Genomic DNA, 922,746 nt, shown 5'->3' with positions numbered 1-922,746 from the left:
TCGTCCTCGTCCTCGTCCCCGTCCTCGACGCAGACGGACCAGTCGGCCAAGACCCTGCTGGGATACGGAGAGGTCGCCGATGAACAGCTGCCGGAGGTATGGGTGAACCTGATGCAGGGTGGCGCGCCTCTGGATCCGACCGCCGCGGGCACGACGCCCGGCAACGGGCAGTAGGCGGTCGACCGTGAGCACCCTGAAGAAGGTGGGCGCCGCGGCCGCGTCCACCGCGTTGGCTCTGGGCACCGGCTTCGCCGCTCCGACCGCGGCCGCGGGCGGCACCGTGCTCGCGGATGCCTCCAACTGCACGCAGAACAACGTCACCGCCGCGACCAGCCAGCAGACGCCCTGGGAGATCTCGGCGGCCGGCGCGCTGACGGACTGGGCCGGCGAGCCGTTGACCGGCCAGGGGGTGAAGGTCGCGGTGGTGGACACCGGGATAGCGGCCGGCAAGCAGCTCGTGGTCAGCGGCGGGGCGGTGCTCAACGGCGAGACCAAGACGGGCGACGCAGCGGACGACGACGGGCACGGCACGATGGTCGCCTCGATCATCGGCGCGAAGTCGCCGGGGAGCGACGGCGAGGGCGGGATGATCGGGATCGCGCCGGGCGTGCAGCTGATCTCGATGCGTGAGGCCGGCTGCCAGGCGACGGCGGGCAACACCGAGGACGCGATGGCGACGGCGATCAACGAGGCGGTCGAGAAGGGCGCCGACGTCATCAACATCTCCCAGGACGGCTACGACCCGGACGACACGCTCCGCGCGGCCGTGATGAACGCCTACCAGCACGGCGTGATCGTGGTGACGTCGGCGGGCAACCAGGGCGACCGGGACACGACCGACAACAACAACAAGGACTACGGCGTCAATCCGCCGACCTACCCGGCGTCGTATCAGCCCTATGTGCTCGCGGTCGGCGCGGTCGACCAGTACGACTCGGTGCCGACCTTCTCGGAGAAGGGCACGAGCGCGAACCCCTTCGTCGGCGTGGTGGCGCCCGGCGTGGCGGTCGAGGCGCTGCTGCCGAACGGCAAGCTGGTGGTGGACGACGGCACCAGCTTCGCCGCGCCGTACGTCGCGGCCGAGGCGGCGCTGATCATCGAGGAGTACGACTGGACGCATGCGTCCGACCGGGTCCCCGCGCGCGCCTACGAGGTCATGAAGATCATCGAGGCCACCGCCGACGGCGAGGGTTCCTACAGCCTGTCCGCGGGCTGGGGCGAGGCGCAGATCTCGTACGCCCTGACGAAGGTGAAGGTGTCGAGCTCGGCGACCAAGGAGGACAAGGCCCTGGTCTCCGGGAGCGCGCCGGGCTCGTTCGGTCCGATCTACGGCCTGCCGGTGAAGATGTACGGCGCGGGGCCGAACAAGGACGGCTCGGCCTCCAGCGCGGGTTCGGCCGCCGACCGGATCGTGGCGAAGCCGTACGTGGCCGCGGTCACGGACAAGACGGCGCAGAGCCAGCAGCGCTGGGCCTACATCGCGCTGATCGTCGGCCTCATGGTGGCCGCGGTGACGCTCGGCGGTGCGGCCGTGGCGCGGGACACCGCCCGTCGGCGCCGCGCAGCAGAGTACTGAGATCCGGGCAGGGTGCTGAGACAGGCGGAGGCCTGAGGCGGGCTGAGAGCCCCGCCATGGACGCCACAGCCACAGCCCTGAGTCACCGCGAAGCAGTGCAGCAAGAAGCAGCGCACGAAAGCGCCCCGCCCCCGGCTCGGCCGGGAACGGGGCGCTTCGTCGTGCTCTGCTACAGCGTCGGCGGGGTGAAGGCCGTCTGCACCAGCAGGCTGCCGTGCCGCCGGCTGACCAGGGTGCCGCGGCCCGGAGGCTGCTGGCTGGCCCGGACCGAGCCGATCAGCTGGCCCTCGTCCCGGTCGCCGGACAGGACCAGGCCGGGCTGGCGCGACTCGCGCAGGCGCTGGATGACCGGCTCGAACAGGGCCCGGCTGGCACCGCCCGCGGCCCGCGCCACGATCAGGTGGAAGCCCAGGTCCCGGGCCATCGGCAGGTACTCGCCGAAGGGGGAGAGCGGGTTGCCGCCGGGGGTGGCCACCAGGTCGTAGTCGTCCACGATCACGAAGATCTCCGGACCCGTCCACCAGCTGCGGTTGCGCAGCTGCTCGGCGGTGACGTCCGGGCCGGGCTGGCGCTTGTCCAGGAACGGCTTGATCTCGGCGACGGTGGAGGAGACGGCCCCGCTCGCGGCGCAGTAGCCGAGCTGGTGGCTCTCGGGCACCGCGCCGAGCAGCGAGCGCCGGTAGTCGACCAGCAGGATGCGGGCCTGGCTGCCGGTGTACATCTCGGTGATGCCCTTGATGAGCGTGCGCAGCACCGCGGTCTTGCCCGACTCGCCCTCGCCGAACATCAGGAAGTGCGGGTCCTGGCTGAAGTCCAGGTAGACCGGCTCGAGCTTGTTCTCGTCCACGCCGAGCGGGATCGCGAACGCCGGACGGGCCGAGGGCTCGGGCAGGTCCGTGTAGGGCACCATGAGCGGGAGCATGCGCAGCTTGGGGGCCATCGGGCCCTGCCAGGCCTCCGCGATCGCGGCGACCGTCTTGGCCACCCCGTCCGCGAGGTCGGTGGCGTCTTCGACCCCGTCGATGCGCGGCAGCGCACCGAGGAAGTGCAGCTTCTGCCGGGTGATGCCGCGGCCGGGGGTGCCGGGCGGCACGTTCTGCGCCACCTTGCGGTCCACGTCGGACTCCATCGGGTCACCGAGGCGCAGCTCGATGCGGGTGTTGACGGCGTCCTTGAGCTGCGGGCGGATCTCGGCCCAGCGCGCGGCGGTGATGATCACGTGCACGCCGAAGCCGAGGCCGCGCTGGGCGATGTCGAGCAGGTCCTGCTCGAGCTGCTCGAACTCGCTCTTGAGCGTCTGCCAGCCGTCCACGATCAGGAACACGTCGCCGAACGCCTCGCCGGGCAGCTCGCCGCGGGCCCGCCGGGCCCGGAAGGTGCCGATGGAGTCGATCTGGTTGGCGCGGAAGGTCTCCTCCCGCTTGTCCAGGATCCCGACGACCTCGCTCACGATCCGGCGCACGATGTCCACGTCGAGCCGGGTGCCGATGCCGGACATGTGCGGCAGGCCCTGCAGGCTCATCAGCGAGCCGCCGCCGAAGTCCAGGCAGAAGAACTGCGTCTCCAGCGGGGTGTGCCCGAGCGCGAGGCCGGTCAGCAGCGTGCGCACCAGGGTGGACTTTCCGGTGCGCGGACCGCCCACGACCACGGCGTGGCCGGCGGCGCCGGACAGGTCGAGCTGGTAGACCTCGCGCTTCTGCTCGATCGGCTTGTCCGCGATGGCGATCGGCACCACCAGGCGGCCGGCCCCGGAGTACCCGGTGGCGGTCAGGCCGCGGTCCGCGGTGGCCTGGATGCCCGGCATCAGCTGGTCCAGCGTGGGGGGCTCGGCCAGCGGCGGCAGCCATACCTGGTGCGCGGGCAGGCCTTCGCCCTCCATCTGCCGCACCAGCACGTCGAGCACGGTGTCGACCAGCGCGTCGTCATCGTCGTGCGACTTGACCACGGCCACCGGCTGGTCGACCCGCTCCGGCTCGATGTACGCGGCGGTGAACAGGGTCGGGCGGCGGTGGTCGAGCTTGCGCTCCACCGTGGTGCGGGTCTGCGGGCGGTAGGGCCCGGAGACGTACGCGGCCTTGAACCGGGTGCCCGGACCCTGGCCGCCCTCGGCGCCGACCGTCTTGAGGTAGCCGGAACCGGGGATCGAGGGCAGGTTGAACGCGTCCGGCACGCCGAGCACGACCCGCGATTCGGCCGCGGAGAAGGTCTTGAGGCCCAGCCGGTAGGACAGGTAGGTGTCCAGGCCGCGCAGCTTGCCCTCCTCCAGGCGCTGCGAGGCCAGCAGCAGGTGCACGCCGAGCGAACGGCCGATCCGGCCGATCTGGATGAACAGGTCGAGGAAGTCCGGCTTGGCCGTGAGCATCTCGGAGAACTCGTCGAGCACGATCAGCAGGTTCGGCATCGGGGTCAGCTGCGCCCCGGCCGAACGGGCCTTCTCGTAGTCGTGGATGTTCTTGAAGTTGCCGCCGTCGCGCAGCAGCTCCTGACGCCGGTTCATCTCGCCGACGATGGCGTCGCGCATGCGGTCGACCATGGTCAGGTCGTCCGCCATGTTGGTGATCACGGCCGCGGTGTGCGGCATCGTCGCCATGCCGGCGAAGGTCGCGCCGCCCTTGAAGTCGGACAGGACGAAGTTGAGGCCCTCCGAGGAGTGCGTCACCGCGAGCGCGAGCACCAGGGTCCTGAGCACCTCGGACTTGCCGGAACCGGTGGCCCCGATGCACAGGCCGTGCGGGCCCATGCCGCCCATGGCCGCTTCCTTGATGTCCAGGATCACCGGCTCGCCGTTCTCGCCGATCCCGATCGGCACGCGCAGCCGGTCCTGCGGGCTCAGCCGCTTCCAACCCTTGCGGGTGTCGAACGAGCCCGGGTCGCCGATGCCCATCAGGTCGGTGAAGTCCAGCGCACTCATCAGCGGCTCGTCGCCGTCGCCGCCGCCGCCCACCCGCAGCGGCGCCAGCTGCCGGGCCAGCGCCTCGGCCTGCGCGATCGAGAGCCGGTCGCCCACCCCGCTGAACGAGGCGCCGGAGGAGGTCTCCACCCGCAGCTTGTCGCCGTCCAGGGCCATGTGGACGCCGCCGCGCACCAGGCCGGCGTGGCCCTCGGCGTCGATCTCGACGATGGTCACGCCCTGGATGCCCTCGCCGTGCAGCAGGATCGAGTCGCCGCTGGCGCGGGCCCCGTCCACCACCACGATCAGGTGCGGCTGGTCCAGGATCGGGTGGTTGTCGCGGGCGAAGCGCGGACGGTCGAGCAGCTCGCTGCCCAGCGCCTCCTCGAGCTCGCTCGCGTCCGAGTAGACCAGGCGCACCGAGCCGGCCGCGTCGGTCTGCTTGGGGTGCTGCGCGTGCGGCAGCCACTTGACCCATTCCCAGTACTGCTGCCGGTTCTCCGCCGCGACCACGCACACCCGCACCTCGTCCGGGGCGTGGAAGGAGGCCAGCTGCGCCAGCAGGGCCCTGGCATGGCCGCGGGCGTCCTCCGGGGTGCCCTCGCCGGCCGAGCTGATCAGCACGTGCCAGAACGAGCGCAGCGGGACCGCCATCGGCAGCTTGTCCAGCATGCCCTGCACGGTGATGAAGCGGCGCAGCGCGTCCGCGCAGATGGGTTCGAGCTCGTCGACCGGCGCGGTCTCCGGTGCGACGAGCGGCGTGGCCAGCCGCTGCGAGCCGGTGCCGAGGCGCACCTGGACGAAGTCGGGGTCGTTCGGGCGCCGCTCCCACAGCCGCTGGCCGCTGGTCACGATCGCCCACAGGTGCGCGGGATCAGGGTGCGACCACATCTGCGCGGTGTACTGCTGCTGCTGGGTCTTGCGCACCTGCTGGCGCATCTGGCTCAGGTAGCGCAGATAGTCCCGGCGCGCGTCGGCCGTCTTGCCCTTGTTCCCCTTCTTGCCCATGCTCTGGGTGAGCATGCCCAGCGAGCCCAGGACGGTCATGCCGCCCATCATCTTCATCATGATGTTGCTGCCGGGCATGAAGAAGAAGCCGACCGAGCCGAGCATCCCCAGCATCGGCAGCGCCTGCATCAGCGCCGCGCCGCCCTTGCCCGCCCGGGCGAGCTCCGGCGGCGGCTCGAGGTACACCTCTCCCGATGGCACCTGCGGCGGATGTACCCGCGGCGGGCGCTTGACGACGACGGTACTCAAAACCGTGCCCCTCCCGTGACCCACTCAAGATTCTGTGCAGCAGTTCGATATCGCAGAACTGGCAGTTGCGGTGGAGTCTAGTATGCTCGGGCGCGCGTAGACAGTTCATCAGGATGCGCCGATGGTCGTACCCGGCGCAGGTCGAGGGTCGCGTACGGCGGCGACAAGCTGCGAGCGTTTCGAAAACGGGAGGGGCAGGGAAGTGGCTGCCAATGTCATGACAGGGTTCTGTCGTATCACGGTGGTGGCTCCGGACGTGCGGGTGGACGTCGCGCTGCCGGAGGATGTGCCGCTGGCCGAGTTGCTGCCGGACATCCTGCGGATGGCCGACCAGTGGCAGAACGAGGGCGCGCACTCGGGATTCGCCATGGCCCGGCTGGACGGCGGCGAGCTCGACACGGGCCTGTCGCTCTCCGCCCAGGGCGTGCGCAACGGAGACCTTCTTTATCTGCGTGCTGCCACCGAGACGCTGCCGCCGCCGGTCTACGACGACGTGGTGGACGCGATCGTGCGCTCGGTCGCGGACGACAAGCGGATGTGGTCGGCCCCGCACTTCCGCCGGCTCGGGCTGATCGGCGGCTCGATGATGCTCGCGGTGGGCGCCTGGGTGCTGTGGACCTCGGCCGACCCGCACGGGATGCCCGCGGCCGTGGCCGCCATCCTGGCCGTGCTGCTGACCGTCTCCGGCGGCGTGTGCTCGCGTTCTTACAAGGACCACGTCGGCGGCGCGGTGCTCGGCGGCTGCGCGGTGCCCTACGCGTTCCTGGCCGGCCTCGGCGTGCTGTCGCTGAGCCAGACCGCGGGCCTGGGCCGCAGCCACTTCCTGGTCGCCTGCGCGGCGGTGCTGGTGGTCGCGGTGATCGGCGGGGTGGTGCAGGAGGAGCACGACGAGGTCTACCTGGCCGCGGGCATCGCCGGCACCATCGGCGCGCTGACCGCCGCGGTGGGCCTGGCCACCCACGCCGATCCGGTCAAGCTCGCGGCCGGGGCCGGCACCGTGGCCGTCGCCGCGATCGGCTTCCTGCCGGGCCTGGCCATGCGGCTGGTGCGCTTCCCGATGCCGCAGCTGATCGACGGCGCCCCGCAGGTGGGCCCGGGCGGGCAGCAGCAGCGCGCGACCCTGCCGGCCGGCAACGACGACCCGGTGGACACCGAGGCCATGGCCCGGCGCACCCGGCGCGGCCACGAACTGCTCACCGGCCTGGTCGCGGCCTGCGCGCTGGTGACGGTCGTGTGCGCGCTGACGCTCTCGTTCACCACGCTGCACAGCGGCGGCGGCGCCTGGGCGCAGGGCATGGCCGGCATCCTCGGCCTGGTGCTCGTCTCCCGGGCCCGGCTGCTGCGGCGCACCCCCCAGGTCACGGCGCTGATCGGCGGCGGCGTGATCACCGAGACGATCCTGCTGGTCGGCGCGACCCTGCAGCTCTCGGCCACGGCCCGGCAGACCTGGTACTTCGCCGTGGTGCTGGCGGTCGGCCTGCTCCTGCTGCTGGTCGGCTACGCGCTGCCGGGCCGCTCGCTCTCGCCGCGCTGGGCCCGCACGGTGGACATGCTCGACGCGCTGCTGCTGGCCTCGGTCATCCCGGTGCTGCTCGGCGTGCTGGCGGTGTACAACACGGTGCAGTCGGTCGGTCACTGACCGCTCACCCGTGCGACGGGGCCCCTCGGATCCGACGGTCCGGGCGGGCCCTGTCGCGCTGGTAGACTGCCCGTCGGGTTCGATACCGCCGCGTGACACCTACCGTGGCGGGCCCGCAGCCGACGAGGAGTCGCGCGTGTCCCTGGACATCGCCACGAAGAAGCAGATCATGACCGAGTACGCGACGGTCGAGGGTGACACCGGTTCCCCGGAGGTGCAGGTCGCGCTGCTCACCAAGCGTATCAACGACCTGACCGAGCACGTCAAGCTGCACAAGCACGACCACCACTCGCGTCGTGGCCTGCTGCAGCTGGTCGGCAAGCGCCGCCGGCTGCTGAAGTACCTGGCGCACAAGGACATCACGCGCTACCGCTCGCTGATCGAGCGGTTGGGGCTGCGCCGCTAGTCGGCACAAGAACCACGGGAGCGGTACCCGGAAGGCTCGGGTGCCGCTCCCTCGCCGTACTCGGCCGCACCAAGATCCACGGCGCCCCGCCCCCGGCACCGCCGCGGGTGCGGTGCGTCCGAGGGGTAGCGGGGCGCCCGTCGGGGCGTCTTGGTGCCGAGAGGCAGCCGCATGGGTTAGCGTGGCTGTGGATAAAAAGAAGAGGAAACGACCGGAACAGCGACGCCGGTGTACCGATCTTCGGTAGTGGCCGTCGGAATCCGTCCGACCGCGGCAGGCCAACGGGCCCGCCGCGCGGACGTATACGGCGGCTTCGATCGGAGACCGGTCCCTGGTCATCAGAGGTGAGCCCGTCGCGTTCCAGCTCACACCAAAGGAGGGAACCCATGGAGGGTTCCGAGATCGCGACGACCGAGGCGGTCATCGACAACGGGCGCTTCGGCACCCGGAAGGTCACGTTCGAGACCGGGCGTCTGGCCCGGCAGGCGGCGGGGTCCGCCGTGGCCTACCTGGACGACGAGACCATGGTCCTGTCGGCCACCACCTACTCCAAGACACCGAAGGACCAGCTGGACTTCTTCCCGCTGACCGTCGACGTCGAGGAGCGCATGTACGCGGCCGGGCGCATCCCCGGATCGTTCTTCCGCCGTGAGGGCCGGCCCTCCGAGGACGCCATCCTCACCTGCCGCCTGATCGACCGGCCGCTGCGCCCGTCCTTCGCCAAGGGCCTGCGCAACGAGATCCAGATCGTGTGCACCGTGATGGCGCTGCACCCGCAGCACCTCTACGACGTGATCGCGATCAACGCGGCCTCCGCCTCCACCCAGCTGGCCGGCCTGCCCTTCTCCGGCCCGATCGGCGGCGTGCGCGTCGGCCTGATCGAGGGCCAGTGGGTCGCCTTCCCGACCCACGAGGAGCTGCAGAGCGCGGTCTTCGACATGGTCGTGGCCGGCCGGGTGCTGCCCGACGGCGACGTGGCCATCATGATGGTCGAGGCCGAGGCCACCGACAAGACCATCACCCTGGTCGGCGAGGGCGCGGGCGCCCCGACCGAGGAGATCGTGGCCGAGGGCCTCGACGCCGCCAAGCCCTTCATCAAGGAGCTGTGCCGGGCCCAGGCCGAGCTGGCGAAGCAGGCGGCCAAGCCGGTCGCCGAGTTCCCCCGCTACCTCGACTACCAGGACGACGTGTACGAGGCCGTGGCCGCGTCCGTCTCCGCCGAGCTCGCCGCCGCGATGACCATCGCCGGCAAGCAGGAGCGCGAGACCGAGCAGGACCGGCTCAAGGCCGTGACGCTCGAGAAGCTCGCCGGCCAGTTCGAGGGCCGGGAGAAGGAGATCTCCGGCGCCTACCGCTCGCTGACCAAGAAGCTGGTGCGCGAGCGCATCATCCGGGACCGGGTGCGCATCGACGGCCGCGGCGTGACCGACATCCGCGCCCTGTCGGCCGAGGTCGACACGGTTCCGCGGGTGCACGGCTCGGCCCTGTTCGAGCGCGGCGAGACCCAGATCCTGGGCATCACCACGCTCAACATGCTCCGGATGGAACAGCAGATCGACACGCTGAACCCGGAGAACCGCAAGCGCTACATGCACAACTACAACTTCCCGCCCTACTCCACCGGCGAGACCGGCCGGGTGGGCTCGCCCAAGCGGCGCGAGATCGGCCACGGCGCGCTGGCCGAGCGGGCGCTGGTGCCGGTGCTGCCGACCCGCGAGGAGTTCCCGTACGCGATCCGGCAGGTCTCCGAGGCCCTCGGCTCCAACGGCTCGACCTCGATGGGCTCGGTCTGCGCCTCGACCATGTCCCTGCTCAACGCCGGCGTGCCGCTCAAGGCGCCGGTCGCGGGCATCGCGATGGGCCTGGTCTCGGCCGAGATCGAGGGCAAGACCCAGTACGTGGCGCTGACCGACATCCTCGGCGCCGAGGACGCGTTCGGCGACATGGACTTCAAGGTCGCCGGCACGAAGGACTTCGTCACCGCGCTGCAGCTCGACACCAAGCTCGACGGCATCCCGGCCGAGGTGCTCGGCCAGGCGCTCAAGCAGGCCCGCGAGGCGCGCCTGCACGTGCTCGACGTGATGCTCGAGGCGATCGACGTGCCGGACGAGATGTCCGAGCTCGCGCCGCGCATCATCACGGTGAAGATCCCGGTGGACAAGATCGGCGAGGTCATCGGCCCGAAGGGCAAGATGATCAACCAGATCCAGGAGGACACCGGCGCCGAGATCACCATCGAGGACGACGGCACCATCTACATCGGCGCCACCACCGGCGCCGCGGCGGAGCAGGCCCGGGCGACGATCAACCAGATCGCCAACCCGACCATGCCCGAGGTGGGCGAGCGCTTCCTGGGCACGGTCGTGAAGACCACCGCCTTCGGCGCCTTCGTCTCGCTGATGCCCGGCAAGGACGGCCTGCTGCACATCTCGCAGCTGCGCAAGATCGCCGGCGGCAAGCGGGTGGAGAACGTCGACGACGTGGTCAAGGTCGGCGACAAGATCCAGGTCGAGATCTCCGAGATCGACCAGCGCGGCAAGCTCTCGCTCGCCCCGGTGGTCGCCGAGGAAGAGGCCGCGGCCCCGCAGGCGTCGTAGCCGACGCAGGTCCGCAGCACAAGCACAGCCGCGCAGAGAGCAGAGAGGCGTCAGGTGAGCGACTCCGTCGAGGTGATCTCGGCCGCCGCCTATACGGAGGGTGAGCCGGCGGGCGGAGAGCTGCTGCTCGAGGGCACGGACGGGTCCGGCGCGGTGCGTCGGACCGTCCTGCCCGGCGGCATCCGGGTGGTGACCGAGGCGATGCCGCTGGTGCGCTCGGTCTCGATCGGGATATGGGTGGGCGTCGGCTCGCGGGACGAGTCTCCCGCGGTGGCCGGCGCCAGCCACTTCCTCGAGCACCTGCTGTTCAAGGGCACGCCGCGGCGCAGCGCCCTGGACATCTCGGCCGAGATCGAGGCGGTCGGCGGGGATATCAACGCCTTCACCACGAAGGAGTACACCTGCTACTACGCGCGGGTGCTCGACGCCGACCTGCCGCTGGCCGCGGACGTGCTCACCGACGTGGTGGGCGCGGCGCTGCTGCGCGAGCAGGACGTCGAGTCCGAGCGCGGGGTGATCCTCGAAGAGATCGCCATGACCGAGGACGACCCGGGCGACCTGGTGCACGAGGAGTTCTCGCTGGCGCTGTGGGGCGACACCCCGCTCGGCCGGCCGATCGCCGGCTCGGTCGACTCGGTGCGCGAGCTCTCCCGGGACCAGATCGCCGAGCACTACCGCAGCCACTACACCGGGCCCAACCTGGTGGTGGCCGCGGCCGGCAACCTGACCCACGAGCACGTGGTCGAACTGGTGTGGGCGGGCTTCGAGCAGGTCGCCCGGCACTCGCACATCAGCCTGGACCGGGAGCTCGGCCCGAACGTCTCCCGGGCCGAACTGGACGCGGCGGCCGGACCGGCCCCGCTCACCCTGGCCCCCGCGGTGCGGCTGCTGGGCAAGAAGACCGAGCAGGCGCACCTCGTGCTCGGCACCCCGGGCGTCAACCGGCTCGACGACCGGCGCTGGGCGCTGGGCGTGCTGGCCGCGGTGCTCGGCGGCGGCATGTCCTCCCGGCTGTTCCAGGAGGTCCGGGAGAAGCGCGGGCTGGCCTACTCGGTCTACAGCTTCGCCACCCAGTTCACCGACTCCGGCGCCTTCGGCGTCTACGCGGGCTGCCAGCCGAAGAAGCTGCGCGAGGTGCTCTCGCTGTGCCGGGACGAGATCGGCAAGGCCGCGGCGGACGGGATCAGCGAGAGCGAGCTCGCCCTCGGCATCGGCCAGCTGCGCGGCGGCACCGTGCTGGGGCTGGAGGATACCGGATCGCGGATGAGCCGGCTGGGCAAGAGCGAGTTGGTCTACGGTCAGCATCTGTCGGTGGACGAAGTGCTCGAGCGCATGGGCGCGGTGACCATGGACGAGGTGCGGCGGGTCGCCGCCGAACTGTTGGCGACGGCCCCGGCCACGGCGGTCGTCGGTCCCTACCAGAACGTCGAGGATTTCTCGTGAGTATCGCTGTGGCCGTGTTCGGCGCGGCCGGCCGGATGGGCCGTCAGGTGTGCGACGCGGTCGAGGCCGCCGAGGGCCTGGAGCTGGTGGCCCGCGTCGACGTGGGCGAGGACCCGAAGCTGGCCGTCGAGGCGGGCGCGCGGGTCGCGGTGGACTTCACCCACCCGGACGCCGTGCTGGGCAACCTCGAGTTCTGCGTCCGCAACGGCATCCACGTGGTCGTGGGCACCAGCGGCTTCGGCCCGGACAAGATCGAGCAGGTGCAGCGGCTGCTGGCGGAGAACCCGGAGTCGGGCGTGGGCGTACTGGTGGCCCCGAACTTCTCCCTCGGCGCGGTCCTGATGATGAAGTTCGCGGCCCAGGCGGCCCCGTACTTCGAGTCGGTGGAGATCGTCGAGCTGCACCACCCGGACAAGGCCGACGCCCCGAGCGGCACCGCGCTGCGCACCGCGCAGCTGATCGCCGACGCGCGCACCGCCGCGGGCACGGCCCCGTCGCCCGACGCCACCGTGCACGACGAGGGCGGCCACCGCGGCGGCAAGGTGCAGGACGTGACGATCCACTCGGTGCGCCTGCGCGGCCTGGTCGCGCACCAGGAAGTGCTGCTCGGCGGCGTGGGCGAGACCCTGACGCTGCGCCACGACTCCCTCGACCGCGCCTCGTTCATGCCCGGCGTGGTCGTCGGCGTGCGTGAAGTCGCCGCGCACCCCGGGCTGACGATCGGCCTCGAGCACTATCTGAGCCTGTGAAGAAGCTTGAGCACAGTCTGAGCCTGTGAAGAAGCATTGAACACAGCTTGAGCCTGTAACGAGAACGAGCCTGCGAACGTCTGGAACTGATCTACATGCGTGCCCGTACCACCGCCTTCATCCTCGGCGCAGTGCTCGTGTTCTACCTCGTCGGCTGCGTCTGGCGCGGAGTGCTGGCCCTGTACACCGCGGTGGACAAGGGCTCTGTCACCGCGGGCGTGCTCGGGGTGGCGGTGCTGATCTTCGGCTTCATCGGCTCCTGGGTGCTCTACCGCGAGATCCGCTTCGGCTTCGCCACCGAGCGTCTGGCCAAGGCCCTCGACGATGACGAGACCCCCGGTGGCGGCCTGCGCTACGAGGAGATCGACGGCCTGCCCCGTTCCCCCGGCGGCCGTGTGGATCGCGCGGCGGCCGACGCCCTGTTCGCCCGCCGCAAGGCCGAGACCGAGGCCACGCCCGAGGACTGGCGCTGCTGGTACCGCCTCGCCGCCGCGTACTACGCCGCGAAGGACTCCTCCCGCGCCCGCGCCGCCATGCGCCACGCGGTGAAGCTGGAGTTCGAGGCCCAGCCGGGCACGGCTCAGCCCTCGTCGGTGTAGGCCGGCCACTCGTCCGTCGGGATGACGAAGCCGAACGGCTCGGGGAGTCGGATCGGTTCGCCGTAGCGGCCGTGGCTGTGCACTTGATAGCCGGGCCGTGAACCGTTGAGGACGTGCAGCGTCGATGTATTCGACACGATGATCCGGCAGAAGCTCATCCGCGACGATCACCCGATTAAGTGACGATCACTCACTCGGATGAGTGTGGAACGACGCCTGGCGCGCGGTTGGCGCGCCAGACGTCGTTGCTCAGGCTGCTGCGAAGGGCCTCGAGCGGGGTCAGACCTCGATGATCACCGGCAGGATCATCGGGCGGCGGCGGAAGGTCACGTCGACCCACTTGCCGACCACTCGGCGGATGATCTGCTGCAGCTGGTAGGCCTCGCCCACGCCTTCGGCGGCGGCGTCGGCGAGGGCCTCCTCGATCTTCGGGATGACCGCGGCGAGCTGCTCGTCGTCGATGCCGGCGCCCCGGGACTGGACCTGCAGCGTGCCGGTGACCTTGCCGGTGTCCGAGTCGACCACGGCGAAGACGGAGATGAAGCCCTCGTCGCCGAGGATCCGGCGGTCCTTGAGCGAGGCCTCGGTGATGTCGCCGATGGAGGCGCCGTCGACGTACACGTATCCGCACGGGACCTTGCCGGCGATCCGGGCGACGCCGTCGACCAGGTCCACGGCCACGCCGTCCTCGGCGAGCACCGTGCGCTCGCGAGGGACGCCGGTGAGCACGGCCAGGTCGGCGTTCGCGCGCAGGTGGCGCCATTCGCCGTGGACCGGCATGACGTTGCGTGGCTTGGCCAGGTTGTAGAAGTACAGCAGCTCGCCGGCCGAGGCGTGCCCGGAGACGTGCACCTTCGCGTTGCCCTTGTGCACGACGTTCGCGCCCCAACGGCTCAGGCCGTTGATGACGCGGTAGACCGCCGACTCGTTGCCGGGGATCAGCGAGGACGCGAGCACGACCGTGTCGTTCTCCACGATCCGGATCTGGTGGTCGCGGCTGGCCATCCGGGAGAGCGCGGCCATCGGCTCGCCCTGCGAACCGGTGCACACCAGCACCACCTGCTCCGGTGGGAGCTCCTCGATCTGCTTGGCGTCGATCACCAGGCCCTCGGGCACGCGCAGGTAGCCGAGGTCGCGGGCGACGCCCATGTTGCGCACCATCGAGCGGCCGATGAAGGCGACCTTGCGCCGGTACTTGACCGCGCAGTCGAGCACCTGCTGGATCCGGTGCACGTGGCTGGCGAAGGACGCGACGATCAGGCGGCGCTCGGCGTTCGCGAAGGCGCGGTCGAGCGCGGGCTGGATCTCCCGCTCGCTGGCCACGAAGCCGGGCACCTCGGCGTTGGTGGAGTCCACCAGCACCAGGTCCAGGCCCTCCTCGCCCAGCCGGGAGACCCCGGCCAGGTCGGTCAGCCGGCCGTCGAGCGGCAGCTGGTCCATCTTGAAGTCGCCGGTGTGCAGCACGGTGCCGGCCGGGGTCTTGATGACCACGGCGAGGGCGTCCGGGATGGAGTGGTTGACCGCGAGGAACGAGCAGTCGAAGGGCCCGATCCGCTCGGTCTGACCCTCCTTCACCTCCAGCGTGTACGGCCGGATCCGGTGCTCGGCCAGCTTCGCCTCGATCAGCGCGAGGGTCAGCTGAGAGCCGATCAGCGGGATGTCGGCCCGCTCCTTGAGCAGGTAGGGCACCGCGCCGATGTGGTCCTCGTGACCGTGCGTGAGCACGACCGCGACGACGTCGTCGTACCGGTCCCGGATCGAGGTGAAGTCCGGCAGGATCAGGTCCACGCCGGGCTGCTCGGGCTCGGGGAAGAGCACCCCGCAGTCGACGATCAGCAGCTTGCCGCCGAACTCGAACACGGTCATGTTGCGGCCGATCTCGCCCAGGCCGCCGAGCGGAGTGACCCGCAGGGCACCTTCGGACAGCGGCGGAGGGGTCCCCAGCTCGGGGTGGGGATGGCTCATCTGGCGGCTCCTTGTGGTGCTTGTGTGCAATTGTCCATGGTCTTCAGGTGTTTTCCCTGTTCAGTTGTGCGGCGCTGGGCCGGAAGTGTGTACGGGCGTGGGTCGCCGTGCGGGTCTGGCTCGGTTCTCGCGGTGCCTGGTTCGGGTGGGGGAGCGGCGGGGGGCGGGGCGGGGTCAGATGGCGATGCCGACCGCCGCCAGGTCGGCCCGGAGCGTGGCCAGCCCGGCCCCGTCCAGCTCGACCAGCGGCAGCCGCAGCGGACCGCCGGGCCGGCCGAGGGCGCGCAACGCCGCCTTGATGGTGATTACCCCCTGCGTGCGGAACACACCCGTGTACACCGGAAGCAGCATCCGGTGGATGTCGCGGGCCTTGGCCACGTCGCCGGCGAAGTAGGCCTCGTACATGGCGGCCAGCTCGGCGGCCACGAGGTGGGAGACGACGGAGACGGTGCCGACCGAGCCGATCGCCGCGAAGGGCAGGTTGAGCATGTCGTCGCCGCAGTAGTAGGCCAGGTCGGTCTCCGCCATGACCCGGCTGGACGCGCCGAGGTCGCCCTTGGCGTCCTTGACCGCGACGATCCGCGGGTGCTCGGCCAGGCGCAGCAGCGTCTCGGTCTCGATCGGGGTGGCGGTGCGGCCGGGGATGTCATACAGCATGACCGGCAGCCCGGTGGCGTCGGCGACGGTCTCGAAGTGCGCCCGCACCCCGGCCTGCGGCGGCTTGCTGTAGTAGGGCGTGACCACGAGCAGCGCGTGCGCGCCGGCGCCGTCGGCGGCCAGGGCCTGCTCGACCGTGTGCCGGGTGTCGTTGCTGCCGACGCCCGCGATGACCCGGGCCCGGTCGCCCACGGCCTCGAGCACGGCGCGCACCAGCGCGCTCTTCTCGGCGTCGGTGGTGGTCGGGGCCTCGCCGGTGGTGCCGTTGACGACCAGGCCGGTGCTGCCGGCGTCCACGAGCTGCTGGGCCAACTGCTGCGCGCCGTCGAGGTCGAGGCCGCCGTCGGCGGCGAAGGGGGTGACCATCGCGGTGACGACGCGGCCGAAGGGCACGGAGCTGGTGAAGGACGCCATGGGATAAAGCTACCGGACGGGCCGATGGCGGCACACCGCGGAAACGGCCGGGACGGCGGCGTGGCGGGCGGCGGCGCGCAAGGGGAGGAGGATGCGGCGGTTGCTGGAGGGACGCCCGCCGCGCCGAGTTCGGGGGGTCTCGACGCGGCGGGGTCCTGCCGTTATCTACGAGCGGCGCGCGGGAGGGTCACGGGTCCCGCCGTCCAGTTCATCCGATGGGGTGGACGTCGCATGAACCGGTTGCGATCACCGGGCCGGGCTCGGCGGCGCGCGAGCGCGGCCGGCGGCCCCGGGTGTTGTGGAAGGACTGTGACAAGACCGCTACTACGGGGCGACCCGGCCGTTGCGGTTCCAGGCGCCGTGGGTGAGCGGCATGGTCTCGGCGAAGTGGTCTTCCATCCGCTCGGCCACCATCTCGATCTCGCGCTGCGGGAACGACGGGAAGCTCGCGTCCTCGCGCTTGGTGCGCAGGGACAGGAAGTGCATCAGCGCCCTGGCGTTGCAGGTCGCGTACATCGACGAGTAGATCGAGACCGGCAGCACGCCCCGGGCGACCTCGCGCGCCACACCCGCCTCGAGCATCTCCAGGTACGCGCGGTACGACTCGGTGCACACCCGGCGCGTCGTGCTCTCGACCAACTCGTGCTGCTCGGCGCTGCCGTCGACGAACACGTAGCGGCCCGGCTTGCCCTCCTGCACCAGCATCCGCTCCCTGCCGGGCACGTAGAAGACCGGCTCGAGCCTGCGGTAGCGGCCGCTCTCCTCGTTGTAGCTGAAGGTGCGGTGCCGCATGAACTCGCGGAAGACGAAGATCGGCGCGGAGACGTAGAAGGTGAACTGGTTGTGCTCGAACGGCGAGCCGTGCCGGTCGCGCATCAGGTAATTGATCAGTCCGGCGGAGCGCTCGGCGTCCCCGCCGACCTCCTGCAGCGACTTCTCGCCGGCGGTGGAGACGCGCGCGGCGAAGAGCACGTCCGCGTCCGCGGCGGTGGCCTTGACCAGCTCGACCGTGACGTCGGAGCGGAAGCGCACCGCCTGCTCCGGCGCGTCGCCCTCCGGCTCGCCCGTCGGCGCGGTCGTGGTGGCGGTCGGCTGCGTGGACATGCGGCGGCTCCTGGCTGGACGTTCCCGGTCCCGGACGGGGGATGACGAGCTCTCAGCCTAGTCGGCGCCGCCGACAGTGCCGATCAGGACGCCTCCCGGCCGCAGACGCCGAAGGCCCCGCGTCGCCGCGGGGCCTTCGGAGCTGTGCGTGGTGACGCGGCGTCAGCCGAGCGTCATGGTGTCCGAGTTGCCGCTGTTGCTGGTGCCGGTCAGCGTGCCCGAGGAGAGCGTGCCGATCTGCAGGCCGGCCGCGTTCATCAGGGACAGCACGTTGTCGATCGTGGCCGGGACGACGATGCTCGGGAAGTTGCCGATCTGCGTGGTCGCGGCGAGGGTGTCGTCGACCGACTGGGCCTCGAGCGCCTGCTCGATGGAGACCCGGCTGTCGCCGAGCGCCTGGGCCTGGGCCAGCGCGGCGTCGAACGCGGCGATCGTGTTCGGGTTGGACTGGGTGAACTTGGTCAGCGCGAAGTAGCCGCTGACCGGCATGTCGGCCGCGGTGCCCGAGGACAGGTTGGCCAGCTCGACGACCTTGCCGGTCTCCAGCGCCTGGGTCAGGTACGGCTCCTGCAACACGCCGGCCGAGGAGTTGCCCGAGGCGATGTTGCTCAGGATCTGCTTCGCCGCCGAGGCCGGGTCGGCGTCGGCCGCGGCCGTGTGGATGTTGGACTGCCGGGACGGCACCGGCGCCTGCTCCGACATCGCCCACGCGGCCAGGGAGACGTACTCCGGGCTGTCGAAGGCGGGCACCGAGACTGAGATCCCGGCACCGGCGATCTTGGAGGCGATGGTCGTGGCGGGGTCGGCGGACAAGCCCGTGTTCGTGCGCGCGGCGACCAGGCCGAAGGTGTCCGAGCCGGCGTCGTACGCCTCGCCGACGACCTGCAGCAGCGGGGCCACCCCGGCCGCGTTCTGGTTGTCGAGGAACGAGGTGTAGTCGCCGAGCGCGATCTGGATCTCGCCGCTCTTGAGCGCCTTCTCCTCGTCGGTGTCGTCGGCGTACGCCTTGGGGGTCACGCTCAGGCCGCCGGTGTTGAACAGGCCCTGCTTGATGCCGAGCAGGAACGGCGCGGAGCCGAGGCTGTTGACGTAGCCGATGGTGATGTCGGGAGTCTCCACCGAGGCGGACCCGCTGCTGCACGCGGTCAGCACCGAGGCCGACACGGTGAGCGAAAGGCCGAGCGCGCCGAGGCGGGTGAGCCGGGCGCGCGAGCGGACCGGCCGCGCGCTCCGCGGGGCTCCGATGGGCTGGGGCATGTCAAACCTCTCGGGTCGGGCTCGTCTCGCGTCTGGCGGCGTCATGCTAATCCACTTCCGGGTGACCATGAATACTGGCCTGGAAACAGCACAGATCGGTTTCGAAACGGTACGCGCTTCGTCGGGGATTGTGTCGATCGTAATTGCCTCGGGTATATAGCTACAGACCCTGGCTACGCTTTGTCGTGATACGGCGACTATCCGTCAGCGCGATAACGTTCCTGGTCCGCGGAGGCCGTCAGGACCTGTCGCATCCTTCCACCGCGTGTCGGCAATACGCCAGGACCGTCGGTGAAATCTCGGCAAAGTCGTCCGTTTTATCCCTGTATATGAACTCTGTTCCCAGGTTGATTCTGAATTGTGGCAACCCCGTCTTGGCTGGGGGACACAGACTGTGCTGGAATGCGTTTCCTGAACGGACCGTCGAGCACTGCGCTCGAACGGTCGAGCGATGCCGCACCGCGGCGCGTGCGGGCAGCCGGGAAGGCCGCCCCGTGCCGTAGGACACGGCCAGAATCTGGTGAGGGCAAGTGCAGACACGACCCGTGACCCCGCGCCGCGAGTCCGCCCCAGGCGGCGCCCGCAGTGCCGGAGTCGACTCGGCCGCGTCGGAGCGGCGGCGGGGTCGCCCCCAGGGACCGACACCACCCGCGCCGAACGCCCGCGACGCCGCGCCCGCTCAGCCGGGGCGCTTCTCCCTGCGCAGTTGGCGAGTGCGCAACAGGCTCTTCCTGCTCGTGTGCTTCCCGCTGGTGATCGCCATCGGCGTGGCCGCCACCCGAGTCAACACGCTGTATCAGGACCGTTCCCATCTGCAGCACGCCCGGTTCCAGGCCGGTACCGCCGCCCAGGTCGAGCAGCTGCTGCTGACGATCCAGCAGGAGCGCCAGGCCGCCGCGGTGTGCGTGGCCATGGAGACCGGCGGCTCGCCCTGCGTCGAGGGGTCGAAGACCAACCCCAACCCCTACTACGTCGAGTTCGAAGACGCGATCGGCGCCACCACGCAGACCGTCGAGCAGCTGACGCCGATCGCCGAGTCCGTGGCCCAGGACGGCTCCTTCGCCGCCCAGCTGCGCGCGGCCGCCGCCGAGGCGCTCGGGCGCGCCCAGGACCTCGGCGCGATCCGCAAGTCGGTCACCACCCAGGCGGCCGTCTACACCGTCACCTTCAACTCCTACAGCGGCGTGATCGACGACGTCATGGCGGTGCTCGCGGCGACCGCGGCCGGCACCTCGGACCAGTCGGTGACCCAGGACAACCAGGCGCTCTCGGCGCTCAACCAGATGATCGAGTCCGAGTCGATCGCCGAGGTCATCACCGACCAGGTCTACGCGGCCCAGGGCGCGCTGAGCCCGGAGCTGGTGCAGAACAGCCAGGCCCAGGAGCTGCAGGACGCGCTGGCGTCCTACGACTCCGCGCAGCAGAGCTTCGACACGACCGCGTCCCAGGCGCTGGTGCAGTCCTACGACTCCACCGTCTCCGGGCCGCTGGTCTCCGGCGCCTCGGCCGGTGTCACCTCCGCGCTGGCCGTGGTGCAGGACTCGAAGCAGGGCCAGTTCGGGGTGAACAACCCGATCTGGGTCAACAGCACCAACAACATCAGCGACGGTCTGGTCAACGAGGATCTGCCGGGCACCATCGGCGACCTGCGCTCGGTCCAGGCCCTCGCCATCGACCAGATGGTCGACGACTCGCAGTCCCTGCTCAACGCGGCCGACAGCGACCTGTACCTGAACATCGGCATCATCATCTTCGCGTTGCTGCTCTCCTTCCTCGGCACCCTGCTGGTGGCCCGGTCGCTGACCCGGCCGCTCGGCATGCTGCGGGCCGCCGCGCTGGAGATCGCGGCCACCCGACTGCCGGAGATGGTCCGCCGGCTGCGTGACGCGGACGCGGCCACCGCGGACGCCAACAGCCGGGTCGAACCGATCCCGATCACCTCCTCCGACGAGATCGGCGAGGTGGCGCGCTCCTTCGACGAGGTCCACCAGCAGGCCGTGCGCCTGGCCTCCGAGCAGGCCATGCTCCGTGCGAACGTCAACTCGATGTTCGTCAACCTCTCCCGCCGCTCCCAGTCGCTGGTCCAGCGCCAGCTGCGCCTGATCGACGAGCTGGAGAACAGCGAGCAGGACCCGGACCAGCTCGCGAGCCTGTTCAAGCTCGACCACCTCGCCACCCGTATGCGCCGCAACGGTGAGAACCTGCTGGTCCTCGCGGGTGAGGAGCCGGGCCGCAAGTGGAGCCAGGCCGTGCGCCTGCTCGACGTGCTGCGCGCCGGCGCGTCCGAGGTGGAGCAGTACGAGCGGGTCGCCCTGCACGACCTGCCCGACACCAACGTCGTCGGCCGCGTCGTCAACGACCTCGTGCACCTGGTGGCCGAGCTGCTGGAGAACGCGACCTCGTTCTCCGCGCCGGAGACCAAGGTCACCGTCACCGCCAACACGCTCAACACCGGCGGCGTGATGCTCGAGATCGAGGACTCCGGCATCGGCATGACGCCCGAGGAACTCGACGACGCGAACGAGCGGCTGGCCAACCCGCCGGTCATCGACGTCGCCATCTCCCGCCGCATGGGCCTGTACGTGGTCGGCCGGCTGGCCACCCGCCACGGCATCCAGGTCCGCCTGCGCCGCTCGGCCGGCGGCGGCATCACCGCCCTCGTGCTCGTGCCCAGCTCGCTGCTCGCGGGCGTCGAGGGCGAGCAGGTGCCGGCGACGGAGCTGTCCGCCACCGGTGTGCGCAACCTCGGCGCGCTGCCGCGCCGCGGCGCCCTGCCCTCGGAGCCGCTGCCCACCTACGACGACCCGCTGGAGAGCTCGTTCGGCGGCGGGCCGCGCGCCCTGGCCGAGTCCCCGTCGGCCGGCCTCGGCGGACTGCCGCCGGCGCCGTTGGACGAGTTCGAGCCCGGTTCCTCCGGCCTCGGCGGCCGTCCGGCCGGCTCGGGCTCCATCCCCGGCGCCCGCAGCCCGATGGACGAGGCGCCCCCGGCCACCCGCCCGGCCCCGCCGGTCGGCCCGCCGGTCAACCCGTTCGCCGCGCAGCCGCCGCGCGAGGAGCCGGCCCCGGCCCCGTTCGAGCCGCCGTTCGGCCCCCCGAGCGCGCCCGCGGCCCCGCCCGCGCCGCCGTTCGGCGCCGACGCCCCGTTCGGCCCGCCGGCCGGAGCGCAGCCCGGCCTGTCCGCTCCGGCAGCCTTCGGCAGCGAGCCGCCGGCCCCGGGCAACCCGTTCCGGGCCGCGCCGCGGGCGGAACTCGGCCTCGACGGCTCGGCCCAGGGGCTCCAGCAGCCCCCGCTGCCGCCGCCGTTCCCGCCGGCCGAGCCGGCGAAGCAGGCCCCGCCCGTCCCGCCGCAGCCCCCCGCGATGACCCAGCCGCTGCCGCAGGTGCCCGCGGCCCCGCCGCAGGCTCCGCCCACCCCGCCGCCGACCCGCAGCGAGTCCACCGGACAGCTGCCGCGGATCCGCGACGTGGGCAACACCGGCCAGTTCCCGGCGGTCGGCTCGAAGGGTCCGGGCGCGCCCCGGCACTCCGGCGACACCGGCCAGATCCCGGTCGTGCCGCGCTCGGCCGCGCCGAACGCCCCGGTCGCCCCGCAGCGCCGGGCCTCGGACGACACCGCGCAGTTCCGGCTCAACCCGCAGGCGGACCCGGCCGGCTCCGGCTCGTTCTCGGTGGCCGACCGGCTCTTCGCCAGCGACCCGCTGCCCCCGGCCCCGGCCACGGACGAGCGGCTGCCGATCTTCGAGGCGATGGAGTCCGAGTGGTTCCGCCGCCGGGACGAGGCCCGGGCCCAGGCGGCCCAGGCCGCCTCGCAGCGGCCCACCGGCTTCGCCGGACCGGCCGAGCGCGCCCCGGTGCCGACCCCTGCTCCGCAGGCCCGGGTCCGACCGGCCGAGCCGCAGGTTCAGCCGCAGGCCGAGGCCCGTTCGGTCGAGCCGCTGGAGCAGGCGCCCGCTTTCCCGACACCGCCGACCGTCGCGCCGGAAACGCCCGCGGCACCCGTACCGAACTCCGCAGGAGACAGGCCTATGGAGACCCCCCCGCCGAGCTGGCCGACCTCTTCCGCCTCGGCCGCGGAGGAGGTGCGGGCGCCGGAAGGCGCGCGCGGTAACTCCGGGTCCTGGTCCTCTCCGGGCGACGAAGGCTGGCGGGCGGCCCAGGCCGCCGCGAAGCCGGTCGCCGCAGGGCTGACGCAGAAGGGCTTGCCCAAGCGCGTGCCCAAGTCCAACCTGGTGCCAGGCTCGGCCGGCGGAACCGGAGCGGCCAAGGCCACCCCGCCGCCGATGGCTCCGCGCTCGGCGGAGGAGGTGCGCGGACGGCTCTCCAGCTTCCACCGCGGCCTGCGCCAGGGCCGGGACGCCGCGACCGGCCAGGACACCAACCCGTCCGAAGGCGAGCGCTGATCGCCATGGCCGGCACCACTCCAGGCAACCATTTCGAAAGGGCACAACCGTGAGCGAGCTGAGCCAGGCGGCGCAGAACCTCAACTGGCTGATCACCAACTTCGTGGACCGCGTGCCCGGTGTGGCTCACACCGTCGTGGTGTCCTCGGACGGCCTGCTGCTCGCCGTCTCCAACGGCTTCCCGCGGGACCGGGCCGACCAGCTCGCCGCGGTGGCCTCCGGCCTGTCCAGCCTCACCACCGGAGCCGCTCGGATCTTCGAGGGCGGCTCGGTCACCCAGACCGTGGTGGAGATGGTGCGCGGCTTCCTGTTCGTCATGGCCATCAGCGACGGCTCCGTGCTCGCCGTGCTGGCCTCCTCGGATTGCGACATGGGCCTGATCGGCTACGAGATGGCCCTGCTGGTGGAGCGGGCCGGCGACACGCTCACGCCCGCGTTGCGGGCCGAGCTGCAGAACTCGCTCCCCCGGTAGGCGCAGGTCTTATCCCCCGCGTGAAGGACGGTTTCATTGAGCTCAGGACAAGACTCCTCCCCGCTTGTCCGCCCGTACGCCATGACCGGCGGCCGGACGCGGGCGCGCTATCAACTGGCCATCGAGGCGCTGGTGACCACCACGCCTCAGGGCCGCAACGCCGGCTACGGACTCATGCCGGAACACCAGCGGATCTGCGAACTGTGCGTCGAGATCAAGTCGCTGGCCGAGATCGCCGCGCTGATGCGGATGCCGCTGGGCGTGGCCCGGGTGATGGTCGGGGACATGGCCGAGTCGGGCCTGATCGCGGTCCAGCAGCCGGGCTCCGCCGAAGGCAAGCCGGACCTCGCGCTTCTGGAAAGGGTGCTCCTTGGACTTCGCAACCTCTAGTGCGGGCTACGCCGCGCCCGCGCCCTCCGGACCGACCACGTCGGTCAAGATCGTCGTGGCGGGCGGGTTCGGAGTCGGCAAGACCACCTTCGTCGGCGCCGTCTCCGAGATCAGCCCGCTGACCACGGAAGCGGTCATGACGGCGGCGAGCGATGGGATCGACGACCTGTCGAAGGTCCCGGACAAGACAACGACCACCGTCGCGATGGACTTCGGCCGTGTGTCGCTGGACCGCGAACTGATCCTGTACCTGTTCGGCACCCCCGGGCAGAACAGATTCTGGTTCATGTGGGACGACCTGACCCGCGGCGCCATCGGCGCCGTGGTGCTGGTCGACACCCGCCGGCTGGCCGACTGCTTCGCCGCGATCGACTACTTCGAAGACGCGGGCCTGCCGTACATCATCGCGGTCAACTGCTTCGACGGCGTGCTCAGCCACGAGATGGACGACGTGCGCGAGGCCCTCTCGGTGCCGACCGACGTCCCGATCGTCACCTGCGACGCGCGCTCGCGCGAGTCGACGAAGCTGACGCTCATCCGGTTGGTCGAGCACGCGATGTCGCGGTTCGCCGCGATGCGCTGACCCCAGTCAGACCTCTCGCCCGCCCCCGCTCCACCGTCCGGAGCGGGGGCGGGCGACGCCTGCTCACTCGTTCGGCTCTCGCAGCGGGTTTCCTGACGCCCCGACGGGTTACCTTGCGATCATGGCGACGACGAGAACGGGCGAGAGCGGGCATGCCGAGCATTTCGGCTATGTGATCTTCATCGCGGCCGCGGCCGCCATGGGCGGGTTCCTGTTCGGCTATGACAGCTCCGTGATCAACGGCGCGGTCACCGGCATCCAGAAGCACTTCAACGTCGGTACGAACGCGACCGGCTTCGCGGTCTCCTCGGCCCTGCTCGGCTCGGCCTTCGGCGCGTGGATCGCCGGGCCCATCGCCGACCGGATCGGCCGGGTCAAGGTCATGCTGATCGCCTCGGTGCTCTTCGTCATCTCCGGCGTGCTCAGCGGTCTGGCCTTCTCCATCGTCGACCTCTCGATCTGGCGCATCGTCGGCGGTATCGCGATCGGTATCGCCTCGGTGGTCGCCCCCACGTACATCGCCGAGATCGCTCCGCCGCAGTACCGCGGCCGGCTCGGCTCGCTGCAGCAGATGGCGATCGTGACCGGCATCTTCGTCTCGCAGCTGATCAACTACGGCCTGGCCCAGGCGGCCAACGGCCAGACCACGAACAACATCTGGGGCCTGCAGGCCTGGCGCTGGATGCTGATCATCGAGGCCTTCCCCGCGCTGCTCTACGGCGGGCTCGCGCTGGCGGTGCCGGAGTCGCCGCGGTACCTCATCGCCACCCACCAGACCAGCCGCGCGCAGAACGTGCTGCACAAGGTCGAAGGCGACAACCTGGACGTCGACGGGCGGATCGCCGAGATCGACCACGTCATCAGGTCCGAGCACAAGCCCCGCTTCCGCGATCTGCTCGGCCCCAACGGCTTCGTCCTGCCGATCGTGCTGATCGGTATCGGCCTGTCGATCTTCCAGCAGTTCGTCGGCATCAACGTGATCTTCTACTACTCGTCGCTGCTGTGGCAGTCGGTGGGCTACAACGTCTCGAGCTCGCTGCTGCTGTCCGTGTCCACCTCGATCGTCAACGTCGTCGGCACCATCGTGGCGATCTCGGTGATCGACCGGGTCGGGCGCAAGCCGCTCGCCCTGATCGGCTCGCTGGGCATGACGGCCGCGCTGGCCGTGGTCGCCTGGGCCTTCTCGCACGTGGACAAGACCAGCGGCGTCGGCTCGATCCCGAAGTCCTACGGCACCACCGCGATCGTCGGCGCGCACGTGTTCGTGTTCTTCTTCGCCATGTCCTGGGGCGTGGTGGTCTGGGTGCTGCTCGGCGAGATGTTCCCGAACAAGATCCGCGCGCTCGCGCTGTCGGTGGCCGCGTCCTTCCAGTGGCTGGCCAACTTCGCCGTCTCGCAGTCCTTCCCGAGCCTGAGCCGTTGGTCGCTCACCGGCTCGTACACCATCTACGCCGTCATGGCGCTGCTGTCGTTCTTCTTCGTCCTCAAGTTCGTCAAGGAGACGAAGGGCAAGGCGCTGGAGGAAATGGGCTAGACACGCCGTCTACGCCCGTCTTGCCGGCTACGCGCCGGATCGCACCCCGCGTGCCGCGCCCTCGTTCCCGGGCGCGGCACGCAGTGCGAGCAGGGCGATGTCGTCGCTGAGCGGGCCGTCGCCGAACTGCTCGACGCCGCGCTGGATCCGGGCCGTGATCCCGGCGGCGGAGAGCGCGTGGCAGTCCGCGAGCAGCCGGGCGAGGCCGTCTTCGCCGAGCATCGCGCCGCCGCGCCGGCGCTCGGAGGCGCCGTCGGTGAAGCAGAGCATGGCGTCGCCCGGACGCAGCTGCACGGTGTCGATGTGGAAGTCCGGATCGCCCTCGATCACCCCGAGCAGCGGCTGCGCGGAGCCGGCCGCCTCGATCCGGCCGTCGGTGCGCAGGATCAGCGGCGGCGGGTGGCCGGCGCAGATCAGCGCCAGGCTGAGCGAGCCGTCCGGCTGCGGCTCGGCCTCGGCGTATATCAGGGTCAGGAAACGCCCGCGCTCGCCCTCGTCCAGGATGGCCTGGTTGAGCCGGTGCAGCACCGTGGTCGGACGCAGTCCCTCCCGGGCCAGCAGCCGCAGCGAGTGCCGGGCCAGGCCGGTGACCGCGGCCGCCTGCGGGCCGGTGCCGCACACGTCGCCCACGGCCAGGCCCCAGCAGCCGGGGCGGATCTCGAAGACGTCGTAGAAGTCCCCGCCGACCAGGGTGTCGTAGCCGATGTCGGCGTTGGCCCCGTCCTGGCCGGCCGGATGGTAGAACACGGCGATGTCGGCGCCGTCCACGTGCGGGATCTCCGGCGGCAGCAGCGTGGACTGCAGCTGGTGCGCGGTGCGGCGCAGCTCGGCGTAGGAGAGCGCCGCGTCGTAGGTGACCGAGATGCGCCGGGCCAGGTCCCAGGCCAGGTCCCCGGCCTCGCGGGTGAGCCGGACGCCGGGGGCGGTGGCCAGCGCGATGGTGCCCAGCGGGCGGCCGCGCGCCTCCAGCGGCAGCACCAGCAGCTCGCCGGGGCGCAGCCGGGTGTGCTCGGTCCGCGGCCACTGCGCGGCGTCCATGCCGGGCTGCGGCTCCCCGGACGCGGCCACCGCGCCGGCCAGCGGGTCGTACCAGTCCTCGTCCGCGTGCCAGACCAGCGCGGGCCGGCGCCGGCCGTTCTCGTCGTGCCGGTGGATCGCGCACCAGCGGGCCAGCGAGGGCACCAGCAGCTGCGCGGCCAGGGCCAGGGTGCGCTCCGGGTCGAGCGAGCCGGCCAGCAGCTCGCCGGCCTCGGCCAGGAAGGAGAGCGCGGCCCGGCGGCTCTGCCCGGCCTCGGCCAGCCGCGCGGTCTCCACGGTCAGCGCGATCCGCTCGGCCTCCAGGGCCAGGCGCAGCGCGTCCGGTTCGCCGATCCGGTCCGGGGCGTGGTCGGCTACCGCGATCAGGCCGGTGGTGCGCCCGCCCACGGTCAGCGGGGCGGTGGAGAGCGAACGCACGCCGAGCCCGGTCAGCGCGGAGAGCAGGGCGCTGGAGTGCTCGGCCTGGCCGGCCAGGTCCGGGTAGACCGAGGGCAGCGCGGACAGGTCGATCCGGGTGGAGGCGCTGGGCACCTGGGTGACCTGCGGCAGGGCGCCGGTCGGCACGCCGGCCGCGGCCCGCAGCCGCAGCGTGCCCGGGGCGTCGTCCTGGGTCAGCAGGATCAGCGCGGTGTCCAGGTCGAACAGGTTGCGGATGTGCTCGGCCATGGTGCGCAGGTGGTCGTCGAGCTCCTCGACGCTGTGCGGGTCCCAGGCGGGCAGCGCGTCCGCGCCGTCCAGCCCGGGCACGGCCGGGGGCGTCGAGGCCGGCGCGCCCTGGCGGGCCGGGAGCGGCAGGTCGAACCAGACCTGCTTCGAGGTGCGCGAGTACTGCACGCCCCAGGCGTCGGCCAGATGCGCGGTCAGGTACAGGCCCCAGCCCTGCTCCGGCGCCTCGGGCACGCCGTGCCCGTCCTCGAGCTCGGCCATCGCCTCGCGGGCGGACGGCGGACGGGGCGCGGGCAGGGCCTTGCCGGGGTGGCGGTCGGCCACCTCGATCCGGATCGCGGCCGGCTCGCCGTCCGCGCCGTGGCGCAGCTCACAGGTGACGGCGGCGGCGGTGCCGGCGTGTACGACGGCGTTGGTGACCAGTTCGCTGGTGAGCAGCAAGGTGTCGTCGAGCACGGATTCGATTCCGTATTGACCGGTTTCATCCCATTGCGCCAGAGTTTCCCGGACGAATCTGCGCGCCTCGTTGGCCGCGCCGGGCGCGGCGGCGAACTCGGCGGCGCGGGTCATGCTCATCGCGGCAGTCTAAAGCCCGGATGGCGAGCCGGGCTCCAAGTGGGCTTGATAAAGCCGCAAACGATTCGGAATTCCGTGCGAAACCGGACAGCGCCGCCGGGTGACGGGCATACGATACGAGGACGGGATTTCGCGCTCGAGGCGAAGGAGAGGCGATGACGCAGCGCGCGGGCAACGCGTCGGACGCAAGGGTGGACGCGGCGGTGGCGGCCGATCTGGCCGAGGCCGTGCGCACCCTACGGCAGGTGCGGGACGGGGACCTGCGCCGGCGCCTCGACGTGCGTCCGGCTTCGCCGCTCGCCCCGCTGGCCGCCGTCGTGAACGAGATCGTGGACCGCGAGCAGGCGCTGCACGCCGAGCTGGGCCGGGTGGCCAAGGCGGTCGGACGCGACGGCCGGCTGGCCGCGCGGATCGCGCCCGGTCCCGGCGCCGGGGCCTGGCAGCGCACCGTGGACGCGCTCAACAACATGCTCGACGGGCTGGTCCTGCCGATGCAGGAGTCCGGCCAGGTGGTCGAGCTGCTCGCCGAGGGCAAGCTGCGCGAGGCCTCCGCCTCGCCGCTGGCGCTGCAGGTGGACGGGCGTTCGCTGCGCGGAGACCTGCTGCGCCAGGTGCGCGGGGTGAACCGGCTCGCCGCCCAGCAGCTGCGGCTGCACGAGGCGATCGACCGGATGAACCGGACGAGTGCCGGAGCCGGAGCCGACGGCGCGGCCTCCGCGGTGCGGGCCGAGGTGGCCGGCGCGGCGGCCGCGGGCGGACCGCGGGCCGGCCAGTTCCCCGGCGAGTGGTCCACCCTGGTCGGCTCGATGGAGCAGACCAGCCACCGCTTCGCCGACCAGGTGCACGAGCTGCTGCGGGTGACCACCGCGGTGGCCGACGGCGACCTCTCGCGCAAGGTGGAGGGCCCGGCCGCGGGGGCGATGGCCGAGCTCAAGGCCACCATCAACTCGATGGTGGACCAGCTCAGCGGCTTCGCCTCGGAGGTGATCCGGGTCACCCGCGAGCTCGGCACCGAGGGCCAGCTCGGCGGCCAGGCCGTGGTGCCCGGCGCCGACGGCATCTGGCGCGACCTGACCGACTCGGTCAACTCGGCCGCGCGCAACCTCACCGCGCAGGTGCGCGACATAGCCGGTGTGACCACGGCGGTGGCCGAGGGCGACCTGTCGCAGAAGATCACGGTCGAGGTCTCCGGCGAGATGCTCGAGCTGAAGGAGACCATCAACTCGATGGTGGACCAGCTCTCCACCTTCGCCGACGAGGTCACCCGGGTCGCCCGCGAGGTGGGCACCGAGGGCAAGCTGGGCGGGCAGGCGCTGGTCCCGGGCGTGGGCGGGACCTGGAAGGACCTGACCAACTCGGTCAACTCGATGGCCTCGAACCTGACCAGCCAGGTGCGCAACATCGCCCAGGTCACCACCGCGGTGGCCCGGGGCGACCTGTCCGAGAAGATCGACGTGGACGCCCGCGGCGAGGTGCTCGAGCTGAAGAACACCGTGAACGCGATGGTGGACCAGCTCTCCGCGTTCGCCTCGGAGGTCACCCGCGTCGCCCGCGAGGTGGGCACCGAGGGCCAGCTCGGCGGCCAGGCCACCGTGCCGGGCGTGGCCGGGGTGTGGCAGGAGCTGACCAGCTCCGTGAACTCGATGGCCTCGAACCTGACCAGCCAGGTGCGCAACATCGCCCTGGTCACCACGGCCGTGGCCCGGGGCGACCTGTCCCAGAAGATCAGCGTGGACGCGCGCGGCGAGATCCTCCAGCTGAAGGAGACCGTCAACACGATGGTCGACCAGCTCTCCGCGTTCGCGGACGAGGTGACCCGCGTCGCCCGCGAGGTGGGCACGGACGGCCAGCTCGGCGGCCAGGCGCACGTGCGCGGGGTGGCCGGCATCTGGAAGGACCTGACCGACACGGTCAACGTCATGGCCTACAACCTGACCAGCCAGGTGCGCGGCATCGCCCAGGTGGCCATCGCGGTGGCCCGGGGCGACCTGTCCGAGAAGATCGACGTGGACGCCCGCGGCGAGGTGCTCGAGCTGAAGAACACCATCAACGCGATGGTGGACCAGCTCTCCGCGTTCGCGGACGAGGTGACCCGGGTGGCCCGCGAGGTGGGCACCGAGGGGCGCCTCGGCGGCCAGGCCAAGGTCCCGGGCGTGGCCGGCACCTGGAAGGACCTGACCGACACCGTCAACGTCATGGCGAACAACCTCACCGGCCAGGTGCGCAACATCGCCATGGTCACCACGGCCGTGGCCCGGGGCGATCTGTCCAAGAAGATCGACGTCGACGTGCGCGGCGAGATCCTCGAGCTCAAGACCACGATCAACACGATGGTCGACCAGCTCTCCGCCTTCGCCTCGGAGGTCACCCGCGTCGCCCGCGAGGTCGGCACCGAGGGCCAGCTCGGCGGCCAGGCCACCGTGCCCGGCGTGGCCGGCACCTGGCAGCGGCTGACCGAGTCGGTCAACCAGCTCGCCGGCAACCTGACCACCCAGGTGCGCGCCATCGCCGAGGTGGCCACCGCGGTCACCCGCGGCGACCTGACCCAGCAGATCGACGTGGACACGTCCGGGGAGGTGGCCGAGCTCAAGGACAACATCAACCAGATGATCGCGAACCTGCGCGAGACCACCCGGCGCAACCAGGACCAGGACTGGCTCAAGGGCAACCTGGCCCGCATCAGCAGCCTGATGCAAGGGCAGCGCGACCCCTCGGCCGTGGCCCAGCTGATCATGGCCGAGCTGACCCCGGTGGTCGACGGCCAGCACGGCGCGTTCTACCTGCTGGAGAACGGCCGGCTGCGGATGCTGGCCGGCTACGGCCGGGCCGCGACCGCCCCCGACGGCGTGGACGTGGCCTTCCGGCTCGGCGACGGCCTGGTCGGCCAGGTGGCCGCGCAGCGCAAGCCGATCCACCTGACCCGGGTGCCGGCCGGCTACCTGCGCATCGGCAGCGGCCTCGGCTCGGCCGACCCGGCCTCGCTGATCGTGCTGCCGGTATTGTTCGAGAACCAGCTGCTCGCGGTGATCGAGATCGCCTCGTTCGAGCAGTTCACCGAGATCCAGCTGGCCTTCCTGGACCAGATCCTGGAGTCCGTCGGCGTCACCGTGAAGACCATCATGGCCAACTCGGTCACCGAGGACCTGCTGGCCAAGTCGCGGCAGCTGACCGCGCAGCTCGAGGAGCGCTCCGAGGAACTCCAGTCGCAGCAGGAGGAACTGCGCCGCTCGAACGCGGAGCTCGCCGAGAAGGCGGCGCTGCTGGCCCGGCAGAACAAGGACATCGAGGTCAAGAACTCCGAGATCGAACAGGCCCGGCAGGCGCTGCAGGAGCGGGCCGACCAGCTGGCCCTGGCGAGCAAGTACAAGAGCGAATTCCTCGCCAACATGTCGCACGAGCTGCGCACCCCGCTCAACAGCCTGCTGATCCTGGCCCGGCTGCTCGCGGACAACAGCGAGGGCAACCTGACGGGCAAGCAGATCGAGTTCGCCGAGACCATCCACGGCTCCGGCTCCGACCTGCTCGGCCTGATCAGCGACATCCTCGACCTGTCCAAGATCGAGGCGGGCCGGATGGACGTGCAGACCTCGCCGATAGCCCTCTCGTCGCTCGTCGAGTACGTCGAGGCGACCTTCCGGCCGCTCACCGCGGAAAAGGGCCTCGACTTCGCGGTCCGGCTCGACCCGCACGCCCCGGGCGAGCTGCACACCGACGAGCAGCGGCTGCAGCAGGTGCTGCGCAACCTGCTGTCGAACGCGGCGAAGTTCACCGCGGAGGGCACCGTCGAGCTGACCATCTCGGTCTCCGAGCAGGTCCACGTCGGCGACGGCGACGACATCGTCACGCTGCCCAAGGCGGTCGCGTTCGAGGTCGCCGACACCGGCATCGGCATCGCCGAGGAGAAGCTGCGGATCATCTTCGAGGCCTTCCAGCAGGCCGACGGCACGATCAGCCGCAAGTACGCCGGCACCGGCCTCGGCCTGTCGATCAGCCGCGAGATCGCGCACCTGCTCGGCGGCGCGATCACGGTGCAGTCCACCCTCGGCCGCGGCTCGGTGTTCACGCTGTATCTGCCGATGGAGCCGCCGATCCAGGCCATCAGCGTGCCGCGGATGCGGGTTCCGGAGCAGCGCGGCCTGCTCGGCGTCGCCGACGACCGCCCGGCCGACGGCGCGCGCGCCACCGCCGTGGTCACGCGCTCGCGCGACCTCGGCCTGGACGGGATGAGCCGCTACCCCGGCCGCTTCGACGGCGAGGTGGTCCTGGTCGTGGACGACGACGTGCGCAACGTCTTCGCCCTCACCAGCGTGCTCGAGCAGCACGGCCTGTCCGTGCGCTACGCCGAGAACGGGCTGGAGGGCATCGACATGCTCGAGCGCTCGGACCGGATCGACCTGGTGCTGATGGACATCATGATGCCGGAGATGGACGGCTACACCACGATGCGCGCGATCCGCCGGATGGAGCGCTTCGCCGACCTGCCCATCATCGCCCTGACCGCCAAGGCGATGCAGGGGGATCGGGAAAAGGCGATCGAGGCCGGCGCCTCCGAATACGTCACCAAGCCCGTGGTCACCGGGCAATTGCTCGATCTGATTCGTCTTTGGCTCACTGCGAGTGACGGCCCGGGGCGGGTACGGTAGAGGCGCGGACGGAAGGTTCGCTCGATACGGCAGCTCGGCCTCGGCCGAAAGCCCGCGGCGGAAGGCGAAGGCGATGGTGACGGAACGGGCGAAGATCCTCCTCGTGGACGACCGCCCGGAGAACCTGGTCGCCCTCGAAGCCGTGCTCGGCGCGCTGGACCAGACCCTGGTGCGCGCCGCCTCGGGCGAGGAGGCCCTCAAAGCCCTGCTGTCCGAGGACTTCGCGGTGATCCTGCTGGACGTGCAGATGCCCGGCCTCGACGGCTTCGAGACCGCGGCGCACATCAAGCGGCGCGAGCGCACCAAGGACATCCCGATCATCTTCCTGACCGCGGTGTCCAACGGCCCGCACCACACCTTCCGCGGCTACGCGGCGGGCGCGGTGGACTACCTGGCCAAGCCGTTCGACCCGTGGATCCTGCGGGCGAAGGTGTCCGTGTTCGTGGAGCTGCACCGCAAGAACCTGCTGCTCAAGGAGCAGGCCCAGCTGCTCGCCGACCGTCTCGCCGAGCGGGACGAGGCCGGGCGCGACGGCGCGCTGCTGGTGGCCGAGCTCGCCGCCCGGCTCGCCGCGGTCGAGGAGAACGCGCGGGCGCTGGAGAAGCTGGCCGCGGACGGGCCGGCGGAGTCGGTGCTCAAGAGCGAGCTGACGAGCACCCTTGATACGCTCGGCAGCCGGCTCGGCCGGCTGCGAAGCGCCCTGGACGCGCTGTCCTGACGCGCTCCGTTCGCCGCGGCACCACGCTCCGCCACGTGCCGCGGCTTCTGGCGCGCGCCGTGACCTTAAAGGCCTTGCGCTGTTCGCGTTCCGCGCCTGACGGGTGATCATCCAGTAGTCTCGAACCATGCCGTCTCCTGCCCCCGCGAAGCGTACGCAGGCGAAGCGCACGGCCAAGAAGCCGGCTGCGCGGCCCGCGCGCGCCGGTGCGGGCAAGGCCAAGGGCAAGGGCAAGGGCAAGGGTTCTGCCACTCCGACCGTGCGCGGTCCGGTCGACCTGTTCTTCCATGCGCTGACGCTCTTTCTGACCATGCTCTGGGTCGGCACCAGCCGCGGCGTGGGCGCGCTGGCGCGGCGGGGGAGGGGGCGCAAGGTGCGGGCCGCGGATACGGCCGCCCGCACCGGTGACGGCGCCGCCGTCGCGCCCGGCGCGGCCGAGCGGCAGGGGCTGCATCCCGATCACCGGCGCGACGGCGCGGGCCTGCTGCTGATCGCCGCCGGCCTGATCGTCGGGGCGGCCGTGTTCCACAAGGTGCCCGGGGTCGTGGGCGACGGCATCTACGACTTCGTGGTCGGTGCGGCCGGCTGCCTGGCCTGGGTGATCCCGCTGGTGCTGCTGGGCTTGGCGATCCGGGTCATGCGCCACCCGAACGAGACGGTGGAGGAGTCCGGGCGGATCGCGATCGGACTCACCTGCTTGAGCCTGAGCGTGCTCGGGGTGACGCACATCGCGCGCGGCGCGCCGACCCCGTCGATGGGGGCCGAGGCGATGCGGCACGGCACGGGCTGGCTGGGCTGGTTCGCCTCGGCGCCGCTCTCCGCCGTGCTCAGCCAGTGGCTGACCGTCCCGCTGCTGTTGCTGCTCGGCTTCTTCGGCCTGCTGGTGACCACGGCCACGCCGATCTACCGGATCCCGGGCCGGCTGCGCGACGCGCGGGCGCGGGCCGACCGGATGCTGGACACGGCGTTCCACGGCCGGGCGCTGCCGGCCGGCGACCCGAGGCTGGACGGCAGCGATCCGACGGAGCTGGCCGCGGTCGGGGGTCTGCCGCTCGGGCCGGCCGATCCCGAGGTGGACCCGGAGCTTCCGCAGGACCCTGATCTCGACGGGCCGGCCGCGGCCGAGCCGACCGTGCTGCTCCCGCTGCCGCTGCAGAAGAAGACCCGGGCGCCGAGGTCTCCGCGCGCGTCCAAGCCCGAGCCGGATCAGCTTCCGATCACCCGGCCCGCGGTCGGCGCCGGCTCGCTCGAGCTGCCGCCGCCGGAGCTGCTGGCCGCGGGCGCGCCGCTGCGGGCCCGGTCGAAGGCGAACGACGCCGTGGTGGAGTCGCTGACCGGGGTGTTCGCGCAGTTCTCGGTGGACGCCAGGGTCACCGGCTTCACCCGCGGCCCCACGGTCACCCGGTACGAGGTCGAACTCGGCCAGGCGGTGAAGGTGGAGCGGATCACGGCCCTGTCGAAGAACATCGCCTACGCGGTGGCCTCGGCCGACGTGCGCATCCTCTCGCCGATCCCGGGCAAGTCCGCCATAGGGATCGAGATCCCCAACACCGACCGGGAGATGGTCTCGCTCGGCGACATCCTGCGCTCGAGCGACGCGGTCGGCGACGCGCACCCGATGCTGGTGGGTCTCGGCAAGGACGTCGAGGGCCGCGACATCACCGCCAACCTCACCCGCATGCCGCACATCCTGGTGGCCGGCGCCACCGGCGCGGGCAAGAGCACCTGCATCAATACCCTGGTCATCTCGGTGCTGATGCGGGCCACCCCGGACCAGGTGAAGCTGATCATGGTCGACCCCAAGCGGGTCGAGCTGACCGCCTACGAGGGCGTGCCGCACCTGATCGTGCCGATCATCACCTCGCCGAAGAAGGCGGCTGAGGCCCTGCAGTGGGTCGTGCGCGAGATGGACCTGCGCTACGACGACCTGGCCGAGACCGGCTTCCGGCACCTGGACGACTACAACAAGGCCGTGCGGGAGAAGGACAAGCGGGTCGAGACGCCGCTCGGCAGCGACCGCGAGTTCCGCGAGCACCCGTACCTGCTGGTGATCGTGGACGAGCTGGCCGACCTGATGATGGTGGCCCCGCGCGACGTCGAGGACTCGATCGTGCGCATCACCCAGCTGGCCCGGGCCGCCGGCATCCACCTGGTGCTGGCCACCCAGCGGCCCAGCGTCGACGTGGTCACCGGCCTGATCAAGGCGAACGTGCCCTCCCGGCTCGCCTTCGCCACCTCCTCGCTGGCCGACTCCCGGGTCATCCTGGACCAGCCGGGCGCGGAGAAGCTGGTGGGCAAGGGCGACGCGCTGTTCCTGCCGATGGGCGCGTCCAAGCCGACCCGGCTGCAGGGCGCCTACCTCTCGGACGAGGAGATCGCCGGCGTCGTCGAGTTCTGGAAGGCCCGCGAGACGCCGGAGTACCGCACCGACGTGACCGAGGGCGCGGCCGGGCCGAAGAAGCCGGAGGAGGAGATCGGCGACGACCTCGAGCTGCTGGTCTCCGCGGCCGAGCTGATCGTCTCCAGCCAGTTCGGCTCCACCTCCATGCTCCAGCGCAAGCTGAGGGTCGGCTTCGCCAAGGCGGGCCGGCTGATGGACCTGCTCGAGCAGCGCGGGGTGGTCGGGCCGTCCGAGGGGGCCAAGGCGCGGGACGTGCTGGTGCGTCCGGAGGACCTCCAGCAGGTGCTCGACGCCCTCAACGCCGAGGCGTGACCTTCCGACCACCTGCGCGTTAGCCGGTACGGGCGCATGGGAGCGCCCGCCAATCGGGGGAAACCGCGGCCCGGGAGGGGACGGTACGCCCGGAACCGGGCACGAACCGGTAAGGCAAGCAGATAAACGGGTCCGGAGCCCGGCGGTCCGGCTCGGCCGGACCCGGCGTGTCCGGATACTCACACGGGAGGCGGCGGCATGACGCAGCAGCAGGACTACTCAGGACACCGGGCGATCGGGGAACTGTTGCTGCGGGCCCGGATCGACCGCGGGCTGACCGCGTACGAGGTCGGGCAGGCGACCCGGATCACCCCGGAGACGCTGCGCCGGGTGGAGGCGGGCCAGTTCGCGCAGTGCGGCGGCGACGTCTACGCGCGCGGCCACATCCGCGCGTACGCCCAGGCGGTCGGACTCGATCCGGAGCCGCTGCTGGAGATGTACGGCACGGTGCACCTGCCCCCGCTGACCAAGCGCGACCTGCGCAAGCCGCGCACCGCGGCCCCGGTCGCCCGCCCGGCCCGGCCGCTCGGCTCGGAGCGCAGGGACAAGCGGCAGGCCGCGACCAACCGGGCCCGCGCGGTGCTGCCCACGATCGTGCCCGGCGCGGTGCCCTCGCTGGTGCCGATGTCCGGCGCGACGCCGCCGCCGGAGCTGCCCGTGCTCAGGCAGCCGCGCCGGCTCGACTACACCGACGCCGACTCGGGTTCGGCGGCGCGGCTGGTGGACCCGGTCGCGGCCGAGGGCGCGGCGCAGAACCAGACGCCCGCGGCGTTCATGGGCGGTTCGAAGGTCCCGACGAAGTCCGGCCCGAACTGGTCGCTGGCCCTGCTCGGCGCGGTCGGCGCGGTCGGTCTGGTCGCGGCCGTGCAGCTGTGGCCGAACAACAGCTCGGACGCCGGCGCGGCCAACGCCGCCCGGGCTGCGCAGCCGCAGACGCAGATGCTCACCAACAAGGCGCCTAGCACTGCCCCGTCCGTCGCGCCCGCGCCCAAAGCCCCGGTCGACCTGAAGATCACGGTCAAGTCCGCGCCGGTGTGGGTCGGGGTGACCAACGCCGCCGGGCAGCAGCTGTACTGGGATGTGCTCGCCGCCGGGCAGACCAAGGAGTTCACCGACACCTCGCGCCTCGACGTCACGCTCGGCGACGCGGCCGGGGTGGCGATCCAGCTCAACGGCAAGGCACTGCCGGTCGCGGGCACCGAAGGGCAAGTGGTGACGGCGAGCTTCGGGCCCGCCGGACAGCTCTGAGGCCCGCGTGCGCGTCTGCGGGCGACGGCGTGTGAGCGTCGTCCCGCGTTGTCCGGATAGTCTTGTCCTATGCCCAGCTCCACCACCCCGCCGTCCACGCTGCCTGACGAAGCGACGCCCGCGCCGCACAAGGTCGCTCTGATCACGCTCGGCTGCGCCCGCAACGACGTCGACTCCGAGGAGCTGGCCGGCCGGCTCGCCGCGGACGGGTTCGTGCTGGTGGACGAGGCCGAAGACGCCGAGATCGCCGTCGTGAACACCTGCGGCTTCGTCGACGCCGCGAAGAAGGACTCGATCGACACCCTGCTCGCCGCCTCCGACCTCAAGGGCCGGGGCGGCGCGACCAAGGCCGTGGTCGCGGTCGGCTGCCTGGCCGAGCGCTACGGCAAGCAGCTGGCCGACGAGCTGCCCGAGGCCGACGCGGTGCTCGGCTTCGACTCCTACCAGAACATCGGCGACCGGCTGCGCACCATCCTCGGCGGCGGCCACATCGAGGCACACGTCCCGTCCGACCGCCGCAGGCTGCTGCCGCTCACCCCGGTCGAGCGCCAGGCGGCCGTCCCGGCAGTCGCGGTGTCCGATCTACCCGAAGGCGTCGCACCGGCCTCCGGCCCGCGCGTCCCGCGGCAGCGACTGGGCGACGGCCCCTCGGCGCCGCTCAAGCTCGCCTCCGGCTGCGACCGGCGCTGCTCGTTCTGCGCCATCCCCTCGTTCCGCGGCGCGTTCCTCTCCCGCCGCCCCGCCGACATCCTGGCCGAAGCCCGCTGGCTGGCCGACCAGGGCGTGCGCGAGGTCGTGCTGGTCAGTGAGAACTCCACCTCGTACGGCAAGGACCTCGGCGACCTGCGCCTGCTCGAGACGCTGCTGCCGGAACTGGCCGCGATCGACGCGCTGGAGTGGATCCGGGTCTCCTACCTGCAGCCGGCCGAGCTGCGCCCCAGCCTCATCACCGCGTTGGCCACCACGCCCAAGGTGGTGCCCTACTTCGACCTCTCGTTCCAGCACAGCGCCCCCGGCGTGCTGCGGCGGATGCGCCGCTTCGGCGACACCGACCGGTTCCTGGAGCTGCTGGCCTCGGTCCGGGAGCAGGTGCCGGCGGCCGGGGCGCGGTCCAACTTCATCGTCGGCTTCCCCGGCGAGACCGAGGAGGACTACGCCGAGCTCGAGCGCTTCCTGACCGAGGCCCGGCTGGACGCCATCGGCGTCTTCGGCTACTCGGACGAGGACGGCACCGAGGCGGCCACCTTCGCCGACAAGCTCGACCAGGACCTGATCGACGAGCGGGCCGCGGAGCTGGCCGACCTGGCCGACGACCTCGTCGCCGGGCGGGCCGCGGAGCGGATCGGCGAGCAGGTGCGGGTGCTGGTCGAGGAGGTCGAGCCGGACTTCGCCGAGGGGCGCGCCGGGCACCAGGGTCCGGAAGTGGACGGCTCGGTGCGCATCGAGGGCGCCGAGTACCGCTTCCGGGTCGGCGAGTTCGTCGACGCCGTGGTGGTGGGCAGCGAGGGCGTGGACCTGTTCGCCAAGCCCGTCGGCGACGCCGCGACGGGCCGCCGTTGACCACCCCGGCCGAGCGCCGCCTGGAGCCGGCCGCCCACCCGGCGCCGCCGCCGGTGCCGCTGCTGAACATCGCCAACATCCTCACCATCGTGCGGATCGTGCTGGTGCCGCTGTTCGTCGCGGCGCTCATGCACGACGGCGGGCACAGCACGCTGTGGCGGCTGATCGCCGCGGCGGTCTTCTTCCTCGCCTCGGCCACCGACCGGCTGGACGGCCAGCTGGCCCGCAAGCACAACCTGATCACCGACTTCGGCAAGATCGCGGACCCGATCGCGGACAAGGCGCTGATCGGCGCGGCGCTGATCTGCCTGAGCCTGCTGCACGAGCTGTGGTGGTGGGTGACCGTGGTCATCCTGGTGCGCGAGATCGGCATCACGCTCATGCGGTTCTGGGTGATCCGCTACGGGGTGATAGCGGCGAGCCCGGGCGGCAAGCTCAAGACGGTGCTCCAGTCGCTGGCGATCTTCCTCTACGTGCTGCCGCTCGGCGGTGTGGCCTGGCTGCAGTGGAGCGCCACGGTGGTGATGGCCGCCGCGCTGGCGCTGACGGTCGGCACCGGACTCGACTACGTGGCGCGGGCCGTGCGGCTGCGCGCCGGAACGGGACACCGGTGACCGGGCAGCCGGGCCGGGAGCCCGAGCAGACGGAGCCGGAGCCGGGGAGCCGGGAGGATCCGGCCTTCCAGCTGCTGGCCGCGGCCCGCCGGGCCCGGCTGACGGTGGCCGTGGCCGAGTCGCTCACCGGCGGCCGGGTGGCCGCCGCGCTCACCGCCGTCCCGGGTGCCTCGGCCGTGCTGCGCGGTTCGGTCACCGCCTATGCCACCGACCTGAAGGCGAGCGTGCTCGGCGTGGACGCCGGCCTGCTGAGCCGGGCCGGCGCGGTCGACCCGGAGGTGGCCCGGCAGATGGCCGCGGGCGTGCGCCGGGTGTGCGGTGCGGACGTGGGCGTCGCCACGACCGGTGTGGCCGGTCCGGACGAGCAGGACGGCAAGCCCGTGGGCACCGTCTTCGTAGCGGTGGTCGGCCCGGACCCGGACCAGGTGCTGGTGGTGCCGGCCCGGCTGGCGGGCGATCGGGCCGCGATCCAACGGGAGACGACCCGGCTGGCGCTTGCGCATGCGGTGGCGCATCTCACATCGTGGGCCGCAGGGTAACGCCTAGACAAAAGATTTCCCGGCTCGCGCATGAACCGGTAGCGTCCGTGGCACGTCTTAGAGTAAGCAGACCGGCGCGCCCGCCGGCGAGGCCACCGGTGCCCGAGGGAATCATCCCGGGGTCCGGGCCGTTGCAGGATGTGGGCGGAGCGTGCGGGACGACGGGATCGGCACGGCGCCCACGAGGGCGGACACCTCGTCGGTGTCCACCCCGGAGGAGCAGGGCGGCGGCGGAGGACGAAAGAAATTTTCCTCCGGCCGGTGAATACCGGACCTGGAGCGGGTACGGTGGCCGAAAGCCGCTCCGCGTGACGCCGGTGGTCCGATCACCGCGTGCGAGAGCGCGCGAGGAACGGGCAACCGCCGAATGACCGACGACGAGTTCACGAGAGGGAGGGAGCGACGCCATGATCCTGATCCGTCGCCTGCTCGGCGATGTGCTGCGGCGCAAGCGCCAGGACGAAGGCCGTACCCTGCGGCAGCTGGCCGCCGCGGCGAGAATCTCGCCCGGGTACCTCTCCGAGATCGAGCGCGGCCAGAAGGAGCCGTCCTCGGAGCTGCTCGCGGCGATCTGCGACGCCCTGCAGGCCCGCCTTTCCGAAGTGCTGCGCGAGGTCTCCATCGAACTCGCCGCGGCGGAGCTGGCAGCCCAGCTCGAATCCGAGCGCATCGGCGTGGCCGCGCCGGTGCCCACCGCGCGAGTGGGTGCCGCGGCCGGTTCCGGTGCCGTCAAGAGCATGCCGCTGGCCAAGCCGGTGCCGCGCGGGGCCGTGCGCCCCGGGACGCGTCCGGCGGCCCGTCCGGTCACCCGCCGGGTGCCCGCGGCCGCGGGTGTCGGCGCCATGACCGGCACACCGAACCTGCTCGCCTACCCTGTCGTGCTACCGGGCGGTCTGACCGCCGGCGGCCTGCCGGTGGGCGGCGGCCAGGTCCCCCAGCTGGCACTGCGCTGAACGTCAGCCCCACAGATCCGACCACGGCCTCGTCCCGCGCAGCTCGCGGGGCGAGGCCGTGTCGCGTGCGCGCCGGAAAACGACGTGCCGCGCCCGTCTCGGGCGTGTCACCATCGCAGGGACGCGGAACCGTCCGATCACTTCGGTGACGGCCGCGGCACACAGACACCGAAGCTGAAAGGCACAGATGACCAACTCCCGTTACGAAGTCGATTCCGAGTACCAGATCCGGAACGCTGCGGGGAACGACTACGACGGCGAGCAGTTCGACCTTGCCGATCGGCAATCCCTGCGGCGTGTCGCGGGCCTGTCCACCGAACTTCAGGACGTCACCGAGGTCGAGTACCGGCAACTGCGCCTCGAGCGCGTGGTGCTGGTCGGCGTGTGGACCTCCGGCACCGCCGCCGACGCGGACGCGTCGCTGCGCGAGCTGGCCGCGCTGGCCGAGACCGCGGGCTCGGAGGTGCTCGAGGGCGTCACCCAGCGCCGCGACCTGCCCGACCCGGCCACCTACATCGGCTCGGGCAAGGCCAAAGAGCTGCGCGACATCGTCGCCGAGACCGGTGCGGACACCGTGATCTGCGACGGAGAGCTCACCCCGGCCCAGCTGATCCACCTCGAGGACGTGGTCAAGGTCAAGGTGGTCGACCGGACCGCGCTGATCCTCGACATCTTCGCCCAGCACGCCAAGTCCAAGGAGGGCAAGGCGCAGGTCGCGCTGGCCCAGATGCAGTACATGCTGCCGAGGCTGCGCGGCTGGGGCCAGTCGCTCTCCCGCCAGATGGGCGGCGGCGGCACGGCCGGGGGCGGCGGCATCGCCACCCGCGGTCCCGGTGAGACGAAGATCGAGCTGGACCGCCGCCGGATCCGCGAGAAGATGGCCAAGATGCGCCGGGAGATCGCGGACCTGGGCAAGGGCCGTGACGCGAAGCGGCACGAGCGCCGGCGCAACGCGGTGCCCTCGGTCGCCATCGCCGGCTACACCAACGCCGGCAAGTCCTCGCTGCTCAACCGGATCACCGGGGCGGGCGTGCTGGTGGAGGACGCCCTGTTCGCCACCCTCGACCCGACCGTGCGCCGGACCGAGACGGCCGGCGGGCGCGGCTACACCGTCGCGGACACCGTCGGGTTCGTCCGGCACCTGCCGCACCTGCTGGTGGAGGCGTTCCGCTCGACCCTCGAGGAGGTCATCGAGGCGGACCTGATCCTGCACGTGGTGGACATCTCCGACCCCGACCCCGAGGGCCAGCTCGCCGCCGTGCGCGAGGTGCTGCAGGAGATCGGCGCGGCCGACGTGCCGGAGATCGTGGTGTTCAACAAGGCCGACGCGGCCGACCCGGACACGGTGGCCCGGCTGCGCCGGCGCGAGCCGCACTCGGTGCTGGTCTCGGCCCGCACCGGCGAGGGCATCGAGGGGCTGCTGGCCGCGATCGAGGCAGACCTGCCCCGCCCCGAGTTCGAGGTGGACGCGGTGATCCCGTACGGCCGCGGCGACCTGCTCTCCCGGATCCACGAGCACGGCGAGCTGCTGAGCGAGACGCACCTGGAGACCGGCACCCGGGTGCTGGCCCGGGTGGACGCCCAGCTGCACGCCGCGATGGGCGAGTTCCTCAACTAGGGCATCGGCATTCCCGCTCCACCCGGCCCGCGATCGCCATGATCGCGGGCCGGTCCATTCAGTGGTGCTCTTGTTATTTGTCACTCGCCGTAGTGACGCGGGTTTGACTCGGTCACCGCCACTGGGTAAGGCTAGCCTCACAACGATCTTCTGATGATGCGTCAGTGAGGGCAGGCCTTGAGCGTCGAAGAGCTTTGCGATCCCGACCAAGTGCTGGCCAGACAGCGGGCCAGGGAGTCGGCGGCCCGCAGCTACGCTCGGCATCTGCCGGTGGTGCCGGTCCGGGCCGAGGGCATGACGGTGTACGGCGCCGACGGGCGCCGCTACCTCGACTGCCTCTCCGGCGCCGGCTCGCTCGCGCTCGGCCACAACCACCCGGCGGCGGTGCAGGCGATCCGCCGGGTCCTCGACGACGGCGCCCCGCTGCACGTGCTCGACCTGGCCACGCCGGTCAAGGACGCCTTCACCGAGACCCTGCTCAGCCTGCTCCCGCCGGGCCTGGCCCAGGACGCGAAGCTGCACTTCTGCGGCCCGACCGGCTCGGACGGGGTGGAGGCCGCGATCAAGCTGGCCCGGGCCGCCACCGGCCGCTCCGGCCTGGTCGCCTTCGCCGGCGCCTACCACGGCATGACCGCGGCCGCTCTGGCCGCCACCGGCACCGTCGCCGCCCGCAACGTGGCCGGGGTGCCGGACGCGGGCGTGACCCGGCTGCCGTTCCCGCAGGACTACCGCTGCCCGTACGGCGTCGGCGGGATCGCCGGCGAGCGGATCGCGGTCGAGCACGCCCGCCGGCTGTTCGACGACCCCGGCAGCGGGATGACCCCGCCGGCCGCCATGATCGTCGAGCCGGTGCAGGGCGAGGGCGGGGTGATCCCGGCCCCGGACGGCTGGCTGAGGGCGCTGCGCACGCTCGCCGCCGAGCACCGGGTCCCGCTGATCGCGGACGAGGTGCAGACCGGCCTCGGCCGCACCGGCGAGCTGTGGGGCGTGGACCACGCCGAGGTGGTGCCGGACATGATGGTGCTGTCCAAGGCGATCGGCGGCGGCCTGCCGCTGGCGGTGCTCGTCTACCGCTCCGAGTACGACGTCTGGGACGAGGGCGCGCACACCGGCACCTTCCGCGGCCATCAGCTGGCCATGGCGGCCGGCACCGCGACCATGCGCTTCATCGTCGAGCACAGCCTCACCGAGCACGCCCGCAAGCTCGGCGACCGGCTGCGCGAGGACTTCGCCGCCGCGGCCGCGGACCTGCCCGCGATCGGCGACGTGCGCGGCAGGGGCCTGATGATCGGGCTGGACCTGGTGGACCAGGACGCCGCCCCGGACGCCCTCGGCGCCCGGCCGGCCGCGCCCGGGCTGGCCCGCCGGGTGCGCGCGGAGGCGCTCGAGCGCGGACTGATCCTCGAGCTCGGCGGCCGGCACGGCGCGGTGCTGCGGCTATTACCCCCTTTGATCATGACGGAACTGGAGGCCGAACAGGTGCGTGACCTGGTGCTCGACTCCATCACGGCGGCGAGCGCCGCCTGGCGGCCATGAACTGGGCCGCGCAGCCGGAGTCGGGCGCGCCCGACGAGGCGTCAGTCCTGGCCACCGCCGCCGCCTACGCGGGCGCGGTGGCGCCCGCGGACGCCGCCGCCGAGGCTCCCACCGTCGCCGAACTGCTGCCCGCCCCGGCCGGGGACGAGGGCGCGCCGCACCAGGACGGCTCGGCCCTGCTGCAGATGCTCGGCGCGCTCGTGCCCGCCCCGGTCCGCCCGCTGCCGCCCGGCGGTCCGGCCGCGCTGGCCGAGCGGGTGAACCGGGAGTTCACCCCGGTGCTGCCCGAGCTCGGCCTCGGTCCGGCCTCGCTCGACGCGCTGGCCGGCTTCCTGCCCGAACAGACGGTCCGTTCGGCGCATCCGCGCACCGTCGCGCACCTGCACTGCCCGCCGGACCCGGTGGCGATGGCCGCGGACACGCTGGTCGGCGTGCTGGGCCCGTCGCAGGACTCGTGGGACCAGAGCGCCGCGCCCAGCGCGATGGAGGACGAGGTCGTCGCCGCGTTCAGCACCCTGGCCTTCGGGGCGGCCGGCGCCGGCTCGATCACCACCGGCGGCACCGAGTCCAACCACCTCGCGCTGCTGCTCGCCCGGGACGAGGCGGTGCGCCGCGGCTTCGGCGTCGAGCCGGCCGCCGACGGCCTGCCCCCGACCGCGTGCGGCCGGCTGCGCATCCTCGCCTCCGCCCTCGGCCACTTCTCCCTGGCCCGCGCCGCCGCGCAGCTCGGCCTCGGCGAACGCGCCGTCATCCCGGTCCCGGTGCTACCCGACCACCGGCTCGACCCGCGCGCGCTCGCCCGGATCGCGGCCGAGGTCACGGCCCGCGGAGAGCGGATCGCGGCCGTGGTGGCCACCGCGGGCACCACCGACGCGGGCGCCATCGACCCGCTGGCGGCCTGCGCGAAGACCGCGCGCGCCCACGGCGCCTGGTTCCACGTGGACGCGGCGTACGGCGGCGGGCTGCTGCTCTCGGACGTGCGGCGCAGCATGCTCGCCGGGCTCGAACTCGCCGACAGCGCCAGCGTGGACCTGCACAAGCTCGGCTGGCAGACCATCCCGGCCGGCCTGCTGCTCACCCGCGACCCGACGGCGCTCGGCCCGCTGGCCCGCCGGGTCGCCTACCTCAGCGATCTCGACGACGAGGCGGAGGGCTACCCGAACCTGCTCGGCCGCTCGCTGCGCACCACCCGCCGGGCCGACGCGGTCAAGATCCTGGCCGCCTGCCGGCACCACGGCCGGTCCGGCTACACCCGGATGATCGAGAGCTGCTTCGGCCAGGCCGCCTACGTCGCAGCCCACTTCGAAGCCGACCCCCGGTTCGAGCTCGCCCTGCCGCCCGCGCTGACCACGGTGCTCTTCCGCTACCGGGCCCGGCGCGGCGACCCCGACCGGGTCAACGCCGCGGTGCGCCGCGACCTGCTCGCCGCCGGCAAGGCCGTGATCGGCCGCACCCGGCTGCCCGAGCCCGCGGCCGGCCCGGGCTCGCTGCGGCTCAAACTGACCCTGCTGCGCCCGCAGACCACCTCGGCCGAACTCGACGCCCTGCTCGACCTGATCGCGCAGAGCGCCGCGGACCGCGACCACCCCGGGACCTGACACCGCACACCGCCGCTCCCGTCCCCGTCACCCCTTCCCGCCCGAGGAAAGCCCGTGAGCCCAGTGGCGCAGCCGCAGACCGTGCCAGACCCCTCCGCCCCGCCGAGCCGGCCGGGCGACGCGGAGCTGACCGCGGCGGCCGCCCGGCTGGCCGTCGAGACGCTGCTGCGCTGCTGGATCCGGGAGAAGCGGGTGCGCCGCCCGGCCGGCGACGAGCTGGTGCTCACCTTCGGCCGGGTCAGGGTGAGCGTCCCGGTGCGCTACTGGTCCGCGGCCGGCTGGCACCGCTTCGGCCCGGCCCGGACCGGGGACGGCGAACTCGGCCCGGGCGAGCTGGCCCGGCACCTGGCCGAGGCGGGCCCGGTGCACGCGGCCGCGGCCGAGCAGCTGGCTGAGCGGGCCGACGAGTCGGCCGAGCGGATCGCGGCGCACCTGATCGAGCGGGCCGCCCGCCCCGGCCCGGCCGAAGCGGCCCCCGGCGCCGCCCCGACCACCCCGTTCCTGGCCGCCGAGCAGGCGCTGCTGGCCGGCCACCCGCTGCACCCCACGCCCAAGAGCCGGGACGGGCTGACCGAGCCGTCCTACTGCCCCGAGCTGCGCGGCGCCTTCCAGCTCGACTGGTTCAGCGTGGACCGGGAGCTGATCGCGCAGGAGAGCGAGCTCGGCCCGACCGCGCCGGACCTGTCCGCGTTCCTGAGCGGCACCCTGCCGGACGACGGCGTGCTCGTGCCCGCGCACCCCTGGCAGGCCGCCGATCTGATGCGCCGTCCGGCCGTGCGCGACCTGCTCGCCGACGGCCGGCTGCGCCACCGCGGCCGCTCCGGCGCCCGCTGGTTCCCCACCTCCTCGCTGCGCACGGTCTACCGCCCGGACGCGCCGGTGATGCTCAAGCTCTCGCTGGGCCTGAACATCACCAACTCCAAGCGGGAGAACCTGCGCAAGGAGCTCGTGCGCGGGGTCGAGGCGCACCGCCTGTTCGCCGGCTCGGCCGGCAGCCGGCTGCTCGCCGCGCACCCCGACTTCCGGATGCTCACCGACGCCGCGTACCTGGCCGTGGACGGGATCTGCGGCCTCGACGTCTCCTTCCGCCACTCGCCTTTCCGGCCGACCGACTATGTGTACTGCGTCGCCGCGCTGACCGACCTAGGCCGCGGCGAGATCGCCCCGGACGGCTCCGCGCACGAGCTGGCCGCGCACCTGCGCGCGCTGGCCGCCGGCTCCGACCGGCCGGTGCGCGCGGTGGCCGAGGAGTGGTTCGTCCGCTATGTCAAACGGCTGATCCTGCCGATGCTGTGGCTGGACGCCGAACTCGGCGTCACCCTCGAGGGCCACCAGCAGAACACGCTGATCCAGCTGGACGAGCACGGCTTCCCCGGCGCCGGCTGGTACCGGGACAACCAAGGGTTCTACTACCGCGCCTCGCGCATCGCCGAACTGGCGCAGCTGGCCGGCGAGCCCGAGCTCGGCCGGGCCAGCTCCACCGTCGTGGCCGACGACGTGGTCACCGAGCGGCTGATCTACTACGTCGGCATCAACAACCTGATCGGCCTGGTCGGCGCCCTCGGCTGCGCCGGGCTGGCGGCCGAACGCGACCTGTTCGGCCTCGCCCGCGAGCAGCTCGCCGTGCTGCGCGGCCACCGCCCGACCGACCTGATCACCTCGGCCGCGACCCTGCGCTGCAAGGGCAACCTGCTCACCCGCGCGGCCGGCCTGGACGAGCTCGTCGGCGAGCTGGCCACCCAGTCGGTGTACGTGGAGATCCCCAACCCCTGCGCCGGCGGGGTGGCCGCATGACCTCCGCCTCCACCCCGCCCGCGACACCCCCGCCGACGGTCCAGTGGTACGACCTGTCCACCCCGGCCGGCCGGTTCACCCTGAGCCCGGTCAAGCCGGAGCGGGACCTGCCGATGATCCACCGGTGGATGAACGACCCGGAGGTGGACCGCTACTGGGAGCTGGCCGGGCCGCCCGAGCGCACCGAGGAGTACGTGCGCCGGCAGATCGGGCTCCCGCACACCGAGCCGATGCTGGCGCGGCTGTCCGGCCGCCCGATCGGCTACTGGGAGCTCTACCGCGCCGCCGAGGACCCGCTCTCCGAGCACTACCCGGCCCGGCCGGACGACCTCGGCGTGCACCTGCTGATCGGTGAGGGCGACTGCCGCGGCCTGGGCCTCGGCAGCCTGATGCTGCGGGTGCTCGCGGACGCCGTGCAGTCGCGCTCCCCGCGCCGCATCGTCGCCGAGCCGGACGAGCGCAACCTCGCCTCGATCCGCGCGTTCACCGCCGCCGGGTTCACCGCGGCGGCCAGCCTGGAGCTACCGGAGAAACGAGCCACCTTGATGCTGCGCGTGCCCGCACCCCGGCGGGAGGCGGATTGAGCGCCGAACTCTACGACCTCGTCGGGGTCGGCCTCGGACCGTTCAACCTCTCCCTCGCCGCCCTCGCCGAGCCGGTGCCCGGCCTCGGCTGCCTGTTCCTGGACGAGAATCCCGGTTTCAGCTGGCACCCCGGGATGATGGTGGACGGCGCCACCCTGCAGGTGCCCTTCCTCGCCGACCTGGTCAGCCTGGTCGACCCGACCAGCCGGCACGGCTACCTGGCCTGGCTGCGCGAGCACGAGCGGCTCTTCGGGTTCTACTTCGGCGAGTCCTGGCACGTGCCCCGGATCGAGTACGAGGCCTACTGCCGCGACGTCGCGGCCGGCCTCGGCTCCTGCCGCTTCGGCTGCCGGGTCACCGCGGTCCGCCAGGCCCGGCTGGCCGACGGCCGGGACGGATTCGTGGTCTGCTTCGACGCCGCGGACGGCACGCCGCGCACGGTGCTGGCCGCGAACGTGGTGCTGGGCCTGGGCACCGAGCCCGTGGTCCCGGCCGCGCTGCGCGAGCTGTGCGCAGACGGCGGCGCGCTGATCGCGCACAGCGCGCACTACCTGCACCGGGCCGACTGGATCCGCGCCGCCGACGACGTGACCGTGCTCGGCTCCGGCCAGTCCGGCGCCGAGATCGTGCTGGACCTGCTGCGCGACTGGCACCGGCCGGGCCGCCGGCTGCGCTGGCTGACCCGCTCGGGCGCCTTCGAGCCGATGGAGTACTCGAAGATCGGCCTCGAACACTTCACCCCGGAGCACACCGACTACTTCCACGCCCTCGCCGAGCCGACCCGGGACCAGCTGCTGGCCGGCCAGGGCCGGCTCTACAAGGCCGTCTCGGCCGAGACGCTCGCCGAGATCCGCGCCGAGCTCGACCGGCGCACCCACCCGCACGGCCTCGACGCCACCGGCGTGACGCTGCTGCCGGGCGTGGAGGCGGTCGGCGGGCGGGTGCACGAGGGCGAAGACGACCCGGCGGGCCTCGAGATCGACCTCGTCCACACCCGCAGCCGCGGCTCCTGCACCGTCACCACCGAGCGGCTCGTGCTGGCCACCGGCTACGCCCCGCGGCAGCCGACCCTGCTCGCCCCGATGGAAGCCCTCGTGCTGCGCGATTCCCGCGGCCGTCCGGTGATCGGCCGGGACCACCGGGTCGCGCTGACCGGCACCGACGCAGGGCTCTACGTCCAGAACGCCGAGCTGCACACGCACGGCGTGGGCACCCCCGACCTCGGCCTCGGCGCGTTCCGGGCCGCCGTGATCCTCAACGCGGTGGCCGGCCGCGAGGTCTACCGGCTGCCCCGCCGCACCGCGCACACCAGTTTCACCCCCGCCGCGGCCGCGGCCGCCGACCCGGGGATCCGGCCCACCCCGGCCGCGCCCGGCCGGCCCCGGCACGCCCAACGCCCCGCCGCGGACCGGCCGGCCGCCCCGCAGCCGTCCCAACCGCAGATCCCCAGCCAGCCGGAGGACCGCCGTGAGCGACGTACCCGCAGCACAGCCCACCCCCTCAGCGGCGCCGTCGACGTCGCCGGAGCCCTGCGTCCCGCGGCCCTGCGCCGAGGACGGCAGCGAGCGGCAGGCGACGGGACCGACGGCGGCGCCGGCGAGCCCGGGGCCCGCGGAGCCGACGGCCTCGAGCCCGGCGCCGGCGACCCCGGCGCCCCGCTCGGCCCCGCCGATCCCGCCGATCTCGCCGACTCCGGCGCAGCGCCGGCCGGAGTCGATGACGCCGCCCCCGCGTCCCCGGATCGCGGTTGAGACCGACCCGGCCCTGCTGCGCCGCGCGGCCGGCCGGGACCTGCTGGCCAAGACCCTCGGCGAGTTCGCCTACGAGGAGCTGATCTCGCCGGAGGCGGTCCCCGGCGAGAACGGCTGGTACCGGCTCACCGTGCACGCCGCGGTCGACGAGGCGGCCGGCCCGGCCGCCTCGCCCATCCGCACCGAGTACGCCTTCCGCGCCCGCCGCGGCGCATACGGGTGCTGGTTCGTCGAGCCCGGATCGCTGCGCCGGGAGGGGCATCCGGCCGCCGACCCGCTCGAGTTCCTCGCCGACGCCCAGGGCACCCTGGGCCTGGCCGGCGACACGGCCGGCCACCTCGTGCGCGAGTTCGCCGCCACCCTCGCCGCGGACGTGCGCATCGCCGAGCGGGCCCGCCACTCGGCCAAGGAGCTCGCCGACTTCGGCTACGCCGAGCTCGAAGGCTGCCAGACCGGCCACCCGTGGATCGCGTTCAACAAGGGCCGGCTCGGCTTCTCCGTCTCCGACACCGAGCTCTACGCGCCCGAGTCGCGGGTGCCGGGCCGGCTGATGTGGATCGCCGTGCGCGACGACGTGGCCGACTACCGCGCCGTGCCGGGCCTGACCGCCCGCCGCCTCTACACCGAGGAGCTCTCGCCGGCCGAGCGGGTGCGCTTCGGCGCCGAGCTGATCCGGCGCGGCTGCAACCCGGCCCGGTACTGGTGGCTGCCGGTGCACCCGTGGCAGTGGGATGAGATGGTCCAGACGCTCTTCGGCGCCGAGCTGTCCGACGCCCGGATGGTGTTCCTCGGCGAGGGCGACGACGTCTACCTGCCGCAGCAGTCGATCCGCACCTTCAGCAACATCAGCCGGCCCGGCCGCCGGCACGTGAAGCTGCCGCTCTCGATCCTCAACACGATGGTCTGGCGCGGCCTGCCCACCGAGCGGACCCTGGCCGCCCCCGCCGTGACCGCCTGGCTCAAGGGCCTGGCCGCGGCGGACGCGTTCCTGTCCGCGGACTGCCGGGTGATCCTGCTCGGCGAGACCGCGTCGGTGACGGTGCGGCACGGCGTGCTCGACCGGATGCCGAACATCCCGTATCAGTACCACGAGCTGCTCGGCGCGATCTGGCGCGAGCCGCTGCCGCCGGCGCTCGAGCCGGGGGAGCGGGCCAGGACCCTGGCATCGCTGCTCTCGATCGGTGCGGACGGCCGCCCGCTGGTGACGGAACTGATCGGGCGCTCGGGCAAGTCCGCGCCGGAATGGCTTGCGCTGCTGCTGCACGCGATCCTTCCGCCGCTGTTGCACTTCCTCTACGCGTACGGCACGGCGTTCTCTCCACACGGGGAGAACGCGGTCGTCGTGTTCGACCAGGACGAATGCCCGACCCGCCTGGCCATCAAGGACTTCGTCGACGACGTCAACATCGCCGCCGTCGACCTGCCCGAACTCGCCTCCCTGCCGGAGGACGCGGCCGCCGTGCTGCTGCGCGAGCAGCCCGCGTACCTGTGCCAGTTCCTGCACGGGGCCTTGTTCGTGGGCCATTTCCGCTACCTCGCGGACCTGCTCGAGCAGCACCTCGGCGTCCCCTCGGACCGCTTCTGGGCCGCCGTGCGGGTCGAGATGGCCGCGTACCGGGCCCGGTTCCCCGAGCGCGCCGAGCGTTACGCGCTGTTCGATCTCGCCACCCCGGAGATCGACCGACTGTGCCTGAATCGCAATCGATTGTTGCTCGATGGATATCGGGATCGCTCCACACGGCCGCACGTGGAGCCGTATGGTAGCGTCCTGAATCCGTTAGCGGGCTAGGTCGCTTCGCCCGCGGCAGCCAGCGAATTGAGAATTGAATAGATGTCAGATCGCAAAGACCCGCCCGGGGCGGAGTCCGAGGGCCCCGGCCCCGAGGACGCGGGCCTGTCCGTGGACGAGCGTTTCGCGCGGATGGTGGCTGAGATCGACGGCTCGGCCGTAAGCGGCAAAGCGGCCAAGGAGGAGTCGGCCCGCACCCGGCAGTTGCGGGCCGAATGGTCGGTCAACCCGCCGAAGCCGGTGGCCTGGCGCGCTGACGGCCCGTCCACGCTGACGCCGTCGAGCAAGGCCGGCTCGGCGCGGGGGGAATCCTGGGGCGAGAGCTACAAGAGCGTGCAGACCAAGTCTCGTCGGCGCAGGCGAATAGGCAAGCCGATCGCCCTCGTCGTGGTCGTCGGCCTGCTCGGCGCCGGCTTCTACGCGACCGGCAAAGACAGCCACGGCACCGTGCCACCGCTGAACATGTCCCCGGCCGGCACCGCCGCGCCGTGGGCCGACACCGGCCCCTCGCCGAGCCCGTCGCCCAGTTACGCCGACCCGGACGACGCGTACTTCGCCGGCTCCCCGGCGATCGACTGGAAGAACAACGAGGCCGGATTCGTCGTCCCGACGGCGAAGGCGCTCAACGGCGTGAGCAAGAGCGACGTGGCCGCCGGCTACCAGCTCCTGTACAAGGTGATGGCCGCCGGCAACCTCGACGCCACGATCCTCGACGGCGGATCCACCGCGGACTATACGAAGCTGCTCGACCCGGCCAGCGGAATGGCCAAGCAACTCACGAAGGACCTCGCCCACCCGAGCTACCAGAACGACCCGACCGACCTGCTGACCCGCTTCAACCCCAAGACGACCACCCTGCTCGGGCATACCGTGAAGGTGTCCGGCTCGATGTCGGAAGCCGCCGGCTCGCACAAGGACGCCGTCGAGCTGACCGCGAACTACTCGTTCGTCTACGCGGTCGCCCCGGTCTCCGGCGACACCTCGGACCATCAGCGCGTCGTGGTGCACCGGACCGTCGAGATCGAGGTCGTGAACCCGAACGCCGGCTACGAGGTGAACCCGGACAAGGCCTGGATCGACAACTACCACGACCAGTTCGCCAACGACCAGTGCTTCCAGTACGACGGCTACGTCAACCCCCAGTTCACCGACAACGGCGCGCTCCCGAACGAGACCGGCTCGCTGGATCCGTACGCCACCGGCAACCTGCTCACCCAGGAGTCCGCGGAGCCGAGCCCGACTTCCACCGGCCCCGGCTGCATCGCCGGCGGGACCACCTGACGAGGGCGGCCGGCTGGAGAGGTCGGCGGGGTGGGTGCGGCCGGTGCGGCGGCTGAGGTGACGAGGCCGGTACACGGTGTCGGAACCACCCCGTAGGCTTGTCCGCCATGGGAAAGCCTGCTCTGGACGAACTGCTCGACGCGGCGGTGGCGGCGGTCGGCGGCACGCCCAGACCGGGCCAGCAGCAGATGGCCAAGGCCGTCGCCGAGTCGATGGCGCAGGGTGACCCGCTGCTGGTGGAGGCCGGTACCGGCACCGGCAAGTCGCTGGCCTACCTGGTCCCGGCGATCGCGCACACCCTGGCCCGCAAGGAGCGCCGCGTCGTCGTGGCCACCGCCACCCTGGCCCTGCAGCGCCAGCTGGTGGCCCACGACCTGCCCCTGATCAGCGGCGCGCTCGCTCCGCTGCTCGGCCGCGCGCCCGAGTTCGCCCTGCTCAAGGGCCGGAACAACTACGTCTGCCTGAACAAGATCAACTCGGCCGGGGACGAGGAGGAGCAGGACGGCCTGTTCGACCCGAAGGCCCTGTCCGACCTCGGCCGGCACGTGCTGCGGGTGCGCGACTGGGCCGAGGAGACGGACACCGGCGACCGCGACGACCTGGCCCCCGGCGTCCCCGACCGGGTGTGGACCGCGGTCTCGGTCAGCTCCCGCGAGTGTCTCGGCGCCGGCAAGTGCCCGTTCGGCACCAGCTGCTTCGCCGAAGCCGCCCGCGAGCGAGCCCGCGCCGCGGACCTCGTCGTGACCAACCACGCGCTGCTGGCGATCGACACTTTCGACGGCGAGATCAAGGTCCTGCCGGAGCACGACGCCGTCATCATCGACGAGGCCCACGAGCTCGTCTCCCGCGCCACCGGCGCCGACTCCGGCGAGCTGACGGCGGGCCTGGCCGAGCGCGCCGCCCGCCGCTGCCACCGCCAGCTGGACGAAGCCGTCTCGCAGCGTCTCGACCTCGCCGCCGCAGAGTTCGCCGTGGAGCTCGACGAGGCCGAGGCCGGCCGGTTCACCCAGCTCCCCGAACCCCTCGCCGACGCCCTGACCATGCTCCGCGACGCGGCCCGCGAGGCTGTCAGCGCCCTCGGCCGCAACCGCGACAAGTCCGGCGGCGGCGACGAGGGCGCGCGCAGGCAGGCCCAGGCGGGCGTGGAGCAGATCTTCGAGCTCGCCGACCGGCTGCTGCAGAGCTCTGAGTACGACGTGGTCTGGCTCGACCGCGGCGAGCGCTCCACCGCCCTGCGCATCGCCCCCCTGTCGGTGGCGCAGCAGCTCCGGCATCGACTGTTCGCCCGCACCCCGGCCGTGCTGACGTCGGCCACGCTGAAGATCGGCGGCGACTTCGACAACGTCGCCGGTTCCCTCGGCCTGTACGCCGCCGAGCGCGCCGACCGCCTCGAAGCGCGCCCCGAGCGTGCCCCGGCGGCCGCCACTGACACCGCCCCAGCCGGGGCTGACGACGACACCACCGCCACCGGCTCCGACGCCGACGCCGACCACCCCATCCCCTGGCAAGCCCTCGACGTCGGCTCCCCGTTCGACTACCCGAAGCAGGGGATCCTCTACACGGCCAAGCACCTGTCCGCGCCCGGCCGTGAACTCGGCGAGGAGCAGCTCTCGGAGATCGCGGAGCTCATCGCCGCCGCAGGCGGCCGGACGCTGGGCCTGTTCTCGTCCATGCGCGCCGCCGACCTCGCGGCCAGGGAGATGCGCGGACGGCTCGACTATCTGGGACTGCCCGTCCTGTGCCAAGGCGAGGACTCGCTGCCGCAGCTGATCCAGCGCTTCGCCGAGGACCCGAAGGCCTGCCTGTTCGGCACGCTGTCGCTGTGGCAGGGCGTGAACGTCCCCGGCAGCTCGTGCCAGCTGGTCATCATCGACCGCATCCCGTTCCCCCGCCCCGACGACCCGCTGGCCACCGCCCGCCAGGAAGCGGTAGCCCGCAACGGCGGCAACGGCTTCATGGCCGTCGCCGCCTCCCATGCCGCCCTCCTGCTCGCCCAAGGCGCCGGCCGCCTCATCCGCTCCTCCGCCGACCGCGGAGTCGTCGCAGTCCTCGACTCCCGCCTCGCCACCGCCCGCTACGGCAGCTTCCTGCGCGCGGGCCTGCCCGACTTCTGGCCGACCAGCGACTCCGAGACGGTCTACGCCGCGCTCCGCAGGCTGGACGAGGCGGCCAAGGACCGCGAGAAGAAGGAAGAGGAGAAGGAGTAGGCGGGAGCCAGCGCAGGCTGCAGGCGCGGCCGCGTTTCACGGCTCTGCGGCGTCCCGTCCCCGTCCTCGCCGTCGTCGTCCCTATCGTCGGCTTGGCGGCTATCCGGGTGGCCCACTCGGTCTCGATGCGCCCGGGAACACCCGATAGCGCTAACGCGCCGATTTGTCCGATTTTTCGCGGGTACCCCGTCGCCATGACAGACGCTCGCTCAACCGCGTTGCCCACCGCCCTCGACAGCGTCGGACAGACCGATTCGCTGGACCAGGTCGTCGGGCCCCTCGAGCAGATCGCGGGCCAGATCCCCGAGGGCATCCGGCACAAGCTCAGCGGTGTCGGCTGGCTGGGCCACCCCGTGCACCAGCCGCTCGTGCACCTGCCGGTCGGCTCCTGGATGGCCGCGAGCATCATGGACCTGGCCGGTCGGCCGGAAGAGGCCCGCGACCTGACCGTCCTCGGCGTCATCGCCGCCGTCCCCGCCGCGGTGACCGGCCTGGCCGACTGGGCCGAGTTCAACCCCGACACGAAGCGCATCGGCGCGGTCCACGCCGTCGCCAACTCCGTCGGCCTCGTCCTGTACATCAGCTCGATCGTCGCCCGCTGCGGCGGCCGCCACCGGCTCGGCCAGAAGCTCGGCCTCCTCGGCCTGGCCGCCGTCGCCACAGGCGGCGCCATCGGCGGCGACCTGGCACGGCGCCGCGCCGCCGCCCTCAGCAGCGACTGACGCCTGAGCCCCCCGGGCCCGCGCGCGGGCCAGACGGTTCGTGGCCTGATGGCGGATGACGTCTGGAGACTCGTCGGCTCGGGAGCTCAGCCCGATGACGCGCGACCTATCGTGGCGTCAGCCGGAGCTGGCTCTCAACGATCCGGCGTCGTGCCTGCGTATCAGGCCACGTCGGCACGCCGCCGGGTGGGCGACCACCACCGCTCGCCGCCCACCGTCAGCCCACAGCAACACTCACTCGAGCAGTCGAGCACTCGAGGCCACGCTCGCCGGTTCACCCACCACAGGAGCCGTCGAGCCTGCCGAACCCACCGAGCGCGCCACCGACCGCGTCCTCGCCCTGCGGCTGCGCTACAGCCGCCGCATCACCGTCACGACGCGGCCGAGCACCACCGCGTTGTCCCCGGGGATCGGGTCGTAGCTCGGGTTGCGCGGCATCAGCCAGACCTCGTACCGGCCCTCGTCGCGCTGGATCTTGAGCTGCTTGACCGTGGCCTCGCCGTCGATCATGGCGGCGACGATCTGGCCCGACTCGGCGGACTGCTGCTGGCGCACCACCACGGTGTCGCCGTCCATGATCCCGGCCTCGATCATCGAGTCGCCGACGACGGTGAGCGCGAACAGCGTGCCGTCGCTGACCATGGCCCGCGGCATCGGGATGAGCTCCTCGATCGACTCCTCCGCCAGGATCGGGCCGCCGGCCGCGATCCGGCCGACGAGCGGGACGAACTCCATCGCGCCGACGGAGCCGCCGAGGGCGCCGAGCGCGGCGAGGGCGGACTGGGCGCCGGCGGCCATCGAGCTGCCGAGGGTGGAGATGGCCGACTGCATCCGGCCCTGCGGATGGTCGCCCGCGGCGGCGGCCGGCTGGCCGCCCTGCGGCGCGGTCTGCGCCATCCGGGCCCGCCAGGACTGGGTCGGGTCGCTCGGGCCGCGCACGATGTAGGCACGCGGGCGGTTCGGGTCGCGCCGGATGAAGCCCTTGTTCTCCAGCACCACCAGCTGGTGGCGCACGGAGGAGGTCGAGTTCAGGCCGACCGCCTCGCCGATCTCACGCATCGACGGCGGGTAGCCGCGGCGGTCGATCGAGTCCTGGATGACCTCGATGATCCGGCACTGCCGGTCGGTCAGCCGCAGCGCGAGCGGGACCTTCGTCACGGCAGGCTCCCCGCGCCCGCCGCCCGGCTCGCTCTTGCCGCCGCCACCTCCGCCGCCGCCCGCGGCCCGGCCGGCACCGCGCGTCTTCGCGGCGGTCACCGCCTTGACGCCCTTAGCCGCCGTCTTCTCCGCCGCCGCGGCGCCGCGCGGCTTCTCCGCCGCCGGGCCCTTGCGCTGTCGCACGACGCCTTGTCCGCTCATCTCGGATAATCCCCTTCCTCCCTTTCACCGACCAAGGTAGCCGAGGGTACCGACAAGTGCCCAACACTTGTTCGAATGAGGCGTCGTCACCTTCGGCGGCGGGCCGCGCCCGCCCGCCGCCGGACGACCTGCTCCCGAGAGCAATCTTGCGCCATCTGCGGCGTTTTTCCCGGTCCGGACAAGCGAATTCATCCGGTCGAAGGAATTTACGCCGAACGCTCTTGCGGATTTTGCCGCGTGGTGATCGCGGCCCGTCTCGACCACCTGCCCGGATCGCTCTGCGTAGCTGGCCGGGGTGATGAGGATGGGGCCGATCGGGTGGCGCGCGGCTTGCACGGCCGTCGGCGGAAGGCTACCTTTACCCCTACATCTTGTAGGGAACAAGTCCATGGCGCCTAGAACTTGTGGTATCAAAGCAAGTGCTGGTTGTCATGGGCGCACTCGGGCGCGCCCTTTCGGTGCGGCCGGCCACCGAGTCGAAGGGACCGCGGACCCGTGCATTGCCCGTTCTGCCGTTACACCGACTCGAAGGTGATCGACTCGCGCACGACCGAGGACGGCACCGCCATCCGCAGGCGGCGGTCCTGTCCGGAATGCGGACGCCGGTTCACCACGGTCGAGACGGCCACCCTGCTGGTGGTCAAGCGGTCCGGGGTGACCGAGCCGTTCAGCCGGGACAAGGTCGTCGCCGGCGTGCGCAAGGCCTGCCAGGGCCGTCCGGTCACCGAGGACCAGCTGGCGCTGCTGGCCCAGCGCGTGGAGGAGGCGGTGCGCGCCTCGGGTGTGGCCGAGCTGCCCACCCACGAGGTCGGGCTCGCGATACTCGGGCCGCTGCGGGAGCTCGACCTGGTCGCCTACCTGCGGTTCGCCTCGGTCTACCGGGCGTTCGAATCGCTGGAGGACTTCGAGCAGGCGATCGCGGAGCTGCGCGAGGCCGAAGCCGAGTTGGACGCGAAGCCGGACGAAGACGGGGTCGAGCCCGTCGAGCAGTCCGTGCACGTGCCCTGAACCCGCGACGTGGGTTCGCTCGGGTGGATTGAAAACTGTGGATCGGGAGACCGGGGACCGTTGGCCCCGGGCGGGTCGCGTTGGTCGGGAAGCCACTGCGCCGGCGAGACGTTGGTAATGGGTCGAGGGTAGGGAGAGGACTGTTCACATGACGGAGACCATCAGCGCGGCCGCGCGCCGCAACGGCAAGAAGGGAGCGACCGTGCCGGCACAGAACGGCAGGGGCGACGCGACCGAGGGTCGGGGTCTGCGGGTGAAGCGTGTCTACACCACCCCCGGCGTACACCCGTACGACGCCGTCACCTGGGAATCCCGTGACGTCGTGATGACGAACTGGCGCGACGGCTCGGTCAACTTCGAGCAGTACGGCGTGGAGTTCCCGGACTTCTGGTCCGTCAACGCAGCCAACATCGTCACCACCAAGTACTTCCGCGGCGCGCTCGGCACCCCGCAGCGGGAGACCTCGCTGCGCCAGGTCGTCGACCGGGTCGTGCAGACCTACCGCAAGGCGGGCCAGGAGCACGGCTACTTCGCCGGCGACGAGGACGCCGAGATCTTCGAGCACGAGCTGACCCACATGCTCGTGCACCAGGTCTTCTCCTTCAACTCCCCGGTCTGGTTCAACGTGGGCACGGCCAGCCCGCAGCAGGTCAGCGCCTGCTTCATCCTGGCCGTGGACGACACCATGGACTCGATCCTGAACTGGTACCGGGAAGAGGGGCTGATCTTCAAGGGCGGCTCCGGCGCGGGTCTGAACCTCTCCCGGATCCGCTCCTCCAAGGAGCTGCTCTCCTCCGGCGGCAACGCCTCGGGCCCGGTCTCCTTCATGCGTGGCGCCGACGCCTCGGCCGGCACCATCAAGTCCGGCGGCGCCACCCGGCGCGCGGCCAAGATGGTCGTGCTGGACGTGGACCACCCGGACATCCAGGAGTTCGTGCAGACCAAGGCGCGCGAAGAGGACAAGATCAGGGTCCTGCGCGACGCCGGGTTCGACATGGACCTCGGCGGCTCGGACATCACCTCGGTCCAGTATCAGAACGCGAACAACAGCGTCCGGGTGAACGACGAGTTCATGCGGGCCTATGAGCAGAGCGGGTCCTTCGGCCTGCGCGCGCGCACCACCGGCGAGATCATCGAGCGGGTCCCGGCCAAGGACCTGTTCCGGCAGATCGCCACGGCCGCGTGGGAGTGCGCCGACCCGGGCCTGCAGTACGACGACGTCATCAACGACTGGCACACCAACCCGAACACCGGCCGGATCACCGCCTCCAACCCGTGCTCGGAGTACCTGTCGCTGGACAACTCCTCGTGCAACCTGGCCTCGCTGAACCTGCTGAAGTTCCTCAGCGACGACGCGTCGAGCTTCGACCACGAGCTGTTCGCCAAGACCGTCGAGCTCGTCATCACGGCGATGGACATCTCCATCTGCTTCGCCGACTTCCCGACCGAGTCGATCGGCCAGACCACCCGCGACTACCGCCAGCTCGGCATCGGCTACGCCAACCTCGGCGCGCTGCTGATGGCGACCGGCCACGCGTACGACTCGGACGGCGGCCGCGCCGTCGCCGCGTCCATCAGCGCCCTGATGACCGGTACCGCCTACCGCCGCTCGGCCGAGCTGGCCGGGATCGTCGGCCCCTACGCCGGCTTCGCCGCCAACGCCGAGCCGCACGCCCGGGTCATGCGCAAGCACGCCGACGCGGCGGACCGGGTCGTCACCCTCGAGGAGTTCGACGGCGCCATCCTGGACGCGGCCAAGGCCGAGTGGGCCGCCTGCCTCGAGATCGGCGCCGAGAACGGCTGGCGCAACGCGCAGGCCAGCGTGCTCGCCCCGACCGGCACCATCGGCTTCATGATGGACTGCGACACCACCGGCGTGGAGCCGGACCTGGCTCTGGTGAAGTTCAAGAAGCTGGTCGGCGGCGGGTCGATGCAGATCGTGAACAACACCGTGCCGCGGGCCCTGCGCCGGCTGGGCTACCCGCAGGAGCAGGTCGAGGCGATCGTCGCCTACATCGCCGAGCACGGCCACGTGGTCGACGCCCCGGCGCTGCGCCCCGAGCACTACGAGGTCTTCGACTGCGCCATGGGCGAGCGGTCCATCGCGCCGATGGGCCACGTGCTGATGATGGCCGCGATCCAGCCGTTCATCTCAGGCTCGATCTCCAAGACGGTCAACCTGCCCGAGTCCGCCACGGTGGAGGAGATCGAGCGGATCTACTACGAGGGCTGGAAGCTGGGTCTCAAGGCCCTGGCCGTCTACCGGGACAACTGCAAGGTCGGCCAGCCGCTGCAGGACGCCAAGGGCGCCAAGAAGGAGGCCGCGGCGAAGGCGGCCGCCCTGGCCGCCGCCGAGGCGCCGGTCGAGGTGCGCACCGTGATCGAGCGCCGCCCGACCCGCAAGCGCCTGCCCCGGGCCCGCAGCGGCTCGACCACGTCCTTCGCGGTCGGCGGCGCCAAGGGCTACATGATCGCAAATTCCTACCCCGACGACGGCCTCGGCGAGGTCTTCCTGAAGATGGCGAAGCAGGGCTCGACCCTCGCGGGCATGATGGACGCGTTCTCCATCGCCATCTCGGTGGGCCTGCAGTACGGCGTGCCGCTGGAGACGTACGTCTCGAAGTTCACGAACATGCGCTTCGAGCCGGCCGGCCTGACCGAGGACCCGGACGTGCGGATGGCCCAGTCGATCCTGGACTACATCTTCCGCCGCCTGGCCCTGGACTACCTGCCCTTCGACGTCCGCGCCGACTACGGCATCTACTCGGCCACCGAGCGCCAGCGCCAGCTCGAGACCGGCTCGTACCTGCCCGCCGAGGGCGATGACGCCGACCTCACCGAGATGGCCCAGTCCGCGCCGATAGAGCGCCACGCCCAGAAGTCCGGCGCCCCGTCGACCGGCGCCGACACCGCCGAGGAGACCACCGCCCGGCCCTCGGCCCGGCCCGCCGTCACCGGCTCTGCGCACTCCTCCATGGAGCTGCTCGAAGCCAAGATGGGCCACGCCGCCGACGCGCCGCTGTGCGCCAACTGCGGCACCAAGATGCGCCCCGCCGGCTCGTGCTACGTCTGCGAGGGCTGCGGCTCGACCAGCGGCTGCAGCTGAAAATGAGCGCTGAAGCGCGATAAACGCGCAGTTCACTGGGGAGTCGGCGATTGCGTCGGCTCCCCTGGGCCCTTTCCCGAGGCCGTTAGCTGCCTCGTGCCGACGTGTCCGGTGCCCGTAGGCGACCTGACGGCTCGTTACCCACCCGCCCTACGCCCGGCTTTTCCGGAAAGCGGGTCCCGGCGGCGGCCGCCGTCAGAACGGTGGTTGTGCGATGATCCGGTGTATGGCTAACAGAATCGAGTCCACCGTTCGCCGGTGACGACTGCAAGCGGGCCGAAGATGCCCGAGACCCCGCAGACGCTGTTCGACCACGCGTCGGCATTGCACCGACTGGCTCCGGATCAGCCTCTCCCACGGGAGGGCGAGCCGTTCCCTGACGATCAAGCACATGACGAAGCCTCCAGCCCGAAGTATTCGAAGCATCAGCGGCTGGGGTCGGAAGTGGCCGGGCTGCTGGCCGAATACCTCGCGGACTCCGACGCGCAGGCGCACGAGTTGGCGCCGGCTTTCCATGGTCTCTACGTCCCGATCCACCCGAACGAGCACATCGACTACGCCGCGAAGAACGCGGATCGTGACCGTGTTCTGGCAACCGGACGCTGGTTGGTGCGCAACGGTACCGACCGGTGCACAGTGACGATGGGCCTGTCGATCATCGGCGCTGTGGGCATCGACCCGCAGGACATCCCGCTTGTTCAGACCATCGGGCTACTCTCCGAACGCTTCGGGGCTCTCGCGGCTCGAGCGCTCAAAGAGGTAGACGGCGGAGCGCAGGCTCTGATCTGGCTGGCCGACCGGGTCGAAGGATGGGGCCGTGTCTACATCGTCGAGGCGATCTGCGGCCTGCGCGACCCGACGACATTTCCGTGGCTGCTCAGGAAGGGCGTGGACGGTGACTTTCTCGCCGGCTACTACGCCGGCAAAATCGCCGATACAGGGCGATTGCACGAGGCGGTCGGAAAGTTTGACAGTGACCCGGAACTGGTCGATGCGACCTGCCTTCTGCTGGCCACCATGTGCCAGTGCGAGGGCATGGGTTCAACGCTCGGCCCGTATCCCCACGCCGGCCCCGTTCTGAGTGCCCACAGTCGTGCCCTGGCCCAGATGGGCCCGACGCCGATCCGGATCCAAGCTGCTGCCGTGATCGCGCAGTACCTGGGGCTGAAGAACCCACACGCCGCGGCCACATCAGCTGCCTGGAACGCTGCGCGGACTCTTTACATCGAGGCGCTCGGCAGCGAGTCCTGGGCGGAGGGAGCCCGCGCAGCCGTGAGGCGCGGGGACAGGGTCATGTCATGGATCGCCAAGGACGTCGCGCCGGGCCTCGGCCTGCCCTGGGCTGCGACCTCGGCCGAGGAATAGCGCAAGCAACGAATAAGTACGTTCCACCAGTATCTCGGGCGCCGTTCAGCGGTGAATCAGTAGTGCACAGGGGGAGTCGGTCTGCGGACCGGCTCCCCTCGCCGTCCGTCCGCCGCGCGCAGCCGCACGAGTTGGCGTCGGCTTTCCACGGTCTGTGCATCCCCATCCATCCGAACGAGCACATCGACCACGCTGCGAAGAACGCGGATCGTGACCGTGTTGCGGCAACCGGCCGCTGGCTGGTGCGCCACGGTATCGCGAGCCGAGCCGAACGAGCCGAAGACGCTCGCGGCGCCGTGCGTTTTACCAGCGCCGCAACCCATGACGATCACTCAGTTTTCAGAATAGTCCTGGTGTCGGCACAGGGGCGGTCCGGTCCTCAGCCCCTGACGCCGTTCTTCAGGAAACTCCCCTGGTGGGTGCGCTGCCGCCGATGACGTCCGAGGCGCGGCCGCCCTGGACGACAGTACGGCGCTAGCGCTACGGTTCCAGCTTATGAACGAGGCCCTCACGGCGTCGCTGGCGGCGGCGTGGCAATACGTGCAGACGCACGGCGACGCCCTCGATCGCGCCCGGTTCGCCGTTGCGGCGGGTCGGGAGGTCGAGGGTGCCCCGATCGCGCCGCGGACTGCGCAGAACGCGGACGGAGGCTGGCCGGCCTTCTGGTCTGACGGTGCGTCAAGCCTCGACGGCACCTGCTACCAGCTCTTCCTGCTGCACGGGCTGCCGGTCTCGGCGCTGGCCGCCGACGTCCAGGCCGGCCTCGACTTCGTGATCCAGGCGCAGGGCGTGGACGGCACGTGGAGCGAGGGGCCGAGCAGCCGCACGCCGGACTGGCTGCTGCCGGGCTCGCCGGGCGCCCGCGCCTATCTGACCGCCAACTGCGGCGTCGCGCTGGCGGACTACGGGGTGGCCCCTGAGGCCGTGGCGAAGGCCGCCGAGGCACTGGAGTGGTCGGTGGATCCGCACGGCCGACTGCCTGCCCCTACGGTGGCGCATTGGCTCGCCGCGCGGGTGTTGCGCACGCAGGGACGCACCATGGCCGTGCGGCGGCTGCTCGACGTCGTGGGGCGCGGGTTCGAGGGCTTCGGCGTCGAGGACCTGGCCTGGTTCGGCGTGTGCACGCGGCCGGGGGACCGGTGGAACCGGCGGATAGCGTCCCGGCTCACCTTGCTGCAGAACCCGGACGGCTCCTGGGCCGACCGGGTGGGCGAGGAGGCGTCGGCCACGTTGACCGTGACCGCGGCGCGGGTGCTGCTGGCCGCGGCTCCGTCCTTCGCCGCGGATCCGACTCTCTAGCGGCTTCCTCCGCACGGCACCGCATGTCGCGATACGGCGCCTGACGACGAAAAAACGGGCCCCCCGGCGCCGCCTGGTCGCCGGGGAACCCGTTTCCGTTACTCCGTCAGCCTCAGCTGGTGGAGTCGACCGCGGAGGCCAGGGTCACGTTGGCCGTGCTGGTCTGTCCGTCGCGGATGTAAGTGATCTTGACACTAGTACCGGGCCGATACGAGTGAACCGCGGCCTCCAGCGCGTCCGAGCCGTCGATCTGCTGGGCGTCGATCGCGATGACCTCGTCGCCGGACTTCAGGCCGGCGTTCGCGGCCGCTCCGCCCGAGGTGATCTGGGAGAGCATCGCGCCGGTGTGCGTGGCCGTGACGGCCGCGTCCTGCACCGAGACGCCGAGCACCGCGTGCGTCGGGGTCTGCTTGGCCTCGAGCTCCTGGATCACCGGCTTGGCCTGCGAGATCGGGATGGCGAAGCCCAGGCCGATCGAGCCGCTCTCGCCGCTGCCGCCGAGGTCGTTCGAGCCGGTGCTGGCGATCGCCGAGTCGATCCCGATGACGGCGCCGTTCATGTCGATCAGCGGGCCGCCGGAGTTGCCGGGGTTGATCGCCGCGTCGGTCTGGATCGCGTCCAGCGCGGTGACCGAGGTGGACGGGCTGGACTGGCCCGAGCCGCTGTCGGACTCGGGGATCACCGGGCGGTCGAGCGCTGAGATGATGCCGCTGGTGACCGTGTTGGACATGCCAAGCGGCGCGCCGATGGCCACGACCTCCTGGCCGATCTGCACCGAGGTGGAGTCGCCGAGCGTGGCCGGGGTCAGGTCCTTGACGTTCGAGGCCTGGATCACGGCGAGGTCGCTGGTCGGGTCCCGGTCCACGATCTTGGCCTGGGCGTTGGCGCCGCCGTCGAAGGTGACGGTGATGGTGTAGCCGCCGGCGGCCGCGGTGGACACGACGTGGTTGTTGGTCAGGATCTCGCCGGTGGAGTTCAGGATGATCCCGGTGCCGATGTCCCCGCCGCTGGAGGAGTTCGAGGAGTTCGGCGCCACGGTGATGGTCACCACGGACGGGAGCACCTTCTTGGCCACGGCGGTGACGGCGCTGGCGTTGTCCGACCCGGTGTCCAGGCCGCTGGTGTTGACCGAGGAGGTCACGGCGTTGCCCGAGTCGTCGCGCATCGCGTAGCTGATGCCGGCGCCCACACCGCCGCCGACCAGGGCGGCGACCACGGCCGCGGTGATCAGCGTGCGGTTCTTGGAGTTGCGCGAGGCCGGCTCGAAGACCAGCGGCGCGGGGCCCTCGCCGTAGGGCGGGAGCCCGCCGACGGCCGGCGTGGCCCAGGACGGCGTGGTTCCGTCGCCGCCGCCCGAGGCGCCGGCGGCCGGGAGCGGGGCGCCGGACGCGGGCTGGCTCGGCGAGGCCGGCAGCGGCTGGCTCGGGTACGCCGCCGGCTGCTGGGGCTGGGGCTGGGGCTGAGGCTGCGGCTGGGGCGCCGAGTAGGACTGCGGCTGCGGCTGCTGCGCGATGTACGGGTTGCCCTGCGGCTGCGGCTGGCCCGGGTACGGCGCGTGCTGCGGCTGCGGCTGCTGCGGCTGAGCCTGCGGGGCGGCGTACGGCTGCTGCTGCGCCGGGTAGGGCTGCTGCGGGTAGGCCGGCGCCGGCGCACCCGTCTGCGGCGGCGCGAGGTCCGCGGGGGCGGGCTGGATGGCCCAGCTCTGCCCGGCGACGGACTGGGCGGAGGGGTTCGCGGCCGGAGCCGGGGCCGGGTTCGCGGCCGGGGCCGGGGCCGGGGCCTCCGGCGCCAGGGGGTCGCCGTGCTGCGGCAGTACGGCGGCCGGCACCAGCTCGGCTTCCTGGTCGGCTGCCCGGTCCGGCTCGGGGGTGGAGGGGTGCTCTGGCGTCTCGGTCATGGCTGTACTTTCGGCTCGTCTGCTGAGACTTCGCTGAGACTGATGCGAGAACTGGTTGTGGATCCGTAATCCGTTATCGAACTGAGACGCCGGAAGCCTGGACGGCTTCCGGCGTCGGAGTTACGACACGGCCGAATGAGTGTCAGGGCATTGCCCTGAATGGTCGAGCTAGGCCGGACGGGTGAGCGTTTTTCGACGGTGAACCGGGTCGGTTCAGGACGCCGACGACGGCAGTTGCCCGGACACCGGCGAACCCGGCAGCCAGACGCCGAGCAGCGCGCCGCCGCCCGGGGCGCGAGCCGCGGCCACGCGACCGCCGTGGTTCTCCGCGATCTGGCGGACGATCGCCAGCCCGAGCCCTGATCCCGGCGTGGCCCGGGCCTCGGGCGACCGGTAGAAACGCTCGAACACGTGCGTCAGGTCCGCCTCGGCGATGCCCGGCCCCTGGTCGGCCACCTGCAGCAGGCCTTCACTGAGCGTCACCGTCACGGTGCCGTCCTCGGGCGACCACTTCGCCGCGTTGTCCATCAGGTTCGTCACCAGCCGCTCCAGCGAAGCGGCGTCGCCGTCCAGGTACCAAGGGGCCAGACGGAGGTCGTAGGTGAGCCCCGGTGCCCGGCGCTGCACCCGTTCGGACGCACGCTCGATCACGTCGCGCAGGTCCAGCCGCTCGACCGCGTGCGAGGGCCGCTCGTCTCGGGAGAGCTCCACCAGGTCCGCGATCAGCACGGACAGCTCCTCCATCTGCGCCCGCACGTCGTTCATCAGCGCGATGCGCTCCTCCTGCGGCAGCCGCGCGTCGTCCGGCGACGCCATGACCTGGGCGAGCAGGTCGAGGTTGGTGCGCATGGAGGTCAGCGGGGTACGCAGCTCGTGCCCGGCGTCCGCGACCAGGCGTTTCTGATGGTCCTGCGAACGGGCCAGTGCCTCGAGCATGGTGTTGAAGTTGCGGGTGAGCTGGGCGAGCTCGTCATCCCCGGTGACCGGCAGTGAGCGCAGGTCTCCGGTGTGCGCGATGTACTCGGTGGCCCGGGAGAGCTGCTCGATCGGCCGCAGCGCCGCCCGGCCGATGGCGAAGCCCGCGGCCGCGGCGATGGCGATGCCGATCAGGCCGACCACGATCGAGATCGTGGCCACGGTGCTGAGCGTCGCCTCGGTCTCGGTCAGCGGGAGGGCGACCACCACCGCCGCGCCGTCCACGGCCGGATTCGCATCCGGCACGGCGTAGACGCGGTAGTTGACGCCCTGGTAGGCGATGGTGCGCAGGGACGAAGCCCGGGCGCGCTGAGCGACCTGGACTTCCGGGTCGCCGTAGGGGGCGACGGGCTGCACGTTCGGCGTGGACTGGTCGCCGTTGAGCGTCGCCGTCACCGGGACGATGGCGGCGCCGGTGTTCAGCACGATCGTCAGCCGCGCGCCCGCCAGCACCAAGGTGTTCGAGGACGAGGAGGAGACGTTGGGGTTCGGGCTGGTGAGGTATCGGGGATCGTTGAGGACGGAGCCGTTGATCAACGCCGTCTTCTGCTTCAGATCGTTGTCCAGGCTCGCCGTCACGGCGTGGCTGATCGCGATGTAGCTGATCAGCGAGCCGAGGGCCACGGAGAGCCCGACCGCGACGACCACCAGCATGGTTATCCGGGAACGGAAGGAACGCCGGCCGAGCCACCGGCCCACCGCGTTCTGCTTCGCCGCGGGCGGGGCCTCGAAGGGGGAAGCGCTCATGGCGCCGTCTCGCGCAGGGCGTAGCCGATGCCGCGCACCGTGTGGATGAGGCGGGGCTCGCCCTCGGCCTCGGTCTTGCGCCGCAGGTAGCCCACGTACACTTCGAGCGAATTCGCGGTGGTCGGGAAGTCGAACCCCCAGACCTCCTCGAGGATCTGAGAGCGCGTCAGCACCTGCCGGGGGTGGCGCATGAGCAGTTCGAGCAGGTTGAACTCGGTCCGGGTCAGCCGCACCGTGCGCTCGCCCCGGGTGACCTCGCGGGCCAGCGGGTCGAGGGTCAGGTCGGCGAAGCTGAGCTGACCGCTGTCCGCCGCGTAGGCGGGCTGGGTGCGCCGCAGCAGCGCCCGCAGGCGGGCCAGCAGCTCCTCGAGCGCGAAGGGCTTGGGCAGGTAGTCGTCGGCGCCGGCGTCGAGCCCGGCGACCCGGTCGGAGACGGCGTCCCGCGCGGTGAGCACGAGGATCGGCAGGTCCTCACCGGCCGAGCGCAGCCGCCGGCAGGCCTCGAGCCCGTCGAGGCGCGGCATCATCACGTCCAGCACCACCGCGTCGGGACGGTTGCGCGCGATCGACTCGAGCGCGGCGAGGCCGTCGGCGGCGAGTTCCACGTCGTAGCCGTTGAACGCGAGGGAGCGACGCAAGGAGTCCCGGACCGCCTGGTCGTCGTCCACCACAAGAATCCGCATGCCACCAGTTTTCTCCGCCGCGCTGAGAGGCTGCTGAGATCTCGCCGTGGGGAACCAATGAGCATATTTTCCATTGCTCTCTCTTAGCGACGCCCTTTATCCACAGGCGGGGTTTATCCACAGATTTGTTCCAGGCCCTCCCCAGAAGGTCGAAGCCGGGGGATCTTGGTGTCAGAAGCCGCATGACGGCCGACGTCCGCCGAGGTCGGGGCGGCGACGGGCCCCTAACGGGAGGAGAAGAGCGATGAACGAGTGGACGCTGGCCGAGGAGCTGCCGGACGTGGTGGCGGACCGGTTCGAGGGGTTCCAGATCGCGGCCGGGCCTGCGACGCCGGGCCTCGAGCTCGGGCAGGTGACGGTGCGGCTGAGCAGCCCCGGCGAGGTCGCCGCCGCGGTGCCGCACTTCTTCGGCTTCGCGCCGGACTACAGCGTGGTCCTGCTCGGTCTGACCCCGCACGGCCTCGGCGGACGCGCGGCGCTGTGCCACGGCATGCGGGTCGACTTGGACGTGGTCGAGCGCCACCCGTCGCGGTTCGCCCGGTGGGCGGCGGAGCGGATGATGGACGAGGGGGCGGTGGAGTCGCTGATCCTGATCTACCCGCGCTTCGGCGCGCCGGCCATTCCCGGGATGCACCAGCGGCTGTCCACACTGCTGTGCGCCCAGTTCCGCCAGCTCGGCCCGCGCCCGCTGGACTCGTTGTTCATCGCGGGCGGGCGGTGGTGGTCGTTCCTGTGCGAGAAGCCGGACTGCTGCCCGATGGAGGGCACCGCGATCGACCCGGCCGCGTCGGAGGTGGCGGCGCTCAGCGCGTACTCGGGGCTGGTCATCCTGCCGAGCCGGGCGGCCCTGGCGGCGAGCCTCCAGCCGTATCCGACCGACACGGTCGAGCGAACGCGCGCCGCCTGCGTCGCCCTCGCCGACGAGCGTGCCCGGGAGCGTAGGCGCGCGCGGCTGGCGGAAGCCGCGGGAGAGGAGGGAGGGGAGCGAGAAGAGCAAGAGCCGGTGGCGGTGCACTTCCGGGCGGAGGAGTGCGTCCAGATCGTCGACTGCGTCCAAACGGGTGAAGCTACCCGAATGGCGGAGCGCACTCAGCTGGCGGAGTGCATCCGGGAGTCCGACCGTACGCAGGTGGAGGGGCGCAAGCCGTTCGGCGCCGTGGTGATCCGCCAGCGCGAGGCCGTGCACGACCGGGACCCCCGCGACTCCGAGTCCGGCTCCGAATCCGGCTCCAGTGCCGGCTCCGGCTCCAGTTCCGGCTCGAGTCCCCGTTCCGGCGCCGTGCTGGTGCCGAGCCGCGGCACGGTTCTCGCGCCCACGCGCGTAGGCGACATCAGCTTCCCCGCCTGGCCGGCGTTGAACGGGGTCCTGCTGTCGCACGACGGGCGCTCCGAGCAGCCTGAGCCGGAACCCATCGACCCGAGCCAGCCCGTGACGCTCGACTGGACCGAGGTGCGGGCGCTGTGGCAGCTGGCCGACCGGCTCGGCGGCGAGGTGGAGGGCCCGGGCTGGCAGTTGGCGGACGAGGTCGCGGCGAAGCTGCTGCTCGGTATCACCGACGTGCGCGTGCGCGACTATCTGGCGACCTGGTGCGCGACCGAGCGGGCCGGTCAGGCGGTCGCGCTCTCCGTGGAGCTGGCGCGCCGGGCGGTCACCGCGGAGCAGGCGGCCGCGGGTTACTCACTGGCGGCATGGGCGTCGTGGGCGCTGGGCTGGGGAGCCTGGGCGTCGCTGACGTTGGAGCGCGCGCTGGCCGCGGTGCCCGACTACTCACTGGCCGTGCTGATCCAGACGGGGCTGGCTCGCGGCGTCGGCCCGGCGCTGGTGCGGGTCGCGTCCCACGGCACGGCGCAGCGGCTCGCCGGGATGTCGGACGAAGAAGGCGGAAAGGGGTGAGGGGGTGATGTAGAGCAGGGACCGGCTATCCGAAAGGGGAAAAGCGACGGGCGAAGTCGAGCCGCAGGGCGAACTCGAAGCCTGGTACGTGGAAATCAGTGGCGGAAGCGGAGAACCGGGACGGTTGGCACGCTGGTTCGGCGTGGCGGCTCTCATCGAGCTGCCCCGTGGGGCTGCCGTGTGGAGCCGCCGCCTGGAACCTCGGGTGCTTGGCGCGGATCCGGCCGGCCTAGTTATCGTCAGTAGGACGATATAGGATGACCGGCATGACCGAGTCCGAGCTCTACGATCCGGCGCGGTTCCCGGCGTTCGCCGTCACGGTGGACCTGGTGGTTCTCACCGTGCGCGAGTCCCGGCTGTCCGCGCTGCTGATCCGGCGCGGCGAGGAGCCGTACTCGGGTCTGACGGCCCTGCCCGGCGGCTTCGTGCGGCCGGGAGAGTCGCTCGGCGAGGCGGCGCGGCGGGAGCTGGCCGAGGAGACCGGGCTCGCGGATCTGCCGGTGCACCTCGAGCAGCTGGCCACGTACGGCACGGTCGACCGGGATCCGCGCATGCGCGTCGTCTCGGTCGCCTACCTCGCGCTGGCCCCGGACCTGCCCGCGCCGACGGCGGGCGGCGACGCGGCGGACGCGCACTGGGTGCCGTTGGCCGACGTGCTGCCCGACCTGTTTCCCGCGGTCGGGGCGGAGAGCCGGAGCGAGGGGCACCCGCCCTTCGCGTTCGACCACGCCCGCATTCTCTCGGACGGGGTCGAGCGGGCCCGCGCCAAGCTCGAGTACACGCCGCTGGCCGCGGCCTTCTGCCCGCCGGAGTTCACGGTCGGGGAGCTGCGCCGCGTCTACGAGGCGGTGTGGGGCGTGACGCTGGACCCGCGCAACTTCCACCGCAAGGTCACCGGCACTCCGGGATACGTGCGTCCCGCGGGCGGAACGACGACGCGCCAAGGCGGCAGGCCGGCGCAGCTGTTCACCCGCGGCGACGTGACACTGCTCAACCCGCCGATGCTCCGGCCCAGCACCGAGACCTCCTCGCTGCGCACCTGACGAGGGCGAAGGACGTTCCGGGCGGGAGCTCGGTGCGCATCGGGCATGGGGTCGGCCGCTCGGATCCGCTCGGATACGCCGTCGCGGCAGGTCGACTGAGCCACACTCCTGCTCAGAGACGGGCGCGCCCGACGGGGTGAATCGCCGCGCGTGCGGGCGTGTCCGCCGCCCTTTGCGTGATGACGGGCGGCGACGATGGCTGGGTGATCGAGGCGATCGAGCTCACGACCCGTCGGCGCCGACGCCGGGCGCTGGAGGCGGTCAGCTTCCAAGTACGCCCGGGGCAGGTGACCGGGCTGCTCGGGCTGCCCGGATCCGGGAAGACGTCGGTGCTGCGGCGGATGCTGCAGCTCGAACGCGGCGGCGGTCGGACGCTGTACGACGGTCGGCCGTTCCGGTCGCTCGTCTACCCGATGCGCTCGGTCGGCGTGCTGCTCGATCCGCTGGCCGTGCACCCGGGCCGCACCGTCGCCGGGCATCTGCGGCTGGCGCTGTCGGCCGACCCGGAGGCTGCTCCGGGTGGCCGGCGCGAGCGGATCGAGGCCGTCCTGGACGTGGTCGGGCTCACCGACCAGGCACGCACCCGCATCTTCGAGCTGACCGAGGGCATGACCATGCGCCTCGGCATCGCCCAGGCGCTGCTCGGCGATCCGCAGGCGCTGCTGCTCGACGAGCCCGAGTGCGGACTCGAGGCCGAGGGCAGGCCGTGGCTCGCCGCGCTGCTGCGCGCCTACGCGGCACAGGGACGCTGTGTGCTGGTGACGGGGCAGAGCACTGACGCGCTGCTCGGCTACGCCGACCGGATCCTGGTGATGGACAACGGCCGGCTGGTCGGCCAGCGTACGACCCGGCAGGCCGCGCGCGAGCTGGCCGGAGACTGCGTCATCGTGCGGACGCCGCAGGCGCTGCGGCTGGCCGCGATCCTTGTCGCCGCGGGGGCTGAGCCGACTCAGCTCGACGGCGCGTGTCTGGAGGTGCGTGGCTTGGACCGGGCCAGAATCGGCGATCTCGCGTTCCGCAACGACGTCCCGCTGCACGAGCTGGCCGTGCGGACGCCGGGCGAGGACCCGGTCGTCGCCGTGCTCGAAGCCTGCCGCAAACCGCCGACCGTGGTCCCGGTGCAGACGCCGCCCGCCGTCCGCGTGCCGGATGCGGCACCGGCCACGGTTCGCATGCCGTTCGAGGGCGCGTTCGGCCAGGAGGAGCCTGGGCGGGCGACGAGCCAGCCGAGCCAGGCAAGTCAGACGACTCAGTCGATCCAGTCGAGTCAGACGGCGATGCAGGAGCAAGACCTTCTCGATGTGACCGCGGCGTCGGGGTTGGCTTCGGGGCTGCTGGATGTGAGCGATGACCTCCGTGAGGGCGAGATCTTGCGCCCAGGCGACGTGTCGGGTGCGGAGGCGCGCGGCGAAGAGCTGATCAGCGGACTGTCGTACTGCCCGAGTCCGTTCGGCGAGGAGACAGCGGTGCTGGGCGTGGCGGCAGCGGCAGGGAGAGCGCCGATCGAGGGCGATCTCGCTTCGCTGGGGGATGCGGAAACGTACGCGTACCTGACTACGACCTCGTCTTCGGCGGCAGCGATGGCAACGGCGATGGCGACACCGGCCACAGCAACGGCAGCGGCCACAGCACCAGCGACGACGGCGACAGGGTCGCCGAGGGCCGCTTCGAACGTGAAGGTGATCGAGTCGGAGGCGGTGACGTCCGGCGCTGACGAGGCGCCAGTCGGCGGCACCCCGCCCGTCTCGGGCCTCGGCCTCGCTACATCGAGCAGCACGATGACGTGGTCGGACAGTGTGTCAGCTGCGCATGTGGCCGCGTCCGTGCCCGCGCCGGTACTCGCCTCCGAACCGGCGTCCGTCCCCACCTCCGCTCCGGAGTCGACGCCGTGATCATCCTTCGCGCCGTCCGCCGCTCGATCGGGTACGAGGTGACCCGGCTCGCGACGCGACGTTCCACGATCGGGGTCGCCGGGCTCGCCATGTTCGGGTCGGCGCTGGTCACGCTTCCGGCCGCGCGGGCGGCGGTGACTTGGGGAGCTCCGCAGTCCCGGGTGGACTGGGTGGTCTCCGGCGGCTCGCTCGGGGCCATCGTGCCCGCGGCCGCGGGTGTCGCCGCCGCCGCTTGGCTCGGGGCCGGGCTGGTCACCGAGGACTACCGCTTCGGGCTCGGTCTCAGCACCTACAGCCGGCTTCCGCGTCGGGGCGCCGGGCTGCTGGGCAAGATCGTGGTCGCGGCGGGGCTCGGGCTGCTGCTCGCGATCGTGACGCGGGTCGCAGCCTTCTTCACCGCGCTCGGCGGGTTCGCGCTCGCGCACAGCACCGAGGTCTCCGGGACGGTGAGCCCCTCCTTTTTCCTTCTCCTCCCGACCGTCAGCGAGGCCTTCTTCGCCATGCTCGCGGGCGTGGTCGGGGTGCTGACCGCGCCGCTGCTGCGAGTGCGGCTGGGTGCGGTGGCCGCGGCTTGCGGGGTGGTCGCCATGTTGGCCACCGTCTCTCCGCACACGCAGAGCCCTTACGCGCCGCTGGCGTCACGGCTGCTGCTGCTCAGCGGGCTGCCCATCCTGCCGACCGTCATCCTCCTGCCGGAGTTCGCGCTGTTCGGCCTCACCTGTGCCGCGCTGCTCGCCGTCCGCCGCCGCCGGGTGGACTAGCGCTGCCGGCCGTGCGCCGCCGAAGGGCGGACCCGCGCCATCGGCCATGCGCCGGCGACGGGTGGACTGGCGCGGGTCCGCGTCAAGGATCAGGGCCGATCGCGGTCCATCGTCCAGCCGCGGGACTTGTCCCTCTTCCGGGTCAGACGGCGCCACCACACGCCACGGTAGCGGTGCGATTTTTCACTCTGAGGAGTGCTTTCCGTGACAATCATGGTTGGAGCCGGTGAAATCGTCTCAAGCCGACCTTCGGGAAAGCCGACCAGATCACCATGAACACCGCCACTGACAGCACCGGCCGCGTGATGACCGTGACCGTCCCCGTCGGCCGCACCGCGGATTCGGTCGACGCCGCGCAGCTGCGCTCCCACGTGTCCGCCCCGGCCCTCGTCTTCCCGCGCGCCGCCGCCCAGCGCGGACGCGGCCTGCACGGCCAGCTCGTCCAACAGCTCGGCCAGATGATCGTGGCCGGCGAGCTCGGCTCGGACCGGCCGCTGGTGCCCGAGGAGATCGGCCACCGCTTCGAGGTCTCGCGCACCGTGGTCCGCGAGTCGCTGCGCGTGCTGGAGGCCAAGGGGCTGGTCTCGGCGCGGCCCAACGTAGGGACCCGGATCCGGCCGGTGCAGGAGTGGAATCTACTCGACCCGGACGTGATCGAGTGGCGGGCGCAGGGACCCCTGCGCGGCGACCAGGCCCGCGAGCTGGCCGAGCTGCGCCAGGCCTTCGAGCCGCTGGCGGCGCACCTGGTGGCCGAGCGCGGGGCCGCGCTGCCGGAGCCGGTGCGGGTACGGCTGGGCGAGCTGGCCGACATGCTGGCCGAGACCGCCGCCGCGGGCGACGCCCCCGGGTACGCGCGGGTGGACGCGGAGTTCCACGCGCTGCTGCTGCAGGCCACCGACAACCGGATGCTCGAGCACCTGTCCGCCGTGGTCTACGGCGCGCTCGAGATCACCGGCGTCCGCGCGGGCTGCGAGGCCCAGCCGGCCAACGCCCGCGCGCACGAGGAGCTGGTCGAGCGCGTCCTGGCCGGTGACGGTCCGGGCGCGGCCGAGCTCTCGGGGGCGCTGCTGGGCGCCGAGCCGCGGGCCATCGGCACGCCGCGGCTGCCGGCGCAGCGCGAGCAGTAGGCGGAGCCTTCCGGCACGAGGGAATGGGCCGATCGGATCGGAGCGGGTGGCGGTGCGTCACCCGCCTCGGTCCTGTGGCCGAAGCGGGCGGCGTCGGCTGCGTGGCGCCGAAGCGAGGCGTCGGCAGGCGTGGCGGCGTCGAAGCGGGGCGCCGGATCTGACGGGCCGTCCGGCGCGGGCGGCCGATCTCGCGGGGGCGCGGGGGGAAATTCGGCCGATCACGGCCCGTAAGCCCACGGTGACGGCTAAGCTCGATCCGGTAAGGGGCTCGAACGGCGGCGGGAGACGCGCGTGGCTCACGATCCGGCGCGGCCGGTGGCGGCGGAGGCGACGTCGGCACTGGTCCAGCCCCTCCTGGACGCGTTGTGCCGCGACACCGCCGTGGCGTTCGCCTGCTACGGCCCGGACCACCGCTATCTGACGGTCAGCCAGGCCCTGGCCGATCTCAACGGCCTGCCGGTCGCGGAGCACATCGGGCGCCTGCCCGCCGAGGTGCTCGGCGCCGAGCTCGGCGCACAGGTCGAGGTGGCCGCCACCCGGGTGTTCGGCGACGGCAAGCCCTACCGCGAGCCGGAGCAGCGGCTCGGCTCGGGCGACTGGGGCGGCGCGGTGCGCTATCTCGACTCCACCTGGACGCCGGTGCGCGACGCCTCCGGCGCGGTGGTCGCGGCGCTGGCCGTGGTCAACGACGTCACCGACCGGCACCGCATCGCGGACCTGCTCGGGTCCACGCAGTGGCGCATCGGCAAGCTGCAGACCGTGGCCCGGGAGCTCGCCGGCGCGCTGACCATCAGCGAGGTGCGCGCGGCGGTGGCCAAGCTCGGGCAGGTCACCGGGTCCACGCACGTGGATCTGCGACTGCTCGACCCGGTCGGGCGCTCGCCCTGGCCGACGGCGTCGCAGCTGCTGCCCTCGCCGCGGCGGCGGCCCCGCGAACGCGGCGAGGAGGAGCGCTGGGAGTGGCGCACGCTCACCTGGCCCGCCCTGCTGGCCGCCGCGGTGCGCGAAGGCCAGCCCTGCTACCTGCCCGACCGCGAGTCCCTGTGCGAGCGCTTCCCGGAGGCGGGGCAGTGGCCGGCCACCACCGCGCCGGGGCCGGGGGAGTCGGCGTGGGCGGTGCTGCCGCTGTCCACCGCGGTCGGTCCGGTCGGCGGCCTGTACCTGGTCTACGACAGCCCGCGCGGCTTCGACGAGGACGACCGCGCCTATCTGCAGGCGCTGGCCGGGCAGTGCACGATGGCGGTGGCGCGGGCGCGCATGCACGAACGTGAACACCGGCAGGTGGTCTCGCTACAGGAGGCGATCCTGCCCAAGCGGCTGCCGGAGTTGCCCGGGATCGACGCCGCCTTCCGCTATATCCCCGGGTCCCTGGACACCGAGGTGGGCGGCGACTGGTACGACCTGTTCGGCTTTCCGGACGGGCGGATCGGGCTGGTGGTGGGCGACGTCATCGGCAAGGGCATCACCGCGGCGGCCGGCATGGGCCGGGTGCGCGCGGCCTTGCGGGCGCTCGCCTTCACCGACCCGTCCCCGCAGGCCGTGCTGACCGGGCTGGACCGGCTCTTCGACGCCACCGAGAACGCCGAATCCCTGACCACCGTGGTCTACGCGGTGCTCGAGCCGTCCACCCGCCGGCTGCTGCTCTCGGACGCCGGGCATCTGCCGCTGCTGGTGCGCACGGCGCAGGGCGAGGTCTATTTCCTGGAGAGCGAGGCGGCCGCGACCCCGCTGGGTCTGAGCGAGGTCCGGCAGGAGTTCGACGTCTCACTCGATCCGGGGGACGTGGTGATCGGCTTTTCCGACGGGCTGGTCGAGACCAGGGACGCCTCGCTCACCGACGGGTTCGAGCGGCTGGTGCGCGCGACCCGCGGCGCCCCGGTCGGGGACCTCGACGCCCTGCTCGACCACCTGGTCGACGAGATGCTGCGGGAACAGGAGCAGGACGACGACGTCACCCTCCTGGCAGTGCGGATCGGCCCGTGAACACGGCGGATCCGGGGTTCGGCGGGGGTGCGCATCCGGCGAATCGGGCCCCTCGTGCGCAATACCGCTGCGAGCGCTGCTAGACTGTCCCCTCGAGTGCGTGACCTGCGTTTGCGAAGCGGTGAACGGCGGCTCGGCGGCGAAGCGCCGTCCACAAGCCGCGGCCGGTGGATGATTCACACCAGGCACGACGAAGGCGGACGCGACCGCCCGGCTGTCCGGGGGGAATATGCGGCGCCCGATGGACGCTGTCCATCGTGGACAAGCTTTTACGCGTACCGTCTGCCGTTCCCGCGACGTGGGGCCGGTTCAGCGCCCCGGCACCGGCTACACCGCGAGCACCGTCAGCGCAGATCATATTCGAGCACCGTTCCGAAGGGTATGTGAGTGTCGGCTCCCACCTCCTCCGCGACCGTCGACGAGACCCCGGCCACGCCCGTGGCCGCCGCGGTCCAGTCCCTGCTGGCCAAATCCCAGGACCAAGCCGTTTCCAGCGACGACGTGCGGCGCGCCTGCGAGGGCGCCAAGGTGCCGGAGGGCGACCTGAAGAAGGTCGTCCGGGCCCTGATCGAGAAGGGCGTCGTGGTCGCCGTGGTCGGCGACGCAGCCGCCCCGATCGGTCGGACCAAGGCACGCAAGCAGGTGGCCGCGTCCACCTCGCCCAGCCGCACCGCGACCAGTTCCGTGCGCAAGGCGGACAAGCCGGAGGCGGGAGCGGGCGAGTCGTCCGCCGCCAAGCCGGCCGCGCCGGCCAAGAAGGCCGCGCCCGCCAAGAAGACCGCCGCGGCCAAGCCGGCCGGCGAGGACGGTGCGGCCAAGAAGGCCGCGCCGGCCAAGAAGACCGCGGCCAAGACGGCCGCCAAGGGCACCGCCGCGAAGCAGGGCTCGAAGTCCGCCGAGGACGAGCCGGACGAGGCGCTCGAGGGCGAGGAGGAGATCGACCTCGAGCTCGCCGCGGACGAGCTGCTCGAGGCCGCGGACGAGGCGGAAGCCGAGGCCGAGGTCGAGGAGTCGGCCGATCCGGCCGCCGGCGCGAAGAGCGAGGAGGAGAACGAAGAGGGCTTCGTTCTCTCCGACGACGACGAGGACGACGCCCCGGCGCAGCAGGTGGCCTCGGCCGGAGCCACGGCGGACCCGGTCAAGGACTACCTCAAGCAGATCGGCAAGGTCCCGCTGCTCAACGCCGAGCAGGAGGTCGAGCTCGCCAAGCGGATCGAGGCCGGCCTGTTCGCCGAGGAGAAGCTCAACTCCGGCGACCAGATGGACCCGCGCTTCCGCAACGAGCTCGAGATCATCGCCGAGGACGGCCGCCGCGCCAAGAACCACCTGCTCGAGGCGAACCTGCGCCTCGTGGTCTCGCTGGCCAAGCGCTACACCGGTCGCGGCATGCTGTTCCTGGACCTGATCCAGGAGGGCAACCTCGGTCTGATCCGCGCGGTGGAGAAGTTCGACTACACCAAGGGCTACAAGTTCTCCACGTACGCGACCTGGTGGATCCGGCAGGCGATCACCCGCGCCATGGCCGACCAGGCCCGCACCATCCGCATCCCGGTGCACATGGTCGAGGTCATCAACAAGCTCGCCCGCGTGCAGCGGCAGATGCTCCAGGACCTCGGCCGCGAGCCCACGCCGGAGGAGCTGGCCAAGGAACTCGACATGACCCCGGAGAAGGTCATCGAGGTGCAGAAGTACGGCCGCGAGCCGATCTCCCTGCACACCCCGCTCGGCGAGGACGGCGACAGCGAGTTCGGCGACCTGATCGAGGACTCCGAGGCGGTCGTGCCGGCCGACGCGGTCTCCTTCACGCTGCTGCAGGAGCAGCTGCACTCGGTGCTCGACACGCTCTCCGAGCGCGAGGCCGGCGTGGTCTCGATGCGCTTCGGCCTGACCGACGGGCAGCCCAAGACGCTGGACGAGATCGGCAAGGTCTACGGGGTCACGCGTGAGCGGATCCGGCAGATCGAGTCGAAGACGATGTCCAAGCTGCGCCACCCGTCCCGCTCGCAGGTTCTGCGCGACTACCTCGACTGATCGGGACCGATGCGGCGTGGACGCCGCTGAAGCCCGCGTGAACCCCTTCCGAGGGGCTGCACGCGGGCTTCGCCGCGTCCGCGCCGTTGCCGGCCTCCGGGAGCCGAGCGGGGCCGAGCCGAGCGGGGCCGGGCCGGGCCCAGCCGCACGCGGCGTGCCCGGTGCGCACGGCACGAAGCACAAAACCCCCGCGACCCGGGCGGGTCGCGGGGGTGGTGCTGCCTAGAGAGGCACAGCCTTTGCCCAGAAAGGTAGCGTCACATTCTGGCGAGCTGGAAGCCTACCGGGCGTCGGTGAGCTTGTCGGTCTCGTCGTGGATGTCCGCCGCGATGGAACGGAGGCTCTCCTCGTACTTCTTGCCGTGGTGGGCGCAGAACAGGAGCTCTCCGCCGGAGGCAAGGGTGACGCGGAGGTATGCCTGAGCGCCACAACGGTCGCAACGATCGAGGGCGGTCAGGGGGGCCGTGGGAGTGAGGACAGCGGTCACGTCAGCTCCTTCTTGCTGCGTCGGCGGTATTGCTACCCGGATCAACATCAAACCATCCCGTGAAGCCGTGTGCCCCGCCTCGGGGGCGATTTCCCGCCTCGTTCGCTCAGGGCGTACGGGCTATGGCCCCCTGCACGCGTGACCGCTACCTTAGGGAGCCGAACGGTCGCTCAGGGTACTGTCCGGAAAGGGTTTTTCCGACGGTCTTGTCGGCATCTGTGCGCCGTCCGGCGCGATGAGACGGGTGCGGGCGTTGTCCGGGGCAGCCGCTACGCTGGGCAGCGCAGAAAACGCCGACGAGGGCGTCCGCAGAGGGAGGAAGACGTGGCAGCCACTAGTCCCGAGTACACCGCAGCGCACCTGCTGGTGCTGGAGGGGCTGGAGGCGGTGCGCAAGCGGCCCGGTATGTACATCGGCTCGACCGACAGCCGCGGCCTGATGCACTGCGTGTGGGAGATCATCGACAACGCGGTGGACGAGGCGCTGGCCGGCTTCGGCGATCAGATCGAGGTCTACCTGCACGCGGACGGCTCGGTGGCCGTGCACGACCACGCCCGCGGCATCCCGGTGGACGTGGAGCCCAAGACCGGCCTGGCCGGCGTCGAGGTCGTCATGACCAAGCTGCACGCGGGCGGCAAGTTCGGCGGCGGCTCCTACGCGGCCTCCGGCGGTCTGCACGGCGTGGGCGCCTCCGTGGTCAACGCGCTCTCCCAGCGTCTCGACGTCGAGGTGGACCGGGACGGCTCGACCTACTCCATCTCCTTCCGCCGCGGCGTGCCCGGGGTGTTCGAGGGGGAGGGGCCGGAGGCGGCGTTCACCGGGCGCTCCGGCATGGACAAGTCCCGCCGCTCGGCGAAGAAGGCCGAGGTCACCGGCACCCGCGTCCGCTACTGGGCGGACCGGCAGATCTTCCTGAAGGAAGCCAAGATCTCGCTGGAGGAGCTCTACAGCCGGGCCCGGCAGACCGCCTTCCTGGTGCCGGGGCTGACCATCGAGGTGCACGACGAGCGCGGCGAGGAGCCGACCGTCGAGTCCTTCCACTACGCCGGCGGCATCTCCGAGTTCTGCGACTTCCTGGCGCCGGACCGGCCGGTCACCGACACCCTGCGGCTGACCGGCGACGGCACCTTCACCGAGACGGTGCCGGTGCTCGACGAGTCCGGGCACATGGTGCCCACGGACGTGGAGCGCCGGCTCGAGGTGGACGTGGCGCTGCGCTGGGGCACCGAGTACGACACCGTGCTCAAGTCCTTCGTGAACATCATCATCACGCCCAAGGGCGGCACCCACGTCACCGGCTTCGAGCGGGCCCTGGTCAAGACGGTCAACGAGCAGCTGCGCGCGGCCAAGCTGTTGCGCGTCAACGACGACCCGGTCACCAAGGACGACATCCTCGAGGGCCTGACCACGGTGATCACGGTCCGGCTGTCCGAGCCGCAGTTCGAGGGCCAGACCAAGGAGGTGCTCGGCACCCCGGCGGCCGCCCGGATCGTCGCGAACGTGGTGTCCGACCAGCTCAAGGCGTTCCTGACGGCCACCGACAAGAACCGCAAGCCGCAGGCCCGCACGGTGCTGGAGAAGATCGTCGCGGCCGCCAAGACCCGGATCGCGGCCCGGCAGCACAAGGAGACCCAGCGCCGGAAGAACGCGCTGGAGACCTCGGCGCTGCCGGCGAAGCTGGCGGACTGCCGCTCGGACGACGTCGAGCGCTCCGAGCTGTTCATCGTCGAGGGCGACTCGGCGCTGGGCACCGCGAAGCTGGCCCGGGACTCGGAGTTCCAGGCGCTGCTGCCGATCCGCGGCAAGATTCTGAACGTGCAGAAGTCCTCGGTCGCGGACATGCTCAAGAACGCCGAGTGCGCCGCCATAATCCAGGTGCTCGGCGCGGGCACCGGGCGCTCGTTCGACCTCGACGCCGCGCGCTACGGCCGGGTGATCATGATGGCGGACGCGGACGTGGACGGCTCGCACATCCGTACCCTGCTGCTCACGCTCTTCTTCCGCTACATGCGGCCGATGGTCGAGGCGGGCCGGGTGTTCGCGGCCGTGCCGCCGCTGCACCGGATCGAGGTGATCGGGCAGGGCCGGGCGAAGAACGAGTACATCTACACCTACACCGACCAGGAGATGAAGACGGTCACGACCGATCTGGCCAAGCGGGGCAAGCGGATCAAGGACCCGGTGCAGCGGTACAAGGGCCTCGGCGAGATGGACGCGGACCAGCTCGCGGAGACCACGATGGACCCGCGCCACCGGATGCTGCGCCGCATCACCCTGTCCGACGCCGAGGCCGCCGACCGGATCTTCGACCTGCTGATGGGCTCGGACGTGGCCCCGCGCCGCGACTACATCATCAACTCGGCGGGGATGCTCGACCGTTCCACCATCGACGCCTGATCCCCCCTTGCTCCACCTGTGACCCAAGCCTTCGCGGCGGCGCCCCTCGGGGACGCCGCCGCGAGGGTTTTCGGGCTCAGCCCGCCACGGTCGCTTCGGCCGCGGCCGGTTCCGCCGGGGTCTCGTCGGAGTCGGCCTCGCTCAGCCCGTAGCGCCGGTGCAGGCGGCGCAGCGGGGCCGGCGCCCACCAGGCCGCGTCGCCCAGCAGCGCCATGGTCGCGGGCACGAGCAGCATCCGCATCAGGGTGGCGTCGATGAGCACCGCCAGGGTCAGACCGAGGCCGATCTGGCCGATCACCGCGTTGCCGCCGGCCATGAAGCAGCCGAAGACGACCGCGATCAGCACCGCCGCGCTGGTCACGATCCGCCCGCTGCGCTGCAGGCCCAGCGCGACGGCGGCCCGCGGCCGGCCGGGATCGGCCAGATAGGCCTCGCGGACCCGGCCCAGGATGAAGATCTCGTAGTCCATGGCCAGGCCGAAGGCGATCGCGGCGACGCACGGCACGGTGACCAGGTCGAGCGAGCCGAGACCGGTGGTGCCGAACAGGCCGGCGCCGTGGCCCTGCTGGAAGACCAGCGTCACGATGCCGAGCGCGGCGCCGAGCGAGAGCCCGGTGGTGATCAGGGTCTTGATCGGGATGAGCAGCGAGCCGGTGAAGGCGAACAGCAGGGCGAGGATGGTCAGGCAGACGAAGCCGATCGCCCAGGGCGCGCCGGCCCGGAGCATGCCCTCGAAGTCGAGGACCTGCGCCGGCGTGCCGGTGACCTGGACGTCCAGATCACCGCGGTCGGCGCGGATCTCGCGCACCAGGGCCAGCCCGGAGGTCGAGGCGTCGCCGCCCGAGGGGGCGAGCTCGACCAGGGTGCCGCCGGACGCCAGCGGCGTGCTGGTGGCGGCGGCCACCTGCGGCAGGGTGCTGATCCGGCTGGCGAATCGGGAGTACTGCGGGCCCGTGCCGCGGACGAGGACCTCGACCGGGCTGCTCGAGGAACTGCCGAAATGGGCCGTGGCGGCGGTGAACTCCTGCCTGCCCTCGGTCGAGGACGGGAGCCAGCGCGCGTCCCCGTTGGACAGGTGCAGGCCGCCCAGCGGCACCGCCAGCGCCACCAGCAGCGCCGTGAAGACCACCACCACGCCGACGCGCAGCTTCGCCGCGAGGTTCGCCAGGCGGGTGAACACGCCGGTGTCCCGGCTCTCCTGCTGCCTGATCTTCAAGCCGCACAGCGCGAGCAGCGCCGGGAGCAGGGTGAGCGCGGCCAGCATGTCGACCAGCACGACGGAAGCGGTGGCGAGGCCGATGGATCGCAGAAAGCTGTTGTCGAAGAAGCACAGGCCCAGCGAGCTGATCGTGACGGTCAGGCCGGAGAAGAGCACGGTGCGCCCGGCGCCGGCGGCCGCCCGCGCGGCGGCGACGCGCTTGTCCCAGGTCCGCTGCCGCTCCTCGCGGAACCGGCTGACGATCAGCAGGCTGTAGTCCACCCCCACGCCGAGCCCGATCATCGTGACGATCGTCAACGCGTACTGCGAAAGCGAGGTCAGGTGGCTGAAACCCAGCAGGATCAGCAGCGAGCTGGAGATGCCGGCCAGCGAGACGGCGAGCGGCAGCAGCCCGGCCAGGAAGCTGCCGAAGACCAGGAACAGGCCGATCAGGATGATCGGCAGGGAGAGCTCCTCGGCCAGCTGCAGCGACTTCTTGATGCCGTGGTTCATCTGCTGGTTGAGCAGCGGTCCGCCGCTGACGTACACCTGCGGCGCGCTGATCTGGTGGAAGCGGTCGTACACGGCGTCGAGCGCGTTGCCCTCGGCGTCATCGGAGAGGTCCGCCGCGAAGGCGACCTTCACCGCCAGGGCTTGGCCGTCACGGGAGACGCCGTCCGGATAAGGGGTGCTGACGGCGGTCACGCCGGGGATTGCGCGCACGGCCGTCACAGCGGCGTCCACCTGGGCGCGCACACCGCTCGCGGTCACCTCCGTCCCGGCGACGAGCGCGGTGATCTGGTCGCCCTCCGGGTCGTGCGCGGAGAGGAACCGGCCGGCCTGGTACGACTCGCTCGCGGTGACGTTGGTTCCGTTGCCGTCGAAGCGGGAGGTGACCTGGCCGCCCACGGCGAGGCCGATCAGGATGACGATCAGCCAACTGACGCAGAGCAGCGCGGGGCGCCGGGTGGAGAGCCGGCCGAGTCGCGCGGCGACGGAGTTCTGGATGCTGGGCATGGCGCACAGCGTCGCCGATCAGGGCCCTGGTCCACCTCCCTCGGCCGAGTGGACTTGGCGCCTCGCCCGCGCGGGGGAGGGGAAAACACCCTAGGGGGCGACCGGCCGGCTCGGCAGCGTCCGCCAGGCGACCCAGGCCAGCAGCGCCGCCAGCGGCAGCTCCACGACGCAGGCCATGGTGAGCGACTCCGCGTAAGCCCACTGCGGCGCGGCCGACATCGCGTCGAACCACGCGTCCATGCACAGCACCGCCGCGGTGGCGGCCGCGGCCGGGCTGGTGGCGCGGTGGTCGCGGTGCAGCATTGACGCCACGACGGCCAGGCAGCAGGCCTCGAGGATGTCCAAGCCGATCCAGGACGAGCCGAGGCTGCGCTTGCCGGCGGCTCCGTGCTCCTGCCATATCAGGACGCCGATCCACGGGACGAGCAGCGCGCCGCAGACGACGAAGAGCAGCGAGAGGCGCCGCCGAACGGTCTCGGTCACGGCTCTTCGGCCCGCTGTCCGGCCTGCACGAGGCCGGATTCATAGGCGTAGACGACGGCGTGGATGCGGTCGCGCAGGTGCAGCTTGGACAGGACGTTGCCGACGTGCGTCTTGACCGTGTGCTCGCTGACCACGAACTCGGCGGCGATCTCGGCGTTGGACAGGCCGCGGGCGAGCAGCTTGAGCGTCTCCAGTTCGCGGGTGGTGAGCTGCGATATGGCCGCGTCCGGCGGGAAGGCCGCGGCGGCCGCCCGCTCCGGGCGCCGGGCGAACTGCTCGATCAGCCGCTTCGTCACGCTGGGCGCCAGCAGCGCCTCGCCGCCGTGCACCACCCGCACCGCGTGGACCAGGTCGTCCCGGCGCACGTCCTTGAGCAGGAAGCCGCTCGCTCCGGCCTGCAGCGCCGTGTAGACGTAGTCGTCGATGTCGAAGGTGGTCAGCATGATGGCTCTCGTGCCGCCCTTGCCGCAGATGCGCCGGGCCGCCTCGAGGCCGTCGAGTTCGGGCATGCGCACGTCGAGCAGCGCTATGTCGGCCTGGGTGCGCGCGACCGCGTCGACGGCTTCGAGGCCGTTGGCGGCCTCGGCGACGACCTCGATGTCCGGCTGCGCGTCCAGAATCATCCCGAACCCCGCCCGGACCAGCTCCTGGTCGTCGGCCACGACCACCTTTATCGCCACCCTGACAGCCTAACCGGCCGCCGCCGGTACGCGCACCAGGACCTCGAACCCGGCCCCGCCCACGCCCGGGCCGGTGTGCACCGTCCCGCCGCAGGCCTCTATCCGTTCCCTGATGCCGATCAGCCCGCGCCCGGGTGTGCCGGGCTTCGGGCCCGCGCCGTCGTCGGTCACGCGCACGGTCAACGCCTGTGCGCTCCAGTCCAGCCGCAGTTCGGCCCGCTCCGCCCGGGCGTGCTTGAGCATGTTGGTGAAGGCCTCCTGCACGGTCCGGTAGACCGCCACCTCGGTGTCCGGGGGCAGCGGCGCCGGGGCGCCCTCGACCACCATCCGCACGTCGATCTTCGCCGACCGCAGCGTGTCCACCAGCCGCGGCAGCTCGGCCACGGTCGGCTGCGGCGTCAAGGCGAGCGCGTCGCCGTCCCGGAGCACGCCGAGCATGCGGCGCAGCTGGGCCAGGGCGTCCCGGCCGCCGTCGGAGATCGCGTCGAAGGCCTTCTCCGCCTTCTTCGCATCCTGCTGCACCACCGCCGCTCCCGCCTCGGCCTGCACGATCATCAGGCTGACCGCGTGCGCGAGGATGTCGTGCATGTCCCGGGCGATCCGGGTGCGCTCCTCGGCGGCGGCCTGCGCGGCCCGCGCCTCCACGGTCTGCTCGGCCTCGTGCGCGCGGTCCGCCATCAGCCGGGCCAGGTCCCGCTGCTGCGCCGCGAGCCGTCCGGCCACGAACATCATCACGGTGACCAGCGCGGAGATCACGGCCTTGCCGAAGCTCTGATCCACCACCACGAGGTTCATGCCGACGCATACGAGGGCGGTGAACCAGAATTTGAAGCCGTCGCAGTAGTACGCGACGGAGACCATCGCGATGTACAGCATGACCTGGCTGCTGTGGTTGTAGGTGACGGCCAGGTTGTACGGGATCGCGAGCGCCACCAGGCCCATGCCGCTCAGGTACAGCACCAGGAAGGGCGCCCGGCGCCGCCACAGCAGCGGGATCGGCAGGAGTGCCGCCAGCGGGAAGATCCACCACGGCCAGGGTCCGAGGCCGTCGCGGATGTTCATGGTGTTGGAGCTCGTCACGCCCCACATCAGCGCGCACTCGGACACCAGGACCACGACGGCGTCCACGGCGAGCGGCGGGAGCCGGTTGACGGCGCGAACCAGCTGCCGCGGCAACGTGGCGGCGAGAGAGGTCATAACCGGAAATGCTCGCCGACCCCGGGCCTCGGCCGCCTCCCCCGCACGGGGGATCTCGGCCGCGCTCATGACTCGCCCGAGCGGCTGAAGACGTCCGGAAGCCGGCTCACGCCAGCGTCTCGAGCTTGTCCAAACTGACCAGCCGCAACTCCAGCGGCGCGCCGAAGGCCTTGCCGCACGACTCCGGGCGCGGCTCGGCGGCCGCTGCCTCGCTGAGCACGGCACGGTAGCCGTCGTTGCGGACGCGGAGCAGGACTTCGTAGTGGTGCACGGCCTGGCCGCCCGTTGCGGCTTCCTGGCCGGCCAACCGCGATTCGCCGACCACGCTGACGAGGTTGGGGCCGAACTCCTGCAGTTCCTCGCGCAGGGCCAACTCGGCCGCCTGTCCGGGGCGTGACCAGGTGGAACGGCCCCGGCAGTGGCGGGTGACGACCTTGCCGGCGGCCGCCTTCCTCAGCAGCTCCCGCCCCTCGACCGGATCGCTCAGCCGGCCGTAGACGTATCCGGTGGGCAGGAGCAGCGCGGTCGGGGCGAAGCGGTGGCCGCCGAGGTGGTCGGTCTCCCAGACGTCCTCGGCGGGCGTGCGCGCGTCCGCGGCCAGCCAGTTCGCCAGCGCGCGTCCCGCCACCGCGCAGCAGGTGTCCCGCTTGCCGTTCGTGCACACCAGCAGGAGCGGGCCGCCCTCGTGCAGCGGCTTGCCGGGCACGTCGAAGTCCAGGTCCAGCAAGGTGTACGGATCGTTCGTGGCCCAGGACCACAGCAGCGTGCGCTCGAGGCGCGTGTCGGCGAAGAAGACCTGGCGCGGCGCGTCCGGATCGTGCTCGGCGTGTTGGCCCGGACGGCGGATCAGCGCGATCCGGACCCCGGCCGCCTCGGCCTTCCGGGTCAGCTCGTGGCCGAGCTCGGGCGGGAAGTGCGAGGAGGTCAGCGCGCGCGGGCCCCACGGCCCCGGCTGCTCCACGGCGAGCCAGCGCGGGGCCACCGGGGCGCTGCCGGCCAGCGGCTCCTCGAGCCGGGCGGAGGAGGCGCTGCAGGAGTCGTGGTCTGGCGCGGCGGCGTGGCTCAGCGGCATGACTTCAGCCTACGGGGCTCGGCGGCCGTAGTCGCGGACCGTTCCCAGGTAGCAAACGGGTTGGAAACGGGCATGATGGACATATCACCTGTTTCATCCGGGGGATGAACGAGGAGGCGATCGCTCATGACCTCCGTCCACCGCAACGACGAGGCTCATCGGGGCAAGCACCGCTGGTCGCGCCGGGGTTCCGGGTCGCAGACGGCCCCCGAACCCGATCCGGTCCACCCGCGGCCCAGGCGGGCGTCCGCGACGGCTGTCGCGGACAGGATGCGGCCGGCCGCGCGGCGTTCGGCGGCGAAGAGGGCTCCGGCCACGGCGGTCGCCATGGAGCGGACTCCGCACGATCCCGACTCCGGCATCGCCGCCGACCACGGCACCCCGGCCGTGCTCGAGCACCACGTGGTCGCGCTCAGCGTCGTCCCGGGCGACGAGCCGCTGCGGATGTGCACCGAGGAGGGCGAGTTCCCGCTGATCCCGCTGCAGGCGCAGGTGTGGGCGCGAGCCGGGCGGCTGACCGTGGTGACCCATGACGGCAGCGAGCACCGGCTGACCGTCCTAGGGGCCAGGGAGGGCGCAGACCTGCGCCTCGGCGATCGCTGGCCACGCGGCGAGCCGGAGTCCAAGGCCAGGCGCGCCGCCACGGCCGCCGCGCACGACGTCGGCAACGTGGTGACCTTCCCGGCCTGGCTCAATCGGACCACGCGCCGCAGCGGCGAGCGCAACGCGGCGATGCACGCCCTGGTCCGGCGGCTGCGCCAGGCCAGCCCGCAGACGCGCGTGTACTTCGGGCAGACGGTCGGCTTCGAGCACGGCGTGGGCGCCGCCACGGACGAGCGGGACCGCCCGTACGACCACCGCGGAATCGTGGGCAAGGAGGGTTACCCGGACGAGTTGTAGCCCGGCAGCGTCGCAGCCGAGCCGGGCGAAGCCGAGCAAGACAGCGAGCCGCGCCGACACATCGTGTGTCGGCGCGGCTCGCTGCTTTTTCGCTGTGCCTGTACCTGTGCCGAAGATCCGCGAATCGCCTATGCGAGAGTCGCGGACTCGGACGTCGAGGCGTCGCCCTGCCCGAGCGAACGCGGCAGGATCGTGAACAGCAGCCAGTAGAACAGGGCGGCCAGGACGAAGCCGACCTCGAAGGTGAGGTCGCCCAGCGCCGGGTGGCGGTGCGCCAGCCAGCCGGTGAAGTCGGTCTGGTTGGAGAACAACGGGATCGAGATCGCCATCGCCGCGGCCATCGCCACCACGCCCGCGATCGGGTTGTGCCGGCGGCCGTGCATCAGCTGCTCCACGTCCCGGCCCCGGCGCAGGAACTGGTCGGTGAAGAACACGCCCAGCCACGGGCCGATCCAGTACGCGATCACCAGCAGGAAGTTGTTGTACTTGCTGCCCGCGTCGCTCAGGCCGGACCAGGCCAGCAGGAAGCCGGCGACGCCGAAGACCACGGCGACCAGGGCCCGCCGAGCGGTGAGCGGAATCTTGATGCCCAGCGCCATGAAGGACATCGAGCCGGAGTAGACGTTGAGCGCGTTGGCGCACACCGCGCCGATGGCGATGCAGACCAGGGTGACGTCGCCGAGCCAGGGCGTGATGTGGTAGATGAACCCGGCCGTCGGGTCGGTGTCCCACACCCCGTCCGGCACCACGAGGGTGGCGGCGGCGGTGCCGGCGAGCTCCAGCAGGACGCAGGAGACGAACACGCCGAGCCCGGCCCACACCGCGACCGAGCGGCTGTTCTCGTTCTGCTTCAGGTAGCGGGTGTAGTCGGCGGCGTAGGGGTTCCAGCCCGCGGCGTAGCCGAAGGTGGCGCCGAGGGTGAGCAGGAAGCCGCCGATGCCGCCGCCCCCGCCGTTGAGCGCGGACGGGTGGCTCTCGCCGAGCAGGATCACCGAGACGACCACGAAGACCAGCGCCAGCAGCGGGAAGGCGAGCCGCTCGAACGCGTGCACCAGGTTGTGCCCGAAGAACGCGATGGCGATCTGCGCCACCGTGATCAGCAGCAGGCAGGGCACCTCGTGCCAGCCGGTCAGCGCGGACAGGGCCAGGGTGCCGCTGACCGAGTTGACCGCGAACCAGCCCACTCCGGCGACCAGGGCATTGATACCCGCGGGCAGGATGTTGCCGAAGCGGCCGAAGGATATTCGGGACAGGATCATCTGCGGCACGCCGTGGCGCGGGCCGCGGGCGGAGAGCACGCCCAGGGAGAACGCGCCGAGCCCGGTGCCGAGCACGATGGCGAGCGCGGCCTGCAGGAAGGTCTCACCGAAGAACATCGGCAGCACGCCGACGAAGACCGTGGCGAACTCGAAGTTCGGCGAGGTCCAGGTCCAGAACAGGTTCAGCGGACGCCCGTGCCGCTCCGCCAGCGGGATGAACTCGGCGCCGCCCGGTTCGACGGCCGCCACCTTCGTGCCGTAGTCGCCTTCGCGTACCTCGGATAGGGGGATCGGTGCCGCTTCGGTGCCCGCCATGGTCTGCAGTCCTTCTGCCGGAAGCCGGGATGGGATGCGCGCAACGTAAAGGGACGGCGTTAACGCTGGATTGTGCTTTTGTTTCCGTCTCGTTTCGCACGCTGCTGTGACGCTGGTTACAGTGGGGGCGGCCGGAAAAGCGGTCACGCAGCGCGAGCACGCAGCGCCCGGGCGAGGTCGTCCCGCGCCTCGGACACCAGCCGCCGCAGCGCCGGGGCGTGCCCGGGCTCGGCCAGCCAGGCGTCGGCCCGGGCCAGGGTCGCCTCGTCCACGATCAGCTCCGGGAACGCCGCGCGGACCAGGGTCGAGGCGTTCTCGATGGTGCGCTCGGCCCAGATCCGGTCCAGCGCGGAGAAGTACCGCTCGGTGTAGGGCGCGATCAGCGGCAGCTGGTCGGCCCGGGCGAACCCGGAGAACACCGCGCGCAGCAGGTCCTTGGGCCAGTCGCGCCCGCCCTCGAAGAACTCCCAGACCTCCGCCTTGGCCTCCGGCGTCGGCCGCGCGGCCAGCGCCTCGGCGTGGTGGCGGTGCCCGGAGGCGGTGCGGTCCCGCTCCAGCTCGGCCTCGATCCGGTCGCCCCCGGCCCGGCCGGCCCCGGCCAGCGCGATCACGAACCGCCAGCGCAGATCCGCGTCCACGGCCAGGCCGGCGATCTCGCCGCGGCCCGCGAGCAGCGCCTCGAGCAGCTCGAAGTCCTCCGGCCGGCAGGCGTGCCCGGCGAAGAACCGGGCCCAGGCCAGCTGGTGGTCCGAGCCCGCCGGGGCCGCGCGCAGCTCCCGCAGCGCCATCGCCGCCACCGGCTCCCGGCGCGCGGCCCGGTCCTGCAGGGACAGGTAGTGGTCGATCACGTAAGAGGCCTGGCCGAGCAGGTTCTCCAGCACGCCGATCTTCGACTCGGCGGCCGCGTGCAGGTCCAGGAAATCCAGGAACCGGTTGCCGGGCAGCAGCCCGTCCCGGGTCATGTTCCACAGCGCCGACCACAGCAGCGAGCGCGGCATCGGGTCGCTGAAGGAGCTCAGGTACTCGTACGCGAAGGCGAGCTGGCCGGGGTTCAGGGTGAGCTTGCAGTACGTCAGGTCCTCGTCGTTGACCAGCACGAACTGGGCGTCGGCGACCTCGGCCGGCAGCGGCGTGCGCTCCTCGGTGACGTCGAGCTCCACCCGCTGCTCGCGCAGCACCCGGCCGGAGGCCTCGTGGAAGCGGTAGCCGCCGACGCCGATCCGATGCGGCCGGGGCCGGCCGTCGCCCTGCACGATCGTCTCGCCCGGCTCGTCGATACCCAGGGTATTGAGACCGCTCGTCTCCAGCCACGCCTTCGACCACGCGGACAGATCCCGGCCGGAGGTCTCCTCGAGCGCCGCGAGCAGGTCCCGCAGCGTGGTGTTGCCGTAGGCGTGCTGCCGGAAGTAGTGCCGGGCGCCCTCGAGGAAGGGCTCGACGCCCACGTACGCGGCCAGCTGCTTGAGCACCGAGGCGCCCTTGGCGTAGGTGATCCCGTCGAAGTTGAGCTTGGCGTCTTCGAGGTCGTCGATGGTCGCCACGATCGGGTGGGTGGTGGGCATCTGGTCCGCCCGGTAGGCCCAGGCCTTGCGCCGGTTGGCGAAGCTGACCCAGCCGTCGGTCCAGCCCGTCGCCGACACCAGGCTGTAGGTGCCCATGTAGTCGGCGAAGGACTCCTTGAGCCACAGATCGTCCCACCACTTCATGGTGACCAGATCGCCGAACCACATGTGCGCCATCTCGTGCAGGATCGTGGTCGCGCGCGCCTCGTACATGGCGTCGATCTGCTTGGAGCGGAAGACGAACTCCTCGGTGAAGGTCACGCAGCCCGGGTTCTCCATCGCGCCGAGGTTGTATTCGGGCACGAACGCCTGGTCGTACTTGCCGAAGGGGTACGGGTAGGCGAAGGCGTCGTGGAAGAAGTCCAGCCCGCGCTTGGTCACCTCGAAGATCGCCTCGTGGTCGAAGTCCTCGGAGAGCGAGGCCCGGCACAGCGCGTTGAGCGGGATCAGCAGGGTCGTGCCGTCCGGCAGCAGGTAGGTGTACTCGTCGCTGGCCACGTGGTACGGCCCGGCCACGACCGCGGTGAGGTAGGTGGAGATGCGCGCGGTGGGCGCGAAGGTCCAGTGCGCGACGCCGTCGCGCACCGGCGCCCGCCGCGCCGGCGCGGCGTTCCCGGAGATGTACCAGCCGGCCGGCACCTTGACGTCGAAAGTGAAGGATGCCTTGAGATCCGGCTGCTCGAAGTTCGCGTAGAGCCGCCGCGCGTCGGCCGGCTCGAACTGGGTGTAGAGGTAGACGAGCTGGTCGGCCGGGTCCTGGAAGCGGTGCAGCCCCTCGCCGGTGCGGCTGTACGCGCAGTCGGCCACGACCGTGACCTCGTTCGAGGCCTGCAACCGCGGCAGCTGCACCCGGCTGTCCGCGAAGGCCTCGGCCGGCGCGAGCTCGTGGCCGTTGAGCGTGATCGAGCGCACCGAGGGCGCGATCAGATCGAGGAAGGTGGAGGCGCCGGGCTCGGTGCAGGAGAAGCGGATCGTGCTGGTGGAGGTGAACGTGGGCGCGGACAGGTCGGCCGCGTTGCCCAGGTCCAGGGAGACCCGGTAGGACTCCACCTCCAGCAGTTCGGCCCGCCGCCGCGCCTCATCCCTGGTCAGATTCTTCCCCGGCATGGCACGGCTCCTTCGACGCGTCCTCGCGGTGGCTGATCACCGGCGTAATGGGTGCCATCCTGCCACGACCGGCGGCGTCTCAGCAGCCGGACGCGAAGGAGCCGGGGTGATGGTGGGAAGAAAACGGCGGAAAAAACAGCGGTGGCCCGCCGAGAACGGCGGGCCACCGGGGCGGAACCTGCAGAAGGCTGCGATCGACGCCGCTACTTCCGGCGGGCGATCTTGTTGCCGAGCCAGACCAGCGGGTCGTACTTGCGGTCGGCCACGCGCTCCTTCATCGGGATCAGGGCGTTGTCGGTGATCTTGATGTGCTCGGGGCAGACCTCGGTGCAGCACTTGGTGATGTTGCAGAAGCCGAGGCCGTGGTCCTCCTGCGCCTCGTTGCGGCGCTCCCGGCCGTCGAGCGGGTGCATGTCGAGCTCGGCGACGCGCATCAGGAAGCGCGGTCCGGCGAAGTGCTCCTTGTTGTCCTCGTGGTCACGCACGGCGTGGCACGTGTTCTGGCACAGGAAGCACTCGATGCACTTGCGGAACTCCTGCGAGCGGTCGACGTCGACCTGCTGCATCCGGTACTCGCCGGGCTTCAGATCCGCCGGCGGCTCGAACGCGGCGACCTCGCGAGCCTTGGTGTAGTTGAACGAGACGTCCGTCACCAGGTCCCTTATGACCGGGAAGGTGCGCAGCGGAGTGACCGTGACGGTCTCCTCCTCGGTGAAGGTGGACATCCGCGTCATGCACATCAGCCGCGGGACGCCGTTGACCTCGGCCGAGCAGGAACCGCACTTGCCCGCCTTGCAGTTCCAGCGCACCGCCATGTCCGGCGCCTGCGTCGCCTGCAGCCGGTGGATGATGTCGAGGACGACTTCGCCCTCGTTCACCTCCACCGCGTAGTCCTCCAGCGAGCCCGCCCCGGCGTCGCCGCGCCAGACCTTGAACTTGGCCTTGTAGCTCACTTCGCACCTTCCTCGCCGTCGGCGGACACGTCCTGCGCCGACTCGGTGGCGTCGGCCTCCGCCTGGGCCGGGATCTGCGCGGATTGGCCGGCCTCGGCCTCGACTTCAGCCTCAGCCTCAGCCTCAGCCTCAGCCTCAGCCTCAGCCTCAGCCTCAGCCTCAGCCTCAGCCTCAGCCTCAGCCTCAGCCTCGGTCTCGGTCTGGGTCTGGGTCTCGGCTTCGGTCTCGGTCTCGGTCTCGGTCTGGGTCTCGGTCTCGGTCTCGGTCTGGGTCTCGGCTTCGGTCTCGGTCTCGGTCTCGGTCTGGGTCTCGGCTTCGGTCTCGGTCTCGGTGTCGGCTTCGGTCTCGGTCTCGACTTCGACCTCAGCCTCAGGCTCGGCCTCGACCACTTCGGCTTCGGCCTCGACGGCCTCGGTCTCGACCTTGTCCTCGACCTTGTCCTCGGCCGGCTCCGCGCCGGGCAGCCCGACGAGCTCCTCGTCGGTCATGTACTTCTTCAGCTCCGAGACCTCGAACAGCTCGAGCAGGTCGCGCCGGAGCGCTGGGACCGGCTTGTGCTCCAGCCGCGCCCGGCCCTGCTCGTCCAGCGAGCACACCAGGTTGACCTTCCGCCAGGTCGCCGACATGGCCGGGTAGTCCTCGCGGGTGTGGCCGCCGCGCGACTCCTGCCGCTCCAGCGCGGCCCTGGAGACGCAGTCCGAGACCAGCAGCATGTTGCGCAGGTCCAGGGCCAGGTGCCAGCCCGGGTTGAAGGTGCGGCTGCCGGGGGCCGACAGCTTCTCCCGCCGCTCCCGGAACTCGCCCAACTTGTCGATCGCGGTCTGCACCTCGTGCTCCCGCCGGATGATGCCGACCAGGTCGTTCATGGTCTGCTGCAGCTCGGAGTGCACCGTGTACGGGTTCTCACCCGACTCGTTCACCAGCGGCTCGAGCGCCTCGGTCCGGGCCGCGGCCACGTCCCCGTCGGCCACCTCGGGGCGAGCGCCGGCCGCGATCGCGCCGACGTACTCGGCCGCGCCGAGACCCGCCCGGCGGCCGAAGACCAGCAGGTCGGAGAGCGAGTTGCCGCCGAGCCGGTTCGAGCCGTGCATACCGCCGGCCACCTCGCCCGCGGCGAACAGGCCCGGCACCGTCGACGCGGCGGTGTCCGGGTCGACCTCGACCCCGCCCATGACGTAGTGGCAGGTCGGACCGACCTCCATCGGCTCCGCGGTGATGTCGACGTCCGCCAGCTCCTTGAACTGGTGGTACATCGAGGGCAGCCGCCGGCGCACCTCGTCGGCCGGCAGCCGCGAGGCGATGTCCAGGAACACGCCGCCGTGCGGGGTGCCGCGGCCGGCCTTGACCTCGGAGTTGATCGACCGGGCCACCTCGTCGCGCGGCAGCAGCTCCGGCGGACGGCGGTTGTGGTCCGGGTCGGTGTACCAGCGGTCCGCCTCCTCCTCGGTCTCCGCGTACTGCTTGCGGAAGACGTCCGGGACGTAGTCGAACATGAACCGCTTGCCTTCCGAGTTGCGCAGCACACCGCCGTCGCCGCGCACCGACTCGGTCACCAGGATGCCCTTGACCGAAGGCGGCCAGACCATGCCGGTGGGGTGGAACTGGATGCACTCCATGTTGATCAGCGTGGCGCCGGCGAGCAGCGCGAGCGCGTGGCCGTCGCCGGTGTACTCCCACGAGTTCGAGGTCACCTTGTACGACTTGCCGATGCCGCCGGTCGCCAGCACCACCGCGGGCGCCTTGAACAGCACGAACTGGCCGTCCTCGCGCCGGTAGCCGAACGCGCCGGCGATCCGGTCGCCGTCCTTGAGCAGCCGGGTGACGGTGTACTCGGCGAAGACCTTGATCCGGGCCTCGTAGTCGCCGTGCTCCTTGAAGTCCTTCTGCTGGAAGGAGACCACGGCCTGCTGCAGCGTCCTGATGAGCTCGAGCCCGGTCCGGTCGCCGACGTGGGCGAGCCGCGGGTATTCGTGCCCGCCGAAGTTGCGCTGGGAGATCTTGCCGTCCTTGGTCCGGTCGAAGAGCGCGCCCCACTCCTCGAGCTCCCAGACCCGGTCCGGCGCCTCCTTCGCGTGCAGCTCCGCCATCCGCGGGTTGTTGAGGAACTTCCCGCCGCGCATGGTGTCGCGGAAGTGCACCTGCCAGTTGTCGTTGCTGTTCACATTGCCCATGGCCGCCGCGGCACCGCCCTCGGCCATGACCGTGTGCGCCTTGCCGAACAGCGACTTGCAGATCACCGCGACACTGCGGCCCTGCGCGCGTGCCTCGATCGCGGCTCGCAGACCGGCGCCGCCCGCGCCGATCACCACGACGTCGTACTCATACGTGAGAATGTCAGTGGACATATACGATCGGCCGATCTAGAAGAACTTGGGGTCGGTGAATACGTTCGCGGCGACCAGCCAGACGTACAGGTCGGTCAGCGCGACGCCGAACAGCGAGGCCCAGGCCAGCTGCATGTGACGGGTGTTGAGCTTGGACACGACGGTCCAGGCCTTGTAGCGCACCGGGTGCTTCGAGAAGTGCTTGAGCCGGCCGCCCATGATGTGCCGGCACGAGTGGCACGAAGCCGTGTACAGCCACAGCAGCGTCGCGTTCGCCAGCAGCACCAGCGTGCCGAGGCCCATGTGGCCCCAGGCCCCGGCCGCGTTGCGGAAGCCGAGGATCGCGTCCCAGGTCAGGATCACGTTGAAGAGCGAGGCCGCGACGAAGAAGTAGCGGTGCGAGTTCTGGAAGATCAGCGGGAAGCGCGTCTCGCCGGAGTACTTCCCGTGCGGCTCGGCCACCGCGCAGGCCGGCGGCGACTGCCAGAAGGCCCGGTAGTAGGCCTTCCGGTAGTAGTAGCAGGTCATCCGGAAGCCCAGCGGGAAGATCAGGATCAGCAGCGCCGGGGACAGGTTGCCCCACCACGAGCCGATGATGTGCACCTCGCCCGCGCCCGGCATCGGCTTGCAGTTCGCGGAGATGCACGGGGAGTAGAACGGGGAGATGTACGGCGAGGAGTAGTAATCCGCGTTCTGGAACGCCCGGAACGTGGCGTAGGCGATGAACGCCAGGAAGATGACGAAGGTGATCAGCGGGCTGACCCAGTAGCGGTCTGTCCGCAGCGTCGGTTGTTCGATCTCTGCCCTCGTACGCGAGGGCGATGCGGTACCGGTGCTCATGCTTGTGGAAGCTCCTGCGGCTGTGAAGGAGCCGGGCGGCTATGCGTCGTCGGCAGCAACGCACTCTAGTGGAGTGATCTTCAGAACCAAACGGGATCATCACTCCTGGTAGTGGCTGGTGACCAACATCACATGCGCGTCGGGCGGTTCGTCAGGCCTCCGACGTGGACCAAGGGTCGTCGAAAAGACTGACCTCGGCCGGGGGTAGCGCCGCGGACAAGTCCGTGGGGGACGGCTCGGCTCCGAGCAGTTGTTGCACGATGCCGACGCGCGCGTACCACGGCGCGATCCCGATGGCCCGGTGGATCGTCTCGAACGCCTTCTCGCCGCGGCCGGCCGCGGCGTGTGCCCGCGCGCTGGTGCACAGCGCGTCGGCGATCTCCATGGGGTGGGAGGCGCCGGCGAGCTGCCGCCGCGTCAGATTGAGGCAGCGCGCGGTGTCGCCGTCGAGCAGGGCTCTGAGTGCGGCCGCCGGCAGCGTATCGGGCGAGGTGGCCGCGGCGCCGCGCAGTTCGAGGTGCTGGTCGACGTAGGCCACGGCGCGGTCTTGGCGAGCGGGTTCCTGCTCCGCTACGAGCAGGGTGACGAACGCGAGCCGGGCCATCAGGACCGAGCGCACTGCCGCGGGGACCGGGGTCTTCCCATCGAGCTGACGGCTGTAGGCCCGAGCGACCGAGGGGTAATCGCCCTGCGCCTGCTGGAGGAGCACCTCGATCCCATCGCCGAGCTCGGAGCCGGCGTTCCGCAGATACTGCAGGTCCGTAGCGGCCTCGGCGAAGTCGCCGAAACGCGCGGCCGTCATTCCGTCCGCCGCGTACCCCCAGTGCGGGTTCGCGAGTTGCGGATCGTTCTTCAGGGTGGGCTTGCTGAAGGCGCGGGCCCACATGGTCCGCGGCGAACCCTTCGACCGGGAGACCGCCGCGCTGGCGCAGTAGCCGAGGCCGAAGATCGGACACAGAACGCGCGCGTACGGCGGGACCACGGCCATACCCACGAGGTTGAGCGCCAGCAGGCTGAGCAGGGTGGCGGCGTACATGATGCGCACGTCGCGGGCCCAGCGCCACGGCGGCGGGCGGTACGAGGCGGTGAAAGCGAGCGGCACGGTGCGGAGGGTCACCACGTGATGCCGGACGACCCGTACGCCAAGGAATGGGCCGAAACCCACGTGAAGGCGCGCGACGCGGGAGCCCAGGCAGACCATCACCAGCATCACCGCGAACGGCCGCAGGACGAGTGTGGCGAGCGCGACCCCGTACGCGGCGACGCACCCGGCGAACCGGGAGGGATCCCCGCTGGTGACGTGTTCCATGACGGCGAAGAAGGCCAGCAGCGTCGCCACCAGGATCGGGAGTTGCCGCACCTGGTTCCGGGCGCGGGTCGAGCCGCGTGCTCCGCCGTCGGCCCCGCTGCGTGCCATGACCAGCCTCGATTCCGGGCGTGAGCCCGCTCGAACCCACCCTGCCCGAACCCGGCCCTGACCACCGGCGCGGCCCGAACGGGCCCTGCGGGCGAGCGCCGAGTATAGCGGCGGGGAGATCCGGCTTCCCAGAGCCCGCGGCCCGCGCTGGTCGGCGGCAGGTCCGTATTGCCCGTACCATGGAGATGGTGCCCGTGCTGTGCCCGTTCGCAGCCGCCGGGGCAAGGACGCCCCGCTCGACGGACGCACCACCCACCTGTCTCCCGACTCGAAAGCGACGCTACCGGCATGCCTACGCGTAACGACATCCGCAACGTGGCCATCGTGGCGCACGTCGACCACGGCAAGACCACGCTGGTCGACGCGATGCTCAAGCAGTCCGGCGCGTTCCGCGAGAACCAGCACGTGGACGAGCGTGTGATGGACTCCAACGACCTCGAGCGGGAGAAGGGCATCACCATCCTGGCGAAGAACACCGCCGTGCACTTCCGCAGCCCGCAGGACCAGTCCGACACCGTCATCAACATCATCGACACCCCCGGCCACGCCGACTTCGGCGGCGAGGTCGAGCGCGGGCTGTCCATGGTCGACGGCGTCGTGCTGCTCGTGGACGCGTCCGAGGGCCCGCTGCCGCAGACCCGGTTCGTGCTGCGCAAGGCGCTGAACGCGAAGATGCCGGTGATCCTGGTCATCAACAAGACCGACCGCCCGGACGCCCGGATCGCCGAGGTCATCGACGAGACCTACGAGCTGTTCATGGACCTGGACGCGACCGAGGACCAGATCGACTTCCCGATCGTCTACGCCTCGGGCCGCGACGGCAAGGCCTCGCTGGAGAAGCCGGAGAACGGCTCCTCCCCGGACAGCTCGGACCTGCTGCCGCTGTTCGACACCATCCTCAAGACCATCCCGGCGCCCACCTACGAGGAGAACGCGCCGCTGCAGGCGCACGTGACCAACCTGGACGCGTCCAACTTCCTCGGCCGGATCGCGCTGTGCCGGGTGATGCAGGGCACCATCCGCAAGGGCCAGCAGGTCGCCTGGATCAAGCGTGACGGTTCCGTCGAACGGGTGAAGATCACCGAGCTGATGATGACCGAGGCGCTGGAGCGCAAGCCGGCCGAGTCGGCCGGCCCGGGCGACATCTGCGCCATCGCCGGCATCTCCGAGATCATGATCGGCGAGACCCTCGCCGACCCGGAGGACCCGCGCCCGCTGCCGCTGATCACGGTGGACGAGCCGGCCATCTCGATGACCATCGGCACCAACACCTCGCCGCTGGTCGGCCGGGAGAAGGGCTCGAAGGTCACCGCGCGGATGGTCAAGGACCGGCTGGAGAAGGAGATCGTCGGCAACGTCTCCATCAACGTGCTGCCGACCGAGCGTCCGGACGCCTGGGAGGTGCAGGGCCGCGGCGAGCTGGCGCTGGCCATCCTGGTCGAGCAGATGCGCCGCGAGGGCTACGAGCTGACCGTGGGCAAGCCGCAGGTCGTGGTCCGCGAGATCGACGGCAAGGTACACGAGCCGGTCGAGCGGCTGACCGTGGACTGCCCGGAGGAGTACCTGGGCGTCATCACCCAGCTGCTCGCGATCCGCAAGGGCCGGATGGAGTCGATGTCGAACCACGGCACCGGCTGGATCCGGATGGAGTTCCTGGTCCCCTCCCGCGGCCTGATCGGCTTCCGCACCGAGTTCCTCACCGACACCCGCGGCACCGGCATCGCGAACACCAACTTCGAGGGCTACGAGCCCTGGTTCGGCGAGCTGCGCACCCGCGCCTCCGGCTCGCTGGTGGCGGACCGGGCCGGCTCGGTCACCCCGTTCGCGATGATCAACCTGCAGGAGCGCGGCTCGCTGTTCGTCGAGCCCACCACCGAGGTGTACGAGGGCATGATCGTCGGCGAGAACTCCCGCGCCGACGACATGGACGTCAACATCACCAAGGAGAAGAAGCTCACGAACATGCGGGCGTCCACCTCCGACACCACGGAGAACCTGATCCCGCCGCGCAAGCTCTCGCTCGAGCAGGCCCTGGAGTTCTGCCGCGAGGACGAGTGCGTGGAGATCACCCCGCACAACGTGCGCATCCGCAAGGTGCAGCTGGACGCGGCCACCCGCGGCCGGGCCGCGGCCCGCGCCAAGCACGGCAACTGACATCCGGTCACCCGCCTGACGCGAACCGGGCGGGCACCGCGGTCTTCCGCGGTGCCCGCCCGGTTTCGTCTGTTCAGCCGTTCGAGCCGCCCGCCAGCGGGGTCAGGCTCACCGCGCCGTCCGCGCAGACCGTGACCGGGCCGCCGGAGATCGTGGCCATCAGCTGCTCCTGCTGGTTCGGCGGGATGATGAGCACGTACACGCTCGGCGTGTAGCAGTCCGCGCCCGGAGTGGCCCCCGACATCGTGGTCTGATACGTCACCAGGGTCGAGACGGTGCCGTTGGCGGGCACGCTGAGCTCGCGCTTGAGCGCTCCGGACACCCTGGTCTCGGTCACCGGCTGCAGCGGCGTGCCGCCGGCCGGGGCGAACTCCAGGCCCGGGTACCCGTCGGTGATGCACGAGTGCCCGGAGGTGTTCTTCAGCGTCACCACCAGCGTCGCGCTCGTCCCGGCGCGGCCCGCCTTCGCCACGCCGGTCGCGTTCATATCCGTGCTCCGACACTGCCCGGTCGTGCTCGAACTCGAACTCGGGGCGGCCGAGCTGGCGGGGACCGACGGACTCGGCGACGCGGACGGGCTCGGCGAGGCGACCGGGTCCGAGGTGGCCGGCACCGCGGCCTGGCTGGTGGCCAGCAGCACGGTGCTGTCGCTGGGCGCCGCGGCCGCGGCCACGCCGGAGGGTCCGGCGTGCAGCGCGACGGTCGTGCCGGCCGTGCCCGCCATCACCACCAGCGCCGCGGCCGACGCGCCGGCCCACAGCTTGCGCGCCCGCCGCCGCCGGCCGGCCATCAGGACCCGTTCGAAGCCGTACGGCGGGGTGGGCATCGGCTCGACCGGGCCGATCCGGTCGCGCAGCATCCGGTCGAAGTCCGGGTCGGCGGCACCCCAGGTGGGGGAGTCCTCGCCGAAGTCGTCCACCGACTCCGAGGCGTCGAAGGGCCGCTCACCGGGCTCCTCGGGCACGCTTTCATCGTTCTCGTCGTCGAGAGGAGCGCTCATGACTCCACCTCGCCGGCGCTCGGTGGGCGCATTCGCGACCGCACAGCGCTCATGGGTTGGCTCGCAAGCTCGCTCACCGGGTTCCCTCCAGTGCCTTGCGCAACACTGCCCTGGCCTGGAACAGGTCGCTCTTGACGGTGCCGGTCGGCCGGTTCGTCAGCCGTGCGATATCGCCCACCGGGAACCCGGCGTAGTAATAGAGCAGCACCGGGGTGCGCAGCCGCTCGGGCAGCTGCTCGACCAGCCGGCGCAGCTCCGGGTCGCCCGGGCTCTCGTCGGCCGGGCGCTCCTGCTGCAGCACCCGCATGCCGTCGCGCTCCCGCCTGGTCTTGCGCCAGTGGTCGCGCACCAGATTCGCCGCGATGACGTACAGGTAGCCGACCGGGTCCTCGATCTTGCGCAGCCGGCCGAGCAGCCGGGTGAAGGCCTCCATGGCGATCTCACTGGCCGTCTGATCATCGTCCACGAGCCGCCGGCACCAGCCCGCGAGGCGGTTGTAGTGCGCGGCGAACAACTCCGCCGCGACCGCGTCGTCGGACAGGCGGGCCCGGCTTCCGGGCGCCAGGTCCTCGGCTATCAGGGGCCAGCTTCCGCTGGTTTCTTCCACACCCACCCCACACAGAACACTCACGCGACACCCCCCGTTCGGGGTGCCGACGTAAGTCTGCCCTGACCCGCGGACCTTTGCCCACCCATGCAGCTCACGTAAGGAAGAGACGAGGGCGCCGCGGAACGGTTGAGCCGGGTTCCCGCCGCCCGCCGGCGGCAAAGCGTTGACGGCGCTGAGCACGGCGCCCGACGGGCGCACCCCGGCTGCCCGGCGGCCGGGCGCGGCGCGACAATGGAGCCATGACCGACGCTGAACAGACCACCTTCCCCCGGCAGTTCGCCCGCACCCAGCGCTTCCGGCTGGGCGCGCCGAGCGCGTTCACGCCCGCCCCGGACGGCTCGCGCATCGCCCTGCTGCGCACCAAGACCGGTGCGGACCGGGCCACCTGCCTGTGGACGGCGGAGCCGGCAACCGGCGTGCTCACGCTGATAGCCGACCCGGTGGAGCTGCTCGCGGACACCGGCGCGGAGCAGCTGACCGACGCGGAGAAGGCCCGGCGCGAGCGCAGCCGCACCGGAGCGGCCGGCATCGTCGACTACGCCGTGGACGCGGCCGTGACCAGTGCGGTCTTCGCGCTCTCGGGCCGGCTGTTCGCGGCGGATCTGGTCAAGGGCGGGGTGCGCGAGCTGCCGGCCGCGGGGCCGGTGGTCGATCCGCGGATCGACCCGACGGGGCGTCAGGTCGCCTACCTCTCGGGCGGATCGCTGCGGGTCATCGGCGTCGACGGCACCGGCGACCGCGCGCTGGCCGAGCCGGACGGGCCGAACCCGGAGACGGTCGGCTACGGCGCGGCGGACTTCATCGCGGCGGAGGAGCTCGACCGCTTCCGCGGCTACTGGTGGTCCCCGGACGGCGAGAAGCTGCTGGTCGCGCGGGTCGACGAGGCCCCGGTCCGGGTCCAGTACATCGCCGACCCGGCCAACCCGGTGGTGGCTCCGCGCACGGTGCGCTATCCGGCCGCCGGCACCGCCAACGCGGTGGTGGAGCTGTTCCTGTTCGGCCTCGACGGCGCGCGCAGCCAGGTCGAGTGGGACCGCGTCGGCTACGAGTACCTGGCCCGGGTGCACTGGAGCGAGCACGGTCCGGCGCTGGTCTCGGTGCTGAGCCGGGATCAGAAGACCGGCCTGGTGCTGGCCGTGGCCGCGGACGGGTCGACCAGCGTCGTGGCGCGGGAGCACGACGAGGTCTTCTTCGAGTTCGCCCCGGGCGCGCCGGTGTGGGTGCCGCCGGTGGGCGAGGGCCGGGCCCGGCTGGCCCGGATCGCCGCGCGCGGCGACTCGTACCGGCTGCTGCTGGGCGAGGACTCGGTCACGCCCGAGGGCGTCCAGGTGCGCTCGCTGGTCTCGGCCGGACCCGAGTACGGCTTCGTCACCGCCTCGATGGACGACCCGACCCGCGAGCACGTGCTCCGGGTGGCCTGGGCGGACGGCGCGATGAAGCGCGTCAACGGCGTGTCCGGGGTCAGCGCCGCGGCCGTCGGCGGGACCCTCGCCGTCGTCTCCTCGGCCACCCTCGACCAGCCGAACACGCGCACGTACGTGGTGGACATGTCGGCCGAGCAGCCCACCCGGCTGTCCGTGATCGAGTCGGTGGCCGAGACCCCGCTGATCACGGCCCGGCCGATCGAGCTCGTCCTGGGCGAGCGCGAGCTGCACGGCGCGCTGCTGCTGCCCTCGAACCACAAGCCGGGCAGCAAGCTGCCGGTCCTGCTCGACCCCTACGGCGGCCCGCACGCCCAGATGGTCAAGGCCGCGCACAACCTCTACCTCAACGCCCAGTGGATCGCCGACCACGGCTTCGCGGTGCTGGTCGTGGACGGCCGCGGCACCCCCGGCCGCGGCCCGGCCTGGGACCGCGCCGTGCGCGACGACTTCGCCGGCGCGACCCTGCAGGACCAGGTCGACGGCCTGCACGCGGCCGCCGAGCAGTACCCGGACCTGGACCTGACCCGGGTGGCCATCCGCGGCTGGTCCTACGGCGGGTACCTCTCCGCGCTCGCCGTTCTGCGCCGCCCCGACGTCTTCCACGCCGCGGTGGTCGGCGCGCCGGTGACCGACTGGAAGATGTACGACACCTGCTACACCGAGCGCTACCTGGGCCACCCGGATCAGCAGCCTGCGGTCTATGCGGCCAACTCGCTCTTCCCGCAGGCCGGCTCCGGCGCCTGGGAGTGGGCCGAGCCGCGCCGCCCGATGCTGATCATCCACGGCCTCGCCGACGACAACGTGGTGGCCGCGCACACGCTGCGCCTCTCCTCCGCCCTGCTCGCCGCCGGCCGGCCGCACACCGTGCTGCCGCTGAGCGGGGTGACCCACATGACCCCGCAGGAGATCGTGGCGGAGAACCTGCTCAAGATCCAGGTCGGCTTCCTCAAGGAGGCGCTGGGGATGAAGGACGCCGGCTAGGCCGTGTTTTCAAACTAGCCGCGGGGATCCGACGCCGGGTCAGGCCGGGTGCGCCCGCACCGAGCTCCACAGGCTCGGGTAGGTCGAGCGCACCGCCCGGTCGAAGACCTCGACGACCGCGGCGAGGGGCGGCAGCGCGCGCCCGTCCACCGGCTTGACCGCCCACACCACGCCGCGCCGGCCGGTGAAGCCGGGGGTGGGCAGCGGGATGTAGCCCGGCTGCCGCACCGGCATGGCCCCGAGCACGGCGAGGTCCAGGCCGGCCCGGCGCCAGCAGTCGAAGGCCGCGACGGCCTCCGCGGCGCCGTCGCCGTCGTGACCGAGGTCCACCAGGAAGCTGATCCGGCCGTACCCGTCCACGGTGGGGCCGGACGCGGCCGAGCGCTTGGCCAGCAGCTCCAGCGCAGCCACGCCGATCAGGGCGGGCACCGAGACCGCGCCGAGCCGGTCCGCGCCGGGCACCGGCCGGCCCAGCACGGTGAGCACCGGAGCCTCCGCGCACATCCGCCACACCACCCGGACCAGCGAGGGCGTGGCGCAGGCGGCGATCCGCCAGGCGCCGGGCACCGGGTGCGCGCCGTAGTCGGGGCAGTCGGCCTCGCCGCAGGCGCAGCGCCCGCCGTCCACCGCGAAGCCGGGGGTGAGCGGCCAGCCGAGCCGGCGGGCGTAGTCCACGGCGGCCTCGGCGACCGGGCCCATCGGCTCGTGCGGGGCGATCGCCGCGCGCGCCGGCCTGGGCGACGCGATCGGCGTGGCGGCCACTCCCGACCGCCACGCCCGTACGTGCTGCCCTCGCTGACCCTCGGCAGTCATCCGATGCCAGTCCTCTCCCCGAATCGGCCGGACGTGGTGGGCTCCGGCGGTGCGGTGGTGCGGTGGGATGCCGCGGGCTCCCCGCCAGGGGCGAGAACTCCCGTCACTACGCAGTGAAACGGCACGGATACGTTTCGGCGAGAGTGCGCGAGCGGACTTCTAGCGGACAGGGCCAGCCACCTCGGTACGGACTAACCTGGCCCGGAGTATCCCTACCCGCAGGAGACGCACGTGCCGACCGAAGCCCGCAGCATCCTCTTCGTGCACGCCCACCCCGACGACGAGTCCATCAACAACGGCGCGACCATGGCCAAATACGTCGCCGAGGGCGCCCGCGTCACTCTGGTCACCTGCACTCGCGGAGAGTACGGGGAGATCCTGCTGCCGGAGCTCGCCCACCTGGCCGCCGACCGGGAGGACCGCCTCGGCGAGTACCGGGTCGGCGAACTGGACCGGGCCATGGCGCGGCTCGGGGTGCGCGATCACCGGTTCCTCGGCGAGCCGGGCGAGTTCCACGACTCCGGGATGATGGGCACCGAGGGCAATGAGCGTGCTGACGCGTTCTGGCAGGCGGACGTCGGGCAGACGGCGCAACGGCTGGCCGAGGTCATCCGCGAGGTGCGGCCGCAGGTCCTGGTGACCTACAACCCCTTCGGCGGCTACGGCCATCCCGACCACATCCAGGCCCACCGCGTGGCCATGCGCGCGGTCGAACTGGTGGAGGGAACCGACGCGCAGGTCGAGCGGGTGTACTGGAACACGATGCCTTACTCCGTGCTCGTCGACGCCGTCGGGACGTTGCGCGAGGAAGGCGCGGACACCGGCTTCAAGGTCGTGGAGGCGGTGGAGGAGCTGCTCTACGCCGAGGACGACTCGCTCGTCTCAGCGGTCATACACGCCGAGGAGCACGTGCCGGCGAAGACCGAGGCGATGCGCGAGCACGCCACCCAGATCCTCGTCGACGGACCCTTCTTCGCTCTGTCGAACTACGTGGGCATGCGGGTGCTCGGCACGGAGTACTACCGGCTGGCCCGGGGCTCGGCGCCCACGGGCGCGCCGGTCGCGGTGGACCTGTTCGCGGGCCTCGACCGGTGACCGGGACAATGGCCGGTGTGACCACGAAGTCCGACACCCCGACCGCGGGCGAGTCCGCCCGCTCCACCCGGGCCGCCCGGATCGGCCTGCTCGTGCTGTGCCTGCTGGCCGGCCTCGCCGTCGGCGTGGTCGGGTCCTTCCTGCACCGGGCCCAGTTCGGCGGCACCAACGGCGACGGCGGCTTCCCCGACGGCCTGCTGCTCAGCCTCGGCGGTCTGGCCGGCCTGCTGCTCGGGCTGACCGGGCTCACCCGCCCCGTCCCGGCCGCGACCTCCGGCCTCCCGGGCCGCCTCGCCGCCCTCGGCGCGGCCGCCGGCGGCTGGGTGATCGCGGTGATCTGGCTGACCTACGTGGGTCCGCCGACCTCGTTCCAGGCCAAGGGCGACGTGATCCTGGCCAACGACTGGATCTCGATGACCTTTCTGATCGTCGGCTTGGCCGGCGCCACCGCGTTCTTGTACAAGGCCTGGATCGCCACGCTCGAGGCGAAGATGGCCAAATACCGCGGCCCGGACGGCAAGAGCCGTCCCTAGCAGGTCGAAGAACCCTCACTCTCCCGGGTGAATTCACCGGGAAGCGCCCTGCGTACGCCCTGCAGGGTCGGCCGGGATTCGGGAAAGCGCTCCACGCCGTCGGACGGTCACAGTATGGTGATCGGCGAAATACTGTCCGTCAGCGGAGCGGAAGGCCGGGCCGGCGTAGTGACCGACGTACCGACAGATCCCAGCGAGCCGACGCCCACCGACCTGCTGGACTTCCCGCCGCTGCCGCAGCAGGCCGGTCCGGGTCGGCGCGGGACGACGCAGGTTGCGGGTTCCGCCGGCGGCTCCGCGCCGCGGCCGCCCGCCGGGCCGGCGGCGCCGGCCCAGCCCGCGCCCGGCGGAGCGGGGTTGCGCATGGTGCCCGAGGCCGAGGCCACCGCCCGGCTGCGGATCCTGCTGCCGGCCACGATGCCCACCCCGTCCACCGCGCTGCGCCCGCAGGCCGCGTGGGAGGACACCCACGAGGTGCCCGAGGCCACCGCCACCACCCCGTTCGCCCGGGTCGCGGCGTCTCCGGCGTCGCCGAGCACGCTGCCCTCACAGCTGGCCGCGATGACCACGGCGACCATGGTCATCCCGCTGCCGCCCTCGCTGCGGCCGAGCGGCGGCCTGCTCACCACGACCCTGCCGCCGGACCAGGCCGCCCAGGCCAACGCCAGGCGGATCGGCCACGCGTTCCGCGACACCATCGAAGAGATCTTCGGCGTCGACCTGAACACCGTCGACCCGGCCGACCTGGGCCTGGCTCCGCGCCGGCCGGTGCCCGCGCGCGACGAGGGCTGGGGCGCACCCGGCCCGGACGTGTCGGGCGGGTACGAGGCCGCCGACGCGGGCGGATACGCCGACGACTTCGCCACCCAGGTCTTCCCGCCGCTCCCGCCGGCGCCGTGGGCCGAGGACGCGCCGGACCTCGCGCCGACCGTCACCTTCCCGCGGGTGGTGCCGGCCGAGGTGTTCGGCGGCGCGTACGGCGTGCCCACCCAGCAGGCGCCGTTGCCGGTCGCGCCGAACCGGCGCGCGCCGTTCGGCCAGGGCGCCGACCCGTCCGATCCGGCGCGGCACGCGCTCGCGCTGCGCTACCTCGGCGGCATCTTCCACGACTCCAGCGGCGGTTCCTCCTACCTCGATCCGGAAGAGGTCGACCAGGCCTGGATCCCCTCGGCCCTCGGCGCGATCCCGCCGGACGCGCCGACCGAGCAGATCGCCCGCGTCCCCGCTCCGGCCCCTGCACCGGTTCGCGCGCCCGCCCCCGTTCGCGCCCAGGCCCCGGCCGCAGCGCCGGCCCGGATGCCGAGCGCGCCCGGGCCGACGCCGCGTCCCCGGCCGCAGCCGGTGGCCGATCCGAGCGCGCCGCCCGCGCCGTCCGGCCCGGCGCCTCGCCCGTCGTCCACCGCCGCCGCGTCCTCCGCTTCGCCGGGCGGCGCCGGCCGGGCGCGTCCGGGCGGGCACTCCTCCCGCTCCGGCACCCGCTCGGCCGCGACCCGCACCGAGCGGCCCGGTTCGCGCCGCAAGTCGGCCGCCGCCGTCGAAGAGCCGGCCCCGGGCCACGGCCGCGGCAGGGCGCTGACCATCGCCGGGCTCTGCGTCGCCGGGCTCGCCATCCTCTACGGCGTGGCCCTGCTGCTCTCCGGCAACGTCGTCGGCGGAGCCATGCCCGCGGGCACCATGGTGGCGGGGGTCCAGATCGGCGGGCTGAGCCCGGACGCCGCGCGGACCAAGCTCGAACAGGCGCTCGGACCGACCGCGACCGCGCCGATCCAGCTGCAGGTCGGGCAGACCCCGACCACGCTCGACCCGGCCAAGGCAGGGCTCTCCTTGGACGTCGACGCCACCCTGGACGAGGCCGGATCGCAGCGCTCGAACCCGTTCACGATCATCCCCGCGCTCTTCGGCGTGACCCACGAGCTCGCGCCGGTGACCGACATCGACACCACCGCGCTCACCGCCGCGCTGAGCACCCTCGCCTCCGCCTACGACACGCCGCTGGTCGAGGGCAAGATCACCTTCTCCCACGGCCAGCCGGTGGTCACCGCGCCTCGGGAGGGCCGCGGCTTCGACGTGCCGACCGCGGTGACCGCGATCAGCTCCGGCTACCTGCAGATCACCGAGCCGATCATGCTTCCGGTCAACTCGCTCGAACCGCTCGCCACGCCGGAGGCGCTGCAGGTCGCGCTGGAGGCGCTCGCCCGCCCGGCCGTCAGCGCGCCGATCACCCTCGACACCGGCGGCGTCGCCACCGTGCTGACGCCGGCTCAGATCGGCGACGCCCTGACCATCGGCCCCAACGCGGACGGCGTCATGGAGCCGAGCTTCGACGGCGCCCGGCTGCGCGCCGACCTCAACCCCGCCGCGCTCGCCCTCGAGCACCCGGGCGCCGACGCCGGCTTCGCCCTCGTCGGCGGCGATCCGCAGCTCGTCCCGGAGCGGGACGGCACCGGCTTCGCCCCGCAGGCCCTGGCCACGGCGCTGACCGGCGTGCTGACCAAGTCGGCCCCGCGCGGCGCCACCCTGCAGCCGGGCGCGCTGCCCCCGGCGTTCACCACCGCCGAGGCGCAGGCCCTCGGCGTGACCGCGGTGCTCGGCAGCTCGACGCTCGCCGTGCCGGACGCGGAAGACCGCAACGCCGACACGCAGCGGGCCACCGAGCTGTCCATGGGCTCGGTCGTGGCGCCGGGCGCGGTCTGGTCCTTCGACAAGACCGTCGGCCCGCCGACCCTGGCCAACGGCTTCAGCGAGACCGACGCGGCCACCGCCGAGTCCTCCGGCGTGGACCTGTCCGGCGGCGACGACCTGGTGGCCACGGCCGTGTTCGACGCCGCGTTCCGGGCCGGCATGGGCGACACCGTGCACCATCCCAACGCGGCCTACTTCAGCCGCTACCCGGTCGGTCTCGACGCGGCCGTCGTCTGGCCGGGCACCGACCTGCAGTGGACCGACTCCAGCCCGCACCCGGTGTACCTCTACGTCTCCTTCGCGGGCGGCCGGCTGACCGCGGCCGTGCTCGGCCAGCCGCTGTACGACCAGGTCAGCGTGAACGTCTCGGGCCGCACGAAGGTCCTCGCGGCGAGCTCGAGCCCGCAGTCCGGCTGCCCGGCCCAGCCCGCCTCGGACGGCTTCCAGGTGAGCGTGACCCGGGTGCTGCTGCGCGGCGGAGCGCAGGTCGGCACCGAGGAGTACCACGTCGCGTATATCCCGTTCGCGGGTACGGCCTGCGGCTCCGACTCCACCGCGAACAGCGGGAGTACCCCGAGTTCCCCCAGCTCGGGCGGCAGTTCGAGCGCGCCGGCGAGCGGCGGCTCGGGCGGCGGGACGCACAACCCGCCGCCCTCCGGGCCCCCCTCGGCCCCGCCCACCACCTCCGGCGGCGTGCTCGGCGGACTGCTGCACTGAGCCCGCGGACCCACCGTCACGGCGGCATGACAGATGTCATGCCGCCGTCACGACGGTGCACACTGACGCGACCCCGGCCCGGCAGGGTTACATAGTCTTATCGTTCCGAGGCCGGGGAAGAGGCCGCTGGAGCAAGGACCGGAAACAGGGGAAGAGACAGATGAGCGACGAAAAGCTCGTGGGGGGTGCGGGATCGCCCGCGGTCTCGTTCGAGCAGGTGTCCAAGAACTACGGGGACGTGCGCGCGGTGCGCGAGCTGACCCTGCAGATTCCGCGCGGGAGGGCGGTCGCGTTCCTCGGGCCGAACGGGGCGGGCAAGTCCACCTCCATCGAGATGATGCTCGGGCTGCGCAAGGCCAGCAGCGGCCGGGTCACGGTGTTCGGCAAGACGCCGCGGCAGGCGATGGTGGCCGGCAACGTCGGCGCCATGCTGCAGTCCGGCGGCCTGCCGCAGGACGTGACGGTGCGCGAGCTGCTCGAGCTGATGAGCCGGCTGCACCCGCGGCCGCTGGCGGTGGACGAGGTGCTCCAGCGCGCCAACATCGCCGACCTCGCCGACCGCAAGGCCGACAAGCTCTCCGGCGGCCAGACCCAGCGGGTCCGCTTCGCCATCGCGATCGCCGGCGACAGCGACCTGATCGTCCTGGACGAGCCCACCACCGGCATGGACGTGGAGAACCGGCAGATCTTCTGGGCCTCGATGAAGGCCGAGGCCGAGCGCGGCAAGACGATCCTGTTCGCCACGCACTACCTGGAGGAGGCCGACCACATAGCCGACCAGGTGATCGTGATCAACAAGGGCCGGCTGCTGGCCGACGGCACCGTGGCCGACATCAAGGCGATGGCCGGATTCCAGCGGGTCTCCTTCCGGCTGCCGGGGATCACCCGGGAGCAGCTGATCGACCTGCCCCACGCTGTGTCCATCGAGGTCATCAACGACCGGGTGCAGATCCAGACCGCCGACTCGGACAAGACCTTCTACGCCCTGCTCGACCAGGGGCTGCGGCCGATGGAGCTGGAGATCACCGCGCTCGGCCTGGAGCAGGCCTTCGTGGCCATCACCGAGCGGGACAACGAAGCCGGCGCACCGAGCGCGGAGAACCAGATCAGCATGGAGGACGCCCGATGAACGCCGTGATAGCCCTCTCCCGGTTCGAGGCGATCAGGGGCCTGCGCAACCGGCGCGTCCTGTTCCTCACGGTGCTCTACCCGTCGCTGCTGTTCATGCTGGTCAGCAACTCGGCCAAGGGTGACATCGACGGCACCCACATCCCGTGGAAGACCTACTTCCTGATCGCCTACACCTCCTTCGGCGTCATCGCCGCCTCGCTGAACAACAACGCGATGCGCATCGCCCAGGAGCGCAAGGAGGGCTGGATCCGGCAGCTGCGGCTGACCGCCTCGCCGAGCTACGGCTACGTCGCCAGCAAGGTGGTGGCGTCGCTGCTGATCGTGCTGCCGGCCATCGTCGTCACCTTCGCCATCGGCGCGGCCATGGGCGCCAAGCTCGACTCGACCCAGTGGTTCACCGCCTTCCTGGCGCTGTGGCTCGGCTCGCTCGCCTTCACCGCGCTGGGCGTGGCGATCGGATACGGCGTGCCGCAGGACTCGGCGCAGATGGTCACGATGATCGTGTTCCTGGCCGGTTCGGTGCTCGGCGGCCAGTTCTTCCAGGTCAGCGGCGTGATGGAGACCATCGGCAAGTCCTTCCCGACCTACTGGATGCGCGAGATCTCGATGGACGCGGCCACCAACACCGCGATCCCGGCGAAGGGCGTGCTCATCCTGGGCGGCTGGACCATCGCCTGCGCGGTCCTGGCCGCGGTGCTCTACGCCAAGCGCGCCGAGGACTGACAGCCCGTCATGAGCAACGAGGTGACAGCCCTCCCACCCAAGCCCAAGGCCTGGGTGGGTTGGCTGTTCGCGGGTATCTGGCTGGTCTACCTGATCGACCCGCTCAAGGACCTGCTGCGCGGCGGCCACGGCATCGCGGAGGTGGCCGCGGTGCTGGCCGCGGCCGGGCTCTTCTGCGTCCTGTACATCTGGCTCGCCCAGCTCGGCGACTGGGGCCCGTGGGCGGAACCGCGCTGGCGGGCCGACCCGCTCCGGCTGAGCCTGCTCGGCGGGATGGCGGCCATCGCGCTGACCCTGCCGGCGGTCGTCGACCCGGCCTGGGTGGTGCTGTGGATCTACGTATCCACCTCCTGCGGCTACAGCCTGCCGCGGCCGAGGTCGGGCCCGGGCCTCGGACTCATCCTCGGTCTGCTGGTCGGCGGCGTGATGGGCGTGGAGTCGGCGCTCCTCGGCGTGCCCGCGGGCAACTGGATCGAGATCTTCGTCCCCACCCTGATCTCCTGCCTGGCCACGAGCGGCGTGCGGCGGATGCAGCAGCTGATCAGGGAGCTGAACGAGGCCAGGGCCGAGGTGGCCCGGCTCGCCGCGAGCGAGGAGCGGCTGCGCATGGCCCGCGACCTGCACGACCTGGCCGGCCACTCGCTCGCCACGATCACGCTCAAGGCGGAGCTCGCGCGCAAGCTCATGACGGTGGATCAGAGCCGCGCCGAGCAGCAGATACTCGACCTCGAACACGTCTCGCGGCAGGCGCTGGCCGACATCCGCGAGGCCGTCTCCGGCTACCGGCGGGCCACCCTCGCGGTGGAGCTCGCCTCGGCGCGCACCGCGTTGAACGCGGCCGGCATCGAGCTCGAAGCCGACCCGTCGGTGGCGCTGCGTTCCGGCGAACTGGCCGGGGGCGTCGAGGAGGCGCTGGCCTGGTGCCTGCGCGAGGCGGTGACGAACGTGGTGCGCCACTCCCACGCCCGCGTCTGCCGGATCCGGCTGATCGAGGCGACGGTGGACGGCGCGAGCACGATCACCCTCGAGGTCCTCGACGACGGCGTCGGCGCGGACGAGACCGCCGCCGCCCCGGGCAACGGCCTGAGCGGCCTGCGCGAGCGTCTGCAGGTCGTCTCCGCCGGCGCCCGGCTGACCGCCGCCCCCGTCGCCGCCGGCTTCCGGCTGACCGCCACCGTCCCGAACCAGCCTTCGACGAAGGCCGGTGCGCCACAGTAGAGTCGCGACGTGATTCGACTGCTGCTCGCCGAGGACCAGGCGATGATCCGGGAGGCGCTGGCCACGCTTCTCGGCCTCGAGCCGGACCTCGAGGTGGTCGCCGAAGCCGGCCGCGGAGACGAGGTGCTGCCCGCGCTCACGGCGGCGCGGGAGGCCGGCAGCCCGGTGGACGTCGCGCTGCTGGACATCGAGATGCCCGGCATGGACGGCATCTGCGCCGCGGCCGGAGCCCACGCCGCCTACCCCGACCTGCGCATCGTCATCCTGACCACCTTCGGCCGCCCGGGCTTCCTGCGCCGCGCGATGGAGGCCGGCGCCAGCGCGTTCCTGGTCAAGGACGCCCCCGCCGCCGAACTCGCCGGCGCGGTGCGCCGGGTGATGGCCGGCGAGCGCGTGATCGACCCCGACCTCGCCGCCGCGGCCCTCGCCGACGGGATCAATCCCCTGACGTCCCGGGAGCGCGACGTCCTGTCCGCCTCCGAAGGCGGCTCGACCAACGCCGAGATCGCCTCCCGCCTGTTCCTGTCCGAAGGCACCGTGCGCAACTACCTCTCGGCCTGCATCCAGAAGACCGGCACCCGCAACCGCACCGAAGCCCTCACCCTCGCGCGCGCCAAGGGCTGGTTGTAGCAACTCGAAAAGCGAATATAAGGCCCGTAAGATACGATTTCGCTGTGGCGGCGATCGTGGCGGAGGGCCTGGTCAAGACGTACGGCTCCGGGGACCGGACGGTGCGCGCGCTCGACGGGGTGGATCTCGAGGTGCCGGAGGGCACCGTGCTCGGGCTGCTTGGGCCGAACGGGGCGGGCAAGACCACCGCTGTCCGGGTCCTGACGACCCTGCTCGTCCCCGACGCGGGCACGGCCAGCGTGCTCGGCGTCGACGTGCGGCGGGATCCGCGCCGGGTACGGGAGCTGATCGGGCTCTCCGGGCAGTACGCGGCCGTGGACGAGAATCTGACCGGGCGTGAGAACCTCGTCATGGTCGGGCGGCTCTACCACCTCGGCAAGGCCGCGGCCGTCGCGCGCGCCCGGAACCTGCTCGAGCAGTTCGCGCTGTCCGACGCGGCCGACCGGCCGGCGAAGACCTACTCGGGCGGGATGCGGCGGCGGCTGGACCTCGCGGCCGCCCTGGTGGTCCGGCCGCCGGTGATGTTCCTGGACGAGCCGACCACCGGCCTCGACCCGCGCACCCGCATCGCCATGTGGGACGTGATCGCCGACCTCGTCGCGGGCGGCGCGACGCTGCTGCTGACCACCCAGTACCTCGAGGAGGCCGACCGCCTCGCCGACTCCATCGCCGTCGTCGACCACGGCCGCGTCATCGCGCGCGGCACGGCGGACGAGCTGAAGAGCCAGGTCGGCGGCGAGCGGCTGCAACTCGTCGTGCACGACCGCGGCCGGCTGCCCGACGCGGCGCGCATCCTCACCGGCCTCGCGCTGTCCGAGCCCACCGTCGACGAGCGGGCCCGAGAGCTGATCGCGCCGGTCACCGGCGGCGCGAAGCTGCTGGTCGAGGCAGTGCGTCAGCTGGACAACGCGGGGATCGCCGTCGACGACCTGGCGCTGCGCCGCCCGACCCTCGACGACGTCTTCCTCACCCTGACCGGCAAATCCGCCGAGGAAGGCGGCCGAGAATGAGCGAGATCACCGCCGACGCCCCGTCAGCACCGCGCGCGATGCCCGGGATCACCGGGGCCTTCCACGACGGCTGGGTGGTCACCCTGCGCAACCTGCGCCGGATGACCAGGATCCCGGAGATGGTCGTGTTCGCGACCATCCAGCCGATCATGTTCGTGCTGCTGTTCGCCTTCGTCTTCGGCGGCGCGATCCCGGTCGCCGGCGGCGGCGGAGTGCACGCCTACCGCGAGTACCTGCTGCCGGGCATCTTCACCCAGACGCTCGCCTTCACCACCGGCACCACCGCCGTGGGCCTCGCCGACGACCTGAGCAAAGGCCTCGTCGACCGCTTCCGCTCCCTGCCCATGGCCCGCTCGGCCGTCCTGCTCGGCCGCACCATCGCCGACTGGATCCAGAACCTGCTCGTCCTCGCCATCATGGCGCTGTGCGGAGTCGCGGTGGGCTGGCGCATCCACAACGGCTTCTTCAAAGCCGTCGGCGCCTTCCTGCTGGTGATGCTCTTCGCCTACGCGATGAGCTGGATCGGCGCGGTCATCGGACTGACCGTCAGCACCCCCGAGACGGCCAACACCGCCGGCTTCATCTGGCTCTTCCCGGTCACGTTCGTCTCGAACGCCTTCGTGCCCACCACGTCGCTACCGGGCTGGCTCCAGCCGATCGCCGAGTGGAACCCGATCTCCTCCACCGTCCTCGCCCTCCGAGAACTCTTCGGCAACCCCACCGGCTATCCGCCCGGCGGAATCCCCGACGTCTTCCCCATGCGCGAGCCGGTGCTGACCTCACTGCTCTGGTCCCTGATCATCCTCGCGATCTTCGTCCCCATCGCAGTCAGAAAATACCGCTCAATCACCTGACGGAAGAATTCAAGGCCAACGGTGATTGAACGGTTGTCTGACGAGAATTCATCTGTCTTACCGTCAGCTGATCCCCAATTGGCGTAAGCCGCCGCACGGACTTCACGCCCCGTCAGGCCGCGCGCGGGGTCCGGGGTGTCCCCGGCGTGGGGCTTGGGGCCGTGCCCCAAAAAGTAACAGGGAGCCGTGCGCCCGTACGTAGGCCCTGCCCCGTAGCGAAGCGTAGGGACAGGGCCGAGGCAAAGGCGCGTCTAGGCAAAGGCGCGTCTTAGGCGTAGGGCTCGGCCTTGAGCAGCTTCACGGAGATGGACTTGCCGTTCGGGAGCTCGTAGGAGGCGGTCTCGCCGACCTTGTGGCCGTTGATGGCCGCGCCGAGCGGGGACTGGGGGGAGTAGACCTCGATCTGCGCGCCGGACTCCTCGCGCGAACCCAGCAGGAACTCGAGCGTGTCGTCCTCGTCACCGTCGAACGCGATCGTCACCACCATGCCGGGAGCGGCCGTCCCGGACTGGCTCGGGGCCGTGCCGACCTGGGCGTTCTCGAGCAGCTGGCGCAGCTGGAGGGCGCGGGCGTGCATCTTGCCCTGCTCCTCCTTGGCCGCGTGGTAGCCGCCGTTCTCGCGCAGGTCGCCTTCCTCGCGGGCGGCCTCGATCTTCTTAGCGATTTCGACCCGGTACGGACCCTGGAGATACTCCAGCTCGGCCTTCAGCCGGTCGTACGCATCCTGGGTAAGCCAGGTGACGTTATCGCTGGTCTGGGTCACGATGCTCCTCGTAGGGTCGGGTGGCGGCAGCCATGCCGGGTACGTGCGCGGGTTCCGTACAGTCAGGTACCCGCCGAAACTACGAGGCTACCAAGCCGGACCGACAGTTTCCTAGAAGTCGCGGTGTTCGGCCCCGTCTCCGCAGGTCGCTCAGGCTTTCACGCAGTTCGCGACGATGACGGTGTTGGGCGTGCCGGTGGCGCTGATGGTCGTCTGCTGATCCAGCTTCGCGGTGCCCTTGTCCAGCACCGGGACGTTCACCGTGCCGATGACCTCGCCCTTGACGTCCTCGGCCTCGAGGGTGCACTCGAGCATCTCGTTCGCCGGCTTGTCCACCTCGAACCGCACGGTCGCGCTGTTTCCGCTGGTGGTGAAGGAGATGACGGTGGCCTGCACCTCCGGGTGGGCCTCGTTCCAGCCGATGTAGCCGGCCACGCCGGCGAGCACGCAGATGCCCGCCACGCCGAGGGTGATCTTGCGGGTGCGCGACATGCCGCCCTTCACGCCGTAGCGTGAGGCGAAGTCGGGGTCGGTGTAGGTGGGGGCGGTCTCGGCGTCGGGCCGTCCGTCCTGCGGCTCGTCGGCGCGGGGCTGGTCGGTGGCGCTGTACTCGGTCATCTAAGTCCCTTGGTCGGTGCCGGGAAGTTTCTGCGGTCCGTTCGCGCTCTGGTTTGAGGGCGCGTCGGGGCAAGCGGATGCGGTTTCTCGCGATCCACCCCGGCCGTCCGCCACTATAGAGACTCCGAGAACCGATGCGACAAAGGGACTCCGTGGAACGCCACGGGCGGCAACGGCCAGGTACGAGGGAGCAGGGACCGGTGGAGGACAGACTGCGGCTGATGGCGGTGCACGCGCACCCGGACGACGAGTCGTCCAAGGGCGCGGGCACGATGGCCAAGTACGTCGCCGAGGGGGTGGAGGTGCTCGTGGTCACCTGCACCGGAGGCGAGCGCGGGGACGTGCTCAACCCGAGGCTGAAGGGCGACCCCGAGATCGAGGCGAACATCCACGAGGTGCGCCGGGCCGAGATGGAGCGGGCCCGGCAGATCCTCGGCGTGGCGCAGGCGTGGCTGGGCTTCGTCGACTCCGGGCTGCCCGAGGGCGACCCGCTGCCGCCGCTGCCGGAGGGCTGCTTCGCGCTGGAGAAGGTGGAGACGGCGGCGGAGCCGCTGGTCCGGCTGATGCGCGAGTTCCGGCCGCACGTGGTCACCACGTACGACGAGAACGGCGGCTACCCGCACCCGGACCACATCCAGTGCCACCGGGTGAGTGTGGAGGCGTTCGACGCCGCGGGGGACCCGGACCGCTACCCGGGCACCGGCGCGCCGTGGCAGCCGCTCAAGCTGTACTACAACCAGACTTTCTCGCGGGCCCGGGTGATGGCCCTGCACGAGGCGATGCTCGAGCGCACCGGATCCTCGCCCTACGAGGGCTGGATGGAGCGCTGGGACGAGCGCGGCGACCGGCTCGAGCGCGAGATCACCACGCACGTGAACTGCGCGGACTACTTCGAGGTGCGCGACCAGGCGCTGCTGGCGCACGCCACCCAGGTCGATCCGGACGGCTCCTGGTTCTCGGTGCCGATGGACCTGCAGAAGGCGGTCTGGCCGACCGAGGACTTTGAACTGGCGCGCAGCCTGGTGGACACCGCGATCCCGGAGGACGACCTGTTCGCCGGCATCCGCTAGCCGTCATGCGAAGGGCCCGGCCGGATCACTTGATCCGGCCGGGCCCTTCGCATGCAGCCGTCTTAACGCGGGTTGTTGATGTCCGGCTTGTAGAGGACCGAGATCTTGTCCGGGTTGGCCGCGGCCCAGTCGTTCAGCTTGTCCCGCAGCGGGGCGTTCGTGACGATCACCCGCAGCTTCACCGGCGACGCGGCGAGGCTCGCCTCGAACTGGCTCAGGTTGTTGAGCAGCACCGGGGTCCAGTCCTGGCCGTCCACCCCGACCGAGGCCAGGCCCTCGGTGGTGGACATGCCCGCGTTGATCGGGTCGGTGAGCAGGCCGGCGTCCTGGTTGAGCGTGGCCAGCAGCAGGCTGAGGTTGACGTTGTTGGCCTGGCTGTCGGAGGCGACCACCAGGGTGGGCACGCCGTCGCCGAGCAGCCGCCAGTTCAGCAGGTTCTGCATCGCGGCGACGTACGACGGGGAATGCTCTCCGCTGAGCCAGTACGAGGCCCAGTTCGTGCCGCCGCGCAGCTTCCAGACCGCGCCCGGGTTCGACGCGGTCGTGTGCGGCTTGGACACCTCGACCGGGCCGTACCAGTAGCTGCCGGTGGCCACCACCGCGACCACCGCCGCGGCCGCGCCCACGCCCAGGCCGGCCCAGCCGCGCTGGGGCAGCCGGGGACGGCGCAGCAGGTGCCCGGCCGTGCCCGAGGCGACCAGCATCAGCACGGCCCAGGCCTGCTCGGCCTTCGGATAGTAGTAGCTGGTGGTGCCGATGGTGCGCTCCTGGTAGATCCGGAACGCGATGATCGCCCCGCCGGAGAGCACCACGGCGAGCAGCCCGGCCCAGGCGGACGGCCGCCGCCGGGCCCGGCGGCTCGCGAAGCCGATGAGGCAGGCCGCCACCATGACGACGAGCGCCAGCGTGCTGAACGGGATGGTGAAGCCGATCGACTGGGCGGTGGCGCCGCTGTTGAGGCCGGCGTCCACGGCGGCGATGTACTCGCTCAGCGCGGCCGGGACGGCCAGCACCGCGACCACCACCAGCAGCTTCCAGTGCGGCAGCAGCCGCTTGCGGTAGATGTACGCGGTGACCGCGGCCAATATGGCGACGAACGGCGCGAACAGCTCGTAGGTCAGGCAGATCGCCACGGACAGCGCCGCCACCAGGACGATGTGCGTGCGCGGGTCCTTCGGCGGGCGGAAGCAGAACGCGGCCAGCAGGCCGAGCAGGCCCATGCCGAGCACCTGCGGGTCCCAGGTGCACCACACCGCGCTGGTGTAGGTGGCCACGGACAGCCAGCCGGCGATCGCGGTGACCAGGAAGGACCGGCGCCAGCCGGCCAGCGAGGGTCCGGCGGCCCAGCGGGCGGCCCAGGCGACACAGAGCACGAAGAAGCCGTAGCCGAGGCTGACCCAGACGTTGTAGCGCTGCAGTTCGCCGGTGGAGCCGCCCGGGTTCACGTTCGAGCGCAGGAAGATGTCGCCGAGCGCGTACAGGAAGTGCTGGCCCGGCGGGTAGGTGGCCAGCATGCCCGGGTCGACCATGTCCTTCGACGGACCCTGCTTGAGGAAGGTGTAGCCGCCGACCCGGTGGATGGTGTCGAAGAGGTTGAAGTGGCGCAGCCGGTCACCGGTTATCCCGGCCAGGGCCAGCCGTCCGCCGGAGTCCTGGCCCCAGCTCGGGCCGTACGCGATGGCGCTCGCCGCGAGGAACCCGCCGACCAGCACCAGGTCGCTGCCGAGCACCCGGCGCGGCCACGCGCGCCAGGGCGGCGGCGCGCCGAGCCAGAGGTACGCGGCCACCAGCACGGTCAGCGCCGTGCCGCCGACGGCCACCGGCTGAAGGCCCCAGGGCCAGAGCGAGAAGATCAGACCGGCCGTCATGGCCAGGCTGAAGACCAGCGCGAGCGTGGCCATCAGCCGGTCCAGCACGGTGGAGCCGACCCGCAGCAGGCCGCCGGTGGCGAACACGATCACGAACACCAGCAGCAGGTCGGACCGGGTCAGGTGGGTCAGCAGCGGCAGCACCCAGGCCCCGGCGAACAGGCCGACGACGACCGGGAGGCCCGGGCGTCGGCGCGCGGGCGGCCGGGCAGGGTCCGTTCGCGCGTCGGCCGACTCGGCCCGCGCCGCCTCGGAACCCAGCGCCTGCGATCCCATCGCCACTCCTCTATCCGCGCTCGCGCGCTCCCCGCGGCCGCCGCCTTCGACGGCGGCGACAGTTTAGGGCCCGTGGTAATGGCCCGGGCAGAATCCGAGACTACTTCACCGTGCACACGCGAGGAATTTCCGCCCCGCAGCGCGCCCCGGCGCGCGTCCGGCGCCGTCCTGGTGCCGGGCTGTGACGTCCTGAGCTTGGCCAGGCCGCCCGGGCGGCTGTTAGGATCCAACAGATCCGCCTCCGTTGCTCGGCCCGGGCGGCGCGGCCCTTCGAAGATCCAGGGTTGACGGGTGCAAGACTTTCCTGACGTTTGGCTCGTGTTGCCCGTCTTCAACGAGGAGACGGTGATCTCGGACGTGATCGCACACGTCCTCGAGACCTTCCCCCACGTGGTGTGCGTCGACGACGGCAGCCGCGACGCCTCGGCGCAGCGGATCCTCGGGTCCGGCGCGCACCTGCTGCGCCACCCCATCAACCTCGGCCAGGGCGCGGCCCTGCAGACCGGGCTGAGCTATGCGCTCGAGCAGCCCGGCGCCGAATACTTCGTCACCTTCGACGCGGACGGCCAGCATCGCGTGGAGGACGTGGTCCGGATGGTCGAGGTGCTGCGGACCAAGGAGGCCGACGTCGTGCTCGGCTCGCGCTTCCTGGAGGCCGCGCACGAGGTGCCGCCGCTCAAGAAGCTCGCGCTGCGCACGGTCGCGCTCTTCAGCCGGCCCTCGCGCAAGCTGGGCCTGACCGACGCGCACAACGGGCTGCGCGCGATCAGCCGCACCGCGGCCGAGAAGATAGACATCACCCAGGCGGGCATGGCGCACGCCTCCGAGTTGGTCGACTTCCTGGCCCGCTCGGACTTCCGGGTGCGCGAGATCCCGGTGACCATCGACTACACCGAATATTCGCTCTCGAAGGGCCAGTCGCTGCTCAACGGGATCAACATCGTCTTCGACCTCGCACTGCGCCGAAGGGGCTGAGTGCCGTGCTGATCCAATTCCTGCTGATCCTCGCGGCCCTGGTGCTGTTCTCCACCTTCCTGCGGCTCGCGCACACCGCGCGGCTGCAGGCGTTCAAGCGCATAGGGTTCCTGCTGTTCTGCCTGTTCGGCGTGATCGCGGTGCTGCGGCCGGGCGTGATGACCTGGCTGGCCAACCAGGTCGGCGTCGGGCGCGGCACGGACCTGCTGCTGTACATACTGGTCGTCGTGTTCGCGTTCTTCTCGCTCAACACCTACCTGCGGTTCAAGGACACCGAGCGCCGGCTGACGAAGCTGGCCCGGGCCATGGCGATCCGCGACGCGGTGGCCCCGCCGGTGCGGGCGCTGGAGCAGGACGACCCGGAGACCATCGTCGACCAGGACGTGCTGGCCCGCTGAGCCGGACGCCCAGGCGCGCCCGCGATCAGGGTTCGAGCACGGCCAGGTCCAGCGCGCCGAGCTCGGCCGGGTCGGCGAGCACCGAGTAGGCCGTGATCCGCCCGTCGCCGAAGCCGATCCTCAGCGCGGCGCGCAGCCGCCGCGTGGCCGAGGTGACCCTGACCTACCGGCGAGGTGCGGCAATGCGCGAACCCGCGGGCGTGGCGGGCTGCTGGCGTTCAGGGCCCCGCGTCACTTCGTGGACGCCGCGTACCGCACCAGCCGACGGAAGAGCGCGGTGTCGTGCTGGCGCAGGGCCGTGGGAGCCAGGGAGAGCGCGTGCAGCCGCACGGCCCGGTGCCGGCGGGCGACGAGTGCGGCGCGGGGCCAGCCGATCTCGTCCATCCGGTCCGCGGTCGCGGTGAAGAAGCGGCGCGACTCGTCGAACCGCGAGCCGTCCACCGCCGCGATCGAGGACTCGCTGCCGGAGTGCCGGCGGTAGCGGAAGGCCGGCACCGAATCGGCCAGCAGTGACTCGCCCTTCTCCACCAGCTCGATGATCACGGCCAGGTCCTGCACCACGCGCAGATCCTCCCGGAAGCCGCGCGAGGCCTTGATCGCGTCGGTCCGCCAGCACAGCGAGGGGAAGTAGAGCCAGTTGCCGCGCAGCAGGCTGGCCGCGAGCTCCTCGCCCGCCAGTGACATCGGCCCGCCGTCGTGCAGCTCCTTGGGCGCGTAGAGGCGGCGCTTGATCGTGTCGGCCAGGCCCATCACCGGCTCGCCGTGCTCGTCGATGACCTCGACCCCGGGCTGGATCAGGCCGACGCCCGGCCGGGTGCGCTCGAGTTCGCGCACCCGCGCCACGTAGTTCGGCATCAGCTGGTCGTCGCAGCCGATCATCACCATGCGCTCGCGTCGGGCCAGGCCGAGGCACTTCTGGAAGTTCCCGGACACGCCCAGGTTGACCGGATTGCGCAGATAGCTCACCCGCTCGTCGCCGAGCGCGGCGAACCACTCCGGCACCCCGGCCGCCTCGCCGTCGTCGACCACGGTCAGGTGCCAGTCCGGGTCGGTCTGGCTCAGCACGCTGCGGACAGACTCCTGCATCAGCGCGACATCGCCGTAGTACGGCATCAGGATGTCGATGCCCGGCGGCGCGACGGCTTCGGCCATGGCCGTTCCAGCCCCTCAGTTCTCTGCGTTCATCGTGCGGCGGCGCGGGCCAGGTGCTCGCGCAGCGAGTCGTGCCAGTCCGGCATGGGCCCGAGGCCGGCCGCCGCCCAGCGCCCGTGCCCGAGCACGCTGTACGCGGGACGCGGCGCCGGGCGCGGGAACTTCTCGCTCGTGGTCGGCCGCACCCGCTCCGGGTCCAGGCCGGTCAGCTCGAACGCGGCCCGGGCCAGCCCGAACCAGGTCGTCTCGCCCGAGCAGGTGCCGTGGTAGACCCCGGCCGGGGCCTCGCCGCGGTGCGCGGCGTCGGCCAGCTCCACCAGCCGCCGGCCCAGCGCGGCCGTCGAGGTCGGCTGCCCGCGCTGGTCGTCGACCACGTCCAGCTGCTCGCGCTGGGTGGCCGCGTTCAGGATGGTGGCCACGAAGTTCCTGCCGTACGGGCCGTAGAGCCACGCCGTGCGCACCACGTAGCCGGAGTCCGGCAGCACCTCGAGCACGGCCTGCTCGCCGAGCAGCTTCGTGCGGCCGTAGGCGTTGATCGGCGAGGTGGGGGCGTCCTCGCGGATCGGGTCGGTCGCGTCGCCCGGGAAGACGTAGTCGGTGGAGATGTGCAGCAGCTTCGCGCCGCCGTCCGCGCAGGCCTCGGCCAGATTCCGCACCGCCGCGCCGTTGATCGCGGCGGCCTCGTCCTCGTGCGTCTCGGCGCCGTCCACGTCCGTCCACGCGGAGGCGTTGAAGACCACGTCGTATCCGGCCACCGCGTCCTTGACCGCGCAGGCGTCGGTCACGTCGAGCTCGGCCCGCCCCAGCGCGCCCGGCCCGCGGCCGGCTTCGCGCAGCAGGCCCGCCAGCTCGCGCCCGAGCATGCCGCCGGCGCCGACGATCAGCAGCCGCGAAGCAGTGTTCTCGGTCGTCTCCGTCTCCCGGGTCACAGCGCGGCCTTCGCCTTCAGCGGCTCCCACCAGGCGCGGTTCTCCCGGTACCAGTCCACCGTGGCGGCCAGGCCGTCGGCGAACGCGATCTCGGGCCGGTAGCCGAGCTCCTGCGAGATCTTCGTGATGTCCAACGAGTAGCGCCGGTCGTGGCCCAGGCGGTCCTCGACGTAGTCCACGTACGACCAGTCCCGGCCGGTCGCGGTCAGCAGCAGTTCGGTGAGCTCCTTGTTGGTGGTCTCGGTGCCGCCGCCGATGTTGTAGACCTCGCCGGCCCGGCCCTTGGTCAACGCCAGATGGATGCCGCGGCAGTGGTCGGACACGTGCAGCCAGTCGCGCACGTTGCCGCCGTCGCCGTAGAGCGGCACGTGCCGGCCGTCCATCAGGTTCGTGATGAACAGCGGGATGACCTTCTCCGGGAAGTGGTAGTGCCCGTAGTTGTTCGAGCAGCGGGTGACGACCGTGTCCATGCCGTGGGTGCGGTGCGCGGCCAGCACGAGCAGGTCCGAGCCGGCCTTCGCGGCCGAGTACGGCGAGTTCGGCGCGATCGGCCACTGCTCGGTCCAGGAGCCCTCGTCGATCGAGCCGTAGACCTCGTCCGTGGACACGTGCAGGAAGCGCCCGATCCGGTGCCGGCGCGCCGCGTCGAGCAGCACCTGGGTGCCCAGCACGTTGGTGGTGACGAAATCCGACGCGCCGAGAATCGAGCGGTCCACGTGAGACTCGGCCGCGAAGTGCACGATCGCGTCATGACCAGGAAGCACTTCGTCGAGCAGTGCGGCGTCGTTGATGTCGCCCTGCACGAAGGCGAAACCCGCGTGCGCGCGAACCGGATCCAGGTTGGCCGGGTTGCCCGAGTATGTCAGCTTGTCGTACACCGTCACGGTGTCGCCGGCGCCCGCCGAACCGGGCAGCCGCTCGCTCAGCAGGGCTCGGACGTACTCCGAGCCGATGAATCCGGCGCCACCGGTGACCAGGATCTTCATGCCGGACATGCTATCCGCTGTGCCGGGCGCGCGGAAAAGCCGCGTCGACGGAGACTGAGGGGAATCTGAGAAAGCGAATAACGAATCGGCGACTATTCCCTTGAGTGAGTCTCAACTCGAAGACCTTCCTTGGTCCCGGACTCGGCGACACGGTAGCCTCGCGGTAAATCCGAGCCACGCGGCGATGGCCGGACTGGTAAGGGCGGATAGGAATACAGCGATCGTGCGTGAAGAGGCCCTGTCGGCGACACGTCCAGACCGCTTCAGCCGCGACGTGGTCGTGATCGGCGGCGGCGGCCATGTCGGCCTCCCGCTGGCCGTGGCACTCGCCGCGCGCGGAGCCACGGTCGCCATCTACGACATCAGCGCCCAGGCGGTGGACACCGTCAACGCGGGCCGGCTCCCGTTCGCCGAGCCCGGCGCGGCCGGGCCGTTGGCCGAGGCGGTGGCGTCCGGCCGGCTCGCGGCCAGCACCGACCCGGAGATCGTCGCCACCGCCGAGCACGTGGTGGTGGTCATCGGCACGCCGGTGGACGAATACCTCAACCCGGACCAGACCGCCATCCCCGAGGCGGTCGGCGCCTCCATCGCGCACTTCCGCGAGGGGCAGCTGGTGGTGCTGCGCTCCACCGTCTTCCCCGGCGTCACCGCGCTGGTGGAGAAGACCTTCGCGGAACAGGGCGTGGCCGTGGACACCGCGTTCTGCCCGGAGCGGATCGCCGAGGGCAAGGCGATGACGGAGCTGTTCGAGCTGCCGCAGATCGTGGCCGGGCGCACCGTGCGGGCCACCGAGCGCGCCTCGCGGCTCTTCCGCCTGCTGACCGAGCAGATCGTCCGGGTGACCCCGGAGGAGGCGGAGTTCGCCAAACTGTTCACCAACGTTTGGCGGTACATCAAGTTCGCCGCGGCGAACCAGTTCTACATGATGGCCAATGATCACGGTGTGGACTTCGAACGGGTCCGACACGCCATCACATATGACTATCCGAGGGCTGCCGACATGCCGGGCGCGGGTTTCGCGGCCGGCCCGTGCCTGTTCAAGGACACCATGCAGCTGACCGCGGTGACGGCCAACAACTTCGCCCTCGGTGTCAGTGCCATGCAGGTCAACGAGGGTCTGCCGCTGTACGTGGCGAACCGGCTGGAGCGCTCCTACGACCTGCAGGACATGACCGTGGGCATCCTCGGCATGGCCTTCAAGGGTGACAGCGACGACATCCGCTCCTCTCTGGCCTATAAGCTCAAGCGGGTCCTCGCGTTCAAAGCCGGCGCGGTGGTCTGTACCGATCCGCACGTCACGGTCGACCGGACGCTGCGCCCCCTGGAAGAGGTGCTCGACCGTGCGGATGTGTTGGTCATCGCGGCTCCCCATACCGAGTACCGTGGACTGCGCATCGACAAACCGGTCGTCGACCTCTGGAACCTGCTCGGTAACGGCGTACGTATATGAGCACTGAAATGTTAGGCACACGAGAGTCCGCGACACTGACGCGGCCGGTACGCCTCGCGACCGGCCGGCCCGTGCCGCGGGTCAGCATCGTCATCCCGGCGTACCGCGAGGCCGAGAACATCGTGCCCGCCCTGGACCGTATCTTCGAGGGCGTACTCCTGCCCGCCGAGGTGCTGGTCGTGGTGGACAGCCCGGACGACCCCACCGTCCCGGCGGTCGAGGCCTACCGGCAGTACGAGCCCCGGTTGCGCTGGCTGCACAACACCTACGGGCGCGGCCCGGCCAACGCCATCCGCTTCGGCATCAGCGCGGCCTCGGCCAAGGTGGCCGTGGTCACCATGGCCGACGGCTGCGACGACCCGCAGCAGATCGACGACCTGGTGCGGCTGGTGGAGCGCGGCGTGGCGGTGGCCGCGGCCTCCCGGTACATGCCGGGCGGGGCGCAGGTGGGCGGACCGCTGTTCAAGGGCCTGCTCTCCTCGCTGGCCGGCCGCTCGCTGCGGATCTTCGCCCGGATCGGCACCCGGGACGCGACGAACTCGTTCAAGGCCTACTCGACCGAGTTCGTGCGGCTGGTCGGCATCGAGAGCCGGGCCGGGTTCGAGATCGGGATCGAGCTGACCGCGAAGGCCCGCCGGGCCCGGCTCCCGGTCGCCGAGATCCCCACGATCTGGCTCGACCGCCGCGAGGGCGTGTCGAACTTCCGCCTGGCCAAGTGGATCCCGAAGTACCTGCGCTGGTACCTGTTCGCGTTCGGCCGGCGGTTGACGCTGAGCGCGCTGGCCGACCGCGCGCACCCGGACGACGAAAAGGAATAGCACCGTGCAGAAGGTTCTGGTCAGCGGCTCCGCCGGATTCATCGGCGGCTACGTGGTCGAGGAACTGCTTCGGCGGGGCTACGCCGTGTCAGGCATCGACGATTACTCGAAGTACGGCAAGGTGGTCAAGTCCTACGACTCCCACCCGGACTACCACTTCACCGAGGGGGACGTGCGTGACACGGCCCTGATGACCGAGCTGCTCGGCGACTGCGACCACTTCGTCGCCGGCGCCGCGCTGATCGGCGGCATCTCGTACTTCCACACCTACGCGTACGACCTGCTCGCGGCGAACGAGCGGATCATCGCCTCGTCCTGCGACGCGGCCATCGCGGCCCGCCGGGCCGGCTCGCCGCTGGGCAAGGTGACGTATCTGTCCTCGTCGATGGTGTTCGAGTCCACCGACAGCTGGCCGAGCGCCGAGGGCGACGAGCGCCGGGTGCCCCCGCCGCTCTCCTCCTACGGCTTCCAGAAGCTCGCGGTCGAGTACTTCGCCCGGGCCGCCTGGGACCAGTACCAGGTGCCTTACACGATCGTGCGGCCGTTCAACTGCGTCGGCATCGGCGAGTCGCGCGCCCTGGGCGACCAGGAGGTGCTCTCCGGCAACGTCAAGCTGGCCATGTCGCACGTGGTGCCGGACCTGGTGCAGAAGATCCTCAAGGGCCAGGACCCGCTGCACGTGCTGGGTACCGGCGAGCAGATCCGCCACTACACCTACGGCGGCGACCTCGCCCGCGGCATCGTCACGGCGATGGAGCACCCGGACGCGCTGAACGAGGACTTCAACCTCTCCACCCCGCACGGCCACACCGTGCTCGAGCTGGCCGAGGCGATCTGGCGCAAGATCAAGGGCCCGGACGCGCCGCTCGCCTTCGTGCACGACGAGTCCTTCGAGCACGACGTGCAGCGCCGGGTGCCGGCCACGGAGAAGGCGAAGCGGGTGCTCGGGTTCGAGGCCGCCACCTCGCTCGGGGACATGCTCGACGAGGTCATCCCGTGGATCACCGAGGCCGTGGACAACGGCACGCTCTGATCGCCGGGCCGGTTCGACCGGCCGTCCTCGCCGCCCTCCCGGGGACGCTAGACCTGGGACCGGGCGGCGAGCGCCGTGGCCGAGGCCGGGTCCGCCGCGGAGCGCGTGCCCTGCGCCGCGGCGCGGCGGCGCATGGTCCACCACAGGTCGATCGCCAGGAACAGCGCGGCGGCCAGCGGGCCGATCAGCGCGCCCGCGGCGGTGACGTGCAGGATGTCGCCGGCGTTGGAGACCGCGAAGACCGGCACGGTCACGGCGACGCCGACCGTCCAGCCGATCATCACGCTCAGGTGGCGGTTGAGCGCGATCAGCCCGGCCTGCAGGATGAACCCGATCATCATGAACATGGTGCCCGCGGAGAAGGCGGCGAGGAACCAGCTAGGCAGGGCCGCCTTCGCGTGCAGGATGTCGCGCATCGCCCAGGGGCCCAACGTCGCCGACACCAGCACCGCGGCCAGGCCGAGCCCCGCGCACACGGCCGTGAGCACCAGCGTCCGCCGACGGACCTCGGCGAACTCGCCCCGCTCCGCGGCCGAGGTCAGTTTCGGCAGCAGCGGGGTCTGGATCGGCAGCAGCGCCACGATGCCCAGCCGGGCCAGGCCCACCGCCGAGAGGATTCCGGCGGTCTGGTTCTGCACCAGGTGGTCGCTCGCGTGCTGGTAAAACGCCTCCACGAGCAGCGGCACGGCGTTGAGCAGCAGCTGCGAGGCGAGGGTCGCGCTGGTCAGCAGGCCCAGGTTGGCCGCGGCCCGGCCGCTGCCCTCCTCTTCCGCCGGCTGCGCGCCGCTCGCGGGAGCCGGGTGCGCCAGGTGCGGTCGCACCCACAGCCGGGGCAGCACGATCCCGACGAGTGCGGAGAGCACCGGGCCGAGCGCGAAGAAGAAGCCGTAGGCCCAGGCGGCGTGACAGCCGAGGGCCAGCAGCGCCAGGCTCGGGATCAGCCGGGTGAAGGACTCCACCAGCAGCGTGATCGAGAAGACGTGGAAGTCCTGCCGGCCCGAGAGCGTGCCGCGCACCTGGAACGAGACCATCGCGCCGGCCAGGCCGAGCATCAGCTCGGCGTAGAGGATCCAGCTGTCGCCCAGCCAGTGGTCCACCAGCAGCGGTGCGAGCGCCAGGCACAGCGCCAGGGTGCCGCCGACGAACCAGCCGGCCTGCTTGACCTGCCGCCGGATGACCGGGGCCGGGGAGAGGCCGCGGGCGATCGCGCGGCTGACCGCGCGCACCATCTCCTGCTCGATCCCGGCCATGATGCCGGTGCTGATCGCCGCGAGCAGCACGTTGAGGCCGTTGAGCGCGGTGACGTCGGTGGCGGTCAGCGCCAGGTTCAGGATCAGCAGGAACACCGATCCGGAGAACGCCGAGACGATCAGGCCCACGGCGAGGAATGCGGTGGGCCGGCGCAGGAGGTCCAGGACGCGGCGCATGACCTGGTGATATTAGCGCAGCCCGGGGCCGAGCCGATACGCTCGGGCGGTGCCCGTAGCCCATAGGAGTACCCAGAGATGAAGATCGTCGCGGTGCTGACGGCCTACCATCCGGATGATCGCCTGGTCGCCGTGGTGGACTCCGCGCTCGAGGACTGCGCGGCGGTGGTGGTGGCGGACAACACCCCGGCCGACTCTTCCAGCCTCGCCTCGAAGCTCGACGATCCGCGCGTCACCGTGCTCCCGATCGGACGCAACCTCGGCCTCGGCGGCGCGCTCAACCTGGCCGCGCGCGAACTGCCCGCGGACGCCGAGGCCGTGCTGCTCATGGACCAGGACTCGGTGCTCCCGGCTGGCCTCGTGGCCGGGCTGGCCCGGCACCTCGAGTCCGACCCGGCCATCGGTATCGCCGCGCCCACCCCGTGGGACGCCGAGCACGGCGGCGCCTACAGCTTCGGCACCGAGGGCAAGACCGTCGAGGACCGGCCGGTCGTGATCACCTCCGGGATGCTGGTGCGCCGCGAGTGCGTCGACCGGGTGCCCTTCCGGGCCGACCTGTTCAACGACTTCGTGGACATGACCTTCTGCATCGACGTGCACGACGCGGGGTTCCGCATCGTGCAGGACTACACGCTGCAACTGCCGCACTCGATGGGCGACCGCCGCGAGCACGGTCTCGGGCCGTGGCGCGTCCGCGTCATCCACTACCCGCCGTGGCGGCACTACTGGATCGCGCGCAACGGTGTGCAGTTCGTGCGCGACTACCTGAGGCGGAGGCCGCTCGCCTTCGGCTCGATGGGCATCTTCCTCGGCCGCAAGTTCATCTCCGTCGCCTGCTGGGGTCCTCGACGCGGCGCGCAGGTCACCGCGCTCACCCGGGGCGTGCTCGACGGCCTGACCGGCCGCTACTCGCTCGGCTACCTGCCCAACGGCGCCTTCCCGCCGGGCGTGCGGGACGCCGAGTCGCCCGGGGATGCCGCGTGACGCCCGATCGGCCTCTCGTCCTCGCCGCGATCGTCACCGCCTACCACCCCGACGAGCGCCTCGCCGCCGTGGTCGAAGCCGCGCTGACCAGCTGCGCGACGGTGATCGTGGCCGACAACACCCCGGGCGACGCGCCGTCGCTGGCGGACAAGCTCGACGACCCGCGGGTGCGGGTGCTGCGCAGCGGTCACAACCGGGGCCTGGCCGGCGCCCTGAACGTGGGCCTGGACCAGCTCCCGCTAGACGCCGAGGCGGTGCTCTTCCTCGACCAGGACTCCGTCCTGCCGGCCGAGCTCGTCGCCGGCCTCGCCGCGCACTTGGACGACCCGGCGATCGGCGTGGTCGGGCCCACGCCCGTGGACGCCGAGACCGGCGGGCGCTACGAGCGCGGCGCGGACCGGCACGAGACCCTCGACGACCGTCCGAGCATCATCACCTCCGGCATGCTGGTGCGCCGCTCGTGCCTGGAAGCCGTGCCGCGGTTCCGCGAGGAGTTCTTCGTCGACTGCGTGGACTCGGACTTCTGCCTGCGGGTACGCCGCAGTGGCAGCCGCGTTGTGCGCGACGCCGCGCTGGTGCTGCCGCACTCCCTCGGCTCCGGGCGGGACCACCGCCTCGGCCCGCTGAACGTGCGGGTGGTGCACTACCCGGCCTGGCGGCACTACTGGATCGCGCGCAACGGCGTCGTGCTCAGCCGCGAGTTCGCCGAGGAGCGGTCCTTCGTCGTGACGAACGCGCTGTTCATGGCGCGTTGGCTGGTGGTCACGGCGCTGTTCGACGACCGGCGCCGGGCGAGTGTCCCCGCCGTGCTCCAAGGCCTCGCGCACGGGCTCACCGGCCGCGTCTCGCGCAAGCGTCTGCCGGCCGGGGCCGAATACGCGGGCCCACTAGGCTGAGCGCCATGCGCATCACCGCGATCGTGACGGCCTACCACCCGGACGAGCTGCTCTCGGGCGTGGTCCGCTCCGCGCTGGCCGCGTGCGAGTCCGTCATCGTCGTCGACAACACCCCGCGCGCCGAGGGCGACGCACCGGCCAAGCTGCCGGACCTCGACGACCCGCGCGTCACCGTCCTCGGCGACGGCAGCAACCTGGGCCTCGCCGCCGCGCTCAACCGCGGCCTGGCCATGCTGCCGGAGAAGGCCGAGGCCGTGCTGCTGCTGGATCAGGACTCGGTGATCCCGGACGGCCTGATCGAGGGCCTGGCCAAGGACCTGGACGACCCGACCGTCGGCATCGTCGGGCCGAGCCCGGTCGACGCGCTCTCCGGCCGCCGGTACGAGACCCTGGCCGGCCGGCACAAGCAGTTCGACGACCGCGACGTGGTGATCACCTCCGGCATGCTGATCCGCCGGGAGAGCCTGGCGAAGGTGCCCGGGGGTTTCCGCGAGGACTTCTTCGTCGACTACGTGGACGTCGAGTTCTGCCTGCGCGCCAAGCGGAACGGCGTGCGCATCGTGCGCGACATGGCGCTGGAGATGCCGCACTCGATCGGCGAGGTGCAGGTGCACCGGTTCCTCGGCAAGAGCGTGAAGGTCGGCCACCATGCCGCATGGCGCCACTACTGGACCGTGCGCAACGGCATTCTGCTGATCCGCGAGCACCTGCGCCACAAGCCGGTTTGGGCCGGGGTGAACGCGCTGTTCCTGGCCCGTTGGATCGCCTTCATCCTGCTGTTCGAACCCGAACGCCGCACCCATGCCCCGGCCGCCTTCCGCGGCGTCGCGGACGGCCTCACCGGCCACGTCGCAGCCCGCTTCATCCCTGAGGGCGCGCAGTACCGGGGTAAGGGCACTGATGTCCTCTCAGAGGGCTGACAGATACACCCAGGCTCCGTCCTCACGGACGAAAGAGCTGTTCTCCTGCATGCTCTGCTCCGCGCCGCCGCGCTCGCGGTAGTGCGCGCGGAACTCGACCGTGCCCTCGGTGTGGAACGCTCCGCCGCCGGTGGTGCCGAGGATCTCCAGCCGGGTCCAGCGCGTCGCGCGGTCGAGTTCGAGGTGGCGGGGGCGGGTGCTCGAGTGCCAGCTCCGTTCGAGGTACGCGACGTCGCCTACGGCAAACGCGCTGTACCTCGAACGCATCAACGCTTCTGCGGTCGGTGCCGCCGCTCGTCCCTCGTGCAGCGGAGCGCAGCATTCTCCGTACGCCCGTCCGGAGCAACACGGACACGCATCGTCAGCTTTCGGGGTCGCCGGACCTTCGTCTCGGCCGGGACGGTGTGGGTGAGCGCGACGAGCCATGCCGAGATTCTGCCGGATGCCGGGGGTGATCCGTCGGCGGCGACGATGACGTCCCGGCGCTGAGCCGACCCCTGCGCGTCCGACTAGACTCTGGCTTCATGCGCGGAATCATCCTTGCCGGCGGCACCGGGTCGCGTCTGTGGCCCATCACCAAAGCCATCTCGAAGCAGCTGATGCCGGTCTTCGACAAGCCGATGATCTACTACCCGCTCTCCACGCTCGTGATGGCGGGGATCCGGGACATCCTGATCATCACCACGCCGGAGGACCAGGAGGCGTTCCGGCGCCTGCTCGGCGACGGCTCGCAATTCGGCATAAACCTGGAGTACACGGTCCAGCCGCGGCCGGAGGGGCTGGCGCAGGCATTCGTGCTGGGGGCCGACTTCATCGGCTCGGACACGGTCGCGCTGGTGCTGGGCGACAACATCTTCCACGGCGTCGGGCTGGGACGGCAGCTGCGCGACAACGCCTCGATCGAGGGCGGCCGCGTCTTCGCCTACCAGGTGGCCAATCCGACGGAGTACGGCGTCGTCGAGTTCGACGCCTCCGGGCGCGCCGTCTCCATCGAGGAGAAGCCGGCCAGGCCCAAGTCCCGGTTCGCGGTGCCCGGCCTGTACTTCTACGACAACAAGGTGATCGAGATCGCGCGCGACCTCAAGCCGAGCGCGCGCGGGGAACTCGAGATCACGGCCGTCAACGACCACTACCTCCAGGCCGGCCAGCTCAACGTGACCGTGCTCGACCGCGGCACCGCGTGGCTGGACACCGGCACCTTCGTCTCGATGGTGCAGGCCTCGGAGTACGTCCGGGTCATCGAAGAGCGCCAGGGACTGAAGATCGGCTGCGTCGAGGAGGTCGCCTGGCGCAACGGCTTCCTGAGCGACGACTCGCTGCGCGAGTTGGCACAGCCGCTGCTCAAGAGCGGATACGGGCGTTACCTGCTGAACCTGCTGGACGCCGAAGGCAAAGAGGAGTCGTAAGTGAAGATCACGCCGCTGTCCATCGAGGGCGCCTGGGAGATCCTCCCGGTCCAGTACGGCGACCCGCGCGGCCTGTTCATGGAGTGGTACCGGCACGACGAGCTCGCCGCGGCGGTCGGGCACCCGATGCGGCTGGCCCAGGGCAACCTCTCGGTCTCGGCGAAGGACGTGCTGCGCGGCATCCACTTCGCCGACGTCCCGCCGTCCCAGGCCAAGTACGTCTCCTGCGTCCGCGGCGCGGTGCTCGACGTCATCGTGGACCTGCGGGTCGGCTCGGAGAGCTTCGGCGCCTGGGAGTTCGTGCAGCTCGACGACGTGGACCGGCGCTCGGTCTACGTCTCCGAGGGCCTCGGGCACGGCTTCGTCTCGCTGACCGACGACGCGACGCTGCACTACTGCGTCTCGGAGACCTACAACCCGAGCGGCGAGCACGGCATCCACCCGCTGGACCCGGACCTCGGCATCGACTGGCCCACCGAGACCCCGATCCTCTCCGCCAAGGACGACGCGGCTCCGAGCTTGGCCGATGCGCTGGAGTCGGGGCTGCTGCCGAGGTACGCGGACTGCATTGCCTACACTGCCTCATTGTCCGGCTGATTCGTCCGGATGATCCGCCGCTACCGACAGGAGCCGCTCCGATGGGTCTGGCCCTCAACCTCGACCCCAACCAGGTCTCCCCGGGCCTGCTCGGGTTCATCATCGTGTGCATCCTGGGCGTGGCGGTCTGGCTGCTCTGCCGCAACATGGGCAAGCACCTGACGAAGCTGGACACCGACTTCCGGGCCGAGGAGGAGGCCGCCGAGGCGGAGCTCGCCTCGGACGCGATCCCGGCGCAGGGCCGCCGCTAAAACTCGGCGGCCCCGCGGCCCCGCGGCCCCGCGGCCCCGCGGCCCCGCGGCCCCGCGGCCCCGCGACCTCGCGACCTCGCGCGCCGGATAACCGCTTCCCCGCGCGGCCTCGCCATAGGCGACAATGGCTGCATGGGTCGAGTCACAGACGTGTCGGTGCTGCGCGGCGTGACGGTGTGCCGCGACGGGGGCGCCGTAGAGGTGGCCGGTTCGCGGCTGCGCGCCCTACTCGTCCTGCTGGCCATCGCGCCCGGCCAGGTGCGCCGGGCCGAATACCTCGCCGACCAGCTGTGGAACGGCGAGCCGCCCAGCGCCAACGCGCTGCAGGCGCTGATATCCCGGCTGCGCCGGGTGCTCGGCCCGGAGGCGGTGCTCTCCCGGCCCACCGGCTACCTGCTCGACGTCGACCCGGCCCTGGTGGACCTCTCCCGCTTCGAGCGGCTGGCCGAGCTCGGCACTCCGGCCGCCGCGCGCGAAGCCCTGGCGCTGGCCGGCCCCGAGCCGCTGGCCGAGTTCGCCGACGTACCCGACCTGGCCGGACTGACCCGGGTGATCGAGACCGAGTGCGGGCGCCTGGGCGTGCTCGCGGCCCGCGCCCCGCAGCCCCCGCCGGCTCCCTCCGCCGCCCCCGCCCTCGCGGGTGTCCCGCGCGCACGGGTGTCCGTCCCGCACCGGTTGATCGGCCGGGAGGCGGTGCTCTCCGAGATCCACGACCGGCTCGGCCGCACCCGGCTGCTCACGCTCACCGGCGCGGGCGGCTCCGGGAAGACGTCCCTGGCCAAGGCGGTCGCCTCCACCCACGGCGCGGTGCACATCGCCGAGCTCGCGCCGGTCACCGCACAGGCTGTGGACGCCGAGGTGTTCGCGGCCGTCGGCGGGCGCGAGACGGTGCTCACCGAGCGGGCCCGGCGGGCCGAGAACCGGGACGACCGGGCCCGGCTGGTCGACGCGCTCGGCGACCGGGCCGCGCTGCTGGTGCTGGACAACTGCGAGCACGTGATCGACGCCGCGGCCGGGCTGGCCGAGTCCATCCTCGCCTCCTGCCCGCGGGTGACGATCCTGGCCACCAGCCGCGAGCCGCTCGGCGTGCCGGGGGAGCACCGGCTGCCGGTGGCGCCGCTGGAGGTGCCGCCGAGCGACTCCGCCGCGGACCGGCTGTCCGGCTACTCGGCGATGCAGCTGCTGCTCGAGCGCGGCCGGGCGGTGCGCCCGGAGCTCGGCGCGGACGGCGCGTCCGGCGCGGCGCTGGCCGAGATCTGCCGCCGCCTGGACGGGATCCCGCTCGCCCTCGAGCTCGCCGCCGCGCGGTTCAACGTGCTCACGCCCCGTCAGGTGGCCGACCGGCTCGACGACCGCTTCCGGCTGCTGACCACCGGCGCCCGCACCGCGCTGCCCCGGCAGCAGACGCTGCGCGCCGTGGTCGACTGGAGCTGGGATCTGCTGGACGCCGCCGAGCGCGACCTGCTCGCGGTCTGCGGGGTCTTCGCGGGCGGAGCGGTCTTGGCGGACCTGGAGGGCGTCGCCGGTCTGGACGCCGTCGACGTACTGGACCGGATGGACCGGCTCGTGTCCAAGTCCCTGGTGCTGGCCGAGACCGTGCGCACCCCGGGCGGGGACGGCGGCATGCGCTACCGGCTGCTCGAGACGATCCGGGAATACGCCCTCGAACGCCTCGCCGAGCGCGGCGGGCTGGACGAGCTGCGCACCCGGCACGCCCGCTACTTCGCCGATCTGGCGGTGCGGGCGGACGGAGAGCTGCGCGGCGCCGAGCAGGCCCGCTGGATCGCCCGTCTCGACGACGCAGAGGACAATCTGCGGGCCGCGCTGGACTGGGCCGTGCAGAGCGAGGACGCCGAGGCGGCGCTGCGGCTGTGCTACGGCGTGAGCTGGTACGGCATGATCCGCGGCAAGCAGCTCGACCGCGGCCGCACGCCGGACGTGCTCGCCCTGGCCGAGCGCCGGCAGCTGCCGCCCGGCGCCGAGTTCATGCGGATCCGGACCTTCGACGCCCTCTACTCGTTCGAGCGGGGGACTCCGCCGATCGAGGCGGCCGTGCGGCTGCGCGACACCTTGGAGCTGGGGCGCAGAATCGGCTGGCGTGACCCGCTCTCGGCCCTGGTCGAGGTCGTCGCCGCGATGTTCTCCGACCCCGCCTCGGCCGAGGAGGCCTTCATCCGGCAGCTCGAGCAGCTCGAGCGCAGCGGGGACGAGTGGGGCCTGGCCGCCGTGCGGATGTTCTTCGGCAAGGTGCGGATGGACGATCCCGAGGCCGCGGAGCAGCTGACCGCGCAGGCGCTGGAGGTGTTCGAGCGGCTGGGCGACCAGTGGGGGATCGCCAACTGCGGCCAGACCCAGGTGATGCTGCTCAGCCAGCGCGGCGACCACCGCGGAGCGCTGGCCGCGATCGAGACGGTGCTGCCCGCGGCCCGGACCCTCGGCGCGATCACCGACCAGGTGGTGCTGCTGGTCATGGCGGCCAACGAGCACAACAGCCTGGGCGAGCAGGCCGAGGCCGACGCCGCGCTCGAACGTGCCGGCGAGCTCACCGAGGAGCACCCGGAGGGCCGGGCCAACCTCTATCTGCTCACCGCCCGCTCGGTCCGGGCGCGGTTGCGCGGGAACCTGGACGAGGCCCAGTACTGGCTGGACGAGGTCGTCATCGCGGCCGGGCAGGCCTTCGTCGGCCCGATGCTCGCGCTGCTGCGCAGCCAGCAGGCCTGGATCGCGCTGGCCCGCGGGGACGTCGAGACGGCCGGCCGGCTGGCCGACGAAGCCTTCGGCCACGCCATCGGCTTCCACTACGACCGGCCGGACGTGGCCGCCGCGGTGGAGCTGAAGGCCGCGGTCGAGCTCGCCCGGGGCGAGCCGCGCACGGCCGCCTGGCTGCACGGCCTGCACACCGCGGTGCGCGGTCAGCGGCTGCCGCTCTCGGCCACCCCGGATCTGGCCCGCACCACCGTGGGCGTGCAGGCCGAGATCGGCGTCGAGGCGTACGAGGCCGCCTTCGCCGAGGGCGCCGCGACCGACCCGGCCCACGTGATCGAGGCCTGCAAGGAGGTCTTCGAACACGAGGGCGAGGTCGGCGACGACTGGGTCAAGCTGGGGGTGCCGAAGCCGGGTACCTCCGGCGGCGGGCAGACCGATCAGCCCGCTCAGATGTGACGGTTGTAGGCGCGCAGGCCGAGCGGGGCGAAGACCACGCTCATCCCCAGCGCCCAGACCAGGGTGATCCACACCTCGTTGCCCACCGGGAACGCGGGGCCGCCGACCATCAGGGCCCTGGCCGCGTCCGCGGCCGTCGTCAGCGGGTTGACCTTGGCGAAGGCCTGCAGCCAGCCCGGCATGGTGCTGACCGAGGCGAAGATGGACGAGCAGAACATCAGCGGGAACAGCGCGATCTGCAGCACGCCCTGGACCGCCTGCGGGCTGCGCACGACGGTGCCGACGTACAGGGCGAGCCAGGACACGCCGAAGCCGAGGGCGAGCAGCAGCAGGATGCCGCCGAGGAACTCGAGCAGGCCGGTGTGCACCCGGAAGCCGAGGGCGAAGGCCACGGTCAGGGTGATCAGGCTGGCCAGCAGCAGCCGCAGCACGCTGGAGACCAGGTGCGCGGTGAGCACGGAGACCCGCGCGATCGGCAGCGACCGGAACCGGTCCATCAGGCCCTTGTCGAAGTCGGAGTTGAGCTTGATGCCCACGCCGATCGAGCCGAACGAGAGCATCTGCACGAAGATGCCGGGGATCAGGTACTCGATGTAGTTCCCGCCCGCGACGCTGCTCTTGAGTCCACCGCCGAATACGTAGGTGAACATAATAGTCATGATGATGGGGAAGAAGGTGACGTCGAGCAGCTCCTCCGGCGTCGCCTTCGTCGAGAGCAGGTTCCGGCGGATCAGCGCGCCGGTGTGGCGCAGGGTGTCGCGCACTCCGGTGCGCTGGCTCAGGTTCGCCGGAGCCAGGGTGCTCATCGCGGTCATCGGGCCTCCTCCTTCTTCTTCTTCTCGGTCTCGGTAAGCGCCAGGAACACCTCGTCCAGCGAGGCCGTCACGGTACTGACGTCGGCGATGGCGATGTCCGCCGCGGCCACGGCCTTGAGCAGCCGGGCCACCTGGTCGTCCTCGACCACCGGGCCGCCGACGGTGCCCGGCGCGGTCTCCTCCACCAGGCCGAGCACGTCGGTCAGCACCTCGCGCAGCGCGGGCAGGTCGGCCGCGACCACCGGGCGCAGCCGGATGCTGCGGCCGGCGATGGTCACCTTCAGCTCGTCCGCGGTGCCGCGCGCGATGAACCGGCCGCGGTCCATCACCGCGATGTCCTCGGCCAGCGCCTCGGCCTCCTCCATGTACTGCGTGGTCAGCAGCACGGTGGTGCCGGTGGAGGACAGGTCGCGCACGATCTCCCACAGGTCGTTGCGCCGGGCCGGGTCCAGGCCGGTGGTCGGCTCGTCCAGGAACAGCACCTTGGGCCGGCCCACCAGCGACGCGGCCAGGTCGAGCCGGCGGCGCATGCCGCCGGAGTACTGCTTGGCCACCTTCTTGGCGTCCTCGTCCAGGCCGAAGGTCTCGAGCAGCTCCAGCGCCCGGGCCTTGGCCTGCTTGGCCGGCAGGTCCAGCAGCCGGCCGATCATGTAGATGTTCTCGTAGCCGCTGAGCGACTCGTCCACCGCGGCGAACTGGCCGGTCAGGCCGATCACCCGGCGCACGGCCTGGCCGTGCGCGACCACGTCCAGGCCGGCCACCCGGGCCGTGCCCCCGTCCGGCCGCAGCAGCGTGGCCAGCATGCGCACGATCGTGGTCTTGCCCGCTCCGTTGGGTCCGAGCAGCCCGAACACCGAGCCCGCGGGCACGGCGAGGTCGATGTGGTCCACCGCGGTCTGCTCGCCGAACCGCTTCACCAGGCCCTCGACCTGGATCGCGAGCTCCCCGGATCCGTTGTGTATCGTCATGACGGCTACTGTGCCGTCTACCTCTGACACCGCGCTGACGTGGCTGACGAAGCCGATGTCAGCCTGACATCGGCGCGGTGGGTGACCTGACGGCTACTCGGCGGAATCGGCGATGGTGCTGCGCACCGGCGTGCCGATTTCCACGGTGCGGCTGACCGTGCACAGCCGGTCGTGCGAGAGCTTGACCGCGCGCGGCAGGATGGCCCGGGCCTTGTCGCCCTCCTCGTCGGCGGGGAACTCCACGTGGAAGGTGACGGAGAGGTTCTCCATCCGGTGGCCCTGCTCGTCGCTGATCTTGTCGCCCTGCACCACCACGTCGAAGCGCAGCGGCTCGGAGTGGCGGGTGGTCGCGACGTCGGCGTCGATGGCCGTGCACCCGCCGATGGCGGCCAGCAGCAGCTCGACCGGGGTGAACTCGGTGCCCTCGCCGGACCCGAACTCCATCCGTCCGCCGCGTTCGTTGACGGCGGCGTACCGCCCCGATCCGAGACGTTCGACGGAGACAGTACGCAGGGTTTCGCTCATGACTCCACCTCGCTGGCGCTCGGTAGGCGCATTCGCGAAGGCACTGTGTTCGATGATTCGCTCGCAAGCTCGCTCATGCCAGCTAGCCTAAGTGGTTGTGGCGCTCCTGACCTCCCCGCCGGCTTGGCTGGCAGACGCGGTGCTCTATCAGATCTATCCGCAGTCCTTCGCGGACTCGAACGGCGACGGGATCGGCGACCTGCCGGGGATCCGCGGCCGACTGGACTATCTGAGTGACCTGGGTGTCAACACCCTGTGGCTCAGTCCGCTGTTCGCCTCGCCGTTCTTCGACGCCGGGTACGACGTGTCGGACTATCAGGCCGTCGCCCCGCGCTACGGCACCGAGCAGGACCTGGTCGAGCTCGTGCGCGACGCCGGCGAGCGCGGGATCAGGATCTTGCTCGACCTGGTGGCCGGGCACACCTCGGATCAGCATCCGTGGTTCCGGGCGAGCGCGAACACCCCGCCCGGCGCGGGCGGCGGGGACCGGTACGTCTGGGCCGAGACCGCCGAGCCGCCGGACGAGCGCTGGGTCGCCTCGCCGGGCGCGCGGCCGGGCTACTTCCTGCCGAACTTCTACGCCGTCCAGCCCGCGCTGAACTTCGGCTACGCGCGGATGGACCAGGCCGAGCCGTGGCGGCAGCCGGTCGACGCGCCGGGCCCGCGGGCGAACCGGGCGGCGCTGCGCGAGATCATGGCCTACTGGTTCGACCGCGGGGTGGCCGGCTTCCGGGTCGACATGGCGGCCTCGCTGGTCGAGGACGATCCGGGCCGGGCCGCCACGGCGGCCCTGTGGGGTGAGATGCGCGCCTGGATGGACGAGGCGTACCCCGACAAGGTCCTGATCTCCGAGTGGGGCGACCCGAAGACCTCGGTCCCGGCCGGCTTCCACGCTGACTTCTTCCTGCACTTCGTCGGCCGTCCGCTGCGATCGCTGTGGGGCAACGCGCAGGGCAGCCATGCCCCGAACTGGGGGACGGAACCGTGCTACTTCGCGCCCGAGGGCGGGGGCGCGCTGACGGAGTTCCTGGCGGCGTGGCTGGAGGCCGACGAGGCGATCGACGGGAACGGCCACGCGGCCCTGCCGACGGCCAATCACGACTTCTCCCGGCTGACCTGCGGCACCCGCACCCGCGCGATGGTCGCGCCCGCCTTCGCCTTCCTGCTGACCTGGCCGACGCTGCCGGTGATCTACTACGGCGACGAGATCGGCATGCGCTACATCCCCGGCCTGCCGGACAAGGAAGGCAGCCAGCTGAACACGGAGGCGCGCCAGGGCTCGAGGACGCCGATGCAGTGGGCTGAGGGCGGCGGAGCCGGCGGGAGCGCGGGCTTCTCCACCGCGCCCGCCGACCGGCTGTACCTGCCGATCGACCCCGCGCCGGACCGCCCGACGGTGCACGCCGAGCAGCAGGACCCGGATTCGCTGCTGAACCAGGTCAAGGCGCTGATCCGGCTGCGTAAGGCGCGTCCCGAGCTCGCGACGGGCGGGACCGTGCGGATGGTGCACGACGGCTACCCGGGCGTGTACGTGCGCGGCGAGCGGTACGTCGTCATCCTCAACCCGAGCGCCCGCCCCGAGCGTTTCGACCTGCCTGACCTGCCCGTACGCACGCCGCTCATCGCGCGCGGGGTCGTGGTCGAGGGCGGAGTCGCCCGGACCGAGCCGTTCGGCTACGGCATCTTCGAGCTCGAGGAGAAGGCCGGGCTCGAGGAGAAGCTTGGGGAGGCCGGTGGCTGAGCGCAAGAACATCCTGCTGCGCCTCGATCCGTCCGTACACGACGCGCTGGCCCGATGGGCCGGCGACGAGCTGCGCAGCACCACGGCCCAGATCGAGCTGGTGCTGCGGCGCGCCCTGGCCGACGCCGGCCGGCTGCCCTCCAACGTGGGCGGACTGCCGCGCCGGGGGCGGCCGCCGAAGCCCGCGTCGGAGTCCGAGTCGGAGCCTGCGGAGGACGTTGACCCGCCCAGGGTAAAGTGATATCACTTTAATCGTGAGTCAGAGCGGCACTTCCCCGGCCCTCGCCTCGTCCGGCCCGGCGATCTCCGTCGACGGCCTGACCAAGCGCTTCGGCCCCCGCACCGCGTTCGAGAACGTCACCTTCGCCGTCGAGCACGGCGAGGTGTTCGGCTTCCTCGGCCCCAACGGCGCCGGCAAGACCACCACCGTGCGCACCCTCGCCACCCTGCTCGCCCCGACGTCCGGGCGAGCGGCCGTCGCCGGGCTCGAGCTGAGCCCGGCCAACGAGCTGGAGATCCGCCGCCGGATCGCCGTCATGCCCGAGGCGCCCGGCCTCTACCTGCGCCTGAGCGTGGCCGAGAACCTGGAGTTCTTCGCCGGCCTGTACGAGCTCGACGACCGCCGCGGCCGGATCGAGCGGGCGCTGCGGGCGGTGAACCTGCTCGAGCGCGCCGACGACGTGTGCCGCAGCCTGTCCAAGGGCCTGCGCCAGCGGGTCGGGCTGGCCCGCGCGCTGCTGAGCGACCCTCAGGTGCTGTTCCTGGACGAGCCCACCTCCGGCCTCGACCCGGTCGCCGCGCGCGAGGTGCACGAGCTGATCGAGACCCTGCGCGGCCGCGGGGTGACCATCTTCCTGACCACCCATCGGCTGGCCGAGGCGGAACGGCTCTGCGACCGGGTGGCCATCATGAACACGACCCTGCGGCTCATCGGCAGGCCCGCCGAGCTGCGCGATCAGCTCTTCGCCAAGAGCCTCGAGGTGCGCCTGCGCGAGCCGCTGGCCGAGCCCGACCGCGTCTTCGGCGCCGTGCCCGGGGTCGAGAGCTGGCGAACGGGTGAAGGCGGCTACCTGCTCGCAGTCGCCGATCCGGACCAGGCCGCGCCGGCCGCCGCCCGCGCCGTGATCGAGGCGGGAGCGGACCTGCTGGCGCTCACCCCCTCGCGACACTCCCTCGAGGACGTCTACCTCCAGCTGATCGACACCGATGTGGAGGCACTGTCGCGATGATGACGCTCAGTCGGACCCGGATCCGCGCGATCGCGGTCAAGGAGATGCGCGACTACCGGCGCAACCGCTTCGTCGTGTCCACCATGGGCGTGCTGCCCCTGGTCTTCATCGTGCTGCCGATCATCGACATCTTCAAACTCGGCGCCGACGTGCCCGCGTCCAAGCTGGACGACCTGATCGGCGTGGCCCTGCTCTACCTGCTGCTGATCCCGGCGCTGGTACCGGCGACGGTGGCCGCGCACTCGGTGGTGGGGGAGCGGGAGCAGGGCACGCTCGAACCCGTGCTCACCTCGCCGGTGCGCAAGGAGGAGTTCCTGCTCGGCAAGGCGCTCGCCGTGTTCGTCCCGACGATCGCGATCGCCTACACGATGTTCGGGATCTTCCTCGCCGCGGTGGGCCTGTTCGCCCATCAGAACGTGGTCACCGACGTGTTCCAGGTCTCCCGGATCCTGCCGCAGGCGCTGTTCACCCCGCTGCTGGCGGGCTGGTCGATCTGGGCCGCCATCGCGATCTCGACGAAGGTGGGCGACGTGCGGGTGGCCCAGCAGCTCGGCTCCCTGGTCAGCCTGCCGCCGCTCGCGATCGCCTCGCTCATGGGCTTCGGCGTCATCCAGCCGACGGTCGGCCTGGCCCTCGCCCTGGGCGCGGTGCTGCTGGTGATCGACGTCGGCGCGTGGCGGCTGGTGTCCCGGCTGTTCGACCGCGAACGGCTCGTCACCGGGACGAAGGCTTAGCCCAAGCGGCGCCGTCCTGCCCGGTTCGGCAGGGGTTGGATGAGATGATCAGCGTGTGAGCAGCGACCTTTCGACGCCGAGCAGCTGAGCCCACCGGTGGCCGAGACCATCTCCGTCGTCCTGCTGATCGCGGTGCTCGCTTTCGCGGTGCTGCGGCCGCGTGGGTGGCCCGAGGCGGCCGCCGCCGTGCCCGCCGCCGTGATCCTCATCGCCTGCGGCGCGGTCTCCCCGGGCCAGGCCGCCTCGGAGCTGTCCGCGCTGGCGCCGACCGTCGGGTTCCTCGCCGCGGTGCTCGTGCTCGCCCAGCTGTGCGCGGACGAGGGGCTGTTCGCGGCGGCCGGCGCGGCGATGGCGCGGCTCGCCCACGTCGGTGGCGCCGAGGGCGGCCGGGTCAGCCCGAAGCGGCTGCTCACGGCGGTGTTCGTGGTCGCCTCGCTGACCACGGCGGTGCTCAGCCTGGACGCGACCGTGGTGCTGCTCACGCCGGTGGTGCTGGTCACGTCCGGGCGGGTCGGGGTGCGCCGCGAACCCCATGTCTACGCCTGCGCGCACCTGTCCAACTCGGCGTCGCTGCTGCTGCCGGTCTCCAACCTGACGAACCTGCTCGCGTTCGCCGCGAGCGGTCTGACCTTCAGTCGGTTCGCCGCGCTGATGGCCCTGCCCTGGCTGGTCTCGATCGGGCTCGAGTATCTGATCTTCCGTCGGTTCTTCGCGGAGGACCTGTCCGCTGAGGCGACCCCGTCCGGCCCGCAGAAGCCGGTCGGCACGCCGGTGTTCACGCTGGTCGTGGTGATCGCCACGCTGATCGGCTTCGCGGTGACCTCGCTGGCCGGGATCAACCCGGCCTGGGCGGCGCTCGGCGGCGTGATCGTGCTCGGCGTCCGGGCGCTGGCGCAGCGGCGCTCGACCCCGCGCGAGCTGGTCGTGGCCGCCGCGCCGTTGTTCTGCCTGTTCGTGCTCGCGCTCGGTGTCGTGGTCAAGGCGGTCACGGTCAACGGTCTCGGCACCGCGGTGCACGACCTGATGCCGAAGGACACCGAGTTCGCCGCGCTGTTCGCGTACGCCGTGGCCGGGGCGGTGCTGGCGAACGTCGTCAACAATCTGCCGGCCGTGCTCATCCTGCTGCCGGTGGCCGGGGAGGTCGGTCCGGCCGCGGTGCTGGCCGTGCTGCTCGGGGTCAACCTGGGGCCGAACCTGACCTACGTCGGCTCGCTCGCCACCCTGCTGTGGCGCCGCGTGCTGGGCACCCACGACATCCCGGTCGAACTCGGCCGCTTCACCCGTCTAGGCCTCATCGCGGTGCCGGTCACCTTGATCGGCGCCACCGTGGTGTTGTGGGTGTCGCTGCAGGCCATCGGCGTCTGAGCGGAGCACGTCGACGAAGGAGGCCGGGCATGGCGCAGACGGTGACCGCGGGACTCGAGCGGATCCGAGCGGACCTGGCCGAGCTCTACCGAGATCTCCATCAGAACCCTGAGCTCTCGCTGCAGGAGACCCGGTCGGCCGCGCTGCTCGCCGAGCGGCTGCGGGCCGCCGGGTTCGACGAGGTGGCCGAGCAGGTCGGCGTCACCGGCGTGGTCGGCGTGCTGCACAACGGGGACAGCCCGGTGGTCATGCTCCGGGCCGACTTCGACGCGCTGCCGGTGCAGGAGAAGACCGGGCTGTCGTATGCGAGCACCGCACGCGGCGTCGACCACGACGGCAACGACGTGCCCGTCATGCACGCCTGCGGCCACGACTGCACGCCGCCGCACTGGTCGGTGCGGCGACTCTGCTGGCCGCGGCCCGGGATGCGTGGCACGGCACACTGCTGGTGGTCTTCCAGCCCGCCGAGGAACTGGCCACCGGTGCCCGCGGCATGGTCGAGGACGGCCTGTTCGAACGCTTCCCGAAGCCCGAGATCGTGCTCGGCCAGCACGTCGCCCCGCTGCCCGCCGGCTTCATCGGCCACGGCAGCGGCCCGCTCATGGCCGCGTCGGACTCGGCGAAGGTCACCCTGTTCGGCAGGGGCGGCCACGGCTCGCGCCCGGAGGCCGCGATCGACCCGGTGCTGATGGCCGCCAGCGTCGTCACCCGCTTGCAGGCCATCGTGGCGCGCGAGGTGCCCCCGGCCGAGGCCGCTGTGGTGACGGTCGGTCGGCTGCACGCGGGCACGAAGGACAACATCATCCCGGACACCGCCGAGCTCGGTATCAACACCAGGTCTTACTCGCCGCAGACCAGGGACCTGATCCGCGCCGCGATCGAGCGCATCGTGCGGGCCGAGTCGGCCGCCGGCGGAGCCGTCCGCGAACCCGCGATCGAGTGGTCCGCCAGCGCCCCCGCGCTGATCAGCGACCCGGACGCGACCGCGAAGACGCTCGCCGCGTTCACCGAGCACTTCGGCCCGCAGCGGCTGTACCCGATGCCGCTGGTGACCGCGAGCGAGGACGTCGGAGTGTTCGGCGAGAGCCTCGGCGTGCCGACGGTGTTCTGGTTCTGGGGCGGCCTCGAGCCGGACCTTGTGTTCAACGCCCTCGCCGCCGGCCGGCTCGACTCCCTCCCGGCCAACCACTCGCCCGAGTTCGCGCCGCTGATCGAGCCCACCCTCGGCACCGGCGTGGAGGCGCTCGTCGTCGCCGCGCTGACCTGGCTGAAGCCCTAGGCAGTAGCTCTAGCGCGATTTGATGATCGGCTGAGCGCTGGTGGAGCGTGGGATGACGTGTCGGGTCAGGGTGTGGGCGGCCGCTTCGCGTCGCCCTGTTTGTATGACCGCCCGCCCACCCGTTGCTTTGGCGGGGTGGGCTGGGGTTTCAAGATCTCGCCTCCGGCGAGGGCCTTCCCTCGGAGAGATTGCCGGGGTCTGTGGGGTGCTGGCGTTGGTGGGGCGGGCTGACGTTGGGGGTGGTCGGGTTGCGGGTGTGTGCTCTCTCCTCGGTCGGTCCCCGGAGGCAATCAGGAACCTGCCGGGAGCTCAAGCGGCGGTGGCCTGGGTTGATGCTCGATCTTGCATCGCGCCGCTTGACCTCCCGGCAGAACCCTGATCGGGCTTCGCCTGCCCGACCGAGGAGAGAGCTCACCCCCTGGGGGTCCGGTGCGAGCTGCGCTCGGGCCGGGTCCTGTCCCGTGGTCCGGCCGTGCTCGATGCGGAAGGATTCTGCATCGCTGTGATCCCGCCATCCCAGTCCTCGATCCGCGTGGAGGTCGGTGCTCCGGTCGTGCCTGCGGTGGAATTCTGCATCGCCCCGGTTCGCTCCGCCCGGCTTGCTGCTGAATCGTGCATCGCCTTGGTGTGATCGGCCTCGATCCCAGATCTCGCGGCAGAATCCCGCAGGCCGGCCGCGTTCGATGCGGAAGGATTCTGCATCACTCTGATCCGATCCACCCGGAGCTCACGTACTGCACGGCATCGCGCGGCCCGGTCGCACGCCGAGGGGAAATCCTGCATCGCTTTCGGCCGTACCCCTGACGCCCTCTGCCCAGCCACCCCGTCCACCTCCCTCCTGTCACAAGCCCCGACCCTCGTACTCTTCCATGCTAGACGCCACCACCGACAAAAGCCGCGAATCCGGTGTTTGCCGGAAAAGTAAAAATCGTGGAGATTTCCGGGCACTCGGGGGTGTTGCCCGGCGTTGAATCAGTAGGGAAGCGAAGAGCTGTCTAGAACGGTGATGCAGGATTCTTCCGGATCGAGCGCGGCCGGGCCACGGGATGGGACTCGGCCCGAGCGCAGCTCGCACCGGACCCTCAGGGGGTGTGCTCTCTCCTCGGTCGGGCAGGCGAAGCCCGATCAGGGTTCTGCCGGGAGGTCAAGCGGCGCGATGCAAGATCCAGCAGCGGAAGCCACCGCCGCTTGAGCTCCCGGCAGGTTCCTGATTGCCTCCGGGGACCGACCGAGGAGAGAGCACGCCCCCGGCACCCCACCACCCCGAACTCCGGCCAGCCCCGCCTCGCGAGCACCTACAGAGACCCGGCAATCTCTCCGAGAGAAGGGCCTGCCAGCGGCGCTTTTCGATCTTGAAACCGCAGGCCGCCCTGCCAACGCAACGGGGGGCGGGTGGTCAGGCGAAACGGGCGACGCGAAGCGGCCGGCCGCACCCCGACGACCACCCCGACCCGACAAGCCCCCACCCCACCAGCATCCGGCCGATCATCAACTCGCACTAGTCTCAGCGCTTCGCTGAGCCGCTGCCACAAAACCCCGCGGCCGTGCGTCATAAAGGTGTGGAGCAACCATCGAGCACGGAGCGCGACCCGTCCGCCGCGGACCCTGAGGACTTCCATGCCTTCGTCGCGTCCCGCGGTACGCCGTTGTACCGCACCGCCTGCCTGCTGACCGGCGGCGACACGAACCAGGCCGAGGACCTCGTGCAGGAGACGCTCGGCCGCATGTACGCGAAATGGGGGCGGCGCAACGGAATCGAGAACCCGGCCGGCTACGCCCAGACCATCCTGGTCAATGCCTTCATATCGAGCCGGCGCAAGAGCAGCACCGAACGCGCCGGACTCGAAGCCTCGGCCGCCGCGGACACGGCAGAGCACGTAGACGTCCCGCTGCGGCTCACGCTGCTGGACGCGCTGCGCCGGCTGCCCGCGCAGGACCGCGCCGTGCTTGTGCTGCGCTACTGGGAGGACCGCAGCATCGACGACACCGCCGCCGTGATGCGGCTGAGCTCGACCGCGGTGCGATCCCAATCGATGCGCGCGCTGGCGAAAGTGCGAGAGCTGCTGGGTGCGGACTTCGTCGAATTCGTAGAGAACTGAAGGGTGGGCGGAACACATGATGCATGAAGAATCGCAGTCTCCCAGCTTCGTCGAGGACCTGCACGAGGTCGCCATGACCTTCGACGCCCCGAATACGGAGCTCCTCTACGGTGGCGCCGTGACGCGGGGCCGTGCGATCAAGAGGCGGCGGGTTTCCCAGGGCGCGTTCGGAGCGACCGTGGCGTTGGCGGCGGCCGGATCGCTGGCTTTCGCACTGGCCGGCGGGACGGACGGCGGCCGGGTGGAGCCGTCCTCGTCCGCAAGCGTCGTATGGCCGACCGCGTCGTCCGGAACGATCAGTAGCCAGTACCTGCTCGAGACCTTCAGGGCGCTTCTGCCCGGCGACGTGGAAGTGGATCCGGCCGACCAGTCGATCCTCGCGTACCCCTTCGCGATCTACGGCGGCGGGGAGTGGCGTGCGATCGTCTCCATGGATGCGATCATCCACGGCCAGAAGGAGAGGCTGCAGATCAGCGTGGACCGCCTGGGCTCCATCATGACGTGCGCGCTGCCCTACACCGCGAAGGATTCGTGTACGGCCTCGGCTCTCGGTGGCGGAGCGACGCTCGTCACGTACACGTTGGCGATGCATACAAGCTCGGGCGTGAACTCGGATGTGGACGTCTATCGGAACCTGCCCGGCGGCATCGACGTCCACTTGCAGCTCCAGGGCACCGCGCCGGTGAACCAGCCGGTCCTGACGGCATCGCAGCTGCTCGCCATGGTCACCGATCCCGCCTGGGACAAGGTGATCGCCGCCGTGCCTCCGAAGATCGACTGCCCCGGCGGGCTTCAGCCGAAGACCGACGAGAACGGGTCGGACTGGATCTGCGCCGACGACGGCAAGATCTACCCCGGAGGGAACACGGACAACACGTCAACGAACCTTGATTAGACCTGTTCGGGCACTGCTTCCCGGCCGGCCACCTCGTCCAGCCGGCGGGTGAGGTAGTCGCGCTCCGACTCGGTCGCCGCCAACGCGAGGGCCTGCCGGTACGCTCCGGCCGCCTCGTCGCGGCGGCCGAGCCGACGCAGCAGGTCCGCGCGGACGGCCGGGAGCAGGTGGTAGCCGGGCAGTTCGCCGTCCGCGGCGAGGTCGTCGACCAGCTTCAGCCCGGCCTCCGGGCCCTCGGCCATCGCCACCGCGACCGCCCGGTTCAGCTCCACCACCGGCGACGGCGCCACCTGCGTCAGCCTCCGATAGAGGTGCGCGATCGCCGCCCAGTCAGTGGCCTGCTCCGACTCGGCCGTCGCGTGGTACGCGGCGATCGTCGCCTGCAGCTGGTACGGGCCGACGTCGCCGTGGTCGAGGGCCTTCTCCAGCACCTCGACGCCCTCGTCGATCTCCGCCCGCCGCCAGCTGGCCCGGTCCTGCTCGGCCAGCGGGACGAGCTCGCCGTTCGGCCCGGTGCGCGCGTCGCGGCGGGCGTGGTGAAGCAGCATCAGGGCCAGCAGGCCCTGGATCTCCGGCTGATCGGGCATCAGACCCGCGAGCAGGCCGGCCAGCCGCAGCGCCTCCGCGCACAGGTCCGGGCGCAGCAGGTCCCCGGCCGTCGCCGCGTAGCCCTCGTTGAACAGCAGGTAGAGCACGGCCAGCACGCCCGGCAGGCGCTGCGGCAGCAGCTCCGCCGGCGGGACGCGGTAGGGGATCCCGGCGTTGCGGATCTTCTCCTTGCCGCGCACCAGCCGCTTCGCCATCGTCGGTTCGGAGACCAGGAACGCCCGCGCGATCTCGGCCGTGGTCAGGCCCGCCAGGGTCCTGAGGGTCAGCGCGACGCGCACGTTCAGCGGCAGCGCCGGGTGGCAGCAGGTGAAGATCAGCTTGAGGCGGTCGTCCCGGAATCCGTCGCCGGGCGCGTAGCCGGCGCCCTCGTCGGGCTCGAGGTCGAGTTCGCGGGCGATCTCGCGCAGCTTCTCCGCTTCCACCCGGCCGCGGCGGAGGCGGTCGATCGCCCGGTTCCTGGCCGTGGTCACGATCCAGGCGCCGGGGCGATCGGGCACACCGTCGCTCGGCCACTTGGCCAGGGCCTGCGCGAAGGCGTCCTGCGCGCACTCCTCGGCCAGGTCCCAGTCCCGGGTGGTGCGTATCAGCGTCGCCACCACCCGGCCCCACTCGGCCCGGAAGGTCTGCGCGACCGCCTCCTCGACGTTCACACCCGGAACGGCCTGATCTCGATGACGCCGAATCGGGCGACCGGATGGCGCGCGGCGATCGCGACCGCCTCGTCCATGTCGGCGCAGTCGATCACGTCGTACCCGGCGATGACCTCCTTCGTCTCGGCGAAGGGTCCGTCGGCGGCGAGCACCTCGCCCCCGCGCACCCGCACCGAGGTGGCGGCGTAGTACGGACGCAGCTCGTCCCCGTCCATCCGGATGCCGGCCGCGTCGAGCTCGTCGGCCCAGGGCATCGGGTCGCCGGGTTTGCGCGGCTCCTCCGGCTGATCGTCGTAGGCATCCCTGTCCACGCAGACGAAAAGCATGAATTTCATCGCTTCGCAGCTCCAGTCATTCCGGGGCCGGCCGGTTCTCGCTCTCATGGTAGGCGCGGCCGGCCGGCGGAGGCGTCAGTCGGAGAGTTTCTGCGCGATCTCCCAGGTGTGGCCGGCCGGGTCGGCGAACGCGGCGGTGCGCCGGCCCCACGGCCGGTCGATCGGGCCGTTGAGCAGCGTCACGCCGTGCTCCGCGAGCTGGGCGACCACCGCGTCCGCGTCCTCGACCTCGATGGTCAGCAGCGCGCGCGAGCCGCCGGGAGGCGCCACCCGGACCGGCTCGACGAGGGTCGGGGCCTGGGAGACTTCGAGCAGGTTGACGAGCAGGTTCGAGAACGCGACCACCGCCGAGACCTCGTCCTCCCAGACCACTTCGAGGCCGAAGACCTGCGTGTAGAACTTCTTCGAGGCCGGCAGGTCCTCCACGAACAGGGTGATGACGTCGAGCTTGCCCAGTTCCTTGGTCATGATGCTCCTTCTCGGGACGGATCGTCCGCGTCGTGCCGCGTCGTGTCGCGGTCGTGAGGACGACGAACCGGAGTGCGCGCCGAGGACACCCGCCGCCGGACTTTTCCGCGATCCGCCTCAGCGGCACCACACCGGCCGCACGTCGATGGCGCCGAAACGGACCACCGGGTGCTTGCCGGCCACCTCGATCGCCTCGTCGAGATCGGCGCACTCGATCACGTCGTAGCCCGCGATCGGCAGCTCGGACCCGGCCTGCGGGCCGTGCCAGATCCGCAGCTCGCCCTCGCGCACCCGCACCGTCGTCGCGTCGGCCGACGGCCGCAGCCGCTCACCGTCCAGCCGCACGCCTCGGCCGTCCATCTCGGCGGCCCAGGAGGCCGTGGCGGCGGCGACGTCCGGTCCGTCCTCGGCGGCGACCTCGGCATCCTCGTCGGCGCAGATCAGCAGCAAGTACTTCATAGTCCTTCTTCCCGGGCCGTCGTCGCTATCCATCGATACGACGGTTGTGGACCCGTCTCATGGACACACCGGGGGCCGCGATTTTGCCGAGCTTTTGATATCCGGTTGACGCGCCGCCCCGCAGGCGCTTGCCTGTGGCCGTGCGGATCATGAACCTGACTGAGCGCCATGCCGCGGACATCTGCACGTGGCGCTATCCCGCCCCGTATCAATGTTATGACCTGGCGGGCGCCGACCCCGCGTATTTCCTGGCCCCGGCCAACGGTTTCTTCGCGCTGGTGGACGACGAGGGCAAACTCCTCGGCTACCGGTCCTTCGGACCCGACGGCCAGGTGCCCGGCGGCGCCTACGACGACGCGGCGCTGGACACCGGCGGCGGATTGCGCCCGGAGCTCACCGGCCTGGGCCGCGGCCTCGGACGCCGCGCGATCGCCACCGGCCTCGCCTTCGGGCGCGAGCGGTTGCGGCCCACGGCCTTCCGCGTCACCGTCGCCGACTTCAACGTCCGGGCCCGCCAAGTGGTCGAATCGCTCGGCTTCGTCCATGTCTCGAGTTTCGCCGCGACCACCGACAGCAGCCGCTTCCACGTCTTCCTGCTCTCGGCTGCTTCCTGCTCTCAACTGCGCGGCCCGACCAGCCCGACGTCGTAGGCGATGATGACGGCCTGGACGCGGTCGCGCGCGCCGACCTTCGCGAAGGCGCGGCCGACGTGCGTCTTGACCGTCGACTCAGAGAGCTGAAGCTCCTGCGCGATCTCCGCGTTCGTCAGCCCGGTGGCCACCGCCCGGAGGACCTCGAGCTCGCGGTCGGTCAGGGCACTGAGCCGGGGATCCTGCGCGCTGCAGCGGACGGCGGCCGGCAGCGCCTCGGTGAACGCGTGCAGCAGCCTGCGTGTGAGCGCGGGCGCCACGACGGCGTCGCCCAGGGCCACGGCCCGGATCCCGGCCAGCAGCTCGTCCGGCCGCGCGTCCTTGAGCAGGAATCCGCTGGCACCGGCCCGCAGCGCGGCGTAGACGTACTCGTCGAGGTCGAACGTGGTCAGCACGAGCACCCGGGAACGGCCGCCGCTCTCGGTGATCCGCCGCGTCGCCTCGATCCCGTCCATCCCGGGCATGCGGATGTCCATCAGCACCACGTCCGGCGCCAGGTCCGCGGTCCGGCGCACGGCTTCGAACCCGTTCCCGGCCTCGCCCGAGACGCTGATCCCGGGCTCGCTCTCGAGCACCATCCGAAAGCCCATGCGCTGCAGGGGCTGGTCGTCGACGATCAGGACGCTGGTCATCTCAGTTCGCGATCCTCCTCGGGCGGGTTCAACGGGAATCGCGCGGTGACCGTCCAGCCGCCGCGGGCGTTCGGGCCCGCCTCGGCCCGCCCGCCGGCCAAGGCCGCGCGCTCGCGGACGCCGGCCAGGCCCTGCCCGGGGGAGCCCGCGGACGAGGGCGGGACGTGGTGCGCGCGCGAACCGGTGTCGGCCACGGTGACCAGCAGCGAGTCCCCGGCCACCTCGACCGCCACCTGCACGCTCGTGTCCGGCCCGGCGTGCTTGAGGCTGTTGGTCAGTGACTCCTGCACGATGCGGTACATGGCCAGTTGCAGGCTGTGCGGAAGCTCCGGGGACTCGCCGCTCATCCGGTAGGACACCTGCGGTCCGGCCGAACGGGTGCGCTCGATCAACTCCTCGATGTCGGCGACCCCCGGCTGCGGGGCGAGGCTCTCCGCGGCGACCCCCGTCGCGTCCTCCTCCAGCGGCCGCTCCCGCAGCGCTCCGAGCGTGCGCCGCAGGTCGGACAGCGCCTGCCGGCTCGTCTCGCCGATCAGCCCGAAAACCTCCCGGCCGCGCTCGGGATTCGCCTCGACCTGCCGGACCCCGCCGTCGGCCAGACCGGTGATGACGGCCAGCGAGTGGCCGACGATGTCGTGCATCTCCCGCGAGAACCGGGCCCGTTCGGCCAGCACAGCCATCCGGGCCCGCTGCTCGCGCTCGATCTCGGCGTGCGCCGCCCGCTCGGCCAGGGCCTCGAACTGGGCATGACGCTCCGTCGCCACCAGCCCCAGCGCGACGCTCGCCGCCACCGCGCAGGCGAGGAAGAGCAGGCCGGCCAGTATCTGGTGCTGGACCTGCGCCACCCGGAACACGAACACGAGCAGGCTCGGCGCCGCCGCGCCCACCGCCGCCCGCAGCGCGCGCACCGAGCGGTACCGCGTCACCGTGTACACGCAGATCATCAAGCTGAGGTTGCTGCCGGAGCTCTCCCCGGCCGCCCACTGCACGGTGCAGGACGCGAGCACCACGCAGTAGATCGTGAACGGCGCCTTGCGCCGCCAGACCAGGGCCAGCGCCTGCACGGTCGAGCTGACCACGAACAGCGGCGTCAGGTAGGACAGATCGAGCCCCGTGCCCGACCGCGGAGAGAGGCCGAGCAGCAGCACGGCCAGTCCGAGCAGCACGTCCTGACGGTACGTATGTCCTCGGAACACCGTGCGTAACTGCTGGAAGGGCCGCGGCCACTCGTATCCCGGACCGCCCGGCCGAGCCGTCGCGCTCTGGTCGGGTTCCGGCTCACGCACGGTGGGGCCCACGCTGCTTTCTTCCACTCCCGGGTTGGACGCGGTCCGGCTCGCGCGCCCGGACCGTGACCTTCCGACCGTAGTGCGCCAGGGCTGCTTCACCGTCGCGACGCGCCTGCTCACGGCGCCGCTGCAGACGCCGCGAGCCGCTCACCCACCACCGTAGTCGTACCGGAAAGGGCAGGCGTCCTGCTCCGGGCGGATAAACTGTGGTACCGCGGTACCACCGATCAGTGCCGATTCGGCACCCGGGTACCGCCGTCGCGTCTCAACGGGGATCTACGCTCATACGGGGGCCAGGCCGCCCTTGCCTGGGCCGGACGCGACGATCCGTAGGCCAAGCGCACATCCGTGGGCCACGAAGAGAGGAACACCCATGTCGAAAGCCAAGCCGGAGCTCGGCGGGCACGGCGAGGGCGAACGGGGCTTGTTCGCACGGCTCGGCCGTCTGGTCGCGCACCACCCGTGGCGGGTCATCGGGGTCTGGGTGATCGCGGCCGTCGCCGTGATCGGCCTGGCGCCGCACCTGACCTCGACCACGGACGAGGCCAGCTTCCTGCCCAGCCACTACGAGTCGGTGCAGGCGCAGAACCTGCAGGAGTCCGCGTTCCCGCAGGCCGCCTCCCCGGCTGCGATCATCGTGCTCGAGCGGGCCGACGGCACGGCGCTGTCCGCCGCCGACTCGGCGGCCGTGCAGCAGATCGGGTCCAAGCTCGAGGCCGCGCACATAGCCGACGTGACGACCCTGCAGGTCGGCGAGCCCTCGGCGAACAAGCTGATCCAGACCATCGGCGTGCAGATGCCGACCGAGTCGGATCCGCAGGACACGCACCAGACCGACGCGGTCAAGACCCTGCGCACCCAGCTGCAGTCCGACCTGTCCGGCACCGGGCTCAAGGGCGGCATCACCGGTACCGCGGCGCAGACCCTCGACTCGCAGTCCTCCGGCAACAAGGCCGACGCGATCATCGGCATCGCCACCATCGGCCTGATCCTGGTGCTGCTGCTGATCATCTTCCGCAGCCCGATCATCGCCTTCCTGCCGATCATCACCATCGGCATCGTCTCCCAGGTGGCCGACGGCCTGATCGCCTGGGCCAGCAACGCGTTCAACCTGAAGACCGACAGCTCGGTCACCTCGATGCTGATCGTGGTGCTCTTCGGCGTCGGCACGGACTACATCCTGTTCTTCATGTTCCGCTACCGGGAACGGCTGCGCGCCGGGGACGACCCGCGTCAGGCCGTGGTCGCGGCGGTCACCCGGGCCGGCGAGGCGATCGCCTCCGCGGGCGGCGCGGTGATCGTCTCCTTCCTGGCGCTCACCCTCTCCACCCTCGGCCTGTTCCGCTCGCTCGGCCCGGCGCTGGCGATCGCGGTCGCGGTGACCCTGCTGGCCGGCCTGACGCTGATCCCGGCGGTCGTCGCCCTGCTCGGCACCCGGGTGTTCTGGCCCTCGAAGGCGTGGCGCAACGAACCGCGCGGCGCCCGGTTCGCCGCCATCGGCCGCTCGATGGGCCGGCGCCCGGCCCGCTTCGCCGCCGTCTCCGGACTGATCATGGTGGCGCTGGCGATCGCGGCGTTCAGCTTCCACCCGAGCTTCGACCTCTCGGCCGGCTCGACCAGCTCCACCGCGGAGTCGACGGTGTGGCAGAACCAGCTGCTGCGCGGCGAGCCCGCCGGCGCGACCACGCCCACCGAGATCTTCCTGAAGTCCACCGACGGCGCGAAGCTCGACGCGAGCCAGCTGAGCACGTACCGCAGCGAACTCGCGGCGGTCCCGGGCGTCGGCACGGTCTCCGAGGCGATCCCGAACTCCACCGACACCGTGGCCGTCTACCAGGTGGCGCTGGCGCACGACCCGTCCTCCTCCGCGGCGATCGACACGGTCAAGGGCCCGCTGCGCACCACCGCGCACCAGGACGCGCCGCGCGGCACCACCGCCCTGGTCGGCGGCATCACCGCGATCTACGCGGACATCGAAGCGGCCGTGAACCACGACTACGCGGTGGTCTTCCCGGTGGCCGCGATCATCATCATGCTGATCCTGGCGCTGGTGCTGCGCGCCGTGGTGGCCCCGCTGTATCTGATGGCCTCGGTGGGCCTCGGCTTCGGCGCGACCCTGGGCGCGACGGTGCTGCTGTTCCAGCACTCCAGCAGCAGCAACGGCCTGATCTTCATGCTCCCGGTGATCATGTACATGTTCGTGGTCGCCCTAGGCACGGACTACAACATCCTGATGATCACGCGGTTGCGCGAGGAAGCGAGAGCGGGCAAGAGCCCGCGCCAGGCCGCGGCCGAGGCCGTCCGCCACGCCGGCCCGACCATCGGCGCCGCGGGCATCATCCTGGCCGGGTCGTTCGCCTCGCTGATGCTGGCGGGCCAGTCGACCCTGAGCCAGATGGGCTTCGCGATCTCCGCGGGCATCGCCATCGCCGCCTTCGTGATGTCGATGTTCTTCACCCCCGCCATCACCGCCCTGCTCGGCCACGCCGCCTGGTGGCCCGGCCACGCCGACGCCGTCCGCGACGCGGCGCCGGACTCGACCGGCGAGCAGTCGGCCGACTTCCGGCCGGGCGTGGACGAGATCGAGCGCGTCCGGTAGGGCCCCACACCCGGCCGGGCGGCAGCCCGGTCGACGGCGCGGTATCCGCGGCCGGTGCAGGCGATTCGTTCGCCGGCACCGGCCGCGGTCGCATTCCGGGGCCGTTACTGCTCAGGCGTGTGAACGCTCTGAGCCACAGGCCCGTTCTCGGCAAGCCCGCCGAGTGACTCCGTACCCTGCTATAGTCCGGCGGAGCCGGCGGCCGAGCCCGACGTTCACTTTCCGAGAATCGAGCACCGTGACCGATCCCGTCATCCAAGCCACAGGCCTCTCGAAATCCTTCAAGGCGACCAGGGCGCTGGACGGCTGCGACGTGCAGATCTCGACCGGCCGCATCGTGGGTCTGCTCGGTGAGAACGGTGCGGGCAAGACCACGCTCATGCGGATCCTGGCGGGCCTGGTGCGGCCGACGAGCGGCACCGTCCGGGTGTTCGGGCAGCCCCCGGGCACGTCCGCGGTGGCGGGCCGGATCGGCGTCACCATCGAGGGATCCGCCTACTATCCCTGGCTCAGCGCGCACGACAACGTCGCGGCCCTGCACCGCGGATTCGGCCGGGCTCTCGGGCCCGAGCGGATCGCGGCGGCGCTCGGCCGCGTGGGCTTGGACCAGACCGGCCGGCGCCGGGCCGCGACGCTGTCCCAGGGCCAGCGTCAGCGGCTCGCGCTGGCGGTGGCGATGGCTCACGAGCCGGACCTGCTGGTGCTCGACGAGCCGGCGAACGGGCTCGACCCCACCGGCATGGCGGACCTTCGCAAACTGATCGTCGCGGAGCGGGACCGCGGCGCCACCGTCCTGGTCTCCAGCCACCTCCTCGCCGAACTCGAAGAGTTCTGCGACACCGTGGTCATGATGCACCGCGGCAAGGTCGTCGGCACCCGCGATCTGGACCAGGCCGAGTCCAGCCCCCGTTTCCTGGTCGAAGTGCAGCCCGGGGAACTGGCGGCGGCGCAGGAGGCCCTGGAGGCGGCGGGCGTCAAGGCCGACCAGGCCGGAGAAGGCTCGCTCCTCGTCGAGATCGACTCGGGGCGCGCCGCGAACCAGATCCTCGTCGGCGCCGGCATCGTGCCGGAGTCCGTCTCGCCCCACCACGCCGGCCTGGAGGAGTACTACTTCGCCCGGCTGAAGGAGGCAGGAGAATGATCCGCATGCTCTCGGCGGAGCTGCTCAAGCTGCGGCGTCCGCTCACCGGTGTGATCCTCCTGCTCGCGGTGGTGTTCGCCGGGTTCGCTTCGCACGCGGAGCAGAGCGGCGGTGTCTCCGCGATGCAGGCCGTCGCCGAGGCGCCCGCGGAGCTCGCGCAGTTCGATCAGGGCACCATCACGGTGGGCGCCGGCACCGCGAGCGATCCAGGCCGGAGCATCTCCTGCACCTGGGGGCAGCAGTACCCGTCAGGTTCGGTCTGCGCCCAGGAGCTCGAGGGGCTCACCTCGAGCAACGACCAACTGCTGCTGCAATATGAGCAGACCCAGAACGCCGCCCACTTCGAGCAGAACCCGCTCGGCGTCGGCGCGCTCACCGGCGCGGTCCTCACCTCCATGCTCGGGTTCCTCCTGGTCATGTTGCTCGCGGCCGGCCACGTCGGCGGGGAATGGACCAACCGCACGATCAGGACCGTGCTGACCGGGCAGCCGAGCCGGCCGCGGGCGGTGGTGGTCAAAGCCGCGAGCGTCTGGCTCGCCTCCCTGGCCTTGCTCGTCGTGGTCTGGCTCGAGCTGATGGCATTCGCCTGGTACTACCACGCGAATCAGCCGATCCCGGTGACGGCCGGCGCTCCCGTGATCCCGACCATCGGCGGCGCGATCGTCCTGGCCAAGGCCGCCCTCGTGCTCGCGGTGTACGCGCTCGTCGGGACCAGCCTCGCCGTGATCAGCCGCGGCGTGCTCGGCTCGCTGATCTCCGGCCTGTCGGCCGGATTCGGCTTCCTCGCCCTCGGCTACTACGTGCACAGCCTGTCGTGGCTCTCCTTCACTCGCTGGGTCACCGCGTATATGGGTTCGGCATCGCCTCGAATGATCGGGACGAATGAGTACTGGGTGACCGCAGCGCAGTTCGGCGTCAAGCCGGTGACGGACGGGTTGGTCGGTCTTGTCGTCATCGGCGTGCTGTGCTCGGCAATGGGCTGGTTCACATTCCGCTGGAGCGACGTCGTCGTCTGAGGCCACGCCGCCGCTCACATGCTGAGTGGTCGTCCGCTGAGCCAATCGACGACCACTCGGTCGCCGAGCGGTTCGGCCAAGACCGCGGTGACCTCACGCAGCTGTGCATAGGCCAGTCGTGTCCTGATGACGCGCTTCCGGTGCGGTGACTCTGGCTGCGGTTCCGGCTCTGGCTCCGTCTCGGGTTCAGGCAAGGGGCGGTCGACGGCGATCGGGATGACGGCGACGGCGTTCCTGCCCTCCACGACGTGGGCGGAAGGATAATCGGTGTAGATCTCCGGGCTGGCCATGAACGCGACCGTCAATGTCCGACCATCGTCTGCCAGCCGGGCCTCCCGCCTCTCGTCCCCGGGTGTGCCGCCGAGCCCGGGGCGCGCCTCGCCGTCGCTCACGCCGCTCACGTCCCGCACCCGCACGACGAACACGCCGTCGACGCCTGCGACGCTGTGCCGTGCCAGGCCCGGATCGAGGACCACAGCCGGACCGAGGGTGTCTTCGAGCTCGAGGACGTAGGCCGGAAACGTGCGCGGCCCCCGATCGGTGGGGAAATCGGCAGTCCCACGATGCGCGCGGGTGACCGCCACCGTATGGCCGGCGAAAGGCCCGTGCGCCGTCTCGATCGCCGTCAGCGGATCATCCGCGCTCCGGTAGTTCGGGCTGAGCGCCGTGAGCACCGCATCGGGCACCTCGACGCCCGGCGCCCGCGTGATCCGACCGTTGTGCACCGCGATCTTCGCCTCGCCGGTGCGGAAGCCGGCCTGCCGGGCCGTCCTGATGACCACGTGCGACCGCGGCTGCTCGCCGAAACTGAAAGGGAGCCGGTCCCAGAACCCGACCGAGCGCTCGGCTCGCGCCAGTTCCGACGGGTCGACCTGCACGTCGCTCATGGATTGCCCCTCCGCACTCGGGCCCGTCGATCCCCCTCGGCGGCCGCCTCGCTACCGAGGATACGACTCACGGGCGGTCCGACTCACCCACCAGCGCGAACTGTGCGATTTCCACCACTCTGGGTATCTGGTGCACGCTCACAAACTCGATAGAGTGAGGTCGTGAACCGTCTGGCGTCCGCCACCTCGCCGTACTTGCTTCAACATGCTGACAACCCCGTGGACTGGCACGAGTGGGGGGACGAGGCGTTCGCCGAGGCGCGGCGGCGGGACGTGCCGCTGCTGATCTCGATCGGGTACTCCTCGTGCCACTGGTGCCACGTCATGGCGCACGAGAGCTTCGAGGATCCGACCACTGCCTCGGCCATGAACGCGGGGTTCGTCTGCGTCAAGGTGGACCGCGAGGAGCGGCCGGACGTGGACGCGGTGTACATGACCGCGACGCAGGCGATGACGGGGCACGGCGGGTGGCCGATGACGGTGTTCGCGGACACCGAGGGGCGGCCGTTCTACTGCGGGACCTACTTCCCGCCGCGGGCGCACGGGTCGGTGCCGGGGTTCCTCACCGTGCTGGCCGAGGTCGCGCGGGCTTGGACGGCCCGGCGCGCCGAGGTGACGTCGGTGGGGGAGACGGTCGCGGCGCGGATGGGGGAGCTGGCCGCGCCGGTGACGGGCGATGCTCCGGACGCCGAGCTGCTCGCGGCGGCGGTGGCGCGGCTGGCGGAGGAGTTCTCCGCGGACGCGGAGCACGGCGGGCGGGCGGCCGGATTCGGCACGGCGCCGAAGTTCCCGCCGTCGATGACGCTCCTTCAGCTGCTGCGGCACCATCGCCGCACCGGGTCGGCCGAGGCGCTGGAGATGGTGACGGCCACCTGCACGGCCATGGCCCGCGGCGGAATCTACGACCAGCTCGGCGGCGGCTTCTCGCGCTACGCGGTGGACGCGCACTGGGGCGTGCCGCACTTCGAGAAGATGCTCTATGACAATGCCCTGCTTCTTCGGGTGTACGCGCTGCTCTGGCGGGTCTCGCCGGAGCCGCTCTTCCGCCGGATCGCCGAGGAGACCGCGGCGTTCCTGATCCGCGAGCTCGGCACGGTCTCGGGCGGGTTCGCGTCCGCGCTCGACGCAGACACGGACGGGGTCGAAGGTCTGACTTACGTCTGGACGTATCAGCAGCTTGTCGACGTGCTCGGCGACGAGGACGCCGCCGCGGCCGCACGCGTGTACGGGGTGAGCCGCAAGGGGAACTTCGAGCACGGTGCCTCGGTACTGCGGCTGACCAATCCGGACATCATCGAGCCGCTGGACGAGGACGGGGATGAGAACGCTCCCTCCGTCCCCGCCTCGGCTGCCGCCGCCGAGGCCGCTGCCGCCGACGTCGAGCGGGTGGCGCCGCGCCTCCGGGTCGCCCGCGCGCAGCGCCCGCAGCCGCATCGCGACGACAAGATCGTCGCCTCCTGGAACGGGCTGGCCATCAGCGGCCTGGTCGAGGCGTCGCTCGCGCTCGACCGGCCGGACCTGCTCGCCGCGGCGGTTCGGTGCGGGAACCTGCTCGCGGAGGTGCACTCGGCCGACGGGCGGCTGGTGCGCACGTCCCGCGACGGGCGCGCGTCCACCAACCCGGGCGTATTGGAGGACTACGGCTGCGTCGCCGAAGCCTTCGCGCTGCTGCACTCCGCCACCGGCGACCACGCCTGGCTGGCCCACGCCGAGGCGCTGCTCGCCACCGTGCGCAGCCAGTTCCGCTCGGAGGACGGGCTGCACGACACCGCCGCCGACGCGTCGCCGCTCTACTTCCGGCCCAGCGACCCGACCGACAACGCCAGCCCTTCCGGCGCTTCCGCCGCGGCGGCCGGCTTCGCGGCCTTCGCGCTGGCCGCGCCGTCGCTCGAGCACCTCGACGACGCCTACCTCGCGCTCGCGCCGTCCGCCGCGCTGGCCGAGCAGGCGCCCCGGTTCGCGGGGTACGGGCTGGCCGTGGCAGAGGCCTTGCTCGCGCAGACCCCGGCGCTCCTCATGTGCCCGGGGCCGTTCTGCCCGGCCGATTGACCGATGATCAGTGGCCCGCCCGGAAGTGGGCCACGGAGATCGCCACGGCGGTGTAGTGGCAGCCGAACGCGGCGATGGTGAGCGCGTGGAAGAGCTCGTGGAAGCCGAACCACTTCGGGGAGAGGTCCGGCTTCTTCAGCGCGTAGATCACCGCGCCGATCGAGTAGAGCACTCCGCCGACGATGATCAGCACGACCACCGTCAGGCCGCCGGTGCGCTCGAGCTGCGGCAGGAAGAAGAGCGCGGCCCAGCCCAGCGCTATGTAGCAGGGCACGTACACCCAGCGCGGCGCGGAGAGCCAGAACATCCGGAAGCCGATGCCCACCGCCGCTCCGGTCCACACCAGCACGAGGAGCAGTCGCGCCTCGGCACGGCTGAGCAGGGTCACCGACACCGGCGTGTAGGTGCCCGCGATGATCAGGAAGATGTTGGTGTGGTCGAAGCGGCGCAGCACCGCCTTCCACTTCGGGCTCCAGGTCTTCGTGTGGTAGATCCCGGAGACGCCGAACAGCAGCCACGAGGAGACCGCGAACACGGAGCAGGCCACGGCCGTGCCGGTGGTCGGAGCCAGACAGATCAGGACGATTCCACCGGCGAACGCCAGCGGAAAGGTCCCCGCGTGCAGCCAGCCGCGCAGCTTCGGGCGCGGCGGGATCAGCGCGTTTGTGGCGGATGCCACAGCGGACTGCGGCGTTAGGTCCGTCACACCGCCGTCACCTTCAGTCATGAGATTGGTCACACCCTGTCGTCGTCGTGGTGGGCGGCACCCGGTCTCATATCTCCGCGAAATCGGGCAAAGGGCCTGCGTACGTGGCCGCTGTGGGCCTGTGAGCAGGGTAACTTACGCGAGCGTAGGTTCCCAAGATCGGCGCGGGGACCATCCACCATTCAAGACGGCGTGGTTATAGTCCAAAGCACCCTCATAAGCGCCCGGGAGGTGCGGACCCCCGGCGTTACCTTTGGAGTGCGCACGATGACGTTCGCGATGACCCAAGCCCCGCCGACCTCCCACGCCGGGTTGCTGGCGTGGGTCGATGAGATCGCCCGCCTCACCCAGCCGGAAGACGTCGTGTGGTGCGACGGCTCCGACGAGGAGTGGGCGCGGCTGACCGAGCAGCTCGTTGACGCCGGCACGCTCAAGCGGCTCAACCCCGCCAAACGGCCCAACTCCTTCTACGCGGCCTCCGACCCCTCCGACGTGGCCCGGGTCGAGGACCGCACCTTCATCTGCTCCGTGCGGGAGCAGGACGCCGGTCCGACCAACAACTGGGTCGCCCCGGCCGAGATGCGTGCGAAGCTCGACGGCCTGTTCGCCGGGTCCATGCGCGGGCGCACGATGTACGTGGTGCCCTTCTCGATGGGCCCGATCGGCTCGCCGCTGGCGGCCCTGGGCGTCGAGATCACCGACTCGGCCTACGTGGCGCTGTCCATGCGCGTGATGACCCGGATGGGCCGCGCGGTGCTCGACGAGCTCGGCGCGGACGGCGACTTCGTCAAGGCCGTGCACACGGTCGGCGCGCCGCTCGAGCCCGGCCGGGCGGACGTGCCGTGGCCGTGCAACCCGACGAAGTACATCACCCACTTCCCGGAGGACCGCGAGATCTGGTCCTTCGGCTCCGGCTACGGCGGCAACGCCCTGCTGGGCAAGAAGTGCTACGCGCTGCGGATCGCCTCGGTCATGGCCCGGGACGAGGGCTGGCTGGCCGAGCACATGCTGATCCTCAAGCTCACCCCGCCGACGACAGCCTCGGGACGAGCGAGCGAAGCGAGGTACATCACCGCGGCGTTCCCCTCGGCCTGCGGCAAGACCAACCTGGCCATGCTCACCCCGACCATACCCGGCTGGAAGGTCGAGACCGTCGGCGACGACATCGCCTGGATGCGCTTCGGCGAGGACGGCCGGCTCTACGCGATCAACCCGGAGGCGGGCTTCTTCGGCGTGGCGCCGGGCACCGGCGAGTCGACCAACGCCAACGCCATCGCCACCCTGGACGCCAACGCGATCTACACCAACGTCGCGCTGACCGACGACGGCGACGTGTGGTGGGAGGGCCTGACCGACGAGCCGCCGGCGCACCTGACCGACTGGCGCGGCGAGGACTGGACCCCGGCGTCCGCCGCCCCGGCGGCGCACCCGAACGCGCGCTTCTGCGTGCCGGCGGGTCAGTGCCCGACGATCGCCTCGGAGTGGGACGACCCGAAGGGCGTGCCGATCTCGGCCATCCTGTTCGGCGGCCGGCGCGCCACCGCGGTGCCGCTGGTGACCGAGTCGCGCTCCTGGCGGCACGGGGTGTTCCTGGGCGCGAACGTGGCCTCGGAGAAGACCGCGGCGGCCGAGGGCACCGTGGGCGAGCTGCGCTACGACCCGTTCGCGATGCTCCCGTTCTGCGGCTACAACATGGGCGACTACTTCGCGCACTGGCTCGCCGTGGGCGAGCACGCCGACCCGGCCAAGCTGCCGCGGATCTACTACGTCAACTGGTTCCGCAAGGGCGCGGACGGCTCGTTCCTGTGGCCGGGCTTCGGCGAGAACAGCCGCGTGCTCAAGTGGATCGTGGACCGGCTCGACGGCGCCGCGGACGGGGTCGCCACCCCGATCGGCGTGGTGCCCGAGGCCGCCGACCTGGACCTGGACGGGCTGGACGTGGACGCCGGGCACCTGGCCGAGCTGCTCAGCGTGGACCCGGAGACCTGGCGGCGGGAGGCCGGGATGATCCCCGAGCACTTCGACCGCTTCGGCGCGCAGCTGCCCGAGGCGCTCTGGCAGGAGCACCGGGAACTGCTCGACCGGCTCGGCTGAGCCGGCCCGGCCGCCCGTCCGACATGCGCGGGCAGATCTTCACTACATCCTCACAGCCGCCTCGGGTCCACCGGGCCCGAGGCGGCGCCGTGAAGGATAGGGTTGCTGCCCGGGGCCGGAAACCAGTGGCAATCGGCAGCGAGAGGTAGTGCGTCGGACCATGGGAATGCGCGACCTCGTCTACAGCGTCTATCTCCGCCGGCTCGCCGCCCGCATCGATCCGGCCAGGTCCCCGCGCCACATCGGCGTGATCATGGACGGCAACCGGCGCTGGGCGAAGGCGGTGGGCGAGCACATCGCCACCGGGCACCAGCGCGGCGCGGACAAGATCCACGACCTGCTCGACTGGTGCGAGGAGGCCGGCGTCGAACTGGTCACGCTCTGGCTCTTCTCCACCGACAACTTCAACCGGCCGGCCGCCGAGCTCGAGGACCTGCTGCGGATCATCGAGGGCTCGGTGCGCAGCCTGGCCGAGACCGGACGCTGGCGCATCCGCCCGGTCGGCGCGCTGGACCTGATGCCGGGCGACTTCGCCCGCACGCTCAAGGAGATCGCGGCCGAGACCGCGGACAACCCGGGCCTGGTGGTGAACGCGGCCATCTGTTACGGCGGACGCCAGGAGATCGCCGACGCGGTGCGCTCGCTGCTGGCCGAGCACGCCGAGCGCGGCACCGCGATCGAGGACCTGGCCCAGGTCATCGACGTCGAACACATCACCGAGCACCTCTACACCCGCGGCCAGCCGGATCCGGATCTGGTGATCCGCACCTCGGGCGAGCAGCGGCTGTCCGGATTCCTGCTCTGGCAGTCGGCGCACTCGGAGTTCTACTTCTGCGAGGCCTACTGGCCCGCGTTCCGGAAAATCGATTTTCTGCGCGCCCTGCGGGACTACGCCCAGCGGCAACGGCGCTACGGAGCGTAAGGCCCTTATAAGCTCCGGCTGTCGTTTTCTGCTCCCCCGGATGGGGTAAAGCGAGGGTAAGGGCGTGCCGCACAGAGGCCGCCGTACAGAGCCGGAGCACTAGTGGCCACTGCATCCGAACGGCGCACTTATGTCCTGGACACCAGCGTACTGCTGGCCGACCCCACCGCGGTGACCCGCTTCGAGGAGCATGAGGTCGTCATCCCGCTCGTGGTGGTCAGCGAACTGGAGGGCAAGCGCCACCATCCGGAACTCGGGTATTTCGCCCGCGCGTCGCTGCATTTCCTGGATGAGCTCAGGGTACGTCACGGACGTCTGGACCAGCCGCTGCCGATCGGGGAGTCCGGCGGCACGCTGCGGGTCGAGCTCAACCACTCCGACACTTCCGTTCTGCCGCCGGGATTCCGCCCCGGCTCGCAGAACCCTGACAACGATGTCAGGATCCTGGCCGTGGCCAAGGCGTTGGCCGCGGAGGGCGCCGACGTGGTGCTGGTGTCCAAGGATCTGCCGCTGCGGGTCAAGGCGGCGGCGGTGGGGCTGCCCGCCGAGGAGTACCGGGCGGAACTGGCCGTCACCACCGGATACACCGGCATGACAGAGCTCGAAATCGGCGGCTCGCAGGTCGACGCCCTCTTCGAGCACGGCCGGATCGAGCTGGCGCAGGCCGCCGAGCTGCCCTGCCACACCGGCCTGGTGCTGGTCTCGGAGCGCGGCAAGGCGCTCGGCCGGGTCACCTCGGACAAGCAGGTGCGCCTGGTGCGCGGGGACCGGGAGGCCTTCGGCCTGCACGGGCGCAGCGCGGAGCAGCGGATCGCGCTGGACCTGCTGCTGGACCCGGAGGTCGGCATCGTCTCGCTCGGCGGGCGGGCCGGCACCGGCAAGTCCGCGCTGGCGCTGTGCGCGGGCCTGGAGGCCGTGATGGAGCGCCGCCAGCATCGCAAGGTCGTGGTGTTCCGGCCCTTGTACGCCGTGGGCGGCCAGGACCTGGGCTACCTGCCCGGCACCGAGGGCGAGAAGATGACGCCCTGGGGCCAGGCGGTCTTCGACACCCTCTCGGCGCTGACCACCTCCGAGGTCATCGACGAGGTTGTGGACCGCGGCATGCTCGAAGTGCTTCCGCTCACGCACATCCGCGGCCGTTCCCTGCACGACTCCTTCGTGATCGTGGATGAGGCGCAGTCGCTGGAGCGCAACGTCCTGCTCACCGTGCTCTCCCGGATCGGCAGCGGCTCGCGCGTCGTGCTCACCCACGACGTCGCCCAGCGCGACAACCTCCGGGTCGGCCGGCACGACGGCGTGGTCTCGGTGGTGGAGAAGCTCAAGGGGCATCCGCTGTTCGCGCACGTGACGCTGACGCGCTCGGAGCGTTCGCCGATCGCCGCTCTGGTCACGGAGATGCTCGAGGACCTCTCGGTCTGACGGCCCCGTCCGACGCGGGCGGCTATTGTGGGCGCATGCTGCTCAACGGTGTGGGGTACCGCTACAGCCAACGTGCGCCCTGGGTGCTCGATAACGTGCGCCTCGAACTGGAACCCGGTTCGCTCACGCGGATCGGCGGCTACAACGGAAGCGGCAAGTCCACGCTGATGCGGATCGCGGCCGGGGTGCACCGACCCGGCCGCGGCAGCGTGACCGGCCGACCGGCCCGGGCCGCCTACGTGCCCGGGCAGCTGCCCGCGGTCCCGTTCAGGGTGCAGGACTATCTGCTGCACCTGGGCCGAATACAGGGCCTGAGCGAGTCCGAGGCCGAGCAGCGGTTGCAGGCCGGCCTGGAGCGCTTCGAGGCGTGGGGCTACCGCAAGCACCGGATCGGGGACTTGTCCCGCGGCACGGCGCAGAAGGTCGCCATAGTCCAGGCGCTGCTCGGTGAGCCGGAGCTGTTGATCCTGGACGAGGCGTGGACGAGCCTGGACGCGGCCGGCCAAGGAGAGCTCGACGATGTCGCCCGCACGGTGCGCGACGGCGGCGGGATCGTCGTCTACGTGGACCACGACGCGCAGCGGCTGGCCGAGGACGCCACTGCCGCCTACCTGGTGCGCGACGGCTCGTTGCAGTCGGCCGCCGCGGCCGATTTCGCCGTGCCCACGGCCCTGATCGACCTCGAAGGCGCGCCGGAGCCATGGCCGCTTCCCGGACGTGCGCGACCGTTGGCGGACGGCGCGGTGCGCGTCAGCATCGCGGCCGAGCACTCCGACCGGCTGCTGCGCGAGCTTCTGACGCAGTACCCGACGACGCATGTCAGGACCGTGCGTATGGCCGAGGGGAGCGCCGAGTGAACACCCGGACCTTCGCAGTGGTGCGCTACTACGCCACGCTGTTCGCTGGATCGCAGCGCTGGCTGGGCCCCGCGCTGCTTTACGGCATCGCGCTCGCCATCGACTCGGCCGGCGGCGACACCGCCCCGGACGCATACGCCTACAGCGCGGCCTTTCTGGTGCCGGTCACGGCCTGGCTGACCAGGTCGATGCTCAGCGCGGAGCCCGCGGAATCGGCGGCGATCATAGCCACCGTGGTCGGCCCGGCCCGGGCCAGGCTCACCGCCCTGTGCGCCGCGACCGGCTACGGCTTGGTGTGCGCGATCGTCGGCGCCCTGGTGGCGATGACGACCGGCTCCCACGGCGGCGGCGCGACGACCGCGGCCGGCCTCACCACGGAGCTGGTGTGCGTCCTGCTCGGCTCGGCCGCGGGCGCGTTGAGCGCGCCGCCGCTGGTGCGTCCCTCCGGCTGGGGCGTGCTGCTGGCCGGCCTGCTCTCCTTCGGCCTGCTGCTGGCCAGGTTCAGCCCCGCCGACGCCACCATCAGATCCCTGACCGCGGTGTCCAACGGCAGCGCGCTGCACTTCCCTTACTGGGCGCCGCCGTTCGCGCTCGTGATCGTGGGCCTGGCCTGGGCCGGCGCCACATACGGCGCCACCCGGCACGTCCCGTAGAAAGACAGGCTTCGACCATGGAACTGCCCACGGCCTTCCGGCACGAGCTGAAGATCGGCACCGGCCTGCGTGCCCGACCCGCGCGCGCCGCGACGCTGGCCCTGAGCCCGGACGGCCGGCTGCTCGCGGTCGGCGGCGAGAGCCCGACCGTCGACCTGTGGGATCCGTACGAGCCCAAGCTGCTGGCCCAGTTGGCCGGCCACCGCCCCACGAAGCTCGTCGGCACCGTGCAGTGTCTGGCATTCAGCCCCGACGGGCAGCTGCTCGCCAGCGGCGGCCGCGACGGCACGGTCCGGCTCTGGCGCGCGAACGACGGTCAGTGCCTTGATGTGCTCAGCGGCTTCTCCGGCCCGTTGGCGCAGCTCGCTTTCAGCCAGACCGCACCGATCCTCGCCGCCGCGGACGAGCAGTCCGTGCGGCTGTTCGATCTCAGCGTCAGTCCGGCCCGGCCGGTCACGGCCCACCTGCCTGAGCCAGGTGTCAATGCTCTGGCGTTCCATCCGAACGGCTCGGTCCTCGCCGTCGCCCTCGGCGGCCGGGAACGCAAGGGCACGCACCGGATCGCGCTGATCGAGCCCGTCGGCGGCCAACCCGTGTACGCACTCGGCGAAGGCGATTTCCTGGCTCGCAGCCTCGCCTTCAGCCCCGACGGCGGCATGCTCGCGGCCGGGATGCGCGGGGACGAGGTGCGGCTGTGGGATCCGAACGGCTGGCAGCCGATCCGCTCGCTGAAGGTACCTTCGTACTCTGCGTTCGCGCTCGCCTTCACCGCAGGCGGCATCCTCGGCGGCGCCACCGGCGACCGGGTCTGCATGTGGGATCCGGCCACCGGTGAGCTGGTCGCGTCGGCGAAGGTGCCGTACGTGAAGAACAGCTCCGTCGCGAACGTCGTCTTCAGCCCCGACGCACGCCTGATGGTCACCTGCCGCACCTTCGCCCAGGTGCGCGTCTACGGGACGAGTTCGGGGTCTTAGCTGAGATAATCAGGGTCATGACGGATGCGGAGCAGGACGGTTTCGACGAGATCGTGTGCTACGGGGCGTGGTGGGATTGCCCGCGCACCGGCGTCGCCCTGATCGGCGGTCGCCCGCATTATTTCGAATGCAATTTCTCGGCCGAGCTCGACGACTACCCCGCGCGGTACGAACTCTGGCCGATATCAGAGGGCGAGCTTGCCGAGGAGCTGGAGCTCTGGCGGGACCGTCTCGAGCGGCTCGCGCGGGCCCAAGTCACCGGGCCTCCCGTCGAGCGGCTTCCCGCACACCTGGCCGAAGTCGATGCGCGTGTGCTGGAACGGAACTCGCGACGGTCCCCGGCCGACGCGCTGATCGCCACACCGGAATGGCGCCTGGACCGGAACCGGTCCAAGATCGGACGCGTGCCCGCCCACCGAGTCCGTTGGACGTTCGCCGAATCGGCGGCGGGGTAACATTATTGCGATTTGATGATCGGTTGAGCGCTGGTGGGGCGTGGGATGACGTGTCGGGTCGGGGTGTGGGCGGCCGCTTCGCGTCGCCCTGTTCCTTCTGACCGCCTGCCCACCCGTTGCGTTGGCGGGGTGGGCTGAGGTTTCAAGCTTTCACCTCCGGCGGGGGGCCCTTCTCTCGGAGAGTGCCGGGGTTGCGTGGTTGTTGTCGTTGGCGGGGCGGGCTGTGGTTCGGGGTGGTGGGGTAGCGGGGGCGTGCTCTCTCCTCGGTCGGTCCCCGGAGGCAACCAGGGACCTGCCGGGAGCTCAAGCGGCGGTCGTTTCCGTTGATGCTGGATCTTGCATCGCGCCGCTTGACCTCCCGGCAGAACCCTGACCGGGGTTCGCCTGCCCGACCGAGGAGAGAACCCACCCCCTGAGGGTCCGGTGTGAGCTGCGCTCGGGCCGAGTCCCATCCCGTAGCCCGGTCGCGCTCGATGCGGAAGAATCCTGCATCGCCGTTCTGGACCGCTCTTCTCTCTAGTTTTTCAACGCCGGGGAGCACGCACGAGTTCCCCTTAACGGCCGGAATTTTCTTTATCTGATGAAAGCCGGATACGCGGTTTTTGTCGGCGGTGGCGTCTAGCATGGAAACGTACGGGGGATCGGGACTTGTGACGGGAGGGGTGGTGGACGCGATGGCTGGTCAGGTGGCGTTAGGGGTGTGGCCGAAGACGGTGCAGGATTTCCCCTCGGCGTGCGACCGAGCCACGCGATCGTGCGCTTCGCATGAGCGCCGGATGGATCGGCCCACGGTGATGCAGAATCCTTCCGCACCGAACCCGGCCAGCCAGCCTGTGGGGTTCTGCAGCGAGATCTGGAATTCGGGGTGGATCGGACCACGGCGATGCACGATTCAGCAGCAAGCGCGACCGGGCCACCGACCCCTTCGAGCGGATCGGGCATCGGGATGGCCGGATGAGAGTGATGCAGAATTCTTCCGGATCGGGCGCCAGCCTGCGGGATTCCTCCGCGAGGTCTGGGATCGGGATGGATCGGATCCAGTCGTGCAGGATTCAGCACCAAGCACAGCCGGACCACGGGACTCGCTCGCGCGGATCGAGGACCGGGATGCTCGGATCAGGGCGATGCAGAATCCTTCCGCACCGAGCGCGGCCGGGCCGCGGGATGGGACCCGGCCTGAGCGCAGCTCGCACCGGACCCTCAGGGGGTGGGTTCTCTCCTCGGTCGGGCAGGCGAAGCCCGATTAGGGTTCTGCCGGGAGGTCAAGCGGCGCGATGCAAAATCCACCACCAGCGGAAGCCTCCGCCGCTTGACCTCCCGGCAGGTCCCTGATTGCCTCCGGGGACCGACCGAGGAGAGAGCACGCCCCCGCAACCCCACCACCCCCAACGTCAGCCCGCCCCGCCAACGACAGCACCCACACGAACCCGGCATCTCTCTCCGAGGGAAGGCCCCCGCCGGAGGCGAGATCTTGAAACCCCAGCCCACCCCACCAACGCAACGGGTGGGCGGGTGGACAGAAGAACCGGGCGGCGCGAAGCGGCCGCCCACACCACGACCACCACCCCGGACCCGAAAAGTCACCACGCCCCACGAGCGCTCAGTCGATCATTAAATTGCTCTAGGCGCTAAGCAATCAGTTCCCGCCGGCGACCGGCATCGCGCCGTCCGGACCGTCGAGCGAGTTGAGCGTCTGCTTGAGCCCGGTGGCCGAGGTCTCCGACGAGGTGGTCATGCCGCCGAGGGTGTCGGTGATGGTGAAGACGCCGGTGCTCTTCGCCGTCGGGTGCGCCGCGCCATGAGCCGCGACACCGCCGAGCCCGTCGGCCAACGCGCCCTCGAGGTTCTGGCCGTCCGCGGACAGCGCCGCCCCCGAAGTCGGCAGTTGGTACGCGACGTCGCCCTTCACGCCGGCGACACCGCCGACCTCGGACTGGAAGACGCCGCCGACGAAGTTGCTCACCCCGTCGTTGAGCGCCGTCGTGGCACCGCCTGCTCCGGTCATCAGGCCCGGCGCGACCTTGCCCAGAACCGCCGAGGCACCGACCGTGCCGACGCCGTCGAGCACGCCGTTCTCGAGGTCCGCACCCCAGGTGACCTTCTGCCCGGACAGTGCCTGCGAGGCCACGTTGGCCGTCGTGTCCGCGGCCACGTTCGAGGCCACGTCGCCCAGCTTCAGCGTCTCGGACAGAGACTTGAGATTCTCCATAACCTCGCCGAGCACTTCGGCCACCCGGTCGATGTCCACGCCCACCTGCTCGGCGAGATCGGCGAACTTGGCGATCAGGGCCACGATCCGAGCCGCCTCGGCCGAGTCCGCGATCGCCGACGCGAGGTCGGACAGCCCAGCCGTGACGACGGTCAGCAGCGCGCCGGCCGCCGTCGCGATCACGATCTGCTCGCAGATGCTGACGAGCTCCTCGTTGATCGAGTCGATGTTGGTGGCGTAGGAGCACATCGACTTGGCCACGTCGTGGAAGTTGGCCACGCCCTTGCGGGTCGAATCAGCCTGCTGCTGCCAGTGCTGGTGGAACGCGTCGGCCGCGGAGCCGGCCCACTCGCTCGGCCCCACCGTCTTCACCGCGGAGTCGAGTTCGTCCACCTGCCGGTCGACCTTGTCGGCCAGGTCGTCCCAGTCCTGCGCGATGGACCTGAGCGTGTCCCCGTCGCCCCCCGGCAGCGGGAGCCCCATCGCCTCCAGGACCTTGACCACGTCAGCGTTGATATTCACTCCGCACCCCCGGCCTCGGAGATGCTCTGTGCGCACCCCGCGTCCACGTCTTGATAGTTGCGCGCCGTGGCCTGCAGCTGCTGCCCGGTCTGCCCCCAGACCTCGGCCAGCTGGTCCAGGCCGTTCATGGTGTTCTTGAGCATCGACAGGTATTTCGACAGCGCCCCGTCGCAGGCGCCGAGCAGCCCGAACGCCTCGCCGATCGAGAACGCCGACCCGCTGTACCCGGACGCCGACGAGGACAGCCCCTGCGCCTGGTCCGTGAACTGTGCTCCGAGCTGGGTTATCGCCGACGGATCGGCGGTGAACGAGTCCCCCATGGCCTCACCCCACGTTTGAGAGAGCGGAAACAGGAACATCGGGACTCTAGACCAACCCTGATGCCGATGCACCGTTCTGAGATGAACGCCGCTTCGCCGTGAACGCGAACGGGCCCCGGCTCGCCGCTGGGGCCCGCCTGCTTCAGCAGTGTTCTTCACTCAGGTGTTCCCGCTTCGCGGCCGGGCCCAGCGGAGTTCGAATTCGTGGATCTCCATGCCCACGATGGACGCCCGGTCGCGGTCGAGCTGCAGCCAGACACTGGGGATGTCCTCTTCGTCCAGGTGAATCCAGGCGTCGCCTGCCCTCTCGGCGTCGCCAGTGCGCACGTACGTACAACTCCACGAACACTCGCACCAGCCGAGGTAAGGCAGCTCGCGGAGTGCGTCGACGAGCGATTGCTCGCCGAGCTCCATCAGTTCGGTCTTCAAGTAGTCGACCAGGACCGGATAGACCTCGGCGAGACGTGGTGCTGCGGCCTCCGTCATACCGGCAGCGTAACGGGATCCTCGACTACTGCTTCGTGCCGATGCTCAGCAGCGGCTTGTCGTCGCCGGGGTTGGTGAAGAAGTCGTTGCCCTTGTCGTCGACCACGATGAAGGCCGGGAAGTCCTCGACCTCGATCCGCCACACCGCCTCCATGCCGAGCTCGGCGTAGTCGAGCACTTCCACCTTCTTGATGCAGTCCTGCGCCAGCCGCGCGGCCGGGCCGCCGATGGAGCCGAGGTAGAAGCCGCCGTGCGCGGCGCAGGCGTCGGTGACCTGCTTGGACCGGTTTCCCTTGGCCAGCATGACGAACGAGCCGCCCGCCGCCTGGAACTGGTCGACGTACGAGTCCATCCGACCGGCCGTGGTGGGGCCGAACGAGCCGGAGGCGTAGCCCGCCGGGGTCTTGGCCGGGCCGGCGTAGTAGACCGGGTGGTCCTTGATGTAGTCCGGCAGCGGCTTGCCCGCGTCGAGCAGCTCCTTGAGCTTCGCGTGCGCGATGTCCCGGGCCACCACCAGCGTGCCGGTGAGCGAGAGCCGGGTCTTGACCGGGTACTTCGAGAGCTCCGCCCGCACCTCGGACATCGGGCGGTTCAGGTCCACCCGGACCACGTCGTCATTCAGGTGCTCGTCCGTCGTCTCCGGCAGGAAGCGGGCCGGGTCGGTCTCGAGCTGCTCGAGGAACACGCCCTGCGCGGTGATCTTCGCCAGGGCCTGGCGGTCGGCCGAGCAGGAGACCGCGATGGCCACCGGGAGCGAGGCGCCGTGCCGCGGCAGCCGGACCACGCGCACGTCGTGGCAGAAGTACTTGCCGCCGAACTGCGCGCCGATGCCGAGCCTGCGGGTGAGCTCGAACACCTCCTGCTCCAGCTCGTGGTCGCGGAACCCGTGCGCCAGCATCGAACCCTCGGTCGGCAGCGCGTCGAGGTAGTGCGCCGAGGCGTACTTCGCGGTCTTGAGCGCGAACTCGGCCGAGGTGCCGCCGATGACGATGGCCAGGTGGTACGGCGGGCACGCGGCGGTGCCGAGCGAGCGGATCTTCTCCTCCAGGAACCGCAGCATCGCGCCGCGGTTCAGGATCGCCTTCGTCTCCTGGTACAGGTAGGACTTGTTGGCCGAGCCGCCGCCCTTGGCCATGTAAAGGAACTTGTACGCCTCGCCCTTGGCCGCGTACAGCTCGATCTGGGCCGGCAGGTTCGAGCCGGTGTTCTTCTCGTCCCAGGTGGTCAGCGGCGCCATCTGGGAGTAGCGCAGGTTGAGCTTGGTGTAGGCGTCGAACACGCCGCGGGCGATGTGCGCCTCGTCGTCCCCGTCGGTCAGCACGTTCTGCCCGCGCTTGCCCATCACGATCGCGGTGCCGGTGTCCTGGCACATCGGCAGGATGCCGCCGGCCGCGATGTTCGCGTTCTTCAACAGGTCGAGCGCGACGAACCGGTCGTTGGGCGAGGCCTCCGGGTCGTTCATGATCGAGGCCAGCTGCTTGAGGTGCGAGGTGCGCAGGAAGTGCGCGATATCGTGCATCGCCTCGGCCGTCAGCAGCCGCAGCGCCTCCGGCTCGACCTGCAGGAAGGTGCGCCCGGCGGCGGAGACGGTGGAGACGCCCTCGCTGGTGACGAGGCGGTACTCGGTGTCGTCCTGGCCGGTCGGCAGCAGATCGGAATAAGCGAATTCGGGCATTCTCGCGCGCCTCCATAGACCTCTACGTCCAATCGTCTAAGCCTAAGCCCGGCCGAGCTGCGCTCCGGGCCGCGGCGGACGTGGTCTTGGCCACCCGCGCGGCGTGCGCCGGGTCAGCGCCGCCGCCGGTAGCGCAGCTCCACGATCCCGCTCACCGACGGCTCGGCGCAGACCAGCTCGAGCGGATAGGACGCGGGGACGCCGTCGAACAGCCGCGTGCCCTCGCCGGCCACGTAAGGGAACATGCTCACGTGCAGCTCGTCGATCAGGTCGAGCTGCATGAGCGAGCGGAAGAGCCGCACACCGCCCCAGACCACGATGTGGCCGTCGCCGCCCTGCCGGAGCTTCTCGACCTCCGCCGCGGTGTCGCCGCCGACGATGGTGGTGTTGGGCCAGTCGGCCGTCTGCAGAGTGCGGGAGAAGACGACCTTGCGCCCGGCGGTCAGCAGCTCGGCGAAGGGATGGTCCGGGGAGTCCGTCATGGCCTGGGAGACCCCGAGGTACGTCTCCCGGCCCATGACGTGCGCGTAGGCGCTCCGCAGGAAGTCGAGGTGTGCGGGCTGGTCGGGCCGGCTGTTCTCGGGCTGGTCGAAGCAGAACTTCCAGAACTCGGTGCCCTCGTCGGCGAGAAGGCCGTCGAGCGAGTAGTTGAACACTGTCGCAATCAGCTTCCGCATGATCACCACTCCGTGGTCTCTGGTCTCCATTGACGCGATAGCGCCAGTATCACGGGCGCCACCGACAGAAAACGCAGAGTCCATGGATGATCACGGAAGGTGGTTTTCGCCGCTGCTCCGTGCAGGTATGACGTGAGACGTCATACGTATTATCATCGAGCACGTGACGTCGACGATCGAAGCATCCGCGAACCAGACCCCCGACCCCGTCCCCGCGGCCGGGGCCGAGCCGGGTCCGGGTGCGCATCGGGTCGCAGGCACCGGGCTCATCCTGCTCGGTGTCATCCTCATCGCCGCGAACCTGCGGCTTTCGGTGTCCGCGACCGGCGCCCTGCTCGATCAGCTGGGCGCCGGCCTGCACCTGTCCTCCGGGATCCAGTCGCTGCTGACCGCGATCTGGCCGTTCGCCTTCGCCGTCGGCGGGATCTCCGGCTCCTGGCTGGCCCGCAAGTACACCGCCGGCACCGTCATCGCCGCCGCGCTGGCCGCGCTGACGGCGGGCCAGATCGTGCACAGCCTGCACGACACGACCGCGCTGGTGGCCGGCTCGGTGCTGGCTGGTCTCGGCATCGCGCTGGCGAACGTGCTGCTGCCGGTGGTCGTGCGGCAGTACTTCCCGGACCGGGTCGGGCAGGTCACCGGCCTGTACGCGATGGTGCTCGCCGGCGGCTCGGCCGTGGCCGCGCTGGCCTCGGTGCCGGTGGCCAACGCCTTCCACGCCGTGGACGCCGGACTCGCGGTCTGGGTGATCCCCAGCGTGATCGGGCTGGCCGCCTGGTTCGCCGCGCGGCCCCAGCGCGCCGCCCACCCCTCCAACGCCGTCGTCGACTCCGCCGTCCCGGCCGCGCACCTGCCGCTGCGTCAGATCGCCCGCCAGCCGCTGGCGTGGGCCCTGGCCGCGCTCTTCGGCCTGCAGTCCGTCGGCGCCTACGTGATCATGGGCTGGCTGCCCTCGATCCTCGGCAGCGCGGGCATGTCGCACACCGCCGCCGGTGCGGTGCTCTCGGCGATCTTCTTCATCAACATCCCGATCTCCTACCTGGTGCCGCACCTCGGCGCCCGGATGAAGGACCAGCGCCCGATGCTGCTGGGACTCACTGCCGCCTCGCTCGTCGGCTTCATCGGCCTGATCATCGCGCCGGCCTCGCTGACCTGGCTCTGGGTCGTCTTCTTCAGCTTCGGCATGGCCACCTTCCCGCTCGTGCTCGCGCTCTTCCCGCTGCGCGGCGGCACCGCGCACGGCACCGCGGCGCTCTCCACCTTCAGCCAGTCGATCGGCTACCTGCTCGCGGCCGTCGTGCCGCTCAGCTTCGGCATGCTGCACGACGCGACCGGCTCCTGGACCGCGCCGCTGCTGGTCGTGGTGGTCGTCACCGTGCTCCAGGGTGTGGTCGGCTCGTACGTGGCCTCGCCACGCCGGGGCAGCGTGTCGTGACCGGGCGGGTTCAGAACCCGGATTCGTGAGACAGTGCCCGTCGTCGACACAGCGGCGCCGGGCAGCGGAGCTTGGCAGAGAGCAGGTATGCGGAGATGACCGAGCTGGCGGGCCTGCGCCGCGGTTCCCTGTGCGACGAGGTGATCGCCAGCCTCCGTGAGCAGATCGCGACCGGAGCCTGGCCCCTCGGCGAGCGCATCCCGCCCGAGTCCGAGCTGATCGAGCGGCTCCAGGTCGGCCGCGGCACCGTCCGCGAGGCCATCAAGGCCCTGGCACACATCGGCCTGCTCGAAGTACGCCAGGGTGACGGCACCTACGTCCGCTCGCGCAGCGAACTCGCCGGCGCCCTCCGCCGCCAACTCGGCAGCTACACCGACACCGACGTGCAGGAAGTCCGGCGCGCGCTCGAGGTCGAAGGCGCCCGGCTGGCCGCCTCCCGCCGCACCGAGGAAGACCTGCGCGCGATGGCCGACGCCCTGGCCGAGCGCGACGTGGTCGCGGACGTCGGCCGTGAACTCGGGCGCTGGGACCCGGTCTGGGTCACCCCGTGGGTCGAAGCGGACGTGCGCTTCCACCAGGCCGTCGTCGCCGCCTCGCACAACCCGATGCTCACCGAGATGTACCTGGAGATGGCCGAACAGCTCGCCTCGCTGCTGACCACGCTGAGCTCGGCCACCGGCCACGACATCTACCTGGCCCGCGGCCACAGCGTCCTGCTCGAGGCCATCGAAGCCGGCGACGCCGAGCGCGCCGCCCGGGAAGCGCTGCACAACGTCGATACGCCGGTCGACTAGAAGCCGGTTCCGGGCCCCCGCAGCGGATCCGCCATACCGGGCCCAACGGCGAATCCGCTCGATCGGTTATCTTGAGCCTGTGACGCCGCCACTCTCCTTCGGCAACGAACCCGTCCCCGCCGACGACCGCGGGTTCTCCATGCGCGCCTCCGACGCCGACCGCGACCACGTCGCCAAGCTGCTCGGCCAGGCGTTCGCAGAAGGTCGGCTCAGCGCTGAAGAGCACGCCGAGCGCACCGACGGCGTCTACGCCGCCAAGACCCTCGGCGAACTGCGCCCCTACCTGGCCGACCTGCCCGTCGCCTTCTCCCCGCCCTCCGCCGGCGCCGCTCCGAGCGCGCGCGGCGAGATGCCGCCGGCCGTCGGCGGCTTGACCGACTCGGTGGTCGCCGTCTTCGGCGAACAGAAGCGGCGCGGCCGCTGGCTGGTGCGCAGCGGACTGGAGGCCAAGGCGATCTTCGGCTCGGTCGAGCTGGACCTGACCGAGGCCGTGCTCGAGCAGCGCGAGATGACCATCACCGCGACCAGCATCTTCGGCGAGGTGAAGCTGATCGTGCCGGAGGGCGTGATGGTGGTCAACGAGGGCACGGCGATCCTCGGCGAGCGCAACATGAACCTCAGCCAGGACCAGCCGTACACGGCCGAGACCCCGATCGTGCACGTCCGCGGGCTGAGCCTGTTCGGTAACGTGGAGGCCAAGCGCCCCCGCAAGAAATGGCTCAAAAGGCGATGAGTGACACCCCGCTGTACGTCCACCGCTCGACCGTCTGGTTCGACGAGCTCGACATGGTGGGCGTGCTGCACAACGCCCGCTACGCGATCCACGTGGAGCGGGCGATGACCGCCTGGTTCCACACGCTGACCGACCTCGACCCGTCCGACGGCCTGAGCGTGGTCCGGCAGTACGACATCGAGTTCATCCGCCCGTTCACGCAGGAGCGCGGCGAGCTCGTCGTCGAGATCCACCTGGAGCGCCGCGGCACCACCAGCGCCGTCTTCGGCTTCCGCTGCCTGTCCTTCCCCGAGGGCGACGACGGCCCCGAAGTGCTGCACGCGCGCGGCACCCGCGCGATCGTCAAGGTCAGTCCCGGATCCCTGCGCCCCGCCGCCTGGTCCGAGAACTTTCTGCCCCTCGACGCGTGAGCTGGGCGGTCTCGGCGCCGGCCTCGATGCCGGTTTCCTGGCCGGTCGCCGTGCCCGCTACGGCTCGCTACGGCTGCAGGACGTGGCGGTCCGGCGCCTCGAACGAGTTGTCCGACAGGATCTTGAGGAACGCGACGAGATCCGCGTGCTGCTCCGGATCCCAGCCCTGAAGCTGCTCCTCGAGCAGCTGCAGCCGCGCCTGCGACAGCTTGTCGACGACGTCGAGCCCCTCCGGTGTCAGCGAGATCACGCCGTCTTCGTCCCGGCGCACGTTCCCGCTGGCCACCAGCCGATCCACCCGCGGCCGGATCTCGTCGACCGGTGACTTGATCCGCCTGCAGATCTCCTCCTCGGTGATCGGCCCCGCGTGGTAGAGCCGGAACAGCCCGTACGCCTGTGGCACTGAGATGTCGACGTCCGCCCGCTCGATCGCCCGTCCGTAGCGCTCCCAGACGTTCTGACGGCTCGACAGCTTGGTCACGAAGCGCTCGATCTCGGCCAGCGACGTGCGGAACGTCGGCAGCCCGGAGGACTCGCCCAAGTCGGTCGTCTTCGTGGCCGTACGCAGCGGTACCTCGCGCAGGAACAGGGAAAGCAGGAAGGCTACCAGCGCGATCGGCGAGGCGATCAGGAAGACCTTCGCGCACGAGGTCGCGTAGATGTGCAGGAACGGATCGCGCTCGGCCGCCGGAAGCTGGCGCGCCGAGGTCGGATTCCCCAGGATCCGTGCCGCCGGGAAACTGTGCGGGATCTGCCCGGACGCCAACGCCGAGGCGAGCTTGCTCGAGAGCTGATTGTTCAGGATCGTGCCGAAGATCGACGCCCCGAAGGACCCGCCGATCGAGCGGAAGTAGGTCACGCCCGAAGTGGCCACCCCCAGGTCCGCGTAGTGGACCGCGTTCTGCGTCGCGATCGTCAGCACCTGCATGGTGAGCCCGATGCCGAGCCCGAAGACCACCATGTCCCACCCGAGCGTGGTCGAGGACGAATGCTCGTCGATGTGCGACATGAGGTAGAGCCCGACCGCCATGCACAGCGTGCCGATGATCGGATAGATCTTGTACCGGCCGTATCTGCTGATCAACTGCCCGGTCCCGATCGAGGCGACCAGCAGCCCCGCCATCAACGGCAACAGCCGCAGCCCCGAGACCGTCGGCGAGTCGCCGTCCACCACCTGCATGAACAGCGGCAGGTAGGAGAGCGCGCCGAACATGCACAACCCGACCACGAACCCGATCGCCGAGCACTGCCGGAAGACCGGGTTGCGGAAGAGCTTCAGCGGCATCACCGGCTCTGCCGCGCGTTGCTCCACCAGGATGAACAGGGCGATCAGTACGGCCGCACCGATCGCGCACGAGATCACCTGTATGGACCCCCACCCCCACGTCGTGCCGCCCAGACTGGTGATCAGCACCAGGCAGACCGACGCGGCCGCGATGAGGAAGGTGCCCAGATAGTCGATCTTCGGTTTGTGGTGGGGGTTCTTCTTCGTCAGCGCGATGGAGATGACGAACAAGGCCACGATGCCGATCGGCAGGTTGACGTAGAACACCCAGCGCCAGCTGAGGTTGTCCACCAGGAACCCGCCGAGCAGCGGCCCGAGCACGGAGGCGACGCCGAACACCGCCCCGATCACGCCCTGGTACTTCCCCCTGTCCCGCGGCGGGACGACGTCGCTGATGATCGCCATGGACAGCACCATCAGCCCGCCCCCGCCGACCCCCTGCACCGCCCGGAAGCCGATCAGCTCGACCATGTTCCGGGCCTGCCCGCAGGCCACCGAGCCGATCAGGAAGATCAGGATGCAGATCTGGAAGACCGTCTTGCGGCCGAACATGTCGCCGAGCTTGCCCCACAGCGGCGTCGTCGCCGTCGAGGCGAGCATGTAGGCGGTGACCACCCAGGACAGGTGGTTGGCCCCGCCCAGATCCCCCACGATGGTGGGCAGCGCCGTGGCGACGATGGTCTGGTCGAGCGCGGCGAGGAACATCCCGAGCATGACGCCGGCGAACACCAGCATGACCTTGCCGTGGCTCTCCTCGACCTGCGGCTGGTCGGTGCCTTCTCCCTGCGTCGCCTGCTGCGTCGACAAGACGGCCTCCGGTGGGCGGGGGAATGACCCCCTGTCAGCGGAACTCTCCACTGACAGGGGATCACCCACGCTTGGCCGCCGCCTGCGGTGTCGTCCGAACGGGCGTATGCCCACGCGCGCCATGTAACTGCCGCGCCCGGTCGCGCCCCCCCTACCCCGTCAATCTCTTCGCGTCAGTCATCCTTTTCGCGTCCGCCCTCTTCGCATCAGCCGAAGTCGACCGAGCTGTACGTCCGCAACTTCGACAGCTGATGCTCCGACTCGATCCGTCGCACCGTCCCGCTCTTCGACCGCATCACCAGCGAGGTGGTCACCGCGCCGCCGGAGCGGTAGTGCACGCCGCGTACGAGCTCGCCGTCCGTGATGCCGGTGATCGCCACGAAGCAGTTGTCCCCGGTGACCAGGTCGTCCGTGGTCAGCACCCGGTCCAGATCGTGCCCGGCGTCCAGCGCCTTGCGCCGCTCGGCCTCGTCCTTGGGCCACAGCTTGGCCTGGATCACCCCGCCCAGGCACTTGATCGCCGCCGCCGCGATGATGCCCTCCGGCGTGCCGCCGATGCCGAGCAGCAGGTCGACGCCGGTCTCCGGCCGTACCGCCATGATCGCGCCGGCCACGTCGCCGTCGCTGATGAACTTGATCCGCGCGCCGGCCTCGCGCACCTCGTGCACCAGGTTCTCGTGCCGCGGCCGGTCCAGGATGACGACGGTGACCTCGCTCGGCGAGCAGCCCTTGGCCCGGGCCACGGCCCGGATGTTGTGCCCGACCGAGGCGGTGATGTCGACGGCCTCGGCCGCCTGCGGCCCGACCACCAGTTTCTCCATGTAGAAGACGGCGGACGGGTCGTACATGGCGTGCCGCTCGGCCAGCGCGATCACCGCGATGGCGTTCGGCATGCCCTTGGCGTTGAGCGTCGTGCCGTCGATCGGGTCCACGGCCACGTCGCACTCGGGCCCGTCCCCGTTGCCGACCTGCTCGCCGTTGAAGAGCATCGGCGCGTTGTCCTTCTCGCCCTCGCCGATCACCACCACGCCGTCCATCGAGACGGTGTTGATGAGCCGCCGCATCGCGCCCACCGCGGCGCCGTCCGCGCCGTTCTTGTCGCCACGCCCGACCCACCGGCCGGCCGCGAGGGCCGCCGCTTCGGTCACCCGGACGAGTTCGAGGGCCAGGTTCCGGTCGGGTACCTCTTGGGCCTGAGTCATCTGCAGTCCTTCCGCACTCGGACAACGGTCTGATCGGTTTGATCGTTTGATCTGAACGGAGCCGCGGCCGATGGCGGCCGGTGGCGGCCTAGGGCGCGAGCCTCAGCCTGAGCCTGAGCGCATCGCCTGCACCTTCGCCATCGCCGTCATCGTGGTCGCCTTCGCCGAGCCGGCATCGTCGTCGTGAGCCTGCCCGCCCGCCCACCGGCTGGAGCCCGTGGTCCGTCCGTCGCTATGGGAAATGTGTGGTCACCGGCTGAGGAGGCCGGTTCGTTGATCCTACTGCCGACCCGGTGGGCGGCCCGAGGAGGCGCCTTGGGATGATGGCGCCATGGCGAAGACCCATTCCCGGCTCAGGACGACCGTGCGCGACATGGTGCTCACGATGGCGCTGATCGTCGTGCCGATCCTGCTGGTGATCTGGCTGATGCCGGCGAACGCCCCGAAGAACGTCGTCACCCCCGTCTCGAACGCCGACTACCAGGCGATGCTGACGGCGGCCCGCAGCGAACTCCCCTTCACCGCGATGAGCCCCACCGGCCTGCCCGCGAGCTGGGAGCTGACCTCCGACACCTACGAGCCGGCCGGCGACGCAGCCGCCGACTGGCACCTCGGCTACCAGACCGAGGCCGGCAAGTACGCCGAGTTCGAGCAGACGACCGAGTCCATCGCCCAGTTCCTCGACGACCAGCACTCCGACGCCACCCGGCACGGCACCGTCACCGCCGCCGGCCAGCAGTGGCAGAGCTACGCCGGCACCACCCCCGGCGGCCTCAAGACGCTGCTGTTCCGCCAGGACGGCAAGAGCCTCGAAGTCGTAGCCGGCTCCGCCTCGCTCGCCGAGCTCGAGACCCTCGCCGGCTCGCTCCAGAGCTGACGCCCCAGCAGGTCCGCAGTGCCACCCCGCAGCCACAGCCCCCGCGCTGCGCCGTGGCCACAGCTCACGCCTCCCGCCGCCACAGCGGCCCGCTCCGCGCCGTGCTGCGCGTCGTGCAGGACTGTGCGGCGTCTGCAGCCAGTGGTGTCACAGAGTACGGCCGCCGGTGCAGGCGCCGCTTAGCACGGCCCTGGGCGCCGCCCTACGCGATATCCGGCAGCCAGCGCCCCCGCTCGCTGCCGCCTCATCACATCGCCGTGCCGTCTGCCCTCGGCTCAGCCGGCCACTCCACTTCCTGCTCTTCCAGGACTCGCCGCTGTCAGTCCTTCGCCGTCCCCTCCGCCGCCAGGGCCGCGTCCAACCTGGCCCGCGCCCCGTCCAACTTCGATTGGCAGTGCGAAGCGAGCGCTTCGCCCCGCTCCCACAGCTGCAATGAATCCTCCAAAGCCAGGCCACCGGCCTCAAGGCGTTGAACCGTGCTGATCAGTTCATCGCGCGCCTGCTCGTACCCCAATGCGGAGATCTCTTCCGTAGTCATGTCCTCCACGATAGATTCCCTTACCGACAGAGATCGGGGAGGCACTCATGGGAGTGGTGGTAAGGCGGGCGTCGGTCGAGGACGCTTGGGAACTGACCCGGCTGCGCCGGATCATGATCAACACGTTCAGGGAGGTTCATGACGAATCGTGGGAGTATGCCTGCAAGGACACGCTTGAACTGGCGTTGTCCGACCCGGACAGCTCCATCCAGGCGTTCGTAGTCGACGCCGGAGACGCACCTGGCAAGCTCGCGGCCGGGGCGGTCGGTGTGATCCAGCAGCGCCTGCCCAGTCCGGACAACCATTCGGGCCTGATCGGCTACATCCTCAGCGTGTCCACGGATCCCGACTTCCGACGCCGCGGCTTCGGACGTGCCGTGGTCGAGGCGACCTTGGGGTGGATGGACGGCTGTGGCGTGGTGAAGACGGAGCTCGTCGCCTCCGAGTCAGGCGATGCGCTCTACCGTGAGCTCGGGTTCGCCGAGCCCCGCTTCGGCACCTATATGAGCCGTTGGATGCCACAGCAGGTGTGACGGAATCGGACGCGCACCGCCCACGCTGTCCGCCCGTTCCGTACCAGCACGGTGAGTCGTTGCCGCCCACCACTGCGGCTGTCCTTCACACCGCGGTTGTTCTTCACACCCACCAGCACAGCACGTTCCCCGCTCGGCAGAGCCGCTGTGTTTCGTGCCATCAGCACCTCGGTGTTTCGCGTCTTCAACGCACGTCTCTTCCGCACCGTCAGTACCATGCGCCCGAGAGGCCAGGCTGGCTTAAAGCTGCTTGTCTGGTGATATCCACTGGCACCCACCCCTGTGCCACCACCAGCATCCTGCGCAAACCACGCCGCCACCGCCAGGCGCCCCAGCGATCGGTCGCCCACTGAACCGGAGCTAGAGCGCCCAGACGGACGTGGCACCCGTCCGAGGCTGAGCCTCGGCGCCCGCCCCCAAGGCTCAGCCTCCGCGCCCGCGCACGGCTTAGCCTCGGCGCCTGCCCAGGGCTCAGCCTCCGTGTCGGAGCCTGGGCGGCGTCGTGTTCTGGAGCGACTGCCTCATTCGGCCGGGTCGGCCGGTTCAGGCGCGTCGTCCGTGTCCGCTGCCGGGGGAGTCGTCATCTCTCCGGTCTCCGAGACAGAGCCGACGGTCACGGCCAAGCGACCTGCCATCAGCCGCACGCCGAGCTCCTGACCGGCCATCACTTCCGCACCGTCGCGGACGACGTGACCCTCGGACGTCTGCACGATCGCGTATCCACGCTCGAGCGTCTTGAGTGGGGACAGCGCGCGCACTCTGGCCAGCGTCTGGCCGAGCACCTCCGTGTCGCGGGCGATGCGTTGGTGCAGCGCCCGACGGCCGCGAGCCCGCGTATCCGCGATTTCCTGTTCTCGGCGTTCGAGCATGCTGTGCGGCGCCGCGAGCGCCGGCCGCGAGCGGTAGTTGCTCAGTGCGCGTTCTTCGCGGTCGAGCATGCGCCCTATCGCTCCGCGCATGCGCGCCCGGGCCTGTCGGACACGCTCAAGCTCTTCACTGACGTCGGGCACCAGGCGTTTGGCCGCGTCCGTCGGAGTGGAAGCGCGCAGGTCGGCGACCAGGTCGAGTAGCGGCGAGTCCGGCTCGTGCCCGATCGCCGAGACCACGGGGGTCCGGCACGCCGCGACCGCGAGCAGCAGTTGCTCGTCGGAGAACGGCAGGAGGTCTTCCACGGAGCCGCCACCGCGCGCGATGACGATGACGTCCACCTCGGGATGGGCGTCGAGCTCGGCCAGCGCTCCCGTGATCTGCGGGACAGCCGTGGCTCCCTGCACCGCCACCTCGCGCACCTCGAACCGCACGCCCGGCCAGCGCCGGCGCGTGTTCTCCAGCACATCCTTCTCCGCGGCCGACGCCCGTCCTGTGATCAGGCCGATCAGCTGGGGCAGGAAGGGCAACGGCTGCTTCCGACCGGGATCGAACAGCCCCTGGCCGGCGAGCTTCAGCTTCAGCTGCTCGATCCGCGCCAACAACTCGCCGAGCCCGACCTGCCGCAGTTCGAACATCTGCAGCGAGAACTGGCCGCGGCCCCGGTAGAACGCAGGCTTCGCGCGCAGCACGACCCGCTGCCCCTCGGCGGGCGGCGGCACGATCTGCTCGTACGCCTGGCGGTAGCAGGTGATGTTCACCGAGACGTCCTGTGCCGGATCCCGCAGAGTCAGGAACACCACTCCGGCCCCGGGGCGTCGGTTGATCTGCGTGATCTGCCCCTCGACGTGGATGACGCCAAGCCGGTCGATCCAGTCGCCGACCAGAGTCGCGACCGTAGCCACCGGCACCGGTTTCTCGAAGGAGCTCTCCAAGGCCATGCCGACCACCCTAGGCCCCGCCGCTGACACCACGGCGCGCTGCATGGGATTGCGTTCCACGCACTCGAGTGGGACCACGGCGCCCATGAAGGCCATCGTCGAGTGCTCCGACCGAGCCGCAGCGGTGCAGCACTGTCGAGGCGTCGACCTCGACGATCCGCGGCGGCCTACTCCGAACGCGCCGCTAACGCGCCGCTGTGGCGATCATGCTCAGGCATCTCATTTCAGTTAGGGGACGACTCCAATCAGTCACCTCATCTCACTCCATTTCCGTGCGATCTCGGTCGATTCCGCGCGCGGGCACGGCCGCCGAACACGCCACGCCGACCCCGCGTCGCGCGCGGTCGCGACACGTGTGGCGCGTGCGACACGCCACGCCGCGATGTGCAGAGCCGGTGAAGATCCCGCCTCCGGGCTAGGGCGCACGCCGGAGAGCGGAATACCATAGGTGTCATGGTCTCTGCTCCGGTCACCGCCGAATCCGCTCCCCGCAAGCGAGTCCTCCTCGCCGCCCCGCGCGGCTACTGCGCAGGGGTGGACCGGGCTGTGCAGACAGTGGAGAGCGCACTCGAACGTTTCGGCGCCCCCGTGTACGTCCGCAAGGAAATCGTTCACAACAAGCACGTCGTGCAGACGCTCGAGGAGCGCGGCGCGGTGTTCGTCGAGGAGAACGACGAGGTGCCCGAGGGCGCGCTGGTCATCTTCTCCGCGCACGGCGTGGCGCCCGAGGTGCACGAGTCGGCCAAGGGCCGCAACCTGCGCACGATCGACGCGACCTGCCCGCTGGTGACGAAGGTGCACAAGGAGGCCGTGCGCTTCGCCGAGGAGGGCTACGACATTCTCCTCATCGGGCACGAAGGCCATGAGGAAGTCGTCGGCACCACCGGCGAGGCCCCCGAGCACATCAAGCTCGTCGACGGCGTCGACGGCGTGGACGACGTCGAGGTGCGCGACCCGTCGAAGGTGGCGTGGCTGTCTCAGACGACGCTGTCCGTGGACGAGACGCAGCAGACGGTGGCCCGGCTCAAGCAGCGCTTCCCCTTGCTGCTCGACCCGCCGTCCGACGACATCTGCTACGCCACCCAGAACCGGCAGATCGCGGTCAAGCAGATCGCCGGCCAGTGCGACCTGTTGATCGTGGTCGGCTCCAAGAACTCCTCCAACTCGGTGCGCCTGGTCGAAGTCGCCCTCGAGGTCGGCGTGCCCGCGTCGTACCTGGTCGACTTCGCCGAGGAGGTCGACCCGGCCTGGTTCGAGGGCGTGACGACGGTGGGCCTGACCTCGGGCGCGTCCGTGCCCGAGAACCTGGTCCAGGACGTGCTGACACTGCTGGCCGAGCACGGTTACGGCGAGGTCGAGGAAGTCCGTTCGGCGCAGGAGAAGCTGCTGTTCGCGCTCCCGCATGAGCTTCGTCGGCTGTAAGCCGAGTAGTCGATTAGCTGAGTAGCCGAGTATCGGGTGAGGGCGGGCCTTTCGAGGCATCACTCCTTTCAGGCTTTGGCGGTTGGGGCGCGTCGAGCGCGCCTCGTTGCGGGCTGTGGACCGTGGACGAGGCTGCATCAGGGCGGACTGCGCACTGTGGACGAGGCTGCATCAGGGCGGACTGCGCACTGTGGACGAGGCTGCATCAGGGCGGACTGCGGGCTGTGGTTGAGGCTGCATCAGGGCGGACTGCGGGCTGTGGTTGAGGCTGCATCAGGGCAGGCCGCGGTCGAAGGTGCATCAGGGCCAGGGCACGCTCTGGTCGGGGGCGAATCAGGGCAGCCCTCCTTGAAGGTGCGTCAGGAATCGTCGTCGGCCGAACCGGGACCCTGGGGGCGAGTCCAGCGGCCGCGGTGGCTGTGGTGGCCGCGGACCTGGCGGCCGGCCGAGAGCTGATGGGCAGTCGGCGGATGGCAATACATGAGTGGAACCCCTCCCCGTGGCGAAGAACTCTTCGTGTTCTTCCTGTAACTCAAAGATACAAGAGGGTTCCGACAAATGCGGAGGATTCTGCTGTAGGCAGAAAAACTGGGGCGGGGATGGGGCGCGGCGCCGAATGCCGCATGCAGACCGGAGTGTGGGGTCGGTTGTGTGAGCTGGGCGAAGGGGCTGGGTGACCCGCAGCAGAATGCTTACGAGGCGGCGCGGGGGCTGGGGATGGCGCGGCGGGCCTTGATGCGGCGGCTGAGGAGGACGCCGGCGGAGATGGCGTTGCCGATGTAGAGCGCCTTCGCCTTCGCGGCGAGGAGGGTGAACGTCGTGGCGAGGACGCCGAGGGCGCCGGGGCCGAAGCTGTTCGGCATCAGCGTGGCCAGCATGATCACCGCTGCGGCGAACGCGAGGGGCGGGCTCACCAGGGCACTGAACCAGTCCGCTCGCCGCACTCGGGTGGCCGTGTAGCCGCAGGCCACGACGTAGATGACGGCGAGCGCCCAGGCGGGGCCGCCGACCAGGAACATGTCGAGCAGTGCTCCGCCCGCACAGGCTGCTCCCATCATGAGTGACACGCCGAGGCCGGTTAGGGGGCCGAGGCTGTCGCCGTGAGCGGGCACGCCGCTGTGGGGATGCGAAGGGCTTGCACTGGAGGGGTACCGCGGGGGATTGCCCGGGTAGGGACGCGTGGGGCCGCCGCGGTAGGGGCGTGAGGGTGCGCCGCCGTACGTGACCGTGCTGCGGGGTAGAGGGCCACGCGTGCGGGTCGCGACTAGCGTGGGCTGACTATTGCGGGTCTGGGGCCCACCGGAGGTGCGTGGGCTGCGGGGAAGGTCGAGGGAGTTGTGCGGTGGCGAAGCGTTGCCGCGCCCGGGGTCGTAGGGAGCGCGAAGAGCGTTGGTGGGCTCGAGGTTGAGGGGGTGCTGGAGGGTGTCCGAATCGTGGGGACGGAGGGCGACGTTTCCGCGGCCAGGCTCGTGGGAGTCCCGCGCGGCGAGAGCGATGTTGCTGCGGACGGACCCGGGGGAGTCATGTGTGGCGAGGGCGACGCTGGCGCGCCCGGCACTTTCGAGGGAGGCGTACGCGTAGGACGAGTGGGGGACGTCGTCGCGCTGGGGGACGCGGAGGTCTTGGAGCTCGTCGAGGTCGTGGGAGGTGTGAGAGGCGTCCGGGCGGGAAGTAACATCGCTTTGTCCAGGGACGGGGACGGGGACGGGGACGACGTGCGGAGAGGGGACTTCGCCAGGCTCGGGCGCGTGGGAGGCCGACGGTGGTGGGGCGTCGTGGCGGCCGGGGTCTTGGGAGGCGTCGGGTGCGAGCGGGTTGTGGGTGTTGCTCAGGCCGGGCGACGTGGTTGGGCTGAGCGCGGGGCTCGGCTCGTGGGGGGCGCTTGGGGCGAGGGAACTGCTTGCGGTCGCGTCGCCGGCGATGTGGTGGGAGTCGCGCGGCGCGGAGGTGGTGGCGATGCCAGTGATGTCGGGGTCGGTGGGGGTCGCGACGCGCGGGCGGGTCATGTCGCTAACGGTACGAGCTGATATGCCGACAGTCCTGGTGCAACGCAGCCGGTCTCACTCGTGTGGCTGACCGAATGCTCGCGCGAGCGGGAAGGCAGAGCGGGGAAGCCTGCCTTCAAGGGGCAAAACAATGAGGGACTCCACGGCGGGGGAGCGGCTAGGGGAAGCACCTAGCCCCCGCCGCCCGCCAGCCCGCACACGCGCAAGCCCGCACGCCCGCTACTCCTGCGGTGGGCTGACGGACCGGGCGGCGGTGTCAAGGCTGCGTGCTTCGGGCGGATTGCCCTGCTCGACGCCTAGGTCGCGCAGTCGCCTAGCCGTCACCAGCAGTCTTGCGTCGAGGGAGCCTACGGCTCGGTTGTACGCACCTACGGCGGCGCCGAGGGACCTTCCCACCGTGTCCAGCGTCTCGGTGAATACGCCGATGCGCTCGTACAGCTCTCTTCCCAGCGCCACCACGGTGCGGGCTTCGGAGGCGAGGGTGTCTTGGGTCCAGGCGTACGCCACTGTCCTGAGCAGCGTGATCAGCGTTATCGGGCTGGCCAGCACCACGCGGCGTTCTGCGGCGTACTCCACGAGTGCCGGGTCCGCGCTCAGTGCGTGCGAGAGGAATGCCTCGCCGGGGACGAACAGGACCACGAATTCGGCCGTCGATGCTCCGGCCGCCTCCATCCGCTTCCAGTACGCGCGGGACGCGAGCTGGTCGACGTGGGCGCGCAGCTGCTTTGCGTGGGCGCGGAGGCGCTCTTCTCTGACCAGGTCGTTCGGGGCTTCGGCGGCTTCTAGGAATGCTCCCAGCGGCACCTTCGCGTCCACTACGACGTGCTTGCCTCCGGCCAGGTGGACGACGAGGTCCGGCCTGGCGACGCCGGCTCCGCCTTCGCCCGCTTCTGCGCCTTCTTGGGCCGGGATCACCAGTTGCTCGGTGAAGTCGCACTTGTCGACCAGGCCTGCCAGCTCCACCGCGCGGCGCAGGTGAAGCTCGCCCCAGCGGCCGCGGACTTGGGGGGTGCGCAGGGCGGTGACCAGGGCGGCCGTCTGGCCGCGGAGTTCTTCGCCGGTGGTGCGGACGTCTTCGATCTGGCGGGACAGGGCGGCTTGGGCCGCGACTCTGCCCTGCTCGATCTCGCGCAGGCGGTCGTCGAGGTGGCGCAGGGATTCGTGGATCGGCTCGCTGGTGCGGGCCAGCTGGCGGTCCGCGGTCTCCAGCAGCAGCCGGGCGGACGCCTCCACTCCCGCGTCCGGGCCGTCCTGACCTGGGCGGACGCGGCGGGAGCGTTCGGCAAGGACGCCGATGGCTATGCCGATGGCGATGCCGAACAGCAGGAGTGCGAGGGCGCCGAGAGTCACCCCGCCATTGAACTAGACTTGCTGCTCATGGGTCTGCAAATCGGTATCGTCGGCCTGCCCAATGTGGGCAAGTCGACCCTTTTCAACGCACTGACGAAGAACGACGTCCTGGCGGCGAACTATCCGTTCGCCACCATCGAGCCGAACGTCGGCGTGGTGGGGGTGCCGGACCCGCGACTGGCCAAGCTGGCCGAGATCTTCCACTCCGAGCGCGTCCTGCCCGCCACGGTCGACTTCCTCGACATCGCCGGCATCGTGCGCGGCGCCTCGGAGGGCCAGGGACTGGGCAACAAGTTCCTGGCCAACATCCGCGAGGCGGACGCGATCTGCCAGGTCATCCGGGTCTTCACCGACCCGGACGTGGTCTTCGCCGACGACAAGAGCGCGCCGGACCCGAAGAGCGACATAGAGACCATCAACACCGAGTTGATCCTCGCTGACCTCCAGACCATCGAGAAGGCCCTGCCGCGCCTGCAGAAGGAGGCGCGGATGGCCAAGGACAAGCAGGAGAAGGTCGCCGCGATCGAGGAGGCGCAGCGGCTGCTCGAGCGCGGCACCACCGTCTTCGCGGCCGGGCTCGACCCGGCGCCGCTGCGCGACCTGCACCTGCTGACGGCCAAGCCGTTCATCTACGTGTTCAACCTGGACGCGGACGAGCTGTCCAACGAGGACCTGCGCCGCGAGCTCAGCGCCCTGATCGCGCCGGCCGATGCGGTCTTCCTCGACGCGAAGATCGAGTCCGAGCTGATCGAGCTGCCCGAGGACGAGGCGCTCGAGCTGCTCCAGTCGATCGGGCAGCAGGAGTCCGGGCTGACCCAGCTGGCCCGGGTGGGCTTCGCCACGCTCGGCCTGCAGACCTACCTCACCGCCGGGCCCAAGGAGGCTCGGGCCTGGACGATCCGCAAGGGCGCCACGGCGCCTGAGGCGGCGGGCGTCATCCACACCGACTTCCAGCGCGGCTTCATCAAGGCCGAGATCGTCTCCTACGAGGACCTGATCGTCTGCGGCTCGGTGCCTGAGGCGCGTTCGCGGGGCAAGGCGCGGATCGAGGGCAAGGACTACGTGATGGCGGACGGGGACGTGGTGGAGTTCCGCTTCAACGTCTGAGATACGAGCTCGTCAGGACTCTGAGCACACCCCGGAAGGGTGGAAGAGGCCTGCCGAGAGTTCGAGCGCAGGGGGCGCCGCCCCGGGACCCAGGACGAAGGGTTCCGGGGCGGCTTCGTCGTCGGGCGGGGTGTACCGGGGCGACCGGCGGCCTTCCGCCGGGAGGATCATCAGGACATTGCGCTTAAAGTGCTGGTGTCCTACGCCGACCGGGCAAGTTCGGCAAGTCATGCCGAACCTTGATTTCCCAGACCTTGCCTCGCAGCGCGTAGAAGAGTACTAACTCGTGGTAGTAACTTCCGCCCGCCCCTCCGCTCCCACCTCATGCGGACGGGCCACAGCTGGGGAAGGACCCACGAAGTATGGCCCCTGATGAATCCCGTGCCCGGCGCCGACGGCGCGTCGGTGCCGCCTCGATCGCGGTGGCGGCGCTCGCCGGCACCTTCGTCGCGGCGAACGCGGCGTCCGCGACGACGGCGAACCCCGCCACCGTCACGTTCGGCGGCATGCAGCCGGCCTGGGCGTCCGCCTCGGCCGACCGCGGCCAGGTCGCGCCGGGTACCGCGGTGACCTCCACGATCTACCTGGCCGGAAAGGACCAGGCGGGCATGGAGGCCTATGCCGAGGCCGTGTCCACTCCCGGAAACGCGCTCTACCACAAGTTCTTGAGCACCAGTCAGTTCCAGGCCAGGTTCGGCACGACCGCCGCCCAGATCTCCGCCGTCGAGAAGTGGCTGCGCTCGGCCGGGCTGAAGGTCGTCTCGGCGGACAGCCACCAGATCCAGGTCTCCGGCACCGCCGCGCAGACCGAGGCCGTCTACGGGCTCACCCTGCACAACTATTCGGTCAAGGGCCACACCTACCGCGCTCCGGCGAGCTCGGCGCACCTGCCCTCGGGCGTCGCGGCGGACGTGCTGAGCGTGGGCTCGCTGAGCACCATGCCGGTCGTGATGGCGCCGGCGGGGCTGGTGAGCACCAATTCCGTGACCGAGAAGCTGACCGGGGCCAAGCCCACTGCGGGCGCTTCGCACGACGGGGCGGTCTACGAGGGCTCCCCCATCTGCTCGGCCTACTACGGCCAGATCATGGACACCACCGCGCCGACCCAGGGCGGCAAGGAGAATCCGTACGCCATCTGCGGCTACACCCCGCAGCAGTTCCGCAGCGCCTACGGCGTGACCGGAGTGACCGGCAAGGGCGTGACGATCGCGATCGTCGACGCCTACGGGAGCTCGGACATCCTGTCGGACGCCGACACCTACGCGAAGTACATGGGCGACCCGGCCTTCAAGCCGGGGCAGTTCCTGGACACCGAGACGCCCGCGGACTTCTACGACTACGCGGACTGCGGCGGCCCGGCCAACTGGTCGCCGGAGGAGCACATCGACGTCGAGGCCGTGCACGCGATGGCGCCGCAGGCGACCGTGCACTACTACGGCGGCAACTCCTGTCAGAACCCTGACCTGCTGGTCCCGCTGCAGCAGATCGTGGACACGCACTCGGCCGACATCGTCTCCGACTCGTGGGGATCGGTGGTCTTCTCCAGCACCGGCAACCTGACCGCCGCTGACAAGGACAGCTACGACCAGGTGCTGAAGCAGGCCGCGATCGAGGGCATCGAGTTCAACTTCTCCACGGGTGACTGCGGCGCCGAGGACCCGAGCACGACGAGCTGCGGCGTCAACGACACCTCCACGGTTCCGCAGGCGGACTGGCCGGACAGCGACCCGTGGGCGACCGCGGTGGGCGGCACCTCCACGGCGATCGGCAAGCACGGCAACGTGGAGTGGAGCACTCCGTGGGGCACCGACGTCTACCTGCCGCCGGCCGCCTCCGGTCAGGACTGGTCGTTCTGGGAGTGGGCCTTCGGCGGTGGCGGCGGCACCAGCGCGATCTTCGCGCAGCCGTGGTACCAGCGCGGCACCGTCTCGCGCACGCTGGCCACGACTCTGCCGGACGGCAGCCGGACCTCCTCGCGGATGCGCACGGTGCCGGACGTCTCGATGGACGCCGACCCGTTCACCGGCTTCCAGGTGGGCATGACGATGACGCTGGGCGACGGCTCGACCGGTGTCGGCATCCAGCCCTACGGCGGAACCAGCCTGGCCAGTCCGCTGTTCGCGGGTCTGCAGGCCGACGTGATGCAGCTGCAGCACGGGCAGCCGGTCGGCTTCGCCAACCCGTCGCTCTACGCGCGCTACGGCAGCCCGGTCTTCTCCGACGTCACCGGGAACAGCCCGGGGGCCAAGGCGTACAACGACATCCCGAGCGCGGACGCCACCAGCACCGATTACTCGATCGGCTTCGGTGACGACCTGCTGCTCAAGGCGACGCGCGGCTACGACGACGCCACCGGCGTCGGCGTGCCGAACCCGCTCTACCTCTGGTCGCACCTGATCTGGTAGGCGGTATCAGTGAACGGACCCCCCCGTGCTCGTCGGTTCGGCCGACGGGCACGGGGGCGGGCTTTCGCCGGACGGATGCGTCAGGTCCGGTTCTGGACGATGATCAGGATGATGATCCAGGCGAAGACGGCGATCAGGCTCACCGCGAGGCCGGCCTTGGCCGGGCCGTCCGGCAGCCGTTGCGGCTTGGCCCGGGACAGGCCGATGCCGCTGAAGATGATGCCGAACGGCAACGCGATCGGCATCAGCAGTCCGACCAGGCTCAGGACCAGGCCGGCCGTGCCCATGCCGTTGGTCGCTCCGGGCCGAGCCGCATAAGGGTACTGCGTTCCGCTCGGCGGGGTGCCGGGGCGCTGCGGGTATCCGGGGACAGGGTTCTGATAGATCGGGCGCGCCGGCGTGGGCGTGGCCCGCGGCGGGGTCTGCGGGTACCCGGGCGGGAACGCCTGCTGCGGCTGGCCGTACGGGACACGCGGGTTCGACGGGTGCGAGGGCGGGCCGGACTGCGGGTACGGCGGACGGAAACCCTGCGGCGCCGGACCCGGCGCGGCGCCGACGGGCTGCGCCCGCTGCTGCTGAGGCTGCTGCTGGGGCATCGGCCGCGGCGCCTGCTGTGGCGCCTGCCGCGGCGCGGGGGCGGGCGGCGGGGGCTGCTGCGGCATCCGCTGGGTCGGCGCGACCGTCTCCCGGTACGCGGCCGACGCGGTGTTAAGCGCCTCAGTGGCCTGAGTCAGGATCTCCTGGGTGACGTTGCCGGGCAGCCAGCCCGGCTCCGGCTTCTCGCCCGGCTGCTGCTCGAGGGCGACGACGAGGTCCGCGGCCCGGGGGCGCTGGTTCGGGTCGCGCTCCAGGGCGCGGGCGACCGGGACGGCGATCGCCTCCGGCAGTTCCGGCGCGACGACCGGGCCGACCGCGAGGGCCCGCGCGTACAGCTCCTGCGCGCCGCCCCGGCCGTAGGGCCCGGCCGCGGTCGCGGCGTAGTGCAGGATCGCGCCCAGCGAGAAGACGTCCGAGGCGGTGCCGAAGTTGCCGGTGGTCAACTGTTCCGGGGCCATGTAAGGGGGCGAACCCGCGACCATGCCGGTCTTGGTCAGGCCCTCGTCGCCGACGCCGCGGGCGATGCCGAAGTCGATGACCTTCGGGCCCTGCGCGGTCAGCAGAACGTTGCCCGGCTTCAGATCCCGGTGCACCAGGCCGACCGCGTGGATGGCGGAGACCGCCCGCGCGACGCAGAAACCCAGCACCCGCACCGATTCCGCCGGCATCGGGCCGTACTTGCGCACCGCGTCCTCGACCGAGATGCCGGGCACGTAGGCGGTGGCCAGCCACGGGATCGGCGCGGCCGGGTCGGCCGCGAGCACCTCGGCGATGTACGCGTCGGCGACCCGCAGCGCGGCGTTGACCTCCTGGGTGAAGCGGGTGCGGAACTCGGCGTCGGCGGCGAGTTCGCCGTGGATGGTCTTGACCGCGGCGTGCCTGCCGGTGGATTCCTCCCGACCCAGGTAGACCCGGCCCATCCCGCCGCGGCCGAGGCGCGCGACGAGTCGGAACGGCCCGATCCGGGCCGGATCCTGTTCGGTCAACGGTTCCATGGCATCCCCAACCCGACGCCGCCGCGGACGCCTCGTCCATCGCCGATTCGGCTGGCAGCTTGACAGAAAATACGAACCACATTGAAGCGAGCGCGGGGCGGGCGGCGCAAGTCGCGCTCATATCGATCCGGCTGCTGTTCTGTCAGGATCTTGTCTTGGAAAGCAGCAGCATGTTATTCCTGTACGGCCGCGCGGGGGACGGACCCGGGCGCGACCTGGAGGGGAACGGCGAGCGTGGAAACGCTGGAATCGGTGGAATACGTCTGCCCGAAGTGCGCGACGAGGACGCGACTCGACCCGCGTTTCGTGCTCTGGTGTCTCAGTTGCGGCCACGGCGCGGACCCGTATCCGCCTGAATACAACAAGCGCGAGGCACGCACGCGCGACCGCGAGATCGAGCGCTCGCTGGCCCTTTACACCTCGCTCAAGACGGCGAAGTCGCTGCGGCCGTCCAGTGGCCTGAGCCGCGCGGTGGCGGTGTATTCCTTGCTGGTGCACGTGATCGGAGTGCTGGTCGTGGCCGCGCCGCTGGCTTGGCTGCTCGGCGGCGGACCGACCGGGCCGGCCTGGATCGCGACCCTGCTCGGCGCCGGCGTCTTCATCGTGGTGCGCCCGCGGCTCGGGAACAAAAGGCTCAAGCCCGAGTTCGGGTTCGACCGCGGGCAGGCTCCCCGCCTCTACGCGCTGCTGGACCGCTGCAGCGCGGAACTCGGCTGCCGGGCTCCGGATCGGGTGAGCATCGCAGCGGACTTCAACGCGAGCACGTGGCGGGCCGGCCTGGCGCAACGCAGGGTCCTGCGGATCGGCGCGCCGTTGTGGAACGTGCTGACCGGGCCGGAGCGGCTGGCCCTGCTCGGGCACGAACTCGGCCATCAGGTCAACGGCGACACGACGCGGACTCTGCTGGCCGGCTCGGCCTGGCGTTCCCTGTCCGAATGGACGAGGCTGCTGCACCCGGACCAGATCCCGAACCCGCGCCCCGGCACCCGACCCGTCCGGTCGCTGCGCACAGGCGGTCCCACGGCGTTGGCGATGGAGCTGGCCGCGCCGATCGTCATCCTCGTGTGCACGCTGCCGTTCTTCGCCATCGCCGTCGGGCTGCGCGCCGCGCTTACGCGGCTGCAGCTGCAGTGCGGCCAGCGGGCCGAGTACCTCGCGGACGAGCTCGGCGCCCGGCTGGCCGGTACCGAGGCGGCGTTGAGCGCGCAGTGCAAGACGGTCTTCGCCGGATCGCTGCCGATCTTCGTCCGGGGCCGCCGCGCCGGAAAGGACAAGGCCGACCCGGCCGCGCTGTGGGCGGACTTCCGCGCTTACGTGGAATCGATGCCGGAGAACGAGTTCCAGCGGCGGCTGATCGTCGACCGGCTGCGCCACACCCGGACCGACCGGTCCCACCCGGCCGACCACCTGCGGATCGCGCTGCTGCACGAGCGGCCGGCGCTGCCGGGGACGATCAGCGTCTCGGACGAGGAGTGGGCCGCCATCGACGCCGAGCTGGCGCCCCGGATGCTGGGCGCGGCCCGGGCCGCGCTGCGCTGAGAGCTGTGGCTGAGAGCCGAGGCGGCCCGCAGCTGGACAGCTAGTACGCCATCGTGTCCAGGATCTCCTGGACGATCTCGGTCGTGGTGTGCGGGTGCAGGAAGGCGAACCGGGCGACGGTCTCGCCTTCCCAGCCGGTCGGGGTGACGAACGCGATCTGGCCGGCCAGCAGGCGGTCGGACCAGAGCTGGTAGTCCTCCGCGTTCCAGCCCTTGCGGCGGAAGAGCACCGTGGAGAGCTCGGGCTCCCGGATCAGCTCGAGCTCGGGGTTCTGCCGGATCAGCTCGGCGGTGTCGCGGGCGAGGTCCAGCGCGGCCTCCACCGCCTCGGCGTACGCCTCGGTGCCGTGCACGGCGAGGGAGAACCACAGCGGCAGGCCGCGGGCGCGCCGGGTGAGGTGGTAGGCGTAGTCGGTCGGGTTCCACTCGTCCGGGGTGTCCATGTGGATCACGTCGAGGTAGGACGCGTCCTGGGTGTGCACCGCCTTGGCCAGTTTCGGGTTCTTGTACACGAGTGCGGCGCAGTCGAACGGCGCGAACAGCCACTTGTGCGGGTCGACCACGAACGAGTCGGCGTGCTCGATGCCCTCGTACCGGTCGCGCACGCTCGGGGCGAACAGGCCCGCGCCGCCGTACGCGCCGTCCACGTGGAACCACAGCTCGTGGTCCCGGGCCACCTCGGCCACGCCGGCGAGGTCGTCGATGATGCCGGCGTTGGTGGTGCCCGCGGTGGCGACGACGCCGATCACCGGTACCTTCTCGCCCGCTTCCTCGAGGGCGGCGAGCGCGGCGCGCAGGCCGGCGCCGGTCATCCGGTGCTCCTCACTGCGCACCACCAGCGGCTCGACCCCGATGATGCGCAGGGTGTTGCCGATGGACGAGTGCGCCTGGTCGCTCACCGCGATCCGCACCGGGTCGTAGGCGCCGAGGCCGCGGCGGCGTCGGGCCACGTCCCGGGCCACCACCAGCGCGGAGAGGTTGCCGGCCGAGCCTCCGGTGACGAAGCAGCCGCCGGCCTGCGGGCCCATCCCGGCCAGGTCCGCGAGCAGCCGCAGCACCTGGTTCTCCGCGGCGATGGCGCCGGAGGCCTCGAGCCAGGAGATGCCCTGCAGCGAGGCGCAGGAGACGACCATGTCGAACAGCAGCGCGGCCTTGGTCGGCGCGGCCGGGATGAAGGAGAGGAAGCGCGGGCTGTCGCAGGAGATCACCGCCTGGGACAGGTGCTCGTCGTAGACGGACAGCACCCGGCGCGGGTCGTTGCCCTCGGGGCCGATCAGGCCGGCGAGCACCGAGTCCAGCTTGTCCTTGCGTCCCGGGTGGTCGAGCGGAACGGGGTTGAGCTGGAGCCTTTCGCGCATGTACCCGAAGATGAGGTCGGCGAGTTCGGCGTCGTAATCGTGCATGCTGGCCATGATCCCCAGTATCGCTTGCACGCACGCGTGGCCCCACTCACGAGCTGTAACCGGTTTGCGGACCGAGCCTGGCACCATGGAGCCCATGACCGAGACTTCAGCAGCGGGCGAGCGGGCCGTGGTGGCGGCCGTGATCGAGCGGGACGGGCTGTTCCTGGCGGCCCGTCGGACCGGGCCGCCGGCCCTGGCCGGGCGCTGGGAGTTCCCCGGCGGCAAGACCGAGCCGGGGGAGGACGACGCGCAGGCGCTGCGCCGGGAGTGCCGGGAGGAACTCGGGGTGCGGATCGAGGTGGGCGCCCCGATCGGGCCGGCCTACACCGTCCCCGGCGGCACGCTCCAGGTGCGCACCTACCGGGCCGTGCTGGTCGAAGGGGAGCCGGCGCCGATCGAGAGCCATGACGAGCTGCGCTGGCTGGCTCCGGGCGCGGCGGAGGTGCGCGAACTGCCGTGGCTGGAGGGCGATTATGTGATCCTCGACGCGATCGAGCAAGCGGTGGAGCGGGACGCACAGCAACCCGCGTGACCGGCGGCGGACGCCCGAACCGGGTCCCCGGAGGCCGTTCGGGCGGTTCTACCCGGGTGGCCTAACTCACGCAGATCGTCCTATTAAGTGGCTTATCCCGGGGGATGCTAGCGGAGGACCGCCGTTCCGCCTACCCCAGGATCCGACCCCATGTCCGACACCTCCTCGGTACCCGAGGTGGGCGGCGTACGCCTCGCGTACCGCCGCCATCCGGGGCTGGTGGGCGGAGAGAGCGGCGGCGACTGGTTCGACAAGGCGCGGCTGCCGGGCAACCGGGTCGTGCTCGTGCTCGGTTCCGTCCTCGGCTCCGGCCTGCCCGCGCCGACGGTCGCCGACCAGTTCCGCAGCGCGGTCCGTGTGCTCACCCAGCTCGACCTGAGCCCGGCTCAGGTGCTGCACCGGCTCGACGTGCTCGCCGAGTCGCTGGGCGAGCAGTACGTCACCACCTGCGTGTACCTCACCTGCGACCTCGCCGACGGCACCGTGGTCTTCGCCAACGCCGGGCATCTGCCGCCGCTGCTGCGTACGCCCTACGACCCGGCCTACCGGCTCGCGCTGCCGCCCAACGCCCCGCTCGGCCTCGGCGGCGTCGAGTACGAGGAGCGGCAGTACACCGTCCCGCCCGGATCGTTGCTGGCGCTTTACACCGAAGGTCTGATCATCCGCACGGCGCGGCGGGACACCGAGGAGGCGATCAGCGAGCTCGGCCGGCAGCTGGACAAGGCCGGCGAGGTCACCGACGACCTGCTCGACACCACCTGCGGCCAGATCAGCGACGCATTGCTCGGGCAGGAGGAGCACACCGGCGACGCCACCCTGCTGCTGGCCAAGTTGGGCCGGCTGCCCGAGGCGGACGCCGCGGCCTGGACGCTCACCGCCCGGCCCACCGCCGTCGCCCAGGCCCGGGACCTGATCCGGGAATGCCTGCTGGCCTGGGGCCTGCCGGGGCTCGCGGACGTGATCGAGCTGCTGGTCAGCGAGCTGGTGACGAACGCGCTGCGGTACGGGGTGGCGCCGTTCGGGCTGCGGATGACCCGCGACTCGATCTCGGTGCTGGTGGAGGTCTCGGACGGGAACCCGACCGTGCCGCGGCTGCGCTCGGTCACCCCGTTCGACGACGAGGGCGGACGCGGGCTGCACCTGGTGGACGAGCTGTCCGCGGACTGGGGCGTGCGCGGACGGCCCCAGGGCAAGACCGTCTGGTTCACCCTCGGCATCCCGCACGAGCTCTGACACCCCGCCCGACCGGCCGCCCCCGCGGGGGCCCTGAGGCGGCGTGTCCGGGCTCTGAGCGGCTGACGGCGACTCCCGGGACCCGCGGGCCCGCACAGAGCGCTGAGAGCACCCCGCGCGAGCCCGCGGCCGGTGGGCTCGGTGAGCCCGGTGAGTCCGGTGAGTCCTAGTGCGGCAGCGTGGCCAGGCCCAGCTCCGCCGCCGAGGAGAGCAGGCGGTGGTAGGGCACGGCCCGGACCGTGTAGCCGAACGGCCCGGACTGGTCGAGGTTTATCACCCCTTCGTACCGGTTGCGGCCGAGGTCGTCCACGCCCATGTGCACCAGCGGCGCGATCGAGGCCGAGCGCAGCTGGTCGTCCTCGTCCACGCGGCCGAACACGGCCTGCACGTGCACCTCGTCCGGAGCCAGCTCGCCGATCTGGACCAGGGCCCTGATCCGCAGCCCGCCGCCGAGCCGGGCCGCGCCCGCGCCCTCGTCGGCGTTCGGCTCGGCCACCGCCTCCACGTGCTCGATCGCCACCTGCGGCCACAGCTTGCGCATCCGGGTGGACCAGAGCGCCAGCTCCTGCGCCCCGGCGAAGCCCTCGGCCACGGTCGCCCGGCCGGAGTGCGCCGCGGGCTCGTAGAGCCGCTGCACGTAGTCCTGCACCATCCGGCTGGCCAGCACCTTCGGGCCCAGGCTGGTCAGGGTGTGCCGGACCATCTCGATCCAGCGGGTGGGCAGCCCGGCCGAGTCCCGGTCGTAGAAGCGCCCGGTCACCGAGTGCTCGATCAGGTCGTAGAGCGCCGCGGCCTCGAGCTCGTCGCGCCGGTCCGGGTCCTCGACGCCGTCGGCGGTGGGGATCGCCCAGCCGTTCTCGCCGTCGTACCACTCGTCCCACCAGCCGTCCCGGATGGAGAGGTTCAGCCCGCCGTTCAGGGCCGACTTCATCCCCGAGGTGCCGCAGGCCTCGAGCGGACGCAGCGGGTTGTTGAGCCAAACGTCGCAGCCGGGCAGCAGGGTCTGGGCCATGGCCATGTCGTAGTTCGGCAGGAACGCGATGCGGTGGCGCACCCGGGCCTCGTCCGCGAACCGGACCAGCTCCTGCACCAGCCGCTTGCCGCCGTCGTCGGCCGGGTGGGCCTTGCCCGCGATCACCAGCTGCACCGGCCGGTCCTCGTCGGTCAGCAGTCTGACCATCCGATCGCGGTCGCGCAGCATCAGGGTCAGCCGCTTGTACGAGGGCACCCGCCGGGCGAAGCCGATGGTCAGCGCCTGCGGGTCGAGCAGGCCGGAGATCCAGCCGAGCTCGGCCGCCGAGGCGCCCCGGGAGAGCCAGGACTCGTACACCCGGCGCCGGGCCTCGCGCACCAGCTCGGCCCGCAGCTTGCAGCGGATCTCCCAGAGCGTCTTGTCCGAGATCCGGCCGACCGACTCGAACGGGGCCCGCATCGCGTCCGGCCCGAGCTCGCGCTCGATCAGCTCGGTGACCAGCGGATGCACCCAGGTCAGCGCGTGCACGCCGTTGGTGATGGAGGTGATCGGCACCTCCGGCTCGTCGAAGCCGGGCCACAGGCCGCCGAACATCTCCCGGGAGACCTCGCCGTGCAGCAGCGAGACGCCGTTGGCCCGCTGGGCCAGCCGCAGGCCCATCACGGCCATGTTGAACGAGCCCGGGTCGCCGCCCGGGTAGGTCTCCGCGCCGAGCTCCAGGATCCGCTCCACCGGCACGCCGGGGGAGGTGTTGTTCCCGCCGAAGTGCTCGGCCACCAGCTCCCGCGGGAACCGGTCGATGCCGGCCGGGACGGGGGTGTGCGTGGTGAAGAGCGTGCCGGCCCGCACGGCGGCGAGCGCCGCGTCGAAGTCCAGGCCGCGCTCCTCGGTCAGCTCCCTGATCCGTTCCACCCCGAGGAAGCCGGCGTGGCCCTCGTTGGTGTGGTAGACCTCGGGCTCGGGGGTGCCGGTGATCGCGCAGTAGGCGCGCACCGCCCGGATGCCGCCGATGCCCAGCAGCATCTCCTGGTGCAGCCGGTGCTCGGGCGAGCCGCCGTAGAGCCGGTCGGTCACCTCCCGGCCGCCGTCCGCGTTCTCCTCGATGTCGGTGTCGAGCAGCAGCAGCGGCACCCGGCCCACCTGGGCCAGCCACACCTGCGCGACCAGTTCGCGCAGCTCGGGCAGGCCGATGGTGATCCGCACCGCCGCGCCCTGGGCGTCGCGCAGCTTGGTCAGCGGCAGGTTGTCCGGGTCCAGCAGCGGATAGGTCTCCAGCTGCCAGCCGTCCCGGGACAGGGACTGGCGGAAGTATCCGCGCTTGTAGAGCAGGCCCACGCCGACGATCGGGACGCCGAGGTCGGAGGCGGCCTTGAGGTGGTCGCCGGCCAGGATGCCGAGGCCCCCGGAGTACTGCGGCAGCACCGCGGTGATGCCGTACTCGGGGGAGAAGTAGGCGACCGCCTTGGGCGGGTCGGCCAGGGACTGGTACCACATGGGCCGAGTCAGATAATTGCGCAGGTCGGCCGCCGCCTGGGCGACGCGGCCGGTGAAACGCTCGTCCGCGGCCAGCTGGGCGAAGCGCTCGGTGTGCACCGCGCCGAGCAGCCTGACCGGGTCGTGGTGTACCTCCTCCCAGCGGTCGGGATCGATGGCCTCGAACAACGCCCGCGTCGGCTCGTGCCATGACCAGCGCAGGTTCATGGCCAGCTCGGTGAGCGGGGCGAGGTGTTCGGGCAGGACTGTGCGCACCGTGAGGCGCCGGATCGCCTTCATGTCGTCCGAGCCTAGCGGCGCCCCTGACCCTGCGTAAGGGATTGCGGAATCTCGCAGCGCGTCGCGCCTCAGGTCAGGGGTGGCTTGAGCGCACGTAGTCGCTCCCCGTTCGGCCGTCTGAGTGGTCTGGGACGCCGGGAACGGGTAGAAGTGGTGTGTGATCGGTCGAATCCCTCTGCTCGACGTCAGCCCCACCGTCCTCGGGGGCACGAGGCCTGCGAAGGCCGTGGCCGGGGAGCTGTTCCCGGTGTCCGCCACCGTCTTCCGAGAGGGGCACGACGCGGTCGCCGCGAACGTCGTGCTCTCCGGGCCGGACGGGGTGGCCGACGGCTGGTACCCCATGCGCGAGGTCGCCGCCGGCCTCGACCGCTACGAGGCCTGGGTGAGCGCGGACGCCCCCGGCGACTGGACCTTCCACGTGGAGGCCTGGGCGGACCCGGTGGCCACCTGGTACCACATCGCCCGGGCCAAGATCCCGGCCGGCCAGGACATCGAGGCGGTCTTCGCCGAGGGCGCCGACCTGCTCGAGCGCTCCGCCCTGGTGGAGCCGGTGCTCCGGCGCGACCAGGAGGTGGAGTTCCCCGGGCAGGAGCTGCTGGAGACCACGGCCGCGGCGCTGCGCGACGAGCAGGCCACCCCGGAGGCCCGGCTCGCCCTCGCGGACGGCGCCGCGGTGCACGAGGCGCTGACGGTGCGCCCGCTGCGCGAGCTGGTCACCCGCAGCGAGCCGCTGCCGCTGCAGGTGGACCGGGAGCGGGCCCTGTTCGGGGCCTGGTACGAGTTCTTCCCCAGGTCGGAGGGGGCGCAGGTGGACCCGGCCGGCGAGCGCCCGCCGCGCAGCGGCACCCTGCGCACCGCGGCCGAGCGGCTGCCGGCGGTGGCCGCGATGGGCTTCGACGTCCTCTACCTTCCGCCGGTCCACCCGATCGGCACGACCTTCCGCAAGGGCCGGGGCAACTCGCTGGTGGCGGGCGAGCACGACCCGGGCTCGCCCTGGGGCATCGGCTCGCCGGCCGGCGGGCACGACGCGATCAACCCGGAGCTCGGCTCGATCAAGGACTTCGACCACTTCGTCGACCGGGCGGCCAAGCTCGGCCTCGAGGTGGCGATCGACTTCGCGCTGCAGTGCTCCCCGGACCACCCGTGGGTCTCCAAGCACCCGGAGTGGTTCCGGCACCGGCCGGACGGGACCATCGCCTACGCCGAGAACCCGCCGAAGAAATATCAAGATATCTATCCTATTTACTTCGACGCCGACCTGCCCGGGCTGCTCGACGAGTGCGAGCGGATCCTGCGGTTCTGGATGGACCACGGCGTGCGCATCTTCCGGGTCGACAACCCGCACACCAAGCCCCTCAACTTCTGGGAGCCGCTGCTCGGCCGGATCCACCGGACCGACCCGGATGTGCTCTTCCTGTCCGAGGCCTTCACCCGTCCGGCCATGATGCGCACCCTCGGCGCCATCGGTTTCCACCAGTCTTACACGTACTTCACCTGGCGTAACGGTAAGGACGAATTGACGGAGTATCTTACGGAATTGTCCCAGGATACCGCCGCCTACCTACGCCCCAACCTCTTCGTCAACACGCCCGACATCCTCAACGGATACCTCCAGCACGGCGGACGCCCGGCTTTCGAGATCCGGGCGATCCTGGCCGCCACGCTGGCCCCCACCTGGGGCGTATACTCCGGATTCGAGCTCTGCGAGAACAGCGCCGCCGCACCCGGCAGCGAGGAATACGCGGACTCGGAGAAGTACCAGCTGCGTCCGCGCGACTGGGTGTCCGCCGAGGCTGAGGGACGGTCGTTGGCTCCGTTGCTCACCCGACTAAACACTCTCAGGCGTGCGCACGGCGCCCTGCGGGGGTTGCGTAATCTCCATTTCCACCACACGGACAGCGATGCTGTGCTGTGCTACTCCAAGCGGCATCATGACGGCGACACGGTGATCACGGTCGTCACCCTGGATCCGCATCAGACGCGGGAGGCCACGGTGTACCTCGACCTGCCCGCACTCGGACTCGGCTGGTCGGACCGCTTCGTCGTGCACGACGAGCTCGGCGGCGGGACGTACCACTGGGGCCGGGACAACTACATCCGCCTCGATCCTCACGAGAACCCCGCGCACCTGCTGACCCTGCAACGGTAGTCAAGCCGGCTCGGGGAGCTCATCCGACCGGCACCGCGTGGTGCTCCTCCTGAAGCCAAGGAGTGACGTGATCGTCAACGAGCCCGTCTCGGACTCCCCGCTCGACCTGCCCAAGAGCGAGCGCGACCCGGAATGGTTCAAGCGCGCCGTGTTCTACGAGGTACTGGTGCGCTCCTTCCAGGACGCGAACGGAGACGGCACCGGCGACCTCAAAGGACTGACCTCAAGGCTCGACTATCTGCGATGGCTGGGCATCGACTGCATCTGGCTGCCGCCGTTCTTCAAATCCCCGTTGCGCGACGGCGGCTACGACGTGGCCGACTACACCGACGTGCTGCCCGAGTTCGGCGACCTCGGCGACTTCGTCGACTTCGTCGAGCAGGCGCACCTGCGCGGCATCCGCGTGGTCATCGACTTCGTGATGAACCACACCAGCGACCAGCACCCGTGGTTCCAGTCCTCGCGCAACGACCCGCAGGGGCCTTACGGCGACTTCTACACCTGGGCCGACGACGACAAGCAGTTCTCCGACGCCCGCATCATCTTCGTCGACACCGAGACCTCGAACTGGACCTTCGACCCCGTCCGCAAGCAGTACTTCTGGCACCGGTTCTTCTCCCACCAGCCGGACCTGAACTACGAGAATCCACACGTCCAGGAGGAGATCCTGGCCGCGCTGCGGTTCTGGCTCGACCTCGGCATCGACGGGTTCCGGCTGGACGCCGTGCCCTACCTCTACCAGCGCGAGGGCACCAACTGCGAGAACCTGCCGGAGACGCACGCGTTCCTCAAGCGGGTCCGGGCCATGATCGACTCGGAGTACCCGGACCGGGTGCTGCTGGCCGAGGCCAACCAGTGGCCCTCGGACGTGGTGGACTACTTCGGCGACCCGGCCACCGGCGGCGACGAGTGCCACATGGCCTTCCACTTCCCGGTCATGCCGCGCATCTTCATGGCGGTGCGGCGGGAGTCGCGCTACCCGGTCTCGGAGATCCTGGCCCAGACCCCGGCGATCCCGCACAAAGCCCAGTGGGGGATCTTCCTGCGCAACCACGACGAGCTGACCCTGGAGATGGTCACCGACGAGGAGCGCGACTACATGTACACCGAGTACGCCAAAGACCCGCGGATGAAGGCGAACGTCGGCATCCGGCGCCGGCTCGCGCCGCTGCTGGAGAACGACCGCCGCCAGATCGAGCTGTTCAACGCGCTGCTGTTCTCGCTGCCCGGCTCGCCGGTGCTCTACTACGGCGACGAGATCGGGATGGGCGACAACATCTGGCTCGGCGACCGCGACGGGGTGCGCACGCCGATGCAGTGGACCCCGGACCGCAACGCCGGGTTCTCCAGCTGCGATCCGGCCCGGCTGAACATGCCGGTGATCATGGATCCGGTCTTCGGCTATCAGTCTACGAACGTGGAGGCGGCCACCCGCAACTCCTCCTCCACGCTGCACTGGACCAAGCGGATGATCGAGGTGCGCCGCCAGAACCCCGCTTTCGGGCTGGGCACTTACACTGAACTCGGGTCCACCAATCCCTCGGTGTTCGCGTTCGTGCGCGAGCTGAGGGGGCAGGAGCCGGGTTCGGACGACCTGGTGCTCTGCGTGATGAATTTCTCCCGTTTCCCTCAGCCTACCGAGCTCGACCTGCGTGAATACCAGGCGATCGAGCCCGTGGAGCTGCTCGGCGGGGTCCGCTTCCCGAAGATCGGGGAGCTTCCCTACCTGCTCACACTCGCGGGCTACGGCTTCTACTGGTTCAGGTTGCAGCGACCGTAGCGGGTATAGGGAGTGAAACGGCAAGCCGCAAGGACGCGGCTTGCGGGAGCGGGCCCTTGGGCAGAAAGGGAGTCGCAGACCATGACCTCGATGGTCGAACACGCGCACGCCGCGCCGGCGGACGCCCGAGTGGACGGGCAGCTGGCACGGTTGCTGGCCGAGTGGCTGCCACGGCAGCGCTGGTACAGCGGCAAGGGGGCGCGGATCGGGGCGGACGGGGTGGTGGTACTGCGGCGGATCGAGTGCTCGGGGCAAGGCCGGGATCCGGCGTTGACCCTGGTCATCGCCGAGGTCCGGCCGCAGGGGCGCGATCCCGAGCGCTACCAGATCTTCCTGGGGCTGCGCGAGCACCTGCCCGAGGGGCTCGAACACGCCGAACTCGGCCCGCTGCGCGACGCGGAGGGCCGGGAGAAGCGCTGCTACGACGCCCTGCACGACCCCGAACTGGCCGGATGGCTGCTCTCGCGGCTGGCCGGAGGGGAGGTGGTCGGGCCGCTGCGTTTCCATCTGCTGCCCGGTCGGAAGGTCACCAAGGGCCTGCGCTCGCTGGTGCTGACCGGGGAGCAGTCCAACACCTCCGTGATCTACGGGGACAAGCTCATCTCGAAGTTCCTGCGCCGCGCGGTGCCCGGGGTCAACCCCGACCTCGAGCTCTCGCTGGCGCTGGCCGACGCCGGCTGCCAGAACATCCCGCAGCCGGTCGGCTGGATCGACCTGGCCTTCTACGAGCCGATGGGGGCCGCCGCGCCCGACGCGGCGTCCGCCGGCTCCGAGCCGGGCTCGGGGCACGGCGACGGGCCGGCCGGGCCGGACGCCGGTCCGCAGGAGGACGACCCGGACCAGCAGAGCCGGGGCTACAGCGCTCCGGAGCCGATCACCGTGGCCACCGTGAGCGAGTTCCTGCCCACCGCCACCGACGGCTGGCTGCTGGCCCAGGCCAGCGTCCGCGACCTCTACGCCCAGCCGGAAGGCGTCGAGCCGCGTAACGCCGGCGGGGACTTCGGTCCGGAGGCGCTGCGCCTCGGCGCCGCGTCCGCGCGGGTGCACCACGACCTCGCCACCGCCCTGCCCACCGCCCGAATGGAGCCGGCGGAGCTCGAACAGGTGGCCGGCGCCATGATCGAGCATCTGCACCGAGCGGCCGAACGCGTGCCCGCGCTGGTGCCGTACGTCTCCGCGCTGCGGACCGCGCTGCTCGAGCTGACCAAGCTGGACGAGCCGGTGCTCACGCAGCGTGTCCACGGCGACTTCCACCTGGGCCAGTGCATGCGCACGGTCCAGGGCTGGGTGCTGCTGGACTTCGAGGGCGAGCCCAACCGCACCCTGGCCGAGCGCCGGGCGATGGCTCCGGCGATCAAGGACATCGCCGGAATGGCCCGTTCCTTCGACTACGCGGCGCACCACCTCGGCGGCGACCCGGACCGGGCGGCCGATTGGGCCGAGCACAACTTCGACGCCTTCTGCGCCGGATACGCCTCGGTCAGCGGCCAGGACCCGCGCGAGCAGGACGTGCTGCTGCGCGGCTACGCCATCGACAAGGCGGTCTACGAGGCGGTCTACGAAGCGGCGAACCGGCCCACCTGGCTCAGCATCCCGCTCACCGCCGTGGCCAGGCTGGCCGAATCGGTCTGAGTCCGCGGCCGGCGCACCGCCGGCCGCCCGGGCTACTTCACGACGCCGAAGTACACCAGCGAGAACAGCCCGAACACGCCGCTGTAGACGGCGAACGGGATCAGCGACCGGTTCTCGAAGTAGCGCACCAGGAAGCGCACCGACAGGTACGAGGCGATGAACGCCACCACCGAGCCGACCAGGGCCGGGCCGATCCAGGACTCGTACTCGGGCTCCATCAGCGTGGGCACCTTGTACAGGCCGGCCAGCAGGATCACCGGCGTGGCCAGCAGGAAGGCGAACCGGGCCGCGTCGTCCCGGCTCAAGCCCTTGAACAGGCCGGCCACGATGGTGGCGCCGGACCGGCTCAGGCCCGGGAACAGGCCGGCGATCTCGGCCGCGCCGATGGACATGGCCGTCTTCGGGCTCAGCCGGGCCAGGCGCACGTCGCTGGCGATGTCCGGCGGCAGCTCCCGGCCGTACTTGTCCAGCTCGCGCACGCTCGGCTCGCCGGTGCCGACGCCCTTGCGCCGGCCGCCGCGCTGCTTGCCCTTCGCGCCGCCCTTCTCCGCGGCGTAGAGCATGAGGCCGTTGAGCATCAGGAAGGCGCCGGCGTACGTCGGCTTGCCGAGGTCGGTGCGCAGCAGCTTGTCCAGGATGACGCCCGCGATGCCCACCGGGATGGTGGCGAACACGAGCAGCCACGCCAACTTCTCGTAGGGTGTGCGGATCTGCTTGCGCCTGATCGAGCTGAACAGCCCGCGCACGATCCGGACCCAGTCGTCCCGGAAGAAGACCAGCAGGGCCAGCGCCGTCGCCACGTGCAGCGCCACGATCAGCGCCAGGTAAGGGGATTTCGGGTTCGTCATGCTCAGATCGCTGGCCCATTGCCCGCCGAGGTAGGCGGGGATCAGCACGGAGTGACCCAGGCTGGAGACCGGGAAGAGCTCGGTGACGCCTTGGACCAGGCCGAGGACTATCGCCTCGGCATAGTGTTCGACCGTGGTCAGCGAACTGGGCAGCGTTGACATGGCCAAAGCTTAGTCAGTCGGCCGGACTCGGCGGTTTGCCGTCGGTGTAGGGCCTGCGACAACTTCGTCCCAATTCCGGCGCCGTTACGCTTTCGGCCATGGTGAACGAGTTCGACGAACTTTCCACGCCGCTCATCGCCGACGCGTGCGTGCGGGCCGGCGTGCAGGCCCGGGTGGCTCCGCTGGGAATCCGGCCGGTCACAACGGGTATGCGGCTGGCCGGGCGGGTGCTACCGGTGCGGCACTACGGCAGTGTCGACGTCTTCCTCGAGGCTTACGGCGCGGCCCGGCCCGGCGACGTGCTGGTGATCGACAACGCCGGCCGCGTCGACGAGGCCTGCATCGGCGACCTCGCCGTGCTCGAGGCGCGAGCGGCCGGCGTGGCCGGGATCGTGGTGTGGGGCCTGCACCGGGACACCTCGGAACTGGTCTCGATCGGCTTGCCCGTGTTCAGTTACGGCGCGTTCCCGTTCGGCCCGCTGCGGGTGGATCCGCGTGAGCCGGAGGCGCTGCACAGCGCCCGGGTCGGACCGCATCTGCTGACCGGGAACTGGACCGTGTTCGCCGACGACGACGGCGTGCTGTTCGTGCCCTCGGAGCACGCGGAGCGGATCCTGTCGGCAGCACGCGGAATCCGGGACACCGAGCGGGCCCAGGCGGAGCGGATCGTGGCCGGGGACACGCTGCGTCGGCAGACCGGGTTCGAGGATTACCTGCTGCGGCGGGCGCGGGATCCGCAGTACACCTTCCGCGCGCATCTGCGCCGGGTCGGCGGCGCGATCGAGGAGTAGCGCGATCCCCTTGCCGGGCAAGGGGATCGGGCCCGCGCCTAGGAGTTGATCAACTCGTCGGGGGTGGTGAACCAGGAGGTGAGCGCCGTGGGCGTGGTGCCCGCGGCCTCGGCCACCCGGTCCCAGGGCATCGGCTCGGGACCGCCGGCCGCGATGCCGATGACCTCGCGCAGCATCGCGTCGACCACGCGGCGGGCCTTGACCAGCGAGGTCACCGCGGTCTCGAAGGCGTAGCGGTCCACCTCGCGGATCGTCATCGGGAGCCAGCCGTTGAGCATGCCGATGAACTGGCGGCGCAGCGCCGGGTCGAGCTCGCCGAGGACGGTGACCGAGCCGTCACAGCGCACTTCCGCGAGCATCATCCCCTCGGCGTCCCGGACGATGCTGCGCACCTGCTGGTAGCTCTGGTACCGCAGCGCCGTCGAGTCGGCCTCCGCGCCGACCAGCCGTTCCGCGAAGTCCCGCAGCCGTGGCGCGACCGCGGCGGCGTACGCCCGGAAACTCTCGCCGTCCAGCGGTCCGCCGGCCTCGCTGCGCACCGAGGCCGGGTCGACCACCTCTACCGCGGCCGTGGTCCACAGTCGACGCCCGTCCTGACCCGCGGAGACGACCATGTCGTAGTCGATCCGGTCCGGCTGGTAGAACCTCGTCATAGCGCCCATTTCTGCCACACCGCGGCGAATGAACGATGAACAGCGGATCTATCGGCGGTGAACAGGCGCGGGCCACCCCGCAGCCCTGTCAGGTCTCGACGATGTGCCGGGTGAACCGCTCCCGGGCCGCGTTCCAGTGCTCGCGGTCGAACTCGCCGCCGCCGAGCGCGTCGGCCGCCTCGTAGCCCATCAGCATCGCGTGGTGGGTGTTGTCCGGGGTGAACAGGCCCTGCCGGCCGAAGGTGGTCACGTGCGGCAGCTGCTCGACCCAGTCCTCGAGCACCGAGAGCTGCTCCTTGTAGCCGCGGTGGTAGACCGGGTAGACGTTGCGCACCCGTTTGACCTGCACCCAGTCCATGTTCAGCTCGGGCAGTCTGGTCTCCCGGGTGCACTCGCGCACCACGTCGGCCAGCTCGTCGTCCGAGGCGTTCCAGATCTCGTCGCCTATGTCGCAGGGCAGCTCGAAGCAGACCACGTCCCGGTCGTCCGGGTCCTCCGGGTTGATCCGGTGGTTCATCGGCTCGGAGATGCGGGTGACCGGGGTGCGCCCGCCCGGGATGTAGTGCACGTCGTGCTTGGTCCAGCGCCCGCCCCGGTGCACCACGTACACCAGCACGATGGCCCGGAACTTCAGGTCGCCGCTCGCGTCCACCGCCTCGTACGGGGCGCCGGGGCTGGTCATCCGGGCCAGCAGCGGCAGCGGCAGGGTGGAGAAGACGTGCCGGGCCCGCAGCCAGGAGCCGTCGCTGTACGGGTCGGGGGTCCAGCCGGTGCGTTCGGCCGCCGCGGAGTGGTACTCGGACCGGCCGAGCTTGACCGAGACCTCGTTGTGGCCGATCTCGATCCGCTCGGCCGCGCTGCCGAGGCGCAGCCGCGCGCCCGCCTGCACGGCCGCGTCGGCCATGGTCTCGCACAGCTGGCCGAAGCCGCGGCGCGGGTAGAAGTAGGCCAGCGACTCGCTCGAGAGCGAGTTGCGCACCGCCCGGGCCAGCGCCGAGAGCGCGGTGGGCGCGCCCGCCTTGCGCCGGGCCTGCTCCGCGTCGATGTACCCGCCGTCGACGCCCCACAGCTTGCGCGCGTAGGGCGCGTAGACCTGGTCGTAGAGGGTCGGGCCGAAGCCGGCCCGCATCAGGTCCGCGTAGCTGTCGGCCTGCTCCTCCTGCTTCGGCTTGCGCCAGGCCGTGCCGATGGCCTCGAAGGCCGCGCGCGCCATCGGCACCGCGGGCAGCGCCCGGGCCAGCTCGCGCGGTTTGAAGGGGTAGGTGATCCACTTGTCGCCGAGCAGCAGCTTGCCGTCGCGGTACCTGGTCTGCAGATCGGCACCGAGCAGGAAGCGCAGGTCGGCGAGCACGTAGCCGGGCATGTCCGGGTTCAGCCGGTGGCTGCCGTAGTCGACCCGGACCCCGGCGACGTCGAAGGAGGCGGCCATCCCGCCCACCGCCTCGGCCCGATCGAGGACGATCACGTTCAGCCCGCGGCGGGCTGCCCGCCAGGCGGCCGACAGACCGGCGGGACCGGCGCCGAGAACGACCAGGTCAGTATTAACCACGAAGAGTCTCATCCATCATGTGTGCCAAGCTCAGTATGCTGAAGATTGCAGCACCGTCCAAGTCTAAGGTTGGCCGGTGGCCGAGTGCCCTGGTTCATTGTCTCGCTTGGGTATCACGCGTCGGCGCCGCGCCGCGCTGACCCGGACGAGCTCACTCATACGGGATCTATCAGCGACGAAAGCCGCGTTCCTTCCGCGGGCTCGGCGCGCGTCGGCGCCCTCCAGCGTCCCACAAAGGACGGTTCAACGGCGTGTAAAGCCGGTCAGCGCCGTTCCAGCCGGGGGAGCAGGATCTCCTGCGCGATCAGTTTGAGCGCGGCGGCGACCGGGATCGCCAGCAGGGCGCCGATGATGCCCATCAGCGCGCCGCCCATCAGCACCGCCACCACGGTCACGATCGGCGGGACGTCGACCGCGTGCCGCATCACCTTGGGCAGCAGCAGGTAGTCCTCGGTGAGCCGGAAGGCGATGTAGAACACCAGCGTCGCGAGGGCCACCGGCACGGACTGGGAGAGCGCCACCAGGGTGACGATGGCGCCGCCGATGGTGGAGCCGATCACCGGCACCATGTCCAGCAGGGCCACCATCAGGCCGAGCGCCGCCGGGTAGGGGATGCCGACCGACGCCGTCCAGACGAAGGTGGCGAAGCCGGCGATGCTGGCGTTGAGCGCCGAGCCGAGCATGTACCGGCCGACCTGGGTGAGGATCTCGTCGCCGATCGCCCGGGCCCGGACGCGGCGGGAGGCCGGCACGGTGCGGAAGGCCGCGTTGACCACGTTCGGCAGCCCGGCCAGGAAGTAGATGGTCAGCGCCACCACGGCCAGCGTGGAGGTGAGCATGTCCAGGACGTACTTGCCCGCGCCGACCACGTTCGTCAGGGTGCTGGCGCCGAAGCCCTTGGAGTTCAGCGACGTCTCGACCTTGTCGAAGACGTGGTACTTCGCCTCCATCCGGCCGAGCCAGGTGGAGCGGTCCTGCGCCTCCTTGAACAGCCGCGGGACCTGGTGCACCAGCGCGGTCACCTCGCGGTCCACCGGCGGCACGATCACCGCGAGGAATCCGGCCACCAGCGCCAGCATGCCGAGCCCGACCAGCAGCACCGCGACCGACCGCGGCATCGGCAGCCGCTGCTGCCGGGTGAGCGCGGTGACGACCGGGTTGAGCGAGACGGCGAAGAAGAGCGAGAGCAGGACGAGCACCAGCACCGACTCCGCGTGCGCGGCGACCCGCAGCACCAGATAGGCCGAGAGCGCGCCGGCCGCCAGCCCGAAGGCGTAGGTGAAGTAGGAGCTGCTCACCAGCCGGTCGCGCTGGTCCCGCTGCGTGCGCGGGACGAGCGGTGCCGGCTCTTTCCGTTGCGTCGTCGCGGGTTCGACCGCCTCGAGCCTGATGCTCGGCGTCGCCTCCACGGACTCCCCGCCCTCGTCCACCGGTCTCCCCCTGCCCCGGTCCCGCCGCGCCTAGAGGTAGAGCCCGGTGGCCTCACCGGACTCGCTCAGGCGCTCCGCGGCCACCGCGTGGATGTCGCGTTCGCGCAGCAGCACGTAGGCCGTGGCCCGCACCTCGACCTCGGCCCGGTCCTCCGGGTCGTAGAGCACCCGGTCGCCGACCTCCACCGTCCGCACGTTCTGCCCCACCGCGACCACCCGCGCCCAGGAGAGCCGCCGGCCCACCTGAGCGGTGGCGGGGATCAGGATGCCGCCGGTGGACTTGCGGTCGCCCGCAGCGTCGTCGGCCAGCACGAGCACGCGGTCGTGCAGCATCTTGATGGGCAGCTTCTCGTCGGAAGCGGGGTTACGGCGGCTCACGGACTCGACGGTAGCGCATCACCGCCGCAGCCTGCTCGCCTTCGCCCGCGACGCCGCTCCCCGAGGCCCCGGGTCAGCGCCGGCGCAGCAGCCGCAACGCGACCACGCCGCTGACGACGGTGACGAAGCTCCCGGCGACGATCGCGGCCCGGTCCTTGCGCACCCCGCCCTGCGGGGTGACGAACGCGCCGCGCGCCTTGGCGTTGGTCCGCCGCATCATCGCCCGCGGGGTCAGCCGCTCGGTGAGCTCGTCCAGGGTCACCGCGAGCCGGTCCCTGGTGTACTCGATCTCGGCCTCTATCTGAGCCGGGCTGCGGTGGTCCGCCGACCCGTTGCTCTCGGCGGCGCGTCGCATCGAGGCCTGCGACTGGGGCGAGAGGGAGAGCACCGGGTTGGCCGCGGCGGTGCCCTTGCGGGCCTCCGCCTGGTCGGCGTCCTCGATCGCTCCTGGCCCGGTCCACGCGTGCTTCTTGGCGCTCATGCTTCCCCGAGTGCCCGCCGTGTGATCGTCCTAACATCCGTTGGGCCGATCGAGCGGGGCACGGGGGCGCGCCGCCGAAGCGCGGCGTCCGCGCGCGATCCGACGAGGCGTCACCGGCCGCCGACGGCTGTCGGTGGCCGTCGCTGTCGGGCGGGCGGGCTAGATTGGCGCTATGAGCGACCCGATCCGTCTCACCCCGGGCGAGCCCGCCCCCGCCTTCACCCTGCCGGACGCCGACGGCAAGCCGGTCTCGCTGGCCGACTACGCCGGGCGCAAGGTGATCGTCTACGTCTATCCGGCCGCGATGACCCCCGGCTGCACCAAGCAGGCCTGCGACTTCCGCGACTCGCTGCAGTCGCTGGCCGCCGCCGGCTACGCCGTGCTGGGCCTGTCGCCGGACAAGCCGGAGAAGCTCGCGAAGTTCCGCGAGCGCGACGGCCTGACCTTCCCGCTGCTGTCCGACCCGGACAAGGAGGTGCTCAGGTCCTACGGCGCCTTCGGCGAGAAGACGATGTACGGAAAGACCGTCACCGGCGTGATCCGCTCCACCTTCGTCGTGGACGAGCAGGGGAAGGTCGAGCTGGCCCAGTACAACGTCCGCGCCACCGGGCACGTGGCGAAGCTGCGCCGGGACCTCGGCCTCGGCTGACGTCCGGCACCCCGCGCAGCATGGTGCCCGTTGACCGGTCGGACCGGTCAACGGGCACCGTGCTTTCGCCGTGCGGGGCTACTGCGGCGAGGCGACGCCGTCGGAGGAGTAGCCGGCGAATCCGGGCACTGTGATGCTGTCGGTGTGCAGGCCGCCGATGACCGTGGTCACGTCGGTGAAGATGACCGGCACCAGCGGCACGGTCAGCCCGACCGGCAGCGGCGGCAGGTGGTCCGGGTCGTAGGTCTGGCCGATCAGGCCGTAGAGGTCCGCCGTCATGCTCTTGACCATCAGGTGCGGGTTGGTGAGCGTCGTGGTGGTGCCCGACCCGGCGTTGTTGAAGACGGTCTGGCCGTTCTGGATCGAGTAGGTCACCATCGAGGTGATCGTGATCGAACTCGCCGTGAAGTCGAGGATGTTCTCGTCGGTGTACGACTTCGAGTCCGGATCCCAGACCTTTATCGACTTCACGCCGTTGAACGTGAGGTTCCACATCGTCATGGAAGGGGTCTTCATCACCCACGGCAGGATGGACGCGGTGAAGTCGTCGGACGGGCTCGCCGACGCCTCGGCGGCCAGCTTCGAGGCCTCCTCGGCGGAGATGCAGTTCGGCGAGGCGTCCGACGCGGCATCCGGCGCGCCGAGGGCGGCCGCGGCGTTGACCGCGTGGGCCGTGGCGAGCGGCGCGACGGCGTCCTGGACCACCGAGTCGTCGGTGGACGTCGGGCTGTCGGTGAAGATCCAGGTCCACACGCCGTTGAGCCAGCCCCAGAAGCCGTTGCCGTCAGTGCTCGACGACGCACTCGTGGACGGGCTCGCCGGGCCCGCGGCGTTCGGCGCGGCAGCCTCCGACGCTGACGCGGAGGCCGACGCGGTGGGGGCGGGGGTGGCCGAGTCCGAGGGCTTCGGCTTCGACGAGGGCTCGCTCGTCGTCTTGCCGGCGGAGGCCGTGGCCGAGGCCGTCGGCGTCGCCGTGGGACTGGATGCGCTCGGCGCGCTCGACGCGGCGCCGTTCGCGGACGCGCTCTGCCCGGTGGGGCAGACGCTGGGGAACGGCAGGCTCGGGCTGGTCGACGCGGCCAGCGCGGGCGCGGCCGCATAGGCTCCCACCAAAAGCACGACGACGGTGCCGGGCACCGCGATCGCCGTGGCCCGACGGCGGGAGCGCATGGTGGACGCCATGGCTCACTCCTCCTCGGGTGCGGGCTCGGACGGTGCCGTGTCGGCCTCGTCCGGGCGGGCGTAGTGCTCGATGATCTCCGTGTTGCGGGCGTGGTCGGGGCCGGCTGCGTCGTCCGCCGACTCGGCGGCGGGCTCTGCGGGCTCTGCGGGCTCGGCCGCGGGCGCCGCGGTGTCGAGCGGCGCGGTGGCCTGCTCGTCGGTGGCGGTGCTCGGCGCCGTCGCGCCGGCCGGCTCGGCCGCGGATGTCTCAGGGTTCTGGTTCAGCTGGTCCGCGGCGTGCGTCCGGGCGGCGGCCCGCCGCTGCCGGCGGGTGTCCTCGGTGTAATGCGCCCGAGGTGCCCAGGCCACCGCGAAGGCCCCGCCGAGCATCGCCAGCAGGAAGCCGAGAAGGAAACCGCCGAGGTTCGTGGCGATGAGCGACAGCAGGGCGACCATGATGGCCGCGATGCCGGAGAAGACCCGATACGCCGGGTAGAACCAGATCGTCACCGCGAAGATGATCAGGAACACCGAGATGAAGATCGTGGAGATTCCGGGCACGCCCATCGACAGCAGCTTGCCCAGGGCCGACTGCGTGACCAGGGGGATCTCCGCGCCGGCGAGCAGGATGCAGATTCCCGCGGTGAACGGCCGTCCGCGCCGCCAGCGGCGGAACGGGCGGCGGAAGCGCTCGGTCGGCGCGGCGAACCGGTCCCAGGCGCGGCCGATGGGGCCTAGGAAGCGGTCCAAGGCGCGGTCGGCGCCGCTGCTGACCTGGCCAGGGTTGGTGATCATGGGTTCCTCGCTCGAGAAGCTCCGGGATGGGCGCTCGGGCCGCGCCGCCGGACGTGCCGCCGCCGCGCAGGCGCAGAGCCTACGCGGCGAGGGCTTGGACGGCGGCCGTCGGCCACCGCGGTCAGTTGCCGGTGCTGGTCGCCGGGATGCAGCCCTTGCTGCCGGACGCGATGGACAGCGACATGCCCGTCAGATCGAACTCGCCCGCCGTGGTGGCGTTGGACACCTGCTGGACGCCCGTCAGGGTCGCCGAGTCGGCGGTCTGGGCGAACAGGCCCGGGGTGCCGCCGCTGTTGCCGGCGTCGGTGCCGATGTTCATCGTGGTGAAGTCGGCCTCGTCGGCGTTGAGCGACTGCAGGTCGATGACCAGGTTCTGGGCCGTGGCGCTGTCGGCCTTGAGGGTCAGCGTGTAGTTGCCGAGCAGGCCGCCGGTCAGCTTGCCGAGGTCGGTGGTGACCGACTGGCACAGGCCGTTGGTGATGGTCGCGCTGGTGAACGAGGAGACCGCGACGGGCGTCAGGTCCGACCCCTTGGGCGCCGAGGGGTTGTAGGAGGCGTCGTGGTCGATGCCGCCGTACTGGGCGAAGCCGTTGCCGTGGAGGGTGCCGACGGTCATCTGCGCGGTCTGGCCGGAGATGGCCAGGGACATCGCGATCGCGCCGTTGGCCATCATCACACCGAGCACACCCGCGACCGCGACCGTCGGCACCAGAACGATGCCCAGCCGCTTGAGCGAGGTGCGCCCCAGGACCTGTGCTCCCGAGGTGTCTTTCATCTGTCGTCCACTCCTATGTAGACCAATGTGCAGACCGTATGCCCGGCGAAGGCCGGTAGGAGGGATGTTCGAGGAGACCTCGCCGTATACACAAGAGTCGCGTTACCCGCCGGTAACCGAGCTAAGCGGCCGATGTCCGCGGGTCGCCCGCCAGGCCCGCGAACCGTGACGTTGGGTATTCGGCCAAAACAGGACAATGGCCTGCGAAATCTCCCACGTTCCGGCGGGATTCATACGGTGGGTAATCGGAAACTGCGACGTGCGGATTGGTAAAGAGTAGGTAATGTTCAGCCTGTCTGTTCGCCCGGGTTCGTTCGCCACCGGAAATGCGAACGCCCGGAGCCGACGGGCGGCTCCGGGCGGAAAACCCTTGGTCCAACGGGTGTTCCGGCCGATTCGAACCGGCTGGAACAGGGGTTATGACAGAGTTATGACAAAACCGGGACGGGGTCAGAACAGAAGCGCGGCCAGCCGCTGCCGGGACTTGGGCACCACCGGGTGCTCCGGGCCGAGCAGCTCGAAGTAGTCGATCAGCAGCAGCCGGGCCCGATCCCGGTCCGTGCCCGAGGCGGCCCGTACCGCGTCGAGCAGCAGCGCCACCGCGTCCTCGGGCCGGCCCGAGGCGAGCAGCACGTCGGCCGCCGCGCACTGCGCCTCCACGTCCTCCGGCGCCTCCTGCGCGGCCGCGAGCACCCCCGCCGGGTCCACCCCGACCGTCCGCCGCAGCAGCTCCACCTGCGCGAGCATCGCCTTGGCCTCGGCGTGCGCGGGCTGGTCCGAGAGCAGGTTGTGCAGGGCCTGGGCCGCGCCGTCCAGATCGTCCGACTCGAGCGCGGTGTACGCCGCCTCCAGCAGCGGGTCCAGCGGAGCCGGCGGCAGCGGCGCGGCGTCGTCCGGGCCGGTCATGCCGAACTCGGTCTCGGCCATGGTGATCAGGTCGGTCAGCCAGGCCCGCAGCTGCGGCTCCGGCTGCACCCCGGTGAACTCGCCCACCAGCTGCCCCTGCGCCACCGCCTTGACCGCCGGGATGCCCTGCACCCCGAGCATCTGGGCCAGCCGCGGGTTCGCGTCGGTGTCCACCTTGGCCAGCACGAACCGGCCGCCGAACTCCTCGGCCAGCCGCTCCAGCACCGGGCTGAGCTGCTTGCACGGCTCACACCACTCGGCCCACAGGTCCAGCACCACCGGAACCTGGAGCGAACGCTCGATCACCGAGGCCTGGAAGTCGGCCTCGGTCACGTCGATCACGTGCTCCGAGGCGCCGGAGGACGAGGCGGCCGCGGCCGAGCCGGCGGCGGATCCGGCTCTCGCGCCCGCGCCGGACGCGGGCTTCTTCAGCGCGGACAGGTCCACCACGCCGGCAGTCGAGAACGAAGGTCGCATGCCTTCAGTCTCCCACGCTGCGCGGGCCGCGCGGCGCACGCGCGGGGCGGCGGGATCCGCCGGATCCCACCGCCCCGCACGCACCGGCCACGGCCGACCCACCCGTCCCGGCCGTCCCAGCGGACGGCCGGTGCGGGGCGGCGGATCAGCTGCCGATGAACCCGATCGGCTTGGCCAGCGGCGCGCCCGACCCGTCCCGCCGCTCGTCCAGGGCCGGCAGCGCCAGCGCCCGGCCCTCCTCGTCCACCGGACGCGCCGGGTACGGCCCGGCCCAGGCGAACACCAGCCGGTCCTCGCCCTTGAGGAAGCGCTGGCAGCGCACCCCGCCGGTGGCCCGGCCCTTCGACGGGTAGAGCCGGTACGGCGTCGCCTTGATCGTGCTCAGCATCACCCCGGGCAGCGTGTCCCCGCTGCCGGCCACCGAGACCACCACCGCGTCCTGGTCCGGATCGACCACGGCGAAGGAGAGCACGCTCGCCCCGCCGTCCAGCTTGATCCCGGCCATGCCGCCGGCCGGCCGGCCCTGCGGGCGCACGAGCTCGGCGGAGAACTTCAGCAGCTGCGCGTCGGAGGTGATGAACACCAGGTCCTCCCGGCCGGTGCGCAGCTCGCGCGCGCCGACCACCCGGTCGCCGTCCTTGAGCGTGATCACCTCCATGGTGTCCTTGTTCGCCGGGTACTCCGGCACCACCCGCTTGACCACGCCCTGCTCGGTGCCCAGCGCCACCCCGGGGGAATCAGGGTTCAGGCTCATCACGCACAGCACCTGCTCGTCCTCGGCCATCCCGCGCACGAGTTCGCGCACGGAGATGCCGCCGGCCAGGTTCTCCGCGTCGCCCGGCATCACCGGCACGTCCACCACGGCCACCCGGTAGAGCTGGCCGGCCGAGGTCACCACGCCCAGATCCGCCCGCGTGGTCACGTCGATCAGGGACAGCAGCGCGTCGTGCTTGGCCCGCGGCCGGGCCGGATCCAGCGTGAAGCCGGCCGGCAGCCGGCCGAGCAGACCGGTCGTGGACAGCGCCACCCGGCACGGCTCGTCCGCCACCTCCAGCGGCACGTCCACGATCGCCGGCACCTCGTCCGCCTCGAGCAGCGCGGTGCGCCGCGGCGTCGCGTACTCCTTGGCCACCTTCGCCAGCTCGTCCGAGACCACCTTGCGCAGCAGGGTGTCCGACTCCAGGATCGCGGTCAGCTCGGCGATCTCCGCGCGCAGCCGCTCCTGCTCGTTCTCCAGCTCCAGCCGGTCGAACTTGGTCAGCCGGCGCAGCGGGGTGTCCAGGATGTAGTTCGCCTGGACCTCGCTCAGCTCGTAACGCTCCATCAGCCGCCGCCGCGCGTCGGCCGAGTCCTCCGAGGTGCGGATCGTCTCGATCACCGCGTCGATGTCGAGCAGCGCGATCAGCAGGCCGTCGACCAGGTGGAACCGGTCCTGCCGCTTCTTGCGCCGGAACTCGCTGCGCCGCCGCACCACCTCGAACCGGTGGTCCAGGTAGACCTCGAGCAGCTCCTTGAGACCCAGGGTCAGCGGCTGCCCGTCCACCAGGGCCACGTTGTTGATGCCGAAGGACTCCTCCAGCGGCGTCAGCTTGTAGAGCTGCGCCAGGATCGCCTCCGGGTTGAAGCCGTTCTTGACCTCGATGACGATCCGCAGGCCGTTCGTCCGGTCCGTCAGGTCCTTGAGATCCGCGATGCCCTGGACCTTCTTGTTCTGGACCAGCTCCTTGATCTTCGCGATCACCTTCTCCGGGCCGATGTTGTACGGCAGCTCGGTGACCACGATGGCCTGGCGCCGGCCGATCGGCTCGACGTGCGCCGAGGCCCTTATCCGGAACACCCCGCGCCCGGAGGCGTAGGCGTCGCGCACGCCGTCGAGTCCGACGATCCGGCCGCCGGTCGGCAGATCCGGACCCGGCACGATGCGCACCAGCTCCTCGAGCGTCGCCTCCGGATGCTTGATCAGATGCCGCGCCGCGGCGACGACCTCGCCCAGGTTGTGCGGCGGCATGTTCGTGGCCATGCCGACCGCGATCCCGGTGGTGCCGTTGACCAGAAGGTTCGGGAAGGCCGCGGGCAGCACCAGCGGCTCGGTCTCCTGCCCGTCGTAGTTCGGGCCGAAGTCGACCGTGCCCTCGCCGAGGTCGTTGGTCATCAGCAGCGCGGCCGGGGAGAGCCGCGCCTCGGTGTAGCGCATCGCGGCCGGCGGGTCGTCGTTGCCGAGCGAGCCGAAGTTGCCGTGCCCGTCGGCCAGCGGCAGCCGCATCGAGAACGGCTGCGCCAGGCGCACCAGGGCGTCGTAGATGGCGCCGTCGCCGTGCGGGTGCAGCCGGCCCATCACCTCGCCGACCACCCGCGCCGACTTCACGAAGCCGCGGTCCGGACGCAGCCCCATCTCGCCCATCTGGTACAGGATCCGCCGGTGCACCGGCTTGAGCCCGTCCCGCGCGTCCGGCAGTGCCCGGGAGTAGATGACCGAGTACGAATACTGCAGGTAGGAGTTCGACATCTCGTCGGTCACGTCGATATCGACGATCCGCTCCTCGAAGGGCTCGGACTCCCTGGTTGCGTTGCGCCGTGCCATCGATTCATCTCGCTTCTCGCCGCTGTGGAAACGCCACGGGCGCGCGCCACCGCGCGGTGCGCCCGAAGCACATTGTGCCGCCTGCGTCGGACACCGCGTGAAATGCCCCGCCCCGGTGTGCGCGCAAGCCCCGGTTCGGTGCGAGGATGGGACCCATGCCGAACACGACCCCGCTCGACCCGGGACTGCGGGAGGCCATCGAACGCAGCGGTTATTACCCGGCCCTGGTGGCCGAGGCGATCGAGGCGGCGATCGGCCCGGAACCCGTGCGCAGTCATCTGGTGCACCAGGAGACCACCTTCGACAACGAAGAGGTGCGCCGGCACGTGAGCGTGCTGGTCCTGACCGACACCAGGCTGATCATCGGACACACCGACGAGCACGGCACCGAGCCGGCCATCGACGGCATGGACAGCCAGGTCAGCTCGTACGCCTCCACCTCGACCGAGGCGATCCGGCTGGACCGCATCACCACCTGCGTCATCACCCGGGTCGTGGACGACCCGGCCAAGCACGTGCCCGGCACCCTGCCGCGCGAGGCCGTGCTCACCGTCGGCTGGGGCGCCATCGCCCGGATCGACCTGGAGCCGGCCGGCTGCGGCGACCCGCACTGCGAGGCCGACCACGGATATACGGGCACGATGTCAGGGGACGATCTCCAGCTGCGCGTGTCCACCGGCGCCGACGGCGCCGAGGCGGTCGCGCGCACCCTCGAGTTCGCCAGCGCCCTGAGCGCCGCCACCGCCGGGCTGCGCGGCTGAGTTGTCCGGCCACCAGCCCTCCGCCGTCGACGAGGACGGCCTCGATCCGCCCGCCTACCTCGCGGGCGCCCTGAACGACGTGATCCCGGCGATCGGCGCCGCCCTCGGCCTGCCCGCGGCGCACGAGGGCCGCGCCCTCGGCTGGAGCCCCGAGCCGACCCGCAAGGCCTGCCTGCTGCTGGTCGACGGCATGGGGCGCGAGCTGCTGCGCCGGCACGCCGCGTACGCGCCGTACCTGACCGCGCTGCTGGCCGAGCCCGGCATCGGCCACAGCCTGACCGCCGGATTCCCGTCCACCACCTCGACCTCGCTCGCCTCCGTGGGCACCGGCCTGCCGCCCGGCGCCCACGGCATGCTCGGCTACCGGCTGATGGTGCCCGCCACCGGAAGGCTGATGAACTTCCTGAGGTGGGATCAGAACGTCGATCCGCTCGAGTGGCAGCCGCGCGAGACGATGTTCGAGCGGATGACGGCGGCCGGGATCACGGTCACGCACGTCTCCGCCCCCAGGTTCGCCGACTCCGGCCTGACCCGCTCGGTCTTCCGCGGCGCCCGCTTCTCCGGCGCGGACTCCGCGGACGAGCAGGCGCGCCGCGCGGTCGAGGCGCTCGGAGCGGGGGAGCGCAGCTTCGTCTACCTCTACTACCGGGACCTCGACTTCATCGGCCACACCGTGGGCGTCGGCTCACCCCGCTGGCGCGAAGAGCTCTCCTACGTGGACGGCCTCGTGCAGCGCCTCGCCGAGCAGCTCCCGTCCGACGCCACCCTGTTCGTCACGGCGGACCACGGCATGGTCGACATCCCGCAGGACCACCGGATCGACATGGACCAGGACTGGGAGCTGCGCGCCGGCGTGGCCCTGCTCGGCGGCGAAGCCCGCGCCCGCCACGTCTACGCGACCTCCGGCGCCGCCCGCGACGTGCTGGCGATCTGGGAGGAGCGCCTCGACGGCATCGCCGTGGTCCGCTCCCGCGAGCAGGCTGTCGCGGAGGGCTGGTTCGGGCCGCCGGACGAGGTGGACGCCGGCATGGCGGCCCGCGTCGGCGACGTCATCGTGGCCATGAAGGGGGACTGGGCCGTGGTCGCGACCGAGCGCGAGGCCGTGGACGCGCGCCAGATCGGGATGCACGGCTCGCTCACCAAAGAGGAGCAACTGGTCCCCTTGTTGGAGATTCGCTAGCGCTCATCTCCCACACCTGCTTCCGGCCCTGGCCCTACGCTTCGCTACGGGTCAGGGCCTGTGTACGTACGGCTCCCTGTGCCTTTTTGGGGCACGGCCCCAAGCCCCACGCCGGGGCTCCGCCCCGGACCCCGCGCGCAGGTCAGGTGGGGGTTGGGATTGCTCGGCGGCTGAAGCGGGCGTGGGCGTGCGGTCCGGAATGGGTCATTCCGGACCGCACACTTCGTAGTCTCAGTGCTCGTCTTCGTTGCCGTCGCCGGTGTCGGGGTCTTCGTCCTCGGGCGGGTTCTCCATCAGCTTGCCGAGCGCCTCGAGATCGCTCTCGCGGCGCTGGACGAAGCCGGCCGGGTCGCTCAGGTCCTCGGCCGTCGGCAGCAGGTCGGGGTGGGCCCACAGGGCGTCGCGGCCTTCGCTGCCGCGGGCCTCGCCGAGCAGCGTCCACAGCCGGGCGGCGTCGCGCAGCCGGCGGGGGCGCAGCTCGAGGCCGACGAGGGCGGCGAAGGTCTGCTCGGCCGGACCGCCGGCGGCGCGGCGGCGGCGGAAGGTCTCGCGCAGCGCGCCGGCGCCGGGCAGCTTGGGGGCGGCCGCGGCGTCGACCACCGCGTCCACCCAGCCCTCGGTCAGCGCGAGCAGCGTCTCCAGCCTGGTCAGCGCGGCGCGCTGGGCCGGGGTGTCCGGGGCGGTGAAGGTCAGGCCGTTCTCGCCGAGGATGTCCTGCAGGTTGGCCATCCCCTCGGGAGACTGCAGCGAGCGCATCGTCTCCTCCATCCGGCCCTCGTCCACCGAGATGCCCCGCGCGTACTCCTCGACCGCGCCGAGCACCCGCGCGCTGAGCCACGGCACGTGCGCGAACAGGCGGTGGTAGGCCGCCTCGCGCAGGGCCAGGTACAGCCGCACGTCCGCGGCCGGCAGCTCCAGGCCGGCGCCGAACGCGGCCACGTTGGCCGGCAGCAGCACCGCCTTGCCCTCGGGGCCGAGCGGCAGGCCGATGTCCGAGGAGCCGAGCACCTCGCCGGCCAGCTCGGCCAGCGCCGTGCCCACCTGGTGGCCGAAGAGGGTCCCGGCCATCTGCTGGAGCATCGCGCCCATCGGGCCGGCCATCTCCGCGGCCGGCCCCGGCAGCATGCCGGTCATCGCCGCGGTCATGCCCTGCGCCACCGGCTCGACCAGCCGCTTCCACACCGGCAGGGTCTGCTCGATCCACTCCGCGCGGCTCCAGGCCAGCGCGCCGGTGGTGCCCGCGGGCAGGTCGCACACCGCGTCCAGCCAGTGCTCGGCCAGGCGCACCGCGTCCGCCAGCGCGCCCAGCTCGCCCGAGGTGGGCGACGGGTCGGGGGTGGCGGCACTGGTGCCGCGGGCGATGTCCTTGGCCAGGGCCCAGTTCACCGGGCCCTCGCCCGAGTTGATCAGGGACTGGATCCGGCCCATGACCATCGCCAGCATCTGCGGGTCGAGGCCGGGGATCTGCGCGCCGAGGCCCTTGGCCAGGTTCGCCAGGTCGGGCGTCTGGCCCTCGCCCTCACCGCCGCCGAGGCCCAGCGCGCCGAGCAGCTGCTGGAGCTGCTCCGGGCCGGGGAACTGCATGCCGGCGAAGGGCGAGGCGGGCTCGTCCTGGTCGCCCGGCGGCTGCTCCCGGGCGCGCTCGCGCTCGGCCTTCTCGGCCGCTTCACGCTCGACGTCGGCGCCGAGGCCCTCGAGCCCCTTGACCACCTCTTCGAACGCTACCGAGGGCGGCTCTTCCTCCGGGTCCGGGAAACTTTCCGGGTGGTCGTTCACGTTCGATACCTCGAGTGGCTTAAGTTCCGTAGCCGGTGCACCGGCGTGCGGAAGGATCAGCGATCATGAGAGGCGGGAATACCTCCCTCTCCTACGTTAGTAACTAACGGAGCGTGCCCTTGAGTTCCCCGGCAGACGACGGACAGCGTACGACCAGGCTGCGCGCCACGGACGGCGACACGCGGCCGGTGCCGGGCTCGCGGACCAGGCCGAAGACGATCGCGGTCACCGGCGCCGCGAACCGGCTCGGCTCGGCCGTGCTGCGGGAGCTGGCCGGGCGGCCCGGCGTGCGCCGGACCATCGGGCTGGTGCCGCGCTCCACCCGGGCCGACCGGGAGCTGTGGCCGGACGGCGTGGTGCAGCGGGCCGCTGACCTGCTCGACCCCTCGCTGGCCGAGCGCCTCGCCGGGGTGGACGTGCTCGTGCACACCGACCTCGACACCAGCCCGGACACCGACCCGGCCGAGCGCACCCGGTTCAACGTGCGCGGCACCGAGACGGTGCTGACCGCCGCGGCCGCGGCCGGCGTGCACCGGGTCATCCTGCGCTCGAGCGCCATGGTCTACGGCGCGCTGCCGGACAACCCGGTGCCGATCCGCGACGACGCCCAGCTGCGGGCCGTGCCGGACGGGTCGCTGGTCGGGGACCTGCTGGAGATCGAGCGCCTCGGCCGCCGCGCCCCGCGGGCGCACCCGGGCCTGAGCGTCGCCGTGCTGCGTCCGGCGATCGTCACCGGCCCGGGCGTGGACACCGTCTTCACCCGGCATTTCGAGGCGCCGCGGCTGCTCGTGGTCAAGGACGCCGAGCCGTGCTGGCAGTTCTGCCACCTCGAGGACCTGGCCGGCGCGCTGGCGCACACCGCCGTGCACGACGAGCTCGAGGGCCCGCTGAACGTGGCCAGTCCCGGCTGGCTGGGCCAGGAGGAGGTCGAGGCCGGCTCCGGACTGCGCCGCATGGAGCTTCCGGCGGGCCTGGCCCTGGGCGCGGCCGAGCGGCTGCACCGGCTGCACCTGACCCCGGCGCCGGCCACCGACCTGCAGTACGTCATGCACCCGTGGGCCGTGGCCACCGACCGGCTCGAGGAGTCCGGCTTCGTGCCGAAGCACTCGAACCTCGAGGCCTTCCAGGCCCTGCTGGAGGAGGTGGCCGGCCACCACGCCGCGCTCGCCCGCCGGCTCGGCAAGAAGGACGCCGCCGCCTCGCTCGGCGCGGCCGGCGCCACCGTCGCGCTCGTCGGCACGGCCGCGCTGGTGCGCCGGGCCAGGAAGAAGCGCCGCACCTGAGTCCGCCCGCTTCCGTGTGCGAAGTCTCAACGCCGTACGTCGGCCATCCGCTGCCGGATACGGGATGATGGACGATGTGAGCAGCATTTACACGCAGATCCGCAACTCGCCGTTGTCCGTGGACGAGCTGCTCGCGATCGTCGCCGACCCGGCCGCCGGGGGCACCGCCGTCTTCCTCGGTACGGTGCGCGACCACACCCCCGAGGCTCCGGGCGCGGTGGTCACCGCGCTCGAGTACGAGGCCCATCCCGAGGCCGCCCGGCGGCTGCGCGAGGTGGCCGAGAAGGTGGCCGCGGACCACGACGTGATCGCCCTGGCCGCCGCCCACCGGGTCGGCCCGCTCCAGGTCGGCGAGGCCGCGGTGGTGGTGGTGGCCTCCGCCGCGCACCGGGCCGCGGCGTTCGAGGCCTGCCGGGCGCTGATCGACACCCTCAAGCGCGAGGTGCCGATCTGGAAGCGCGAGGGCTTCGCCGACGGCACGCACACCTGGGTCGGCATCTGACTGACCTTCGGCGGGCGGCGCCGCGCGCCGCCACGGCAGGGCGCCCGCGCCGGGTTAGCGTCGGTGACCGTGCTATCCATCCTGATCTGGTGGGCCGCGCCGGTGGTGGCGGCGGCCCTGGCCGCGTCCGTGATCGCCCTCGCCCGGCGGGTCCGGGCCGCGCGCGGGGACGTCGAGACGCTCGACCGCTACCAGCGCGCCCGGGAAGCGCTGGCCAGGAGCGCGCAGGGCGGGATCGCCGCCCGGGCCCGGCGGGAGTAGTCCGGACTGCCGGGTTTCAGCCGGGTGCACTAAGGTCGGGCGTATGCCTCGTCGTCGTACCGTGACCCTGGCGGTCTCCGGGACCCTGCTCGCCGGTTTCGTCGCGGGCGCGCTGTTCCAGTCCGTGCCCTACGCCGAACTGAGCCCCGGGCCGACGTACGACGTGCTGGGGTCGCAGAACGGCACCCCGCTGATCACCATCACCGGCAAGCAGACCTATCCGACGAACGGTCAGCTGCGGATGGTCACCGTCGGCGTGTCGGACGAGTCCTTCCGCATGTCGCTGGGCCAGGCCATGGTCGGCTGGCTGAACGACAAAGAGGCGATCGTGCCCAAGGACACGATCTACCCGCCCGGCCAGACCGAGCAGCAGAGCGAGCAGGAGAACACCCAGGAGATGACGGACTCCCAGGACGCGGCGATCACCGCCGCCCTGGCCCAGCTCGGCATCAAGCCGACCGGCAGCGAGGTCATCGTCGCGTCGGTCACCCCCGGCGGCCCGGCCGCGAACAAGCTCCAGCCCGGCGACGTCATCGACGCGGTCGACGGCACTCCCGTGACCACCGGCGGCGACGCCGGCATGACCTCGGTGACCGACACGATCCAGCAGGTCAAGCCGGGCGGCGAGGTCACCTTCGAGGTCACCCGGGACCAGCAGAAGAAGACGGTCACCACCCCGACCGTCGACAACGGCGGCAAGGCGCAGGTCGGGATCAGCATAGAGAGCGAGAACGTCTTCCCGTTCACGGTGGACATCCAGCTCAACAACGTCGGCGGCCCGAGCGCGGGCATGATGTTCGCCCTCGGCGTGATCGACAAGCTCACCCCCGACGGACTGACCGGGGGCAACGTGATCGCCGGCACCGGCACCATCGACGCCAAGGGCAACGTGGGCGCGATCGGCGGCATCCAGATGAAGACCATCGGCGCCCGCGAGGCCGGCGCCACCGTGTTCCTGGCCCCCGCGGCCAACTGCGCCGAGGCGAAGGCGAATCAGCCGTCCGGCCTCGAGCTGGTCAAGGTGAACACGCTCGGCGACGCGATCAACGCGCTCAACGACCTCAAGGAAGGCAAGACGCCGCCGCTCTGCTGATCGAGCAGCGCTGACGGGCCCGTGCTGACGGGCCGTCATCGTGCCGCGGCCGGCCCAGCCGTTCCCGAGTGACGCCGACAGGCCCGGTACCGCCCTCTGCGGGCGGTGCCGGGCCTGTCGGCGTCTCCGGGGTCGAAGCTCAGTCGTGCAGCGTGTCCGCGAGCGCCCGGACCAGGTTCGGCACCAGGTCGGGTCCGGAGAGCACGTCCTCGTCCTTGTCCTTCCCGCGCAGCCGCAGCGCGCAGTCGCGCGAGCCGTCCCGCAGGACGCCCACGGCGATGCGCACTTCCTGCCGCTCGGGGTGCGCGGCCACCCAGGCGTCCGCGTCCGCCTCGCCCTCGGGCAGCTGCTGCTGGGCGCTCGGCGGCAGCATCAGCCGCTCCACCACGAGCGCGGCGCCGTGGACGGTGGACGGCCAGGCGATGCCGGCCAGCATCTCGTCCAGCGGCTTGTCGGTGGGCACGCCCTCCTGCTCGATGGAGGTATAGGTGCGCAGCGGCCCGATCTGTCCTTCGAACTCGAGCGTCTCCGGCGCCAGGGCCGCGGCCAGCCGCGGCTCGGCGGCGATCAGCTCGGCCGTGTCGACCAGGGCGAACAGGCGTGGATGTTGGTCCCAGCCCTCCTTGTCGACGTGCTGTTCCAACTCGATCAGCGCCTGTGTCAGCGCGGGGTGCATCGGACTGCTCATGGGGACCATTGTCCGCCACCCGCGATTCGATTTGCGCCGCCGACGGGCCTCGACGTAAAGTAGAGCCAACGCAACGCGGGGTGGAGCAGCTCGGTAGCTCGCTGGGCTCATAACCCAGAGGTCGCAGGTTCAAATCCTGTCCCCGCTACGGCGAAGGCCCCGGTACGAATTCGTACCGGGGCCTTTCTCACGTCCGGGCGTCGGCGGGTTCTGCCCGGGCCCATGGTGCCCGCGGCGTGATCGCGGATCTTGAGCTCATGATGCGGACCTTGATATGGTGGCCGCGCCGTGCCAGCAATCCACGCCCGGGGAGCAGACGTCCGCGATGGATCTTTACGAGCGAATATTCCGCGGGCGCAGTCTCGCGAGCGACTCGGCGGGAAGGCGCAACTCCATCGGCTTCCTCCGCCTGATGCTCGCGGCGTTCGTGGTCGTCTCGCACTCCCGGGTACTCGGGTTCAACCTGCTCGAACCGGGCGAGGCGGGCAGCCATCTGCAGACCGACCTCGGCAAGCTCGGGGTCTTCGGCTTCTTCGTGATCTCCGGATACCTGATATCCGCCAGCGGCATGCGGATACGCCTCGGCCGCTTCCTGTGGCACCGGTTCCTGCGGATCTTCCCGGGCCTGTGGATGTGCCTGCTGCTGATGGCCTTCGTGATGGCGCCGTTGGTCGCCCTGCACCTGCACGGCAATCTGCACCACTTCTGGCACCAGCCGGACAGCCCGTTCCACTTCCTCGCGGCCGACTGGTGGACCGGCCTGCGCCAGACCGGCGTCTCCGGCCTGCGGGTGAACCCGATCACCGGCATCTTCGACGGCGCCCTGTGGTCGCTCTCCTACGAGATGCTCGGCTACCTGGCCATCGCCGTCCTGTCGGTGACCGCGGTACTCACCCGGGCTCCGAAGTTCCTGATCTTCCTGCTCGCGGCCTGCTGGCTGTACATGCTGCACTACCAGCTGGACGCGCACACCTGGCGTGGCGCGCACCCGGTCGGCATCAACATCAACCTCCCGCTGCTCGGCGTGATGACGACCGGGAACCTGCTGTACCTCGGCTTCATGTTCGTCCTCGGCGTCGTGGCGCAGCTCTATAAGGACCGGATCAGCACGCACGGCGCGGTCGCCGGCGCCGCCCTCGTCGTCCTGCTGGCGTCGATGAAGATCGGCGGGTTCTTCGTCTTCGGCCTGCCCGCCTACGGATACCTGGTGCTGTGGGTGGCGATGCGGCTGCGCGGCCCGTTCCAGAAGGTCGGCCGGAAGCACGACTACTCCTACGGCCTCTATATCTACGCGTGGCCGGTCCAGGACCTGCTGAGCATGGAACATGCCACCCGGTGGGGACTGCTCGCCTACACGCTGCTGGCCCTGGCCGGCGGGCTGGTGATGGCGGTGTTCTCCTGGCATGCGGTCGAGAGCCAGGCGATGCGGCTGAAGGACTGGACGCCCGGCTTCCTGCGCGGCCGCGCCGCGATCCCGGAGCCTCGGTCGGCGGACGTCGCCGTACCGGAGAGCGCGGCGGAGCCGACGGTGCTCCCGGCGATCCCCGCTCAGACCCACTGACCTTCACGGATGCCTGGGCCCTCGCGCCCGGGCTTCCGGGCCGCTGACATGGAACAGGCCCCCTTCCCGAGGGAAGGGGGCCTGTTCATCGCGTAGCGGGGACAGGATTTGAACCTGCGACCTCTGGGTTATGAGCCCAGCGAGCTACCGAGCTGCTCCACCCCGCGATGTGGGGTTGCGCTTGATTAGTATGCACCAGCAGGCCTCTGAGCGCCAATCAGCTCGATTTGACTCCGCTGGGCGACGGGCCTAGTGTTCTCCGAGTCGCCACAAGCCCCCAGCCCGGAAACGGGATGGTGGTGTGTGTCGGTGGGAAAACCGTGCGGTAGAGCGCGGGGCGGATTTGATGGAAATCGGGCCGCTGAAACTCTGCTAAAGTAGAGATCACCGCGAGGGAAACGCAAGAAAACGAAGTACCTAGCGCGTGGCTGTTTCTTGAGAACTCAATAGCGTGTCATATTGAATCGTTGATGCCAATAGTTTTGAATTGGCTATGAATCCCGACCCCCGTCGGGATGTTTAGCCAGGTCATTGAATTCTTTTTTGGAGAGTTTGATCCTGGCTCAGGACGAACGCTGGCGGCGTGCTTAACACATGCAAGTCGAACGATGATCCGGTTTCGGCCGGGGATTAGTGGCGAACGGGTGAGTAACACGTGGGCAACCTGCCCTCCACTCTGGGATAACTCCGGGAAACCGGGGCTAATACCGGATATGACCTGGGGTCGCATGGCCTTGGGTGGAAAGTTTTTCGGTGGAGGATGGGCCCGCGGCCTATCAGCTTGTTGGTGGGGTGATGGCCTACCAAGGCGGTGACGGGTAGCCGGCCTGAGAGGGCGACCGGCCACACTGGGACTGAGACACGGCCCAGACTCCTGCGGGAGGCAGCAGTGGGGAATATTGCGCAATGGGCGGAAGCCTGACGCAGCGACGCCGCGTGAGGGATGACGGCCTTCGGGTTGTAAACCTCTTTCAGCAGGGACCAAGGGTGACTGAGTGTACCTGCAGAAGAAGCACCGGCTAACTACGTGCCAGCAGCCGCGGTAATACGTAGGGTGCGAGCGTTGTCCGGATTTATTGGGCGTAAAGGGCTCGTAGGCGGCCTGTCGCGTCGGGAGTGAAAGCCCACTGCTTAACGGTGGGTCTGCTTCCGGTACGGGCGGGCTAGAGTATGGCAGGGGAGACTGGAATTCCTGGTGTAGCGGTGGAATGCGCAGATATCAGGAGGAACACCGGTGGCGAAGGCGGGTCTCTGGGCCATTACTGACGCTGAGGAGCGAAAGCGTGGGGAGCGAACAGGATTAGATACCCTGGTAGTCCACGCCGTAAACGTTGGGCGCTAGGTGTGGGGACTGTTTCCACGGTCTCCGTGCCGGAGCTAACGCATTAAGCGCCCCGCCTGGGGAGTACGGCCGCAAGGCTAAAACTCAAAGGAATTGACGGGGGCCCGCACAAGCGGCGGAGCATGCGGCTTAATTCGATGCAACGCGAAGAACCTTACCAGGGCTTGACATGCACGGTGCACCTCTAGAGATAGAGGGTCCTTTGGGGTCGTGCACAGGTGGTGCATGGTTGTCGTCAGCTCGTGTCGTGAGATGTTGGGTTAAGTCCCGCAACGAGCGCAACCCTCGTCCTGTATTGCCAGCAGCATCTTCGGATGGCTGGGGACTTGCGGGAGACTGCCGGGGTCAACTCGGAGGAAGGTGGGGACGACGTCAAATCATCATGCCCCTTATGTCCTGGGCTGCACGCATGCTACAATGGCCGGTACAGAGGGCTGCGATACCGTGAGGTGGAGCGAATCCCGTAAAGCCGGTCTCAGTTCGGATCGGGGTCTGCAACTCGACCCCGTGAAGTCGGAGTCGCTAGTAATCGCAGATCAGCAACGCTGCGGTGAATACGTTCCCGGGCCTTGTACACACCGCCCGTCACGTCACGAAAGTCGGTAACACCCGAAGCCCATGGCCCAACCCTTTTAGGGAGGGAGTGGTCGAAGGTGGGACTGGCGATTGGGACGAAGTCGTAACAAGGTAGCCGTACCGGAAGGTGCGGCTGGATCACCTCCTTTCTAAGGAGCTTCTCGCTTCCGCCGGCTGTAGTGGCCGTCGTGGGGGCCAGACCCGCTTCACCGGCGAGTGTCCGGTGGCGGTGCTCATGGGTGGAAACATCGACGGTTCGGTCTCCTTCGGGAGCTCTGTGGCACGCTGTTGGGTCCTGAAGGGGCAGCCTCTGGCTGGTTCTTCGTCCGGGTCCGGATCGGGCGCTATACCGCCTGCACGTTTCGTGCGGGGTCTGGTGGTGGCCTTGGTGGTCTGGGGTTCGGTGGGGTGTTTGTGAACTGGATAGTGGATGCGAGCATCTGAATATCGCCGCCTTTGAGCGGCGAATCAAGTCTGTTCTCTGTGTGTGTAAGTGTTTAAGGGCGCACGGTGGATGCCTTGGTACCAGGAGCCGATGAAGGACGTGTCTGGCCGCGATAGGCCCCGGGGAGCCGCCGAGAGGGCTTTGATCCGGGGGTGTCCGAATGGGGGAACCCGGCACCCGTCATGGGGTGTCACCCTCGCCTGAATGTATAGGGCGAGTGGAGGGAACCCGGGGAAGTGAAACATCTCAGTACCCGGTGGAAGAGAAAACAACATGTGATTCCGTGAGTAGTGGCGAGCGAAAGCGGATCTAGCCTAAACCTTGTGCGTGTGATACCCGGCAGGGGTTGCGTGTGAGGGGTTGTGGGACGTGCCTGGATCGTCTGCCGGCGATCCGACGAGTAAGAAACCTGTGGTGTAGTCGAACGGCATGCGAGTGGCCGACCGTAGTGGGTGAGAGTCCCGTAGACGACATGCTGCAGGCTCGTGGCGCTGTTCCCGAGTAGCGCGGGGCCCGTGAAATCCCGTGTGAATCTGCCAGGACCACCTGGTAAGGCTGAATACTTCCTGGTGACCGATAGTGCACGAGTACCGTGAGGGAAGGGTGAAAAGTACCCCGGGAGGGGAGTGAAAGAGTTCCTGAAACCGTGTGCCTACAATCCGTCGGAGCGTCGTCTCACCGGTAGCGGTGAGGCCGTGACGGCGTGCCTTTTGAAGAATGAGCCTGCGAGTTAGCGGCGCGTGGCGAGGTTAACCCGGGTGGGGTAGCCGTAGCGAAAGCGAGTCCGATAAGGGCGTTTATAGTCGCGCGTTCTAGACCCGAAGCGGAGTGATCTAGCCATGGGCAGGGTGAAGCGCCGGTAAGACGGTGTGGAGGCCCGAACCCACCAGGGTTGAAAACCTGGGGGATGACCTGTGGTTAGGGGTGAAAGGCCAATCAAACTCCGTGATAGCTGGTTCTCCCCGAAATGCATTTAGGTGCAGCGTTGCGTGTGCGTGCCGGAGGTAGGGCGCTGGATGGCCGATGGGCCCGACCAGGTTACTGACGTCAGCCAAACTTCGAATGCCGGTACGTTGAGCGTGGCAGTGAGACTGTGGGGGATAAGCTCCATGGTCGAGAGGGAAACAGCCCAGAACATCGACTAAGGCCCCTAAGCGCGTGCTAAGTGGGAAAGGATGTGGGACCGCGGTGACAACCAGGAGGTTGGCTTAGAAGCAGCCACCCTTGAAAGAGTGCGTAATAGCTCACTGGTCAAGTGGTTCCGCGCCGACAATGTAGCGGGGCTCAAGTACGCCGCCGAAGTCGTGTCAATGCCATGAGCCCGCCCCGGGTCGTTCCGGGGCCAGGTGTGGTGTTGGGTAGGGGAGCGTCGCATGTCCGGTGAAGCGGCCCTGTGAGGGAGTCGTGGAGGGCATGCGAGTGAGAATGCAGGCATGAGTAGCGAATCCACCGTGAGAATCGGTGGCACCGAATGACCAAGGGTTCCTGGGCCAGGCTGTTCCGCCCAGGGTGAGTCGGGACCTAAGGCGAGGCCGACAGGCGTAGTCGATGGACAACGGGTTGATATTCCCGTACCCGCTGTGGACCGCAAGGGCCGAGCCCCGTGATACTAAGCCCGCTGAAGATCGTGGAAGCCTTCGGGCCAAGCGGTGGGAGGCCGGTGACCTGATCGGGTAGTAGGCGAGCGATGGAGTGACGCAGGAAGGTAGTTCATCCCGGGCGGTGGTCGTCCCGGGCCAAGCAGGTAGGCCGGCTGGTAGGCAAATCCGCCAGTCATCAAGGCTGAGATGTGATGGGGAGCCCGTAGGGGCGAAGTGGATGATCCTATGCTGTCGAGAAAAGCTTCTAGCGAGGGACACGGCGGCCCGTACCCCAAACCGACACAGGTGGTCAGGTAGAGAATACCGAGGTGTTCGGGTGAACTGTGGTTAAGGAACTCGGCAAAATACCCCCGTAACTTCGGGAGAAGGGGGACCCGTGCTGGTGACGAGCTTCGCGCTCCGAGCTGGTGTGGGTCGCAGAGACCAGCGGGAAGCGACTGTTTACTAAAAACACAGGTCCGTGCGAAGCCGCAAGGCGATGTATACGGACTGACGCCTGCCCGGTGCTGGAACGTTAAGGGGACCCGTCAGCCTCACGGCGAAGCGGTGAACTGAAGCGCCAGTAAACGGCGGTGGTAACTATAACCATCCTAAGGTAGCGAAATTCCTTGTCGGGTAAGTTCCGACCTGCACGAATGGCGTAACGACTTCCCGACTGTCTCAACCACAGGCCCGGTGAAATTGCACTACGAGTAAAGATGCTCGTTTCGCGCAGCAGGACGGAAAGACCCCAGGACCTTTACTATAGCTTGATATTGGTGTCCGGGGCGGCTTGTGTAGGATAGGTGGGAGACTGTGAAGTCGTGGCGCCAGCCATGGTGGAGTCGTTGTTGAAATACCACTCTGGCCGTCTCGGGTGTCTAACCCGGGTCCGTGATCCGGATCGGGGACAGTGTCTGGTGGGTAGTTTAACTGGGGCGGTTGCCTCCTAAAGAGTAACGGAGGCGCCCAAAGGTTCCCTCAGCCTGGTTGGCAATCAGGTGGCGAGTGTAAGTGCACAAGGGGGCTTGACTGTGAGACTGACGGGTCGAGCAGGAGCGAAAGCTGGGACTAGTGATCCGGCGGTGGCTGGTGGAAGCGCCGTCGCTCAACGGATAAAAGGTACCCTGGGGATAACAGGCTGATCTTGCCCAAGAGTCCATATCGACGGCATGGTTTGGCACCTCGATGTCGGCTCGTCGCATCCTGGGGCTGGAGTAGGTCCCAAGGGTTGGGCTGTTCGCCCATTAAAGCGGTACGCGAGCTGGGTTTAGAACGTCGTGAGACAGTTCGGTCCCTATCCGCTGCGCGCGTTGGAGGATTGAGAAGGGCTGTCCCTAGTACGAGAGGACCGGGATGGACGGACCTCTGGTGTGCCAGTTGTCCCGCCAGGGGCATGGCTGGTTGGCTACGTTCGGAAGGGATAACCGCTGAAAGCATCTAAGCGGGAAGCCTGCTTCGAGATGAGTCCTCCCACCACCTTGAGTGGGTAAGGCCCCCTAGAGACCATGGGGTTGATAGGCCGGACATGGAAGCGCCGTGAGGTGTGGAGTGGACCGGTACTAATAGGCCGAGGGCTTACACACCCCAACATAGACTTTCTTGATCTTCTGCTTGCTCGCATCCACTAGCCGGTTCACAGGTACCCGGCCGCTCCCGCCCGGGAGTAGTTGCTAGGAAACCTGAATGACGTGCGGCGGTCATGGCGGCGGGGAAACGCCCGGTCCCATCCCGAACCCGGAAGCTAAGCCCGCCAGCGCCGATGGTACTGCCAGGGAGACCTGGTGGGAGAGTAGGACGCCGCCGCGCAACCCGTAGAGCTGTAGGCCCCCGGACCCGAAACGGTCCAGGGGCCTACAGCTGTTTCCCGGCCTGCCGGCGCAGGCCGAGCACTGACCCGCGCCTGTTTACGTGGCGGTAACTGTCGGGCGGGATAGTGTGGGTGCGGATTGAAGGAACTCGGTCACCCGGAGAGTGGATCATGGAGCGCCAGCAGGAGTTCGTGCTGAGGACCCTGGAGGAGCGGGACATCCGCTTCGTCCGTCTCTGGTTCACGGACGTACTGGGCTTTCTCAAGTCCGTCGCCGTCGCGCCGGCCGAACTCGAGCAGGCCTTCGCCGAGGGGATCGGGTTCGACGGCTCCGCCATCGAGGGCTTCGCCCGCATCCACGAGTCCGACATGCTGGTCAAGCCGGACCCCTCGACCTTCCAGATCCTGCCCTGGCGGGCCGAATCCCCGGGCACCGGCCGGATGTTCTGCGACATCCTCACCCCGGACGGCACCCCGTCCTACGCCGACCCGCGGTATGTGCTCAAGCGGGCGCTGGCCAAGGCGGCGGAGAAGGGCTTCACCTTCTACACCCACCCCGAGATCGAGTTCTTCCTGTTCAAGGCGGAGACCGCGGGCGGGCTGGCCCCGGTGCCGGTGGACTCCTCGGGCTACTTCGACCTGACCCCGCACGGCGTCGGGCACGACTTCCGGCGGCAGGCGATCACCCACCTGGAGTCGATGGGCATCTCGGTCGAGTTCAGCCACCACGAGGCCGCGCCGGGCCAGCAGGAGATCGACCTGCGCTACGCCGACGCGCTCTCGACCGCGGACAACATCATGACCTTCCGGCTCGTGGTCAAGGAGGTCGCGCTGGAGCAGGGCGTGTACGCCTCATTCATGCCCAAGCCGCTGACCGACCACGCGGGCTCGGGCATGCACACGCACCTGTCCCTGTTCGAGGGCGACCGCAACGCCTTCCACGAGCCGGGCTCCGAATACCAGCTGTCCAAGGTCGGCCGGTCCTTCATCGCCGGCCTGCTGCGGCACGCCGGCGAGATCAGCGCCGTCACCAACCAGTGGGTGAACTCGTACAAGCGCCTCTCCGGCGGCGGAGAGGCCCCGAACTACATCTGCTGGGGTCACAACAACCGGTCCGCGCTGGTGCGCGTGCCGATGTACAAGCCGGGCAAGAGCCAGTCCACCCGGATCGAGGTACGGTCCCTCGACAGCGCCTGCAACCCCTACCTGGCCTACGCCGTGCTGCTGGCCGCGGGGCTCAAGGGTGTCGAGGAGGGCTACGAGCTGCCTCCCGGCGCCGATGACAACGTCTGGAAGCTGACGCGGGCCGAGCGGCGCGCGTTGGGCATCCAGCCGCTTCCGGCTTCCCTCGACGAAGCCGTGGCGCTGATGGAGCGCAGCGAGCTGGTGGCGGAGACGCTCGGCGAGCACGTCTTCGAGTTCTTCCTGCGCAACAAGCGTGCCGAGTGGGCCGAGTACGAGCGGCAGGTCACCGCGTTCGAACTGGGCCGGTACCTGCCGGTGCTCTGAGAAACCGCGGCGCCCGGCGGGGCTGTGCTCCGCGCGGGGGAGGCGCGCGGATGGCGTCCCGTCCGCCCTGCGGGCGGGACGGCTAGAGCCCGACGGCGATCCGGCCGAGTTCGGCGACGTAGTCGGCGAGGTTCTCGCCGTTCATCTCCTGCGGGATGAGCCCCGGCACGGCCTGGCGCAGCAGCTGCAGACCCAGCCAGACGGAGTAGGCGTGCAGAGCGGAGCGCTCGGCCTGCTCCGGGCTCAGGCCGGCCTGCTCGCGCAGCCGCTGCGAGAACGCCATCCGCTTGTGCACGATCCGCTCGACGGCCGGCCCGATCACCGGATGGTCGGCGTTCCACAGCAGGACCATGAAGATCTTCACGTCCTTGGGCGAGGCGTTGAGCGTGGCCACCGTGGCGGTGTGCCGCTCGACCGGGTCGGTGATGGCCTCGAGCCGCTCGAGCTCCTCGTCGATCGCGGTGCGCTCCCAGTGCTCCACCGCCGCCTGAAGCAGGGCATTGCGATCGCGGAAGTGCCAGTAGAAGCTGCCCTTGGTGGCGCCGAGCCGTTCGGCCAGCGGTTCCACCGCCACCGCGCGCAGGCCGTCGCGCGCGAGCGCCTCGACGGCGGTGCCGATCCAGTCGGCTCGTGTCAGGGTCCTGCGTTCGCGGGGGCGGGCCGCGGCCCGGTCGCGCGGCAGTGCCGAGGCGGGCACCGGGGCGCTCTCGCTGTTCAGTCGCGGGAGCAGCCCGGGGGCGGCGGGCGTCCGGGGCGTGCGGACGGTGTAATCGGGGGTGGAAGCCACAGTGATATCGCGCATGGCGTCACCGTAGCGCAGCGGAGGGTAGTCGCGGGGGGAATGACTCTTTCGAGCGAACTATCTCAGAATCCGCGTCATAGCGGGCGATCTTGCCCACTCCCGGCCTGGCTGAAGGCCCGGAGTGTGGTTAAGGTCGAGGCGTGGCCGTTCAACGGGAACGCGAATCCCAGCTCAGCCGACTCGCCCGCCGTGGTTTCGCGGATCCGGAGGCCGCCGCCGGGCGCCTCGCGGCGCCCGCCTTCGACACCCTGGCGCCGGATCCGGTGTTCTTGGAGAGTCTGGGCCGCTGCGCGGATCCCGACACGGCGCTCGGATCCCTGGCCCGGGTGCTCGACGCCCTCCCGCGGGAGCAGGCGGACGTGCTGCGTGCCACCTTAGCCGCCTCGCAGCCGTTGCGCGGCCGGCTCTTCGGGGTCCTCGGCGTGAGCGCCGCGCTCGGCGACTTCCTGGCCCGGCATCCGGAGGCCTGGCACGAGCTCGACGAGTTCGAGGTGGACGAGCTGACCTCGGATCCGGACTACCTGCGCGGGGTGCTGCTGACCGCGGTGGGTGCCGATCCGGCCGAGCTGGAGCCCCGGGCGAATCTGGCCGGCGCCGAGGCGGCCGACGCCCTGCGGGTGGCCTACCGCCGCGGGTTGCTGCGGGTCACCGCAATGGACGTGAGCGGTGGCGCCGCGATGGTGAAGGTGGGCCGACAGCTCGCCGACCTGGCCGGCGCGACGATCGAGGCGGCCCTCGCCATCGCCCGGGCCGAGCTGCCGGCGGACGCCGCGCCCTGCCGGCTCGCGGTGATCGGCATGGGCAAGTGCGGTGGCAGGGAGCTGAATTACGTCAGCGACGTGGACGTGATCTTCGTGGCGGCGCCGGGAATCGGCCCCGACGACACCCCCGTCGACGAGTACGAGGCCTTGCGCACCGGCAACCGGCTGGCCTCGGCGCTGATGCGGATCTGCGGTGAGGCGACCGCGGAGGGCAGCATCTGGCAGGTCGACGCGGCGCTGCGGCCCGAAGGCAAGTCCGGACCGCTGGTGCGCACTCTCGCGAGCCACGCCGCGTACTACCACCGCTGGGCCAAGACCTGGGAGTTCCAGGCGCTGCTCAAGGCGCGGCCGATCGCGGGCGACCGGGAATTGGGCGAGGCGTACATCGCCACCGTCAGTCCTCTGATCTGGTCGGCGGTGGAGCGCGAGCATTTCGTCGAGGACGTGCGGGCGATGCGCCGACGCGTCGTCGACCACGCGGCCGCGGCGCTGCGCACGGCGCCGGGTGCGACCGGCGCCACGGATGCCGCGGGGAGCAACTCGGGGGCGCCGCAGACGGCCGCCGTGGAGCGGGAGCTCAAGCTCGGTCCGGGCGGACTGCGCGACATCGAGTTCGCCATCCAGCTGCTTCAGCTCGTCCACGGCCGAGGCGACGAGACCCTGCAGCGGCGCGGCACACTCGAGGCGCTCGAAGCCTTGGCGGCAGGCGGATACGTCGGCCGGCAGGACGCGCACCAGCTCGGCGAGGCATACCGTTTCCTGCGCACCGTGGAGCACCGGATCCAGCTGTTCCGCCTCGAACGCACGCATCTGATGCCGACCGATCCGGCGTCACTGCGCCGGATCGGCAGGTCTCTGGGCTTCAACTCGGATCCGGCGGGCCAGCTGCGCAGCACCTGGCAGGCGCATGCCAGGGCCGTGCGACAGCTGCACGAGAAGCTGTTCTACCGCCCGCTGCTCTCCACCGTCGCGCGGCTGGACGCGGCGGCCGTGCAGCTGCCCGGCTCGGCGGCGCAGACGGCGGAAGCCGGCCGGCTCTCCGTCGCGGCGGCCCGCTCGCGGCTGACCGCGCTCGGCTACGCGGACCCGGCCGGGGCGCTGGCGAACATCGACGCGCTCACCGTCGGACTGAGCCGCCGCGCGGCTATCCAGCGCACGCTGCTGCCGGTCTTCCTCGGCTGGTTCGGCGACGCGCCGGACCCCGACGCCGGACTGCTCGCGTTCCGCCGGCTCTCCGACGCCTTGGGCAGCACGCCGTGGTACCTGCGGTCGCTGCGCGACGAGGGCGAGACGGCCTCGCGCCTGGCCCGGCTGCTCGCCTCCGGGGGCTTCCTGCCCGATCTGCTGATGCGCGCCCCCGACGCGGTGGCGCAGCTGCCGGAAGGCAGGCTGCGCCTGCCCTCCCGCGCCGCGCTGGCCACCGAGCTGACGGCACTGGTCAAGCGGGCGAGCGACGCGTCGCAAGCTGTCGCCGCGGTACGCGCCGTGCGCCGACGGGAACTGCTGCGCATCGCCGCGGCCGACATCCTCGGCCTGCTGGACGAAGGCGATCTCGTGCGCGTGGACGTGCCGGAGAAGGAGCCGCAGCCGACGCCGGCAGGTGGGGCGCGCGCGGACGGGCTTGCGGTGCCCGACGCCGGGACGCGCGCGGACTCGCCGGAGCCGGCACCAGTCGATGCCGACGGAGCGCAGGACACTACGTCCCTTGCCCCGGCGGACTCTGACGGCGCGACACTTTCCGCGCTGAATCCCTTCGCCCCGCACGCGCAGGCCGCGCACCCCACGGACGCCCGGATCGACGCGATCGGGCGCGCGCTGACGGACGTCGCCGCAGCCACGGTGCAGGGCGCGCTCGAGGCCGTGTTCGCCTTCCGCCCCGACCGCGAGACGCCGTTGATGCGCCTCGCCATCATCGGGATGGGGCGGTTCGGCGGCGCGGAGCTCGGTTACGGCTCCGACGCCGATGTGCTGTTCGTCTACGAGCCGCTGCCGGGCGCGGACGAGCAGGCCGCCGCGTCGGCCGCGTTCGCCGTCGCGACCGAACTCAGGGCCCTGCTGCAGACGCCGAGCACCGACCCTCCGCTGCTCATCGACGCCGACCTGCGACCCGAGGGCAGGCAAGGCCCGCTGGTGCGCACGCTGGCCTCGTACACCGCGTACTACCAGCGCTGGTCCACCGGCTGGGAGGCGCAGGCGCTGCTGCGCGCCGCCCCGGTCGCGGGCGACGCGGACCTCGCGGCCCGCTTCATCGCGGCCGTGGATCCGTTGCGCTACCCCGAAAACGGGCCGAGCGAGGCCGAGGTGCGCGAGATCCGCACGCTCAAGGCGCGGATGGAGTCCGAGCGGCTGCCGCGCGGGGCGGACCGGATGCTGCACACCAAGCTCGGGCCGGGCGGCCTGTCCGACATCGAATGGATCGCCCAGCTCCTCCAACTGCGCCACGGAGCCGCACACGCCGAACTGCGTCGCACCGGGACGCGCGCCACCCTCGCCGCGGCGGCCGCGATAGGGCTGCTCGACGCCGAAGACGCGGAACTTCTTGATGAAGCCTGGACACGCACCTCCTTGCTGCGTAACGGAATCACGATCGTGCGCGGACGGCCGGGCGACCAAGTCCCGACGGACGCTCGCGAGCTCGCCGGCATCGCCCGCTACCTAGGCGAGTACATCGACAGCGAGGCGCTGCTCGACACGCACCGCCGCCGCTCCCGCCGCGCTCGCACCACCTTCGAGCGGCTCTTCTACGGCGAGGACTGAGTGAGGCCGCGCCACCCCTAGGCCGCGCCACCCCTGGGCCGCGCTGCCTCCAGCGCCGCGTCACCCTTGGGACGCGCCGCCCCTAGGCCGCGTCACCCGTAGGCCGAGGAGGGACCCTCAGAGCTCTGCGAGGCCCATCTTCACCGCCTCCATCCGCACGGCGCTGCTGGATCGCTCGTGTCGGCGGCCGATCTCGGCCCAGCTCAGCTCGCCGTGGACCTCGGCGGTGAGCTGGTCGCGCTCCTCGTCCGTCCACGGCAGGCCGGCGTTGCGCGGGTCGGTGGGGCGGCCGCGGACTCCGCCGCGCCAGCTGAGGGCCGCTACCTCGCGGCGGGGGACGGTGCGCACGACGCTGCCGTTGGTGAGGAAGCACAGTTCCTCACCCTCGAACCGCACGGCTTCGGCGACGAAGGACACCGTCACCGGGACGCCGTCCTCGGCGAGCCAGGCGGGGCCGGAGTTGGCGGCGAGTTCGAGGTCGATCTGGTTCAACATGGCAATGCCTCCTGAGTAGTCATCAGGTGACCCTAGGTCACTTCCCTGACTATCTCAGGAGGCACTGACAAAATCGGATACCCCGGGACATCCCCGCCACATCCGACCCTAGTCGTTCGTTCTTCGTTCCTGTGCACCCGTATCCGCGGCGGCCTACGCGCGCATCGGAACTAGTCGGCGATCCGCGCAGCTCGCGCTGCCGCTTCCCGCCTGCCTGCTCGTGTCAGGCGGCGTACTTCTGTACGAGGGCGCCGAGCCGCGGCAGGGCGGACTCGACGTTCTTGACACCGCTCGGGCGCACGGCGTTGTAGGCCTTGCGCAGCGGGGCACGCTCCGAGTTCGCGGCACGCGCGTCGGTCACCGACAGCAGCGCCTCGGAGACCTCCTCGCCGCGCGCGGCCAGGTAGTCGCCGAAGTTGCCGCCGCCGTTGGCCGCGAAGTCCACCCAGTACGGCTGCAGCTTCTCCAGGAAGTCCGGAAGAAGCGCGTCGATGACATCCTTGACGACGCCGGACGCGAAGGTGTTGACGGTCTTGTAGGCGCCCTTGATGATCAGGCCCTTCTCCGACACCTCCTCGTCGACCAGGGTCACCGTATCGGCGAGGACGCTGGGGCGGACGTCCGGGGCGAGCAGGGCTTCCTGCAGGGTCTCGGCCATGTGTGGCTCTTCTCCTTGACGTACTGGTGATTTCCCCCCCTCAGGGTTCGCACAGGCTACCAGTTTCCCCCGGCCTTTAGGCACCCCGGCCGTACCCCCTAGTCGAGCGCCCGGCCCTGCGGCGTAAGGAGTTTTCCCAGGTGCGTGCGGCCGTTCACCGGTGGCTGCCGTAGGGCCCTAAGGAGGTACCTCAGGCGAGGTTGAGGGACCGGGCGATCAGCAGCCGCTGGACCTCGCTGGTGCCCTCGCCGATCTCCAGGATCTTCGCGTCCCGGTAGAACCGGCCGACCGCGTACTCGTTCATGAAGCCGTAGCCGCCGAAGATCTGGGTGGCCTCGCGGGAGTTGTCCATCGCCGCCTCGGAGGCCACCAGCTTCGCGATCGAGGCCTCCTTCTTGAACGGCTTGCCCGCCAGCAGCAGGCCGGCGGCGTGGCGCCAGGCCAGCCGGGCGGTGTGCGCGCGGGCCTCCATGTCGGCGATCTTGAACTGGATCGCCTGGTACTCCCCGATCTTGTGGCCGAAGGCCGAGCGGTCCTTGACGTAGCGCAGGCACTCGTCCACGCAGCCCTGGGCCAGACCCGTGGCCAGCGCGGCGATCGCGATCCGGCCCTCGTCCAGGATCCGCAGGAACTGGGCGTAGCCGCGGCTGCGCTCGCCGAGCAGGTTCTCGCCCGGCACGCGGCAGTTGTCGAAGACCAGGCCGTGGGTGTCCGAGGCGCACCAGCCCACCTTGGAGTAGGCCGGCTCCACGGTCAGCCCGGGGCTGCCGGCCGGGACCAGCACGCAGCTGAGCTCGGGCCGGTTGTCCGGCTCGCGGCCGGTCACCGCCATCACCGTGATCAGGGACGTGATATCGGTGCCGGAGTTGGTGATGAACGACTTCGAGCCGTTGATCACCCAGCTGCCGGTGGTCGCGTCCTCGCCCGCCCGGGTGCTCACCGCGCCCGCGTCCGAGCCGCCCTCCGGCTCGGTCAGGCCGAACGCGGCCAGCCGCTCGCCCTGGCACAGCTCCGGCAGCCAGTGCTCCTTCTGCTGCTCGGTGCCGAAGCGGAAGACCGGCATCGAACCCAGGCTCACACCCGCCTCGAGCGTGATCGCCACCGAGGAGTCCACCCGGGCCAGCTCCTCCAGCGCGATGCACAGGGCGAAGTAGTCCCCGTCCATCCCGCCGTACTCGCTCGGATAGGGCAGCCCGAACAGGCCCATCCGGCCCATCGCGGCGATGATCGGGTACGGGAAGGCGTGGCGCTCGTAGTAGTCCCCGATGACGGGGGCGACCTCTTCGCGGGCGAAGGCCTCGACGGCTTTGCGCAGATCCTCGTATTCCGCGGGCAGACTGGGATCGAGCAGGGCGGTCATCCGTTATCCGTTTCCGTTCACGGTGGTGGTGGAAGGGGCGGGGTCGGCGCTCGTACGGCCGGTCAGGGCCCGTACGGCGCGCGAGGGGCTGGGACGGCCCAGGATGCGGGCCATCCAGCCGGAGACGTCGACCAGCTTGCCCAGGTCGACGCCGGTGGTGATGCCGAGTCCGTCGAGCATCCACACGAGGTCTTCGGTGGCCAGGTTGCCGGTGGCGGACTCGGCGTAGGGGCAGCCGCCGAGTCCTCCGGCGGAGGAGTCGACGGTGGCGATCCCGGCCTGCAGCGCGGCGTACGTGTTCGCCAGCGCCTGGCCGTAGGTGTCGTGGAAGTGCACGGCCAGCCGGTCCCGGGCGACGCCGCGGCGCTCCAGCGCGTCGATCAGGGTACGGACGTGGCCGGGGGTGGCGGTGCCGATGGTGTCGCCGAGGCTCACCTGGACGCAGCCGGCCTCGATCAGCCGCGCGACCACGTCGGTGACCTTGCGCAGCGCCACCGGGCCCTCCCAGGGGTCGCCGAAGCACATCGAGACGTAGCCGCGGGCGCGCATGCCGCGGGCCAGCGCCTGCTGCAGCGTCGCCTCGATCTCGGCCATGGAGTCGGCCATGGTCGAGTTGAGGTTCTTCGCGGCGAAGGTCTCGGTGGCCGAGGCGAACACGGCGATGTCGGTGACGCCGGCGGCGGCCGCGCGCACCAGGCCGCGCCGGTTGGGCACCAGCACCGGGAAGCGGGTGTGGTCGTTGAAGCTGCGCTGCGCGAGCAGCGGCATCAGCTCGTCCGCGTCGGCGAGCTGCGGCACCCACTTCGGGTGCACGAAGCCGGTGGCCTCGATCATCCACAGCCCGGCGTCGGCGAGCCGCTCGATGAACTCGACCTTGGCCGAGGTGGGCACCAGGGCCTCCTCGTTCTGCAGGCCGTCGCGGGCGCCGACCTCGTAGACGGTCACCCGCTGCGGGAGCCCGTGCTGGCTCAGCTTCTGCGGCAGTCCGGGGATCATCAGCCCACCTCCACGTGGAACAGCCGGTGCCCCAACGGCACCTGCTCACCGACCGCGGCGCCCACCTCGGTGACCCGGCCGTCGCAGGGGGCTGTCAGCGTGTGCTCCATCTTCATCGCCTCCAGCACGCCCAGCGGCTCGCCGGCGGCCACCTGCTGGCCGACGCTCGCCTTCACGGCGAGCACCGTACCGGGCATCGGCGCGCGCACCGTGCCGTCGGCGTCGGCGGCCGCCTCGCCGGGGCCGCCGAAGCGGTCGGCCAGGGCCCGGGCCGGAGCCGGGGCGGCGCCGAGCCGCCAGCCGTCGCGCACGTCGAAGGGGGTGGGGCCGTCCGGGTCGAGGCGGGGGTGGAACGGCAGGTCCGGATGGGTGTCGAGCCAGGAGGTGTCGAGGACGGCGTCGGCGAACTCGGCCGAGCCCAGCAGCTTGCGCAGGAACGGCAGGTTGGTGATCAGGCCGCTGATCTCGGTGGCTTCGAGCGCGTCCAGCAGCGCGCGCCGGGCGGCTTCGCGGTCGGCCCCGTGCGCGGTCACCTTGGCCACCATGGGGTCGTAGTACGCGGTGACCTCGCCGCCGCTTCGCAGGGCCGTGTCGACGCGCAGGGAGCCCGGGTCGGCGGCCGCCGGCCAGAGCACCCGTTCGGCGGAGCCGGCCTGCGGCAGGAAGCCGTGTTCGGCGTCCTCGGCGTAGACGCGGACTTCGATCGCGTGTCCGTCGGGGCGCGCGGAGAGCCGGGGGAGCGGTTCGCCGCGCGCCACCCGGATCTGAAGCTCCACCAGGTCGAGCCCGGTGACCAGCTCGGTGACGGAGTGCTCGACCTGCAGCCGCGTGTTCACCTCGAGGAAGAAGAATTCTTCTCCGCTGACGATGAACTCGACCGTGCCCGCGTTGACGTAGCCGACCTCGCGGCACAGCCGCACCGCCGCCTCCAGCAGCCGCTCGCGCAGCGCGGGGCTGATGGTCGGCGCCGGGCTCTCCTCCACCACCTTCTGGTGCCGCCGCTGCACCGAGCAGTCGCGCTCGCCGAGGTGCAGGACGGTGCCGTGGCTGTCGGCCAGAATCTGCACCTCCACGTGCCGGCCGTGCTCGAGGTAGCGCTCGACCAGCACCGTCCCGTCGCCGAACGCCGAGACGGCCTCGCGCTCGGCGGACGCGAGGGCGTCGGGCAGGTCGGCCGGGTCGCGCACGATCCGCATGCCCTTGCCGCCGCCGCCCGAGGCGGCCTTGACCAGCACCGGGAAGACCTCCGCGGGCACCTGGCCGGCCGGGTACGCGCGCAGCACCGGCACGTCGGCGCGCTCGGCGAGGTCGCGCGCCGCGTCCTTGCGGCCGAGCGCGGAGATCACCTCGGCGGACGGGCCGATGAACACCAGCCCGGCCTCGCGGCAGGCCCCGGCGAAGCCGGCGTTCTCGGACAGGAAGCCGTAGCCCGGGTGCACCGCGTCGGCGCCGGCCGCGCGGGCGGCCTCGAGCACGGCGGCGATGTCCAGGTAGGACTCGGCCGCGGGGGCCGGGCCGAGCCGGACCGCGGTGTCGGCGGCCCGCACGTGCGGCGAGGCGGCGTCGGCGTCGGAGTAGACCGCCACCGTGCGCAGGCCCATCGCCCGGGCCGAGCGGATCACCCGCAGCGCGATCTCGCCGCGGTTGGCCACGAGTATGGTCGTGATCCGCGCCTGCCGGTCAGGTGCCGTCTGAGTCTCGTTCATGCTCCGCCCCTACATCCGGAAGACGCCGTAGCCGACCGGCTCCGGCTCGGCGTACGCGGTGGCCGCGAGCGCCAGGCCGAGCACGCGCCGGGTGTCGAGCGGGTCGATGATGCCGTCGTCCCACAGCCGCGCGGTGGAGTAGTACGGCGAGCCCTGGGTCTCGTACTGGTCCCGGATCGGCTTCTTGAAGGCCTCTTCGTCCTCGGCGGCCCAGGTCTCGCCGCGCGCCTCGAGGCCCTCGCGGCGGACCGTGGCGAGCACCATCGCGGCCTGCTCGCCGCCCATCACCGAGATCCGCGCGTTCGGCCACATCCACAGGAACCGGGGGTCGTAGCCGCGGCCGCACATGCCGTAGTTCCCGGCGCCGAAGGAGCCGCCGATCACGACCGTCAGCTTGGGCACGGTCGCGCAGGCCACCGCGGTCACCAGCTTCGCGCCGTCGCGGGCGATGCCCCGGTTCTCATAGTCCTTGCCTACCATGAAACCGCTGATGTTCTGCAGGAACAGCAGCGGGACGCGCCGCTGCTGGCAGAGCTCGATGAAGTGCGCGCCCTTGAGCGCGGACTCGCCGAACAGCACGCCGTTGTTGGCCAGGATGCCGACCGGGTAGCCCTGGATCCGGGCGAAGGCGCACACCAGGGTCTCGCCGTAGCGGGCCTTGAACTCGTGCAGGGCCGAGCCGTCGACCACACGGCGGATCACTTCGCGCACGTCGTAAGGGATCCGCGGGTCGGCCGGGACCAGGTCGTAGAGCTCCTCCGGGTCGCACGCGGGCTCGACCACGGGCTCCGGGCGCAGCCAGGGCTCGGCCGGCGGCAGCGTGGCCACGGCGGCCCGCAGCAGGTCGAGGGCGTGCGCGTCGTCCTCGGCGAGGTGGTCGGCCACCCCGGACAGCCGGGTGTGCACGTCCGCGCCGCCGAGCTCCTCGGCCGTGACCACCTCGCCGGTGGCCGCGCGCACCAGCGGCGGGCCGCCGAGGAAGATCGTGCCCTGATTCCGCACGATCACCGTCTCGTCGCTCATCGCCGGGACGTACGCGCCGCCCGCGGTGCAGGAGCCGAGCACCGCGGCCAGCTGCGGGATGCCGGCGCCGGAGAGCCGGGCCTGGTTGAAGAAGATCCGGCCGAAGTGCTCGCGGTCCGGGAAGACCTCGTCCTGCAGCGGCAGGTAGGCGCCGCCGGAGTCGACCAGGTACAGGCACGGCAGGCGGTTGTCCGCGGCCACCTGCTGGGCGCGCAGGTGCTTCTTGACCGTCATCGGGTAGTAGGTGCCGCCCTTGACCGTGGCGTCGTTGGCCGCGATCACGCAGGGGCGCCCGGACACCCGGCCGATCCCGGCGACCAGCCCGGCCGCGGGGACGGGGCCGCCGTGCTCGCGGTAGAGGCCGTAGGCGGCCAGCGGGGCGAGTTCGAGGAAGGGCGAGCCCGGGTCGAGCAGCCGGTCCACCCGGTCGCGCGGCAGCAGCTTGCCGCGGGCCAGGTGCCGGGCCCGGGAACGCTCGTCGCCGCCGAGGCGCACTTCGGCGAGGCGTTCGCGCAGCTGCCCGGTCAATTCGCGCAGCGTCGGAGGCGGGGTCGCACTGGACGGCACCGTTGCCGCCTTTCGTTATGCGGGCCGGGCGCTTGTGGTGCCCGGCGCAGTGATGGGCCGGAGGTGTACGGCTCTCGTACCCATCAGTAACATAAATCACCCCCCGGAGGAAAGCCCGCAGCCGAACGGGTGAGGGCTCGATCCGCGCGCCCGGCGCGCCCGCGAGCGCCGTCAGGAACGCGGAGCGGTGATACGCAGGGCCGTGACCTCGGGCAGGATGCGCGCGACGGTGTCGAAGTCCCTGTCATCGTGCAGGATCGCCAGGCGCCGCGTAGCCGCGGTGGCGCACAGGATCAGATCGACCACGCCGGCCGAACGGTGTGCTCCGGCGAGGGTGAGTTTGTACTGCGCGGTGTCGATCCATCCGAAAGCGTCCTTGGGCACCGCGACCGGCTCGGCGATGGCGTCGAGGTCTTCGGACATACGGTCGCGGTCGGCGGCGTTCCGCGCGGAGTAGAGGATCTCGGTGCGGGTGGCCGAGGACAGGCCGAGTTCCCACGCGTCGATCGCGTCGGCCCACCGGCCGGCGAGTTCGGGGTTCTGCATCAGCCGCCAATAGGCGGAGGCGTCGAGCAGGAACCGTGCTGTCACGCCTCACCCTTGGCGGCGGCGCGACGGGCGAAGTAGTCGACGGCGTCCGCCTCGTTCGTCGGACGCCCGGCGAGACGGCGGAAAGCGCTCATCCGGTCCGAACGCGCGGCGATCTCCCGCAGCGCCGCGTTGACGGTGTCCTTCTTGTTCGTGGTGCCGAGCTCGCGCATGGCGGCGGCGAGTGCTTCGTCATCGACGTCGATGGAGGTCATGGTCATGAAGGTCTCCTTCCGGGCGAGGAGCGTACATATGGAGTATATGCCGATCGCATATGCGGCCACCAGCCCGGGCGTCGCGGCGCCTCCGTACGGGTGAGCTTCCCTCGCGCCTGCCCGGGAGAGCGGCGGTCGCGTTCCTAGACTCCTGGTCAACGAACGTTTGTCAGCAGCAGCGTCGACGGGAGCTGGGGTGGCCGAATCGCCGCGCAGGCCGCGCCCGGTCCGCTCGCCGGTGGCCCGGCTGCGGCTGCCGCGCGGGATGCGGATGAGCGGGCGGGTGCTTTTCGGGGCCGCGGCGGCTTTGGTGCTGCTGGGCGCGGGCACCGGGTACTTCTTCGAGCGGGCCGTGGTCGGCTCGCTCACCACGTCCAACGCGCTGGCCGGGCTCGGCCGGCCGGCCGACGCCGACCAGAACATCCTGTTGATGGGCCTGGACTCGCGCAAGGACATGAGCGGCAACGACCTGCCCGCGGCGATCCTGGACAAGCTGCACGCCGGGTCCAGCAGCGACATCGGCGGCTACAACACCAACACCCTGATCCTGTTGCACGTGCCCGCCGACGGATCGCGCGCCACCGCGCTCTCCATCCCCCGGGACGACTACGTCGACCTGCCGGACCGCCTCGGCAAGCACAAGATCAAGGAGGCGTACGGGCGGGCCAAGGCAGCGGCCGAGGTCAAGGCCCACGACGCCGGCACCACCGACCCCGCCCAGCTCGAGCAGCTGGGCCGGGAGGCCGGGCGCAAGGCCGCGATCGAGGCCGTGCAGGCGCTGCTCGGCGTGCAGGTGGACCACTTCGCCGAGATCAACCTGGCCGGGTTCTACGACCTGGCGAACGCGCTCGGCGGGGTCACCGTCTGCCTGCGCCAGCCCGCGCACGACGGCTACTCGGGCGCGAACTTCCCGGCCGGGGTGCAGACCCTCGACGGCCAGCAGGCGCTCGCCTTCGTCCGGCAGCGGCACAACCTGGCCGGCGGCGACCTGGACCGGACGCACCGTCAGCAGGCCTTCCTGGCCTCGGCCGTGGCCAAGCTGGACGCGGCCGGCGTGTTCGGCGACCTCGGCAAGCTCGGCGCGCTGCTCGACGTGGCGCACCGGGACGTGGTGGTGGACGCGGGCTTCGACCCGCTCACCTTCCTGCGCCAGTCCGGGTCGGTGACCTCGGGCGACGTGCGCTTCTACACCCTGCCGATCAAGGGCTTCGCCAACGTCGGCGGCCAGGCGGTCAACCTCGTCGACCCGGCTCAGATCCGCGCGGTGACACACAGCCTGCTGAGCGGCCAGGGCGCGGGCGCCTCGGGCAAGGCGCAGGCGCAGGACGGCGGGGCCGACCCGCTGAGCCTGCCGATGGCCACACACGCGGCGAGCAACGCGCCGACGCACCCGGCCGCACCGACCCCCGACTCGAGCCCCGTGCGAGCCTCGGCTGCCACCTCCACTCCCACTTCCACCCCCGCGCCCGTCGTCGCGCTCACGCCACCGCCCGGAGTGCCCTGCGTTGACTGAGCCCGCCGGCGGAGCGTCAGTGGCCCGACTTGGCTTTGATCGTGGGCTGACGGTCGATCGGCGTGCGCACCGAGAGCACCTGACGCTGCGTCCGGCGCGGGCCCGACCAGGGCGCCGCCACCGCGTCGATCCGATAGGCGAGCTCGTACGCCAGCGCCTCGTAGTTCACCCGCCAGCCGCGGAAGTGCGCCCACGCCTCCTCCGGCTCGCGTTCCATCGAGTAGCCGCTGTAGCGCAGCATGTCGATGCCCTGCTCGAACTCGGCGTAGGTCAGGTCGATGTCGTCGTCCGGATCGGGGTCCGGGTTGTAGCCGATCCCCTCGACGTCGGCGATCTCGCGCAGGCAGGTGAACCCGGCCCGCAGCGCCATCCGCATCGGCGCCTTCGGCTTGGACGGGTTGACCGCCAGCTCCAGCGCCGCCGCGTCCATGATGGCGAGCAGGGCGATCAGCCAGTTGCGGGTGGCCCGCGGCGAGCGGAAGTGGATCAGCACCGGATAGCTGGTGTGGCTCTCCGCGATCTGGCTGGCCCAGCGCTCCCAGCCTTCGTAGAGCACCGGCAGCTGGGTGAGCAGGCCCGGGATCTGCACGTGCCGCATCAGGATCTCCGGGCCCCAGGCCGGCACCCCGGCCCGCGACTGAAGCATCGTCACCTCGGCCTCCCGCTCCGAGTACGCGCTGTACATCGCCGGCAGATAGCCGACCAGCAGGCCGATCATCACCGGGCCGGTCGCGGCGGCGGCGAAGTCGACGAAGGTCTGCCGGGTCTCCGCGCTGCTGAGGAAGCCGAGGGTGAAGACCGAGGAACCGGCCTGCAGCAGGCCCTTGTCCAGGCCGCGGTCGCTGATCCCGGCCAGGATGAAGCCGAAGCCGATCACCGACGCGCCCAGCCAGCTCAGCAGCGTGGCCAGGATCGAGAGCGGCGCGGCCCAGGCGAGGATCAGGTCCTTGCCCTCGAAGGTGTCGCGGCGGTCGGCCACCAGCTGGAACGGCCAGCGCACCACGTCCCGGATCAGCCGGGTGTAGCGCGAGCGCAGGCCGCGCGGGACCACCAGGTTGGCCATGGCCGAGATCCAGGTGCCGATCACCACGACCGAGCCGAGCACGATGTCGAAAATCCTCACACCGACATGATGGAGGACGGCTCGCGCCCCGGCGCGCAGGTGGCGGGCCGGGTGCCCGGCGCGGCCGATTGTGACGGTTCGTAAAGATTCCAGAACAGTCTTGTAACAGCGCTGATTCATAGCTACTTCAGTAGCGAGAGCTGTCCCTTAAGAAGGAAGAAGTGACCATGATGCCCACGATCGTCCGCCGCGCCATCCCCGCGGCCGTCGCGGTCGGCGCCACCCTCGCGCTCGGCCTGGTCGGGGCCGGCGCCGCCCACGCCGCCTCGGTGAACTACGTCGCGCTCGGCGACTCGTACTCCTCCGGCGTCGGTTCCGGCAGCTACACGAGCAGCAGCGGTTCCTGCGACCGCAGCACCAAGGCGTACTCGCAGCTGTGGACGAACGCGAACGCGCCCTCGTCCTTCACCTTCGTGGCCTGCTCCGGGGCCACCACCTCGGACGTGCTCTCCAGCCAGATCTCGGCGCTGAGCAGTGCGACCACGCTGGTCTCGATCACCATCGGGGGCAACGACGTCGGCTTCTCCAACGTCATGGAGACCTGCGTGCTCGACAGCACCAGCACCTGTGTGAGCGCGATCAACACCGCGGAGAGCGAGGCGCAGAGCCAGCTGCCGGCCAAGCTCGACGCGGTCTACGCGAAGATCCAGTCGGTCTCGCCCAACGCCCGCGTCGTCGTGCTCGACTACCCCGAGTTCTACGACCTGTCCAAGTCCTCCTCCTGCATCGGCCTGAGCACCACCGACCGCACCGACCTGAACCAGGCCGCGGACGTCCTCGACGGCGTGATCAAGACCGAGGCGGCCAAGTACGGCTTCGTGTTCGGCGACGTGCGCTCGGCCTTCTCCGGCCACGAGATCTGCGACAGCAGCTCCTGGCTGCACTCGGTGAACATCCTGGACCTCGACGAGTCCTACCACCCGACCGCGTCCGGCCAGTCCGGCGCCTTCTACCCGGTGTTCAGCTCCAACGCCTGATCCGCCGGCGCCGACAGACGCGCGGAGGCCCGCCGGACCGTGCAGGTCCGGCGGGCCTCCGTCTTGCCCTGGGGCACTCGGCCGCTGGAGGTCAGCCGACGTGCACCACCGGGCGGTCGGCCGGGAACGCGCCGCCGGTGGTGATCGCGTCGGCCGGCTCGTCGTCCTTGCGGATCAGCAGGAAGACCACCAGCGCGGCGCCGGCCAGCAGGAACCCGCTGACCAGGAAGGCCACGTTGTAACCGTGGATGGCGCTGAGCGCGCCGGCCACCGTCTTCCCCTGCGTCGCCACGTGGCTGTTGAAGTAGGTCGTGGTGGCGGTGGCGAAGAAGGTGTTGAGCATCGCCACGCCGAGCGAGCCGCCGATCTGCTGGGTGGTGTTGACCATCGCGCTGGCCACACCGGCGTCGTGGTCGGCCACGCCGGTCAGCGCGGTGTTGGCCAGCGGCACGAACACGCAGCCCATGCCGTGCGCCATCAGCAGCATCGAGGGCAGGATCATCGCCGGGTAGGACGAGTCCAGCTTCAGCTCGGCCAGCCAGAACAGCGAGCCGGCCGCCACCAGCGAGCCGTAGGTCATCAGCACCCGGGGGCCGACCTTCGGCAGGATGGTGCTGGCCACGCCCGCGGTCACGATCAGCGCGCCGGTGAACGGCAGGTAGAGCAGACCGGTCTTGAGCGGGGAGTAGCCCAGCGAGATCTGGAAGTAGTAGGTGAAGAACATGAACATGCCCATCATGCCCGCGCCCATGAGCACCGAGGAGGCGTAGGAGCCGCCGCGGTTGCGGTGCCACAGCACCCGCATCGGCAGCAGCGGGTTGGCCACCCGGGACTCGACCACGACGAAGGCGACGAGCATCGCGGCGCCGCCGATCAGGAACAGCAGCGTCTGGCCGGAGGTCCAGCCCTGGCCGGTCTTGGCCGCGTTGGTGAAGCCGTACACCAGGCTCGCCAGGCCGCCGGTGGCCAGGATCGCGCCGGGGATGTCGTACTTGGTGTTGCCGTGCGCCTTGGACTCGGTCAGCAGCGGGACGGCGGCGGCGAAGGCCAGCACCGCCATGATGATGTTGACGAACAGGCACCAGCGCCAGCTGAAGTCCTGGGTCAGCCAGCCGCCCATGACCAGGCCGATCGCCGCGCCGACGCCGGAGATCGCGCCGAGCATGCCGAACGCGCGGGCGCGCTCCTTGACGTCGGTGAAGGTCACCGTGATCAGCGAGAGCGAGGCCGGGGCCAGGATCGCGCCGAACGCGCCCTGCAGGGCCCGGGCGCCGAAGAGCATGCCCTCGTTCTGGGCCAGGCCGCCGAGCGCGGAGGCCAGCGCGAAGCCGATCAGGCCGATCAGGAACACCCGCTTGCGGCCCACGTAGTCGGCGATGCGTCCGCCGAGCAGCAGCAGGCCGCCGAAGGTCAGGGTGTAGGCGGTGAGCATCCACTGCCGGTTGGCGTCGGTGATGTGCAGGGCCGCCTGTGCCTGCGGCATGGCGATGTTCACGATCGTGCCGTCGAGCACCACCATGAGCTGCGCGAAGAGCATGACCACGAGGGCCAGCCAGCGCTTGGAATCCTTGGCCGTTGGGGCCTGGATCAGGTCGGACATGGGAGCTTTTCCCCTCCAGAGGTCAGAGCATAGTGAACAAATGTTCGAATCGATGGCACGGGCGGTCCCCCGACGGATCGCCCACACTAGGGCACCCCGCCGACAATTGCGGTCGGTGTGAAGGCGCGGCGGCGAACACGCCGCGAACGAACGAAGATCGGTGTTGCTTAACGCGTGGTCTGATCAGGGCTTTCGGTAGGTCAGCACGGGAATCAGCACGTCCTCGACGACGTGGTCGGCGTACTCGTCATCGAGCGGGCCGAGATTCCACAGCTTGCGGCCGGTGAGCATGTTGTGCATCACCTCGTGCAGGAGGTTCGGGTCGGTGTCCGGGTGGACCTCGCCCCGATCCACGGCCTTGCGCACGATCTGCTCGTGCAGCGTGTGCTTGGCCTTGAACATGGTCTCGTTGACGACCTCGGCCAGCCGCGGATCGTGCGCGGCCGCGGTCATCACGCCCGCGACCACCTCGCCCATCTCGCTGTCCGTGGTCTGGCAGGCGTAGGTCATCAGCGCGTGCAGGTCCCCGCGCAGGCTGCCGGTGTCCGGAGTCGGCGTGGTGTCGCCGAACTGCTCGACGAGGGCTTCCGCCACCAGCTGCGGCTTGTCCTGCCACATCCGGTAGATGGTCGCCTTGCTGGCCTTGGCCTGCGTCGCGATGGCGTCCATGGTCATCCGGTCGTAGCCGACCTTGCCGAGCAGCTCGTAGACCGCCTGGCAGATGGCCGAGCGCCGCTCGGCGCCGCGCTTGGAGCCGGGCAGGACACAGGCGCCCACAAGGCTCTCGCGCGTGACCATGCTCCGCTCCCTTCGCGGCCGGACTCCGGTGACGGCCGCGTGTCGTCGTCCGGATGATATCGCCCCGGTCAACGAAACGAAACCGTTTCGTACACTAGGGACTGTAGCGTCTCCGCCCAGTGTACGAAACCGTTCCGTTCACTTCGCCGGCGTGATCTGGGTCACATCCCACCCGTCCCTCGCGATCCGGTGAGGCGCCGGCCGTCCCAGCCGGCGCCGCCTCGGCCGGTTACCGGCGGGACCCTCGGGGTAATCGGCCTTCCTGCGTAGGCTGGAAGCGCGGCGTACGACCGCGCGCCGCGCCCGGCCGGAACACGGGACAGGTGGCGAGAAGCATGGAGCCACGGCACCACCACGAGGTGCGCGAGCACCGGCCGCGCACCGGCGACGAGCCGATGCACGCCCGCAGCGCGCTGCGGATGCGGCTGGTACTGGCCTTCATCGGCCTGGCCAACGGACTGGCCGGCGTCGGCATCTTCGGTTTCTGGCTGCGCGTGCTGCCGTTGGCGATCCTCTTCGGCGTGCTGGCCGTGATCGCACTCGGCAACATCGCCGTGGTGATCCACCGCATCCGGCAGGGGGCCCATTTCCAGCCCGGACCGGAGGTCCCGCCCTACCGCCCGGACCGGGAACCGAGCGAGCGGGCCGAGCCGGCCGAGCCGCCCGTGCCGGTCAGCCCGGCGCGGCGTCGGACGCGCTACCTGGTGATGATGGGCGTCTGCCTGCTCATGCTCATCGTGGCCTGGACCTGGGTGCGCTTCTACTCGGTGCCCGCGGCCCTGATCATCAGCGTGGTGGCCGCCCTCGTCCCGCCGATCGCGGCCGTGGTCGCCAACGCCGACAGCCCGATCCTGCGCGAGAACTCCGGACGCGACGAGACCGGGCAGGAGCGGCCGGAGACGGACGAGGACCGCGATCGGCGCCCTCCGGCACCGGATTGATGTCGAGTTCACGACGGGTTAACAAGGCGGAAACGAGGCGCTGTGAGTCTGATGGTGCCACCCCGACACATCGAAGACCTTGCTGAGGACCACGTGAGCTACAAGGCCGAGTACATCTGGATCGACGGAACCCGCCCCACCGCTAGCCTGCGTTCGAAGACGAGGATTCTGGCCGACGGCGCCGAGCCGCCGATCTGGGGCTTCGACGGCTCCAGCACCAACCAGGCGGAGGGCCACGCCTCGGACCGGGTGCTCAAGCCGGTCTTCACCTGCGCCGACCCGATCCGCGGCGGCGAGCACGTCCTGGTGCTGTGCGAGGTCGAGAACATCGACTTCACCGCGCACGAGTCGAACCACCGGGCCGCGGCGGTCGAGGTGGCCGAGCGCTTCGCCGCGCAGGAGTCCTGGTTCGGCATCGAGCAGGAGTACACCATGTTCGACGGGGAGCGCCCGCTCGGCTTCCCCGAGGGCGGCGGCTTCCCCGGCCCGCAGGGCCCGTACTACTGCGGCGTCGGCGCGTCCAACATCGTCGGCCGCGAGATCGTGGAGAAGCACCTCGACGCCTGCCTCGCCGCCGGCATCGCCATCTCCGGCATCAACGCCGAGGTCATGCCCGGGCAGTGGGAGTTCCAGGTCGGCCCGCTCGGCCCGGTCGAGGTCTCCGACCACATGTGGATCGCCCGCTGGCTGCTGCACCGCGTGGCCGAGGACTACGGCGTGACCATCAGCTTCGGCGCGAAGCCGGTCAAGGGCGACTGGAACGGCGCGGGCGCGCACACCAACTTCTCCACCAAGGCGATGCGCGAGGCCTACGAGCCGATCATCACCGCCTGCGAGGCGCTCGGCGCCGAGGGCAAGCCGCTCGAGCACGTCTCCGGCTACGGCGACGGCATCCAGGACCGGCTCACCGGCCTGCACGAGACCGCCCCGTGGAACAAGTACAGCTACGGCGTGTCCAACCGCGGCGCGTCGGTCCGCATCCCGTGGCAGGTCGAGGTGGACCGCAAGGGCTACATCGAGGACCGCCGCCCGAACGCGAACTGCGACCCGTACCTGGTCACCCGCCTGATCGTGGACACCTGCTGCACCGCGCTGGAGAAGGCCGACCAGGTCTGATCCGGTCCTGCCGCAGGGTTTGTGCCAGACCCTCCGTCCGCCCGCCGCACCGGGCGCTCGGAGGGTCTTTCAGCGTTGCCGGGAGGGGCGCGCGCGCTCGTTTTCAGCGCACAGGGAGCGCGGAGCGGACCCGAAGGGGACTTTTCTTCGCTCAAAAGAGTTGCGTTGATGCAAAGTGCATCCGCAATCGCCCCCGCACGGCCTACGCTTCGCTACAAGACGGATTGACGCGCCGCGAAAAAAGGGCGGACCGTCAGGCCGCTGCGACCGAGAGGTTGTGGTCTGCGATGCGCACCATGATGCACGAAGCGCCCCCGGCTTCCGCCGCCGCCCCCGCAGCGGACGGAGTGTGGTGGACGTTCCCCGCCCTGCCGGTGCACGCGCGGCTGGCGCGGGTCTGGCTGGAGGGGTGGCTGGACGCGCAGTGCCCGGGCAAGGAGGAGCAGGCGTACGGCGCCCTCGTCGCCTTCAGCGAGCTGGTGACCAACTCGGTGCTGCACGGCGCCGGCCCGATCACCGTGCACGCCCGGCTGGTGGACCGGAGGCTGCTGTGCGAGGTCACCGACCGCTGCGTGGACCTGCCGATGCTGCTCGACGCCGGCCCCGAGGACGAGCACCATCGAGGGCTGAGTCTGGTCGAGGCGCTCACCGAGAGCTGGTGGGTGCGGGCCGCCCCGGGCGGCGGGAAGACCACCTCGTTCCTGGTGGACCTGGACGAGGGGTGAGCCCGGCGGTCGTGGGCTGAGGTCGTGGGCTGAGACGCGACCGCCTAGGAGCCCGCGGGCGCGTGGGCGCCGGCGGGGCGGTCCGCGGCGTTCGGCCCGAGTCCGGCCCAGAAGTCGAGCAGGCGCGCGACCACCTCGGCCGGCTGCTCGACGTTGACCGAGTGCCCGGCGTTCGGCACCGCGGCGAACGGGGCGCCGAGCCGATCCGCCATGCCGCGCTGGGCTGACGCCCGCCAGGTGCGCTCGTCGGCCCCGCACATCACGAAGCAGGGCAGTGCGTCCCGGCGCAGCGCCGCGGCGAGCTGGTCGGTCCGGTCCGTCTCGGTCAGCAGCCAGCGCGCGATGGCCCGCAGCGACCTGGTGTCGTTCGCCTTTATCCGGTGCCGCAGGAACGCCTTCACCTGCGGATCGCGGTGCCGGTCGAGCAGCAGCATCCGGTTGCCGCGCACCGGGCTGATCACGCTGCTGACGGCCAGGAACAGCCGCACCCGGTCGGCCGCCGGGCGCGGGACGGCGGCGGGGCCGGTGCCCAGCAGCGTCACCGAGGCCAGCGGCAGCGCCGGGCCCTCCAGCAGCGCCTGCCGGGCCACGTAGCCGCCGAAGGAGTGCGCGAGCAGGTGCGGGCGGGTGCCCGAGGCCTCGGCCCGCTGCTCGATCAGCTCCCTGAGTTCGCGGCCGTAGCCGCGCAGCGTGTAGGGCCGGTTCGCGGGCAGGCCGGGGGAGTCGCACTGGCCGCGCTGGTCGATCGAGAGCACCCGCACGCCCACCCGGGACAGCGGCGCGAGCAGCGGCAGGAAATCCTCTTTGGACCCGGTGAATCCGGGCACGCAGATCAGCTCGCCGCGGGCGGGCACGTCGGGATCCGGCGCGGCTTCGAGCGCGGCCAGCGGACCGGCGGTGAGGGACAGCCGCACCCGGTCCGTCCCGGCGGGCAGGGCCAGGGTCGGCGGCACGGACACGCGGTCCCCCTTCTCGGCGCTCGTACGGTGCTGCGGTGCTGTGTGGCGCGGTACTGCGATACTCCGGCCGGACGCCGGCGCGGCCCGATCTCGCGGGCCGCGCACGGACGGGGCGTCAGACCTGGGTCCGCCGGCGGTTGGCCACCGGTCCGACGTTCACCGCGTCGAGTATGGCGTCCTCGGTGCCCTCGTCCTCGGGCAGGGCCGAGGTCACCCGGTTGGAGGCGGCCGCGGACTTCGCCGCCACCGCCTTCTTGCCGCCGCGCTTGCGCGGCGCGCGGCCGCTCTCGGGGCGCTGCGGCAGGATCGGCTCCTGGGTGAACACGGCCTGGGCCGGCTCGCCCGCGGGCTCCGCCGCCGACTCGGTGGCCGGCTCGGACTCGGCTGCCGTCACCGGGTCGGCCAGCGAACCCGACGCCAGCTTGATGCTGCCGCCGCGCGCGTTCGCGCCGCCGCCGCGGCCGCGCCGCGGCTTGGGCTCTTCAGCGGCCGGGGCAGCCGGGGCGGCGGGCGCTGCCGCGGCCGGCGCCTGGTGCGGCTCGGGAGTCGCGGCGGGCGCGGTGGCCCGACGACGCGTCCGGGTGCGTGCCGGGGCGGGCTCGGCCGGAGCCTCGACCGCGGCGACCGGCTCGGCTGCCGCGACCTCCTCGGCCGGCGCGGGCCGCACCGGCGCGGCGTCGGCCTCGGGGGCGACGGCCGCACGCTTGCGGGTGCGCTTGCGCGCGGGCTTCTCGGCGACGGCTTCTTCGACTGCTGCGACGGGCTCGGCGACGGGCTCGGCGGCGACGGGCTCCGCGGCGACGGCGTCTACCGTCTCGACCGCTTCGGCGACCGGCTCGGTCGTGACGCGCTTGCGGGTGCGCTTGCGGGCCGGCTTCTCGACGACGGCTTCTTCGACCTCTGCGACCGGCTCGGCGACGACCGCGTCGATGGTGGCGACGGCGTCGACGGTCTCGACCGCTTCGGCGACCGGCTCGGTCGTGGCGCGCTTGCGGGTGCGCTTGCGCGCGGGCTTATCGGCGACGGCTTCTTCGACTGCTGCGGGCTCCGCCACCGGGGCCGCGACCGTCTCCGTCACCGGAGCGGCGCCGAGCACCGCGGCCTGCTCGTCGGTCTCCGGGCGGTGGCCGCCGCGGGTGCGCCGACGCTGACGCGGCGCGCGCTCCGGACGGGGCTCGGGCTCGGCCGCCGGCTTGGCGCCGCGACCGCGCCGGGCCGGGCCGCCGAGGTCCTCGATCGCCTCGGCGTCGAGGCCGGCCCGCACCCGGTCCTGCTTCGGCAGCGCGCCCTTGGCGCCCTCCGGGATGCTCAGGTCCGCGAACAGCTGCGGCGAGGTGGAGTACAGCTCGACCGGCTCCGCGTAGTCGAGGCCGAGGGCCTTGTTGATCAGGCCCCAGCGCGGCATGTCCTCCCAGTCCACCAGCGTCACCGAGGTGCCGGTGCGCCCGGCCCGGCCGGTGCGCCCGATGCGGTGGGTGTAGACCTTCTCGTCCTCCGGGCACTGGTAGTTGACCACGTGGGTCACGCCCTCGACGTCGATGCCGCGCGCGGCGACGTCGGTGGCCACGAGCACGTCCACCTTGCCGTTGCGGAACGCGCGCAGCGCCTGCTCGCGGGCGCCCTGGGCCAGGTCGCCGTGCACCGCGCCGACCGCGAAGTGACGGTCCTGCAGCTCCTCGGTGATCCGGGCGACGGCGCGCTTGGTGCGGGCGAAGACCATGCTCAGCCCGCGGCCGTCGGCCTGCAGGATGCGCGCGAGCATCTCGATCTTGTCCATGTCGTGCGCCCGGTAGACGAACTGCTTGATGTTGGCCACCGAGATGCCCTGGTCCAGCGGGTCGGCCGCGCGGATGTGGGTCGGCTTGGTCATGTACTGCCGGGCCAGCGAGATCACCGCGCCGGGCATGGTGGCGGAGAACAGCAGCGTCTGGCGCTTGGCCGGGACCTGCTTGACGATGCGCTCCACGTCCGGCAGGAAGCCGAGGTCGAGCATCTCGTCCGCCTCGTCGAGCACCAGCGTGCGCACTCGGCCCAGGTTCAGGTGGCCCTGGTTGACCAGGTCGAGCAGCCGGCCCGGGGTGGCCACGGCCACGTCCACGCCCTCGCTCAGGGCCTTGATCTGCGGCTCGTAGGCGCGGCCGCCGTAGAGCGCGTGCACCCGCGCCCCGCGCGCGCTGCCCGCCTCGGCGAGGTCGTTGCACACCTGCACGGCGAGCTCGCGGGTGGGCACCACGATCAGGGCCTGCGGAGTGCCGCCGGCCGGGGGCAGCTTGGCCGCGGCGGCGCCGGAGCCGCCGGAGCGGCCGCGCCGGCGCGAGCCGCCGGACTTGGCCGCGGCGGGCGCGGCGGCCGCCTCTTCGGGCTCGGCGGCCGGGGCCTCGGCCGGGTCGGCCGGCTCGATCCGCTGGAGCACCGGGACGCCGAAGGCGAGGGTCTTGCCGGTGCCGGTCTTCGCCTGGCCGATGATGTCGGCGCCGGTCAGCGCGACCGGGATGGTGGCGGACTGGATCGGGAACGGCGAGCGGATGCCGAGCGCGTCCAGGGTCGCGACGATGTCGGCGTCGACGCCGAGGTCGCCGAAGCCCTCGAGCGGGACGACGGAGTCGGTGGCGGCGGTCTCGGTGCTGGGGGACTGCGTCTGGGTGCTGATGATCGTTACCTCTTCGTACGCTCGCGGCGGCGGCAGTGGGCCGGACCGGACGTGTGGGAGCGCCGGGTGCGGGCCCGCGCTGCGCGTCGATGCCAGGCGGGTGATGGGCGCGTGGCCGGGCGTCGAAGGACGTCGTACAGCCGCGCGGTCGGAGCCGATCGGGGCGCCGACCGGGCATCCGGCGGGCCGCAGGGCCCGCCTTGGCGGTCCTCGAGACCACCAGTGTCACCATGTTACCAGCCCGGCGGCCCCCGAATGGGTACGCTGCGTGACATGTGGAAGTCCGAGGACGCACGAAACGGGGACGCCGAGGTCGGCGCCGGGTCGGCGGGGTACCGGGCCCTGGCGGATTTCGAGCGGTGGTCCGCGCTGGGCCCGCTGGCGCCGAACTTCGCCGACCGCCTGGCCGCGGCCGGTTCCGCGGCCGCCGCCCACGGCCGGCTGGCCGGCGCCGAGCGGCCGGACGGGCCGGATGAGCGGCTCGACGACGCCGAGCGGCGGGTGGCGCCGGCCGACTGGTGGGAGGCGCTGGCGAAGGCGTACCACTGGCAGCGGCTGACCGCGCAGGCATTCGGCTGCGAACTGGACCCGGCGCCGGACGAGTGGGCCGGAGACCGGCTCGACGACGCGTGCGAGCGGGACCAGGCGCTGGCCGACCGGCTCGCCCTGCTCGAGCGCCGGCTGGCCGGGGAGGCGCTGGTGCTGCGCTACGCGCTGGGCCGCCTCTGAGACCGTGCCCGTGGCCGTGCCCGCTTCGAGCCCGAGCCGGCCGGTCAGCCGGGCGGCAGCCGGCGGGTGCGGCGGAAGGCGCGGTAGGTGGCGACCACGAGCGCGGCCAGCCCCACCGCGACGAGCAGCGAGATCGTCGCGTGCCCCTGCCCGAGCACGACGGCGGTCAGCACGCCGCTGCCGAGCGCGCCGCCAAGCCCGAGCAGCAGCGCGCGCGGCCAGGACATCGAGGCCGGGCCGGGCCGCACCAGCCGGCCCAGCGCGCCGACCAGCAGCCCGCACACCGCCAGCGTCAGCAGCTCCCAGACCATGGAGATCAGGCTACTTCAGCAGCGGGATGATATGTCGGATTTGAGATGATTCACGGCCGCGCGGGCCGCGGGAACAGCGCGGGGCGGCCGCGGCCGAAGCCGCGCCGCCCCGAAGTCCTCCGCCGATTTTCTAGAGCGCGCCGAACCCGACCCGCCGCGCGGTCTGCTCGCCGATCTCCACGTAGGCCAGCCGGTCCGCCGGCACGATCACCCGGCGGCCCTTCTCGTCCTCGAGCACGAGCAGGCCGGACTTCCCGCCGATCGCGTCGGCCACGGCGGCGGCCACCTCCTCCGGAGTCAGCGTGGACTCCACGGACAGCTCGCGGGCCGCATGCTGGACGCCGATCTTGATCTCCACGTCTTACTTCCCTCCACGGGCGCGGCGCGCCGTCGTCGTTGCCTGGTGCCGTCCGGCGCGGCGCACCCGCCGCACCCGAGGCTGAGGCCAGCGTAACGGCTGGCCCGCCCGCACAGCGGAACGCGCGGGCGCAGCGGGCTATTTCCCGCCGTCGGCGCCGTGGTGGCCCATCGGGAACTTCGCGATGCCGCGCCAGGCCAGCTGCGAGATCAGCAGCGAGGCGGTGTCCCGGGACACGCTCGAGCCGCTGGCCAGCCAGTACCGCGCGGTCACCTGGGAGATGCCGGTCAGGCCCACGGCCAGCAGCATCGACTCCTCCGGCGCGAGGCCGGTGTCCTCCGCGATCACCACGCTGATCAGCCGGGCGCACTCGAGCTGCGCGTCGGCCACCCGCTCGCGCACGGCCGGCTCGTTGGTCAGGTCCGACTCGAACACCAGCCGGAACGCCCCGGTCTCGTGCTCGACGAAGTCGAAGTAGGCGTCCATGGTCGCGGCCACGCGCTGCTTGTTGTCGTGGGTGGAGTCGAGCGCGCTGCGGATCTTGTCCACCATGATCTCGCACTGCTGGTCGAGCAGCGCGAGGTAGAGCTCGAGCTTGCCCGGGAAGTGCTGGTAGAGCACCGGCTTCGACACACCCGCGCGCTCGGCGATGTCGTCCATCGCGGCGGAGTGGTAGCCCTGCGCCACGAAGACCTCGCGGGCGGCGCCGAGCAGCTGGTTGCGTCGCGCCACCCGGGGCAGCCGCATGGACCGCGGTCGCCCCTCGACGGTCGGCAGGGCTTCGGCGCTGCTGGTCACGACGCTCCTCGCGGGTCCGGTGCCGCCGCACGGACGGTGGCTTGATGGAAAGCTGGCGTTCACAGCCATCCTACGCGCGGGTAACCTGTCCTGGGTACTCGCGGAACGCCGCATTCCAGCAGCTGGACTCGCCCCGCTTCGCGGCCTCTTCCCAGCACCTGGACCCTGGGGCGGGAATAGCCGTCGTCATGGCATCGTTGCGCCGTACTACCACGACCTATCCGCAGTATCGAGTGAGGAGACTCCGGCTGTGTCAGCACCGCCCGTGAAGCTTCCGCCGCTGGTTGAACCGGCCGAAGGGCTCTCCGTCGAAGAGGTCCGCCGCTACTCGCGCCACCTGATCATCCCCGACGTGGCGATGGACGGGCAGAAGCGCCTGAAGAACGCCAAGGTGCTGTGCGTCGGCGCCGGCGGTCTCGGCTCCCCGGCGTTGATGTACCTGGCCGCGGCCGGCGTCGGCACCCTCGGCATCGTCGAGTTCGACACCGTCGACGAGTCGAACCTGCAGCGCCAGATCATCCACGGCCAGTCCGACATCGGCCGGTCCAAGGCCGAGTCCGCGCGTGACTCCGTGCGCGAGATCAACCCGCTGGTCAACGTGCTCCTGCACGAGGAGCGGCTGGACTCCTCCAACGTGATGGAGCTGTTCGCCCAGTACGACCTGATCATCGACGGCACCGACAACTTCGCCACCCGGTACCTGGTCAACGACGCGTGCGTGCTGCTGAACAAGCCGTACGTGTGGGGCTCGATCTACCGGTTCGACGGCCAGGCCTCGGTGTTCTGGTCCGAGTACGGACCCTGCTACCGCTGCCTCTACCCGGAGCCCCCGCCCCCCGGCATGGTCCCGTCCTGCGCCGAGGGCGGCGTCCTCGGCGTGCTGTGCGCCTCGATCGGCGCGATCCAGGTGACCGAGGGCATCAAGCTGCTGACCGGCGTCGGCGAGTCGCTGGTCGGCCGGCTGATGATCTACGACGCCCTGGAGATGACCTACCGCACCGTCAAGGTCCGCAAGGACCCGGAGTGCGCGGTCTGCGGCAAGAACCCGACGGTCACCGAGCTGATCGACTACGAGGCGTTCTGCGGCGCGGTCTCCGAGGAGGCGCAGGAGGCGGTCAAGGACTCGACCATCACCCCGCGCATCCTCAAGCAGTGGATCGACGAGGGCGAGAACCTCGAGATCATCGACGTGCGCGAGCCGGCCGAGTGGGAGATCGTGAACATCGACGGGGCGAAGCTGGTCCCGAAGAACGAGTTCCTGATGGGCGACGCGCTGACCAAGCTGCCGCAGGACAAGAAGATCGTGCTGCACTGCAAGTCGGGCGTGCGCTCGGCCGAGGTGCTGGCCCTGGTCAAGGCGGCCGGCTTCACCGACGCGGTGCACCTCGGCGGCGGCATCGTCGGCTGGGTCAACCAGATCGAGCCGGGCAAGCCGATCTACTAAGAGGTCGATGAAGGGGCCCCCGGTACGACGCCACGTCGTGCCGGGGGCCCCTTCGCATGCCACGTGCCGCCTTCCGCCGCTATAGCAGGCCTTTGCGTTGCAGCTGGGTGAAGGTGAGGTACCCGGGGATGGCCGGCAGGTAGGTCCGCAGCATCCGGTAGACCAGCACGGAGGTCACCGCGGTCTCGTTGTCCACGCCGACCAGCTTGAGCGCTCCGGTCATCGCCAGCTCCACCGTGCCGACGCCCGAGGGCACCGGGATGAAGGAGCCGGCCGTCTGCGCGGTCAGGAACACCACGGCGGCGGTCGCGTAGCTGATCGCGTGCGGGGACTTGGACGTCGGCGCCATCGCGTGCACCGAGGCCCACAGGCACAGCGCGTTGAACAGCGAGAGCGCCACCGTGCCGCCGAGCGCGATGGTCAGCTTCCGCGGGTTCTGCGCCACGTCCAGCAGCCGCGGCAGCGAGCCCTCGAAGAACGGGGCGAGGCGGACCTTGGCGAAGTGGCGCAGCGGCGGCACCGCCATCACCACCATGATCAGGATGGCGATGGCCAGCAGGATCGCGATGACCAGGGTGGAGGAGTCGGACCGGCCCACGTTCTGGCCGGCGATGAAGCTGAACGTGGCGATCAGCGCGATGTGGATGACGAAGGCCACCGCCTGGGAGGCGCCGACCGCGCTGACCGCGGCCCCGGTGGGGATGCCGCGCTTCTGCATGTACCGGGTGTTCAGGGCCACCCCGCCCACCGCGGCCGGGGCCACCAGCGAGACGAAGCCCGCGGCCACCTGCACCAGCAGGTTGTGCAGCACCGGCAGCTTCTCCGGGATGAAGCCGGTGAGCACCATCGCCGCGGCCACGTAGGTGAGCGCGGAGGCGACCACCGCCACCAGCAGCCACCACGGCGAGGCCTCGAGGAAGAGCTCGAGCAGGTTCTTGCCGCTCTGCGAGCTGGCCGAGGAGAGCTGGAAGAGCAGCACGTAGACGGCGAAGCAGCCCGCCCCGACGGTCAGCAGCGTCTTCGGGCTCAGCCGCTCCAGCTTGACCGGCTCGAGGGCCTCGGCGTGCGGGCGCCGCTCCAGGATCTGCTCGCGCAGGCGCTGGAGCAGGTGCTTGGACTTGCGCATGGCGTTGCGGGTGGAGCGGGTGAGCACGACCGGCTGGAGCATCGGCCAGGCCGAGCCGATCCGCTCGTCGCCGAGCACCCGCGCGCCGGTGGCCACGGTGCGCTCCGGTCCGGCCTTGAGCGCGAGCGCGGTCATGGTGTCGGTGATGTCGAGCAGCTGCTGCAGGTCGGCCGCGGCGATCTCGCCGTTGCGCAGCTCGGTCAGCCAGATCTGGCCGTGCTGGTCCACCTGGATCGAGTCCAGCGCGAGCCGGCGGTGCGCCATCTGGGCCCGGCCGAGCGCGGCCACCGTCTCCCACACCCGGATCAGCAGCGCGTCGGTGACCTTCTCCTTCGGCAGCTGGTCCAGCGGGCAGGACTGCACCCGCTCGTACGCCAGCAGCGCCGCGTCCCCGCTCAGCTCGCGCACGGCCACCAGCCGCGGCGTGTTGATCCCGGCGTCGCGCAGGGCGTAGGAGATCAGCGCCTCCTGGTCCACCGTACGGCGCAGCGAGAACAGGTTGCGCCGCTGCGCCGGGCCGCGCAGCCTGATCCGGCGATAGATCCGGTACAGCAGGCCGACCGCTTGCCGGTCCCGGTCCAGCACGGTCACGTCCAGGTAGGTGCCGTCCGCGCAGCGCACCTCGTAGCGCCGCACGTCCTCGTGCTCGCCCTGCCAGCGGCAGGCCACCGGGACCAGGCCGGCCGAGCGCAGCGAGCGGACCACGACCTGGCCGGTGGGCCGCTCGTTGACCACGCCCCAGGCGTAGCGCCAGGCGAAGGCCACGGCCCGGCCGAGCAGGAAGGTGACGATCAGTCCGACCAGCGCGCTGTCCCCGCTCATCAGCGTGGCCAGGGCGTAGATCCAGATGCACACCCAGGTGAAGGTGCGCAGGGTCGGGCGGTCGTTGAAGCCCAGCACGGTCAGGAACGCGATCACCGTGGCGAGGTAGATGTGCAGCGGCGAGGTGGTGCCCGAGCTCACGTGCCGGGTCAGCTCGGTCAGCAGCCAGTTCGGCGCGTACGAGGACCGGATCCACTCGTTGAGCAGGAAGGTGACCCCGTAGGAGAGCGCCGCCGCGATCACCGCGTCGGCCACCCGCCGGGTGTCCCGGCGCACCAGCCGCTCGACCGCGAGGCCGACCGGGATCACCGCGGTGGTGATGTTGGTGATCACCGTGATGCCGCTGAGCAGGAACGGCGGCGCGAGCTGCACCCCGTTGTGGATGTCGGACTCGAGGCCCGAGGTGGTCTGCACGCCGATCTTGCCCAGGGCCAGGATGACGACCATGAGCAGGCCCTCGAACAGCAGCCGCATCAGGTCCGGCTGCCGCCGTATCCGGCGCGGCTCCGGCGGCTCGTCCACCGTGACCACGTTGCCCGCCCGCTCTGCCGCCCGTCCCGGCGCAGGGCCGGGGACGGAGTCCGTGACGGCCGAGGCCGCGGCCGGAGCCGCGTCCCGCTCCTCGGTGTCCATGACGTCCACTGTGTCCTTTTCAGGTATTGCCGTGACGGCGGCGCGCGCCGTCGCCTCCATAGTCGCCTACCGGCTCGGTACTGTGCAGCCCGGGCCCCGCCCGGGGATGAGGCGGCCGCGCCGCAGCCCCCCGGTCACCCCGGCTCCGGACACCATGGTGCCCGTCTCCGCCCGCCCCCTTCATCCACCTAGAGGTTGAAAACCATGACCGGTTCCACCTCCCGGCCACCCGTGCCACCGTTCGTGCAGCGCGTGCTCGCACTGGTACGGCGGATCCCGCCCGCCAAGGTCATGACGTACGGCGATATCGCCGAGCTCCTCGAACAGGGGACCGCGCGCCAGGTGGGCGCCGCCATGTCCGGGTACGGCTCGACGGTACCGTGGTGGCGCGTGGTCAACGCGTCCGGCAGGCTGCCTGAGCACCTGCGGGGCGAGGCCGCCGCGCAATACCTTGCCGAGGGTACCCCCTTCGACCTTGCCGGGGAGCGGGTTCGACTCGCCCGGTGCCGGTGGGACGGAGCGGACGAAGCGCAGTAATCGGACATTCGAGCACTCAGGCGCCGTAACGGGGTGAGTCCTCGTCAATTGCGGCGCTGTCGGTGGTGTGTGCTGTCATGGTGACCTGACCCGTCACCCGCGAGCGCTGCGAGGAAGCCGAAGTTGTCCCAGACCGCCGCCTACACCCTGGTCGCGCCGCCGAGCGCAGCCGGGCGGGCGCCGCTGCTCGACGCGGCGCAGCGGCGGGTGGCCGAACACCGGGGCGGTCCGCTGCTGGTGCTCGCCGGGCCGGGCACGGGCAAGACCACCACGCTGGTCGAGGCGGTGCTGGCCCGGCTCGAGGGGCCGCGGGCGCTGCGTCCGGAGCAGATCCTGCTGCTCACCTTCAGCCGGGCCGCGGCCGCCGAGCTGCGCGACCGGATAGCGGGCCGGCTGGGGGAGACGGCGGGCGTGCCCGGCGCGACCACCTTCCACTCCTTCTGCTTCGCCCTGCTCGGCCGGCAGCTGGATCCGGGGCTGTGGTCCGAGCCGCCGCGGCTGCTGTCCGGGCCCGAGCAGGATGTGACGATCCGTGAGCTGGTGCGCGGCACCGCGGACCCGGCCCTGGGCTGGGACACGCCGCGCGGCGCGGCCGGCGTGCGCTGGCCCGGTTCGCTGCGGGCCGCGCTCGGCACCCGCGGGTTCGCCGACGAGCTGCGTACCGTGCTCTCCCGGGCCCGCGAGCAGGGGGTCGGCCCCGAGCGGCTGCGGGAGTTCGCCGAGCACGCGGACCGGGACGACTGGCGGGCGGCGGCGCGCTTCTACGGCGAGTACCTCGACGTGGCGGACGTCCGCGGCGTGCTCGACTACGCCGAGCTCGTGCACCGCGCGGTGCGGCTGGCCGAGAGCGAGCCGCTGCGCTCGCGGCTGCGCGCGACCTACCGCGCGGTCTTCGTGGACGAATACCAGGACACCGATCCGGCGCAGGTCAGGCTGCTGCAAGCGCTCGCCGGGGGCGGCGCGGAGCTCGTCGTGGTGGGCGATCCGGACCAGTCCGTCTACGGATTCCGGGGCGCGGACCTCGGCGGCATCCTGGAGTTCCCGGACCACTTCCGCACCCGTGCGGGCCGGCCCGCGGACATCGTCGTGCTCGACACCAGCCGGCGTGCCGGGCCGGGCTTGCTGGGGGCCTCCCGCCGGCTGGCGCGCCGCATGCCGATCAGCCGGCTGCCGGCCGAGTCCGTGCGCGCCCACCGGGAGCTGCGCTCCGCGGCCGAGGCGCCGGAACACGGTGAGGTGCGGGCGCTGACGTATCCCGCGGCGTCGCTGGAGCAGGCGGCCATCGCCGACCTGCTGCGCCGCGCCCACCTCGAGGACGGCGTCGCCTGGCAGGACATGGCCGTGCTGACCCGCACCGGCGACCAGCTCGTCAGCCTGCGCCGGGCGCTGACCAGCGGCAACGTGCCGATACAGGTGCACGCCGGCGAGGTCCCGCTGGCCCGCGAGCCCGCGGTCGCCACGCTCCTGCTCGCGCTGCGCTGCGCCGCCGAGCCGGCCGCGCTCACCCCCGAGCACGCCCGCACCCTGCTCACCGGCCAGCTCGCCGGCCTCGACAGCGGCGATCTGCGCCGGCTCGGCCGGGCCCTGCGCGCCGAGGAGGCCCAGGCCGCCCTGCGCGAGGACGGCACGCCGGCCGCGCTGCCGCGGCCGGCCGAGCAGCTGATCCGCGAGGCGGTGGCCGACCCGGCCGTGCTGGCGGCGATCGAGCCGGCCGTCGGCGGCGTCGCCCGCGAGCTCGCGCTGCTGCTGCGCGCCACCGCCGAGGCACTGGCCGACGGCGGCGAGGCCGAGGACGCGCTCTGGATCCTGTGGCACGGCACCGAGGCCGCGCCCTCGCGCTGGCCGGGCCGGCTGCGCCGGGCGGTGGACCGCGGCGGCGCGGCCGGGCGGATGGCCGACCGCGACCTCGACGCGGTGATCGCGCTGTTCGCGCTGGCCGCCCGGGCCCGCGAGCGCGGCGGGCACGCCGGCGTCCTCGACTTCATCAGCAGTCTGCAGGCCCAGGACATAGCGGCGGACGTCCTCGCCGAGCGCGCCGATCGCGGCGGCGCGGTGCATCTGATGACGGCTCACGCGGCTAAGGGCCTGCAGTGGCGGGTCGTGGTGGTGGCCGGAGTGCAGGAGGGCCTGTGGCCGGACCTGCGCCGCCGCGGCTCGCTGCTGGAGGCCGACCGGATCGGCCCGGCCGGGCTCACGGCGTCGCCGCCCGCCTCGGCGCTGCTGGCCGAGGAGCGCCGGCTGTTCTACGTCGCGGCCACCCGGGCCCGGGAGCGGCTCGTGGTCACGGCCGTGCACGGCGAGGGCGAGGAGGGCGAGACCCCGTCCCGGTTCCTGCGCGAGCTCGTCGGCGCGGAGGCGGTGGAGGCCGGCGGCGTGGTCCGGCACCGGCCGCTGAACCTGTCCGCGCTCATCGCCGAGCTGCGCCGGGCCGCCACCGCCCCGCCCGGCACGGTCAGCGAGCAGCTGCGCGAAGCCGCGGTGCTCCGGCTGGCCCGGATCGCCGGGGCCGAGACCGCCGACGGCTCGCCGCTGGTGCCCGCGGCCGACCCGGGCCGCTGGTGGGGCCTGTACGAGCGCACCGACAACCCGACCCCGATCGTGCGCCGCGATCTGCCGGTGCCGCTCTCGGCCAGCGCGGTCGAGGCGCTCGAGGCGTGCCCGCTCAAGTGGTTCCTGGAGCGGCAGGCCTCGGCGCAGGAGGCCTCCACCCAGGCGCAGGGCTTCGGCCTGGTCTTCCACGCCCTGGCCGAGGAGGTCGCCACCGGCGCCGCGCCCGCCGACATCGACGTGCTGATGGACCGGCTCGACCGGGTCTGGGACCGCCTCCCGTTCGAGGCCCGCTGGCAGTCCGAGCAGGAGCGCCGGGCCGCCCGCCGGGCGCTGGAGCGCTTCCTGCTCTGGCACGAGAGCCGGGGCGACGGGCGCAAGTTCGTCGCGGCCGAGGAGGGCTTCGACACCACGGTGCGGGCCGGCGGCGCGGACGTGCGGCTGCACGGGTTCATCGACCGGATCGAGGCGGACGCCGACGGCCTGGTGCACCTGGTCGACTTCAAGACCGGCCGCACCGCCAAGACCGCGGCGGAGGCCGAGCACAGCGCGCAGCTGGCGGTGTATCAGCTGGCGGCCGAGGCGGCGGGGATCGGCGAGGTGGCCGGCGCCGAGCTGGTCTATCCGCGCGAGGAGACGGCCGGCGAGCAGCCGGTGGTGCGCCGGCAGGAGGCGCTGGCCGGCCAGCAGGACCCGGCCTGGGCGCCGAAGCTGCTGGCCGAGGTGGCCGGCACGGTGCTGACCGAGCGCTTCCACGCCGGCGGCGACCAGCAGAAGTCCTGCCTGCACTGCTCGCTGCGGCGTGCCTGCCCGCGCCAGCCCGAAGGCCGGGAGCTGCCGCTTTGAGCCCGGGGACGAGCCCCGCCCTGCGCGACCCGGACGACCTGCGCGACCTGCTCGGCATCCCGTACACCGAGGAACAGGTCGAGGCGATCACCGCGCCGCTCGACCCGGGCGTGATCGTGGCCGGGGCCGGCTCCGGCAAGACCGCGGTGATGGCGGCCCGGGTGGTCTGGCTGGTGGGCACCGGCGCGGTCGGCGCGGGGGAGGTGCTCGGCCTGACCTTCACCAACAAGGCGGCCGGGGAGCTGCGCGAGCGCGTGTCCGCGGGCCTGGCCCGGCTGGGCGTGGACGCGCCCGGCTTCGACGGCGCCTTCGCCGGGCTCCCGGACCTGGAGGACGGCGACGAAGAAGCCGGCGAGCCGGTCATCGCCACCTACCACGCCTACGCCGACAGCCTGATCAAGGAGCACGGCCTGCGCCTCGGCCTCGAGCCCTCGGCCCGCCTGCTCGCCGACGCCAACCGCTACACCCTGGCCGCGCGCGCGGTCCGCCGGGCTGAGGGCCCGTTCGACTTCCTGCGCGGCTCGGTGGCCAACCTCGCCCGGAAGGTCATCGACCTCGACGCCGAGCTCGCCGAGCACGTCGTCGAACCGGACCGGCTGCGCGAGTGGACCGCCGCGTTCACGGCCGAGGCCGAGGCCGGCGGGCTGCGCGAGGGCGGCCGGCCCAAGCGCGGATACGCCGACTACTGGCGCATCGCCAAGGTCGCGCTGGAGCGGGTGGAGCTGCTCGGCCTGGTCGAGGACTACCGCGCGCTCAAGCGGCACGGCGACTTCGTCGACTTCGGCGACCAGATGGCGCTCGGCACGCGGCTGGCCGAACAGGTGCCGCAGGTCGGGCAGATCGAGCGGGAGAAGTACCGGGTGGTGCTGCTCGACGAGTACCAGGACACGTCCGTGGCCCAGCGCCGGATGCTGGCGGGGCTCTTCGGCGGCGGCCACCCGGTGACGGCGGTGGGCGACCCGTGCCAGTCGATCTACGGCTGGCGCGGCGCCTCGCCCTCGAACATCGACCGCTTCCCCGAGCACTTCCCGCGCCGCAACGGCGCCCCGGCCGCGCAGTACGCGCTCTCGGAGAACCGGCGCAGCGGCAGCCGTCTGCTCGCCTTCGCCAACGAGCGCTCCGGGGGCCTGCGCGAGCTGCACTCGGCCGTGCGCGAGCTGCGCGCCAGCGCCGAGCACCAGGGCCGCGGCCGGGCCGGCGCCGCGTTCCTGGAGAGCCAGCCGGAGGAGCTGGCCTGGCTGGGCGAGCGGATCCAGGGCATGCACGAGCAGGTGCGCGGAGACTGGTCCAAGATCGCCGTGCTGGTGCGCGCGGGCAACCAGATCCCGGACATCTACGCCGAGCTGCACGGCCGCGGCGTGCCGGTGGAGGTGGTCGGCCTGTCCGGGCTGCTGCACCTGCCGGAGATCGCCGACCTCGTCGCCGTGCTCGACGTGCTCGACGACCCGACCGCGAACGCCTCGCTGGTGCGGGTGCTGACCGGCCCGCGCTGGCGGATCGGCCCGCGCGACCTGGCCCTGCTCGGCCGGCGCGCCCGCGAGCTGGTGCGCGAGCCGGGCGAGGAGCGCCGGGCCGGGCTGGACGAGGCGGTGCTCGGCGCCGACCCCTCGGACGTGGTCTCGCTCGCCGACGCGGTGGCCGACCCGGGCCGGGAGCTGCCGTTCAGCCCGGCCGCGCTGGCCCGGTTCGAGCGCTGCGCGGTCGAGATCAGGAGGCTGCGGCGCTCGCTGGCCGAGCCGGTGGTCGAGGTGCTGCACCGGATCCTGCAGGAGACCGGCCTCGAGGTGGAGATCGCGGCCAGTTCGGCCGCCTACCGGCAGCGCTGCGCCGAGACCGTGGGCGCGTTCCTGGCCGTGGCCGGCGGCTTCGCCGACCTGGAGGGCGAGTCCTCGGTCACCGCGTTCCGCGCGTTCCTCAAGGCGGCCGCGGCGCACGAGCGCGGCCTGGACGTGGACCTGCCGCCGGCCGAGCAGCGCACCGTCAAGATCCTGACCATGCACAAGGCCAAGGGCCTGGAGTGGGAGGCGGTGGCGCTGCCGCACCAGAACGCGGCGGCGGTGCGCACGGACAAGTACACCTCCAACGCCGCCAAGCTCCCGCACGAGCTGCGCGGGGACGGCGAGCACCTGCCCGAGCTCGGCCCCGAGCCGAACACGGCCGCGGCCAAACGCTTCGACCTGCTCATGCGCGAGCACGCCGGCTACGAGGACCAGCGGGTGGAGTACGTCGCGCTGACCCGGGCGAAGTCGATGCTGCTGGTCTCCGGCCACTGCTGGGGCAAGACCCAGCGCAAGCCGCGCACGGCCAACGAGACGCTGGCCGGGCTGCGCGAGCGGCTGCAGGCCGACTACGAGTTCGGCCAGGTCGAGGCGTGGGCCGCGCCGCCCGAGGAGGGCACGGCCAACCCGCTGCGCGAGCAGCAGGCCGAGGCCGAGTGGCCGGCCCCGCTCGCCTCCGCCGCGCGGGCGGCCCGGCTGGGCGCCGCCACCGCCGTCAGGGGCCTGATGCGGCTGCCGGAGCAGGCCCGGCCGCGGGACCCGGCGATCGAGGACCCGAAGCTGCGCCGCGTCGTCGAGGGCTGGGACGCGGATCTCGAGGCGCTGCTCGCGGAACTCCAGCGCGAGCGCGAGGTGCGGCGGGAGGTGCGGATGCCCGCGTCGCTCTCCACCACCCGGCTGCTCGAGTACCTCCAGGACCGCGACGCCTTCGCCGAGCGGCTCTTCCGCCCGATGCCGCGCCCGCCCGCCCCGCAGGCCCGGCGCGGCACCGAGTTCCACAGCTGGGTGCAGCAGCGCTTCGGCCAGCTCGCCCTGTTCGACGACGCCGAACTCGACCTGTTCGCCGAGGACGAGCCCGGCGAGGCGGACCGCTTCGGCGCGGACCTGGCCGAGCTCAAAGCGGCGTTCCTGCGCACCGAGTTCGCCGAGCGCCCGCCGCACCGGATCGAGGCCCCGTTCCAGCTCGTCCTCGGCGGCCGGATCGTGCGCGGCCGCATCGACGCCGTATACCGGCTCGACCCCGAGCGCCCGTTCGGCCGGCGCCGCACCAAGCACCCGCTGGACTACGAGGTGGTGGACTGGAAGACCGGCCGCGGCCGCGCCGCCGACCCGCTCCAGCTCGCGGTCTACCGCCTGGCCTGGGCGGAGCTGGCCGGCGTCCCGGTGGAGCGGGTCAGCGCCGCGTTCCTCTACGTGCGCACCGGCGAGGTCGTGCGCCCGCGCACCCTGCCCACCCGCGCGGCGCTGGAGAAACTGCTGGCGCGGCCGTAAAAAGGGTCGTGCCTTACGTATGGGTGGAGCGCGACTTCCGCGACATCAAGCCCTTGACGAAGAGTTCCGAGGCCTTCCGGCTGCCGCCGATCGACCCGCCGGACTGAGCCGACACGCGCCGCGACCAGGTGGGCACGCGCCGTGGCGCACCCCTGCCCGGGCCGTCCCCAACGGTGGAATACCGCTGCGTGAGAACCGGCATACCTGGTAGAAACGACCCACGAGCCGGACGAGATCGCCGTCTGACGAGCGAGAGGTGCCCGATGGAGTTCAAGCAGTCGCGAAAGCTGTCCGAGGTCCAGTACGACCTGCGCGGCCCGGTGCTTGTGCGAGCTAAGGAGCTCGAGGCCCAGGGACACTCGATCCTCAAGCTCAACATCGGCAACCCCGCCCCCTTCGGCTTCGAGGCGCCGGACGAGCTGATCCGCGACATCATCCGCAACCTGCCCGGATCGCACGGGTACGGCGACTCCAAGGGCCTGCCCTCGGCCCGGCGGGCGGTGGCGCAGTCGTACCAGACCCGCGGCCTGCCGATCGTCGACATCGAGGACGTCTACATCGGCAACGGCGTCTCCGAGCTGATCGCGATGGTGCTCAACGGGCTGCTCGACCAGGGCGACGAGGTGCTCATCCCGGCGCCGGACTATCCGCTGTGGACCGGCGCGACGGCGCTGGCCGGCGGCCGGCCGGTGCACTACCGCTGCGACGAGCAGGCCGGCTGGGTGCCCGACCTCGCCGACATAGAGGCCAAGGTCACCGATCGCACCAAGGCGATCGTCATCATCAACCCGAACAACCCGACCGGCGCGGTCTACCCGCAGGACGCGGTGGACGGGCTGGTCGAGATCGCCCGGCGCAACCAGCTGATGGTCCTTTCGGACGAGATCTACGACCGGATCCTCTACGACGCCGCCGCGCACCGGCCCACCGCGCTCTCCTGCCCGGACCTGCTGTGCATCACCTTCAACGGCCTGTCCAAGATCTACCGCTCGGCCGGCTACCGGATGGGCTGGATGGTGATCAGCGGGCCGAAGGAGCACGCCCGCGACTTCCTCGAGGGCCTCGAGGTGCTGGCCAACCTGCGGCTGGGCCCGAACGTCCCGGTGCAGCACGCGATCCAGGCGGCGCTCGGCGGCTTCCAGTCGATCGACCAGCTGATCGAGCCCGGCGGCCGGCTCTACGAGCAGCGCGACCTGACCTGGCGGATGCTCAACGAGATCCCCGGCGTCAGCTGCACCCGGCCGATGGGCGCGATCTACGCCTTCCCGCGGCTGGACCCGAAGGTCTACCGGATCACCGACGACGAGCGCTTCGTGATGGACCTGCTCAACGCGGAGAAGACCCTGGTCATGCACGGCTCCGCGTTCAACTGGCCGGAGCCTGACCACTTCCGCATCGTCACCCTGCCGCACGTGGCCGACCTCGAGGCGGCCATAGACGGACTGGCCCGGTTCCTTTCCACCTACCGGCAGTGACCGGCGGGGGCCGACGCCCGCCGTGCCCGGTAGGACGGTGAACGTCGGTCCCACCCGTTACGCTGTGCCCCATGGCTCAGATCCGGCAATTCGTCACGGACAACGCCGCCGAGTTCTTCGAGGACCTGAAGGACTGGCTGCGCATTCCGTCCATCTCCAGCGACCCCGATCGGGTCGCGGATGTCCGCGCCAGCGCCCAGTGGCTGGCCGCGAAGCTTCGCGCCGACGGCTTCCCCGTCGTCGAGGTCTGGGAGACCGGCGGCGGCGCCGGCCTGCCCGCCGTGTTCGCCGAGTGGCCCTCCGGAGATCCGGACGCGCCGACCGTGGCGGTCTACGGCCACCACGACGTGCAGCCGGTCACCCCGCTCGAGCTGTGGCAGACCGGGCCGTTCGAGCCGACCGAGCGCGACGGGCGGCTCTACGCCCGCGGCGCCGCGGACGACAAGGGCCAGGTCTTCTTCCACACCCTGGGCCTCAAGGCGCACCTGGCCGCCACCGGCCGCACCGCGCCCGCGGTCAACCTGAAGCTGATCGTGGAGGGCGAGGAGGAGAGCGGCTCGCCGCACTTCCCGGCCCTCCTGCGCGAGCACGCCGACCGGCTGGCCTGCGACGTGGTCGTGGTCTCGGACACCGGCATGTGGGCCAAGGGCACCCCGACCTCCTGCACCGGCATGCGGGGGCTGATCGCGGCCGAGGTCGATTTCACCGGCCCGCACGGCGACGTGCACTCCGGCTCGTTCGGCGGCGCCATCCCGAACCCGATCACCGAGCTGGTCCGAGTGCTCGCGCAGCTGCACGACGGCGAGCGCAAGGTGACCCTGCCGGGCTTCTACGACGGGATCGTGGAGCTGTCCGAGGTCGACCGCGAGCTGTTCGCGAAGCTGCCCTTCGACGAGCAGGAGTGGCTGGGCAACGCCAAGTCCACCGCGCCGGTCGGCGAGGCGGGCTACTCCACCCTGGAGCGGGTCTGGGCGCGCCCGACCGCCGAGATCAACGGCATCTTCGGCGGCCACACCGGCCCCGGCGGCAAGACGATCGTGCCCTCCGAGGCGCACGCCAAGCTCTCCTTCCGGCTGGTGGCCGGGCAGGAGCCGGTGGACGTGGCCAAGGCCTTCGAGACCTGGATCGCCGAGCGGGTGCCGGCCGGGATCACCGCGGCGGTGCGCTTCGAGGGCGAGGGCGTGCGCCCCTGCCTGACCCCGCTGGACCACCCGGCGCTGCAGTCGGTCTCCCGCGCGCTCGGCCGCGCGTTCGCCGAGGACCCGGCCACGCCGCGGGAGATCCTCTACACCCGCGAGGGCGGCTCCGGCCCCGAGGCCGACCTGCAGGACGTGCTCGGCGCGCCGGTGGTCTTCCTCGGCATCTCGCTGCCGGACGACGGCTGGCACGGCCCGAACGAGAAGGTCGACCTGGACCTGCTGCTCAAGGGCGCGGAGGCGGCCGCCTACCTCTGGGAGGACCTGGCCGAGCACGGGCTCCGCTGATACCGACTGGTCTGCTCCCCGGAACAAAACCCCGCTCCGGGGAGTTGACCTCTCGGGCCCAAGATCGTGGGCGGGCCCGGGACGGCGACGGTGGACAATGGACGCATGGGTAGAGCAGGGGGGACCGGCATGGCGGATCCGCGCGACGTGCTGACCGGGCGGTTGGGCCGGCTGGCGTTGGCACGCTCAGGGGTGGATCGGCAGGCGGAGCTGCGGCTCGACGAGCCGGCCGTCGCGGCCGCGTGGTCGAACCCGGACACCCGGGTGCTCGTGGTGAGCGAGGGCCGGGCGCTGGTGGTGGACGAGGTCGACTCCGCCGCGGGGGAGAGCCCGGAGGCCCCGGCGGCCCGGCTGGTGCTGCTCGCCTCGCTGGACGCGCCCGACGGGGACCGCTACTTCCTCGGCCGGGACGAGCGCGGCGTGGCCTATTTCGCCGTACCCGCCGAGACTCTGCCGGGCCGTCAGGACGGAGACGCCCGCCCCGGCTCGCTGCGCGAGGTCGGCATGCTGCTCTCGGACCGGGACGCCGGCCTGCTCACCCACGCGGTGGCGCTGGAGTACTGGCACCGCAGTCACCTCTACTGCTCCCGCTGCGGCCACCGCACTCAGCTCGCGGCCTCGGGCCACGTGCGCCGGTGCGCGCAGTGCGGCACCGAGCACTATCCGCGCACCGACCCGGCGGTGATCATGGCGGTGACGGACCGTCAGGACCGTCTGCTGCTCGGCCGGCAGTCGGCCTGGGACCCGCACCGGTTCTCGGTGCTGGCGGGCTTCGTCGAGCCGGGCGAGTCGCTCGAGGGAGCCGTCGCGCGCGAGGTGCACGAGGAGGCGGGGCTGACCGTCACCGAGGTCGAATACCTCGGCAGCCAGCCCTGGCCGTTCCCGTGCAGCCTGATGCTGGGCTTCCGCGCGGTGGTGGACGACCCGGAGCGGGTGCGCGCGGACGGCGACGAGCTGCAGGAGGTGCGCTGGTTCAGCCGGGCCGAGCTCGCTGCGGCCATCGCCGCCGGGGAGGTCGTGCCGTCGGGCCGGATCTCCATCGCCCGCTCGCTGATCGAGCACTGGTTCGGCGCGGACTGGGTGACCCCGCCGGGCGAGTGAGCCCCGGGTCCACGCAACGAGGACGCCGCCCGGCGACAGCGCGCCCTGAGCGCGTGCCATCGCCGGACGGCGTCGTGCCGTCGCCACGCGGTTGCTACGGGCACCGCGGTCGTGACGGCTTTCGGTGGCGCAGCGGCTCAGCGGACACCGGCCCACGGGTGTCCGACGGCTCGCTGCGCGTCGTCAGGGGGCTGACGGACCTTCGGGGAAGGCGCCGTCAGCGGGTGGCGTAGAGCCTGCGGCCGGTGGTCGGCTCGAAGTAGTGGATCTCGCTCGGATCCACGGCTATGCCGACGGCCGTGCCGACGTTCGGCGCCATCCCGGGTTCGCAGCGCACGATCACGTCCCGGCGGCGGTCGCCGAGGCCGGCGTTGCAGTGCGCGTACGAGACGTAGCCCAGGTTCTCCACCTGCTCCACGTGCGCGAACAGGCCCTGCCCGGGCGGCGCGAGGCGCACCTTGTCCGGCCGGAAGCCCACCGTCACCTCCGGGCCGGCGAGCTCGGAGACCATGCGCCGGCCGATCGGCAGCTCCACCACGTCGACGTCGCCGAGCAGCGCCCAGTCGTGCTCGACCCGCGCGGAGAGCAGGTTCATCGGCGGGGAGCCGACGAAGCCGGCGACGTAGGCGTTCGACGGGTTCTCGTAGAGCACGCGCGGGGAGTCGCACTGCAGCAGGATGCCGTCGCGCAGCACCGCGATCCGATCGCCCATGGTCATGGCCTCGGTCTGATCGTGCGTCACGTACATCATCGTGGTGCCCAGGCGCCGCTGCAGGTTCGAGATCTGCCCGCGCACCTCGGCCCGCAGCTTGGCGTCGAGCGCGCCGAGCGGCTCGTCCATCAGGTAGACCTGGGGCTCGCGCATCATGGCCCGGCCCATCGCGACGCGCTGCTGCTCGCCGCCGGAGAGCGTGCGCGGCAGCCGTTCGAGCGTCGGGGTGAGGTCGAGCTGCGCGGCCATCCGCCGGACCCGGCGGGCCACCGCGGAGTGCGGGGCGCCGGTCAGCGAGAGCCGGAAGCCGAGGTTCTCGGCGACGGTCATCTGCGGGTAGAGCGCGTAACTCTGGAACACCATGGCGATATCGCGCTCGCCCGGCTCCAGGTCGGTCACGTCCCGGCCGTCGATGAAGACCGAACCCGAGTCCACCGGCTCGAGCCCGGCGAGCATCCGCAGCGCCGTGGTCTTCCCGCTGCCGCTGGCTCCCAGCAGCACCATGAACTCACCCGAATCGACGGACAGGTTCAGTTTGTCCACGGCGGCCTTGCGGTTGCCGGGATATCGGTGCGATGCCTCCGCGAATTCGACACTGGCCACGAGTTTCCATCCCATTGCCCACAAGCAGGTACGTACGACGGTGTGCGTGTTGCGTGTGCGGTGCGTTGGTGCAGGTGGTGCCCCTCGCGCGCGGGATGCCGCGCTTCGCGCCGGTCGGATCAGGTCCTTTGATGGTTCGGACATTGAGGCGGAACCCGGCGTGAGCACAGAGTTAAGCACACCTGGCCGGTCTACGTCTTGCCCTGTCCATGGGAAGTTCTGCGAACGGTCAGGCGATCGCGTCCGCCGGAGCGGCGGCGCGGGCGGCCGCGCGCTCGATCCGCTCCAGCTTGCTCAGGCAGCTGCGACGCTGCGCGCCGGAGATCCCGAGCACCACGCCGCCGAGCGCGAGCCAGCCGATCGGCCCGGCGGCCAGCACCGCGCCGGTGAGCACGAGCGGACCGAGGCACTTCTGCGTGGCCTGCGACATCCCGGCCACGCCGAGGTAGGCGGGCCGGGCGGAGGCGGGGGCGAGCGAGACGGACAGCTCCCAGGAACTGACCGACCGCATGAGTTCGGCGAGCGTGACCAGACAGGCCGCTGCGATCAGCAGCAGAGAGCCGAACCAGGGCCCGGATGACGGCGCCGCCGCGAGTGCGCCGCAGCACGCGAGCAGCAGCACCCCGTAGCGCCGAACGGCGACGGTCGCATCGCGCGGCCCTCGCGTGGCCGCGGATACGCGCATCTGCAGCACGACGACGAGCACCGTGTTGACGAAGAGGAACAGCGGCACCAGTTCGTGCGGCGCGGATGTGCGGGTGAGCAGCCACAGCGGCAGGCCGACATTGAGGATCGAGTCGTCGAGGCACATGAAGACGTCGAAGAGCACGAAGGTGAGGTATCCGCGGTCGCGCCAGGGATTCTCGGTTGCGGTAGACGGCTCCTGACGAGACGCCGGCTTTCCGGCAAGGCCGACGGAGGTGGTGGCGATCGAGGTCGGGATGCGGCGAACCAAGGCGGCCGCGACGACGAACGAGAGCGCGTCTAACAGAATCAGCACCCGGTAGGCGTCGCGCGAACCGAAGGCGAGCGCGATCGCGGTGACGCCGGCACCGAGCGCGAACGCGGCGTTGGAGACGCTGCGGGAGAGGGCCTGGTAGGTCGCCCGTTCGGTGCCGGCGACCTCCGTGGCGAAGAGCATCTCGAGCATCTTCGCGGCGCGATCGCCGAAGAGCGTGACCGCGACGGCCGGCAGCAGCACGCCGAAAGAGGTGCTGGAAAGGATGATCAGGAGCGTGCACAGACGCAGCAGATGGCAGCCCATCAGCACGGTGCGGGCCGGATACCTCCCGGCGAGCCGCCCGGCCACCGGCGATCCGAACACCCCGGCCACGGCCGCGGTGCCGAGCAGCAGCCCGACCCGCCGTGCGTCGAAGCCGGCCTCGACGGTGAAGTAGAGCACGGCGGCCGAGTTCCACACGCCCGAACCGGTGCGGTCCACGAACAACGCGGTGAGCATGGTGCGTGCCGCGCGGCCGCCGGGCGGGTTGCGCAGGTGCGTGGCCAGTCCCACCGTCCACCCCAAATCTCTTGACGTCGAGATAAATCCTCGGCCGTAGTCTGCCGAAGATTCATCTCGACGTCAAGAAACTCGCCATCGAGCTAATCGTCGCTTGCCGCACGGCGGGCGCCGCGGCCGCGCGTCGCGCGCTCAGGCCGAGGCGGCCTGGCCGCGCGTCGCGCGCTCAGGCCGAGGCGGCCTTGACCTGCGCCAGCGACGGGTTGGTCATGACCGTCTGGGTGCCGCTCGCGCCGACGACCACGACCGTGGGCACGGTCTGGTTGCCGCCGTTGACACTCATCACGTACTCCGCCGCCTCGGGCTTCTGCTCGATGTCGACCTCGGCGAACGCGATGCCCTCGCGGTCCAGCTGGCTCTTGAGCCGCTTGCAGTAGCCGCACCAGGGGGTCGAGTACATGGTGATCTGGGCCGTCATCTTCGTGGACACACTCCTCGCGCAGGTGAAGGAAAACCGCAGGATACAACCGCCGTCCCGGGCTTTTTCTTCCCGCCCGCCACGGTTGTCGGACCCGCCTGGAAGAATCGGGGCATGACTGATCCCGACGAGCTCCTGGCCGGACTTGACCGCGAACAGCGCGAGGTCGCGCGCGCGCTCCACGGTCCGGTCTGCGTGCTCGCGGGCGCCGGCACGGGCAAGACCAGGGCGATCACCCACCGCATCGCGTACGGGGTGGCGGCCGGGGTCTACCAGCCCTCCCAGCTGCTCGCCGTCACCTTCACCGCGCGGGCCGCGGGGGAGATGCGCGGCCGGCTGCGCGGGCTCGGGGCCGGCGCGGTGCAGGCGCGCACCTTCCACTCGGCCGCACTGCGCCAGCTGCAGTACTTCTGGCCGCAGACGGTCGGCGGCCCGCCGCCGCGGATCCTCGAGTCCAAGATCCCGCTGGTGGCCGAGGCCGCCTCGGCCTGCCGGGTCAGGACCGACCGGACCGCGCTGCGCGACCTGGCCTCCGAGATCGAGTGGTGCAAGTCCACCCAGACCGCCCCGGACGACTACCCGGCCGCGGTGGCCAAGGCGCAGCGGGTGCCGCCGCGCGAGCCGGCCGAGGTCAGCCGGATCTACGCGGCCTACGAGCAGCACAAGCGCGAGCGCGGCTTCATCGACTTCGAGGACGTGCTGCTGCTGACCATCGGCGTGCTCGAGTCCCGCCCGGAGATCGCGGACCGGGTGCGCTCGCAGTACCGGCACTTCGTCGTGGACGAGTACCAGGACGTCAACCCGCTCCAGCAGCGGCTGCTCGAGCAGTGGCTCGGCACCCGCGAGTCGCTGTGCGTGGTGGGGGACGCGAGCCAGACCATCTACTCGTTCACCGGGGCCAGCCCGGACTACCTGCTCGGCTTCCCGGACCGCTACGCCGACGCCACCGTGATCCGGCTGGTGCGCGACTACCGCTCCACCCCGCAGGTGGTCGGCGTGGCCAACGCGCTGCTCGGCGCGATCCCGCAGGAGACCGCGGCCGGGCGCCGGGCCGCACGGGCCCGGCTGGAACTGGTCGCGCAGCGGCCGGCCGGCCCGGCCGTGCGCTACACCGAGTACCCGGACGAGGCCGCCGAGGCCGAGGGCGTCGCCGAGAGCATCAGGAGCCTGATCGATTCCGGGGTGCGCCCGGCCGAGATCGCCGTGCTGTTCCGGATCAACGCGCAGTCGGAGGTGTACGAGCAGGCGCTGGCCGACCGGCACCTGCCGTACGTGGTGCGCGGGATCGAGCGCTTCTTCGACCGGCCCGAGGTGCGCCAGTCGGTGCTGCTGATGCGCGGTGCCGCCCGCGGCGCCGAGGTCCCCGAGCAGTCCGCGGCCGGCGAGCCGGAGGAGGCGGGCTCGGGCCTGGCCGCGGCCGTGCGCGCGGTGCTCTCCGGCAACGGCTGGACGCCCGGCGCTCCGGCCGGATCCGGCCGGGCCCGCGAGGTCTGGGAGTCGCTGGCCGCCCTCGCCGCGCTGGCCGAGGAGTACGAGAGCGCCCATCCGCGGGCCGGGCTGGCCGAGTTCGTGCACGAGCTCGAGGAGCGTGCGGCCCTGCAGCACGCGCCCGTCGTCGACGGCGTCACGCTCGCGTCGCTGCACTCGGCCAAGGGCCTGGAGTGGGACGCGGTGCACCTCGTCGGCCTGACGGAGGGTCTGCTGCCGATCACGTACGCGGAGACGGACGAGGCGGTCGAGGAGGAGCGGCGGCTGCTGTACGTCGGGGTGACCAGGGCGCGCGAGCAGCTGGCGCTGTCCTGGGCGCTGGCGCGCACCCCGGGCGGCCGGGCCTCGCGCCGGCCGTCCCGCTTCCTCGACTCGCTCAAGGAGGCGCAGGAGGCGCGGGCCGAGAGCTCGGCCGGCGGCGTGCTGCGCCGCGGTTCCGGGCGCGGGCTGCAGGAGCAGGGCAAGTCCAAGCGGTCCGGCCCGGTGCGCTGCCGCGTCTGCGGCAAGGCCCTGATCGAGGCGGTGGACCGCAAGCTCGGCCGCTGCGCCGACTGCCCGTCGGATCTCGACCAGGCGCTGTTCCAGCGGCTGCGCGAGTGGCGCTCGGAACAGGCCAAGGAGCAGTCGCTGCCGGCCTACTGCGTCTTCACCGACGCCACGCTCACGGCCATCGCCGAGGGCAGGCCGGCCGATCGCGCCGCGCTCTCCCGGATCCCGGGCGTGGGCTCGGCCAAGCTCGAGCGGTACGCCGACGAGGTGCTGGCGATGCTCGGCGGGTCGGGCGGCGCGGCGGCCGGGGACGGCGCGGGCGAGGAATCGCAGCTGGCACTGGAGTTGGACGCTCCGTCAGACGAGGGCGCCGACGAGGCCGAGACCGAGACAGAGACCGAAGACTGATCCGCCGGCGGTCTGACGCACGGGCCTATCCCTGCCAGTCGGCGGGGAGTCCGCAGGCCCCGTAGATGAGCGGCCGGGCGGCCACCGACTCGTTCACGCCGGAGAGCATGAAGTCGTCGGACAGGAACGTCACGTTCAGCATGATCTGGTCCTGGTGGAACGTGGCCGAGGTCGGGCAGGTCACGACGGTCATCTGGAACGACACGGTGAACGAGCCGCCCGGCTGGACGAGGTCGTCCTGGCTGGAGGGGCTGAAATCACCGGCCAGTTCGAGTCCGAGCGCCCCGGGCAGAGTCTCGAAGCCGGCGCTGCTGACGTACTCCAGCGCGGTGTCGGCCAGCGACTTCGCAGTCACGCTCACCGTGAACGTGTGGGCGCTCGGATCCACCGACGTCGTCACCTTGTTCAGCTGCGCCACCTTCCGGCCCTGCTGGGAGCAGATCCGGTCGGCGGTGTTGCCCACGGCCTGCTCCGGGAAGATGGTCTGCTCGCCGAGGTGCCCGCTCACGCTGCGGGCCTGCACCTGTAGCGCGCCCATGCTCTCCCGCATCTTCGTCAGGTCGCCCGCGTCGAGGGAGGCGGTGTCGATGACGGAGGCCATGGCGGTGGTCGTGCCGTCGAGACCGGCGGAGGACTGCGGATTCGCGCCGGACGACATGTCGCTGAACCCCGCCGTGCAGTCCGCGGTCACCATGCCGCCCAGTTCGCCGGTGCCCTCGGGCGGGATGACTGCCTTGCCGACGGGTTTGAGCGTCGGCGCGCCGCGCAGGCCGGTCTCGGTGAGCCTGCCGTCCAGCAGCGTGATCGGGTGCGGGCTCTTGTTCACCACCGGCACGACCACCTGCTCGGACAGGATGGCGTGCCACTTCGGGGCGAAGGCCAGTTCGGTCAGGCCGGGTATGGAAGGGGCGGTGGAAGAGGCGGCGAGCCTGACCAGGTTCGCGCTGCGCACGTCCGTCTGGTGCCGGTCGTAAGCCGCCGTCCCCGCGCCGATCGCCGCGCTCAGCACCACCGCCAGCGACAGCACCGAGGCCAGCGCCCGGTTGCGGGTCGCCCGCGGGGGCAGCCGCCGCGGGTCGCGGCCGGCGGCCACCCGCTCCTCGCCGTCCGCCTCCTCGAGCCAGTCGACCTCGTCGGCGCCGTCCCCGTCCGGGCCGCCGCCGGTGCCGAGGTCGAGGAACTCGACCTGCTCGTCCTCGCCGTCGTAGTCCGCTGCCATCGGCCCGGCCCTAGTTGAACTGGCCGCAGGCAGCCGCGGCGAGCAGGGACAGGTCGAACTCGTCCGCCTGCAGCAGCACCTTGCGATCCGAGTCGGTCACGATGAGTTGAAGCTCCACGTCCACGTTCTCCTCGGGCAGGGCGAGCGGGCATTGCGTCACCGGCCAGGTGAAGCCCCCGGCCAGGCGGCCCTCGGGCACGAGCAGCCCGGCGATCGTTCCGGCCGGTGCCGGCGCTCCCAGGGCGGTGTTCGGCACGACTGCCGCGGCGCCGTTCCGGGACGCATCTGAATACTGATACGTGAGGGTATACGACAGGGGGCTGCTGAGGAGCGAGCGGGCTGTCAGTGAGATCGTGAACGTGTGCCGGAGCGGGTCGGCCGACTCGGCGAAGTTGCCGGACGCCACCGTCGCGCCCTGCTGCAGGCAGATCTCCTCGCGCACCGACTCGCCGCCGGTGTTCAAGCCGATCGGCGCGGTGCCCACGGAGCCGTCCGCCAGCCGGGCGCGCACCAGCAGGGTACTCTGCGCGTCCCGGCCCACCCCGGCCGCCGACGGGAGGGTGCAGTCGACCCGCGCTGTGCCGACGAGGCGGCCGACCTCGCCGGGCTCGAGCCTGGCGCCGCCGCTCGGCGCGAGGCTGGCCGAGAACACGCCCGGACCGCGTATCACCGCGTCCGGCAGCAGGGTCACCGCATCCGGACTGCGGTTGACGACGTCGACCTCCACCGTCGTGCTCGGGTCGCCACCCCAGGAATCCGCGCTGCCCAGCGTCGCGGCGCCGGGCAGGCCGACCGGGTCGCCGGTCGCCTGCACCCGCAGCACCAGGGTGGCCGCGGCCCGGTCGGCGGCCCGGTCGTGGCGGTAGGCCCGGACGCCCGCGAGCGACGCCGCGCCGACGCACAGCCCGAGCGCCAGGACGAACGCGGCCGGCCGGCGCCACCCGTCCGCCGGCCCGAGCGGCCGCGCGTCGGGATCCGGCTCGGACTCGAGGAACTCGATCTCGATCTCGGTCTCTTCCATCACCGGCTCAGCCTCCTTCCGTTCGGCCCGAGGCCGGCGGCGGTGCCGGCCGGCCAGTCAGTTCACTGATAATCTGCCCGGTCGCGGACCGGCCGACGCCTACCCGCCGTCGCGCACGGCGCAGACGCGGTCGCGCACCGAGCCCGCGGCGGAGCCCGCGAACGTCACCGTGCCCACCCCGAGCCCGCCGCCGGAGGTACGGGCGCTGATCGTCAGACTCGTCCCGGCCGCGGCGTCGCGGGCCGCGCCGCTCTCGGCGCAGTCCACCGTGACGGAGCCGCGCAGCACGGTGGACCGGCCCGGTCCGAGCACGGTCGCGTCGTCGCCGCCCAGGTGAGAGGCCGTCAGGCCCGGACCGAGCAGCGTCGCGCCCGGCAGCAGGGTGACCGCGGCCGGGCCGCGATTGACCAGCGGGACGGCGATCTCGGTGCTCAGCCGACTGGTCCGGGCGAGGGCCGGGCCGAGGCCGTCGAGTCCGGGCAGGGATATGCCGCCGGACGTCGGCGCGGCCAGGATCAGCTCGTCGGCCGCGGCTTCGGCGACGAGGTCGGCCGCACGGTCACGGTGGTAGACACCGGCCGCGCCGTACCCGGTGGCCGCGAGCACGGCGCCGGCCAGCAGCAGCGAGCCGGCGACGCGGCGGCGGGTCGGGCCGGCGGGAAGGGCGGCGGGACCTGCGGCGACCTCGTCCCCGTCGGCGTGTTCGAGCCATTCGACCTCGTCGAGGCCGCCGCCGTCGAACAGCGCATCGGGGCCGTCCGGCCCATCCGTCTCGACCGGCATGCGCCGCCTCGCTTTCCGGCCCATCCACCCCCGTATCGACCGGAAGCGAGATCGCCGGGATGACAATAGGGCCGGGGCGCACCGGCGTCCAGGGGGCGCTTTACCGGATCGTGTCCCGCGCAGGGGGAGGAAATCCGCGTGCAGGGGGTGACATGCTCCAGCGCCCATGACAGGATGTTCTGCGTACCCGAAGGTTCACCGGAGGGTGCGAGGCGCGGGGAGCGCCCGGGGATGTTCTTGAGCCGAACCGGGGGTCTCACCGCATCTGAGGCAAAACCGCAGGTCAAAAATCATTTGCGAGTCTGTAGGACGAGGATCTAGCCTCTGACTCGCACCGCGGGACGGATCGGTCCCGCACAAAGCGTCGATTCCGGCTCGCCCCCGGAAGCGGCCGAGCTGAGAGAAGGGGGCGAGAGAAATCAAATGCTGACGCTGAATCACGTTGCTGAAGAGCAGGCCGCGATCCTCGCCGCCTGTCCGCGCCCGCGCGCCCTCGCTCCGTCCTTGGTCGACTGGTCCGTCCTGCCCGCCACCTCCGTGTCCGCCGTCTCGGCCGGCCTCGGTTCCGTGGCAGCGGTGCGTCCGGCGGCGGACGAGCGACCGCAGGTCGGCTATGCCTGGCGCTCGGAGATGGCCGGATTCGGACTCTTCGCCGCCACCCTGGCCGGCGCCGGAATTCTCGGAACCGTCGACGAGCGCGGCAGCAAGACGCAAGACCAGCAGGACAAGAAGCAGAGCCACCTGACCCACGGTCGGGAACCTCGTACCTGGAGACCGCCGCACTGACAGCCCGTCAGTGCCCCAGCCCTCCAGGCCGCGGAACCCGAACACCGGGATCCGCGGCCTTATTCGTTCTCCGGCACCGGCCGGCGACGGGCAAGGAGCGGGACCACCGATCCGACAAGGACATGAACACCGTGATGATCGAGCGCCCCGACCAGGAGCAGACCGACCGCACGTCCAGCCCCGCCGTAGTCCAGAGCCCCCAGAAGGAGCCAGCGATGCAGCTGACCGTCTTCGAGCCCACCTCCGCCCTCGACGACCTGCCCTGCCGCAGCGTCGAGCCCGAGCTCTTCTTCGCCGAGTCCCCGGCCGACGTCGAGCTCGCCAAGGCGGTTTGTACCGACTGCCCCGTCCGCGAGGCCTGCCTCCAGGGCGCCCTCGAGCGCAAGGAGCCGTGGGGCGTGTGGGGCGGAGAGCTTTTCGTCCAGGGCGTGATCGTCGCCCGCAAGCGGCCCCGTGGCCGTCCCCGCAAGGTCGACGTCGCCGTCGTGGCCTGAGCCGCTACGCCTGACGTCCCCCCACCACCGTCCCTACTGCCGAACGACAGGAAACCGAACCGATGTCCCAGACCTTGATCGTCCCGAAGCGCGGCGCGAGCGCCGAACCCGGATACCTCTTCGAACCCACCACAGGGAGCACCCCGCAGATGCAGTACCAGCCCATGTACATCGACCTAGCCCAGGAAATGCACCGGGAGCGGTTACGACAAGCGGAGGCGCAACGCCTCCGGCGCGCGGCGCTGCGCGCGCGCCGTTCCCTGGCCGGCCGCCTGTTCGGTTGATCCGAGCGCCCCGCGGCGCGGCGCCGATCGTCGCGCCGCGGGGCAAGGCCCCCGGCTAGCCGTGTGAAAGATCGAATCGCGGATATACGAGCACCACACGAGCGACACAGCACCAATACCCCCTGCCCGGTGCGGGCTCGGAGCCAGACTCCGAGCCCGCACCGGGCAGGCCGGGTTTCACGGCTGGGACTCGGTCTCCGACTCGGCTTCCAGCCCGGTCTCGATCTCGGCCTCGGCCTCGGCGTCCGGGTCCGGGTAGAGCCCGGGCAGGCAGGGGCCGAGCACGTCGCGCACGGAGAAGGTCGAGCCGAGCTGGCACAGGATGCCGAGTGCGCCCGAGCTGACCCGGTGGATGAGCATGTAGGCCGGCGGCAGGTTGAACCGGCGCCCGAGCGAGGCGGCCGGGTTGCCCCGGTTGGACAGGTGCGCGCCCTGGTCGCGCAGCCAGGCCCGGCTGTAGGTGAAGGTCTCGGTGCGCAGCGGGTCGAGCAGCGGCGCCAGATAGTCCAGCGCCTCCTGCGGCTCCATCTTCATACCCGGCTTCACGAAGCCCTCGCCGGTCAGTATGTCCGCGACCCGCTCCGCGTCGTCCTGCAGCGCGTAGCGGACGGCGGTGCCGATCGCCGGCGGCATGCCGCCGGGCAGCCGGTTGACCGCGCCGAAGTCGAGCACGCCGAGGCGCCACGGCCCCTGCGGCCCGGCCTGGGTCTGGTCCTCGACCACGGTCGGCGGGAGCAGCCGGAAGTTGCCCGGGTGCGGGTCGGCGTGCAGCAGCCCGCACTTCTCCGGGCCCGAGTACAGGAAGCCGAGCAGCAGCTCCCCGGCGCGGTCGCGCTGGTCCTGGGTGCCGTCCGCGATGATCTTCGCCAGCGGCGTGCCCTCGAGCCACTCGGTCACCAGCACGGTGCCCCGCTGGGCCACGACCGCGGGCACGACGATGTCCGGGTCCTTCGCGTAGCCCTCGGCGTAGCGGCGCTGGTTGTCCGCCTCCTTCGCGTAGTCGAGCTCCTCGGAGATGCGCTCGCGCAGCTCGACCAGCAGCGGCTTGATGTCGATCCCGGGCACCAGCACGGTGAAGAGCCGGGAGATGCGGGCGAGCTGGTTCAGGTCGCTCAGCAGCGCCTTGCCCGCGCCGGGGTACTGCACCTTCACGGCCACCTGGCGCCCGTCGCGCCACACGGCCCGGTGCACCTGGCCGATGGAGGCGGCGGCGGCCGGCGTGTCGGAGAAGGAGACGAAGTTGCTCCGCCACTTCGGGCCGAAGGACTGCTCCATGACCTTGTACACGGTCGAGGCGGGCAGCGCCGGGGCGCTCTCCTGCAGCCGGGTCAGCGCGCCGCGGTAGGGCCCGGCCAGTTCCTCGGGCAGCGCGGCCTCGAACACCGAGAGCGCCTGGCCGAGCTTCATCGCACCCCCCTTGAGCTCACCGAGGACCCGGAAGAGCTGTTCGGCGGTGCGTTGCTGGACCTCGTTGGCGACGGCCGCGGCGGGAGCGCCGACCACGCGCTTGCCCAGGCCCAGCGTGGCCCGGCCGGCCAGACCTATCGGAAGCGTCGCGAGCTTGGCGGTGCGAGCGACGGCATTGCGCGGCAAATCACTCATACGGGCTATTCAAGCAGGTCGAGACCGACAAGGACGCGAGGCAAGGCCCCGCAATCGCAGTCCGGGTGTGCCGAGACGCTGATCAGCCGGGGGATCGGGGCGCAGTGTGCGAAGCGCAACATCACGCCGAGCCAGTCCGGGTCCGGGCCGTCCAGGAACGCGAGCGCGGCCACCACCGCGTACGCCGCGGCCAGCGTGGCGAGCGCGGCGTCCCGCGGCGCGAGATACCCCGGCGTCCCCGCGCCGACCTGGGCGGCGACCCGCTGCCAGTGCGGATCGGACTCGGCCAGCCGGCGGTCGGCGCAGCGGGCGCAGGGGGTGCGGCCGGGCAGGACCATCGGCCCGATCAGCGCCTCGTCTTCACCCAGACGGACCAGCAGGTGCGGGATCGACCCGGCGGTCAGCTCGTCGATCAGGTCGTCCGGGTCCGGACCGGCCGGGGCGATCACGGCCAGGTCGGGCGGGCGGTGGTGATGCGAGGGGGTGGTGCGCGCGGACGGGGTGAAGGCGAGGATCGCCCGGGTGGCGGCGTCGCCGCGCCGTTGGCCCACGTCGGCCGGCTCGAGGCCGCCCGGCGCGGTGTCCCCGGGCTCGACCGGGGCCGGATCCACCGGCCGCACCACCCCGATCCCGGCGGCCGCGAGCTGCCGGGCGACCTGGGCGCCGACCAGGCCGAGGCCGTGCACGGCCACCTGCCGCTGCGTCCGCCGCTCCAGCGCCCGCGCGCCGCCGCCGGGCAGCGGATGCCGCAGTCCGAGCGCGGAGACGAGGGGTTCCAATCTGGCCCGCTCGGATACACCCATTCGGGCTAACTCGGGCGCGCTCAGCGCGGCGTCGTCGAGCGCGCCGTCCAGCGCGAGCCGGTCGATGAAGGCGGACGCCCGCTCCCGGGCCACGCCGAGGCGCTGGGCGTAGCCGAGCAGGGCGTCGAGGTCCCGGGTGCCGTCACACGCCTCGAGCAGCCGCCGCAGCGCGGGTTCGAGCTGGTAGATCCGTTCCCGGCCGGCACCCACGCCGAGCCGCAGCCGCCCCGGCTCGAGCCACAGCCGGCTGATCCCGGGCTTGAGCACCGGGCGCATCGCGGCTCACGCACGGACGCGGGCGGGCGGGTCAGCCGGGCCCGATGCCCGAGTGACCGCCCGCCCGCGTCCGGAAAGCTGATGCGCGAACCGCGGCATCCGACGGATCAGGCCTTGCCCAGGATCCGGTTCACCTTGGTGCCGCAGGTCGGGCAGGTGCCCTGAGCCATGCGCCGGCCCGACTCGCTGACCTTGACCTCGCCGGTGAAGTGCCGCTTCTCCTTGCACTTCACGCAGTACGCCTCACCCGTGTATGTCTCGGCCATGGTGGCCCTCCTGTGCTTCTCGCTGTTGGTGCGCCCGCTCCCCGCTCGGGGCCCGGACGAGAGTCACCATACGCGAGAGCGGAGCCTCATCCCGCATCGCGGACGTGCGGCGGGGGTGCCGTGCGCGCGTCTTGGCACGTTCGGGTGAGTTGTATGACTGCTCGCTCAGCGGAGGGCGGATCTGTGCGCGATCCGCGCGCTGACCGGTGCGGGACCGTGCGGGGTGGTGCGTGCGCGGGGGAGGCGGACTCGCTCGAAAGGAGGGCCGCGGGCTCCGGCGGAATGCCGAAATCAGCCGGAAGGCGAGAAAAGGGGAAAAGCACTGCGGGGCCCCCAGGCGCACGTCTCGACCCCTTGGTGATCGCCCACCGTCGGGTGCCGAGCTGTTTTCCGAGAGCCCCGCATTCAGCAGACGACGGTACGGCGGAGCACCCCGCGGAGTCAATTGCGCTGCTCGAACGGCTGTGGATAACCCTGGGGATAACCTTGGGACAATCCCCGCTGGTATGTGGATCCTTCGGGCATTTCCTGGGGACGCGGCGGTGGATAACCCGGGCCGGGCCCGTTTCACCTGGTGAGAAAGAAAATCTTCGAAATCCTCCGGACGGCGGTGTCCACCTGCACAAGTTTTCGTAAGTCTTTGGCTGCGCGGGAGGCCCAAAACGCCGCCGAACCGCTACGTTGGGTTGCATGCCTTCCGATCCGACGCCTCCGCGCCGCGTCGCGCTCGACCCGGACGTGGTGGAGGTGCGCCGTTCGCCGCGCCGCCGGCGCACGGTGTCCGCGTACCGGCAGGGCGATCGGACGGTGGTGCTCATCCCGGCGCAGATGTCGGCGCGGGAGGAGGAGCGCTGGGTGCGGGCGATGCTCGACCGGCTCGCCTCCCGGGAGCGCCGCGGCAAGCCGGGTGAGGCCGAGCTGGCCCGCCGTGCGGCCGACCTGTCCGCCCGCTACCTCGGCGGCCGCGCCGTGCCCGAGTCGGTGCGGTGGGTGACCAACCAAGGCTCGCGCTGGGGCTCGTGCACCCCGGCCGACGCCTCGATCCGGCTCTCCGACCGCCTGCGCGGCATGCCGGACTACGTCATCGACTACGTGCTGCTGCACGAACTCGCGCACCTGATCGAGCCCAACCACGGCGCCGGTTTCTGGGCGCTGCTGCGCGGCTTCCCCAAACTCGAGCGCGCCCGCGGCTACCTCGACGGCTTCGCCGCCGCAGCCGCCGGCCCCGCCCAAGCCCCCCGCCCGGCCGAGCCCGGCGCCCTGCCCCAGGCCTTGGACGAGGACGACTGCGGCGACCTCGACGGTGTCGACGGCATCGACGGCCTCCACGGCAAGGGCGAGCTGTCCGGGCTTGGCGGCGACGACGACCGCCCGCTGCTCTAGCGTCCCGAGTCGGAATTCGCTGCATAGCCCTGCAAATTTGCGGTGAGGGACACTACTGCGAGTTGATGATCGGCTGAGTGCTCGTGGGGTGTGGTGGCTTGTCGGGTCGGGGTGGTCGTCGTGGTGTGGGCGGGCGCTTCGCTCCGCCCCGTTTCGTGTGACCACCCGCCCACCCGTTGCGTGGGCGGGGCGGGCTGCGGTTTCAAGATTTCGCCTCCGGCGCGGGCCTTCCCTCGGAGAGAGTGCCGGGTCTCCGTAAGCGCTGGCGTTGGCGGGGCGGGCTGGGGTTTTGGGTGGTGGGGTTGCGGGGGTGTGCTCTCTCCTCGGTCGGTCCCCGGAGGCAATCAGGGACCTGCCGGGAGGTCAAGCGGCGGCAGTCTCCGTTGATGGTGAATCCTGCATCGCGCCGCTTGACCTCCCGGCAGAACCCTGATCGGGCTTCGCCTGCCCGACCGAGGAGAGAGCCCACCCCCTGGGGGAGCAGTGCGAGCTGCGCTCTAGCCGGGTCCCGGCCTGCGGCCCGGCGCGTTCGATACGGAAGAATCCTGCATCACCCTGATCCGACCAGCCCGATCCTTGATCCGCGTGAAGGGTCGGCGCTCGGGTCGCGCTTGCTGCTGAATCGTGCATCGCCTTGATGCGATCGACCTTGATCCCTGATCTCTCGGCAGAATCCCGCAGGCCGGTTCCGTTCGATGCGGAAGGATTCTGCATCGCCCTGATCCGATCCACCCCGTGCTCACACACTGCACAGGATCGCGCCCGGTCGCACCCCGAAGGGAAATCCTGCACCGCCTTCGGCCACACCCCCAACACCATCTGCCCAGCCACCCCGACCACCACCCCTCCCGCCAGAAGCAACGACAACCCCCGTACTTCCATGCTAGACGCCACCACTGACAAAAGACGCATATCCGGTGTTTACGGGAAAAGCAAAGATTCTGGAGATTTCCGGGCACTCGGGGGCGTTCCCCGGCGTTGAAGGGATAGAGAGGAAGAGCGCTCAGAACGGCGATGCAGGATTCTTCCGCACCGCGCGCGACCGGGCCACACGACGGGAATCGGCCCGAGCGCAGCTCGCACCGGACCTCGGGGGTGTGCTCTCTCCTCGGTCGGGCAGGCGAAGCCCGATCAGGGTTCTGCCGGGAGGTCAAGCGGCGCCATGCAGAATCAAGCACCAGCCACAGCCACCGCCGCTTGAGCTCCCGGCAGGTTCCTGATTGCCTCCGGGGACCGGCCGAGGAGAGAGTACGCCCCCGGCACCTGACCACCCCGAACCCCAACTCGCCCCGTTAACGCCAGCACCTACACGAACCCGGCACTCTCTCCGAGGGAAGGGCCCGCGCCGGAGGCGAGATCTTGAAGCTCCAGCCAACCCCGCCAACGCAGCAGCCGGGCCGACGTGATGGGCAGACGAAACCGTGCGCGAGGCGAATTCGCGGTAGGCGTTTGGAGTCGGGCGTTAGGCGCTACAGCTAGACCTCAGCCCGCACCCAGGCAGATGAACGCCGGGGCGCCGGCTTTGGCTTGGGCGGCTTGGGCGTCGGCGAGGGCTTGGGCGGGGCGCAGGCCCCGGGCGAGGGCGGCGTGCACGTCGAGCATCAGGGTTCTGGTGTGCTCGTCGGCGACGGGGGCCACCGAGGCGATGATCGTCTTGCAGCCCTGGGTCAGCAGTGCGCTGGCCACGCCCATCAGCTCGTCGCCGGGCTTGATACCGGACAGCGCCGCGTCGCAGGCGCTCAGGATCAGCACTCGCGGGGCGCGGCGGAGGGATTCGAGGTCGTACACGGTCAGCGGGCCGTCGGCGAGCTCCAGGTTCGAGAACAGCGGGTTGTCCCGGCGGAACCGGCCGTGCGCGGCCAGGTGCGCCAGCCGGGCGCCGTCCCAGGACTCGGCCACGGCGGGGGCGGTGGCGTGGTCGCCGCGCAGGGCATTGGCCTCCGGATACAAACCGGCCAGGGTCGTTATCTCCGCCTCGGCGTGGTCGAGGCCGGGGCCGTGGGCCAGTGCGACGTGGCCGGAGAGCTCGGGTACCTGGTCCGCCGCGAGCCAGCTGCGGGCGGACGGCGCGACCGTCAGTACCCTGTTCTCCAGCGAGGGCAGCGCGGCCCAGGCCAGGGCGTGCAGCGAGCCGGTGGGCACGAGCACCAGTTCGTGGCCTGATATCTGCCGGCCGAGGTCGCCCAGCAGTACCTGGTCGAGCCTGGTGCGGGCGTGGTCGTAGACGTCCATCGCGCCGCGCAGCAGCGCGGGGGAGCCGTGCTTCGCCGCGATCCGGCCCATGGCGAAACGCAGCTGGTCCAGCTCGGCCAGCACCGCCTGGTAGGAGCCGATCCGGGTGCGGGTGCAGCGGCCGTCGGCCAGCACGATCGCGTGCAGCTCGTCGTCCAGGCGCACGTACTCCACCAGCGCTCGGCCGCCGAGCTTGTCGCCGAGCTTGCGCAGGTCCAGCGGAGACTCGGGGGCCTCGTGGGTGCCCGGCGCGTGCCGGGCCAGGTCCTTGATCTCGTGCTCGAGCCGGCCCCGCTCGCGTTGCAGGGGCCTGATGTCCTTGCCGTCCAGGCCCTCGTCGGTCACCTGGTTCGTCACCGCGCGCAGCAGATTGAGCAGCTCGGCGAGCCGGCCCGACTGCGGCGGGTGCGCGGGCGCGCGCCGAAGTGACGCCGCGCGCCACTGCTCGGTGCGGATCAGAAGGCTGCGCGCGGATCCGCCTTCGAGGCTCAGCCGCAGGCCGGCCGTCGCCAGGCCGGTGCCCAGCGACGCCGCGCCCGCGCGCAGATCGGTCGAGCCGAGTGTGTTCGCGTACTGAGCCAGCACGCTCAGGCCGCGGGTGATCGCGCGGCCTGCCCCCGGCCGGTCGCCGAGCAGCAGCAGGCGCTCGTATTCCGCCTCCCAGGCCAGCAGCCTGACATTCGACAGTCCGCTGAACCGTTCCGCCGCGATCTGCGCGTACAGCCGGTCAGCCTGGGTCCGGCGGCCCAGCGCCGCGGCCGTCCGGGCCGCCTGCAGTCGCGCCTGCTGGGGTGTCACCAGCCAGCCGGCACGTTCGAGCCGGACCACGCACTGAGTCAGATCACGAAGAAGCTCCGCGGTGCGCTCCCCGCCGGCGAACCGCGCCGCGAGCTCCACCTGCCAGGCCTGGGTCGCCCAGGTGTAGCGTCGCTGCCGGGTGAACTCCTGGCGCGCGGTCGCCGCGAACTCGGCTGCTTGCGGGCGTTCTCCCGCCGCCAGGGCCGCGCGTGCCCCGATCAGCCGCGACTCCGCCGCGTCGAAGGCGAGGCCCGCCTCGAGCTGTCCGGCCAGCGCGCGCTCGGCGTCTTCCAGGGCTTCGACCGGCAGCCCGGCCGCGAGCAGCGCGTCCGCGCGGTCCGCGTAGCTGCTGTCCTGCCGACGGCCGATCGACGCGGCCAGGCTGCGCGCGTTGGCGATCTGCTTGAGCGCCTCCGGCACGCGGCCCGCGCGCAGTAGGGCGAAGCCGAGGTTCTGATGCAGGCTGCACAGCACGGTCTTGAGCTCTACCGAGCCGGCCAGCTCGATCCCGGTGGTCAGGTCGGCGAGGGCCAGATCGCTGCGCCCCTGATAGGCCAGCAGCGTCCCGCGCAGGTTGCGCAGCATCACTTCCCAGCGCACGTCGCCATACCGGCGCAGCACCGGCTCGGCCGCGCCGAAGCGGACCAGCGCCTCGGCCTGACGGCCTATCCGCTGCAGTACGAGGGCGTGGTTGACTCTCAGCCGGGCCAGTTCGAGTTCGTCCACCGCGGCCTGCAGCCCGGCCTCGGCCAGTTCCGCCTCGCGCAGCGCCGCGCGGGTGCGGCCGAGCTGGGAGAGCACCACCACGTGCGTCGTGCGGGCCTGCGCGGCCCGTACCGGAAGACGCAATCGGTGCGCCAGGGAGACCGCGCGGCGGAGCTGTTCGCTCGAACGCTGCGGGTCGGAGAAACGCAGGCTGAGGCCCACCACCCGCAGCGCCACCGCGTCCGCCTCGTCCTCGAGGCCTGGTTCGAGCAGCGTCAGTGCTCGATCACGCGCGAGCTTCACATCGGTGTGGACGAGCTCGAGGAGCGATTCAGCCTGGGCAAGCCTCGTCGCGCCGTCGGCGTGGGTAGCGGCCGCGGCGTATGGCGTCATTCGACTAGCTTCTCAGATGGTGTCCCATTCAGTCACGACGCAAGTGCCGTCCGGAAGCTCGCAGCGCAGCCGTGCGGGGCCGGCGGGCAGCTGGGCCAAGGAGAAACGCCCCAGTTCGTCCACCTCGGCCGTGGCCCGTTCACCCCCCGCGCTCTCCAGCCACAGCTCGCGCGGGCCGGCCGGCACCACCTGGCCGACGAGCTTGCGCCCGTGGGCCAGCTCCGTCGCCTCGACCACGAAGGTGAGGTGCTCGGCCTCGAAGGTGAGCAGGCGCTGGTCCCCGGCCGCCCGGGTGGACTGGCCCACCAGCGGGCTGTCCTCGAGCAGGCGGGCGAGTTCGGCGTCGAAGTCGCGCCACAGGAAGGCCCCGCGCGCGGCGTCGAGCACGTCCGGCGGCACCGGATCATCGTGGTCGTACATCGAGTTCAGCGCGGCCAGCAGGCGCACGTCCGCGTAGGACTCGCCGCTGTATCCGTCATCCGACATTCTCGGTCCCCCTCAGGCATCCCCGTTTCCGCACGGGATCAGGACATGTGGGCTCGCAACTTCTCCAGGCATCGGGCCCGGGTCGGGCCGATGGAGCCGATCGGCAGCCCCATCGCGGCCGACAGCTGGGCGTAGCTCGCGCCGCTGTCCGCCGCGAGCACCCGGAGCAGGGTGCGGCAGCGCTCGGGCAGCTGGGCCATGGCGGCCCGCAGCTGCCGGTACTCGTCGTCGACCAGGATCCGTTCCTCGGGGCCGTCCGCGCCCTCGTCGGACTGCTCCTCCTGCTCGTCGGCCGGGATCTCCCGGTTGCGCCGGCGCAGCAGGCGTATGGCTTCACGGCGTGTGGTGGTCGCCAGCCATGCGCCGAGCCGCTCGGACTCGGTGATCGATCCCAGATTCTCCACCAGCCGCAGCCAGGCGGTCTGGCTGAGGTCGGCGGTGTCGGCGGGCGAGAGCCGGAAGCTGCGGGCCACCGACCACACCAGCCGTCCGTACCGCGCCACCAGCGTGTTCCAGGCGTCCTGGTCTCCGCCGGCGGCGGCGGACAAGAGCTCGGCGTTGCTCGGATCCGGGCTCTCCGGGGTGAATGACGGCATGACTCACGCTCCCACGCGCCCGATCCCTCATCGGGCGCGTGGGAAACACTAGCGAGATCACGCCGTCGCGTCATACCGACCGTTACCCGATCTCCACCCCGAGTTCGGGGTCCGCTTCCCCGCCGAGCAGCATCTCGACCGCTTCACGTGCGGTGATGTCCTTGCTGCCGGCCAGCTTGGCGATCGCGCCGGCCACGTAGGGCGCGGCGAAAGAGGTGCCGCTCCAGGTGGCGTATGAGGGTTCGATGTCACCGGTGGCGCCGCGCACCGGGAACGGCCCGGCCACGTCCACGCCCGGCGCGTGCGCGTCCACCCACCAGCCGCGGTCGGAGAACGGGGCCCGGGCGCCGACCGCGATGCAGTCCTTGAGCGCGGCGGGCCAGAATGCCCGCTCCGAGCCGTTGTTGCCGGCCGCGGTCACGACCACGGTGTGGCTGGCGAACTTGCGCAGCGCGGCGGAGATCAGCTCGGAGGGGTGGTCGTGGTGCGCGTATCCGCCGAGGGAGAGGTTGACCACGTCCAGGCGCACGCCGGTGGTCTCCTCCCGCCGCCGGATCCGGCCCAGGCTCTGCAGCAGGCCCAGCTCGTCGCAGATGCCGATGTCGTCGAGGACGCGCTCGATCCACAGCCGCGCGTCCGGCGCCTTCTGCAGCACCACGCCGGCCACGAAGGTGCCGTGCCCGGACTGGGATTCGAGCTCGTAGTCGCAGTTGGCCGAGATCGGGTCCAGCTGCTCGGGCGTCACCTGGTCCCACCAGACGGTGTCGGTGAACCACGGGTGCGGGGTGATGCCGGTGTCCAGCACGGCCACGGTGACCGTCCGGCTCTCGCCGGTCGGCACGGGCGCGGGCACCGGTGCGCTGAGGGTGGGAACGCCGAAAGGCCCGCCCACGTAGTCGGGTTCGCCGCGCAGGATGTGGTTGGCGCTGGCGCTCAAGTTGTGCCGGTCGCGCAGCTGGGCGGCGAATTCGGGCACGTTGACCTTGGCGTTCGCCCGTAGCCGGAGCCGGTGCACGCCGATGTCGGTGAAGGTTTCGACCCGCTCGACGAAGGAGGCGCCCGCCTCCCCGGCCGCGTCGGCCTGCTCGGCCGGCACCAGTACTTGATCCCGGCGGTGCATCGCACCGTCGATGCACACGGCGTCCGGATGACGGGCGATCAGCCGGTCCATCCGGGCCTTGTGGTTCGAGCGCACAACTTCCTCCCTAGGTCACGCGGTACTGGCTGTAAAGCTGGTCTGCACCGCCTGCGCCGGACGATCCCGACCGGTGCGCAGGCCGTACCCCCGTGACGTCCTGGTCGCCGGACGGGATCGCGATCCCGCGCGACGCCGTCCGACCGCCCGGCGGCCGCAGGTTCCCCCCTCGCGGCCACCGGGCGGGCACGGTGTCTCCCCCACCTGGTTCCCCACCTGTCCCAGTCCTGGAACTGCTCTCGGATCTCCCTTCCGAGCCCCCCTCCGGGTCTGGCACACTTCGCCCGGATCTCCCTTCCGGACCTCTGATCGGGTCTCCCCTTCAGATCGACCGGATCGGGCTCTCCCCTTCCCGATCCGGTCATCCATAAGAGCATCGGGCCGGGGCCCCTGATACATCGGCCGGAAAGTTTTTTTCGAGCGGGGATATTCGTCCGGTATGTCCGCCTTTTCGAGGGCCCGCGCCGGAAATTCACCCGGCTGTCGTCTGTTGGCAGACTCGAGGGTGTAACTATAAGGTAAGGCTTTCCTAAGAATAAGCCGAAATCACCGAACAGAAGGACAGGAGCGACCCCCCGCCCATGTGGAACACCGTGTTTCCCAGTTTCCTGATCGGCCTGCGGGAGGGCCTCGAGGGCGGACTGGTCGTCTCCATCCTCATCGCCACGCTGGTGCGGGCCGACGCCCGGGAGCGGGTCGGGGCGGTGTGGACCGGGGTGGCCGCGGCCGTCGCGCTCAGCCTGTCCTTCGCGGCCGTGCTCACCTTCACCGCGGCCAGCCTGCCGGCCGGCGGCCAGGACGCCTTCGGCGGCGTGCTCTCGCTGCTCGCCGTGTGCTTCGTGACCACCATGGTCTTCTGGATGCGGCGCAACGCCCGGGCCCTGTCCGGCGATCTCAAGGCGCGGGTGACCGAGGCGCTCGCGCGCGGCGGCAACGTGCTCGCGCTCACCGCCTTCCTCGCGGTGGGCCGCGAGGGCCTGGAGACCTCGCTCTTCCTGTGGACCACGGCCAAGTCGGCCGGGCAGGCCCGGGGTCCGGCGCTCGGCGCGGGGCTCGGGGTGCTGGTCGCGGTCGTGCTCTGCTGGGGGCTGTATCGCAGAGTTCTGAAGATCAACCTGACCAAGTTCTTCACCTACACCGGCGCGGTGCTGATCGTGATCGCGGCCGGCGTGTTCGCCTACGGGCTCGGGGACCTGCAGGAGGGCAACATCGTGCCGGGTTACGCCGCGCACGCGGTGAACCTGCACGGGATCGACGCCGGGTCCTGGTACGCCACGCTCGTCGCCGGCACCCTCAACCTCACCCCGGTGATGACCTGGCTTCAGGTCTCCGGATACCTGCTCTACCTCGTGCCGACGATGGCGCTTTTCGTCATCGGTGTCCGGCGTGCCGCGGCTGGCGCGGCAGCCGGCCCCGCAGCCGGCGCGGCGACTGAGGGCGGCCGGGCGGGCCGTCAGGCCGCCGAGGAGGCCGCGGTGGCCGCGAGGCTGGCCCGGAAGGCCGAGGCCGCCTCCGCGGCCGCCGAGCAGGCCCAGGGGCGCCGCGTGCCGCGCTGGGCCGTCTACACCTCGATCGTCGCCGTCCCGGCCGTGGTCGCCGCCGGCGCCATCTCGGCGCTCGGCCCGGCGTCCGACGCCGCCAGCACCGCCATCGCGATCACCGAGAAGGCCTGCGGCACCGGCTGGTCGAGCCCGAGCGCCGGCTCGCAGACCTTCGTGGTCAAGAACGACGGCGCGAACACCGCCGAGGTGTACCTGATCAACCCGACCAGCAACGCCGTCTACGGCGAGGACCCGGACGTGACCCCGGGCTCGACCGAGACGATGAACGTCGACCTCGCCGGCGGCGCCTACGTCTTCCGCTGCTCCTTCGTCGACGGCACCGTGCTCAACTCGACGACCTATCACGTCAGCGGCTCCGGTTCGGCCCCGGCCGGGGTGGCGCCGGTCACCGAGCAGGACATGGAGAACCCGGTCTACGACTACCGCGGCTACGTCCAGCAGAACCTGCCGGCCCTGCTGACCGCGGCCGAGAAGCTCGACGCCGATCTGAAGGCGGGCGACCTGGCCCAGGCCAGGACCGACTGGCTGCCGGCCCACCTGGACTACGAGCGGCTCGGCGCGGCCTACGGCACCTTCGAGGACTTCGACGGCGAGATCAACGGCTCGGCCAGCGGCCTGCCGGACGGCACCGCCACCAAGGACTGGACCGGCTTCTTCCGGATCGAGTACGGGCTGTGGCACGGCCAGTCCGCCGCGGTGCTCGGCCCGCTCGGCGACACCCTGGTCAAGGACGTCAAGGGTCTGGTCAAGGCGTTCCCGGGCCAGGCCACCGATCCCAACGACCTGCCGCTGCGCTCCCACGAGATCCTGGAGAACGCGCTGCAGTTCCAGCTCACCGGCATCGAGGACTACGGCAGCGGCACGACCCTGGCCACCCTGTACGCCAACACCCAGGGCACCCAGCAGGTGCTCGCCACGATCAGGGACCTGATCCAGCAGCGGGATCCGGCCCTGCTCGGGCAGATCGACACCGGGATCGCCACGGTGCAGCAGGACCTGACCGCGCTCGGCGCCGGCGCGTGCACCACCTCGTGCCCGATGCCGGACGCGCTCTCGGCGCTGACCACCGCGCAGCGGCAGAAGCTCGACGCCGACCTCGGCCAGCTGCTCGAGAGCCTTTCCGTCGTGCCCGACCTGCTGGAAGAACGGACTTCCGCCTGATGGACCCCCAGCCGGACACCCACCCCGACTCCCGACCCGAGACCAGGAACACGGACACGCCAGTGACCACGAATCCCGCCGAGCCCGACGAGTCCTCCACCGACCCCGAGACCGCTCCCGAGACCGGGGCGGCGGCGGGGAACGCGGCCGAGACCGAGCCCGCCGCCGGCACCTGCCCCTTCACCGGCGCCACCGGCCCCTCGGTGGACCCGGTCGCGCTGCACGCCGCCCTGCGCCGCCGTTCCTTCCTGCGCGGGGCCGCGGTGGGCGCCGCCGGTGTCGCCGTCGCGGGCGGCGCGGTGGCCGGCGCGGCGGCGGCGTTCGCCGACGACGGCGGCGACGCCGGCACCGGATCCGGGCGGGTGATCGCCTTCCATGGCGCGCACCAGGCCGGCATTCTGACGAACGCGCAGAATTTCGCCACTTTCGTGTCATTCAACGCCACGGCGGACAACCGCGCCGACCTGATCGCGTTGTTCCGCACCCTCACTGACCGGGCCCGGTTCCTCACCGCGGGCGGCGCTCCGGCCAATCTGGGCCTGGCGCAGCCGCCGTCCGACAGCGAGACGCTCGGCCCCGAGGTGCCCGCGGACGGACTGACCATCACCGTCGGCGTCGGCTCCTCGCTCTTCGACGACCGCTACGGCCTGTCCGGCCGCAAGCCGGCGCGGCTGACCCCGATGACGATCTTCCCGAACGACAACATGGTCGGGTCCGCCGAGATGCACGGCGACATCTCGCTGCAGATCTGCGCCGATCATCAGGACACGGTGATGCACGCGCTGCGCGACATCGCCAAGCACACCCGCGGCGGCATGCAGGGCCTGTGGAAGGTGGACGGCTTCCAGTCCGTCCCGCGCCCCTCCGGCACCCAGCGCAACCAGCTCGGCTTCAAGGACGGCATCGCCAACCCGGACGTGACCGACGAGACCGTCACCGACGCGCTGATCTGGGCGCACGGCGGCCTGCGCGGCGAGCAGTCCTGGGCCGACGGCGGCTCCTACCAGGTGATCCGGATCATCCGGATGCTGGTGGAGTTCTGGGACCGGGTCTCGCTCAGCGAGCAGGAGCTGATGATCGGCCGCCGCCGCGAGACCGGCGCGCCGCTGAGCGGCACCGCCGAGTTCGACACCCCGGAGTACGCGAACGACCCGATGGGAAACGTCATCCCGCTCGACGCGCACATCCGGCTGGCCAATCCGCGCACCAAGGCCAGCTACGACTCGCAGATCCTGCGCCGCGGCTACAACTACGAGCGCGGCTTCGACCTGGACGGGAACCTCAACGTGGGCCTGGCCTTCTGCTGCTACCAGCAGGACGTGCTGCGCCAGTTCGAGGCGGTCCAGACCCGGCTGATCGACGAGCCGCTGGTCGACTACATCTCGCCCACCGGCGGCGGCTACTTCTTCGCGCTGCCCGGGGTGAAGGACGCCAAGGACTACTACGGCTCGGGGATGTTCGCTTAGGGCCTGTCCGGAAGGCCGGAGAGCCTCGCGAAAAGCACGTCGCCCCCGCGGAAGGGATCCGCGGGGGCGACGTGTGTTTCAGAGCTCGAGGCTCATCCCGTCAGCACTAGTCCCGCAGGACCGCGCCCGACTTCGGGTCGAGCACGACGCGATCAGCGCTGTGCTTGTTGAAGTCGAAGAACGAGTCGAGCGTGCCGGCCTCGGCGGCCAGCGAACCGGTGATGCCGCCCGTCTTCCAGTTCTGCTCGATGAACGAGAGGACCGAGGTCTGGTCGGTGGTCGCGTGGTTGACGTAGTTCGACTTGGCGTAGGGCGAGATCACCAGCAGCGGGATGCGCGGGCCGTAGCCGCAGCGGTCCTGCTCGCCGGCCAGCGGGGTACGCGCGGACGAGCCGCACTGGCCGGCGCCGTCGAGCGCGTCCACGGCCGGGTCGGACGAGGAGTTCACGTTCGGCGGGGTGGCGTGGTCGTACCAGCCGTCGGAGTCGTCGTAGGTGATGACGATCGCGGTGTTGTTCCAGTACTTCGAGTTCTCGATCGCGTTGATCTCGTTGACCAGGCCGGTCTGCTCGTCGGTCGGGTCGGAGTAGCCGGCGTGGCCGTCCTGGTACTCGGCCGCCTTCACGAAGGAGACCGACGGCAGGTTGCCGTCCTTGATCGACTGGTAGTAGTACGAGAGGTCGTACTGGTGGTTGGCCTGGCCGTTGTGGCCGACCTCCGCCTCGTTCTTCGGCGCGGTGTGGGTCGGGTTGGCCGTGGACTTGTAGTACTGGAACGGCTCGTGGTGCGCGCTGTAGTCGGCCACGGTGGCGCCGCCGACGTTGGTGTGGGTCGTGCCGCAGACGGCCGGGGTGGTCTTGGTGGCGGCGGCCGACGGCGCGAAGCCGCCCTGGAACCAGCCCCAGGTCACGTTCTTGGCGTTGAGCTGGTCGCCGATGTTCTGGCCGGTCATCTCCAGCTGGCTGCCCGCCTTCGAGCACTGGTCGAAGGCCGGGTCCATGTCGGCGATGTCGGTGCCGACGCCGCTCGAGTTCGGCGAGGCCACCACGGAGCTGTTCACGACGGTCGCGCCGGTGGTGGAGTTGACCACCACGCCGCCGTAGGTCTGACCCGACACCAGGTTGATCGCGCCCGGGGTCGAGGGACCGTAGGTGGTGTCGTAGTTCTCGTCGCTCATCGCGTAGTTCTGGGCGTAGTTCCACAGCGCGGTGGTCGTGTTGCCGTCGTAGTAGTCCATCACCAGACCGGGCAGGCCCTGGTCGGGGGAGGAGCACGTGGCGACACCGGTGTACTGCGGGAACTTGTCGGCCAGACCGTAGTCGTAGGCCTGCTGCTCCGGGGTGTCGGAGTGGTCCTGGTCGCAGGTCAGCGCCTGGGAGGAGCTGAGCCGGCTCGGGTTGACCCCGTTCGGGTTGTTGGTCAGCAGCGCGGTCGACAGGCCGTTGACGGTGGGGGTGTTCGCCTTCGCCCGGAAGGTCGTGCCGTCCGTGTTCGCCGCGACCGGGTAGGTGCCGAAGTAGTGGTCGAACGAGACGTTCTCGTCGAAGATCACCACTACGTGCTGGATCGGGGTGGCGGTGCCGCCGTGGCTGCCGGTCAGCACGACGGTGCCGCCGTGTTGAGGCGTGACGGTGCCCGGGTTCTGGCTGCCGAAGCTCGGCTGGGCCACCGCGAGGGACAGGCCGAGTGCGGCCGCCCCTGCAACGGCGGCGATCGCCGTGCGCCGCTTGGTCTTGGGGTGGATCACTGAGTTTCCCCTCCGTATGTCTGGAAGCAGGCATTCGGGTATCGAAGCCTACGGTCCGGTAGCCTCGTCGCGGCGTGGGACTCAGCGGGAATTCATAGGCGTCGCTCAGGTGAATTTCACGTGTACTGATACAGCGCGCGTGCGTTCGGGGGAGCGCGCCGGGGTGTTCGCGCGCTCCCCGTGATCACGTGCTGCGAAAGCGGTGAAGGCCCAGGTCGGCTGACGGGTCGTCAGCCGGCGTCGCTCAGCCGGCTTGCTCAGCCGGCTTGCTCAGTCGGCCTTGCGCCGGCGGGTGCCGAAGACGATCTCGTCCCAGCTGGGCACGGTGGCCCGGCGCCCCGGGCTGACGCCGTCGTTGACGGCCTGCTGGTCGGTGTCCCCGCGCAGCCGCTCCTTGTGCGGGCCGACCGGGCCGAACAGCGCGTCCGAGTACGCCGATCCGGCGCCGGACGCGGCGGTCGCGGCGGCGGCCGGACGGGCCGGCGGCGCGGGCGTCGTCGGGGCCTGCGCCGCAGGCGTCTCGCGGTCCAGGTCCAGGTCCGAGCCCGCGGTGGCCGTGCCGGCGCCGGGCCGGGCGGCGGTGTGCGGACGCACCGGCAGCGGCGTGACAGAGCCCTGGCCGGCGGCCGGGCGCCCGTGCCAGGACTGCAGCGAGGTCACCTGCGCGGACCGGGTGCCGCCCGTGGCCGCGGCCGAGGAGCGCGCGGCGAACGGGAAGGCGCTGTCCGGCGCGGCGTCGCTGGAGAGCAGCCGGGCCTCGTCGTCCACCGGGTGCACCAGGCGCCGCGGCGGGTCGAAGCTCCAGGTCGCCTCGTACGGCAGGCCGCCGATCCGGAAGGACATCCGGACCGTCCAGACGCTGTCGTCCTTGCGCCAGGAATCCCATTGCACCGAGTCGAGATCCGGGTCGCGCAGGGACAGCCGCTCGCGCACCACGTCGCCGAGCTTCGGGCCGTGCGTCTCGCCGGAGCGGCGCACCTGGGTGTTCTGGGCCCGCTCGGCCATGAAGGCGCGCTCGGCGAGCACCGGCCCCTCGAACCGGCGCACCCGCTCCAGCGGGATGCCCGCGGCGTCGGCGACCTGCTCGGCGGTCTGGCCCGCGCGGATGCGGGCCTGGATGTCGCGCGGACGCAGCTGCGCGTCCAGCTCTATCTCGATCTGTCCGAGCCGGGCCCGGTCCCCGCGCACGGCGGCGCGCAGCCGATCGTCGATCGCGAGGAAGAACTCCTGGCCGTCGGGGGCACGCAGCACCAGACGGTCACCGTCGCCGGTGACCGCCATGACTCGCAGTTCGGTCATGGGACCTCCTGTGTGGTGCCCCTGGCGGGCTGGGCCGAGCGCGCTCCTGTACCGAGTGTGACGTTTTCGCGCGGCCCGAGGGAAGAGACCACGCCCGTTCGGCGCAACGCCGTGACACGAGCGCCACCCGATCGGGCGGCGAGGCCCGCGGATCGGCTGCGCGCGCAGCTGTTGCCCTTCGCCATTTGTACCTATCCCCCAGGCGGATCCGGAAACCTTCCGGCCGCGACCGGTCGGTCGCTGGCATCCACGGTATCAGTGCGCGTCGTCCTCGCGGAGGCCCAACACCGTACATCCCGTAGCGAAGTCAACACCAGTGAGCCGGTCAACGCACAACGGATAATTGGTGTGCCGATCACCGGAGCTCTTGCGGGGTTTTGCGATCATTGCGCCATGCCTCCCGCCCTCGCCCCGCATCTGCCGATCATCTTCGACGTGCTCGGCGTGCTCACCGCCGCCTCGGCCGGCGCGCTCACCGGCGTGCGTAAGAACCTTGACATAGTCGGCGTGTGCGTACTGGCCGCGGTGACCGGGCTCGGCGGGGGAGTGGTACGGGACCTGATGATCGGCGCGGTCCCGGTGGCGATGCTCACGGACTGGCGCTATCTGACCGCCGCCGCGGTCGCGGCCGGATCGGTGCTGCTGGTACGGCATCCGCGGCTGGCCGGGCGGCCGATGCCCGCGCTCGACGCGCTGCGCCGGAGGATGCCGCCGGCCACCGCGTATCTGGTGGCGGATTCGGCCACCCTCGGCTGCTTCGCCGTCTCCGGCACCGCGAAGTCGCTGGACTACGGCCTGGCCGCGGTGCCGGCCGCGCTGATGGGCGTGGTGACCGCGGTCGGCGGCGGGGTGCTGCGCGACGTGCTGGTCAACGAGGTGCCGACGGTGCTGCGGCGGGAGCTCTACGCCGTGCCCGCCCTGGTCGGCGCGCTGGTGGTGGCGGCCTCCGACCGCTACGACCCGGCCGCCACCCCGATCGCCTTTCTGGCGGCCGCGCTCACCATGGCATTCCGTATCGTCGCGGTGCGCCGGGATTGGCACGCGCGCCTTCCGGCGGCCTGAGCCGCGATCGGAGGCATTGCGCATTCCGGTGCGCGGCAAGGCGAATCCCGAACGTATTCGAGCCCTGCCGCACACCGGGCGCCGGAGCGCGATCGGCGCGATACCCGCGCGCGTTCTAATCCAGAAGGCTGAGTTTCTCGGCGTCGCCGCCGGCCCGGTCGAAGATCGCGATTCCGGGGTCGACGTATTCCGCCCCACGCGGTCCGTGGATGTGGATGCCGGTGAACACCGCGACATCCGCGGGCACCGAATCGGCCCGCAGCAGTTCGATCACCGACGCGGTGTCCTGATCGATCAGCTCCCGGGCGATCCGGGTCACCGTGAGCACGTCCGCGCCCCCGGCCGGCACCCGCGGCGCGATCCGGTCGCGCAGCCGGGACTGCTCCGGGTCCTGCGGATCCAGGTAGGGGTAGTCCGAGACGCGCACGTCGTCGCCGCGCAGCTCGTCGGTCACCGCCAGCAGCGCGCCGCAGGTGTGCGACTTGCCGGGCACGCCGGGGCGCTGCACCTGGCCGAGCTCGCCGTCCTCGTCCACGCCGATGTGGGCGAGGCCGAACACCAGGAAGGTGCGCCGCCCCTCGATCAGCGGGGCGTGCCCGCGGGCCGCGATCACCCCTGTACGGCCCAATGTGAAAAGGCCGGCCAGGCCGGCCATGTTGAACGCCCCGCCCCAGGCGCGCTGCAGCTCCGCGGTGAGCGCGAAGGCGAGCTCGTCCCGGCAGGTCGCGATCATCGGCAGCGCCGAGCCGCGGTGCACGCCGACGCGGGCGAGCGTGCGCTGGGAGCCGGAGACGAACTGGTTGGCGGGTATGGCGTCGGGGAAATGTGCGGTCAGGCTCTCGGTGAAGGTCACGGCCGCGGCCTCCTGTTCTCGTGAGTACTCGTCAGCGCTGCCCGCCGGCGGCGGTCGGGCGCGGTCGCCGCCCGGGTGGCCGCGGACCGCGGTGCGGTCGCCTGGCCGGTGGCGGATACGTCTTCCATCATGATCGAGGCGAGGTGTTTCGGCCAGACGTCCCGGCGCCCTGCCCGCCCTGGTTCGTGCCCCGGGCCGTCATGGGGTATCTTGATGTCGAGATAAGTAGTACGCCAGACAGAGGAGACCCGCGGTGTCCACCAACAGCCTCGGAGCGCGCGCCGACCTGCGCGTCGGCGAAGAGACGTACGAGATCTTCCGCCTCGACGCCGTCCCCGGCGCCGAGAACCTGCCCTACTCGCTCAAGGTGCTGCTGGAGAACCTGCTGCGCACCGAGGACGGGGCCAACATCACCGAGGGCCACATCCGCGCCCTGGCGAACTGGGATCCGCAGGCCGAACCGGACACCGAGATCCAGTTCACGCCCGCGCGAGTGATCATGCAGGACTTCACCGGCGTGCCCTGCGTGGTGGACCTCGCCACCATGCGCGAGGCCGTGGTGGCCCTCGGCGGCGACGCGGCCAAGGTCAACCCGCTGGCCCCGGCCGAGCTCGTGATCGACCACTCCGTCATCGCCGACGTCTTCGGCAGCCCGGACGCGTTCACCAAGAACGTCGACATCGAATACGAGCGCAACCAGGAGCGCTACCGCTTCCTGCGCTGGGGCCAGACCGCCTTCGACGAGTTCAAGGTCGTCCCGCCCGGCACCGGCATCGTGCACCAGGTCAACATCGAGCACCTGGCCCGGGGCGTGATGGCCCGCGCCGGCCAGGCCTACCCGGACACCGTGGTGGGCACCGACTCGCACACCACCATGGTCAACGGCCTCGGCGTGCTCGGCTGGGGCGTGGGCGGCATCGAGGCCGAGGCCGCGCTGCTCGGCCAGCCCGTCAGCATGCTGATCCCGCGGGTGGTCGGGTTCAAGCTGACCGGCGAGCTGCCGGCCGGCGCCACCGCCACCGACCTGGTGCTGACCATCACCGAGATGCTGCGCAAGCACGGCGTGGTGGGCAAGTTCGTCGAGTTCTACGGCGAGGGCGTCACCGCCGTGCCGCTGGCCAACCGGGCCACCATCGGCAACATGTCCCCGGAGTTCGGCTCCACCTGCGCGATCTTCCCGATCGACCAGGAGACGGTGAACTACCTGCGGCTGACCGGCCGCGGCGAGCAGCAGCTCGCCCTGGTCGAGGCGTACGCCAAGGAGCAGGGCCTGTGGCACCGGCCGAGCCACGAGCCGAAGTACTCCGAGTACATCGAGCTCGACCTCGGCACCGTCGTGCCCTCCATCGCCGGCCCGAAGCGCCCGCAGGACCGGGTGGTGCTGGCCGGCGCCAAGTCCGCCTTCCGCGCGGCCGTGCGCGACTACGCCACCACCGTGGACGAGGCGGGCAAGGAGTCCTTCCCGGCCTCCGACGCGCCCTCCTCCGACCCGTCGCCGCGCGGCGTGAGCAAGCCCACCAAGGTGGTCGCGCCCGACGGCACCGAGTACGACGTCGACCACGGCTCGGTCGTGATCGCCTCGATCACCTCCTGCACCAACACCTCCAACCCCTCGGTCATGCTCGGCGCCGCCCTGCTGGCCAAGAAGGCGGTGGAGAAGGGCCTGAAGGCCAAGCCGTGGGTCAAGACCACGCTGGCGCCCGGATCCAAGGTCGTCACCGACTACTACGACCGGGCCGGGCTCACCCCGTACCTGGACAAGCTGGGCTTCAACCTGGTCGGCTACGGCTGCGTCACCTGCATCGGCAACAGCGGTCCGCTGCCGGAGCACGTCTCGGCCGCGGTCAACGAGGCCGACCTCGCGGTGGTCTCGGTGCTCTCGGGCAACCGCAACTTCGAGGGCCGGATCAACCCGGACGTGAAGATGAACTACCTCGCCTCGCCGCCGCTGGTGATCGCCTACGCCATCGCCGGCACCATGGACTTCGACTTCGAGTCCGACCCGCTGGGCCGGGACGCCGACGGGAACGACGTGTTCCTGCGCGACATCTGGCCCGCCCCGGCCGAGGTGCAGGACGTGATCGGCAGCGCGATCTCCTCCGAGATGTTCGCCAAGGACTACGCGGACGTGTTCGCCGGCGACGAGCGCTGGCGCGCGCTGCCCACCCCGACCGGCAACACCTTCGAGTGGGACGCCGACTCGACCTACGTGCGCAAGCCCCCGTACTTCGAGGACATGCCGGCCACCCCGGCCCCGGTCGCCGACATCGCCGGCGCGCGGGTGCTGGCGAAGCTCGGCGACTCGGTCACCACCGACCACATCTCGCCGGCCGGCTCGATCAAGCCGGACTCGCCCGCGGGCAAGTACCTGGCCGAGCACGGCGTGGCGCGGCGCGACTTCAACTCCTACGGCTCGCGCCGCGGCAACCACGAGGTGATGATCCGCGGCACCTTCGCCAACATCCGGCTGCGCAACCAACTGCTGGACGGGGTCGAGGGCGGGTTCACCAAGAACCTGCTCAGCGGCGAGCAGACCACGATCTACGACGCCTCCGCCGCCTACGCCGAGGCGGGCGTGCCGCTGGTCGTGCTGGCGGGCAAGGAGTACGGCTCCGGGTCCTCGCGCGACTGGGCCGCGAAGGGCACCGCGCTGCTCGGCGTCAAGGCCGTCGTCGCCGAGTCCTACGAGCGGATCCACCGCAGCAACCTGATCGGCATGGGCGTGCTGCCGCTGCAGTACCCGGCCGGCCAGAACGCCGCCTCGCTCGGCCTGACCGGCGAGGAGGAGTTCACCATCACCGGCGTCACCGCCCTGAACGAGGGCGCCACGCCGAAGACGGTGAAGGTCAAGGCGGGCGACGTGGAGTTCGACGCGGTCGTGCGCATCGACACCCCGGGAGAGGCGGACTACTACCGCAACGGCGGGATCATGCAGTACGTGCTGCGCAACCTGCTGCGCTCGGCGTAAGCCCGCAGGTCCAGAGCGAACGGCCGCGCCCGCTTCACTTCGCGGGCGCGGCCGTTCGCCGTATAAATCAGAGTTCTACATAAGATGCCTACCGTCTCTTGAGAGGAGTCGGCATGGCAACGGAGGAACTGGACGCATTCGTCGCGTCGGCAGCGTCGGAGTACGGGATTCCGGGCGCGGCGGTCGGGGTGTGGCACGAAGGCCGGGCGGGCTACGCCTGCCACGGCGTGACGAGCGTGGCGAATCCACTGGCGATCACACCGGACACCGTCTTCTCGGTCGGTTCGGTCTCGAAGTCCTTCACCGCGACCGCCGTCATGCGGCTGGTCGCCGACGGTTTGATCGACCTCGACGCGCGGGTGCGCGAATACGTGCCCGAGCTCGTGCTCGGCGACGAGCAGGCCGCGGCGTCGATCACGGTGCGGCATCTGCTCAATCACACCGCGGGCCTCGGCGTGCGGCTGGTCGTGGAGACCGGCGACGGCGACGACGCGCTGGCGGGCTTCGTGGCCCGGATGAACGAGCTCGAACAGCTCGCGCCGGTCGGCGAGCGGGCCTCCTACAGCCAGGCCGGCTACAACCTGCTCGGCCGCGTGGTGGAGAAGGTGACCGGCCACGGTTTCGAGGAGGCGGTGGCCGAGGTCGCGTTGCGGCCGCTCGGTCTCGAGCACACCACCTATCACCTCAACGACGTCATGACCGGGCGCTTCGCCGTCGGGCACAACGCCGACGCCGACGGGAATCCGGTGGTGGCGCGGGAATGGAAGGACACCCGCGGCAACAATCCGGGTGGCGGCATCGCCTCGAGTGCCGCGGATCTGCTGGCCTGGGCCCGATTCCACCTCGGCGCGAGCGACGCCGCCGGGGCCGCGAGCGTGCTGCCCGCCGCGGTGCGCGAGAGCATGCGCGAGCAGACGGTCGAACTGCGCGGCAGCAGCCTGGGCGACGGGTTCGGCATCTGCTGGTTCCTGCGCGATCTCGACGGCGTCCGCGTGATCGGCCACGGCGGCTCGGGCAACGGCCAGTTCGCCGACCTCCAGTTCGTGCCCGGGCGTGACTTCGCCGTCGTCTCGCTGACCAACGCCGGTCCCGGCGGCGTGGCCTTCAACCAGGCCCTGGTCCGCTGGACGCTGGAGCACTACCTCGGCGTGGTGGACAAGGATCCGGAGCCGGTGGCGTACGACGCGGCGCGCGCCGCGGAACTCGTCGGCCACTACGAGATCGACGCGATGACCCTCGACATCGCCACCGACGGCGGGGTGCTGACGCTCGAGGTGCGGATCAAGGCGGAGCTGCGGGCCGGCTCGGCCAAGGAGCTTCCGGCGGACTACCCGCCGTTCGAGTTCGGCCTGCTCGCCGCGGACGGAGACGACTACATCGTGACCACCGGCGCGTTCGCGGGCCAGCGCGGATTCTTCAGCCGCGACGAGCACGGCGCGATCGTGGGCTGCGACCTGGCCGGCCGGATGTTCACCCGGTCTCAGGGCCTGTGCGAGGTTCAGATCTAGGCGGAACGGCCCTGCGCCCGAAGGGCCTGCCTGCGGCGCCGGGCCTTCGGCTGGCCGCCTGTCCGAAACGCCCACAGACGACCGAGTATGAGGGCGCTCCGGACGGGCGCCAGGCTTGCCGCTGAGCCGTTCCGCTGATCTAGATCTGAACCTCGCACAGGCCCTCAGGCCCGTATCCGACGGGCACCGCGCCCGCCCTCCGCTGAGCCAGGCGGAAGGCGGGCGCGGGCCGTTCACCCACCCGGTCCGCGGCGCCGTCACCCGACCCGTCACGGCGCGCGAGATCCCGGGTCCTCGAGGGAAGTCGTCGTCTCATCAGTCTTCGGTCATCGGTAGGTAAGCCTTACCTAATGGGTGTATTTCCGGAACGAGTCGATTCCTAACCTCGTCCGGGCCCTCGGACGATCCCGGGCGAGACAGTGTCCTTCGACGCGGACTCGTCGGGCGTGGCAGGGCGACATTGTTGCCTCGTGCATCGAATCTTCAGCGTCCGCAGGGGTCCACGCCGTCGGCCTCGGCGGATTCGGCGCCCGTTCGGCCGACCAGGCCACGCAGAGTGCTGCCTTCGGCGTGCTCGGTGACGCCGTTTCAGGGTTCTGGCAACGAATCCCGGCCGGCCGCCCCGCGGCGGGCGCGCTCCGCGCCGGCGGCGCCGAGTCCGGCCGGCCGGTGGCCGCCGAGCCGGACGAGGGCGCCGGCCGCGGCTCGGCGGGCCCGATGTTCGTGCGCGCAGACTCCGCGCGCGCCGCGCTCGCCGGCGATCAGCCCCCGCACACCTGCCTCGACCAGCGGATTCTCAAGCGTGCCAACGGTTTCCGGCAGCTCCGGGCGGGCCGGCCGCGCGCCGTCCCCGGTGCCGACGCCTCGCGCGAACCCGGCGCGCGCGCCGCGGCGGCGGCGCCGCTTCGACTTCCTTCGACGGGGCCATACGGCGCCTAACGGTTTGGTCACGGAAATGTGCGGGTTCTGATCTCCGCCCTGCACCGCTCGGCGCCCGCGCGCGGCGCCCGGGTTTGTTGCCGCCCCCGACATGAATTCCAAGTCACCGCCGGTCATCGCGGGTGTGGCCCGGGTGCGCGCGCATCCTGCCTGCCCGACAGCAGACAACGTTGTCATTCGACGCGTTGTAGAACTCGATCTTCGAACCATGATCAAAGTTTCCCGCTCGTTACCCAAGCCCCCCGCGGCGCCGGAAAGCACCCTTCCCAAAGCAGGCGGCGCGCAATACGTTGCGGGTCGCAACATTCCGCGGCCCGTCCGCGATAGCCCTCGCTCCATCCCGTTCCACTCCGCACCGGGCGCACCGCCGCGCCGGTATCCGAGAAAGGGAATCAGCGCAATGATGCGCAAGCGAATCCTCGCCGCCGCGGCCGTCGCCGCGATGGCCACCACCGCGCTGGCCGGTTGCTCGAGCTCGAAGTCATCGGGCTCCAGCGGCTCAACGAACGCCGCGAGCACCAACAACAAGGTCGGCATCCTCCTGCCGGACACCGCCTCCTCGCCGCGCTGGGTCTCCGCCGACCCGAACGAGCTGGCGAACCAGTGCACCCAGTACAAGCTGGACTGCAAGATCTACAACGCCAACGGCGTGGACGCCACGCAGGAGCAGCAGGCCCAGCAGCTGATCAGCTGGGGCGCCGGCGTCATCCTGGTGACCGACCTCGACGCCGCCTCGGGCGCGCAGATCGAGAAGTCCGCCGAGTCCAAGGGTGTCGCGGTCATCGACTACGACCGGCTGACCCAGGGCGGCGGCGCCAACTACTACGTGTCCTTCGACAACGTGAAGGTCGGCGAGGACCAGGGCACCGCCCTGACCCAGTGCTCGCAGGTGGCCGGCAAGTCCTCGGTCGGCTACGTCGACATCGACGGCGCCACCACCGACAACAACGCCACCCTCTTCGCCCAGGGCTACAACTCGGTGCTGAGCAAGACGGCCGGCTGGACCGAGCTGAACGACGGCAACGGAGCCTGGGACGCCAACACCGCCCAGTCCGTCTTCCAGAACCAGCTGGGCAAGTACGGCAACAAGATCAACGCGGTGATGGTGGCCAACGACACGATGGCCCAGTCGGTCATCAACGTGCTGCAGCAGCAGGGCCTGGCCGGCAAGGTCGCGGTCTCGGGCCAGGACGCCTCCGCGGGCGGTCTGGACAACGTGATGGCCGGCACCCAGTGCTTCACCATCTACAAGCCGGTCGCCGGTGAGGCCGACGTCGCCATCAAGCTCTCCTCGGAGATCCTGGCCGGCCAGAAGCCGAAGGCCCCGGCCACGACCAAGGACCCGTCCGACGGCAACGAGGTCCAGTCCTTCCTGGCCACCCCGACCGTGATCACCAAGGCGAACGTGGCCCAGCCGGTCAAGGACGGCTACGTCACCGCCGCCGCGGTCTGCGGCGTGTCCAAGGCGATCGCGGCGCTGTGCAACGCGAACGGCATCACCTACACCTACAGCGGCAGCTGATCCGGGCCTCGCGCCCCAGGTGAAGCAACCATGACTTCCCGCTCCCGGCAGGCTCCCGCCTGGGCCCGCCGGGAGCGGGAATCAGCCTGACGGCCCCCGGGCGGCCCGACCGCCCCAGCGGCAGTGCGCTCCGGTGACGGAGCCCGCCGCGTCCTGCGCGCCGCCGGCCCGAGCGCCGAGCGCGAAACCCAGCGAACCAAGGAGTGACCCGTGAGCGTGGACGCCGGTCCCCGCGTCGCGACCGAGCCGATCCTGCGGCTGCGCGGCATTCAGAAGTCCTTCGGCCCGGTGCACGTCCTCAGGGGCGTGGACTTCGAGGCCCGACCCGGAGAAGTAACGGCGCTCGTCGGCGACAACGGCGCCGGCAAGTCGACGCTGGTCAAATGCATCGGTGGCACCTACTCCATCGACGAGGGCGAATACCTCTTCGACGGACAGCCGGTGCGGGTGCACGGGCCGCGCGACAGCGCCGCGCTCGGCATCGAGATCGTCTACCAGGACCTCGCCCTGTGCGACAACCTGGACATCGTCCAGAACATGTTCCTCGGCCGCGAGGAGATCTCCGGGGCGCGCACCCTGGACGAGGCCAAGATGGAGAAGCTGGCCGGCCAGACGCTGGCCTCGCTCTCCGTGCGCACGGTGAAGTCGGTGCGGCAGAAGGTCTCCAGCCTCTCCGGCGGCCAGCGCCAGACCGTGGCCATCGCCAAGGCGGTGCTGTGGAACTCGAAGCTCGTCATCCTGGACGAGCCCACCGCCGCGCTCGGCGTGGCGCAGACCGCGCAGGTGCTCGACCTCGTCCGGCGCCTCGCCGACCAGGGTCTCGCCGTCGTCCTGATCTCGCACAACATGAACGACGTGCTGCAGGTCTCGGACAGCATCGCAGCCCTCTACCTCGGCCAGATGGCCGCGCAGGTGCGCCGCTCCGAGGTCTCCCACACCCAGATCGTCGAACTGATCACGGCGGGTCGTTCCGGCGACCTCGGCCTCACTTCCGCGGCTGCGGCCAACGGCGGGAACGGAGCGCAGGTATGAGCAGCATCAGCAACGACTTGAGCCCGCTGCGCTCGGACGAGCCCGGTGACGGCCCCACGCACGCGGCCGGCGATCGAGTCCTCGGCACCGTCGACTACGCCCGCGACTACATACAGCGGCTACGCGGCGGCGAGATGGGCGCGGTGCCCGGCCTGATCGGCCTCGTCGTCCTGGTGATCCTCTTCTCCATTCTGCAGAGCGGCTTCCTGAGCGCCTACAACGTGGAGAACATGGTCATCGACGGCGCGCCGACCATCTTCATGGCCATGGGCCTGGTGTTCGTGCTGCTGCTCGGCGAGATCGACCTGTCCGCGGGCACCGCGTCCGGCGCCTGCGCCGTGCTCGCCGCGGTAGAGCTGACCCGCCATCAGGTGAACTGGGTGGTGGCCGTCCTCGCCGCCGCCGTGCTCGGCGTCGTCATCGGCTCGTTCATCGGCTGGCTGCGCGCGAAGGTCGGCATCCCCTCCTTCGTCATCACCCTGGCCGCGTTCCTCTCCTTCCAGGGCGTCATCGTCATCATGGTCGGCGGCAACGGCTCGATCATCCTGCACGACCACGTGCTGGCCGCGCTGGAGAGCTCGAGCAGCAACGACTACATGCCGATCTGGGGCGGCTGGGCCATGCTGGTCCTGGTCACCCTCGGGTACGCGGCGGTCAAGTTCGGCTCCGTGGCCAAGCGGCGCAGCTCGGGCCTTGCGGCCGAGCCGTACCAGATCGCGCTGATCAAGGTGATCGCGCTGGCCGCCCTCGGCGCCGTGTTCGTGTACTACATGGGCATCAACCGCATCGTCGGCCGCACCGCGCTCACCTCGGTCTCGGCCATGGGCGTGCCGTGGATCGTCCCGGTGATGCTGGTGTTCCTGTTCATCCTGACCTTCCTGCTCGGGCGCACCCGCTACGGCCGGCACGTGTACGCGGTCGGCGGCAACGAGGAGGCCGCGCGCCGCGCCGGCATCCGGGTCGACCTGGTGCGCATCTCCGTGTTCGTGGTCTGTTCCCTGATGGCGGCGTTCGCCGGCATCGTGCAGCTGTCCAACCAGAACGGCGTGAACTCGGCCCAGGGCGGCGGCAACACCCTGCTGCTGGCGGTGGGCGCGGCCGTGATCGGCGGCACCTCGCTCTTCGGCGGCCGCGGCCGGGTGATCGACGCGGTCATCGGCGGCGTGGTGGTGGAGGTCATCTCCTACGGCATGAGCGACCTGATCTCCGGCACCAACGGACCGGGCTGGCAGCTGATCATCACCGGCCTCGTGCTGCTCGTCGCGGCCGGCTTCGACGCCGTCTCGCGCCGGGCGGGCCACACCAGGGGCTAGCGCCGGCAGGAGGCAAAGGGAGCACGCATCCCGCGTGGGCAGACGCGTCGACCTCGAGTGGAACGGAAACCAGGCACCATGACCGCAGCCGGAACGGCGGGGTCGACGCAGGACGAGGTGCGCCGGCACAACGTCTCGACGCTGCTGCGCTACGTCCACGTGCACGGGCCCACGTCCCGGGCCGAGCTGACCACCGTGATGCAGCTCAACCGCTCCACCATCGGGGCGCTCACGGCCGATCTGAGCCAGGCCGGCCTGGTCCGGGAGCAGGTCCCGGCCAGGTCGGCCGGCTCCGGCGCGGGCCGGCCGTCGCTGGTGGTCTGCCCGCGGCCGGAGCGGGTGTACGTGTTCGCCTACGACATCGGGGTGGACTACCTGATCGCGGCCCGGGTGGGCCTGGGCGGCTCGATCCTGGACCGCCGGGAACTGCACCGGCTGCGCGGCGACTACGCCCTCGAGGACGTCACCGCGCACCTGGCCAGGTTCACCGCGGAGATGCTGGGCCGGGCCGAGCCCGGCTCGGTCTGCGTCGGGGTGGGCGTGGCCATCGCCGCCCTGGTGCGGGAATCCGACGGCCAGGTGCGCTACGCGCCCAACCTCGGCTGGGTGGACGAGCCGCTGGGCACCACCCTGGCCGAGATGCTCGGCCTGCACGGCATGCGGGCGAAGATCGCGGTGGCCAACGACGCCGACCTCGGCGCGCTGGCCGAGAACGTCCGCGGCGCCGCGTCCGGCTCGACCGACGCGGTCTACCTGACCGGCGAGGTGGGTGTCGGCGCGGGCATCATCGTCGGCGGGAAGCCCTTACGCGGCGCCGGCGGCTACGGCGGGGAGATCGGCCACACCGTGGTGAACCCGGCCGGCCGGCTGTGCCGCTGCGGAGCCCGCGGCTGCTGGGAGACCGAGATCGGCGAGAAGGCGATCCTGGACGCGGCCGGCCACCCCGACGGCCCCCGCTCCACCGTCTCCGCCGTGGTGGCCGCGGCCGCCGGCGGCGACCCCCGCGCCCTGGCCGCGATGCGGCACGTGGGCGAGTGGCTGGCCATCGGCGTCGGCAACGTGGTGAACATCTTCAACCCCGAAGTGGTGATCTTCGGCGGCCTGCTGCGCGACGTGTTCCCGGCCGTGGAGCAGCAGCTGCGCACCACGCTCGCGACCACCGGCCTCGCCGCCCCGCGCGAGCAGGTGCGCCTGGTCACCCCCGGCCTCGGCCCCGACTCCACCCTGGTCGGCGCGGCCGAGCTGGCCTTCGAGCCGCTGCTGTTCGACCCGGTGGACCTGACCCGCTCGCTGCGGGCCTGACGAGCACTTCGCGATCCCGGCCGGTCACCGGTCGACCCTCCCCATGCGCCGCACGTACGTCACACGTACGTGCGCGCGTTCGTTTCGCCGCTCTTGCGCGCCTGCCTGATTTGTTGCGGGAGGCGGACCAGCTCCGGCCACCCCGGTCGCGATCATGGCCTCTGGCCTGCGAAATCGCCTGACTACCTACCGTGTCCGGTTCCGGTACGTCAGTGAACAGCCACAACGGGCGCCGATCGTTCGGCGGTTGACGATCCGGGAGAGCGCGTTCCGCCGCGGACGTGGTCTGAGGTGTCGGAACGATTGCGCTGAGATCTCGTAACCATAACGAAATCGTCCACGCGCGCTGTTGCGTATTTCACTTCGGTAACGGCGAACTCATCAGGCCACTCCCGACCCTCGGGTAGCTGATTTGTTGTTCGCTCCACTGTATTCGCCGCGAAACCGGGCTGTTCGCGACCTTGGCGCAGCCTGAGATTGGTGTAGACCAGTCGTGTTTTCTCAGCCCTTGGACGCGCTCGTGCCGTGACAGGCCCACGACCTGCGTGGCGAAATCGTTATCGCCCGCAACAAATCTCCGCGATCAAGGACTTCCGCAAGCCGGGCCCTTGGATTTACGTTGCCTCAGACAACATTCCTTGGATCCGCCGCACCCGTCGGGTGCCGGCGCCCTGAGAAAGGACCACGCGCAATGATGCGTAAGGCCGTCCTGAGTGCCACCGTCGTCGGCGCCGCCGCCCTCGCTTTCGGTGTCGCCGGCTGCTCCTCGAGCTCGAGCTCCTCCAGCGCCTCGGGTTCTTCGACCACTTCCTCCTCCGCCGTGCAGGTCGGCATCATCCTGCCGGACACCGTCTCCTCCGCCCGCTACGTCAACGCGGACGCCCCGGCGCTGACCGCCGAGTGCAAGGTGAAGGCGCTCAACTGCGACATCCAGAACGCGCAGGGCGTTCCGGCCACGCAGCAGTCGCTCGCCGACAAGATGATCAACACCGAGCACGTGCAGGTGCTGATCCTCGACCCGCTCAACACCACGGTGGGCGCGGCGATCGAGAAGGAGGCGCACGCCGCCGGCGTCAAGACGATCGACTACGACCGCCTCGACACCGGTGCCAGCCCGGACTACTACGTCTCCTACGACAACACCAAGGTCGGCCAGCTCCAGGGCCAGGCCCTGGTCGACGCCGCCAAGGCCATGGGCATCACCAAGCCGGACGTGGCGATCCTGGACGGCGCCACCACCGACCACAACGCGGTGCTGTTCAACCAGGGCTACATGTCGGTCCTCAACCCGCTGATCAAGGCCGGCACCTGGAAGGAGGCCGGCGAGCAGTGGGTCACCAACTGGGACAACCCCACCGCCGGCACCGACTTCACCTCGATGTACAACAAGGACCACAACATCAACGTGGTCATGGTCGCCAACGACGGCATGGCCAACGCGGTCATCCAGGACCTGAAGAACCTGGGCATCGCGGGCAAGGTCGTCGTCTCCGGCCAGGACTCCTCGGCCGCCGGCCTGCAGAACATCCTCTCCGGTGACCAGTCCTTCTCGATCTACAAGGCCGCCAAGGGCGAGGCCGTCCCGGCCGTCGACCTGGCCGCGCAGATCATCGGCGGCAACGTCACCGAGACCTTCACCTCGGTCACCGACCCGACCAACAACACCCAGGTCAAGTCGATCCTGGCCACCCCGGTCGTGATCACCAAGTCCAACGTCGACCAGCCGGTCAAGGGCGGCGACGACAAGTACTCGGACGTGTGCACCTCGGCCTTCGCCGCGGCCTGCTCGGCCGCCGGCATCACCCAGTAGAACCCCTGACCACCGCCCGCGCCGCGGCCGCAGCCGCGGCGCGGGCGGTGTGACCACCCGAAGGCGCGAAGGAGAGCCTGAATCATGAGTGACAGCACAGAGCCGATCCTCCGGCTGCGGGGGGTCACCAAGTCCTTCGGACCCGTCGAGGTCCTCAAGGGCGTCGACTTCGAGGCGCGGCCCGGCGAGGTCACCGCCCTCGTCGGCGACAACGGCGCCGGCAAGTCGACGCTGGTCAAGTGCATCGGCGGCACGTACCAGGTGGACGGCGGGGAGTACCTGTTCCACGACAAGCCGGTGACCGTGCACAATCCGCGCGACGCGGCCGGCCTGGGCATCGAGATCGTCTACCAGGACCTCGCACTGGCCGACAACCTCGACATCGTCCAGAACATGTTCCTCGGCCGTGAGCGCCTCAACGGCCGCACCCGCACTCTGGACGAGGCCGAGATGGAGCACCTGGCCGGCCAGGCCCTGGCCTCCCTCTCGGTGCGCACGGTGAAGTCGGTGCGGCAGAAGGTCTCCAGCCTCTCCGGCGGCCAGCGCCAGACCGTGGCCATCGCCAAGACCGTGCTGTGGAACTCCAAGGTCGTCATCCTGGACGAGCCCACCGCCGCGCTCGGCGTGGCGCAGACCGCGCAGGTGCTCGACCTGGTCCGGCGCCTCGCCGACCAGGGCATCGCGGTCATCCTGATCTCGCACAACATGCTCGACGTGCTCAAGGTCTCCGACAGTGTCGCGGCCCTCTACCTCGGCCGGATGGCCGCGCAGGTGCGCACCTCGCAGCTCAACCACACCCAGATCGTCGAACTGATCACCGCCGGCCGCTCGGGCGACCTCGGCCTGGTCGAGACCTCGAAGGGAGCTGTCGCATGAGCACCGAAGCCACTGCCGCAGCCGAACCCCGCGACGCGGTCGCGGACCACGAGGCGGCCAACCCCGCCGCCCACGTCACGGCCCTGATCCCGCAGACCCTCGGCGACACCCTGCGCTCCTACCTGCGCCAGGTGCGCAGCGGCGAGACCGGCTCGGTGCCGGCCGTCGTGGGCGCGGTGCTGCTGATGGTGGTCTTCGGCCTCGCCCAGTCCAGCTTCCTGACCACCAGCAACATGGCGCAGATCGTGCAGCAGGCGGCGCCGAACACGATCCTGGCCATGGGCCTGGTGTTCGTGCTGCTGCTCGGCGAGATCGACCTGTCCGCCGGCGTGGTCGGCTCCACCGCCGCCTCCGTCGCCGCGGTGCTCTCGGTCAAGCACGGGGCGCCCTGGTACCTCGCCATCCTCGGCGCGGCCGTCTTCGGCGCCGTGTCCGGCACCGTGCTCGGCTGGTTGCGGGCCAAGCTCAACATCCCGTCCTTCGTGGTCACGCTCTCCGCCTTCATCGCCTTCCAGGGCATCCAGGTGCTGGTGATCGACTCGAAGAGCAACGGCATCCAGATCAACGACCAGACCCTGCACAACCTCTACTTCGGCCGGCTCGCCCCGGCCGCGGGCTGGGGGGTGCTGATCGCCTCGGTCGCGCTCTACGCCCTGGTCAAGGTGCTGCAGGCGAACGCCCGCCGGCGCAAGGGCCTGGCCAACGAGCCGATCAGCGTGCTCGGCCTGCGGGTCGCGGCGATGCTGGTGTTCGGCGGCATCTTCGTGCACCTGATGAACATCGACCAGGCGGTGGCCTGGCAGCAGCGCCAGGGCATCCACCAGCGCGGTGTGCCGTGGTCCGCGGTCATCATCCTCGGCCTGCTGGTCGTGCTCAGCTTCGTGCTCACCAAGACCCGCTACGGCCGGCACGTGTTCGCGGTCGGCGGCAACGAGGAGGCGGCCCGCCGCGCCGGCATCAGGGTCCTGGCGATCCGCACCTCGGTGTTCGTGATCTGCTCCGCCATGGCGGCGGTCTCCGGCCTGGTCCTGGCCGGCCAGCTGGGCGGCGCCAACACCGGCGACGGCGGCGGCAATACCCTGCTTTACGCGGTGGCCGCGGCGGTCATCGGCGGCACCTCGCTGATGGGCGGGCGCGGGCGGGTGGTCGACGCGGTGCTCGGCGGCGCGGTGCTGGCGATCCTGGCCAACGGCGTCTCCGACCTGATCCAGGGCGGCAACGCGGCCGCGTACGAGCTGATCATCGACGGTGTGGTGCTGCTGCTGGCGGCGGCCGTGGACTCGATGTCCCGGCGCGCGCGGCGCTGAGCGCATCTCATCGCAACAGTCTGATCACCCTTCCCCGGCCCGCCGCGACGTTGCGGCATAGTATGTGCCCAGAACCGGGATTGTGAGGATTTCCATGGCTGCCGGACCGGGTGGTTCGACGCAGGACGAGGTGCGCAGGCACAACGTCTCGACCCTGCTGCGCTACGTGCATGTGCACGGCCCGACCTCCCGGGCCGAGCTGACCAGTGCCATGCAGCTCAACCGCTCGACCATCGGCACGCTCACCGCCGACCTGGCCGGCGCCGGGCTGGTGCGCGAGGAGCTTCCCGCGCGCACCGCCGGCGCCGGGGCCGGCCGGCCCTCGCTGGTGGTCTGGCCGCGGCCGGAGCAGGTGTACGTGCTCGCCTTCGACATCGGCGTGGACTACCTGATCGCGGCCCGGGTGGGCCTGGGCGGTTCGATCCTGGACCGCCGCGAGCTCTACCGGCCGCGCGGCGACTACGCCATGGACGACGTGGTGGCGCACCTGTGCCGGTTCACCGCGGAGATGTCCGCGCGGGCCGAGCCCGGCGCGGCGTGCGTGGGCGCGGGCGCGGCGATCGCCGGCGTGGTGCGGGAGTCCGACGGCCTGGTCCGGTTCGCGCCGAACCTGGGCTGGGTGGACGAGCCGCTCGGCGGCGCGCTGGCCGAGGGGCTCAGCCGGCACGGGGTGCGCGGGCGGGTCGCGGTCGCCAACGACGCGGACCTCGGCGCGCTGGCCGAGCACGTGCGCGGAGCCGCGGCCGGCTCCTCGGACGCGGTCTACCTGACCGGCGAGGTGGGCGTGGGCGCCGGGATCATCGTCAGCGGGGAACCGCTGCGCGGCCACGGCGGCTACGGCGGCGAGATCGGCCACATGGTGGTCAATCCGGCCGGCCGGCTGTGCCGCTGCGGAGCCCGCGGCTGCTGGGAGACCGAGATCGGCGAGAAGGCGATCCTGGACGCGGCCGGGCATCCGGACGGTCCGCGCTCGACCGTGCCCGCCGTGGTGGCCGCGGCCGCCGGCGGCGATCCGCGCGCGCTGGCGGCGCTGCGGCACGTGGGGGAGTGGCTCGCGATCGGCGTCGGGAACGTCGTGAACGTCTTCAACCCGGAGGTCGTGATCTTCGGAGGCCTGCTGCGGGACCTGTTCCCCGCGGTGGACAGCCAGCTGCGCGGCCACCTGGCCACCACGGGCCTGGCCGCCCCGCGCGAGCAGGTCCGGCTCACCGCGCCGGGTCTCGGCGCGGACTCCACCCTGGTCGGCGCGGCCGAGCGGGCCTTCGGGCCGCTGCTGACCGATCCGCCCGGCACCCTCGCCCTGCTGGCCTGAACCCGCCCCGCCTCGCACCGCCGCGCGCCGCCCGCGCTGACCCCGCGTCAGCCGGAGCGGCGCGTCGTCGTGCGCGGGGCCGATCGCGGCGCAGACCATGATAGAACAGGACAATTGTCGGCCGTTGTCGCGGACGGTGAAGATGATGTGGAGGTGTGCGCCCGGCCGACGGGCGGCGACCGCTCGCCGCATAGACTCGGAGGGCTCGCCGATCGCGTGGGGGCCTGTGCCTTGCGCGCGGCCCGGGCCAGGACTACGCCCGGAAGGTAAGGGTCGTCGGTGGCTTCCGCCGGCCCGATCGGAAAAAAGACGCTGACGCTGAAGGAGACCCCGGTGACCAGCTTGTTGGAATCGGTTCGGCAGCCGCGCGATCTGGACCGGCTCGGCCGCGCCGAACTCGACCGGCTGGCCGCGGAGATCCGCGAATTCCTGATCGAGAACGTCTCGCGCACCGGCGGGCACCTCGGACCCAACCTCGGCGTGGTGGAGCTGACCATCGCGCTGCACCGGGTCTTCGACTCCCCCCGGGACGCGCTGGTCTGGGACGTGGGCCACCAGGCCTACGTGCACAAGCTGCTCACCGGCCGGCAGGACTTCGAGAAGCTGCGCAACCGCGGCGGCCTGTCCGGCTACCCGGCCCGGGCCGAGTCCGAGCACGACATCGTGGAGAACTCGCACGCCTCCACCGCCCTGAGCTACGCCGACGGCATCGCCAAGGCCTACCGGGTGCGCGGGCTGACCGACCGCCGGGTGGTGGGCATCATCGGCGACGGCGCGCTGACCGGCGGCATGGCCTGGGAGGCGCTGAACAACATCGCCGGCGGCGACCTGCCGGTGGTGATCGTGGTCAACGACAACGAGCGCTCCTACGCCCCGACCATCGGCGGCCTGGCCAACCACCTCGGCACCCTGCGCACCACCCAGGGCTACGAGCGCTTCCTGGACTGGGGCAAGTCCGCCCTGGCCCGCACCCCGTACGTGGGCGGCGCGATCTACGAGACGCTGCACGGGGTGAAGAAGGGCCTCAAGGACATCGTCACCCCGCAGGGCATGTTCGAGGACCTGGGCCTGAAGTACATCGGCCCGATCGACGGGCACGACGTGGACGCGGTGGAGTCCGCGCTGCGCCGGGCCAAGGCCTTCGGCGGCCCGGTGATCGTGCACGTGCTCACCCGCAAGGGCGAGGGCTACGAGCCGGCCCGCGAGGACGTGGTGCACCAGCTGCACCAGGTCAACCCGAAGACGAACCCGGAGACCGGGCTGCCGTTCCAGATCACCGGCACCTCGTGGACCGACGTGTTCTCCGAGGAGATGCTCAAGATCGGCAACGACCGGGAGGACGTGGTCGGCATCACCGCCGCGATGCTCATCCCGGTGGGCCTGCACAAGTTCGCCCAGCGCTACCCGGAGCGCATCTACGACGTCGGCATCGCCGAGCAGCACGCGGCCACCTGCGCCACCGGCCTGGCCTACGGCGGCCTGCACCCGGTGGTCGCGGTGTACGCCACCTTCCTCAACCGCTGCTTCGACCAGGTGCTGATGGACTGCGCGCTGCATAAGGCCGGGGTGACCTTCGTGCTCGACCGGGCCGGGATCACCGGGCCGGACGGCGCGAGCCACCACGGCGTCTGGGACCTGTCGATCCTTCAGGTCGTGCCGGGCCTGCGCATCGCCGTGCCGCGGGACGCGGCGCAGGTGCGCTCGCTGGTGCGCGAGGCGGTCGAGGTGGACGACGCGCCGACGGTGGTGCGCTTCTCCAAGGGCTCGGTGGGCCCGGAGATCGAGGCGCTCGAGCGGGTGGACGGCGTGGACGTGCTGCGCCGGGCCGCCAAGCCGCACGGGCAGGGCGACCTGCTCATCGTCGCGGCCGGCCCGCTGGCCGCCGCCGCGCTCGACGCCGCGGCCCTGCTGGCCGAGGGCGCCGAGGGGCAGGAGGCGATCGAGGCGACCGTGGTGGACCCGCGCTGGGTCAAGCCGGTCAACCCGGCGCTGGTCGAGCTCGCCCGGGCCCACCGCGCGGTGGTGACGGTGGAGGACAACGGCCGGGTCGGCGGCGTGGGCGCGGCGATCAGCCAGGCGCTGCAGGACGCGGACGTGTTCCGGCCGACCAAGGTGCTCGGCGTGCCGGCCGAGTTCCAGGCGCACGACGAGCGGCCGGCGATCCTCTCCCGGCTCGGCCTCGACGGCTCCGGCATCGCCGCGGCGGCCCGGGCTTTGCTGAAGAACTGAGTACCATTCAATTCTTCGCGTGGCCCGCGAAAGTTGCGAAATGCTGAAGCGGGCTTGAAGAAGGAATGAGGGGCGGCTGGAGACATCCGGCCGCCTTCTTCCGTTCATCCGCGCGTGGGTTCGCTGAACTGCGGGAAAAGGTTGCGCGAGCTGTGTCACAAAGCTGAAACGTATCTGGAAGGATCGTTACGCTGCTGTGGCCGGATGGCCCGGACCGGACTGGCAGAATTTCAGGCTTGTGGACACACCTGACTCCGGCAAGAGTTCCAAGCCCGGCACCGTCATCATCGGCGCCGGTCCCGCAGGCCTGACCGCCGCGTACGACTTGACCAAGCACGGCCACCCGGCGCAGGTCTTCGAGTCGGAGAATGTGGTCGGCGGCATCTCGCAGACCGCCGAGCGCGGCGGCTGGCGGTTCGACATCGGTGGCCACCGGTTCTTCACCAAGGTCAAGCAGGTCGACGACCTGTGGCACGAGATCCTGCCGGAGGAGGACTTCCTGCTCCGGCCGCGCATGTCCAGGATCTACTACCAGGGCAAGCTGTTCGACTACCCGCTCAAGGCCGGCAACGCGCTCGGCAACCTGGGCGTCGTCGAGGCGGCCAAGTGCGTCGGCTCCTACACCTGGGCCAAGATCCGTCCGCCGAAGAACCAGGACTACTTCGACGGCTGGGTGACCGCGCGCTTCGGCAAGCGGCTCTTCCGGATCTTCTTCAAGACCTACACCGAGAAGGTGTGGGGCATGGACACCTCCGAGCTGCCGGCCGACTGGGCCGCCCAGCGGATCAAGAACCTGTCGCTGTTCGGGGCCATCGTCAACGCGCTCAACCCGCGCAAGGGCTCGAAGAAGATCACCTCGCTGATCGACGAGTTCTACTACCCCAAGTTCGGCCCCGGCATGATGTGGGAGACCTGCACCGAGAAGGTGCGCAGGCAGGGCGGATCGGTCGAGCTGAACGCCTGGGTCAAGACCGTCTCCTGGACACCGGAGCAGGGCGCCACCTCGGTCACCGTGGTCACCCGGGACGAGGACGGGGCCGAGACCGAGCGGGTGGTCCCGGCCGACGACGTGATCTCCTCCACCCCGATCTCCGCGCTCGTCCTGGCGATGGACCCGCCGGCCTCGGCCGAAGCGATCGAGGCGGCCAAGGACCTGCGCTACCGCGACTTCCTCACCGTCGCCCTGGTGGTCCCGGAGAAGCACGGCTTCCCGGACAACTGGATCTACATCCACTCCCCGGGCGTGCGGGTCGGCCGGATCCAGAACTTCGGCTCCTGGTCGCCCTACCTGGTCAAGGAGGGCCGCACCTGCCTGGGCCTCGAGTTCTTCGTCAACGAGGGCGACGACCTGTGGACCAAGGCGGACGAGGACCTGGTCGAGCTCGGCACCCGGGAGCTGGAGGAGCTCGGACTGGTGACTCCGGGCTCGGTCGAATCCGGGTACGTGGTGCGGATGCCGAAGGCCTACCCCGTCTACGACGACAAGTACGCGGCCGACCTCGAGGTGATCAAGGCCTGGCTGGCCGCCCACACCCCGAACGTGCACCCGGTCGGCCGCAACGGCATGCACCGGTACAACAACGCCGACCACTCGATGCTGACGGCGCTGCTGACCTCCGAGAACATCCGCACCGGGACCCACCACGACGTCTGGCAGGTCAACGTCGAGGAGGAGTACCACGAGGAGTCCAACGACGGCAGCTCCTCCACCACCACGCCCAAGGGCACCGGCCGCGACGCGCCGATGATGCCGCGGCCGCGCGGGGAGAAGGCCGGCGCGGGGGTCTGACGCGCGAGCCGGCCGCCGCGCGGCCGGGTTCGCCGAACTTCATCCGAGCGAGTGAGTGCGCCGGGCCGGGCCCTTCCGGTCCGGCCGGGACTTCCGGGGGCGGCAGCGTGTTCGAGAAGATACAGACGATACAGATGCCGGCGCCGGATCCGGCCGGCCCGGCGCCGGCCGCCGAGGAGCCGGCCGCGTCGCGGCTCCGGCGCGCCCGCGACGGCGCGCAGCGGCTGGCGCTGCACACCGCGGCCTGCCCGGCGTTCTGGCTGTGCCTGCTGGGCACCCTGTTCTACGCCAAAATGGCGGTGCAGCGGGTGGACCAGCACCTGACCGGCTCCTACGACTTCGGCCTCATCTTCGGCGTGGTGCACGGCTGGGCCTTCCACGGCTTCCCGTCCGAGCCGCTCTCCCAGCCGATGTTCACCAGCGAGTGGGGCGACCACTTCGCCCCGATGCTGGCGATCCTCGCGCCGCTGCTGTGGATCCACGACTCACCCGGCATCCTGGCCGGCGCGCAGGCGGTGATCATCTGCGCGGCCGGAATCCCGATCTACTTCGCGGTGCGCCGGATGCACGGTCCGGTGGCCGGGTCGATCGCCTGCGTGTTCTACCTCAGCTGCATGGAGGTGCAGAACGCGATCGGGTTCGACATCCACGAGAACATGTTCGAACCCCTGCTCATCGCGATCGCCCTGGAGCGCGCGCTGGCCCGGCGGTGGACCGCGATGTCCGTGGCGGCGGGCCTGCTCCTGCTGTGCTACGAGGACATGGGCGCCCTGGTGTTCCTGTTCGGGCTCTGGGCCCTGCGCCATCGCAAATGGCGGCACGGAGCGGTGCTGTGCCTGCTCGGCCCGTTCGTGATGATCCTGTTCTCCAACGTGATCGTGCCCGTCTTCGGCCACGACCAGGCCTACTGGCAGATACGCCACTTCGACTACCAGGGGACCCTCAACGCCTCGACGATGCAGCAGGCACTGCTGCACGTGTTCGAGCATCCGGGTCACGCGTGGCGGGTCATGTTCGACGAGCAGTACAAGAAGACCACCTGGTGGCTGCTGTTCGCGCCGCTCGGATGCGTCTGCCTGCTCTCGCCGATCGGCTACTTCTCGATGACCACCATCGTGCTGTTGATGCTCTCCTCGAACGACACGCACGGCAGTTTCCACTACCACTTCTACCTCCAGGTCGCCCCGATCCTCGTCATCGGCGCGGCCGACGGCCTGCGTCGGATCGGGCTGGTCGCGCGCTGGCTCTGGCGCCGGGCGAGACGCCCGCTGCCGGATCGGCTCGGCTGGCTCAGAGCGCAGCGCACCCGGCGGATCGCGGTGGTGGCGCTGGCCCTGGCCGCGCTGGCCGGCTCGTACGCCTCGCAGCGTCAGCACGGCCGGACCACGTCCATGGCCGCGTGGCAGTTCGTGCGCGGCAAGGACGTGCGCAATCACCAGAAGCTGACCGCCATCAACACCGCCGCCACCCATGTGCCGAGTGGGGTGAACGTGTTGGCCAGCAACGATCTCGGCACCGTACTGATCGCCCGGGACACTGACGTCCCGCTGTCGCAGTATGCCGACTACGCGTTCTTCGACACCGGGTTCCACCCCGGCATCACCGGGCCGCAGTTGGCCGCGACGCTCGAGCAGCAGGGCTTCAGCCTCGTCTTCCTCGACGACGGCGTGTACGTCATGAAGCTGATCCGCCGGTAGCGCAAGCGAAAAGGGGCCGTCATCGCGTACGTACGCGATGACGGCCCCTTTTCGCCTGCCCGGTGCCGAGCGGATCCCGCTACGGCAGCGACGCCACGCCCTTGTCCAGGAACCGGTGCCCGGCGACCTTCTCGGCCACGCCGGCGCGGTCCAGGTACGGCGTGATACCGCCGAGGTGGAACGGCCAGCCGGCGCCCAGGATCATGCACAGGTCGATGTCCTCGGCCGCCGCGACCACGCCCTCGGCGAGCATCAGGTCGATCTCCTCGGCCAGCGCCTCCACCGCGCGCTGGAGCACCTGCTCCGGCGTCGACGGGGAATCGCCGACCTCGAACAGCGTCTCGAGCTCCGGGTCGACCACGCGCGCGCCGTCCACCCACTGGTAGATCCCGCGCTTGCCCGCCGCCACCAGCCGGCGCACGTTCTCCGAGACCGGGAAGCGGTCCGGGAACGCGGTGTGCAGCGTCTCGGCCACGTGCAGGCCGACCGCCGGGCCGACCAGCTCCAGCAGCTCGAACGGGGACATCGGCAGGCCCAGCGGATCCAGCGCGCGGTCCGCCGTCTCCACCGGGGTGCCCTCGTCCAGGACCTGGTTGACCACGCCCATGAACCGGGTCAGGATCCGGTTGACCACGAACGCCGGGGCGTCCTTGACCAGCACGCAGTTCTTCTTCAGGTTCTTGCCCACCACGAAGGCCGTGGCCAGGGTGGCGGCGTCGGTCTTCTCCGCGCGCACCACCTCGAGCAGCGGCAGCACCGCGACCGGGTTGAAGAAGTGGAAGCCGACCACCCGCTCCGGGTGCTCGAGCTTCGCGGCCATCTCGGTCACCGAGAGCGAGGAGGTGTTGGTGGCCAGCACGCAGTCCGGCCGCACCACGGCCTCGACTTCGGCGAACACCTGCTGCTTGACCGACATCTCCTCGAACACGGCCTCGATCACGAAGTCCGCGTCGGCGAAGGCGTCCTTGGTCAGCGAGCCGGTCACCAGGGCCTTGAGCCGGTTGAGCTTGTCCGAGCTCAGCCGCCCCTTGAGCGCCTGCAGCTCGAGCTGTTCGTGCACGTACTTGACGCCCTTGTCCACGCGCTCCTGGTCGATGTCGGTGAGCACCACCGGCACCGCCAGCCGCTGCACGAACAGGGTGGCCAGCTGAGAGGCCATCAGGCCCGCGCCGACCACGCCGACCTTCGTCACCGGCTTGGCCAGCGACTTGTCCGGCGCGCCGACCGGGCGCTTGGCCCGCTTCTGCACCAGGTTGAAGGAGTAGACGCCGGAGCGCAGCTCCTCGCTCATGATCCGGTCGGCCAGCGCGTCGTCCTCGGCGTCGAAGCCCTCGTCGCGGGAAGCGGTGCGGGACTTGCCGATCAGCTCCAGCGCCAGGTACGGCGCCGGCGTGGCGCCGTGCACTCGGCTGTCCGCGATCTGCCTGCCGCGCTCGAGCGCGGCGGTCCACTCGGCCTCGTCGTAGGTGCGGCGTTCGACCACGATCTCGCCGCTGACCACGCGCGCCGCCCAGCCCAGCGACTCCTCGAGGAAGTCGGCGGGCTCGAAGATCGCGTCGGCGATGCCGAGCTCGAACACCTGCTTGGCCTTGAGCTGGCGGTTCTGCGAGAGCGGGTTGTCCAGGATGACGGTGACGGCCTTGTCCGGCCCGATCAGCCGCGGCAGCAGCTGCGTACCGCCCCAGCCCGGGACCAGGCCCAGGAAGACCTCGGGCAGCGAGAGCGCGGGCACCCCGGAGCTGACGGTGCGGTAGGTGCAGTGCAGCGCGATCTCCACGCCGCCGCCCATGGCCGCGCCGTTGACGAAGGCGAAGGTGGGCACCGGCAGCTCGCCGAGCCGGCGGAACACGTCGTGCCCCTGCCGGCCGGTGGCCCGGGCCAGCTCCGCGGACTCGGCCGCGGCCACCGCCTTCAGGTCCGCGCCGACGGCGAAGATGAACGGCTTGCCGGTCACCCCGGCCGCCACGATCGCGCCGGCGTGGGCCAGCTTGGCCACCTCCTCCAGCGCGGCGTCGATGTTCGCCAGCCCGCGCGGGCCGAAGGTGGTCGGCTTGGTGTGGTCGAAGCCGTTGTCCAGGGTGACCAGCGCGAACCGGCCGGCGCCGCCGGGCAGCTCGAGCAGGCGGACCGGCGCGTGCGTGACGACCTCGTCCGGGAACGCGGCCGCGGCCCGGTCGATCAGGTCCTGTCGGGACGTCGAAGTGCTCACTTGCCGTACTCCTCGTGCTGCGGGTTCTCCCAGATCACGGTGCCGCCCATGCCCAGGCCGATGCACATGGAGGTCAGGCCGTAGCGGACTTCGGGGTGCTCGGCGAAGTGGCGCGAGAGCTGCGTCATCAGGCGCACGCCCGAGGACGCGAGCGGGTGGCCGGTCGCGATGGCCCCGCCCCACGGGTTGACCCGGGGGTCGTCGTCGGCGATGCCGTAGTGCTCGAGCAGCGCGAGCACCTGGACCGCGAAGGCCTCGTTCAGCTCGAACAGCCCGATCTGATCGATGCCCAGACCGGCCAGGGCCAGCGCCTTCTCGGTGGCCGGGACCGGGCCGAAGCCCATCACCTCGGGCTCGACGCCGGCGAAGGCGAAGGAGACCAGCCGCATGCCGACCGGCAGGCCGAGCTCGCGGGCGACGTCCTCGGCCGCGATGATCGAGGCGGTGGCCCCGTCGTTCAGGCCCGCCGAGTTGCCCGCGGTCACCCGCCCGCGCACCCGGAACGGGGTCTTGAGGGCGGCCAGCGCCTCGACGGTGGTGCCGGGGCGCGGCGGCTCGTCCGCGGTGGCCAGGCCCCAGCCGGGGCCCGCCTGCGACTCGAGCCCGCCGCGCGTGGCGACGGCGACCAGGTCCGGCTGGATCTTGCCGTCGGCCAGCGCCTTGGCGTACTTCTCCTGGGAGGCGGCGGCGTAGGCGTCGGCGCGCTCCTTGGTCAGCCCCGGGAAGCGGTCGTGCAGGTTCTCCGCGGTCATGCCCATGGACAGGGCGGACTCGTCGACCAGCCGCTCGCTGATGATCCGCGGGTTCGGATCCACGCCCTCGCCCATCGGGTGGCGCCCCATGTGCTCGACGCCGCCGGCCACCGCCACGTCCACCGCGCCGAGCGCGATCGACCCGGCCACGCTGGTCACGGCGGTCATCGCGCCCGCGCACATCCGGTCGATGGAGTAGCCGGGCACCGACTTCGGCAGCCCGGCCAGCAGCGCCGCCGTACGCCCGAGGGTCAGCCCCTGGTCGCCGATCTGGGTGGTCGCCGCGATGGCCACCTCGCCGATCCGCTCCGGCGGCAGCCCCGGGTAGCGGCGCACGAGCTCCCGGATGCACTTGATGATCAGGTCGTCGGCCCGGGTCTCGGCGTACATGCCCTTCGGGCCCGCCTTGCCGAACGGGGTACGGACGCCGTCCACGAAGACGACGTCGCGCGCGGTACGAGGCACGGTGGCACTCCTAGCGTGAAGCGATGACAGGTGCTCTGCGGTCATGCTACTCGCGAGTAACCTATTTCGGTACCACGGAGTCCGCTCTCGCTCGGCTCAGCTCCGCCCTAGGTTCGTCCGATGTGTGTGATCCGGGCGATGCGCTTGGCGTCGTCGATTTCGACCAGCACCCGGTAGAGGCCGATCTGGAGACGAACCGCATCGGGTCCGTAGGGGAACGGGCCTCGTGGCCGGGGATCGTCGGCGAGCAGGTCGGTGCAGTCGAAGACCGCGAGCACGCCGTCCGGATCGTCGTCGGCGAGCAGCATGGCCCGCATCTGGGCTGCGGGCTCCCATTCGACGGTGTGCCGTTCGCTCATCCGCTGTTCTCGTCGCTCCCACGACGTGCTGCCAGACGATCGAGCACCATGCGCCGCGCCTCGTCGTTCGGGATGCCGGGCGCGAGTGAGCCCTCTGCCCGCTGCCGCAGGTACCGCTCGTGAGCGAGCTGCTCCTCGAGATCGTGAATGGCGTCGGGGTGGACGATGGCCGCGATCTGATGTCCGTGATCCGTCAGATAGATCGGTTCACGGCTCGTCGAGGCCTCACGTGCGAGGGCGCCGAGCTGGTTGCGCGCTTCGGTGATGGCGTAGGTCGACATGCAAGAAACTGTACACAAGTGCGCACTTCCTCGCACTGACTCGGACGAGTGATAGGGCCCCGCCCGCTCACACCACGTGCGCCGCGGCCCGGCGCAGCGCGGCGCCGAGGACGTGGGCGGTCAGCTCGACCTGCCAGGGGCGGGCGCCGCCCTTGCGCAGGTACTCGACGATCACCTCGTCGTCCAGGTCGGCGGGCGGGGCCCAGCACAGGCGGCGGACGAGGTCCGGCAGCAGCAGGTTCTCGGTCGGGACGTGGTGCTCGTCGGCGATCGCGCTGACGGCGGGGCGGGCGACGGCGAGGCGGGCGGCCGCTTCCGGGTCGCTGCGCTCCCAGGACTTCGCCGGCGGGGGCGCGTCGGAGCGCGGCGGGTGGTGCGGCAGATCGCGGTCGGGCAGGGCCAGGGCGGCCTCGAGCGCGGCGAAGTAGCCGACGGCGTCGGCCGAGCGGGTCCGGCCGCTGTAGCCCGGCAGGGCTCTGAGCAGGTGCACCGTCTTCGGCAGCTTCGTGGCGGCCTCGATGATGGCGGCGTCGGGCAGCACCCGGCCGGGCGCCATGTCCCGGCGCCGGGCGAGCTCGTCCCGCCGCTCCCAGATCGCCCGGACCACGGCGAGGTTGCGTGCCTTGCGCACCCGGTGCACGCCGGAGGTGCGGCGCCACGGCTCGGCGCGCGGCTCGGCCGGGGGCGCGGTGCGCACCGCCTCGAACTCCTGCTGCGCCCACTCGGACTTGCCCTGCGCGGTCAGCTCCGCGTGCACCGCGTCCCGCAGGTCGACCAGCAGCTCCACGTCCAGGGCCGCGTAGGTCAGCCACGGCGCCGGCAGCGGGCGGGTGGACCAGTCGTCGGCCGAGTGGCCCTTCTCCAGGTGGTAGCCGAGCAGGTCCTCGATCATCGGGCCGAGGCCGACGCGCGGGTAACCGGCGAGGCGGCCGCCGAGCTCGGTGTCGAACAGCGAGGACGGGGTGAAGTTCAGCTCGCGCAGGCACGGCAGGTCCTGGCTCGCCGCGTGCAGCACCCATTCGGTCTCGCCCAGCGCCGCCGCCAGGGCGCCCAGGTCGGGCACCGCGATCGGGTCGATCAGCGCCGTGCCCGCGCCCTGCCGCCGCAGCTGCACCAGGTAGGCCCGCTGGCCGTAGCGGAAGCCGGAGGCCCGCTCGGCGTCCACCGCGACCGGTCCGGTGCCCGCCGCGAACCGCGCCACCGCGTCGGCCAGACCCGCCGGATCCGAGATCACCTCGGGTACGCCCTCGCGCGGGGTCAGCAGCGGCGCGGCCGCGGCGGTCTCGGCGGGCTCGGTCACGGCCTGCGGCTCGACCGGAGGCGAGGACGGGCCGGCGGGCGGCTCGTGGGCGGCGGCGGTATCGGTCACCCCCTTACCGTAACGCGCGGTTCGTTTCCCCGGTCCCGATCCCGGACACGGCCGGATCGGGCCGCCTCGCCGGCACCGTATCGGCCCTGTTCACGGTCCATTCATCTGATCTCACGAGAAGTCGCGCTCACCACGCCGGAGTACGGCCCGCCCCTGGTATGAAGGTGGGGTGAGACACGCCGTCGTCGTGGGCGGGGGAGTCGTCGGACTCGCCACCGCCCGGGAACTCTCGCTGGCCCGAGGCTGGCACGTCACCGTGCTGGAGAAGGAGGCGCACTGGGCCGCGCACCAGACCGGCCACAACAGCGGCGTCATCCACGCCGGGCTCTACTACCGCCCCGGCAGCCTCAAGGCGCGGATGGCGGTGGCCGGCAACGCCTCCATGGCCGCGTACGCGCAGGCGGCCGGGGTACCGGCGCAGGTGTGCGGAAAGCTGGTGGTGGCCACGGACGAGTCCGAGCTGCCGCGGCTGCGCAAGCTCGCCGAGAACGCCGAGGCGAACGGGGTGCCGGCCGAGCTGATCGACCCGGCCCGGGCCCGCGAGTACGAGCCCGAAGTGGCCTGCGTCGCCGCGCTGCGGGTGGAGAGCACCGGCATCGTGGACTTCGGCGCGGTCTGCCGGGCCTTCGCCGCCGAGCTCGCCGAGCACGGCGCTGACCTGCGCACCTCCAGCCGCGTCACCGGCATCCGGGCGACCGACGCCGGGGTGACGGTGCAGACCGAGACAGGCCACGTGCACGCCGACGCGCTGGTCAACTGCGCCGGGCTCTACAGCGACCGGGTGGCCCGGATGGCCGGGCTGCGCCCGAGCGCGCGGATCGTGCCGTTCCGGGGCGAGTACTACGAACTGGCGCCGCATCGGCGCGATCTCGTCCGAGGCCTGATCTACCCGGTGCCCGACCCGCGCTTCCCGTTCCTGGGCGTGCACCTGACCCGGATGATCGACGGCAGCGTGCACGCCGGCCCCAACGCGGTGCTGGCGTTGCGCCGGGAGGGTTACCGCCGCCGCGACTTCTCCGCGGCGGACCTCCTGCAGACGCTCGCCTACCCCGGCACCTGGCGGCTCGGCGGGAAGTACTGGCGGGCCGGGCTGGACGAGGTGCTGCGCTCGTTCTCGCGCGAGCGGTTCGCCCGCAGCCTGGCCCGGCTGGTGCCCGCGATCACCGCGGCGGACCTGGTGCCGGCCGGCGCCGGGGTGCGCGCGCAGGCGCTGACCCGGGACGGCGCGCTGGTCGACGACTTCGTGATCGAGTGGGCGCCGCGCCAGGTGCACGTGCTCAACGCGCCCTCGCCCGCGGCGACCGGCTCGCTCGAGATCGCCCGGCACGTGGCCGACCTGCTCACCGACGCGGTCGACTGAGTCGGCGGGCGGACCGAGGCCGGCGGCTCACAGGCGCAGGAGCCGCCGGCCTCGTGGGACCCGCCCGGCCTGACAGCGCAGCCGTGCGGGTCGGTCGGGATCCGGCCGAACGGTGCGGCGCACTCGGCCAACGTCCGCGGGCCGCGCGGGGTCATGCCCTGGCCGGGCTTTGACCGCCGAAGTTCACCCGTGCGCGGTAATAAGCAGACAGGCCCGACAGCAAGACGATCGCCTCGCGCCGCTCCGAGCGGAGCAGCGCGAGGCGATCGCGTACGGCGGCTCGCGCCGCCTGAGTGTTGCGCGTCCGGCCCCTTCGCCCGCAGGCCTCCGATCGTCCCCGGCCGCCGGGGCGCCGCCCGGCCGGTCAGGCGATGATCCCGCCCCGCATGGCCACCGCGACCATGCCGGCCCGGTCGCCGGTGCCGAGCTTGCGGGCGATCCTGGCCAGGTGGCTCTTCACGGTCAGCGCGCTCAGGCCCATGGTCTGCCCGATCGCCTTGTTCGACCGGCCGTCCGCGACCAGCCGCAGCACCTCGATCTCGCGCGCGGACAGCTCGCGCACGCCCGCGTTCATGGTGTTCGGGATCGAGCCCTGGGCCAGCGCCGCCATCGTCCCGGCCTGCCCGCTCATCGCGGCCAGCCGGCGCTCGCGCAGGTGCGGCGGGAGCTGGCCGAGGCCGCCCGGGCCGTTCATGCCGTTCAGGCCGGGCCGCGCCTGCGGCAGGGTGCGCGCGCCGGTGACGACGTAGCCGCGGACCCCGGAGGCGAGCGCCGCGCGGACCGCGTTGGTGTCGTCGGCGGTGGAGATGGCCACCGCGCTGTTCCACCCGGCCGTGCGCATCTCCGCCAGCAGCGCCAGCCCCGGCCCGTCGGGCAGGTGCACGTCCACGACGGCGATATCGCGCACCGTGGCCATCCGGCTTCTTGCCTCGGCGATGGTCGAGGCCTCCACGACGTCGCGGACGCCGAGAGCCCACAGGTGCCGGGTGACGGAGGTGCGAACGCGGGGGTCGTGCACTACTACCATCGCGGTCAGCTTGGCCGGTCGATAGGCCAGCATGCTCGCGGCGTGGTCGACGAGGACGGACACCGGACCTCCCTGGAGGTGGAGGGTTGGACCGGTCGGCGGGGGTGGAGGGCCAACCGGACGGAACGGCTGTGCTCTAGCCCTTCCGGGGAAGGAATCGGCAATGTGGGTGGCGACCTTTAGCGTGAGCCGACCGGCGAACGGCCGATTGGTTGCGCCGTCCGTGCGAGACGGTTGCGTATGGTCCTCACCCGGACGCAGTAGCCGATCAGCCGACCGCCCCAGGCTCGGGCTGCGGATTCCGCCGTGTGGGTAACTTCTTTACCCGGATATCGGTCGGGTTAACCAAATTTGGATGTGTACCTGTTTGGGTCAATAGATGACCGCTGATCCAATCTCTGGATGTCCGAGCTCGACGCGCCGAAGCCGGAGTGCGGCGAATCCGCCCCGGTCGTGGGCACGGGACGCAGGGGGATGGCGCGTCGTGGACGGTGTGGCGCGACGGTTCGGCGGGATGGCGCGGCGACTCGGTACGAGGGGCTCGGCGCGTGGGGCTGCTCAGCCGCCGACGCGGGGCAGCCGGGCGACGCCGGCGAGCTCCGGCGGCAGGCCCACGGCCTGGGCGAGGCAGCGCGACCAGGCCTCGACGTGCGCGGCTAGCCCGGGCCAGGCCGTGGCCGGGGTCCACATCCGGTTTCCGGGCCGGCGCGGGCCGTCGGCCGGCTCCGGCGGGAGCGGCGACCAGGACGCGCGCAGCTCGACCGAGGTGCTCATGCCCTGGTCCGCGAGCTCGCCGAAACCGGCCGAGGCGCAGCGGGTCACGGTGCCGCCCAGCGCGGCGTATCCGAGCTCGGACAGGGCCTCGGACAGCCAGGACCAGGTCACCTCGGGCAGCAGCGGATCCTGCGCGATCTCGGCCTCGATCTCGGCCTGCAGCAGCGTGACGCAGCGCCAGCTGCCCTGCCATTCCTCGTGTCCGGCCGGCTCGTAGAGCAGCACGAAGCGCCCGGAGCCGAGTTCGAGCTCTTCCTCCGGGCCCGGCTCGGTCACCGAGGCGGAGAGCGCGTGGCTGTGCGCGGCCAGCCGGCGCGGCGCGGGCAGCGGCTCGAACTCGATCCCGGCCGGCGGCCGCAGGGCCGAGATGCCGCCGACGGCCGCCGCGAACACCTCCGGCACCGCGTCGTCCGCGAGGCCCGGGGCGGTGGACGCCGCGGCGCGGCCGGCGCCTGGCGGATGCGGATGCCGGTTCATGGTCGCAGCGTACGACCGGGCGGGCGGGCGCGTCGGGTAGGCGCGCCCGATCGCGGAAAAGTCAGCTGTGACGGTCCTCACAAAATAACCGCCCGCCGACGCCGCGGCCGGGGCCGGAGCACACCCGTCCGGGGCGAGTACGGCCCGGCCCGCCCGCCCGGGTATCGTGCAGTTCGTGAGTGGTACGCCCCGATCCCAGCCCCAGCCCGCGGCCGACTCGGCCTTCCTGCGGGCCTGCCGCCGCCAGCCTGTCCCGCACACCCCGGTGTGGTTCATGCGCCAGGCCGGCCGTTCCCTGCCGGAGTATCACAAGGCGCGCGCGGGTGTGCCGATGCTCGACTCCTGCTTCATGCCCGAGCTCGTCGCCGAGATCACAATGCAGCCGGTGCGCCGCTACGGCGTGGACGCCGCGGTCTACTTCAGCGACATCGTGGTGCCGCTGCGGGCGATCGGGCTCGACGTCGAGATCAAGCCCGGCGTCGGCCCCGTCATCGCCGACCCGGTGCGCACCGCCGCGGACCTCGACCGTCTGCGCGTGCCCACACCGGAGGAGCTCGCCCCGATCTCCGCCGCCGTCCGGCTGCTGACCGCCGAGCTCGGCGCCACGCCGCTGATCGGCTTCGCCGGCGCGCCCTTCACCCTGGCCAGCTACCTGATCGAGGGCGGCCCGTCGAAGGGGCACGAGCTGACCAAGGCCATGATGTACGGCGACCCCGGCCTGTTCACCGCGCTGCTCGACCGGATCGCCGACATCACCACCGCGTTCCTTACCGCGCAGATCGACGCCGGCGCGAGCGCCGTGCAGCTGTTCGACTCCTGGGTCGGCGCGGTGGCGCCCGAGGACTACCGCCGCCACGTCCAGCCCGCCTCGGCCAAGGTCTTCGCCGCGGTCGCCTCGCGCGACGTGCCACGGATCCACTTCGGCGTCGGCACCGGCGAGCTGCTGCGCGACCTCGGCGAGGCCGGCGCGGACGTGGTCGGCGTGGACTGGCGCGTCCCGCTGGACGAGGCCGCCCGCCGGGTCGGCCCGGGCAAGGCGCTGCAGGGCAACCTCGACCCCGCCGTCCTGTTCGCCCCGCCCGCCGCCCTCGACGCGGCCGTGCAGCGGGTGCTGGACCAGGCCGCCGGGCTGGAGGGCCACGTGTTCAACCTGGGCCACGGCGTCCCGCCGAACGCCGATCCGGACCGGCTCGCCCGCGTCGTCGAATACGTACACGAACACACCCGCGCCGGGAGCTGATCCCATGTCAGAGCCAGCGGCCGGCGCGCCCGCCCGAGTCCGGCTGCTCGTGGTCGGCGGCGGCATCACCGGCCTCGCCGCCGCGCGGGCCGGTCTGGACGCGGGGCTGGCGGTCACCCTGCTCGAGGCCTCCGGCCGCTACGGCGGCAAGCTCGCGCTCGGGCACGTGGCCGGCAGCTCGGTGGACCTGGGCGCGGAGTCGATCCTGGCCCGCCGGCCCGAGGGCGTCGCGCTGGCGAAGGCGGTCGGGCTCGGCGAGGACCTGGTGCACCCGGCCACCACCGCGGCCGGGGTGTGGAGCCGCGGCGAGCTGCATCCGCTGCCGGCCGGCCAGCTCATGGGCGTGCCCGGGGACCTGCGCGCGCTGGGCGCCAGCGGCCTGCTCGGCCCGCGCGGCCTGGCCCGCGTGCAGGCGGACCGGGTGATGCCCAAGACTCCGGTCACCGAGGACGTCTCGGTGGGCGAGTACGTCGGCCGCCGGCTCGGCCGCGAGGTGGTCGACCGCCTGGTCGAACCGCTGCTCGGCGGCGTCTACGCCGGCCACGCCGACCGGCTCTCGCTGCGGGCCACCGTGCCCCAGCTGGTCCCGCTGGCCGAGGCCGGCACTCCGCTGACCACCGGCGTGCGCGACCTGCTGGCCGTCGGCGCCGCAACGAGCTCCGCCGCCGGCGAGGCGCCCAAGCCGGTGTTCGCCGGCATCCGCGGCGGCGTGGGCCGGCTGCCCGCCGCCGTGGCCGCGGACGTGGCCGGCCGCGGCGCCGAGCTGCGCACCGGGGTCGGGGTCGCCGCGGTGCGGCGTGCCGCGGCGGGCTGGCAGGTCTCGCTCACCGACGGGACCGCGCTAGAGACGGACCTGCTGGTGCTCGCCGTGCCGGCGTACGTCGCCCGCGGCCTGCTGGCCGATGTCGCGCCGGCCGGCGCGGCCGGGCTCGCCGAGATCGAGTACGCCTCGATGGCCATCGCCACCTTCGCCTTCCACCGCAGCGCCTTCACCGACGTGCCGCCCGGCTCCGGCTTCCTGGTTCCGCCGGTGGACGGCCGCGCGATCAAGGCCGCGACCTTCTCCAGCATCAAGTGGCCCTGGCTCGCCCACAGCAGCGGGGAGATGGTCGTCCTGCGCGCCTCGCTCGGCCGGCTCGGCGAGAGCGAGATCCTCGAGCGTGAGGACGACGAGATCGCCACGGTGGCGCTGGCCGACCTGGCCGACGCCGTGGGCCTCACCGCCCGGCCGGTGGACCGGCAGGTGCAGCGCTGGACCGAGGCCCTGCCGCAGTACGCCGTGGGCCACCTGGACCGGGTCGGGCGCCTGCGCGCCGCCCTGCCCGCCGGGATCGCGGTCGCCGGGGCCGCGTACGACGGCGTCGGCATCCCCGCCTGCATCGCCTCGGCCGCCCGCGCGGTCGAGGACCTGACCGAAGGGAACGCACCATCATGACCGACACCGACACCGGCGCCGCGGGCACCTCGGCGGTGCCCCCGGCCGCCACCGCGGCGGCCGCCGAGTCCGCGCCCGGCACGACCGCGCCGTCCACCGAGCGCCCGGTCAGCCGCAAGGCCCGGGAGCTGAACGACGAGATCCGCTACACCAGCTGGTCGGTGTTCAAGGCCGTGGCCGAGCTGCCCGAGGACGAGGGCCTGCGCATCGGCTACGCCGAGGAGGTGCTGCAGCTGTTCACCAAGCTCGCGGCGGACCGCGACGTGGTGGTGCGCGGCACCTACGACACGGCCGGCCTGCGCGCCGACGCCGACCTGATGATCTGGGCGCACGGCCCGACCGCGGAGGCGCTGCAGGAGCTCTACTCCTCGTTCCGCAAGACGCTGCTGGGCCAGTGCTGCGAGCCGGTGTGGTCGAGCATGGCGCTGCACCGGCCGGCCGAGTTCAACAAGAGCCACATCCCGGCCTACCTGGCCGGCGAGGCCGCGCGCGACTGGGCCTGCGTCTACCCGTTCGTCCGCTCGTACGAGTGGTACCTGCTGCCGGACGAGGAGCGCCGCGCGCTGCTGGCCGAGCACGGCAAGATGTCGCGTGAGTACCCTGACGTGCGCGCGAACACGGTGCCCGCCTTCGCCCTTGGCGACTACGAGTGGCTGCTGTGCTTCGAGGCGAACGACCTGCACCGGATCGTGGACCTGATGCGCCACCTGCGCGGCTCGGAGACCCGCCGGCACGTCCGGGTGGAGATCCCGTTCTACACCGGGCGGCGCAAGCCGCTCGAGGAGATCGTCAGGGTGCTGCCGTAGCCGGAACGGTGCCCGCGCGCTCGGTAGCATGGGGCAATGCCCTCGGACGAAGCCGCCACGCAGCAACAGGACACTGATACCGGGTTCCCGGAGCGGCCGTGGCAGCGGATATCCGCGGCCGGACGGCCGGCCCACCACCGCCGCGGCCTGCGCAACGGGCTCGGCGCGCTGGTGGGCGTGGCGGTGGTCGGGGTCGTCGCCGTCCTGCTGTCCGGGGGCTCGGGCGCCCGGACCGCCGCCGCGCCCGCCCCGACGCTCTCCGCCGCTCCCGCCGCCTCGGCCGTCTCCACCCCGTCCGGCTCCGTCGCGACCGGCGACGGCGAGGCCGGCGGCACGGTGCAGGGGGCCGCGGCCGACGTCGCCGTCCCGGACGTCGCGGGCAGCCTGGTCAGGCTGACCGGCCCGACCGCGGACACGGTGACCTCGGACATGGCCAAGGCCGACGCCGCCGACGAGACCCTGGCCGGCGCCGAGTTCGGCGCCTACGCGACGACCGGCACCAGCACCTATTTCAGCAACCTCACTCTGGTCCCGCTCAACGCGACGCTCAAGCAGCTGGAGAAGGCGGGCCCGGCCGCCGCGCTCGAGTCCGTCGTCAAGAACGGCCTGGCCGACAGCGCCGCCGAGCCCTCCGCCGTGACGAAGGGCGCGATGACCTGCGGCATGATCGAGGGCGGGAAGGTCCCGCTGCGGGCCTGCAGCTGGATCGACGATTACGAGTACGGTCTGACCGCGTTCCCCTCCACGCTGACCAACGACGTGGCTGCGCAGTACTCCGCGGCGCTGTGGACCGCGTCTGAGGGCTCTGCGAAATCGTCGGCGATCTCGGCCACCGCCACGGGTTTCTGAGGCAGCTCACACCGGACCGGGGTCGCGGGGCGCGAGGGACACGCGGCGGAAAGCGGTTTTCTCACCTGACTATCATCGTCGGAGTGACCTTCGAGAATCCTCCCGGCGACGCTGTTCCGCCGGCCCAGCAGTATCCGATACCCGGTCAGCCGTACCCGGGTCAGCAGTACCCGGCCCAGCCGTACCCCGGCCAGCAGTACCCGGCCCAGCAGTACCCCGGCCAGCAGTACCCTGACCCGTCCGCGCAGCAGTACCCGGCCCAGCCGTATCCGGGCCAGCAGTACCAGGATCCCTCCGCCCAGTCCTGGGGAGCGCCGCCTGCGCAGCAGCAGCCGTGGGGAGCGCCCCCTCAGCAGCCGCAGCAGCCCTGGGCCACGCCGGCGCCCGGCTTCGGCCCGCCGCCCGCGCCGAAGAAGTCCCGCACCGGCCTCATCGTCGCCGGCGCCGCGGTGGTCGCGGTCGCGCTGATCGGCGGCGTCTTCGCGGCGACCTCGGGCGGCGGGAGCAAGCAGCCCGCCGCGCTCAGCACGCCCCCGACGGACGGCGCGTCCTCGAAGGCGTCGTCCGCGGCGGTGGATTCGGGCGGCGTCGCCATGCCGGCCTCGGCCGACGGGCTGCAGCAGATGACCGGATCCGACGGCCAGGCCAGGACGAACGCGATGAAGAAGGCCGACTCCACGTCGGCGATCTACGCGGACGCCCTCTTCGGCGCGTACGCGAAGAGCGGCAGCACCCAGTACTTCAGCAACCTCACCCTGATCCCGGCCGCGAAGTCGTCCGAGCTCAAGGGCATGCTGGAGGCCACCACCACCTCGAGCTTCATCTCCACGGTGGTCGAGCAGGTGGGTCTCACCGACACCGCGACCGAGACGACGTCCATGCCGGGCGGCGCGATCATGTGCGGCATCGACGAGTCGGACGACATCACCCTGCGTATGTGCATGTGGGCTGATGCGAACGAATACGGCCTCGGCGCGTACCCGGAGGCGACCTCCAACGCTCAGGCGGCCGCGTACTCCCTCGCGCTGTGGAAGGCCTCCGAGCAGAGCTGACCCGCGGTGTCCGGGGCCGGGCGCGTCGTCCGGCCCCTACGCCGGCTGCTGCTGGGTGATGCAGTGGATGCCGCCGCCGCGCTCGAAGACGGGGCGGGCGTCCACGAGCTCGACGGTGCGGCCGGGCAGCAGCTTGCCGAGGATGGCGGCGGCCTCCTGGTCGCGCGGGTCGTCGAAACCGCAGAGCAGGACGAAGCCGTTGCCGAGGTAGTGGTTGATGTACGAGTAGTCGACCGGCTCCCCGTCGGCTTCGGCCAGGATCGTCGGGGCCGGGATCTCGACCACTTCGAGGTGGCGGCCCTTGGCGTCGGTGGAGGCGCGCAACAGCGCGGCGTTCTCCCTGCCGACCTCGTGGTCGGGGTGGGCCGGATCGGGCTGGGTGTGCACGACGACGACGCCGGGCTGGACGAACGCGGCGACGATGTCGACGTGGCCGCGGGTGCCGAACTCGCCGTAGTCGCGGGTGAGGCCGCGCGGGAGCCAGATGACCTTCCGCACGCCGAGGAAGTCCCGCAGCTCCCGCTCGACCTGTTCCTTCGTCCAGTCCTTGTTACGGCCCGGGTCGAGCTGCACGGTCTCGGTGATCAGCACCGTGCCCTCGCCGTCGACGTGGATTCCGCCGCCCTCGTTGACCATCCGGGACGCGAAGCGCCGCGCGCCGGCCAGGCCGGCGACCTCCTCGGCGATCTTCGAGTCCTTATCCCACTGCGCCCACTCCTGCGCGCCCCAGCCGTTGAACACCCAGTCGGCCACGGCGAGCTCCCCGCCGTCGCCGACCAGGAAGGTCGGGCCGATGTCGCGCATCCAGGCGTCGTTCAGCGGCCGCTCGACCTGCCGCACCGCCGCGTCGAGCCAGAGCTCCGCGGACGCGCGGGCCGCCGGGTCCACCACCATCGTCACCGGCTCGTGGCGCGCGATCGTGTTCGCGACCTGCGACCAGGCGCGGTAGGCGTCGTCCGGCTCGTCGCCGAGCGTGTATCCCTCGGTGGGCCAGGCCATCCAGGTGCGCTCGTGCCTCGCCCACTCGGCCGGCATGCGGAATCCGAGCTCTGCCGGGACGGTCATGTTCGAGGTCTCCTTCGGGTTCATCAGGGCTCAGAGGAAGTACAGGCGGGAGAGCGGCACCGTCTCGGCCGGCGGCGAGCTGACCGGGTCGCCGTCGAGGGTGACCAGACCGGTGGCCGGGGCCACCTCGACCAGGCCGAGCCGGGCGTTGCGCACCATCGCGGCCGGGCCGATGCCGCGGGCGGCGCGCACGGCGACCCGGCGGCGCCGGGACGGGAAGCGGTCGGACTCGGCGTCGGCCGCGGCACCGGAGACGAAGGCCACGGACAGGTCGGCCGCGGTCGCGCCGTGCGCGCCGAACTGCGGGCCGAGCACCAGCGGCTGGCAGCGGTCGGTGGCCGCGTTGGGATCGCCCACCACGCCGTACGCCGGGAACCCGGCCTTGAGCACCAGCTGCGGCTTCGCGCCGAAGGAGTCGGGCCGCCACAGCACCACGTCGGCCAGCTTGCCCACCTCGAGCGAGCCGATCTCGTGCGCGAGGCCGTGCGCCCGGGCCGGGTTCACCGTCAGCTTGGCGATGTAACGCAGGATCCTGTCGTTGTCGTGCGGGCCGGGGGCCGCGCCGTCCAGGCCGCCGAGTTCGGCCTTCATCTTGGCCGCCACCGCGAAGGTGCGCCGCACGGTCTCCCCGGCCCGGCCCATGCCCTGCGCGTCGGAGGAGGTGATCGGGATGACGCCGAGGTCGTGCAGCACGTCCTCGGCGCCCATGGTGCCGGCCCGGATCCGGTCCCGGGCCATCGCCGCGTCGCCGGGCAGGTCGGGCTTGAGGTCGTGGGCTGAGACGATCATGCCGAAGTGCTCGCCGAGCGCGTCCCGGCCGAAGGGCAGGGTGGGGTTGGTGGAGGAGCCGATGACGTTCGCCACCCCGGCCAGCCGCAGCACGTTCGGCACGTGGCCGCCCCCGCAGCCCTCGATGTGGTACGCGTGGATGGTGCGGCCGTCGAGCACGGCCAGGGTGTCCTCCACCGACAGGCACTCGTTGAGTCCGTCGGTGTGCAGCGCGACCTGCACGTCGTGTTCCTCGGCCACCCGCAGCGCGGTGTCGAGCGCGCGGGTGTGCGCGCCCATGTCCTCGTGCACCTTGAAGCCGCTCGCCCCGCCCTCGACCAGCGCCTCCAGCAGCGGATCAGGGTTCGAGGACGAGCCGCGGGCCAGGAAGCCGATGTTGACCGGCCAGGCGTCGAACGCGTTGAACGCGTGCCGCAGCGCCCACGGCGAGTTGACCCCGACGCCCCAGACCGGGCCGAACTCCTGGCCGATGATCGTGGTCACGCCGGAGGCCAGCGAGGCCTCCATGATCCGCGGCGAGAGCAGGTGCACGTGGGTGTCGACGGCGCCGGCGGTTGCGATCAGGCCCTCGCCGGAGACGATCGTGGTGCCGGTGCCGACGACCACCTCCACCCCGGGCACCGTGTCCGGGTTCCCGGCCCGGCCGATGGCGTGGATCCGCCCGTCCCGCACGCCGATCGAGGTCTTGCCGATGCCGAGGACCGCGTCGATCACCAGGACGTTGCTGATCACCAGGTCGCAGGTCTCGCGCACGGCCGCGGCCTTCAGGTGCAGCCCGTCGCGCGCGGTCTTGCCGAAGCCGGCCAGGAACTCGTCGCCGGGGTGCTGCGAATCGAAGTCGACCCGGGCGATCAGGCCACTGTCACCGAGCAGCACGCGGTCGCCCACCCGCGGGCCGTGCACGCAGATGTAGCGCTCCGCGTCGAAGGGGCCGAAGGCGTCGGCGAGGCCGTTGCGGTCGACAGTGCTCATCGCACGCCCTCCTCGGCCGCGCCGGCGCCGAGATAGCCGCAGGCCGCGGCTTTGACCAGCGCGGCTTCCTTCGCGCCGGGGGCGTCCAGCGGGCCGTCGACCAGACCGGCGAAGCCGATGGCGACCCGGGCCCCGCCGATCGGGGTGAGCACGACGCGGACGGTGGCGCCGGGGTCGAAGCGCACAGACGAACCGGCCGGAACGGCCAGGTGGCGGCCGTAGGCGGCGGCCCGGTCGAAGCGCAGCCGCGGATTGGCCTCGAAGAAGTGGAAGTGCGAGGTGACCGAGACGGGCACGGGCGCGGTGTTGAGCACGTCGAGCTCGACCGGGTCGACCGTGGGCGCGGCCGGGTAGGCGGCCTCGTCCCGGGGGAGCACCGCCCCGGGGCCGTCCGGCGCGCCGGGCCCGATCGGAGCGCCGACCACGGCCAGCCGGGTGCCGTCCTCGAACACCGCCTCGACCTGCACCTCGGTGACGATCGAGGCGACGCCCGGCAGCACGTCCCGCTCCGTCAGGATGCTGCGACCGGCCTCGACCGCCTCGGCCAGCCGGGCGCCGTCCCGGGCCGCCTCGCAGACCGTGTCGGCGATCAGCGCCTCGGCCTCCGGCACGTTCAGCCGCAGGCCACGGGCCCGGCGGGCGCGGGCGAGCTCGGCCGCGGTGAAGATCAGCAGCCGATCCCGCTCGGTCGGTGTCAATCGCATGAGCCCAGTGCACCACACCGCGTGCGGCGCGGGCAGCGGCTCGGCCGAGCACTGTGTAGCCGATCCGCCCGCTCGGCTGTCAGGGCGGATCGGTCGGCGCCGCTACTTCGGTTCGAGCGTCAGCGAGATGGAGTTGATGCAGTAGCGCTGGTCGGTCGGGGTCGGGTAGCCCTCGCCGGAGAAGACGTGGCCCAGGTGCGAGCCGCACGTGGCGCAGCGCACCTCGGTACGCGCCATGCCGTGCGAGTTGTCCGTGATCAGCTCGACCGCGTCGCTGTCGGCCGGGTCGAAGAACGACGGCCAGCCGCAGTGCGAGTGGAACTTCTCGGAGGAGCGGAACAGCTCGGTGCCGCAGGCGCGGCAGTGGTAGACGCCCTCGGTCTCGGTGTCCGTGTACTCGCCCTTGTACGGCGCCTCGGTGCCGGCCTGCCGGAGCACGTGGAACTCCTCCGGACTGAGCTCGGCGCGCCATTCCTCGTCGGACTTGTTCACTTCGTATGCCATGCTTCGAGGCTACCTACATCACCAGGTACCGAGCCATCGGGTACAGCCCCGTCTTCCTCCCTACATCACCAGGTACCGGGCCATCGGGTACAGCCCCGTCTTCCTCCCTACATCACCAGGTACCGGGCCATCGGGTACAGCCCCGTCTTCCTCCCTACATCACCAGGTACCGGGCCATCGGGTACAGCCCCGTCTTCCTCCCTACATCACCAGGTACCGAGCGAATAGAAACCCGTCCTCCGTCAGCAGGGTGTGCAGGTTCAGCGACAGCGGCGCGGCCAGTTCCGGGCCGTCCAGGATGCGCAGCCCGGAACCGGCTCTGAGCTGCGGCGACACCGACAGGCAGAGCTCGTCGAGCCGCCCCGCCCGCACCATGGCGCCGAGCAGCGTCGGTCCGCCCTCGCACAGCAGCCGGCCGCGGCCGGAGTCGGCGAGCAGATCCACCGCGCCGCCGAGGTCCACCCGCTCGCCCTCGCCCGCGATCAGCACCTCGCCGGCCGCCTCGGCCTGCCGGAGCCGCTCCGGCGGGGCCTCGCCCGTGGTCACGGTGATGGTCGGGGTGACCGCCTCGGTGTAGAGCGGGGAGTCGAAGTCCACCTCCAGCGACGCGCTGACCACGGCGATCGCCGCCGCCGGGGGCTGCCCGGCGGCCGCTCTGGCCGCGGCGAACTCGGTCCGGGGCACGGCCGGGCGCAGGTAGCCCTCGGTGCGCACGGTGGCCGCGCCGACCAGGACCACGTCGGCCAGGCCGCGCAGCGCGCGCAGCACCCGCACGTCGGCCGGGCCGGACAGGCCGCGCGAGGCGCCGTCCGCCTGGGCCGCGCCGTCCGCGGAGGCGACCATGTTCGCGCGCAGCCACCGGCGCACGTGGCCGGGGTAGGCGTAGATCTCGCTCAGGTCCGGCTCGAACCCGCCGCGCGGGGGCTCGGGAATGAGTTGCCGCATATTCCGCATGGTAGGGCCGGGCGGCTCCCGGCGCGGTGAAGGGCACGGCCGCGCGCGGCAGTGAGACAACTCACAGCCCCCGGCCGCGTGGGGTGAGGCAGCTCACGGGCCGAGGCGGCCATGATCACAATGCGCGTCGAATAAAATCGATCATGTGACGATCGCCGCGCGCGGGTACGCCGCGTCCCCTGACGGACCCCGTGGCGACGCTCCGGCTTCACTGGCCGAGCGGCGCCCTTCCGTCTCCGCCGACCGACTCATCGCCGAACTCCTCCCGCCGCCGAGGTTCGCCTCGGCGCGCTTCTCCACCTACCTGCCCGACCCGGGCGAGCCCAGCCAGTCCGCCGCCCGCGACCTGCTCGCCGAACGCGCCGCGACCTGGTCCGGCAAGGGCCCGGCCCGCGCCCGCCGCGGACTGCTGCGCCGCGGCTCCGGCCCGGCCGAAGGCCGCGGGGTCTACCTCGACGGCGGCTACGGCGTCGGCAAGACGCACCTGCTCGCCTCGCTCTGGCACGAGACCGAGGGGCCCAAGGTCTACGGCACCTTCGTCGAGTACACCAACCTGGTCGGCGCGCTCGGCTTCGGGCCGACCGTGGCGCACCTGGCCACCCAGCGGCTGGTGTGCATCGACGAGTTCGAACTCGACGACCCGGGCGACACCGTCCTGGTCTCCACCCTGCTCACTCGGCTCGCCGAGGCCGGGGTGCAGCTGGCCGCCACCTCCAACACCCTGCCGGACCAGCTCGGCGAGGGCCGGTTCGCGGCCGCGGACTTCCTGCGCGAGATCCAGGGCCTGTCCGCGCGGTTCACCGCGGTGCGGATCGAGGGCCCGGACTACCGCCGCCGGGACGGGGCGAGCGCGCCGGAGCCGCTCGAGGACGAGGTCGTGGCCAAGTACGCCGCGGACGGGCCGGACCGCTTCCTGGACGACTTCGAGCCGCTGACGGCGCATCTGAGCACCCTGCATCCCAGCCGCTACGGCGCCCTGCTGGACGGGGTCGGCTCGCTCGGGCTGCTCGGCCTGAAGCCGGTGGAGGACCAGAACGCCGCGCTGCGCCTGGTCGTGTTCGTCGACCGGCTCTACGACCGGTCCGTCCCGGTGCTGGCCTCCGGCGTCGCGGCGGACCGGGTCTTCACCCCGGAGCTGCTCGCCGGCGGGTACCGCAAGAAGTACCTGCGCGCCGTCAGCCGTCTGATCTCGCTCACCCAGGCCGGCGCCGCGCTCGCCTGAGCCCGGCCGAGCCCGGGAGCGGGGTGAATTGCCCGCGTCCAGCGCTTGAACGGGGCGCGTCTCGGATGTTAACAAACCCGGCCCCAGCCACTGCGCCGTACGCCGTGGCGTGGGAGAATCCGGCCATGGCGCACGCGAAGCAGAGCAAGCCCGGCAAGGGCAAGGCCAAGAAGGCGCAGAAGCCGGCGAAGTCCGCGAAGGGCAAGGCCGGCAAGCTCGACAAGGCGGCCAAGAAGGCGGCCGCGAAGCTCGCGAAGGCGCAAGCCGAGGGCAGGGACCGCACGCTTCGCCCGGACCAGGCCAAGGCGCTGGTCGAGAAGGTCGCCGCGCGCTACGTCGAGGCCGAGGCGGCCGAGCTGGCGCCCGAGCCGGCCGGCTCGATCGGCTCGCTGCTGCGGCTCGCCCCGGGCGCCCCGGTGGACCTGGCCGGCTTCGACGCGGGCGCGACCCCGGGCGTGTCCTCGCGAGCCCAGGCCGAGGCCCAGCTGCCCGCGCTCAGCGCGCGCCTGTCCGCGCTGCAGGAGCGGCTCTACGCGGACGCGGTGGGCTCCGGCTCGCCCCGCCGGGTGCTGCTGGTGCTCCAGGGCATGGACACCTCCGGCAAGGGCGGCACCGTGCGCCACGTGGTCGGCCGGCTCGACCCGAACGGCATCCGGATCAAGGCGTTCAAGGCGCCGACCGAGGAGGAGCTGGCGCACGACTTCCTCTGGCGGGTGCGCTCCGAGGTGCCGCAGCCGGGTCAGATCGGCATCTTCGACCGCTCCCAGTACGAGGACGTGCTCGTCGCCAAGGTGCGCAAGCTCGTGCTGGCGATGCACATCGCCCGCCGCTACGGCGCCATCAACAAGTTCGAGCAGTCCCTCGTCACAGAGGGCTGCGTCGTGGTCAAGTGCTTCCTGCACATCTCGCTCGAGGAACAGCGCGAGCGGCTGCTGGCCCGGCTCGAAGACCCGGAGAAGCGCTGGAAGTACAACCCGGGCGACGTGGACGACCGGCTGCTGTGGCCGCAGTTCCAGGACGCCTACAGGGTCGCCATCGAACGCTGCGGCACCGAAGCAGCCCCCTGGCATCTGATCCCGGCCGACCGCAAGTGGTACCGGAACTACGCCGTGCTGCGGCTGCTGATCGAGGCGCTCGAGGGCATCGATCCGCAGTACCCGCCGGGGGATTACGACCTGGCCGCAGAGCGGGCCCGCGTGCTCGCTTCCTGATACGCGTGCGCCCGCGCCGCGCGCGCCTGGCCCCGGTGCCGGGCCGGCGCGGCCGACGCCGTCGGCTCCAGCGCGCTCGCCGCGCGCCGCAGCACGAGGCGCACCAGTGCCGGATCGGCGCCCTCGGGCGTGAGGAAGGGCGCTGACATCGGCGCGCCGTCCGCGCCCAGCGCGACCCGGTCGGCCAGGTTCCCCGGCGCCAGGAAGTAGCTCGCCACCACGGTCTCGACCGCGCCGGCGGCCCGCGCCGAGGCCAGCGCCTCGGCCACGTCCGGCCGCGCCGCCCCCGCGTACGTCGGCGTGACGCTGTGCCAGCCGGCCTCGGCCCACTGCCCGGCCATGGCGTCGATTCCGTTGCGCACGCTCGGATCCGAGCTCCCGGCGGAAGCCAGCAGCACCGCCACCTCCGGGTCCCCGGGCCAGACCCCGAGCTCCCGCAGCCGCGACTCCATCGCCTCCACCAGCAGCGGGTCCGGGCCCAGCGGCGCGGTGGCGACGACGGCCGCGCGGGCCACCAGGACCGCCCGCGCCGTGGCCACCGCCGCGGGCACGTCGTTCGCCACGTGGTAGCCGTGGCCGAGGAACATCGGCACCGCGGCGACCCGCTCGTGCCCCACTGCCACGCCGTCTGCCGCCAGGTCGGCCGCCAGCTGCGCGGCCGCGCCCGCCGGGTCCGGACCGCACAGCCCCAGGTGTCCGACCCGGGCCCGGTGTCCGTCCCGGCGCAGGCGCGCGCACAGCGCCTCGAAGGACGCCGCGTACCGCGGGTCCCGGGAGCCGTGCGTGATCAGCAGCAGGTTCACGACTTGGCCAGTCCCCGGCTCCGCAGCAGCCGTCGCTCGACCGGCGCGAAGAAGATCGCGTTGATGCCGATGCCGATGATCAGGATGACGATCAGCGCGCCGAAGGCCATCGCCATGTCGTTGGTGCCGGAGGCCTCGGCCATCACCTGGCCCACCCCCGGGCCGAGCTTGGGCGAGACCGCGATCAGCTCGGCCGCCATCAGCGAGCGCCAGGAGAACGCCCAGCCCTGCTTCAGGCCGCTGACATAGCCCGGCAGCACGGCCGGGAAGAGCACGTACCGGGCCGAGGTCAGCCCGCGCGCGCCCAGGTTGCGCCCGACCCGGGTGTAGATCGGCGGGATCTGGTCGAGCCCGTCGATCAGGCCGATCGCCACCGACGGGATCGCGCCGAGCAGCACCACGGTGTAGATGGTCGCGTCGTCGATGCCGAACCACATGATGCCGATCGGCACCCAGGCCACCGACGGCAGCGACTGCAGGCCGGAGAGGATGGGCTGGATCGCCGCGCGCAGCAACGGGATCCGGGCCACGGCCAGGCCCACCACACTGCCGATCACCACCGAGATGGCGAAGCCGATGACGCCGCGCGAGACCGAGTCCCAGATCGCCGGGCCGACCTGGTAGGCGCCCCACTGCGAGGTCAGCTCGTCCCACACGTCCGCCGGGCCGGGCAGCACCCAGGCCGGCTTGACCTGCGCGAGCACGAGCACGTCCCAGATCAGCAGCAGCACGAAGACGGCCACCACCGGCGGCACGATCTTGGCCAGCAGCACCCGGCGCCACCACGGCTTCCGGGTGGCCGCGGCGCTCTCGAGCGCGTCCAGCCCGGCCTCGATGCTGGCGAAGTCCTGCGAGGTCGCGGTGACCTCGTCGACGGGCTCTGATACGGCCTCAGTTGCCATGGCGGCTGATCTCCTTGTGCAGCTCGGCGGTGATCTCCCGGGTGAGCTCGGTGACCTCGGCGTCCTCGATCCGGCGCGGCTGCGGGATCTGAACCCGCCACTCGCGGGCGATCCGGCCGGGACGGGAGGAGAGCAGGATGACGCGCTGGCCCAGCCGCGCGGCCTCGCGCACGTTGTGCGTGACGAACACCACGGTCAGGTTCGTCTCCTGCCAGAGCTTGACCAGCTCCTCGTGCAGCACGTCCCGGGTGATGGCGTCGAGCGCGGCGAACGGCTCGTCCATCAGCAGGACCTGCGACTTCTGCGCCAGCGCGCGGGCCAGGGCCACCCGCTGGCGCATGCCGCCGGACAGTTCGTGCACCCGCTTGTCATAGGCGCTGCCCAGGCGGACCAGGCCGAGCAGGCGCTGGGCCTCGGCCCGCCGCTCGGCCCGGTCCGTCACGCCGCCGAGCTTGAGTGCGAGCTCGACGTTGCGCCCGGCGGTGAGCCAGGGGAAGAGCGCCGACTCCTGGAACATCAGGGCGGCGTGGCCGCCCGCGACCTCGATCCGCCCCGCCGTCACCGGGTCGAGCCCGGCGACGAGGTTGAGCAGGGTGGACTTGCCGCAGCCGGAGGCGCCGAGCAGGCACACGAACTCGCCCGGCGCGACGGCCAGATCGATGTTGTCGAGTACGGGCACGCCGTCCTTGCCGAAGGTCTTGGTCACCCCGGCCAGGCGCACCGCGGCGGTTTCGGTCGTGGTCGGCGCGGCGCCCACGGCTGCGGTTACGGTCATGTCAGGTCCTTATCTCCGAGGCCGAAGGCTCACGAGGCCGGGACGGGGGATTGCCCCGCCTTCGCCAGTTCCCGGTTGAGCAGGGTGAGGTTGAACAGGCCGTCCAGAGGCGTGCTCTTGAGCTGCCCGGTGGCCACCGCGTGCGCGAGGCTGGTCTGCATCGAGGAAGCCAGCGGATCGTCGGTCACCGACTCCTCGCCCCAGGCCCGCTGCATCTCCGCGGCCGTGATCGTCGACCCCGTCAGCTGCTTGATGGCGCCGCTGATCAGGGTCTGCGCCGAGGACGCGTTCGCGTTGATCCACTGGTTGGCGGCGATCTGCGCGTCGAGCAGCTCGGCCACCGTCTGCGGGTGCGCCTGCAGATACGAGGTCGCGACCACCAGGTTGGTGGTGGCGAAGGAACTGTCGGGCCACAAGGTCTTCTCGTCCACCAGGACGTGCCCCTTGCCCTCGACCACCAGGCGCGAGGCCCAGGGCTCGGGCAGCCAGGCGCCCTGGATCTTGCCCTGCTCGAACAGGCTCAGCGTGGTGGCGTTGGCCTCCGGCTGCACGGTGACGTCGCCGCCGCCCTGCAGCGTGGTGGTGTAGCCCTGCTGCTTGAGCCAGTACCGCAGCGCCACGTCCTGGGTGTTGCCGAGCTGCGGGTCCGCCAGCGTCTTGCCCTTGAGCTGGGCCGCGGAGGTGATCGAGGAGTCGACCACCAGTTCGGCCCCGGCGTTCTCGGCGCCGGCGACGATGGTCAGGCCCTGCTTGTCGGACTTGGTCCAGGCGCTCAGCGCCGAGGACGGCCCGACGTACGCGGCGTCGAGCTGTCCGGAGAGCAGTGCGGTCATCTCGGTCGGGCCGGAGTTGAACACCTGGGTGCTCAGCTTGGTCGAACCCAGGTCCTTGGCCAGCGTGCCGTTGGCGACCTCGGTGATCGCGGTCGAGTGGGTCACGTTGGCGAAGTAGCCGAGCCGCAGTTCGGAGGCCGGGGAGCCGGCGGCCGAGGAGCTGCCGGCGGCCGTGTTCGCCGCCGTGGTGGTGCCCGCCGTGGCGTGTGCGCACGCGGTGGTCACCGCCACGGTCAGCGCCCCGACCGCCAGCAGCGCGGCTGCGCGGCGGGAGCGCGGGGAGAACGCGGAGAAAGTACGGGCTTTCAGAGCAAAGCGGGACTTTCCGCTTCTGGGCATGTCAATCCTCGCGAGGAGTCGAAGGGAAGGGTGATCTCGGACACGGCGGTGCGGGTGGTACACCCGCTCAGCCGTCCGGTGCCCCTCGGCTCGATCGCGCCGGATATCCCGGCCAGGATGAAGGAGAATACGGACATCGCTGTGGTTCTCAGTCCTCGGCCGCGGTGCCCAGCGGGACGCCGACCATGCCCGCGGTCAACGTCGCCCCGTCGGCGTCGTCGATCAGCAGGAACGAGCCGGTGCGCCGGTGGTCCGCGTAGTCGTCGAGCGGCAGCGGGGCCGCGGTGCGCAGCGTGATCTGGCCGATGTCGTTGGCGTGCAGGGCCTCCGGCCCCGACTCGCGCACCAGCGTCTCCAGGTTCAGCGTGGAGTCCAGCGAGCGCACGACCGCCTTGACCGTCGAGGTGCCGTGCCGCAGCAGGACCCTGTCACCGGCCCGCAGCGGCCGGTCGGCGATGTGACACACCGTGGCGACCACGTCCTGGGTCACCTCCGGCGCCCGGTCCGCCGGCACGATCACGTCGCCGCGCGAGACGTCCACGTCGTCGGTCAGCCGCAGCGTCACCGACTGGTAGGCGAAGGCCACCTCCACGTCGCGCTCGCCGAGCCGGTCGATGCCGGCGATGGTGCTGCGCTTGCCCGAGGGCAGCACCAGCACCTCGTCGCCCGGCCGGAACGCGCCCGCGGTCACCTGGCCCGCGTAGCCGCGGTAGTCGCGGAACTCGGAGCTCTGCGGCCGCAGCACGTACTGCACCGGGAAGCGGGCGGCGCAGTGCCGCGGGTCGTGGTCGACGTCCACGTCCTCCAGGTGCTCGAGCAGCGTCGGCCCGGCGTACCAGTCCATCGCGTTGGACGGGTCGACCACGTTGTCCCCGGCCAGCGCCGAGATCGGGATCGCCGTGACCTCCGGCACCTCCAGCGCCCGGGCGTAGCGGGCGAACTCGTCCGCGATCGGCGCGAACACCGATTCCTGATACCCGACCAGGTCCATCTTGTTCACCGCGAGCACCACGTGCGGCACCTTCAGCAGCGCCGCCACGGCCACGTGCCGGCGGGTCTGCTCGACCACGCCGTGGCGCGCGTCCACGAGCACCACCGCGAGCTGCGCGGTGGAGGCGCCGGTGACCATGTTCCGGGTGTACTGCACGTGCCCGGGGGTGTCGGCCAGGATGAAGCGGCGGCGCGGGGTGGCGAAGTAGCGGTAGGCCACGTCGATCGTGATGCCCTGCTCCCGCTCGGCCCGCAGGCCGTCGGTCAGCAGAGCGAGGTCGGCGCCGTCCAGGCCGCGCTCGCGCGAGACCCGCTCGACCGCGTCGAGCTGGTCCGCGAACACCTGCTTGGTGTCGTGCAGCAGCCGGCCCACCAGGGTGGACTTGCCGTCGTCGACCGAGCCGGCCGTGGCCAGGCGCAGCAGCGAGCCGGTCGGGGTGTGCAGCGGCGGTTCGTGTATCGCGGTCATCTTTAGAAATACCCCTCGCGCTTGCGGTCCTCCATGGCCGCTTCCGACAGCTTGTCGTCGGCGCGGGTGGCGCCACGCTCGGTGAGCGTGGACGCCGCGATCTCGGCGATGATCGCCTGCAGCGTGTCCGCGTCGGAGTCCACCGCCCCGGTGCAGGACATGTCGCCCACGGTGCGGTAGCGCACGCTGCGGGTCTCGACCGTCTCGCCGTCCTTCGGGCCGCCCCACTCGCCGGCGGTCAGCCACATCCCGCCGCGCCGGAAGACCGCGCGCTCGTGCGCGAAGTAGATCGCCGGCAGCTCGATCTTCTCCCGCTCGATGTACTGCCACACGTCGAGCTCGGTCCAGTTGCTCAGCGGGAACACCCGCACGTGCTCGCCCGGCCGGTGCTTGCCGTTGTAGAGCGACCACAGCTCAGGGCGCTGACGCCGCGGATCCCACTGCCCGAACTCGTCGCGCAGCGAGAAGACCCGCTCCTTGGCCCGCGCCTTCTCCTCGTCCCGGCGTCCGCCGCCGAACACCGCGTCGAAGCGGTGCGCGTTGATGGCGTCGAGCAGCGGCACGGTCTGCAGCGGGTTGCGGGTCCCGTCCGCCCGCTCGCGCAGCCGGCCGTCGTCGATGTAGTCCTGCACCTTGGCCACTTCCAGGCGCAGCCCGTGCTCGGCCACGGTCCGGTCCCGGAAGGCGAGCACCTCCGGGAAGTTGTGCCCGGTGTCCACGTGCAGCAGGCCGAAGGGCACCCGGGCCGGCCAGAACGCCTTCATCGCCAGGTGCAGCATCAGGATCGAGTCCTTGCCGCCGGAGAACAGCAGCACCGGACGCTCGAACTCGGCCGCGGCCTCGCGGAAGATGTGCACGGCCTCGGCCTCGAGCGAGTCGAGGTGGTCCAGGCTCATCGGCTCCGCGCCGCGCGCCGCTCCCGAGCCCGCGCGAAGTTCGTCCACGACGGTCAACTCAGTCTCCTTCGTCACGTGTGCAGTCCGCACTCGGTCTTGGCGAATCCGGCCCAGCGCCCGGCCCGCGGGTCCTCGCCCGGCAGGGTGCGGCGGGTGCACGGCTCGCAGCCGATCGAGGTGTAGCCGTCCTGGAACAGCGGGTTGACCAGCACGCCGTGCTTCTCGACGTAGGCGGCCACGTCCTCGTCGGTCCAGCCGGCCAGCGGCGAGATCTTGACCATGCCGCGCTTGGCGTCGTAGTCCACGACCCTGATATCGGTGCGGGTGGGCGCGTCCACCCGGCGCATCCCGTTGACCCACGCGGTGTAGGGCTTCAGGCCGCGCTCGAGCGGCTCCACCTTGCGCAGCGCGCAGCAGCGCTCGGGGTCCCGGTCGTGCAGCTGGGGACCGTACTCGGCGTCCTGCTCGGCCACGGTCCGCAGCGGGGTGATCGAGAGCAGATTGACGTCGTAGACGGCCGCCACCGCGTCCCGGGTGCCGATGGTCTCGACGAAGTGGTAGCCGGTGTCCAGGAAGAGCACGTCGACGCCGGGTGCGGCCGCCTGGGCCAGGTGCACCAGGTGCGTGTCGGCCATCGACGAGGCGACCACGAGGCCGGAGCCGAAGGTCTCGGCGGCCCAGGCGAGCACCTCGCCGCCGGACGAAGCGCCGAAGCGCTCCTCCGCCTCGTCCGCGAGTGCCCGCAGTTCGGCCTCGGTGTGCTCGGAACGTGAGACGAGAGTGCTCATGAACCGCTGCCTATCTTCAATCCGACGAAAGAGATCTTGAATACACGGGCGCAGGCGCGGCACAGCCACAGGCCGTGTCCGGCGCGGGGGTCGTCTTCCGGCAGGACCTCGGGTCGCAGATCCTCGTCGCCGCAGTACGGGCAGTACTGCGGTGCGGCTCGTTCGCTCACGGCGTGATTCCTCTTCCGGGTCAGGGCGGTACCACGGGCCGGCCCGGCCGTCGGGAGAGTGGGATCGGCGGCCGACGCGCAGCCCGTCCCGCGTTTCGCCTTCGGCGCCCGGCTCCGGTGGTGGGGGCGGGGAGGAAGGCTCGGATGGCAGCGGGGGGATTTAGCGCAGCGGCGGCAGACAGACCGCGCTGGAGACGCGCTTGAGGTCGACGTGCAGTCGGCCTACGAGGGCGATTCCGGTGCGGGACATGCTTCGAGAGTGCCATCCCGAGACCGTGGCGTCTACCTTGTCCCGCCATGCGGACGGGAGATTGAGACGCGTAACATTTCCGTGATCAACGCGGGCCATGGCAGCGCACGACGACGGGCCGCCCCGAGGGCACGGGCCGCCCCGGCCGTTCTCGATCTCGCCCCTCAGAGCCTTTCGATGATCGTCACGTTCGCCTGCCCGCCGCCCTCGCACATGGTCTGCAGCCCATAGCGGCCGCCGGTGCGCTCGAGCTCGTGCAGCAGCGTCGTCATCAACCGCGCGCCGGTCGCCCCGATCGGGTGCCCCAGCGCGATCGCGCCGCCGTTGACGTTCACCTTCGCCGGGTCGCAGCCGGTCTCCCGCAGCCAGGCCAGCACCACGCTGGCGAAGGCCTCGTTGATCTCGACGAGATCGATGTCGGCGAGGTCGAGGCCGGTCTTGCGCAGGGCGTGCGCGGTGGCCGGGATCGGGGCCGTGAGCATCCGGATCGGGTCGTCGCCGCGCACCGACAGGTGGTGGATCCGGGCCCGCGGGGTCAGCCCGTGCTCGCGCACCGCCTGCTCGGAGGCGATCAGCAGCGCGGCCGAGGCGTCGTTGGTGGGCGAGGAGACGGCCGCGGTCAGCCGTCCGTCCGGAACCAGGGTCTTGAGGCCGGCCATCTGCTCCAGGCTGGTGCCGCGCCGCGGCCCCTCGTCCACGGCTAAGTCCCCGTAGGGCGCGATCTCCCGCTCGAAGTACCCGGCGTCGATCGCGGCGACGGCGCGCTCGTGCGACCGCAGCGCCCACTGCTCCATCTCGTCCCGGCTGATCTTCCACTCCGCCGCGATCATCTCGGCACCGTGGAACTGGCTGACCTGCTGCGTCCCGTAGCGCTCGGTCCAGCCCCGGGAGCCGTGGAACGGCCCCGAGGTCAGCCCCAGCGGCTCGACCGCGGCCGAACCCGAGTACCACAGCGGGATCTGCGACATGTTCTGCACGCCGCCGGCCACCACCAGGTCGCTGGTGCCGGACATGACCGCCTGCGCTGCGAAATGCACCGCCTGCTGCGAGGATCCGCACTGCCGGTCGATGGTGACGCCCGGCACGTGCTCGGGCAGGCCGGCCGCGAGCCAGGCCGTGCGCGCGATGTCCGTGCTCTGCGGCCCGACCGTGTCGATGCAGCCGAAGACGACGTCCTCGACCGCGCCCGGATCCACCCCGGTGCGCTCCATCAGCGCCCGCAGCGCGTGCGCGCCGAGGTCGGCCGGGTGCACGGCGGCCAGCGCCCCGCCCCGCTTGCCGACCGGAGTGCGGACCGCACCGACGATGTAAGCCTCGCTCATATCCCCAGCCTACTGCGCCCGACGGCTTTTGTTACCCGCCGGTACGGAACTCGGCCCGGCCCCGCGGTGCAGCGGGGCCGGGCCGAGTTCCACACGTTCTTCGTCTTCTTCGCCTTCTTGGGTTCTTCGCGGCTAGGCCAGGTCGGCTTCCGACGCGCGGACCGTCCACACGGCGAAGGACTCGCCCTCCGTCCGGTCCGCCTGGTAGCGCCGCAGCACCCGCTCGATGTAGTCCGGCAGCTCCGTCGCGGTCACCTTGAGCCCGCGCACCTTGCGGCCGAAGGACCCGGCGTCGTCCAGGTCCGCGCCGAAGTGGCCGCCGAGGTGCACCTGGAAGCCCTCCACCTGCTCGCCCGACTTGTCCCGCACGACCTGGCCCTTGAGGCCGATGTCAGCGGTCTGGATGCGGGCGCAGGAGTTGGGGCAGCCGTTGATGTTGATCGTCACCGGCGTGTCGAAGCCCTCGAGCCGCTTCTCCAACTCGTCGATCACGGACGAGCCGAGCGCCTTGGTCTCCACGATCGCGAGCTTGCAGAACTCGATCCCGGTGCAGGCCATGGTGTGCCGGCGGAAGACGCTCGGGCGTACCTGCAGGTCCAGCGCCTCGAGCGTGTCGATCAGCGCTTCCACGTTCTCCGCCGGGACGTCGAGGACGATCATCTTCTGATCGGCCGTGGTGTGCACCCGCCCCGACCCGGCCGCTTCGGCGGCGTCCGCGATCCGCGCGAGGGTCTGGCCGTCGACCCGCCCGACCCGCGGCGCGAAGCCCACGTAGAACTTGCCGTCCTTCTGCTCGTGCACGCCCACGTGGTCGCGCTCGGCCGGCGGGACGAAGGCCGGCGCCGGGCCGTCGGGCAGCGCGCGCTTGAGGTACTCGGTCTCGAGCACCTCGCGGAACTTCTCCGGTCCCCAGTCGGCCATCAGGAACTTCAGCCGGGCCCGGTTGCGCAGCCGCCGGTAGCCGTAATCGCGGAAGATCCCGACCACCCCGCACCACACCTCGGGCACCTCGGCGAGGGTGACGAAGGCGCCGAGCCGCTTCGCGAACTGCGGGTTGGTCGACAGCCCGCCGCCGACCCAGAGGTCGAAGCCCGGGCCGAGCTCGGGGTGCTCGACGCCGACGAACGAGACGTCGTTGGCCTCGTGCACGACGTCCTGGAGCCCGGAGATCGCGGTCTTGAACTTCCGCGGCAGGTTGGAGAACTCCGGGGAGCCGATGTGGCGCTCGGTGATCTCCTCGATCGCCGAGGTGCCGTCGAGGATCTCGTCCTTGGCCACCCCCGCCACCGGCGAGCCCAGGATGACGCGCGGCACGTCGCCGCAGGCCTCGGCCGTGGTCAGCCCGACGCCCTCGAGGATGCGCCAGATCGTCGGCACGTCCTCGATCCGGATCCAGTGCAGCTGGATGTTCTGCCGGTCGGTGATGTCGGCTGTGCCACGGGCGTACTCGGTGGAGACGGTGGCGATGGCGCGCAGCTGAGCGAGCGTCAGCCGCCCGCCGTCGATGCGCACGCGGAGCATGAAGTACTCGTCGTCGAGCTCGTGCGGCTCGAGCACGGCGGTGCGCCCGCCGTCGATCCCGGGCCGCCGCTGCGTGTAGAGCCCCCACCAGCGCATCCGGCCGCGCAGGTCCGCGCCGTCGATGGACTCGAATCCGCGTATCGCGTATATGTTCTCGATCCGCGAGCGGACGTTGAGCCCGTCGTCGTCCTTCTTGACCTGCTCGTTGTTGTTGAGGGGCGTGAAGTGTCCCTTGGCCCACTGCCCCTCGCCGCGGTGCCGGTGGATCTGGTGCTGCTTGACCGACGCCACCGGCGCCGGCGCGCTCCCCGCGGCGGGAGTCGTCGTGGGCGTGGCGGGCGTATCCGACTCGGTGGTCGTCATGGCGGGGCTGTCCTTCGTCGGGATCGGCGGCGGCGGAGCTGAGGGTGTCGGCGGTGGCCCGGGCGGGGACGGGGCCTCATGCCTGACCCAGCACGTCCCGCCGTAGCGGATGGACGTGCGGCCGGCCGCGGAGACCGGGCGAAGCCCGCCGAGCGTGGAGCCGTCAGGCTTGACAGATGGCGCTGGACATCCGGCCGAAGTCCACATGCCTGCGGCTCACCAGGGCCACACGACGCCCGCGCGTTCCGCGGGGCGAGGCGGCTCGCCGGAAGGCTGACTCGACAGGGGACATGGGCCCAGGGTCGCACCGGATCTGGGCCGATGTCGAGCCGATCCCACCATGCGGACCGGACGTGAGACGGTGCGGAGCTGCGGCGCCGTAGCGCTTGGGCGAGCTGACGTGGGGTGATGCGGGTGAGGGAGAGCTGTGTCCCTACCCGATCTCGTCCCGGTCCCGGCCGCCCGAGCGCGTGCAGCCTCCTGACCTACGAGACCTGCAGCGTCCCGAGCGTCACCTGCACCGTCGACTTGCTCCCGTTCGCCTTGATCAGCCCGACCGGCACCTTCTGCCCCGGCTGCAGCGTGGCCAGATCCGCCTGCATCTGCGCGAGCGAGGTGACGTTGCTGTTGTTCAGCGAGGTGATGACGTCTCCCGCGGCGATCCCCGCGTCCGCGGCCGGACCGTTCGGAGTGACGGCGACCACGCCGACGCCCGACGGCTGGCCGTTGTCGTTGACGAGGGTGCGGCCGGTGACGCCGAGCGAGGCCAGGCCGGAGTTGACCACCTTGCCGTGCTGGACGATCTGGTCGGCGATGTCCTTGGCGGTGTTGGAGGCGATGGCGAAGCCGATGCCGGGGAAGGTGCCGCCGAGGTCGGGGTCCACCGCGGTGAGCGTGGGGATGCCGACGACGGCGCCGCTCAGGTTGACCAGCGCGCCGCCGCTGTTGCCGGGGTTGATCGGGGCGGAGGTCTGGATCATGTCGGTGAGCGTCGCGGCCGGGGTGGTGTCGGACTTGGGCTCGGTGACGGTGCGTCCGGTGGCTGAGATGATTCCGTTCGTCGCGGAGCTCGAGAGCCCGATCGGATTGCCCATGGCCAGCACGATCTGACCGACCGTCGCGTCGGACGAGTCGGCGAACTTCGCCGGGCGCAGGTTCGACGGCGGATTCGTCATCTTGATCACCGCGAGGTCGCCCTGCGGAAACCCGGCGACCAGCTTGGCGGGGTAGGTCTGGCTGGAGGTCGAGAGCGTCACCTGGAAGTCGGTGCCGTCGGCCACGACGTGGTTGTTCGTGACGATGTCGCCGTTGCCGTCCAGGATGATCCCGGACCCGAGCTCGCTGTTCGTGGTGATCTGCACGACCGACGGCATGACCGAGGCGATGACGGACTCGTAGTTGGACTGCAGGTCGTTCGCGCCGCTTTGGATGGACACGTTCGTACCGCTCGCACTGCTCGACGAAGGTGCCGGCGAGGATGAGCATCCGCCGAGCAGACCGCCGGAGAAGCACGCGGCCCCGGCCAAGCTCCACGCCACGAGTCGCCTGTGCACCCGGACCACCACCCGTTCACCTGTCGGACCGTCAGCCCTCCGGTCGCGGAAGGCGTTCGCTCCCAGCAGAACGCGCGCGCTCGCCGCCCGCACGCCCGATGGTCCGAACGGGCTACCGGGCGCGCCGCCGTTGCGCCCGATGAGGAAGGGAACTCACGTCCTGTCAGCCGGCCTCCCCTTCGATCAAGATCACGTCGAGGCGGCGTGGCCCGTGCACGCCCTCGACGCGGTCGAGTTCGATGTCGCTGGTCGCCGACGGGCCGGCGATCCAGGTCTGCGGACGGCCGGGGTCGAGCAGCGGCATGGCCTGCGGGACGGAGGCGACCACCTGCTCCGGGCAGCGCACGACGCAGATGTGGTGGTCGGGGACGAGGGTGAGCATGCGGCGGCCCTGCCCGGGACCGGCGTCGAGCACGATCGTGCCGGTCTCGGCGATGGCGAGGGCGCAGCCGCTGACCACCGCGTCGACCGCGTCGAGGTCGGTCGCGGTCAGGGCGGCGGAGTCGGGGACGAGCGTGACCCCGGCCTCGGGCGCCCGGAGCTCTTCGAGCCAAGCCTCGGGCAGGCCGTCGGGTACGGCGACGGATCGATCGCCCTGCTCTGACAGCAGCTTCGCGACCACCCCGGGGATCTCGGCCCGCGTGCAGCGGTGGACCTTGGCGCGGTAGTCGGCGAGGTTCTCGGCGAGCAGATCGATCAGCCCGTCGTGGACGTGCGCGGTCAGATAATCGCGAGAGACCGCGTCGACCTCGGCCGCCGGGCGTGCGTGCCCGCTCGTGCTGCGACGGATGCGGGCGAGGATCTCCTCGCGAGCAGTCGGGGCTGCGGAGTTCGGCGGCGGGCTCTGTGGCGTCGGGCTCATCGGTGGGTCTCCTTCCACCACTGGCGGAACGTCTGGGGCGGGAGTTCGGGCAGGTCGCGGGTTTCGGTCCAGGCTTTGCCCGCGCCGAAGGGAACCTTCTTGGGGATCAGTTTCCTGGCGCGTACGGCTGCGGCCTCGGCGGTGCGGTAGGCGGCGGGGTGGGTCATCGCGTAGGTCGCGGCGCGCATGGCGGTGCGTTCGAGTCGGTGGCCGCCGTGCTCCTTCGCGTCTTCGGTGACCTTGGCGCGCAGGTGGACGAGGACTTCGGGGATGTCGATGGCGACGGGGCAGGCCTCGAAGCAGGCGCCGCACAGGGATGAGGCGTAGGGCAGGGAGCGGTCGAGGTCGGTGGCGATGCCGCGCAGCTGCGGGGTGAGGATCGCGCCGATGGGGCCGGGGTAGGCGGATCCGTAGGCGTGGCCGCCGGCGCGCTCGTAGACGGGGCAGACGTTGAGGCACGCGGAGCAGCGGATGCAGCGCAGGGCTTGGCGTCCGACCTCGTCGGCCAGGGTCTGGGTGCGGCCGTTGTCGAGCAGGACGAGGTGGAACTGCTTCGGCCCGTCGCCGTCGCGCACGCCGGTCCAGGTGGTGGTGTAGGGGTTCATCCGTTCGGCGGTGGAGGAGCGGGGGAGCAGTTGGAGGAAGACTTCGAGGTCGCGCCAGGTCGGGACGATCTTCTCGATGCCGACCACGGAGATGAGGGTCTCGGGCAGGGTCAGGCACATCCGGCCGTTGCCTTCGGATTCGAGTACGACGAGGGTGCCGGTCTCGGCGACCATGAAGTTGGCGCCGGAGACGGCGACCTTGGCCCGCAGGAACTTCTCGCGCAGGTGGAGCCGGGCTGCCTCGGCGAGGTCGGCGGGGGTGTCGGTGAGGCCTTCGGGTGCGGGCCGGCCCCAGTGGCCCATGGCGCGGTTGAAGATGTCGCGGATCTCGGTGCGGTTCTTGTGGATCGCCGGTACGAGGATGTGTGAGGGGAGGTCGTCGCCGAGCTGCACGATGAGTTCGGCCAGGTCGGTCTCGTAGGCGGAGATGCCCTCGGCGGCGAGGTGCTCGTTGAGGCCGATCTCCTGGGTGGCCATGGACTTGACCTTGACGACTTCGGTCTGGCCGGTCGCGCGGATCAGCTCGGTGACGATGCGGTTGGCCTCGTCGGCGTCGCGGGCCCAGTGCACGATGCCGCCGGCCTCGGTGACCTTCGCCTCGAGCTGGAGCAGGTAGTCGTCGAGGTGGGCGAGGGTCTCGTCCTTGATCGCCTTACCGGCCTGGCGCAGCCCCTCCCAGTCCTCGAGCTCCGCCACGGCCCGCGCGCGCTTGTCGCGGATGGTGTGGGTGGCGCGGGTGAGGTTCGCGCGCAGCTGCTTGTCCCGAGTCGCCCTATGCGCGGCGTCGGGGAAAGAGGGCATGCCGACGTATGTTCCGCTCATGCCGCCACCTCGCTGGCGCTCGGAAGGCCGCATTCGCGACGCGCTGTGCCCGATGATGAGCTCGCAAGCTCGCTCATGCCAGCACCTTCTCCACGGTTGAGGCGAGGATCTCGGCCAGGTGGATCGTCTTGAGCGGGGCGGCGGAGCGCCGGGCCGTGCCGCCGATGTGCATCAGGCAGGAGTTGTCGGCGGCCACCAGATACTCGGCGCCGCTCTCCACCGCGTGCGTCACCTTGTCCGCGCCCATGGCCGCGGAGACGTCGGGGTTCTTCACCGAGAACGTGCCGCCGAACCCGCAGCACTCTGCCGCCCCCGGCAGCTCCACCAGCTCCAGGCCCTCGACCGCGCGCAGCAACCGGGTCGGCCGGTCGCCCACCTTGAGCAGCCGCGAGGAGTGACAGGTCGGATGATAGGCGACCTTGTGCGGGAAGTAAGCGCCCACCTGCTCCACGCCGAGGACGTCGAGGAGGTACTCGGTCAGCTCGTACACCGGGGGCACCGCGCCTTCGACCAGCTTCGGATGCACGTCCCGGATGAAGGCGCCGCAGGAGCCGGAGGGGACCACCACCGCGTCGTATCCGGCGAAGTCGCGGGCGAATTTGGCCGCAGGCTGGGCGGCTTCGGCCGGATAACCGGTGTTGTACTGCATCTGTCCGCAGCAGGTCTGCGCCTCGGGGAAGGCGACCTCGACCCCGAGCCGTTCCAGCAGGCGGACAGTGGCGATCCCAGTGCTTGGGAACGCCACGTCGTTGACGCAGGTGACGAACAAGGCAATACGCATCGCGGCTCTAATCATCGGAGGACTTCGGTGACCTCGATGCTACTGCCGCGCTCCGAGCGGAATCCAGGCTCTGTGCGCAAGAGGCGTCGATGGAGGGAACGAAAGCGCAGGAATAAGGGGGAATCAGACAGCCTGCTCAGCAGCGGCTGTGCGCAGAGCACCAGGCGCCGTGGACGCCGCCGGGCGGCGGAACCAAGGTCGGAGTCGCCCGCGACGTCGGAGCCGGCGTGTGGCCCGTCCACCGGCTGCGACTGGCCGGCGAGGGTGCGACGTGCCACGTGCGGCTGGTATCTGTGGGCCGGTCAGGGGGAGATGGACCAGAGTCCTGACTTTGGCGTCCTGAAGCCTGGGCCTGAGCCTGAGAAGTGACAAAGAATCTTGAGATCCGCCTGCGAATCTTGAGAACCTACAGCGGGCTACCCCTCCTGCGGCAGCACCCGGCGGACGGCGGTGATCGGCATCATGTCCCACCTGCCGTACTGGATCCGCTGCCCGGTGGTCGGGGCGTGGATGACGAGGCCGTTGCCCACGTACATCGCCACGTGCTCGCCGCCGAGGTAGAAGATCAGGTCGCCGGGGCGCAGGTCCTGCTCCTCCGGCTGCACCGGCACACCCACCGTCAGCTGATCCCAGGTCACCCGGGGCAGCTGCACGCCTCCGGCCCGCCACGCCGCCTGGACCAGGCCCGAGCAGTCGTAGCTCGGATCGCCGGTGCCGCCCCACTCGTACCAGAGGCCGAGCTTGGACTCGGCGAAGGCGATCGCCGCGGCCGCGCGGCCGGTGACCAGCGGCAGGCCCTCGATCTGCGCCGGCGTCACGCCCGAGTCGCTCAGCGCCTGCTGCTCCGCCCGCGAGAGCTCGTGCAGCAGTATCTGCGCCTGCTGGTACTCGGCCAGGATCCGGCCCTTGGCCGCGGCCGCGTCCTGCTCCTCCTGCGCCGCCATGGCCGTGTCGGCGCCCGCCTGGGCGCGGAACTGCTCCAGCTGCTGCTGCGCCTGGTATGCGGCCTGCAGCGCCTCGCTCTGGCCGCGGGCGACGTTGTTCATCGTCGTGGCGCGCTGGAGGAACTGGTCGGGCTGCTCGGCGAAGAGCAGCTGCAGCGTCGGGTCCACGCCGATGCCCCGGTACTGCGCGGCGGCGATCCGGCCGAGCGACGCGGCGTAGCGCTGCACCGCGGCCTGGGCCAGCGCGGTCTGCGACTGCAGGCCGTTGATCTGCTGCTGCAGCCGGGCCATGGCCTGGGTGGCCGCGTCGTACTGCTGGGTGGCCGTCTCCGCCTCGGCCCGCAGGCTGCGCACCTGGGTGGCGATGTCGTGCTGGTCGGCCGCGTGGGCGGTACCCGGCACCCAGGCCGCCACGCCCACCGCCGCGACCGCGCCGGAGGTCAGCGTGCACACGCCCCTGAGCGGGGACGGCTTGCGGTGGCGCCGGGGGCCTGGCACGCGTGCGGGCGTGGTCGAGGCCGCTGCGGTCATCATCGTGGATCGCTCCTGAAGGACGACGGGGCGACGATCGCTGGGAGTCCCCGGGCGACCGGCGCGCCGACCACGCTATGCCAGGCGTGAGCGTCCGGACGCGCTCGGTGAGCGCCGCTTTACCGGAACTTTACCCTCGCCGCGGCGATACGGTGATACTTGCCCGTTTCTCTCGACACGATCGGGGTACGGCGCGCCCGGTCCGGGTCCCGACTGGCCGAAACGGCCGTCCTCGGCTAAAAACTTGGCGACAGCGCTGCGGTGGGCGCCTAGAATCTTCGATTCAGTAAGACAAACCGTACGCTCAGCCCCTGAGCGGGATATTTGACACGCTCGTCCATACCAGCACCACGGAGGCTCCCATGTCGGCACACGCGGTTTCCACGGCAGACCCCGCGCCAAGCCCTGTGCCGTGCTGCCGACCCTGCCGACCGCGGGCGCGCCGACTGATCGACCGGGTGCCGCGGACCGAGGCCGTGGACGACGGCCTGGGCTGGAGCGAGCCGGAGAAGGCGGAACTCGCCCGGCTGGCCCCGGGACTGCTGCCGGGGCGAATAATGACCTGCGATCTGGTCGGCGCCCTCGTGCTGACCGAGCTCGGCTCGGCCAGCGCCACCTATGGCGCGAGCCTGCTGCTCGCCGCGGCCCGCGCCCGCTCGGCCGGGCGGCTGTGGCCCAAGCCCGGCGACCGCGTCGCCGTACGCCGCTGGCCGGACGGCCCGGTGACGGTCGAGGGCGTCGTCGCCTGAAGGCGGGCCCGCGACTTTCGCGAACGACCCGCCGGAATCCTCCCCCGCCACGACCGGCGACCGCCGACCGACAGCCGACGACCGCCACGACCCGCCCCGCGTCGGGTCGTACCGGGCGCCGGCTACTGGGAGCTGCTGGACTTGACCGTCCCGCCCCAGGCCGCCCGCGCGCCGGAGTCGCCCACCTGCACCACCCGGACCAGGCAGATCGCGCTCGCCCCGATGGCCAGGGCGGCGATCACGACCATGGCCGCGTGGTGGTCGGCGTAGCCCATCCGCTCCGCCAGCACCAGCGCGACGGCCATCACGGCGACCGCGACCACGAACCACACCAGCGTCGAGCCCAGCTCCTTGTGCTGGGCCGCCGGGCTGTCGGCGAAGTTGAAGTTGTGGTTGTAGAGCTGCTCGCCGGCGAGCTGGGTCAGATACGTCACCGGGATCATCAGCACCGCCAGGATCGCCGCGGCCAGGCCGTACTTGCGCCGCCAGGCCGGCCGGACCGCGACGGCCAGCACCGCCAGGCACGCGGCCGGGATGCCGACCACCGCGATGTGGATGATCAGGATGTGCGAGGGAAGTCCGAATACGGAATACGGCATTGAGGGTCCTCTGGCTGACGTCTGACGGTAATCTCACCATTCAAGCGTCAACAACGTACGCCGCCGCTTCCGGGTTCACACATCCACGGTGCCGCCGGAGCGCCAGTAATAGCCGTCACCCCGGCTGAGCAGCGCGCTGTCGACGAGGTAGCGCCGCAGCGCGGCGAAATCCGGATGAAAACCGGACAGCGTGAGATTCACCTCGGCCTCTGGGTAGCGCACACCCGGCTCGAAGGATTGGGCCAGTTCCTCGAGCACGGTCAGCAGGCGTTCCTGGTTCTTGAGCTCCGGCAGCTTGGTCAGCCGGCGCTCGTCGTCGAACACGGAGAGCAGCACGGAGACCTTCTCCGGCTCGGACGTGTGGAAGGTACGGCTCAGGCGCTCCTCGCGCTTGCGGTTGAACTCCTCCAGGCTGGTGCGGAAGGTCGCCGGGGTCGCGCGCCAGGACTCCGGGCCGGCCGCCAGACCGGCCGTCTCCAGGCCGGCCAGGGCCTTGAGCACCTCACGCGCCGTCAGGCCGGTGGCCTCGGCCAGCTCGGCGCTCGTCGCGGTCTTCGGCTCGGCCAGCGCCAGGGCGGCGAACACGCGCAGTTTCGCGGTGTCCGCGAGCATGGCGACGAGTTGACGCGGGTCGGGCGCCGGCTGGGTTTGTTCGTTCTCGTTCATAACCGGCGAGCCTAATCGAGGCCGCTCGCCGGGCGCCGGGGATTTTCCGGCGCCCGACCTTCTGGGCTGGCCTTACGCGGGCCGGCGGGACTGGATGAACCGGAAGCGCCCGGCCACGAAGGCGTGGTCGGCGTAGGTGGCGTTGGCCGCCGGGTTGGCGCCGGTGCCGTGGTAGTCGGAGAACGCGGCGGACTGGTTGACGTACACCGGCCCGGTCAGGTTGATCGAGAGGTTCGCCCCGGCCTCCCAGGTCGCCTCCTCGGCCGCGTCCAGCACGTCCTCCGAGGTGGAGTAGACGGCCGCGGTCAGCGCGCCGTGCGCCTTGACCGTGTCCCGGTACACCGCGATCGAGTCGAGGGTGGAGTCGGTGGTGATGACGAAGGAGATCGGGCCGAACCATTCGTGCGTGTAGACCTCCGCGTCCATCGCGTCCACGGCGGCGATCAGCGGGGTGCGTACGGTCGCGTCCGGAAACTCCGGGTGCGGCACCGCGCGCGAGGCCAGCACGGTCTTGCCCACCTCGGCGGCCCGCTCGAGCCGGTCCAGGACGAACGGGTTGACCACGGCGCCGAGGATCGCGTTGGCCCGCGCGTCGTCGCCCAGCAGCCGGTCCATCGCCTTCCCGAGGTCGGCGGCGAACTCCTCCGGCGACTTGACCTCGTCGCCGACCCGGATCCCGTCCCGCGGCACGAGCAGGTTCTGCGGCGAGGTGCACATCTGCGCGGTGTAGAGCGAGAGCGAGAAGGCCAGGTGGCCGAGCGCGGCGGGATACTCCTCGGCGCGGAAGGAGTCCACGATGACGGTGTTGATCCCGGCCTTCTCGGTGTAGACCTGCGCCTGACGCGCGTTCTGCTCGAGCCAGTCCCCGAACTCGTTGGAACCGGTGAAGTCGACGATCCTCACCTCGGGGCGAAGCGCCAGGGTCTTGGCCAGGGGCTCGCCCTCGGCCTCCGGCGCCAGCGCGACCAGGTCCGCGTCGAAGCCCGCCTCGGCCAGCACCTCGCGGGCGGTTTCGACGGTCAGGGCCAGCGGCGCGACCGCCCGCGGATGCGGCTTGACCACCACGGCGTTCCCGGTCACCAGCGAGGCGAACAGGCCCGGGTAGCCGTTCCAGGTCGGGAAGGTGTTGCAGCCCACGACGAGCGCGATCCCGCGGGGCGCGGCGACCCACTTCTTGGCCAGCCGCACCGGCTCGCCCTTGCCCGGCTTCTCCCACACCGCCCGGTCCGGGTGGGCGTTGAGCGCGGAGAAGCCGTACGCGACCGCCTCCAGACCGCGGTCCTGGGCGTTCGGGCCGGCCGCCTGAAAGGCCATCATGAAGGCCTGGCCGGTGGTGTGCATGGCGGCGAAGGCCATGGCGTACGTGCGGGCGTTGAGCCGGGTCAGAATCTCGATGCACACGGCGGCGCGGGCCTCGGCCCCGGCGTCGCGCCAGGCCGGGATGGCCGCGCCCATCGCGGGCAGCAGCACGTCGGGGTCCATGTGGTCGTAGGTGTATTCGAGGTCGAAGCCGTAGGGGGAGCGCTCGCCGCCCACCTTCGTGCCGTCGGCGCCGGTCTGGCCCCAGGACCACAGCCGGCCGCGGCGCGCCTGGAACTCGGCCAGCGCTTCGTCCTGCGCCTGCGCCGGGTAGGCCTTGGGGCTGTCCGGGAATCGGGTGTAGTACTCACGGGACCGGATCGCGCCCAGGGCGGCGTCCAAGGTGGGGCGGTGCTTGGCGATGAGGTCGGCGACGGTGGCGTTCATCTGCGCGCTCCTGAAGAAGGCTGCGGGTTCACAGCCAGACTAACCGACCGTTCGGTAGGATCGAAGAGGGACTCGGCGACCAGGAGGAGCGAGCATGCCCGCAGCGGCCAGGCGAGCGGACCGGCACACCCCTGAATCGCTGCTGGCGGTGGCGGTGGACGTGTTCAACGTCCGCGGCTACGACGGCACCTCGATGGAGGAGTTGGCCAAGGCCGCCGGAATCACGAAGTCTTCGATCTACCACCACGTGGCGGGCAAGGAGGAGCTGCTCCGGCTCGCCGTCACGCGCGCGCTGGACGGGCTCTTCGCCGCCCTGGACGAGCCGGGGGCGCTGCAGGGCGCACCGGTGGACCGCTTCGCCTACGTGGTCCGCCGCACCTGCCTCGAGTTGGTGCGCAACCTGCCGTACGTGACGCTGCTGCTGCGGGTGCGCGGGAACACCGAGGCCGAGCGGGACGCGCTGGAGCGCCGGCGCGAGTTCGACCACCGGGTGGCCGAACTGGCCGCGGCCGCCGTCGCCGACGGCGACCTGCGCGCGGACGTGGACCCGCGGCTGACCGCGCGGCTGGTGTTCGGCCTGGTCAACTCGGTGGCCGAGTGGTACCGGCCGGACGGCCCGGTCTCCGGCGAGACCGTCGCCGACGCGCTGGGCTCGCTCGTGCTCGACGGCCTGCGCCCGCGCGGCTGAGTCCGCGCGGGCCGGCCGGGCCGTCCCGGCCCGGCTACTCCTGGACTATCTTGAGCGTGCCCCCGCCGCTGCCGGAGAACCACGGTATGCACTCGGTGCTGGAATCGGTGGCGAAGGATTCGCTCGCCTCGGCCGGCGCGGACGCGGCTCCGCTGGTGTCGGCCTTGGGCTCGGTGCTGGTGACGTTGATCAGCGGCTTGAACTTGCTGCCGGACTCGAAGTCGGTGCCGATGAACACGCTCACGCCGGGGAAGCTCGAGTTCTGCTGCACCTGGCTCATCGGCAGGCCCAGTGTCTCGGCGACCGCCTCGGCGCCCAGCTTCTCGCCGGTCTCGGCGTAGTAGACCAGGCTGGCGCTCACCTCTTGGGCGTTGCCCTTGGACGCCGCCTGGGAGAACCCGGCCGAGGTCAGCGCGGAGGTGATGGTGCCGGCCCGCCCGGCCACCCCGTCGGCGTTGTAGACGTGCACCGGCACCTGCGACTTGGCCACGGAGCTGGTGTCCGGCGCCGAGGTGGCCGCGGTCGTCGGGGTGGGCGTGGAGCCGGACGAGGCCTTCGTCGAGGTGTTGGTGAACGAGACGTCGTTCTCGATGCTCTTGAACACCCCCTGCGCCGAGGCTGTGGGCACGACCCGGGAGCCCTCGACCTGGTTGGGCATCGTCATCATCGCGATGTTCTTGCTGGGCACCTTGTTCAGGCTCTGGATCAGGCTCTCCAGGTTCGTCAGGCCGGCGAGGCTGGTGCTGATCGTGGTCGCCTTGGCCGCGGCCTGGCCGATGTTGATCAAGGTGCTGATGTTGGTGAAGTTCATGCTCTTGCGCAGGCTGGCGATCATCTGCGACAGGAAGTAGTGCGTGGCCATCTCGCGGCCGAGGTCCGAGCCGTCGAAGAAGGAGTCGCGGGTGCGCAGGAACTGCAGCGCCTGCTTGCCCTTGACGACGCTGGTGCCGGCGGGGAGTTGAAGGCCGGAGTTCTTGTCGTTCACCGCGTGCGTGACGCAGACCGGCACGCCGCCGAGGGCGTCGGACATGGTCACGATGCCGCTGAAGTCGAACATGATGTAGCCGGTCAGGTGGATCCCGGTCAGATAGCTGACCGCGGCCACCTGGCACTCCGGGCCCTTCTGCAGCGCGGAGTTTATCTGGTAGGTGCTGTGTGTGCCGGTTACCGTGGTCTTGCCGGACTTGTCCTGGGCGCAGTTCGGCAGCATGGCCATGGTGTCGCGGGGTATCGAGAGGATCGTCGCGTTGTTCCGCTCGGCCGAGATGTGCAGGACCATCTCGGAGTCGGCGTTGGCGCCCGCACCGCAGTCGCTGCCGAGCGAGCAGTCGCCGGCGGTGTCGCGGGTGTCCGAGCCGATCAGCAGGATGTTCAGAGGCGTGTTGCCGTACTTGTCCGGGATCAGCGGCGCCTGGGTGAAGTTGTCCGGCGTCAGCGGAGTGCTCTTGATGGTGCCGAACGTGGTCATGTAGACGTAGCCGCCGAAACCGGCGCCGGCGAGTATGACCAGGGTCAGGCTGATGATGCCCCACTTGGTCGCCTGCCGCGCCCGCGTCTGCGGCCGCTTCACGCGCGACTTCTCCCGCTCCCAGCCGCGTTGGGCCCGGCCGTCCGGGTCGAGATCGTCGAGGTCGACGTCCGCGTTGACGTGGCCGGGACCGCTGGGGCCGTCGGTCTGCCGGCCCGGACCGGAGCCGGCGCCGCTGCGGCGGCGCCGGGCGGGCGGCTCGTCCTGCGGCTCGCCCCGGCCGTCCGGCGCCTGCCAGACGTCGGCGGACTGGCGGCGCGGCGGCGGGGCGTACGGGTCCGCGGGCGCGTCGTGGCGCGAGGGCCGCTGCTGCTGCGGCGGCTGCTGCGCCCGGCGCGGCGGCGGAGCGTACGGGTCACCGGGCCGGTCGTAGCGGGACGGCGCCTGGCCGCGGCCCGGGGCCTGGCCCGGCTGGCCCTGCTGGCCCGGCGGGCGGTACCCCTGCGCGGACTGGCCGCCCTGCGGCTGCTGCGGCTGCTGCGGATAGGGCTGGCGCCGCTGCTGCGGCGGCGGACCCTGCGGAGCCTGGGGCTGCGCGTACGGGTCGTACCGCGGGTCGTCGGAACCCGGGTACCAGTTTCGCCCGTCGCTCATGGCCCACCGAACCTTCTCGCCGTTTCGAATGACTTCTCTGGTAATCCCAGACCCTATCGGCGCCGATCCGGTTGCGAATCCAGCCGCTGTGATGCCTCGATCGCGCCACCCCACCGGCAGAATGACCCCGCTCATGCGGGTTTGTCAGCATAATGAGCAGCGAAAGCTGCGATCGTGGGATGATTCGGACGAAATGGCCATCGCCCCCGTCCGGCCCGGGTGCGCCGATCGGGCGGTCGCCGGGAGCCCCGGCCGCGCCCGGTTGCCGATGCCGCCGAAGGTCACCACCATCGGTAGAGCGGCCCTCGAGCTGCCGACCGGCCACCGGTCGCCCGCGTACGGGAATGCGGAGGCGTTCGGCGGCGGCCTCGACCGGGTGTCCACTCTATGGACAACCGACCCGGGTCGCGTCCAGACTGGGGGTACGCAACCGACCGAAGGTTCGGTAGGTACGGCCGACCGCCGGCCCTGCCGGAACAGCAGATGGAGATCCCATGACGCTGCTGGACCTGACCGCCTCGCCGAGATCGGGCTCCGCGACCGCGGAACCGTCCTGGGACAGTCAGCCCCTGCGCTACCTGGACGAGCACGGCGCCCCTGTCGAAGGCGGCCTGCGTCCGGCCCGCGAGATCCTGGACCCGGCCGCGCTGCTGCGCGGCTACCGGGCGCTGCGTTTCGCCCGCGCGTTCGACACCGAGGCGACGAACCTGGTGATGCAGGGCCGCCTCGCCGTCTACCCGGCCTGTCGCGGCCAGGAAGCGTGCCAGGTCGCCGCGGTCCACGCGCTGCGGGTGGAGGACTGGCTGCTGCCGACGTACCGCGACTCGGCCACGCTGGTGCTGCGCGGCATCCCGGCCGGCGACGCGTTGACTCTGTTGCGCGGCACCTGGCACTGCGGCTACGACCCCAAGGCCTGGCACACCATGCCGCAGTGCACGCCGCTCGCCACGCAAGGCCCCCATGCGGTCGGCTTGGGCCTCGCGGCGAAGCTGGCCGGCGACCCGGTGGTGGCGATGTGTCTCCTCGGTGACGGAGCCACCAGCGAGGGCGACTTCCACGAGGCGCTCAACAGTGCCGCCGTGTACCAGGCTCCGGTGGTCTTCCTGGTGCAGAACAACCAGTACGCGATCTCGGTGCCGCTGAGCAAGCAGACCCGCGCGGCCTCGCTGGCGGACAAGGCCGGCGGCTACGGCATGCCGGGCGTGCGCGTGGACGGCAACGACCTGATCGCGCTCAACACCGTGCTGGACGCGGCCATGCGCCGGGCGCGCGAGGGCGGCGGCCCGACCCTGGTCGAGGCCATCACCTACCGGATGCAGGCCCACACCAACGCCGACGACGCGGCTCGCTACCGGCAGTCCGACGAGGTCGAGCACTGGCGCGGCCGCGACCCGATCCAGCGGCTGGCCACCTACCTGACCGCACTCGGCGCGCTCGACGCCGTGATCGAGGCCGAGATCGACGAGGAGAACGCGGCGTACACGGCTCGGATGCGCGCCCAGTTCGCCGAGGAGCCCGCATACGACTCGGACGAGCTGTTCGAGCACGTCTACGCGAACCCCACCAGCCAGCTGCTCGAACAGCGCGAGCTGCTGCGGGCCGAGCGTGGGACCGGAACGGAGCAGAACCGATGACCGCCACCGCGACCAGCGCCGCCCGCACGGTGAAGGCAGTGAACTCCGACTCGGCGGCCGGCGCCAAGGCGGGAGGCGCGCCGAAGAAGCCGGCTCAGTCGACCGTCACGCTGGCCAAGGCGGTCAACACCGCGTTGGCCGACGCGATGGCCGCGGACGAGCGCGTGGTGATGTTCGGCGAGGACGTCGGCGCGCTCGGCGGCGTGTTCCGGGTGACGGACGGGCTGATGCAGCGGTTCGGCGAGCAGCGCTGCTTCGACACGCCGCTGGCCGAGGCCTCGATACTGGGCACGGCGATCGGCATGGCCGTCTACGGGTTCAAGCCCGTCGTCGAGATGCAGTTCGACGCCTTCGCCTATCCCGCGCTCGAGCAGGTGATCAGCCATCTGGCGAAGATGCGCAACCGTACCCGCGGCGACGTGGCCATGCCGGTGGTCGTGCGCATCCCCTACGGCGGCGGGATCGGCGGCGTGGAGCACCACAGCGACAGCTCCGAGACGTACTTCGCGCACACCCCGGGCCTGCATGTGCTCACCCCCGCGACCGTCGCCGACGCGTACAGCATGCTGCGTCAGGCGATCGACTCGCCGGACCCGGTGATCTTCTTCGAGCCCAAGCGGCTCTACTGGTCGAAGGCCGCGCTCGAACTGCCGGTGACCACCGGCCCGATCGGCACCGCCGCGGTGCGCCGCGAGGGCCGGGACGCGACGCTGGTCTGCTACGGCCAGACCGTGCCGGTGTGCCTGGCCGCGGCGGATCAGGCCGCGAAGGAAGGGATCGAGCTCGAGGTCCTCGACCTGCGCAGCCTGGTGCCGCTGGACGAGGAGGCGATCCTGCGCACCGTCGGGCGCACCCGCCGCGCGATCGTGGTGCACGAGGCCACGGGCTTCGCCGGCTTCGGCGCCGAACTCGCCGCGCGGATCTCGGAGAAGTGCTTCTACCAGCTCGAAGCGCCGGTGGCCCGGGTGGCCGGACTGGACATCCCGTACCCGCCGCCGAAGTACGAGCACTGGCACCTGCCGGACGCCGACCGCGTGCTCGACGCGGTGGACCGGGCGTTGGCGGCCTAGAACGGCCCGGCCTCGGCCGGCGCCGAGCTGCGCGGCGTCGAAGCACCGGAAACTTCGGCGCCGCGCGGCCCGCCTCCGCGGAGGGGGCCGCACCTTGCTCATGCGGCGGCTCAGCCCTTTGCGCTGACATGCTCTGCCAGGAACTCCTCCCAGGTCCGCGTGCCGAGGGTGGCGCCGGACAGGGTCAGGTTGCGACCGGACCGGTAGACCTTGCCCGCCTTGCCGGGCACGTGGATCGGGAGCCGCGGCCGACGCTTGCCGCTGGCCCGCAGGTAGTCGCGGACCAGCCCGTCGAGCGGGTAGACGCTCGGGCCGGCCATGTCGGCCACCATTCCGGCCGGCTCGCCCAGCGTCAGCTCGACCAGGCGGGCCGCGACGTCGCGGGAATCCACCGGCTGCCACCGCGCGCCGCCCGGCGCCGGGAGCACCGGCAGCTTCGCCATCTTCTGCGCGGTGAACAGGGCCAGGTCATGGAACTGGGCCGCGCGCAGGATGGTGTACGGGACGCCGGACCTCTCGACCACCTGTTCGGAGGTCAGCTTGCGCTGGAAGTACCCGATCGGCACGACGTCGGCGCCGATCACGGAGATCAGCACGAGGTGGCGGATCTTCGCCGCGGCCGCGGCGCGTACGAGGTGGGCGGTGGCCACGTCGTCGCCCTTCGGCCCGCCGGCCAGGTGCACGACCACGTCCACGCCGTCCAGCGCCGCGCGCAGCGGCGCGTCGTCCTCGGCCAGCAGGTCGCAGGCCACGTACTGCACTCCGTCTTCGCTGGGCCGAGCGTGCCGGGTCAGCACCCGCACCTCGGAGCCGGCGGCCCGAAGCAGCGGAACGAAGTGGGCGCCGAGCGTGCCAGTACCGCCGGTCACCAAGGTCATCTGAGTCATCGACTTGTCTCCTAGATGGATGGGAACCCGCTAGCTTTGGGGCTCTTGCCAGTACGACCCGGCAGCGGTCGGAAGTGTGACATGGCGGTGAGGAGTTTTTTCCGATGAATCTCAGCGAGCGCGCGATCGACTGCTTCGAGGAGCAAAGGCCCAGGTTGCGAGCCCTGGCCGGCCGGATGCTCGGCTCGTCGGCGGAAGCCGAGGACGCCGTGCAGGAGGCCTGGCTGCGCTTCGACCGGGCCGGCGATGAACCCGTTGAAAACGTTGCCGGCTGGCTCACCACCGTCGTCACCAGGATCTGCCTGAACCTGTTGCGGGCCCGGCAGACCCGCCGCGAGGATCCGCTGGAGACCGTCGATCGGCCGCTGACGGTCGTCGCGGGCGAGCCCGCGCCGGAGGGCGAGGCGGAGTTGGCGGAGGAGGTGGGGCTGGCACTGCTGGTCGTGCTGGACAAGCTCAGCCCGGCCGAGCGCGTCGCGTTCGTGCTGCACGACCTCTTCGAGGTCCCCTTCGACGACATGGCGCCGATGATGGAGCGCTCGACGGCGGCCGTGCGCCAGCTCGCCAGCCGGGCCCGACGCCGTGTCCGCGGTCTGCCCGCGCCCACGCCGGACGCCGCGCGGGCCCGCCGAGCCGTGGACGCGTACCTTGCCGCCACCCGCTCGGGCGACTTCGAGGCCTTGCTGACCCTGCTCGACCCGGACGTCGTCCTCTACGCCGACGAATGCGTCGTCCCCTCGCCCGTGCCGCTCACTCTGCAGGGCGCGCTCGCCGTCGCCCGCAGCGCGATGGGTGCGGTGGAACGCGCCCAGGCGACCGGGATCGCGCTCATCGAGGGCACTCCGGCGCTGGTGATGGCGCCGTTCGGCCGCTTGGCCGTGGTCATGCGGTTCACCGTCGGCGCGGACGGCATCCGCGAGATCGACGTGATCGCCGCGCCGGAGCGGTTGCGCGCGCTGGAGATCGCGACGCTCGAGGGCTGAGCCGCCGCGACGGCCGTCACTGATCGGCCGTCAGCGATCGGCCAGCAGTGCCCTGACCGCGACGCCCGGATCCGAGGACGAATAGATGCGGGCGAACTCGTCCCACACCGCCCGGTGCCCGGCGGGCTCGAGCGGTTCGGAGAGCCGGAAGGCGCCCTGCGGCGTGTCCTCGATCATCGCCCGCACCGCGCCCCGCCCGGCCGGCGCGGCCCGCTCGATCAGGTCCTCCACGCGCGCCGAAGCCATGTACCAGAGCCGGTCCACCCGCCACGCGCGCACCAGCAGCCGGACGCCCGGCTCGGCCGACGAGGTCCACAGCGTGACGTAGCGCAGCCCGGACAGCGGCCTGGCCCGCACCCACAGCCGCTGGAACTGGTCGACGGCATACTCGCCGAGGTCCGAGTGGCGCTGCGACTCGTACTGCGAGGTGAGCGAGGAACGCCTGCGGTAGGGCAGGAATCCGGCCATCACGCGGTCGTCGATCTGGTGCACGCTGATCACCGGCAGCTGATCGTACAAGCGCACTTGCAGGCGCTCCGGCTCGATGCCGTGGTCGGGCAGCTGCGCGGTCAGATAACGCAGCCGCTGGATGTTGCGCTCCACCATCCGATCGAAGCCCGGGTCGCGGATCTCCTGCGCGCGTTCGAGCGCTGCGGAGGTAGTCGGGGCGAGCAGCAGGATCCGTACGGTCGCGCCGTTCGCCAAGGCACGCAACGCCGCCGCGACGAACGCTCTGGCCTCGGCCTCGTCGCCGTCCTGCCCTATCAGGATGGAGCTGGTGTCCAGGATCCGCACGCTGCGCCGCGCTTCGGCGAGCCAGCCCAGGATCTGACTGAGCGGCAGGCGGTCGAACTCGACCGTCCGGTCTCGAGGCACGGCGCCGCGAAGCGCGGGGCGCATCACCACGAAGTCGGGGCCCGAGGCCGGCAGCTCACGGCCGTACTTGCGCTGATAGGCGTAGTCGAGCAGATCGTCCAGCGTCGACCCGCGCGCGACGACCTCGGCCTCGCACGCCTCGCCGCCGCTCTGCCCCGGCCAGAAGTGCTGATCCGGGTGCGTCTCGAGCGCGGCGTTGATGCGGTTGGAGACGTAATAAGTGTTCGCGTTCACGATGACGTTGCGCACGAGCAGCGGCCGGGCGTTCGGATCGTCGGACAGTCGGATCGGAGCCAGGTGCCGTACTTCCCGTGCCTCGCGCCAGAGCTCGTTGAACGTCTCGATGATCTGCATGCCGGTCTGCGAACCGCGGCTGATCTCCAGCTGCGGCGCGTCATGCGCCTGCTGATAAGCGGGCAGCAGGGCGAACAGCAGCGTCTCGTCCCGGGCGTAGAGGGTGAACGGCGCGGCCACGGCGTAGAGGCGGAACTCGAAGTTGCCGGCCGCGTCCGCCGTCGAGGCCGTCTGCTGCCCGCCCCGCGGTGCCGGGATCGAGGCCTGACTCAGCGGGACGTGCTCCTCCAGCGAGTCCTCGTCCAGCGCCTGGGTGATCAGCGCCATCTGCTCGCCGGTGTCACGCTCGGCTAGCTCGCGTTCGACCGACTCTTCGGCCCCGGCGTCGAACGAACCGATCGCGGCCCTCGCGGCGAAGTCCGCCTCCGGCTCGTACCCGCGGCCCCGCAGCTCGTTCTCCAACCGCGAGAGCAGCGAGATGTTGCCGTGCAGGAGCGCGTCGATCTGCAGCCCCGGATTGGCGGCGGCCAGCTGCTCCTGGCGCAGCCGGGAAGCGTCGGTGGTCGGGCTCATCAGCAGGATCTTGACCTTCACCCCGCGCCGGGCCGCGTCGCGCAGCCGGTCGACCGCACGCTGGCCGTTGACCGCGTCGAACAGCCCGCTGTAGGTGTCGAGCACCAGGATCTCCCGCTCCGCCAGCGGGATCCGCCGGGCGAAGAGCCGGAAGTCCAGGTGCGGGTGCTGGCGGATCTGCACCGCGGCCCGGGAGACGATCGGCTCGATCATCAGCAGGATGACCATGCCGCCGAGCATGTCCCCGGCCGCGTTCAGCAGCAGGTTGGGCAGGAAGCCGTGGGTGAAGCCGGTGGCCACGCTCGCCCCGGCCAGCACCAGGATCAGCACCACCAGGGCGCTGAAGCCGACCAGCTTCGGTTTGCGGGTGTACCAGCGGCCGAGGCGGATCATCCAGCCCAGGGTGGCCAAGCGTGTTCCTCTCGCCGAGTCCCGCCCGGGCCTGCCCCGGTGCGCCGAGGACGTGTCAGACGGCCGGTCGGACCTCCGCGTCCGAGGGGATGCGCGGGTAATGGTCGTCCGCCCCGTCGTCCGCGGCCGGCCTGGTCACCAGCCGCCGGTCGTCGCTGGTCAGGCACCCGCCGTCGGCGAGGTCGAACTCCCAGCCGTGCAGGGCGCAGGTGAGCACCCCGTCGCGGACGGAGCCGAACCGGGTCAGGTCCGCCTTCAGGTGCGGGCAGTGCCGCTGCACCACGTGCCCGTCGGCCAGCGCGTAGTCCTCCACGCCGGTCGACTCGGCGTAGTAGCCCTCGACGAAGGTCATGTGCTCGACCGAGAGCGACTTGAAGAAGGAGTACACGTACTCGTTGAACGGGCCCTTGCGCGAAGCCTGGAACCGGCAGGAGAGGAACAGCTCGTTGACCCAGTCCGGCACCCGCTCGCGCACCAGGTGCTCGATCAGCGGACGCTTAGCCCGGAAGGAGTAACGCACCTCCTCCTCGGCGTACGGCTTGATCTTGCGCTCCAGGAAGTCGAACACGATCTGCTCGTCCGGGCCGCCGTCCACGGCCTCGACCTCCAGCAGGATCCGCCCGTTCAGGCCGGCGCAGGTGTACTCGGCCGTCTCCATCAGCGGCTCGACCCAGTCCTGCAGCTGGCCGACGAGGTCGGAGCGGTCCTGCGGCAGCGCGCCCAGGATCGCGTCGATGGTCGGCTGGACCTTCTGCTTGTAGTCGGTCAGGTAGCCGCGCCGGTCGTCCCGGATCCGGGCCACCTCGGCGTCCGGGATCTGCTCGACCTTGGCCTCGCCGTCCCCGGTCAGCTCCACCGTGGTGCCGGTCAGGAACAGGTGGCCCTTCTCGAAGCCCTGCTCGCGCAGGTAGTCGAGGAAGACGAACTGGTCCGGGAAGACGTTCGCCTCGTCCCGGTCGAAGTCGTTGAACTCCCACAGCTCGTCGTCCAGGAAGCAGGGCGGCCCGGCGAACGGGAAGACGTGCTCGGCCTTGTACTGCTCGATGTACTTCAGCGCCCGGGCCATGCCGTTGCGGCGCTTGCGGGAGCCGACCGTGTGCTTCATCCGGTCGTTGAAGTCGTAGACCATCGGGTACCAGATGGCGCCCGAGTACTGCAGGAAGTGGCCGTGCAGCGGGCCGAACTCCTCGATCGCCCCCGCCTCGGTCGGCCGCGAGTCGTTCTGGTTGTAGATGCGCACCTGCCCGTCGTCCACCGCCAGGCCGGAGTCGCCCAGCGGCCCGTCGGTCGGCGAGACCAGCGCGTTGATCAGCACCCGCAGGCCGCTCTCGAGCGTGACCGCCTCGTTGTTGCGAGTCTGCACGAAGCTGTGGAAGCCGAGGCCCTCGAGCGCCTCGCGCAGGTCCGGCACCGCGAAATCCGGCAGCAGGACGGTGGCGTCCTTGTTCATGTGCCGGCCGAGCCAGTCCGGGTCGAAGTGGTCCCGGTGCAGGTGGGAGACGTAGAGGTAGTCGGCCGCGCCGATCGGCTCAGGGTCGAGCACGGTGTTGTCGGGGAAGGGCACCCAGGAGCCGAAGTAGGCCGGGGTGAACCACGGGTCGCACACGATGGACCCGGCGGCCGACTCGATGAACAGGCCGGCGTGGCCGATCGACGTGATACGCACTGCTCGCTCCTTGTGCAGATTCTTACTTCGCCCGGTTTCTTCACTTCGCCCGATGGCGCTCCGGCGCGCCGTGCGCGCCCTCCCAACTTATCGCGGAAGACCGCGGTCCTTTCGTCCCGAGCGTGCGAGCCGGTACGGTTTCGGCCATACCGATCGAGATGCAGGCGGTGATCCACGGCCTGGGGAGGACGGCACGGCGCCGATGCAGACAGAGCGTGCGGACGAGGCGGGAGCCCTCGGCGTGCTGGTGGGCGCGCGCGCCGACGGCGATCCGGCGGCCGCGGCGGCGCTGGCCGGAGCGGCCGACCGGCTGGGCTTCGACGAGATCATGATCGGCGAGGCGACCGGCCACGACGCCTTCGCCCTCGGCGCGTCGCTCGGCCCGGGGCCGGCCCGGCTCTGCCTCGGCCCGCTGCCCGCGGCCGTGCGCGACCCGGTGACCACCGCCCGAGGCGTGGCCAGCGTGGCGGATCTCACCGGCCGGAGCGTCGGTGTGGCCCTCGCCGCCTCCACCACGACCGTGGTGGAGGACTGGCACGGCCGTTCGCGGGCCGACGGTGTGACCGTGGTGGCCGAGTCGGCCCAGGCGCTGCGCGGCCTGTTGGCCGGCGAGAAGGTGGAATTCTCCGGCGCATTGGTGCGTACGCACGGGTACGAGTCCACCCTCGCGCCCTCTGCCGGGCAGCTGTCGGTGCTGGCGTTCGGACCCGAGCTGACCGAGGTTGCCGCCGTGCGGGCGGACCGCCTCGTCCTGCCCATCGGCACGGTCGAGCACGTCTCCCGGCTGCGGGCCCGGGTCCAGGCGGCGGCCGAGCGGGCCGGGCGCGCCGCGCCGCCCCGAATAGCCCTGTGGCTGCCGGTCGCGATCGAGCCGGACCCGGAGGGCATCCGGTCCCTGGTGCGCGACGTGGTGCCGTACCTGCGCTCGGCCGGCTTCAGCGGGATGTTCAGCGAGGCCGGGTTCGGCGAGGTGGTCCGGTTGGCCCGTTCGGGCGCGCACGTGCGCTCGGTGGTGGCGGCCGCCCCGGCCGACCTGCTCGGCTCGGTGGCCGCGGTCGGCGACGTCGCGGCGATCCGGGCGGTGCTCGGGGAGTTCCGTGCGGTCGGCGTGGACGACGTGATCCTGGTGCCGGACCGGGTGGAGACGCTGGAGGCGCTGGCGCCGGGGGCACCATGAACGTTTCAGTGCTCGCACGCAGATGTCAGCTCTCGTCATCGGGCGGCGTGTAAGGGGTCGTGGGAAGCCCGGTGCCGTTCGCGTCGGGCGGCCGATGCCCGTTCGTGCTGCCGTGCTGTTCCTGTCGCGGCACCTTGTACGGCCTCGAGTACGGCTGGTGCGTCTTCGGCTCCTGTGACGAGTACGGCTGCTGTGGATAAGGATCGTGTCCGAGCTCTGCCCTCGACCGCGAGCGGCCGCCGCGTCCCGCCCGACCGGTCCGGCCGGTACGCGGCGCGCGCGTCGGCTGCTCGCCGCCCTGTCTGACGGCGCCCGCCGCCACCTTCTGCGCAGCCTGCGCCCGCTGCTCCTCCCGCGCCCCGCGCCGCAGCGCGAGCACGGTCAGCCCCAGCACGAGCAGCCCGCAGCCGAGTGCCCCGCCCCCGAGAATCAGCCCCGTGGCCGCGGTGTCGGTCAACGCCGTCGATTCCACCCTCTTCGCCCCTCACCGCGACCGCTCTCCGACCGAGAGCCAACTGGATCGTGCCCGTCGCCCGCGTACGCAACCCCCGACGGGCGACGATTCGCCCCGAAAGGCGACCCCGCCCCGCCCGGCATAGCTTGGGAGCATGGATGCGGACCTGCCGAACTTCTCCGCCGCCGCGCCCATGGTGCTCGTCGTCCACGACGAAGCGGTGGAACGCGATGAACTCGTCGAGTACCTGCGGGGGCACCTCGCCGCGCAGTACCGGGTGCTGGCCGCGGCCGGCCTGCGCGAAGCCTCCGACGTGCTCGCCCACGCCCTGTCCCTGGGCACCCCGATCGCCCTGGTGGTGAGCCTGCTGCGGCTGCCGGACGGCTCCGCGGTCGACCTGTTCGGCCATATCAAGGCGGCCTCGCCGACCACCCGCCGGATCGTGATGGCCCGGCCCGCCGACGCCGACGCGACCGTGCAGGCGATCACCCAGACCCAGGTCGACCGCTACGTGATGCTGCCCGCCGACCCCTTGGCCGACCGGCTCTTCCCGCTCGTCGACGACCTGCTCACCGACTGGGAGGCGCACGCCGGCGCCTCCGGCATCGGGGTGACCGTGCTCGGCCACCGGTACTCGGCCACCTCCTACATCGTCAAGGACTACCTGACGCGCTCGCTGGTGCCCTTCACCTGGTTCGACCTGTCCGACGACCCGGAGGCCATGGCCATGGCCCGGGAGCTGAACCTGCCCAACCCGGCCCCCACCACCGTGCTGCTCGACGACGGCCGAGCCCTGTACGACCCCTCCATCGCGCAACTGGCTGAGGCCCTCGGCATGACGGAGCCGGCCACCCGGTCGAGCTACGACCTGGTGGTCGTCGGCGGCGGCCCGGCCGGCCTGTCCGCGGCTGTCGCGGCCGCCTGCGACGGCCTGACCGTGGCCATCATCGAGGACGACTGCCCCGGCGGCCAGGCCTCCGGCAGCGTCCACCTGCAGGACCACCTCGGCTACCCGGCCGGTCTGACCGGAGCCGACTTCGCCCACCGCGCACTGGCCCAGGCCAAGCGCCTAGGCGTGCACTGGTCCAGCGGCAAGGTCGCCACGGGCCTGCTGCCGAGGTCCGGCGCGCACCGGGTACTGCTCGGCGACGGATCCGCAGTGGTCGGCCGGTCCGTGCTCGTCGCCACCGGCATGACCTGGCGGCGGTTGGACGCGCCCGGGGTCGAGGACCTGATCAACGCGGGCGTCTACTACGGCTACACGAAGCCCGAGACCAAGCTCGTGGGCGGCGAGGACGTGGTGGTGGCCGGATCCGGCGAAGCGGCCGCGCGCGGGGCGCTGGAGTTCGCCGAGCACGCCAGGTCGGTCGTGCTCGTTGTGCGCGAATCTTCCCTCCATTCCGCGTCTGTACGCGAGGATCTCGCCGACCGGGTGCTCAAGCACCCCCGGATCCGCGTAGTCTCCAATAGCGAGGTCGGCGAGGTGCGCGGATACGGCCGGCTCGACAAGGTGGTGCTGCTCGACATCCCCAGCGACCGGACCGAGGCCGTCTCCGCGTCGAGCCTCTACGTCATGCTCGGCACGGTCCCCTGCTCGGACTGGCTGCGCGACGTGGTGGCCGTCGACGAGTTCGGCTTCGTGCTGACCGACGTGGAGATCGGCCGGCGCCCCGAGCTGCTGCCCGGCTCGTGGCCGGAGGAGCGGCCGCCGCTGCTGGCCGAGACCTCCGTCCCCGGCGTGTTCGCGGCCGGCGACGTGCGGGCCGGGACGGTCAAGCGGATCAGCTCGGCCATCGGCCAGGGCTCGGTCGCGGTGGCCGGCGTCGGCCGGTACCTCGCCACGCTCTCGCCGACTGACGAGGCGTCAGAAGAGCCCTGATTCCGGGACTACGATGTGGCTCGCCGGTCGGACGCGGGCGCTGGGGGCGTGTGCGCGGGCGGGCGGCCGGGAGCGGGGGCTGGAGCGGCGGAACCGGGCTGGACCGGGCCGGGCGAGGGAGGGATGCGAATGGGCGAGGCGGATCCGCGGGCGGTGCCCGGCTGGACGCCGGCCGCGGCGGACGGGTTCGACCCGTGGCCGGACAGCTCGGTGCACGTGGAATGGGGGCCGAAAGGCGCGGAACTGGCCGCCCGGCGCGGCGACGTGGTGGTCGTGGTGGACGTGCTCTCGCTGTCCACGGCCATGTCCATCGCGGTCGCCCGGGAGATGACCTGCCTGGTCTACAGCGGCGCCGAGATCGAGGAGATGGGCGGGCCGGCCCAGGCCGCGGTCCTGCTCGGCGCTCGCTCGCTCAGCCGGGAGCGCCGGGCCGAACCCGGCCGGCTCTCGCTCTCCCCGGCCAGCCTGACCACCGCCGAACCAGGGCAGCGGGTCGTGTTCACCTCGCCCGACGGCGCGGCCGCGGTGCAAGCCGCGTCCACCGCCCCCGCCGTGCTCATCGGCGGCCCGCGCAACGCCACCGCGTGCTCGCGGCTCATCGGCGAGTACATGGGCACCACCCTGGCCGGCCGGGTGACGCTGGTGGCCTGCGGGGAGCGCTGGAGCTCCGCCGTGCCCGGCACCGTCGGCCGGCGTCCGGCCGTGGAGGACTGGGCCGGCGCCGGCTCGATCTGCGCCCGGCTGGCCGACTTCGGCTACTCGCTCTCCGCCGAGGCGCGCCTCGCGGCCCGGCTCTGGGAGACCGGCCGCGTGCTCGAGGACCTGGCCGAATGCCTCTCCGCCCGGGAGCTGAGGGCCCGCGGCTTCGCCGCCGACGTCGATCTCGCGCTGTGCGTGGACGCGGACGAGAAGGTGCCGACGCGGATGCCCGGCGAGCAGAGCCGGCGGGTGTTCGTCGGCCAGACCGCGTCGAGCGGCTGACGCGGTCTCAGTCCGCTTGCCGGGCTCGGCTTCTCGCCGGGGCTCCTCGCCCAGCGTTTTTCGCTCAGCCTTCCTGGCAGGGTGAGGAGACGCTCGAGCGCGGTCCGGCGAAGTCGGGGATCTCGCGCGGGTCGCCCACCGGCGCGTACCGCCCGTCGACGAGCTCGTACTCCGTCTCCGGACCGGTGCCCAGCAGCGTGCGCAGCGCCGCCACCAGCCGGTCCACGTCCGCCGAGGTCGAGCCCACGCCGAACGAGGCGCGCACCGCCCCGTCGGCCCCGAGACCGAGCCGGGCCAGCAGCGGATGCGCGCAGAACCGCCCGTCCCGCACCCCGATCCCGTGCTCGGCCGAGAGGTAGGCGGCGATCCAGCCGGCGTGGTACCCCGCGACGGTGAACGAGACCACGCCGATGCAGTCCTCGGTCTCGGCAGCGCTCTCATCCTGGGCCCAGATCCGCAGGACGGTGACCTCCGGCAGCGCGGCGAGCCCCGCCAGCAGCCGCTGCCGCAGCGTCTCCTCGTGTGCCGCGAGTGCAGCCCCGCCGACCGTCGCGAGCTCCTCGCACGCCTTGGCCAACGCCGCCGCGCCCAGCACGTTCGGCGTGCCGCCTTCGTGTCGCGCCGGTGCCGCGGCCCACTCCGTGCCGTCGAGCCCGACCTCGCGCACGGCCCCGCCGCCGGCCAGGTACGCGGGCGCCTCGTCCAGCCAGTCCCGTCGACCGACCAGCACGCCCGCGCCGTAGGGCGCGTAGAGCTTGTGCCCGGACAGCGCCAGGTAGTCCACGCCGGACTCGCGCAGCGACACGCGGCGGTGCGGGGCCAGCTGCGCCGCGTCCACCACGATCCGGGCGCCATGCCGGTGCGCGATCTCGGCCAGCTCGGCGATCGGCAGTACCTGCCCGGTGACGTTCGACGCCCCCGTCACCGCGACCAGCGCCGTCGGCGTCGAGGCCAGCGCGGCGTCGAGGTCGGCCAGCGTCTCGCGAAGCGTCGGCGCCGCCTCCAGCACGGTGTCGCCGCGCCGCTGCCAGGGCAGCAGGTTCGCGTGGTGCTCGATGTCCAGGTGCAGCACCGTCCCGCCCGCGGGCACGCAGTGCGCGAGCAGATTCAGCGAGTCGGTGGTGTTGCGCGTGAAGACCACCACGTCCTCCTCGCGCGCGCCGAGGAAACGTCCGACGCAGGCCCGCGAGTTCTCCAGCAGAGCCGTCGAGACCTGCGAGGCGAAGCCCGCCCCGCGGTGGACCGAGGCGTAGTAGGGCAGCGCCGTGGCCACGTGCTCGGCCACCGCGCGCAGAGCCGGCGCGGAAGCCGCGTAGTCCAGGTTCGCGTAGGCCACGGCCGCGCCGGACACCAGCGGCACCGGCAGTCCGGCGCCCACGACGGGCAGCAGCGCGTTGATACATTCGGTCGGAACGGAGACGGTCAAGCTCTCGGTCATCGCCAGGCACCCCAGTCGGGTTCCGGGGAAACGAGGAGACCGCCACGTTCGCGGCACGATTCTCAATACGTTGAGTGAGGTACCGGCGGGCTGAAGCCACCACGAATCCGCGCTTGCCGCGCGCCTACCGCGCGGCCCGGTCTTCACCCGGGGCACCCCATCGCGGACGAAGGGTTGCCGACCAGCGAGCCGGGGCTACGCGCTGGTACTCATGACCTTGGTTCGGACCCTAGCACAGCCGCACCGACGGCGGCACCCGCAGCCCGCCACCCGGGATCCCGGGATCCCTGGACCCCGTCGAACGGTGCTGTCCCGCTGGTCTCACCTGGCACCGAAACGCCGTCGCCCCCGCGATCATCCACGGGGGCGACGGGGTTTCGGTCTGCCGGACTATTCGGCTATTCGGCTACCCGGTTACTCGGCTGACCGCTACTTCTGTCCTACTTTTCGCCGTGCACGGCCTTCGCCAGCTCGGCTCCCACCACGGACTCGTCGCCCTCGACCGCCACGACCAGATCCGCCGGCCGCAGCACCGCGCGCACCGCCTCGTTGACCTCATCCAGCGTCAACTCGAGCAGCCGCGCGTGCTCCGTCGTGACGAAGTCGCCGGGCAGGTCGTGCCGGACCATCTCGATCAGCCGCTGCCCCACCGAACCAGGACCCTGCAGCCCGATCGGCGTGGCCCCGGCCAGGTAGGAGCGCGTCTGCTCCAGCTCGTCCGCGTTCGGGCCGTGCTCCACGAAATCCGTGATGATCCGCAGCGCGTCCCCCACCGCCGCGGCGGTGGAGTCGGTGCGCACCTCGGCGCTGAACGAGTAAAGGCCCTGCGGCTTGCCCAGGTCGAACGACGCGTGGGCGCCGTAGGTGTAGCCCTTGACCTCGCGCAGTTCGTGGTTGAGCCGGGAGCTGAACGAGCCGCCCAGGATCGTGCTGCCCAGCCGCAGCGCCGTCACGTCGACCCCGGCCGCGGTCAGCTGCCCGCGGGTCGCGGTCGCGTGGCCGATCCGCAGCGTCGACTGCACCGCGCCGGGCCGGTCGGCGATCACCAGCCGGGCCGGGTCGCTCACCGGTGCCTCGCCGTCCGGCGTCGTCGGGTTCGGCACCGCGGCGTCCGCGAAGACCGCCGAGGCGAGCGCGTCGAGGTCGATCACGTCCAGGTCTCCGGCCACCAGCAACGTGCCCGTTCCGCGCAGCCAATCCCGGTGGAACGCGCGCACCGCGTCGGCGTCCAGCGCCGCCGTGCTCTCCGGCGTACCGCCGGCCAGCCGGCCGTACCGGGACTGCTCGCCGTAAAGCGCCGCCCGCAGCGCCTGCTGGGCCCGCACACCCGGCCGGGCGAAGCTCTCCTGCTTCGCCGCGACCAGGTCGTTGAGGAACCGGCGCACCTCGTCGTCGCGGAAGGCCGCCCGCCGCACGGCCTCGGCCAGCAGCTCACCGCCCTGCGTCGCCCGGGCCACCGGCAGATCCAGCGACACCTTCGTGCTCTGCCAGCCGCCGTCCACGCCCCACTGCCCGCCGAGCGACTCGACCGCCGCGCCGAACTCGTCGGCGCTGTAGCGCTCGGTGCCCTCGTCGAGCAGTCCGGCCGTGGCCCGGGCCAGCCCGTCGAGCGCCTGCGCACCCGCCGCTACGACCGGCTCGGCCAGCGCGCCGCCGCCGAGCACCAGCCCGATCCAGGCCATCGGCTGCCCGGGCAGGTGCGCCGCGAGGACGTCGCCGCCCGCCAGCGTGAGCTTGCGGACCTCGGGGAAGACGTAAGGACGCTGAGCGGACACCGCAGGGCGCGCGGCCAACTTGGGTGACGTCACGTCAGTTCCCTTCCGTCGTCGCGGCGGCCGCGCCGTCCGCGTCCGCGTCGCCCGTACCCGCGTCCGCCGCGGCGTCGTTCCCGTCCGCACCCGCGACCCGGTACTCCAAGGTGACCCGGTTCTCCGGTGCGAACACCCGCTCGGCGGCGTCGCGCACGTCCTGCGCCGTCACCGCCAGGATCTCGGGCAGCCGGTCGCCGATCGCCGCCGCGTCGTCGAACAGCACCGCGTGCTTGCCCAACTGGTCGGCCCGCGAGCCGACCGCGGAAAGCTCCCGCGCCCAGTCCGCCGCCAGCATCGACCGGGCCCGGTCGAGCTCTGATTCGGTCGGCAGGTCCGAGATCGCGCGCTCGCAGACCTCGAAGTAAGCAGCCTCGAGCTCCGCCGGGTCGACACCAGCACGCGGCGTGGCGAAGCCCGACAGGAGCGACTCGTGCCAGGCGAACTGCCAGGCGGCCAGGTACCCGCCCTCGGCCTGCGCCAGTTCCCGCCGCGTCACCAGCTCGGTGAACAACCGTGCCCCGCGCCCTCGTCCGAGTACCGTCGCCAGGACCTCCTCGGCGGCCGCGCCCGGATGCCCGAAGCGAGTGGCCCGGAAGCCCAAGAACAGCCGCGGCAGCGGCACATCCTCCGTCAGCACCAGCCGCTTCGGCCCGTCAAGAGTCGCAGGCAGCGCATCGACCGACCGCGGCGCCGGCCGCGGCCGAGCCGGCAGCGCGCCGAAGTACTGCTCCGCGAGCGCCCGCACCTGCTCGGCATCCGTGTCGCCGACGACGGTCAGCACCGCGTTGTCGGGGGAGTAGTAGGCCTCGTAGAAGCCGGTGAAGTCGGACTGCGCCGCACCGTCGAGCTCGGCCATCGAGCCCATGGTGGAGTAGTGGTAGGGGTGCCCCTCCGGGTAAGCGAGGGTCAGCAGGATCTCGTGCCAACGCCCATAAGGCACGTTGTCATACCGCTGCCGTCGCTCGTTCTTGACGACCTCGCGCTGGTTGTCGAGGTTCTCCTGGGTCAGCGCCAGGCTCCCCATCCGGTCGGCCTCGAGCCAAAGCGCCGTGGGCAGCGCCGCGCTCGGTACCGTCTGGAAGTAGTTGGTGCGGTCCGCGCTCGTCGTCGCGTTCACCGCCCCGCCGCCCACCGCCTGCAGAATGCTGAAATGCTCGGTCTTGCCCACCTGCGAGGAGCCCTGGAACATCAGGTGCTCGAAGAGGTGCGCGAACCCGTGTTTACCGGTGGATTCGTGCCGCGACCCGACGTTGTACCAGAGGTTGACCGCCGCGATCGGCGAGGTGCGGTCCTCGGACACCACCACGCGCAGGCCGTTGTCCAGGGAGAACTGCTCCACCGGCCACCCGAACCCGCCCTGCGTCTCGGCCTGCCCGGTCGGCTGCTGTGCCACTCGCCCCTCCTGACTTGAGAAGAAGAGGAAGCAGAGAAGATCTGCGCTCCACCGCCCACCATACCCATCCGAGACCCCCACGGAGCCGACCGATCCGCGCGCATCGCGTGCAGGTCGCGGGTGAGCGGGCACCGGTCGAGTCCTCCGCCGCGTCCCCCGGGCCGGAATCGGCCCTGGGAACATCCCCAGCATTTAGCCGGGAATTTCCCAGCTTGCGCAAAGGTTGACGTTACATTCTTGGAGTGTGGGTAGTTCGCACAGCGCTCAAGTGTGCGAGCACGCCGGAAGGGGTTGTCGACCCCCACAGCCGGGGATCTCAAGAACGGGCAGTCCGTGTCGGGGCATCAGCGGGCGCCCGGCGCCGCGGCGAGAACGAGGAGCGTGAGACGGTGCGGTTCGAACTCGGCTCGAAAAGGCTGCTCCCACGCTGGGTGGTCACCTTCTTCGTCGGCGGCGCGATCATCCTGATCCCCTGGATCGTGCTGATGTTCACGGTCCCGCAGGTCGTGAACGTCTCGAGGCGCTGGGAACTGGTCTGGGGCGGCTTCGACTGCTTCCTCGTCCTCGGCTTCGCAGTAACTGCGTTCCGCCTGATCACCCGCTCCCCCCGCGGAGCCGTCACCGCCGCCATGACCGGCACGATGCTGCTCATCGACGCCTGGTTCGACGTCCTGACGACGCACCGCGGCGGCCAGATCATCTCGATCCTGATGGCGGTCTTCGCCGAGATCCCCTGCGCACTGATCTGCTTCTACGTCTCACGTCGGATCGTAGGATTGTTCGAGCAGGCCAAGGAAGTCCTCGGCAGCGCCGGCTTCCTCGTCCGCGGCGGCCAGCTCGTCCCCCCGGCCAACTTCCCCACCCCCGCGGTCCCCGTTGACGCTGGTCCCACCGATTTCCCCACCCCTGTCGGCGCTGTCGACGCCGACGCCGCCGGCTTTCCCGCCGACGCCGGTTTTCCCGCCGACGCCGGCTTTCCAGCAGATGCCAAGGCCGTCTTCATCCCCGACGCACGCATAGTCAGCGCCCCCATGGCCGAGGCCCTCATCGCCGACGTGCTCGTTGCCGACGCCGCCACAGCGTCGGCCGAGTTCGACCCCGCAGCAACCGCCCGCGAGGCGAACCTCCCGGCTCTGGCCTCGGCTTCGACTCCAGCTTCAGCCCCAGCCGTGCCCACATCCTCGGTTCCGGCCACAGCCCCGGCTCCGGCGTCTGCCCCAGCCTCGGCTTCGGTTTCGGCTCCAGTCTCGGTTTCGGCTCCAGCCTCCGCCCAGGCCGACGTCCCCACAGCGGCCCCCGCCTTCACGGTCGTGTCCGGCAACGCGGGCAGCGCGTCCTCGACCGCGCCCACGATCAGCACCGCCAAGGCCACGACTCCCGGCAGTGCCGGCATCTCCGCCACGTTCAGCGGCGAGATCCCGGCCGGCCACGACGTGTCATCGACATCCATCGTGGCCGACCGGGATCTCGCCGCCTAAGAACCGTTTCGGCTCGCTGACCCAGGCTCTGCGACCCTCCGCGCTTTCAGAACTCAGTTTTCCGCGCTTCGGCCCGCCTTGCGCCAGATTCCGCAGCACCTTTCAGCACAGCACCAACTCCCGGACTGGCCTTGGTCGTGGCGCTGACCGTGGTCCTGGTCCTGGTCCTGGTCCTGGTCCTCGTTCTGGCCCTGACCGTGTTCCTGGCCTTAGCCGTGGATTCTGGCCCTAGTCCCGACCGTGGTCCTGCTCCTGGTCCTGACCGTGGTCCTGGCCTTAGCCCCGGATTCTGGCCCAAGTCCCGACCATGGTCCTGATCCTGACTCTGGCTCTGTCCCTGAGCGTCGTCCCGATCCGGACCGTGTTCCTGGCGCTGGTCGTTACGGAAGTCGCTGAACCTGTCCCGACCTTGTCTGCTTCTGGTCGTGGCCATGGTGCGGAGCCTCAGTCCGGCTCCGCACCATGGCCTAATCCTGACGGCGGTTCTGTCCCGTGGTCATGGCCTTTGGCTCCGGTCTTTGCCCTGCTCTCACCGGAACCTGGCCCTTCGGGCTTTTCTCACCGGAACCTGATCCTGTGGGGCTTCCGCTCCCTCAGAACGAGGTCCTGTTGCGCCAGTAGGTCAACAGCGGTTCGTCGCCGAGCCGCTCCAGTGCCGGGTCGTCCTGGACCAGCCGGCCGTTGACCCACAGCGCGAGGTCGCGGACCGTGCCACGGACCGCCGCCGCGCCCTTCACGTGTGCGTGCGACCAGCGGAATCCGTCGGGCTCGAGCGTGATCAGCCACTCGCGGGGCACTTCGGCTCCGTCGAGGTCGGTGGCGTGCAAGTGAATGGTCTCGCCGTCGCCGTGCAGTTCGCGCACCGCGGGGCGGAACCGCGCCATCGACGGCACGTTCGCGAGGAACTCGTCGATGTTGTCCGACGCGACCGCAGCGTCCAACCCGCCCGGCTGGCCGAGCACGGCGTACTCGACGTCGATGCGGTGCATGGTCGACTCGTGCAGCATACGGCGGAACCAGAACTTCGCGTGCTGGTCGGCGCCCCAGGCGTAGCACGGCGCCTCCGGGTCGGCTGCGCGCAGCGCCGCGAGCAGGCGCGCGCCGCCTTCGGCGAACCACTGCGCGGTCTCGGCACCCCAGTTGCCCGGGAGGGCGCGTTCCTGTTCGGTGAGCTCGATCCGCTCCTGCGGCAGCCGCGTGAGGATCGCGGCGGCCCAGCGGTGGATCTCGCCGGTGTGCCGGACCAGCTCGGCCAGCGTCCACTCGGGGCACGAGGGGACGCGCACGGTGCCGTCGTCCGCTTCGGCGATGAGCGCGCCGATGCGGTCGATCTCGGCCTTGATCAGGTCGAGGACGCGGGGATAGTCGAGGGTGTGCCAGGCGGGCGACGGGGCGAGGGTGGGCACCGGTCGGACTCCTTCGTGTTTGTGGTTGGGCCGGCCGCGGGTGCGCGGAGTCGTCCCGGGTATGGCTGAGAGGCGGCGGCAGTTCTCGCACAACGCCGTCGTCGGTGGAGGTTGGTCGGAGGGAAAACCGTGGTATCGCTGGATTCTGCCCCGAGGAGGGCGTTCCCATGCGTTCGACGGATGGGTTGATACAGCATGCCCTGCCCGACCGGATGGCGCCACGTGAGATAGATCATGCGGGGGTCCCGCTGGGAATGGCGCCCACTAGTAAGGTTGAAAACTGTAGGAAGATCGGCAGAATCCGGTGAGGAGTGGCGCGTGAGCTGGGGATTGGCGGGAGCCCTCATCGCGAGCCTGTGTTACGGAGTGGCCACCGTGTTTCAGGCCATGGGCGCGCGAAAGGTGGAGCGCACCGATGGGGTGGACCCCCGGCTGCTCATGCGCGTGCTCGGTTCCATGCCGTTCCTGCTTGGCACGGCGATGGATGCCTTCGGCCTGTTGTTCAACCTCTACGCGCTACGGCAGTTGCCGCTGTTCGAGGTTCAGGGCATCGTCAACACGAACCTGGCGGTCACGGCGGTGGCAGCCGGCCTGCTGCTGCACATCCGCCTTACCCGCAAGGACAAGCTCGCGGTCCTCTCCGTCGTCTTCGGTCTGATTCTGTTGGGCCTGGCCGCCGGACCCGAAGGCGACGGCACGTTCACCAGCACCGGCCGCTGGGTGCTGCTCGGCGTCTCGCTCGCGCTGGCGGTGACCGCGCTGGTGCTCGGAAATGTGTATAAGAACGCGCACCCGGCACTGCTTGGCACGATCGCCGGCTTCCTGTTCGGCGTCTTCGGCCTTGCTGTGCGGATCCTGCCCTCGGTCGACCCCGTCAGGCTCCTGACGGACCCGGCTGCGTACGCCGCCGTGATCGCCTCGATCACCGGTTTCCTGTTCTTCGCGACGGCGTTGCAGCGTGGCTCGGTCAATGCGACTGCAGCCGCCCTCGTCGTCGGGGAGACGGCGGTGCCCGCGCTGATCGGCGTGACGCTCCTCGGTGACAGCGCGCGTCCCGGCTACGGCGTCGTCGGGGTCTTCGGCTTCCTCCTCGCTGTCGGCGGAGCGCTTGCCCTAGCCCGATTTGCCGAGATCCCCGCCGACATCGACGATCCCCAGGCCGGCCACGACGAGCAGGGCCAAGACGTCGTCGAGCGTCAGCGCCCATAGCGACAGAGCGCAAGCTCTCTGCTGGGAACGAAGCCTCCCGTAAGCGCCCCTGGCGGTGGCACGGTGGGCCCCGTAGCGGATTCAGCTGCGGCTGAGGCTTCTCCTTTCAGTTCTGATGATTTACTACGGCTGCTTCTGAATGACCGAGCTAGGTGATTGCCGACGTCCAGAAGCATCAGTAAGAACTCGAATGAACGGCTCCGTCAGCCTGGTGCCCAGAATCTCGGCCAGGATGGTGCCCAGGATCCTGGTCAGTGTCTGTGGGCGACTGCCGGCGGATGGGGTCCGGCGCCCGTCGGTGCCCTGAGCCGCCCTGCCGAACGTTCGGGACGCTCGCTGGAGCGGCCGGCGCTTGAATGGACTACATCGACTAGCTCCTGGATGGAGTGACCGATGCGCGGACGCGCCCGTCGGAGGCGCAGAGTCTTAGGTGTCGTTTCTTACCCTCCCATCGAAGTCCCCCTCTTCGGTTCTCGCTCTTCGGTTCTCGTTGCGCGTCAGCTGCTTCGCGTCGGTAGCGGCCTTCTTCTTCAAGATACAACGGGATTCTGACAACGGCGCCCGATTCTGCTGAAAGCAGAAAAGCTCTGATCTTGCAACCAGGACATCGCTCCACGCGTGTCCATATGTGCGAGCGTCGAGAGGGTGCCCAACATCTCAGAGGAAGAACAAGGAGCAGGATGATGAACAGATCGCGAGGCAAGCCGCGCTTGTTCGGCTAGAAGTGCTGAGCGCTACTTGGTCCCGTTGCGTTGGTGGCGGACGATGTGGCCGCGACGGGACCCGAAGGGCATCAGCAGGGCAAGGCCGAACTATCGTCGAAGGGAATGGTGCTTATTGATATGAACGGCTCTCGTCCAGGGGGCGTAGTCTCGCGGCCCAGCGGCGTTGGTGGGCGTGATGGCAGCTGTGCCGTGACTGACGTGATGGCAGCTGTGCCGTGGCTGACGTGACGGGCATGAGGCGGGCGGGCGTGGTCGCGCGGGTCGACACGATCGCGTCTGGCCTACGGCAGGTTGCACGGAGCTCACGGCGTGGTCGTGATCGGCTGGAGCAACTGGCTGGAAGTCTGGTGGTTGGCGTTGGTACCGCGCCAGTCGCTAAGGCTTCTGCACTGAGACGGCCTCGATGGTGCTCAGGCGCGATGGTCGCGAACGTCGCGCCACGGGCGCTGTGCTGATGCGGCAAAAGTTTGGCGGACAAGCCAGGCCGACGGTGTGAAGGACGTGTCAAGCGTGCGCACCGCCACTCCGGACAAAACGGCTGCGGTGTGTGTTTGCGGGGTCGCCCCTGAGGCTACCGGCGGGACCGAGCTGCGGCGTGTATGTACGGGGCTGCCTGAGGCGGCACCGAAGAGTCGGCGGCATCGGCGGCGTGTGCCTGCGGAGTTCCAGAGGCGGCACCTGGGCCCGGCGGCGTGAAGCTGCAGGGCGCCTGAGGTGCGCTGGCGGGGCTGGCTGGGTGAGACGTGCATCCGCGAGATCGCCTGAGGCGCGCTGGCGGGCTCGGCCGCGGTGTGCATCTACGGTGCTGGCTGAGGCGCACTCGCGGGTCAGCCGGAAAGCATGCCTGCGGGTCGTCTCTGTGCAGCTCATCGCGAGATGCGCAGCGGCGTTCTTCGGAGCAAGGATGCTGAGCCGACTCAGCTGATCGGGATCTCGTAGCGCGGGCGGTAGGGCGGCGGGATGACGATGTCCGCTGTCTCCAGCGGCAGATCGCCTTGCCAGTACGTGCGCTCGATGACGATGACGGGGATTCCGGCGCGCAGGCCCAGGCTCGCCGCTTCCGGGCCGGTCAGCGTCCGAGGTACGAGGTCTTCGACGGCCATGTCGGGCTGGTGGCCGATCAGCGCCATGCGGTCGGCGACGCCGATGCCGGCGTGCGGGCCCTGCTCGGGCAGCATGATGTCGGTGCCGAGGGTGAGCGCGAGCGGTTCCCAAGACGTCGACAGGAATGTCGGCTGACCGTCAGCTAAAAGCACATAGTGTGTACGCATCGTGTGATCGCCGGCCTTGATGTGCAGTCGATCGGCGATGGCCGGCGGAGCCGGCACCCGCTCCGAGTGCGCTTCCCATGTCCCGTTGCGGCCCTGGGCGGCCATGTCAGCGTGCCACGGTGAGCCCTTGGGCGACTCGCGGTACCAGGAGCGCACCATCCGCACCGCTGCGGGGCGTTCGCGCACGAGGGTGGGCGCGCCAGGCCGAGAGTGGATCAGGCCCTCGTTCATGAGCACGCGGGTCGCTTCGTACGCGGTGCGATCGGATACCTGGAACCGCTGAGCCAGCTCGGCGAGCGACGGCAACTGCTCGCCCGGTGCGAGTTCGCCGTCGAGGATCTCGCGGCGGAGTTCGTCGGCGATGCGCTGGTACGCAGGCGTATCGGGAATCGGTCTCACCTCGGCTCGGAAACTCTTTCCGCCGTTAGCTTGACGCCCACTGTACAGAGGCGCAAGCTCTGTACAGAACCGTCCTCTGTACAGAGGTGGCCACGCAGGGGTCGAACAGGCCGACAGGGAGAGCACGTGAGCGAGTACGCGGTCACGCTGCCCGCGCTTCCGAGCATGGTCGGCGTCGCTCGGCATGCCGTCGCCGCGATCGTCGGCGATGACGTGGGGGCCGAGGCTGCGGTGCGGATCGTCTCCGAGCTCGCCACGAACGCCATCCGGCACGCGACCGACGCGAGCGGCGGCAGCTTCGTGCTGAGCATCGTCGAGCTCGAAGGTGTGTTGCGGGTCGCCGTGGACGGCCCTGGCACGGCGACGAGCTGGGATGGGCAAGACGGCGATTTCGGGCGGGGCCTTGTGATCGTCGACGCGCTCGCGGACAAGTGGGGGACCGACGTGCACGAGGACGGATTCATCTGGTGGGCGGAGATCTGGCGGTGAAGTACCGGGCCAGCAACGGCATCATGGCCAGGGTGCTGACCGAAGCTGAGGCCCGCGAGCATTACGACCAGGCGCAATTCGTCAGCGGTGAGTTCGGAGGAACGTTCATCACGTGCCCGGTGGGCGAGTTCGGTGGGCTGATCTCGGTTGCGGCGACGACGTATACGCCGATGCGGGACCAGGCGGAGCAAGAGAGCGGCCCGCGGATATGGCTCGCACCGATGGACGAGGAGGGGATTGAAGGCGGCTTCTGACGCGGAGAAGCCGCCGAGGGCGGCTGGTGTGTCGATGGGCCGATGGGGGCTCGGCAGCTGTCGGAGGATGATTCCGCCGACGCCGACGCCGACGCCGACGCCGACGCCGACGCCGACGCCGACGCCGACGTTGGTATCGGTGCTGATGCTGGTGGCGGTGCCGATGCCGGAATCAGTGCCGGTGCTGATGGCGGTGCTGGTGCTAATGCTGATGCCGATGACTGTGCCGGTATCGGCACCGATGGCGGCGAGGGCGATGACGCGGCCGAGGATGAGGGCACGGCCTAGGCCGAGGGCGAATCCGAGGTCGGAGTTGGAAGCGGAGTCGGAGCCGACGTCGCGGTCGCGGTCGCGGCTGACGTTGTGACGGGGGAGTAGGGGGTGGCGTGCTCGCTGCCCTCTGCGTCGCTGGCGGGTGCGGGTGCGGGTGCCGGTGTAGAGGCGACCGGCGCCGCGGAGTGCCAGCGTGCCGCTGCCGGACCACTCTTAGCGTGCTTACGGACAGCGGGCGTGGTGAGGTCTGCGGTCGTCGCGGATTGCTCGCCGGCCTGTACTCGGGTCGCCGGAGTCGCAGGCTGCTCATTTGCGGACGGCTGGTGGTGATTCGTGACCGACGCCGGGGCTGCGGTGCCGGTCGCGCTGGCTGGCTTTCCAGCCGCGCCCGCCAACGTCCCAGCCGCGCCGACCAACGTCCCAGTCGGGTCTGCCGACATTCCTACCGCGCCCGCCGGCACTCCCGCCGCTTCCGTCCGCGTTCCCTTTGCGGCCGCCAGCGTTCCAGTCGCGCCATCCGTGGCGCCCGCTGCCTCCGCCGACCGGTCCGAGTCCGCTTCCGTCAGTCGGCCCGACTCCGCCGCCTCCTGCCGCGTCTCGGCGTCGCGTTCGCTCTGGCGGCGGTGCTTGAGGAAGACGACCACGGCGATCGCGATGGCGATGACGCCGACGAGGGCGTAGCTGACGACCGACGTGTAGTGCTCGACGCGCTCCCAAGCGGAGCCCGCGAGGTAGCCGACCATCGTGTAGAGCGTGGCCCACGTGATGCCGCCGATGGCGTTCCAGAGCAGGAACGTGGCGTAGCGCATGCCGCTGGTGCCGCAGAGGCCGGGGACGAGTGCTCGCAGGACCGATACCCACCTGCCGGCGAACACGGCGCGGCCGCCGAGGCGGGTGATCATCTGCTTGCCCTGGGTCACGTGCTCGGGCTTGATGAGGCGCTTCGGCAGGCGGGCGAGCAGGCTGTCGCCCCAGCGCTCGCCCACGGCGAAGCCGATCGAGTCGCCGACGATGGCGCCGAGGATGCCGGCGGCCAGGATCGCGGCGAGGGAGACTTTGTGCTCGTACGCCAGGAATCCGCCGACGACCACCGCGGTCTCGCCGGGGATCACGAAGCCGAGGAAGACCGAGGACTCCAGCGCCGGGAGCAGGAAGACCAGGAGGATCGCGGACCAGCCGCTGAACACCAGCAGATGGTTGATGATCGCGTTCAGCACGTGTTACACCGCCCCCGCGTCCTCGTCGCCGAGGTAGGCCAGCAGCGCTTCATGCAGCAGCCCGTTCGAGCTCAGTCCGGAGCCGGCGGCGGGGGACGGGTTGCCGTCGGTGGCGCTGAAGCGTCCGCCGGCCTCCATGACCACTATCGCCGGGGCGGCCGTGTCCCACAGCGACAGCTCGGGTTCGGCTGCGATGTCCACGGCGCCCTCAGCCACCAGCATGTGCGACCAGAAGTCGCCGTACGCGCGGGTGCGCCAGCAGGCGCGGGAGAGGGCGAGGAAGCCCTCGAGGTTGCCGTATTCCTCCCACGAGATCACTGAGGAGTACGCGAACGACGCGTCCTTGAGCTCCTTGACCTGCGAGACTTGCAGCCTGGTGGCACGGGACAGCGACCGGCCGGTGTACGCACCGGACCCGCGCGAGGCCCACCAGCGGCGGCCGAGGGCGGGTGCGGAGACCACGCCGGCCACCGGCATGCCGTCTTCCATGAGCGCGATCAGCGTTGCCCACACGGGGACGCCGCGCACGTAGTTCTTGGTGCCGTCGATCGGGTCGATGATCCAGCTGCGTCGGCCGTCGGCGCGGCCGGCGGCCGACCCGAACTCCTCGCCCAGCATCGCGTCGCGGGGTCGGGAACGGCCGAGCGCGCCGCGCAGCAGCTCCTCCACTGCGCGGTCGGCGTCGCTGACCGGCGAGAGGTCAGGCTTGGTCTCCACCTTCAGATCCAGCGCCTTGAACCGCCGCATGGTCAGTTCGTCGGCCTGATCCGCCAGCACGTGGGCCAGCCTGAGGTCGTCGTCGTATCCCGTCACGGCTCCAACGTACCGTCAACGAGGCGCACCGGGCGTCGCCGCAGACGCCCGGTGCCCCGCCTCCGGCTGGATTCGGCTGGATCCAGCCGGACCGGGCCGGCCTCAGCTGCCGGTGCCCGCCTCCACGGCCTCCACGTGCATCGTCACGACGCTCATCGAAGCGCAGGCGGTGGACTTGTAGGGGATGTAGAGCTGGTTGGTCGTGTTCGGCGGATAGACCATCAGATAAGTGGTCGGCGTGGGGGTGCAGGTGGCCGACGGGTAGTTGCCCGCGTCGCCGACCTGGAGGATGGCGTACGCGTAGCCTCCGGGCTGGAGGGTGATCACCTTCTTGGCCACGGCGGCGTTCTTGTCCGCCGGGGCGCCGACCTGGGTCAGCGTGGCGCCGGTGCCGGGACCGCCCTTGCCGAACGACACGCCGGGGTAGCCGTAGAGCGTGCAGGCCGTGGTGTTGAGGTTCTTGAACACGATGTTGACGTAGACCGAGCCGGCTGTGCCCTGCGAGGCGCCGACGGTGCCGTTGAGGTAGCGCACCGAGCAGGTGCTCGACGCGGTGTTGGCCGTCGCCTGGCCCCCGCCCCCGCCGCCGCTGTTCGCACTGGTCGCGCCCGCGCCGGACGGGCTCGCCCCGCCGCCGGCCTGCGTGGTGCTGCCGGATCCGCCGCTCGAACTGGTCGTCGTCGCGGCGCCGCCGCCCGTGGTGGAGCCGGTGCCGGTGGTGGAGGCTCCGACGCAGCCGGTGCACAGCGCCAGGGTGCATGCCAGCGCACCGAGGCCGAACCCGGCGCGCCGGGCCTTGACGAAGCGGTCGATGTTCATGATCGGTTCCACTGCTTCCCTTCTCGACCCCGCGTGGTCCCCGAACGGCGGATCACGATGGCGACGCATTGTGCGACGCCTGTATCCAGAGAGTGCCCGGCGCATGCGCCGGTTGGCGGTTTTCCGCCTGGATCAGTTGCGATTCGATAAGGGTGTGCGGAGGCGAGGACGGGAGCGCATCGGCTTGTGCCGCAGGGCCGCGGCGCATTGACGTGGCGGCTCGGCGCGAGGACACTGAAACCGAACGTTCGGTCGGCTAGCTGGCCGTCGGCTAGGAGGATCCATGACCACCATGACCAGCGAGACGCGGTTCGACGCGTTGCTCGCTGCGGACGAGCGGATCGAGCCGCGCGACGAGATGCCCGAGGCCTACCGCGCCACGCTGATCCGGCAGATCGCCCAGCACGCGCACTCGGAGATCATGGGCATGCAGCCGGAGGGCAACTGGCTCACCCGGGCCCCCTCGCTCCGGCGCAAGGCGATCCTGCTGGCCAAGGTGCAGGACGAGGCCGGGCACGGGCTCTACCTCTACGCCGCGGCGGAGACGCTCGGCGTGTCCCGCAGCGAACTGCTCGACGCGCTGCACACCGGCCGTCAGCGCTACTCCTCGATCTTCAATTACCCCACGCTGAGCTGGGCGGACGTCGGCGCGATCGGCTGGCTGGTGGACGGCGCGGCGATCGTCAACCAGATCCCGCTGACCCGTTGCTCCTACGGGCCCTACGCCCGCGCCATGGTGCGCATCTGCCAGGAGGAGTCCTTCCACCAGCGGCAGGGCTACGAGTCGCTGCACACGCTGGCGAACGGCACCGAGTCGCAGCGGGCCATGGCCCAGGACGCGGTGGACCGCTGGTGGTGGCCGTCGCTGATGATGTTCGGGCCGCCGGACGGTGCCTCGACGCATTCCAGCCGGTCGGCTGCCTGGAAGATCAAGCGGCACTCGAATGACGAGCTTCGTCAGCGCTTCGTCGACCTGTGCGTGCCCCAGGCCGCGATCCTCGGGCTGTCGCTGCCCGACTCCGACCTGCGCTGGAACGAGGAGACCGGGCACTACGAGTACGGCGAGATCGACTGGTCCGAGTTCAAGGCCGTGCTCGACGGCGACGGTCCGTGCAACCGGCAGCGCATCGAGCGCCGGACCGAGGCGCACCGGGACGGGCAGTGGGTACGCGACGCGGCGGCGGCCTACCAGGCCAAGCGCGGCGACGCCGCGGCTGCTCGGCACATGGAGGGAACGAACCGATGACCGGCGATCTGTTCGACCTCTGGGAGGTCTTCGTCCGGGCCCGCCGGGGCTTGTCCCACCAGCACGTCGGCTCGCTGCACGCACCGGATGCCGAGGTGGCGCTGCGCCGTGCCCGCGATCTCTACACCCGGCGCGGCGAAGGTGTGTCGATCTGGGTGGTCCCGTCGGGGGCCGTCTCGGCGAGCGACCCCGGGGAGAAAGAGCCGTATTTCACACCAGCACGGGACAAGGACTACCGGTATCCGACTTACTATGAGTTGCCGAAGGAGGTGCGAGGGCTGTGACCAATGCGCGGGCGCTGACGGCGCTGACCAAGACGCTGAAGCCGCTGGACGGCTACGCGCTCGCTCTCGGTGACGACGCGTTGATCAGCTCGCACCGGCTCACGGAATGGCTCACTCGCGCCCCTGACCTCGAGGAAGAGGTCGCGCTCGCCAACATCGCGCTGGATCAGCTGGGCCAGGCGCGCTTCCTGCTCGGCATGGCCGGCCGCTCGAGTGGCCTGTCCGAGGACGAACTCGCCTACCAGCGCACCGACCGCGAGTATCGCAATAGTCTGCTGGCCGAGCTGCCTAACGGCGACTTCGCCCACACCGTCCTGCGGCTGCTGTTCTTCAGCACGTACCAGCGCCTGCTCTTCTCAGGCCTCACCGCGTCGACCGACAGCGAGCTGGCCGCGTTCGCCGCGAAGGCCCTGATCGAGGTGGGCTACCACCACGAGTACGCGGCGACTTGGACGCTGCGGCTGGGTGACGGCACGGAGGAAAGCCATGACCGCGCCGCCGCCGCGCTGAGCGAACTGTGGCCGTACACCGCCGAGCTGTTCGCCCTCGACGAGGGCGTGAGCGCGCTCGCGGCGGAGGGCTTGGTGCCGGACCCCGAGTCGCTGGCCGGTCCTTGGCACGAACAAGTCGATGAGGTCCTTGCCCAGGCCACCCTCGGCACCGCGCCGAGCGGCACGTGGCGCCCGTCCGGCGGGCGTGCCGGCGTGCACACCGAGGCGCTGAGCTACCTGCTCGCGGAGATGCAGTCGGTCTACCGCGCGCACCCGGGGGCGACCTGGTGATGGTCACGCGGACCGCGTGGGAGCTGGTCGAGGACGTACCCGACCCGGAGATGCCCTGGGTGACGCTGGGGGACCTCGGGATCGTGCGCGATGTCACGACCGGCGCCGACCAGACCGTCCGGGTCGCCATCACCCCCACCTACCTCGGCTGCCCGGCCATCGAGGCGATGCGCGCCGACGTGGCCGAGGTGCTGACCGCACACGGCTACCGGGTCGAGGCGGTCGAGCTGCGGCTCGATCCGCCCTGGACTCCGGCCGCCATCACCGAGCGGGGCCGGGAGAAGCTGGCCGAGGCCGGCATCGCCCCGCCGCGCCTGATAGAGAACGCTGATACACCTGTGTTTTCACCGTCCGCACTCGGATCGCCCGACCACACCGTCACCCCGCTAAGCCTCGGCGTGCGCTGTCCGAACTGCGGCGGCATCGAGACCGCGCTGCTCAGCCGGTTCGGCGCGAGCCCGTGCCAAGAGCTGCGGCGCTGCTCGTCCTGCGGGGAGCCGTTCCCGGCGGTGCGGTCATGAGCGAGCTTGCGAGCGAATCGATGAGCGCAGCGTCCGGGCGCATGGGCCTGCCGAGCGCCGGCGAGGTGGCAGCATGAGTCTGCAGTTCCACCCGTTGCGCGTATCAGCCCTCGATCCCTTCACTCCCGACGCGGTGCGGATCTTCCTCGAAGTGCCACCGGAGCTGGCCGAGGACTATCGTTACGTGGCTGGTCAGCACGTCACCGTGCGGTATCGGGTGCCGGCCGACGGACACGACGGTGAAGGCAAGGAACTGCGACGTTCCTACTCGCTGTGTGCCCCGCCGACCGAGCATCCCCCGACCACGTTGCAGATCGCGGTCAAGCGGTCCGTGGCTGGCGGCTTCGGCGACTACGCGGTGCGCAAGCTGGCCGTTGGCGATCGGCTCGACACGCTCACGCCGACCGGCCGCTTCCACGCGTATCCGGAGCCTGGCACCCACCACGTGGCGATCGTCGCGGGCAGTGGGATCACGCCGGTGTACGCGATCCTCGCCGACCGTCTCGCGCACGACCGGGATTCGAGGGTGAGCATAATCTTCGGCAACCGGACCACCGCGGATGTGATGTTCCTCGAGGACCTCGCGGACCTGAAGGACCGTTACGGCGTACGGCTGAATCTGCTGCACGTGCTTTCCCGCGAAGACCGGGGGATTCCGCTGCTCAGCGGTCGTATCGACGCGGACCGCCTGCCGGAACTGCTCGCCGCGATCGACGCCGGACCGCAGGACGCTTACTACCTGTGTGGCCCGACTGGCATGGTCGAGTCCGCCCGCGATGGACTGGCCGAGATGGCCGCGGATCGGGTGCGGTTCGAGCTGTTCGAGTCCGGGCCGCGCCGAGCGCCGTTGCCCGAGGCCGAACGCCGGGACCTGCCTGCGGCCACTTTGAGCGTGACGCTCGGGGGCCGTACCAGCACGTGCGAGATGCGGCCCGACGATGAGTGCGTGCTCGATGCCGTCCTGCGCGCCCGACCTGACGCCCCGTATTCCTGCACGGCCGGCGCCTGCGGCACCTGCCGGGCGAAGGTCACCTCTGGCGCTGTGGAGATGACGCACGACTACGCGCTGGAGAACGCGGAGAAGGAAGCCGGCTTCGTCCTGACCTGCCAATCCATGCCCACGACGGAATCCGTCGAACTCGACTTCGACGCCTGAGTCAGCGAGCTTTCGAGCCTACGAGCTGCCCTTAATTCGAGCGGGCTAGCGCCAGCCGACGCACGTCGAGCAGCACTTCACTCTGTTGGTCGAAGGAGTCGAAGCGAACCCGGCGCTGGTCCACGCCCAGGTCGAGCAGTTGCCGCACGGTTCCCGCCACCATCGGCCCCGAGCCTGCGACGAACACGTCGTGGCGGGTCCACCTGTCGTGTTCGGGCGCGTGCTGGGCGAGCACATCGGCGAGGACGCCGCGCTCGCCGCGGAAACGGTGGTCCTCGGAGACGCAGGGGACCACGCGCAGCAGCGGGTCGCGCTTGACCAGCGCGGCCAGCCGGTCCAGCCCGTAGAGGTCCTCGATCCGGCGTACGCCGAAGTACAGATGGATCCGGCGGTGGTCGTTCCACCGGGAGAGCTCCTCGGCCAGCGCGACCATCGGCGCCAGGCCGGTCCCGCCGCCCAGCAGCAGCACGTCCCGCTGCGAGCGCGGGTCGCAGACCATGGATCCGACCGGCGGCCCGAGGCGGACCACGTCGCCCACCCGGGTGTGGTGCACCAGCGCCGAGGAGACCCAGCCCGCGTCGATCGCCTTCACGTGCAGGTGGAGAAGGCCGTCGGCAGCCGGTGCGTTCGCTATGGAATACGGCCGCCACACCCGCGGCCAGCGCATCGTCTCCACCGAGGCGTATTGCCCGGCTCGGAACGGGTAGGGCGAATCCGGCTCGAGCGTGACGACTGCGGTCGAGCCGTTGGGCCGGTGATGCGCGGCCACCCGGGCGCCCCACCAGGGCGGACACTCCAGCGCAGCCTCATTCGCCGCCTCCACCATGATCGCGGCCACGCGCTGGAACGCGGCCCGCCAGCAGCCGTCCATCTCCGCCGTCCACCGCGGCCCGGCGAAGCGTCGCAGGGTGCTCAGGAGGCACTGCCCGACGACGGCGTAGTGCTCGGGCCTGACCCCGAAACGGCGGTGATCGCGGCCGAGCTGGCGGATGTACTCGTCCATCTCCTCGGTGTCGTGCGCCTGGTGCACGAGTGTGATCAGGGCCGTGATGAGCCGGTCCCGATGCGCGTCCATCATCGGCGGGAACAGGTCGCGCAGCGCCGGATCCTCGAGGAACAGCAGCGCGTAGAAATGGCTGGCGAGCTTGTCCGCCTCCGTTTCGACGAGCGCGAAGGACCGTTGGAGCAGGCGTGGGTCGAAGGGCGTCGTCACGCTGGCTCCCCTGTGTCTCGGGACCGGCGGAGAACAGTCGCCGGCGGGCTCTACTCACGCTATGTCATATCGCCGCCACTCGTGGTCCATTCGGGCTAATTCGCCTACCCCGCGCCAGGCCCTACGGCGTGTCAGGACCCCCTTGGCCGCGGTCCGCGCCGGATGCCAGGATCGGCGGCATGACTACCGCACTCATCACCGGAGGAACAGCGGGCATCGGGCGCGCCTTCGCCGAGAAGTTCGCCATGCTCGGCTACGACCTCGTCCTGGTCGCGCGCGACCAAGAGCGCCTCGACGACTGCGCGATACGGCTGCGCCGCCAATCCGGCGCGACCGTCGAGACGCTCAGCGCGGACCTGGCCACGACCGAAGGCCGCGCGGCCGTCGAGGAACGGCTGGCCGACCCGGTACGGCCGGTGGACATCCTCGTCAACAACGCCGGATTCGCGCTCGGCAGCTCGTTCCGTCGCACGCCGGTCGAAGACGAGGAGCGGCTGCTCGACGTACACGTGCGTGCGGTGCTGCGGCTCACCCATGCGGCTCTGCCGGGCATGGTCGAGCGGGGGAAGGGGTCGGTGATCAACGTGGCCTCGGTGGCGGCCTTCGTCCCCCGCGGGACGTATAGCGCGGCCAAGGCGTGGGTCGTCGCGTTCAGTGAATCGGTGGCGGCGGAACTGGTCGGCACCGACGTGCGCTGCATGGCGCTGTGTCCCGGCTTCGCGCACACCGAGTTTCACGAACGCGCGAACATCAACGAGGGCGAGATCCCGAAGTGGATGTGGCTCAACGCGCCCGACGTCGTCGACGCGGCGATCGAAGACCTGCGCAAAGGCCTCACGGTGAGCGTGCCGAGTGCCCGGTACAAGATCCTGGTGGGGGCGAGCAAGCTGGTGCCGCGTCGGCTGGCCACGAGGGTCTCGCGGAGCGTGTCGAAGCGCTGGTAGCGCTGGCGCATTTGGAATAAATGAGCAGCGACGTCGGTCGATTCGGCCCGGGGCGCGCGGCGATCTGTTCGGCGCCGCGTCTCGGTCCTCGACGTACTGTGGCCGTGACGCGGTGCACTGGCCGGAATCGGCCCGCCATACGCCGGTCTACACTCGCCTGATGCGTCCGTTGACCAGCTTCCTGCCCACACGTCTGCTCGGCAGCTCCGCCTTTGCCGCAGTGGGCCGACGCGTCTTCCCGCGTTCGGACCTCGCCCTCCAGCGGCTGACGCGCGGCCGTGTCTCGCTCACCGCAGTGGCCGGCATGCCGTTGCTGCTGCTCGAGACCACGGGCAGGCGCACGGGCGAGCTCCGCGTCACGCCGCTGACGTACGCGACGCAGGGGGAGAACTTTCTGGTCGCCGGCTCGAACTGGGGCCAGCAGCACCAGCCCGCCTGGGCGCTGAACCTGCTGGCCAAGCCGGATGCGGTGGTCGACCTGCACGGCGAGCGCGTCCCCGTGACCGCGCAGGTGCTGCGCGATGCCGACCGTGCCGACGCATGGAAGCTGCTGCTGAAGGTCTGGCCCGCCTACGATGCGTACGTGCGGCGAATACACGAGACGTCCGCCCGCGAGATCCTCGTGTTTCGCCTCGAGCGCACGTGAGGATGATGAAGCGCTAGGTGGCGTGCTGGGTCGGCGGCGCAGGTCGGCGGCGGCGCAGCTGGACGGTGCAGGTGGACGGCGCGGTGAAGGAGTGAGTCCGAGGATGGCTGCGATGAAGGAGCCTGAGGGGATCACGAGCGAGGAATCCGCTGCGGGTTCGATCAAGGCTGCGGGTTCGATCAAGGTCGTGCCCGCCAACGAGGCGAGCTGGGAGGATCTGCAGGCGATCTTCGGCTCGCGCGGGGAGCCGCATCGGTGTCAGTGCCAGTGGTTCCTGATTCCCGCGTCCGAGTGGCGCTCGGTGAGCGTGGAGGATCGGGCGCAGCGCTTTCGCGAGCAGACGGACTGCGGGCATCCGGAGGCTGAGGGGACCAGCGGCCTCGTCGCCTACCTCGACGGCGAGCCGGCCGGCTGGTGCGCCGTGGAACCGCGGGTGAACTACCCCCGCCTGCGCGGCGGACGCATCCCGTGGGTGGGCCGTTCGGAGGACAAGGACGACCCGGGTGTGTGGGCTGTTACCTGCTTCGTCACCCGTGCGGGCTACCGCCGACGCGGCGTCAGCCGAGCCCTCGCCGCGGCTTCCGTCGGCTTCGCCCGCGACCGTGGTGCGCGGGCAGTTGAGGCGTACCCGTTGTTGATCAAGCCCGCTCAGGAGTTCGGGTGGGGGGAGCTGTACGTGGGGAGCCGGGGGATCTTCGTGGCAGCCGGTTTCCGGGAGGTCAGCCGACCGACGGCGCGCCGGGTGGTCATGCGGGTGGATTTCTGAGGTAGGTCGGGTCGTTCGGGCGGACGATCGGTCGGAGGGACGATCGGTCGGTTGGCGACGACAGGGCGGGTGGTGGGTTCGCGCAGCGGTGGTTGCGGCAACCCAGCCTCGGGTGCGGGGTGAGGCGTGAGTGGTCCGAAGCGGTGGCCGAGCCCTAGACCGAACGGGGGACGCGCCCCGGCCGAAGCGGTTGGCGGAGCCTTGGGCCGAATGGGTGACGCTAGCTGGTCGACGAGATGGGGCCGAGCCTTGAGCCGAATGGGGGACGCGGCCAAGGACTGTTCGATCCGCCTTAGTCTCCCGAGGTGAGCGCGCTGAGCAGGCGACGCAAGGAGTCCAGGCGCGCCGGGTCCACCGGAAACTCGTCGAGTAGGCAGTCGGGTGCGTCCGCCATATGGGTGCAGCCTCGGGGGCACTGAGCGGTGATCGCGGCCAGGTCGGGGAACGCGGTGACCACCGCTTCAGGGGCTACGTGCGCTAGGCCGAACGAGCGAACGCCCGGAGTGTCGATCACCCATCCGGAGGGGAGTTCCTCGGTGCCCGGGGAGTTGGTTAGAGCATCCGGGGCAATGGCGTCGTCTGTGGCAGCGGTGGTTACGCCATCTGAGTGGCGCTGCGATGCTGCGGCATCTGAGTGAAGATCGGTGTCTTCGGCTGAGCCGTTTGGGCGAGCGGAGATGCTGGCGTCCGACTGCGCTGCGCCGTTCGGGGCAGGCTGCGCAGTCTGGTCGGCTTCGTCAGCGTGGTCGGGCTGGGCGGCGGCGCCTGGGGCTACTTCTGCGGCTACTTCGCTGCTGGTGGTGGCGGGGACCTCAGTCGCCGCGAGACGGAGAGCCACGGCGGAAGTCGAGGTGTGGCGGCCGCGGCCGGTGACGTCGTTAACCACGCCTACGACACGGGCGGCGCCGGGAATAAGCGCGTTGACCAGGGTGGACTTGCCCACGCCGGAGTGGCCTACCAGCACCGACGTCTTGCCGGCGAGGGCGCGGCGGAGGGGGGTCAGGTCGCCGTCTTGGCGCGTCACGACTACCTCTACGCCGAGGGGGCGGTATGCCTCCTCAAGTGGAGTGGGGTCTGCGAGGTCGGCCTTCGTCAGACACAGCACTGCGGGCATCTTGGCTTCCAGCGCGGCCACTAGGCACCGGTCGATCATGCGGGGGCGCGGCTCGGGGTCGGCCAGCGCCGTCACGATCACGAGCTGGTCCGCGTTCGCGACGATCACGCGCTCGACCGGGTCCGTGTCGTCCGCGGTGCGGCGGAGCACGTGGTGGCGGGGCTGGACGCGCACGACTCTCGCCAGTGCGTCGGGACCTCCGCGGAGGTCGCCGACCAGGGACACTCGGTCGCCCACGACCACGCCCTTTCGGCCCAGTTCTCTCGCCTTCATCGCGGTCACTTCGGCGCCGGCGCGCTCGCCCGAGCTGATCAGGCACGTGTACCGGCCGCGGTCCACCGCCAGGACCATCGCGTCGGCGGCGTCCTCTTGGGTCGGGCGGATCTTCGTACGCGGGCGCGAGCCGCGCGGGTTGGCCCGCACGCGGACGTCGTCCTCGTCGAAGTCACGGCCACGTCTCACCATCGGGCTACCGTCACCATCGGTTCGGCGAGCTCAGCCAGGTCCGCGGGGTCGGCGGGGTCGGCCAGGTCGGCCAGATCAGCCAGACGAGCCACATCGGCTACAGCGGTCAGGGAGCGGGCGGACTCGGGCTTCATCGCATGGGGGACTTCGGCCCTCAGCGTGTACGTCGCCGTGTATGTGTCTGCGCGCGTCGCGGTGAATGCGGCCTCTGGCTTCAGCATGTACTTCGCCTCACGAGCTCGCGCCGAAGTCTTGGCCGGCCAGCATGGCGGCCCAGCGGGCGGGGAAGTCGGGGAGTGTTTTGCCGGTCGTGGCGATGTCGACCACCCTGACTCCGGGGACTGCGAGGCCGATGATCGCGCCGGCGGTCGCCATGCGGTGGTCCTCGTACGTCTCGAACACGCCGCCGTGCAGGGGGGCGGGCTCGATCCGCAATTCGTCGGGGAGTTCCGTCACGGCGCCGCCGAGGGCGTTGATCTCCTTGGCCAGGGCGGCGACACGGTCGGTCTCGTGCATGCGGATGTGGCCGATGCCGCGCAGACGGGACGGCGAATCGGCGAGCGCGGCGAGAGCGGCGATGGTGGGGGTCAGCTCCGACTCGTCGGCTAGGTCGAGGTCTACGCCGTGCAGGGTGCAGGTGGAAGAAGTGAGGGTCGACGAGGCGTCACCACCACGCGCGCGCCCGCTGCCCGAAACGGTCAGGCCCTCGTCGGTCAGCTCGCAGCGTGCACCCATCTGGGCGAGGATTTCGCGCAGGCGGTCACCCGGCTGGGTGGTCTGCCGGGGCCAGTCGGGCACAGTCACCGTTCCGCCGGTCACCAGGGCCGCGGCGAGGAACGGGGCGGCGTTCGAGAGGTCCGGCTCGATGGTCTGGGAGGGGGCGCGGAGCGGGCCGGGTTCGACGCGCCAGCGTTCGGGCTCGGAGTCGTCCACGGTCGCTCCGGCGGCGCGGACCATCTGGACCGCCATGTCGATGTAGGGCTGGGACGGGAGCCTTCCGCCGATGTGGCGGACGTCCACGCCGCGGTCGAAGCGGGCGCCGGAGAGCAGCAGAGCGGAGACGAACTGGGACGAGGAGGCCGAGTCGATCTCGACGACGCCGCCGCGCAGGCTGCCTCGTCCGCGCACGGTCAGCGGGAAGTGGCCCGGGTTGTCGTGGTCGTCGATGTCGGCGCCGAGCTGCCTGAGCGCCTGCACCAGCGGGCCGACCGGGCGTTCGTGCGAGCGCGGGTCGCCGTCGAAGTGCACCGGGCCGTTCGCGAGTGCGGCCAGCGTGGGGACGAAGCGCATCACCGTGCCGGACGCGCCGACGTCTACCGACGTGCCTCCGCGCAGCGGCTTGGCCGGGGTGACGCGCCAGGATCCGTCCGGGCCGTCCGTGATGCCGGCGCCGAGCGCTTCGAGCGCCCTGGCCATCAGCAGCGTGTCACGGCTCCGTAACGGACGGTAGAGCTCGCACGGTTCTTCGGAAAGCGCGGCCAGCAGCAGGGCGCGGTTCGTCGCCGACTTCGACCCGGGCACGCTCACGCGCGCGGCGACCGGGCCGGTCGCAGTCGGGGCGTCCCACAGCTCATCGCGGCTCATAGACCAAGCCTATCGGGGGATGATGGGTCGCATGTGCGGGAGATACGTGGTAGCCACGCCGTTTCAGCAGATGGCACTCGACTTCGGCGCGGCGACCGAGGTCGAGTTCGCAGCGCACTACAACCTCGCGCCGACGGCTTGCGTCCCGGTGCTCTGGCAGCGCGCGGAGGACGACGGCGCGCTGCGGCTCGACGTCGCCCGCTGGGGGCTGGTGCCTTACTGGGCCAAGGATCCGGGGATCGGCGTGCGCGCGTTCAACGCGCGGATGGAGACGGCTGATCAGAAGCCGATGTTCCGCACCGCCTTCGTACGGCGGCGCTGCCTGCTGCCGGCTGACGGGTACTACGAATGGCGTAAGGGCGAGGGCAAGACGAAGCAGCCGATGTTCATCCATTCGCAGGATGGCGCCCAGCTCGCCTTCGCCGGGCTCTACGAGCGCTGGAAGGACGCCGAGGGCCGGTCCCTCTGGTCCGTCTCGATCCTGACCGGGCCGGCGGCCGGGGACGAACTCGCCGCGATCCACGACCGGATGCCGCTGACGGTGGCCCGGGACCGGATCGAGTTGTGGCTCGACCCGGAGCTGCGCGACGCCGAGCGGGTGCGCTCGCTGCTCGATCTGGACAGCGTCCCGGCTTGGACGGCGCGCGCGGTGGGGCCGGCCGTCGGCAACGTCCGCAACAACACGGCGGAGCTGATCGCGCCGCTGGTGGCGGACGCGGAGAATCCGGCGGGCGGGCGGGAGACAACTGGAGTGCAGGCGCGGGAAATAAGCGGGGTGCAGGCACTGTTCTAACCGACGTGCCTGAATTGCTCACGCGAACGCCTGTGACCTCGCCCGATGTGCTCATCGTGGCGCCTCGAGTCGTTGATCCGACCCCACAGCGGCTATTGTCGGGTGGGGTCCGGCTGGTCGGCGCCGGTTGGGAGCGCCGTGGCCCGGGCCCGGACACGGAGGTTGGACGCAGCGTGGGCACTGACGCGGACCGCGAGCACCTCGCGCCGGGGGAGCTCGAGCCCGAGCCCGCCGAGGCGCAGGACGAGGCTCTCGCCGCGCCGGAGGGGGACGACGAGTCTCCGGCCGAGCGCGACGCGCGATTCGAACGCGACGCCATGCCTTTCCTGGACGCCTTGTACTCGGCCGCGCTGCGGATGACCCGCAACCCGGCCGACGCCGAGGACCTGGTGCAGGAGACCTATGCGAAGGCCTACGCCTCGTTCCACCAGTTCCGCCCCGGCACGAATCTCAAAGCCTGGATGTACCGCATCCTGACGAACACCTTCATCAACGGGTACCGCAAGAAGCAGCGCGAGCCGCTCTCGGCGGGTACCGACGAGATCGAGGACTGGCAGCTGCACCGGGCCGAGTCGCACAGCTCGACCGGGCTGCGCTCGGCCGAGGTCGAGGCGCTCGACCACCTCCCGGACTCGGACGTCAAGGAGGCGCTGCAGTCGATAGGCGAGGATTTCCGGATGGCGGTGTATCTCGCCGACGTCGAGGGCTTCCCGTACAAGGAGATCGCCGACATCATGGGTACACCCATCGGCACGGTGATGTCCCGGTTGCACCGCGGCCGTCGTCAGCTGCGGGAGCTGCTGGGCGACTACGCGCAGCAGCGGGGATTCGGCCCGGCCGAGTCATCGTCGGGCAGTGGCAAGGACAAGGAGGCCGTGTCATGAGCTGCGGGCACCCCCATGACGACTGTGCTTCGGTGCTCGAGCACGTCTACGAGTACATCGACCACGAGATGGCGGCCGACGATCTGGCCACCGTCAAGCAGCACTTGGACGAGTGCAGCCCATGTCTGGCCGAGTACGGGCTCGAGCAGGCGGTGAAGGCCCTGGTGCAGCGCTGCTGCTGCGAGACTGCTCCGGAGGAGCTGCGGGCCAAGGTGCTCTCGAAGATCCGCCAGGTGCAGGCGGGCGTGGCCGTGGACGAGCGGGCCTCGACGCCCGCGTCCTGACCCGGAGTCCTTGCGCGGCGATCCACGAACGAACGGTGCGGCGGGTCGGCCCCGGTGGTGGGCCCGCGGCGTAGCACGCCGCGGCAGCACGCTTTGGTGGACGCCGCGACGGGTGCGGAATCCGGCCGTGACCAGGCCGTGACCCCCCGTCATATCCGGGGGCGCGTGCGCGCCGGTGGATTCGCCCGAACAACTGAATTCCTCGCCTGAGCGCCGCCTCTCGGCCCCTCGGCTCAGTACGCTTAGCCGGTAGTCCGATCGGAGGGACCGATGGGGCTGGCGAGGATGAACCGATGCCCCAACGAGCCCGGTACCTCTGCGCCGCCGTGGTGGCCGCGGCGGCGATCACGGCCGTGTTCATCCTGCCTCGTACGCACTGGTCCGTGGTGCGCAGCACTCCCTTCATCATCCTGCTTCTGCTCCAGGTCCTGCTGGTACTCACCATCCGGCTGCCGACGCTGCGGGAGAGCCCGGCGGGTCCGGCCATGGTCTCGGTGCTGCTGGCCTCCATCGTGCTGCTGCCGCCCGGCGCGGCGGCGCTGGCCGGGGGCGGAGCCTGCTTGTTCATGGTCCTGCGTCGGGCCGATCCGTTGCGCGTCGTCTACTCCTGCGCGGTCGCGTTCCTGAGCGCGGCGGCCGGCGGGGAGGCGTATGAGGCCGTACACGGCTGCCGCGCCCTGACGGCCTCTCAGTTCCCCTCCGTACTGATGCCGATAGGGCTGGCGGTGCTCGCGGTCAGCGCGGTGCCGGCGGTCCTGGTCGAGGCTTATCTGGTCGCGGCGACGGGCCGGGAGCGCTCGCTGGCCCTGCGCGAGGCAGGGCTCAACGCCTTTCCGCGCAACGTCGCGTACGCCGCCGTCGGTCTGCTCACCGCGGTGCTGTGGAGCGACTCGTACCACGCGCTGGCCGCGATCGTGCTGCTCGGGCCGGTGATCGTCACCCGCTGGGCGACGAGCCAGGCCGAGGAACAGCGGACGGCGCATGATGCGATCATCAGAACTCTCGTCCAAGCCGTGGAGATCAAAGACCTCTACACCCGGGGACACAGCGAGCGGGTGGCCCGGCTCTGCTCCATGATCGCGACCGAGCTGCACCTGGCGCCGGACCGGGTGGACGTGCTGCGCTACGCCGCCACCCTGCACGACGTGGGCAAGCTCGGCGTGCCGACCCGGCTGCTGCGCAAGACCGGGCCGCTGGACGAGGCGGAGTTCGAGGCGATCCGGCTGCACCCGGCGCGCGGGGTCGAGGTGGTCGGTGAGATCGCCTTCCTGGACGAGGCGTACAGCGCGATCCTCTACCACCACGAGCGTATGGACGGCAGCGGCTACCCGAAGGGGCTGCGCGGGCTGCAGATCCCCAAGTTCGCTCGGATCATCGCGGTGGCCGACGCGTTCGACGCGATGACCTCGACCCGTTCCTACCGGCAGGCCCGCAGCGTCGAGGAGGCGCTGGACGAGCTGCGCGCCTGCGCGGGCACCCAGCTCGACCCGGCGATCGTGGACGCCATCGTCGGCGCGCTGGCGAAGGCCGCGGCGGCCGGCCGGGTGTGGCGGGGGGACGGCTCGGGGCCGGAGCCGGGGGAGGCGCCGGCCAGGCCGGCCGACCTGCCTCCCGGCGCGGTGGTGGCGGAGTTCGACCACGACGACCCGGCGTATCAGGCCCCGCAGCGGCTCTTCACACCGGCGTTCGGCGCGGTCGACGACGACTCGGAGCAGGCCGCGCAGGAGCCGTCGGCCGTGCCCGTCGCCGAGGCCGAGCGCGATGACGACGACGGCGGATGCGCGGCGCCGTCCGCCCGGCGGAGGGCCGGCGCCAAACCTGCCGAACCGGTCCGTTCGGCGACGGATCAGGGTCGCTCAGCGAATACGAGGTCGGATTCAGCTCGGGCTTCCGGGCCGGTCGGCGAGCCCTTCGACCTCGGCCGCAACGGGCATTCGAGCATCGTGGCGACCAGCGTGTTCGGCACTGTGGACGCGCCGATCGCGGAGTCGGCCGACGAGCCCGAGCCGTCCTCGCCAGTGGCTGAGGCGGTCTCCGCCGGGCTGAACCTGCCCGCGCAAGCCGGCGGTGTCCTCGATGTGCTCGACCCGCTGGAGAAGACCGCGGACCCGCGGGAGGTCCGATGAAGTCGCTGCATCCCACTTCGCGCACGCACGCCGTCTTGGCCGCCGCGACCGTCCTCGGTTTCCTCGCGGCGGTCGTGCGGCTGTGCGTCGACGGCCCGGTCCAGACGCGGACCGCGCTCGTGTTCGCCGCGGTGATCGCGGTGGGCGAGGCGATGCGCCTGACGCTGCCGAACGGGCGGGACAACGCGCCGCTGGCGGCCACGGCCGGCCTGGGCTACGCGCTGGTCTACCAGATCGGCGGACATCCGGCGGCGTGGAGCGCCGCGCAGGTGGTCGTGGTCGTCACGATCGCGGCCGCGGTCGGCTCGGTGCCGCAGATCCTGGCCGGCCGGCCGCCGGGTGCCGGATACCTGATCCGACGGGTCGGGGTGACGGGGTTCATCGCGGCGATCGCGCGGACGATGCTCCACGGCGAGCTCTCCAACGCCTCGCACGAGGAGCTCCTGCTGCTCTTCAGTGGCTTGGCGTGCATCGCACTGCTGCTGGACACCGCTTGGGCAGCGGTTTTCACCACGACGGCGTCGCCGGACCTGTCCGCGGCGTATCAAGTGCCGATGGTGCAGACGGTGCCGACGATTCCGACGGACCCGGCCCACGTACGGGCGTCGGCCAAGCGCGAGGATTCAGGCGCTCGACGTCGGATCAACCGCTTCTTGACGTCGTGGGGTCGGGAATGTGCGGCGACAGCGCGGGTCTGTCCGGCCGTCGCGGCGCTGTCCGTCGCGGTGGCGCTGGCGGCCAGCCCGCTCGGTCTGTGGGTACTGCTGATCGCGTCCGCGCCGATCCTGGTGATGCAGCGGGCTCTGCGCCGATACGCGGCGATCCGGGCGACCTACCAGCAGACCATCCGTGCCCTGTCACGGATCACGGACCTGGCCGGCTACACCGAACCAGGCCACGCCCGCCGGGTGTGCAGGCTCGCGCTCGCGATCGGGCGGGAGCTGGGGATGGGCGAGCCGGAGTTGCTCGACCTCGAATACGCGGCACTGCTGCACGACCTCGGCCAGCTCTCGCTCGCCGACCCGCTGCCCGGCGGCGCGACCGTCAGCGCCCCGCCCGCGGTGGTCGCCGAGGTGGCGGCGCGCGGGGCCGAAGTGGTGCGCCAGACCGGCGTGCTCGACCGGGTGGCCCGGGTCGTGGAGGCACAGTCCACGGCGTACGCGTTCGGCGCGGACCGTCCGGACGCGGCTGGTGGCAACGGAAGACGCGGCGCGCACGGCGGCGACGGATCGGCGGACGAGGTGCGGGCGGCTGCCATCCTGCGCGTGGCCAACGACTTCGAGGACCTGTGCAACGCCGAGCCGGGGCCCCTCGCGCACACCGACGCGATGGCCCGGATCCGGCTGGGCGACGGAGGGACCTACGACCCGCAGGTCGTCGCGGCTCTGGCCAGGCTTGTCCGCGCCTTCTGAAAGCGGCGCAGTTGGTACTGTTCCGCGTATGAGCACTGTTCCGCGTATGCGCGAGGTCGTCCGGGCGGAGATGGTCGCGAACGTCGCCGAAGTGCACGTTCAGGTCGGCGATCAGGTCGACGCCGGGGCCGAGCTGGTGCTGCTCGAGTCCATGAAGATGGAGATCCCGGTGCTGTGCGAAGACGCCGGTACCGTCCTGGAAGTGCATATCGCGCCTGGAGATGTCATCCAGGAGGGCGACGTCATCGTGGTGCTGGGCTGAATCGATGACGACGACGAACGAGACCAAGCCCGCCGTCCCTTACTGCGGCCACTGCGGCGAGCCGCTGACCACGCCGCATGAGCGCTGCGCCGCGCGGCTCGAGCTCGAGCCGCCGCGCTACTGCCCTGAATGCCGCCGGCGTCTGATCGTGCAGGTGCTGCCGACCGGCTATGAGGCCCGCTGCTCGGCCCACGGCGCGCTGGCTGCGGCTGCGGCTTAGCCGTGGCTTAAGCCGCCGCTTTCAGCCCTGCAGGTGCAGCACGTAGGCGCGCAGCAGTTCCTTCATCTCGGGGCGCGGACGCCAGTCCCGCTCGGGCACGCGCACGAAGCCGAGGCGCTCGTAGAGCCGGTGCGCCGCCGTCATCTCCGGGCCGGTGGACAGCACCAGCCGCGGAGCGCCGGCCTCCCGGGCACGCTCGATGCACGCGCGGACCAGCGTCTCGCCGACGCCGCGGCCGCGAGCCGAGGGGAGGGTGGCGAGCATCCGGAACTCGACTTCCGCGCCGTCGCCCAGGTCCTGCCAGGGTGAGCCGGGCTCGGCCAGCACGACCGTTCCGAGGATGTCGTCGGTGCCGTCGTCCATGGCCACCAGCAGCGTCGTGGCGGGCGAGACCCAGCGGGCGCGAGCGTCGCGCAGCACTTTGACGTATTCCGGCCCGGCCAGGCCCTCGCCGTCGTAGACCTCGGCGGTCACCTCGCCGATCTCGGCGAGTTCGTCTTCGCGGGCCTCGCGCACCAGCAGATCCATGCCGATGATCCTATGTCTTTCGACGACGCCGCCCGGACCGGGACCCTGTGCGGGGTCCCGATCCGGGCGGACGCGTCTCAAGCGGGCAGCCGCTCAGACCACGGGCGCGGTCACCTCCAGCGGCTCGGTGTGCTCGACCTCGTGGTCGTAGTCGGCGGCGGACGTCGCGTCCACGCCGGCCGGGGCCTTGATCGCCTTGAGCACGAAGTTCGCCACCACGAGCACCACCAGGTTGACCACCAGCGCGGTGACCGCGATGTAGGCCTTCTGGTGCGTCCACGGGATCAGCGCCACCTGGGAGGCGAAGTGGTGCTGGGCCGCCGAGGACTGCTGCCAGGCCACGACGGCGCCGTAGACGATTCCGGCCGCCCAGCCGGCCAGCAGCGCCCAGCGGTGGAAGTAGCGGGTGTAGAGCCCGCCGACGATCGCCGGGAAGGTCTGCAGGATGAGCACGCCGCCGAGCAGCTGGAAGTTGATCGCGCTGGTCGCGTCGAGGCCGAGCACGAACGCCAGCGCGCCGAACTTCACCAGCAGCGAGACCCACTTGGAGACGGAGGTCTGCTCCTGCTGGCTCGCGTTCGGCTTGATGAAGTCGACGTAGATGTTCCGGGTGAACAGGTTTGCCGCCGCGATCGACATGATCGCCGCCGGCACCAGGGCGCCGATGACGATCGCCGAGAGCGCGATCCCGGCGAACCAGGACGGGAACATCGCGTCGAACAGGGCCGGGACGGCGTGCTGGGTGTTGCCGCCCAGGCTCTTGGTGGTGAAGCCGGCCGCGATGGCCATGTAGCCGAGCAGGGCGACGAAGCCGAGCATCAGCGAGTAGACGGTGAGCGCGGAGACGTTGCGCCGCACGGTGCTGCGCGCCTTCGTCGAGAGCACGCCGATCTGCGCGTGCGGGTACATGAACAGGGCCATGGCCGAGCCGATCGCGAGGGTGGCGAAGGGCAGCGTGTTGCCGTGGGAGAGCAGCAGCGAGCCGGCCGGCTGGTGGGTGGCGGGGTTGACCGTGCTCAGCCGGGTGTTCGCCGCGCCGAAGATGTGGGTCCAGCCGCCGAGCCGCATCGGGATGTAGATGACGGCCACCAGGATGGTGACGTAGATCAGCAGGTCCTTGACGAAGGCGATCATCGCCGGGGCGCGCAGGCCGGAGGTGTAGGTGAACGCGGCCAGGATCAGGAAGGCGATGAACAGCGGCAGGTCCTTCGCCCAGAACGAGCCGTTCGAGCCGACGCCCATGACGTAGAGCACGGACTGGATGCCGACCAGTTGCAGCGCGATGTACGGCATGGTCGCCACGATGCCGGTGACCGCTACCGCCAGGGACAGGCTGCGGGAGCCGTGCCGGCCCTTGACGAAGTCGGCCGGGGTCACGAAGCCGTGCTTGCGCGAGACCGACCACAGCCGCGGCAGGAAGATGAACACGAGCGGCCAGACCAGGATGGTGTAGCCGACCGCGAAGAAGCCCAGCGCGCCGGCGGCGAAGAGCGATGCGGGCACCGCAACAAATGTATAGGCGGTGTACAAATCACCGCCGATGAGGAACCAGGTGATGAAGCCGCCGAACGAGCGGCCGCCGAGGCCCCACTCGTGCAGGTTCTTGCTGTCCGGGGCCCGGCGCCAGCGGGCGGCCTGGAAGCCGAGGGCGGCGACGAGGACGAACAGCACGATGACGACGGCGAGTTCGACCCCGTGGATGCCGGGGCGGGTCGTGGCAGGGGTGATGCTCATACGCCGGCCACCCCCTCGTCGCCGTCGGCGTCGGGGCCGGCGGATCCGGGCATTTCGGGCCCGGTGGGCGATTCCGGGGTGCCGGCGGCGGCGCGCGCCTGCCGCCGCTTGCCCTCGTCGAGCTTGATCGCCCAGAACGCGGCGACCATCAGCACTCCGGTGAGCACCACCCAGAGCAGCTGGTACCAGTAGTAGAAGGGGAATCCGCCGAGCCTCGGCGTCGCGGAGTCGTACGTCGGGACCGCGATCACCGCGACCGTCGGCGCCAGCACGCAGAACGTGGCGAACAAGCGCAGCGGACTGATGACTTTGTACGGGGTCGACCCCCCGGACATGGGCACCTCCATGAGAGCTGTGTCACAGCTGGCATTTCCATGGAGGTTAGTTGCGCACGATCCCGTTGTGACGGACCCGGGGCATCTCGATTCGGTCTCGAATGCCCGGATCCGGAACCGATTCGAGTTCTACCACTTCCGGGCGTGGCTGACCTTGAGCGCGCACAGGCCGAGCACGAGCAGGAAGGTGAGCGCGTTGGCGGCGATCACGGCGACGCCGCCGCCGACCATGCCGTAGATCAGCCAGATGGCCACACCGCTGCCGAACATGGCGAACCAGCCCCAGGAGAAGTCCCCGGTGGACCTGGTCTTGAAGGCCCGCAGCACCTGCGGCAGCCAGGAAAGGGTGGTGAGCGCGCCGGCGACCAGGCCGATGAGCGTCGTGGTGGACATGGTGGAAAACCCCCTCGTCCGGCACGCATCGTGCCGAATGGATGTGACAGGCTTTGTGCAAACGCTGTACAAATACATAATCGTGGGGTGACCCCTTCCGTGTCCAGTCCGCGCGTCGGTCCGAACGGCGACGATTCGGCCAACAACGCCTCCCGGATGCTGGTGCTGCTGCACCGCTCCGGCGGCTCGGCCACCCGTGCCGAGCTCACCGCCTCGCTAGGCTGCGGCCGCTCCGCCGCCGGCTACGCCCTGACCGAGCTCGTCGGCCGCGGCCTCGTGCGCATCGACGACCGTCCTTCCGCCCGATCCGGCATCGGGCCGGGCCGTCCCTCGCACCTCGTCGAGGTGGCGCCCGGCGCGCCGGTGGCTCTGAGCGTGCACCTGAGGGTGGACACGCTCGACGTCGCGGTGGTCGGGCTCGGCGGGCGGATACTGCGGGTGGAACGCGAGCCGGTGGAGACGCGGCCCGAGGTCGCCTCGATCTTCCTGCGGATCAGCAGGCTGCTGCGCAAGCTGGGGCGCGAGTGCGGACGGCCGATCGCGGGCGTCGGCGTCTCGATGCCCTCGCCGGTACGCCGCGAGGACGGCTACGCGCTGCAGCCGCGGCACCTGGACTGGACCGGCGTGCCCGCCCGCGACCTGGTGCAGGAAGGCCTCGACGAACCGTGGCCGGTGCACGTCGGCAACGACGCGAACCTGGCCGCGCTCGCCGAGCACCGGCACGGCGCCGGACAGGGCTCGCGGCAGCTGCTCTACGTCACCACCGAGCACATCGGCATCGGCGGCGCGCTGGTCACCGAGGGTTCCGTCTTCGGCGGCGCCCGCGGTTACGCGATGGAGGTCGGCCACACCAGCGCCGACCCCGACGGCCCGCGCTGCTCCTGCGGCTCGCGCGGCTGCCTGGAACTGGTCGCCGACACCAGGGCGCTGATGCGGGCCGCGCACCTGCCGGACGAGCCGGTCACCGGGATCGAATACCGCGCCAGGGTGCTGATGGAGGCGGCCGAACGCGGCGATCCCGTCGCCGTCGCCGCGGTCGACGAGGTCGCCACCCGGCTCGGGGTGGGGCTGGCCGGCCTGGTCAACCTGCTCGATCCGGACCGGATCCTGCTCGGCGGCCTGCTCGCCCGGCTGCTCCCGCTCAGCCGCGCCCGGATCAGCACCGAGCTGAGGGAGCGTTCGTTCCTGGAGCGGGCCGTGCCGGTCCCGGTCGAACCGGCCCGGCTGGAGGCCGGAGCCCTGCTCGGCGCGGCCGAACTGGCGCTCGAGCCGGTCCTGGCGGCGCGCGCGGAGCGGCCCGAGCCGGAGTGAGCCGCGGTCGGTCCGCTCCCGAACAGATCGCGCCGAAGCAGCACGCGAACGCCCTTCGCCGGGTAGGAACCGGACAAGCGCCTCGGGCGGCGCGACCGGAACGGCTGGTTCGGCTAGCCTCGAAGCAGGCGACATCAGCCGATCGAGAATGGGGATCTCGATATGCACTCTTCGGTGGCAGTGTTCTTCCTGGGCGATCCGACCAACCACGGGTCCAACGTCGGTGCCGTGGCTCTTTTCGCGCTGGGCATCTTCGTTCTGATCGGGCTGCTCGTCTTTCTGATCACCCGCCGCGGCCGACGTCCGCTGCGTACGGCGTCGGCGCGGGCCCGGCCGGTGCCGGAGTCGCGAGGTCGGTCGGAGGAACAGCCGCAGGAGCAGGACGCCGCGACCGACGCGAAGGCTCAGTGAGCGCGGTTTCGGCTCACCGCGCGACCGACGTCAGGGATGTGAGTACGGCCCGGGTCTCGGCCATGTCGAGTTCGGAACCCATCCGCTGGTAGAGCCCGATCGCCTCGTTCAGGTGCGCGACGCCAGAGTCGTGCCGGCCCGTCTCCAGCTCGCACCGGCCCAATCCGACCAGCGCGGTGGCCATCTCGCTCGGATGACGGGCCCAGCGGACGAACTCGAGGGCCTCGTCGTAGTAGGGCAGCGCGGTCGCGGCCCCGTCCCGCGCGCAGACCAGGGCGCACAGGCCGACCCGTGCCTCCACCTGCGGGAACATGAAGCCGCCGCGCGCGCCGGTTTCCAGGCTCATCCGCAGCTGGTCCTCGGCGGCGGCGAACTCGCCGCGGGCGATGTGAGCGTATCCCACGTTCGTCCGCACGAAGCTCTCGCCGTACTTCAGCCCGCCGTCGAGCGAGACCCGCAGCGCGTACTGCAGCAGCGCCATCGCGCCGTCGGGATCGCCGAGCCGAAGCCGGATCCGGCCGAGCTCTCCGTACGAGTAGGCCATGCCGATGGCGTAACCGAGCTCGACGAAGACCGTCGCGGCCCGCTCTAGATACTCGACCGCCTCGGCGAATCGGCCCCGGCGCATCCGCAGCCGGCCGAGCTCCTGCTCGATGCCCGCCGCGCCTCGGCGCGACTCCTGCGAGATCTCCCGCGCCCGCAGCAGGATCGGCTCGACCTCGTCGAACTCCTCCAGCGCGTACTTCGCGTGGCTCAGGTGGAACAGGGCATTGGCCTCGTAGAGTCGGCTGTTGATCGCGCGGGCGAGGTCGCGCAACTGCTCGGCCAGCGCGACGGACTCCTCGAACCTGCCGTTCTGGTTGGACAGGACCGCGAGCAGGTTGATCGCGTCCGCCTCGTCCGTCGGGCCGAAGCCGCGCAGCACCTGCGCCGCCTGCTGGGCGTAGGACAGAGCCCTGCGCGTCTCCCTCCCGCCGAAGGCCCAGCCGAGGGTTTTGAGAGCGTGCGCCTCACCGAGCCGGTCGCCGGACTCGCGGGAGAGCGCGACGGCCCGTTCCAGGCAGGGCAACGCGTCCGAGATCATCCCGCGCTCCGCGTAGATGTGGCCCAGCAGGCGCAGCGCGCGGGCCTCCTCGCCGAGATCGTGCAGCGCCCGGGCCACATCGACCGCCTCGACGAGCAGGACGATGGCCTGATCCCAGGGGCCTGACGCCCGCAGATAGGGGATCAGATCGGCGACCAGCTTGAGCTTCTGCTTCGCCTCGAGCGTGTCCTGGACGAAGATGGCGAGCAGGTTCTCGCGCTCCGCGTCGAACCAGGCCTTCGCGTCGGCCATGTCCTCGGAGCCGGCGACGTGGCGCGGCAGCGGCCGCGGGCCGCCCGGGCGGCCGAACCAAAGCGCCCGCGCGGAGGCCGCCGTCTCCAGGTAGTAGCTCAGCAGGCGGTTGCGCGCCGCCTCGTTCTGCTCCGCCTCGCACTCGGCCGCCTGTACGCGGGCGTAGGTGCGCAGCAGGTCGTGCAGCCGGAACCGGCCCTCCTTGTGCTGGATCAGCAGGCTGTGGTCGAGCAGCGATTCGAGCCGGCGCTCGGCCTCGCCGAGGTCGATCTCCTCCAGCGCGGCCGCGGCGTAGACGTCGAAGTCCGGGCCGGGGATCACGCCCAGCCGGGCGAACAGCCGCCGCTCCGACTCGGGCAGCACGCCGAGGGAGGAGGCGAAGACGCGGGTGATGTCCCGGTCGCCGTCCTTGAGCAGCGCCAGCGGATCGCTGTCGCTGTGCAGCGCGGCCAGCAGCGTCTCGGCGCACAGCTTGGGGCGGTGGCGCAGGCGGGCGCCGATGATCCGGATCGCCAGCGGGAGCCGGCCGCAGAACTCGGTGAGCTCGGCCGCCGCCGGATCGCGCTCGTCCACCCGGCCGGGACCGGCGGCGCTGCTGAGCAGGGCCACGGCCTCGTCCGGCGGGAGCGCGTCGAGGCTGAGGAACTCGGCGTCGTCGAGGCCGGTCAGCTGGGTCCGGCTGGTCACGACGACCAGGCAGCCGGGGCCGGCCGGGATCAGCGGCCTGACCTGCGCGGCGCTGCGGGCGTTGTCGAGTACGAGCAGGGTCTTGGTGCCGGCCAGCCGGGAGCGGTAGAACGCGGCCCGCTCCTGCATCTCCTGCGGGATGGCCACCGGCTCCACGCCGAGCGAGCGCAGCAGGTAGTCGAGGGCGTCCTGCGGGCTGACCGGGTCGAGGTCGACGGAGTGGCCCTGTAGGTCGATGAACAGCTGGCCGTCCGGGAAGCACTCGGCCAGCCGGTGCGCGGCGCGGATCGCCAGCGTGGTCTTGCCGATCCCGCCCATGCCGTTGATGGCGCAGATCACGACGGTGGAGGCGTCGTCGTGCGCGTGGGCGCTCCGGGCCTGGCGGGCCGCCTCGACCAGGGTCTCGAGCTCCGACTCGCGGCCGGTGAAGGCGCGGGTGTCTGCGGGCAGCTGGCGCACCGGTGCCCTGGGGGGCAGCGGAACCGAGATCTCGACGGCCGCCGACGCGGCCGCGGCCGCCTCGGCCTGGGCGGCCGGCGGCAGGGCGAGGCCCTGGTCCGAGCGCAGGATCCTGGCATGCAGGCCGCGGACGCTGTCGCTCGGTTCCACGCCGAACTCGTCCGCGACCGCGCGGCGCAGGTCGCGGTAGACGTCGAGGGCCTCGGGCTGGCGCCCGGCGCGGTAGAGAGCGAGCATGAGCTGGCCGTGGAAGGCCTCGCGCCACGGGTGGCGGTCGATCAGGGTACGCAGTTCGCCGATGACCTGGTCGTGCCGGGCCAGGTGCAGATCGGCCTCGATCCGGCCCTGCTGGGCCAGCAGCCGTTCCTCGTTGAGCTGCTGGATCGTCGCGTCGGACTGCAGCGCCGGCACGTCGGCCAGCGGCTGGCCGCGCCACAGGGCGAGGGCCGCGGCGTACTCGCGGGAGGCGGCGGCCCAGTCGGCGCTCTGCGTGGCCTGCGCGGCCGCGGCGCCGTGCTCGGCGAACACGGCGGTGTCGAGCTCGCCGGGTTCGACGTCGATGACGTAGCCGGGAGGCACGGCCCTGATCCGCCCGGCGTGCCGCCCGAGCGCCTGACGGAGCCGCATGACCTGGTTGTAGAGCGAGGTGGTGGCCGAGACACTGGGCCGGTCTCCCCACAGCAGGTCGGCCAGCTGGTCCGCGGAGACCACTTGATTCGGGCGCAGCAGCAGGGCCGCCAGCAGGGTACGCCGCAGTGTCCCGTTGATCTCCAACGGTCCGTCATCACCGCTTACGGCGATCGGACCGAGCAACGCGTACTGCACGAACGGAACCCTCCACCCACCCAACCGCGAGACCGCGGCTGCCGCCGTGCTCGTGGACGGACCCGCCACGAGCATGCTGCGACAGCCCGATGGTAGTCGCGCGGTAGGGGAAAGCGGAATGCTTAATCCCAGGCACCCGGTGCATTCGGCACGAGTGAATGCATGGGCGGTGGCGAATCCGCCGTTCTTTCTTCCCTTCGCGCGGCGGGAGCGTCAGGGGTGTCAGCTCGTGCAGGACCGGCGGTGACGACCCCGCCGCCGGTCCTGGAGCGCACCGCCCGGCGCCGCTCGCCGGAGGGGAGAGCGGCGTCGGCAACGGGGTCGGCTTCGTCAGAGTGTGGCGGACAGCGCCTTGACCGGCATGGACAGCCGGTCGAGCAGCTCGAGGTCCGCGGTGGCCGGTCGGCCCAGCGTGGTGAGGTAGTTTCCCACGATCACGGCATTGATTCCGCCGAGCAGCCCCTGTTCGGTGCCCAGGTCTCCCAGCGTGATCTCCCGCCCGCCGGCGTAGCGCAGGATCGTGCGCGGCAGCGCCAGCCGGAACGCGGCGATGGTGCGCAGGGCCTCCTTGGCCGGCAGCGGCTCGCGGTCCCCGAACGGCGTGCCGGGGCGCGGGTTGAGGAAGTTGAGCGGGACCTCGTCCGGCTCCAGCTCGGCGAGCTGCGCGGCGAACTCGGCCCGCTGGGCCCGGGTCTCGCCCATGCCGACGATGCCGCCGCAGCACACTTCCATACCCGCGTCGCGCACCATCCGCAGCGTGTCCCAGCGTTCCTGCCAGCTGTGCGTGGTGACGACCTGCGGGAAGTAGGAGCGCGCGGTCTCCAGGTTGTGGTTGTAGCGGTGCACGCCCATCTCGGCGAGCTCGTCCACCTGCTCCTGCTCCAGCATGCCGAGGGAGGCGGCGACGTTGATGTCCACGGCTTCGCGGATCGCCTTGACGCCCTCGCGCATCTGGGCCATCAGCTTCTTGTCCGGTCCGCGCACGGCGGCGACGATGCAGAACTCGGTGGCGCCGGTGGCCGCAGTCTCCTTGGCCGCCTCGACCAGCGAGGGGATGTCCAGCCAGGCCGAGCGCACGGGCGAGGTGAACTGGCCGGACTGCGAGCAGAAGTGGCAGTCCTCCGGGCAGCCGCCGGTCTTGACCGAGACGATCCCCTCGACCTCGACCTCGGGTCCGCACCAGCGCTCGCGCACCTCGTGGGCCAGTGCCAGCAGCTCCTCGAGGCGCTCGTCGGGCAGCTCGAGCACCGCCAGGATCTGCTGCTCGTCCAGGGCGCGGCCCTGTTCGAGCACGTGCTCCCGGGCGAGGGCGAGGATGTCGGTGGCGATCTCGGTCTCAGTCACGTGGGCCATTGTCCCTTATGGGGATACGCGGACCTCGGGCGGGAGGCGCGGTGCGGGGGAATGCCCTGACTCATCCCTGTTCCACGTGGAACATCATGCATAGTTGCGCATAATGTTCCACGTGGAACAGGGATGAAACCGGTCTGACGAGGCGTCAGCGCGCCCAGCGCTCCCGGAAGGCGCGGGCGTCGAACCCGCCGCCGAGCGCGGGGGACAGGCCCGCCTGGGCGGCCAACAGGAATTCGGCCGGGTCCAGCGCGCCGGCGCCGGCCGGCAGGGCGCCCGCCAGCGGACGGGCGGCCAGCGTCTCCAGATCCCGGACGTTGCAGCGCATCGCCAGATCCGGCTCCTCATGCACCGGCCAGCTGCCGAGGACGACGCCGGCCAGCTCCACGCCGCGCAGCGCCATCGACTCGAGCGTCAGGGCCGTGTGATTGAGCGTGCCGAGGGCCGGGTCGGCCACCACCAGCGTGGGGGCGCCCAGCTCGCGGGCCAGATCGGCCAGCGTCGCACCGTCTTCGTCGTAGCGCACGAGCAGGCCGCCCGCCCCCTCGACCACGACCAGCGCCCGCTGCTCGGTCAGCTCCCGCACCCGCTGGGCGACCCGGGACAACGAGAGCGCCGGCAGGCCGCTGGTCCGGGCCGCGGCCGCCGGCGCGAGCGGGTCGGGGTAGCGCGCGTACTCGTGCAGAGCGTCCCCGCCGAGCCCGGCCAGCCGGGCCACGGTGGCCAGATCGCCCGGCTCGTCCGCGCCGATGCCGGTCTGCGCGGGCTTGACCACGGCCACCCCGCCGCCGCGGGACGCGGCCAGCGCGGCGACGGCCGCGGTCACGATGGTCTTGCCGACGTCCGTGCCGGTGCCGGTGATGATCAGGATGCTCATGGTGCGTTCGCTACTTCCGTTGGGCGCCGGTGCTGCGCGGCGCTCGTTGTGCCCTTACTCCACTACTCCGGCTGCTCCACTACTCCGCGGGCCGGGTCAGCCGGGCCAGGAACTTGTACCGGTCGCCGCGGTAGATCGAGCGCACCCACTCCACCGGCTCGCTCTCCTCGTCCAGCGAGTGGCGGGAGAGCAGCAGCATCGGCAGGCCGGTGTCGGTGCCGAGCAGCGCGGCCTCGCGCGGGGTGGCCAGCGCGGTCTCGATCGTCTCCTCGGCCTGGGCCAGGTGCACGCCGTACTCTGCGCTCAGGGCCGAGTAGAGCGACGAATACTTCGTCAGATGCCGGCGCAGGCCGGGAAAGCGCTTAGCCGACAGGTGCGTCGCCTCGATGGCCATCGGCTCGCCGTTGGCCAGGCGCAGCCGCTCGATCCGCAGCACCCTGGCGCCGTCGCGGATGCGCAGCAGCTCGGCCAGATCCGCGTCGGCGTTGACGTATCCGACCTCGAGCAGACGCGAGGCGGGCTCGAGGCCCTGCGCGCGCATGTCCTCGGTATAAGAGGTCAGCTGCAGCGACTGGGCCACCTTCGGCTTGGCCACGAAGGTGCCCTTGCCCTGGATCCGCTCGAGCCGGCCCTCGACCACGAGCTCTGCCAAAGCCTGGCGGACGGTGGTGCGGGAGGTGTCGAACTCCTCGGCGAGGGTGCGCTCGGGCGGTACCGGCGTTCCGGGCGGGCTGGACTGGGTCAGCTCCAGCAGATGCCGCTTGAGCCGGTAGTACTTGGGTTCGCGGGCCACCGGCTCTCCGGCCGTCGCCACGCCTTCACCTTGACCCTGTTCGTCGTGGAGGAGCGATTGATCATCCTCTTCGAACGCCACGGCACCTCCCTGGAATCACGTTTCCCGCCCGGCAGACACTATTCGACTCCGGTCAACTCAGTCGCAAGATGCCATGCTGCCAGACAGAAGTGAAGCACCGCCGGGTCGGCGGTCTCGAGTGACTGAGGATAGCCAAGGTACGTACCGGTACGGACCACTTGGTTAAGAGAACCCTGCCCCCGGTGACGCCTTGATAACGGGTTAGCCGAACCGGGCCCGAATCCCTTGACGGTACGGATTGGTCTATGCCACTCTCCGAACTGGTCTAAACCATTGAGAGGTAGCCGACGGCGGGCGCCAACCCGCCCCGGACGCCGCCGCATCACCAGCAAGACCGCACACACACGCTCCACCCCCAGTGTGCACCGGATCGAAGCCCGGCCAAGCTCAGGATGGCCGGCCGAGATCAGCGGTGCCGTCCGATTACCTTCCAACGGAGGATGGTTTTGAAGAGCAAGAAGCTCGTCGCCATCGCTTGCGCGACCGCTTCGGTCGCACTCGTGGCCTCGGCGTGTTCCTCGTCGTCCAAGTCAACCGGCAGCAGCGGCTCGACCACCGCCGCGGGCAACACGACGCTCAACGTGTGGCTCATGGTGGACGCGCAGACCGGGTGGAAGACCGCTGTCACCAGCGCGGTCAGCACTTTCGAGCAGCAGCACCCCGGCGACAAGGTCAACGTGACCTACCAGACCTGGGGCACCTACCTTGACAAGTTCTCCACCGCCGTGAAGGCCGGCTCCGCGCCGGACGTCATGGAGGTCGGCAACACCCAGGCCGGCACCCCCGCCTCGGAGGGCGCCTTCCTGGACCTGTCCTCGGTCAAGAGCAAGTTCCCGAACTCCGACAACTGGAACTCGGGCCTGGTCTCCTCCTGCACCCAGGGCGGCAAGCTCTACTGCGTGCCTTACTACGCCGCCGACCGCATGGTCATGGTCAACGGCAAGCAGGCCACCGCGGCCGGCATAACCGCGGCCCCGGCCACCTGGCAGGACCTGCTCGGCGACATCCAGAAGCTGAACACCAAGAACGCGGGCGTCAAGGGCTACACCGGCATGGAGGTCCCGGCCGGTGACGAGTACCTCGGCCTCGCCTTCGTGGCCGACGCCGGCGGCACCGTCGCGGACGACAGCAGCGGCAAGTGGGTCGGCACCCTGGAGTCCTCGGCCTCCGAGACCGGTCTGGCGAACTACTGCACCCTGTTCAAGGCCAGCAAGAACAACGACCCGGCGGGCATCGACTCGAACCAGGACGCGGCCTGGTCGAACGGCACCACCACGTTCCTCTACGGCCTCGGCTGGGAGAGCGCCAACCCGCCCAAGGGCTTCACCGGCGCTTCGCCGGTCCCCTCGATCTACTTCAACATCCCCAGCCCGACCAAGGCCGGCAGCTACCTGCCGGACTTCACCGGTGGCTCCGACCTCGCCGTGCCGTCCGGTTCGAAGAACCAGAGCCTGGCCGAGGACTGGATCGCCGACTACACCAGCAGCGCCAACGAGGGCACCATGGCGACCGCGGGCGACATCCCGAACGCCAGCAACCTGCTCAGCGACGTGACCGGCGCCAAGAACACCCAGTACGCGTCCGGCCAGCAGAACCCCTACTTCGTGCCCGAGGCTCCGAAGTGGACCAACGTCGACGGCGGCACCCCGAACCTGATCGACACCATGCTGCAGAACATCGCCAAGGGCGGCTGCACCGCGTCGGTGATCGACACCCAGGCGAAGGCCACCGACACGGCGATCGCCACCGCGCTCAACTAAGCACTCCAAGCGCTCGGACGGCGGCGGCCGGGTCCGCCCGGCCGCCCTCCCAGCGATAAGAGTTCGCCGTCGCCCTGTACACCGGGGCGACGGCGAGCCATCATCCGTCTGACGACTACTGGTGCACTGCCCGCGCCCCCTCATCGCCTGGTGTGCCGACCCGCGCAGGAGAGTATCCCCGCATGAGTGACCAAACCTTCGCCGACCCGGTCGGCGCCGGCCGCCGCCGGCCCGCTCCGCCCGCACCGAAGCGGCGGCGCCAGGGCCGCCTGGCGCCCTATCTCCTCCTCAGCCCGGCTCTGCTGATCGTTCTCGCGATCTTCGGCCTGCCGCTGGTCGTGATGTTCCTGCTGTCCTTCCAGAACTGGACCCAGGTCGGCCAGTTCAGCACCGCCCTGCAGGGCCAGTGGACCGGATTCACGAACTACACCAACCTGCTGACCAGCGGCTCCTTCTGGAGCACGACGGTACGCACGATCTTCGTCTCGCTGCTGATGGTCGGCGGCTCGATGATCGTCGGCCTGCTGTTCGCGCTGCTGATGCGGCGCATCTCCGCGTGGGCGCGCTACCTGATGACCTTCGCGCTGATCCTGGTCTGGTCGATCCCGGCGCTGGTCTCCACCCTGGTCTTCCAGTGGATGTTCAACCGGCAGTACGGCATCATCAACGACCTGCTCGGCTACAAGAACATCCACGACTGGTTCGTCAACGAGAACACCGGCTGGTTCGTGGTGATCATCCTGGTGATCTGGGGCGCCGTGCCGATGGTCACGGTGATGCTCTACGCCGCCCTGACCCAGGTGCCCAAGGAGCTCGTCGAGGCCGCGCACATCGACGGCGCGAACGCCTGGCAGACCTTCCGCAGCGTCATCGAGCCGATCATCCGGCCGGTCGTGCTGATCATGACCTCGCTCTCGGTCTTCTGGGACCTGCAGGTCTTCACCCAGATCTTCGTCCTGTTCAACAGCGCGCCGCCGGCCGGCTTCTACAACCTCGGCATCTGGTCGTACGTGCAGGGCTGGCAGCACCAGAACTACGGCGTCGCGACCGCCATCACCGCCCTGACCATGGTGATCATGCTGGCGATCACCATCCCGTACCTGCGCCAGCTGATCCGCATCGGAGGCGATGCCAAGTGAGTTCGACCGCCTTCACCCCGACCCGGCGTTCCGAGTACGAGCCGGAGCCCGACCCGCGGCTGACCGCCGTGCGCCCGACCAGTGCCCGGGCCACCCGCAAGAAGGTCGTCAAGTGGGTGCTGAACACGGTGGCCGTGGTCATCTCCGTGGTGTGGATCTTCCCGATCTACTGGATGCTGATCGTGGCGGTCACCCCGCTCGGACAGGTCTACTCGATCCACCCGCAGCTGATCCCGGGCAACATCTCGCTCGAGGCGTTCCGCGCGGTGCTCACGGACTCGAGCTTCTACCAGTCCCTGCGCAACAGCCTGATCGTCACCTTCTCCACCGTCGTGGTCGCCACGCTCGTCGGCTTCCTGGCCGCGACCGCGATCGCCCGGTTCCGCTTCAGGTTCCGCAACAGCGCCATCGTGCTGGTCATGATCGTGCAGATGGTGCCGCTGATCGCGCTGATCGCGCCGCTGGTCTACGTCTACACGAAGATCGGCCTGTCCGAGTCCCTGTTCGGCCTGGTCATCGGCCTGCTGGCGCTGACCCTGCCGTTTTGCATCTGGACCCTGCGCGGCTTCGTCGCGGGCATCCCGGCGGAGCTCGAGGAAGCGGCGATGGTCGACGGGTGCACCCGGGTCGGCGCGTTCTTCCGGATCATCCTGCCGCTCGTGGTGCCCGGCCTGGTCTCCACCGCGATCTACACGCTGATCCAGACCTGGACCGAGTTCCAGCTGACCAACTTCATGATCAGCGGGGCGAACCACTACACCCTGCCGCTCTACCTCAACGCCTTCCTCGGCACCAACCAGGAGGTCCTCTACAACGAGGTGATGGCCACGGCGCTGCTGATGGCGGTGCCGATCGTGGCGCTCTTCCTCCTGGTGCAGCGCCAGGTGGCCTCCGGCCTGACCGCGGGTGCGGTCAAGGGCTGAGCGCCGACGGCGACGAGCCGAGCTGACGCGGTACTGAACCAACGAAGGGGACCCGTACGAGCGCCACTCGTCCGGGTCCCCTTGCGTATATCCATGCATCCGGCCAGAAGGTGAACGTGAATCGTAAGCAAGGGAGCCGCGTCGCCGTCGCGGCGGCGTTCGGCCTGCTGGCCGGGAGTCTGCTCGCGGGCTGCTCCTCCTCCGCCGCCCCGGCCCGCCCGGCCGCGCCGGCCGACGCGTACGCCGGCATCCTGCCCGCGCCGGTCTCGGCCGTGCGGACGCCGGGCAAGCAGTTCGCCATCGGCTCGGGCACGGCGCTCTACGCGGCGTCACCCGCGGCCGAGCCGGTGGCCGCGTACCTGGCCGGTCTGCTGCGCCCGGCCACCGGCTACACGCTGCCGGTCGTCTCCGCCGCGCCGTCCGGCCCCGCGATCGAACTCACCCTCAGCGGCGCGCCCGCGGTGGTGGGTGACGAGGGCTACCGGCTCTCCGTCGAGCCGAGCGGGATCGTGCTGAGCGCGCAGACGGCCGCCGGGCTCTTCGAGGGCGTGCAATCGCTGCGGCAGTTGCTCCCGGGCTCCATCGAGTCGCGCAAGGCCGTCCAGGGCGCGTCCTGGGCCGTTCCGGCGGGTACGGTGACCGACTACCCGCGTTACGCCTACCGCGGCGCCTCGCTGGACGTGGCACGGCATTTCTTCGACGTCGCCGAAGTCGAGCACTACATCGACGACGTCGCGCGCTACAAGATCGACTACCTGCACCTCCACCTGACCGACGATCAGGGCTGGCGCATCGCCATCGACGGCTACCCGGCGCTCACCGGGATCGGCGCGAGCACCGAGGTGGGCGGCGGCACCGGCGGGTACTACACGCAGGCGCAGTACAAGGAGATCGTCGCGTACGCGGCATCGCGGTACATCACGGTGATCCCCGAGATCGACATGCCCGGCCACGTGAACGCGGCTGAGTCCGCGTACGGCGACCTCACCTGCGACGGCCGGGCGACGACGCCGTACACCGGCATCGACACCGGATTCAGCACGCTGTGCACGGGCAGCCAGACTGTGAAGACGTTCGTCTCCACGGTGCTCAAGCAAATGGTCGCGCTGACTCCGGGTTCGTACATCGACATCGGCGGCGACGAGGCGAGGGCCACTTCGGCGACCGATTACGCCGGCTTCATGACTTGGGCCGCCGCGCAGGTTCGCGCGGACGGCAAGACCCCGATGGGCTGGGACGCGATCACCAACGCCCAGACCGGATCGCCGGCGGTGGCGGAGTACTGGGGGACGTCGGACTCCCCGACCTCGGCCTTCAAGGCCGCCGCGGCTTCGGGCACGAAGGTGGTGCTCGCCCCGGCGAACCACGCGTACCTGGACCAGAAGTACGACAAAGACACGGTTCCGGGGCTCGACTGGGCCGGCCCGGTGCCGCTCGCGCAGTCGTACGAGTGGGATCCGGCCACGTACCTGGCCGGGGTGCCGGCGTCGGCCGTGTACGGCGTCGAGGCGGCCATGTGGGGCGAGACGCTCACGTCGTTCGCCGACCTCGAGTACCTCGCCTTCCCGCGGCTGCCCGCGGTGGCCGAACTCGGCTGGTCCCCGCCCGCGGCGCACGATCTCGGCGCGTTCGAGAAGAGGCTCGCGGCCCAGGCGCCGCACTGGGTGGCGGCCGGAATCGGCTTCTACCGGACGCCCGGGGTGGATTGGCCGCGCGGTTGACCCGGTCCGCCGCGCTCTGGGAGACTAGAATGGTCTAAACCACTCCCGGTTAAGCTTCCTTACTAAATCACTGACGAGGATGGTGGCATGCCGAACCACGGCGCGCTGGCGGAGCTCACCCGGGATGCCGGCGCCGTACTGCAGATGGCCGCGCCCGGCACCGAGGCTCCGGCCTGGGTGCTGCGCGCGCTCGAGGCCAGGGAGCTCGGCGGGCTCGTGCTCTTCTCCCGCAACCTGGCCGACCGCGCCCAGACCGCGGCCCTGTGCGCGAGCCTGCGCGAGGCCGACGAGGACGTGCTGATCGCCCTGGACGAGGAGGGCGGGGACGTCACCCGGCTGGAGATCGGCGAAGGCTCCTCCTACCCCGGCAACCTGGCCCTGGGCCGGGTCGACGACATCCGGCTGACCGAGTCGGTCGGCCGCTCGATCGGGCTGGACCTGCTCGAGGTGGGCGTGAACTTCAACTACGCGCCCTGCGCCGACGTCAACGCCAACCCGGACAACCCGGTGATCGGGGTGCGCTCGTTCGGCGCCGAGAGCGAGCTGGTGGCCCGGCACACCGCCGCGTACATCAGGGGCCTGCAGTCGGTCGGCGTGATCGGCACGGCCAAGCACTTCCCCGGCCACGGCGACGCCTCGGGCGACTCGCACCTGGGCCTGCCCATGGTCGAGTACGACGAGGCCCTGGAGCTGCTGCACCTCGCGCCGTTCCGCTCCGCCATCGAGGCGGGCACGAAGGCGATCATGACCTCGCACATCCTCTTCCCGCGCTACGACACGCAGCTGCCCGCCACCATGTCGCCGCGGATCCTGACCGGACTGCTGCGCGAAGAGCTCGGCTACGACGGCGTGATCGTCACCGACGGCATCGACATGGGCGCGATCTCCGGACGCTACGGCGTGGCCGAGGGCACCGTCAAGGCGGTCGTGGCCGGCTGCGACGCGCTGTGCTGGGGCGGTAGCCCGGCCGACGAGGACGAGTACCTGTACCTGCGCAACGCGCTGGTCTGGGCCGTGCGCGAGGGCCGGCTCTCGGCCGAGCGGCTGCACGAGGCGGCCGAGCGCAACCGGGCCGTGGCGCGCTGGTCCCGGACCGTGCGCGAGGCCACCGCGGGCGCGACGGCGGACCGCGCCGTGGGGCTGGAAGCGGCCCGGCGCGCGATAGCCGTCCGCAGCGAAGTCAAGCCGCTGACAGCGGCCCCGCACGTGGCCGAGTTCTCCCCGGTGGTCTCCCTCGCCGTGGACGACGCGACCCCGTGGGGCCTGGCCGAACCCCTGGCCGAGCTGCTGCCCGACACCACCGTCGAGCAGATCCCCGCGCCCACCAAGGGCACGGAGACGGTGGGCCTGATGGTTGCGCCGGTGGTGGATCAGGACGCGCAGATCGACCTGGCCCCGCTGCTCGAGCGCGCCGCCGCCCGACCGCTCCTGCTGTGCGTGCGCGACCTGCACCGCAACCTGTGGATGCGGCGCGCGGTGGAGGCCGTCAAGGCCGCCCGCCCGGATGCGGTGGTGGTCGAGTTCGGCCTGCCGCACGGGGATCTGGCGGACGTGCTGACCCACGGCGGCTCCCGCGTGAGCGGGCAGGCCGCCGCCGAACTGCTGACCAACAGGAAGAGCGAGCACTGATGGAAGTCGTCATCGTCCCCGACGCCGCGGCCGGCGGCGAGCTGATCGCCGAGGCGATCGCCGCGCTGATCGCCCGCAAGCCGGACGCGCTGCTGGGCGTGGCCACCGGCTCGACGCCGCTGCCGATCTACCGTGCGCTGGCCGCCCGCGTGGCCGGCCCCGCGCACCTCGACGTCTCCCGGCTGCGGGTGTGCCAGCTCGACGAGTACGTGGGCCTGCCGGCCGGGCACCCGGAGTCCTACCGCTCCGTCATCGCCCGCGAGGTGCTCGAGCCGCTCGGGCTCGGGCTCGACTCGTTCACCGGCCCCGACGGCACCAGCGAGGACATCCCGGCCGCCTGCGCCGCGTACGAGCAGCAGCTGCAGGCCGCCGGCGGCGTGGACCTGCAGATCCTCGGCATCGGCACGGACGGCCACATCGGCTTCAACGAGCCCTGCTCCTCGCTGGCCTCGCGCACCAGGATCAAGACCCTGACGCCGCAGACCCGCGAGGACAACGCACGGTTCTTCGACTCGCTCGACGAGGTGCCGCACCACGTGATCACCCAGGGCATCGGCACCATCCTGCAGGCGCGCCACCTCGTCCTGCTGGCCACCGGCGCCGGCAAGGCCGAAGCCGTCGCCGCGACCGTCGAGGGCCCCCTCGCCGCCGTCGTCCCCGCCTCAGCCCTCCAGTTGCACCCCCACGCCACCCTCGTCGTCGACGAGCCCGCGGCCGCCCAACTCAAGCTCGCCCCCTACTTCCGCGCGACCTACGCCGCCAAGCCGGCCTGGCAAGGCCTATAGGCCTCCCGAAGCCCCCGCCCCGCACCGCCTTCAGTGCGGGGCGGTGTCGTACCCAAAGCCCGCATTCACACCCCACCAGCCGCCCCGTCAGTCGCCCCGTCAGCCGCCATCGCTGCCGACCACCCTCCCACCCCACGCGCGGGGTCCGGGGTGTCCCCGGCGCGGGGCGCGGGGCCGTGCCCCGCAAGGAAACTGCTCGTCCCGAACGTACAAGGCCCCGCCGTAGCGCGCAGCGAAGCAAGCGCGTAGGCGGGGCCGTAGGAAGGAGCGGGACGGGACCCTCAAACCCGCCCCACCCCGGTTCCCACGAACGCCGGGAACTCCCGGCCGTCCACCCAGGTGCGGGCTGGATGGAAGTCTTCGGTCCAGTGGACCAGGTCGGCGCGCGCACCGGGGGCGATGCGGCCGAGGTCGGTGCGGCCTATCGCGTCGGCGGGCACCAGGGATGCGGCCTCGATGACGGCGGCGACGGGCAGGCCGAGGCCGATCATGTTGCGCACGGCCTGGTCCAGGGTGAGCGCGGAGCCGGCGATGGTGCCGTCGATGTTGCGCGGGACGCCGTCCTCGCCGACGGTCACCGGGATGCCGGAGAGCACGTAGCCGCCGGGGGGCATGCCGGCGGCGGCGATGGCGTCGGTGACCAGCACGACCCGGCCGGGGGCGGCGCGGAAGATCAGGGTGCAGATCTCGGCGGCGACGTGGTGCAGGTCGGCGATCAGGCCGACCCGGTAGCGGGAGTCGGCCAGGGCGGCGCCGGGGACGCCCGGTTCGCGGTGGGCCAGCCCGCGCTGGGCGTTGAAGATGTGCGTCACGAGCGTCGCCCCGGCGTCGGCGGCGGCCCCCACCTGGACGGCGGTGGCGTCGGTGTGGCCGATGGAGACGGGCACGCCGGCCGCGGTCAGCCGCCGGGTCGCCTCGAGCGCGCCGGGCAGCTCGGGGGCCAGGGTGAGCAGGGTGAGGATGTCGAAGCCGACGGCGCCGAGCAGCCGGTCGACGGCTTCGGCGGTGGGCTGGGCCAGGAACCTGGCCTCGTGCACGCCGTTCTTGAGCGGGGAGAGCCAGGGGCCTTCGAGGTGCACGCCGAGGATCCGGGCGTAGGGGCCGTCCTCCTGGCGGTCGCGCGCCTCGGTGGCGGTGTCGAGGCCGGCGATGAGCCGGTCGAGCGGCGCGGTGATCAGGGTGGGCTGGAACGAGGTGACTCCGGTGGCCGGGAGCGCGGCGGCCACCCGGTCCCAGCCGGCCTCGTCCGCGGCCGCGAAATCGACTCCGAAGGCGCCGTTGATCTGGATGTCCACCAGACCTGCCGTCAACACCCCTTCGTCAAGTACGATGTCTGCTTCCGGGTCGGCGTAGGGCTCGACGGTGGTGATGATCCGGTCGTCGACGGTCATCGTGACCGGACCGGTCAGCTCTCCGTCGACGACCGCGCGCCGCGCCGAGATCCTCACGCGCTTCCTCCAGATGGGCACCAGTGAACCAGCGCCCATTGTGGACTAGACCACTGAACGTTGTCCAGACCTCTCGACGCATTGGTCTGGACCAGTTTCGGCCGCCGTCCCGCGGCCCTGCGGAATCAGGTCCAAAACCGCGCGAACCCGGGAGAAGTCGGACTCCGACAGGTCCGCGCCGGCGGTCAGCCGCAGCCTCGAGAGGCCGTCCGGCACCGACGGCGGCCGGAAACAGCCCACCCGCACCCCGTTCTCCGCGCACATCCGCGCCGCGGCGAGCGTCCGCTCCGCGTCGCCCAGCACCACCGAGGTGACGGCGCCGGACGGTCGGCTGGCCGGGAGCCCCGCCTCAAGGGCGATCTGGTGCAGCCGCAAGGCGTTGGCCGCCACCCGCTCGGCCCGCTCCGGCTCCGCGCGCAGCACCCGCAGCGCGGCCCGGGCACCGGCGACGCTGGCCGGCGCGAGAGCGGTGTCGAAGATGAAGCCGCGCGCGGTGTCGATCAGATGGTCGATCACCCGCCGCGGCCCGAGGACGACGCCGCCCTGCGAGCCGAACGACTTCGAGAGCGTCACCGTCAGCAGGACGTCCGGTGCACCGGCGAGCCCGGCCGCGTACGCGCCGCCGCGGCCGCCCGGCCCGTGCACGCCCACCCCGTGCGCCTCGTCGACGAGCAGCACGGCGCCGTGCGCGCGGCACACCTCGGCCAACGCGGCCAGCGGGGCCACGTCGCCGTCCACCGAGAAGACCGACTCGGTCAGTACATAGGCGCGGCGGTACGGCTTGGTCTCCTCGGCCGCCATCAGGGCCCGATCGACGGCCGTCGGGGAGCAGTGCTCCACCACCGCGCGGCGGGCGCCGGAGAGGCGGCAGGCGTCGATGACGCTGGCGTGGTTCTGGGCGTCCGAGACGAGAAGGTCCTCGGGGCCGGCCAAAGCCGTGACGACACCCAGGTTCGCCAGGTAGCCCGAGGAGAAGACGAGCGCGGCCTCGGCCCCCAGGAACTCCGCGAGTTCCTCTTCGAAGCCGGTGTGCTCGGCCGTCGTCCCCGTCACCAACCGTGAGCCGGTCGAGCCCACACCCCAGGTGTGCACGGCCTTCACGGCCGCCGCCCTCACCTCGGGGTGGTTGGAGAGACCGAGGTAGTCGTTGCCGGCCAAGTCCACCAACGTGTGGCCGGCCTCGCGGGTCCACAGCCGGCGGCGAAGACCAGCGGCTTCTCTATCGGCGGCCCTCACGTCGAGCCAGTCCCACGAATCTCTTGCGTCGCAGCCTCGTCGGCGGGTTGCCGGCCGCTCGCGCACTGTGTTCAACGATTCGCTCGCAAGCTCGCTCATGGCAAGATCCTCTCGCACGATCAGCGATACTGGGCGCATGCCCTCGATGAACGATCTCGTCCGCGAGCAGACCAGCCTCCAGCCCGAAGACCTGGAGTGGCTGCACCTGATCGTCGCCGACTGGCAGATCATGGCCGACCTCTCCTTCGCCGACCTGGTGCTCTGGGCGCCCACCGCGGACGAGACGCAGTACGTCGCGGTCGCGCAGATGCGGCCCAACACCGGGCCCACCTCGTACATGGACGACCTGGTCGGCCACGTCGTGCCGCGCGGGCGGCGGCCGCTGCTGGACCAGGCGCTGGACGAGGGCCGGATCGTGCGCGAGGGCGACCCGGAGTGGCGCGAGGCGGTGCCGGTGCGGGTGGAGTCGATCCCGGTGCGCCGGGGCGACCGGGTGATCGCGGTGATCGCCCGCAACACCAACCTGCTCACCGCGCGCACCCCGAGCCGGCTGGAGCTGACCTACCTGCAGACCGCCTCCGATCTGGCCCAGATGATCGCGACCGGCCGGTTCCCGCTGCCCAACTCGCGCAGCCACCTCGACGCGATGCCGCGGGTGGGCGACGGCATGCTCCGCCTGGACGTCGACGGCCTGGTCACCTACGCCAGCCCGAACGCGGTCTCGGTCTTCCACCGGATGGGGTTGGCCAGCGAGCTGATCGGGGCGCACCTGGGCAAGCTGTGCGCGGCGCTCGCGGTGCCGAGCTCCGGGCCGACCGACGAGGCGCTGGCCGAGGCCGCCAGCGGACGCAAGGCCAGGGACACCGAGTTCGCCAACGCGGCCGGCGCGGCGATGCGGCTGCGCGCGATCCCGCTGAACCCGGCGGGGGAGCGGATCGGGGCCCTGGTGCTGGTGCGCGACGTGACCGAGCTGCGCCGGCGCGACCGCGAGCTGATGACGAAGGACGCGACGATCCGGGAGATCCACCACCGGGTCAAGAACAACCTGCAGACGGTCGCGGCGCTGCTGCGGCTGCAGGCGCGGCGGCTGGACGAGCCGCGCGGCAAGGCGGCGCTGCACGAGGCGGTGCGCCGGGTCGGCTCGATCGCGATCGTGCACGAGACCCTGTCGCAGACCCTGGACGAGCGGGTCGAGTTCGACGAGATCGCCGACCGGGTCCTGGCCATGGTGGCCGACTTCTCCGCCTCCGCCTCGACCGCCACCACCGCGGGCGGGGTCGTGGCCGGACAGGTGCGCCCGCGCCGGGTGGGCACCTTCGGCGTGCTGGACGCGCACATCGCCACGCCGCTCGCGATGGTGCTGACCGAGTTGCTGCAGAACGCCTTCGAGCACGGGCTCGACGGCGGCGCCGGCACCCTGCTGGAGGTCACGGCCCTGCGGGCGCCGAAGAATCTGACCATCAACGTGGTCGACGACGGCCGGGGGCTGCCGGCTGGTTTCGACCCCCACACGGCGGGGAATCTCGGACTTCAGATCGTCAGGACTCTGGTGCAGGGCGAACTGGGCGGGAGCTTCGACATGCGAAATCGAGACGACGGTGGGACCATCGTCTCGATCGACTTGCCATGCTTGTAGAGCTCGGCCGCGTGACGGCCGGCCGGTGCGTTCCCCCGGGGGCGATCGCGCGGCTCGTCGAACCGGGGCCGGATACGGCCCGGAGAGGGACGGTTCCCTCCCCTGCGCCACCCGGGGCGAAAAGCTGCCCGGGCGGCTCGGCGACGGCCGCGCCCGCGGGTCGGGTCTGCGACCTTGATACTCGAGGTGATGCTGGTTCAGTTGTGCTCAATGCCCTGCGGTCAGTGCACTGCGCTGGTCACGAGCGGCGGGGCCGCTCGTCGGCGGAAGATCTTCAGGCCATCCGGGAACGGGCCCGGGCGGCGCGGCGCTTCAGGGCACGACGCTCGTCCTCGCTCATCCCACCCCAGACGCCGGCGTCCTGGCCGGACTCCAGGGCCCACTGCAGGCACTGGTCGATCACGTCGCAGCGGCGGCAGACCGCCTTCGCGTCCTCGATCTGCAGCAGTGCCGGCCCGGTGTTCCCGATGGGGAAGAAGAGCTCCGGGTCCTCGTCGCGGCACGCGGCGCGGTGGCGCCAGTCGCTCATCGGTCCTACTCCTTCGTGAAGTGACGTATCAGTCTCAAGTGAAACGGTGGTGCGGTGCTTCGGGGGCGCCGGGCCGAGGGTGTCGGCCGGTGCCGTGACGCGGGTGGTGCTGGTGGTGCGGGTCGCGCGTCACGCCAAAACTTCGACGCTTCATAGAAACGCCGACGCCGTGCGATACGTTCCCGGTTCCATCCGATGGTTCCGGTTCTGCTCCACACCGTGTTGCCGGTTCCGCCGCGCGGTATTCCCGGTTCCACTTCACGCTCTCCGGCCGTGCGACGCGAGCCGCTCCAGGCTGGGCGATCTTGTGAATGTGAACGCTTTCACGAGCATCGGCGTTCCCTTGGACCGCGGGCTGAGCCTGCGGTCCGGAGGTGACGCACGGAGGCTGGTGGGCCGGAAACCCGAGGGTCTGTGTCCACGCTCGGCATTGAGCGATCACAGCCCACGTTTCAGGGCCGTGAACAAGCCTGTCAGGGACGATCGCGGAGCACAAGGGTTTCCGGGGAGTATTTTAAATTCTCAGGTGTCGGTTCGGTCACACCTTGTCTTCGAAGGTCAGCGCGCGAGGCACGGCATGCGACTTCAAGGGCACGGTGCGGGGTCCGCCGCCGGCTCGAAGGCCGCTCGGCTTTCCACCCCTCCAGTACATCACGCGAAGACGCGCAGTGCGGCCGGAACACTACGGAATGTCACACGTTCGCGTGGTCCGAGGTAGTCGCCGTCCACCTGGAAGGGCACGGGGCGGTGCGCGAGCAGGGTGAGTTCGGGCAGGTCGTGCCGCAGAACCACGTCCCGGCCCTGGTGCAGTTTGGACGAGCTGGCGATCAGACGTCCGACCGTCTGCCAGACCGGCACGGTGCCCAGGCTGGCCAGACCGAACAGGTCGAGACCGGTGTCGAAACCGGCCTCCGGGGTGGCCACGATCGGACGGTTGCCCAGGTAGGTCCAGGGCGAGGTGTTGGCCAGGATCGCCATGAAAAGTTCAGGCAGCGCGCTGCCGTCCATCAGCTTCGCGGTGATCGGGGCGTTGCGCTTGTCGGTGCGCCGGAAGTACTCGCGCAGCGCCGAGCGGACGTAGAGCGTGTGCGTCGATTTGCGCCCCTGCGCGCGCTGCCGCTCCACCTCCCCGACCACCGCCGCGTCGAAGCCGAAGCCGGCCGAGAAGGTGAAGTACCGCTCCCGGCTCTCGTCGTCCGGGCGCACCGCGCCGAGCGAGACCAGCCGGGTCGCCTCGCCGGGGCGTCGCAGCATCCGTAGCAGCGCGCCGGTCGCCTCCACCGCGTGGTTGGGCAGCCCGAGCGCGCGGGCGAAGACGTTGGTCGAGCCGCCGGGCACGATCGCCAGCCGCGGCCGGTCCAGCGGGCCGGAGCCGTGCGCCATCAGTCCGGTGACGGCCTCGTTCACGGTGCCGTCACCGCCGAACGCGATCACCACCTCCACCCCGTCGGCCGCGGCCGCGGCGGCCAGGTCGGCGGCGTGGCCCCGGTAGCGGGTGTGCTCCTCGGCCAGGTCGAGCTCCGAGGAGAGCGCGCCGACCAGCACCTCGAGCGTGCGCTCGGACGAGGCGGTCGCCTTGGGATTCATGATGAGCAGACCGCGCGCCTGCTTGTCCGACATGCCCTTTAACGTACCCGCATCCCGTCGTATTACGTCGCCGGGCCCCGGGCGCGGAGCCCGCACGCGCGCGATATAGGCTCGAGGGGTGCCCGCTCCCGATGCCCCCCGCCCGGCGACCGTCACCGCCGCCGCCGCCGTCACCGCGCTGCCCGGCGCGGCGCTGACCGTGTTCGGGGTCGTCGAGCTCTTCGATGCCCTGTTCGGCCACCCGCTCAGCCGGTCCATGGCCGCCACACTCGCGGTGATCTACGTCGCACTCGGGCTCGGTGTCGTGTGGGTCGCCCGCGGCCTGCTGGGCTGCCACGCCTGGGCCCGCACGCCCTCCCTGATGACCCATCTGCTCATCGGCGGCGTGGCCTACTGGATGTTCCAGGGGAACTACTACGTGGCCGGCGTGGTCTCGATCCTCTACGCCCTGGCCGGGATCGCGCTGCTGTTCGCCCCCGGCTCGCACAAGGTGCTCACCCGCTAGCCGGATCCGCGCCCGCGCACACACGACGGCGCCCCGCACGCGAGCTCGCGTGCGGGGCGCCGTCGTGTGTCGGCCCTACTCCTCCACCAGCAGCTTCTCGCGCAGCTGGGTGAGCGTGCGGGCGAGCAGCCGCGAGACGTGCATCTGCGAGATGCCGATCTCCTCGGCGATCTGGGACTGCGTCATGTTGCCGAAGAAGCGCAGCAGCAGGATCCGCTTCTCCCGGGCTGGCAGCTGCTCGAGCAGCGGCTTGAGCGACTCCCGGTACTCCACGCCCTCGAGCGCCTCGTCCTCGCTGCCGAGCGAGTCGGCCACGGCCGGGGACTCGTCGTCGCCCGACTCCGGCACGTCCAGCGACAGCGTGGAGTACGCGTTGGCCGACTCGAGGCCCTCGAGCACCTCCTCGTCGCTGATCCCGAGGTGCGTGGCGAGCTCGTTGACCGTGGGGGAGCGGCCGTTGCGCTGGGACAGCTCGCTGGTGGCCGCGGTGAGCGACAGGCGCAGCTCCTGCAGCCGGCGCGGCACCCGCACCGCCCAGCCCTTGTCCCGGAAGTGCCGCTTGATCTCGCCGATGATGGTCGGCGTGGCGTAGGTGGAGAACTCCACCCCGCGCTGCGGGTCGAACCGGTCCACGGACTTGATCAGCCCGATCGTGGCCACCTGGGTCAGGTCGTCCAGCGGCTCGCCGCGGTTGCGGAAGCGCCGGGCCAGGTGCTCGACCAGAGGCAGGTGCATGCGCACCAGCCGGTCGCGCACCCCGGCCCTGGCCGGGTCCTGCGGGTCCATCTCGGCCATCCGCCGGAACAGCTCGCGGGCCTCGGCGTGCGTGGCGGCCTGGGCGGCGCTGCGCGCGGTCTGCGCCGCGGTGCGCTGCGGGCCCACCTCGGGCGCCCGCACGTCGGCCTCTTCCGGCTCGGCGGGGCCCGGCGGGTCGGTCGGCGTCGGCGGGGTCATCGGTCGCTGTGCGGTAGTCACGCTGCCGTCGTCTCCGCCCCGCCGCGCTGCTTGACCATGGTGATGGAGACCACGCGGTCGGGCCCGCCGGCGCTCGCCTCCACCTGTCCGGCCAGCGCGGTCAGGACCGTCCAGGCGAAGGTGTCCTTGGCCGGGGCCTTGCCGTCCGCCGTCGGCGCGGACACGGTGATCGCCAGCTCGGCCGGAGCCAGGTCGAACCGGCAGGTCAGGCTGGTGTGCGGAAGGTTGTGCTGCAGCAGCATCGCGCACGCCTCGTCCACCGCGATCCGCAGGTCCTCGATCTCGTCCAGGGTGAAGTCCAGCCGCGCGGCCAGACCCGCGGTGGCGGTGCGCAGTACGGACAGGTAGGCCCCGTCCGCCGGGATGCTCACCTCGACGAAGTCGTCCGGGGACAACACCGCGGTTCCTCCACTCGGGCCGCTCTCCGTTGTCGATCGCTGTTCCACTGTGCCTCCCACGCGCGTGACCGGGCCCGGACGCCGACGGCCGCACGCATCGTACGCGGTCGCCGCCGCTCCGTGAGTAGAAGTTACCCCGGACGGACCATCTGTGTCTCGTACCCACGCCCCGCCGGGCCGGTCCGGGGTGGTCCGCCTCACCGTACTGCGGGGCCCGGCGCGCTTGGCCGGGCCCCAGGTCGGAGCCGGGTGGGGCTCAGGCCTGCTTGGTCTCCCAGAAGATCTTGTCGATCTGGGAGATCAGGTCGAGCAGGTGCTGGCCGGTGGCCGGGTCGTTCGAGGCCTTGGTGCCGCCGGCGCCCGCCGCCTTCACCGCGTCGTTGAACAGGGTGTGCAGCTGCGGGTACTTCTCGAAGTGCGGTGCCTTGAAGTAGTCGCTCCACAACACCTCGAGGTGGTGCTTGACCAGCTCGGAACGCTGCTCCTTGATCAGAACGGCCCGGGCGCGGAACGCCGGGTCCTCGTTCGACTGGTACTTCTCCTGAATCGCCTTGACCGACTCGGCCTCGATCCGGGCCTGGGCGGGGTCGTAGACACCGCAGGGCAGGTCGCAATGGGCTGAGGCCGTGGTCTTCGCGGCGAAGATGCGCATGGATGACTTCCTCTCACGCTGAACGCTTGATACGTCGAACTGAGCCTACTGCCCCCTGATTCCCGTCGCCCGGGAAGGTGTGGATCTAGAGTGGCGACGTGAGGGAGCTTGCGAGCGAACCGTTCAGCACAGTGTGCCCGCGAATGCGCCTACCGAGCGCCAGCGAGGTGGTGACATGAGCGCTGTTGGGCGGGATGCGGGTTTGATCCCGTTGGGCGTGGCCGTGGTCAGCGGCGTGTCGATGGTGCCCGCCTACTACGACGGGGACCGGCTACTGGTGCGCTACGGGGCCCGGGTACGTCCGGGTGACGCCGTGCTGGCCCGCGATCCGCGGCTGCCGGAGCGGGTCGTGCTCAAGCGCGCCGCGCGGCGCGAGGAGGGTGGCTGGTGGCTGCTGGCGGACAATCCTTACGCGCCCGGCGATTCGCGGCAGTTCGGCGTGGTCCCGGACGAGCTGGTGCTGGCCCGGGTGCTGCTGCGGCTGCGCCGGGGCGCACGCGGCTGACGGCGGCTCAGAAGCCCTCCGCACGCGGGGGAGGAGCGGTCTGAACCGCCGTCAGGCGAGGTCTGTCAGGTCTCAGGCCGTCGCTCAGGCCGCGGCCGCGGTGGCCAGGGCGGCCTCCTTGCGCCGGGCCCGGTAGGCCGCGACGTTGGCGCGGGTCGCGCAGCGCTCGGAGCAGTAGCGGCGGGAGCGGTTCGTCGAGGTGTCGATGAACACGTCCCGGCAGGGCGCCGCCTGGCACACGCCGAGCCGGTCCAGGCCCAGCTCGGTGGCCTGCACCGCCAGGCCCATGCACGCCTTGGCCGCGTAAGCCGCCGACGTCGTCGGGATGCCCTCGGCCAGGTGCAGGTGCCAGTCGCAGCCGTCGTGGTTGGAGATGGCCGGACGGATCGGGTAGAGCTCGAGCAGCTCGTTGAGCACGTCCACGGCCTGCTGCTGCGAGCCGGCGTCGGCCGCGTCGAACACCTCGCGCAGCCGGTCGCGCAGGGTGCGCAGCTCCTGCACGTCGACGTTCGTGAGCCGTCCGCAGGCGCCCTGCTTGGACAGCAGTGCCCGGGCGTCCTCGACCGTGGTCAGGTCGTCCCGACGCCGATACGGGTCGGCCGTGTTGACCAGGTGGACGGCTCGGTCCGCGTAGGAGGCGAGTTCCATGGCTGTTGCCCCCTTGGGGAAGCAGGGTCGGTATCGGGTCTGCACCACGGTACGCGATGAACGCGGTCCCGGCGGCGATGTGCCATTACCGTACGCCACATCCTGGAGTTGGCAAGGGCACCGTCCGTGCTCCGATGTAGCGGACGTCGCAGTCCGATAACCGTGACCCGGCGGTTGATCTGCCGCTAAGGTTGGCCCACCGCGTGCGGCGGTCCACCCTCTTTTCGCCGTGCGCAGCCACACGATGGCGGTCCACCCAAGACCCGATCGATGCCTCGACGCCGCGAACGCGGGGACATCCGGACTACGCCGAGAAGGAAACTCCCTCACATGCCTGGGCACATTTCCACCGCCACACCCCTGAACGCCGCGGATACCGGGGAAACGGATACAACGGCGCAGACCGCCGTGCCCCATCCGCACCGCGCCGACGCCGAGTCGGCCGAATCGCCCGTGTTCGCTCTGCACCGCGGCGGCAAGATGCAGATCGCCGCGACCGTCCCGCTGCGCGACCGCGCGGACCTCTCCCTGGCCTACACCCCCGGCGTCGCGCAGGTGTGCAAGGCCATCGCCGCCGAGCCTGAGCTGGCCCGGGACTACACCTGGAAGTCGCACACGGTGGCCGTGGTCACCGACGGCACGGCCGTGCTCGGCCTCGGCGACATCGGCCCGCTGGCCGCGCTGCCGGTGATGGAGGGCAAGGCGGTGCTCTTCAAGCAGTTCGGCGGCGTGGACGCGGTCCCGATCTGCCTGGACTGCACCGACACCGACGAGCTGGTCGAGACCGTGGTGCGCCTGGCCCCGGCCTTCGGCGGGATCAACCTGGAGGACATCTCCGCCCCGCGCTGCTTCGAGATCGAGCGGCGGCTGCGCGAGCGCCTGGACATCCCGGTCTTCCACGACGACCAGCACGGCACCGCGATCGTGCTGCTGGCCGCGCTGCGCAACGCGGCGAAGGTGACCGGGCGCACGCTCGGGGACCTGCGCGCGGTGATCTCCGGCGCCGGGGCCGCGGGCGTGGCCATCGCCAAGATCCTGGTGCACGCCGGGATCGGCGACGTGGCCGTGGCCGACTCGCGCGGCGTCGTGCACACCGGCCGGGCCGACCTGACCCCGGTCAAGCAGGAGCTGGCGGAGCTGACCAACCGGGCCGGGCTGAGCGGTTCGCTGGAGCAGGCGCTCGCCGGCGCGGACGTGTTCATCGGCGTCTCGGCCGGGACCGTGCCGGAGCCGGCGGTGGCGACGATGGCGCCGAACTGCATCATCGCGGCCATGGCCAACCCGGACCCGGAGATCCACCCGGACGTGGCCCGCAAGTACGCCGCGGTGGTGGCCACCGGCCGCTCCGACTTCCCGAACCAGGTCAACAACGTGCTCGCCTTCCCCGGGGTGTTCGCCGGGGCGCTGGCGGCCGGGGCGCGGCAGATCACCGAGGAGATGAAGCTGGCCGCGGCCGACGCGCTGGCCGGGATCGTGGCCGACGAGCTCGACCCCGAGCACGTCATCCCCTCGCCGTTCGACCCGCGGGTGGCCCCGGCGGTCGCGGCGGCGGTGGCCGCGGCGGCCGTGGCGGCGAACACGCCGGAGCCGACGGCCGCCTGACCGGCGGGGCTGACCGCGGTAGTTACCGCGGAGTAGGGTGCCTGGCATGTACGCCGTGTATGCACAGAGCATCGAGAAGGACGAGCCCCTCAAGGGCCTGGCGACCGGTCCGCTGCCCGAGCCGGCGGAGCTGGCCGCCCGGCCCGGGTGGACCACCGTCGCGGTGAAGGCGGCCGCGCTCAACCACCACGACCTGTGGTCGCTGCGCGGGGTCGGCCTGCCCGCCGAACGGCTGCCGATGATCCTCGGCTGCGACGGCGCGGGCGTGGATGAGGACGGCAACGAGGTCGTCATCCACGCCGTGGTCGGCGAGCAGGGCCGCGGGGTGCCGGAGGGCGAGCGCGGCTCGATCCTGACGGAGCGTTACCCGGGCACCTTCGCCGAGCGGATCGCCGTGCCGCGGTGGAACCTGCTGCCCAAGCCGGCCTCGCTCACCTTCGAGGAGGCCGCCTGCCTGCCCACGGCCTGGCTGACGGCCTATCGGATGCTGTCCTACCCCAAGTCGGGGCTGCGCCCGGGCGACACCGTCCTGGTGCAGGGCGCGGGCGGCGGCGTGGCCACGGCGCTGATCGTGCTGGCCCGGGCGGCCGGCCTGCGGGTGTGGGCCACCTCGCGTTCCGAGGGCAAGCGCGCCCGCGCGCTCGAGCTCGGCGCGCACCAGGCCTTCGAGTCGGGCGCGCGGCTGCCCGAGCGGGTGGACGCGGTGATGGAGACGGTCGGCGCGGCCAGCTGGGAGCACTCGGTCGCCTCGGTCCGGGAGGAGGGGAGCATCGTCATCTCCGGCGCCACCTCGGGCCCGAACCCGCGGGCCGCGCTGACCCGGATCTTCTTCCACCAGCTGCGGGTGGTCGGCTCGACCATGGGCACCCGGGACGAGCTCGCCGCGCTGCTGCGCTTCTGCGAGACCGCCGGGGTGCGCCCGGTGATCGACAGTGTGCTGCCGCTGCGCGAGGGCGCCGCCGAGGGCTTCGCGAAGATGGAGGCGGGCGACCTGGTGGGCAAGATCGTCTTCATGCTCTGACATCCCCCGGACGCCGGGCGGCCCGCTTTCCGGGCCGCCCGGCGTCGGGCTCTACCGCTACGGCCGGCCGCCGTAGCCGACCGTGCCCGGCAGGTCCGAGCAGATGTTCTCGTCCCCGGACCGGCTCTCCGCGCTGATCGAGGCATCCGGCGCGGGTGCGGCGGAGCCGGCTGACGACCCGTCGGGTGTCGGGGTCCCCGCGCTCGCGCCCGGCTCGGCCACGAGCGACGTCGGCGGATCGACGCCGATCACGAGTGTCAGGGTGCGCACCGAGTCGCTCTGCACCGGCTGCACCGCCGCGCTCCCGCCGAAGCGCGCGGCCAGGCTGTCCGCCTGTGCCCCTATCCCGGCCGGGTAGAGCAGCCGGGTCTGGGGGTCGGCGCCGAACGGCGATCCCTGCTCCACCCGCGCGTCCACGCCGAGCGCGGTGAGGTTCTGCGACGCGTACAGCGCGAGGTGCGGGACCTGGGTGCTGTTGTAGACGTCCACCTGAGTGCCGGTCAGCGCGAGCGTCGGTGTGGGCGCGGGCGGGCCGGACGCGGCCTTGGGCGCCGTGCCGAAGGCGCGGGCGGCGTTCGAGCCGGGCAGGGGAGTGTCCTGACGCAGGTCCGTCCACACCTGGTCGAAGCCGGGGCCGGGGACGACCCGGTTCTGGTTGGTCGGGTCGAAGGCGTAGGGCACGGTGATGAACTGGATGTAGTGGCTCTGCAGGCTCTGCACGCTCCCGGCCAGCCCCACCATCGCGTCGAGCGAGTCCAAGCCGGTGTCCACGGTCAGATTGCTGGTGACGGCGTTGGCGATGCGGTAGAGCGTGATCGGGTCGCCCAGCGTGCCCGCGCTGGCCAGCTTGTTGAACAGCGAGGTGACGAACATCTGCTGCATCCGGATCCGGTTCAGGTCGGTGCCGTCGGCCAGGCCGTGCCGGTCCCGCACGAAGGCGAGCGACTGCGAGCCGCTGACGGTGTGCAGGCCCGGCGAGAGCACCAGGCCGCTGTAGTCGGGGTCGTTGATGCCGGGCGGCGGGACGCAGACGGTGACGCCGCCGACCGCGTCGGTCAGAGCCTGGAAGGCGTTGAAGGTGATCTCCACGAAGTGGTCGATCCGGATCCCGGTCAGCTGCTCGACCGTGGCCACCGCGCAGGTCGGGCCGCCGAGGTTCATGGCCAGGTCGAACATCGCTGACTGCGCGGCCGGCACGGTCTGGGCGGGGTCGAGGCGGCCCGGGCACTGCGGCCGCGGCGCCACCAGGTCGCGCGGGATCGAGACGACCGTGGCCCACTTCCGCTCGGCGCTGATGTGCACCAGCATCGCCGTGTCCGAGATGTCGGTGCCGAGCTTGCTCGCGTTGCCCAGGTGCGAGCCGTGCTGGCCGTCGCGGGTCTGCGAGCCGAGCAGCAGCAGGTTGAGCGGCGTGTTCCCGTACCGGTCCGCCCGGGAGGCGGCCGGCCGGTTGCTCAGCGCGTCCAGGCTCTCGGTGGCCACCTGGCCGAACAGGTGCTGGTAGGCGTAGGTGCCGAGCCCGGCGATGGTGAGCACGATGACGGCGCAGACGCCGCTGGTGATCCGGAAGACCTGCCGCCGGCGCCGCCGCGGCTGCAGGATCAGCGCCGCCTTCACGGTCGCCCGCTCTCGCGCGCCGCCGCGCGGGTCGAGCTCGTCGAGGTCGAGGTCCTCGTTGATCCGGTAGGACTCGTGCGGGCCGAGCGGCGAGCCGTAGAGCGGGCCCCGGGGCGGTCGGGTCAGCGGGGTGGTGCGCGGCGTGGCGCGCGGCCGGCGCCGCTGCCGCGGGGCGCGGGGCGGCTGCGGCGGCGCGGGCGCGGACAGGCGCTGCTGCGGAAAGGGGACGGCGTCCGGGTCGCCCGCCGCCGGCTCCGCCGTCTCGCTCGGCGGACGCCACAGGTCGTCCGGCTGTTCTCGCGGGTATCCGCGAACTCCGTCCATGCGCGCCACGCCCTTCCAGCCAGACCTTCGCCCCTCGGCGCCGGCGGGTGCACGACGCGCCGCGCCGGGGACCCGGTTGCACCGAGCGTAGCGATCTGCGCGACGTGGAGTGACGAACTCATCGGACTTGTGATCTTCTGGAGAACATAAGGACGGCCTCCGGAGGGTGGTGTATCGCGTGCGGCGCCGGGTGCGACCGGATTCGGGATGGCTCTCCGAGGCCGCCCGGACCAACCTGTGGCTGGTGCCGACGTGCGCCACGGTCTGCGCCGCTGCGCTGTTCGCGCTCACCCGGTCGATCGATTCGATCGCGTACGCCCACGGCTGGCACCTGCCGTCCTGGATCATCGCGGGCAGCGCGGACGGCGCCCGGCAGATCCTGACCACGCTGGCCGCCGCGCTGATCACCGTGGTCGGCGTGGTGTTCTCGATCATCCTGGTCGCGCTCACCCTGACCTCGACCCAGTTCGGCCCGCGGATGCTGCGCAACTTCATCCGGGACCGCGCCACGCAGTGGACCCTCGGCTCGTTCGTCGCCACCTTCGTCTACGCGATGCTCTCCCTGGCCGCCATCGGCGGCGGCGCGCACGGCGCCTTCGTGCCGCACATCTCGATCACGGTCGTGCTCGCGCTGACCCTCGTCGACGTGGGCGTGCTGATCTACTTCATCCACCACGTCGCGGTGATGATCCAGCTGCCGCAGGTCATCGCCAGCATCGCGCGCGACCTCGCCGAGGCGGTGGAGCACGAGACGGACGGCAGCCGCGGCCACGACGGGCGCGGGCGGGACGAGGTGGAGCTCGAACGGCTCAACGACACGATGGACCGCGGCGGGGGAGTGGTGCTCGCGCCGGAGAGCGGCTACCTCCAGTTCGTCCGCCGGGACCGGCTGGTCGAGCTCGCCGAACGCCTCGACGCCGTGCTCAGGCTGCACGACCGGCCCGGCCACTTCCTGGTGCGCGGGCACCCGCTGCTGACCGTGTGGCCGGCCGAGGCCGCGCCCGCGGTGGAGCGGTGGGTGCGGGTGCGCGGTTCGCACATCACCGGCCCGCACCGGACCCTCACCCAGGACGTGGCGTTCGCCGTGGACCAGCTGGTCGAGATCGCGATCCGGGCCCTGTCCGCCGCGGTCAACGACACCTTCACCGCCTTGACCTGCATCGACTGGATCGGCGAGTGCATGTGCCGGATCGCCAGGGACTGGGACCCGGACCCGGTCCGGCGCGATTCGCGCGGCGTGGTCCGCCTGATCACCGCGCCGATCTCGTACGAGCGGCTGATCGACCGGGCCTTCGAGAAGGTCCGCCAGGCCTCGGCCGGGATGCCCGCCGTGATCATCCGCGAGCTCGACGCGCTGGTGGCCATCACCCGTTCGACGCACCGGCCGGAGCGGCTGCCCGTTTTGCTCGCGCAGGGCCGGATGATCCACCGGCTGGCGCTGGAGACGGTGGCCGAGCCGGCCGACATGGCGGACGTCAACGCGGTCTACCGAGAGCTGCTCGAGCTGCACGGAGTCGAGCAGGGCTGAGCCGGATTGCCTTGCCGAGCAACAGACGTGACAGTACGTCGGCTTGTGAGATACTGCGCGCGCTCCGGTTCGGGAGGCCGGAGCACGCTGCGATACCCATATCAGTACCTGGAGGGGAAGACCGTGCACGGGTTCATGAAGTTCATCATCCGCGGCAACATGATCGGCCTCGCCGTCGGCGTCGTGATCGGCTCGCTGTTCAGCAGTCTGGTCCAGGCCTTCGTCGAGACCTTCATCACGCCGATCATCAGCATCATCGCAGGCCACAAGGGTGCGTTCTCGGGGATGGCGCTGACCGTCGGCTCGACCGTCATCCCCTACGGCGACTTCATCAACGACGTCATCACCTTCGTGCTGATCGCCGCCGCGATGTACTTCCTCGTGGTGCTGCCGATCAACAAGGTCGCCGAGGCCATGAACCCGTACCACGACCTGGCCAAGGCCAAGCGGGCCTGCCCGGCCTGCCTGAGCCAGATACCGGCCGAGGCCTCCCGCTGCAGCTACTGCTGCAAGGACGTCGACCCGATCACCGACGAGAACTCCGAGCTGCTGATCGAGGAGACCCCGGGCGCGATCGAGCTCGGCGGCGGCGGGGAGACGAAGGTGACGCTCAAGCCCGGCGACGTCTCCCTCGGCGGCCGGGCGTCCGCGGGCGAGACGCCCGCCATCGCCGGCGCCGAGTAGCTCGCGGTTGGGCCAAAAGGATTAGTGATCGCTTCCCTGCCCCTTTAGGGTGAGGGGCATGGAAGCACTCACCGAGACCGAGGTGCGCGCCTCGTTCGTGAACTGCACGAAGGGCGAGGCCCAGCGGATCACGCTGCCGGGCCCGCTGGACGCGATCTACTGGGAGCACCTCGACTTCCTGGGCTGGCGCGACGCCAAGGCCGAGCAGCGGGCCTACATCGTGGTGCCGTGGACGAACGGGCCGGTCGGCATCGCCCTGCGGTACCCGCAGAGCAAGCGCAAGAGCCTGGTGCGCAGCTCCATGTGCTCGATCTGCCTGACCCTGCACTCCTCCAGCGGAGTGGTCAACTTCGTGGCGCCCAAGGCCGGTCCGGCCGGGCGCGACGGCAACTCGGTCGGCAACTACTTCTGCGCCGACCTGCAGTGCTCCCGGTACGTCCGGGGCACCCTCAAGTCGGACGCGGCGACCTTCATGGAGGAGTCGCTGGATCCGGCCGAGAGGATCGTGCGGCTGCGCGCGAAGCTGGAGGGCTTCACCCGCAGCGTGCTCGGCGAGGCGCCGGTCTGAATCCGACCGCTCGTCAGGTGGTGAGCCGCACACCGAGGTAGGCGGCGGCTCCGATGAGCAGCCAGGAGGTCAGGCCGAGGGCGAGGGCTCGTCCGCCGGTGCGGGCGAGCCTCGGCACGTCCACGGCGGTGCCGAGGGCGAACAGCCCGGCCGCCATCAACAGGTTCGCCGCGTCCTGCGACCCGCTGACCACCTGCGTCGGCACGATCCCGGTGCTGCGCAGGCCGACCATCGCGAGGAAGCCGAGCACGAACAGCGGCACTAAGGCCACGTGCTTAGAAGGCACCCGCTCTATCCGCGCGGAGCGCCGACGCCGGGTCAGCGCTACGCCGGCGACCAGCGGCGCGAGCATCGCGATCCGCATCATCTTCACCACCACGGCCTGGTCGAGCGCGCCCGGGCCGGCGGTCTGCGCAGTGGCGACTACCTGGCCCACGTCGTGCACGCTCGCGCCCACCCAGCGGCCGAACTGAAGGTCCGTCAGCCCGAGCGGGTGATGCAGCAGCGGCAGCAGGACGATCGCGAGCGTGCCGCAGAGGGTCACCAACGCGACGGAGGTGACCACGTCGTCCTCGTCGCTGTCGGTGACGCTGTTCATGGCGGCCACCGCGGAGGCGCCGCAGATGGAGAAACCCGTGGCCACCAGCAGCGGCTGGTCGCCCGGCAACCCCAACCGCCGGCCGAGCCACTGCGTGCCGAGGAAGGTGAGCAGCACCACGGCCACGGTCACGACGAGCGTCTCCCAGCCGAGGGCGAGCACGTCGCCGAGGGCGAGCTTGAGCCCGAGCAGCACGATGCCGAGCCGCATCAGCCGCCGGCCGGCGAAGCCGAGGCCTGGCCCGGCGCCGCGCGGCAGCAGGCGCGCGTTCGCGGCCACCGCCCCGAGCAGCACCGCGCAGGTGAGCGGGCTGAAGGCGGGCTCGAGCCGGTTGACGGACCACGCGACGAGCACGGCCACGGCGGTCGCGGCGAGGCCGGGCACGAGGGCGGCCGGGCTCGCGTGGGCCTGCGGCGTGCTGGATTCGGCCTGCTTCGTGGGCAGGCCGTCGAACTGCGAGAACGTCGCCGGGATCGCCGGCTGCGCCGTCCTCGCGCGATCGGAGGGGGTCATACATTCATGATCAGACGATGAGTGCGGGCGCGGTAGCCGCGTTGTGCTTGCCACGTCACAAGCCCACCTTGTGTCTTCCGCGGTAGCCTGTGGACATGGCGTTGAGTCCGCGGATGCCCGACCTGGCCGCGCTCGAGGTGCTGCTGGCCGTCTCGCACGCCGGCAGCCTCGGCGCCGCCGCGCGTGAGCTGGGGCTGAGCCAGCAGGCCGTCTCCAGCCGGATCGCCGCGCTCGAGGCCCGCACCGGGATACCGCTGGTGGTCCGGAGCAAGCGCGGCTCGACCCTCACCTCCGGCGGTGTGCTGGTCGCGCAGTGGGCCTCCCGCCTGCTCGGCCTCGCCGCCGAACTCGACGAAGGGCTCGCCGCCCTGCGCGCCGACCGGCGTTCGAAACTGCGGGTCGGTGCCAGCCTGACCATCGCCGAGCACCTGCTGCCCGGCTGGCTCGTCACGCTGCGGACGCAGTCCGAGCAGGCCGGCCAGGGGCCGGTCGAGTTCGTCTTCGCGGCGGCCAACAGCGACTCCGTGATCGCGCAGGTCCGAGCCGGTGAGGTGGACCTGGGGTTCATCGAAGGGCCGCGCGCGCCCAGCGATCTGGCGCATCGCGTGATCGGGCACGACGCGCTGGTCCTGGTCGTGCGGCCGGACCATCCGTGGGCGCGTCGCCGCAGGGAGCTGAGCCCGGTCGAGCTCGCCGGCGTCTCGCTCGTCGCACGCGAGGCCGGTTCGGGCACTCGGGAGGCGTACGTCGCGGCGTTGACCAAGGCGCTCGGCGGGGAGGCGAACGTGGCGCCGCCCGCGCTCGAGCTGTCCACGACGGTCGCGGTGCGCGGCGCGGTGCTGGCCGGTGCCGGCCCCGCGGTGCTCAGCGAGCTGGCGGTCGGCGAGGACCTCGCCGCCGGCCGACTGCGGCGGGTTCAGGTCGAGGGGCTCGACCTCGGCCGGGATCTGCGTGCGATCTGGGCCGGGCCGCATCAGCCGCCGTCCGGCCCGGTGCGTGACCTGGTCGCGTTGGCCGCGAGGCTCCAGACCGTAGCCGGGCGCGGGACGACTCGATAGCGTCGGCTTTCATGGATGAGCGGATCGAGCAGGTCACCGCTGACGACGGCTGCGCACTATGGACGGTGCGCAGCGGCGACGACTCCATCGATCCCGGCCACGGGTTCGTGCTGTGCCACGGCGGCCCCGGATTCTGGGACACGCTCGGCCCGATCGCCCGGACGATCGAGGACTTCGGCCCGGTCGTGCGCTGGGACCAGCGCGGCAGCGGGCGCAGCCAGTGGTCGCCGCCGTACTCGATCGAGCGCTTCCTGGCCGACCTCGACCAGGTCAGGCGGCATCACGGCTTCGATCGGGTCACCCTGCTCGGGCACTCGTTCGGCGCGGCACTCGTCCTGCAGTACGCCCTGGACCCTCGATACACGGACCGGGTGCGCAAGCTCGTCCACATCGCCGGCGTAGGCGTCAGCTCGGACTGGCGCGACGAGTTCCGGGTGCGGGCGCAGTTGGCGGCCGAGCCGTACGCCGCGCGGATCGCGGAGCTGCGCGCCGTCCCAGAACGCACGGAGGAGCAGGAGCGGGAGCTCGAGCAGTTCAGGTTCGCGCACGAGTTCCCCGACCGGGACCGCGCACTGGGACTTGCCGCCACCCTGGTCGGAGAGCTTTTCCCGGCCGATGACGTGAAGAACCCGATCAACGCGGAGATGCGGGCGTGGTCGGAGCCGGACCTGATCGAGCGCTGCCGGGCGCTCGAGGTCCCGACGTTGATCATCGGCGGCGTCCGGGACTCGCGTCCGCGCTGGGCGGTCGACTCCCTCGCCGAGGCGCTGCCGCGCTGCACCCGCGCCGAGCTGGCTGATTCCGGCCATTTCCCGTGGCTGGACGAGCCCGCGATCTTCACGGAACGTGTCCGTTCGTTCATCGCAGAGTAACGATTCGTCACTAGGGGTGCCTGCCGGGTCGCGGCCATGACCTGGTGTCATGGCAGTGAGTAGCAGTGCCATCACTCATGGTGGGTATTTACGTATCCTGCAAATGGGTCGAATGCGCCGTCATCGGCATCACAAGTCAGTGAGAAGGCTAAGAAAAACACCGTAATGCCGCCGCAATCGGACGAAGCATGGCACTCTGGATCTATACGTCAGGCGATCAGCCGGGCGCCCCAGTACATCGCAATACCGCCAGGTGCACGTGCAGAGCGCTGGGTGGTATCCGCTACCACAGGGAGACCTCTTGACCGCCCTCGCGCTCTGGTGTACCCGTCACCGTCTGCTGGTCGTGGTGACCTGGGCTCTGGTCCTGCTCGGACTCGGTGCGGGGACCCTGGCCAAGGGGTCGGCGTACAACTCGAGCTTCGCCCTGTCGGGCACGGACTCCACGCAGGCGCAGCAGCTGCTCGACTCCGCGTTCCCGGGCCACGAGGGCGACACGGTCGACCTGGTCTGGCACGTCGACAGCGGCACCGTGCGAGCCGCCTCGGTCGAGTCCTCGGTGGACCACGTGGTGAACGAGATGACCTCGGCGCACTACGTCCAGTCCGTGCAGAGCCCTTACACGCCCGGCGGGGCCGGCCAGATCAGCGCGGACGGCAAGACCGCCTACGCCTCCATCGACCTCGACGACGCCGCCTCCGGGCTGAGCTCGGCCGAGGCCAACGACCTGATCACGATGGCGCACAGCGCCGCGCACACCGGCCTGCAGGTCGAACTCGGCGGCAGCGCGGTCTCCGGCGCGCTACAGACCCCGGCCGAGGACAGCGAGGTCGTCGGCATGGCGGCCGCCGCCATCGTGCTCTTCCTCGCCTTCGGCTCCCTGTTCTCCATGCTGCTGCCGATACTGACCGCCGCGGCGGGCGTCGGCGGCGGGCTGCTGACGGTCGGCCTGCTCAGCCACGGGCTGAACATCGCCGGCTTCGCGCCGACCCTCGGCGCGCTGGTCGGCCTCGGCGTCGGCATCGACTACGCCCTGTTCATCGTCACCCGGCACCGCCGCGGCCTGACCGACGGCCTGCCCATCGACACCTCCATCGGCCAGGCGGTGACCACCTCGGGCCGGGCGGTGCTGTTCGCCGGCGGCACGGTGTGCGTGGCGCTGCTGGGCATGCTGGTGCTCGGCATCGGCTTCCTCGACGGCGTGGCCGTCGCCACCGCGCTGACCGTCGCGGTCACCGTGCTGGCCGCGCTCACCCTGCTGCCCGCGATGCTGAGCTTCCTCGGCCCGCGCGCGCTCTCCCGCCGCCAGCGTCGCCAGCAGCCCGGTCCCGCGCTCACCCGGGTCCGCGCGGCCCGGATCGCCGCGGTCTCGGTGCCGCGCGGCCTGTGGCACCGCTGGGCCGACGTGGTGCACCGCCGGCCGCGTGCGCTGAGCCTGCTCGCGCTGCTGCTGATGGTCGTGCTCGCCATCCCCACCCTGACTTTGCGCCTCGGCACCGCCGACGCCGGCGACGACCCGGCCGGCAGCACCACGCACCAGGCCTACGAGATGCTGGCCTCCGGCTTCGGCCCGGGCTTCAACGGCTCGCTGACGGTCGCCGTCCAGACCACCGGCGCCCAGCAGCAGGGCCAGGTCGCGCACCTGGTCGACGAGCTGAGCCGGACCCCGGGCGTGGCCGGCGCGGTCGAGCAGGCGAGCGTGCCGAAGGGCGCCGGCGCGGTCGATGTCATCAACGTCATCCCGACCACCTCGCCGCAGTCCAGCGCCACCACCGACCTGCTCTCCGAGCTGCGCGAGCACGTCATCCCGGCCGCCACCGCCGGCACCGGCCTGCACGCGCACGTCGGCGGCCTGGTGGCGACCAACGCCGACTTCGCCTCGGTGCTCGGCTCCAAGCTGCCGCTGTTCCTGGCCGTGATCGTCGGTCTCAGCTTCCTGCTGCTCCTGCTGGCCTTCCGCAGCCTGCTGATCCCGCTGACCGCGGCGGTGATGAACCTGCTGGCCGCGGCCGCCGCCTTCGGCGTGGTCACCGCGTTCTTCCAGTGGGGCTGGGGCTCGAGCGCCCTCGGCATGGGCGGCTCCGGGCCGGTCGAGGCCTTCCTCCCGGTGATGCTGATCGCGATCCTGTTCGGCCTGTCCATGGACTACCAGGTCTTCCTGGTCTCCCGGATGCACGAGGAATGGCGCAGAGCCGGCTGCACCACCCGGGCGGTCAAACTCGGCCAGGTGGAGACCTCGCGGGTGATCACCGCGGCCGCGACGATCATGATCTGCGTCTTCTGCTCCTTCGCGGTGGGCAGCCAGCGGGTGATCGGCGAGTTCGGCATCGGCCTGGCCGCGGCCGTCCTCCTGGACGCGTTCGTGCTGCGCACGGTGCTGGTCCCGGCCGCGATGCACCTGTTCGGCCGGTGGAACTGGTGGCTCCCGCGCTGGCTGGACCGTCCGCTGCCGCGCCTGACCGTGGAGCCCTCGCCGATCGAGGGGCTGCTGGTGATCCCGGAGCCGCTGCCCACCCCGGTCTTCCTCGGCGCGCGCCGCCCGGCCATCCCCGGCTTCCCGCTGCCGAGTGCGCTGGCCAAGGCGATGCCGAGCCTGCCCGGTCTGCCCACCCTGCCCAAGCCGGCCGCGGCCGCGGCGGGCGAGGCCAAGCTGCCTGGCTGACCAGGCGCCGGCAGGCCCGGGCGCGGCACGGTCGCGGCGGCCGGGCCCGCCGTCACCGAACCGCCCAACCGGGCGGGCGGCGCCGCGGCCCCGAACTTAGACTCGCCGCATGCGCATTGTGATCGCGGGTGGACACGGACAGATCGCTCTCCGGCTGAGCCGGCTGCTCAGCGAGCGCGGCGATCACGTGGTCGGCCTGATCCGGCAGCCCGAGCACGCCGACGAGGTGCGCGCGGCCGGGGCCGAGCCCGTGGTGCTCGACCTCGAATCCGCCTCGGTCGACGACGTCGCCCGCGCGATCGAGGGCGCCCAAGCCGACGCGGTCGTCTTCGCCGCGGGCGCCGGCTCCGGCAGCGGCTCGGAGCGCAAGGAGACGATGGACCGCGCGGGCGCCGTGCTGCTCGCCGACGGCGCAGAGGAGGCCGGGGTGCGCCGCTACGTGATGCTCTCCTCGATGGGCGCCGACGCCCACTCGCGCTTCGACGGCGACCCCGTGCTGCGCGCCTACCTGCGGGCCAAGGGCGCCGCGGACGACGACATCCGCGCGCGCACCGACCTCGACTGGACCGTGCTGCGCCCCGGCACGCTGCGCAACGAGCCCGGCACCGGCAAGGTCCGCATCGACCGCAGCACCGGCGGCGGCTTCATCCCGCGCGACGATGCCGCGGCCGTGATCGCCGAGCTGCTCGCCACCCCGGGCACCTCGCGCCAGACCATCGAAGTGATCGCCGGCGACGTCCCGGTCCCCGAAGCCGTCGCAGCCCTCGCGCACTGAGCAGCGACGGCAGGAGCGCGCGGCCGACCGAGGCGGCATGCGCGTCCCCATCACCCTCGTCCCCCGATGAATATGTGCCTTGACGCGCCCTTCGCCAGGTAACTGAAAGGGGGCTTCAGCGGGACTGCAGACGGGCTTCAGAGGAGCTTCCCGCCGCTTCGCCCGAACTCTTGACGGCGTGGCGGCGGCTCAGTACGGTGCGAGCAAGTTAGTAAACTTAACTACCTCGCCCTGTGTGCTTCTCACTCGCGCGCGCGGCGTACCCATTCAGGAGTCTGCAATGTCCAAGCGACATGTCGCGTCCCTGGCGGCGGCCACGGCTCTCGGCGTGGTGTGTTCGGTCGTGGTGTCCGGGCCGGCGGCCTACGCGGCGGCTTCGCCGCAGCTACGCACGGACCAGGTCGGCTATCTGCCGTCCGACACCAAGATCGCCTACCTCATGGCCCCGGCCGCGGTGTCCGGCGAGACCTACAAGGTGATCAACTCCGCAGGCGCCACCGTTATGAAGGGAACAGTCACCACCAGCAGTCGCGGCAAATGGAACTCTTCGTACCCTGACGTCTACCCGATCGACTTCTCCGGCGTCACGGCTGCCGGGACCTACCACGTCACCGTGTCGGGGACCGACGCGGCGACCTCCGACACCTTCCAGATCGAGAGCGCCTCGTCGCTCTACGGGCCCTTGGTCTCGGACGCGGTCAACTTCTTCCAGAACCAGCGCGACGGCGCATCGCAGGTCGCCTCCGCTTCGCTCGGACGGTCCGCCTCGCACCTGAACGACGCGAGCGCGACGGTGTATCAGACCCCGACCTTCATCGCGGACAGCGACGGAGGCACCGGCGACCAGATCAGCGGCGCGCTGGTCAAGCTTTCCGGGGCGACCGCGGTGAACGCCGAGGGCGGGTGGTTCGACGCTGGCGACTACCTCAAGTTCACCTTCACCACCGCATACGCCGACGATCTGCTCTACGCCTCCAGCCTGTCGCTCGGCGCTTCGGCCCCGACTGCGCTGACCGCCGAGGCCCAGTACGGGACGTCATATCTGAATCAGATGTGGAACCCGTCCACCAAGACGCTCTACCTCCAGGTCGGCATCGGCGCGGGGGATGAGACCACCTACTTCGGCGACCACGACATCTGGCGCCAGCCGCAGGCGGACGACTCCGACACCACTTCCGCCGACTACTGGGCCGCTGCGCACCGGCCGGTGTTCGAGGCGGCCGCGCCGGGCGCGAAGATCTCGCCGGACGTCGTCGGGCGGGTCTCGGCCGCGTTCGCCTTCGCCGCACAGCAGGACGAGCTCGCCGGCAACACCGCAGGCGCGCAGACCGAGCTCGCCGACGCCACGTCGCTCTACGCCCTGGCGGACACATCGGCGGCGGAGGACGACAACCTGACCTCGACCTTGCCCGAGGCCTACTACCCCGAGGGCATCTGGCACGACGCGATGGAGCTGGGCGCCACCGAGATCGTGCGGGCCGAGCAGGACATGGGCCGGAGCGAGCCGAGCTATGCCGGCTACCTGACTCAGGCGGCCACCTGGGCGTCGGACTACATCTCCGCCGACTCCGGGCAGGACACGCTGAACCTGTACGACGTCAGCGCCCTGGCCCACTCCGACCTGTACACCGCGATCGGCGACGCGGGCAGCCCATCCGGGCTCGCGGTCTCCCAGTCCGGCCTGGTGGCCGATCTCAAGTCCCAGCTCTCCGCCGCGGTGAGCACGGCGGGTTCGGACATCTTCCGCGAGGGCGGCGACTACGCGGACTTCGACGTGGACTCGCACACCTTCGGCTTCATCTCCACCGAGGCGCTTTACCAGAAGCTCAGCGGTGACACCGAGTACGCCGCCTTCGCGGGCGAGCAGCGCGACTGGCTGCTCGGCGGGAACGCGTGGGGAACCACGTTCGTCGCCGGCGTCGGCACGACCTACCCGGAGTGCATGGGCGGGCAGCTGGAGAACCTCTCGACGAAGGTGGACACCGGCGCCGTGGTCAACGGGCCCAACGGCAAGTCGAACTTCAAGGGCGGCCTCGGCGACCTGATGGACGGCATGGTCAAGTGCGAGAACGACTCCTTCACCACGTTCACCGGCAAGGGCAGCGAGTACGTGGACGACGTCCGGTCCTGGCAGAGCAGCGAGCCCGCGCTCGATATGGACGGCGGTCTCGTCCTCGCCGGCTCACTGCAGGAGTCGCTGCTCGGTTCCGCCTCCGCCAACGACTTCTCGATCGCGGTGCCTTCGTCCTCACCGGCGGTGACGGCCGGATCGTCGGCCACTGCCACGGTCTCGACGGCCGTCAGCGGCGGCCGGGCCGAAAACGTCTCGTTCACCGCGACCAACGTGCCGAACGGCGTGAAGGTCTCCTTCAGCCCGGCCTCGGTCAGCGCCGGCGCGAGTTCCAAGGCGACGGTGAAGACCACCTCGGCGGTGGCGCCGGGCACGTACCGGATCAAGGTGACCGGGAAGGCCGCCTCGGGCAGCCACTCGACCACCCTCACCCTCACGGTGAGGGCGGCGTGAGCGCGTGCACCGCGACGCAGGTGCTCAGCGATCGCGGCTTCGAGAACGGCAACTCGGTGACGCCGTGGGTCGAGACCTCGCAGTCGGGCAGCCTGCCGATCACCAAAGCAGGTGGCCAGAGCCCGCACGGCGGCAGCTGGATGGCCCGCTTCAACGGCAACGGGACCAATAAGGGCAAGAGCACGCTCGCGCAGACCGTGACGATCCCGTCCGGTTGCGACGCGACGGTGTCGTTCTGGCTGCACATCGACAGCACGGAGAACACCAAGACCGCCAAGCCGGACACCTTCACCGTCCAGCCGCTCAACTCCTCCGGCACGGTGCTCACCACCCTGGCAACGTTCTCCAACCTGGACGCGGCCGCGGGCTACACCCAGCACAGCTACGACATCTCGAGCTACGCCGGGCAGGCGGTGACGCTCAAGTTCACCGGGACCGAGAAGGACAGCAAGGGCGGCACGACCACGTTCGTCGAGGATGACAACGCAATCCGGACCAGCTAGCCGAGAGGCAGCCCACTGAGACCGAAGGCCTCACTCCCGTACCGCACTCCGGGGGTGGGGCCTTCTTCTTGCTTTATCGCGAATTGATGATCGGCTGAGCGCTGGTGGGGTGGCCTGCGTTTCAAGACGAAAAACGCCGCTGGCGGGCCCTTCCCTCGGAGAGAGTGCCGGGGCTGCGTGGTTGCTGTCGTTGGTGGGGCGGGCTGGGGTTCGGGGTGGTGGGGTTGCGGGTGTGTGCTCTCTCCTCGGCCGGTCCCCGGAGGCAATCAGGAACCTGCCGGGAGGTCAAGCGGCGGTGGTTTCCGTTGATGGTCGATTGTGCATGGCGCCGCTTGACCTCCCGGCAGAACCCTGATCGGGCTTCGCCTGCCCGACCGAGGAGAGAGCCCACCCCCTGGGGAGTGGTGCGAGCTGCGCTCGGGCCCGGGTCCGAGCCCGTGGCCCGGTCGTGCTCGGCGCGGAAAGATTCTGCATCGCCGTTCTGGGCCGCTCTTCCTCTCTACTCCTTCAACGCCGGGGAGCACGAGCAAGTGCCCGGAAATCTCCAGTAATTTCTGCTTATCCGGTGAAAGCCTGATTCGCGGTTTTTGTCGGTGGTGGCGTCTAGCATGGAAGAGTAAGGGGATCAGGACTTGTGATGGGAGGGGTGGTGGACGGGGTGTGGCCGAAAGCGGTGCAGGATTTCCCCTCGGGGTGCGACCGGGCTGCGGACCCGAGCACCGACCTCTTCGCGCGGATCGGGGATCGAGATGGCCGGATCAGGGTGATGGAGGATTCTTCCGCATCGAACGCGGCCGGCCTGCGGGATTCTGCCGCGAGGCCTGGGATCAAGGTCGATCGCACCAAGGCGATGCACGATTCAGCAGCAAGCGCGACCCGAGCACCGACCCTTCACACGGATCAAGGATCCGGATGGCAGGACCACGGCAATGCAGGATTCTTCCGGACCGAGCGTGACCGGGCCGCGGGATGGGACTCGGCCTGAGCGCAGCTCGCACCGGACCCTCAGGGGGTGGGCTCTCTCCTCGGTCGGGCAGGCGAAGCCCGATCAGGGTTCTGCCGGGAGGTCAAGCGGCGCGCTGCAGGATTCACCACCAACGGAAACCTCCGCCGCTTGACCTCCCGGCAGGTTCCTGATTGCCTCCGGGGACCGACCGAGGAGAGAGCACACCCCCGCAACTCCACCATCCCGAACAACAGCCCGCCCCACCAACGACAGCACCCCACAAACCCCGGCATCTCTCTCCGAGGGAAGGGCCCGCCGGCGGCGAGATCTTGAAACCGCAGGCCGCCCCGCCAACGCAACGGGTGGGCGGGTGGACAGAAGAACCGGGCGGCGCGAAGCGGCCGCCCCCACCCCGACAACCACCCCGACCCGACAAGCCACCGAGGCCCACGAGCACTCAGCCGAGACCTAGAGCCGACGGCCTTCGAACACGTACTCACGGGCGGTGGTCAGGGCGGTCGCGATGGCGCCGAGCAGGACGGCGTCGCCGCCGAGCGCCGCGGCGACTACGGGTGGGCGCAGCGGAGTCAGGGTCTCGAGGGCGTCGTACAGCGGGTCGAGCAGCAGGTCTGCGTTGTCGCCTATGCCGCCACCGAGGATGACAAGGGCGGGGTCGAGCATCGCGGCGATCGAGGCGACCGCGTGGGCGAGGCGCGCGGCTTCGGCGCGCACGGCCGTGAGGGCGGCCGTGTCGCCGGCGCGGGCGGCGTCGAAGACTGCCTTCGGGCTGCCCGCTTCGCGGGAACCGGCGGTGGCCGCGAGGTGTACGACCGCGCTGCCGCCGGCCGCGGCATCGAGCATGCCCCGCTGCAGGAACGCGTTGTGCGGAGCCTCGGCCTCGGCGGGGTCAGAATCCTTGCGGGCCGCACGGCCAGTTGGGCCGTCGAGGTTCTGCCCCGGCGGGAACGGCAGGTAGCCGACCTCGCCGGCTGCGCCGTGCGCTCCGCCGAAGACCTCGCCGTTGACCACGATGCCGGCGCCGACTCCCGTGCCCACCATCAGGAACACCAGCAGTGGGCAGCCGCGGCCCGCGCCGAAGGCGTACTCGCCGAGCGCGGCCAGGTTCGCGTCGTTGTGCACGGCCAGACTTGTGCCCAACTCGCTCCGCAGCCGCTCGACCACTCCGGCGCGGCCCCAGCCGGGCAGGCTGCCGGCGTAGCGGACCTCGTCGGTGTCGGGGTTGAAGACGCCCGGCGTGCCCACGACGGTGTGCACGACTCGGTCCCACTCGAGCCCCGCCTCGGCCACCACCTCGCGGGCCAGTCCGGATGCGGTGGCCACGATCGAGTCCGCGGTCGACGCGTCGGCCGGCCGCGCCTCCTCGATCGCGGTCGGCACCTCGCGCCTTCCGCGCAGCGTGCCGTCCAGATCGGCCAGCGCGACCCGGATCCGGGACCGTCCGATGTCGATGCCGACGACGTAGCCCGCGGTCGGGTTCACCTCGTAGAGCACGGCCGAGCGCCCGCGGCCGGACGCGGTGGCCATCTCGCCGGTCTCGCGCACCAGGCCCGCCCGCTCGAGGTTGCCGAGCGCGGCCGAGACGGTCGGCTTCGAGATGCCGGTGACGCGGGCGAGCTCGGCCCGGGACGTGGCGCCGGAGGCCCGCAGCCGCTCGAGCAGCACGCGCTCGTTGTTCACCCGCAGGGTGCGGCTGCTCCAGGGCTGGGCCGGGGCCGAGTCGGCGATCCGCGTGCTCGTCATTACTGGAATGTAACCCAGATTCAGCTGGTACGAGCGGCCGGGACACTGCTCCCCTCGGTCTCGCTCTCGGCGACCAGCCCGTCGCGCAGGTCGAGCACGAGGTCGGCGAACTCGGCGACGCGGCGGTCGTGCGTGCTGACCACGATCGCGGTGCCCTCGGTCTCGGCGATCTCGCGCAGCAGCCGCCAGATCGTCATACCGTGCCGCGAGTCGAGGTGGCCGGTCGGCTCGTCCGCGATCAGGATGCGCGGGCCCTGCACCAGCGCGCGCGCGATCGCGACCCGCTGCTGCTGGCCGCCGGAGAGCTCGGCCGGCCGGTGCTCGGCGTGCCCGGCCAGGCCGACCAGCTCGATCACCCGGCGCACCCGCTCGTCGCGCTGCTTCGGGTCCGCGCTGGAGATCCGCAGCGGCACGCTCGCGTTCTCGGCCGCGGACAGGAACGGGATCAGGCCGAAGGACTGGAAGACGAAGCCGATCGTCTCGCGGCGCAGCAGGACCCGCTGACGCGGCGAGAGCGCGGCCAGGTCGCGGCCCTGCACCTGGACCGTGCCGCTGGTGGGCAGATCCAGGCCGCCGAGGATGTTGAGCAGCGTGGTCTTGCCGGAGCCGGACCGCCCGCGCACGGCCACGACGGTGCCGGGCGCGGCCGAGAGCGAGACCCCGCGCAGCGCGTGCACCTGATTGCGGCCGGAGCCGAAGTCGCGGGTGACGGAAGTTGCGACAAGTAGTTCGCTCATTCGGATATCTCCTGTGCCTTGTCTTTGTCCGGCCACACGCCGACGTGGCCGGTCTCCCTGGTCAGCCGGACTCGATCCCTGATTCCGTACTGGTCGACCAGCTCGTGGGGCAGCTGCATGCGGCCCGCGCGGTCGACGACTACATACTCGACCTCTTCCGCCTCCTCCGTCGCGTCCGCGCCCGGGCGGAGGGTCTCGGTCGAGGTGCGGCCGTCGCGGATCGCCACGGTGCGGCGGACTTGGCCGGCCACGGCCTCGTCGTGCGTGACGATCACCGTCGTGACTCCGTGCACGGAGTTGGCTTCGCGCAACGCGGTGAAGACCTCTTGGGCGGTGTCCGAGTCGAGTTCGCCGGTGGGTTCGTCGGCGAGCAACAGTGCCGGGTTGTTGGCCAGGGCGACGGCGATCGCCACGCGCTGCTGCTCGCCGCCGGAGAGCTGGCCGGGGACGCGGTCCTTGCAGTAGAGCGCGCCCATCGAATCGAGCAGCTCCAGCGCGCGGGCTCGGCGGGCACGGGGGCGGATGCCGATGAAGCGCTGCGGCATCGCCACGTTCTCGGCCGCGGTCAGGTGCGGGATGAGGTTGCGCGGCGGACTCTGCCAGATGAATCCGACGGTGCGCCGCCGGTAGTCCAGCCGTTCCTTCGCTGAGAGCGAGGCCAGTTCCCGGCCGTCCACCCGCACCGAGCCGGCGGACGGCGCGTCGAGGCCGGAGAGGATGCCCAGCAGCGTGGACTTCCCGCTGCCGGACGCGCCGACGACCGCGACGAGCTCGCCGCGCTCGACCCGCAGCTCAAGGCCCTGCAACGCCTGCACCTCGAGGTTGCCGGTGCGGTAGATGCGCACCAGCGAGTGGCACTCGACGGCGGCTTCGGCCGGGTCGGCACGCGGCGTGGCGTGGCCGGCCTCCGGGGTGAGCAGATCGGACACGATCAGATCCCTTCCGCGTAGTCGCCGCCGCGCAGTGAGCCGGTCGGGCCGCGCCGGGCCAGGCCCGCGCCGGCCAGGCCGGTCGCGAGGGCGGCCGGTATGACGATGAGCACGGGCACGGCCAAGCAGAACCAGGTCATCCGCGGGTCGCCGGTGAAACCTTGGCGCAGGGCCGGGCGCACCACCCACAGCAGCGGGGTGGCGCTGAGGCTGGCGCAGAGGCAGGCCAGCGCGAGCGGCGCGGACAGCTCGGCCAGGGTGAGGCTGCGCTGCTGCGTTCCGGTCAGGCCCATGACCGAGAGCCGTGCCGCCGAAGCCCGGCGCTCGGTCGCGTCGCCGAGCGCCACCAGCGCGACCACCAGGCAGGCCGTTCCCACGGACAGGCCGGCCAGTATCGTGAGCAGGACCTTGACGGACTGGTGCATCAGCAGCCCGGCTTGGGCGGCGTCGGCCGCGCTGGAGCCGACCGCCGCGCCGCCGTGGGCGGCGGGGGTGCGCTCGAGTGCGACGGACAGGTCCGCGGTGCACAGCGCGAGGCTGAGGACCAGCAGGATCACCAGGGCCGGCCCGGGTACCCGCGCCATCCTGGTCAGGCTGAGCAGCCCGACCACGCCGCGGCGGGCCCGGACCGGCCGCAGCAGCATCCTGATCGCCTGCGGCGCGAGGGCCGCCGCGACCAGGGTGGCCAGGCCCGCCGCCGCGATCGGCGCGAGCGCGGAGACGGCGTCGATCCCCGTCGCCGGGGACAGGCCGTGCGCGTGCGACTGCTGGAGGCTCAGCGCGCAGACCACGGCGACGGTCGCGAACAGTACGGTCCGTCTGGCCACGCGGTAGCCGGACGTGCGGGGCTGATGGCTCTCGCGGCGGACGCGGCGCTTGTCGATGGCTCGGTGCCGCCAGAAGGTCCACAGGCCGATCGCGACGGGCAGGGCGAGGATCAGCAGAGCGCTGATGACGACCAGCTCGCGTGGCGGTGTTCGGCCCGGGAGGACGCCGATCGCCCAGCCGGCGGCGCCGATCGGCAGAACGACGGCGGCGGATTCACCGGCCGCTTCGATCGCGAGCCAGCACAGGCTCGCCCCTCGGGCGCGGAACGTCTCGTTCGCCGCGAGCCGCACCACGACGGTCCAGCGCAACAGCAGCAGCAGCGCGAGCAGCGCGATCGCGCCCAGCCCTGCCTCCGGCATCGCCGTCTGCAGCTCGCCGGCGGACTGCGCGTCGATGAAAGCGAGCAGGAGCGGGCCGATCTGGCTTTCGAACTGCAAGCCCACGATGCCTTGGTCCTGGTCGCTCATCTGCTGCGTCGCGGCGGCAAGGTCGGTCGTGAGATCTTGCTGGAGTGCGGTGCCTTGGTCTGCCGTCATCTGGGTGTCGAGCGGGGCGGTGAAGCTGACCACGGTGTTCCAGCTGGAGAGCAGACCCGAGGAGAGCGCGTCAGGCGAGATCAAAGCGCCGAGGTCCCAATTGGGCGGCGCGCCGAGGCCCGGGGTGTTCTTGATCGGTGTCTGGATGACGCCGGTGGACTGCCAGTACGCGTTCTGCGGTTGTATGGGCGCGATCACCCCGACCACTTCGAGCTTCAGGTTGCCGGCCCACGAGGTGGACTGGCCGTCGTCGAGCGTCGCGCCGAGCTTGGCGTGCAGCAGTTTCATCGTGTCCTGCGTCACCGCGATCTCGGCCGTGTCGATGTCGCTCGAGGTCTGGGTCACCTTCGCGGGCCAGCGGCCGGAGACCAGTTCGGCGTGCTGCTGGTCGTTCTCGAAGTAGCCGAGCGTCAGCACGGGCGGGTTCCAGCCGGTCGGCTGGATCGCGGCCGGCGCATGCTCGAGCTGGTGGCCGTTGTCCACCACGCTGCCCCAGGATTGGGCCCGCGGGGCGAGCGCGAATCGGGACTTGAGCACGTTGTAGACGCTGGATGTCGTGTCGGCGACGGCATTCGCGGTGACCGGGCTGACGAGCTGTTCGAAGGCGGTGTCCGACACGTTCGTGGTGACGGTCTCCAGGTCCGCCGGGCTCTGCGCCATCAGGGCATTGAGGGTGTGCGATCGGGCGGCGATATCCGCGCGCGTGGTGGTGCAGGCACCGGCCACGCAGGCGGCGGCGACGACGGCGAGCGCGATCGTGGCCGGGCGGCGCCAGCCGAGCAGGGCGGCGTCGAGCAGACGCTTGGTACGCATGGTCAGCCTCCGTTCCGGGCCAGCGCGAGCGGGTCGCCCCGCCGGAGCGAGGCGATCAGAGCCGCGGCCACCGCCGCGATCAGGATGAGCACGCCCGCGAGCACGGTCCACGGCTCGGCCAGCAGCACCAGCGGGGACGGGGTGGGCGCCGTACCGTCCGGCGCCAGTACGAACCCTGGTATCAGGAGTCTGCATAAGGCGAAGCCGAGCAGGCCGCCGAGCACCACCGCGGGCGTCACCACGGCCGTGTACAGGACGCAGGCGAGCACGGCGCGCTGCGGACGGGTGGTGCCGAGAGCTGCCAGCACGACGTCTCTGGCGGCGGCGCCTCGCGCCGCGGCGAGCAGCGAGACGAGCAGGCCGAGCAGGGCGAGTCCGACCAGGACGGGCGCGCCGAGGGTGATCACCCGCTGTGGTACGCGGGCCAACGGATCCGCGAGCAGGCCCGCGGCGACTTGTTTCGCCGTGCGCACCGACGCGCCGGCCGGCAGGCTCGCCGGGGCGTTCTGGCCGGCCGTGTGCATCAGCCATACGTAGGCCGCCGGAAGTCGGCCGCCCTGGGCGGTGAGGGCGGCGCCCAACGCGCCGAGGTCGACGACCAGCGCGTCCTGCGAGTCGAGGGGCAGCCCGGGGAAGGAGGTGACCGAGGCCTTGATGACCAGCTTGAGCGGTACTCCGGCGACGTTCGCGCTCACCACGGATCCCGGCTTCAGGGAATTGTCGTGCAGGTACGACGCGGTGGCCAGGACCGGGAGCGGGCCGGCTCCGCCGGTGCCCAGCGTCAGGGTGCCGACCACCGGCGAGGATTCACAGAACACCGACATGTCGAGCCCTTCGCCGGTGGAGAACGAGACCCGTGCGCCGGAGCCGTTCACGCCGGCCGCTCCGTCCGGCAGAGACGGCCCCACCCCGTCGGTCCGGGCGTCGTCCGTGTCGATGATCGTCGAGCCGGCCGGGACCGGGCAGTCGAGCCTGCCCATGTACGGCTCGAGCGTCGAGCTCACCGTACGCGTCCAGGACTTCATGGCGAGCTGCTGGGCGCCGGGGAACGCCGCGGTCGTCCCGCTGCCGACGGCTCGCGCCAGCAGCGCCGCGACGTCGACCGTGGCCGTGATGGAGCCGACCGGCGGCAGCGTGTAACCCAGGCTGAGGCCCGTGATCCGGAGCGGATAGGCCGCGCCGCCGTCGCCGAGCGCGCCGGTTGCCGTCAACAGGGTGTGGACGCGGCCGTCGGCGGGCAGCGTGCCGAGGGGGAGTTGGTAGGTCAGGCCCACGGCGTCTTCGATGTCGAGGATGGGCGAGGTCGAGCCGAGACCGGGCGCGGTCAGGGTGATGGTCAGGCCGAGCGCGTCGGGCTTGCCCGGCACCGGAATGCCGGGATCGGCGGCCGGGGTGATCGCGGACCAGTCCTCGGCCGGGTGGCCGTCGGCGAGGTCGGCGCGCAGAGCGACGGTCTGCGCCGCGGTGTGGCTGTCGACGGCCATCAGATCGCTGCTTCCGGTGCCTTCGAAGATCTCCGGTGTGGCGCCGAGGACGCCGGGCTGCCGGGTGACGGTGCCGACCTGGCCGACGTCCACCGGGTTCACCAGCGTGAGCGAGGCATCCGCGCCGACCGAGAACGCGGCCTGGTCGTGTGCCGAGCGGATCTGGCTGGCGTCCTGGCCGGCCGCGTACGCGCAGCCGGCCACGGACGCCACGCACAGCAGCGCGGGCACCAGGTAGCGCAGCGGTGTGCGGGCGAGCTCCCAGGCGGCGAGCCGCACCGGAAGGCTGGCCACGCGTTCGGCCATCCGCTCGCTCAGTTTGGCGGTGGCGGTGACCAGTCGGCCGCAGACGGCCGCGCCGGCGAGCGTGACCACCGCGGGCGCGAGGGTGACCGCGAGCACGGCGCCGCTTCCGCCCGAGGTGGTCCCCGCGGTCAGCCCGGCGTGCTCCGCCTGCCAGAGCGTGAGCGCGGCCAGGACCACCAGCGCGCCGTCCAGGCCGGCCCGCACGAGCGCCGGAGCGCCGAGCTGCCGGCCGGTCGCGGCGGCGATGTCGGCGGCGCGCGGGGGGACGGCGGCGCGGGCGAGCACGGCCAGCGCGCCGGCGACGCCCACGGCGATGGCGGCGATCCAGGCCTCGGCCGGAGCCGGGCCCGAGGTCAATCCCCAGCGGCTGCCGCTGTAGAGGTCTTCGATACCCGCGCCGATCGCCGAGGAGGCCAGCAGGATCAGGCTGTCGGCGACGTATCCGGACACCAGCACGCGGCGCGGAGATCCGCGGGAGCGCAGCAGCGCGGACTGCGCCTCGCCGCGTCCGACCAGGTTTCCGCAGGAGACCGCGATGGCGATGGCCGCGAGCGTGGCCAGCAGCAGGGTCTCGGCCAGCAACTCGGCCCGCCCGGCGGTGATCCGGGACGGCAGCTGGGCCAGCAGCGCCGGCAGGTGGGTCTGTACGGAGAAGCCCCAGACCGAGCTCAGCGAGACGATATAAGAAGCCTTCGTCGTATCGAGCATCGCGTCGAGGGACTTGCGCACGGTCGCCACGTCGAGACCGGGGCCGAGGGCCGGCCGGATGACCCAGACGCCCGACACGATCGGCAGGGTGCCGCCGGTGAACGCGCCGACGGTGGCCACCATCGGGCCGATCAGGGTGAACGGCCCGTCATATTCGATGCCGCTGCTGCCGATCGTGTTCCACGGGCCGCCCGCGGTGGACGGGTCGAGATAGCGGAAGCTGCCGGTGACGTGGAAGCGCTCCGGCGCGTTGGTGGAGCTGTTCCACAACGTGAAGGTCTGCCCGACGCTCAGATGCGCCATGCGCAGAGCGGGCACCGGCAGCGCGACCGGGATCACCGGGTCGGTGCCGCCCGCGGGGTCGGACGGCCAGCTTCCCTGGACCAGCGCGGTGGATCCGGCGACGGCCGGGAGCGAGACGGCGTAGGTCTGCGGCGGCGCGACCGTGTTCTGCTTCGCCGGCGGGACCTGGCTCAGGTCGAAGGTGGCCGACTCGATGATCTGGTCTATCCCGAACGTCCCGGCCGGTCCGGACCGCGCCACCACCGTGCGCACCTCGCCGGCCTGCCGGCTGAGCGCCGACATCGAGTCGGCCGAACCGTTGACCACGACCCCGTTCTCCGGCGAGTTCGCGATGTCCGCGGCGATCCCGCGCGGCAGCGCGACCGTCCACGCGTCGGTCGCCAACGCGGCGAATCCGGAGGCCACCGCGACCGCGAGCGCGGTCACCGCGAGGGCGCCGAACCGGCTGCGCAGGGCCCGGATGGCGGCGGTCACCGGGCCCGGGCCGAGTGCGCCGGAAGGCCGGGGCGTATGCGAGTAAGCGCTTTCACAAAGTCATTATCGCAGAGCCTTGTCTTTTAGGACAAGGTCCAAGCGCCCGCCGCGATCAACGGATCGGGCCGGCGGCGGCGCGTCGCCCTCGATTTTCGGCGGAGGAATATGGCAGCATGGCCGAGGTCGGCAGAATATTCGAACAACTGATCGACTAGGGGACTCTCATGCCTGTCGCCGCACTGGATTCCGAGGCCGCGCGGTTCTACGCCACCCAGAGCCTTTTCAGCGACCCCGGGGCCTTCGCACCGCTCTACCACGACCTGCCCGCCGATCCGGCCGCGCTCGCCCGCATCGTCCGCGGGCTGTTCGTACACCGGCTCGAGGGCGGGCACTTCGGCGTCGAACTCCTGCCGGACCGGCTGCGCGAGGACGCGGAATCCCGCTATGTGGACGAGATCCTGCGCCTGGTGGCCGAGCGGAACGGCGCCGCGCTCACCGAAGCGCGCGCCTTCGAGGACCGCTTCGTCGGGATCTGCCGCGACTTCGCGCTGCTGCACTGCTCGCTGCTGCGCCACGCCGGCATCCCGGCCCGCATCCGCTCCGGCTTCGCCGACTACTTCGGAGACGACGGCTTCCACAGCGACCACGTCGTGACCGAGTACTGGGACGCCGAGCGCGGCTGGCTGCTGGCCGACGCCCAGATCGTTGAGGGCTACTCGATGCCCTTCGACCCGATGGACGTGCCGCGCGACCGCTTCCTCGTCGCGGGGAAGGCTTGGCAGCTCATCCGATCCGGCCAGGCCGACCCGAAGGAGTTCGGCCTGGGGATGACCGAGCCGCCGATGGTGGGGGAGTGGTTCGTGAGCGGGAACATAAGGCTGGACCTGTCCGACCTCAACAAGGTCGAGACGCTGCTGTGGGACATCTGGGGCCTCGGCGCCGGGCCCTTCGACGAGATGACGGACGAGATCTACGACCTCTACGATCTCGCCGCGACCGTCGCCGACGACGAGGTGTCCTTCGACGCGGCGCGCAAGCTGTTCGCCGAGAACGCCGGGCTGCGCACCCCCGCCACCGTCACCTCGCTCGCCCAGTTCAAAGCGCCGAGCGAGGTGACGTTGCGTCGCTGAGCCGGTCTCAGCGGCCGAGCGGCAGGGTCAGGCTGGACGGCCCGCCGAAGGCCACGGTGCTGCCGGACTGGTCGGCGTCGAGGAAGAGCGGGTCCTTGGTGCCAAGTACCAGCGCGACGCTGTCGCCGGCCGGGATGTCGTACGACGTGGTGAGGAACTGGGCACTGATCTGCAGCGGCTTGCCGGGCGTGGCGCCGCTGTAGCTGTAGGGCAGGTACGAGATCAGCGTCCCGTCGTCGAGCAGATCGACGTCGTACAGGTAGGCGTAGAGCGTGCCGGACGAAGCGCTCGGGGTCACCGTCAGGTTCAGGCTCGCGGTCCCGCGCACGTGGTCGGTCGCGGACAACGCAGAGGACTGCCATACCGCGTCGTCCGAGCGGTTGATCGCGGGCAGCCAGCACGAGGGCGGCGCGTCGAAGAACTGGGTCAGGATGCCGCTGACCTCCAGCGTGCCGCCGGCCGCGCAGGACGCCGTGCCCGCATTCGTCTTGGTGGTGAAGCTGCCGGCCGCGCCGGTGCTCAGACTGCCGGTGCCGAGCCAGTTCTTCGCACCGAGCTGGTAGGTCGTGGACGAGGCGGTCATCGCCGCAGGGCTCGCATACCCCTGATACGAGGAGCCGCCGATCGGCTCGACCTGGACCGGGGCCTGCGTGTCGATCCCGTTCGCCGCGCCGGTGAGGTAGTGGTCGAACCAGGCGTGCGCGTGGTCCCAGACCGTGTTGTCCAGCCCCAGCAGACCCGAGGCCTCCGAGGTGGCGTGGTCGCCGGGCTGGAGCATCAGGTACTTCGGCGTGCTCAGGTCGTTGTAGAACGGCAGGAGCTGGTTGGGCGCGAAGATGCTGTCCTGCAGGCCGTTGGAGATGAACACGGCCGCGCCGTTGGCGTTGATCGAGTCCACGTACGTCTGCGGCGAGCGGACCGCGCCCCAGCTGAGCACGTCGGAGATGTCGGTGTCGCCGTAGAAGTCGTCCAGGATGTTCTGGAAGTCGGGGCTCAGCGTCCCGGTCAGCTCGGCCGCGGCCGCGAGCAGGTCGGTGGACTCCTGGTGCCGCGTGCTGTTCGGGTAGAGCGAATAGTCCAGGTCCGTCCAGGCGCTCATGGCCGCCACGGCCTTGATCCGCGGGTCGTGCCCGGCCGCGAGCAGGGAGAGCCCGGCGCCGTAGGAGACCCCGCCCACGCCGATCTCGGCCGGGTTCGCCGAGGTGTTCGCCAGCAGCCAGCTGATCACGCTGGAGACGTCGGCGACGTCCTGCGGCCCGGCCACGTCGATGCTCCCGCCGGAGGAGTAGAAGCCGCGCGGGTCGTATTCGAGCACGATGTAGCCGTCGGCGGCGAACTGCTGCGCCTGGAGCAGGTACTCGAAGTCGGGGGTGGCCCAGCTGTCGATGAACACGATCGCCGGATGCGGCCCGGAGCCGCTCGGCCGGGTCAGCTCGGCGGTCAGTCCGGTGCCGTCGGGCATGGTGAGGGTCAGCGCGGTGGTGCTCACCGCGGCGCTCGCGGCCGAGGCCGGCGGCGCGGCGGTGAGCAGGGCGGGCAGGACGAGCGCGGCGGCGCCCAGCAGACTCGGGCTTCTGCGACGGCGCGTGCGACCATGGACGGGCATCGGCGACCTCCAGGTTACTCGCGGGTAAGGTGGGTGCCCTGAATCTCCTGCCGCCGGGCCTGCCACGTCAAGGCACTGTCCTGTGCCCCTTGGCCAAGCTTGCGCAAAGCACCCTCGTCCGGGCCCGCGGCCCGCGGCGTTTCGTCAGACGGGGCAACAAATGCCGACCGCGCGACGCCCTTACCCAGCCCTCGCGCCCGGGTACTCAGCCCAGTTGGTCCTTGCGCACCTTCCCCATCGCGTTGCGGGGCAGCGCGTCCAGGAACACCACAGCGCGCGGACGCTTGTGCGCCGACAGTTCGCGCGCGACGAGGTCGATGAGTTCGGGCTCTGCGACGCCCTCGGCCACCACGTAGGCCACGATGCGCTGCCCGAGATCCTCGTCCGGCACGCCCACCACAGCGGCCTCGCGCACGCCCGGATGGCCGAGCAGCGCGTTCTCGATCTCGCCCGCGCCGATCCGGTAGCCCCCTGATTTGATCAGGTCGGTCGAGGCCCGCCCGACGATGCGGTGCGTGCCGTCCGGCTCGAGCACCGCCATGTCGCCGGTGCGGAACCAGCCGTCCGCGGTGAACGACTCCGCGGTCGCGTCCGGGCGGCGCAGGTAGCCGTCGAACACGGTGGCGCCGCGCACCTGCAGGCTGCCGACGGTGGCGCCGTCCCACGCCACCGGCTCGCCCGCGTCGTCCACCAGCCTGGTCTCGATTCCCGCCAGCGGCCGCCCGACCGCGCCCGGTCGGCGGTCCTCGTCGTCCGCGCGGGCCGCGACGGTGATCAGCGTCTCCGTCATGCCATAGCGCTCGGCCGGCTTGTGCCCGGTCAGCTCGTGCATCCGCGCGAAGACCGGCGCCGGCAGCGCGGCCGAGCCGGAGACCAGCAGCCGCGCCCCGCTGAGCGCGGCGGCCGCCGACGCCTCCGCGCACACCCGGGACCAGACCGTCGGCACGCCGAAGTAGAGCGACCCGCCCGCCTTCGCGTACGCCTCGGGCGCGGGCCGGCCGGTGTGCATCAGCCGCGATCCCGTGCGCAGCGCGCCCAACACGCCGAGCACCAGCCCGTGCACGTGGAACAGCGGCAGCCCATGGACGAGCGTGTCCTCCTCGGTCCACGCCCAGGCCTCGGCGAGGGCGTCGAGATCCGCGGCGATCGCCTGGCCGGTGACCGGCACGCCCTTGGGCACACCAGTGGTGCCCGAGGTGTAGAGAATCAGGGCCGTGGCCTGCTCCGAGGGGACCGGCCCGGACGGCATGTCGCCGCGTTCCGCCGTGGAGACCGGCACCAGCGGCACACCGCATTCCTTCCACGGCGAGCCGAGCGACCCGGCCTCGTCCGCTCCGGCGAGCAACACCGCCGCGCCGCTGTCGCGCAGCACGTGCCCGAGTTCGCCCGCGCCGCTGTCCGGGGCGATCGGCACCACCGGCACACTCGCGAGCAGTCCGCCGAGCACCCCGACCACGGTCGTGAGCGACGGCGTGGCCCGGACGGCGACCGCAGGAGCCCCGGCGATCCGCCGCGCCACCGCCCCCGCCGCCGCGAGCAAATCGCCCCGGCTGAGCCCCTCGCCCGCGACGTGCACGGATTCAGGCCGGTCGGTCGCGTCGGCGCGCAGGGAGGAAAGCAGGTCCATGAGCCCTACCGTACTCGCGGACCCCCCCCACGACGCGTAGCAGGACGCGCGGCGCAGCGCTAAAGTAAGGCATGGAAGTCAAGGGGGATTGATGATCAGCATCATCGCACTGGCCGGAATCTCGGTGTTCGCGGTGCTCGCGCTCGTCAGCGAGCGCTGGCGGTCCTGGTCGCGGCGCCGTCGTACGGCCGACTACGTGGTCTCGGCCATGATCCTGACGCCGCTGGCCCGGTGGTGGATCGACCAGTTCGTCGGCCGGAGCGCGGGACACCGGGCCACGGCCGCCATCGCGCTGCTCTGCGTCCTGTGCTTCTTCGCCGCGTGGCGGCGATGGGCGCCGCGGCCCGCCGGCTGATCCACTCGGTCCGTCGATTGGCCTGGACCAATTGACGGCGGCGTGGGGGCGCGCTTTCATCCGCATGACGGTTTGTTCGCGCGGACAACGTGGCGTGCCGGACTGCCGGCATGCCACGGCATGGAGGCATCGTGCCCGACCCTGGCAACACCCCCACCCACCGCAAGACCCGGAGTCACCGCACCACCACCCGCACCACCACCCGCTCGCGCCTGCGCGGGCGGGCGCTCGGCGTCGCCCTGGTCACCCTCTCGGCCGGCGTGGTCGCCGCGTTCGGCGGTACCGGCACCGCCGAGGCCTCGTCCACTTCCTGCCCCTGGGTCGGCTCCTCGGCGCCCGTCTCCCAGCGGGTCAGCTCCCTGATGTCGCACCTGACGCTCGCGCAGAAAGTGGCGCTGGCCACCGGATCGGGCGGGTCGAGCTACGTCGGGTTCATCCCGGCCATCGGCTCGCTGTGCATCCCGGCGATGAACCTGGAGGACGGCCCGGCCGGCGTCGGCGACGGCCTGTCCAACGTCACCCAGCTGCTGGCGCCGGTCTCGGTCGCCGCGACCTGGGACACCTCGGCCGAGCAGCAGTACGGCCAGGTGATCGGCGCCGAGCAGGCGGCCAAGGGCACCACCGTCGACCTCGGGCCCACCATCAACATCGTGCGCGACCCGCGCTGGGGCCGTGCCTTCGAATCAGTGGGCGAGGATCCCTACCTCAACGGGCAACTCGGCTCGGCCGACATCCGCGGCGTGCAGTCCACCGGGGTCATGGCGCAGGTCAAGCACTTCGCCGTGTACAACCAGGAGACCAACCGCAACACCTCGAGCGACAACGCGGTCGTGAGCACCCAGGCCGAGCAGGAGATCTACCTGCCCGCGTTCCAGGCGGCGGTGCAGCAGGGCGACGCGTCCTCGGTGATGTGCTCCTACAGCTACATCAACGGCACCGCCGCGTGTCAGAACCCGTATCTCCTGACGACCGTGCTGCGCCAGCAGTTCGGCTTCACCGGGTTCGTCACCTCGGACTGGGGCGGCACACACGCCACCGCCGCGTCGGCCAACGCGGGCCTGAACATGGACATGCCGGGCTCCGACGGCTACTACGGCAGTGCCCTGACGTCCGCGGTCAACTCCGGCTCGGTGAGCCAGGCCACGTTGAACGCGCTGGTCTCGCAGACCCTCACTCAGATGTTCGCGTACGGGCTCTTCGATAAGCCGACCTCGGGCTCCCCGGCGCAGGCTGCGACGGACACCGCGGATCAGACGGCTGCGACGTCGCTGGCCGAAGAGGGCACCGTCCTGCTCAAGGACTCGGGCAGCGTGCTCCCGCTCGGTTCCGCCGACAACTCGATCGCGGTCATCGGCGCCGACGCGTCCACCAGCCCGCAGAGCGACGGCGGCGGCAGCGCGGGGGTGAATTCGAGCGGCACGGTCACCCCGCTGCAGGGGATCACCGCCGCCGCGCCGAGCGGGACCACGGTCACCTACGACGCCGGCACCTCGAACTCCTCGGCCGCGGCCGCAGCCGCCGCGGCGAAGGTCGCGGTGGTCTTCGCCAGCGACTTCGAGTCGGAAGGCTCGGACCTCAGCAGCATCGACCTGTCCAGTGCCCAGAACTCGCTGATCTCGGCTGTCGCCGCGGCGAACCCGAACACGGTCGTGGTGCTCAACACCGGATCCGCGGTCACCATGCCGTGGCTCTCCTCGGTCAAGGGAGTGCTCGAGGCCTGGTACCCGGGCCAGGAGGACGGCACGGCCATCGCCAACGTGCTGTTCGGCTCCTACAACCCGTCCGGCCACCTGACCGTGACCTTCCCGACCTCGCTCTCCCAGGTCCCGGCCTCCACGACGGCCGAGTGGCCGGGCAGCGGCGGCACCGTCCAGTACTCCGAGGGCGTGGACGTCGGCTACCGCTGGTACGACGCCAAGGGTCTGACGCCGCTCTTCCCCTTCGGCTACGGCCTTTCCTACACCACCTTCTCCTACAGCAACCTGCACGTCGGCACGCTCACCGCGGGCGGCACCGCCACGGTGACTGCCACCGTCACCAACACCGGCTCACGCGCGGGCGCTGACGTGGCGCAGCTGTATGTCACCGATCCGTCCGCCTCCGGCCAGCCACCACGGCAGCTCGAGGGCTTCGCCCGCGTCAACCTCGCGGCCGGCGCCAGCCAGACCGTCACCTTCCAGCTCGCGCAGCAGAACCTGCAGTACTGGAACACGTCCTCGAACGCGTGGGCGACCAGCACCGGCAGCTACGGCATCTCCGTCGGCGACGCGGACGCCACCGGCTCGCTTCCGCTCAGCGGCACGCTCTCGGTGACCTCGACCCAGCTCGGGCAGCCGGTCACGCTGACGAACCCCGGCCCGCAGGAGGGTTCGGCGGGCACGGCCGTGTCCGTGCAACTCGCCGCGAGCGACTCGACCTCCGGGCAGACCGCGACGTACACGGCTTCGGGTCTGCCCTCCGGCCTGTCGATCTCGTCGAGCGGGCTCATCACCGGCACGCCGACGACCGCCGGCACCAGCACCGTGACCGTCACCGCCAAGGACGGTAACGGCGCTCAGGCCTCCACCACGTTCACCTGGACCGTGGTCGCCTCCACCGGAGGTATCGCTGCCACACCGCTGGTCGGATACACAGGGCTCTGCCTCGACATCGCCGCGGACAGCAACGCCGACGCGACCAAGGTCGAGGTCTACACCTGCAACGGAACCAACGGCCAGCAATGGACCGAGGAGGCCAACGGCACCGTGCAGGCGCTCGGCAAATGCCTGGACGTCGTCGGCGGCGGTACGGCCAACGGCACGCTGGTCGACCTCTACACGTGCAACGGCACCGGTGCCCAGGTGTGGACACCGCAGTCCAACGGCGAACTGCTCAACCCGCAGTCCGGCAAGTGCCTCGACGACACCGGCTACGGCGCCTCCGGCACCCAGGTACAGATCTGGACCTGCGGCGCCACCTCCAACCAGTCGTGGGTCTCGCCGGCCGCGGTGGCCGGCACCGTGACCGGCTACGCAGGGCTCTGCGTCGATGTGCGCAGCGACAACAGCGCGGACGGCACGCCGGTCCAGGTCTACACCTGCAACGGCACGACCGCGCAGAGCTGGACGGCTGAGCCGAACGGCACGCTCAAGGCGCTCGGGAAGTGCCTCGACGTCGTCGCCGCCGGCACTGCCAACGGCACGCTGGTCGATCTCTACACCTGCAACGGCACCGCCGCGCAGAACTGGCAGCCGCTGTCGAGCGGCGAACTCGTCAACCCACAGTCGGGCAAGTGCCTGGATGACACCGGATCCGGCGGCTCCGGCACGCAACTGGAGATCTGGTCCTGCAGCGGCGCGAGCAACCAGCAATGGGCCCTGCCGTAATCCGCGACGCCTCGGTGAACGAATTCGAGAAAGGAGTGATGAAACCGTGATGTAGTGAGCGGGGGCGGGGTTTGACCCTGTACTCAGCCCGCTCTTAGAATCACCACCATGAACCTGAGCGCGCCCCGACCGACGACCCATGAGGTCGTTCTGATCGGTATGAGCGCGCACAGCGTCGCCGACATCCTGTGTTGATGTCCCGCTAGCTCCGCCGCAGACGGGACGGCTTTCCGGCCGTCCCGCCCCCGGCGTCGAGTCGCCGCAGACCCGCTCTCGTGGTCTTCCGCGGCGTTTTCACCGGCTTTCCGCGCGTTCGTTCGCGCGTCTCCACCGTGCTTATCACCACCGGGCTCGGCTTCGCCCTGCCCGGAATCACTTCGCCTTTCGCAAAGAGAAGGATTCCTCGTGTCCCGACGAATACGGCTCGCCGCTTTCACCGGAATCGCCGCGTTGATCGGTTCGCTCGCCGCCGCCTGCGGCAGTTCGAGCTCCACCGCCTCCGCCGCCGCTTTCGACGCGGCCACCTGCGCCGGCGGCACCCTCCAGGTGCTCGACCAGGCCACCGAGGACACCGGCCTGGACCCGGCCGAGCTCTACACCTCCGGCGGCGGCGCCATCCCGCGCCTGCTCTTCCGCACCCTGACCACCCGCGACTCGGTGGCCGGCGACAACGGCCGGACCGTGGTGCCGGACCTCGCCACCGACACCGGCGAGTCCAGCGACAACGCGACCGTCTGGACCTACCACCTGAAATCCGGGCTGAAGTACGCGAACGGGCAGCCGATCACCACGGCCGACATCAAGTACGGCATCGAGCGCTCCTTCTCCTCGCAGCTCGCCGGCAGCCCGCCCTACCTGCGCGACTGGCTGATCGGCGGCTCGGCCTACCAGGGCCCGTACGGCTCGAACCCGGACCTGGCCTCGATCGCCACCCCGGACACGAACACCATCGTCTTCCACCTGCGCAAGTCCGAGGGCGACTTCCCGTACCTGGCCGCGGAGACCCAGTTCGCCCCGGTGCCCAAGGCCTCGGACACCGGCAAGAACTACAACGCCGCCCCGGTCTCCTCCGGCCCGTACACCATCAAGACCTTCAACAAGGGCAAGAACCTGGTCCTGACCCGCAACACCTACTGGAGCAAGACCACCGACACCCAGCGGCTGGCCTGCCCCGACACCATCGACATCAGCCTCGGGCTCTCGTCCACGGTGATCGACCAGCGGCTCGCCGCCTCGGTCGGCCAGGACGCCGACGCGATCACCACCGACACCGACGTGGACGCCGCCACCCTGGCCAGGTCCTCCGCGCAGCCGGCCCTCAAGTCCCGGCTGACCAGCGGCAACTTCCCGGACACGACCTACCTCGCGTTCAACACCAAGAAGGCGCCGTTCGACAACCAGTCGGTGCGCGAGGCCTTCTCCTACGCCGTGGACCGCACCGCGCTGGTCAACGCCCAGGGCGGCAGCCAGCTGGCCACCGCGCTGACCACGTTCACCCCGCCGAGCATCGGCGCCGCGTACCACCCGTACGACTACTTCCCGGCCGGTGCCACCGGCGACCCGGCCAAGGCCAAGCAGCTGCTGGCCCAGGCCGGCTACCCGAACGGGCTGACCGTCCAGCTGGCGTACGACAACAACGACCCGCAGGACGCGGCCGCGCTGCAGCAGGCGTACGCCAAGGCCGGGATCACCCTGAAGCTGGACCCGATCGACGACTCGAACTACCAGAGCGTCGTGACCAACACGACCACCGAGCCGGCGCTGAGCCTGTTCAGCTGGGGCGCGGACTGGCCGAGCGGCGCGCCGTTCCTCACCCCGATCTTCGACGGCCGGGACATCGTGCAGGGCGGCGGCAACTTCAACCTCGCCCAGTACGACGACAAGGCGGTCGAGGCGCAGATCGACCAGATCAACCAGATCACCGACTACACCAAGGCGCAGCAGGCCTGGGGCGACCTCGACGCCCAGATCGGCAAGCTCGCGCTGACCGTGCCGCTCTACACCGCGAACGACGTCGTGCTGCACGGCACCGCGGTGAAGAACACGTACGTGGACCAGTGGCGCGGCTGGTACGACATCTCCTCGGTCTCGGTCAAGTAGCCGCCGCAGCGGCAGAGAAGTAGAACGCGAATGTCCAGCCTGATCGCCGCGCCGACGGACGCCCCGGCTCCGTCGGCGGACGAGACGGTCAAGCCGCCCGTGCTCCTGGCCCGCCTGTGGGCCAGGCCGGGCGGCAAGACCGCGCTCGTGCTCGTCCTCCTGCTCGTCCTGGCCGCGATCCTGGCCCCGGTGCTCTCCGGGCTCGAAGGTCAGGATCCGAACACCTACCACGACACCCTGCTGAACTCGGCCGCCGGCGGCAGCCCGCTCGGCTCCTTCGGCGGGATCAGCTCCTCGCACTGGCTCGGGGTGGAGCCGGCCACCGGGCGCGACGTGTTCGCCCGGCTGCTCTACGGCGCCCGGATCTCGCTCATGGTGGCGGCCGGGGCCACGCTCGGACAGCTGCTGCTGGGCCTGCTCATCGGGCTGGCCGCGGGACTGGGCAACCGGTGGATCGACGGGGTGCTGAGCCGGTTCACCGACCTGGCCCTGGCCCTGCCCTACCTCTTCTTCGCGATCGCCCTGCTGGCGGTGGTGCCGCAGACCTTCTCGCGGCCGCTGCTGCTGTGCCTGATCCTGGCCGGCCTCGGCTGGGCGGCCACCGCCCGGATCGTGCGTGCCGAGACGCTGGTGCTGCGCGAGCGCGACTTCGTCTCGGCCGCCCGGCTCTACGGCGCGAGCACCTGGCGGATCGCCCTGCGCGAGATCCTGCCCGGCCTGGCCGCGCCGGTGGCCACCTACACGGCGCTGGCGCTGCCGGGGAACATGGTGGCCGAGGCGGGCCTCTCCTTCCTCGGCCTGGGCGTGCAGCCGCCCACACCGAGCTGGGGGCAGATGCTCTCGAGCGCCGCCGACTGGTTCCAGGCCGACCCGACCTACGTGCTTGTGCCGGCCGTGACCCTGCTGCTGTGCGTGCTGATCTTCACCGGTCTGGGTGAAGCGGTACGCAGGGCGGCCGACCCGAGGAGCGAGACGCGGTGATCGTCTTCCTGTTCCGCCGCCTGCTCTCGGCGCTCGCGGTGCTGCTCGTGCTCTCCGCCCTCGTCTACGGGCTCTTCTACCTGATGCCGGGCGACCCGGCCGTGCTCGCCTGCGGCAAGCGCTGCGACGCGGGCGAACTCGCCCAGGTGCGCCACTCGATGGGGCTGGACCGCTCGATCGTCGCGCAGTTCTGGACCTTCATCAGCTCCCTGTTCGTCGGGCACCGCTACGACAACGGGGTGGGCACCACCTGGTGCTCCGCGCCCTGTCTCGGCTTCTCGTTCCAGAGCAACGAGCCGGTCACCCAGATGCTGCTGGACCGCCTGCCGGTGGACCTCTCGCTGGCCGTCGGCGCCTCGGTGATCTGGCTCGCTGTCGGCATCGGCTTCGGCCTGTTCGCGGCGCTGCGCCCGAACGGCCTGCGCGACCGGGTGACCACGACCGTGGCGATGACCTTCAGCGCCACGCCGCTGTTCGTGCTGGCCCTGCTGCTGCTGCTCGTGTTCTGCGTCTGGTTCCAGGTGCTGCCGTTCCCGACGTACGTGCCGCTCACCCAGAACCCGGGGCAGTGGTTCCAGAACCTGCTGCTGCCCTGGCTCGCCATCGCGCTGGTCACGGCCGGCGGCTACCTCCGGCTGACCCGGGCCGGGGTGCTCGAGTCGCTCGGCCAGGACCATATCAGGACCCTGCGCGCGTACGGCTACAGCGAGCGCCGGGTGGTGCTACGGCACGCGGTGCGCGGCGCGCTGCCCACGCTCGCCACCATGGCCGCCGTGGACATCGGCGGGGTGCTGGCCGGCGCCGTGTTCACCGAGTCCCTGTTCGGCCTGCCGGGCCTGGGCAAGCTCATGGTGGACTCGGCGACCAACGTGGACCTGCCCGTGGTCACCGGGATCACGTTGCTGGCCGCGACCCTGATCATCGCCGCGAACGCCGTCGCCGACGTGCTCTACGCGGTGCTCGACCCCCGAGTGAGGCTGGCATGACGCAGAACCCGCACACCTCCGGGACGGCGCCGCTTCGGGTCGAGGACCTGCGGGTGGCCTTCCCCGGCGGCCCCGGCCGACCCGAGGCGACCGCCCTGGCCGGCCTCAGCTTCGAGCTGGCCCAGGGTCAGGCGCTCGGTCTGGTCGGCGAATCCGGCTCGGGCAAGTCGGCCGCGGCGCTGGCTCTGCTCGGTCTGCACCGCGGCACGGCGGCGCGGGTCGGCGGCCGGATCCTGGTGCGTCCCCGTTCGGCCGGGGGCGAGGTCGAGGACGAGATCGAGGTGAACTCCGCGGACGAGCGCACGCTGCGCCGGATCCGCGGCCGCGAACTGGCCATGATCTTCCAGGAGCCGCTGACCAGCCTCGACCCGTACCGCCGGGTCGGCGAGCAGATCGCGACGGTGCGCCGGCTGCACTTCGGCGAGGGCCGCAAGCAGGCCGCGGCGCGGGCGGCCGAGGCGCTGGAGAAGGTGGGCATCGACGCGGCGGGCAAGTACCGCGCGTACCCGCACGAGTTCTCCGGCGGCATGCGGCAGCGGGCCCTGATCGCCATGGCGATCGCACTCGAGCCGCGCGTGCTGGTGGCCGACGAGCCGACCACCGCGCTCGACGCCACAGTGCAGGCGCAGATCCTCGAACTGCTCTCCGAGCTGCGCCGCGAGACCGGCATGAGCATGATCCTGATCAGCCACGACCTGGCCGTGGTGGCCGGCAACGTGGACGAGGTGCTCGTGCTCAAGTCCGGCGAGCAGGTCGAACGCGGGCCGGTCGGCGAGGTCCTGACCACGCCGCAGCACCCGTACACGCAGGCGCTGCTCGCCGCGATCCCCCGGCTGGACGCCGAACTGCCGCAGCGCGAGCCGGCCGACGCGGCCCGGCGGCCGCTGGTGCGCGTGCGCGGGCTGGAGGTGACCTTCCCGGCCAAGCGCGGGGCGGCGCAGACCCGCGCGGTGGCGGGCGTCGACCTGGAGCTGCGCGAGGGCGAGTCGCTCGGCATCGTGGGGGAGAGCGGCAGCGGCAAGACCACGCTCGGCCGCTCGCTCGTCCGGCTGCAGCAGCCGACCGCGGGCACGATCGAGTTCGACGGCCGCCCGCTCGACTCCTGGCGCGGCAGGGCCCTGCGTCAGCACCGCCGCGAGATGCAGCTGATCTTCCAGGACCCGGCCTCCTCGCTCAACCCCCGGCGCAGCGTCGGCGAGTCGATCGCGGAGCCGCTGCGGGTGCAGGGGGAGAAGGACCGCGAGCGGCTGACCGCGTCGGTCGGCGAGATCCTCGAGCGGGTCGGCCTCGACCGCGGGCTCTACCACCGTTATCCGCACCAGCTCTCCGGCGGGCAGCGGCAGCGCGCCGCGATCGCCAGGGCCCTGATCCTGCGGCCGCGGCTGGTGGTGTGCGACGAGCCGGTCTCCGCGCTCGACGTGACCACCCAGGCGCAGGTGGTCAGGCTGCTGCGGGAGCTGCGCGACGAGTTCGAGCTCACCCTGGTGTTCATCGCGCACGACCTGGCCGTGGTGCGCCAGGTGAGTGACCGGATCGCGGTGATGGAGGCCGGACGGGTGGTCGAGATCCTGCCCGCGGCCGAGCTCGCGCGAGCGCAGGACCCGTATACCCGGGCCCTGCTCGCCGCGGTGCCGGAGCTGCCCGCGCTCGGGGCGGCGGCCTGACGGGGTGAGTACGCCGGCGAATGTCGGCGAAACGCCCGCGCACGGCGCCGCTCCGTCGGCGAAAGGACGGATAATCCCCGGTATGTACCGTCATGTCTGTACTCTTCCGGCCGCCGCCCTGCTTGCCGCGGGTATCGCGGTGCTGACGCCGGCGGCAGCGTGGGCGACCGACTCCGGCGACGTCGCCGCGCTGGCGCTGGCGAACGCGGGCAAGGGCGCCGGCACGTGCTCGCAGGTCAACCCGGCGCCCAACTCGCTCGGCGGTTCGGCGTTCGGCACGAGCTGCACCGGGAACCAGGGCACGGCCGAGTACTGGTGTGCGGACTTCGCCAAGTGGATCTGGCAGAACGCCTCCGGCTCCACCATCACCGGCACCGGCAACCTCGACGCGGGCGCGGTGAGCTTCTACAACTACGGAGTCGACCACGGCACCCTGCACACCGACCCGTCCTACCGCCCGCGGGTGGGCGACGCGGTCGTCTACGACGTGGTCGTGCCATCCGGCAAGACCCACGGCACCTTCGCCGACCACGTCGGCCTCGTCACCGCGCTCAACTCGGACGGGTCGATCGAGACCGTCAACGGCGACTTCGGCGGGGTCTCCGGCAACGGCGAGGCCTACTTCTCCGAGACCTCGACGGTGCAGGTCAAGGACATCGCCGCGGGCCAGGTCCCGGTCGGCTCGGCGCCTTCGAACATCGGCATGACCATCAGCGGCTACAGCAGCCCGAGCGGGCTGAGCGCCACCCCGGCCGACGCGCAGGGCCTGGACTTCGACTGGTGACGTCTCAGACTATTGAACATAAGTGCACTGCGAGTCCGGCCCGCGGTACCATGCCCGCCAGTCCCGGCTGAGTCCGGGTCGGCGGAGCCGCGGACGGGGCGTCGGGAGCGGCCTGCGCATCCTGTCCTTTCGACCGCTCGGAGACCGACCCGTTATGGCTAGCAGATCCACCATACGCTCCGGCACCACCAAGAGCCTGATCTACTCGGTGCTGGGCATCGTTTTCGGCGCCGCGCTCATCCTCATCGCCAAGGCCACCTGGGCCAACCCGGCCGACTGCGGCGGCCAGACCATGCAGCAGGGCGACACTTGCGAGGTCACCGACCACGGCGAGACGAGCAACCGGAGCCTGTCCGACCAGGAGTCCTCCAACCACCGCGAAGCCGTCATCATGTTCGTGGTCGGCCCGCTGATGATCGCCGGCAGCGGGTTCTGGCTGGCCAGCGAGATCCGGATCCGGCAGCGGCGCGGCGCCACGGCGACCGGCCCGGCGGCCGTGGCCGGCGCCGGTCCCTTCCCTCCGGGCAACACCCCGTACCCGCCCCAGTTCAACGCCGCGCAGCAGCCCTACCCGCCGCAGCAGCCGTACGGCGCGGTGCCGCCGCAGGCCCGGCCCGCCCAGCCGCAGTACCAGCAGCCGCAGTATCAGCAGCCTCAGCAGCCGTACCCGCCCCAGCAATACCCGCAGCAGCCTTACCCGCCGCAGCAGTACGCACCGCAGTACGGCCAGCCCGCGCAGCCGCAGCCGCCGCAGCAGCCCTACCAGCAGCCGCCGCAGCAGGGCGGCTGGCCGGCCGCCTGATCGGCCGTCACCCGCGCGGCCCGCGCCGCAGCCGTACCCTTCCGCACGCCCTCCGCTCGCCCTGAAGCGGGTCCGCCCACCCCTCGTCGAGCGACCGTGCGGAAGGGTACGATCGCATCAAGTGACAACCCGTCGGGCCCGGCGCATCGAGACGGGCCGGTGAGAACGCAGGAGGCCGCTGTGTCGAACCACCGTCCCGCCTGGGTACCCGACGAGGTGGACATCGAACGGCCCTCCGCCGCCCGCATGTACGACTTCTACCTCGGCGGCTCCTACAACTTCGCCGCGGACCGCACCCTGGCCGAGGAGAACCTGCGCAACTGGCCCGACATGCCGCAGATCGCCCGGGCCAACCGGGCCTTCCTGCACCGCGCCGTCGGCTACCTCAGCAGCATGGGCGTGGACCAGTTCCTCGACCTCGGCTCCGGCATACCCACCGGCGGCAACACCCACGACATCGCCCTCGCGCTCAACCCGCAGGCGCGGACCGTCTACGTGGACGTGGACCCGGTCGCCATCGCGCACAGCATCGTGCTGCTCCAGGACGTGCCCAACGCCACCGTCGTGCACGCGGACCTGCGCGACGTGGACACCGTGATGAAGCACTCCGTGGTGCCCGACTTCCTTGACCTGAGCCGCCCGGTCGGCGTGATCATGTTGGCCGTGCTGCACTTCGTCTCGGCCGAGGACGACGCCCCCGGCCTGGTCCGCGCGTACCGCGACGTCACGGCTCAGGGCTCGTACCTCGCCGTCAGCCACGGCACCGCCGACTACCAGCCGGAGAACGCCCGCGGCGCCTCCCAGCTCTACACCCGCGCCAGCCACCGGCTCACCTTCCGCAGCAAGACCGAGGTGGCCGAGCTGTTCACCGGGTACGAACTGGCCGAGCCGGGCCTGGTGGACATCATCCACTGGCGCCCCGATCCGGCCGACGACCGGCCCGACCCGCTCGGCGCGGACGTGGCCCGCTACTCCGGGTACGTCGCGGTGGGGCGCAAACCGGCGCCGTAGGAATCTTCCGGACGACCACGGTTGCCCGGGCCCCGGGACTGTCCAAGCATTGATCTATGCAGTCGCGCAGCGAACACGGGCCCGGCTACCTGCGCTATCCCCACGTTCGCGGCTCGCTGCTGACCTTCGTGGCCGAGGACGACGTCTGGCTCGCCGCGCTCGCCGCCGACGGCTCGGTGGGCCGCGCCTGGCGGGTGACCGCGGACCGGATGCGGGTGGCCAACCCGCGGATCTCGCCGGACGGCGCCACCCTGGCCTGGACGAGCTGGCTCGCCCCGACGCCGGAGGTGTGGACCACCGCGGTCGAGGGCGGCCCGGCGATGCGGCTGAGCTGGTCCGGCAGCGACGACACGCGCGTGCTCGGCTGGCTGCCGGGCGGTCAGATCCTCGGCGTCTCCTCGTTCCACCAGCCCTTCAGCCGCTATACGTGGGCGTACTCGCTGCCCTTGGACGGCTCGCTCGCCAGCCGGCTGCCCTGGGGGCCGGTGTCCGAAGCCGCCGTCACCTCCGAACACGTGCTGCTGCTCACCGGCACCCCGTCGCACGAGCCGGCGGGCTGGAAACGCTACCGGGGCGGCGCGACCGGACGTCTCTGGCTGGACGGGCAGCGGCTGCTCGAGGGCATCGGCGGCCACCTGGCCGCGCCCATGCTCATCGGCGGCGAAGACGGCGGCGGGGGACCGCTGCGGGTGGCCTTCCTGTCCGACCACGAGGGCATCGGCAACCTCTACTCCTGCCGTCCCGACGGCACCGACCTGCGCCGGCACAGCGACCACGACACCTTCTACGCCCGCAACGCGGCCACCGACGGCGAACGCGTGGTCTACCAGCACGCCGGCGACCTCTACCTGCTCGAGAGCCTGGAACACCCGGCCCCGCGCGCGCTCGACATCCCGCTCGGCGGCGCCCGCACCGGACGCCGCCCGTATCAGGTCCCCGCGTCCTACAACCTCGGCGGCTTCGACTGCGACCGGGACGGCCGGGCGAGCGTGGTGCAGGTGCGCGGCAGCCTCTACTGGCTCACCCACCACGACGGCCCGGCCCGGGTCCTGGCCGACACGCCGGGCGTGCACAACCGGCTGCCGGCGCTGATCGGCGCGGACGAGGTCGCCTGGGTCAGCGACGCCGAGGGCGAGGACGAGATCGCGATCGCGCCCTCGCCCGGGCACAGCGCCCCGGCCGACCGGCTCGGGCCGGGCGACGTGGCCGACACCGGCGGCTGGGAGCAGCCGCCGCCCGTCCCCGCGCCGCGGGTCATCGCCCGCGGCGCGATCGGACGCGTGGTCGCGTTCACCGCCGCGCCCGACGGCTCGGTCTTCGCCGTCGCCACCAGCGACGGCCGGCTGCTGCTGGTGCAGGCCGCGGACGGGGCCGTGCGCGACGTGGTCCGCTCCGCCTACGGCCCGCTCACCGGCCTCGCCTTCTCGCCCGACTCGAAGTGGCTGGCCTGGTCGCAGGCGGTCGCGCACAAGTCGCTGCGGCGGATCCGGCTGGTGCAGATCGCCGCGTCCGACAAGATCTACGACGTCACCACCGGACGGTTCGAGGACGAAGGACCCTGCTTCACCCGGGACGGGCACTACCTGGTCTTCCTCTCCTGGCGCGGCTTCGATCCGGTGCACGACGTGCACACCGGCGACATGTCCTTCCCGCTCGGCTGCCGGCCCTACCTGGTGCCGCTGGCCGTGGACGTGCTCGCGCCCTTCTCCATCCCGGTCGAGGGCCGCGCCCCGGACGGCACCGCGCTGGCCCCGCCGGCCAACGACGGCACCGTCCGGGTCGACCCGGACGCGCTGGTGGAGCGGCTGCTGCCGTTCCCGGTGATCGCCTCGAAGTACTCGGATCCGGCGCCGGTGGACGGCGGCGTGGTGTGGCTGCGCTGGCCCATCTCCGGCGCGCTCGGCCAGACCTTCGCCAACCCGGACGACCTGTCCGGCCAGCCCGTGCTCGAGTACTTCGACCTCGACGCCGGCCAGACCGAGGTGCTGGCCGAGGACGTCGACGCGTACGCGGTCTCCGGCGACGGCACCGCCCTGGTGTACTTGAGCGACGGCGAACTCAGCGTGCTGAGCATCGCCGACCCGGACCGCGCGTTCACCGTGGACCTGCGGCGGATCACGCACACGGTGGACCCGGCGGCCGAATGGCGCCAGGCCTACCGCGAGGCCGCGCGCGTGGTGCGCGACCAGTACTGGGACCCGGGCATGTGCGGGCTCGACTGGGACGCGCTGACCGAGCAGTACGAGCCGCTGATCGCCCGGGTGGCCAGCCCGGACGACTTCAGCGACGTGCTGCAGGAGCTGCTGGGCGAGCTCGGCACCTCGCACGCCTACGTGGTCGCCTCGCGGCTCGGAGAAGGGCCGGCCCGGCCGCAGCGTCCGCTCGGCCTGCTCGGCGTGGACGTGCACCGCGACGAGCAGGGCCGCTGGCTGATCGACCGGGTGCTGACCGGCGAGTCCTCCGACCCGCGCGCCCGCGCCCCGCTCGCCGCGCACGGCGTGCGGCCCGGCGACGAGGTGGTGGAGATCGCCGGCCGCGCCCCGGACCCGCTGCTCGGCCCGCTTCCGCTGCTCGCCGGCACCGGCGGCACCACGATCGAGGTGGTGCTGCGTACCGCGGCGGACGGCTCGCTGCGCCGGATCGCGGTCACCCCGCTGAGCGACGAGCGGCCGGTCCGCTACCAGGACACGGTGCTGCAGCGCCGCGCGAAAGTACGCCAACTGAGTGAAGGCCGCTGCGGCTACCTGCACATCCCGGACCTCGGCGGCTCCGGCTGGGCCCAGTTCAACCGCGACCTGCGCCGCGAGTTCAACTACCCGGCCCTCGTCCTCGACGTGCGCGGCAACGCCGGCGGCAACGTCTCCCAGCTGGTGCTCGACAAGCTCAGCCGGAAGGTGCTGGCCTGGGACTTCACCCGCGGCCGGCGCCCGGCCCGCTACCCGCGCGACGCGCTGCGCGGCCCGGTCGTGGCGATCGCCGACGAGGCGACCAGCTCGGACGGCGACGTGATCGTCGCGGCCTTCCGCGAGCTCGGCCTCGGCCCGGTGGTCGGCCAGCGGACCTGGGGCGGCGTGGTGGGGATGACCGGGCGCCACACGCTGGTGGACGGCACCCAGATCACCGTCCCGCGCAACGCCGCGTGGTTCCCCGGCGTGGGCTTCGGCATCGAGAACCACGGCGTCGAGCCGGACGTGGAGGTCGTGCGCGGCCCGCTGGACTGGGAATCCGGCCGCAACACGCAGCTGGAGGCGGCCGTGCAGGTGGCCCTCGACCTGCTCGAGAAGCGCCCGGCCGCCGCGGAGCCGCCCACCTCCACCCCCCGCCCCGACCGCCGCCGCCCCCCGCTGCCCCCGCGCGGCAACTCCTAGCCGAAAGCGCGCCCGCCCCCGTTCCCCGCAGCCCTGTTCCGCGCATGCAAACGGGGCGCACCCGTTGGGCGCGCCCCGTGCAGGGCCTACCTAGCGCGAATCAGTCCCGTCAGACATTCGCGCCCTTCTGCCCGGGGCGCTTCGCGCGCTGGCCCTGGCCACGTCCCGGCTGCGCGGAACGCTCGCCGGTCTCGCCCATGGCGTCAGACCGCTGCGACTGGCCGGGATATGCCGAACGCTCATCGGCCTCGCCGAAGGCGTCCTGGCCGGGACGGGCGGCCTGCTGCTGAGCCCGAGCGGGCTTGCGCTGAGCCTTTCCCTTCTTGCCCATGTCTCCTCCTTGAGAGTGTTTTGACTGGGGCAAGACCAAATCTGACACGATCCGATAATCGCCGCATTCCGGACAAATCGCAGCTACGCCGCTCAGGTGAGCGCCCCCACCCGCCCCGATTCCCCGCCCAGGTCAGCGCACCCGCGCCCACTTCTCGCACGGACCCCAGCAAACACGGACATCGCTGCGCCGCCTACCCAGAACCCGCAGAGCCTACGAGCCCTGATACTCCCCGTCATCCTGCGCAGCCCCAGCCCTCGCCCAGCCGCCGACCATCCCTCACCACCCGCCCAAGCCATGCGCGGGGTCCGGGGTGTCCCCGGCGCGGGGCTTGGGGCCGTGCCCCAAAAAGCAACAGGTTGCCGTGCGCCCGTACGTAGGCCCCGGCACCGTAGCGAAGCGTAGGTGCCAGGGCCGAGGTAGCAGGCGCGTCTAGGCATAGAACTTGCTGAGGTCCCGGGCAACCAAGTCGGGCCGCCCCTTGGGGTTCGCCTTCGTGACGTCGCTGGAGCCGCCGTGGTCCAGTTCGGGGTACTCCACCGTCCGCGAGTGAGGCAGCGTACGAACGAGCGCGTCGCGGCCGGGGCGGAGCCATGCCAGGCCTCTGCCGCCGCTGAGCAGCAGCACCTCGGCGGCGACGTCGGCGTATTCCGCTTCGGTGCCCTTGGCCTCGCCGATGATGACGCCCTCGTACCGGATGGTCGGGGCGAGGCGGCGCATGGTGACGTCGCCGGGACCGGCGGCCTTGTCCTCGCCGCTGAGCATCATGCCGGTGAGCGCGGCGAGCAGCGGGCGCGGGATGACCTTCAGACCGGTCGGGGCCAGGCGTAGCGCGAACATCGAGGTGACCATGGCCGCGGTGACCTTGCCGGCGGCGATCTGCGCGTCGAACCGGGGCAGCCAGGCGTTGTCGTAGAAGGAGTCGGCGAGCACGAGCGCCGGCTCGTAGAGCGCGACCTTGTCGATCAGGCGGCCGTGCCGGCGCGCGGTCGCGAGCGCGACCAGGCCGCCCGCGCTCACTCCGAATATCCGGCTCGCCCCCGCCTGCGCCACCACCGCGTGGATGTCGGCGACCTCGGTGGCCAGGCTGTGGTCCGCCGCGTGCGGACCGCTCAGTCCGCGCCCGCGCCGGTCCGGCAGGAAGACCGTGTACCGGTCCGCGAGCGCGTCGGCCAGCGCCACGTGGTTGAGCCCTGATTCCATCGAGCCGTGCACCAGCACCACAGCCGGTCCGCTCCCGCGGTACCTGAAGCCGATCTTCGTCCCGTCCGCCGATGCCACGGTGCCGGTGGCGTAGTCCTGGAGCACGTGCGGTTCCCCTCAGTCGTCTGCCGATACCCGATCGCAGAACCATAGAGGCGATATGAGTGTGCTGTGAAGGATGTATGAGAATTCTGTGAAGGAATCGTATCCGAGCGCTCAGTCGGCGGCGCTCGGCTACTCGTGTGTCTGCAGTGCGGCGAGTTCCTCGCGCGCCTGCATCAGCGCGAAGCCGAGCAGGTTGCCGCCGCGCCACCGGCGCGGGTCGGCGGCGCGCGGGTCGTCGGCGGCGAGGCCGATGCCCCAGACCCGGTCCACCGGGCTGGCCTCGACCAGCACCCGTGCCCGGGTGCCGAGCAGGTAGTCGCGCAGGGCCGGGTCCTGCCCGAACTTCGCCACGTTGCCCGCCGCCACCAGGTCGAAGCAGGCGTCGGCCCAGCGGTCGTCGTCGAAGCCGCGCACGGTGCGTCCCAGGTTCTTCGCCTCGGCCGGCGTCGGGGCCGCCAGGATGCGGGCGAGCGCCTGCTCGTCCTCGAACAGGCGGGCCTTGCCGGCCATCATCCAGTGCTCGGCCGAGGAGTAGGCGACGCCGTCCACGGAGAAGCGGCACGGCCACCACTGGGAGAGGCAGCCCTTGCCGATCGACCCGTCCCGCTCCGGCCGGTGGCCCCAGAACATCAGCCATTTCGGCGTGGCGCCCGACTCGATCGCCTCGACCAACTCCGCCCGCCTGCGCGCCGCGGTCGCAGCGCCGGCGACGGCCGGGGGATCGTCGGTCGTCCGCTCACCCGTGCTCTGCATGCGCGCCATCATGCCCTACGCCGCGGCGCTCAGCCGCGCGACGATCGCTGCGGCCGGCTCCGCTCGCGCCGCACGGAAGCCGACTCCGGCGTAGAGGCTGAGCCAGTCCGCGTCCGAGCGCCGCACCGCCTCGGCCCGCAGCGGACTCGTCAGCTGATGCAGCGCCGGGTACGCGGCGGGGGCGTGCGGATGACGGTCGGTGAAGCCGTTGCGCAGGGCGCGGGCCCAGCGACCCGAGAACGCCCGGGTGAGCACGGTCTCGGTGAACCGCTCGTCGGCCAACGCCGCTTGGTGCAACGGCTGCGTCCCGGCCTCGTCCGCGCGCAGGAACGCCGTGCCCGCCTGGACGAGCCGCGCGCCCGCGGCGCGCAGCCGGGCCACGTCCTTCGCGGTGCTGACGCCGCCCGCGGCGATGAGCGGGAGATCGACGACCGCGGAGACCTGGCCGAGGAGTTCGTCGAGCGAGGTCGTCGACGGAGCGGCAGCCGGGTCGAACGTGCCCCGGTGGCCGCCCGCCTCAGGACCCTGCACGCACAACGCGTCCACGCCGACTGCCTGGGCCGCGCGTGCTTCGTCGCGCGTCGTCACCGTGGCCACGGTGTATGTGCCCTGGCTGCGCAGTCGAGCGATCACCTCGGCCTCGGGCAGGCCGAAGGTGAAGGAGACCACCGGCACCGGGTCTTGAAGCAGCAGGCTGATCTTCTCCGCCCAGTCGCCGGTGTCCTCGAGATCCGGCTCCGGCAGCGTGACGCCGAGCTGCTCGGCCTCCGCCGCCAGCCCCTCACGGTACGCGGCCACCGCGTGCGGCTCGGCCACCGGCTGCGGCACGAACAGGTTGACGCCGAACGGCACGCCGCCGCCGAGCGACGCCCGCAGCTCGACGATCTGCGCGCCCAGCGTCGCCGTCGGCAGGTACCCGCCTGCCAGGAACCCGAGCGCGCCGGCAGAGCCGACCGCCGCGGCGAGCACCGGAGCGGACGGCCCGCCGGCCATCGGCGCCTGGATCAGCGGCACGGCGAGATCGTCGGGGGAGAAGGCGGAACGCTCGGTCATCATGGTCCTCACAGGGGTTGCGCCGTGGCCGGGTCGCGCGCTGCGCGGGGTTGCGGTGCCACCCGGAGGTCGCGGTGCGCGGTGCGCGGGCGAAGGCCGACGGCGCTAGCCGGCTGCTAGCCGGGCCCGCCGTCGTGCACGGTCCGCCGGTCTCTGTGGTTCAGCCTAGAAGGTGGTCCCGGGTCGAGCGCGCCGGCGAGTGCGCCCCGCGCCTGGTGCGCCCGCGGTTCGTCGAACGGCTCGAACAAGGCGTACGCCTCCTGCCGCGCCCGCCGCGCCGCCACGCTCTGCTTGAGCCGATCGAGCGTCTCGGCCGCCTGATCCAGGCTCAGCGCCAGCTGCCAGCGGTCGCCGGCGATGCGGGAGATCTCGACCGCCCGCTCGTCGAACGCGTGCGCCGCGCTCAGGTCGCCGTGGGCGCGGTAGTACTCGGCGACGCTGCCGAGGGCCCGCGCCTCGCCGCCGCGGTCCAGGCACAGCCGCGCCTGGGCGGTGGCACGCTGGAAGGTGGCCAGCGCCTTCTCGTCGTGGCCGTTCGCGTGCCAGACCCGGGCGAGCTCGAGCAGGGTGCGGCCCTGCCGGACGCCGTCCGAGGTGAGCTCGGCCTGCGCCAGCGCGTCCCGGGCCGGGCCGAGCGCGGCGGCCGGGCGGCCGACCTGGCGCAGTACCCTGCTGGTGTTCCACAGGGCGTCGGCCAGGCCCACCGCCCACGGCTCGGCGCGGTAGATCGCCACCGCCTCGTGCAGCAGCAGCCTTGCCTCCTCGAACCGGCAGGTCTCGGCGTACCCCTCGGCCAACAGGCCGAGGGCCGCCGCCTCGAGCCGCCGCTCGCCGAGGCCTTCCGCGCTCGCCACGATCGCCCAGCCGAGCGGGACGGCGTGCGACCAGTCGCGTTCGTCCGCCAGCAGCCGCGCCTGGGTCAGCCGGGCCAGCGCCTCGGGCAGCCGCTCGCCGCGCAGCTGCCAGAGCGCGATGGCCGAGCGGTTGGCCTCCCCGGCCTCCTCGAGCCGGCCGGCCCGGCGCAGCGCGAGGGCGAGACTGTCGAGCGTGACCGCCTCGGCGTGCCGGTTGCGCCGGCGGCGGGCCGAGGCGAGCGCGATCCGCTGCAGCGCGAGGCAGGCCTCCACCCGGTCCGGCCGCAGGTACGCGTGCCGCAGCGTCGCGGCGAGCTGCCAGAGCAGGTCGGGGAAGCCGTGCTCCTCGGCCGCGTCGAGCGCCGAGAGCAGGTTGGTCCACTCCCGGTCGTACCACTCCAGGGCCGCGCGCGGGCCCGCGATCACCGGCGGCCGGTGCCGGGCCATGGTGAAGGAGAGCTCGACGGCGCGGTAGCAGTCCAGGTCGGCGTGCCCGCTCGCCAGATAGGAGCCGTGCAGGTACCACTGCAGCACCCGCCGTCGCGCGACCCTGAGCTCCTCGGCCGGCTCCTCCCGCTCGGCTCGCGCCAGGGCGAAGGCGGCGACGGCGTCCGGCAGGCGCAGCCGCGCCGGGATCGTCGGCAGCGACTCGATCAGCCCGGCCTCGGCGAGCGCGTCGAGCAGCGGCTGGGTGTGCGCCGGTTCGAGGCCGGCCAGTGCGGCCGCGGCGGGCAGGCACAGCTCGGGCCCGGGGTGCAGGCCGAGCAGGCGCAGCAGGCGCCGGGCCGGCTTCGGCAGGGCGCGGTAGGCGGGGGTGAAGTCGACGGCGTCGAGCATGAGATGCCGCGCGCCTTCGATCCCGGTGAGCTCGGTGCGACTGGTGACCATCACCATGCAAGGTCCAATGTCCGGAAGCAGTGAGCTGACTTGTGTGACTGATGCGGCGTCGTCGAGCACGATGAGAATTCTGCGGTCTTTGAGCAGCGAGCGGTAATGCAGGAGCATTTCGCCCGGGTCTTTCGGCGGCTGCTCCGCCGCGGTGCCGAGCGCGCGCAGGAAGCGGCCGAGCACCTCGGCCGACCGCTCCGGCGCCGCCGTGCGGCCGCGCAGATCCGCGTAGAGCAGGCCGTCCGGGAAGCGGGCGCGCGCGTGCCCGGCCCAGTGCACGGCCAACGCGGTCTTGCCCACCCCGGCCGGGCCGGTGACGAGCGCGACCGCGGCCGAAGCGGCGACCTGCGGCGCGGCACCGCCCACCGCCGGCCCGGGCGCCGAGACCTCGTCCAGCCACGCAGACTCGCGCTCACGGCCCACCGGTTCCCGTAGCAGGTACGGCAAACGGCAGGTGCGCTCCGCGCCCCCACCCGCTCCACGGCCGGCGTCTTTGCCTGCCTCAGTCATAGTCGCGCCCCCTCGAGCGAAGCCCATGCCCTGTGGGCTCCCTATGACAACACACACGTATCGCGGAAGGGAATGGTTGAGGTGGATTTTCCGTCTCGAGCGTGTGAGGGCGCGAATTCTTGGCCCTCCTTCAGGAAACCACCGGGGAATGTCGATCTGGGCCGCACGCGGCGGCGCGGCCCGACGGCGCCGTCGCGGCCGCCCGCGGTGTACCGCGGCCCGCCCGGTGTCTACGATCATTGCCATGGAAAGCGCCCAGTCCGCGACCCCGACGCAGCCGCTCCGCGACGACGGGGCGCCCGCCCTGATCGCGACGATCGTGCCCGAGCCCGCCGTGGCCGTGGACACCCGGCGCGACCTCGGCGAGGAGCCGCTGCCGGGTGAGGTCGAGCGGGTCGAGCGCGCGGTGCCCTCCCGCCGCGCCGAGTTCGCCACCGGCCGCGCCTGCGCCCGCCGCGCCCTGGCCCGGCTCGACCTGCCGCCCCGGGCGATCCCGGCCGGCCCGCGCGGCGAGCCGCTCTGGCCGGCCGGGATCATCGGCAGCATCACGCACTGCGCCGGCTACCGCGGCGCGGTGCTCGCGCGCACCGCGCAGATCGCCACCATCGGCATCGACGCCGAGCCCAACGCCGAGCTGCCGGACGGCCTGCTCAAGCTGATCAGCCTGCCGGAGGAACGCGACCGGCTGGAGCGGCTGGCCGGGATCGAGCCGTCGGTGCACTGGGACCGGTTGCTCTTCTGCGCCAAGGAGGCCGTCTACAAGGCCTGGTACCCGCTCGCCGAACGCTGGCTCGACTTCGAGGACGCGGCGGTGACGTTCGAGCCGGAGCACGGGCGGTTCACCGCCAGGCTGGGTGTGCCCGGGCCACTGTTCCAAGGCCGCGAGCTGACCGGGTTCACCGGGCGCTGGCTGGTGCGCGAGGACCTGATCCTGACCGCCATCGTGCTCCCCCGCTGAAAGGCTCACGCGGCTGACGGCGCATCAGCCGCGGCGCCCGCCGGCCGGCCCCCCGTACCGCGCCACCGACGGCTCCAGCCCTCGCGCATCGATCATGGGTTCTGCGACCATGGGAGCGACACCGCCCGAGCGACGGAGGACCATACCCATGCGCGACATCGCCGTCTTCAGCGGCAGCGCCCACCGCGAGCTGGCCGCCGAAGTGTGTTCGCACCTCGGTGTCCCGCTGCATCCGGTCCGGGTCAGCCGCTTCTCCACCGACTGCCTCGAGGTCCAGCTGCAGGAGAACTGCCGCGAGCGGGACGTCTTCCTGATCCAGCCCCTGGTGACGCCGGTTCAGGAGCACCTCGTCGAGCTGCTGCTGATGCTCGACGCCGCGCGGGGCGCCTCGGCCGCCCGCACCACCGTGGTCATGCCCTACTACGCCTACGCCCGCTCGGACAAGAAGGACGCGCCCCGCATCTCCATAGGGGCCCGGCTGGTGGCCGACCTGCTGGTGACGGCCGGGGCCGGCCGGGTGCTGGCGATGGCGCTGCACTCCCCGCAGGTGCACGGGTTCTTCAGCGTGCCGGTGGACCACCTGCACGCGCTGCGCGAGCTCGCCCTGCACTTCCGCCAGTACGACCTCGGCAACGCGGTCGTGGTCTCGCCCGACCTCGGCAACGTCAAGGAGGCGGCCGCGTTCGGGCGGCTGCTCGGGCTGCCGGTGGCGGCCGGGGCCAAGCAGCGGCTGGCCGACGACCGGGTGGTGATCACCTCCGTGATCGGCGAGATCGCCGGGCGGGACGTGATCGTGCTCGACGACGAGATCGCCAAGGGCAGCACCGTGCTCGAGGTACTCGACCGGCTGCGCGACCTCGGCGCCGCCTCGGTCCGGGTGGCCTGCACGCACGGGCTGTTCGCGTCCGGCGCGCTCAAGCGGCTGAGCGACCAGCCGGACGTGCTGGAGATCGTGTGCACCAACACGGTGCCGCTGCCGCCGGTCGAGGAGCGCACGGAGAAGTTGACGGTCCTCTCGGTGGCGCCGGCGCTGGCCGAGGCGGTGCGCCGGATCCACAACGGCGAGTCCGTCAGCGCCCTGTTCCAGGCCCCGCTCGGGTAGAGCCGTCCCGTCCGCCCCACGGCGCCCGCCGCGCCCCGGCCGTATCGGCCAGGGACCGGCGGGCGCCGTGTTGATCAGGGGCCTGCGGGAGGCCGGCCGGGGCCGGGCCGGGGCCGCGCGCAATTGCATTTTCAAATCTTTTCCGCACCGGTTCCCCGCGTCGCAAAGATCGAGCTGAACAGGGCGAGATCACCGGGTGAGACGGTGGTCCGGGTTAGCTCAGTTCTCGACTACACTGTTTGGCAGGGGCGTTAAAGGGAGATCAAAGGGATAGCCGTGAGTTACGGCTGCCTCAGGTCGAATCCGCGAGTGACGCATCCCTTAAGAGCGAGCCTGTGGAGTTGGACTATGCTCGAGTTCGGATCATCCCCGTACGAGGCCCCGGTCGATACCGTGGGGGAGTTGGTGCGCGAAATCACCGCCGAGGTGTTGCGCGATTTCAAGCCGGGCGCCCGCTGGTGCGTCGACCCGGCCCGTTCCTTCCGAGATCAGGGCCTCGATTCCCTGGCCCGGACCGAGGTCCGGGTCCGGCTGGCCGCCCGCACCGGGCTCGATCTGCCGGCGAACCTGACCCGGCTGTACCAGAGTCCGGCCGCCGTGGCCGATTACCTCAGGGATCGGATCATTGAGCCTGAGGCCGCATAGAAATTCCGCTCCGGGATATTCCAGCCGACCATGCCGCCCGCGGCGGGGCGCGGGCGCCGAAATAAAACAGAGTCCTGATTCACGCCCGGATTCGACGATCGTTTCGCTCCGGGTATACCAGGGGGCGCGGCTCAGCCGTTGAGGTAGGCGAGCACGGCGAGCACGCGGCGGTTGTCGTCTTCGTCGGGGTACAGGCCGAGCTTCATGAAGATGTTGTTGATGTGTTTGCTCACGGCCTTCTCCGAGACCACCAGCCGTGCCGCGATCCCGGCGTTGGTGCGCCCTTCCGCCATCACCGCCAGCACCTCCCGCTCGCGCGCGGTCAGGCTCAGCAGCGGTGCCTCGCGCGAGCGCCGCAGCAGCAGGGCCGTGATGACCTCGGGATCCATCGCGGTGCCGCCCTCGGCCACCGCGCGCACCGCCTCGACGAAGCGGCGCACGTCCGAGACCCGGTCCTTGAGCAGATAGCCGAGCCCGTGCCCGCCGTCGGAGAGCAGTTCGCGGGCGTAGAGCGGCTCCACGTGCTGGGAGAGGATCAGGATCGGCAGGCCGGGGACCCGGGCCCGACCGGCGATGGCCGCGCTCAGCCCCTCGTTCGTGAAGGTCGGCGGCAGCCGCACGTCCACCACCGAGACGTCGGGTCGCAGCTCGACCAGCGCCCGCTCGAGCTCGGGCCCGTTGTCGACGGCCGCGACCACCTCCATCTCGAAGGCCGTCAGCAGCCTGATGAGGCCGTCCCGGAGCAGGACCTGGTCCTCGGCGATCAATACCCGCACGGTACCTCCAATGTCACCACGGTCGGGCCGCCGGCCGGGCTCGCGACGGCCACGACGCCGTCGAACGCGGCGAGCCTACGCTCCACGCCGCGCAGCCCGCTGCCGGCCGCCGGGTCGGCGCCGCCCACGCCGTCGTCCTCGATCCGGGCCACGATCCGGGCCGCGGAGCCCTGCCCGGTGTTGCCCACCCGCACCACGGCCCGCCGGGCCTCGCTGTGCTTGGCCACGTTCGCGAGCGCCTCGGCTATGGCGAAGTAGAGCGCGGACTCCGCGGGTTCGGGCATTGCGACCCCCGGCTCGAAGCGCACCTCGACCGGCAGCGGCAGCGCGGCCGCCAGCGCCGCGACCGCCCCCTCCAGGCCGCGTTCGGCCAGCACCGGCGGCAGGATCCCGCGCACCAGGCTGCGCAGGTCCGCCAGCGCCTGCCCGCTCGAGGCCCGGGCCTCGGTCAGGATCTGTACGGCCTCGTCAGGGTTCTGGTGGACCAGCTGCTCGGCCAGCCCGATGCTCAGCCCGAGCGCGGCCAGCCGGGCCTGCGCGCCGTCGTGCAGATCGCGCTCGATCCGCCGCAGCTCCAACGCCGACGCGTCGCGCACCTCGGCCCGCGACCGGGTCAGCCCCTCGACCCGTGCGGCCAGCGCCCGGCGGCTCGGCGCCAGCATGCCCGAGCTGACCAGCGCGTTCAGCTTGAGCGCGCCGCGGCCGGCCGCGGGCGCGAGGCACAGCAGGAGCGCGGCGAGGAGAAACGCGAGGATCGAGATCATCGGGTCCGGCCACATGGAGAACCCCCAGACCGTGCCCAGCACGACGAAGTTGATCCCGCCGCCGACGAAGATCAGCGGGACCAGTCCGAGGGCCAACCCGACCGGGATGTTGACGGCCAGCCAGAGCAGATCCCGCCACGTCGCCGGATCCCGGAAAACGTGGCGCTGATCCGCCCGGTAGGGCTCGGCGACCGGCGCGCCGAGCCACTGCGCCGCTCGTCGGCGTCTCAGCTGCGCGAGTGAACGGACCCCGTGCAGCGCGGCCGGCGCGAGCAGCAGGCCGACGCCGAGCGGCACCAGGCCGACTCCGACCAGCGACAGGACGAGCAGCGGGACGCCGCCGAACAGCGCGAGCAGCGACTCGGTCAGCCCTTGCCCCACCGTGCGCGGCAGGTCCCGCAGCATGGTGCGCCGCAGCGCGTCCCCTCGTCCGCCCATCACGTCCCTCTCCGCCCGAATGCTGTCTTCTCCCAGCTTAAGAGCCATCCCGCCGATGAAGCGGTGGGGAAAACCCCACCACACGAGGGGTGCTGTCCCCCATGACCGCGGCGCCGCGTACGACGAGGCTATAAGGACAGGGACGCTCGAGACGTGGGGTCGGGAGAGATGACGACGCTGTTCAACGCGGGAGCACTGCTCGCCTGGCTCGGCCACGGCGCGATCCCCGGCATCTTCCTGGTGCTGTTCGCCGAGACCGGCTTGCTCATCGGCTTCGTGCTGCCGGGCGATTCGCTGCTGCTGACGGCCGGTCTGCTCTGCGCGGTAGGTACCGGGCCGGCCCGATTAGGCCTGCCGTGGGTGCTGGCCGCGGCCACGGCCGGAACGGTGCTCGGCACCCAGCTCGGCTACCTGCTCGGCCGCCGCGCCGGTGGCAGGCTCCGCGCCCGCGCCGGCGGCGTCCACGTGGCCACGGCCTTCGACCGCACCGAGCGGCTGCTGGTGCGCTTCGGCATCCGCAGAGCACTGATCATCTCGCGGTTCGTGCCGGTCGTGCGCACCGTGATCGGGCCGACCGCCGGAGCCGTCGGTGTGCCGGCCCGCTTCTTCGTGTGCTGGCAGACGTTCGGCGCGGTGCTGTGGACGGCCGGGGTGACGACGGCCGGCTACGCCGTGGGCGTGTTCGTCCCCGGCTCCGAGCACACCGTGGACCTGGCCGTCGCGCTGTCCGTCCTCTTCCTGCCGCTGCTGATCCTGATCCGCCTGGTGCGCAGGCGGATCCGGTTCAGGCGGGCAGGATCTGCCGCAGCGCGGGCCGCCGATCCCGACGCCCCCACTCGCGCGGGTAGCCGAGGGAGACCTCTTCGAAGCGCACACCGTCGTGCCACGTCGTCCGGGGAATGTGCAAGTGCCCGTACACGACCGCTTCGGCCCGGAAGCGCAGGTGCCAGTCCGCGGTCCGCGTCGTCCCGCACCACTGCGCGAACTCCGGGTAACGCAGGATCCTGGTCGGTTCCCTGACGAGGGGAAAGTGGTTGACCAGTACCGTCGGCAGGGACGGATCGATCTCGGCCAGCCGCTTCTCCGAGTACTGCGCTCGAGCCGCGCACCATTCCGCCCGGCCCGGATAAGGATCCGGATGCAGCAGATACTCGTCCGTCGCGACGATTCCGGCCTCGTGCGCGATCGCCAGGCCCTCCTCGGGCGAGCGGGCGCCCTCCGGCATGAACGAATAGTCGTAGAGCACGAATAAGGGTGCGATCACCACCGGACCGGACTTCCCGTGCGGCCAGATCGGATACGGATCCTCCGGCGTCAGCACACCCGATTGCCGACAGAGGGAGACAATGTGCTGATAACGTTCGTCGCCGCGCAGCTGCACCGGGTCGCTCGGGTGCGTCCACAACTCGTGGTTACCCGGCACCCACACCACTTGAGCGAACCGGCCCGCGAGCACTTCCAGCGTGCGCGCGACGGTGCCGACCGTCTCCGCCACGTCGCCCGCGACCAGCAGCCAGTCGGCCGGCGAGGCGGGTTCGAGCGCTTCGGCGAAGCGTTGATTCTCCGCCAGAGCGACATGCAGATCACTGATAGCCCACAGCCGGCCGCTCGGGCTGTCGGTACCGTTCGCAAGACCATTAACCACATTTCCCAGCATAGAAAACCAAGAGCGTCCCGGGATACCGTCATCCTTCCCTATGCTTCGCCCCATGACCGTCAACACCGCGCTCGCCGACGTCCTCGACCGCCAGGCCGCCGCCTCCGAATCGGATGCTCTGCTCGCCGCTCTGGTCGACCACGGCGTCTACGTGCCCGTGCAGGGCGAGGGCCAGGTGGTCTTCGTCCAGGACGAGGGCGGCGCCCCCGCACTGCCCGCGTACGTGAGTGAGGAGTGCCGGGTGCACCGGATGCCCGAGGCCAGTGCGTCCGTGCACTGCGACGCGCTGCGGCTGATGGACATCACCGGGCACACCGGCGTGCGCACGCTGCTGGTGTTCGCCGAGAACGGCTGGGCGCGGGTGCCGGTGCCGCTGGTGCAGCAGACGCTGCGTCAGCGCGGCCGCCAGGGCAATGGCGAGCGGTTGCATCTGAGCTGGACCACCGACCCGCACGCGCTGGCCTTGCGTGCCGCCTTCACCGAGCGGGTGCGCGAGTACCCGGCCGTGCGCAACATCTGGATCTCGCACGCACGCTGGGTGGACACCGGCATCGAGCAGCTGATGGTGCACGTCGAGGTGGACGAGCCGCTGCCCTCGGCCTCCACCCAGAGCCTGATGGAGGGCGTGCTCGCGCAGCTGTCCGAGGCGACCGAACCCAGCCTCGGCGTCATAGCCCTGCACACCGTCGAGCACGCGGCCTTCGTGGCCGAGCTCGAGCAGATGGGCCTGGACACTGTCCGCTTCGACCGGGAGACCGGCCGGGTCACCATCGTCTCGCGCGAGTTCGACGGGCCGCCGGCCGACTGAGGCTCTTCCGCCCGACCGGCCGCCGCGCTCAGGCCTCGCCGGTCGAGGGCTCGGGCGAGCGGCCCGGCGGAATCCCCTCGATGTTCCCGGGGCCGGGACCGGGGTCGCCGTCGCTCGGATCCGCGCGACCGCGCAGCACCTTCGTCACCGCCCACGCGATCGAGACCAGCGGCACCGCCACCACCGCGCCGAGCAGGCCGGCCACGATGGTCCCGGCGATCACGCACACCGCCACCGCCACCGGGTGCAGCCGCACCGCCCAGCCCATCACGAACGGCTGCAGCACGTGCCCCTCGATCTGGCCGAACACCACGATCAGCACCAGCACGACCACCGCCGTGGTCACCCCCCGCGAGGCCAGCGCCACGATCGTGGCCACCGCCATCGCGATCGGCGAACCGACCAGCGGGACGAAGCTGGCCAGGAACTCCAGCAGCGTCAGCGGCAGCACCAGCGGCACCTGAAGCAGTTTCAGCGAGACGCCCACCATCACCGCGTTCGCCGCCGCGACCATGATGATCCCGCGGGTGTATCCGGCGAAGGTGTGCCACGCCGTCTGGCCGCAGCGGTCCCACAGGTCCCTGACCTGCTCCGGCACCTGGCGTAGGAACCAGCGCCAGATCTGCACGCCCGAATGGGTGAAGAACACCGAGCAGAACACGGCCAGCGCGAGCACCGTGACCACGTCCACCACCCGGCTCGCCTCGTTGATCGCCTGGGAGAGCAGCGACGAGCGGTGCTGCGAGATGTAGGTGCCGATCTTGCTCTGCAGGTCGGAGAGCGTGCTGGCCTTCACGTGGAACGGCGGCCCCTCCAGCCACTGTTTGATCTGGTTGATCCCGCCGCGGAACTCGTCGCCGAGGTCGCTGCTCTGCTCCGCCACCGAGTACTCCACCAGCCAGGCCACTCCGGCCAGCACCGCGAGCGCGCCGACCGCGGTGGTCACCAGCGCCAGCGCCCGCGGCATGTGCCGGCCGAGCGTGTTGACCGGCGGCCGCAGCAGCGAGCTGAGGATCAGTGCGATGAACAGCGCCACGAACACCAGCTCGAACCGCAGCGCGAGCCGAAAGACCACGTAGACGGCCACGCCGAGGATCAGCAGCCGCCAGGCGTACTCGGAGGCCCGGCGCAGTCCTGGGCTCACCGCGTGTCGGCCCTGCTGATCCATGCCCCACTGGCTACCCGCTCTGGCCCGCCGGATGCGGCTCGCCGCCCGAGCGCGGGCCGAACGAGTGAACGTGATCGCGCGTGGACCTGGCCCGGGGTCGCGCCGCGCTTCGACAATGGTCTTACTTAGCCCGAACGGGGGACCTGCGGCGCGATCAGGATCCGGGCGCCGCCGTGTTCGAGGGCTTGGACGAGGTCGGGGTCGGCCGCGTCGTCGGTGATGATGCCGGCGAGCTCGGCGAGGCCCGCCACCCGGCCGACCGCGACGGTGCCGAGCTTCGGCGCGTCGGCGAGGACGTAGCACTCCGCGGCTTGGCGGATCAGGGCCCGGTGCACCGGCACCTCTTCGAGGTGGGCGCAGGTCAGTCCGGCCCGCGGGTCCAGGCCGTCGGCGGCGAGGAAGGCGCGGCGGGCGAAGAAGCGGTCGAAGAAGCGCTCGGCCGAGTCGTCGGTGCAAGCCAGGTCGGGGCGGCGGAGCAGGCCGCCGGCCAGGTGCACCTCGATGCCGGGGCGGGCGGCCAGGACGGTCGCGGCGGGGACCGAGGCGCACAGCGCCCGGCCGGCGAAACTCGACGGGAGCGCCCGGGCCGTCTCGGTCACCAGCGAGCCGAGCCCGAGCATCACGGTTTCGCCGGGCTCGACCAGCGACGCCGCGGCCGACGCGATGGCCCGCTGGGCCCGGCGGGCGTCGTGCAGGTCCTCGCTGCGCAGCCAGCCGCCGTCCGTGGCGACCGCGCCGCCGTAGACGCGCCGGGCGACGCCGCGGTCCTCGAGCACCTTCAGGTCGCGCCGGATCGTCTCCCCGGACACCGCGAACCGGTCGGCGAGCTCCTCCACCCGCACCCGGGTGTCGCGCCGCAGCAGGGCCGCCACCTGAAGCCGGCGCTCCTCCGGCAGCACTGTGGCGAGCAGGTCCTCGGCCTTACCCATACAGGGCCTCCACCGCGGCGGAGGCCACGACCGTCAGGGCCTTGAAGCAGCGGATCATCGCGTACGCGGACTCTGATTCGTACGCGACCCGCCGCGCTCCCACCTGTTTGACGCCCGGGATGACCGTGACCGCCGCGGCAAGGTGGGTCGCGTCGAACTCGACCTCCACTTGGTGGCTCGTTGCCGCCGACCGGGTCAGGCAGCCGGCCAGCGCGACCGCCTCGACCGCCGCATCGTGAATCAGTGCACTGGTTGCTGCGGGTGGAGGGCATTCGGCGGCGTATCGCGAGACGTGCCGCTTCACGGCCGCAGTGCGGGCTTTCGGCGCGTACTCGGCGGCGTCGGCGCAGGTCCGGTCGTCGCCGGTGACCAGGATCACCGGCACGCCGAGCTCCTCGGCGACCAGCGTGTTCAGCCGGCCCTCGCTGGCGAGCTGCCCGTCCACGTAGACGGCGGTGATGGTGTTCGGCAGGTAGGTGTGGGCCAGCACGCCCTCCGCGCCCGCGCCCACGTGGTAGCCGAGCATCACGACGCCGGCCACTTCGGGGTCGTCGACGCCTTCGAGCATCGACAAAGCCTTGTGCCGCCCGGAGATGAGCGTCGCGCGGGGATCTAAGCACTCGATCTTGATGTTCCGCATGGTCGAGTGCGCGTCGTTGACGACGACCGAGTCGGCGCCGCCCTCGCACAGGCCCGCCACCGCCGCGTTGACGTCGTCGGTGAGCAGCGTCCGGCAGCGTTCCCAGCCGGCTGTACCGGGTTCCACGTCGCCGGGCCAGGTGACGCCGGTCGCGCCCTCCATGTCCGCGGAGATGAGGATCCTCACCGGTCCTGCCCCGCGAGCCCTGACCAAAGATGACCACTCATGCGGATTACTGTGCGGCAGGCCCGACGAACGCGTCAAGAGCCCACGGCCTCGCGCGGCCGGTGTGTCACAGGTAGCTGATTCTGCCGATACAGCAGAGCCCTGCTGTTGATTTCCTGCCGCTGCGCTGGCAGCATCCCACAGGAAACCACATCAGTTCGAAGAACCCGGAGGCTCGCGTTCCATGTCTGCCCGACTGGTGCTCGGCCTCGACGTCGGCGGCACTTCGACCCGCGCGCTCGCCGCGGACGCGGCGTCGGGTCAGCGGCTCGGCATCGGGCGGGCGAGCGGCGGCAACCCGATCGCGCGGGGCGTCTCCCGAGCCGCCGAGAACATCGGCGCCGCGATGAGGGAAGCGTTGGCCGGGCACGACGCGGGCGAGGTGGAAGCCTGTGTCGTCGGGATGGCCGGGGAGAGCAAGGTCGCCGCGGAGCCGGGCACTGCCGCCGTGTTCGCAGCACTCTGGCAAGCCGTGGGGCTGCGCTGCGAAGTGCGCATCGTCTCCGACGTGGCCGCCGCGTTCGCCGCCGGCACGCCGGAATCCGACGGCTCGGTGCTCATCGCCGGCACCGGCGCGGTCGCAGCCGAGATGGTCGGGCGCCGGCCGTGCCGGTGGCGGGACGGGAACGGCTGGCTGCTCGGCGACGACGGATCAGGGTTCTGGATCGGTCGGCAGGCAGTCCGTGCCGCCCTGGCCGCGCTCGACGGTTCGGGGCCGCGCAGCGCGTTGCTGCACAACGTGATCGCCGCCTACCTGGACCCGATCCCCAAGCCGCCCGAAGGCGGCGAGCCGGGGGAGACCAGATTTCTGGCGTCCGCGCTGATCGCCGCCGTGAACGAGAGGCCGCCGGTGGATCTCGCGGCGCTCGTTCCGCGCGTACTGGCGGGCGCGGCCGCGGCCGACCCCGTCGCGCAGCACGTCCTCGCCGAGGCGGCCCGGCTCCTCGTCGCAGCTCTCTGCCACATCCGCGAACCCGGCGACACCACGCCGATCGTGCTCGCCGGCGGCGTGCTGCAGCCCGGCATGCACGTCGACCTGCTGGTGCGCGCCGCACTCGCCGAGACCTGGCCGGACGCACCGGTCCACGCGGCCACGGACGGCGCGGCCGGAGCTGCCTGGCTCGCCGCTCTCACCCAGGCGCCGGATCCGGCACTGCACGCACAGCTCATGGCGGAAGGAGGAACCGGGGATGCGAGGACGAGACTCGGTTGACGTGCTCTCGGCGCTGCTGCCGGCCGGTCGCGTCGTGACCGATCCGTCGATCATCGAGGGCTACCGCCGCGACCGCGCCCGAGACGCGAAGGTCGGCTCGCCGCGCGCGGTGGTGCGTCCCACCTGCACCAGCGAGGTGCAGACGATCGTGCGCTGGGCCGGGCGGCACGGCGTGCCGGTGATCCCGCGCGGCGCCGGCACCGGCCTGTCCGGCGGGGCGAGCGCGGTGGACGGCTGCGTGATGCTCGCCCTCGAGCACATGCGCTCGGTGCACATCGACCCCGACACCCGGGTCGCCGTGGTCGGGCCCGGCGCGCTCAACGGCGAGGTCAAGCGGGCCGCCGCGGCGCAAGGGCTCTGGTACCCGCCGGATCCGTCCTCCTTCGAGACGAGCTCCATCGGCGGCAACGTGGCCACCAACGCCGGCGGCCTGTGCTGCGTGAAGTACGGCGTCACCGGGGACTACGTGCTCGGCCTCGAGGTAGTGCTGGCCGACGGCACCGCCGTGCGCCTCGGCGGCCCCCGGATCAAGGACGCGGCCGGGTTCTCGCTGACGAGGATGTTCGTCGGCAGCGAGGGCTGCCTCGGCGTGATCACCGAGGTCACGCTGCGGCTGCTGCCCGCGCAGGCTCCCGCCTCGACGCTGGTGGCGGCGTTCCCCGACCTGGTCTCGGCCGCCGACGCCGTGCTCGCGATCACCGCGCGGCTGCGGCCGTCGGTGCTCGAACTGATGGACCGTACGAGCGTGAACGCGGTCGAGGACAAGCTCGGCATGGGCCTCGACCGCGGCGCCGGCGCGCTGCTGCTGGTGCGCTCCGACGCGCCCGGCGCGGCGGCCGCCGCCGAGATCGAGGCCGTCGGCGAGATCTGCGCCGGGCACGGCGCCACCGAAGTCCACACCACCGACGACCCGGACGAGGGCGAGGCCCTCGCCGTCGCCCGGCGGATGGTGCTGCCCGCCTTCGAACAGCGCGGCGACCTGCTGCTCGAAGACGTGGGCGTCCCGCTGCCGGCCCTGCCCGCGCTGGTCGAGGGGATCGAGGCGATCGCCGCCGAGTACGGCCTGACCATCGCCCTCGTCGCGCACGCCGGGGACGGCAACACCCACCCGATGATCGTGTACGACGCCGGCGATCCGGACTGCGCCGCCCGGGCCGCGCTCGCGTTCGACGCCGTGATGGACCTCGCCCTCTCCCTCGACGGCACCATCACCGGCGAGCACGGCGTCGGCCGGCTCAAGCGCGCCTGGCTGCCCGCCTATCTGGGCCCTGAAGTGCTCGCCCTGAACCGGCGGATCAAGTCGGCGCTGGATCCGCAGGGGATCCTGAATCCGGGCTCGATGCTCGAAGGCTGAGCGGGCTGAGCAGGGCGGCGTCATCCGGTCGGAGCAGCGACACCACCCGAAAGGATGATGGTCCACAATTCTACTGAATCTACCTCTTACTCTCCAGGACAGATCCCCTCACGCCTGGAGGAACCCCATGAACCGCTCTCTCAAGGTCGCTGCCCTCACCGCGGCGCTTTCTGCCGCGGCCCTGGTCAGCACGCCCGTCACCGCCTTCGCGGCCGAGTCCCACGGCCGGCCCGTCGCGCTCCACTGCGACAGCTGCCGGCTGCCGGGGCACTCGGCCCCCGACCGCGGCCACGACGACCGCCGCGGCACCGACGAGAACCACCGCGGCATCATCGCCGACCGCGGCGTCATCACCGAGAACCGTGGCGTCATCGCGGACCGTGGAGTCATCACCGAGAACCGTGGCGTCATCGCGGACCGCCGCGACCGCCGCCGCGACCGGAGCATCGTGGTCGAGGTCAGCAACAACGTGGGCCCGCTGGTACTGCGCAGCCAGCGTCCCGGCAGCGACTGGCCGGGCGCGCTGCACACCGGCTCGAGCGTCGTCCGCGTGCGCTCGAATGACAACGCCGACTACCGCGCCCTGCGCAACGCCGGCTCCGTCCAGATCGTGGTGCGCGGCAACCACACCGAGTGTGACGCCCAGGGGCACCTCCGGTGCTCGGTCCAGGGCTCGAGCGTGGTCCGGATCTTCCGTTACTAACGCTAAGTCAACCATCAACCACTGACAGAAGTCCGCGCCCCGCACCGGCAGCAGCCGGCGCGGGGCGCTTTATTGCTCTACTGCGAGTTGATGATCGGCTGGGTGCCGGTGGGGGCGTGGTGGTTCGTCGGGTCGGGTCGGGGTGGTTGTCGGGGTGGGGCGGGCGCTTCGCGTCGCCCTGTTTGTCTGACCACCCGCCCACCCGTTGCGTAACGGGGTGGCCTGCGGTTTCAAGACGAAAATCGCTGCCGGCGGGCCCTTCCTCGGAGAGAGTGCCGGGGTTGCGTGGGTGCTGGCGTTGGTGGGGCGGGCTGGGGTTCGGGATGGTCGGGTGCCGGGGGTGTGCTCTCTCCTCGGCCGGTCCCCGGAGGCAATCAGGGTTCTGCCGGGAGGTCAAGCGGCGGCAGTCTCCGTTGATGGTGAATCCTGCATGGCGCCGCTTGACCTCCCGGCAGAACCCTGATCGGGCTTCGCCTGCCCGACCGAGGAGAGAGCCCACCCCCTGAGGGTCCGGTGCGAGCTGCGCTCGGGCCGAGTCCCATCCCGTGGCCCGGTCACGCTCGGTCCGGAGGAATCCTGCATTGCCGTGGTCCTGCCATCCGGATCCTTGATCCGTGTGAAGGGTCGGTGCTCGGGTCGCGCTTGCTGCTGAATCGTGCATCGCCTTGGTGCGATCGACCTTGATCCCAGGCCTCGCGGCGGAATCCCGCAGGCCCGCGTTCGATGCGGAAGGATTCTGCATCGCCGTGGTCCGATCCGCCAGGTGCTCGCGCACCGCGCAGGATCGCGCGGCCCGGTCACACCCCGAAGGGAAATCCTGCACCGTCTTGGGCCACAACCCGTCCACCACCCTCCCGCCACAAGCCCCGATCCCTACTCTTCCATGCTAGACGCCGCCACCGATAAAAACCGCGCATCCGGCTTTTACCGTATAAACAAAAATCCTGGAGATTTCCGGACACTCGGACGTGCTCCCCTGCGTTGAAGGAGGAGAAATGCGACCGGGCCACGGGACTCGGCCCGAGCGCAGCTCGCACATCTGCCTCAGGGGGTGGGCTCTCTCCTCGGTCGGGCAGGCGAAGCCCGATCAGGGTTCTGCCGGGAGGTCAAGCGGCGCGATGCATGATTCACCATCAACGGAAACCACCGCCGCTTGACCTCCCGGCAGGTTCCTGATTGCCTCCGGGGACCAACCGAGGAGAGAGCACACACCCGCAACCCCACCACCCCGAACAACAGCCCGCCCCGTTGACGCCAGCGACCACGCAGCCCCGGCACTCTCTCCGAGGGAAGGGCCCGCCGGCGGCGAGATCTTGAAACCGCAACCCGCCCCGCCAACGCAACGGGTGGGTGGGTCGCCAGACAAGACGGGCGACGCGAAGCGGCGAGCACTCAGCCGATCATCAATGCGCGCTAGGGCAGGTCCCGGCTTTCCACGTCGGCGTCGAGTTCGACGGCCGCGACGCTGCGGATCGCCGGGTGGAAGCACGCGTGCTCCACCTCGACACCGTCGATCTGCTCCTGGACCAGCGTCGGGTGCTCGTCGCGGCACTTTTCCGTGGCGAATGGGCAACGCGGCTCGAAGAGGCAGCCGGGGGTCTCGACGGTCGCGTCCATCAGTGCCCGCGGCGCGAGGCGGTCGGGTCCGGGCTCCTCGAGGCCCTTGAGCACGGGGACGGCCGAGAGCAGGCACTGCGTGTACGGGTGCGTCGGCGACTGGATCACCGTCTCTACCGGGCCGCGCTCGACCACTTCGCCGCGGTAGATCACGTGCAACTCGCCGCCGTCGCCGAGGTACCGGGACGTCGCGACGTCGTGCGTGATGAAGACCAGGCCGATGCCGAGCCGTGTGCGCAGGTCCCGGAGCAGGCTGAGGATGCCCAGCCGCATCGACACGTCGATCATCGAGACGGCCTCGTCGGCGATCAGGACCTTCGGATTCACCGTCAACGCGCGGGCGATGACCACGCGCTGGCGCTGCCCGCCGGAGAGCTGGTGCGGGTACTTCGGCAGGACGCCGTCCGGGTCGAGGCCGACGAGTTCGAGCAGTTCCCGCGCACGCGCGCCGAGCGCGTCGCGGCCGTCGCCCTTGCCCTCCCGCTTCGCCGTCATCCTTAACGGATCCCGGAGCGTGGTGGCGACCGTGCGGGTCGGGTTCAGTACCGAGTACGGGTCCTGATGGACCATCTGGACCGTTCGGAAGATCTCGGCGCGCTTGTGATGGCTGAGCCCGGAGACGGACTGGCCGTCGACGGTCAGCTCGCCCGCGTCGAAGGTCTCGAGCCCGGCGAGGATCCGGCCGAGCGTCGTCTTGCCGCAGCCGGATTCGCCGATGAACGAGACGGCTCCGCCGTCCGGCAGCGTGAAGTCGATGCCCCGGAGGGCCTGGATGACCCGAGCGCCGGTGAAGGCTCCGTGTGCGTGGAACGTCCGCGCTATGCCGCTGGCCTCGATCACGACCCGATCACTTCCTGCGCGTCGGCGTGGCAGGCGCGGCGGCGCTCGCCCTCCCAGATCTGCAACGGCGGCTCCTCGGTCGCGCAGCGGTCCATCGCGAAAGCGCAGCGCTCGCGGAACACGCAGCCCTGCTTGGGGATCGAGACCAGGTCGGGCGGGCGGCCCGGCAGCGCCTTGGCCCGCGAGATGTCCCCGGAGACCCGCGCTGTCGCGTTGATCAGAGCCCGTGTATAGGGGTGCGAGGGTCGCTGCAGCACCTGTTCCGCCGGACCGTCCTCGACGATGCGGCCGCCGTACATCACAGCGAGCCGGTCGGCGAGCTCGGAGACGACGCCCATGTCGTGGGTGACGATGAGGGTCGTGAGGCCGATGTCCTTGTGCACCTGGCCGATGATCTTCAGTACCGCCGCCTGCGAGAGCATGTCCAGCGCCGTCGTCGGCTCGTCGAGAACCAGGACTCTGGCATTGAGGACGAGAGCGAAGACGATCCCCACTCGCTGGCGCATGCCGCCGGACAGCTCGTGCTGGTAGGAATCGAGCACCCGCTTGCCGTCCATGCCCATCAGCTCGCACAGCTCGCGAGCCCGGCGCACCAGACCCGGCAGGTACTCCACGTCGTGCGCCCGGCCGAGATCGAGCAGCTGCTTGCCGACGGTCTTGAGCGGATTCAACGAGTTCTGCGACGCCTGGAAGACGTAGCCGACCTTGCCGCCGCGTATCCGGCGCAGCTTCGCGCCAGAGAGCTTGGTGACGTCGCCGATCCCGGTCATGTGCACGGAGCCCGAGGTGATCCGGCCCGGCGGGGGCACGGCGCCGAGCAGCGAGAACGCGAGGGTGGACTTGCCCGACCCCGACTCGCCGACCAGGCCGGTGATCTTGCCCGCCGGCAGGGTCAGGTCGGCGTGCGCGACGGCCGGCAGTTCCTCGCCGCGGTCGGTGCGGAAGCACACGGTCAGGTCGCGCACGAGGACCTCGGTGTACTCCGAGGCCGGGGCGTCTGTCTGCCAGGCGGTGTCGATCACGGACGCTCCCTCAGCCGCGGGTTGAACAGTTCGTCGACGGCGTCGAGGAACAGCACGATGCCGATCGTGATCAGCAGGATGCACACCAGCGGCGCCAGCAGGTAGCTCAGCGCGGCCGGGCTGTCCATGGCGCCGCCGGAGAACACCGCCTGGTTGAGCATCACGCCCCAGTTGCTGCTGGAGAACGGCACCACCCCGAGGAAGAACAGCGCCACCTCCGCGCCCATGAACGCGATCACCGCCAGCAGCATGTTCATCGCCACGAACGGCGCCAGGTTCGGCAGCAGCTCCCTGACGATCACGTGGCGGGAGGAGAGGCCAAGGCCGCGGGCGGCTTCGAGGAATCCGCGCTCACGCAACGAAAGGGTCTGCGACCGCACCGCCCGCGCCACGCCGCCCCAGCCGGTCACACCGAGGGCGATCGCCATCTCGTACGGCTGGCCGAAGCTCCAGATCGTGGAGAGCACGATCAGCAGCGGCAGCCCGGGGATCGTCAGCACGAAGTCGGTCAGCCGCATCAGCGCCGAGTCGGCCGGTCCGCGATGGTAGCCCGCCACCAGCCCGACGGCGGTGCCGATCACGGCGGTGAACAACGCGGAGAGCGCTGCGGTCTCGAGCACGTAGCGGGCGCCGACCACGATCTCCTGCAACACGTCCGAGCCGGCGAAGTCGGTGCCGAGCCAGTGCTGCGAGCTGGGTGAGGAGTAGATGGCGTTCGGGTCCACGGCCAGCGTGCCCGAGTAGAGACTGGGGCCGGCCACGGCCATCAACGCGAACAACAGCAGGATCAGCAGGCCGATCACGCGTCCCGGCCGGCGTGTGAGCACACGCAAGGTCGTCATCGTCAACGCCTCACTCGCGGATCGATCACGGTATAGAGCAGGTCGGCCACGATGTTCGCCAGCACGATCGCGACGGTGATCAGCAGGAACGCGCCGGACATCAGCGGATAGTCGCGGGCGCCGATCGCCTGGAACAGCACGTTGCCCAGGCCCGGATAGTCGAACACGTTCTCCACCAGCACCGATCCGCCCAGCAAGTATCCGATGGAGAGGGCGAACATGGTGAACATCGGCAGGATCGCGTTGCGCGAGACGTACCGCATCCGGGTGCGCGGGTGCAGGCCGCGCAACTCCGCGGCCAGGATGAAGTCATCACCGAGCACTGAGATCACGCTCGACTTCATGGTCAGCAGCCAGCCGCCGTAAGCGAGCAACGCGTACGTCGCCACCGGAAGGACCGCGTGCTGGATCACCGAGGCGATGTAGGGCCCGTTGAAACCAGGAGTCAAGGTCACGTCGCTGGTGTCGCCGTAGGGGAGCAGGTTCCACTCGGTGTGGAAGAGGAACGCCAGGACCAGCGCGAGTACGAACGCGGGGATCCCGGCGAAAAAGGAGCCTGACATCGACAGCACCCCGCCCCACCGGCTCGAGCGCTTGACCGCGGCCAGCGCCCCGCCGCTGGTGCCGACGAGGAAGGCGATGATCAGCCCCGCCAGCGCCGGGAAGATGGTCCACGGCGCCGCGGCCCGCAGCACGTGGGTGACCGGGACGCCGCTGTAAGAGATGGACTGCCCCAGGTCGCCGTGCAGCAGACGCCAGATGTAGCCGCGGTACTGCGCAAGCAGCGGGTCGTGCGAGGTGAAGCCGTAGATCGAGGCCACCTTCGCCTGCGCCTGCTCGGGGGGCATGCCGGCCAGGATGTAGTTCTCGTACGCCGCGTCACCGGGGTTGCCGGGCAGCGCGTGCACGAGGAAGAAGGTGAAGCTCGCCACGGCCCAGATCATCACGAGCCCGGCGGCCAGCTTCGGCAGCAACCGCCGGATCAGGGTTTTCACCTGCGTCCAGCTCCTTCGGGGGTAGGTACCGGCGGGTACGGAGGCAGCCGACGGCCGTCTCCATACCCGCCGGGTCACGCTCAGAACCCTGTTTCGGGCCCTGTGCGCCGGGTGGGACCTGTCCGGGTGGCCGCGGGACTACTTGGCCTTGACGTAGCCCTGCATCATCCACACGCCCGGCTGGTTGTACATCAGACCATTGATGTCTGGCGAGCTCGCGCCCGGGAAGTCGGTGAAGCGCTTGTCGTAGGTGAAGTTGACGTTGGTGTAATCCCAGATCGGGATCACCGGCATCTGCTCGTTCGTGGCGAGCGCCAGCTGCTGCACCTGCGTCTGCTGTGCCGTGGCGGAGAGCGTGGCCAGCTGCGCGGTCAGCAGACCCGGGTCGATGGCGGTGCCGTTGACGGTGTAGCTGGTCGGGGTGTGCTGCCAGTTGCCGCCGCCGTCCGCGTGCGTCACGGTGCCGTTGGCGTTCGCGGTGTAGCCGTCGTCCTGGCCGTAGAGGCGCTGGTAGGCCGCCGAAGCCGAAGGGCCGAGCGCGATCAGCCAGAACCCGACCGCGTACTTGCCCGCGGCCATGTCGGTCTTGTAGGTGGCGAAGTCAGAGGTCAGCTTCACCTGGGTCGGAATCCCGAAGGAGTCGAGCTCGGAGGAGACGACTGTGGCCGCGGCGTTCCAGTCGCTGAAGCCGCTGACCGTCTGAAGCGTGATCTTCCACGGCGTGCCGTCCGGCAGCAGCCACTGCGAACCGGACTTCTTGAAGCCCGCTCCGGTCAGCAGCGACGCCGCCTTGGTCTGATCCGGTGAGTAAGGGTTCAGTGACGAGATCTGCGAAGGCGTGAGCCACTGCTTCGTCGCCGACTCGACCATGCCGGTCAGATCGCTCGCGGCGGTGCCGCCCACCGGCTCGCCGACCTTCGTCACCGCTTGCCGGTCGATCACGTAGGCCAGCGCCTGGCGCACCGCGGCCTGACCGTAGGGGGCGTCACTCTCGTTGAAGGCGATCGCCGCGTCGACGAACGAGGCCGAATCGACGCGGGTGTAACCGGTCTTGAGCACCGAGTCGAGGATGTTCGTCGGCATCGAGGTGTAGGGCGCCGAGTCCAGCTCGCCGCTCTTCATATAGCCCCAGATGTCGGAGTTCCCGCTGAAGTGCCGCAGGATCACCTCGCTCGGCACGATCTTGGAGAGCGCGTAGAAGTCCGGGTTGCGGGTCAGTTCGGCCGAGCCCGGGTTGACCCGCGCGATGACGAACGGGCCGGCCGAGACGTCCTTGGCCGGCGAGAAGGCCGAGACGGCCTTGCCGATCGCGTTGAGCTTCGTCACCGCGGCCGACGCGGTGGCCGAGTCGGCAGAGGCCAGATCGTCGATGGTGCTCCAGATGCTCGAGGGCACCAGCGAGCCGTAGACCGAGCTCGGCACGATGTACTGCCCGAGCACCAGCCGGGCGAAGTTCAGGTTCGTGCCCCCGGCGGCCTGGTCGATCTGCACCGTGGAGGCGTCGACCTCGGTGACCGAGCCGACGTCAAGGCCCTGCGTCAGGAAGCCGGCGCCGACGGTCGCACTGCCCTGAGTCAGGGCGATGGCCATGGAGAGCTTGATGTCGGCCGGGGTCACCGGCGTTCCGTCGGACCACTTCGCGCCCGGCTGCAGCTTCACCGTGATCCCGGTGGAACTGATCGTCCAGCTCGCCGCGAGGCCGGGGAAGAAGTCGTCGGGATCCTTCGGATTCTGTTTGTCGAAGCCCAGCTGCATGGTGTCGTAGCTGGGGAAGTAGTTGCCGGACGCGTTGAACGGATTCATCGGCGCGCCCGCCGTGATCGGGTTCGTCGCGTCCACGGACGTGTAGACCAGCTGGGACGACGAGGTTTTCCCGCCCCCGGACGAGCAGGCTGCGAGCAGGCCCGCGCAGGCCGCCAGGGCGAGCGGGGCGCGAAGACGGTGGAGCCGGTTCATGATGCGTCGGATCTCCGATCGGCCGCGGTTGAGGTGGTGCTGCCGGGATATGGCGTCCGACGCGTGGGTGCAGGTCGGACGCGCGCTCGTGCATCGAGTCGTGGTGGTGCGGTGAGCCGATGATAGGAGCGCCCTGAAGGTTCGTCAATAATTAACTTACGAAGTTGACCTCGACGGAACTTAACGCCATGCTTGCTGAGCGTCACCCACGCTGAGCTCGAATCTCGCCGGTGCCTTCCGCGAGCTTGCCGGAGATCGGTGGGAAAGCACCGTACGACTTCCCCATGCCGTTGGGCTCGGCTGCCGACGGTCCAGCGCCTTGACGCCCGGCCGAAAGGACTGCGTGATGAGCACTCAGTACGCCCCCCGCGTGCAGGCCCCCACCGAGGAACGCAATCCGCGCACCACCGAGATCGACCTGGTGCCCACGATCGAGCTGCTTCGGATGCTCAACGCCGAGGACCACAAGGTGCCCGAGGCGGTGGCCGCGGTGCTGCCGCAGCTCGCGCGCGTCGTCGACGAGGCGGCCGCGCGGCTGGGCGCGGGCGGGCGGATGCACTATTTCGGCGCGGGCACCTCCGGCCGCCTCGCCGTGATGGACGCGGCCGAGCTGATCCCGACGTACGGCCTGGAGCCCGGTGTCATCCTCGCCCACCACGCCGGCGGCCGCGCCGCGCTGGAGACGCCGGTGGAGAACAGCGAGGACGACCCGGAGGACGGCGCCCGGGAAGCCGCCGTGGTGACCGGCGCCGACGTCGCCGTGGGCCTGACCGCGAGCGGACGCACGCCCTACGTCGGCGGAGCGCTCCGCACTGCCCGCGCGGCCGGCGCGTTCACCGTGCTGGTGAGCGCCAACCCGCAGGCCGAGCTGGCGCAGTGGGCCGACGTCCACCTCGCCGCCGACACCGGCCCCGAAGCCGTGGCCGGCTCGACCCGGCTGAAAGCGGGCACCGCGCAGAAGCTGATCCTCAATACCCTGTCGACCGCGCTGATGGTGCTGCTCGGGCGTACGTACTCGAACTTGATGGTGGAGATGAGTGCCAGCAACGCGAAACTGCGTGGCAGGCTCCTGACGATCCTGACCGAGGCGACCGGCGAGCCGACCGACGTCTGCGCCGCCGCGCTCGCCGCGGCAGACGGTCAGGTCAAGACCGCGCTCGTCGCCCTCCTCGCCGACGTCCCGCCGCTCCATGCCCGCGACGCCCTCGCCGCCGCAGACGGCCGCGTCCGTCCCGCGATCGTGGCGCTGGGGGCGGCAGGGCAGGCAGTCGGCGAGGTCAGTGCGTGACGATCTCGGCGAGCTGGCGGACTACGGCAATGTCCTGAAATGGAATCTTGCGGTCACCGATGATCTGGTGATCCTCGCTGCCCTTGCCCGCGATCAGCACGGTGTCGCCGGGGCGTGCGACGGACAGGGCGCGGGCGATGGCTTCGCGGCGGTCCGTGATCCGGTCGTACGACGTACCTGTCGGGCCGAGGCCCGCCTCGATCGCGTCGAGAATCGACTCGGGGTCTTCGATGCGCGGGTTGTCGCTCGTGATGACCACGTGATCGGACAGCCGGCCCGCGATGGCGCCCATGGGCGCGCGCTTGGCCGGGTCGCGGTCGCCGCCGCAGCCGAAGACGGTGATGAGTCTGCCGTTCGCGGTCAGGCCGCGGAGCGTGTCCAGGACCTTCTCGAGGGAATCAGGGCTGTGAGCGTAGTCGACGACGACCGTCGTGCCGTCGGCCAGGCTTAGTGTCTGCATGCGCCCTGGGATCTGCCCGACCGCCTTGAGCGCCGGCAGGACGTCTTCGAGTTCGTATCCCAGAAGTCGGCACACGACGATCGCGGCCAGGGCGTTGGAGGCGGCGAAGAGTCCGGGCACGGGGAAGCCGGCTTCGTGCCGCTGCCCTTGGTGAAGCAGCGTGAATGCGGTGCCGGCGGTGGAGACGCGGACGTCGACGGCGCGGTAGTCGGCGTCCTGCTCGATGCCGAAGGTCGTCACGCGGCCCGGCATCAAGGTGTGGATCTCGGCGGTAACCGGGTCGTCGGCATTGGCCACGGCCTGGCCGGAGAGCCCGGAGAACAGCAGCATCTTGGCTTGCCGGTAGGCCTCCATACTTCCGTGATCGTCGAGGTGGTCGTGCGAGAGGTTGGTGAACACGCCGATGTCGGTGAAAGCGTGGTCGACACGGTGTTCGACCAGCGCGAGCGAAGACGCCTCCATGACGACGGTTTCCGTGTGCCGGTCCGCCATGGCACGCAGAATCGCCTGCAGTTCATTGGCCAGCGGCGTGGTCGGGGTACTGACCTTCAAGGGCAGCGGAGTCTGATCGATCCGCGGCCCGCCGGTGCCGATGACTCCGACGGGAGCGGGGCTGAGGTGCCCGAGGATCGATTCGAGGATGGCCGCGATCGAGGTCTTGCCGTTGGTTCCGGTGATCGATACGACCTTCATCGACCGCCCCGGTTCTCCTTGCAGGCGGGCGGCGGTGAACGAGACCGCGGCCAGCGTGTCCGGTACCTCGACGACTGTCATCCCCGCCGGCGCCGCGCTCTCGGGATCGGTGACGAGCGCCGCCACCGCGCCCTTCTCGAAAGCCTCGTGGAGCATGGTGTGGCCGTCTCGGCGATGGCCGGCGACGGCGACGAACAGCGATCCACGCTCGACGTTTCGCGTGTCGGCGGTCACCCCTGCCGAGATCTCGGTGTCGAGGGTTCCCTGCACCAGCCGGTACTGGTTCTGATCGAGGACGTCGGCGAGCTTCATCGGGCGGGTTGCTCCTTCGGTCGTGACTGCGCGGAGGGCCAGATGTCAGTATGAAGGGCATGGATCAGGTCAGATGGTCGCGCTGCATCGACGTGAGCTGCCTGCCGGAGGACGTCGTGGCCATGATCGAGGCGCTACGGAGCGGCGAGGAGCTGGTGATCACACGGGGCGATGAGCCGCTCGCGTCGATCTCGGCCATTCCGACGGCGGCGACGACCGCAACGACCACCCCAGCGCAGGCGCCGGCTCCAACTGCCTGGCCGGGAGCCGAGCCGTCTGAGGCGGCCATCAGCTACGACCGCGTCACCATCGTCGCCTCGGCGCTGCGCATGTCCGACCATGTCAGGTCGCTGCTCGCTTCCTCCCTCGGTGAGGACTACGTCGTTCTCGACTTCAACGCCGCGCCCCCGACGGCTGACGTGTTGCTGGTGCCGCCGGGGATCGGGCTGATGTTGCTGTCCAACCTTCGCGGCCGCTTTCCGCGGGCGCGGGTCATGGTGGTCGAGGCTTCGGACGACTCGCTCGGCATGAGTTCCAATGGCCCGGTGCGGCGGTTCATGGACGCGGGCGTCGAGACCTACCTCGTCAGCGCCACCATCCATTCCCTCGCGGCGCAGCTGGAGGAGGCCGTGACGCATCCGGCCCAGCTCGGCCGCGCGGGTGGCGCCGGCCGCGCTGGTATCGGGGCTCGGCGTCTCTCAATCGACTCATGACCTGCGGATTCGCGGGACTCTTAGCAACCACTGAGCACGCTGATAGGCTCGAACCGTGACGCCGGAGGAACTCGCCAATCTCGCCCATCTGCGTCGCGCCCGCGACCTGATGGACCGCGAGTACGCGCGGCCACTCGACGTAGCCGAGCTTGCGCGTACCGCTTACATGTCCACCGCGCATTTCGCCCGCCGGTTCCGCGCGACCTACGGCGAGACGCCCTACTCCTACCTCATGACCCGGCGGATCGAGCGCGCGAAGCTGCTGCTGCGCCGCGGCGACATGTCGGTCACGGAGGTCTGCATGGCGGTCGGCTGTTCCTCGCTCGGCTCGTTCAGTGCCCGGTTCACGGAGCTGGTCGGGGAGACACCGACGGCCTATCGGAACCGGGACCACGGCGAGTTGGAGAGCGTGCCGGGGTGTCTGGCTAAGGACATCACCCGGCCCGCTCGCCACAGCAGCGCGGGCGGCTGAGCCGCTCCGCTCCGCGCACGATCCTTACGCGGCCGCCCGCACGGGCACGGTGACGAAGAGCTCCGCCAGGCGCGGAAGCTTCGCCCTCATCTGCACCGCGTCGTCGAAGTCGAACTCCTCACCGAGATCCGTCGGCTCCGGCACGTCCTCGCCGATGAACGCGTCGTAGGCCTCGTAGAAGTCGCGCATGTCCGTGTCGTCGTCGGTGATCTGGTCGTACGCGTGGGCCGACACGTAGTTCACCGCCTCCTGGAACAGCGCGGACTTGCGGTCGCCGGCGGCCACCGCCCGCACGTCGGGGTGGTCGGCGAGCTCGTCCGGGTTCTGCGCTATCCGCTCGTACCACTCGCGGCCCTGGGTTATCACCGCGGCGCGGAAGTCCATGAACGAGTCGTCCGAGCAGCCGCCGTTGATGAGGGTCGCGGCCGCCCACACGTCCCAGCGGTACAGCGCCGAGTCCAAGATCTCGAAATGCTGTTCGAACTCGAAAATCGTCAGCTCCGACGTCGCGGCGAGCCGCTCGGTCAGATAGGACGCGACGGCCTTGCCGTCGTCGTCCACGGTGTTCGTGGCCTGAGCGCGCGCGGCCTCGATGAGGGTCCAGAACTCGGTGATGTCCACTGGCGCACTCTCTCACGAGCCGCCGACACGAAGGAGTGACCCCTCAGTCCGCCGCCGCGATCCGCCGGTTGCGCACTGCCGTGTACGTGCGCTCCAGCGCCTTGAGGGTGCGGGCGCGGTTGCGCTGGGCGAGCGCGACGAACAGGCAGTCGACCACCGTGAGCGCGGCGATGCGGCTGGCCATCGCGCCCGAGCGGTACGTGGTCTCCCGGGCGGCGGTGGTCAGGACGCGGTCGACCTCGGTCGCGATGGTCGAGCGCGGGAAGTTCGTGATCGCGATCGTCATGGCGCCGTTGGCCCGCGCCTCGCGCATCACGGCGAGGGTGTCAGGCGTCTCACCGGTGTGCGAGATGCCCACGGCCACGTCGCCCCTGCGCAGCAGTGCGGCGGAGGTCAGGGCCAGGTGGGGGTCGGACCAGGCGCCGGCGCGGCGCCCTATCCGGTTGAGCTTCTGCTGGAAGTCGAACGCCACCAGCGCGCTCGCGCCGGAGCCGTAGAGGTCGATCTTGTCCGCGCCGGCCAGCGCGTCGACGGCCTTGTCGAAGGTGTGCAGGTCGAGCTGCGCGACCGTCTCCTCGACCGCCTTCGCGTCGGCGAAGCCGATCTTGCCGACCACCTCGGCGGTGGTGTCGCGCGGGCCGATGTCGGTGCCGAGGCCGGTCCAGCCGGAGGCGGCCGGGCCGTCCTGCGCGGACGCGGCGGCGGCCAGGCCGATCCGCAGCTCGGGGTATCCGCGCAGGCCGAGGCTGCGGCAGAAGCGCACGACGGTCGTCTCCGAGGTCTGGCAGGACGCGGCCAGATCGCTGATGGTGCACGCGGCCACGCCCACCGGGTCGGCCAGCGCGGCGGTGGCCACCCGCCGTTCGGACGGCGGCAGGCTGGGCAGCAGCGCGCGGATCTGCACCAGGATCGTGGTCTGCTGGGGCAGCAGCGACTCGCCGCGCCCGGGCTTCGCGGCCGCGGGCGCGAGGGGAGCTGCGGCGGGGGAGGTCTCGGCCTCGTCACGCCCGGTGGAGCGGCTCATCGGTCTCCTCGGATTCAGTGGTGCGATCGTAGTACCCGGCCACCGGCGTAGGCGCCCCCGCCGTGCCCGCCGCCGTCAAGGTCTGGCGACCTCGCCTCGCCTTCGGCTCTCGCGGCGTCCCACGCAGCGACGGCCGCGTGCACGGTCCGGCGGAGCAGAATGATGCCGGAATGGTCGCGGCCGAGGTGCACCGCGTTGGTCAGCAGCAGCGTCCACAGCCCGCTGGCGGGATCCAGCGCGGCGCTGACACCGGTGAACCCGGTGTGTCCGGCCCGGCTGTCCGGCCAGGCCGCGGTCATGTGGTCCCACTGGTCTCCGGCCAGCGCCCAGCCGAGGCCGCGGCGGCCGCCTTCCGCCGCGGCGGTCTGGCAGGTGAAGGCTTCGCGGCGGATGCGCGGCGAGAGGATCGGGCTCTCCTCGGCCAGCCAGCCGTTGCGCACGTACCGCACGAGGTCGCCGACGGTGCCGAACACGCCCGCGTGGCCGGCCACGCCGCCGAGCGCTTCGGCGTTCTCGTCGTGCACGACGCCGATCTGCGGCAGCCCCGTGTCCGGGCGCGGCTCGGTCGCGGCGAAGCGTTCGCGCGGGGCCGTAGGCAGGTAGCCGGTATCGGCCATGCCGAGCGGGTCGAAGACGAGTTCGCGGGCGGCGGCGTCGAGGGGGCTGCCGGTCAGTTTTCCGACGAGCTCGCCGAGGAGGATGAAGCCGAGGTCGGAGTAGCAGACCTGCTCGCCGGGCCGGCTGATCAGGGGCTCGTGATACGCGGCGGCCAGCCTTTCCTTGGGGCCGCCCGGCAGCTGGTAGAGCAGCCTGTGCGAGGGCAGACCAGCGGTATGGGTGAGAAGGTGACGCGGCGTCACATCCTCGCCGGCGAACTCGGGCAGGTAGCCGGCGACGGGCGTGTCGAGGTCGAGCTCGCCTGCGTCGGCGAGGCGCAGCACGCACGGCGTGGTGGCGACCACCTTGGTGAGCGAAGCCAGGTCGAAGAGGGTGTCCGGAGTGATGTCGCGGCCTTCGGGCCCGAGCCGGGTACTGCCGGCGTAGTACATGCTCCACGGCCCGTCGGCGCCCCGGCCGACGGCCAGCACCGCGGCGGGGACGACGCCCTCGGCCACGGCCGCCGCGACGAGACGCACCGCGGCGCTCGGGATGTCGTTGCTCCGGCCGGGCTCCTCGTCCATGTTCGCTCCCGTCGTTCCGCTCGCGGGTCCGGCCGGCCATTCCCGGCCTTCCTCCGGCTATGGTAAGTTTCCACCGACAATTTGACCAGTTGCGTCAGTTAGCAACATGCGGAGGTTCCGTGTTCGAATCGTCCGCCGGGCAGGTGCGCGGCGCTGAAGCCGCGGACATCCCGGCCCTGCGTCGGATAGCCACACAGTCGTTGCGCTGGGACCAGCCCGACGCGAGTTCGTTCGTGGAACTGCTTTGGCCGCAGGACAACCCGGAATTGGCCGTGGTCGCGATCGACGGCAGCGAGCCGGTCGGCTGCGCGCTCGGGTCGCTGCGCGGAGAGCGCGGGCACGTCAACCTCCTCATGGTCGCACCCGGTGCTCGCGGGCGTGGGTTCGGAAAAGCACTGCTGCAAGCGCTGGAGCAGCGGCTGGAGAGCGCCGGAGCACAGCGGATCTTCGTGGGCGGGGCAAGCCCGCGGTTCGCCTGGGCCGGCGTCGACGTGCGCTATTCGGCCGCGGGCTTCCTCCTGGAATCGGCCGGGTATGTCAGAGCAAGCCAGGCTGTGAATATGACGGTCGACCTGACTGAAGCAGAGTCCTGGCTCGACGACGTCGGCAGCGAAACAGTCCCCGAGGGTGTGACCCTGCGGCTGCTGCGCGAGGACGACCGCGCAGCTGTCACGCCTTGGCTCGCCTCGTTCGGCGGGACCTGGCTGGAGGAGACGCTCGCAACGCTGGAGCAGCCCGGATCAGGTTGCCACCTGGCCATTCGCGACAACGGTACGCCAGACGCGGCTTACCTCGGATTCGCTTGCTATGGAGTCAATCGCGCCGACTGGTTCGGGCCGATGGGCACCGACGAAGCGTCGCGCGGCCTCGGTATCGGCAGCGTCCTGCTTCGCCGGTGCCTCGCCGACCTGCGCGCGGCCGGGTACGACTCGGCGCAGATCGCGTGGGTGGGGCCGACGAAGTTCTACGCCAAGGTCGTCGACGCCTACATCGACCGAGTCTTCTGGATCTACCGTAAGGCGGACTGATGGTGCTCCCGGCTGACCTCTCCCGGCTCGCTCTCCATGTGCTGCAGCCCGGGTTCGCGGGGACTCAAGCGCCGGAGTGGGTACGCCGGCGGATCGGCGAAGGGCTCGGATCGGTGCTCCTCTTCGGGCGCAACGTCCGCGATGCGGACCAAGTCGCCACGCTCACCGCCGCGCTGCACGCCGAGAACCCGAAGCTGATCATCGGCGTTGACGAGGAGGGCGGCGACGTCACCCGACTGGAAGCAGCGTCAGGATCCTCATATCCGGGGAACCTGGCGCTCGGCGCGGTGGACGACGCCGAGCTCACCCGGAAGGTCGCGCGATCGTTGGGGCGACGCATGGTCGCAGCCGGCATCGATCTGGACTACGCCCCGGACGCCGACGTGAACAACAACCCGGCCAATCCCGTGATCGGCGTGCGATCGTTCGGTGCCGATCCCGAATTGGTCGCGCGGCACGTCGCGGCATGGGTGGAAGGCCTGCAGAGCACGGGAATCGCGGGCTGTGCGAAGCACTTCCCAGGCCACGGCGACACGGCTGTGGACTCGCACGTGGCGCTGCCGACCGTGCGGATGAGCCGGGCCGAGCTCGCCGCCACGGCGCTACCGCCGTTCCGCGCCGCCATCGACGCGGGCGTCCGCGCGGTCATGCTCGGGCATCTGCTGCTGCCCGCTCTCGATGCCGAGCACCCCGCGTCCGTCAGCCGGGCCGCGGTGGATCTCCTTCGCCGGGATCTCGGATTCAGGGGTCTGATCACGACGGATGCGCTGGAGATGGCCGCGGTCGCACGACGCTACGGCGTTGAAGGTGCGGCGGTTCGGGCGCTGGCGGCGGGCGTGGACCTGCTGTGCGTCGGACACGAAGGCGACGACGCGCTGGTGGGGCGGCTTCAGGCCGCCATCGTCGATGCCGTGCTGACGGGTGAGTTGGGGGAGGAGCGGCTCGCCGAGGCGAGCGGCAGGGTCGTGGCGTTCCTCGCTGAAGGCGGCCGTGAGGCCGACGAAAAGCCGACAGATGACGACGAGGAGATCGGGCTCGAGGCCACTCGCAGGGCTCTGCGAGTCACCATCTCCCAGCCGGGTGCGCTGCCGCTGGCCACGCCGCCTCACCACGTCGCTTTCACCTCCGCCGGACCAGTTGCGCTCGGCAGCGTCGCGGACACCGCCCTAGGCACTCAGCTGCTGTCGCGCATGCCCGGGACGACGGTCGCGTTGCTGGGGGAGTGCACTGACGCAGCGATCGAACATGTGCTGGCTGCGGCATCCGGCCGTCCGTTGGTGCTGGGCGTCCGGTCGGCGCATCGACACGAGTGGATGGGTGACGCGCTCTCCCGGATCCTCGCGGCCAGGCCGGACGCGATCGTCGCCGAACTCGGGTTGCCCGGCAGCCGACCGGCCGGTGCCGCCTATCTGGTGGCGCACGGCGCGAGCCGCGCCTGCGCGGCCGCGGTGGCCGAGGTGCTCTGCCCATCGCGATCATGAAGGAAAGTTTCGAAATTCCGAGAGCCGGTATTGCTTTTTTACATCCACCTCGCCATGCTCGGTTCCAGCGCGCGCCACGCCCTACCAGACCCCTGACACCCGGAGGTACCCGTGGCTCGAACACAGCGCGGCGCCGGCCGCTCGCGTCTCGCGGCGGCCGCCGGCGCGGTGACGGCCCTGCTGGGCCTGAGCGTCGTCGCGATGCCCGCGGCGCAGGCGGCCGGATCCGTGACAGCCGGCATCCATGCCCTGACTCCCGGCGCGGCCGACCTGACCGCGTTCGGCCAGGCCTTCAGCGCCGCGCGCACGCTCGCGGCGAAAGACGTCGGCGCGGTCCGGCCCGGATCGGCGCGCGAGGTGCAGGACTCCGCCACCGGCACGACCTGGGCGGTGGCCGGCTTCGTCCCGGCTGCTTCAGCGAGCGCGCAGGTCAAGGACTCGTTCCAGGACGGCGCTGCCAAGCAGCTGTTCGAGCGCGCAGCCGACGGCACGTGGACGGTCGTTCCCACCGCCGGCCCGGTCGGCTGCGCCGACTCGGTGCCCTCGAGCGTGCGTGACGCGCTCGGTCTCGACTCGGCGGACTGCTCGGCCGGCATCGCCCGCCCGTCCGCCGCGACCAAGGCGGCGGCAGCCAAGGCCGCCACTTCCGACGAAGCGCTCGGCGCTCAGATCGCCGACATCGCGCTGGGCCAGGTGGGCGTCGCCACGACGCCGGCCGAGACCAGTTTCGGTGGCGTCGACTGCGACCCGTACAGCACGCTGGTCGCAGCCTTCTCGCCCAACTCCGACGGCTGCGGCCCGGACCAGACGCACACCGTGGAGAACCAGAACGAGGCGTGGTGCTCGGACTTCGCCAAGTGGGCCTGGACCAAGGCCGGAGTCACCGAGGATCTCAATACCCTCAACGCCGGATCGGTGTCCTTCTACACGTGGGCGCTGGCGCAGGGACAGACCCCGGTAGCCGATTCCGGCACGCCGGAGCCAGGTGACGCAGTGGTCTTCTTCCCGCCCGGCACGATCTCCGCGACCACCTACGCCGACCACGTCGGCATCGTCGCCTCGGTCAACGCCGACGGCACGGTCAACCTCGTCGACGGCGACTTCCTCGGCTCGACCGGGATCACCGTCGAGTACGACCAGAACCTCAACCTGACCAGTTGGGCCTCAAGCGTGTGGAGCACGGGCGAGCAGTGGGTGCTGGTCTCGCCGCCGAGCGGCGCGCAGCAGGCCGCGTCCAGCGCCGCGATCGTCGCACCCACCAATGCCACCGCCGGCGCCGACGTAGACTTCGCCGCTGTCGCAGCCGAGCCCGGTGGCTCGATCGCACAGGAGTACTGGACCTTCGGCGATGGCCGTGACAACAACGTCACCGGCGCCCACGTCAGCCACGTGTTCCAACGCCCCGGCCTCTACACGGTGACCCTGACCGTGACCAGCAACCTCGACACCGTCTCGTTCCGCACCTGGAACGTCGGCGTCGGGGCGAACGGCTCGGCGGTCTCTTCGGTGCCGAGCAACGATGTCTGGTACACCACCGTGCCGGTCGAGCAGTATCTGTTCACCGCGTCGTCCGGCGGCGATCTGGCCGTGGACAGTTGGGACGGTGCGAGCTGGCTGCAGCAGACGGTTCCCGGCTCGGCCGCCGCGGGCTCCTCCGTCACAGGCCTGACTTACTCCGACGGTGACGCCGGATATGCCACTGTCCCGCACGCCTTCTACCAGGCTTCCGGCGGCGGGCTCGGCGAGACCTACTCCGGTGTCAACGGCTGGACTAGCCTCTCGCTGCCCGGCCAACCGGCAGCGGATAGCGCGGTCGCGGCGACTGCGGCCGACCCGGTCTCCGGTATCAAGCCGACCCTGAACGTCACGCCGTCGCTCTACTTCTTTGACGCGAACGGCGCGCTCAATCAGACAACTGAAGCCAACGGCTGGTGGAGCAGCGCCGCCATCTCGGCCGTAGCCACCAAGAGCCCGCAGGCACTCGCGGCGGCATCTACCGGCGGGCTCACCGCTGCGCAGGACGTGTTCTACCTGGACACGCACGGTCGACTGAGCGAAGCGACGAACCTCACCGGCTCCTGGGTGAACCTGCCGGTTCCGACCGGCAAACTGGGCGTCGCCGCCGGCACGACGCTCGCGGCTGCCTCCACAAGCGCGCAGCAGGTCGACGTCTTCTTCACCGACGCCGCGGGCAAGCTCGCCGTCGCGGACTCGTCGCTGCCCGGGATCTGGTCTGTGCACGAGCTTTCCGCGACACCCGCCGGCAGCGCGCTGACCGCGAGCAACTATCTGACCGCGAGCGGATCGACGGCCGACGAAGTCAGTTATCTGACGTCGTCTGGCGCGACTGCTGTCACGACGTGGGACGGAAAGCAGGGTCAGACCACTGCATTGCCCGGCACGGCGACGTCCATCGCAGCCGTGAGCGGCAACGTGGTGCCGGGCATGCCCCAGCAGGTATTCCTCGACAACGCCGGCCAACTCGGCGTGGACTCGGCGGCGACCGCCGGTGCCTGGAGCTATGCGGATCTGCCCAGCACACCGACGACGTACCCGGGCACGGTGTTGCTCTACGCGGCCACCCCGGCCGATGACGCCGGCGCGTTGGCAGCGGCCGAATACGCCGGACTGGCAGACAGCCAGGTGACCACGAACTTCCAGATCGCCTGGGGAGCCACTCTCAGCGGCAACTACCTGGTGATCGCCGTCGGCCAGGCCGCCGTGACCGCCCTCTACGACAACCCCTGCGGCTGGGCCAACCCCTCCGCCGACGATCCCGGATCCACGCCCTTCGCCGAGGTCACCCGGCCGCTCAACCTGACCCTGACGAACCTGTACCTGGATGCCGCGGCCTCGAACGCGGCCCAGACTCCGCAGCGTGCGGCGGACATGGCGTACTTCGCCGTCCACGGCGCGCTGCCCGCGGGAGCGACGCTGCCCACGGTCGCCTACCCCGGACACACGTGCCTGGGAGCATCCTCCTAGGCCGCTCGATAAAGAGCCCGGCCACGGCGAGATCCGCCGCGGCCGGGCTTTCCCTTCGTATCTCAGACTTCTTTCTCTCGCGCCGTGGCCGTCGAGCCGACACTCGCCGCGACCACCACGGCGATCGCGATCACGCAGACCACGCCGATGCGCTGGGAGAGCAGCAGCCAGCCCGCGAACGCGGCGATGCCGGGTTCGAGACTGAGCAGGATTCCGAAGGCACGCCGAGGAATGCGCCGCAGCGCCGAGAGTTCGAGCGTGTACGGCACGACTGAGCCCATGAGCGCCGTGCACATCGCCACAAGCACCAGACCAGGCCGCTCCGTGATGTGGGTGGCGCCGCGTGTGCCGAAGGGGAGCAGCGCCAACGCGCCGATGGCCAGCGACACGGCAAGCCCGCCCCGGCCCTCCACCGTTTTGCCCATCCGTGCGCCCGCCAGGACGTAAAGTGCCCAGCCCAAGCCGGCGACCAGCGCGAACCCGAGGCCCAGGGCGTCGAGCCGGCCGCCGCTCGCGGCAGCGCCGCCGCCGTCGCGCCAGCCCAGGATGGCGACCCCGACCGCGGCGATGGCCACCCAGCCGAGATCCCGGACTCGCCGGGAGAGCACCGCGGCGAGCGTCAGAGGGCCGAGGAACTGCACCGTCACCGCCACACCGAGCGGAATACGCGCGATGGCCGCGTAGAAGAACCCGTTCGTCAGCGCGAGGCTCAGCCCCAGCAGCACGGCTGCCCGCCACTGCTCACGGCTCCATGCCCGCACGTTCGGCCGGGTCAGCGCCAGCATCAGGCACGCGGCGAGGCCGAGCCGCAGCAACGTCGCCCCGCCGGCACCGGTGGAGGGGAACAGGCGGGTGGCGAAGGCGGCTCCGATCTGGAACGAGGAGCAGGACCCGAGCACCAGCAAGACGGCCAGGCCGCGGCCTTCGGGTGCGAACGTGCGGCGGCCGAGGTGTGCACGGGTCGGCGCGGGAGCGGCGATCGGCGCCGCGAAGGTGTCAGTGGTGGCGGCCACGGTCGGCTCGCGGGCTCAGGCTCAGCGGGGAGGGCATGGTTCAACAGTGCGGCCCGGGCGACTCATTCGTCCAGCGAAGGAATCTGGGCGATACTGGTGAGGAAAATTGACCATTCTTCGAAGGCGTCCCCCATGCTCGACGTGCACAGACTCAGGCTGCTGCGGGAGCTCGACCGTCGCGGCACGCTCGCCGCCGTCGCCCGCGCGCTCAACTACAGTCCGTCGGCCATCTCCCAGCAGCTCACCCAGCTCGAAGCGGAGACCGGCGTGAAGCTGCTGGAGCAGGCCGGGCGTGGAGTCCGGCTGACGGCGCAGGCACGCATCCTGGTCGGGCACACCGACGCCATCCTCGAACGGCTCGAAGAAGCCGAGGCAGACCTGCGCGCCTCGCTCACCGAGGTCTCCGGCACGCTCCGGGTCGCCTCGTTCCAGTCCGTCCTGCTAGCACTGATCCCGCCCGCGCTCACCCTGCTCGCCGAGCGCTACCCGAAACTGCGCGTGGAGATCGAACAGCAGGAAGCCCGCTCGGCCTTCGCCGGGCTGGTCGCCCGCGACTTCGACGTCGTACTCGGCGAAGAGTACCCCGGGCTCCCGCAGCAGCAGGTGGAAGGCGTACACACGCTGCAGCTCGCCCACGACGAGCTCTGGCTCGCCCTCCCGACCACCGGCCGGCACGCGGACGCGGTGGCGAGCACAGCCGCGCGTGCCGGAGCCAACGTGCGACTGGCCGAGCTCGCGGACCTCCCCTGGATTCTCGACCCGCACGAAGGCGCGCCCGGCCAGTGGCAGCGCAACCTGCTGCGGTCCGGCGGCTTCGAGCCCGACGTGCGCTTCGAGAGCCCGGACCTGTTGCTGGCCATCCACCTCATCGAGAACGGCCACGCCGCGAGCATCCTGCCCGGCCTGTTGCTGACCACCGGCGACCGCAGACCCCGGATGCGTCTGGCCCACCTGCCCGGCCGCCCGCACCGGCGGCTGACCACCGGCGTACGGGCCGGCGCCGCCCGACACCCTGCCGTCCGGGCGTTTCGCGAGGCGTTGCGCACCGGCCTGCGGCAGAGTATTCACGAACCACCCGCGTAAGCGGCTGGCAGTCGCGGAAGGATACCGAAGGTGAACCCGAAGTCTGTAGCGCGCGTGACCGTGGTCGTCGCGCTGTTCGTCGTCGCCTTCCTGCTGCACAAGCTGGTCTTCCTGGTGCTGATGCTGGCCGCGGTGGTCCTCGGCACCGGCCTGGGCTTCGCCTACATCCTCCATCGGGACCGCAAGCAGCGGGAACGGCGTGAGCGCGAGCAGATCGAGGGGCGGCAGTAAACGGCAGTAAACCCGGCGCGCCGAGTTCATCCACGTTTCACCCCGCGGTCACTGCTTTCCACGCCGTGCGCGGGTGAAAGGGGGTGCACTGGTGGCCTGCGTCGACGAAGCCTGAGGGGCCGGCGCCAGGGGAGGGGAACCGATGTCGTTTCTGGACGGCCTCGTCGCGGATCTCAACAGGGTGATCGACAACCGCGAGGTGGCCACGGCCGTCTCCACCGCCGCCGCGCTCGGCGTGTGCGGCGGGATCTACCGCCTGATCGACCGGTATCTGGTGCACCGCAGGCTGATCTCGGTCACCCCCGTCTTCGATCAGGTGGTGAACAAGCAGGAGGAGAACCTGACGATCTCGGTGCCCGGCGGGCAGTCGAAGGGATCGCAGGAGACTCACTTCGTGCAGAGCTTCGTCATCCTGCGCTTCGCCAACGCCGGGACCGAGAAGGTCGGCTTCCGCTCCGACGAGGACGACCGGTTCCGCATCTCATTCCCGCACCGCAAAGTGCGCGTGGTCAAGGTCCGCGAGCCGGAGGAGCTGATCGGCGAGCCCGGCCGCCCGCTGTCCACCGGCCGCCTGGACGAACTGCGGCGTGAGATCACCTCCACCACCTGCGGCCTGCGCGACGAAGCGGGCGGGATGCTCGACACCTCCGTGCTCACCCTCCCCGCGCACGTCACGCTCGGACGCAAGGAGGCCTTCCAGCTCGCGGTGTTTCTCTCCGGCACCGGCAACGATCTCGCGGCCGGGGAGGGGAAGATCGAGGTCAGAGGCGAGCTGAAGCAGGGCAAGATCGTCTTCCGCGGGCACTCCTGGTGGCGCGGCCTGTGGCCCACCACCCTGCCCGCGCTGCTCGTGGCCGCCCTCGCCGTCTCCTTCGGTGTGGGCGCGCTCACCGCGCACCGAGCCCTGACGCCGCGCGCCGCCTGCGTCGGCGACCTGCAGGTCCAGGTCGAGGGCAGCACCGCGTTCGCGCACGTGGTCGCCGAAGCCGCCGCCGACTACACGCTCCAGTGCCCCTCGGCCAAGATCACGATCACCGCCGACGGCAGCGACAAGGCCATCTCGAACCACGGAGCCCAACTCGGCCAAGACACGGTCCTGATGGTGGACGAGTCCGGCCAGGAAGTTCCCGAGGCCTGGAAGGCGAACCCCGTCGGCATGGTCATCTTCGCCGTAGTGGCCAACAACTCCTTCGCCGCCGACGTCAGCACCGACGCCTCGTTCCAGATCCCGCAAGGCGGCTACTCGGCCGTCGGCGTCGGCGGCCTCTACCGCCAGGCCTCGACCGGAAAAGTCCCGTACGTGGCCGTCGGCCGTACCTCCGGCTCCGGCACCGCCCTCGAGTTCGGCAAGTGGGCTCAGCTCGCCCCCACCGTTCTCGACAACGCCCCCGCCTGCCCGCCGCTCTCCGCCGAATCCACCGCCGCCGCCCCGACGCAGAAGACAGGAATCTGCAACGTCGGCAGCACGCAGAAGATGCTCGACTACATCAACGACACGGCGAACGCCATCGGCTTCGCCGAGATCGACGCCCTCGAGCAGTACCCGAACGTCAGTGCTCTGCCGATCGACGGCGCGAAGCCGAACCAGGCCGACGTCCTCAACGGGACGTACAAGTTCGCCGTCCCCGAGTACCTCTACACCGCGCAGACCCCCTCGGTGCAGGTGCAGTCGTTCCTGACCTTCCTGCAGTCACCCGCCGAGACCGCGCAGCTCGCCGACCAGGACGCCGGCTTCATCCCGTGCGACGAGCTGAACGGATCGGTGGCAGGGGACTGTGATCTGCAGTAGGAGCGTGGATCGCTCGGCCGGCTGCGCCTCCGGCGCCTGAGTCGCGGCAGCGATTGTCGCGGCAGCGGCTGTCAGGAATTGTCGGAGCGCCAGATGTAGTAGTAGCCGGTGCCGTACTCATCCGAGTCGGGCACCTTGGCGATCAGGGTGTAGCCCTTCTTGCCCATCAGCGGCGCGTCGATCTGGTTGTCCAGCGCGGCGGTCGGGCCGAAGCGGAGCACCACCAGGGCGAAGTACTGGTCCGCCAGAGCCTGCTGGTAGGCCGGCACACCGGTGAGCACCTTGCCCTGCTTGGTCGTGTAGGTGAAGGTGAAGGTGCTGAACCACTGGTACGGCTCAGTCAGATCACTGAGGTAGTACCGGGGGACCTCGTCCTCCTCCACCAGGATGCGCTCGGTCACCGGCCGCACCTGCGTCTTGAGATCCGCGACCATCTGTGCCGAGTTGGGCCAGCCGTTGTACAGCTGCGTCGACTGGGTGATCGCGCCCCAGGTCAGGCCGAGGCAGACGAGCAGGCCCGCGCCGAGTCGGCGCGGATCCCGGCCGCCGACCCGCAGCAGGCCGGCCAGCGCGACGCCCGCGACCGGAGCGGCGAACAGGAGGCCGAAGCCGACGTGTTTCTGCAGCGACGTCGCCGTGTGCAGATGCACCTGGTACGCGGGGGCGAGCAGCGCCGTGCCCGCCAGGGCCAGGCTGAGCAGCATCCGGGAGACCACCTCGCCGCGTTTGGCGCCGTCCGCGCGGGCCAGCCTCGCGTCCACCACCACCCCGGCGAATCCGAGCAATGCCACGCCCGCGCCGAGCTCCGCCGCCATCCGCAGGATGTAGCCGAGCGAGTCGCCGCCGCTGGCCCGATCCGTGGTGGTGGAGGTGATCCCCGTGAGGTACGCCGGGCCGAGCAGCCGAAGCCAGCCGTAGACCAGGCCGCCGAAAGCACCGGAGAAAAGCAGGCCTCTGCCGATCGCAGCCGCCCAGCCGCGATGTCGCGCCTCGCCGGTGGCCCGCTCCCGGCCGCCGTAGCGGCCGGCGAAGACGGACACCAGCGCGATCGTCGGCACGAACAGGAGACCGGCGTACTTCGTGCCCACCGCGAGTACGGCCGGGGGCACCGCCAGCAGCACCAGGATCGCCCACCTGCGCGCCGTCGCCACCACGATCCACAGCGAGAACGCGAGCAGGAACAACGACATCGGGTCGTAGGTGGCCAGCCGGCTCAGGAACAGCGTCGGCGCGGCCACCGCGAACAGCGCCGCCGCGCAGGCCGCCGCGGGCCGGCCGTAGAGCCGCCGCGCCACGCCCCACACGCAGCAGGTCGCGCCGAGCATGAACACCAGGCTCAGCGCCCGGGCGCCTTCCAGCCCGAACACGCCGTCCATCGCGGCGCCCAGCACCGGGTAAAGGAACGGCGCGCCGGAGAAGTACGTCGCGTAGTCGTCGTAGGTGTTGGAGTGGTGCAGCAGCCAGGCGATCTCGTGGTGCCCGGCGTAGAGATACAGGCCCTCGTCCTCGAACGCGGTGTTGTGCAGTCGCAGGGCGAGCGCGATCTGCAAGGACAGCACGGCGATCAGAGCGATTCGGCCGATCAGCCAGCGCCCGATCCGGGTCGCGCTGAAGCGCTGCCACAGGTTCGGTCCGACCGGTTCGGCCGGCTCGATCGTGTGGACGACGGCGGGGGCGGCGGTGCTCATCGGTTGACCACCCCGGTCATCCCGCCGACCAGCGCCAGGAACGCCGCGACGGTCTGGTCGTCGGCGGTCAGCGCCCAGGGCTGCGCGTCCTTGCCGGACAGGTCGTCGACCGGGCCGGCCTCCTGGTAGACCAGCGCGGCCACGTCGGTGCGCGCGGCGATGGCGAGGGAGAGCTTGTCCAGCCAGGTCGCCCGCTCCGCCGGCGTGCCGTCCACGGCGACCTGCAGCAGCAGCGGCTTGCCAGGGTGCTGTTTCGCCGCCGCCGCGAGCTGCGTCGCCGGGTCGGCCCACGTGGTCTTGGGGAACTCGGCCATGGTCAGCGCGACCGCGTCGATCTGGTCGGCCGGCGGCGCGTACGCCGCGTCGTGGCCGGGATCACCCGGCGTCCAGACCCACGAGACGTTCGTCGCTCCGGCCGTCTGGAACAGCGCGCGCACATGCGCCCAGGCCCGCGGGATGTCCTGGGGAATCCCGCCGTCGGCGACGCCGGAGCTGGCCGCGTAGTTCCGGTCGGCCTGCGGCAGGACCGTGAGATACACGGGCCGCCCGTACCCGGCGATCTCCCGCGCCCACCGGATGACGTCGGCGTCGTCGCTGCCGTTGGCGATCGCGGTCAGCGCCGAGTCCAGCGTGCTCTTGCCGTTCTGCGAGAAGACCAGCGTCAGCCAGGGCACGCCGCCGTGGCCGGAGACCGCGTCGGCCCAGGCGTAGTCGAAGGCGTCCGCGATCTCCTGGGTGCGCGCCGTGGTGCCGAACTGCACGCCCAGCCGGCGCTCGAGGTCCACCACGCCCACACCCGCGTACGGCGTGGCCAGCGCGCCCACCCCGACCAGCGGGTGCGCCGGCAGTGACGCGTTGGCCAGGTGCAGCGGCGCGGACTGGGCCGGGATGGTGCTGGTGTCGAGCACGAAGAGCATCGCCCCGCCCACCACGACGCCGGCGAGAGCGGTGCGCGGCTTGGGCAGACGGCGCACCGGGCGCCGGTGGTGGCGCCGCTGGTGCGGATCCGGGCGGGGGATGAGGGGCTGGGCCGGCAGGGTGCCGAACGCGGCCCGCTGCCGCCGTTCCCGCCGGCCCTGCCGGGAGTCGAGCATCACCAGGATCATGTGCATGCCCGACATCAGGCACAGGTAGAGCAGCCAGAATCCGGCCAGCCAGTACGCCGTCCCACCCGGCCTTATCACCAGCTTGACGAACGAGATGACGCAGAACCCGACCACGATCAGGTGCAGTTGCGCGGTGCGCCAGGGCGAGAGCGTGCTGCGGCGCTTGGGGGTGAGGGTGAAGTCGCCCTTGCGTCCGATCACCACGCGGAACGCGGCCTGGAGCAGCACCGGGAACGAGCCGTAGTTCGCGATGATGCAGCGCCAGCTGGTGATGTCCCACGCCGCATGCCAGAAGCCTGCGATGGACAGGGCGAAGTAGGGTACGAAGTAGAGCAGGAAGTCCGTAGCCGTGGCGCCGCGCACGCCGCTGATCCCGGTCAGTACGAACAGGACCGGCGCGATGCAGAAGATCAGGTCTCGAACACCGCACCAGTAGTGCGTGGTGGCCAGCAGGTAGTGCGCGCGCTGCTGGGCGCTCAGGCCTTTGCGACCCTTGGGCGCCGGCAGCAGCAGATCACGCCAGTGGTCCCACATGATGTTGAGCGTGCCGCGGGCCCAGCGGTCCTGCTGCTTGAAGAACGAGGCCAGGTCCAGCGGGCCGAGCCCGACCGCGAGGATGCCGGTGAAGTACACCGCCCGCCACTCGGCGGCCATCCGGATCGAGGCGGCGAAGTCCTCGGTGATCGAGCCCGTCGGGATACCGCCGATGGAGTCGATCGCCTTGGCCCGCATCAGGAAATTGGTGCCGCAGATGAACGCGGAGTTGTGCGCGGCCTTGCCCGGGCACAGCAGCCGGTAGAAGAGCGACTGCTGGTCGTCCGCCCAGCGCGCCACCGGGTTCTCCCGGTTGCCGTAGAACTGGCCGGACTGCACCCAGCCCACGTCCGGGTCGTCGAAGGCCGGGATCAGCTTGAGGAAGAAGTCGCGGCGGGGGATCTGGTCCGCGTCGAAGATGCACAGCAGCACGTCGCCCTCGGCCCCGACCAGGGTCCGGGCGTTGTTGATGTTGCCGGCCTTGGCCCCGCCGCCGACCTCGCGCACGACGTGCATGACGCCGAGGGATTCGCACAGCGCCTCGATCTCCGGCACGGTGGGCTTCTTCGCCACGAATCCGTCGTCGCAGACCACGACGGTGATCTCGGAGTAAGGATGCTGCTGCAGATAGGCGTCCCGGGCCGCCATGATGCCGGTGAGGGTGGGACGCAGCACCTCTTCGCCCTCGTCGACGGTGGGGACGAACACGTACACCGGGTACTTGAACGGATCCACCTGCTGTTCCGGCGGCACGTACCGGCGGCCGTAGAAGGCTTCCGGCTCGGCCGGTGGATTGCGCGGCCACAAGCCGATATGCAGGCCCATGGTGTGCACCGCGGCGTGCGTCTCGGCCAGGTACAGGGGTATGCCGATGATCCAGCCGGGCAGCGGATGCCCGCCGATCGCGATGACGGTGAACCGCCATGACAGATAATTGACACCACTGGTGAACACGGCCAGGAAGAACGCGATGTTGCGCAGCTGCCGTCCGCGCCAGCCGGCCGCCCAGGCGAGCCCGAGGCCGAAGGCGAAGGCCGCGGCCGGCAGCCACGGCCCCGGCCGCTCGATCGCGATCACCACCGCCGTCGCGGCCAGTCCGGCCCGGCTCAGCCAGCGCGCCCACGGGCCCACCTCCGGCGGCGGCGCGCTGATCGGGTCGGGGAGCCTCGGAAAGGTCCCGGTGTCCACGTCCAGATGCCCGCGCAGCAACGGCCGCGGGCGCGTTCGATCCTCGAGTACGGTCAACGCAAGACCCTCCCCAGAAAATGGACACCCCCGCGCGGGCCCCCCTGGGCGGCGCGGCGGCCCTGTCTTTCCCACCACGTAAGACAGGGCTCGTATGAGAGCAGCCGACTGTTCGCTCCCGACGGGTCAGGAGTCTATCCGAGATCGCTCAAGAATCGGCAAAATCATGGCCGCCATTCATCTCGTAGAGTGAACTCGCGCTCCCGCTGCGCTACCGTGTGCGCCGTCCGGCCCGACATCGCTGCCCTTGAGTAAAAGGCTGAGTCAAGCCGAGGTCAAGAGATCAAAACGGTTCGCCGGCCTCACGCGGCGGCGCGTCCGCCGTTTTCGCGCCCCCGCCGCACCGGTCGCGCAGCCCGCCCCGGCGCGGTCCGGACGGCCGACGCCGCCGGCGCCGGCAGCGGACAATGCCGCCGAGCCAGCCGCAGCAAGGCCTGCAAGGGCAGCTCGGCCGCGCCCAGACCCGGCTGCCAGCGTGCTTCGATACCCACCCGGGCCAGACGCAGCGAGCATTCCGGCGCCAGGTCCAGTTCCACCAGCTCGCCGGACTCCAACTCCCGGCGCACCACCAGGTTCGGCACCATCGTCACCCCGCGCCCGTTGGCCACGATCCGGCGCAGCGTCGCGGTCGAACCGGTGATCATGCCCACCCGGGTGAACGGCGCGATATCCCGGCCGTACCGGTCGAGCAGGTATTCCGAGGTGCACCCGTGGTTAGCGATCAGGAACTCGGCCTGCATCAACACTTCCCGGGTCAGCGGTCGCCCGGCCCGGGCCAGCGGATGATCCGGCGCGGCCACCAGGCTGACTTGATCCTGACCGACGGTCGCGTGCGGCAGCGTGGTCGGCACCCCGTTGTCGAACACGAACGCGAGATCGCTGCGGCCGGCCTCCAAGTCCTCGGCCACCTGGAAGCGGGTGCCGACGCTCAGCGCCGTCTCCGCCGCCGGGCCGTCCTCGGCCGCGCCGAACTCGAAGGCCGTCAGCAGATCCGGCAGCCATTCGGCGGCGAGCGACTCGACCACGCCGATCCGAAGCAGAGGCCTGGCACCGGCGACCTCCCGGCGCAGCCGCGCGTCGAGCTCCAGCCACTGCCGTGCCAGCGGGGCGAGCCGTTCGCCGGCCGGGGTGGGCGCGGTGCCGGTGCTCCCGCGCCGCAGCACCGCCACGCCGAGCTCCTGCTCGAGGCCGCGCAGCTGATCGCTCACGCTGGACTGGGCGAATCCGAGCCGCTCCGCCGCGGCCGCGATGCCGCCGCACTCGAGTACGGCCAGAAAAGCGCGCAGGTGTCGGGCCTCCATACGATCATTCTGGCACGACCATCGGAATCTCCGATACCCGGATCGGAAACGCGGCCTGTCCGCTCCGCCGCGCCCGGACGATCATCGAGCCATGACGACGATCTCCCGGCTCGGCGGGCCCCTCCTGGCGCCGCCCGCCGACCTCGCGCCCGCCGCGGATCCCAAGGCCGGGATCCGGTTCTTCGGCATCACCCTGGGCCTGCTCCTGGTCAACTTCGACGCCACCGTGCTCAACGTCGCGCTGCCGCGGATCGGCGCCGACCTGCACTCCTCCCCGGCCGCGCTGCCGTGGACCGCCGACGCCTACACCGTCGTGGTCACCGGCCTGCTGCTGGCGGCCGGGGCCCTGTCCGACCGCTTCGGCTCCCGCCGCGTCTTCCGCGTCGCGCTGATCGCCTTCGCCCTCTTCTCCGTGCTCTGCGCGCTGGCCCCGAACTCAGCCACCCTCATCCTCGGCCGCGGCCTGCTCGGCGTGAGCGCCGCCGGACTGATGCCGGCCAGCCTGGCACTGCTGCGCGTGCTCTACCCGGAGCCGGCCCGGAGAGTGCGGGCCGTGGGCACCTGGGCATCTGTGACGACCCTCGGCCTTTCCGCCGGCCCGGCGCTCGGCGGCCTGCTGCTGGCCGGCGACGCCACTTGGTCCTGGCGGCTGATCTTCCTGGTGAACCCGCCGTTCGCGCTGCTCGGGTTCTGGCTCATCCGCGGCATCGGCGACCCCGATCGCGGCCCGCGTATCCGCATCGACGCGTCCGGCCTGGCCCTGTCCGTGCTCGGCCTCGGCGCGCTCACCTTCGGCCTGATCGACGGCGGCCAGGCCGGCTGGTCCGGCCCCGCCGTGGTGGCGGCGATCGGTATATCCGTGCTCTCCTTCGCCGCGCTGGCCCTGGTCGAACGTCGGACCGAGGCGCCCGCCCTGCCGCCGACGCTCTTCTCCCTCGCCCGGGTGCGTACCGCGATCTGGTGCGCGTTGGTCACCAACTTCCTCTGGTACGGGCTCTGGTTCGCCCTCGCCATCTGGCTCGAGACGGCGCGCGGACTCAGCGCGCTCGAGACAGGGCTCTTCTTCATCCCGGCGACGCTGCCGATCTCCCTGGTGCCACCGCTGACCACGCGCGCCATCGGCCGGTTCGGGGCACGCAGGCTGCTGCTGAGCGGCTTCGCCACCTACCTCGTCGGCGCCGTGCTGCTGGTCGGCCTCGGCGCGCACGCTCCGCTGTGGAGCTACGTCCCGGCCGCGCTGCTCTTCTCCCTCGCCGCCACCCAGGTCGTGCCCTCCGTCACCGCCGAACTCTCCCTCGCCGCGCCCGCCCGGTACGCCGCGACCGGCCAAGGCGCGCTCTACGCCGCGCGGCAGGCCGGATCCGCGCTCGGGGTGGCCGTGGTGAGCGCCGTCGGCGTCACCGATCTTCCCGCGACCGCGCTGGTCACGCTGATCGGGGCGGCGGTGCCCCTCGCCGTGATCGCCTTCGGTGGCCGTACCCGCGCGGGACGATAGCGTGGGGGTGTGGACTATGAGCCGTCGGATATCGAGCGCTACGCGGTGGAGCCGGTCAGCGGCGAGAAGCGCGGGGTGAGCGACCGCACCCCGTTCCAACGCGACCGCGCCCGGATCCTGCACAGCGCCGCGCTGCGCCGGCTCGCCGGCAAGACCCAGGTGGTCGCCCCCGGCGAGTCGGACTTCCCGCGCACTCGGCTGACCCACTCGCTCGAGGTCGCGCAGATCGGCCGGGAACTCGCCGGAGCCTTCGGCGCCGATCCGGACCTGGTCGAAGGCGCCTGCCTCGCGCACGATCTGGGCCACCCGCCCTTCGGCCACACCGGCGAGGCCGCGCTCAACTCCGTCTGCGCGTCCATCGGCGGGTTCGAGGGCAACGCGCAGAACCTGCGGATCATGAGCCGCCTCGAAGCCAAGATCATTACCGCCGACGGCCGCTCCGCCGGCATCAACGCCACCCGCGCCCTGCTCGACGCCACCACCAAGTACCCGTGGCGACGGCGCGAGGGCGAGCGGAAGTTCGGCGTCTACCGGGACGATCTGCCCGTCTTCCGCTGGGTCCGCGCCGCCACCCCGCCCGAGGCCGCCACCGCCAAGTGCTTCGAAGCGCAGATCATGGACTGGTCCGACGACGTCGCGTACTCCGTGCACGACCTCGAGGACGCCGTCTACTCGGGCAAACTCGACCTGAAGCTGCTGACCGTCCCGGAAGAGCGCGAGGCCCTGTTCGCCCGGACCCTCGGATACGCCCCGGACGCCGCCGCGCGCGAACTCGCCGAGGCCCTCGACCGCCTGCAGGCGCTGGAATGGTGGCCCACCGGCTTCGACGGTTCCTTCGCCGCGCAAGCCCGGCTCAAGCGCACCTCGAGCGAGCTGATCGGCCGCTTCTGCCGCCCGGTCGTGAGCGCCACCCGCGCCGAGCACGGACCCGGGCCGCACCGACGATACGGCGCCCGACTCGTCGTGCCGCGCGAGGTCCGGCTCGAATGCGAGCTGCTCAAGGCCGTCGCGGCCCGCTACGTCATGGAGACCGACCGCGCGCTCGCCCTGCGCCGCACCCAGAGCGATCTGATCATGGACCTCGTGGCCCGGCTCGGCGACCGCCCCGACCAGCTCGACCGGCCCTTCGCCGCCCTGCACGCCGACGCGCCGGACGACGCGGCCCGGCTGCGCGTGGTGATCGACCAGGTGGCCGGCTTCACCGACGCCTCGGCCTACGCCTGCTACCGGACGCTGCTGGTCGCCGTCGGGAAGTGACCGCCGGGTGACCGCCGGGGCGTCGTACTTGTCCGCATCCTCACCGCATCGTCACCTTGTCGGAGCCCCCCAGTAGACTCGGCGGCATGGCTGGTCGGATCAGAGACGAGGACGTGCGCGCGGTGCGCGACGCGTCTCCGATCGCTGACGTCATCGGGGAGTACCTGCAGCTGCGCACGGCCGGCGGCGGGAATCTCAAGGGCCTGTGCCCCTTCCACGACGAACGCTCCCCGTCGTTCAACGTGACCCCCGCGCGCGGCATGTACTACTGCTTCGGCTGCGGCGAGGGCGGCGACGTGATCACCTTCATCACGAAGGTGGAGGGCCTGAGCTTCAACGAGGCGGTCGAGCGCCTCGCCAAACGCGCCCGGATCGAGCTGCGCTTCGTCGAGGGGGGCTATTACAACAAACGGGTCGAGGGCGGCAGCGAGCGGGCCCGGCTGCTCGAGGCCAACCAGGCCGCCGCGCAGTACTACCGCGAGCAGCTCGGCTCCCCGGGCGCCCGGGTGGGCCGGGAGCTGCTGGCCGGCCGCGGCTTCGACCAGGGCGCGGCCGAGCGCTTCCGGCTCGGGTACGCGCCGGAGGGCTGGGACCACCTCGTCCGGCACCTGCACGGGCGCGGCTTCAGCGACAAGGAGCTGATGTCGGCCGGGCTCGCCTCGCAGGGCCAGCGCGGCCTGATCGACCGCTTCCGGCACCGGCTGATCTGGCCCATCGCGGACGTGGGCGGCGAGATCATCGGCTTCGGCGGCCGCCGGCTGAGCGAGGACAAGGAATCGCCCAAGTACCTCAACACCCCGGAGACCCCGCTCTATAAGAAGTCCTCCGTGCTCTACGGGCTCGATCTGGCCCGGCGCGAGATCGCCACCACCCAGCGCGCCGTGGTGGTGGAGGGCTACACCGACGTGATGGCCTGCCACCTGGCCGGGGAGGGCACCGCGATCGCGACCTGCGGCACCTCCTTCGGCGAGGAGCACATCAAGATATTGCGAAGGCTGACGGGGGATCGGAACCAGTTCCTCGGCGCTAAGATCGTCTTCACCTTCGACGGCGACTCGGCCGGCCAGAAGGCGGCCCTGCGCGCCTTCGCCGAGGACCAGCGCTGGGTCACCCAGACCTACGTCGCGGTCCAGCCGGACGGCCTGGACCCGTGCGACCTGCGGATGGCCCGCGGCGACGCGGCCGTGCGCGACCTGGTCGGCTCGGGCGTGCTGCTGTTCGAGTTCGTCATCCGGGCCCGGCTCGCCGAACACGACCTGGACACCCCCGAAGGCCAGGTCAGAGCCCTGCGAGCGGCCGCCCCCGTGGTGGCCGGCATCCGCGACGACGCGCTGCGCCAAGGCTACGGCCGGCAGCTGTCCGGCTGGCTCGGGCTCGAGGAGTCCTTGGTGCGGGCCGAGATCCGCCGCGCCGCCCCGCGCCGGGAGCAGGCCGCCGCCGGCGGCGCCCGGGCCCCCCAGCCGGCCCCCGCGCCCCGCATCCCGCAGGAGGCGGTCCCGGTCGCCGAACAGGTCCGGCAGCGCGAGGCGCTCAAAGTCGCGCTCCAGCACCCCAAGGCCGCCGCCGCGGCCGGCTTCGACGAGCTCGAACTCGAGGAGTTCACCGTCACCCGGTACGCCGCGATCGCCCGCGCCGTCGCCGCGGCCGGCGGCTGCGCCGGCCCGGTCGGCGAGGACGCCTTCCGCGCCGCCGTGCTCGAGCACGCCGCCGACGACCTGGAACGCCGCCTGATCAACGAACTCACGGTCGAACGCCTGCAGGCCAAGCTCAACCCGAAGCAGCCCACCGCGGTCGAGCCGCACTACGTCGCGACCGTGATCTCGGGCGTGCGCAAGGACTCCACCCTGCGCAAGATCAAGCAGATGAAGGCCGATCTGATGCGGCTGGCCGCCAACGGCGAGACCGACTCGGTCTCCGCGCTCTCCGCGAAACTCCAGACGTACCAGGCGTATGCGGACCAACTTAAGACCCGTTACGGCGTCTGAGCCGGTCAGACGCCACTTGCGCGACCCGCACCCCGTCGGGCACGAGCGTCCCTCGGGCCCCATCCGTGTCCCGGATGCCCCGAATCCCCCATCCCATACCGATAAATAGCGCAAAGTTCCGGCCTCCGGGAGGCGCAAACCCGCGCGCGTCGGGGTAGGGGAGTATCGCAAGGAACCCACAACGCCGTAGGTCTCCCTTGATCTCGGCGCGTAGCCATTGATCGCCAGTGGAAGAGCGTGCGGCGCCCGGCACGGACGCCTCGCCCGTGCACGGACCCCCCACTGGCCGGTGAAGCGGACGGAGTTCGGATGGACGGCGCGCTCGCCCGAGTGTTGACGGATCCTGATACCACCTCGACCCCGGGCTCCGCGCCGCCGAGGCGCGGCGAGCGCAGACTGCGCCTCGTCGATCCCCCGACCGAGCAGCCGGGACTCACCCCTCCGGACCGGGAGTCCCCGATGCACGACGAAGCCCAGCCGGCCGCCGCGGCGGGCACGGCGACGGACGAGCACGAGCTCGGTCTCGGCCGCGGTGAACTGCTCGCCGAGGTGGTCCAGCTCCCGCTCGCCCGCACCGAGGCGCAGACCCGCAACCTGCGCGAGCCGGACCCGGCCGAGATGGAGCAGGAGGAGCAGGAGGCCCAGCCCACCGAGAAGGAGGAGGCCGCCGCCGAAGCCCACGTGACCGCGTGGGCCGACTCGGCCGGCCCGGCCGGCGACCTGTTCCGCCAGTACCTGCGCGAGATCGGCCGCATCCCGCTGCTCACCGCCGTGCAGGAGGTGGAGCTCGCCCGGGCCGTGGAGGCCGGCCTGTTCGCCGACGAGCGGCTGCTGACCAACTTCGACCTGCGCGCCGACGACCGCCGCGACCTGCACGTGCTGGTCCTGCAGGGCCAGAGCGCCAAGCGCAAGCTGATCGAGGCGAACCTGCGCCTGGTGGTCTCCATCGCCAAGCGCTACATCGGCCGCGGCATGTCGATCCTGGACCTGGTCCAGGAGGGCAACCTGGGCCTGATCCGGGCCGTGGAGAAGTTCGACTACGCCCGCGGCTACAAGTTCTCCACCTACGCGACCTGGTGGATCCGCCAGGCGATGAGCCGCGCGCTGGCCGACCAGGCCCGCACCATCCGCGTCCCGGTGCACGTGGTCGAGCTGATGAACCGCGTCGTGCGCCTCCAGCGGGCGCTGCTCCAGGCCAACTCGATCGAGCCGACCCCGGACCAGATCGCCGACGTCCTCGGCGTGCCGACCGAGCGGGTGATCGAAGTGCTCCGGCTGGCCCAGGAGCCCGTCTCGCTGCACGCCCCCGTCGGCGAAGAGGACGACGTCGCCCTCGGCGACCTGATAGAGGACGCCGACGCCGAATCCCCGGCCGACTCCGTCGCGGTGATGATGCTCCGCGAGCACCTCGACACGTTGCTCTCCACCCTCGGCGAGCGCGAGAAGCGCGTCGTCCAGCTCCGCTACGGCCTCACCGACGGCGAGCCGCACACGCTCGAGGAGATCGGCCGGACCTTCGGCGTGACCCGCGAGCGGATCCGCCAGATCGAGGCCAAGACGCTGGCGAAGCTGCGCGGCCACTGTTACGCCGACCAGCTGAAGGACTACCTGCGGTAGGCGGCTGTGCAGGGCACCGGCACTAGCTACTCGTGGCCGGCTGCTCACTCCTACCTACCTACGACGACCGGGCACGCCTAGACACTCCTAGGTTCTACGCCCCGCTCGCCCCCGGCCGCCACCACCACGGCTGCCCGTCTCCGCCCGCTTTGCCAAGCCCGCACCCGTGTCTCTGCCTACCCCCGCGCGTCCAGAGCCGGCCCTCCACTCGTCGAACGCCGCGTGCACCGCCGCCCCAGCCTTTCCCGGCTGGCCGGCCCGGTGCCCGCGGCGTTCGTCCGTCCGCTGGATCAATTCCCCCTGGATCAATCCGCCCGCTCGTCCCGGGCGCTGTCCGTCATCCCCGTCTGCCGCGGCTGCGCCGACGCATTCGACGAGCTGCGGTGGTCGGCGCCGTGCCCGTGCTTGCTGCCATGCCCATGGCTGCTGTGCGCGGAGTCGGAGTGCGCGGCGCCGGCCGGCTGCTTCGCACCCATGCTCCCCATGCCCTTGCTCGCATCCCGCGCGCCCGCAGCCTTCGCCGCGGCCCGGGCGTCCTCGCCCTCGTTCTTGCCGCCGGACCGCATGCCCATGCCGGACTCGGTCGCCGAGGCATCGCGCGTGTCCCGCTCGTCTTCCGCCTCGTGTCCGTTGCGCACCCGCTTGACCTGCCGCGCCGCCGCACCGGCCATTATCGTCCCGGCCTCGCCCGCCTTCTGCGCCGCCGTCGTGGCGCCCTGCCGTACCCGAGGGTCGTGCATCAGCGAGTTGGCCGTGGCGGCCGACTTGTCATAGAGGCCGCGCCCCGCCCTGCTGCCCACGAGCAGCCCGACGCACAACCCGGCCGTGAACCCGACCTTTCCGCTCCCGCTCACTGCGCCTCCTCGTTCCTGGTCAGCCCGGCCGATTAGTCCGATTAATCCTTCCCCGGGCCTGGGCCCCGGATACCCGCCCCGCCCCCGCCCAAACGCGAACCCCCAAGTCACGCCCCGCCCGCCTCCCCCCGAACCGGGCGCCCCCAGTGCCCCCCGAACCCCCCGCCCGAGCCGGCCCCCCGCTAACCGGTTGGCCCGCACCCCCCTGAATGCGCTAAGGTTGGTCCCGCAAGGCCGGGCGGTACGCCGCCGGGCCAGCGCGCAACGCACCAATCCTGCATAGCTCAATTGGCAGAGCAGCCGGCTGTTAACCGGCAGGTTATAGGTTCGAGTCCTATTGCAGGAGCGCGAGAACGTCTCCGTGGGCCCACGCCCCGGAGACGTTTTGCATCCGGCGGATGAATTGGTTGATATCGGACAGAACCGGGCACAACCCATCCGCTGGAGCACCAGGGGCGGTAGCTCAGCCGGTCAGAGCAGGGGACTCATAATCCTCCGGTCGTGGGTTCGAGCCCCACCCGCCCCACCGAGGTTGGACATCCAACTACGCCGATGGGCTGCGGATTCCCGCCAAAGTCAAGGCAAAATCACGCTGCGTAGCCAGTTCTCTACGAACTCTTCGCGTCACGTGGGATCACGGTGGAATCAAGATCAAAAGGCGCGTAGGGTTGCGGTATGGCCACCGGGAGTATAGAGAGGTTGCCGTCGGGCAAGTACCGCGCCGTCGTCTACGCGGGGCTCGACCCGCTCACGCGCACCCGCAGCTACCTCAAAGGCCCAGCCCACCAGCGCCGCACCGACGCCGTGGCCGACCTCGACGGCCTGCGCGCTGAAGCCCTCAACGGAGCAGGGCACACCCGCGCCGGATTCGCCGCCGTCCTCGAGCGCTACCTGCAGACCGCGATCGTGGCCGCGCCCACCCTGGTGGACTATCGGCGCCGGGTCAACCGGGTGATCGGCCCGGTACTCGGGCACATACCCATCGGCAGGATCGACGTTCCGCTGCTTGAGGAATTCGAAGTCAAGCTTCTGAGATGCTCGCTCGCCTGCGACGGCGAGGGCGACGGCGACCGCTCCGAGCACGTGTGCAGACCCCTGTCTGCGTCCGGCGTGCGCCGCCACATGGCCGTGGTCTCCGGTGCACTCTCGATGGCCGTGCGCTACAAGTGGATCGGGCACAACCCCGCCCGCGATCTCAAGCCCCTGCGAGTTGAACGCGACGAACGCGTCGCGCCCACCGCGGAACAAGTGGCCCAAGCCGTCACCCGCGCATTCGAACTCGAACTCGCCTTCGGCATATTCCTTTGGCTAACCGCCGTCACGGGCGCGCACCGCGGTGAAATCCTCAAGCTCCGCTTCCGCGACGTCCAACTGCTGACAGTGCCCCCGCGGCTTGCTCTCGGTCCGGCCTACATGGTGCTCGAAGGGAAGCCGACCTTCACCGCCGGCAAACGGCGCCGGACCCGGTACGTCGCTCTCGACGAGTTCACCGCGTATCTCCTGACCCGGTACCGGATTCTGCGCATCCAAGCCGTCGGCGGACACCGGTTTTCAGAGGACGAGTTCCTCTTCCCCGGACTGCGCGGCGAGACCCGCGGCCGCCCGCGCAATCCCGACGCGGTCACTCACGCGGTCGCCCGGCTGGGCGGCGAGATCGGCCTCCACCTCACCCCGACCCTCATCCGCCACTACAACGCGACGGAACTGCTCGCTTCCGGCCTGAACGTCGCCACCGTCGCGGCACGCACCGGCCACGCCGACGGCGGCGCCACCCTGCTGCGTGTCTACGCCCACACCACCGCGGCGAGCGACGTCAAAGCCGCCGAGATCGCAGCGCTCGCCATCAAGACCCCGCAGATCGCGGCCCTCGACCCCCGCCGCCTTGACCCCGTCCCTGCAGACATCCAACCCTACCCCCGCGGTACTCGCCTCAAGCACCTGGCGAAGCTGCCCCCGTACAAACTCGTCGCAGACGACATTCATACCGCGATCAATGCCGGAACACTCCAACCCGGCGACCCTCTGCCCCCGATCAAAGACCTCGCACACTGGTACGGCCACTCCGTCGCCACCGTCCATCGCGCCATCGCCCTCCTCGCCGCCGAACACCTCCTCGACGTGCGAACCGGTCACCGTACCCGCGTTGCGCCTGGCCGCGGACCCACTACAGGAACAGCGCCCTGACGCCGGAGCCCATGGGATCACCGTGGAATCATCTGCTCCAGCCCAGAGCGTCCTCATGGCCGAGGCCGAGCATCGCAGCGGGAAAAACGGTGGCGCCGTCCTCACCGCCCTCGGCGAATCGCTCATCTTCGCCACACCCGAGGGCGAACCCCTGGATCCCGAACGTGTCTACGACCACTTCCAGCACCTGATCGAGCGGTCCGGCCTGCCCCCGGTCCGCCTGCACGACCTGCGCCACGGTGTCCCCACCTACGCCCGCGCCGCCCACGTCGACCCGAAAACGCTCCCCGAGATGCTCGGCCACGCCGGTGTCGCCTTCACAGCGCGCCGCCGACGCTCCCGCTCCCTCATGGAGTGAGTGCGTTCAGGTCGGCCTCGTCGCGTCGGCGTTCTTCGTGTTCGCGCGCGAACAGCGTGTCCTGTTTCGCCAGTACGAGCGTGTACGGGCGTCCCTGGCGGCGGGTGACGTGGCTGACGGGCAGTTCCGCGGAGTCGATGCGTTGGTGGATGTGGGAACGCGACGCGGTGGCGATGGGCCATTCGAGCAAGCGTTGCTCCCGGTCTGCGAGGAACGCGTCTAGCTGTGCGCACAGCTCGCATCCGCAGTCGGCGGGTGCCGGGATCGACCAGTCGTCGTCCGCGCGGCGGGGCCGGGCGAGTCGTGCTCGTAGCCGTCGCGCTGTTTCTTCGATGAGGATGTCGGTTCCGGAGCCGCCGATGCGTGCGGCGGTGCGCAGCCATGTGGTGAGCGCCTCGTCGAGTTTCGGCAGGGTGAGGGCGATCTGTTCGCGCGTCGGGGCGGCGTCGCAGGCCTCGATTGCGGCGAGGAGCCAGGTCAAGTGCGAGGCGAGGTTCTCGAGGGCCTGTGTCTGATGGCGGGTCGGCCACGGGCGGGCGTGGGCCTGGGCTGTGCTGAGCAGCTTCCGCCACGCCTGTGCGATGAGCGTTGCGGCGGTGGCGCCCGCTGCCGGCCCTGCCGTGTGCAGGATCGTGCAGAACTCGGGCAGCTGCTCGTACCACGTGTGCTCATCGGTGCGGTGCAGTCGGTTCTCGGTGCGTGTGGCCCAGATACCCACGATTGCCTCGGCCCAGGCGGCGCCGTACTTCTCGGCGACGGCGGCGAACTGCGGCGCGTTCTCGGCCCGCAGTTGCGCGGTGTGGATCTGGTCGAGCAACAGCGTCGCGCTCGCGGCATCGTCGACGGCGAGCGCGGCGGTGAGCGCGGCGCTCAGCTCCTGTGTGCTGGAAACGATCCAGGGTGCGAGCTCGCTGACGCGGGCCCTGGCTCCGTCTGCGTCGCCGTGCCCGGCCAGCTCGGCGAGTTGTTCCAGCGCCCACTGTGTCGAGGCCTCGGCGCGGATCGCGAACTCGCGTTGCATCGGGAAGATCACGAGTGCGACGCGGCGGTACCACCGGTCGAGAGTGTTGCCCCAGTTGCCCATGTAGCCTTCGTAGCTCTGCTCATAGGGCTCGTGCAGAGCGTGATCCGGCGGTTCGCAGACTTCGATGTCGCTGACGTCCAGTTCGATTCCCTCGCCGATGCCGGTCTCTTCGTCGATCCAGTGCACGAGGCGCGTCTCGCCGTCGATCAGATCGTTCAGCTGGTACGGGCCGTCGTCCGAATCCGGCTCGTCGTCGTCCTCGTCCTCGAAATCGTCCCCCCAGGGGTCGTGGCGGTATTCGTTTTCGGGGTAGGCGTCCCAGGTCTCGTGTACTTCGGTCAGGGCGAGCATGGTGCGGCAGCCGAGCCGTTGCGCGGCGTCGCCCAACAGGCCTGCGACCACCGCGTCCTGGCCTTTGAGCCGGTCCCAGTCGAGGCCGCGCTCGGTGTATTCGTGGGCCAGGAAGTACACGAGCCGGTCGGGTGTCGCGAGTTCGCGGGAGTAAGGGTTTTGCGGTACGGGTGTGGCGAAGTGCTCGCGCAGATGCCGCTCGATCTCGTCCATGGCGGACTGCGAGCCGGTCGCGCGCGGCCGGGTGCCCCCCTCCAGGACGAGGTTGAAGGTCAGGCAGATGCGGGTGCCGGTGCGCACCTGCTTCACTTCGTGGTGGGTGTCGGCGTAGAAGGCGGCGAACACGAGATCGTGGTCGTTCCCGCGCACTTCCATTTTCTCTTTGCCCGAGCCGATGACCAGTTCGCCGCCGGTATGCCGGTGCGGGAGCACCACGACGAGGGTCGCGACCATGCCGTCGTGTTTTTCTGAGTCCTGATGCGGGAGGAAGAACTGGCCGCGTTCGTAGACCAGCAGTGAGTGCAGTTCCGGTCGTAGCGTGCACGTCGGCGGCAGGCCCAGGTCGTCGCGGATCGAGGCGAGTACGTCCGCGAATTCCGTGCCCCAGCTCACCTGCACGGTCTCGCGCGGCACCTCCCAGGTGTCGCGCACGGAGGCGTCGGTGAGTGTCTCGGTTCCCTTGCCGTACTTGGCCGGGGCCGCGTGCTCACGCAACTGTTTCGCCCTGGCCGGCGTGACGGGCAGCCCGATCGGACCGATGCCGGCCACGCCGAGGTGGAGCAGGTCGGACTTGGCGGATGCGGTCGCGGCGCACACGGTTTTACCGAACTGCCGGTCGAGGACCGCGGCGAGGCGTTCGCGCGGGGTGAGCGTCATGGCAGAACAGCCTACCGACACGCCTGTCGGCCGCGCTCTCTAGCGCACCGCCGCTTTCGGTCTGACGTCGGCTGCAACGAAAAGGGCGTCGCGGTTTTCGCGATGCCGTCCGGCCCTTGGCGCGTTCTCGGGGTCGAGCGACGGGAAGCCGCGGTCTGCGCGGGTTGTCGCGGACGTGCTCGGGGCGCCGGCGTCGGACTGGTAAGGCGCCGTGGGTTGCGCGTCGGTGGCCCGGGCGAGGCCGCCGGGTGGTTTGCCGATCTGGTGCACCAGGCGTGCTCGGTCACCGTCCGGGTGTCCGGCAGCAGTACCAGGCCTTCGACGTAGGTGAGGGCGTGTTGGTCGGCGAGGATCGTGGCGGCCTTGAAGCAGTGTCCGGGAAGCGCGGGGTAGATGTCCTCGGGCAGCGGCGCGGGCTCGAAGACGCGGCCGTGGGCCAGGACGAGGTCGTGGAACGAGTTGTGCGCCCACCCTTCACGGCCCGGCCGCCGTGCGTCGTGTGCTGTCCGGCGCGCGTATTCGGCGATCTGTTCCAGCGGCGTCACAGCTTCTCCCTGGCCGGGCCGGATGACGTGGTGATGGGTGTTCGTGTTCATGGGGCGATGCCGTCGATTGCCGGTACCGGGCGCCGGTGGGTCTTTGATCGCCCGCCGCAGACTCCGCCCCACCCGAGACCGTTATCGTGTCAGGGCATTGGCATCTGTCTGCGGGGCGGGTCTACGCCGCCGCGAGTTCGTGGTCGGCCGCGGCAGGCTCGTTGTCGCGTGCCCGGGGCGGCGCGGGCAGCCGGTCGGGGCGCGGTGTGCGGCGCGCGGAAAGCGAGGGGAGCGGTGCCGCGGGTGCGCGGTGGGCGAGCGCGGGCTCGAGCGCCGGTTCGCGCGGGAAGAGGTGGTCGAGTCCGGTCAGGTGGAGGGTTTTGGCGAACAGCGGCCGCACCCCGCGCAGGGTGATGGGCGGCTTGCCGTTCTCGGCGGCCTGGCGCTGCGCGGCGGTCAGTGCGCGCAGGCCGGCCGCGTCGATCAGCACGGCCCCCGAGACATCCAGGACCAGGCCGGTGCCGCGGTGCAGCTCTTTCGCGAGGGCGGTGCGCAGGCGCGCGGCGGTGACGATATCGACTTCACCGCGCAGGGCAAGGACCGTGCGGCCGTCCGGGTCGTGGTGACGGGTGATGGCGAGCGGGGTGTCCACCTGGGCTCCTCCTGTCAGGCGATGCTCGGCGACGGTGTCGCGGGGTTGCCGGCGCGGGGGCCCGGCTTTCACGCCGCCGACTGTGGTGTCGGTCGGTGGTGCGCGCCGGTCTGTGCCACGGGCGCGCGGGTGGAGACCGGCTGTGGGCGGTCTCCACTCTTCGTTGTAGCATGTCGTCGTAACGATGACAAACTCGAGTGTCGGCGAAAGGGTGACTGTCATGGTGCGAGCGGGCAACCCCGGGCCGGGCGCGGCGGCGCCCGGCGAACGCGGCGGGAGGACGGATGCGGCCTCGGGTCTCGAGCAGATCGAGGAAGCCGTCGACAGCGCCCGCTCGGACGCCGCGGGCGGGATCGGTTCCGCCCGGTTCCTCGTGGCGCTGGCGCTGCTGCGGCAGATGCGCGAGCAGCTGGCCGGCTGGGAGCCCGAGCTCATCGACGCGGCGCGGGCGAGCGGTGCGAGCTGGGCGCAACTGGCTCCCGCGCTCGGGTTGGCCAGTCGGCAGGCGGCCGAGCGCCGCGCACTGCGAGTGCGCCCGGGGACGGACCGGGCCGCGACGACCGGGGACCAGCGGGTGGTCGCGGAGCGTGACCGGCGCGCCGGAGCGCGGGCGGTGGACGCCTGGGCCCGGGACCGATCCGCCGATCTGCGAGTGCTGGCCGCGCAGATCGGAGGCCTTGACGGGCTGCCGCAGGCTGCGCGTGAGCCGGTGGCCGCGCTGCACGAGGCGCTCGGCGGCGCGGACGCCGCGGACCTGCTCCAGCCGCTCCTCGACGCCCGCCCGCACCTGGGCGCCGGACACGAGGGGCTGGCCGCACGGATCGACGAGCTTTCCGACGGGGCCGAGACCGCGCGCGTCGGCGCCCGGACCCGGCGCCGGCGCTGACCTCGGCGCTCGCCGAGGCAGGCTGGATCAGCCATGACATCTCATGCCGAGCAGAGCGAGTGCCGGCGCCCCGCGCGCACGAAGGTGCTCGAGACATTCCTGGACGGCGCCCCGCAGATCACCACGCATGAGCGCTTCGTCCGTCACCGGCACCCCTGCGGACGCGTGGACTGGGACGCCGTACTCGCCGAGCCGGGTTGGAGTGATGGCCAGCGCGTGCTGATCCAGCTGGCGGCGGCGCTGTGCGGTGGCGACTCGGTGCCGTCGGGCGCGTTCGGCGCACACCTGACCGGAGCGCAAACCGATCTGGTCTTGGCCATGTGCCGGGCGGCGCGAGGCTGAGCCGTCAGGTCGAGCCTGGATTCCGCTCCGGAGTTTCCTTTCGCTGGGAACGGCGTCACCCTATTGGCGACATGGATGGTTGTCGTCGGAACGACGACATGCTAGAAAAGATGGCGAAGGCACGCCGGAACCGCCAACTGCGCAGGTCCGGCCCGCTCTGACTCACAAGGAGGCAGTTCGATGTTGATGCGCACCGATCCCTTCCGCGAGCTGGACCGGCTCGCCAACGGGCTGCTCGGTACCGCCGCCGGAACCTGGTCCAAGCCCACCCCCATGCCGATGGACGCCTACCGCGACGGCGAGAGCTTCGTGGTCTGCTTCGACCTGCCGGGCATCGACCCGTCTGCGATCGAACTCGAGGTCGAGCGCAACGTCCTGACGGTCAAGGCCGAGCGCCGCCCCGTGCACACCGGCGAGAAGTTCGAGATGCAGATCAACGAACGCCCCCTCGGCGTCTTCTCCCGGCAGCTCTTCCTCGGCGAGACCCTGGATACCGACCGCATCGACGCCGACTACGACGCCGGCGTCCTCACCCTGCGCATCCCGATCGCGGAGAAGGCCAAGCCTCGCAAGATCGCGATCGCCGCGGCCGGCGAGCACAGGGAGATCTCCGCCTGACCCATCGCCCTCCCGCCGCCTGCCGGCTGGCCCCCTCCCCGAGCCGGCAGGCGGCGGGCGCTCATCTCCCGCATCACCACCGATCCCGGCTATGAAGGGAGCGCAGGCGGTGCCTGCCGGAAGCGAGACTCTCGAGTTCCAGGCGGAAACCACCGCCCTGATCGGCACAATCGCGTAGTCCGGCACCGCGGGCCTGCTCGAGAAGCTGAAAGCGGCGAAGGACTCCGAGGCCTCGAGATCGCTGATCGGGCAGTTCGGCGTCGGGTTCTACTCGGCGTTCATGGTCGCCGACAAGGTCACTCTCGTCACCCGGGGCGCGGGGAGGATTCCGGTACCCGCTGGGAATCGACCGGGGGAGAGCACGTACGAGATCGAGGGGGCCTTCGACGCACCTCAGGGCACATCGGTCACCTTGCACCTCAAGCCGGTCGACGCGGACAACCACCACCTCGGGCGACGAGGGCACCACCGTCGGGGAACCCAAGACCCTCAACTCGATGATGGCCCTGTGGTCCCGGTCGGCGAAGGAGATCACCGAGGCGGAATACCACGAGTTCTACCAGCAGATCGCGCACGACTGGACCGACCCGCTTGGGACCATCCACGTCAGGTCCGAGGGCACCTTCGTCTACGAGGCGCTGCTTTTCCTGCCCGCTCGCGCGCCTTTCGACCTCTATACCTATACCCGCGAGGCCGAGCGCGGGGTGCACCTGTACGTCAACCGCGTGTTCATCATGGACGAGTGCGACGCCCTGATGCCGCGCTGTCTGCGGTTCGTCGCAGGCGTCGTCGACGCGCACGACCTGTCCCTGAACGTCTCGCGCGAACTGCTCCAGCACGACCGTCACATCCGCGGCGTGCGCCGCCGCCTGGTCAAGAAGGTCCTGGCCACCGCCAAAGGAACTGCAAGACAAGGACGCCGAGAAATACCGCGGCTTCCACGACGCCTACGGGCGCGCCCTGAAGGAAGGCCTGCTCGAGGACGCCGACAACCGCGAAGCCCTGCTCGATCTGCTGCTGCTCGACTCCACCCACGACACCGCCGCACCGACCACGCTACGCGGCTACCGCGAGCGGATGAAGCCGGGGCAGAACCGGCGACCAGGCAACGCAGGCGCAGCCCAGTGCCCTCGAGCAGAGCGCCGAACTGCTCTACGGCCTCGCCGTGCTCGCCTAAGGCGGCGAGATCGACGACCCCGCCCGCTTCAGCCGGCTGATCGCCGACCGCCTCGCCGCCACACTCTGAAAGGGCGATGAACTCTCTCCAGTCAACGCGGGTCGCGCAAGCCGTCATGGCACTGCACTTCACCCGAGACGCGAACGGAATCACCACCGGCGAGGCCCAGGTGCAGATCTAACGGACTGTCTGGACGCCCACGGCAACGGCACGGCAGGTCCAGCTCTGATGCCGTGGGCCTGTTCCAGCGCGTCGAGCGGCGGTGGTGCTCAGGGCGGCGTGCTCAGGCCTGCTTGCGCAGCTCTGCGTTGATGCGTCGGGCCTCTTCGAGTTGGTCTTCCAGGATGATGATGCGGCACGCCGCGTCCAGGGCAGTTCCGGAGTCCACCAGTTCCCGTGCGCGGGCGGCGAGCCGTAGCTGGTAGCGCGAATAGCGGCGGTGACCGCCGGCGGAACGTTGTGGGGTGAACAGCTTCGCCTCGTCCAGGCTGCGCAGGAACCCCGCAGTGACCCCGATGATCTCGGCGGCCCGGCCCATGGTGTAGGCGGGGTAATCCTCGTCGTCGAACTTCTCGTCGGCACTGGAGCCGTCGGTTTCCAAGCACACCTCTCACGGTAAGAGGGCCCCGGTGCCGTAGCACCGGGGCCCGGGGTGATGGGTCAACACCATCTACCGGCCACCGACCGGGGGGGAGAGTCGGTGGATCGTTACCCGCGGATGCCGCCTGACGAGGCAGGGGCGCGGGGATCGCACAATTGTGACCGGAGACCACCTTTCTTCCGATGGGACTGCGGCAACACCCGGAACATCCATCGCCGGGGCGATCAGACGGTGTATCCCTTCCCTTCTCCTCGAACTACCACTTACCTGCACTTACGTGGTACTGCCAGCCACCGCCGGAACCCCACTCACTACCGGTCCCGGCACGTCGGGCCGTTACTCATACAGGCCGCCGGGTCAAACCTGCGGCCCGGGTCCTGCTCATGCGTCCATACCTGCTCGGGCAGTTCATCCTCTGCCACGTCGATCAGACTTACTTCTCTCGCAACACCCAAGACTGTACCCGTTCTGGACGCGAAAATCTATCCCAAGCTCGATAGTTTTTCTGTCAGCGCGAAGGCCACTCGAATGGCTGGTCGGGCATGCGCGAAGGGTTGTGCCGGGAGCGCACCCGGCACACCGGGTCAGTGCCGTCGGCCGGGTCCCCGTCACCACGGCCTCTGCCACCGCGAACACCGGCTTCACCGGCTTCACCGGCTTCACCGGCTCGAGAACACCGCCCTGCGAACTGAGCCGATACGGGGCTCAGGCGAACTGCACGGGCCCCGCATCGGCGTACCGCGTCTGAGATTCGGACCTGCTGTGCGCCTTGGCTGCTTGCCTTCTGGCGTGAGCTGAGGTCTGGCCGGAGTCATCAGCGTTCGATCATCTTCATCTGGGCGTCGGTGTGGTGGGCGCCGGCTGCGTCGCCGAGCGCGGTGAGGCCGGCGATCTGCTCGTTCGTCAGCTCGAGGTCGTCGGCGGCGAGGTTCTCCTCGAGGCGGGTGACGCGCCGGGTGCCGGGGATCGGGACGATGTCGTCGCCCTGGGCGAGGAGCCAGGCGAGCGCGACTTGTGCTGGGGTGGCGCCGGCTTCGCGGGCGACCGTCTCGACCTGCTCGACGAGGCGGAGGTTGTGGTCGAAGTTCTCCTCGGAGAAGCGGGGGTTCTGGTGGCGCGAGTCGTCGGCGGCGAGGTCCTCGCGGCTGCGGATCGAGCCGGTGAGCATGCCGCGGCCGAGCGGGGAGTAGGCGACGAAGCCGATGCCGAGCTCGCGCAGCAACGGGAGGATCACCGGCTCCTGGTCGCGGGTGAACAGGGAGTATTCGGACTGCAATGCGGTGACCGGGTGGACGGCGTGGGCGCGGCGGATCGTGTCGGGTCCGGCTTCGGACAGACCGTAGTGGCGGATCTTTCCCTCTGCGATGAGTTCGGCCAGGGTGGCCACGACGTCTTCGATCGGCGTGTCGGGGTCGACGCGGTGCTGGTAGTAGAGGTCGATGTGGTCGGTGCCGAGTCGGGTGAGGGAGCCTTCGACGGCGGTGCGGATGTTGGCGGGGCTGGAGTCGATGTTCCACGGACCCCGGCCTGCGTGCGAGACCATGCCGAACTTCGTGGCGAGCACGACCTGGTCGCGGCGGCCGGAGATGGCGCGCCCCAGGAGTTCCTCGTTGGTGTAGGGGCCGTAGATCTCGGCGGTGTCGATCAGGGTGACGCCGAGGTCGAGGGCGCGGTGGATGGTACGGACCGCCTCGTGCTCGTCTTGGCCGGTCTGGCTGTAGACGCCGGCCATCGTCATGGCGCCGAGGCCGATGCGCCCGGTGTCCAGGGTGCCGAGGGTGATGTGCTGCATGGTGCTTACCTTCCGTGAGCTGCGGGTGTCGCCCGGCGCGGTGTGGCGCGGTGCCTCCGGTTCAGAAGCACACCAGCGCGCACCCGGGCATGCGGGAGCGTCGGGGCCCTGGATCGGGTTGAGGGAGACATCGCCGGTGAACCGCTCAGCCGGGGCCGTGAAGGTGGGGGTTTCAGTGGCGACCCGCATGTCGATTCGTTCTCCGGATGCTGGGGCGCGACGGATCAGGCTTCGGGGATGGGCCGTCCGAAGTTCTCGAGGGTGATGTCGGTCGGTTCGGGGCCGCCGCGTGTGCCCGTGTCGAGGGCGCCGAGGGTGGCGAGTTCGTCGGTGGTGAGTTCGAGGTCGAACACGTCGAAGTTCTCGGCGATCCGCTCCGGGCGCACCGACTTGGGGATCGCGCAGCGGCCCTCCTGCAGGTGCCAGCGGATCATCACCTGGGCCGGGGTCTTGGCGTGGGCTTGGGCGATGGCGGCGATGGTGGGGTCGTCGAAGGTGCTGGTGCCGGTGCCGCGGTAGCTGGTGATGCCGCCGATCGGCGACCATGCCTGGGTGAGGATGCCGCGGTCGGCGTCGGCATCCTGCACCCCGGGCTGGGTGAAGTAGGGGTGTACCTCGACCTGGTTGACGGCGGGCAGGACGGTGGCCTGCTTCATCAGTGCCTCGAGGTGTTCGGGCATGAAGTTGCTCACTCCGATCGCGCGGACCTTCCCGTCGGCGAGCAGGGTTTCCAGCGCCCGGTAGGCCTCGAGGGTCAGGTCGAACCGGCTCGGCAGGGCCTGGTGGAGGATGAACAGGTCGATCTGCTCGACGCCGAGTTTGCCGGCGGACTTGTCGAAGGCGTGCAGGGTCTGGTCGTACCCGTAGTCGCTGATCCACACCTTCGTTTCGATGAACACCTCCTCGCGCGGCAATCCGGAGCGGCGGATGGCTTCGCCCACCTCGCGTTCGTTGCCGTAGGCGGCGGCGGTGTCGATGAGGCGGTATCCGGTCTGAAGGGCCGCGAGCACGGCGTCGGTGGTGACGTCTGGGGGCGTCTGGAAGACGCCGAAGCCGAGGGCGGGCATCGGGATATCGTTGTTCAGAGTCAGGATCATGGTTTCGTGCCTCCTGGCACGGCAGGGGTTCGGGTTCAGGGGGTGATGAGGACCTTGAGCGCTTCGCGGTCGGCCATGGCGCGGTAGCCGTCTGGCACCGCGTCGAGGTCGAGGGTGAGGTCGAAGACCCGTCCGGGTTCGATCGTTCCGTCGAGGACGTCGGGCAGGATCTCGTCGATGTAGTGGCGGGCGGGGTCGACGCCGCCGGTCAGCGTGATGTTCCGCATGATCATGTCCATGCCGATGGGGCCGTCGGTGTAGGACGGGACTCCGACGCGGCTGATCACGCCGCCGTCGCGGACCGCGGCGAAGGAGGTGGTGAGGGTCTGCATGCTGCCGACGCATTCGAGCACTGCGTCGGCCCCACGCCCGTCGGTCAGCTTCCTGACTTCGGCGGCGCCCTCTTCACCTGTGGTCAGGATCACGTTGGTGGCGCCGAAGTCGCTGCCCAGGTCGGTGCGGTCGGTGTGACGGCCCATCAAGATGACCTGCTCGGCCCCGAGCCTCTTTGCCGCGAGGACCGCGCACAGGCCTACCGCGCCGTCGCCGACGACCGCGACGCGCGTGCCGGGTGCGACGTGCGCGGTGGCGGCGGCGTGGTGGCCGGTGCAGAACACGTCGGTGAGCGTCATGAGCGAGTCCAGCAGTGCCGAGTCGGCCCGGGCCGGAAGTTTGACCAGGGTTCCGGACGCCTGCGGGACCCGCACGGCTTCGCCCTGGCCGCCGTCGACTCCGGCGAACCCGTAGCGCCCTCCGTTCGGGCAGGATGTGTGCAGTCCCTGGTTGCACCAGTAGCAGGTGTTGTCGGCGTAGGTGAACGGCGAGAGCACCAGGTCGCCGCGCTTGAATCCGGTGACTTCGGTGCCGATGTCCTCGACGATGCCGAGGAACTCGTGTCCCATCGCCCGTCCGGTGTCGGTCGCGGGCATGGAGCGGTAGGGGTGCAGGTCGCTGCCGCAGATCGCGGCGCGCACGACGCGTACGACCGCGTCGGTCGGTGCCTTGATCACCGGGTCGGGCACGTTCTCGACGCGGACATCCCCGGCGCCGTACATGATGGTCGCTCGCATGAGGACCATCCTCCTTTCCTCGTAGCGAACCGGCACCCGGCGGGCGCCGGCCGACGGACTTCGACAGCCGCTTGCTCAGCGCCGCGGGGTCCGGGTGAGGCCGACGGCGGCGCCGACAGCGAGCGGGACGGCCGCGATGAGCAGACCGGTGCGCGTCCCGGTGGCGAACGACCCGGCACCGACCAGTGCCCCGTAGAGCGCGACCACTGCGCCCAGGGCGAACCGCGAACCGGTCGGCGCCCCGGTCCGGGGCAGGGCAGGGGCCCGGTTCGCTGTGCGGGTGGCGGTGGTCATCGGTACCTCCGGGCACGGGGTGCGGGCGATCTGCCATCAAGCCAAACACCCCGGGCACCCGCCCACCGACCATGAGAGGGACCCTGACCGGGACCCCCAGCCCGCTGCTGTCATAGAGTGCACGGCCGTAAGCTCGAGGTATGGACCGACGCTCCGAGATCCGCGACTTCCTCACCGGCCGCCGCGCCCGGATCACCCCCGAGCAGGCCGGGCTGAAGCTGTCCCCGCTCGCCGGGGCGCGCCGGGTGCCGGGACTTCGCCGCGAGGAGGTCGCGATGCTCGCCGGCGTCAGCGTCCCGTACTACACCCGCTTGGAGCGCGGCGATGCCCGCGGCGCGACCGACGCGGTCCTCGACGCGCTGGCCCGCGCGCTGCACCTCGACGACGCCGAACGCGCCCACCTGTTCGACCTCGTCCGCGCCGCCAACGCCACCGCAGCCGCGGCCCACACCCCGACCCGCCCGGCCCGCCAACCGCTGCGCCCGCAGTTGCGCACCATGGTCGAGGCGATGGCCGGGGTCCCGGCCTACATCCGCAACGCCCGCCTGGACCTTCTCACCGGCAACGCACTGGCCCGCGCGCTGTTCGCGCCGGTCTTCACCAGCCCCGCCCGGCCGGTCAACGCAGCCCGCTTCACCTTCCTCGATCCAGCCGCCGCAGAGTTCTACCCCGACTGGGACGCCGTCGCCGACCAGAACGTCGCCACCCTGCGCGCCGAAGTCGGCCGCAACCCGTATGACAAGGCTGTGTCCGACCTCATCGGTGAGCTCTCGACCCGCGGAGACACCTTCAGCCAGCGCTGGGCCCGCCACGAAGTACGCCGCCACCGCGCGGGCGCCAAACGCATCAACCACCCCCTGATCGGGGAACTGACCTTCAACTACGAAGCCATGGACCTCGCCGCCGACCAAGGACTGTCCCTGATCGTCTGCCACGTCGCCCCCGGCAGCCGCGAAGCCGACGCCCTGCAGCTGCTGGGCAGCTGGAACGCCGAAGAGCATGCCGCGGCCGACCGCTGATCCAGGTGGTGTGCTCCAGGCCGCCCACCCCCGACGAGATCGCGCGCCCGAGTTCCAGCCCGCACCCGGAGGTCCAAAGCGGCTGCTGCTGCTCGGCGGCTGGTGCCCGGCTACGTCCGGTCCGGTTTCTTCCTGCCGGGCTGAGTGGTCGGGATGCGTGAGGCGAAGAAGAGCGCGATCAGTGCGGCGAGAGCGAGGATCGCGAGTGCGGCGCGCAGAGCGTCGAGCCTCGCGGTGGCGTTCGCGTCGAGCGCGGCCTGCTTCACTTCCGGACTCGCGCCCGCCTCGCCGAGGGCGGTATGAGCTGAGCGTCCGAAAGGAAGGTCGCTGTGCCCCCGAGGCCGGCGCCGGCCTTGCTCTTGACCTCGGGCGGCACCGCCGGGTTCTGCTCGATGCTGCTCAGGAACGAGGAGGTGAGCACGGCGACCAGGATCGATCCGGCCAGAGCCGTCCCCATCGAGGCTCCGAGGTTGGTGACGGCGCTCTGAACGCCGCCGACTTCGGCGCTCTGCTCGTCGGGCACTGCGGATACCGTCACCGAGCCGAGTTGCGAGGCGAGCGCGCCCATGCCGAGCCCGATCAACAGCATGGGAAGCGTGACGATCTCCGCGCCGGCGTCGGCGTCGAGGGCGGCCATCAGGGCCAGAGCCCCGGCGAGGAGCGCGAGGATCCCCCACCGCACCGCGCGCCGCGGTGAGATGTCCGGGAGCAGACGCGGGATCAGGATCGCGGCGCCCAGGAGGGTCAGCGAGAGCGGCAGGATGCGCACACCGGTCGCCAGCGCGGACAGGCCCAGGGCCGCCGACAGGTAGAGCGGAACGAGGAAGAACACGCCCGTCTGCACGAGGTACTGGAAGAAGAACATCGTCAGACCGCCGGTCAACTGCCGGTTGCGCAGCAGCGCCGGGTCCAGCGGGGCGCGCCGTGCCGCGCCACGACGCGCGCCTCCCAGCTGAAGGAGATCCGTACCAGCAGCACGCCGGCCAGCATCAGCCACACCGTTCGGCGCCCCGCGGTGTCCTCGGCTTTCGCCTGGCATGGCGCCGGCTCGAACAAAGCCCTCACCCGTGCCCGTTCATCACCTGCCGGGCGGCCTCCTGCCGTCTCGTGGTGTCCGGCAGATCCATCGACACGCGCACGCGGGTGCCCTCGCCCGGCGAGGAACGGATCTGGACCAGGTCGCACAGGTGGCGGACGAACCACAGACCGCGCCCGCCGATCCGGGTGGGTGCCGGTCGGATGAGCCCGACGAGCGGGTCGGTGATCACGCCGTCGTCGCTGAACTCGCACATCACCGCTTCCCGGGTGCGCCACAGCGACGCCGTACCGTGTCCGCCGCCGTGGCGAATGCTGTTGGCGGCCAGTTCCGCCACGGCCAGTTTCAGGTCACGCACGCGGTCCTCGCCCAACCCGCCGGCCGCGGCGAACCGGCCGGCCTCTTCGCGGACGGTGGCGAGCGCGGCCAGGTCGTAGATCAGGCGTCGAACAGGTCCGGTGGGTTCGCCGAGCGCATCGAGCGGGTAGTCTCCGACGAAGTATCCGGTCGAGGCCACACTCTTGGCCCCATCCCACAGCAGGGGATGGCAGCGGGCTGTCGCGGCCACGACCGACGCGTCCTGCCCCGCGGCGTCGAACGGGCACATCAAAGCCCAGGCCGGCGTGCTCGCGAACGCCCGGTTGAGCAGCCACTCCTGGTAACGCAGCTCATTGACGTGTGCGGCGGTGCGCCCCGACCAGACGGACTCGTTTATCCCGTACACCGGGCGGTCGCGCGCGACCCTGCCGATCCAGTCCTGCCAGGCCGGGATGAAGCGGCCGGGGTTGCGGCGGACGCCTGCGGGATCGACGAAGAGGACCGAGTCGGCGTCGGGTAGACGGGCTGCGAGCTGCTCGCGGCGGGCTGGATCGGCGGCGACGACCACGGTGCCGCCGCCGGCTCTGGCGTGTTCGATGTAGGCGATTGTGCCCGACAGGTACTGCTCATGATCGATGTAGGGGTAGAACATGTGCGTGAGGCCTGCCGCAGAACCGGTTTCGAGAGTGGTCACGAGCGCACCAGGACTTGGGTGGTGCCGTTCTCGTAGCCCGAGAGCCTCCACGCCGCGGCCACGGTGTCATTGACGCGTTCGAGCAGCACCTGGGCGCCGGGCGTGCCGGTCGTCGCGGCGATCAGCGCACGCCATCCGGCCGCGTCGATCAGTTCGAGCTGTGCGCAGTCCAGCCGCAGCCACGAAGAACGTGCCAGCAGTGCGCGCATCGTCGCCTCGAAGGCGGCAGCCGCTTCATAGCCGACTGTTCCGTGCACCGCCCAGGCGTCGGCCGCGGCCGGCACGATACGGAACGAGGCCGAGTGAGCAGCCGGGCCGATCAGGCGTGCGTGCACGGCGCTGACTCCGCTCAGCAGCTCCGCCTGCCAGGCCGTGTGCTGATAGGCACACACGACGCTGGTGACACCGTGGCCGGTGAGCTCGGCCACGTCCATCTCACGGGCGATCAGCTCCTCGAGCCCCGCGTCCGGGGGCGCCAGGTGCTCCATCCGTGCCAGTATCCGCAGCGGACGCCCGGACCGACCGACCCGCAGCGCCTGCTCACGCACCAGGTCCACCATGGCCGAGCCGCCGCGGCCGGGCCGCACGTCGAGGTCGCCGGCCACGCCGGGCGCCTGGTGCCGGGTGCGCACGCGGCGCCCGAGGATCATGACGCTCTCGCCCGCCTGCGCGGCCCGGGCCAGCAGTTCCCGCTCGCCCGCTTCGTACTCGGCTCGCGAACGCACCAGCCAGCACACGTGCTCCCCGGACTCGAGAGTCCAGCGTAGGTCTCCCGCCGGCCTCGTCGGCTCGCCGCGGTTCGAAGCCATCGATCCTGCTTCCATGATCGTCCCGGGCGTCAATTCCACCGTGATGCAGGAGGTCACGCTTCCCGGCCTCGTTCCGCGGGTGATCTCGTCACCGTGGCCCGGCGTGCCCGGATCCTCATTGCCGCGAATCTCCGATCCAACCGGTCCGAAGCCCTACACGTCCGCCGATCGGACGCCGACACGTGCCGTCCAGGTCGAAACGGCGAGCGGCCGGGGCTGGAATGCGGCAGGATAAAAGGTGACACGTTCCACGGGCGCAACGCACTGGCCAGTTCGGTGCAGACAAGGTCATGGTGCTCGGGATGAACGCCCACGCATACTCGCACGCATCCGAGGGCCGACCCGATGCGGCTGTGTCGCCGACGGGATACGGCCCCGAATCGCAGGCCGTCGGGCAGATTCACCCTCCCGCGTGCGTGGTCCACCCTCGCGGCGCGGATCTTCTCCTGACCGGTGAGATGGATCTGCACAACGCCGACGAGGTCGCCGCGTGCATCATGCCCTGGCTGCACGACGAGGACAACCACCTCGACCTCACCGCCGTCGACTTCATCGACTCGATGGGCTTGAGCGTGCTCGTACGCGCCTACATTCTGACCGCGCGACGCGGCGCGTCCCTGCGCATCACCTGTTCGCCCACGGTGCACACCGTCTTGTCCATGGCCGGGTTCACCGACCGTCTGCCCGGACTCGACGTGGTCGAAGGCGAAGCCGACGGGCGACCCACGACCGAGCATGGGTGAGGAATCCGACGGGGCAGCGCCTTGTCGTGTGTCTTCCCCCGAGGCCGGCTTCAGCCGGTAGCGCGAATAGCGGCGGTGCCCGCCTTAGGCGGGGTAGTCCTCGTCGTCGAGTTTCCCGGCGGCGCCGGGCCTTTCGGTTCCCCATCACACCTCACATGGTCGCGGGCCCCGGTGCCGTAGCACCGAGGCCCGAAGGGCGGAGATTACGCCATCTGCCGGCTACCGACCGGGGGGAAGGCTTCAGGCTCCACTGGAGCAGGTGAAACCGAGACGGTTCAGGGCCCTGGTGACTTCCCAGGCTGCGAAGTCACGGCGGTCCTGGCGGGTGATCACTTCACCGACCTGCTTGACCGGGTAGGCCCGGCGTCCGATGATCACGGATGCGCCTCTGACGGGTTCGGGCTCGATGCCTGCCATGGCCTTCTCCACGTCGCTGGCGCGGAGGTCGAAGGCGAAGTGAGCGATGATGCAGCGCATGGTGCCTCACAGATTCGGGAGAAGTGTCGCTCGGGTCGGGGCTGGCGTGCTGCCGTGCCGGGCACGCGGCGCATCGGTGCTACCGGGATCCTCGGCGCCGGCCGGAGCGGGTGCGGTGGCTTCGCGCCGGGGAGTCTTGCCGCTCGGCGCGTCGCGCCACCGGCTCGGCGATGGTGACGGGATGGCCTGACGGTGCCTGGGCGCCGGTGATGCGGCTCAGTTCGGCCTCTCCCGATCGCACCTGCGTGGTCTGGGGGACGATGCCGGCGTTGTTCATCAGCCGGTTCATCTCGCGGCGCTGGCCGGGCAGCACGAGGGTGACGACGCTGCCGGTCTTTCCGGCACGGGCGGTGCGTCCGCCGCGGTGCAGGTAGTCCTTGTGGTCGTTCGGCGGGTCGACGTTGACGACGAGGTCGAGGTCCTCGATGTGGATGCCGCGTGCGGCGACGTTCGTAGCCACCAGGACGTTGACGTGCCCGGTTTTGAAGTGCTCGAGGGTGCGGTTGCGCTGCGCTTGGGACTTGCCGCCGTGCAGCGCGGCGGCGCGCACGCCGCTGGAGAGCAGGTCACCGGTCAGCCGGTCGACGGCGTGTTTGGTGTCCAGGAACATCAGGACGCTGCCGTCGCGGGCGCCGATCTCGATCGTGGTGGCGTGCTTGTCGAAGCCCTGAACGTGCAGCACGTGGTGCTCCATCGTGGTCACCGCCGCGGCCGCGGGGTCGACCGAGACCACGATGGGATCGGTGAGGTAGCGGCGCACGAGCAGGTCGACGTTGCGGTCGAGGGTGGCGGAGAACAGCAGCCGCTGGCCGTCCGGGCGCACCTGGTCGAGCAGTTCGGTGACCTGCGGCATGAACCCCATGTCGGCCATCTGGTCGGCTTCGTCCAGCACGGTGACCGCGACCTGGTCCAGCCGGCATGCCCCGCGTCGGACGAGGTCGCTGAGCCGTCCGGGCGTGGCCACGACGATCTCCGCTCCGCCGCGCAGCGCCGCGGTCTGCCGGCTGATCGACAGGCCGCCGACCACGGTGGCGGTGCGCAGCCTCAGCCGCCCTGCGTAGGGCGCGAGTGCGTCGGTGACCTGCTGGGCCAATTCGCGTGTGGGCACCAGGATCAGGGCGAGTGGCTGCCGGGGTTCGGCGCGGCGACCCGCGGTGCGGGCGAGCAGAGCCAGGCCGAAGGCCAGGGTCTTGCCCGACCCGGTGCGCCCGCGGCCGAGCACGTCGCGTCCGGCCAGGGAGTTCGGCAGGGTCGCCGCCTGGATCGGGAACGGCGTCAGCACGCCCTCGGTACCCAGCGCCGCAAGGATCGGTGCGGGCAGGTCGAGATCGGTGAACGCCGCGACGGCCGGCAGTGCCGGAGTGACGGAGATCGGCAGTGCGAACTCACCCGGTGAAACCGGGCGGGGCCCACGGCCGCCGGGACGCCCCGAGACGCCCGTCCGGGCCGCGCCTGAGCGATGCGACGGTTGTGCCCGGGGTCCCGCGGTGGCTGAGGCGCCGTCAGAAGCGGCGCGGAAATGACGGTCGTTCTTGCGGGCGGAGCGGTTCATACAGAACCTTCCTCGATGCGGCGCGTACCGAGGAACTCCCGGCAGCGGCGTACCGCATCCAGAATCGCACGTACGAGCCGGAAGAAATGGGGGAAGAAAACGGTGGCGCGATGTCGCGGCGGCCGGAAGCGGCCGACTGTCCGCCAGAAATAGGTGTTCCCAAGCAGGTGGCCTGGGTGAATCCATGCTTGGCGCGGTGTGCTGTGAGAAGACTGTGCGACGTCCGGCGCCGCGCGTGATGCCCGTGCTACGCCGATGCCCAGGGGCCCGTGCCTGAACGGCGCGGGCCCCTGGGCGTCAGGCGAGAGCGTCAGGCGAGAACGATGTTCTCCGCCTGCGGGCCCTTGGGCCCCTGCGCGACGTCGAAGCTGACCTTCTGGCCTTCCTGCAGCTCACGGTAGCCCTGGGCGGCGATGTTCGAGTAGTGGGCGAACACGTCCGGGCCGCCACCGTCCTGCTCGATGAAGCCGAAGCCCTTTTCCGCGTTGAACCACTTCACAGTGCCGGCAGCCATGTTTTTCTCCTTCGGGGGCGGTACTCCGGGCCCGCACCGTGCAAGCCCGGCGTCGCCGAGATGATTACCCCTCCGGGAAAGTGCACCGGGAGAACAAGGGTGTTCCCGCCGGCGCAGCAAAGACCAGCAGAGCCGCTCGAAAGGGCTCGGGAACCAAAACCGCAACTGATTCGACCTTATCACGGTTCGAGTAGCCCGTGTCGGCATCGAGCGCCGAATCTGTGGAATCCGGGAGAATGTTTCCGCGAAGACTCCTGATTTCTGCCCTCGTCGCCTCAGGTTTTCGACACCGGGAAAGTCAGGAAACTCCATCCCTCCCGATTCACCGTCGCCGCCTCGTCGCGAGGCCGCGACTACGCCGAAGGCGCCGGTACCGCTGCTCGGCGGCCGATTCGCGCCCGAGTGAGGGTGAAGGGTGTGGCCGGCTCCTGGGCGAACGCGTCGAGCAGACCGGTCGCCTTCAGCGATCTGGCAAGCAGCGGGCGCATGCCGCGCAACACCGGAGCGGGGTGGTGGAGGCGTCGTGCCTCCTGCGCGAGTGCCCTGAGCACGCGAAGGCCGCTGGCGTCGAGGAACATCGCGCCTTCGACGTCGTACACCATCCGCTTCCCGTGTCGCGCCGTGTGCAGGACCGCACTGCGGAACTGCTCGGCGGTGGCGACATCGACCTCCCCTCGAATCCATAACACGGTGCGCCGGTCCGGTTCGGTACTGAGCGTGCAATTGAGCTGTTCGGGCAAGATTCTCCCTTCCATTCGATTTCGTATGCGGCGGTCATGCCGGCGAATCCGCTCCGGCCGAGCGGGCTCGTCCGGCGGTCGTGCTCAGTGGCCTCGCTCCGCTACGAGGCGGCCACGGCTTCTGACGGGTCGCCAGCCAGGAGATCCAGGTTCCCCGTCGTGCGCTTGCCCGTGCTCTCATTCAGGTCGAACGAGACCCTCGTTCCGTCGTCGAGGTAGGGAATCCGGGCGGCGACCAGCGCGGACATGTGGACGAACACATCCTTGCCGACCTCGTCCGGGACGATGAAGCCGTACTTCTCCGCGACGCTGAACCATTTGACGGTGCCTGTGGCCATGAATTTCCCTTCGCTGGCGGCGGCCCGGGATGCCCGGACGAATCGCCGGGAACGCGCGATTGCGGAGAGACCGCTGGATAAAGCTCGTGAAAGCCTGGATGGCTTCGAGATGGGGGATTCCGCCGATCCGGGCCCCTCAGGCCCAGTTGGTCGATCGACCGGTGCTCGGGCGGCCTCAACGCCGCCTTGCGAAGTGGTGAACGCCGGTACCCCTCATCGTACTCCGCGACGCGCACGTCGTGCGCCAACCGACGGCCGTGTCGCGCTGAGGCCCGGTAGCGAAGGACGGCGGGGCGCAGCGTGCTGAGGCTCGCGCTTTCCAGGGCGCGCGGCGTGCCCGCGCCGGGAGTCGATCAGGGATCGAAAAGACAGCAGGTGCCCGGGATCGGCGACGGAGACACGCGCGAATGAGTGTGGACGCAGACGGTTTCGTGGTCGTCGGCCTTCCGAGAAGGCGTACTGTCAGAGGGTTGCCCGCGATTCGAAGCCGAAGACGGCCGGTCTATGGCGGAACGACTCAGTGCATGTTCGGTCATCGGGCCGACGGCGACCACGGGAGATTCCAGCCATGGCACGAAACAGCGCTCTGCACGGAAGCAGGATCGGCTCCGGCCCGAAAGGTGTATCCGCGCGCGGTGATCTCGTCGAGCGCGTCGCCGTCACGTTCTGGTGCGCGAACGGCCATACCGTCCGGCCGCAGTTCGCCGCCACGGCGCCCATCCCGGACACCTGGGACTGCCACGTCTGCGATCTCTCCGCCGGCCGGGATCCGGACAGCCCTCCGTCCGTCCTCGGCGTCGAGGCGTACAAGACGCATCTCGCCTGCGTGCGCGCGCGGCGCAGCGACGCTGACGCGGAGGTCCTGCTGGCCGAGGCCCTGGCCAGGCTGCGCTCGGCGTGCTGAGAGCGAGCGCCGACGGCGCGGTCACCCTCGGGTCCCACGTGGCCGACGCCGAGACATATGCGCAGGCCATCGCAGCACTGGCGGCAGCCGCGATCCAGCCGGGTGGCGAGGGGCCCTCAGGACTCCGCCGGGCCCACGTACTCGTATTCGCGTAGATCCAGGCCCTCGAAATCCCTGAACCTGTCTGTGCGCCGCCAGACATGGAGCCCGCTGCCGTCTTCGGCCGTGTCCTCGGCGATTTCGGTGCCGGCGGGAAGCGTGACGACGCGGGGGTCCTTGACCGCGCTGCCGACGGGAACGGGCCCGCCCAGGAGGTACGCGTTCGGCGTGAAGGTCTCCATGGGATCAGCACATCATGGGCCGCCGAGGGGCGCGACCCCGGGCATGGTGCGGCTGCGGCGGTGTCGAGTCCGCCGGGGGCGTTCCGCGAGGTCATCGACACCCTCGGGTCTGCCGGCGCGAGAACGCTTCCGAATGAAGACCACTTCCCGGCCATGGCCAGTCGGTCACAGGCCGGGTTCCGGGCTCTCCGCGGAGCGTGCGGCGAGGGTTTCGTCTCTCGTCGGCAGTGGGGAGCCGTTGGCCACGTCCCGGGCGAGGTCGGACATGCGCAGGTTGTTGTCGCGCGCGTGGCGGCGCAGGATCGTGAACGCCTCGTCGAGTTTGATCCGGTGGCGCTCCGCGATCACCCCTTTCGCCTGTTCGATGGAGATGCGGCTGTTGAGGGCGGTCTGCAGCTGGGTGGTGACCAGGTCGGCCTGCTCGAGGCTGCGCTGGGCCAGGATCCCGATGGTGGCCACGTCCGCCAGGGCCTGGCCGACGCGTACGTCTTCCTCGCCGAGGGGTTCGGGGCTGGAGCAGAACAGGTTCAGGGCTCCGATGACCCGCTCGCGCAGTCGTAGCGGCAGGGCGTGGACGGAGACGAATCCGAGGGCGCCGGCGGCTTCGGCGAATCGCGGCCAGCGCTCGGCGTTCGCGTCCAGGTCGGCGTTGACCACCGCGACGGCGCCGCGGTAGCAGTCGACGCATGGTCCGGTGTCGGCTTGGAGCTCGAACAGTTCCATCAGCCGGGCGTTCTCGCTGGACGCGGCGGAGGCGCGCAGCGTGCCGCGGTGGTCGGCGAGCATCAGGCCGGCCGCGTCCACGCCGAGGAGTTGGACGCAGCGTTCCGCCAGGGTGTGCAGGAAGTCGATCACATCGAAGTCGTCGACCAGCGTGTCGGCGGCTTCGACGAACGCTTCGGTCAGTGCTTTCTCGCGGCTCATGGCCATACCTCCAGGATAGAGGCCTCCGGCCGCAGGTCGGGGGCGCGCTCGGGTTCTTGCGTCAGGTCTTTCACGAGGGTGAATCCTCCAGTCGCAGACGGCGGGCCACCACGTCGGCCGTGACTTGGTGCAGGGGGCGTTCGTGGGCGTAGGCGTAGGCACGCAGGCGCAGCAGGGCCTCGGCCAGGCTCACGCCCAGCTGGACGCTGACCATCCCGGTGGCCTGGTGCACCTGTAGGCGGTGGGTGTAGGACGCCTCCCAGGCCGGGCTCGGCTCCTCGCCCTCGGCGAACGCGCGCGTCGCTTCGTCCGTTCCCCGGCTCAGCAGCAGGATGGTGAGGGTCTCGGCCAAGGCCAGGGCGTCGACCAGTTGCCCGTCACGCAAGGACCCGGGAGCGGTGCGGTGGACCAGCAGCGTCCCGACGCTGATCGCCCCGACACGCAGCGGCAGCGCGAAAACCGCGCGCACGCCGAGCTCGATGGCCGCGGGGGCGAACGCGGGCCAGCGGGCGTGGGTGGTGCTGAGGTCGCCCACGAGCACCGGCACACCGGCCACCAGGCAGTCTCGGCCCGGGCCCTCGCCGAGCGTGAATCCGGCCTCGTCCAGCGCGACTGCGGTCTCGCTGCGTCCCCACGTCAGAACGGCGCCCTCCGCGCCCGTGCCCACCGCCGCGCAGATCCCGTCGACCTTCAAAGCCTGCGCTGCCGCGACGGCAGCCGCCGCGGGCAATACCGCGCCACCGGTGGCCTCCGCGCCCAGAAGCGCGATGACGGCAGCCATCTGGTCGCTGAGCACGGACGGTCTCCTCCTTCGCTCCCCCAGTGCGATCAGGCACGTACGGTCGAATCGGCAGCGGCGGGACGGCCCCAGGCGGCCACTGTAGTGGCGTTGCCGCTCAGACCAGAAGTCGAAGCGTCGGAGTTCGCGGATTATCACCGTGAAATCGGTTCAGCTCCCGCGTTCCCCGAGGATGCGGAGCCAAACGGCGCTCGAGAGGCGTCTTGAGCGCATCGGCTCCGGAGTGTCTCTCCATTCCCGGAGAGCCCGGGCGCAGGTTGCGGCCGGCGGGCGCCGGCCTGCCGGCTGCGCAGGACGTCGGGACGCACGATCAAGACAGGACCCTGAATAGGAAGAGTAGGATGTCGCCATCGCTCCGGACCCCGGCGATATGAGCATCAGCATCTCCGCCGACCGCATGGGTCGGCTCGGCTTCTCATGGGTGGACCGGGTTGGCTTGGGGCGTGCGGCGCCCGGGCGAAGCCCGATGCGCCTCGCGAGTACACCGCGCGACCCATGCGGCTCTTCCTGCTCTCACCGGGAGTCCGCATGCGCGTCATCGGGTGGATCGCGGGCGGAATCGCCGCCGGCCTCACCTCACACGACCCTCGTTCCCGGGACGGCCATCAGACACAGAGACGATCCCCGACCATGGAGGCATGAGCGTGACCCGAGAACATCAATTGATCGAGGCGTTCGTCGAGGCGGCCGACACCTTGGTAGACGAGTTCGACGTGATCGATTTCCTGCACACAGTGTCCGAGCGCTGTGTGCAGTTGCTGGATGTGGACGCCGCCGGTTTCATGCTGGCCGACGCTCACGGCCAACTGCGCGTCACTGCCTCGTCCAGCGCCGACGCGTACCTGTCGGCGCTGTTCAGGCTCCAGCGTGACGCAGGGCCATGTCTCGACGCATATCGCGCCGGGGAGCCGGTGATCGACGCCGACCTGCCGACCTGCGCCGAGCGCTGGCCCCAGATCGCCGACGCCGCCGGCCTCGCCGGCTTCGTCTCCGTGCACGCGCTGCCGATGCGCCTGCGCGCCACCGTCATCGGCGCCCTGAGCCTTTTCAGCGCACGCCCGGGCCCGCTCGGCGACGACCACGTCCGTACCGGCCAGGCGCTCGCGGACACGGCCACCATCGGGATTCTGGCCCAGCGCTACCGCCACCAGGCCGGACTGCTCAACGATCAGCTCGAACAGGCCCTGGCCAGCCGGGTCGCGATCGAGCAGGCCACCGGCGTGCTGGCCGAACGCTGCCGGATCACTATCGACGCGGCCTTCGCCCTCCTGCGCGCCCACGCCCGCAGCCACGGCCTGCCCCTGTCGGAGCTGGCCCGAGACGTGGCCAAGCGGTATGCCGCCGCCGAGGAAGTGATGGTCGGCCCCGTCCAAGAAGTGACCCGACTCGGGCAACGGAAACCACCTCCTGACCGCCGATGACGCATCGGAACGTCCGCACCGGCGCCTCGTCATTCCTGGACGTCGAGCTCGATCGGAGGGAGCTGGTTCACCTGCTCCCTGGTGAGGTCGACCTTCACGCCATCGCCCAGCTCGCGGAGATTGACGATGGAGTCGATCGGGATGGCTGCCCTCTTCTGGCCCCACATATCGCCCTCGTCGAGCAGCACGTGGGTGACGTGGCGGTCGAAGCGGTCCACGATCAGCCCCTGAACCCGCCCGAGCGGCCCGTCGGTCGCCCACATGTGATCGCCCCGGCGTACCTCTACCTCGCCGAGGCTTGATTGGCGACGCGCATGGTGATGCAGACGCGTGCGCGAATCCGACTGCGCGGTCGCCCTCGACGCGTCCTCGGTACGGACGCTTGAAGCGGCGGCACCGGCGGCGCGGCCCAGGCGGTAGTTCGGCCAGGAATACATCTGTTCCTGCCGGTAGCCCCAGTGCCCGCTCGCACCCGCGAGGAAGTGGCGCGCGGGCGCTGTTTCGAAGGAGCGCAGCTCGGCGAGTGTGCAGCGCAACTGGATGGTGCCGGGCCTGCCCTGCTCCGTCCAGATCACCGTCTCGACGGGAATCAGGTACGGTGCCTTCCCGCGGTGGTTCGTCCCGACGATCAGGTGGGTGGCGACGCCCTCAACGGGCTCGATGACCACCCGCTGGAGGAATCCGCACCTGCCGTCGATACAGCGGACTTCGCTGCCGATGATGATCTTGCTGGCCTGGAGAGACTTCACGATCCTCGCCGCCTTCTTCGCTGGTCGTCTTCTTGCGGGGAGCGGCGAGGAAGCGCGGGGTCCAGGCGGATCGAGGCACGCTTTGCTTTCTGATTATCGCACTAATCCGGTGCAACCGCATTAGTCACTTTCGGGCGCAACCAGATACTTGCTCACGCTTGGGGTTGTTTCTGTCGACGCGGTGGACGCGTGCCCGATATCGGCAGTCGGCACGCTGGACGAGCCGGGGGATATGCCGGCCCGTACGGCGCTCGACACGTCGTCGAACTCGGGAAAAACGCCCAGGAGGGCGAGGATCGTCAATATCGTGTGCAGCCGGGGATTGACCCCGGCCAGGCGCAGCCACCCGCGCCGACGGCCGACGTTCTTTCGGGCCCTGATCAGCGCACCTATGCCGCTGGCGTCACAGAAGCTCAGCCGTGCCATATCGAGGACGATGCGGTGATATCCGGCGGCCATCAAAGAGCCGAGACGGTCGTCGAGCTCGCGTGCGGTCAGAATGTCCAATTCGCCGGAAAGGGTCATTACGGCAATTCTGCCGGGACGACGCTGCTCGGTGCAATCGAGCTGCTGTGCGTTCATCTGCCTCTGCCTCCGACCTGTCTGTGCTTCGTGCACGAAAGTCGCCGAGGTCCAGAGTGACACCTCTACTCTACGCTGCTCTACGCTGCTCGGCGCGTTTTCGTTCTGCGTGGATTTCCGGAATCCCGCGGAATGTCGGACCGACAGCGGACGGCGTATCGTGGAGTGGGGGCAGCGCGACGAGCCGCCCTCCGTGCGAGGCATACGGACGGATACATCATGGCTGATTCCGCTGTTCCCCTGGCTTCCAAGCATCTGCCGAGCGCGGTCTTCCACAGCGCGACGGCCGGCACCGCGCTTCTCCGCATGGAGACGACGCGCTCCCGAGTAGGCGTCCTCGATGGTGCGTGGTGGCCGAGGTCCCGTGATGTCGCGATCGAACTCCCCGCCCTGGTGAGCGCACTGACGCAGTACATCGGCCCGATCACGCGGATCGGGCTGGACGCGTCGGCCTGGAACGGCCTGCCGGCACGACTCGTCCTCGACGGCCGGGTGGTGCACGTCGATTCCTCCGCGACCGGCGACGACACCGTCTTGGTAACCCGCGGCGACCAAGACCACTTCTCCCTGCTCGTGGTGCCGCCGGATGCGACCGAGCAGGCCGCGCGCGCCGCGATGGCGCAGGCCGTCCAAGCAGACAACAGCGCTTCGGCCGAGCAGATCCTCATCGAGATCCGAGCCGAACGGGACGGACCGAACTGAGGCAGATGGATCCGCGGAAACAGTCGTCCCCAGCTGCCGAGCGGCGAAGTCAGCGCTGCGGTCGACGTCCGGAGCGCCTCCAGCGCAAGGCGAGGTAGAGCAGGTCCAGCGCGAGGAGAACGGCTCCGATCACCAGCAGGTAGAGCAGGCCGTGGGCGACGACGCCGATGATGCCGAGCGCGATCGCCACGATGATCACGAAGAGGAACAGGGCCATGGGCGCACCTTCGTTCTCGCGCGGGCCGGTCAGCGGCGGGCGAGCTGCCGCTCGCCGGAGGTCCCGGGTGTGTAGGGCAGGTCGTAGTGGCGGAAGATCGCCTCTTCCTCGGCCGCGGGCAGGACTTCGTCCGTGCCCATGGCCGGGCACTTCTTGACCAGGGACTTGGAATAGCCGACCTTCAGGTATCCCGGTCCGACGATTGCTCCATCCAGGGGAACGAACACGAGGCGATGCCGGGTGGGCATGCCGATCTGCACCGTCGCCATGGCCGGCGCATCGGTGCTGGTGTCGACGTAGACGGACTCCATAGCGCCGATCTTGTGGCCACCCGGATCGACGACGTCCTGGGTGCGCCACTCTCGGATGTCTGCTGCCTCGATCACAAAGCGTTCCCTTCTCCGGTCTGTACTGTTCCAGCTTGCCTCTCCTCGGGCGTTGCCGCCCGGCGCGGCGGCATGTTCGGTGCGTCGTCCACGGGGGTTTCCGGCCGAGCGGGCGCGGGCGCGGCGGGATCGGAGCCGGGCGCGCGCGTGCCCGACACTGGCGCCGGTGTGGGGCTATTCGGGGCTCTGCGTGCCGCCGGGCGCGGCCGGGGTGATCGGGCCCGCGGGGGCGCCGAGGGCGAGCAGCGCGGTGTCGTCCTCGAGGCCGTCGCCGAAGCTCTCGAGCAGTTTCGTCAAGGCGCTGACGGCTTCGTGGGCGCCGGCCGGCGCGAGGTCCTGGGTGAAGGCGTGCAAGGCCTCCTCGCTGTAGCGCGGGCCCGCCCGGGTGCGCGCCTCGGTGAGCCCGTCGGTGTAGAGCAGCAGCGTCTCGCCCGGCCCGAGCACGACGGCGGCGGAGGTGAGGGGCGGCTCGGGCAGGACGCCGATGAGCATGCCTCCGGGGGTGTAAATCTGCTCCGCCGTGCCGTCGGCGTGCAGCAGCAAAGCCGGCGGGTGGCCGCCACTGGCCAACTCCACCCTGACGCTGCCGCCCTCCAGCTCCACCGTGCCGGCGATGACGGTGCAAAAGCGCATGTCGTCTTCGGGGTAGCGCTCGCGCAGTGCGGTGTTGAGCATGGCGAGCGTGCGGACGGGGTTGCCTTCGACGAGGAACGCGGCGCGTAGCGTGTAGCGGATCAGCGAGGTGACGGCGGCCGCTTCGGGTCCCTTGCCACGGACGTCGCCGAGGAAGAACCCGCCGCGGCCTGGGCCGAGGGGGAACAGGTCGTAGAAGTCGCCGCCGATCTCGTCGACCGAAGCGGGGTGGTAGTAGGCGGCCGCGTCGAGGCCGGGCATCCGCGGTAGGTCCGGTGGCAGGAGGCTTTTCTGCAGGATGGACACGACGCGCTGAAGGCGGGCGCGTTCGGCTTCGGCCACGCCGTGGGCGGCTTCGGCCTCGGCGAGAGCCTGCTCGGCCTGCCTGCCGGCGCGCAGCAGTTCGTTCTCGTAGCCGCGGCGGTCCCGGGCGTCGAGGACGGTGGTGCGGATCAGCAGCGGCTGCCCGGTGCTCGCCGTCTTGACCACGGAGGTCACCAGGACCGGCAGCCGGGTGCCGTCCGCGGCCTTGAGCTCCAGCGCGATCCCGGACAGCTGCCCCTGCATCGCCAGCAGCGGGGCGAAGTGCGTCTCGTGGTAGAGCTTGCCGCCCACGGTCAGCAGGTCGGCGAAATGCATACGGCCGACCATCTGCTCGCGGCTGTAGCCGAGCCAGTCCAGCAGGGTGGCGTTCGCCTTCGCGATCCTCCCGTCGGGCGTCGTGGACAGGTAGCCGCACGGGGCGTGTTCGTACAGGTCCTCGGCACTGTCCTCCAGGAGTGCGGACAGCTGCGCTTGGTCGTACTCGTCCACGCTCCCACCTCCGGGTTCGCGGTCTTTCTCGACGTTTCGGCGCCGGGTCGGGCTCATCCGCGTGCAGCGCCGACGAAATCCGCGATGGCCCGCGCGGTGGCCTCCGGCGCGCTCAGCTGCGGGCAGTGGCCGGTGGCGTCCAGGGTGATCAGGACGCTGCCCGGGATGGCGGCGTGCACGAAGGCGCCGACCTGGCGCGGCGCGATGATGTCCTGGGAGCACTCGAGCACCAGCGTGGGCAGGTTCACCGAGGCCAGATCGGCCCGGGAGTCGGACAGGAACGTGGTGCGTGCGAACACCGCCGCCATGCCGGGGTCGGTGGCGCAGAAGCTGTTGGTCAGTTCCGTCCCGAGCTCCGGACGGTCCGGGTTGCCCATGATCGCCGGGGCCATCGCGGCCGACCACCCCAGATAGTTGCTTTCCAGCGACTCGAGCAAACCGTCGATGTCCGCCGCGGTGAACCCGCCGGCATACCCGGTCGCCGGGTCGTCGATGTAGCGCGGGGACGGACCGACCATGACCAGCCGGGCGAACCGCTTCGGCGCTTCGGCCGCCGCGATCACCCCGACCATCGCGCTGACGGAATGTCCCACGAACACCACGTCGGTCAGGTCGAGTTCGGCGCAGATCTCGAGCACGTCGGCCGCGTACCCCGCCAGAGTGCCGTAGCGCCGCGGGTCCCAGGCCGAGGGGTCCGAGCGGCCCGAGCCCACGTAGTCGAAGCGCACCACCTGGAAACACTCGGCCAGCACCGGTTCCACGAGACGCCACATGTTCTGATCGCAGCCGAATCCGTGCGCCAGCATGACCACCGGCCCCTCGGGCCGGCCGCTGATCGTCACATTGTTCCTCCGGACCACGTCCATACCAGCCATCCTTGCACGTCGGCCCGGAGCACTCGGCGGCTCGTGGAACGCCGGAACCGTCGACCTGCCGGTCATCCGGCAGGTCACGGTCGCGGCTAGCGGGCGATCAGCACCGGCGTTACGCCACTCAGGTGAGCTTCCGAGCCGAACACCATCGAACTGAGCACCACGGGCGGTGCGGGCACCGGAGGCCATGCGAGGAATCGGGAAGGCATCGTCGGCTGTGCCGTTCTGCGCGCCCGTCGGCTCCCGCGCGGGTCACCGCCTCGGCTGTTCAGCCCGCCTCGTCAAGCGCGCGTGAGCCGATGACGCCCATCGCGTCGAGGTGCCGCAGGGCCTGGCGGTAGGAGTCGAACAGGCCGCACTCGCGGTACGGCACGCCGATCCGGGCGCAGTAGGCCCGTACCAACGGCTTGGCGCGTTTCAAGTTGGCCCGGGGCATGCTCGGGAACAGGTGGTGCTCGATCTGGTAGTTCAACCCGCCCAGCGCCCAGTCGACCAACCACCCGGGGCGCACGTCGCGCGAGGCGAGGACCTGCCGACGCAGGAAATTCGCCGCGTCGCTCCCGGCCGGGGCCGGCATGCCCTTGTGGTTGGGTGCGAACGCACAGCCCAGATACACCCCGAGCAGTCCCTGGTGCACGACGGCGAAGACGAGTGCCTTGGCCGGGGAGAGCACCAGCAGCAGCGCCGTCACGTAGCCGCTCACGTGCGCGGCCAGGAGCAGAACCTCCACCCGCCTCATCCGCCGCTCCCGCACCAGCCATATAATGCTATTGACATGCAGGCTTACAGCCTGCAACAACAGCAGCGGAATGAAATACCAGGCCTGATAGCGTACTGCCACCCGGCCCAGACCGCGCCGGCCTGCGGCCGCCTGGACGGTGAAGGCCAATGCTCCGGCGTCCACGTCGGGGTCGCGGCCCGGCTCGTTGGGGTGGGCGTGGTGCCGGTTGTGCTTCTCGTTCCACCAGCCGTAGCTCAGCCCGACCAGGGCGTTGGCGTGGATCACGCCGATCAGGGTATTGGCACGCGTACCTTGCCGGATCTGGCCGTGCCCCGCATCATGGCCGATGAACCCGAGTTGAGCGAAGACTATGGCCAGATAGACGGCCACCGCCATCTGCCACCAGGAATCGCCCAACACGGCGAAAGCCGCCACGCCCGCAACCAAGGCGAGCACCGTCGATGCGATCTTCGCCGCGTAGTACCACGGCCGGCGTTCGAGTAGTCCGGCCGATCTCACCTGCTCGAGCAGGCCGGCGAATTCGCTGCCTCGTCCTTTGCCGGAGTGCACGAGTGTCTTCTCGATGGGCACAACGCCTCCACAATCCCGTAGCGAACCGCGTCAGCGTGGCGATCTCCAGGCCGGCAAGGTCTGGACCAGGAATCGGAGGCCCCGTGGCTGACTATCCGTATAGCTGCACGCCTTCGAGCATGCGCCCGCCGCCGCCTTCGCACTCCCACTCGCGGATACGGGCAAGATCCCATGACGCATCGCCCATGCCGGCCAGGGCACCTGCGACCAGTGCGCTCGCTGTCTGCTTGTTGTGTACATCGGCGGCGGACGCCATCAGGAGCGTCGCGCGGTCGGGGTCCGTCTCCGGCGGGACCACCACCAGATCCCAGCGGTAAGGCGCGCAGCTGTGCGAGAGCACGCACAGGTCGTGCCGGTCCTGTTCGGCGTCGAACCAGCCCACCCGCACCGTGTGCGAGCCGGTGACGAGCCGCCTGGGGATCTCGGGCCACATGTGCACGTTGACCGTGACCCGGTGGATCTTCCCCCAGGCCGCGTCCAGCGCGGCGATGAGCGGGGGAAGTTCGGCGGCCAGGTCACGCGAACGCGGCCACCATGCGCCGTTGACCATGCCCGGATGCTCGGTACGGGGTTTGAGGGAAATGCGGACCGACGATGCCGAGATGTTCTCCGGCTCCGTCGTTCGCTCGAGAATGGTCACGATGCGGACCTGTCTCCGGGCATGCGGCCCCGGATGTTGTGACGCGCCGGAGACGATGCCGCCTCGGATGGCGGCTTTCGAGATGCCCTCGGTATCATCCATCTTACTCCTCTTCCGGTGGGCGCGGCCGCACCGGAGGCGAGCGGAAGGGCAGGACCCGTTGCCGTCGTGTGGATCCGGTGCGGAGGTGTCAACGCTCGACATCGCGCGAGGCCCGGCGCATGCGGCTGAGCAGGGCGGGGAGGGAAACCGTGGCGAACGCGATCGCGGTGTCGCCGGTGCCGTAGGGGATGACGAGGGTGTCGCGGTGGCGCATCGCGCCGCAGGAGTACACGACGTTGGGCACGTAGCCGTTGCGCTCCGTCTCGTCCGGTGCGATCAGCGGATCGGTCAGGCGGGCGATCACACGCTGCGGGTCTTCGAGGTCGAGCAGGATGGCGCCGATGCAGTAAGTGCGCATCGGGCCGACCCCGTGGGTCAGTACCAGCCAGCCCTCGCCGGTCTCGATAGGCGGACCGCAGTTGCCGATCTGGGTCAACTCCCAGGCGCTCGCCGGCGTTTGGATGGTGCGCGCGACCCCCCAGGTCCGGTTGTCCGTCGAGGCGGTGATGCTCGTGTTCTCTCGGTCCCAGCGCGAGAGCGCCAGGTATCTGCCACCCACTTTGCGCGGGAACAACGCCATCCCCTTGTTCGCGGCTGCCGGGCCGCTCAGCTGCGTCGCATGGAAAAGGCGGAAGTCCGTGGTGTGCAGGAGCTGAGGCGAGACCGTGGAGCCGTCGAAGGCCGTGTAGGTCGCGTAGTACGAGGCACTGCCGTCGTCCTCGGTGAACCGGACGAACCGTGCGTCCTCCATCCCGTGTCGCTCGGTCGGTCCGGTCGGCCACAGGACGCGTTCGGACAGCGCGGTGTCCTGCGGGAAATCGAGGTCGTATGTGCAGGCCGCGATCCATTGGGCCCGCTCGATCGTGCGGTGCGTGCCCTGCCTGCGGGCCAGCCCCGGCGGCAGGCTGCGCAGCACCTGCTCCAGATCCGCCGCGGCGAACCGCGCGGGCAGGTTGCGGTGAAGGAACGCCGCGACTTCGTCGTCGTCGGCATGCGCGGAGAGCACGGCCTCGAACAGCCGCCGTTCGTATGCAGGAGGCCGGGCACGGCCGGGCACGAGGGCAGGGGTGATGGGATCCAGCGTGATCCGCGTACCGGGGCCGACCACGCCGGTGCGCAGTTCGATGCAGGACAGGTGCCCTTCGCCGATGGCGCGGGCGCTGAGCACGAACCGGGTCTGGTCCCCCCCGAGCCCGTCCTGGTCGGGGTGGGCGACCATGGAGGGGTTGCACAGGGCCGCTCCCTCGATCGCGTATTCGTGGCTGAAGTAGGCGCCTATCAGCAGGCGTCGATTCCGGGAGAGTTCGTGCCCGCTCGGGATGCGGTGGGCGATCGTCTCGAAGTGGCTCGCCAGGGTGCCGCGCAGGTCGCGGTGGCGGTCGGCGAACGCCTCGAGGGTGCGCGCGAGCACCGCGTCCACTTGGCTCTCGTCCAGGCTCAGCACCCGGGCGATCACGGCGGCGGTACGCGACCCGAACTCGGGCACCTCCTCGCCGGGGACGAAGAGCCTGGCGATCACCCGGCCCGGGTCGGGGTCGATGCGCACGGTGGAGCGGACGGCGAGCCCGGTCTCGGCGCTGAACGGCACAGTCATCGCGCCCTCCCGCAGGCGACGGCCTGCTGCAGGGTGGAGATGAGCGCGAGGGTCGATTCTGCCCCCTGATTCGCGTTGGGCCCGTCGGCGCTCAGCCCGTCGTACCCGCCGCCGGTGTGCGGGTCGTGGAGTGCGGCATCCGCGTCGTTCTCGCCGAGGAACCAGCCGACGGCGCGATCGACCCCGCACAGCCAACGTTCGTCGCCGCTGACCGCGTAGGCGCGGGCACACGCGTCGGCCAGGGCTGCCGCCTCGATGGGCTGCTGGTCGAAGCACGGGCGCGGCTCGCCTGCGCTCCAGCCGCCGGACCCGGTGGGCGACAGACGCCCGGCGCTGGTTTCGGTCTCGAGCAGCCAGTCGAGCAGTTCGAGTCCGTATTCGCGCGCCTCGTCGTCGTGCAGATGCCGGCCGGCGGCGATCAGCACTTCGGGCAGCACGGCGTTGGCGTAGGTCAGTCGCTGCTCGGGCCAGGGCCAGTCCGCGCCCGGCTCGCTGCGCGCGATCGTTCCGGCGGCGTCCGCGAGCAGGTCGGCCGCGGCTTGGTCGCCGGGGTGCGCGGCGAGGATCTCGGCGGCCCCGAGGCCGGCGAACGCCATGGCGCGCGGCCACGGCGAGCGCTGTCGCGCGCTGACGGCGAAGGCGTGCTCGGCGCTCTCGCGTACCCAGGCCAGCGGGGAGCGGATCGCGGCGGTCCCCAGGCCCCACAAGGCCCGGCCCCAGCAGTCCCCGAGTCCGGGCTCATCCTGCCAGCGCCGGTGCACGGCCATCCGGTTGTGGAACCGGCCATCAGGGCTCTGCGCGTGGGTCGTGAACGCGAGATAGCGCTCGGTGAGCCGGTCCGCGTTCCCGACGCCGTGGGCGAAGGAGTACCGGTCCGGGTCCTCGTCCCGGCACAGCACGACCAGCCCCCGGGCGACATCGTCGAGGCAGTAGCCGTGTTCGCGTCTCGGCGTGGCGTACCGTGCGTGCTCGAACAGGGCGGTGTCGTCGCTGAGTCTGGACAGGTGGGTGAAGGCGGCGGTGAGCAGGGCCGTCGCCGGGAACGTCGTGAGCGGACCGGTCACATCGCGACCTTGTGCCCGGTCGGGACCGCATCTGGACGGGCCTCGATCAGTGCCCTGACCAGAATGCGGTAGCTCCGGGCTACGCTCCGCCAGCCCAGCGCGGGGGCCAGATCGGCGCTGCGCGCCGTCATCGACTCGGCCAGCCCGGGCTCGGTCAGGACTCGGCGCACGGCCCGGGCCATCGCCACGGGGTCGCGGTGCGCCACGAGGAGGCCCGCGCCGCCGGAGAGCAGTTCGCGTGCGTGCGGGAAATCGGTGGCGATGACGGGGCGCCGCGCCGCGACGGCCTCGACCAGAACCCCGGAGGTGGCCTGGTCGGTGGAGTCGTAGGGCAGCAGGATCAGGTCGGCGGCGCGCACCATCGCGGTCAGGGGCTCGATGTCGCGGTAAGTCGGGTCGAACACGACCTGCTCGCCGACGCCTGTGGCCTTGGCCAGGCTTTGCAACGAGGCGCGATAGGCCTCACCTTGCTCGGCCAGGACCTTCGGATGTGTCTGCCCGGCGATCAGATAGCGGACGGCGGGGCGCAGGTCGCGCAGGTGGCCGAGGGCCTCGATGACCCATTCGATGCCCTTGCCCGGACCGAGCAGACCCCAGGTGAGTATCGTCGGGCCGCTGCCGGACCGGACGGCATCCGGGCCGGCCGGGGTGATCGCCCCGTGTGGGATCACGTGGAGGCTTCCGGCGTCGATCAGGTAGCCGTCCAGGAGTGCGCGCGCGGCGGTGTGGGACAACACGACGATCGCGTCGGACGCGTCGATGATCCGCTGCAGAACGAGACGCTGATGCGGCGTCGGGGCGGCCAGCACGGTGTGCAGCACCGCCACGACCGGGATCTCCATACCGGCCAGGACGTCGAGCACGTCCTCGCCGTCCCGGCCGCCGTACACACCGTATTCGTGCTGGAAGATCAGGACGTCGTAACGGTTGAGCGCCTCGGTCGCGCGCAATGCGCTGAGAGGGCGGCCGTTGACCAGCCTCACCGTCGTGTCGCGCGGCCTTTGCAGGGTGGGCGAGTCGACCACGGGGACGATGCCGCAGCGCTCGTCGCCGCCCGGATCCGTCAGAGCGCGCATCAACGCCGCGGTGAATGTGGCCAGTCCGCACTGTGTGGGCGGATACGTGCTCAGAAATCCATAGTTGACCATGCGGAGCCTCACAGGGTTCTCAGGCTGACGGCCGCGCGGTCGGGGACCGAGGACGCGGCCTCACGCGGACGACCCCTCCTTGCGAACCCGACTGCGTGGCCTGTCGGTGGCGCGTGGCGCCAGGAGGAAGCGGAATTCATCAGAAGCCGTCGTGAATTTCCGGCGCGACCGCGTCAAGCGTCGCACGCAGTGATGACGGCAAGTCAGCTCACCGTAGCACCTCGAATGCCCCGGCCGTGGAGAAAGCACCGCTGCGCACGAAGAACCGAGAAAAGGAGTATCGTGGCGAATACTTCCGGCATTTCGCGCATCGATAATCGGATCGGTGTCGCCGGGGGCGAGGCGAAAACCCGGATCGGTCTTCAAAGATCCGCAAGACAGGTGTCCTGTGATGCCGAAACTCGATTCTCCCCAGCCCTCCACCGCCGGCCCGGCCCGCGCGCCGTCGACGTGCGACACCGTCGTTCCCACCAAGCGCAGCCTGTACGACCTTTGCACCGGGGGATGGCGCCGCCACCTGACCGGTCTGCCGACCGCGCTCCGCGGAACTGTCACCCGCCGGGCCGGCCAGGGGCGGTCCACTGTAGCCGACCGCCCCGACGAGCCCGGACGGGACGCCGCGCGCCGGTGACGACCAGACTCGCCGCCACGGCCCTCGCCGCGGTGGCGCTCGGGACGGCCGTCACCTACGGATGGGGCTCGTCTTCGGCACCGGCCCGCACAACGGGCCTTGCGCTCATGCTCGCGGGAACGGCGACCCTGGCCGGCGTGCTGGTCCGCAACCTGCTCGGCCTGCGCCGTACCACGCGCGGACGCCGCCCCGAGACCACGTCGTCAACGGTCGCCGAACAGCTCCACCACACGACTCCAGCGCAGATGTCCCCGGCCACGGCCCTGCGCAACAGCGCGGCCGCCCGCCGGTTCGCGGACTCGGGCTCCACCGTTGTCGACGGCCCTCCACGTCACACGCCGACGCGGAGCCCGTGATGACGAGCGGTGGCCCTTGCCTGCCATCACGTCGGGCAGGCACCGCGTACTCCGGGCGGAGGGCGAGGGTGGTTCATCCGGGCGGCCGGCACGACCACGCCGTGTTACTGTGGCTGGTATCCGCCCTTCCCGGTGGTGCTCGCCGCCGGCGGTGGTCTCGCCCACTTCGCGCCGGGTCCGACAGATCCCTCACCGCAGGGGCGCGGACTGATCACCGAGTCAGCGGGCGCTCCGAGGAATCAGCTTCGCCCTCTGCCGCCATCCGCCGTGCCCGCCGTTTCCGGGAGCCGGCCGGGTCACCTGCAGGCGGATGCGGACGGCTCGGTTTCCCAGTGAGGTGGACCTCGATGGTCGCGTACGGCTTTCTCAGCACGTTTCCGCCCACCCGCTGCGCCGTGGCCACCCACAGCCTCGCCCTGGCCCAGCACCTGCACGATCCGGCGCGCGGTGAGCGCTGCGGCATCGTGCACGTCGTGGACCGGCCTCGCCCGCTGCCGAGACAGGACCGGACGATCTTCCTGATCCACGGGCGCCCGGGCAGCGCGATCCGGACGATCGAAGCACTCAACCGATACGACGTCGCGATCGTGCAGCACGATTTCGGCATCTACGGCGGCCCGGACGGCGACGAAGTGCTCGGCGTGATCGAAGCCCTCGACGTGCCCGTGATCGCGGTCCTGCACACGGTGCCGGCCGGCGGCGGAACCGAGCACCGGTGCCAGGTTCTCCAGCGCGTCATCGACGCGGCCGCGGCCCTCGTCGTGCTCTGTCCGGCGGACGCCGCCACCCTGCGCGAGCACTACCGTGCGGATGCGGGCCGGGTGAGCGTGATCCCGCGTGGTGCCACCGCTGCCACACCCACCCACCCCGCGCGCCGGTTCGCCGCCCCAGGCGCACCGACGATCCTGACCTGGGGGCTGATCGGCCCGGGCAAGGGGATCGAGCACGCCATCGCCGCGCTCGGCCGCCTGCGCGACCTGGACCCCGCCCCCCGCTACCTGATCTGCGGTCAGCAGGACCCCCGCGTCCAGGCACGGCACGCGGACGCCTACCGCGACCTGCTGCTGCGTACCGCCCGTGATCACTGCGTCGAGGACCTCGTCACCTTCGACCCGGTCTACCGGGCACCGGGCCCGCTGGCCTCGCTCATCAGCCGGGCGGATGTCGTCCTGGTGCCCTATGAGGGACGGGAGCGGACCTGCTCGGCCGTGCTCACCGAAGCCGTCGCCGCGCGCCGTCCCGTCATCGCCACCGATTTCCCGCACGCGCGCGAACTGCTCGGCAACGGTGCGGGCCTGCTCGTTCCGCCACGCGACCTCGACGCCCTGGCCAGGGCACTGCGCAGGGTGCTGACCGAACCCGGGCTCGCGAAGGTCCTGCAGACCAGATGCGGGCAGATCGCCGAACAACTCGCCTGGCCCGGGGTGGCGAACGCCTTCGGCGACCTCGCGCGCACCCTTCTCGCCTCTGCATCGGGCGCATCTCGCGGACTGGTCTCCATGAACGTGAAACGGACTTCATGACGCTCGAAATCACGCCAGCCGATCCGCTGGTCGCGCTTCTTCTCGCGGCGCACGTCGAAGGCAGTGGCATTCCGGACAGCGGGCCGCGCCGGTTGGAACTGGCCCGGGCCGTGCGCCGCCGCTGGAACTCGTTCACGCACCGGCACCCCGCCCCGGCGCCCGACACGCCCTCCGCCCGCATCGAAGATCTCGCGCGCGGCCTGCTCGCACGCTGTGCACTGCGCAGCGGGAGCAGGCCCAGGATCGAGATCAGCGAATGCCGGGAGCTGGCCAGGCGCCTGGCCGGCGTGCTCAGCGAGGTTCCCCACAGCGCGCGGTGACAAGCGGGGCCGGCCTCGCCTCCCACCATCGGACCCGTCCCGCATCTTCCCTTCCGCCGGTGGAACACAGCAGCGACATGCTCCCTGCGCAGTTCAGGACGCTGCGGGGCGCAGCCCGATCCTCATCGAGACCTTAGGGTGGCCATATGGACTCCACAACCTTCATCATCGCGACAGACTCGGAGGGGTTCTGGGGCCGATCGTTCGGGGCCGACGGTGTGACCTTCGTCAGATCGAACGCCTACAAGTACGACTCTGTCGAACTCGCGGCTGCCCACATCGCCAAGCTCACGGCATCCGGCGACACCCGGGCCTATCACGTCGAGATTCTGCCACCGGGACGCAGACGCTACTGACCGGTGCTGGGTGGTGCGCGCGCACGTCTCGTCGAATCCGCGGAGGGCCGATTCCAAGCGAGACCCGCCGAAGAGGGCACGACGCTCCGGGGCATCTGGGACAATCCTCGGGTGGTGACCATCCCTGCCGAACCCCAGCCGTTCGCCTACCTGAGTGCGCCGAACGCGCCGCTCTACGGCCGGGTGCTGTCCGTGTTCGCCCGGGCACGCGATCGGTTCACGGTGCATCTGCGGCCGGAAGACGTGCACGGCGACCTGCGGCGGGACGCGTCAGGAGACGAGGGCGACACCGGCGGGACGGTGACGGTGGAGGCCGTCTCGGCCGCGCTGGAGAAGCTCGCCGACTGGGGCAATCTCCGCGCGGACGCGGACACCGGGCGGGTCACCACGGTCGAGGACTTCAACCGGGCCCGCCACATCTACCAACTCACCCGGCACGGTCAGGCCGCGATCCAGGCGATCGCGCTGTACGAGCAGGCGCTGGGCCGGCGCGGGCAGCTGCAGTCCGTCGCGCTCGCCGACATCGCCGAGCAGCTCGCCTCGCTGCTCGCGCTGGCCGAGGCGTCCGGTGAGCCGGACCCGACCAAGGCGCACCTTCTTCTGCTGGCGCTCAACGACCGCTTCACCTCCCTCGCGGACAACGCCCAGGCGTTCATGGCCTCGCTGCGCCGGGCGATCGACTTCCAGGACGGGGACGAGGAAGGATTCATCGCGTACAAGGACCAGCTCATCTCCTACATCGAGCGGTTCATCGCGGATCTGGCGAACCGGGGTGCGCAGATCGCCGATCTGCTCGACCGGCTGGAGACGGCCGGCGTGTCACGGCTGCTGGCGGCCGCCGCGGGACGCGAGGCGGCCGACGCGCTGCCCGACGCCGAGGGCGCGGATCTCGATCGCGCCGCGGCCAAGGCGAGAGGGGACGCGCTGACGGTGTGGGAGAACAAGTGGCGCGGACTGCGCGACTGGTTCGTCAGCCAGGGCCGTGGCCGCGACTCGCAGGCGAAGCTCCTGCTGCGCGCGGCCCGCAGCGCGATCACGAACCTGATCAACGCGGTGCGGCTGCTGGCGGACCGGCGCGGCGGGCGCTCCGACCGCTCGGCCGACTACCGCGCGCTGGCGCGCTTCTTCGCCGAGGCCCCGGACGACGCGGCGGCGCACCGGCTGTGGCGCTGCGCGTTCGCGCTCGGCCCCGCGCGGCACCTGACCGTGGACGCCCAGACCGAAGAGGCGTGGGAGCAGGCGGAGCTCGCCCCGAACACCGCATGGGCCCAGGCGGCGCCGCTGCGTATCAGCCCTCGTCTTCGGGAGACCGGAAGCTACGAGCGCAGGGGCGCGCCGAACCGGATCGCGGACCGGTCGGCCGCGCGGCGCCTGCTGGACGCGGAGAACCGGCTCGAGGCGGAGCAGACGGCCGCCGCGCGGAGCCGACTGGCCACGCACGGCCCCGTGCTGCTCTCGGAACTCGCCGGCCCGGACGGCCTCGACCCGCGTACCTTCCGGCTGTTCCTGGCCGTACTCGGCGACGCGCTGGCCGCCCGCGGGCCGGGGGACGCGTCCGCCACCGCCACCACCGGGGACGGCACGATGGAGGTGCGCCTCACCCTCGTCGACGCGCGCCGGATCGTCGAGATCGCCACCGAGGACGGTGTGCTGCGCGGCCCGGAACACCTGATCGAAATTCTCGACCTAGCCGGGGACTACGCCTCAGAGCCGCCTTCTGCACTGCTCGCGGGCGTCGGCGCATGAGTCCGGCAGCATTGTTCGATGACGCGGCGGAGCGGCGCCGGGCCGCCCGCGCGCTGCTGGCGCAGCCCCTGCTCACCCAGGCCGCGGAGGAGTTCCGGCTGGTGCGCAAGCACGCGGCGGAGCTCGCCGCCTGGTTCTCGGCCGAGGCCGGCTGGTGGCTGGTGGTGGAGACGGAGACGGCGCGGCTGGTCAAGACTCCGGCGGATCTGCGCGACGCGACCAGGCCCGCGCTGGCGGTACGGTCCAAGGCCCCGTTCACGCGGCGCCGCTACGTGCTGCTGTGTCTCGCGCTCGCCGGCCTGGAGCGCGCCGACGGCCAGATCACGCTGGGGCGCCTGGCCGAGGGCGTGATCACCGGCGCCGCGGACCCGGACCTGCTCGCGGCCGGCGTCGAGTTCCGCCTGGAGCGGCGCGAGGAGCGCGGCGATCTCGTCGCGGTGGTCCGGGTGCTGCTGCACTGGCGGGTGCTGCACCGCGTCGCCGGGGACGAGGAGGCCTACGTCGCGGACACGCAGAACGACGTGCTCTACGACGTCGATCGCAGGGTCCTGTCCTCGCTCCTGGCCACCCCCCGCGGCCCGTCCACGGTGCGGGCCGAGGGAGCCCGGGGGAAGCGGCGCGGCCCTGTTCGAGCGGCGGCTCGCGGACCTGACCGCCGAGGTGGCGCCGGAAACGGACGAGCTGCGGCTGCGCTCGCTCCGGCACCGGTTGACCCGGCGGCTGCTGGACGACCCCGTGGTCTACTACGACGAACTGGGTGAGGAGGAGCGGGCGTACCTGGTCTCCCAGCGCATCGCGCTCAGCCGCCGTGTCGGCGAGTTCACCGGGCTGGTTCCGGAGCTGCGGGCCGAGGGCGTGGCGATGGTCGACCCCGAGGATCAGCTCACTGACGTACGCATGCCGGAGCAGGGCACCGACGGCCACATCACCCTCCTGGTCGCGACGAGGCTGGCGGACGCGGCCGCGCGCGGCGAACGCCCGCCCGCGCGCCTGGAGTTGATCCGCCACATCCGTGTCCAGGCCGCCGCGCATGCCGCGCACTGGCGCAAGACCGCGCTGGAGCCGGCCGCCCTGGCCGACCTCGTCGATCAGGCCCTCGCCCGGCTCGAGGCGCTGAACCTGATCACCCGCGGCGCCGGTGCGGACGGGGAGCCCGCGATCCTCGCGCGGCCCGCGATCTCCCGCTACGCCCTGGCCGAACCGACCATCCGAAAGGCCAAGACCCGCGCATGAGCGTCGACCACTCCGCATTCGACCTCGAACTCGGCGAGGAACTCGTGCTTCCCGTGCCGGTCAAGGCCCGGTGGCAGCCGCTGCGCGCCGGGCTGGTCGACATCTTCTACTACGACGTGGAGGAGTTCCGCTTCCACGACGGGCGTCTGCTGCTGCGCGGCAACAACGGCACCGGCAAGTCGAAGGTGCTGGCGCTGACCCTGCCGTTCCTGCTCGACGGCGAGCTGACCCCGAGCCGGGTCGAGCCGGACGGGGACCGCAACAAGCGGATGGAGTGGAACCTGCTGCTCGGGGACAAGCACCCGCACCCGGAGCGCACCGGCTACACCTGGCTCGAGTTCGGCCGCGTCGCCGAGGACGGCTCGTTCCAGTATCGGACGCTTGGTTGCGGGCTCAAGGCGGTGCGCGGGCGGGGGATCGCCGACCACTGGTTCTTCGTCACCGACAAGCGCGTCGGCGCCGCCCTCCCGCTGCTGACCGAGACGCGGACCCCGTTCACCCGCAAGCGGCTCGAGGACACGCTCGGCAAGCACGAGGTCTTCGGTACAGCCACGGCCTACCGCCGGGCGGTGGACGAGGCGCTGTTCGGCCTCGGCGCGCAGCGCTACGAAGCGCTCGTCAACCTGCTGATCCAGCTGCGTCAGCCGCAGCTGTCCAAGCGCCCGGACGAGAAGCTGCTGTCCAGGGCACTCACCGAGGCGCTGCCGCCGCTGGAGGAGGCCATGGTCGGCGAGGTCGCCGAAGCCTTCCGCGGCCTTGACGAGGAGCGCACGGCACCGGCCGCACTGACCGAGGCGGAGCAGGCGGCGACGACGTTCCTGTCCCACTACCGGCGCTACGCGCGGGTCGCGGCCAAGCGCACCGCCGCCGGAGTGCGTCTGGCGCACAGCAAGTACGAGCACCTGAACAAGGACCTGAAGACAGCCGACGAGGACCACGAGAACGCCCACCACGCGTTCGAGGCCGCCGAAGCGCAGATCGCAAGGCTCGAACAGGATGCGGCGCGCCTCGCGGCCCGGCACGACGCGCTCAACCGGGATCCGGCGATGGACACCGCGCGCGAGATCGATCGGCTCGCGCAGGTCGCCGCGACTCTGGCCCGGGCGGCCGAGGACCGGGCCCGGCTGAGCGGCCAGGCCGAGCGCGACGCCGCGGCGCGCGCCGGCAAGGCGCAGCAGGCGCAAGCCCGTGCCCAGATCGATGAGCGCGCCGCCGAGGAGGCCGAGGCCGCGGCGGGTGCGCACGGTCGCGACGCCGGTGTCGAGCACGCCCGCGTGCGTGCGGCGGGCGACCTCGCGGCGATGGAGGCGGCCGGCCGGCTCGCCGCGCAGACGCGGGCCCAGGCGGTCAGCGGCCTGGAGTCGCTCGTCGCGGCCGCGGACCAGGCGCGGGACCGGTTGCGCGCCGCCCGGGAGGCCGCCGAGCGCGCCGCGCAGGACGCGACGGCCGCACGGGAACGGGCGCAGACCGCTGCGGACGCGGTCGCGCGCGAAGGCGCAGCGTTCGTCGACGGCTGTCGGGCCTGGTCCGCGGCAGCCGCGGAGCTCGTGCTGCCCGCGCCCGACGAACTGTTCGCTCTGGCCGAGTCCTGGGTGGTGACCCTCGACGGCCCGAACCCCGTGGCCGTCGCCGTGGACGAGGCCCGGGCGGCGCGCGCCGCCGAGCTCACCCGCGCCGAAGCGGAACTCGACGCGCGGACCGGTGACGCACGCGCCCGTCGCGCGATCATCGCTCGCCGAGCTCGCCGCACAGATCTCTGAGATCAATGCCCTGTTGGACGAACTCGCCGTGCTGGCCGAGGGATTGCGGGCCCGCGCCGGCGTGCTCGCGGCCGAGTACCGGGCCCAGCCCACCGACGCGGCGCTGCGCGACGCCTGCTCGAAGTCCGCATCGGCCGAGGACGCGGCCCGACACGCGCTGGAACGCAGCAGGCAGGCGGACTCCGAAGCGGATCAGCGTGCGCAGACGGCGCGCGCGGCCGAGGAGGAAGCCGCCGAGTACGCGCACGACACCGCGCTGCCGCTGGAACCGCAGGCCCTGCGCGCGGTGCGAGACGCGGTGGCGGCCTACCGGGAGGCGCTGGCCGCGCTGTGGCCCGCCGTCCGCGCCCATCAGCGGTCCTCGGCCGAGGCCGTGGAGGCCGACGCCGAGGCCGAGGCCGCGCGCGAACGCCTGGCGGAGACCGCCGAGGCCGCACAGGAGGCGGCGCACGGCGCGCTGGCCGCGGCCGAGGAACACCGGACCCTGCTGGAGACCTCAGGGGCCGAAGCCGCCGAGTTGCACCGCCGTCTCGCCGAGGTGCGCGCCGAGCAGGAGGAGTGCAAGGCGGCGCTCAAGAGCGCGGGGGGCCGTCGTGACGAGGCGTTCGGCGCCCGGGAACGTGCCGAGGGAAAGCGGTCGCACCTGCGCGAGTCCATCGACGAGTCCGTGGCCGAACGGTCGCGCGCGATCGAGGCGCTGCGCGCGTTCACCGGCACCGGTCTACTGGCCGCCGCGCTGCCGGAGCTCGAGACGCCGCCGCCCGCGGACGCGTGGGCGCCCACCCCGGCCGTGGCCGTGGCACGGGCCGTGGACCAGGAGCTCGGCGAGACGTCCGCGGACGACCGGCGCTGGGAACTCGTCCAGCAGCGCGTCTCGACCGAGCACAAGGTGCTCACCGACGCGCTCGGCCGGCACGGGCATTCCGTCGGCATGACGCTGCACGACACCGTGATGGTCGTCGACGTGCTCTTCCAGGGCCGGAGCATGGACGTGCCCTCCCTCGCGGCGGCCCTGGCGAGCGAGGTCGAGCAGCGCGGCCGGCTGCTCTCCGCCCGCGAACGCGAACTGCTGGAGAACCATCTCGTGGGCGAAGTGGCGGGTGCGCTGCAGGAACTCGTCACGGCCGCCGAGCGCCAGGTCCTCGCCATGAATCAGGACCTGGACGCGCGCCCGACGTCCACCGGGATGAGGCTGCGTCTGCTGTGGGGCCCGTCGAAGGACGCGCCCGAGGGCCTGGAGGCGGTACGCCAACGGCTGCTGCGCAAGTCCGCGGACGCCTGGAGCCCGGCCGACCGGGCCATGGTCGGTGAATTCCTCCAGCACCGGATCCGCCAGGAGCGCGCGGACCGCCCGTCCGACTCCTGGCACGACCAGCTCGTGCGGGCGCTGGACTACCGGGCCTGGCACGCGTTCCGGATCGAGCGGAGACAGGACGGGGTGTGGAAGCCCGCCGCCGGTCCCGCCTCCGGCGGAGAACGCGTGCTCGCGGCATCAGTGCCCTTGTTCGCCGCGGCCTCCTCGCACTACTCGTCCGGCTCGCCGCACGCGCCGCGCCTGATCGCGCTCGACGAGGCCTTCGCCGGCGTGGACGACGACTCGCGGGCCAAATGCCTGGGCCTGCTCGCGTCCTTCGACCTCGATGTGGTGATGACCTCGGAGCGCGAATGGGCCTGCTACCCGACCGTGCCCGGGATCGCCATCGCCCAACTGGCGCGCCGAGAGGGGATCGACGCCGTCCTGGTGACCCCGTGGCGCTGGGACGGGGCCCGGCGCGAACGCCTGGAGCGGCCCGAGCCCTACCTGCCGGGCCCGACCCGGCAGCGGGACGACGCGGGCCACGTGGATACTCCGGCGCTGTTCGGCTGAGCCGCGTGTCGATACTCATGACAGACGACGGAGAAGATCGCCTGCGCCGCCTGCTGGGCGGCCCGGACACGCAGTGGCTCGTCGAGCGGGTGCGCACGAAACTGGCCCAGGGCAGGGCGATCGACGGCACGGTCACACTGACCGGGGCCACGGTCGGGCAGCGGCGCGCGCTCGAGTCCCTGTTCGGCCGTGCGCCGAGCGCCGGGCGCTCGCTCTCCGTCCGCCTGCCCGAGCTCGACGCGCTGCTGCGGGAATCAGGGATCTGTCCCGAGGGTCTCGCCGCCGCCGTGCGCGCGCTGACCGGGCCGGTGCCCGATCTCCGCGCGCGGGCGCAGGCCGATCTGCTGGCCTGGCAGGCGGCGTACGAGCCGCTGCGCGACTTAGCCCGCGCCCGCCCGGATCTCGCGGCGTGGGCTGCCGAATCCGAACGGGCCGGCCTCGTGAAGCGCCTCGCACGGGCCGACGCGGCCGCGGCCCGGGAACTTACGGCGAACGCAGGGAAGGTACTCGCGCTCCTGCCCGCCGACGGGGTCGTGCTCCCCGTTCTCGCCGCCCGCGCCCTCGGCGACGCCCACGCGCTCGACGACGGCAGAGCCCTGACCGCGCTGGTCCTCTCCGCGATCCGCGTCCTGGCCGGGCTGTCGAACGCGTCCACCGCAGGTGCCGAAGGCCGCCGTCAGGCGTGGGCCGCGGTCGGCGTCGCGCTGGACGAGCTCTCCTCCCGGGTGCTGACGCTGGGAATCGGCGCCGAACTCCCGGGCGAGCCCGCGGTCCTGACGCTGCGCCGGGTGCGCCGCCACCCGCCCGCGTGCGCCGGCGGCCGGGTCTTCGTGTGCGAGAACCCGGCCGTGCTCGCCGCCGCGGCCGACGAACTCGGCGACCGCTGCCCGCCGCTGATCTGCGTCGAAGGCCAGCTCTCCGCCGCGGCGCGCGTGCTGCTCGGCCATCTGGCCGCCCGCGGCGCGCGGTTCGCGTACCACGGCGATTTCGACTGGGGCGGCGTACGCATCGCCGCGGGCATCCTCGCCCTGCCGGCCGCGGACCCCTGGCGCTATGACGCCGCGTCCTACTCGGCGGCCGTGCTCCGCGGCCTCGGTAGTCCTCTGACGACCGGAGCCCCTATCGACACGCCCTGGGACCCGGCGCTGCGTTCCGCCATCGAGCAGCACGGGGTCCGCGTCGAGGAGGAGCACGTGATCCCCGAACTCCTGGTCGATCTGCGCGAAGCCGTCCGCTGAGACCGGCTCGCTCCCGGCGCGGGGCACAGCAGCCCGGCCGGCTTGCGGCGCCCTGTCGTCACTCAGGGCAGCGTGCGTACCAGTTCAATTCGCGGTCGCCGGGGGCCTGGGCCGGGTGGGTGCGGCCGTCGCAGTATGCGAGCGAGCGTTCGAGGAGGTGGTCCGGCAGGGCCGTCTGCTCTCCGATCCAGCGCACCCAATACGGGAACAGTGTGAGGAGTTCGGCGGCGAAGTCCTCCAGGTAGAAGCCGCGGAGCGAGTGGATCTTGGCGGCGACCCGATGCGGCGAGCAGGTGAGGAGCAGTTCCGCCGGTACCGCTCCCGCCCACGTATCGGCCAGTTCGGCGGCGAGTTCCCCGATGTCGAAGGCGAGATCGCGCTCCGGCTCCCTTGCGGCCAGCCAATCCGCGAACCGGGCTCCCTGCTTCTGCGGCAGCGCGATATCGGGATCGTCTTCACTTGCCGGGGAGGCTTGCACGAGTCCCGGTGTGGCGCGCAACGACTGTGCGAGTCGGCGCGAGCGGTGATACTCCGCCATCTGCTCGACCGACTCGCCGCCCATGCGTCCGAAACCCTCGACATCCGGGAGCAGCGCCGCGATGAGTCTGCGTTGCGCATCATCCTCCACGGGTGCGAGCGCACTCGTCGCCGTCGCGTCCGCGCCGACTGCGGATCGCCACTGCTCGAATGCCGACTCGCTCGAGCTGAAGAAGCCCGCGGCCACGGTGACGGCCTCGTATCCGCACGCATCGACGTCCCAGGCGTACGAGCGCACCTGCCCGGCGCGTTCGAACGCCGCCGTGATCAGGAAGCGGGACTGGTACCCATCACACGCCCAAAGCAGTGAGTCCGCCGACGCGCGGCGCACGGTGCTCTCGGGCAGCGGCGCGGCGAGGCGTGAGCGCAGTTCTTCTTCGAGCCCGTACAGCGCGTGCGCCTGGGCGTCCGGTGCGATCTCGCGCAGTACCTCCCAGAGTCGCCACGGGGCGGCCAGGGTGCCGCCCGGTTCGAAGTCGGCAGCCTGCGGCGTCGCACCGGGAGCGCCGAGTGCCTCGAGCACGGCGGCCGTCACGGCGCCGAGAACCCGATCCGGCTCGAGGTAGCGCGACCGGTCCGGGTCGCTCCCGCCGTCGGCATCACAGCGGTGCATGAGCTCGCCGAGCCGCGTGCACAGCCCGTCTTCCATCTCGCCCGGGTCCGATGCATACCGGGCGGCGACCTCGAGCAGGGCGGGCAGCTCCTCTTGCGCCGTCCGGCGCGCCAGGAGCTCGCGCCGGGCTGAGATCTCCGGATCCATCTGGAACAGGCCCAGCGGAAGCCCGGACGAGAGGGTCGCGGATGATCGCTGGTCGCGGGTGCGATGGGCGGCGGACCTGGTCGATCGGCTCTTCTTGCCGCGCGAGCGGGATTTCGGCACGGGCACAGGCTACCGGCCGCACCGCGCTGGGGAGGGGCTTTCGGCGAAAGCCCCAACCCGGGCCTGCCCGTTCCGCTCGACCAGAGCGCGCCGGCCCCGCGAACCGTAGCGGGCCGAGCAGGCGGCGATGAACACGCGGGACGGGCCCTCGCCTGCGATGAGCTGCTTGCCTCGACGTTCCCTCGACGATCTGAGATCGGCCGGTTTCCGCGTTGGCGAGCTCGGCTGCCGCGGTGAGGCGGCCTGATGTTCCGTCATGATCGGATGACTGACGTATTCGATCGGAGACATCGGACAAGGAAGCACCGTGACCACTCATCAGGATCTCTGGCAGTACGCCCGCACGCTCGCTGATCTCGGCGACCTCACGGCTGACTGGCTCGAGGGCGGCAACAGCTATCTGCCGGCCTACCTCCCGAGCCAGGATGGGAAGATCCGACCCGCCGACGAGACGGTGTCGCTCATCCCGCATCTGGCTCGCGCCAACCGCAACGGCTTCGTCACCACGAGCTCTCAACCGGGCGTCGCGCTCGCTGACTGCAGTGGGCAGCGCGCGTTCGTCGGCGGCTTCTGCACCGCGGACACCGCCGAGCGGATCCAGGACGCCTGTCTCGGCACCGACCTCATCGCCATCGCGACGCCTCCCGCGTGGGAAAACCCGACTCGCATCGCCGTCAGCATCCGCGACGCAAAGCCCTGCACGTGGGCCGGGGCGGTGGTTTCGGTCGTGGACATCGGCGTCTACTACGGCGAAGACTGCCCCCGCGCCGTCGCTTCGCTCTTCCTCGCCTGGCAAGTCGCGATCATCGACCCGGCGTGGGGACGGGCCAGGCTGCTTTGGGAGAGATTGGACGCCGCATGGAAGTGAAGGCGCCCCAGGTGCCCGGTCGCAGGGCCCCTGGATCAGGTTCTCATTAAGTTGGCCGATCGGCAGCCTGCGGTCCGAACCGATGGCGAGCGAATGGCGAGCGGGCCGCGTCCGGACTATCCGGCACGCGTCGGCACGATCTGAATTTGTACGGACGGTGACGGATTCGTATCATCAGGGGAGGGTGGACGATCCGGCACTGGGCGGCAGGCACCAGTATAGACCGGCATAGAATGACCCGTATATCATGAGACTCATAATCCTCCGGTCGTGGGTTCGAGCCCCACCCGCCCCACCGAGGTTGGACATCCAACGATGATGCTATTCGCTCGAATAGCCGCAGGTGGGACGCCATCCAGCTGACTGCTCCGAGTCTTGGTTTATCTACGTCTTGCCACCTTATCGCTCCGGCCGGCGCCGGCTTCCGGCGGCTGAATCCGGCTGGCCGTGCGGAATACGTGTTGAAGTTCTACAGGCCCGCGCTGCCGTCCGTCGGCCCGGGCTGTGACGGATCGCCCCTGACCGAGAGCGTCTCCTCGATGCGTCGTAGGTACGCGATCCTCTTGCCGGCGATGCACTTCACGTACGTAGCCGAGAGCACCGGGACGCTGAGACCTCTGCGGGGCGGAGGCCGGCGCAGTACATGACTTTGGCGAAAAGACAGACGCGTTCGCCGCTCGGCCCTCGGCTGTCCAGGTCTGCGAACATCGCGCCGGGCTGGGCGTTGTAGATGATCGAGTGACGGCGGTTTTGCGATGAACCCGCGGCCAGGCTTTAATCAATCTTCTGATTTGCCGCTGTGAGGAGGTCGTCCAGCACGCCCGAGTCGAGGACGACAGTGATCTGGTTTTCGGCCGGCAGTGCCTGAGCCGGCCGTTTGACCAGCGCAGCTGTGGGACTTTCCCGGCCTGCGCCGGCCTTCCGGTTGAGGCCGTGTCAACTCCGTGCAGCGAGAAGGATGACGTCCAGGAGTCTCGGCCCGTGCACGCCCTCGACCCGGTCCAGCTCGATGTCGCTGGTGGCTGACGGCCCGGCGATCCAGGTCTGTGGACGCGTCGGGTCCAGCAACGGCAGGGCCTGCGGGATGGAGGCGACCACCTGTTCCGGGCAGCGGACGACGCAGATGTGGTGGTCGGGGACCAGAGTGAGGGCTCGGCGACCTTGGCCGGGGCCGCCGTCGAGCACGATGGTGCCGGTCTCGGCGATCGCCAAGGCGCAGCCGGTCAGCACCGCGTGGGTCAGGTCGAGCGTGGCGGGATCGAGCGCCGGTTGATCGCGTAGCGCGGTCGCTTCGGCGGGAATCCAAGCGTCGGGCACGCCGTCGGGCACGACTAGGCGCGGCCCGTGCAGCAGCCCGGCGACGATCACCGCCACGTCGGCAGGCGCTGCGGCGCGATATACGCGGGCCCGGTAATCCGTGAGGTTTTCGGCAAGGAGGTCGACAAGGTCCGTCTCGACGTGGGCCGCGAGGTAGTCACGGTTGATGATGCGAGCGTCCGTGCTGGGGGCGTCACCCGAGGCCGCACGGATGCGGGCGAGGATCTCTTCCCGTGCGCTCGACGCCGTCGGGTTCATCGGTGGGTCTCCTTCCACCACTGACGGAACGTCTGCTCGGGCAGCTCCGGCAGGTCGCGGGTTTCGGTCCAGGCTTTGCCCGCGCCGAAGGGAACCTTCTTCGGAATCAGTTTCCTTGCGCGCACAGCGGCGTTCTCGGCGGCGCGATACACGGCCGGGTGCGTCATCGCGTACGTCGCGGCCTTCATCGCGGCGCGTTCGAGTCGGTGACCGCCGTGCTCCTTCGCCTCTCGCCCGACCCTTTCGCGCAGGTGAAGCAGAACTTCGGGGATATCGATGGCGACGGGGCAGGCCTCGAAGCAGGCTCCGCACAGCGAAGACGCGTAGGGAAGTGAGGCGTCGAGCTCGCTCGCAGTGCCGCGTAGTTGCGGGGTGAGGATGGCGCCGATGGGGCCGGGGTAGGCGGATCCGTAGGCGTGGCCGCCGGCGCGCTCGTAGACGGGGCAGACGTTGAGGCACGCGGAGCAGCGGATGCAGCGCAGGGCCTGGCGTCCGACCTCGTCGGCCAGGGTCTGGGTGCGGCCGTTGTCGAGCAGGACGAGGTGGAACTGCTTCGGCCCGTCGCCCTCGTGGGTGCCGGTCCACATGGTCGTGTACGGATTCATCCGTTCCGCGGTGGAGGATCGCGGCAGCAGTTGGAGGAAGACTTCGAGGTCGCGCCAGGTCGGGACGATCTTCTCGATACCGACGACCGAGATGAGGGTCTCGGGCAGGGTCAGGCACATCCGGCCGTTGCCTTCGGATTCGAGTACGACGAGGGTGCCGGTCTCGGCGACCATGAAGTTCGCGCCGGACACGGCGACCTTCGCGCGCAGGAACTTCTCGCGCAGATGCAGCCGAGCGGCCTCCGCGAGGTCGGCGGGGGTGTCGGTGAGGCCTTCGGGTGCGGGCCGGCCCCACTCGCCCATGCGTTCGCGGAAGATGTCGCGGATCTCGGTGCGGTTCTTGTGGATCGCCGGTACGAGGATGTGCGAGGGGAGGTCGTCGCCGAGCTGCACGATGAGTTCGGCCAGGTCGGTCTCGTAGGCGGAGATGCCCTCGGCGGCGAGGTGCTCGTTGAGGCCGATCTCCTGGGTGGCCATGGACTTGACCTTGACGACCTCATGTGGTTGATCGTCACTGCCGCCGGTCGCGCGGATCAGCTCGGTGACGATGCGGTTGGCCTCGTCGGCGTCGCGGGCCCAGTGCACGGTGCCGCCGGCCTCGGTGACCTTCGCCTCGAGCTGGAGCAGGTAGTCGTCGAGGTGGGCGAGGGTCTCGTCCTTGATCGCCTTACCGGCCTGGCGCAGCCCCTCCCAGTCCTCGAGCTCCGCTACTGCCCGGGCCCGCCTGTCCCGGATCGTGTGCGTCGCCCGGGTTAGATTCGCGCGCAGCTGGGCGTTCCGGGTGGCTGCCCGCGCGGCGGTCGGGAACGCGGGCATGCCCACATAGACGCCGGTCATGCGTTCACCGTCTCTCGGGTGGCGGCGAGGATCTCGGCCAGATGGATCGTCTTGATCGGGGCTCCGGAGCGGCGCGCGGTGCCGCCGATGTGCATCAGGCAGGAATTGTCGGCGGCCACCAGGTACTCCGCGCCGCTCTCCACCGCGTGCGTCACCTTGTCCGCGCCCATGGCCGCGGAGACGTCGGGGTTCTTCACCGAGAAGGTCCCGCCGAACCCGCAGCATTCCGCCGCCCCCGGCAGCTCCACCAGCTCCAAACCCTCGACCGCGCGCAGCAACCGGGTCGGCCGGTCGCCCACCTTGAGCAGCCGGGAGGAGTGACAGGTCGGATGATAGGCGACCTTGTGCGGGAAGTACGCGCCCACCTGCTCCACGCCGAGGACGTCGATCAGGTACTCGGTCAGCTCGTATACCGGGGGCACCGCGCCTTCGACCAGCTTCGGATGCACGTCCCGGATGAAGGCGCCGCAGGAGCCGGACGGCACTACCACCGCGTCGAATCCGGCGAAGTCCTTGCCGAACTTCTCGGCCAGCGGCACCGCCGCACTCGGGTAGCCGGTGTTGTACTGCATCTGCCCGCAGCACGTCTGTGCCTCCGGGAACGCCACCTCCACCCCGAGCCGCTCGAGCAGACGCACCGCGGCGATTCCGGTGCCGGGGTACGCCAGGTCGTTAACGCAGGTGACGAATAGGGCGATGCGTATGGATGGCTTCGGTGTCCGGTTCATCATCAGGACAGGCCCACCCGCGCGGCCGCGGCATCCCAAGCGCGTCGCTCTGCGCGCGGGTGGTACCGGCGAACGTTCTGGGTACGGGAGATCAGCCCGCGCATTTCCGCCAGGTCGCCGACCATTCCCCTCGCCCGCGCCTGGATGAGCGTGTTGCCCAGCGCGGTCGCTTCGGTGGGTCCGGCCACGACCGGGAGCCCGGTCGCGTCGGCGGTCAGCTGGCATAGCAGCTCATTGCGACTGCCGCCGCCGACCAGGTGCACGACGTCGATCTCACGATCCGCGAGGGTCGCCGCTTGGCGAAGTGCGTGGCGGTGGGCGAGGGCGAGGCTCTCCAGGATGCACCGTACGACTGCACCCTGATTCCGCGGCGGCTGCTGCCCCGTGCGTCGGCAGAATTCTGCGATGCGTGCGGGCATGTCACCTGGGCTCAGGAACGTCGGATCGTCCGGATCGATCAGGCAGGCGAAGGGTTCTGCATCGGCAGCCTGATCGAGTAGATCGGGCAGGAGGGACGGTCGGCCTTGAGCCGCCCAGGTGCGCAGGCTCTCGGTCAGCAGCCACAGACCCATGATGTTGCGCAGGAACCGGACCGTGCCGTCGACGCCGAGTTCGTTGGTGAAGTTGGCCGCCTTGGAGTCCTCGGTCAGGACCGGCTTCGGCAGTTCGATCCCGGCTAGCGACCAGGTGCCACACGATATATAGGCGAATCGCTCGTTCGTCGCGGGAACGGCGGCTACGGCCGACGCGGTGTCGTGCGACGCGACCGCCACGACCTCGGTGCCCGCGTGCAGTCCGCTGCGCTCGAGCGCAGCGGGCAGAAGCATCCCGGCCGAGTCGCCTGGCCGGCACAGCGGAGCGAGCAGCGAGGAATCGATCTCGACGGCGCGCAGCACCTCTTCGGACCACGTGCGTGTCCTGGCGTCGAAGAACCCGGTCGTGGAGGCGTTGGTCGCCTCTGTCGAGGTTCTGCCGGTGAGCCAGTAGGTGATCAGGTCGGGGATGAGCAGCAGTAGGCTCGCCTCGTCCAACTGACCCGCGTCGCGCGCCGCGGCGAGCTGGTAGACGGTGTTGAACGGCAGATGCTGCAGACCATTGATCTGGTAGAGCTCAGCCGCGCTGATTCGCTCCCAGACGCCCTCGATGATTTCGTGCGAGGTGCGCGTGTCGCGGTAGTGGTACGGGTCGGCGAGGAGTTTCCCGTCGGCATCGAGCAGGCCGTAGTCCACGGCCCAGCTGTCGATGCCGACGGAGGTGATCTCGAATTCGCGCCCGGCCGCGCCCAGCCCGTCGAGGACGTTCTGGTAGAGCGCCCGGATGTCCCAGTGCAGTCCGCCCCCGAGGCGCACCGGCGTGTTCGCGAACCGGTGCACCTCGGTCAGCTCGAGATCGCCCGCGCCCACGCGTCCGACGACGACACGACCGCTGGTCGCCCCGAGGTCGACCGCGGCGAACGATCTCGTGCCCTGATGTGGTGGGGGCGTCATCGCAGGAAGGCCGCGGCGACGCCGGCGTCGACCGGGATGTGCAGGCCGGTCGTGTGGGTCAGGTCGCCGCCGGTGAGCGCGAACACCGCGTTGGCGACGTGCTCCGGCAGGACCTCGCGTTTGAGGATCGTGCGCTGGGCGTAGAACTCGCCGAGCTTGGATTCTTCGATGCCGTAGGTGGCGGCGCGCTGGGCGCCCCAGCCGGCGGCGAAGATGCCGGAGCCGCGCACGACGCCGTCCGGGTTGACGCCGTTGACGCGGATGCCGTGCTCGCCGAGTTCCGCGGCGAGCAGACGGACCTGGTGGGCCTGGTCGGCCTTGGTCGCGGAGTAGGCGATGTTGTTCGGCCCGGCGAAGACGGAGTTCTTCGAGGCGATGTAGACGATGTCGCCGCCGAGGCGCTGGGCGATCAGGACCCTGGCCGCCTCGCGCGAGACGAGGAACGAGCCGCGAGCCATGATCGAGTGCTGGAGGTCCCAGTCGCGTGCGGTGGTGTCGAGCAGCGGCTTCGAAATCGAGATACCGGCGTTGTTGACGACGAGGTCCACGCCGCCGAAGGCGAGTACGGCGGCGTCGAACGCGGCGCGGATCTGGTCCTCATCCGTGACGTCCACAGTGACGGCCACGGCCTTGTCCGGTCCGCCGAGTTCGTCCGCAACTGCCGCGGCCTTCTCGGCGTCGAGGTCGGCGACGACGACGCAGGCACCTTCGGTGACGAGGCGGTGCGCGATCGCCTTGCCGATGCCGGAACCCGCGCCGGTGACCAGCGCGACGCGCGTCGCCAGCGGCTTGGGCTTGGGCATGCGCTGGAGCTTGGCCTCTTCCAGCGCCCAGTATTCGATGCGGAACTTCTCCGACTCGTCGATCGGCGAGTACGAGGACACCGCCTCGGCGCCGCGCATGACGTTGACGGCGTTGACGTAGAACTCGCCGGCCACACGTGCGGTCTGCTTGTCCTTGCCGTAGGAGAACATGCCGACGCCGGGGATGAGGATGATCGCCGGGTCCGCGCCGCGCATCGCGGGTGAGCCGGGGGAGGCGTGGCGCTGGTAGTAGGCCTCGTACTCGGCCCGGTACGCCGTGTGCAGTTCACCGAGACGCGCGAGAGCGTCCTGCAGCGGCGCGTCCGCGGGCAGATCGAGAACGAGCGGCCGGACCTTCGTACGGAGGAAGTGATCCGGGCACGAGGTGCCCAGCGCCGCGAGCCGCTGGTGCTCGGCACGGGAGAGGAAGTCGAGGACGACGTCGGCGTCCGTGAAGTGCCCGACCTGCGGCTTGTCGGCGGAAGCGATGGCGCGCAGGTGCGGGGCGAGGGCCGCGGCACGCGCACGGCGAGCGTCCTCGGGTAGGGCCTCGTAGCCGGGCAGCACGGGCCCGAACGGCTCGGGCCGGCCGCGCTCGGCGAGGAAGGCCTCTGCGGTACGGATGATCTGCAGCGAGTTCGCTTCGCACTCGTCGCTGGTCGCGCCCCAGGCGGTGATGCCGTGTCCGCCGAGAACGCAGCCGATCGCCTGCGGGTTCGCGGCCTTGATGGCGGCGATATCGAGCCCGAGCTGGAATCCGGGGCGGCGCCACGGGACCCAGAGCACCGTGTCGCCGAAGCACTCGGCCGTCAGCTTCTCCCCGTCGGCCGCGCACGCGAGCGCGATGCCGGAATCAGGGTGCAGATGATCCACGTGCGGCGCCTCGACCAGGCCGTGCATCGCGGTGTCGATCGACGGCGCGGCACCGCCCTTGCCATGCAGGCAGTAGTCGAACGCCGCGACCATCTCGTCTTCGTGTTCCACGCCCGGATAGACGGAAGCGAGCGCTCGCAGCCGATCGAGCCGCAGGACGGCGAGCCCTGATTCGGCGAGCGTGCCCAGGTCGCCGCCGGAACCCTTGACCCACATCAGGTCCAGGTCGGTTCCGGTCACCGGGTCGGTCCGGGTGCCCTTGGCGGAAGTGTTGCCGCCGGCGTAGTTCGTGTTGCGCGGGTCCGCGCCGAGCCGGTGCGAGCGCCCGATCAGCTCATTGACGGTCTTCGTGTCGGCCACGGTCGTTACGCTCCCCATCCGGCCTGGGCTCCGCCGACGCGCTCGGCGACGATCTTCTGCGCGTATCCGGTCGCCCGGTATGCGGCGAGCGGGTCGGCGTCGAGACCCTGCTCCTCGCGCAGTTCGGCCAGCAGCGGGCGCACGTCGGTGCCGAAAGCGTCCATCAGCACGCCGTTGGCGCCGAGCACGTCGCCGGCCTGCTGCGCCTCGTTCAGCGCGGCCCGGTCGACCAGCAGGGCCTTGGCCACGGCCTCCTGCACGTTCATCACCGAACGGATGACGGCCGGGATCTTGGCCTCGATGTTGTGGCATTGATCGAGCATCAGGTTGACCTGCCGGGCCGGGTCCAGGCCGCCGTTCTTGTGCACCTCGTGCATGATCCGGAACAGCTGGAAGGGGTCGGCGGCGCCTGCCATGAGGTCGTCGTCGGCGTAGAAGCGGGAGTTGAAGTCGAACGCGCCGAGCCGGTCCTGGCGCAGCAGGAACGCCACGATGAACTCGATGTTCACGCCGGGCGCGTGGTGGCCGGTGTCGACCACGACCTTGGCCTTGGGACCGAGCTGCAGGCAGTGCGCGTACGCGGTGCCCCAGTCCGGGACGTCGGTGGAGTAGAAAGCGGGCTCGAAGAGCTTGTACTCGAGCACCATCCGCTGGTGCTCGCCGAGGCGTTCGTAGACCGGGGCCAGGCTGGCCGCCAGACGATCCTGCCGATCGGCGAGGTCGTCCTGGCCGGGGTAGTTGGTGCCGTCGGCGAACCACAGCTTCAGGTCGCGCGAGCCCACCGCGTCCATGATGTCGATGCACTCGAGCAGGTGGGCGACCGCCTTGGCGCGGATTCCGGCGTCGGGATGGCAGACGCTGCCCAGCTTGTAGTCGTCGTCCTGGAAGGTGTTCGAGTTGATCGCGCCGATGCGCACACCGCACTCGGCGGCGTGCGCGGCGAGCTTGCCGTAGTCCTCGACCTTGTCCCACGGGATGTGCAGCGACACCAAGGGCGCGGAGCCGGTGGCGGCGTGCACCCGGGCGGCGTCCTCCAGCTTCTCGAAGGGGTCGCGCGGCACACCGGGCTGCGCGAACACCTTGAACCTGGTCCCGGAGTTCCCGTAGCCCCACGAGGGGGTCTCTATCTCGAGCGACCGCAGCGCCGCCTTGGCCGCGCTGCGAAGGTCACCTGCACTGGCGCTCAACGGCCGCACCCTTCGATGAATCGTTTCATTTCAGCCAACTTAGCCGGTGCCGCTCAGAGGCGTCAAGGAATCGCCGCGATCGCCGCAGCGCCCTGCCGGGTGTTTCCCGGTAGCGGGCACAGGAACGGCATATGAAACAGTTCATTTCAGCTGGCGGCCCGTGATATGAAGGGCGCTATGGCGAACCCGGTGGGGATGAAGGACGTGGCGCGGGCCGCGGGCGTCTCGATGGGCACGGTCTCGAATGTGCTCAACCGCCCGGAGCTGGTCTCCCCGGAGACCCGCGACCAGGTACAGCTGGTGATCCGGCGCCTGGGCTACGTACGCAGCGAGTCGGCTCGCCAACTTCGCGCGGGCCAGAGCAGGCTGCTGGCGCTGCTGGTGCTCGACATGGGCAACCCTTTCTTCGTGGACGTCGCGCGCGGCGCCGGGCGGGCCGGGCAGCATGCCGAGCTGGGGGTCATGGTCTGCAACAGCGACCAGAGCCCGGGCACCGAGGCCGACTATCTGGAGATGTTCGCCGAGCAGCGGGTACGCGGCGTGCTGGTGACTCCGGCCGACTCCACCGGGCGCAGCCTCGAAGTGCTGCGCCGCCACGACATCCCCTTCGTCCTGGTGGACCGTCAGGCTCAGGGCGCGCACGGATGTTCGGTCTCGGTCGACGACGTCGCCGGCGGCGCGCTGGCGCTGCGGCACCTGATCGCCGCCGGGCACCGCTCGATCGCCTACGTCAGCGGCCCGCCCGAACTGGCCCAGATCCGCGACCGGCGCAATGGAGCGCTTCAAGCCGTGGCTGAGGCGGGGCTGCCCGCCGAGACGCTGGTCGAGCTGACCACGCAGCGCCTGGACGTGGCCGCGGGACGCGACGCGGGCGCCCGGCTACTGGGCCTGGCCAACCGCCCGACCGCGGCCTTCACCGCGAACGACCTGATCGCGCTCGGCGTCCTGCAGGCCATGTTCGCCGCCGGGGTGCGCGTGCCGGAGGACATCGCCATCGTCGGCTACGACGACATCGAATTCGCCGCCGCAGCCGCCGTGCCGCTCACCTCCGTCCGCCAGCCCGCCGAGGCCATGGGCGCTCTGGCTGCGGAACTGCTGCTGGAGGAGAGCGGCGACCAGGCGGAGGCGCACCGCCACCGCCAGGTCGTCCTGCAGCCGGAACTCGTCGTACGCGCCTCGACGATGGTGCGGCGCTGAGCGGATTCGGGCCGGCCCCGAGTAACCGTCAGAAACGCGGCAGGGTCGGGTCGTAGTCCGGGTCGACGCGACGCATATATGCAGTGTCGTCCCGGACGGTGCGGCCAGAGTCCAGATAGACCTGGTGCAACGCCTCCAACTTGTCTTCGTCGACCTCCACGCCGAGGCCCGGCCCGGTCGGCACCGCGAGCGAGCCCTCCCGGAACTCGAGCACGCCCGGGACCACCACGTCGTCGGCGGAATTCCACGGGTAGTGGGTGTCGCACGCGTAAGAAAGACGGGGAGTCGCCGCGGCCAGGTGGGTCATCGCGGCGAGGCTGACGCCGAGATGCGAGTTGGAGTGCATCGACAGGCCGAGGCCGAACGTCGCGCACATCCGGCCGAGTTCATGAGATCGTCGCAGGCCGCCCCAGTAGTGGTGGTCGCTCAGCACTATCTGCACGGCATCGCGCTGCAGGGCCGGCGGTACGGTCTCGAACGAAGTGACGCACATATTCGTCGCCAGCGGGAGCCCGCCCTCGCGTGCGACCGTCGCCATGTCGTCGAGGTCGAGCGTCGGGTCCTCGAGGTATTCAAGGACATCGGTGAGCTCGCCGGCGCCGCGGAGTGAAGTCTCGACGCTCCAGGCGCCGTTGGGGTCGATGCGCAGCGGCAGGCCGGGGAAGGCGGAGGCCAGCGCACGCATCGTGGCGATCTCGACGTCTGGCGGGAAGACTCCGGCCTTGAGCTTGACGGAGCCGAAGCCGTAGCGGTCGATCATGGTGCGGGCCTGCGCCACGATGCCGTCCGGATCGAGCGCGGCACCCCATTCGTCCGGCTCGCCGTCCTTGTGCGCCGCCCACTTGTAAAAGAGGTAAGCACTGTAGGGCACGGAATCCCGCACGCGTCCGCCGAGCAGCTCGGCGACACTCACCCCGGCGATCTTGCCCTGCGCGTCGTGGCAGGCGACCTCGAGGATGGCGAAGGTGCTGAGCCGGTCGCGAGCACTGGCTCCGCACGGCGCGAGCGCTGCGTCGATCGCGCGTTCTATACCGTTCAGATCAAAGGGGTTCAGCCCCAGCACGGCCTCGCGGACGCGGGCGAGGTTCGCGATCACGGACGCTTCACCGGAGCCCTCACCCCAGGCGACCACGGAGTCGTCCACGACCAGCTTGACGATGGTGCGCAGGGCGAGGGGCTCGTGCACGCCCCAGGAATTCAACAGCGGCGGATCGCGGAACGCGAGCGGGACGACGATGAGATCGGTGATGCGCACGGTGTCAGCCTCCGCTGGTCGTGCGCCGCACGAGGTCGCTGAGCTCGGCGAACTCGCCATCGGTCAGATCCTGCAGCGGGGCCCGGACGGGTCCGGCGTCGCGGCCGACGACCCGGAGCCCGGCCTTGACGATGGACACCGCGTAGCCCGGCACACGATTGCGGATGTCCAGGTAAGGCAGCAGGAACTCGCGGATGCCGCGGTACACGCCGTCCCGGTCCCCGGCGCGGACGCGACCGTAGAAATCCAGTGCGAACTCCGGGACGAAGTTGAAGATGGCCGACGAATACGTCGTCATCCCCAGCTGCAGCAGCGGCAGCGCGAAGGTCTCGGCCGTCGGCAGGCCGCCGATATAGGTCAGCCGCTCGCCGAGGCGTGCGTAGATCCGGGTGAGCTGCTCGATGTCTCCCACGCCGTCCTTGAAACCGACGAAGTTGAGGTGCCGGTCCGCGAGCACCTCGACCGTCTGGTCGTTGAGGACGCCGTTCGATCGGCTGTACACGACGACGCCGAGGTCGGTGGCGGAGCACACGGCGGAGACACGCGCGGCCAAGCCGTTCTGGCCGGATTCGGTCAGATACGGCGGGAACAGCAGGATGCCGGCGGCTCCGGCCTCCTGCGCGGATCGCGCCTGGGCGACCGCGGTCGCGGTGCCGCCCATCGCCGGTGCGACCACGGGAACCCGGTCGCCCACCTCGTCCACCGCGACCCGCACGACTCGCTCGACCTCCTCCGGCGTCAGCGAGAAGCCCTCGCCGGTACCACCCGCGGCGAACAGCCCGGCGACATCGAAACCGGCCTGCCAAGCCAGATGTTCGCGGTAACGGCCCTCGTCGAATTCGCGCTGGTCGTCGAAGGCCGTGACGGGAAAGGAAAGCAGACCACTGCCCAATTGCCGGGCGAAGGCGGTCGGAGTCCACGACATGGGGAGTCCTCATTCGCTCACGCCGTACGCGATGACGGATATCGCGACGGATCGGCGTCAGCGTAAGCAGGGCCGATCATGGCTGTCCAAGACCTAGAGTGGATGCTCTGATGCCTCGTGGGCATCGTCGCCGAGCCGGCGCAGCACGGCACGCACCCGCTTGAGCGACGGATTCGCCGACTCCCGCAACCAGATCGCGTGCAATTCCACCGGCGCTGGCACCGGCGTGAGCAGGGTCGCGAACCCGAGTCCTTCGATGCCGAGACGCTTGGCCGACTGCGGAACCAGAGCGATCCCGTGACCGGCCGCTACGAGCTGGACCATGGTGAGGATCTGGCTCACCACGTGCACGGTCTGGAAGTGATGGTCGGCGAGCACGCCGGACGCCATGTCGTAGAAGTACCGGGCCTTGGTCGGTGAGTACATGATGACGTCCTGGCCGGCCAGATCCTCGCCGGTCAGCGGACGGTCGACACGCAGCAGGGGATGCTCGCCCGGAAGAGCGACCACCAGATCCTCGCGGCGGATCAGCTCCGAGTCGAACCGCGTGTCGTCGAACGGCGGCCGGGCGAGCCCGAGATCGATGTCGCCGTTGGCCAGGGCGTGGACCTGCTCGACCGAGACGAGCTCGGTCAGCTCGATTTTCACGTTGGGCAGGGCCAGGCTCAGCTGGCTCAGCAGATCCCCGAGCAGCCGCAGCGCACTGCTGGCGGTGAAGCCCAGGCGGACCGACCCGCTCCAGCCGTCGGCCACCAGCCTGGCGGTGTTCGGCGCGCTCTGCGCCAGCTGGAGCAGCCGTTGTGCGTCCTCGAGGAAGGTCGCACCGGCCGCGGTGAGCCGCACCTGCCTGGCGTTTCGTTCGAGCAGCCGCACGCCGAGATCGGCCTCGAGCCGCTGGATCTGCCGGCTCAGCGGCGGCTGGGTCATGTTCAGCCGCGCGGCCGCGCGACCGAAGTGCAGTTCCTCCGCGACGGTCACGAAGCCCTGTACCTGATCGAGCGACAGCATGCCGGTATCCCCTCGGCTCCTGGCACGATGCAGAAGCGGTATCAACTAATTCAATATCGGTCTTGGACGTGAATCGTAGCGCGCTCCTAAGGTTGTGCGAGCCTCGGCGAGCTTCGCGTGACGCAAACCGCGACGAGCTGAGCCCCCACCCGATGATGAGGAGCGAGTATGAGGATCAGCGGATGACGACGGCGACAGCCGACACGGGCCCCGCCGTGCCGGCCGACGCGCGCCGGAGCGCACGCGCGAAACGCCGGCGCCGTCGAACTGTGCCGTTCTATTTTATCGTTCCAGCGGCGCTGCTGTACGGGTTCGTGGTCCTGTGGTCGAGCATCCAGGGCGTCGGATTCGCCTTCACCGACTGGAACGGGCTCGACCCGCACAAGAACTTCGTCGGGCTGGCGCAGTTCACGAAGGTCTTCCACGACCAGAAGGCGCTCTCCGCGCTCGGCCACTCGCTGCTGCTGGCCCTCGGCATCACCGTGGCCCAGAACCTGCTCGGACTGCTGCTCGCGCTCGGCGTCAACTCCCGGATCAAGAGCCGCAACGTGCTGCGGGTGTTCCTGTTCGCCCCCGCGGTGGTCACCCCGGTCGCGGCCGCGTTCGTCTGGCAGTACCTGCTCACGCCGAACGGCGTGGTCAACGAGCTGCTCCGGTCGGTCGGACTGGGTTCGCTGCAGCAGGACTGGTTCGGCAACCCGCACATCGCGCTGCTGTCCATCGGACTGATCGTGGTCTGGGAGTTCTCCGGATACTCGATGGTCATCTTCCTGGCCGGCCTGCAGGGCGTGCCGGAAGCCGTGATCGAGGCGTCCCTGGTCGACGGCGCCGGACCGTTCCGCCGGTTCTGGCACGTGGTCCGCCCCGAACTGGCCCCCGCGATCACCATCAACCTGATGCTGAGCGTGATCTCCAGTCTGAAGCTGTTCGACCAGGTGCAGGTCACCACCGGCGGCGGCCCGGGAGCGGCGACCGAGACGCTCTCGACCCAGATCTACAAGAACGTGTTCCAGTTCAACGAGTACGGCTACGGCATCGCCCTGGCCGTGGTGCTCACCGTCTGCGTGGCCCTCATCTCGGCGTTCCAGCACTGGGCCCTGAACAAGCAGAACGAATCAGGCGGCACCCGATGAAGAAGTACACCTCCCGGACGCTGGTCCTCGAAGCGGTCATGATCTGCGTGGGCTTGCTCTTTCTGGTCCCTCTTTACGTGCTGGTAAATGAATCGTTTAAATCGCCGGCGGACCTGTCCGGACCGCTGAGCCCGGCGACGCACCCGACCGGGCAGAACTACGTCCACGCCTGGAACGAGGCCGGCCTCGGGCACGCGCTGCTGATGAGCGTGCAGATCACCGTGTTCAGCACGGCCGTGCTGGTGTTCGTCTCGGCCATGGCCGCCTACCCGCTCGCCCGCAACACCCGGCGCTGGTCCTCGATCGCCTTCTACGGCTTCATGGTCGGGCTGCTGCTGCCGTTCCAGCTCGCGCTCATCCCGCTCTACATGACGATGCGCGACCTCGGGCTGCTCGGCTCCCCGCTGTCCCTGATCATCTTCTACTCGGGCCACCTCGCGCCCTTCTCGATCTTCCTTTACACCGGGTTCCTGCGCTCGCTGGCGCCCGAGTACGAGGAGGCCGCGGCCGTGGACGGCTGCGGAATCATGCACACGTTCTGGCGGATCGTCTTCCCCCTGCTCAGGCCGATCACCGGCACCGTGATCATCCTGAACATCCTGAACGTCTGGAACGACTTCTACACGCCGCTGCTGTACCTGAGCGGCTCCCCGAACACGACGGTGCCAGTCGCGCTCTACTCCTTCGTCGGCGAGTTCGTCAGCCAGTGGAATCTGGTCTTCGCCGGCCTCGTGATCAGCATCGCCCCGGTCCTGATCGTCTACTTCCTGATGCAGCGCACCATCATCAAGGGCTTCTCGAGCGGCCTCAAGGGCTGAACGAGTCAGGCACAACCCCGTCCGTACACCCAGACGCATTCCCCACCCTTGTTCAAGGAGGAACTCGTGGTATCCCGTCGTGCTCGTCTTGTCGCTCTGCCGATGGCCGCAGTCGCCGCTCTGAGTCTCAGTGCCTGCGGAACCAGTACATCCAGCGAATCCTCGCAGGACCTGACCGTCGCCACGGTCCAGAACGACAAGCCGGCCCTGCAGCCGATCGTCGACGCCTTCGAGAAGGCGCACCCCGGTGTCAAGGTCACTCTGACCTCGGCCGACACCAGCCCGTACCAGACCACGCTGCAGACGCAGCTGGTCGCCAATAACGGTCCCGACGTGTTCTACACCTACCCGGGTTCGGGCAACCCCGCCGCGGAGGGCCTGCTGGCCAAGGCCGGCTATCTCAAGGACCTGTCCTCCGAGTCGTTCGTCTCCCAGATCCCCTCGGGGATCCAGGACCTGACCAAGTACCAGGGCAAGACCTATGTGCGCCCGATGACCGTGGGCGGCATCGGCATGGTCTTCAACATGGACGCGCTGAAGTCGGCCGGCCTGACCGTGCCCGACACCTGGACCGGCGTGCTGCAGCTGTGCGCCAGCGCGAAGGCGCAGGGCAAGACCGCCTTCGCCCTCGGCGGCGGCACCATGTCGAACGTGCAATTCATCGACTACGCGCTGATCCCGTCGCTGGTCTACGCGAAGGACCCCTCCTTCAACCAGGAGATGTCGTCCGGCTCGGCGACCTTCGCCGGCTCGGCCGGCTGGCAGCAGGCGATGAACATGAATGTGGACATGGTCAAGGCGGGCTGCTTCGAGAAGGACCCGCTCGGCGTGCAGTACCCCGACGCGGCGAAGCTGGTCGCCTCCGGCCAGGCCTTCGGCATCGTGCAGACGCAGGGCGCGATCGCCCAGCTGCGCGTCGACAGCCCGAGCGGCAACTTCGAGCTGCACCCGTTCCCGGCCGGCGACAACCCGTCCGACACGTACCTGGCCTCGTCCATCGGCGCCGAGTACGCGATCAACGCGCACGCCAAGAACCCCACGCTCGCCCAGCAGTTCCTCGACTTCCTGTCCTCGGACGCCGAGGAGGACGCCTACGCGACCGCGGCCAACTCCGTCCCCGCGATCCAGAACGCCCAGAGCGCCATTCCGGCGTCGATCGCATCGATCGGCGAGTACCAGAAGGAGAACAAGACCTTCCCGTACCCGGACCCGTACTGGCCCAACGCGCAGGTGCAGCAGGCTCACCTGACCGGCATGCAGGAACTCCTGTCCGGCCAGGGGAGCGTGGCGGACGCGCTCAAGGGTATGGACTCCGCCTACAAGGGCTGAGCCCGAGCCCGCCGGCTGAGCAATAAGTACCTCTGATTCACACGAAGATCCGGTCCCGGACGGTCCACCGACCGTCCGGGACCGACCCACACGAGGAGAGTCCATGCAGCGCGTCTGCTTCCTGCTGAAGGTCCGTCCGGACCGCGTCGAGGAATACCGCTCGCGCCACCGCGAGGTGTGGCCCGAGATGCGCGAGGCTCTTTCGCGCACCGGGTGGCACAACTACAGCATTTTCCTGCGCGAGGACGGCATCCTCGTCGGCTACCTGGAAACCGAGGACTTCGACCGAGCCCGCGCCGAGATGGACGCCACCGAGGTCAATGCCCTGTGGCAGGCCGAGATGGCGGAGTTCTTCGAGGACCTCGACGGCACCGCCCCGGATGCCGCCATGCGCCCACTCACCGAGATCTTCCACCTCGCGTAAGCCGGCCCGCCACGCTGGCCGATCAGCTGTCGACCTGGGTCGGAGCGAAGCGGAATCCTTCCGCCGGCCGCTGTCCCACATCGCGTTCCCGTACATCTTCCTGGACGCGACCTACCGCAAGACCCGGGTCGATCATCGAATCGTCTCCCAAGCCGTGGTCATCGCCGCCGGCATCTCCGCCGACGGGCGCCGCGAGCTGCTCGGCTTCCAGGTCGGAGACAGCGAGGACGCCGCGTTGCGACCGAGTTCCTCAGAAGCCTGCGCCGACGCGGCCTGGGCGGGGTCAAGCTCGTCATCTCCGACGTCCACGCCGGGCTGCGTGCTGCCGTGAGCGCGGTCACGCACGGCGCGTCCTGACAGCACTGCCGGGTCCGCTTCGCCCGCAACCTGCTCACCCGCGTGGCCAAAGGCCACGGCGACGTCGTCGGTATCTTCCCCACCAGACGGGACGTCATCCCGCCGTGAGCGGCGGACTCCTTGACGCGTCGGACGTCAGCGGCTCTTGGAGCCAGCTATCCATTGCCCGCAGCGTTCGTCAGCAGTGGCGAGAAGCCCGCTATCGGATAGCAGCAATGATCAAGACCATTGCCAGGATCAGGATTGGCATGAGCGCCAGAAGCAGGATCGAGGTCACGAGCAGAATCCGAACGGTGCGGTCCGAGCACCCATGGCGACGTGGCGCGCCTGTGGCGAGCGGGGGAATGTGCTGCCACGGATCGTCCATGTGCCGCCCATCCCTTCCATCGTCGGCGCCGCGCTGCCGATGTCTGCTATGACGCATACGGCGAGGCCCGAACACGCTTCCCTCTGTACGCGCCGCTATGAAGTCCCCCTGCACGCGCCGCTATGAAAGTTTCATCAGCACCACGGCCACGATACTCGACGCGGGGATCAGGCCGTAGCTCTTCGAGTCGGTGCTCCGGACGCCGTCGCCGAGGACCGCGATCATGCCGCGGGGGACGAGAGGGCCGCCGCCGTCGATGGGGAAGCGGCGCACTTCGGGGGGGATCGGGTCGCCTTCGACGGCGGCGAGGCGCTTGATGGCGAGGGTGTCGATCTGATCGCCGGCGGTGACGCGGCGCAGGACCACACAGCGGCCGGTCTTGGCCAACCGCGGCCGCCGGGCGGCGAGGAGACGATCGCCCGGCGCGTAGGTCGGGCGCATCGAGTCGCCGGAGACCTCGATCACCACCGGCCTCAGTCCTACTGCGACGGCCAGGGCAGACAGGGCGGTGAGCGCGGCGGCGCGGCCCACGGTAGACGCGACCTTCATATTCCCTCCCGATTCTTCTGATCATCCCTCGAAGCAGGACGATAACCATCGATTATCAGTCTCCTGTCACAGTAAGTGAGAGCACTGATATTGACGGTAAAGCAGAACCCTGCATATGATAGTCCTTGCACGGGGTAAGCGCTTACAGATTACCGCAGCTCCAGGTCCGCGAGGATCGCGCCGGCTCGGTGCGGCTTTCGCGCAACCTCGATAAGGAGGTGAATACCATGGCAAATCCATTCAAGGTCATCGGGGACTCCCTGCTCGGCCGCCTCGTCCCCACGTGGCAGGCCAAGGCGGACCACTGCGTCCCCGTGAAGAACGTCAACGAGGGCTACTGCTGGGTCCAGTACGTACAGTGCACGGCATCGAACGGCGAGGCCTACTGCACGTTCAACATGTGCGATGGGAAGATACTCGCGTACGCCGGCATCTGCTAGTTCTGATCCCTGATTCACCCCGTCGTCCGCTCGCCACCGGTGGCGAGCGGACGACGGCAGGCGCCGTCGCATCCGCGGTGTGATCCGGCGCCGGCCGGGGCCGGGGTGGTGCCGCTTGGGCGGGGCCCTGTGACCGGCTCGCTCGCCCGGTTCTTCACCGATGCCGGTTGGCGACAACTGATTATCAACTTTCTGTCATTGGAAGTTAGAGCACTGATATTGACAGTAAAGCAGTGCCCTGCATATGATAGCTCTTGCACGGGGTAAGCGCTTACAGATTACTGCAGCTCCAGGTCCGCGAGGATCGCGCCGGTTCGGCGCGGCCTTCGCGCAACCTCAATAAGGAGGTGAATACCATGGCGAATCCATTCAAGGTCATCGGGGACTCCCTGCTCGGGCGCCTCGTTCCCACGTGGCAGGCCAAGGCGGACTACTGCCGCGTCGTGAGGAACGTCAACGAGGGCAGCTGCTGGGAGCAGTGGGAGCAGTGCGAGAAGCCGAGCGGCTACGTCTACTGCTACTACAACCTGTGTAGTGGACAGATCATCACGTACGCCGGCGTCTGCTAGTTCTGGTCCCTGATTCACCCCGTCGTCCGCCCGCCACCGGTGGCGGGCGGACGACAGCACGCGCCGTCGTGCTGAGACCGGCAGGAGGACTCATGTCGCTGTTCGCACTGTGCTTGCGGCTTGCGCTCGCCGGTGTATTCGGAGCTTCCGCGCTGGGCAAGGTTCGTACCTTGCGCTCGTTCGCTGACGCGCTGCGTGGATTCGCTCCTGTCTCCGTGCCCCGGTGGGCCGCCCGAACGCTCGCGGTCCTGCTCGCAGTGGTCGAGTTCTGTGTCGCCGTCGGCCTTCTCGTGCCGAGGACCGCGCGGCCGGCGCTCGTCGCCACTGAGGTCCTGCTCGGCGTCTTCATCCTGGTCATCGTGCGCGCCAGCCGTTCCAGGGTGCAGGCGACGTGCGCCTGTTTCGGCTCCGACGGGCGACGCCCGCTCGGCGCGCTTCATCTGTGGCGTGATCTGGCGCTGGCCGCGGCCGGGGTGGTGCCGCTGGTGCAGAGCCCTGCGACCGGCTCGTTTGCCCGATTCGCCTTCGCCTGCCTGCCGGCGGTCGTGGTCACCGTGCTGGTGGTGCGGTTAGAAGATCTCGCAGCCCTCTTCGACGCTCCGGATCCCGCGGCTCCCGGCGCGCCACGCGGAGCCTCGTACCTCGAGCCTCGAACATGACAGGTTTCTTCCATCACTCCGTCCCAGACCCCTGGAGGCCGCCATGTCCCCTATCCTGACCGTCGCGGTCATCCTGGTCGGCGCCCTCGGCGTGCTCAATCTCCTGCTGAGCCTGGCGATCGTGCGCAAGCTGCGCGGTTCGGCTCCGGCGAGCGAGCCGCCGGCCGTTTCGGGGTTGGCCCGGGGTGGGACGCTGCCCGATTTCGAGGCCACCGCGCGTGACGGCGCTGCGGCGACCAGTGCCATGTTCGCGGACGGCGGCCTGCTGATCTTCCTCCGGGCACGCTGCCCCTTCTGCTGGGAGAAGCTGTCCGCGATGGGCGCCTACGTCCACTCGACCGGCTTCGCGCCGGATCGCGTGTTGTTCGTCGTGATCGAAGACGGTGAGGTCTCGGCAGAACACTGGCAGGAACTGGGCTCGCTCGGTGTTGTCGTGGCCGAGAACCCTGGCGGCGCGTTGTCCGAGCGGTTCCAGATCCGCGCGACACCCGCCTATGGGTTCATCGGCCCGGGTGCGCTGATCGGTCCGTGGAGCACCGATCCGGCGGAACTGCCCCAGGTGGAGCGAGCGGGCACTCGCGGATGAGGCGGTCCGATTCCGCGGAGGCCGCCCCACGCATCGGTCACCGCGCCCCGGTCTCCGGGGGCGAGCTGCCTAGAGCCGGTGCGGCGGTGAACGCGGCCGTCCGCGCGATCGCGCTCGCCTGGCGCGAGAGCCCGTGGACACTGGGACTCAGCGTGCTGATCTCGCTGGCGGCGGGTGTGTCGATGCCCATCGCGGCCTGGGAGACGAAGGCCGTGCTCGACGCGATCAGCGGCCCCCACCCCGGCGGGCTGCCGGTGCGTGCGGCTGTGCTGGTGTGCGTCGCCGGAGTCGTGGCCACCGTCCTGCCGGTGGCCGGGAATTACCTTCAGGGCGCCGCTCGCCGCACGATCGCGCTGCGGGTGCAGGACGATTTGTTCCGTGCGGTCAACCGCTTCCAGGGTCTCGCGCGCTTCGAGGACCCCGCCTTCCAGGACCGGCTCCGGATCGCGCAGATGGGCGGTCTGCAGGCGCCCTCCCAACTGGTGAACTCGATCGTCGCGCTCCTCCGGAGCGCGATGACGATCGTCGGATTCGTCGCGGGCGCCGCGGCGGTCAGTCCGCCGGCCGCGGTGCTGGTCGTGGCGGCGGCCGTTCCGGGCATGTACGCGCAGATGGTCAGCGGTCGGCGCCGGGTTCAGGGCGTGTGGCGCAACGGGCCCGCGCTGCGACGCAGAATGCTGGCGCAGTCCCTGCTTGCCGATCCGCGAGCGGTCAAGGAGGTGCGCGCCTTCGGACTGGGGGACTTCTTCCGGGAGCGGGTGCACCGGGACCAGCGTCTGATCAACTCGGTCGAGCGTTCGATCGAGCTGCGCGTCGTGCGGACGCAGGCGCTGTGCGGGGCGGCCGGCGCGCTGCTGACGGCGGCGGTCACGGCTTGGGCGTTGTGGCGGGCCGCGAGCGGGCATTTCTCCGTGGGCGATGTCACCGTTCTGCTCAGCGCCACAGCCGGGGTGCAGGGCGCGCTGACGGGTTCGGCGGGCTCGGTGTCCGACGCCCACACGTCGGCATTGATGTACGCGAGTTTCCAAGAGGTGGCGACCGCCGGCCCGGATCTGCCGGTTCCGGTGCCTCCGCGCCGGCCGGCCCGGCTGGAACAGGGTATTGAGTTGCGCGACGTCTGGTTCCGCTATAGTCCGACGGCCGACTGGGTGCTGCGCGGGGTCGACCTGCGCATCCCGGCGGGCAGGTCGACGGCCGTCGTCGGGGAGAACGGCGCGGGCAAGAGCACTCTGGTCAAGCTCCTGTGCCGGATGTACGACCCGGTCCGCGGCAGCATCCTGTGGGACGGGGTCGACTTGCGAGAGTTCGAGCCGGGGGAGCTGAGGGAGCGGATCGGGACCGTGCTGCAGGATTTCATGTGCTACGACATGACCGCTCTGGAGAACATCGGTGTGGGCGACCTCGGTGCCGCCGATCCCGAGCGGTGCGAGGAGGCCGCGCGGCGCGCCGGTGTCCACGATTTCATCTCCGGGCTGCCGCGCGGCTACCACACGATGCTCTCCCGCATCCACGTGGAGGACGGCGGGGACGCCGACGAGGGAGTGGTGCCCTCCGGCGGCCAGTGGCAGCGCATCGCCGTCGCACGCGGACTGCTCCGCAGCGACCGCGACGTGCTCATCCTCGACGAACCCTCCTCCGGACTCGATCCCAGGGCCGAGGCGGAGGTACACCGGGTGCTGCGCGATCTGCGCCGCGGATCCGCGAGCCTGCTCATCTCGCACCGGCTCGGGGCCGTGCGGGACGCCGACGAGATCGTGGTGCTTGCGGGAGGACAGGTGGCCGAGCGCGGAACCCACGAGGAGCTTCTCGCCCTCGGCGGCGGATACGCCGAGATGTTCGAGACACAGGCCGAGGGATATCAGAGTACGACGGTTGTCGCCACCGCGGCGCCGACCACGGTCGCCGGGCGGGCCGGATGAGGCCGGCCGGCTCGTGGCGCGCCCGGGTTCCGTTCGTGCTGCTGCGGATGACGGCGTCCAGCGGCGTCGTGGCCACACTCGTGTTGATCTGCGTCACCGCGGCCGCGAGTTTCGGCGCGCTCGCCGCCTATGACGCGAGGATGTTGCGCAGCGCCGCGCAGCAGCAGCTGACGGCCGCGCAGCCGGTGGTGCTCATCCGCGGCGATCAGACCTCGTCGGCCGATCTCGCCACGCAGGCGGCGCAGTTGCGGGCGCAGGCTGCCGGGCTGCCGGTGGCCGGTTCGGTCACCGGCGCGGTCTCGCTCGACACGCTGGCCCTGCCGGATTCCACCTCGGCCAGCCCCCGGCAGGCCGTCGTCGCGTCGCTCGCCGGCATCGCCGCCCATGCGACGCTGACTTCGGGCCGCTGGCCCGAATCAGCAGTCGAGGATCAGGGCTCGAAGGCCATACCGGCCGCCGTGCCGGAGAACACCGCGAGCGCCCTCGGGCTCCATGTGAATAGTGTGCTGACTCTGCGGGAGACCGCGCCGGCCAGCCAGATCAGGCTTCTGATTACTGGGCTCTACCGGCCGCGAGAGGCGTCCGATCCGTTCTGGCAGCTGACCGGCGCGGGCGCGTCGGGGCTGGCGCGGGTCGGTCCGTTCAGTGCATACGGACCCTTCGACGTATCCGCCGGCGTGTTCGGAGGCGGCCCGCTCACCGCGAACCGGAGCGACTGGATCGTCCAGATCGCGCCCGCCGCCCTGGCCGCGGGCGATGCGCAGGCCGAGGAGCGAGCCGCCGAGGTGCTCGCCGCGCGCGTGCTGCAGTCGCCGGCTTTCGACCGCCCGCAGATCGCCGACGGTTTCCCGGCCGTGCTCGAGCAACTCGACACCGCTCAGCGGGTGGCCGCGTCAGCGCTCGAATGCGTCGGCATCGCCATCGCGGCACTGGCCTTCGTGGCGCTGGTGCTCGGCGCTCGTCCACTGGGCGGGCAACGCGCGGGCGAGGCCTCGATACTCGGGCTGCGTGGCCGGGCCCGCCCGCAGGCGCTGCGCGCGGACCTGGTCGAGGCGGTGTCCATCGGGGTGCTCGCGGTCATCGTGGGCGCACCGCTCGGCATCGGCTTCGCCGCGCTCGTCGATCATGACAAGCCGGCGAGCCTGCTGCGTTCCAGTACGTTCACCCGGCTCGGACCATGGGAGGCAGCAGCCGGCGCCGGCGCGCTCTGCGTGCTCGTGCTGCTGGTCGGTTCGCTGTCGCGGTTGCGCGCCAACGCCGGCGACGAGACCGCGGCGCGGCCCTCGCGGGTGCCCGGATTCACCAGAGCGGGCGTCGATATCGCCCTCCTGGCGCTCGCCGGGGCTGCCTGCTGGGAGCTGCGCGACGCGTCCGGAGCGTCCCCGCTCAACCTGTTGACGGTGCTCACACCGGCCTTGTGCCTGCTCGCGATCTCGGCACTCGCGCTGCGGCTGCTCGCGCTGCTCGGCCGGATCGGCGAGCGGGTGGTGGCGCGCGGCCGACGCCTGGGCGCCGCGCTGACGCTCTGGCAGATCGCCCGGCGGGCCGGGAGCCAGGCAGCGGTGACCGCGTTGGCCGTGCTCGCGCTCGGCTCCGGCACCTTCGCGATGATCGAGCACGCGTCGCTGGGCCGGTCGCTCGCCGATCAGAGCACGTATGCGGCGGGGGCCCAGGTCCGGATCGACCTGCCCGCCTCGACGGCCGAGGACGCGGCCGTGACCGCCGTCGAGGCGGACCACCAGGTTCGGTCGGCGACCCCGGTCGTGGCCGCCGGTGGTGCGGGGGGCAGCACCGTGCTCGGCCTCGACGCCGCCACCGCCCCCTCGACGGTGCTGCTCAGCCCGGATGTGTACACCGCGGCGACCCCGGATTCGCTCTTCAGCCCCTTGCGCACGAACGAGGCGCAGACTGCCGCGCTACCCGGCCGGGCGGAGCAGCTGACCGTGTCGGCGTCGCTGCGCGCGACGGTCTCCGCGGCCACCCTCACCCTCGTCGCCCAGGACGCGTGGGGCCGGGTCCTGAGCCTGGCGCCGCAAGCCCTGCCCGCGGACGGCATGTCGCACACGCTGGACTTCCCCGTCTCGCGCGCGGTCGTGTATCCCCTGCACCTGACGGCCGTGCGCATCGACTATCAGGCCCCTGCGGCGGCGAATGATGAAGGAGTGCTGACGCTGGGCCTGCCGAGCGGCACCGTCGCGGATCTCGGCTCCTGGGCCGGGACGGGCGAATCCGCGGCTCTCGCCGACGGCGTTCAAGTGCACCTGGAGGGTGCCGGACCGGCCGTGGCGGTTCCCGCCGCCGGCGCCGCGCCCACCCGCGTCGGGGACAGCTGGGCCTTCTCCTTCGAAACGGGATACGGCCAGGCAACGTCCTTTTCCACCGTGGGGTTGGTGACCACGGAGGTGAACGTGCCCGCGAAGGCGTCGATGGCCTTCGCCCCTTCGGCGCAGGCCCCGCTTCCCGCGCTGGCCACGGCGGCGTTCCTGAGTTCCACCCGGCTCGGCATCGGCTCCCAGTCGGAGATCTCGCCCGACGGTGTCTCGATACCCGTGCGCATCGTCGGGCGGGTGGCGGACTTCCCGACGGTCGACGCCTCAGCGCCGGGCGGCGCCCTCATCGTCGACGTCTCCGCGTTGCAGGCACGGCTGGTGGAGCTCGGTCAGCCGCCGCTCCCGCTCAAGAGCATCTGGCTCGACACCGCCGACGATGCCGCGCCCGCCGCGCTGCCCGCCGGCGCGTCGGTCGTCACCCTCGACAGCGTGCGCGCGAGCATGTCCGCCGACCCGGACGCGCAAGCCGTGCGCCGGGCCTACCTGGCGCTCGCCGCCGGCGCCGCGGTCCTGGCCGCGGTGGGGCTGCTCGGCGCGGTCGCCGCCGAACATCGCGAGCGGCGACGCCAGCGGGCCGTACTGGCCGCCCTCGGGCTCCCGGTCCGACGGGGCGTCGCCGTCCAGACCGCGGAACGTCTCACCACCGGGCTGGTGGCCGCGCTCGCGGGCGTCGTCGGCGGCTGGTTGGTCGCACGCGTCCTGACGCCGTTCCTGATCCTGACGGACGCCGGCGCCCGGCCGACCCCGGCGGTCGCCGACGTGGTTCCGCCGGGCCAGGTGGCGGCGTTGCTCGGCGTGGTCGTCGTGATCCCGGCGGTGGCCGCGGGCCTCGCCGCACTGCGTCGGCCCGACATCGTCGGGGCTACCCGGGAAGCCGAGGAATCATGAGCGCACTGCCACTGTGGCTGCGCAGGCGCAGCGCGCAGATCGCGGGAACCGCGACCGGGTCGGCCCTGGTGCTGATCCTGCTCGGCACCGCCGCGTCATTCGCCGCGACCGCGATCCCGCTCGAACGCTCGGCGACGCAGAACTCTGCTCTGCGTGCCCGGGTCGATCAGGGCGGCGCGGCGGCGAAGACGCTGCTCGCTCGAGGCGACTACGGCAACCTGCTCGCAGCCCTCGCGTCGGCGTCGGCCGACATGACGCCGACGCCCGACGACCTGGCGCTGCCGCAGTCCGCGCTCGCCGCACGCATCTCCGCCCTCGGCCTTCCGGTCTCGGCGGACCGGAACGCTTCGTGGACGGAGCTGGTCAGCGGCGAGGAGCCGGCCTACGTCGACGACGGCGCTCCCGTCCCGGTGCAGGCGCCGCTGCGCATCGCACCCGTATATCGCAGTAACCTGTCACAGATCGTCTCGGCGGTCGAAGGGACACTCCCCGATTCCGATCAGTTCGGGACGGACACGTCTTCCGCGCCGATCGGCTTCGATGTCGCGGTGACCGCCGCGACGGCCGAGCGCCTGCATCTCTCAGTGCACGACAAGATCGCGGTTCCGGCCAACGGCACCGACTCCACCCCGGCGCTCGAACTGACGGTCACGGCGATCGTGCGGCCCAGCGACCCCGGCTCGCCGTACTGGACCCAGGATCCGCTGGCCGCCACTGCCAACCGGGTGATCTCGCTCAGCGGCCCGGCTTACTGGGAGGCGGAGGTGTTCGTCGGTCCGGACGAGGCCGTCGACCTGGCGACGGCCATGATGCATCAGAACCCGTCGTTGTACTACGGCATCGGTCTCGACCTGCGGTCCGTGACGGCCGACGAGTCACCGAGGCTGATCGCGGGGCTCACCGCCGCGGTGAGCACGGCGCAGGCGCTGCCGCTGCCGCTGCCCGAAGCCGGCGGCGCGCAGGCTCCGACGGTCGGGCTCTCCCTGTCCGCCGGGCCGCTCCCGCTGCTGCAGGAGTTCGTCCAGCAGCGCCAGACCGTGCAGAGCCTGCTCGATCTCGTGCTCGGCTCGCTCAGCGCCCTCGGGCTCGTCGTGCTGCTGCTGTGCGTGTGGCTTTTCACCGCACGGCGCACCGAGGAGTTCCGACTCCTGCGCGTCCGCGGCGCCTCGAGCCGCCAACTGGTCGGCCTGGCGGCACGGGTCGCGATGGTGGGACTAGCGCCGTGCGTGCTCGGATTCGTCCTCGGCGTCGTCGTCGTGCCGGGAGCGCCGAGCCCCGCGTCCTCGTGGTGGCTGCCGGCGATCGCGTCGGCTCTCGCGTTGGCGGGCCCGGCCCTGGCCGTGGCCGGGGACGGCGCCTTGCTGGTGTACCGGCGGGGGCGCCGCGGCGCCGGCGTGCGCAGCGGCGAACCGGTGCGCCGATCCCGGTTCCGGGCCGCGCGCGGCGTGCACCGCCCGGCGGCCCGAGTGGTCGGTTACAGCACGCTGGTCCTGCTCTGCGTCGGCGGACTCGCGACACTGCGCGCCTATGGCGACACCGCAGCCGGGCCGCTCGCGATCGTCGCGCCGTTCCTGCTGGCGGTGGTCCTCGCCGCCGCCATCCGGTTCCTGACGCCCGTGGCGATGCGCGCGGTGAGCCGGGTCGCGACGGCGAGGGGCGGCACGGTGTCGTTCGTGGCGGCCGCGCGCGCTGCGCGCGGGATCCCGGCCGCGCTGGCGCCGTCGTTCATCCTCGTTCTCGCCCTCGCGGTGGTCGCCCTCGCGTCGATGTCCCGCGCGACCATCACGGCGGCGGAGAACTCGGCGTCCTGGGCGCAGACCGGTGCCGACGTGCGGATCACCGCGCCGGACAACGGATTTTCGAACGCGGCGGTCGACGCCCTCGAACACGTCGACGGCACGTCACGCGCCGTGGCCGCGCGCGTCTTGTACACCGGTGCGTTCACGCTCGCGTCCGACCAGTGGGCCGCCCCGCAGGACACCGTGCTGCTCATCGTCGATCCGGCCCGCTACCGTGACCTGACGGCGACGACGCCGGTCACGCAGATGCCCGACATACCAAGCGCCGCGGCCGGCCGGAGCGGCACGGTCCTCGCCTCCGCTCCCGTCGCGACGGGGCTAGCCGGCACGCCCACCCTGGCGATGTACGGAAAGAGCATCCCGGTGACGGTCGGCGCGGCCGGAACGAGCACCGCGGCGTTGCCGGGAACCGCGGACTTCGTGATCGTGCCCGAAAACGTGGTGCCGGCCGCTGCGCTCGCGCTCGTCCCCGTGAACACGATCCTGATCGACGGGCCGGTCGACCAGACGAAGCTCGCCGAGACCGTGCGCGCCCGCGCCCCGGGCTCGTCGGTGGTTCTGCGCAGCGCGGCGCTGGCCACGCTGGCGGCGTCCCCGTTCCAGTCCGGCACGAAAGAACTGGCCGAGGCCGCGCTGTTCGCCGCGCTCGCCTTGGCGCTCGTCGGCGTGCTCGCCGGCGCGGCGCTCACGGCCCGGGCGAGAGAGACCACGCTCGCCCACCTGGCCACCTTGGGACTGACGGAACGCCAGGGACTGATGCTGGTATGGCTCGAGGCGCTGCCGGGACTGGTCGCGGCGATCGTGGGCGGCGTCGCGTGCACGGTGTTGACCAGCCTGATCGTCGGCTCGTCCATCGATCTCTCGGTCTTCACCGGCTCGAACCAGCCCGTGGCGCTGCGGGCCGCCCCCGGCGCGCTCGTCGTGGCCGCCGGCGCGATCGCCGTGACAGCGCTGCTGGCCCACAGCGTCGACGCGATGGCGGCGCGGCGCCGGGGCGTGACCGCGGCCTTGCGGGTGGGGGAGCAGTGACGATGGGAGGAATCGAGCGGATGACCGAGTCGGAGATCCTGGTAGGCGAAAGCCTCGAGCAGCTCGGCGCGCAGGCGCGCGCGCCGAGGGAGGTGGCCGAGGCACGTGCACCCGGCACGCTGGTCCACTGCGACCGCGTCGTGCGTATATATATGGCCGACGGCGTGGAAGTCCAAGCCCTGCAGGGCCTCGACTTGACCGTGGCGGAAGGCGAGCTGACCGCGGTGGTCGGCGTCTCGGGCAGCGGCAAGTCGACGTTGCTGCGCATCCTCGGCGGCCTGGATCAGGCCACGGCCGGCACGGTCGAGGTGGCCGGGCGCGATCTCGCCGCTTTCTCGGCCGCCGACTGGCTGGACTACCACCGGCGCACCGTCGGCTTCGTCTGGCAGAAGACCTCGCGCAACCTGGTGCCGTACCTGACGGCGGCGCAGAATGTGGCACTGCCCATGAAGTTCGCCGGTCTCGGCCGCGCGGCCCGCCGGGTTCGTGCGCTCGAACTGCTCGAGGCGACCGGCATCGCCTATTGCCGGGACCGCACACCGCAGCAGCTGTCCGGCGGGGAGCAGCAGCGGACCGCGATCGCGACCGCGTGCGCGAACAACCCGAAGCTGCTGCTGGCCGACGAGCCGACCGGCGAGTTGGACTCGGCGACCGCGGCCGAGGTCTTCGCGGCGCTCCGCGCGGTCAACAGCGAACTCGGCACGACGATCCTGATCGTCACCCACGACGAGAGCGTGTGCGAGCAGGTGCCGCGCACCGTCGCCATCCGCGACGGGAGGATCAGCACCGAGACGCTGCGGACGCTGAGTGCGCCGGACGCCGAGGATCCGGTGCGTCCCTCGACGGTCGAATACGCCGTGCTGGACCGCGCCGGGCGGCTTCAGCTGCCGGAACGGATGGTCAGCCGGCTGGAGCTGCGCGATCGCGTGCGGCTTGAGGAGGAGCCGGACTACATCGCCGTACGGCCCGGACAGGCGGACGGCGCAATAGATCAGAACCTTGACGAGAACCCCGAGGAGGACCGGTGAGCCGTGCGTATCCCGAGGCCGATCCGGGCCAGCTGCGGTCGGCCACGCCGCCCGTCGTCGAGGCCCGGGAACTGGTGCGCACCTACGGCTCCGGGCGGACAGAGGTCAGGGCCCTGCAAGGGGTGACGTTCGACCTCGCCCCCGGCTCCCTGACCGCCGTGCGTGGCCGCTCCGGTTCGGGCAAGACGACGCTACTCAACCTCATCGGCGGCCTCGACCGTCCGACGGCGGGCACGGTCCGCGTCGACGGAACGGACCTCGCGGGCCTGTCCGAAACCGGCCTGCGCGCGCTGCGCCGCTCCACGGTCGCGTTCGTCTTCCAGACCTTCGGGCTGCTCCCCTTCCTGACCGCGGCGGAGAACGTCGGCATCCCGCTGCGCATGGCCGGCCTGCCGCGCCGCGAGCGCGAGGAACGCGAACAGCTGCTCCTCGACGTCACCGGTCTAGGCGGCCAGGCACGGCAGCGCGCGAACGAGCTCTCCGGCGGCCAACAGCAACGCGTGGCGATCGCCCGCGCCCTCGCCTCGCGTCCGCGCCTGCTCATCGCCGACGAGCCGACCGGCCAGCTCGACCGGAGTTCGGCCCGCCAGATCATGGCGCTGCTGAAGACCGTGGTGCGCTCCGAAGGCGTCTCGGCCCTCGTCGCGACGCACGACCACGCCATGCTCGACCTCGCCGACGAGGTGCTGACGCTCCGCGACGGCCGCATCGAAGAGGCCTGAAGCCCGGGGTGGGCTGGGGTTTCAAGATTTCGCCTCCGGCGCGGGCCCTTCCCTCGGAGAGAGTGCCGGGGCTGCGTGGTCGCTGGTGTTGGTGGGGCGGGCTGGGGTTTGGGGTGGTGGGGTTGCGGGGGTGTGCTCTCTCCTCGGTTGGTCCCCGGAGGCAATCAGGGACCTGTCGGGAGGTCAAGCGGCGGTGATTTGTGCTCATGTTCGATTTTGCATGGCGCCGCTTGACCTCCCGGCAGGTCCCTGATCGGGCTTCGCCTGCCCGACCGAGGAGAGAGCCCACCCCCTGGGGGAGTGGTGCGAGCTGCGCTCGGGCCGAGTCCCGGCCTGTGGCCCGGCCGCGCTCGATCCGGAAGAATCCTGCATCGCCGTTCTGGGCTGCTCTTTCTCTCTACTCCTTCAACGCCGGGGAGCGCGCCCGAGTGCCCGGAAATCTCCGGTATTTTTGCTTTTCCGGCAAAAGGTGAATGTGCGGTTTTTGTCGGTGGTGGCGTCTAGCATGGAAGAGTACGAGGGTCGGGGTTTGTGACGGGGCGGGGTGGCTGGGCAGATGGTGTCGGGAGTGGTGCAGGATTTCCCCTCGGGGTGCGACCGGGCTGCGCGATGCTGTGCAGTGCGTGAGCACCGGGTGGGTCAGATCAGGGTGATGCAGAATTTTTCCGCGTCGGGCGCGGCCGGCGTGCGGGTTTCTGCCGCGAGGTCCGGGATCGAGGCGGATCGGACCATGGCGATGCACGATTCAGCAGCAGGCGCGGCCGGACCACTGACCGTTCGCACGGATCAAGGACCGGGATGGCCGGACCAGCTCGATGCAGGATCCTTCCGCATCGAGCACGGCCCGGCGTGCGGGATTCTGCAGCGAGGTCTGGGATCGGGGTGGATCACACCAAGGCGATGCAGGACTTCACATCAGGCGCGACCCGGGCACCGACGCCCTCGTGCGGATCGAGGATCGGGATGGCAGGGCCACGGTGATGCAGGATTCTTCCGGATCGAGCGCGGCCGGGCCACGGGATGGGACCCGGCCCGAGTGCAGCTCGCACTGGACCTCAGGGGGTGGGCTGAGACGAAAGTATGGCGAGTTTGCAGGTCGGCTTAGGTGGTCGTTTTAGGTTGTGGGGGTGGGGTGGATTTCGATGGTGGCGCCGATGGAGCGGGCGAGGGCGTGGATGCGGCGGGTGATCTTGTCGGGGTCGCGGCGGGCGAAGTAGTCGGGGCCGAGTTCTCGGTAGGGGACTTTGTCGTGGAGGATGAACCAGATCGCGATAGCGATGTCGTGCATGATCGCGACTTGGGCTTTGCGGGAGTCCATGTGTCCGCGTAGTCGGTGGTAGCGGGCGTTGAGGTAGGTGCCCTTGTGTCCCATGACGGTGAACGCGGCGATGCCCAGGAGTCGGCGCATGGCGCTGTTGCCGTCGGCGGGTCGGGCTTTGCGTTTGATTCCGGCTGATTCGTTGTGTCCGCCGGCGACTCCGAGCCAGGAGGAGAGGTGGCCGGGGGTGGGGAAGGCGTTCATCTCGTGTCCGAGTTCGGAGACGATGATCTGCGCGCCGGTGGTGTCGATGCCGGGGATGGTGGTGAGGTTGCGGACGTCCTGGTGTTTGTCGGGCTGGTCGAGGAGTTGCGCGATCCGTTCGTCGAGGGCGCGGATCTTGCCGGTGTAGTGGTCGATCTCTTCGAGGTGGTCGGCTACGAGGTAGCCGTGGTGGTCGGTGAAGTAGCCCGTGAGGGCCTCGGTGAGTTGTTCGTGGCCGGCTTTGATCCTGGGGTCCGCGAGCCGCGCGAGTATGGCGGGGTCCCGGGTGCCGGCGACCAGGGCTTGGAGGATGGTGCGTCCGGTCGTGCCGGTGAGGCTGCTGATGACGCTGGAGAGTTTTACGCCGGTGTCCTCGAGTGTCTTCTCCAGCCGTTGGACCTCGCTGCCGCGCAGCGAGGTCAAAGTGGTGCGTCGCCTGGTCAGATCGCGTACCTCGCGTACCGGTTCGGGGGGGATGAACGAGCCGCGCAGGTTTCCGGCGGCTGCTTGACGGGCGAGGAACGCCGCGTCCGCCCGGTCGGTTTTGCGCCCTTTGAGGATTTTGACGTGAGCTGGATTGACCAACAGGACCTCGACCCCGGGCAGGGTGCCTTGAAGGATCCAGCAGACCGGGCGCCAGTAGTCTCCGGTCGCCTCCATCGCCACGATCTCCACCCGCGCGTCCTCCAAGCGGTCGCGCAAGGCAAGGATCTGTGATGTGATCGTCGTGTAGGTGAGCTGTTCGAGATCCACCGCCCCGCCGCGGCCCGGGGTCCGGATGCATACCGACATCACGCGCTTGCCCAGATCGATCCCCGCGGCTCTACGGTAGGTGTGCTCCTGCTCCATCGCATCCCCTCTCGCCGTGCGGCCCGTGGGAGAGCCCACCGGCGCCGTGTCACCCCGGTGGAGCGCAAGGACACACCCTAGGCTGAGACACGCGCTTCGCGGCGATGCCCGCACCGCCGTCTGCGGCAATACAAAGTCCTTATACAGCGCTCCCCGGCCAGCCTCTCGATCGCGAGCTCATCACACTTCATACCCACACCGACCTGAACCGGGGCGACAAGAAACACTTTCCCACCGACAGGGTGAGGCCACGAGCCCCCGAGCCCTCTCTCCTCGGTCGGGCAGGCGAAGCCCGATCAGGGTTCTGTCGGGAGGTCAAGCGGCGCGATACAAAATCCGCCATCAGCGCAGGCCGCCGCCGCTTGACCTCCCGGCAGGTTCCTGATTGCCTCCGGGGACCGACCGAGGAGAGAGCACAGCCCCGCAACCTCACCATCCCGAACCCCAGCCCGCTCCGCCAACCACACCACCCCACAGACCCCGGCACTCTCCGAGGAAGGGCCCGCGCCGGAGGCGAGATCTTGAAACCGCAGGCCGCCCCGCCGACGCAACGGGTGGGTGGGTGGAGAGATGAAACCGTGGGCGAAGCGAAGCGCCGCCCGCAGTCCGATGACCACCCCGCCCCGACAGGCCACTATGCCCTCGAGCAATCCGCCGATCATAAACCACCGATGAAGATGCGTGGCGCGTACTGCGTGGACAAGGATGTTGCCGCGCTGGCGGTGCTGCGCAATGACGATGACCGGTGGGCGGCACGGCTGCGTCGCCCACAGGAGTATCGCCGCACGTGGTCGGCGCTGGCTTTGCGGGACGAGCCACGAGTGATCAAGCATGAGTATCATTACGCGGACTATCTGGCAGGAGGGGGTCCGCGAATGACGCGTGAAGGGACTGTGGTGAACGAATCGCCTGAGCAGGTGGTGCCGACCGCGCTGCGGCGGGTATTCATGGCCGTCGGCGTCGCCTCCGGCATCGCACTCGTGGTCGTCGTGGCGATCTTCGTGCTCGCCAGAGTTCACGTCCACGAGAACCGCGACGCCACACAGGCGAACGAGTCGGCGGCGGCCGTCAAGGCCACTGCCACGGCTCGCTCGTTCTACCAGCGGTTGCTCGCCGCGGAAGCGTCGGGTCCGCTCACCGCCGGGCAGCTGGAGGCGATGAGCCATGGCATCGGCATCGCCGTGCAGTCCCCGGTCGCCGACGGAGACAGTGTGCTCGTCGACTTCCGCGTCTCGCAGGGCTACGTCCGGGCGGGCGAATTCGAAGGCGGCGAAGGCGTGGTGCAGCAGTGTTACCGCGCCACCTTGTCGGCGCCGGGCAGGACGAGCGGCATGAACTTGCTGGACCCGACGTCCTGCTTCACCACCACATACTGACGTGGCTGGGCGAGCGGAAACGTCACTCGGCACCGGTTGACCGAAACGCGCCACACCCTCGTCCTACGCCGCGGGCGCGGTGAGCCGCTGCTCACCGCGCCCGCGCCGCTCGGTCTTATTCGCCGAAGAGGTAGAGCTCGTACAGCGACATGTACGCGCCCGGGTTCGAGCCGGTGTCGACCATCTTGAGGTAGCGGGTGGTCAGTGCCGGCTGCAGGGGGATGGTGAGTACGCCCGCGTTGCTCAGGGTCGCGGTGTTCGGGATGGTCATCGCCGTGGTGTAGGTGACCCCGTCCGTCGAGGTCTGGATCTCCAGGCCCACCGGGAGGTCGCCGGTGGCCGGCGCGTCATCCCACACGATACGGCTGATCGTGCGCACTGCGCCGAGGTCGAGGCCGTAGTACATGCCGGGGCTCTGCAGTGCGTCGCTGGACCAGCGGGTGCTCTCGTCGCGGTCGTAGCCCTGCCCGGCCGCGGCGTTGTTCGGGCTGGCGAAGCCGGTCCAGCCGGTGGTCGGCAACAGGCCGGAGCCGGAGCCCGCGGTGAACGCGGCGCCGAGGCCGGCGGCGATGCCGGCCGCCAGTGCGGTCCGCGGTGGCAGGGGCATGGTGCCGGCCCACAGCAGCTGGTCGATGACGACGCGGCCGGACCCGACCGCCCGCTCCCACAGGACACTCGCCGGGACGAACCCGTCGGCGCTTTCCGCAGCGATCTGATACTTGTTCTGTTCGGTGCCCTTGGTGAACGCCGTCCAGTCGACGCCGCGGCTCTCGGCCGCGGAGGTGCCGCCGCGGCCGGCGACGGTGGCGGTCACCAGCGGGTCGGACGAGCCGACCCAGTCGAGGTCGGCGTTGCTCAGCCCGTCGGTGATCGTGGATTCGCCGGTGGTGACGGCGCCGAGCTGGTGTGCGGCGTCGAGCGCGGTGAGCGTGAGGCCGGACGGCAACGTGGCGCTGAGAGTGCCGAGCGCGCTGGACGTCAGGCCATTGACCCAGAGGGTGCCGCCCGCGGAAATCCACGCGCCGACTGCCGATGAGGCGGCGGCCACGGCGTTCACGCTCGCGCTGTCCGACGCGTCGAGGAGGAGGATGCCGATGCCGTCCAGGCCGCTCGCGTCCACGGTCGTGACGGCGCTCATGTCGACGGCGGCCGCGGCCAGCGTCGTCGAGACCGGGGAGCCGGCCGGGCTGAGCACGCCGACCCGCGCGCCTGCGGTCCCGCCGGTGCCGGTGCCGGCGGCCAGGTAGTCGACGAGGTTGCGCAGCAGCAGGGCGGCGATCGGTTCGTCCGCCAGCGCGGAGATCACCGGGAACTGGCAGAGCACTGTCGTGCCGGTCCCGTAGGACGCCTCGGCGAGGGCCGAACCGGCGAGCCCCGGGCCGACGTCGGCGAGGGAGACGAACGCCCCGTAGCGCGGCTTGACCAACGCGTTCTGCGTCACCTGCTCGTTCGGCGTGTTCCACCAGCGCAGGTCGTCGGCGCCGATGTCGGCGAGCACCGGGTGGTGCGGTGCGACGACGTGCGCGATGGTCTGCTGCGAGCCGGAGACGATCACCGGCCACGGCAGCAGCTGCGGCACCGCCTGCTGCGCGAAGCTCAGGACCCGGCCACCGCCCTGAATGAACGCCACCAGTGCTGCCTGCTCCTCGGCGTTGGCCTCCGGGTTCGCCCCTTCGCCGAGCACGAGCAACTGGCCGCCGGTCGGCAGGGCGGTCAGATCCGCGATCGTGGTGACGGAGACGCCGAGGGCGGTGAGCGCGTCGGCGGTCGCGGTCGAGCCGCTCGGCTCAAGCACTGCCGCAGACAGCTTCGCCTTGTTGGTGCGTGCTCCGACGGACTTCGGATACACGGTGAGCGGGGCTTCGTACTCATACGTGGTCGCTCCCTTGCCCGAGAGCTTCACCGTCAGGCTGCCCGCGGTCGTCCGGGAGACGGTGGGCACGGGCACGTTCACGGTGACGACGGTGTGGCCGTCGGCCGGCGGGCTCACGTGCTGCGAGCCGGAGGCGCCTCGTCCGCCGTGCAGTTTGAGCGTCCACGTCAGTGTCAGCTGCTGCTGCGTGCCGATCTCGTTGTAGACCGCGTAGTCGCGCGTGAACGTGCTGCCGCCGAAGGCGTGCGCGCGGTAGTCGGTGGCGATGGCCGCGGTTTGGGGCATGGTGCGCGCGACCGCGTCGTGGATGGGATTCGGCTTCCACCGCGGCAGATCGCGCTCGAAGCCGGGGTTGAGCGTGGCGGCGTACCGGCCGACCTGCGGGAACTTGGGCCCGGTGGGCTCACGGAGCGGCAGCCACTCCTTGGCCGGGTTGAAGGGCAGCGGGCGCATGCCGTACCAGACGGTGTTCCACGGCGAGATGCCGGTGGCGCCGGCGTAGCGGAAGCCTTCGATCTGGGCGCCGACGATCAGCGCGTGCGCCGACCACAGCCCGTCGAGATCCGCGTAGACGGCCGGGCCGCCGACCGCGCTGACCTGAGCCGGGGTCGCGTAGTACATGGAGCTGAACTCGCTGATCAGCATCGGCTTGTTCCGGTCCCAGAAGTTCGAGCGGGACTGCCCCGGGGCGAGTATGTACGCTGATTCCGGGATCGCCGTGCCGCTGGTGGTGATCTCCAGCGGGTAGTGGGTGCTCTCCAGGTCTCCGGCGGACTCCGGGTCGCCGTCGCCCTCGAAGTAGATCGGGCGGCTGGTGTCCAACGCGCTGACGGCCGGCTTGAGCGCGGCCACCTTCGCCGCCCAGCTCTGGCCGAACGCGGCGAGCATCTCGTTCTCCGCCGACCAGGCGAACACCGAGGGGTGGTTGCGGTCGCGGATCACCCGCGCGGCGAGATGGTCGGCGCAGTTGGCCCAGAAGTCGTCGGCGCCGAGCGCGTAGTTGCCGGACGAGCCGTAGATCCCCGATTCGGCGACGATCAGCAGGCCCATCTCGTCGGCCACGTCGTAGAACACCGGCGGATACGGCATGGCGTGCAGCCGCAGGTAGTTCACGCCCAGCGCCTTGACCAGGGTGAACCAGGCGGTCGCGTAGGCGCGCGAGTTCTCGATCGAGCCCATGTAGTGCCAGGCGTCGCCGTGCAGCATGACGGGTTCGCCGTTGAGCAGCACGTCGGTGCCCTCGACGGTGATCTCACGGAAGCCGAAACGGACGCTGGAGCTGTCGGTCACCGGCTTGCCCGTCGCGGGCCGAAGGCTCGCGGTGAGCTGATACAGGTGCGGATCGTCGAGGCTCCACAGACGCGGCTTCGACCAGGGCTTGGTGAAGGTGACCGTGGCCGTGCCCCCGGCTGGAACCGTGGCCTGCGTGGCCGCACTCAGGATGCCGGCGCCGTTGTCGGTGACCTCGTGCTCGACTCGCACCGTGGCCGCGGTGTCGCCGTCGTTGGCCAGAGTGGTGGTGACGGAGATCGTCTTGTCCGACACGGAGGTGGTGACGAAGGTGTCGCTCACGTACGTGGCGGAGCGGGCGAGGACCCACACGTCCTGCCAGATGCCCCAACACGTCTGGCCCCACCACGAGCCGTTCGGGTAGTGCCAGCCGTCGGACTGCTTCGCGGCCACGTTGCCGGAGCGCACCAGCACATGCAGAGTGTTCGCCGCGCCCCAGGACACCTGGTCGGTCACATCCGCCTCGAACGGCAGTAGTCCGCCGCTGTGTTTGGTGATCTGCGTGCCGTTCCAGAAGACGGTGGCCTCGAAGTTCACCGCCTCGAAGCGCAGCACGATCCGGCTGCCGCGCTGCTCGGTCGGAACGGTGACGCTGCGCCGGTACCAGGCCACGTCGACGCCGTCCCACGCCGCGGGCGTGTCGAAGAGGTCGTAGGCGCCCCAGGAAGTGTCGAAGTTCCCTGCGGTCATGTTCCACTCGGCCGGGACCTGGATGGAGGACCAGGCGCCGGAGGCCGGCGGAGCGCTCGGCGTGCCGGTCGTGGGCATGAAGTCCCAAGTCCCGTCGAGGGAGGCGAGCACGGTGCCGCCGGCCGGACGAGGGCGACCGCCGGCCGCGTGCGCGACGTCGGGTAGCGCGGTCGCGGCGAACGCGGCGGCGCCGGTGGTCAGGATTCTACGACGGGTGAAGGCGCGTGCTTGATCGGTCACGGCTACTCCTGTGCAGTTTCGAGATCAAAGGGTGGGTGACGCGAGGGGGTCCGCCGGCCGGCCGACTCGGGGTCGTCGGAGCCGAGGGATCGCTGCGGCCCTGGGGTGATGGGTCATCAGTCGGCGATTCCGCCGAGTCTGAGCAGAACTCGGTGCGTCCGCCTGGTTTCGGAACCAGTTCTGCTGTCGAAGTCAGTCATCGGATGTTCATGGTCCTGATTGCAGTATGACAACCTTGTCAAGGGTATGAGCGGGCGGTTTAGTCCGATCTCACCCGGAACGCACAGGCGTGCGCGCGCATGATCAGGGCTTTGTCTTGGGCGTCAACAGAATTCGATTTTGGCTGGATCGAGCAGAACCCGGGCATTAGGGTTGAGCCGTGCGCCACCCGGCCCGGCCCGGGCGGCTCCCGCGCCGCCACGAGCGCCGCCGCCCGGTCCCGCCGAGGGGGCTTCGGCCGGGGGCTTCGTCCGCTCTGGCTGCGGTAAGGGTCTCTCGGCCATGACGACACAATAGGTCGGGTCTTTACAAGCTGCCGGAAGATGACGTATAAACCAATCGGCTCGGCATGACGGGCGCATGACGTGCATGGGATCGGCCGGTCGTGGTGGCGGCGGCCGTGACCCGGGACGACGGCGCTTCCCTGATTCATCGGGCCAATGCTCGCCCAGATTAGCCGGACCGCCGGCTTAGCCCGTGCAGCCCAAGGCTGTGCCCGCACGCGCTGTGGAGGCCCTCGTGCCAGGAAATCCCGCACCCCCGTTCCAGAAGTCCCCGCGCCTTCGCACCCGATCCCGCTCTCTGCTCGCGGCATCGGTCACCACTCTGCTGGCGTCCGCCAGCCTCGTCTCGCTGGGCGTAGCGCCGAGCGCGGAGGCCGCCACGAGCTCCGCGAGCACGGCGTGGCACGACGGGCTCTTCGCCCTCAACCCGGACGGCGTGGCCAGCCGCTCGGACATCGTGCTGGGGCAGCCGAACATCAACCCGACCGCCTCCATCCCGCTGGGCAACGGCACGCTCGGCGTCGCGGCCTGGGCCGCGAACGGATTCACCGCGCAGCTCAACCGGTCCGACACCATGCCGGACCGCAAGTCCCCGGGCCAGCTCGAGATCCCCGGCCTGTCGGTGATCTCGCACGCCTCGGACTTCAGCGGCAAGCTGGACCTGACCGACGGCGTGCTCGAGGAGTCCGGCGGCGGCATGACGATGAAGGCGTGGGTCTCCTCCGTCAAGGACGAACTCATCGTCGACGTCACCGGCGCGAACCCGAACGTCGCCCAGACCGCGTCGATCAACCTGTGGTCCGGCCGCAACCCGACCGCCGCCGTCTCCGGCAACGTCGGCACGCTCTCCGAGACCTGGGTGGACAACTCCGAGGACGGCTCCGGCGGCCAGACCTTCGGCTCACTGGCCGCGATCACCGCGGGCGCGCGCGACCTGAGCGTCTCGGTGGCCAGCCCGGTCAAGGTGCAGGCCAGCTTCAAGCCCAAGGCCGACGGCTCGTTCCGGGTCGTGGTCGCCGCGCCGAGCTGGACCGGCGGTAACGCCGCCTCGACCGCCCAGAAGCTGCTCGGCCTCGACGCGGCTCTGCCCGAGCCGGTGCTGACGGCCGTTCAGAAGCTGTGGTGGGGCGCCTACTGGGCGAAGTCCGGCTCGGTCGAGCTGAACTCCGCCGACGGCAGCGCCGCCTACATCGAGAATCTGCGCACGCTCTACCTCTACGACGAGGCGGCCTCGGAGAAGGCGGGCACCTACCCGGGCAACCAGGCCGGCGACGCCGACATGTTCGACTGGAGCCAGGACAAGCAGACCTGGACCCCGTCGGAGTACTGGCTGTGGAACATGCGCGCCGAGATATCGGCGAACATGAGCGCCGGCGAGTACCAGCTGAACCAGCCGATCTTCGACATGTACATCAATGACCTCTCGTCGATCGAGGCGTGGACCACGAAGCAGATGGGCGGCCTCCCGGGCGCCTGTGTGCCCGAGGTGATGCGCTTCAACGGCAACGGCGGCTCGACCGCCGCGGGCGCCAACTCCGCGTGCAGCGAGCCCGGCTCGCCCAACTGGAACGCGCTCGACATCACCAGCGGCTCCGAGCTGTCCCTCTACATGTGGGAGCAGTACCAGGCGACCGGCGACCTCGCGTTCCTCAAGCGGGCGTTCCCGTTCATGGAGGCCACCGTCCAGTTCCTGGTGGCCTACCAGCAGGTCGGCACCGACGGTCTGCTGCACGGCGTCGCCAACGCGCACGAGACCCAGTGGGCCGTGCAGGACCCGACCACCGACATCGCCGCCGAGCAGGCCATGCTCCCGATCATCGCGCAGGCCGCGAAGCTCGTCGGCGACACCTCGGCCGAGGACCCGCTGCTGGCCCGGTTCGCCCAGGCGGACAACGAGATCCCGCCGTACCCGCGGACCGACGACGCGACCCGTAAGCAGCTGCTCGACCCGGATTACACCGCGGCCGAGGCACAGGCCGCGGACGCGACCGGGAACGACATGATCGCGATCTCCTACCAGCCGGCCGCCTCTCGGCAGAACGGCGAGAACATCGAGCTCGAGCCGCTGTGGCCCTGGAACGACGTGAGCGACCAGGACACGAACATGTTCGCGCTCGAGCAGCGCAGCTACACGCACCGGCCGAACGTCGGCGGCAACGACTGGTCGCTCGACTCCATCGACGCGGCCCGGCTCGAGCAGCCGAGCCAGGTGGAGAGCGACCTCGTCTCGCTGACCACCTCGCACCAGGTCTACCCGAACGGCTTCTCCGACATCGGCAGCAGCGTCGGATACCAGCCGTACATGGAGCAGACGGCCACCGTCGCGGCCGGCGTCGACGAGGCCCTGGCCCAGGACTACGACGGCATCATCCGGTTCGCGCCGGCCGTGCCGAGCGACTGGGACGCCAGCGGCACCGTCTACGTGCAGCACAATGACAAGGTCGACGTGCAGGTCGAGAACGGCCAGCTGGTCACCGCGGCCATCCAGGCCGGCTCGAGCGGCTCGCTCCAGGTGGAGAACCCGTGGCCGGGCCAGCAGGTCGAGGTCGTCAGCGGCACCGGGACGCACCGGATCGTGGTGAAGCCCACGACCGCCGCCGTCATCACGGTGCCGGCCGTCATCGGCCAGTCCTACCTGGTCGAGCAGCCGTCCGCGCCGACCACCAGCCTGCCGTTCGCCACCGTGACCGGCACCGCCCCGACCGCGGACAAGCACCTCGGCAAGGTCCAGATCGGCCTCGACGCGGCCGGTCCGGCCACCACCGCCACGGTCGGCACCGTCCTCGGCAGCAAGAACGTCAGCGACGGCGTCACCCAGGTCGACTACGCGGGCTCGACCGCCGCGCAGACGACGGCCTCGGACGTGGACGGGCTCAGCGCGCGCAGCACGGTGAACGCCGCCGGCGCCGCGAGTTCGGGCACTGAGAACGACATGTACTTCGGCATCGACCCCTCCGTCGCCGCGACCAGCAGCTACGGCGCGACCTTCACCGTGTCCTACTACGACGCGGGCACGGCAAGCGTGGCGCTGCAATACGACAACGGCGTCGCAGACCCCGACCACACGGCCGGGACGATCCAGCTGACTGGAACCGACACCTGGAAGACGGCGACGTTCTCCGTCACCGGCGCCTACTTCGGCGGCCTGGAGAACGCGGGTGCCGACTTCCGGCTGGACTCCGACGGACCGATCACCGCGCACAGCGTCGCGGTGTCCGTCACCGGCCCGGCCGTGCCCGCCGGGGCGCAGTTCCCGCCGGTGCCGGTGATCACCTCGCCGAAGAGCGGCGCGACGGCCAAGCTCGCCTCGTCGATCTCCGGCACCGCCGAACCGGACGGGCTGGTGACCGTGTCCAGCGGCTCGGCCACCCTGTGCACCGGCACTGCTTCGGACGCCGGGGCCTGGAGCTGCGCGCCGGCCAACGGTCTCACCGCCGGCAAGGTGACGGTCTCCGCGACCGCCACCGACCCCACGGGCCTGGTCAGCGCCAACTCGGGTGCGGTCAGCTTCTACGCCTCGGACCTGCCGCCCGGCAACGCGGTGGTGGCCTCGGTCGTCGGCGCGACGAACGTGGCCTACGGCATGAGCGAGGACGAGACGCCGTCCGGCGGCTTCGACGGACCGACCACGGCCTCTGACATCGGCGGCCTGTCCGCCCGTACCAGCACCGACAGCAACATCTACTTCAACATCGACGATTCGATCGCACACGCCGGGGACTACACCGCGAAGTTCACGGTCTCCTACTACGACCAGGGAACCGGCTCGTTCCAGGTCCAGTTCGACAACGGCTCGAGCGACCCGTATTCGGCGGCGAGTCCGAGCATTCCGCTCACCAACACCAACACCTGGAAGACCGCCACGGTCACCGCGAACGACGCGTACTTCGGCGGCCTGCAGCACTCCGCTGCCGACTTCCGGCTGCGCAACGGCAGCGGGCAGGTGACGGTCCACAGCGTGGTGGTGGACATCAGCGGCGACGGCGTCGCGAACGTCACGGACTTCCCGCCGGCGGTGTCCATCACCGGTCCGGCGGCGGGAGACACCGTCACGTCCACGCCGACCGTCACCGGGACGAGCGAGCCGGACGCGACGGTCACCGTCACCGGTGCCGGTTCGACGCTGTGCACCACGACGGCGTCCGACAGCGGAACGTGGTCGTGCTCGGCATCGACCGCTCTCGTTGACGGCCCGCTCACGCTGACCGCCATCGCGACCGATCTCACCTCGAGCCCGGTGACCTCAGCGCCGGTTCAAGTCACCGTCGCGTCCTGACGGCGGCTTAGCAAGGCAGTAATGCCGGTTAGGGCTCGTACGGGCCCTAAGGCAGGTCTTCGACCGTGAGGGGCCTGGAACGCGTCTGAGACGCGTTCCAGGCCCCTCACACCGGCCTGTCCGCCCGGCCCCGCCCGGTGGGTGCCGGGCGGATACGACCGCGAGCCCTGGTGGCGGGCGTATCCGCCCGGCACCATACGGGTCTAGACCATGGATTGACGCGGCCGGGAGCGCGGCTGAGAATGGCCGCCGAGCCGAGGATGAGGGTTCGGTGAGAGGTAGGACCTATACCGGCGGAGTGATCGTCTTCGCCAAGGTTTCGATGCGGACCTACCTATTGACTCGCGTGATTCATCGGACCTATCGTGGTCCCACTTCGCTCAGGCAATGTGCCCGGGCTTCGATGACCAACGGAGGTCTCGATGCGCATACGTCGGCAGGCCGCTCTCTTCGCAGCGTGTGTGTCCGCTGCGGCCCTGGTTGCCGGAGGCTGTTCCTCCAAGGCTCCCGGAACCTCCAGCGCGAGTTCGACCAGCGGCAGCGGTCCGATCAAGATCGGTGTCTCCCTGACGTACAACAACACGGCCTTCTGGGCCGCGTACATCCAGTACGAGCAGCAGTACGCCAGCCAGGACGGGGTGCAGCTGCTCGGCCCCGACCTCGCCCAGGCCGACGCCTCGCTGCAGAACCAGCAGATCGAGACGCTGGTGAACCAGGGCGCTAAGGCGATCATCGTGAACCCGGAGACCGCCACCAGCCTCGGCCCGGCGATCGCCTACGCGGCCGCGCACAACGTGCAGCTGGTGTCGGTGGACACGATCGTGGGCACCGGCCACGTCTACATGGTGGTGCGTGCCTCGAACACGCTCTACGGCCAGGACGCCTGCGCCTACATATCCTCGAAGGTCAAGTCAGGGTACGTGCTCGACCTCGAAGGCGACCTGACCTCTTCCAACGGCGGCGACCGCAGCAACGCGTTCAACGACTGCATGACCAAGAACGACCCGGGCGTCAAGCTGCTGAAGGACCCGACCGCGTGGACCGAGTCCACCGCCGTCACCGACGCGCAGAACGCCCTGAACGCGTACGGCAGCCAGCTGAAGGCGATCTACTCGCAGTGGTCGAGCCCCGACACCGGCATCCTGCCGCTGCTCAAGGCCAAGGGCTACGGCAAGGTCGGCGACGCCAACCACGTCATCATGGTCAGCGATGACGGTGTCGCCTTCGAGATGTGCGACATCCAGCAGGGCACGCTCGACGCCTCGCAGTCGCAGCCGGCGGACCTGTACGCGAAGTACGCGCTGCAGTACGCGATCGACGCCGCGAAGGGTGTGAAGCTCTCCGCCGGTCAGCCTGGTGGCGGCGCGCCGACCCTGGAGAACGTCACCTACAACGGCGACACGAACCTGGCCGACCCGATCGTGGCCCCGTTCGTCACCAACGACGCGCTGAACCTGAACCTCGCCACCCCGGAGGCGGGCCTGCCGGCGTCGTTCACCACGACCGCGGTGTCGGACCAGACCCTGTGGGGCAACGTCTACGGCGCGGCTCACGGCGGCGTCTGCGCGGCGTCCTGAGGCGTCCGGAACTCCTGGCAACAACGACGGACAGGTAGTTGGCTGTGAACTCTGAGGCAACAACGCTGAGTCCGGCCGCGGTGGCGGCGCGCGGGATCCACAAGAGCTACGGCTCGACCCGCGCGCTGCGCGGGGTGGATCTCACGCTCGCCCCGGGCCGGTGTCTGGGCCTGGTCGGGCGCAACGGCGCCGGCAAGTCCACCATGATCTCCATCCTCTCCGGCCTGCAGCGGCCGGACGAGGGGGAGGTCACCTTCGACGGCGAGGCCGCGCCCCCGGCGGGCGCGGTGCACGCCTGGCGCAAGCGCATCGCGACCGTGCACCAGCACTCGATGATCGTGCCCGAGCTGACCGTGGCCGAGAACGTCTTTCTGGGGCGTTTGCCGCGCAGCGGCACCCGGGTGGACTGGGCGGCGGTCAAGTCCCAGGCCCGCGAGGTGCTCGGCGAGTGGGGGAGCGGGGTCAATCCCGGCGACCTGTGCCGGGACCTGTCCGTGGAACAGCGCCAGATCGTGGAACTGGCCCGGGCCGTGGCCCTGGGCACCAAGGTGCTGCTGCTCGACGAGCCGACCGCGGCGCTCGAGCGCGACGCGGTGCTGCGGCTGTTCACCCGGGTCCGCCAGCTGGTGGACTCCGGCGTGGCAGTGCTCTACATCTCGCACCACCTCGAAGAGGTCTTCGACATCTGCGATGACGTCGCCGTGCTGCGGGACGGCGAGCTCGTGCTCGCCGCCCCCACCGCGGAACTGACCGGAGACGGCCTCGTCAACGCGATGGTGCACGGCTCGGTGTGGGGCGCGGCGGGCCCGGAGGCCGAGCTCCAGACCTCCCCGGGATCGGTGGAGGACATGCCGATCCACGCGGCGACGCGCAAGGCGTCGGGCGGTGCGATCCTCGAACTGCGCGGTCTGGCGAGCAAGTCGCCGTACGGAGATCTCAACGGCGTCTCGCTCTCGATCGCGCCGGGTGAGAGCGTCGGCGTGGTCGGGCTGATCAGCTCCGGCGTGGTCGGCCTCGGCCGGATCACGGCGGGTGTGGACGTCGCCGAGTCGGGCGAACTCGTCCTCGACGGATCGCCGCTGCCGGCCGGTGACCGGGCCGCCGCGCTCGAGGCCGGCGTCGGCTACATCCCCGAGGACCGGCGCGCGGCGGGATTCGTCGGCGGCCTGTCGATAGCCGAGAACATGACCATGTCGGTCACCGACCGCCTTTCCGCCCGGCTGACCGGTCTTCTCGCGCCCCGCACGGTCTCGACGGCCGCGCAGCCGTGGGCGGATGCGCTCGCGGTGGTGGCTTCCTCGCTCGGTCAGCATGTCTCCGACCTGTCCGGCGGGAACCAGCAGAAGGTCACGGTCGCCCGTGCCCTGGCCCGTGATCCCAAGCTCATCGTGGCGATCACCCCGACGCGGGGTGTGGATGTGGCCTCGAAGGAGTTGCTGCTGCGGGCTTTGCGCCGGGCGGCGGACGCCGGGGCCGGGCTGTTGCTGGCCACCGACGAATTGGACGACCTCGCGTACTGCGACCGCGTTTTGGTGATGGTGCGCGGGCGGATCGTCCTCGAAGTGCCCGGCGGGCGGCTCGACCGCACCGCGATGATCGCCGCGATCGAGGGCGTGGGCGCCGGATCGGGCGCGCAGGGCGGTACGCACCGGCGAGCCCGGGGCGCAGCAGAAGGCAGTGGAGCCGAAGACGGGGTGCGCAGGAGTCCCAGTGCGCACGCCACCAGTGAAGCAGGAGATTCCCAGTGACCCAGACCCAAGAACCTGCGGCCCCGGCGGCGAGGCTTCGACCGTCCCTCCGGGGTGATCGCGGCCCGGTGGCCCTTGGTTTCGTGCGTGAGGCGGCGTTGCTGCCGGTGCTCGTTGTGATCCTGGTGGTCGGGGCGGTGATCAGTCCGGTGTTCCTGACCGCGGACAACCTGATCTCCGGGGTGGGCCAGCAGGTTTCCGCGCTCGGGATCACCGTGGTCGGCGAGAGCCTGATCCTGTTGATCGGCGGGATGGACCTGTCCCTGGAGTCCACCTACGGCCTGGCCCCGATGATCGCGGCGTGGTTGATCGTGCCCAAGGCGGCGTTCGGTTCCGGGCTGATGCTCAACCCGGTGATCGGGATCCTGATCGTGTTCGCGATCGGTGCGGCGGTGGGCCTGGTCAACGGCCTGCTGATCGTCAAGGCGCGGTTGAACGGGTTCATCGTGACGCTCGGGATGACGGTGCTGCTCGCCGGTCTGCAGAACGGTAGTGTCCAGGGTCAGTCCCCGTATCAGCTGCCCTCGGCGTTCAGTTACATCGGGGCGGAGTTCATGGGCAAGGTCCCGGTCTCCCTGGTGGTCGCGGCGATCGTGTTCATCGCGGCGGGTCTGTTCCTGCGGTATCACCGTACCGGCCGGGCGATCTACGCGATCGGCGGGAACGCGGAGGCGGCGCGTGCCGCGGGGATCCGGGTGGACCGCATCAAGATCGGCGTGTATGTCGCCGGGTCGGTGCTCGCGGCGCTCGGTGGTCTGATCGAGGCCGGCCGGGTCTCCTCGGTCACCGGGGACCAGGGCTACCAGGAAGGGATCATCTTCACGGTCTTCGCCGCGGCGGTGATCGGCGGGGTCTCGCTCCAGGGCGGCAAGGGCACGATGCTCGGGGCTGCGAGCGGCGTGATCCTGCTGGGGCTGGTCCAGAACATCATCAACCTCTCCAACGCCCCGAACTACTGGCAGCTGGCCATCAACGGCGGCGTCATCCTCTTCGCCCTCGTCCTCGCCCGCGTCGTCGGCGGAGAATCCTCAGCCGAAAAAGCCTAGGCGGTTCCGAGTATGACGAGAGCGGCGGCGAACCCTGAGGTCCGCCGCCGCTCTCGTCATACAGGTCGTGTGCGCCGGCTTCTTCCGCTCACCGATCGAGCGCCGGATCTCCCAGGCTGGCGCTCAGCCACTGCTCCACGGCGGCGACGTGCACGGTCGACGTCGCCACGGCCAGCTCCACGTCGCGGGCGGCCAACGCGTCGAGGATGGCGCGGTGTTCGGCGTAGACGGACTCGATCGCCCGGCCCACCCGGTCGCCGCGCAGGATCCGCACCCGCTGGGTCGGGGTGGAGAGCACCTGGGCCAGCACGGACAGCACGGGATTGCCGACCAGCGCCAGGATCTGGCGGTGGAACTCGGCGTCGAGCTCGACGAACGCCTGGGTGCCGTGGGCCCGCTCGCTCCGGTCCAGGATGTCGCGCAGCTGCTCGACCTGGTCGTCGGTGATGACGCGGGCGGCGAGCCCGACGGCCTGCGGTTCGAGCAGCCTGCGGGTCTGCAGGAGCTGGAGCGCGGTCATGCCGTGTGAGACGTCGGAGGCGAAGGCCAGGGTCTCCATCAGCAGTCCGGGCTCGAGGCTGGAGACGTAGGTGCCGTCGCCCTGCCGGACGACGAGGATCTTCATGGCCGTCAGCGCCCGCACGGCTTCGCGCAGCGAGTTGCGCGACAGGCCGAGTTCGGCGGCGAGGTCGTCCTCCTTCGGCAGCCGGGTGCCGGGCCGGAAGCGCCCCTCCACGATCATGGCTTTGATTTGGGCGATGGCGTCATCCGTCACTGACATGGATGCTCTCCACTCTTAAGTCGCGAGGGCTGGGTGAGCTGGGGCGACGGATCGGCTCCGGGAGGGCGCGCATCGCACCCCCGCGCGCTCGACACGGCCTCTTGGACCGCCGCACGCGGTCAACGAGGCCGATGATACATGGGATGAATGGCTCCAGTCGCGTATCTGCGGACCTTTGTCGGAACCCCAGAGCGGTGAATCCCTCAAATGCCCAGCCGCTCGGCATGAGATCGGACCTATGCGCGGGATGACTCGTGCTTGTTCGCTCATCGCGGCCGCTGATCCCCATTGACATTCCAAATTCATCGGACCTATTGTAATGTTCACGCCGCACAGCCGACACGCTCCGTGGCGGTGGCGTGTCCGTGGCCTGCGTAGTCCGGGGCCGTGGGTGCGTGAGACTAAGGGTCGACCGGCGCCGTGGATCGGATGTCTGGCAGCTCGATGCGGACCCTTCGGCCGGAAAACGGGAAAGAGGAATCACGATGAGACGGCCACGCCGCCTGCACGGGTCTGCCGCACAGCGTTCGACGCGCCGGGAGGCCTGAGCCATGGGCACCGACGCGGCACGGGCGCGGATCACTGCGCTGGACACGTACGACATCAGGTTCCCCACCTCGCGCGAGCTCGACGGCTCGGACGCGATGAACCCGGATCCGGACTACTCGGCGGCCTACGTCGTGCTCCGCACTGATGCCGGCGACGGCCTCGAGGGGCACGGGTTCACCTTCACCATCGGCCGGGGCAACGACGTCCAGGTCGCCGCGATCGAGGCGCTGCGCGAGCACGTCGTCGGACGTCCGGTCGCCGCGCTCTGCGCGAACCCCGCGGACCTCAGCCGCGACCTGATCGGCGACAGCCAGCTGCGCTGGCTCGGACCCGAGAAGGGCGTGATGCACATGGCGATCGGCGCCGTCGTCAACGCCGCCTGGGACCTCGCGGCCAAGCGCGAGGGGCTCCCGCTGTGGCAGCTGCTCGCCGAAGCCGAGCCCGAGTGGCTCGCCGCCCAGATCGACTACCGCTACATCAGCGACGCGCTCACCTACGACGAAGCGGTGAACCTGCTCCGGTGGGGCAAGGAGGGCGCGCCGCAGCGTGCCGCGGCGCTGCGTGAGCGCGGATATCCGGCGTACACCACCTCGCCCGGCTGGCTCGGCTACGGCGATGAGAAGCTGGAGCGTCTCGCGAAGCAAGCCGTGGCCGACGGGTTCACCCAGATCAAGCTGAAGGTCGGCGCAGACCTCGACGACGACGTCCGGCGCATGCGCGTGGCCCGCGCGGCCGTCGGGCCGGAGATCCGCATCGCCGTCGACGCGAACCAGCGCTGGAGCGTCGGCGAGGCGATCGAGTGGGTCAAGGCGCTGGCGGAGTTCGACCCCTACTGGATCGAAGAGCCCACCAGCCCCGACGACATCCTCGGCCACGCGGCCGTCCGCCGCGGAGTGGCCCCGGTCAAGGTGGCCACCGGCGAGCACGTGCAGAACCGGGTGATCTTCAAGCAGCTGATCCAGGCCGAGGCGATCGACGTCCTGCAGCTCGACGCCGCGCGCGTCGGCGGCGTCAACGAGAACCTCGCGATCCTGCTGCTCGCGGCCAAGCACGGCATCCCGGTCTGCCCGCACGCGGGCGGCGTCGGCCTGTGCGAGCTGGTGCAGCACCTGTCCATGTTCGACTACGTCGCGCTCTCGCACACCGTGCAGGACCGCGCCATCGAGTACGTCGACCACCTGCACGAGCACTTCCTCGACCCGGTCGTCATCGAGCGCGGACACTACGCGGCGCCGCGGATCCCGGGGTTCTCAGCGCAGATGCTCGCCGAATCGGTGGAGCGGTACGTCTATCCGCACGGCACGTTCTGGGCGGCCGAAGCCGCCGAAGCGGCAGCAGCCGAAGCCGCCGGGGCCGTGACGGAATGAGCGAGCCGACCGGACTGCGCGCCGGCGCGGCCGGGGACGAGTCGGCCCGGGTCCGCGCGGATCCGCCGATGAGAACCCGCCGCCTCGGCCGCAGCGCGGTCCACGTCACCGGACTCTCCTTCGGTGCCGCGGGAATCGGCAACCTCTTCGCCCCGGTCACCGACCAGGCCGCCGAGGGCGCGATCGCGGCGGCGTGGGAGGCCGGGATCCGCAGCTTCGACACGGCGCCGCACTACGGGCTGGGCCTGTCGGAGAGGCGGCTCGGCCGGGCGCTGAGCCGCCACCCGAGGGACTACTACACGCTCTCCACCAAGGTCGGGCGCGTCCTCGAACGCGTACAGCACCCGGACGGGGACGACCTGGCCAACGGCTTCGCCGTCCCGGTCACGCACCGGCGTCGTTGGGACTTCTCGGCCGACGGCGTCGTCCGCTCCCTGGCCGACTCGCTGCGCCGGCTCGGACTCGACCGCATCGACGTCGTCTACCTGCACGACCCCGACGAGCACGCCGTCCAAGCACTCGACGAGGCCTATCCCGCGCTTGAGAAACTCCGAGCCGAAGGCGTGATCGGCGCGATCGGCATCGGCATGAACCAGGCCGCGCTCCCGGCCCGGTTCGTGCGCGAGACCGATATCGACGTCGTCCTGCTCGCCGGCCGCTACACCCTGCTCGACCAGTCCGGCCTCGACGAATTGCTGCCCGCCGCGTTGGAACGCGGCGTGTCCGTCGTCGTCGGCGGCGCGTTCAACTCCGGGATCCTCGCCGACCCGCACCGCGCCGCGACCTACGACTACGGCGCCGTACCCAAGGACGTGCTGACCCGCGCCCTGCGCATGCAGGTCGTGTGCGAGAAGCACGGGTCCACGCTGCGCGCGGCGGCCCTGCAGTTCCCGGCCGGACATAGCGCCGTCAGCAGTGTCCTGATCGGCGCGCGCAGCGCCGGCGAAGTACGCGACGCGGTGCAGCAGGCCGCGGCGGTGGTCCCGCCGCAGGCATGGCATGAGCTGCGGGCCGCTGGACTGCTGCCCGAAACCGTACCGGTGCCCGAATCGAGGGGGAGCGCTTCGCGATGCGCATAGCCCTGTTCATCACCTGCCTCGCGGACACCCTGTACCCGCAGACGGGCAAGGCCGTCGTGCGCCTGCTCGAACGGCTCGGCCACGCGAGGACGTCCCCGTTCCGCGCGAGTACCGGCGTGCCGAGCACGGCTCCGGCGCGCACGCGATCGAACTGTTCGCTGACCGCGCGGCCGACTACCGCGCCCAGGTGCAGCGCGTCGCCTCGCACGAGGTGGCCGCGACGGTGACCGCGCTGCTCACGGCGCGAGGGATCTCCGCCGTCGGCGTGCCGCCGGGCTTTCCGGAGCGGTATCTCCCCGATCCCCTTGCGGACACGGCGGTCTGGGACGAGCCCGCGCTGTCTGCGCGCAGCCTCCAGGCCCTGCAAGGCGTACTCTCCACCTGCGCCCTCGCGATCGCCGAGACCGGGACCATCGTCCTCGACGGCAGCGCGAGCCAGGGTCGCAGAGGCCTGACCCTCCTGCCGGACTACCACCTCTGCCTGGTCCCGGCCGAGCGCATCGTCGCGACGGTCCCCGACGCGATCGCCCGGCTCGACCCGCGCGCGCCGCTGACGATGATCTCCGGACCCTCGGCCACCAGCGACATCGAGAACACCAGGGTCGAGGGCGTACACGGCCCGCGCACCCTGCACATCGTCGTCATCGAACCCGACGAGGACACGGAGCGAGCGTGAAGCCAAATCTGTGCGGACCCGGCTGTGAACTCCCCTCGTCGTCCCTCTCTCCGTTTCGCCCTCAGGAGTCGCTTCGCCATGGTCAAATACGTCTTCGATTTCACCGAAGGTCATAAGGACCTCAAGGATCTGCTCGGCGGGAAGGGGGCGAACCTCGCCGAGATGACCAATCTCGGCCTGCCGGTGCCCCCCGGCTTCACCATCAGCACCGATGCCTGCCGGGCCTACCTGGCCGAGGGGCACGCGCCGGACGGCCTCGACGCGCAGGTCGGCGACTACCTCGCCGCCCTCGAGACCCGGATGGGCCGCAAGCTCGGCGACCCGGAGGACCCGCTGCTGGTCTCGGTGCGCTCCGGCGCGAAGTTCTCCATGCCGGGGATGATGGAGACGGTGCTCAACATCGGCCTTTCGGATGCGTCGGTCTCGGGCCTGGCGCAGGTGGCCGGCGACGCGAGGTTCGCGTGGGACTCGTACCGACGGCTGATCCAGATGTTCGGCAAGACCGTGCTGAGCATCGACGGCGAGCACTTCGAGCAGGCGCTGGAGACCGCCAAGCGCGCCAGGGGCTTGACAGCAGACACGGGGTTGGACGCCGCCGATCTCGCGATACTCGTGGACTCCTACAAGGCGATCGTGCGGGAGCAGGCGGGACGAGAGTTTCCGCAGGACGCGCGGGAGCAGATGGACCTGGCGATAAGGGCCGTGTTCGAGTCCTGGAACACCGAGCGGGCGATGCTCTACCGGCGTCAGGAGCGCATCCCGCACGATCTGGGCACCGCGGTGAACGTGTGCGCGATGGTGTTCGGCAACCTCGGTCCCCATTCGGGTACCGGAGTGGCCTTCACCCGCGATCCGGCCACCGGGCACTCCGGCGTGTACGGCGACTACCTGGCGAACGCGCAGGGGGAGGACGTGGTCGCGGGCATCCGCAACACCCTGTCTCTGACCGAGCTCGAAAATCTGGATAAGACCAGCTACGACGAGCTCATGCGGATCATGAGCGTGCTCGAGAGCCACTACCGGGATCTGTGCGATATCGAGTTCACCATCGAGCGCGGCAAGCTGTGGATGCTGCAGACGCGGGTGGGCAAGCGCACGGCGGCCGCGGCGTTCCTGATCGCCTCGAACCTCGTGGACGAGGAGGTGATCACGCCGGACGAGGCGCTCGAGCGCGTGAACGGCAATCAGCTCGCGCAGCTGATGTTCCCTCAGTTCGACCTGTCGGGCACCCCACTGTCACATTCAACCCGGAGAATCGCGACGGGCATGAACGCCTCGCCCGGTGCCGCTGTGGGGCGGGCCGTGTTCGACTCGTACACCGCGATCAAGTGGTCCCGGTCTGGTGAGCGCGTGATCCTGATCCGGCGGGAGACCAACCCGGACGACCTCGGCGGCATGATCGCCGCGCAGGGCATTCTCACCTCACGTGGCGGCAAGACCTCGCACGCGGCTGTGGTCGCGCGCGGCATGGGCAAGACCTGCGTGTGCGGCGCCGAGGAACTCGACGTCGACACGAAGGCGCGCCGCCTGACCGCACCCAGCGGCTTGGTGATCGAGGAAGGCGGCCTGATCTCGATCGACGGTTCGTCCGGCGCGATCTACGCCGGCGAGGTGCCGGTCATGCCCTCTCCGGTCGTCGAGTACTTCGAAGGACGGCTCGGTCCGGATTCCGCCCACGCGGACGAGTTGGTTCGCGCCGTGCACCGGATCATGACGTGGGCGGACGAGAAGCGCGCGCTGTACGTGCGCGCGAACGCCGACACCCCAGACGACGCGGCCCGCGCGAGGCGATTCGGCGCGCAGGGCATTGGCCTGTGCCGCACCGAGCACATGTTCCTCGGCGAACGCCGCACCTTGGTTGAGCGCCTGATCCTGGCCGAGGATGAGGCCGAGCGGCGCAAGGTCCTCGCTGAGCTGTTGCCGATGCAGCGCGACGACTTCGTCGGCATCCTCACGGCGATGGGTGGGCTGCCGGTGACGGTGCGCCTGCTCGACCCGCCGCTGCACGAGTTCCTTCCGGATCTGACGGAACTCTCGGTGCGCGTCGCTGTCGCCGAAGCACGCGGGGAAGACAGCGAAGCGGACCTACGTCTGCTGCAAGCGGTGCATAAGCTTCACGAACAGAATCCGATGCTCGGCCTGCGCGGCGTGCGGCTCGGCCTGGTCGTGCCGGGGCTGTTCATCATGCAGGTGCGCGCCATCGCCGAGGCCGCAGCGCAGGTGGCCAAGGCCGGCGGTGTCGCCCGCGTCGAGATCATGGTCCCGCTCGTCGGCGCCGTCCAGGAACTCGAGATCATCCGGGATGAGGCCCGCTCGGTGCTCGACGAGGTCACCGAGACCACCGGCGCCGACATCCGCGCCCTGATCGGCACGATGATCGAACTGCCGCGCGCCGCCCTGACCGCAGGCCAGATCGCCGAAGCCGCCGAGTTCTTCTCCTTCGGCACCAACGACCTGACCCAGACCACCTGGGGCTTCTCCCGCGACGACGTCGAAGCAGCCTTCTTCTCCGCCTACCTCGACCGCGGCATCTTCGGCGTCAGCCCGTTCGAGACCCTCGACCGCGACGGCGTCGGACGGCTCGTCTCCGTCGCCGCCGAAGAAGGCCGCAAAGCCCGTCCTGCCCTCAAGCTCGGCGTGTGCGGCGAACACGGCGGCGACCCCGACTCCGTCCACTTCTTCCACGACGTCGGACTCGACTACGTCTCCTGCTCCCCGTTCCGCGTCCCGGTCGCACGGCTCGAAGCAGCCCGCGCCGCAGTGCGAAACCCGCGCGCGTAAGCGAAATGGATCCGACCCGCGTGACAGCAGCGCGGGTCGGATCCGGTCATACGGGGAGTTCGGGCGCAGGGTCGGTCAGCCGGTGGAGTCGCGGCTGCCGTCTGTTCCCGTGGCCAGCTCGCGCAGGGTCCGGCCGGACAGGATCTGGAGATGGTCGATGCGCACGCCGAGCGCGCTCGACGCTCTGGCGCGCAACTCCATGGCCAGCAGCGAATCCATGCCCAGCTCGGCGAGCGGGCGGTCGCGCTCGACGCGGTCCGCCGGAAGCCCCAGGATGTCCGCCGCGATGACGGTGAGGCGCTGTTCGAGCTCTGCCGCCGTCAGCCGGGGCCTCGAGCTGTCCGCGAGGGCATGATCCCCCTGCCCCAGCCGCAGGCCGGGAGCCTGCCTCGGCCCAGACCCGGAAGAAGAAGATGCCGGCCTCGGCCCCGGCCGCTGCGTCTGCCTGGCCGCCCTCAGCTCCGTCTCGATCGTCGAGGCACCGGGGACGCGCTTGGCGGCTCCCACACCCGCGAAGGCCCTGCGGCGGGCTCGGGTCACCGGGCGCTTCGCCTTCTGCCCCTGCGAGTCCCGCGGCATGAGGTGGCCGGGCAGGTTCGGCTTGGCGTCGGCCACCGTGAACCTCGAAGCCTGCCACGGGTAGAGCGGCGGGGCGAGGAAGTCGCCTTCCCCGTTGACCGCGGCCCAGTCCGGGTCCACGCCGACCGCGTAGGCGCGGCCGAGGGAATTGAGCGCGCCGCGGAGGCCGGGCTCGGACCTCAGCAGAGCGCCGACCACGGCTGCGCGCGCGTCGGCTTCGTCGATGCACTCCTGGACGGCGGGCACGAGCGCGCCGGTCGGAGACAGCTCGATGAACACCGTCGGCACACCGTCGGTCAGCAGCGTCTTGAGCGTCTCGGCGAACTGCACGCTCTCCCGGAGATTGCGCACCCAGTACTCGGCGTCCATCTCGGTGCCGGTCAAGGTGGCCGGCGGCTGGCCGGCCGGGCGCACCGTCGAGGCGATGGGGAAGCGGCCGGCCATCGGACGTATCCCGGAAAGGCAGGAGCGCAGGTCATCGAGCACCGGGTCCATGGCCGCGCTGTGCGACGCCACGTCCGCGTTCACCCGCCGGTGCCTGATGCCGCCCTCGTCGAGCGCGTGCTCCGCCTCGGCGAGGGCGGCGATGCTGCCGGCCAGCACGGTCGAGGCGGGGCTGTTGCTTGCGGCGATGGTGAGCCCCGGGCCGTGGCCGGCGATGAAGCGCTCTGCCTCCTGCGCGCCGAGCCGGACCGCGAGCAGGCCTCCGCTCCGCGCCGTACGCATCATCAGTGAGCTGCGACGGCAGATGACCGCCGCGGCGTCCGCCACCGACAGCGCGCCGGCGATGGTCGCCGCGGCCACCTCGCCCATGCTGTGGCCGACGACGACGTCCGGCTCCACGCCCCACTGCTGCCACATCGAGGCGAGCGCGCATTCGACCGCCCAGAGCGCGGGCTGCGCCATGGCCACGTCGGTGAACGGGTCGCCCGAGCGCAGGAGCTCCGCGACCGACCAGCCGCGCTCCTGCTGCACCGCCTTGTCGTAGATCTCCAGGGCGCTCGCGAACAGCGGGGATTCGCGCATCAGTTCGGCTGCCATGCCCGCGCGCTGCGCGCCGTGCCCGGGGAAGACGAACACCACCCGCGGATTCGGGAACGCGGCGGTCGGAGCCAGACCGGCCAGCCCCTCCAGCAGCTCGCTCTCGTTCGCGCCCACGACCGCGGCGCGATGACGGCGGTGGTCGCGGCGCTCGCCGGCGGTATAGCTGATGTCTGCTATACGCTCGGCCGCCTCCGGGCGGCTCAACTGCCGGGCGTAGCCCTGCGCGAGTTCGTCGAGCGCGGCCGGGACGTGCGCGGACAGCGGGAGCAGGCAGAGATCGGCCGGCCGTCGGGTGCGCGCGGCCTCGGCCGGCACCGGGTCGGGGGCGGCCCCCAGCAGCACGTGCACGTTCGAACCGCTGATGCCGAAGGCGCTGGCCCCGGCGATCGGCCGCTTGTCGGCCGGCCAGTCGGTGGGCTGCCGCGCGAGCTGCAGGCCGCTGTGCTCCCAGTCCACCGCGGAGGTGGGGCTGCGCACGTGCAGCGTGGCCGGGATCCGCTTGTGCCGCAGGGAGAGGGCCACTTTGATCAGCCCCGCGAGTCCCGCCGTCGCCTCGGTGTGCCCGATATTGGTCTTCACCGAACCGACCAGCAGCGGGTCCCTCGTCCCGCGCACGGCGCCGTACTCGGCGGCCAGCGCCGCCAGCTCGGTCTGGTCTCCGGTGGGGGTGCCCGCTCCGTGCGCCTCCACGTAATCCAACTCGCGCGGGTCCACGCCGGCCGACTCGCAGGCGGCGCGCAGCATGTACGAGCGCCCGGTCACGCTCGGCGAGACGAAGGAACTCGTCCACGCACCCTCGTGCGTGGCCGCGCCGCCGAGGATCACCGCGTAGATCCGGTCTCCGTCGGCCTGGGCCTGCGTCAGCGGCTTCAGGACCACGCAGGCCACGCCGTCGCTGCGCACGAACCCGTCCGCGCCCTCGTCGCCGAAGCGGCAGCGGCTGCTCGCGGAGAGCAGGTTGCCCTGCGACATCACCACGCCGTCCTCGACGGCGGTGATCAGGTTGACGGCCCCGACGATGGCCGCGTCGATGTCGCCGAGGCGCAGCGCCTGACAGGCGAGATGGACGGCCAGCAGGGAGGAGGAACAGGTGGCGTCGACCGCGACGGCGGGGCCGTGCAGGTCGCGGGTGTGCGCGATCCGGGCCGGCAGGTTGCCCCGGCCGATCGCCCCGGTCATCGTGTGCAGGTCCCAGACCCCGGCCCGGTAAAGGTCGTCCCAGTAGTGCGAGGTCAGTTGGACGGTGAAGACGCCGGTGCGCCCGGCCGAGAGCTTGCGGGCGGGGATGCCGGAATCCTCCACGGCCTCCGCGGCGGTCTGCAACATCAGGCGGTGCTGCGGATCGAGCCTGCTGGCTTCGAACGGGGAGATGCCGAAGTACTCCGCGTCGAACAGTTCGTACCCTTCGATGAAGCTGCCGGCGGCGCTGCTGAGCAGTCGCCTGCCTCCCCGGGTGCGGGCTTTGAGGTATCTCTCCGCGTCGAACCGGCCGTCCTGAGGCGCCGGCCGCACCAGATCGCGGCCCTCGAGCAGGGCCTCCCATAACTCGTCGGGGCCGCGCAGCGTGCCGAAACGGCAGCCGATGCCGACGACGGCCACGTCGTCGCCCCGCACCGAATTCTCACCCGTGTACCTGTGTGCGTATTGTGCCCGTACGGTCATGGTTCCCCCTGAATTAGCCCCTGGTGACAGATAAGATGCCATTATGTTGTCTTGCCCGAGTGTGATACTCCCAGGGGCGGGAGTTTGCCGCAACGGACATCTAACGTAGTGCGCCCGTCGACCGTGGCGGGTCCGGAGTGAACCTAGTGACGGGTGCGCGGCGGTCGGGCGCGGCGAGACGGCCGTAGTCCGGTGAGCCGGATTCCGGCCGACGGCACGGCTTCAGCGGGATCCGCGCCCCCGCGCTCCCGGCGTTCTCCTGCGCCTATAAAAATCAGAAAGCTGATATCATCTCGGTGGATCCGAGCCCGGATCAGATTCGAACTTCCTGTTTCATCTGGATATGAATGACCACCCCGAGACGGTCCGCGCCGCCGATGGTGAGCACCATCATCTGGAAATCACCGACGCCGTGCACGGGGTGGTTCAGCCGGCGTACCCGGCTGGAGATGTCCGAGACCTCGTGCAGATCCCACAGTTCCCGTACGTCCGGCTCGGCCCGGCTCATCCGCGCCAGGAATTCCGCCACCCGCGGGTCGTCCGGACTGGTGGCGATCCCCGCGCGGTACCGGCTGAGCACGTCGCGCACCTCGCCGCGCCAGTCCGCGAAGCGCTCGCGGGCCTCGGGATCGTAGACGGTCCACAGGATCGCGTTGCGCTCGTCCGGCGGCCTGGCCGTGAAATCGGTGAGCCACTGGGCGCAGGCGCGGTTGCACACCACCACGTCCCCGAAGGGGTCCGCGGCGTAGGCCGGGTCCGGCTCGAGCCGCTCCACGAGCGCGGTGACCAGCGCCAGCGCCTCGCCGGAGGGCGGCTGGTCGCGGTACGGCGCGCGGCCGAGCGCGAGTAGCTGCAGGTAGCGGTGCTCGAAGTCGTTGAGGTCGAGCGCGGCGGCGATGGAGCCGAGCACGGCCACCGAGGGCTCGATGTTGCGCCCCTGCTCCAGGTTGGCGTACCAGGAGGGGCTGATGTTGGCGAGCAGGGCCACCTCCTCGCGGCGCAGCCCGGGGGTGCGCCGGCGCTCCCCGACCGGCATCCCCTTCGACGCGGGGTCGACCGTGGCACGGCGCGCGCGCAGGAAATCGCCGAGCGCCTCGAGTTGCGGCTTCTTCGCTGTCACCGGCGGACCCGCAGCCCGACCTGCGCCGGTCGGCATTTTCGGCGCATCGGCACGCCTCCCTCGTCCTCGGTCCGGGCGCGCGTGCGGCAGCGCCGGGTCCCGGTCAGGATCCGCCGAGCCCGCTCAACCCCGCCGACGCCGCCCCGGCCCCGTCGGTCGCGCGATTCCGTCGTCGTTTCCTTATATACCACATCCCTAATACCGGAGGGTTCGTCAGACCGCACACCGGAGCGGGCACCGGCGCGCGAAGCAAGGACTCCGAGTACTCCCATTAGGGCTGGCTGGTTCGACCGATACGGCGGAGTCACGATGGAGATGTCCGCCGGTTCTTTCGAACCACACGGAGGGGAGCGCGTTGTGAACGCTCGGGACATCATGACCCCGATCCATCCGACCCAGGAAGAAGAGCTCAAGCGGTTCTGCAGCACCCTGTTCGCCGATTTCTCGAGGTCCGATCAGCGGACCTGGGGTGAACTGTATTTACGGGGGCTGCTTCAAGTTCCCGGCCGCAAGAGCGTGGTAGCCATTTCGGAGCATTGCGCGGGCGCGTCGACCGTCCAGCGGCTCCAGCAGTTCCTGAACCAGAGCCCGTGGGACCACGTCCCGGTCCGGCAGTACCTGGCCCAGCTGTTCAGCAAGACGCAGCAGCTGCTGGCCTGGTCGGTCGACGAGGTCGTCTTCCCCAAGCACGGACAGGTCTCGGTCGGCGTGGCCTCGCAGTACAGCCCCAGCCTCAGCCAGGTGCTCAACTGCCAGATCGCCCTGTCCCTGAACGTGGTGTCCGAGGACTCCTCACTGCCGATCAACTGGCGGCTGGTGCTGCCGCCGCACTGGGGCACGGACGAGGAGCTGCGGCGCAAGGCGCACCTGCCGTCGAGCGTGCGGCCGAGTTCCCGCTCCCAGCTCACCCTCGAGCAGCTCGACGAGGTGAGCGAGGACTGGGGTCTGCCGACCCTCCCGGTGCTCGCGGACTTGCAGCACGACCCGAACCCGGAGGCGCTGCTGCAGGCCCTGGAGGCGCGCGGGCTCGGCTATCTGTGCCAGGTCTCGCCGGCCTATCCGGTGCACGGCACCGGACGGGACCCGCAACGGCGCGAGCCGAGGGCGCTGCAGATGGTGCTCGCCGCGGCCGAGCGCAACGCCCGCACCACCGTCTCCTGGTCCGATCCCAAGGACGGGATGCGCCGCCAGTCCCAGTTCATGGTCCTCTCGCTGGCCCAGCGGCCGCGCGCGCTGTCCGGCGGTCCCGGCCTCGCGCGCCCGTCCAACGAGAGCCACCGGGTCCTGCTGAGCCAGTGGCCGATCGGCCGGAGCCGGCCGGTGCGCTACTGGATCTCGAACCTGGAGTGCAACTCCTGGAACGAGCCGATCTCGCTGTGGCGGGCTCGTTCCCGGGCCGCGTCGACGCTCAACGCGATGCGCGCCGAGGGCGGCCTCGCGGACTTCGAGGGCCGCTCCTACCGGGGCTGGCACCACCACGTGACGCTCGCCTCCGCGGCGCAGGGCTTTCGCACCCTGTATTCCGCGGCCGCCGAGCCCTTGCTCGTGCGCTGAGCCGCCTTCAGGTGCCTGCGGCCGCCGGCGTCGTCGGCCGTTCGCACCGTCGTCACCAGTCCACCACGATCGCCGTGTCGCGGGCGAAGCCCTCGAACGCCGCGGCGGAGATGTCGTAGTCCGACACCTCGTCCTCCGAGTCGTCGTGCTCGTCCTGGTCTCCCGGTTCGCACGTGCTGATCAGGCAGGTCTCGGCGCGGGCGTGTGAGACCAGCCAGGCCGCGCGCTCGCGGCTGGGCGTGTGCAGCGCGAGCCGCACGAGGCCGTCCAGGCCGGTCAGGCCGACCAGCGCCTCGGCGGGGGTGTCGAAGGGCTCGACGAGCGCGTACGGCGCGGCGGACTCGTGCTCGCAGGCCGGCCCCGAGTTCAGCGGGGCTCCGGTGATCAGGGTGGGCCGGACGTACAGGCTGTCCGTCTCGCCGCCGAGCACGATCTTGGCCCCCCGCTCCTCGAGCCGGCCGAGGAAGCCGCGGAAGTCCGTCAGACAGCGCTGGTGCGGGAGCGGGCCGAGCCGCGTGTCCGCCAGCGTCGGGTCCCCCGGCAGCAGCTCCTCCAGCCGCTCCTGCAGCTGCGCGAGGAAGCTGCGGTAGACCGGGCGGTGCACCAGGATCCGCACCCCCATCCCGCGTGCCTCGAGCCGGCCGGTCAGCATCGAGCGGACGGCCAGCCGGGTCGCGCTGTCCAGGCAGGTGTCCGCGAAGACCACGTGCGCGGTGGTGCCGTTGGCCTTCAGCCGCACCGGAGTCAGCGTCCGCATACACGCCGCCCCGACCACGCGGGCGCCCGCCCGGCTGCCGGTGTAGGCGACCATGTCGATGGCCGGGTGGGCGGCGAGGGCGAGGCCGAGGCGCGGGTCGGAGCCGGTGACGAGGTTGAGCACCCCGGCGGGCAGCCCGGCCTGCCGGGCCAGCTCGGCGAGGCGCACGGCGGAGAGCGCCGCGTGCGCGGAGGGCTTGAACACGACGGTGTTGCCGAGCGCCAGCGCCGGGGCGAGCGCGTCGATCATCATGGCCACCGGATGCTGGACCGCGCCGAACGCGGCCACCACGCCGCGGGCCGCGCTCAGGTCGTACCGCGTGCTGGTGAGCGCCGCGGGCAGCCGCCGCGAGGTCGAGCTGCGCGCGGCGAGGCCGGCGCAGTAGCGCAGCGCGCTCACCGCGCAGGGCACGTCGCGCTCGAGGCTGAAGCCGACCGGCTTGCCCATCTCCCGCGCCTGGAGGAGGGCCAGCTGCTCCAGGTCCGCCTCGACCAGATCGGCGAACTCGTTGACCACCAACGAGCGCTCGTAGTCGGAGAGGGTGGACCAGGAGCCGTTGCGGGCGGCGTCGACCGCCGCCGCGACCGCGTCATCGAGGTCTGACGCACTGGCCTGGGCGAACGCGCCGGTCACCGAGCCGTCCACCGGCGAGACGAGCTCCTGCGCGCTTCCGTCCGAGGCGGAGCGCCAAGCGCTTCCGATCAGCAGCGTGGCATCCGACGCCGTCGTCACCTGCTTGCTCCTGCCACCCGCATTCCCATGTCTATAGCCAAGTACTTCGGCCCCCGGGTTTCAATGCGCGGTGCGTACTACGTCAGGTCCGGGGAATCGTTCATCACCATACGGTAGACCCTGTACCTCTCCGCGGCACGCGCGCTCCGGAAGTGGCGCGTGCCGCGGAGAGGTACAGGGTCAGGCGGTGCGGAGCTGGAACCCGGTCGCGGTCAGCCGGGCGCCCGCGGGCACCCCGCGGCCGGCGTGCACGGTGAGCCGGGGGAAGACCTCCACGCCGGTGAGCCGGACGCCCGCCTCCACCCGCGCCTCGTCGCCGAGCACGCAGTGGCCGTCCAGCACGGTCCGCGCGCCGCGTTCCGAGCCCACCGAGGCGCTGGTGCCGAGGACCGTGTCGACCACCTGCGCCCAGGGGCCGACGATCGCGTGGTCCCCGCAGGCCACGCCGCGCATCCAGACCCCTTCGCCGAGGTCCACGTTGTCGCCGACGTCGCAGTCCTCGAGGTCGACGCCGAGGCCGATCTCCACGTCCCGCCCGATCCGCACGCGGGGGCCGATGCGCACCAGCCCCTCCTCCACCATGGCCTCCAGGGTCAGCCCGGTGGCCGGGTCGATCTTCTTCAGGGTACTGGGATGCACCCGGGAGCCGCCCGGCGTGTTCACCGGCGGTTCGATCAGCTCGTCGAGGGTCGGGTACCCGCCGGCGAGCAGGGTGCGCATGGTGGCGAGATAGTCGCGGGAGTTGCCGAGGTCGCCGAAGCTGCCGATGGAGAACGCCTGCACGCGGTGGCCGTGGGCGACGAGGTAGGGCACCAGCTGGCCGCCCCAGTCGAGCTCCTCGGCCGCCAGTGCGCGCAGTTCCGGCTCCCGCGCCGCCGCCCGCAGCCGGACGCAGTCGATCATGTAGATGCCCGCGCTGGTGTGCAGCGGGCCGCCCTGGGCGAGGCGCCGGGCCTCGTCCAGCGGGGGCTTCTCGGCGAAGCTCTCGATGCGTCCGTCCCCGTCCGGCACCAGCACCCCGTACTTGCCCGCGGCCTCGGCCGCGCTGCGCGGCACGGTGCCCACGGTGACGGTGGCGCCGGACTCCAGGTGCCGCGCGAGCATCGGGGCGAGATCGAAGTCGAAGACCGAGTCGGTCGGGAAGACCACCGCGGTGCCCTCGAGGCTCCAGTGCTCGAGGCACCGCAGCGTGGCCTCGCCGGACCCGGTGTTGTAGCGGTCGAAGCGGGCGCGGGAGTAGCGCACCTCGATGCCGAGGCGGCGCCCGTCGCGCAGGATCTCCTGGATCTGGGTGCGGTTCTCCCGGCCGTTGGCCAGCACGTAGTAGTCGGTGACGCCCTGGTTGCGCAGGAACCGCACCACCCACTCCACCAGCGGCTTGCCCAGCAGGCTGATGGCCGCTTTGCTGCGCATGTAGTCGGCGGAGATCAGGGTCAGCGGGAGCGCGCGGATGCCGCGGCCGCCGGCCAGCGCGATCGCGTGGACGGGCGCGGAGAGCCGGGCGGTCATCGATCGGCCCCCGCGAGGGCGTCGGCGAGGTCCCGGTAGCGCGCGGTGAGCCGGTGCTCCGGGTAGGCCTCGACGAACAGCGAGCGGCCGGAGACCTCGGCCACCGCGGGCGCGGCGGGCAGCACGGCGACCACCGGCATCTCGTAGGCCCGGGCGAACTCCTCGGTCGGCACCCGGTCGTCCGGGCCGGCCGCGGAGAGCGCGAGCAGCGTCCTGGCCCGGCTGAGCCGGCGCACCATGCCCGCCGCCGTGGGGGCGCTGACCAGGTCCACCTGGTCGGCCCGGGCGAGGGTGAGCACCGTCTCGCTCGCGGCGAGGGCGACGGCGGTCTCGTTGGTCATGCCGGCGCTGGTGTCCAGGAACAGCCAGTCGAGCGCCAGGCTCTCGGAGAGCTCCTTGAAGGCCTCGCCGAGCAGCCCGACGTCATAGCCCTGCGACTGGATGCCCTCGATCTTGTCGGGCCGGTTGCAGGCGGGCAGCGCGAACAGGGTGCCCTCGCCGGCCGTCGGCTCGGCCTCCCGCAGCGGGACCGCCTGGACCACGTCGCCGAGGGTGCAGCGGCCGAGCAGGTAGTCGGTGAACGAGATCCAGTCGGGCAGGTCGTTGATGCCGAAGAGCGTGTGCAGCGCGGGGTACTGCAGCGCGGTGTCCACGACGGCGACGCGCGCGCCGTCCGCCGCCAGCAGCCGGGCCACGTTGACCGCCGTGGTGGACCGGCCGGTGCCGCCGCGGTACGAGAAGAGGCTCACGATGTGTGTCATGTCTGCCGACCATTCCTATCAGTAGGCTGATTTTCCCGGTCGCGGCGGAGCACCAGCATGGTGATGTCGTCGTACTGCTCGCCGGCCGCGGAGTGGTGCTCGATGGCGGCCATGATGCGGCCGGTCAGCTCCTGGGCGCGTTCGCAGGGCACGGTGGCGAGGCCGGTCAGGCGCTCGTCGCCGAAGAACTCGCCGCTGCTCGCCCGGCTCTCGGTGACCCCGTCGGTGAAGGCCAGCAGGAACTCGCCCGGCTCGATCCGGATCCGGCCCACCTCGAAGCCCGGGTCGGGCAGCACCCCGACGGCCGGGCCGGTGGGTTCGAGCTCGGCCCGCAGGGCGCCGTCCTCGGCGAACAGCAGCGGCGGATTGTGTCCGCCGTTGATGTAGCTGAGCACTCCGGTCTCGGGGTCGAGGATGCCGAAGAAGAGGGTGGCGAAGTAGCCCTGCCGGTGGTGCACCTGGGTGAGGTAGCGGTTGGTGCTGGTGACGGCGTGCAGCAGCGGGGTCTCGCCCACCGTGGGCAGCCGCCCGCTGTGCGGGTCCCAGCCGAGGGTGCCCAGCGGGCGCAGCCCGCTGTTCTGCGCGGTGTGCCGGAGCATGGTGCGGATCAGCGCCATGAACAGCGCCGCGCCCACGCCCTTGTCGCACACGTCCGCGACGATCAGCGCCGTGCGCCGGCTGCCCGGCAGTTCGAAGACGTCGTAGAAGTCCCCCGCCACCTCCCGCGCGGGTCGGAACTCGACTTCGATCTCCCAGCCGGGAAGGACCGGCAGCTGCTCCGGCAGGAACCCGGCCTGGATCTGGCGGCCGATCAGCAGTTCCCGTCCCACGTCCGCGAACCGGTCGAGGTCCTCGGCCGTCCGGCCCTGAAAGGCGCCGATGTCACTCATGGATGGTCAGTCCTCCCCGGGGCGCCACCGCACGGTCAGGGTGCTGTGGTTCTCCCCGTTCCGGCGTTCGTAGCGGTACTCGTCCACACTGGCCAGCGCCAGATGGATGCCGAGTCCGCCGATGGCCCGCTGCTCCACCGGCAGGTGCAGGTCGGCCGGGGACGGGGCCTGGGACGGATCGAAGGCGAGAGCCGAGTCGCGCAGCAGGATGCAGGCGTTGCCGCGTCCGTCGCCGCCGCCGGCGAGCACCAGCCAACCGCAGTTGTTGCCGTATCCGTGCAGGATCGAGTTCGCGGCCAGCTCCTCCACCGCGAGCCGCAGCCGCAGCCGCGCGCAGTTGCCGAGGCCGGCCCGGTACGCGACGCTGCGCACGTAGTCGGCGACGGCGTCGAGCGTGTCGAGCGAGGCGCGCACGTGCAGGACACCGAGCTGCCACGGGCCGTCCGGTGCCGTCTCGGCGCGGGGCTCGAACTCGTCCTCGGCGGTGAGCGGCTGGAAGACCGTCGCACTAGACATCGGCCAGCTCCGTCACGTCGATGCCGCGGTCCACGCCGGCCATCCTGATGGTGCGCGCCACGGCGGGCCGGGCCCCGGCCAGCGCCAGGGTCACCCCTTCGTGGATGGTCTGCCGGGCGAAGATCAGACAGCGCAGCCCGGCGCTCGAGATGTATTCGAGCTCGTGCAGGGAGATCACCAGCCGGCGCACGGCGACCGCGGCCGCCTGCTCGATGCTGCGCTGGAACTCGGGGGCGGTCAGCGCGTCGAGCTCGCCGGTCAGGCGGAGGGTCGCGACGTCGCCGGTGACGGTGAGGGCGGAGGCGAAGGACATGGTTGCCTCAACTCCTTAAGGTAGTCGGATCTCGGCTGATCAGCACCACGGCGCCGTGTCCGGCGAGCCGGTAGCGCCGCGGATGTTCGAGGGGCGGCTCCTGGCCGAGCGGATGGGAGTCCTCGGGCGGTTCGGCGCCGGAATCGGCGGCGAGCGCCCAGACGGTCCCGGCCGGCGGCTCGGGAAGCTCGAGGTCCAGCGGCCGGTCGTGCGCGCTCATCGCTGTGTAGACGCTCGCTTCGCCGCCGGGCGCGTGCGAGCCGCAGCGCATCAGGGCCAGGACCCGGTCGTGGTGGCGCCAGCTCGGCCGCCACGCGCTGACACCGTGCCAGCTCAGCTCGACGCGGCTGCCGCCCTGATGGTCCGGGCCGGCCGGGTGCTCGGCGCCGCGCAGCACCGGGTGCGCCCGGCGCAGGGCGATCAGGTTCGAGGTGAAGCGCAACAGCTCGGCGTTGCGCTCGACCAGCCGCCAGTCGAACCAGGTCGTCTCGTCGTCGTGGCAGTACGCGTTGTTGTTCCCGTGCTGCGTGCGCCCGACCTCGTCCCCGGCGGTCAGCATCGGGATCCCGTTGCTGGTCAACAGGATCGTGAGCGCGGTCTTGATCCGGACCCGGCGCAGCCGCTCGACCTCGGGGTCCTCGGCCGGACCCTCCGCGCCGGAGTTCCAGCTCAGGTTGTCCGACTCGCCGTCGCGGCCGTCCTCGCCGTTGTCCGCGTTGCGCTTGTGCTCGTAGGAGACGAGGTCGTAGAGGGTGAACCCGTCGTGCGCGGTGATGAAGTTGACCGAGGCGGTGGCGCCGCGGCCGGAGTAGAGGTCGGCCGAGCCGGTCACCCGGGCGGCGAGCTCCCCGGTCGCGCCGTGCTCGCCGCGCAGGAACCGCCGCACGCAGTCCCGGTAGCGGCCGTTCCACTCCGACCAGCGGCCGTAGGCCGGGAAGCTGCCCACCTGGTAGAGCCCGGCGGCGTCCCAGGCCTCCGCGACGAGCTTGGTGCGGCGCAGGACCGGATCGTGCGCGAGCGCCTCGAGCAGCGGCGGATTGGCCAGCACGGAGCCGTCCTGGCCGCGGCCGAGGATCGAGGCGAGGTCGAAGCGGAAGCCGTCGACGTGGTACTCGGAGACCCAGTACCGCAGGCAGTCGACGACCAGGTCGCGCACGACCGGATGGTTGCAGTTGACGGTGTTCCCGGCGCCGCTGAAGTTGAGGTAGCCGCCGTCCGGGGCGAGCATGTAATAGGTCTGGTTGCCCAGGCCGCGCAGCGACAGGGTGGGGCCGAGCTCGTTGCCCTCCGAGGTGTGGTTGAAGACCACGTCGAGCAGGATCTCGATGCCGTTGGCGTGCAGCTCCTTGACCATGGACTTGAACTCGTCCGCCTGCATCCCGTAGACGCCGGTGGCGGCGTATCCCGCCTTGGGCGCGAAGAAACCGACGGTGTTGTAACCCCAGTAGTTCAGCAGCGGACGCCCGTCGCCGCCGTGCCGCGGATTGTCGGTCTCGTCGAACTCGAACACCGGCAGCAGCTCCACGCAGTTGACCCCGAGCCCGGCCAGGTACGGGATCTTCTCCCGCAGGCCGGCGTAGGTCCCGGGCGCGTCCACGCCCGCTTCCGGGTGCCGGGTGAAGCCGCGTACGTGCATCTCGTAGACGATCAGGTCCTCGGCGGGTATCGCGGGGAAGTGCTCCGCCTCGCCCCAGTCGAAGTCGTCGAGCAGCACCCGGGACCGGTAGGGCGAGGGCCGGGCGCGGTCGCGCGGCGCCGCCCACTGCTCGCCGCCGCCGATCAGCCGCGCGTAGGGGTCCATGAGCACGGCGGACGGATCGAAGCGGTCGGCCCGCTCCGGCTGCCGCGGCCCGGTGACCCGGTATCCGTATTCGAAGCCCTCGAGGTCGAGGCCGAACACGGTCATGGCGAAGACGGCGCCGATCCGGAAGCGGTCCGGGATCGGCAGTTCCACCTGCGGCTCGGACGCTCCGGTCTCGAACAGCACCAGGCTCACCGCCTCGGCGCGGTCCGCGTAGAGGGCGAAGTTGACCCCGCCCGGCACGACGGTCGCGCCGAGCGGCTCCACCCGCCCCGGCCGCACCGGATAGCCGCCGATGTGCTCGGTCGGATAGGCGTCGATGCGGCCGGAGAGCAGTGCTCCGGGTCCGAGTTCATAGGTCACGGGGTCTCCTCGGCCTCGGTGAACAGCTCGAGAAAGCCCACGGCCCGCATCATGAAGCGCAGCCGCGGGCTGAGGCCGGCCAGCAGCACCTTCACCCCGGCCGCCTCCGCGCGCCGGTGCAGCAGCACCAGCACCCGAAGGCCCGCGCTGGAGAGGTAGGAGACTCCGGAGACCTCGACGGTCAGCGTGTGGTGGCCGTCCACCTGGGCGAGCACCCACTCTCCGATCTCGCGCGCGTTGGCGCTGGTGATCTCGCCGTCGAGGTACGCGACGGCGGCGCCGTCCCGCTCCTCGACGGCGACAGAACCGAGTCCGGCCTTCATCGCTCGCCGCTCCGCCGCTCGCCGGCCGCGGTGCCCACCGGGTCGATGCGGACCTTGACCTTGACCCGGCCGGGCACGTCGGGCAGGTGCACCGTCAACGCCTGCGCGTCGAAGTCCGTGTGCTCGCGCCCGTCCACGGTGACGTGGCCTATCCGCACCCGGCCGGCCGGCAGCAGGTCGGGGGAGACCCGCAGCACGCGCCCGGGCAGGGCGGCGGCCTCCGGCTTGAAGTGCAGGGTCATGGGTTTGCCGGCGATGAGCAGGTTGTTGTAGACCGCGGCCAGGTAACACAGCTCGGCCGAGTGGTACATGCTCATCGAGTGGCTGCCCTTGAGCCGCTCGGTGCCGAGCAGATAGGGCAGTCCGGCCGCGGCCACGTTGAAGTAGACCCCGCCCTCGTCGTGGTCGAGGAAGAAGGCGTTGTAGAAGCTCTGCGCGCGGCGCGCCTCGGCCAGGAACCGGGGTTCGCCGGTCGTGCCGTGCATGATCAGGTAGGCCAGGATCGCCTGCTCCTGCTGCCACCAGGCCTTGCGGTCGTGCCAGGCGAAGCGGTGCCGGCGCTCCCCGGGCCGCCGCTGCCGCTCGACGACGTCGTACCAGCCGCCGCGCTGCCGGTCCGATCCGAGCTCGGGCATGGTGTGGCCGATGCGCTCGGCCAGTTCCGCGTAGTCCCGCTTCGGCCGGAGCGCGCCGACCCGGGTGAGGTTCCAGGCGATCTTCAGGTTGTGCCCGACCACCGCCCGGTCGCGCTGCCAGGACTGTCCGGCGTCCGGCGTCCAGTCGGCGTGGAAGCGTTCCTGGACGAAGGCGCTGCCGGCGTCGGGGAAGCGGGCGGCGACGGTGTCCTGGGTGTCCTCCAGCATCGCGGCCAGCCGCGGATCGCCGGTGGCCAGGTAATAGTTGATCAGGTAGGCGGGGGCGTGGTCTCCGACCGAGTTCCAGTTCTTGCGCGACGCGTTCTCGCCCAGCGAGGAGTGGTCGGGGCGCAGCAGGATCGGATCGACGTGCGAGAAGTAGCCGCCGTGCACCGGGTCGGCGAAGAAGCGCTCGAACAGGCGCAGCGTGGCCTCGACGTCGGAGCGGATGCGCCGGTCGCCGGTGATCCGGTAGGTCTGCACCGGGCCGGCCAGGGCGTATATCTGCTCGTACATCGGCACGGCGCGGTAGTCGTCGGCGAACTCCGAGGTCAGCAGCTGCCGTTCGGCGGCCCCGTCGACCCGGATGCCGTGGAACCAGTAGACGACGTCCTCGTCGGTGTCCACGAAGCGCATGTGGTCGCGCAGGTACGCGGTGCCCTTCTCGGCCACCTCAAGGTATTCGTCCTTGCCTGTCAGCAGATAGGCGGTGGCCATGCCGTAGACGAGCCGTGAGATGGTGTCGGTCTCCTGGACGTGGCTGGCGCCCTTGTCGCCGCCGAGCCGGATGGCGGTGCGGTAGTCGCGGAAGTCGATCGGCCCGTCGCCGAACTGCGCCCGGCGGTAGAACCGTGCGATGGCCTCGAGCTGCCGCACCCACCAGTCGGGCTCTTCGAACCGGTACTCCTCGGCCTCCGTGCCCGGCAGCAGGATGTCCTTGGCGTCGAAGCGCGTTCCCTCGTCTTCCGGGTAGAACAGGCCGTGCACGAGCGCCGGCCGCCCGGGTCGGAGCAACCGGTCGAGCGGGGTGGTCAGGTCGCGCTCCGGCTCGTCCAGATTGCGCAGCAGTCTGGCCCGCGGCTCCGAGTCGAGCCGCACGGCGTACTCGCGGCCCTCCGAGGTGGTGAGGGTGAAGGTCTCCGCGTCGCGGTCGTAGCGGCCCACCGACCCGGTGATCAGATCGGAGTACGGGGTGACGCCGCCCCGGTCGACCGGGGTCGGGTCGAGCGGCCGCGCGGGGAGCGCAGCGGGCGCGGCGGTGACGGACGGAGCGACGACGGCCGCCGCCGGAGCGGCCGGCTCCGGTCGGAAGAGGCGATCCTCCACCATGGTGATCACCGTGTGCGCGAAGGCGGCGCAGTCGTCCCCGGTCCGCGCCGTCACCAGATCGCCGTCGACCACGACGTCCTGGTCGACGTAGTTCGCGCCCATGTTGCGCACGTCGCCGATCAGGTTGTTGTGGCAGACCACCTTCCGGCCCCGCACCAGGTAGGGCGCGGAGGAGAGCAGCCACAGGCCGTGGCAGATCACGCCCTTGACGAGGCCGGGGCGGGCGAAGGCGCGGCGCAGCAGGTCCGCGGCGGGGGAGAGCTCGTCGACGTCCTCGGTGTAGCGCAGGCGGTCGGCCACCATGCCGGCCGGCACGATCAGGGCGTGGTAGCCGTCGAGCTCCGCGTCGGAGATCTGCTCCACCGAGCCGGTCACCGTGAACGGCGCCTGGAACTCGTGGCCGTGGAAGGTCAGGCTGCGCTGCCCCCACAGCCGGGAGAGGAAGCGCACTTCGGCGCCCTCCTCGGCGAACCTGCGCTGGTAGTAGAAGATCTCCGGCTCGTAGAAGTCGCTTTCCATCAGGACGCCGATACGCGCCCCGGACAGCCTCGCGCTCATCGCGCACCGCCCTCCCCGACGGGTTCGGTCAGCAGGTCGACCAGGAACGGCCGGTCGTCCGCGAACATCCGCTCGACCGCGGGCGCGATGTCCTCGCGCCGGCGCACCACCGCCGCGGACACGCCCTGCGCCTCGGCCAGGCCGAGGAAGTCGATCGGCGGCGCGGACAGGTCGAAGGCCTCCGGGGCGGGCCGCGGGCCGAGGTCAAGCCCGGCCCGGTACTGCTCGAGGTTGTAGTCGAGCAGCCGGTACCTGCTGTTGTTGCAGACCACGAACTTGGCGCCGATGCGGTAGCGCGCGGCCGCGGACAGCGCCTGGATCGTGTACATCACGCCGCCGTCCCCGGTCACCCCGAGGACGGTCTTGCCGGGATGGGCCAGCTTGATCCCCAGGGCGCCGGGCACGCCGACGCCGAGCGAGCCGCCGCGGGTCTGGAACCAGTGCCGCGCCAGGTTCGGCGGCGGCAGGTGCCGGCCCAGCGAGTCCGAGGCGGTCAACGCCTCGTCGAAGAGCATCAGATCGGGCGGCGCGGCCTGGGCGACGGCGGCGAAGAACCGGTCGGCCAGGGTGTCCGGCACCCGCGTCGCGGCCTGCGCGGCGGCCTGCTCGCGGGCCGCCTCGAGGCGCTCCGCGGCCAGGTACCGCTCGGACGGCCCGAGCTTGCGCTCCAGCTCCGCGGCGAGCGCGTCCAGGCCCGCCGCCGGGTCCCCGACCAGTCCGAGCGAGACCGGGTGGTTCTTCGCGATCTGCAGCGCGTCGGCGTCCAGGTGCACGATCGGCGTGCCGGGGGCGAACGGGGACTCCAGCAACGGGAAGACGTCGGGGAACAGGTAGGTGCCGACGACGAGCACCGCGTCCGCGCCGGCCAGCTTCTGCGCGCCCGCCTCGCCGAACATGTGGCCGAGCTGCCCGCGGTAGAGCGGGTGGCGGCCCGGCATGTTCAGCTCGCCGGAGTCCACCCCCCACACCGGGGCGCCCCACAGCTCGGCGACCCGGGCCACCTGCTGCTGCGCTTCGGCCGCGGCCACGCCGTCGCCGATCAGGATCACCGGCCGCCGGGCCGCGGACAGCAGCCTTGTCGCCTCCGCGAGCAGGTGCGGCGCGGGGACGGACTCGGTGTGCGGGAACACCGTGGGCACGACCGCCTCGGTGTTGTCGGCGTCCAGCACGTCGGCCGGAAGCGCGACGAAGACCGGTCCGCGCGGCGGGGTCATCGCGATCCGCACCGCGCGGCGCAGGACTCTGAGAACCGAGCCGGGGTCGGTGACCCGCACGGCGTACTTGGTCACCGGCTCGGCCATGGCCACCAGATCCACCGCCATCTGCGCGTCCAGCGCCTCGTAGCGCACGCCGGCGTCGCCGGCCACCACCACGAGCGGGCTGTGCCCGCGCAGCGCCTGGTAGAGCATCCCGACGCCGTTGCCGAGCCCCACCCCGGTGTGCAGTTGGACCAGGGCCGGGCCGCCCGTGGCCCGGGCGTAGCCGTCGGCCATGGCGACGCACACGGTCTCCTGCAGACCGAGGACGTAGTGCAGATCCGGATAGTCGCCGAGCACGTCGAGCAGGCCCTGCTCGACCGTGCCCGGGTTGCCGAACATGTGAGTGAAGCCGTCGGCGAGCAACTGCTCGACCACGGCGCGGTTCCCTGAGACGGCCATTGCTACTCTCCTACCAATCCGCGGTGGTGACGGCGCCCTACCAGCCGAAGCGGCGCAGGCCGTCCTCGAGGACCTCGACGATCTTCTCGCCGGTGAGGAACGAGTCGGGGGTCGAGCGCCCGGTGATGAACGGGAAGTCGACGATCACTGAGGTCTCCTTGCCGAAGTTGCCGACGAAGGCCCCGTCCGGGCCGGCGGCGTCGCGCAGGATGTACTCCAGCGGGTACGGCGGCGGGCCCATCACGAAGTCGGTGCCGAGGAAGCCGGTGCCGTCCTTGTAGTCGTACTCCTTGCAGTGGCCGGTCACCCGCTTGCCCCACAGGATGCTGCGACGGTCCTCCCAGTCCCGGGCGAAGGCGAGCGCGGCGACGCCGTAGCACTCGGCGGCCACCGGCTTCTCGGCCCGGACGAAGGCGAGGATCAGCTCGTGCAGCCGCTCGTTGTTGGCCAGGTCCACCAGCGGGCCGCTGCCGCCGACGATCAGCAGCGCGTCGTACTGCTCGAGCTCCTCGGCCACCGTCGCCACGGCCCGGTGGTAGCGCTCGAGCCGGCGCAGGTAGTCGGGATCCGAGGTGTAGGGCCGCTCGGGCATCCAGGCCTGCAGGTTCAGCGGGTTGGTCAGCCGGTCGGACTCGTCCAGCACGCGGGTGCGCTCGGCCACCTCCTGGGTGGTGACGCTGCGGCCGAGCGGCGGGTCGATGTAGCCGGGGTCCATGCTCGGCGGCAGGGCGCGCGGCTGCTTGCCGGTCGGGGTGACGAACACGGACTCGTAGCCGCGGGCGTCGAAGGCCGCGAGCGGGCCGACCAGCTCCTCCCCCCAGTATCCGTATTCGGACAGGACCACCAGTACGCGGACGGCGTTCTTGCGGGGCATCAGGTTGCTCCTTAAGGCGTCGAGTTCACGAGAGCGGGCGAACCGCTCGTTCGAACTCTCGCCGATCACGCGCGGAGCGTCGAGACGCCGGGGCCAGGAACGGGGGAGAACGTCACATGCTCGATGAAACTTGATAACATCGTTCGATTTCGTGCTGGTGGCACGTACTCTGCCGTACTTTGGAAAGCACGGCCGCGAACTTGACGTAGTACCGCCGAAGCCGCCTCGATCGCCGGAAGTCGGCCGCGCCGACTCTAGGCTTCACGTCAGAACTGTTCTACGACAAGGCGGTAGAGAAATGAGTGGCGAAGCCGGGTTCGGCAGCGACAGCACCGCGCGGGACGTCGTGCGCGGCCGGGATCTGAGCCGTCTGTCCGTGGTCGTGACGGGAGCCACCTCGGGGCTCGGCGAGGAGACCGCCCGGGCCCTGGCCTCGGCCGGCGCCAGGGTGCTCGTCACCGGCCGCTCCCCGGAGGCCGGGCCGCGGCTGCTCGCGGCGCTGCGCGTGTCGGCCGGTCCGGACGCGGGCGAGATCGAGTACGACCATCTCGACCTCTCCAGCCTGCGCTCGGTCCGCGAGTTCGCCGAGCGCCGCAAGGCCGCCGGCGTCCCCATCAGCACACTGATCGCGAACGCGGGAGTGATGGCCACGCCGCTCACCCGCACCGAGGACGGCTTCGAGATGCAGTTCGGAGTCAACCACCTGGGCCACTTCGCGCTGACCGAGCAGCTGCTCCCGCTGCTGCGCGCGGCCGACGAGGCGCGTGTGGTGGTGCTCTCCTCGCGGGCGCACCGCCGCGGCGACATCGACTTCGACGACCCGAACTACCAGCACCGCGAGTACGAGCCGTGGGAGTCCTACGGCCAGTCCAAGACGGCGAACGCCCTGCACGCGGTCGGGCTGAGCGCGCACTACGGCGACGACGGCATCACCGCGTTCTCGGTCATGCCCGGCGCGATCATGTCCGGCCTGCAGCGGCACATGCCCGCCGACCAGCTGCGCGACTGGGGTTGGGCGGACCAGCAGGGAAACCGGCTCACCCCGCCCGGCTGGAAGAGCATCGAGCAGGGCGCGGCCACCAGCGTCTGGGCGGCGCTCGCGCCGGAACTGGCCGGCCGCGGCGGCAGCTACCTCGACGACTGCGCCGTCGCGCAGCCGTGGACCGAGCCCGGCACGGTGCCCAACGGCTACGTGATGCCCTACGCGATCGACCCGGAGCGGGCCGAGCGGCTGTGGAAGCTGTCCGCGGAACTCGTCGGCTGATTCACCGCACCGCGCGCAGCCGCCCCGACGGATTTCGTCCTGACGGACGACCGCCGGGGCGGCGTCTGCGCGATTGAAGTATTCTGATGACTTCGAACCCTGATGATTGGATTTCCGGCTCCGGGACCCGGATCGCGGTGTATTGACGAAACCACCGGCCCGACCTGACGCTTTCCGGATCAATCAGCCTCCTCGCATTGGCGCCGCATTGACCGGCTGCCACGCTGAGTTCCGAGGCACTTTCGCCGAATAGACACTCCGCGGTCTCGAACGGAGACGATGCGGAAGGAAAGGGTTTTCCATGAGCAGCACGGCGCTGTATCTCGGCCGGGACTGGAAGCTCGAGCACGACAAGACGGCCAGGGTCAAGGACGCGGAACTCAAGTACACCGTCGTCGGGCAGGGCGAGCCGGTCCTGCTCATCCACTGCACCTCCATCGCCGACGGACTGGTCACCCCGCTGGTCCGCTTCTCCCCGGAACTGCTGGAGAAGTACCAGTTCATCAGCTACTACCGGGCCGGCTACAACGGCAGCACCCTGGAGAAGGACGGCCTGACCATCGAGGAGATGGCGGACCACGCGGCCGAACTGCTCGACCACCTCGGCATCGCCAAGGTCCACCTGGTCGCCTACTCCTTCGGCGGCGTGATCGGCTTCCAGTTCCTGCGGGCGCACGCCGACCGGGTGCACTCCGCGGCGCTGCTCGAGCCGTACCTGCCCCGCGAGGAGGAGGCCGCGGTCAAGGTGAACAACGACGCCGCCATCGCCGCCTTCGGCCGCTACCAGGCCGGCGAGCGGCTGACCGCGCAGACCTCGTACATGACCGCGGTGTGCGGCCCGGACTACCTCTCCGCGGTCGAGCTGACCTGCCCGCTGGACGTGTGGCAGCGGGTCGAGGAGGTCGCCGACATCACCTTCGGCGTCGACTTCTCCTCGCTCGGCGGCTGGGACTTCACCATGGCGAAGGCCGCGGAGCTGATCCCGGACAAGCCGGCCATGCCGATCCTCAGCGTGCTGGGCCAGCACAGCGAGACGCACATGCCCGGCTTCCGCGAGGTCCACAGCTTCCTGCTCGACTTCTTCCCGCAGGCCGAGCGGGCCGGCGTGCTCGGCGCGGGCCACGGCCTGCAGCTGCAGAACCCGAAGGCGGTCGGCGAGATCCTCGGGGACTTCTTCGCCAAGCACCCGATGGCCTGACCGCCGCGGCACCGAAACCGACGCATCATCGAATCCCGAAGGGCTATCCATGGTTGACACCTCAGACCTGTCGGTCGACGTCTTCGTCGCCGGCGAGGACAACTTCCACGTCACCTCCGCGCTGATCCTGGGCCGGCGCGAAGCGATCGTCGTGGACGCGCAGCTGACGCTGTCCGCCGGCCGCCGGCTGGCCGCCCGGATCCTCGACTCCGGGCGAACGCTGACCGCGATCGTGGTCACCCACAAGCACCCCGACCACTACTACGGCGCCCCGGCCCTGCTCGAGGCCTTCCCGGAGGCGCGCGTGGTCGCGGCGCCGGTGGTGGCCCGGGGCATAGCCTCCTCGCAGGGCAACTTCGACGGCTGGACCGAGCCGTTCGGCAACGACGTGCCGACGATCCCGACGCTCCCGGTGGAGCAGGCCGAGGACCTGGAGCTCGAAGGCCACCGCATCGCCCTGGTCACCCTCGCGCAGGGGGACACCGCCGACACCACGCTGGTGCACATCCCCGCGCTGCGCACGGTGATCGCCGGCGACCTGCTGTACAACGGCGCCCACCTGGGACTGGTGGAGACCGACGTCAAGGCGCGCAAGCTGTGGCTCGACTCGCTCGACGCCGTCTCCGCCCTCGCCCCCGAGCGGATCGTGGCCGGACACCAGGGCCCGAACGCGATCGAAGACGCGGCCGCGCTGATCGCGTTCAACCGCGCCTACCTCGAGGACTTCGACGCGGCGCTGTCCACCGCCTCCGGCCCGCAGGACGTGATCGCGGCCATCGAGGCGAAGTACCCGGACCTCGCGCTGCTCGGGATGCTGCAGTACAGCGCGAGCGTCCAGTTCCCCGCAAGGGCCTGACTCCGGTTCCGCAGTCCCGGCCCCGCGCCGGAAAGGACAGAGAGGACCACGCCAGTGGTCGACATAGCCGACGGCATCGCCCCGCGCCTCGCGGGGTCCGACGCCGACACCCGGACAGCTCTCGAGGCGCTCACCGTCCGCCCCGGCGACGAGCGCTACGCCGAACTCACCGTCGGGCACAACGCGCGCTTCACCGCCAACCCGGACGAGATCCGCCTCGTGCGCTCCACCGCGCAGGTGGTCGAGGCGGTGCAGGAGGCGGTGCGCGCCGGCAAGCGCCTGTCCGTCGTCTCCGGCGGACACTGCTTCGCCGACTTCGTCTTCAACTCCGAAGTGCGCACCATCATCGACGTCTCAGGGCTCGATCAGATCGAGTACGACCCGGCCCGCCGCGCCTTCTCGGTGGGCTCGGGCGCCCGCATGCTCAACATGTACGAGACGCTCTTCCGCAACTGGGGCGTCGCGCTGCCCGCCGGCCTGTGCTACTCGGTCGGCATCGGCGGACACGCCCTCGGCGGCGGATACGGCTTCCTCTCCCGGCAGCACGGTGTGGTCGCCGACTACATCGAGGCCGTCGAAGTGGTCGTGGTGGACCCGGACGGCACCGCCCGCGCGGTGGTCGCCGGCCGGGATCCGCAGGACCCGAACCACGACCTGTGGTGGGCCCACACCGGCGCCGGCGGCGGCAACTTCGGCGTGGTCACCCGGTTCTGGTTCCGCGCCCCCGGCGCGACCGGGCACGAGCCGGGCGAGCAGCTGATCAACCCGCCGAAGAACGTCCTGCTCAACGCGTGCGCCATCCCCTGGGCCCAGCTCGACCGCGAGCAGTTCGGCCGCCTCGTGTCGAACTACCAGCGCTGGCACGAGCAGCACCGTTCGCCGCAGGACCCGAAGACGGCGCTGTGCGGCTTCCTGCTGCTCAACCACGTGTCCGCGGGCGTGATCAACCTGATCACGCAGGTGGACGCCGCGGTCGATGGCGCCCGGGAGCTCTACGCGCAGTACATGGCCGCGATGCTCGAGGGCGTGCGTGCGGACACCGTCCCCGCGGACAACCCAAGCTTCGAGTACCCGCCGCTGCCGGAGCTGTTCACCGCGCGCGAGCTGCCCTGGCTGCGCGCCGTGAAGATCCTGGCGACCAGTCAGCCGCCGCTGAACAACCCGACCCAGCGCAACTGCCTGAAGTCGGCCTACCTCAAGTCCGGCTACACGGCCGAGCAGATCGGGATCATCCACCGCTACCTGACCTCGCCGGAGCTGGAGAACCCGACCGCGGTGTTCGCCATGGTCGGTTTCGGCGGCGGTCAGATCGCGGCGCCCGCCCCGGACGCCACGGCCAACGCCCACCGGGAGCACATCTTCCTGAACCTGTTCCAGGTGCTGTGGCCCGGCAAGGACGGCGACGCGGCGAACCTGGCCTGGACGCGCGGGCTCTACGGCGAGCTGTTCGCGGAGACCGGCGGCTACCCGGTTCCCGGCGAGCAGTACGACGGCTGCTACGTGAACACGCCCGACATGGACATCGTCGACCCGGAATACAACCGGTCCGGCGTGCCCTGGCACACCTTCTACTTCAAGGACAACTACCCGAGGCTCCAGCGGGTCAAGGCCCGCTGGGACCCGCTGAACGTCTTCCGCCACTCGCAGTCGGTCACAGCGCCCTGATCTCAGGCGCCGGACCGCGACCGAGGCAGCCCGCCGGCCAAAGCGCCGCGCGGGCTGTCCGGCCGGAACGGCCCGTACGCATCCACGCGAAAGGAGAACCCGACATGGACATCGCGATCGGCCTGCCCACCACCGTGGCCCAGGTCGGCGGCCCGGACCTGCTGGCCTACGCCCGCCGCGCCGAGCTGCGCGGCTTCGCCGCGCTCGCCGCGCTCGACCGGCTCAGCGCGGAGAGCTTCGAACCGCTCGCCACCCTCGCCGCGGCCTCGGCCGTCACCTCGCGGATCGGCCTGCTGACCTACGTGCTGCTGCCCGCGCTGCGCGGCGACGGACGGCAGCTGGCCCGGCAGGCGGCCACCGTGCAGAAGATCTCCGGCGGCCGGCTCTCGCTCGGCGTCGGACTCGGCGGCAACCCCGGCGACTACGAGCTGGTCGGCCTGAGCGCCGCCGGGCGCGGCCGCCGGCTCGACACCGTCCTCGGCACCATGCGCGGCGTGTGGGCCGGGGAGGCGGACGAGAAGGGCCGCACCGTCTCGGGCCGGCTGCCCGTCGGCGCCCCCGAGATCCTCATCGGCGGCCACACCCCGGCCGCCTTCGCCCGGGCGGCACGGCTCGGCGCCGGCTGGGTCGGCGGCGACGCGCTGCCCGAGGGCTTCACCGCGTCGGCCGAGCAGGTGCGCTCGGCCTGGGCCGCGGCCGGGCGGGAGGGCGCGCCGGTGTTCAAGTTCGCGCAGTACTTCGCGCTCGGCCCGGACGCCGCGCGGCAGGCCGAGGACTACCTGCGCGCGCACTACCGGCACTTCCCGGCCGACTACGTCGACTACGCCGTCTCCCTGGCCATCACGGACGAGGAGACGCTGCGCAAGCGCGCGGCGGACTTCGCGGACGCCGGTTGCGGACAGCTCGTGCTGTTCCCCACCAGCGCCGACCCGGCGCAGATCGACCTGGCCGCCGAGGCCCTGCGCGAAGCGGGTGTCGGGCTTCGCTGACCCCTGCCGTACCCCGGGCCGCGGCTCAGCTCCACGAGCCGCGGCCCACCCGTCCCCGCGGGCCGGGACCCCACCCGCGCCTCCCGCGTACCGACTAGACAAGAGAGAACCGTCATGTCCAATCTCTCCGCTCCCCCCTACGCGGCCCGCTGGAGCCCGCGCCTGTGGGGAATGCTCGCTGTGCTCTGCGCGGCCATGTTCCTCGACGCGATGGACGTCTCCATGGTCGGCGTCGCGCTCCCCTCGATCCGTACCGAACTGCACCTGAACACCTCCACGCTGCAGTGGGTGGTGAGCGGATACGTGCTCGGATACGGCGGATTCCTCATGCTCGGCGGCCGCTGCGCCGACCTGCTCGGCCGGCGCCGCGTGTTCCTGGTCGCGCTCGGCGTCTTCGCCGTCGCCTCCCTGGTCGGCGCCGTGGCCACGGCCGGCTCGCTGCTCGTGGTCAGCCGGGTGGTCAAGGGCGTGACGGCCGGATTCACCGCCCCGGCCGGGCTCTCCATCATCACCACCTCCTTCGCCGAGGGGCCGCAGCGCAACCGCGCCTTCAGCATCTACACCACCTGCGCCGCCGCGGGCTTCTCGCTCGGGCTGGTGCTCAGCGGCCTGCTGACCGAGTTGAGCTGGCGCTGGACCTTCCTGTTCCCCGCGCCGATCGCGCTGATCGCGCTCGTGGCCGGCTACATGCTGGTGCCGCGGGACGCCTCGGACGCGCGTCCCGCGCGGCGCGGCTTCGACGCGGCCGGCGCGATCACCGTCACGGCCGGGCTGCTGCTGGTGGTCTACGCGGTCAGCGACGCCCCGAACGCGGGCTGGGCCTCGACCCGGACGATCGGCTCGCTGGTCGCCGCCGCTGCGCTGCTGGCCGCCTTCATCGTGATCGAGCTGAAGGTCGCGAATCCGTTGCTGCGCCTGGGACTGCTGCGCTCGCCGGCGTTGGCCGCGGGCAACATCGCGGGCTTCATCTTCATGGGCACCTACACCGGATATCAGTTCATCGCGACGCTCTACCTGCAGTCCGTGCTGGGCTGGTCGGCGCTGGAGATGGCCTTCGCCTTCCTCCCCGCGGGCGTCCTGGTCGCGCTCTGCTCCACCCGGATCGGCCGGCTGATGGGCCGGTTCGGCCCGGCGAAGCTCTCCGTCCTCGGCTTCGTGCTGCTCGCGGGCTGCTACGCGAACCTGCTGCGGATGGGTGAGCACGACAGCTATGCGGGCTTGGTGCTGCCCTCGGTGGCCCTGGTCGGTCTGAGCTTCGCGCTCGTGTTCCCGTCGCTGACCGTGCAGGCCACCAACGGCGTGGCGGCGCAGGAGCAGGGCATGGCCTCGGGACTGGTCAACGCCTCGTTCCAGATCGGCGGCGCGGTGCTGCTGGCGGCGGTCTCGGCGGTGGTCTCCGCGGAGAGCGGCGCCGGCTCGAGCGCGTCCGCGCAGTTGCGCGGCTACCGCCCGGGCCTGGCCGTCGACCTCGGTATCGCCCTCGTCGGCCTGCTGATCGCGCTGACGGTGGCCGTGCTCGAGCGTCGCCCGCGGGCGACGCAGGCGACGGTCGGAGCAGAGGCCGACGCGTCGGCCGCGGAGCCGGCTCCGGTGGCCGGGACGTGAGCGGCGTTCGCCCGCCCGCTGTGTGAAAGAGCCTGTCCCCACTGCCTTCCGGCAGTGGGGACAGGCTCTTTCTTCGGGTCGTCGAGCGCGGGCGGCGCCGCCGGGTCAGCGGGCCTCGGGGCCGATGATCCAGTGCTGACGCCCGGTCAGCGAGAAGGTGTAGCGCGGGTCGAGCAGCGCCGCGCGGGCGGCTTCCACCGACTCCGAGTACTCCGGCGAGCGCACGGCCGCGACCAGCTGCTCCACATCGTCGAACCAGAGCTGCTCGACGCTGTCGAACGAGGACTCGCCGAAGACGTAGGCGCCGTCGTTCACGTGGTTGTGCTGGTAGCGCCGCAGACCGGGCAGCTTGGCCACGGCCGGGGCGTACTCCTGCAGGGAGCGCTCCCGGTACTCGGCCAGCGCCAGCCCGGGCTTGCGCTTGTGCAGCACGGTCCACACGACCTGGTCGGTGCGCGCGGCGGCGGCCGGCAGGATCTCGTGGGCGGTGGTGTCGAGCACCAGGGTGAGCCAGAACGCGGCCCACTTCGGCTCGTCCAGCCGCGCGCCCTGCAGGAACTCCTCGGTCTGCAGCGACGCCAGCTGCTCCTCCCCGTTCGCGAGCCAGATCTCGGCGATGCCCTGGTGCGGCAGCTGCGGTTCGCCGAGCTCCACCGGGTTCGCCACCCGGGTGTCGATCAGGTACTTGCGGATCTGCGGAATGCGGGAGGCGTACTGCACGGCGTGCACCGTGCGCCAGTACTCCTGGAACGCCTCGGCGCTCAGCCCGGGCTTCGGCGCGGCCAGAATGAACTGATGGATCATGGGGTTCTCCTTCTCTCGTCGAGACTGCTCGGTCTGTTCGGTCTGCTCGGTCTGTTCGGTCTGTTCGGCTCTGGAACGAATCTGTTCCCGGCAAGGGGAACCCGCCGCGGGCGGCGGCCCGCGGCGGAAGGGGCGGATCCGGATCCGGACCCTGTAGAGCCCTTATTCAGCGCGCGTGGTCCTCGGCGATGAACTCGGCCGCGCGCTCGGCGATCATCACCGTCGTGGCGTGCGTGTGGCCGGAGGGCATGCTCGGCATCACCGAGGCGTCGACCACGCGCAGCCCTTCGGCGCCGCGCACCCGCAGCCGCAGGTCCACCACCGCGTCGCCGTCCACCCCCATCCGGCAGGTGCTGCTGTAGTGGTGGAAGGACCCTGTGTTGCGGCGCACCCACTCGCGCAGCCCGCCGCTGCCCACGAGACCCGGTCCGGGGCTGGCCTCGACCAGGCCCCAGCCCTTCGCCAGCGGCGCCTGCGCGAGCACCTCGCGGCCGAGTTCGGCGATCCGCACGGCCAGGTCCAGATCTCCCGGCTCGCGGTAGTAGGCCGGGTCCACGGCCGGCGCGGCCGTCGCGTCGGTGGACACCGCGTGCACCGAACCGCGCGAGAGCGGGCGCACGACGGCACCGAGCAGCAGCACTACGTGCGGGTCGATGTACGCGGGCTCGGTCACGTTGATGGCGCCGCCACCGGTGTTCTTCCACTCGATCAGGGTCTTGAGCAGCGTGTCCCCCCACGGGGCCCGGGGCAGGAACCACAGCTCCATGTCGGGCGCGGGCAGACCCGGTGCGGAATTCCAGAACAGCACCGGCTCGTTCGCCGTTCCGACGTTCGGCCCGGGCCGGTCCATGTAGCCGCTCGGACCGATCACCAAGGGCTGGGTCTGGAAGGCCTCGCCCACGCCGGGCAGGTCGAGCACCGTGGGCACGCCGAGCCGCGCCAGCTGGTCCGCGGCGCCCACTCCGGAGAGCTCCAGCAGCTTCGGCGACTCGATCGCACCGGCGCTCAGGATCACCTCGGTGTCCGCGGCGACCTGGTGCACCGCCCCGTCGCGCAGGTATTCGACGCCGACGCAGCGCTTGCCCTCGAACAGCAGCCGGGATGCCGTCGCCCGGTCGAGCACGGTGAGATTCGGCCGCGAGCGCACCGGATCGAAGTAGCCGGCCCGCACCGTGTGCCGCATGCCGTTCTTGATGTTCTGCCGGTGCCAGCCGACGCCGCTCTCCCCGGTGTTGTAGTCGGAGAAGCGCGGGTAGCCGAGCTCGACGCAGGCGTCGATGAAGGCCTGGGAGAGCGGGTTTCCGGCCTGGCCGGCGTCCAGGCTGGGCAGCGGGCCCCCGCCGGACTCCACGATGCCCTCGAAGTAGGGCCGCACGTCCTGCGCCGACCAGCCGGCCGCGCCCTGGTACGCCCAGGCGTCGAAGTCGGCGTCCCAGGCCTGCATGTGGATCAGGTGGTTGATGGTGGAGGAGCCGCCGAGCACCTTGCCGGCGGCGAGGTAGACCCGGTCCTGGTAGGTCTCGGCCTGCGGCACGGAGAGGTAGGCCCAGTCGCCCGAGCTCAGCGAAACCTGGGCCCAGCGCTCGGGATCGCGGTGGACGTCGGTGTACTCGTCCGGGCCGGCCTCGAGCACCAGCACGCGGGCCTGATCGTCCGCGGACAGGCGGTTGGCCAGCACCAGCCCGGCCGCGCCGCCGCCCACGATCACGAAATCGTAGTGGTCGCTCATGTGTGTACCCTTCTGGACGTCGGTGGGAGCACTAGGCGCCGTGCGTGCCGCGGATGAGCGCGGCGGCCCTCTCCGCGATCGCGACGGTGGCCGCGTTGGTGTTGCCGCTCGGCAGCGACGGCATGACCGAGGCGTCGACCACCCGCAACCCGCGCACACCGTGGACGGCGAGGTCGAACCCGACCACGGCCGGCTCGTCCGCGGCGTCCGGGTCGGCCCCCATCCGGGCGGTGCCCACCGGGTGCCACACCGTGGACGCGTAGCGGCGGACGTAGTCCTCGAGCCCGGCCCTGGCGACGACGCCGGTCCCGGGCGCGAGCTCCGGGCCACGGAAGCCGTCGAGCTCGGGCCGGGCGATCAGCTCCCGGGCCAGCTCCAGGCCGCGCACCAGCACGGCGAGATCCTGCTCGGCCGAGAGATACCGCGGATCGACGATCGGGTCGGCGAAGGGGTCGGCGCTCGCGATCCGCACCTCGCCGCGGCTGGCCGGGTGCAGCAGCACCGGAGCCAGGGTGAAGCCCGGACCGTCCGCCCGGTACGCGTCCGGCACGAACTGGACCGGACCGAAGAAGAACTGCAGATCCGGCGGGCCGCCCGCGTCGCCGATCCCGCTGCGCAGGAAGAGCCCTGCCTCCGCCAGCAGCTCGGAATCGGGCAGGGCACGCGTGCTGCCGTAGCCGACTCCGAACAAAAGGTGGTCCTGCAGGCCTTGGCCCACGCCGGGCAGGTCGGCGAGCACGGGCAAGCCCAACTCTCGCAGTTGCTCGGCCGGCCCGACTCCGGAACGGGCGAGCAGCCCCGGCGTGGCGAGGGCGCCGCAGCACACCAGGATCTCTCGCCGCGCTCTGGTCCGGCGCAGTATCCGCGACTCCGCCCGGCCCGGCTCGTGCGCGTACTCGACCTCGGCTGCGCGGTCCGCCTCGAAGAGCAGCCGGGTGGCCCGCGCCGCCGTGCGCACGCTCAGATTCGGCCGGCCGGAGGCCGGGGCGAGGTAGCCGGACGCGGCGCTCGAACGCTGCACCCCGCCCGGCTCCCGCGCGGACTGGTAGTAGAAGCCGGATCCGGGATCCGGCTTCGTGTTGTGATCCGCGACCACGCCGCCGGCCGAGGGCCACCCGGCGACCGCGCGGATGAAGGCGGTGGAGACCTCCGCCGGGGCTTGGAGTCCGACCACGCCCAACGGGCCCTTCAGGCCGCGCGCGTCCCCGGCGGGTCCGGCTCCGGCCCGAACCGGTACGGCCCCGGGCCGGTAGGTCTCGGCGCGCTGGAAGTAGGGCAGCAGATCCGGGTACGACCAGCCCTCCTTGCCCTGCGGGTCCCAGTCCGCGTAGTCGAGCGGGTGGCCCCACACGTGGAGCAGGGCATTGATGGAACTGCCGCCGCCCAGCACCCGGCCCTGGGGGATGTCGATCTCCCGGCCGAGCAGCCCGGGCTGGGGCACGCTCCGGTGCACCCGGGAGACCGCCGGGTCGCCCCACAGGGAGAGCACCGACCCCAGACGCGCGTCCCGGAGCGTGGGCAGCGTGTCCGCGGGGCCGTCCTCCAGCAGCAGCACCGTGACGTCCGGGTCCTCGGACAGCCGGGCGGCCAGGACGCACCCGGCCGTCCCGCCGCCGACGACCACGTAGTCGAATTCCTCCGTGCTCACCGTCATCTCGCTCTCCCCTCCCTCTTCACTACCGGACCAGCCCGGTCTCCTCGAAGGCGGGCAGGAGGTCGGCCACCAGGTACTCCAGGTAGGTGCGGCCCCACATCGTGCGCCACAGCGGGAAGTTGCCGTCGAAGGCCTCTTCGCGCCACTCGGCGAGCTTGATCTCCAGACCCCAGACCAGCGGGTCGAAGTCGGCCTCGGCGAAGGGCAGGCCCAGCGCCGCGGCCTGCTCGAGCACCTCGGACTTGGGCAGCGGGCTCAGCCGCTCGAGGAGATCGGGGCGGGTGCTCAGCAGCCGGATGAAGGCGATGACGTTGTCCGCGCCGCCGGCCGTGCCCGTCGTCGCGTTCCCGCTCATCGCGCCTCCTCGGCCACGACCGCCTGCGAGGACTCGAGCTCGGCCCGGGTGAAACGGCTGATCACCGCCTCGGCCACGTACTCCAGATGCGGGCGGCCCCACATCCGCCGCCACAGCGAACTGGCCTCGTCCACGCTCTCACCGTCCTTTTCCAGGATGACGCCGATCTCCAGCGGGCCGACGACCGCCGCGAGTTCCTCGGCGGTGAAGTCGAAGCCGTCGTGCTTGGCATGGAAGACCAGCTGGGTCAGATCACGCCGGTTGTACCGGTCCATCAGGACCCGGTCTCCGGATGCCGCGATCAGGAATCTCAGTGCTTGGATCTCGGACATGTCAGCGCCGGACCTCGTTTCCTCTCAGGCGCGAATACCTCGACCAACACCATCCGCAGCGCGGCCTCACCTGGTCAACAAGGCGGGCGCAGGGCGCCCCGAAAGCGGCGGATACGGCGTCGCTGAACGTCAAGTCGCCGATCACCGGAGACGGGAACCTGATTTCAGAGGCCGGACTTAACGGACTTCACCCGCCGACTCCGAGCAGTCCGCGTCACTCGCTCCCCTCCAGTCGACTCAGGGCCCTGTCGAAGCCATCCTGGGCGAAAGCCGATTCGCCTGTGTGGGCAGGCGGGGTTATCGACACCGTTTCGCGAGTTGGGGGACGCATGAGAGTTCTGGTCACTACGGCGCCGAATCACGGGCACCTGTATCCGATGGTCCCGTTGCTCTGGAGCCTTCGCAACGCGGGGCACGAGGTGCTGATCGCGGCCGGCGGCCCCTTCCGCGCGGTCGCCGCGTCCAGCGGACTGTCCGCGGCGTCCGTCGGGGACGGCCCCGGCCTGGGCGAGATCACCCGGGTCGACGCCGCCGCGAGCACGCAGCAGGCCGGGGTGGACGCCCTCGCCCAGCACGTCGTCGATTTCTACGTGCCGACCAGCGAGCGGCACACTCCCGGGGTCGTGGCCCTCGCCGAACGCTGGCGCCCCGACCTCGTGATCACCTCCGAGTGGGAGTACGCGGGCCCGATCGCCGCGGCCCGGCTCGGCATACCGACCGTCGTGCACGGCTGGGGGCTCGCCACTCCGGGCGGGATCGACGCGCCGGCGGCTCGCGCGCTCGAACCGCTGCACCAGTCCTGGGGTCTGCCCGACGGCGTGCCGGGGCCGATCATGGAGATCGACATCTGCCCGCCGGGCCTGCAGAAGCGCGACTACGAGCGCCCGATCCGCCACTTCGGCTGGGCGCCCTACCACGGCACGGGAATCGTGCCCGACTGGCTGCTGGCCGAGCCGAAGCGGCCGAGGGTGTGCGTGACCCTCGGCAACGTCCCGATCAAGGGCGACCACGGCTCGGTGCTCGCCTCGGTGATCGAGGGGCTGCGCGGCCTCGATCTCGAGATCGTCGTCGCCGCGGGCGCCCGGCTCGAGGCGCAGGATCTGCCCGGGGACGTCCGGCTCGTGCGCGACGTGCCGCTCAACTGGGTCCTGCCGCACTGCGAGCTGGTCGTGCACCACGGAGGGGCGGGCAGCGTCCTCGCCTCGCTGGCGCACGGCATCCCCGCCCTGGTGGTTCCGCTGATGTGCGTCCAGTATCAGCAGGCTGACCGGGTCGCCGAGGTGGGCGCGGGGATCAGCCTCCACTCGGAGCAGCTGACCGCGCAGTCCGTGGCTCAGGCGGCCGCGGCGCTGCGCAAGGAGGAGCGGTTCCACACGGCGGTGACCGGGCTGCGCAGGCAGATGCTGCTGGCGCCCTCGACGGACCAGACGGTGCGTTTCATCGAAGACGCGGTCGCCACCGACCGCTCCGTTCTCGCGGGGGTGGCCCGATGACCTTGACCACGACGGAGTTGCGGGACTCCGCGGAGTTCGACGCGGCTCTCGCTCCGCTGCCCACGCTCGACGACGAGGTCACCGAGGCGCGCCGGCGGGTCGAGCGGGCCACGCGCGAACTGCACCGGCTGCTCGAGTTCCCGAAGCAGTTCGTGCCCGGGCAGACCCCGTTGCTCCCCGCCGGCGCCGTGCTGGCGGAGGAGGACCGGGTCGCCCTGGTGGCCGCGGCGCTGGACCTGCGGATCGTCTCCGGGCCGATCGCCAAGGACTTCGAGCGCGCCTACGCCCGGATGCTCGGCGTGCGCAAGTCCCTCCTGGTCAATTCGGGCTCCTCGGCCAACCTCGTCGCGATGACCTCGCTCACCTCGCCTCGGCTGCGCGAGCGCAGACTGCAGCCGGGCGACGAGGTGATCACCGCGGCCGCGGGGTTCCCCACCACGGTGAACCCGATCCTGCAGAACGGCCTGGTGCCCGTCTTCGTCGACGTCGAGCTCGGCACCTACAACGCGACCCCGGAGGCGGTCGAGGCGGCGATCGGCCCGCGCACCAAGGCGATCGCGCTCGCCCACACCCTGGGCAACCCCTTCGACGCCCACCGGATCTCCGAGATCGCCCGCGAGCACGGACTCTGGCTGATCGAAGACAACTGCGACGCGCTGGGCTCCCGGCTGCGCGGCTCGCTGACCGGCACCTTCGGCGACCTGTCCACCTCGAGCTTCTACCCGGCCCACCACATCACTACCGGCGAGGGCGGCTGCGTCGCCAGCAAGAGCCTGATGCTCGCGAAGATCGCCGAGTCGGTCCGGGACTGGGGCCGCGCCTGCTGGTGCGAGCCGGGAGTGGACAACACCTGCCATCGGCGCTTCGACTGGCAGCTGGGTACGCTCCCCGCCGGATACGACCATAAGTACACGTACACTCACATCGGCTACAACCTCAAGAGCACCGACCTGCAGGCCGCCCTCGGCCTGACCCAGCTGCCCAAGCTCGACCGCTTCGGCGAGGCCCGCCGGCGCAACTGGCGGCTGCTGCGGGAAGGGCTCGCCGACGTGCCCGGCCTGATCCTGCCGCGGGCGACCGAAGGGGCCGATCCGAGCTGGTTCGGCTTCCCGCTCACGGTGTCCGACGACGCGCGCTTCACCCGCCGCGAACTCGTCGCGTTCCTCGAGGACCGCAAGATCGGCACCCGCCAGATCTTCGCGGGCAACCTCACCCGGCACCCGGCGTACCAGGACGCGCACTACCGCGTCTCCGGCGAGCTGACGACGAGCGACATCATCACGGAGCGAAGCCTGTGGATCGGCGTGCACCCGCGCCTGACCACCGAGATGGTCGACTACATGGCCCGCTCCATCCGAGACTTCGCCACCGGCGCGAAGGTCTCCTAAGATCCGGGGCCCCGGGGAGTGCGGACTCCGGGGCCCCACCGGCCTCGTGGCTCAGCCGAGGTCAGGCGCCCGACCGCGGCGGATTGCCGCGCCTACGCCTCGTCAGTACGTACCCGGCGCCGGCCGCGAGTACGACCACCATGATGGCAATCCATAGGACGTCGCCCGACATGCCGGAACCGCCAGCCTTCGCGTCGGCGACCGGAGCGAGACTCGGCGACGCCGCGAGGCTGGCCGGGGGAGAGCTGACGGAGACCGTCGCAGTGTCGGCCGCCGGGCTGGGCGTCGCGCTGACGCTCGGATGGGGACTCGCCACGGCGGACTGAGACGGAACCGCCGTCCGCGAGCCGCTCGAAGACGACTTGCTGCCGGAACTGCCCGAAGACGAGCCACTACTCGAACCGTGCGAAGACGAGCTGCCACTGGAACCGTGCGAAGACGAGCTGCTGCCGGAGCTGCCGTTCAGTGGGGCATTCGGGTCCATGTAAGAAAAAGCGTCCTCCGGCCCGGCCACGCCGTCGGGGACCATCGCGTTGGCTGTGTAGTACACGCCGCTGGAGAAGAAGCTCTCTGAGCCGGGATTGAAGATGACGGCGAAATCGATCGTGTAGGTCGCGTGCGCCGGCACATCGAACGAGATCATCCCGGTCTTCCAGCAAGGGCTGGCGCAGGAGGCGTTGCCGTTGACGATGCCCGGGTTCCACGTCAGGGCCAAGCTGTGCCACGCTCCGCCGTCCATGCGCCACTGAAGAGTCGGCTTCGGCTTGCTGCCGTCCTCCGCCATGAGCAGCATGATGAATCCGCTGTCCCCGCAGTCGGCCGAACTGGAGTTATGCAACGTCGTCGCAACGGTGGCACGCACACCGGTGGAAGGGACCGAAACGGTTGCGCCTGAGGACGGTACCGACCACCGCAGGTCGCTCGTGCCGCAGTACACCGTCGGCGTAGCGGAAGCCTTGGGGCTCGCTGACGCGGAAGCGGACGCAGATGCAGACGCGGAAGACGTGGAGACGGTAGACCCGGTGGCCGCAGAGGCCGAAGGCCCCGATGCCAAGACGATCCCGAGACCCAGTGCTGTCAATAGTGCAGTTCGCGTGCGCACGCCGCTCCCCAACCCGAATTAGCCGAGACTCCACAATCAGACACCGAATGGTACAGCCCTGACGCACGGGGGGAAAGGTCGTTTCACGTGCTCATCTCAAGCTCGCCCCGGCCGGCGAAGGGCGTGGCACGATTTGTCGACATGGCGTGGGCGGGCGCTTCGCGTCGCCTGGTTCTTCTGTCCACCCGCCCACCCGTTGCGTTGGCGGGGTGAGCTGGGGTTTCAAGCTTTCGCCTCCGGCTGGGGCCCTTCTCTCGGAGAGATTGCCGGGTTTGGGTGGGTGCTGTTGTTGGTGGGGCGGGCTGGGGTTCGGGGTGGTGGGGTTGCGGGTGTGTGCTCTCTCCTCGGTCGGTCCCCGGAGGCAATCAGGGACCTGCCGGGAGGTCAAGCGGCGGTGGCCCGCGATGGTGGTGGATTGTGTATGGCGCCGCCTGACCTCCCGGCAGAACCCTGATCGGGCTTCGCCTGCCCGACCGAGGAGAGAGCACACCCCCTGGGGAGTGGTGCGAGCTGCGCTCGGGCCCGGTCCCGGCCCGTGGTCCGGTCGCGCTCGGTGCGGAAGGATCCTGCATCGCCGTGATCCGGCCATCCCGATTCTCGATCCGTGTGAAGGCGTCGGTGATCCGGTCGCACCTCATGTTGGATCTTGCGTCACCCTGATCCGAGCATCCCGATCCCAGATCTCGCGGCAGAATCCCGCGGCCAGCCGCATTCGATGCGGAAGGATTCTGCACCGCCCTGGTGCGATCGACCCGGTGCTCATTCCGCCCGCGGGATCGCGTGGCTCGATCGCATTCCGAGGGGAATTCCTGCACCGTTTTCGGCCATACCCCTGACGCCATCTGCCCAGCCATCGCGTCCACGGCCCCTCCCGTCGCAAGTCCCGATCCCCGTACGCTTCCATGCTAGATGCCATCACCGACAAAAACCGCGTATCCGGCGTTTACCAGATAAAGAAAATTCCGGCTGTTTCCGGGGAACTCGCGCGTGTTCCCCGGCGTGCGAAGGTGCCGGCAGGCACGGGGAGAACAGGGAAATCGACTGACCGCGTCCAACCCGGCACAGCTGCGGTGCCGCGTCGACGGACGGGCCTTGCGGTCCGGGTTATCAGGCCCGGATCATGTACGGCATGCGATGGATAATGTTGGCTCTTGGCGTTGCCATGCTGCTTGAGGGGTCGGCGTTCCTGTATCGGCGGCGCCGTACCGGTCGCCGTAGCGGCCTGGCAGGCGATCTGATGCTGTGCAGCATCGGAGCGGCGTATCTGACCGGCAATGCCGCCGAGCTCCGTGGCTGGAAGGGCGCCGGGCTCGATGCCGTGGATGCGGTGTCCGCGGCGGCGGTTTTGTGCGCAGTGGCGTTCTCGGTTCGTTCGCTCACTGTCAGAAACCGGACCAAGCGCGGCCCCACCTCCTAGAACGGCGATGCAGGATTCTTCCGGATCGAGCGCGGCCGAGCTACGGGACCGGGCCCGAGCGCAGCTCGCACCACCCCTCAGGGGGTGGGCTCTCTCCTCGGTCGGGCAGGCGAAGCCCGATCAGGGTTCTGCCGGGAGGTCAAGCGGCGCGATGCAAGATCGAGCATGAGCGGAAGCCTCCGCCGCTTGACCTCCCGGCAGGTTCCTGATTGCCTCCGGGGACCGGCCGAGGAGAGAGCACACGCCCGGCACACGCCCGGCACCCGACCGCCCCGAACCCCAGCCCGCCCGGCCACGCCGGCACCCACGCGAACCCGGCACTCTCCGAGGAAGGGCCCGCGCCGGAGGCGAGATCTTGAAACCGCAGCCCGCCCCGGCTAACTCTGCAGGCCCGTGTCGGCTGGTGCGCGCGACGGATCGGTGACGAGCAGCGGGTTGGCCTCTGCGAGTTCGTCGAGTACTGCGGAGGTGCTGGTGGCCTTCATGCGGGCCAGTTCTTGCGCGGTGATTCCGACGACCTGAAGCAGGGTGAAGGACCCGTTGGGGCTGTCGACCGGCTCGAGCAGCTGCGGGTCGTTCGTGATGGCCAGGGCGGTCAGCGCCGTGTCGGGCCGGCCGGTGACGGGCTGGCGGACGTCGATGCGATGGCCGGCTTCGTAGTACGTGCCGTGCTGGTTGCTCGTCTTCGCCAGCTGCTCGAGCAGGGCGAAGGGCCAGCGCGGCGGTGTTTCGTCATCGAGGGCGGGGACGGGGACGCGCATGGTGAATTCGTAGCCCCAGCCGCTGATGGACGGCTCGGAGTCGGCTTCCTTGTCCCAGAGCTCGGTGAGGCCGTAGGTAACGTAGTGCCAGTGGCCCGCCGCCCGGTAGGCGGAGCAGCCCTGCAGTCCACTGCCGAATGCGAGCCCGGGCGTGTAGCCGACGTGCTTCGGTTCGACCGCCGGGTAGAGGGTGTCGAACACCTTCGTGATCGCGTCCCAACCCGGTGCGGGCGCGTGCGCGGCCTCGTCGCTCGTCATTCGGCGATCATGCCAGCGGCGTCCGGCGCCGACAAGGTCCGGACGTTCGCTGTGACGCGCCTTCGGTGACGCTGTGGTGTGGCTAGCCCTGCAGGAAGCCGTCTCCGTGCGCAGTGATGTGGGCTTCCAGGGCGCTGAGGGCGCTCTCGGTCGCCTGCTCGGTGCCGAGGCCCTTCTTCTCCGAGTAGTAGGCCGCGCCGAGCTTCCGCAGCAGGTCGTTGCCCGCCCGCTGCTGCTGCATCTCGTCGACCTTCTGCTTCCCTTGCGCCAGACCGTGCTGGGCCTGCTCTCGAGCCTTAGCGAGGAAGCCTTCTGACATGTCTGCTCCAAACGGGGCGTGACGCCCGGACGGCCGTCGCTTGTGTTATCGGGCCGATACCCGGCTTCTTCGAAGCCAATCGCGGACGGCTCCGGGTCCACCCGAATGACGGGGGCAGGACCCTTGACACCCGTCCGCGGAGCCGCCATCATCGACCACACGCAATAACTAAAGCGGCTTTAGAAAAGCAGCTCGACGGAGCGGAGTGGGTGGAGCATGGGCGAGGAGCGGCGGGGTTCGGCGTCCGCGGGAGCGGGCGGCGGCGCACGTGGGCTGATCGACCTGGTTCCGCAGACGCGGGAGGCGCCGCAGCGGGTGAAGGCGAACACCCAGGACAACCGGGTGCACAACCGCTCGCTGGTGCTGGCCACGCTCTACCACGACGGTGCGCAGACCCGGCCGGAGCTCGGGAAGGTCACCGGTCTGACGGCGCCGACCGTCTCGGCGCTGGTGGCCGACCTGGTCGCCGAGGGTCTTGTTGCGGAGACCGGGCCGCGGGCCGGGGCGCGGGTGGGCAAGCCCTCGAACCTGCTCGAGCTCGACGACGCCGGCGCTTACGTGGTGGCGCTGGACCTGTCCGGCGCGGAGAGCTTCCACGGCGCGCTGCTCGATCTGCGTGGCACCGTCGTGCGCCGCGATTCGCTGCCGATCGGCGACGCGCTGGGCGGGGAGGCGTACGAACTCGTGCTCGAACTCGCCCGCCGCCTGGCCGATGCCGCGCCGCGGCGGGTGCTGGGGATCGGCGTCGGCTCGCCCGGCATCGTGGACGACCGCGGGGTGGTGCGGCACGCCGCGCACCTGGAATGGTTCGACCGGCCGATGGCCGAGGACCTGACCGCGCTGCTCGGCGCGCCCGCGTACGTCGGCAACGACGTGAACGCCGCGGCCTTGGCGGTGCTGCACTTCCGCGGCACCCGGGCGCGCAACCTGATGATCGTCACGACCGAGCACGGCGTCGGCGCCGGGCTGGTCGTGGCCGGCGAGCTGGTCGAGGGCGAGCAGTTCGCCGCCGGCGAGATCGGACACGTCACGGTCGACTCCTCCGGCGAGCCGTGCGTGTGCGGACGGCGCGGGTGCCTGGATCCGCTGATCGACGCGGCGAACCTGAGCCGCCGCGTCGCGGGCCTGGCCGAGGCCGCGCGCGCGGCCGAGCTGGCCGCGGCGGGCCAGGCGCTCGGCGTCGTGCTCGCGCCGATCGTGTGCGCCCTCAACCTCAACGAGGTCATCGTGACCGGACCGCCGGAGCTGGTGGACGGCGCGTTCCTCGACTCCGTCGGCGCCACGCTGCGCGAACGCACGCTTGCGCCGTTCAGCGCGGCGCTGCGGCTGCGCTCGCTGGCGGGCGACCGCGACCTGGTCCTGATCGGCGCGGCCAGCCTGGTGCTGGCCGGCGAACTCGGCGTGTTCTGAGACCGGACCGGACGCCGGAGCGCACCGCCCGCCGGCCCTGAGACGTACCACCCCGGAGCCGTCCGCTCCGGGCGCACAGTTAGTAAATATATTGATAAACCTGACGCTATCGTAAGGCGCGTCGATTCGGCGCGCCCGGAAACCAGGAGTGCACCCGTGATACGCACACGCATCGGCGCGGCCGCCGTCCTCGGCGCCGCGGCCATGGTTCTCAGTGCCTGCTCGACCGGCTCGGCCGGCGGCGGAGCGGACGCGCCGCAGAGCTCGGTCGCCGCGGTCGACGGCACCGGCAAGACCCTGACGGTCTGGGTGATGGACGGCGACTACTCCACCGCGACGCTCGCCGCGATCGACTCCGCGTTCACCAAGGCCACCGGCGCGAAGGTCGACCTGCAGGTGCAGGAGTGGACCAACATCACCACGAAGATCACGACCGCGCTCGCCACCAGCAATCCGCCGGACGTGCTCGACCTGGGCAACACCCAGGTGGCCAGCTTCGCCACCAACGGCGGCCTGCTGGACCTCTCCTCGTACGCCACCGACCTGAAGCAGGGTCAGACCTGGCTCGGCGGTCTGGTCGATCCGGCCACCGTCGACGGCTCGCTCTACGCGGTGCCCGGATTCGCCGGCGCCCGCGCGGTGATCTACGACAAGACCCTGTGGGCCAAGGCCGGGATCACTGCCGCGCCCACCACCTACGCGCAGCTGACCGCGGACCTGGACAAGGTCAAGGCGGCGAACCACTCGCCGAGCTTCTCCGCCTTCTACCTGCCCGGCCAGGACTGGTACGGCGGCATGCAGTTCGTCTGGGACGCCGGCGGGCAGATCGCCACGCAGGCGAACGGCACCTGGACCTCCGGCTTCGCCTCCGCCAAGGCCCAGGCCGGACTCGCCGCCTTCAAGACCTTCGAGAACGCCTACTCCACGGCCGGCTCGCGCACCCTGGACACCACCACCCCGGACCAGAACCAGGTCTTCGCCGACGGGCATGCCGGGGCGATCCTGTCCACCAGCAGCTCGCTCGCCATCATCGAGAAGGACAACCCGAAGCTCACCGACGCGGATCTGGGCACCTTCCCGTTCCCGGGCCAGTCCGGCCACAACCAGCCGGTGATGCTCGGCGGCTCCGACTGGGGCATCGCGGCCAAGAGCGCCGACGCCGAACTCGCGGTGGAGTGGGCGAAGATCGCCGCCTCGCCGCAGATCGAGCAGCAGTGGGTGGTCGGGCACGACGGCTGGATCCCCAACAGCGCCCAGTCCATCCAGGCCGCCGCCGGCACGGTGCCTTCGCTCGACCAGGCCTTCTTCACCGCCGCCCTGAGCTCCCAGGCGACCCCGGCCAGCCCGAACTGGGCCCAGATCGAGGGTGCCAAGAACATCAATAACCTGTTCTCCTCGATCGCCTCCGGCACCGCCACCGCGCAGGGCGCGGCCGGCACCTTCGACTCGGCCGCCGACCCGATCCTCAACACCGCGAACTGATGACGGACACGCTGGCGAAGCCGGTGAGCACGGACTCCCCCGGGTCCGTGCTCCCGGCGGCCCCCTCCCGACGCCGCCGCGGGCGCGAGGCCCGCACCGCCTGGTGGCTGCTGAGCCCGGCCGGCCTGGTGATGCTGGTCTTCACCGTCGCGCCCATCGGCTACCTCCTGTTCACCTCGTTCACCGACTACGACCAGCGTTCGCTGTTCACCGGCTTCTACCGGATGGCCGGCGCACGCCAGTACAGCGATCTGCTCGCCGACCCCGGCTTCTGGCACGCCCTGATCCGCAGCGTGCTGTTCACGGCCGCCATGGTGGCCGGCAGCATGCTCGTCGGCATCGGCGTGGCCCAGCTGCTCACCCGGCTCGGCCGGGTGCTGCGCACCACCACGACGGTCGTGCTGGTGCTGGCCTGGGCGATGCCGACGGTGGCCTCCTCGCTGGTGTGGAGCTGGCTCTTCCAGCCCGGATACGGCGTGGTGAACTGGCTGCTGACGCAGACGCACCTGTTCGGCGATCTCACCCAGACCGACTGGGCGAACGACCCGACGCTCGCCTACCTGGAGATCTGGCTGCTGATCGTCTGGCAGGCGGTGCCCTTCATCGCGCTCACCCTCTACGCCGCGCTGAGCCAGATGCCCACCGAGCCGCTCGAGGCCGCGCGCATCGACGGCGCCGGAGAGCTGCGCGCGTGGTGGTCGATCACGCTGCCCTACCTGCGGCCCAGCCTGAAGCTGATCACCCTGATGTCGGTGATCTGGGACTTCAACGTGTTCAACCAGATCTGGCTGGTCTCCGGCGGCGGGCCGAACGGCGCCACCACCACCCTGGGCGTCTATGCCTTCCAGACCGCCTTCGTCACCTTCCGGGTCGGGCAGGGCGCGGCCCTCGCCGTGGTCACCACCGTGATCCTGCTCGGGCTGACCGCCACCTACATCCGCAGCCTGCTGCGTTCCGGGGAGGACCTGTGAGCACCGCACAACCCCTGCGCCGCGCGCGCCGCGGCGGCCCCGGCGGATCCGGCCGCTCGCGCGGGGGCAACCTCGCCCGCGTCGCCGCGATCCTGTTCTGCCTGGTGTGGGCGTTTCCGATCTACTGGATGCTCAACACGGCGTTCAAGCCGAGGTCGCAGGTGATGACCTCGACGCCGCTGTTCCTGCCGCGCAGCCCGACCCTCGGCAACTTCCGGGTCGCGGTGACGCAGACCTCGTTCGGCGACGACCTTCGCAACAGCGTGATCGTCGTCGGGGTGACCGTGCTGGCGGCGGTGTTGCTTTCCGTCTTCGCCGCGGCGGCGCTCACCCGCTTCCGCTTCCGCGGGCGGCGCGCCGTGATGGTCGGCGTCCTCGTCGTCCAGATGCTGCCGCCGGCCGCCCTGCTGATCCCCACCTTCCTGGTGTTCGACCGGCTCGGCCTGATCGGCAGCTACCTCGGGCTGATCCTCGCCTACGTCGCCCTGGTGCTGCCGTTCACCATCTGGGTGATGCGCGGGTTCTTCCTGGCCGTCCCGGTCGAGATGGAGGAGGCCGGGCGCATCGACGGCGCGTCGACCTGGCAGGTGCTCACCCGCATCCTGTTCCCGCTGGTCGCGCCGGGCGTGATCGCTTCGAGCGTGTTCGCGTTCATCACCGCCTGGAACGACTACCTGATCGCCTACACCTTCATGAAGGAGCAGAACCAGTACACCCTCCCGGTCTGGCTGGCCACCTTCAGCACCCCGAACACCGGCACCGACTTCGGTGGCCAGATGGCCGGCTCGGTCGTCTTCTCGCTGCCGGTGGTGGTCTTCTTCCTCCTCGTCCAACGCAAGCTCGTCTCCGGCGTCTCCGCCGGGGCCGTGAAGGGATGAACGCTCACATGCTGCTTCCCCGTCCCGCCCGATCCCGGACGGGCACCGGCGCATTCACCTTCGACCCGTCCACCTCGCTCACCGCGCAGCCGCCGCTCGCCGGCCTCGCGCACTGGCTCCAGGGCGCGCTGCGGCCCGCGACGGGGCTGCCGCTGCCGATCACGGCCGGCGGCGGTTCGATCCGGCTGCAGGTGGACCCCGTGCTCGGCGCGGAGGCCTACCGGCTCGAGGTGGAGCCGGAGCGGATCACCGTCACCGGGGGCGACGCGGCGGGCGCGTTCTACGGCTGCCAGGCGGTGCGCCAACTCCTGCCGCCCGCGATCTACCGGCGCGCCCTGGTCAGCGACGCCGACTGGCGCGTGCCCGCCGTGCTGATCGAGGACGCGCCGCGGTTCCGCTGGCGCGGCGTGATGCTGGATGTGGCCCGGCACTTCATGCCCACCCGGGATGTGCTGCGGTTCATCGACCTGATGGCCGTGCACCGTCTCAATACCCTGCATCTGCACCTGACCGACGACCAGGGCTGGCGCATCGAGATCCAGCGCTACCCGAAGCTGGCCGAGATCGGTTCCTGGCGCAGGGAATCCCAGCTCGGCGCCGCGCCGGACTCGCCGGGCGACGGCCGTCCGCACGGCGGTTGCTACACCCGGCAGGACATCCGCGAAATCGTTGCGTACGCGGCCGAACGCCACATCGTCGTGGTACCCGAGATCGACCTGCCCGGCCACAGCGAGGCTGCCATCGCCGCGTATCCGGAGCTCGGCACCGACATCGGACGCGACTCGCGCGTGCGCACCCGCTGGGGGATCAGCACGCATCTGATCAACGCCGAGGAATCGACGATCGACTTCTTCCGGGATGTGCTCGACGAAGTCATGGAGCTGTTTCCGTCCCCTTATATAGGCCTGGGCGGCGACGAGTGCCCCAAGGACGGCTGGCGCGCGGATCCGCGTACGCAGCAGCTCATCCGGGAGCGCGGCCTCGACGGCGAAGAGGGCCTGCAGGGCTGGATCCTCGGCGAACTCGGACGTCACGTGACGAGTCGTGGCCGCCGCGTCTTCGGCTGGGACGAACTGCTCGAAGGCGAAGTGCCCGGCGGGACCGTCATCGCGTCGTGGCGCGGGATGACCGGGGCCCGCACGGCCGCGCGGCGCGGCTATGACGTGGTCGCCTGCCCGGACGACCAGGTCTACCTCGACTACCGGCAGTCCGAGCTCGCCGAGGAGCCGATACCGGTGGGTGTCCCAGTCACCGTCGAGGACGTTTATGCCTTCGACCCGGTGCCGGAGGAGCTGACCGGCGCCGAGGCCGCGCGAATCCTGGGCGGTCAGGCCAACATCTGGACCGAGCACATGGACTCGCCGCGCACCGTCGACTACTTCGCCTACCCGCGGCTGTGCGCGCTGGCCGAGGCGCTGTGGAGCGAGGGCGGACGCGACTTCGCAGAGTTCTCCCGGCGGCTCGCGCAGCACCTGCCCCGGCTCGACGCGCTCGGCGTCGAGTACCGGCGGGCTCAGGGACCGCGGCCCTGGCAGCGGCGACCCGGCATCGCGGGCCAGCCCGCGACCCGGGCCGAGTGGGCCGAGTTCATCGACTCGCTCGTAGCCGGCATCAAGAGCTGAACCGAGGGGCCGCAAGGCCCGGCACTGCGCTCCACCCCGCGCCAACCCGTTCGCACACCGAAAGGATCGCGATGCATTCCACTCGGACGACCAGGGCGACGAGGCCCCTCCGTCGTCTCGCCCTCACCACCGCTCTCACCGCCACGCTCGCCGCATCCATCACCGCGCTCTCGTCGCCGCCGGCGACCGCCGCGACCGGGCCCGGCACCGTCACCATCGGCGGGCTCTGCCTGGACGACGCCGATTTCGGCACCCAGAACGGCAATACGATCCAGGTATTCACCTGCAACGGCTCGACCGCGCAGCAGTGGACCTGGCAGTCCGACGGCGAAGTCACCGTCTTCGGCATGTGCCTCGACGTGACCTCGGGCTCGAACGCCACCGGCGCGCTGATCGAGCTCTACACCTGCTCCGGCGCCCCGGAGCTGCAGTTCGACCACCTGCCCGACGGCACGATCTACGCCGCGAAATCCGGCAAGTGCCTGGCCGTGCAAGGCAGCTCCATCACGAACAACGCGCGGATCGGCCTGGCCGCCTGCGATCCGTCCCAGGCGGACGAGGATTGGGCCGCAGCGGCGGCGCCGGCCGCGCAGTACACCCTCAGCGCCGGCAACGCGGTGCAGTTCTCGAACATCGACGACACCCCGTCGAGCCCGTTCATAGCCCAGAACGGCCAGTTCTACTATCAGTCCTCGCACTCGCTCTACGGCGCCACCGACAGCCGTGCCTGGGACTTCTACACCGGTTCCGGCTTCGACACGGCGACCGCCGACAGCACTCTCGACAACGCCGTCGATCCGAACGACTCCAGCGACAGCAACGCCAACACCACCGCGCGTTGCGACAACAGCCCGACCGGCCTGACCGCGACCGACGCTCCGGCCGGTTCCAGCTACGCCGAAGCGAACTACTGCGACCTGACCGGGATCTGGGTCGATCCGGACACCGGAAACTGGTACGGCCTGGTGCACAACGAGTTCACCCCGCAGCCCTTCGGCGACGGCCTGCACTTCGATGCCATCGACTACGCCGTCTCCACCGACCAGGGCCACACCTGGACCATCACCGGCCACGCGGTCACCTCGCCGTTCAGCACGGCGCGCGAGAACACGACGGCCTTCCCGAACTCCTCGTACTACTACGGCGACGGCGACCCGCGCCTCTTCGTCGACTACGCCTCCGGCTACTTCTACGTCTTCTACGCCTCCCGGACGCTGGACAAGTCGGGTGGCACCGCGGTGTGGCTCCAGCACGTCGCACGCGCCCCGATCGCCGACAAGATGGCGACCGGTTCCTGGGAGAAGTGGTACGACGGCTCGTGGAGCCAGGCCGGTGTGGGCGGCGCCGAGAGCGACATCATCCCGTCCGACGGCGGTGGCCAGGGCTACCTCTCACCCTCCAGCGACTATTCGCCGAGCACGACCGGCACCGTGGAAAGCCAGGTCGCGGCCGGCACCATGCCGGACAACTCGCAGCTGGCCGTCATGAACGTCGCGTACGACGCGTACCTCGGCGAGTACATCGGCACGCCGCAGAACACGGTCGCTCAGGACGCCGGAACCCTCACCCCGCTGCACTTCTACGCCACGAAGGATCTCGCCACCGAGCAGTGGGCTGACATGGGCCTGGTCTCCAGCGAGGACAACGCCGCCTGGTATCGCTGGTTCCTCGACTCGGCGAACATGACCAGCTCCAGCCTGCTTGGCCGCACCTTCCGCTCGTACTGCGCGTACTACTGCTCGACCTACAACGGTGAGTACGTCAACGTCACCATCGCCCCCACCTCCTCCGCGCAGCTTCCCGCCGAGCCGGTGGCCAGCGGCGTCTCTTATCGGATCGCCGCCGGGAACGGACTGTTCGTCGAGCAGAACGGCAGCAGCCTGACCACCGCCAGCGGCAGCGCGAGCACCGCCGCGCAGCAGTGGAACTTCACCCCTACCGGCGACGGCTTCTTCACCATCACCAACGCCTCAACCGGCCAGGCGCTCGGGGTGGACTCGACCAGCAACGCCGGCCGCGCTTTCGACGCGCCGGTCACGCCCGGCGCTCTCGGCTCCAGCCCGACCGTGGGCCAGGAGTGGGAGATCCAGCAGATGGTCAGCTCGCTGGCGAGCAGCGGCTCCTCGACCCCGACCGGCACCTACCGGCTGGTCAACCGGTACAGCGGGCTCGCGCTCAGCCTCACCTCGGGCACGTCCTCGGCGGCGACCGCGCCTCAGCGCGCCTGGGACAACACCGGCTCCTCCGGCGACGTCCGGCCGACGGCGGCCCAGACGCTGACGTTCACCGCCGCGTCCGGCACCGCTTCGAACACGGTCGCGGTGACGAACCCGGGGTCGCAGAGCTCGATGGCCGGCACCGCGATCAGCCCCCTTCAGATCAACGCCACCGACTCAGCCCTCAGCCAAAGCCTGGCCTACCGCGCGAGCGGGCTCCCGGCGGGCCTGGCGCTCAACGCCTCGACCGGCCAGATCACCGGCACGCCGACGGCCGCGGGCAGCTCGAACGTGACCGTGACCGCCACGGACGGCACCGGAGCCTCCGGGACCACCGCGTTCTCGTGGACCGTCTCACCGCTGGACCTGGCCCTGAACAAGACCACGACGGCGTCCTCGGTCGAGTCCGGCACGAGTTTCACCGGCAACCTCGCCACCGACGGCAACCCGAGCACCCGCTGGTCCAGCGCGTACGCGGATCCGCAGTGGCTGGAGGTCGACCTCGGCGCCCCGCACACGGTCAACGAGGTCAAGCTGGCGTGGGAGGCCGCTTACGGCACGGCGTTCCAGATCCAGGTCTCGAACGACGGCTCGACCTGGACCACGATCTACACCACCACCAGCGGCGCCGGCGGCACGCAGGACCTGACCGGCCTGTCCGGCTCCGGCCGCTACATCCGGATGTACGGCACCAGCCGCGCCACCGGATACGGCTACTCCCTCTACACCTTCTCGGTCTACGGGAGCTGACCGGATGCCACGGCGGACCGGCCCACCTCGGGCCGGTCCGCCGCCTTCATCGATTCCTGCGATATCCGGTCATGAGCACCAGAGGCTAGGATTCGACGCATGGGTACCGAAATCGAGCGACGCTTCCTCGTCGCCGGCGACTGGCCGAAGCAGCTGAGCGAGCCCGTGCGCACCAGCCAGGGATACCTCCCGCTTAACGCGGAAGGCGTCGAGATCCGGGTCCGTAGCAAGGGCGGCACGTACTGGTTGACCGTCAAATCCGGTGCCGGGCTCGTGCGCCAGGAAGCCGAGCAGCAGATCTCCGATGACGTCTACCGGGCGCTGTGGCCGCTCACGGACGGCGCTCGGATCGTCAAGACCCGCCACACGCTCACCTTGAATGATCAAGTCCTTGAGGTGGATGTGTTCGAGGGCGAGCATGCCGGCCTGGTGATCGCCGAGGCTGAGTTTCCCGGCATCGGCGTCGCAGAGGCTTTCGTCCCGCCGGCCTGGTGCGGCCGTGAGATCACCGAGGATCTCCGCTACCGCAACCACCGACTGGCCCACCAGGGTCTGCGCGAGATCGACGCGGCCGATCTCGGGTCATGAGGGGCGATTCCCGTCTCAGGGCTCTCCCAGCCCGGTGGACAAGCCCGTACCCGGCAGTATGTGGTGCGATAGGATCACGCACCTGCTGATGGTCACGGGAGCGGAGGCGGATCGATGGCGCAGGCAGCGGGGGCATGGGATGCGAACGGCGATCTCGCGGTGCTGGGCGGGCGGCCGCTAGGACCGCAGGATCCTATGATGGTCGGCCGCTATCGGATCCACGCGCTGCTCGGCAACGGCGGCATGGGCCGGGTCTACCTGGGTTCCGCGCACGGGTCCGCGGACGCGAACGCCTGGGCCGCGGTCAAGGTCATCCGGCCGGATCTGGCGGACGACCTGGAGTTCCGGCGACGCTTCGCGCGCGAGCTCGAGGCGGTCGGCCGGGTCCGCACCCCGTACGCCGCCGCTCTCCTGCACGGCGAGCCGGACGCGCAGCAACCGTGGATGGCGACGGAGTTCGTGCCCGGTATCGCCCTCGCCGGCGCGGTGGCCGCCGATCATCCGCTGCCGCAGCCAGCGGTCTGGCGACTGGCCCACGACCTCGGCCACGCGCTGACCGCCGTGCACCAGACCGGCCTCGTGCACCGCGATGTCAAGCCCGCCAACGTCATCCTCGCCACCACCGGCGCGAAGATCATCGACTTCGGCGTCGCTCACGCCGCGGACCTGAGTCAGCTCACTGCCACCGGAATGAGCCTCGGGACGCCCGGCTACATGGCGCCCGAACAGGCGAAGTCCGGCGTGGTCTCCCCGGCCTCCGATGTCTTCTCTCTCGGCGCCCTGCTCTACCTCGCCGCCACCGCTAGCCTGCCGTACGGCGTGGGCGGCACGGCCGAGGTGCTGTTCCGGATCGTCTACGAGGAGCCGGAAACGGCGCCGCTCGACGTCCTCGACCCCGCCTTGCGGGAGCTGATCCTGCGCTGCCTGTCCAAGGATCCGCTGCAACGCCCGAACGCCGCCGGGGTGGTCGCCCTCGCCGAGAACGCGGCGAACGCGGGCGCGTGGAGCCCCGCGCCCGACTCGGTCTGGCCGGAGGCCTTGTCCGCCGGGATCTGGGAGCGGGCCCAGGCCGCCGGTCGCACCCTGCCGGACAACCTGCCGTTCGACCACGCCGCCGCCGCGACTCCCGCGCTCACACCCACCTTCGGGCTGGATGCCACGCCCGCCGCCGTTTCCATGGCGAGTCCGATGCCGCCCGAGCATGCCGGTCAGCAGCAGGCCCCGTATTCCCTCCCGCCGATCCCCGCCGCTGACGGTATACCGACCGTCTACACGCCGTCGGCCGCCGCCGGCAGGCCCGTTGAGGCACGTGAGAAGCGCAAGCGCGGAGTACTCGCCGCGACGGCCTCCGTCGTGGCGGTGCTGGCGCTGGGTCTGACAGCGTTCGAACTGTTGGGCAACAGCTCGGGCAACTCGGGCGACGCCGCACAGACTTCGAACGAGGGCGGGGTCCTCGGTGTGTCCCGAGCCACATCGACCGAAGCGACTTCGACTGCCGTGCCCCATGCGTCGCTCCTCGCGTCATCCCCGGCCGCCTCCGGCTCGGCCACCGCCAAAGCGGGCAAGAGCCCGAGCGGCGGCACGACCTCGGCCGCCGGTGGCGTCGCCGCTACCTCCAGCGGCGCTGCCGCGACCACCGGTGCCCCACCGGCCCAGCAGACGAGCGCCAAGCCCACGATCGTCGCGACGACGCCCGCGAGCACGCCGAACAAGTACACGCCGACCGAAGCCTGCGGCAGCGGCTTCACCACGATCGATCACCACGCTCTCAGCGGCGCGACGATCTACCTGCTCTACAACGAATCGACCGGCTACAACTGCGTCGTGACGCTGGCGACGCGGGTGAGCGGAACGGTGTTCATGAACGCCACGCTCAGCGTCAAGAACGGCAACTCGGCGAGCGATGCGGGCAACTGGACCTACTACGCGGGCCCGGTGACGGAACATGCCCCGAGCTCCTGCGTAGAGTGGGGTGGCACGTACAAGACCTCGTCCTGGACGAGCGGCTGGAGCCACTGCAGCTGACGTCAGTGCCGGCATTTCAGACCTGCGCACCTGCGATGACGGTCGCGGACGCGCGCGGCTTGCGTCGGGCGCCTGGATATGTACGATGAGGGCGTCATTCGGACAGCTGTCAGGGGGGTTTCATTCATGACCGTTCCACCATCGGACCCGCTACAAGGGGCGCAAACGGGTCAGAGTCAGGGCCAAGGCGGGCAGTTCGGCCAGCCGGGCCCGGGCCCACAGGGCGGCTACTACGCGCCGCCGCCCCCGCCGCCGGGAGGCTACGGCCCCGGCTACGGCCCGTACGCCCCGCCTTACGGCTACCCCGGCTACCCGCCGCAGGGCACGAACACGATGTCGATCCTGTCCCTCGTCTTCGCGTTCGTGTTCGCGCCGCTGGGCTTCATCTTCGGCATCATCGCGCTCAAGCAGCTCAAGCGGATGCCGCAGGAGGGCCGGGGCCTGGCGATCGCCGGCCTCGTGGTGGGCGCGGTGTTCACCGTGCTCATCGTGCTCTACATCGTTCTCGTGGTGGTCGTCGTCGCCTCGGTTTCGAACGACATGCCCGATGTCGTGACGACGCCCTCGAGCTGGATCGCCGGGAGCTGGCTGCCGGGACTGCTGGGGCTGCCGGCCTAACGCCCGGAAGCTTTCCGCGGGTTCGACCGTGCGGGCGCGGGGCGACGTCGGAACGGCGCGATGACCTCGCGCACGTACCCGACGGCGCCCCAGCTGTCGTCGCCGTGCGCGATCGCGCTGAGCAGTTCGCGCAGGTACAGCACCGGCATCCGGGCCTCCCAGCCGTCGTCGAGCGGCGCGGCCTCGCGGTAGGCGGCGAAGAACCGCTCGGATGCCGGCGGCCTGGGCGAGCACCACAGCATGCTGAGATCGACCTCGGGCCAGGTGTAGGACGTCGCCGGATCGATGAGGACCGGTGCGCCGTCGGGAGTGGCGAGGATGTTCTCACTCCACAGATCCCCGTGGGTGAGCGACGGCGGCCGCGCCGGTATCAGATCCGGCAGTGCGGCGCACAGCGCCTCGATAGCGTGCCGGTCGTCTGCATCGAACGCCGACTCGGCCAGCGGCTCCGGCAGCCACCGCAGGATTCTGCGATGTGCGAAGAACTCGTGACCGTCGTCCGTCCACGCGTTCTCCTGGCGCATCCGGCCAAGCCAGCCCTCGCGGTGCCAACCGAACCGGTCGGAGACCGTCGTCGTGTGCAGCGCCGCGAGCATGTGTCCGAGCCGCTCCCAGAACGCTTCGCCGTCCGGGCGCGGCTGCATCTCCTCCAGCACCAACAGTTCCGCCGAGGCCAGCCGGATCGGCGGTGTGCTCACCCCGCCCGCCTCACGCAGCTGCGTCAGACCGGCGGCCTCGACCTCGAAGAGCTCGAACGCCTCCGGGTCGAGATCGCGCAACGTCTTCGCGAAGACCCTGCTACCGTCCTCCAGCGTGGCCAGACCGGCGAGGGCGACCGCTCCGCCGCTCGCCGTCCGCACGGAGGAGGCGGCGAACCCGGCCGCGCGCAGCCGCTTCATCAGAACCCGATCATCGGACATGGCACCAGCCAAGCAGAAGCCGGAGCCGGCCGCGACCTCGGCCGCAGCGGCGTGTCCGCGCCCGGCCCGGCCGCGAAAGGGATCAGAAATGTGGCAAATTGGTGCGAGGTAGATTTTCAGCACCTTACGGGCAGGTGATCCGCATGGGCGTCAAGCGTGTCGCGTATACGGTGCTCGGCGGCGCGCTGCTGCTGATCGGAGTCGCCCTGCTGGTGCTGCCCGGCCCCGGGCTGATCCTGGTGGTGGCCGGCCTGGCCATCCTGGCGAAGGCGTTTCCCCGGCTGGAGCGGTTCCTCGCACCGTTGCGGGCGCGTGCCGCCCAGGTGGCCGAGGACAGCGTGCGCTCGCCGTGGCGGCTGGCCGGCTCGATCGTGGTGGGCGCCGGACTCATCGCCGCCGGCGTCGTCTGGGGAGTCGTCGCCGAGGTGCCCTTCCGAGGCTGGTCGGTGGGAGGGTCGCTGCTCGCCTCCGGGGTCATCCTGTTCGCCCTGTTGGCCTACAGCTATCGGCAGGTGCACGGGCCCGGCCGGTCGGAGTGAGAGCTCCGAAGGCCGACGTGCGGAGCATGGCGGCCCCCGCACGTCGGCCTGAGCCCTCATCGGCTCCGGTCGCTCACTTGACGTCGAAGTTCACGGCGGTCTGCGCCGTCGAGTCGGAGGCCACGTAGAAAGGCGGGGTGGGGGTGCTGGTGGAGCTGACCACCTGGGTCACCCGGCAGCTCGTCACGTCGGCCGGCAGCGAGTTCTCGAGCGCCAGCCGGAAGCGGTCGGTAGTCGCCTCTCTCGGCTTGATCTCATAGGAGAACTGTCCGTTCATCCGAGGCTCTCCGACCGCTGCCCAGCTCGCGCCCGTGTACCACTGGAGCGTGTAGGAGCCCTGCGGTAGTGTCACCGGGCTCTGGCCGGCCATGCAGGACAGGCTGGTGAAGGAGGGTAGGAGGATATAAGAGCCCGAAGTATCGTCGGTGAGCTTCGTGTCGAACTCGACGGCGGATCCACCCCGCACGACCGTCATCGTGCTGCGGCCGACGACGCTCAAGGTCGGGAACCCGCGGCTGATCGGGCCGGACGAGGTTTGGCCGAGCACCGTGGAGCCCTCGAGCACGAGCACCGTGTACGAGCTCACCCCGGCAGGAGGGTCCACCCACGCGGTGTAGGTGCTGATCCCGGCCGGCAGAGCGAGGTTGAACGCGGTGACGCCCGGCGTCGAGGACAGGAAATTCTTGGGCTTCTTCAGCGGATTGTCGGCGTACGCGGCGGCGTCGCAACTGAAGTTCGAACTGTTGTCGCAGGGTTCGACCCAGTACACCGACTTCGTCTGGGGGGACTTGAACTCGACGATGACCGGTCGGGCCGTGCCCGGGTTGTCGATCGTCAGCTCGATCTTGTTTGCGGTCCCCGCGGCGTATTGCGCCGGCGGGATCAAGCGAACGCCGACCGATTCTCCGGTCGCCGCCGGCGTCGTCCCGGTGCTCTGCGGCCCGCTCGACGCAGCCGCGGCATTCGGCAGGCTCGCGGGTGCGGGAGCCCGGCGGGTGACGCCGAAGGCGACGCCGCTGATCAGGAGCACGGCGGACATGGTCGCCGACACGGTCGCGATCCGGCGCCGCCGAGCTTGCCGATCGCCGTGGCCGCGCACCTCGGAGGCCGTCGGAAAAGCGAAGGACTCGGCTACCTGTCCGGTGCCGTCGCGCAGTTGGATGGCGAAGTACTCAGGCACGGCTCGACGCCTCCTTTGCGAAGAACTGCGGTTGGCCCGGCCGGCCGTCGGAATCGGTGAGCAGGACCGCCAACCGGGTTCGGGCGCGCGAGAGCTGCGACTTGACCGTGCCGGCGGCCACGCCCGTCTCCTGCGCGATCTCTTCGATGCTCAGACCCACCAGGTAGTACAGGACGATGGCGCGGCACTGGTTCGCGGGTATCGCCCGCAGAGCCGCGATGAGCGCGACGTAGTCGACGCTGAGTTCCGGCAGGTCCTGAGCCGCCCCGTGCCGGCGATGCGCCTTGAACCCGGCTGCGGCCCGGCGCCACCGGCTGATCCGGATCCGGTAGGCGACCGTGCGCAGCCACGCCTCCGGATTCGCGTACCCGCTCACCTGCTCCCAGTGCTGCCAAGCCCGTCCGTAAGCCTCCTGAACCACGTCCTCGGTCTCGGCCGCGTCGCCGGTCATGGCATAGACGTAGCCTGAGATGCGCCGCACCGACGCCGTGTAGAACTCATCGAACAGGACGCTGTCGCGCACGTTCACCCCCTCCGTCGATCCTGGAGCTGCCCGCTGCGCCCCACATCGACTAGATGACTGATCGGGTTTCATTGCGCGGGGGTGGCGCGAGCGTTTTGGCTGGTCGGGTCGTTGGTTAGTGGTCGTAGGCGATCAGGGAGCGCTTGACGTGCGCGCCGGTGCTCCAGTTGTGCCAGACGGCGGCGTTCAGGGCCAGGATGCGCTGGACTACGCGGGCGAACAGTCCGGACGGTTCATGTGCTCCTGGATGCTCGATGCCGAGTTGACCCTTGAGGGTGTCGATGACGGATTCGACCCGGTTGCGAAACCACTTGGGAAACACCCCCGGATCTGTCTCGTTGCGCATCGCCGGGCGCACCAGGACGACGCCTTGATCGAGGAGTTCCGCTTCGAAGGGTTTGCTGCGAAACCCCTTGTCGCCCACGGCCGTGGTGGCGTGGGGCATCGTCGTGTATGGCTGTTCCTGCATCAGGAGCACGGCCCGGCGCTCGTCGATGAGTTTCGGGTTGACCAGGACGAACCCGGTGACCAGGCCGTCAGCGGTGACCTCGAGGAGGAGTTTGCAGCCCCAGAAGTACACACTGTGGGACTTGTCGTAGCCGTAGCCGGCGTATCCGAACAGGTTCGAGCAGCGCACCGTCGTGCGCGAGGTTCCGCAGATCACCTTGGTCCCGTCGATCAGACGGACCACGTCCTGACTGGAGGGGCACGCGGTCGCGAGGTAGAACACCGTGTGCTGCATCAGCGGGCCCACGGCGCGCAGTCTCACGTTGTACTGCGATTGAGACAAGAGCCTGGGAAACAGGTGCCCGATCAGCTTCGGGGCCGAGCGGATCCAGTGGCGCTCGTCGTTGAAGCGCAGATGGGCTTGGGCTACGGCGATACACACGACCTCGGCGTCGGTAACCTCCGGCGGTCGACCGGGGCGGTCGGGGGCGGATTCCAGCGAAGGCATGATGCAGTCGGTCAGCGCCACGTAGAGTGCAGTCAGAAGGGTGTCCAGGTCGATGTGCATAGCGAACTCCCAGGTGAGATTGGTTATTCGCTATCCAGCCTGGACACCCTTCGTGATCGTTCACAGCAGATCGACGGGTTCGCCACCCCCACGCAATGAAACCCGATCAGTCATCTAGACACGCACACCTCGGATCCGAGGTTCCGAAGATCTTTTGCGCTCGGTCCGCACGGCCGTGTTCAATGAACACCATGGCGAACGGGGAACGTGCGGCGAGTCGGACGGCGGTGCTGGTCTGCCAGGGGCGGGCGGCCGCGGACGGAACGACGGCGGCGCGGGCCGGTTCTCGGACCCGGTGGCGGCCCGGCTGCTGCGGGTCGCCGAGCGTACGGCGGTCGAGGAGGTGCGGGCCGGTGCGGCGCCGAAGGGCTGGCAGGCGCGGGCCTCGTACGAGAGCGTGCGCGCCTGCGCCGAGATCGTCGTGCCGCGCACGATCGCGATCGACGAGGCCCTGCGCGCCCGCGCGACCGGCCAGCTGGTGATCCTGGGCGCCGGACTGGACACGCGGGCCTGGCGGCTGGCCGGGCTCGAGCGCACGGATGTGTGGGAGGTCGATCATCCGGCGTCCCAGCAGGACAAGCGCGCGCGTCTGGCCGAGGCCGCGCAGGAGGCCCGGCGTCTGGACGCGAGCGGCGACGCGGCCGAGGAGCTGCCCTCTGCCGCGCGCTCGGTGCGGTTCGCGCCGGTCGACTTCGCCCTCGACGACCTCGGCGAAGCACTCGACAGCGCCGGACACGACCCCTCCGCGCCGACGACCTGGCTGTGGGAGGGCGTCGTCCCGTACCTCACCCGCGCCGAGATGCAGGCCACGCTGGTGGCACTGGTACGCCGGTCCGCCCCGGGCAGCTCCCTGATCCTCAACTACCAGGCGCCTTCTGCGAAGGCGGCCGCGGGACGCCTGCTCACCCGCGTCATCGGCAGCTCGGCCACTTCCGGCGAACCGTGGCGCTCCCTGTGGAAGCCGAACCGGATGGCCGTCGCGCTCGGGCAGAACGGTCTGCAGATGGTGTCCGACGACGACCTGCTCGGCATCGCGCGTTCCGTCGGCGGGTCGGTGCGGCTGCGGACGTCGCTGCGGTCCGGCCGCGTCGCCGTCGCGGAACGTCCGCGCGCGGCGGGCTGAGGGCCGCTCAGATCTTCTTGTTGAAGCGGAGCGCCAGCGGCACGCGCAGGCCCTCCAGCTGGATCGCGAGGCTGATCTTGCTCGACCCGCTGAACCGCTCGTCGAAGTGGATCGGCACCTCGACGATCTTGAACCCCTTGCGCTGCGCGCGGTAGTTCATCTCGATCTGGAAGCTGAACCCCGAGCTCTGGACGGCGTCGAGGTCGATCGCCTCGAGCACGTCCGCGCGCCAGAGCTTGAAGCCGCCGGTGGTGTCCGAGATCCGGGTGTGCAGGATCGAGTTGACGTACATCGTGCCGCCGCGGCTGAGCATGCGCCGGTGCAGGCCCCAGTTCGCCGAGAGCGAGCCGCTCGGGACGTACCGGCTGCCGATGACCAGCCCGGCCCGGGTGGCGAGCATGGTGCCGAGGAACTCCGGGATGAACTCCGGCGGGTGGCTCAGATCGCCGTCCATCTGCACCACGTAGCGGTCGCCCCGCTCGAGCGCCGCCTTCATGCCGGCGATGTGCGCCCGGCCTATGCCGTCCTTGACCTGGCGGTGCACCACCGTCATGCTGCCCGGCCGATCCGCGTTGGCCTGGGCCGCGATGTCCTCCGCCACGTCCCCGGTGCCGTCTGGGGAGTTGTCGTCGACGATGATCAGGCGCAGATTGGGGAGTTTCAGCGCGAAGACGCGTTCAGCCAGCGGCGGGACGTTGCGCACCTCGTTGTACGTGGGTACGACGACGGCGATCGGCTCGCCCGCCCACGGCTCGGGCAGTTCGACGGCCTCCCGCGCCACGGCCGCCGCAGCGGCTTCCGAACCCGCGATGGACGCACTGTTCATGCCGGTGGGCTCCCAAGAATTTACCGTCTTTAACGATGAGTGAGGGTCGTACACGGCAGGTCATGGGCAGTGTCCTGACTCACGGGCCCCAGGCTAGCTGACCGCCTGCTCCTTTGGCCACACGGCCGTACGTGTCACCGGATTCGGCCGGAATATCCGAGCGGAAGGGACGGCGGCGCCGCCCGGGGCCGCGGCGGCCGCCGATAAAGAAAGGCCCGCGGAAACGGCGTATGGCATGGTGAAAGGGCCGAAGCCGGTCTTCATCAAAGGGGTTTGCGGGCGATGATGATGTCGCGCATGATCGATTGATCGACGCGGTGGCGGAAACCGCGGTAGGGGCCGTCGTCGAACACCTCGAGGCCGTGCCCGGCCAGAACTTCGACGGCCTTCTCCCGGTCGGCCACGAAGGTGTTCCAGGAGATGCCGATCGCCCCGCCCGGGCGCAGCAGCCGGGCCCACACCGGCACCGCGTCCTCGAGCAGGCTCAGCGGGCTGCGGCTCAGGCCGCCGGCGTTGCGGCTGCCGTGCTGGACCCCGTAGGGGGCGTCGGTGACGACGACGTCGAACCGCGCCGCCGGGAAGAAGTCCTCGGAGGCCAGGGTGTCGGCGTTGACGAGGGTGATCTGCCGCTTCTCACCGGCCTTGTACTCCTCCCGGCTCAGCCCGAGCGTTGCCTCGAAGCGGTGCCCGAGCAGCTTGCGGTCCCGGCGCACCGGCCCGGCGTCGATGGTGTGCTTGACCCGCTTCCGCTGCAGCCAGGTGCGCAGAAAGCCGGAGTAGGCCTCGAAGTCCTTGTGGTCGATATCGACGCCGAACGCGTCGTAGCCGTACATCAAAGCCTGATTGAGAGTCGTGCCCCGCCCGCACATCGGGTCGAATACCCGCAGCGTCCGTTCGATCATCGCCTCGGGCGAAGCCGTGGACATGATCGTCGCATTGAGGAGCATCTTGGTGAAGTGCTCGTTCGTCTTGCCGGCGTACTTCTGAATGGTCAGCAGATCGTCGTCGAGCCGGTCGAGCTTCGTCAGCGGCACGGGGTAGAGGCCGCCGTCTTCGGCGAGGCGGAAGAGCGCGAAGATGGACGAGAGGTTGGACAGGTAGCGCACCGCCTGTTCGGACAACTCCGCGGCGTTGAACGTCAGGTAGGGGACCCCGCCGATGGTCTCGACGGCGACTTCCTCGATACTCCCGCCGAGTACCGCCTGGTTGAAGACGCCGAGCTCCGCGGTCATCAGCGAAGCCGACGATTCGGCGTAGACGCGGTTGGCCGCGGGCATGATCAGAAGGCCGAATCGTTGCGTGTGCACGTTCCGATTCTATCGGCCGCCGGGCGGCCGGCCGTCTCCGGCGGCGAACGACACTTCGAGTACTGACTGGGCTTGCGAGCGGCGGGTGCGATAGCTTTTGCGCCTATTAGGGCCCCGTCCTCGATGAGGGCGGGCCACGGGGCGCGGCGCGCCGAACGGGAAGACGGGCAGTGGCGATGGTCGGTCGCAAGCGGGTCGCGTTCCAGGGTGAGCCGGGAGCCAACTCCCACATCGCGTGCCGGGAGGTGTACCCGGAGTTCGAGGCGGTGGCCTACGACACCTTCGACGAGGGCTTCGCCTCGCTCGAGGAGGGCGTGGTCGACCTGGCCATGATCCCGGTGGAGAACTCGACGGCCGGGCGGGTCGCGGACATCCACCGCCTGCTGCCGGAGTCGCGGCTGAACATCATCGGCGAGCACTTCCTGCGGGTGCAGCACTGCCTGCTCGCGTTGCCCGGCACGGACCCGTCGGGCTTGGTCGCGGCCTACAGCCACCCGCAGGCGCTGGCGCAGTGCAGGGACTCGCTCACGGCGCTGGGGCTGCGCGCGGTGGCGACCCAGGACACGGCCGGCGCGGCGCGGGAGGTCGCGCAGGCGGGCGACCCGACCCGGGGGGCGATCGCCTCCCGGCTGGCCGGGGAGATCTTCGGGCTCGAGGTCGTGCGCGAGGGCCTGGAGGACCACCCGCACAACACCACCCGGTTCATCATCCTCTCGCGCGAGGAGCTGCGGGCGGCGCCGGGCGTCGGGCCGATCGTGACCACGCTCGTGTTCAAGGTGCGCAACACGCCGGCCGCGCTGTACAAGGCGCTCGGCGGGTTCGCCACCAACGGAGTGAACATGACGAAGCTGGAGAGCTGCATGATCTCCGGCCAGTTCGTCGCCACCCAGTTCCTGGCGGACATCGAGGGCCACCCGGACGAGGCCGCGACCGCCAACGCGCTCGAGGAACTCGGCTTCTACGCGGACTACCGGATCCTCGGCGTCTACCGGGCCAACCCGGTGCGCGCCTTCTACAAGTCGGCCCTCACGGCCCAGGCCTCGGTGCCCGCCCCGCAGCGCGATCTCGCGGCGCATCTCGCCACGGTGACCAGCATCTGAGGGAAGCACAGCACAGCCTGCGGGAGCACAGCAGGCGCCCCACCCGGTCATCAGGGCCCGATGGCCGGGTAGGACGCCCAGTCTTGGTGTGTTCGGCGAAACCGCCTCGCCGCCGCCGCGTCAACGGTAGAGCGGCATGCTCCCGGTCAGCTTGTTGACCGCTTTCTTGAAACCGGCCAAGGCCAAGCCGACGTACACGTGCTCGTCGGCGGACATCCCGCCCATGTTCCGGCTGTAGTCGTCGTAGTCCCGCGCCGCCTGGGCGACAGCGGTGAAGTCGACCATGAACAGCTCCGGGTCCGCGGCGGCCTTGGCCACCAGGGCCTTGAGGCCGACGGCGTCCGAGCGCAGGATCGGGATGGGTGCCGCGGTGATGGCCCGGTGCACCTGGCCGTCGCGGTCCTTTACGTCCGTGCCGAGCACGCCCTGCCCGTAGGAGTCGCCGAGGGAGAAGGCCAGCACGGCCGCGGCGTTCATCGCCAGCCCGACGGGCAGTTCGCCGTCGACCACGATCGCGCACTTGTCGAAGGGCGCGGCGACGTTCTCGATCAGCGACACGGAAGACTCCTGGTTCACTTCCGCCGCGGCTTTCGGCCGGGCGGGGGATCGGTGCGTGGAGATACCCGAACGGTGGCGGCGTTCGGGCCACACAGTAGCCGATGATCCGATGCGGGCACGGCGAGACCGAACAACGTTCTGATACCTTGGCCGTATGGCCGAATTGGACGCCACTGATTCGAAGCTTTTGGCGCTGCTGCAGAATGACGCGCGGCGCACCAACCGGGACCTGGCCGCGGCGCTCGGCGTGGCCCCGTCGACCTGCCTGGAGCGGGTCCGCTCGCTGCGTCGACGGGGCATGATCGTGGGCTACCACGCCCAGGTGGACCTGGCCGCGGTGGGCCGCCCGCTGCAGGCGATGATCGCGGCCCGCGTCCGCCCGCCCAACCGGGCGGTGATCGCGGGCTTCCGCGCCTACGTCGAGCAGCTGCCCGAGGTGCTCTCGGTGTTCGTGGTCAGCGGCAGCGACGACTTCCTGATCCACGTCGCGGTCCGCGACACCGACCAGCTCCAGGCCCTCGTGCTGGACAAGCTGACCCGCCGCAAGGAGCTGGCGGACGTGCGCACGTCCCTGGTCTACGAGCACCTGCGCAAGACCGAGATCACGCCGCTGTGACCGGGCCGCGCGGCGCGCGGAGGCTCAGGCGCAGGAGGACCGCGGACCAACGGCTCGGCAGCGCGACGGTGAGTTCACCGGACTCGCCGTTCCATGTGTTCGTGGCCTTACTTGCCCGGGGGTACACGACCTCGGCTACGGCGTCGCCGTTCTTGAGCCACGGCAACGGAAGTGCGATTTCCGAACGTTCGTCGTCCCGGCGCCAGACGAGCACGTAACCGGCCGCCGCCTCGTCCTGCGCCGCCTCTACTTCGAGTGCCTGCGCCACCCAGCCGTCGCGCCATTGGGGCAGACCGAGCGGCCAGTGCGGTACGGAGCCGCCGAGGTGCGGGCGAATTTCGCGGTAGGCGGCAAGGGCTTCGTGTACCAAGGCGGTCTGCTCGGGCCGCAGCTGGTCGAGCTTGCCGCTCAGATGGACCCGGCCCAGCAGCGAGCTGGCCATGGTGAACGCGGTCTCCTCGTCGGTGCTCTCCGGGATCGGATACGCCCACACGGCCGCCTGCTCGGGGTTGACGGCCAGCGGCGTGGCCGCGGCGATCGCGGGCATCTTGCGGAAGTCCGTCTGGTCGCTGACGGAATGCAGCTGCGCCGTGGCCAGCATCGCGTGGTCGGTGCGCAGCCCGCCCGACGCGCAGCTCTCCACCACCAGGCCGGGGTGCCGGTCAAGCAGGGCATTGATCCACTCGAGGTAGGCGCGGTTGTGGCCGAGCAGGCCGTCCCCGGCGCTGTCGGCGTTGGTGTCGGTGCCCGGACCGATCTCTATGTTGTAGTCGAACTTGAAGTAGCCCAGGCCGAACTGCGCGATCAGCCGGTCCACCGCCGCGTCGAGGTGGGCCCGGGCGGCCGGGTCGCGCAGGTCGAGCTGGTGGCGTCCGCGCTCGGTGAGCCGGCGGCCGGCCCGGGCGAAGAAGGCCTCCGCCGGCAGCGTCCGAGCCGCGGCGCTGCGCACGCCCACGACCTCCGGCTCCACCCAGATGCCCGGCTTCATGCCGCGCTCGCGCACCCGGTCCATGATCTTCTCCAGGCCGCCGGGGAACCGGACGGTGGAGGGCAGCCAGTCGCCGACGCTGTCCCACCAGCCGGCGGTGTCGTCGTACCAGCCGGCGTCGACCACGAAGTACTCGGCCCCGGCCTCGGCCGCCGCGTCCACCAGCGGCAGCAGGCGCTCGGTGCTCGGGTCGCCCCACAGGCAGTTCATGTAGTCGTTGAAGATGATCGGCAGGTTCTCGTGATCAGGGTGCTGGCGCCTGGTCCGGCGCCGGTGCCGGGTGAGCTCGCCGGCCGCGCCCTCGATCCCGTTCGCCGAGGCCGCGAGCGTCACCGGCACGGTGGTGAAGGACTCGCCCGGCCCGAGCTTCTTCGACCACTGGTTCTCCGCGTCGCAGGGTCCGGACAGGCCGAGGTAGACCGAGTCGTGGTGCTCGCCGATCTCCCACGCCCACGAGCCGTTGTGCTCGATCTGCCAGAGCAGGGCGCGGCCGGTCCGCTCGTCCGCCAGCGCGCCGATCGGCAGGTGCTCGGACGAGGACCAGGAACCGGTGCTGGCCACGGAGAGCCGGTTCTTCGCGTCCGGCTCGGCCACGGCGTGCAGGCCGCGCTCGGCCAGCGTCCGCGCCGTCCACCGGCCCTCGCCGCACCACGGGTTCGCTGCGATCCACGCGGTCAGCCGTTCGTCCCACGATCCGTCGGCCACTGGGATCGCGCCGGGCACGAGCAGGGAGGTGGCGTGCAGCAGCACCAACTCCTCAGCCCCGGCGGTGATCCGCGACCACGCTCGGACCGCAGCGATCCCGGGATGGTGCTCGAAGCAGGTGACGACGTCCGCGCCGGTGACCGGATCGTGGGCGGTCACCTCGAGTATCCGCCCGGCCCGGCCATCGGCCTCGATGAAGCGGTGCCCGGTGTAGGCGAGGCGGGCCCCGACGACGCTGCCGATGTGCCGCTTGGAGTTGGTGTCGCGGGTGTGCCCGGCGAACTCGACGTGGGTGAGCGGCAGCATCCGGCGGATCCCGGCGTCCGCGTGCTCGGCGGCCAGGACCGCGCCCGCGTGCCGCAGCGCGACCAGCCGCGGCGGCTCGCCCTCGGCGCAGTGCAGATCCAGTTCGAGGGTGTCCCCACAAGTGATGATCATGTCCGTCACTCTCGGTCGATGTCGCTGTCGTTTCCCGGGCGCCGGCCCGCCTGTGAGCAGAGCGTAGGGGCATCGCCCGAATAGGGCATGATCAGGTAACTTTCCTTTCGGGTGGTACTGCGCCAAGACTCGCTTGACTCTTGGCGTAACGTTTCGTTGGTTCCGCGCGTCTAGTTGGACGAATGCATGTCAGAAGGAGGGGCGAAGCGGTGAGTGGCGAGTATCCCGGCAACGGCGCGCCGGACGGCTGGTTTCGGGGGAACGGCGACGGACCGGGGCCGTCCCCGGAGGCGAACATGTGGCGCGGGTCTTCCCCCGACGACGTGACCACGCAGATGCCCAAGGTGCCCGCGCAGGGCTATCCGAACGAGGCCGCCCCGACGCAGCAGGTTCGGGGCCACATCCCCGCCCCGGCCGACATGTGGGGCGGGTTCGACGGCCGCACCCGGCAGCAGGAGTCCTACCAGGCGCCGCAGCCGCCGTTCGAGCCCGAGCAGCGGCCGGCCTTCGTGCCGGACCAGCCGCCGTCCGGCCCGTTCGACCGCCGCCCGGGCGCCGGATCCGGCGCCGCGCCGCGCCGCCGGCACACGAAGCGGTGGGTGTTCGCGGGCATCGGCACGGCGGCCGTCATCGGTGTCGCCGCGGTCCTGGTGTTCGACCAGGCCGCCACGCCCGGCGCCGCGTCCACCCACAACGGCGCCGCGCCCAAGCCGTCGCCCTCCGGGTTCCAGCCGACAGCGACCTCTCCGGCCGGTGACGCGGAGCAGACCGCCGCGGCCTTCTTCACCGCCTGGCAGGGCGGCAACGACGCCCAGGCGGCCGCGCTGACCGACGACCCGACCGACGCCCAGAGCGTGCTGGCCGGCTACCGCACCGGCCTCAACCTCAGTGGCCTGACGCTGACCGAGCAGGACTCGACCGCCGCCGGCCTGGTCACCTTCTCCGTCACCGCGCACGTCGCCTCCACGGCCGTCGTGACCGCCGGAGCCACCACCGCGCCGAGCCCGGCGAGCACCGGCGCGTCCCCGTCCGCCACCGGCTCCGCCGGGTCGGACAGCGCCGCCACCGGCACCTGGACCTACACCTCGCACCTGACCGCCTACCAGAAGAGCGGCGGCTGGTACATCAAGTGGGACCCGTCGCTGGTCGCCCCGAACACTACGGCGTCGGTGCACCCCGTCGCGCTCGCGATCAAGCCCGGCGCGAAGTCCGTGACCGATGCCGAGGGCAACAGCCTGTCCGCCAGCTCGCAGTCGGCGCTGCAGGCGATCGCCGCGCTGGTGAAGAAGAACACCGACACCGGCAAGGGCACCGCAGGGCTCGAGATCGTGCTCGAGGACGCCAAGGGCAAGATCGTCTCCGGCTCGGCCTCCCAGCTCGCCGCCCCGGTGGCGATGGGCGTGGTCAAGACCACGATCGACCCGGAGCTCGAGTCGCTCGCCGCCACCGCCGTCGGCAAGCTGCCGCGCAGCTCGATGGTGGTGATCCGGCCGTCCACCGGCGCGATCCTGGCCGTGGCCAACACGCCCGGCAGCGGCGACACCGCGCTCACCGGCACGCTCGCCCCCGGCTCCGACTTCAAGGTCGTCTCCACCGCCTCGCTGCTGCTGCACGGCATGCTGCCGCAGGGCGTCGACACGCCTGTCGGCTGCCCGCTGGTGGTCACCGTGCAGGGCGTGAAGATCCACAACAGCACGGACGACCCGAGCAGCAAGAACAACAGCAAGAACGAGGACTTCGAGCCGCCGACCACGCCGTTCAGCACCGACTTCGCGCAGTCCTGCAACAACGCCTTCACCCAGTGGTGGCAGCAGATGGCCGACGGCAAGCTGGCCGGCACGGCGCTGAACTACTTCGGCCTCAACCAGCCCTGGGACATCGGCCTCGGCACCCCGGGCAGCTACTTCCACATGCCCAGCGACCAGAGCGGCTCGGAGCTCGCGGAGGAGATGTACGGCCAGGGCGTGATCCAGGCGAACCCGCTCTCGATGGCCTCGGTCGCGGCCACCGTGGACATGGGCTCGTTCCACCAGCCCTACCTGGTGGCGGGCCTGACCGACCTCAAGACCGCCACCCCGCTGCCGTCCTCGGTGAAGACGCAGCTGTACTCGGTGATGCGGGAAGTGATCACCAGCGGTACCGCGGCGGGCGTCGGGTTCGGCTCGGGCGTCTACGGCAAGACCGGCACCGCCGAGGCGGACGCGAACAAGGACAACATGCCCAACGGCTGGATGATCGTGTTCGATCCGAGCAAGGACATCGCGATCGCCGGCGTCGTGGTCGACTCCAACTTCGGCGCTTCCACGGCCGGACCGGAAGTCAACTACGTGCTGCAGCACTACTGAGCTGCCGCGCCGGCTGCCTGACTGGCCGTCGGCCGACTTTCCGCCGCTCTCCGCCGCCCGCGCCGTCTCGCGGGCGGCGGACGCGTTCCACGGACCGGCCCGCCGCCTGCGCCGCGCGTATGGTGGGTAAGTGACCGTGGTGACGAAGGCGGTGGAAGCATGAGCTCAGGGACGAGCGGCATGACCCAGCAGGCGGCGGCACTCGATCTGGCCCCGACGCGGCTGCTGATCGGCGGTGAGCGGCGGGACGCGGCGGACGGCTCGCTGATGGACGTCTACGATCCGGCGACGGCGGAGGTCCTCACCCGGGTAGCCGACGGCTCGGTGCAGGACGGGCTGAGCGCGGTGGCGGCGGCCGCCGCGGCGGGGCCCGGCTGGGCCGCCACACCGCCGCGGAAGCGGGCCGAGGTACTGCGGCGCGCGTTCGAGCTGATGACCGAACGCGCCGAGGACCTCGCCTACCTCATGGTGCTGGAGAACGGCAAGGCGCTGCGCGACGCGCGCGGCGAGATCGCCTACGCCGCCGAGTTCTTCCGCTGGTACGCCGAGGAGGCGGTGCGCGGCGAAGGCTCCGTGGGCACGGCCCCGGGCGGCGCCAACCGGATCCTGGTGCTGCGTCAGCCGGTCGGCGTCTGCGTGCTGGTCACGCCGTGGAACTTCCCGGCCGCCATGGCCACCCGCAAGATCGGACCCGCGCTCGCGGCCGGCTGCACGGTGGTGCTCAAGCCGGCCAGCGACACGCCGCTGACCGCGCTCGCGGTGGGCGCGCTGCTGGAGGAGGCCGGGCTGCCGCCGGGCGTCGTCAACGTCGTGCCCTCGCGCAAGTCAGGGCCCGTCGTCTCGGCCATGCTGCACGACCCGCGGGTGCGCAAGCTCTCCTTCACCGGTAGCACGCAGGTCGGCCGCTCGCTCCTGCGCGAAGCCGCCGACCAGGTCGTGAACACGTCGATGGAGCTCGGCGGCAACGCGCCGTTCCTGGTGCTCGAGGACGCCGACGTGGCCGCGGCGGTCGAGGGCGCGATGATCGCCAAGATGCGCAACGGCGGCGAGGCGTGCACCGCCGCGAACCGCTTCTACGTGCACCGGCGGGTGGCCGAGGAGTTCTCCCGCGGCCTGGCGGAGGCGATGGGCAAGCTGGTCATGGGCCCGGGCACGGACCCGGCCACCGACCTCGGCCCGCTGGTGAACCCGGCGGCGGTGGAGAAGGTGCAGGAGCTGGTGTCGGGCGCCCTCGACGACGGCGCGCGGGTGCTGCTCGGCGCGGACCGCCCGGACCGGAAGGGCTGGTACTACGCGCCGACCGTGCTCGGCGATGTCGCCCCGGGCAACCCGATCCTCGGCGAGGAGGTGTTCGGCCCGGTCGCCCCGATCGTCGTGTTCGACGACGTCGACGAAGCGGTCGCGATGGCCAACGACACCGAGTTCGGCCTGGTCTCCTACCTCTACACCGGCGACCTGGCGACCGGTCTGCGCGTGGCCGAGGCGCTCGAAGCCGGCATGGTCGGTCTCAACCGCGGCATGGTCAGCGATCCGGCCGCGCCCTTCGGCGGGGTCAAGCAGAGCGGCATCGGCCGGGAGGGCGGGCACGAGGGCATGCTCGAGTACCTGGAGTCGAAGTACATCGCGGTGCAGTGGTAGCGGATACGAGATGTCGGTGCCCCCTGGCAGACTGTCTTCATGACTGAAGCGCAGACGATCGGCCCGAAAGAGCGGATGCACCGCTACCTCAGAGCGGCGCGCGAGGCGTTGCTGTGGAAGCTCGACGGACTCGACGAGTACGACGTCCGCCGCCCGCTCACGCCGACCGGGACCAACCTGCTCGGGCTGGTCAAGCACGTCGGCGGGGTGAGCGCGGAGTACTTCGGCAGCGTGTTCGACCGTCCGTTCCCCGAGCCGATGCCCTGGTTCGACGACGACGCGGAGGACAACGCGGACCTGTGGGCGACGGCGGAGGAGACCCGCGAGGACATCGTCGGGTTCTACGAACGTGTCTGGGTGCACGCCGACGCGACGATCGAGGCGCTCGAGCTCGACTCTCCCGGCCGGGTGCCCTGGTGGAGTGAGGACGCTGTCACGCTGCACCAGGTCATGGTGCACCTCGTCGCGGAGATCAACCGCCACACCGGGCACGCCGACATCCTGCGCGAGCTGATCGACGGCACGGCGGGGCTCAATGCGCGTACCACGAACATGCCGGGGCACGACGAGGCCTGGTGGGCCGATTACCGGAGCCGGGTGGAGCAGGCGGCGAAGGAAGCGGGCGGGCGGGCCTGACCGCGTCAGCCTCCTGACGTGTTCGGCAGCGGACCGATCGAGGCGGCAGCCCGCGCCGAGGGCGTCCGGATCGCAGACGTTCGCAGCTTTCGAAGAGCCGCGCTCACGCGAGCGGCGCAGGTCACGGCAGGCGTGGACATGTAAGTTTCACAGACCTTTGACATAGAACTGCCACCGCGGGACCATGCCCCCGACCTACCGGCCCGAGGAATGCGATCCCCGCTTATGATGCGCAAACGGTCTTCCCCCACGACCTCTCCTGCGCCGCTGCCCGGCCGCAGGCGGAGCGTCCGCTCCCTGCTCGCCCTGTTCTGCGTGAGCGCGCTCACCGGCTTGGCTCTGTTCGTGGCCTCGGGGCCGGCCAGCGCCCTCGACGTGACCGGCACGCCGGCCGCGGTCACCGGCAACGCCACCTACTTCTCCGGCCTCGGCGCGCCCTACGGCGGCTGCGGGCTGCCGCAGGCGAACCTGGACACCCAGAACTTCGTGGCCCTGAACGTCTACAACACGCCCGGGTACTACGGCACCGAGCCGCGTCCGATCCCGGCCGCCGACGCCTCGATCATGGGCATGTTCGACAACGGTCTCAACTGCGGCCGATTCATCCAGGTCACCATCGGCGACTACTGCACCGGCACCAACGACGGCGCACAGAACCAGGCGTTCTGCCGCAACGGCTCCTGGGTCGCCGACCAGTACAACGGCGCCACGCTCACCTTCGAGGTGGCCGACAGCTGCGCCGACTCCAACGCCTGGTGCCGGGACGACCCGTACCACATCGACCTGGCCCAGAACTCGCTCAACAACTTCGTGCTGAACGGCGCCGCCGTCGGGAACCTGTCGAGCAAGTGGAACAACCGGCAGGTGAGCTGGCAGTTCGTCGCGGCGCCGAGCTACACCGGCGACATCAACATCGGCTTCATCCAGGGCGCCCAGGCGTACTGGTCGGCCATCGCGGTCTCCCACCTGGCCAACGGCATCCACGGCATCGAGTACTACTCGAACGGCACCTGGCAGGCCGGCACCATGGACAGCGACATGGGCGACGACTACCTGATCGCCCCGACCACGGCCGGCGGCAGCCAGTACGAGATCCAGGTCCAGGACGCCAGCGGCAACTGGATCAACAACTCGCGGATCTACAACTTCTCCATGCCCTCCTCCTGCGGCACCCAGTGCTCCGCCGCGTACACGGCCGCCACCTACACCACCTCCACCGGCTCGACCGGCGGCCCGAGCGCGTCGGCCAGCGCCTCGGCGAGTGCCAGCGCGTCGGCGAGCGCCAGCGCCAGCCCGAGCAAGAGCGCCAGCCCGAGCGCGAGCCCGAGCTCGTCGTCCACCGGCTCGTCCGGCGCGAAGTGCACCGCGTCCATCACCACCGTCTCCACCTGGACCGGCGGCTACCAGATCACCGTCAACGTGACCAACAGCGGCACGGTCGCCACCACCTCCTGGCACACCGCGCTCACGCTGCCCGGCACGGACGCCGTCGCCAACTCCTGGAACGCGGTGACGTCGATCTCCGGCCGGACCGTCACCGGAGTCAACCAGTCCTATAACGGCTCGCTCTCGGCGGGTTCCTCCACCAGCTGGGGGATGACCGTCAACGGCAACGGGCCACCGCCGACGAGCGCCACCTGCTCGTCGAGCTGACACCGAAGACCCCCTCCGGGGCGCGGACCGAGGTCGCGCCCCGGAGGTGTCGTGTCCCGGCCCGCCGCGGTGTGGCACCCGAATAGCGTGGCGCGGTTGATCGACCCCTGGCATGCTGGCCGGGTGGAGCACGCCGAGATCCGGATCGGGTTCGACCCGTCCCTGCACCTCTTCGTCGGGCCGCAGTACCGGCGCGCCGACCGCCCGGCCGCGGCCCGGATCGACGGCGTCTCGAGCCTCGGGCACGCGGTCGAGGCACTCGGCGTGCCGCTGACCGAGGTGGGCGCGCTGCGGGTGGACGGCGCCCCGGCCGAGACCGCGTACGTGCCGACGGGCGGCGAGCTGGTCGAGGTGGCGGCGGTGGCCAAGCCGCAGCACGTGGACGGGCCGCTGAAGTTCCTGCTCGACATCCACCTCGGCACCCTCGTGCGCCGGCTGCGCCTGCTCGGCGTGGACGCGGCGTATGAGAACCCGGACATCGGCGACGCCGCGTTGGCCGCCCGCTCGGCGGCCGAGCACCGGATCATGCTCTCGCGGGACCGGGGCCTGCTGCGCCGCCGCGAACTGTTCGCCGGCGCCTTCGTCTACAGCCACCGGCCGGAGGAGCAGCTCGAAGACGTGCTCGCCCGCTTCGCCCCGCCGCTGGCGCCGTGGACCCGCTGCACCGCCTGCAACGGCGTGCTGCGTCAGACCTCGAAGGAAGCGATGCACGGCATCCTGCCGGACGGAACCGAGCGCACCTACGACACGTTCGCCCAGTGCGCCGACTGCGGGCAGGCCTACTGGCGCGGTGCCCACGCCGAGCGCCTCGACGCCATCGTCACGCACGCGATGAGCCGCTTCGGGAACGCCGCCCAGCGCGCGGCGGCCGGCTCGCCCCGAGCGTGAGCCCCACCCTCATCGTCCCCGTCTGACTAGCCCCTGTGACAAAAGCTCCCCGGCCCGCGTCTTGATGGCGTAATCAGCCTCGACTCGCTGGGAGCGCAGGGGGATGAAGACGAATTCCGCCGACGAGAACGACTACGTCGAGTTCGCGACAGCGGTGAGCGGGCGGCTGCTGAACACGGCGATGCTGCTTACCACGGACCGGCACCTCGCCGAGGACCTGGTGCAGGAGACCCTCGGGAAGCTCTACGCCTCCTGGCGGCGGGTCGCCAAGGCGGACAACCCGGCCGCCTACGCCCGCGCCACGCTCGTGCACACGTACATCTCACACCGGCGCTGGCGCGGCAGTTCCGAGTACGCGACCGAGTTCGTGCCGGAGCGGGGTGCCGCTGGGCCGGACATTCCGCTGCGCCTCACCCTGCTCGAGTCCCTCGCGCGGCTCGAGCCGAAGGAGCGGGCCGTGCTGGTGCTGCGGTACTGGGACGACCTGACGGTGGAGCAGGTCGCCCGCGAGCTGGGGATATCGGCCGGCGCGGTGCGCAACAGAGCCATGCGCGCGCTACAGCGGCTGCGCGCCCTGCTCGGCGACGAATTGCACGCGCTGATCGGCTGAAGTGCCCGATCCGGGAGGCGCCCGATCTCTTCCGGCGCCCGATTCCACCCTTGCGGAAGAACGTAGAAGATCACAGAGGGGAGTAAAGCAACCATGGACGAACAGCTGCCCGGAGAAGACCGGGTGAGCGAGGCGATGCACGCCGCGGTGGCCGGCTTCGACGCGGGGACCGTCGATCTGGTGGCCGGCGGCGCGGTTCGCGGCCGCGCGTTCCGGCGACGGCGCAGGGCCCGGGCCGTCGGCGGGGTGAGCATGGCCGCTGTCGCGATCGCGGGGTTCGCGCTCGCCGCCAACGGCGCGGCCGGGGGCACCGGACCGCAGCGGATACCCGTCCTCGCCGGATCGACGCTTTCCGGCGCCGGCCCGGCTGCGAGCGCGTCCGGCGCGGACAAGCCGAAGAGCACGAAGGAGCCGAAGCCGGACGGGGCGCGCATCTTCAGTGCCCTGCGGGAAATCGTGCCCTCCACATACTCGCTCTCGCTCATCCAGAGCGAGCCCGGGCAGGTCGAGGCGAGGGCGGCGGACGCGAAGGGCTCGGTGCTGCTGGAGGTCATCATCCAGCCCGGCACCGCCCGCAACCCCGGCCTGTACCCGTGCTCCGGCCGCGCCGCCACCGGAGCCGCGGACTCGGGATCGGCGCCGGCGACCGCATCCGCCGACCCGTCGACGCACTGCGACAACCTCTCGGCTCCGGCCGGCGCGCACCTGATCGCCGTCACCAAGAGCTACGCGGCGCCGCAAGGCGAGGTCGACTACTGGCTCGCCGACTACGGCCGGGCCGACGGGGTGCGCATCACCGTCAGCGAGGTCGACAGCCTGGACGCCGCGCGCCCGCAGGGGCCGTCGCGGTTCGCCCAGGCCTTCTCCACGACGCAGCTGGCTGACATGACAAGGAGCTCTCAGTGGCCCGTAAGCTGATCGCCGCCTCCACGGCGGCGGGCCTCGCCCTCGCACTCGCCGCCCCCGCCCGAGCGGCCGCGGCCGGCTGGAACGATCAGCCCCTTCCGTTCAGCAGCGGGAACATCCTGGCTGTGACGAACGTGGACGCGCACACCGTCTGGGCGGCTGGATTCACCCTGACCATCGAGGGCGAGGGCGAGAGCTTCAGCCCGCTCGTGCTCTGCCGCAACGGGTCCGGCAAGTGGCAGGTCGTTCAGACCCCGGCGACCGGCGACATTCGCGCCGACGCGATCTCGGCGGACGGCCCGAACGACGTGTGGGTCACCGGCGACAGCAACGGGGACGGCCACGGCCCGCTGACCGAGCACTGGGACGGCAAGGCCTGGACCGTCGTCTCCGCGCCGCTTCCCGCCGCTGTCAACGGCTACGGCGAGCTGCTCGGCGTCGTCGCTCTCGGCGAGAACAATGCATGGGCGGTGGGCAACGGCCAGTACGGCGCGACGCTCATCGGCGTGATCGACCACTGGGACGGCAAGAGCTGGCAGCCGTCGGCCCTGCCTGCGGGCGTCGCCGACGACGTCGTCTTCAATACCGTCACGGCCACCGGCCCGCACGACCTGTGGGCGGCCGGCCAGAGCAACGCGACCGGCCGGCCGGTCCTGCTGCACGGCGACGGCGAGTTCTGGCAGCAGATCGACGTGCCGACCGAAGGCGCGCTCTACGCAGGTATCAATGCCCTGAGCGCGGACGGCAGCGGCGGCATGTGGATGGTCGGCACGGCTAGCCTGACCGGGTCCGACTGGGGCCACCCGCTGGTCGAGCACTGGAACGCGGGCACCTGGGAGTCGACGCCCGTCCCGCCGGGAAGCGGCTCCCTGCTCGGCGCCGCCGTGACCGCGCAGGGCCTCGCCGTCGTCGGCTACATCCCGGGAGACGGAATCGACGCCTACGGCGAGGTCCTGCACGACGGCGCCTGGCAGCCGCTGAACCTGCCCGAAGTCGGCGACGGCGTGATGAGTCTGAACGCCGTGACGACGACGCGCGCGGGCCTCCTGGCGGTCGGCGGGTACAGCCCGAACGGTGACGACGTGAGCGAGGCGCCGATGGCCCTGCAGCAGTCGAACCGCTGATCGGGCGGTGTATCGGACGAGGTGAAAGGCAAGGGCTCCCGCCGCGGAAGCGCGGCGGGAGTTCGCCGCGTCAGGTGCGGCGGCCGCCCACCCGGTAGCGCAGATACACCACGCCCCCGCTGAACCGGCGCTCGTCGAGCAGCTCCAACTGCGTGTGGACGCCGCCGGGCAGCGCGGGCTTCCCACCGCCGACCACGATCGGCCCGAGGAACAGCCGCAGCTCGTCCACCAGGCCCGCGGCCATGGCCTGGCCGGCGAGCTGGGCGCCGCCGATACTCAGATCCGTCGCCGCCGACTCCTTGAGCCGGCGCACGTCGAGGGGATCGAACTCGCCGGCGATCCGGGTGTTCCCGCTGGCGGGCGCGGCGAGCGTGCGAGAGAAGACGATCTTCTCGGCAGCCCGCCAGATCCGGGCGTACTCGCCGGTGGTCGGGGACTGCTCGTCCTCGCCGGACACGGCGTCCCACACCATCATGGTCTCGTACATCCGCCGGCCGTAGAGGTAGGTGCCGACGGAGCGTTCGAGCTCGTTGACGTATTCGTGCACCTCGTCGTCCGGCGCGGCCCAGACGAAGCCGCCCTCCTCGTCCTCGACGTAGCCGTCCAGCGAGGCGATCGCGGTGTAGATCAACTTCGCCATGCCGCCAGGATATAAAGTCCGGCGGGCCGACCCCGGCGACACTCCGGGCACCCGCCGCGGTTTTCGCGGCGGGGTCGTTCTCCGACGCCGGCCGTCAGCCGCAGCTGTCCACGAAGTTCTTGGCCTCTTTGAGTCCGACGCCGGTCAGGTCGCGGTAGAGCTTGATCGCCTGGATTTTCTTCCCTTTCCGGATCAGGGCGTAGAACTCCTCGGGCAACGCCGGCGCGCCCGGCCGCGTCGCGGCGGGGTAGCCGGACGGCACCGCGTCCGTGACCGCCGCCGCGGGCGGGGCACCGAGCAGCAGATCCGGGTCCAGTTCGAGGTGCCGGCAGAGCACGCCGACGACGTATTCGAGCCTTTCGATGCGCTGTGCGGTCTCGAGATCCATGCACTGATGGTAGTGCTCGCGACGGTGGCGCGACGGGTGTTGTGGGTGTTGTGGGTGCCGTGGCGGTGGCGCGAAGGCCGGGCGGTCGCAGGCGGCCGCCCGGCCGTATCTCGGCCGATCAGGCGCCTTCCCGCTCCAGCTTCACCACGGCGACGCCGAAGGGGCCGAGCGTCACAGCGCCCTGATCGTCCACCGCGTCGTCGGAGCCGACCGCCTCGCCGAGGCGCCATCCCTTGCCCAGCACAGGCTTGACCGTCAGCTCGTGATCCGCCTGGCTCACCAGCCAGGCCCAGTTGGCGCCGTCCGCGTGCGTGAGCACGTCCGCGGCCACCCGCGGGTCCTCGACCACGACCGGACGTTCGACCCCGGCGATCCGGGCCAGTGCCTCGTAGATCTCCCGGGTCGGCTCCGGGTTCACTGCCGGCGTGGCCGCGGCCAGCTGCTCGATCGGGTACGTGCACAGCACGACCGTGCCCGCGCCCAGCCGCCGTACGAGCAGGGCCGGGCGGCCCTCGGCGTCCACGGCGACCACCTCGGCCTCGACCGGCTCGACCGGCAGCATGCCCCGGCCGCCGCCGGACCCGGCCGGGAAGCGCACCTGCTCGCCCGCCGCGAACTGCCCGAACGCCTTGGTGAAGGTGAAGACCGGGCCGTCCTCGGCCACCGGCTCGAGCAGGCCGTAGCGCAGCTGATGGCGCACGCCGAAGAGCCGGTTGATGTTCGCGTACCAAGGGCCGCGCTGGTTCATGTGCGTGCCGCCGGTGTAGGACACGTACACCGTCGCGCCGCCCTCGGCCAGATCGGCCAGCTGGTGCCAGGTGGGAGTCAGCAGCTGCTTCGTGGACGGGACCAGGTAGAGCTTCGCCCCGGCCTCGATTCCGTTGCTCTCCCTGGCGATCGCGACCGGCAGGTCCGCCAGTCGAGTACTGATATAGGCCTGGCGCAGCGTGTCGAAGATGAACGGGCCGTCCAGCTTGTCGGTGAACGGGTACTTCGTGTCGAGGTAGGAGGAGACCACCAGCGCCGTCTCGGCCGGGGTGCGGCGCAGCCCGGCGAAGTTCACCCGCTCGAGCACCTCGGCGAACCGCGCCACCTCGAGCAGCCGCGGCTTCGGCTCGCCCTGCGCGTCGGTCAGGCCGAAGTGCAGCTCGAACGCGTGATGCCGATACGGGTCCTGATGTTCGAGCCCGTCGAAGTCGGTGTTGTTCCAGATGCCCCAGCCGCTGGCGCCCGCCAGCAGCGAGTTGTGCAGCACCTGCCGGTGGAAGTGCGCGGCGTTCTCCTCGGAGACGAAGTCGCTGGTGACGCCGAACTCCTCGAGCAGCACCGGCCGGCCGAAGGAGCCGGACAGCTCGCACACCCAGGCGGCGGTGTAGTGCTGGCGCACCTGGTCGTCGCCCATCGGGTAGCAGTGCGGGCCGAGGAAGTCGCACAGCCGGGCCGCGTCGGCCAGCCGGAAGCCGTTGTCGTGCCCTGACACCTCCAGGCCCCAGGCGCCGTCGCCGATGGTCACCGGCTGGGTGGCGCCGCCGGCCCGCAGCGCGTCGATGAGCAGCTGCGCCCAGGACGCGACGTGCTCGCGCTCGCCGTCTCCGCCGTAGAGCGGCATCTCGTTGCTCAGCACCCAGCCGGCCACCGCCGGGTGCCCGGCGAAGCGGCGGGCCATCTCCCCGGCGAAGTAGGCCTGCCGGGCCACCAGCCACACGTCCTGGTACAGGTCGCGGCCGTCGCGCCAGTCCGGATCGGTGTTCTCCCCGGACATGTGACCGACGATGAGGGTCGGAGTGGTGGTCAGGCCGGTTTCGGTGTGCAGGTCGAGGAACGCGGCGAAGCGTCCGCACAGCTGCTCGTCCACCCGGTCCGGGGCGGGCATGAACTCGGGCCAGGTGAAGAAGGACCGGGTGTAGCGCAGGCCGTGCTCGGCGAGCACGGCCAGCTCCCGGCGGACGAGTCCGGGGTCGAACTCCCGCCACATCCGCGGACCGCCGGCCCGGGACCAGAAGTTGGCGCCGAGCCACGGCCCGGGGGCCGAGGCGCCGGGCGTCCGGAGCCCGGGAAGCTGGGACAGGGGACGGTGCATACGGGCAACGACCTCCCACGGTCGGGTGGTGGCGGGGGCGCGGGGTGCCGGCGCGCGGTGCGCCCCCGGCGTGCTCCAGCGGAAGAAGTACTATACCGGTTTAGAGGACGAATCCGATCTCGTCAACGCCCCGGCTGCCGCGGATTCCCCGCGACCGGTGCGCGCCGGCTCTGGCCGAGGAGGGCCGGACGGGCCGTACACTGCCGACGAAGACGTCGAACAGCGGCGGGAAAGGCGGCAGCGGCCAGTGGAAGCGCAGGGGCGGGAGCGAGTGAAAAGACCGACGATCGCCGACATCGCCCGGCGGGCGGGGGTCACCAAGGCGGCGGTCTCCTTCGCGCTCAACGACCAGCCGGGGGTCTCCACCGTCACCCGCGAGCGGATCATGCGCATCGCGCGGGAGCTCGGCTGGCAGCCGAACTCGGCCGCCCGCGCGCTGTCCGACGGCCGGGCCGGCGCGCTCGGCCTGGTGGTGGACCGGCCGGCCGGATTCCTCGGCGTCGAGCCCTGGTTCATGCAGCTGATCGCCGGGATCCAGGGCGTGCTGGCCGAACGCCAGACGCCGCTGCTGTTCACCGTGGCCGAGCACCGCGACGCCGAACTCGAGCTCTACCGCAGCTGGTGGGCCCGGCGCCGGGTGGACGGGGTGTTCCTGGTGGACCTGCGGGTCGAGGACCCGCGCCCCGGCGCCCTGCGCGAGCTCGGCCTGCCGGCCGTCGTGGTGGGCGACCCGGCCGGCGCCGACCAGCTGGCCGCGGTGTGGACCGACGACGCCGCCGGCGCCCGGCTGGCCGTGCGCCACCTGGCCGAATTCGGCCACCGGCGGATCGCCCGGGTCACCGGTATGGAAGACCTCTGGCACACCCGGGCGCGCACCCGGGAGTTCCTGGAAGTGGCCGCCGGCTTCGGGATCGAGACGAGCTGCGAGGTGGCCGACTACACCGCCGCCGGCGGCGCCGAGGCCACCCACCGGCTGCTGACCGGCGAGAATCCGCCCACTGCGATCATCTACGACAACGACCTGATGGCGGTCTCCGGCCTCGGCGCGGCGCAGCGCCTCGGCGTGGACGTGCCGGGCGACCTGTCGATCGTGGCCTGGGACGACAGCGTGCTGTGCTCGCTCGTGCATCCCGCGCTGACGGCGCTCACCCACGACGTGCTCGGCTACGGCGCCCACGCCGCGCACGTGCTGCTCGGCCTGCTCGACGGCGGCGACCAGGGCGAATCCGAGGGCGAGCCCGCCCCGGTGCTCACCCCCCGGGCCTCCACCGGGCCGGCGCGGAGCTGACCCGCCGGCCGGCCCCCGTCGCCGTCGGGTCCTGGACGCGAAAGTTTCGGGTCGCGGGGGCGCCGTCTCCGGCCTCCGCGACGGGTGCCCGGTGCGACGCGACTCTCGCCGATCTCCGACCCCGGATACGTACGGCTACGGCCTCTGACACTCCGTCGTCGCCGCGTTTCCATTGCCCCGCGCCCTGATCCGGGCCGCCGTGCGCGACCAGCCGTGTCGACGCGGCTTCGACTCCGCATCGACGCGGAATCGACGCGCTTGTGCCAAACAATTGACATCTTCCGGGCGCCCGCCGGCGCCGCGCCCGATCCCTTTCCCCGGTCTCGATTTCGTGTTCGGATGCGCGAAGGGCTTGACGCTAAACCGGTTCATTGCCAGCATTCGTCACCACCGACCCGTGCGCGCCGAAGCCGTCGCGGGCCGGCGGGTGATCCGCACCCTGATGCTCCGTCCGGCACTACCTCTCGACGAAGTGAGGCGGAAACGACGATGCTCCACGCCCGGCGAGCGCTGCTCGCCCTCAGTACGGCCGCACTGCTCGCCGGCACCACTGCCGCGTGCGGCAGTTCCGGCTCCAAGTCCAGCGGCGGATCGGCCTCCGGTCCAAGCGGCACGATCGTGGCCACAACCGGATCGGCCTCCCCGTTCACCTCGGACTTCAACCCGTTCTCGCCCAACGTCCAGGTCGGCGCGATCGGGATGATCTACGAGCCGCTGATGTTCTTCAACACGGCCAAATCCGGCGACATCGAGTCCTGGCTGGCCAAGTCCTACGCCTGGGGCGCCGGCGGCACCTCGATCACCTTCACCCTGCGCTCCGGCGTGAAGTGGAACGACGGCCAGCCCTTCACCGCCGACGACGTCGCGTTCACCTTCAACCTCGACGTGAGCAACACCGCCCTGAACACCTACGGCCTCCCGCTGACCAAGGCCGTGGCCAACAGCCCGACCAGCGTCACCCTCGACTTCAGCAAACCCGCCTACACCGACCTGTACTACCTGGCCGGCAAGACGATGATCCTGCCGCAGCACATCTGGAAGACGGTCTCGAACCCCAAGACCTTCGCCGACTCCAAGCCCGTCGGCACCGGCGCGTACATGGTCGGCAAGGTCAGCTCGCAGGTGCTGGACCTCACCGCGAACCCGAACTACTACCAGCCCGGCCTGCCCAAGGTGAAGACCATCAGGTTCCTGACCTTCACCGGCAACACCACGGCGGACCAGGCGATCGAGTCCGGCGAGATCGACTGGGGCGGCGGGTTCATCCCGAACATCCAGACCAACTACCTGAAGAAGGACTCGAAGTACCAGGTCGAGGACATCCCGCTGTCAGTCACCTACCTGCTGACCAACGACAAGACCGGGCCGACCGCGAACAAGGCCGTGCGCCAGGCGATCAGCGACACCGTCGACCGCGACTTCATCAGCACCTCGGTCTACAACGGGTACGCGCCGAAGGTCAACCCGATGTCGCTGCTCACGCCCAACTTCAACTCGGTGCTCGACCCCTCGCTCGCCTCGCAGTCCTTCGGCAGCCCGAACACCACCGAAGCCAAGCAGCTGCTGAACTCGGCCGGCTACACCGCCGGCTCCGACGGCTACATGCACGACAGCTCGGGTAAGACCTTGGAGATCACCGTCAAGGTGCCCACCGGCTGGAGCGACTACATCAGCATCCAGCAGATCGTGCAGCAGGAGCTCAAGGCCGTAGGCATCAAGGTCGACATCACCACCGAGGCGTACCAGGCCTGGATCAACGACCAGAACTCCGGCAACTTCCAGGTGCTGGTGGACAACTTCGGCTACACCCCCGACCCGTACGCCTACTACGACACGCTGCTGGACGGAGCGAAGGCCGGCCCGATCGGCAAGACCGACCAGTTCGGCGACTACGGGCGCTTCGACGACCCGCAGATCGACTCGCTGCTCAACCAGATCTCGCAGACCGCCGACGCGGACGCGCAGAAGCAGGCGTTCTACAAGATCGAGCAGCTGATCCTGAACGACGTCCCGACCATCCCGCTCTTCGACGCGCAGGACGAGATCGAGTTCAACGGCCACCACGTCTCCGGCTACCCGACCACCGACAACGCGTACGCCGCCCCGCCGATCTGGCTGCAGCCGGACGAGGGCTGGGTGGCCATGCACCTGTCCCCGGCCTGAGCCGACTGAGTACCAGCGCTCCGGTGTGAGCCGCCGGCCCGGCCCCGCAGGCCGGCCGGCGGCTCGCGCCGGACATCGACGAAGACGGGAGGTATCCGCGTGCGCGCGCGCTACGTCGGCCGGAAGCTCGGCTTCTACCTGGTGGCCGCCTGGGTGGCGGTCACCGTGAACTTCTTCCTGCCCCGGCTCATCCCCGGCGACCCGGTCGCGGTCATCATCAGCCGGCAGACCCAGTCCGGCACCGTGCCGCCGGGCGAGGCCGACGCGCTGCGCAAGCTGCTCGGCCTCGGCACCGGCAGCCTGCTGAGCCAGTACGGGCAGTATCTCGACCAACTCGTGCACTTCAACTTCGGCCTGTCCATCACCGAGTTCCCCACGCCGGTCGCCGACGTGGTGCGCCCGGCCATCGCCTGGACCCTGGTCCTGGTCGGCCTGGCCACGATCATCAGTTTCTGCCTCGGCATCGGCCTGGGCGCGCTCGCGGGCTGGAAGCGCGGCACCCGGGTCGACGCGCTGGTGCCCTCGACCACGCTGTTCACGGCCATGCCGTACTTCTGGCTGGCGCTGCTGCTGGTCTACCTGTTCAGCGAGAAGTGGAACGTGCTGCCGGCGCAGCAGGGCTACGATCCCGCCCTGGACATCGGCTGGAACTCCCAGTTCCTCGGATCCGCCCTGCAGCACTCGATCCTGCCGGCGCTCACCCTCGTCATCGCCTCGATCGGCGGCTGGTTGCTGGGCATGCGCAACATGACCGTGGCGACGCTCTCCGAGGACTTCGTGGTCGCGGCCGAGGCCCGCGGGCTGAGCCCGGTCAGGGTGATGACCCGCTACGCCGCCCGCAACGCGGTGCTCCCCAGCATCTCCGGCTTCGCCGTCTCGATCGGGTTCGTGATCTCCGGCCAGATCGTGATGGAGCAGGTGTTCAACTATCCGGGCCTGGGCAATCTGCTGTTCCTGGCCGTGAACAACGAGGACTACCCCTTGATGCAGGCGATCTTCCTGACCATCAGCTTCGCCGTGCTCGGCTCCAACCTGCTGGTCGACCTGCTCTACGGCCTGATCGACCCGCGCACGAGGGAGGCGTAGCCATGGCATCCGTCGTCGTCGCCGCCGATCCCGGCGCGGGCGCGCAGCAGGGGGCCCGATCCGCCCTGCGCGACGCCCTGCGCAACCGCAGGCTGCTGCTCGGCCTGGTCGTGGTCGGGTTCTTCATCCTGCTCGCGGCCCTCGGGCCGCTGTTCGTGGGCGATCCCGCGATCCAGGACAAGACCGCGCTCAACCAGGCGCCCTCGGCCGCGCACTGGTTCGGCACCACCAACATCGGCCAGGACATCTTCACCCAGACCGTCGTCGCCTCCCGCCCGACCCTGCTGATCGGCGCGGCGGCCGGCCTGATCGCCACGGCCGTGTCGGTGATCATCGGCATCGGCGGCGGGTTCCTCGGCGGGCTCGCGGACGAGCTGCTGGCGCTGCTGACCAACGTGGCGCTGGTGATCCCGACCCTGCCGCTGGTGATCGTGGCCTCCAAGTTCATGGGGGACAACGGCCTGACCCCGACCATCTTCGTGATCGCGTTCACCAGCTGGGCCGCCTCGGCCCGGGTGCTGCGCGGCCAGACGCTCTCGCTGCGCAGCCGGGACTACGTCCTCGCGGCCCGGGCCCTGGACGAGCCGCGCTGGCGGATCGTCCTGGTGGAGCTGCTGCCGAACGAGATGCCGATCATCATCTCGCAGTTCACCTTCGCCATGATCTTCGCGATCCTGGCGCAGGCCGGCCTGGCCTTCCTCGGCCTGCAGAGCGCTGACATGCTCACCTGGGGCAACATCCTCTTCTTCGCCCAGAACGCGCAGGCCCTCGACTCCGGCCAGTGGTGGTGGTTCGCCCCCTCCGGCCTGTGCATCGCGCTGTTCGGCGCCGGGCTCGCCCTGGTCAATTTCGGCCTGGACGAGCTGCTCAACCCCCGGCTGCGCGTCTACCGCGCGCCGAAGGACCGTGGAGAAAGGAAGGCGCAGCGGTGACCGTCGGCATGAACGACGCCTCCATGGTGCTGCGGGCGACGGACGTGTCGGTCGCCTACGAAGGGCGCCGGCCGACCAAGGCCGTGCGCGGAGTCTCGCTGGAGCTGCGTGCGGGCGAGGTGCTCGGCATCGCCGGGGAGAGCGGCTGCGGCAAGTCCACCCTCGCCTACGCGCTGACCCGGATGCTGCGGCCGCCGGCCACGCAGACCGGCGGCACGATCGAGTACGTGGACCGCGACGGCCGCGAGTGGGACCTGACCGCGCTCGACGCCGTCGAACTGCGCAAACTGCGCTGGGCCGAGTTCTCCATGGTGTTCCAGAGCGCGATGAACGCGCTGAACCCGGTGACCTCCATCGGCTCCCAGTTCGACGACATCTTCCGCACGCACCGGCCCGACATGGACCGCGCCGCCCGGCGCGAACGCGCGAAGCGCCTGCTGGAGATGGTCGGCATCGACCCGAAGCGGGTGCGCTCGTTCCCGCACGAACTGTCCGGCGGAATGCGCCAGCGCGTGGTCATCGCACTAGCCCTCGCGCTCGAGCCGCGGCTGGTGGTGATGGACGAGCCGACCACGGCGCTGGATGTGCTGGTGCAGCGGGAGATCCTCGACGAGATAGCCCGCCTGCGCGCCGAACTCGGCTTCGCAGTCATCTTCATCACTCACGATCTCGGGCTGCTGCTGGAAATCAGCGACACCCTCGCGGTGATGTACGCAGGCGAGTTCGTCGAGTACGCCCCGGCGAGCCGGATCGCCGAAGAAGCGCAGCATCCGTACACCCAAGGTCTGCTCCGCTCCTTCCCCAGCCTCCGCGGAGACCGACGAGACCTGCGTGGCATCCCGGGCAACCCGCCGGACCTCCGGCTGGACCTGGTCGGCTGCCCGTTCGCACCCCGCTGCGAGCACGTCTTCGACCGCTGCCGGACCGAGACGCCGCAGCTCCTGGCGACCCCGGACGGCTGGCCGTTCTCCTGCCACCTGCGAGATGTCCCGAACGGCTCCGCGCCGAGGAAGGTCGAGGTCGATGAGCGCGCTTGAGGTCGAGGGGCTGACCGTCGAATACCGCCAGCGCGGCGGCGGCAAGCTGCGCGCGGTGGAGGAGCTGAGCTTCCACCTCGAGCCCGGCCAGACGCTCGCACTGGTGGGGGAGAGCGGCAGCGGCAAATCCACCGTCGTACGCACCCTCGCCCGCTTCATCAAGCCCACCCGCGGCCGCATCACCGTAGCCGGCGTCCCGACCCGCCGCGGCAGACCGGAAGTGCACGAGTATCGCAGGAAGCTGCAGCTGGTCTTCCAAGACCCGTTCGCCTCCCTCAACCCGATGCACACGGTTCAGCACCACCTAGCCCGCCCGATCAAGCGGCACCGCAGAGCCAAAGGCCGAGCCCAAGTCGACGCGGCAGTGCTGGAGCTGCTGCGCTCGGTGAACCTGACGCCGGCCGAAGAGGTAGCCCGCAAGCACCCGCACGAACTCTCCGGCGGCCAGCGCCAGCGCGTAGCCATCGCCCGTTCCCTGGCCACGAACCCGAGCGTGCTCCTAGCGGACGAGCCGGTCTCCATGCTCGACGTCTCGATCCGCCTCGAAATCCTCAACCTGCTGGATCGGCTCAAGCAGGAGCGCGACCTAGCGCTGCTCTACGTCACCCACGACCTGGCCACCGCCCGCTACTTCGCCAAGGACATAATGGTCCTGTACCGCGGCGAAGTGGTCGAGCGCGGCCCCAGCGACGAGGTGATACTCAAGCCCGCCCACCCCTACACCCAAGCCCTCGCCGCAGCCGCCCCCGACCCCCACGCCGTCCGCGACCCAGCCGACCCAACCCGCCCGCGCGCGCTCGCCCGCCCCGCCGAGTCCCGCGAAGCGAAGCTCGACGAAGGCTGCAAATTCCGCGCCCGCTGCCCCCACGCCATGGACGTCTGCGCCCAACGCCCCCCAGACCTCCCCGTCGACGGCAACCCCGACCACACCGCCCGCTGCTGGCTGCTGAACCTGACCAGTTAGGCCGCGCGCTGGCGTCGCGCTCGCACGGTTCCGGGCCGCGCTGGCGTCGCGCTCGCACCGCTCCGCGGGCGGGCCGCGTCGCGCTCGCACGGTTCCGGGCCGCGCTGCGCTCGCAGTTTCCGTGCTGCGCTGCCCTCGCACCGTTCTGCACCGTTCCGCGCTGCGGCTGCGGCTGCGGCTGCGGCTGCCGTTGCGGTTGCGGTTGCGGCTGCGTCGCGCTCGCCCCCGCCGCGCCCCGCCGCGCCGCGCCGCGCCGCGCCGCGTCCGTTCCGCCCTATGTTCTCGGCCGGCCCTGGCTGCTCCTCTCGATCGGTCAGGGCCGGTTCCGGCTTACCGGCCCAATGCTGGCTGCTCCTCGCTTCCCTGGAACCCGAGCCCGGCCCGCACGTTCTGGTGCGTGCTGGAGCGCACGACGCCGTTCCTCTGACCGGTCGTGTGTCACGGTGCATGCGGAGAGGATCGGCACTATATTGCCGCTTATGTCCGCCGACCTCGCTCCGTTGCACGAACTGGTGGCGGCGGTCCTCGGCGTTCCGGCCGCTGATCTGGTCACCCGGTTCGTCACCGAGACGATGAACCGTGCGGCTCGGCGGCTGCGCGACGGCACGGTCTTCCTCGTCACCGGCGACATCCCGGCGATGTGGCTGCGCGACTCATCGGCCCAGGTGCTGCCGCTACTGCGACTCGGCGAGTACTGCCCGGGCGCGGGTGACTTCGCCGCCGGAGTGCTGCGCCGCCAGCTGACGTGCATCACGCTCGACCCGTACGCCAACGCGTTCAACGCCGGTGCGGATGGCGGCGGTCATCAGCACGACCGCACAGTGATGAGTCCGTATATCTGGGAGCGTAAATACGAAGTCGACTCGCTCTGCTATCCGCTCCACCTAGCCGAGCGCTTCTGGCGACACACCGGCCGTACTGACGTCTTCGACCACCTGTACTGGTACGCGGTCGGCCGCGTCATCGAGGTCTGGGAGACCGAGCAGGACCATCAGCACCGCTCGCCATATCGGTTCCAGCGCCGCTTCGCCCGAGCCTCCGGCACCTTGGCTCATGCCGGCCTCGGCGCGCCTGTCGCCGTCACCGGCCTGACGTGGAGCGGCTTCCGCCCGAGCGACGACGCCTGCGTTTACGGCTACAACGTGGCCGGCAACATGTTCGCGTCCGCGGTGCTCGGGTGCCTACCGGAGATCGCCAAAGCCGCACCGCCGCCCCCTTCCGTCGACTCCACACTGATCGAGCGGGCCGGACGCTTGCGCGATGGGATCGAGAAGGGACTGCGCGAACACGCCATCGTCTCCGACGTGACCACCGGCTCGCGGTGGGCGTACGAAGTAGACGGTCTCGGTGGAGTGCTCGAGATGGACGATGCCAACGTCCCGAGCCTGCTCTCATTGCCGCGTCTCGGGTACTGCGGCATTGACGACCCGCTCTACCAGGCGACGCGCGCCTTCGTCCTCAGCCCGCGCAACCCCACGTACTACAGCGGCACCGCCGCCGCAGGGGTCGGCAGCCCACACACGCCGAAGCACCACGTGTGGCCGATTGCGCTAGCCGTCGCCGCGTTGACGGATCCCAACGAGGCTGTGAAGCACGAGGCAATTGCGACTCTGCTGGACACCCGCGGCGGCACCGATCGTATCCACGAGTCCTTCCACATGGATCGACCGCAGACTTGGACCCGGCAATGGTTCTCATGGGCCGAAGCAATGTTCTGCGAGCTCGCGCTGGACTGCTGCGGGTTCTCGGTTTGACGCCGATCCGCCAATCGGCTGCTCGCGGTGAGGTCCAGGTCAGTGCCTGGCATAGGAGTCGGTCGACAGCAGACAGGTAGGTAGTGGCAATAGGCCCCGATGGCTCGGCCGCGTCTGGGGCTGAGGATCCTTGTACTTCTCTCCGCGCTGTAGCTCGGGCTCGGGCTCAGGTGTCGGTGTCGGTGTCGGTGGACGTGGCGCTGTCGAAGGTCCGGTGGATGCTGCTGCCGGTACGGCGACTTTTGGTGCTGGGTGTCAGGGGTGGCTTGTCGTTATCGGAAGCGGTCCCTTCGGGGCTGGGGTATTGCGCGGTTGGCTTGCAGCGGGCTGGAGGGTGTTCGGCGGCGAGACGGGCCGGGGGTGGAGGTGGGAGATCAAAGGCGCCTCCGGCAGGCCCTCCTCTGAGAGGGTTCCGGTTGGGCTGGGGTTTGCTGGGGGTTGGGTGGTGGTGGGGTTCGGTGGATCTCTCTCGTCGTCGGTCACCTGGGGGCTATCAGTGTTCCGGCGGGGGCGCAACCTGAGCGTCCCCCGGGTTGCCGGTTGATCGGACCCGTGGCGTGATGGATGAGGTGAAGGGAGTCGGTCTGATGGCTGGTCAGAGGAAGTATCCGCCGGAGTTGCGGGAGCGGGCGGTGGCGATGTATCGGGCGGCGGAGGAGAAGCCGGTGGTGCGGGCGATGGCCCGTCAGCTCGGTGTGCATCCGGAGGCGCTGCGTGAGTGGATCCGTAAGGACGAGGAGGCCCGGTGCTCGGGTCCGGGCCGGGGTGGTGCTCGCCGCGGCGCGCTCGTGGATGTGCCGGAGCTTCCGGCGCAGGTGGAGGCGGAGCTGGCGGGGCTGCGCAAGGAGGTGATGGAGCTGCGGCGGGCGAATGAGATCCTGCGGGCGGCGAGCGCGTATTTCGCGGTCCAGCTCGACCAGACCGGCCGGCGCTGCTGAGGTTCCTCGAGGAGAACCAGGCGGCGTTCGGGGTCGAGCCCGTGCTCCGGGAGTTGGCGATAGCCCCGTCCACCTTCGGCGACTGGCGCCGGCGGGCTGTGGCGCCGTGCGCGCGGCAGGTGCGTGATGCCGAGTTGCTCGCGCGCATCCGCGAGGTCCACGCCGACTCGGGCGGGGTGTACGGCTCCCCGCGGGTGCACGCGGTGCTGCGGCGCGAGGGCGAGGCGGTCTCGCGCAAGCGGGTCGAGCGGCTGATGCGCGAGAACGGCATCGTCGGGGTGAGCCCGGCGCGCAAGGTGCGCACCACGATCCCGGACCCGGATGATCCCCGGCCCGCGGACGCGGTCAACCGGCGCTTCACCGCGGTGGGACCGAACCGTTTGTGGGTCACCGACCTGACCGTGATCGCCACCGGTGAGGGGCCGTTGTGGCTCGCCTCGATCCGCGACGCGTTCTCCCGCAAGGTCATCGCGTGGGAGAGCAGCGATGTCGCGGACGCGGACCTGGTGTGCGCGGTCCTCGAGTACGCGCTGCGCTCCAGGCGCCCGCCTGCCGACGGCAGCCTCGTGCACCACGCGGACCACGGGTCGCAGTACACCTCGATCAAGCTGAGCACGCGGCTGGTGCGGGCCGGGATCACCGCGTCCATGGGCACGGTCGGGGACTCCTACGACAACGCCCTGGCCGAGAACATGTGGTCCACGCTCAAGACCGAGTGCGTGCGCCGCCGGGAGTTCGCCACCCGGGCCGAGGCGAACCAGGCCCTGTTCGAATACCTCGACGGGTTCTACAACCCGCGAAGGATCCAGCGCAATCTCGGCTACCGATCCCCGGACGAGTACGAAGCCGCCCACGACGCTGGCGAGTTGACCGCGGCCGACCTCGAGCGACTGGCGCGCGATGCGACCCGTCGCCGCCACCGCCGCACCGAGCGCGCGAAAAGCCCGGCACTACCGGCCGGCCCGCAGGCCCGGCAACTGCCCGGACAGCGACCCACACCCACCGCCAAACGGGTACCCCCATCCGGGCGAACCCGGCCACAACAAGAAAACACCAGATCAACGGGCTAGATCACACGGAAAACTCTAGGGAAGCTCAACCGGTGGTGGTTTTCGCCGGCTGGCGCGTGGTTTGGGTTTTCGCCGGTTGCGCCCCCGCCGGAACACTGATCGTGCTGCGCATGCCCGACGACGAGAGAGTCCCACCTCGGGGGAGCGGTGCGCGGCTGCGCGTCGGTGCGGTGTTGGGGGTGGTTGGTATTCGGTGGGTTGGGCGGTGGAGTTGGGGGCGGAGTTCTGGCGTGTGGCTTGTCATGGTGTTGTGTTGGGTGGCTGGGGTGTTGTTTTCTGGTTGAGGTGGGTGAGGGTGTGGTGGGCGGCGCACAGGAGGGTGAGGTTGCGGAGGGTGGTGGGTCCTCGGAGGCTGTGGGGGGTGCGGTGGTGGGCGTGGAGGGCGTAGGTGGGGGGTCGGTGGCAGCCGGGGTGGGTGCAGGTGCGGTCGCGCCAGGCGAGTGCGGTGCGTTGGGCGGGGTCGGCGAGGCGGGCTTCGGGGTTGTGGTCGAGTGGTTGTCCGTCGAGGCGGACGGGTTGGCCGTCTTCGTCGTATTCGATGAGGTGGGTGCCGGGCGTTCCCGGCGGGGGCAGGATCGTGCGGGGTAGGAGGTCGCCGTAGACGGTTTCAGTGAGGCCGGCGTCGGTGGTGGGGTTGAGGGGGGTGTAGTAGAGGGTTTGTGAGGTGAAGGGGATGTGGTCGCGGGTGGCGGGGCTGGTGGTGGTGTAGGTCTGGGCGAGGCGGGTGAGGGCTTCGGCTTGGAGTTGTTCGGTGGTGACGATGTCGTCGGGGGCGAGGGCGGTGTGGTCGTATTGGCGGGCGCGGAGGAATGCGGAGACGGTCTGGTCGATGGTGGCTCGCAGGATGGTGGCGCGTTCGGGGTCGAGGAGGCCTTCGATGCGGCACATGCCGGAGTCGGTGGGGGTCAGGCGGAGGTAGCTGCGTGCGCGTGCCATGGCGAGGTCCTGCTCAGCGCGGCCGGGGGTGAGGGTTTCTTCGAGGATGCGGACGTGGCGTTTGGCTGCGTCTGGGCCGCTGGTTCGGGCGACGGTGAGGGTTTGGGTCATGGCGTGGAGTCGGGTGGGTTGGTCTTCGTGGCGGGTTGCGCGGGCGGTTCGGGTGAGGGCGTTGATGGTGGCGGGGCCGAGTGTGCCGGAGGCGAGGGGTGCGGCGAGTTGCGGCATTGTGCCGAGGGTTTTGGCTTGGCGGGCGATGCCGATCGCGGTGCCGCGGGTGACGTCGAGGTGGGTGGCGATCCAGGTGTCGAGGCCGCCGGGGACCGCGCCGACGCGCTGGATCTGGGCGAGCATCGTGAGCATCCGGCCCTGATACGCCTGGCTTGTCCGGCCGATCTCGGCGGTCTCGGCCAGCATCTGTTCTGCGGCCTTGCCGTCCTTCGCTTCGGCTGCCTGGGCCCGTTCCAGCATCCGCTCGGCGAGCTCGTCCATCTCTCGCCGTAGCCTCACGAATGCGGCTAGATCTGTGTTCTGTGACGCCTCTGCCATCCCCATTGCCCCTCCCCGGGCTCCTTTGGTCCATGTTCGACCGTGTACTTCAATTGTAGGTGGTGCTGGTGACAAAAGATGTGGAATCGGGTTGATTGGGGAAAGAGGGCTTATATGACTTAGTTGGCGGAGGTCGTACGGCTTGTGGCGATGAGAGCGCCGGCGACGATCAAGACCGGTACTCCGAGGAGGAACGGGGCGTGGAGTCCGAGGCGGCTCGCGGTGATGCCGCCGAGGCCGGCTCCGGCGAGGGAGGCCGCGGTGATGACGGCGCGGTTGATGCTGATCACTCGCCCCAGCAGATGCGTGGGCACGGTGCGTTGGATGGTCGTTCGCGCCTGCACGTTCCAGATGGCGAAGGCCATGCTGCTGGTGGCCAGGACGGCGGCTGTGAGGATCACAGAGCTCGTGGTGGCCAGAGCCAGTTGGCCGGCCGCGGCCAGTCCCAGGCAGGCCATCGTGGTGATTCTCGGTCCGATGCGCCGCGTGAGGGCGGCGGCGAAGAATCCGCCGCTGAGGCCGCCGACGGCTCCTACGCCGAGGAGTATTCCGTACCAGGCGGCGCTGAGATGCAAGACCTGTTGGACGTAGAGCACGAGAAGGGTGAACCAGGCGCTGTCGGTCATGGCCAGCGCGGCGCTGGTCGCGGGGACCGGCCAGAAGTCGCGGTGTCTGCGTAGCCACTGCAGGCCGCCGCCGGTCGGTTCTTGGGGGGATCCGGCTGTGGCCGCGGCTGCCTGTTCGGGGGTTTGAAGGAGCGCGGGGATGCAGGCGACGAGGGCGACTGCGATTGCCAGCGTTCCACCGTTGATGGCGAACGGCAGTACCAGTGCGATGCCGAACAGGAAGCCGCCCAGCGGTGGTCCGATGAACTCGTTGCCGGCGATCTCGGCGGTGACCAGTCGGCCGTTGGCGCGGTCCAAATGCTCGAGCGGCACGATGGACGGCACCAGGGTGCTGGCGGCGGTGGCGCGGACTACGTCGGTGGCACCGGAGACGAATACGACGACGTACAAGACGCTCATCGTCGCCCAGCCGGAGGCGATAAGGCCGATGAGTCCCAGCAGGAAGGCGAGCCGGATGGCGTCGGCCGCGATAACTAGGCGGCGACGCTCGAAGCGGTCGGCCAGCGATCCGGCCGGCAACGCCAGGAGGATGCCGGGAAGCTGAGCGGCGACGGCCATAGCGGAGATCGATATCGGGTCGTGGGTCAAGCTCGCCGCTAGGAGCGGAAATGCCGCTGAGCGGACTCCGTCGCCCAGGTTGGATAGCAGCGTGGCCGACCATAGCCGCCTATACGGTGCGCCCAGCGCCAGTGACGCCATCCCGGACTCCTCACGGTTGGCACTCTCCCATTGAGAGTGCCAACGACATCAGAGTTGGCACTCTCGTGTCAAGAGTGCCAACGCGACCTGCTCCGGCGGGCGAGCTCAGCTTGATGCGGTACCAGCGACGGGCGAGTGGCACGGGATGGTGGCGCAGGATCCTGCCTTGAAGTGGGGCTCTCGTCGTCTGGGCGTAGTCGGGGATGACGACGTCTGGCGCAGACGGATGACGTAGACGACCTGTTCCTAACGGTCGTAGGCGGTGAGTGATCGGCTGGCGGTCTGCGGGTGTGGAAGTCGTGCCAGATCGCAGCGGCCAGGGCCAGCACGCGTTGGGCGACGCGGATGGCGACGTCCTCGACGCTCTGGCCACCATGGCGTTCGAGATCGAGCGGGCCTTTGAGAGTGTCGTTGACCGACTCGAACAGTTGGCGCACCTTCTTGGAGTAGCGGTTCGCCGCCGCGGTCGCGCTCGCGCTTGCGGAGGGGCGCAGCAGTGTGTCACCGTGCTCGGCCAGGTCGCGCTCGAAGGTGCGCCCGGCGAGCCTTTGTCCGTGATCAGCGAGATCCCGGCGTGCTCGATGACCAGCGCTGCATCGACCTCCAGCATCGCAGCCGGCACATCGCGCTCGCCAAGCTGCCGTGTGATTGACAGCAACCGTACACACGTCGACTACGTCTCCTCCGAAGTGATGGCCTCACGTCGTAGACGCCTGATAACCGTGCTGTCGGCCTGTGTCGTCGCTGTGGTCCTGGTGGTCTGGGCCGCCTGGACCTATCTGCCGCGCGCCCTCGGGCTGTGCCCCTTTCCCGTCGATCCGCGAGCGTACGAGCAGCAGGGGTGCTCGCTCATGCAGCCCGGGCCCGGGGTCACGACTTTCGACCAGGGGTTGTCCTGGTATCGACTCCCGATGCCCACCGACGCTCAGGGTGTGCGTTTCTACATCGATCCGGGAGCCTTTAACGGCGGCGACGCATTCTTTTGCGCTTCGCCGACTCCCCGGCCGAGGTCGCCGAGTTCCTGGAGAAACTCCACGCCACCAAGCAAGACAAGGGCGCCGAGGCGCTGTGGAACACGGAGTACGGCGGGGAACTGGTCCCGTGGCAGTTCGATGACTCAAGCAGATACGCGGTCTATGCCTACAGCGTTGCGAACGACCAGGACACCGGCGGTGGCACCGTCACCATCGACCAGGCCGCGGGCGACCCGGTCGTCTACCTCTACGCCGAGGGCGGGGGATGAAAGGACAACAGCCTCACCGGCTGCCTCGATCTGGCACGCCTTCCACGCCGGCCAGACCTTCGGCCGATCACTTAGTTGCAGCGGGGAGGCGAACCTGACACTACGTGAGTTACGTGTGGTGAGGTCGCTGGGCTTGTGAGGGCCGCGGAGCGTAATCCTCGACGGGTAGTCGGAGATAGAGCTGCCTTCTGCCAGCTAGAAAATGGACGCGTCCGCGTGGTTGTCGCGCGAGCCGGGTGAGCCGTCATAGGCCCACGTACTGTGCGACCAGCTCGTGACACTCGTCTACGGAGGCCGTGGTGTCGACCACGAGTCGGTTGTAGAAGCGTGGTTGGTATTCCTCGGCGCGGAGTTGTACTTCCGGCCACGTCGGGTGGGACCAGCCGGGCAGCTCGTCGTCGGCGGGAGACGTGGCGCGGCGCTCGACACGGTTTCGGTGTTCGGCGGGGTCCGGGCACTGGGTCTCGATGATCAGATGACGGGCTCCGCATTCGCGGGCCAGGTTCCGCCAGCCGGCCCGGGCCGCCTCGACTGGGTTGACGGCGTCCGCGATGACGGTCATGCCGCGGCGCAGGTGGCTGGCTGCCAGATCGTGCGCGACGCTGTAGGCGGCGACGCCGGTCTGCTCGGGGGTCAAGCCGTTGCGACGCATGGCCGCCTCGATCTCGTCCACCCGCAGCAGTACGGCGCCGCTGCGTAGGGCCAGATGCCGGGCGAGGGTGGACTTGCCGGTGCCGGGCAGCCCGCCGAACTCGATGAGCACGCGGGCGCCGGCGTCGGAGTCCGGCTGGGTCTGGGTCGTCGTCATGGATCACCTTTCGCTATACTTGATGTATAGCCACTCGCTTGACGTGGAGTCAAGTGAAATGAAGGAGGCGCGAGGGTGCGCAGTCAGGGAAAGCGGGCCGCCTCGACCGCCGCGACCCGTCGGGCCTTGATCGATGCGGCGCGGGAACTGCTGGCCGAGGGGCCGTGGAGCGGGTTCACCCTCGAAGCGGTGGCGGGCAGGGCGGGGGTGACGCGGGTGACCGTGTACAACCAGGTCGCTTCCAAGGCTGGCCTGCTCGACGCGGTCCTGACGGAACTGACCGAGCGGGCCGGCATGGATCGGCTGCTGAGCAGCACGCAGGAGATGACTCCGCAGCAGGCGCTGAACTTCGTCATCGAGCACACCTGCCGGTTCTGGCACACCGAACGCGCGGTACTGCGCCCGCTGTTCGCGCACGCCGCGATCGACGCGGATATCGCCGCGAATCTCGCCCGGCGCGAGCAGTGGCGAACCGACCAATTCGATGCGCTGCTCGGCCGAATGTTGACGGCGGACCACCACCAGGCTGTGCTGCCGCGCGACGCCGTTCTGGCGGGTATGCGGGCCGTGACGTCGTTTCCCGCCTACGACGCACTGGGAGGCCTGGCGGACGAACCAGACATGGCAGCCCGACTCATCATCCACTTGCTGAGTAGTCTGATTGGATGAGCGGCTTAGAACCCATGGATGGATTGGCTACTCGCGCTGAGTAAGGCTTCGTGGCTGTCGGCGGGCGCAGGAGCAGGGCATGCTGCGGAGCCAGGCGAAGGTGCCTCGAGGACGTAGCAGACTTTGCCCAGGCCGGATCAATGCGGCAGGCCGCGCCTCGCGATCTTCGGCCAGTGCCACATCCGCAGCCTCGGCAGCCGGGCGTCGGCGTCCGGGTATCGGCCCTGTTCCAGGCGGTAGATGTATGCCCGCAGGTCGGCCTTCAGATCGCCGGCCAGGTATCCGAGGAAGTCGCGGACGCCTTCAGCGGCCTCAGTCTCCTGACTTCCTGGCGCCTCGGCGCTCCACTCGGTGAGCAGCGCCTCGAGGTGCTCTCGAACCAGTCCACGATCGCGCCACCAGCCGCGGACAGCATCAGGGGTCCAGCGCGAGTCCCCGTCGCAGGCGTAGCCGTAGCAGGGGTCCTGCTCGGCGGCGACTATCAGGGACTCGACTTCCTCGCGGGACCTCGGCTGGCGGTAGACGAACTCGTTGTAGAAGTCACCGCCGTACAGAATGTGGCGCGGAGCATGCAACCTGCCGGTCCAGCAGTTGTCCGTGACGCCTGTGTAGAAGGGGCCGGGCACGTTCATCCAGTGCCTATCGGTCCACTTCTCGTCGTTGTCGCGGGCCGAGAAGGCCGTCGAATTGCATGACGTCGGATCCCACACCATCGAGGCTTCGGTCATGGCGACAGGATCCTCCACCCATGCGATGGAGTGAAGCTACCCGGCGGATGCGTGCCGGTGCCCGGTGGGTTAGCGCTGGCGGGGGGCGGCGAGGGGCGCGCAGAGTGCTACTCCGGCGGCGGCTACGGCGATGAGGCGGTCGTCCCACGGACGGACCTCGATGCGGGTGTTGCGGAGGTAGGGCAGCAGGTGGGCGGCAAGTGCAGAGTCGAAGGAGGCTTGCACGTGGTCCCAGAGCTGGGTGATTTCTCCGACCACGACCACCGTGCTCGTCCCCAGGATGTTGACGACGCCGGCTAGGGCGCGGCCGAGCATTTCGCCGGCTTCGGCGAATAGCTCGCGTGCGTGCGGGTTGCCGGCTGCGGCCAGGGCGCCGAGGTCGCTGACGCCGGCTTGTGGGGGGATCAGGTTGGCTTCTTTGGCTCGGCGGGTTAGGGCTTCTGTGCTGGCTTGGGTTTCTAGGCAGCCGCGGTTGCCGCATGCGCATTCTGTGCCGTCGGGGAGGATTGGGAGGTGGCCGAATTCGCCGGCTGCTCCTGCTGCGCCGCGGTAGGGGGCGCCGTCGAGGACTAGACCGAGGCCGATGCCTTGGCCGATCGCTACCACGAGGAAGTCTGCGCAGTCGGCGCTTGGGCCGTACAGGCGCTCCGCCACCGTGACGGCGCTGATGTCGTTGTCCACGAATACCGGGACGCGCAGCGCTGTGCGCAGCTTTGTGGCTAACGGCATGCCGTTCCAGCCCAGTCTTACCGACATGCGCAACGTGCCGGAGTCTGGGTCTACTGCGCCAGGCACTGCCACGCCTACGCCTAGCAGTGGACGGCGCTGGCGGGCGGCTTGGCCCATTTGGGCTTGGATCAGGCCGATCAGGCGGTCCAGTGCCTTGGGGGCGGCGGGGTTGAAGGGCCAGGTCGAGCCGTCCACGACGGCGCCGTCTAGGCGGGCCAGCACTAGCGAGATGTGCTCCAGTGCGACCTGGACGCCGATCGCGTGGGCTGACCATGGGATGAGGCGCAGGGGGATCGAGGGTCTTCCGGATTGGGTGACGCGCGGCTCCTGCTCGGCGATCAGGCCTTCGGCCAGGAGTCTTCGGGTGCTGGAGGTGACCGTCGCCGGGCTGAGCTCGAGCGACTCCGCGATCTCGGCGCGGCTGAGGGGGCCGCGGCGGGCGAGGAGGGCGAGCACCGCGGTTCGGGTGCCGTCCCCGGAGATGGAGCCAGCGCCCCAGCGCATGCTGTGCCCTTCCTGCTGACGCCGTCACCGTGCCGTCGTGCACCCTACGCCCTGCGCGCCCGCCCCTTGACAGTACTCTGCCGTCGCTCTACGTTCCGCGCGAGATATTTCACGCCCGAATTAATGGGGTGCTCATCATGAGATCACGGACATACCCACGCAACACGAGGTCCACTGCACTCGGCGGCGCGCTGGTGCTCGCTCTCGGCACTTCCGGCATGCTCGCCCTCGCGCCTGCGCCCGCTCAGGCCGCCACCACCACCGCGATCGTCACCGCGCCCGCCCAGACGATCGCCGGCTTCGCCGCGTCCGGGGCGTGGTGGGTCGACGACTTGGAGAACTTCAGCTCCAGCGCGCAGAGCCAGGCCGCCAGCCTGCTGTTCACCAGCAGCGGCATCGACCTGAGTCAGTACCGGTACAACATCGGCGGCGGCGGGGTGGGCGTTACCACCGCTGACCGCGCGCCGCAGAGCTTTCTGAGCACCAGTGGGACCTACAACTGGAACGCCGATCCCGGCGGCCAGTACTTCCTGAAGGCCGCTTCGGCCGACGGGGTGCCTGACATCATCGGCTTCGTCAACAGCGCACCGAGTCAGTACACGACGAACGGCAAGGACTGCGGCGGCAACATCAACACCGCCGATGACGCGGCTTACGGCACCTACCTGGCGACCGTGGTCAGCCACTTCGCCTCGCAGGGTGTGAAGATCAGCCAGGTCAGCCCGATGAACGAGCCGGACGACAGCTTCAGCTCGTGCGGCCAGGAGGGTATGGCTGTGCCCGCTGCGAACCGGGCCGGGGTGATCGACGCGGTCGGTTCCGCCATGAGCAGCGCCGGGTTGTCCACCAAGGTGATCGCGGACGAGTCGAGCCAGACCACGCAGCTGCTCTCCGAGGCCCCGACCTGGCTGGCGGACAGCAGCGCGCCGGGCTACACCGCGGCCATCGCGCACCACACCTACAACTACCCGTCCAACAGCGCCCTCGAGCAGGTCGGCGCGCTGGGCGACGTCAACAACAAGCCGGTGTGGGCCTCGGAGATCTGCTGTCAGGTCACCGGCGGCAGCTACGGCGCGCAGTACGATCCGACCATCACCGGCGGTTTGACGCTGGCGAACTACATCTACACCGACTTCTCCTACGCCGACGACAGCGCCTTCCAGTGGTGGACCGCCCTGTCGAGCGCGATGGGCTGCAACCCGTCCACGAGCGGCAGTTGCGCCACCAGCATCAACAGTTCGGGCTGGAACGACGGCCTGATCTACTACGACCCGAACTTCGCCAGCGATGGCAATCAGACGCTGTACCTGACGAAGCGCTTCTATGTGCTCGGCCAGTACAGCCGCTACGTCCGCCCCGGCGCGGTGCGCTACGGCGTGAGCGGATCTCCGTCTGGCGTGCAGACGATGGCTTTCTGGGCGAACAACCAGTGGACGGTCGTGGCGACGAACACGAACACGTCTGCGACGACGCTCTCGCTCAACCTCGGCTCCGGCACGGTCACGTCGGCTGGTGCGTATCAGACCTCGGCGAGCCAGAACCTGGCGAGCGTGGGCGCGCCGAGCATCTCCGGCGGCACCATCAGCGCGAGCGTGCCGGCCCAGAGCGTCACCACCTACGTTCTCAACAGCAGCGGCGCGCCGGGCAGTGCGGGCACGGCCGCGCACGAACTCGTCGGCAGCCAGTCGGGCAAGTGCCTCGACGTGCCGAGTTCGAGCACGACGAACGGCACGCAGCTCGACATCTGGACCTGCAACGCGGGCAGCAACCAGGAGTACACGCTGAACGTGAACGGCACGATCGGTGTCTACGGCTCCAAGTGCCTTGAGGCGTATCAGTCCGGCAAGGCTGCCGGCACGATCGTGGACATCAACACCTGCAGCGGCGGCAGCAATCAGCAGTGGCAGGCGCATCCCGACGGCAGCGTCACGAACACCGAATCAGGTCTCTGCCTAGACGTCTACGGCCAGGGCACGGCCAACGGCACGAAGATCGATCTGTGGACCTGCAACGGAGGCTCGAACCAGTTGTGGCCGCTCAGCTGAGCTGAGAGCGGATACGGGCCCTGACGATGGCAGTCGTCAGGGCCCGCATCGCTGGATCGGGTCGGCGTCAGCCTTCAGCCGGTGATGGTGCCGTACCCGTCATTGCCGAGACCGGTCTGGGTCTGGCTGGTCCACAGGTGGCCGCTGGTGCCGGCCGACGAGACGTCGGCGACCACCAGGCTGTCGACGGAGTCGTGCGGCAGGTCGCCGACATTGGTCAGAAGCCAGGTGTAGGCGCTGTGGGCGCTCTGCGTCGCGATGGAAGTGGTCGTCGACGCCCACGGCGCGCTCAGCGCGACGGCGCCGCCGCCGAGGGAGATCGAGGACCCGTCGGCGGAGCCGTTCTTGTTGGAGTCCAACAGGTTCCCGCTCGAGTACACCTTCTGCGAGTTCATCTGGTAGAAGTCGTCGGACGCGCTGGTGGTGGACGGGCCGGCGATGAAGTAGTCGTCGACGATGTCGTGCGTGTAGACCGCGCCGGTGTTCCCGGCGGTGTAAGCCGCCTGATAGTTGTAGTCGACGCTGTCGAGGAACTGGGTGTCGTCCTTGGCCAGCGGGTTGCGGTTGTGCGAGTTGGCGAAGACGTCGTGGTACCAGGTGAACGGCCCGGTCTCGGTGTGCGCGCCGAACTGCTGGCCGATCGGGTCGGCGATCAGCGAGTTCTGGAAGGTGATGTTCGTCGCGCCGACCGCGTCGACGTCGTCCCACTGGCCGAACTCGATCGAGACGTGGTCGAAGATCATGGTGCCGGCGTCGGACAGGCTGAGGCTGGACTTGCCGCTGTCCGAGTCCAGCGTGCCCTGGCGGAAGCGGACGTAGCGCACGATGTCGTTCTTGGAGTTGGCGAACGACACCTCGCGCCCCATGATCCCGATGCCCTGGCCGGGCGCCGTGTCTCCCTCGATGGTGATGTTGCTGGCCACCGAGACGGCGGAGGAGAGGCTGATGTACCCGCCGACGGAGAAGTCGACGATCCGGTTGGAGGAGCTGACCGCGTCGCGGAACGATCCGCTGCCGGAGTCGTTCAGGTTGGTGACGTGGTAGACGCTGTCGCCGGTGCCGCCGGTGGCGGACGCGCCGAAGCCGACCGCGCCGCTGAACGCGGCGGCCGGTGCGACGGCGGCGGTGGCGGAGCCGGTGGCGAGCGCGAGCGAGAGGGCGGTCAGTGCCGCGAGCGCTCCCGCGGCGCCGAACACCGCCCTCCGAGAAGCGATGATCACGATGACCTCCTGGGGGCCCGATTCGGGCGCTGCCCGGTGGGTGTCGGGCAGCGAACCAGGGGGCACCGTAATTTCGAACACTGCGATCGACAAACCGCGCCCCGGCGCTGCCGCGGCCCCGCCGCAGGTCATCCCGGAACTTTCGGTCCGGGTGTGTTCCATTCCCGCGCTGAAAGTTTCGAAGCCGCCGCCGGGCGGTCGCTCAGGCCACTTCGAATTCGTTGTCGCCGGGGTCGACGAACGTGCCGGGCTCCCGGTCGCCGCCGGTCAGCACCAGCCGTACGCGGTTGCGGCCGGCCTTCGGGGCCGCGGGCGGGCCCGTGATCAGTGCGACCCGGCTGTCTTCGGTGCGGCGAAGGCAGTCCATGAGCGGGTGGAAGGGGTACGCGTCCCATCCGGACTCGGCACGCCAGAAGGCATGCTGCGCGGCCCAATCGTCTTCCGCGACGTCGAGGCAGATCTGCACGAGCCCTGATTCATGGCGCACGCTTCGATGGCCGGGGCGCAGCACGCAGAACTCGTTGCCCTCCGGGTCTGCCAAAACGTCCCAAGGGACATCCCCCTGACCGATGTCCGTCTTGCGTGCGCCGAGTGCTTCGAGCCGTTGCACCTCGGCCGGCCAGTCCGGGCCACCGGCGAGGTCGAGGTGCAGCCGGTTCTTGACCGTCTTAGGCGCCTCGGCGGGCACGAAGGTGAGCTGCAGGCCGTCGGTTTCGCCGCGCGTCGCCTCCAGCCAGAAGGCCTCGAGTGCGTCCACGTCCAGCGCTTCGAAGACGACGCCCGTCAGAATGCTGCTTCTCTTCTCGAGATTCTCCACGGTTGTACATGATAGTCCGGTCCTGCTCGCAGGGCACTTATTCGCGCGCGCGGTTCACGAGGTGGTCGCGGGCGCGACGGCCAGGGTCTCCGGGACGCGTTCGAGCACCAGGGCCGCCGCTCCGCGCACGCCGGCGCTGTCGCCCAGCGCGCTGCGCACGATGGTCAGGGTGTCGGCGTGGCACGCCATCGTGTTGCGGGCGATGGCGCGCCGGATCGGCTCGAACAGCGCCTCGGTGGCCACCGCCAGCTCGCCGCCGACCACGATCACCCGCGGGTTGAGCAGCATCACGGCGATGGCCAGCGCCCGGCCGACGGCGTCGCCCGCGTCCTCGATCGCGCGCAGGGCGCCGCGGTCGCGGGCGGTGATGAGCCCGGGCAGGTCGGCGGCGTGCACCGGCCGGCCCCAGCTGCGTTCGAGCAGCGCGGCGATCGCCGGCGGCGAGGCCACCGTCTCCAGACAGCCGCGGTTCCCGCACCGGCAGAGCAGGCCGCGGGGTTCGACGATGACGTGGCCGAGCTCGCCCGCGATGCCGCCGTGGCCGAGCAGCATCCGGCCGTCGCAGATGGCGCCGGCGCCGATGCCGGAGGACAGCCGCAGGTAGAGCACGTTGTCGTGGCCGCGGGCGGCGCCGTAGCGCTGCTCGGCGAGCACCCCGGCGTTGGCGTCGTTGACGATCTGCACCGGCAGGCCGGTGCGCTCGGCCAGCTCGTCCAGCGGGCGGATGCCGACCCAGCCCTGCATGATGCCGTCGGCGTAGAGGTTCCGGCCGTCCTTGTCCACCGGGCAGGCGATGCCGGCGCCCAGTCCGAGGATCCGCTCGCGCGGCACGGCGCTCTCCGCCACCGCCGCCTCGACCAGGGCGCACGCGGTCTGCAGGGTGTGCTCGGGCTCCGCGTCGACGGCCAGCGGCTCGGACCGGTCCCAGCACACGGTTCCGATGACATCAGTCAGAACCGCGCGGACGTGGTCGTGCCCGATGTCGAGGCCGAGGGCGTAGCCGGCGGTCGGTTCGAGCGAGAGCAGCTGCGGCGGGCGGCCGCTGCGGGTGCCGACCGGGCCGGCCGGGCCCGTCCCGGCGGTCTCCCGGACCAGGCCCGCGTTCATCAGGTCGTAGATGACGGAGCCCACGGTCGCCCGGGCCAGGCCGGTGCGGCCGACGATCTCGGAGCGGGTCAGCTGCTGGCGCTCGACCAGCGCGCGTAGCACCCGGACCCGGCCGAGGTCGGTCAGGCTGATGGGCGCCTCGGCCGAGGCGAACGTGGTCTGGTCATCGGAGTGCACGTGGTCACGGTACCGGGAGGCGCAGGACTTTGTCTGCGGTTGACCTGATTCGGGTTCGCGCGAGGAGAAACTCTGTTCCGGAATCTCGGGAATCGCTTGACTTTTGACCAAGGACGGCAGAATCCTGCGAACAGTGCCCGACGGGTCTCGGCCCGCCGGGCATCCCCAGGTACTCCAACGGCGGAGGCAGCATGCTGCGCGAAAGACGGCCGCGCGGGCCGAAGGGCATTCACGTACTGAGCGCCGTGGCGGTCGCCGCGGCGGTCGCGATAGGCGCCCCCACGGGCGCCCACGCGGCCAGCACGGACGGCGGGAGGTCGGCCCCGCTGCCGATCTACCTCGACACCCACTACACCCCACAGGAACGCGCGGCCGACCTGGTCTCGCGGATGACGCTGCCGGAGAAGGTGGCGCAGCTGAGCACGAACAGCGCGCCGGCGATTCCCCGGCTCGGCGTGCAGCAGTACACGTACTGGAGCGAAGGCCAGCACGGCGTCAACACCCTGGGCGCGAACCAGGTCAACAACGGGAACGGGGGAGCGGTCCGGGCGACCAGCTTCCCGACCAACTTCGCTTCGACCATGTCCTGGGATCCGAGCCTCGTCTACCAGGAGACCACCGCGATCTCGGATGAGGCACGCGGCTTCCTGGACAAGTCGCTCTACGGCACCGGGCAGAACAACCTCGGTCCCTCGGCCTCGGACTACGGGTCGCTCACCTTCTGGGCTCCCACCGTGAACCTCGACCGCGATCCGCGCTGGGGCCGCACCGACGAAGCCTTCGGCGAGGATCCGTATCTGGTCTCTGAGATGTCCGACGCGTTCGTCGACGGCTACGAAGGCAATACCCCGAGCGGCAAGTCCGAGAACGGCTACCTCAAGGTCGCCGCGACGGCCAAGCACTACGCCCTCAACGACGTCGAGGACAACCGCACCGGCATCTCGTCCGACGTCAGTGACGTCGACCTGCGCGACTACTACACCAAGCAGTTCGCGAGCCTGATCCAGGACGCGCACGTCTCCGGCTTGATGACCTCGTACAACGCGATCAACGGCACGCCGTCGGTGGCCGACACGTACACCACGAACCTGTTGGCCCAGCGCACGTACGGGTTCGACGGCTACATCACCTCCGACTGCGGCGCGATCGGGACGACGTACCTGAACTTCCCGTCCGGCCACGACTGGGCACCGCCTGGCTGGACCACCGACAACGGCGGCGCCACCGGCACCTGGACGAACACCGCGACCGGAGCCACCGTGCCCTCGCAGGCGGGCGGTCAGGCCTACGCGTTGCGCGCCGGCACGGACCTGAACTGCGCCGGCGGCGAGAACACGCTGTCGAACATCGAGGCCGCGATCAAGGCCGGGGCGTTGAGTGAGAACGTCATCGACAACGCGTTGGTACAGCTGTTCACGGTGCGGATGGAGACCGGCGAGTTCGACTCGGCCTCACACAATTCGTACACCAGCATCAACAAGTCCGTGATCCAGAGCCCGGCGCACCAGCAGCTCGCCACCACGGTCGCGGACAACTCGGTGGTGCTGCTCAAGAACCAGCCCGCCAGCGGCGCCGGTAAGGCTCTGCTGCCGCTCAATCCCAAGGCCACCAACAAGATCGTGATCGTCGGCAATCTGGCCGGCACGGTGACCCTCGGCGACTACTCCGGCGACCCCTCGCTGCAGGTCGACGCCGTGCAGGGGATCACCGCGCAGGTGCAGGCCGCCAACCCCGGCGCCCAGGTCGTCTACGACGGCTGCGGCACCTCCACCACCACGACCGGCGCGGCCTCCTGCTCCGCGCAGACGCTCGCCGACGTCAAGTCCGCCGACGCGGTGATCGTGTTCGTCGGCACCGACACGACCCTCGCCACCGAAGGTACGGACCGCACCACGATCGCCATGCCCGGCGACTACGACTCGCTGATCCAGCAGGTCAACGCGGTCGGCAACCCGAACATGGTGCTCGCGATCCAGTCCGACGGCCCGGTGACCATCGACGACGTGCAGGGTGACTTCCCGGCGATCGTCTACAGCGGTTACAACGGCGAGAGCCAGGGCACCGCGCTGGCCGACGTGCTCTTCGGCAAGCAGAACCCTGACGGGCACCTCGACTTCACCTGGTACGCCGACGACTCGCAACTTCCTGCGATGAGCGATTATGGCCTGACCGCGGACGAGACCGGCGGTCTCGGGCGCACCTACATGTACTTCACCGGCACGCCGACCTACCCGTTCGGCTACGGCCTGAGCTACTCGGACTTCAGCTACTCGAACGTGCACGCCGATCGGACGGTCAACGCCAACGGCAACGCGCACGTGAGCCTGACCGTCACCAACACCGGCAAGGTCGCCGGCACCACCGTCGCGCAGCTCTACGCGGCAGCGCAGTTCCAGCAGTCCGGCGTGAGCTTCCCGAAGGAGCAGCTCGTCGGCTTCCAGAAGACCAACGTGCTCAAGCCCGGTCAGAGCCAGCGCGTCACGCTCACGGTTCCCGCCTCCAGCCTGGAGATCTGGGACCCGACCTCGATGAACGACGTCGTCTACGACGGCACCTACGCGTTCGAAGTCGGCGCCAGCGCGGCCGACATCAAGGGCACCGCGGACGTCAAGGTGAACGGCGCGCTCAAGCCGGTCGTGCAGACCGTGACCGTGCAGCCGGACCAGACCGGCTTCCAGGTCGGCCAGACGCTCGACCTGACCGGCAAGAACCCGTGGATCCAGGACGACACCACCGGAACCGGCTCGGTTTCGCAGGGCCGGAACATGGACGTCACCGCGGACGACATCGTCGAGGCGGCGAACACCGACGGCAGCTTCGCCGATCTCTCCACCTCGCACGTCAGCTACCGCAGCAGCGACCGCTCGGTGGCCACGGTCAGTCCCAAGGGACTGGTGACCGCGGTCGGCGACGGCGCTGCCACGATCACCGTGACAGTCAACGGGGTCAGCGGCTCGACCGCGATCTCGGTCGGGCACAAGGTCGGTGTCAGTCTGCCCGCGCTCTCCTCGGCGGGCGGCGCGACGACCGTGACGACGACCTTCACCAACACCGCACCCGCGGGCGGCGCCACCGTGCGCAACGTCGCGATGAACCTGGACCTGCCCAGCGGGTGGAGCGCCACGGCCACCAGCCCGAGCAGCTTCGCCAAGGTCGCCGCGGGCCAGACCGCCAGCACCACGTGGGCGGTGACGATCCCGGCCGGGCAGGCCGGCACCTTCACCCTCAATGCCGACGCCACTGTCGGCGGCGCCCACGACAGCACCGGATACGCGCAGACCGACGTGCCCTTCGCGTCGTTCGCGGCCGCGTACAACAACGACGCGATCACCAGCGACAGCAACCGCGGCGGCGCCAACCTCGACGGCGCGGGTGCCAGCTACTCGCAGCAGGCACTGGCCAGCGTCGGCGTCACCCCGGGCGTCGCGCTCGTGCACGACGGCCTCACCTTCGCCTGGCCGGACACTCAGATCGGGCAAGCTGACAACGTTGTCGCGGCCGGCCAGACCATCGACCTATCAGGGTCCGGATCCACTCTCGGCTTCCTCGGCACCAGCACCTGGGGTCCGATCACCGGCACCGGCACGATCACCTACACCGACGGCTCCACTCAGCCTTACACGGTCGGCTTCGGTGACTGGGCCAACGGCACTGCGCCGACCGGGGGAGACGTCGCCATCCGTGCCCCCTACGGCAGCCAGCCGGGAAACAAGACCGGGTGGCAGACCACGATCGACTACTTCCCGGTGACTCTGGATCCGGCCAAGACGGTCAAGTGGATCACTCTCCCGCAGGGCAATCCGAACCCGCAGGGCGGCATCCCGGCGATGCACGTCTTCGCGGTCTCGATCAAGTCGGACAACCTGTCCGTAGCCGCGCCGCTCACCATCCAGGCCGGTGGCAGCGGCACGGTGACGACCACGGTGACGAACCCGTCCTCCGCGGCGCTCAGCGACGTCTCCATGGCGCTCGCCCTTCCCGGCGGCTGGACCGCGACGAACACGAGTCCTGACACATTCGACTCGGTCGCGGCCGGAGCGACCGCCAGCACCACCTGGACGGTCTCCGTGCCGGCCGGTCAGCAGCCCGGTTCGCAGGTGATCGGGGTGACCGAAGAGGTCGGCGGCACCCAGGCCGGAATCTCCGGTGCGCAGACGCAGATTCCGTACGCCTCCCTGGCTGACGGCTTCGACAACGTCTCCGTCACCGACGACGCCGACCACAACCCGAGTGACCTCAACGGCGGCATCGACGGCGGCGGCAACAGCCTGTCGGCCGAGGCACTCGCCGCTGCCGGGCTCACGCCGGGATCCGCCTTCACCTTCAACGGAACCGTCTTCACCTGGCCCGCCGCCGCAGCGGGCACCCCCGAAAACATCGAGGCCGCCGGACAGTCGTTCAGCGTCACCGGCAGCGGCAGCACGCTCGGGTTCCTGGGCATCGCCGCCAACGGAACGGCCTCCGGCACCGCCACGATCACCTACACCGACGGCAGCACGCAGCAGTTCACGCTCGGGTTCGGCGACTGGGCGGGTACGAGCCCGTATACCGGCGGTCAGGTCGCCGCGACCTCGGCGTACGGCAACTTCCAGACACAGGGCAGCACCACGCCGTGGAAGGCCTCAGTGTTCTACGACTCGGTGGCCCTCGAAGACGGCAAGACCGTGCAATCCGTGACGCTGCCCGCCGCGGGGACGCAGCCGATCCACGTGTTCGCCGCCGCGGTCGGCGACTGAGCCGGGAAAATGGAGAGAAGAATGCGCAGCACCCATCGACAACGCGCCATCCGACACCGAACCCTTCGACACGGCGTAGCGGCCCTGGCCGCCGCGACGCTGAGCCTCGGCGTGCTCGGCGCCGGGGTCCAGACCGCGGCGGCGGCCGCGCTCCCGCAGACCGTCGGCGACCCGACCGCGCTGGTCGACCCGTTCATCGGCACCGGTGACGGCGGCGGCGTGGTCGGCCCGGTCAACTCGTATCCGGGCGCCTCGGCCCCGTTCGGCATGCTCAACTGGAGCCCGGACACCACCTCGCGCCCGTCGGCCGGCGGCTACGCCTACACCGACTCGTCCACGATCGGATTCAGCGTCACGCACGTCTCCGGCGCCGGCTGCGGCATCGCCGGGGACCTGCCGATCCTGCCCACCGTGGGCACCATCGGCACGAATCCGACCTCGACCACCGCACCGTTCAGCCACGCGGACGAGACGGCCGCGCCCGGCTCCTACTCCACCACGATCGGCACCGGATCCTCCGCCATCGGTGTCGACCTCGCCGCGACCACGCGGACCGGGCTCGGCTCCTTCACCTACCCGGCCGGATCCACCGCGAACGTGCTGTTCAAGGTGGGTGACTCGCAAGCGTTCGTGAACGACGCGGACGTCTCGATCGTCGGCGACGACCAGGTCACCGGCTCCATCACCGAGGGCAAGTTCTGCGACATGCCGAACAAGTCCACGGTCTACTTCGCCGCCCAGTTCAACCGCCCGTTCACGAGTGAGGGCACCTGGAACGGCTCGACCGTCAACGCCGGAAGCACGAGCGCGACCGGCTCGAATTCCGGTGCCTACGTCGGATTCGACACCAGCACCTCGGCGACCGTAGGCATGCGGGTCTCGGTCAGCTACGTCAGCGTGGCCGACGCGCAGGCGAACCTGCGGGCCGAACAGCACGGCTGGAGCGTTTCGGCGGTGGCCGCGCAGACCCGCAGCCAGTGGCGCAAGCTGCTCTCGGAGATCGAGATCGGTGGCGGCACGCACGCGCAACAGGCAGAGTTCTACACCGCGCTCTACCACGCGCTGCTCGAGCCGAGCACGTTCAGCGACGCGAACGGCGACTACATGGGCATGGACGACAAGGTCCACCGCACCGCCGCCGGGCAGGCTCAGTACACGACGTTCTCCGGCTGGGACATCTACCGCGATGAAGTGCCCTTACTCGCCGTATTGGCGCCGAAACAGACCAGCGCGATGATGCAGTCCCTGGTCAACGATGCGAAGCAGGGCGGCTGGCTGCCGAAGTGGCCGGTGGCCAACGGCTACACGGGCATGATGGGCGGCGATTCGGCCGACGCGATCATCGCCGAGGCCTACGCGTTCGGCGCCCGCGACTTCGACACCGCGGGCGCGCTGTCCGCGATGGTCAAGGGCGCCTCCGTCGTGCAGGACGCGTCCGACAGCAGCGACCTCGGTCAGGGCACTTATGAGGAGCGACCCGGCCTCGACACGTACCTCAAGGACGGGTACGTGGTGAACGACGCGGCAAGCTCCGGCTCGGCAGTACCGGACGGCGCCTCGCTCACCCTCGAGTACGCCACCGACGACTTCGCCATCTCCCAGTTCGCCGGGGATCTCGGCCGCAGGTCCACGGCCGAGCAGTTCCTGACCAGATCGCAGAACTGGACGAACATCTACAACGTCGACTCGGGCTTCCTCCAGCCGCGCGACGCGTCCGGCGCCTTCCCGACCGGAAACCCGGTCAGCGACGGACTCGGTTCGTTCGGCCAATCGGGCTTCCAGGAAGGCAATGCGGCGCAGTACCTCTTCTCGGTGCCGCAGAACCTCAATGGCCTGATCGGTGCGCTGGGAGGCGACACGGCGACGGTCTCGCGCCTCGACACCTTCTTCCAGCAGGACCAGGCCGGCCCCGACTCGCCGTACTACTGGGCCGGCAACGAGGTCGACATGCTCGCACCCTGGGTCTACGACTACGCCGGAGCCCCGTACAAGACGCAGGCCGAGGTGCACGCGCTGCTCGACGACGTCTACGCGGACACGCCTGCAGGCGAGCCCGGAAACGACGACCTCGGCGCGACCAGCTCCTGGTACGTCTGGGGCGCGCTCGGGATGTATCCCGAGACCCCGGGCGCCCCGGTGCTCGCGCTCAGTGCGCCGATCTTCCCGGTGGTGCACCTGAACCTGCCCTCGCATCAGCTCTCGATCACCGCGCCCGGCGCATCTGACCAGGGCTATGTCAGCAGCATGTCGATCGACGGCCGGAACTGGCAGAAGGCCTGGATCCCGGCCTCCGACCTGGTCGGCGGCGCGGGTTCGGGGCAGCGGACCTCGATCGGCGTCGGCATCTCCGCGACGCCGAACACCAGGTGGGCGGCCTCGGCGCAGGACGCGCCGCCGTCCTACCCGGCGGGTAAGACGAGCTTCCCGACCGGCGTGGTGCCTTCGTCGGTGGCGAGCGACCCGGCCGGCCTGACCGCAACCGCCGGCTCCTCCGACTCGGCGACGCTCACCTTCACCCTCGGCGTCGGCGCATACGGCGACGAGGCCGGCAAGATCCGGCAGCTGCACTGGACGGCGCAGCCGCCGGAAGGCGTCACGGTGAGCCCGGCGTCCGGAACCGCGCAGGTCTCCGGAGACACTGCGACCGTCACAGTGTCCTTCGACGTCGCAGCCGACGCGCCGCAGGGCTTCAGCCAGGTCGGCTTCGCACTGAGCGATCCGCAGGACGTGCCGCTGCCGACGCTCACCGTCCCTGTGGCGGTGATCGGCCCCGGCGACACGGCGACCGTGTGCACGACGCTCGACACCACCAACACCGACAATGGTCTGATCCAGCAGGAAGGCGGTGACGGCACGACCACCCCGGTCACCGTCGACGGCATGACCGCCCGCCAGACCACCGAGAGCGCGCCGGGCGACCTGAACATGTACTTCCAGGTCGACAAGCGACTCGTCGGCACGGGCGACTACGCCGCCACCGTCACCTTCGAGTACTACGACACCGGCACGAACAACTGGCAGCTGCAGTACGCGATGCACGGCGGCAGCGCCTACACCGGAGCCGGCTCGGTGACGAATACGAACACGAACACCTGGAAGACCGTCACCTTCAACCTGCCCGACGCCGCGGTCAGCGAGGCCATGAACAACCAGGCCGACTTCCGCATCTGGTCCGCGGATCCGGTGACCATCCACTCGGCGGTGGCCACCATCACCGGTGCGGGGGTGCTGCCGATGGACCTCTGCCCGGCCAGCTGAGCCGGGATCCGGTTCGGCCACCGCGCCGTCGAAGCACGCTGGTTCAGTGCTTCGGCGGCGCGGTGCTCTCCCGCACGATCAGGCGCGTGGGCACGGTGACCCGCTCGTTGCCGCCGTCGTCCTCGCCGCCTACCTTGCGCAGCAGATGCTGTATCGCCTGCCGGCCGACCTCGCCGAAGTCCTGCCGGATCGTGGTCAGCGGCGGCCAGAAGGAGTGGGCTTCTTCGAGGTCGTCGAAGCCCACGATGCTGATGTCGCCGGGCACTTCCCGGCCGAGCTCGTGCAGCGCTCGCATGGCGCCGAGCGCCATCTGGTCGTTTCCGGCGAAGATCGCCGTCACCTCCGGGTCCCGGCCCAGGGTCAGGCCGTGCCTGTGCCCTGATTCGGTGGACCAGTCGCCGTGCAGCACCGGCGGCGGCTCGATTCCGGCTTCGCGCAGCGTGCGCTGCCAGGACTCCACTCGGTGGCCGGCCGAGAACGAGGTCTGCGGGCCGGCGATGTGCCAGACCTGGCGGTGGCCGAGGCCGAGCAGGTGCTCGGTGGCCTGCCGCGCGCCGTCCGCCTGGTCGGTGTCGACGACGGTGTACTGGTGGCCCGCGTTGGAGTCGATGACGACCACCGGCAGGCCGGGCGGCAGGGTGAACTCTGCTTCGTCCAGCAGGTGCGCCTCGAAGATGATGATCACCCCGTCCACGGCCGCCTCGCTCAGCCGGCTGTACGCGCCGGAGACCTGGTCCATCGTGGCCGCCCGCACCGGGATCAGGGTCACCGAGTAGTCGGCGCCCGCCGCCTCGGTGGCGATCGCGTCCAGCGTGCGCATGTTGCCGAACGTGCGCAGGGTGAACATGATCACGCCTATGGTGCGGAAACGGCCGAGCCGCAGCGCCCGCGCGGCCGAGTTGGGGCGGTAGCCCAGCGCCTGCATCGAGTCGATCACCCGTTGCCGGGTGGCCGGATCCACGTTCGCGTGGCCGTTGGAGACCCGGGAGACGGTCTGCGAGGAGACCCCGGCGTGCTTGGCCACGTCCCCCATCGAGGGCTGCCTGCCCCGACGGGCGGATTCCTGCGAGGTCACGGCCTTCCCTTCGCTCGGCTCAGCTTCACTGCGCCCCCGTTGCCGTCTTGTGATGCGCGGTCCGGTGGGCATGGTTACGTAAACATGGTAGCGTCCCCAGCGTCATGTTGACGTGAACATCGGCTCGAACGCGGGATGGACCATGACAGTGCTGACACCGGAGACCGGCAGTGACGCCGGCGCCGCCGGAGCCCGACGCCGGATACGGCGGGGGCGGCTTCGCGCGCGCTGGACGGGATGGGGCTTCGTCGCCCCCTTCTTCCTGGTCTTCCTGTTCGCGCTGGTCGCCCCGATCGTCTACGCCGTCTACCTGAGCCTGTTCCAGGACAAGCTCATCGGCGGCAACCGGTTCGCGGGCTTCGCCAACTACACCGAGGCGTTCAAGGACCCGCAGTTCTGGGCCGGCTTCGAGCGGGTGGCGCTGTTCCTGGTCGTGCAGGTGCCGGTGATGCTGGTCCTGGCGCTGGCCGTGGCCTTCGCCGTCGACAGCGCACGCCTGCACTGGACGCCGCTGTACCGGATCGCCGTCTTCCTGCCCTATGCGGTGCCCGCCGTCGTCGGCGCGCTGATGTGGGGCTTCATGTACGGCACGCAGTTCGGCCTGGTCAGCGAGTTCGACCGCTGGTTCCACGTCAACCTGCCCGACCCGCTCGGCAACTCGCTGATGCTCCCGGCCATCGGCAACATCGTCACCTGGGAGTACGTCGGCTACAACATGCTGATCTTCTACTCCGCGCTGCGGGTGATCCCGCACGACATCTACGAGGCCGCGGAACTCGACAACGCCGGGGCGTGGCGGATCATCTGGCATATCAAGCTCCCGGCGCTGCGCCCGGCGATGCTGTTGGCCACCGTCTTCTCGATCATCGGCAGCTTCCAGCTGTTCACCGAGCCGGCCGTGCTCTACCCGATCGCCAAGGACCAGATCGGCAGCGCGTACACGCCCAACTGGTACGCCTACAACCTGTCCTTCAACGGCCAGGAGTACAACTACTCGGCCACCATCGCCATCGTCATGGGCCTGCTGACGGTGATCGTCGCCTACCTCGTCCAGCGCCTCGGCCAGCGCAAGCAGGGAGCCTGAGATGGCCGTGACCGAAGCCCACCGCTCCGCCCGCGGCGCCGCGCGCCCGGCCCGCCGGTCCCGCAAGGCGTGGAACCCGAACAAGCGGCGCAAGTCTCCGACGCTCACGATCGTGATGACGCTCGGCCTGATCTACTCGCTGTTCCCGTTGTTCTGGCTGGTCGTCAACGCCTCCAAGTCGGAGTCGAACCTGTTCAGCACCAACGGGCTCTGGTTCGGCGGGCACTTCTCGCTCTTCGACAACGTCAAGCAGACCCTCACCTACAACGGTGACGAGTTCGTGCACTGGTTCGGCAACACGCTGCTCTACGTCGCGGCGGGCGCCGGCGGAGCGACCGTCCTGGCCACGCTGGCCGGCTATGGACTGGCGCGGTTCGAGTTCCCGGGCAAGCGCGGCGTGCTCGCGATCGTGCTCGGGGCCGTGGCGATCCCGGCCACGATCCTGGTGGTCCCGACCTTCCTGATGTTCAGCAAGATGGGCCTGGTCAACACCTACTGGGCGATCATCATCCCGTCGCTGATCAACCCGTTCGGGCTCTACCTGATGTGGATATTCGCCCGGGACGCGATCCCGGTCGAACTGCTCGAGGCCGCCCGGGTGGACGGCGCCCGGGAATTGCGGATCTTCCTGTCCATCGCGCTGCGGCTGCTGCGCCCCGGCATGATCACGGTGCTGCTGTTCGCGGTCGTGCAGACCTGGAACAACTACTTCCTGCCGCTGGTCATGCTCAACAAGCCCGGCCTGTATCCCCTCACGGTGGGCCTGAACCAGTGGAACGCCCAGTCGCAGACGGCAGGCGGCGTCCCCATCTTCAACCTCGTCCTCACCGGCTCGCTGCTCATGGTCATCCCGATCATGGCCGTGTTCCTGGTGATGCAGCGCTACTGGCAGTCGGGCCTGACCGCCGGAAGCGTCAAACAGTGACCGCACCACCCGCTCCATCCGCACCACCGCTCACGAACGCCACCCTCACAAAGAAGTGAAAGGACCGTCATGACAGCAACTACGCGCACCCGGGCCTGGCGCCGCTCCGCCGCCGCCCTGGCCGTCGGTGTCCTCGCCGCCGGATTGACCGCGTGCTCCAGCAGCAGCTCGGGCTCCGGCGGGGCGAGCTCGACCGGCACCGCCGCCGCGAACGACATGGCCGCCGCGCTGCAGAAGAAGTCGACGCTCACGGTGTGGGCCTGGGCGCCGCAGGACAAGGACATCGCCGCCGCGTTCGAGAAGAAGTACCCGAACGTCACGATCAACCTGGTGAACGCGGGCACCTCGACCACCGAGTACACCAAGCTGCAGAACGCGCTCAAGGCCGGCTCGGGCGTGCCCGACGTGGCCCAGATCGAGTACTACGCGCTGCCCCAGTTCGCCCTCGGCGGCTCGCTCCAGTCCCTGGACGGTTACGGGCTCGACAGCCTCAAGAGCGACTACCCGCAGGCCGTGTGGGACGCGATCGACATCAACGGCAGCCTCGTCGCGACCCCGCAGGACACCGGCCCGATGGCGCTGTTCTACAACAAGAAGGTCTTCGACAAGTACGGCCTGACCGTGCCGACCACCTGGGACGAGTACGTCGCGGACGCGGTGAAGCTGCACGCGGCGGACCCGAAGGAGTACATCACCAGCGACACCGGCGACCCCGGCTTCGCCACCAGCATGATCTGGCAGGCCGGCGGCAAGCCGTTCACCGCCAGCAGCGCCACGAACGTCACCATCAACACCCAGGACCCGGGCACCAAGAAGTGGGCGGCCGAGTGGGACCAGCTGGAGGAGAAGGGGCTGCTCTCGCAGGTGGCCGGCTGGTCCAGCCAGTGGTTCACCGGGCTGGGCAACGGCACCATAGCCTCCCTGGTGACCGGCGCGTGGATGCCGGCCAACCTCGAGGGCTCGGCGGCCGCGGCCTCCGGTGACTGGCGGGTCGCGCCGATGCCGACCTACGACGGCGGCACGGCGGCCTCGGCCGAGAACGGCGGCTCCGCCGACGCGGTGATGAAGGGTTCGAGCAACGCGCTGGTCGCGGCGGCCTTCGTCCAGTTCATGGGCACGGACGCGGGCGAGCAGATCCTGGCCGACTCCGGCGGCTTCCCGGCGGAGAACTCGATCCTGAGCTCCAGCTCGTTCCAGAACCAGGCTCCGGCCTACTTCGGCGGGCAGAAGATCAACCAGGTGCTCGCCGGGGCCGCGTCCTCGGTGCTGCCGGGTTGGAGCTACATGCCGTTCCAGGTCTACGCGAACAGCATCTTCCCCGACTCGGTCGGCAAGGCGTACTCCAACAAGACGGACATCGGCGCCGCCCTGGACACCTGGTACAAGGCGTCCGCGACGTACGGCCAGCAGCAGGGCTTCACCGTCACCGTGCAGTAGCGGCGGCATAGCAGCAGCACCCTTACCCAGTTCATCCGAACGTGCGGCCGGGCAGTGCAGGACACGGCCCGGCCGCACGTGGGTGCGCCGCGCCTGCGCGCAGAAAGGAACACCCGCATGTCCACCTCCGGGCGCCGGTTCGCGATCGGCGAGACCGACTTCCTCCTCGACGAGCAGCCCTGGCGGATCCTGTCCGGCTCCCTGCACTACTTCCGGATCCATCCGGACCAGTGGGCCGACCGCATCGCCAAGGCCCGCGGGATGGGTCTGAACACCATCGAGACCTACGTCGCCTGGAACGCGCACAGCCCGCGCCCGGGCGTGTTCGAGACCGAAGCAGGGCTCGACCTCGGCCGATTCCTCGACCTGGTGGCCGAACAGGGCATGAATGCGATAGTACGTCCAGGTCCGTACATCTGTGCGGAGTGGGACAACGGCGGGCTGCCGGCGTGGCTGTTCCAGCGGCCCGGCACCGGAATCCGCAGCAGCGAGCCGACGTACCTGGCCGCCGTCACCGAGTACTACCAGCAGCTCGCGCCGATCCTGGTGCCGCGGCAGATCGATCGCGGCGGCCCGATCATCCTGATGCAGGTGGAGAACGAGTACGGCGCGTACGGCGACGACAAGGCCTATCTCAAGGCCCTGGCCGAGCTGAACCGGGAGATCGGCGTGACCGTGCCGCTGATCACGGTGGATCAGCCCACGCATACGATGCTGGAGAACGGCAGCCTGCCCGAACTGCACCTGACCGGCTCGTTCGGCTCCCGGGTGCCGGAGCGGCTGGAGACGCTGCGCAAGCACCAGCAGACCGGCCCGCTGATGTGCTCCGAGTTCTGGAACGGCTGGTTCGACAGCTGGGGTCTGCACCACCACACCACGCCGGTGGCTGAGATCGCGCACAGCCTGGACGAGCTGCTCGCCCGAGGCGGCTCGGTGAACATCTACATGCTCCAGGGCGGCACGAACTTCGGCTTCACCAACGGCGCCAACCACAAGGGCACCTACGCGCCGATCGTCACCAGCTACGACTACGACGCGCCGCTCGACGAGGCGGGCAACCCGACCGAGAAGTACTGGGCGATGCGCGACGTGATCTCCAAGTACGCGCCGGTGGGCGAGCCGCCGAACGCCGAAGCCGCCCCCCGCCCCACGTTCTCGGCGCCGATCGAGGCGAGCGTGCCGCTGTGGGCGATGCTCGACCGCGTCGGGCGCTGGAGTACGCATCAGGACCCGCCGACGTGCGACGATCTCGGCCACTACCACGGCTTCATGCTCTACCGCACAGAGCTCGATTATCAGGACACATCGACGCTCGCGCTGGCCGTGTCGGAAGTGCGCGACCGCGCGCAGGTCTTCCTGGACCGTGACCCCGTCGGCGTGCTCTCGCGCGACCACCACGAGCACGTGCTGCCGCTGCCGGCGAACGCACGCGGCACCCTCGACGTGCTCGTCGAGGACCTCGGCCGGGTCGACTACGGGCCGCGCATCGGCGAACCCAAGGGCCTGATAGGCCCGGCGCGGGTGAACGGCCGGCCCCTCACAGAATGGGAAGTGCTCCCGCTCGACCTCGACGACATCGAGCCGGTCGCGGCCGCCCTGCGCGAGGAGGCCGCCGCGGGCTCTGCCCCGGCCACGCCGCTCGTCGGCCCGGCGTTCGGCCGCGCCGTCTTCGACCTGCCCGAGACCGGCGACCTGTTCCTCGACACCCACGGCTGGGGCAAGGGCGTCGTCTGGATCAACGGATTCTGCCTGGGACGCTACTGGTCCCGCGGCCCGCAGCGGACGCTGTACGTGCCCGGACCGGTGCTGCGCGAGCACGGCAACGAACTCGTCGTACTCGAACTGCACGCCACCGCCCACGGCGAGGCACGCTTCGTCCCCCAGATGGACCTGGGCCCGCTCGAGTTCTGAGACCGAACGGGGGACAGCCCGCGGGTCGCACGACCCCGCGGCCGCGGGCGACCCACACGATGGAGGGCGGTGAAAGTCGTCGGCCGCGGCAGGCGCGCGGTGTAGAGCACAAAGGGGTCCGCCGGTGAGCGAGCCGCAACCGGTCGTGGGCGAGCTCACCTCGGCCATGGTGGTCGTGGTGGCGACGATCGTCCCCGGCGGCGAGGACGCCGTGCGCGAAGCCCTCGCCGACTTCGGCGACCTGGTCGACTCAGCCGGGTTCGGCTACCCGACCGGCGACCTATCCTGCGTCACCGCGTTCGGCTCCGAGGCCTGGGACCGGCTGTTCGGAGCGCCCAAGCCGGCCGAGCTGCACCCGTTCGCGGCCCTCGAAGGCCCCCGGTTCTCCGCGCCGGCCACGCCTGGTGACGTGCTGCTGCACGTCCGCGCTGAGAACCCCGGCCTGTGCTTCGACCTCGCCCGCCGGCTGGTCGACCGGCTCGGCTCGGCCGTCACCATCGTCGACGAGGCCCACGGCTTCCGCTACCTCGACCGGCGCGACCTGCTCGGCTTCGTCGACGGCACGGCCAATCCGCACGGTACTCAAGCCCTGAACGCGGCCCTGATCGGCCCGGGCGAGCCGTTCGAGGGCGGCAGCTATCTGATCGTGCAGAAGTACCTGCACGACCTGACCGCGTGGAACGCGCTCAGCGTCGGTGAGCAGGAGCGCGTCATCGGCCGCACCAAGCTCGAGAACATCGAGATCCCGGACGAGCAGAAGCCCGCCGACTCGCACGTCGCCCTGACCACGGTGACCGACGAGAGCGGCGAAGAGATCGACATCATGCGCTTCAACATGCCGTTCGGCGAGCTGAAGGCCGGCGAGTTCGGGACCTACTTCATCGGCTACGCCGCCAGCGCGGCCGTGATCGAGCAGATGCTGCAGGCGATGTTCCTCGGCACCGGCGAAGCACCGCGCGGCGACCGGATCCTGGAGTTCTCCGTCGCCGTCACCGGCGGCCTGTACTTCGTCCCACCCGCCGACTTCCTCGACGACCCGCCACAACCCGGCGCGACGGCCGGCGCCGCGTTCGACGCGCCCCCGGCCGCGGAGCCGGACGGATCCGGCGGTTCCCTGCGTATCGGCAGCCTGAAAGCGAGCACGTCATGAACAACCTGCACCGTGAACTCGCCCCGATCAGCGAAGGGGCCTGGGAGCAGATCGAGGAGGAGGCCAGGCGCACCGCCCTGCGCGACCTCGCCCTGCGCCGCGTCGTCGACGTGACCGAGGCCGAAGGCTCGCCGCTCGCCGCCGTGAGCACCGGCCACCTCGAGCAGATCGGCGGGAGCGCCCCCGGCATCAGTGCCTGGATGCGCGAGTCCCAGCCGTTGGTCGAGCTCCGGGCTCCGTTCACGCTCACCCGCGCCGCGATCGACGACGTCGAACGCGGCTCCCAGGACAGCGACTGGCAACCGGTGAAGGACGCCGTGCGCGACATCGTCTTCGCCGAAGACCGCGCCCTCGCCGACGGCTATCCCGAAGCCGGCATCACCGGCATCCGCCGCTTCTCCACCCACGCCCCCGTGGACCTGCCGGAACGGATCCAGGACTACCCCTCGGCCGTCGCCCAAGCCGAGACGAAGCTGCGCCTCGCCGGCGTCGAAGGCCCCTACCACCTGCTGCTCGGCGCCGACGGGTACACCGCCCTGACCGAGACGGTCGACCACGGCTATCCCGTGGCCACCCACGTCACCCGCCTCATCGACGGCGAGATCATCTGGGCCCCCGCGCTCGCCGGCGGTCTGCTGCTCTCCACCCGCGGCGGCGACTTCCAGCTGCACCTCGGCCAGGACCTGTCGATCGGCTACGACTCGCACGACGACAACGAGGTGCGGCTCTACATCCAGGAGACGTTCACCTTCACGCCGTACACCGCCGAGGCGGCGGTCGAGCTGCGGGATCGGAACGGGAAGACGCCGCGCTGACTTGGATCCCGAGGGCCGCCCGCATCGGCGCATCAGCCACCTGCCATGCTGGAACCCAGTACTTCCGGTTCTGGGGAGGGGACGGGGACTGATGGGGAAAGCTTCCTGGGAAGACGTCATACTGCGTGCGCTGGGCACGGGAGCCGTCATGGGGGCGCTGGGCGGCACGCTGCTCGCCGCTGTCCTCGCCGTCGCCCCGCCGAGCTATTCTCCGGTTTCCGATGTACTTATGTTGATTGGCATCGGTGGCGTCATCGGCGCGGTGATCGGCGTCGGGTGCGCGATCCCGGCCGGTCTCATCCTCGCCGCGGGGAGGCACTTCCTCTCCCGGCACCAGCGCATCGCCCAGGTCTACGGAGGCATCGTCGGCGGCGTCCTGCTCGCCTCGCTCGTCGTGGCCGGCTACGGGTGGACCGCGGCCGGGCCGGACGGGCCGGTGAGCAGCGGCTGGCTCATCGCGGCGGCGTTCGGCCTCGGTCTCGCAGTCAGCGGGTTCAACGTCACATTCGTCGTGACCGGCAGGCAATGCCTCGTGGCGCGGTGTCTGGCTCGCGGCCTGGCCCGTTGCGTCGGCAGAAGGTAGCCGCTCACCGCACCGTCATCAGGAACTGCGCTTTGCCGTCCACCCGCTTGCGGAACTCGGCTGCGCCGATCGGGTGATCGACCAGGGTGTAGTCCTTGCCGTTCGTGTCGAAGTCGAAGTAGACCAGGGCCTTGACGGTCTTCGGGTACTCGGCGGCGAAGTCGAACAGCAGGTCGACGGCGGCGGCGGTGTCGGGCTGGGGGAGCGCGGGGGCCCATTCGGCGACCATCATCGGCTTGGCGTGCCGGGCAGCGAAGGACTCCTGGTCGTTCAGACCGCCGGGGCCGGTGAGGATGAACGACTCGTTGGCGCTCTGCGGGTACGCGTCGACGCCGATCCAGTCCACGTACTGGTCGCCGGGGTACCAGGCGCTGGGACTCTGGTCGGCCGGGCCGTCCCACAGCGTGGGGCACCAGACGAACGCCGCGTTCGTCACGCCTTCTTGCTGGAAGAGCTGGTAGACGTGCTGCCAGGAGGCGATGAACTGGACCGGGGTGACGGCCGGCTCGTTCCAGTCGGGGTACCAGTCGGCGTTGGCGTTCATCTCCCAGTCGAGCCGCACGAACACCGGCTTGGCGTAGGCGCGGATCGCTTCCGCCTGGGCTTTGATATAGGAATCCTTCGACCCGCTGGTGACCGCCGCGTTCGTCAGCGGCAGATTCCACGAGATCATCGGAGTCATGCCGGGCTTGGTGCGTGCGTTGGTCAGGATCGATTGGACGCTGCCGTCGGGCGTCGTCCACTGATCGTAGATGGCGGGGTGCGTACCGATGCCGGCGGTCTCGTCGAAGACGCCGAGCCTGCCTATGTCCGTCGATACCCCTATGTACACGCTGCCGTCGGCCGGTGCGAACTTCGGCCCGGCCGGCTCGGATCGTGCGGCGTACGTCCAGACCCCCGCCGCCAGGGCGGCCATCACCAGGACGGTGATCAACGGCCTGATTACTCTACGACTTCCTCCCACTCGCTCATTGTGCCCTAACGGATTGCCGTTCTCCACGGTCGGTGTCGCCGAGACCACCCGGCGACACCGACCGCTGCCGGTCCGTCTACGCGCGCGGGTTGTTTACGGCCGCGCGGGCTGCTTCGAGCCGTGCGACCGGGACGCGGAAGGGGGAGCAGGAGACGTAGTCGAGTCCGACGTCGTGGAAGAAGTGGACGGAGTCGGGGTCGCCGCCGTGTTCACCGCAGACGCCGAGCTTGAGGCCGGGCCGTGCGGCTCGGCCCTCTTCCGCGGCCACTGACACCAGCCGTCCGACGCCGTCGCGGTCGAGGGTCTCGAACGGGCTGACGCCGAAGATGCCGCGGTCGAGGTAGGCGGAGAAGAAGGCAGCCTCGACGTCGTCGCGGGAGAAGCCCCAGGTGGTCTGGGTCAGGTCGTTGGTGCCGAAGGAGAAGAACTCGGCGGCTTCGGCGATCTGGCCTGCGGTCAGGGCGGCGCGCGGCAGTTCGATCATCGTGCCGATCAGGGCGCGGATGTCGGCGCCGGTGGTCTCGGTGACCTCGTCGAGTACCGAGCGGGCCTCATCCCGGATGATCTCGAGTTCCTGGACGGCGCCGACGAGCGGGACCATGATCTCGACGCGGGCGACACCGCCGGCCTTGGCCACCTGTGCTGCGGCCTCGGCGATGGCGCGCACCTGCATGATGAACAGCCCCGGCACGACCAGCCCGAGCCGCACGCCGCGCAGGCCGAGCATGGGGTTGGCCTCGTGCAACTTGTGCACGGCCTGGAGCAGACGCAGGTCGTTCTCGTGCTCCTCGCCACGTGCTTCAGCGACGGCGACGCGGACGGAGAGTTCGGTCAGGTCGGGCAGGAACTCGTGCAGCGGGGGGTCGAGCAGGCGCACCGTCACCGGCAGCCCGCCCATCGCCGTGAGGATGCCGACGAAGTCGTCGCGCTGCATCGGCAGGAGTTCGGCGAGGACCTTGCGCCGCTCGGAGTCGTCCTCGGCGAGGATGAGCCGTTCGACGAGGGTCCGGCGTTCGCCGAGGAACATGTGCTCGGTGCGGCACAGGCCGATGCCCTGGGCGCCGAATCGGCGGGCCCGGGCGGCGTCGTCGGGGGTGTCGGCGTTGGCGCGGACGTAGAGTGCGCGCTTCTCGTCCGCCCACGTCATGATGCGGTGCACGGCGCGGACGAGTTCGTCGGCGTGGCTGGAGTCCGGACCCAGGCGTCCTTCGAAGTACTCGACGACCGGGGAGGGCATGACCGGCACCTCGCCGGCGTAGATCGCGCCGGACGAGCCGTCAATCGAGACCAGATCGCCCTCCTCGATCACCACTCCGGCAGGGGCCGTGAGCCGCCTGGCTTTGGTGTCGACGTCGAGTTCCTCGGCGCCGCACACGCAGGTCTTGCCCATGCCGCGCGCGACGACGGCGGCGTGCGAGGTCTTGCCGCCGCGTGAGGTCAGGATCCCTTGGGCTGCGATCATGCCGCCGAGGTCATCCGGGTTGGTCTCGCGCCGGATCAGGATCACGCGCTCACCAGACCGGGACCACTTGATCGCGGTGTACGAGTCGAACACGGCCCGGCCCACAGCGGCACCGGGCGAGGCGTTCATGCCCTTCGCGATGCGCTTCGGTGTGCCCGACAGGTCGAACTGAGGGAACATCAGCTGCGCGAGCTGATTGCCGTTGACCCGATCGAGCGCCTCGTCCGGCGTGATCACCTCCTCGTCCACGAGGTTCGAGGCGATCAGGAACGCCGCGGCCGCCGTGCGCTTGCCCACCCGCGTCTGCAGCATCCACAGCTTGCCGCGCTCGATGGTGAACTCGATATCGCACAGATCCCGGTAGTGGCTTTCCAGCACGCTCATGATCCGCATGAGCTCGTCGTAGCTGGTCTTATCCAGATTTTCGAGCTCGGTCAGAGACAGGGTGTTGCGGATGCCCGCGACCACGTCCTCGCCCTGAGCGTTCGGCAGGTAGTCGCCGTACACGCCGGAGTGCCCGGTGGCCGGATCGCGGGTGAAGGCGACGCCGGTACCACTGTTCGAAATCGCATCAGGACTGGCGGGCCCGAGGTTGCCGAACACCATCGCCACGATGTTCACCGCGGTGCCGAGGTCGTGCGGGATGCGCTCCTGGCGGCGGTAGAGCATCGCCCGCTCGGTGTTCCACGAGTCGAACACGGCCCTTATCGCCAGGTCCATCTGCTCGCGCGGGTCCTGCGGGAAGTCCCGCCCGGACTGCTCCCGCACGATCGCCTTATAGGAGTCGACCAAGACCGAGAGGTCGGCCGCGTCGAGCTCCACGTCGGTGGCGACGTTCTTGGCCCGCTTCGAGGCCTCGAGCGCCTCCTCGAAGTGCTCGCCGTCGATGTCCAGGACGGTCTTGCCGAACATCTGGATCAGCCGGCGGTACGAGTCCCAGGCGAACCGCTCGTCCCCGGCCTTCGCGGCGAGCCCGGAGACCGAGGCGTCGGACAGGCCGATGTTGAGCACCGTCTCCATCATGCCGGGCATGGAGAACTTCGCGCCGGAGCGCACCGAGACCAGCAGCGGGTCCTCCGGGTCGCCGAGCTTGCGGCCCATCCGGGTCTCGAGGGCGGCGAGGTAGTCGCCGACCTGGGCGTCGAGGCCGTCCGGAGCGCGTCCGGCGGCCAGGTAGGCCCGGCAGGCGTCGGTGCTGATGGTGAAGCCGGGGGGCACCGGCAGCCCGAGGTTGGTCATCTCGGCGAGGTTCGCACCTTTCCCGCCGAGCAGGTCCTTGAGGTCCTTGTGTCCTTCGCTGAAGTCGTAGACGTACTTGGGCGCCTGAGGGGTGGGCGCAGCTGTCGTCGGCACGTGGGGCTCCCTGAAGTCCGCGCGTACAGGTATGTGGTTTTCAAGAGGTGGTACGGGTATCCAGTCGGCGTCGTCGCACACCCGGCGGACCGGGCGGCTATGCAAACGGGTTGCTGATCCGCACGACCAGCAACCCTCTTGACGTCCCCAGAAACACTACTAGCGGGTAGCCGCACTGTCGACGTGACCGGGCCCACGCGCGGGCGTGAGATCCTGGAGGGGTGACCCTCGCAACCGTGACCGCGCCGCTCAGCTTCGGGCCGTACGCCGTCGACCCTCCGGTCGTGCTGGCGCCGATGGCCGGGATCACGAACGTGGCCTTCCGCCAGCTGTGCCGGGAGCAGGGCGCGGGCATCTACGTCTGCGAGATGATCACCACGCAGGCCCTGGTCGCGCGCAACCCCAAGACGTACAAGATGATCGAGTTCAGCGAGCAGGAGAAGCCGCGCTCGCTGCAGCTCTACGGCGTGGACCCGGCCACGGTGCGCAAGGCCGTGGAGATGGTGGTGCGGGAGAACCTCGCCGACCACGTCGACGCCAACTTCGGCTGCTCGGTCAAGAAGGTCACCCGCCGCGGCGGCGGTTCGGCCCTGCCGTGGAAGCGCAGCCTGTTCCGCCAGATCGTGCGGGCCATGGTGGAGCCGGCCCGGGAGGCGGGCATCCCGGTCACGATCAAGATGCGCAAGGGCATCGACGACGACCACCTGACCTATCTCGAGGCCGGCCGGATAGCGCAGGAGGAGGGCGTGGCCGCGGTCTCGCTGCACGCCCGGACCGGCGAGCAGCGCTACTCCGGCGAGGCGGACTGGGAGTCGATCGCGCGGCTCAAGCAGGAGCTCGACATCCCGGTGCTGGGCAACGGCGACATCTGGGAGGCCGACGACGCGCTCCGGATGATGCGCGAGACCGGCTGCGACGGCGTCGTCATCGGCCGCGGCTGCCTCGGCCGGCCCTGGCTCTTCCGCGACCTGGCCAACGCCTTCGCGGGCAGCGACGAGCGCACCATGCCGAATCTCGGCGAGGTGGCGCTGGTGATGCGCCGGCACGCCGAGCTGCTCTGCCAGTGGCTGCAGGACGAGCGCGAAGGGGTCACCGGCTTCCGCAAGCACGTCGCCTGGTACCTCAAGGGTTTCCCGGTGGGCACCGAGCTGCGCCGCGGTATGGCGATGGCCTCGTCGCTGATGGAGCTCGACGACCTGCTCGGCAAGCTGGAGCAGAACGTGCCGTTCCCGAGCGAGGTGCTGGGCAAGCCGCGCGGCCGGACCAACTCGCCGGCGCGGGTCGTGCTGCCGTACGGGTGGCTGGAGAACCGCGACGACGACACCGTGCCCGAGGGCGCCGAACTCGACGACTCGGGCGGCTGAGCCCGGCGGAGCGCGGCTGAGCCGAGCGGAGGCGGTGGGTTGAGGCCGAAAGGCTGAGCCCGAGTAGTCCGATCGGCCCAAGTCAGCGTGCGCTCATCACCCCTTTGGTCACCTACGGTGCACGGCCGGGTGGGTGGCGTTACCTTGAATCTCGTGCGAGTGACGAGGACGACGAGACGCCCGAGCTGGCCGCTGCTCGCGGCCGTCGTCACGGCGTCCGCCCTGGTCGCGGCCGCGGGCTGCGCCAGCTCGCCCGCCACTCCGCCCCCGATCCCGCCGCCGGCGACGGTCGGGGCCACCGCCGCCGCCGTGCACCAGGACGCCCGGATCACCCTCCCGGTGACCGTCGGGCTGGCCTTCCACCACCCGATGCTCGCCAGCCGAGCCGAGCACGAGGTCCTGTTCACCGTGCAGCAGGCGATGCGGGCGATGGTGCAGGCCGAATACACCTCCGACGGCCACGACCCCGAGCTGACCCAGTACTGGCAGGGTGTGGGCCTGGCCGAGGCGACGGCGCAGATAAAGCCGTGGGTGGCGCGCCGGGAGCAGCCGGTCGGCGTGATCGTGCTCAGCGACACGCAGTACACCGCGCCCGCGGGCACCGGCCGGGCCAAGGTCAGCTTCTGCGCCGACTGGTCCGACGTGGTCCGCGGCGACTCGCGCACCCACGTCGTGGGCGCCGCGGTCCAGCCGAAGACCGTCCACCCGACGTACGAGGAACTCGGCCTGCGCCGCGGCGGCGACCGCCGCTGGCATGTGGTCTCGCTCGCGGTGACGCCGGACTCGCCGCACTGCTCCTGAGCCGAAAACCGGTTGCCCGGCGACCCCGCGCGGCAGCACACTGGTTTCCGACGGCCAGACCCGCACCCGAGAGGAGACCGAAGATGTACCGCGACTTCACGCGACTGTGCTGCCTTCGGTGTCTGTGCCTGCTCGGATGCCCGGAGGCTGCCACGCCCTGACCGTCTATCACCGACGGCCATGGAGCCGCCCGCCGGGAAGATCCCGGATCGGGCGGTTTTTCGCTTTTCCCGGCCCTCGTAGCCCAACGGCAGAGGCACGGCGTTCAGGACGCCGCCGGTGTGAGTTCGAATCTCACCGAGGGCACGCCGAGAAGGCAGTACGGCAGCACACGGACACGCGCTCGTGCCGCAACGGGTAGACGGGCCGGCTTGAGGAGCCGGTGGCTGAGGGTTCGAATCCCTCCGAGCGCACGCAGGACCCGCCGACGGGCACGATCCGCCGGCGCGATGGCCCGGAGCCTCATCCCGACGGTCGGGAGGACGTCTGCAAAACGTCTGGCATGCGGTTCGACTCCGCTTCGGGCCTCTCGCGTGACCGCCCGCGCTACCTCGCGAGATGCGGCGCGGGGGCGGCGGTGAGCAGGACGTGCGGCGCCGTCGGCAGGGTGGGTCCGCCGGCCGGGAAGCGGAACGTCTCGATCGCGGTCAGTTTCAGCCCGGCCAGCGCCACGGCCGACGTGACGTCACGCGAGCAGTGGCAGCCCGCGCCGATCCACGGCCAGACCGTCGCGTCGAGCACGCGTTGCACGCCCGCGAGCATTCCGCCCGACGCGCCGACGTGCTCGAGCAGCCGGATCTCGCCACCCGGCCGCAGCACGGTCGCCAGCTGCTCCAGCGCGGTCCGCTGGTCCGGCACCGAGCACAGCACGAGCGAACAGACGGCCGCGTCGAATTGCCCGGCATGTACCGACAGATCCTCGGCGACGCCGTCGACCACTTCGATCGGAGCGTCCGCCGCCTCGGCCGCCCGCACCGCGCGCTCGCGCAAGGCCGGCTCCGGCTCGACAGCCACCACCCGCTCCACTTCGGCCGGGTAATGCGCGAAATTAAGGCCGCTTCCGGCGCCCAGTTCCAGCACCCGGCCGGAGAGCCCGGCCAGCAGCCGGCGCCGGTAGTCCGCGAATCCAGCACGGTCCATCGCCTCCGCCCGTCCCGGATACCAGCTTGCGAACAACTTGTGCTGCCTGCGCCCGCCCACCCTCGTCATGGCGGCAAGGCTACCTCGAAGCCGGACATCGGCTGGGGAAAGCCTCGTCGAACGAGCCGGAAACACGCCCGGAGCGCGCGTGGGAGAACGGATCGGGGGAGCTGAGCGGCATTGTAGGGCCCTGAAACCCGGCTTTACGCAGCCCTTGCGCCCAGCTGGTAAAAGCATTACCTTTCCGGTATACGCGTGCTCGGCCGGGGGGAAGAGCGGGGGGATTTCATAAGACTCTCAGCGAGGTACGCGCGTCGCTCGAACGGGTGGCTCGGCGACCGGAGCGACGGTCGCCGGCGACCCTGGTGGCGTCGCACGCATGGGGGCGGTTGACTGACGGTAGTCCGGCTGCAGCCCTCGGCGGCGGAGAATCTCGAATATCTGTTCGATGTGGTCTATCGAAGGAGGGGGGAGCGCGGCGCCATGCGGACTCTTATCGCCTTGATCCCGTGCTTTATCTGCTTGGCCGCAAACGTTTTCTGGTTGAGCCAGGACGCCCGGTTGTACTTCACCGGCTTTTCATCGATGAAACAGCGCGGCAAATCTGATGCTCTCAAGCACTCTCTCATGCTGGCTTTCGCGGTTTTTGCTATCTTCGTGATTGTATGGTGGCATTAGATTTATCGGTTCGACGAAGGCTGGAAAAGCCGAATGGCTCGGATAAACGGACAAGTCCGTTTATCCGAGCCATTCGTCTCGGCGCACCTGGCGAATCGCTACCTCTTCACCCACACGTAATAGCGTGACGTTCCGTAGCTCGTCGTCTCCGGAATGGTGGCGACGAGTTTGTAATTCGTGGCACGGTAGAGGTCGGCGGCGATTGCCCCCTCGTTCTGCGCATCGTCGTTTCCGGTGTACGCGATCACCTGGAAGTAGCCGGCCTGGATGGCCGCGGTGTACGCCGGGGGTCCGGTGAGGAACTGGCCCTTCGAGTCCGTGTAGTTGAACACGAACGTGTTGGAGAACTGCAGCGGCTGGGCGTCGGCGTCCCCGCGCAGCGAGTAGATGGCCACCTCGTCCGCGCCGACCAGGTAGTTCGCATTCGGCTTCTGGTACTTGATGATCTCCTGCATCAGCGTGGTCGAGTTGGGCCAGACGTGGAAGAGCCCGAGGGACTGGCCCATGCCGAGCGCGAACGTCGTGACCACCACCCCGATGCCGAGCTGGGCCCGGTGCAGGTGCGGCCCGACCATCCGGACCAGGCCGTAGCCGGCCAGCGGGGCGGCGAAGAACAGGCCGAAGCCGACGTGCTTCTGCAGCGAGACGGTCGTGTGCAGGTGTGCCTGGTACAGCGGCGGCAGCAGTGCCGTGCCGCACATCAGCGCGGCCAGGCAGACGCGCAGCCAGCGCTGTGCCGGCAGATAAGGCAGCCCGTGCTCGCGCGGCAGGGCTATCAGGAACGCCGCGCCGGCCAGCGACACGGCGAAGAGCGCACCGCCCCACTCGGCGGACAGCTGCGCGACCTGCATCACGGAGTTGGTGCCCTGGGCACGGTTGGTCGTGGTCGACTGGACGCCCTGCAACGCCAGGTCGCCGGTCATCTTGAGGATCGCGAAGACGACGCCGCCGAAGCCGACGGAGAGTGCGACCGGGCGGATCAGCGCCCAGCGGCCGAAGTGCGGGACCGCGGCGAGCAAGGCGAGGCAGATGACGACCGGGACGAACATCAACGCCGCGTACTTGGTGCCGACGGCGAGCACGGCCGGGAAGATCGCGAGCAGGTACAGCGGCCAGGTCGACCGCGCGAACCGCACCACGATCCAGGCCGAGAGCGCGATCAGGAACAGCGCGGGCGCGTCGTAGGTGGCGAGGTTGCCGACGAACACCACCGGTTCGGTGCAGCAGAACAAGGCGGCTGCGCATACCGCGGCGCGGGTGCCGAACATCCGGCGGGTGATCAGGTACAGCAGGCAGGTGGCACCGAGCATGAAGGCCAGGCTCAGCAGTCGGGCTCCGAACAGTCCGCCCACCTGGTCGGCTACCGCGCCGGCCACCGGGTAGAGCACCGGCGCGCCGGAGAAGTACGACCAGAAGTCCATACCCGTCGACGTGCCGTAGAGCAGGTGCCCGAGCTCCAGATGACCCGAGTAGAGATAGAGCGCTTCGTCCTCGAACGCTGTGTTGTTGTTGCGCAGCGAGAGGACCGCCTGCACGAGGCAGATGAACGCCACCATGCCGCGCCGCGCCCAGGCGCCGGTCCAGAAGCCCGGGCGCTGCGCCTGCGCGGCCTCCGAGCCGTCGTCCTTGAGCTTGATGGCGGAGATGAGCTCGGTCTCGTCGGCCATCGCCCGCGCCCGCAACGCTTCCGGGCGCAGCAGCACGCCGGTCTCGTCGAACGGGACGTTCTCCTGCCAGCGCGGCGACCCGGAGTGGCCGCCGTCGTCGGCGGCCGGGGCGGGAGCCTTGGGCGGCGCGGGCTTGGCAGGGGTCTTCGCCGGGCTCGCGGCGATCTCGGCCGGAGCCGCGGCTTCGAGCGCCGCGCCGGTCCCCTTCGCCACGGCGGCGTCGGGCGACGCGGGGGGCACGATCGGTGCGGGCGGTGCGGGCGGTGCGGGCGGCGTGATCGGCGTGATCGGCGCGACCGGTGCGGGCGGCACGACAGGCGTGACCGCGGTGGCATCGAGGTCGGCGCCGCGCGGACGCGCCTTGGGCATCGGCGGGAAGATCACCATCGTGGAGTCGAGTGCGCTCTCCGGCGCCGGCTCGATCTCGGGTTCGCTCTCCGCCGCGGCCGGGGCCTCGATCTCCGCTGCGGCTCGAGCCCGTTCCGGCGCGCTTTCCAGCTGCGCCGTCGGCTCCCGCGGCGGCAGCGGCTGCGGCGCGAACGGCGGCGGCGTGAACACCGGCTCGGGTTCCGCCTCGGGCTCGGCCGCGGGCGCAGGCCGCTGCTCCGGCACCCGGAACGAGGACTCGAGGATCGCGGCGATCGACGGCAGCGGGGCGGCGAACGCGTCGAACGAGGACGGCGGCTCGGGCGCCGAAGCGGACTCGGGTGCCGATACCGGCGCGGACACCGGAGGCACAGCGGGTGCGGCGGGCTCGTTCGGCTCGGTCTTCGCGCTCGCCTCGGCCGGCTCATCGGGCTTCTCCGGCGCCCGGCGGGTGCCACGGCCGGCCGGGATCTGGGCGGCGGGGGGCTCCGGCCCTTCGAAGGCCATCGCCTCGGCGGCCAGGATGTCGGCGAGCTTGTGCCGGGAGCCGGCGGCGCCGCGCTGCGGGTCGGGGCTCATCCGAGCTTGCTCACGTCGAAGCCGAACCCGCCTGCGGCGGCCTCGGTCTTGAACTGGGCCATCAGCGTGGGGCGATTCTCGATCCGCCAATCCCCGCCCTTGTCGTAGTCGTACCAGACGAAGCCGACGATGTCGGAATGCTGCTCGACCGCCTTGAACAGTGCTGTGAGCGACGCGGACTGGTTGCCCCCCGGCGCGACCGCCGTCTCCGCGATGAGGAACGGCTTCTGCGTGAACGTGCGGATCTCCTCGAGCGTCGGAAGGTAGAGGCTGGCGTAGGTGTTCGGTCCGTCCTCGCTCCAGTAACCGGTCACGGCGGCCCAGTCCACGTAGGCGTCGCCGGGGTAGTACGCCTTGAGCTGGACGTCGGGCACCGGGAAGATGTCGTTCGGGTCCCACACCCAGATCACGTTCGTCGCGCCGGCGGCCTCGAACAGGTTGTGGATGTGCTGCCACGCGGCGACGAACGCCGCGGGGGTGGTCTTGGAGGTACCCCACGGGTACCAGTTGCCGTTGAATTCGTGCCCGAAGCTCAGCGCGATCGGCACGTTGGCGGCGCGTACCGCGGTGGCGAAGGCGGTGATGTACGCGTCGCTGGCCCCGGCCGCGATCTGCGTCAGGGTCGGGCTCCACGGCTCCCACACCACGAAGTCCATGGCGCCGTAGGAATAGGCGTTCTTGGCCGCGGCGGAGTCGAAGGACGTGCCCCAGGCCAGATACTCGCCGAGCAGGTTCGGCTTCGTGCCCGCCCAGCCGGCGAACTGCTCGGCCGGGGCGAGCGATTCCGGCGCGCCGCTGATCTCGACACCGAGGATCTTGCGCGAGGGCTGCAGCAGCGGCGTGACGTCGTACGCCTCCACCTGCGGCGCTGTGCTCGCGTTGGATCCGGCGGGAGCCGTCGCGGTCGAACCGGCGGTCACCTTGCTGCCCGCGCTCAAGGGGCCGTCGTGCGGGTCGTTCCAGGTCCCCGCGTCGTGCACCACGGAACAGCCCGTCGCCAGCGCCGCAGCTGCGGTGAGCAGCAGTGCGCCGAGCAAAGCCCGGGTGCGCGCGCGGCGGCCGAGCCTGCCTGCGCCCCTCATCAGGAACCCGCCTTCCGCGGTTGGACGAAGACGCGCGCGGCGGTGGCGGCGTAGAAAAGGCCCGCGCCCAGGAACAGCGCGAAGTTCATCGGGTAGCCGTCCCGCATCCGCCACAGGCTCAGACCCACCCAGAAAGCCGCGCTCACGCTGGTCCAGCCGATCATGCCGATCCAGAACCGCCGGTTGCGTCCCTGCTTCTTGGCGGACGAGCCGCTGGGCTGCCAGCCCTGCTGCTTCTTGCGCAGAACGTCGTAGATGGTGAACACGTGCGCCCAGTTGAAGATCATGCGGCAGGCGTTGGCCTCGAGCCGGTAGGGGGCGCGATGCCAGAACGGGAAGAGCACGCCCGTGTAGAGCAGCCCGGGAACCACCCACACCAGCGTCGTCTTGAAGGAGATGTCCTGCGGCCAGAACAGCTGCATCGCGATCGGCACCAGCGGGAAGAAGAAGACGGACAGCGCCGTGTGCAGGTAGTAGAAAAAGCCCGAGAGGTAGCAGACCCGCGTGCGCAGCGGCAGCTTCGAACGCCAGAACTTGCTGCTGCCGAGCATGCTCATGGTGCCCGAGCACCAGCGGTACTGCTGGTTGACGTACGCTGGGATGTTGTCCGGGCAGACGCCCGCGGACAGCACCAGCGGCAGGTAGCGCAGGTGCCAGCCGCGGAGGTAGAGGTCGAACCCGGTGTGCAGGTCCTCGGAGTGCTCGATGAGGGTCATGCCCTCGTTGTCCTCGACCGCCGCGCGGCGGTAGACCGCGCAGCTGCCCACACACACCGCCCCGTCCCAGGTGGACTGCGAGGTCTGCACGCTGCGGTAGAAGAGTTCCTGCGAGGCTCCGGCGCCGCGCTCGAGCCAGCTCTGCTGGTCGAGCACGCGGAAGAACTGCGGTGTCTGCACGATGCCGAGTGTGGGGTCCGCCTCCAGATGCGGCAGGACCTCGTGCAGGAAGTCCGGCCGGGGGCAGAAGTCGGCGTCCAGGACCATCATGTACGGCGCGTGCGATATTCGGTAGCCGTAGAGGAGGTTGCCGGCCTTCTTGTACCAGCCGCGGTTGGCCCGGCCGGCGTAGACGAAGCCGAACTTGCCCGCCATCCGCTGCAGTCGCGGGCTCGAGGAATCGTCGAGCACGTAGACGGTCAGCGTCCCCGGGTAGTTCGCACGCAGCGCGGCGACGTACTCCCAGGTGTTGCGCAGCACCGCGTCGGGCTCCCCGCACACCGGGAGCATGACGTCGACGGCGGGATAGGTCTCCGGGTGCCAGGAGTCCACCAGCCGCTGGTGCGCGGCGAGGTCGAAGTCCTTGGTCAGGATCGTGGATACCTGCGACACCAGAATGTAGAGGATGGTGAACGCGAGAAAAGGGACATACGACCACAACCACGGGGACAGTCGCGTGAGCAGAACCTGGGTATATGCAACCAGGAAGAAGCTGCAGATCGAGAAGACGGCCATAGCGCGGGTTCCGCGCTTGACGTAGGAGTACTTCTCTGTGTCGTCCGGGGGGACTGGGAGCAGTCCGCCTTCGTCTTGTCTGGTCGTCGCCGGATCGGCCGCGCGCCGTGTCATCGAAGAGAATCCGGGTGTTGCCTCAGAGGAGATACCGGACTCTCTGGGTCGGGCACGCCGTCTGCCGAGAACCTCGGACAAGGGAATCCGCTCGCCTTCGTGTGTGCATACTTCGCCGCCGGTCCCCGATGCTACCGTGTGCGTCGAGGGTGCCAAGCCCTCGAGGAAATTTGCCTACTTCACCGGTACTGAACGCCTTGTTCCGTGCTAGCTTCGTAATTCTTCGGTGCCGTCGAGTAACGGGCCGGGTGTGGCGCTCGCACGCAGGAGCGGGTTGGGGAGGGACACCGTGAGAAGTATCAATGATCTATTGGGCGAGCTGAAGGCCGCCGCCCCCGCCCGTGCCGAGCGGCTGACCGAGCATCAGATCGAGCGCCTGCGCGAGCTCACCCGCGAGCTGCTCGAGCTCAAGCCGCAGGCTCCCGCCGAGTATCGGCGCTTCGACGGTGTGCGCCGGCGCGGCATCGACCTGCCGGTCCAGGAGCTCACGGCGCGGCTCGAGGGCCGGGTAGTTCTGGTCACCGGCGGCACCGGCTGCATAGGCCGGGTGCTGCTGCGAGAGCTGCGCGCCTACCGCCCGGCCCGGATCGTCTCGATCACCCGCGGCCGCACGGCGCTGCCGGATCTCGAGGCCTCGCCCGACCTGGCCGGGGTCGAGTTCGTGCACGGAGACGTGCGCTGCCGGGCCGGTCTGGACGAGCTGTTCGAGGAGGTGCGCCCGGACGTCGTCTTCCACGTGGCGGCGCAGCGCGACCCGGGGCTGGCCGAGACGCAGGTGCGCCGGACGGTGGCGACCAACATCTTCGGCACCCTCAACGTGGTGCGCGCGGCGGCGCGGGTGGGCACGGAGAGCGTCGTGTGCGCCTCCACCGGCAAGGCGCTGCGGCCCTACTCGCCGGACGTGTACGCGGCCTCGAAGCGGGTGGGCGAGTGGATGCTGGCCCGCACCGCGGCGGCCTGCGACCTGCGCCTTTCGGCCTCCCGGTTCACGCACGTGGTGGACAATTCGATCGTGGCGCACCGGCTGCGCGCCTGGTGCGCCGCGGACGAGCCGATCCGCCTGCACAGCGCGGAGATCGGCTTCTACATCCAGTCCGCCCTGGAGTCGGCGCAGCTGCTGCTGTGCGGCCTGGTGGACTCCCAGCCGGGCCAGCTGCGTATCAATGCCCTGCGCGACCTGGACTGGCCGGCCAGCCTGCTCGAGGTAGCCCTCGGCGCGATCGCGCAGACCGGCTCGGACGCCCCGATCTACATCGCCGGCTACGACGACGGGTACGAGGAGCAGCCGTTCCCCGGCCTGTACGACCCGATGACGGCCGGGGACGTGAGCCCTCTCGTGAACGTGTTCGAGGCGCCCGGCACCAAGGCGGCCTCGGCCGAGCAGGCGGACACCTTCATCCCGGCCGTGCTCGCCGACGACCACGAGGCGCTGCGCGCGCTCGCCGCGCTGGAGGCGGCCTGCGCGGCCAGCACCGGCCCGGGCGGCGATCCGGAGGTGTGCGAGCAGGAGGTGCGGGCGCGCCTGGACGAGGTCTCCTGGGCGCTGCTCGAGGCCACCGTCGCCGAGATCCCCGAGCCGGCCCGGGCCCGCGTGGTGCGGCTGGCCGAGCGCTCGGTGGCCGCCTTGCCCGAGCAGCACCCGCACCACCGTTTCCTGCAGACGCTGCGGCCCTGAGCCGACGTCAGCAGCCGGTCAGCTCTCGGCACTCTTCGCGTACGGGGCGAGGATCGCCTCGACCCGGTTGATCAGCGACGGCGCGCCGGGGGAGGTCGAACTGCTCAAGAGCGGCTCGTCCTTCCCGTCCAGGGTGACCCACACGCCGAAGCACTCGAAGTCGACCTGGGCGAGCACTTTTCCGCCCTTCGTGTCCTGGAACTGGAGATCGAAGGCCGGCGCGACCTCCTCCGGGCACGAAGGCGGGTTGCTCTGTTTCGGGGCTGCCGGCAGGGCGTTGATCAGCGCGGTCAACTGCGCGATCGTCTTGCGGTCCGTCACGGTGTACCGCAGTTGCCTCGGACCGCCCTTGCCGATGGGCACGTCGTAGTTCTGCACGACGGCCAGGTAGGCGGTGTCCGGTACGTCGGCGGTCTTGGGCGAGCCGTTCGACGAGCATCCGGCAGCCAGCAGGGCCGCGAGCGGAACGAAGAGCGCGGCGCGGCCGACGCTCTTCGTCCTCTGCGATTGTCTCCTCATGGCACTCGGACGCGCCGGCCGCACGGCTCGTTCCGCTGCGGTCTTAACGCGAATCGATGATCGTGTCGAGTGTTGGTGGGAAGCGGCGGTCTGCCGGGCTGGGGTGGTCGTTCGGGTGGGGGCGGGCGCTTCGCGTCGCCTGGTTCTTCTGTCCACCCGCCCACCCGTTGCGTTGGTGGGGCGGGCTGGGGTTTCAAGATTTCGCCTCCGGCGGGGGCCCTTCTCTCGGAGAGAGTGCCGGGGTTGCGTTGGTGCTGGCGTTGGCGGGGCGGGCTGGTGTTCGGGGTGGTGGGGTTGCGGGTGTGTGCTCTCTCCTCGGCCGGTCCCCGGAGGCAATCAGGAACCTGCCGGGAGGTCAAGCGGCGGTAGCTTCCGCTGATGCTGGATCTTGCATCGCGCCGCTTGACCTCCCGGCAGAACCCTGATCGGGCTTCGCCTGCCCGACCGAGGAGAGAGCCCGCCCCCTGGGAGAGGGTCTGAGCTGCGCTCGGGTCGAATCCCGTCGCCCCGCCGTACTCGGTGCACGATCTTGCATCGCCGTTCTGGGCCGCTCTGTTCTTCTCTACTCCTTCAACGCCGGGGTGCACGCCCGAGTTCCCGGAAATCTCCCGGATTTTTGCTTATCCGGTAAATGCCGGATGCGCGTCTTTTGTCGGTAGCGGCGTCTAGCCTGGAAGTGTACGGGGATGGTTGGGGCTTGCGACGGAGGGGTTGTGGACGGGGTGGCTGGGCAGGCGGCGTCAGAGGTGTGGCCGAAGACTATGCAGGATTCCCCTCGGAGTGCGACCGGGCCACGCGATCCAGCGCACTGCATGAACACCCGGTGGATCACACCAGGGCGAAGCAGGATTCAGCATCGAGTGCGGCCGGCCCACGGGCCCGCTCATGAGGCCTGGGATCGGGGCCGAACGCACCAGGGTGATGCAGGATTTTTCCGCGTTGAGCGCGGCCGGGCCACGGGACGGGACCTGGCCCGAGCGCAGCTCGCACCGGTCGCCCAGGGGGTGGGTTCTCTCCTCGGTCGGGCAGGCGAAGCCCGATCAGGGTTCTGCCCAATGCCGCGTAGTTAAGGGTTCTGGTGGTCTGTCAAGGGCTGTTTCTTGATCGTGTAGGTGCCGGGGGCTGTTTTGGTCAGGAGTCCTTGGTGGGCCCAGCGGTTGATTCTGACGCCCAGGTTGTTGGTGTGTTTTCGGCCGCTGATACCGAGGGCGGCGGCGATCTCGGGGATGCGTCGGGGCTGGTAGGGGGTCTGTCGGAGGAGGTTCAGGACGTGGTTTTTCTCGGGTGCTCGGCCGGGTTGGCCGGGTTGGCCGGGGGGTGGGGCGGGTGGCGGGGTGATGGTGGGCGGGTGGATCGTGAGGGTGATGCCGGTGATCGTGGTGCTGTGGGTGGGTCTGGTGGGGTCTTTGTAGGTGTAGCGCTGGCCGGGGGATTTGAGTTTGCGGGTGCTGTGGCGGGGGCGGCGGGCGGGGTTGGGGTGGGCCAGGACGGCGTGGCCGATGGGCCCGGGCCGGTCGGTGGGGTTGCCGAGGTCGGCGAGGATGGTGTGGGTGCGGGCGGTGTGCAGGGCGAGGGTGAAGGACATCCGGTCGGGGTCGGTGCCGGGGATTGTTTCGGCTGCTTCGCACATGAGGGTGCGTAGGGCCTGGTAGACGGTGAGGATGCCCCACATCTCCTGGGCCAGGCCCGCGGGGTCGCGTGAGCGTAGGACGCGTCCGTCGAGCAGGGTGTGGCGGATGGCGAGGAACGCGGTCTCGGTCTCCCAGCGTTCGTGGTAGAGGGCGAGGAGTGTGGGTGCGGGGTCGGACCGGTGTTCGAGCAGGGTGGTGATCAGCCGGTAGGTGCCGGTGTGGGTGGAGCCGTCGGTGGCGGTGACGGTGATCTCGGCTTCGATCACCCGCATCCTGAGTGTGCCGATCAGGGTGAGGTAGGAGCCGTCGGGTAGGTGTGCGAGCACGGGCGGGCGGCGGTTGGCGGTGGCGCGCACGAGCAGGTGTGCCCCGGTGCCGGCGGCTTTGGCCAGGAAACCGGCGGCGTCGAAGCCGCGGTCGGCCAGTAGCAGCATGCTCGCGTCGAGGTGGGCAAGGAGTTTCTCGGCGTAGGCGATCTCCCCGGTGCCACTCGGTCCGAACACCGCTGCGGCCAGTGCGCGGGTGCCGGTCTCGGCCAGGGTCATGAGCATCAGCATCGGGTAGCCGGCGTGTCCGTGGCGTACCGGTGCGCGGCCGTAGACGGCCCGGTTGTCCGGGGTGTCGGGGATCTTGGTGGAGGAGCAGCCGTCGAACGCGACCGTGCGCCACCTGCGGTAGCGCGTTCCGGGGGTGTGTGGTTGCGCGATCGGGCCGGCGAGCACGTCGAAGAGCGCTTTGACCGGTTCCGGCCCGATCCGCCGGCGTGCGTCGCGCAACGCCTTCTCCGAGACCGCCGGTGCCCTCAGTCCCGCGCTCAGCACGGAGAACACCCCGGATATCGGGGCCTTCTCGAACAGCGCCATCGCCAGCACGAGGTAGAGCGCGACGCGTGAGGGCAGCCGGCGCACTCGCCGCTCGGTGCGGCCGGTCTCGGCGAGTACCGCGTCGACCAGCTCGAACGGGATCGAGCGTGTCTAATGGAGTGTGTAAGCGGGTGACCTGTTGAGCAGCAGGTGGTAGTGCCTGGCTGCTAGAAATGGTGACACGCTGTGAGTGGCAAGAAGATGGACCAGGTGCTGTCGGTGGAGGCCGAGGAGCCCCTGGTCGAGGAGCACGAGCAGGTCGAGGGTGCCCGTCGGGTCGCTGCGATCCTGGCTCCGGAGGCGATCGACTCTCTGCTGGCCGAGGCCGAGAAGGCCGGGGGCGACGCGCAGGAGCTGCTGGCTGCGATCACCAAGGCGGTGCTCGAGCGGGCGCTGCAGGTGGAGATGGCGGATCACCTCGGCTACGAGAAGGGGGATCCGGCCGGGGTCGGCTCGCCCAACTCGCGCAACGGCTCCTACCCCAAGACCGTGGTCACCGCGTCCGGGCCGGTGCGCCTGCAGGCCCCGCGTGATCGGGCCGGCTCGTTCGAGCCGCGGATCGTGCCCAAGCGCACCAAGAGGCTCGGGCAGGTCGACGAGATGATCCTCTCGCTCTACGCCCGGGGGATGTCCACCCGCGACATCCGCGACCACCTCGCCGAGGTCTACGGCGCCGAGATCTCCCCCGCGCTGGTCTCGAACGTGACCGAGGTGGTGCGCGAGGAGATCACCGAATGGCAGAACCGCGCGCTCGACGCGGTGTATCCGATCCTTTACATCGACGCGATCGTGGTGAAGGTCCGCGAGTCCGGCAGCGTCGTGAACAAGGCCGCGCACCTGGTGATCGGCGTGGACACCGACGGGTACAAGCAGGTGCTCGGCATCTGGATCGAACAGAAGGAGGGCTCCCGGTTCTGGCTCAACGTCCTGACCTCCCTGCGCAACAGAGGCCTGAAAGACGCCCTCGTCGTGTGCTGCGACGGGCTGAGCGGGCTGCCCGAGGCGATCGGGCACGTATGGCCCGAGGCGATCGTGCAGACCTGCGTGGTCCACTTGATCCGCACCTCGATGCGGTATGTCGCCTACGCCGACCGCAAGAAGATCGCCGCCGCGCTGCGCCCGATCTACACCGCCGCGAACGCCTCGGCCGCCGAGGCCGCGCTCGAAGCGCTGCGCGGCACGTTCGCCCGCAGCGCACCCGGGGTGATCTCCGCATGGGAGCGGTCCTGGGAGACGTTCATACCGTTTCTCGACTTCCCCCTCGAGCTGCGACGGGTCATCTACACGACCAACGCCATCGAGTCGATGAACTTCCAGCTCCGCAAGATCAGCAAGACCCGCGGGCACTTTCCCGACGACGACGCCGCGATCAAACTGCTCTACCTCGGCATCCGCCGCATCGAGGGCCGCCACATCGACGGCGTGGGACGCCACGTGCCGGCCGGACAGCTGCGCGGCACCGGGACCTACGGCTGGAAGCGGGCCCTGAACGACTTCGCGATCCGCTTCCCCGGCAAACTCCCGGTCTGACCAGCAAAACCGTCACCGACGGCAACCGCCGACGGAGACCCGAAGAAGGAAGAACCGTCCCCAAACTTACACACTCCAATTGACAAGCCCACGGGATCACCTGTGTCAAAGGACCGAGATGGCCCGCGGCGAAGGAACCACAGGCGCGCGTGATGGCGCGGGTAAGAGCGGGCATGGCAGACTTGGCAGGCAACGAGACCTCTGATTTCCCGGGCAGTCCTGGCAGACCGCACCGGTGTATCAGAGGTCTCGTCCCGTTCGCGCGTCCACCACCCCGACCAAGACCAACATGCCCCGAAAAGCACCACTTGACAGGGCCGGGAAACCCTTAACTACGCGGCATTGGGGTTCTGCCGGGAGGTCAAGCGGCGCCATGCAGAATCGAGCATCAGCGGAAACCACCGCCGCTTGACCTCCCGGCAGGTCCCTGATTGCCTCCGGGGACCGACCGAGGAGAGAGCACACACCCGCAACCCCACCACCCCGAACCCCAGCCCGCCCCACCACGCCAGCACCCACACGACCCCGGCATTCTCTCCGAGGGAAGGCCCCCGCCGGAGGCGAGATCTTGAAACCCCAGCCTGCCCTGCCAACGCAACGGGTGGGCAGGGTGGGCAGACGAAACCGTGGGCGGAGCGAAGCGGCCGCCCACACCCGAACGACCACCCCGAACCGACAAGCCACCCCGCTCCACGAGCATTCAGCCGATCATCAAATCGCGTCAGACCTCGCCGAGGAAGCCGGGGTCGGCCGGGCCCATCTGCCGGGCGAAATCCGCTGCCACGCCGAGAACCTCGCGCATCGGCACCGCGCGCCGAGTGGTCTTCGCGAGGTCCGCATGGGCTTCTTCGCTCCACAGGAACGGATAGACCGTGATGCCCTGGGTGTACGTCAGCGCCGCGGCTTCCTCGCGCCAACCCGGCCAGCGCGTCCCCTCGTAGAACTTCTCCAGCCGGCCGTCCGACAGCAGCCAGGTGATCCACTGGGAGTGGCCGAACTGCATGGCCTCCCAAGCCAGCGTGTCCGGGGCGAAGTACGTCATCTGTCCCGGCTCGCCGGGACGGCCGTGGGCAGCCGGATCGGCGCCGTTCAACGCGAACACTCCGCCTGCCGCGTCCTGGCCGACGATCAACGCGCCGTCCGGCTGCCAGGCCGGGTCGAAGGCCGCCGGGAAGGCGTTGACCTGGGCCAGGCTCGGCATGCTTCCCGCGTCCGCGCTCGATCCTCCGCCGAACACCCGCACCCAGCCGTCGTCCACGACCAGGCCGCCGCAGTTGAGGGTCAGCGATCCGAGCACGGACCGCGCCGTCACCTGCAGCTGCAGCAGGCCCCTGCGACCTTCGGCATCGCCGACCGGCAGCACCCGCAACGGAACCTCGCTGGAGGCGAAAAGCTCTTGCAAGGGCGGCCAGGCCGGATCGTCCACGTCCGTCAGCTCATTGAGTTCGCGCATCCGCTGATGATGGCAGAGAAGACGGGGCCGGTGCGCACCCGCGCCCGGCCCCGTCGTCGATCACGTCTCAGCAGCCGGTCAGCAGCCGGTCAGCCGCGCGCCGAGGTAGGCCTCGACCTGGTCGAGCGAGACCCGCTCCTGCGTCATGGTGTCGCGCTCGCGCACGGTCACCGCGTTGTCCTCGAGGGTGTCGAAGTCCACGGTGACGCAGAACGGGGTGCCGATCTCGTCCTGGCGACGGTAGCGGCGGCCGATGCCCTGCGCGTCGTCGAAGTCGATGTTCCAGTTCCGGCGCAGCGAGTTGGCCAGGCCCTGCGCCTTGGGGGACAGGTCCGTGTTGCGCGAGAGCGGCAGCACGGCCACCTTCACCGGGGCCAGGCGCCGGTCCAGCTTGAGCACCGCGCGCTTCTCCATCTTGCCGGTCGCGCTCGGCGCCTCCTCCTCCACGAACGCGTCGAGCAGGAAGGCCAGCATGGCCCGGTTCACGCCCGCGGCCGGCTCGATCACGTACGGGGTGAAGCGCTCGTTGTTGGCCTGGTCGAAGTACGACAGGTCGTTGCCCGAGGCGTTCGAGTGGGTGCTCAGGTCGAAGTCGGTGCGGTTGGCGATGCCCTCGAGCTCGCCGAACTCGCTGCCGCCGAAGTTGAAGCGGTACTCGAGGTCGACGGTGCGCTTCGAGTAGTGCGACAGCTTCTCCTTCGGGTGCTCGTAGAGCCGGAGGTTGTCCGGGTTGATGCCGAGCCCGGTGTACCAGTTCGTGCGCTCGGTGATCCAGTACTCGTGCCACTGCTCGTCCTCGCCCGGCCGGACGAAGAACTCCATCTCCATCTGCTCGAACTCGCGGGTGCGGAAGATGAAGTTGCCCGGGGTGATCTCGTTGCGGAAGGACTTGCCGATCTGGCCGATGCCGAACGGGATCTTGCGCCGGCTCGACTCGAGCACGGACTTGTAGGACACGAAGATGCCCTGCGCGGTCTCCGGGCGCAGGTAGTGCAGGCCCGAGCCGTCGGCGACGGCGCCGAGGTGGGTGGAGAGCATGCCGTTGAACTGCTTGGGCTCGGTGAACTGGCCCTTGTTGCCGCAGTTGGGGCAGTTGACGTCGGCCAGGCCGTGCTCCGGCAGGTGGTGGTGCTTGGCCTCGTAGGCCTCTTCCAGGTGGTCCGCCCGGTAGCGCTTGTGGCAGGAGAGGCACTCGGTCAGCGGGTCGGTGAACTCCTTGACGTGGCCGGAGGCCTCCCAGACCTCGCGGGCCAGGATCACCGAGGAGTCGAGGCCGACGACGTCCTCGCGGCCGCGGACCATCGCCTGCCACCACTGCCGCTTGATGTTCTCCTTGAGCTCCACCCCCAGCGGACCGTAGTCGTACGCGGCACGGGAGCCGCCGTAGATCTCGCTGGAGGGGAAGACGATGCCCCTGGCCTTGGCCAGTCGGACGATGGTTTCGATCTTGTCGGCGGCCACGATGATTCTTTCCGTATGTCTTGCGCCTTCACGCCCGGCTGGCGTGCGGTCTGCGCGCATCGTAGCGGGTGCGCCGGAGCGGTTTCCAACGCTTTGCCCCCCTCCACCAGCCGCGGCGCGGCGGGCTGCGCGGATGCCCGGCGCCACCGAACGGCCCACCCCGCGACCGTGTACGGTACACCGCCGCCGGTCGGACGCCGGAGCGGAGTGAGCGGCTCAGTGGCACAATGAGGTCTTGCGCCGTACGGATGTGAAGCAAGGAGTGCCGGCGATGCAGCGAGAAGAAACCGGGGCCCGCTCCTCGATCCCCGCCCCTGGTCGTTCTACCAGGCAGCGCGCGGCGGTGGCCGCCCTGCTGGAGGAGACCGAGGACTTCGTCTCCGCGCAGCAGCTGCACGACCGGCTGCGGCACCGGGGCGACTCGGTGGGCCTGACCACCGTCTACCGCACCCTCCAGTCTCTGGCCGAGACCGGGATGGTGGACGTGGTGCGCACCGACGAGGGCGAAGCCGTCTACCGCCGCTGCTCCAGCGGCACGCACCACCACCACCTGGTCTGCCGCGGCTGCGGCACCGCGGTCGAGGTCGAGGGCCCGGCCGTAGAGGCCTGGGCCGGCAAGATCGCCGCGGAGCACGGCTTCATCGAGGTCGAGCACACGCTGGAGATCTTCGGCACCTGCGCGGCCTGCGCCGCCAAGAGCGAGAACTAGGCCCGCCGGCGCCGCGGCCCGGGCCGCGGCGCGGCGGACGCCGTCAGACCGCCGCCGCGACCCGCCGCAGGTGCTCGGGCGTGCGGTCCGGCAGCGCCTTGCGCACGAAGGCCGAGCGCAGCGCGTGGTACGGCGCGTGCGGATCGTCGAAGATCGCGCGCATCCTGGCCAGCTCCTCGCGCCGGTAGTCGTCGAGGCCGCGTCGCGCCTCGTCCTGCTCCAGCCGCCGGGCCTTCGCCGCGATCCTGGCCTCGAGCCCGGGCGCGGCGGCCAGCTCGAAGGCCACCGTCCACACCGCCTCGGTGAACGCCTCCGGCGGCGCGCTGACCAGCCGATCGGCCAGTCCCAGCCGCAGCGCCCGGGCCGAGCCGACCGGCAGCGCCGCCTCCATCACCCGTTCGGTCTCCGCCTGGCCGATCCGGCGCGGGAGCAGGTAGGTCCAGTACTCCGAGCCGTAGAGCCCCATCAGCCGGTAGTGCGGGTTGAGCACCACTCCGTCGCGCACCCACACCTCGTCGGCGGCCTGGGCCAGCACCACGCCGCCGGCCGCGGCGTTCCCGCCCAGCGCGGCCACCACCAGCCGGTCCGTGGTGCGCGCGACCGCCTCGACCACGTCGTCGATCGCGACGATGTTGGCCCAGGACTCGGCGCCCGGGTTCGCCGCCGCGTCGATCACGCCGAGGTGGATGCCGTTGCCGAAGAAGTCGCGCTGTCCGCCGAAGACGAGCACCCGGGTCGGGCGGGTCAGCGCGTGCCGGTACGCCCGCAGCAGCCGCCGGCACTGTTCCGCGCTGGTGGCGCCGCCGGGGAAGCGGAAGCCGAGCATGCCCACCTCGCCCCGCTCCCGGTAGGAGATCTCGGGTGAGCCGGGGCACTCCGGCAGGTGCGCCACCCGCCCGGCCAGGGCGAGCGCGGCGGGCAGCTTGATCCCGGGCGGGCCGCCGGGCTTGCGCTTGGCCTTGGCGTGGGTGAACCAGACCGCGCCGTCCGCGGTGGCCCGGCAGACCGCGCCCGCGCGGGTGGCCAGCAGCGTCCCCGGACGGCCGCGCAGCGCGTACTCGGGCGCGGCGCCGTAGAGGTAGAACGGCTCCCCGTCGATCTCGTCGAGCACGCCCGGGCTGGAGTCCGCGGCCCGTAACAGGGCGCTGACGTGCTCGGCGGAGCCTCGGGCCCAGTCGATCTCGCGCAGCTGCTGCGGGAAGAACGGGCGGGTGGCCACGTGCCGCGCGGTGGCGGGCCGCTCGCCGAACGCGAACCGGCGCACGGCCTCGCGCACGGCGGTGCTCGCCGCGTCGGACAGCTCGCCGCGGTACAGGTCGCTCTTGGAGACCCCCGGCGTCACCCGGAAGGACGCGTGCGCCCAGACCGGCCCGGCGTCCATCTCCGCCACCGCCTGGAGCACCGTCACGCCCCAGGTGTCCACGCCGCGGTGCAGGGCCCAGTCCAGCGAGGAGGGCCCGCGGTCCCCGGGCGGGCCGGGGTGCACGATGAAACAGGGCACTGCCTCCCACACGTCCCGGGGTATCGCGCTGGTGAGCATCGGGGCTATGCAGAGGTCGTATACCGGTTTGGATTCGCCGGCCCGGTGTCCGGGCCCGAACACCGCTTCGCGCATCTCCTGTTCACCGCAGGCAGCGAGCACCACGGCGAGTTCGTGGCCCTCCTCCGCGAGTTCGGCGTGGACGCGCTGTGACAGACTGTTGAAAGCGGTCGCGATCAGCAGGATCCGCAAGGAGGCCTCCTTCGTCGGGGTGCGCAAAGCGGGTGGCCCACGGCCGGCGTGGGGCACACGATGCGGTCACCCTAGGCAGTGGCCCTGTGTGCAGACCAGGGCACGTGCGGTGACGCTGGGGGCCATCGGGTCTCCGATACGCGACCGGACGTGCGCCGTGGCGCGATCGTGGCGATCCGGCCGGACCGGCCGCGACATCCCCGTGACGGCCCGCCGCGAGCGCCGCTTGACTTTCCCAGGACGCGATATATCGTGGTTCTCGACGGACGCGATACATCGCGTCTCGCCGCCGGAGCGGAGCCCAACCAGGGGAGGACCCATGACCGAGTCGTGGAAGATCGAACAGCCGGAGCAACTCGCCATCGGGGAGGGCGTGCGCCGACTGCGGCTGCACGCCGTCGGCGGCCGGATCAACGTGCTGGGCGTCGACGGCCCGGCCGCGCTCGAGGTGAGCCGGATCAGCGGGCCGCCGCTGACGGTCGAGCTGACCGACGGCGAGCTGGTGGTGCGGCACGGGGAGGAGTCGCTGCGCTCCGGCCTGCTCGGCTGGCTCACCCGCGGCGCCCGGCAGGAGGTGGAGCTCTCGCTCTCGGTCCCGCCGGACGCGCTGGTCGAGGTGACCGTGGTCTCCGGGCCGGTGGTCCTGTCCAACCTGCACGAGCGGGTCACCCTCAAGGGGGTCTCCGGCGAGCTGACCCTGGCCGGCATGTACGGCCCGACCTCGGTGACCACCGTCTCCGGCGCGGTGACGGTGGAGCAGGCCACCGACGACCTGAGCGTGCGCGCCGTCTCCGGCGCGATCACCGTGCTGGCCGGCTCCGGCGGCAAGATCGACCTGAACACGGTGGCCGGCGCCATCACCCTCGACCTCGAGGAGCCGCTGCCGCCGCGGGTCAAGGCCACCTGCGTCTCCGGCGGCCTGACCATGCGGCTGCCGCACGACCCGGACGTCGAGGTCGACCTCACCTCCACCTCCGGCCACGCCACCAGCCAGTTCGCCGAGATCGCGGCCAGCCGCAAGCCGGGCAGCTCGCGCCTGGCCGGCCGGGTCGGCGACGGCCGGGCCCGGCTGACCGGGCACACCGTCTCCGGCGCGATCACCGTGCTGCGCCGCGAGCCGGACGACGAGGGACCCATCGAGGACGAGCGCCCGGGCACCGGGCACGACGACGGAATCGAGGACGCGCGATGACTCCGGTCTTCGGCCACGGCCGGCTTCGGCTCTACCTGCTCAAACTGCTCGAGGAGAGTCCGCGGCACGGCTACGAGATCATCCAGCAGCTGCGCGAGCGCTTCGCCGGGCTCTACTCGCCCAGCGCCGGCACCGTCTACCCGCGCCTGGCCCGGCTCGAGACCGAGGGCCTGATCCGGCACGAGTCCGACGGCGGGCGCAAGGTCTACCGGATCACCGACGCCGGCCGGGCCGAGCTCGCCGCCCGGGCCGACGAACTGGCCGAGCTCGAGACCGAGATCCGCGCCTCCGCGCGGGACCTGGCCGAGGGCATCCGGCAGGAGGTGCGCGAGACGGCGAAGGCGGTGCAGCAGGAGCTGGCCGACCAGGCCCGTCGCGCCCAGCAGAGCTCTGAGGGCGGCAAGGGCGCCCCCGGCTGGTTCGGCGCGCCGCCGTGGGCCCCGCCGCAGCCGCCGACCCCGCCTCCGCCGCAGGACGCGCCGCCCTTCCCGGGGCTGCCGGGTTTTCCCCCTGGATTCCCGCCGGGATCCGAGGAGTGGGGCTGGGATCAGTGGAAGGACTGGAAGCGCCAGCAGCGCGACGCGGCGCGCGACTGGAAGCAGCAGGCGCGCGAACAGCAGCAGGAGTGGCGCCAGGCTCAGCGCGAGCACCAGCAGGAGTGGAAGCAGCGTCAGCGCGACTGGCAGCGTGACTGGAAGGAGCAGTGGGCGCGCCAGTGGAAGGAGCAGTGGCAGCAGCAGGAGGCGGAGCAGGACGACGAGCCCCGCATCTGGGGCGCCGGCGGGTTCGGCGTGGACCTGTCGCAGCTCGGTGAGCTCTTCGGCTACCTGCGGCGCCAGGGCGGCCCGGTGGCCGACGCGCTGCGACGCCGGACCCGCCAGAACAGTCCGCTGACCGAGGCCGAGCAGGCCCGGGCCCGCGAGATCGTGGACCGCGCGCTGGCCGACCTGCTCGACCTGCTCGACGGCCCGAAGGACGCGCCGCCGGAGCCGTAGCCGCGCGACGTGCCGCGGCCGGTGCGGGGAGGCCCGGCCGCGGCTCGGGGGACGGGGGATCGCGGGGGAACCACGGGGATCGGGGGATCCGCGGGGGAGACTACGGGGAGCCGCGGGGGATCGGGGGACAACGGGGGAATCGGGGCGTCAGGGCGGCCGGACCGCGGGAGGGTCCGGCCGCCCTGGCGTGCCGTCAGCTCATTCCCGACACGTCGCCAGTTCTTCGCCACCCTTTCGCCGGAATCCATCCAGCGCTTCATCCGGGCATCGGCCGTACCGTCCCGGATGTCGCGGACGTGCAGGGGTCGCCCGCCCTTAGACTCCCCCTGTGACCGAGGCTTGGATAGTGATCGCGCCGGACAAGTTCAAGGGTTCGCTGACGGCCGTCGAGGTGGCCGAGGCCGTGGCCGAGGGGCTGCGCGCGGCGGAGCCCGACGTCGAGCTGCGGCTGGTGCCGGTGGCCGACGGCGGCGACGGCACCGTGGACGCGGCCGTCTCGGCCGGCTTCGAGCGCCGCCGGGCGCGGGTGCGCGGGCCGCTCGGCGAGCCGGTGGACGCCGAGTACGCGGTGGCCAATCACACCGCGGTGGTCGAGCTGGCCGAGGCCAGCGGACTGCGCCGGCTCCCGGCGGGCGTGTTCGACCCCTTGCACGCCTCGACCTACGGCACCGGCGAGCTGATCCGGGCCGCGCTCGACGCGGGCGCGCGCACCCTGGTGCTGGGCGTCGGCGGCAGCGCCAGCACCGACGGCGGCGCGGGCATGCTGGCCGCGCTCGGCGCCCGCTTCCTCGACGGCGCCGGAGCCGAGCTCGAACCCTGCGGTGCCTCGCTGGCCGAGCTCGCCTCGGTCGACCTGTCCGGCCTCGACGAGCGGATCGCGCAGACCGAGGTCATCCTGGCCACCGACGTGGACAACCCGCTGCTCGGCACCTTCGGCGCGGCCGCGGTCTACGGGCCGCAGAAGGGCGCCGCGCCCGAGGACGTGCTCGCCCTCGAGACCGGCCTCGGCCGCCTGGTCGACGTGCTGATCAAGCAGTTCGGCGAGCACGCGGTGGCCGCCGCGGCCCAGCCCGGCGCCGGTTCGGCCGGCGGCGTGGGCTACGGCGCGATCGTCGCCCTCGGCGCGAGCGTGCGCCCCGGCATCGAGCTGATGCTCGAGCTGCTCGGGGTGGAGCAGGCCATGCGCGGCGCGCGGCTGGTGGTCACCGGCGAGGGCTCGCTGGACGAGCAGAGCCTGCGCGGCAAGGCGCCGGTCGGCGTGGCCCGGCTGGCCGCGCTGCACGGCGTGCCGGTGGCGGCGGTGTGCGGCCGGCTGGCGCTGACGGAGGATCAGCTGCGCCGGGCCGGTATCCTCCGGGCCTTCGCGCTGACCGAGATCGAGCCCGACCCGGAGCGCTGCATGATCGACGCGGCCGCGCTGCTCACCCGGCTCGCGCCGCGCCTGCTCGGCTGAGGCGCCGGGCGCGGCCGCGTGCCGCGGGGCCCGTGCCCGGCCGAGCCGGCGCGGCCCGGCTCAGCCCGCCAGCGGGCTCGGCGTGCGCGCGGCGTCGTCGGCGACCGGGTTGGGCATGGCCCCGCCGAAGCGGCGGTCCCGGTCCGCGTAGATCTGGATGGCGTGCCACAGGTGGGTGCGGTCGAAATCCGGCCAGAGCGTGTCCAGGAACACCATCTCCGCGTAGGCGGCCTGCCAGAGCATGAAGTTCGAGGTGCGCTGCTCGCCGGAGGAGCGCAGGAACAGGTCCACGTCCGGCATGTCCGGCTCGTCCAGGTACCGGGCGAAGACCCGCTCGTCGATCCGGTTCGGGTTGACCCGGCCCGCCGCCACGTCCCGGGCCAGCGCCGCCGCCGCGTCCACGACCTCGGCCCGGCCGCCGTAGTTCACGCACATGTTCAAGGTGAACCGGTCGTTGTCCCGGGTGCGCTCCTCGGCCATCTCCAGCTCGTCGATGACCGACTTCCACAGCCGCGGCCGCCGCCCGGACCAGCGGATGCGCACTCCGAGCTCGTCCATCTCGTCGATCCGGCGGCGGATGGTGAGCCGGTTGAAGCCCATCAGCCAGCGCACCTCCTCCGGCGAGCGCTTCCAGTTCTCGGTGGAGAACGCGTACGCCGAGATGTGCGTCACCCCGATCTGCACGGCCCCCTCGACCACGTCGAAGAGCGACTTCTCGCCCACCTCGTGGCCCTCGGTGCGCGAGAGGCCCCGCGACTTGGCCCAGCGGCCGTTGCCGTCCATCACGATCGCGACGTGCTTGGGCACCAGCTCGCCCGGGATCTTCGGCGGCTCGGCGCCGTCCTTGTGCGGCTTCGGGGCGCGGTACGCGCGCGGCCCGGCCGGGCGCGCCGGACCGGGGATCTGGGCCGGATTCGACTTCCTGAGCAGTGCCACGTGTCAACCGCCGTTTTCGTTCTCGTTCTGGTCCGTCAACGCTTCGCCGCCGGTCAGCGTTCCACTAGCCGCAGCGAGCGCAGTCCGCGCTCGAGGTGCCACTGCAAGTAGGCCGCGACCAGCCCGCTCGCCTCGCGCCGGTGCCGCCCCTCGCTCGAGTCGGCTATGCCCCACTCGCCCGCCAGCAGCGCGCCGAGCAGCTCCACCGTCGCCTGCTGCGGCATCGCCGAGCCGCCCGGCTTGCAGCCGGGGCACACCACGCCGCCGGCCGGCAGGGAGAAGAACCGGTACGGCAGCGCGTCCGGCGGCTCCTCGCCGCAGCCGGCGCAGTCCCGGAAGGACGGGGCGTAGCCCGCCACCGAGAGCGAGCGCAGGATGAAGGCGTCGAGCACCAGGCCGGGCGCGTGCTCGCCGCCGGTGAGCGCGCGCAGCGCGCCGAGCAGCAGCAGGTACTGCTGCAGCGCGGGCTCGCCCTCCTCGTCGGACAACCGCTCGGCCGTCTCCAGCATCGCCGTGCCGGCCGTGTAGCGCGCGTAGTCGGAGACGATCCGCTGCCCGTACGCGGCGATGGTCTCGGCCTGGGTGATCATGCCGAGGGCGCGGCCCTGCTTGTCGAAGGTCTGGAAGTCCACGTGCGCGAACGGCTCGAGCCGGGCGCCGAACTTCGAGGTGGTCCGGCGCACGCCCTTGGCCACCAGCCGCAGCCGGCCGCGCTCCCTGGTCAGCACGGTGATGACGCGGTCGGCCTCGCCCAGGCGCTGGGTGCGCAGGACGATGCCGTCGTCGCGATACAGGGTCACCCCGCCATTCTCGCATCCCGGGCCGACGGCCGGGCCCGGGATGCGGGGGCGGGCGCGCTCGACACCGCGCGGAGAGCTCCGAGCGGCGCGGTCGCCGTGCTTCAGCGCTGCGCGGACTGCTCCGTCATCGCGATCACGCCGAGCGCGTGCGCCTGGGTCATGCCGAGGATCGCGCCGGTGCTGTTGACCACGTTGCGCTCGAGGTCGGTCAGCGGCCCGTCCGCCAGCGCCACCCGCACCGCGGCGCGCAGCAGGTCCTCCTTGCCCGGGCCGGCCAGTTGCCCGCCCAGGTTGGTCAGCAGGCCGCTGATGTCGCCGGGCACCACGTCCAGGTCGGCCTGCAGGCTGGCGTCGTCGTACCCGGGCAGCCCGTGCGCCTGGATCTCGCTGACCGCGATCTCGCGCGGGCCGGGCGACTGGATCGAGCCGGCCCGCAGAACGTGCACCAGCACCCCGCGCACGCCGTCGAGCAGCAGCGAGGAGAGCTGGTTGCTGGTGGGGTGGTTGAGCGCCTGCAGCGTGTACATGCCCTGGCAGGTGGTGCAGCGCACGTGCTCGTTGATCGGGCCGCTGCACGGGAACAGCGGGATCCAGTAGAGCCGGAACCACTTCTTGCCCACCCGGTGCTCGAAGGCGCGGTCGCCGCCGCAGCGCGGGCAGAAGAAGGTGCCGGTGTCGAGCACCTTGTAGAAGACCTTGAAGCCCCAGACTAATAACAACATCGATACCCCTCGGCTTGGATTCGCGCACGCGGTGGAACGCGAACGGCGGCGAACGCGTCCCTAGACGCGATTCGCCGCCGTCCGGTTGCCTCGGGGGAGACTACTGCCCCTGATACCCCGGCCGCAGCCCTACTGCGCGCGCACCGCCCGGTTCACCGCGGAGACCACGGCCTTGAGCGAAGCGGTGACGATGTTGGCGTCCACGCCCACGCCCCACAGCACCTTGCCGTCCACCGCGCACTCCACGTACGCGGCCGCGCTCGCGTCCCCGCCCGCCGACATCGCGTGCTCGGCGTAGTCGAGGAAGCGCAGGTCCACGTCCAGCTGCTGCGTCAGGGCATTGACGAACGCGTCGATCGGGCCGTTGCCCTCGGACAGCACGGTGCTCGCCGTGCCGTCCACGGTCAGGTCCACGCTCAGCGCGTCCTTGCCCTCGAGGTTCGCCTCGGAGCGGTACCCGGCCAGCTGGTAGCGGCCCCACGGCTCGTCCGGCGTGGGCAGGTACTCGTTGGCGAACACCCGCCAGATCTCGGTCGGGGAGACCTCGCCGCCCTCGGCGTCGGTCTTGGCCTGGATGATCCCGGAGAACTCGATCTGCAGCCGGCGCGGCAGGTCCAGCTGGTGGTCGTTCTTGAGCACGTAGGCCACGCCGCCCTTGCCGGACTGCGAGTTGACCCGGATGACCGCCTCGTAGGTGCGGCCCACGTCCTTCGGGTCGATCGGCAGGTAGGGCACCGCCCACAGCATCTCGTCGATCCCCTTGCCGGCCGCCGCGGCGTCCCGGTGCAGGTGGTCGAAGCCCTTCTTGATCGCATCCTGATGCGAGCCGGAGAACGCGGTGTAGACCAGGTCGCCGCCGTACGGGTGGCGCGGGTGCACCGGCAGCTGGTTGCAGTACTCGACGGTGCGGCGCACCTCGTCGATGTCGGAGAAGTCGATCCGCGGGTCCACGCCCTGGGAGAACAGGTTCAGCCCCAGGGTCACCAGGCAGACGTTGCCGGTTCGCTCGCCGTTGCCGAACAGGCAGCCCTCGATCCGGTCCGCCCCGGCCATGTAGCCCTGCTCGGCCGCCGCCACCGCGGTGCCGCGGTCGTTGTGCGGGTGCAGCGAGAGCACGATCGACTCGCGGTTCTTCAGGTTCCGGCTCATCCACTCGATCGAGTCGGCGTAGACGTTCGGGGTGGCCATCTCCACCGTGGCGGGCAGGTTGATGATGACCTTGCGCTCCGGCGTGGGCTGCCAGACCTCGTTGACCGCGTCGCAGACCTCTACCGCGTAGTCCAGCTCGGTGCCGGTGTAGGACTCGGGCGAGTACTCGAAGTAGACCTCGGTGCCGGTCAGCTCGTCGGCGAACTTCTTGCACAGCCGGGCGCCGTCCACCGCGATCTGCTTGATCCCGTCGCGGTCCTGCTCGAACACCACCCGCCGCTGCAGCGTGGAGGTGGAGTTGTACAGGTGCACGATCGCCTGCTTCGCGCCGCGGATCGCCTCGAAGGTGCGCTCGATCAGGTGCTCGCGCGCCTGGGTCAGCACCTGGATCACCACGTCGTCCGGGATCCGGCCCTCTTCGATGATCTGCCGGACGAAGTCGAAGTCGGTCTGCGAGGCCGAGGGGAAGCCGACCTCGATCTCCTTGTAGCCCATGGAGACCAGCAGGTCGAACATCTTCAGCTTGCGGGCCGGGCTCATCGGGTCGATCAGGGCCTGGTTGCCGTCGCGCAGGTCCACCGCGCACCAGCGCGGCGCCCGTTCGATCACCCGGTCCGGCCAGGTCCGGTCGGGCAGATCGACCGGCTGGAAGGGCACGTACTTGTGGATGGGCATCCCGCTCGGCCGCTGGGCGGCGACACGGTCGTACTGGCCGGCCGCGGCGGAGGCGGCGGAAGGGGCGATGGTCATCTCGGAATCCGTCCTGAAGCGAGTACTGCTCGGTGGAGACCGGCGTGGGCTGGCTCAGGCCCAGGAAGGATAAACGCGCAGCACCGTCACCGCGGCGAGGGTGCCGGTCCGAGATTTACAGACCCTCGCCGCGGCAGATAAGAAGCCGCGACCCGTACATAGGGCACCCACCCTACCATCACCCGCTCGGCCGGTACCCGGGCGTCCGTGAGCGTGGCGGCTACCCCTACAACCGCCGGAAGCGCTGTGATGGTGGAATGCGCCCGCGTCCCCTGTTCGCCCCCGCCGCCACCGCCGTGCGGCCGTGGCGGGTCACCCGGGTGCGCGCGACGGCCGAACACGTGCTGCCGCTTGACGAACTGGACGAGCTGGTGGCCTGTCAGAACGCCGCCGATCTGGCCGACCGTCCGGGCGAAGTGCCCAGTGCGCGGGCCGAGCTGCTGGCCCAACTGGCCCCGCCGTTCCGCGGCAGCCGATTCGTGCACCTGGCCCACGATCGCTCCGGGCGACTGCTCGGCTACGCCCGGTTGGGCATCTACAGTGCGTTCCACCGGGAGCTGGCGCACGCCACCCTGACCGTGCATCCGGCCGCCCGCCGGCACGGCGTCGGTTCGACGCTGTTGGCCGAACTGGCCGGCGCGGCCCTGGCGAACGGCCGGCGTCGGCTGGTGCTCGACGGCCCGCGCAACGCCGCGACCGATGCGTTCGCCCGCAGCGGCGGCCTGGCGGTGTCGAGCTGCGATCTGCGCTCCCGGCTGAAGCTGGACGAGCCGGGCTTGGCCGAGCGGCTGGCGGCCGCGATCCCGCCGCAGCGTTCGCCCGGCCTGCTCGCCCTGCGCTGGGCCGGCGCCTGCCCGGCCTACCTGCTCGAATCGCTCACCCAGACCCTCGACTGCCTGCACGCCGACCCGGGCGACCCGGGCGTCACCCCGTTCACCGCGGCCGAGGTGCGCCACCGCGAGCACGCCGCGCACCGGGTGGGCCTGCGCGAGTACACCGCGTGCCTCCTGGACGCCGACTCCGGCCGGATCGCCGCGCTCTCCACCGCCCACACCGCCGACGGCGTGCGCGGCGAGCAGAACGAGACGGTGGTGGTGCCGGACTACCGCGGCCAGGGCCTGGCGATCCGAGTCAAGGCGTATCTCGTCAGGGAACTGCTACGGGCCGAGCCCGGCCTGCGCGTCCTCGAGACCTACAACGCCGTCGGCAATACCCGGATACTCGCGGTCAACCGGGCGCTGGGCTTCGTCCCCGTCGACACCCACGCCGCCTGGACCATGCCGCTGTAGCGCAAAGCGCGTGGGCAGGGGAGGTTCACGACGTCTTCTTGAGCGTTCGCAGAGCTCTGGTGAACGCGGCTGCGTCGCTTCCCAGAGCGGCGAAGAAGTCCCGATCGCACTGTTCGACGGCCACGATGGCGCGGTTGGCCAGCTCGCGCCCGGCCGCGGTGACGGTCAGGGCGCGGGCCCGGGCGTCGTGCGGATGCGGGCGGCGTTCGACCAGTTCCGCGGCCTCGAGGGTGCGCAGGACCTGGGAGGTCATCATCGCGTCCGTGGCGGTGTGGTCGGCCAGGTGGCGTTGGGTGACCGGACCCGCGGTGCCGAGCCAGGTGAGCCCGGCGAGCAGGACGAACTGGACGTGGGTGAGCCCGTAGGGCTTGAGGGCGGCCCGTTGCGCGGCCTGCCACCGGTTGGTGACCTGCCACAGCAACAGACCGGGGCTCTCGTCGGCGTCGGCGAACTCGGTGTTCAACTCGCGTGCGGTCACCCCGTGACCATAGCCGTCTCGATCGCGGCGAAGTCGCTCGCGGTGAGCGGCACGAGGCCGCGCCGCAGCCGGTTGCCCCAGTTGGGGCCGTCGGTCAGGTCCAGGCCGCCGTGGAAGTCGGCCACCGGCGCCTCGCGGACGTCGCCGAGGTAGTCCACGCGGCGGCGCCACGGCTTGAAGTCGCCCTCGTCGGCCTGCCAGATCTCGCCGTCGGCGATCCGCCCGATCGCGGTGAACGCCTGCAGCGGGGTGCCGGCCTTCATCGAGGTGCGCGGCGAGTAGTAGACGAACCCGTCGCCGGGCTCGAGCCGGGCGAGCGGCGCGCGGGCGCCGTGGTTGAGCTGGACGACGCCGGCGGCCGTGCCCCGACGTACGTGGTCGCGGCACACCACGCCGAGCCAGTACCCGCTCATGCGGACACCTGTGCCACCGCGGTCGAATCGGCCGGAGTATCAATGCCCTGCATCGACTCGGCGTGGGCCTTGAGTGCCTCGAGGTCGCGCTGGAGCGTGGCCTTGATCCCCTTGCCGAGGATGACGTTCCACACCCGCGCGAGCGGACCGGCCAGCGTCACCGCGACGGCGACGTCCGTCCCCGCGGAGGTGACCGTGACGAGGTGGCGGAAGGTCAGGCGCGCGCCGAGCAGCGTGGAGACGTCGGTGAACTCGTCGTCGGAGACCTTCGCCAGCACGAAGGAGGTCTTCGGTCCGCCCTTGGGCTTGAGGACTCCGGTGGAGCCGGTGGCGAAGGGGCCGTCGAGGCGGACCCACGAGGTGTCGGCGTTCCACTCCGGCCAGGTGGCCATGTCGGCCCACTTCGCGAAGAAGGCCGCCGGGGCGGCGGAGGAGGTGATCCGGGCTTCGGCGAGGTTCGATGTCGTCATGTGATTAGTATGCGCGCTTACTAATTGGCAGTCAAGAGGCACCGCGTCACGTGCCGTGATTTTCTTCTCCGCGTCTCTCCGCCGTCGCTCCGGCGCAGCTACATCCGCCGGGAGCCGCCGGCTAGAACCCCAGCCGCTGCAGCTGCTTCGGGTCCCGCTGCCAGTCCTTGGCCACCTTCACGTGCAGGTCCAGGAAGACCGGCGTGCCGAGCAGCCCCTCGATCTGCTTGCGGGCGCGGGTGCCGACGTCGCGCAGCCGCGCGCCGCCGGTGCCGATGACGATGGACTTCTGGCTCGAGCGCTCCACGTAGAGCGTGGCGTGCACGTCGAGCAGCGGCTTGTCCTTGGGCCGGTCGGCGCGCGGGATCATCTCCTCGACGGTGACCGCGAGCGAGTGCGGCAGCTCGTCACGCACGCCCTCGAGCGCGGCCTCGCGGATGAGCTCGGCCACCATGACCTGCTCCGGCTCGTCGGTCAGCTCACCGCCGGGGTAGAGCGGCGGGGACTGCGGCAGCTGCCGGACCAGCAGGTCCGCGAGCAGCCCGACCTGCGCGTTGGTGACCGCGGAGACCGGGACGATCTCGGCCCAGTCGATGCCGACCTCCTTGCCGAGCTCGAGCACGGCGAGCAGCTGCTCGCCCACGGCCTGCTTGCCCATCGCGTCGGTCTTGGTGACCACGGCGACCTTGGGCGTACGCCGGACCTCCGCGAGCTGCTGCGCGATGTAGCGGTCGCCCGGCCCGATCTCCTGGTCGGCCGGGATGCAGAAGCCGATCACGTCGACCTCGGCCCAGGTGGCCCGGACCTGCTCGTTGAGCCGCTCGCCGAGCAGCGTGCGCGGCCGGTGCAGGCCGGGGGTGTCCACCAGCACCAGCTGGGCGTCGGCCCGGTGCACGATGCCGCGCACGGTGTGCCGGGTGGTCTGCGGCCGCCCGGAGGTGATCGCGATCTTCGCGCCGACCAGCGCGTTCGTCAGGGTCGACTTGCCCGCGTTGGGCCGCCCGACGAAGCAGGCGAAGCCGGCCCGGTAGTCCTCCGGGACGTCCAGGTAGGAGGCCGGCGTGGCCGACCCGGCGCCCTCGGGCGCCCGCCCGGCCGCCGTCGGCGCCGGCTCCGTCATGCGGACCTGGGCCGAGGTCGTGCGCTTCTCCGCCTTGGCGATGGACTGCCGCTTGCGCCGCTCCGCCGCCTCGGTCTCGGCGGCCTTGCGCGGCTGCGCGTTACGCGCCGCGTTGCGGGCCGCCGCCGACTTCCGGGGTTGCGACGAGGAGGAAGAGGAGGTGCGGCGCTGCTCGGTCATTGCACCATTGTCGCAGAGGCTCAGGCGGCCTGGACGCCGATGACCTCGAGCATGCTCTCCAGCCCCTTGAAATCCTCCACGTTGGCCGTGTACAGCGGCAGGCCGTTGGCGACGGCGGTCGCGGCGATCATGAGGCCGTTCTTGCGCGGCTTCGGATTGCGGCCGATCGCGACGGTCAGCGCGGCAAGGGTGTTGAAGACGTTCATCGCCCGCTCGTCGAACGGCAGTGGGTCGACGAAGTTGGCTCCGACGGACATCAACCGAGTCACCCGGATCGAGTGTTCGACCGGGGTCTTCGCGATGTGCACGCCGATCATGAGTTCGGATACCGAAACCGTCGAGATCTTCCCGTCCAGGGGTAGATCCGCCGCAGCCAGGACCTCGAGGTCGATGATGACGCAGGTATCCAGCAAGCCCGCCGGTCTCCGGCTACTCATAGTCCTCGTCGCGAATCCGGTCGTCGTCCCCGAAGAACTCTTCGATGTCCGCTCTCATCTCGGTGTAACTCATGCGAGGAAGCAGCGCGAACTGCTCCCGGATCTCGTCCAGAGGAACCGAGCGGCGCGCTCTTATCGGCCGAAGTTCCGCTACCGGACGGCCATTGCGGGTGACGACGATCGTCTCGCCACCCTCGACGGCGTCCATCACCGCGGCGCTCTCATTGCGCAGCTCGCGTTGTGTGATCGTCCGAGTCATATCCGTAACGTAGCACGGCGTTCCCTGCCGTGCTACGCCATTCGAATTGCGCTACGGCTACCGCCCGCGCAGCTCCCGGTAGGTCTTGACCAGCTCGTTCGTGGACGAGTCGTGCGCGGCGGGGGCGGGGGTGCCGTCGGCGACGAGCTCGGGCTCGATCTTCTTCGCGAGCACCTTGCCGAGCTCCACGCCCCACTGGTCGAACGAGTTGATGTTCCACACCGCGCCCTGGGTGAACACCTTGTGCTCGTAGAGCGCGACGAGCTGGCCCAGCACCGACGGGGTGAGCTTCGGCGCGAGGATCGTGGTGGTGGGGTGGTTGCCCTGGAACACCCGGTGCGGCACGATCGCGGCCGCGGTGCCCTCGGCCTCGACCTGCTCGCGGGTCTTGCCGAAGGCCAGCGCCTCGGTCTGGGCCAGGAAGTTCGCGGTGAGCATGTCGTGGTGCGCGCCGCGCGGGTCGGCGGCGGGGACGACCGGCTCGGCGAAGCCGATGAAGTCGGCCGGGATGATCTTCGTGCCCTGATGGATCAGCTGGTAGTAGGCGTGCTGGCCGTTGGTGCCGGGCGTGCCCCAGACGATCGGGCCGGTCTGCCAGGCCACCGGCTCGCCGTCGCGCTGGACCGACTTGCCGTTGGACTCCATGTCCAGCTGCTGCAGGTACGCGGAGAACTTCGAGAGGTAGTGCGAGTACGGCAGCACCGCGTGGGTCTGCGCGTCGAAGAAGGAGCCGTACCAGACCCCGAGCAGGCCGAGCAGCGCCGGGACGTTGCGCTCCAGCGGCGTGTGACGGAAGTGCTGGTCCACGGTGTGGAACCCGGCCAGCATCTCGCCGAAGCGCTCCGGGCCGATCGCGATCATCAGCGACAGGCCGATGGCCGAGTCGTACGAGTAGCGGCCGCCGACCCAGTCCCAGAACCCGAACATGTTCGCGGTGTCGATGCCGAACTTCGCCACCTCGGCGTCGTTGGTGGACACCGCGACGAAGTGCTTCGCCACCGCCGACTCGTCGCCGCCGAGCTGGCCGAGCAGCCAGGCCTTGGCGGACGTCGCGTTGGTGATGGTCTCGACCGTGGTGAAGGTCTTGGACGAGATGATGAACAGCGTCTCGGCCGCGTCCAGGTCGCGGGTGGCCTCGTACAGGTCCGCGCCGTCCACGTTGGAGACGAAGTGGAAGCTGAGCGAGCGGTCCGAGTACTCGCGCAGCGCCTCGTAGGCCATCGCCGGGCCGAGGTCCGAGCCGCCGATGCCGATGTTGACGACGTTCCTGATGCGCTTTCCGGTCGCCCCGGTCCACTCGCCCGAGCGCACCCGGTCGCTGAACGCGGACATCCGGTCGAGCACCTCGTGCACGCCCGGCACGACGTCCTCGCCGTCCACCGAGATGTGCTCGCCCCGCGGCGCGCGCAGCGCCACGTGCAGCACCGCCCGGTTCTCGGTGACGTTGATCTTCTCGCCCGCGAACATCGCGTCGCGCAGCTGCTCGACCCCGCGTGTCTTGGCCAGTTCCAGCAGCAGCGCCAGCGTCTCGTCGGTGACCAGGTGCTTGGAGAAGTCCACGGCCAGGTCGCCCACCTCGAGCCGCAGCCGCTCGGCCCGGCCCGGGTCGTCGGAGAACAGCTCCCGTAGATGCGTCTGCCCGAACGCCTCCCGGTGCTTGGACAATGCCTGCCACTGCGCGGTCTCGGTCAACTGCTGCGTCATCTCGACGGCTCCTCGGCTGCAATACTCTGCGTCAGATCTGTGGTCGGGATCAACCTAACACCGCGCCCGCACGGCAGGTCGGCGGTACTGCCGGTGGCCGTGCGCGCGCCCCTCCGCCGAGATCGCGGACTAATGTGCTGGCATGAGTTCGGCCTATTCCTCAAATTCCAATGAGACCGCGCGGCGCAAGATCCTCGTGGTCGAGGACGAGCCGACCCTGGCCGACGCGGTGCTGGCCCGGCTCAACGCGGCCGGGTTCGCCACCGCGTACGCCGCCACCGGTCCGGCCGCCGTCGCCGCGGCCCGCGAGGAGCAGCCGGACGCGCTGGTGCTCGACGTGATGCTGCCCGGCTTCGACGGGCTCGAGGTGTGCCGCCGGCTGCAGGCCGAGCGGCCGGTGCCGGTGCTCATGCTCACCGCCCGGGACGCCGAGTCGGACCTGCTCGCCGGGCTCGGCGCCGGCGCGGACGACTATCTGACCAAGCCCTTCTCCATGCGCGAGCTGATCGCCCGGATCACCGCGCTGCTGCGCCGGGTGGACCTGGTGCGGGCGCAGGCCCTCAAGAGCGAGGCGCCCAGCGGCGAGGACGACCCGGCCCCCGCGCTCGAGCTCGGCACGCCGGAGCACCCGCTCAGCGTCGACCGGTCCCGGCGCCGGGTGCGCGCCGACGGCGCCGAGGTGCACCTGACCCCGATCGAGTTCGACCTGCTGCTCAGCCTGGCCCGGCGCCCGGGCCAGGTGGTCTCCCGGCAGCGGCTGCTGGCCGAGGTGTGGGACTGGGCGGACGCCTCGGGCACCCGCACCGTCGACTCCCATGTCAAGGCCCTGCGGAAGAAGATCGGCGCCGGCCGGATCCGCACCGTGCACGGCGTGGGCTACGCGCTCGAGACCGGCGGCGAGGCTGAGGCGCCGTGAGGCCGCGCGACCGGGTGCGGCGGCGCGACCGGGTGACCCGGCTGCGCGAACTCCAGCCCCTCGACCGGCTCTCCTCGCTCCGGATCAAGCTCGGCGTGCTGGTGGCGGCCTCGGTCACGGTCTCGGCCGGGTTCGTCGCGATCGGGGTGACCCTCGGCATCCAGGCCAGGTACGTGGTCACGGTCGCGGTGCTGCTCTCGCTCGCGGTCACCCAGGTGCTGGCGCACGGCATGATCGCCCCGCTGCGCGCGATGGCCGCGGCCGCCTCGTCGCTCGCCCACGGCGACTACTCCCGCCGGGTGCGCGCCACCTCCCGGGACGAGGTCGGCCGGCTGGCCGTGGTGTTCAACCGGATGGCGGCCGATCTCGAGGCCGCCGACCGGGCCCGGCGCGAGCTGATCGCGAACGTCTCGCACGAGCTGCGCACGCCCATCTCGGCGCTGCGGGCGGTGCTCGAGAACGTGGTGGACGGCGTCACCGAGCCGGACGGCGCGGCGGTCAAGGCCGCCCTGGCCCAGACCGAGCGGCTCGGGCTGCTGGTCGAGGAGCTGCTGGACCTCTCCCGGCTCGAGGCCGGCGCCGTCCCGCTGGACGTCTCCGAGTTCGAGGTGGAGCCGTTCCTGGCCGAGGTGGTGCGCCAGGCCCAGACCGCGGGCCGGGCGGTGCGCTACCGGCTCGACGTGCGCCCGCCCGGGCTGTCCGCGCGGGCCGACGAGGGCCGGCTGCACCAGGTGATGGCCAACCTGGTGGACAACGCGGCCAAGCACTCGCCGGCGGACGGACTGGTGCAGGTCTCCGCGGTGCGCACCGCGCTCGGCGCGCTGCGGGTCGAGGTCGCGGACGAGGGGCCGGGCATTCCCGAGCCGGAGCGGGCCCGGGTGTTCGAGCGGTTCACCCGCGGCTCCACCGGCAAGAGCGCGTCCGGCGGCGGCACCGGCCTGGGTCTGGCCATCGCGCGCTGGGCGGTTCAGCTGCACGGCGGAACCATCGAGGTCATGCCCTCGGCGCGCGGGGCGCTCATCCGGCTCGAACTGCCCGCCGAGCAGCCTTCCGCGCAGCGACTATCGGAATAGTCATCTCGGACTACGGCATTATGCTCAGTAAGGGTGGTTCAGGTCCCGAGTTAGTGTGACTCTCGTCGCGTTGGCCGGTGCGAACTGCGATTCGCGCGGGAAAGCGCGTAACCTGGGCTACCGCTGCCCGCTGAGGAGGAACCGCAGGGGCCCGCGCCGGCGTTAGTCATTCGCCGCGGATCCATCGGCTCCCGCCTGCCGGGTGCGAGGCAGTCCGAGAACGCGGATCTACGAAGCGGAAGAGGGCGGAACCCGCCGTGTCGCCACAGTCCACACCGACCACGTCTGAGTCCACTCCAGCTCCGGGCGGCGGCGAGACGCCTCCTGGCGAGCTGGCGCAGTTCGGTCCCAACGAATGGCTCGTCGACGAGATCTACCAGCAGTACCTGCAGGACCCGGAGTCGGTCGACAAGGCCTGGTGGGACTTCTTCAACGACTACCAGCCGGCCACCGCCTCGGCCGCCGCTCCGCCGCCCGCCCCCTCCGCCCTCCCCGCGCAGCCGGCCACCGCGGCCCCCGCCCCCGAGACCCTCGCCAAGGTGCAGGTCCCGGGCGCGCAGGCGCCCGTCGCCGAGGCCGCCGCCCCCGCCCCATCCGCGCTGCTCAAGTCCGCGGCCCTCGCGCCCAAGCCCACCCCGCAGGCCGAGGCCCCGGTCGGCGGCGTGCCCCGGGACGCCGCGATCACCGCGCCCCCGGCCCCCTCCACCCCGTCCGGCGGCGGCGCCCAGACGACCACGCTCAAGGGCCCGGCCGCGCGGCTGATCGCCAACATGAACGCCTCGCTCGAGGTGCCCACGGCCACCTCGGTGCGCGCCGTGCCGGCGAAGCTGCTGATCGACAACCGCATCGTCATCAACAACCACCTCAAGCGGGCCCGCGGCGGCAAGGTCTCCTTCACCCACCTCATCGGCTACGCCATGGTCCAGGCGACCAAGGCGATCCCGGGCATGAACGCCTCGTTCACCGAGGTCGAGGGCAAGCCGGCACTGGTCACCCCGGAGCACATCAACTTCGGCCTGGCCATCGACCTCGCCCGGCCGGACGGCTCGCGCACGCTCGTGGTGCCCTCCATCAAGGCCGCCGAGCTGATGGACTTCCGCGAGTTCTGGCAGGCGTACGAGGACCTGGTGCGCAAGGCCCGCAACAACAAGCTCACCGCGGACGACTTCGCCGGCACCACCATCTCGCTGACCAACCCGGGCGGCATCGGCACGGTGCACTCGGTGCCGCGGCTGATGCGGGGCCAGGGCACCATCATCGGCGTCGGCGCGATGGAGTACCCGGCCGAGTACCAGGGCGCCAGCGAGGAGACCCTCAACCGGCTGGCCGTCAGCAAGATCATGACGCTGACCTCCACCTACGACCACCGGATCATCCAGGGCGCGGTCTCCGGCGAGTACCTGAAGGTCATCCACCAGCTGCTGCTGGGCGCGGACGACTTCTTCGACAAGGTCTTCGAGTCGCTGCGGATCCCCTACGAGCCGGTGCGCTGGGTCCAGGACATCGCGGCCACGCACGAGAACGACGTCAACAAGACCGCGCGCGTGCAGGAGCTGATCGACTCCTACCGCACCCGCGGCCACCTGATGGCCGACACCGACCCGCTCGAGTACAAGCAGCGCCGGCACCCGGACCTCGACGTGGTCTCGCACGGCCTGACCCTGTGGGACCTCGAGCGCGAGTTCGCCACCGGCGGCTTCGGCGGCAAGCCGCTGATGAAGCTGCGCGACGTGCTCGGCGTGCTGCGCGAGTCCTACTGCCGCACCGTCGGCATCGAGTACATGCACATCCAAGACCCGGCGCAGCGCCGCTGGATCCAGTCGAAGGTGGAGAACGGCAACACCAAGCCGTCCCGCGAAGAGCAGCTGCGGATCCTCAACCGGCTCAACGCGGCCGAGGCGTTCGAGACCTTCCTGCAGGTCAAGTACGTCGGCCAGAAGCGGTTCTCGCTCGAGGGCGGCGAGTCGGCGATCGCCGTGCTCGACCAGATCATCTCGTCCGGCGCCGCGGAGGGCCTGGACGAGGCCTGCATCGGCATGCCGCACCGCGGCCGCCTCAACGTGCTGACGAACATCGTGGGCAAGCCGTACGCCAAGGTGTTCAGCGAGTTCGAGGGCAACCTCGACCCGAAGACCATGCACGGCTCCGGCGACGTGAAGTACCACCTCGGCACCGAGGGCACCTTCACTTCGCTGAGCGGCAAGCAGATCAAGGTCTCGCTCACCGCGAACCCCTCGCACCTCGAGGCGGTCGACCCGGTGCTCGAGGGCTTCGTGCGGGCCAAGCAGGACATCATCAACAAGGCCGGCTCCGCCTTCACCGTGCTGCCGATCCTGATGCACGGCGACGCCGCGTTCGCCGGGCAGGGCGTGGTGGCCGAGACGCTGAACATGAGCCAGCTGCGCGGCTTCCGCACCGGCGGCACCATCCACCTGGTGATCAACAACCAGGTCGGCTTCACCACCTCGCCGGCCGCCTCGCGCTCCTCGGTCTACGCCACCGACGTCGCGCGGATGGTCGAGGCGCCGATCTTCCACGTCAACGGGGACGACCCCGAGGCCTGCGTCCGGGTGGCGCAGCTCGCCTTCGAATTCCGGCAGGAGTTCAACAAGGACGTCGTCATCGACATGGTCTGCTACCGGCGCCGCGGCCACAACGAGGGCGACGACCCGTCGATGACCCAGCCGCTGATGTACAAGCTGATCGAGGCCAAGCGCTCGGTGCGCAAGCTCTACACCGAGGCGCTGATCGGCCGCGGCGACATCACCATCGAAGAAGCCGAAGCCGCCCTGAAGGACTACCAGGCCAAGCTGGAGCAGGCCTTCTCGGAGACCAAGGAGACCGGGAAGGCGGCGCCCTCGCCGGCGGTCGAGCAGGCCGAGGAGCCGTTCCCGGTCGCGGTCCCGACGGCGATCTCCGACGACGTGGTCAAGCGGATCGTCGAGGTGCACGTCAACCTGCCCGAGGGCTTCGAGCCGCACCCGCGGGTGCTGCCGCAGCTGCAGAAGCGGGCGCAGATGATCGGCGACGGCACCATCGACTGGGCCATGGGCGAGACCCTCGCCTTCGGCTCGCTGCTGATGGAGGGAGTGCCGGTGCGCCTGGCCGGCCAGGACTCGCGCCGCGGCACGTTCGTGCAGCGCCACCACGTGGTGGTGGACCGCACCACGGCCCGCGAGTACACGCCGCTGTCGTACCTGTCCGAGAACCAGGCCACGTACACGGTCTACGACTCGATGCTCTCCGAGTTCGCGGCCATGGGCTTCGAGTACGGCTACTCGGTGGCCCGCCCGAACGCGCTGGTGCTGTGGGAGGCGCAGTTCGGCGACTTCGGCAACGGTGCGCAGACGATCGTGGACGAGTTCATCTCCTCCGGCGAGCAGAAATGGGGCCAGCGCTCCGGCGTGACGCTGCTGCTGCCGCACGGCCACGAGGGCCAGGGCCCGGACCACTCCTCGGCCCGGATCGAGCGCTACCTGCAGCTGTGCGCGCAGAACAACATGACCGTGGCGATGCCCTCGCTGCCCTCGTCCTACTTCCACCTGCTGCGCTGGCAGGCGCTGAACCCGGCGCACAAGCCGCTGGTGGTCTTCACGCCGAAGTGGATGCTGCGGGCGAAGGCGGCGACCTCCTCGATCGAGGAGTTCACGCGCAACGAGTTCCGGCCGATCATCGGCGACGAGTCGGTGGACAAGGCGGGGGTGCGCAAGATCCTGGTGTGCTCCGGCAAGATCTACTGGGACCTGGTCGCCTACCGGGACAAGCACAAGGTCACCGACACCGCGATCGTGCGCGCCGAGCGGCTCTACCCGGTCCCCGAGGCCGAGCTGCGGGCGGAGCTGGAGAGCTACCCGGCCGACGCGCGCGTGCGCTGGGTGCAGGAGGAGCCGGCCAACCAGGGCGCGTGGCCGTTCATGGCCCTGCACCTGACCGGCGAGCTCGGCGGCCGCGTGCTCACCCACGTGTCCCGCTCGGCGTCCTCGTCCCCGGCCGTCGGCTCGCACAAGCGGCACGAGTTCGAGCAGCAGCGCGTGGTCGAAGAGGCTTTCGCCGGCTGACGGAGATAGCAGAGAACTGACGAAGTCCCCGCCCGGACCCCGGTCCGGCGGGGGCTTCGTCGTTGACGGGTCGTTAGACTCCGGCCATGACACCGATGCCGGCCATAACCCAGTGGGAGTACAGCCTGGCGAGCCTGGCCGTCGTCGCGCAGCGCTCGTCGCCGCTCGATCAGCGGCTCGGCGACGCGCTCACGACGATCGAGGGCGAGCTGGACGAGCTGGGCGCCGACGGCTGGGAGGCCGTGGGCCCGGTGACGGTTTCGTCGCTGCACGGCAACGACGAGAAGTTCGCTACCGTCCTGCTGCTCAAGCGTCCGGTGCGGCCTGAACCTGAGGATGCCGTCCCATATGCCTAACGCGATTTGATGATCGTGTCGAGTGCTGGTGGGTGTGGTGGCTTGTCGGGTTGGGGTGGTCGTCAGGGTGTGGGCGGCCGCTTTGCGTCGCCTGGTTCGTCTGTCCACCCGCCCACCCGTTGCGTTGGTGGGGCGGCCTGCGGTTTCAAGATCGAAAGGCGCCGCTGGCGGGCCCTTCTCTCGGAGAGAGTGCCGGGTTCGCGTGGGTGCCGGCGTGGCGGGGCGGGCTGGGGTTCGGGGTGGATTGTGCGGGGCGCCGCTTGACCTCCCGGCAGAACCCTGATCGGGCTTCGCCTGCCCGACCGAGGAGAGAGCACACCCCCTGAGGGTCCGGTGCGAGCTGCGCTCGGGCCGAGTCCTGTCCCGTGGCCTGGCCGCGCTCGATGCGGAAGGATTCTGCATCGCCGTGATCTGAGCATCCCGGTTCCCGATCCGCGCGAAGGGTCGATGGTCCGGTAGCCCTTGATGCTGGATCTTGCATCGCCTTGGTGCGATCCATCGCGATCCCAGATCTCGCGGCAGAATCCGGCAGGCCGGCCATGTTCGATGCGGAAGGATTCTGCATCGCCCTGATCCGATCCACCCGGAGCTCACGTACTGCACAGCATCGCCCGGCCCGGTCGTACCCCCGAGGGGAAATCCTGCACCGCTTTCGGCCGTACCCCTGACGCTATCTGCCCAGCCACCCCGTCCACCTCCCTCCTGTCACAAGCTCCGACAACCCTCGTACTCTTCTATGCTAGACGCGACCACCGACAAAAGGCGCGTATCCGGCCTTTAGTTATTAAAGAAAATATAGGATATTTCCGGGCACTCGGGGGTGTTCCCCGGCGTTGAAGGAGTAGAGGAGAAGACAGCGGCCCAGAACGGTGATGCAGGATTCTTCCGGATCGAGCGCGGCCTGGCCACGGGGACTCGGCCCGAGCGCAGCTCGCACTGCCCCCTCAGGGGGTGTGCTCTCTCCTCGGTCGGGCAGGCGAAGCCCGATCAGGGTTCTGTCGGGAGGTCAAGCGGCGCGATGCAAGATCGAGCATCAACGAGGGCCGCCGCCGCTTGAGCTCCCGGCAGGTTCCTGATTGCCTCCGGGGACCGGCCGAGGAGAGAGCTCGCCCCCGCAACCTCACCATCGCGAACCACGGCCCGCTCCGCCAACGCCAGCACCCCACAGGCCCCGGCAATCTCTCCGAGGGAAGGGCCTGCCAGCGGCGCTTTTCGTCTTGAAGCCGCAGCTCGCCCGCGAATGCAACGGGTGGGCGGAGTGGAATAGTTAGACAAGCTACATAGACTGTCCTATGCTTTTTCCATGAGCACTGGACCAGACCTCGGCGCGGCGGCCGACGCCGCGCTGGCGGCGGGCGAGTACGCGGAGCCGGAGATGAACGCCGGAGCCGCGCTGCACGCGCTCTCGGCGGCGGTGATCCGCTTCGTCGAGCATCCCCGGCAGCTGAGCCTGACCTCGGTCTCGACCCTCGCGGCGCTCGACCGCAGGGGCGAGTGCCGGATCACCGAGCTGGCCGCGCTGCAGGGGGTCGCGCAGCCGTCGATGACCGCGCTGGTCGGCTCGCTCGAGCAGGCCGGGCTGGTGCAGCGGGCCCCCGACCCGACCGATCGCCGGGCCGTGCTGGTCTCGCTGACGCCGTCCGGGCGCTCCTACCTCAGCACGCGGCGACGGGACGGGGCCGAACGGCTCACCACCCTGATCGCGCGGCTCCCGGACGGCGACGCCGCCGCGCTGGCCGCCGCCGTGCCCGCGCTCCTGCGGCTGCGCGAGCTGCAGGAGGAGGCGATGGAGCTCAACGCACCGAATCCCGCCCACAAGGCGGAACCCAAGACAGGGAAGCGGATCCAAGCATGAATTCCCCTCATTCCACCGGCTCCGGGGGCGGCGTGTTCCGCCAGCCCAAGGCCGTCTGGGCGGTCGCCTTCGCCTGTGTCGTGTCCTTCATGGGCATCGGCCTCGTCGACCCGATCCTGCCCGCCCTCTCCGACCAGCTGCACGCCTCGCCCAGCAACGTCGAGCTGCTGTTCACCAGCTACCTCGTGGTTACGGCGGTGGCGATGCTGGTCACCGGCTGGGTCTCGAGCCGGATCGGCGGCAAGAAGACGCTGATCGCCGGCCTGATCCTGATCGTGCTCTTCAGCGCGATGGCCGGCTCCTCGGACACCATCGCGCAGATCATCGGCTTCCGCGCGGGCTGGGGGCTGGGCAACGCGCTGTTCATCGCCACCTCGCTGGCGGTCATCGTCGGCGCGGCCTCCGGCGGCTTCGCCGGCGCGATCATCCTCTACGAGACCGCGCTCGGCGTCGGCATCGCGCTCGGCCCGCTGGTGGGCGGGCTGCTCGGCGGGATCAGCTGGCGCGGGCCGTTCTTCGGCGTCACGGCGCTGATGGCCATCTCGCTCACCGCGACGATCGTCTTCCTGGACAAGACCCCGGCGTCCCCGCGCAGGATCGGGCTGACCGAGCCGCTGCGCGCGCTGCGCCACCGCGGGCTGGCCACCGTCAGCGCGGTCGCGTTCTTCTACAACTGGGCGTTCTTCACGGTGCTGGCCTACAGCCCGTTCCCGATGAACCTGGGCATCCACGAGCTCGGATTCGTGTTCGCCGCCTGGGGCCTGCTCGTGGCCGTGTTCGCGGTGCTGGTCGCGCCGCGGCTGCAGGCGCGGTTCGGCACGGCGCGCACCCAGTACGCGAACTTCCTGTTGATGGCCCTTGACCTGCTGGTGATCGCCGTGTGGACGGACCACAAGCCGGTGCTGATCGTCGCGGTGATCGTGGCCGGCGCCTTCATCGGGCTCAGCAATACCCTGATGACCCAGGCGGTCATGCAGGTCTCGCCGGTGGACCGCTCGGTGGCCTCGGCCGCCTACGGGTTCGTCCGGTTCATCGGCGGCGGCCTGGCCCCGTTCGCGGCCGGCAAGCTCGCGGCGCACTTCGACGACCACGCGCCGTTCTACGTCGGCGCGGTGGCCCTGCTGGCGGCGATCGCGGTGCTGGCCAGCGGCCACAAGCTGATCGGGGCGGCGGACCGGCAGATGCAGGGCGGCCACGGCGGCGACGCGGAGCCGGCCGAGCTGGAGCGGGACGAGGAGACCGGCGACCTGATCGCGGCGAGCCTCGGGGAGTAGCGGCACACGCAGTCGAGGACCGCGCCGGGTGACCGGCGCGGTCCTCTGACGTCCCGGCACTTGCGCCCGCTCCTGCATACTCGGTATTCATACTCCGTGTGTAGATGAGGGGAGGGAACGTTGTCCGTCAAGCACGGGATCCTCGCGCTGCTGCGGGACCGGCCGGGTTACGGCTATCAGCTGCGCGCGGCTTTCGAGGAGAGCACCGGGTCGACGTGGCCGGTGAACATCGGGCAGATCTACACCACGCTGGGCCGGCTCGAGCGGGACGGATTCGTGGCCAAGACCGGCGAGGACGCCGACGGGCACGTGGTCTACGAGATCACCGAGGCCGGGGGGCAGGAGCTGGCCGAGTGGTTCATGCGCCCGATCAGCCAGGCCGAGCGGCCGCGGGACGAGCTCGCGATGAAGCTCGCGCTGGCCGTGACGGTCCCGGGCATCGACGTGGCCGGGCTGGTGCAGGGCCAGCGCGCGCACGCCCAGTCCACCCTGCAGGAGCTGACCCGGCTCAAGGTGCGCGCCGCCGCGCCGCACCTGGCCTGGTCGCTGGTGCTCGAAGCGCAGATCTTCCAAGCCGAGGCGGAGATCCGCTGGCTGGACCATGTGGAGGAGCGGGTATGCCGAACGAATGGGTAGGTCCGGTGGTCAGTGTGCACGGGCTGACCCGGGCCTTCGGAAGCGGGGAGGCGCAGGTCAAGGCCCTGGCGGGGGTCGACCTAGAGGTGGCCGCGGGCGAGCTGGTGGCGGTGATGGGGCCGAGCGGGTCGGGCAAGACCACGCTGCTCTCGCTGGCCGGCGGGCTCGACGCGCCGACCGCGGGCGAGGTCGTGGTGGAGGGCGTTCGGCTCGCCGACCTCTCCCGCCGCGCGCTGGCCCGGCTGCGGCGCACCAGCATCGGCTACGTCTTCCAGGACTACAACCTGATCCCGGCGCTCACCGCGGCCGAGAACGTCGCGCTGCCGCTCGAGCTGGACGGGATGGGGGCGCGGCGGGCCGGCAAGCTGGCCGAGCAGGCGCTGGCGGAGGTGGGGCTGGACGGGCTGGCCGGCCGGTTCCCCGAGGAGATGTCGGGCGGCCAGCGCCAGCGCACGGCGATAGCCAGGGCCCTGATCGGCGAGCGTCGGCTGATGCTGGCGGACGAGCCGACCGGGGCGCTGGACTCGCAGACTTCCGAGGCGGTGATGCGGCTGCTGCGGGCCCGTTGCGACGCGGGCGCGGCCGGGATCCTGGTGACGCACGAGCCGCGCTTCGCCGCGTACGCCGACCGGACCGTCTACCTGCGCGACGGGCGCGTAGTGGGCAGCGTGGGGTCGACCGGCGCGGCCACCGGGCTTGAGCGCGACGCGCTGAGCACGGCCGTGGGCGGCGCGGCGGGGCAGGGGGAAGAGTGAAGGCCTGGATCGGCTCGTGGCGTTTCGCGCTGCGGATGGCGCGACGGCAGGTGCCGCGCAGCAAGGCCCGCAATGCACTGATCGTCGCGATGCTTGCGCTGCCGGTCTTCGGCACGGTCGGGGTGGAGACGCTGATCCACAGCGCCGTGGATCTGACCACCCCGGAGCAGGTCACTCGGAGCGTCGGCGGATTCGACGCGTACATCCGGGCGTCGGTGGACACGCCCGTCGATCAGTCGGCCGACGGCCAGCAGTGGGAGTCGCAGCCCGGCACGTTGAAGGGCACCGCCGGCGTGGATTCCACCGGAGTGCTCAGCGTGCTTCCCTCCGCGGCGCTGACGCCGGAGCAGATCGCCGGACCGGTGTATCTCGACGGCGCCGGCGGGTACGCCCAGGGAACCTATCTGCAGGTGGATCTCGGGAATCCGGACACCGCGGGTGCCTTCGACGTCGTGTCCGGCCGGTTGCCGCGTACCGGGCAGGAGATCGGCCTCACTCCCGCGATGGCCGCCGACCTCGGCGCCGCGGTCGGCGGACGGATCACGCTCGTCGGGTCGTCCGCGTCGGACGGGACGGCCGCGACGTTCACCGTCGTGGGGCTGCTCGAGCTGCCGGACTCGACGATGGCCGAGAGCGCCTTCGCCCTGCCGGCGGCACCCGCCGCCAAGCACGAGGTGACGGCGGGATGGTTCGTCTCGAACCCGGGCGGGGTCTCCTGGACTCAGGTGCAGGCCCTCAACTCGCTCGGGCACGTGGTGATCTCCCGCTCGGTCGCACTCTCCCCGCCACCCACCTCGCAGATCCCTTACGAGGCTCACCAGTTCGTCTTCTTGCGTTCCGGCGTGCCGCTGGAGCTGCCGCAGTTCGCGGTGCCGGCCGCGATCTCCGGCATCGCGATCGGCATCGGCCTGCTGGAGGTGGTGCTGCTGGCCGGGCCCGGCTTCGCCGTGTCGGCGCGGCGCCGCGAGCGCGAGTACGCCATGCTCGGCGCGGCCGGGGCGGACGGGGGCCAGGTCCGGCGGGTCGTGCTGGCCGACGGGATCGTACTCGGCGCGATAGCCGGGGTCGTCGGGGTCGGCCTCGGCATCGGCGCCGCGGCAGCCGCGCTGCCGTTCGGGGCCCACTTCTCGGGGCGGATACCCGGGGCGCTGCGCATCGACGTGCCGCATGCCGTCGGCGTCGCCGTACTGGCAGTGCTCCTCGGACTGTGTTCGGCGCTGATACCTGCGCGCGGAGCATCCCGGCGCGAGATCATGGCGACGCTCAGCGGTCGGCGGACCGTGGTCGGGCGGCGCCGGCGGCGCTCGGCCGGAGTGTGCGGCGGGCTGATCCTGGCCGCGGCCGGGCTGATCGGCGTGTACTTCGGCGAGACGATCTCGCCCGGGCAGGCGCAACTGCTGATCACCAGTGGTGTCGCGCTGATCGAGATCGGCGCGATCCTGTGCACGCCCGCGATCGTGGCCGGCATCGCCTCGTTCGGCCGGTGGCTGCCGCTCGGGCCGCGGCTCGCTCTGCGCGACAGCGCCCGGCATTCGGGGCGCACCACCCCGGCGGTCGCGGCGATGTTCGCCGCGGTGGCCGGCGCGGTGGCGGCCGGCGCGTGGCTGGAGAGCTCGGCGGCGCAGCAGCGGGCGCAGTACACGCCGCGGTTGCTGCCGAATCAGATCGCGGTGCACACGGACGCGGCGGACGCCCCGCGGATCCTCAGTGCTCTGCGTCAGCAGCTGCCGGACATCACCGGGAGCGTGACGCTCGAACCGGTGGCCGGGTACGGCCAGTCGAGCGACGAGCCGATCCAGTGGAGCGCCGGCCTGTTCACCCCGGGGAGCACGCCCGGGTGCGCGGTGAACGGCGTGCAGAAGGTCCTGGTCGACTCGGACGGCATGGGCATATGCGGCGACTACCTCGATCCGACGGCGTACGAGGGCGAGTTGATCGGCGACGGGCAGCTGCTGCGGCAGGTGACCGGGTTCGAGGACGCCGCGGCGGATCAGGTGCTGGCCGAGGGCGGAATCGTGGTGACGACGCCGGGCATCGTGAAGGACGGCACCGTCGGGCTGGTCGTGCAGCACGATGTCGCGGCCGCGCACGCCACCTACGCGACGCAGACCACTGAGGTGTATACGCTGCCCGCGGTCTACCTGAACATGCAGGGCAAGCCGGATCCCTCATTCGTCATCTCGCCGGCCGCGGCGCGCAAGACGGGCCTCGACGCGCCCACCGCGGGGCAGACGGCGCTTGTGGTCGATCTGAGGCAGACGGCCACCCCGCAGCAGATCGTGCGGGCGGACGAAGCGATGGACGGCCTGCATCTGAACGGCGATTTCGAGCAGGATCAGGGCGTCATCGAGGCACGCAGCACGGTCAACCTGATCGTCCTCGGCTTCACCGTCCTGCTCGCCCTCGCCGCCGCGGCGATCGCGACCGGCCTGGCGCTGGCCGACGGCCGGGCCGACCAGCAGACGCTCACCGCGGTCGGCGGCTCACCCTGGACCCGTCGCTGGCTGGCCGGGTCCACGGCGCTGGTGATCACCGGGATGGGCGTGCTGATCGGGGTGCCGATCGGATTCGTCGTCGCGGCGGGGCTGGTGCGGGTGAGCGACTTCAACCTCGTCGGGATGAACGTCTACCTGCAGGCCATGCCGTTCACGGTGCCGTGGCTCAACCTCGTCGCGATGGCCGCGGCCGTACCGGTCGCGACGGCCGTCGGCGCGATGCTGCTGAGCCGCTCGAACAGTCCCGACCGGAAGCTGCGGCTGGACTAGCGGGCCGCAGCACTACACATACGGGCAGCGCCGCCGCGAACTCGCGGTTGAGGAGCACAGCGCCGCCGCGACACATACGGGCAGCGCCGCCGCGAAAGAGGAGGGGAGCGGCGGCGCTGCGCTTCTCAGCGCTGCGGTACGGCGCAGCCTTCCGGTCCGCAGACCTCGTCGGCCTGGCCCGGGTCCGGCAGACCGGGCACGGTGGCCAGCTTCGGGGCCTGCGGCCGGGTGGCCCACGCCTCCTCCAGCGCCTGCTTGAACACCGCGGCGGGCTGGCCGCCGGAGACGCCGTAGCGGCGGTCCAGCACGAAGAACGGCACGCCGTTCGCACCCAGCTCCGCGGCCTCGCGCTCGTCGGCGCGCACCTCGTCGGCGAACGCGGTCGGGTCCTCGAGCACCTTGCGGCTCTCCGCGGGGTCGAGGCCGGCCTCCTCGGCCAGCTCGAGCAGCCGCGCGCGGTCGAACACCGAGCGCTCCTCGGCGAAGTTCGCCCGGAAGGTCAGGTTGACCAGCTCGTTCTGCCGGCCCTGGGTCTGCGCGAAGTGCAGCAGCCGGTGGATGGCGAAGGTGTTGCCGCTGTCGCGGCCTTCGCTGCGGTAGCCGAGGCCCTCGGCGGCGGCGTTGTCCGCGACGCGCTGTTCGGCCTGGCGGGCCTGCGCCTCGCTCATGCCGTACTTCTTCGCGAGCATGCCGAGCACCGGCGTGGTCTCGCCCTCGGGGCGGTTCGGGTCCAGCTCGAAGGAGCGGAAGACCACCTCGACCTCGTCCTTGTGCGCGAACTCGGCCAGCCCCTGCTCGAACCGGGCCTTGCCGATGTAGCACCAGGGACAGGCCACATCACTCCAGATCTCCACGCGCATCGGCTTGCTCCTGCTTCTCGGCGTACGCTCGGTCGCGGACGCCGTTCGCGCCGCTCTCTATCGCAGCCGACGCGGCCCGCCGGTTTATTCCGTCGGCTCTCCGGCGGCGATGATCTCCATCGCCTCGAGGACGGTGGCGCAGTCGTGGTCCGCGCGCACCGCGCTTGCGGGCTGCTCACGGCCGTACGGCAGCCAGATCGTGCGTAGGCCGGCGCCGTGGCCGCCGACGACGTCGTTGGCGTGGTTGTCGCCGACCATCCAGCCGTGCGCGCCCAGCTCCACGCCCAGGCCCTCGGCCGCGATCTCGAAGATGCGGCGTTCCGGCTTGCGCACGCCCGCGGCCTCGGAGTCGATGACGAAGTCGACGTAGCGGCGCAGCCCGACGGTCTCGATCTTGGCCTGCTGCACGGCCGTGGTGCCGTTGGTGACGATGCCGAGCCGCCACCCCTTCTCGCGCAGCACGACCAGGCCCTTCGCCACCCGCGCGTCGAGGACGAACTTCACCGGGTAGGTGGCGAGGATCCAGGCGAGCAGTTCTTCGGGCGGGGTGGCGATTCCGTACCATTTCTCGGCCTTGTCGGCGAACGCGCGCCACGAGATCGGCTCGATCCGGTCGCGCAGCGCCGCCACGGCGGCCTCGTCCACGGCGGCGGGGTCGATCAGCCCGTATCGGATCGCGAACTCGCGGACGAACTCGTGGAACGGCTCGCCGGTCGACACCAGGGTGTCATCGAGGTCGAAGAGAGCGTATTTCACGGTCACGACTGCGGGCCCTTCAGATCGGTATTTGCTTGACATACAGTGTCGTACCATTGCCGACGCTGAAACCGGCGTGTTCGTACACGCTCAGCGCGCCGGTCGGATTGCGGGCGTCCACGTTGAGGGCGGCGCCGTCGTACTCCAGTTCGGCGGCCGTCCGCAGGACGGCGGCGATCAACGCCGAGGCCACGCCGCGGCGGCGGTACTCGCGGCGGGTGGCGATGGTGGTCAGCTGGACCTCGCGCCGGTCCGGCCGGTCGGGTCGGCTCGGCACGGAGTTCGACAGCACGTATCCGGCGATGCGGCCTTGTGCCGGATCGCGAATCAGGAAGCTGAGGTCGGGCAGGAAGCTGAGTGCGGTCAGCCGCCGCGACCACATCAGCGGCGTCGGCGGGGTGAAGCCCGGATGGTCGGCGATGAAGGCCTCGAGGTGCGTGGCGAGCAGGTCGTGCTCGTCCGCGGGGTGGAAACGCCGCAGCTCCAGGCCGGGGGAGACGGACGGCCGGGCCGGCAGGGTGTCGCGCGGCAGGTCCTTGGCCATCCTGAGGTGCCGTCGCGAGGGCGTGAATCCGGCTTCCGCGGCGAGCTTCGCCTGACCGTCCACGCCGTCGGCGGTGAGGAACGCGATCTCCAGCGGCGCGCCCGGAAAGACCTCGGCGTGCAGGCCCGGCGCCGCCTGCACCGCCCGGCGCACGAGCTCGCCGCCGATCCCCGCGCGCCGATGCCGCGGATCGACGGCGCCCCACAGCTGCAGCTGGTGCTGGGGCATCAGGCCGGTCCGGGCGAACAGGATCGAGAACGCGGCCAGCGCGTCGTCGCCGTCGAAGGCCCCGAAGTAGCGCCGCTTGACCTCGCCGATGGATTCGCGACGGAAGATCTCGGCCATGTCGGCGCTCGAACGCAGGTCGCTGGTGCCGTCGGCGATCGCGGCGGCGCGGTGGACGTCGGACATGGCCGGAGCGTCGAGGCGGGTCAGGGTGCGCCAGGAAAGATCCATGGTGCGCAAGGCTATAACCCTTGCGTGTACGGGGATCCGACCGCGTTCAGCCCAGAGCCTTCGCGTACGTGATGAATGTGCGCTGTACTTCGAATCCGAGCCGCTGGTAGATGCCCAGCGCCCCGGTCGGATTCTCGGCCAGCACGCCCAGCGACGCGGTGTCGTAGCCGAGCCCGGCCGCCGCGTGCACGACCGTGCCGATCAGTGCGCCGGCCACGCCTCGGCCGCGGAACTCGCGCCGGGTGCCGATGTAGTTGATGTACACGTCGTGCAGGCCGGTGGCCTCGGTGTCCGCGTCGTAGTAGTAGCACAGGATGTAGCCGGCGAGCGTGCCGGATTCCGTGTCCCGCAGGCCGAAGGTGAGTTCCGGGCGGAAGGACTCGGTGCCGGTGCGTTCGGCGAAGACCTCCGGCGGCACGAACGTGGAGCCCGGGTGGTCCGGCACGAACGCCTCGTTGTGGGTGATCCGGAACTCCTCGGCGACATCGGAGCCGAAGGGCACGACCGTGAAGCCGGCCGGCCGTGCCGGGGCCTGCTCCGCCTCGTCGGCGGAGATCCGGCGCAGCATGCCGAAGTCGTAGTGCTCGGCCCGGTAACCGTGCGCCTCCAGCAGCGCGCGATGGTCCGCCATCTTGTCGAACGCCGGTGCCTGCAGCTTCACCGGCGCGCCCGGGAACCGCAGTTCACTGATCTCGGGGGCGGCCTTGTCGGCCCAGGCCAGGAGTTCGGCGCCGATTCCGCGGCCGCGGAACTCCGGGTGCACCACGCCCCACAGGAACATCTCGTGCACCGGGTCGGCGGCGGTCCGCGCGTGTACCAGGCATGAGGCGACGAGCCGTCCGTCGGCGAACGCGCCGACGATGCCGCGCTCCGCGTCGATGCCGGAGGAGGACAGGTCGTCGATGAAATCCTGGGCGGAATACGACTCGCCCATGTCGTCGACGGCCTCGCCGGCCTTCCGCAGTTCGGCGGCCGCCCCGGCGTCCTCGACGGTCAACACACGCCACAGCAGGGTCGGATCGGTCATGCAGCGCATGGTACGGGCCCGCCCGCCGGCCGGCATCCGATTTTGCCTCCGGCGGCTTTACGGCCGAGCGAGCCTGCGCCAAGGTGAATTCGTGTTCTGCTGAAAAGCACAGGACACGCCACGACCCATCCGACCCTGATGGAGCCCACATCGTGCGACTGATCAAGTCCGCGCGCCTCGGCGTGCTCACCGCCGCACTCGGCCTGGCGCTGGCCTCGGGACCAGCGGCTTCGGCCGCGTCCGCCCACGCCACGCCGACCGCCTCGAAGGCCCCGACCGCCCGCACCCTCGCCCAGGCGCGCGACGACGCCGCGCCCGCCTACATCGAGAACGGCTACCAGAACCCGGTCTCCGCGTACCAGCCGGTGTCGCGCCCGGACACCCGCAGCTGCACCGTCACGGCGATGCAGTACGACTTCTCCGACTCCTACCTCACCGGCGACTACACCGGCACGCTCACCCCGCCGACCGCGTGCGCCGGGCCGTGGAGCAAGGTCGTGCTCGACTGGTACGGCAGCGTGCAAGGCGTCCAGTACGACCGGCTGGCCGGGGTGTGGATCGGGGGCGCCGAGGTCTTGCGCACCTCCACACCCGAGCCCGACGCGGCCGGCATCTCATGGCACGTCGACCAGGACATCTCGTCGTACATCCCGTTGCTGACCAAGACGCAGCCGCTGGATGTGAGCCTGGGCAACCTCATCAACGACACCGACACCGGCGTCTATCACATCACCTTGAAGATCACCTATTACACCGCGAATCGCGCGAACCCGCCCGTGCGCACGGCGGACGAGGTGCTGCCGCTGAGCAACACCGACTCCGACGGCGCGGCCGACTGGTGGGACCTGACCAAGGGCCAGAGCGCGAGCCTCACCGAGACTTTCCCGACCAACCTGACCGGCGCGGACATCGAGATCTACGCGCGTGGCAACGGCTGTGAGGAGTTCTGGTACAGCAACGTCCCCGACGACGACGCGACCGACACCGCGGACGGCTACTGCTCCGGCGGGACATACCGCGAAGTGGGCGTGGAAGTCGACGGTCGGCTGGCCGGCATCGCGCAGGTCTATCCGGTGATCTACAGCGGCGGCATCAACCCCATGATGTGGCGCCCGATCATGAGCGTGGACTCGTTGCGCACGGAGCCCTACACGCTCGACCTGACGCCGTTCGCGGGCGTGCTCTCCGACGGGAAGCAGCACACGATCACGCTGGTGGCACCTGCCGACATCAGCGACGTGTGGATGCTCGACGCGACGATGTTCCTCACCACCGACGCGCACAAGGCCCACACCGGCGGCGCCGTCACCAAAGACACGATCGCCGCGTCGCCGAAGCTGACCACCACCATCGCCAGCCCGACCGCCGGCACCGACGTGATCACGGCGAACGGCTCGCGCGACTGGTCCGTATCCGGCTACGTCGACACGAGCCACGGCCGGGTCGTGACGACCGTCAGCCAGCACCTGACCTACCGCAACCTCGACACCATCTGGGGCAGCGGCGAATACCAGACGGTCGACCAGCAGGACCAGGGCTACACCCAGGTGGACACCGACGGCGTGGCCCAGCGCCAGACCTGGAGCTACCCGATCAGCATGTACGCCTCGTACATCCCCGACGGGACCGGATCGGGCTTCCTGCTCACCGCGAAGGTCAGCCAGGCCCGGTTCACTTCCACCGAAGCCGACGCACGTGGCCGGTGGACGACCACATCGCGCATCGCCGACAAGATGGCCGCGAACGGCGTGCTGCAGCGGGCCGACGACGGGTCGAACCTGCAGGCAGACGGGCGGGACTCGGAGGACTATCAGAGCTCGACGCCGTCGCAACCCTGCTACCACCACGTGATCGAGGCCGACCACGGTCAGGTCACCGCCGACGTACACCCGGGCTGCCGGAACTGATCCGCGGGAACTGATTCGCGGTATCCGACCAACCAGTGCCTGGCCGCCCGGCCGCGGCCCTACTCGTCCTCGTCGTCGAGCCGGGCCAGCCAGGTGGCCAGGCGCTCGATCGGCGTCTCGAACTCCGGGTTCAGGTCGACGAAGGTGCGCAGCTGCTCGGAGAGCCACTCCAGCGAGATCTGCTCCTCGCCCCGCCGCGCGGCGAGCTCCTCGATGCCCCGGTCGGTGAAATACATGCCGCGATCTTACCGGCGCCGCCGGGCGATCAGCGCAGCTTCGGGACGGTGACGGCCACCAGCTCTGTGCCGTCCTCGGAGAGCGAGAGCGAGCAGTGCAGGGCGTCGAGCTCGCCGAGCCGCTCCAGATGGGTGCCGCCGCAGAAGATCGAGGCCGTGCCCTCCGGCAGCTCGCACACCCAGGCCCGGCGCGCGGTCAGCTTGGCCGACTTCTCCCCGCCCACCACCTCGACCCGCACCGGCGCGTCCGCGGCGATCCACCCGGCCAGTCGCGCGTTGACCGCGTCCGCCAGCTCCGGCAGCGCCTCGGCCAGGCCGTCCGGGTCGAAGCCCTTCTTCCGCAGGGACTTGCCGATCCGGTACCGGTCCGTGCTCGCGTGCACGTCCATCCGCGAGCTGTCCATGGCGATGGAGTCGAAGTCCGGGCGGCCGAACGCGTCCTCCCGGCCCGGCGCCCGGCGCCAGCGCCCGGCCAGCGCCTCGTTCAGCGCGAGCGCGGTCAGGTGGCAGCCGGTGTGCGCGGCCGAGAGCGCGCGGCGGCGGGCGGCGTCCACCCGCAGCAGCGCGTTCGAGCCCACCGCCGACTCGATCTCCGCGTCGGCGTCGAGCACGTGCACCACGAGCCAGGACCAGGATTCCTCGCCCCGGCGCACCGGGATGTCGGTGCCGAGGGCGAACGCGCCGTCCGGGCCGAGGGCGCCGGTGACGGTGTCGAGCACCGGATAGGCGACACCGTCGACCAGCACCGTGCCGCTGTCGCCGGGCTGGTCCGGCCAGGTGTGGTCGACCGGGTGGAACGGGGTGGTGTCCACGACCAGGCCCATGCCGCCGGCCGGGCCGGGTGCGCCGGCCGGCTCGTCCGCCGCGGCCCGGGCCGCGGGCAGGGCCAGGACCGCGAGCACCGCGGACGCCCCCTCGGTCGCACCGGAGGGGAACGTGACCAGTGTCGTGGCGTACTGCACCATGGCTCCAGTCTCGCACGACGCCCGCGGCCTCGCGGCCGAACCCCGCGATCCGTGACCTGGCCGTGGCCTTGCGGCTATCGGCCGCGCGTCCCTACCCGGCGACTTCGAACCGGGGCACCAGATACGCCCGGCCGATGCTGTGCATGAACAGGTTGAAGCCGAGCACGATCGGGTCGGTGTCCCCGCCCAATCCGAGCGACTCGACGTCCACGGCGTGCACCACGAAGAAGTAGCGGTGCGCCCCGTGTCCGGGCGGCGGGCCCGCGCCGACGTATCCGGTGAACCCGGCGCTGTTCGTCAGCATGACCGCGGACTTCGGCAGGTCCGACGAGCCGGCGGCGCCGGCGCCGGTCGGCAGCTGCGTCACCTCGACCGGGACGTCCGCCACCGCCCAGTGCCAGTACCCGGCCGCGGTCGGCGCGTCCGGGTCGTAGCACGTGACCGCGAAGGACTTGGTCCCGGCCGGGAACCCGGACCAGGACAGCTGCGGCGAGAGGTCCTCGCCGCCGGGGATGCCGAGCACCTTGGAGGCGTGGCGCACCGGGAGTGTCTGACCGTCCGTCACATCCGTGCTCGTGAGCGAGAAGGTCGGTACCTCGGGCAGATGATCGTACGGATTGAACGGGAACGGCGCCTTGCGTGTATCAGCCATGCGACTAGTAAACCTGGAACGCCCCGCGATCGGCGGCAACCGTGAACAGCTCTGCGCCCGGCAGCGCGTCGGAGACGGTCTCGGCCACCCGGTCCAGCCGGTCCGCGGACACCAGCGCGATCGCGCAGCCGCCGAAGCCGCCGCCGGTCATCCGCGCGCCGTGCGCACCGCCGCGCAGAGCCGCGTCCACGACCACGTCGAGCTCCTCGCAGGAGACCTCGTAGTCGTCCCGCAGCGAGGTGTGCGAGGAGGTCAGCAGCTCGCCCGCCGAGTTGAGCCGCGGGCCCTCCAGCGGGCCGAGCTGCAGCAGGCTGACGAACCGGCTCACCCGCTCGTTCTCGGTGACCACGTGCCGCACCCGGCGCAGGCTCACTTCGTCGAGCTTGGCCGCGGCCCGCTCGAGATCGGCGGAGGTCAGGTCGCGCAGGGCGCTGACTTCCATCGTCCGCGCGGCGGCCTCGCAGGTCGCTCGGCGCTCGGCGTAGCCGCTCTCGCCGTGGGAGTGCTGCACCTTGGTGTTCATCACCAGCAGCGCCAGGCCGGACTCGGCCAGCGCGAACGGGTGGATGGCGATGTCGAAGCTGCGGGTGTCGATGTGCAGCACCGCGTCGGCCGCGGCGAACGCGGAGGAGAGCTGGTCCAGCGGCCCGCAGGGCACGCCCGCGTACCGGTTCTCGGCCAGCTGGGTCAGCCGGGCCAGCTCGGCCGGCGAGATCGGCTGGCCGGCCAGGCCGGTCAGCGCCAGCCCGGTGGCGCACTCGAGCGCGGCCGAGGAGGAGAGCCCGGAGCCCACCGGCACGCTCGAGGAGTAGGCCAGGTCGGCGCCGGTGAACCCGGGCGCCAGCGCGCCCGCGCCGCTCAGCGCCCAGGCGACTCCGGCCGGGTAGGCGGTCCAGTCCTGCTGCGCGCCCGGCTCGATCGCGGCCAGCGGGATCTCCACCACGCCGGTGGACCCGCCGCTGGAGATCAGGCGTAGCACCCCGTCCAGCCGCGGGGCGGCGGCCACCGCGGTGTAGCGGTCGATGCCCATGGGCAGCACGAAGCCCTCGTTGTAGTCCGTGTGCTCGCCGATCACGTTCACCCGGCCGGGCGCGGCCCAGATCCCGGTGGGCGCACCGCCGTACACGGACTCGAATATCTTCCTGGCCGCATCTGCGGACGTCTGCGCGGCAATGGACATCGTCTCGTTCACTCCTTCACTTGCACCGGGTTCGGCCACAGTATTCACCGTCCCGCCCCACGCAGCGCAATCGCCGCTGATTCCGGCGTGGTGTCGCTGGCGAACGCGCCCATCCCGGATTCGGATCCGGCCAGGTACTTCAGCTTGCCCGCGGCCCGGCGCACGGTGAAGATCTCGGCGTGCAGCGCGACTTGCGCGGCGGTGCCCGCGGGCCGCTTCGGCGCCTGGTGCCACGCGGAGATGTAGGGGGTGCGCCCTGGGGTGCCGTCGGCGGCCGGGAACAGCCCGTCGAAGCGGCGCAGCAGGCTGAGGTAGATCGGGGCGAAGGCGGCCCGCTGCGCGTCGTCGAGCTCGGTGAAGTCGGCCACCCGGCGCTTCGGGTACAGGTGCGCCTCGTACGGCCAGCGCGCGGCGAACGGCACGAAGGCGATCCAGTGCTCGTTCTCCTCGACCACCCGCTCGTCCGCCGACTCCCGCTCGACCAGGTCGTCGAACAGGTTGCGGCCGGTGCGGGCCAGGTAGGCCTCGGCGCTGGCCACGGCCCGGTCCATCTTCGGCGCGACATAGGGGAACGCGTAGATCTGCCCGTGCGGGTGGGCCAGGGTGACCCCGATCTCCTCGCCCCGGTTCTCGAAGCAGTACACCTGCTTGATGTCCGGGCGGGCGAGCAGTTCGGCGGTGCGGTCGGTCCACGCCTCGAGCACCAGGGCCGCCTGCGCCTCGGTCAGGTCGGCGAAGGACTTGTCGTGCTCGGGAGTGAAGCACACCACCTCGCAGCGTCCGCCGTCCGGGCCGCCGAGCGAGGGGAAGCGGTTCTCGAAGACGGCCACCTCGTAGGTCGGCGCCGGGATCTCGGTCAGCCGGTCCTCGGTGGACGGGTCCAGCGGGCACTGGTCGGCCGGCGGCTTGTAGGTGCGGTCCTGCCGGTGCGCGGCGATGGCCACCCACTCGCCCTGCACCTCGTCGAACCGGGTCTCGGCGTTGCGGTGGGCGGGCTCGAGCGGGCGCCGGTCGGTGTACCCCGCGCGGGCCTCCCCGTCGCCGGCGTCGTAGTAGATCAGCTCCCGGCCGTCGGCCAGGGTTGTCACGGTCTTCTTCACTACCGCTCCCTCCATACCTCGTATTTAAACGGAGTCAAACGTAAACGCACAAGAGGTAGCATAGGGCCGTGACGCAGACAGACAGCGAACGCGGACTGCTGGCCGGACAGCGCCGCGCCGCCATCGTGCGAGAGGTGCGCGAGCGCGGCGGGGTCCGAGTGACCGAACTGGTCGACCGGTTCCGGGTCTCGGACATGACGATCCGGCGCGACCTCGACGCCCTGGCCCGGGCCGGAGCGCTGGAGAAGGTGCACGGCGGGGCCGTCGCGGTGGGCGAGTCCAGCGCGTACGAGCCCGGCTTCGAGGCCAAGGCCGACCGGGACACGGCGCTCAAGGAGGCCATCGCCCAGGCCGCGGCGAACCTGGTCGTGCCCGGCAGCGCGATCGCGCTGTCCGCCGGCACCACCACCTACGCGCTGGCCGGGCGGCTGACCACGGTGCCCGGGCTGACGGTGGTGACCAACTCGATCCGCATCGCCGAGCGCTTCTACGCCGCCGCGCACCCGGCCGGCGGCGGCCCCACGGTGGTGCTCACCGGCGGCGTGCGCACCCCGTCCGACGCGCTGGTCGGCCCGGTGGCGGACGCGGCGATCCGCAGCCTGCACTTCGACGCGGTCTTCCTCGGCAGCCACGGCATCTCGCCCGAGGCCGGCCTGTCCACGCCGAACCTGGCCGAGGCCGAGACCAACCGCGCGCTGGTGGCCTCCGCCCGCCGCGTCATCGCCGTGGCCGACCACACCAAGTGGGGGCTGACCGGCCTGGCCGGCTTCGCCCGGCTGAGCGACGTCGACCTGTGGATCACCGACGGCGGCCTGTCCGCCGACGCCCGCGAGACCGCCGCCGAGTTCGTCGGCGACCTGATGCTGGCAGAGCTCTGAGCTCTCGGGGCCGTGATCGGCAGGACTCTGATCGGCAGAGTCCTGCCGATCAGGACCCTGCGCCGGTTCAGCCCTTGCTGGCGCCCAGGGTCAGGCCCGAGACGAACTGCCGCTGCAGCACGAAGAAGACCACCAGCGTGGGTACCGCGACGATCATCGACGCGGCCGAGATCAGGTTGTTGTCGGTGAAGAACTGCCCGGTGAGGTTGTTCAGCGCCGCCGTGATCGGCCGGTTCGCGCCGGTCTGCATGAGCACGGTGGCCCAGAAGAAGTCGTTGTAGATCCAGGTGAACTCGAGCGTGGCCAGCGCGGCCAGGGCCGGCCGGCACAGCGGCAGCACGATCTGCCGGTACTGGCGCCACTCCGAGGCCCCGTCCACCCGGGCCGCCTCGCTCAGCTCGTGCGGGATGGTGCGCATGAAGTTGGAGAGCACGAACACGCAGAAGCCGGTCTGGAACGCCACGTGGATCAGGATCAGGCCGAGGAACGAGTCGTCCAGGTGCCCGGAATCCGAGAGCCAGGACGGCAACGGCACGGTGATGTAGAGCTTGTACAGAGGCGTGATGATCGCCTGCTGCGGCAGCAGGTTGCCCGCGGTGAAGATCAGCAGCAGGATCAGGTTGATCCGGAAGCTGTGCCGGGCCACCACATACGCCACCATGCTGGCCAGCCAGAGCGTGATCACCAGCGCGGGCAGGGTGATGATGGCCGAGTTCTTGAAGTACAGCGGCAGATCCGCCGCGTTCCAGGCGGTGGAGAAGTTGGCGAAGCCGTAGCTCCCGCCGACCGAGACGTAGCCGTGCTTCGCCGTGTCCGCATAAGGGCGCAGCGACGTGTAGAGCGCGTAGAGGACCGGCGCGATCCACACCAGGCAGGTGCCGATCAGGAAGCAGTGCAGGAACATCCGGGCGGGCCGGGTGCGCCGCGTCTTCGCGGGCGTCGCGGCGGGCCTCGCCGTCGCGGGCGTCGTGGCCGTCGTCGCGCTCATGGCCGGGTGTCCTTCCGGAAGGTGCTGTAGACGTACGGCAGCACGAAGGCCAGCGAGATCACCAGCAGGATGGTCGCGAGCGCCGAGGCGAAGCCGATCCGGCTGGTCTCGCCGATCAGGTTGGTGGTGATCAGGGTGGAGAGCAGCTCCAGGCCGTTCGTGCCCTGATTGATGATGTAGACGATGTCGAAGGCGCGCAGCGACTCGATCACCGTGATCACCACGACCACCACGTTGATCGGCCGCAGGGCGGGCCACACCACGTGCCGGAACGCCTGCCACTCGTTGGCCCCGTCCAGTGACGCGGCCTCCTGCAGCGAGGGGTCCACGGCCTTGAGCCCGGCCAGGAACAGGATCATGACGTAGCCGGTCTGCCGCCAGCAGGCCATGATCAGCACGGCCCAGATGTTGAGCCGGGGATTGCCGAGCCAGTCGATCAGGTTGTTCTGCCCGGCGTGCCCGGTCAGGTTGTTGACCAGGCCCTCGGTGGGGGAGAAGACGAGCTCGGTCATGAACCCGACCAGGGCGAGGGAGAGCACCACCGGCAGGAACAGGATCGACTGGTAGATCCGGGAGAGCGCCAGCCCCTTGTGCAGCTGCAGCGCCAGGAACAGCCCGAACGGCGCGGGCACGAGGAAGAAGACGCCGAGCCAGAGCAGGTTGTGCTCGATCGCGGGCGGGAACTCGGGGTAGATCGTGAAGGCGATCCGGTAGTTCTCCAGGCCGGCCGGCTTCATCTGGGCGAAGCCGCCGATGCCGGTCCAGTTGAAGAAGGAGAGCGCGACGGTGGCCAGCGCGGGCAGCCAGACCAGGCAGACGGACAGCAGCAGCGGCACGCCGGCCATCAGCGTCAGCGCGGCCCGGTCGCGGCCGGAGTACTGCCGCAGGCGACGGCGGCGTCCGCGCGCGGGCGCGGACGCGGCGGTTGGTATGGAAGTAGACGTCATCAGGTCGGTGGTTCCCTCTCGCGGCCGCCTGAAGCGGAGTGTGGACAGGGGTCTGATACCCCGGGGGCCGGCCCCCGGGGTATCGCGGGGCGCTGTCCGGCTCAGCTGGTGGCGAAGATCGTCTTGGCCTGGCCGTCGATGCTCGACAGCAGCGAGGAGACATCGTTCGGGCTGCTCAGGAACTTCTGGATGGCCGGGAGCATGACCGGGTCGGCGAAGCTCGGCAGGGTGTCGCGGTCCATGAACTGGGAGAGGTTCTTGGCGCTGCCGATCAGCGAGATGGCGGCCGTCTGCGGCTTGGTGTACTTGCTGGTGTCCACCCCGTTCGCGGTGGCGATGTCCGCCGGGTTCGAGCCGAGCCAGGTCTGCTGCGCGGCGGCCGTGCCGAGGTACTCGAGCAGCTTGGCCGCGCCGGCCCGGTTCTTCGGCGAACGGGAGATCATGAACCCGTCGATCGGCGCCTCGACCGAGTCCTGGCCGTAGGTCGGGTTGATCTCCGGGAACGCGAAGAAGCCGAGGTCGTCGGCGTTGGGTCCGGTGAAGATCGTGCCGATCTGGTCGAGCCCGAGCACCATCATCCCGGCCTGCTTGTTCAGGATCTGGTTCGCGCCCTCCTGCCAGGTCAGGCCGAGGAAGCCGGGGGAGTAGTACGGGATCAGCTGGCGCCACTGGTCGAAGACCGCAGAGACCTGCGGGCTGTTCCAGCCCTGGCCGGTGCGCATCAGGTTGATGTGGAACTGGTAGCCGTTGATACGCATATTGAGATAGTCGAACGTGCCCATGGCCGGCCAGCCGTCCTTGTCGGTGAAGGCGATCGGGATCAGCCCGTCCGTCTTCATCTTCTTGGCCAGCGCTATGAAGTCGTCCCAGGTGGTCGGGGCGGTGTAGCCCTTGGCCGCGAACACGCTCTTGCTGTAGAACACGGCCCACGGGTAGTAGTCGAAGGGCACGAAGTAGTAGTGCCCGTCAGCCCCCTTACTCTGGGCCTTCATCGCGTCGCTGTAGGAGGAGCCGATGGCGTTCCAGACGTCGTCGACGTTGCCGGTCAGGCCCTGCGCGGCGAAGTACTGGCAGCGTTCCCCGGCGAACCAGTTGAACACGTCCTGCGGATTGCCCTGCAGATAGGTGGTGATGTTCTGCTGGAAGGTGTTGTGGTCGACCCAGTTCACATCGACGGTGAGCCCGGTCGCTTTCTTCGCGGCCGCGAACAGGGTCTGGTAGGCGCCCTTCGGCTCGGGTACCGCCGCGTTCGAGCCGAACGAGACGGTGCTGCTCGATGCTCCGCCCCCGCCCGACGAGGACGAGGAGGAGCAGCCGGCCAGCCCGGGCACCGCGGCCACGCCGGCGGTGGCGAGCAGGCCCTTGAGCAGGCCGCGGCGGGCGAGCACGGGTGAGGAGAACGCGGCCGCGGACGGGGTGTGGGTAGGGTCCGAGGCCGGGTTGAAGGATTGGTGCGAGGTCACGACGACTGCCTCCAAGGTGCGTCATTGCGGATGGAGACCTGTGCGGTGGGCGCACAGGACCGGACCGCGGGCTGCACAGGACCTGCCCGACAAGTCCGAACGCTTTGCAGCAGATTTTCAACGTGAACCAACAATGCTGCACTGAGCAAATCGTGCCCTGACATCCTTGTCAAGCGTCCTTAACCACTCTGGTATCGGAGGGCGTGTGTTCACTGATGGGGAGTCAGAGGAGAAGATCAGGGGTGGCGGCCACGGGAACGGCCGCGATCATCGGCACCCGGAAACGCACGTGAACGAACATGTGCCGCGTGGGGTTCGTGCCCTGACCTGTTCGGTCCTGAGCGAACTGAGCGAAGCGCACCAGGGTTCTCCCACCCGGTGCGGGGTGTTCGAGCGGGCCCGCGTCACGACGGCCGCACCCGTCGTGACGCGGGCCCGCACCCGCCGCTAGCGCGACGGGCCACGGGGAGAAGCCGGATCTCCGGCGCGCACGGCCCGGAGAAGCACAGAGGTTCCGGTCGACATTGACCGGAACCGTCCTACAGAGTTCACCTCACGGCAACCTCGTGTCAAGAGCCTTCCCGGGATGTGGAACCCTCCGGGCCCGGCCCCGCCTGCTCGGACCAGTCCCGGTAGCGCACCCGGGCGAGCGAGCGCACCTCGCCGATCTCGGACCACTCGTCCTTGCCCAGCCGGGCCATCGGCCGGAGCAGGTTGATGTCCGGATGCCCGTCCACCATCACTTCCTCGGCCACCGCGGCCACCAGCACCCGGCCGATCACCAGCGTCGAGTCGCCGAGCTCCACCAGCGTGTGCACGACGCACTCGAGCGCGGCCGGCGCGTCCGAGACCCGCGGCGGCGCCACCCGGACGCTCGGCTCGCGCCCCAGCCCGACCGTGTCGAACTCGCTGAGCTCCGGCGGGAAGTCGGTCCCGGTCAGGTTCACCTGCTCGGTCAACGCGGCGGTGGTCAGGTTCACCACGAACTCCCCGGTGGCCTTCACGTTGCGCAGTGTGTCCTTGCGGCCCACCGAGGAGAACGCGACCATCGGCGGATCCGATGCGACGACGGTGAAGAACGAGTGGGGAGCGAGGTTGTCGACCCCTTCGGGAGAGCGGCTGGAGACCCAGGCGATCGGGCGCGGGGTGACCAGCGCGGTGAGCAGTCGGTAGAAATCCCGGGGCGCACTGGCCACCGGTTCGAACTCGGCACGCATGATCTGAGCCTACCCAGCCGCGGCCGCGCGCCCGCGCATTCTCAGCGGCGCGCGCGGACGCACAGATGGATAACATTTCCGCCCGGGTCTTCGCGCATCGGCCCTGATTGGACCTACGTTGTACCCGGACGGGCTCTAGGCCGCACGCTGCGCGGCCCCGGGGGGCGGTCCCGAAGAGGTGGGGCGAGACTGTCCGGAGATCAGCGGAGCCGTGGGGTCATTTTCTGGAGGGGAGAGGAACGTTGTCGGAGAACGACGATCCGCAGTACGCACCGGAACCGACGGACGCTCAGGCGGGAGCGGACGAAGTTCCGGAGGTCGAAGACGCACAGCCGGCGGCGCACGCGCCGGAGGCCGGCGAGGTGGCGGAGGTAGAGGTCGAAGAGATCACCGAGGTGGCGGCGGTCACCGAGATCGTGCCGACCCGCGAGGCTGTGGCTGAGCCGGAGCCCGCGACCGACGCCGAGCCGGCCGCCGAGCCGACGATGGTGGTTCCGCAGCTGCGGCCGCAGGCCGAAACGACGGTTCCGGTCGAGGCAGCGGCGACGCAAGTGGTGCCGCAGCAGGCGGCCGCGCCCGCGCCCCAGGTCGGTGTGCCTCAAGTCGACGCACCCCAGGTCGGTGGCCCGGACGCGTCCGGCGCGTACCCGAACCAGCCCCCTGCCGCGGCCCAGTACCCGCAGCAGGGACAGATCCCGCAGCAGGCCCAGTTCCCGCAGCAAGGGCAGCAGTTCCCGCAGCAGGCGCAGAACCCGCAGCAGGCCGCGGGGATCCCGGGCCAGTACCCTCCGCCGCCCTACCAGGGCGCATCGCCGTACCAGACCCAGTTCCAGCAGTATCCGCCGCAGCCTCCGGCGCCCGCCCGGCGCTCAGGCCCGCCACCGCTGACCGGATTCGACTTCCTGGCCTCGGCGTACGACGCCGTGCGCGCCCTCGCGGTCGGGTTCGTCAGCGTCCTGGTCGCGCTGCTCCTGGTCGTCTACGCCGGAATCGCCAACGCGCACGTGCCCGCGAGCTACGCCTACAAGCTCAGCGCCTGGCTCCTCGGCGCCAGCCTCGGCGCGCCGATCACCGGCTCCGGCAGCCTGAGCACCGACGACAGCGAGGGCCTGGGCCTGGACGCCTCGCTGAACATCACCCTGCGGATCACCGTCTGGGCGCTGACGATCGTCGTGCTCTTCCTCATCTACGTGCTCGCGCGTCGTCGCGAGCGGCAACTGCCCAGCCAGAACCTCGCCCAGCTGTTCCTGCGCAGCGCGCTGACCGGACTCGGCGTCTCGCTGATCCTGATGATCCTGGCGCTCACCTCCCAGGTGGACAATGCGTTCGAAAGCAACGCGATCCGCTCCGATCTCGGCTTCGGCGCAATGTCCGGCTCGATCGGGCTCAGCCCCGGCTTCGTCTTCCTCGGCCCGCTGCTGCTGACCCTCGCGGTCGGGCTGCTCGGCCGGTTCGGCGTGTGGCTGCACGCCGAGACCACCTCGGACGCGCGCGCGGATCGCGTCAAGGCCGCGATCACCCTGTGGCGTCCGGCCGTGCGCACCGCCTGGCAGCAGATGAGCGTCATGGGGACGCTGATCGCGGTCGGCCTGTGGATCTGGCTGGCCATCGAGGCCTTCTCCGACCCGTCCACCGGCCCGTACCGCACCGCCTTGCTGCTCGGCCTGCTCGTGCTGCTGCCGAACCTGGCGGTGTACGGCAGCTTTATCGGCATGGGCGTGACCCTGTTCGTCGGCGGCGGAGTCGGCGCCAGCGTGCTCGGCCAGAGCACCGGCGACACCTTCGACGGCTCTCCGACGTCCGGCTCGACCGGGCTCGGCATCTTCCAGGGCGTGCACCCGTGGGGCGTCTGGCTGCTGCTCGGCGGCGTCATCGTGGGTACGCTCGCGCCCGCCGTCCTCGCCCGCACCACTCGCCGCTTCGCGGTGAACCGGGACGAGTACGCGCCGAACGGCGCCTGGCGCTCGATCGTCGTGGGTCTGGTCGCCGCGCTGGTCGTCGTCCTGCTCGGCGCGCTCTCGGTGAACTTCAGCGGCAACGCCGGCGGACTCGGCGGGATGAACGTCACGGTCTCGCTCGGCCCGAGCCTGCTCGGCGCCCTCGGACTGAGCGCGCTGTGGTTCCTGTTGGCATACGTCGCGCTCTCGCTCTCGCTCGGCCACCGGTTCCAGCCGGCGACGCCGCGTCCGCCGGCCGGCATTCCGCCGCAGGGGACGCCGGAGTACGCGCAGTACCAGCAGTACCTGGCCCAGCAGCAGCAGTACCAGCAGCAATACCCCCAGCAGTTCGCTCAGCCGCAGCTGCAGCAGCCCCAGCCGCCGCAACAGCAGTACGCGCAGATGCAGCAGCAGGCTCCGTGGGGACAGACCGAGCAGACTGAGCAGCTCGGCCACTCCGGGCAGACCGAGCAGCTCGGCCAGACCGGGCAGACCGAGCAGCTCGGCCAGACCGGGCAGTCCGGCCAGGGCCCGACCGTGCCGCTGCCGCAGGAGGGCTCGGGCACGCACGAGCTGCCGCCGGACTCATCGCAGACCCCGCAGTTCCCGCCGCCGGGCCAGGCGGATCCGGCTCAGTCCTACGCCCAGCAGTATCCGCAGCAGTACGCGCAGCCGTATCCGCAACAGCAGTACCCGGCTCAGTGGGCCACGCCCGGACAGCCGACCGGCCAGTGGGCGCAGCAGCCGGGCGTCCCCGGCCAGCCCGGACTGCGCAACAGGTTGCAGCGCAAGATCGTCGTTCCACTGGTCCTGGTGGTGCTCGCGGGCGGCGGATTCCTCGCCTACCACTTCATCGCCGGCGGTTCCGAGAACGGACCCGGCGGAGCGGTCACGTCCTACTTCAACGACCTCGCCGCGGGCGACGCAAAGGACGCCGAGGCGCTGGCCGTCAACACGGTCACCGATCTCAAGGTGATCGACTCGGCCGCGACCCTGGCCGACGCGTCGAACCGGCCGTCGAACTTCTCCGTGGTCTCGACCCGCAAGCCGACGGCCGAGGAGCAGCAGCAGTTCGCCAGCGCCAAGATCCCCGGCAGCAACCTGACGGTCGTGATCGTCAAGTACACGGTGCACGGCAAGCAGCTCGACGACCTGTACCTGGCCGTCCAGAACGCCCAGGGCAAGTGGGTGCTGCCGAACCCGTACCTGTACGTCGACGTGCAGGGCGGCTGGTCGAGCACGGCGACCGTGGACGGCGTGTCGTTCACGGCCCAGGACGGCGTCCTGGTCTTCCCCGGCGCGCACGTCATCGCCGAGCCGAAGAACCCTGACTTCGCCGCCGAGTCCACCACGATCGTGCCGCAGGACCACACCGAGGACGGCGAGACCTACGCCGTCTACGGCGACGGGGACGAGCAGAACGTCACCCTGCCCGACCCGTCGCTCAGCAGCGCCGGCCAAGCCGCGGTGCAGAAGGCCTACAGCGACGCGCTCGACGACTGCGCCACCCAGGCCGAGACCGGCGAGGGCGACTGCGGCATCGACAACTACTACGACTACTACCTCTGCAACAACGTCACCTGGACCATCACGACCGTCGGCACCGTGGACGTCGATCTGAGCTCCTCGGAGTCGGACGGCAGCTTCGACTGGACCGCGGACGGGACCGTCGCGTCGGAGAGCGGGGACTACACCGACTACTTCGACGACGACCAGACCTTCAGCGACCAGCCCACCGACCTGGAGGACGACGGAACGGTGGTGTTCAACGCCGACGGCACGGCCACGGTGACGATCTCCGAGTAGCGCCCACGGCAGCGACGGTTTGTCGGCCCGGGACGCTAGATTATGGGCGTGGCCACGAAGAACAGCACCGAAGCCGGGGACGAACTCGTCCCCGGCTTCGGGCTGTCTGTGCTCGAAGGCGTACTCGAGCGCGTCACCTACAGCAACGAGGACAACGGCTACACTGTCGCCCGGGTCGACACCGGCCGCGGCGCGGACCTGCTCACCGTGGTCGGCGCGCTGCTCGGCGCGCAGCCGGGGGAGTCGCTGCGGATGCGCGGGCGGTGGGGCTCGCACCCGCAGTACGGCCGCCAGTTCCACGTCGAGAACTACACCACCGTGCTGCCGGCCACGGTCCAGGGCATCGAGCGCTACCTCGGTTCGGGCCTGATCAAGGGCATCGGCCCGAAGACGGCGGAGAAGATCGTGGCCCACTTCGGCGTCACGACTCTGGAGATCATCGAGACCGACGCCGAGCGGCTGATCGAGGTGCCGACCCTCGGGCCCAAGCGCACCAAGCTGATCGCGGCCGCGTGGGTGGAGCAGAAGGCGATCAAGGAGGTGATGGTCTTCCTGCAATCCGTGGGCGTGTCCACCTCGATCGCGGTGCGGATCTACAAGGAGTACGGCGACGAGGCCGTGGACGTAGTGAAGCAGGAGCCTTACAAGCTCGCCGCGGACGTCTGGGGCATCGGCTTCAAGACCGCCGACGCGATCGCGGTGGCCGTGGGCATCCCGCACGACAGCCCGGAGCGGGTCAAAGCCGGCCTGCAGTACGCGCTCTCCCAGGCCACCGACGCCGGCAACTGCTTCCTGCCCAAGGAGAAGCTGATCGAGCAGGCCGTGAAGATCCTGCAGGTGGACGAGCGGCTGTGCGCCGACTGCCTGGAGGAGCTGCTCGGGCTCGAGGGCGCCGTCCGCGAGATCCTGCCCGGCGAGTTCAGCTCCACCGAGGCGATCTACCTGGTGCCCTTCCACCGCGCCGAAGCCGCGCTCAGCCGGCAGCTGCTGGATCTGCTCCGCGCCCCCGACGACAAGCTCGCCGTCTTTCAGGGCGTGGACTGGGACAAGGCCCTGGCCTGGCTGCGTGGCCGCACCGGGAACGAGCTCGCGCCCGAGCAGGAGCAGGCCGTGCGGCTCGCGCTCACCCACCGGGTGGCGGTGCTCACCGGCGGCCCCGGCTGCGGCAAGTCCTTCACCGTCCGCTCGGTGGTCGAGCTCGCCCGGGCCAAGGGCGCCAAGGTGGTGCTGGCCGCGCCGACCGGCCGCGCGGCCAAGCGGCTGGCCGAGCTCACCGGCGCCGAGGCGGCGACGGTGCACCGGCTGCTCGAGCTCAAGCCGGGCGGGGACGCGGCGTTCGATCGGGACCGGCCGCTGCCGGCCGACCTCGTCGTGGTGGACGAGGCGTCGATGCTGGACGTGCTGCTCGCCAACAAGCTGGCCAAGGCGGTCGGCCCGGGCACCCACCTGCTGCTGGTCGGCGACGTGGACCAGCTGCCGAGCGTCGGCGCGGGCGAGGTGCTGCGCGACCTGCTGGCCGCCGAACCGATCCCGCGGGTCCGCCTGACCCAGGTCTTCCGGCAGGCGCAGGAGTCCGGCGTCGTGGTCAACGCGCACCGCATCAACGCCGGCCGCCCGCCCCGGCTGCGCGAGTTCGACGACTTCCACCTCTTCCTCCAGGACGAGGCCGAGCCGGCCGCCCGCCTCGTCGTCGACCTGGCCGTGCACCGGATCCCGAAGCGCTTCGGCGTCGATCCGCGCCGCGACGTGCAGGTGCTCACCCCGCTGCACCGCGGCCCGGCCGGCGCCGGCAACCTCAACCTGCTGCTGCAGCAGGAGCTCACCCCGCACGTCGACGGCGCACCGGAGCGGCGCTTCGGCGGCCGCACGTACCGCATCGGCGACAAGGTCACCCAGATCCGCAACAACTACGACAAAGGCCGCAACGGCGTGTTCAACGGCACCGGCGGCATCGTCACCGCGATCGACGCCGAGGAGCAGCGGCTGACCGTGCGCACCGACGAAGACGAGCTGATCCCGTACGACTTCGCCGAGCTCGACGAGCTCCAGCACGCCTACGCCGTCACCGTGCACCGGTCGCAGGGTTCCGAGTACCCGGTGGTAGTGATGCCGGTCACCACCAGCGCCTGGATGATGCTCCAGCGGAACCTGCTCTACACCGGCATCACCCGGGCGAAGAAGCTCGTGGTGCTGGTCGGCTCGGAGAAGGCGCTGGCCCAGGCGGTGCGGACGCCCGGCTCGGGCAAGCGGCACACCGCCCTCGACTTGCGACTGGTCGGGGTGCTGTAGCGGCTCCGTCACCCGCTGCGCACACGCGCTCGCGTTCGGCAGGGCATGAGCTTGTTATCATGGATCTTTGCCCCACCCCCCCCGCAGCTGGAGAAGTGATCAATGGCGATCAGCGTGTTCGACCTGTTCTCGGTCGGCATAGGTCCGTCCTCCAGCCACACCGTCGGCCCGATGCGCGCCGCGCGCATGTTCGCCCGGCGGCTCAAGTCCCAGGGCCTGCTCGCCCAGACCGAACGGGTGCGGGCCGAACTGTTCGGCTCCCTCGGCGCCACCGGCCACGGCCACGGCACGCCCAAGGCGGTGCTGCTGGGCCTGCAGGGTGAGTCCCCGGCCACCGTCGAGGTGGACCGGGCCGATCTCGAAGTGGCCCGGGTGCGCGAGTCCGGCCGCCTGCGCCTGCTCGCCACCGAGATAGGCGACGCGCACGAGATCGCCTTCCACGAGCCGGACGACCTGATCCTGCACCGCCGCCGCGCCCTGCCCTACCACGCCAACGGTATGACGCTGTGCGCGTACGACGGCGAGGGCCGCCCGCTGCTGGAGAAGACGTACTACTCGGTCGGCGGCGGCTTCGTCGTGGACGAGGACGCGATCGGCGCGGACCGGATCGTTCCGGACGACACCGAGCTGCGCTACCCCTTCCGCACCGGCGAGGACCTGCTGCGGCTGACCGCGGAGACCGGCCTGTCGATCAGTGCCCTGATGATGGAGAACGAGAAGGCCTGGCGCTCCGAGGCCGAGGTGCGCGAGGGCCTGCTGGAGATCTGGCGGGTGATGCGCGAGTGCGTGGAGCGCGGCCTCGGCCGCGAGGGCATCCTGCCCGGCGGCCTGAAGGTCCGCCGCCGCGCCGCCATCGCCGCGCGGGCGCTGCGGACCGAGGGGATCAACCCGGCGAACGCGATGGAGTGGGTCACCCTCTACGCGATGGCCGTGAACGAGGAGAACGCGGCCGGCGGCCGGGTGGTGACCGCCCCCACGAACGGCGCCGCCGGCATCATCCCGGCCGTCCTGCACTACTACATGACCTTCGTCCCCGGCGCGGACGAGGACGGCGTGGTCCGCTTCCTGCTCGCCGCGGGCGCGATCGGCATGCTGTACAAGGAGAACGCGAGCATCTCAGGGGCCGAAGTCGGCTGCCAGGGCGAGGTCGGCTCGGCCTGCTCGATGGCGGCCGGCGCGCTGGCCGAGGTGCTCGGCGGGGCACCGGAGAAGGTGGAGAACGCCGCCGAGATCGGCATGGAGCACAACCTCGGCCTGACCTGCGACCCGGTCGGCGGCCTGGTCCAGATCCCGTGCATCGAGCGCAACGGCATGGCCGCGGTCAAGGCCGTCACCGCCGCCCGGATGGCGCTGCGCGGCGACGGCCGGCACCACGTCTCGCTGGACAAGGTCATCAAGACCATGAAGGAGACCGGCGCGGACATGGGCGTGAAGTACAAGGAGACGGCGCGCGGCGGCCTGGCCGTCAACGTCATCGAGTGCTGACGCGCGCGGTCGGTGAGATCTGCTTCTCGCCGCCTCGCTCCAGGCGCTACCCGGCGGTTCGCGCCATCCGCAGCTGCAGCGCGGGGTAGCGGGGTTCGGCGAACCCGAGCGACCGGTAGAGGCCGATGCCGTCGCCGCTACGTACCTGCGCTGGGTGGCTCCACGGTTACCCGCGGCTGTCGCACGTCGTACGCCCAATGCAGGCGCTCGAACAGCCAGATGACCCGTGCCGAGGGGTCGATCTGTCCGGGCAGGATGCCGTGCCGGGCCGAGTTGGGATCCGCGTGGTGGCCGTTGTGCCAGCTTTCGCCGAACGAGAGCAGCGCCAGCGGCCAGAAGTTGGTGGCCCGGTCGCGGCAGCGGAACGGACGCTTGCCCGCGACGTGGCAGACCGAGTTCACCGACCAGGTGATGTGGTGCAGCAGCCCCATCCGGATGATCCCGGCCCAGAAGAACGCCTCCAGCGCGCCGTGCGCGGTGCCGGTCGCCAGATAGCCGACCAGAGCCGGCCCGAGCAGGGAGACCAAGGTCAGCGGGCCGAACAGCCGGCCGACGAGGCGCAGGTCGCGGTCCGCGGCGATGTCCGGCGCGAACCTGGCCCGGTTGCTCAGCTCCCGCCGCAGCATCCAGCCGATGTGCGCGTAAAGCAGGCCCTTGACGATGGCGCGGGAGTCGGTGCCGTACCGCCACGGCGAGTGCGGATCACCCTCCCGGTCGGCGAAGGCGTGGTGGCGGCGGTGGTTGGCCACCCACTGCACCGGCGAGCCCTCGATCGCGAGCGAACCGGCCACGGCAAGCGCGATCCGCAGTCCCCGCTTCGCTTTGAAGGCGCGGTGGGTGAAGCACCGGTGGTATCCGACGGTGACACCGATGCCTGAAACGCAGTAGCAGAGCACTGCCAGCGCTACGTCGAGCGGGGACAGCCCCCAGCCCCAGGCGAACGGGATGGCCGCGAGCAGGCACAGCTGCGGCAGGACCACGAATGTCCACATGGTGAGGGAGGCCGCGCGCGTCTGCGGCGTGTCGAGCAGCGGCTTCGGGGCGGCGTCCGGCAGCGGCGCGGCCGGCTGCTCGGGTACGTCGTCTTGGACAGCCAGTTTCATGCGTTTCCTTGCCGGGGCGACAGGCTGCACAGGCCTATGACGGGCGTATTCATGGTGCTTGCCGACAGTGTCGGCACGGCGTGGGACGGCCTCGTGAACGATGCGACGCGTCGGCTGGCCGAGTCGATGAACGCCGGGGGCGCGGTGGGAAGATACCGCTTAATCCGGGCCGCTAACCCACCGGATCCGGGCCGTCCGCGACCGCATCGAGCATGTACGTCGCGTGGCCGAAATAGTCGAACCCTGATGTAGCGGCGTTCGCCGGGATCGGCCCGTTCGCCGCGTTCGGTGCTCTCGACGACGTGAGCTGATGCATGGTGAGCGACCACGCGCCCTCGAAGAAGCGCACGACCCACTTGGCGCTCTGCACGGCCGCATGTTCCTCCGGTCCGCTCAGCCCGTACTCGCTGAACAGGCGGGCCTCGTCCTGCGGACCGTAGCCGCCCGACATCGACACGCTGGCCAAGTCGTAGAGACCGTCGCCGGCGCCCGCGAACTCCCAGTCCATGAACCAGACGCGCTCGGGACTGCCGAGGATGTTGTTGGCCCACAGGTCATTGTGGTTGAGCCCGCAGCGTCCGTCCGTCATCGCCGCGAGGCGCGCTTCGAGATCGTCGAGCCGGTGCAGCGCTTCGGGCAGATGCGCGGGCATCTCCAACCCGAGGCGTTGGGCGTTGCCGATCAGATGCCGGATTCTCCGGTACACCGCGCCGGGCTCGCCCGGGATGTCGGTGACGGCGTGCATGGCGCGCAGAAGTTCCGCAGTACGGCGAAGGTTCTCCGGTTCGCGCAGGTCCTCGGGGGCCCATGCCCGGCCCGTGACCCAGCGTGTCAGCATATCGCCGGATGTCGTGTCGCAGTACACGACCTCTGGCCCGATGCCGACTGATGCGGCGGCTCGAGCGGCGGCAGCCTCCTCAGCCCGGTCGATACCCAAGTGGGCGGCTCGCCCCGGCTCGGGCACCCGCAGGACGAACTTCTCGACCGCATCGGAGCGTCCCGGCGTCGTGACGATCCAGCTGGAGTTGTTCAGGCTCTGGACGCCGGTCAGCGGCTCGACAGCGAGATCCCCGACGTCGGCGAGCTGCGGAATCCTCCGCAGCAGGTCGAGGATCTCCTGCTGTCGGCCGTCGTCGCGTCCCGACGGACTGTTCGCAAGGCCACTCATATCAGCAACCTACCAGGGCGCGGGCTCGGGCCGGGCGCTTCCGAACGCGGCGGTGCGCGGATTGTGCCATCGCGGCCCGCGCCCCTAGACTCCGCAGGAGATGACGGTGCACGGAAGTCGGTGAGAATCCGGCACGGTGGCGCCACTGTGATCCGCCCACGCGGGGCGGTCAGTCAGATCTGTCGCCGTCATGACGCTCCATCCACGTAGCGAGGGACGCACCATCCCCCGAGGAGGTATCCGTATCATGACGACCATCCCCCTGCACGGCGCCAGCCCGGCTCCCAAGGTCGGAATCTCATCCGAGGCTCTTTCCCGCGGCCGGATCATCGCCCTGCTCAGCATCACCGTCTTCCTGGCACTCGCCGCCTACTACTTCGTCGGCGTCGACGAGGGCATGACCTCGCTCTTCGGCCGGACGATGGTCATCCACGAGTGGGTGCACGACTCGCGGCACTTCCTCGGCTTCCCCTGCCACTGAGCCGGGGTTCCCGTGGAAATCCGCACGATTCTGCGCGGCGCGCTGGCGGGGGTCTTCGCCGGCGTGCTCGCGTTCGTCTTCGCCCGTGTCTTCGCCGAACCGGTCATCAACAAGGCCATCGACTACGAGTCAGGACGCGACGACGCGCTGGCCGCGCTGAACAAGGCGGCCGGACGCACGGTCGCCGCGGACGGACCGGAGATCTTCTCCCGCACCGTCCAGTCCACCGTCGGCATCGCCACCGGCCTGATCGCGTTCTCCGCCGCCATGGGCGCCCTGGTAGCGGTCGCGTATCTGGTCGTGCACGGCCGATTCCGGGTGCGTCCGCGCACCCTGGTGTGGCTGCTCGCGGCCTACGGCTTCGTCGGCGTGTTCCTGCTGCCGTACGTGAAGTACCCGGCCAACCCGCCGGCGATCGGGCATACCTTCACCATCACCACGCGGGGCCATCTGTACCTGGCCTTGGTCGCCGCATCGCTGATCCTGCTCGCGGCGGCCGTGTTCCTGGCACGGCGGCTCTCGCGCCGGTACACGATGACGACCTCGGTCGTCCTCGCGGCCGTCGCATTCCTGGTGGTCTACGGCGTGCTGATCGGGTTGCTGCCCTCGCTCGGCGATCTCTCGGCGAACGTCGCGGCCACCAACCAGTTCGGCTACGCCCGCGCCTCGACCGAGACGCCCCAGCCGATCGTCAACATCCTGTCCACCCCGATCATGGTCGACGGCACGTCCTACGCGCCCGGCCAGATCGTCTACCCCGGCTTCGACGCGGACGTGCTGTGGAAGTTCCGCTGGTACTCGCTGCTGAACCAGGCGCTGATCTGGACGGTCATCGCGCTGACGTTCGGCGCTCTGCTCGAGCGTTTCCTGCGCGGAGGCGGCCGGAAGAAGAAGCCTGCGACGCAGGAGCAGCCGGCGCCGAGCGAGGAGCCGGTTCCGGCGGCTCCCTAATCCGGTTCGACGGGCCGCAGCAGGACGCAGTCGCCGCACAGCGCGCCTCTGCGATCCGGTGCCGCCTGGTAGATCAGGCAGCAGCTGCGGCGCTGGAAGCGGCCTTCCACCGTGATCCGCCACGCATCGGCAAGTACGGATTCTGACAGCGCCCGGGCCCTCACGGCCCGGGCGTTCGTCGTTGCGGCCGGATCCGCGCTGCTCAGCGCAATGCAAGCGCCGTTGAGCGCGGAGGCGACATTGCCGCGCAGCACGCGCGGCGAGACGCCGAACCGGCCCATGAGCTCGCTGAGTTCGAGCACCGAAGGCGGGATCAATCCTCCGCTGCCGTCGTAGCTCCCTGAGTCGCTGTCCGGGATGGAGAGCGCGAACATGCTCCCCAGGGTCGGCTGCCAGTACAGATCGCGCAGGCCGATCGGCGAGAGAGGGCGGCCCATGACCGCCAATGCGAACACCGGCGAGAGCGTGCGCGCGACCAGACCCAAGTGCGTGACGGAAGCCGCCACCCGCAATGGGATCGACTCCGCTGGAACCTGTCCCGCAGTGGCGAGAAACGCGCGTACGGCCTCGACCCGCCCGGCCGACACGTCTGGATCGTCGAGCAGCTCGGCCATCGGGCGCCAGGGCGCACCGGGCTGAGAGCCCGGTGCGTGCACGTCGGCGGCGAAGTACGGCCCCAGCGCTGCGAGATTCATCGGCCGAGACACGTGCCCACGATACAGAGCCCGATCAGCGCGACGTGGCCAGCGCCGCCAGCGCCTGCTCGACTGCCTCGACCGGCGTCGTGGTCGGCCGACCGATCAGCTTCGAGAGCGTGTCGGTCGTCTTGGCCAGCGCGCCCTCCGCGATGCGGGCGTCAGCCTCGGCGAGCGCCTCGGCCAGGAACGGCGGCAGGCCGAAGCCTTCGAGCGCCTGCCGGTAGTCGGCCTCGGACAGGTTCTGGAAGCGAACCTCCTTGCCGGACTGCCGGGAGACCTCCGCTGCCAGCTCCGCCTGGGTGATCGCGACGTCGCCGGTGAGCTCGTAGGCCTTGCCCTCATGACCCTCGCTCGCCAGCACGGCCGCCGCAGCCTCGGCGTAGTCGGCGCGCGTCGCGTAGCCGATCCGGCCCTCGCCGGCAGAGCCGATGATCGCGCCGTGCTCGAGTGCGGCGCCAAGGCTCGCGGTGGTGTTCTCGAAGTACCAGTTGTTGCGCAGGAAGGTGAAGGGCAGGCCCGAGTCCCGGATCGCTTCCTCGGTGTCCTTGTGCACCGAGGCGAAGCCGATCGGGTTGGTCTGCGCCTCGGGAATCGAGGTGTAGAGGATGTGGCCGACGCCCGCCTCGCGCGCCGCGGCGACTGCGGTCAGATGCTGGGCGAGGCGCTCCTCGTTCGAGCCGACGCTGGAGATCAGCAGGAACTTCTCGGCCCCGGCCAGGGCCTTGACCAGGCTCTCCTTGTCGGCGTAGTCGGCCTCGACGACCTCGACCCCGCGGGCGGCGAAGTCGGCCAGCTTGGCCCGGTCGCGGACCGCGGCGCGGATCCGGCCGGCCGGCACGCCGCGCTCCAGCAGCGCTTCGAGGGTGAGACGGCCGAGCTGTCCGCTGGCGGCGGTGATGACGATCATGACGAGCTCCCGTTCGGGTGGATGACGGCCTGGTGACTGCCTCCCACACGATGGCACTAACTTTTGGAAAGCGCAACCGAAGTGAAAGCACGGTCGAGTGGATCGTACTTTCGAGTTCCGGGCGCCTTGGGTTACCCTGGGTGCATGAGTACCGAGAGCGCGGACGGCCTGAACGAGCCGCCCTTCGACGTGCTGGGCAAGCTGTGCCCGTCGCGTCCGGTGCTGGAACACGTCACCGGCCGCTGGGGATCGCTCGTGCTCATCGCCCTGCGCGAGGGCCCGACCAGGTTCAACGAGCTGCGCCGGCGGGTGGACGGGGTGAGCGAGAAGATGCTCGCGCAGAGCCTGCACGCGCTTGAGCGCGACGGCTTCATCGAGCGCGCCGTGCACTCCACCATCCCGCCCCGGGTCGAATACACCCTCACCGAGCTCGGCGCGTCGACCACGGAGAAGCTGTGGGAGTTCGTGCAGATGCTCGAGGACGCGATGCCGCAAGTCCTGCACTCCCAGGCCGAATACGACGGTGCCGCGGCGGCCTGAGCCCCCGCGGCACTCTGCGACGTCGCGCGCGCCGATCAGCCGCCCGCGACAGCGGTCACGGTGAAGACGAAAGCCTCGCCCGGAGTGTTCGCCAGCGCAGGTCCCGCCACGCCGACGCGACCGAGGACGGCCCCCGTCAACCGAACCGGCTCAGGCTGCTGAAGCCCGGCCCACCGAGGCCACACGGCCTCCGGCGCACTCGCGGCCACAACCGGTTCGAGCACGTATTCGCGGCCGAGATCCAAGCCAGGCAAGCGAATCGGCGCCGTCCGGTCGCCGATGCTCGGCTCCAGCTGGACGTATGCGAACACTGCTTTGTCCCGGCTCGGCGAGACGACGCCGTGCACCCAGGCCGCCGCGTCCGGATGGTCCACGCGCACGACGTCTCCCGTGTGCAGCAGAGCACGCAGATCCTTGTACACCGCGGACCACGCGGTCAGCCGCTCCACGTCGCGCTCAGCCCACGCGCTCAGGTCGGCCTCGATCCCGGCGTGGCAGAACAACGCCGTGGCACAGCGCATCGACAGCCGCGATTCGCGCCCGGTGGTGTGCGCAGGGCTGGCGCCCACGTGCGACCCGATCAGCTCCGGCGGCAGCATCAGCCCAGTCCAGCGCTGAATCCGTTGCCTGCTCAGCGGATCGATGTTGTCCGAACCCCAGACCCGGTCGCTGTGTGCCAGCACACCCAGGTCCGCGCGTGCGCCGCCGGAGGAGCAGGACTCGATCTCAAGCTCCGGATGCCGCTCACGCAGCTCGTCCATCAGCCGGTAGACGGCCAGGGTCTGCGCGTGCACGCCGGGCACACCGCCATGAATCGGAGCGGCCACATCGCGGTTGTGATCCCACTTGATGTAGTCGATGCCGTACTCGGATACCAGGGAACTGATCCGCTCCAGCAGATACCCGTACACCTCCGGCCGGGCGAGGTCGAGCACGTGCTGATTACGCTGCTCGCGCGGCAGACGGCGCTCGTCGGCCAGCACCCAGTCCGGGTGTTCGCGCAGCAGCCGGGAATCCGGATTGGCCATCTCCGGCTCGAACCAGAGCCCGAACTGCATGCCCAGATCCTTGACGTGCCGGGCGATCCCGTGCAGACCCGCCGGCCAGACAGCCGCGTCGACGTACCAGTCCCCGAGCCCGGCGTCGTCGCCGCGGCGCCCCAGGAACCACCCGTCGTCCACCACGAACCGCTCCACGCCCGTCTTGGCCGCCAGATCGGCCAGGTGCCGCATGGTGCCCTCGTCGTGCTGGAAGTACACCGCCTCCCACGTGTTCAGCGTCAACGGCCGCGGTGAACGCGGATGCGACGGCCTGGCGCGCATACTCGCGTGCAGGCTCCGGCTGAGGCCGTCGAGACCGGCATCGCTGTGCACGAGGTACACCCACGGACTCTGATACGCCCCGCCCTCGCCCAGCCGGATCTCGCCCGGCTCCAGCAGTTCACCGGCGGCGAGCACAGTCTGCCCATCCGGCAGCTTCTCCACGTAGTGCACGTGATTGCCGCTCCACGCCGCGTGAACACCCCACACGTGCCCATGTTCGAACCCGAACGCGGGCGTGCCGACGACCAGCAGCCCCGCGTCGAAACCAGTGCGGCCGCGACGACTCTCCCGTGACCACACGCCATCCCGCAGCGGCGAACGCTGCGGACTGCGCTCCTTCGCCCAACCCCCGGTGAAGTCCAGGATCTCCGCGGCCTGCGCAGGCAACGGCAGCGCGCACGTCAGCCGCTCGAGCGTATACGGCGTCTGCTTCACATTCGTCAGCGTGTGCCGCATCCGCAGCACCCCGTGCGCAGTCATCTCGATCTCGGTGCGCAGCCGCAGACCCGCCTCGTCATCCACACCGGCGAAGGTGACCGCGCTGCCCGGCCCGGCCGAAGAATCCGTCATCGACCCGGCGCTGATCGGCCCGGACAAGGCGAAGGAGACAGGCAGCTGCCCACCATCGCGGTACCCGGAAAGCAGCGGACGGCCGAACCAGCCGGTCAGCTGCGTAGGCATGAGCGACCCAGCCGTGTCGAAGCCGTCATGACCCAAGCCCGCCACCAGCCCCGCAGCCCGCTCCGTCCCCCAATACGCCGCGCCATCCGCGTCACGCGTCAAACGCGCCCCCCAGTAGACGACGCGCGGCAAGCTCGGACCGCTCACATCGAGAAGCAGGCTGACGCCTCCCGCCGCGAGCTCGAGGACGGACGGTTCGGACGACGGAGAGAGAGAAGCCACCATGGTCACGAGCCTAGGAACCCGGCCAGCGCAAGGTCAACCAGCGGAATCAAACCGCCTCCGCGATCTCCCGCCCGAACGCCTCCAACGTGACCTCCTCCGGCTCCGGCCCACCCCGCACACCGGTGTCCAGCCCGTCCAGAATGTCGAGCTCCGCAGTCGAAAGCTCGAAGTCGAACACGTCGAAGTTCTCCGCGATCCGCTCCGCCCGCACCGACTTCGGAATCGCCGACCGCCCCTGCTGCAGATGCCACCGGATCATCACCTGCGCCGCCGTCTTCCCGTGATCCGAAGCGATCTGGCCGATCGCCGGATCGTCGAACGTCCTGCTCCCGCCCCCGCGGTAGCTCGTGATCCCCCCGATCGGCGACCAAGCCTGCGTCACGATCCCCCGCGCCGCATCCGCCTTCTGCACCCCCACCTGGCTGAAGTAGGGATGCACCTCGATCTGGTTGACCGCCGGGATCAGCGACGCCACCTCAAGCAGAGCGCTGAGATGATCCTCCATGAAGTTGCTCACCCCGATCGCCCGCACCCGCCCCTCCGCGTGCAGCGTCTCGAGCGCCCGGTAAGCCTCCAGAGTCAGCTCGAATCGAGACGGCAAAGCCTGGTGCAGGATGAGCAGGTCGATGCGCTCAAGCCCGAGCTTCTTAGCGCTCTTCTCGAAGGCATGCAGCGTCTCGGAGTACCCGAAGTCGCTGATCCACACCTTGGTCTCGACGAAAACCTCGTCCCGCGGCAGCCCCGACAGCCGCAGAGCGTGCCCGACCTCCCGCTCGTTCCCGTAAGCGGCAGCCGTATCGATCAGCCGGTACCCGGTCTCCAGCGCCGCGCGCACGGCCTCCGTCGTCACTTCCGGCGGCGTCTGGAAGACGCCGAAGCCGAGCGCGGGCATCTCGATGCCGTTGTTCAGCATGAGGGTAGGAGTCCGGTTCCGCATGGCGCATGCCTCCAAGGCGAGCTGAGCCGAGTCCAGTACCCCTCGACCATCCCCCGCCGCCCCCCGCCCCCGCTCACCGCGCTGCGCCACCCGGTCTACGCGCAGCCCTACCGCCCGCACCTCGCCCTTGCCCACGCACCCAGTCTTGTCCGCGCCCGCTCACGCCCCCACCCACAGGTTTGCCCGAGCGGCCTACCCCGCCCGCCCGAGCCGCCCGCACTCCCACTCCGGACTCAGTTCCCCGCGCCCGCGCGCCCGCCCCCAGTCGCCAACCGCATCAACTCCGAGTCGAAATCCACGCCTGACAACTCATCGCCGCCTCTGGCCCCGCTTCCGTTCCCGTCCCCGCCCGCGTCACCATCCCCGTCTCCGCCGGCCGCCGACCCCGCCGCGCCGCCGAACCGGTGCTCATGCCGCGACCACGTCTCCGCCGCGATCGCGCCGCCCACCCCGCTCGCCACCAGCGCAGCAAGCTCGATGGCAGCACGCTCGATCCGCTCCCCGAGCGCGGGCGCCCCCCAGTCCTCCGGACCGGCGAAGAGCGCCGTCGGGATGACGAGCGCCCGAAGGTAGGCGAAGAGCGGCCGCAGCTGTTCGTCCGGAACAAGCGCATGCCGGGCACTGCCCGCAGTAGCCGTCACGGCCACCGGCTTGCCGATGAGCAGGTCGTCATCCAGCACATCGATGAACGACTTGAAAAGCCCGCTCACCCCGGCTTTGTAGACAGGAGTCGCCGCAATGACGCCATCCGCAGCGGCGAGCCGCTCCACCGCTGGACGCAGTGAGTCCACAACGAACCCCGCCACATTCGACTTGGCGACGTCCAGCGCCAGCGCCCGAAGCTCGATCGTCGAAACCCGCGCCTCAACCCCACGCCCACGAAGCCCCGCCAGCGTCTTAGCGGCCAACCGCTCACCCAGCAGCGTGGACGAAGAAGGCTCGCTGACCCCCGCACTGATGATGACGATGTCGCGCACGTCGTCACCCCGCGGCTGTCCACCCGCGCTCCCGCCGTTGCCCATGCTCATCCCATAGTTCCTTTCCCGCTCATCCCAACTCTCCGCCCGCGGCTCCGTTGCCGCCTGCCATTCCAGCCCCGAGCCCGCTCGCTACTCCGCTCAACTCGTTGCCCCAGCTCCGTCAGCCACGCCGATTTGCCCGCCATCCCAGCCCCGAGCCCGCTCGCTACTCCGCTCAGCTCGTTGCCCCAGCTCCGCCAGCCACGCCGATTTCGCCCGCCACCCCAGCCCCGAGCCCGCTCGCTACTCAGGGCTTGGTTTGCCACTCCGTCGCCGCCCGCACTTCCGGCTCCGCCGAGTTCGACGCCGAGTCCGGCGCCCGCCCCAAGCCCGCCTTAGGTACCGACAGCGATCCCGCTGATCCGCTGGAGCCCCCTCGCCGCCCCACGCCGGCCGCGCCGCCTTCCGCGTCCGCACCCTCTGCGCGCCGGAGACTCGCTCCCCTCAAGCTGTCCTCCGCGCTTGCGGTCGCCTTTCCTTCGCGCTCCACCTTCGCTGCGCCCGCCCCCGCTATCAACGCGCTGCACAGTTCGTGTAGCTGCCGCAGCTGATCGCCCTCGAGCGCACGGTTCATAGCCCGCACGATCTGCCGCACGTGGCGTCGCCCGACGACCTGCTGCACCTCGCGTCCCGCCGCGGTGAGCCCGATCCGTTGCGCACGAGCATCGTCAGGATCCGGTCGACGTTCGACAAAGCCGCGTTGCTCCAAGCGGGCTATAAGCCGTGATACACCAGGCTGCGTCAGCATGATCTGCTCATTGATCTCGGTCATCCGCAGTCCCGCCGACGACTTGGAGAGCGTGTAGAGCACGTCATAGTCCTGCCGCGTGAGCTCGCCCCACACGTCCTCGCCGGCGAACTCGCGTGCCAGCACCACCTGCGCGCGAAAGAGCGCTTCCCAAGCCTCGGTGGCCAGCCGCACGCCGCTCGGTTCATCCGTGCGCGCGTCCTTCATGTGGTCGTCCATGCCGACTCCCATCTCCGTTGCCGCTCACGGCTTCCACTCTCTGTTCTCACGGGGTCGGGTGGATGGCCGTGGTCTCAGCGTCAGTGTCCTGGTACGGCGAGGCGCCCGTCGTGTTGTCGCCCCGGTTCGGGTTCGGACGCGGGTGCCGCACCGGTCCGTCGCCGTACTTGGCTTGCACCAGCGACGCATGCGTCGGTGCGTCGGGCACCCCTGCCGCGCGTCGGGAGTCGAACTCCTTGCGCAGCACCGGCACGACCTCCTCGGCAAGCAGGTCGATCTGCTTGAGTACCTCGGCCTGGGGCAGACCGTAGCCGTCGACGACCCACAGCTGGCGCTGGTAGTCGCCGAACAGGTCGTGGAACGTCAGGGTCTTGTCGATGACCTCCTGCGGGCTGCCCACGCTCGTCGGCGTCGCCTGAGTCCAGTCCTCGAGCGGGATCCGGATGCCGTGCGGGTTGTTCTCGAAGTACGGCCGGTAGGCGGTGTAAGCATCCTGCGAGCGCTTGGCGATGTACGAGTGCCCACCGAGGCCCACGATGGCGTCCTGCGCGCGGCCGTGGCCGTAGTGCTCGTAGCGCTTCCGGTAGAAGTCCACCAGCGGCTTGAAGTTGCCGTTCGGCGCGAGGATGTTGTTGGCAAAGAAGCCGTTGCCGTAGTACGCGGCCTGCTCCGCGATCTCCGGTGTGCGGATGGATCCGTGCCAGACGAAGGGCGGCACGTCGTCGAGCGGCCTCGGTATCGAGGTGAAGCCCTGCAGCGGCGTGCGGAAGTCCCCGTTCCAGTCGACGACGTCCTCGCGCCACAGCCGATGCAGGAGGTTGTAGTTCTCCAGCGCGAGGTGCACCCCCTTGCGGATGTCCTTGCCGAACCACGGGTAGACCGGCACGGTGTTCCCTCGGCCGAGCATCAGGTCCATCCGGCCCTTGGCGAGATGCTGGAGCATCGCGTAGTCCTCGGCGATCTTCACCGGGTCATTGGTGGTGACCAGAGTGACCGAGGTCGAAAGGATGATGCGCTGGGTCCGCGCCGCGATGAAGGAGAGCAGGGTCGTCGGCGAGGAGTCGAAGAACGGCGGATTGTGGTGCTCGCCGACCGCGAAGACGTCCAGGCCCGCTTGATCGGCATGCGCCGCCATCTCGACGACCGCGTCGATCCGCTCGCCCTCGCTCGGTGTGCGCCCGGTCGTCGGATCCCGGCTGACGTCGCTGACGGAGAAGATCCCGAACTGCATGTCCTGTCCTCCAACTCTCAGGGGTGCCCGCCGTGTGCCGATGGGCTCGCGGTCACTGCCGAGTGGAACATGCATGACTAATCATGTATTCCCGACGGCGTACGCGACGCGGTACGTCCGGCCCACATCCCAAGCGTGCACACGGACCTCATAGCGGCCAGCTTCCTAAGAAATTTCCCAATACCTCGCATACACCACAAGGCATCGCTACTCTCAAGATATCGGGTAATTTCACAGGGTGACGGGCAGGGCAATAGCAAGAGGGAGGACCATGCAGTGGACAACGGCGCTCGCCGCGATGCTTGTCGGCTTCGGCGCGGCGGCCCAACTATCGCGGCCGGGTGTGTGGGGAACCGCGCTAACCAGCATGTGGCCAGCCGCACTATTCGGCTCCCAACACAACGGCGTCCGTTGGAGCCGCCAGCGCTCGTGCGCGGCATTGGTAGAAGCCAGCGACACTCCATTCACGCCGCCGCGCCGGGAGCTCGCACCGACAAATGCGGGAAACGCACGAGCGGCATCCACGCGCGCGCCGCCGCGAAACAAGAAGCGCGAACTAAGCCCTTGTAAGCCTTCTAACGGCGAGTCGGATCCGAAGCGCTCGCTTCGCCTTCTCAGAGCGCCCGAAATTTTCGGTCAGTATTTCGAATCGTCAGCTCGGATGAAGCGAACGAATCGCCGCCGCAAGGCGCCGCTGCGGCAACGAAGCCGAGGCCGTCGAAACGAGAGGAGCCTTTGCATATCCTAGATCGAATATTAGACATCGATGCTCGCGGGAAGCAGCGTGGCACGTCTGACGCTCGTACAGAGTTCAGGGAGTGGCCATAGGTACGAGCCTTGGACACGTCACGGGTGGGCCCAGTGGTGGTCGTGTGCCCGAGACGAGTCACGGTGAGCGCCGGGCTGCGGTCAGCCGCGAAACGGGGGAGGGGTGGGGTGGGGGCGGGGAGGGGGCCCCAAGGTCAGCCGGACGCTTTGGTCGTGCCGGACGCGAGCCATGCCGCAGCCGTCGACCTCACGGCCAACGAGTCCATGGCCGCCGGCGCCGCTGTGCGTGAAGATTTCAGCGCTTCGACATGAAGAGCCGCGTCCCGTGAGATGCGCCGCGCACGAGGGGCCGCCCCGCGCCCGGCGACTCGACGGACCGACCGCTGCGCCTCAGCAAATTTATGGGGGGAGCGACGCGGAGGCGCTGCGGCTGAAGATCTTCGCTGACGTGGCGGGCGTGCTGGCGCCGCGCTGGGGCAACTCCACGGCATGTCCGCGCGTTGTGCCGTAATGCTTCGGGGGGGGCGTTTCCGCACTGCAGGACCTCGACGACGCGGCGGGGTGAGGCTTGCTCGACGGCTCGTGGACCCGGTGTTTCGGAAGCGGCTAGATGACTGATCGGGTTTCATTGCGCGGGGGTGGCGCGAGCGTTTTGGCTGGTCGGGTCGTTGGTTAGTGGTCGTAGGCGATCAGGGAGCGCTTGACGTGCGCGCCGGTGCTCCAGTTGTGCCAGACGGCGGCGTTCAGGGCCAGGATGCGCTGGACTACGCGGGCGAACAGTCCGGACGGTTCATGTGCTCCTGGATGCTCGATGCCGAGTTGACCCTTGAGGGTGTCGATGACGGATTCGACCCGGTTGCGAAACCACTTGGGAAACACCCCCGGATCTGTCTCGTTGCGCATCGCCGGGCGCACCAGGACGACGCCTTGATCGAGGAGTTCCGCTTCGAAGGGTTTGCTGCGAAACCCCTTGTCGCCCACGGCCGTGGTGGCGTGGGGCATCGTCGTGTATGGCTGTTCCTGCATCAGGAGCACGGCCCGGCGCTCGTCGATGAGTTTCGGGTTGACCAGGACGAACCCGGTGACCAGGCCGTCAGCGGTGACCTCGAGGAGGAGTTTGCAGCCCCAGAAGTACACACTGTGGGACTTGTCGTAGCCGTAGCCGGCGTATCCGAACAGGTTCGAGCAGCGCACCGTCGTGCGCGAGGTTCCGCAGATCACCTTGGTCCCGTCGATCAGACGGACCACGTCCTGACTGGAGGGGCACGCGGTCGCGAGGTAGAACACCGTGTGCTGCATCAGCGGGCCCACGGCGCGCAGTCTCACGTTGTACTGCGATTGAGACAAGAGCCTGGGAAACAGGTGCCCGATCAGCTTCGGGGCCGAGCGGATCCAGTGGCGCTCGTCGTTGAAGCGCAGATGGGCTTGGGCTACGGCGATACACACGACCTCGGCGTCGGTAACCTCCGGCGGTCGACCGGGGCGGTCGGGGGCGGATTCCAGCGAAGGCATGATGCAGTCGGTCAGCGCCACGTAGAGTGCAGTCAGAAGGGTGTCCAGGTCGATGTGCATAGCGAACTCCCAGGTGAGATTGGTTATTCGCTATCCAGCCTGGACACCCTTCGTGATCGTTCACAGCAGATCGACGGGTTCGCCACCCCCACGCAATGAAACCCGATCAGTCATCTAGTGCCTCGTCGCATGGAGGGTGCTTCGTGCCTCTGTGCTCGGCGACGCGGTAGGCGTCACTCTCGGCGGTTCGGGGACGCGGCGGATGTCGCTGGCTCGACTGCTCATAAGTCCGGCGCTCGGAAGCGGTTCGCGTCTTGTCGCTCGGAGCGGCCTTCGTGCCTCGATGCCCGGCAGTGCTGCTGCGCCACACTCCCTGGCTCAGCGGTTCTGCTGCGCCTGACTTTCGTGCTGCGGATTCGCGGCTCGATGCTTCTGCGGCGGCGTGCTTCCGTGGCGCCCCGGCGTTCGCGTCGTACCGGCGTGCTTCCGCGCCGCCGCAGTTTCGCGCTCCAGCGCCGCCCATCCGCGTGGGCTCCGCCGCGCTTCCGCCCGCGCCGCGTGCCCGCGCCGGCTTCCCCGCCCGCTGCGGGGTGCCTCGGAGGGGCCTCGGCGCGCCGCGCCTCGGCACCCGGCGCGGCGGAACTTCGCGGCACCCGCCGCGGCGAACTTCGCTGCGCGCTAGCGGCGGGGCTTCGCTGCGCGCTAGCGGCGGGGCTTCGCGGCGCGCTAGCGGCGGGGCGGGGTGGTGCTGCTGCGGATGACGAGCTCGGTGGCGAGTTCGACGCGGTTGGCGGAGGGGCCGCGGTCGTTGGCGCGGGCCATGCCGATGACGATGCGGGCGGCTTCGGCGGCCATCTCGGCCAGGGGCTGGCGGATGGTGGTCAGGGGCGGGCCGACCCAGCGGGCGGCGGGGAGGTCGTCGAAGCCGACGACGCTGAGGTCGTCGGGGATGCGCAGGCCGAGCTCGCGGGCGGCTTCGTAGACACCGAGGGCTTGCTGGTCGTTGCCGGCGAAGATGGCGGTGGGGCGGTCTTCGAGCTCGAGCAGCTGCCGGCCGCAGTCGTTGCCGGCTTCGTGGTGGAAGTCGCCGGCGCGCACCAGGTTCGGGTCGAACTTGACGCCGGCGGTCTCGAGGGCGGCGCGGTAGCCGTCCACGCGGGCGCGGCTGCACAGCATCCGGTCGGGGCCGGCCACGACGCCGATGCGGCGGTGGCCGAGCTCGAGCAGGTGGCGGGTGGCGGCGAGGCCGCCCTGCCAGTTGGTGGCGCCGACGGCGGGGACGTCGGGCTCGAGTTCGCCGGCCGGGTCGATCACGGCGAAGGGGATTTCGCGGGTCGCGAGCTGGTCGCGCTGCGCGGGCTCCAGCTTGGAGAGCACCAGCAGCACGCCGGTGGGGCGGCGGGCGAGGACTCCGTCCAGCCAGGTCTGGCCCGGGGTGAGGCGGCCGGCGGACTGGGACAGCACCAGGCTCAGGCCCTCCTGGTGCGCGACCTGCTCGGCGCCGCGGATCACCTCCATCGCCCAGGCGCTCTCGAGCTCGTGGAAGACCAGGTCGAGCAGCGGCGCGGCCTGGATGGAGCGGCGGCGGTAGCCGCAGGCGCGCAGCAGCGCCTCGACGCGCTCCCTCGTCGCGGGGGCGACGTCGGCACGGCCGTTGAGCACCTTCGAAACTGTCGGAGTCGAAACCCCGGCGGCCCGGGCGATGTCGGCGAGGGTGGCTGACTCGCCGAGCGGGCTGCCGGCCGAGCCGCCGGTAGCCTGTGCGGGGATTACGCGTGAGGTCACGGGCTTGATCATAGCCCCTGGGCGGCCGATCCGGCAGTGCCTGTCGCCGACTCGTATCGGCGCCGGTTGTCGATCCTTGCTTGTTCCGCTCTGTGGAAACCGCACTTGACATCGAAAATCTGCCCGGTTAACTTTCCTGCAAGATTCGATAGAATGCACGAAACTTTCGAGCTCAGGCGAGGTACCCGGTGACAACGAAGTCCGGAATGCGAGGGATCTCGCGCCGTTTCGGCGGTCGATTCTCGCGCACGGCGCTGGCGCTCACCGTGGTGTCGGGCCTGACGCTCACCGCCGCGGGATGCAATTCCTCGTCTTTGGGCGGGGACGGGGCTCTCGTCGTTTACACCTATGGCGACGGTTCCACCGATGTTCAGCAACAGGCCGTAAGTGACTTTAACAAGACCTCCAAGGTGCAGGTCAAGCTTGTCACCGTGCCCGGCGCGAACTACGCCTCCAAGCTCCGCATGGTGATGAGCTCTCCCGTCGCGCCGGACGTCTTCTTCAACTGGGGCGGCGGCAGCATCGAGCCTTACGTGAAGGCCGACCAGCTCGTCGATCTGACGCCGTATTTCAACGAGGCTCCGCTGAAGGACGCCTTCCTGCCGTCGGTGGTCTCCGCCGGCGCGGTCGACGGCAAGGACTACGGCGTGCCGATGCGCGGGATGCAGCCGGTCGTGCTGTTCTACAACAAGACCCTCTTCGCCCAGTACGGCCTCCAGGCGCCGAACACCTGGGACGCGATGCAGACCGCGGTCACCACGCTCAAGGCGCACGGCATCACCCCGTTCGCGCTCGGCGACTCGGACAACTGGCCCTCGCTGATGTGGCTCGAGTACCTGCTCGACCGGGTGGGCGGTGCCTCCGTCTTCCAGAAGATCCAGAGCGGCGACGCCTCGGCCTGGAGCGATCCGGCCATGAGCACGGCGCTGAACGACATCAACCTCCTGATCAAGGAGGGTGCGTTCGGCAGCACCTTCACCTCAGAGAACTACACCAGCAACGCCGCGCCGACGCTGCTGGGCACCGGCAAGGCCGGCATGCAGCTGATGGGCTCGTGGGACTACGCGAACCAGGTCACCAACCACGCTTCGTTCGCCGAGAACGACGAGGCCTGGACGACTTTCCCCACCGTCCCGGGCGGTACCGGTGATCCGGCGGACGTGGTCGGCAACCCGGCCAACTACTGGTCGATCTCCGCGAGGACCAAGAACCTGGCCACGGCCATCAAGTTCGTCCAGTTCATGACGCAGACTTCGTACGAGAAGGATCAGCTGGCGGGCGGCAACATGCCCACGAACACCGACGCCGGGGCGCTACTGCCGAGCTACCCGAACTCGCAGTTCCTCCAGTTCCAGTACCAGACCGTGCAGAAGGCTCCGTCCTTCCAGCTCTCCTGGGACCAGGCGCTGCCCACCACCGTCGGCACTCCGCTCGACACCGAGGTCGGCAGGTTCTTCGCCGGTCAGGTGTCGGTCTCGCAGTTCGAGAGTGACATGACGAACCTTCAGAAGAACGTCGGCTGATGACTCTCACTGCTCCCGCCACCAAGCCCCAGCAGCGCCAAGGCGCCGCGTCTCGACGCGCCAAGGTCGGCCGGCCGCGCCTCGCCTGGGCCCTGCCCGGCGTGCTGTTCTTCGCGCTGTTCGCCATCGCGCCCATGCTCTACTCGCTCTACCTGTCCTTCTGCGGCAGCTGGAGCGGGATCGGCCCGGCGCGGTTCGTCGGCTTGCAGGACTGGCACCGGCTGCTGAGCGATCCGGCGATCCGCCAGGCCACGACGCTGACGGTCGAGATGACGGTGCTCAGCTGGCTCTTCCAGACGCCCATCTCGCTGCTCATCGGCGTGTGGGCGGCGGGGAAGCAGCGCAACCGGGCCATCATGTCCGCGCTCTTCTTCCTTCCGCTGGTGCTGTCCAGCACGGCGATCTCGCTCCTGTTCAAGGCACTGCTCGACCCGAACTTCGGCCTCGCGTCGACGTTCGGGCCGTGGCTCGGATTCCCGCAGGGCAACATCCTCGGCTCTTCGCACGGCGCGCTGCTGGCGCTGGTGTTCGTGGGCGGCTGGCAGTTCATGCCGTTCCACACGCTGATCTACCAGGGCGGCGCGCGGCAGATCCCGAAGTCGCTGTACGAGGCCGCTTCGCTCGACGGCGCGGGCCGGGTCTCGCAGTTCTTCCACATCACGCTGCCTCAGCTGCGGCACACGATCACCACTTCCTCAGTGCTGATCATCGTGGGTTCGCTGACCTCGTTCGAGATGGTCTTCCTGCTCACCAACGGCGGTCCGGGCACGTCCTCGACCACGCTGTCGCTGGCGATGTACCAGAACGCCTTCCAGAACTTCGACTTCGGCTACGCGAGCGCGCTGGGCACGGCCCTGGTGATCGTCTCCACCCTGCTGTCGCTGGTCATGGTGAAGTTCAGCGGCTTCGGCTCCATGCGCAGCACGCGCGAAGGGATGTGATCGGAATGGCTCTCGACACCAGGACGGAGCTCGCGACCGGTCCCGTCGCCGTGACCTCCGGCGCACGCCCGCCGATCGGCGGCTCCGGCGACACCAACCCCGGCGACACCGGCCGGAAGAACGCCGACCGCAACCGCGCCCTGCGGAAGCGGCTGCGGCAGGCGAACCCGATCGCGGGCGCCGCATCGTTCGCCTGGCTGCTGGTCGTGCTCGTTCCCGTCTACGTGATGGTGAACGCCTCGTTCATGCCGCAGAGCTCCGCGCTCGGCGGCAAGCTGCTTCAGCCGGCCGCGAACTTCACGCTGGCCAACTACCGGCTGGTGCTGCAGAGCGGGTTCCTGCATCTGCTGCTCAACAACGTCCTCGTCACGGTCGCGACGATGGCGCTGGTGCTGGTCCTGAGTGTGCCGCTGGCGTTCACGATCGTGCGGGCGCCCGACACCAAGGGCATGCTCGTCTTCCGGGTCTTCTTGCTCGGCCTGGCGATCCCGGCACCGGTCATCATCGTGCCGCTGTCGGTGATGGTCGCGAAGATGGGCATTTACGACTCGCTGTGGGCGATCATCCTGCCCACCGCCGCGTTCGCCATGCCGGTGACGCTGCTGGTGCTGGTGGGCACGATGCGGGACATCTCCGAGGAGCTGTACGAGGCCATGGCCTTGGACGGCGCGGGGCCGCTGCGGATGATGCTCACCCTGGCCGTGCCGCTGTCGAAGGGCGGCATCAGCACCGTGTCCGTGTTCACCGGCCTGGCCGCGTGGAACGGACTGCTCTTCCCGCTCATCCTGACCCAATCGCCCGAGAACGAGGTGCTCACCACCGGCTTGTGGAACCTGAGTAGCGAGTACGGACTGAACCTGCCGGCCACCTTGGCCGCGCTCACTCTCTCCGGCATCCCCATGCTCGCGGTCTACCTGCTTGCCCGCCGCGCGCTGATCAGCGGCGTCATGGGAGTCGGCGGCAAATGACCCCGACCCACCTCGACGCCGATCGCCCCCGCAGACCTAGAAATACGGCCGCATGACCACCACCATTGACGGCTCGGACCTCGGCTTCGAAGCCGAGCCGGGCCGGTTCACCGTGTTCCCGAAGCCCGGATCCGACGACCTCCCACCGTGGCGCGACACCGCCCGGCCGGCGGGGGAGCGGGTCGCGGACCTGATCGCCCGGATGACGCTTCCCGAGAAGTGCGCCCAGCTCTACGGAGTCTGGGTGGGCGCGGACACCGAGGGCGGCGAAGTCGCCCCCCATATGCACGAGAACCTGGCCGAGCAGGTGGACCTGGACGAGCAGGCCAAGCTCGGCCTCGGCCAGCTCACCCGTCCGTTCGGCACCGCGCCGGTCGATCCGGCCCTCGGCGCGCTCTCGCTCGCCCGCACGCAGGCGGGCATCGTGGCGGCCAGCCGCTTCGGCATCCCTGCGCTGGCGCACGAGGAGTGCCTGGCCGGGTTCGCCGCCTGGGGCGCCACGATCTACCCAGTGCCGCTTTCCTGGGGTGCCGCCTTCGACCCGGAGCTGGTCGCCGAGATGGGCGCGCGGATCGGCGCGGACCTGCGCTCGGTCGGCGTGTTGCAGGGGCTCGCGCCGGTGCTCGACGTGGTGCGCGACCCGCGGTGGGGACGGGTCGAGGAAACCATCGGCGAGGACCCGTGTCTCGTCGGCACGATCGGCGCGGCCTACGTCAAGGGCGTGCAGTCGACGGGCGTGGTGGCCACGCTCAAGCACTTCGCCGGGTACTCCGCCTCGACCGGCGCGCGCAACCATGCGCCCGTCCGGATGGGCGCTCGTGAGTTCGCCGATGTGATTTTGCCGCCGTTCGAGCACGTCGTGCGCACGATCGGGGCCCGCTCGGTGATGCACGCCTACACCGAGGTGGACGGCGTTCCGGCGGCCGCGGACGCCAAGCTGCTGACGGGTCTGCTGCGCGAGCAGTGGGGCTTCACCGGCACCCTGGTGGCCGACTACTTCGGCATCGGCTTCCTGCACTCGGCGCACGCGGTGGCCGTCGACGATACGGATGCCGCACGTCAGGCGCTCGCCGCGGGCGTCGACGTGGAGCTGCCGACGGTGCACACATACGGCCGGCGACTGGTGGACGCGGTGACCGCCGGGCGGATCCCGGAGGCGCACGTCGACCGCGCAGTCACCCGCGTGCTGACGCAGAAGTGCGAGCTCGGGCTGCTCGACCCGGACTGGTCGCCCGTTCCGCCGGTGCTGCGCGACGCCGTAGGCGAATCCGCGGATCCGGCGCAGCTGCCGGAACCGGCGCCCGGAAGCGTCGACCTCGACACGCCTGCGAACCGGGCGCTCGCTCGGAGTCTCGCGGAGCAGTCGGTGATCCTGCTGGACAACAAGCAGGGCCTGCTGCCGCTGCAGAAGCAGAGCATTGGCAAGGTCGCTGTGGTCGGCCCGCTGGCCGACGAGGCGTTCGCGATGCTCGGCTGCTACTCGTTCCCCATGCACGTCGGACCGCAGCACCCTGAGGTGCCGATCGGCCTCCGGATCCCCACGATTCTCGAAGCCCTGCGCGACGAGCTGCCGCAGACCGAGATCGCCACTGCGCGCGGCTGCGCGGTCGTGGGGCCGAATGAGGATTCTGACGACTTCGAGCGCGCCATCGCCGCGGCACTGGACGCAGATGTCTGCGTTGCCGTGCTCGGCGACCGGGCCGGCCTCTTCGGTCGCGGTACCAGCGGCGAGGGCTGTGACGCGGCGGACCTGTCGCTTCCCGGCGAGCAGGGCGCGCTGCTCGAAGCGTTGCTCGCCACCGGCACGCCGGTCGTGCTCGTGCTCTGCACCGGGCGGCCTTACGCCCTCGGCGAGTACGCGGACCGCGTCGCGGCCGTCGTGCAGACCTTCTTCCCCGGTGAGGAAGGCGCGAGCGCTGTCGCCGGAGTGCTCACCGGCCGGGTCAACCCGTCGGGTCGGCTGCCCGTCAGTGTGCCGCGGAGCGTGGGCGGCGATCCGTGGACGTACCTGCAGCCGCAGCTCGGCCTGGCCAACACGATCAGCAACATCGATCCGACGCCGCTGTTCCCCTTCGGCCACGGCCTGAGCTACACCGAGTTCGCCTGGGAGGACTACGCGGTCACCTCGGACGAGATGCCGGTCGACGGTACGTTCGAGCTCGAACTCACCGTGCGCAACACCGGCGAGCGGGCCGGCAGCGACGTCGTGCAGCTCTACCTGCACGACCCGTACGCGCAGACCACCCGGCCCTGGGCCCGCCTCGTCGGCTACGCCAAGGTGGCGCTGGAACCGGGCGAGGCCAAGCGAATCCGGTTCACCGGGAGTGCCGACCTCACCGCCTTCACCGGGCGCGAGGGCACGCGCATCGTCGAGCCCGGAGACATCGAACTCTGGCTTGCCGGCGCGGCTTCGCCTGACGCGATCCGCCACCGCGCGCTGGTCGAGGTCACCGGTGCGGTCCGCGAGCTCGGCCACGGCGGCACGAGCGGCAGCCTCGCGGCGGAGGTGCAGGTCAACCCGGTTTCGCTCACCCGCTAGGGCGGTTTCGGTCGCCTGGCGTGGCCCTTCGGGTGAGGATGGGTTCCGACCCCGATGCGAAGGAGCCGTGCCCATGTGGACCGAGCAGCAGCTCATCGAAATCGACCGGACGGACGAACTGCAGATCGCGCCCCGCCGTAAGGACGGCAGCCTGGCCACCCCGCGGATCGTGTGGGGTGTCCGGGTGGGCGACGACGTGTACATCCGTTCGGTACGCGGCGAGAGCGGCGGTTGGTACCGCACGACTCGGTCCAGCCACGAGGGCCACGTCACGGCGGGTGATGTGGACGCCGACGTGGCCCTGGCGGACATCGGTGCGAGCGACAAGGTCGGCGACCGGATCGACGCCGCCTACCGGGACAAGTACAGCCGCTATCCCGGGCCGGTGGCCAGCATCACCGCCGACGAGGCGCGGGCCACCACGCTGAAGCTCAACCCTCGGTGACCGGCCCGCCGAACGGCGCGGACGGCGCCGGGGGCACGGTCGGCCCGCCGAACAGCCGCTCGCCCGCCAGCAACCGGGCGAGCGGCGGCCGGATGTCGGCGGGGACGAGGTTCACCTCGTCGAACGCGTCGGCCCCGGCCCAGACCAGCTCGTAGCTGTTCTCGGGCCGGTTCCGTTCCGCTTCCTCACCGGACAGTCGGATGGTGCCGGTGACGTCGGTCATCAGGAAGTAGGAGGCGGCGCGACCGTTGTGCCGGCCGGTCCACAGCAGATGGCTGATACGCGCGGAAAGCCCTGTCTCCTCGCGCAATTCGCGTAGTACCGCCTGCTCGAAGGTCTCACCCGCTTCGACATGGCCGCCGGGCAGGACGGCGTAGTGGTGGCCGGGGCAGCGCGGTCCGGGACAGCCCAGGTCGATGCATCGATCGCACTCGGCCGCGAGCGCCCTCCGCAGGTAGCGCTTCATGATCAGGGCTCGATGACCGTCGATGACTACTGCGACCGCGCGCGGAGTGTCCATACATCCATCGATACCGGAATCCCCGAACTCATGCCCGAGCGGATGGTCACGCAGGTCGGCAGCAGGCGGGTCACGATCTCCCACCTGGACAAGCCACTGTGGCCGGATTTCTCCAAGGCCCAGATGCTCGACTACTACCTGCACGTCGCCGACTTCCTGCTTCCGCACATCCGGCGTCGTCCGGCCTCGTTCCTGCGTACTCCGGACGGTTCCACCGGCCCGCGCTTCTTCACTCACGAGGCGCCGCCCGGACTGCCGAAGTGGATCCACAAGGTGCCCAAGGCTGATCACACGCATGTCGCAGTCGACGACATCGAGACGCTGATCGCGGTGGCGAACTACTACTGCGTGGAGATCCACGTTCCGCAGTGGACCGCTGAGACGGGCCCGGACCTGCACGACCAGATCGTCTTCGACCTCGACCCGGGGGAGGGCGCGGACATCGGCACCTGCTGCAAAGTCGCGTTGCTGGTGCACGAAATGCTCGCCGAGGACGGGTTCGACAGCTTCGTGACGACCACCGGCGGCGCAGGGCTGCACCTCTACATATCGCTGGATCCGCCTTGGCTGATCGACGACGCCGTCGCGTACGCGAAGTCGATCGCGCAGCGACTGAGTGCCGCGCACCGCGATCTGATCACGCACGTCCGCGGCGCGAAAGCCCGTGCCGGCGGCAAGGTTCTGGTCGACTGGGCGCAGAACCATTCCCGCGCCACCACCAGTGCGCCCTACACGCTGCGCGCACGCGAGGCGGCCCCGGCCGTCTCCACGCCACTGGAATGGCACGAGGTCGAGCGGGCCGATCCTGACAGCCTGGACTTCAGCCCCGCCGACGTCCTCGAACGCATCACAGAACTCGGAGACCTCACCGGTATGTCCTGAACGCCAGCCCTAGCCGGGTTTTTACGCGACCTTACGCGCCGCTTATCACCCGCGTCATAGGCTGCTCACATGAAGCTGACGATGCGTAGGGCGGCCATGGCGACGGCCGGCGTGGTCGCGGCCGGGGGACTGGTGCTCGGCGGAACCGAGGCCTTCGCTTCCTCGCCCGGGTTCGTCAACACAAGCAACGCCGCCGCCGCGAACCCGACGGCTTCGGCCTCGGCCAAGGCGGGCTGCAAGCCGGCAGCCAAGGCCAAGCATCCGCGTGCCTGTGCCGGGCGCCGGGCCGTCGCACGCCGCGATGCCAGAGCACTGCTACGCGGTCGCGGTGTGCACGGACAGGAGACGGTCAAGGCAGCCGACGGATCCTTCGCCGTGCAGGAGTGGCAGACCGGCAAGGTCGCCTCGATCAACGGCGACGCCGTCACCGTGACCGACGCCTCCGGCACGACCTGGACCTGGACCGTCCAGTCGAGCACCCGCTACCGCATCTCCGGGAACCAGAAGGGCTCGCTGAGCGGCGTGCACGCCGGCGATACCGTCCTGCTCACCGGCGTGCAGAACGGCAGCGCCAACGATGTGAAGGCACTGACAGAGGTCACCGGCACCGCGAAGACGACCGCGAAGGCGAATTCGTAAGGGCCCTGCGGCTCTACTTGTGTTCCAGCACCCGGGCCAGGAAACGCTGCGTGCTCGGGTGCTGCGGGTCGCTGAGCACCTGCTCGGCCGTGCCTTGCTCCCGGATCACGCCACCTTCCAGGAAGCAGACGTGGTCCGCGGCGTGCCGGGCGAAGCCCATCTCGTGCGTGGCCATCAGGATCGTCAGGCCGCGCTGCTTGAGGTCGGTGACCACGTCGAGCACCTCGCCGACCAGCTCCGGGTCGAGCGCGGCGGTGATCTCGTCGAACAGCAGCAGTTCCGGCTGGGTCGCCAGGGCCCGCGCGATGGCGACGCGCTGCTGCTGGCCGCCGGAGAGCCGGTCGGGGTAGTCCTTCGCCTTCTCGGCCAGGCCCAGCCGGCTGAGCAGCTCCATCGCGTACAGCTCCGCGTCGCGCCGCGGCGTCTTGTGCGCCCTGCGCGGCGCCAGCGTCACGTTGGCGAGCACGTTCATGTTCGGGAACAGGTTGTAGGACTGGAAGACCACGCCGATGCGCCGCCGGGCCGCGTCCGCGTCGAGACGCGGATCGGTCAGTTCGGTCTCGCCGAGGTGGATAGTGCCGTCGTCCACGGTGTCGAGCAGGTCGACGCACCGCAGCAGGGTCGACTTGCCCGAGCCCGAGCCGCCGATCAGGCAGACGACCTGGTGCTCGGACACGTCCAGGTCGACCGACTCGAGCACCGTCCGGCCGTCGTACTGCTTGCGCAGACCTCTGATGCGCAGCAACGCCTCGTTCATCGTGCCTCCGCCCACTGCCGCTCGATCGCCCTGCGCTGCAACCAGTCGGCGTACCGGGCGATCGGGATCGTCACCGCGATGAAGAGCACTGCCGCGGCGAGGTAAGGGGTGTAGTTGAAGTCGGCGTACGAGGCGATCTGGGCCTGTCGCAGCGCCTCGAGCGGGCCGAGCGTGGCGACCAGCGCGGTGTCCTTCTGCAGCGAGATGAAGTCGTTGAGCAGCGGGGGCACCACGTTGCGGACCGCCTGCGGCAGGACCACGTGCCGCAGGGTCTGGTGCTCGTTCAGCCCGAGTGCCTTGGCCGCGTTGCGCTGTGCCGGGTGCACCGAGTTCAGACCGGCCCGGAACACCTCGCCGACGTACGCGCCGTAGGAGAGCACCAGGGCGATGCAGCCGAGCACGACCGGGGACGAGGGCGTGCCCTGCAACTGCAACGCGGGCAGGCCGAAGCCGATCAGGAACACCAGCAGCAGCGTCGGCACGCCGCGGAACACGTCCACGTACAGGGTCGCGGCCCAACGGATCGGCGCCAGGCCCGGCGCCCTGGTCACCCGGGTCAGCGCGATCGCCAGGCCCAGGACCAGGATCAGCACTTCGGAGACCACGAACATCTGCACATTGAGCCAGAAGCCGTGCAGGATCTGGCCGAAGTGCTGGCGGAACTCGGTGCCGTTGAGGAACTTCTGGTGCACCAGGTCCCAGCCGGGCGAGGACACCACGGCCACGGCCACGACGACGATCAGGACGAGCCCGCACACGCCGGCGATCAGCCGTTCCCGGCGTTTGCGCGCCGCCCGGTAGCGTTCGCGCTCCAACTGGACGGCGCTCTTGGTGTATCCGGTCCCGCCGGTGCCGGCCGGAGTCGGCGTCGGCGTGGGCGCGGCCGCGGTATATTCGCTCACGCAGCCACCTCGCTGGCGCTCGGTAGGCGCTCTCGCGAACGCGCTGTGTTTATTGATGAGCTCGCAAGCTCGCTCATGGCTTAATCTCTACTGCTTCAGCTCGGGGACGTCGGCGGAGGCCGAGAGCCACTGGTCGGTGATGGTCTTGAGCTCGCCGCTGGAGGTCAGCTTGGCGATCGCCTGGTCGACGCAGGCGGTCAGGCCGCTGCCCTTGGCCAGCAGCAGGCCGAACTGCTCGGGCGCGCTGTCGCCGTCGTAGCTGAACTGGCCGAGGATCTTGCCGCCGGTCAGCTCCGCGCTGGCCAGGTAGAAGACCGTCGGCATGTCCGTGACGATCGCGTCGACCTGGCCGTTCTGCAGCGCGGAGACCTCGTCGTCGGTGGAGTTGAACACCGAGACCTGCTTGCTGGGCTTGAGGATGTCGTTGACGGCCTGGTAGCTCGTGGTGCCCACCTGCACGCCGATCTTGGCGTCCTTGAGCTGCGCGAGCGAGGTGGCCCCGGCGTACTTGGACTTGTTCAGCACCAGCACGCCCTGGTTCGCGGTGTAGTAGCCGGTGGAGAAGTCCACCGACTGCGCGCGCTGCGGGGTGATGGAGACCTCGTTGATGTCGAAGTCGAAGCTCTTGCTGCCCGGCGCGTAGGAGTCGTCGAACCCTTCGACGACCCACTTCACCTGGTCCTTGCTGAAGCCGAGCTGCTGGGCGACGGCGTAGGCCACGGCGGACTCGAAGCCCTTGCCGTCCGACGGGTCGTTGTTGTCGAACCAGGGCGAGTAGGCCGGGGAGTCGGTGGCGATGGTCAGCTGGCCCTTTTTGTACAGCGCCAGGGTGGCCGGCGTGCAGCTGAGCGCCGAAGCCGAAGTGCTGGAGGCGGCCGCGGCCGACGTGGTCGAGGCCTTGGGCGCGCACGCGGAGGCGGTCAGCGCGACCGACGCGGCGGCGGCGAGGCCGAGGGCGGCACGAGTGCGGCGGGGCAGGAGACGGCGGGGCCGGGAGGAGGACAAGGGAACACCTTCGCTGGGGTCCGGAATCGAGCGTACAAAAAACTGGGGAACGCGGGGGCACGCGGCCGGCGATGGGCCGGCGACCGGCTAGCGACACAGATCGGCGGCGCACCGCGCGTGGTCGACGTGCCGGCGGCGTACCAGCGGGCTGCTTCCGGACATGTCTTCCAGCATCTCCGGCGGCTTCCCGGCGTGTCAATCGGGATGGTTGCGATTCGATGACGAACCGGTCCCGTCTCGGATTTCGTCTCGGTATGTGAACTGCTTAAGCTCAGCCGACGAGCTCCGGGACCGGCGCGCAGACCTGGTCGCCCTCGCGCAAGCCGAAGAGCGCGGCCGCGGAACCGCCGCGCACCACCAGTTCCGCGAAGCCGATGCCGGAGCTGCCGGTGACCACGCCGGCCTCGCCGCGCGGCACGTCCGGCAGCCGGTCGTAGCAGCGCACCCGGTGCACCGCGCCGGCCGCGTCGGTCAGCTCCACCTCGGCGCCGGCGGCGTAGCCGGGCAGTTCGGCCGCGGGGGCGTCCAGCTTGCAGTTGCCGAAGTTGTCCACCACCGCGACCCGCAACGCCCGCGACGCCACCGGGATCTCGAGCACCTCGGTGCGCGCCGGCACCGGGCGCCCGTCCACGAGCCAGCGGGCCAGCAGCGGCACGTACCAGAGGCTGCGGAACTGGGTGCGCGCGATCTCGTCGATCTCGGCCGGGGTGAACTCGGCCCACTGCGCCGCGGCCGCTTCGAGCGCCTCGCGCACGTCGGTGACCTCCACCGCGGTCACGCCCAGGTGCCGGCGCACCGGCTCGAGCACGCGCGGATTGAGGGTGCTGATGACGAGGTGGTCCCGGTAGCGGAAGTAGCAGAACGGCACGCCGTTGGGCCAGTGCCCGTCCCGCGGCGCGATGTTCACCAGGACCACCGTCGGCCGGCCGGCGCCGCCGAGCAGGTCGGTCGAGCGCAGCACGTCGAGCAGGGTGAGGGCGGCGGCGCCCTCCGGGTCCGGCCCGGCCAGCGGCAGCACGGTCGGCGCGGCGCCGAAGAGCGCGGCCAGCCGGGCGCTCTGCCGGGCCACGGCGTTCGGGTCGCAGCAGTCTGTCAGCGAGATGATCGGCGGGTTCGCCATGGCGGGTCTCTTTCGGCTTCGAGCGGTCAGGCGGGCGGTGGAGCGGCGGGGGGTCGAGGAGGGCGGTGAGCGCTCGCAGACACGAAAAAGGACCCCTCCGTTTCCGGAGGGGTCCGACGCGTTTCTCGCGTGCGCACGGCTTCGCTAGCGAAGCGCCTCCGGGAGCGGGGGCATCATTCGCATCATCATGGCGAAGGCGGTGGTACGCGGCATGAAAGGCAGACTAACACAGCTTTCGCGCCGTTCTGTCCCGGGACTGTTGTTCCGAAGCCGTGTCAAAGCTGTATTCCGATGCGCCCTGGTCCTGTGCCACGATTGCGCCGGTGGCTCAAGCTGTGGGGGTTTGACATGTCCGTGGGTGTTCGGCGCGCGCTGACGACGGCGACGGCCGTGGCGTCCTGTACAGCGGTGGCGGTGCTGTGCGCCTCCCCCGCCTGGGCCGCGCACGGCGGGGGGCAGGGGCAGGGCGGGTGCGACTTCGGCACCCTCTTCTACACGCCCAACGGCCAGCCGCCGGTGGTGACCACGACGAACGCGACGGCGCTCGGCAGCGGCCGGCTGACCGACATCAGCTCGTACGACATGGACGGCGTCAGCGCGGTGCTGAGCGTCGCGCCGCCCGGAGGCAGCTCGACCCCGGGCGGTTCCGGCACGCCGGAGCTCTCCTTCCGGGTCGACGGCGGGCCCTGGCAGCCCGTCAGGCTGACCTGGAACGGCCTGTCCGGGCCGGGTGCGGCCTGGCGCAGCGCGAATCTGGACCTCGGCATCGATCTCGGCGGGCACAGCAGCGCCGCACTCGACCTCGAGACCGAGTTCACCTCGACCAGCCCGGGCGGCCAGTACGTCGACCAGCTCACCTTCAACGCCGACAGCTGCGGTGCCAAGACCCTCGGGGCCGGCCTGAACTTCGCGGACTACGAGCCGGCCGCCGTGCCCAAGACGAGCCCGACTCCGAGCCTGACCCCGACCAAGAAGCAGTCCGCCCCGGTCGTCCGGCTGAGCACGCCGGCCTCGCACAGCCCGAAGCCCTCGACCGCGCCGCCCAAGACGCACTCGGCCAAGCCCTCGGCGACACCGTCGGAGCTGAAGATCAACTTCGTCCAGGTGCTGCCGAGCTCACAGGCCGTGGCCTCGAGCGCGGAGGGCGACAAGGGCGTGCCCGACGGCGTGCTCGCCGTCGTGGCGGTCGTGTTCCTCGGCGGGCTGGTCTGCATCCGCGCGGTGCGCCGGCACAAGTCGTCTTGACCTTGCCGTAGCGTCAACCCGTAGCGTCGAAGACGTGGCCGCGACCTGCGGCCGCGCCGATGGAGGGTGGAGCGATGGCCTGGTCGATCACCGAGGTCGCCAAGTTCTCCGGCCTGACCTCCCGCACCCTGCGCCACTACGACGAGATCGGCCTGCTGCCCCCGGCGTTCGTCGGGGCCAACGGCTACCGCCACTACGGCGAGGACGAACTGCTCCGGCTGCAGCGGATCATGGTGCTGCGCGAGCTCGGCCTGCCGCTGCCGCGGATCGCCGAGGTGCTCGACGCGCAGACGGACCGGGTCGAGGCGCTGCGCGAGCATCTGCGGATGCTGCTGGCCGAGCGCGACCGGCTCTCCCGGCTCGCCGCGACCGTGGCGCGCACCATCGGCGAACTCGAGGACGAAACCGGAGGAAGAGCCGTGGGCATCCAACGGCCGGAGAACCTGTTCGAGGGCTTCGACGACACGCAGTACGCGGACGAGGCGCGGGAGCGCTGGCCGGCGCAGTTCGCGCGCTCCCAGGCCTACGCGGCCACGCTCAGCGAGCAGGACAAGCAGGAGATGGGCCGCGAGAACACCGCGGCGATGATCCGGATGGCCGAGTTGATGGCCGCCGGCACGCCGGTCGAGGACCCGGCCGTGCTGGACGAGACGGACCGCCACTACCGGTTCATCGCGCGGTTCTGGACGCCGGACGCGGCCGCGTACAAATGCCTGGGCTTGATGTACGTGGACGATGAGCGCTTCACCGCGACCTACGACCGGATCGCCGTCGGACTGGCCGCGTACTACCGCGACGCGATGGCGGCATACGCCGACGCACGGCTGGACTGAGCAGGGGAAAGGACCGCCCGACGGGGCGGTCTGACGGGTCGGCAGCTGACGGCCCGTATCCTCTTGCCGGGCGGGGTGCGGACCGGATAGGACTGGGGCGTGAAAATCGCACCGGGACCCATGGTCCTTGTCAACGGGTTGCCCGGAGCGGGCAAATCCACCCTCGCCCGCGCGCTCTCGCGGCGCATGGCCCTGCCGCTCTTCTCCAAGGACGCCATCAAGGAGGCGTACTCGGACGTGTTCGGGATAGCCCCCGGCGAGGGCCGGGCTCGAGAAGAGTGGGATCTGGCGCACGGCGCGGCCGCCTCCGAGACGATGTGGGTGCTCGCGGCCGACGCCCCGGGCGGTGCGATCCTCGAATCCTGGTGGCCGCGCGAGCGGATGTCCTACGTCGAGGCCGGGCTGCGCCGGGCCGGGATAGCGCACCCGATGACCGTGCTCTGCGATGTGCCCTACGACCTGGCCCGGCAGCGCTTCGTGCAGCGGGTGCGCGACGGCGCCCGCCACCCGATCCACCGCGACACCACCGATCCGGCCGACTACGACCGCGATTGGAAGCAGACCGAGCCGCTCTCGGTCGGCCCGGTGCTGCGGGTGGACACGAGTGGATCGGTCGATCTCGAGCCGGTGGTGACGTGGATCGAGTCGTGTATCTGATCCGCGTCGACGTGCCCGACGCGCGCGATCCGCGTCGGACACGGCATTCTCGGCTGGAGTTCACCCGGCCCGACGGCGACTTCGCGGGCTGGACCGTCGTGGTCGGACGGAGCCAGACGGGCAAGAGCAGGCTGCTGGCGGAGATCTCGCTCGCGGCGGACGGCGTGGCCGGCGAGGACCCCTACGCGGTGGCCTGGTCCGGCGAGGCCGCGCCGATCTGCCTCTACTACGTCGAGCGGCGGCCGGCCGCAGCGAGCGTCGCGGCCACAACGGACTCCGACGAGGTCGATATCGAGCTCATTGCCGGGCTCGACCCGGTCGAGGACATCCACATCGCCACGTTCGCCCTCGAAATCTCGCAGGCACTGCGCCATCGCGGCGCCGACCGGGACGCGGCCGCCGTCGTGCTGATCGACGACGTGGAGGCGCACCTGCACCCGGTCTGGCAGCGGCGGATCGGCCCGTGGCTCACCAGCCGATTCCCGCGCACGCAGTTCATCGCCACGACTAATAGCCCTTACGTCTGCCAGGCCGCTGACCCCGGCGGCCTGATCCGGCTTCTCGGCCCGCGCGAGCACTACGCCGCGGAGGTGGTCGGGCCGGAGCTCTACCAGCGCGTGGTCTACGGCTCGGCCGACGACGCCGCACTCTCCGAACTGTTCAACCTCGACTCGGCGTATTCCGAGCGGGCGCAACGGATCCGAGCCGAGCTCGTCGAGCTGGAACGGGAGATCGTGCGCGGCCGGGCGAGCGCGGCCGAGGAGGTACGGCACCGCGAACTCAGCCGCCTGCTCACCAGCTCCACCTCGGCGCGGGCCGACGAGATCGCGGTGCGCCGCCGGGAACGACGGCGGGAAGAGCGGTGATTCCGATCACCCGGCTCGAATTGCCCGAACACACCCGGCGCGGCCTGCAGGAGCAGACCTCGAAGATAGCCGCCGCCCGGGACCGGCTGCGTGAGGCGCATCGCTTGTGGCAGAACCGGATCGTGCGCACCTCCATCCTGCCGACGCTGCGCGCGACCCTCGCCGACATGTCGCCGGGAATCAAGCGGTGCATGTACTGCGGCGACAGCCTCGGCACCGACATCGAGCACTTCGAACCGGTCAAGATCCGCCCGATCCGCACCTTCGACTGGCACAACCATCTGCTCGCCTGCTCGTACTGCAACAGCCGGCAGAAACAGGACAAGTTCCCGCTCGCCGCCGACGGCACCCCGTTGTTGCTCGATCCCACCCTCGACGACCCGGCCGAGCACCTGCATCTCGCTCTCGCCGCGGGCGTCTACGTCGACCTGACGCCGCGCGGCAAGGCCACCATCGACCTGTTCGACCTCAACCGCGGCGAACTGGTCAAGGGCCGCGACCACGCGCTGCGGGCGAACCGCCGGCTGCTGCGCGACTGGCGTGAGGCGGCCGAGGACGACGACGTCGACGCAGTCCACGAATGCCTCTGCGACCTGCGTGAACAGCCCGTGGCCGAGGTCGCCCTGGCATTGCTGCAGCAGGCCAACAGCGCCGCCGTGGCGCAGCTGTTCGCGCGCGATCCGGCCACGCTCGCCCATCTGCGCCGGCCCGAGACACTCGCCCTTGCCGCCGAGGTGTTCACCACCTCCGCGGCCGACTGGTGAGCGGGCGCGGCCAGTGGGACGCATCTGGTACAAAGGTGATCGGCGCACGACGCGATCTTGGGGAAGGGGCCGGATGAAACTCGAACCGCTGCACCTGACCGCCGGCCACTACTACCTGCGTCCGCCGGAGCAGGCCGACCAGGAGGCGATCGGCGAAGCCCTGCGCGACGCCGACATCCTGCGCTGGAACGCCGGCCTGAAGATGGCTCTGGCGCCCGAGGCCGAGCGCGCGGCGATGTGGCTGCGCCTGCGCGCCCACGGCTGGACCGCCGGCACCGCCGCGTACTTCGTCGTGCTGGACGTGACCGGCGGCGAGCTGCTCGGCACCGTCGGCATCCGCGACATCGACCGGCTGCCGCAGCAGGGTCTGTCCTCGTACTGGACCGTGCCCGCCGCCCGCGGCCGAGGCGTGGCCGCCGCCGCGCTCGAGACGGTCAGCGCCTGGGCGCAGGCCCCGGTCGACTTCGGCGGCCTCGGACTGATCCGGCTCTCCCTCGACCACGCGCTGGCCAACCAGGCCTCCTGCCGGGTCGCGGAGAAGAGCGGGTACGCGTTCGAAGGCGTCATGCGCTCCTCGTTCCTCGACCCCGACGGCGTGCGCCACGACTCCCACCTGCACGCCCGGATCGCACCGGCCCGCTGATCCCGCTGCCCCGCAAGGGATCCGGCGTCGCCGGGCCCTGATCCATCTCCAGGGTCTGAGAGAAACCCAAGAACCGCGTCACAGTCGCGTGACTAAGCGCGCTCTCATCCACGGCTCACCGGCCCACCAGTTCCAGGCCCCAGATTGCTCTCGAACGCGCAGGCGGCACGCCCGCGCTCCGACGATCTCGACCAGACCCCAGGGGCCATCGATGTTCTTCACCTACCTGGGCCGGGAGCTGCGCAGGCGCAGTCGCCAAGCCCTCGTCATCGCGCTCGGACTGGCGCTCGGCATCGGACTGACCATCACCGTCAGCGCCTACTCGGCCGGCGTGAAGGCGGCCCAGACGCAGGTGCTCAAGTCCCTCTACGGTGTCGGCACCGACATCACCGTCACCCAGACGGCCACCCGCGGCTCCGGCGGCGACCAGACCTTCGGCGCCCAGGGCCAGAGCCAGACCGGCTCCGGCACGAAGACCACCTCGGTCAGCCAGGACACCGCGCGGGTCACGCCCGGCACCGGCACGATCGCCGGCGCCACGCTGACCAAGATCCAGAAGCTGTCCGGCGTCTCCGGCGCGGTCGGCAGCCTCTCGCTCTCCGACTTCAACGTCTCCGGCGCGCTCAAGCAGTCGGTGACGCAGGTGCCGGACAGCCAGAGCACCTCCGGCGCCGGGCGCTACAACGGCGGCGGTGGCGGGGGCGGCAGCTTCCAGGCCGGACCGCCGTCCTTCAGCGGCAGCTTCAGCCAGACCACCATCGAGGGCGTCGACGTCACCGACTCCTCGATCGGCCCGCTCTCCTCGCTCTCCCTCAGCTCCGGCCGCGCCCTGGCCGCGAGCGACGCCAAGGCCAAGGTCGCCGTCGTCAACAAGAGCTACGCGACCCAGAAGTCCATCAAGGTCGGTAGCACCCAGACGCTCGGCGGCACCAAGTTCACCGTCGTCGGCATCGTCTCCACGACGTCGTCCGAGGACTACTTCATCCCGCTGTACGAGGCCCAGACGATCTCGGACAACGCGAACAAGGTCACCACGGTCTACGTGAAGGCCGCGAGCAGCACCCAGATCGACTCCGTCGCCAGTTCGATCAAGAAGACCGCCTCCGGCTCGACCGTCTCGACCTCGGCCCAGCTCGCCAGCTCCGTCAGCGGCTCGCTCTCCTCGGCCGGCTCGCTGATCGTCAACCTCGGCAAGTGGCTCTCGATCGCCGTGCTGGCGGCCGCGTTCCTGGTCGCGGTGCTCTTCACGGTCTCCGCCGTGAGCCGGCGCACCCGGGAGTTCGGCACGCTCAAGGCGATCGGCTGGACCTCGCGCCGGGTGGTGCGCCAGGTGATCGGCGAGTCCATCGTCACCGGCATCGTCGGCGGCGCGCTCGGCGTCGGCATCGGCTTCGCCGGCGCGGCGGCCATCAAGAAGTTCGCCCCGACGCTCACCGCCTCCGGCACCACCAGCAACGCCAGCAACACCAACGGCGGTAGCTTCCCGGGCGGCGGCAACGCCCCCGGCGGCGGCGCCGCGAACACCGCCAACGACATCGTGGTGCACCTGGGCGCCCCGGTCAGCCTGGGCATCCTCGGCCTCGCCGTGGCCCTCGCCGTGCTCGGCGGCCTGCTTGCCGGCGGCATCGGCGGCTGGCGCGCCTCCTCCCTCCGCCCGGCCGACGCCCTGAGCAAGGTCGCCTAGGACCTGCGTCTCCGGGCTTTCGCTTCCGAAGGAACAACATGTATGAGATCAGTGGTCTGACCAAGGTTTATCAGGGCAAGGGCAAGAACGAGAAGGTGCACGCGCTTCAGGGTGTGGACGTGGTGATCCCGGACAACGACATGCTCGCGATCCAGGGTCCGACCGGGCATGGGAAGTCGACGCTGCTGCAGTTGCTGGGCGGTCTGGACCGGCCGACGGGCGGTTCGCTGAAGTTCGACGGCCAGGAGATGGCGAAGATGGGGGAGATGTCGCTGACGAAGCTGCGTGCGCAGAACTTCGGCTACATCTTCCAGGGCTTCAACCTGATCCCGACCCTCACCGCGCAGGAGAACGTCGAAACCGCGCTCGTGCCGATGGGTGTCTCCAAGGCCGAGCGGCGCGAGCGGGCCGCGAAGGCGCTGACGGACGTCGGCCTCGGCGAGCGTCTGGGCCACCTGCAGACGGAGCTCTCCGGCGGGCAGCAGCAGCGTGTCGCGATCGCGCGGGCGCTGGTGAAGGAGCCGAAGGTGATCCTGGCCGACGAGCCGACCGGAAACCTCGACGAGGAGACCCGGGACGACATCTTCGGCCTGCTGGAGAACCTGTGGGCGGACCGCGGCCTGACCGTGATCATGGTCACGCACGACTCGGCCCTGTCCAAGCGCGTGCCCCGGCTGGCGCAGATCAAGCACGGCAAGCTCACCATCAAGCGCGAGCGCGCCGCGGTGGCCGGAGCCTAGCCGCCGGGAGCCGGGTGGTGGGCCGCCTGCGCTCGAGGCGGCTCTTCACCCGGCTCTCATCGCCCTCTCATGAGAGCTTGCCAGGCTGCGGTACGGGGTATCGGACGCACACGCAGGAAAGTGAAGGTATGAACGGTATGACCTCAGCCGAGCAGACCGGGCAGGACATCCTCGTCGTCGACGACGAGCCCGCCGTGCGCGAGGCGCTGCGCGCGGGACTCGAGTTCGAAGGCTACCGGGTCACCACGGCCGCGGACGGCCTCGGCGCGCTCGAGCAGATGGCCAAGGCCATGCCGGACGCCCTCGTGCTGGACGTGATGATGCCGCGGATGGACGGCCTGACCGTGCTGCGCCGCGTGCGGTCGTTCAACCAGACCATCCCGGTGCTCTTGCTCACCGCCCGCGACACCGTCGGCGACCGCGTCACCGGCCTCGACGTGGGCGCGGACGACTACCTGACCAAGCCGTTCGACCTCGACGAGCTGCTCGCCCGGATCCGAGCCATGCTGCGCCGCGGCGCCCTGCTCACCGAGGCGGTGCAGGCCGCCGAGGAGCAGTACGAGGAGCTGCTCGAGTACCAGGACCTGCGGATGGACCTGCTCACCCGGGACGTCTTGCGCGGCGACCGGCAGATCGAGCTGACCCGTACCGAGTTCTCGCTGCTCGAGATGTTCCTGCGCCACCCGCGCCAGGTGCTCGCCCGGGAGCAGCTGCTCACCTCGATCTGGGGCTTCGACTTCGGCCCCACCTCGAACTCGCTGGACGTGTACGTGATGTACCTGCGCCGCAAGACCGAGGCCGGCGGCGAGCGGCGCCTGCTGCACACCGTCCGCGGCGTCGGCTACGTCCTGCGCGCCGACCAGGCCGCGCCCGGCCGCGGCGAGAAGGGCGAGGAGCCCCAGGACGAAGCGGAGTCGAAGGCCGAGACGCCGTGAAGCGACCGCGGCCCGCGTCCCTGCTGCGCCGGCTGACGCTGCAGGGGCGGTTCGCGGCGCTGGCGGCGCTCGGCGTGGCCATCGCCGTGGTGGCGGCCTCGGTGATCTGCTACTTCCTGGTCGAGGACCAGCTCAACCGGCAGATCGACACCCAGCTCAACCCCGCGCAGGCCGGGCGCATGTTCCAGGGCGGGCCGGGCGGCCACCAGCTCGGCGGCTTCGGCCAGCCGTTCTCCGCCGAGAGCCTGGCGCAGGCGCTGGCCACCTGCCTGGGCGGCGGCACGGACTCGTCGCAGCCGGGCGGCGCCCTGCCGGTGCAGTCCGGGGGGATCGCGATCACCAGCGCGAGCGGCCAGACCTGCACCCAGCACAGCCAGAACGCCAGCAGCGAGTTCAACCTCGGCTCCACCGCCACGCCCACGCAGATCGCGGTCGCCAACGGCACCGAGGACGGCCGGTTCTACGACACGTACACGACGAGCGGCGAGCACGTGCGCGTGTTCACCCAGCGGCCCGACAAGGTCACCGGCTTCGCCGTCTCCAACATCGCGTCGCTGGCCTACATCGACAGCTCGCTGCACAGCCTAGCCATCGAGCTGATCCTCGCCTCACTCGGAGGCATCCTGCTGGCCGCGGCCGCCGGCTTCCTCGTCGCGCGCAGCGCGCTGGCCCCCGTGCGCCGGCTGACCAGGGCCGCCGAGCACGTCGCCGCCACCGACGACCTCTCGGTCCAGCTCCCGGTGGACGGCGCGGACGAGCTCAGCCGCCTGGGCAAGGCGTTCAACCGGATGACCCGCTCGCTGGCCGGCTCGCGCGAGCGCCAGCAGCGGCTGATCGCCGACGCCGGCCACGAATTGCGCACCCCGCTCACCTCGCTGCGCACCAATGTCGACCTGCTGCTGCGCTCCCGCCGCACCGGCCGGGCCCTGCCGCCCGGCCGCGAGCAGGCCATGCTCGAGAGCGTGGACCAGCAGCTGCACGAACTGTCCGGGCTGGTTACCGACTTGCTCGAGCTCTCCCGCAACATAGAGGCCGGCAAGCGCAAGACCATGCAGGTCGCGCTGCACGAGTCGGTCGGCCGCGCGGTCGCCCGGGCCCGGCTGCGCGGCCCCGGGCTCGAGTTCGACGTGGAGATCGAACCCTGGTTCGTCCAGGGCGACCCGACCGGCCTGGACCGGGCCGTGGTGAACCTGCTCGACAACGCGGTCAAGTTCTCCCCGGCCGGCGGCCGGATCACGGTGCGGCTGCGCGGCGGCGTGTACACCGTGCGCGACCAGGGGCCCGGCATCTCGCCCGAGGACCTTCCCCGGGTATTCGAACGCTTCTACCGCTCGGACTCCGCCCGCCAGCTGCCCGGCTCCGGCCTGGGCCTGGCGATCGTGGCGCAGGTGGCCGAGGAGTCCGGCGGCACGATCCGGCTGCTGCCCGCACCCGGCGGCGGCACCCTGGCCCGGCTCGCCCTGCCCGGCGGCCCGGCCGACCGCGCGATCGAGCCCGGGCCGACCACCTGACGACGCGTCAGCACTGTTCGGCTCGTCGCACGGGCGTGGCGGTACCCGTCGGTGATCTCCGTCGGCGCCACCGGTTACGCTGGATCAGTGGCAGACAACGCGATGCGGGACAACGGCATGCGCCGGGCACTGGCGCGGGCGCGGCGGGGCGATGCGCTCGACCTCGGCGAGGCCGAGCTGCTCTTGCGCGCCCGCGGGGCCGATCTCGAGGAGCTGTGCGCCGTCGCGGCCCGGCTCCGGGACGCGGGCCTGGAGGCGGCCGGCCGGCCCGGTGTGATCACGTACTCGAAGAAGGTCTTCATCCCACTCACCCGGCTGTGCCGGGACAAATGCCACTACTGCACCTTCGTCACCGTCCCCGGCAAGCTGCGCCGCGAGGGCCACGGCCTCTACCTCTCGCCGGACGAAGTGCTCGCCATCGCCCGCGAAGGCGCGGCGATGGGCTGCAAGGAGGCCCTGTTCACTCTCGGCGACAAGCCGGAGGAGCGCTGGCCCGAGGCGCGTGAATGGCTCGACGCGCACGGATATGACGACACGCTCGCGTACGTCCGGGCCATGGCCATCCGCGTGCTCGAGGAGACCGGCCTGCTCCCGCACCTGAACCCGGGCGTGCTGTCCTGGACCGATCTGCAGCGGCTCAAGCCCGTCGCCCCCTCGATGGGCATGATGCTCGAGACCACCGCGACCCGGCTGTGGTCCGAGCCCGGCGGCCCGCACCACGGATCCCCCGACAAGGAGCCCGCCGTCCGCCTGCGCGTGCTCGAAGACGCCGGCCGCAGCAGCGTCCCGTTCACCACCGGCCTGCTCATCGGCATCGGCGAGAACCACGCCGAACGCGCCGACGCCCTGTTCGCCATCCGCCGGGTGGCCCGGCGCTACCAGGGCGTGCAGGAAGTGATCATCCAGAACTTCCGCGCCAAGCCGGACACCGCGATGCGCGCCATGCCCGACGCCGAGCTCGAGGAGCTCGCCGCCACCGTGGCCGTCGCCCGCCTCATCCTCGGCCCGTCCGCCCGGATCCAGGCCCCGCCGAACCTGGTGGAGAGCGAATACGCGCTGCTCATCGGCGCCGGCATCGACGACTGGGGCGGCGTCTCCCCGCTCACCCCCGACCACGTCAACCCGGAACGCCCCTGGCCGCAGATCGAGGAGCTCGCCGAGCGCACCCGCGCCGTCGGCTTCGAACTGCGCGAACGCCTGACGATCTATCCGGAGTACCTCACCCGCGGCGAGCCCTGGCTCGACCCGCGCCTGCTCCCGCACGTCAGGGCCCTGGCAGACCCGGAGACCGGGCTCGCGAACCCGGAGGCGTTCCCAGTCGGCCGGCCCTGGCAGGAGGCTGAGGCGCTCATCCCGGCCGGCCGCACCGACCTGCACGAGAGCATCGACACCCGCGGCCGCACCGAGCAGCGCCGCGGCGACTTCGACGACGTATACGGCGACTGGGAGGAGCTGCGCGCCCAGGTCGGCGCCCAGGCCCCGCAGCGCATCGACGGCGACGTGCGCGAAGCCCTCAGCGTGGCCGCCGCCGATCCCACGCGCCTGACCGACGCGCAGGCCATGGCCCTGTTCACGGCCGACGGCAAGGCCCTGGACGAGCTGTGCGCCATCGCCGACGCGGTCCGCCGCGACACCGTCGGCGAGGAGGTGACCTACCTCGTCACCCGCAACATCAACTTCACCAACGTCTGCTACACCGGCTGCCGCTTCTGCGCCTTCGCCCAGCGCCGCACCGACGCCGACGCCTACACCCTGTCCCTCGACCAGATCGCCGACCGGGCCGAACAGGCCTGGCAGGTGGGCGCGACCGAGGTGTGCATGCAGGGCGGCATCCACCCCGACCTGCCCGGCACCGCGTACTTCGACATCGCCCGCGCGGTCAAGCAACGGGTGCCGGGGATGCACGTGCACGCCTTCTCGCCGATGGAAGTGGTCAACGGCGCCACCCGCACCGGCCTGTCCATCCGCGAATGGCTGGCCACGGCTCAGGAGGCCGGGCTCGACACCATCCCCGGCACCGCCGCCGAGATCCTCGACGACGAGGTCCGCTGGATCCTGACCAAGGGCAAGCTCCCCGCCGCCACCTGGGTCGAAGTCGTCACCACCGCGCACTCCCTCGGCATCCGCAGCTCCTCGACCATGATGTACGGCCACGTCGACGAGCCGCGGCACTGGCTCGGCCACCTGCGCCTGCTCGCCGACCTGCAGCGGCGCAACCTCGAGCAGGGCCACGCCGGCTTCACCGAGTTCGTCACCCTGCCGTTCATCCACACCAACGCCCCGGTCTACCTGGCCGGCATCTCCCGCCCCGGCCCCACCATGCGCGACAACCGCGCGGTGACCGCGATGGCCCGGCTGCTGCTGCACCCGGTCATCCCGAACATCCAGACCAGCTGGGTCAAGCTCGGCCCCGAAGGCTCGGCCGAGATGCTGCGCTCCGGCGCCAACGACCTCGGCGGCACCCTGATGGAGGAGACCATCTCGCGGATGGCCGGATCCTCCTACGGCAGCTACGAGTCCATCCGCGGGCTCGAGGCGATCGCCGCCGCCGCGGGGCGCCCGGCCCGCCAGCGCACCACCACCTACGGCGAGGTCGGCGCCGAACGCTCTGCTGTCGGCAGAGAATTCGACGGACACCTTCCGGAACTGCTCCCCGTGCTGGAAAGCTGAACCGCATGACCTACTCGATCGTCGCCGCGAACGCCGAGCTGACCCAGTTCGGCGTAGCCGTGGCCAGTAAGTTCCTCGCCGCTGGAGCCGTCGCCCCGGCCGCCCGCGCCGCCGTCGGCGCCCTGGCCACCCAATCGTGGGCGAACACCGGCTACAAGGCGTCCGGCCTGGCCATGCTGGCCGGCGGGGCGACGGCGGCGGAGACGGTCAAGGCGCTCACCGAGGCCGACGAGCTGCGGGAGAAGCGGCAGCTCGGCGTCGTCGACGCACACGGCGGCTCCGCCACGTACACCGGCGCCGAGTGCTCCGACTGGGCCGGCGGCGTGTCCGGGACCGGGTACGCGATCCAGGGCAACGTCCTGGCCGGCTCGCGGGTCGTCGCGCTGATGGAAGAAGCCTGGCTCGGCTCCGACCCGGGGGAACCCCTGGCCCACCGCCTGCTGGCCGCCCTCAAAGCCGGCGACGCCGCCGGCGGCGACAGCCGAGGCCGCCAGTGCGCGAGCATCTACGTGGTCGGCGACCAGGGCACCTACGGCGGCGACGACGTCGTGGTCGACCTTCGCGTGGACGACCACGCGGACCCGGTGCGGGAACTGGCCCGGCTGCTCGACCTGCACGACATGATGTTCGGCAAGCCGGACCCGAACGACCTGCTGACCCTCGAAGGCACCCTCGCCGCGGAGGTCAGGTCGCTGCTCGGCGGCCGCGGCCACATCGCCGGCGACGTCTCGACCGAGGAGCTCGACCGGGTCCTGGCCTCCTGGGCCGGCATCGAGAACCTCGAAGCCCGCCTCGTGCCCGGCCGCATCGACCCGGTCGTGCTCGAACACCTGCGCCGCACCAGCGCGGGCGAGGCGTAGCGGCGGCGCCGGCCTGCCTTACTGCGGCTCAGCGCTCGCCGCCTGCCGCCGTGGCTGTCGTCGTACGCGGCCTCGGCTTCGGCCTCGGCTTAGTTCGCGTCCTCGTCCTCGGCGGCCGGAGCCTGGCCGAGTTCCCGCTCCAGATCCGCCTCGCCCTGTTCGTCCAAGGCCGCCGGCGCCGGCTCTATCGCGGCCCGCTGGTCCTCGGTGGCGATCTGCGCCGTCTCCTCCGCGTCGGCCTGCTCCTGCGACCTCGACACGGACCGCTCGCGCGCCGCCCGGTTCGCCGCCGCCCGGTCCGTGTGCGGGAGCGAGGAATGCTCGAGGAACCGCAGCAGCTCCACCGGGAACGGCAGGATCACCGTGGAGGACTTCTCCGAGGCGACCTCCACCATCGTCTGCAGCAGCCGCAGCTGCAGCGCCGCCGGACTGTCCGACATGACGTCCGCCGCCTGCGCGAGCTTCTTCGAGGCCTGCAGCTCACCGTCCGCCGTGATTATCCGCGCCCGCCGCTCCCGGTCGGCCTCGGCCTGCCGGGCCATCGTCCGCTTCATCGACTCGGGCAGCGCGACGTCCTTGATCTCCACCCGGTCGATGTGGATGCCCCAGCCCACCGCCGGCGACTCGAGCAGCAGGGCGAGCCCCTGGTTGAGCTGCTCGCGGTTGGAGAGCAGCTCGTCGAGCTCGGACTTGCCGATGATCGAGCGCAGCGAGGTCTGCGCGACCTGGATCATCGCGAAGGAGAAGTCCTGGACCTCTATCAGGGCCTTCACCGGGTCCATCACGCGGTAGTAGACGACCGCGTCCACCCGCACCGTGACGTTGTCCCGGGTGATGCCCTCCTGCGCCGGCACCGGAGCCGTGATGATCTGGGTGTTGACGCGCACCATCTTGTCCGAGAACGGCCGCAGCACCGCGATCCCCGCCTCGCGCGGCCGCCCGAGCACCCGCCCCCAGCGGAACACGACCCCGCGCTCGAACTGCCGCACGATCCGGAAGCGAGGGCGTCCGACGAGCCCCCCGAGGACGATGACCGCGAGCGCGATGTCCAAGCCCACCATGGCACTCGCTCCTTTGCGAGAAGGCACAGGATTCGTGTACGTACGTGTGTTCTGATCGTAGCTCTTCGTCGCGAGCCCTGTACATGACGCCGCGCGCACCGCGCCGACCCCGTCTCTCCCCGCGCCGAACGGTCGTGCCCAGGTCAGGGGTGATGTCGGGGCTCGCCGATCGTCCGCTGATCGCCGTTCCGACGTCGGTGACCGTGCGTGACCAACACGGCTCAGCGGCTTCGGTGCCCTCGCTTAGCGGTATTCCGCCAGCCGTGGCCTTATCCCCAGCCCCACCAGCAGCAGCGCCGCGCCCGCCATCGCCCACGGCAGCCACAGCCACGGCCCCAGGTCTGCCGTCAGTCCGTCGGATGCCTGTTGGAACGAGGCCAGTCGCGCCGCGGAGAGGTTCTGCAGACCGAGGTCGTAATCGAAGAAGTCGAACGCGTCCTCGTGCCGGGCTGTCCCCGTCTCCACCGAAAGCGCGTCCGCGACATCGCCGTCGACGACGTCCGTATGGATGGTGGCGTAGTCGGCGTCGGGACCGGCGTTCCACAGCTTCGCCGAATCCGTCGCGGCGGATCCCAGACCCTTGAGATCCTCGTCGACGGCCCGAGTCTTCTGGGTGACGATGTTCCAGTCCAGGAACGGCATCAGCACACTGCGCACGGCCGCGCCGTCCGTGTCGTAGCTGTCGGCGCGGGTGTCGACCACCTGCAGATACGCCGTCAGCCGCCCGCCCGCCACACTCGCGTCCTGCGATGCGGCGGTGAGCGCCACCGCCGCGCCTCCCAGCAGGGCGACGGTGACCGCCGTGGCGGCCAGCAGAGCCGGGTTGAGCCGCCGGCGGTACCACCTGGCGAAGGCGCGCTGGGCGACGATCAGCGCCCCCGCCGTCGCGACGCCCAGAACCGAAGTCCCGATCAATCCGACCAGAGCCCACGTGTGCGCAGCAGCGGCGGCCGACGTCGATGCGGACACCGTTCGGTCGCGCAGTTGCGCCGCCGCGACCAGGACGACGTTGCGCATCAACGTCTCCGCCCGGCCGTAGTAGCCGACGGCGGTCTGCGTCGGCGAGCCCGCGAAGGCACCGGGGTACTCGTCGAGCCCGATCGCCGCGTCAGCTATCGACCGGTACTGCGTCACGTCCCCGGCCAGCGCCGAAGTGTCAACGCCGGGCGCCCCCGCCAGAGCCTGCAGGTCCGCGTCGACCTGCGCCGTCCTCGCGTTGTACGCGCTCAGAGCACTGAGGTGGTTCCCGGCGAAGACGCCGTCGCCCGCGGTCTGGAAATCCCCGTCCCCCAGCATCACCAGCCGCGCCGCCTCGGCGTCCAGATCGGCCAGTGCGAAGTAGAGGTCCCCCGCCGTCGCGGCCGTTGCCGCCCGCGAGGTCACCGTCTGCGCCCGCGCTCGGGCCTGCAGGAACGCCGCCGCTGTCACTGCCATCAGGGCGAGGAGCGCGACAGTGAGCAACGTCGCGATCAGCCGCACCCGCGTCGGAGTGGCGCGGTTCGGCGGCGTAGGACGAGCCGAAGGAGCCGCGGGCGCAGACCAGCCCGGCTGCGCGACAGTGGTGGCCACGGTGACAAGGTAATCGCACTAAGTGAACGTCAGGCGACGCGGCGGGAAAGACTGGACGGGTCGCTCTCGGCGCCCACCCCGCACGACGGACGATCTCTTGGGCGGGTTTGAGCGGGGTCGCCGGGGTCGGTGGCATGCATGGCCCCGGCCCCCGGCTCGGTACCATCGTGCTAGGCCACCGCAGGAGCGGTGCCGAAGAGCTTTTCGAGAGAGCAGGAGTGCCACGGTGTCCGAGATCCGTGTGACCATCGACCGCCTACCCGACCAGCGGGAAGAGCGGACGGTCACGACGGGCACGACGATCGGCCAGCTGTTCGCCGAGGTGTTCGCCGGCGACCGTTCCAACATCGCCGCCCGCCTGCGTGCCGACGCGACCGAGCCGTTCCTGGTCGACCTCGACCGCGAGCTCGCCGAGGGCGACGCGATCGAGCCGGTCGCGATCGATTCCGAGGACGGCCGGGCGATCCTGCGCCACTCGACCGCGCACGTCATGGCCCAGGCCGTGCAGGAGGTCTTCCCGGAGGCCAAGCTCGGCATCGGCCCGCCGATCCGGGACGGCTTCTACTACGACTTCCAGGTCGGGCGCCCGTTCACCCCCGAGGACCTGAAGACGATCGAGCAGCGCATGCAGGCGATCGTCAAGCAGGGCCAGCGTTTCTCCCGCCGCCCGGTCACCGACGCCGCCGCGCGCCAGGAGCTGGCCGGCGAGCCGTTCAAGCTCGAGCTGATCGGCCTCAAGGGCTCCGGCGGCGACGTGACCACGGACGACGGCGCGAACGTCGAGGTGGGCGGCGGCGAGCTGACCATCTACGACAACCTCGACCCGAAGTCGGGCGAGCTGTGCTGGAAGGACCTGTGCCGCGGTCCGCACCTGCCCACCACGCGCAACATCCCGGCGTTCAAGCTGATGCGCTCCGCCGCCGCCTACTGGCGCGGCAGCGAGAAGAACCCGCAGCTCCAGCGGATCTACGGCACCGCCTGGGAGTCGAAGGACGCGCTCAAGGCCCACCTGGACTTCCTCGCCGAGGCCGAGAAGCGCGACCACCGCAAGCTCGGCACCGAACTCGACCTGTTCTCCTTCCCGACCGAGATCGGCTCGGGCCTCGCGGTGTTCCACCCCAAGGGCGCGATCATCCGCAACGAGATGGAGCAGTACTCGCGCCAGCGGCACATCGAGGCCGGCTACGAGTTCGCCTACACCCCGCACGCGACCAAGGGCACGCTGTTCGAGCTCTCCGGCCACCTGGACTGGTACAAGGAGGGTATGTACCCGCCCATGCAGCTCGACGAGGGCGTGGACTACTACCTGAAGCCGATGAACTGCCCGATGCACAACCTGATCTTCCGCTCGCGCGGGCGGTCGTATCGGGAGCTGCCGCTGCGCCTGTTCGAGTTCGGCACGGTCTACCGCTACGAGAAGTCGGGCGTCGTCCACGGCCTGACCCGCGCCCGCGGCTTCACCCAGGACGACGCGCACATCTACTGCACCCGCGACCAGATGGCCGAGGAGCTCGACAGCCTTCTGACGTTCGTCCTCGACCTGCTGCGCGACTACGGCTTGAACGACTTCTACCTGGAGCTCTCCACCCGGGACCCGGAGAAGTCGATCGGCACCGACGAGGCGTGGGCCGAAGCCACCGAGACGCTGCGCCAGGTCGCGCTCAAGCGCGGCCTCGACCTCGTCGACGACCCGGGCGGCGCCGCGTTCTACGGCCCGAAGATCTCGGTCCAGGCCAAGGACGCGATCGGCCGCACCTGGCAGATGTCGACGATCCAGCTCGACTTCATGGAGCCCGGCCTGTTCGACCTGGCCTACAAGGGCTCCGACGGCGCCGACCACCAGCCGGTGATGATCCACCGCGCCCTGTTCGGCTCCATCGAGCGCTTCTTCGCCGTGCTCCTCGAGCACTACGCCGGCGCCTTCCCCGCCTGGCTCGCCCCGGTCCAGGTCACCACGATCCCGATCACCGACGCCCACATCCCGTACCTCCGCGACGTCGCCGCGAAGCTGCGCGCCCAGGGCGTCCGGGTCGAGGTCGACGCCTCGGACGACCGCATGCAGAAGAAGATCCGCAACGCCCAGAAGGCCAAGGTGCCGTTCATGCTCATCGCGGGCGAGGAGGACGTCACCAAGGGCGCCGTCTCCTTCCGTTACCGCGACGGCTCGCAGAAGAACGGCATCCCGGTCGACGAGGCCGTCGCCGAGATCGTCGAAGTGGTCCGCTCCCGCCGCAACGACTGACCTGGCGGCAAGTGCCGGGCTGCCGCCTCGGCGGCACGTGGGCGCTCGCCGTCGCGCGGCCTGAGCGCGCGTGACTTGTGTGCTGCTGCATCGCCGCACCGGAGATCGAGAAACGATCCCGGTGCGGCGACGCACTGCTTCACGCTCCCGACGTCCACTCCGCACGGCGCCGCTGTCTCGGCGGCGATCTCCCTCCGGCTCCCAATCCGGTGCCCCGGAACACGCGAGCCTGCGCTTAGGGAACACGCGAGCCCGCGTGGCGGTTGTATCCGCCGGACCGCCGGTCAGCTGCGGCCGAACCAGTGACGACAAGAAGCGGGGACACGTGAGCGAGGCCGAGAACTGGCAGCAGTGGCGAACTGAGCGCGAGGCGAAACTGCGCGCGCCACACGGCGTGCTCGCTCTCACGGGCACACACTGGCTCGACGAGACCCCCGCCCCGATCGTCGAGGGCGAGCCGGTCCTGTGGAGCGCTGGTCCCGACGGAGCCTCAGTCATCCTTACCGCAAAGGCCGAGCACGGCCTTGTGCTGCGCGGCGAGCCCGTCGACGGCACGGTCACGCTGTACCCGGACACCGCCGAGCACCCCGACAAGGTCAGCGCGCCCGACTACGACATCCTCCTCGTCCCGATCGAGCGCGAAGGCGTCGCTGCCCTGCGCGTCTACGATGCGAACGCGGCGACGCTTAAGGCCTTCGACGGCCTCGAGGTGTTCGACTACGACCCGAACTGGGCCGTGCCCGCCACGTTCCGCCCGTACGACGGACCGCGCGTCGAGAAGGTGGTCAACGTCGACGGCGTGGCCCGCGGGCTCGGCCTCGACGGCACCGTCGAGTTCGAACTCGAGGACGGACGCCACGAGTTCGCCGCGGCGCTGACCGCCGACGGCGGCCTCTGGATCGTCTTCGCCGATCCGACCACGGCCGACTCGAAGCCCTTCTTCCGCTTCCTGTCCGCGCCGGCCCCCGCCGAGGCCGACGGCGCCGTGACGCTCGACTTCAACCGTGCCTACCTGCCGCCCTGCGCCTTCACGGACCACTACGTCTGCCCCGTCCCGCCGCGCGGCAACCGGCTCGACCTCCCCGTCCGCGCGGGCGAGCTCGCGGTCAAGACGCGCTGAGCCACGACGCAGGCGCCGTAGCTGACGGAGGCGCCCGTAACTGACGCAGAGGCCGGTACTCGACGCAGACACTGGTAGCTGACGCAGAGGCTGGTACTCGACGCAGACACTGGTAGCTGACACAGGCTCCGCAGCCCGGAACTGCAGGACCCTGTCATCTGGCACCGCGTCGCCGGGTCCGCCAGCTGGACCGGGAGCCATTACCGCCTCGTCCGCATTTCATGGCTCCCGGCAGCAACCGGAAGGGTTACGGGTCGCTCTTCGCTAGGCAACCTCCGTTTCTTGGGCTGAGGAGTTCCGAGCCGCCGTCAGAAGGCCCCGCTGAACGCGGGACTTCTGACGCGCAGCCCCGACCAATGCGCCGGCGTCGGTGTGCTCGTCAGGGCGAGCTGCACGCGCCCCGGCAAGCCTCCCTCCGCCGCCGCGTCGGGTTCGGTCTGGCCGATCGGAAGCAGTGCGACGCCGGGCGGCAGCGTCGCCTCCGGTCGTGCCGCGAGCGCGCTCGCGATCCGCTCGACGACGTCGGCCGTGTTCTTGGCCAACTCGTGCGCCGAGATCTGGATCACCGCGAAGCCGAGTCGGCTCAGCTCCGTCACGGCGCCCGGCTTCGCATCGATCGTGACGACGAGGGCGCGGCTGGGCCAGAGCGCCTCGGCGACGGCGATCTGCCGGCGCTCGCCGTAGATCGCGACGCGCCGCATCAGGCCCTGCGGTCCGTGGCGGCTCAGGCCCTCGAACAAGCGCCGAGTCGCCGCCGCCCGCTCGCGCGTGCGGGCCCGGACCAGCGTGTCTCGCAGAGGCCTGGTATGTCGCCGCGGCGCCTGGACGAGTTCGTGCTCGAGCTCGCCGAGGTCCGTGAGGCCCGCTGACACCGTGGCGCGCACCACCGTCTCGATGAAGGCCTCAGCCGTCACCTCGTCGGGCGCCTCAAGGCACCACGAGCACGCGTCGAGCACCGCCCGTGCGGGTGGCGCAAGCCTCAGGCCATGGCGCCGGTCCGGCTCCGGCAGCCGCGTAGAGCGGGAGACGCGTACGTACTCGACGTTCTGCCGTCGTTGGCCGTGCGGGACGAGCAGGTGCACCCGCCACGCGGGGAAGTCGCTTTCGAGTGGCGGAACGGGGTGATAGATGGATCCAGGCGCGGGATGTGCGTTGAGGCGCTGGCGTGGATTCTGGCGCGTGGGCGGATGTCGGAAGACGTCGGTGGCTGGGGCCTCGGCGCCACGGTGGCCGACGGCGACGTCGGCCCGAGAGGACGACTCAGCAGGCTCAGCAGGCCTGCTGTCGTCGACGGCCGCAGTGGCGCCCGGAGCCTCAGAAGCGGCGCGAGCCGTGCTTGCCGGCGCGGTACTGGAGGTCGCCCACGTGCTCCAGCCGTCGAGGTCGTCCCAGAGCCCGGATACGACGTCGCCGACTCCGTGGAGGCGCAAGGCCGCCGGCCCGGTGATGATCGAGTGCTCGCCCGCATACACCTGGGCGGCGAACGCGCGCTGCACGGGATTCGGCGGCCCGCACTGGAGGAGATAGACGCTGGGAAGCAGGCGCTGCCACAGACCGCGCGACACACGCGTGCGCACCGTCTCGCGCGGCAAGCCGCAGGCGGCGGCTTGGGAGGCGGCGAGGACGCCGCGCTGACGGGTGATCAGGGCCCGTACGTCGGGGGAGAGGAGTTCGTTGGTTTGCGCCATGACTCCACGGTCTCCGGTATCGGAGTTCCGCGCTAGAGCGGAGGGCGCATTTCACCTGGTCAAAGCCTTCGCATGATGATATGACCGGAGCGTGGGCCTCACTCTGATGGATGCATGACAAACGAGGGTGGGCCCCGTCCGCAATCACTCCCGCGGACGAGAACGAGCTCTGCCGCCCCGTCCGTCGCCCAGGCAAGGCTCTTCAGAGCCGTCAGCTGCGGCCCCACCGCTCCAGGACGGACGTGAACTCCTCGACGAAGTCCTTCTGCCCCAAGTCCAGCGCCACGCTCGCACGGCTGCGCTCGGCCCGGGCGCTCAGCTGCGGGGGGAGGCTCGTGCCGCTGGCGTCGTGTTCGTGGAGGAACACGGTCTGGCCGGCGGTGAGTGGGCTTGCCGTCTCCACGAACAGCGTGCCTTCGGCCTTCTCGACGTACGCCTCGTCCATGGCTACGCCGATGGCCAGAGGGTCGTGCAAGGGGACTGAGTCGGCGCGGTGGAAGTGGTTGTAGGAGCCGAAGTAGAACTTCAGCAGCCGTACCGTGAACTCCAGCGGTTCGCCGGCGGCTTCCAGCCTCGCCAGGTGCGCCCGGGTGAATCTCGCCTTGTGCGTCACGTCGAGTCCGATCATCGTCATCCGCATCCCGCTCGCAGCGACCAGGTCCGCCGCCTCCGGGTCGTGGAAGATGTTGAACTCGGCGGTGGGGGTGACGTTGCCCTTCTCCGCCACCGTGCCGCCCATGAAGACCAGCTTCTTGATCCGGTGCGCGAAGCCGGGGTCCTCGAGCAACGCCGCCGCGATGTTCGTCAGGGGGCCGGTGGCCACGACCGTCAGTTCGCCTTCGTGCTCGCGCGAGAGCCGCAGCAGCGTCTGCACGGCGCCTTCGGCCTGTTCCTTCACGCCCTTGTCGTCGGGCTTCTCTTCGCCCAGGCCGGCCTCGCCGTGGAAGTCGAACAACGCGGTCTGGCGGGTGCGGCGGGACATGGTTCCGGCTACGCCGCGGTGCACCGGGATCTCGTCGGCGACGCCGAAGATCTTCACCAACGCCCGTGCGTTACGGTACGTATGCTCGACGGGGGCATTGCCTCCGACGGCCGTTACGGCTTTGATGTCATAGCGACCCGTGCCGAGGGCGTACTGCAGGGCGACCGCGTCGTCCAGCCCGGGGTCGCAGTCCAGCACGAAGGGGCCGCTCACGTGGCCCACCTCCTCGGTCTCGTCGGTATCGTCAGTCGCTAGGCTGGCCGGGTCACAGTCGGTTCGCCCCTCGGGCGCCGCCTTGATCCGCCAGGCTAGCCCGGGGCGCCGCTCGGCCGCCAGGGTCTCGGCCGAGGGCCGGGTACGTCTCCGCTGGGACCCCTTTGTATGGAAATCGTTATCCGGCGGTCCCCATTCAGCTCCTTTCGCATCAACCAGGGGGACAGGGGCGACCGCGCATGTCACAATGTCCGACAAATTCCTCCCGCGGCGGGGGCTCGGGGGAGAACGATTGCCAAGTTTGATGCGAAGATGAACGCCGGGGCGGCACGAGCCGGCCCCGAGAAGAACGGACCGCGCACGTGAGCATGGGCAGGGACGCCAGGCCGGCCACCCTCAGAGAGGTGGCCGAGGCGGTGGGCTGTTCGGTGGCCACCGTCTCCCGGGTGCTGGCCGGGGACCGACCGGTCGGGCCCGATCTCGCCCGGCGCGTTCAGGAAGCGGCGCGCGAGCTCGGGTACATGCCCAACCAGGTGGCCCGTGCGCTGCGCAGTCGCAGCACCCGCACCGTCGGCCTGGTCCTCCCTCAGATCACCAACCCCTTCTTTCCCGAGCTGATGCGCGCGGTCGAGCACGCGCTGCACGACCAGGGGCGCGCGCTCCTGCTCGCCGACAGCGCGGACGATCCGGTGCTCGAGGCCGAGCGGGTCGAGCTTCTGATCGCACGTCAGGTCGACGGGCTGATCGTGGCTCCGGTCGACCAGGAGCGCTCCGTGCCGACCCTCGCCAAGGCGGCCGCGCGCGTGCCCGTGGTGCTGCTCGACCGCAGTGTGGACGCGGTGCAGGCGGACGCGGTCACCGTGGACAACGCGGCCGGTATCCGGCTGCTGCTCGACCATCTGCGCTCGCAGGGCCGGCGACGGCTCTGGTTCCTCGGGCCGGCCGGCGAAGTCTCCGCAGGTCTGGAGCGCCGCGCCGCCTTCCAGGAGTGGGCCGCCCGGTACGCCGACCTGTGGCGGGTCGAGCTCGGCGACTTCTCCATCGACTTCGGCGAGCACGCCGCGGGCAAGGCGGTCACCGCTCCGGCGACGCTGCGCCCGGACGCGCTCGTCTGTGCCAACGATCTGATTGCCGCGGGGGCGCTGCGGCGGCTGCGCGAGCTCGGCGTGGAGGTGCCCGGGCAGGTCGCGGTGACAGGCTTCGATGACATCGCGCTGGCTTCGCTCACCTCGCCCGCGCTCACCACCGTGCGCCAGCCCAACCGGGAGCTGGCCGCCGAGGCGGCGCGGATGCTGCTGGCGCGTATCCAGCAGCCGCAGGCCTCGGCCCGCGCGGTGCGGCTCACGCCCGCACTGGTCACCCGCGGCTCGACGGTCGTCGCGCGGGAGAACGCGTCCGACGGTTCGAGGGAAGGATCCAGACTGTGATCGCCGTGGTCGGAAGCCTCAACCTGGACCTCGTGGTGCCCGTGCCTCGGCATCCGGTGCCGGGGGAGACGGTGCTCGGCGGCGATCTGGCCCAGCATTGCGGCGGCAAGGGCGGCAACCAGGCGGTGGCGGCGGCTCGGTTGGGTCGGCCGGTGACCATGGTGGGCCGCGTGGGCGCGGACGACGCCGGGGGCGTGCTTCTCAGCGCGCTGGCCGCGGAAGGGGTCGAGACCGCGTACGTGCGGCGGACCGAGCGGGTGCCCACCGGCCGCGCGCTGATCGCGGTGGACGACGCGGCGGAGAACACGATCATCGTCAGCCCGGGGGCCAACGCCCGGCTGTCCGCGGCCGACTGCGAGGCGGCGCGCGAGGTGCTGGCCGCGGCCAAAGTCACCGTGGTCCAGCAGGAGGTGCCGCACGAGGCCAACGACGCGGCCGCGCGCCTGGCCGGCGGGGTCGTGCTGGTCAACCCGGCGCCGGTGCGCGAAGGCGGGAACCCGCTCCCCTCGCGCACGGACGTGCTGGTGCCGAACCGGTCGGAGCTCGCCGCACTGCTCGGGCTGGCCCCCGACTCGCTCGAGGGCGAACCCGAGGTGGTCAAGGCGGCGCGCAAGCTGCGGTCGCTGGCCGGAGCCGTGCTGGTCACCCTCGGTTCGGCCGGTGCGCTGCTGGTCGAGGGCGACGCGAGCGTGCTCATCCCGCCGTTCCCGGTCGACGCGGTGGACACCACGGCGGCCGGCGACTGCTTCTGCGGGGCGCTGGCCTGCGCCTTGGCGGACGGGGAGCCGTTGGAGCGGGCGGCCAAGTTCGCGGCCGCGGCGGCCGCGCTGAGCACGACGCGGGCGGGGGCACAGCCGTCGCTGCCGACGCGTGACGAGGTGGAGAGGTTCGCGGCGCAGCGGCACGCGGCGCGCTGAGCCGCACGCGGCCGCGACAGGGCCACACGAGTGGGTCGCGCCCGAGGTAGGCGCATGGGACGTCGCTCGATAGGCTTAACCGCATGGATGCGGAGCAGATCAACGCGCTGCCGGTCGACGGAGTCGGCGAACCCGACGGGCTGCAACGGCTGTGGAACCCGCACCGGATGGCCTACATCCTCGGGGAGAACAAGCCGACCGGGCCCAAGGCCGAGGACGGCTGCCCGTTCTGCCGCATACCCGCCCTGGGCGACGACGAGGCGGCGCTGATCGTGGCCCGCGGCTCGCTGGTGTACGCCGTGCTGAATCTGTACCCGTACAACCCGGGGCACCTGCTGGTCTGCCCGTACCGGCACATCGCCGATTACACCGAGCTCACCGACGACGAGGCGGCCGAGTTCACCGCGTTCACCCAGGACGCGATGCGGGCGGTGCGCAAGGCCTCCAGCCCGCACGGGTTCAACCTGGGCGTCAACCAGGGCGAGGTGGCCGGCGCCGGCATCGCCGCCCACCTGCACCAGCACATCGTGCCGAGGTGGAGCGGCGACGCCAACTTCATGCCTGTGGTCGGCCGCACCCGCTCGATGCCGGTACTGCTCGGCGAGACCCGCGCGCTGCTCGCCGAGGCGTGGCCCGGCGTCGCCTGACCTTCCGCACGCTCCGGGCGACAGGGGATTCCAGCCACCGCCCGGAGGCGGTCGTCAGGGTTCGGTTCCGTACACCAGTCGTCCGTCGTAGTACACGATGATGTGCGGGTTCGTGGTGAACGACGCGTCAGACGCGTTGAACGAGTAGTCGTTTCTCCGCGTCATGGTCGCGTAGTCCCAGTAGCCCGGTAGGTCAGCCCTTTTGCGCGGGAGCATGCGGGCGGACGGTTCATGTGGGTTTCTCCTGTGAAAGCGAGCGGGTGCGGCCGCACCGTTGACGCTAGACCCCGATCAGCAGGGCCGGAAGCCGCGCCGCCCCAGCCCGCTTCGTCCTCGGCGCCCAACAGCCGCGATTCTGACGGATCATCAGATTTTCCGTGGAAGTTGCACACGTCACCGACTGGTGCGCCGAGCGGCATGATCGGCGCATCTAGACTGGGCCGGGTGGATGATCTCGAACTCGCGCTGCCGACCGGTGCGCTGATCGCGGGCGACGCCGCCACCGTCTTCGCCGATGCGCGGCCCAGTCTGGACGCCCTGCCGCACGGAACCTTCCGAGTACGCGCCGGGGCCGACGTCCTCGAGGTGCTGCTGGCTGACGAGACCCCGGTGACGTGGACGCGGCGACAAGTGCGGCCCACGCCGAGCGGCTACGCGGCGCTCCTCGACGCCGGCGCGCTCGCCGAGTACACCGACCTCGGCGACGAACCGGTCGACGAGTTCGAACTCCTCGTGGAGCAACTCGCCGACCGCGAAGTCACGGTCTTCCGCGACGTCATCGGTGTACGCACGGGCGCTCGAGAATGCGTGCTCGAGCTCGCCCTCGACGCGGCCGGAAACGCTTGCAGGCTGGCGCTTCGGTGGGCCTAGCCGGCTGAACGCCGCTCCGCCGCTCTGCCGCTCCGCCGGAGCTGCGGAACGGCAGAGCCCGGTTACTCCCCGATCTCCTCGATCACCTTGGCGGCCAGGTTCGCGGGCATCGCCTCGTGCCGCAGGTACTCCCGGGTGAACTGGCCGGTCCCGTGCGACAGGGACCTGAGTTCCACCGGGTACCGGGCCAGGCCCGTCGCCGGGACCTCCGCGCGCACCACGGTGCGGCCGCCGCCGACCGGCTCGGTGCCCAGCACCCGGCCGCGCCGGCTGCTCAGGTCGCCCAGCACCGCGCCCACGAACTCGTCGGCAAGTGTGACCTCGACCGATTCCACCGGCTCGAGCAGCGCCGGCTTCCCACCCTGGGCCGCCGCGTCCTTGAGCGCGAGCGCGCCGGCCGTCTGGAAGGCCATGTCCGAGGAGTCCACGGAGTGCGCCTTGCCGTCCACCAGGGTCACCCGCAGGTCCACCACCGGGTACCCGGCCAACACGCCGCGCTCCATCTGCGTGCGCACGCCCTTCTCCACCGACGGGATGAACTGGCGCGGCACGGCTCCGCCCACCACCTTGTCCACGAACTCGAAGCCGGAGCCGGTCGGCAGCGGCTCCACCTCGATCTCGCAGATCGCATACTGCCCGTGCCCGCCGGACTGCTTGACGTGCCGGCCCCGGCCCTTCGTGGATGAGCCGAAGGTCTCCCGCAGCGAGACCCGGTGCGCGACCGTCTCCACCGCCACGCCGTAGCGGGTGGCGAGCCGGTCCAGCAGCACGTCACGGTGCGCCTCGCCGAGGCACCACAGCACCAGCTGGTGGGTCTCCGGGTTGATCTCCAGGCGCAGCGTCGGGTCCTCGGCCACCAGCCGGGACAGCGCCTGCGCCAGCTTGTCCTCGTCCGACTTCGCCCGCGCGGCCACGGCCACCGGCAGCAGCGGGTCCGGCATGATCCACGGCTCCATCAGCGCCGGATCGTCCTTCGCCGAGAGCGTGTCGCCGGTCTCGGCGTGCCCCAGCTTGGCCACCGCCACGAGGTCGCCGGCCGCCGCGAACTCCACCGGCCGCTGCGTCTTGCCCAGCGGGCTCGAGAGGGCGCCGACCTTCTCGTCCACGTCGTGGTCCGGATGGCCGCGCAGGGCCATGCCGTGGCCGGACACGTGCACCGGGGTGTCCGGGCGCAGGGTGCCGGAGAAGACCCGCACCAGCGAGATCCGGCCCACGTACGGGTCCGAAGTCGTCTTGACCACCTCGGCCACCAGTGGCCCATCCGGGTCGCACACCAGCGGCGCCTTGGGCTCCCCGTCCGGCGTGGTCACGGCCGGGATCAGGTGCTCGCCCGGCGCCGGGAAGCCCTGGGTGATCAGCTCGAGCAACTCGGTGGTGCCCACGCCGGTGACCGCGGAGACCGGCAGCACCGGGTAGAAGTGGCCGCGCGAGACCGCGGTCTCCAGGTCGTCGACCAGTACCTTGACGTCGATCTCCTCGCCGCCGAGGTAACGGTCCATCAGCGTCTCGTCCTCGCTCTCCGCGATGATCCCCTCGATCAGCGCGTTACGGGACGGCTCGATCAGCTCGAGGTGCTCCGGGTCCGCCTCGACCGCGTGCCGCTCGCCCGAGCTGTAGTCGAAGATCTGCTCGCTCAGCAGTCCGATCACGCCGCCGACCTGCTCTTCGTCGTCGAGCAGGGGCAGGTAGAGCGGGGCCACGCCGTCGCCGAACACGCGCTGGCAGATCAGCACCATCTCGTCGAAGTCGGCGCGGGCCGCGTCGAGCTTGGTCACCACGACCGCGCGGGGCAGGCCGACCGCCGCGCACTCCTCCCACAGCAGCTGGGTCGAGCCGTCCACCCCGTCGGCCGCGGAGACCACGAACAGGGCGGCGTCCGCGGCCCGCAGACCGGCCCGCAGGTCGCCGGCGAAGTCCGCGTAGCCCGGCGCGTCCAGCAGGTTCACCTTGATGCCGTCGAACAGCAGGGGCGCGGCCGCCAGGCCCACCGAGCGCCCGAGCCGGTGCTCGATCTCCTCGAAGTCGCAGACCGTGTTGCCGTCCTCCACCCGCCCGGACCGGCCGATCGCCCCGACGCTCGTCAGCAGCGCCTCGACCAGGGTCGTCTTGCCCGCTCCGGTGTGCCCCACGAGGACGACGTTGCGGATGGCCGCGCCTCGCGCAGGGGACAGGTGCGCGCTGCCGGCCGCCGCTTGGCCTCCGTGGCCACCACCCTTGTCCGACATCGCCGCCACCTCCGAGTGTGTTCATCCCGTAACGATTCGTATGACAGGTAGACAACTCCTCTTTGCGGAGTGGCACAACCTCTGCCGCCAGCGTTTCACCCGAGCGCGGGGGAGGCGAAATCCGCGGTACCCGCGCGGTCCAATAGCATGGGCGCCGGTCCGCACCCGGGCCGCCTTACGTGACCGACGCCGATGCTGGGATTCCTATGCTCAATCGCTACGCGCGGGCGTTCTTCACCCGCGTCCTGACGCCGACCGCGCGCTTTCTGCTGCGGATCGGCGTCGGCCCCGACATGGTCACCCTGCTCGGCACCCTGGGCGTGTGCGCCTGCGCGGTGATCTTCTTTCCGCGGGGCAGCTTCCTGGTGGGCACCCTCTCGGTCACCGCGTTCATCTTCTCCGACCTGCTCGACGGCACCATGGCGCGCCTCTCCGGCCGCACCAGCAAGTGGGGCGGGTTCCTGGACGCGACGCTCGACCGGTTCGGCGACTCGGCCATCTTCGGCTCGCTGGCCTACTACTTCGCCGTGCACCACCAGCTCGGGATGTTCCTGGCCTGCGGGATCTGCCTGATCTCCGGCTCGATCACCTCCTACGCCCGGGCCAAGGCGGAGTCGCTCGGCTTCAAGTGCGACATCGGCTACGTCGAGCGCGGCGAGCGGCTGGTCGGCTCCCTGGTGGCCACCGGCCTGGCCGGCCTCGGCGTGCCGTTCGTGCAGGCGATCGCGCTGTGGGCGCTGGCCGCCGGATCCACCTTCACGGTCGTGCAGCGGATCCTCTACGTGCGCAAGCAGGCCGTCACTCTGGGCCTGACCGGCGACGTCGCGGCCGCGGTGCCCGAACAGGAGACCGAGCAGGAGACGCTGTGAGCGACTTCAAGGACGAACTGACCTACCGGGCGTATGCCACCGGCTGGGCCCTGGTGCGGCGCCTGCCGGAGAAGACGGCCTACGGCCTGTTCCGGACGATCGCCGACCGATCCTGGCGCAAGCGCGGCAAGAGCGTGCGCAGGCTGGAGTCGAATCTGGCACGGGTACTCGGCCCGGACGCCGACGAGGCCCGCATCCGCGAAGTGTCCAAGCAGGGCATGCGCAACTACATGCGCTACTACTGCGACACCTTCCGACTCGAGACCTGGTCGAAGGAGCGGATGATCGCCACCATCGAGGTGGAGAACCAGCAGCTGCTGCGGGACACGCTCGCGAGCGGCCGCGGCGTCGTGCTGGCCCTGCCGCACATGGGCAACTGGGACCACGCCGGAGCCTGGGCGACGACCGTGGCCGACGGGTTCACGACCGTGGCCGAGCGGCTCAAGCCGGAGAAGCTCTACGAGCGCTATCTGCGCTATCGCGAGTCGATCGGCATGGAGGTGCTGCCGCTGACCGGCGGCACCGGCACCTTCGGCGCCCTGATGCGCCGGCTGCGCTCCGGCGGCCTGGTCTGCCTGGTGGCGGAGCGGGACCTGACCGACAGCGGCGTGCGGGTGGAGTTCTTCGGCGAGACCACGAAGCTGCCGGCCGGCCCGGCCGCGCTGGCCCTGAGCACCGGCGCCGCGCTCTTCCCGGTCACCCTCTGGTACGAGGAGGACCACCTGCGCGCGAAGGTGTGGCCGGAACTCAAGCCGCCCACCGAGGGCACCAAGCCGGCGAAGATCGCCGCGCTGTGCCAGTCGCTCGCGGACGCCTTCGCGGAGGGCATCGCGGAGCATCCGGCCGACTGGCACATGATGCAGCGGCTGTGGCTGGTCGACCTCGACCCGGCGCGTGTCCCCGCGGCGTCGAACGGGGCGGACGCCGGCAGCGGCCCCGCGCAGCCGGCCACCTCGTCTCCAGGCTCGGCGGAAGGCACACGGTGAGGATCGGGGTCGTCTGCCCGTACTCCTTGGACGTGCCCGGGGGAGTGCAGAACCATGTCCACGACATGGCTGATTATCTGATCAAGCTGGGCCACGAGGTCTCCGTGCTCGCTCCCGCGGACGACGAGACCGAGCTGCCGCCGTACGTGGTCTCGGCCGGGCGCGCGGTGCCGGTGCCGTACAACGGCTCGGTCGCGCGGGTGAACTTCGGCATCCTGTCCGCGACCCGGGTGCGCCGGTGGATCCACGACGGCAACTTCGAGGTGCTGCACGTCCACGAGCCGGGCACACCTTCGCTCTCGCTGCTGGCCTGCTGGGCCGCCAACGGTCCGATCGTGGCGACCTTCCACACCGCGAACCCGCGCTCGCGCGCGATGATCGCCGGTGCGCCGATAGTCGCCTCCGCGATGGAGAAGATCAACGCCCGTATCGCGGTGAGCGAGTACGCGCGGCGGACGCTGGTGGAGCACCTGGGCGGAGACGCGGTGGTCATCCCCAACGGCGTCGACGTCGGCTTCTACGCCGCGCAGGAACCGCGCCCGGAGTGGCGCACCCCGGCCGAACACGAGGCCGACGGCGGCACCATCGCCTTCGTCGGACGCTTCGGCGAGCCGCGCAAGGGCCTGTCGGTGCTGCTCGAGGCGCTGCCCGCGATCGTCGAGGCCCGGCCGAACACGCGGCTGCTGGTGGCCGGGAAGGGCGACGCGGACGAAGCCATGCGCAACGTCCCGGACCGGCTGCGCCGGCACGTCGAGTTCCTCGGCGTGGTCAACGACGTGGACAAGGCCCGGCTGTTCCGGTCGGTCGACGTCTACTGCGCGCCGAACACCGGCGGCGAGTCCTTCGGCATCATCCTGGTCGAGGCGATGAGCGCCGGCACGCCGGTGCTGGCCAGCGACCTGGACGCGTTCTCGCTGGTGCTCGAGGGCGGCGGGGCCGGGGTGATGTACCCCAACGGCGACGCGGCCGCGCTCGCGCAGGCGGCGATCGGCCTCCTCGGCGACCCGGCCCGGCGCGAGGCGCTGCGGGCCGCCGAGTCCCGCTCGGTACGCCGCTACGACTGGTCCGTGGTCGCCGCCGACATCCTGTCCGTCTACGAGATGGTCACCGAGTCCACCGCGCGGGTGACCGCGGAGAGCGGCGGTATGCGATGAGACTGGTGCTCACCCAATACTCGGGCGCGGTCGTCCTGGTCGCGGTGCTCGTGGTGCTCTTCGGCCTCTATCTGAGCTGGACCGCCACCCGGCTCGACCGGCTGCACGTGCGCCTGGACGCCGCCCGGGTGGCGCTCGACGCCCAGCTGCTGCGCCGCTCCACCGCGACGCTCGAGCTCGCCCGCAGCGGCCTGTTCGACCCGGCCACGGCGCTGATCCTGGCCGCGGGCGCGCGCGAGGCCGAGGCCGCCGACCCGGACGAGCGGGAGGCGGCCGAGTCCGCGCTCACCCGCGATCTGCGCGCGGCCTTCGAGGATCCCATCCAGAGCGAGCACGTCCGGGCCGGCCACGGCGGGGTCGAGCTGCTCGACGAGCTCGGCCGGGCGATGCGCCGGGTGCAGCTGGCCCGGCGCTTCCACAACGAGTCGGTCCGGGCCGTGCGCCATCTGCGCTCGCACCGCCTGGTGCGCGTCTTCCGCCTGGCCGGCCGCGCCCCGGACAAGCCGAATTTCGAGATCGACGACGAGCCGCCGCCCTCGCTCGCGCGCTGAGCCCGGCCGGGCCCTGGGCCGGGCGCGGCCCGGCCCGGCCCGGTCAGGGGGTCGATCCGTGGGTCCCGGGCGTGGCAAGCGCTGTGTAAGGCGTTTCACCACGGGGCCGACAGCGTGCGAGCCGAAGCGGCGATCGTGCCATCGTAAGATGGTGGGGTAACCCTTACGCGCCAAACTCCCGAGCGAGGTACCGACGTGTCCAGCAACCCCACCGAAACCGCTCAAGCGGCTCCGCAGCTCGGCACCGCCCGGGTCAAGCGGGGCATGGCGGAGATGCTCAAGGGCGGCGTGATCATGGACGTGGTCACCCCCGAGCAGGCCAAGATCGCCGAGGACGCCGGCGCCGTGGCCGTCATGGCGCTCGAGCGGGTCCCGGCCGACATCCGCAAGGACGGCGGCGTCGCCCGCATGTCCGACCCGGACATGATCGACGGCATCATCAGCGCGGTCTCCATCCCGGTCATGGCCAAGGCCCGGATCGGCCACTTCGTCGAGGCGCAGGTGCTGCAGTCGCTCGGGGTGGACTACATCGACGAGTCCGAGGTGCTCACCCCGGCCGACGAGACCCACCACGTCGACAAGTGGGCCTTCACCGTCCCCTTCGTGTGCGGCGCGACCAACCTGGGCGAGGCGCTGCGCCGGATCGCCGAGGGCGCGGCGATGATCCGCTCCAAGGGCGAGGCCGGCACCGGCAACGTGGTCGAGGCCACCCGGCACATGCGCCAGATCCGCGCGGAGATCCGCCGCCTCGGCACCCTGGACGAGTCCGAGCTCTACCTGGCCGCCAAGAACCTGCAGGCGCCGTACGAGATCGTGGCCGAGGTGGCCCGGACCGGCAAGCTCCCGGTCGTGCTGTTCACCGCGGGCGGCCTGGCCACCCCGGCGGACGCGGCGATGATGATGCAGCTGGGCGCCGAGGGCGTGTTCGTCGGCTCCGGCATCTTCAAGTCCGGCGACCCGGCCAAGCGCGCCGCCGCGATCGTGAAGGCCACCACCTTCCACGACGACCCGGACGTGATCGCCAAGGTCTCCCGCGGCCTGGGCGAGGCCATGGTCGGCATCAACTGCGACACGCTGCCGGAGAACGAGCGCTACGCCAACCGCGGTTGGTGACCCCGGGCCCGCGCCCGACCGGATCCGCCCCGACGATCGATGCAGGTATCGCTTAAGTGAATGACGTCACCATCGGCGTGCTCGCGCTGCAAGGCGATGTGCGCGAGCACGCCGCGTCCCTGGCCGCGGTCGGCGCCCGGGCCGTGCCGGTGCGCCGGGCTTCCGAGCTCGACGCGCTGGACGGCCTGGTCATACCGGGCGGCGAGTCCACCGCGATGTGGAAGCTGGCCACCGCGTTCGACCTGTTCGAGCCGATCCGCAAGCGGCTGTCCGAGGGCCTGCCCGCGTACGGCTCGTGCGCCGGCATGATCATGCTGGCCGATCACGTGCTGGACGCGGTCGAGGGCCAGCAGACCTTCGGCGGCATCGCCATCACGGTCCGGCGCAACGCGTTCGGGCGCCAGGTCGACTCCTTCGAGGGGCCGATCGACTTCGCCGGCATCGACGACCAGCTGCACGGGGTCTTCATCCGGGCGCCCTGGGTCGAGGCCGTGGACGAGGGCGCGTCCGGCGTCGAGGTGCTGGCGCGGGTCAGCGGCGCACCTGCTCCGGGCGGAGCCGGGAGCGCCACCGGCGAGGAGACCGCCCACCATCCGTTTGCGGGTAGGATCGTCGCCGTTCGGCAGGGGAACTTGCTGGCGACCTCGTTCCACCCGGAACTGACCGGGGACCACCGGGTCCACGGGGTGTTCGCGGAGATGGTCCGGGCGTCGCGCTGAGGGCCCGCCGACCCGAGGAGAGCTGTGACTTGTCCGTGCGCACGGTTGCGCACGCGTACGTGAGCGAGAAGGAGCGAGGGCTATGTCGGGCCACTCCAAGTGGGCGACCACGAAGCACAAGAAGGCCGTGATCGACGCCAAGCGCGGCAAGCTCTTCGCCAAGATGATCAAGAACATCGAGGTGGCCGCGCGCACCGGCGGCGGCGACCCGGCGGGCAACCCGACGCTGTTCGACGCGATTCAGAAGGCGAAGAAGAGCTCGGTCCCCAACGACAACATCGACCGCGCGGTCAAGCGCGGCTCCGGGGCCGAGGCCGGCGGCGCCGACTGGCAGACCATCATGTACGAGGGCTACGGCCCGAACGGCGTGGCCCTGCTGATCGAGTGTCTGACCGACAACCGCAACCGGGCCGCCTCCGAGGTCCGGGTGGCGATGACCCGCAACGGCGGCTCGATGGCCGACCCCGGCTCGGTCTCCTACCTGTTCGGCCGCAAGGGCCAGGTCATCGTGCCCAAGGCGGACGGGGTCAGCGAGGACTCGCTGCTCGAGGTGGTGCTCGAGGCGGGCGCCGAGGAGGTCAACGACGCGGGCGAGGCATTCGAGATCATCTCCGAGCCCGGCGACCTGATCCCGGTGCGCACCGCGCTGCAGCAGGCGAAGATCGAGTACGACTCGGCCGAGTCTCCGTTCATGCCGAGCGTGCAGGTGCAGCTGGACGAAGAGGGCGCGCGCAAGATCTTCAAGCTCATCGACGCCCTCGAGGACAGCGACGACGTGCAGAACGTCTTCGCCAACTTCGACGTCAGCGACGAGATCATGGCGATCCTCGACGAGGAGTAGTCCTCGGCCCGCGCACGACACGTCGGCGCCCGGCCCGATCCTGCGATCGGTGGCCGGGCGCCGTTCTTTTTCGCCGGTCAGGCAGTGGGCTTCGCCGCGAGACAGTCCTTCGGGTTACCGGAGAAGACGCCGACGAGGATGAAGTCGGTCTGCGAACTCGTCCTCGCGTATCCGAGTCCGAGGACGCCGCCGGCCGGGATGGCGGACGGATCCAGGACGACGACCGGTTCGGCGCTGCTCTGCTCGTGGACCAGGACGCGGCGACTGTTGTCCGCTAGAACCTCGACTCCGGCCGGGAAGCGGCAGTCGGCCCACGGCACACTCGTCAAGATCGTCCTCGGGCCGGGGACCTGCGCGACCACGATGTCCGCCGTGATGCCCGCGTTCTTCAGAATCGCCTCGAGTGCTGATGGGTCGGTGAACTGGCGCATCGTCACCGTGATGTAGCCGGTTCGCGCATCGGTGTGCACGGAGAACGCGGCGTTGTCCACGTTCACGACCTTGTTGCCGTACGACAGGCTCCGTTGGTTCGACGGCCCCGCGGGCTGTGTGAGCGTCGCGAGACCGAGTGAGGCCGCGACCACGCCGACCACCGCGAGCGCGGGCATCGTCCGGCGCCGGCGCCGCAGAGTCCGGCCCCGGGAGATCGCGGCGTCCGGCCCATCCGGGGCGGAAACGTCTCTGAAGGCCGAGGCGACCTCGTCGTAAATATCCTGATCGTTCCGTTCGATCGTCATCTGATCGGCTCCTGTTCGCGTGCCGGGGCCAACGCGTCGCGCAAGGCGGCAGTGGCTCGGGAGAGGTGTGTGGTGACCGTGCCGGGCGCTATCCCGAGAACCTCGGCCGTGGTCGCGGTGTCGAGATCGAGGAAGATCCGCAGGGCCAGCACCTGCCGCTGACGAGTGGGCAGAGCACGCAGCGCGGTACGGATGGCCGGGTCGAGTGCGAGAGCCGGCTCGGCGCCGTCGGCCCGATCGAGCCCGGCATCCCAGGCCACTTCGCGCCTTCGTCGCCGCCACCAGGACACATGCGTGTTCAAAGCCGTCCGCATCACCCATGCCTTGGGCGCCGGATGCTGCGAGACCTTGCGCCAGGACGCGTACGCTCGGGCGAACGCCTCCGCCGTCAGGTCCTCGGCCAGCGACTTGTCGCCGACCGACGCGTAGACGGCACGCAGGCAGGCATCGGCGCACCTGCGGTAGAACTCTGCGAAATCCTCTTCGGGTTCGTGGTCCACACCCCTGATACGCATGGGCCGCAGTATCCGCTTACACCGCGCCACCGCCGTCGGCGCGGCCCGGTAGATTGGGCGGATGCGCGTGCTCGGAGTGGACCCAGGCCTGACCCGGATGGGCATCGGCCTCGTCGACGGCCGCCTCGGCGCCCCGCTCAAGATGGTCGCCGCTGGCGTCATCCGCACTCCGGTCGGCGCCCCCATCCACGAGCGGCTGCTCGCGGTCGACGTCCAGATCGCCGAGTGGTTCGAGCAATACCAGCCGGACGCGGTGGCGGTGGAGCGGATGTTCGCGCAGGAGGGCGTGCGCACCATCATGGGCACGGCGCAGGCCGCCGGTGTGGCCATGGTGGCGGCCGCGCGGCGCGGGCTGCCGGTCGCCCTGCACACCCCCAGCGAGGTCAAGGCCGCGGTGACCGGTGACGGGCGGGCGCAGAAGGAGCAGGTCGCCGCGATGGTCGTCAGGGTGCTCAAACTCAGCGAGGCACCCAAACCGGTGGACGCCACCGACGCGCTGGCGCTGGCCATCTGCCACGTCTGGCGCGGCGGCGCGGCCGACCGGATCGCCGAGGCCATGGAGAAGCGGGGTCTGTCGGTGCCTTCCGGTAGCGTTCCCTTGCACAGGGTTCGCGGGCGCGAACGCGGGAGTGGATTCAGGTGAGGCGCGAGTGATCAGCTTTGTGGAGGGCCAGGTCGTCTCGCTCGGCCCCGACGGCGCGGTCGTCCTGGTGGGCGGGGTGGGCCTGCTGGTGCACTGCAACCCGGACACCCTCGCCGAGCTGACGGCCGGTCAGTCCGCGCGCCTGCACACCAGCCTGGTGGTGCGGGAGGACTCCCTCACCCTCTACGGCTTCGGCACGGACGACGAGCGGGTGGTGTTCGAGGTGGCGCAGACCGCCAGCGGCGTCGGCCCGCGGGTGGCCATGGCCATGCTCGCCACCCACCGCCCGGACACCCTGCGCACCATCTTCGCCACCCAGGACCTCAAAGCCCTCACCCTCGTGCCGGGCATCGGGCCCAAGGGGGCGCAGAAGCTTCTGATCGAACTCAAGGGCCGGCTCGGCGATCCGACCGGCAAGGTTCCGGCCAGCCGCGAGGGCGAGGCGGCCCCGGGCGTCACCCCCTGGCGCGGCCAGCTGCTCGAGGCCCTCACCGGCCTCGGCTGGAGCGCCCGGGACGCGGAGGGCGCGCTGACCGAGGTGGAGCCGCTCGCGGCCGAGGCCGAGGCCCGCGGCGAGAGCCCGCAGCTGCCGGTGCTGCTGCGCGCCGCGCTGCGCTCGATGCGGCGATAGAGGGGGAGAGCGATGCCGGAGAACCGCATCCTGGACGGTGGCGCCGACCAGGAGGAACGCGCCGCCGAGGCCGCGCTGCGCCCGAAGACCCTGGCCGACTTCGTCGGCCAGCACAAGGTGCGCCAGCAGCTCGAGCTGGTGCTGCACGGGGCCAAGGGCCGCGGCGCCACCCCCGACCACATCCTGCTGGCCGGTCCGCCCGGGCTCGGCAAGACCACCCTGTCCATGATCATCGCCAACGAGCTCGGCGTGCCGATCCGGATCACCTCAGGCCCGGCCATCCAGCACGCCGGCGACCTCGCCGCGATCCTCTCCTCGCTCGCCGAGGGCGAGGTGCTCTTCCTGGACGAGATCCACCGGATGTCCCGGCCGGCCGAAGAGATGCTCTACATGGCCATGGAGGACTTCCGGGTCGACGTCATCGTCGGCAAGGGCCCCGGCGCCACCGCCATCCCGCTCGAACTGCCGCCGTTCACCCTCGTCGGCGCCACCACCCGCTCCGGCCTGCTCCCGGCTCCGCTGCGCGACCGCTTCGGCTTCACCGCGCACATGGAGTTCTACGAGCCGGCCGACCTCGAGCAGGTGGTGCACCGCTCGGCCCGGCTGCTCGACCTCGACGTCGACGCCGAGGCCGCCGCCGAGATCGCCTCCCGTTCCCGCGGCACCCCGCGTATCGCCAACCGGCTGCTGCGCCGGGTGCGCGACTTCGCCGAGGTCAAGGGGGACGGCCGGGGCACGGTCGAGGCGGCCCGCGCGGCCCTCGCTGTGTACGAGGTGGACGAGCGCGGCCTCGACCGGCTGGACCGCGCCGTGCTCGGCGCGCTACTCAACCTGTTCCAGGGCGGACCGGTCGGCCTCTCCACGCTCGCGGTCGCGATCGGCGAGGAGACCGACACGGTCGAAGAGGTGGCCGAGCCGTTCCTGGTGCGCCAGGGCCTGCTCGCCCGCACCCCGCGCGGCCGGATCGCCACCGCCGCGGCGTGGCGCCACCTCGGCCTGCCGATGCCGCGCACCGCGCCCGGCGCCGGCCAGGGTTCGCTCTTCGGAGCCGAGCAGGAGTGAAGGAAGAAGAAATCTTCGGCGTCTGAAGTTCCCGTGAAGAACCTGATCGGTTCATAAGAATCCCCCGGCGCCCGCAACCGTCCCGCCCCCGCTCCTCGTCCATACCCCGGCTCAAGCGCATCTCCAGGCGCTGGTAAGCGTACCGGCCCCGGCCGGCCGCCGTCGGCGGGCCCGGATCCGCCGGCGGCCCGAGGCTGAGAAGCCGGGCCGACGATCAGCGAACCTGAACGGCGCCCGACGTGAGCCTGATTGTCTCGGCAAGTATGACCGCATAGACTCCGCGTGACCTGGAGTGCCCGTCACCGCGTGCCGGTCCTCCGCGAACAGATCGCCCGCCGGGCAGGACTCGGCACGATCCCGGAAGAACAGCCGACCATGCAACTGATTCTGATCTACGTCGTCGTCATCGGCGCGGCTTTCATGTTCATGACCAGCCGCGGCCGCAAGAAGCAGGCCGCCCAGGCCCAAGCCATGCAGCACGCTCTCGTCCCCGGAGCCGAGGTGCGCACCATCGGCGGCCTCGTCGGTGCGGTCGCCGAGATGACCGACGAGTACGTCGTCATCGAGACCACTCCCGGGGTGAAGCTCAAGTTCACCAAGCAGGCCATCGCCGGCGTGGTCCAGCCGGCCAATCCCGACGCCCTGGTCGACGGCGAGGAACTCACCCCGGAGGAGGCGGACGCCCTCGCGGCCGAGCAGGCCGAGCAGACCGAGCAGACCGCGACCGCCGAGACCGAGTCCGAGCCCGAAGACGCCAAGGACCAGCAGAAGGTCGGCTGACGCCTCCCGCCCGCCGGGGGGACCGGCCGCCCGGCCCGGGGGAACCGTCCCGAGCCCGGCGCCGTCTCTGACTCGGGCGTACGCGGCACACCGGCAGTGAGCGTGGCCAAGGCTCCCGGCGCTTCCCTCCACGGGACGTCGGGCGTCCCGGTCCGCATGTCAATTACCGAGGAGAAGGAACGTGGCTGCGAAAAAGGCCAGGAGCAAGAAGTACTCCGGCCTGCTCTCCACCCGGGCCAGGGGGGCGGCGGACAAGCGGCCGTGGCGACCGCTGGCAGCCCTGGCTGTGGTGCTCATCGCCCTGTACGCGACGATGCTCGGCGTTCACGCCACGCACCCGCGGCTCGCGATCGACCTGGCCGGCGGCACCAGCGCGGTGTTCACCGCGGAGACGGACAAGAAGACCACTCCGGCGGCCTCCGAGATGGACCAGGCCGTGAGCATCATGCAGGAGCGCGTCAACGGTTACGGCGTCAGCGAGGCGACGGTCACCAAGGAGGGGTCCGACACGATCGACGTCGAGATCCCCGGCCAGTACTCGCAGGACACCGTCAACTCCATCGGCGCGACCGCCCACCTGTACTTCCGCGAGGTGCTCGCCGAAGGCGCGGGTGTGCCCACACCCACCACCAGCCCCACCCCGACCGCGACCGGCAGCTCCGCCCCGAGCAGCACGGCCAGCCCGTCCACCGGGGCCACGGCCAAGGCCGGCGCCTCCGCCTCGGCGAGCTCCACCGCCAGCGAGAAGGCCACCAGCCAGTCCGAGTCCGGCACGGTCAAGGCCGACGCGGCCAGCACCTCCGCCTCGCCTGACACCTCCACCTCGTCCGCGGCCGGCTCGAGCGCGTCCCCCGCGGCCAGCTCGAGCGCCACCCCGGACGCGAGCTCCTCGGCCAGCGCCGCGGCCCAGGCCCAGCAGGAGCAGGCCATCAGCCAGTACGAGGCGCTCAACTGCTCGAACAACGCGATGGTCAAGAACGTCGGCGCGGTCAAGCCCACCGACTTCCTCGCCACCTGCGGCCTCGACAAGAACAAGTACCTGCTCGGCCCGTCGATCATCGACGGCAAGGACGTCACCAGCGCCCTCGCCACCCAGACCGTCGGCAGCGGCGGCATCCCGACCGGCGCCTGGGAAGTCGACCTGTCCTTCGACGCCAAGGGCAAGTCCGAGTTCGCCACCGAGACCACCAAGCTCTACCAGGAGACGCAGGACACCACCGGCCAGTCCGGCACCGGCCAGTTCGCCATCACGCTCGACGGCGTCGTGCAGTCCGCCCCGGTCGTGCAGGGCGCGATCACCGGCGGCACCGCGACCATCAACGGCTCGGTGTTCACCCAGTCCACCGCCAAGCAGCTGGCCACCACGCTCGCCTACGGCTCGCTCCCGCTGAACTTCCAGCAGAGCCAGGTCTCGATCGTCTCCCCGACCCTCGGCAGCTCCGAGCTCGACGGCGGTCTGATCGCCGGCGGCATCGGCCTGTTGCTGGTGTTCCTGTACGTCATCATGTACTACCGCGGTCTGTCGGTCGCGGCCATCTCCAGCCTCGTCGTCGCCGCGGCCCTGACCTACGCGCTGGCGTGCCTGTTCGGCCCGCTGATGGGCTTCACGCTCTCGCTGCCCGGCGTCGCCGGTCTGATCGTGGCCATCGGTATCACGGCGGACTCGTTCGTCGTCTTCTTCGAACGGTTGCGAGACGAGCTGCGGGAGGGCAGATCGGTGCGCTCCGCGGTGCGCCACGCCTGGCAGCGCGCCCGCCGCACGGTGATAGCGTCCGACATGGTCACCCTGATCGCCGCCGTCGTGCTCTACCTGCTCACGGTCGGCTCGGTGCAGGGCTTCGCGTTCACCCTGGGCCTGTCCACGGTGATCGACCTCGTGGTGATCTTCATGTTCACCGTCCCGATGGTCACGCTCTTCTCCCGCACCGACTTCTTCGGCAACGGCCACCGCTGGTCCGGCCTGGACCCGGAGAGCCTGGGCCGGGCCCGGCAGAACTACCGGTCCGGTTCCGGCTCGCGCGGCCGGATGACCATCGCCGAGCGCCGCCGGCTGGCGGAGGCCGAGGCGGCCGAGGCGCAGGACTCGGACGAATCCAACCAGCAGAGCGTGGAGGCCTGATGTCCCGGCTGAACAACTTCAGCACGCTCGGCAACCGGCTCTACAGCGGCGAGACCACGGTCGACGTCATCGGCCGGCGCAAGCGCTGGTTCGCCTCGTTCGGCGTCGTCCTGCTGATCGCGCTGGTCGGACTGGGTGTGCGCGGTCTGCACTTCAGCGTCGACTTCACCGGCGGCTCGGTGCTCACCGTGCCGAGCCAGACGCTCACCACCTCGCAGGCCACCTCCGTCGCCATCGCCCACGGCGTGAGCGCGCCGGTGGTCCAGGAGGAGACCATCACCACCGGCGGCGCCGGCCGCCAGATCGAGGTGACCACGCCGACGATCCAGGGCGGCACGGAGAACACGCTCAAGGACGCCCTGGCCAGCGCGGCCGGGATCGACCCGAACAAGATCACCGTGCAGCAGGTCGGCGCCAGCTGGGGCCACGAGGTGTCCAAGGACGCCATCGAGGCGCTGATCGTCTTCCTCGTCGCGGTGACGATCTATCTGGCGCTCTTCTTCGAGTGGCAGATGGCCGTCTCCGCGCTGGTCTCGCTGCTGAACGTGGTCGTGATCACCGGCGGCGTCTACGCGTGGTCGGGCCTGACCGTCTCCCCGGCCACCGTGACCGGCTTCCTGACGATCCTCGGTTACGCGATCTACGACGCGGTCGTGGTGTTCGACAAGATCAAGGAGAACCGCCGGCTGTACGTGGACACGGACCGGATGGGATACGCGAAGGCGGCGAACCTGGCCGTCAACCAGACCCTGATGCGTTCGATGAACACCTCGCTGATCGCGGTCATCCCGGTCGTCGCGCTGATGGTCGGCGGCATCCTGTCCCAGGCCACGGTGCTCCAGGACATCGCGCTCGCGCTGTTCGTCGGTATCGCCGCCGGTACGGTCTCCTCGATCCTGCTCGCCGCCCCGCTGCTGGTGTGGATGAAGCAGCACAACCCGGCGGTCCGGGCGCACGAGGCCCGCATCGCCAACCGGGCGCAGAAGGAGGCCGCCAAGGCCGCCGCGGCGGACGCCAAGACCCCCGAGGATGCCGCGCCGTCCCGGTCCGGCTCGGTCGTGGTCGGCGCCGCGCCGTCGATCGTGATAAGCGCCCCCGGCCAGAGCGCGAGCTCGCGCGTCGTCCAGCCACGCGGCAACCAGCGCAGCCAGCCCCAGCGCAACAAGAAGAAGCGCTGACGCCGGAGCGCTGAACCTGCGAGCAGGCGAAGCTCTACAGCGGTAGCCCGTCGCCCCCGGTTCCTGGAAGCCCAGGAACCGGGGGCGACGGGCTTTTCCGGGCCGTTGCGCGCTCCGTGCCGTCCGCGCCCTCGGGCGGTGTCGCGCTTGCCGCTGCCCGCCCGCTGTCTCTGCTGCCACCACGCCGTCGCCCTGCCGCTCTGCTGCCCTGGGCTCCGCGGCTCTGGATTCCGCGGCTGTGCCGCCCCGTGCCGCCTCCTCGGCCGGGCGCGCCCGTCGTCCTTCCCGACGCCCGCGCACTCTCATTGCGCCCCCTATTCACCGGACCGGGGGCGCCTCGGGATGGGCCGCATTGGTAGATTGCTGAGGTGACCCAGCCGACGGCCGAGGCGGCCGACCTCTCCGCGCTCCTGACGTCCCGTATCCGTGACGTAGTGGATTACCCGAAGCCCGGCATCGTCTTCAAGGACATCACCCCGCTGCTCGCCGACCCCGCCGCATTCGGCGCGATGACGGCCGAGTTCGTGCGGATCGCGACCGAGCTCGGCGCGACCAAGGTGGTGGGCCTGGAGGCTCGCGGCTTCATCCTCGCCGCCCCCGTGGCCGTCGAAGGCGGCTTCGGCTTCGTGCCGGTGCGCAAGGCCGGGAAACTGCCCGGCGAGGTCTTCGCCGTGACCTACCAGCTGGAGTACGGCGAAGCCGTGCTGGAGATCCACCGCGACTCCTTCCAGCCGGGCGACCGCGTGCTCATCGTCGACGACGTGCTGGCCACCGGCGGCACCGCCGCCGCCTCGCTCCGGGCGATCGGCGAATGCGGCGCCGAGACCGTCGGCGTCGCCGTGCTGATCGAACTCGGCTTCCTCAACGGCCGGGCCCGCCTCGCCGCCGAATCCCCGAAGCTGCCGGTGCTCACCCTGCTCAGCGTCTAGCGGGCGAACGAGCGGTCGGCTGCCGCGGCCAGCACCCGCGGCGACGGCCGGGAGCCGAGCAGCAGCCGCGACCAGACGTCCGGGCGCAGCAGCTGCCGCGACGGCCGCCTGAGCGGCACGGCGCCGCCTCGCTCTGGCACTCGCGCTGCGTGCGCGATGGCGGCGGTCCCCTCGCTCTGTCTGCGCGGTGGTGGGCCGTTCGCTCCGCGTGCTCGGTGGCGGAACCCTCGTTTCCGAGGCCCGTGCCACCGCGTACGGTTCCA

The 922,746-nt window shown here is 70.9% G+C and carries 744 protein-coding genes, 7 tRNA genes, 3 rRNA genes, 10 pseudogenes and 1 riboswitch (1 of these 765 cut by a window edge); of the genes and pseudogenes, 414 read left to right on the top strand and 350 right to left on the bottom strand.

Annotated features, from left to right (window positions below):
• Both ACTRO_RS21545 and ACTRO_RS43655 read left to right on the top strand, forming a co-directional pair.
• On the top strand, nucleotides 1-174 hold the end of the coding sequence (locus ACTRO_RS21545) for a type VII secretion protein EccB (protein WP_034265663.1). 1,404 nt of this gene lie to the left of the window's left edge; only the last 174 of its 1,578 coding nucleotides appear in the window; its start codon lies off the left edge, out of view; the stop codon is at nucleotides 172-174.
• A gap of 10 nt (nucleotides 175-184) precedes the next feature.
• On the top strand, nucleotides 185-1,576 hold the full coding sequence (locus tag ACTRO_RS43655) for a S8 family serine peptidase (protein ID WP_157436361.1): 1,392 nt from the start codon (nucleotides 185-187) through the stop codon (nucleotides 1,574-1,576).
• A gap of 169 nt (nucleotides 1,577-1,745) precedes the next feature.
• On the opposite strand, the gene ACTRO_RS21535 is transcribed toward ACTRO_RS43655, so the two are convergent.
• Nucleotides 1,746-5,723, bottom strand: coding sequence for a type VII secretion protein EccC (locus ACTRO_RS21535; protein WP_034265662.1), 3,978 nt, complete (start codon nucleotides 5,721-5,723; stop codon nucleotides 1,746-1,748).
• A gap of 202 nt (nucleotides 5,724-5,925) precedes the next feature.
• On the opposite strand from ACTRO_RS21535, the gene eccD reads away from it, so the two are divergent.
• The 6 genes from eccD to ACTRO_RS21505 all read left to right on the top strand — a co-directional run bounded on the left by eccD (nucleotide 5,926) and on the right by ACTRO_RS21505 (nucleotide 13,156).
• Nucleotides 5,926-7,362, top strand: coding sequence for a type VII secretion integral membrane protein EccD (gene eccD, locus ACTRO_RS21530; RefSeq protein ID WP_063628050.1), 1,437 nt, complete (start codon nucleotides 5,926-5,928; stop codon nucleotides 7,360-7,362).
• A 136-nt stretch (nucleotides 7,363-7,498) separates the two neighbouring features.
• The gene (gene rpsO / locus ACTRO_RS21525; protein ID WP_034265659.1) at nucleotides 7,499-7,768 is read left to right on the top strand and encodes a 30S ribosomal protein S15; all 270 of its coding nucleotides are present in this window, start codon (nucleotides 7,499-7,501) and stop codon (nucleotides 7,766-7,768) included.
• 386 nt (nucleotides 7,769-8,154) lie between these two features.
• Nucleotides 8,155-10,365, top strand: a complete 2,211-nt coding sequence (locus ACTRO_RS21520; RefSeq protein ID WP_034265657.1) for a polyribonucleotide nucleotidyltransferase — start codon at nucleotides 8,155-8,157, stop codon at nucleotides 10,363-10,365.
• Nucleotides 10,366-10,419: 54 nt separating this feature from the next.
• Entirely contained in the window at nucleotides 10,420-11,808 is a 1,389-nt protein-coding gene (locus ACTRO_RS49040) for a M16 family metallopeptidase (protein WP_245594447.1), read from the top strand.
• Nucleotides 11,805-12,557: a 4-hydroxy-tetrahydrodipicolinate reductase gene (gene dapB, locus ACTRO_RS49035; RefSeq protein ID WP_034265655.1), complete on the top strand. Its 753-nt coding sequence runs from the start codon at nucleotides 11,805-11,807 to the stop codon at nucleotides 12,555-12,557. Before ACTRO_RS49040 ends, dapB begins: the two co-directional genes overlap by 4 nt.
• A gap of 95 nt (nucleotides 12,558-12,652) precedes the next feature.
• Complete coding sequence (locus tag ACTRO_RS21505) at nucleotides 12,653-13,156, top strand: hypothetical protein (RefSeq protein ID WP_034265653.1); 504 nt, start codon at nucleotides 12,653-12,655, stop codon at nucleotides 13,154-13,156.
• Here the strand turns inward: ACTRO_RS21505 and ACTRO_RS47385 are convergent.
• The 5 genes from ACTRO_RS47385 to ACTRO_RS21485 all read right to left on the bottom strand — a co-directional run bounded on the left by ACTRO_RS47385 (nucleotide 13,138) and on the right by ACTRO_RS21485 (nucleotide 18,553).
• Nucleotides 13,138-13,293 (bottom strand): hypothetical protein, encoded by a 156-nt coding sequence (locus ACTRO_RS47385; RefSeq protein WP_157436360.1) that lies wholly within the window; start codon nucleotides 13,291-13,293, stop codon nucleotides 13,138-13,140. The genes ACTRO_RS21505 and ACTRO_RS47385 overlap by 19 nt on opposite strands.
• A gap of 142 nt (nucleotides 13,294-13,435) precedes the next feature.
• Nucleotides 13,436-15,121 carry a ribonuclease J gene (locus ACTRO_RS21500; protein ID WP_034265651.1) on the bottom strand — a complete coding sequence of 562 codons (1,686 nt, stop codon included), beginning with the start codon at nucleotides 15,119-15,121 and terminating at the stop codon, nucleotides 13,436-13,438.
• A gap of 174 nt (nucleotides 15,122-15,295) precedes the next feature.
• Entirely contained in the window at nucleotides 15,296-16,192 is an 897-nt protein-coding gene (dapA, locus tag ACTRO_RS21495; protein WP_034265649.1) for a 4-hydroxy-tetrahydrodipicolinate synthase, read from the bottom strand.
• A 324-nt stretch (nucleotides 16,193-16,516) separates the two neighbouring features.
• On the bottom strand, nucleotides 16,517-17,296 hold the full coding sequence (gene thyX / locus ACTRO_RS21490; RefSeq protein ID WP_084316447.1) for an FAD-dependent thymidylate synthase: 780 nt from the start codon (nucleotides 17,294-17,296) through the stop codon (nucleotides 16,517-16,519).
• A gap of 162 nt (nucleotides 17,297-17,458) precedes the next feature.
• Nucleotides 17,459-18,553, bottom strand: a complete 1,095-nt coding sequence (locus ACTRO_RS21485; RefSeq protein WP_034265647.1) for an ABC transporter substrate-binding protein — start codon at nucleotides 18,551-18,553, stop codon at nucleotides 17,459-17,461.
• 713 nt (nucleotides 18,554-19,266) lie between these two features.
• On the opposite strand from ACTRO_RS21485, the gene ACTRO_RS50410 reads away from it, so the two are divergent.
• The 5 genes from ACTRO_RS50410 to ACTRO_RS21460 all read left to right on the top strand — a co-directional run bounded on the left by ACTRO_RS50410 (nucleotide 19,267) and on the right by ACTRO_RS21460 (nucleotide 25,932).
• Nucleotides 19,267-22,953, top strand: a complete 3,687-nt coding sequence (locus ACTRO_RS50410; protein ID WP_034265646.1) for a sensor histidine kinase — start codon at nucleotides 19,267-19,269, stop codon at nucleotides 22,951-22,953.
• A 49-nt stretch (nucleotides 22,954-23,002) separates the two neighbouring features.
• A complete protein-coding gene (locus ACTRO_RS21475; RefSeq protein WP_034265643.1) occupies nucleotides 23,003-23,425 on the top strand; it encodes a roadblock/LC7 domain-containing protein in 423 nt (140 codons plus the stop codon).
• A gap of 36 nt (nucleotides 23,426-23,461) precedes the next feature.
• Nucleotides 23,462-23,815, top strand: a complete 354-nt coding sequence (locus tag ACTRO_RS21470; RefSeq protein ID WP_051451169.1) for a DUF742 domain-containing protein — start codon at nucleotides 23,462-23,464, stop codon at nucleotides 23,813-23,815.
• The gene (locus ACTRO_RS21465) at nucleotides 23,796-24,398 is read left to right on the top strand and encodes a GTP-binding protein (protein WP_034265637.1); all 603 of its coding nucleotides are present in this window, start codon (nucleotides 23,796-23,798) and stop codon (nucleotides 24,396-24,398) included. Before ACTRO_RS21470 ends, ACTRO_RS21465 begins: the two co-directional genes overlap by 20 nt.
• 121 nt (nucleotides 24,399-24,519) lie before the next feature.
• A complete protein-coding gene (locus ACTRO_RS21460) occupies nucleotides 24,520-25,932 on the top strand; it encodes a sugar porter family MFS transporter (RefSeq protein WP_084316446.1) in 1,413 nt (470 codons plus the stop codon).
• Between the two features lie 27 nt (nucleotides 25,933-25,959).
• On the opposite strand, the gene ACTRO_RS21455 is transcribed toward ACTRO_RS21460, so the two are convergent.
• The gene (locus ACTRO_RS21455) at nucleotides 25,960-28,212 is read right to left on the bottom strand and encodes a SpoIIE family protein phosphatase (RefSeq protein WP_063628049.1); all 2,253 of its coding nucleotides are present in this window, start codon (nucleotides 28,210-28,212) and stop codon (nucleotides 25,960-25,962) included.
• Between the two features lie 155 nt (nucleotides 28,213-28,367).
• Here ACTRO_RS21455 and ACTRO_RS21450 point away from each other — a divergent pair, with 155 nt between their 5' ends.
• The 18 genes and pseudogenes from ACTRO_RS21450 to ACTRO_RS21365 all read left to right on the top strand — a co-directional run bounded on the left by ACTRO_RS21450 (nucleotide 28,368) and on the right by ACTRO_RS21365 (nucleotide 56,080).
• Nucleotides 28,368-32,855 (top strand): HAMP domain-containing protein, encoded by a 4,488-nt coding sequence (locus tag ACTRO_RS21450; protein WP_034265629.1) that lies wholly within the window; start codon nucleotides 28,368-28,370, stop codon nucleotides 32,853-32,855.
• Nucleotides 32,856-32,931: 76 nt separating this feature from the next.
• The gene (locus ACTRO_RS21445) at nucleotides 32,932-33,573 is read left to right on the top strand and encodes a response regulator (RefSeq protein WP_034276017.1); all 642 of its coding nucleotides are present in this window, start codon (nucleotides 32,932-32,934) and stop codon (nucleotides 33,571-33,573) included.
• A 127-nt stretch (nucleotides 33,574-33,700) separates the two neighbouring features.
• Complete coding sequence (locus tag ACTRO_RS21440; protein WP_034265627.1) at nucleotides 33,701-36,286, top strand: DNA translocase FtsK; 2,586 nt, start codon at nucleotides 33,701-33,703, stop codon at nucleotides 36,284-36,286.
• 198 nt (nucleotides 36,287-36,484) lie between these two features.
• Nucleotides 36,485-37,534: a helix-turn-helix domain-containing protein gene (locus tag ACTRO_RS21435; protein ID WP_034265624.1), complete on the top strand. Its 1,050-nt coding sequence runs from the start codon at nucleotides 36,485-36,487 to the stop codon at nucleotides 37,532-37,534.
• A 69-nt stretch (nucleotides 37,535-37,603) separates the two neighbouring features.
• Nucleotides 37,604-39,094, top strand: coding sequence for a 30S ribosomal protein S12 methylthiotransferase RimO (rimO, locus tag ACTRO_RS21430; protein WP_084316445.1), 1,491 nt, complete (start codon nucleotides 37,604-37,606; stop codon nucleotides 39,092-39,094).
• Nucleotides 39,091-39,708: a CDP-diacylglycerol--glycerol-3-phosphate 3-phosphatidyltransferase gene (gene pgsA / locus ACTRO_RS21425; RefSeq protein ID WP_051451167.1), complete on the top strand. Its 618-nt coding sequence runs from the start codon at nucleotides 39,091-39,093 to the stop codon at nucleotides 39,706-39,708. Before rimO ends, pgsA (ACTRO_RS21425) begins: the two co-directional genes overlap by 4 nt.
• Before the next feature lie 71 nt (nucleotides 39,709-39,779).
• Nucleotides 39,780-40,247: a nicotinamide-nucleotide amidohydrolase family protein gene (locus ACTRO_RS21420; RefSeq protein ID WP_084317127.1), complete on the top strand. Its 468-nt coding sequence runs from the start codon at nucleotides 39,780-39,782 to the stop codon at nucleotides 40,245-40,247.
• Between the two features lie 407 nt (nucleotides 40,248-40,654).
• Nucleotides 40,655-40,990 (top strand): annotated as a pseudogene (locus ACTRO_RS51070) (helix-turn-helix domain-containing protein); the annotation flags it as partial.
• A 397-nt stretch (nucleotides 40,991-41,387) separates the two neighbouring features.
• Nucleotides 41,388-42,818, top strand: a complete 1,431-nt coding sequence (gene hflX, locus ACTRO_RS21410) for a GTPase HflX (protein WP_034265620.1) — start codon at nucleotides 41,388-41,390, stop codon at nucleotides 42,816-42,818.
• A gap of 177 nt (nucleotides 42,819-42,995) precedes the next feature.
• Nucleotides 42,996-44,354 carry a diaminobutyrate--2-oxoglutarate transaminase family protein gene (locus ACTRO_RS21405; RefSeq protein WP_034265617.1) on the top strand — a complete coding sequence of 453 codons (1,359 nt, stop codon included), beginning with the start codon at nucleotides 42,996-42,998 and terminating at the stop codon, nucleotides 44,352-44,354.
• Nucleotides 44,351-45,952, top strand: a complete 1,602-nt coding sequence (locus tag ACTRO_RS21400; protein WP_051451165.1) for a pyridoxal phosphate-dependent decarboxylase family protein — start codon at nucleotides 44,351-44,353, stop codon at nucleotides 45,950-45,952. The genes ACTRO_RS21405 and ACTRO_RS21400 overlap by 4 nt, the downstream gene beginning before the upstream one ends.
• Before the next feature lie 54 nt (nucleotides 45,953-46,006).
• On the top strand, nucleotides 46,007-47,746 hold the full coding sequence (locus tag ACTRO_RS21395; protein WP_084316443.1) for an IucA/IucC family protein: 1,740 nt from the start codon (nucleotides 46,007-46,009) through the stop codon (nucleotides 47,744-47,746).
• Nucleotides 47,743-48,330 carry a GNAT family N-acetyltransferase gene (locus ACTRO_RS21390; RefSeq protein ID WP_034265614.1) on the top strand — a complete coding sequence of 196 codons (588 nt, stop codon included), beginning with the start codon at nucleotides 47,743-47,745 and terminating at the stop codon, nucleotides 48,328-48,330. The genes ACTRO_RS21395 and ACTRO_RS21390 overlap by 4 nt, the downstream gene beginning before the upstream one ends.
• Entirely contained in the window at nucleotides 48,327-50,081 is a 1,755-nt protein-coding gene (locus tag ACTRO_RS21385) for a lysine N(6)-hydroxylase/L-ornithine N(5)-oxygenase family protein (protein WP_063628048.1), read from the top strand. The genes ACTRO_RS21390 and ACTRO_RS21385 overlap by 4 nt, the downstream gene beginning before the upstream one ends.
• Nucleotides 50,047-51,870, top strand: coding sequence for an IucA/IucC family protein (locus ACTRO_RS21380; RefSeq protein ID WP_051451163.1), 1,824 nt, complete (start codon nucleotides 50,047-50,049; stop codon nucleotides 51,868-51,870). Before ACTRO_RS21385 ends, ACTRO_RS21380 begins: the two co-directional genes overlap by 35 nt.
• Before the next feature lie 42 nt (nucleotides 51,871-51,912).
• Nucleotides 51,913-53,151 (top strand): hypothetical protein, encoded by a 1,239-nt coding sequence (locus tag ACTRO_RS47380; RefSeq protein WP_034265611.1) that lies wholly within the window; start codon nucleotides 51,913-51,915, stop codon nucleotides 53,149-53,151.
• A 107-nt stretch (nucleotides 53,152-53,258) separates the two neighbouring features.
• Nucleotides 53,259-55,358 (top strand): ATP-dependent DNA helicase, encoded by a 2,100-nt coding sequence (locus tag ACTRO_RS50400; RefSeq protein WP_034265609.1) that lies wholly within the window; start codon nucleotides 53,259-53,261, stop codon nucleotides 55,356-55,358.
• A 194-nt stretch (nucleotides 55,359-55,552) separates the two neighbouring features.
• On the top strand, nucleotides 55,553-56,080 hold the full coding sequence (locus ACTRO_RS21365; RefSeq protein ID WP_157436358.1) for a DUF2231 domain-containing protein: 528 nt from the start codon (nucleotides 55,553-55,555) through the stop codon (nucleotides 56,078-56,080).
• Nucleotides 56,081-56,431: 351 nt separating this feature from the next.
• On the opposite strand, the gene lexA is transcribed toward ACTRO_RS21365, so the two are convergent.
• Nucleotides 56,432-57,439, bottom strand: coding sequence for a transcriptional repressor LexA (lexA, locus tag ACTRO_RS21360; protein WP_084316441.1), 1,008 nt, complete (start codon nucleotides 57,437-57,439; stop codon nucleotides 56,432-56,434).
• Nucleotides 57,440-57,934: 495 nt separating this feature from the next.
• On the opposite strand from lexA, the gene nrdR reads away from it, so the two are divergent.
• The 4 genes from nrdR (at nucleotide 57,935) to ACTRO_RS21340 (ending at nucleotide 64,217) form a co-directional block, all read left to right on the top strand.
• Nucleotides 57,935-58,447: a transcriptional regulator NrdR gene (nrdR, locus tag ACTRO_RS21355; RefSeq protein WP_034265606.1), complete on the top strand. Its 513-nt coding sequence runs from the start codon at nucleotides 57,935-57,937 to the stop codon at nucleotides 58,445-58,447.
• Nucleotides 58,448-58,595: 148 nt separating this feature from the next.
• Nucleotides 58,596-61,553 (top strand): vitamin B12-dependent ribonucleotide reductase, encoded by a 2,958-nt coding sequence (locus ACTRO_RS21350; RefSeq protein ID WP_051451161.1) that lies wholly within the window; start codon nucleotides 58,596-58,598, stop codon nucleotides 61,551-61,553.
• Between the two features lie 258 nt (nucleotides 61,554-61,811).
• Nucleotides 61,812-62,918 carry a hypothetical protein gene (locus tag ACTRO_RS21345; protein ID WP_084316440.1) on the top strand — a complete coding sequence of 369 codons (1,107 nt, stop codon included), beginning with the start codon at nucleotides 61,812-61,814 and terminating at the stop codon, nucleotides 62,916-62,918.
• A gap of 495 nt (nucleotides 62,919-63,413) precedes the next feature.
• A complete protein-coding gene (locus tag ACTRO_RS21340) occupies nucleotides 63,414-64,217 on the top strand; it encodes a prenyltransferase/squalene oxidase repeat-containing protein (RefSeq protein WP_034265603.1) in 804 nt (267 codons plus the stop codon).
• A gap of 112 nt (nucleotides 64,218-64,329) precedes the next feature.
• Here the strand turns inward: ACTRO_RS21340 and ACTRO_RS21335 are convergent, their stop codons facing one another.
• The 3 genes from ACTRO_RS21335 to ACTRO_RS21325 form a co-directional block, all read right to left on the bottom strand.
• Entirely contained in the window at nucleotides 64,330-66,114 is a 1,785-nt protein-coding gene (locus ACTRO_RS21335; protein ID WP_034265600.1) for a S1C family serine protease, read from the bottom strand.
• A 213-nt stretch (nucleotides 66,115-66,327) separates the two neighbouring features.
• Nucleotides 66,328-67,836 (bottom strand): sensor histidine kinase, encoded by a 1,509-nt coding sequence (locus tag ACTRO_RS21330; RefSeq protein WP_051451159.1) that lies wholly within the window; start codon nucleotides 67,834-67,836, stop codon nucleotides 66,328-66,330.
• Nucleotides 67,833-68,519, bottom strand: coding sequence for a response regulator transcription factor (locus tag ACTRO_RS21325; RefSeq protein WP_034265598.1), 687 nt, complete (start codon nucleotides 68,517-68,519; stop codon nucleotides 67,833-67,835). The genes ACTRO_RS21330 and ACTRO_RS21325 overlap by 4 nt, the downstream gene beginning before the upstream one ends.
• 244 nt (nucleotides 68,520-68,763) lie before the next feature.
• On the opposite strand from ACTRO_RS21325, the gene ACTRO_RS21320 reads away from it, so the two are divergent.
• From ACTRO_RS21320 to ACTRO_RS21290, 7 genes are all read left to right on the top strand, one after another.
• A complete protein-coding gene (locus tag ACTRO_RS21320) occupies nucleotides 68,764-70,413 on the top strand; it encodes a DUF4192 domain-containing protein (protein WP_034265595.1) in 1,650 nt (549 codons plus the stop codon).
• 257 nt (nucleotides 70,414-70,670) lie between these two features.
• Entirely contained in the window at nucleotides 70,671-71,456 is a 786-nt protein-coding gene (locus tag ACTRO_RS21315; protein ID WP_084316439.1) for an NUDIX hydrolase, read from the top strand.
• Between the two features lie 203 nt (nucleotides 71,457-71,659).
• On the top strand, nucleotides 71,660-73,348 hold the full coding sequence (locus ACTRO_RS43650) for an ATP-binding cassette domain-containing protein (RefSeq protein WP_169739933.1): 1,689 nt from the start codon (nucleotides 71,660-71,662) through the stop codon (nucleotides 73,346-73,348).
• A complete protein-coding gene (locus ACTRO_RS21305) occupies nucleotides 73,345-74,109 on the top strand; it encodes a hypothetical protein (RefSeq protein ID WP_034265592.1) in 765 nt (254 codons plus the stop codon). Before ACTRO_RS43650 ends, ACTRO_RS21305 begins: the two co-directional genes overlap by 4 nt.
• 272 nt (nucleotides 74,110-74,381) lie before the next feature.
• Nucleotides 74,382-75,236, top strand: a complete 855-nt coding sequence (locus ACTRO_RS21300; protein ID WP_051451157.1) for a FadR/GntR family transcriptional regulator — start codon at nucleotides 74,382-74,384, stop codon at nucleotides 75,234-75,236.
• A 291-nt stretch (nucleotides 75,237-75,527) separates the two neighbouring features.
• Nucleotides 75,528-77,219, top strand: a complete 1,692-nt coding sequence (locus tag ACTRO_RS21295; RefSeq protein ID WP_051451156.1) for a SpoIIE family protein phosphatase — start codon at nucleotides 75,528-75,530, stop codon at nucleotides 77,217-77,219.
• Nucleotides 77,220-77,606: 387 nt separating this feature from the next.
• Nucleotides 77,607-79,250 (top strand): RNA polymerase sigma factor, encoded by a 1,644-nt coding sequence (locus ACTRO_RS21290; RefSeq protein WP_342673732.1) that lies wholly within the window; start codon nucleotides 77,607-77,609, stop codon nucleotides 79,248-79,250.
• 280 nt (nucleotides 79,251-79,530) lie between these two features.
• Here the strand turns inward: ACTRO_RS21290 and ACTRO_RS21285 are convergent, their stop codons facing one another.
• The gene (locus ACTRO_RS21285; RefSeq protein WP_034265588.1) at nucleotides 79,531-79,737 is read right to left on the bottom strand and encodes a DUF7455 domain-containing protein; all 207 of its coding nucleotides are present in this window, start codon (nucleotides 79,735-79,737) and stop codon (nucleotides 79,531-79,533) included.
• Between the two features lie 324 nt (nucleotides 79,738-80,061).
• On the opposite strand from ACTRO_RS21285, the gene ACTRO_RS21280 reads away from it, so the two are divergent.
• Nucleotides 80,062-82,134, top strand: a complete 2,073-nt coding sequence (locus ACTRO_RS21280; protein ID WP_034265585.1) for a DNA gyrase/topoisomerase IV subunit B — start codon at nucleotides 80,062-80,064, stop codon at nucleotides 82,132-82,134.
• A 76-nt stretch (nucleotides 82,135-82,210) separates the two neighbouring features.
• On the opposite strand, the gene ACTRO_RS21275 is transcribed toward ACTRO_RS21280, so the two are convergent.
• From ACTRO_RS21275 to ACTRO_RS21255, 5 genes are all read right to left on the bottom strand, one after another.
• On the bottom strand, nucleotides 82,211-84,349 hold the full coding sequence (locus ACTRO_RS21275) for an MMPL family transporter (RefSeq protein ID WP_034265583.1): 2,139 nt from the start codon (nucleotides 84,347-84,349) through the stop codon (nucleotides 82,211-82,213).
• Between the two features lie 90 nt (nucleotides 84,350-84,439).
• A complete protein-coding gene (locus tag ACTRO_RS21270; protein WP_051451155.1) occupies nucleotides 84,440-84,832 on the bottom strand; it encodes a hypothetical protein in 393 nt (130 codons plus the stop codon).
• Nucleotides 84,829-85,512 carry a response regulator gene (locus tag ACTRO_RS21265; protein ID WP_034265580.1) on the bottom strand — a complete coding sequence of 228 codons (684 nt, stop codon included), beginning with the start codon at nucleotides 85,510-85,512 and terminating at the stop codon, nucleotides 84,829-84,831. The genes ACTRO_RS21270 and ACTRO_RS21265 overlap by 4 nt, the downstream gene beginning before the upstream one ends.
• 9 nt (nucleotides 85,513-85,521) lie before the next feature.
• Nucleotides 85,522-86,709, bottom strand: coding sequence for a sensor histidine kinase (locus tag ACTRO_RS21260; protein ID WP_034265578.1), 1,188 nt, complete (start codon nucleotides 86,707-86,709; stop codon nucleotides 85,522-85,524).
• A gap of 106 nt (nucleotides 86,710-86,815) precedes the next feature.
• Nucleotides 86,816-87,781 carry a ferredoxin family protein gene (locus ACTRO_RS21255; protein ID WP_051451154.1) on the bottom strand — a complete coding sequence of 322 codons (966 nt, stop codon included), beginning with the start codon at nucleotides 87,779-87,781 and terminating at the stop codon, nucleotides 86,816-86,818.
• Between the two features lie 126 nt (nucleotides 87,782-87,907).
• Between ACTRO_RS21255 and ACTRO_RS21250 the strand changes: the two genes are divergently transcribed.
• On the top strand, nucleotides 87,908-88,681 hold the full coding sequence (locus ACTRO_RS21250) for a hypothetical protein (RefSeq protein ID WP_157436356.1): 774 nt from the start codon (nucleotides 87,908-87,910) through the stop codon (nucleotides 88,679-88,681).
• A gap of 128 nt (nucleotides 88,682-88,809) precedes the next feature.
• On the opposite strand, the gene ACTRO_RS21245 is transcribed toward ACTRO_RS21250, so the two are convergent.
• The 6 genes and pseudogenes from ACTRO_RS21245 to ACTRO_RS21215 all read right to left on the bottom strand — a co-directional run bounded on the left by ACTRO_RS21245 (nucleotide 88,810) and on the right by ACTRO_RS21215 (nucleotide 98,458).
• A complete protein-coding gene (locus tag ACTRO_RS21245) occupies nucleotides 88,810-90,255 on the bottom strand; it encodes a purine-cytosine permease family protein (protein WP_063628047.1) in 1,446 nt (481 codons plus the stop codon).
• A gap of 143 nt (nucleotides 90,256-90,398) precedes the next feature.
• On the bottom strand, nucleotides 90,399-92,924 hold the full coding sequence (pepN, locus tag ACTRO_RS21240; protein ID WP_034265573.1) for an aminopeptidase N: 2,526 nt from the start codon (nucleotides 92,922-92,924) through the stop codon (nucleotides 90,399-90,401).
• Nucleotides 92,925-93,127: 203 nt separating this feature from the next.
• A complete protein-coding gene (locus tag ACTRO_RS21235; RefSeq protein WP_034265571.1) occupies nucleotides 93,128-93,877 on the bottom strand; it encodes a succinate dehydrogenase/fumarate reductase iron-sulfur subunit in 750 nt (249 codons plus the stop codon).
• Between the two features lie 470 nt (nucleotides 93,878-94,347).
• Nucleotides 94,348-96,222: pseudogene (locus ACTRO_RS21225) on the bottom strand (fumarate reductase/succinate dehydrogenase flavoprotein subunit); the annotation flags it as partial.
• A gap of 15 nt (nucleotides 96,223-96,237) precedes the next feature.
• Nucleotides 96,238-97,041 (bottom strand): hypothetical protein, encoded by an 804-nt coding sequence (locus ACTRO_RS21220; RefSeq protein WP_034265570.1) that lies wholly within the window; start codon nucleotides 97,039-97,041, stop codon nucleotides 96,238-96,240.
• 151 nt (nucleotides 97,042-97,192) lie between these two features.
• Nucleotides 97,193-98,458, bottom strand: a complete 1,266-nt coding sequence (locus tag ACTRO_RS21215) for a hypothetical protein (RefSeq protein WP_034265567.1) — start codon at nucleotides 98,456-98,458, stop codon at nucleotides 97,193-97,195.
• Between the two features lie 288 nt (nucleotides 98,459-98,746).
• Here ACTRO_RS21215 and typA point away from each other — a divergent pair, with 288 nt between their 5' ends.
• Nucleotides 98,747-100,612, top strand: a complete 1,866-nt coding sequence (typA, locus tag ACTRO_RS21210) for a translational GTPase TypA (RefSeq protein WP_034265565.1) — start codon at nucleotides 98,747-98,749, stop codon at nucleotides 100,610-100,612.
• A gap of 73 nt (nucleotides 100,613-100,685) precedes the next feature.
• Here typA and ACTRO_RS21205 read toward each other — a convergent pair whose 3' ends face one another.
• Entirely contained in the window at nucleotides 100,686-101,612 is a 927-nt protein-coding gene (locus ACTRO_RS21205; RefSeq protein WP_034265562.1) for a DUF4232 domain-containing protein, read from the bottom strand.
• A gap of 73 nt (nucleotides 101,613-101,685) precedes the next feature.
• Nucleotides 101,686-102,177, bottom strand: coding sequence for an RNA polymerase sigma factor (locus tag ACTRO_RS21200; protein WP_034275964.1), 492 nt, complete (start codon nucleotides 102,175-102,177; stop codon nucleotides 101,686-101,688).
• Nucleotides 102,178-102,461: 284 nt separating this feature from the next.
• On the opposite strand from ACTRO_RS21200, the gene ACTRO_RS21195 reads away from it, so the two are divergent.
• On the top strand, nucleotides 102,462-104,627 hold the full coding sequence (locus ACTRO_RS21195) for a S9 family peptidase (protein ID WP_034265559.1): 2,166 nt from the start codon (nucleotides 102,462-102,464) through the stop codon (nucleotides 104,625-104,627).
• Nucleotides 104,628-104,666: 39 nt separating this feature from the next.
• On the opposite strand, the gene ACTRO_RS21190 is transcribed toward ACTRO_RS21195, so the two are convergent.
• A complete protein-coding gene (locus ACTRO_RS21190; RefSeq protein WP_157436355.1) occupies nucleotides 104,667-105,440 on the bottom strand; it encodes a bifunctional DNA primase/polymerase in 774 nt (257 codons plus the stop codon).
• Nucleotides 105,441-105,671: 231 nt separating this feature from the next.
• Between ACTRO_RS21190 and mshB the strand changes: the two genes are divergently transcribed.
• The 9 genes from mshB to ACTRO_RS21140 all read left to right on the top strand — a co-directional run bounded on the left by mshB (nucleotide 105,672) and on the right by ACTRO_RS21140 (nucleotide 116,033).
• On the top strand, nucleotides 105,672-106,535 hold the full coding sequence (gene mshB, locus ACTRO_RS49775) for an N-acetyl-1-D-myo-inositol-2-amino-2-deoxy-alpha-D-glucopyranoside deacetylase (protein ID WP_034265553.1): 864 nt from the start codon (nucleotides 105,672-105,674) through the stop codon (nucleotides 106,533-106,535).
• 17 nt (nucleotides 106,536-106,552) lie between these two features.
• Nucleotides 106,553-107,068, top strand: coding sequence for a hypothetical protein (locus tag ACTRO_RS49770; protein ID WP_157436354.1), 516 nt, complete (start codon nucleotides 106,553-106,555; stop codon nucleotides 107,066-107,068).
• 114 nt (nucleotides 107,069-107,182) lie between these two features.
• A complete protein-coding gene (locus ACTRO_RS21170; protein WP_034265549.1) occupies nucleotides 107,183-110,467 on the top strand; it encodes a VanW family protein in 3,285 nt (1,094 codons plus the stop codon).
• A 160-nt stretch (nucleotides 110,468-110,627) separates the two neighbouring features.
• The gene (locus ACTRO_RS21165) at nucleotides 110,628-111,596 is read left to right on the top strand and encodes an ABC transporter ATP-binding protein (protein ID WP_051451152.1); all 969 of its coding nucleotides are present in this window, start codon (nucleotides 110,628-110,630) and stop codon (nucleotides 111,594-111,596) included.
• The gene (locus ACTRO_RS21160) at nucleotides 111,593-112,321 is read left to right on the top strand and encodes an ABC transporter permease (protein WP_051451151.1); all 729 of its coding nucleotides are present in this window, start codon (nucleotides 111,593-111,595) and stop codon (nucleotides 112,319-112,321) included. Before ACTRO_RS21165 ends, ACTRO_RS21160 begins: the two co-directional genes overlap by 4 nt.
• Nucleotides 112,322-112,330: 9 nt before the next feature.
• A complete protein-coding gene (locus ACTRO_RS21155; protein WP_051451150.1) occupies nucleotides 112,331-113,539 on the top strand; it encodes a sensor histidine kinase in 1,209 nt (402 codons plus the stop codon).
• A 9-nt stretch (nucleotides 113,540-113,548) separates the two neighbouring features.
• Complete coding sequence (locus tag ACTRO_RS21150) at nucleotides 113,549-114,169, top strand: response regulator transcription factor (RefSeq protein WP_034265547.1); 621 nt, start codon at nucleotides 113,549-113,551, stop codon at nucleotides 114,167-114,169.
• A 44-nt stretch (nucleotides 114,170-114,213) separates the two neighbouring features.
• Complete coding sequence (locus ACTRO_RS21145; RefSeq protein ID WP_034265544.1) at nucleotides 114,214-115,179, top strand: daunorubicin resistance protein DrrA family ABC transporter ATP-binding protein; 966 nt, start codon at nucleotides 114,214-114,216, stop codon at nucleotides 115,177-115,179.
• Nucleotides 115,176-116,033, top strand: a complete 858-nt coding sequence (locus tag ACTRO_RS21140) for an ABC transporter permease (protein WP_034265541.1) — start codon at nucleotides 115,176-115,178, stop codon at nucleotides 116,031-116,033. The genes ACTRO_RS21145 and ACTRO_RS21140 overlap by 4 nt, the downstream gene beginning before the upstream one ends.
• 268 nt (nucleotides 116,034-116,301) lie before the next feature.
• On the opposite strand, the gene greA is transcribed toward ACTRO_RS21140, so the two are convergent.
• On the bottom strand, nucleotides 116,302-116,796 hold the full coding sequence (greA, locus tag ACTRO_RS21135; protein WP_034265539.1) for a transcription elongation factor GreA: 495 nt from the start codon (nucleotides 116,794-116,796) through the stop codon (nucleotides 116,302-116,304).
• Nucleotides 116,797-116,946: 150 nt separating this feature from the next.
• Nucleotides 116,947-117,414 (bottom strand): DUF4307 domain-containing protein, encoded by a 468-nt coding sequence (locus ACTRO_RS21130; RefSeq protein ID WP_034265536.1) that lies wholly within the window; start codon nucleotides 117,412-117,414, stop codon nucleotides 116,947-116,949.
• A gap of 200 nt (nucleotides 117,415-117,614) precedes the next feature.
• Between ACTRO_RS21130 and mca the strand changes: the two genes are divergently transcribed.
• The gene (gene mca, locus ACTRO_RS21125) at nucleotides 117,615-118,484 is read left to right on the top strand and encodes a mycothiol conjugate amidase Mca (protein ID WP_034265533.1); all 870 of its coding nucleotides are present in this window, start codon (nucleotides 117,615-117,617) and stop codon (nucleotides 118,482-118,484) included.
• Between the two features lie 62 nt (nucleotides 118,485-118,546).
• On the opposite strand, the gene ACTRO_RS21120 is transcribed toward mca, so the two are convergent.
• Nucleotides 118,547-120,628: a hypothetical protein gene (locus ACTRO_RS21120; protein WP_034265530.1), complete on the bottom strand. Its 2,082-nt coding sequence runs from the start codon at nucleotides 120,626-120,628 to the stop codon at nucleotides 118,547-118,549.
• A gap of 318 nt (nucleotides 120,629-120,946) precedes the next feature.
• Here ACTRO_RS21120 and ACTRO_RS21115 point away from each other — a divergent pair, with 318 nt between their 5' ends.
• Both ACTRO_RS21115 and ACTRO_RS21110 read left to right on the top strand, forming a co-directional pair.
• On the top strand, nucleotides 120,947-121,603 hold the full coding sequence (locus ACTRO_RS21115; protein WP_245594444.1) for a glycosyltransferase family 2 protein: 657 nt from the start codon (nucleotides 120,947-120,949) through the stop codon (nucleotides 121,601-121,603).
• 5 nt (nucleotides 121,604-121,608) lie between these two features.
• A complete protein-coding gene (locus tag ACTRO_RS21110) occupies nucleotides 121,609-122,001 on the top strand; it encodes a DUF2304 domain-containing protein (RefSeq protein ID WP_034265524.1) in 393 nt (130 codons plus the stop codon).
• Between the two features lie 231 nt (nucleotides 122,002-122,232).
• Here ACTRO_RS21110 and ACTRO_RS21105 read toward each other — a convergent pair whose 3' ends face one another.
• Genes ACTRO_RS21105 through rfbB form a run of 3 tightly spaced genes read right to left on the bottom strand, consistent with a single transcriptional unit; the run spans nucleotide 122,233 to nucleotide 125,068 of the window.
• Nucleotides 122,233-123,153: a glycosyltransferase family 2 protein gene (locus ACTRO_RS21105; RefSeq protein ID WP_034265520.1), complete on the bottom strand. Its 921-nt coding sequence runs from the start codon at nucleotides 123,151-123,153 to the stop codon at nucleotides 122,233-122,235.
• A 29-nt stretch (nucleotides 123,154-123,182) separates the two neighbouring features.
• The gene (rfbD, locus tag ACTRO_RS21100; protein WP_245594443.1) at nucleotides 123,183-124,082 is read right to left on the bottom strand and encodes a dTDP-4-dehydrorhamnose reductase; all 900 of its coding nucleotides are present in this window, start codon (nucleotides 124,080-124,082) and stop codon (nucleotides 123,183-123,185) included.
• Nucleotides 124,079-125,068 carry a dTDP-glucose 4,6-dehydratase gene (gene rfbB / locus ACTRO_RS21095; protein ID WP_034265517.1) on the bottom strand — a complete coding sequence of 330 codons (990 nt, stop codon included), beginning with the start codon at nucleotides 125,066-125,068 and terminating at the stop codon, nucleotides 124,079-124,081. The genes rfbD and rfbB overlap by 4 nt, the downstream gene beginning before the upstream one ends.
• 223 nt (nucleotides 125,069-125,291) lie before the next feature.
• On the opposite strand from rfbB, the gene ACTRO_RS21090 reads away from it, so the two are divergent.
• Genes ACTRO_RS21090 through ACTRO_RS21080 form a run of 3 tightly spaced genes read left to right on the top strand, consistent with a single transcriptional unit; the run spans nucleotide 125,292 to nucleotide 128,369 of the window.
• Nucleotides 125,292-126,518 (top strand): nucleotide sugar dehydrogenase, encoded by a 1,227-nt coding sequence (locus ACTRO_RS21090; protein ID WP_245594442.1) that lies wholly within the window; start codon nucleotides 125,292-125,294, stop codon nucleotides 126,516-126,518.
• A gap of 8 nt (nucleotides 126,519-126,526) precedes the next feature.
• On the top strand, nucleotides 126,527-127,336 hold the full coding sequence (locus tag ACTRO_RS21085; RefSeq protein ID WP_084316435.1) for a glycosyltransferase: 810 nt from the start codon (nucleotides 126,527-126,529) through the stop codon (nucleotides 127,334-127,336).
• A 4-nt stretch (nucleotides 127,337-127,340) separates the two neighbouring features.
• Nucleotides 127,341-128,369: an NAD-dependent epimerase/dehydratase family protein gene (locus ACTRO_RS21080; RefSeq protein ID WP_034265514.1), complete on the top strand. Its 1,029-nt coding sequence runs from the start codon at nucleotides 127,341-127,343 to the stop codon at nucleotides 128,367-128,369.
• Between the two features lie 47 nt (nucleotides 128,370-128,416).
• On the opposite strand, the gene ACTRO_RS21075 is transcribed toward ACTRO_RS21080, so the two are convergent.
• Nucleotides 128,417-129,796 (bottom strand): lipopolysaccharide biosynthesis protein, encoded by a 1,380-nt coding sequence (locus tag ACTRO_RS21075; protein WP_034265511.1) that lies wholly within the window; start codon nucleotides 129,794-129,796, stop codon nucleotides 128,417-128,419.
• Between the two features lie 78 nt (nucleotides 129,797-129,874).
• Between ACTRO_RS21075 and ACTRO_RS21070 the strand changes: the two genes are divergently transcribed.
• The 3 genes from ACTRO_RS21070 to ACTRO_RS21060 are packed head-to-tail and all read left to right on the top strand — an operon-like array spanning nucleotide 129,875 to nucleotide 132,596.
• Nucleotides 129,875-130,780 (top strand): glycosyltransferase, encoded by a 906-nt coding sequence (locus tag ACTRO_RS21070; protein WP_034265507.1) that lies wholly within the window; start codon nucleotides 129,875-129,877, stop codon nucleotides 130,778-130,780.
• Complete coding sequence (locus ACTRO_RS48210) at nucleotides 130,777-131,676, top strand: glycosyltransferase (RefSeq protein WP_034265504.1); 900 nt, start codon at nucleotides 130,777-130,779, stop codon at nucleotides 131,674-131,676. The genes ACTRO_RS21070 and ACTRO_RS48210 overlap by 4 nt, the downstream gene beginning before the upstream one ends.
• A 5-nt stretch (nucleotides 131,677-131,681) precedes the next feature.
• Nucleotides 131,682-132,596, top strand: a complete 915-nt coding sequence (locus ACTRO_RS21060) for a glycosyltransferase family 2 protein (RefSeq protein ID WP_034265502.1) — start codon at nucleotides 131,682-131,684, stop codon at nucleotides 132,594-132,596.
• On the opposite strand, the gene ACTRO_RS50395 is transcribed toward ACTRO_RS21060, so the two are convergent.
• Entirely contained in the window at nucleotides 132,585-133,022 is a 438-nt protein-coding gene (locus tag ACTRO_RS50395) for a YchJ family protein (protein WP_084316434.1), read from the bottom strand. The genes ACTRO_RS21060 and ACTRO_RS50395 overlap by 12 nt on opposite strands.
• Nucleotides 133,023-133,120: 98 nt before the next feature.
• Here ACTRO_RS50395 and rfbA point away from each other — a divergent pair, with 98 nt between their 5' ends.
• From rfbA to ACTRO_RS21035, 4 genes are all read left to right on the top strand, one after another.
• Nucleotides 133,121-134,002, top strand: coding sequence for a glucose-1-phosphate thymidylyltransferase RfbA (gene rfbA / locus ACTRO_RS21050; protein WP_034265498.1), 882 nt, complete (start codon nucleotides 133,121-133,123; stop codon nucleotides 134,000-134,002).
• On the top strand, nucleotides 134,003-134,599 hold the full coding sequence (gene rfbC / locus ACTRO_RS21045; protein WP_034265496.1) for a dTDP-4-dehydrorhamnose 3,5-epimerase: 597 nt from the start codon (nucleotides 134,003-134,005) through the stop codon (nucleotides 134,597-134,599). It begins immediately after the preceding gene.
• A gap of 41 nt (nucleotides 134,600-134,640) precedes the next feature.
• The gene (locus ACTRO_RS43640) at nucleotides 134,641-134,850 is read left to right on the top strand and encodes a hypothetical protein (RefSeq protein ID WP_051451149.1); all 210 of its coding nucleotides are present in this window, start codon (nucleotides 134,641-134,643) and stop codon (nucleotides 134,848-134,850) included.
• A 132-nt stretch (nucleotides 134,851-134,982) separates the two neighbouring features.
• Nucleotides 134,983-138,012 carry an ATP-binding protein gene (locus tag ACTRO_RS21035; protein WP_084316433.1) on the top strand — a complete coding sequence of 1,010 codons (3,030 nt, stop codon included), beginning with the start codon at nucleotides 134,983-134,985 and terminating at the stop codon, nucleotides 138,010-138,012.
• On the opposite strand, the gene ACTRO_RS21030 is transcribed toward ACTRO_RS21035, so the two are convergent.
• From ACTRO_RS21030 to ACTRO_RS21020, 3 genes are all read right to left on the bottom strand, one after another.
• On the bottom strand, nucleotides 138,003-138,827 hold the full coding sequence (locus ACTRO_RS21030) for an ABC transporter permease (RefSeq protein WP_034265493.1): 825 nt from the start codon (nucleotides 138,825-138,827) through the stop codon (nucleotides 138,003-138,005). The two genes, ACTRO_RS21035 and ACTRO_RS21030, sit on opposite strands and share 10 nt — an antisense overlap.
• Nucleotides 138,824-139,795 (bottom strand): daunorubicin resistance protein DrrA family ABC transporter ATP-binding protein, encoded by a 972-nt coding sequence (locus ACTRO_RS21025; protein WP_034265490.1) that lies wholly within the window; start codon nucleotides 139,793-139,795, stop codon nucleotides 138,824-138,826. The genes ACTRO_RS21030 and ACTRO_RS21025 overlap by 4 nt, the downstream gene beginning before the upstream one ends.
• A 93-nt stretch (nucleotides 139,796-139,888) precedes the next feature.
• Nucleotides 139,889-140,320 (bottom strand): OsmC family protein, encoded by a 432-nt coding sequence (locus ACTRO_RS21020; protein ID WP_034265486.1) that lies wholly within the window; start codon nucleotides 140,318-140,320, stop codon nucleotides 139,889-139,891.
• Nucleotides 140,321-140,426: 106 nt separating this feature from the next.
• Between ACTRO_RS21020 and ACTRO_RS21015 the strand changes: the two genes are divergently transcribed.
• The 8 genes and pseudogenes from ACTRO_RS21015 (at nucleotide 140,427) to ACTRO_RS20980 (ending at nucleotide 149,662) form a co-directional block, all read left to right on the top strand.
• On the top strand, nucleotides 140,427-142,061 hold the full coding sequence (locus ACTRO_RS21015; protein WP_034275940.1) for an alpha-amylase family glycosyl hydrolase: 1,635 nt from the start codon (nucleotides 140,427-140,429) through the stop codon (nucleotides 142,059-142,061).
• Complete coding sequence (locus ACTRO_RS21010) at nucleotides 142,054-142,302, top strand: type II toxin-antitoxin system antitoxin (protein ID WP_034265484.1); 249 nt, start codon at nucleotides 142,054-142,056, stop codon at nucleotides 142,300-142,302. The genes ACTRO_RS21015 and ACTRO_RS21010 overlap by 8 nt, the downstream gene beginning before the upstream one ends.
• Before the next feature lie 13 nt (nucleotides 142,303-142,315).
• Nucleotides 142,316-143,290 carry an ABC transporter ATP-binding protein gene (locus tag ACTRO_RS21005; RefSeq protein WP_211244366.1) on the top strand — a complete coding sequence of 325 codons (975 nt, stop codon included), beginning with the start codon at nucleotides 142,316-142,318 and terminating at the stop codon, nucleotides 143,288-143,290.
• Nucleotides 143,287-144,024 (top strand): ABC transporter permease, encoded by a 738-nt coding sequence (locus ACTRO_RS21000; protein ID WP_084316432.1) that lies wholly within the window; start codon nucleotides 143,287-143,289, stop codon nucleotides 144,022-144,024. Before ACTRO_RS21005 ends, ACTRO_RS21000 begins: the two co-directional genes overlap by 4 nt.
• Nucleotides 144,025-144,108: 84 nt before the next feature.
• Nucleotides 144,109-145,389 carry an SLC13 family permease gene (locus tag ACTRO_RS20995; protein ID WP_034265478.1) on the top strand — a complete coding sequence of 427 codons (1,281 nt, stop codon included), beginning with the start codon at nucleotides 144,109-144,111 and terminating at the stop codon, nucleotides 145,387-145,389.
• 29 nt (nucleotides 145,390-145,418) lie between these two features.
• Nucleotides 145,419-146,668 (top strand): annotated as a pseudogene (locus tag ACTRO_RS20990) (amidohydrolase).
• Between the two features lie 1,559 nt (nucleotides 146,669-148,227).
• Nucleotides 148,228-148,767 carry a SigE family RNA polymerase sigma factor gene (locus ACTRO_RS20985; RefSeq protein WP_051451147.1) on the top strand — a complete coding sequence of 180 codons (540 nt, stop codon included), beginning with the start codon at nucleotides 148,228-148,230 and terminating at the stop codon, nucleotides 148,765-148,767.
• A gap of 16 nt (nucleotides 148,768-148,783) precedes the next feature.
• Entirely contained in the window at nucleotides 148,784-149,662 is an 879-nt protein-coding gene (locus ACTRO_RS20980; RefSeq protein ID WP_034265476.1) for a hypothetical protein, read from the top strand.
• On the opposite strand, the gene ACTRO_RS20975 is transcribed toward ACTRO_RS20980, so the two are convergent.
• The 4 genes from ACTRO_RS20975 to ACTRO_RS20960 form a co-directional block, all read right to left on the bottom strand.
• Nucleotides 149,659-150,921 (bottom strand): RNA polymerase sigma factor, encoded by a 1,263-nt coding sequence (locus tag ACTRO_RS20975; RefSeq protein WP_034265473.1) that lies wholly within the window; start codon nucleotides 150,919-150,921, stop codon nucleotides 149,659-149,661. The genes ACTRO_RS20980 and ACTRO_RS20975 overlap by 4 nt on opposite strands.
• Complete coding sequence (locus ACTRO_RS20970; RefSeq protein WP_034265471.1) at nucleotides 150,918-151,256, bottom strand: YciI family protein; 339 nt, start codon at nucleotides 151,254-151,256, stop codon at nucleotides 150,918-150,920. The genes ACTRO_RS20975 and ACTRO_RS20970 overlap by 4 nt, the downstream gene beginning before the upstream one ends.
• A 75-nt stretch (nucleotides 151,257-151,331) precedes the next feature.
• Complete coding sequence (locus ACTRO_RS20965) at nucleotides 151,332-151,724, bottom strand: VOC family protein (RefSeq protein WP_034265469.1); 393 nt, start codon at nucleotides 151,722-151,724, stop codon at nucleotides 151,332-151,334.
• A 117-nt stretch (nucleotides 151,725-151,841) separates the two neighbouring features.
• Nucleotides 151,842-152,183 carry a YciI family protein gene (locus tag ACTRO_RS20960; RefSeq protein WP_034265466.1) on the bottom strand — a complete coding sequence of 114 codons (342 nt, stop codon included), beginning with the start codon at nucleotides 152,181-152,183 and terminating at the stop codon, nucleotides 151,842-151,844.
• Nucleotides 152,184-152,332: 149 nt separating this feature from the next.
• Here ACTRO_RS20960 and ACTRO_RS20955 point away from each other — a divergent pair, with 149 nt between their 5' ends.
• Entirely contained in the window at nucleotides 152,333-152,833 is a 501-nt protein-coding gene (locus tag ACTRO_RS20955; RefSeq protein WP_157436353.1) for a GNAT family N-acetyltransferase, read from the top strand.
• Here ACTRO_RS20955 and ACTRO_RS20950 read toward each other — a convergent pair.
• On the bottom strand, nucleotides 152,800-153,465 hold the full coding sequence (locus ACTRO_RS20950; RefSeq protein ID WP_034265461.1) for a response regulator: 666 nt from the start codon (nucleotides 153,463-153,465) through the stop codon (nucleotides 152,800-152,802). The two genes, ACTRO_RS20955 and ACTRO_RS20950, sit on opposite strands and share 34 nt — an antisense overlap.
• Nucleotides 153,462-154,763, bottom strand: coding sequence for a sensor histidine kinase (locus tag ACTRO_RS20945; protein ID WP_157436352.1), 1,302 nt, complete (start codon nucleotides 154,761-154,763; stop codon nucleotides 153,462-153,464). Before ACTRO_RS20945 ends, ACTRO_RS20950 begins: the two co-directional genes overlap by 4 nt.
• Nucleotides 154,764-155,127: 364 nt before the next feature.
• Between ACTRO_RS20945 and ACTRO_RS20940 the strand changes: the two genes are divergently transcribed.
• The 3 genes from ACTRO_RS20940 (at nucleotide 155,128) to ACTRO_RS20930 (ending at nucleotide 159,510) form a co-directional block, all read left to right on the top strand.
• Nucleotides 155,128-157,353, top strand: a complete 2,226-nt coding sequence (locus ACTRO_RS20940; protein ID WP_063628046.1) for an MMPL family transporter — start codon at nucleotides 155,128-155,130, stop codon at nucleotides 157,351-157,353.
• A 238-nt stretch (nucleotides 157,354-157,591) separates the two neighbouring features.
• Nucleotides 157,592-158,494 carry an ABC transporter ATP-binding protein gene (locus tag ACTRO_RS20935; RefSeq protein WP_034265459.1) on the top strand — a complete coding sequence of 301 codons (903 nt, stop codon included), beginning with the start codon at nucleotides 157,592-157,594 and terminating at the stop codon, nucleotides 158,492-158,494.
• Complete coding sequence (locus ACTRO_RS20930) at nucleotides 158,491-159,510, top strand: ABC transporter permease (protein ID WP_034265456.1); 1,020 nt, start codon at nucleotides 158,491-158,493, stop codon at nucleotides 159,508-159,510. Before ACTRO_RS20935 ends, ACTRO_RS20930 begins: the two co-directional genes overlap by 4 nt.
• Before the next feature lie 14 nt (nucleotides 159,511-159,524).
• On the opposite strand, the gene ACTRO_RS43635 is transcribed toward ACTRO_RS20930, so the two are convergent.
• On the bottom strand, nucleotides 159,525-160,397 hold the full coding sequence (locus ACTRO_RS43635) for a hypothetical protein (protein WP_051451145.1): 873 nt from the start codon (nucleotides 160,395-160,397) through the stop codon (nucleotides 159,525-159,527).
• Between the two features lie 162 nt (nucleotides 160,398-160,559).
• Here ACTRO_RS43635 and ACTRO_RS20920 point away from each other — a divergent pair, with 162 nt between their 5' ends.
• A complete protein-coding gene (locus ACTRO_RS20920) occupies nucleotides 160,560-162,446 on the top strand; it encodes a thioredoxin domain-containing protein (protein WP_051451144.1) in 1,887 nt (628 codons plus the stop codon).
• A gap of 7 nt (nucleotides 162,447-162,453) precedes the next feature.
• Here the strand turns inward: ACTRO_RS20920 and trhA are convergent, their stop codons facing one another.
• Nucleotides 162,454-163,173 carry a PAQR family membrane homeostasis protein TrhA gene (gene trhA, locus ACTRO_RS20915; protein ID WP_084317123.1) on the bottom strand — a complete coding sequence of 240 codons (720 nt, stop codon included), beginning with the start codon at nucleotides 163,171-163,173 and terminating at the stop codon, nucleotides 162,454-162,456.
• Between the two features lie 246 nt (nucleotides 163,174-163,419).
• Between trhA and ACTRO_RS20910 the strand changes: the two genes are divergently transcribed.
• The 7 genes from ACTRO_RS20910 (at nucleotide 163,420) to ACTRO_RS20880 (ending at nucleotide 170,526) form a co-directional block, all read left to right on the top strand.
• Nucleotides 163,420-165,246 (top strand): phosphoenolpyruvate carboxykinase (GTP), encoded by a 1,827-nt coding sequence (locus tag ACTRO_RS20910; protein WP_034265454.1) that lies wholly within the window; start codon nucleotides 163,420-163,422, stop codon nucleotides 165,244-165,246.
• 160 nt (nucleotides 165,247-165,406) lie between these two features.
• Nucleotides 165,407-166,168: an isoprenyl transferase gene (locus ACTRO_RS20905; RefSeq protein ID WP_034265451.1), complete on the top strand. Its 762-nt coding sequence runs from the start codon at nucleotides 165,407-165,409 to the stop codon at nucleotides 166,166-166,168.
• Nucleotides 166,169-166,270: 102 nt separating this feature from the next.
• Complete coding sequence (gene phoH2, locus ACTRO_RS20900; protein WP_034265449.1) at nucleotides 166,271-167,587, top strand: RNA 5'-3' helicase PhoH2; 1,317 nt, start codon at nucleotides 166,271-166,273, stop codon at nucleotides 167,585-167,587.
• A gap of 35 nt (nucleotides 167,588-167,622) precedes the next feature.
• Nucleotides 167,623-168,444 carry an ATP-binding cassette domain-containing protein gene (locus ACTRO_RS20895; protein WP_034265447.1) on the top strand — a complete coding sequence of 274 codons (822 nt, stop codon included), beginning with the start codon at nucleotides 167,623-167,625 and terminating at the stop codon, nucleotides 168,442-168,444.
• Nucleotides 168,441-169,097 carry a hypothetical protein gene (locus ACTRO_RS48205; RefSeq protein ID WP_051451143.1) on the top strand — a complete coding sequence of 219 codons (657 nt, stop codon included), beginning with the start codon at nucleotides 168,441-168,443 and terminating at the stop codon, nucleotides 169,095-169,097. Before ACTRO_RS20895 ends, ACTRO_RS48205 begins: the two co-directional genes overlap by 4 nt.
• A gap of 17 nt (nucleotides 169,098-169,114) precedes the next feature.
• Entirely contained in the window at nucleotides 169,115-170,071 is a 957-nt protein-coding gene (locus tag ACTRO_RS48200; RefSeq protein ID WP_034265444.1) for a WD40 repeat domain-containing protein, read from the top strand.
• A 17-nt stretch (nucleotides 170,072-170,088) separates the two neighbouring features.
• Entirely contained in the window at nucleotides 170,089-170,526 is a 438-nt protein-coding gene (locus ACTRO_RS20880; RefSeq protein WP_034265441.1) for a hypothetical protein, read from the top strand.
• Between the two features lie 1,636 nt (nucleotides 170,527-172,162).
• On the opposite strand, the gene ACTRO_RS20875 is transcribed toward ACTRO_RS20880, so the two are convergent.
• The 5 genes from ACTRO_RS20875 to ACTRO_RS20855 all read right to left on the bottom strand — a co-directional run bounded on the left by ACTRO_RS20875 (nucleotide 172,163) and on the right by ACTRO_RS20855 (nucleotide 176,415).
• A complete protein-coding gene (locus tag ACTRO_RS20875; RefSeq protein ID WP_034265438.1) occupies nucleotides 172,163-173,257 on the bottom strand; it encodes a WXG100 family type VII secretion target in 1,095 nt (364 codons plus the stop codon).
• Nucleotides 173,254-173,577, bottom strand: a complete 324-nt coding sequence (locus ACTRO_RS20870; RefSeq protein ID WP_051451142.1) for a type VII secretion target — start codon at nucleotides 173,575-173,577, stop codon at nucleotides 173,254-173,256. The genes ACTRO_RS20875 and ACTRO_RS20870 overlap by 4 nt, the downstream gene beginning before the upstream one ends.
• Nucleotides 173,578-173,736: 159 nt before the next feature.
• Nucleotides 173,737-174,063 (bottom strand): hypothetical protein, encoded by a 327-nt coding sequence (locus tag ACTRO_RS20865; protein WP_034265436.1) that lies wholly within the window; start codon nucleotides 174,061-174,063, stop codon nucleotides 173,737-173,739.
• Between the two features lie 25 nt (nucleotides 174,064-174,088).
• A complete protein-coding gene (locus ACTRO_RS20860; protein WP_034265432.1) occupies nucleotides 174,089-175,738 on the bottom strand; it encodes a fumarate hydratase in 1,650 nt (549 codons plus the stop codon).
• 113 nt (nucleotides 175,739-175,851) lie between these two features.
• A complete protein-coding gene (locus ACTRO_RS20855; RefSeq protein ID WP_034275929.1) occupies nucleotides 175,852-176,415 on the bottom strand; it encodes a dihydrofolate reductase family protein in 564 nt (187 codons plus the stop codon).
• A gap of 163 nt (nucleotides 176,416-176,578) precedes the next feature.
• Between ACTRO_RS20855 and ACTRO_RS20850 the strand changes: the two genes are divergently transcribed.
• The 4 genes from ACTRO_RS20850 to ACTRO_RS20835 all read left to right on the top strand — a co-directional run bounded on the left by ACTRO_RS20850 (nucleotide 176,579) and on the right by ACTRO_RS20835 (nucleotide 179,787).
• A complete protein-coding gene (locus ACTRO_RS20850; RefSeq protein WP_051451141.1) occupies nucleotides 176,579-177,850 on the top strand; it encodes an MFS transporter in 1,272 nt (423 codons plus the stop codon).
• Between the two features lie 95 nt (nucleotides 177,851-177,945).
• Nucleotides 177,946-178,644 carry a FadR/GntR family transcriptional regulator gene (locus ACTRO_RS20845; RefSeq protein WP_034265431.1) on the top strand — a complete coding sequence of 233 codons (699 nt, stop codon included), beginning with the start codon at nucleotides 177,946-177,948 and terminating at the stop codon, nucleotides 178,642-178,644.
• A gap of 79 nt (nucleotides 178,645-178,723) precedes the next feature.
• On the top strand, nucleotides 178,724-179,377 hold the full coding sequence (locus tag ACTRO_RS20840; RefSeq protein WP_063628043.1) for a DUF1707 SHOCT-like domain-containing protein: 654 nt from the start codon (nucleotides 178,724-178,726) through the stop codon (nucleotides 179,375-179,377).
• Entirely contained in the window at nucleotides 179,374-179,787 is a 414-nt protein-coding gene (locus ACTRO_RS20835) for an acyl-CoA thioesterase (RefSeq protein ID WP_051451140.1), read from the top strand. Before ACTRO_RS20840 ends, ACTRO_RS20835 begins: the two co-directional genes overlap by 4 nt.
• Nucleotides 179,788-179,854: 67 nt before the next feature.
• Here ACTRO_RS20835 and ACTRO_RS20830 read toward each other — a convergent pair whose 3' ends face one another.
• Together ACTRO_RS20830 and glpX are read right to left on the bottom strand one after the other, a co-directional pair.
• Nucleotides 179,855-181,879: an MFS transporter gene (locus ACTRO_RS20830; RefSeq protein WP_034265422.1), complete on the bottom strand. Its 2,025-nt coding sequence runs from the start codon at nucleotides 181,877-181,879 to the stop codon at nucleotides 179,855-179,857.
• A 206-nt stretch (nucleotides 181,880-182,085) separates the two neighbouring features.
• Complete coding sequence (gene glpX, locus ACTRO_RS20825) at nucleotides 182,086-183,081, bottom strand: class II fructose-bisphosphatase (RefSeq protein ID WP_034265419.1); 996 nt, start codon at nucleotides 183,079-183,081, stop codon at nucleotides 182,086-182,088.
• Between the two features lie 331 nt (nucleotides 183,082-183,412).
• Between glpX and ACTRO_RS20820 the strand changes: the two genes are divergently transcribed.
• Nucleotides 183,413-183,958 carry a DUF4245 domain-containing protein gene (locus ACTRO_RS20820; RefSeq protein ID WP_034265417.1) on the top strand — a complete coding sequence of 182 codons (546 nt, stop codon included), beginning with the start codon at nucleotides 183,413-183,415 and terminating at the stop codon, nucleotides 183,956-183,958.
• 319 nt (nucleotides 183,959-184,277) lie between these two features.
• Here the strand turns inward: ACTRO_RS20820 and ACTRO_RS20815 are convergent, their stop codons facing one another.
• Nucleotides 184,278-184,496 carry an exodeoxyribonuclease VII small subunit gene (locus ACTRO_RS20815; protein ID WP_034265413.1) on the bottom strand — a complete coding sequence of 73 codons (219 nt, stop codon included), beginning with the start codon at nucleotides 184,494-184,496 and terminating at the stop codon, nucleotides 184,278-184,280.
• Between the two features lie 47 nt (nucleotides 184,497-184,543).
• Here ACTRO_RS20815 and ACTRO_RS20810 point away from each other — a divergent pair, with 47 nt between their 5' ends.
• On the top strand, nucleotides 184,544-185,029 hold the full coding sequence (locus ACTRO_RS20810) for a GNAT family N-acetyltransferase (protein ID WP_051451139.1): 486 nt from the start codon (nucleotides 184,544-184,546) through the stop codon (nucleotides 185,027-185,029).
• Nucleotides 185,030-185,550: 521 nt separating this feature from the next.
• Here ACTRO_RS20810 and xseA read toward each other — a convergent pair.
• Complete coding sequence (xseA, locus tag ACTRO_RS20805; RefSeq protein WP_034275926.1) at nucleotides 185,551-186,837, bottom strand: exodeoxyribonuclease VII large subunit; 1,287 nt, start codon at nucleotides 186,835-186,837, stop codon at nucleotides 185,551-185,553.
• Between the two features lie 453 nt (nucleotides 186,838-187,290).
• Between xseA and ACTRO_RS20800 the strand changes: the two genes are divergently transcribed.
• The gene (locus tag ACTRO_RS20800; protein WP_034265410.1) at nucleotides 187,291-188,259 is read left to right on the top strand and encodes a 4-hydroxy-3-methylbut-2-enyl diphosphate reductase; all 969 of its coding nucleotides are present in this window, start codon (nucleotides 187,291-187,293) and stop codon (nucleotides 188,257-188,259) included.
• 692 nt (nucleotides 188,260-188,951) lie between these two features.
• Here the strand turns inward: ACTRO_RS20800 and ACTRO_RS51065 are convergent.
• Both ACTRO_RS51065 and ACTRO_RS20785 read right to left on the bottom strand, forming a co-directional pair.
• Nucleotides 188,952-190,265 (bottom strand): DUF6542 domain-containing protein, encoded by a 1,314-nt coding sequence (locus ACTRO_RS51065; RefSeq protein WP_342673730.1) that lies wholly within the window; start codon nucleotides 190,263-190,265, stop codon nucleotides 188,952-188,954.
• A gap of 219 nt (nucleotides 190,266-190,484) precedes the next feature.
• Nucleotides 190,485-191,615, bottom strand: coding sequence for a DNA recombination protein RmuC (locus tag ACTRO_RS20785; protein WP_034265400.1), 1,131 nt, complete (start codon nucleotides 191,613-191,615; stop codon nucleotides 190,485-190,487).
• A 27-nt stretch (nucleotides 191,616-191,642) separates the two neighbouring features.
• On the opposite strand from ACTRO_RS20785, the gene ychF reads away from it, so the two are divergent.
• Nucleotides 191,643-192,722, top strand: a complete 1,080-nt coding sequence (gene ychF, locus ACTRO_RS20780; protein WP_034265396.1) for a redox-regulated ATPase YchF — start codon at nucleotides 191,643-191,645, stop codon at nucleotides 192,720-192,722.
• A 362-nt stretch (nucleotides 192,723-193,084) separates the two neighbouring features.
• Nucleotides 193,085-195,127 (top strand): S53 family peptidase, encoded by a 2,043-nt coding sequence (locus ACTRO_RS20775; protein WP_051451138.1) that lies wholly within the window; start codon nucleotides 193,085-193,087, stop codon nucleotides 195,125-195,127.
• A gap of 80 nt (nucleotides 195,128-195,207) precedes the next feature.
• Here ACTRO_RS20775 and ACTRO_RS43630 read toward each other — a convergent pair whose 3' ends face one another.
• Nucleotides 195,208-196,710, bottom strand: a complete 1,503-nt coding sequence (locus ACTRO_RS43630; protein ID WP_211244364.1) for a serine/threonine-protein kinase — start codon at nucleotides 196,708-196,710, stop codon at nucleotides 195,208-195,210.
• Between the two features lie 243 nt (nucleotides 196,711-196,953).
• Between ACTRO_RS43630 and ACTRO_RS20765 the strand changes: the two genes are divergently transcribed.
• The gene (locus tag ACTRO_RS20765; RefSeq protein WP_034265393.1) at nucleotides 196,954-198,258 is read left to right on the top strand and encodes a M48 family metalloprotease; all 1,305 of its coding nucleotides are present in this window, start codon (nucleotides 196,954-196,956) and stop codon (nucleotides 198,256-198,258) included.
• A 40-nt stretch (nucleotides 198,259-198,298) separates the two neighbouring features.
• Here ACTRO_RS20765 and ACTRO_RS20760 read toward each other — a convergent pair whose 3' ends face one another.
• The gene (locus tag ACTRO_RS20760; protein WP_034275921.1) at nucleotides 198,299-199,660 is read right to left on the bottom strand and encodes a pyridoxal-dependent decarboxylase; all 1,362 of its coding nucleotides are present in this window, start codon (nucleotides 199,658-199,660) and stop codon (nucleotides 198,299-198,301) included.
• Nucleotides 199,661-199,754: 94 nt separating this feature from the next.
• Between ACTRO_RS20760 and ACTRO_RS20755 the strand changes: the two genes are divergently transcribed.
• Both ACTRO_RS20755 and ACTRO_RS20750 read left to right on the top strand, forming a co-directional pair.
• Complete coding sequence (locus tag ACTRO_RS20755; protein WP_034275920.1) at nucleotides 199,755-200,192, top strand: (deoxy)nucleoside triphosphate pyrophosphohydrolase; 438 nt, start codon at nucleotides 199,755-199,757, stop codon at nucleotides 200,190-200,192.
• Nucleotides 200,193-200,342: 150 nt separating this feature from the next.
• On the top strand, nucleotides 200,343-201,425 hold the full coding sequence (locus tag ACTRO_RS20750; RefSeq protein ID WP_051451136.1) for an ATP-binding SpoIIE family protein phosphatase: 1,083 nt from the start codon (nucleotides 200,343-200,345) through the stop codon (nucleotides 201,423-201,425).
• Nucleotides 201,426-201,591: 166 nt separating this feature from the next.
• Here the strand turns inward: ACTRO_RS20750 and glgP are convergent, their stop codons facing one another.
• The gene (glgP, locus tag ACTRO_RS20745) at nucleotides 201,592-204,171 is read right to left on the bottom strand and encodes an alpha-glucan family phosphorylase (RefSeq protein ID WP_034265389.1); all 2,580 of its coding nucleotides are present in this window, start codon (nucleotides 204,169-204,171) and stop codon (nucleotides 201,592-201,594) included.
• 157 nt (nucleotides 204,172-204,328) lie between these two features.
• On the opposite strand from glgP, the gene ACTRO_RS20740 reads away from it, so the two are divergent.
• From ACTRO_RS20740 to ACTRO_RS20730, 3 genes are all read left to right on the top strand, one after another.
• Nucleotides 204,329-206,320 (top strand): alpha-1,4-glucan--maltose-1-phosphate maltosyltransferase, encoded by a 1,992-nt coding sequence (locus ACTRO_RS20740; protein WP_034265385.1) that lies wholly within the window; start codon nucleotides 204,329-204,331, stop codon nucleotides 206,318-206,320.
• A gap of 67 nt (nucleotides 206,321-206,387) precedes the next feature.
• The gene (gene treS / locus ACTRO_RS20735) at nucleotides 206,388-208,100 is read left to right on the top strand and encodes a maltose alpha-D-glucosyltransferase (RefSeq protein ID WP_034265382.1); all 1,713 of its coding nucleotides are present in this window, start codon (nucleotides 206,388-206,390) and stop codon (nucleotides 208,098-208,100) included.
• Between the two features lie 81 nt (nucleotides 208,101-208,181).
• Nucleotides 208,182-209,732 carry a maltokinase N-terminal cap-like domain-containing protein gene (locus tag ACTRO_RS20730; RefSeq protein ID WP_051451135.1) on the top strand — a complete coding sequence of 517 codons (1,551 nt, stop codon included), beginning with the start codon at nucleotides 208,182-208,184 and terminating at the stop codon, nucleotides 209,730-209,732.
• A gap of 32 nt (nucleotides 209,733-209,764) precedes the next feature.
• On the opposite strand, the gene ACTRO_RS20725 is transcribed toward ACTRO_RS20730, so the two are convergent.
• A complete protein-coding gene (locus ACTRO_RS20725) occupies nucleotides 209,765-210,742 on the bottom strand; it encodes an undecaprenyl-diphosphate phosphatase (RefSeq protein WP_051451134.1) in 978 nt (325 codons plus the stop codon).
• A 98-nt stretch (nucleotides 210,743-210,840) separates the two neighbouring features.
• On the opposite strand from ACTRO_RS20725, the gene ACTRO_RS20720 reads away from it, so the two are divergent.
• Nucleotides 210,841-211,533 carry an RraA family protein gene (locus tag ACTRO_RS20720; RefSeq protein WP_034265378.1) on the top strand — a complete coding sequence of 231 codons (693 nt, stop codon included), beginning with the start codon at nucleotides 210,841-210,843 and terminating at the stop codon, nucleotides 211,531-211,533.
• A gap of 38 nt (nucleotides 211,534-211,571) precedes the next feature.
• Here ACTRO_RS20720 and ACTRO_RS20715 read toward each other — a convergent pair whose 3' ends face one another.
• From ACTRO_RS20715 to ACTRO_RS43625, 5 genes are all read right to left on the bottom strand, one after another.
• Entirely contained in the window at nucleotides 211,572-212,186 is a 615-nt protein-coding gene (locus ACTRO_RS20715) for a hypothetical protein (RefSeq protein WP_034265375.1), read from the bottom strand.
• 88 nt (nucleotides 212,187-212,274) lie between these two features.
• Nucleotides 212,275-213,735, bottom strand: a complete 1,461-nt coding sequence (locus ACTRO_RS20710) for a protoporphyrinogen/coproporphyrinogen oxidase (protein WP_245594439.1) — start codon at nucleotides 213,733-213,735, stop codon at nucleotides 212,275-212,277.
• 263 nt (nucleotides 213,736-213,998) lie between these two features.
• Complete coding sequence (locus ACTRO_RS20705; protein WP_051451133.1) at nucleotides 213,999-215,165, bottom strand: AI-2E family transporter; 1,167 nt, start codon at nucleotides 215,163-215,165, stop codon at nucleotides 213,999-214,001.
• A gap of 30 nt (nucleotides 215,166-215,195) precedes the next feature.
• The gene (locus ACTRO_RS20700; protein WP_051452462.1) at nucleotides 215,196-215,498 is read right to left on the bottom strand and encodes a co-chaperone GroES; all 303 of its coding nucleotides are present in this window, start codon (nucleotides 215,496-215,498) and stop codon (nucleotides 215,196-215,198) included.
• 118 nt (nucleotides 215,499-215,616) lie between these two features.
• On the bottom strand, nucleotides 215,617-216,024 hold the full coding sequence (locus ACTRO_RS43625) for a DUF3618 domain-containing protein (RefSeq protein ID WP_051451132.1): 408 nt from the start codon (nucleotides 216,022-216,024) through the stop codon (nucleotides 215,617-215,619).
• Between the two features lie 172 nt (nucleotides 216,025-216,196).
• Between ACTRO_RS43625 and bcp the strand changes: the two genes are divergently transcribed.
• Nucleotides 216,197-216,673 carry a thioredoxin-dependent thiol peroxidase gene (gene bcp, locus ACTRO_RS20690; protein ID WP_034265367.1) on the top strand — a complete coding sequence of 159 codons (477 nt, stop codon included), beginning with the start codon at nucleotides 216,197-216,199 and terminating at the stop codon, nucleotides 216,671-216,673.
• A gap of 78 nt (nucleotides 216,674-216,751) precedes the next feature.
• Here the strand turns inward: bcp and ACTRO_RS20685 are convergent, their stop codons facing one another.
• A complete protein-coding gene (locus tag ACTRO_RS20685; protein WP_211244362.1) occupies nucleotides 216,752-217,192 on the bottom strand; it encodes a hypothetical protein in 441 nt (146 codons plus the stop codon).
• On the opposite strand from ACTRO_RS20685, the gene ACTRO_RS49020 reads away from it, so the two are divergent.
• Complete coding sequence (locus ACTRO_RS49020; RefSeq protein WP_211244361.1) at nucleotides 217,173-217,775, top strand: hypothetical protein; 603 nt, start codon at nucleotides 217,173-217,175, stop codon at nucleotides 217,773-217,775. The two genes, ACTRO_RS20685 and ACTRO_RS49020, sit on opposite strands and share 20 nt — an antisense overlap.
• Before the next feature lie 83 nt (nucleotides 217,776-217,858).
• Here the strand turns inward: ACTRO_RS49020 and ACTRO_RS43620 are convergent, their stop codons facing one another.
• The 4 genes from ACTRO_RS43620 to ACTRO_RS20660 form a co-directional block, all read right to left on the bottom strand.
• Nucleotides 217,859-218,629, bottom strand: coding sequence for a DUF6114 domain-containing protein (locus ACTRO_RS43620; RefSeq protein ID WP_051451131.1), 771 nt, complete (start codon nucleotides 218,627-218,629; stop codon nucleotides 217,859-217,861).
• 121 nt (nucleotides 218,630-218,750) lie between these two features.
• Nucleotides 218,751-219,404, bottom strand: coding sequence for a DUF6230 family protein (locus tag ACTRO_RS20670; protein WP_034265355.1), 654 nt, complete (start codon nucleotides 219,402-219,404; stop codon nucleotides 218,751-218,753).
• Nucleotides 219,405-219,854: 450 nt separating this feature from the next.
• Complete coding sequence (locus ACTRO_RS20665; RefSeq protein WP_034265351.1) at nucleotides 219,855-220,787, bottom strand: tetratricopeptide repeat protein; 933 nt, start codon at nucleotides 220,785-220,787, stop codon at nucleotides 219,855-219,857.
• Between the two features lie 145 nt (nucleotides 220,788-220,932).
• A complete protein-coding gene (locus tag ACTRO_RS20660; RefSeq protein WP_034265348.1) occupies nucleotides 220,933-223,368 on the bottom strand; it encodes a DNA gyrase/topoisomerase IV subunit A in 2,436 nt (811 codons plus the stop codon).
• A gap of 155 nt (nucleotides 223,369-223,523) precedes the next feature.
• Between ACTRO_RS20660 and ACTRO_RS20655 the strand changes: the two genes are divergently transcribed.
• Nucleotides 223,524-224,129 (top strand): DUF5998 family protein, encoded by a 606-nt coding sequence (locus ACTRO_RS20655; RefSeq protein WP_034265345.1) that lies wholly within the window; start codon nucleotides 223,524-223,526, stop codon nucleotides 224,127-224,129.
• Between the two features lies 1 nt (nucleotide 224,130).
• Entirely contained in the window at nucleotides 224,131-225,309 is a 1,179-nt protein-coding gene (locus tag ACTRO_RS20650) for an alkaline phosphatase family protein (protein ID WP_034265341.1), read from the top strand.
• A gap of 231 nt (nucleotides 225,310-225,540) precedes the next feature.
• Here the strand turns inward: ACTRO_RS20650 and ACTRO_RS20645 are convergent, their stop codons facing one another.
• Nucleotides 225,541-227,085 (bottom strand): zinc-dependent metalloprotease, encoded by a 1,545-nt coding sequence (locus tag ACTRO_RS20645; protein WP_051451130.1) that lies wholly within the window; start codon nucleotides 227,083-227,085, stop codon nucleotides 225,541-225,543.
• A gap of 119 nt (nucleotides 227,086-227,204) precedes the next feature.
• Between ACTRO_RS20645 and ACTRO_RS20640 the strand changes: the two genes are divergently transcribed.
• From ACTRO_RS20640 to ACTRO_RS20625, 4 genes are all read left to right on the top strand, one after another.
• The gene (locus ACTRO_RS20640) at nucleotides 227,205-228,368 is read left to right on the top strand and encodes an NAD-dependent epimerase/dehydratase family protein (protein WP_084316427.1); all 1,164 of its coding nucleotides are present in this window, start codon (nucleotides 227,205-227,207) and stop codon (nucleotides 228,366-228,368) included.
• Between the two features lie 76 nt (nucleotides 228,369-228,444).
• On the top strand, nucleotides 228,445-228,870 hold the full coding sequence (locus ACTRO_RS20635; RefSeq protein WP_245594438.1) for a molybdenum cofactor biosynthesis protein MoaE: 426 nt from the start codon (nucleotides 228,445-228,447) through the stop codon (nucleotides 228,868-228,870).
• 63 nt (nucleotides 228,871-228,933) lie between these two features.
• Nucleotides 228,934-229,131, top strand: a complete 198-nt coding sequence (locus ACTRO_RS20630; protein WP_034265338.1) for a hypothetical protein — start codon at nucleotides 228,934-228,936, stop codon at nucleotides 229,129-229,131.
• 43 nt (nucleotides 229,132-229,174) lie between these two features.
• The gene (locus ACTRO_RS20625; protein WP_034265336.1) at nucleotides 229,175-230,224 is read left to right on the top strand and encodes a YlbL family protein; all 1,050 of its coding nucleotides are present in this window, start codon (nucleotides 229,175-229,177) and stop codon (nucleotides 230,222-230,224) included.
• 139 nt (nucleotides 230,225-230,363) lie between these two features.
• On the opposite strand, the gene ACTRO_RS20620 is transcribed toward ACTRO_RS20625, so the two are convergent.
• Nucleotides 230,364-230,912 (bottom strand): PPA1309 family protein, encoded by a 549-nt coding sequence (locus ACTRO_RS20620; RefSeq protein ID WP_211244359.1) that lies wholly within the window; start codon nucleotides 230,910-230,912, stop codon nucleotides 230,364-230,366.
• 74 nt (nucleotides 230,913-230,986) lie between these two features.
• Here ACTRO_RS20620 and ACTRO_RS20615 point away from each other — a divergent pair.
• Together ACTRO_RS20615 and ACTRO_RS20610 are read left to right on the top strand one after the other, a co-directional pair.
• Nucleotides 230,987-231,060 (top strand) — tRNA-Met (locus ACTRO_RS20615).
• A 177-nt stretch (nucleotides 231,061-231,237) separates the two neighbouring features.
• The gene (locus ACTRO_RS20610; RefSeq protein ID WP_051451129.1) at nucleotides 231,238-232,473 is read left to right on the top strand and encodes an acyltransferase family protein; all 1,236 of its coding nucleotides are present in this window, start codon (nucleotides 231,238-231,240) and stop codon (nucleotides 232,471-232,473) included.
• Between the two features lie 93 nt (nucleotides 232,474-232,566).
• On the opposite strand, the gene ACTRO_RS20605 is transcribed toward ACTRO_RS20610, so the two are convergent.
• A tRNA-Met gene (locus ACTRO_RS20605) sits at nucleotides 232,567-232,640 on the bottom strand.
• 373 nt (nucleotides 232,641-233,013) lie between these two features.
• Between ACTRO_RS20605 and ACTRO_RS20600 the strand changes: the two genes are divergently transcribed.
• The 4 genes from ACTRO_RS20600 to ACTRO_RS20585 all read left to right on the top strand — a co-directional run bounded on the left by ACTRO_RS20600 (nucleotide 233,014) and on the right by ACTRO_RS20585 (nucleotide 239,735).
• A 16S ribosomal RNA gene (locus ACTRO_RS20600) occupies nucleotides 233,014-234,540 on the top strand.
• A gap of 338 nt (nucleotides 234,541-234,878) precedes the next feature.
• Nucleotides 234,879-238,002, top strand: a 23S ribosomal RNA gene (locus tag ACTRO_RS20595).
• 106 nt (nucleotides 238,003-238,108) lie between these two features.
• Nucleotides 238,109-238,225 (top strand): 5S ribosomal RNA (rrf, locus tag ACTRO_RS20590).
• The 16S, 23S and 5S rRNA genes sit together here, the layout of an rRNA operon.
• A gap of 172 nt (nucleotides 238,226-238,397) precedes the next feature.
• Nucleotides 238,398-239,735 (top strand): glutamine synthetase family protein, encoded by a 1,338-nt coding sequence (locus tag ACTRO_RS20585; RefSeq protein ID WP_034265330.1) that lies wholly within the window; start codon nucleotides 238,398-238,400, stop codon nucleotides 239,733-239,735.
• Nucleotides 239,736-239,817: 82 nt separating this feature from the next.
• Here the strand turns inward: ACTRO_RS20585 and ACTRO_RS43615 are convergent, their stop codons facing one another.
• Nucleotides 239,818-240,537 (bottom strand): TetR/AcrR family transcriptional regulator, encoded by a 720-nt coding sequence (locus ACTRO_RS43615; protein ID WP_084316424.1) that lies wholly within the window; start codon nucleotides 240,535-240,537, stop codon nucleotides 239,818-239,820.
• Between the two features lie 140 nt (nucleotides 240,538-240,677).
• Between ACTRO_RS43615 and ACTRO_RS20575 the strand changes: the two genes are divergently transcribed.
• On the top strand, nucleotides 240,678-244,055 hold the full coding sequence (locus ACTRO_RS20575) for a bifunctional glutamine-synthetase adenylyltransferase/deadenyltransferase (RefSeq protein ID WP_034265328.1): 3,378 nt from the start codon (nucleotides 240,678-240,680) through the stop codon (nucleotides 244,053-244,055).
• 117 nt (nucleotides 244,056-244,172) lie between these two features.
• On the opposite strand, the gene ACTRO_RS20570 is transcribed toward ACTRO_RS20575, so the two are convergent.
• The 8 genes from ACTRO_RS20570 to ACTRO_RS20535 form a co-directional block, all read right to left on the bottom strand.
• Nucleotides 244,173-244,550 carry a hypothetical protein gene (locus tag ACTRO_RS20570; protein WP_034265324.1) on the bottom strand — a complete coding sequence of 126 codons (378 nt, stop codon included), beginning with the start codon at nucleotides 244,548-244,550 and terminating at the stop codon, nucleotides 244,173-244,175.
• A gap of 223 nt (nucleotides 244,551-244,773) precedes the next feature.
• The gene (locus ACTRO_RS20565; RefSeq protein ID WP_034265321.1) at nucleotides 244,774-245,208 is read right to left on the bottom strand and encodes a DUF6918 family protein; all 435 of its coding nucleotides are present in this window, start codon (nucleotides 245,206-245,208) and stop codon (nucleotides 244,774-244,776) included.
• Nucleotides 245,209-245,398: 190 nt separating this feature from the next.
• The gene (locus ACTRO_RS20560; RefSeq protein WP_034265319.1) at nucleotides 245,399-246,568 is read right to left on the bottom strand and encodes an acyl-CoA dehydrogenase family protein; all 1,170 of its coding nucleotides are present in this window, start codon (nucleotides 246,566-246,568) and stop codon (nucleotides 245,399-245,401) included.
• Nucleotides 246,569-246,571: 3 nt separating this feature from the next.
• Nucleotides 246,572-247,564 (bottom strand): hydroxymethylglutaryl-CoA lyase, encoded by a 993-nt coding sequence (locus tag ACTRO_RS20555; RefSeq protein WP_051451127.1) that lies wholly within the window; start codon nucleotides 247,562-247,564, stop codon nucleotides 246,572-246,574.
• Complete coding sequence (locus ACTRO_RS20550) at nucleotides 247,564-249,270, bottom strand: acetyl/propionyl/methylcrotonyl-CoA carboxylase subunit alpha (RefSeq protein ID WP_051451126.1); 1,707 nt, start codon at nucleotides 249,268-249,270, stop codon at nucleotides 247,564-247,566. Before ACTRO_RS20550 ends, ACTRO_RS20555 begins: the two co-directional genes overlap by 1 nt.
• A 9-nt stretch (nucleotides 249,271-249,279) precedes the next feature.
• Nucleotides 249,280-250,860 carry a carboxyl transferase domain-containing protein gene (locus ACTRO_RS20545; RefSeq protein ID WP_034265317.1) on the bottom strand — a complete coding sequence of 527 codons (1,581 nt, stop codon included), beginning with the start codon at nucleotides 250,858-250,860 and terminating at the stop codon, nucleotides 249,280-249,282.
• Nucleotides 250,861-251,031: 171 nt separating this feature from the next.
• A complete protein-coding gene (locus tag ACTRO_RS20540) occupies nucleotides 251,032-251,451 on the bottom strand; it encodes a PIN domain-containing protein (RefSeq protein ID WP_034265315.1) in 420 nt (139 codons plus the stop codon).
• Entirely contained in the window at nucleotides 251,448-251,669 is a 222-nt protein-coding gene (locus tag ACTRO_RS20535) for a type II toxin-antitoxin system VapB family antitoxin (protein WP_034275884.1), read from the bottom strand. Before ACTRO_RS20535 ends, ACTRO_RS20540 begins: the two co-directional genes overlap by 4 nt.
• Before the next feature lie 190 nt (nucleotides 251,670-251,859).
• Between ACTRO_RS20535 and ACTRO_RS20530 the strand changes: the two genes are divergently transcribed.
• A complete protein-coding gene (locus tag ACTRO_RS20530; RefSeq protein WP_051451125.1) occupies nucleotides 251,860-253,176 on the top strand; it encodes an LCP family protein in 1,317 nt (438 codons plus the stop codon).
• Nucleotides 253,177-253,192: 16 nt separating this feature from the next.
• Here the strand turns inward: ACTRO_RS20530 and ACTRO_RS20525 are convergent, their stop codons facing one another.
• Complete coding sequence (locus ACTRO_RS20525; protein ID WP_034265313.1) at nucleotides 253,193-254,299, bottom strand: hypothetical protein; 1,107 nt, start codon at nucleotides 254,297-254,299, stop codon at nucleotides 253,193-253,195.
• A 170-nt stretch (nucleotides 254,300-254,469) separates the two neighbouring features.
• On the opposite strand from ACTRO_RS20525, the gene ACTRO_RS20520 reads away from it, so the two are divergent.
• Nucleotides 254,470-255,276 carry a GDSL-type esterase/lipase family protein gene (locus tag ACTRO_RS20520; RefSeq protein ID WP_034275879.1) on the top strand — a complete coding sequence of 269 codons (807 nt, stop codon included), beginning with the start codon at nucleotides 254,470-254,472 and terminating at the stop codon, nucleotides 255,274-255,276.
• Between the two features lie 91 nt (nucleotides 255,277-255,367).
• Here ACTRO_RS20520 and ACTRO_RS20515 read toward each other — a convergent pair whose 3' ends face one another.
• Nucleotides 255,368-256,876, bottom strand: coding sequence for an MFS transporter (locus ACTRO_RS20515; RefSeq protein ID WP_051451124.1), 1,509 nt, complete (start codon nucleotides 256,874-256,876; stop codon nucleotides 255,368-255,370).
• 183 nt (nucleotides 256,877-257,059) lie between these two features.
• On the bottom strand, nucleotides 257,060-257,674 hold the full coding sequence (locus tag ACTRO_RS20510; RefSeq protein ID WP_051451123.1) for a TetR/AcrR family transcriptional regulator: 615 nt from the start codon (nucleotides 257,672-257,674) through the stop codon (nucleotides 257,060-257,062).
• Nucleotides 257,675-258,009: 335 nt separating this feature from the next.
• On the opposite strand from ACTRO_RS20510, the gene ACTRO_RS45895 reads away from it, so the two are divergent.
• The 3 genes from ACTRO_RS45895 (at nucleotide 258,010) to ACTRO_RS20490 (ending at nucleotide 260,456) form a co-directional block, all read left to right on the top strand.
• The gene (locus ACTRO_RS45895) at nucleotides 258,010-258,615 is read left to right on the top strand and encodes a DUF6343 family protein (protein ID WP_084316422.1); all 606 of its coding nucleotides are present in this window, start codon (nucleotides 258,010-258,012) and stop codon (nucleotides 258,613-258,615) included.
• Nucleotides 258,616-258,708: 93 nt separating this feature from the next.
• Nucleotides 258,709-259,731: a glutamine synthetase gene (gene glnII, locus ACTRO_RS20495; protein WP_034265311.1), complete on the top strand. Its 1,023-nt coding sequence runs from the start codon at nucleotides 258,709-258,711 to the stop codon at nucleotides 259,729-259,731.
• Nucleotides 259,732-260,018: 287 nt separating this feature from the next.
• Nucleotides 260,019-260,456, top strand: a complete 438-nt coding sequence (locus ACTRO_RS20490; RefSeq protein ID WP_051451122.1) for an ATP-binding protein — start codon at nucleotides 260,019-260,021, stop codon at nucleotides 260,454-260,456.
• Between the two features lie 44 nt (nucleotides 260,457-260,500).
• Here ACTRO_RS20490 and ACTRO_RS43610 read toward each other — a convergent pair whose 3' ends face one another.
• Both ACTRO_RS43610 and ACTRO_RS20485 read right to left on the bottom strand, forming a co-directional pair.
• The gene (locus tag ACTRO_RS43610; protein ID WP_051451121.1) at nucleotides 260,501-261,415 is read right to left on the bottom strand and encodes an alpha/beta fold hydrolase; all 915 of its coding nucleotides are present in this window, start codon (nucleotides 261,413-261,415) and stop codon (nucleotides 260,501-260,503) included.
• 115 nt (nucleotides 261,416-261,530) lie between these two features.
• On the bottom strand, nucleotides 261,531-263,969 hold the full coding sequence (locus ACTRO_RS20485) for a DEAD/DEAH box helicase (RefSeq protein WP_342673769.1): 2,439 nt from the start codon (nucleotides 263,967-263,969) through the stop codon (nucleotides 261,531-261,533).
• A gap of 369 nt (nucleotides 263,970-264,338) precedes the next feature.
• Between ACTRO_RS20485 and ACTRO_RS20480 the strand changes: the two genes are divergently transcribed.
• On the top strand, nucleotides 264,339-264,794 hold the full coding sequence (locus ACTRO_RS20480; RefSeq protein WP_034265308.1) for a ferritin family protein: 456 nt from the start codon (nucleotides 264,339-264,341) through the stop codon (nucleotides 264,792-264,794).
• Nucleotides 264,795-264,838: 44 nt separating this feature from the next.
• On the opposite strand, the gene ACTRO_RS20475 is transcribed toward ACTRO_RS20480, so the two are convergent.
• From ACTRO_RS20475 to ACTRO_RS20465, 3 genes are all read right to left on the bottom strand, one after another.
• Nucleotides 264,839-265,105 carry a hypothetical protein gene (locus ACTRO_RS20475; RefSeq protein ID WP_034265306.1) on the bottom strand — a complete coding sequence of 89 codons (267 nt, stop codon included), beginning with the start codon at nucleotides 265,103-265,105 and terminating at the stop codon, nucleotides 264,839-264,841.
• A gap of 130 nt (nucleotides 265,106-265,235) precedes the next feature.
• Nucleotides 265,236-265,463, bottom strand: a complete 228-nt coding sequence (locus ACTRO_RS20470) for a DUF3107 domain-containing protein (RefSeq protein WP_034265303.1) — start codon at nucleotides 265,461-265,463, stop codon at nucleotides 265,236-265,238.
• Nucleotides 265,464-265,601: 138 nt separating this feature from the next.
• On the bottom strand, nucleotides 265,602-266,210 hold the full coding sequence (locus tag ACTRO_RS20465) for a TetR family transcriptional regulator (protein ID WP_051452460.1): 609 nt from the start codon (nucleotides 266,208-266,210) through the stop codon (nucleotides 265,602-265,604).
• A gap of 316 nt (nucleotides 266,211-266,526) precedes the next feature.
• On the opposite strand from ACTRO_RS20465, the gene moeZ reads away from it, so the two are divergent.
• Complete coding sequence (gene moeZ / locus ACTRO_RS20460; protein ID WP_034265300.1) at nucleotides 266,527-267,705, top strand: adenylyltransferase/sulfurtransferase MoeZ; 1,179 nt, start codon at nucleotides 266,527-266,529, stop codon at nucleotides 267,703-267,705.
• 79 nt (nucleotides 267,706-267,784) lie between these two features.
• Here moeZ and ACTRO_RS20455 read toward each other — a convergent pair whose 3' ends face one another.
• On the bottom strand, nucleotides 267,785-270,286 hold the full coding sequence (locus ACTRO_RS20455; RefSeq protein ID WP_051451119.1) for a lysylphosphatidylglycerol synthase transmembrane domain-containing protein: 2,502 nt from the start codon (nucleotides 270,284-270,286) through the stop codon (nucleotides 267,785-267,787).
• A gap of 204 nt (nucleotides 270,287-270,490) precedes the next feature.
• On the opposite strand from ACTRO_RS20455, the gene ACTRO_RS20450 reads away from it, so the two are divergent.
• The 6 genes from ACTRO_RS20450 to nudC all read left to right on the top strand — a co-directional run bounded on the left by ACTRO_RS20450 (nucleotide 270,491) and on the right by nudC (nucleotide 281,545).
• Nucleotides 270,491-270,823 carry an MGMT family protein gene (locus ACTRO_RS20450; protein WP_051451118.1) on the top strand — a complete coding sequence of 111 codons (333 nt, stop codon included), beginning with the start codon at nucleotides 270,491-270,493 and terminating at the stop codon, nucleotides 270,821-270,823.
• Between the two features lie 123 nt (nucleotides 270,824-270,946).
• On the top strand, nucleotides 270,947-274,216 hold the full coding sequence (locus ACTRO_RS20445) for an ATP-dependent helicase (RefSeq protein WP_063628041.1): 3,270 nt from the start codon (nucleotides 270,947-270,949) through the stop codon (nucleotides 274,214-274,216).
• Nucleotides 274,213-277,485 (top strand): ATP-dependent helicase, encoded by a 3,273-nt coding sequence (locus ACTRO_RS20440; protein ID WP_034265292.1) that lies wholly within the window; start codon nucleotides 274,213-274,215, stop codon nucleotides 277,483-277,485. Before ACTRO_RS20445 ends, ACTRO_RS20440 begins: the two co-directional genes overlap by 4 nt.
• A 263-nt stretch (nucleotides 277,486-277,748) precedes the next feature.
• On the top strand, nucleotides 277,749-278,960 hold the full coding sequence (locus tag ACTRO_RS20435) for a pyridoxal phosphate-dependent aminotransferase (RefSeq protein WP_034265290.1): 1,212 nt from the start codon (nucleotides 277,749-277,751) through the stop codon (nucleotides 278,958-278,960).
• Between the two features lie 71 nt (nucleotides 278,961-279,031).
• The gene (locus ACTRO_RS20430) at nucleotides 279,032-280,444 is read left to right on the top strand and encodes a dipeptidase (RefSeq protein WP_034265288.1); all 1,413 of its coding nucleotides are present in this window, start codon (nucleotides 279,032-279,034) and stop codon (nucleotides 280,442-280,444) included.
• Between the two features lie 129 nt (nucleotides 280,445-280,573).
• The gene (nudC, locus tag ACTRO_RS20425) at nucleotides 280,574-281,545 is read left to right on the top strand and encodes an NAD(+) diphosphatase (protein WP_051451117.1); all 972 of its coding nucleotides are present in this window, start codon (nucleotides 280,574-280,576) and stop codon (nucleotides 281,543-281,545) included.
• Nucleotides 281,546-281,762: 217 nt separating this feature from the next.
• Here nudC and ACTRO_RS20420 read toward each other — a convergent pair whose 3' ends face one another.
• From ACTRO_RS20420 to ACTRO_RS20410, 3 genes are all read right to left on the bottom strand, one after another.
• Complete coding sequence (locus ACTRO_RS20420; protein WP_034265285.1) at nucleotides 281,763-282,860, bottom strand: ABC transporter ATP-binding protein; 1,098 nt, start codon at nucleotides 282,858-282,860, stop codon at nucleotides 281,763-281,765.
• A gap of 229 nt (nucleotides 282,861-283,089) precedes the next feature.
• Nucleotides 283,090-284,373 (bottom strand): MFS transporter, encoded by a 1,284-nt coding sequence (locus ACTRO_RS20415; protein WP_211244356.1) that lies wholly within the window; start codon nucleotides 284,371-284,373, stop codon nucleotides 283,090-283,092.
• A 172-nt stretch (nucleotides 284,374-284,545) separates the two neighbouring features.
• A complete protein-coding gene (locus ACTRO_RS20410) occupies nucleotides 284,546-284,797 on the bottom strand; it encodes a mycoredoxin (RefSeq protein WP_034275854.1) in 252 nt (83 codons plus the stop codon).
• Between the two features lie 114 nt (nucleotides 284,798-284,911).
• Here ACTRO_RS20410 and ACTRO_RS20405 point away from each other — a divergent pair, with 114 nt between their 5' ends.
• Nucleotides 284,912-287,182, top strand: a complete 2,271-nt coding sequence (locus ACTRO_RS20405; RefSeq protein WP_063628040.1) for an ATP-dependent DNA helicase UvrD2 — start codon at nucleotides 284,912-284,914, stop codon at nucleotides 287,180-287,182.
• A gap of 25 nt (nucleotides 287,183-287,207) precedes the next feature.
• Here ACTRO_RS20405 and ACTRO_RS20400 read toward each other — a convergent pair whose 3' ends face one another.
• From ACTRO_RS20400 to ACTRO_RS20390, 3 genes are all read right to left on the bottom strand, one after another.
• On the bottom strand, nucleotides 287,208-288,401 hold the full coding sequence (locus tag ACTRO_RS20400) for a hypothetical protein (RefSeq protein WP_034265282.1): 1,194 nt from the start codon (nucleotides 288,399-288,401) through the stop codon (nucleotides 287,208-287,210).
• A 10-nt stretch (nucleotides 288,402-288,411) separates the two neighbouring features.
• Nucleotides 288,412-289,422, bottom strand: coding sequence for a hypothetical protein (locus ACTRO_RS20395; RefSeq protein WP_034265280.1), 1,011 nt, complete (start codon nucleotides 289,420-289,422; stop codon nucleotides 288,412-288,414).
• 99 nt (nucleotides 289,423-289,521) lie between these two features.
• Nucleotides 289,522-290,205 carry a hypothetical protein gene (locus tag ACTRO_RS20390; RefSeq protein WP_034265277.1) on the bottom strand — a complete coding sequence of 228 codons (684 nt, stop codon included), beginning with the start codon at nucleotides 290,203-290,205 and terminating at the stop codon, nucleotides 289,522-289,524.
• 423 nt (nucleotides 290,206-290,628) lie between these two features.
• Here ACTRO_RS20390 and ACTRO_RS20385 point away from each other — a divergent pair, with 423 nt between their 5' ends.
• The 3 genes from ACTRO_RS20385 to ACTRO_RS20375 all read left to right on the top strand — a co-directional run bounded on the left by ACTRO_RS20385 (nucleotide 290,629) and on the right by ACTRO_RS20375 (nucleotide 291,769).
• The gene (locus ACTRO_RS20385) at nucleotides 290,629-290,991 is read left to right on the top strand and encodes a hypothetical protein (RefSeq protein WP_034265274.1); all 363 of its coding nucleotides are present in this window, start codon (nucleotides 290,629-290,631) and stop codon (nucleotides 290,989-290,991) included.
• A 215-nt stretch (nucleotides 290,992-291,206) separates the two neighbouring features.
• Nucleotides 291,207-291,485, top strand: a complete 279-nt coding sequence (locus tag ACTRO_RS20380) for a WhiB family transcriptional regulator (RefSeq protein WP_034275850.1) — start codon at nucleotides 291,207-291,209, stop codon at nucleotides 291,483-291,485.
• 62 nt (nucleotides 291,486-291,547) lie between these two features.
• Complete coding sequence (locus tag ACTRO_RS20375; protein WP_034265271.1) at nucleotides 291,548-291,769, top strand: hypothetical protein; 222 nt, start codon at nucleotides 291,548-291,550, stop codon at nucleotides 291,767-291,769.
• Nucleotides 291,770-291,946: 177 nt separating this feature from the next.
• Here the strand turns inward: ACTRO_RS20375 and ACTRO_RS20370 are convergent, their stop codons facing one another.
• From ACTRO_RS20370 to ACTRO_RS48195, 3 genes are all read right to left on the bottom strand, one after another.
• Complete coding sequence (locus ACTRO_RS20370) at nucleotides 291,947-293,371, bottom strand: ABC1 kinase family protein (protein WP_034265269.1); 1,425 nt, start codon at nucleotides 293,369-293,371, stop codon at nucleotides 291,947-291,949.
• Nucleotides 293,372-293,376: 5 nt separating this feature from the next.
• Nucleotides 293,377-294,450 carry a TOMM precursor leader peptide-binding protein gene (locus ACTRO_RS43605; protein ID WP_051451116.1) on the bottom strand — a complete coding sequence of 358 codons (1,074 nt, stop codon included), beginning with the start codon at nucleotides 294,448-294,450 and terminating at the stop codon, nucleotides 293,377-293,379.
• A gap of 107 nt (nucleotides 294,451-294,557) precedes the next feature.
• Nucleotides 294,558-294,716, bottom strand: coding sequence for a DUF5679 domain-containing protein (locus ACTRO_RS48195; RefSeq protein ID WP_169739932.1), 159 nt, complete (start codon nucleotides 294,714-294,716; stop codon nucleotides 294,558-294,560).
• A gap of 690 nt (nucleotides 294,717-295,406) precedes the next feature.
• Between ACTRO_RS48195 and ACTRO_RS20360 the strand changes: the two genes are divergently transcribed.
• The gene (locus ACTRO_RS20360; RefSeq protein ID WP_084316418.1) at nucleotides 295,407-296,099 is read left to right on the top strand and encodes a M48 metallopeptidase family protein; all 693 of its coding nucleotides are present in this window, start codon (nucleotides 295,407-295,409) and stop codon (nucleotides 296,097-296,099) included.
• A gap of 1,482 nt (nucleotides 296,100-297,581) precedes the next feature.
• On the opposite strand, the gene ACTRO_RS20355 is transcribed toward ACTRO_RS20360, so the two are convergent.
• From ACTRO_RS20355 to ACTRO_RS20340, 4 genes are all read right to left on the bottom strand, one after another.
• A complete protein-coding gene (locus ACTRO_RS20355) occupies nucleotides 297,582-300,227 on the bottom strand; it encodes a CHAT domain-containing protein (RefSeq protein ID WP_034265267.1) in 2,646 nt (881 codons plus the stop codon).
• Nucleotides 300,228-300,239: 12 nt separating this feature from the next.
• Nucleotides 300,240-300,713 carry a hypothetical protein gene (locus tag ACTRO_RS20350; protein ID WP_051451115.1) on the bottom strand — a complete coding sequence of 158 codons (474 nt, stop codon included), beginning with the start codon at nucleotides 300,711-300,713 and terminating at the stop codon, nucleotides 300,240-300,242.
• Between the two features lie 38 nt (nucleotides 300,714-300,751).
• Entirely contained in the window at nucleotides 300,752-301,309 is a 558-nt protein-coding gene (locus tag ACTRO_RS20345) for an RNA polymerase sigma factor (RefSeq protein ID WP_051451114.1), read from the bottom strand.
• 82 nt (nucleotides 301,310-301,391) lie between these two features.
• A complete protein-coding gene (locus ACTRO_RS20340) occupies nucleotides 301,392-302,504 on the bottom strand; it encodes a S8 family peptidase (RefSeq protein WP_051451113.1) in 1,113 nt (370 codons plus the stop codon).
• 581 nt (nucleotides 302,505-303,085) lie between these two features.
• On the opposite strand from ACTRO_RS20340, the gene efeU reads away from it, so the two are divergent.
• Together efeU and efeB are read left to right on the top strand one after the other, a co-directional pair.
• Entirely contained in the window at nucleotides 303,086-305,227 is a 2,142-nt protein-coding gene (gene efeU / locus ACTRO_RS20335) for an iron uptake transporter permease EfeU (RefSeq protein WP_034265265.1), read from the top strand.
• Nucleotides 305,228-305,430: 203 nt separating this feature from the next.
• Nucleotides 305,431-306,693 (top strand): iron uptake transporter deferrochelatase/peroxidase subunit, encoded by a 1,263-nt coding sequence (efeB, locus tag ACTRO_RS20330; RefSeq protein ID WP_034275838.1) that lies wholly within the window; start codon nucleotides 305,431-305,433, stop codon nucleotides 306,691-306,693.
• A gap of 106 nt (nucleotides 306,694-306,799) precedes the next feature.
• Here efeB and ACTRO_RS20325 read toward each other — a convergent pair whose 3' ends face one another.
• Together ACTRO_RS20325 and sepH are read right to left on the bottom strand one after the other, a co-directional pair.
• Nucleotides 306,800-308,440 (bottom strand): phospholipase C, encoded by a 1,641-nt coding sequence (locus tag ACTRO_RS20325; RefSeq protein ID WP_084316416.1) that lies wholly within the window; start codon nucleotides 308,438-308,440, stop codon nucleotides 306,800-306,802.
• 270 nt (nucleotides 308,441-308,710) lie between these two features.
• Entirely contained in the window at nucleotides 308,711-309,739 is a 1,029-nt protein-coding gene (gene sepH / locus ACTRO_RS20320) for a septation protein SepH (protein WP_034265263.1), read from the bottom strand.
• 393 nt (nucleotides 309,740-310,132) lie between these two features.
• Between sepH and ACTRO_RS20315 the strand changes: the two genes are divergently transcribed.
• Nucleotides 310,133-310,801, top strand: coding sequence for a trimeric intracellular cation channel family protein (locus ACTRO_RS20315; RefSeq protein WP_051451112.1), 669 nt, complete (start codon nucleotides 310,133-310,135; stop codon nucleotides 310,799-310,801).
• Nucleotides 310,802-310,916: 115 nt separating this feature from the next.
• On the opposite strand, the gene ACTRO_RS20310 is transcribed toward ACTRO_RS20315, so the two are convergent.
• The gene (locus ACTRO_RS20310; protein WP_034265261.1) at nucleotides 310,917-311,654 is read right to left on the bottom strand and encodes a hypothetical protein; all 738 of its coding nucleotides are present in this window, start codon (nucleotides 311,652-311,654) and stop codon (nucleotides 310,917-310,919) included.
• Between the two features lie 253 nt (nucleotides 311,655-311,907).
• On the opposite strand from ACTRO_RS20310, the gene acnA reads away from it, so the two are divergent.
• The 14 genes from acnA to ACTRO_RS20240 all read left to right on the top strand — a co-directional run bounded on the left by acnA (nucleotide 311,908) and on the right by ACTRO_RS20240 (nucleotide 333,258).
• Nucleotides 311,908-314,622 (top strand): aconitate hydratase AcnA, encoded by a 2,715-nt coding sequence (gene acnA, locus ACTRO_RS20305; protein WP_034265257.1) that lies wholly within the window; start codon nucleotides 311,908-311,910, stop codon nucleotides 314,620-314,622.
• A gap of 113 nt (nucleotides 314,623-314,735) precedes the next feature.
• A complete protein-coding gene (locus tag ACTRO_RS20300) occupies nucleotides 314,736-316,130 on the top strand; it encodes a serine hydrolase domain-containing protein (protein ID WP_034265256.1) in 1,395 nt (464 codons plus the stop codon).
• 570 nt (nucleotides 316,131-316,700) lie between these two features.
• Nucleotides 316,701-317,069: a hypothetical protein gene (locus ACTRO_RS20295; RefSeq protein WP_034265254.1), complete on the top strand. Its 369-nt coding sequence runs from the start codon at nucleotides 316,701-316,703 to the stop codon at nucleotides 317,067-317,069.
• Nucleotides 317,070-317,469: 400 nt separating this feature from the next.
• Nucleotides 317,470-318,591, top strand: a complete 1,122-nt coding sequence (locus tag ACTRO_RS20290) for a sugar ABC transporter substrate-binding protein (protein ID WP_051451111.1) — start codon at nucleotides 317,470-317,472, stop codon at nucleotides 318,589-318,591.
• Nucleotides 318,592-318,807: 216 nt separating this feature from the next.
• The gene (locus ACTRO_RS20285) at nucleotides 318,808-319,623 is read left to right on the top strand and encodes an ATP-binding cassette domain-containing protein (protein WP_034275828.1); all 816 of its coding nucleotides are present in this window, start codon (nucleotides 318,808-318,810) and stop codon (nucleotides 319,621-319,623) included.
• Nucleotides 319,620-320,936 carry a sugar ABC transporter permease gene (locus tag ACTRO_RS20280; RefSeq protein WP_034265252.1) on the top strand — a complete coding sequence of 439 codons (1,317 nt, stop codon included), beginning with the start codon at nucleotides 319,620-319,622 and terminating at the stop codon, nucleotides 320,934-320,936. Before ACTRO_RS20285 ends, ACTRO_RS20280 begins: the two co-directional genes overlap by 4 nt.
• 78 nt (nucleotides 320,937-321,014) lie before the next feature.
• Nucleotides 321,015-322,238, top strand: a complete 1,224-nt coding sequence (locus ACTRO_RS20275; protein WP_034265249.1) for an ROK family protein — start codon at nucleotides 321,015-321,017, stop codon at nucleotides 322,236-322,238.
• A gap of 691 nt (nucleotides 322,239-322,929) precedes the next feature.
• Complete coding sequence (locus ACTRO_RS20270) at nucleotides 322,930-324,048, top strand: sugar ABC transporter substrate-binding protein (protein WP_245594433.1); 1,119 nt, start codon at nucleotides 322,930-322,932, stop codon at nucleotides 324,046-324,048.
• An 84-nt stretch (nucleotides 324,049-324,132) separates the two neighbouring features.
• Nucleotides 324,133-324,924, top strand: a complete 792-nt coding sequence (locus ACTRO_RS20265; RefSeq protein WP_034265247.1) for an ATP-binding cassette domain-containing protein — start codon at nucleotides 324,133-324,135, stop codon at nucleotides 324,922-324,924.
• A complete protein-coding gene (locus ACTRO_RS20260; protein WP_063628039.1) occupies nucleotides 324,921-326,231 on the top strand; it encodes a sugar ABC transporter permease in 1,311 nt (436 codons plus the stop codon). Before ACTRO_RS20265 ends, ACTRO_RS20260 begins: the two co-directional genes overlap by 4 nt.
• A 94-nt stretch (nucleotides 326,232-326,325) precedes the next feature.
• Nucleotides 326,326-327,543, top strand: a complete 1,218-nt coding sequence (locus ACTRO_RS20255) for an ROK family protein (RefSeq protein ID WP_034265246.1) — start codon at nucleotides 326,326-326,328, stop codon at nucleotides 327,541-327,543.
• Nucleotides 327,544-327,876: 333 nt separating this feature from the next.
• Complete coding sequence (gene dxs, locus ACTRO_RS20250; protein WP_034275820.1) at nucleotides 327,877-329,772, top strand: 1-deoxy-D-xylulose-5-phosphate synthase; 1,896 nt, start codon at nucleotides 327,877-327,879, stop codon at nucleotides 329,770-329,772.
• Nucleotides 329,773-330,010: 238 nt separating this feature from the next.
• Entirely contained in the window at nucleotides 330,011-331,561 is a 1,551-nt protein-coding gene (locus ACTRO_RS20245) for an NAD(P)/FAD-dependent oxidoreductase (protein WP_051451110.1), read from the top strand.
• Between the two features lie 107 nt (nucleotides 331,562-331,668).
• Nucleotides 331,669-333,258: a DUF2079 domain-containing protein gene (locus ACTRO_RS20240; RefSeq protein ID WP_157436347.1), complete on the top strand. Its 1,590-nt coding sequence runs from the start codon at nucleotides 331,669-331,671 to the stop codon at nucleotides 333,256-333,258.
• A gap of 79 nt (nucleotides 333,259-333,337) precedes the next feature.
• On the opposite strand, the gene ACTRO_RS20235 is transcribed toward ACTRO_RS20240, so the two are convergent.
• The 5 genes from ACTRO_RS20235 to ACTRO_RS20215 form a co-directional block, all read right to left on the bottom strand.
• Nucleotides 333,338-335,467 (bottom strand): 3-hydroxyacyl-CoA dehydrogenase NAD-binding domain-containing protein, encoded by a 2,130-nt coding sequence (locus ACTRO_RS20235; RefSeq protein ID WP_034265241.1) that lies wholly within the window; start codon nucleotides 335,465-335,467, stop codon nucleotides 333,338-333,340.
• Nucleotides 335,464-336,684, bottom strand: coding sequence for a thiolase family protein (locus ACTRO_RS20230; protein ID WP_034265237.1), 1,221 nt, complete (start codon nucleotides 336,682-336,684; stop codon nucleotides 335,464-335,466). The genes ACTRO_RS20235 and ACTRO_RS20230 overlap by 4 nt, the downstream gene beginning before the upstream one ends.
• Nucleotides 336,685-336,791: 107 nt before the next feature.
• Complete coding sequence (locus tag ACTRO_RS20225; protein ID WP_034265234.1) at nucleotides 336,792-337,043, bottom strand: type II toxin-antitoxin system RelE family toxin; 252 nt, start codon at nucleotides 337,041-337,043, stop codon at nucleotides 336,792-336,794.
• The gene (locus ACTRO_RS20220; protein ID WP_051451109.1) at nucleotides 337,040-337,324 is read right to left on the bottom strand and encodes a type II toxin-antitoxin system Phd/YefM family antitoxin; all 285 of its coding nucleotides are present in this window, start codon (nucleotides 337,322-337,324) and stop codon (nucleotides 337,040-337,042) included. Before ACTRO_RS20220 ends, ACTRO_RS20225 begins: the two co-directional genes overlap by 4 nt.
• A 67-nt stretch (nucleotides 337,325-337,391) precedes the next feature.
• On the bottom strand, nucleotides 337,392-338,693 hold the full coding sequence (locus tag ACTRO_RS20215; RefSeq protein WP_245594432.1) for an HRDC domain-containing protein: 1,302 nt from the start codon (nucleotides 338,691-338,693) through the stop codon (nucleotides 337,392-337,394).
• A gap of 169 nt (nucleotides 338,694-338,862) precedes the next feature.
• On the opposite strand from ACTRO_RS20215, the gene lhgO reads away from it, so the two are divergent.
• Nucleotides 338,863-340,053: an L-2-hydroxyglutarate oxidase gene (lhgO, locus tag ACTRO_RS20210; protein ID WP_034265231.1), complete on the top strand. Its 1,191-nt coding sequence runs from the start codon at nucleotides 338,863-338,865 to the stop codon at nucleotides 340,051-340,053.
• A 364-nt stretch (nucleotides 340,054-340,417) separates the two neighbouring features.
• On the opposite strand, the gene ACTRO_RS20205 is transcribed toward lhgO, so the two are convergent.
• Together ACTRO_RS20205 and ACTRO_RS20200 are read right to left on the bottom strand one after the other, a co-directional pair.
• A complete protein-coding gene (locus tag ACTRO_RS20205) occupies nucleotides 340,418-341,143 on the bottom strand; it encodes a response regulator transcription factor (RefSeq protein WP_034265228.1) in 726 nt (241 codons plus the stop codon).
• A gap of 495 nt (nucleotides 341,144-341,638) precedes the next feature.
• The gene (locus ACTRO_RS20200) at nucleotides 341,639-342,331 is read right to left on the bottom strand and encodes a DUF3000 domain-containing protein (RefSeq protein ID WP_051451108.1); all 693 of its coding nucleotides are present in this window, start codon (nucleotides 342,329-342,331) and stop codon (nucleotides 341,639-341,641) included.
• 175 nt (nucleotides 342,332-342,506) lie between these two features.
• Here ACTRO_RS20200 and hemE point away from each other — a divergent pair, with 175 nt between their 5' ends.
• The 5 genes from hemE (at nucleotide 342,507) to ACTRO_RS43600 (ending at nucleotide 347,713) form a co-directional block, all read left to right on the top strand.
• A complete protein-coding gene (gene hemE, locus ACTRO_RS20195; RefSeq protein WP_034275807.1) occupies nucleotides 342,507-343,571 on the top strand; it encodes a uroporphyrinogen decarboxylase in 1,065 nt (354 codons plus the stop codon).
• A 4-nt stretch (nucleotides 343,572-343,575) separates the two neighbouring features.
• Nucleotides 343,576-345,006: a protoporphyrinogen oxidase gene (gene hemG / locus ACTRO_RS20190; RefSeq protein ID WP_051451106.1), complete on the top strand. Its 1,431-nt coding sequence runs from the start codon at nucleotides 343,576-343,578 to the stop codon at nucleotides 345,004-345,006.
• Entirely contained in the window at nucleotides 345,003-345,812 is an 810-nt protein-coding gene (gene hemQ / locus ACTRO_RS20185) for a hydrogen peroxide-dependent heme synthase (RefSeq protein ID WP_084316415.1), read from the top strand. Before hemG ends, hemQ begins: the two co-directional genes overlap by 4 nt.
• Nucleotides 345,813-345,848: 36 nt before the next feature.
• A complete protein-coding gene (locus ACTRO_RS47375) occupies nucleotides 345,849-346,661 on the top strand; it encodes a hypothetical protein (protein WP_034265225.1) in 813 nt (270 codons plus the stop codon).
• An 83-nt stretch (nucleotides 346,662-346,744) separates the two neighbouring features.
• Nucleotides 346,745-347,713, top strand: a complete 969-nt coding sequence (locus ACTRO_RS43600) for a hypothetical protein (RefSeq protein WP_051451105.1) — start codon at nucleotides 346,745-346,747, stop codon at nucleotides 347,711-347,713.
• A 36-nt stretch (nucleotides 347,714-347,749) separates the two neighbouring features.
• On the opposite strand, the gene ACTRO_RS20170 is transcribed toward ACTRO_RS43600, so the two are convergent.
• The 5 genes from ACTRO_RS20170 to ACTRO_RS20150 form a co-directional block, all read right to left on the bottom strand.
• Complete coding sequence (locus ACTRO_RS20170) at nucleotides 347,750-348,778, bottom strand: agmatine deiminase family protein (protein ID WP_034275798.1); 1,029 nt, start codon at nucleotides 348,776-348,778, stop codon at nucleotides 347,750-347,752.
• Nucleotides 348,779-348,808: 30 nt separating this feature from the next.
• Nucleotides 348,809-350,539 carry an urease subunit alpha gene (locus tag ACTRO_RS20165; protein ID WP_084316412.1) on the bottom strand — a complete coding sequence of 577 codons (1,731 nt, stop codon included), beginning with the start codon at nucleotides 350,537-350,539 and terminating at the stop codon, nucleotides 348,809-348,811.
• Nucleotides 350,536-351,243: an urease subunit gamma gene (ureA, locus tag ACTRO_RS20160; RefSeq protein ID WP_034265223.1), complete on the bottom strand. Its 708-nt coding sequence runs from the start codon at nucleotides 351,241-351,243 to the stop codon at nucleotides 350,536-350,538. Before ureA ends, ACTRO_RS20165 begins: the two co-directional genes overlap by 4 nt.
• A gap of 102 nt (nucleotides 351,244-351,345) precedes the next feature.
• The gene (gene msrB / locus ACTRO_RS20155; RefSeq protein ID WP_034265220.1) at nucleotides 351,346-351,747 is read right to left on the bottom strand and encodes a peptide-methionine (R)-S-oxide reductase MsrB; all 402 of its coding nucleotides are present in this window, start codon (nucleotides 351,745-351,747) and stop codon (nucleotides 351,346-351,348) included.
• Between the two features lie 201 nt (nucleotides 351,748-351,948).
• Nucleotides 351,949-352,692 carry a dihydrofolate reductase family protein gene (locus tag ACTRO_RS20150; RefSeq protein WP_034265217.1) on the bottom strand — a complete coding sequence of 248 codons (744 nt, stop codon included), beginning with the start codon at nucleotides 352,690-352,692 and terminating at the stop codon, nucleotides 351,949-351,951.
• A gap of 160 nt (nucleotides 352,693-352,852) precedes the next feature.
• Here ACTRO_RS20150 and zapE point away from each other — a divergent pair, with 160 nt between their 5' ends.
• Together zapE and ACTRO_RS20140 are read left to right on the top strand one after the other, a co-directional pair.
• Nucleotides 352,853-353,923 (top strand): cell division protein ZapE, encoded by a 1,071-nt coding sequence (gene zapE / locus ACTRO_RS20145; RefSeq protein ID WP_051452455.1) that lies wholly within the window; start codon nucleotides 352,853-352,855, stop codon nucleotides 353,921-353,923.
• A 125-nt stretch (nucleotides 353,924-354,048) separates the two neighbouring features.
• Nucleotides 354,049-355,134: a PPK2 family polyphosphate kinase gene (locus ACTRO_RS20140; protein ID WP_084316411.1), complete on the top strand. Its 1,086-nt coding sequence runs from the start codon at nucleotides 354,049-354,051 to the stop codon at nucleotides 355,132-355,134.
• Here the strand turns inward: ACTRO_RS20140 and ACTRO_RS20135 are convergent.
• From ACTRO_RS20135 to ACTRO_RS20065, 16 genes are all read right to left on the bottom strand, one after another.
• Entirely contained in the window at nucleotides 355,092-355,937 is an 846-nt protein-coding gene (locus ACTRO_RS20135) for a sirohydrochlorin chelatase (protein ID WP_051451104.1), read from the bottom strand. The two genes, ACTRO_RS20140 and ACTRO_RS20135, sit on opposite strands and share 43 nt — an antisense overlap.
• Nucleotides 355,934-356,839 carry an ABC transporter permease gene (locus ACTRO_RS20130; protein ID WP_034265213.1) on the bottom strand — a complete coding sequence of 302 codons (906 nt, stop codon included), beginning with the start codon at nucleotides 356,837-356,839 and terminating at the stop codon, nucleotides 355,934-355,936. Before ACTRO_RS20130 ends, ACTRO_RS20135 begins: the two co-directional genes overlap by 4 nt.
• Complete coding sequence (locus ACTRO_RS20125) at nucleotides 356,829-357,614, bottom strand: ABC transporter ATP-binding protein (protein ID WP_034265211.1); 786 nt, start codon at nucleotides 357,612-357,614, stop codon at nucleotides 356,829-356,831. The genes ACTRO_RS20130 and ACTRO_RS20125 overlap by 11 nt, the downstream gene beginning before the upstream one ends.
• A 29-nt stretch (nucleotides 357,615-357,643) precedes the next feature.
• A complete protein-coding gene (locus ACTRO_RS20120) occupies nucleotides 357,644-358,786 on the bottom strand; it encodes an ABC transporter substrate-binding protein (protein WP_084316410.1) in 1,143 nt (380 codons plus the stop codon).
• A 148-nt stretch (nucleotides 358,787-358,934) separates the two neighbouring features.
• Nucleotides 358,935-360,245 (bottom strand): sulfate adenylyltransferase subunit 1, encoded by a 1,311-nt coding sequence (locus tag ACTRO_RS20115; protein WP_034265209.1) that lies wholly within the window; start codon nucleotides 360,243-360,245, stop codon nucleotides 358,935-358,937.
• 2 nt (nucleotides 360,246-360,247) lie between these two features.
• Nucleotides 360,248-361,141: a sulfate adenylyltransferase subunit CysD gene (gene cysD / locus ACTRO_RS20110; protein WP_051452454.1), complete on the bottom strand. Its 894-nt coding sequence runs from the start codon at nucleotides 361,139-361,141 to the stop codon at nucleotides 360,248-360,250.
• Between the two features lie 71 nt (nucleotides 361,142-361,212).
• Nucleotides 361,213-361,929 carry a phosphoadenylyl-sulfate reductase gene (locus tag ACTRO_RS20105; RefSeq protein ID WP_034265205.1) on the bottom strand — a complete coding sequence of 239 codons (717 nt, stop codon included), beginning with the start codon at nucleotides 361,927-361,929 and terminating at the stop codon, nucleotides 361,213-361,215.
• A complete protein-coding gene (locus ACTRO_RS48190; RefSeq protein ID WP_169739931.1) occupies nucleotides 361,926-362,099 on the bottom strand; it encodes a hypothetical protein in 174 nt (57 codons plus the stop codon). The genes ACTRO_RS20105 and ACTRO_RS48190 overlap by 4 nt, the downstream gene beginning before the upstream one ends.
• A 160-nt stretch (nucleotides 362,100-362,259) precedes the next feature.
• Nucleotides 362,260-362,349, bottom strand: a complete 90-nt coding sequence (locus tag ACTRO_RS51060) for a putative leader peptide (protein ID WP_342673729.1) — start codon at nucleotides 362,347-362,349, stop codon at nucleotides 362,260-362,262.
• Nucleotides 362,350-362,513: 164 nt separating this feature from the next.
• Nucleotides 362,514-363,671 carry an acetyl-CoA C-acetyltransferase gene (locus ACTRO_RS20100; RefSeq protein WP_034265204.1) on the bottom strand — a complete coding sequence of 386 codons (1,158 nt, stop codon included), beginning with the start codon at nucleotides 363,669-363,671 and terminating at the stop codon, nucleotides 362,514-362,516.
• 132 nt (nucleotides 363,672-363,803) lie between these two features.
• Nucleotides 363,804-365,555, bottom strand: coding sequence for a nitrite/sulfite reductase (locus ACTRO_RS20095; protein WP_084316409.1), 1,752 nt, complete (start codon nucleotides 365,553-365,555; stop codon nucleotides 363,804-363,806).
• Nucleotides 365,556-366,040: 485 nt separating this feature from the next.
• Nucleotides 366,041-366,991, bottom strand: coding sequence for a S1C family serine protease (locus ACTRO_RS20085; RefSeq protein ID WP_211244353.1), 951 nt, complete (start codon nucleotides 366,989-366,991; stop codon nucleotides 366,041-366,043).
• Nucleotides 366,992-367,271: 280 nt separating this feature from the next.
• Entirely contained in the window at nucleotides 367,272-367,970 is a 699-nt protein-coding gene (locus ACTRO_RS20080; RefSeq protein WP_051451103.1) for a LutC/YkgG family protein, read from the bottom strand.
• Nucleotides 367,967-369,397 (bottom strand): LutB/LldF family L-lactate oxidation iron-sulfur protein, encoded by a 1,431-nt coding sequence (locus ACTRO_RS20075; protein WP_051451102.1) that lies wholly within the window; start codon nucleotides 369,395-369,397, stop codon nucleotides 367,967-367,969. Before ACTRO_RS20075 ends, ACTRO_RS20080 begins: the two co-directional genes overlap by 4 nt.
• Before the next feature lie 73 nt (nucleotides 369,398-369,470).
• Nucleotides 369,471-370,178, bottom strand: coding sequence for a (Fe-S)-binding protein (locus tag ACTRO_RS20070; protein WP_034265195.1), 708 nt, complete (start codon nucleotides 370,176-370,178; stop codon nucleotides 369,471-369,473).
• Nucleotides 370,179-370,594: 416 nt separating this feature from the next.
• Nucleotides 370,595-371,656: a C40 family peptidase gene (locus ACTRO_RS20065; RefSeq protein WP_084316408.1), complete on the bottom strand. Its 1,062-nt coding sequence runs from the start codon at nucleotides 371,654-371,656 to the stop codon at nucleotides 370,595-370,597.
• Nucleotides 371,657-372,111: 455 nt separating this feature from the next.
• Here ACTRO_RS20065 and ACTRO_RS20060 point away from each other — a divergent pair, with 455 nt between their 5' ends.
• Nucleotides 372,112-372,402, top strand: coding sequence for a hypothetical protein (locus ACTRO_RS20060; protein ID WP_034265194.1), 291 nt, complete (start codon nucleotides 372,112-372,114; stop codon nucleotides 372,400-372,402).
• A gap of 122 nt (nucleotides 372,403-372,524) precedes the next feature.
• Here ACTRO_RS20060 and ACTRO_RS20055 read toward each other — a convergent pair whose 3' ends face one another.
• The 3 genes from ACTRO_RS20055 to paaN form a co-directional block, all read right to left on the bottom strand.
• Nucleotides 372,525-373,001 carry a DUF2231 domain-containing protein gene (locus ACTRO_RS20055; protein ID WP_034265193.1) on the bottom strand — a complete coding sequence of 159 codons (477 nt, stop codon included), beginning with the start codon at nucleotides 372,999-373,001 and terminating at the stop codon, nucleotides 372,525-372,527.
• 75 nt (nucleotides 373,002-373,076) lie between these two features.
• Nucleotides 373,077-373,667 carry a DUF2087 domain-containing protein gene (locus ACTRO_RS20050; protein WP_034265192.1) on the bottom strand — a complete coding sequence of 197 codons (591 nt, stop codon included), beginning with the start codon at nucleotides 373,665-373,667 and terminating at the stop codon, nucleotides 373,077-373,079.
• A 72-nt stretch (nucleotides 373,668-373,739) separates the two neighbouring features.
• Complete coding sequence (paaN, locus tag ACTRO_RS20045; protein ID WP_034265191.1) at nucleotides 373,740-375,413, bottom strand: phenylacetic acid degradation protein PaaN; 1,674 nt, start codon at nucleotides 375,411-375,413, stop codon at nucleotides 373,740-373,742.
• A gap of 94 nt (nucleotides 375,414-375,507) precedes the next feature.
• Between paaN and ACTRO_RS20040 the strand changes: the two genes are divergently transcribed.
• Nucleotides 375,508-376,101: a TetR/AcrR family transcriptional regulator gene (locus ACTRO_RS20040; protein ID WP_034265190.1), complete on the top strand. Its 594-nt coding sequence runs from the start codon at nucleotides 375,508-375,510 to the stop codon at nucleotides 376,099-376,101.
• A gap of 34 nt (nucleotides 376,102-376,135) precedes the next feature.
• Here ACTRO_RS20040 and ACTRO_RS20035 read toward each other — a convergent pair whose 3' ends face one another.
• The gene (locus ACTRO_RS20035) at nucleotides 376,136-378,223 is read right to left on the bottom strand and encodes an LCP family protein (RefSeq protein ID WP_051451100.1); all 2,088 of its coding nucleotides are present in this window, start codon (nucleotides 378,221-378,223) and stop codon (nucleotides 376,136-376,138) included.
• A gap of 494 nt (nucleotides 378,224-378,717) precedes the next feature.
• Here ACTRO_RS20035 and ACTRO_RS20030 point away from each other — a divergent pair, with 494 nt between their 5' ends.
• Together ACTRO_RS20030 and ACTRO_RS20025 are read left to right on the top strand one after the other, a co-directional pair.
• Complete coding sequence (locus tag ACTRO_RS20030; RefSeq protein WP_034265189.1) at nucleotides 378,718-379,857, top strand: thiamine pyrophosphate-dependent dehydrogenase E1 component subunit alpha; 1,140 nt, start codon at nucleotides 378,718-378,720, stop codon at nucleotides 379,855-379,857.
• Nucleotides 379,854-380,927, top strand: coding sequence for an alpha-ketoacid dehydrogenase subunit beta (locus tag ACTRO_RS20025; protein WP_084316407.1), 1,074 nt, complete (start codon nucleotides 379,854-379,856; stop codon nucleotides 380,925-380,927). The genes ACTRO_RS20030 and ACTRO_RS20025 overlap by 4 nt, the downstream gene beginning before the upstream one ends.
• A 110-nt stretch (nucleotides 380,928-381,037) precedes the next feature.
• On the opposite strand, the gene ACTRO_RS20020 is transcribed toward ACTRO_RS20025, so the two are convergent.
• Nucleotides 381,038-381,814 carry an SDR family oxidoreductase gene (locus ACTRO_RS20020; protein WP_034265188.1) on the bottom strand — a complete coding sequence of 259 codons (777 nt, stop codon included), beginning with the start codon at nucleotides 381,812-381,814 and terminating at the stop codon, nucleotides 381,038-381,040.
• A gap of 104 nt (nucleotides 381,815-381,918) precedes the next feature.
• Between ACTRO_RS20020 and ACTRO_RS20015 the strand changes: the two genes are divergently transcribed.
• Nucleotides 381,919-382,797, top strand: coding sequence for a sigma-70 family RNA polymerase sigma factor (locus ACTRO_RS20015; protein WP_034265187.1), 879 nt, complete (start codon nucleotides 381,919-381,921; stop codon nucleotides 382,795-382,797).
• Nucleotides 382,798-382,827: 30 nt separating this feature from the next.
• Here the strand turns inward: ACTRO_RS20015 and ACTRO_RS20010 are convergent, their stop codons facing one another.
• A complete protein-coding gene (locus ACTRO_RS20010; RefSeq protein WP_034265186.1) occupies nucleotides 382,828-384,951 on the bottom strand; it encodes a DUF5919 domain-containing protein in 2,124 nt (707 codons plus the stop codon).
• Nucleotides 384,952-385,006: 55 nt separating this feature from the next.
• Nucleotides 385,007-386,617, bottom strand: a complete 1,611-nt coding sequence (locus tag ACTRO_RS20005) for a Rieske 2Fe-2S domain-containing protein (protein ID WP_051451099.1) — start codon at nucleotides 386,615-386,617, stop codon at nucleotides 385,007-385,009.
• Between the two features lie 202 nt (nucleotides 386,618-386,819).
• On the opposite strand from ACTRO_RS20005, the gene ACTRO_RS20000 reads away from it, so the two are divergent.
• Nucleotides 386,820-387,794, top strand: a complete 975-nt coding sequence (locus ACTRO_RS20000) for an LLM class F420-dependent oxidoreductase (protein WP_051451098.1) — start codon at nucleotides 386,820-386,822, stop codon at nucleotides 387,792-387,794.
• 25 nt (nucleotides 387,795-387,819) lie between these two features.
• Here the strand turns inward: ACTRO_RS20000 and ACTRO_RS19995 are convergent, their stop codons facing one another.
• Complete coding sequence (locus tag ACTRO_RS19995) at nucleotides 387,820-388,266, bottom strand: hypothetical protein (RefSeq protein WP_034265184.1); 447 nt, start codon at nucleotides 388,264-388,266, stop codon at nucleotides 387,820-387,822.
• A gap of 136 nt (nucleotides 388,267-388,402) precedes the next feature.
• On the opposite strand from ACTRO_RS19995, the gene ACTRO_RS19990 reads away from it, so the two are divergent.
• Nucleotides 388,403-390,127 carry an FAD-dependent oxidoreductase gene (locus ACTRO_RS19990; protein WP_063628038.1) on the top strand — a complete coding sequence of 575 codons (1,725 nt, stop codon included), beginning with the start codon at nucleotides 388,403-388,405 and terminating at the stop codon, nucleotides 390,125-390,127.
• 129 nt (nucleotides 390,128-390,256) lie between these two features.
• Nucleotides 390,257-391,108 (top strand): 2-phosphosulfolactate phosphatase, encoded by an 852-nt coding sequence (locus ACTRO_RS19985; RefSeq protein ID WP_051451097.1) that lies wholly within the window; start codon nucleotides 390,257-390,259, stop codon nucleotides 391,106-391,108.
• Nucleotides 391,109-391,172: 64 nt separating this feature from the next.
• Here ACTRO_RS19985 and ACTRO_RS19980 read toward each other — a convergent pair whose 3' ends face one another.
• The 3 genes from ACTRO_RS19980 to ACTRO_RS19970 form a co-directional block, all read right to left on the bottom strand.
• Complete coding sequence (locus tag ACTRO_RS19980; RefSeq protein WP_051451096.1) at nucleotides 391,173-392,546, bottom strand: aminotransferase class V-fold PLP-dependent enzyme; 1,374 nt, start codon at nucleotides 392,544-392,546, stop codon at nucleotides 391,173-391,175.
• A gap of 104 nt (nucleotides 392,547-392,650) precedes the next feature.
• Nucleotides 392,651-392,763, bottom strand: a riboswitch (SAM riboswitch).
• Between the two features lie 223 nt (nucleotides 392,764-392,986).
• Nucleotides 392,987-394,354 carry a M16 family metallopeptidase gene (locus ACTRO_RS19975; protein ID WP_084316405.1) on the bottom strand — a complete coding sequence of 456 codons (1,368 nt, stop codon included), beginning with the start codon at nucleotides 394,352-394,354 and terminating at the stop codon, nucleotides 392,987-392,989.
• Between the two features lies 1 nt (nucleotide 394,355).
• The gene (locus ACTRO_RS19970) at nucleotides 394,356-395,750 is read right to left on the bottom strand and encodes a M16 family metallopeptidase (protein WP_211244352.1); all 1,395 of its coding nucleotides are present in this window, start codon (nucleotides 395,748-395,750) and stop codon (nucleotides 394,356-394,358) included.
• 389 nt (nucleotides 395,751-396,139) lie between these two features.
• Between ACTRO_RS19970 and ACTRO_RS19965 the strand changes: the two genes are divergently transcribed.
• Nucleotides 396,140-397,228, top strand: a complete 1,089-nt coding sequence (locus ACTRO_RS19965; RefSeq protein WP_034265182.1) for a hypothetical protein — start codon at nucleotides 396,140-396,142, stop codon at nucleotides 397,226-397,228.
• Between the two features lie 593 nt (nucleotides 397,229-397,821).
• Here the strand turns inward: ACTRO_RS19965 and ACTRO_RS19960 are convergent.
• A complete protein-coding gene (locus ACTRO_RS19960; RefSeq protein ID WP_051451095.1) occupies nucleotides 397,822-398,634 on the bottom strand; it encodes a maleylpyruvate isomerase family mycothiol-dependent enzyme in 813 nt (270 codons plus the stop codon).
• Nucleotides 398,635-399,000: 366 nt separating this feature from the next.
• Here ACTRO_RS19960 and ACTRO_RS19955 point away from each other — a divergent pair, with 366 nt between their 5' ends.
• Complete coding sequence (locus ACTRO_RS19955) at nucleotides 399,001-399,843, top strand: DMT family protein (RefSeq protein ID WP_157436345.1); 843 nt, start codon at nucleotides 399,001-399,003, stop codon at nucleotides 399,841-399,843.
• Nucleotides 399,844-401,485: 1,642 nt separating this feature from the next.
• Here the strand turns inward: ACTRO_RS19955 and ACTRO_RS19950 are convergent.
• Nucleotides 401,486-402,238 (bottom strand): GntR family transcriptional regulator, encoded by a 753-nt coding sequence (locus tag ACTRO_RS19950; protein ID WP_211244351.1) that lies wholly within the window; start codon nucleotides 402,236-402,238, stop codon nucleotides 401,486-401,488.
• A gap of 126 nt (nucleotides 402,239-402,364) precedes the next feature.
• On the opposite strand from ACTRO_RS19950, the gene ACTRO_RS19945 reads away from it, so the two are divergent.
• The 3 genes from ACTRO_RS19945 to ACTRO_RS19935 are packed head-to-tail and all read left to right on the top strand — an operon-like array spanning nucleotide 402,365 to nucleotide 403,269.
• Entirely contained in the window at nucleotides 402,365-402,727 is a 363-nt protein-coding gene (locus ACTRO_RS19945; protein ID WP_051451093.1) for an ATP-binding protein, read from the top strand.
• Nucleotides 402,706-402,981: a hypothetical protein gene (locus ACTRO_RS19940; RefSeq protein ID WP_157436344.1), complete on the top strand. Its 276-nt coding sequence runs from the start codon at nucleotides 402,706-402,708 to the stop codon at nucleotides 402,979-402,981. Before ACTRO_RS19945 ends, ACTRO_RS19940 begins: the two co-directional genes overlap by 22 nt.
• A 42-nt stretch (nucleotides 402,982-403,023) precedes the next feature.
• Nucleotides 403,024-403,269: a hypothetical protein gene (locus tag ACTRO_RS19935; RefSeq protein ID WP_034275747.1), complete on the top strand. Its 246-nt coding sequence runs from the start codon at nucleotides 403,024-403,026 to the stop codon at nucleotides 403,267-403,269.
• On the opposite strand, the gene ACTRO_RS44910 is transcribed toward ACTRO_RS19935, so the two are convergent.
• The 3 genes from ACTRO_RS44910 to ACTRO_RS19920 all read right to left on the bottom strand — a co-directional run bounded on the left by ACTRO_RS44910 (nucleotide 403,266) and on the right by ACTRO_RS19920 (nucleotide 406,103).
• Nucleotides 403,266-404,471 carry a DedA family protein gene (locus ACTRO_RS44910; RefSeq protein ID WP_063628036.1) on the bottom strand — a complete coding sequence of 402 codons (1,206 nt, stop codon included), beginning with the start codon at nucleotides 404,469-404,471 and terminating at the stop codon, nucleotides 403,266-403,268. The two genes, ACTRO_RS19935 and ACTRO_RS44910, sit on opposite strands and share 4 nt — an antisense overlap.
• 3 nt (nucleotides 404,472-404,474) lie before the next feature.
• Complete coding sequence (gene hisN, locus ACTRO_RS19925) at nucleotides 404,475-405,284, bottom strand: histidinol-phosphatase (protein WP_034265179.1); 810 nt, start codon at nucleotides 405,282-405,284, stop codon at nucleotides 404,475-404,477.
• A 102-nt stretch (nucleotides 405,285-405,386) separates the two neighbouring features.
• Complete coding sequence (locus ACTRO_RS19920; protein WP_157436343.1) at nucleotides 405,387-406,103, bottom strand: DUF4232 domain-containing protein; 717 nt, start codon at nucleotides 406,101-406,103, stop codon at nucleotides 405,387-405,389.
• A gap of 283 nt (nucleotides 406,104-406,386) precedes the next feature.
• On the opposite strand from ACTRO_RS19920, the gene paaA reads away from it, so the two are divergent.
• From paaA to ACTRO_RS19895, 5 genes are all read left to right on the top strand, one after another.
• Complete coding sequence (gene paaA / locus ACTRO_RS19915; protein ID WP_034265175.1) at nucleotides 406,387-407,349, top strand: 1,2-phenylacetyl-CoA epoxidase subunit PaaA; 963 nt, start codon at nucleotides 406,387-406,389, stop codon at nucleotides 407,347-407,349.
• The gene (gene paaB, locus ACTRO_RS19910; protein WP_034265171.1) at nucleotides 407,346-407,633 is read left to right on the top strand and encodes a 1,2-phenylacetyl-CoA epoxidase subunit PaaB; all 288 of its coding nucleotides are present in this window, start codon (nucleotides 407,346-407,348) and stop codon (nucleotides 407,631-407,633) included. The genes paaA and paaB overlap by 4 nt, the downstream gene beginning before the upstream one ends.
• Nucleotides 407,630-408,415 carry a 1,2-phenylacetyl-CoA epoxidase subunit PaaC gene (gene paaC, locus ACTRO_RS19905; RefSeq protein WP_245594429.1) on the top strand — a complete coding sequence of 262 codons (786 nt, stop codon included), beginning with the start codon at nucleotides 407,630-407,632 and terminating at the stop codon, nucleotides 408,413-408,415. Before paaB ends, paaC begins: the two co-directional genes overlap by 4 nt.
• On the top strand, nucleotides 408,415-408,936 hold the full coding sequence (gene paaD / locus ACTRO_RS19900; protein WP_034265168.1) for a 1,2-phenylacetyl-CoA epoxidase subunit PaaD: 522 nt from the start codon (nucleotides 408,415-408,417) through the stop codon (nucleotides 408,934-408,936). The genes paaC and paaD overlap by 1 nt, the downstream gene beginning before the upstream one ends.
• Before the next feature lie 73 nt (nucleotides 408,937-409,009).
• The gene (locus ACTRO_RS19895; RefSeq protein WP_034265166.1) at nucleotides 409,010-410,092 is read left to right on the top strand and encodes a 2Fe-2S iron-sulfur cluster-binding protein; all 1,083 of its coding nucleotides are present in this window, start codon (nucleotides 409,010-409,012) and stop codon (nucleotides 410,090-410,092) included.
• Nucleotides 410,093-410,123: 31 nt separating this feature from the next.
• Here ACTRO_RS19895 and ACTRO_RS19890 read toward each other — a convergent pair whose 3' ends face one another.
• A complete protein-coding gene (locus ACTRO_RS19890; RefSeq protein ID WP_051451092.1) occupies nucleotides 410,124-411,305 on the bottom strand; it encodes a globin domain-containing protein in 1,182 nt (393 codons plus the stop codon).
• Nucleotides 411,306-411,484: 179 nt separating this feature from the next.
• Here ACTRO_RS19890 and ACTRO_RS19885 point away from each other — a divergent pair, with 179 nt between their 5' ends.
• The 3 genes from ACTRO_RS19885 (at nucleotide 411,485) to ACTRO_RS19875 (ending at nucleotide 413,661) form a co-directional block, all read left to right on the top strand.
• A complete protein-coding gene (locus ACTRO_RS19885; protein WP_034265163.1) occupies nucleotides 411,485-412,249 on the top strand; it encodes an SDR family NAD(P)-dependent oxidoreductase in 765 nt (254 codons plus the stop codon).
• Nucleotides 412,250-412,409: 160 nt separating this feature from the next.
• Nucleotides 412,410-412,895, top strand: a complete 486-nt coding sequence (locus tag ACTRO_RS19880; RefSeq protein WP_034265160.1) for a nitroreductase/quinone reductase family protein — start codon at nucleotides 412,410-412,412, stop codon at nucleotides 412,893-412,895.
• Nucleotides 412,896-413,007: 112 nt separating this feature from the next.
• Nucleotides 413,008-413,661: a GNAT family N-acetyltransferase gene (locus ACTRO_RS19875; RefSeq protein ID WP_084317113.1), complete on the top strand. Its 654-nt coding sequence runs from the start codon at nucleotides 413,008-413,010 to the stop codon at nucleotides 413,659-413,661.
• 292 nt (nucleotides 413,662-413,953) lie between these two features.
• On the opposite strand, the gene rsgA is transcribed toward ACTRO_RS19875, so the two are convergent.
• The 3 genes from rsgA to aroA are packed head-to-tail and all read right to left on the bottom strand — an operon-like array spanning nucleotide 413,954 to nucleotide 416,824.
• On the bottom strand, nucleotides 413,954-415,240 hold the full coding sequence (gene rsgA / locus ACTRO_RS49755; protein WP_051451091.1) for a ribosome small subunit-dependent GTPase A: 1,287 nt from the start codon (nucleotides 415,238-415,240) through the stop codon (nucleotides 413,954-413,956).
• Nucleotides 415,234-415,461, bottom strand: a complete 228-nt coding sequence (locus ACTRO_RS19865; RefSeq protein ID WP_034265157.1) for a hypothetical protein — start codon at nucleotides 415,459-415,461, stop codon at nucleotides 415,234-415,236. Before ACTRO_RS19865 ends, rsgA begins: the two co-directional genes overlap by 7 nt.
• Nucleotides 415,462-415,471: 10 nt before the next feature.
• Nucleotides 415,472-416,824, bottom strand: a complete 1,353-nt coding sequence (aroA, locus tag ACTRO_RS19860) for a 3-phosphoshikimate 1-carboxyvinyltransferase (protein ID WP_034265154.1) — start codon at nucleotides 416,822-416,824, stop codon at nucleotides 415,472-415,474.
• A 31-nt stretch (nucleotides 416,825-416,855) separates the two neighbouring features.
• Between aroA and ACTRO_RS19855 the strand changes: the two genes are divergently transcribed.
• The 7 genes from ACTRO_RS19855 to bsaP all read left to right on the top strand — a co-directional run bounded on the left by ACTRO_RS19855 (nucleotide 416,856) and on the right by bsaP (nucleotide 422,805).
• On the top strand, nucleotides 416,856-417,617 hold the full coding sequence (locus ACTRO_RS19855) for an SOS response-associated peptidase (protein WP_084316402.1): 762 nt from the start codon (nucleotides 416,856-416,858) through the stop codon (nucleotides 417,615-417,617).
• Nucleotides 417,618-417,790: 173 nt separating this feature from the next.
• Nucleotides 417,791-418,501, top strand: coding sequence for a sigma-70 family RNA polymerase sigma factor (locus ACTRO_RS19850; protein WP_034265151.1), 711 nt, complete (start codon nucleotides 417,791-417,793; stop codon nucleotides 418,499-418,501).
• Complete coding sequence (gene rsrA / locus ACTRO_RS19845; protein WP_034265147.1) at nucleotides 418,498-418,785, top strand: mycothiol system anti-sigma-R factor; 288 nt, start codon at nucleotides 418,498-418,500, stop codon at nucleotides 418,783-418,785. The genes ACTRO_RS19850 and rsrA overlap by 4 nt, the downstream gene beginning before the upstream one ends.
• A 293-nt stretch (nucleotides 418,786-419,078) precedes the next feature.
• Entirely contained in the window at nucleotides 419,079-420,911 is a 1,833-nt protein-coding gene (locus ACTRO_RS19840; protein ID WP_051451089.1) for an HD-GYP domain-containing protein, read from the top strand.
• Nucleotides 420,908-422,323: an HD-GYP domain-containing protein gene (locus tag ACTRO_RS19835; protein WP_051451088.1), complete on the top strand. Its 1,416-nt coding sequence runs from the start codon at nucleotides 420,908-420,910 to the stop codon at nucleotides 422,321-422,323. Before ACTRO_RS19840 ends, ACTRO_RS19835 begins: the two co-directional genes overlap by 4 nt.
• Nucleotides 422,324-422,369: 46 nt before the next feature.
• Entirely contained in the window at nucleotides 422,370-422,585 is a 216-nt protein-coding gene (locus tag ACTRO_RS19830) for a biotin/lipoyl-binding carrier protein (RefSeq protein ID WP_034265144.1), read from the top strand.
• Nucleotides 422,586-422,589: 4 nt separating this feature from the next.
• Nucleotides 422,590-422,805, top strand: a complete 216-nt coding sequence (gene bsaP / locus ACTRO_RS19825; protein ID WP_034265141.1) for a biotin synthase auxiliary protein BsaP — start codon at nucleotides 422,590-422,592, stop codon at nucleotides 422,803-422,805.
• 21 nt (nucleotides 422,806-422,826) lie between these two features.
• Here bsaP and ACTRO_RS19820 read toward each other — a convergent pair whose 3' ends face one another.
• From ACTRO_RS19820 to ACTRO_RS19805, 4 genes are all read right to left on the bottom strand, one after another.
• Nucleotides 422,827-423,333 (bottom strand): GNAT family N-acetyltransferase, encoded by a 507-nt coding sequence (locus tag ACTRO_RS19820; protein WP_034265138.1) that lies wholly within the window; start codon nucleotides 423,331-423,333, stop codon nucleotides 422,827-422,829.
• Between the two features lie 93 nt (nucleotides 423,334-423,426).
• Nucleotides 423,427-425,067 (bottom strand): monocarboxylate uptake permease MctP, encoded by a 1,641-nt coding sequence (gene mctP, locus ACTRO_RS19815; RefSeq protein WP_034265134.1) that lies wholly within the window; start codon nucleotides 425,065-425,067, stop codon nucleotides 423,427-423,429.
• A complete protein-coding gene (locus ACTRO_RS19810) occupies nucleotides 425,064-425,402 on the bottom strand; it encodes a DUF3311 domain-containing protein (protein ID WP_169739930.1) in 339 nt (112 codons plus the stop codon). Before ACTRO_RS19810 ends, mctP begins: the two co-directional genes overlap by 4 nt.
• A 129-nt stretch (nucleotides 425,403-425,531) precedes the next feature.
• A complete protein-coding gene (locus ACTRO_RS19805) occupies nucleotides 425,532-425,795 on the bottom strand; it encodes a SemiSWEET family sugar transporter (protein WP_034265131.1) in 264 nt (87 codons plus the stop codon).
• Between the two features lie 87 nt (nucleotides 425,796-425,882).
• Here ACTRO_RS19805 and ACTRO_RS19800 point away from each other — a divergent pair, with 87 nt between their 5' ends.
• Both ACTRO_RS19800 and ACTRO_RS19795 read left to right on the top strand, forming a co-directional pair.
• Entirely contained in the window at nucleotides 425,883-427,106 is a 1,224-nt protein-coding gene (locus ACTRO_RS19800; RefSeq protein ID WP_157436341.1) for an ROK family protein, read from the top strand.
• A 174-nt stretch (nucleotides 427,107-427,280) separates the two neighbouring features.
• A complete protein-coding gene (locus ACTRO_RS19795) occupies nucleotides 427,281-427,517 on the top strand; it encodes a hypothetical protein (RefSeq protein ID WP_157436340.1) in 237 nt (78 codons plus the stop codon).
• Nucleotides 427,518-427,530: 13 nt separating this feature from the next.
• On the opposite strand, the gene ACTRO_RS43590 is transcribed toward ACTRO_RS19795, so the two are convergent.
• The 4 genes from ACTRO_RS43590 to ACTRO_RS19775 all read right to left on the bottom strand — a co-directional run bounded on the left by ACTRO_RS43590 (nucleotide 427,531) and on the right by ACTRO_RS19775 (nucleotide 433,865).
• Nucleotides 427,531-430,824 (bottom strand): AfsR/SARP family transcriptional regulator, encoded by a 3,294-nt coding sequence (locus tag ACTRO_RS43590; RefSeq protein ID WP_051451085.1) that lies wholly within the window; start codon nucleotides 430,822-430,824, stop codon nucleotides 427,531-427,533.
• 330 nt (nucleotides 430,825-431,154) lie between these two features.
• Complete coding sequence (gene bioB, locus ACTRO_RS19785) at nucleotides 431,155-432,168, bottom strand: biotin synthase BioB (RefSeq protein WP_034275723.1); 1,014 nt, start codon at nucleotides 432,166-432,168, stop codon at nucleotides 431,155-431,157.
• A gap of 154 nt (nucleotides 432,169-432,322) precedes the next feature.
• Nucleotides 432,323-433,051: a dethiobiotin synthase gene (gene bioD / locus ACTRO_RS19780; RefSeq protein ID WP_034265126.1), complete on the bottom strand. Its 729-nt coding sequence runs from the start codon at nucleotides 433,049-433,051 to the stop codon at nucleotides 432,323-432,325.
• Nucleotides 433,052-433,130: 79 nt separating this feature from the next.
• The gene (locus ACTRO_RS19775; RefSeq protein ID WP_034275721.1) at nucleotides 433,131-433,865 is read right to left on the bottom strand and encodes a GntR family transcriptional regulator; all 735 of its coding nucleotides are present in this window, start codon (nucleotides 433,863-433,865) and stop codon (nucleotides 433,131-433,133) included.
• A 506-nt stretch (nucleotides 433,866-434,371) separates the two neighbouring features.
• Here ACTRO_RS19775 and ACTRO_RS19770 point away from each other — a divergent pair.
• The 6 genes from ACTRO_RS19770 to ACTRO_RS19745 all read left to right on the top strand — a co-directional run bounded on the left by ACTRO_RS19770 (nucleotide 434,372) and on the right by ACTRO_RS19745 (nucleotide 441,882).
• Nucleotides 434,372-435,685, top strand: a complete 1,314-nt coding sequence (locus tag ACTRO_RS19770) for an extracellular solute-binding protein (RefSeq protein WP_034265123.1) — start codon at nucleotides 434,372-434,374, stop codon at nucleotides 435,683-435,685.
• 182 nt (nucleotides 435,686-435,867) lie between these two features.
• The gene (locus ACTRO_RS19765) at nucleotides 435,868-436,824 is read left to right on the top strand and encodes a carbohydrate ABC transporter permease (protein ID WP_051451084.1); all 957 of its coding nucleotides are present in this window, start codon (nucleotides 435,868-435,870) and stop codon (nucleotides 436,822-436,824) included.
• Entirely contained in the window at nucleotides 436,821-437,747 is a 927-nt protein-coding gene (locus ACTRO_RS19760; protein WP_051451083.1) for a carbohydrate ABC transporter permease, read from the top strand. Before ACTRO_RS19765 ends, ACTRO_RS19760 begins: the two co-directional genes overlap by 4 nt.
• A gap of 116 nt (nucleotides 437,748-437,863) precedes the next feature.
• The gene (locus ACTRO_RS19755; RefSeq protein WP_034265121.1) at nucleotides 437,864-439,468 is read left to right on the top strand and encodes a beta-N-acetylhexosaminidase; all 1,605 of its coding nucleotides are present in this window, start codon (nucleotides 437,864-437,866) and stop codon (nucleotides 439,466-439,468) included.
• Between the two features lie 87 nt (nucleotides 439,469-439,555).
• On the top strand, nucleotides 439,556-441,097 hold the full coding sequence (locus ACTRO_RS19750; protein WP_034265119.1) for a glycoside hydrolase family 3 protein: 1,542 nt from the start codon (nucleotides 439,556-439,558) through the stop codon (nucleotides 441,095-441,097).
• Nucleotides 441,097-441,882: a glucosamine-6-phosphate deaminase gene (locus tag ACTRO_RS19745; protein WP_034265116.1), complete on the top strand. Its 786-nt coding sequence runs from the start codon at nucleotides 441,097-441,099 to the stop codon at nucleotides 441,880-441,882. The genes ACTRO_RS19750 and ACTRO_RS19745 overlap by 1 nt, the downstream gene beginning before the upstream one ends.
• A 281-nt stretch (nucleotides 441,883-442,163) precedes the next feature.
• Here the strand turns inward: ACTRO_RS19745 and nagA are convergent, their stop codons facing one another.
• Both nagA and ACTRO_RS19735 read right to left on the bottom strand, forming a co-directional pair.
• Entirely contained in the window at nucleotides 442,164-443,330 is a 1,167-nt protein-coding gene (gene nagA / locus ACTRO_RS19740) for an N-acetylglucosamine-6-phosphate deacetylase (protein ID WP_211244349.1), read from the bottom strand.
• 45 nt (nucleotides 443,331-443,375) lie between these two features.
• A complete protein-coding gene (locus tag ACTRO_RS19735) occupies nucleotides 443,376-444,665 on the bottom strand; it encodes an 8-amino-7-oxononanoate synthase (protein WP_084316399.1) in 1,290 nt (429 codons plus the stop codon).
• Between the two features lie 37 nt (nucleotides 444,666-444,702).
• Here ACTRO_RS19735 and ACTRO_RS19730 point away from each other — a divergent pair, with 37 nt between their 5' ends.
• Nucleotides 444,703-446,202: a PAS domain-containing sensor histidine kinase gene (locus ACTRO_RS19730; protein ID WP_034265113.1), complete on the top strand. Its 1,500-nt coding sequence runs from the start codon at nucleotides 444,703-444,705 to the stop codon at nucleotides 446,200-446,202.
• Between the two features lie 274 nt (nucleotides 446,203-446,476).
• Here the strand turns inward: ACTRO_RS19730 and ACTRO_RS19725 are convergent, their stop codons facing one another.
• Complete coding sequence (locus ACTRO_RS19725) at nucleotides 446,477-446,731, bottom strand: WhiB family transcriptional regulator (RefSeq protein WP_034265110.1); 255 nt, start codon at nucleotides 446,729-446,731, stop codon at nucleotides 446,477-446,479.
• A 651-nt stretch (nucleotides 446,732-447,382) separates the two neighbouring features.
• Nucleotides 447,383-448,351, bottom strand: a complete 969-nt coding sequence (locus tag ACTRO_RS19720) for a diacylglycerol/lipid kinase family protein (protein ID WP_034265107.1) — start codon at nucleotides 448,349-448,351, stop codon at nucleotides 447,383-447,385.
• A gap of 85 nt (nucleotides 448,352-448,436) precedes the next feature.
• Here ACTRO_RS19720 and ACTRO_RS19715 point away from each other — a divergent pair, with 85 nt between their 5' ends.
• Entirely contained in the window at nucleotides 448,437-448,823 is a 387-nt protein-coding gene (locus ACTRO_RS19715) for a hypothetical protein (protein WP_034265104.1), read from the top strand.
• Between the two features lie 75 nt (nucleotides 448,824-448,898).
• Here the strand turns inward: ACTRO_RS19715 and ACTRO_RS19710 are convergent, their stop codons facing one another.
• The 3 genes from ACTRO_RS19710 to sodN form a co-directional block, all read right to left on the bottom strand.
• Nucleotides 448,899-449,798 carry an RNA polymerase sigma factor SigF gene (locus tag ACTRO_RS19710; RefSeq protein ID WP_245594428.1) on the bottom strand — a complete coding sequence of 300 codons (900 nt, stop codon included), beginning with the start codon at nucleotides 449,796-449,798 and terminating at the stop codon, nucleotides 448,899-448,901.
• Entirely contained in the window at nucleotides 449,795-450,196 is a 402-nt protein-coding gene (locus tag ACTRO_RS19705; protein ID WP_034265101.1) for an ATP-binding protein, read from the bottom strand. The genes ACTRO_RS19710 and ACTRO_RS19705 overlap by 4 nt, the downstream gene beginning before the upstream one ends.
• A 256-nt stretch (nucleotides 450,197-450,452) precedes the next feature.
• Nucleotides 450,453-450,848, bottom strand: a complete 396-nt coding sequence (gene sodN, locus ACTRO_RS19700; protein WP_034265098.1) for a superoxide dismutase, Ni — start codon at nucleotides 450,846-450,848, stop codon at nucleotides 450,453-450,455.
• A 175-nt stretch (nucleotides 450,849-451,023) separates the two neighbouring features.
• Between sodN and sodX the strand changes: the two genes are divergently transcribed.
• Nucleotides 451,024-451,353, top strand: coding sequence for a nickel-type superoxide dismutase maturation protease (sodX, locus tag ACTRO_RS19695; protein WP_157436338.1), 330 nt, complete (start codon nucleotides 451,024-451,026; stop codon nucleotides 451,351-451,353).
• A gap of 84 nt (nucleotides 451,354-451,437) precedes the next feature.
• On the opposite strand, the gene ACTRO_RS19690 is transcribed toward sodX, so the two are convergent.
• Nucleotides 451,438-452,001 carry a CGNR zinc finger domain-containing protein gene (locus ACTRO_RS19690; protein WP_034265095.1) on the bottom strand — a complete coding sequence of 188 codons (564 nt, stop codon included), beginning with the start codon at nucleotides 451,999-452,001 and terminating at the stop codon, nucleotides 451,438-451,440.
• 330 nt (nucleotides 452,002-452,331) lie between these two features.
• Here ACTRO_RS19690 and ACTRO_RS19685 point away from each other — a divergent pair, with 330 nt between their 5' ends.
• Nucleotides 452,332-453,603 (top strand): NAD(P)-dependent malic enzyme, encoded by a 1,272-nt coding sequence (locus tag ACTRO_RS19685; protein WP_084316398.1) that lies wholly within the window; start codon nucleotides 452,332-452,334, stop codon nucleotides 453,601-453,603.
• Between the two features lie 46 nt (nucleotides 453,604-453,649).
• The gene (locus ACTRO_RS19680; RefSeq protein ID WP_034265089.1) at nucleotides 453,650-454,624 is read left to right on the top strand and encodes a zinc-binding dehydrogenase; all 975 of its coding nucleotides are present in this window, start codon (nucleotides 453,650-453,652) and stop codon (nucleotides 454,622-454,624) included.
• Nucleotides 454,625-454,681: 57 nt separating this feature from the next.
• Here the strand turns inward: ACTRO_RS19680 and ACTRO_RS43585 are convergent, their stop codons facing one another.
• On the bottom strand, nucleotides 454,682-456,565 hold the full coding sequence (locus ACTRO_RS43585; protein WP_051451081.1) for an LCP family protein: 1,884 nt from the start codon (nucleotides 456,563-456,565) through the stop codon (nucleotides 454,682-454,684).
• Between the two features lie 166 nt (nucleotides 456,566-456,731).
• Here ACTRO_RS43585 and ACTRO_RS19670 point away from each other — a divergent pair, with 166 nt between their 5' ends.
• From ACTRO_RS19670 to ACTRO_RS19660, 3 genes are all read left to right on the top strand, one after another.
• Nucleotides 456,732-458,093 carry a DUF2254 domain-containing protein gene (locus ACTRO_RS19670; RefSeq protein ID WP_051451080.1) on the top strand — a complete coding sequence of 454 codons (1,362 nt, stop codon included), beginning with the start codon at nucleotides 456,732-456,734 and terminating at the stop codon, nucleotides 458,091-458,093.
• Between the two features lie 135 nt (nucleotides 458,094-458,228).
• The gene (locus tag ACTRO_RS19665) at nucleotides 458,229-458,777 is read left to right on the top strand and encodes an MscL family protein (RefSeq protein WP_063628035.1); all 549 of its coding nucleotides are present in this window, start codon (nucleotides 458,229-458,231) and stop codon (nucleotides 458,775-458,777) included.
• A gap of 58 nt (nucleotides 458,778-458,835) precedes the next feature.
• Nucleotides 458,836-459,345: an FBP domain-containing protein gene (locus tag ACTRO_RS19660; protein ID WP_034265086.1), complete on the top strand. Its 510-nt coding sequence runs from the start codon at nucleotides 458,836-458,838 to the stop codon at nucleotides 459,343-459,345.
• 13 nt (nucleotides 459,346-459,358) lie between these two features.
• Here the strand turns inward: ACTRO_RS19660 and ACTRO_RS19655 are convergent, their stop codons facing one another.
• On the bottom strand, nucleotides 459,359-460,456 hold the full coding sequence (locus ACTRO_RS19655) for a YeiH family protein (protein ID WP_084316396.1): 1,098 nt from the start codon (nucleotides 460,454-460,456) through the stop codon (nucleotides 459,359-459,361).
• A 95-nt stretch (nucleotides 460,457-460,551) separates the two neighbouring features.
• Between ACTRO_RS19655 and ACTRO_RS19650 the strand changes: the two genes are divergently transcribed.
• The 6 genes from ACTRO_RS19650 (at nucleotide 460,552) to ACTRO_RS19625 (ending at nucleotide 468,850) form a co-directional block, all read left to right on the top strand.
• A complete protein-coding gene (locus ACTRO_RS19650; protein WP_034265083.1) occupies nucleotides 460,552-461,514 on the top strand; it encodes a LysR family transcriptional regulator in 963 nt (320 codons plus the stop codon).
• 11 nt (nucleotides 461,515-461,525) lie between these two features.
• Nucleotides 461,526-462,386, top strand: a complete 861-nt coding sequence (locus tag ACTRO_RS19645) for an alpha/beta fold hydrolase (protein WP_034265080.1) — start codon at nucleotides 461,526-461,528, stop codon at nucleotides 462,384-462,386.
• A gap of 301 nt (nucleotides 462,387-462,687) precedes the next feature.
• The gene (locus ACTRO_RS19640; protein ID WP_063628034.1) at nucleotides 462,688-465,048 is read left to right on the top strand and encodes an MMPL family transporter; all 2,361 of its coding nucleotides are present in this window, start codon (nucleotides 462,688-462,690) and stop codon (nucleotides 465,046-465,048) included.
• 109 nt (nucleotides 465,049-465,157) lie between these two features.
• Entirely contained in the window at nucleotides 465,158-465,823 is a 666-nt protein-coding gene (locus tag ACTRO_RS19635; RefSeq protein WP_034265077.1) for an SDR family oxidoreductase, read from the top strand.
• Nucleotides 465,824-466,103: 280 nt separating this feature from the next.
• Nucleotides 466,104-468,347: a glycoside hydrolase family 9 protein gene (locus ACTRO_RS19630; RefSeq protein ID WP_063628033.1), complete on the top strand. Its 2,244-nt coding sequence runs from the start codon at nucleotides 466,104-466,106 to the stop codon at nucleotides 468,345-468,347.
• Complete coding sequence (locus ACTRO_RS19625) at nucleotides 468,344-468,850, top strand: hypothetical protein (protein ID WP_034265074.1); 507 nt, start codon at nucleotides 468,344-468,346, stop codon at nucleotides 468,848-468,850. Before ACTRO_RS19630 ends, ACTRO_RS19625 begins: the two co-directional genes overlap by 4 nt.
• A gap of 1,414 nt (nucleotides 468,851-470,264) precedes the next feature.
• Here ACTRO_RS19625 and ACTRO_RS19620 read toward each other — a convergent pair.
• From ACTRO_RS19620 to ACTRO_RS19600, 5 genes are read right to left on the bottom strand one after another with little or no spacing between them, the layout of a single operon-like run.
• Nucleotides 470,265-471,557 (bottom strand): ROK family transcriptional regulator, encoded by a 1,293-nt coding sequence (locus ACTRO_RS19620; RefSeq protein WP_051451079.1) that lies wholly within the window; start codon nucleotides 471,555-471,557, stop codon nucleotides 470,265-470,267.
• Between the two features lie 20 nt (nucleotides 471,558-471,577).
• Entirely contained in the window at nucleotides 471,578-472,294 is a 717-nt protein-coding gene (locus ACTRO_RS19615; protein WP_051451078.1) for an ABC transporter ATP-binding protein, read from the bottom strand.
• Nucleotides 472,291-473,229 (bottom strand): ABC transporter ATP-binding protein, encoded by a 939-nt coding sequence (locus ACTRO_RS19610; RefSeq protein WP_051452444.1) that lies wholly within the window; start codon nucleotides 473,227-473,229, stop codon nucleotides 472,291-472,293. Before ACTRO_RS19610 ends, ACTRO_RS19615 begins: the two co-directional genes overlap by 4 nt.
• Nucleotides 473,226-475,400, bottom strand: a complete 2,175-nt coding sequence (locus ACTRO_RS19605) for a hypothetical protein (RefSeq protein ID WP_034265068.1) — start codon at nucleotides 475,398-475,400, stop codon at nucleotides 473,226-473,228. The genes ACTRO_RS19610 and ACTRO_RS19605 overlap by 4 nt, the downstream gene beginning before the upstream one ends.
• A gap of 2 nt (nucleotides 475,401-475,402) precedes the next feature.
• Nucleotides 475,403-478,675, bottom strand: coding sequence for a hypothetical protein (locus tag ACTRO_RS19600; protein ID WP_034265065.1), 3,273 nt, complete (start codon nucleotides 478,673-478,675; stop codon nucleotides 475,403-475,405).
• Nucleotides 478,676-478,899: 224 nt separating this feature from the next.
• Between ACTRO_RS19600 and ACTRO_RS19595 the strand changes: the two genes are divergently transcribed.
• Nucleotides 478,900-479,805 carry a transglutaminase-like domain-containing protein gene (locus ACTRO_RS19595; RefSeq protein WP_034265062.1) on the top strand — a complete coding sequence of 302 codons (906 nt, stop codon included), beginning with the start codon at nucleotides 478,900-478,902 and terminating at the stop codon, nucleotides 479,803-479,805.
• A 7-nt stretch (nucleotides 479,806-479,812) separates the two neighbouring features.
• Here ACTRO_RS19595 and ACTRO_RS19590 read toward each other — a convergent pair whose 3' ends face one another.
• Both ACTRO_RS19590 and ACTRO_RS19585 read right to left on the bottom strand, forming a co-directional pair.
• Nucleotides 479,813-481,411 (bottom strand): CocE/NonD family hydrolase, encoded by a 1,599-nt coding sequence (locus tag ACTRO_RS19590; protein WP_034265059.1) that lies wholly within the window; start codon nucleotides 481,409-481,411, stop codon nucleotides 479,813-479,815.
• Nucleotides 481,412-481,616: 205 nt separating this feature from the next.
• The gene (locus tag ACTRO_RS19585; RefSeq protein ID WP_034265056.1) at nucleotides 481,617-483,038 is read right to left on the bottom strand and encodes an acyl-CoA synthetase; all 1,422 of its coding nucleotides are present in this window, start codon (nucleotides 483,036-483,038) and stop codon (nucleotides 481,617-481,619) included.
• Nucleotides 483,039-483,129: 91 nt separating this feature from the next.
• On the opposite strand from ACTRO_RS19585, the gene ACTRO_RS19580 reads away from it, so the two are divergent.
• The 10 genes from ACTRO_RS19580 (at nucleotide 483,130) to ACTRO_RS19535 (ending at nucleotide 498,454) form a co-directional block, all read left to right on the top strand.
• The gene (locus ACTRO_RS19580; RefSeq protein ID WP_034265053.1) at nucleotides 483,130-483,393 is read left to right on the top strand and encodes a hypothetical protein; all 264 of its coding nucleotides are present in this window, start codon (nucleotides 483,130-483,132) and stop codon (nucleotides 483,391-483,393) included.
• A 131-nt stretch (nucleotides 483,394-483,524) separates the two neighbouring features.
• Nucleotides 483,525-486,758, top strand: coding sequence for a glycoside hydrolase family 3 C-terminal domain-containing protein (locus ACTRO_RS43580; RefSeq protein ID WP_051451077.1), 3,234 nt, complete (start codon nucleotides 483,525-483,527; stop codon nucleotides 486,756-486,758).
• A gap of 405 nt (nucleotides 486,759-487,163) precedes the next feature.
• Nucleotides 487,164-488,858, top strand: a complete 1,695-nt coding sequence (locus ACTRO_RS19570; protein ID WP_051451076.1) for an ABC transporter substrate-binding protein — start codon at nucleotides 487,164-487,166, stop codon at nucleotides 488,856-488,858.
• Nucleotides 488,859-488,888: 30 nt separating this feature from the next.
• On the top strand, nucleotides 488,889-489,839 hold the full coding sequence (locus ACTRO_RS19565) for an ABC transporter permease (RefSeq protein WP_084316394.1): 951 nt from the start codon (nucleotides 488,889-488,891) through the stop codon (nucleotides 489,837-489,839).
• On the top strand, nucleotides 489,836-490,825 hold the full coding sequence (locus ACTRO_RS19560) for an ABC transporter permease (protein ID WP_034265050.1): 990 nt from the start codon (nucleotides 489,836-489,838) through the stop codon (nucleotides 490,823-490,825). The genes ACTRO_RS19565 and ACTRO_RS19560 overlap by 4 nt, the downstream gene beginning before the upstream one ends.
• Entirely contained in the window at nucleotides 490,822-492,489 is a 1,668-nt protein-coding gene (locus tag ACTRO_RS19555) for a dipeptide ABC transporter ATP-binding protein (protein WP_034265046.1), read from the top strand. The genes ACTRO_RS19560 and ACTRO_RS19555 overlap by 4 nt, the downstream gene beginning before the upstream one ends.
• A gap of 82 nt (nucleotides 492,490-492,571) precedes the next feature.
• Nucleotides 492,572-493,273, top strand: a complete 702-nt coding sequence (locus tag ACTRO_RS19550) for a CHAP domain-containing protein (protein ID WP_034265042.1) — start codon at nucleotides 492,572-492,574, stop codon at nucleotides 493,271-493,273.
• 154 nt (nucleotides 493,274-493,427) lie between these two features.
• Nucleotides 493,428-494,075, top strand: a complete 648-nt coding sequence (locus tag ACTRO_RS47365) for a hypothetical protein (RefSeq protein WP_034265039.1) — start codon at nucleotides 493,428-493,430, stop codon at nucleotides 494,073-494,075.
• A 180-nt stretch (nucleotides 494,076-494,255) separates the two neighbouring features.
• Entirely contained in the window at nucleotides 494,256-495,086 is an 831-nt protein-coding gene (locus ACTRO_RS19540) for an SAM-dependent methyltransferase (RefSeq protein WP_084316393.1), read from the top strand.
• A 56-nt stretch (nucleotides 495,087-495,142) separates the two neighbouring features.
• On the top strand, nucleotides 495,143-498,454 hold the full coding sequence (locus tag ACTRO_RS19535) for a S41 family peptidase (RefSeq protein WP_034265035.1): 3,312 nt from the start codon (nucleotides 495,143-495,145) through the stop codon (nucleotides 498,452-498,454).
• A 109-nt stretch (nucleotides 498,455-498,563) separates the two neighbouring features.
• Here ACTRO_RS19535 and ACTRO_RS19530 read toward each other — a convergent pair whose 3' ends face one another.
• The 5 genes from ACTRO_RS19530 to ACTRO_RS19510 all read right to left on the bottom strand — a co-directional run bounded on the left by ACTRO_RS19530 (nucleotide 498,564) and on the right by ACTRO_RS19510 (nucleotide 504,151).
• On the bottom strand, nucleotides 498,564-498,785 hold the full coding sequence (locus tag ACTRO_RS19530) for a hypothetical protein (RefSeq protein WP_034265032.1): 222 nt from the start codon (nucleotides 498,783-498,785) through the stop codon (nucleotides 498,564-498,566).
• Between the two features lie 432 nt (nucleotides 498,786-499,217).
• Nucleotides 499,218-500,093, bottom strand: a complete 876-nt coding sequence (locus ACTRO_RS19525; protein WP_034265029.1) for an alpha/beta fold hydrolase — start codon at nucleotides 500,091-500,093, stop codon at nucleotides 499,218-499,220.
• A gap of 129 nt (nucleotides 500,094-500,222) precedes the next feature.
• Nucleotides 500,223-500,846, bottom strand: coding sequence for a riboflavin biosynthesis intermediates N-glycosidase (locus ACTRO_RS19520; RefSeq protein WP_063628260.1), 624 nt, complete (start codon nucleotides 500,844-500,846; stop codon nucleotides 500,223-500,225).
• Nucleotides 500,847-500,861: 15 nt separating this feature from the next.
• Nucleotides 500,862-501,902 (bottom strand): NAD(P)H-dependent flavin oxidoreductase, encoded by a 1,041-nt coding sequence (locus ACTRO_RS19515; RefSeq protein ID WP_084316392.1) that lies wholly within the window; start codon nucleotides 501,900-501,902, stop codon nucleotides 500,862-500,864.
• 113 nt (nucleotides 501,903-502,015) lie between these two features.
• Nucleotides 502,016-504,151 carry an AAA family ATPase gene (locus ACTRO_RS19510; protein WP_157436337.1) on the bottom strand — a complete coding sequence of 712 codons (2,136 nt, stop codon included), beginning with the start codon at nucleotides 504,149-504,151 and terminating at the stop codon, nucleotides 502,016-502,018.
• A 244-nt stretch (nucleotides 504,152-504,395) separates the two neighbouring features.
• Between ACTRO_RS19510 and ACTRO_RS19505 the strand changes: the two genes are divergently transcribed.
• From ACTRO_RS19505 to ACTRO_RS19495, 3 genes are all read left to right on the top strand, one after another.
• Complete coding sequence (locus tag ACTRO_RS19505) at nucleotides 504,396-505,109, top strand: 4'-phosphopantetheinyl transferase family protein (RefSeq protein WP_245594427.1); 714 nt, start codon at nucleotides 504,396-504,398, stop codon at nucleotides 505,107-505,109.
• A 148-nt stretch (nucleotides 505,110-505,257) separates the two neighbouring features.
• Nucleotides 505,258-506,211: a ribose-phosphate diphosphokinase gene (locus ACTRO_RS19500; RefSeq protein ID WP_034265022.1), complete on the top strand. Its 954-nt coding sequence runs from the start codon at nucleotides 505,258-505,260 to the stop codon at nucleotides 506,209-506,211.
• A 348-nt stretch (nucleotides 506,212-506,559) separates the two neighbouring features.
• Complete coding sequence (locus tag ACTRO_RS19495; RefSeq protein WP_034265019.1) at nucleotides 506,560-506,856, top strand: acyl carrier protein; 297 nt, start codon at nucleotides 506,560-506,562, stop codon at nucleotides 506,854-506,856.
• Between the two features lie 131 nt (nucleotides 506,857-506,987).
• On the opposite strand, the gene ACTRO_RS19490 is transcribed toward ACTRO_RS19495, so the two are convergent.
• Both ACTRO_RS19490 and ACTRO_RS19485 read right to left on the bottom strand, forming a co-directional pair.
• Nucleotides 506,988-507,632 carry a LuxR C-terminal-related transcriptional regulator gene (locus ACTRO_RS19490; protein WP_034265015.1) on the bottom strand — a complete coding sequence of 215 codons (645 nt, stop codon included), beginning with the start codon at nucleotides 507,630-507,632 and terminating at the stop codon, nucleotides 506,988-506,990.
• The gene (locus tag ACTRO_RS19485) at nucleotides 507,620-508,834 is read right to left on the bottom strand and encodes a sensor histidine kinase (RefSeq protein WP_245594684.1); all 1,215 of its coding nucleotides are present in this window, start codon (nucleotides 508,832-508,834) and stop codon (nucleotides 507,620-507,622) included. The genes ACTRO_RS19490 and ACTRO_RS19485 overlap by 13 nt, the downstream gene beginning before the upstream one ends.
• A gap of 168 nt (nucleotides 508,835-509,002) precedes the next feature.
• Between ACTRO_RS19485 and ACTRO_RS51055 the strand changes: the two are divergent.
• Nucleotides 509,003-509,491, top strand: a pseudogene (locus ACTRO_RS51055) (DedA family protein); the annotation flags it as partial.
• 127 nt (nucleotides 509,492-509,618) lie between these two features.
• Here ACTRO_RS51055 and ACTRO_RS19475 read toward each other — a convergent pair.
• Nucleotides 509,619-510,479, bottom strand: a complete 861-nt coding sequence (locus ACTRO_RS19475) for a metallophosphoesterase family protein (RefSeq protein ID WP_245594426.1) — start codon at nucleotides 510,477-510,479, stop codon at nucleotides 509,619-509,621.
• Between the two features lie 64 nt (nucleotides 510,480-510,543).
• On the opposite strand from ACTRO_RS19475, the gene ACTRO_RS19470 reads away from it, so the two are divergent.
• A complete protein-coding gene (locus ACTRO_RS19470; RefSeq protein ID WP_034265008.1) occupies nucleotides 510,544-511,299 on the top strand; it encodes a hypothetical protein in 756 nt (251 codons plus the stop codon).
• Between the two features lie 28 nt (nucleotides 511,300-511,327).
• Here ACTRO_RS19470 and ACTRO_RS19465 read toward each other — a convergent pair whose 3' ends face one another.
• The 3 genes from ACTRO_RS19465 to ACTRO_RS19455 all read right to left on the bottom strand — a co-directional run bounded on the left by ACTRO_RS19465 (nucleotide 511,328) and on the right by ACTRO_RS19455 (nucleotide 514,222).
• A complete protein-coding gene (locus tag ACTRO_RS19465; RefSeq protein ID WP_084316391.1) occupies nucleotides 511,328-512,467 on the bottom strand; it encodes an AI-2E family transporter in 1,140 nt (379 codons plus the stop codon).
• A gap of 125 nt (nucleotides 512,468-512,592) precedes the next feature.
• Complete coding sequence (locus ACTRO_RS19460; RefSeq protein ID WP_051451074.1) at nucleotides 512,593-513,396, bottom strand: DeoR/GlpR family DNA-binding transcription regulator; 804 nt, start codon at nucleotides 513,394-513,396, stop codon at nucleotides 512,593-512,595.
• A complete protein-coding gene (locus ACTRO_RS19455) occupies nucleotides 513,389-514,222 on the bottom strand; it encodes a M55 family metallopeptidase (RefSeq protein ID WP_034265005.1) in 834 nt (277 codons plus the stop codon). The genes ACTRO_RS19460 and ACTRO_RS19455 overlap by 8 nt, the downstream gene beginning before the upstream one ends.
• 223 nt (nucleotides 514,223-514,445) lie before the next feature.
• On the opposite strand from ACTRO_RS19455, the gene ACTRO_RS19450 reads away from it, so the two are divergent.
• The 3 genes from ACTRO_RS19450 (at nucleotide 514,446) to ACTRO_RS19440 (ending at nucleotide 517,531) form a co-directional block, all read left to right on the top strand.
• Entirely contained in the window at nucleotides 514,446-515,474 is a 1,029-nt protein-coding gene (locus tag ACTRO_RS19450; RefSeq protein ID WP_051451073.1) for an N-acetylglucosamine kinase, read from the top strand.
• Nucleotides 515,452-516,828, top strand: a complete 1,377-nt coding sequence (locus tag ACTRO_RS19445) for an FAD-binding oxidoreductase (RefSeq protein ID WP_034265001.1) — start codon at nucleotides 515,452-515,454, stop codon at nucleotides 516,826-516,828. The genes ACTRO_RS19450 and ACTRO_RS19445 overlap by 23 nt, the downstream gene beginning before the upstream one ends.
• 127 nt (nucleotides 516,829-516,955) lie before the next feature.
• Complete coding sequence (locus ACTRO_RS19440) at nucleotides 516,956-517,531, top strand: hypothetical protein (protein ID WP_034264998.1); 576 nt, start codon at nucleotides 516,956-516,958, stop codon at nucleotides 517,529-517,531.
• 1,413 nt (nucleotides 517,532-518,944) lie between these two features.
• Here the strand turns inward: ACTRO_RS19440 and ACTRO_RS19435 are convergent.
• The 5 genes from ACTRO_RS19435 to ACTRO_RS19415 all read right to left on the bottom strand — a co-directional run bounded on the left by ACTRO_RS19435 (nucleotide 518,945) and on the right by ACTRO_RS19415 (nucleotide 524,803).
• The gene (locus tag ACTRO_RS19435; protein ID WP_034264995.1) at nucleotides 518,945-519,988 is read right to left on the bottom strand and encodes an ABC transporter ATP-binding protein; all 1,044 of its coding nucleotides are present in this window, start codon (nucleotides 519,986-519,988) and stop codon (nucleotides 518,945-518,947) included.
• On the bottom strand, nucleotides 519,985-521,010 hold the full coding sequence (locus ACTRO_RS19430) for an ABC transporter ATP-binding protein (RefSeq protein WP_245594425.1): 1,026 nt from the start codon (nucleotides 521,008-521,010) through the stop codon (nucleotides 519,985-519,987). Before ACTRO_RS19430 ends, ACTRO_RS19435 begins: the two co-directional genes overlap by 4 nt.
• On the bottom strand, nucleotides 521,007-521,852 hold the full coding sequence (locus ACTRO_RS19425) for an ABC transporter permease (RefSeq protein ID WP_034264992.1): 846 nt from the start codon (nucleotides 521,850-521,852) through the stop codon (nucleotides 521,007-521,009). The genes ACTRO_RS19430 and ACTRO_RS19425 overlap by 4 nt, the downstream gene beginning before the upstream one ends.
• 2 nt (nucleotides 521,853-521,854) lie before the next feature.
• A complete protein-coding gene (locus ACTRO_RS19420) occupies nucleotides 521,855-522,847 on the bottom strand; it encodes an ABC transporter permease (RefSeq protein ID WP_034264989.1) in 993 nt (330 codons plus the stop codon).
• Nucleotides 522,848-522,985: 138 nt separating this feature from the next.
• Entirely contained in the window at nucleotides 522,986-524,803 is a 1,818-nt protein-coding gene (locus tag ACTRO_RS19415; RefSeq protein ID WP_034264986.1) for an ABC transporter substrate-binding protein, read from the bottom strand.
• A 346-nt stretch (nucleotides 524,804-525,149) separates the two neighbouring features.
• Here ACTRO_RS19415 and ACTRO_RS19410 point away from each other — a divergent pair, with 346 nt between their 5' ends.
• A complete protein-coding gene (locus ACTRO_RS19410; RefSeq protein ID WP_034264983.1) occupies nucleotides 525,150-526,091 on the top strand; it encodes an N-acetylmuramic acid 6-phosphate etherase in 942 nt (313 codons plus the stop codon).
• Here the strand turns inward: ACTRO_RS19410 and ACTRO_RS19405 are convergent.
• A complete protein-coding gene (locus ACTRO_RS19405) occupies nucleotides 526,081-527,556 on the bottom strand; it encodes a UDP-N-acetylmuramoyl-L-alanyl-D-glutamate--2,6-diaminopimelate ligase (RefSeq protein WP_034264980.1) in 1,476 nt (491 codons plus the stop codon). The two genes, ACTRO_RS19410 and ACTRO_RS19405, sit on opposite strands and share 11 nt — an antisense overlap.
• 59 nt (nucleotides 527,557-527,615) lie before the next feature.
• Here ACTRO_RS19405 and ACTRO_RS19400 point away from each other — a divergent pair, with 59 nt between their 5' ends.
• Nucleotides 527,616-528,269, top strand: coding sequence for a hypothetical protein (locus tag ACTRO_RS19400; RefSeq protein WP_034275646.1), 654 nt, complete (start codon nucleotides 527,616-527,618; stop codon nucleotides 528,267-528,269).
• A 55-nt stretch (nucleotides 528,270-528,324) separates the two neighbouring features.
• Nucleotides 528,325-528,741, top strand: coding sequence for a helix-turn-helix transcriptional regulator (locus tag ACTRO_RS19395; RefSeq protein WP_034264976.1), 417 nt, complete (start codon nucleotides 528,325-528,327; stop codon nucleotides 528,739-528,741).
• Between the two features lie 24 nt (nucleotides 528,742-528,765).
• Here ACTRO_RS19395 and ACTRO_RS19390 read toward each other — a convergent pair whose 3' ends face one another.
• The 3 genes from ACTRO_RS19390 to ACTRO_RS19380 are packed head-to-tail and all read right to left on the bottom strand — an operon-like array spanning nucleotide 528,766 to nucleotide 531,567.
• Nucleotides 528,766-529,362 carry a DUF4240 domain-containing protein gene (locus ACTRO_RS19390; RefSeq protein ID WP_034264972.1) on the bottom strand — a complete coding sequence of 199 codons (597 nt, stop codon included), beginning with the start codon at nucleotides 529,360-529,362 and terminating at the stop codon, nucleotides 528,766-528,768.
• A gap of 43 nt (nucleotides 529,363-529,405) precedes the next feature.
• Nucleotides 529,406-530,386 (bottom strand): MurR/RpiR family transcriptional regulator, encoded by a 981-nt coding sequence (locus ACTRO_RS19385; RefSeq protein WP_034264969.1) that lies wholly within the window; start codon nucleotides 530,384-530,386, stop codon nucleotides 529,406-529,408.
• Nucleotides 530,387-530,400: 14 nt separating this feature from the next.
• Nucleotides 530,401-531,567, bottom strand: a complete 1,167-nt coding sequence (locus tag ACTRO_RS19380) for a serine hydrolase domain-containing protein (protein WP_051451071.1) — start codon at nucleotides 531,565-531,567, stop codon at nucleotides 530,401-530,403.
• Nucleotides 531,568-531,686: 119 nt separating this feature from the next.
• On the opposite strand from ACTRO_RS19380, the gene ACTRO_RS19375 reads away from it, so the two are divergent.
• From ACTRO_RS19375 to ACTRO_RS43575, 3 genes are all read left to right on the top strand, one after another.
• On the top strand, nucleotides 531,687-532,595 hold the full coding sequence (locus tag ACTRO_RS19375) for a GNAT family N-acetyltransferase (protein WP_051451070.1): 909 nt from the start codon (nucleotides 531,687-531,689) through the stop codon (nucleotides 532,593-532,595).
• Nucleotides 532,595-534,076: a glycoside hydrolase family 3 protein gene (locus ACTRO_RS19370; protein WP_034264965.1), complete on the top strand. Its 1,482-nt coding sequence runs from the start codon at nucleotides 532,595-532,597 to the stop codon at nucleotides 534,074-534,076. The genes ACTRO_RS19375 and ACTRO_RS19370 overlap by 1 nt, the downstream gene beginning before the upstream one ends.
• Nucleotides 534,077-534,187: 111 nt before the next feature.
• Complete coding sequence (locus tag ACTRO_RS43575; protein ID WP_051451069.1) at nucleotides 534,188-537,061, top strand: PKD domain-containing protein; 2,874 nt, start codon at nucleotides 534,188-534,190, stop codon at nucleotides 537,059-537,061.
• Between the two features lie 62 nt (nucleotides 537,062-537,123).
• Here ACTRO_RS43575 and ACTRO_RS19360 read toward each other — a convergent pair whose 3' ends face one another.
• Nucleotides 537,124-538,074, bottom strand: a complete 951-nt coding sequence (locus ACTRO_RS19360; protein ID WP_211244347.1) for an EamA family transporter — start codon at nucleotides 538,072-538,074, stop codon at nucleotides 537,124-537,126.
• 132 nt (nucleotides 538,075-538,206) lie between these two features.
• Here ACTRO_RS19360 and ACTRO_RS19355 point away from each other — a divergent pair, with 132 nt between their 5' ends.
• From ACTRO_RS19355 to ACTRO_RS19350, 3 genes are all read left to right on the top strand, one after another.
• The gene (locus tag ACTRO_RS19355) at nucleotides 538,207-539,157 is read left to right on the top strand and encodes a LysR family transcriptional regulator (protein WP_034264962.1); all 951 of its coding nucleotides are present in this window, start codon (nucleotides 538,207-538,209) and stop codon (nucleotides 539,155-539,157) included.
• 30 nt (nucleotides 539,158-539,187) lie between these two features.
• Nucleotides 539,188-539,388, top strand: a complete 201-nt coding sequence (locus tag ACTRO_RS47360) for a hypothetical protein (RefSeq protein WP_157436336.1) — start codon at nucleotides 539,188-539,190, stop codon at nucleotides 539,386-539,388.
• A 142-nt stretch (nucleotides 539,389-539,530) separates the two neighbouring features.
• Nucleotides 539,531-541,177, top strand: coding sequence for a substrate-binding domain-containing protein (locus ACTRO_RS19350; RefSeq protein WP_034264958.1), 1,647 nt, complete (start codon nucleotides 539,531-539,533; stop codon nucleotides 541,175-541,177).
• 71 nt (nucleotides 541,178-541,248) lie between these two features.
• Here the strand turns inward: ACTRO_RS19350 and ACTRO_RS19345 are convergent, their stop codons facing one another.
• The 3 genes from ACTRO_RS19345 to ACTRO_RS19335 all read right to left on the bottom strand — a co-directional run bounded on the left by ACTRO_RS19345 (nucleotide 541,249) and on the right by ACTRO_RS19335 (nucleotide 547,051).
• Nucleotides 541,249-542,865, bottom strand: coding sequence for an ArnT family glycosyltransferase (locus ACTRO_RS19345; protein WP_051451068.1), 1,617 nt, complete (start codon nucleotides 542,863-542,865; stop codon nucleotides 541,249-541,251).
• Nucleotides 542,862-545,750 (bottom strand): glycosyltransferase family 2 protein, encoded by a 2,889-nt coding sequence (locus ACTRO_RS19340; RefSeq protein WP_157436335.1) that lies wholly within the window; start codon nucleotides 545,748-545,750, stop codon nucleotides 542,862-542,864. The genes ACTRO_RS19345 and ACTRO_RS19340 overlap by 4 nt, the downstream gene beginning before the upstream one ends.
• Before the next feature lie 302 nt (nucleotides 545,751-546,052).
• Nucleotides 546,053-547,051 carry a LysR family transcriptional regulator gene (locus ACTRO_RS19335; RefSeq protein WP_063628030.1) on the bottom strand — a complete coding sequence of 333 codons (999 nt, stop codon included), beginning with the start codon at nucleotides 547,049-547,051 and terminating at the stop codon, nucleotides 546,053-546,055.
• Nucleotides 547,052-547,142: 91 nt separating this feature from the next.
• Here ACTRO_RS19335 and ACTRO_RS19330 point away from each other — a divergent pair, with 91 nt between their 5' ends.
• The 4 genes from ACTRO_RS19330 (at nucleotide 547,143) to ACTRO_RS19315 (ending at nucleotide 553,405) form a co-directional block, all read left to right on the top strand.
• The gene (locus ACTRO_RS19330) at nucleotides 547,143-548,546 is read left to right on the top strand and encodes an MFS transporter (RefSeq protein WP_051451067.1); all 1,404 of its coding nucleotides are present in this window, start codon (nucleotides 547,143-547,145) and stop codon (nucleotides 548,544-548,546) included.
• A gap of 9 nt (nucleotides 548,547-548,555) precedes the next feature.
• Nucleotides 548,556-549,803: a deoxyguanosinetriphosphate triphosphohydrolase gene (locus ACTRO_RS19325; protein ID WP_034264951.1), complete on the top strand. Its 1,248-nt coding sequence runs from the start codon at nucleotides 548,556-548,558 to the stop codon at nucleotides 549,801-549,803.
• Nucleotides 549,804-549,889: 86 nt separating this feature from the next.
• The gene (gene dnaG / locus ACTRO_RS19320; RefSeq protein WP_084316388.1) at nucleotides 549,890-551,788 is read left to right on the top strand and encodes a DNA primase; all 1,899 of its coding nucleotides are present in this window, start codon (nucleotides 549,890-549,892) and stop codon (nucleotides 551,786-551,788) included.
• Nucleotides 551,789-552,097: 309 nt separating this feature from the next.
• Nucleotides 552,098-553,405 carry an RNA polymerase sigma factor gene (locus ACTRO_RS19315; RefSeq protein WP_342673728.1) on the top strand — a complete coding sequence of 436 codons (1,308 nt, stop codon included), beginning with the start codon at nucleotides 552,098-552,100 and terminating at the stop codon, nucleotides 553,403-553,405.
• Between the two features lie 305 nt (nucleotides 553,406-553,710).
• Here ACTRO_RS19315 and ACTRO_RS19310 read toward each other — a convergent pair whose 3' ends face one another.
• On the bottom strand, nucleotides 553,711-554,259 hold the full coding sequence (locus ACTRO_RS19310) for a hypothetical protein (RefSeq protein ID WP_034264946.1): 549 nt from the start codon (nucleotides 554,257-554,259) through the stop codon (nucleotides 553,711-553,713).
• Nucleotides 554,260-554,532: 273 nt separating this feature from the next.
• Here ACTRO_RS19310 and ACTRO_RS19305 point away from each other — a divergent pair.
• From ACTRO_RS19305 to ACTRO_RS19290, 4 genes are all read left to right on the top strand, one after another.
• A tRNA-Asn gene (locus tag ACTRO_RS19305) sits at nucleotides 554,533-554,605 on the top strand.
• 106 nt (nucleotides 554,606-554,711) lie between these two features.
• Nucleotides 554,712-554,785 (top strand) — tRNA-Ile (locus ACTRO_RS19300).
• Between the two features lie 149 nt (nucleotides 554,786-554,934).
• On the top strand, nucleotides 554,935-556,443 hold the full coding sequence (locus ACTRO_RS19295; RefSeq protein WP_084316387.1) for a tyrosine-type recombinase/integrase: 1,509 nt from the start codon (nucleotides 554,935-554,937) through the stop codon (nucleotides 556,441-556,443).
• A gap of 55 nt (nucleotides 556,444-556,498) precedes the next feature.
• Nucleotides 556,499-556,801 carry a tyrosine-type recombinase/integrase gene (locus ACTRO_RS19290; protein WP_034264938.1) on the top strand — a complete coding sequence of 101 codons (303 nt, stop codon included), beginning with the start codon at nucleotides 556,499-556,501 and terminating at the stop codon, nucleotides 556,799-556,801.
• Here the strand turns inward: ACTRO_RS19290 and ACTRO_RS19285 are convergent.
• Nucleotides 556,791-559,052 carry a 2OG-Fe(II) oxygenase gene (locus ACTRO_RS19285; protein WP_034264935.1) on the bottom strand — a complete coding sequence of 754 codons (2,262 nt, stop codon included), beginning with the start codon at nucleotides 559,050-559,052 and terminating at the stop codon, nucleotides 556,791-556,793. The two genes, ACTRO_RS19290 and ACTRO_RS19285, sit on opposite strands and share 11 nt — an antisense overlap.
• Before the next feature lie 717 nt (nucleotides 559,053-559,769).
• Nucleotides 559,770-560,240, bottom strand: coding sequence for an STAS domain-containing protein (locus ACTRO_RS43570; protein WP_051451066.1), 471 nt, complete (start codon nucleotides 560,238-560,240; stop codon nucleotides 559,770-559,772).
• A 220-nt stretch (nucleotides 560,241-560,460) separates the two neighbouring features.
• Between ACTRO_RS43570 and ACTRO_RS19275 the strand changes: the two genes are divergently transcribed.
• The 4 genes and pseudogenes from ACTRO_RS19275 to ACTRO_RS51050 form a co-directional block, all read left to right on the top strand.
• Complete coding sequence (locus ACTRO_RS19275; protein ID WP_211244346.1) at nucleotides 560,461-561,126, top strand: HSP18 transcriptional regulator; 666 nt, start codon at nucleotides 560,461-560,463, stop codon at nucleotides 561,124-561,126.
• 33 nt (nucleotides 561,127-561,159) lie between these two features.
• A complete protein-coding gene (locus ACTRO_RS19270; RefSeq protein ID WP_034264932.1) occupies nucleotides 561,160-561,468 on the top strand; it encodes a hypothetical protein in 309 nt (102 codons plus the stop codon).
• A gap of 180 nt (nucleotides 561,469-561,648) precedes the next feature.
• Nucleotides 561,649-562,086 carry an Hsp20/alpha crystallin family protein gene (locus tag ACTRO_RS19265; protein ID WP_034264929.1) on the top strand — a complete coding sequence of 146 codons (438 nt, stop codon included), beginning with the start codon at nucleotides 561,649-561,651 and terminating at the stop codon, nucleotides 562,084-562,086.
• A gap of 145 nt (nucleotides 562,087-562,231) precedes the next feature.
• Nucleotides 562,232-563,181, top strand: a pseudogene (locus ACTRO_RS51050) (molecular chaperone HtpG); the annotation flags it as partial.
• A 365-nt stretch (nucleotides 563,182-563,546) separates the two neighbouring features.
• Here the strand turns inward: ACTRO_RS51050 and ACTRO_RS19260 are convergent.
• The 5 genes from ACTRO_RS19260 to ACTRO_RS19235 form a co-directional block, all read right to left on the bottom strand.
• Nucleotides 563,547-563,801, bottom strand: coding sequence for a MerR family transcriptional regulator (locus tag ACTRO_RS19260; protein WP_084317108.1), 255 nt, complete (start codon nucleotides 563,799-563,801; stop codon nucleotides 563,547-563,549).
• A gap of 877 nt (nucleotides 563,802-564,678) precedes the next feature.
• Nucleotides 564,679-565,656 carry an aldo/keto reductase gene (locus ACTRO_RS19250; protein ID WP_034264920.1) on the bottom strand — a complete coding sequence of 326 codons (978 nt, stop codon included), beginning with the start codon at nucleotides 565,654-565,656 and terminating at the stop codon, nucleotides 564,679-564,681.
• A gap of 224 nt (nucleotides 565,657-565,880) precedes the next feature.
• Nucleotides 565,881-566,753 (bottom strand): aldo/keto reductase, encoded by an 873-nt coding sequence (locus ACTRO_RS19245; RefSeq protein WP_034264916.1) that lies wholly within the window; start codon nucleotides 566,751-566,753, stop codon nucleotides 565,881-565,883.
• 35 nt (nucleotides 566,754-566,788) lie between these two features.
• On the bottom strand, nucleotides 566,789-567,823 hold the full coding sequence (locus tag ACTRO_RS19240; RefSeq protein WP_034275614.1) for a zinc-binding dehydrogenase: 1,035 nt from the start codon (nucleotides 567,821-567,823) through the stop codon (nucleotides 566,789-566,791).
• Nucleotides 567,824-567,898: 75 nt separating this feature from the next.
• Complete coding sequence (locus ACTRO_RS19235; RefSeq protein ID WP_034264913.1) at nucleotides 567,899-568,117, bottom strand: hypothetical protein; 219 nt, start codon at nucleotides 568,115-568,117, stop codon at nucleotides 567,899-567,901.
• A gap of 140 nt (nucleotides 568,118-568,257) precedes the next feature.
• Between ACTRO_RS19235 and ACTRO_RS19230 the strand changes: the two genes are divergently transcribed.
• Complete coding sequence (locus ACTRO_RS19230) at nucleotides 568,258-569,136, top strand: helix-turn-helix domain-containing protein (RefSeq protein ID WP_034264910.1); 879 nt, start codon at nucleotides 568,258-568,260, stop codon at nucleotides 569,134-569,136.
• 110 nt (nucleotides 569,137-569,246) lie between these two features.
• Here ACTRO_RS19230 and ACTRO_RS19225 read toward each other — a convergent pair.
• From ACTRO_RS19225 to ACTRO_RS19215, 3 genes and pseudogenes are all read right to left on the bottom strand, one after another.
• Nucleotides 569,247-570,135: pseudogene (locus ACTRO_RS19225) on the bottom strand (MFS transporter); the annotation flags it as partial.
• Between the two features lie 62 nt (nucleotides 570,136-570,197).
• Complete coding sequence (locus tag ACTRO_RS19220; protein WP_157436334.1) at nucleotides 570,198-571,184, bottom strand: sensor histidine kinase; 987 nt, start codon at nucleotides 571,182-571,184, stop codon at nucleotides 570,198-570,200.
• The gene (locus tag ACTRO_RS19215; protein WP_169739929.1) at nucleotides 571,181-571,993 is read right to left on the bottom strand and encodes an MEDS domain-containing protein; all 813 of its coding nucleotides are present in this window, start codon (nucleotides 571,991-571,993) and stop codon (nucleotides 571,181-571,183) included. Before ACTRO_RS19215 ends, ACTRO_RS19220 begins: the two co-directional genes overlap by 4 nt.
• Before the next feature lie 290 nt (nucleotides 571,994-572,283).
• On the opposite strand from ACTRO_RS19215, the gene ACTRO_RS50380 reads away from it, so the two are divergent.
• Nucleotides 572,284-572,736: an anti-sigma factor antagonist gene (locus tag ACTRO_RS50380; RefSeq protein ID WP_034264904.1), complete on the top strand. Its 453-nt coding sequence runs from the start codon at nucleotides 572,284-572,286 to the stop codon at nucleotides 572,734-572,736.
• Nucleotides 572,737-572,976: 240 nt separating this feature from the next.
• Here ACTRO_RS50380 and ACTRO_RS19205 read toward each other — a convergent pair whose 3' ends face one another.
• The 5 genes from ACTRO_RS19205 to ACTRO_RS19185 all read right to left on the bottom strand — a co-directional run bounded on the left by ACTRO_RS19205 (nucleotide 572,977) and on the right by ACTRO_RS19185 (nucleotide 576,357).
• A complete protein-coding gene (locus ACTRO_RS19205) occupies nucleotides 572,977-573,213 on the bottom strand; it encodes an SCO5918 family protein (RefSeq protein ID WP_051451063.1) in 237 nt (78 codons plus the stop codon).
• A gap of 79 nt (nucleotides 573,214-573,292) precedes the next feature.
• On the bottom strand, nucleotides 573,293-574,765 hold the full coding sequence (locus ACTRO_RS19200; protein ID WP_034264901.1) for a DEAD/DEAH box helicase: 1,473 nt from the start codon (nucleotides 574,763-574,765) through the stop codon (nucleotides 573,293-573,295).
• Nucleotides 574,766-575,075: 310 nt separating this feature from the next.
• Nucleotides 575,076-575,279 (bottom strand): cold-shock protein, encoded by a 204-nt coding sequence (locus ACTRO_RS19195; protein WP_034264898.1) that lies wholly within the window; start codon nucleotides 575,277-575,279, stop codon nucleotides 575,076-575,078.
• A gap of 353 nt (nucleotides 575,280-575,632) precedes the next feature.
• A complete protein-coding gene (locus ACTRO_RS43565) occupies nucleotides 575,633-576,019 on the bottom strand; it encodes an STAS domain-containing protein (protein WP_169739927.1) in 387 nt (128 codons plus the stop codon).
• Between the two features lie 101 nt (nucleotides 576,020-576,120).
• Nucleotides 576,121-576,357: a cold-shock protein gene (locus ACTRO_RS19185; RefSeq protein ID WP_051451061.1), complete on the bottom strand. Its 237-nt coding sequence runs from the start codon at nucleotides 576,355-576,357 to the stop codon at nucleotides 576,121-576,123.
• Nucleotides 576,358-576,925: 568 nt separating this feature from the next.
• On the opposite strand from ACTRO_RS19185, the gene ACTRO_RS19180 reads away from it, so the two are divergent.
• The gene (locus ACTRO_RS19180) at nucleotides 576,926-577,261 is read left to right on the top strand and encodes an RNA polymerase-binding protein RbpA (protein ID WP_034264896.1); all 336 of its coding nucleotides are present in this window, start codon (nucleotides 576,926-576,928) and stop codon (nucleotides 577,259-577,261) included.
• Nucleotides 577,262-577,377: 116 nt separating this feature from the next.
• Here ACTRO_RS19180 and ACTRO_RS19175 read toward each other — a convergent pair whose 3' ends face one another.
• From ACTRO_RS19175 to ACTRO_RS19165, 3 genes are all read right to left on the bottom strand, one after another.
• Nucleotides 577,378-577,602, bottom strand: a complete 225-nt coding sequence (locus ACTRO_RS19175; RefSeq protein WP_034264893.1) for a hypothetical protein — start codon at nucleotides 577,600-577,602, stop codon at nucleotides 577,378-577,380.
• A 165-nt stretch (nucleotides 577,603-577,767) separates the two neighbouring features.
• Nucleotides 577,768-578,532 carry a GAF and ANTAR domain-containing protein gene (locus ACTRO_RS19170; RefSeq protein WP_034264889.1) on the bottom strand — a complete coding sequence of 255 codons (765 nt, stop codon included), beginning with the start codon at nucleotides 578,530-578,532 and terminating at the stop codon, nucleotides 577,768-577,770.
• Between the two features lie 64 nt (nucleotides 578,533-578,596).
• Nucleotides 578,597-579,322, bottom strand: coding sequence for a GAF and ANTAR domain-containing protein (locus ACTRO_RS19165; protein ID WP_051451060.1), 726 nt, complete (start codon nucleotides 579,320-579,322; stop codon nucleotides 578,597-578,599).
• Between the two features lie 665 nt (nucleotides 579,323-579,987).
• Here ACTRO_RS19165 and ACTRO_RS19160 point away from each other — a divergent pair.
• A complete protein-coding gene (locus tag ACTRO_RS19160) occupies nucleotides 579,988-580,746 on the top strand; it encodes a GAF and ANTAR domain-containing protein (protein ID WP_063628029.1) in 759 nt (252 codons plus the stop codon).
• Nucleotides 580,747-580,775: 29 nt separating this feature from the next.
• Here the strand turns inward: ACTRO_RS19160 and ACTRO_RS19155 are convergent, their stop codons facing one another.
• Together ACTRO_RS19155 and ACTRO_RS48180 are read right to left on the bottom strand one after the other, a co-directional pair.
• Entirely contained in the window at nucleotides 580,776-581,495 is a 720-nt protein-coding gene (locus ACTRO_RS19155; protein ID WP_034264886.1) for a PRC-barrel domain-containing protein, read from the bottom strand.
• Between the two features lie 120 nt (nucleotides 581,496-581,615).
• The gene (locus ACTRO_RS48180; protein WP_169739926.1) at nucleotides 581,616-582,077 is read right to left on the bottom strand and encodes an STAS domain-containing protein; all 462 of its coding nucleotides are present in this window, start codon (nucleotides 582,075-582,077) and stop codon (nucleotides 581,616-581,618) included.
• Nucleotides 582,078-582,296: 219 nt separating this feature from the next.
• Here ACTRO_RS48180 and ACTRO_RS19145 point away from each other — a divergent pair, with 219 nt between their 5' ends.
• Nucleotides 582,297-582,779, top strand: a complete 483-nt coding sequence (locus ACTRO_RS19145) for a DUF5994 family protein (protein WP_034264883.1) — start codon at nucleotides 582,297-582,299, stop codon at nucleotides 582,777-582,779.
• Nucleotides 582,780-582,828: 49 nt separating this feature from the next.
• On the opposite strand, the gene ACTRO_RS48175 is transcribed toward ACTRO_RS19145, so the two are convergent.
• The 9 genes from ACTRO_RS48175 to ACTRO_RS19105 all read right to left on the bottom strand — a co-directional run bounded on the left by ACTRO_RS48175 (nucleotide 582,829) and on the right by ACTRO_RS19105 (nucleotide 591,560).
• Entirely contained in the window at nucleotides 582,829-582,996 is a 168-nt protein-coding gene (locus tag ACTRO_RS48175; protein WP_169739925.1) for a hypothetical protein, read from the bottom strand.
• Between the two features lie 29 nt (nucleotides 582,997-583,025).
• Nucleotides 583,026-583,382: a photosystem reaction center subunit H gene (locus tag ACTRO_RS19140; protein ID WP_034264880.1), complete on the bottom strand. Its 357-nt coding sequence runs from the start codon at nucleotides 583,380-583,382 to the stop codon at nucleotides 583,026-583,028.
• 174 nt (nucleotides 583,383-583,556) lie between these two features.
• Nucleotides 583,557-584,885: a SpoIIE family protein phosphatase gene (locus ACTRO_RS19135; RefSeq protein WP_051451058.1), complete on the bottom strand. Its 1,329-nt coding sequence runs from the start codon at nucleotides 584,883-584,885 to the stop codon at nucleotides 583,557-583,559.
• A complete protein-coding gene (locus tag ACTRO_RS19130) occupies nucleotides 584,882-585,694 on the bottom strand; it encodes an alpha/beta fold hydrolase (RefSeq protein WP_034264873.1) in 813 nt (270 codons plus the stop codon). Before ACTRO_RS19130 ends, ACTRO_RS19135 begins: the two co-directional genes overlap by 4 nt.
• Nucleotides 585,695-585,968: 274 nt before the next feature.
• Nucleotides 585,969-587,012 (bottom strand): fatty acid desaturase family protein, encoded by a 1,044-nt coding sequence (locus ACTRO_RS19125; protein ID WP_211244341.1) that lies wholly within the window; start codon nucleotides 587,010-587,012, stop codon nucleotides 585,969-585,971.
• 91 nt (nucleotides 587,013-587,103) lie between these two features.
• Nucleotides 587,104-587,754: a DUF5994 family protein gene (locus tag ACTRO_RS19120; RefSeq protein WP_211244340.1), complete on the bottom strand. Its 651-nt coding sequence runs from the start codon at nucleotides 587,752-587,754 to the stop codon at nucleotides 587,104-587,106.
• A gap of 88 nt (nucleotides 587,755-587,842) precedes the next feature.
• On the bottom strand, nucleotides 587,843-589,348 hold the full coding sequence (locus tag ACTRO_RS19115; RefSeq protein WP_034264870.1) for a glycoside hydrolase family 130 protein: 1,506 nt from the start codon (nucleotides 589,346-589,348) through the stop codon (nucleotides 587,843-587,845).
• Entirely contained in the window at nucleotides 589,345-590,412 is a 1,068-nt protein-coding gene (locus tag ACTRO_RS19110; RefSeq protein ID WP_211244339.1) for a glycosyltransferase, read from the bottom strand. The genes ACTRO_RS19115 and ACTRO_RS19110 overlap by 4 nt, the downstream gene beginning before the upstream one ends.
• Nucleotides 590,409-591,560, bottom strand: coding sequence for a glycosyltransferase (locus ACTRO_RS19105; protein WP_034264867.1), 1,152 nt, complete (start codon nucleotides 591,558-591,560; stop codon nucleotides 590,409-590,411). The genes ACTRO_RS19110 and ACTRO_RS19105 overlap by 4 nt, the downstream gene beginning before the upstream one ends.
• Nucleotides 591,561-591,951: 391 nt before the next feature.
• Between ACTRO_RS19105 and ACTRO_RS47355 the strand changes: the two genes are divergently transcribed.
• From ACTRO_RS47355 to ACTRO_RS19065, 10 genes and pseudogenes are all read left to right on the top strand, one after another.
• Entirely contained in the window at nucleotides 591,952-592,191 is a 240-nt protein-coding gene (locus ACTRO_RS47355) for a hypothetical protein (protein ID WP_157436333.1), read from the top strand.
• A complete protein-coding gene (locus ACTRO_RS19100; RefSeq protein ID WP_034264864.1) occupies nucleotides 592,188-592,547 on the top strand; it encodes a hypothetical protein in 360 nt (119 codons plus the stop codon). The genes ACTRO_RS47355 and ACTRO_RS19100 overlap by 4 nt, the downstream gene beginning before the upstream one ends.
• Before the next feature lie 347 nt (nucleotides 592,548-592,894).
• On the top strand, nucleotides 592,895-594,070 hold the full coding sequence (locus ACTRO_RS19095) for a glycosyltransferase (RefSeq protein WP_051451057.1): 1,176 nt from the start codon (nucleotides 592,895-592,897) through the stop codon (nucleotides 594,068-594,070).
• A complete protein-coding gene (locus tag ACTRO_RS19090) occupies nucleotides 594,067-594,390 on the top strand; it encodes a hypothetical protein (RefSeq protein WP_034264860.1) in 324 nt (107 codons plus the stop codon). Before ACTRO_RS19095 ends, ACTRO_RS19090 begins: the two co-directional genes overlap by 4 nt.
• A gap of 146 nt (nucleotides 594,391-594,536) precedes the next feature.
• The gene (locus ACTRO_RS19085; protein WP_034264857.1) at nucleotides 594,537-594,746 is read left to right on the top strand and encodes a hypothetical protein; all 210 of its coding nucleotides are present in this window, start codon (nucleotides 594,537-594,539) and stop codon (nucleotides 594,744-594,746) included.
• A gap of 114 nt (nucleotides 594,747-594,860) precedes the next feature.
• Nucleotides 594,861-596,492: a TIGR02677 family protein gene (locus tag ACTRO_RS19080; protein ID WP_051452435.1), complete on the top strand. Its 1,632-nt coding sequence runs from the start codon at nucleotides 594,861-594,863 to the stop codon at nucleotides 596,490-596,492.
• Nucleotides 596,489-597,725, top strand: a pseudogene (locus ACTRO_RS51475) (TIGR02678 family protein). The gene ACTRO_RS19080 and the pseudogene ACTRO_RS51475 overlap by 4 nt, the downstream one beginning before the upstream one ends.
• Nucleotides 597,722-599,485 (top strand): TIGR02680 family protein, encoded by a 1,764-nt coding sequence (locus tag ACTRO_RS49005; RefSeq protein WP_211244337.1) that lies wholly within the window; start codon nucleotides 597,722-597,724, stop codon nucleotides 599,483-599,485. The pseudogene ACTRO_RS51475 and the gene ACTRO_RS49005 overlap by 4 nt, the downstream one beginning before the upstream one ends.
• Nucleotides 599,427-601,352: a TIGR02680 family protein gene (locus tag ACTRO_RS49000; RefSeq protein ID WP_211244336.1), complete on the top strand. Its 1,926-nt coding sequence runs from the start codon at nucleotides 599,427-599,429 to the stop codon at nucleotides 601,350-601,352. The genes ACTRO_RS49005 and ACTRO_RS49000 overlap by 59 nt, the downstream gene beginning before the upstream one ends.
• Nucleotides 601,353-601,357: 5 nt before the next feature.
• The gene (locus tag ACTRO_RS19065) at nucleotides 601,358-602,590 is read left to right on the top strand and encodes a TIGR02679 family protein (protein WP_211244335.1); all 1,233 of its coding nucleotides are present in this window, start codon (nucleotides 601,358-601,360) and stop codon (nucleotides 602,588-602,590) included.
• Between the two features lie 58 nt (nucleotides 602,591-602,648).
• On the opposite strand, the gene ACTRO_RS19060 is transcribed toward ACTRO_RS19065, so the two are convergent.
• Nucleotides 602,649-604,007 carry a hypothetical protein gene (locus ACTRO_RS19060; protein ID WP_157436332.1) on the bottom strand — a complete coding sequence of 453 codons (1,359 nt, stop codon included), beginning with the start codon at nucleotides 604,005-604,007 and terminating at the stop codon, nucleotides 602,649-602,651.
• A 307-nt stretch (nucleotides 604,008-604,314) separates the two neighbouring features.
• Here ACTRO_RS19060 and ACTRO_RS43555 point away from each other — a divergent pair, with 307 nt between their 5' ends.
• Nucleotides 604,315-604,875: a DUF6919 domain-containing protein gene (locus tag ACTRO_RS43555; RefSeq protein ID WP_051451056.1), complete on the top strand. Its 561-nt coding sequence runs from the start codon at nucleotides 604,315-604,317 to the stop codon at nucleotides 604,873-604,875.
• A gap of 936 nt (nucleotides 604,876-605,811) precedes the next feature.
• On the opposite strand, the gene ACTRO_RS19050 is transcribed toward ACTRO_RS43555, so the two are convergent.
• Genes ACTRO_RS19050 through rhaI form a run of 6 tightly spaced genes read right to left on the bottom strand, consistent with a single transcriptional unit; the run spans nucleotide 605,812 to nucleotide 613,330 of the window.
• Entirely contained in the window at nucleotides 605,812-606,450 is a 639-nt protein-coding gene (locus tag ACTRO_RS19050; RefSeq protein WP_034264848.1) for a LutC/YkgG family protein, read from the bottom strand.
• Entirely contained in the window at nucleotides 606,447-607,892 is a 1,446-nt protein-coding gene (locus tag ACTRO_RS19045; RefSeq protein ID WP_034264844.1) for a LutB/LldF family L-lactate oxidation iron-sulfur protein, read from the bottom strand. Before ACTRO_RS19045 ends, ACTRO_RS19050 begins: the two co-directional genes overlap by 4 nt.
• On the bottom strand, nucleotides 607,889-608,596 hold the full coding sequence (locus tag ACTRO_RS19040; RefSeq protein ID WP_034275580.1) for a heterodisulfide reductase-related iron-sulfur binding cluster: 708 nt from the start codon (nucleotides 608,594-608,596) through the stop codon (nucleotides 607,889-607,891). The genes ACTRO_RS19045 and ACTRO_RS19040 overlap by 4 nt, the downstream gene beginning before the upstream one ends.
• Before the next feature lie 26 nt (nucleotides 608,597-608,622).
• The gene (locus ACTRO_RS19035) at nucleotides 608,623-610,107 is read right to left on the bottom strand and encodes a rhamnulokinase (RefSeq protein ID WP_034264842.1); all 1,485 of its coding nucleotides are present in this window, start codon (nucleotides 610,105-610,107) and stop codon (nucleotides 608,623-608,625) included.
• Nucleotides 610,104-612,143, bottom strand: a complete 2,040-nt coding sequence (locus ACTRO_RS19030) for a bifunctional rhamnulose-1-phosphate aldolase/short-chain dehydrogenase (protein WP_034264839.1) — start codon at nucleotides 612,141-612,143, stop codon at nucleotides 610,104-610,106. The genes ACTRO_RS19035 and ACTRO_RS19030 overlap by 4 nt, the downstream gene beginning before the upstream one ends.
• Nucleotides 612,144-612,148: 5 nt before the next feature.
• A complete protein-coding gene (gene rhaI, locus ACTRO_RS19025; protein WP_034264835.1) occupies nucleotides 612,149-613,330 on the bottom strand; it encodes an L-rhamnose isomerase in 1,182 nt (393 codons plus the stop codon).
• 177 nt (nucleotides 613,331-613,507) lie between these two features.
• Between rhaI and ACTRO_RS19020 the strand changes: the two genes are divergently transcribed.
• Entirely contained in the window at nucleotides 613,508-614,527 is a 1,020-nt protein-coding gene (locus ACTRO_RS19020) for a LacI family DNA-binding transcriptional regulator (protein WP_034264831.1), read from the top strand.
• 28 nt (nucleotides 614,528-614,555) lie between these two features.
• On the opposite strand, the gene ACTRO_RS19015 is transcribed toward ACTRO_RS19020, so the two are convergent.
• From ACTRO_RS19015 to ACTRO_RS19005, 3 genes are all read right to left on the bottom strand, one after another.
• Nucleotides 614,556-615,782 carry an enolase C-terminal domain-like protein gene (locus ACTRO_RS19015; protein ID WP_034264828.1) on the bottom strand — a complete coding sequence of 409 codons (1,227 nt, stop codon included), beginning with the start codon at nucleotides 615,780-615,782 and terminating at the stop codon, nucleotides 614,556-614,558.
• Between the two features lie 4 nt (nucleotides 615,783-615,786).
• On the bottom strand, nucleotides 615,787-616,707 hold the full coding sequence (gene kdgD, locus ACTRO_RS19010) for a 5-dehydro-4-deoxyglucarate dehydratase (RefSeq protein ID WP_034264825.1): 921 nt from the start codon (nucleotides 616,705-616,707) through the stop codon (nucleotides 615,787-615,789).
• A 93-nt stretch (nucleotides 616,708-616,800) separates the two neighbouring features.
• The gene (locus ACTRO_RS19005) at nucleotides 616,801-617,715 is read right to left on the bottom strand and encodes a LysR family transcriptional regulator (RefSeq protein ID WP_034264822.1); all 915 of its coding nucleotides are present in this window, start codon (nucleotides 617,713-617,715) and stop codon (nucleotides 616,801-616,803) included.
• A 182-nt stretch (nucleotides 617,716-617,897) separates the two neighbouring features.
• Between ACTRO_RS19005 and ACTRO_RS19000 the strand changes: the two genes are divergently transcribed.
• The 5 genes and pseudogenes from ACTRO_RS19000 to ACTRO_RS45860 all read left to right on the top strand — a co-directional run.
• Nucleotides 617,898-618,848, top strand: coding sequence for a carbohydrate ABC transporter permease (locus ACTRO_RS19000; protein WP_034264819.1), 951 nt, complete (start codon nucleotides 617,898-617,900; stop codon nucleotides 618,846-618,848).
• On the top strand, nucleotides 618,845-619,666 hold the full coding sequence (locus ACTRO_RS18995) for a carbohydrate ABC transporter permease (RefSeq protein WP_034264816.1): 822 nt from the start codon (nucleotides 618,845-618,847) through the stop codon (nucleotides 619,664-619,666). Before ACTRO_RS19000 ends, ACTRO_RS18995 begins: the two co-directional genes overlap by 4 nt.
• 102 nt (nucleotides 619,667-619,768) lie before the next feature.
• Complete coding sequence (locus ACTRO_RS18990) at nucleotides 619,769-620,995, top strand: ABC transporter substrate-binding protein (protein WP_051451054.1); 1,227 nt, start codon at nucleotides 619,769-619,771, stop codon at nucleotides 620,993-620,995.
• 103 nt (nucleotides 620,996-621,098) lie between these two features.
• Entirely contained in the window at nucleotides 621,099-621,419 is a 321-nt protein-coding gene (locus ACTRO_RS18985) for an L-rhamnose mutarotase (protein WP_034264811.1), read from the top strand.
• Nucleotides 621,420-621,462: 43 nt separating this feature from the next.
• Nucleotides 621,463-621,845: pseudogene (locus ACTRO_RS45860) on the top strand (transposase); the annotation flags it as partial.
• Between the two features lie 418 nt (nucleotides 621,846-622,263).
• Here ACTRO_RS45860 and ACTRO_RS18980 read toward each other — a convergent pair.
• On the bottom strand, nucleotides 622,264-622,692 hold the full coding sequence (locus tag ACTRO_RS18980; protein WP_051451053.1) for a S26 family signal peptidase: 429 nt from the start codon (nucleotides 622,690-622,692) through the stop codon (nucleotides 622,264-622,266).
• A gap of 227 nt (nucleotides 622,693-622,919) precedes the next feature.
• On the opposite strand from ACTRO_RS18980, the gene ACTRO_RS18975 reads away from it, so the two are divergent.
• The 9 genes from ACTRO_RS18975 to ACTRO_RS18935 all read left to right on the top strand — a co-directional run bounded on the left by ACTRO_RS18975 (nucleotide 622,920) and on the right by ACTRO_RS18935 (nucleotide 634,661).
• Entirely contained in the window at nucleotides 622,920-623,132 is a 213-nt protein-coding gene (locus tag ACTRO_RS18975; RefSeq protein WP_157436331.1) for a hypothetical protein, read from the top strand.
• 356 nt (nucleotides 623,133-623,488) lie between these two features.
• On the top strand, nucleotides 623,489-623,701 hold the full coding sequence (locus ACTRO_RS18970; protein ID WP_034264805.1) for a hypothetical protein: 213 nt from the start codon (nucleotides 623,489-623,491) through the stop codon (nucleotides 623,699-623,701).
• Between the two features lie 92 nt (nucleotides 623,702-623,793).
• Nucleotides 623,794-624,360 carry a MauE/DoxX family redox-associated membrane protein gene (locus ACTRO_RS43550; RefSeq protein WP_051451052.1) on the top strand — a complete coding sequence of 189 codons (567 nt, stop codon included), beginning with the start codon at nucleotides 623,794-623,796 and terminating at the stop codon, nucleotides 624,358-624,360.
• Nucleotides 624,361-624,403: 43 nt separating this feature from the next.
• The gene (locus ACTRO_RS18960) at nucleotides 624,404-624,946 is read left to right on the top strand and encodes a redoxin domain-containing protein (RefSeq protein WP_034264800.1); all 543 of its coding nucleotides are present in this window, start codon (nucleotides 624,404-624,406) and stop codon (nucleotides 624,944-624,946) included.
• A gap of 86 nt (nucleotides 624,947-625,032) precedes the next feature.
• Nucleotides 625,033-626,865: an ABC transporter ATP-binding protein gene (locus tag ACTRO_RS18955; RefSeq protein ID WP_211244334.1), complete on the top strand. Its 1,833-nt coding sequence runs from the start codon at nucleotides 625,033-625,035 to the stop codon at nucleotides 626,863-626,865.
• A complete protein-coding gene (locus tag ACTRO_RS18950) occupies nucleotides 626,862-630,083 on the top strand; it encodes an FtsX-like permease family protein (protein WP_034264796.1) in 3,222 nt (1,073 codons plus the stop codon). Before ACTRO_RS18955 ends, ACTRO_RS18950 begins: the two co-directional genes overlap by 4 nt.
• A complete protein-coding gene (locus tag ACTRO_RS18945) occupies nucleotides 630,080-632,911 on the top strand; it encodes a hypothetical protein (protein WP_034264793.1) in 2,832 nt (943 codons plus the stop codon). Before ACTRO_RS18950 ends, ACTRO_RS18945 begins: the two co-directional genes overlap by 4 nt.
• A 20-nt stretch (nucleotides 632,912-632,931) precedes the next feature.
• On the top strand, nucleotides 632,932-633,939 hold the full coding sequence (locus ACTRO_RS18940) for an ABC transporter ATP-binding protein (protein ID WP_051452434.1): 1,008 nt from the start codon (nucleotides 632,932-632,934) through the stop codon (nucleotides 633,937-633,939).
• Nucleotides 633,936-634,661 (top strand): ABC transporter ATP-binding protein, encoded by a 726-nt coding sequence (locus ACTRO_RS18935; RefSeq protein ID WP_245594421.1) that lies wholly within the window; start codon nucleotides 633,936-633,938, stop codon nucleotides 634,659-634,661. The genes ACTRO_RS18940 and ACTRO_RS18935 overlap by 4 nt, the downstream gene beginning before the upstream one ends.
• 1,114 nt (nucleotides 634,662-635,775) lie before the next feature.
• Here ACTRO_RS18935 and ACTRO_RS18930 read toward each other — a convergent pair.
• The gene (locus tag ACTRO_RS18930; RefSeq protein ID WP_034263443.1) at nucleotides 635,776-637,032 is read right to left on the bottom strand and encodes an IS110 family RNA-guided transposase; all 1,257 of its coding nucleotides are present in this window, start codon (nucleotides 637,030-637,032) and stop codon (nucleotides 635,776-635,778) included.
• Between the two features lie 578 nt (nucleotides 637,033-637,610).
• On the opposite strand from ACTRO_RS18930, the gene ACTRO_RS47350 reads away from it, so the two are divergent.
• A complete protein-coding gene (locus ACTRO_RS47350) occupies nucleotides 637,611-638,408 on the top strand; it encodes a hypothetical protein (RefSeq protein WP_157436330.1) in 798 nt (265 codons plus the stop codon).
• A 115-nt stretch (nucleotides 638,409-638,523) separates the two neighbouring features.
• On the opposite strand, the gene ACTRO_RS18920 is transcribed toward ACTRO_RS47350, so the two are convergent.
• Nucleotides 638,524-642,501 (bottom strand): glycoside hydrolase family 2 protein, encoded by a 3,978-nt coding sequence (locus tag ACTRO_RS18920; RefSeq protein WP_034264786.1) that lies wholly within the window; start codon nucleotides 642,499-642,501, stop codon nucleotides 638,524-638,526.
• Between the two features lie 738 nt (nucleotides 642,502-643,239).
• Here ACTRO_RS18920 and ACTRO_RS43545 point away from each other — a divergent pair.
• The 4 genes from ACTRO_RS43545 to ACTRO_RS18900 all read left to right on the top strand — a co-directional run bounded on the left by ACTRO_RS43545 (nucleotide 643,240) and on the right by ACTRO_RS18900 (nucleotide 651,651).
• Entirely contained in the window at nucleotides 643,240-647,280 is a 4,041-nt protein-coding gene (locus ACTRO_RS43545; RefSeq protein ID WP_157436329.1) for an Ig-like domain-containing protein, read from the top strand.
• A 422-nt stretch (nucleotides 647,281-647,702) separates the two neighbouring features.
• Nucleotides 647,703-648,857, top strand: coding sequence for a sugar ABC transporter substrate-binding protein (locus ACTRO_RS18910; protein ID WP_051451050.1), 1,155 nt, complete (start codon nucleotides 647,703-647,705; stop codon nucleotides 648,855-648,857).
• Nucleotides 648,858-648,901: 44 nt separating this feature from the next.
• Entirely contained in the window at nucleotides 648,902-650,605 is a 1,704-nt protein-coding gene (locus ACTRO_RS18905; protein WP_169739924.1) for a sugar ABC transporter ATP-binding protein, read from the top strand.
• A complete protein-coding gene (locus ACTRO_RS18900; protein ID WP_034264783.1) occupies nucleotides 650,602-651,651 on the top strand; it encodes an ABC transporter permease in 1,050 nt (349 codons plus the stop codon). The genes ACTRO_RS18905 and ACTRO_RS18900 overlap by 4 nt, the downstream gene beginning before the upstream one ends.
• A gap of 88 nt (nucleotides 651,652-651,739) precedes the next feature.
• On the opposite strand, the gene ACTRO_RS18895 is transcribed toward ACTRO_RS18900, so the two are convergent.
• Nucleotides 651,740-652,432 (bottom strand): FadR/GntR family transcriptional regulator, encoded by a 693-nt coding sequence (locus ACTRO_RS18895; protein ID WP_034264780.1) that lies wholly within the window; start codon nucleotides 652,430-652,432, stop codon nucleotides 651,740-651,742.
• A 551-nt stretch (nucleotides 652,433-652,983) separates the two neighbouring features.
• On the opposite strand from ACTRO_RS18895, the gene ACTRO_RS18890 reads away from it, so the two are divergent.
• The 5 genes and pseudogenes from ACTRO_RS18890 to ppdK (ACTRO_RS18875) all read left to right on the top strand — a co-directional run bounded on the left by ACTRO_RS18890 (nucleotide 652,984) and on the right by ppdK (ACTRO_RS18875) (nucleotide 658,884).
• Nucleotides 652,984-654,348, top strand: coding sequence for an enolase C-terminal domain-like protein (locus tag ACTRO_RS18890; protein ID WP_034264776.1), 1,365 nt, complete (start codon nucleotides 652,984-652,986; stop codon nucleotides 654,346-654,348).
• A gap of 68 nt (nucleotides 654,349-654,416) precedes the next feature.
• A complete protein-coding gene (locus tag ACTRO_RS18885) occupies nucleotides 654,417-655,427 on the top strand; it encodes an aldo/keto reductase (protein WP_034275553.1) in 1,011 nt (336 codons plus the stop codon).
• Nucleotides 655,418-655,510 (top strand): annotated as a pseudogene (locus tag ACTRO_RS51045) ((Fe-S)-binding protein); the annotation flags it as partial. The gene ACTRO_RS18885 and the pseudogene ACTRO_RS51045, both read left to right, overlap by 10 nt.
• A gap of 104 nt (nucleotides 655,511-655,614) precedes the next feature.
• The gene (locus ACTRO_RS48995) at nucleotides 655,615-656,103 is read left to right on the top strand and encodes a LutC/YkgG family protein (protein WP_211244333.1); all 489 of its coding nucleotides are present in this window, start codon (nucleotides 655,615-655,617) and stop codon (nucleotides 656,101-656,103) included.
• A 78-nt stretch (nucleotides 656,104-656,181) separates the two neighbouring features.
• Entirely contained in the window at nucleotides 656,182-658,884 is a 2,703-nt protein-coding gene (ppdK, locus tag ACTRO_RS18875; protein WP_034264771.1) for a pyruvate, phosphate dikinase, read from the top strand.
• A gap of 75 nt (nucleotides 658,885-658,959) precedes the next feature.
• Here the strand turns inward: ppdK (ACTRO_RS18875) and ACTRO_RS18870 are convergent, their stop codons facing one another.
• Both ACTRO_RS18870 and ACTRO_RS18865 read right to left on the bottom strand, forming a co-directional pair.
• Nucleotides 658,960-662,121, bottom strand: coding sequence for a type I polyketide synthase (locus ACTRO_RS18870; protein WP_051451048.1), 3,162 nt, complete (start codon nucleotides 662,119-662,121; stop codon nucleotides 658,960-658,962).
• A 361-nt stretch (nucleotides 662,122-662,482) separates the two neighbouring features.
• Nucleotides 662,483-663,289: a helix-turn-helix domain-containing protein gene (locus ACTRO_RS18865; protein ID WP_063628257.1), complete on the bottom strand. Its 807-nt coding sequence runs from the start codon at nucleotides 663,287-663,289 to the stop codon at nucleotides 662,483-662,485.
• 357 nt (nucleotides 663,290-663,646) lie between these two features.
• On the opposite strand from ACTRO_RS18865, the gene ACTRO_RS18860 reads away from it, so the two are divergent.
• Entirely contained in the window at nucleotides 663,647-664,843 is a 1,197-nt protein-coding gene (locus ACTRO_RS18860) for an IS701 family transposase (protein WP_169739922.1), read from the top strand.
• A 52-nt stretch (nucleotides 664,844-664,895) separates the two neighbouring features.
• Here the strand turns inward: ACTRO_RS18860 and ACTRO_RS18855 are convergent, their stop codons facing one another.
• The 11 genes from ACTRO_RS18855 to ACTRO_RS18805 form a co-directional block, all read right to left on the bottom strand.
• Nucleotides 664,896-666,332, bottom strand: coding sequence for an aldehyde dehydrogenase family protein (locus tag ACTRO_RS18855; RefSeq protein ID WP_051451045.1), 1,437 nt, complete (start codon nucleotides 666,330-666,332; stop codon nucleotides 664,896-664,898).
• 180 nt (nucleotides 666,333-666,512) lie between these two features.
• Entirely contained in the window at nucleotides 666,513-667,841 is a 1,329-nt protein-coding gene (locus ACTRO_RS18850) for a nucleotidyltransferase family protein (RefSeq protein ID WP_034264767.1), read from the bottom strand.
• Entirely contained in the window at nucleotides 667,838-668,602 is a 765-nt protein-coding gene (locus ACTRO_RS18845; protein WP_034264764.1) for a MinD/ParA family ATP-binding protein, read from the bottom strand. The genes ACTRO_RS18850 and ACTRO_RS18845 overlap by 4 nt, the downstream gene beginning before the upstream one ends.
• On the bottom strand, nucleotides 668,599-669,492 hold the full coding sequence (locus tag ACTRO_RS18840; protein WP_051451044.1) for a PP2C family protein-serine/threonine phosphatase: 894 nt from the start codon (nucleotides 669,490-669,492) through the stop codon (nucleotides 668,599-668,601). Before ACTRO_RS18840 ends, ACTRO_RS18845 begins: the two co-directional genes overlap by 4 nt.
• A gap of 6 nt (nucleotides 669,493-669,498) precedes the next feature.
• A complete protein-coding gene (locus ACTRO_RS18835; RefSeq protein WP_051451043.1) occupies nucleotides 669,499-670,008 on the bottom strand; it encodes an ATP-binding protein in 510 nt (169 codons plus the stop codon).
• Nucleotides 670,001-670,321 carry an STAS domain-containing protein gene (locus ACTRO_RS18830; RefSeq protein ID WP_034264761.1) on the bottom strand — a complete coding sequence of 107 codons (321 nt, stop codon included), beginning with the start codon at nucleotides 670,319-670,321 and terminating at the stop codon, nucleotides 670,001-670,003. The genes ACTRO_RS18835 and ACTRO_RS18830 overlap by 8 nt, the downstream gene beginning before the upstream one ends.
• Before the next feature lie 7 nt (nucleotides 670,322-670,328).
• The gene (glgX, locus tag ACTRO_RS18825) at nucleotides 670,329-672,485 is read right to left on the bottom strand and encodes a glycogen debranching protein GlgX (RefSeq protein ID WP_211244332.1); all 2,157 of its coding nucleotides are present in this window, start codon (nucleotides 672,483-672,485) and stop codon (nucleotides 670,329-670,331) included.
• The gene (locus ACTRO_RS18820) at nucleotides 672,482-672,808 is read right to left on the bottom strand and encodes an STAS domain-containing protein (protein WP_034264757.1); all 327 of its coding nucleotides are present in this window, start codon (nucleotides 672,806-672,808) and stop codon (nucleotides 672,482-672,484) included. The genes glgX and ACTRO_RS18820 overlap by 4 nt, the downstream gene beginning before the upstream one ends.
• Complete coding sequence (locus ACTRO_RS18815; RefSeq protein ID WP_084316376.1) at nucleotides 672,805-675,330, bottom strand: AGE family epimerase/isomerase; 2,526 nt, start codon at nucleotides 675,328-675,330, stop codon at nucleotides 672,805-672,807. The genes ACTRO_RS18820 and ACTRO_RS18815 overlap by 4 nt, the downstream gene beginning before the upstream one ends.
• Nucleotides 675,327-676,988, bottom strand: a complete 1,662-nt coding sequence (locus ACTRO_RS18810) for a thiamine pyrophosphate-binding protein (RefSeq protein WP_034264753.1) — start codon at nucleotides 676,986-676,988, stop codon at nucleotides 675,327-675,329. Before ACTRO_RS18810 ends, ACTRO_RS18815 begins: the two co-directional genes overlap by 4 nt.
• Before the next feature lie 37 nt (nucleotides 676,989-677,025).
• The gene (locus ACTRO_RS18805; RefSeq protein WP_034264749.1) at nucleotides 677,026-677,862 is read right to left on the bottom strand and encodes a type 1 glutamine amidotransferase domain-containing protein; all 837 of its coding nucleotides are present in this window, start codon (nucleotides 677,860-677,862) and stop codon (nucleotides 677,026-677,028) included.
• A gap of 298 nt (nucleotides 677,863-678,160) precedes the next feature.
• Here ACTRO_RS18805 and ACTRO_RS18800 point away from each other — a divergent pair, with 298 nt between their 5' ends.
• From ACTRO_RS18800 to ACTRO_RS18775, 6 genes are all read left to right on the top strand, one after another.
• Entirely contained in the window at nucleotides 678,161-679,126 is a 966-nt protein-coding gene (locus tag ACTRO_RS18800; protein WP_034264746.1) for an SDR family NAD(P)-dependent oxidoreductase, read from the top strand.
• A gap of 301 nt (nucleotides 679,127-679,427) precedes the next feature.
• Complete coding sequence (locus ACTRO_RS18795; RefSeq protein WP_211244331.1) at nucleotides 679,428-680,324, top strand: alpha/beta fold hydrolase; 897 nt, start codon at nucleotides 679,428-679,430, stop codon at nucleotides 680,322-680,324.
• A 49-nt stretch (nucleotides 680,325-680,373) separates the two neighbouring features.
• Nucleotides 680,374-681,180 carry an MBL fold metallo-hydrolase gene (locus ACTRO_RS18790; protein ID WP_051451042.1) on the top strand — a complete coding sequence of 269 codons (807 nt, stop codon included), beginning with the start codon at nucleotides 680,374-680,376 and terminating at the stop codon, nucleotides 681,178-681,180.
• A gap of 54 nt (nucleotides 681,181-681,234) precedes the next feature.
• On the top strand, nucleotides 681,235-682,845 hold the full coding sequence (locus tag ACTRO_RS18785; RefSeq protein ID WP_051451041.1) for an FAD-binding oxidoreductase: 1,611 nt from the start codon (nucleotides 681,235-681,237) through the stop codon (nucleotides 682,843-682,845).
• A 104-nt stretch (nucleotides 682,846-682,949) separates the two neighbouring features.
• Nucleotides 682,950-683,834, top strand: a complete 885-nt coding sequence (locus ACTRO_RS18780; RefSeq protein ID WP_034264742.1) for an LLM class flavin-dependent oxidoreductase — start codon at nucleotides 682,950-682,952, stop codon at nucleotides 683,832-683,834.
• A gap of 114 nt (nucleotides 683,835-683,948) precedes the next feature.
• Complete coding sequence (locus ACTRO_RS18775) at nucleotides 683,949-685,439, top strand: MFS transporter (protein WP_034264739.1); 1,491 nt, start codon at nucleotides 683,949-683,951, stop codon at nucleotides 685,437-685,439.
• Between the two features lie 105 nt (nucleotides 685,440-685,544).
• Here ACTRO_RS18775 and ACTRO_RS18770 read toward each other — a convergent pair whose 3' ends face one another.
• The 5 genes from ACTRO_RS18770 to ACTRO_RS18750 form a co-directional block, all read right to left on the bottom strand.
• Complete coding sequence (locus ACTRO_RS18770) at nucleotides 685,545-686,243, bottom strand: EthD domain-containing protein (protein ID WP_034264735.1); 699 nt, start codon at nucleotides 686,241-686,243, stop codon at nucleotides 685,545-685,547.
• A 166-nt stretch (nucleotides 686,244-686,409) separates the two neighbouring features.
• A complete protein-coding gene (locus tag ACTRO_RS18765) occupies nucleotides 686,410-687,972 on the bottom strand; it encodes a GMC family oxidoreductase (protein WP_034264731.1) in 1,563 nt (520 codons plus the stop codon).
• Between the two features lie 31 nt (nucleotides 687,973-688,003).
• Nucleotides 688,004-689,626, bottom strand: coding sequence for a GMC family oxidoreductase (locus tag ACTRO_RS18760; RefSeq protein WP_034264728.1), 1,623 nt, complete (start codon nucleotides 689,624-689,626; stop codon nucleotides 688,004-688,006).
• A gap of 22 nt (nucleotides 689,627-689,648) precedes the next feature.
• Nucleotides 689,649-689,981: a hypothetical protein gene (locus tag ACTRO_RS18755; RefSeq protein ID WP_051451040.1), complete on the bottom strand. Its 333-nt coding sequence runs from the start codon at nucleotides 689,979-689,981 to the stop codon at nucleotides 689,649-689,651.
• Entirely contained in the window at nucleotides 689,978-690,313 is a 336-nt protein-coding gene (locus tag ACTRO_RS18750; protein ID WP_034264726.1) for a Nif11 family protein, read from the bottom strand. The genes ACTRO_RS18755 and ACTRO_RS18750 overlap by 4 nt, the downstream gene beginning before the upstream one ends.
• Nucleotides 690,314-690,690: 377 nt before the next feature.
• Here ACTRO_RS18750 and ACTRO_RS18745 point away from each other — a divergent pair, with 377 nt between their 5' ends.
• Together ACTRO_RS18745 and rfbH are read left to right on the top strand one after the other, a co-directional pair.
• Nucleotides 690,691-691,806, top strand: coding sequence for a nucleotide disphospho-sugar-binding domain-containing protein (locus tag ACTRO_RS18745; RefSeq protein ID WP_034264722.1), 1,116 nt, complete (start codon nucleotides 690,691-690,693; stop codon nucleotides 691,804-691,806).
• The gene (gene rfbH / locus ACTRO_RS18740) at nucleotides 691,803-693,194 is read left to right on the top strand and encodes a lipopolysaccharide biosynthesis protein RfbH (RefSeq protein ID WP_084316375.1); all 1,392 of its coding nucleotides are present in this window, start codon (nucleotides 691,803-691,805) and stop codon (nucleotides 693,192-693,194) included. The genes ACTRO_RS18745 and rfbH overlap by 4 nt, the downstream gene beginning before the upstream one ends.
• Nucleotides 693,195-693,255: 61 nt before the next feature.
• On the opposite strand, the gene ACTRO_RS43540 is transcribed toward rfbH, so the two are convergent.
• Nucleotides 693,256-693,987: a hypothetical protein gene (locus ACTRO_RS43540; protein WP_051451039.1), complete on the bottom strand. Its 732-nt coding sequence runs from the start codon at nucleotides 693,985-693,987 to the stop codon at nucleotides 693,256-693,258.
• Between ACTRO_RS43540 and ACTRO_RS47340 the strand changes: the two genes are divergently transcribed.
• Together ACTRO_RS47340 and ACTRO_RS18730 are read left to right on the top strand one after the other, a co-directional pair.
• Nucleotides 693,977-694,318 carry a hypothetical protein gene (locus ACTRO_RS47340; RefSeq protein ID WP_157436327.1) on the top strand — a complete coding sequence of 114 codons (342 nt, stop codon included), beginning with the start codon at nucleotides 693,977-693,979 and terminating at the stop codon, nucleotides 694,316-694,318. The two genes, ACTRO_RS43540 and ACTRO_RS47340, sit on opposite strands and share 11 nt — an antisense overlap.
• Nucleotides 694,319-695,425: 1,107 nt before the next feature.
• The gene (locus ACTRO_RS18730) at nucleotides 695,426-695,713 is read left to right on the top strand and encodes a hypothetical protein (protein WP_157436326.1); all 288 of its coding nucleotides are present in this window, start codon (nucleotides 695,426-695,428) and stop codon (nucleotides 695,711-695,713) included.
• A 377-nt stretch (nucleotides 695,714-696,090) separates the two neighbouring features.
• Here the strand turns inward: ACTRO_RS18730 and ACTRO_RS18725 are convergent, their stop codons facing one another.
• Nucleotides 696,091-696,732 (bottom strand): suppressor of fused domain protein, encoded by a 642-nt coding sequence (locus ACTRO_RS18725; protein ID WP_034264716.1) that lies wholly within the window; start codon nucleotides 696,730-696,732, stop codon nucleotides 696,091-696,093.
• 82 nt (nucleotides 696,733-696,814) lie between these two features.
• Nucleotides 696,815-697,051: a hypothetical protein gene (locus ACTRO_RS18720; RefSeq protein WP_034264712.1), complete on the bottom strand. Its 237-nt coding sequence runs from the start codon at nucleotides 697,049-697,051 to the stop codon at nucleotides 696,815-696,817.
• Between the two features lie 216 nt (nucleotides 697,052-697,267).
• Here ACTRO_RS18720 and ACTRO_RS18715 point away from each other — a divergent pair, with 216 nt between their 5' ends.
• The 9 genes from ACTRO_RS18715 (at nucleotide 697,268) to ACTRO_RS45855 (ending at nucleotide 709,611) form a co-directional block, all read left to right on the top strand.
• A complete protein-coding gene (locus tag ACTRO_RS18715; RefSeq protein WP_051451038.1) occupies nucleotides 697,268-698,461 on the top strand; it encodes an ROK family transcriptional regulator in 1,194 nt (397 codons plus the stop codon).
• A 156-nt stretch (nucleotides 698,462-698,617) separates the two neighbouring features.
• Nucleotides 698,618-699,943 (top strand): extracellular solute-binding protein, encoded by a 1,326-nt coding sequence (locus tag ACTRO_RS18710; protein WP_051451037.1) that lies wholly within the window; start codon nucleotides 698,618-698,620, stop codon nucleotides 699,941-699,943.
• A complete protein-coding gene (locus ACTRO_RS18705; RefSeq protein WP_051451036.1) occupies nucleotides 699,943-700,914 on the top strand; it encodes a carbohydrate ABC transporter permease in 972 nt (323 codons plus the stop codon). Before ACTRO_RS18710 ends, ACTRO_RS18705 begins: the two co-directional genes overlap by 1 nt.
• The gene (locus ACTRO_RS18700; protein WP_245594419.1) at nucleotides 700,911-701,792 is read left to right on the top strand and encodes a carbohydrate ABC transporter permease; all 882 of its coding nucleotides are present in this window, start codon (nucleotides 700,911-700,913) and stop codon (nucleotides 701,790-701,792) included. Before ACTRO_RS18705 ends, ACTRO_RS18700 begins: the two co-directional genes overlap by 4 nt.
• Before the next feature lie 8 nt (nucleotides 701,793-701,800).
• The gene (locus tag ACTRO_RS18695; protein ID WP_211244330.1) at nucleotides 701,801-703,414 is read left to right on the top strand and encodes a beta-N-acetylhexosaminidase; all 1,614 of its coding nucleotides are present in this window, start codon (nucleotides 701,801-701,803) and stop codon (nucleotides 703,412-703,414) included.
• Between the two features lie 71 nt (nucleotides 703,415-703,485).
• Nucleotides 703,486-706,380, top strand: a complete 2,895-nt coding sequence (locus ACTRO_RS18690; RefSeq protein ID WP_051451035.1) for a galactose-binding domain-containing protein — start codon at nucleotides 703,486-703,488, stop codon at nucleotides 706,378-706,380.
• A 99-nt stretch (nucleotides 706,381-706,479) separates the two neighbouring features.
• Nucleotides 706,480-706,968, top strand: a complete 489-nt coding sequence (locus ACTRO_RS18685) for a CYTH domain-containing protein (RefSeq protein ID WP_034264706.1) — start codon at nucleotides 706,480-706,482, stop codon at nucleotides 706,966-706,968.
• A gap of 114 nt (nucleotides 706,969-707,082) precedes the next feature.
• Nucleotides 707,083-708,993: a serine/threonine-protein kinase gene (locus ACTRO_RS43535; protein ID WP_084316374.1), complete on the top strand. Its 1,911-nt coding sequence runs from the start codon at nucleotides 707,083-707,085 to the stop codon at nucleotides 708,991-708,993.
• Nucleotides 708,994-709,119: 126 nt separating this feature from the next.
• Nucleotides 709,120-709,611 carry a DUF4190 domain-containing protein gene (locus tag ACTRO_RS45855; protein ID WP_084316373.1) on the top strand — a complete coding sequence of 164 codons (492 nt, stop codon included), beginning with the start codon at nucleotides 709,120-709,122 and terminating at the stop codon, nucleotides 709,609-709,611.
• On the opposite strand, the gene ACTRO_RS18670 is transcribed toward ACTRO_RS45855, so the two are convergent.
• Complete coding sequence (locus ACTRO_RS18670) at nucleotides 709,608-710,654, bottom strand: fructosamine kinase family protein (protein WP_211244329.1); 1,047 nt, start codon at nucleotides 710,652-710,654, stop codon at nucleotides 709,608-709,610. The genes ACTRO_RS45855 and ACTRO_RS18670 overlap by 4 nt on opposite strands.
• A gap of 20 nt (nucleotides 710,655-710,674) precedes the next feature.
• Here ACTRO_RS18670 and ACTRO_RS18665 point away from each other — a divergent pair, with 20 nt between their 5' ends.
• Nucleotides 710,675-711,070 carry a PGPGW domain-containing protein gene (locus ACTRO_RS18665; RefSeq protein ID WP_034264703.1) on the top strand — a complete coding sequence of 132 codons (396 nt, stop codon included), beginning with the start codon at nucleotides 710,675-710,677 and terminating at the stop codon, nucleotides 711,068-711,070.
• 73 nt (nucleotides 711,071-711,143) lie between these two features.
• Here the strand turns inward: ACTRO_RS18665 and ACTRO_RS18660 are convergent, their stop codons facing one another.
• From ACTRO_RS18660 to ACTRO_RS18650, 3 genes are all read right to left on the bottom strand, one after another.
• On the bottom strand, nucleotides 711,144-712,250 hold the full coding sequence (locus ACTRO_RS18660) for a hypothetical protein (RefSeq protein ID WP_034264701.1): 1,107 nt from the start codon (nucleotides 712,248-712,250) through the stop codon (nucleotides 711,144-711,146).
• Nucleotides 712,243-712,773 carry a SigE family RNA polymerase sigma factor gene (locus ACTRO_RS18655; protein WP_034275496.1) on the bottom strand — a complete coding sequence of 177 codons (531 nt, stop codon included), beginning with the start codon at nucleotides 712,771-712,773 and terminating at the stop codon, nucleotides 712,243-712,245. Before ACTRO_RS18655 ends, ACTRO_RS18660 begins: the two co-directional genes overlap by 8 nt.
• Nucleotides 712,774-712,888: 115 nt before the next feature.
• A complete protein-coding gene (locus ACTRO_RS18650; protein WP_034263273.1) occupies nucleotides 712,889-713,788 on the bottom strand; it encodes an IS982 family transposase in 900 nt (299 codons plus the stop codon).
• A 295-nt stretch (nucleotides 713,789-714,083) separates the two neighbouring features.
• On the opposite strand from ACTRO_RS18650, the gene ACTRO_RS18645 reads away from it, so the two are divergent.
• Nucleotides 714,084-714,911 carry a class I SAM-dependent methyltransferase gene (locus ACTRO_RS18645; RefSeq protein WP_211244327.1) on the top strand — a complete coding sequence of 276 codons (828 nt, stop codon included), beginning with the start codon at nucleotides 714,084-714,086 and terminating at the stop codon, nucleotides 714,909-714,911.
• Between the two features lie 7 nt (nucleotides 714,912-714,918).
• On the opposite strand, the gene ACTRO_RS18640 is transcribed toward ACTRO_RS18645, so the two are convergent.
• A complete protein-coding gene (locus tag ACTRO_RS18640) occupies nucleotides 714,919-715,737 on the bottom strand; it encodes a polyprenol monophosphomannose synthase (protein WP_084316372.1) in 819 nt (272 codons plus the stop codon).
• Between the two features lie 263 nt (nucleotides 715,738-716,000).
• On the bottom strand, nucleotides 716,001-717,014 hold the full coding sequence (locus ACTRO_RS18635) for a TRM11 family methyltransferase (RefSeq protein ID WP_034275492.1): 1,014 nt from the start codon (nucleotides 717,012-717,014) through the stop codon (nucleotides 716,001-716,003).
• Nucleotides 717,015-717,220: 206 nt separating this feature from the next.
• On the opposite strand from ACTRO_RS18635, the gene ACTRO_RS18630 reads away from it, so the two are divergent.
• Complete coding sequence (locus tag ACTRO_RS18630) at nucleotides 717,221-718,144, top strand: prephenate dehydratase (RefSeq protein WP_051452431.1); 924 nt, start codon at nucleotides 717,221-717,223, stop codon at nucleotides 718,142-718,144.
• 120 nt (nucleotides 718,145-718,264) lie between these two features.
• On the opposite strand, the gene ACTRO_RS18625 is transcribed toward ACTRO_RS18630, so the two are convergent.
• Nucleotides 718,265-718,702, bottom strand: coding sequence for a DUF2000 domain-containing protein (locus ACTRO_RS18625; RefSeq protein ID WP_051452430.1), 438 nt, complete (start codon nucleotides 718,700-718,702; stop codon nucleotides 718,265-718,267).
• Nucleotides 718,703-718,856: 154 nt separating this feature from the next.
• Between ACTRO_RS18625 and ACTRO_RS18620 the strand changes: the two genes are divergently transcribed.
• The gene (locus ACTRO_RS18620; RefSeq protein ID WP_084316371.1) at nucleotides 718,857-719,318 is read left to right on the top strand and encodes an Lrp/AsnC family transcriptional regulator; all 462 of its coding nucleotides are present in this window, start codon (nucleotides 718,857-718,859) and stop codon (nucleotides 719,316-719,318) included.
• Here the strand turns inward: ACTRO_RS18620 and ACTRO_RS18615 are convergent.
• Nucleotides 719,305-721,449: a glycoside hydrolase family 36 protein gene (locus ACTRO_RS18615; protein ID WP_051451032.1), complete on the bottom strand. Its 2,145-nt coding sequence runs from the start codon at nucleotides 721,447-721,449 to the stop codon at nucleotides 719,305-719,307. The two genes, ACTRO_RS18620 and ACTRO_RS18615, sit on opposite strands and share 14 nt — an antisense overlap.
• Nucleotides 721,450-721,658: 209 nt before the next feature.
• On the opposite strand from ACTRO_RS18615, the gene ACTRO_RS18610 reads away from it, so the two are divergent.
• The 8 genes from ACTRO_RS18610 to ACTRO_RS18575 all read left to right on the top strand — a co-directional run bounded on the left by ACTRO_RS18610 (nucleotide 721,659) and on the right by ACTRO_RS18575 (nucleotide 731,249).
• Entirely contained in the window at nucleotides 721,659-723,794 is a 2,136-nt protein-coding gene (locus tag ACTRO_RS18610) for a penicillin-binding transpeptidase domain-containing protein (RefSeq protein WP_051451031.1), read from the top strand.
• 159 nt (nucleotides 723,795-723,953) lie between these two features.
• Nucleotides 723,954-725,432 (top strand): NAD-dependent succinate-semialdehyde dehydrogenase, encoded by a 1,479-nt coding sequence (locus ACTRO_RS18605; protein ID WP_034264699.1) that lies wholly within the window; start codon nucleotides 723,954-723,956, stop codon nucleotides 725,430-725,432.
• Between the two features lie 39 nt (nucleotides 725,433-725,471).
• On the top strand, nucleotides 725,472-726,068 hold the full coding sequence (locus ACTRO_RS18600; protein WP_034264697.1) for a DinB family protein: 597 nt from the start codon (nucleotides 725,472-725,474) through the stop codon (nucleotides 726,066-726,068).
• A 315-nt stretch (nucleotides 726,069-726,383) separates the two neighbouring features.
• Nucleotides 726,384-727,721 carry a cellulose binding domain-containing protein gene (locus ACTRO_RS18595; RefSeq protein WP_245594418.1) on the top strand — a complete coding sequence of 446 codons (1,338 nt, stop codon included), beginning with the start codon at nucleotides 726,384-726,386 and terminating at the stop codon, nucleotides 727,719-727,721.
• 96 nt (nucleotides 727,722-727,817) lie between these two features.
• Nucleotides 727,818-728,609, top strand: coding sequence for a Mut7-C RNAse domain-containing protein (locus ACTRO_RS18590; RefSeq protein ID WP_211244324.1), 792 nt, complete (start codon nucleotides 727,818-727,820; stop codon nucleotides 728,607-728,609).
• Nucleotides 728,610-728,712: 103 nt separating this feature from the next.
• Nucleotides 728,713-729,219, top strand: coding sequence for a SigE family RNA polymerase sigma factor (locus ACTRO_RS18585; protein ID WP_034264690.1), 507 nt, complete (start codon nucleotides 728,713-728,715; stop codon nucleotides 729,217-729,219).
• Between the two features lie 93 nt (nucleotides 729,220-729,312).
• Complete coding sequence (locus ACTRO_RS18580) at nucleotides 729,313-730,137, top strand: hypothetical protein (RefSeq protein WP_034264686.1); 825 nt, start codon at nucleotides 729,313-729,315, stop codon at nucleotides 730,135-730,137.
• Entirely contained in the window at nucleotides 730,122-731,249 is a 1,128-nt protein-coding gene (locus ACTRO_RS18575) for a hypothetical protein (RefSeq protein WP_034264683.1), read from the top strand. Before ACTRO_RS18580 ends, ACTRO_RS18575 begins: the two co-directional genes overlap by 16 nt.
• A 70-nt stretch (nucleotides 731,250-731,319) precedes the next feature.
• On the opposite strand, the gene ACTRO_RS18570 is transcribed toward ACTRO_RS18575, so the two are convergent.
• The 3 genes from ACTRO_RS18570 to ACTRO_RS18560 all read right to left on the bottom strand — a co-directional run bounded on the left by ACTRO_RS18570 (nucleotide 731,320) and on the right by ACTRO_RS18560 (nucleotide 734,357).
• Nucleotides 731,320-731,889 (bottom strand): dihydrofolate reductase family protein, encoded by a 570-nt coding sequence (locus tag ACTRO_RS18570; RefSeq protein ID WP_034264679.1) that lies wholly within the window; start codon nucleotides 731,887-731,889, stop codon nucleotides 731,320-731,322.
• 94 nt (nucleotides 731,890-731,983) lie between these two features.
• A complete protein-coding gene (locus tag ACTRO_RS18565; RefSeq protein ID WP_034264676.1) occupies nucleotides 731,984-732,277 on the bottom strand; it encodes a ribosomal protein bL12 in 294 nt (97 codons plus the stop codon).
• Nucleotides 732,278-732,395: 118 nt separating this feature from the next.
• Nucleotides 732,396-734,357, bottom strand: coding sequence for a cellulase family glycosylhydrolase (locus tag ACTRO_RS18560; RefSeq protein WP_051451029.1), 1,962 nt, complete (start codon nucleotides 734,355-734,357; stop codon nucleotides 732,396-732,398).
• 271 nt (nucleotides 734,358-734,628) lie between these two features.
• On the opposite strand from ACTRO_RS18560, the gene ACTRO_RS18555 reads away from it, so the two are divergent.
• The 9 genes from ACTRO_RS18555 (at nucleotide 734,629) to ACTRO_RS18515 (ending at nucleotide 745,589) form a co-directional block, all read left to right on the top strand.
• Nucleotides 734,629-735,645: a LacI family DNA-binding transcriptional regulator gene (locus ACTRO_RS18555; RefSeq protein WP_034264672.1), complete on the top strand. Its 1,017-nt coding sequence runs from the start codon at nucleotides 734,629-734,631 to the stop codon at nucleotides 735,643-735,645.
• Between the two features lie 489 nt (nucleotides 735,646-736,134).
• A complete protein-coding gene (locus tag ACTRO_RS18550) occupies nucleotides 736,135-737,808 on the top strand; it encodes an ABC transporter substrate-binding protein (protein WP_034264669.1) in 1,674 nt (557 codons plus the stop codon).
• Nucleotides 737,809-737,907: 99 nt separating this feature from the next.
• Nucleotides 737,908-738,894, top strand: coding sequence for an ABC transporter permease (locus ACTRO_RS18545; RefSeq protein ID WP_034264666.1), 987 nt, complete (start codon nucleotides 737,908-737,910; stop codon nucleotides 738,892-738,894).
• A gap of 2 nt (nucleotides 738,895-738,896) precedes the next feature.
• The gene (locus ACTRO_RS18540; RefSeq protein WP_051451028.1) at nucleotides 738,897-739,826 is read left to right on the top strand and encodes an ABC transporter permease; all 930 of its coding nucleotides are present in this window, start codon (nucleotides 738,897-738,899) and stop codon (nucleotides 739,824-739,826) included.
• The gene (locus tag ACTRO_RS18535; protein WP_211244323.1) at nucleotides 739,823-740,863 is read left to right on the top strand and encodes an ABC transporter ATP-binding protein; all 1,041 of its coding nucleotides are present in this window, start codon (nucleotides 739,823-739,825) and stop codon (nucleotides 740,861-740,863) included. The genes ACTRO_RS18540 and ACTRO_RS18535 overlap by 4 nt, the downstream gene beginning before the upstream one ends.
• Nucleotides 740,850-741,827 carry an ABC transporter ATP-binding protein gene (locus ACTRO_RS18530; RefSeq protein ID WP_034264663.1) on the top strand — a complete coding sequence of 326 codons (978 nt, stop codon included), beginning with the start codon at nucleotides 740,850-740,852 and terminating at the stop codon, nucleotides 741,825-741,827. Before ACTRO_RS18535 ends, ACTRO_RS18530 begins: the two co-directional genes overlap by 14 nt.
• A gap of 479 nt (nucleotides 741,828-742,306) precedes the next feature.
• The gene (locus ACTRO_RS18525; protein ID WP_051451027.1) at nucleotides 742,307-743,581 is read left to right on the top strand and encodes a glycoside hydrolase family 125 protein; all 1,275 of its coding nucleotides are present in this window, start codon (nucleotides 742,307-742,309) and stop codon (nucleotides 743,579-743,581) included.
• Nucleotides 743,582-744,168: 587 nt separating this feature from the next.
• A complete protein-coding gene (locus ACTRO_RS18520; protein ID WP_034272405.1) occupies nucleotides 744,169-744,519 on the top strand; it encodes a transposase in 351 nt (116 codons plus the stop codon).
• Between the two features lie 41 nt (nucleotides 744,520-744,560).
• Complete coding sequence (locus ACTRO_RS18515) at nucleotides 744,561-745,589, top strand: IS3 family transposase (protein WP_063627906.1); 1,029 nt, start codon at nucleotides 744,561-744,563, stop codon at nucleotides 745,587-745,589.
• A 240-nt stretch (nucleotides 745,590-745,829) separates the two neighbouring features.
• Here ACTRO_RS18515 and ACTRO_RS50375 read toward each other — a convergent pair whose 3' ends face one another.
• The 3 genes and pseudogenes from ACTRO_RS50375 to ACTRO_RS51470 form a co-directional block, all read right to left on the bottom strand.
• A complete protein-coding gene (locus ACTRO_RS50375) occupies nucleotides 745,830-747,017 on the bottom strand; it encodes an HNH endonuclease signature motif containing protein (protein WP_034264660.1) in 1,188 nt (395 codons plus the stop codon).
• A gap of 176 nt (nucleotides 747,018-747,193) precedes the next feature.
• A complete protein-coding gene (locus ACTRO_RS18505; RefSeq protein WP_034264657.1) occupies nucleotides 747,194-748,399 on the bottom strand; it encodes an MFS transporter in 1,206 nt (401 codons plus the stop codon).
• A 246-nt stretch (nucleotides 748,400-748,645) separates the two neighbouring features.
• Nucleotides 748,646-749,039: pseudogene (locus ACTRO_RS51470) on the bottom strand (IS982 family transposase); the annotation flags it as partial.
• A 342-nt stretch (nucleotides 749,040-749,381) separates the two neighbouring features.
• Here ACTRO_RS51470 and ACTRO_RS18500 point away from each other — a divergent pair.
• Nucleotides 749,382-749,642 carry a hypothetical protein gene (locus tag ACTRO_RS18500; protein WP_034264653.1) on the top strand — a complete coding sequence of 87 codons (261 nt, stop codon included), beginning with the start codon at nucleotides 749,382-749,384 and terminating at the stop codon, nucleotides 749,640-749,642.
• A gap of 244 nt (nucleotides 749,643-749,886) precedes the next feature.
• On the opposite strand, the gene ACTRO_RS18495 is transcribed toward ACTRO_RS18500, so the two are convergent.
• Complete coding sequence (locus ACTRO_RS18495; RefSeq protein WP_051451025.1) at nucleotides 749,887-750,450, bottom strand: P-loop nucleotide/nucleoside kinase family protein; 564 nt, start codon at nucleotides 750,448-750,450, stop codon at nucleotides 749,887-749,889.
• A 75-nt stretch (nucleotides 750,451-750,525) separates the two neighbouring features.
• Between ACTRO_RS18495 and ACTRO_RS18490 the strand changes: the two genes are divergently transcribed.
• Nucleotides 750,526-751,119: a TetR/AcrR family transcriptional regulator gene (locus ACTRO_RS18490; protein ID WP_051451024.1), complete on the top strand. Its 594-nt coding sequence runs from the start codon at nucleotides 750,526-750,528 to the stop codon at nucleotides 751,117-751,119.
• Between the two features lie 137 nt (nucleotides 751,120-751,256).
• On the opposite strand, the gene ACTRO_RS18485 is transcribed toward ACTRO_RS18490, so the two are convergent.
• Both ACTRO_RS18485 and ACTRO_RS18480 read right to left on the bottom strand, forming a co-directional pair.
• The gene (locus ACTRO_RS18485) at nucleotides 751,257-751,847 is read right to left on the bottom strand and encodes a hypothetical protein (RefSeq protein WP_211244322.1); all 591 of its coding nucleotides are present in this window, start codon (nucleotides 751,845-751,847) and stop codon (nucleotides 751,257-751,259) included.
• A gap of 69 nt (nucleotides 751,848-751,916) precedes the next feature.
• The gene (locus ACTRO_RS18480; protein WP_051451023.1) at nucleotides 751,917-753,080 is read right to left on the bottom strand and encodes an ROK family transcriptional regulator; all 1,164 of its coding nucleotides are present in this window, start codon (nucleotides 753,078-753,080) and stop codon (nucleotides 751,917-751,919) included.
• 137 nt (nucleotides 753,081-753,217) lie between these two features.
• Here ACTRO_RS18480 and ACTRO_RS18475 point away from each other — a divergent pair, with 137 nt between their 5' ends.
• Entirely contained in the window at nucleotides 753,218-755,125 is a 1,908-nt protein-coding gene (locus tag ACTRO_RS18475; protein ID WP_034275459.1) for a glycoside hydrolase, read from the top strand.
• Between the two features lie 74 nt (nucleotides 755,126-755,199).
• Here ACTRO_RS18475 and ACTRO_RS18470 read toward each other — a convergent pair whose 3' ends face one another.
• The 3 genes from ACTRO_RS18470 to ACTRO_RS18460 all read right to left on the bottom strand — a co-directional run bounded on the left by ACTRO_RS18470 (nucleotide 755,200) and on the right by ACTRO_RS18460 (nucleotide 758,446).
• Entirely contained in the window at nucleotides 755,200-756,345 is a 1,146-nt protein-coding gene (locus ACTRO_RS18470; protein ID WP_157436324.1) for a hypothetical protein, read from the bottom strand.
• A 202-nt stretch (nucleotides 756,346-756,547) separates the two neighbouring features.
• Entirely contained in the window at nucleotides 756,548-757,162 is a 615-nt protein-coding gene (locus ACTRO_RS18465) for a VOC family protein (protein WP_211244321.1), read from the bottom strand.
• A 54-nt stretch (nucleotides 757,163-757,216) separates the two neighbouring features.
• Nucleotides 757,217-758,446 carry an ROK family protein gene (locus tag ACTRO_RS18460; protein WP_051451020.1) on the bottom strand — a complete coding sequence of 410 codons (1,230 nt, stop codon included), beginning with the start codon at nucleotides 758,444-758,446 and terminating at the stop codon, nucleotides 757,217-757,219.
• A 191-nt stretch (nucleotides 758,447-758,637) separates the two neighbouring features.
• Here ACTRO_RS18460 and ACTRO_RS18455 point away from each other — a divergent pair, with 191 nt between their 5' ends.
• Nucleotides 758,638-763,182 carry a glycoside hydrolase family 3 C-terminal domain-containing protein gene (locus tag ACTRO_RS18455; protein WP_034264649.1) on the top strand — a complete coding sequence of 1,515 codons (4,545 nt, stop codon included), beginning with the start codon at nucleotides 758,638-758,640 and terminating at the stop codon, nucleotides 763,180-763,182.
• A 21-nt stretch (nucleotides 763,183-763,203) separates the two neighbouring features.
• The gene (locus ACTRO_RS18450; RefSeq protein WP_051451019.1) at nucleotides 763,204-766,440 is read left to right on the top strand and encodes a GH92 family glycosyl hydrolase; all 3,237 of its coding nucleotides are present in this window, start codon (nucleotides 763,204-763,206) and stop codon (nucleotides 766,438-766,440) included.
• A gap of 43 nt (nucleotides 766,441-766,483) precedes the next feature.
• Here the strand turns inward: ACTRO_RS18450 and ACTRO_RS18445 are convergent, their stop codons facing one another.
• The gene (locus ACTRO_RS18445) at nucleotides 766,484-767,473 is read right to left on the bottom strand and encodes a substrate-binding domain-containing protein (protein WP_051452427.1); all 990 of its coding nucleotides are present in this window, start codon (nucleotides 767,471-767,473) and stop codon (nucleotides 766,484-766,486) included.
• A 184-nt stretch (nucleotides 767,474-767,657) separates the two neighbouring features.
• Here ACTRO_RS18445 and ACTRO_RS18440 point away from each other — a divergent pair, with 184 nt between their 5' ends.
• The 7 genes from ACTRO_RS18440 (at nucleotide 767,658) to ACTRO_RS18410 (ending at nucleotide 775,420) form a co-directional block, all read left to right on the top strand.
• Nucleotides 767,658-768,599, top strand: a complete 942-nt coding sequence (locus tag ACTRO_RS18440; RefSeq protein ID WP_034264643.1) for a carbohydrate ABC transporter permease — start codon at nucleotides 767,658-767,660, stop codon at nucleotides 768,597-768,599.
• Between the two features lies 1 nt (nucleotide 768,600).
• Nucleotides 768,601-769,524 (top strand): carbohydrate ABC transporter permease, encoded by a 924-nt coding sequence (locus tag ACTRO_RS18435; RefSeq protein WP_034264639.1) that lies wholly within the window; start codon nucleotides 768,601-768,603, stop codon nucleotides 769,522-769,524.
• Nucleotides 769,525-769,593: 69 nt separating this feature from the next.
• Nucleotides 769,594-770,961: an ABC transporter substrate-binding protein gene (locus ACTRO_RS18430; RefSeq protein WP_034264636.1), complete on the top strand. Its 1,368-nt coding sequence runs from the start codon at nucleotides 769,594-769,596 to the stop codon at nucleotides 770,959-770,961.
• 117 nt (nucleotides 770,962-771,078) lie between these two features.
• On the top strand, nucleotides 771,079-772,872 hold the full coding sequence (locus tag ACTRO_RS18425) for a glycoside hydrolase family 35 protein (protein WP_034264633.1): 1,794 nt from the start codon (nucleotides 771,079-771,081) through the stop codon (nucleotides 772,870-772,872).
• Between the two features lie 124 nt (nucleotides 772,873-772,996).
• The gene (locus ACTRO_RS18420; RefSeq protein ID WP_034264630.1) at nucleotides 772,997-774,022 is read left to right on the top strand and encodes a Dyp-type peroxidase; all 1,026 of its coding nucleotides are present in this window, start codon (nucleotides 772,997-772,999) and stop codon (nucleotides 774,020-774,022) included.
• A complete protein-coding gene (locus ACTRO_RS18415; RefSeq protein ID WP_034264627.1) occupies nucleotides 774,019-774,837 on the top strand; it encodes a family 1 encapsulin nanocompartment shell protein in 819 nt (272 codons plus the stop codon). Before ACTRO_RS18420 ends, ACTRO_RS18415 begins: the two co-directional genes overlap by 4 nt.
• A gap of 91 nt (nucleotides 774,838-774,928) precedes the next feature.
• Complete coding sequence (locus ACTRO_RS18410; protein WP_157436323.1) at nucleotides 774,929-775,420, top strand: hypothetical protein; 492 nt, start codon at nucleotides 774,929-774,931, stop codon at nucleotides 775,418-775,420.
• Nucleotides 775,421-775,424: 4 nt separating this feature from the next.
• On the opposite strand, the gene ACTRO_RS43530 is transcribed toward ACTRO_RS18410, so the two are convergent.
• A complete protein-coding gene (locus tag ACTRO_RS43530) occupies nucleotides 775,425-776,354 on the bottom strand; it encodes a glycoside hydrolase family 26 protein (RefSeq protein ID WP_051451018.1) in 930 nt (309 codons plus the stop codon).
• 115 nt (nucleotides 776,355-776,469) lie between these two features.
• A complete protein-coding gene (gene ppdK / locus ACTRO_RS18400; protein ID WP_034264621.1) occupies nucleotides 776,470-779,208 on the bottom strand; it encodes a pyruvate, phosphate dikinase in 2,739 nt (912 codons plus the stop codon).
• 221 nt (nucleotides 779,209-779,429) lie between these two features.
• Between ppdK (ACTRO_RS18400) and dusB the strand changes: the two genes are divergently transcribed.
• The 5 genes from dusB (at nucleotide 779,430) to ACTRO_RS47335 (ending at nucleotide 781,901) form a co-directional block, all read left to right on the top strand.
• On the top strand, nucleotides 779,430-780,572 hold the full coding sequence (dusB, locus tag ACTRO_RS18395; protein WP_245594417.1) for a tRNA dihydrouridine synthase DusB: 1,143 nt from the start codon (nucleotides 779,430-779,432) through the stop codon (nucleotides 780,570-780,572).
• 159 nt (nucleotides 780,573-780,731) lie between these two features.
• Complete coding sequence (locus tag ACTRO_RS18390) at nucleotides 780,732-781,373, top strand: hypothetical protein (RefSeq protein WP_034264619.1); 642 nt, start codon at nucleotides 780,732-780,734, stop codon at nucleotides 781,371-781,373.
• A 233-nt stretch (nucleotides 781,374-781,606) separates the two neighbouring features.
• Nucleotides 781,607-781,679 (top strand) — tRNA-Leu (locus ACTRO_RS18385).
• A gap of 33 nt (nucleotides 781,680-781,712) precedes the next feature.
• Nucleotides 781,713-781,786, top strand: a tRNA-Leu gene (locus tag ACTRO_RS18380).
• Between the two features lie 38 nt (nucleotides 781,787-781,824).
• Nucleotides 781,825-781,901: transfer RNA gene (locus tag ACTRO_RS47335), tRNA-Cys, on the top strand.
• Between the two features lie 18 nt (nucleotides 781,902-781,919).
• Here ACTRO_RS47335 and ACTRO_RS18375 read toward each other — a convergent pair.
• The 4 genes from ACTRO_RS18375 to ACTRO_RS18355 form a co-directional block, all read right to left on the bottom strand.
• A complete protein-coding gene (locus ACTRO_RS18375; RefSeq protein WP_034264616.1) occupies nucleotides 781,920-782,582 on the bottom strand; it encodes a class I SAM-dependent methyltransferase in 663 nt (220 codons plus the stop codon).
• A gap of 707 nt (nucleotides 782,583-783,289) precedes the next feature.
• Entirely contained in the window at nucleotides 783,290-785,803 is a 2,514-nt protein-coding gene (locus ACTRO_RS45850) for a glycosyltransferase family 39 protein (RefSeq protein ID WP_051451017.1), read from the bottom strand.
• Nucleotides 785,800-786,885 carry a glycoside hydrolase family 26 protein gene (locus ACTRO_RS18360; RefSeq protein ID WP_034264610.1) on the bottom strand — a complete coding sequence of 362 codons (1,086 nt, stop codon included), beginning with the start codon at nucleotides 786,883-786,885 and terminating at the stop codon, nucleotides 785,800-785,802. Before ACTRO_RS18360 ends, ACTRO_RS45850 begins: the two co-directional genes overlap by 4 nt.
• Nucleotides 786,885-788,450, bottom strand: coding sequence for a glycosyltransferase family 2 protein (locus ACTRO_RS18355; protein WP_211244320.1), 1,566 nt, complete (start codon nucleotides 788,448-788,450; stop codon nucleotides 786,885-786,887). The genes ACTRO_RS18360 and ACTRO_RS18355 overlap by 1 nt, the downstream gene beginning before the upstream one ends.
• A 289-nt stretch (nucleotides 788,451-788,739) precedes the next feature.
• On the opposite strand from ACTRO_RS18355, the gene ACTRO_RS18350 reads away from it, so the two are divergent.
• Nucleotides 788,740-790,125, top strand: coding sequence for an SDR family NAD(P)-dependent oxidoreductase (locus tag ACTRO_RS18350; RefSeq protein ID WP_169739920.1), 1,386 nt, complete (start codon nucleotides 788,740-788,742; stop codon nucleotides 790,123-790,125).
• A gap of 18 nt (nucleotides 790,126-790,143) precedes the next feature.
• Here ACTRO_RS18350 and ACTRO_RS18345 read toward each other — a convergent pair whose 3' ends face one another.
• Nucleotides 790,144-790,644 (bottom strand): hypothetical protein, encoded by a 501-nt coding sequence (locus tag ACTRO_RS18345; protein ID WP_034264597.1) that lies wholly within the window; start codon nucleotides 790,642-790,644, stop codon nucleotides 790,144-790,146.
• 1,066 nt (nucleotides 790,645-791,710) lie between these two features.
• Nucleotides 791,711-793,240 carry an IS4 family transposase gene (locus ACTRO_RS50370; protein WP_084316364.1) on the bottom strand — a complete coding sequence of 510 codons (1,530 nt, stop codon included), beginning with the start codon at nucleotides 793,238-793,240 and terminating at the stop codon, nucleotides 791,711-791,713.
• Nucleotides 793,241-793,339: 99 nt separating this feature from the next.
• Between ACTRO_RS50370 and ACTRO_RS18335 the strand changes: the two genes are divergently transcribed.
• A complete protein-coding gene (locus ACTRO_RS18335; protein WP_051451015.1) occupies nucleotides 793,340-794,668 on the top strand; it encodes an IS256 family transposase in 1,329 nt (442 codons plus the stop codon).
• A gap of 721 nt (nucleotides 794,669-795,389) precedes the next feature.
• On the opposite strand, the gene ACTRO_RS18330 is transcribed toward ACTRO_RS18335, so the two are convergent.
• Both ACTRO_RS18330 and ACTRO_RS18325 read right to left on the bottom strand, forming a co-directional pair.
• Complete coding sequence (locus tag ACTRO_RS18330) at nucleotides 795,390-796,121, bottom strand: DUF2625 family protein (RefSeq protein ID WP_034264594.1); 732 nt, start codon at nucleotides 796,119-796,121, stop codon at nucleotides 795,390-795,392.
• 78 nt (nucleotides 796,122-796,199) lie between these two features.
• A complete protein-coding gene (locus tag ACTRO_RS18325) occupies nucleotides 796,200-797,582 on the bottom strand; it encodes a glycine--tRNA ligase (RefSeq protein WP_034264592.1) in 1,383 nt (460 codons plus the stop codon).
• Nucleotides 797,583-797,853: 271 nt separating this feature from the next.
• Between ACTRO_RS18325 and ACTRO_RS18320 the strand changes: the two genes are divergently transcribed.
• Nucleotides 797,854-798,291 (top strand): Fur family transcriptional regulator, encoded by a 438-nt coding sequence (locus ACTRO_RS18320; protein WP_063628254.1) that lies wholly within the window; start codon nucleotides 797,854-797,856, stop codon nucleotides 798,289-798,291.
• 43 nt (nucleotides 798,292-798,334) lie between these two features.
• Here ACTRO_RS18320 and ACTRO_RS18315 read toward each other — a convergent pair whose 3' ends face one another.
• The gene (locus tag ACTRO_RS18315; protein ID WP_034264588.1) at nucleotides 798,335-800,023 is read right to left on the bottom strand and encodes an enoyl-CoA hydratase-related protein; all 1,689 of its coding nucleotides are present in this window, start codon (nucleotides 800,021-800,023) and stop codon (nucleotides 798,335-798,337) included.
• A gap of 319 nt (nucleotides 800,024-800,342) precedes the next feature.
• Between ACTRO_RS18315 and ACTRO_RS18310 the strand changes: the two genes are divergently transcribed.
• From ACTRO_RS18310 to ACTRO_RS18300, 3 genes are all read left to right on the top strand, one after another.
• Nucleotides 800,343-801,215 (top strand): DUF4097 family beta strand repeat-containing protein, encoded by an 873-nt coding sequence (locus ACTRO_RS18310; protein ID WP_051451014.1) that lies wholly within the window; start codon nucleotides 800,343-800,345, stop codon nucleotides 801,213-801,215.
• Nucleotides 801,212-802,210, top strand: coding sequence for a PadR family transcriptional regulator (locus ACTRO_RS18305; RefSeq protein ID WP_051451013.1), 999 nt, complete (start codon nucleotides 801,212-801,214; stop codon nucleotides 802,208-802,210). The genes ACTRO_RS18310 and ACTRO_RS18305 overlap by 4 nt, the downstream gene beginning before the upstream one ends.
• A gap of 328 nt (nucleotides 802,211-802,538) precedes the next feature.
• Nucleotides 802,539-803,663, top strand: coding sequence for a glycerate kinase (locus tag ACTRO_RS18300; protein ID WP_211244319.1), 1,125 nt, complete (start codon nucleotides 802,539-802,541; stop codon nucleotides 803,661-803,663).
• 60 nt (nucleotides 803,664-803,723) lie between these two features.
• Here ACTRO_RS18300 and ACTRO_RS18295 read toward each other — a convergent pair whose 3' ends face one another.
• The 4 genes from ACTRO_RS18295 to leuA form a co-directional block, all read right to left on the bottom strand.
• The gene (locus tag ACTRO_RS18295) at nucleotides 803,724-804,566 is read right to left on the bottom strand and encodes an isoprenyl transferase (protein ID WP_034275431.1); all 843 of its coding nucleotides are present in this window, start codon (nucleotides 804,564-804,566) and stop codon (nucleotides 803,724-803,726) included.
• 86 nt (nucleotides 804,567-804,652) lie between these two features.
• Nucleotides 804,653-805,399, bottom strand: coding sequence for a DNA repair protein RecO (gene recO, locus ACTRO_RS18290; protein WP_034264585.1), 747 nt, complete (start codon nucleotides 805,397-805,399; stop codon nucleotides 804,653-804,655).
• 101 nt (nucleotides 805,400-805,500) lie between these two features.
• Nucleotides 805,501-806,121, bottom strand: coding sequence for a tellurite resistance TerB family protein (locus ACTRO_RS18285; RefSeq protein ID WP_034264582.1), 621 nt, complete (start codon nucleotides 806,119-806,121; stop codon nucleotides 805,501-805,503).
• A 129-nt stretch (nucleotides 806,122-806,250) separates the two neighbouring features.
• The gene (gene leuA, locus ACTRO_RS18280) at nucleotides 806,251-808,020 is read right to left on the bottom strand and encodes a 2-isopropylmalate synthase (protein ID WP_084316363.1); all 1,770 of its coding nucleotides are present in this window, start codon (nucleotides 808,018-808,020) and stop codon (nucleotides 806,251-806,253) included.
• A 257-nt stretch (nucleotides 808,021-808,277) separates the two neighbouring features.
• Between leuA and ACTRO_RS18275 the strand changes: the two genes are divergently transcribed.
• Complete coding sequence (locus ACTRO_RS18275; protein ID WP_034264580.1) at nucleotides 808,278-809,309, top strand: GNAT family N-acetyltransferase; 1,032 nt, start codon at nucleotides 808,278-808,280, stop codon at nucleotides 809,307-809,309.
• Nucleotides 809,310-809,334: 25 nt separating this feature from the next.
• Here the strand turns inward: ACTRO_RS18275 and ACTRO_RS18270 are convergent, their stop codons facing one another.
• The 7 genes from ACTRO_RS18270 to pgi form a co-directional block, all read right to left on the bottom strand.
• A complete protein-coding gene (locus ACTRO_RS18270) occupies nucleotides 809,335-809,787 on the bottom strand; it encodes a MarR family winged helix-turn-helix transcriptional regulator (RefSeq protein WP_034264577.1) in 453 nt (150 codons plus the stop codon).
• Nucleotides 809,784-810,200, bottom strand: coding sequence for an EVE domain-containing protein (locus tag ACTRO_RS18265; protein ID WP_034264575.1), 417 nt, complete (start codon nucleotides 810,198-810,200; stop codon nucleotides 809,784-809,786). The genes ACTRO_RS18270 and ACTRO_RS18265 overlap by 4 nt, the downstream gene beginning before the upstream one ends.
• Nucleotides 810,197-810,670: an SRPBCC family protein gene (locus ACTRO_RS18260; RefSeq protein WP_034264572.1), complete on the bottom strand. Its 474-nt coding sequence runs from the start codon at nucleotides 810,668-810,670 to the stop codon at nucleotides 810,197-810,199. Before ACTRO_RS18260 ends, ACTRO_RS18265 begins: the two co-directional genes overlap by 4 nt.
• Nucleotides 810,671-810,791: 121 nt before the next feature.
• A complete protein-coding gene (era, locus tag ACTRO_RS18255) occupies nucleotides 810,792-811,790 on the bottom strand; it encodes a GTPase Era (RefSeq protein ID WP_084317102.1) in 999 nt (332 codons plus the stop codon).
• Nucleotides 811,791-811,990: 200 nt separating this feature from the next.
• On the bottom strand, nucleotides 811,991-812,383 hold the full coding sequence (locus ACTRO_RS18250) for a type II toxin-antitoxin system VapC family toxin (RefSeq protein ID WP_211244318.1): 393 nt from the start codon (nucleotides 812,381-812,383) through the stop codon (nucleotides 811,991-811,993).
• 16 nt (nucleotides 812,384-812,399) lie between these two features.
• Nucleotides 812,400-812,666, bottom strand: coding sequence for a type II toxin-antitoxin system Phd/YefM family antitoxin (locus ACTRO_RS18245; RefSeq protein WP_034264567.1), 267 nt, complete (start codon nucleotides 812,664-812,666; stop codon nucleotides 812,400-812,402).
• A gap of 57 nt (nucleotides 812,667-812,723) precedes the next feature.
• Nucleotides 812,724-814,370 (bottom strand): glucose-6-phosphate isomerase, encoded by a 1,647-nt coding sequence (gene pgi, locus ACTRO_RS18240; RefSeq protein WP_034264565.1) that lies wholly within the window; start codon nucleotides 814,368-814,370, stop codon nucleotides 812,724-812,726.
• A 142-nt stretch (nucleotides 814,371-814,512) separates the two neighbouring features.
• On the opposite strand from pgi, the gene ACTRO_RS18235 reads away from it, so the two are divergent.
• From ACTRO_RS18235 to ACTRO_RS18195, 9 genes are all read left to right on the top strand, one after another.
• Nucleotides 814,513-815,286: a response regulator transcription factor gene (locus tag ACTRO_RS18235; protein ID WP_034264564.1), complete on the top strand. Its 774-nt coding sequence runs from the start codon at nucleotides 814,513-814,515 to the stop codon at nucleotides 815,284-815,286.
• Complete coding sequence (locus tag ACTRO_RS18230) at nucleotides 815,283-816,359, top strand: sensor histidine kinase (protein ID WP_211244317.1); 1,077 nt, start codon at nucleotides 815,283-815,285, stop codon at nucleotides 816,357-816,359. The genes ACTRO_RS18235 and ACTRO_RS18230 overlap by 4 nt, the downstream gene beginning before the upstream one ends.
• A 257-nt stretch (nucleotides 816,360-816,616) precedes the next feature.
• A complete protein-coding gene (locus ACTRO_RS18225; protein ID WP_034264561.1) occupies nucleotides 816,617-820,417 on the top strand; it encodes a multifunctional oxoglutarate decarboxylase/oxoglutarate dehydrogenase thiamine pyrophosphate-binding subunit/dihydrolipoyllysine-residue succinyltransferase subunit in 3,801 nt (1,266 codons plus the stop codon).
• 86 nt (nucleotides 820,418-820,503) lie between these two features.
• Nucleotides 820,504-820,773 (top strand): DUF4177 domain-containing protein, encoded by a 270-nt coding sequence (locus ACTRO_RS18220; protein ID WP_034264558.1) that lies wholly within the window; start codon nucleotides 820,504-820,506, stop codon nucleotides 820,771-820,773.
• A gap of 1,303 nt (nucleotides 820,774-822,076) precedes the next feature.
• Nucleotides 822,077-822,628 (top strand): MarR family winged helix-turn-helix transcriptional regulator, encoded by a 552-nt coding sequence (locus ACTRO_RS18215; protein WP_245594415.1) that lies wholly within the window; start codon nucleotides 822,077-822,079, stop codon nucleotides 822,626-822,628.
• Nucleotides 822,625-823,902: an MFS transporter gene (locus tag ACTRO_RS18210; protein WP_051451012.1), complete on the top strand. Its 1,278-nt coding sequence runs from the start codon at nucleotides 822,625-822,627 to the stop codon at nucleotides 823,900-823,902. The genes ACTRO_RS18215 and ACTRO_RS18210 overlap by 4 nt, the downstream gene beginning before the upstream one ends.
• Before the next feature lie 120 nt (nucleotides 823,903-824,022).
• Entirely contained in the window at nucleotides 824,023-824,538 is a 516-nt protein-coding gene (locus ACTRO_RS18205) for a PadR family transcriptional regulator (protein WP_051451011.1), read from the top strand.
• Entirely contained in the window at nucleotides 824,520-825,293 is a 774-nt protein-coding gene (locus ACTRO_RS18200; RefSeq protein WP_034264555.1) for an ABC transporter ATP-binding protein, read from the top strand. Before ACTRO_RS18205 ends, ACTRO_RS18200 begins: the two co-directional genes overlap by 19 nt.
• Nucleotides 825,290-828,058 (top strand): FtsX-like permease family protein, encoded by a 2,769-nt coding sequence (locus ACTRO_RS18195; protein WP_034264553.1) that lies wholly within the window; start codon nucleotides 825,290-825,292, stop codon nucleotides 828,056-828,058. The genes ACTRO_RS18200 and ACTRO_RS18195 overlap by 4 nt, the downstream gene beginning before the upstream one ends.
• Before the next feature lie 125 nt (nucleotides 828,059-828,183).
• Here the strand turns inward: ACTRO_RS18195 and ACTRO_RS18190 are convergent, their stop codons facing one another.
• The 4 genes from ACTRO_RS18190 to ACTRO_RS18175 all read right to left on the bottom strand — a co-directional run bounded on the left by ACTRO_RS18190 (nucleotide 828,184) and on the right by ACTRO_RS18175 (nucleotide 831,701).
• On the bottom strand, nucleotides 828,184-828,918 hold the full coding sequence (locus ACTRO_RS18190) for a DsbA family oxidoreductase (RefSeq protein ID WP_034264550.1): 735 nt from the start codon (nucleotides 828,916-828,918) through the stop codon (nucleotides 828,184-828,186).
• A gap of 84 nt (nucleotides 828,919-829,002) precedes the next feature.
• The gene (locus ACTRO_RS43520) at nucleotides 829,003-829,680 is read right to left on the bottom strand and encodes an HAD family hydrolase (RefSeq protein ID WP_051451010.1); all 678 of its coding nucleotides are present in this window, start codon (nucleotides 829,678-829,680) and stop codon (nucleotides 829,003-829,005) included.
• Between the two features lie 13 nt (nucleotides 829,681-829,693).
• Entirely contained in the window at nucleotides 829,694-830,674 is a 981-nt protein-coding gene (locus ACTRO_RS18180; RefSeq protein WP_157436321.1) for a GNAT family N-acetyltransferase, read from the bottom strand.
• A gap of 46 nt (nucleotides 830,675-830,720) precedes the next feature.
• Entirely contained in the window at nucleotides 830,721-831,701 is a 981-nt protein-coding gene (locus ACTRO_RS18175; RefSeq protein WP_169739919.1) for a GNAT family N-acetyltransferase, read from the bottom strand.
• A gap of 152 nt (nucleotides 831,702-831,853) precedes the next feature.
• Here ACTRO_RS18175 and ACTRO_RS18170 point away from each other — a divergent pair, with 152 nt between their 5' ends.
• Complete coding sequence (locus tag ACTRO_RS18170; protein ID WP_051451008.1) at nucleotides 831,854-833,608, top strand: peptide-N4-asparagine amidase; 1,755 nt, start codon at nucleotides 831,854-831,856, stop codon at nucleotides 833,606-833,608.
• A gap of 59 nt (nucleotides 833,609-833,667) precedes the next feature.
• Here the strand turns inward: ACTRO_RS18170 and ACTRO_RS48170 are convergent, their stop codons facing one another.
• The 5 genes from ACTRO_RS48170 to galT all read right to left on the bottom strand — a co-directional run bounded on the left by ACTRO_RS48170 (nucleotide 833,668) and on the right by galT (nucleotide 837,741).
• Complete coding sequence (locus ACTRO_RS48170) at nucleotides 833,668-833,844, bottom strand: DUF6104 family protein (protein WP_169739918.1); 177 nt, start codon at nucleotides 833,842-833,844, stop codon at nucleotides 833,668-833,670.
• Between the two features lie 29 nt (nucleotides 833,845-833,873).
• Nucleotides 833,874-834,809 (bottom strand): alanyl-tRNA editing protein, encoded by a 936-nt coding sequence (locus ACTRO_RS18165; RefSeq protein ID WP_034264543.1) that lies wholly within the window; start codon nucleotides 834,807-834,809, stop codon nucleotides 833,874-833,876.
• A gap of 91 nt (nucleotides 834,810-834,900) precedes the next feature.
• Nucleotides 834,901-835,461, bottom strand: coding sequence for a YbhB/YbcL family Raf kinase inhibitor-like protein (locus tag ACTRO_RS18160; RefSeq protein WP_034264541.1), 561 nt, complete (start codon nucleotides 835,459-835,461; stop codon nucleotides 834,901-834,903).
• A 4-nt stretch (nucleotides 835,462-835,465) separates the two neighbouring features.
• A complete protein-coding gene (gene galK / locus ACTRO_RS18155) occupies nucleotides 835,466-836,641 on the bottom strand; it encodes a galactokinase (protein WP_034275412.1) in 1,176 nt (391 codons plus the stop codon).
• A gap of 44 nt (nucleotides 836,642-836,685) precedes the next feature.
• Nucleotides 836,686-837,741: a galactose-1-phosphate uridylyltransferase gene (gene galT / locus ACTRO_RS18150; RefSeq protein ID WP_034264539.1), complete on the bottom strand. Its 1,056-nt coding sequence runs from the start codon at nucleotides 837,739-837,741 to the stop codon at nucleotides 836,686-836,688.
• Between the two features lie 68 nt (nucleotides 837,742-837,809).
• On the opposite strand from galT, the gene ACTRO_RS18145 reads away from it, so the two are divergent.
• Nucleotides 837,810-838,619 carry a DeoR/GlpR family DNA-binding transcription regulator gene (locus ACTRO_RS18145; RefSeq protein WP_034264537.1) on the top strand — a complete coding sequence of 270 codons (810 nt, stop codon included), beginning with the start codon at nucleotides 837,810-837,812 and terminating at the stop codon, nucleotides 838,617-838,619.
• A 67-nt stretch (nucleotides 838,620-838,686) separates the two neighbouring features.
• On the opposite strand, the gene ACTRO_RS18140 is transcribed toward ACTRO_RS18145, so the two are convergent.
• The 4 genes from ACTRO_RS18140 to ACTRO_RS18125 form a co-directional block, all read right to left on the bottom strand.
• Nucleotides 838,687-839,607 carry a carbohydrate ABC transporter permease gene (locus ACTRO_RS18140; RefSeq protein WP_034264535.1) on the bottom strand — a complete coding sequence of 307 codons (921 nt, stop codon included), beginning with the start codon at nucleotides 839,605-839,607 and terminating at the stop codon, nucleotides 838,687-838,689.
• A complete protein-coding gene (locus ACTRO_RS18135) occupies nucleotides 839,604-840,554 on the bottom strand; it encodes a carbohydrate ABC transporter permease (protein ID WP_034264532.1) in 951 nt (316 codons plus the stop codon). Before ACTRO_RS18135 ends, ACTRO_RS18140 begins: the two co-directional genes overlap by 4 nt.
• A gap of 101 nt (nucleotides 840,555-840,655) precedes the next feature.
• Nucleotides 840,656-842,017, bottom strand: coding sequence for an ABC transporter substrate-binding protein (locus ACTRO_RS18130; protein ID WP_084316361.1), 1,362 nt, complete (start codon nucleotides 842,015-842,017; stop codon nucleotides 840,656-840,658).
• Nucleotides 842,018-842,586: 569 nt separating this feature from the next.
• Nucleotides 842,587-843,234 carry a flavin reductase family protein gene (locus ACTRO_RS18125; protein WP_034264530.1) on the bottom strand — a complete coding sequence of 216 codons (648 nt, stop codon included), beginning with the start codon at nucleotides 843,232-843,234 and terminating at the stop codon, nucleotides 842,587-842,589.
• Nucleotides 843,235-843,476: 242 nt separating this feature from the next.
• Here ACTRO_RS18125 and ACTRO_RS18120 point away from each other — a divergent pair, with 242 nt between their 5' ends.
• The 3 genes from ACTRO_RS18120 (at nucleotide 843,477) to ACTRO_RS18110 (ending at nucleotide 850,751) form a co-directional block, all read left to right on the top strand.
• Nucleotides 843,477-846,977: a hypothetical protein gene (locus tag ACTRO_RS18120; RefSeq protein WP_034264527.1), complete on the top strand. Its 3,501-nt coding sequence runs from the start codon at nucleotides 843,477-843,479 to the stop codon at nucleotides 846,975-846,977.
• A gap of 48 nt (nucleotides 846,978-847,025) precedes the next feature.
• On the top strand, nucleotides 847,026-849,266 hold the full coding sequence (gene recD2 / locus ACTRO_RS18115; protein ID WP_245594414.1) for an SF1B family DNA helicase RecD2: 2,241 nt from the start codon (nucleotides 847,026-847,028) through the stop codon (nucleotides 849,264-849,266).
• Nucleotides 849,267-849,368: 102 nt separating this feature from the next.
• Entirely contained in the window at nucleotides 849,369-850,751 is a 1,383-nt protein-coding gene (locus ACTRO_RS18110) for an L-serine ammonia-lyase (RefSeq protein WP_034264523.1), read from the top strand.
• Nucleotides 850,752-850,888: 137 nt separating this feature from the next.
• Here the strand turns inward: ACTRO_RS18110 and ACTRO_RS18105 are convergent, their stop codons facing one another.
• Nucleotides 850,889-851,854, bottom strand: coding sequence for an acyl-CoA desaturase (locus tag ACTRO_RS18105; RefSeq protein ID WP_051451005.1), 966 nt, complete (start codon nucleotides 851,852-851,854; stop codon nucleotides 850,889-850,891).
• Between the two features lie 172 nt (nucleotides 851,855-852,026).
• The gene (locus ACTRO_RS18100) at nucleotides 852,027-853,022 is read right to left on the bottom strand and encodes a phosphotransferase (RefSeq protein ID WP_034264520.1); all 996 of its coding nucleotides are present in this window, start codon (nucleotides 853,020-853,022) and stop codon (nucleotides 852,027-852,029) included.
• A gap of 247 nt (nucleotides 853,023-853,269) precedes the next feature.
• On the opposite strand from ACTRO_RS18100, the gene ACTRO_RS18095 reads away from it, so the two are divergent.
• Both ACTRO_RS18095 and ACTRO_RS18090 read left to right on the top strand, forming a co-directional pair.
• Nucleotides 853,270-853,503 carry a CbtB domain-containing protein gene (locus ACTRO_RS18095; RefSeq protein ID WP_034264517.1) on the top strand — a complete coding sequence of 78 codons (234 nt, stop codon included), beginning with the start codon at nucleotides 853,270-853,272 and terminating at the stop codon, nucleotides 853,501-853,503.
• A 12-nt stretch (nucleotides 853,504-853,515) separates the two neighbouring features.
• Nucleotides 853,516-854,454 (top strand): CbtA family protein, encoded by a 939-nt coding sequence (locus tag ACTRO_RS18090; protein ID WP_034264513.1) that lies wholly within the window; start codon nucleotides 853,516-853,518, stop codon nucleotides 854,452-854,454.
• Here the strand turns inward: ACTRO_RS18090 and ACTRO_RS18085 are convergent.
• Together ACTRO_RS18085 and ACTRO_RS18080 are read right to left on the bottom strand one after the other, a co-directional pair.
• The gene (locus tag ACTRO_RS18085; protein ID WP_169739917.1) at nucleotides 854,451-855,068 is read right to left on the bottom strand and encodes a (2Fe-2S)-binding protein; all 618 of its coding nucleotides are present in this window, start codon (nucleotides 855,066-855,068) and stop codon (nucleotides 854,451-854,453) included. The two genes, ACTRO_RS18090 and ACTRO_RS18085, sit on opposite strands and share 4 nt — an antisense overlap.
• Before the next feature lie 115 nt (nucleotides 855,069-855,183).
• Nucleotides 855,184-856,059 carry an SDR family oxidoreductase gene (locus tag ACTRO_RS18080; RefSeq protein ID WP_034264508.1) on the bottom strand — a complete coding sequence of 292 codons (876 nt, stop codon included), beginning with the start codon at nucleotides 856,057-856,059 and terminating at the stop codon, nucleotides 855,184-855,186.
• Between the two features lie 144 nt (nucleotides 856,060-856,203).
• Here ACTRO_RS18080 and ACTRO_RS18075 point away from each other — a divergent pair, with 144 nt between their 5' ends.
• Nucleotides 856,204-856,599 carry a winged helix-turn-helix transcriptional regulator gene (locus ACTRO_RS18075; protein WP_034264505.1) on the top strand — a complete coding sequence of 132 codons (396 nt, stop codon included), beginning with the start codon at nucleotides 856,204-856,206 and terminating at the stop codon, nucleotides 856,597-856,599.
• A gap of 35 nt (nucleotides 856,600-856,634) precedes the next feature.
• Here the strand turns inward: ACTRO_RS18075 and ACTRO_RS18070 are convergent, their stop codons facing one another.
• From ACTRO_RS18070 to ACTRO_RS18040, 7 genes are all read right to left on the bottom strand, one after another.
• Nucleotides 856,635-858,827, bottom strand: coding sequence for an alpha-galactosidase (locus ACTRO_RS18070; protein ID WP_034275404.1), 2,193 nt, complete (start codon nucleotides 858,825-858,827; stop codon nucleotides 856,635-856,637).
• Between the two features lie 46 nt (nucleotides 858,828-858,873).
• Nucleotides 858,874-859,740 carry an aldo/keto reductase gene (locus ACTRO_RS18065; protein ID WP_245594413.1) on the bottom strand — a complete coding sequence of 289 codons (867 nt, stop codon included), beginning with the start codon at nucleotides 859,738-859,740 and terminating at the stop codon, nucleotides 858,874-858,876.
• A 257-nt stretch (nucleotides 859,741-859,997) separates the two neighbouring features.
• On the bottom strand, nucleotides 859,998-860,792 hold the full coding sequence (locus ACTRO_RS18060; RefSeq protein WP_063628025.1) for a CE1759 family FMN reductase: 795 nt from the start codon (nucleotides 860,790-860,792) through the stop codon (nucleotides 859,998-860,000).
• Between the two features lie 238 nt (nucleotides 860,793-861,030).
• Nucleotides 861,031-861,750: a MarR family winged helix-turn-helix transcriptional regulator gene (locus ACTRO_RS48985; protein ID WP_211244316.1), complete on the bottom strand. Its 720-nt coding sequence runs from the start codon at nucleotides 861,748-861,750 to the stop codon at nucleotides 861,031-861,033.
• Nucleotides 861,751-861,796: 46 nt separating this feature from the next.
• Nucleotides 861,797-862,981: a CE1758 family FMN-dependent luciferase-like monooxygenase gene (locus tag ACTRO_RS18050; RefSeq protein WP_034264499.1), complete on the bottom strand. Its 1,185-nt coding sequence runs from the start codon at nucleotides 862,979-862,981 to the stop codon at nucleotides 861,797-861,799.
• Between the two features lie 1,440 nt (nucleotides 862,982-864,421).
• A complete protein-coding gene (locus ACTRO_RS18045) occupies nucleotides 864,422-865,321 on the bottom strand; it encodes an IS982 family transposase (RefSeq protein WP_034263273.1) in 900 nt (299 codons plus the stop codon).
• Between the two features lie 666 nt (nucleotides 865,322-865,987).
• Nucleotides 865,988-867,058, bottom strand: coding sequence for a LacI family DNA-binding transcriptional regulator (locus tag ACTRO_RS18040; protein WP_034264496.1), 1,071 nt, complete (start codon nucleotides 867,056-867,058; stop codon nucleotides 865,988-865,990).
• Between the two features lie 194 nt (nucleotides 867,059-867,252).
• On the opposite strand from ACTRO_RS18040, the gene ACTRO_RS18035 reads away from it, so the two are divergent.
• From ACTRO_RS18035 to ACTRO_RS18015, 5 genes are all read left to right on the top strand, one after another.
• Entirely contained in the window at nucleotides 867,253-868,569 is a 1,317-nt protein-coding gene (locus ACTRO_RS18035; RefSeq protein ID WP_051451004.1) for an ABC transporter substrate-binding protein, read from the top strand.
• On the top strand, nucleotides 868,569-869,510 hold the full coding sequence (locus ACTRO_RS18030; protein ID WP_034264491.1) for a carbohydrate ABC transporter permease: 942 nt from the start codon (nucleotides 868,569-868,571) through the stop codon (nucleotides 869,508-869,510). The genes ACTRO_RS18035 and ACTRO_RS18030 overlap by 1 nt, the downstream gene beginning before the upstream one ends.
• Nucleotides 869,511-869,515: 5 nt before the next feature.
• Nucleotides 869,516-870,478: a carbohydrate ABC transporter permease gene (locus ACTRO_RS18025; protein WP_084317099.1), complete on the top strand. Its 963-nt coding sequence runs from the start codon at nucleotides 869,516-869,518 to the stop codon at nucleotides 870,476-870,478.
• A 52-nt stretch (nucleotides 870,479-870,530) separates the two neighbouring features.
• Nucleotides 870,531-873,017 carry a beta-xylosidase/alpha-l-arabinosidase gene (locus ACTRO_RS18020; RefSeq protein WP_084316360.1) on the top strand — a complete coding sequence of 829 codons (2,487 nt, stop codon included), beginning with the start codon at nucleotides 870,531-870,533 and terminating at the stop codon, nucleotides 873,015-873,017.
• A 73-nt stretch (nucleotides 873,018-873,090) separates the two neighbouring features.
• Entirely contained in the window at nucleotides 873,091-873,462 is a 372-nt protein-coding gene (locus tag ACTRO_RS18015) for a DUF2255 family protein (RefSeq protein ID WP_034264489.1), read from the top strand.
• Here ACTRO_RS18015 and ACTRO_RS18010 read toward each other — a convergent pair.
• A complete protein-coding gene (locus tag ACTRO_RS18010; protein WP_084316359.1) occupies nucleotides 873,449-873,982 on the bottom strand; it encodes an NUDIX hydrolase in 534 nt (177 codons plus the stop codon). The two genes, ACTRO_RS18015 and ACTRO_RS18010, sit on opposite strands and share 14 nt — an antisense overlap.
• Nucleotides 873,983-874,012: 30 nt before the next feature.
• Here ACTRO_RS18010 and ligD point away from each other — a divergent pair, with 30 nt between their 5' ends.
• Together ligD and ACTRO_RS18000 are read left to right on the top strand one after the other, a co-directional pair.
• On the top strand, nucleotides 874,013-874,864 hold the full coding sequence (gene ligD / locus ACTRO_RS18005; RefSeq protein WP_034264486.1) for a non-homologous end-joining DNA ligase: 852 nt from the start codon (nucleotides 874,013-874,015) through the stop codon (nucleotides 874,862-874,864).
• Between the two features lie 69 nt (nucleotides 874,865-874,933).
• Nucleotides 874,934-875,503 (top strand): hypothetical protein, encoded by a 570-nt coding sequence (locus ACTRO_RS18000; protein ID WP_157436319.1) that lies wholly within the window; start codon nucleotides 874,934-874,936, stop codon nucleotides 875,501-875,503.
• A 13-nt stretch (nucleotides 875,504-875,516) separates the two neighbouring features.
• Here the strand turns inward: ACTRO_RS18000 and ACTRO_RS17995 are convergent, their stop codons facing one another.
• The 4 genes from ACTRO_RS17995 to ACTRO_RS17980 form a co-directional block, all read right to left on the bottom strand.
• Nucleotides 875,517-876,260, bottom strand: coding sequence for an amino acid ABC transporter ATP-binding protein (locus ACTRO_RS17995; protein WP_034275391.1), 744 nt, complete (start codon nucleotides 876,258-876,260; stop codon nucleotides 875,517-875,519).
• Nucleotides 876,257-877,162, bottom strand: a complete 906-nt coding sequence (locus ACTRO_RS17990) for an amino acid ABC transporter permease (RefSeq protein ID WP_084316358.1) — start codon at nucleotides 877,160-877,162, stop codon at nucleotides 876,257-876,259. The genes ACTRO_RS17995 and ACTRO_RS17990 overlap by 4 nt, the downstream gene beginning before the upstream one ends.
• 87 nt (nucleotides 877,163-877,249) lie before the next feature.
• Nucleotides 877,250-878,167 (bottom strand): ABC transporter substrate-binding protein, encoded by a 918-nt coding sequence (locus ACTRO_RS17985; RefSeq protein ID WP_034264480.1) that lies wholly within the window; start codon nucleotides 878,165-878,167, stop codon nucleotides 877,250-877,252.
• Nucleotides 878,168-878,438: 271 nt separating this feature from the next.
• Nucleotides 878,439-879,287 (bottom strand): SAM hydroxide adenosyltransferase, encoded by an 849-nt coding sequence (locus ACTRO_RS17980; protein WP_034264478.1) that lies wholly within the window; start codon nucleotides 879,285-879,287, stop codon nucleotides 878,439-878,441.
• Nucleotides 879,288-879,635: 348 nt separating this feature from the next.
• Between ACTRO_RS17980 and ACTRO_RS17975 the strand changes: the two genes are divergently transcribed.
• The 12 genes from ACTRO_RS17975 to ACTRO_RS17920 all read left to right on the top strand — a co-directional run bounded on the left by ACTRO_RS17975 (nucleotide 879,636) and on the right by ACTRO_RS17920 (nucleotide 892,695).
• Nucleotides 879,636-880,532 (top strand): hypothetical protein, encoded by an 897-nt coding sequence (locus ACTRO_RS17975; protein ID WP_157436318.1) that lies wholly within the window; start codon nucleotides 879,636-879,638, stop codon nucleotides 880,530-880,532.
• A gap of 74 nt (nucleotides 880,533-880,606) precedes the next feature.
• A complete protein-coding gene (locus tag ACTRO_RS17970; protein ID WP_034264474.1) occupies nucleotides 880,607-881,365 on the top strand; it encodes a MerR family transcriptional regulator in 759 nt (252 codons plus the stop codon).
• Between the two features lie 99 nt (nucleotides 881,366-881,464).
• Entirely contained in the window at nucleotides 881,465-882,022 is a 558-nt protein-coding gene (locus ACTRO_RS49735; RefSeq protein WP_245594411.1) for a P-loop nucleotide/nucleoside kinase family protein, read from the top strand.
• Nucleotides 882,013-882,888: an AAA family ATPase gene (locus ACTRO_RS48980; RefSeq protein ID WP_051451002.1), complete on the top strand. Its 876-nt coding sequence runs from the start codon at nucleotides 882,013-882,015 to the stop codon at nucleotides 882,886-882,888. The genes ACTRO_RS49735 and ACTRO_RS48980 overlap by 10 nt, the downstream gene beginning before the upstream one ends.
• Nucleotides 882,885-883,652 (top strand): HNH endonuclease family protein, encoded by a 768-nt coding sequence (locus ACTRO_RS17955; RefSeq protein WP_157436317.1) that lies wholly within the window; start codon nucleotides 882,885-882,887, stop codon nucleotides 883,650-883,652. The genes ACTRO_RS48980 and ACTRO_RS17955 overlap by 4 nt, the downstream gene beginning before the upstream one ends.
• A 73-nt stretch (nucleotides 883,653-883,725) precedes the next feature.
• Complete coding sequence (locus ACTRO_RS17950; protein ID WP_034264471.1) at nucleotides 883,726-884,295, top strand: GNAT family N-acetyltransferase; 570 nt, start codon at nucleotides 883,726-883,728, stop codon at nucleotides 884,293-884,295.
• A 211-nt stretch (nucleotides 884,296-884,506) separates the two neighbouring features.
• Nucleotides 884,507-885,979, top strand: coding sequence for an ABC transporter permease (locus ACTRO_RS17945; RefSeq protein ID WP_034264467.1), 1,473 nt, complete (start codon nucleotides 884,507-884,509; stop codon nucleotides 885,977-885,979).
• A 38-nt stretch (nucleotides 885,980-886,017) separates the two neighbouring features.
• On the top strand, nucleotides 886,018-886,719 hold the full coding sequence (locus ACTRO_RS17940; protein WP_034264464.1) for an ABC transporter ATP-binding protein: 702 nt from the start codon (nucleotides 886,018-886,020) through the stop codon (nucleotides 886,717-886,719).
• 137 nt (nucleotides 886,720-886,856) lie between these two features.
• Entirely contained in the window at nucleotides 886,857-887,654 is a 798-nt protein-coding gene (locus tag ACTRO_RS17935) for a response regulator (protein WP_051452418.1), read from the top strand.
• Nucleotides 887,651-889,165 (top strand): sensor histidine kinase, encoded by a 1,515-nt coding sequence (locus tag ACTRO_RS17930; protein ID WP_211244313.1) that lies wholly within the window; start codon nucleotides 887,651-887,653, stop codon nucleotides 889,163-889,165. The genes ACTRO_RS17935 and ACTRO_RS17930 overlap by 4 nt, the downstream gene beginning before the upstream one ends.
• Nucleotides 889,166-889,282: 117 nt before the next feature.
• Nucleotides 889,283-891,835, top strand: coding sequence for a bifunctional FO biosynthesis protein CofGH (locus tag ACTRO_RS17925; protein ID WP_034275378.1), 2,553 nt, complete (start codon nucleotides 889,283-889,285; stop codon nucleotides 891,833-891,835).
• Between the two features lie 5 nt (nucleotides 891,836-891,840).
• Nucleotides 891,841-892,695 (top strand): DUF1028 domain-containing protein, encoded by an 855-nt coding sequence (locus ACTRO_RS17920; RefSeq protein ID WP_034264461.1) that lies wholly within the window; start codon nucleotides 891,841-891,843, stop codon nucleotides 892,693-892,695.
• Nucleotides 892,696-892,784: 89 nt separating this feature from the next.
• Here the strand turns inward: ACTRO_RS17920 and ACTRO_RS17915 are convergent, their stop codons facing one another.
• Both ACTRO_RS17915 and ACTRO_RS17910 read right to left on the bottom strand, forming a co-directional pair.
• Nucleotides 892,785-893,756: a slipin family protein gene (locus tag ACTRO_RS17915; protein WP_084316357.1), complete on the bottom strand. Its 972-nt coding sequence runs from the start codon at nucleotides 893,754-893,756 to the stop codon at nucleotides 892,785-892,787.
• A 243-nt stretch (nucleotides 893,757-893,999) separates the two neighbouring features.
• A complete protein-coding gene (locus tag ACTRO_RS17910) occupies nucleotides 894,000-895,325 on the bottom strand; it encodes a hypothetical protein (RefSeq protein ID WP_157436316.1) in 1,326 nt (441 codons plus the stop codon).
• 226 nt (nucleotides 895,326-895,551) lie between these two features.
• Between ACTRO_RS17910 and thrS the strand changes: the two genes are divergently transcribed.
• Nucleotides 895,552-897,567, top strand: a complete 2,016-nt coding sequence (thrS, locus tag ACTRO_RS17905; RefSeq protein WP_034264453.1) for a threonine--tRNA ligase — start codon at nucleotides 895,552-895,554, stop codon at nucleotides 897,565-897,567.
• Between the two features lie 325 nt (nucleotides 897,568-897,892).
• Nucleotides 897,893-898,687: a DUF1684 domain-containing protein gene (locus tag ACTRO_RS17900; protein WP_034264449.1), complete on the top strand. Its 795-nt coding sequence runs from the start codon at nucleotides 897,893-897,895 to the stop codon at nucleotides 898,685-898,687.
• 308 nt (nucleotides 898,688-898,995) lie between these two features.
• On the opposite strand, the gene ACTRO_RS17895 is transcribed toward ACTRO_RS17900, so the two are convergent.
• Together ACTRO_RS17895 and ACTRO_RS17890 are read right to left on the bottom strand one after the other, a co-directional pair.
• A complete protein-coding gene (locus tag ACTRO_RS17895) occupies nucleotides 898,996-900,375 on the bottom strand; it encodes a type IV toxin-antitoxin system AbiEi family antitoxin domain-containing protein (protein ID WP_034264446.1) in 1,380 nt (459 codons plus the stop codon).
• Nucleotides 900,376-900,586: 211 nt separating this feature from the next.
• The gene (locus ACTRO_RS17890; RefSeq protein ID WP_034275374.1) at nucleotides 900,587-901,570 is read right to left on the bottom strand and encodes a nucleoside hydrolase; all 984 of its coding nucleotides are present in this window, start codon (nucleotides 901,568-901,570) and stop codon (nucleotides 900,587-900,589) included.
• A 368-nt stretch (nucleotides 901,571-901,938) separates the two neighbouring features.
• Here ACTRO_RS17890 and ACTRO_RS17885 point away from each other — a divergent pair, with 368 nt between their 5' ends.
• The 3 genes from ACTRO_RS17885 to ACTRO_RS17875 all read left to right on the top strand — a co-directional run bounded on the left by ACTRO_RS17885 (nucleotide 901,939) and on the right by ACTRO_RS17875 (nucleotide 904,561).
• Nucleotides 901,939-902,997 (top strand): LacI family DNA-binding transcriptional regulator, encoded by a 1,059-nt coding sequence (locus tag ACTRO_RS17885; protein ID WP_034264443.1) that lies wholly within the window; start codon nucleotides 901,939-901,941, stop codon nucleotides 902,995-902,997.
• Entirely contained in the window at nucleotides 902,994-903,914 is a 921-nt protein-coding gene (gene rbsK, locus ACTRO_RS17880) for a ribokinase (protein ID WP_034264440.1), read from the top strand. The genes ACTRO_RS17885 and rbsK overlap by 4 nt, the downstream gene beginning before the upstream one ends.
• Nucleotides 903,915-903,997: 83 nt before the next feature.
• The gene (locus ACTRO_RS17875; protein WP_034264437.1) at nucleotides 903,998-904,561 is read left to right on the top strand and encodes an HIT family protein; all 564 of its coding nucleotides are present in this window, start codon (nucleotides 903,998-904,000) and stop codon (nucleotides 904,559-904,561) included.
• Nucleotides 904,562-904,615: 54 nt separating this feature from the next.
• On the opposite strand, the gene ACTRO_RS47325 is transcribed toward ACTRO_RS17875, so the two are convergent.
• A complete protein-coding gene (locus ACTRO_RS47325) occupies nucleotides 904,616-904,777 on the bottom strand; it encodes a hypothetical protein (protein ID WP_157436315.1) in 162 nt (53 codons plus the stop codon).
• 228 nt (nucleotides 904,778-905,005) lie between these two features.
• On the opposite strand from ACTRO_RS47325, the gene ACTRO_RS17870 reads away from it, so the two are divergent.
• A complete protein-coding gene (locus tag ACTRO_RS17870; RefSeq protein ID WP_034264434.1) occupies nucleotides 905,006-905,431 on the top strand; it encodes a hypothetical protein in 426 nt (141 codons plus the stop codon).
• A gap of 62 nt (nucleotides 905,432-905,493) precedes the next feature.
• Here ACTRO_RS17870 and ACTRO_RS17865 read toward each other — a convergent pair whose 3' ends face one another.
• A complete protein-coding gene (locus ACTRO_RS17865) occupies nucleotides 905,494-907,656 on the bottom strand; it encodes an elongation factor G-like protein EF-G2 (protein WP_034275373.1) in 2,163 nt (720 codons plus the stop codon).
• A gap of 206 nt (nucleotides 907,657-907,862) precedes the next feature.
• Between ACTRO_RS17865 and pgsA (ACTRO_RS17860) the strand changes: the two genes are divergently transcribed.
• From pgsA (ACTRO_RS17860) to ACTRO_RS17830, 7 genes are all read left to right on the top strand, one after another.
• Complete coding sequence (gene pgsA / locus ACTRO_RS17860) at nucleotides 907,863-908,525, top strand: phosphatidylinositol phosphate synthase (RefSeq protein WP_051451001.1); 663 nt, start codon at nucleotides 907,863-907,865, stop codon at nucleotides 908,523-908,525.
• Nucleotides 908,522-909,511: a phosphatidylinositol mannoside acyltransferase gene (locus ACTRO_RS17855; protein ID WP_063628022.1), complete on the top strand. Its 990-nt coding sequence runs from the start codon at nucleotides 908,522-908,524 to the stop codon at nucleotides 909,509-909,511. The genes pgsA (ACTRO_RS17860) and ACTRO_RS17855 overlap by 4 nt, the downstream gene beginning before the upstream one ends.
• Nucleotides 909,508-910,665, top strand: a complete 1,158-nt coding sequence (locus ACTRO_RS17850) for a glycosyltransferase family 4 protein (RefSeq protein ID WP_034264431.1) — start codon at nucleotides 909,508-909,510, stop codon at nucleotides 910,663-910,665. The genes ACTRO_RS17855 and ACTRO_RS17850 overlap by 4 nt, the downstream gene beginning before the upstream one ends.
• A gap of 5 nt (nucleotides 910,666-910,670) precedes the next feature.
• Nucleotides 910,671-911,216 carry a hypothetical protein gene (locus ACTRO_RS17845; protein WP_245594409.1) on the top strand — a complete coding sequence of 182 codons (546 nt, stop codon included), beginning with the start codon at nucleotides 910,671-910,673 and terminating at the stop codon, nucleotides 911,214-911,216.
• Nucleotides 911,217-911,411: 195 nt separating this feature from the next.
• Nucleotides 911,412-912,329, top strand: coding sequence for a pyridoxal 5'-phosphate synthase lyase subunit PdxS (gene pdxS / locus ACTRO_RS17840; protein ID WP_034264425.1), 918 nt, complete (start codon nucleotides 911,412-911,414; stop codon nucleotides 912,327-912,329).
• A gap of 56 nt (nucleotides 912,330-912,385) precedes the next feature.
• A complete protein-coding gene (gene pdxT, locus ACTRO_RS17835; protein WP_034264422.1) occupies nucleotides 912,386-913,048 on the top strand; it encodes a pyridoxal 5'-phosphate synthase glutaminase subunit PdxT in 663 nt (220 codons plus the stop codon).
• An 82-nt stretch (nucleotides 913,049-913,130) separates the two neighbouring features.
• Nucleotides 913,131-913,889 (top strand): YebC/PmpR family DNA-binding transcriptional regulator, encoded by a 759-nt coding sequence (locus ACTRO_RS17830; protein ID WP_034264419.1) that lies wholly within the window; start codon nucleotides 913,131-913,133, stop codon nucleotides 913,887-913,889.
• A gap of 77 nt (nucleotides 913,890-913,966) precedes the next feature.
• Here the strand turns inward: ACTRO_RS17830 and ACTRO_RS17825 are convergent, their stop codons facing one another.
• Entirely contained in the window at nucleotides 913,967-914,626 is a 660-nt protein-coding gene (locus ACTRO_RS17825) for a hypothetical protein (protein WP_034264416.1), read from the bottom strand.
• Nucleotides 914,623-915,141: a SigE family RNA polymerase sigma factor gene (locus ACTRO_RS17820; RefSeq protein ID WP_034264413.1), complete on the bottom strand. Its 519-nt coding sequence runs from the start codon at nucleotides 915,139-915,141 to the stop codon at nucleotides 914,623-914,625. The genes ACTRO_RS17825 and ACTRO_RS17820 overlap by 4 nt, the downstream gene beginning before the upstream one ends.
• A 61-nt stretch (nucleotides 915,142-915,202) precedes the next feature.
• Between ACTRO_RS17820 and ruvC the strand changes: the two genes are divergently transcribed.
• From ruvC to ACTRO_RS17785, 7 genes are all read left to right on the top strand, one after another.
• Nucleotides 915,203-915,784: a crossover junction endodeoxyribonuclease RuvC gene (ruvC, locus tag ACTRO_RS17815; RefSeq protein WP_034264410.1), complete on the top strand. Its 582-nt coding sequence runs from the start codon at nucleotides 915,203-915,205 to the stop codon at nucleotides 915,782-915,784.
• A 7-nt stretch (nucleotides 915,785-915,791) separates the two neighbouring features.
• Nucleotides 915,792-916,415, top strand: coding sequence for a Holliday junction branch migration protein RuvA (gene ruvA / locus ACTRO_RS17810; RefSeq protein ID WP_034264408.1), 624 nt, complete (start codon nucleotides 915,792-915,794; stop codon nucleotides 916,413-916,415).
• 12 nt (nucleotides 916,416-916,427) lie between these two features.
• A complete protein-coding gene (ruvB, locus tag ACTRO_RS17805) occupies nucleotides 916,428-917,477 on the top strand; it encodes a Holliday junction branch migration DNA helicase RuvB (RefSeq protein ID WP_034264406.1) in 1,050 nt (349 codons plus the stop codon).
• Between the two features lie 282 nt (nucleotides 917,478-917,759).
• A complete protein-coding gene (gene yajC, locus ACTRO_RS43510) occupies nucleotides 917,760-918,257 on the top strand; it encodes a preprotein translocase subunit YajC (protein ID WP_157436314.1) in 498 nt (165 codons plus the stop codon).
• A gap of 181 nt (nucleotides 918,258-918,438) precedes the next feature.
• A complete protein-coding gene (secD, locus tag ACTRO_RS17795; RefSeq protein ID WP_051450999.1) occupies nucleotides 918,439-920,376 on the top strand; it encodes a protein translocase subunit SecD in 1,938 nt (645 codons plus the stop codon).
• Entirely contained in the window at nucleotides 920,376-921,554 is a 1,179-nt protein-coding gene (gene secF / locus ACTRO_RS17790; protein WP_034264403.1) for a protein translocase subunit SecF, read from the top strand. Before secD ends, secF begins: the two co-directional genes overlap by 1 nt.
• Before the next feature lie 368 nt (nucleotides 921,555-921,922).
• Nucleotides 921,923-922,483, top strand: coding sequence for an adenine phosphoribosyltransferase (locus ACTRO_RS17785; protein ID WP_034264400.1), 561 nt, complete (start codon nucleotides 921,923-921,925; stop codon nucleotides 922,481-922,483).
• On the opposite strand, the gene ACTRO_RS50365 is transcribed toward ACTRO_RS17785, so the two are convergent.
• Nucleotides 922,480-922,602, bottom strand: a complete 123-nt coding sequence (locus ACTRO_RS50365) for a hypothetical protein (protein WP_281177873.1) — start codon at nucleotides 922,600-922,602, stop codon at nucleotides 922,480-922,482. The two genes, ACTRO_RS17785 and ACTRO_RS50365, sit on opposite strands and share 4 nt — an antisense overlap.
• Nucleotides 922,603-922,746: the final 144 nt, after the last annotated feature.

This window comes from Actinospica robiniae DSM 44927 (genome assembly GCF_000504285.1).
In the GTDB taxonomy this organism is placed as follows: Bacteria; Actinomycetota; Actinomycetes; order Streptomycetales; family Catenulisporaceae; genus Actinospica; species Actinospica robiniae.
This window is presented reverse-complemented; position numbering and strand designations above follow the sequence as displayed.

Excerpts from the sequence above, each read along its gene's own strand:
- ACTRO_RS18480 (WP_051451023.1), bottom strand. The coding sequence starts at position 753,080 with ATGCGCTGGGGCGCTGGCTCCATCTCCGGGGACGGCACCCGAACCGCG.
- ACTRO_RS21245 (WP_063628047.1), bottom strand. The coding sequence starts at position 90,255 with ATGGCGGGCACCGAAGCGGCACCGATCCCCCTATCCGAGGTACGCGAA.
- ACTRO_RS19805 (WP_034265131.1), bottom strand. The coding sequence starts at position 425,795 with ATGTCCACCACGACGCTCATCGGCCTGGTCGCCGGCGCGCTCACCACC.
- ACTRO_RS19230 (WP_034264910.1), top strand. The coding sequence starts at position 568,258 with ATGGACCGACGCTCCGAGATCCGCGACTTCCTCACCGGCCGCCGCGCC.
- ACTRO_RS19830 (WP_034265144.1), top strand. The coding sequence starts at position 422,370 with ATGCGCGAGGTCGTCCGGGCGGAGATGGTCGCGAACGTCGCCGAAGTG.
- ACTRO_RS19735 (WP_084316399.1), bottom strand. The coding sequence starts at position 444,665 with ATGAGCGAGCTTGCGAGCGAATCGTTGAACACAGTGCGCGAGCGGCCG.
- ACTRO_RS19840 (WP_051451089.1), top strand. The coding sequence starts at position 419,079 with ATGCCCCAACGAGCCCGGTACCTCTGCGCCGCCGTGGTGGCCGCGGCG.
- ACTRO_RS19195 (WP_034264898.1), bottom strand. The coding sequence starts at position 575,279 with ATGGCTGCCGGCACTGTGAAGTGGTTCAACGCGGAAAAGGGCTTCGGC.
- ACTRO_RS18260 (WP_034264572.1), bottom strand. The coding sequence starts at position 810,670 with ATGACGACATCGAACCTCGCCGAAGCCCGGATCACCTCCTCCGCCGCC.
- ACTRO_RS18970 (WP_034264805.1), top strand. The coding sequence starts at position 623,489 with ATGGCGAATCCATTCAAGGTCATCGGGGACTCCCTGCTCGGGCGCCTC.
- ACTRO_RS21035 (WP_084316433.1), top strand. The coding sequence starts at position 134,983 with ATGGGTCGAGTCACAGACGTGTCGGTGCTGCGCGGCGTGACGGTGTGC.
- ACTRO_RS18930 (WP_034263443.1), bottom strand. The coding sequence starts at position 637,032 with ATGGAGCAGGAGCACACCTACCGTAGAGCCGCGGGGATCGATCTGGGC.
- ACTRO_RS18070 (WP_034275404.1), bottom strand. The coding sequence starts at position 858,827 with ATGGTGGCTTCTCTCTCTCCGTCGTCCGAACCGTCCGTCCTCGAGCTC.
- ACTRO_RS19020 (WP_034264831.1), top strand. The coding sequence starts at position 613,508 with ATGGCGAACCCGGTGGGGATGAAGGACGTGGCGCGGGCCGCGGGCGTC.
- ACTRO_RS18415 (WP_034264627.1), top strand. The coding sequence starts at position 774,019 with ATGAACAACCTGCACCGTGAACTCGCCCCGATCAGCGAAGGGGCCTGG.
- ACTRO_RS20815 (WP_034265413.1), bottom strand. The coding sequence starts at position 184,496 with ATGACTACGGAAGAGATCTCCGCATTGGGGTACGAGCAGGCGCGCGAT.
- ACTRO_RS18355 (WP_211244320.1), bottom strand. The coding sequence starts at position 788,450 with ATGACACGGCGCGCGGCCGATCCGGCGACGACCAGACAAGACGAAGGC.
- ACTRO_RS19750 (WP_034265119.1), top strand. The coding sequence starts at position 439,556 with ATGCCGAACCACGGCGCGCTGGCGGAGCTCACCCGGGATGCCGGCGCC.
- trhA (WP_084317123.1), bottom strand. The coding sequence starts at position 163,173 with ATGACTGAAGGTGACGGCGGTGTGACGGACCTAACGCCGCAGTCCGCT.
- ACTRO_RS20715 (WP_034265375.1), bottom strand. The coding sequence starts at position 212,186 with ATGACGAGGTTCTACCAGCCGGACCGGATCGACTACGACATGGTCGTC.
- ACTRO_RS18320 (WP_063628254.1), top strand. The coding sequence starts at position 797,854 with ATGCAGCGAGAAGAAACCGGGGCCCGCTCCTCGATCCCCGCCCCTGGT.
- ACTRO_RS19345 (WP_051451068.1), bottom strand. The coding sequence starts at position 542,865 with ATGAGCACCGCCGCCCCCGCCGTCGTCCACACGATCGAGCCGGCCGAA.
- ACTRO_RS20120 (WP_084316410.1), bottom strand. The coding sequence starts at position 358,786 with ATGCCCAGAAGCGGAAAGTCCCGCTTTGCTCTGAAAGCCCGTACTTTC.
- ACTRO_RS20535 (WP_034275884.1), bottom strand. The coding sequence starts at position 251,669 with ATGACCATGACCTCCATCGACGTCGATGACGAAGCACTCGCCGCCGCC.
- nudC (WP_051451117.1), top strand. The coding sequence starts at position 280,574 with ATGGCGGATCCGCGCGACGTGCTGACCGGGCGGTTGGGCCGGCTGGCG.
- ACTRO_RS19855 (WP_084316402.1), top strand. The coding sequence starts at position 416,856 with ATGTGCGGGAGATACGTGGTAGCCACGCCGTTTCAGCAGATGGCACTC.
- ACTRO_RS19090 (WP_034264860.1), top strand. The coding sequence starts at position 594,067 with ATGACGCTCGAAATCACGCCAGCCGATCCGCTGGTCGCGCTTCTTCTC.
- ACTRO_RS19130 (WP_034264873.1), bottom strand. The coding sequence starts at position 585,694 with ATGGACGTGGTCCGGAGGAACAATGTGACGATCAGCGGCCGGCCCGAG.
- ACTRO_RS21485 (WP_034265647.1), bottom strand. The coding sequence starts at position 18,553 with ATGCCCCAGCCCATCGGAGCCCCGCGGAGCGCGCGGCCGGTCCGCTCG.
- ACTRO_RS47340 (WP_157436327.1), top strand. The coding sequence starts at position 693,977 with ATGAGCAGCATGATGAATCCGCTGTCCCCGCAGTCGGCCGAACTGGAG.
- ACTRO_RS19605 (WP_034265068.1), bottom strand. The coding sequence starts at position 475,400 with ATGCGTACCAAGCGTCTGCTCGACGCCGCCCTGCTCGGCTGGCGCCGC.
- ACTRO_RS20800 (WP_034265410.1), top strand. The coding sequence starts at position 187,291 with ATGGTCTCTGCTCCGGTCACCGCCGAATCCGCTCCCCGCAAGCGAGTC.
- ACTRO_RS21500 (WP_034265651.1), bottom strand. The coding sequence starts at position 15,121 with ATGAGCCATCCCCACCCCGAGCTGGGGACCCCTCCGCCGCTGTCCGAA.
- ACTRO_RS19290 (WP_034264938.1), top strand. The coding sequence starts at position 556,499 with ATGGCCGAGGCCGAGCATCGCAGCGGGAAAAACGGTGGCGCCGTCCTC.
- xseA (WP_034275926.1), bottom strand. The coding sequence starts at position 186,837 with ATGGCCTTGGAGAGCTCCTTCGAGAAACCGGTGCCGGTGGCTACGGTC.
- ACTRO_RS20220 (WP_051451109.1), bottom strand. The coding sequence starts at position 337,324 with ATGTCGACCTACGCCATCACCGAAGCGCGCAACCAGCTCGGCGCCCTC.
- ACTRO_RS17875 (WP_034264437.1), top strand. The coding sequence starts at position 903,998 with ATGGATGCGGAGCAGATCAACGCGCTGCCGGTCGACGGAGTCGGCGAA.
- ACTRO_RS18750 (WP_034264726.1), bottom strand. The coding sequence starts at position 690,313 with ATGTCCGAGATCCAAGCACTGAGATTCCTGATCGCGGCATCCGGAGAC.
- ACTRO_RS21390 (WP_034265614.1), top strand. The coding sequence starts at position 47,743 with ATGACCTCCGCCTCCACCCCGCCCGCGACACCCCCGCCGACGGTCCAG.
- ACTRO_RS19505 (WP_245594427.1), top strand. The coding sequence starts at position 504,396 with ATGGAAAGCGCCCAGTCCGCGACCCCGACGCAGCCGCTCCGCGACGAC.
- ACTRO_RS18040 (WP_034264496.1), bottom strand. The coding sequence starts at position 867,058 with ATGATCAAGCCCGTGACCTCACGCGTAATCCCCGCACAGGCTACCGGC.
- ACTRO_RS21300 (WP_051451157.1), top strand. The coding sequence starts at position 74,382 with ATGAACACCGCCACTGACAGCACCGGCCGCGTGATGACCGTGACCGTC.
- ACTRO_RS19050 (WP_034264848.1), bottom strand. The coding sequence starts at position 606,450 with ATGAACCCGACGGCGTCGAGCGCACGGGAAGAGATCCTCGCCCGCATC.
- ACTRO_RS20555 (WP_051451127.1), bottom strand. The coding sequence starts at position 247,564 with ATGATCCCCGGACTGCCGCAGAAGCTGAGCCAGCACGGGCTCCCGCAG.
- ACTRO_RS18335 (WP_051451015.1), top strand. The coding sequence starts at position 793,340 with ATGGACCAGGTGCTGTCGGTGGAGGCCGAGGAGCCCCTGGTCGAGGAG.
- ACTRO_RS19145 (WP_034264883.1), top strand. The coding sequence starts at position 582,297 with ATGGCTGATTCCGCTGTTCCCCTGGCTTCCAAGCATCTGCCGAGCGCG.
- ACTRO_RS20435 (WP_034265290.1), top strand. The coding sequence starts at position 277,749 with ATGGAGTTCAAGCAGTCGCGAAAGCTGTCCGAGGTCCAGTACGACCTG.
- ACTRO_RS20400 (WP_034265282.1), bottom strand. The coding sequence starts at position 288,401 with ATGGCAGCGGACTACGACGGCGAGGACGAGCAGGTCGAGTTCCTCGAC.
- ACTRO_RS19095 (WP_051451057.1), top strand. The coding sequence starts at position 592,895 with ATGGTCGCGTACGGCTTTCTCAGCACGTTTCCGCCCACCCGCTGCGCC.
- ACTRO_RS21330 (WP_051451159.1), bottom strand. The coding sequence starts at position 67,836 with ATGAGCGCTTCCCCCTTCGAGGCCCCGCCCGCGGCGAAGCAGAACGCG.
- ACTRO_RS18620 (WP_084316371.1), top strand. The coding sequence starts at position 718,857 with ATGGCCGAATTGGACGCCACTGATTCGAAGCTTTTGGCGCTGCTGCAG.
- ACTRO_RS19035 (WP_034264842.1), bottom strand. The coding sequence starts at position 610,107 with ATGACGCCCCCACCACATCAGGGCACGAGATCGTTCGCCGCGGTCGAC.
- ACTRO_RS20020 (WP_034265188.1), bottom strand. The coding sequence starts at position 381,814 with ATGACTCAGATGACCTTGGTGACCGGCGGTACTGGCACGCTCGGCGCC.
- ACTRO_RS18570 (WP_034264679.1), bottom strand. The coding sequence starts at position 731,889 with ATGGCGAAGTTGATCTACACCGCGATCGCCTCGCTGGACGGCTACGTC.
- dnaG (WP_084316388.1), top strand. The coding sequence starts at position 549,890 with ATGGCTGGTCGGATCAGAGACGAGGACGTGCGCGCGGTGCGCGACGCG.
- ACTRO_RS20065 (WP_084316408.1), bottom strand. The coding sequence starts at position 371,656 with ATGATGACCGCAGCGGCCTCGACCACGCCCGCACGCGTGCCAGGCCCC.
- ACTRO_RS18790 (WP_051451042.1), top strand. The coding sequence starts at position 680,374 with ATGGTTGACACCTCAGACCTGTCGGTCGACGTCTTCGTCGCCGGCGAG.
- ACTRO_RS18190 (WP_034264550.1), bottom strand. The coding sequence starts at position 828,918 with ATGCGCGTGGAGATCTGGAGTGATGTGGCCTGTCCCTGGTGCTACATC.
- ACTRO_RS20450 (WP_051451118.1), top strand. The coding sequence starts at position 270,491 with ATGACCGGTTCCACCTCCCGGCCACCCGTGCCACCGTTCGTGCAGCGC.
- ACTRO_RS18375 (WP_034264616.1), bottom strand. The coding sequence starts at position 782,582 with ATGACGAGGGTGGGCGGGCGCAGGCAGCACAAGTTGTTCGCAAGCTGG.
- ACTRO_RS18800 (WP_034264746.1), top strand. The coding sequence starts at position 678,161 with ATGAGTGGCGAAGCCGGGTTCGGCAGCGACAGCACCGCGCGGGACGTC.
- ACTRO_RS20350 (WP_051451115.1), bottom strand. The coding sequence starts at position 300,713 with ATGTCGGATGACGGATACAGCGGCGAGTCCTACGCGGACGTGCGCCTG.
- ACTRO_RS45850 (WP_051451017.1), bottom strand. The coding sequence starts at position 785,803 with ATGAGCCCCGACCCGCAGCGCGGCGCCGCCGGCTCCCGGCACAAGCTC.
- ACTRO_RS19685 (WP_084316398.1), top strand. The coding sequence starts at position 452,332 with ATGCCTGGGCACATTTCCACCGCCACACCCCTGAACGCCGCGGATACC.
- ACTRO_RS21020 (WP_034265486.1), bottom strand. The coding sequence starts at position 140,320 with ATGAGCGAAACCCTGCGTACTGTCTCCGTCGAACGTCTCGGATCGGGG.
- ACTRO_RS20315 (WP_051451112.1), top strand. The coding sequence starts at position 310,133 with ATGCCTCCCGCCCTCGCCCCGCATCTGCCGATCATCTTCGACGTGCTC.
- ACTRO_RS21350 (WP_051451161.1), top strand. The coding sequence starts at position 58,596 with ATGACGGAGACCATCAGCGCGGCCGCGCGCCGCAACGGCAAGAAGGGA.
- paaN (WP_034265191.1), bottom strand. The coding sequence starts at position 375,413 with ATGAACGCCACCGTCGCCGACCTCATCGCCAAGCACCGCCCCACCTTG.
- ACTRO_RS19380 (WP_051451071.1), bottom strand. The coding sequence starts at position 531,567 with ATGGACGAGGAGCCCGGCCGGAGCAACGACATCCCGAGCGCCGCGGTG.
- ACTRO_RS43605 (WP_051451116.1), bottom strand. The coding sequence starts at position 294,450 with ATGCGCCCGGTGCTCAAGCCCGGGATCAGCCGGCTGTGGCTCGAGCCG.
- ACTRO_RS18815 (WP_084316376.1), bottom strand. The coding sequence starts at position 675,330 with ATGAGCGCGAGGCTGTCCGGGGCGCGTATCGGCGTCCTGATGGAAAGC.
- ACTRO_RS19655 (WP_084316396.1), bottom strand. The coding sequence starts at position 460,456 with ATGACCCCCTCCGATCGCGCGAGGACGGCGCAGCCGGCGATCCCGGCG.
- ACTRO_RS18565 (WP_034264676.1), bottom strand. The coding sequence starts at position 732,277 with ATGGATCTCGAGACCGCACAGCGCATCGAAAGGCTCGAATACGTCGTC.
- ACTRO_RS19765 (WP_051451084.1), top strand. The coding sequence starts at position 435,868 with ATGAGTGACCAAACCTTCGCCGACCCGGTCGGCGCCGGCCGCCGCCGG.
- ACTRO_RS43535 (WP_084316374.1), top strand. The coding sequence starts at position 707,083 with ATGGCGCAGGCAGCGGGGGCATGGGATGCGAACGGCGATCTCGCGGTG.
- ACTRO_RS18445 (WP_051452427.1), bottom strand. The coding sequence starts at position 767,473 with ATGGGGGACGTGGCCAAGCACGCCGGGGTCTCCTCGCAGACCGTCTCC.
- ACTRO_RS21070 (WP_034265507.1), top strand. The coding sequence starts at position 129,875 with ATGAAGATCGTCGCGGTGCTGACGGCCTACCATCCGGATGATCGCCTG.
- ACTRO_RS21255 (WP_051451154.1), bottom strand. The coding sequence starts at position 87,781 with ATGCCGCTGAGCCACGCCGCCGCGCCAGACCACGACTCCTGCAGCGCC.
- ACTRO_RS21340 (WP_034265603.1), top strand. The coding sequence starts at position 63,414 with ATGAACGAGGCCCTCACGGCGTCGCTGGCGGCGGCGTGGCAATACGTG.
- ACTRO_RS19630 (WP_063628033.1), top strand. The coding sequence starts at position 466,104 with ATGTCCAAGCGACATGTCGCGTCCCTGGCGGCGGCCACGGCTCTCGGC.
- ACTRO_RS18885 (WP_034275553.1), top strand. The coding sequence starts at position 654,417 with ATGAGAACCCGCCGCCTCGGCCGCAGCGCGGTCCACGTCACCGGACTC.
- ACTRO_RS20755 (WP_034275920.1), top strand. The coding sequence starts at position 199,755 with ATGACCGAGACTTCAGCAGCGGGCGAGCGGGCCGTGGTGGCGGCCGTG.
- ACTRO_RS18085 (WP_169739917.1), bottom strand. The coding sequence starts at position 855,068 with ATGGCCGAGCTGCTCGACGATCCAGACGTGTCGGCCGGGCGGGTCGAG.
- ACTRO_RS18435 (WP_034264639.1), top strand. The coding sequence starts at position 768,601 with ATGGCCGTGACCGAAGCCCACCGCTCCGCCCGCGGCGCCGCGCGCCCG.
- ACTRO_RS19665 (WP_063628035.1), top strand. The coding sequence starts at position 458,229 with ATGAAGTTCATCATCCGCGGCAACATGATCGGCCTCGCCGTCGGCGTC.
- ACTRO_RS20370 (WP_034265269.1), bottom strand. The coding sequence starts at position 293,371 with ATGAGTGATTTGCCGCGCAATGCCGTCGCTCGCACCGCCAAGCTCGCG.
- pepN (WP_034265573.1), bottom strand. The coding sequence starts at position 92,924 with ATGCCGGGGAAGAATCTGACCAGGGATGAGGCGCGGCGGCGGGCCGAA.
- ACTRO_RS20455 (WP_051451119.1), bottom strand. The coding sequence starts at position 270,286 with ATGGACACCGAGGAGCGGGACGCGGCTCCGGCCGCGGCCTCGGCCGTC.
- ACTRO_RS21380 (WP_051451163.1), top strand. The coding sequence starts at position 50,047 with ATGACGCCGCCCCCGCGTCCCCGGATCGCGGTTGAGACCGACCCGGCC.
- ACTRO_RS43620 (WP_051451131.1), bottom strand. The coding sequence starts at position 218,629 with ATGATCACCAACCCTGGCCAGGTCAGCAGCGGCGCCGACCGCGCCTTG.
- ACTRO_RS20965 (WP_034265469.1), bottom strand. The coding sequence starts at position 151,724 with ATGACCAAGGAACTGGGCAAGCTCGACGTCATCACCCTGTTCGTGGAG.
- ACTRO_RS19745 (WP_034265116.1), top strand. The coding sequence starts at position 441,097 with ATGGAAGTCGTCATCGTCCCCGACGCCGCGGCCGGCGGCGAGCTGATC.
- rfbB (WP_034265517.1), bottom strand. The coding sequence starts at position 125,068 with ATGAAGATCCTGGTCACCGGTGGCGCCGGATTCATCGGCTCGGAGTAC.
- ACTRO_RS20660 (WP_034265348.1), bottom strand. The coding sequence starts at position 223,368 with ATGGCACGGCGCAACGCAACCAGGGAGTCCGAGCCCTTCGAGGAGCGG.
- ACTRO_RS19985 (WP_051451097.1), top strand. The coding sequence starts at position 390,257 with ATGGGCGAGGCGGATCCGCGGGCGGTGCCCGGCTGGACGCCGGCCGCG.
- ACTRO_RS19405 (WP_034264980.1), bottom strand. The coding sequence starts at position 527,556 with ATGAAGCTCGCCGACGTCCTCGATCAGAACCAGTACCGGCTGGTGCAG.
- ACTRO_RS18530 (WP_034264663.1), top strand. The coding sequence starts at position 740,850 with ATGAGCGCGCTTGAGGTCGAGGGGCTGACCGTCGAATACCGCCAGCGC.
- ACTRO_RS20270 (WP_245594433.1), top strand. The coding sequence starts at position 322,930 with ATGATGCGTAAGGCCGTCCTGAGTGCCACCGTCGTCGGCGCCGCCGCC.
- ACTRO_RS21075 (WP_034265511.1), bottom strand. The coding sequence starts at position 129,796 with ATGCGCCGCGTCCTGGACCTCCTGCGCCGGCCCACCGCATTCCTCGCC.
- ACTRO_RS19865 (WP_034265157.1), bottom strand. The coding sequence starts at position 415,461 with ATGCTGAAGCCAGAGGCCGCATTCACCGCGACGCGCGCAGACACATAC.
- ACTRO_RS20670 (WP_034265355.1), bottom strand. The coding sequence starts at position 219,404 with ATGAAAGACACCTCGGGAGCACAGGTCCTGGGGCGCACCTCGCTCAAG.
- ACTRO_RS19295 (WP_084316387.1), top strand. The coding sequence starts at position 554,935 with ATGGCCACCGGGAGTATAGAGAGGTTGCCGTCGGGCAAGTACCGCGCC.
- ACTRO_RS19185 (WP_051451061.1), bottom strand. The coding sequence starts at position 576,357 with ATGGCCACAGGCACCGTCAAATGGTTCAGCGTCGCGGAGAAGTACGGC.
- bsaP (WP_034265141.1), top strand. The coding sequence starts at position 422,590 with ATGACGACGACGAACGAGACCAAGCCCGCCGTCCCTTACTGCGGCCAC.
- ACTRO_RS18715 (WP_051451038.1), top strand. The coding sequence starts at position 697,268 with ATGGGCGAGGAGCGGCGGGGTTCGGCGTCCGCGGGAGCGGGCGGCGGC.
- ACTRO_RS19235 (WP_034264913.1), bottom strand. The coding sequence starts at position 568,117 with ATGACCACCGCCACCCGCACAGCGAACCGGGCCCCTGCCCTGCCCCGG.
- ACTRO_RS20750 (WP_051451136.1), top strand. The coding sequence starts at position 200,343 with ATGTCCGACACCTCCTCGGTACCCGAGGTGGGCGGCGTACGCCTCGCG.
- ACTRO_RS19240 (WP_034275614.1), bottom strand. The coding sequence starts at position 567,823 with ATGCGAGCGACCATCATGTACGGCGCCGGGGATGTCCGCGTCGAGAAC.
- ACTRO_RS18285 (WP_034264582.1), bottom strand. The coding sequence starts at position 806,121 with ATGTTGTTATTAGTCTGGGGCTTCAAGGTCTTCTACAAGGTGCTCGAC.
- ACTRO_RS18615 (WP_051451032.1), bottom strand. The coding sequence starts at position 721,449 with ATGATCATCACTTGTGGGGACACCCTCGAACTGGATCTGCACTGCGCC.
- dapA (WP_034265649.1), bottom strand. The coding sequence starts at position 16,192 with ATGGCGTCCTTCACCAGCTCCGTGCCCTTCGGCCGCGTCGTCACCGCG.
- ACTRO_RS19085 (WP_034264857.1), top strand. The coding sequence starts at position 594,537 with ATGGACTCCACAACCTTCATCATCGCGACAGACTCGGAGGGGTTCTGG.
- ACTRO_RS43625 (WP_051451132.1), bottom strand. The coding sequence starts at position 216,024 with ATGAGCGCCAAGAAGCACGCGTGGACCGGGCCAGGAGCGATCGAGGAC.
- ACTRO_RS18485 (WP_211244322.1), bottom strand. The coding sequence starts at position 751,847 with ATGACCGAAGCCTCGATGGTGTGGGATCCGACGTCATGCAATTCGACG.
- ACTRO_RS18795 (WP_211244331.1), top strand. The coding sequence starts at position 679,428 with ATGAGCAGCACGGCGCTGTATCTCGGCCGGGACTGGAAGCTCGAGCAC.
- ACTRO_RS21160 (WP_051451151.1), top strand. The coding sequence starts at position 111,593 with ATGAACGCCGTGATAGCCCTCTCCCGGTTCGAGGCGATCAGGGGCCTG.
- ACTRO_RS19515 (WP_084316392.1), bottom strand. The coding sequence starts at position 501,902 with ATGATGACCGAGCGTTCCGCCTTCTCCCCCGACGATCTCGCCGTGCCG.
- ACTRO_RS20730 (WP_051451135.1), top strand. The coding sequence starts at position 208,182 with ATGACCTCGATGGTCGAACACGCGCACGCCGCGCCGGCGGACGCCCGA.
- ACTRO_RS19615 (WP_051451078.1), bottom strand. The coding sequence starts at position 472,294 with ATGAGCGAACTACTTGTCGCAACTTCCGTCACCCGCGACTTCGGCTCC.
- ACTRO_RS19445 (WP_034265001.1), top strand. The coding sequence starts at position 515,452 with ATGCGAGGACGAGACTCGGTTGACGTGCTCTCGGCGCTGCTGCCGGCC.
- ACTRO_RS17895 (WP_034264446.1), bottom strand. The coding sequence starts at position 900,375 with ATGGCGCAAACCAACGAACTCCTCTCCCCCGACGTACGGGCCCTGATC.
- ACTRO_RS20105 (WP_034265205.1), bottom strand. The coding sequence starts at position 361,929 with ATGAGCACTCTCGTCTCACGTTCCGAGCACACCGAGGCCGAACTGCGG.
- ACTRO_RS18425 (WP_034264633.1), top strand. The coding sequence starts at position 771,079 with ATGTCCACCTCCGGGCGCCGGTTCGCGATCGGCGAGACCGACTTCCTC.
- ACTRO_RS43540 (WP_051451039.1), bottom strand. The coding sequence starts at position 693,987 with ATGCTGCTCATGGCGGAGGACGGCAGCAAGCCGAAGCCGACTCTTCAG.
- glpX (WP_034265419.1), bottom strand. The coding sequence starts at position 183,081 with ATGACTCAGGCCCAAGAGGTACCCGACCGGAACCTGGCCCTCGAACTC.
- ACTRO_RS18640 (WP_084316372.1), bottom strand. The coding sequence starts at position 715,737 with ATGAACAGTGCGTCCATCGCGGGTTCGGAAGCCGCTGCGGCGGCCGTG.
- ACTRO_RS19275 (WP_211244346.1), top strand. The coding sequence starts at position 560,461 with ATGGTGCGAGCGGGCAACCCCGGGCCGGGCGCGGCGGCGCCCGGCGAA.
- ACTRO_RS21315 (WP_084316439.1), top strand. The coding sequence starts at position 70,671 with ATGACCGGCATGACCGAGTCCGAGCTCTACGATCCGGCGCGGTTCCCG.
- ACTRO_RS19645 (WP_034265080.1), top strand. The coding sequence starts at position 461,526 with ATGGATGAGCGGATCGAGCAGGTCACCGCTGACGACGGCTGCGCACTA.
- ACTRO_RS19565 (WP_084316394.1), top strand. The coding sequence starts at position 488,889 with ATGTCCAGCCTGATCGCCGCGCCGACGGACGCCCCGGCTCCGTCGGCG.
- ACTRO_RS18180 (WP_157436321.1), bottom strand. The coding sequence starts at position 830,674 with ATGGATCTTTCCTGGCGCACCCTGACCCGCCTCGACGCTCCGGCCATG.
- ACTRO_RS20345 (WP_051451114.1), bottom strand. The coding sequence starts at position 301,309 with ATGCCGTCATTCACCCCGGAGAGCCCGGATCCGAGCAACGCCGAGCTC.
- ACTRO_RS20405 (WP_063628040.1), top strand. The coding sequence starts at position 284,912 with ATGACTGATCCCGACGAGCTCCTGGCCGGACTTGACCGCGAACAGCGC.
- ACTRO_RS18950 (WP_034264796.1), top strand. The coding sequence starts at position 626,862 with ATGAGGCCGGCCGGCTCGTGGCGCGCCCGGGTTCCGTTCGTGCTGCTG.
- ACTRO_RS20165 (WP_084316412.1), bottom strand. The coding sequence starts at position 350,539 with ATGAGCACTGTCGACCGCAACGGCCTCGCCGACGCCTTCGGCCCCTTC.
- ACTRO_RS19820 (WP_034265138.1), bottom strand. The coding sequence starts at position 423,333 with ATGGATCTGCTGGTGCGCGAGGCCCGCGAAGACGAACTCGCCGAGATC.
- ACTRO_RS20820 (WP_034265417.1), top strand. The coding sequence starts at position 183,413 with ATGGCGAAGACCCATTCCCGGCTCAGGACGACCGTGCGCGACATGGTG.
- ACTRO_RS20905 (WP_034265451.1), top strand. The coding sequence starts at position 165,407 with ATGGGAATGCGCGACCTCGTCTACAGCGTCTATCTCCGCCGGCTCGCC.
- ACTRO_RS19810 (WP_169739930.1), bottom strand. The coding sequence starts at position 425,402 with ATGTCCGGGGGGTCGACCCCGTACAAAGTCATCAGTCCGCTGCGCTTG.
- ACTRO_RS21400 (WP_051451165.1), top strand. The coding sequence starts at position 44,351 with ATGAACTGGGCCGCGCAGCCGGAGTCGGGCGCGCCCGACGAGGCGTCA.
- ACTRO_RS47355 (WP_157436333.1), top strand. The coding sequence starts at position 591,952 with ATGCCGAAACTCGATTCTCCCCAGCCCTCCACCGCCGGCCCGGCCCGC.
- ACTRO_RS21250 (WP_157436356.1), top strand. The coding sequence starts at position 87,908 with ATGACCTCCGTCCACCGCAACGACGAGGCTCATCGGGGCAAGCACCGC.
- ACTRO_RS20025 (WP_084316407.1), top strand. The coding sequence starts at position 379,854 with ATGACCGCCACCGCGACCAGCGCCGCCCGCACGGTGAAGGCAGTGAAC.
- ACTRO_RS20410 (WP_034275854.1), bottom strand. The coding sequence starts at position 284,797 with ATGACGGCCCAGATCACCATGTACTCGACCCCCTGGTGCGGCTACTGC.
- ACTRO_RS21435 (WP_034265624.1), top strand. The coding sequence starts at position 36,485 with ATGACGCAGCAGCAGGACTACTCAGGACACCGGGCGATCGGGGAACTG.
- ACTRO_RS17950 (WP_034264471.1), top strand. The coding sequence starts at position 883,726 with ATGAAACTCGAACCGCTGCACCTGACCGCCGGCCACTACTACCTGCGT.
- ACTRO_RS18695 (WP_211244330.1), top strand. The coding sequence starts at position 701,801 with ATGCTGCTTCCCCGTCCCGCCCGATCCCGGACGGGCACCGGCGCATTC.
- ACTRO_RS20200 (WP_051451108.1), bottom strand. The coding sequence starts at position 342,331 with ATGAACCGGCATCCGCATCCGCCAGGCGCCGGCCGCGCCGCGGCGTCC.
- ACTRO_RS19720 (WP_034265107.1), bottom strand. The coding sequence starts at position 448,351 with ATGTCGGACAAGCAGGCGCGCGGTCTGCTCATCATGAATCCCAAGGCG.
- ACTRO_RS17915 (WP_084316357.1), bottom strand. The coding sequence starts at position 893,756 with ATGGTGGGCTTGGACATCGCGCTCGCGGTCATCGTCCTCGGGGGGCTC.
- ACTRO_RS20395 (WP_034265280.1), bottom strand. The coding sequence starts at position 289,422 with ATGGAAGAGACCGAGATCGAGATCGAGTTCCTCGAGTCCGAGCCGGAT.
- ACTRO_RS21275 (WP_034265583.1), bottom strand. The coding sequence starts at position 84,349 with ATGCCCAGCATCCAGAACTCCGTCGCCGCGCGACTCGGCCGGCTCTCC.
- ACTRO_RS18665 (WP_034264703.1), top strand. The coding sequence starts at position 710,675 with ATGGGCGTCAAGCGTGTCGCGTATACGGTGCTCGGCGGCGCGCTGCTG.
- hemQ (WP_084316415.1), top strand. The coding sequence starts at position 345,003 with ATGACCGACACCGACACCGGCGCCGCGGGCACCTCGGCGGTGCCCCCG.
- ACTRO_RS20835 (WP_051451140.1), top strand. The coding sequence starts at position 179,374 with ATGAGTGACACCCCGCTGTACGTCCACCGCTCGACCGTCTGGTTCGAC.
- ACTRO_RS18105 (WP_051451005.1), bottom strand. The coding sequence starts at position 851,854 with ATGAAACTGGCTGTCCAAGACGACGTACCCGAGCAGCCGGCCGCGCCG.
- ACTRO_RS18585 (WP_034264690.1), top strand. The coding sequence starts at position 728,713 with ATGAAGACGAATTCCGCCGACGAGAACGACTACGTCGAGTTCGCGACA.
- ACTRO_RS18730 (WP_157436326.1), top strand. The coding sequence starts at position 695,426 with ATGCGATGGATAATGTTGGCTCTTGGCGTTGCCATGCTGCTTGAGGGG.
- ACTRO_RS19935 (WP_034275747.1), top strand. The coding sequence starts at position 403,024 with ATGGGGGCTCGGCAGCTGTCGGAGGATGATTCCGCCGACGCCGACGCC.
- ACTRO_RS18985 (WP_034264811.1), top strand. The coding sequence starts at position 621,099 with ATGCAGCGCGTCTGCTTCCTGCTGAAGGTCCGTCCGGACCGCGTCGAG.
- pgsA (WP_051451001.1), top strand. The coding sequence starts at position 907,863 with ATGCTCAATCGCTACGCGCGGGCGTTCTTCACCCGCGTCCTGACGCCG.
- ACTRO_RS18080 (WP_034264508.1), bottom strand. The coding sequence starts at position 856,059 with ATGATCGTCATCACCGCCGCCAGCGGACAGCTCGGCCGTCTCACCCTC.
- ACTRO_RS18015 (WP_034264489.1), top strand. The coding sequence starts at position 873,091 with ATGTGGACCGAGCAGCAGCTCATCGAAATCGACCGGACGGACGAACTG.
- ACTRO_RS19680 (WP_034265089.1), top strand. The coding sequence starts at position 453,650 with ATGTACGCCGTGTATGCACAGAGCATCGAGAAGGACGAGCCCCTCAAG.
- ACTRO_RS20910 (WP_034265454.1), top strand. The coding sequence starts at position 163,420 with ATGACGTTCGCGATGACCCAAGCCCCGCCGACCTCCCACGCCGGGTTG.
- glgP (WP_034265389.1), bottom strand. The coding sequence starts at position 204,171 with ATGAAGGCGATCCGGCGCCTCACGGTGCGCACAGTCCTGCCCGAACAC.
- ACTRO_RS43550 (WP_051451052.1), top strand. The coding sequence starts at position 623,794 with ATGTCGCTGTTCGCACTGTGCTTGCGGCTTGCGCTCGCCGGTGTATTC.
- ACTRO_RS17820 (WP_034264413.1), bottom strand. The coding sequence starts at position 915,141 with ATGCGTATCAGGGGTGTGGACCACGAACCCGAAGAGGATTTCGCAGAG.
- ACTRO_RS19550 (WP_034265042.1), top strand. The coding sequence starts at position 492,572 with ATGTACCGTCATGTCTGTACTCTTCCGGCCGCCGCCCTGCTTGCCGCG.
- ACTRO_RS21190 (WP_157436355.1), bottom strand. The coding sequence starts at position 105,440 with ATGACTGCCGAGGGTCAGCGAGGGCAGCACGTACGGGCGTGGCGGTCG.
- ACTRO_RS19200 (WP_034264901.1), bottom strand. The coding sequence starts at position 574,765 with ATGAACCGCTCCGCCCGCAAGAACGACCGTCATTTCCGCGCCGCTTCT.
- ACTRO_RS21320 (WP_034265595.1), top strand. The coding sequence starts at position 68,764 with ATGAACGAGTGGACGCTGGCCGAGGAGCTGCCGGACGTGGTGGCGGAC.
- ACTRO_RS20115 (WP_034265209.1), bottom strand. The coding sequence starts at position 360,245 with ATGACCGCGATACACGAACCGCCGCTGCACACCCCGACCGGCTCGCTG.
- ACTRO_RS20760 (WP_034275921.1), bottom strand. The coding sequence starts at position 199,660 with ATGCACGATTACGACGCCGAACTCGCCGACCTCATCTTCGGGTACATG.
- ACTRO_RS19495 (WP_034265019.1), top strand. The coding sequence starts at position 506,560 with ATGCTCGAGTTCGGATCATCCCCGTACGAGGCCCCGGTCGATACCGTG.
- ACTRO_RS17830 (WP_034264419.1), top strand. The coding sequence starts at position 913,131 with ATGTCGGGCCACTCCAAGTGGGCGACCACGAAGCACAAGAAGGCCGTG.
- ACTRO_RS20870 (WP_051451142.1), bottom strand. The coding sequence starts at position 173,577 with ATGGGGGACTCGTTCACCGCCGATCCGTCGGCGATAACCCAGCTCGGA.
- ACTRO_RS19500 (WP_034265022.1), top strand. The coding sequence starts at position 505,258 with ATGCGCGACATCGCCGTCTTCAGCGGCAGCGCCCACCGCGAGCTGGCC.
- ACTRO_RS50380 (WP_034264904.1), top strand. The coding sequence starts at position 572,284 with ATGGTGCTCGGGATGAACGCCCACGCATACTCGCACGCATCCGAGGGC.
- paaB (WP_034265171.1), top strand. The coding sequence starts at position 407,346 with ATGACCGGCGATCTGTTCGACCTCTGGGAGGTCTTCGTCCGGGCCCGC.
- kdgD (WP_034264825.1), bottom strand. The coding sequence starts at position 616,707 with ATGTCGTGGACTCCGACCGCCTTCGCCCGGCAATTGGGCAGTGGTCTG.
- ACTRO_RS18310 (WP_051451014.1), top strand. The coding sequence starts at position 800,343 with ATGACCGAGTCGTGGAAGATCGAACAGCCGGAGCAACTCGCCATCGGG.
- ACTRO_RS19590 (WP_034265059.1), bottom strand. The coding sequence starts at position 481,411 with ATGCCCGTCCATGGTCGCACGCGCCGTCGCAGAAGCCCGAGTCTGCTG.
- ACTRO_RS18945 (WP_034264793.1), top strand. The coding sequence starts at position 630,080 with ATGAGCGCACTGCCACTGTGGCTGCGCAGGCGCAGCGCGCAGATCGCG.
- ACTRO_RS18345 (WP_034264597.1), bottom strand. The coding sequence starts at position 790,644 with ATGAGGAGACAATCGCAGAGGACGAAGAGCGTCGGCCGCGCCGCGCTC.
- ACTRO_RS50400 (WP_034265609.1), top strand. The coding sequence starts at position 53,259 with ATGGGAAAGCCTGCTCTGGACGAACTGCTCGACGCGGCGGTGGCGGCG.
- ACTRO_RS19415 (WP_034264986.1), bottom strand. The coding sequence starts at position 524,803 with ATGAACCGGCTCCACCGTCTTCGCGCCCCGCTCGCCCTGGCGGCCTGC.
- ACTRO_RS20610 (WP_051451129.1), top strand. The coding sequence starts at position 231,238 with ATGGATCTTTACGAGCGAATATTCCGCGGGCGCAGTCTCGCGAGCGAC.
- ACTRO_RS19835 (WP_051451088.1), top strand. The coding sequence starts at position 420,908 with ATGAAGTCGCTGCATCCCACTTCGCGCACGCACGCCGTCTTGGCCGCC.
- ACTRO_RS18275 (WP_034264580.1), top strand. The coding sequence starts at position 808,278 with ATGCGCCCGCGTCCCCTGTTCGCCCCCGCCGCCACCGCCGTGCGGCCG.
- ACTRO_RS43615 (WP_084316424.1), bottom strand. The coding sequence starts at position 240,537 with ATGCGCGATATCACTGTGGCTTCCACCCCCGATTACACCGTCCGCACG.
- ACTRO_RS20665 (WP_034265351.1), bottom strand. The coding sequence starts at position 220,787 with ATGCGACCTTCGTTCTCGACTGCCGGCGTGGTGGACCTGTCCGCGCTG.
- ACTRO_RS19585 (WP_034265056.1), bottom strand. The coding sequence starts at position 483,038 with ATGGACCTGCTTTCCTCCCTGCGCGCCGACGCGACCGACCGGCCTGAA.
- ACTRO_RS20775 (WP_051451138.1), top strand. The coding sequence starts at position 193,085 with ATGGCCCCTGATGAATCCCGTGCCCGGCGCCGACGGCGCGTCGGTGCC.
- ACTRO_RS19385 (WP_034264969.1), bottom strand. The coding sequence starts at position 530,386 with ATGAGCCGCTCCACCGGGCGTGACGAGGCCGAGACCTCCCCCGCCGCA.
- ACTRO_RS20095 (WP_084316409.1), bottom strand. The coding sequence starts at position 365,555 with ATGACGACCACCGAGTCGGATACGCCCGCCACGCCCACGACGACTCCC.
- ACTRO_RS18890 (WP_034264776.1), top strand. The coding sequence starts at position 652,984 with ATGGGCACCGACGCGGCACGGGCGCGGATCACTGCGCTGGACACGTAC.
- sepH (WP_034265263.1), bottom strand. The coding sequence starts at position 309,739 with ATGACCGAACTGCGAGTCATGGCGGTCACCGGCGACGGTGACCGTCTG.
- ACTRO_RS21450 (WP_034265629.1), top strand. The coding sequence starts at position 28,368 with ATGACGCAGCGCGCGGGCAACGCGTCGGACGCAAGGGTGGACGCGGCG.
- ACTRO_RS19265 (WP_034264929.1), top strand. The coding sequence starts at position 561,649 with ATGTTGATGCGCACCGATCCCTTCCGCGAGCTGGACCGGCTCGCCAAC.
- ACTRO_RS18475 (WP_034275459.1), top strand. The coding sequence starts at position 753,218 with ATGAGATCACGGACATACCCACGCAACACGAGGTCCACTGCACTCGGC.
- ACTRO_RS19980 (WP_051451096.1), bottom strand. The coding sequence starts at position 392,546 with ATGACCGAGAGCTTGACCGTCTCCGTTCCGACCGAATGTATCAACGCG.
- ACTRO_RS21000 (WP_084316432.1), top strand. The coding sequence starts at position 143,287 with ATGATGACGCTCAGTCGGACCCGGATCCGCGCGATCGCGGTCAAGGAG.
- ACTRO_RS19425 (WP_034264992.1), bottom strand. The coding sequence starts at position 521,852 with ATGACGACCTTGCGTGTGCTCACACGCCGGCCGGGACGCGTGATCGGC.
- ACTRO_RS17980 (WP_034264478.1), bottom strand. The coding sequence starts at position 879,287 with ATGGCGAACCCGCCGATCATCTCGCTGACAGACTGCTGCGACCCGAAC.
- ACTRO_RS18995 (WP_034264816.1), top strand. The coding sequence starts at position 618,845 with ATGAAGAAGTACACCTCCCGGACGCTGGTCCTCGAAGCGGTCATGATC.
- ACTRO_RS18455 (WP_034264649.1), top strand. The coding sequence starts at position 758,638 with ATGCTGCGCGAAAGACGGCCGCGCGGGCCGAAGGGCATTCACGTACTG.
- ACTRO_RS19530 (WP_034265032.1), bottom strand. The coding sequence starts at position 498,785 with ATGGGCAAGAAGGGAAAGGCTCAGCGCAAGCCCGCTCGGGCTCAGCAG.
- ACTRO_RS18110 (WP_034264523.1), top strand. The coding sequence starts at position 849,369 with ATGGCGATCAGCGTGTTCGACCTGTTCTCGGTCGGCATAGGTCCGTCC.
- ACTRO_RS19115 (WP_034264870.1), bottom strand. The coding sequence starts at position 589,348 with ATGACTGTGCCGTTCAGCGCCGAGACCGGGCTCGCCGTCCGCTCCACC.
- ACTRO_RS18605 (WP_034264699.1), top strand. The coding sequence starts at position 723,954 with ATGAGCTCAGGGACGAGCGGCATGACCCAGCAGGCGGCGGCACTCGAT.
- ACTRO_RS18095 (WP_034264517.1), top strand. The coding sequence starts at position 853,270 with ATGACGACCATCCCCCTGCACGGCGCCAGCCCGGCTCCCAAGGTCGGA.
- ACTRO_RS19000 (WP_034264819.1), top strand. The coding sequence starts at position 617,898 with ATGACGACGGCGACAGCCGACACGGGCCCCGCCGTGCCGGCCGACGCG.
- ACTRO_RS20515 (WP_051451124.1), bottom strand. The coding sequence starts at position 256,876 with ATGTCCGACCTGATCCAGGCCCCAACGGCCAAGGATTCCAAGCGCTGG.
- typA (WP_034265565.1), top strand. The coding sequence starts at position 98,747 with ATGCCTACGCGTAACGACATCCGCAACGTGGCCATCGTGGCGCACGTC.
- ychF (WP_034265396.1), top strand. The coding sequence starts at position 191,643 with ATGGGTCTGCAAATCGGTATCGTCGGCCTGCCCAATGTGGGCAAGTCG.
- ACTRO_RS19170 (WP_034264889.1), bottom strand. The coding sequence starts at position 578,532 with ATGGCCATGAGCCGCGAGAAAGCACTGACCGAAGCGTTCGTCGAAGCC.
- mctP (WP_034265134.1), bottom strand. The coding sequence starts at position 425,067 with ATGAGCATCACCCCTGCCACGACCCGCCCCGGCATCCACGGGGTCGAA.
- ACTRO_RS20075 (WP_051451102.1), bottom strand. The coding sequence starts at position 369,397 with ATGAGCGGAACATACGTCGGCATGCCCTCTTTCCCCGACGCCGCGCAT.
- ACTRO_RS20255 (WP_034265246.1), top strand. The coding sequence starts at position 326,326 with ATGGCTGCCGGACCGGGTGGTTCGACGCAGGACGAGGTGCGCAGGCAC.
- ACTRO_RS18560 (WP_051451029.1), bottom strand. The coding sequence starts at position 734,357 with ATGCACCGTCCCCTGTCCCAGCTTCCCGGGCTCCGGACGCCCGGCGCC.
- ACTRO_RS18725 (WP_034264716.1), bottom strand. The coding sequence starts at position 696,732 with ATGACGAGCGACGAGGCCGCGCACGCGCCCGCACCGGGTTGGGACGCG.
- ACTRO_RS18160 (WP_034264541.1), bottom strand. The coding sequence starts at position 835,461 with ATGGCTGATACACGCAAGGCGCCGTTCCCGTTCAATCCGTACGATCAT.
- ACTRO_RS19465 (WP_084316391.1), bottom strand. The coding sequence starts at position 512,467 with ATGGATCAGCAGGGCCGACACGCGGTGAGCCCAGGACTGCGCCGGGCC.
- ACTRO_RS21105 (WP_034265520.1), bottom strand. The coding sequence starts at position 123,153 with ATGGCCGAAGCCGTCGCGCCGCCGGGCATCGACATCCTGATGCCGTAC.
- ACTRO_RS18765 (WP_034264731.1), bottom strand. The coding sequence starts at position 687,972 with ATGAGCGACCACTACGATTTCGTGATCGTGGGCGGCGGCGCGGCCGGG.
- ACTRO_RS19450 (WP_051451073.1), top strand. The coding sequence starts at position 514,446 with ATGTCTGCCCGACTGGTGCTCGGCCTCGACGTCGGCGGCACTTCGACC.
- ACTRO_RS20355 (WP_034265267.1), bottom strand. The coding sequence starts at position 300,227 with ATGACGCCATACGCCGCGGCCGCTACCCACGCCGACGGCGCGACGAGG.
- ACTRO_RS21335 (WP_034265600.1), bottom strand. The coding sequence starts at position 66,114 with ATGACCGAGACGCCAGAGCACCCCTCCACCCCCGAGCCGGACCGGGCA.
- ACTRO_RS18430 (WP_034264636.1), top strand. The coding sequence starts at position 769,594 with ATGACAGCAACTACGCGCACCCGGGCCTGGCGCCGCTCCGCCGCCGCC.
- ACTRO_RS50375 (WP_034264660.1), bottom strand. The coding sequence starts at position 747,017 with ATGGACGAGCTCGCCGAGCGGATGCTGGAACGGGCCCAGGCAGCCGAA.
- ACTRO_RS18030 (WP_034264491.1), top strand. The coding sequence starts at position 868,569 with ATGACTCTCACTGCTCCCGCCACCAAGCCCCAGCAGCGCCAAGGCGCC.
- ACTRO_RS19595 (WP_034265062.1), top strand. The coding sequence starts at position 478,900 with ATGCCTGTCGCCGCACTGGATTCCGAGGCCGCGCGGTTCTACGCCACC.
- ACTRO_RS19990 (WP_063628038.1), top strand. The coding sequence starts at position 388,403 with ATGGATGCGGACCTGCCGAACTTCTCCGCCGCCGCGCCCATGGTGCTC.
- ACTRO_RS21205 (WP_034265562.1), bottom strand. The coding sequence starts at position 101,612 with ATGAGCGCTCCTCTCGACGACGAGAACGATGAAAGCGTGCCCGAGGAG.
- ACTRO_RS21220 (WP_034265570.1), bottom strand. The coding sequence starts at position 97,041 with ATGAGCACCGGTACCGCATCGCCCTCGCGTACGAGGGCAGAGATCGAA.
- ACTRO_RS20375 (WP_034265271.1), top strand. The coding sequence starts at position 291,548 with ATGTCCCAGACCTTGATCGTCCCGAAGCGCGGCGCGAGCGCCGAACCC.
- ACTRO_RS18685 (WP_034264706.1), top strand. The coding sequence starts at position 706,480 with ATGGGTACCGAAATCGAGCGACGCTTCCTCGTCGCCGGCGACTGGCCG.
- rsgA (WP_051451091.1), bottom strand. The coding sequence starts at position 415,240 with ATGGTGAGACGTGGCCGTGACTTCGACGAGGACGACGTCCGCGTGCGG.
- thyX (WP_084316447.1), bottom strand. The coding sequence starts at position 17,296 with ATGTCCACGCAGCCGACCGCCACCACGACCGCGCCGACGGGCGAGCCG.
- ACTRO_RS51060 (WP_342673729.1), bottom strand. The coding sequence starts at position 362,349 with ATGTCCCGCACCGGAATCGCCCTCGTAGGCCGACTGCACGTCGACCTC.
- ACTRO_RS18065 (WP_245594413.1), bottom strand. The coding sequence starts at position 859,740 with ATGCTGAACAACGGCATCGAGATGCCCGCGCTCGGCTTCGGCGTCTTC.
- ACTRO_RS17920 (WP_034264461.1), top strand. The coding sequence starts at position 891,841 with ATGACCTACTCGATCGTCGCCGCGAACGCCGAGCTGACCCAGTTCGGC.
- ACTRO_RS20430 (WP_034265288.1), top strand. The coding sequence starts at position 279,032 with ATGGCTCAGATCCGGCAATTCGTCACGGACAACGCCGCCGAGTTCTTC.
- ACTRO_RS20390 (WP_034265277.1), bottom strand. The coding sequence starts at position 290,205 with ATGCCGGTCGAGACGGATGGGCCGGACGGCCCCGATGCGCTGTTCGAC.
- ACTRO_RS18075 (WP_034264505.1), top strand. The coding sequence starts at position 856,204 with ATGAGTACCGAGAGCGCGGACGGCCTGAACGAGCCGCCCTTCGACGTG.
- ACTRO_RS18235 (WP_034264564.1), top strand. The coding sequence starts at position 814,513 with ATGAGTTCGGCCTATTCCTCAAATTCCAATGAGACCGCGCGGCGCAAG.
- ACTRO_RS21440 (WP_034265627.1), top strand. The coding sequence starts at position 33,701 with ATGCCGTCTCCTGCCCCCGCGAAGCGTACGCAGGCGAAGCGCACGGCC.
- ACTRO_RS19175 (WP_034264893.1), bottom strand. The coding sequence starts at position 577,602 with ATGGAGACCTTCACGCCGAACGCGTACCTCCTGGGCGGGCCCGTTCCC.
- ACTRO_RS18305 (WP_051451013.1), top strand. The coding sequence starts at position 801,212 with ATGACTCCGGTCTTCGGCCACGGCCGGCTTCGGCTCTACCTGCTCAAA.
- ruvC (WP_034264410.1), top strand. The coding sequence starts at position 915,203 with ATGCGCGTGCTCGGAGTGGACCCAGGCCTGACCCGGATGGGCATCGGC.
- ACTRO_RS48200 (WP_034265444.1), top strand. The coding sequence starts at position 169,115 with ATGGAACTGCCCACGGCCTTCCGGCACGAGCTGAAGATCGGCACCGGC.
- ACTRO_RS18975 (WP_157436331.1), top strand. The coding sequence starts at position 622,920 with ATGGCAAATCCATTCAAGGTCATCGGGGACTCCCTGCTCGGCCGCCTC.
- ACTRO_RS18505 (WP_034264657.1), bottom strand. The coding sequence starts at position 748,399 with ATGGCGTCACTGGCGCTGGGCGCACCGTATAGGCGGCTATGGTCGGCC.
- ACTRO_RS19315 (WP_342673728.1), top strand. The coding sequence starts at position 552,098 with ATGGACGGCGCGCTCGCCCGAGTGTTGACGGATCCTGATACCACCTCG.
- ACTRO_RS19260 (WP_084317108.1), bottom strand. The coding sequence starts at position 563,801 with ATGGGCCGGGCCGCCGAGATCATCGGGGTCACTGCGGGGTTCCTGCGC.
- ACTRO_RS18215 (WP_245594415.1), top strand. The coding sequence starts at position 822,077 with ATGAGCACTGGACCAGACCTCGGCGCGGCGGCCGACGCCGCGCTGGCG.
- ACTRO_RS20865 (WP_034265436.1), bottom strand. The coding sequence starts at position 174,063 with ATGACGGAGGCCGCAGCACCACGTCTCGCCGAGGTCTATCCGGTCCTG.
- ACTRO_RS20150 (WP_034265217.1), bottom strand. The coding sequence starts at position 352,692 with ATGCGGCAACTCATTCCCGAGCCCCCGCGCGGCGGGTTCGAGCCGGAC.
- ACTRO_RS18980 (WP_051451053.1), bottom strand. The coding sequence starts at position 622,692 with ATGAAGGTCGCGTCTACCGTGGGCCGCGCCGCCGCGCTCACCGCCCTG.
- ACTRO_RS20480 (WP_034265308.1), top strand. The coding sequence starts at position 264,339 with ATGTGGAAGTCCGAGGACGCACGAAACGGGGACGCCGAGGTCGGCGCC.
- ACTRO_RS18045 (WP_034263273.1), bottom strand. The coding sequence starts at position 865,321 with ATGCACATCGACCTGGACACCCTTCTGACTGCACTCTACGTGGCGCTG.
- ACTRO_RS18990 (WP_051451054.1), top strand. The coding sequence starts at position 619,769 with ATGGCCGCAGTCGCCGCTCTGAGTCTCAGTGCCTGCGGAACCAGTACA.
- ACTRO_RS20140 (WP_084316411.1), top strand. The coding sequence starts at position 354,049 with ATGGCGCACGCGAAGCAGAGCAAGCCCGGCAAGGGCAAGGCCAAGAAG.
- ACTRO_RS20035 (WP_051451100.1), bottom strand. The coding sequence starts at position 378,223 with ATGAGCGACGGGCGAAACTGGTACCCGGGTTCCGACGACCCGCGGTAC.
- ACTRO_RS21030 (WP_034265493.1), bottom strand. The coding sequence starts at position 138,827 with ATGACCGCGATGAGCACCCTGGCTCCGGCGAACCTGAGCCAGCGCACC.
- ACTRO_RS20000 (WP_051451098.1), top strand. The coding sequence starts at position 386,820 with ATGCAGACAGAGCGTGCGGACGAGGCGGGAGCCCTCGGCGTGCTGGTG.
- ACTRO_RS20810 (WP_051451139.1), top strand. The coding sequence starts at position 184,544 with ATGGGAGTGGTGGTAAGGCGGGCGTCGGTCGAGGACGCTTGGGAACTG.
- ACTRO_RS19650 (WP_034265083.1), top strand. The coding sequence starts at position 460,552 with ATGGCGTTGAGTCCGCGGATGCCCGACCTGGCCGCGCTCGAGGTGCTG.
- ACTRO_RS18140 (WP_034264535.1), bottom strand. The coding sequence starts at position 839,607 with ATGAGCGCGACGACGGCCACGACGCCCGCGACGGCGAGGCCCGCCGCG.
- ACTRO_RS18805 (WP_034264749.1), bottom strand. The coding sequence starts at position 677,862 with ATGCCCCGCAAGAACGCCGTCCGCGTACTGGTGGTCCTGTCCGAATAC.
- ACTRO_RS18720 (WP_034264712.1), bottom strand. The coding sequence starts at position 697,051 with ATGTCAGAAGGCTTCCTCGCTAAGGCTCGAGAGCAGGCCCAGCACGGT.
- ACTRO_RS20570 (WP_034265324.1), bottom strand. The coding sequence starts at position 244,550 with ATGTTGAACCAGATCGACCTCGAACTCGCCGCCAACTCCGGCCCCGCC.
- ACTRO_RS43635 (WP_051451145.1), bottom strand. The coding sequence starts at position 160,397 with ATGAGCGACGTGCAGGTCGACCCGTCGGAACTGGCGCGAGCCGAGCGC.
- bioD (WP_034265126.1), bottom strand. The coding sequence starts at position 433,051 with ATGAGCATCCTGATCATCACCGGCACCGGCACGGACGTCGGCAAGACC.
- ACTRO_RS21460 (WP_084316446.1), top strand. The coding sequence starts at position 24,520 with ATGGCGACGACGAGAACGGGCGAGAGCGGGCATGCCGAGCATTTCGGC.
- rfbA (WP_034265498.1), top strand. The coding sequence starts at position 133,121 with ATGCGCGGAATCATCCTTGCCGGCGGCACCGGGTCGCGTCTGTGGCCC.
- ACTRO_RS18635 (WP_034275492.1), bottom strand. The coding sequence starts at position 717,014 with ATGCCCGCGGCCAACCGCGTCTACGCCGAATCGTCGGCTTCGCTGATG.
- ACTRO_RS20620 (WP_211244359.1), bottom strand. The coding sequence starts at position 230,912 with ATGAGCAGTCCGATGCACCCCGCGCTGACACAGGCGCTGATCGAGTTG.
- ACTRO_RS19730 (WP_034265113.1), top strand. The coding sequence starts at position 444,703 with ATGCCCTCGATGAACGATCTCGTCCGCGAGCAGACCAGCCTCCAGCCC.
- ACTRO_RS18960 (WP_034264800.1), top strand. The coding sequence starts at position 624,404 with ATGTCCCCTATCCTGACCGTCGCGGTCATCCTGGTCGGCGCCCTCGGC.
- ACTRO_RS18580 (WP_034264686.1), top strand. The coding sequence starts at position 729,313 with ATGGACGAACAGCTGCCCGGAGAAGACCGGGTGAGCGAGGCGATGCAC.
- ACTRO_RS19005 (WP_034264822.1), bottom strand. The coding sequence starts at position 617,715 with ATGCTGTCGCTCGATCAGGTACAGGGCTTCGTGACCGTCGCGGAGGAA.
- ACTRO_RS19350 (WP_034264958.1), top strand. The coding sequence starts at position 539,531 with ATGTCGTTTCTGGACGGCCTCGTCGCGGATCTCAACAGGGTGATCGAC.
- ACTRO_RS19920 (WP_157436343.1), bottom strand. The coding sequence starts at position 406,103 with ATGAACATCGACCGCTTCGTCAAGGCCCGGCGCGCCGGGTTCGGCCTC.
- ACTRO_RS19215 (WP_169739929.1), bottom strand. The coding sequence starts at position 571,993 with ATGGCTTCGAACCGCGGCGAGCCGACGAGGCCGGCGGGAGACCTACGC.
- ACTRO_RS47375 (WP_034265225.1), top strand. The coding sequence starts at position 345,849 with ATGCCCTCGGACGAAGCCGCCACGCAGCAACAGGACACTGATACCGGG.
- ACTRO_RS48180 (WP_169739926.1), bottom strand. The coding sequence starts at position 582,077 with ATGAACGCACAGCAGCTCGATTGCACCGAGCAGCGTCGTCCCGGCAGA.
- ACTRO_RS20970 (WP_034265471.1), bottom strand. The coding sequence starts at position 151,256 with ATGAAATTCATGCTTTTCGTCTGCGTGGACAGGGATGCCTACGACGAT.
- ACTRO_RS47365 (WP_034265039.1), top strand. The coding sequence starts at position 493,428 with ATGGCTAGCAGATCCACCATACGCTCCGGCACCACCAAGAGCCTGATC.
- ACTRO_RS18025 (WP_084317099.1), top strand. The coding sequence starts at position 869,516 with ATGGCTCTCGACACCAGGACGGAGCTCGCGACCGGTCCCGTCGCCGTG.
- ACTRO_RS20960 (WP_034265466.1), bottom strand. The coding sequence starts at position 152,183 with ATGAAGTACTTGCTGCTGATCTGCGCCGACGAGGATGCCGAGGTCGCC.
- ACTRO_RS18035 (WP_051451004.1), top strand. The coding sequence starts at position 867,253 with ATGCGAGGGATCTCGCGCCGTTTCGGCGGTCGATTCTCGCGCACGGCG.
- ACTRO_RS17940 (WP_034264464.1), top strand. The coding sequence starts at position 886,018 with ATGTATGAGATCAGTGGTCTGACCAAGGTTTATCAGGGCAAGGGCAAG.
- ACTRO_RS18175 (WP_169739919.1), bottom strand. The coding sequence starts at position 831,701 with ATGACCGATCCGACCCTGCTGTGGCGTGTGTTGACCGTCGAGGACGCC.
- ACTRO_RS20070 (WP_034265195.1), bottom strand. The coding sequence starts at position 370,178 with ATGCGTATTGCCTTGTTCGTCACCTGCGTCAACGACGTGGCGTTCCCA.
- ACTRO_RS18845 (WP_034264764.1), bottom strand. The coding sequence starts at position 668,602 with ATGACACACATCGTGAGCCTCTTCTCGTACCGCGGCGGCACCGGCCGG.
- bcp (WP_034265367.1), top strand. The coding sequence starts at position 216,197 with ATGAGCGACCCGATCCGTCTCACCCCGGGCGAGCCCGCCCCCGCCTTC.
- ACTRO_RS20170 (WP_034275798.1), bottom strand. The coding sequence starts at position 348,778 with ATGACCGTCCCGGCAGAGCTCGGATTCCGCATGCCGGCCGAGTGGGCG.
- ACTRO_RS19470 (WP_034265008.1), top strand. The coding sequence starts at position 510,544 with ATGACCGTCAACACCGCGCTCGCCGACGTCCTCGACCGCCAGGCCGCC.
- rfbH (WP_084316375.1), top strand. The coding sequence starts at position 691,803 with ATGACCTTGACCACGACGGAGTTGCGGGACTCCGCGGAGTTCGACGCG.
- ACTRO_RS47380 (WP_034265611.1), top strand. The coding sequence starts at position 51,913 with ATGTCAGATCGCAAAGACCCGCCCGGGGCGGAGTCCGAGGGCCCCGGC.
- ACTRO_RS18100 (WP_034264520.1), bottom strand. The coding sequence starts at position 853,022 with ATGAGTGGCCTTGCGAACAGTCCGTCGGGACGCGACGACGGCCGACAG.
- ACTRO_RS18705 (WP_051451036.1), top strand. The coding sequence starts at position 699,943 with ATGACGGACACGCTGGCGAAGCCGGTGAGCACGGACTCCCCCGGGTCC.
- ACTRO_RS17825 (WP_034264416.1), bottom strand. The coding sequence starts at position 914,626 with ATGACGATCGAACGGAACGATCAGGATATTTACGACGAGGTCGCCTCG.
- ACTRO_RS19400 (WP_034275646.1), top strand. The coding sequence starts at position 527,616 with ATGGATCAGGTCAGATGGTCGCGCTGCATCGACGTGAGCTGCCTGCCG.
- ACTRO_RS20040 (WP_034265190.1), top strand. The coding sequence starts at position 375,508 with ATGCCCGCAGCGGCCAGGCGAGCGGACCGGCACACCCCTGAATCGCTG.
- ACTRO_RS18410 (WP_157436323.1), top strand. The coding sequence starts at position 774,929 with ATGGGGAAAGCTTCCTGGGAAGACGTCATACTGCGTGCGCTGGGCACG.
- ACTRO_RS19330 (WP_051451067.1), top strand. The coding sequence starts at position 547,143 with ATGACGACGATCTCCCGGCTCGGCGGGCCCCTCCTGGCGCCGCCCGCC.
- ACTRO_RS19245 (WP_034264916.1), bottom strand. The coding sequence starts at position 566,753 with ATGATCCTGACTCTGAACAACGATATCCCGATGCCCGCCCTCGGCTTC.
- ACTRO_RS20380 (WP_034275850.1), top strand. The coding sequence starts at position 291,207 with ATGCAGCTGACCGTCTTCGAGCCCACCTCCGCCCTCGACGACCTGCCC.
- ACTRO_RS20565 (WP_034265321.1), bottom strand. The coding sequence starts at position 245,208 with ATGGCCGAGACCCTGCAGGAAGCCCTGCTCGCCCCGGACGTCCGCCCC.
- ACTRO_RS17925 (WP_034275378.1), top strand. The coding sequence starts at position 889,283 with ATGCGCCGGGCACTGGCGCGGGCGCGGCGGGGCGATGCGCTCGACCTC.
- ACTRO_RS17975 (WP_157436318.1), top strand. The coding sequence starts at position 879,636 with ATGTCCGTGGGTGTTCGGCGCGCGCTGACGACGGCGACGGCCGTGGCG.
- ACTRO_RS17995 (WP_034275391.1), bottom strand. The coding sequence starts at position 876,260 with ATGAACGAGGCGTTGCTGCGCATCAGAGGTCTGCGCAAGCAGTACGAC.
- ACTRO_RS18775 (WP_034264739.1), top strand. The coding sequence starts at position 683,949 with ATGTCCAATCTCTCCGCTCCCCCCTACGCGGCCCGCTGGAGCCCGCGC.
- ACTRO_RS18440 (WP_034264643.1), top strand. The coding sequence starts at position 767,658 with ATGACAGTGCTGACACCGGAGACCGGCAGTGACGCCGGCGCCGCCGGA.
- ACTRO_RS43585 (WP_051451081.1), bottom strand. The coding sequence starts at position 456,565 with ATGGACGGAGTTCGCGGATACCCGCGAGAACAGCCGGACGACCTGTGG.
- ACTRO_RS18200 (WP_034264555.1), top strand. The coding sequence starts at position 824,520 with ATGCCGAACGAATGGGTAGGTCCGGTGGTCAGTGTGCACGGGCTGACC.
- ACTRO_RS20015 (WP_034265187.1), top strand. The coding sequence starts at position 381,919 with ATGAATCTCAGCGAGCGCGCGATCGACTGCTTCGAGGAGCAAAGGCCC.
- ACTRO_RS45855 (WP_084316373.1), top strand. The coding sequence starts at position 709,120 with ATGACCGTTCCACCATCGGACCCGCTACAAGGGGCGCAAACGGGTCAG.
- ACTRO_RS19580 (WP_034265053.1), top strand. The coding sequence starts at position 483,130 with ATGATCAGCATCATCGCACTGGCCGGAATCTCGGTGTTCGCGGTGCTC.
- ureA (WP_034265223.1), bottom strand. The coding sequence starts at position 351,243 with ATGCGATTGACACCGACCGAGCGGGATCGGCTGCTGATCTTCACCGCG.
- cysD (WP_051452454.1), bottom strand. The coding sequence starts at position 361,141 with ATGAGCCTGGACCACCTCGACTCGCTCGAGGCCGAGGCCGTGCACATC.
- ACTRO_RS18630 (WP_051452431.1), top strand. The coding sequence starts at position 717,221 with ATGGTCGGTCGCAAGCGGGTCGCGTTCCAGGGTGAGCCGGGAGCCAAC.
- ACTRO_RS19895 (WP_034265166.1), top strand. The coding sequence starts at position 409,010 with ATGAGTCTGCAGTTCCACCCGTTGCGCGTATCAGCCCTCGATCCCTTC.
- ACTRO_RS21505 (WP_034265653.1), top strand. The coding sequence starts at position 12,653 with ATGCGTGCCCGTACCACCGCCTTCATCCTCGGCGCAGTGCTCGTGTTC.
- msrB (WP_034265220.1), bottom strand. The coding sequence starts at position 351,747 with ATGGCATACGAAGTGAACAAGTCCGACGAGGAATGGCGCGCCGAGCTC.
- ACTRO_RS20030 (WP_034265189.1), top strand. The coding sequence starts at position 378,718 with ATGACGCTGCTGGACCTGACCGCCTCGCCGAGATCGGGCTCCGCGACC.
- ACTRO_RS18020 (WP_084316360.1), top strand. The coding sequence starts at position 870,531 with ATGACCACCACCATTGACGGCTCGGACCTCGGCTTCGAAGCCGAGCCG.
- ACTRO_RS20860 (WP_034265432.1), bottom strand. The coding sequence starts at position 175,738 with ATGCCCGAATTCGCTTATTCCGATCTGCTGCCGACCGGCCAGGACGAC.
- rimO (WP_084316445.1), top strand. The coding sequence starts at position 37,604 with ATGCCCAGCTCCACCACCCCGCCGTCCACGCTGCCTGACGAAGCGACG.
- ACTRO_RS20955 (WP_157436353.1), top strand. The coding sequence starts at position 152,333 with ATGAACCTGACTGAGCGCCATGCCGCGGACATCTGCACGTGGCGCTAT.
- lexA (WP_084316441.1), bottom strand. The coding sequence starts at position 57,439 with ATGAGCGGACAAGGCGTCGTGCGACAGCGCAAGGGCCCGGCGGCGGAG.
- ACTRO_RS18000 (WP_157436319.1), top strand. The coding sequence starts at position 874,934 with ATGAAGCTGACGATGCGTAGGGCGGCCATGGCGACGGCCGGCGTGGTC.
- ACTRO_RS18940 (WP_051452434.1), top strand. The coding sequence starts at position 632,932 with ATGACCGAGTCGGAGATCCTGGTAGGCGAAAGCCTCGAGCAGCTCGGC.
- ACTRO_RS17935 (WP_051452418.1), top strand. The coding sequence starts at position 886,857 with ATGACCTCAGCCGAGCAGACCGGGCAGGACATCCTCGTCGTCGACGAC.
- sodX (WP_157436338.1), top strand. The coding sequence starts at position 451,024 with ATGAGCGCTGTTGGGCGGGATGCGGGTTTGATCCCGTTGGGCGTGGCC.
- ACTRO_RS18540 (WP_051451028.1), top strand. The coding sequence starts at position 738,897 with ATGGCATCCGTCGTCGTCGCCGCCGATCCCGGCGCGGGCGCGCAGCAG.
- ACTRO_RS20475 (WP_034265306.1), bottom strand. The coding sequence starts at position 265,105 with ATGGTCTGGGAGCTGCTGACGCTGGCGGTGTGCGGGCTGCTGGTCGGC.
- ACTRO_RS19520 (WP_063628260.1), bottom strand. The coding sequence starts at position 500,846 with ATGCAGAGCACGGGTGAGCGGACGACCGACGATCCCCCGGCCGTCGCC.
- secF (WP_034264403.1), top strand. The coding sequence starts at position 920,376 with ATGTCCCGGCTGAACAACTTCAGCACGCTCGGCAACCGGCTCTACAGC.
- ACTRO_RS18220 (WP_034264558.1), top strand. The coding sequence starts at position 820,504 with ATGACACCGATGCCGGCCATAACCCAGTGGGAGTACAGCCTGGCGAGC.
- ACTRO_RS19105 (WP_034264867.1), bottom strand. The coding sequence starts at position 591,560 with ATGGTCAACTATGGATTTCTGAGCACGTATCCGCCCACACAGTGCGGA.
- ACTRO_RS18850 (WP_034264767.1), bottom strand. The coding sequence starts at position 667,841 with ATGACCGCCCGGCTCTCCGCGCCCGTCCACGCGATCGCGCTGGCCGGC.
- ACTRO_RS19355 (WP_034264962.1), top strand. The coding sequence starts at position 538,207 with ATGCTCGACGTGCACAGACTCAGGCTGCTGCGGGAGCTCGACCGTCGC.
- ACTRO_RS21130 (WP_034265536.1), bottom strand. The coding sequence starts at position 117,414 with ATGACCGAGTACAGCGCCACCGACCAGCCCCGCGCCGACGAGCCGCAG.
- sodN (WP_034265098.1), bottom strand. The coding sequence starts at position 450,848 with ATGCGCATCTTCGCCGCGAAGACCACGGCCTCAGCCCATTGCGACCTG.
- ACTRO_RS19690 (WP_034265095.1), bottom strand. The coding sequence starts at position 452,001 with ATGGAACTCGCCTCCTACGCGGACCGAGCCGTCCACCTGGTCAACACG.
- ACTRO_RS18745 (WP_034264722.1), top strand. The coding sequence starts at position 690,691 with ATGGTCCCGTTGCTCTGGAGCCTTCGCAACGCGGGGCACGAGGTGCTG.
- ligD (WP_034264486.1), top strand. The coding sequence starts at position 874,013 with ATGCCCGAGCGGATGGTCACGCAGGTCGGCAGCAGGCGGGTCACGATC.
- ACTRO_RS49020 (WP_211244361.1), top strand. The coding sequence starts at position 217,173 with ATGGAAGGGGTCTTCATCACCCACGGCAGGATGGACGCGGTGAAGTCG.
- ACTRO_RS18330 (WP_034264594.1), bottom strand. The coding sequence starts at position 796,121 with ATGCGCGAACTCAATGAGCTGACGGACGTGGACGATCCGGCCTGGCCG.
- ACTRO_RS20125 (WP_034265211.1), bottom strand. The coding sequence starts at position 357,614 with ATGACCGTAACCGCAGCCGTGGGCGCCGCGCCGACCACGACCGAAACC.
- ACTRO_RS17865 (WP_034275373.1), bottom strand. The coding sequence starts at position 907,656 with ATGTCGGACAAGGGTGGTGGCCACGGAGGCCAAGCGGCGGCCGGCAGC.
- ACTRO_RS45895 (WP_084316422.1), top strand. The coding sequence starts at position 258,010 with ATGGAGCCACGGCACCACCACGAGGTGCGCGAGCACCGGCCGCGCACC.
- ACTRO_RS19270 (WP_034264932.1), top strand. The coding sequence starts at position 561,160 with ATGACATCTCATGCCGAGCAGAGCGAGTGCCGGCGCCCCGCGCGCACG.
- ACTRO_RS17970 (WP_034264474.1), top strand. The coding sequence starts at position 880,607 with ATGGCCTGGTCGATCACCGAGGTCGCCAAGTTCTCCGGCCTGACCTCC.
- ACTRO_RS19725 (WP_034265110.1), bottom strand. The coding sequence starts at position 446,731 with ATGAGCGACTGGCGCCACCGCGCCGCGTGCCGCGACGAGGACCCGGAG.
- ACTRO_RS20980 (WP_034265476.1), top strand. The coding sequence starts at position 148,784 with ATGATGCATGAAGAATCGCAGTCTCCCAGCTTCGTCGAGGACCTGCAC.
- ACTRO_RS20465 (WP_051452460.1), bottom strand. The coding sequence starts at position 266,210 with ATGCGGCTGCCCCGGGTGGCGCGACGCAACCAGCTGCTCGGCGCCGCC.
- ACTRO_RS20385 (WP_034265274.1), top strand. The coding sequence starts at position 290,629 with ATGCTGACGCTGAATCACGTTGCTGAAGAGCAGGCCGCGATCCTCGCC.
- leuA (WP_084316363.1), bottom strand. The coding sequence starts at position 808,020 with ATGACCATCGCCCCTTCCGCCGCCTCCGCCGCGGCCGGCCAGTACGAC.
- ACTRO_RS19880 (WP_034265160.1), top strand. The coding sequence starts at position 412,410 with ATGCGTCCGTTGACCAGCTTCCTGCCCACACGTCTGCTCGGCAGCTCC.
- ACTRO_RS20560 (WP_034265319.1), bottom strand. The coding sequence starts at position 246,568 with ATGACCGCCCTGCTCGATCCCAGTCTGCCCGCGGAATACGAGGATCTG.
- ACTRO_RS18360 (WP_034264610.1), bottom strand. The coding sequence starts at position 786,885 with ATGAGGGGCGCAGGCAGGCTCGGCCGCCGCGCGCGCACCCGGGCTTTG.
- ACTRO_RS18450 (WP_051451019.1), top strand. The coding sequence starts at position 763,204 with ATGCGCAGCACCCATCGACAACGCGCCATCCGACACCGAACCCTTCGA.
- ACTRO_RS20855 (WP_034275929.1), bottom strand. The coding sequence starts at position 176,415 with ATGCGGAAGCTGATTGCGACAGTGTTCAACTACTCGCTCGACGGCCTT.
- ACTRO_RS21085 (WP_084316435.1), top strand. The coding sequence starts at position 126,527 with ATGTTAGGCACACGAGAGTCCGCGACACTGACGCGGCCGGTACGCCTC.
- ACTRO_RS20940 (WP_063628046.1), top strand. The coding sequence starts at position 155,128 with ATGTCGAAAGCCAAGCCGGAGCTCGGCGGGCACGGCGAGGGCGAACGG.
- ACTRO_RS19535 (WP_034265035.1), top strand. The coding sequence starts at position 495,143 with ATGCAGTCGCGCAGCGAACACGGGCCCGGCTACCTGCGCTATCCCCAC.
- ACTRO_RS18770 (WP_034264735.1), bottom strand. The coding sequence starts at position 686,243 with ATGATCCATCAGTTCATTCTGGCCGCGCCGAAGCCCGGGCTGAGCGCC.
- aroA (WP_034265154.1), bottom strand. The coding sequence starts at position 416,824 with ATGAGCCGCGATGAGCTGTGGGACGCCCCGACTGCGACCGGCCCGGTC.
- ACTRO_RS21215 (WP_034265567.1), bottom strand. The coding sequence starts at position 98,458 with ATGGCACGCAGCGGGGCCGACGGCGGAGCACGCGGCTCGACCCGCGCC.
- ACTRO_RS21025 (WP_034265490.1), bottom strand. The coding sequence starts at position 139,795 with ATGACGATACACAACGGATCCGGGGAGCTCGCGATCCAGGTCGAGGGC.
- ACTRO_RS21195 (WP_034265559.1), top strand. The coding sequence starts at position 102,462 with ATGACCGACGCTGAACAGACCACCTTCCCCCGGCAGTTCGCCCGCACC.
- ACTRO_RS18690 (WP_051451035.1), top strand. The coding sequence starts at position 703,486 with ATGCATTCCACTCGGACGACCAGGGCGACGAGGCCCCTCCGTCGTCTC.
- ACTRO_RS19885 (WP_034265163.1), top strand. The coding sequence starts at position 411,485 with ATGACTACCGCACTCATCACCGGAGGAACAGCGGGCATCGGGCGCGCC.
- ACTRO_RS20930 (WP_034265456.1), top strand. The coding sequence starts at position 158,491 with ATGATCCGCATGCTCTCGGCGGAGCTGCTCAAGCTGCGGCGTCCGCTC.
- ACTRO_RS21170 (WP_034265549.1), top strand. The coding sequence starts at position 107,183 with ATGGTGATCGGCGAAATACTGTCCGTCAGCGGAGCGGAAGGCCGGGCC.
- ACTRO_RS18895 (WP_034264780.1), bottom strand. The coding sequence starts at position 652,432 with ATGTCAGTGACGGATGACGCCATCGCCCAAATCAAAGCCATGATCGTG.
- ACTRO_RS21155 (WP_051451150.1), top strand. The coding sequence starts at position 112,331 with ATGAGCAACGAGGTGACAGCCCTCCCACCCAAGCCCAAGGCCTGGGTG.
- ACTRO_RS18165 (WP_034264543.1), bottom strand. The coding sequence starts at position 834,809 with ATGGTGCAGTACGCCACGACACTGGTCACGTTCCCCTCCGGTGCGACC.
- ACTRO_RS20130 (WP_034265213.1), bottom strand. The coding sequence starts at position 356,839 with ATGGCAACTGAGGCCGTATCAGAGCCCGTCGACGAGGTCACCGCGACC.
- ACTRO_RS19205 (WP_051451063.1), bottom strand. The coding sequence starts at position 573,213 with ATGCGCTGCATCATCGCTCACTTCGCCTTCGACCTCCGCGCCAGCGAC.
- ACTRO_RS20055 (WP_034265193.1), bottom strand. The coding sequence starts at position 373,001 with ATGCCGTATTCCGTATTCGGACTTCCCTCGCACATCCTGATCATCCAC.
- ACTRO_RS21520 (WP_034265657.1), top strand. The coding sequence starts at position 8,155 with ATGGAGGGTTCCGAGATCGCGACGACCGAGGCGGTCATCGACAACGGG.
- ACTRO_RS20275 (WP_034265249.1), top strand. The coding sequence starts at position 321,015 with ATGACCGCAGCCGGAACGGCGGGGTCGACGCAGGACGAGGTGCGCCGG.
- ACTRO_RS18910 (WP_051451050.1), top strand. The coding sequence starts at position 647,703 with ATGCGCATACGTCGGCAGGCCGCTCTCTTCGCAGCGTGTGTGTCCGCT.
- ACTRO_RS20880 (WP_034265441.1), top strand. The coding sequence starts at position 170,089 with ATGACGGATGCGGAGCAGGACGGTTTCGACGAGATCGTGTGCTACGGG.
- ACTRO_RS19620 (WP_051451079.1), bottom strand. The coding sequence starts at position 471,557 with ATGACGAGCACGCGGATCGCCGACTCGGCCCCGGCCCAGCCCTGGAGC.
- paaA (WP_034265175.1), top strand. The coding sequence starts at position 406,387 with ATGACCACCATGACCAGCGAGACGCGGTTCGACGCGTTGCTCGCTGCG.
- ACTRO_RS19510 (WP_157436337.1), bottom strand. The coding sequence starts at position 504,151 with ATGACTGAGGCAGGCAAAGACGCCGGCCGTGGAGCGGGTGGGGGCGCG.
- ACTRO_RS18495 (WP_051451025.1), bottom strand. The coding sequence starts at position 750,450 with ATGACGACGACCCAGACCCAGCCGGACTCCGACGCCGGCGCCCGCGTG.
- ACTRO_RS18840 (WP_051451044.1), bottom strand. The coding sequence starts at position 669,492 with ATGAGTGACATCGGCGCCTTTCAGGGCCGGACGGCCGAGGACCTCGAC.
- ACTRO_RS20100 (WP_034265204.1), bottom strand. The coding sequence starts at position 363,671 with ATGAGCGAGGCTTACATCGTCGGTGCGGTCCGCACTCCGGTCGGCAAG.
- ACTRO_RS19485 (WP_245594684.1), bottom strand. The coding sequence starts at position 508,834 with ATGGGCGGACGAGGGGACGCGCTGCGGCGCACCATGCTGCGGGACCTG.
- ACTRO_RS20550 (WP_051451126.1), bottom strand. The coding sequence starts at position 249,270 with ATGAACGAGACTCAGACGGCACCTGACCGGCAGGCGCGGATCACGACC.
- ACTRO_RS19135 (WP_051451058.1), bottom strand. The coding sequence starts at position 584,885 with ATGAGCCCGACCCGGCGCCGAAACGTCGAGAAAGACCGCGAACCCGGA.
- ACTRO_RS20510 (WP_051451123.1), bottom strand. The coding sequence starts at position 257,674 with ATGGTCACGCGCGAGAGCCTTGTGGGCGCCTGTGTCCTGCCCGGCTCC.
- era (WP_084317102.1), bottom strand. The coding sequence starts at position 811,790 with ATGACGGAGCCGGCGCCGACGGCGGCCGGGCGGGCGCCCGAGGGCGCC.
- ACTRO_RS20290 (WP_051451111.1), top strand. The coding sequence starts at position 317,470 with ATGATGCGCAAGCGAATCCTCGCCGCCGCGGCCGTCGCCGCGATGGCC.
- ACTRO_RS18830 (WP_034264761.1), bottom strand. The coding sequence starts at position 670,321 with ATGTCCTTCGCCTCCGCCCTCACCGTCACCGGCGACGTCGCGACCCTC.
- ACTRO_RS18210 (WP_051451012.1), top strand. The coding sequence starts at position 822,625 with ATGAATTCCCCTCATTCCACCGGCTCCGGGGGCGGCGTGTTCCGCCAG.
- ACTRO_RS43640 (WP_051451149.1), top strand. The coding sequence starts at position 134,641 with ATGGGTCTGGCCCTCAACCTCGACCCCAACCAGGTCTCCCCGGGCCTG.
- ACTRO_RS19120 (WP_211244340.1), bottom strand. The coding sequence starts at position 587,754 with ATGGATGATACCGAGGGCATCTCGAAAGCCGCCATCCGAGGCGGCATC.
- ACTRO_RS51065 (WP_342673730.1), bottom strand. The coding sequence starts at position 190,265 with ATGACCCGCCCGCGCGTCGCGACCCCCACCGACCCCGACATCACTGGC.
- ACTRO_RS20520 (WP_034275879.1), top strand. The coding sequence starts at position 254,470 with ATGCCCACGATCGTCCGCCGCGCCATCCCCGCGGCCGTCGCGGTCGGC.
- ACTRO_RS18125 (WP_034264530.1), bottom strand. The coding sequence starts at position 843,234 with ATGCGTGCCGAGTTCGAACCGGTGGCCAGTGCGCCCCGGGATTTCTAC.
- ACTRO_RS20625 (WP_034265336.1), top strand. The coding sequence starts at position 229,175 with ATGCCTCGTCGTCGTACCGTGACCCTGGCGGTCTCCGGGACCCTGCTC.
- ACTRO_RS19875 (WP_084317113.1), top strand. The coding sequence starts at position 413,008 with ATGAAGGAGCCTGAGGGGATCACGAGCGAGGAATCCGCTGCGGGTTCG.
- ACTRO_RS19410 (WP_034264983.1), top strand. The coding sequence starts at position 525,150 with ATGAGCACTCAGTACGCCCCCCGCGTGCAGGCCCCCACCGAGGAACGC.
- ruvB (WP_034264406.1), top strand. The coding sequence starts at position 916,428 with ATGCCGGAGAACCGCATCCTGGACGGTGGCGCCGACCAGGAGGAACGC.
- ACTRO_RS48195 (WP_169739932.1), bottom strand. The coding sequence starts at position 294,716 with ATGGCCGAGACATACACGGGTGAGGCGTACTGCGTGAAGTGCAAGGAG.
- ACTRO_RS21140 (WP_034265541.1), top strand. The coding sequence starts at position 115,176 with ATGAGCGAGATCACCGCCGACGCCCCGTCAGCACCGCGCGCGATGCCC.
- ACTRO_RS21260 (WP_034265578.1), bottom strand. The coding sequence starts at position 86,709 with ATGACCTCTCTCGCCGCCACGTTGCCGCGGCAGCTGGTTCGCGCCGTC.
- ACTRO_RS18550 (WP_034264669.1), top strand. The coding sequence starts at position 736,135 with ATGCTCCACGCCCGGCGAGCGCTGCTCGCCCTCAGTACGGCCGCACTG.
- ACTRO_RS18600 (WP_034264697.1), top strand. The coding sequence starts at position 725,472 with ATGACTGAAGCGCAGACGATCGGCCCGAAAGAGCGGATGCACCGCTAC.
- paaD (WP_034265168.1), top strand. The coding sequence starts at position 408,415 with ATGGTCACGCGGACCGCGTGGGAGCTGGTCGAGGACGTACCCGACCCG.
- ACTRO_RS19460 (WP_051451074.1), bottom strand. The coding sequence starts at position 513,396 with ATGGGTAAGGCCGAGGACCTGCTCGCCACAGTGCTGCCGGAGGAGCGC.
- ACTRO_RS20265 (WP_034265247.1), top strand. The coding sequence starts at position 324,133 with ATGAGTGACAGCACAGAGCCGATCCTCCGGCTGCGGGGGGTCACCAAG.
- efeU (WP_034265265.1), top strand. The coding sequence starts at position 303,086 with ATGTGGAACACCGTGTTTCCCAGTTTCCTGATCGGCCTGCGGGAGGGC.
- ACTRO_RS49005 (WP_211244337.1), top strand. The coding sequence starts at position 597,722 with ATGAGCGTCGACCACTCCGCATTCGACCTCGAACTCGGCGAGGAACTC.
- ACTRO_RS48175 (WP_169739925.1), bottom strand. The coding sequence starts at position 582,996 with ATGGCCCTGTTCCTCTTCGTGATCATCGTGGCGATCGCGCTCGGCATC.
- ACTRO_RS20950 (WP_034265461.1), bottom strand. The coding sequence starts at position 153,465 with ATGACCAGCGTCCTGATCGTCGACGACCAGCCCCTGCAGCGCATGGGC.
- ACTRO_RS20080 (WP_051451103.1), bottom strand. The coding sequence starts at position 367,970 with ATGAGCCCGACGCCACAGAGCCCGCCGCCGAACTCCGCAGCCCCGACT.
- ACTRO_RS17885 (WP_034264443.1), top strand. The coding sequence starts at position 901,939 with ATGGGCAGGGACGCCAGGCCGGCCACCCTCAGAGAGGTGGCCGAGGCG.
- ACTRO_RS18810 (WP_034264753.1), bottom strand. The coding sequence starts at position 676,988 with ATGGCCGTCTCAGGGAACCGCGCCGTGGTCGAGCAGTTGCTCGCCGAC.
- ACTRO_RS20225 (WP_034265234.1), bottom strand. The coding sequence starts at position 337,043 with ATGAGCGAACGGCACACCGTCGAATGGGAGCCCGCAGCCCAGATGCGG.
- ACTRO_RS20720 (WP_034265378.1), top strand. The coding sequence starts at position 210,841 with ATGGTGAACGAGTTCGACGAACTTTCCACGCCGCTCATCGCCGACGCG.
- ACTRO_RS18050 (WP_034264499.1), bottom strand. The coding sequence starts at position 862,981 with ATGCAGTTCGGGATCTTCTCCGTCAGCGACGTCAGCCGGGATCCGACG.
- ACTRO_RS19555 (WP_034265046.1), top strand. The coding sequence starts at position 490,822 with ATGACGCAGAACCCGCACACCTCCGGGACGGCGCCGCTTCGGGTCGAG.
- ACTRO_RS18835 (WP_051451043.1), bottom strand. The coding sequence starts at position 670,008 with ATGTCTAGTGCGACGGTCTTCCAGCCGCTCACCGCCGAGGACGAGTTC.
- ACTRO_RS20490 (WP_051451122.1), top strand. The coding sequence starts at position 260,019 with ATGCGCACCATGATGCACGAAGCGCCCCCGGCTTCCGCCGCCGCCCCC.
- ACTRO_RS19045 (WP_034264844.1), bottom strand. The coding sequence starts at position 607,892 with ATGACCGGCGTCTATGTGGGCATGCCCGCGTTCCCGACCGCCGCGCGG.
- ACTRO_RS19335 (WP_063628030.1), bottom strand. The coding sequence starts at position 547,051 with ATGGAGGCCCGACACCTGCGCGCTTTTCTGGCCGTACTCGAGTGCGGC.
- ACTRO_RS20360 (WP_084316418.1), top strand. The coding sequence starts at position 295,407 with ATGCCTTCCGATCCGACGCCTCCGCGCCGCGTCGCGCTCGACCCGGAC.
- galK (WP_034275412.1), bottom strand. The coding sequence starts at position 836,641 with ATGTCCATTGCCGCGCAGACGTCCGCAGATGCGGCCAGGAAGATATTC.
- ACTRO_RS48985 (WP_211244316.1), bottom strand. The coding sequence starts at position 861,750 with ATGGACGACCACATGAAGGACGCGCGCACGGATGAACCGAGCGGCGTG.
- ACTRO_RS19285 (WP_034264935.1), bottom strand. The coding sequence starts at position 559,052 with ATGACGCTCACCCCGCGCGAACGCCTCGCCGCGGTCCTCGACCGGCAG.
- ACTRO_RS18820 (WP_034264757.1), bottom strand. The coding sequence starts at position 672,808 with ATGAAGGCCGGACTCGGTTCTGTCGCCGTCGAGGAGCGGGACGGCGCC.
- ACTRO_RS21120 (WP_034265530.1), bottom strand. The coding sequence starts at position 120,628 with ATGGGATCGCAGGCGCTGGGTTCCGAGGCGGCGCGGGCCGAGTCGGCC.
- ACTRO_RS19250 (WP_034264920.1), bottom strand. The coding sequence starts at position 565,656 with ATGCAGCACATCACCCTCGGCACCCTGGACACCGGGCGCATCGGCCTC.
- hflX (WP_034265620.1), top strand. The coding sequence starts at position 41,388 with ATGACCAACTCCCGTTACGAAGTCGATTCCGAGTACCAGATCCGGAAC.
- ACTRO_RS18760 (WP_034264728.1), bottom strand. The coding sequence starts at position 689,626 with ATGACGGTGAGCACGGAGGAATTCGACTACGTGGTCGTCGGCGGCGGG.
- hemG (WP_051451106.1), top strand. The coding sequence starts at position 343,576 with ATGTCAGAGCCAGCGGCCGGCGCGCCCGCCCGAGTCCGGCTGCTCGTG.
- ACTRO_RS20050 (WP_034265192.1), bottom strand. The coding sequence starts at position 373,667 with ATGAACGAGAACGAACAAACCCAGCCGGCGCCCGACCCGCGTCAACTC.
- ppdK (WP_034264771.1), top strand. The coding sequence starts at position 656,182 with ATGGTCAAATACGTCTTCGATTTCACCGAAGGTCATAAGGACCTCAAG.
- ACTRO_RS21060 (WP_034265502.1), top strand. The coding sequence starts at position 131,682 with ATGCGCATCACCGCGATCGTGACGGCCTACCACCCGGACGAGCTGCTC.
- ACTRO_RS18780 (WP_034264742.1), top strand. The coding sequence starts at position 682,950 with ATGGACATCGCGATCGGCCTGCCCACCACCGTGGCCCAGGTCGGCGGC.
- ACTRO_RS19635 (WP_034265077.1), top strand. The coding sequence starts at position 465,158 with ATGCGCATTGTGATCGCGGGTGGACACGGACAGATCGCTCTCCGGCTG.
- pgi (WP_034264565.1), bottom strand. The coding sequence starts at position 814,370 with ATGACGCAGCAGTTGACCGAGACCGCGCAGTGGCAGGCATTGTCCAAG.
- ACTRO_RS20260 (WP_063628039.1), top strand. The coding sequence starts at position 324,921 with ATGAGCACCGAAGCCACTGCCGCAGCCGAACCCCGCGACGCGGTCGCG.
- rsrA (WP_034265147.1), top strand. The coding sequence starts at position 418,498 with ATGAGCTGCGGGCACCCCCATGACGACTGTGCTTCGGTGCTCGAGCAC.
- ACTRO_RS21455 (WP_063628049.1), bottom strand. The coding sequence starts at position 28,212 with ATGAGCATGACCCGCGCCGCCGAGTTCGCCGCCGCGCCCGGCGCGGCC.
- ACTRO_RS18135 (WP_034264532.1), bottom strand. The coding sequence starts at position 840,554 with ATGACGTCTACTTCCATACCAACCGCCGCGTCCGCGCCCGCGCGCGGA.
- ACTRO_RS18010 (WP_084316359.1), bottom strand. The coding sequence starts at position 873,982 with ATGGACACTCCGCGCGCGGTCGCAGTAGTCATCGACGGTCATCGAGCC.
- ACTRO_RS21325 (WP_034265598.1), bottom strand. The coding sequence starts at position 68,519 with ATGCGGATTCTTGTGGTGGACGACGACCAGGCGGTCCGGGACTCCTTG.
- ACTRO_RS19180 (WP_034264896.1), top strand. The coding sequence starts at position 576,926 with ATGGCACGAAACAGCGCTCTGCACGGAAGCAGGATCGGCTCCGGCCCG.
- ACTRO_RS21165 (WP_051451152.1), top strand. The coding sequence starts at position 110,628 with ATGAGCGACGAAAAGCTCGTGGGGGGTGCGGGATCGCCCGCGGTCTCG.
- ACTRO_RS20300 (WP_034265256.1), top strand. The coding sequence starts at position 314,736 with ATGGCAACGGAGGAACTGGACGCATTCGTCGCGTCGGCAGCGTCGGAG.
- ACTRO_RS20585 (WP_034265330.1), top strand. The coding sequence starts at position 238,398 with ATGGAGCGCCAGCAGGAGTTCGTGCTGAGGACCCTGGAGGAGCGGGAC.
- ACTRO_RS20655 (WP_034265345.1), top strand. The coding sequence starts at position 223,524 with ATGCCGAACACGACCCCGCTCGACCCGGGACTGCGGGAGGCCATCGAA.
- ACTRO_RS20895 (WP_034265447.1), top strand. The coding sequence starts at position 167,623 with ATGCTGCTCAACGGTGTGGGGTACCGCTACAGCCAACGTGCGCCCTGG.
- ACTRO_RS18060 (WP_063628025.1), bottom strand. The coding sequence starts at position 860,792 with ATGAGCATGGGCAACGGCGGGAGCGCGGGTGGACAGCCGCGGGGTGAC.
- ACTRO_RS20725 (WP_051451134.1), bottom strand. The coding sequence starts at position 210,742 with ATGTCAACGCTGCCCAGTTCGCTGACCACGGTCGAACACTATGCCGAG.
- ACTRO_RS20280 (WP_034265252.1), top strand. The coding sequence starts at position 319,620 with ATGAGCAGCATCAGCAACGACTTGAGCCCGCTGCGCTCGGACGAGCCC.
- ACTRO_RS21365 (WP_157436358.1), top strand. The coding sequence starts at position 55,553 with ATGACAGACGCTCGCTCAACCGCGTTGCCCACCGCCCTCGACAGCGTC.
- ACTRO_RS18520 (WP_034272405.1), top strand. The coding sequence starts at position 744,169 with ATGGCTGGTCAGAGGAAGTATCCGCCGGAGTTGCGGGAGCGGGCGGTG.
- ACTRO_RS47325 (WP_157436315.1), bottom strand. The coding sequence starts at position 904,777 with ATGCTCCCGCGCAAAAGGGCTGACCTACCGGGCTACTGGGACTACGCG.
- ACTRO_RS19370 (WP_034264965.1), top strand. The coding sequence starts at position 532,595 with ATGGTGCTCCCGGCTGACCTCTCCCGGCTCGCTCTCCATGTGCTGCAG.
- ACTRO_RS48170 (WP_169739918.1), bottom strand. The coding sequence starts at position 833,844 with ATGTATTTCACCGACCGGGGCATCGAGGAGCTCGCCGCGCGGCGGGGC.
- ACTRO_RS17945 (WP_034264467.1), top strand. The coding sequence starts at position 884,507 with ATGTTCTTCACCTACCTGGGCCGGGAGCTGCGCAGGCGCAGTCGCCAA.
- ACTRO_RS19440 (WP_034264998.1), top strand. The coding sequence starts at position 516,956 with ATGAACCGCTCTCTCAAGGTCGCTGCCCTCACCGCGGCGCTTTCTGCC.
- ACTRO_RS18650 (WP_034263273.1), bottom strand. The coding sequence starts at position 713,788 with ATGCACATCGACCTGGACACCCTTCTGACTGCACTCTACGTGGCGCTG.
- ACTRO_RS18245 (WP_034264567.1), bottom strand. The coding sequence starts at position 812,666 with ATGACTCGGACGATCACACAACGCGAGCTGCGCAATGAGAGCGCCGCG.
- ACTRO_RS18525 (WP_051451027.1), top strand. The coding sequence starts at position 742,307 with ATGTCCGCCGACCTCGCTCCGTTGCACGAACTGGTGGCGGCGGTCCTC.
- ACTRO_RS20845 (WP_034265431.1), top strand. The coding sequence starts at position 177,946 with ATGACCGAGCTGGCGGGCCTGCGCCGCGGTTCCCTGTGCGACGAGGTG.
- ACTRO_RS20700 (WP_051452462.1), bottom strand. The coding sequence starts at position 215,498 with ATGCTGCACGACCGCGTGCTCGTGCTGGCCGACGACGCTGCGGGCGAC.
- ACTRO_RS18755 (WP_051451040.1), bottom strand. The coding sequence starts at position 689,981 with ATGAGCGGGAACGCGACGACGGGCACGGCCGGCGGCGCGGACAACGTC.
- ACTRO_RS18265 (WP_034264575.1), bottom strand. The coding sequence starts at position 810,200 with ATGAGCGGGTACTGGCTCGGCGTGGTGTGCCGCGACCACGTACGTCGG.
- ACTRO_RS50395 (WP_084316434.1), bottom strand. The coding sequence starts at position 133,022 with ATGGCTCGTCGCGCTCACCCACACCGTCCCGGCCGAGACGAAGGTCCG.
- ACTRO_RS19660 (WP_034265086.1), top strand. The coding sequence starts at position 458,836 with ATGGAAGCACTCACCGAGACCGAGGTGCGCGCCTCGTTCGTGAACTGC.